Annotated in this window: 568 protein-coding genes, 3 tRNA genes, 1 other RNA gene and 3 pseudogenes; 252 read left to right on the top strand and 323 right to left on the bottom strand. The window is 31.2% G+C overall.

The annotated features are described in order from the left end of the window. Positions 1-180 precede the first annotated feature (180 nt). A complete protein-coding gene (locus BUB70_RS06940; protein WP_073119727.1) occupies positions 181-759 on the top strand; it encodes a MarC family protein in 579 nt (192 codons plus the stop codon). Between the two features lie 90 nt (positions 760-849). Here the strand turns inward: BUB70_RS06940 and BUB70_RS06935 are convergent, their stop codons facing one another. Next, the gene (locus BUB70_RS06935) at positions 850-2,349 is read right to left on the bottom strand and encodes an aminotransferase-like domain-containing protein (protein ID WP_073119725.1); all 1,500 of its coding nucleotides are present in this window, start codon (positions 2,347-2,349) and stop codon (positions 850-852) included. A 67-nt stretch (positions 2,350-2,416) separates the two neighbouring features. Between BUB70_RS06935 and BUB70_RS06930 the strand changes: the two genes are divergently transcribed. Continuing rightward, the gene (locus tag BUB70_RS06930) at positions 2,417-4,240 is read left to right on the top strand and encodes a TonB-dependent receptor plug domain-containing protein (protein WP_073119724.1); all 1,824 of its coding nucleotides are present in this window, start codon (positions 2,417-2,419) and stop codon (positions 4,238-4,240) included. 75 nt (positions 4,241-4,315) lie between these two features. On the opposite strand, the gene BUB70_RS06925 is transcribed toward BUB70_RS06930, so the two are convergent. Next, positions 4,316-5,485, bottom strand: a complete 1,170-nt coding sequence (locus tag BUB70_RS06925; RefSeq protein ID WP_073119723.1) for a DUF418 domain-containing protein — start codon at positions 5,483-5,485, stop codon at positions 4,316-4,318. 20 nt (positions 5,486-5,505) lie between these two features. Next, positions 5,506-7,050 (bottom strand): glycerol-3-phosphate dehydrogenase/oxidase, encoded by a 1,545-nt coding sequence (locus tag BUB70_RS06920; protein WP_073119722.1) that lies wholly within the window; start codon positions 7,048-7,050, stop codon positions 5,506-5,508. 130 nt (positions 7,051-7,180) lie between these two features. Here BUB70_RS06920 and dnaE point away from each other — a divergent pair, with 130 nt between their 5' ends. Further along, a complete protein-coding gene (dnaE, locus tag BUB70_RS06915; RefSeq protein ID WP_073119720.1) occupies positions 7,181-11,674 on the top strand; it encodes a DNA polymerase III subunit alpha in 4,494 nt (1,497 codons plus the stop codon). 36 nt (positions 11,675-11,710) lie between these two features. Here dnaE and gldJ read toward each other — a convergent pair whose 3' ends face one another. Beyond that, on the bottom strand, positions 11,711-13,426 hold the full coding sequence (gene gldJ, locus BUB70_RS06910; protein WP_073119861.1) for a gliding motility lipoprotein GldJ: 1,716 nt from the start codon (positions 13,424-13,426) through the stop codon (positions 11,711-11,713). A 139-nt stretch (positions 13,427-13,565) separates the two neighbouring features. Between gldJ and porU the strand changes: the two genes are divergently transcribed. The 3 genes from porU (at position 13,566) to BUB70_RS06895 (ending at position 19,689) form a co-directional block, all read left to right on the top strand. After that, entirely contained in the window at positions 13,566-17,429 is a 3,864-nt protein-coding gene (gene porU, locus BUB70_RS06905; RefSeq protein WP_084730205.1) for a type IX secretion system sortase PorU, read from the top strand. Positions 17,430-17,455: 26 nt separating this feature from the next. Further along, positions 17,456-18,550 (top strand): type IX secretion system outer membrane channel protein PorV, encoded by a 1,095-nt coding sequence (gene porV / locus BUB70_RS06900; RefSeq protein WP_073119855.1) that lies wholly within the window; start codon positions 17,456-17,458, stop codon positions 18,548-18,550. 68 nt (positions 18,551-18,618) lie between these two features. Next, a complete protein-coding gene (locus BUB70_RS06895; protein WP_073119718.1) occupies positions 18,619-19,689 on the top strand; it encodes a 3-oxoacyl-ACP synthase III family protein in 1,071 nt (356 codons plus the stop codon). 3 nt (positions 19,690-19,692) lie between these two features. Here the strand turns inward: BUB70_RS06895 and tsaD are convergent, their stop codons facing one another. Next, the gene (tsaD, locus tag BUB70_RS06890) at positions 19,693-20,715 is read right to left on the bottom strand and encodes a tRNA (adenosine(37)-N6)-threonylcarbamoyltransferase complex transferase subunit TsaD (protein ID WP_073119716.1); all 1,023 of its coding nucleotides are present in this window, start codon (positions 20,713-20,715) and stop codon (positions 19,693-19,695) included. 105 nt (positions 20,716-20,820) lie between these two features. On the opposite strand from tsaD, the gene BUB70_RS06885 reads away from it, so the two are divergent. The 5 genes from BUB70_RS06885 to BUB70_RS06865 all read left to right on the top strand — a co-directional run bounded on the left by BUB70_RS06885 (position 20,821) and on the right by BUB70_RS06865 (position 28,816). Then, positions 20,821-25,161, top strand: coding sequence for a translocation/assembly module TamB domain-containing protein (locus BUB70_RS06885; RefSeq protein WP_143155257.1), 4,341 nt, complete (start codon positions 20,821-20,823; stop codon positions 25,159-25,161). Between the two features lie 51 nt (positions 25,162-25,212). Beyond that, on the top strand, positions 25,213-26,121 hold the full coding sequence (locus BUB70_RS06880) for a sugar phosphate nucleotidyltransferase (RefSeq protein ID WP_073119711.1): 909 nt from the start codon (positions 25,213-25,215) through the stop codon (positions 26,119-26,121). Between the two features lie 157 nt (positions 26,122-26,278). Continuing rightward, the gene (pfkA, locus tag BUB70_RS06875; RefSeq protein ID WP_073119710.1) at positions 26,279-27,265 is read left to right on the top strand and encodes a 6-phosphofructokinase; all 987 of its coding nucleotides are present in this window, start codon (positions 26,279-26,281) and stop codon (positions 27,263-27,265) included. A gap of 46 nt (positions 27,266-27,311) precedes the next feature. Further along, positions 27,312-28,307, top strand: a complete 996-nt coding sequence (gene gap, locus BUB70_RS06870) for a type I glyceraldehyde-3-phosphate dehydrogenase (protein WP_073119708.1) — start codon at positions 27,312-27,314, stop codon at positions 28,305-28,307. Between the two features lie 146 nt (positions 28,308-28,453). Continuing rightward, positions 28,454-28,816 carry a methylglyoxal synthase gene (locus BUB70_RS06865; RefSeq protein ID WP_073119705.1) on the top strand — a complete coding sequence of 121 codons (363 nt, stop codon included), beginning with the start codon at positions 28,454-28,456 and terminating at the stop codon, positions 28,814-28,816. A gap of 33 nt (positions 28,817-28,849) precedes the next feature. Here BUB70_RS06865 and BUB70_RS06860 read toward each other — a convergent pair whose 3' ends face one another. Genes BUB70_RS06860 through truA form a run of 4 tightly spaced genes read right to left on the bottom strand, consistent with a single transcriptional unit; the run spans position 28,850 to position 34,018 of the window. Then, positions 28,850-31,117 carry a transglycosylase domain-containing protein gene (locus BUB70_RS06860; RefSeq protein ID WP_073119703.1) on the bottom strand — a complete coding sequence of 756 codons (2,268 nt, stop codon included), beginning with the start codon at positions 31,115-31,117 and terminating at the stop codon, positions 28,850-28,852. 9 nt (positions 31,118-31,126) lie between these two features. After that, a complete protein-coding gene (locus tag BUB70_RS06855; protein ID WP_073119701.1) occupies positions 31,127-31,507 on the bottom strand; it encodes a Rid family detoxifying hydrolase in 381 nt (126 codons plus the stop codon). After that, complete coding sequence (locus BUB70_RS06850) at positions 31,507-33,279, bottom strand: ABC transporter ATP-binding protein (protein WP_073119698.1); 1,773 nt, start codon at positions 33,277-33,279, stop codon at positions 31,507-31,509. The genes BUB70_RS06855 and BUB70_RS06850 overlap by 1 nt, the downstream gene beginning before the upstream one ends. Further along, complete coding sequence (truA, locus tag BUB70_RS06845; protein WP_073119696.1) at positions 33,266-34,018, bottom strand: tRNA pseudouridine(38-40) synthase TruA; 753 nt, start codon at positions 34,016-34,018, stop codon at positions 33,266-33,268. The genes BUB70_RS06850 and truA overlap by 14 nt, the downstream gene beginning before the upstream one ends. A gap of 110 nt (positions 34,019-34,128) precedes the next feature. Here truA and BUB70_RS06840 point away from each other — a divergent pair, with 110 nt between their 5' ends. Next, on the top strand, positions 34,129-34,623 hold the full coding sequence (locus BUB70_RS06840; RefSeq protein ID WP_073119694.1) for a metallophosphoesterase family protein: 495 nt from the start codon (positions 34,129-34,131) through the stop codon (positions 34,621-34,623). Here BUB70_RS06840 and BUB70_RS06835 read toward each other — a convergent pair. Both BUB70_RS06835 and BUB70_RS06830 read right to left on the bottom strand, forming a co-directional pair. Then, positions 34,620-36,395, bottom strand: coding sequence for an AMP-dependent synthetase/ligase (locus BUB70_RS06835; RefSeq protein ID WP_073119692.1), 1,776 nt, complete (start codon positions 36,393-36,395; stop codon positions 34,620-34,622). The two genes, BUB70_RS06840 and BUB70_RS06835, sit on opposite strands and share 4 nt — an antisense overlap. 56 nt (positions 36,396-36,451) lie before the next feature. Beyond that, complete coding sequence (locus BUB70_RS06830; RefSeq protein WP_073119690.1) at positions 36,452-37,396, bottom strand: hydrogen peroxide-inducible genes activator; 945 nt, start codon at positions 37,394-37,396, stop codon at positions 36,452-36,454. 112 nt (positions 37,397-37,508) lie between these two features. Here BUB70_RS06830 and BUB70_RS06825 point away from each other — a divergent pair, with 112 nt between their 5' ends. Next, positions 37,509-37,976 (top strand): Dps family protein, encoded by a 468-nt coding sequence (locus BUB70_RS06825; RefSeq protein WP_084730204.1) that lies wholly within the window; start codon positions 37,509-37,511, stop codon positions 37,974-37,976. 73 nt (positions 37,977-38,049) lie between these two features. Here BUB70_RS06825 and BUB70_RS06820 read toward each other — a convergent pair whose 3' ends face one another. From BUB70_RS06820 to BUB70_RS06795, 6 genes are all read right to left on the bottom strand, one after another. Continuing rightward, the gene (locus BUB70_RS06820; protein WP_073119685.1) at positions 38,050-39,021 is read right to left on the bottom strand and encodes a transketolase family protein; all 972 of its coding nucleotides are present in this window, start codon (positions 39,019-39,021) and stop codon (positions 38,050-38,052) included. Between the two features lie 63 nt (positions 39,022-39,084). Then, on the bottom strand, positions 39,085-39,660 hold the full coding sequence (locus tag BUB70_RS06815) for a Maf family nucleotide pyrophosphatase (protein ID WP_073119683.1): 576 nt from the start codon (positions 39,658-39,660) through the stop codon (positions 39,085-39,087). A 15-nt stretch (positions 39,661-39,675) separates the two neighbouring features. Beyond that, a complete protein-coding gene (locus tag BUB70_RS06810) occupies positions 39,676-40,524 on the bottom strand; it encodes a UbiA family prenyltransferase (RefSeq protein WP_073119681.1) in 849 nt (282 codons plus the stop codon). Beyond that, positions 40,525-40,980, bottom strand: a complete 456-nt coding sequence (gene smpB / locus BUB70_RS06805) for an SsrA-binding protein SmpB (protein ID WP_073119679.1) — start codon at positions 40,978-40,980, stop codon at positions 40,525-40,527. 10 nt (positions 40,981-40,990) lie between these two features. After that, a complete protein-coding gene (locus BUB70_RS06800; protein ID WP_073119676.1) occupies positions 40,991-41,431 on the bottom strand; it encodes a hypothetical protein in 441 nt (146 codons plus the stop codon). A gap of 39 nt (positions 41,432-41,470) precedes the next feature. Then, a complete protein-coding gene (locus tag BUB70_RS06795; protein WP_073119674.1) occupies positions 41,471-42,106 on the bottom strand; it encodes a nitroreductase family protein in 636 nt (211 codons plus the stop codon). A 219-nt stretch (positions 42,107-42,325) separates the two neighbouring features. On the opposite strand from BUB70_RS06795, the gene BUB70_RS06790 reads away from it, so the two are divergent. Both BUB70_RS06790 and BUB70_RS06785 read left to right on the top strand, forming a co-directional pair. Beyond that, complete coding sequence (locus BUB70_RS06790; RefSeq protein ID WP_073119672.1) at positions 42,326-43,717, top strand: MFS transporter; 1,392 nt, start codon at positions 42,326-42,328, stop codon at positions 43,715-43,717. A gap of 606 nt (positions 43,718-44,323) precedes the next feature. After that, positions 44,324-45,955 carry an ABC-F family ATP-binding cassette domain-containing protein gene (locus BUB70_RS06785; RefSeq protein ID WP_073119670.1) on the top strand — a complete coding sequence of 544 codons (1,632 nt, stop codon included), beginning with the start codon at positions 44,324-44,326 and terminating at the stop codon, positions 45,953-45,955. A 54-nt stretch (positions 45,956-46,009) separates the two neighbouring features. Here BUB70_RS06785 and BUB70_RS06780 read toward each other — a convergent pair whose 3' ends face one another. Continuing rightward, positions 46,010-49,318 (bottom strand): fibronectin type III domain-containing protein, encoded by a 3,309-nt coding sequence (locus BUB70_RS06780; RefSeq protein ID WP_073119668.1) that lies wholly within the window; start codon positions 49,316-49,318, stop codon positions 46,010-46,012. Between the two features lie 58 nt (positions 49,319-49,376). Between BUB70_RS06780 and BUB70_RS14095 the strand changes: the two genes are divergently transcribed. After that, entirely contained in the window at positions 49,377-49,547 is a 171-nt protein-coding gene (locus tag BUB70_RS14095; RefSeq protein WP_159431418.1) for a hypothetical protein, read from the top strand. Between the two features lie 70 nt (positions 49,548-49,617). Here the strand turns inward: BUB70_RS14095 and BUB70_RS06775 are convergent, their stop codons facing one another. The 8 genes and pseudogenes from BUB70_RS06775 to clpB form a co-directional block, all read right to left on the bottom strand. Beyond that, the gene (locus tag BUB70_RS06775; RefSeq protein ID WP_073119666.1) at positions 49,618-51,345 is read right to left on the bottom strand and encodes a fibronectin type III domain-containing protein; all 1,728 of its coding nucleotides are present in this window, start codon (positions 51,343-51,345) and stop codon (positions 49,618-49,620) included. Positions 51,346-51,822: 477 nt separating this feature from the next. Beyond that, entirely contained in the window at positions 51,823-53,340 is a 1,518-nt protein-coding gene (locus BUB70_RS06770; RefSeq protein WP_073119852.1) for a flotillin family protein, read from the bottom strand. A 4-nt stretch (positions 53,341-53,344) separates the two neighbouring features. Further along, positions 53,345-53,911 (bottom strand): NfeD family protein, encoded by a 567-nt coding sequence (locus BUB70_RS06765; RefSeq protein ID WP_073119664.1) that lies wholly within the window; start codon positions 53,909-53,911, stop codon positions 53,345-53,347. Positions 53,912-53,986: 75 nt separating this feature from the next. Further along, positions 53,987-56,242 (bottom strand): FdhF/YdeP family oxidoreductase, encoded by a 2,256-nt coding sequence (locus BUB70_RS06760; protein WP_073119662.1) that lies wholly within the window; start codon positions 56,240-56,242, stop codon positions 53,987-53,989. Between the two features lie 50 nt (positions 56,243-56,292). Further along, positions 56,293-56,687: pseudogene (gene gloA2 / locus BUB70_RS06755) on the bottom strand (SMU1112c/YaeR family gloxylase I-like metalloprotein). Positions 56,688-56,770: 83 nt separating this feature from the next. Beyond that, entirely contained in the window at positions 56,771-57,409 is a 639-nt protein-coding gene (locus BUB70_RS06750; RefSeq protein ID WP_073119660.1) for a peroxiredoxin, read from the bottom strand. After that, positions 57,387-57,776 (bottom strand): gamma-glutamylcyclotransferase family protein, encoded by a 390-nt coding sequence (locus tag BUB70_RS06745; RefSeq protein WP_073119657.1) that lies wholly within the window; start codon positions 57,774-57,776, stop codon positions 57,387-57,389. Before BUB70_RS06745 ends, BUB70_RS06750 begins: the two co-directional genes overlap by 23 nt. Before the next feature lie 113 nt (positions 57,777-57,889). Beyond that, on the bottom strand, positions 57,890-60,478 hold the full coding sequence (gene clpB, locus BUB70_RS06740) for an ATP-dependent chaperone ClpB (protein WP_073119654.1): 2,589 nt from the start codon (positions 60,476-60,478) through the stop codon (positions 57,890-57,892). Positions 60,479-60,741: 263 nt separating this feature from the next. On the opposite strand from clpB, the gene ytxJ reads away from it, so the two are divergent. Together ytxJ and BUB70_RS06730 are read left to right on the top strand one after the other, a co-directional pair. Then, positions 60,742-61,110, top strand: coding sequence for a bacillithiol system redox-active protein YtxJ (gene ytxJ / locus BUB70_RS06735; protein ID WP_073119652.1), 369 nt, complete (start codon positions 60,742-60,744; stop codon positions 61,108-61,110). Positions 61,111-61,228: 118 nt separating this feature from the next. After that, entirely contained in the window at positions 61,229-61,597 is a 369-nt protein-coding gene (locus tag BUB70_RS06730; RefSeq protein WP_073119650.1) for a toxin-antitoxin system YwqK family antitoxin, read from the top strand. A 332-nt stretch (positions 61,598-61,929) separates the two neighbouring features. On the opposite strand, the gene BUB70_RS06720 is transcribed toward BUB70_RS06730, so the two are convergent. Next, the gene (locus tag BUB70_RS06720; RefSeq protein WP_073119646.1) at positions 61,930-62,730 is read right to left on the bottom strand and encodes a Cof-type HAD-IIB family hydrolase; all 801 of its coding nucleotides are present in this window, start codon (positions 62,728-62,730) and stop codon (positions 61,930-61,932) included. 229 nt (positions 62,731-62,959) lie between these two features. Here BUB70_RS06720 and glyA point away from each other — a divergent pair, with 229 nt between their 5' ends. After that, entirely contained in the window at positions 62,960-64,234 is a 1,275-nt protein-coding gene (gene glyA / locus BUB70_RS06715) for a serine hydroxymethyltransferase (protein WP_073119643.1), read from the top strand. Between the two features lie 50 nt (positions 64,235-64,284). Here the strand turns inward: glyA and BUB70_RS14165 are convergent, their stop codons facing one another. The 4 genes from BUB70_RS14165 to BUB70_RS14155 all read right to left on the bottom strand — a co-directional run bounded on the left by BUB70_RS14165 (position 64,285) and on the right by BUB70_RS14155 (position 65,082). Then, positions 64,285-64,449, bottom strand: coding sequence for a hypothetical protein (locus tag BUB70_RS14165; protein ID WP_188351944.1), 165 nt, complete (start codon positions 64,447-64,449; stop codon positions 64,285-64,287). A 77-nt stretch (positions 64,450-64,526) separates the two neighbouring features. Further along, positions 64,527-64,685: a hypothetical protein gene (locus BUB70_RS14090; RefSeq protein WP_159431417.1), complete on the bottom strand. Its 159-nt coding sequence runs from the start codon at positions 64,683-64,685 to the stop codon at positions 64,527-64,529. Positions 64,686-64,729: 44 nt separating this feature from the next. Then, entirely contained in the window at positions 64,730-64,879 is a 150-nt protein-coding gene (locus BUB70_RS14160; protein ID WP_188351945.1) for a hypothetical protein, read from the bottom strand. A gap of 56 nt (positions 64,880-64,935) precedes the next feature. Beyond that, complete coding sequence (locus BUB70_RS14155) at positions 64,936-65,082, bottom strand: hypothetical protein (protein WP_188351946.1); 147 nt, start codon at positions 65,080-65,082, stop codon at positions 64,936-64,938. A gap of 187 nt (positions 65,083-65,269) precedes the next feature. On the opposite strand from BUB70_RS14155, the gene BUB70_RS06710 reads away from it, so the two are divergent. Further along, positions 65,270-65,896, top strand: coding sequence for a Crp/Fnr family transcriptional regulator (locus tag BUB70_RS06710; RefSeq protein WP_073119641.1), 627 nt, complete (start codon positions 65,270-65,272; stop codon positions 65,894-65,896). Between the two features lie 53 nt (positions 65,897-65,949). On the opposite strand, the gene serB is transcribed toward BUB70_RS06710, so the two are convergent. After that, positions 65,950-67,179, bottom strand: coding sequence for a phosphoserine phosphatase SerB (serB, locus tag BUB70_RS06705; RefSeq protein ID WP_073119638.1), 1,230 nt, complete (start codon positions 67,177-67,179; stop codon positions 65,950-65,952). A 146-nt stretch (positions 67,180-67,325) separates the two neighbouring features. On the opposite strand from serB, the gene BUB70_RS06700 reads away from it, so the two are divergent. The 10 genes from BUB70_RS06700 (at position 67,326) to BUB70_RS06650 (ending at position 84,855) form a co-directional block, all read left to right on the top strand. Then, a complete protein-coding gene (locus BUB70_RS06700) occupies positions 67,326-69,050 on the top strand; it encodes a SulP family inorganic anion transporter (RefSeq protein WP_073119636.1) in 1,725 nt (574 codons plus the stop codon). 64 nt (positions 69,051-69,114) lie between these two features. After that, positions 69,115-70,527, top strand: coding sequence for an MBL fold metallo-hydrolase (locus tag BUB70_RS06695; protein WP_073119634.1), 1,413 nt, complete (start codon positions 69,115-69,117; stop codon positions 70,525-70,527). Between the two features lie 2 nt (positions 70,528-70,529). After that, a complete protein-coding gene (locus BUB70_RS06690; RefSeq protein WP_234950296.1) occupies positions 70,530-70,913 on the top strand; it encodes a rhodanese-like domain-containing protein in 384 nt (127 codons plus the stop codon). A gap of 132 nt (positions 70,914-71,045) precedes the next feature. Next, positions 71,046-73,850: a helix-turn-helix and ligand-binding sensor domain-containing protein gene (locus tag BUB70_RS06680; RefSeq protein ID WP_234950295.1), complete on the top strand. Its 2,805-nt coding sequence runs from the start codon at positions 71,046-71,048 to the stop codon at positions 73,848-73,850. Between the two features lie 367 nt (positions 73,851-74,217). Beyond that, a complete protein-coding gene (locus BUB70_RS06675) occupies positions 74,218-77,274 on the top strand; it encodes a SusC/RagA family TonB-linked outer membrane protein (RefSeq protein ID WP_073119629.1) in 3,057 nt (1,018 codons plus the stop codon). Positions 77,275-77,286: 12 nt separating this feature from the next. Further along, positions 77,287-78,765, top strand: coding sequence for a RagB/SusD family nutrient uptake outer membrane protein (locus tag BUB70_RS06670; RefSeq protein ID WP_073119627.1), 1,479 nt, complete (start codon positions 77,287-77,289; stop codon positions 78,763-78,765). A gap of 219 nt (positions 78,766-78,984) precedes the next feature. After that, complete coding sequence (locus BUB70_RS06665; protein WP_073119625.1) at positions 78,985-80,460, top strand: hypothetical protein; 1,476 nt, start codon at positions 78,985-78,987, stop codon at positions 80,458-80,460. Positions 80,461-80,568: 108 nt separating this feature from the next. Next, entirely contained in the window at positions 80,569-81,663 is a 1,095-nt protein-coding gene (locus BUB70_RS06660) for a family 16 glycosylhydrolase (protein WP_073119623.1), read from the top strand. A gap of 158 nt (positions 81,664-81,821) precedes the next feature. Continuing rightward, a complete protein-coding gene (gene bglX / locus BUB70_RS06655; protein WP_073119843.1) occupies positions 81,822-84,104 on the top strand; it encodes a beta-glucosidase BglX in 2,283 nt (760 codons plus the stop codon). Next, entirely contained in the window at positions 84,097-84,855 is a 759-nt protein-coding gene (locus BUB70_RS06650) for a glycoside hydrolase family 16 protein (RefSeq protein ID WP_073119845.1), read from the top strand. The genes bglX and BUB70_RS06650 overlap by 8 nt, the downstream gene beginning before the upstream one ends. 4 nt (positions 84,856-84,859) lie before the next feature. On the opposite strand, the gene BUB70_RS06645 is transcribed toward BUB70_RS06650, so the two are convergent. Continuing rightward, positions 84,860-86,518 (bottom strand): RluA family pseudouridine synthase, encoded by a 1,659-nt coding sequence (locus BUB70_RS06645; protein WP_073119621.1) that lies wholly within the window; start codon positions 86,516-86,518, stop codon positions 84,860-84,862. Between the two features lie 36 nt (positions 86,519-86,554). After that, complete coding sequence (locus BUB70_RS06640; protein ID WP_073119618.1) at positions 86,555-87,412, bottom strand: sterol desaturase family protein; 858 nt, start codon at positions 87,410-87,412, stop codon at positions 86,555-86,557. A 110-nt stretch (positions 87,413-87,522) separates the two neighbouring features. On the opposite strand from BUB70_RS06640, the gene BUB70_RS06635 reads away from it, so the two are divergent. Further along, positions 87,523-88,074: a YeeE/YedE family protein gene (locus tag BUB70_RS06635; protein ID WP_073119616.1), complete on the top strand. Its 552-nt coding sequence runs from the start codon at positions 87,523-87,525 to the stop codon at positions 88,072-88,074. Between the two features lie 12 nt (positions 88,075-88,086). Beyond that, on the top strand, positions 88,087-88,500 hold the full coding sequence (locus BUB70_RS06630; RefSeq protein ID WP_073119614.1) for a DUF6691 family protein: 414 nt from the start codon (positions 88,087-88,089) through the stop codon (positions 88,498-88,500). A 33-nt stretch (positions 88,501-88,533) separates the two neighbouring features. Here the strand turns inward: BUB70_RS06630 and BUB70_RS06625 are convergent, their stop codons facing one another. Next, complete coding sequence (locus tag BUB70_RS06625; RefSeq protein WP_073119611.1) at positions 88,534-89,199, bottom strand: NUDIX hydrolase; 666 nt, start codon at positions 89,197-89,199, stop codon at positions 88,534-88,536. Between the two features lie 178 nt (positions 89,200-89,377). Here BUB70_RS06625 and BUB70_RS06620 point away from each other — a divergent pair, with 178 nt between their 5' ends. Continuing rightward, positions 89,378-90,862: a xylulokinase gene (locus tag BUB70_RS06620; RefSeq protein WP_073119609.1), complete on the top strand. Its 1,485-nt coding sequence runs from the start codon at positions 89,378-89,380 to the stop codon at positions 90,860-90,862. A gap of 6 nt (positions 90,863-90,868) precedes the next feature. After that, positions 90,869-92,200: a xylose isomerase gene (xylA, locus tag BUB70_RS06615; RefSeq protein WP_073119607.1), complete on the top strand. Its 1,332-nt coding sequence runs from the start codon at positions 90,869-90,871 to the stop codon at positions 92,198-92,200. A 128-nt stretch (positions 92,201-92,328) separates the two neighbouring features. Here xylA and rlmF (BUB70_RS06610) read toward each other — a convergent pair whose 3' ends face one another. Beyond that, positions 92,329-93,300: a 23S rRNA (adenine(1618)-N(6))-methyltransferase RlmF gene (gene rlmF, locus BUB70_RS06610; RefSeq protein WP_234950294.1), complete on the bottom strand. Its 972-nt coding sequence runs from the start codon at positions 93,298-93,300 to the stop codon at positions 92,329-92,331. Between the two features lie 51 nt (positions 93,301-93,351). On the opposite strand from rlmF (BUB70_RS06610), the gene BUB70_RS06605 reads away from it, so the two are divergent. From BUB70_RS06605 to BUB70_RS06595, 3 genes are all read left to right on the top strand, one after another. Next, entirely contained in the window at positions 93,352-93,924 is a 573-nt protein-coding gene (locus BUB70_RS06605) for a YceI family protein (protein ID WP_073119605.1), read from the top strand. 11 nt (positions 93,925-93,935) lie between these two features. Beyond that, entirely contained in the window at positions 93,936-95,210 is a 1,275-nt protein-coding gene (locus BUB70_RS06600) for a hypothetical protein (RefSeq protein ID WP_188351948.1), read from the top strand. 99 nt (positions 95,211-95,309) lie between these two features. After that, the gene (locus BUB70_RS06595) at positions 95,310-95,909 is read left to right on the top strand and encodes a hypothetical protein (RefSeq protein ID WP_073119603.1); all 600 of its coding nucleotides are present in this window, start codon (positions 95,310-95,312) and stop codon (positions 95,907-95,909) included. 3 nt (positions 95,910-95,912) lie between these two features. Here the strand turns inward: BUB70_RS06595 and BUB70_RS06590 are convergent, their stop codons facing one another. The 20 genes from BUB70_RS06590 to BUB70_RS06500 all read right to left on the bottom strand — a co-directional run bounded on the left by BUB70_RS06590 (position 95,913) and on the right by BUB70_RS06500 (position 114,552). After that, positions 95,913-96,728, bottom strand: a complete 816-nt coding sequence (locus BUB70_RS06590) for a DUF1853 family protein (protein WP_073119601.1) — start codon at positions 96,726-96,728, stop codon at positions 95,913-95,915. A 5-nt stretch (positions 96,729-96,733) separates the two neighbouring features. Next, positions 96,734-97,414 (bottom strand): SIR2 family NAD-dependent protein deacylase, encoded by a 681-nt coding sequence (locus tag BUB70_RS06585; RefSeq protein ID WP_073119599.1) that lies wholly within the window; start codon positions 97,412-97,414, stop codon positions 96,734-96,736. 165 nt (positions 97,415-97,579) lie between these two features. Then, positions 97,580-99,031 carry a 23S rRNA (uracil(1939)-C(5))-methyltransferase RlmD gene (gene rlmD, locus BUB70_RS06580; RefSeq protein WP_073119598.1) on the bottom strand — a complete coding sequence of 484 codons (1,452 nt, stop codon included), beginning with the start codon at positions 99,029-99,031 and terminating at the stop codon, positions 97,580-97,582. Between the two features lie 188 nt (positions 99,032-99,219). Further along, positions 99,220-100,062: a hypothetical protein gene (locus tag BUB70_RS06575; RefSeq protein WP_073119596.1), complete on the bottom strand. Its 843-nt coding sequence runs from the start codon at positions 100,060-100,062 to the stop codon at positions 99,220-99,222. An 871-nt stretch (positions 100,063-100,933) separates the two neighbouring features. After that, positions 100,934-101,392, bottom strand: coding sequence for a TspO/MBR family protein (locus BUB70_RS06570; protein WP_073119595.1), 459 nt, complete (start codon positions 101,390-101,392; stop codon positions 100,934-100,936). A 23-nt stretch (positions 101,393-101,415) separates the two neighbouring features. Beyond that, complete coding sequence (locus BUB70_RS06565) at positions 101,416-101,988, bottom strand: YdeI/OmpD-associated family protein (RefSeq protein WP_073119593.1); 573 nt, start codon at positions 101,986-101,988, stop codon at positions 101,416-101,418. Between the two features lie 16 nt (positions 101,989-102,004). Continuing rightward, positions 102,005-103,396: a TolC family protein gene (locus BUB70_RS06560; RefSeq protein WP_073119592.1), complete on the bottom strand. Its 1,392-nt coding sequence runs from the start codon at positions 103,394-103,396 to the stop codon at positions 102,005-102,007. After that, positions 103,396-104,781 carry an HlyD family secretion protein gene (locus tag BUB70_RS06555; protein ID WP_073119590.1) on the bottom strand — a complete coding sequence of 462 codons (1,386 nt, stop codon included), beginning with the start codon at positions 104,779-104,781 and terminating at the stop codon, positions 103,396-103,398. The genes BUB70_RS06560 and BUB70_RS06555 overlap by 1 nt, the downstream gene beginning before the upstream one ends. Positions 104,782-104,785: 4 nt before the next feature. Then, a complete protein-coding gene (locus tag BUB70_RS06550; RefSeq protein WP_084730203.1) occupies positions 104,786-106,417 on the bottom strand; it encodes a peptidase domain-containing ABC transporter in 1,632 nt (543 codons plus the stop codon). A gap of 304 nt (positions 106,418-106,721) precedes the next feature. Continuing rightward, entirely contained in the window at positions 106,722-107,108 is a 387-nt protein-coding gene (locus BUB70_RS06545) for a hypothetical protein (protein ID WP_073119589.1), read from the bottom strand. 30 nt (positions 107,109-107,138) lie between these two features. After that, positions 107,139-107,615 (bottom strand): SRPBCC family protein, encoded by a 477-nt coding sequence (locus BUB70_RS06540; protein ID WP_073119586.1) that lies wholly within the window; start codon positions 107,613-107,615, stop codon positions 107,139-107,141. 5 nt (positions 107,616-107,620) lie between these two features. Next, positions 107,621-107,788, bottom strand: coding sequence for a Lacal_2735 family protein (locus tag BUB70_RS14045; protein WP_143155256.1), 168 nt, complete (start codon positions 107,786-107,788; stop codon positions 107,621-107,623). Positions 107,789-107,799: 11 nt separating this feature from the next. After that, a complete protein-coding gene (locus tag BUB70_RS06535; RefSeq protein ID WP_159431416.1) occupies positions 107,800-107,982 on the bottom strand; it encodes a Lacal_2735 family protein in 183 nt (60 codons plus the stop codon). Positions 107,983-107,986: 4 nt separating this feature from the next. Further along, the gene (locus tag BUB70_RS06530; protein WP_073119563.1) at positions 107,987-108,682 is read right to left on the bottom strand and encodes an SDR family NAD(P)-dependent oxidoreductase; all 696 of its coding nucleotides are present in this window, start codon (positions 108,680-108,682) and stop codon (positions 107,987-107,989) included. A 4-nt stretch (positions 108,683-108,686) separates the two neighbouring features. Beyond that, positions 108,687-108,965 (bottom strand): TIGR03643 family protein, encoded by a 279-nt coding sequence (locus BUB70_RS06525; protein ID WP_073119561.1) that lies wholly within the window; start codon positions 108,963-108,965, stop codon positions 108,687-108,689. After that, complete coding sequence (locus BUB70_RS06520) at positions 108,965-110,449, bottom strand: cryptochrome/deoxyribodipyrimidine photo-lyase family protein (protein WP_073119558.1); 1,485 nt, start codon at positions 110,447-110,449, stop codon at positions 108,965-108,967. Before BUB70_RS06520 ends, BUB70_RS06525 begins: the two co-directional genes overlap by 1 nt. 4 nt (positions 110,450-110,453) lie before the next feature. Continuing rightward, positions 110,454-111,875 carry an SDR family oxidoreductase gene (locus tag BUB70_RS06515; RefSeq protein WP_073119556.1) on the bottom strand — a complete coding sequence of 474 codons (1,422 nt, stop codon included), beginning with the start codon at positions 111,873-111,875 and terminating at the stop codon, positions 110,454-110,456. An 89-nt stretch (positions 111,876-111,964) separates the two neighbouring features. Next, entirely contained in the window at positions 111,965-112,582 is a 618-nt protein-coding gene (locus BUB70_RS06510) for a flavin reductase family protein (protein WP_073119553.1), read from the bottom strand. Beyond that, the gene (locus BUB70_RS06505) at positions 112,579-113,892 is read right to left on the bottom strand and encodes an ABC1 kinase family protein (protein ID WP_073119550.1); all 1,314 of its coding nucleotides are present in this window, start codon (positions 113,890-113,892) and stop codon (positions 112,579-112,581) included. Before BUB70_RS06505 ends, BUB70_RS06510 begins: the two co-directional genes overlap by 4 nt. After that, positions 113,893-114,552 (bottom strand): TetR family transcriptional regulator C-terminal domain-containing protein, encoded by a 660-nt coding sequence (locus tag BUB70_RS06500; RefSeq protein WP_073119548.1) that lies wholly within the window; start codon positions 114,550-114,552, stop codon positions 113,893-113,895. It lies immediately after the preceding gene. A gap of 376 nt (positions 114,553-114,928) precedes the next feature. On the opposite strand from BUB70_RS06500, the gene BUB70_RS06495 reads away from it, so the two are divergent. After that, the gene (locus tag BUB70_RS06495) at positions 114,929-115,168 is read left to right on the top strand and encodes a hypothetical protein (protein ID WP_073119545.1); all 240 of its coding nucleotides are present in this window, start codon (positions 114,929-114,931) and stop codon (positions 115,166-115,168) included. A gap of 26 nt (positions 115,169-115,194) precedes the next feature. On the opposite strand, the gene coaD is transcribed toward BUB70_RS06495, so the two are convergent. Both coaD and BUB70_RS06485 read right to left on the bottom strand, forming a co-directional pair. After that, positions 115,195-115,656, bottom strand: a complete 462-nt coding sequence (coaD, locus tag BUB70_RS06490; RefSeq protein WP_073119542.1) for a pantetheine-phosphate adenylyltransferase — start codon at positions 115,654-115,656, stop codon at positions 115,195-115,197. Positions 115,657-115,667: 11 nt separating this feature from the next. Continuing rightward, the gene (locus BUB70_RS06485) at positions 115,668-116,648 is read right to left on the bottom strand and encodes a D-alanine--D-alanine ligase (protein WP_073119540.1); all 981 of its coding nucleotides are present in this window, start codon (positions 116,646-116,648) and stop codon (positions 115,668-115,670) included. 88 nt (positions 116,649-116,736) lie between these two features. Between BUB70_RS06485 and BUB70_RS06480 the strand changes: the two genes are divergently transcribed. From BUB70_RS06480 to yaaA, 5 genes are all read left to right on the top strand, one after another. Beyond that, entirely contained in the window at positions 116,737-117,288 is a 552-nt protein-coding gene (locus BUB70_RS06480; RefSeq protein WP_073119537.1) for a PASTA domain-containing protein, read from the top strand. A 2-nt stretch (positions 117,289-117,290) separates the two neighbouring features. Beyond that, complete coding sequence (locus BUB70_RS06475) at positions 117,291-118,316, top strand: RluA family pseudouridine synthase (RefSeq protein WP_073119535.1); 1,026 nt, start codon at positions 117,291-117,293, stop codon at positions 118,314-118,316. Positions 118,317-118,374: 58 nt separating this feature from the next. Beyond that, positions 118,375-119,139, top strand: a complete 765-nt coding sequence (gene map / locus BUB70_RS06470) for a type I methionyl aminopeptidase (RefSeq protein ID WP_073119532.1) — start codon at positions 118,375-118,377, stop codon at positions 119,137-119,139. A gap of 69 nt (positions 119,140-119,208) precedes the next feature. Beyond that, positions 119,209-119,664 (top strand): DinB family protein, encoded by a 456-nt coding sequence (locus BUB70_RS06465; RefSeq protein ID WP_073119530.1) that lies wholly within the window; start codon positions 119,209-119,211, stop codon positions 119,662-119,664. 35 nt (positions 119,665-119,699) lie between these two features. After that, positions 119,700-120,458 carry a peroxide stress protein YaaA gene (yaaA, locus tag BUB70_RS06460; protein WP_073119527.1) on the top strand — a complete coding sequence of 253 codons (759 nt, stop codon included), beginning with the start codon at positions 119,700-119,702 and terminating at the stop codon, positions 120,456-120,458. A gap of 55 nt (positions 120,459-120,513) precedes the next feature. On the opposite strand, the gene BUB70_RS06455 is transcribed toward yaaA, so the two are convergent. After that, positions 120,514-121,758, bottom strand: a complete 1,245-nt coding sequence (locus tag BUB70_RS06455; protein ID WP_073119525.1) for an outer membrane beta-barrel protein — start codon at positions 121,756-121,758, stop codon at positions 120,514-120,516. Between the two features lie 257 nt (positions 121,759-122,015). On the opposite strand from BUB70_RS06455, the gene dnaK reads away from it, so the two are divergent. After that, positions 122,016-123,914 (top strand): molecular chaperone DnaK, encoded by a 1,899-nt coding sequence (gene dnaK / locus BUB70_RS06450; RefSeq protein WP_073119523.1) that lies wholly within the window; start codon positions 122,016-122,018, stop codon positions 123,912-123,914. Positions 123,915-123,979: 65 nt separating this feature from the next. Here the strand turns inward: dnaK and BUB70_RS06445 are convergent, their stop codons facing one another. Together BUB70_RS06445 and BUB70_RS06440 are read right to left on the bottom strand one after the other, a co-directional pair. Further along, positions 123,980-124,180: a hypothetical protein gene (locus tag BUB70_RS06445; RefSeq protein WP_073119521.1), complete on the bottom strand. Its 201-nt coding sequence runs from the start codon at positions 124,178-124,180 to the stop codon at positions 123,980-123,982. Between the two features lie 53 nt (positions 124,181-124,233). Continuing rightward, positions 124,234-124,671: an Hsp20/alpha crystallin family protein gene (locus BUB70_RS06440; RefSeq protein WP_073119519.1), complete on the bottom strand. Its 438-nt coding sequence runs from the start codon at positions 124,669-124,671 to the stop codon at positions 124,234-124,236. A gap of 164 nt (positions 124,672-124,835) precedes the next feature. Between BUB70_RS06440 and BUB70_RS06435 the strand changes: the two genes are divergently transcribed. Then, positions 124,836-125,258: a secondary thiamine-phosphate synthase enzyme YjbQ gene (locus BUB70_RS06435; protein ID WP_073119832.1), complete on the top strand. Its 423-nt coding sequence runs from the start codon at positions 124,836-124,838 to the stop codon at positions 125,256-125,258. A 47-nt stretch (positions 125,259-125,305) separates the two neighbouring features. Next, positions 125,306-125,689 carry a VOC family protein gene (locus tag BUB70_RS06430; RefSeq protein ID WP_073119516.1) on the top strand — a complete coding sequence of 128 codons (384 nt, stop codon included), beginning with the start codon at positions 125,306-125,308 and terminating at the stop codon, positions 125,687-125,689. Between the two features lie 60 nt (positions 125,690-125,749). Here BUB70_RS06430 and BUB70_RS14330 read toward each other — a convergent pair whose 3' ends face one another. The 10 genes from BUB70_RS14330 to BUB70_RS06380 all read right to left on the bottom strand — a co-directional run bounded on the left by BUB70_RS14330 (position 125,750) and on the right by BUB70_RS06380 (position 134,142). Further along, the gene (locus BUB70_RS14330; RefSeq protein ID WP_073119514.1) at positions 125,750-126,592 is read right to left on the bottom strand and encodes an FKBP-type peptidyl-prolyl cis-trans isomerase; all 843 of its coding nucleotides are present in this window, start codon (positions 126,590-126,592) and stop codon (positions 125,750-125,752) included. 45 nt (positions 126,593-126,637) lie between these two features. Further along, positions 126,638-127,021 (bottom strand): alkyl hydroperoxide reductase, encoded by a 384-nt coding sequence (locus tag BUB70_RS06420; RefSeq protein ID WP_073119512.1) that lies wholly within the window; start codon positions 127,019-127,021, stop codon positions 126,638-126,640. A gap of 1 nt (position 127,022) precedes the next feature. Beyond that, positions 127,023-128,306 (bottom strand): cryptochrome/photolyase family protein, encoded by a 1,284-nt coding sequence (locus BUB70_RS06415; protein ID WP_073119830.1) that lies wholly within the window; start codon positions 128,304-128,306, stop codon positions 127,023-127,025. Further along, positions 128,293-128,982 carry a lycopene cyclase domain-containing protein gene (locus BUB70_RS06410; RefSeq protein WP_073119511.1) on the bottom strand — a complete coding sequence of 230 codons (690 nt, stop codon included), beginning with the start codon at positions 128,980-128,982 and terminating at the stop codon, positions 128,293-128,295. Before BUB70_RS06410 ends, BUB70_RS06415 begins: the two co-directional genes overlap by 14 nt. Continuing rightward, positions 128,982-129,440: a sterol desaturase family protein gene (locus BUB70_RS06405; RefSeq protein ID WP_188351949.1), complete on the bottom strand. Its 459-nt coding sequence runs from the start codon at positions 129,438-129,440 to the stop codon at positions 128,982-128,984. Before BUB70_RS06405 ends, BUB70_RS06410 begins: the two co-directional genes overlap by 1 nt. Then, positions 129,433-129,900 (bottom strand): hypothetical protein, encoded by a 468-nt coding sequence (locus BUB70_RS06400; RefSeq protein ID WP_073119509.1) that lies wholly within the window; start codon positions 129,898-129,900, stop codon positions 129,433-129,435. Before BUB70_RS06400 ends, BUB70_RS06405 begins: the two co-directional genes overlap by 8 nt. Before the next feature lie 3 nt (positions 129,901-129,903). Continuing rightward, on the bottom strand, positions 129,904-130,740 hold the full coding sequence (locus tag BUB70_RS06395; RefSeq protein ID WP_073119507.1) for a phytoene/squalene synthase family protein: 837 nt from the start codon (positions 130,738-130,740) through the stop codon (positions 129,904-129,906). 2 nt (positions 130,741-130,742) lie between these two features. Then, positions 130,743-132,206 (bottom strand): phytoene desaturase family protein, encoded by a 1,464-nt coding sequence (locus tag BUB70_RS06390; protein ID WP_073119506.1) that lies wholly within the window; start codon positions 132,204-132,206, stop codon positions 130,743-130,745. A 148-nt stretch (positions 132,207-132,354) separates the two neighbouring features. Further along, complete coding sequence (locus BUB70_RS06385; protein WP_073119504.1) at positions 132,355-133,203, bottom strand: LytR/AlgR family response regulator transcription factor; 849 nt, start codon at positions 133,201-133,203, stop codon at positions 132,355-132,357. Between the two features lie 39 nt (positions 133,204-133,242). Next, the gene (locus tag BUB70_RS06380; RefSeq protein WP_073119503.1) at positions 133,243-134,142 is read right to left on the bottom strand and encodes a lysophospholipid acyltransferase family protein; all 900 of its coding nucleotides are present in this window, start codon (positions 134,140-134,142) and stop codon (positions 133,243-133,245) included. A gap of 60 nt (positions 134,143-134,202) precedes the next feature. On the opposite strand from BUB70_RS06380, the gene BUB70_RS06375 reads away from it, so the two are divergent. The 12 genes from BUB70_RS06375 to BUB70_RS06320 all read left to right on the top strand — a co-directional run bounded on the left by BUB70_RS06375 (position 134,203) and on the right by BUB70_RS06320 (position 155,739). Beyond that, a complete protein-coding gene (locus tag BUB70_RS06375) occupies positions 134,203-134,847 on the top strand; it encodes a rhomboid family intramembrane serine protease (RefSeq protein WP_073119501.1) in 645 nt (214 codons plus the stop codon). A gap of 71 nt (positions 134,848-134,918) precedes the next feature. Then, positions 134,919-136,577: a SulP family inorganic anion transporter gene (locus BUB70_RS06370; RefSeq protein WP_073119498.1), complete on the top strand. Its 1,659-nt coding sequence runs from the start codon at positions 134,919-134,921 to the stop codon at positions 136,575-136,577. A gap of 205 nt (positions 136,578-136,782) precedes the next feature. After that, positions 136,783-138,399 carry a family 43 glycosylhydrolase gene (locus tag BUB70_RS06365; RefSeq protein WP_073119495.1) on the top strand — a complete coding sequence of 539 codons (1,617 nt, stop codon included), beginning with the start codon at positions 136,783-136,785 and terminating at the stop codon, positions 138,397-138,399. Positions 138,400-138,435: 36 nt separating this feature from the next. Beyond that, entirely contained in the window at positions 138,436-141,327 is a 2,892-nt protein-coding gene (locus tag BUB70_RS06360) for a glycosyl hydrolase 115 family protein (RefSeq protein WP_073119493.1), read from the top strand. Between the two features lie 513 nt (positions 141,328-141,840). Next, positions 141,841-142,398: an RNA polymerase sigma factor gene (locus tag BUB70_RS06355; protein ID WP_073119490.1), complete on the top strand. Its 558-nt coding sequence runs from the start codon at positions 141,841-141,843 to the stop codon at positions 142,396-142,398. 120 nt (positions 142,399-142,518) lie between these two features. Continuing rightward, positions 142,519-143,646 carry a FecR family protein gene (locus BUB70_RS06350; protein ID WP_073119488.1) on the top strand — a complete coding sequence of 376 codons (1,128 nt, stop codon included), beginning with the start codon at positions 142,519-142,521 and terminating at the stop codon, positions 143,644-143,646. Positions 143,647-144,141: 495 nt separating this feature from the next. Then, positions 144,142-147,198, top strand: coding sequence for a SusC/RagA family TonB-linked outer membrane protein (locus tag BUB70_RS06345; protein ID WP_229742956.1), 3,057 nt, complete (start codon positions 144,142-144,144; stop codon positions 147,196-147,198). A gap of 30 nt (positions 147,199-147,228) precedes the next feature. Then, positions 147,229-148,875, top strand: a complete 1,647-nt coding sequence (locus BUB70_RS06340; RefSeq protein WP_073119483.1) for a RagB/SusD family nutrient uptake outer membrane protein — start codon at positions 147,229-147,231, stop codon at positions 148,873-148,875. Positions 148,876-148,993: 118 nt separating this feature from the next. After that, a complete protein-coding gene (locus BUB70_RS06335; RefSeq protein WP_143155255.1) occupies positions 148,994-151,618 on the top strand; it encodes a glycoside hydrolase family 31 protein in 2,625 nt (874 codons plus the stop codon). Between the two features lie 5 nt (positions 151,619-151,623). Then, positions 151,624-153,567 carry a glycoside hydrolase family 97 protein gene (locus BUB70_RS06330; RefSeq protein ID WP_073119479.1) on the top strand — a complete coding sequence of 648 codons (1,944 nt, stop codon included), beginning with the start codon at positions 151,624-151,626 and terminating at the stop codon, positions 153,565-153,567. Positions 153,568-153,661: 94 nt separating this feature from the next. Beyond that, entirely contained in the window at positions 153,662-153,994 is a 333-nt protein-coding gene (locus tag BUB70_RS06325; RefSeq protein ID WP_308691359.1) for an L-rhamnose mutarotase, read from the top strand. Positions 153,995-154,005: 11 nt separating this feature from the next. Beyond that, a complete protein-coding gene (locus tag BUB70_RS06320) occupies positions 154,006-155,739 on the top strand; it encodes an alpha-L-fucosidase (RefSeq protein ID WP_073119476.1) in 1,734 nt (577 codons plus the stop codon). A gap of 248 nt (positions 155,740-155,987) precedes the next feature. Here BUB70_RS06320 and BUB70_RS06315 read toward each other — a convergent pair whose 3' ends face one another. After that, a complete protein-coding gene (locus BUB70_RS06315; protein WP_073119473.1) occupies positions 155,988-156,320 on the bottom strand; it encodes a winged helix-turn-helix transcriptional regulator in 333 nt (110 codons plus the stop codon). Positions 156,321-156,481: 161 nt separating this feature from the next. On the opposite strand from BUB70_RS06315, the gene BUB70_RS06310 reads away from it, so the two are divergent. The 6 genes and pseudogenes from BUB70_RS06310 (at position 156,482) to BUB70_RS06290 (ending at position 161,170) form a co-directional block, all read left to right on the top strand. Further along, entirely contained in the window at positions 156,482-157,381 is a 900-nt protein-coding gene (locus tag BUB70_RS06310; RefSeq protein ID WP_073119471.1) for an SDR family oxidoreductase, read from the top strand. A 60-nt stretch (positions 157,382-157,441) separates the two neighbouring features. After that, the gene (locus BUB70_RS06305; protein ID WP_073119825.1) at positions 157,442-157,828 is read left to right on the top strand and encodes a nuclear transport factor 2 family protein; all 387 of its coding nucleotides are present in this window, start codon (positions 157,442-157,444) and stop codon (positions 157,826-157,828) included. 134 nt (positions 157,829-157,962) lie between these two features. Further along, positions 157,963-158,055: pseudogene (locus tag BUB70_RS14240) on the top strand (DsbA family oxidoreductase); the annotation flags it as partial. Between the two features lie 75 nt (positions 158,056-158,130). Further along, positions 158,131-159,003, top strand: coding sequence for an AraC family transcriptional regulator (locus BUB70_RS06300; protein WP_084730201.1), 873 nt, complete (start codon positions 158,131-158,133; stop codon positions 159,001-159,003). A gap of 66 nt (positions 159,004-159,069) precedes the next feature. Continuing rightward, positions 159,070-159,621 carry a cysteine hydrolase family protein gene (locus BUB70_RS06295; protein ID WP_073119466.1) on the top strand — a complete coding sequence of 184 codons (552 nt, stop codon included), beginning with the start codon at positions 159,070-159,072 and terminating at the stop codon, positions 159,619-159,621. A gap of 136 nt (positions 159,622-159,757) precedes the next feature. Continuing rightward, positions 159,758-161,170, top strand: a complete 1,413-nt coding sequence (locus BUB70_RS06290) for a family 43 glycosylhydrolase (protein WP_073119464.1) — start codon at positions 159,758-159,760, stop codon at positions 161,168-161,170. Between the two features lie 32 nt (positions 161,171-161,202). On the opposite strand, the gene BUB70_RS06285 is transcribed toward BUB70_RS06290, so the two are convergent. After that, entirely contained in the window at positions 161,203-162,081 is an 879-nt protein-coding gene (locus tag BUB70_RS06285; protein ID WP_073119462.1) for an AraC family transcriptional regulator, read from the bottom strand. Between the two features lie 164 nt (positions 162,082-162,245). Between BUB70_RS06285 and BUB70_RS06280 the strand changes: the two genes are divergently transcribed. The 4 genes from BUB70_RS06280 to BUB70_RS06265 are packed head-to-tail and all read left to right on the top strand — an operon-like array spanning position 162,246 to position 172,370. Beyond that, on the top strand, positions 162,246-163,637 hold the full coding sequence (locus tag BUB70_RS06280) for a sugar porter family MFS transporter (RefSeq protein ID WP_073119460.1): 1,392 nt from the start codon (positions 162,246-162,248) through the stop codon (positions 163,635-163,637). Between the two features lie 33 nt (positions 163,638-163,670). Beyond that, entirely contained in the window at positions 163,671-166,958 is a 3,288-nt protein-coding gene (locus tag BUB70_RS06275) for a DUF5107 domain-containing protein (RefSeq protein ID WP_073119458.1), read from the top strand. A 60-nt stretch (positions 166,959-167,018) separates the two neighbouring features. Next, positions 167,019-169,418, top strand: a complete 2,400-nt coding sequence (locus BUB70_RS06270; RefSeq protein WP_073119822.1) for a beta-galactosidase — start codon at positions 167,019-167,021, stop codon at positions 169,416-169,418. 21 nt (positions 169,419-169,439) lie between these two features. After that, on the top strand, positions 169,440-172,370 hold the full coding sequence (locus BUB70_RS06265; RefSeq protein ID WP_200777478.1) for an exo-beta-1,4-galactosidase: 2,931 nt from the start codon (positions 169,440-169,442) through the stop codon (positions 172,368-172,370). A 92-nt stretch (positions 172,371-172,462) separates the two neighbouring features. On the opposite strand, the gene BUB70_RS06260 is transcribed toward BUB70_RS06265, so the two are convergent. The 9 genes from BUB70_RS06260 to polA form a co-directional block, all read right to left on the bottom strand. Next, positions 172,463-174,799: an efflux RND transporter permease subunit gene (locus tag BUB70_RS06260; RefSeq protein WP_073119455.1), complete on the bottom strand. Its 2,337-nt coding sequence runs from the start codon at positions 174,797-174,799 to the stop codon at positions 172,463-172,465. 112 nt (positions 174,800-174,911) lie between these two features. After that, complete coding sequence (gene frr, locus BUB70_RS06255) at positions 174,912-175,466, bottom strand: ribosome recycling factor (RefSeq protein ID WP_073119454.1); 555 nt, start codon at positions 175,464-175,466, stop codon at positions 174,912-174,914. 8 nt (positions 175,467-175,474) lie between these two features. Next, entirely contained in the window at positions 175,475-176,185 is a 711-nt protein-coding gene (pyrH, locus tag BUB70_RS06250; RefSeq protein ID WP_073119451.1) for a UMP kinase, read from the bottom strand. 136 nt (positions 176,186-176,321) lie between these two features. Next, the gene (tsf, locus tag BUB70_RS06245; protein ID WP_073119449.1) at positions 176,322-177,287 is read right to left on the bottom strand and encodes a translation elongation factor Ts; all 966 of its coding nucleotides are present in this window, start codon (positions 177,285-177,287) and stop codon (positions 176,322-176,324) included. Between the two features lie 83 nt (positions 177,288-177,370). Next, entirely contained in the window at positions 177,371-178,105 is a 735-nt protein-coding gene (gene rpsB, locus BUB70_RS06240) for a 30S ribosomal protein S2 (protein ID WP_073119446.1), read from the bottom strand. A gap of 111 nt (positions 178,106-178,216) precedes the next feature. Continuing rightward, positions 178,217-178,603: a 30S ribosomal protein S9 gene (gene rpsI, locus BUB70_RS06235; protein ID WP_073119444.1), complete on the bottom strand. Its 387-nt coding sequence runs from the start codon at positions 178,601-178,603 to the stop codon at positions 178,217-178,219. Positions 178,604-178,605: 2 nt separating this feature from the next. Next, a complete protein-coding gene (gene rplM / locus BUB70_RS06230; RefSeq protein ID WP_073119441.1) occupies positions 178,606-179,061 on the bottom strand; it encodes a 50S ribosomal protein L13 in 456 nt (151 codons plus the stop codon). Between the two features lie 154 nt (positions 179,062-179,215). Then, positions 179,216-181,183 (bottom strand): LTA synthase family protein, encoded by a 1,968-nt coding sequence (locus BUB70_RS06225; protein WP_073119439.1) that lies wholly within the window; start codon positions 181,181-181,183, stop codon positions 179,216-179,218. A 21-nt stretch (positions 181,184-181,204) separates the two neighbouring features. Continuing rightward, positions 181,205-184,012 (bottom strand): DNA polymerase I, encoded by a 2,808-nt coding sequence (gene polA / locus BUB70_RS06220; RefSeq protein WP_073119436.1) that lies wholly within the window; start codon positions 184,010-184,012, stop codon positions 181,205-181,207. A gap of 238 nt (positions 184,013-184,250) precedes the next feature. Between polA and BUB70_RS06215 the strand changes: the two genes are divergently transcribed. Beyond that, a complete protein-coding gene (locus tag BUB70_RS06215) occupies positions 184,251-184,550 on the top strand; it encodes a thioredoxin family protein (RefSeq protein WP_073119434.1) in 300 nt (99 codons plus the stop codon). Here the strand turns inward: BUB70_RS06215 and BUB70_RS06210 are convergent. Then, the gene (locus BUB70_RS06210; protein ID WP_073119432.1) at positions 184,547-185,176 is read right to left on the bottom strand and encodes a polysaccharide deacetylase family protein; all 630 of its coding nucleotides are present in this window, start codon (positions 185,174-185,176) and stop codon (positions 184,547-184,549) included. The two genes, BUB70_RS06215 and BUB70_RS06210, sit on opposite strands and share 4 nt — an antisense overlap. Positions 185,177-185,180: 4 nt before the next feature. Next, on the bottom strand, positions 185,181-188,252 hold the full coding sequence (locus BUB70_RS06205) for a glycosyltransferase family 117 protein (RefSeq protein ID WP_073119430.1): 3,072 nt from the start codon (positions 188,250-188,252) through the stop codon (positions 185,181-185,183). Positions 188,253-188,481: 229 nt separating this feature from the next. On the opposite strand from BUB70_RS06205, the gene BUB70_RS06200 reads away from it, so the two are divergent. The 5 genes from BUB70_RS06200 (at position 188,482) to BUB70_RS06180 (ending at position 193,808) form a co-directional block, all read left to right on the top strand. Further along, a tRNA-Gln gene (locus BUB70_RS06200) sits at positions 188,482-188,552 on the top strand. A 194-nt stretch (positions 188,553-188,746) separates the two neighbouring features. Next, positions 188,747-189,211 (top strand): ribosome assembly cofactor RimP, encoded by a 465-nt coding sequence (gene rimP, locus BUB70_RS06195; protein ID WP_073119428.1) that lies wholly within the window; start codon positions 188,747-188,749, stop codon positions 189,209-189,211. 9 nt (positions 189,212-189,220) lie between these two features. Next, positions 189,221-190,471, top strand: coding sequence for a transcription termination factor NusA (nusA, locus tag BUB70_RS06190; protein ID WP_073119425.1), 1,251 nt, complete (start codon positions 189,221-189,223; stop codon positions 190,469-190,471). Between the two features lie 61 nt (positions 190,472-190,532). Next, on the top strand, positions 190,533-193,466 hold the full coding sequence (gene infB, locus BUB70_RS06185; RefSeq protein ID WP_073119423.1) for a translation initiation factor IF-2: 2,934 nt from the start codon (positions 190,533-190,535) through the stop codon (positions 193,464-193,466). 150 nt (positions 193,467-193,616) lie between these two features. Continuing rightward, positions 193,617-193,808, top strand: a complete 192-nt coding sequence (locus BUB70_RS06180) for a cold-shock protein (RefSeq protein WP_073119422.1) — start codon at positions 193,617-193,619, stop codon at positions 193,806-193,808. A gap of 398 nt (positions 193,809-194,206) precedes the next feature. Here BUB70_RS06180 and BUB70_RS06175 read toward each other — a convergent pair whose 3' ends face one another. Together BUB70_RS06175 and BUB70_RS06170 are read right to left on the bottom strand one after the other, a co-directional pair. Then, complete coding sequence (locus BUB70_RS06175; RefSeq protein WP_073119419.1) at positions 194,207-194,980, bottom strand: zinc ribbon domain-containing protein; 774 nt, start codon at positions 194,978-194,980, stop codon at positions 194,207-194,209. Between the two features lie 5 nt (positions 194,981-194,985). After that, the gene (locus BUB70_RS06170; protein ID WP_073119417.1) at positions 194,986-196,080 is read right to left on the bottom strand and encodes a Nif3-like dinuclear metal center hexameric protein; all 1,095 of its coding nucleotides are present in this window, start codon (positions 196,078-196,080) and stop codon (positions 194,986-194,988) included. A gap of 88 nt (positions 196,081-196,168) precedes the next feature. Here BUB70_RS06170 and lpxK point away from each other — a divergent pair, with 88 nt between their 5' ends. Then, positions 196,169-197,185, top strand: a complete 1,017-nt coding sequence (gene lpxK / locus BUB70_RS06165) for a tetraacyldisaccharide 4'-kinase (protein ID WP_143155254.1) — start codon at positions 196,169-196,171, stop codon at positions 197,183-197,185. Between the two features lie 2 nt (positions 197,186-197,187). On the opposite strand, the gene BUB70_RS06160 is transcribed toward lpxK, so the two are convergent. Next, positions 197,188-197,604, bottom strand: coding sequence for a hypothetical protein (locus tag BUB70_RS06160; RefSeq protein ID WP_073119415.1), 417 nt, complete (start codon positions 197,602-197,604; stop codon positions 197,188-197,190). Between the two features lie 70 nt (positions 197,605-197,674). Continuing rightward, positions 197,675-198,862 carry an AIR synthase related protein gene (locus tag BUB70_RS06155; RefSeq protein ID WP_073119814.1) on the bottom strand — a complete coding sequence of 396 codons (1,188 nt, stop codon included), beginning with the start codon at positions 198,860-198,862 and terminating at the stop codon, positions 197,675-197,677. A gap of 290 nt (positions 198,863-199,152) precedes the next feature. Between BUB70_RS06155 and BUB70_RS06150 the strand changes: the two genes are divergently transcribed. From BUB70_RS06150 to BUB70_RS06135, 4 genes are all read left to right on the top strand, one after another. Next, a complete protein-coding gene (locus BUB70_RS06150) occupies positions 199,153-200,172 on the top strand; it encodes a glutamine synthetase beta-grasp domain-containing protein (RefSeq protein ID WP_073119413.1) in 1,020 nt (339 codons plus the stop codon). Positions 200,173-200,250: 78 nt separating this feature from the next. Beyond that, positions 200,251-201,015 (top strand): M90 family metallopeptidase, encoded by a 765-nt coding sequence (locus BUB70_RS06145; RefSeq protein WP_073119410.1) that lies wholly within the window; start codon positions 200,251-200,253, stop codon positions 201,013-201,015. 83 nt (positions 201,016-201,098) lie between these two features. Further along, complete coding sequence (locus BUB70_RS06140; RefSeq protein WP_073119812.1) at positions 201,099-202,751, top strand: FAD-dependent oxidoreductase; 1,653 nt, start codon at positions 201,099-201,101, stop codon at positions 202,749-202,751. A gap of 590 nt (positions 202,752-203,341) precedes the next feature. Beyond that, positions 203,342-207,328, top strand: coding sequence for a hybrid sensor histidine kinase/response regulator transcription factor (locus tag BUB70_RS06135; protein ID WP_229742957.1), 3,987 nt, complete (start codon positions 203,342-203,344; stop codon positions 207,326-207,328). A 157-nt stretch (positions 207,329-207,485) separates the two neighbouring features. Here the strand turns inward: BUB70_RS06135 and BUB70_RS06130 are convergent, their stop codons facing one another. Together BUB70_RS06130 and BUB70_RS06125 are read right to left on the bottom strand one after the other, a co-directional pair. After that, a complete protein-coding gene (locus tag BUB70_RS06130; RefSeq protein ID WP_073119406.1) occupies positions 207,486-209,057 on the bottom strand; it encodes a solute:sodium symporter family transporter in 1,572 nt (523 codons plus the stop codon). 21 nt (positions 209,058-209,078) lie between these two features. Continuing rightward, complete coding sequence (locus BUB70_RS06125) at positions 209,079-209,957, bottom strand: inositol oxygenase family protein (protein ID WP_073119404.1); 879 nt, start codon at positions 209,955-209,957, stop codon at positions 209,079-209,081. Positions 209,958-210,366: 409 nt separating this feature from the next. Between BUB70_RS06125 and BUB70_RS06120 the strand changes: the two genes are divergently transcribed. The 13 genes from BUB70_RS06120 (at position 210,367) to BUB70_RS06060 (ending at position 239,604) form a co-directional block, all read left to right on the top strand. Beyond that, positions 210,367-213,420, top strand: a complete 3,054-nt coding sequence (locus tag BUB70_RS06120; RefSeq protein ID WP_229742958.1) for a SusC/RagA family TonB-linked outer membrane protein — start codon at positions 210,367-210,369, stop codon at positions 213,418-213,420. Between the two features lie 26 nt (positions 213,421-213,446). Continuing rightward, positions 213,447-215,072 (top strand): RagB/SusD family nutrient uptake outer membrane protein, encoded by a 1,626-nt coding sequence (locus BUB70_RS06115; RefSeq protein ID WP_073119809.1) that lies wholly within the window; start codon positions 213,447-213,449, stop codon positions 215,070-215,072. Between the two features lie 170 nt (positions 215,073-215,242). Beyond that, positions 215,243-217,534 carry a GH92 family glycosyl hydrolase gene (locus tag BUB70_RS06110; RefSeq protein ID WP_073119806.1) on the top strand — a complete coding sequence of 764 codons (2,292 nt, stop codon included), beginning with the start codon at positions 215,243-215,245 and terminating at the stop codon, positions 217,532-217,534. Between the two features lie 13 nt (positions 217,535-217,547). After that, on the top strand, positions 217,548-219,089 hold the full coding sequence (locus BUB70_RS06105; RefSeq protein WP_073119400.1) for a glycoside hydrolase family 28 protein: 1,542 nt from the start codon (positions 217,548-217,550) through the stop codon (positions 219,087-219,089). Between the two features lie 5 nt (positions 219,090-219,094). Then, positions 219,095-220,618, top strand: a complete 1,524-nt coding sequence (locus BUB70_RS06100) for a glycoside hydrolase family 28 protein (RefSeq protein WP_073119397.1) — start codon at positions 219,095-219,097, stop codon at positions 220,616-220,618. A gap of 14 nt (positions 220,619-220,632) precedes the next feature. After that, on the top strand, positions 220,633-223,902 hold the full coding sequence (locus tag BUB70_RS06095) for a beta-galactosidase, LacZ type (protein WP_073119395.1): 3,270 nt from the start codon (positions 220,633-220,635) through the stop codon (positions 223,900-223,902). Positions 223,903-223,917: 15 nt separating this feature from the next. Then, entirely contained in the window at positions 223,918-226,200 is a 2,283-nt protein-coding gene (locus BUB70_RS06090; protein WP_073119392.1) for a GH92 family glycosyl hydrolase, read from the top strand. A 12-nt stretch (positions 226,201-226,212) separates the two neighbouring features. Further along, positions 226,213-228,447, top strand: coding sequence for an alpha-N-acetylglucosaminidase (locus tag BUB70_RS06085; RefSeq protein WP_200777477.1), 2,235 nt, complete (start codon positions 226,213-226,215; stop codon positions 228,445-228,447). A gap of 2 nt (positions 228,448-228,449) precedes the next feature. Continuing rightward, positions 228,450-229,589 carry an acyltransferase family protein gene (locus tag BUB70_RS06080; protein ID WP_073119387.1) on the top strand — a complete coding sequence of 380 codons (1,140 nt, stop codon included), beginning with the start codon at positions 228,450-228,452 and terminating at the stop codon, positions 229,587-229,589. A 17-nt stretch (positions 229,590-229,606) separates the two neighbouring features. Further along, complete coding sequence (locus BUB70_RS06075) at positions 229,607-230,683, top strand: phosphatidylinositol-specific phospholipase C1-like protein (RefSeq protein WP_073119384.1); 1,077 nt, start codon at positions 229,607-229,609, stop codon at positions 230,681-230,683. Positions 230,684-230,689: 6 nt separating this feature from the next. Further along, positions 230,690-233,641, top strand: a complete 2,952-nt coding sequence (locus BUB70_RS06070) for a glycosyl hydrolase 115 family protein (protein WP_073119382.1) — start codon at positions 230,690-230,692, stop codon at positions 233,639-233,641. Then, positions 233,641-235,509 (top strand): metallophosphoesterase, encoded by a 1,869-nt coding sequence (locus BUB70_RS06065; protein WP_073119380.1) that lies wholly within the window; start codon positions 233,641-233,643, stop codon positions 235,507-235,509. The genes BUB70_RS06070 and BUB70_RS06065 overlap by 1 nt, the downstream gene beginning before the upstream one ends. A gap of 45 nt (positions 235,510-235,554) precedes the next feature. After that, positions 235,555-239,604: a hybrid sensor histidine kinase/response regulator transcription factor gene (locus BUB70_RS06060; protein ID WP_073119378.1), complete on the top strand. Its 4,050-nt coding sequence runs from the start codon at positions 235,555-235,557 to the stop codon at positions 239,602-239,604. A 221-nt stretch (positions 239,605-239,825) separates the two neighbouring features. Here the strand turns inward: BUB70_RS06060 and BUB70_RS06055 are convergent. Next, a tRNA-Phe gene (locus BUB70_RS06055) sits at positions 239,826-239,898 on the bottom strand. Positions 239,899-240,113: 215 nt separating this feature from the next. Between BUB70_RS06055 and bshA the strand changes: the two genes are divergently transcribed. Continuing rightward, positions 240,114-241,250 carry an N-acetyl-alpha-D-glucosaminyl L-malate synthase BshA gene (gene bshA, locus BUB70_RS06050; protein WP_073119375.1) on the top strand — a complete coding sequence of 379 codons (1,137 nt, stop codon included), beginning with the start codon at positions 240,114-240,116 and terminating at the stop codon, positions 241,248-241,250. 74 nt (positions 241,251-241,324) lie between these two features. Here the strand turns inward: bshA and BUB70_RS06045 are convergent, their stop codons facing one another. Further along, the gene (locus tag BUB70_RS06045; protein WP_073119373.1) at positions 241,325-241,840 is read right to left on the bottom strand and encodes a hypothetical protein; all 516 of its coding nucleotides are present in this window, start codon (positions 241,838-241,840) and stop codon (positions 241,325-241,327) included. Positions 241,841-241,904: 64 nt separating this feature from the next. Beyond that, the gene (gene ccsA / locus BUB70_RS06040) at positions 241,905-245,132 is read right to left on the bottom strand and encodes a cytochrome c biogenesis protein CcsA (RefSeq protein WP_073119804.1); all 3,228 of its coding nucleotides are present in this window, start codon (positions 245,130-245,132) and stop codon (positions 241,905-241,907) included. A gap of 170 nt (positions 245,133-245,302) precedes the next feature. On the opposite strand from ccsA, the gene BUB70_RS06035 reads away from it, so the two are divergent. From BUB70_RS06035 to BUB70_RS06025, 3 genes are all read left to right on the top strand, one after another. Further along, complete coding sequence (locus tag BUB70_RS06035) at positions 245,303-246,442, top strand: NAD(P)/FAD-dependent oxidoreductase (RefSeq protein ID WP_073119370.1); 1,140 nt, start codon at positions 245,303-245,305, stop codon at positions 246,440-246,442. Positions 246,443-246,694: 252 nt separating this feature from the next. Beyond that, a complete protein-coding gene (locus BUB70_RS06030; RefSeq protein WP_073119368.1) occupies positions 246,695-247,480 on the top strand; it encodes a transglutaminase-like domain-containing protein in 786 nt (261 codons plus the stop codon). Between the two features lie 33 nt (positions 247,481-247,513). Beyond that, positions 247,514-248,491 (top strand): Gfo/Idh/MocA family protein, encoded by a 978-nt coding sequence (locus BUB70_RS06025; RefSeq protein ID WP_073119366.1) that lies wholly within the window; start codon positions 247,514-247,516, stop codon positions 248,489-248,491. Positions 248,492-248,493: 2 nt separating this feature from the next. On the opposite strand, the gene BUB70_RS06020 is transcribed toward BUB70_RS06025, so the two are convergent. Then, on the bottom strand, positions 248,494-249,210 hold the full coding sequence (locus tag BUB70_RS06020; protein WP_143155253.1) for a LamG domain-containing protein: 717 nt from the start codon (positions 249,208-249,210) through the stop codon (positions 248,494-248,496). A 120-nt stretch (positions 249,211-249,330) separates the two neighbouring features. Beyond that, complete coding sequence (locus BUB70_RS06015; RefSeq protein ID WP_073119362.1) at positions 249,331-249,990, bottom strand: hypothetical protein; 660 nt, start codon at positions 249,988-249,990, stop codon at positions 249,331-249,333. Positions 249,991-250,142: 152 nt separating this feature from the next. Between BUB70_RS06015 and BUB70_RS06010 the strand changes: the two genes are divergently transcribed. The 4 genes from BUB70_RS06010 to BUB70_RS06000 all read left to right on the top strand — a co-directional run bounded on the left by BUB70_RS06010 (position 250,143) and on the right by BUB70_RS06000 (position 253,628). Then, on the top strand, positions 250,143-251,459 hold the full coding sequence (locus BUB70_RS06010) for an aspartate kinase (RefSeq protein ID WP_073119360.1): 1,317 nt from the start codon (positions 250,143-250,145) through the stop codon (positions 251,457-251,459). Positions 251,460-251,547: 88 nt separating this feature from the next. Next, a complete protein-coding gene (locus BUB70_RS14150; protein ID WP_169816819.1) occupies positions 251,548-251,709 on the top strand; it encodes a hypothetical protein in 162 nt (53 codons plus the stop codon). Between the two features lie 106 nt (positions 251,710-251,815). Beyond that, the gene (locus BUB70_RS06005; RefSeq protein ID WP_073119358.1) at positions 251,816-252,790 is read left to right on the top strand and encodes an oxidoreductase family protein; all 975 of its coding nucleotides are present in this window, start codon (positions 251,816-251,818) and stop codon (positions 252,788-252,790) included. Position 252,791: 1 nt separating this feature from the next. Further along, entirely contained in the window at positions 252,792-253,628 is an 837-nt protein-coding gene (locus tag BUB70_RS06000; RefSeq protein WP_073119357.1) for a 3'(2'),5'-bisphosphate nucleotidase CysQ family protein, read from the top strand. A gap of 4 nt (positions 253,629-253,632) precedes the next feature. On the opposite strand, the gene BUB70_RS05995 is transcribed toward BUB70_RS06000, so the two are convergent. From BUB70_RS05995 to BUB70_RS05975, 5 genes are read right to left on the bottom strand one after another with little or no spacing between them, the layout of a single operon-like run. Further along, complete coding sequence (locus BUB70_RS05995) at positions 253,633-254,316, bottom strand: peptidylprolyl isomerase (protein WP_159431415.1); 684 nt, start codon at positions 254,314-254,316, stop codon at positions 253,633-253,635. Positions 254,317-254,368: 52 nt separating this feature from the next. Next, positions 254,369-255,268, bottom strand: coding sequence for a Ppx/GppA phosphatase family protein (locus tag BUB70_RS05990; protein ID WP_073119354.1), 900 nt, complete (start codon positions 255,266-255,268; stop codon positions 254,369-254,371). 23 nt (positions 255,269-255,291) lie between these two features. Continuing rightward, the gene (locus BUB70_RS05985; protein ID WP_073119352.1) at positions 255,292-255,783 is read right to left on the bottom strand and encodes a SixA phosphatase family protein; all 492 of its coding nucleotides are present in this window, start codon (positions 255,781-255,783) and stop codon (positions 255,292-255,294) included. Between the two features lie 13 nt (positions 255,784-255,796). Further along, on the bottom strand, positions 255,797-256,444 hold the full coding sequence (gene pdxH / locus BUB70_RS05980; protein ID WP_073119350.1) for a pyridoxamine 5'-phosphate oxidase: 648 nt from the start codon (positions 256,442-256,444) through the stop codon (positions 255,797-255,799). Next, positions 256,441-257,901 carry a sodium:solute symporter gene (locus BUB70_RS05975; protein ID WP_073119348.1) on the bottom strand — a complete coding sequence of 487 codons (1,461 nt, stop codon included), beginning with the start codon at positions 257,899-257,901 and terminating at the stop codon, positions 256,441-256,443. The genes pdxH and BUB70_RS05975 overlap by 4 nt, the downstream gene beginning before the upstream one ends. Positions 257,902-257,976: 75 nt before the next feature. Here BUB70_RS05975 and recR point away from each other — a divergent pair, with 75 nt between their 5' ends. Beyond that, the gene (gene recR / locus BUB70_RS05970; RefSeq protein WP_073119346.1) at positions 257,977-258,594 is read left to right on the top strand and encodes a recombination mediator RecR; all 618 of its coding nucleotides are present in this window, start codon (positions 257,977-257,979) and stop codon (positions 258,592-258,594) included. Here recR and BUB70_RS05965 read toward each other — a convergent pair. From BUB70_RS05965 to BUB70_RS05955, 3 genes are read right to left on the bottom strand one after another with little or no spacing between them, the layout of a single operon-like run. Continuing rightward, positions 258,580-259,287, bottom strand: coding sequence for an Ig-like domain-containing protein (locus BUB70_RS05965; RefSeq protein WP_073119343.1), 708 nt, complete (start codon positions 259,285-259,287; stop codon positions 258,580-258,582). The genes recR and BUB70_RS05965 overlap by 15 nt on opposite strands. Before the next feature lie 18 nt (positions 259,288-259,305). Then, entirely contained in the window at positions 259,306-260,130 is an 825-nt protein-coding gene (locus BUB70_RS05960; protein ID WP_073119340.1) for a lysophospholipid acyltransferase family protein, read from the bottom strand. A gap of 59 nt (positions 260,131-260,189) precedes the next feature. Continuing rightward, entirely contained in the window at positions 260,190-260,819 is a 630-nt protein-coding gene (locus tag BUB70_RS05955; protein ID WP_073119338.1) for an NUDIX hydrolase, read from the bottom strand. Positions 260,820-260,837: 18 nt separating this feature from the next. Here BUB70_RS05955 and BUB70_RS05950 point away from each other — a divergent pair, with 18 nt between their 5' ends. Continuing rightward, positions 260,838-261,104, top strand: a complete 267-nt coding sequence (locus BUB70_RS05950; protein WP_073119336.1) for a hypothetical protein — start codon at positions 260,838-260,840, stop codon at positions 261,102-261,104. Here BUB70_RS05950 and BUB70_RS05945 read toward each other — a convergent pair. Both BUB70_RS05945 and BUB70_RS05940 read right to left on the bottom strand, forming a co-directional pair. Continuing rightward, positions 261,101-261,397: a DUF6787 family protein gene (locus BUB70_RS05945; RefSeq protein ID WP_073119334.1), complete on the bottom strand. Its 297-nt coding sequence runs from the start codon at positions 261,395-261,397 to the stop codon at positions 261,101-261,103. The two genes, BUB70_RS05950 and BUB70_RS05945, sit on opposite strands and share 4 nt — an antisense overlap. A gap of 54 nt (positions 261,398-261,451) precedes the next feature. Next, on the bottom strand, positions 261,452-261,883 hold the full coding sequence (locus BUB70_RS05940; RefSeq protein ID WP_073119332.1) for a thiol-disulfide oxidoreductase DCC family protein: 432 nt from the start codon (positions 261,881-261,883) through the stop codon (positions 261,452-261,454). Positions 261,884-261,941: 58 nt separating this feature from the next. On the opposite strand from BUB70_RS05940, the gene BUB70_RS05935 reads away from it, so the two are divergent. After that, positions 261,942-262,766, top strand: coding sequence for a hypothetical protein (locus BUB70_RS05935; protein WP_073119330.1), 825 nt, complete (start codon positions 261,942-261,944; stop codon positions 262,764-262,766). Between the two features lie 50 nt (positions 262,767-262,816). Here the strand turns inward: BUB70_RS05935 and BUB70_RS05930 are convergent, their stop codons facing one another. The 4 genes from BUB70_RS05930 to BUB70_RS05915 form a co-directional block, all read right to left on the bottom strand. After that, entirely contained in the window at positions 262,817-263,455 is a 639-nt protein-coding gene (locus tag BUB70_RS05930) for a DUF1801 domain-containing protein (RefSeq protein WP_073119798.1), read from the bottom strand. Positions 263,456-263,538: 83 nt separating this feature from the next. After that, positions 263,539-264,471, bottom strand: a complete 933-nt coding sequence (locus BUB70_RS05925; RefSeq protein ID WP_073119328.1) for a peptidylprolyl isomerase — start codon at positions 264,469-264,471, stop codon at positions 263,539-263,541. A gap of 12 nt (positions 264,472-264,483) precedes the next feature. Beyond that, the gene (locus BUB70_RS05920; protein WP_073119327.1) at positions 264,484-266,064 is read right to left on the bottom strand and encodes a hypothetical protein; all 1,581 of its coding nucleotides are present in this window, start codon (positions 266,062-266,064) and stop codon (positions 264,484-264,486) included. 6 nt (positions 266,065-266,070) lie between these two features. After that, a complete protein-coding gene (locus BUB70_RS05915; RefSeq protein ID WP_073119325.1) occupies positions 266,071-267,657 on the bottom strand; it encodes a peptide chain release factor 3 in 1,587 nt (528 codons plus the stop codon). Positions 267,658-267,940: 283 nt separating this feature from the next. Here BUB70_RS05915 and BUB70_RS05910 point away from each other — a divergent pair, with 283 nt between their 5' ends. After that, positions 267,941-269,035: an alkene reductase gene (locus BUB70_RS05910; protein ID WP_073119323.1), complete on the top strand. Its 1,095-nt coding sequence runs from the start codon at positions 267,941-267,943 to the stop codon at positions 269,033-269,035. Positions 269,036-269,088: 53 nt separating this feature from the next. Beyond that, positions 269,089-269,391: a ribosome hibernation-promoting factor, HPF/YfiA family gene (gene hpf, locus BUB70_RS05905; protein ID WP_073119321.1), complete on the top strand. Its 303-nt coding sequence runs from the start codon at positions 269,089-269,091 to the stop codon at positions 269,389-269,391. A gap of 45 nt (positions 269,392-269,436) precedes the next feature. On the opposite strand, the gene BUB70_RS05900 is transcribed toward hpf, so the two are convergent. Beyond that, complete coding sequence (locus BUB70_RS05900) at positions 269,437-269,976, bottom strand: rhomboid family intramembrane serine protease (RefSeq protein WP_084730197.1); 540 nt, start codon at positions 269,974-269,976, stop codon at positions 269,437-269,439. Positions 269,977-270,055: 79 nt separating this feature from the next. Here BUB70_RS05900 and ligA point away from each other — a divergent pair, with 79 nt between their 5' ends. From ligA to BUB70_RS05820, 16 genes are all read left to right on the top strand, one after another. Beyond that, on the top strand, positions 270,056-272,053 hold the full coding sequence (gene ligA, locus BUB70_RS05895) for an NAD-dependent DNA ligase LigA (protein WP_073119316.1): 1,998 nt from the start codon (positions 270,056-270,058) through the stop codon (positions 272,051-272,053). 744 nt (positions 272,054-272,797) lie between these two features. Beyond that, positions 272,798-273,265: a DinB family protein gene (locus BUB70_RS05890; protein ID WP_073119314.1), complete on the top strand. Its 468-nt coding sequence runs from the start codon at positions 272,798-272,800 to the stop codon at positions 273,263-273,265. A gap of 322 nt (positions 273,266-273,587) precedes the next feature. Next, positions 273,588-274,703: an ATP-binding protein gene (locus tag BUB70_RS14305; protein ID WP_073119312.1), complete on the top strand. Its 1,116-nt coding sequence runs from the start codon at positions 273,588-273,590 to the stop codon at positions 274,701-274,703. Between the two features lie 7 nt (positions 274,704-274,710). After that, positions 274,711-275,862, top strand: a complete 1,152-nt coding sequence (locus BUB70_RS14300) for an AAA family ATPase (RefSeq protein ID WP_200777484.1) — start codon at positions 274,711-274,713, stop codon at positions 275,860-275,862. 314 nt (positions 275,863-276,176) lie between these two features. Beyond that, positions 276,177-276,554 carry a hypothetical protein gene (locus BUB70_RS05875; RefSeq protein ID WP_073119307.1) on the top strand — a complete coding sequence of 126 codons (378 nt, stop codon included), beginning with the start codon at positions 276,177-276,179 and terminating at the stop codon, positions 276,552-276,554. A gap of 179 nt (positions 276,555-276,733) precedes the next feature. After that, positions 276,734-276,880: a hypothetical protein gene (locus BUB70_RS05870; protein ID WP_200777476.1), complete on the top strand. Its 147-nt coding sequence runs from the start codon at positions 276,734-276,736 to the stop codon at positions 276,878-276,880. Continuing rightward, positions 276,877-277,293, top strand: a complete 417-nt coding sequence (locus tag BUB70_RS05865; protein ID WP_073119302.1) for a DsrE family protein — start codon at positions 276,877-276,879, stop codon at positions 277,291-277,293. The genes BUB70_RS05870 and BUB70_RS05865 overlap by 4 nt, the downstream gene beginning before the upstream one ends. Before the next feature lie 10 nt (positions 277,294-277,303). Further along, positions 277,304-278,329 (top strand): TQO small subunit DoxD, encoded by a 1,026-nt coding sequence (locus BUB70_RS05860; RefSeq protein ID WP_073119300.1) that lies wholly within the window; start codon positions 277,304-277,306, stop codon positions 278,327-278,329. Between the two features lie 168 nt (positions 278,330-278,497). Further along, positions 278,498-279,244: a class I SAM-dependent methyltransferase gene (locus BUB70_RS05855; RefSeq protein WP_073119297.1), complete on the top strand. Its 747-nt coding sequence runs from the start codon at positions 278,498-278,500 to the stop codon at positions 279,242-279,244. A gap of 159 nt (positions 279,245-279,403) precedes the next feature. After that, entirely contained in the window at positions 279,404-279,982 is a 579-nt protein-coding gene (locus BUB70_RS05850; RefSeq protein WP_073119295.1) for a Crp/Fnr family transcriptional regulator, read from the top strand. Between the two features lie 172 nt (positions 279,983-280,154). Continuing rightward, positions 280,155-280,856 (top strand): alpha/beta hydrolase, encoded by a 702-nt coding sequence (locus tag BUB70_RS05845; protein WP_159431414.1) that lies wholly within the window; start codon positions 280,155-280,157, stop codon positions 280,854-280,856. Beyond that, on the top strand, positions 280,846-281,730 hold the full coding sequence (locus BUB70_RS05840) for an EamA family transporter (protein WP_073119291.1): 885 nt from the start codon (positions 280,846-280,848) through the stop codon (positions 281,728-281,730). The genes BUB70_RS05845 and BUB70_RS05840 overlap by 11 nt, the downstream gene beginning before the upstream one ends. 181 nt (positions 281,731-281,911) lie before the next feature. Beyond that, entirely contained in the window at positions 281,912-282,769 is an 858-nt protein-coding gene (locus tag BUB70_RS05835) for a helix-turn-helix domain-containing protein (protein WP_073119288.1), read from the top strand. 78 nt (positions 282,770-282,847) lie between these two features. After that, positions 282,848-283,273 (top strand): hypothetical protein, encoded by a 426-nt coding sequence (locus BUB70_RS05830; RefSeq protein WP_073119286.1) that lies wholly within the window; start codon positions 282,848-282,850, stop codon positions 283,271-283,273. A gap of 178 nt (positions 283,274-283,451) precedes the next feature. Beyond that, positions 283,452-284,402 carry a cation diffusion facilitator family transporter gene (locus BUB70_RS05825; protein WP_073119283.1) on the top strand — a complete coding sequence of 317 codons (951 nt, stop codon included), beginning with the start codon at positions 283,452-283,454 and terminating at the stop codon, positions 284,400-284,402. A gap of 189 nt (positions 284,403-284,591) precedes the next feature. Continuing rightward, the gene (locus tag BUB70_RS05820) at positions 284,592-284,918 is read left to right on the top strand and encodes a DMT family transporter (protein WP_073119280.1); all 327 of its coding nucleotides are present in this window, start codon (positions 284,592-284,594) and stop codon (positions 284,916-284,918) included. Positions 284,919-285,073: 155 nt separating this feature from the next. On the opposite strand, the gene BUB70_RS05815 is transcribed toward BUB70_RS05820, so the two are convergent. The 4 genes from BUB70_RS05815 to msrA form a co-directional block, all read right to left on the bottom strand. Then, on the bottom strand, positions 285,074-285,754 hold the full coding sequence (locus BUB70_RS05815) for a potassium channel family protein (RefSeq protein WP_073119278.1): 681 nt from the start codon (positions 285,752-285,754) through the stop codon (positions 285,074-285,076). Between the two features lie 6 nt (positions 285,755-285,760). Next, a complete protein-coding gene (locus BUB70_RS05810; protein ID WP_084730209.1) occupies positions 285,761-287,452 on the bottom strand; it encodes a TrkH family potassium uptake protein in 1,692 nt (563 codons plus the stop codon). A gap of 167 nt (positions 287,453-287,619) precedes the next feature. Further along, complete coding sequence (locus BUB70_RS05805) at positions 287,620-287,916, bottom strand: phosphoribosylpyrophosphate synthetase (RefSeq protein ID WP_073119275.1); 297 nt, start codon at positions 287,914-287,916, stop codon at positions 287,620-287,622. 61 nt (positions 287,917-287,977) lie between these two features. After that, positions 287,978-288,562, bottom strand: a complete 585-nt coding sequence (msrA, locus tag BUB70_RS05800; RefSeq protein ID WP_073119273.1) for a peptide-methionine (S)-S-oxide reductase MsrA — start codon at positions 288,560-288,562, stop codon at positions 287,978-287,980. A gap of 227 nt (positions 288,563-288,789) precedes the next feature. Here msrA and BUB70_RS05795 point away from each other — a divergent pair, with 227 nt between their 5' ends. From BUB70_RS05795 to BUB70_RS05770, 6 genes are all read left to right on the top strand, one after another. Next, entirely contained in the window at positions 288,790-289,431 is a 642-nt protein-coding gene (locus BUB70_RS05795; protein WP_073119271.1) for a peroxiredoxin, read from the top strand. Positions 289,432-289,587: 156 nt separating this feature from the next. Beyond that, positions 289,588-289,899: a thioredoxin family protein gene (locus tag BUB70_RS05790; RefSeq protein ID WP_073119268.1), complete on the top strand. Its 312-nt coding sequence runs from the start codon at positions 289,588-289,590 to the stop codon at positions 289,897-289,899. Beyond that, on the top strand, positions 289,880-290,137 hold the full coding sequence (locus BUB70_RS05785; protein WP_073119266.1) for a DUF6952 family protein: 258 nt from the start codon (positions 289,880-289,882) through the stop codon (positions 290,135-290,137). Before BUB70_RS05790 ends, BUB70_RS05785 begins: the two co-directional genes overlap by 20 nt. Before the next feature lie 97 nt (positions 290,138-290,234). After that, the gene (locus tag BUB70_RS05780) at positions 290,235-290,972 is read left to right on the top strand and encodes a Dph6-related ATP pyrophosphatase (protein ID WP_073119263.1); all 738 of its coding nucleotides are present in this window, start codon (positions 290,235-290,237) and stop codon (positions 290,970-290,972) included. Between the two features lie 124 nt (positions 290,973-291,096). Then, positions 291,097-292,695, top strand: coding sequence for a bacillithiol biosynthesis cysteine-adding enzyme BshC (bshC, locus tag BUB70_RS05775; RefSeq protein WP_073119261.1), 1,599 nt, complete (start codon positions 291,097-291,099; stop codon positions 292,693-292,695). A 320-nt stretch (positions 292,696-293,015) separates the two neighbouring features. Further along, complete coding sequence (locus BUB70_RS05770; RefSeq protein ID WP_073119258.1) at positions 293,016-293,747, top strand: helix-turn-helix transcriptional regulator; 732 nt, start codon at positions 293,016-293,018, stop codon at positions 293,745-293,747. On the opposite strand, the gene BUB70_RS05765 is transcribed toward BUB70_RS05770, so the two are convergent. Beyond that, positions 293,748-294,749 carry a DnaA ATPase domain-containing protein gene (locus tag BUB70_RS05765; protein ID WP_073119255.1) on the bottom strand — a complete coding sequence of 334 codons (1,002 nt, stop codon included), beginning with the start codon at positions 294,747-294,749 and terminating at the stop codon, positions 293,748-293,750. It lies immediately after the preceding gene. A 145-nt stretch (positions 294,750-294,894) separates the two neighbouring features. On the opposite strand from BUB70_RS05765, the gene BUB70_RS05760 reads away from it, so the two are divergent. Then, positions 294,895-295,404 carry a flavodoxin gene (locus BUB70_RS05760; protein WP_073119253.1) on the top strand — a complete coding sequence of 170 codons (510 nt, stop codon included), beginning with the start codon at positions 294,895-294,897 and terminating at the stop codon, positions 295,402-295,404. 102 nt (positions 295,405-295,506) lie between these two features. On the opposite strand, the gene BUB70_RS05755 is transcribed toward BUB70_RS05760, so the two are convergent. The 15 genes from BUB70_RS05755 to BUB70_RS05685 form a co-directional block, all read right to left on the bottom strand. Further along, positions 295,507-296,835 carry a sugar MFS transporter gene (locus tag BUB70_RS05755; RefSeq protein WP_188351950.1) on the bottom strand — a complete coding sequence of 443 codons (1,329 nt, stop codon included), beginning with the start codon at positions 296,833-296,835 and terminating at the stop codon, positions 295,507-295,509. A 111-nt stretch (positions 296,836-296,946) separates the two neighbouring features. Continuing rightward, complete coding sequence (locus BUB70_RS05750; RefSeq protein ID WP_073119250.1) at positions 296,947-298,533, bottom strand: SusD/RagB family nutrient-binding outer membrane lipoprotein; 1,587 nt, start codon at positions 298,531-298,533, stop codon at positions 296,947-296,949. Positions 298,534-298,551: 18 nt separating this feature from the next. Further along, on the bottom strand, positions 298,552-301,656 hold the full coding sequence (locus tag BUB70_RS05745; RefSeq protein WP_073119248.1) for a SusC/RagA family TonB-linked outer membrane protein: 3,105 nt from the start codon (positions 301,654-301,656) through the stop codon (positions 298,552-298,554). A gap of 504 nt (positions 301,657-302,160) precedes the next feature. Next, a complete protein-coding gene (locus tag BUB70_RS05740) occupies positions 302,161-304,806 on the bottom strand; it encodes a glycoside hydrolase family 3 protein (RefSeq protein WP_073119246.1) in 2,646 nt (881 codons plus the stop codon). A 13-nt stretch (positions 304,807-304,819) separates the two neighbouring features. Then, the gene (locus BUB70_RS05735) at positions 304,820-307,009 is read right to left on the bottom strand and encodes a GH92 family glycosyl hydrolase (protein WP_073119792.1); all 2,190 of its coding nucleotides are present in this window, start codon (positions 307,007-307,009) and stop codon (positions 304,820-304,822) included. A 64-nt stretch (positions 307,010-307,073) separates the two neighbouring features. Beyond that, on the bottom strand, positions 307,074-308,558 hold the full coding sequence (locus tag BUB70_RS05730; RefSeq protein WP_073119244.1) for an alpha-L-fucosidase: 1,485 nt from the start codon (positions 308,556-308,558) through the stop codon (positions 307,074-307,076). A 46-nt stretch (positions 308,559-308,604) separates the two neighbouring features. After that, complete coding sequence (locus BUB70_RS05725) at positions 308,605-310,926, bottom strand: glycoside hydrolase family 20 protein (protein WP_073119242.1); 2,322 nt, start codon at positions 310,924-310,926, stop codon at positions 308,605-308,607. A gap of 1 nt (position 310,927) precedes the next feature. Then, the gene (locus BUB70_RS05720) at positions 310,928-314,074 is read right to left on the bottom strand and encodes a beta-galactosidase, LacZ type (protein WP_073119239.1); all 3,147 of its coding nucleotides are present in this window, start codon (positions 314,072-314,074) and stop codon (positions 310,928-310,930) included. A 10-nt stretch (positions 314,075-314,084) separates the two neighbouring features. Further along, complete coding sequence (locus BUB70_RS05715) at positions 314,085-315,101, bottom strand: isoaspartyl peptidase/L-asparaginase family protein (RefSeq protein WP_084730195.1); 1,017 nt, start codon at positions 315,099-315,101, stop codon at positions 314,085-314,087. 37 nt (positions 315,102-315,138) lie between these two features. Beyond that, positions 315,139-316,239: a family 10 glycosylhydrolase gene (locus BUB70_RS05710; protein ID WP_073119237.1), complete on the bottom strand. Its 1,101-nt coding sequence runs from the start codon at positions 316,237-316,239 to the stop codon at positions 315,139-315,141. A gap of 28 nt (positions 316,240-316,267) precedes the next feature. Continuing rightward, on the bottom strand, positions 316,268-317,389 hold the full coding sequence (locus BUB70_RS05705) for a glycoside hydrolase family 18 protein (protein ID WP_073119234.1): 1,122 nt from the start codon (positions 317,387-317,389) through the stop codon (positions 316,268-316,270). Between the two features lie 56 nt (positions 317,390-317,445). Beyond that, positions 317,446-318,516, bottom strand: a complete 1,071-nt coding sequence (locus BUB70_RS05700) for a carbohydrate-binding family 9-like protein (RefSeq protein ID WP_073119231.1) — start codon at positions 318,514-318,516, stop codon at positions 317,446-317,448. Positions 318,517-318,519: 3 nt separating this feature from the next. Continuing rightward, complete coding sequence (locus tag BUB70_RS05695) at positions 318,520-319,485, bottom strand: glycoside hydrolase family 130 protein (protein WP_073119229.1); 966 nt, start codon at positions 319,483-319,485, stop codon at positions 318,520-318,522. Between the two features lie 33 nt (positions 319,486-319,518). Beyond that, entirely contained in the window at positions 319,519-321,396 is a 1,878-nt protein-coding gene (locus tag BUB70_RS05690) for a sodium:solute symporter family protein (protein ID WP_073119227.1), read from the bottom strand. Between the two features lie 38 nt (positions 321,397-321,434). After that, the gene (locus tag BUB70_RS05685; RefSeq protein WP_370456746.1) at positions 321,435-323,684 is read right to left on the bottom strand and encodes a GH92 family glycosyl hydrolase; all 2,250 of its coding nucleotides are present in this window, start codon (positions 323,682-323,684) and stop codon (positions 321,435-321,437) included. Positions 323,685-323,803: 119 nt separating this feature from the next. Here BUB70_RS05685 and BUB70_RS05680 point away from each other — a divergent pair, with 119 nt between their 5' ends. Both BUB70_RS05680 and BUB70_RS05675 read left to right on the top strand, forming a co-directional pair. Beyond that, entirely contained in the window at positions 323,804-324,862 is a 1,059-nt protein-coding gene (locus BUB70_RS05680; protein ID WP_073119223.1) for a sensor histidine kinase, read from the top strand. 57 nt (positions 324,863-324,919) lie between these two features. After that, positions 324,920-325,636 (top strand): LytR/AlgR family response regulator transcription factor, encoded by a 717-nt coding sequence (locus BUB70_RS05675; RefSeq protein ID WP_073119220.1) that lies wholly within the window; start codon positions 324,920-324,922, stop codon positions 325,634-325,636. A gap of 285 nt (positions 325,637-325,921) precedes the next feature. On the opposite strand, the gene BUB70_RS05670 is transcribed toward BUB70_RS05675, so the two are convergent. Beyond that, entirely contained in the window at positions 325,922-328,027 is a 2,106-nt protein-coding gene (locus tag BUB70_RS05670) for an alpha-L-fucosidase (RefSeq protein ID WP_143155252.1), read from the bottom strand. A 247-nt stretch (positions 328,028-328,274) separates the two neighbouring features. On the opposite strand from BUB70_RS05670, the gene fucP reads away from it, so the two are divergent. Next, the gene (gene fucP, locus BUB70_RS05665; RefSeq protein ID WP_073119217.1) at positions 328,275-329,582 is read left to right on the top strand and encodes an L-fucose:H+ symporter permease; all 1,308 of its coding nucleotides are present in this window, start codon (positions 328,275-328,277) and stop codon (positions 329,580-329,582) included. A 161-nt stretch (positions 329,583-329,743) separates the two neighbouring features. Here fucP and BUB70_RS05660 read toward each other — a convergent pair whose 3' ends face one another. The 6 genes from BUB70_RS05660 to BUB70_RS05635 form a co-directional block, all read right to left on the bottom strand. Next, on the bottom strand, positions 329,744-329,935 hold the full coding sequence (locus tag BUB70_RS05660; RefSeq protein ID WP_068826343.1) for a cold-shock protein: 192 nt from the start codon (positions 329,933-329,935) through the stop codon (positions 329,744-329,746). Positions 329,936-330,042: 107 nt separating this feature from the next. Then, entirely contained in the window at positions 330,043-331,179 is a 1,137-nt protein-coding gene (nspC, locus tag BUB70_RS05655; protein WP_073119215.1) for a carboxynorspermidine decarboxylase, read from the bottom strand. A 106-nt stretch (positions 331,180-331,285) separates the two neighbouring features. Further along, positions 331,286-332,485, bottom strand: coding sequence for a saccharopine dehydrogenase family protein (locus tag BUB70_RS05650; protein WP_073119212.1), 1,200 nt, complete (start codon positions 332,483-332,485; stop codon positions 331,286-331,288). A gap of 126 nt (positions 332,486-332,611) precedes the next feature. Beyond that, positions 332,612-333,895 carry a chloride channel protein gene (locus BUB70_RS05645; protein ID WP_188351951.1) on the bottom strand — a complete coding sequence of 428 codons (1,284 nt, stop codon included), beginning with the start codon at positions 333,893-333,895 and terminating at the stop codon, positions 332,612-332,614. 172 nt (positions 333,896-334,067) lie between these two features. Beyond that, positions 334,068-334,952, bottom strand: coding sequence for a carbon-nitrogen hydrolase (locus tag BUB70_RS05640; protein ID WP_073119210.1), 885 nt, complete (start codon positions 334,950-334,952; stop codon positions 334,068-334,070). A gap of 117 nt (positions 334,953-335,069) precedes the next feature. Next, positions 335,070-336,110, bottom strand: a complete 1,041-nt coding sequence (locus tag BUB70_RS05635) for an agmatine deiminase family protein (protein WP_073119207.1) — start codon at positions 336,108-336,110, stop codon at positions 335,070-335,072. Positions 336,111-336,330: 220 nt separating this feature from the next. Between BUB70_RS05635 and BUB70_RS05630 the strand changes: the two genes are divergently transcribed. The 3 genes from BUB70_RS05630 to BUB70_RS05620 all read left to right on the top strand — a co-directional run bounded on the left by BUB70_RS05630 (position 336,331) and on the right by BUB70_RS05620 (position 338,414). Then, complete coding sequence (locus BUB70_RS05630; RefSeq protein ID WP_073119204.1) at positions 336,331-336,861, top strand: hypothetical protein; 531 nt, start codon at positions 336,331-336,333, stop codon at positions 336,859-336,861. Positions 336,862-337,120: 259 nt separating this feature from the next. Beyond that, positions 337,121-337,651, top strand: coding sequence for a hypothetical protein (locus tag BUB70_RS05625; RefSeq protein WP_143155251.1), 531 nt, complete (start codon positions 337,121-337,123; stop codon positions 337,649-337,651). A 340-nt stretch (positions 337,652-337,991) separates the two neighbouring features. Next, a complete protein-coding gene (locus BUB70_RS05620) occupies positions 337,992-338,414 on the top strand; it encodes a hypothetical protein (RefSeq protein WP_073119200.1) in 423 nt (140 codons plus the stop codon). Positions 338,415-338,448: 34 nt separating this feature from the next. On the opposite strand, the gene BUB70_RS05615 is transcribed toward BUB70_RS05620, so the two are convergent. From BUB70_RS05615 to BUB70_RS05600, 4 genes are all read right to left on the bottom strand, one after another. Then, positions 338,449-339,174 carry an NYN domain-containing protein gene (locus tag BUB70_RS05615; RefSeq protein ID WP_073119198.1) on the bottom strand — a complete coding sequence of 242 codons (726 nt, stop codon included), beginning with the start codon at positions 339,172-339,174 and terminating at the stop codon, positions 338,449-338,451. A gap of 10 nt (positions 339,175-339,184) precedes the next feature. After that, complete coding sequence (locus BUB70_RS05610) at positions 339,185-340,714, bottom strand: AsmA family protein (protein WP_073119195.1); 1,530 nt, start codon at positions 340,712-340,714, stop codon at positions 339,185-339,187. Between the two features lie 122 nt (positions 340,715-340,836). Continuing rightward, on the bottom strand, positions 340,837-343,305 hold the full coding sequence (locus BUB70_RS05605) for a TonB-dependent receptor (RefSeq protein WP_073119193.1): 2,469 nt from the start codon (positions 343,303-343,305) through the stop codon (positions 340,837-340,839). Between the two features lie 8 nt (positions 343,306-343,313). Next, positions 343,314-344,999, bottom strand: a complete 1,686-nt coding sequence (locus BUB70_RS05600; protein ID WP_073119191.1) for a M23 family metallopeptidase — start codon at positions 344,997-344,999, stop codon at positions 343,314-343,316. A gap of 165 nt (positions 345,000-345,164) precedes the next feature. On the opposite strand from BUB70_RS05600, the gene BUB70_RS05595 reads away from it, so the two are divergent. From BUB70_RS05595 to rny, 4 genes are all read left to right on the top strand, one after another. Next, positions 345,165-345,455: a hypothetical protein gene (locus BUB70_RS05595; protein WP_073119189.1), complete on the top strand. Its 291-nt coding sequence runs from the start codon at positions 345,165-345,167 to the stop codon at positions 345,453-345,455. A gap of 10 nt (positions 345,456-345,465) precedes the next feature. Next, the gene (locus tag BUB70_RS05590) at positions 345,466-345,762 is read left to right on the top strand and encodes a cell division protein ZapA (RefSeq protein WP_073119187.1); all 297 of its coding nucleotides are present in this window, start codon (positions 345,466-345,468) and stop codon (positions 345,760-345,762) included. A 54-nt stretch (positions 345,763-345,816) separates the two neighbouring features. Further along, a non-coding RNA gene (gene ssrS / locus BUB70_RS05585) (6S RNA) lies at positions 345,817-345,924 on the top strand. A 51-nt stretch (positions 345,925-345,975) separates the two neighbouring features. After that, complete coding sequence (gene rny, locus BUB70_RS05580; protein ID WP_073119185.1) at positions 345,976-347,535, top strand: ribonuclease Y; 1,560 nt, start codon at positions 345,976-345,978, stop codon at positions 347,533-347,535. 194 nt (positions 347,536-347,729) lie between these two features. Here rny and xerD read toward each other — a convergent pair whose 3' ends face one another. Then, entirely contained in the window at positions 347,730-348,626 is an 897-nt protein-coding gene (gene xerD / locus BUB70_RS05575; RefSeq protein WP_073119182.1) for a site-specific tyrosine recombinase XerD, read from the bottom strand. A 516-nt stretch (positions 348,627-349,142) separates the two neighbouring features. Then, the gene (locus BUB70_RS05570) at positions 349,143-349,520 is read right to left on the bottom strand and encodes an HU family DNA-binding protein (protein WP_073119180.1); all 378 of its coding nucleotides are present in this window, start codon (positions 349,518-349,520) and stop codon (positions 349,143-349,145) included. A gap of 429 nt (positions 349,521-349,949) precedes the next feature. Between BUB70_RS05570 and aroQ the strand changes: the two genes are divergently transcribed. The 24 genes from aroQ (at position 349,950) to BUB70_RS05450 (ending at position 375,320) form a co-directional block, all read left to right on the top strand. After that, on the top strand, positions 349,950-350,366 hold the full coding sequence (aroQ, locus tag BUB70_RS05565; RefSeq protein ID WP_073119178.1) for a type II 3-dehydroquinate dehydratase: 417 nt from the start codon (positions 349,950-349,952) through the stop codon (positions 350,364-350,366). A 3-nt stretch (positions 350,367-350,369) separates the two neighbouring features. After that, complete coding sequence (locus BUB70_RS05560; RefSeq protein WP_073119175.1) at positions 350,370-351,221, top strand: ABC transporter permease; 852 nt, start codon at positions 350,370-350,372, stop codon at positions 351,219-351,221. 1 nt (position 351,222) lies between these two features. After that, positions 351,223-352,530, top strand: coding sequence for an ABC transporter ATP-binding protein (locus tag BUB70_RS05555; RefSeq protein ID WP_073119173.1), 1,308 nt, complete (start codon positions 351,223-351,225; stop codon positions 352,528-352,530). Then, complete coding sequence (locus tag BUB70_RS05550) at positions 352,527-353,369, top strand: glycosyltransferase family 2 protein (protein ID WP_073119170.1); 843 nt, start codon at positions 352,527-352,529, stop codon at positions 353,367-353,369. The genes BUB70_RS05555 and BUB70_RS05550 overlap by 4 nt, the downstream gene beginning before the upstream one ends. Before the next feature lie 6 nt (positions 353,370-353,375). Continuing rightward, on the top strand, positions 353,376-354,284 hold the full coding sequence (locus BUB70_RS05545; protein WP_073119168.1) for a glycosyltransferase family A protein: 909 nt from the start codon (positions 353,376-353,378) through the stop codon (positions 354,282-354,284). Beyond that, the gene (locus BUB70_RS05540; protein ID WP_073119165.1) at positions 354,281-355,486 is read left to right on the top strand and encodes a glycosyltransferase family protein; all 1,206 of its coding nucleotides are present in this window, start codon (positions 354,281-354,283) and stop codon (positions 355,484-355,486) included. Before BUB70_RS05545 ends, BUB70_RS05540 begins: the two co-directional genes overlap by 4 nt. 15 nt (positions 355,487-355,501) lie before the next feature. Further along, entirely contained in the window at positions 355,502-356,461 is a 960-nt protein-coding gene (locus tag BUB70_RS05535; protein ID WP_073119163.1) for a glycosyltransferase family 2 protein, read from the top strand. After that, positions 356,458-357,477, top strand: a complete 1,020-nt coding sequence (locus BUB70_RS05530) for a glycosyltransferase (RefSeq protein WP_073119160.1) — start codon at positions 356,458-356,460, stop codon at positions 357,475-357,477. Before BUB70_RS05535 ends, BUB70_RS05530 begins: the two co-directional genes overlap by 4 nt. A 1-nt stretch (position 357,478) precedes the next feature. After that, positions 357,479-358,387: a glycosyltransferase family 2 protein gene (locus tag BUB70_RS05525; RefSeq protein WP_073119158.1), complete on the top strand. Its 909-nt coding sequence runs from the start codon at positions 357,479-357,481 to the stop codon at positions 358,385-358,387. Then, a complete protein-coding gene (locus tag BUB70_RS05520) occupies positions 358,384-359,049 on the top strand; it encodes an acylneuraminate cytidylyltransferase family protein (protein ID WP_073119155.1) in 666 nt (221 codons plus the stop codon). The genes BUB70_RS05525 and BUB70_RS05520 overlap by 4 nt, the downstream gene beginning before the upstream one ends. Continuing rightward, positions 359,042-360,085: an N-acetylneuraminate synthase family protein gene (locus BUB70_RS05515; RefSeq protein WP_073119153.1), complete on the top strand. Its 1,044-nt coding sequence runs from the start codon at positions 359,042-359,044 to the stop codon at positions 360,083-360,085. The genes BUB70_RS05520 and BUB70_RS05515 overlap by 8 nt, the downstream gene beginning before the upstream one ends. Further along, on the top strand, positions 360,075-361,202 hold the full coding sequence (gene neuC / locus BUB70_RS05510) for a UDP-N-acetylglucosamine 2-epimerase (RefSeq protein ID WP_073119150.1): 1,128 nt from the start codon (positions 360,075-360,077) through the stop codon (positions 361,200-361,202). Before BUB70_RS05515 ends, neuC begins: the two co-directional genes overlap by 11 nt. A 13-nt stretch (positions 361,203-361,215) precedes the next feature. Then, positions 361,216-362,598, top strand: a complete 1,383-nt coding sequence (locus tag BUB70_RS05505; protein ID WP_073119148.1) for a hypothetical protein — start codon at positions 361,216-361,218, stop codon at positions 362,596-362,598. A gap of 1 nt (position 362,599) precedes the next feature. Continuing rightward, on the top strand, positions 362,600-363,661 hold the full coding sequence (locus BUB70_RS05500) for a glycosyltransferase family 4 protein (protein WP_073119146.1): 1,062 nt from the start codon (positions 362,600-362,602) through the stop codon (positions 363,659-363,661). Further along, positions 363,658-364,797 (top strand): glycosyltransferase family 4 protein, encoded by a 1,140-nt coding sequence (locus BUB70_RS05495; RefSeq protein ID WP_073119144.1) that lies wholly within the window; start codon positions 363,658-363,660, stop codon positions 364,795-364,797. The genes BUB70_RS05500 and BUB70_RS05495 overlap by 4 nt, the downstream gene beginning before the upstream one ends. A gap of 1 nt (position 364,798) precedes the next feature. After that, positions 364,799-366,334, top strand: a complete 1,536-nt coding sequence (locus BUB70_RS05490) for a glycosyltransferase family 2 protein (protein WP_073119142.1) — start codon at positions 364,799-364,801, stop codon at positions 366,332-366,334. A gap of 4 nt (positions 366,335-366,338) precedes the next feature. Continuing rightward, on the top strand, positions 366,339-367,331 hold the full coding sequence (locus BUB70_RS05485) for a glycosyltransferase family 2 protein (protein ID WP_073119140.1): 993 nt from the start codon (positions 366,339-366,341) through the stop codon (positions 367,329-367,331). Then, the gene (locus tag BUB70_RS05480; protein ID WP_073119138.1) at positions 367,328-368,446 is read left to right on the top strand and encodes a glycosyltransferase family 4 protein; all 1,119 of its coding nucleotides are present in this window, start codon (positions 367,328-367,330) and stop codon (positions 368,444-368,446) included. The genes BUB70_RS05485 and BUB70_RS05480 overlap by 4 nt, the downstream gene beginning before the upstream one ends. After that, a complete protein-coding gene (locus BUB70_RS05475) occupies positions 368,439-369,515 on the top strand; it encodes a glycosyltransferase (RefSeq protein ID WP_073119135.1) in 1,077 nt (358 codons plus the stop codon). The genes BUB70_RS05480 and BUB70_RS05475 overlap by 8 nt, the downstream gene beginning before the upstream one ends. Then, entirely contained in the window at positions 369,509-370,855 is a 1,347-nt protein-coding gene (locus BUB70_RS05470) for an O-antigen ligase family protein (RefSeq protein ID WP_084730193.1), read from the top strand. The genes BUB70_RS05475 and BUB70_RS05470 overlap by 7 nt, the downstream gene beginning before the upstream one ends. Continuing rightward, positions 370,852-371,862, top strand: coding sequence for a glycosyltransferase family 4 protein (locus BUB70_RS05465; protein WP_073119133.1), 1,011 nt, complete (start codon positions 370,852-370,854; stop codon positions 371,860-371,862). The genes BUB70_RS05470 and BUB70_RS05465 overlap by 4 nt, the downstream gene beginning before the upstream one ends. Beyond that, complete coding sequence (locus BUB70_RS05460) at positions 371,863-373,149, top strand: phenylacetate--CoA ligase family protein (protein ID WP_073119131.1); 1,287 nt, start codon at positions 371,863-371,865, stop codon at positions 373,147-373,149. Positions 373,150-373,151: 2 nt separating this feature from the next. Then, positions 373,152-373,898: a glycosyltransferase family 2 protein gene (locus tag BUB70_RS05455; RefSeq protein WP_073119129.1), complete on the top strand. Its 747-nt coding sequence runs from the start codon at positions 373,152-373,154 to the stop codon at positions 373,896-373,898. Positions 373,899-373,988: 90 nt separating this feature from the next. Next, positions 373,989-375,320 carry an exopolysaccharide biosynthesis polyprenyl glycosylphosphotransferase gene (locus BUB70_RS05450; RefSeq protein ID WP_159431413.1) on the top strand — a complete coding sequence of 444 codons (1,332 nt, stop codon included), beginning with the start codon at positions 373,989-373,991 and terminating at the stop codon, positions 375,318-375,320. On the opposite strand, the gene BUB70_RS05445 is transcribed toward BUB70_RS05450, so the two are convergent. Together BUB70_RS05445 and BUB70_RS05440 are read right to left on the bottom strand one after the other, a co-directional pair. After that, positions 375,300-376,436: a lipoprotein N-acyltransferase Lnb domain-containing protein gene (locus BUB70_RS05445; protein ID WP_073119125.1), complete on the bottom strand. Its 1,137-nt coding sequence runs from the start codon at positions 376,434-376,436 to the stop codon at positions 375,300-375,302. The genes BUB70_RS05450 and BUB70_RS05445 overlap by 21 nt on opposite strands. Further along, the gene (locus BUB70_RS05440) at positions 376,436-377,518 is read right to left on the bottom strand and encodes a putative type IX sorting system protein PorV2 (protein ID WP_073119123.1); all 1,083 of its coding nucleotides are present in this window, start codon (positions 377,516-377,518) and stop codon (positions 376,436-376,438) included. Before BUB70_RS05440 ends, BUB70_RS05445 begins: the two co-directional genes overlap by 1 nt. A 139-nt stretch (positions 377,519-377,657) precedes the next feature. Between BUB70_RS05440 and BUB70_RS05435 the strand changes: the two genes are divergently transcribed. Beyond that, complete coding sequence (locus BUB70_RS05435) at positions 377,658-378,389, top strand: CDP-alcohol phosphatidyltransferase family protein (protein WP_073119120.1); 732 nt, start codon at positions 377,658-377,660, stop codon at positions 378,387-378,389. A 370-nt stretch (positions 378,390-378,759) separates the two neighbouring features. Continuing rightward, positions 378,760-379,887, top strand: coding sequence for an NAD(P)/FAD-dependent oxidoreductase (locus tag BUB70_RS05430; RefSeq protein ID WP_229742959.1), 1,128 nt, complete (start codon positions 378,760-378,762; stop codon positions 379,885-379,887). A 127-nt stretch (positions 379,888-380,014) separates the two neighbouring features. Here BUB70_RS05430 and lptB read toward each other — a convergent pair whose 3' ends face one another. From lptB to BUB70_RS05415, 3 genes are read right to left on the bottom strand one after another with little or no spacing between them, the layout of a single operon-like run. After that, positions 380,015-380,758 carry an LPS export ABC transporter ATP-binding protein gene (gene lptB / locus BUB70_RS05425; RefSeq protein WP_073119118.1) on the bottom strand — a complete coding sequence of 248 codons (744 nt, stop codon included), beginning with the start codon at positions 380,756-380,758 and terminating at the stop codon, positions 380,015-380,017. Then, positions 380,755-381,558, bottom strand: coding sequence for a twin-arginine translocase subunit TatC (gene tatC / locus BUB70_RS05420; RefSeq protein ID WP_073119115.1), 804 nt, complete (start codon positions 381,556-381,558; stop codon positions 380,755-380,757). Before tatC ends, lptB begins: the two co-directional genes overlap by 4 nt. 3 nt (positions 381,559-381,561) lie before the next feature. Beyond that, positions 381,562-382,524 carry a KpsF/GutQ family sugar-phosphate isomerase gene (locus BUB70_RS05415; protein ID WP_073119113.1) on the bottom strand — a complete coding sequence of 321 codons (963 nt, stop codon included), beginning with the start codon at positions 382,522-382,524 and terminating at the stop codon, positions 381,562-381,564. 69 nt (positions 382,525-382,593) lie between these two features. Between BUB70_RS05415 and BUB70_RS05410 the strand changes: the two genes are divergently transcribed. Next, the gene (locus BUB70_RS05410) at positions 382,594-384,798 is read left to right on the top strand and encodes an ATP-dependent DNA helicase RecQ (RefSeq protein ID WP_188351952.1); all 2,205 of its coding nucleotides are present in this window, start codon (positions 382,594-382,596) and stop codon (positions 384,796-384,798) included. Positions 384,799-384,858: 60 nt separating this feature from the next. Here BUB70_RS05410 and modA read toward each other — a convergent pair whose 3' ends face one another. The 4 genes from modA to gltB all read right to left on the bottom strand — a co-directional run bounded on the left by modA (position 384,859) and on the right by gltB (position 392,805). Further along, on the bottom strand, positions 384,859-385,641 hold the full coding sequence (gene modA / locus BUB70_RS05405; RefSeq protein ID WP_073119111.1) for a molybdate ABC transporter substrate-binding protein: 783 nt from the start codon (positions 385,639-385,641) through the stop codon (positions 384,859-384,861). An 11-nt stretch (positions 385,642-385,652) separates the two neighbouring features. After that, positions 385,653-386,648, bottom strand: coding sequence for an alpha/beta fold hydrolase (locus BUB70_RS05400; protein ID WP_073119109.1), 996 nt, complete (start codon positions 386,646-386,648; stop codon positions 385,653-385,655). A gap of 177 nt (positions 386,649-386,825) precedes the next feature. Beyond that, positions 386,826-388,292: a glutamate synthase subunit beta gene (locus tag BUB70_RS05395; protein ID WP_073119106.1), complete on the bottom strand. Its 1,467-nt coding sequence runs from the start codon at positions 388,290-388,292 to the stop codon at positions 386,826-386,828. Position 388,293: 1 nt separating this feature from the next. Next, positions 388,294-392,805, bottom strand: a complete 4,512-nt coding sequence (gene gltB / locus BUB70_RS05390) for a glutamate synthase large subunit (RefSeq protein ID WP_229742960.1) — start codon at positions 392,803-392,805, stop codon at positions 388,294-388,296. A 365-nt stretch (positions 392,806-393,170) separates the two neighbouring features. Between gltB and BUB70_RS05385 the strand changes: the two genes are divergently transcribed. Then, the gene (locus BUB70_RS05385) at positions 393,171-394,400 is read left to right on the top strand and encodes an FAD-dependent monooxygenase (RefSeq protein WP_073119103.1); all 1,230 of its coding nucleotides are present in this window, start codon (positions 393,171-393,173) and stop codon (positions 394,398-394,400) included. A gap of 59 nt (positions 394,401-394,459) precedes the next feature. Here the strand turns inward: BUB70_RS05385 and rho are convergent, their stop codons facing one another. Continuing rightward, positions 394,460-396,124 carry a transcription termination factor Rho gene (gene rho / locus BUB70_RS05380; RefSeq protein ID WP_073119101.1) on the bottom strand — a complete coding sequence of 555 codons (1,665 nt, stop codon included), beginning with the start codon at positions 396,122-396,124 and terminating at the stop codon, positions 394,460-394,462. A gap of 217 nt (positions 396,125-396,341) precedes the next feature. On the opposite strand from rho, the gene BUB70_RS05375 reads away from it, so the two are divergent. The 10 genes from BUB70_RS05375 (at position 396,342) to BUB70_RS05330 (ending at position 409,868) form a co-directional block, all read left to right on the top strand. Further along, positions 396,342-396,776 carry a DUF4293 domain-containing protein gene (locus BUB70_RS05375; protein WP_073119099.1) on the top strand — a complete coding sequence of 145 codons (435 nt, stop codon included), beginning with the start codon at positions 396,342-396,344 and terminating at the stop codon, positions 396,774-396,776. A 149-nt stretch (positions 396,777-396,925) separates the two neighbouring features. Further along, positions 396,926-398,005: a peptide chain release factor 1 gene (gene prfA / locus BUB70_RS05370; RefSeq protein ID WP_073119097.1), complete on the top strand. Its 1,080-nt coding sequence runs from the start codon at positions 396,926-396,928 to the stop codon at positions 398,003-398,005. A gap of 470 nt (positions 398,006-398,475) precedes the next feature. Then, positions 398,476-399,624 (top strand): glycoside hydrolase family 88/105 protein, encoded by a 1,149-nt coding sequence (locus BUB70_RS05365; RefSeq protein ID WP_073119094.1) that lies wholly within the window; start codon positions 398,476-398,478, stop codon positions 399,622-399,624. Between the two features lie 229 nt (positions 399,625-399,853). Continuing rightward, entirely contained in the window at positions 399,854-400,633 is a 780-nt protein-coding gene (locus BUB70_RS05360) for a glycoside hydrolase family 16 protein (protein ID WP_200777475.1), read from the top strand. 1 nt (position 400,634) lies between these two features. Beyond that, positions 400,635-402,665, top strand: a complete 2,031-nt coding sequence (locus tag BUB70_RS05355) for a DUF2264 domain-containing protein (RefSeq protein ID WP_073119773.1) — start codon at positions 400,635-400,637, stop codon at positions 402,663-402,665. Positions 402,666-402,916: 251 nt separating this feature from the next. Further along, a complete protein-coding gene (locus BUB70_RS05350) occupies positions 402,917-405,904 on the top strand; it encodes a LamG-like jellyroll fold domain-containing protein (RefSeq protein ID WP_084730192.1) in 2,988 nt (995 codons plus the stop codon). 211 nt (positions 405,905-406,115) lie between these two features. Next, positions 406,116-407,156 (top strand): GntR family transcriptional regulator, encoded by a 1,041-nt coding sequence (locus BUB70_RS05345; RefSeq protein ID WP_084730191.1) that lies wholly within the window; start codon positions 406,116-406,118, stop codon positions 407,154-407,156. A 151-nt stretch (positions 407,157-407,307) separates the two neighbouring features. Continuing rightward, entirely contained in the window at positions 407,308-408,702 is a 1,395-nt protein-coding gene (gene uxaC, locus BUB70_RS05340) for a glucuronate isomerase (protein WP_073119090.1), read from the top strand. A 104-nt stretch (positions 408,703-408,806) separates the two neighbouring features. Further along, the gene (locus tag BUB70_RS05335; protein WP_073119088.1) at positions 408,807-409,169 is read left to right on the top strand and encodes a LacI family DNA-binding transcriptional regulator; all 363 of its coding nucleotides are present in this window, start codon (positions 408,807-408,809) and stop codon (positions 409,167-409,169) included. Continuing rightward, on the top strand, positions 409,170-409,868 hold the full coding sequence (locus BUB70_RS05330; protein ID WP_084730190.1) for a sugar ABC transporter substrate-binding protein: 699 nt from the start codon (positions 409,170-409,172) through the stop codon (positions 409,866-409,868). Positions 409,869-409,949: 81 nt separating this feature from the next. On the opposite strand, the gene BUB70_RS05325 is transcribed toward BUB70_RS05330, so the two are convergent. From BUB70_RS05325 to BUB70_RS05305, 5 genes are all read right to left on the bottom strand, one after another. Continuing rightward, positions 409,950-411,362, bottom strand: coding sequence for a purine-cytosine permease family protein (locus BUB70_RS05325; protein ID WP_073119083.1), 1,413 nt, complete (start codon positions 411,360-411,362; stop codon positions 409,950-409,952). A 29-nt stretch (positions 411,363-411,391) separates the two neighbouring features. Beyond that, entirely contained in the window at positions 411,392-412,768 is a 1,377-nt protein-coding gene (locus tag BUB70_RS05320; RefSeq protein WP_073119081.1) for an FGGY-family carbohydrate kinase, read from the bottom strand. A gap of 9 nt (positions 412,769-412,777) precedes the next feature. Further along, positions 412,778-414,058 carry a sugar isomerase gene (locus tag BUB70_RS05315; RefSeq protein ID WP_073119079.1) on the bottom strand — a complete coding sequence of 427 codons (1,281 nt, stop codon included), beginning with the start codon at positions 414,056-414,058 and terminating at the stop codon, positions 412,778-412,780. Positions 414,059-414,131: 73 nt separating this feature from the next. Beyond that, positions 414,132-416,237 carry a bifunctional aldolase/short-chain dehydrogenase gene (locus tag BUB70_RS05310; protein WP_073119076.1) on the bottom strand — a complete coding sequence of 702 codons (2,106 nt, stop codon included), beginning with the start codon at positions 416,235-416,237 and terminating at the stop codon, positions 414,132-414,134. 147 nt (positions 416,238-416,384) lie between these two features. Further along, positions 416,385-417,425 carry a GntR family transcriptional regulator gene (locus tag BUB70_RS05305; protein ID WP_073119766.1) on the bottom strand — a complete coding sequence of 347 codons (1,041 nt, stop codon included), beginning with the start codon at positions 417,423-417,425 and terminating at the stop codon, positions 416,385-416,387. 465 nt (positions 417,426-417,890) lie between these two features. Between BUB70_RS05305 and BUB70_RS05300 the strand changes: the two genes are divergently transcribed. Continuing rightward, entirely contained in the window at positions 417,891-419,024 is a 1,134-nt protein-coding gene (locus BUB70_RS05300) for a glycosyltransferase family 2 protein (protein ID WP_073119074.1), read from the top strand. 36 nt (positions 419,025-419,060) lie between these two features. Here BUB70_RS05300 and BUB70_RS05295 read toward each other — a convergent pair whose 3' ends face one another. From BUB70_RS05295 to BUB70_RS05280, 4 genes are read right to left on the bottom strand one after another with little or no spacing between them, the layout of a single operon-like run. Then, positions 419,061-419,612, bottom strand: a complete 552-nt coding sequence (locus tag BUB70_RS05295; protein WP_073119072.1) for a CopD family protein — start codon at positions 419,610-419,612, stop codon at positions 419,061-419,063. 6 nt (positions 419,613-419,618) lie between these two features. Continuing rightward, positions 419,619-420,635, bottom strand: a complete 1,017-nt coding sequence (gene hemH, locus BUB70_RS05290; RefSeq protein WP_073119070.1) for a ferrochelatase — start codon at positions 420,633-420,635, stop codon at positions 419,619-419,621. Further along, positions 420,635-421,156 carry a TrmH family RNA methyltransferase gene (locus BUB70_RS05285; RefSeq protein ID WP_073119067.1) on the bottom strand — a complete coding sequence of 174 codons (522 nt, stop codon included), beginning with the start codon at positions 421,154-421,156 and terminating at the stop codon, positions 420,635-420,637. Before BUB70_RS05285 ends, hemH begins: the two co-directional genes overlap by 1 nt. Beyond that, positions 421,156-422,061 (bottom strand): helix-turn-helix domain-containing protein, encoded by a 906-nt coding sequence (locus BUB70_RS05280; protein ID WP_084730189.1) that lies wholly within the window; start codon positions 422,059-422,061, stop codon positions 421,156-421,158. Before BUB70_RS05280 ends, BUB70_RS05285 begins: the two co-directional genes overlap by 1 nt. A gap of 270 nt (positions 422,062-422,331) precedes the next feature. Here BUB70_RS05280 and hemA point away from each other — a divergent pair, with 270 nt between their 5' ends. From hemA to BUB70_RS05235, 9 genes are all read left to right on the top strand, one after another. Beyond that, positions 422,332-423,576 carry a glutamyl-tRNA reductase gene (gene hemA, locus BUB70_RS05275; protein WP_073119065.1) on the top strand — a complete coding sequence of 415 codons (1,245 nt, stop codon included), beginning with the start codon at positions 422,332-422,334 and terminating at the stop codon, positions 423,574-423,576. Between the two features lie 10 nt (positions 423,577-423,586). Continuing rightward, positions 423,587-424,507 carry a hydroxymethylbilane synthase gene (gene hemC / locus BUB70_RS05270; protein ID WP_073119062.1) on the top strand — a complete coding sequence of 307 codons (921 nt, stop codon included), beginning with the start codon at positions 423,587-423,589 and terminating at the stop codon, positions 424,505-424,507. A gap of 49 nt (positions 424,508-424,556) precedes the next feature. Further along, positions 424,557-425,219 carry a uroporphyrinogen-III synthase gene (locus BUB70_RS05265; protein WP_073119060.1) on the top strand — a complete coding sequence of 221 codons (663 nt, stop codon included), beginning with the start codon at positions 424,557-424,559 and terminating at the stop codon, positions 425,217-425,219. Positions 425,220-425,309: 90 nt separating this feature from the next. Further along, positions 425,310-426,275 carry a porphobilinogen synthase gene (gene hemB, locus BUB70_RS05260; protein ID WP_073119058.1) on the top strand — a complete coding sequence of 322 codons (966 nt, stop codon included), beginning with the start codon at positions 425,310-425,312 and terminating at the stop codon, positions 426,273-426,275. A gap of 89 nt (positions 426,276-426,364) precedes the next feature. Then, positions 426,365-427,651: a glutamate-1-semialdehyde 2,1-aminomutase gene (gene hemL / locus BUB70_RS05255; protein WP_073119055.1), complete on the top strand. Its 1,287-nt coding sequence runs from the start codon at positions 426,365-426,367 to the stop codon at positions 427,649-427,651. 43 nt (positions 427,652-427,694) lie between these two features. After that, entirely contained in the window at positions 427,695-428,045 is a 351-nt protein-coding gene (locus tag BUB70_RS05250; RefSeq protein ID WP_073119053.1) for a four helix bundle protein, read from the top strand. Between the two features lie 51 nt (positions 428,046-428,096). Continuing rightward, positions 428,097-429,122 carry a uroporphyrinogen decarboxylase gene (hemE, locus tag BUB70_RS05245; RefSeq protein WP_073119052.1) on the top strand — a complete coding sequence of 342 codons (1,026 nt, stop codon included), beginning with the start codon at positions 428,097-428,099 and terminating at the stop codon, positions 429,120-429,122. Positions 429,123-429,248: 126 nt separating this feature from the next. Further along, complete coding sequence (gene hemF / locus BUB70_RS05240) at positions 429,249-430,151, top strand: oxygen-dependent coproporphyrinogen oxidase (protein ID WP_073119761.1); 903 nt, start codon at positions 429,249-429,251, stop codon at positions 430,149-430,151. Continuing rightward, positions 430,152-431,141: a DUF4421 family protein gene (locus BUB70_RS05235; protein WP_073119050.1), complete on the top strand. Its 990-nt coding sequence runs from the start codon at positions 430,152-430,154 to the stop codon at positions 431,139-431,141. Here the strand turns inward: BUB70_RS05235 and BUB70_RS05230 are convergent. The 7 genes from BUB70_RS05230 to BUB70_RS05200 all read right to left on the bottom strand — a co-directional run bounded on the left by BUB70_RS05230 (position 431,136) and on the right by BUB70_RS05200 (position 441,964). After that, complete coding sequence (locus BUB70_RS05230) at positions 431,136-431,612, bottom strand: hypothetical protein (protein WP_073119047.1); 477 nt, start codon at positions 431,610-431,612, stop codon at positions 431,136-431,138. The genes BUB70_RS05235 and BUB70_RS05230 overlap by 6 nt on opposite strands. Before the next feature lie 245 nt (positions 431,613-431,857). Beyond that, positions 431,858-432,592: a copper homeostasis protein CutC gene (locus tag BUB70_RS05225; RefSeq protein ID WP_073119045.1), complete on the bottom strand. Its 735-nt coding sequence runs from the start codon at positions 432,590-432,592 to the stop codon at positions 431,858-431,860. Between the two features lie 8 nt (positions 432,593-432,600). Continuing rightward, the gene (locus BUB70_RS05220; protein ID WP_084730188.1) at positions 432,601-433,608 is read right to left on the bottom strand and encodes a glycoside hydrolase family 43 protein; all 1,008 of its coding nucleotides are present in this window, start codon (positions 433,606-433,608) and stop codon (positions 432,601-432,603) included. Next, entirely contained in the window at positions 433,605-434,504 is a 900-nt protein-coding gene (locus BUB70_RS05215; RefSeq protein ID WP_073119043.1) for a dienelactone hydrolase family protein, read from the bottom strand. Before BUB70_RS05215 ends, BUB70_RS05220 begins: the two co-directional genes overlap by 4 nt. A gap of 74 nt (positions 434,505-434,578) precedes the next feature. Beyond that, positions 434,579-438,253, bottom strand: coding sequence for a DUF4450 domain-containing protein (locus BUB70_RS05210; protein WP_073119041.1), 3,675 nt, complete (start codon positions 438,251-438,253; stop codon positions 434,579-434,581). Between the two features lie 33 nt (positions 438,254-438,286). Next, a complete protein-coding gene (locus tag BUB70_RS05205; RefSeq protein WP_073119038.1) occupies positions 438,287-440,425 on the bottom strand; it encodes a hypothetical protein in 2,139 nt (712 codons plus the stop codon). A 249-nt stretch (positions 440,426-440,674) separates the two neighbouring features. Then, positions 440,675-441,964 carry a S28 family serine protease gene (locus tag BUB70_RS05200; protein ID WP_073119036.1) on the bottom strand — a complete coding sequence of 430 codons (1,290 nt, stop codon included), beginning with the start codon at positions 441,962-441,964 and terminating at the stop codon, positions 440,675-440,677. Between the two features lie 182 nt (positions 441,965-442,146). Between BUB70_RS05200 and BUB70_RS05195 the strand changes: the two genes are divergently transcribed. The 5 genes from BUB70_RS05195 to BUB70_RS05175 all read left to right on the top strand — a co-directional run bounded on the left by BUB70_RS05195 (position 442,147) and on the right by BUB70_RS05175 (position 446,602). Further along, entirely contained in the window at positions 442,147-442,407 is a 261-nt protein-coding gene (locus BUB70_RS05195; protein WP_073119034.1) for a thiamine-binding protein, read from the top strand. Next, positions 442,391-443,020, top strand: coding sequence for a nicotinamide riboside transporter PnuC (gene pnuC / locus BUB70_RS05190; RefSeq protein WP_073119032.1), 630 nt, complete (start codon positions 442,391-442,393; stop codon positions 443,018-443,020). The genes BUB70_RS05195 and pnuC overlap by 17 nt, the downstream gene beginning before the upstream one ends. Further along, positions 442,984-443,541 carry an AAA family ATPase gene (locus BUB70_RS05185; RefSeq protein ID WP_073119030.1) on the top strand — a complete coding sequence of 186 codons (558 nt, stop codon included), beginning with the start codon at positions 442,984-442,986 and terminating at the stop codon, positions 443,539-443,541. Before pnuC ends, BUB70_RS05185 begins: the two co-directional genes overlap by 37 nt. A gap of 17 nt (positions 443,542-443,558) precedes the next feature. Beyond that, the gene (gene arfB / locus BUB70_RS05180; protein ID WP_073119027.1) at positions 443,559-443,963 is read left to right on the top strand and encodes an alternative ribosome rescue aminoacyl-tRNA hydrolase ArfB; all 405 of its coding nucleotides are present in this window, start codon (positions 443,559-443,561) and stop codon (positions 443,961-443,963) included. Positions 443,964-444,259: 296 nt separating this feature from the next. Then, a complete protein-coding gene (locus BUB70_RS05175; RefSeq protein ID WP_073119025.1) occupies positions 444,260-446,602 on the top strand; it encodes a TonB-dependent receptor in 2,343 nt (780 codons plus the stop codon). Between the two features lie 71 nt (positions 446,603-446,673). Here the strand turns inward: BUB70_RS05175 and BUB70_RS05170 are convergent, their stop codons facing one another. The 9 genes from BUB70_RS05170 to BUB70_RS05130 all read right to left on the bottom strand — a co-directional run bounded on the left by BUB70_RS05170 (position 446,674) and on the right by BUB70_RS05130 (position 459,225). Further along, entirely contained in the window at positions 446,674-447,678 is a 1,005-nt protein-coding gene (locus BUB70_RS05170; RefSeq protein ID WP_073119023.1) for a glycoside hydrolase family 43 protein, read from the bottom strand. A gap of 351 nt (positions 447,679-448,029) precedes the next feature. After that, a complete protein-coding gene (locus BUB70_RS05165; RefSeq protein WP_073119020.1) occupies positions 448,030-448,353 on the bottom strand; it encodes a hypothetical protein in 324 nt (107 codons plus the stop codon). A gap of 38 nt (positions 448,354-448,391) precedes the next feature. Further along, on the bottom strand, positions 448,392-449,396 hold the full coding sequence (locus BUB70_RS05160; protein ID WP_073119018.1) for a DHH family phosphoesterase: 1,005 nt from the start codon (positions 449,394-449,396) through the stop codon (positions 448,392-448,394). Between the two features lie 65 nt (positions 449,397-449,461). Continuing rightward, a complete protein-coding gene (gene rlmF / locus BUB70_RS05155; protein WP_073119016.1) occupies positions 449,462-450,400 on the bottom strand; it encodes a 23S rRNA (adenine(1618)-N(6))-methyltransferase RlmF in 939 nt (312 codons plus the stop codon). 136 nt (positions 450,401-450,536) lie between these two features. Then, entirely contained in the window at positions 450,537-450,905 is a 369-nt protein-coding gene (locus BUB70_RS05150; protein WP_159431412.1) for a response regulator, read from the bottom strand. 23 nt (positions 450,906-450,928) lie between these two features. Beyond that, positions 450,929-454,573: a PAS domain S-box protein gene (locus tag BUB70_RS05145; protein ID WP_073119012.1), complete on the bottom strand. Its 3,645-nt coding sequence runs from the start codon at positions 454,571-454,573 to the stop codon at positions 450,929-450,931. A 383-nt stretch (positions 454,574-454,956) separates the two neighbouring features. Further along, positions 454,957-457,353, bottom strand: coding sequence for a DUF2309 domain-containing protein (locus BUB70_RS05140; protein ID WP_073119010.1), 2,397 nt, complete (start codon positions 457,351-457,353; stop codon positions 454,957-454,959). A 5-nt stretch (positions 457,354-457,358) separates the two neighbouring features. After that, the gene (locus BUB70_RS05135; protein ID WP_084730186.1) at positions 457,359-458,789 is read right to left on the bottom strand and encodes a proton-conducting transporter transmembrane domain-containing protein; all 1,431 of its coding nucleotides are present in this window, start codon (positions 458,787-458,789) and stop codon (positions 457,359-457,361) included. 127 nt (positions 458,790-458,916) lie between these two features. Beyond that, on the bottom strand, positions 458,917-459,225 hold the full coding sequence (locus BUB70_RS05130) for a hypothetical protein (RefSeq protein WP_073119005.1): 309 nt from the start codon (positions 459,223-459,225) through the stop codon (positions 458,917-458,919). 102 nt (positions 459,226-459,327) lie between these two features. Here BUB70_RS05130 and BUB70_RS05125 point away from each other — a divergent pair, with 102 nt between their 5' ends. Further along, the gene (locus BUB70_RS05125; protein WP_073119003.1) at positions 459,328-460,251 is read left to right on the top strand and encodes a LysR family transcriptional regulator; all 924 of its coding nucleotides are present in this window, start codon (positions 459,328-459,330) and stop codon (positions 460,249-460,251) included. A gap of 147 nt (positions 460,252-460,398) precedes the next feature. On the opposite strand, the gene BUB70_RS05120 is transcribed toward BUB70_RS05125, so the two are convergent. The 32 genes from BUB70_RS05120 to BUB70_RS04960 form a co-directional block, all read right to left on the bottom strand. Further along, complete coding sequence (locus BUB70_RS05120) at positions 460,399-462,573, bottom strand: CotH kinase family protein (RefSeq protein WP_073119001.1); 2,175 nt, start codon at positions 462,571-462,573, stop codon at positions 460,399-460,401. A gap of 572 nt (positions 462,574-463,145) precedes the next feature. Further along, on the bottom strand, positions 463,146-463,751 hold the full coding sequence (locus tag BUB70_RS05110) for a helix-turn-helix domain-containing protein (RefSeq protein ID WP_073118998.1): 606 nt from the start codon (positions 463,749-463,751) through the stop codon (positions 463,146-463,148). A gap of 287 nt (positions 463,752-464,038) precedes the next feature. Beyond that, on the bottom strand, positions 464,039-464,734 hold the full coding sequence (locus BUB70_RS05105; RefSeq protein WP_073118995.1) for a hypothetical protein: 696 nt from the start codon (positions 464,732-464,734) through the stop codon (positions 464,039-464,041). Between the two features lie 167 nt (positions 464,735-464,901). Next, positions 464,902-465,495, bottom strand: a complete 594-nt coding sequence (locus BUB70_RS05100) for a hypothetical protein (RefSeq protein ID WP_073118993.1) — start codon at positions 465,493-465,495, stop codon at positions 464,902-464,904. A gap of 216 nt (positions 465,496-465,711) precedes the next feature. Then, on the bottom strand, positions 465,712-466,251 hold the full coding sequence (locus tag BUB70_RS05095; protein ID WP_143155249.1) for a hypothetical protein: 540 nt from the start codon (positions 466,249-466,251) through the stop codon (positions 465,712-465,714). A gap of 396 nt (positions 466,252-466,647) precedes the next feature. Beyond that, entirely contained in the window at positions 466,648-467,250 is a 603-nt protein-coding gene (locus BUB70_RS05090; RefSeq protein WP_073118989.1) for a hypothetical protein, read from the bottom strand. 857 nt (positions 467,251-468,107) lie between these two features. Further along, positions 468,108-468,704: a hypothetical protein gene (locus BUB70_RS05085; RefSeq protein ID WP_073118987.1), complete on the bottom strand. Its 597-nt coding sequence runs from the start codon at positions 468,702-468,704 to the stop codon at positions 468,108-468,110. Positions 468,705-468,934: 230 nt separating this feature from the next. Further along, positions 468,935-469,393, bottom strand: coding sequence for a hypothetical protein (locus tag BUB70_RS05080; protein WP_143155248.1), 459 nt, complete (start codon positions 469,391-469,393; stop codon positions 468,935-468,937). A 222-nt stretch (positions 469,394-469,615) separates the two neighbouring features. Continuing rightward, entirely contained in the window at positions 469,616-470,566 is a 951-nt protein-coding gene (locus tag BUB70_RS05075) for a tail fiber protein (protein ID WP_073118983.1), read from the bottom strand. A gap of 234 nt (positions 470,567-470,800) precedes the next feature. Then, entirely contained in the window at positions 470,801-471,931 is a 1,131-nt protein-coding gene (locus tag BUB70_RS05070; protein ID WP_073118981.1) for a TlpA family protein disulfide reductase, read from the bottom strand. 223 nt (positions 471,932-472,154) lie between these two features. Then, complete coding sequence (locus BUB70_RS05065; protein WP_073118980.1) at positions 472,155-473,192, bottom strand: TraB/GumN family protein; 1,038 nt, start codon at positions 473,190-473,192, stop codon at positions 472,155-472,157. Positions 473,193-473,430: 238 nt separating this feature from the next. After that, positions 473,431-474,369 (bottom strand): immunity protein Imm33 domain-containing protein, encoded by a 939-nt coding sequence (locus BUB70_RS05060; protein WP_084730185.1) that lies wholly within the window; start codon positions 474,367-474,369, stop codon positions 473,431-473,433. Between the two features lie 519 nt (positions 474,370-474,888). Next, a complete protein-coding gene (locus BUB70_RS05055) occupies positions 474,889-475,326 on the bottom strand; it encodes a hypothetical protein (RefSeq protein WP_143155247.1) in 438 nt (145 codons plus the stop codon). Positions 475,327-475,536: 210 nt separating this feature from the next. Beyond that, positions 475,537-476,229 (bottom strand): hypothetical protein, encoded by a 693-nt coding sequence (locus BUB70_RS05050; RefSeq protein ID WP_073118976.1) that lies wholly within the window; start codon positions 476,227-476,229, stop codon positions 475,537-475,539. A 152-nt stretch (positions 476,230-476,381) separates the two neighbouring features. Then, positions 476,382-477,098: an HNH endonuclease gene (locus tag BUB70_RS05045; RefSeq protein WP_073118974.1), complete on the bottom strand. Its 717-nt coding sequence runs from the start codon at positions 477,096-477,098 to the stop codon at positions 476,382-476,384. Between the two features lie 226 nt (positions 477,099-477,324). Then, positions 477,325-477,897 carry a hypothetical protein gene (locus BUB70_RS05040; protein ID WP_143155246.1) on the bottom strand — a complete coding sequence of 191 codons (573 nt, stop codon included), beginning with the start codon at positions 477,895-477,897 and terminating at the stop codon, positions 477,325-477,327. A gap of 204 nt (positions 477,898-478,101) precedes the next feature. After that, a complete protein-coding gene (locus BUB70_RS05035) occupies positions 478,102-478,593 on the bottom strand; it encodes a hypothetical protein (protein WP_073118969.1) in 492 nt (163 codons plus the stop codon). A gap of 205 nt (positions 478,594-478,798) precedes the next feature. Next, on the bottom strand, positions 478,799-479,593 hold the full coding sequence (locus BUB70_RS05030) for a cation efflux transmembrane domain-containing protein (protein WP_073118967.1): 795 nt from the start codon (positions 479,591-479,593) through the stop codon (positions 478,799-478,801). Between the two features lie 62 nt (positions 479,594-479,655). Next, positions 479,656-480,111 (bottom strand): Fur family transcriptional regulator, encoded by a 456-nt coding sequence (locus tag BUB70_RS05025; RefSeq protein ID WP_234950293.1) that lies wholly within the window; start codon positions 480,109-480,111, stop codon positions 479,656-479,658. 39 nt (positions 480,112-480,150) lie between these two features. Continuing rightward, the gene (locus BUB70_RS05020) at positions 480,151-481,155 is read right to left on the bottom strand and encodes an IS30 family transposase (protein ID WP_073118965.1); all 1,005 of its coding nucleotides are present in this window, start codon (positions 481,153-481,155) and stop codon (positions 480,151-480,153) included. 519 nt (positions 481,156-481,674) lie between these two features. After that, positions 481,675-482,010 (bottom strand): hypothetical protein, encoded by a 336-nt coding sequence (locus tag BUB70_RS05015; RefSeq protein WP_073118963.1) that lies wholly within the window; start codon positions 482,008-482,010, stop codon positions 481,675-481,677. Positions 482,011-482,227: 217 nt separating this feature from the next. Continuing rightward, the gene (locus BUB70_RS05010) at positions 482,228-482,965 is read right to left on the bottom strand and encodes a hypothetical protein (protein WP_073118961.1); all 738 of its coding nucleotides are present in this window, start codon (positions 482,963-482,965) and stop codon (positions 482,228-482,230) included. A gap of 100 nt (positions 482,966-483,065) precedes the next feature. Beyond that, complete coding sequence (locus BUB70_RS05005) at positions 483,066-483,368, bottom strand: type II toxin-antitoxin system RelE/ParE family toxin (protein WP_073118959.1); 303 nt, start codon at positions 483,366-483,368, stop codon at positions 483,066-483,068. Next, on the bottom strand, positions 483,365-483,607 hold the full coding sequence (locus BUB70_RS05000; protein WP_073118958.1) for a type II toxin-antitoxin system ParD family antitoxin: 243 nt from the start codon (positions 483,605-483,607) through the stop codon (positions 483,365-483,367). Before BUB70_RS05000 ends, BUB70_RS05005 begins: the two co-directional genes overlap by 4 nt. Before the next feature lie 265 nt (positions 483,608-483,872). Next, a complete protein-coding gene (locus BUB70_RS04995) occupies positions 483,873-484,655 on the bottom strand; it encodes a hypothetical protein (protein ID WP_143155245.1) in 783 nt (260 codons plus the stop codon). A gap of 208 nt (positions 484,656-484,863) precedes the next feature. Next, positions 484,864-485,472 (bottom strand): ATPase, encoded by a 609-nt coding sequence (locus BUB70_RS04990; protein ID WP_073118956.1) that lies wholly within the window; start codon positions 485,470-485,472, stop codon positions 484,864-484,866. Continuing rightward, positions 485,465-485,626 (bottom strand): hypothetical protein, encoded by a 162-nt coding sequence (locus tag BUB70_RS14085; RefSeq protein ID WP_157359368.1) that lies wholly within the window; start codon positions 485,624-485,626, stop codon positions 485,465-485,467. Before BUB70_RS14085 ends, BUB70_RS04990 begins: the two co-directional genes overlap by 8 nt. Before the next feature lie 233 nt (positions 485,627-485,859). Beyond that, a complete protein-coding gene (locus BUB70_RS04985) occupies positions 485,860-486,171 on the bottom strand; it encodes a hypothetical protein (RefSeq protein ID WP_073118955.1) in 312 nt (103 codons plus the stop codon). A gap of 86 nt (positions 486,172-486,257) precedes the next feature. Then, complete coding sequence (locus tag BUB70_RS04980) at positions 486,258-486,482, bottom strand: hypothetical protein (RefSeq protein ID WP_200777474.1); 225 nt, start codon at positions 486,480-486,482, stop codon at positions 486,258-486,260. A 212-nt stretch (positions 486,483-486,694) separates the two neighbouring features. Next, positions 486,695-487,477 carry a hypothetical protein gene (locus BUB70_RS04975; protein ID WP_143155245.1) on the bottom strand — a complete coding sequence of 261 codons (783 nt, stop codon included), beginning with the start codon at positions 487,475-487,477 and terminating at the stop codon, positions 486,695-486,697. 148 nt (positions 487,478-487,625) lie between these two features. Continuing rightward, positions 487,626-488,882, bottom strand: a complete 1,257-nt coding sequence (locus BUB70_RS04970; protein WP_073118952.1) for a glycoside hydrolase family 5 protein — start codon at positions 488,880-488,882, stop codon at positions 487,626-487,628. A 696-nt stretch (positions 488,883-489,578) separates the two neighbouring features. Continuing rightward, positions 489,579-490,787: a tyrosine-type recombinase/integrase gene (locus BUB70_RS04960; RefSeq protein ID WP_073118949.1), complete on the bottom strand. Its 1,209-nt coding sequence runs from the start codon at positions 490,785-490,787 to the stop codon at positions 489,579-489,581. Positions 490,788-490,909: 122 nt separating this feature from the next. Here BUB70_RS04960 and BUB70_RS04955 point away from each other — a divergent pair, with 122 nt between their 5' ends. Beyond that, a complete protein-coding gene (locus tag BUB70_RS04955; protein ID WP_073118947.1) occupies positions 490,910-492,769 on the top strand; it encodes a B12-binding domain-containing radical SAM protein in 1,860 nt (619 codons plus the stop codon). 120 nt (positions 492,770-492,889) lie between these two features. Here the strand turns inward: BUB70_RS04955 and BUB70_RS04950 are convergent, their stop codons facing one another. Continuing rightward, positions 492,890-494,020 carry a cysteine desulfurase family protein gene (locus BUB70_RS04950; protein ID WP_073118945.1) on the bottom strand — a complete coding sequence of 377 codons (1,131 nt, stop codon included), beginning with the start codon at positions 494,018-494,020 and terminating at the stop codon, positions 492,890-492,892. A 186-nt stretch (positions 494,021-494,206) separates the two neighbouring features. Here BUB70_RS04950 and lon point away from each other — a divergent pair, with 186 nt between their 5' ends. Next, positions 494,207-496,657, top strand: coding sequence for an endopeptidase La (gene lon / locus BUB70_RS04945; RefSeq protein ID WP_073118944.1), 2,451 nt, complete (start codon positions 494,207-494,209; stop codon positions 496,655-496,657). Positions 496,658-496,711: 54 nt separating this feature from the next. Here the strand turns inward: lon and BUB70_RS04940 are convergent, their stop codons facing one another. The 4 genes from BUB70_RS04940 to uvrA all read right to left on the bottom strand — a co-directional run bounded on the left by BUB70_RS04940 (position 496,712) and on the right by uvrA (position 502,621). Continuing rightward, positions 496,712-498,691, bottom strand: coding sequence for a transglutaminase domain-containing protein (locus BUB70_RS04940; RefSeq protein WP_084730184.1), 1,980 nt, complete (start codon positions 498,689-498,691; stop codon positions 496,712-496,714). Positions 498,692-498,820: 129 nt separating this feature from the next. Beyond that, positions 498,821-499,384 carry a VIT1/CCC1 transporter family protein gene (locus BUB70_RS04935; RefSeq protein WP_073118941.1) on the bottom strand — a complete coding sequence of 188 codons (564 nt, stop codon included), beginning with the start codon at positions 499,382-499,384 and terminating at the stop codon, positions 498,821-498,823. A gap of 77 nt (positions 499,385-499,461) precedes the next feature. Beyond that, complete coding sequence (locus tag BUB70_RS04930; RefSeq protein ID WP_073118939.1) at positions 499,462-499,830, bottom strand: hypothetical protein; 369 nt, start codon at positions 499,828-499,830, stop codon at positions 499,462-499,464. A 1-nt stretch (position 499,831) separates the two neighbouring features. After that, positions 499,832-502,621, bottom strand: coding sequence for an excinuclease ABC subunit UvrA (gene uvrA / locus BUB70_RS04925; protein WP_073118938.1), 2,790 nt, complete (start codon positions 502,619-502,621; stop codon positions 499,832-499,834). 190 nt (positions 502,622-502,811) lie between these two features. On the opposite strand from uvrA, the gene BUB70_RS04920 reads away from it, so the two are divergent. Then, complete coding sequence (locus BUB70_RS04920; RefSeq protein ID WP_073118937.1) at positions 502,812-503,399, top strand: RNA polymerase sigma factor; 588 nt, start codon at positions 502,812-502,814, stop codon at positions 503,397-503,399. Positions 503,400-503,617: 218 nt separating this feature from the next. On the opposite strand, the gene BUB70_RS04915 is transcribed toward BUB70_RS04920, so the two are convergent. Continuing rightward, positions 503,618-504,280: an endonuclease III domain-containing protein gene (locus BUB70_RS04915; RefSeq protein ID WP_073118935.1), complete on the bottom strand. Its 663-nt coding sequence runs from the start codon at positions 504,278-504,280 to the stop codon at positions 503,618-503,620. Between the two features lie 138 nt (positions 504,281-504,418). On the opposite strand from BUB70_RS04915, the gene BUB70_RS04910 reads away from it, so the two are divergent. The 12 genes from BUB70_RS04910 (at position 504,419) to BUB70_RS04855 (ending at position 512,619) form a co-directional block, all read left to right on the top strand. Beyond that, positions 504,419-505,648, top strand: coding sequence for an MFS transporter (locus BUB70_RS04910; RefSeq protein WP_073118934.1), 1,230 nt, complete (start codon positions 504,419-504,421; stop codon positions 505,646-505,648). Between the two features lie 99 nt (positions 505,649-505,747). Further along, complete coding sequence (bcp, locus tag BUB70_RS04905; protein WP_073118932.1) at positions 505,748-506,200, top strand: thioredoxin-dependent thiol peroxidase; 453 nt, start codon at positions 505,748-505,750, stop codon at positions 506,198-506,200. A gap of 4 nt (positions 506,201-506,204) precedes the next feature. Beyond that, the gene (gene idi / locus BUB70_RS04900) at positions 506,205-506,717 is read left to right on the top strand and encodes an isopentenyl-diphosphate Delta-isomerase (protein WP_073118931.1); all 513 of its coding nucleotides are present in this window, start codon (positions 506,205-506,207) and stop codon (positions 506,715-506,717) included. Then, positions 506,717-506,920 (top strand): hypothetical protein, encoded by a 204-nt coding sequence (locus BUB70_RS04895; RefSeq protein WP_073118929.1) that lies wholly within the window; start codon positions 506,717-506,719, stop codon positions 506,918-506,920. Before idi ends, BUB70_RS04895 begins: the two co-directional genes overlap by 1 nt. A 2-nt stretch (positions 506,921-506,922) precedes the next feature. Continuing rightward, positions 506,923-507,333 carry a 6-pyruvoyl trahydropterin synthase family protein gene (locus BUB70_RS04890; protein ID WP_073118927.1) on the top strand — a complete coding sequence of 137 codons (411 nt, stop codon included), beginning with the start codon at positions 506,923-506,925 and terminating at the stop codon, positions 507,331-507,333. 9 nt (positions 507,334-507,342) lie between these two features. Further along, entirely contained in the window at positions 507,343-508,077 is a 735-nt protein-coding gene (gene kdsB, locus BUB70_RS04885; RefSeq protein ID WP_073118926.1) for a 3-deoxy-manno-octulosonate cytidylyltransferase, read from the top strand. Further along, the gene (locus BUB70_RS04880) at positions 508,070-508,759 is read left to right on the top strand and encodes an HAD family hydrolase (RefSeq protein WP_073118924.1); all 690 of its coding nucleotides are present in this window, start codon (positions 508,070-508,072) and stop codon (positions 508,757-508,759) included. The genes kdsB and BUB70_RS04880 overlap by 8 nt, the downstream gene beginning before the upstream one ends. Before the next feature lie 104 nt (positions 508,760-508,863). Then, the gene (locus tag BUB70_RS04875) at positions 508,864-509,061 is read left to right on the top strand and encodes a methyltransferase domain-containing protein (RefSeq protein WP_073118923.1); all 198 of its coding nucleotides are present in this window, start codon (positions 508,864-508,866) and stop codon (positions 509,059-509,061) included. Positions 509,062-509,119: 58 nt separating this feature from the next. Next, positions 509,120-509,494: a hypothetical protein gene (locus BUB70_RS04870; protein ID WP_084730183.1), complete on the top strand. Its 375-nt coding sequence runs from the start codon at positions 509,120-509,122 to the stop codon at positions 509,492-509,494. A gap of 101 nt (positions 509,495-509,595) precedes the next feature. Further along, positions 509,596-510,474, top strand: a complete 879-nt coding sequence (locus BUB70_RS04865) for an MbnP family protein (RefSeq protein WP_073118921.1) — start codon at positions 509,596-509,598, stop codon at positions 510,472-510,474. Positions 510,475-510,632: 158 nt separating this feature from the next. Further along, complete coding sequence (locus BUB70_RS04860; RefSeq protein WP_073118920.1) at positions 510,633-511,745, top strand: cytochrome-c peroxidase; 1,113 nt, start codon at positions 510,633-510,635, stop codon at positions 511,743-511,745. Then, positions 511,720-512,619 carry a transporter family protein gene (locus tag BUB70_RS04855; RefSeq protein WP_073118919.1) on the top strand — a complete coding sequence of 300 codons (900 nt, stop codon included), beginning with the start codon at positions 511,720-511,722 and terminating at the stop codon, positions 512,617-512,619. The genes BUB70_RS04860 and BUB70_RS04855 overlap by 26 nt, the downstream gene beginning before the upstream one ends. Before the next feature lie 74 nt (positions 512,620-512,693). Here the strand turns inward: BUB70_RS04855 and BUB70_RS04850 are convergent, their stop codons facing one another. Both BUB70_RS04850 and BUB70_RS04845 read right to left on the bottom strand, forming a co-directional pair. Next, positions 512,694-515,570 (bottom strand): DUF5013 domain-containing protein, encoded by a 2,877-nt coding sequence (locus BUB70_RS04850; RefSeq protein ID WP_073118918.1) that lies wholly within the window; start codon positions 515,568-515,570, stop codon positions 512,694-512,696. Positions 515,571-515,706: 136 nt separating this feature from the next. Further along, positions 515,707-516,090 carry a hypothetical protein gene (locus BUB70_RS04845; RefSeq protein WP_073118916.1) on the bottom strand — a complete coding sequence of 128 codons (384 nt, stop codon included), beginning with the start codon at positions 516,088-516,090 and terminating at the stop codon, positions 515,707-515,709. Positions 516,091-516,234: 144 nt separating this feature from the next. Between BUB70_RS04845 and priA the strand changes: the two genes are divergently transcribed. Further along, positions 516,235-518,691 carry a replication restart helicase PriA gene (priA, locus tag BUB70_RS04840; protein ID WP_159431411.1) on the top strand — a complete coding sequence of 819 codons (2,457 nt, stop codon included), beginning with the start codon at positions 516,235-516,237 and terminating at the stop codon, positions 518,689-518,691. 40 nt (positions 518,692-518,731) lie between these two features. On the opposite strand, the gene BUB70_RS04835 is transcribed toward priA, so the two are convergent. Next, positions 518,732-519,766, bottom strand: coding sequence for an AI-2E family transporter (locus BUB70_RS04835; protein ID WP_073118914.1), 1,035 nt, complete (start codon positions 519,764-519,766; stop codon positions 518,732-518,734). Positions 519,767-519,770: 4 nt separating this feature from the next. Then, positions 519,771-520,010: a DUF7218 family protein gene (locus tag BUB70_RS04830; protein WP_073118912.1), complete on the bottom strand. Its 240-nt coding sequence runs from the start codon at positions 520,008-520,010 to the stop codon at positions 519,771-519,773. A 184-nt stretch (positions 520,011-520,194) separates the two neighbouring features. On the opposite strand from BUB70_RS04830, the gene BUB70_RS04825 reads away from it, so the two are divergent. Both BUB70_RS04825 and BUB70_RS04820 read left to right on the top strand, forming a co-directional pair. After that, positions 520,195-521,232 carry an AI-2E family transporter gene (locus BUB70_RS04825; protein WP_073118910.1) on the top strand — a complete coding sequence of 346 codons (1,038 nt, stop codon included), beginning with the start codon at positions 520,195-520,197 and terminating at the stop codon, positions 521,230-521,232. Between the two features lie 67 nt (positions 521,233-521,299). Continuing rightward, positions 521,300-521,698, top strand: coding sequence for a DoxX family protein (locus BUB70_RS04820; protein WP_073118908.1), 399 nt, complete (start codon positions 521,300-521,302; stop codon positions 521,696-521,698). A 63-nt stretch (positions 521,699-521,761) separates the two neighbouring features. Here the strand turns inward: BUB70_RS04820 and BUB70_RS04815 are convergent, their stop codons facing one another. From BUB70_RS04815 to BUB70_RS04805, 3 genes are read right to left on the bottom strand one after another with little or no spacing between them, the layout of a single operon-like run. After that, on the bottom strand, positions 521,762-522,112 hold the full coding sequence (locus BUB70_RS04815) for a hypothetical protein (protein ID WP_073118905.1): 351 nt from the start codon (positions 522,110-522,112) through the stop codon (positions 521,762-521,764). Then, a complete protein-coding gene (locus BUB70_RS04810) occupies positions 522,113-522,640 on the bottom strand; it encodes a KdsC family phosphatase (protein ID WP_073118903.1) in 528 nt (175 codons plus the stop codon). Then, positions 522,624-523,397, bottom strand: coding sequence for a Rossmann-like and DUF2520 domain-containing protein (locus BUB70_RS04805; RefSeq protein WP_084730182.1), 774 nt, complete (start codon positions 523,395-523,397; stop codon positions 522,624-522,626). Before BUB70_RS04805 ends, BUB70_RS04810 begins: the two co-directional genes overlap by 17 nt. Before the next feature lie 83 nt (positions 523,398-523,480). Between BUB70_RS04805 and BUB70_RS04800 the strand changes: the two genes are divergently transcribed. The 3 genes from BUB70_RS04800 to BUB70_RS04790 all read left to right on the top strand — a co-directional run bounded on the left by BUB70_RS04800 (position 523,481) and on the right by BUB70_RS04790 (position 524,914). Further along, on the top strand, positions 523,481-524,047 hold the full coding sequence (locus BUB70_RS04800; protein WP_073118899.1) for a glutathione peroxidase: 567 nt from the start codon (positions 523,481-523,483) through the stop codon (positions 524,045-524,047). Positions 524,048-524,049: 2 nt separating this feature from the next. Beyond that, positions 524,050-524,772 (top strand): bacillithiol biosynthesis deacetylase BshB1, encoded by a 723-nt coding sequence (bshB1, locus tag BUB70_RS04795; protein ID WP_073118897.1) that lies wholly within the window; start codon positions 524,050-524,052, stop codon positions 524,770-524,772. Between the two features lie 66 nt (positions 524,773-524,838). Beyond that, positions 524,839-524,914: transfer RNA gene (locus tag BUB70_RS04790), tRNA-His, on the top strand. 353 nt (positions 524,915-525,267) lie between these two features. Here BUB70_RS04790 and BUB70_RS04785 read toward each other — a convergent pair. The 7 genes from BUB70_RS04785 to BUB70_RS04755 form a co-directional block, all read right to left on the bottom strand. Further along, positions 525,268-525,762 (bottom strand): VOC family protein, encoded by a 495-nt coding sequence (locus BUB70_RS04785; protein ID WP_073118894.1) that lies wholly within the window; start codon positions 525,760-525,762, stop codon positions 525,268-525,270. A gap of 75 nt (positions 525,763-525,837) precedes the next feature. Next, on the bottom strand, positions 525,838-526,653 hold the full coding sequence (locus BUB70_RS04780; RefSeq protein WP_073118892.1) for an AraC family transcriptional regulator: 816 nt from the start codon (positions 526,651-526,653) through the stop codon (positions 525,838-525,840). 235 nt (positions 526,654-526,888) lie between these two features. Further along, positions 526,889-527,224, bottom strand: coding sequence for a hypothetical protein (locus tag BUB70_RS04775; RefSeq protein ID WP_073118890.1), 336 nt, complete (start codon positions 527,222-527,224; stop codon positions 526,889-526,891). 299 nt (positions 527,225-527,523) lie between these two features. Further along, the gene (locus tag BUB70_RS04770; protein ID WP_073118888.1) at positions 527,524-527,955 is read right to left on the bottom strand and encodes a hypothetical protein; all 432 of its coding nucleotides are present in this window, start codon (positions 527,953-527,955) and stop codon (positions 527,524-527,526) included. A gap of 92 nt (positions 527,956-528,047) precedes the next feature. Then, positions 528,048-528,431, bottom strand: a complete 384-nt coding sequence (locus BUB70_RS04765; protein WP_073118886.1) for a DUF5367 domain-containing protein — start codon at positions 528,429-528,431, stop codon at positions 528,048-528,050. A gap of 177 nt (positions 528,432-528,608) precedes the next feature. Further along, on the bottom strand, positions 528,609-529,370 hold the full coding sequence (locus tag BUB70_RS04760; protein ID WP_073118884.1) for a hypothetical protein: 762 nt from the start codon (positions 529,368-529,370) through the stop codon (positions 528,609-528,611). Positions 529,371-529,452: 82 nt separating this feature from the next. Then, on the bottom strand, positions 529,453-530,007 hold the full coding sequence (locus tag BUB70_RS04755) for a hypothetical protein (protein ID WP_073118882.1): 555 nt from the start codon (positions 530,005-530,007) through the stop codon (positions 529,453-529,455). A 212-nt stretch (positions 530,008-530,219) separates the two neighbouring features. Here BUB70_RS04755 and BUB70_RS04750 point away from each other — a divergent pair, with 212 nt between their 5' ends. Continuing rightward, the gene (locus BUB70_RS04750) at positions 530,220-532,676 is read left to right on the top strand and encodes a hybrid sensor histidine kinase/response regulator (protein ID WP_073118879.1); all 2,457 of its coding nucleotides are present in this window, start codon (positions 530,220-530,222) and stop codon (positions 532,674-532,676) included. Here BUB70_RS04750 and BUB70_RS04745 read toward each other — a convergent pair. From BUB70_RS04745 to BUB70_RS04725, 5 genes are all read right to left on the bottom strand, one after another. Next, positions 532,673-534,010: a sigma-54-dependent transcriptional regulator gene (locus tag BUB70_RS04745; RefSeq protein ID WP_073118877.1), complete on the bottom strand. Its 1,338-nt coding sequence runs from the start codon at positions 534,008-534,010 to the stop codon at positions 532,673-532,675. The two genes, BUB70_RS04750 and BUB70_RS04745, sit on opposite strands and share 4 nt — an antisense overlap. A gap of 136 nt (positions 534,011-534,146) precedes the next feature. After that, complete coding sequence (locus BUB70_RS04740; RefSeq protein ID WP_073118876.1) at positions 534,147-534,455, bottom strand: hypothetical protein; 309 nt, start codon at positions 534,453-534,455, stop codon at positions 534,147-534,149. Between the two features lie 59 nt (positions 534,456-534,514). Beyond that, positions 534,515-534,823 carry a hypothetical protein gene (locus BUB70_RS04735; RefSeq protein ID WP_073118874.1) on the bottom strand — a complete coding sequence of 103 codons (309 nt, stop codon included), beginning with the start codon at positions 534,821-534,823 and terminating at the stop codon, positions 534,515-534,517. 52 nt (positions 534,824-534,875) lie between these two features. Continuing rightward, positions 534,876-535,184 carry a hypothetical protein gene (locus BUB70_RS04730; RefSeq protein WP_073118871.1) on the bottom strand — a complete coding sequence of 103 codons (309 nt, stop codon included), beginning with the start codon at positions 535,182-535,184 and terminating at the stop codon, positions 534,876-534,878. A 210-nt stretch (positions 535,185-535,394) separates the two neighbouring features. Continuing rightward, positions 535,395-535,988 carry an HPP family protein gene (locus BUB70_RS04725; protein WP_073118869.1) on the bottom strand — a complete coding sequence of 198 codons (594 nt, stop codon included), beginning with the start codon at positions 535,986-535,988 and terminating at the stop codon, positions 535,395-535,397. A gap of 159 nt (positions 535,989-536,147) precedes the next feature. Between BUB70_RS04725 and BUB70_RS04720 the strand changes: the two genes are divergently transcribed. Continuing rightward, the gene (locus BUB70_RS04720; RefSeq protein ID WP_073118867.1) at positions 536,148-537,038 is read left to right on the top strand and encodes a LysR family transcriptional regulator; all 891 of its coding nucleotides are present in this window, start codon (positions 536,148-536,150) and stop codon (positions 537,036-537,038) included. 79 nt (positions 537,039-537,117) lie between these two features. Here the strand turns inward: BUB70_RS04720 and BUB70_RS04715 are convergent, their stop codons facing one another. The 9 genes from BUB70_RS04715 to aroB form a co-directional block, all read right to left on the bottom strand. Continuing rightward, entirely contained in the window at positions 537,118-539,052 is a 1,935-nt protein-coding gene (locus BUB70_RS04715; RefSeq protein ID WP_073118865.1) for a T9SS type A sorting domain-containing protein, read from the bottom strand. A gap of 96 nt (positions 539,053-539,148) precedes the next feature. After that, on the bottom strand, positions 539,149-540,057 hold the full coding sequence (locus BUB70_RS04710; RefSeq protein ID WP_073118863.1) for a helix-turn-helix domain-containing protein: 909 nt from the start codon (positions 540,055-540,057) through the stop codon (positions 539,149-539,151). 114 nt (positions 540,058-540,171) lie between these two features. Next, a complete protein-coding gene (locus tag BUB70_RS04705; RefSeq protein WP_073119745.1) occupies positions 540,172-542,112 on the bottom strand; it encodes a glycoside hydrolase family 97 protein in 1,941 nt (646 codons plus the stop codon). A gap of 104 nt (positions 542,113-542,216) precedes the next feature. Further along, on the bottom strand, positions 542,217-542,450 hold the full coding sequence (locus tag BUB70_RS04700; RefSeq protein ID WP_073118861.1) for a hypothetical protein: 234 nt from the start codon (positions 542,448-542,450) through the stop codon (positions 542,217-542,219). Between the two features lie 177 nt (positions 542,451-542,627). Beyond that, the gene (locus tag BUB70_RS04695) at positions 542,628-543,443 is read right to left on the bottom strand and encodes an ATP-binding cassette domain-containing protein (protein WP_159431410.1); all 816 of its coding nucleotides are present in this window, start codon (positions 543,441-543,443) and stop codon (positions 542,628-542,630) included. Then, positions 543,443-544,114 carry a molybdate ABC transporter permease subunit gene (gene modB / locus BUB70_RS04690; RefSeq protein ID WP_073118857.1) on the bottom strand — a complete coding sequence of 224 codons (672 nt, stop codon included), beginning with the start codon at positions 544,112-544,114 and terminating at the stop codon, positions 543,443-543,445. Before modB ends, BUB70_RS04695 begins: the two co-directional genes overlap by 1 nt. Positions 544,115-544,166: 52 nt before the next feature. Next, a complete protein-coding gene (recQ, locus tag BUB70_RS04685; protein ID WP_073118855.1) occupies positions 544,167-546,287 on the bottom strand; it encodes a DNA helicase RecQ in 2,121 nt (706 codons plus the stop codon). Positions 546,288-546,293: 6 nt separating this feature from the next. Beyond that, positions 546,294-546,635 (bottom strand): DUF1801 domain-containing protein, encoded by a 342-nt coding sequence (locus tag BUB70_RS04680; RefSeq protein WP_073118852.1) that lies wholly within the window; start codon positions 546,633-546,635, stop codon positions 546,294-546,296. A gap of 57 nt (positions 546,636-546,692) precedes the next feature. Next, positions 546,693-547,754, bottom strand: a complete 1,062-nt coding sequence (gene aroB / locus BUB70_RS04675) for a 3-dehydroquinate synthase (RefSeq protein WP_073118850.1) — start codon at positions 547,752-547,754, stop codon at positions 546,693-546,695. Between the two features lie 125 nt (positions 547,755-547,879). Between aroB and BUB70_RS04670 the strand changes: the two genes are divergently transcribed. From BUB70_RS04670 to BUB70_RS04640, 7 genes are all read left to right on the top strand, one after another. Beyond that, positions 547,880-549,127: a metallophosphoesterase gene (locus BUB70_RS04670; protein WP_073118848.1), complete on the top strand. Its 1,248-nt coding sequence runs from the start codon at positions 547,880-547,882 to the stop codon at positions 549,125-549,127. A gap of 3 nt (positions 549,128-549,130) precedes the next feature. After that, positions 549,131-549,643, top strand: a complete 513-nt coding sequence (locus tag BUB70_RS04665; protein ID WP_073118846.1) for a hypothetical protein — start codon at positions 549,131-549,133, stop codon at positions 549,641-549,643. 117 nt (positions 549,644-549,760) lie between these two features. Beyond that, complete coding sequence (gene typA, locus BUB70_RS04660; RefSeq protein ID WP_073118844.1) at positions 549,761-551,533, top strand: translational GTPase TypA; 1,773 nt, start codon at positions 549,761-549,763, stop codon at positions 551,531-551,533. A 95-nt stretch (positions 551,534-551,628) separates the two neighbouring features. Further along, positions 551,629-552,501, top strand: a complete 873-nt coding sequence (locus tag BUB70_RS04655) for a hypothetical protein (protein ID WP_143155244.1) — start codon at positions 551,629-551,631, stop codon at positions 552,499-552,501. A gap of 27 nt (positions 552,502-552,528) precedes the next feature. After that, entirely contained in the window at positions 552,529-553,014 is a 486-nt protein-coding gene (locus BUB70_RS04650; RefSeq protein ID WP_084730180.1) for a YchJ family protein, read from the top strand. 10 nt (positions 553,015-553,024) lie between these two features. Then, positions 553,025-553,180, top strand: coding sequence for a hypothetical protein (locus tag BUB70_RS14135; protein WP_188351953.1), 156 nt, complete (start codon positions 553,025-553,027; stop codon positions 553,178-553,180). A gap of 326 nt (positions 553,181-553,506) precedes the next feature. Beyond that, on the top strand, positions 553,507-554,745 hold the full coding sequence (locus tag BUB70_RS04640) for a DUF4998 domain-containing protein (RefSeq protein WP_073118838.1): 1,239 nt from the start codon (positions 553,507-553,509) through the stop codon (positions 554,743-554,745). A gap of 159 nt (positions 554,746-554,904) precedes the next feature. Here the strand turns inward: BUB70_RS04640 and BUB70_RS04635 are convergent, their stop codons facing one another. The 4 genes from BUB70_RS04635 to BUB70_RS04620 all read right to left on the bottom strand — a co-directional run bounded on the left by BUB70_RS04635 (position 554,905) and on the right by BUB70_RS04620 (position 560,876). After that, entirely contained in the window at positions 554,905-556,701 is a 1,797-nt protein-coding gene (locus BUB70_RS04635; RefSeq protein ID WP_073118836.1) for an acyl-CoA dehydrogenase family protein, read from the bottom strand. Between the two features lie 53 nt (positions 556,702-556,754). Continuing rightward, the gene (locus BUB70_RS04630; RefSeq protein WP_073118834.1) at positions 556,755-557,939 is read right to left on the bottom strand and encodes an acetyl-CoA C-acyltransferase; all 1,185 of its coding nucleotides are present in this window, start codon (positions 557,937-557,939) and stop codon (positions 556,755-556,757) included. Positions 557,940-558,031: 92 nt separating this feature from the next. Next, the gene (locus BUB70_RS04625; protein ID WP_073118832.1) at positions 558,032-560,434 is read right to left on the bottom strand and encodes a 3-hydroxyacyl-CoA dehydrogenase/enoyl-CoA hydratase family protein; all 2,403 of its coding nucleotides are present in this window, start codon (positions 560,432-560,434) and stop codon (positions 558,032-558,034) included. Position 560,435: 1 nt separating this feature from the next. Then, complete coding sequence (locus BUB70_RS04620) at positions 560,436-560,876, bottom strand: MarR family winged helix-turn-helix transcriptional regulator (RefSeq protein ID WP_073118830.1); 441 nt, start codon at positions 560,874-560,876, stop codon at positions 560,436-560,438. Positions 560,877-561,127: 251 nt separating this feature from the next. Here BUB70_RS04620 and BUB70_RS04615 point away from each other — a divergent pair, with 251 nt between their 5' ends. The 4 genes from BUB70_RS04615 to BUB70_RS04600 are packed head-to-tail and all read left to right on the top strand — an operon-like array spanning position 561,128 to position 564,982. After that, complete coding sequence (locus BUB70_RS04615; RefSeq protein WP_084730179.1) at positions 561,128-562,051, top strand: ABC transporter ATP-binding protein; 924 nt, start codon at positions 561,128-561,130, stop codon at positions 562,049-562,051. Then, positions 562,044-563,288, top strand: a complete 1,245-nt coding sequence (locus BUB70_RS04610) for an ABC transporter permease (protein WP_073118828.1) — start codon at positions 562,044-562,046, stop codon at positions 563,286-563,288. The genes BUB70_RS04615 and BUB70_RS04610 overlap by 8 nt, the downstream gene beginning before the upstream one ends. A 19-nt stretch (positions 563,289-563,307) precedes the next feature. Next, positions 563,308-564,471 (top strand): sigma-54-dependent transcriptional regulator, encoded by a 1,164-nt coding sequence (locus BUB70_RS04605; RefSeq protein ID WP_073118826.1) that lies wholly within the window; start codon positions 563,308-563,310, stop codon positions 564,469-564,471. Between the two features lie 34 nt (positions 564,472-564,505). Then, positions 564,506-564,982: a hypothetical protein gene (locus BUB70_RS04600; protein ID WP_073118824.1), complete on the top strand. Its 477-nt coding sequence runs from the start codon at positions 564,506-564,508 to the stop codon at positions 564,980-564,982. Between the two features lie 75 nt (positions 564,983-565,057). On the opposite strand, the gene BUB70_RS04595 is transcribed toward BUB70_RS04600, so the two are convergent. The 8 genes from BUB70_RS04595 to BUB70_RS04560 form a co-directional block, all read right to left on the bottom strand. Beyond that, positions 565,058-566,476 (bottom strand): efflux transporter outer membrane subunit, encoded by a 1,419-nt coding sequence (locus BUB70_RS04595; RefSeq protein ID WP_073118822.1) that lies wholly within the window; start codon positions 566,474-566,476, stop codon positions 565,058-565,060. A 2-nt stretch (positions 566,477-566,478) separates the two neighbouring features. Beyond that, entirely contained in the window at positions 566,479-569,613 is a 3,135-nt protein-coding gene (locus tag BUB70_RS04590; RefSeq protein WP_073118819.1) for an efflux RND transporter permease subunit, read from the bottom strand. Positions 569,614-569,630: 17 nt separating this feature from the next. Next, the gene (locus BUB70_RS04585) at positions 569,631-570,752 is read right to left on the bottom strand and encodes an efflux RND transporter periplasmic adaptor subunit (RefSeq protein WP_308691362.1); all 1,122 of its coding nucleotides are present in this window, start codon (positions 570,750-570,752) and stop codon (positions 569,631-569,633) included. Between the two features lie 6 nt (positions 570,753-570,758). Further along, positions 570,759-571,265, bottom strand: coding sequence for a GbsR/MarR family transcriptional regulator (locus BUB70_RS04580; protein WP_073118815.1), 507 nt, complete (start codon positions 571,263-571,265; stop codon positions 570,759-570,761). A gap of 1,560 nt (positions 571,266-572,825) precedes the next feature. Beyond that, positions 572,826-573,986, bottom strand: coding sequence for an iron-containing alcohol dehydrogenase (locus tag BUB70_RS04575; protein WP_073118813.1), 1,161 nt, complete (start codon positions 573,984-573,986; stop codon positions 572,826-572,828). Between the two features lie 24 nt (positions 573,987-574,010). After that, positions 574,011-575,015, bottom strand: a complete 1,005-nt coding sequence (locus tag BUB70_RS04570) for an NADP-dependent oxidoreductase (protein WP_073118811.1) — start codon at positions 575,013-575,015, stop codon at positions 574,011-574,013. Positions 575,016-575,021: 6 nt separating this feature from the next. Next, on the bottom strand, positions 575,022-575,654 hold the full coding sequence (locus BUB70_RS04565; protein WP_073118809.1) for an NAD(P)H-dependent oxidoreductase: 633 nt from the start codon (positions 575,652-575,654) through the stop codon (positions 575,022-575,024). A 6-nt stretch (positions 575,655-575,660) separates the two neighbouring features. Then, positions 575,661-576,245, bottom strand: a complete 585-nt coding sequence (locus BUB70_RS04560) for a TetR/AcrR family transcriptional regulator (RefSeq protein ID WP_073118807.1) — start codon at positions 576,243-576,245, stop codon at positions 575,661-575,663. A 212-nt stretch (positions 576,246-576,457) separates the two neighbouring features. On the opposite strand from BUB70_RS04560, the gene BUB70_RS04555 reads away from it, so the two are divergent. Both BUB70_RS04555 and tnpA read left to right on the top strand, forming a co-directional pair. Beyond that, entirely contained in the window at positions 576,458-576,829 is a 372-nt protein-coding gene (locus tag BUB70_RS04555) for an EF-hand domain-containing protein (RefSeq protein WP_073118805.1), read from the top strand. 112 nt (positions 576,830-576,941) lie between these two features. Beyond that, positions 576,942-577,391, top strand: coding sequence for an IS200/IS605 family transposase (tnpA, locus tag BUB70_RS04550; protein ID WP_073118803.1), 450 nt, complete (start codon positions 576,942-576,944; stop codon positions 577,389-577,391). 34 nt (positions 577,392-577,425) lie between these two features. Here the strand turns inward: tnpA and hxpB are convergent, their stop codons facing one another. Together hxpB and BUB70_RS04540 are read right to left on the bottom strand one after the other, a co-directional pair. After that, positions 577,426-578,073, bottom strand: a complete 648-nt coding sequence (hxpB, locus tag BUB70_RS04545) for a hexitol phosphatase HxpB (RefSeq protein WP_073118801.1) — start codon at positions 578,071-578,073, stop codon at positions 577,426-577,428. A 43-nt stretch (positions 578,074-578,116) separates the two neighbouring features. Next, positions 578,117-579,145 (bottom strand): LacI family DNA-binding transcriptional regulator, encoded by a 1,029-nt coding sequence (locus tag BUB70_RS04540; protein ID WP_073118799.1) that lies wholly within the window; start codon positions 579,143-579,145, stop codon positions 578,117-578,119. 167 nt (positions 579,146-579,312) lie between these two features. Here BUB70_RS04540 and BUB70_RS04535 point away from each other — a divergent pair, with 167 nt between their 5' ends. From BUB70_RS04535 to BUB70_RS04505, 7 genes are all read left to right on the top strand, one after another. Then, entirely contained in the window at positions 579,313-582,147 is a 2,835-nt protein-coding gene (locus tag BUB70_RS04535; RefSeq protein WP_159431409.1) for a TonB-dependent receptor, read from the top strand. Positions 582,148-582,244: 97 nt separating this feature from the next. Further along, positions 582,245-583,570, top strand: a complete 1,326-nt coding sequence (locus BUB70_RS04530) for an MFS transporter (RefSeq protein WP_073118796.1) — start codon at positions 582,245-582,247, stop codon at positions 583,568-583,570. Between the two features lie 10 nt (positions 583,571-583,580). After that, positions 583,581-584,504 (top strand): carbohydrate kinase family protein, encoded by a 924-nt coding sequence (locus BUB70_RS04525; RefSeq protein WP_073118794.1) that lies wholly within the window; start codon positions 583,581-583,583, stop codon positions 584,502-584,504. An 11-nt stretch (positions 584,505-584,515) separates the two neighbouring features. After that, on the top strand, positions 584,516-586,252 hold the full coding sequence (locus BUB70_RS04520; protein ID WP_073118792.1) for an alpha-amylase family protein: 1,737 nt from the start codon (positions 584,516-584,518) through the stop codon (positions 586,250-586,252). A gap of 113 nt (positions 586,253-586,365) precedes the next feature. After that, positions 586,366-586,935: a DUF4251 domain-containing protein gene (locus BUB70_RS04515; RefSeq protein WP_073118789.1), complete on the top strand. Its 570-nt coding sequence runs from the start codon at positions 586,366-586,368 to the stop codon at positions 586,933-586,935. 18 nt (positions 586,936-586,953) lie between these two features. Further along, positions 586,954-587,631, top strand: a complete 678-nt coding sequence (locus BUB70_RS04510; RefSeq protein WP_073118787.1) for an NAD-dependent epimerase/dehydratase family protein — start codon at positions 586,954-586,956, stop codon at positions 587,629-587,631. 106 nt (positions 587,632-587,737) lie between these two features. Further along, positions 587,738-588,754, top strand: coding sequence for a pirin family protein (locus BUB70_RS04505; RefSeq protein WP_308691363.1), 1,017 nt, complete (start codon positions 587,738-587,740; stop codon positions 588,752-588,754). Between the two features lie 99 nt (positions 588,755-588,853). On the opposite strand, the gene BUB70_RS04500 is transcribed toward BUB70_RS04505, so the two are convergent. Together BUB70_RS04500 and BUB70_RS04495 are read right to left on the bottom strand one after the other, a co-directional pair. Beyond that, the gene (locus BUB70_RS04500) at positions 588,854-589,561 is read right to left on the bottom strand and encodes a hypothetical protein (RefSeq protein WP_073118783.1); all 708 of its coding nucleotides are present in this window, start codon (positions 589,559-589,561) and stop codon (positions 588,854-588,856) included. Between the two features lie 184 nt (positions 589,562-589,745). Next, entirely contained in the window at positions 589,746-590,840 is a 1,095-nt protein-coding gene (locus BUB70_RS04495) for a helix-turn-helix transcriptional regulator (protein ID WP_073118781.1), read from the bottom strand. A 245-nt stretch (positions 590,841-591,085) separates the two neighbouring features. On the opposite strand from BUB70_RS04495, the gene BUB70_RS14025 reads away from it, so the two are divergent. Continuing rightward, positions 591,086-591,265: a hypothetical protein gene (locus tag BUB70_RS14025; protein ID WP_073118779.1), complete on the top strand. Its 180-nt coding sequence runs from the start codon at positions 591,086-591,088 to the stop codon at positions 591,263-591,265. Between the two features lie 12 nt (positions 591,266-591,277). Here BUB70_RS14025 and BUB70_RS04485 read toward each other — a convergent pair whose 3' ends face one another. Beyond that, positions 591,278-591,889: a DEAD/DEAH box helicase gene (locus tag BUB70_RS04485; protein ID WP_073118777.1), complete on the bottom strand. Its 612-nt coding sequence runs from the start codon at positions 591,887-591,889 to the stop codon at positions 591,278-591,280. Between the two features lie 258 nt (positions 591,890-592,147). Between BUB70_RS04485 and BUB70_RS04480 the strand changes: the two genes are divergently transcribed. Next, entirely contained in the window at positions 592,148-594,331 is a 2,184-nt protein-coding gene (locus BUB70_RS04480) for a S9 family peptidase (RefSeq protein WP_073118775.1), read from the top strand. Positions 594,332-594,421: 90 nt separating this feature from the next. Beyond that, entirely contained in the window at positions 594,422-597,517 is a 3,096-nt protein-coding gene (locus tag BUB70_RS04475; RefSeq protein ID WP_073118773.1) for an SIR2 family NAD-dependent protein deacylase, read from the top strand. A gap of 94 nt (positions 597,518-597,611) precedes the next feature. On the opposite strand, the gene BUB70_RS04470 is transcribed toward BUB70_RS04475, so the two are convergent. Together BUB70_RS04470 and BUB70_RS04465 are read right to left on the bottom strand one after the other, a co-directional pair. Further along, on the bottom strand, positions 597,612-598,301 hold the full coding sequence (locus BUB70_RS04470; protein ID WP_073118771.1) for a YiaD family glycine zipper/OmpA-like lipoprotein: 690 nt from the start codon (positions 598,299-598,301) through the stop codon (positions 597,612-597,614). A 90-nt stretch (positions 598,302-598,391) separates the two neighbouring features. After that, entirely contained in the window at positions 598,392-599,909 is a 1,518-nt protein-coding gene (locus BUB70_RS04465; RefSeq protein ID WP_073118769.1) for a DEAD/DEAH box helicase, read from the bottom strand. A gap of 156 nt (positions 599,910-600,065) precedes the next feature. On the opposite strand from BUB70_RS04465, the gene BUB70_RS04460 reads away from it, so the two are divergent. Beyond that, entirely contained in the window at positions 600,066-600,563 is a 498-nt protein-coding gene (locus BUB70_RS04460) for a DUF1761 domain-containing protein (RefSeq protein ID WP_073118767.1), read from the top strand. Positions 600,564-600,609: 46 nt separating this feature from the next. On the opposite strand, the gene BUB70_RS04455 is transcribed toward BUB70_RS04460, so the two are convergent. From BUB70_RS04455 to BUB70_RS04445, 3 genes are all read right to left on the bottom strand, one after another. Next, positions 600,610-601,788: a hypothetical protein gene (locus BUB70_RS04455; RefSeq protein ID WP_073118765.1), complete on the bottom strand. Its 1,179-nt coding sequence runs from the start codon at positions 601,786-601,788 to the stop codon at positions 600,610-600,612. A 69-nt stretch (positions 601,789-601,857) separates the two neighbouring features. Then, a complete protein-coding gene (locus BUB70_RS04450) occupies positions 601,858-602,337 on the bottom strand; it encodes an Lrp/AsnC family transcriptional regulator (RefSeq protein WP_073118763.1) in 480 nt (159 codons plus the stop codon). 110 nt (positions 602,338-602,447) lie between these two features. Next, positions 602,448-603,500 carry a M14 family zinc carboxypeptidase gene (locus BUB70_RS04445; protein ID WP_073118761.1) on the bottom strand — a complete coding sequence of 351 codons (1,053 nt, stop codon included), beginning with the start codon at positions 603,498-603,500 and terminating at the stop codon, positions 602,448-602,450. Positions 603,501-603,808: 308 nt separating this feature from the next. Here BUB70_RS04445 and BUB70_RS04440 point away from each other — a divergent pair, with 308 nt between their 5' ends. Then, on the top strand, positions 603,809-604,213 hold the full coding sequence (locus BUB70_RS04440; RefSeq protein ID WP_073118759.1) for a helix-turn-helix transcriptional regulator: 405 nt from the start codon (positions 603,809-603,811) through the stop codon (positions 604,211-604,213). Positions 604,214-604,220: 7 nt separating this feature from the next. Here the strand turns inward: BUB70_RS04440 and BUB70_RS04435 are convergent, their stop codons facing one another. From BUB70_RS04435 to guaB, 4 genes are all read right to left on the bottom strand, one after another. Then, positions 604,221-606,689, bottom strand: a complete 2,469-nt coding sequence (locus tag BUB70_RS04435) for a M1 family metallopeptidase (protein ID WP_073118757.1) — start codon at positions 606,687-606,689, stop codon at positions 604,221-604,223. A gap of 3 nt (positions 606,690-606,692) precedes the next feature. After that, complete coding sequence (locus BUB70_RS04430; RefSeq protein WP_073118754.1) at positions 606,693-607,229, bottom strand: adenine phosphoribosyltransferase; 537 nt, start codon at positions 607,227-607,229, stop codon at positions 606,693-606,695. Next, on the bottom strand, positions 607,219-608,400 hold the full coding sequence (locus BUB70_RS04425; RefSeq protein ID WP_073118752.1) for a putative sugar nucleotidyl transferase: 1,182 nt from the start codon (positions 608,398-608,400) through the stop codon (positions 607,219-607,221). Before BUB70_RS04425 ends, BUB70_RS04430 begins: the two co-directional genes overlap by 11 nt. 167 nt (positions 608,401-608,567) lie before the next feature. Next, entirely contained in the window at positions 608,568-610,034 is a 1,467-nt protein-coding gene (gene guaB / locus BUB70_RS04420; protein WP_073118750.1) for an IMP dehydrogenase, read from the bottom strand. A gap of 148 nt (positions 610,035-610,182) precedes the next feature. Here guaB and BUB70_RS04415 point away from each other — a divergent pair, with 148 nt between their 5' ends. Beyond that, positions 610,183-611,010, top strand: a complete 828-nt coding sequence (locus BUB70_RS04415) for a universal stress protein (protein WP_073118747.1) — start codon at positions 610,183-610,185, stop codon at positions 611,008-611,010. Between the two features lie 86 nt (positions 611,011-611,096). On the opposite strand, the gene BUB70_RS04410 is transcribed toward BUB70_RS04415, so the two are convergent. The 14 genes from BUB70_RS04410 to BUB70_RS04345 all read right to left on the bottom strand — a co-directional run bounded on the left by BUB70_RS04410 (position 611,097) and on the right by BUB70_RS04345 (position 627,268). Next, complete coding sequence (locus BUB70_RS04410) at positions 611,097-612,374, bottom strand: dicarboxylate/amino acid:cation symporter (protein WP_073118745.1); 1,278 nt, start codon at positions 612,372-612,374, stop codon at positions 611,097-611,099. Between the two features lie 186 nt (positions 612,375-612,560). After that, a complete protein-coding gene (gene feoB, locus BUB70_RS04405) occupies positions 612,561-614,525 on the bottom strand; it encodes a ferrous iron transport protein B (RefSeq protein WP_073118743.1) in 1,965 nt (654 codons plus the stop codon). Further along, positions 614,522-614,752 carry a FeoA family protein gene (locus tag BUB70_RS04400; RefSeq protein WP_073118740.1) on the bottom strand — a complete coding sequence of 77 codons (231 nt, stop codon included), beginning with the start codon at positions 614,750-614,752 and terminating at the stop codon, positions 614,522-614,524. Before BUB70_RS04400 ends, feoB begins: the two co-directional genes overlap by 4 nt. A gap of 214 nt (positions 614,753-614,966) precedes the next feature. Next, positions 614,967-615,407: a heme-binding domain-containing protein gene (locus BUB70_RS04395; RefSeq protein WP_073118738.1), complete on the bottom strand. Its 441-nt coding sequence runs from the start codon at positions 615,405-615,407 to the stop codon at positions 614,967-614,969. 4 nt (positions 615,408-615,411) lie between these two features. Next, complete coding sequence (locus tag BUB70_RS04390; protein ID WP_073118736.1) at positions 615,412-617,868, bottom strand: TonB-dependent receptor family protein; 2,457 nt, start codon at positions 617,866-617,868, stop codon at positions 615,412-615,414. After that, a complete protein-coding gene (locus BUB70_RS04385; RefSeq protein WP_073118734.1) occupies positions 617,849-619,207 on the bottom strand; it encodes an HTTM domain-containing protein in 1,359 nt (452 codons plus the stop codon). The genes BUB70_RS04390 and BUB70_RS04385 overlap by 20 nt, the downstream gene beginning before the upstream one ends. A 6-nt stretch (positions 619,208-619,213) precedes the next feature. Next, complete coding sequence (locus BUB70_RS04380; protein WP_073118732.1) at positions 619,214-620,380, bottom strand: imelysin family protein; 1,167 nt, start codon at positions 620,378-620,380, stop codon at positions 619,214-619,216. Positions 620,381-620,473: 93 nt separating this feature from the next. Further along, entirely contained in the window at positions 620,474-621,697 is a 1,224-nt protein-coding gene (locus BUB70_RS04375; RefSeq protein ID WP_073118730.1) for a DUF4856 domain-containing protein, read from the bottom strand. 121 nt (positions 621,698-621,818) lie between these two features. Next, on the bottom strand, positions 621,819-622,679 hold the full coding sequence (locus BUB70_RS04370; RefSeq protein WP_073118727.1) for a hydroxymethylglutaryl-CoA lyase: 861 nt from the start codon (positions 622,677-622,679) through the stop codon (positions 621,819-621,821). A 57-nt stretch (positions 622,680-622,736) separates the two neighbouring features. Then, entirely contained in the window at positions 622,737-623,240 is a 504-nt protein-coding gene (locus BUB70_RS04365) for a hypothetical protein (RefSeq protein ID WP_073118725.1), read from the bottom strand. A gap of 8 nt (positions 623,241-623,248) precedes the next feature. Further along, positions 623,249-624,934, bottom strand: coding sequence for an ankyrin repeat domain-containing protein (locus BUB70_RS04360; RefSeq protein WP_073118724.1), 1,686 nt, complete (start codon positions 624,932-624,934; stop codon positions 623,249-623,251). Between the two features lie 6 nt (positions 624,935-624,940). After that, positions 624,941-625,891: a hypothetical protein gene (locus BUB70_RS04355; protein ID WP_073118722.1), complete on the bottom strand. Its 951-nt coding sequence runs from the start codon at positions 625,889-625,891 to the stop codon at positions 624,941-624,943. Between the two features lie 17 nt (positions 625,892-625,908). Then, positions 625,909-626,427, bottom strand: coding sequence for a hypothetical protein (locus BUB70_RS04350; protein ID WP_073118720.1), 519 nt, complete (start codon positions 626,425-626,427; stop codon positions 625,909-625,911). Positions 626,428-626,497: 70 nt separating this feature from the next. Continuing rightward, positions 626,498-627,268, bottom strand: a complete 771-nt coding sequence (locus tag BUB70_RS04345; RefSeq protein WP_073118718.1) for a LuxR C-terminal-related transcriptional regulator — start codon at positions 627,266-627,268, stop codon at positions 626,498-626,500. A gap of 99 nt (positions 627,269-627,367) precedes the next feature. Between BUB70_RS04345 and BUB70_RS04340 the strand changes: the two genes are divergently transcribed. The 3 genes from BUB70_RS04340 to mnmE are packed head-to-tail and all read left to right on the top strand — an operon-like array spanning position 627,368 to position 631,359. Further along, the gene (locus BUB70_RS04340) at positions 627,368-628,867 is read left to right on the top strand and encodes a bifunctional ADP-dependent NAD(P)H-hydrate dehydratase/NAD(P)H-hydrate epimerase (RefSeq protein WP_073118716.1); all 1,500 of its coding nucleotides are present in this window, start codon (positions 627,368-627,370) and stop codon (positions 628,865-628,867) included. Between the two features lie 39 nt (positions 628,868-628,906). Further along, complete coding sequence (locus BUB70_RS04335) at positions 628,907-629,923, top strand: aldo/keto reductase (protein ID WP_073118714.1); 1,017 nt, start codon at positions 628,907-628,909, stop codon at positions 629,921-629,923. 44 nt (positions 629,924-629,967) lie between these two features. After that, positions 629,968-631,359, top strand: a complete 1,392-nt coding sequence (mnmE, locus tag BUB70_RS04330; RefSeq protein ID WP_073118712.1) for a tRNA uridine-5-carboxymethylaminomethyl(34) synthesis GTPase MnmE — start codon at positions 629,968-629,970, stop codon at positions 631,357-631,359. Positions 631,360-631,652: 293 nt separating this feature from the next. On the opposite strand, the gene BUB70_RS04325 is transcribed toward mnmE, so the two are convergent. After that, a complete protein-coding gene (locus tag BUB70_RS04325; RefSeq protein ID WP_073118710.1) occupies positions 631,653-632,033 on the bottom strand; it encodes an HU family DNA-binding protein in 381 nt (126 codons plus the stop codon). A gap of 396 nt (positions 632,034-632,429) precedes the next feature. On the opposite strand from BUB70_RS04325, the gene BUB70_RS04320 reads away from it, so the two are divergent. After that, entirely contained in the window at positions 632,430-633,971 is a 1,542-nt protein-coding gene (locus BUB70_RS04320; protein WP_073118708.1) for a glycoside hydrolase family 28 protein, read from the top strand. Positions 633,972-633,974: 3 nt separating this feature from the next. On the opposite strand, the gene BUB70_RS04315 is transcribed toward BUB70_RS04320, so the two are convergent. The 3 genes from BUB70_RS04315 to BUB70_RS04305 all read right to left on the bottom strand — a co-directional run bounded on the left by BUB70_RS04315 (position 633,975) and on the right by BUB70_RS04305 (position 636,615). Then, entirely contained in the window at positions 633,975-634,649 is a 675-nt protein-coding gene (locus BUB70_RS04315) for a class I SAM-dependent methyltransferase (RefSeq protein WP_073118706.1), read from the bottom strand. 79 nt (positions 634,650-634,728) lie between these two features. Next, complete coding sequence (locus BUB70_RS04310; protein ID WP_073118704.1) at positions 634,729-635,703, bottom strand: DMT family transporter; 975 nt, start codon at positions 635,701-635,703, stop codon at positions 634,729-634,731. 60 nt (positions 635,704-635,763) lie between these two features. Then, entirely contained in the window at positions 635,764-636,615 is an 852-nt protein-coding gene (locus BUB70_RS04305) for a helix-turn-helix transcriptional regulator (protein WP_073118702.1), read from the bottom strand. 250 nt (positions 636,616-636,865) lie between these two features. Here BUB70_RS04305 and BUB70_RS04300 point away from each other — a divergent pair, with 250 nt between their 5' ends. After that, a complete protein-coding gene (locus BUB70_RS04300) occupies positions 636,866-637,747 on the top strand; it encodes a pirin family protein (RefSeq protein ID WP_073118700.1) in 882 nt (293 codons plus the stop codon). 23 nt (positions 637,748-637,770) lie between these two features. Further along, positions 637,771-638,166, top strand: coding sequence for an OsmC family protein (locus BUB70_RS04295; RefSeq protein WP_073118698.1), 396 nt, complete (start codon positions 637,771-637,773; stop codon positions 638,164-638,166). A gap of 6 nt (positions 638,167-638,172) precedes the next feature. Here BUB70_RS04295 and BUB70_RS04290 read toward each other — a convergent pair whose 3' ends face one another. The 3 genes from BUB70_RS04290 to BUB70_RS04280 form a co-directional block, all read right to left on the bottom strand. Then, positions 638,173-639,150 (bottom strand): permease, encoded by a 978-nt coding sequence (locus BUB70_RS04290; RefSeq protein ID WP_073118696.1) that lies wholly within the window; start codon positions 639,148-639,150, stop codon positions 638,173-638,175. Between the two features lie 16 nt (positions 639,151-639,166). After that, positions 639,167-639,406 (bottom strand): thioredoxin family protein, encoded by a 240-nt coding sequence (locus tag BUB70_RS04285; protein ID WP_073118694.1) that lies wholly within the window; start codon positions 639,404-639,406, stop codon positions 639,167-639,169. A 97-nt stretch (positions 639,407-639,503) separates the two neighbouring features. Then, a complete protein-coding gene (locus BUB70_RS04280; protein ID WP_073118692.1) occupies positions 639,504-640,220 on the bottom strand; it encodes a VIT1/CCC1 transporter family protein in 717 nt (238 codons plus the stop codon). Between the two features lie 327 nt (positions 640,221-640,547). On the opposite strand from BUB70_RS04280, the gene BUB70_RS14230 reads away from it, so the two are divergent. The 3 genes from BUB70_RS14230 (at position 640,548) to BUB70_RS04265 (ending at position 649,853) form a co-directional block, all read left to right on the top strand. Next, positions 640,548-643,292 carry a rhamnogalacturonan lyase family protein gene (locus BUB70_RS14230; protein ID WP_073118690.1) on the top strand — a complete coding sequence of 915 codons (2,745 nt, stop codon included), beginning with the start codon at positions 640,548-640,550 and terminating at the stop codon, positions 643,290-643,292. A gap of 177 nt (positions 643,293-643,469) precedes the next feature. Next, a complete protein-coding gene (locus BUB70_RS04270) occupies positions 643,470-646,604 on the top strand; it encodes a rhamnogalacturonan lyase family protein (protein ID WP_084730175.1) in 3,135 nt (1,044 codons plus the stop codon). A 273-nt stretch (positions 646,605-646,877) separates the two neighbouring features. Next, positions 646,878-649,853 carry a DEAD/DEAH box helicase gene (locus BUB70_RS04265; RefSeq protein ID WP_073118686.1) on the top strand — a complete coding sequence of 992 codons (2,976 nt, stop codon included), beginning with the start codon at positions 646,878-646,880 and terminating at the stop codon, positions 649,851-649,853. Positions 649,854-649,927: 74 nt separating this feature from the next. Here the strand turns inward: BUB70_RS04265 and BUB70_RS04260 are convergent, their stop codons facing one another. The 13 genes from BUB70_RS04260 to BUB70_RS04200 all read right to left on the bottom strand — a co-directional run bounded on the left by BUB70_RS04260 (position 649,928) and on the right by BUB70_RS04200 (position 676,240). Continuing rightward, entirely contained in the window at positions 649,928-652,831 is a 2,904-nt protein-coding gene (locus BUB70_RS04260; RefSeq protein WP_073118684.1) for an FAD-binding and (Fe-S)-binding domain-containing protein, read from the bottom strand. 149 nt (positions 652,832-652,980) lie between these two features. After that, the gene (locus BUB70_RS04255; RefSeq protein ID WP_084730174.1) at positions 652,981-654,231 is read right to left on the bottom strand and encodes a cellulase family glycosylhydrolase; all 1,251 of its coding nucleotides are present in this window, start codon (positions 654,229-654,231) and stop codon (positions 652,981-652,983) included. Positions 654,232-654,403: 172 nt separating this feature from the next. After that, positions 654,404-656,104 carry an endo-1,4-beta-xylanase gene (locus BUB70_RS04250; RefSeq protein WP_073118682.1) on the bottom strand — a complete coding sequence of 567 codons (1,701 nt, stop codon included), beginning with the start codon at positions 656,102-656,104 and terminating at the stop codon, positions 654,404-654,406. A 39-nt stretch (positions 656,105-656,143) separates the two neighbouring features. Continuing rightward, positions 656,144-657,181 carry a DUF5627 domain-containing protein gene (locus BUB70_RS04245; RefSeq protein WP_073118680.1) on the bottom strand — a complete coding sequence of 346 codons (1,038 nt, stop codon included), beginning with the start codon at positions 657,179-657,181 and terminating at the stop codon, positions 656,144-656,146. A gap of 59 nt (positions 657,182-657,240) precedes the next feature. After that, on the bottom strand, positions 657,241-658,977 hold the full coding sequence (locus tag BUB70_RS04240) for a RagB/SusD family nutrient uptake outer membrane protein (RefSeq protein ID WP_073118678.1): 1,737 nt from the start codon (positions 658,975-658,977) through the stop codon (positions 657,241-657,243). A gap of 31 nt (positions 658,978-659,008) precedes the next feature. Beyond that, positions 659,009-661,855: a SusC/RagA family TonB-linked outer membrane protein gene (locus tag BUB70_RS04235; protein ID WP_073118676.1), complete on the bottom strand. Its 2,847-nt coding sequence runs from the start codon at positions 661,853-661,855 to the stop codon at positions 659,009-659,011. 44 nt (positions 661,856-661,899) lie between these two features. Continuing rightward, entirely contained in the window at positions 661,900-663,789 is a 1,890-nt protein-coding gene (locus BUB70_RS04230) for a RagB/SusD family nutrient uptake outer membrane protein (protein ID WP_073118674.1), read from the bottom strand. Between the two features lie 12 nt (positions 663,790-663,801). Beyond that, the gene (locus tag BUB70_RS04225; RefSeq protein WP_073118672.1) at positions 663,802-666,990 is read right to left on the bottom strand and encodes a SusC/RagA family TonB-linked outer membrane protein; all 3,189 of its coding nucleotides are present in this window, start codon (positions 666,988-666,990) and stop codon (positions 663,802-663,804) included. A gap of 501 nt (positions 666,991-667,491) precedes the next feature. Then, positions 667,492-668,511, bottom strand: coding sequence for a glycoside hydrolase family 43 protein (locus BUB70_RS04220; RefSeq protein WP_073118670.1), 1,020 nt, complete (start codon positions 668,509-668,511; stop codon positions 667,492-667,494). 44 nt (positions 668,512-668,555) lie between these two features. Continuing rightward, entirely contained in the window at positions 668,556-670,013 is a 1,458-nt protein-coding gene (locus BUB70_RS04215; RefSeq protein ID WP_073118668.1) for an MFS transporter, read from the bottom strand. Between the two features lie 22 nt (positions 670,014-670,035). Continuing rightward, positions 670,036-671,157, bottom strand: a complete 1,122-nt coding sequence (locus tag BUB70_RS04210) for an endo-1,4-beta-xylanase (RefSeq protein WP_073118666.1) — start codon at positions 671,155-671,157, stop codon at positions 670,036-670,038. A 12-nt stretch (positions 671,158-671,169) separates the two neighbouring features. Continuing rightward, positions 671,170-674,070: a glycosyl hydrolase 115 family protein gene (locus tag BUB70_RS04205; protein WP_073118664.1), complete on the bottom strand. Its 2,901-nt coding sequence runs from the start codon at positions 674,068-674,070 to the stop codon at positions 671,170-671,172. A 13-nt stretch (positions 674,071-674,083) separates the two neighbouring features. Further along, the gene (locus tag BUB70_RS04200; protein WP_073118662.1) at positions 674,084-676,240 is read right to left on the bottom strand and encodes an alpha-glucuronidase family glycosyl hydrolase; all 2,157 of its coding nucleotides are present in this window, start codon (positions 676,238-676,240) and stop codon (positions 674,084-674,086) included. Between the two features lie 304 nt (positions 676,241-676,544). Here BUB70_RS04200 and BUB70_RS04195 point away from each other — a divergent pair, with 304 nt between their 5' ends. Together BUB70_RS04195 and BUB70_RS04190 are read left to right on the top strand one after the other, a co-directional pair. After that, positions 676,545-678,704, top strand: a complete 2,160-nt coding sequence (locus tag BUB70_RS04195; protein ID WP_073119736.1) for a glycoside hydrolase family 3 N-terminal domain-containing protein — start codon at positions 676,545-676,547, stop codon at positions 678,702-678,704. Between the two features lie 12 nt (positions 678,705-678,716). Then, positions 678,717-680,654: a sialate O-acetylesterase gene (locus BUB70_RS04190; protein WP_073118660.1), complete on the top strand. Its 1,938-nt coding sequence runs from the start codon at positions 678,717-678,719 to the stop codon at positions 680,652-680,654. 13 nt (positions 680,655-680,667) lie between these two features. Here BUB70_RS04190 and BUB70_RS04185 read toward each other — a convergent pair whose 3' ends face one another. The 19 genes and pseudogenes from BUB70_RS04185 to BUB70_RS14015 all read right to left on the bottom strand — a co-directional run. Continuing rightward, positions 680,668-681,732: a LacI family DNA-binding transcriptional regulator gene (locus tag BUB70_RS04185; protein WP_073118658.1), complete on the bottom strand. Its 1,065-nt coding sequence runs from the start codon at positions 681,730-681,732 to the stop codon at positions 680,668-680,670. 301 nt (positions 681,733-682,033) lie between these two features. Continuing rightward, positions 682,034-683,287, bottom strand: a complete 1,254-nt coding sequence (locus BUB70_RS04180) for a family 8 glycosyl hydrolase (protein ID WP_073118656.1) — start codon at positions 683,285-683,287, stop codon at positions 682,034-682,036. Positions 683,288-683,305: 18 nt separating this feature from the next. Further along, positions 683,306-683,770, bottom strand: coding sequence for an alpha/beta hydrolase (locus BUB70_RS14130; protein ID WP_262508089.1), 465 nt, complete (start codon positions 683,768-683,770; stop codon positions 683,306-683,308). 3 nt (positions 683,771-683,773) lie between these two features. Then, positions 683,774-684,196: an alpha/beta hydrolase gene (locus tag BUB70_RS14125; protein ID WP_200777472.1), complete on the bottom strand. Its 423-nt coding sequence runs from the start codon at positions 684,194-684,196 to the stop codon at positions 683,774-683,776. 10 nt (positions 684,197-684,206) lie between these two features. Continuing rightward, entirely contained in the window at positions 684,207-685,361 is a 1,155-nt protein-coding gene (locus BUB70_RS04170; protein WP_073118654.1) for an alpha/beta hydrolase, read from the bottom strand. 21 nt (positions 685,362-685,382) lie between these two features. Further along, complete coding sequence (locus tag BUB70_RS04165; RefSeq protein ID WP_073118652.1) at positions 685,383-686,558, bottom strand: alpha/beta hydrolase-fold protein; 1,176 nt, start codon at positions 686,556-686,558, stop codon at positions 685,383-685,385. Positions 686,559-686,561: 3 nt separating this feature from the next. Continuing rightward, on the bottom strand, positions 686,562-689,234 hold the full coding sequence (locus tag BUB70_RS04160; protein WP_073118650.1) for an alpha/beta hydrolase-fold protein: 2,673 nt from the start codon (positions 689,232-689,234) through the stop codon (positions 686,562-686,564). A 12-nt stretch (positions 689,235-689,246) separates the two neighbouring features. After that, positions 689,247-690,554 (bottom strand): glycoside hydrolase, encoded by a 1,308-nt coding sequence (locus BUB70_RS04155; protein ID WP_084730172.1) that lies wholly within the window; start codon positions 690,552-690,554, stop codon positions 689,247-689,249. Between the two features lie 114 nt (positions 690,555-690,668). Then, positions 690,669-692,396 carry a glycoside hydrolase family 43 protein gene (locus BUB70_RS04150; RefSeq protein ID WP_084730171.1) on the bottom strand — a complete coding sequence of 576 codons (1,728 nt, stop codon included), beginning with the start codon at positions 692,394-692,396 and terminating at the stop codon, positions 690,669-690,671. Between the two features lie 223 nt (positions 692,397-692,619). Then, positions 692,620-693,993: a glycoside hydrolase family 43 protein gene (locus BUB70_RS04145; protein ID WP_073118646.1), complete on the bottom strand. Its 1,374-nt coding sequence runs from the start codon at positions 693,991-693,993 to the stop codon at positions 692,620-692,622. A 6-nt stretch (positions 693,994-693,999) separates the two neighbouring features. Continuing rightward, positions 694,000-695,961 (bottom strand): glycoside hydrolase family 97 protein, encoded by a 1,962-nt coding sequence (locus BUB70_RS04140; protein ID WP_229742962.1) that lies wholly within the window; start codon positions 695,959-695,961, stop codon positions 694,000-694,002. Continuing rightward, positions 695,943-697,286: a glycoside hydrolase family 43 protein gene (locus tag BUB70_RS04135; RefSeq protein WP_073118644.1), complete on the bottom strand. Its 1,344-nt coding sequence runs from the start codon at positions 697,284-697,286 to the stop codon at positions 695,943-695,945. Before BUB70_RS04135 ends, BUB70_RS04140 begins: the two co-directional genes overlap by 19 nt. Before the next feature lie 77 nt (positions 697,287-697,363). Beyond that, positions 697,364-697,594 (bottom strand): hypothetical protein, encoded by a 231-nt coding sequence (locus BUB70_RS04130; protein ID WP_073118641.1) that lies wholly within the window; start codon positions 697,592-697,594, stop codon positions 697,364-697,366. A gap of 6 nt (positions 697,595-697,600) precedes the next feature. Then, positions 697,601-700,219, bottom strand: a complete 2,619-nt coding sequence (gene xyl3A / locus BUB70_RS04125) for a xylan 1,4-beta-xylosidase (protein ID WP_073118639.1) — start codon at positions 700,217-700,219, stop codon at positions 697,601-697,603. A 23-nt stretch (positions 700,220-700,242) separates the two neighbouring features. Further along, entirely contained in the window at positions 700,243-701,802 is a 1,560-nt protein-coding gene (locus BUB70_RS04120; protein ID WP_143155240.1) for a glycoside hydrolase family 43 protein, read from the bottom strand. Positions 701,803-701,815: 13 nt separating this feature from the next. Continuing rightward, entirely contained in the window at positions 701,816-702,781 is a 966-nt protein-coding gene (locus BUB70_RS04115; RefSeq protein WP_073118635.1) for a glycoside hydrolase family 43 protein, read from the bottom strand. Positions 702,782-702,795: 14 nt separating this feature from the next. Next, positions 702,796-705,012, bottom strand: coding sequence for a glycoside hydrolase family 127 protein (locus BUB70_RS04110; protein WP_143155239.1), 2,217 nt, complete (start codon positions 705,010-705,012; stop codon positions 702,796-702,798). A gap of 130 nt (positions 705,013-705,142) precedes the next feature. Further along, the gene (locus BUB70_RS04105) at positions 705,143-707,605 is read right to left on the bottom strand and encodes a glycoside hydrolase family 95 protein (RefSeq protein ID WP_073118633.1); all 2,463 of its coding nucleotides are present in this window, start codon (positions 707,603-707,605) and stop codon (positions 705,143-705,145) included. Between the two features lie 263 nt (positions 707,606-707,868). Beyond that, positions 707,869-707,963 (bottom strand): annotated as a pseudogene (locus tag BUB70_RS14015) (fructose-6-phosphate aldolase); the annotation flags it as partial.

The raw sequence follows: 707,963 nt of genomic DNA, 5'->3' as shown, positions 1-707,963 counted from the left end.
GCCTATTAGCGCAGATGGTACTAGCAATTGCTGGGAGAGTATGTCATCGCCTTTTTTTAGAAACCTCATTCATCTTTTTGAATGAGGTTTTTTTTTTGAACTATATTTTAATGAAGAATGACTTTGTAAATTACTTCTGATTCGTCAATTAATGTTTAATATAAACTGTAAATTTGTATTATGAATGTACAGTTTAGTTTTAGAGAAATTATTACGGCAACAATGATTCTTTTCGCGGTAATAGATATCATAGGAAGTGTTCCTATTATTATAAGTTTGAGAAAAAAAGTTGGACATATACAGTCCGAAAAGGCTACTATTGTCTCAACTTTAATCATGATTTTATTTTTGTTTTTAGGAGATGAGATTTTGAGTTTGATTGGTGTTGATGTTAATTCCTTTGCTGTTGCAGGATCATTTATTCTCTTTTTTTTAGCCATAGAAATGATATTAGGAATCACTATTTTTAAAGATGAAATGACAGAATCTAGTTCTATTGTTCCTTTAGCATTCCCATTAATAGCTGGGGCTGGTACTATGACCACCCTAATATCTTTGAGAGCAGAATTTGCTGTTGAAAATATTATTGTGGCAATACTTATTAATAGTGTTTTTGTGTTTTTTGTTTTAAAAACATCTCAGAAAGTAGAGGATATACTAGGTGGAGTAGGATTAAATGTACTTAGAAAAGTATTTGGAATTATTTTATTAGCGATTGCAGTTAAACTATTTACGAGTAACATCAATCAGTTATTTTAGAATATTAGTTGTTATATCTATATGTTTTTTGAAGATACTAGTATATTTTTTAATCATTAATATTTCTTACGATTACGAGTTTATTTGAACTTAAATTTTACTTATCATATCATAAGCAATTTTTAATTTTTGGACTACGTTTAATATCTCTTCATGATTTAGATGTCCAAAACCTAATCGTATAGCACAAATATATTTATTCTGGTACAGAATGTTTTTTGAAAGTAATAAATCTAATTTTTCAGCCTCTTCTGCTAGTTTTACCAAGGATATTGTTTGATGAAAACATAACCAAACAGCTAATCCTCCACTGGGAACATTCCATTGTGCTATTTCATCAAAATGTTCAGATAAAAGTTTACATAGATAATCTCTTCTTTGTTTATATACTATTATATTTTTTTTCATAAGACGATAAATTTCCCCTTCATGAATTAACTCGGCTAACATTTGTTCTTGTATTAAATCTCCTTGTTTATCTAGTAGTTGCAAATAATTATTAGCCTCTGAAATTAAGTTCTCTGGTGCAACTACAAATCCAATTTGAAAACTAGGGAATAATGATTGTCCAAGCTTTCCTAAATAGATAACAACTCCATAAATATCAGCACTTGCCATGGGGAGCATGGCTGAACCATCAAACTGAAAATCATAATCATAATCATCTTCAATAATGGCAAATTTATATTTTTGGGCTAGTTGCAATAATTCTAAACGGCGTTCTGTACTAAGTGTTATGCCCGTAGGATAGTCTCTATGTGCACATATGTATACACATCTAATATTTTGTTTGATGAAGTGTTTTTTAATATAGTTGATATCTAAACCATTATTATCTACCGGAACTGTTTTTATGTTGGCACCAGATTGATGAAAAATCATATTGGCTGCATAATTACTCATGTTTCCTACGAGTACTAAATCATCTTGTTTAATTATTAATTGTGATACGATATATAAACTCATTTCTGTACTTCTTGTACTGATAATATTTTTGGGAGTTAAATGAAAACCTCTAGTTGCGTTTAAATAATTACATAATTGTGTTTGAAAAAATGAATAAGAGAATTCATTTGTTTTGTTCCATTTTTGTACTAATGTTTTTCGTTTCATGGCTGTACTATACCATCTTGTGAACTGATGAATTGGATGCAACCGTAAATCTGTACTTCCATCATCAATAATATATGTAGCTTTTGAATATTGAGTATTTGGAGCTAAATGAAAAGATTTTTGAAAAGGAAAACCAGTATTATTAGCATATTGATAAGCTTGATTAACTTGTAAGGATGATGCTTTTATTTTTGGTGTTTGTGAGTCTGGCACTAAAACAAATGTTCCTTTATTGGGGATTATTTCTACCCATCCTTGAGAGGCTAGTTCTTCGTAAACAGCAACAGCTGTATTTCTATGGATTTTTAATATTTTGCTTAATGCACGAGTTCCTGGTAAAACAGTTCCTTTTGCTAAATATCTACGTTGGATTGCGTTTATTATCTTTTGTGCTATTTGTATGTAGACAGGTTGAGTTAAAGATTTATCAAAATCTATTAATTGTTGAAAGAGGATATTAACCGGACTATTTATCATTTTGAAACTGGACTATATAAATCGTCCGGAAAGTTACGAGTTTTGCACGGTATTTAAATTACTATTTATGAAAATTAAGATTACTTCAATAATTACATTATTATTGTCTACACTACAAATTAATGCACAAGATAACTCTATAAAAAGAGATACTTTAAAAGAAGTTATTATTACTTCTAGTAGAATAGATTTACCTTTTAAAGAAAATTCTAGAACAATAAATATTATTACTTCTAAAGATATAACAAATAGTGCTGCTACCAACGTTGCAGATTTATTACAACAGGTAGCAGGTGTTGATATAAGACGTAGAGGAACAGCTGGGAGTCAGGCAGATTTATATATTAGAGGTGGTGGTTTTGATCAAACATTACTTTTAATTGATGGTATTAAAATGGACGATGCACAAACTGGGCACCATACCATGAATGCAGCTTTACCAATTGAAGTTATTGAGCGTATTGAAATAATTAAAGGGCCTGCAGCACGAGTGTTTGGACAAAATGCTTTTACAGGTGCTATTAATATTGTTACTAAAAAAGATTTAAAAGATAAAGTTTCTGTTAAAGTTGAAGCTGGTTCTTTTGGACAACTAAATGGAGGAGTTACTATTGGTACAGATTTAGAAAAATCATCTCATCTTGTACATGTTGAAAAAGTGACTTCAGAAGGTTATCGACACAATACAGATTATGATAATAGTAGTTATTTTATAAAAAGTGTTTTTAATAAAAAGAAACAGGCTATAGAAATGATTACATCGTTTCAAGATAGAAAAATGGGGGCTAATGGTTTTTATGCAAGCGCAAGTGCAGTAGATCAGTATGTAGCAACGCAAAACAGTTTAATTGGTTTTTCTACAACATTTAATACAGAAAAATTGACACTAAAACCCAAAGTGTATTGGAGACGAAATCAAGGAGAATTTTTGTACGTAAGAAGTAATCCTAAAGGGTATAGAAACATACATATTTCAAATAAAATTGGAGCAGAACTGAATGGAAGTTATACCTCAAAAGCAGGTGTTACAGGATTTGGTATAGACTTATCTAAAGTTAATCTTGAAAGTAACAATTTAGGAAGTCGTAATAGATTGATGACTACGCTATTTTTAGAACACAGGTTTAAAGTTTTTAATGATAAATTAGACATTACACCAGGAGTTGCTGTTACTTATTTTTCAGATTTTGATTTTTATGCTTTTCCTGGTTTAGATATAGGTTATAAAATCACTGAATCCTTAAAAGTTTACGGAAATATAGGTTACACTTACAGAGTACCTACCTATACAGATTTATTTTATACAAGTCCCGATACAGCTGGTAATCCTGATCTGGAAGTCGAAGAATCTTTTGCTCAAGAAATAGGAATTAAATATTTTTCTCCAAGATTTTCAGGTTCTGTAGCTGTTTATAATAGAGATGCTCAAAACTTAATAGATTATATTCGTCCAAATACCACAGAAACAGTTTATACAGCAACCAATATTACAGATGTAAACACAAAAGGGGTAGAAGTAGAGGGAGCTTATCATTTTATATTAAATACGTTTAATCAAACATTGTCTGTTGGTTATAATTTTTTAGAGGATGATATTTTAAATCAAAATAAAGAATTATCTCGTTATTCATTAAACACACTAAAACATCATTTTACAACACGTTTAAGTACGCAATTGTTTAAAAATGTCAGTCAGAATATTGTTTATAAACATGCTGAAAGAACAGTAGGAACATCATATAATGTATGGGATGCTTCTATAGCAGTAAATCTTAAACAATTAGAATTAACGGTTACAGCAAGTAATATTTTTGATGCAGATTATATTGAAACTGGGTTTGTACCCATGCCTCCAAGTAATATGTTATTTGGTTTACGATATAATTTATAGTCTAATAAGATAAGTTCGATGAAAGAAAAATCTTTCATCGAACTTGCTTTAAGTAATAAAAATTTATGATATTATTTAATTAAGTTTTATCCATGTTAATTTATGCCAAATTTTTTCTAAGGGTCCTTGACCAAATTTTTGTATCCAAGTTTTACAAAAATAATATTGAATTATGAATAGTAAAACTCCAACTACAAAACTAAGTGTATGTCTCATGTGAGGACCTAAACCTAAACCGTAATTATAAAAAACAAAACTACCAATTATGGATTGAAATATATAAGCTGTTAAGCTCATACGTCCGCAGTAGCTTAGTTTTTGTAATATTTTTTGAATAGGTGTATAACGATATAATAAAATGAAACTTGCTACTAGTATAAAAGAAAAGGATAAATTTCCATACATATCAATAGCCTTAAAAATAGTTTTTTTATAAATCGTTAAATTAGTAAATACTAAGAAATTGGTTTCTATTAAGTATAATGGAATAAATAATAAAATAGAAAATATTAAAGTTTTTTTCCAAAAGTCAACGGAGGCAGCACTATATTCAAACAAACTTCTTTTTTGTAGCCAAAATCCTAAAACAAATAGTCCGGCAGATTGTACAAGTCTTCCTACATCGTAAGCCCAAAGAAGACCAACTTTATGACCGTATAGCGTATTTGAAGTGAAAAGGTCTAAGATAGAATTACTGAGTTGCCCTTGTTTAAGCAACTGCCATAAATTCGATGATTGATTGACGGGGACTACGTAGGAATTGTCATATAAATAATAAAAGAATCGTCCTAACTCAACAGGTTGTATTAATAATAGTATGGCAACTATTAATAAATATGAACTTGATAATTTTCTAACAATAAATAGAACAATACTAACTAAAGAATAAAGAAGTAAAACTTCACCAGGAAAAAACAAACCATTAAATAAAGCAAAACAAAATAAAAGAAACATTCTATATAAAAAACGATACCCAAAATCAATGTTTTTTAAAGCTTGTTTAGAGTACATAAGACTAAAGGTGAAACCAAATAAGAGGGCAAAAATGGCATAGCCCTTACCTCCAAATAAGAAGAAAAGGGTATCCCAAACATAGGAATCTAATTGATTTAACCATTCGGGTTGAGTTTTTTCGTCTGGGAATACATAAAAATTAAAATGCTCTATACTATGAAGTAATAAAATCCCCATAATAGCAAACCCTCTTAAACTATCTACAACTTCAATTCTTTGTTTTGTTATCATTTAAAATTTTTCGACACAAGTTAATCTTTTAATAGATATTTCTTTGCCAATTTTATATAATCATTGATTTGATTTTTTTTCCATACTTCATCTTTACTAAGTAGATTTTGTAAAATATTTCCTACAATTTCTGCAGCTTCAATACTAGCTTTTGCGTCTAGAAATAACAAACGGATTCTTCTTGCCAAAACATCTTCAATGGTTTTAGCATCTTCTTTTTGAACAGCCCAAACAATTTGAGCTTTTATATAGGGATGATTAGGATGAATTTTTTCTTTTAATTCAGAATTAGAAGAGCAAAGTTTTTTGATATGTTTTTCATCAGTCCCATAAATTGCTAACGGACTTTCTTCAGATTTTAGTTTTCTATGTCCGTGAATATTTAAAAATTCTGTTTCCGATTTTACGAATGGAATGACAGCTACTATGGTAGCTTTGTCAACCACATCTTCTGCCATTTTTCTGTAAGTAGTCCACTTTCCACCAGCAATACTAATCAATCCACTTTTACTAACCTCTATCACATGTTCTCTAGAAATTTCTGCAGTTTCTTCCGCATTCCCACTTTTTACCAAAGGACGTAAGCCCACAAAAACACTTTTCACATCTTTTTTAGTAGGGTTTTTGGTTAAATATTTTGCTGCATGAGTTAGCAAAAAGTCAACTTCTTGTTCCTGTGGTAAGGGTTCAGAACAATATTCAGTTACAGGAGTGTCTGTAGTTCCTAGTAAAATTTTATCATGCCACGGAACAGCAAACAAAACACGACCATCATCAGTATGTGGAATCATAATAGCGGTTTCTCCAGGAAGAAACTCTTTGTCTAAAACAATATGAATTCCTTGACTGCTAGTCATAATTTTATGAGTAGAATGTTGATCTTTTTGTCTTATGGTATCAGAAAATACACCTGTAGCATTGATGACAGATTTTGCTTTGATGTTATATTTTTCAGCAGTAAATACATCTTTTATCATTGCTCCATCAATAATATCTTGAGTGTTTTTAGTAAAAGCTATAAACTCAGTATAATTTAAGACTGTTGCCCCTTGTTCTTTGGCTGTTTGCATCATGTTAATAAGTAAACGTGTGTCATCAAATTGACCATCGTGATAAATAACACCACCACGAAGACCTTCTTGGGTTACTGTTGGAATATATTCAATAGTTTCTTCCTTGGAAATCAATACAGAATCTCCAAAACCTTCTTTTCCAGCCAACCAATCATATAATTTTAATCCTATACCATAAAAAGGACTTTCCCACCAATCATAAGTGGGAACTATAAATTTTAGATCGTGAACAATATGTGGAGCATTTCGTTTTAAAATGGCACGTTCTTTTAATGCTTCCAAAACCAAAGAAAAATTACCTTGTTGTAAGTAGCGAACACCTCCATGAACCAATTTGGTACTTTTGCTAGAAGTTCCTTTTCCATAATCATCTTTTTCAACTAACAGTGTTTTATACCCTCTAGAAGCTGCATCAATTGCGGTTCCTATTCCAGTAGCACCACCACCAATAATTAAAATATCCCAATGCGTGTTTTCAAGTTTTTGTTTCATAATAAATTGGTTACGATGATTATTTAAATATAATATAATTTTAAGTTGATAACTATTTTGTTAAGAGCAGAAATCAGCCATATTTTACGTGATATATTTTGTATTTTTAAACCTTCCCAAAACAGAATAGATGTACTTAATTTTTGATACAGAAACTACAGGTTTACCTAAGAGCTATAAGGCTCCAATGACTGATACTGAAAATTGGCCTAGATGTATACAAATAGCTTGGCAGCTGCATGATGATATGGGACGTGTATTAGAACACGATAATTTTATGGTTCAGCCAGATGGATTTAACATTCCGTTTGATTCTGAAAAAATCCATGGAATTTCTACTGAGCTTGCTATAGAACAAGGGATCTCTTTGCAAGAAAGTTTAGAACGCTTTAATAATGTTTTATCAAAAACAAAATTCTTAGTAGGTCAGAATGTTACGTTTGACGTTAACATTATGGGAGCAGAATTTATTAGAGCTGGAATTACTCCTAATTTTAAGGCTTTTGAGTTTGATAGCTTTGATTTAGAAACTTATCATTTTACTTCAAAAGTTCCAAAAAATAGACCTTTGGCTATTGATGATTTATCTGAAGATGATAAAAACACTTTAGGTATTTTAGATACTTGTACAGAGGTAACCGCTAGTATGTGTCAGCTACCAGGAGGTAGAGGAGGAAAGTTTAAATTACCTACGTTAACAGAGTTACATCAATATTTATTTGGAGTCGGTTTTGGAGAAGCTCATAATGCTACAGCTGATGTAGAGGCAACCACACGTTGTTTCTTTGAATTGATAAGAAAAGAAGCTTTTACCAAAGAACAATTAGATGTTCCTCAAGAGTATTTTACAGAATTTAAAACGGTAAATCCTAAGCCTTTTGAGGTAATTGGTTTAAAGCACTTAAACCTAAAAAAGGAAAGTGAAAAAATCCGTAAACGTCAATCTGAACAGGCGGGAGCGAAAGGAAAAGGCGTTAATGTAAAAGAAAGTTTAGCTAAATTAGAAGAGGTTTCTTTTGCACATTTGCACAATCATACGCAGTATTCAATTCTACAGTCAACTATTGAAATTGGAGCCTTGGTTAGTAATGCAGGAAAGCATAAAATGTCTGCTGTTGCTATGACAGATACTGGTAACATGATGGCAGCTTTTCATTTTACCAATGCAGTATCAGGTCATAATAGTGGGGTAAGAGCAAGAAGAGAAGAAGCAGAGGAAAAAGGAGAAGATTTTGATGAAAAAGAATTGGTTCCTATTGTTGGTTGTGAATTTTTTGTTTGTGAAGATCATTTAGACAAATCGAAAAAAGATAACGGATATCAAGTAGTAATGCTTGCTAAAAACCGTAAAGGATATCAAAATTTAGCAAAAATGTCATCTACAGCTTTTGTTGATGGATTTTATTATGTGCCAAGAATTGATAGAAAAGTTATAGAACAATACAAAGAAGACGTAATTGTTTTAACAGGAAATTTATACGGAGAAGTTCCAAGTAAAATATTAAATATTGGTGAAAAACAAGCAGAAGAAGCCTTGTTATGGTGGAAAGAACAATTTGGTGATGATTTGTATATTGAAATCATGCGACATGGTCAAGAAGATGAAAATGTTGTCAACAAAGTATTGTTAGAGTTTGCCAAAAAACACGATGTAAAAGTAGTTGCAACCAATAATACATTTTATATAGATCAAGAAGATGCCAATGCACATGATATTTTGTTATGTGTAAAAGATGGAGAAAAACAAGCCACACCTATTGGTAGAGGTAGAGGGTATCGATACGGTTTACCAAACGATCAATATTACTTTAAGACTCCAGAAGAAATGAAGGAGCTTTTTGTAGATATTCCAGAAGCAATTAGCAATATTCAGGAATTGGTAGATAAAATTACTCCTTTTACCTTGGCTAGTGATGTATTACTTCCTGCCTTTGACATTCCAGAGGAATTTAAAGATCCTAAAGATTTAGAAGATGGAGGGAAAAGAGGAGAGAATAACTTTTTAGGTCACTTGGTTTATGAGGGAGCTAAAAAAAGATATGGAGAAATTACTCCTGAAATTAAAGAGCGATTAGATTTAGAATTAGATGTAATTGCTAAAACAGGATATCCAGGATATTTTTTAATTGTAGAAGATTTTATTCGTGCCGCAAGAGATATGGGTGTTTCTGTTGGACCTGGTCGTGGTTCTGCAGCGGGTTCCGTAGCAGCTTATTGTTTGTGGATTACCAACATAGATCCTATTAAATACGATTTGCTTTTTGAGAGATTCTTGAATCCAGAACGTGTATCCATGCCCGATATTGATATTGACTTTGATGATGAAGGTCGTGGTAGTGTAATTGATTACGTAATTAAAAAATATGGAGCCAATCAGGTAGCACAAATTATTACCTATGGAACCATGGCAGCAAAATCTTCTATTAGAGATACTGCTAGGGTTTTAGATTTACCGTTATTTGAAGCTGATAGAATTGCCAAGTTAATTCCTGGTATGAAGTTGAAGAAAATCTTTGGAATGGATGATAAAGAATTATCATCAAAATTACGTTCTGAAGAAATGGAGATGGTTAATGAGCTAAAACGAATTTCCGAAGGAGTTGGTTTAGAAGCCGAAACGGTGAACAAAGCAAGAGTTTTAGAAGGTTCGGTTCGTAATACAGGAATTCATGCTTGCGGGGTTATTATTACTCCAGACGACATTACCAAGTTTGTGCCAGTTTCTTTAGCCAAAGATTCGGATATGTATGTTACTCAGTTTGATAACTCAGTGGTAGAAAGTGCCGGATTGTTAAAAATGGACTTCTTGGGTCTGAAGACCCTTACTTTAATTAAACATACTTGTAAAATTGTAAAAGCCAGACATGGAATAGAGTTAGATCCAGAATCCTTTCCTATTGATGATGAAGAAACCTATAAGTTATTCCAAAGAGGAGAAACCGTTGGTATTTTTCAATATGAATCTCCAGGAATGCAAAAGTACATGCGTGAATTAAAACCGACAGTTTTTGCGGATTTAATTGCAATGAACGCTTTGTATAGACCAGGTCCTTTGGAATATATCCCAAACTTTATTGATCGTAAACATGGACGAGAAGAAATTGTTTACGATTTACCAGACATGGATGAGTATTTGGCAGAAACTTATGGGATTACTGTCTATCAAGAGCAGGTAATGTTATTGTCTCAAAGTTTAGCAGGTTTTACCAAAGGTCAAGCCGATACTTTGCGTAAAGCAATGGGGAAAAAGCAGATTGCCGTTCTGGCAAAAATGAAACCTTTATTTATTGAACAAGCAGCTGCTAAAGGTTATGATCCTGTTAAACTAGAAAAGGTATGGAAAGACTGGGAAGCATTTGCTTCTTACGCATTTAACAAATCTCACTCAACTTGTTATGCTTGGATTGCTTATCAAACTGCATATTTAAAAGCTCACTACCCAGCAGAATATATGGCTGCAGTGTTGTCTAACAACATGAATGATATAAAACAGGTAACCTTTTTTATGGAAGAGTGTAAGCGTATGGGCTTAACTGTTTTAGGACCTGATGTCAATGAATCCTATGCAAAATTTTCTGTAAACGATGAAGGAGCTGTTCGTTTTGGAATGGCAGCAATCAAAGGAGTTGGTGGAATAGCAGTAGATGGAATTATTAATGAGCGAAAAGAAAATGGACCTTTTGTTTCTATTTTTGATGTAGCGAAAAGAGTAGATTTAAGAACCTGTAACAAAAAAGCTTTCGAAGGATTGGCTTTAGCAGGAGGGTTTGATTCTTTTGGAAATGTACATAGAGCTCAGTTTTTTGCTACGGATGATAAAGGAATGACCTTTTTAGAAAAAGCCATGAAATTTGGTCATGCTTATCAAGAAAGTATGAATTCTTCACAAGTTTCGTTGTTCGGAGAAGCTTCTGATGTACAATTACCAGAACCTTTAGTTCCACCTTGTGAAACATGGGGAACTATGGAATTGTTATCTAAAGAAAAAGAAGTAGTTGGTATCTATATTTCAGCACATCCTTTAGATGATTATAGAAATGAAATGAAATTCACCAATTGCGGTGTTAGCATGTTTAAAGAAGATTTAAAAAATCATGTAGGTAAAAACTTTTCTTTTGCAGGAATTTTAACCAGTGCAGAACACAGAATAGCCAAAAACGGTAATGGTTGGGGGGCTTTTATTATAGAAGACTATACCGATTCACACGAGTTTAGATTGTTTGGAGAGGATTACATGCGCTTTCAGCATTTATTGGTACCAAACTCATTTTTGTATTTAAGTGGAACTATACAAAGAGGATGGATGCAAAAAGATGGAAGTGTAGGAGAGCCAAGAGTTAAGTTTTCTGATTTTTCATTATTATCAGATGTGATGGATAAGAAATGTAAAAAAATTACATTTAAACTTAGACTTCACGAAATTAGAAAAGAAAGAATAGAGCAACTTGAAATGCTTTTATCTGGCTTTACAGGAGAAGGAGCTAAACAAACCGTTGGTTTCAATTTGATTTCTGATAAAGATAAAATTGATCTTGAAATGCCATCAAGAACATACAAATTAAATATGAATACAGAACTCTTTGATTATTTAGATAAAGAAGGTTTTGAATATAAATTGAATTAAACAAAAAAGCGTTTGCAACTTACAAACGCTTTTTTATTAATAATATGCACTAAAAATAGATCTTTTTTCTTTTTCATGACTATCGCCAACCTTAGAAACTGCACATCTAAATCCAATATAGTTTGTAGACATATATTCTTCTAAATATCTACGCTGGCTAGGGTCTAACCAATATTCTCTATCTTTCCATGAACCACCTTTATAAACTCTAGAGTAATTGGTAATTAAAGTAGTTCTTGTTTTATCATCATATTTGTACTCAATTTCACCGGTTTCCTCATTAATAGTTGGAGGAAGTAATATTGGAGCGTTGTACATTCTTTTTCTATTCTCATCGTTTTGAGCATAATCTCTACTTGAAGATCTATCACCATCAGCAAAGTTTCTATTGTCTGACTTTTGATAATTAGGATTTAAATACATATCGTTATCTGTTACCTCTTCTTTAAGAATTTGTCCTGGTAGTACCGAAGGAACTACTTTTCCGTTAGGAAGGGTATCATATACAATATCATTAAATGATGCAACTACTACATTTCCATTTTCATCTAATCTAGGTTTACGATAAATATTACCTCTTGAATAATTAAAATCGTTTAAATTAGACTCTATTGTTGGTCTATATACATCAAAAACCCATTCGGCAACGTTTCCGGCCATGTCATATAATCCATATGCATTTGGAGGAAAACTTCTTACAGGTGTAGTAATATCACCAGTATCTGAACTCCAACCAGCAATACCACTATAGTCTCCATTACTTTGTTTAAAGTTTGCATGTTGAGTGTAATATTTACTTTGCTCATCTCTAGTTGATTCACCTCTCCATGCATATTTTTTTCTACCTCTAATAGTGTTCTCAAAACGATTTTCCATATCTGCTTTTGCAGCATATTCCCACTCTATTTCAGTAGGTAGTCTAATATCAGGATTAGGAGACTGTCTCTTGATATTTAGATTGTTATTTTTAGGACTATTAGAATTTGTATTAATGGTTATTGAATCATTAGCACTATATTCCTCATCGTTAGATTCATTAGCTATATAATCTGTATATATAGATTTATCACCACCGAATAAAAGATTAGGATTTGCTTCAAAAACTTCAATATCAAAATGATTTCGTCCTTCTACAGTAACATTACCGTTGTTATATAATGGTTTTAAAATACCTTCATCAACTAATCTTTTCTCAGCAATTCTATCCGTTCTCCATTTACAATAATCATTCGCTTGTAACCAACTAACACCAACAACAGGATAGTCTTCGTAAGCTCTATGTCTTAAATATGTTTTAGGTAAATTACCATCATTTCCCAAAGGATTTCTCCATACTGTAGTATCAGGTAAAGCAGCAGTATATATGTGCTTGTATTTAGGGTTGTTTTTAGGGAAAACTTTTGCTAACCAGTCTAGATAAATCAAATATTCTTTATTAGATACTTCGGAGTCATCAATATAAAAGCTTTGAACATGAACGTTTTTAGGTTTATTGTTTATTCCTCCCATTACGTTTTGTTGTACTTGCCCCATTACAAACATACCACCTTCAATACTCACCATTCCATTGGGAACTTGTTGTTCAACTACTTCTGTTAATTTAGTTAGACCACCATATTCTGGCTTACTAAAATCATACCCAATATTTTCAGAATATCTATCTGAACCAAAATCACGTTGTTGGTTAAAACAACTCGTCATAATAAGAATTACACCACTGTAAATCAATGATGTTTTTATTATTTTTTTCATATAAAAATCGGTCTCTATCATGTTAAATCCCTCGCAAGATATCATATAATACTTAATTACACAATTTAATTATGAACAACAAAATATGATATAGGTAACAACGTGTAAATTGTTATATTCGTACAATAATTTGCTAAAAATGAAGCTACAGTATTTAATCTTTTTTTTTCTAGGGACTTTTTTGGTGTCTGCTCAAGAGAATTTAAAATTTTCTGTTGAATGGAGTCAACAATATGAACCTACGATTAACAGCAATGTATGGACTGGAAATGATGTTTTTCTTCAGAATAATTTTATTCCACTTTACATAAAACAATGGAAAAAAGAAAAATCAGGAAATCTTAGTAATGTTAATTTTACAAATATTATAACCAATAGAATTAATACTAATGTTTTAGGGGGGCTAGATGTAGATTTATTACCAAATGGTTTTAATCCATCCTTACGAATAGTGAAAGAGAGAGAGAATGAATATTATAGTATTCAAGCTAATGCAATATATAAAAATACTAATGGAGAGATACTTCAGGTAAAATCTTTTCAGGTATCTTATGGTTTAAGTACGATAAGTAAACAAACATCCAATTTTAAGGTTGCACAAGCAAGTGGTGTAATAAACTCTGTATTGAATACAGGAACTTGGTATAAAATCGCTGTTGATAAAACAGGTGTTTTTAAAATGGATGCTAGTTTTTTAGAGTCTATAGGAATAGAAACATCATCATTAGATCCAAAAAAAATTAGAGTTTTTGGAAATGGAGGAGCTATGTTACCAGAATTACTTAGTGAACCAAGAAAACAAGATTTAACAGAAAATGCAATTTATGTAGCTGGTGAGAATGATGGAGTTTTTAATGATAATGATTATGTACTCTTTTATGCACAAGGGCCTATTTCATGGAATTTAGAAAACAGAACTTCTATAACACACAAACAAAATATATACAGTGAATATGGTTATTATTTTATTAATGTAGATTCTGAAATCAATGGGAAAAGAATTATTAATGCCACAACTATAAACAATTCTAAAACCATTGATGTTACAACTTTCACAGACTATCTTTTACATGAAAAAGAATTGTTTAATTATATACGTGTTGGTAGAAAGTGGTTTGGGGAAAATTTCACAATAGATAATCAACAAGATTTTACATTTAATTTTCCAAATATAGTTGATACAGAAGCAGTAATTGTAAATGGTAATTTTAGTGCTAAATCATCCAGTACTTCATCTATTTACTCGTTATCATATAATAATATAAATGTATTTAATTCAGTTGTTTCAGCTTCGGGGAGTTTAGCTTTTAGAGATATCAAAAGGTCAGGGACTTTTACACCAATAGCTGATGATATCACTTTAAATATACAATGGAATAATAATGGTGATTTATCAGCACTGGCTTATTTAGATTATTTAGAAGTTATTGCTGATAGAACTTTAACAGCTACAGGAAAACAATTTGGATTTGTAAATTTTGATTCTAAAACTACTGGAGAAGTGTTAGAATACAATTTAACCAATGATACCGAAATTGATTTTGTTTGGAATGTGTCAGATCTTGCTAATGTTCAAAGAATAATTGATACAGATGTAAACACCACTAATTTTAAGTTTAAAGAACTTACTGATGGAGCCATAGATAAATATCAAATAGTAAAAATATCAGATGCCTTTACTCCAATAAAACTGAGTAATAGTCCTAATGTTGAGAATCAAAATTTGCATGCTCTACAAGATATTCATTATGTGATAGTGACCAAAAAGGAATTTATTAAGGAGGCAAATAGAATAAGAGATTACCATAGAAACAATACGCCAATATCTGAGACCAATTCAGAAAAAATAAAAGTTGAAGTGGTAGATGTAGATCAGATTTATAATGAATTTGGATCTGGAGCTCCAGACATTACTGCTATTAGAGATTTTGCAAAGTATTTATATGACAATAGTAGTTCTGAGGAGATGAAACTTAAATATTTATGTTTGTTTGGTGATGCTTCTTATGATTATAAAGGAATTGAACATAAAGAAACTCAAATAGTTCCTACTTATTTGTCTACAATTAGTAATAGTTTGTCAAATTCCTATGGGTCAGATGATTATTATGGATTTTTAGATGCAAGTGATGATGTTCAAGATAATGGTGAGTTACAGGTAACAGGTAAATTGGATATTGTTACGGGAAGAATTCCGGTAGGTTCAATTACAAAAGCAAATCAATATGTTTCAAAATTATTAAATTACTATTCTACTAAATCTAGAGGGAATTGGAAAACAAAAATTACTCTTTTAGGAGATGATGGACAAGAGGGATCTGATCAATCTTTAATTAGATATTTAGAAGATTCTGCTTTAAAAATAGAAGACAATAATCCAGATTTAAATTTATCAAAGCTATATACCGATGCTTTTAAAGAAGAAATTACTTCAGGAGGAGGAAGGTATCCAGAAATTACTAAGAAATTTCATGAAGCTTTTAATACTGGTTCTTTGGTTATTAACTATTTTGGACATGGAAATGTTTTTAATTTAGGGCAAGAAACCTATTTGGATATTGCCACAATTAAAAGTTTTAGAAACTTAAATAATTTGCCTTTATTTATCACAGTAACTTGTGACTTTTCAAGGTTTGATGACCCTACAGTTTTATCAGGAGGAGAGGAATTGATAGAAGGAGCCTATGGAGGTGCTGTTGCAATGATAACTACATCAAGAGAAATATCTATTGGTTCTGGTAATAGTATCAACAGGGGGTTAGCAGATTATTTATATTCTTTTGATGGAAAAACAAGAACAGCTGCAGAAGCTTTAAGAGATGTTAAAAATAACGTAGGGTTTAGTAATGAGTTTTTTGTGTACTTTTTTGGAGATCCAGCTATGAAACTTTCATTACCTAAAGAAGGGATTGAAATTAGTAAAATAGAAAAATATGTAACAGATTCAGTTTCAGAAGAGATCTCTTTGCAAACAGTAACAGATTTAAATGCTTTATCTAAAATTAAGGTTACTGGTAGTATAAAAGATTCTGGAAATATTTTATCAGATTTTACTGGAACGTTATCTGTAATTTTATTTGATAAAGAAATAGACAGAAAAACGTTGTTAAATGAGGGGGCTGGAAATGTTGTAAACTTTAAATCTTTGGAAAGTAAAGTTTTTGTAGGAGAAGCATCGGTAAAAAACGGTAAGTTTTCTTTTGATTTTGTTCTATCTAAAGATGTTAGTGTGTCACCTGAAAAAGCAAAGTTTAGTTTTTATGCAGCTTCAGATTCAGAAGAAAGAATAGGAAGTGATTTTACTTTTAAAGTAGGAGGGCTTGATCCTGAAGCACCAGAAGATGACATTCCTCCAGTGATTCAACTATACATGGATGATGAAACTTTTATAGATGGAGGAAATACAAGTATCACCCCTAAACTATTGGCTAAAATTCAAGATGCTAGCGGAATTAATACTTCTTTAAATTCAATTGGTCATAATATCACAGTTGTTGTTGATGGCGATTTGGCAAATCCTATTTCTTTAAATGAGTTTTATACTACAGAAAAAGATGATTTTACCAAAGGAATTGTAACCTATAAATTACCAGAATTAACTCCCGGAAATCATAATATTACATTTAAAGCTTGGGATACATACAATAATTCATCAACCCAAACGTTAAGCTTCTATGCTCAAGAAGACAAGGGGTTTCAGTTGAGTAGAGTTTTAAATTATCCTAATCCATTTATCAATCATACTGAGTTTTGGTTTAAAAATAATAGACAAGGTGAACCTGTTGAGATTACAGTTCAAATTTATACTTTGTCAGGAAAATTAGTAAAAACCATTCATACGCCTGATAGTAATCTTGATGAAATATCGAGAGTGGTTACTTGGGATGGAAAAGATGATTTTGGAAACAAGTTGGGAAAAGGAGTTTATGTTTATAAATTAAAAGTAAAAGAAATAATATCGGGTCAATCTGATGAAAAGATTGAAAAATTAGTAATATTGTAAAAAACTAGAAAAACTATATGAATTTTATGAAGCTTAAGAATCACTTTACTTTGCTGTTAGCCGTTTTGGGGTTTCAGATGTATGCTCAGAACAACACAATTACAACTGTAGCACCATTTTTAAATATTGTTACAGACGCAAGAGCAGCAGGTATGGGGGATGTTGGAGTTGCTAGTGCAGCCGATGGAAATGCAATTTATCACAACGCCGCTAAAATGGTCTTTCACAAAAAAGAAGTTACAGTAGCTCTAAACTATACCCCTTGGTTAAGAAATTTAACGGATGATATTTATGTTGGAAATTTAAGTTATCAACAAAGAATAGATGAAAGAAGTGCTTTTGGAGGAGGAATTAAATATTTTAATTATGGAGAAGTACAAATTAATGATGGATCTACGACTTCATCTACAACTGCATCACCATATGAATTGGCTATTGACGGAGCTTATTCTTTAAAATTAAGTAATAACTATTCTATGGCTGTTGCCTTAAGATATATTCGTTCTGACTTAACTATTTCTGGAACAAACCTTAATGATAATGAACCAACCAATGCTTTTGCAGTAGATATTTCAGGGTACTATATGTCAAATGAAATGGCTTTTGATGGATTTAATGGAGTTGCCAGAGCAGGTTTTAACATTAGTAATGTTGGACCTAAAGTGACTGTTTTATCTGGAGAAGGATTTTTGCCAACCAATTTAAAATTAGGTGGTGGTTTTGATTTTATTGTTGATGATTATAATCAATTAGGAGTAACTTTAGAATTTACCAAACTTTTAGTTCCTGCAGTTGGAGGTGAAGACCAAAACTTTTTACAAGGAATGTTTGGGTCTTTTTCTGATGCACCAGGAGGATTTAAAGAAGAATTACAAGAAGTAACTATTGGTATTGGAGCAGAGTATTTATACAACAATGCTTTTGCTTTTAGAGCGGGATATTTTAAAGAAAACGAAAACAAAGGAAATAGAAACTTTTTTACGCTAGGAGCAGGGTTTAAAGCAAGTTCTTTTAATGTTGATCTTTCTTACTTGGCAAGTAATGCTGTAGTAAACAATCCACTAGAAAATACACTTAGATTCTCTATATCTTTTGATTTAGGAGATATTTACGAGTACTAATCATAAAAATATATTTACATTTGAACCGGCGTTATTTTATAATGCCGGTTTTTTGATATTTATAGCGTATGTATAAAAATGTAATCATTACAGGTACAGGTAGTGCCATTCCTAATAAAATAGTAAAGAATAACGATTTTAATAATCATGTTTTTTTAAATGAAGACGGAACTTTATTTGAAAAAGAGAATGATGAAATTATTGAAAAGTTTCAAGCTATTACAGGAATTGAAGAAAGAAGATATGCTGAAGATAATATTAATACCTCCGATTTAGCATCAGAAGCTTCTTTAAAAGCCATTAAAGCTGCAAATATCAATAAAGAAGAGTTAGATTTAATTATTGTGGCTCATAATTTTGGAGATGTAAAAAAAGGAAGTATCCAAGGAGATTTCTTACCAAGTATTGCCACTAGAGTAAAGAACAAATTAGGAATTCAAAATCCTAATTGTGTCGCTTATGATATTTTATTTGGTTGTCCTGGTTGGGTTCAAGCTATGATTCAAGCCAACCAAGCTATTAAGGCAGGTGATGCTAAAAAAGCATTGATTATTGGAGCAGAAACTTTATCAAGAGTGGTTGATAAAAGCGATAGGGATAGTATGATTTTTTCTGATGGAGCAGGAGCAACTATCATAGAGCTAGCAAATGAAGATAAAGAAAGAGGAATTTTAAGTACGGCAGCACAAACATACGCAATTGAAGAAGCTGGGTATTTATATTCTGGAGCTACTTATAACAAAGAAAATGATCAAGACATTAATTATATCAAAATGTTAGGTCGTAAAATATATGAATTTGCTTTGGTAAATGTTCCTGCGGCTATTAAAGCTGCTATGGACAAAAGAAATTTAGATATTGATGATATCAACCAAATATTTTTACATCAAGCTAATGAAAAAATGGATGAGGCTATTGTAAAAAGATTGTACAGACTTTACAGAAAACCTGTTAAAAAGAATGTAATGCCTATGTCTATCCAAAAACTTGGTAATAATTCTGTTGCAACTGTTCCTATTTTGTATGATATGGTTTTAAATAATCAAGTAAAAGATCATACTATAGTAAAAGATGATGTTGTTATTTTTGCATCTGTAGGAGCTGGAATGAATATCAATGCAATTACTTATAAGCTATAAAAATTAAGAGTTTACTTTTAATCTAGGATTGGCTGTAATACTTTGATCATCAAACAAACCTAGTCTGTATTTTTGATAAGCAGTCACAGCAATCATAGCAGCATTGTCTGTAGTATATTCAAATTTAGGAATGTAAGAAGTCCAACCGAAATGTTTTTGAGCAGCTCTAAGACGTTTTCTTATTTCGGAATTTGCAGAAACACCTCCAGCAATGGCAATTTGTTTGATTCCTGTTTCTTTTACAGCTTTTTTAATTTTATCCATTAAAATTTCTGCAATGGTGTTTTGAACACTGGTACATATGTTTTCTAGATTTTCTTCTATAAAATTGGGATTCTTTTTTACTTCTTTTTGAATAAAATATAAAATCCCTGTTTTTAATCCACTAAAACTAAAATGGTGTTCTTTTACTTTGGGTTTAGAAAATTGATATACAGCTTCCCCCGTTTGAGCATATTTATCTATTAAAGGACCTCCAGGATATGGCAATCCTAAAATTTTTGCAGTTTTATCGTAAGCTTCTCCAACGGCATCATCAATAGTTTCTCCTAAAATCTCCATGTTAAAATAATCATTGATTTTAACAATTTGAGTATGTCCACCACTAATGGTTAAACACAAAAATGGAAATGTAGGTTTTTGATCATTAGCATCATCAATAAAATGTGCAAGAATATGAGCTTGCATATGGTTGATAGCAATTAAAGGAATTTCTAAAGCTAAAGCCATAGATTTAGCAAAAGAAGTTCCCACCAATAAAGATCCCATTAATCCAGGTCCCTGTGTAAAGGCAATAGCATTTAATTGTTCTTTGGTTATATTTGCTTCTTTTAAAGCTGTTTCTATTACAGGTAAAATATTTTGTTGATGGGCTCTTGAGGCCAACTCAGGAACCACTCCGCCATATTTTGAATGCACCTCTTGATTGGCTACAATATTAGAAAGAACTTGTTCGTTACATATAACAGAAGCACTGGTGTCATCGCAAGAAGATTCTATTGCTAAGATGTAGGTTTTATCAAGCATAATTACAGTTTAATTAACTAATTTAGTGGCACAAATTTAGCGTTTATAAAAACAATAATAAAAATACTCGGTCGATTTTTACTTGCAGTAGTTGCACTACTACTTTTGCTAGTTATTTCCTTGCAATTTGGGGAAACACAACTATTAATTACTGAACGTATATTTAAGTATTTAGAAGATGATTTTGATGTTTCTTTTCATGTAGATGCTATTAAAGTTAATCCTTTTGGAGAGTTTGAAATACATAATGTATTGATTAAAGACCACCATCAAGATACCCTTATTTTTGCGGAAGATGCAAAAGGAAGATTGGTTGATTTGCACAAACTTAAAAACAAAGTTTTATCATTTGCTGATGTTAAGGTTAGTAATGGTGGGGTAAATGATATCATTTATCCTGGAGAGGAGTCGGGAAGTTTAACTATTTTCTCTTCAAAATTTGGAAAGAAAAAAAGCAATAAAAAACCGTTAGAAATAAAGTTTAAAGAAGCGTTAGTATCTAACCTTGGATATTCTTTAACTAAAAACAATGAATATGTTGTTGATTTTAATAAAGTTTCGGGACATTTAAAAACACTTGTGATTAATGGACCAGAAGTTGAGGTTTTAACAGATTCGTTGAGTTTTGAAGATGTTTATAAAATTAAATACCAAAAACTAGAAACTGATTTTAAATATTCTTTATCAGAAATGAGTTTTAATAAAACTCATATTCTTACAGATCATTCAGATCTATATTTAGATGTAGTTTTTAATTATACTCCATCTGACTTTTCAGATTTTGTATCAAAAGTAAATTTAAAAGGAGCTGTTCATCGTGGAGAGGTTTCTTTAGAAGATATTGATAAAATTTATCCTCATTTTGATAGTTATGAAAAATTAGGGATTAGTTCAAAAGTGAATGGTACCCTAAACAATTTGAGATTGACTAATGCTAAAATGGTTTCTAGAAATGAGTCTTTAATTTTAGAAGGAGATTTGTTTTTAAAAAACAGTATTGATAATAGAGACGATTTAAGGTTTAGAATCAAAAATGGGAATGTTAATTTGGTTCCAGAATATTTAAAAAAAATTGTTCCTAATCTTTACAACAAGAGTTTACCTGATGATTATATAGGGATTAATAAATTAAATTTCTTGGGTGATTTAGAGGTGAGCTTACAAAAATTAATTGTTAAAGGAACAGCCAAAACCAATATTGGAAATGTAGAATTAGATGGTTTTATCAATAAACTTGATACTCCTGATAAAAATTTAGAAGTGTGGGTTTCTAATGGTTTTGTTCCAGAATTAAATCAAATTAAAGGACTTAAAAACATTAAATTCAAAGGAAAAATAAAAGGGAATATAAGTCAAAAAAATCTTGATGTAAACGCAAAATTAGATTTTAAGAATTTGACGTATAAAAAAATAAAATTATCTAAATCTAATATCGATTTTCAGATAGATAAAAACTCATTTATAGCAGATTTTGAATCAAAAGATACCTTGTTAACTTTTAAAACCAAAATCACTCAAAATAAAATCAATAAAAAAGAAGAATATAATTTTGATTTAGACGTTACAAAAGCTAGAATAAATGATCTTTTTCCAGAAGGGAATTATTATCAAAAAAATGTAACAGGTTCTGGTAGACTTAAATTAATTAATAAACCCAATGAATTTTCTTTGGATGGGTTGATTTCAGGGTTGTATGTAGAGACTCCAAAAGATTCACTTAATTTAAGCGACATGAGAGTATCATTACAGTCTAAAGGAAAGAATAAAAACATACTCATAGAATCAAAAGATATTTTGAGTATGGAAGGTGAAGGAGAATTTAACTTTGAGGATTTAAAGGTATTAGCAGAGAATGCATTGTACAAATTTATTCCAGGAACATTAATTAGGTCAGAAATAGCCAACCAAACACTTGTGTTTAAAATGCAAGTTTATCCAACTATTGTAAAGGTTTTTACAGATCAGTTTTGGTTGGATAAGAATTTAATTATGTCAGGGGTGTTAGATGCTAAAGGTGATAAAGGGGCTATTTACGCTAAAGTACCAACTATTAGTTCCAAAGATTTAAAGGTAGAGAATCTTGAAGTTACTTTGGACAACTCTAATCAATGGATTAATTCTAATATTTCTATTCAGAAATTCAAATTCAAAAAACAGGTTTACGAAGATTTATCTCTTTTAGGTAAAAAAGTAAACGATACGCTATTTGTTAGGTCTAACTTTCAAAGTGATAAAATTAATAACCGTGCTGTTTTTTATTTAACTACTGAAGACAAATTGGTTTCTTTAGGAATTGAAAGTGTCTATTTTAAGTATTTAAAATCTTTGTGGGTAAACTTAGAAAACAAACAAAACAAAATTCGCTATAATTACGAAACAGGAGATTGGGCGTTTCATGAAATTTCTTTTGCTAATGGAGAACAGGAGTTTGAATTTGATGGAACTGTAAAAAAAGATCATTCCAAAAATTTAAAATTAACCTTAAATAATATCAATTTAGCAGAAAACCTTCCAAGTGTTGATAGTTTAAATATTGGTGGAATTGCTAGTGGTGAAGTATTTTTTAAAGAAAAGAATACTTTATTAAAACCCAATGGATCTTTAAAAGTAGAAAAATTAAGAATCAATGGGATTGATTATGGAAACATGGTTACAAGTATTGACCCCAACGATAAAAAATTGGGATATAATTTAAATTTTAATATAACCAATAATGACACTCAGAACATTGATGCTATTGGTGAAATTATTGTAAATGAAAACAACTTTGGAGATTCTAAAATAAACCTAAAAGGAACTTTAAATAATTTAAGACTAGGCTCTTTAAGTCCTTTAGGTAGAAACGTTCTTTCTGCTATTAGAGGAAAAGCCAAGGGTGATTTTACTATTTCGGGAAGTCTAAACGATTTTAACAATTATGGAACTATAGAACTAAAAGATGCAGGGTTAAAATTTCCTTATTTAAATGTTGATTATAATTTTGTAGGAGATACTAAAATAAAAATTGATGGAAAGAAATTCATCTTCGATAAAATCTTGCTTAAAGATGTCATTTATGGAACTAATGGTACTTTAGATGGAGAAATTAATTATGATAAATACAATAATTGGAATCTTGATTTAAAAATAGATAGTAAGAATTTATTGGTGTTAAATACTGAACAAGAAGAAGATTCTAAATATTACGGAACTGCTTTTATGGATGGTTTTGCAACTATTGTTGGACCTACTACAGATTTAGCAATTAATGTGTCAGGAACCACTTTACCAAATACAAAATTTGTGCTTCCTATTAGCGATATAAAGCAGGTTGAAAGTAATAGATTTATTTACTTTAAAGAATCTGAAACAGATGAAGATTCGGAAATAGTCAATACAGGTACTATAGGAGGAATTACGGTTACTTTAAATTTAGATATTACCAAAGATGCTTTAGGAGAAGTTGTAATTGATCAAGCGTCAGGAAGTTCGCTACAAGGTAGAACAGATGGTAGATTATTGATTGATATAGATAAACTATTTAATATTAGAATGTATGGAGACTTGGTGGTTGATGAAGGTCTCTATAACTTTAGATATGGAGGTTTTGTAAACAAACCTTTTGTGGTAAAAAAAGGAGGAACCGTTTCGTGGAATGGAGATCCATTTAAAGCGGAATTAAACATTGAAGCCATCCATCATGTAAAAGCAAATCCCAAAGTGCTTTTAGAAAGTTTAACAGTAAACCGTAAAATAGATGTTGATTTAATTACGAAGGTTACAGGAGAATTATTTAATTCCAATCAAGAATTTATCATTACCATTCCAAATGCAAGTTCAACGGTTTCTTCGGAGTTAGATTTTAAGTTAAATATTGATGAAAATTCTAAGATGAGACAGTTTTTCTCACTTTTAGTAACTAAGAATTTTTATGATGAAAACAATATCAACAATACAAGTTCTGTAATAACTAATACAACTTCTGAAATTATATCAAATGCGGTAACTCAAATTTTTAACAAAGAAGAAGATAAGTTTCATATTAATTTTGGATATACCTCAGGTGAAGCTTCTAATGTAGAGGATTTGGCGATAGATGATCAAATAGATATTGGGGTGGCTACAGAAATTAATGATAGGGTTTTAATCAACGGAAAGTTAGGAGTGCCAGTAGGTACTAAAACTCAAACAGCAGTTGTAGGAGAAGTAAAAATAGAATTTTTGATTAATAAAGATGGTTCTTTACGCTCCTCGGTTTTTAATAGACAAAATGAAATTCAATACTCAGAAGAAGAACAAGGTTATACACAAGGGATAGGATTAAGTTACCAAATAGATTTTAATAATTTAACAGAAATGCTACAAAAAATTGGTCTTAAAGAAAAGAAGAAAGAAAAGATAAAAAAAGAAGAAGAATTTGAAATTACTGATGATAAATTGTTCTATATACTGCCAGATTTACTATAAAAGTCATATTTTTATCGACCTAATAAAACTTAACCAACTTAACTCAAAAAAATGAATACATATACTTTGGTAGTACTAGCTGCCGGAATGGGAAGTCGTTATGGTGGATTGAAGCAAATGGATACCATGTCTGATGAAGGAGATACCATTATAGATTTCTCTATTTATGACGCTATAGAGGCTGGTTTTAAAAAAGTAGTGTTTATAGTAAGAGAAGATTTTATAGATCAGTTTAAAGCTATTTTTGATAAAAAATTAGCAGGAAAAATAGAAGTGGCATATGTGTGTCAAGAAATACATAAGATACCTTCAGGTTACCCAATTCACCCAGAAAGAACAAAACCATGGGGTACGGGACATGCCTTGTTAATGACCAAAGATGTAGTTAATGATAATTTTATTGTTATTAATGGTGATGATTTTTATAGTAGACAAGCCTTTAAAAGTATTATAAGAGAATTATCCGATTTAGATAAAAATTCATATAATATGTGTATGGTTGGATATAGTTTAGACAAAACAATATCAGACAATGGATATGTTTCTAGAGGGCAATGTTATGTAAATGAGAATCATGAATTAACAGATGTAATTGAAAGAACTCATATAGAGAAGATTGGAGATGATATTATTAGAAAAGATGATGAAGGGAATTCAGTAATTATGAATAATGATACCATTGTTTCTATGAATTTTTGGGGATTCACACCAAAATTTCTTGAAGTCCTAGAACAAGATTTCGAAGTTTTTATGAAGGAAAGATCTACAGAGTTGAAAAGTGAATTCTTTATTCCAACCGTAGTTAGCAATGTAATACATGCCAATAAAGGAGTTGTAAAAGTATTAACTTCTGATGCAAAATGGTATGGTGTCACTTATACAGAAGATAAGCCTGTCGTAACCAAGGCCATTACAGAATTAAAACAAAAAGGAGTGTATCCTAAATATCTTTGGGATTAGAAATTAAGAATTATTTAATATAAAAGGAGTAGCCATTAAAAAGACTTTTTTAACTTTAAAATCACGAAAATGCTCTATATCGTTTTCGTATTTAAATTTATACAAGGTTATTTCAAGTCTGAATAATGACTACTTTTATACATTATAAAATATAAGTATGAGTACTAAAGTAAGTAAAATAGCCGTGATGACTTCTGGAGGAGATGCTCCAGGTATGAATGCTGCGGTAAGAGCTGTTGTAAGAGCCTGTGTATTTAATAATATAGAATGTATGGGAGTTTTAAGAGGCTACCAAGGTTTGATAGATAACGAATTAATCCCTTTAGACTCTAGAAGTGTTAGAAATACTATTAGTAGAGGAGGTACTTTCCTTCAAACAGCACGTTCCGAAGCCTTTAGAACACCTGAAGGTAGAAAGAAAGCTTATGAGAATTTTAAAGCAAATGGATTAGATGCATTAATTGTTATTGGAGGTGATGGTTCTTTTACAGGAGGAATGATTTTTAATAAAGAATTTAAAGTTCCTGTAATAGGAATTCCTGGTACTATAGATAATGATATTTACGGAACTCAATTTACACTAGGTTATGATACTGCCTTAAACACAGTTGTAGAAGCAATTGATAAAATTAGAGACACTGCATCTTCTCATAACAGATTGTTTTTTGTTGAAGTAATGGGACGTGATGCTGGATTTATTGCACTAAATGCAGGTATTGGAGCTGGAGCTGAAGAAATTTTAATTCCTGAAGAGAACTTAGGAATTGAAAGATTGGTAGAGTCTTTAGAGAATAGTAAAAAATCAGGAAAAACATCAAGTATTGTTGTTGTTGCAGAAGGGGATAAGACAGGAAAAGGAGTTTTTGAATTAAAAGACTTCGTAGAAAAAAATATGCCAGAGTACGATGTCCGAGTGTCTGTGTTAGGTCACATGCAAAGAGGAGGATCTCCATCGTGTTTCGATAGAGTATTGGCAGGTAGATTAGGAGTAAAAGCAGTAGACTTATTATTAGGAGGACAATCAAACCTAATGGTAGGTATTAACAACAACGAAATTACTGCTATCAATTTAGAAAAAGCAGTAAAATTACACCACGACATTAACATGGACTTGTTAAGAGTGGCTGATATATTAAGTATCTAAAAATAAAATAAGTAAACAAATTAATTAAATATATAATTAAATTATCATGGTAAAAATCGGAATTAACGGATTTGGTAGAATTGGTAGATTTGCATTCAGATCTGCAGTAGCAAGAGAAAACGTACAAGTTGTTGGTATCAACGATTTATTAGATGTTGAATATTTAGCTTACATGTTAAAGTATGATTCAGTTCACGGAGAATTCAAAGGAACTGTTGAGGTTGTTGATGGAGCTTTAGTTGTAAACGGAAATACAATCAGAATTACTGCTGAGCGTAATCCAGCTGACTTAAAGTGGGATGAAATTGGAGCTGATTATGTTATTGAATCTACAGGGTTCTTTTTAACTAAAGAAAAAGCACAAGGTCACTTAGATGCAGGAGCTAAAAAAGTTGTTTTATCTGCACCATCTCCAGATGCACCAATGTTTGTAATGGGTGTTAACAACACTGAATTAAAAGCAGATGAGACTATTTTCTCTAACGCTTCTTGTACTACTAACTGTTTATCTCCTATCGCTAAAGTATTAAACGATAACTGGGGAATTTCAGAAGGGTTAATGACAACTGTACACGCTGCAACTGCAACTCAAAAAACTGTTGATGGTCCTTCTATGAAAGACTGGAGAGGTGGACGTTCTGCAATTCACAACATCATTCCTTCTTCTACAGGTGCTGCTAAAGCAGTAGGAAAAGTAATTCCTGCATTAAACGGAAAATTAACTGGTATGGCATTCCGTGTTCCTACTATGGATGTTTCTGTTGTTGATTTAACTGTAAAGTTAGAAAAGCCTGCAACTTATGCTGAAATTTGTGCTGCAATGAAAGCTGCTTCTGAAGGAGATATGGCTGGAGTTTTAGGATACACTGAAGATGCAGTAGTTTCTCAAGATTTCGTAGGTGATACTCGTACTTCTGTATTTGATGCATCAGCTGGTATTGCTTTAAATGACAACTTCGTAAAAGTTGTTTCTTGGTATGATAACGAAATTGGTTATTCTACTAAAATTGTTGACTTAATTGAATATTCTGCTTCTTTATAAGCATTAGAGTTACATTATATAAAAGCCTCGTTTCTTTACTGATTCGAGGTTTTTTTATGAGGTGATTTATGACAGTTTTATCGCTGAAATTTAGTAGAGATTTTTTTTGCAGAAATTAATATATTGCAAGTATAAATTAAAAAAATATGGAAATAGCAATTATAGCTCATGATGGGAAAAAAGCTGATATGGTTCAGTTTTTAATGGAACATAAAGAATTGTTAAAAGCAAAAGGAATCAATTTGATTTCTACAGGAACTACAGGTTCAAAAGTAGAAGCTGCAGGATTAAATGTACACAGATTTTTATCTGGACCTTTAGGAGGAGATGCTCAAATTGCAGCAAGAGTTGCAGAAGGTAAAACAGGAATGGTTATTTTCTTTAGAGATCCTTTAGAAAAACATCCACATGAACCAGATATTTTTATGTTGATGCGTTTATGTGATGTATATAACGTGCCTTTAGCAACCAATCCTGCAACGGCAGGTTTATTAATAAAGTCAGCATAATAAAAAAGCTCAGTTTTAAACTGAGCTTTTTTATTATTCAATACTATCTTTTTCTTCATCTTTACTACCTCCAAAGAGTCTAGTGAAAAAGTTTCCTTTCTTCTTTTTCTTTTTATCAAAGATATCAAGTATTTTTTCAAAAGTATTCTCTTCTCTAAAGAATTCACAATCACAACTGCTTAGAATTTCTTCATCAAATGTTGGAAAACCAGCAGATAATTGTTGGTTGATATCAGTATTCTTATAGTTTTTAGAAACAATGCCTCCAACAATTGGCAAAGCAGCTACAGAACCACCACCAATGCTAGAAGGTAAATGTATACTAGGATATTTACAACCTACCCATGAACCAATAATAATATCAGAGTTAAAGCCAATAAACCAAGAGTCACTATAGTCTTGTGAAGTTCCTGTTTTTCCAGCCCAATCACCTTTGGCTCCATATTGAGATTTTAATCTAACAGCAGTTCCTTTGTCAACCACACTTTTTAATAAAAGTTGCATGGTTTCCATGGTTTTAATCTCTAAGACAGGTTCTTTTTCTTCAGTATTAGCTTTATGTTGATATATAATATTCCCTTTTGGATCTTTAATAGCCGTGATGTAATATGGTTCTACATTATAACCTCTTGTAGCAAATGGAATATAGGCATGCACAATGTTTTGTAAGGAATAATTAGTAGTTCCTAAAGCAGTAGAAGGAACCCTTTTTAATTCTTTATCTAAACCTAACGAATTAGCTGTTTCTTGTAGCTTATCTGGTCCTATTTTAAAATAAGTGGCAACGGTGGGTATATTTACACTTTTAGCTAAGGCACCAACCATGCTGTAATATCCACCATCGGAATGATCGTAATTTTCAGGTTTCCAATCATCGTAATCAGTGTATGTTTTTACTTCGTTGTTAATCCAATCACATGGTTTTTGTCCATCTTCTAAAGCAGCTGTATACACAATAGGCTTAAAAGTTGAAGCTACTTGTCTTTCACTTGTAATTAAATTATAAGGTAAAAACTCAAAATTATTACCTCCTACATAAATTTCAACAGCTCCATTATGAGTGTTTACTCCATACACAGCAGCATTCAGCATTTTAATGTAATGACTAATGGAATCTAGTTCAGAGTAATTATTGTCTTTATCTTTCCATTCAAAAACAAACCTAGATTGTTTGATCTTACTACTATCTTTTATCGCAGCATTGCTTAATCCAGCATTTTTATAACGCTTGTATTTTTTTGTTTGTTGCCATTCTCTTTGAATAGTACTTTGGATGTTTTTTTTATGTTTAATGATATTCCAATAAGAATCCATCGATTTTTGTAATTTTATCAAATGGGCTTTTCTTGTTTCTAAAGCAGTTTCTTGTAGTGCGGATACTAAAGTAGTTTCAATAATTAATCCATCATTTTCTATTTGCCAGGCAGTACCATCATTCTTTTCAAAGTCTTTTAAAACTTCATCAGCCTTATTTCTTACTTGCTTTAAAAAGTATCCATTAGGATTTTCTATCACCAAGTTGCTGTACTGTATGTTTACAGAATCTTTACTGTGTTCTAAATATTCTTCATCATTTAAATAACCTGCTTTTTTCATTTGAAAAAGAACCGTATTTCTTCTTTTAAAAGCATGATCTGGATGCTGTCTAGGATTATAATAAGTATTGGCTTTTAACATCCCTACCAAAATAGCGGATTGTTCTAAGTTGAGTTTATTTACAGGAACAGAAAAATAACGTTGAGAAGCAGATTCAATTCCATAAACCCCTTCTCCAAAAGGGACGGTATTAAAATATAGAGACAGTATTTCTTGTTTGGTGTAAATAGATTCTAATCGATTGGCTAAAATTGCTTCTTTAGTTTTGTTTACAGGCATGGAAAGTATTCCAAAATCTTTTCTGGAAAATAAGTTTTTTGCCAGTTGTTGTGAAATAGTACTTCCTCCACCTGATGAAACATCTCCTAGTAAAATGGTTTTAAATAAAACCCTAAGCATGGCTATTTTGTCAATACCATTGTGTTCATAAAAACGAGCATCTTCTGTAGCAACCAAAGCATCGATTAAATGTTTGGGTAGTTTATTGTATGCTACGTTAGTTCTGTTGGTATGAAAAAATTTACCAATAATTTTATTATCAGCACTATAAACCACACTGGCTTGTGCTTGTTTAATTTCTGTTAATTCTTGTTTATTGGCTATAGGTCCAAAAGCACCAATGTACACAAGTCCAATAAAACCAGCGATTCCTAAGGCACCTAAAAAAATGCTAGAAACTATAAATATGATTAGTTTACGTATCATGTATGTTGCTTATATATGTGCGATTACAGATATTTCAACAGATACATTTTTAGGTAATTTGGATACTTCTACGCATTCTCTTGCAGGAGCTGTCATTTTATTAAAATAAGTTGCGTAGATTTTATTTACATCAGCAAAATCATCCATGTTGGCTAAAAATATTGAAGCTTTTACTACATTTTCAAATGTAGCACCAGCTTCTAATAAAATAGCTTTGATATTTTTCATGACTTGATTTGTCTCCGCTTGAATATCTTCTGTCACAAAACTTCCTGTTTTAGGATCTATAGCAATTTGACCAGAAACATATAAAATTCCATTAATGGCTACGGCTTGGTTGTAAGGACCTACAGGTGCAGGAGCATTTACGGTTTGAAATATCTTTTTCATTATGAGGCAATTTGTTGGTTAGCGAATTGTTTGTCGTATAAGTTTTTATAGAATCCATCAGTCGTATTTAATAATTCCTGATGTGTTCCTTCTTCTACTATATGTCCTTGATCTAATACAATAATTCTATCTGCATTTTTAACAGTTGCCAAACGATGGGCAATTACAATACTAGTTCTTCCTTCTGTAATTTTATCAATGGCAAACTGAATCATTTGTTCGGAGTGTGAATCGATAGAAGAAGTGGCTTCGTCTAAAATTAAAATACTTGGATTAGATACATAAGCTCTTAAAAAAGCAATTAATTGTCTTTGTCCAGATGAAAGCATTACACCACGTTCTTTAACGTTGTATTCAAACCCACCAGGTAAACTTTCTACAAATTCTTCAATTCCTATTTGTTGGGCAGCAGCCTTAATTTCTTGTAAAGTGATTTCTTCTTTTTGTAAACTGATGTTATTTTTAATGCTATCAGAAAACAAGAATACATCTTGCAAAACAATAGCAATTTCGTTTCTTAAAAAGTTTAAATCGTACTCTTTAATAGGAGTTCCATCTATCATAATAGTTCCACTGTCAATATCGTAAAAACGATTGATTAGATTTATTATTGTTGATTTACCAGCACCAGTGGCTCCAACAATGGCAATGGTTTCTCCTTGTTTTACATTAAAGGAAATTCCTTTTAGTATTTTTTCATCTTTTAAATAACTAAAAACAACATCTTTAAAATCAATATCCCCTTTAATGTTTTTAGGTTTAAAAGTTCCTTGTGCATCAATATGACTTTTGGTATCCATAATTTCAAACACTCTGTCTCCTGCTACCATCCCCATTTGTAAGGTGGTAAATTTATCAGCAATTTGTCTTAAGGGTCTAAACAGCATTTCTGTCATCATAATAAAACCAATAATTTCTCCCGCAGTAACATTGTTGCTTTCTGCCAATTCTCTTCCTCCAAACCAAACAATTAATCCTACTGCAATGGAGGATAAAACTTCGGCGATTGGATAGAAAATAGAAAAATACCAAACCGTTTTAATGTGTGCCGTTCTGTGCTTTTTATTGATTTCTTGAAACTTCTGATATTCAATATCTTCTCTGTTAAATAGATGAACAATTTTCATTCCGGTTACTCTTTCTTGCACAAAACCGTTTAAGTTGGCTACTTGAATACGTACTTCTTGAAAAGCAGTTTTAATAGCTTTTTGAAAAACTTTGGTCGCATAAATTAAGACAGGTAATACTACAAAAGCAATCAAAGCCAATTTCCAATTTAAAACTAACATTACTACAGCAATAACAAACATTTTAAGGATATCATTCACAATCATAAACAATCCTTGGCTAAAAAATTGAGCAATGGTTTCTACATCAGAAACTACTCTAGTTACCATTCTACCAACAGATGAGTTGTTAAAATAGGCCATGTTAAATCTTAAAATATGTTTAAAAAGTTTTGTTCTAATATCTTTAATAACACTCTGACCTAAAAGATTGGCTAGATATATAAAACACAATTGCAGTAAAACTTCAGCAATTAGTGCAATTAAAATAAGAATTACAAAATTAAAAAAACCTTCTTCAGTTTTGGTGTAAACAAACCTGTCAATTCCATTAATAATTAAATAAGGTCTAAGCGCAGAAACACCAGCCAAACCAATAGAGAAAATACTTGTAAAAATAAACAAGCCTTTATATGCCATGGCATAACTCATAATTCGACTGAAAATATTTACGTCGAGTACTTTTATTTTTTTATTCGTTGACATTCTTAATGTTTTCAGGATATATAATTTCAGTTAAAAAAAGACCATGGGCTGGGGCAGAAGCACCCGCATTGGATCTTTCTTTACTGTTAATAATTTCTTTAATTGTTTCAGGCATCATTTTGCCAAGTCCAACCGCATATAATGTGCCAACAATAGCACGAACCATGTTTCTTAAAAATCTATCAGCAGAAATGTGAAACACCAATTGATTTCCGTTTACTACAAACTCTGCTCTGGTAATATCACAATTATAAGTTCTTACATCTGTTTTAGATCTAGAAAAACATTTAAAATCAGTAAAATCTAATAAATATTTAGCGGCTTGGTTCATGGCATCAATATTTAATTGTTGATTTATTTGCCATTCCGTATCAATCGTAAAAGGACTTCTTCCTAACAAAATTCGATATTCGTAACTCCTTTTAATAGCATCAAAACGAGTGTGTGCTTCTTTGTTTACTGGAAATATTTTATGAAATACAATATCATCTGGTAACAAAGCATTCATTTTATAACAGTACACCTCAGAATCTATATTTACCTCAGTATCAAAATGAATAAACATTTGTGAAGCATGTACTCCTGCATCGGTTCTACCAGCAGCGACCACTTCTATGGGAGTTCTTAGTATTGTAGAGAGGCTTTTTTGTACCACTTCTTGCACACTAATGGCGTTTGGTTGTATTTGCCATCCGTGATAATTTTTACCTAAATAAGAGAGTTCTGCAAAGTACCTCAATTGTTTGTTTTTTTAGAGTATAAAGGTATTGAATTATGGGGTTACAATCAACATAAACTATAGAGTAAGAATGCTGATGAAATTGAATAAAAATATCGATTTTTGTAACTATGAAAATATTATTACTTTCTGATACGCATAGTTATTTAGACGAAACAATTTTAAAATATGTAAAATTGGCTGATGAGGTTTGGCATGTTGGAGATATTGGAGAAATTGATGTGACAGATACTATAAAAAAAATAAAACCGTTACGAGCGGTTTATGGAAATATTGATGGGACTGAAGCAAGAGCAGAATTTCCTTTAGACAATCGGTTTGTGGTTGATGGATTAGATGTTTGGATGACTCATATTGGTGGCTATCCAAATAAATACAATCCAAGAATAAAAGAGATGATAAAAGAAAACCCACCAAAATTATTTATTAGTGGGCATTCACATATTTTAAAAGTTCAATATGATCAGAAATTACAATTGTTACACATGAATCCAGGAGCGGCAGGTAAACACGGATTTCATCAGGTAAGGACTATGCTGCGCTTTGAAATTGTAAAAGGAGAAATTACCAATTTAGAAGTGATAGAATTAGGAAAACGTGCTTAACGAATTCCGTATATTTTTTCGTATAAATCTTTATAAATTTCTAAAACAATTTTACGTTTTACCTTCATGGTTGGTGTTAAATGACCTCCATCAATACTCCATTCATCAGGAGTTAACTCAAATCTTTTAATTTGTTCCCAATTTCCAAATTTTTGATTGCAAACTTGTATTTCTTGATGTATTCTGTCAATAACCAAAGGGTTATGAATTAGTTTTTCATTGGTGTCTACATCAGGTATATTCTTAATTTTACACCAATCTCTCATAAAATCAAAATTAAGTTGAATAAGAGCTGCAGGCATTTTTTCACCCTCGCCAATCACCATAATTTGTTCTATAAACTTAGATTGTTTTAAATTGTTTTCTAAAATAGTAGGGACAATATATTTACCACCTGAGGTTTTAAAAATTTCTTTTTTACGATCGGTAATTTTTAAGAAACCATCACGATCTAACTCTCCAATATCTCCGGTATGAAAATATTTACCAGTCATAACACTTTCTGTTTTTTCTGGATCTTTATAGTAACCTAACATTACGTTGGGACCTTTTACTAAAATCTCACCATCATCTGCTATTTTTACCTCTACATGATCAATAGGTTTTCCTACGGTTCCTATTTTAAAAGCTTTGTTTTTAATGTCGTTAACGGCAATTACAGGAGAAGTTTCGGTTAATCCATAACCTTCTAAAATAGTCATTTCTGCAGCAGCAAAAACTCTAGCCAATCTTGGTTGTAAAGCAGCACTACCAGAAACCAAGGTGCTTAAATTTCCACCAAGAGCCTCTCTCCATTTGCTAAAAATTAATTTTCTAGCAATTTTTAACTGAAATTCATACCACCAACCATTGGCACCAAAAGGTTCATATTTTAAACCTAAGTCAACCGCCCAATAAAATAAGGTTTTTTTAATTCCAGATAACTCATGACCTTTTGCATAAATTTTATCATATACTTTTTCATACAAACGAGGTACTCCAGTCATAATATTTGGCTTTACCTCTTTTAGATTTTCACTAACTTTCTCAATAGATTCTGCAAAGTAGATTTCAATACTTTCATATATATATAAGTATAAAATCATTCTTTCAAATACATGACAAACAGGTAAAAAACTCAAAGCTTTGCTTTCTCCTCTTTTAAGAGGTACTCTAGGAGAACTGTCAATAGTGTTTGATACTAAGTTTTGGTGACTTAACATTACTCCTTTAGGTTTTCCAGTAGTTCCAGAAGTATAAATAAGTGTAGCTAAGTCAGTAGTTATAATACTATTTTTTCGGTCTTCTAATAATTGGTCCTTGTCTGATTTTTTACCAAGTTCAATGATTTCTTTCCAGTTTTTGACTCCTTCAATTTCATTAAAAGAATATACTTCTTTAATAGCTGTTTTATCTTTAATTAAGTTTACTTTTTCTAAGACTTCAGTATCAGAAACAAAACAGTAAATGGCTTCCGAATGATTTAAAACATACTCATAATCAGAAGCGGAGATAGTAGGATAAATAGGCACGCTTTGAGCACCTGTTTGTAGAATAGCCATGTCTAAAATATTCCATTCAGTTCTGTTGTTAGATGAAATAATGGCAATTTTGTCATTTTTTTCAATACCTAATTCTAACAATCCTTTTGAAGCATAATTGTATTGCTCAATAAATTCTTGAGTAGAAACAGAAATCCATTCACCGTTGTATTTTGTAGTGAATGCTTTTTTTAATGGTAGACTTTCTAGCTGATAAATTGGAAAATCAAAAATCCTAGTTACAGATTGCATTATTTATAATTTAATAAGGTATTTTAAGATATAAAATTAAAATATGATGTACAATTTTAATTTACAGATTTTAAAGGACTGATAATATCTACATCGGTAAATGCAATAAGTCCTCTAATAACACCTGATATTTCATCTTTTAAAGCATTGATCAATTGTAGTTTAAGTTCAGATTTATGATAAATCATACTAACTTCTCTAGCAGGATAAGGTTTTTTGAACTCACGAATTAAATTTTTGTCTTCACTATTTAAATCTAAGGAATGTAAATAAGGCAAAAGTGTCATTCCCATTCCTTCTTTGGTCAGTTTAATTAAGGTATTAAAACTTCCACTTTGAAGGGCAAATTGTTTTTTTGAATTTGGACTTAATGAGCTACAAATGTTTAAGACACTTTCCTTAAAGCAATGTCCATCTTCTAATAATAACAAATCATCTAAACTAAGATCTTGGGGATCAATAAATTTCTCGTTATGTAATCTGTGGTTTGGATTCACTAAAGCAATAAACGGCTCGTAATACATAGGTGATTCTACAATACTATCATCGTTTAAAGGAGTCGCAGCAATGGCAGCATCTAAATATCCATCTTTAAGCTTTTGAATAATTTCTGCAGTTGTTAACTCGTTAATTACCAATTCTACTTTTGGATATTTTTTATTAAAGTTCTTTAGAAATAAAGGCAGTAAACTAGGCATAATGGTAGGAATAATTCCAATTCTAAACTCTCCACCAATGTATCCTTTTTCTTGATCTACAATATCAGTAATTCTATTACTTTCATTCACAATAATTTTAGCTTGTGCTACTATTTTTTTACCAACATCAGTAAGTTCAATAGGTTTTTTATTTCTATTAAAAATTTGAATGTCTAGTGATTCTTCCAGTTTATGTATTTGCATACTTAAAGTAGGTTGAGTTACAAAACAGTGCTCTGAAGCGGTGGTGAAATTTTGATATTTTGCTACAGCTAATACGTATTTTAATTGTGTAATGGTCATAAAACAGAGGTGTATCGATATTATTTATAAAGATATTAAAATTATCAATTATAATTATAGATTTAACTTCTTAATTCCTTATAATTTTGAAGCATAATAAAAATTTTATATTATGAAAACATTAGTAGGTATAGAAACAAAAAGTGCTAATAAAATTATAGATAACTTAAATGATTTGTTGGCGAATTTTCAAATTCATTATCAAAATTTAAGAGGTTTACATTGGAATATTAAAGGGAAAAACTTTTTTGAATTACATGTAAAGTTTGAGGAATATTACACTGACTCTCAATTAAAAATTGATGAAATAGCAGAACGAATTTTAACTTTAGGAGGTACCCCTTTACATACTTTTACAGATTATTTAGAAACTTCTAAAATTGAAGTAGGGAAGAATATTACCAATGATATTGAGGCTGTTAATTTAGTGGTAACAGGCTATAAACAGTTGTTGGAAATAGAAAGAAAATTATTAATTGTTTCTGATGAAGCAGATGATGAAGGAACCAATGCTATGATTAGTGATTTTGTGAGTGAACAAGAAAAAACTTTATGGATGTTAAATGCTTGGTTAGGTTAATCATTAAAGACTAGTTAAAACAAAAAAGGCATCCAAATTGGATGCCTTTTTTATAATGATTGATTAAAAAAAACTAGGTTCTTTTAATCACTTTTTTAGATGCAGCAACAATTGCAGCAGCATTTAAATTATATTTTTCCATTAATTGAGCTGGAGTACCAGATTCTCCAAAAGTATCTTGAGTACCAACAAATTCTTGTGGAACTGGATTGTTTAATGCCAATGTTCTAGCAACACTTTCTCCTAAACCTCCAATAATATTGTGTTCTTCTGCAGTAACAACACATCCTGTTTTAGCAATAGATTTTAAAATCAATTCCTCATCTAAAGGTTTAATGGTATGTATGTTAATTACTTCTGCAGTAATTCCTTCTTTTTCTAATGCTTCAGAAGCTTGTAACGCTTCCCAAACTAAATGTCCTGTGGCAACAATTGTTACATCATTTCCTTCAGTCATTTGAATACCTTTACCAATAACAAATTTGTTTTCGTTTTCAGTATCAGTAAACTTAGGCATAAAAATAGGTACTACAGGTCTACCAAAACGTAAGTAAACAGGTCCTTCATGCTCTGCAATTGCAATAGTTGCAGCTTCGGTTTGATTGAAGTCACAAGTATTGATTACTGTCATTCCAGGAATCATTTTCATCAATCCTAAATCTTCTAAAATTTGGTGAGTTGCTCCATCTTCTCCTAGTGTTAAACCAGCATGAGAAGCACAAATTTTTACGTTTTTATCAGAATAAGCAATAGACTGTCTAATTTGATCGTAAACACGACCAGTAGAGAAAGCAGCAAAAGTTCCTGTAAAAGGAATTTTTCCTCCAATAGTTAAACCAGCAGCAATTCCCATCATGTTAGCTTCTGCAATACCAATTTGGAAAAATCTTTCAGGATTTTCTTTGATAAATTCATCCATTTTTAATGAACCAATTAAATCGGCACATAATGCTACTACATTAGGATTTGTTCTCCCTAAATGAGCTAAACCAGTACCAAAACCTGAACGAGTATCTTTTTTCTCTGTGTATGTGTATTTTTTCATTTTACAGTTCTAACATTTAATTGTCGGCAAAAGTAATAATTTTATATGGTTACAGGAATTATATTAAAAGTTTTTAAGCTCTTTATATAACTTTTGTACAGGTAAACCGACCACATTAGCATAACTACCTTCAATTTTGGTAACGCCAATCAAACCAATCCATTCTTGAATTCCATAACTACCTGCTTTATCAAAAGGTTTATAATTCTCAATATAGTAATTAATCTCTTTAGGAGTTAGTTCTTTAAAGTACACGGTGGTTTTGTCTGTAAATACTTTGGTCTTTTTTGTAGTTGCAATACAAACAGAGGTAATTACTTCGTGACTATTGTTAGATAATTCTTCTAACATTTTAAAAGCATCAAGATTGTTTTTGGGTTTTTCTAAAGCTTTATTGTTAGACCATACAATGGTGTCGGCAGTAATTAGTAATTCATCATCTTCTAAATGAATGGCGTTAGATTTAAATTCGGCTAAAAATTCAGTAATTTCTTCTGCTTTAAAATGATGAGGATAAATTTCCTGACTATCGATGGTTCTGCTTTCAAATGAAATGTTTAAATCTTCTAAGAATTGTTTTCTTCTAGGTGATTTAGAACCTAAAATAACTTTATAGTTTTTAAGGATATCTTGTAGCATGTACTTGTTTTATGTTTAAGTAAAAAGTATGGTAAAAATTCCAAAAGCAATAATAAATTTAAGAATCTTACTGATTTTTGAAAAGTCGTGTTTTTTCTGACTCTTTTTTAAGATAATAAAAATATAAGATAGTGGCAGTATTAATGTGATAAGAATGTAAATTTTAAAGAATATTTTATCAGATAGATATAATAATATCATCAAAAAAAGAAGGCTAAAAAAGGTAATTATTCTAGCAATGTTTGATGTACGTTTGGTTCCTATTAAAATAGGGAGTGTATTTAAATTTGCCTTTTTATCTCCTTTAATATCTTCAATATCTTTAACAATTTCTCTAGTCCAATTTATTAAAAAAGCAAACAAAGCAAGAGTAATGATGATTTGTTTTTGTTCTAAAGAGTTAGGAATTAAAATAAGAAAAAACAACAAGGAAAAACTAGTGAAGCAAGCAATTATTATATTTCCAACAACAGGAACTCCTTTTAAGTATTTACTATAGAAAAATAATAATACCATGACAGGAACTCCATAAATAAAAAAGATATAATTGTTTAGAAGTAGGCTAGCCCATATAACAAATATTAATCCAATGATATTGAATGTGTAATAGGCGATATAACTTTTTTTTATAGAAATTTTAGTGCCTACAATTAGTTTGTGTGGTTTGTTAATTTCGTCGGGAATAATATCAAAAATATCGTTAATGATATTTCCACTTGCTGCAAAACAAAAAGTACAAATGAGGTAGAAAAATACGGGTAAGGTAATTTGTGATAAAGAATAGATACTCCAAATAATAGCAACTTGGCAGATATTAATTAAGACCAAGTTTTTCCATCTTATTAATTGGAGTATCGCAATCATTTAGTAAGCTTTTTTAACTCTGTCTAATGATATTTTGTTATCTCTATCTTTAATAGCTTGTCGCTTATCGTATAATTTTTTACCCTTACAAAGCGCAATTTCTAGTTTGGCCAAACCTTTATCATTTAAAAACATTTTTAAAGGTACAATAGTCAATCCACCAGCTTGTACTTCTTTGTTAAGTTTTTTTAACTCTTTTTTGTTTAAAAGTAATTTACGAGAACTCTTCGGCTTATGGTTATAAGCATTTCCATATAAATATTCTTCTATAAACATATTGATGGCAAATAACTCTCCCTGATCATTAAATTCACAAAAGCTATCAGTAATTCTAGCTTTACTTAATCTAATAGATTTAATTTCGGTACCCGTTAATACAATTCCAGCAACATATTTGTCAAGAATCTCATATTCAAATCGAGCTCTTTTGTTTTGTATGTTTATTCTTTTTTGCATGAATTTTTAATTATAATTCGTTAATTCTGTAACGAATGTTAAACCCAAACCTTAATATATCAATAGAGGTTTTGGTAATGATGTTTAATTGTGGTCTCCAATCTAAACCAAAAGTGATTGGGGTACTTCTTAAAAGATATTCTATTCCCGTTTCTCCATTCACTCCTAAAATAAAAGGATCTCCTATAAAAGTACCAATTCCTGCTCCAAAATAATATTGAAAATTAGGATTATTTTCTTCAAACGGTTTTACTTTAAAATCATAAAGTAAATTGGCTCCAATTCCGTTCCCAAAAGTAATGTCTCCGTGTAACCTAGTAAGATCATCAAAGTTTACAATTCCATCTATGGCAACATTGTTATCTCCAAAGTTCCCTAATCTAATTCCTATTTCTTGTGCAAACATTTGAGTGCTAAGCACAAAAAATAAAAGTTTACAAATATTTTTCATTCTTGTTTTTTTGAATTGCGCAAAAATACAAGATTAGATTTAGATACTAACAAAACTACTAAAGTCTTTAAGGTCTCCTTGCTGATCTCTCCAAGCACCCGTAATTTGTGTAGCGTCTTCTATATTGTTTTTGTTAAAAATAAAAATGCTACCTAATAATTGTTCGTTTATTGGAATGTTAAGGATTTTTTTAAAAGCATCTTCTCTTAAACTTCCTCCACTAGACCAATAAGTTTCATAATTTTTTTCAGTAGCGACTAATAATATGTTTTGAATGGCAGCACTTGTGGCAGCAATATGTTCTATGTTTTTCTGATTGAGTTGAATTTCATTGTTTTCTAAAGGTTCTGGAATCCAAGTTGCTTGAATCAATGCAGTAGCAGTGTTTAGCATTTGTACAATTTTACCTCCATCTATATTATTGTCATTATAATATTTAGCCAAATCTCTACAAGTTTTAGTTTCCAGAATGTAAAATCGCCAAGGGGCTACTGATTTTAATTGATGAGCATCAATAGCATTTTTATTTGCAGGGTAATGAAAAGGTGCTTTTCCTGCACAAGCAATTATTTCTTCTAAATCAGTAATAGAAATTTCACTATCAGTAATTGGTTTAGGTTCGTTGTTCAAAACTTTTAAAGTTCTTCTGTTATGTATTATGTTCTTAATAGACATGATTTTTTTTATAAATAAGATGAATGATACTGAAAATAAATGAATAATTAAAGAATTCAAAAAACTGTTTTTGAGTAGTTTTTAAATTGTTTTACCGATGTAATTTCGTTTTTTAAATAATATATAATAGATAATTTTTGGTAACTCAATAAACTACGTATATTTGCAAGTATAAATACGTATTTTTATGCGTAGTTTTTAAAAATTAAAGAAGTTATTATGTCAGTATCATCAAAATCAACAAAACTAGATTTATTTAATCTTAAAAGTAAGCCAATTCAAACTTTCTGGATCACATCTATCGCATTTTTTATGTGTTTCTTTTCGTGGTTTGGAATTGTACCATTTATGCCATTTGTAGTAAAAGATTTAGGATTAACGCCAGATCAAAAATGGAATTCAATTATTTTAGCGGTAACAGGAACTGTTTTTGCTCGTTTGTTAATAGGTAAATTATGCGATAAATACGGACCACGTTTGTGTTATACTTGGTTATTAATGTTAGGGGCTATCCCAGTTATTTCAATAGGATTGGTACAAACACCTTTGCAATTTTTAGTTTGTAGATTTTTAATTGGGTTTATTGGAGCCTCATTTGTAATTACACAATTTCATACTTCTATTATGTTTGCTCCAAATATTGTAGGTACTGCCAATGCAACCTCTGCAGGATGGGGAAATTTAGGAGGTGGAGCTAACCGTTTAGGAATGCCATTAATTGCGGCAGGAGTCATTAGTTTTGGAGTTGCTGAAACTGAAGCTTGGAGGTATTCTATGATTATTGCTGGGAGTATTTGTTTCTTAATGGGATTGGTTTATTACTTTTTTACTCAAGATACTCCAGAAGGAAATTTTAAAGAGTTAAAAGCAAGTGGTGATATGCCAGAGCTTAAAAAAGATGAAGCTGGATTTATGGTGGCTGTTAAAGATTATCGTGTATGGATTTTATTTTTAGTTTATGCAGCTTGTTTTGGAATGGAATTAACCGTCTATGGTACTATGGATGATTATTTACAAAACACCTTTCAGTTAGAAAGAGTTACGGCAGGTAATTTAGTATTGTCTTTTGCTTTGATGAATATTTTTGCAAGAACTCTTGGAGGATTTTTTGGAGATAAGTTTGGTAAGTTAAAAGGTTTAAGAGGTAGAGTACTTTTCTTAGCAGTAATTCTAACCATAGAAGGAGTGATGTTGGCAACTTTCTCAGGAGCTCAAAACTTTATCGTTGCTTTTATTTTCTTAATCTGCTTTAGTTTGTCAGTACAAATGGCAGAAGGAGCAACTTTTTCAGTGGTTCCTTTTATCAACCAAAAAGCCATTGGATCTATTAGTGGTATTGTTGGAGCAGGAGGGAATGTAGGAGCATTTTTAGCGGCTATTTTATTAAAATCTAAATCTGCCATAGCAGAAAAAGAAGCAATTATAGCAACTCAAGGAGCAGCTAAAGAGGCTATTAAAGCAGCACAATCAGCAGCATCTTCCAGCGCAGTATCAAGTGGATATTTTATCATTGGTGTATTGGTGGTAATTACCGCTTTAATTGCTTTAACCATTAAGTTTTCTGAACAAGATGAAATAGCTGTGGTGCCAAATAATGTAAAAACGGCATAATTTATAAACTACTATTCTAAGCTATATTTTAAACCTTGATTTAATTCTAAATCAAGGTTTTTTTGTTGATAAATATTGAATTAATAAAAATATAAAAAAAGCACCTTAATTTTTGGTGTAACTGTTTTAATTACTTAGTTTTGAAAATGTAAATACTTAGTTTTTTTACGTATTATTGTTTTCGCTAATCTTTTTAAGATTATTATAAATAAAATTACCTGTAGAGTGTTGTGTGTTATTAAACAAGCAAATGTAAGATAAAGAATTGGGAGGTTTTTTTAATATTTGTTAGTAGTCTAATAGAGTATAAGCTATTAGGTGTCAATATTGGATTAGGTTGAACACATCTAAAGTTGATGATTTTTAAGTTTTATTTTCATGATAGAGTTTAATTTATGTCATAAAACATCAACGCTTTGCAGGTTTTAAAATGTATTATCCTATGCTTATGTACTAAGCTAGTTTTAATAGTTTCTAGTTATCTCTTGCCATTTCACTAGTCAGGAATGGCAAGCGTTTAATTTATTTCACGTATAAAATAGAGTAGCCCTAGACATTAGTCTGGGGTTTCTTTTTTGTATTTTTGTGCTTTTAAAAAAAACTTTTATGATTTCTGTAGATAATTTAGCTGTTGAGTTTAGTGGGCATACGTTGTTTAGTGATGTTTCATTTGTCATCAACGAAAATGATAAAATAGCCTTGATGGGTAAAAATGGTGCTGGAAAGTCTACCATGATGAAAATTATTGCAGGAATGCAAACACCTACGCGTGGAGGAATCCGTTGTCCTAAAGATACTGTTATAGCATATTTGCCTCAGCATTTATTAATGGACGATGATTGTACAGTGGTAGAAGAGGCTTCAAAAGCTTTTAAGGAAGTTTTTGAGATGAAAGTTGAAATGGAAGATTTAAATAAGCAGTTAGAAACCAGAACTGATTATGAATCTGACGAATACATGAAAATCATAGAACGTGTCTCAGATTTAGGAGAAAAATACTATGCTTTAGAAGATGTTAATTTTGAGGCAGAAGTAGAAGTTGCTCTAAAAGGATTGGGATTTACTCAAAGTGATTTTAATAGACCTACTTCAGAATTTAGTGGAGGATGGAGAATGCGTATTGAGTTGGCAAAAATTTTATTAAAGAAACCAGATTTAATTTTGTTAGATGAACCTACAAACCACGTAGACATTGAATCAGTTATTTGGTTAGAAAACTTTTTGCTTAATAAAGCAAAAGCGGTAATTGTAATTTCTCACGATAAAGCTTTTGTGGATAATATTACCAATAGAACTTTAGAGGTTTCTATGGGAAAAGTGTATGATTATAAAGCAAATTATTCTCATTACTTAGAGCTCAGAAAAGAACGTAGAGCCAATCAGCAAAAAGCCTATGATGAGCAACAAAAAATGATTGCTGATAATAAATTGTACATAGAGCGTTTTAAAGGAACTTATTCTAAAGCTTCTTCTGTGGCTTCTAGAAAACGAATGTTAGAAAAATTAGAACTAATAGAGGTAGATGAGGTTGATTCTTCATCTTTAAGATTGCGTTTTCCTCCATCTCCACGTTCAGGAGATTATCCAGTAAAGGTGGAGAATATGAGTAAATCTTATGGTGATCATGTAATCTTTAAAGACGCCAATATGGCTATTGCAAGAGGAGAAAAAGTCAGTTTTGTAGGGCAAAATGGTCAAGGAAAATCTACCATGATTAAAGCCATTATGGGGCAGATTGATTTTGAAGGTTCTTGTGGATTGGGACACAATGCAAAGGTTGGATATTTTGCTCAAAACGAAGCTTCCTTATTAGATAATGATTTAACCATCTTTGAAACGGTTGATAATGTTGCTGTAGGAGATATTAGAACTCAAATAAAAAACATATTAGGTGCCTTTATGTTTAAAGGTGATGATATTGAGAAAAAAGTTGGAGTACTTTCTGGTGGAGAAAAAACACGTTTAGCAATGGTAAAATTACTATTAGAACCTGTAAATGTTTTAATATTGGATGAGCCTACTAACCATTTAGATTTACGTTCTAAAGATGTTATAAAAGAAGCCTTACAAAACTTTGATGGAACTTTAATTTTGGTTTCTCACGATAGAGATTTCTTAAAAGGACTGTCAGAAAAAGTGTATGAATTTAAAGAACAAAGAGTAGTAGAACATTTTGAAACCATTGACGCTTTTTTAGAAAGAAATAAAGTAGAGAATTTAAAAGAAATGGATTTATAATTTCTGAATAAAAGATATAAAAAAAGCACCTCATTTGAGGTGCTTTTTTTATATCTAAGATTTCTTTTTAATGAATATCTTTTTAGAAATTTCTCCTTTATCGGTATAGATTTTTAGAATATAAATATTTGGAGCAATGTTATTCGATAGGTTTAGGTTGATGTTTTTATTATCAATAAAGTCTGACCAACTATTTGTTTGTTGACCAACAATACTATACAAAGCAACTTCAGTAATTTTTAAATCGCCATCGTTTTGAATGTTAATACTATTACTTTCTACATGGTATTTAGAGTAAATTTTATAAGTATTTAATTCATTAATATTAAGTGCCTTTCCTTCTTTAAAGGCAATAACAAATCTATCTGTGTAGGTTCCTTCTGTTAAATCAAGAGTTGCTACTTCTCCATTAATTAGCTGTGTTACTTCAGTGTTTAAATCTTTTAAATAAACGTTTCTATCTATATTTTGCCATTCATCAATACTAATCTTAACCTCTCCATTATATCCTATTACAATATCAATAGGGATTTCTAGATCATCATTAATTGCCTGTACCCCTGCAATTGCATATTTTTTTACATCATTAGGAAATTTCCAATAAATATCAGTATCTCCCTCATTATATGACTCTGAATCATAACCAGGATCATAAGCAAAAGAATTATTTTGGTTAAAAGAAACTCCTATTTGCCTATGTAGGTTTTTATTATCAGCATTCTTAAAATTCATTCCTAATTTGATAATAGGTAGGTTGTTCTCTTCATTTTTATGTTCTATAATTGGTAGGATTTTATAAGTCTTAGCAGACATGCTAGTAATGTCTTTTCCTGCAGTTTTAAAGAATACAGATTGAGTACCTTCTGTAATATATTCTCTTTGGCTATTGTTAAATGTAAGGGTTCCTCCATCAGCATCACCTTGTACAAAAAAAGCTTGCCCCACAGGTATGTATGCTTCTGGGGTTGTATAGGTTCCGTTACCTAAGGTTGGAGTTCCATTATTTTCATTGTTGTTTGTAGCCACTTGGTCTGCTGCTAATCCCATGGTTTTGTTTCTAGTGGCATAACCACCAACATAGCCTGCGTAGTCATGTCCATAAATACCAGTTGCATTTTTTTCTCCAACATGTTCCCAGAAGTATAAAGTACCATTCAGAACATTTTCATTGTCTTCAAGGAATTTTTTTGCACTCAATGCAGAAGGATAAGGATTTCCGGTAAGATAGTGCTCTTCACCAGCAATGTTAGTGGTAATTGTTCCGTCTTTTGGCATTCCAGCATACGTATAGTTTTGTTCAGTTGCAGCTCCTGTTCCTTTCATGGTAAAACCATCAGTTTGTTGTAGATATAAGTTAGATCTTTTCTGAACGTAACTTTCTTCATTACTTTCAGTATTTTTATAAGTATATATCCAATAATCTGCTAGGGTAATTGGGCTTGTTGGAGCTCCATCATATACTTCACCACTTACAAAGTTTATATTTACTATTTGAGAGGTAGCGGATGTAGGAATGGTTCCATCTTTTAAAACATCTTCTAATGTAAAAATAGTTTGACCAACAGAGTTTACTGGAGATGAAAAATAACTAAATCTGTAAATGCTAGGGTTGGTTGTATTTCTGTCAATAAGTAATTTACCGGTACCAGTAAGTTGTTTTGTTCCTGTATGTGTTTGTATTAATTGTGAGGTTCCAGCTAACCTTAAATTTGCGAATTGGTTGATGTTTACATTGTCACTAACAATTAAAGGTTGGTCTGTAATTGTTAATATATTGCTGCCAGTTATACTTAATTTACGAGCCTTTAAAGGGTTGCTACTTTCTTCGTAATCTTCATTAATAATTACATATCTAGATCTGTCAGGGCTTCCATTACTCCATGCATTAGATGTTCTTGTGGTGGAACCAAAATAATGCTCTCCAAGCCTTATGTTTTTTCCTGTGTTAGCCATGGTTACTTCTGATAATAAAGGAGCATTTGGATGTCTTTCTGGGCCACCATTTTCTTGATCTCTATAAGGATCTAAATTATCATTCACAAAAGCAGTCCATTCACTTGTTGTATAGGTATTGTTATAAGTTAAAACATCATCATTACGAACATAAGAAGTGTTGTTTTCTATGTTTGAAACTACGTCAAATCTGTTTTCCCAAGCAATACTTCCCGTTTCTGAAACAATAGCAATAATGTCATCTGCACCATCAAAATCTGTAACATTATTATTGTCTAATGGTGTAATAGGTTGAACATTAATAGAAGAAGTGTTAGATTTGATTAAGGTACTAGCTCCAGCGACTAAGCTCGTGTTTACAATATATGTTTCTGAAGGAGAAATTCCTGTTTGGTCTCCAGAGGTATTTTTGTATAGAGCAACTATAACCGTATTTGTAGGTATGGTTGTACTACCTGTATTGGTAATTTCAATCCATCTTTCTCCTAGTTCAGTGTGGTATACCTGTGTAATCATGGCAGATTCATAGGGTGTAGTGTCTCTAGGTTCTATATATAGGTCATAATCTTCTATATCTCCATTATTGTTAGAGTAATTACATGCATTTAAAGGAATTTGGTTTTGTAACATCGCAAAACGAATTCTTGTTTTTCCAGTAGCAGCAGAATTTGGTATTGAAATATTGGAAAAGGTTTCTGCAACGGTTGTTGTATTTTCTGTGTTTAAACTACTATATACTTCTTCACCAGCATCCTCAAAATCTCCATCGTGGTTAAAATCTATCCATATGATAAAACCTACATTAGAAGTGCTTGATTTCTGATAAGTTACAGTTCCTGAAATAGTTCCACCAGCAGTAACTGTAGCTGAATTTCCGCTAAAGTATTGATATGGTCCGCTGTTATTACCTGTACTCTGGTTTATTTCCCCAGAGTTTATGTTGGTGTTACTAATGTAAAAATTGGTGTTTAGATTAATATTAGCATTACTGTCATTACAGTATTGAATAGCAATAGTATTAAAAATGGCAGGAGATGTAGTAGTACTACCACAAGAGCTATCTACATTTAAACTTACTCTTACTTCATATTCTTCACCATTGTTTAGTCCCATTAGCGTAACGTTTGTTTGTGAAGATGTTGTTTCTAACCATGTACTAGATCCCGTTTCTCTGTACTCAATAATATAATCGGTATTGTCTACAGAGTCCCAGTTTACGATAGCAGTTGTTTCTGTAATATTTGTAACACTCAGGTTTGTAGGTGTTGTAGGTGTTGTTATTGTAATGTTTTGTATACTCTCTGCTGTTGTGCTACCGTTGTTAAAAACCCAAGTAATAGTTCCAGAACTTGTCAGAGTGATAGGGTCTGATGTTGTAGCTGTTATTTGTGTTCCACATAAATAATCCATTACAGGAGCAGTTGCTGTGTAAGTACAATAAGCTTCGATATCTTCTAAATTAGGAGCGGTGAATGCTCCAGAAAAAGGTGAGATATTTACAATTGCAGTACAAGAATCTGATAAACCATCTGGGTCAGTTACGGTTAAAGTAACTGTATTGTCTCCTAGGTCATTACAGGTAAAGGTGGTTTTGTCTAATGAAAAAGTTAAACTACTTTGTGCATCAAAATCGTCATAAGAACCATTGTCTATTTGATCTGGAGTTATAGTTACATTTCCAGCTACATCTAAATTAATGTCTATGTTTCCTAAAAAACTGCAGTTGGAGCTGTAGGTACGGGTCTAATGTAAAGATCGTAATCCTCAATATCTCCTTCTTCATAATTAAATTGACATGCGCTAGTGGGAGTATTATGACTCATCGCAACACGTATCCTTGTTTTTCCAGAACTAGCACTAGTAGGAATGGTAATATTTAAATTTTCAATTACAGTAGTAATTCCACCTGGAGTTGAGTTACTGTATACAAGTTCATTGCCATCATCAAAATCACCATCTTTATTATAATCAATCCATATGGAACATACCGTAGGGTTTGCCCAACTTGGTTTTTGATAAGTAACCGTTCCTGTAAGATTTTCTCCTGCGGTTATGGTATTAGATATACCATTATAATATATATATGGTCCGTCATTTTTAGTACTACTTTGATTGATAGTTCCTATAGAGGTTTCACTAATGTAAAAATCCTTACTTTTATTAACATCAGAGGTTTGCCCAACACAATATTCAACTTGAATAGTATTGAATGTTATGGAGTTTGTGTATACAGCACAAGGGGCATCAACAGATACTTGTACTTCATATTCGCTTCCGTTGTCTAAATTAGACAAGTCAATGTATTTATTGTTTGCGGTGTTTTCTAGCCATGAACTACTGTTTGTACGTTTGTACCTTACATTAAAAGGACCATCATCTACAGCATTCCAGCTTATTTTTGCTGTAGTTTCTGTGATAAATGTGCTTGTTACATTGGTAGGTGTTGTTGGTGTTGTTATATTAATGGTTTGTACACTTGTTTGGATAGTATTACCATTATCAAATTTCCAAGTAATGGTTCCAGAACTTGTAAGTGTAGTATTATCTGTAGTAGTAGCAGTAATTAATTGTCCACATTGATAATCCATTACTGGTGCCACTGCGGTATAACTACAATAGGCTTCTATGGTTGGTAATATTGGTGCAGTAAAAGCACCTGAATAGGGAGCAACATTTACTGTTGCAGTACAACTATCTGTTAACCCATTAGTATCGGTTACTGTTAGTGTTACAGTGTTTGATCCTATGTTTTCACAATTAAAAGTATTCTTGCTTAATGAATAAGTTAAATTTTCTGGAGCATCAACATCATCAAAAGATCCATTGTTTATTTGAGAAGGAGTGATAGTAACAGAACCAGAAACATCTAAATTAACGTCTAAACTTCCCACACATAGTGCTGTTGGTGGAGTTGGTACAGGTAAAATATTAATATTATAATCTTCAACTTCACCGTTTTGATATCCTAAATCTTGAGGAGTGGGAGCTCCGTTCTGTTTTATAGCCATTCTCATTCTAGTGGTAGCTGTTGCAGCCCCACTTGGTATTGTAAAACTAAAGGATTTTGAATTAGTTGAGTTAGTGTTAGATTGTTCTGAAAATGAATAAATTTCCTCATCAACATCAACAAAGTCTCCGTCATTATTGTAATCAATCCATATTTTGATAAAGTATGTGTTCCACTTTTGTGCTCTATAATTTATGATTCCCGTATAGTTAATATTTTTGTTCACTGACGTTGTACTAGTACTGTAATAGGTATACTCGTTATCGGCATTAGTATTATTGTTATCAATATCACCAAACAAAAGTCTAGTAATATAGAATTGATTATTGTTACTAGTGTTTATAGGGTCTGTATAAGTTTGTGCATTTGCAAAATTAAAAGCAAATAACAAGAAGGTAATGGTTAAGTATAGGTGAGATTTGATTTTCATAATATCAAATTAGGTGTTTTATTAATTATTAGCAACTATAAAGGTAGGTTTTGTTGATGTTTAAATAGTTGACTTTTAATATGTTGTTTGTTCTTTTTTTACTCAGTACAAAAGTACAAATTTCTATATTGAATTATTGATATTTGTTATATTTTATGTTTATGTACTTTTATAATGTACACAAAGATAAGTTATCACTTTTTTATGAGGTTCTAGGGCATGATTTTATATCTAACAAATATCATGATTTTAACATTTGTTAAATGTAAAATACAAAGCCTTAATGTCTTGTTTTGTAGTTTTTTAAAATGAGTTTGTTTATTTGTGCAAGTTCAATGTATGATCATTTTTGTGTTATTAATTATTAACAAAATACAGAGAGGATGTATTGGTTTAATTATTTTAAAATTAAGAGTATAAAAAAAAGCCTCATAAATAATTTTATGAGGCTTTTTTAATGATAAGGACGAATAAGATTTATTCGTCCTTAGGCTCTTCTTCTATTTTTTTAGGTCCACTAGACTCAGGATTGATCTCCTTTTTTAAATAAGTAGGTAAATCCAAACCAGCCATGTTAAATAAATCGTTTAAAGGAGGAACGGATTTCATCATTCCTGATACAAAATTTGCGGTTGATCCACCACCTTCTGCATTGTTTCCAGAATCCCAAACGGTTACTTTATCAATCTTAATATTCTTCACTGCTTCTACTTGAGTTCTTACCAATTCAGGTAATTTTTCAATTAATAATAATTGGAATGCTTTTGAAGGATCTCCTCCAGCAGCACTTACTACATCTTTATAACCTTCAGCTTGTTTGGTTAAAATTTCAAACAATCCTTTTGCTTCTGCTTCCATCTTAGCATAAATAGCATCAGCTTCTCCTTTGGCTTGTTCTCTGGTTGTTTCCGCTAGAGCTTGGGCTTCAATAATAGCTCTTTTCTTAGCAACTTCAGCAGGGATTAAAATGTTGGCATATTGAGTCGCTCTTTCTCTTTCAGCTCTTGCATCTTCTGCTTTTTGTTCGGCAACATAAGACTCTTCTAAAGCTCTTGCAGATTGTACTTTTTCTGATGCCGATGCAATACGTAAAGCTTCTGCTTCTTTTTCTCTTCTACTAGCTTCGGATTGTGCAATAGCAATTCTAGCTTCGTTTTCTCCTTTAATGGCAATTGCATTGGCTTCAGATGTTTTTACACGAGTATCTCTTTGTGCTTCTGCTTTACCAATAGATTCGTCTTTAGCAGCCGAAGCAATGCTAATTTCTCTGTCTTTTTGAGTGATGGCAATTTTAACATCTCTGTCTCTGTGTGTTTCGGCAATTTGAGTGTCTTTTTCTCTGTCAGCCAAAGCTTTACCAGTTTCTCCAATTTTTTCTTGTTCGGCAACACTAATTTTTGCTTCGTTAATGGCTTTTGCAGCAGCTTCTTTTCCTAAAGCTTCAATATAACCAGACTCATCTTTAATGTCAGTAACGTTTACGTTGATTAATTTTAAACCAATTTTTTTAAGTTCGCTATCCACGTTTTTAGAAATATTTTCTAAGAACTTATCTCTATCAGAATTAATTTCTTCAATAGACATGGTGGCAATAACCAAACGTAATTGACCAAATAAAATATCTTTGGCTAATTCCTGAATTTGTTCGTGTGTTAATCCTAATAATCTTTCTGCAGCCGTATTCATACTGTCAGCTTCTGTAGAAATAGCAATCGTAAATCTACAAGGAACATCTACACGAATGTTTTGTTTACTTAATGCGTTGGTTAAGTTGGCTTCTATAGAAATAGGTTTTAAATCTAAATAAGCATAGTCCTGAATTACAGGCCAAATAAATGCACCACCACCGTGTACACATTTTGCAGAGGTTCCACCTGTACGTCCATAAATAACTAATATTTTGTCCGATGGACATCTTTTGTACCGTGCAATTAGTGCAGTAATAGTAACAAACAATACAATTGCAGCTACAATAAAAATAAAAATAGGTTCCATAAAATTAAATTGATTCAACGATTAATATATTTTGATTGATAATTTTTGTGATTTTAACAGTGCTACCACTCGATATTTTTTCATTTTCTGTCATGGCATCTAACTCGTGATATGCTCCGTTAACACTGACCAAAACTTTTCCTTTTCCAGATTTTTTTTCAGGAATAGGCGTGTAGACTTCGGCTGTTTTGTTAATGGTATTGGTTATTTTAAAAGTATTGTCTTCGGCTAGTTTTGTAATTTGTTTGATGACAATAAAAAACAAGAAGACAAAAAATATTCCCACAAGAATACTTAAGGAATACAAGTAAGTTGTGTTTTCAATTTGATTGAAAAATGAAATCCCTGTCCAGCTAAAACCTAAAAGGAAGTTGATTAAGTTTCTAAAAGAGAAAAACTGAAAAGGAGCATTGTCTCCATCAAAATCAGCATCAAAGTCTGCATCAATTCCATCGGTAGCATCGGCACCAATAAAAGTTAAAATAGTTTGAATGATAAAAATTCCACTGGTAGGAATGGCTATGTACCAAAAGATTCGAAGTACAGGATCTAAATTGTTTAAAAACTCCATAAGATAATTTTTATCGAAATATAGCACATTGCATAATAATTCGATAAAAACAAGAACTGAGTCTTTCCGTAGTTTTTAACTCTTTTTTATTTTTACTTTCACAGATTTTGAAGAGGGAGTGTGACTTAAATGCGCTGTTAAATTAATAGGTACTAAAGGATTAGATTCGGGGTAATATGTAGCCACACATCCTTTTGGAATGTTGTAAGGAACTACACTAAAGTTATCGACTTGTCTTTTTATGTTATTGTAGTTGTTGTATAATGATATTTTGTCTCCCTTTTGTAAACCTAATTTTTGTGCGTCTTCGGAGTTCATAAAAACAACCATTCTACCATTGTGTATTCCTCTATATCGATCATCTAAACCATAAATAGTAGTATTAAATTGATCATGACTGCGAGTGGTCATCATGATGAAATCATCAGCATCCAAAGCAATATCACTTAATTTATTGACTGTAAAATTTGCTTTTTTATTAGGGGTTGTAAAGTTTCCTGTTCTGGCTCCATTGGGCAATTCAAATCCTATAGGTTGTTTTACACGTTCGTTGTAATTTTCAAATCCATTAATTGTTTTGGCAATTAAATCTCTAATATTATTGTAGTCCTCAGTTAAAAAATCCCAGTTAACTCTACTTTGTTGGAGGGTAGCTTTGGCGATGTTTGCTACAATTACGGGTTCACTTTCTACAAATTCAGAAGGTGGTGTTAGCGCTCCTTTGCTACTATGAACCACTCCCATAGAGTTTTCTACGGTGACAAATTGTGCTTTTCCGTTCTTAATGTATTTGTCGGTTCTTCCCATAGATGGAAGAATTAAAGCTGTTTTTCCAGTAGTTAAATGTGATCTATTTAATTTGGTAGAGATGTGTACGGTTAAATTACAATTTTGTAATGCTTGGCTTGTGTAATTAGTGTCTGGTGCAGCACTTAAAAAATTACCTCCCATTCCTATAAACACTTTTACTTTTTGGTGATACATGGCAGTAATGGCATCAACCACAGAATAACCATGTTCTTTAGGTTGTGTAAAACCAAAATTTTCAGCTATTTTATCTAATAATTCTTTGCTTGGTTTTTCGGCAATTCCCATGGTTCTGTCACCTTGTACATTGCTATGACCACGAACGGGACAGGTTCCGGCACCTTCTTTTCCAATACTTCCTTTAAGTAAAAGTAGGTTTACAACTTCTTGGATGTTGTCTACACCATTAACATGTTGTGTTAATCCCATTCCCCAACAAGTGATGATTTTTTTTCTTTGTGCAATTAAGTCAACCAGTTTATCAATTTCTTGAATAGATAATCCTGTTCTTTGAATTAGGCTTTCCAAATTGTGTGTGAGTAATTCTTCTTTAAATTCGTTAAAACCAGCTGTTTTCTGGTTGATAAACTCTTGGTCTAAAATATCAGGGTGTTGCTCTGAGATTTGAAACAACTTGATCATTACAGCTTTTAATAAAGCTACGTCTTCGTTAATTTTTAGTTGAAGATATAAATCAGCAATATCTGTTCCTCCACCAATAATTCCTTTGGCTGTTTGTGGATTTTTAAAATTGGTTAATCCCGCTTCTTTTAACGGGTTGATGGCGACTACTTTTGCTCCGTTCTTTTTAGCTTTTTCTAAGCAAGACAACATTCTAGGATGATTGGTTGCAGGATTTTGACCAAAAATGATAATCAATTCTGCTTTGTATAAATCATCTAGAGTTACCGATCCTTTACCAATTCCAACAGTTTTGGATAATGCGACTCCGCTTGATTCGTGACACATGTTAGAACAATCTGGTAAATTATTGGTTCCATACATTCGTACAAAAAGTTGATATAAAAATGCAGCTTCGTTACTGGTTCTACCAGAGGTATAAAATGCAGCTTCGTTAGGATTGTCAAGTTTATTCAATTCTTGACCAATAATTGTATTTGCTTCTTCCCAAGAAATAGGGGAGTAGTGCGTTTCATTTTCTCTTAAAATCATGGGATGAGTCAACCTTCCTTGTTGACCTAACCAGTAATCGCTTTGGTTTTGTAATTCTTTTACGGAGTATTGAGAAAAGAATTTTGGATTTGCTTTACGCTCCATAGCTTCTTCTGCAATGGCTTTTACACCATTTTCACAAAACTCACCCAATTTAGATCTACGTAAGGGGTCTGGCCAAGCACAACCAGGGCAGTCAATTCCTTCTTTTTGATTTAATTTACTTAATACTTTAAAAGAATTCTTTACAGACATTCTGCTTAGTATTTGTTGTAAAGAAATATATACTGCTTTGATTCCGGCAGCACTTTTAGAAGGATGATTTATAATAAGTTTGTTGTCCTTTTTCATAGGGTTTTATTGATAGCTTAAATATAGAAATACAAAGGCATGATTAAAAATTAAGCTTCATAAATTTCGATAGGTAGTTCATCAGGATCTTTAAAAAAGGTGAAATTTTTATTCGTAAGTTCATCAACTCTAACTGGCTCCACAGAAATATTATTATTTTTTAATACTTCTACAGATTCGTCTATACTGGTAACTTCAAAAGCAAGGTGTCTTAAGCCTAAAGCTTCTGGTTTACTAGGTCTTTTGGCAGGATTTGGAAAGGAAAACAATTCAATTATATTATATATAAGTTGTTTAGGCATAAATCTAGTTTGTAAGAATTATGTTCTTTTCTATAAGTTTCTTGTATGATATTTAATCCTAAAATTTCAGTATAAAATTATTTTGATTTTTGATAATCACTACAGATAATAGCAATGTGATGTACTTTATTTATTTTTAGCATGTTTTTTTAATATTGATTCAATAAAAAAAACTCCATGAAATTTTATTCATGGAGTTTTTATGTTTTTAAAAACGTTTACTCAATTAAATATTTGGTTGAGGTGTTGTTCTTAAATAAGGTTTAACTTCTTTATGCCCTTTTGGGAATAAATCAGGAATTTGTTCGTTGGTTACAGCTGGTGAAATCACCACATCCTCACCATGTTTCCAGTTAGCAGGTGTTGCTACTTTATGGTATGCTGTTAACTGTAAAGAATCAATCACTCTTAATAATTCATCAAAGTTTCTACCTGTTGAAGCAGGATAAGTAATTATTAATTTGATTTTTTTGTCTGGTCCGATAACAAATACTGATCTTACGGTTAATTTATCATCTGCGTTTGGATGAATCATATCATACAAATCAGCTACTTTATTGTCTTCATCAGCAATAATAGGGAAGTTTACTGTAGTGCTTTGTGTTTCGTTAATATCTTTAATCCAACCGTGGTGAGATTCAATTCCATCAACACTTAAGGCTACAACTTTTACATTTCTTTTATCAAACTCTGCTTTGTATTTAGCAACAGTTCCCAATTCAGTTGTACACACTGGTGTGTAATCTGCAGGGTGAGAAAATAAAATTCCCCATCCATCACCTAACCAGTCATGAAAGTTAATTTCTCCTTCTGTAGTTTGTGCTGTAAAGTTTGGTGCTTTATCACCCAATCTTAATGTGCTCATCGTTATTATTTTTAATATAATTAAACAATTTTTTCTTTGATTTTATTACATACATCCAGCAGATGGTTCCAGAGTCTGTTATTACTTGTACTCTTTCACAATCGTCTGTTATACATATTTCTTTTGTTTTTATTTCTTCTTCGTTAATTTCATAAATTGTTCCACTGATTTCATCATTAGGGTTCTCACTAGGAGTTGCTAGTGGGTGACAGTCTTTTTCGGAAATAGCAATTGCTTCAGGGTTTACAAAATGGAAAATTCCCAATTTGTATCCTTTTACAATATCATCTTTACCTTGTAAAACTTTTCCGAAAATTTCTGTTTGTACTTTCTCTAATTTTAAAGTACCGTAAGTGAATAATAGCATTTATCTTTTTTTAAATAAATATAGGTTTTTTGTATAGGAATAAAAAGGATGAAAGGCCATTATTTTTATAAAGCTCTTTATTGTATTGAAATAAAGAGCTTTAAATGGTTAATTTATTTATTTTTAAAGAATAGCTTATCATCTATAGCATCCAGTTCTACATGACTCTGATTCTGTATGTTACCTGCTAAAATCTCTTTAGATAATAGATTTAGTACTTCTTTCTGAATCACACGTTTTACAGGTCTTGCTCCAAATTCAGGATCATATCCTTTCTTAGCTAGGGCTAGTTTTGCATGTTCTGTAGCGGTTAAAGTAATTTCTTTACCAGCTAATAAATGAGTTAATCCTTTTAAATGCAATTCAACTATTTGACTAATTTCGTTGATGTCTAATGGAGTAAACATTACGATTTCATCAATACGGTTGATAAACTCAGGTCTTACAATTTTTTTTAAGTTTTGTAATACTTCCCCTTTTGCTATTTCTGATATTTCTGCACGATTTTTAGTTGTAGCTTTTTCAAATCGTTCTTGAATAATTTCGGCACCCATATTAGAAGTCATGATAATTATGGTGTTTTTAAAATCAGCCAAACGCCCTTTGTTATCGGTCAATCTTCCTTCATCTAATACTTGTAACAAAATGTTAAAAGTATCTGGATGCGCTTTTTCAATTTCATCTAATAAAACCACAGAATAAGGTCTTCGTCTTACTGCTTCAGTCAACTGTCCACCTTCGTCGTAACCTACGTATCCTGGAGGTGCTCCTACCAATCTACTTACCGAATGACGTTCTTGGTATTCACTCATATCTATACGAGTCAATGCATTTTCATCATCAAATAAATATTCAGCTAAAGCTTTTGCTAACTCAGTTTTACCTACACCTGTTGTTCCCAAGAACAAGAAAGTTCCTAGAGGTTTTCTCGCATCTTGTAAACCAGCTCTAGAACGTCTTACCGCATCAGAAACCGCTTCAATAGCATCTTCTTGACCTACAACTCTTTGGTGTAATTCATCTTCTAGTTTTAGAAGCTTTTCTCTTTCGCTTTGTAACATTTTTTGAACAGGAACTCCTGTCCATTTGGCTACAACTTCTGCAATATCATCTTCGGTAACTTCTTCTTTTACCAAAGATTCATCTTGATTTTGAGCCATTGTTTTTTGAGCAGTTTCCAAACGAGTTTGAGCATCTTTAATTTTACCATATCTTAACTCGGCTACCAAACCATAATTTCCATCGCGTTCAGCTTTATCAGCTTCTAGTTTGTATTGCTCAATTTCATCTTTAATGGTTTGGATATTATCTACGACCTCTTTCTCTGATTTCCATTGAGTATAAATAGCATCACGCTGTTCTTTGATATTGGCTAAATCTTTACGTAAAATAGATAGTTTTTTTTCATCTTTTTCACGTTTAATAGCTTCAATTTCAATTTCTAACTGCATTACTTTTCTATCTAATACATCTAGTTCTTCTGGTTTAGAGTTGATTTCCATACGCATTTTAGCAGCAGCTTCATCCATTAAGTCGATGGCTTTGTCTGGTAAAAAACGTGAGGTAATGTAACGTTGACTCAATTCTACTGCAGCAATAATAGCACTATCTTTTATTTGTATTTTATGATGCGCTTCATATTTTTCTTTAATACCACGCAAAATTGAAATGGCACTTTCGGTATCAGGTTCATTTACAATCACCTTTTGGAAACGTCTTTCTAAAGCTTTGTCTTTTTCAAAATATTTTTGGTATTCATCTAAAGTAGTCGCTCCAATAGCTCTTAATTCTCCACGAGCCAAAGCAGGTTTTAAAATATTGGCAGCATCCATAGCACCTTCACCGCCACCAGCACCTACAAGTGTGTGAATTTCATCAATAAATAAGACGATATCTCCGTGTGCTGACGTTACTTCTTTAACTACAGATTTTAAACGTTCTTCAAATTCTCCTTTGTATTTTGCTCCAGCAATTAAGGCACCCATGTCTAATGAAAATACTTGCTTGTCTTTTAAGTTTTCAGGAACATCACCTTTTACAATTCTGTGTGCTAAACCTTCGGCAATGGCTGTTTTACCTACTCCAGGTTCTCCAATTAACATTGGGTTGTTTTTGGTTCTACGAGATAAAATTTGCAGAATTCTACGAATTTCTTCATCGCGACCAATTACAGGATCTAGTTTACCAGTACTTGCTAATTCATTTAAATTTTTCGCATATTTATTTAAAGCATTGTAGGTTTCTTCTGCACTTTGTGAGGTTACTTTTTGACCTTTTCTAATCTCATCAATAGCAGCTCTTAATCCTTTTTCGGTAACACCTTGGTCTTTTAATAATTGACTAATAGTATCTTTATTATTTAAAATGGCTAATAATAAATGCTCAATAGATACATATTCATCATCCATTTTTTTTGCAATATTACTAGCGTCTGTTAAGGTTCTGGCAGAAGTACTAGATAATCCTATTTGTCCTCCAGTTACCTTAGGAAAACTTTCTAGCGTTTTGTCTAGAATTTGTGGTAGGAGTTCAAAATTTACTTGTAACTTCTTTAAAATAAAAGGAGTTACGTGCTCATCTACTTCTAGAATAGCCTTCAGTAGGTGAGTGTTTTCTATTTGTTGATGTCCTAATCCTTGTGCAATTTGTTGTGCTTGTTGAACAACCTCTTGCGATTTTATGGTATAATTGTTAAAGTTCATAAGTTGCTTTTTTAGGTTGATAATACTTTTTCAATTTTATTACTTGATTTGTATTAGTCAAATGATATTCCTTTTTGTTTTTTCTGTTAAAATGTCTGCTAGAAAGACTTTTTGTCTGTATAAATAATTGATTTTTAAGTTTTATCTGTTTTTTTGACATAGAAAAGACTTTGTAAGGAGGCAATTGATAATCGACAATAGAATAAGAAATAGTAAATTAAAATGAAACGAGTATTTTTGTGCTCATAAATAATATAATTGATATGGGATTATTAGATAGTTTTTTAGGAAAAAATAGAGAAGAAAAGGAAGGAGCAAAGGTAAACTGGATTCCACTAACCAATATTTCTCAATTGGATGATATTGTTGAGGTATCTAAAACAAACAAAGTAATTATTTTTAAACACAGTACACGTTGTAGTATTAGTGCTAGTGTATTAAATAAGTTTGAAAAGAAAATTGGAGAAGATTATCAGTTGTACTTTTTGGATTTGATTAGCCATAGAGATATTTCTAATGAGATTGCTAATAGGTTTAATGTTGTGCATCAGTCTCCACAGGTATTATTGATTGAGAATAGTAAGGTTACTCAACATGATTCTCATTATGGGATTTTGGATATTAACTTTTAATTTTTATCATATTTATAACAGATGTGTTTTAATGTTAAATTAATGTTAATTTAATGTTGTTTCAATGTAAAATGTTTTGTAACTTTGAGTTAGAGAGTATCAACATAAAACAACTATTATGAAAGCAATTACATTAATATTATCACTATTTGTAGGTTTGTTTACTTACGCACAAAATGACGTTAAAATTGTAAAACAAGGAAGCATGTATAAAGTAACTTATTTTCATGAAAATGGAAAAGTTGCTCAAACAGGTTTTATTGATGCAGATAAAAAAATGCAAGGAACTTGGACTGCATATGATCTGAAAGGTGAGAAAAAATCTATAGGAGAATATAAAGACGGTAAAAAAACAGGTACTTGGTATTTTGGAAAAAACACAAATTTAGTTACTCAAGTAGATTATGGAACAGACTACAGAGTAGCAAGTGTTTATAAATTAAAGTCAGATAATTCTCAATTAGCTGATAGTGATACTGAAGAATAAATTAAAAGAATAACATCATAAAAAAAAGCCACTCAATTGAGTGGCTTTTTTTTATGATGTAGTTTTAGTAACTTTTTCTGTACTTCCAGATTTGATACAAACTGATTTATCAAGACCTTTAATCCATGCGTACAAAGTATCACAGTTGGAACAAGTATACATTTTTACAAAAAAGAATAGTTTATATATGTTTTTTTTTTGTCTTCTAAATCTTAAGGTAGAATTACAACAAGGACAGTGTTTTCTTTTCATGGTTCAATTAATGATTTCACCATAAATGTAGAATATATAAACTTTAGTTTTATTGATATTTGTTAATGTGTAAAATGCTTTTATAACATATGTTTTTCAATAACTTCTGCAACTCCATCATCATTATTTGAAGAAACAATTAAATTTGCACAGTTTTTTAATTCCGGAGTTACGTTTTTTACCCATACACCTAATCCAGCAAATTCAATCATTGTTAAATCATTTTCTGCATTTCCAACAGCAATGGTTTCTTCTTGTTTTATTCCTAACTGATCAATCAATCTTTTTAAAGTAGCAGCTTTGTCTATTCCTTGTGGCATTACTTCTAAAAAGAAAGGTTTAGATAATGAAACACTTAAATCGGGCCTATAAGATTTAAGCTTGGTTTCTACTTGTTTTAAATAGTTAGGCTCTTCAAGTAATAAACATTTAACACAGTTTTTGGTTATGTTAGCTTTTAAATCATTTACTACTACATAAGGCATTCCTGTAATGTTTTTTTCTACATCAATATATTCAGACTCTTGAGTTCCTATAATTTTCCCATCATAATAGGTAATAAAAGCAGTTTTGTGTTCTTTGCTAAAATCATATAATTTATGAATATCTTCTACAGCTAATGTTTGTTCAAAAATACAGGTTTCATCAGCCATATTAATGATTTGACCACCATTGAAAGAAATGATGTAGGAATTGTATTTGTCTAATTCTAGTTCTTTTGCGTACTGAACCATTGCAGGAGTAGGTCTACCCGAGGCAAGTACTACATATTTTCCTGCTTCTTGTGCTGCTTTTATAGCTTTTTTGTTTCTTTCGGAAATGGTATGATCGTCTTTTAATAAAGTATCATCCATGTCTAAAACAATCATTTTGTAATTCATTAGATGTGTTTTGTGGTTGTTTTCACTAAGTACAAAGGTAATTAGATTTTATATTGAACTTATTTTTTGTGAAGGATTATGTGTAAAATATGTCAAAAAGAAATAAATAAAAGAATAGTTTTCTTTTTAAAAGAAAAATAAGGTAATATATTCTTAATTCTTTTGGCTAAGTGTGTATAAATATTTATTATTTTTGCAACTCATTTTCAACCTCAAAAACACCTAGAATATGAAACGTGATCAAATCATATTTGATTTAATTCAAGACGAAAAAGAAAGACAATTAAAAGGAATTGAATTAATTGCTTCTGAAAACTTTGTAAGCGAACAAGTAATGGAAGCACAAGGTTCTGTTTTAACAAATAAATATGCTGAAGGATATCCAGGAAAAAGATATTACGGAGGATGTGAAGTTGTTGATATTGTTGAACAATTAGCAATCGATAGAGCTAAAGAATTATATGGTGCAGAGTATGTTAACGTACAGCCTCACTCAGGTTCTCAAGCAAACGCAGCAGTATATTTTGCGGTTTTAGAGCCAGGAGATAAAATTTTAGGTTTTGACTTATCTCACGGTGGTCACTTAACACATGGTTCTCCGGTAAACTTTTCAGGTAAAATTTACCAAGCGGTTCACTATGGTGTTGATAAAGAAACTGAGGTTTTAAATTATGACAACATTTTAAAAATTGCTAAAGCAGAAAAGCCTAAAATGATTGTTGCAGGTGCATCTTCTTACTCTAGAGATATGGATTTTGCTAAATTTAGAGAAATTGCTGATGAAGTAGGAGCTTATTTATTAGCCGATATTTCTCATCCATCTGGAATGATTGCAAAAGGAATTTTAAACGATCCAATGCCACACTGTCATTTCGTTACAACAACTACTCACAAGACTTTAAGAGGTCCAAGAGGAGGAATGATTATGATGGGGAAAGATTTTGAAAACAAAGATGGAATTACTTTAAAGAATGGAGATTTAAAAATGATGTCTGCTATTCTTAACGGAGCAGTATTTCCAGGAATGCAAGGTGGACCTTTAGAGCATGTAATTGCTGCAAAAGCAATTGCTTTAGGAGAAGCTTTAACTGATGAATATTTACACTACCAAGTTCAAGTTAAAAAGAATGCTGCAAGATTGGCTAAAGAATTAGTAGCTAAAGATTATAAGATTATTTCAGGAGGAACAGACAATCACTGTATGTTAATCGATTTAAGAAATAAAAACTTATCAGGAAAAGATGCTGAACAAGCATTGGTAAAGGCTGATATTACAGTAAATAAAAATATGGTTCCTTATGATACTCGTTCTCCATTTGTAACTTCAGGTATTCGTTTAGGAGCAGCTGCAGTAACAACTCGTGGTTTAAAAGAAGATGATATGGCGGTAGTAGCTAACTTTATTGATGAAGTAATTAACAACTTTGAAAATGAAGAATTGTTAGAGGCTGTTGCTGATAAAGTAAATGACTTTATGCAAGATAGACCGTTATTCCAATGGTAATATTCTTAAAAATGAAATAAAAAAGAGCCGCTAATTTTAGCGGCTCTTTTTTATTTGGGTGGTAAGGTTTCTATTTTTTTCTGATGATACAACTTACCAGTATCTTTTGTGTAATCACAATCTTGAAAAATACCACAAGAGGTATTTGCTCTTACCAAAGACTTATTGTTTTGTAGTTTAGATAAAGCTTCTATGTTTTCATTTAAATATCTCATAACTTCTTTTTATAATAGGTCAATATTTTTTTACAAACTTACAAGAAAAGAAATTTTATAAAATATTTTAATTGTTATTAAAACGCTAAACTACGTGGTCCTTGTCCTGATTCTTTTACCAAGAAAATATTAAAATTAGAAATTTTAAAAATACCGTTAGAACTAGAACGATTTGCTAATGACTTGTTAGAAACTGATTTGGAAGAGGGCTCGATGTTTTTATTTAGAAATTTCATAATATCAAATGTTTAATGTTATTAATTTATTTTTTATCTCTTAATTAAGATTTGTTGTTCTCAAGGTAACTTTTTACAGTAGGGCTATTATAATCACAATTTTGGAAGATTCCACAAGACGTTGAATAATCTATTAATGATTTTTCATTAGCTCTTTTGCCAATTTCTTCTATGTTTTTATTTAAGTACTTCATCTTTAAAATGTTTAAATAGTTACATTTTTATTTTAATTCTTTCTTTAAATTATATTTTACTTACTATGCTGAAGATAATTTTTTACAGAAGGACTGTTATAATCACAATTTTGAAATATTCCACAAGATGTTGAATAATTTACCAATGATTTTTCATTAGTTCTTTTACCAATTTCCTCGATGTTTTTGTTTAAATACTTCATAACTTGAGTTTTTAATGTGAGTAATATTTCATATGATAAAACTAAAAAACACTAACAGTAATCTAACTGTGTTATCACAGTTTGGTTTCATCTTTTTATCAAGTAGGTTTGTTAGTGGTAGTATGTTTTTTCGCAGTTATACTTTAGTTATAGACTTATTTAATACATTTGATATATATACTACTATATGTTACAGGAATTAAAATTACATTATGGTCATCTCTTTGAAAATGAGTTGATAGAAGAAATAGATAGAGTGGCTACATTAAAACATGTTGCTGCTGGAACCAAACTAATGGATATAGGGCAGTACATTAAATCCATGCCATTATTAATAGAGGGAGCTATAAAAATATTAAGAGAAGATGAAGAAGGAGACGAACTATTACTTTATTTTCTTGAAAAGGGAGATACTTGTGCTATGACGATGACTTGTTGCGTAGGAAACCATAAGAGCGAAATTAGAGCCATTACAGAGTTAGATACTGTTTTAGTAATGATTCCTATAGAAAAAATGGAAGAGTGGACAGGAAAATATAAAAGTTGGAGGCGTTTTGTTTTTGATAGTTATCACAATAGGTTGATGGAGCTTTTAGAAACCATAGATAACGTTGCTTTTAAAAAAATGGACGAGAGATTGCTTAAATATTTAAAAGATAAAGTAGCGGTTACAGGTAATAGTATTATAAAAAGTACGCATCAAGAAATCGCTTATGAATTACACACCTCAAGAGTGGTTATTTCTAGGTTGTTAAAAAAATTAGAGAATCAAAAAATAATAAGTTTACATAGAAATTCGCTAGAAGTATTGTAAATAAAAAAACTCCCTTAATAATTTAAGGGAGTTTTTTTATTGATAAAGATTTTTTACATCAAATCAATATGTCTATCGTGGTATCCTAATAAATACAAAACACCATCTAATCCTAGGCTTGAGATTGAGCTTTCTGCACTTTCTTTTACTTTTGGTTTTGCATGGAAAGCAATTCCTAAACCAGCTAAGTTTAACATCGGTAAATCATTAGCACCATCACCTACAGCAATGGTTTGATTAATGTGAATTCCTTCTTTTTCTGCAATTGCTTTTAAGAACTCAGCTTTTTTGTTACCATCAACAATTTCACCAATATATCCACCTGTTAAGGCTCCATTTTTTATTTCTAATTGATTGGCGTGAACATAATCAATTCCTAATTCTTTTTGTAAATATTCGGCAAAATAAGTAAATCCACCAGATAAAATAGCAGTCTTAAATCCATAATATTTTAAAGCTTTAAATAAACGATGTGCTCCTTTAGTAATAGGTAAATTAACCGCTACATCACGTAAGACCTCTTCGCTTAAACCTTCTAGCATGGCCATACGCTTCTTAAAACTTGTGTTAAAATCAATTTCACCACGCATTGCAGATTCTGTAATGGCAGAAACCTGTTCTCCCACACCAGCTAATTCAGCTAATTTATCAATCACTTCTGCCTGAATTAAAGTAGAGTCCATATCAAAACAAACTAGACGTCTGTTTCTACGGTAAATATTATCTTCTTGAAAAGACAAATCGACATTTAAGTTTCTAGAAATTTCCATGAATTTAGAAGTCATGGCTTCTTTATCTCTTAATTCTCCTCTCACAGATAATTGAATACAAGAACGTGGTTGCTCGCTGTTTTCTGTTAAAGATGTACGACCTGTTAAACGTTTGATGGCATCAATGTTTAAGTTTTCTTCGGCCATTACTTTAGTTACTGCAGAGACTTGTGCAGCGGCTAAAGTTTCTCCTAAAATAGTAACAATGTAACGAGGTTTTCCTTGAGAGCCTACCCAGCTTTCATAGTCTTCTAAAGAAATAGGAATAAACTTTACTTTAATATCTAATTCGTAAGCTTTAAATAGTAAGTCTTTTAAAACAGGTCCAGAATCTTTACCAGCAGGAACTTCAAATAACATTCCTAAGGATAATGTATCGTGAATATCTGCTTGACCAATGTCTAATATATTAGCGTTGTATTGTGCTAATACAGCTGTTAAGCCAGAAGTAACTCCGGGTTTATCTTGACCAGAAACCTTTAATAAAATGACTTCTTTTTGTGCTTTTGCCATATGAAAATATGTGTTTTTTAGAAAGTGTAAAAATGCCCAATATTGCTGATATATACAAAGTAATCGGTTAGATTTTTTTAGTGTAACCTTTGTTACTGTGTGTAGCTCTTAATCTATCTAGTTTTGTAAGTAAATAATTCTATTTTATGAAACATTTTGTTCCCGTTTTTGAATGGCTACCTAAGTATAAAATTAGCTATTTAAAAAGTGATGTAGTGGCAGGAATTACTGTTGGTATTTTATTAATCCCACAAGGAATGGCCTATGCTTTAATTGCTGGTTTGCCTCCTGTTTTTGGATTGTATGCTGCGTTGGTACCTCAAATAATTTATGCTATTATGGGAACTTCAAGACAATTAGCAGTAGGACCTGTGGCTATGGATTCTTTATTAGTAGCTTCTAGTTTGGCAGCTTTGTCTTTAACAAGTTTAGATAGTTATATTGCGATGGCTGTTTTTTTAGCATTATTTACTGGTGTTATTCAGTTGTTAATGGGATTTTTAAAAATGGGATTTTTGGTTAATTTTTTATCAAAACCTGTTATTAGTGGATTTACTTCTGCCGTAGCAATTATAATAGGATTAAGTCAGCTAAAACATTTTACAGGATTGAGTTTTCCTAGAACTAATGGCGTGATTATGCTCTTAAAAGAACTTTTTAATCATTCCTCACAAATTCACGTAATAACATTGTTCATGGGTATTCTAGCGATGGGTATTATTGTATTTATTAAAAAGTTTGTTCCTAAAATACCATCGGCTTTAATGGTTGTTTTTTTAGGAATTGTAAGTGTTTATTTCTTAGGATTGAATCATTATGGAGTGGAAATTGTAGGAAACATACCAAAAGGTTTGCCAATTTTTAAGTGGCCAAGTTTTAATGATATGCCTATTTTAACGCTAGCTCCTATGGCCTTAACATTGGCTTTGGTAGGGTATATGGAGGCAAGTTCTATTTCTAAATCTTTAGAAGAACAAAATGAAGATTATGAGGTAGATGCCAATCAGGAATTAGTCGCTATAGGTTTTTCTAATATGATAGGATCTTTATTTCAGTCTTATCCTAGTACAGGAGGATTTGCAAGAACGGCTGTGAATCATCAAGCGGGAGCAAAAACAGGAATTGCTTCATTAGTGGCAGCAGCAGTAGTAGGATTTACCTTGTTATTTTTAACACCATTATTTTATTATTTGCCTTTAACGGTATTGGCTGCTATGATTTTGGTAGCAGTATTTTATTTAATAGATGTTAAATATCCAATTCAACTGTATAAACATCAAAAAGATGAGTTTTATTTATTAATCATCACTTTTATCATCACTTTGTTTTTAGGAATTACACAAGGTATTTTAGTCGGAATTGTTTTGTCTTTAATATTGGTGATTTATAGAACTTCTCAACCTCATATCGCTGTTTTAGCAAGGGTTGAAAATAGTAATTATTTTAAAAATGTAGCTCGTTTTAATGTTACTACGCAAAGAGATGACTTGCTAATTGTTCGTTTTGATGCACAATTGTATTTTGGAAATAAAGATTATTTTAAGAAAAAAATGCATCAATTAATAGCTGTAAAAAAAGAAACCTTAAAAGCTGTGATTATTAACGCAGAAGCCATAACTTATATTGACAGTAGCGCAAGTGTAATGCTGATGAGGTTTATAAAAGAATTAAAAGATCAAAACATAATAATGATGATAACAGGGGCTATAGGACCAACTAGAGATGTTTTGTTTAAAAACAACATTGTAGAAGTATTAGGAAAAGAAAATCTATTTGTAAGAACTTATGAAGCTGTTGATTGTTTTGATGGTATTATTTGTAAAGATGACTTACAAAATAAAATTTGTCAGCAAACAAAAAACAACGTGTAACATAAGTTACTGTAGCAAAGAAAGTATTGAATTAATTTTGTTGAATAAATAAAAAAATAAACAAATGAAAATAGAACAAATATACACAGGATGTTTAGCACAAGGAGCTTATTATATAGAAAGTGAAGGAGAGGTTGCAATTATAGATCCGTTAAGAGAAGTACAGCCATATATAGATATGACTGAAAAAAATAATGCCAAAATAAAATACATTTTTGAAACACATTTTCATGCAGATTTTGTGAGTGGACATGTTACCTTATCTCAAAAAACGGGAGCACCCATAATTTATGGAGAGAATGCAAATCCTACTTTTGATGCTATTATTGCCAAAGACAATCAAGAATTTAAATTAGGAAAAATCACTATTGTGGCTTTACACACTCCAGGGCATACCATGGAGTCTACTACTTATTTGTTAAAAGATGAAAACGGTAAAAATTATGCACTATTTACAGGAGATACTTTGTTTTTAGGAGATGTTGGTAGACCAGATTTAGCTCAGAAAGCGGCAAGTATGACTCAAGAAGAATTGGCTGGGACTCTTTATAATAGTTTACGAACTAAAATTATGCCTTTAGAAGATGAATTAATTATTTATCCAGGACACGGAGCAGGTTCTGCTTGTGGTAAAAATTTAAGTAAAGAAACCAAAGGAACTTTAGGAGATCAAAAAGAGAACAATTATGCTTTAAGAGCAGATATGACTCAAGAGGAATTTGTAAAAGAAGTAACTAGTGGGTTAATGCCACCACCAAAATATTTTCCTTTAAATGTAAAAATGAATAAGGAAGGGTACGAAGATATTGCAGATGTTATTGAGCAAGGAACACATGAATTAACTCCTGATGAATTGGAATTATTAGCAAATGAAACTGGAGCTTTGGTATTAGATGTTAGGTCTCAGGAAGAATTTGCAAAAGGGCATATTCCTCAATCTATTTTTATAGGAATTGATGGTAGTTTTGCTCCTTGGGTTGGAGCTTTGATAGGAGATGTTAAACAGCCAATTGTGTTGGTAATTCCAGATGGAAGAGAAGAAGAAACAATTACTCGTTTGTCTAGAGTTGGTTTTGATAATACTTTAGGATATTTAAAAGGAGGCTTTAGGGCTTGGTTAAATTCGGGAAAAGAATATGATACTGTAAACCAAGTAATACCAGCTTATTTAAACGCAACTATTACAGATAAATCTCCAATTTATGATGTAAGAAAACCATCGGAATTTATTTCAGAAAGATTGCCTCAGGCAGTAAATACACCATTAGATGATATTAACAATCATTTAAAAGATTTTCCAACCAAAGGAAACTTTTTTATTCATTGCGCAGGAGGGTATAGAAGTATGATTGCTGCCTCAATATTAAAAAGTAGAGGGATTCATAACTTTATTGATATTACAGGAGGATTTGCAGCTATTAAAGAAAATGGAATAAAAACCACAGATTATGTATGTCCATCAACCATAAAAGAATAAATATGCGTATGATACTTAATATATTAATTATAGCTGTTTTAGGATGGTTTGTTTTTAATTTCTTTGGAAATCAAAAACTAAAAGGGAATAGACTGGAAGTTGCAGATTTTAATGAAGCTATTCAAGTCAAAAATGTTCAATTGATTGATGTGAGAACTCCATCAGAATTTAAGAGCGGACATATAAAAGGAGCTAAAAATATTGATGTTTTTTCTAGTGAGTTTAAACAAAAGATTAATACTTTAGATAAGTCCAAGCCTACTTATATTTATTGCAGATCTGGTCAAAGAAGTCAAAAAGCATTAAAAATAATGCTGAAAGATGGGTTTGAAAATATATATGATTTAAAGGGTGGTTATATGACTTGGAAGTCAAATCAAAATTAAAAGAATTTAAAAAGTTGAAAAAAAGAGATGTTTTTAAAAACATCTCTTTTTTATTTATAAAAACCCCATTTTTTATTAAAATAGCTATAATGGTTTGGTTCTCTTCATTTATTTTTATCTTAACTAAGCTTTATGAAAAACAAAAAAATGAAACTTATTAATTACTTAATTGTAGTTCTTTTAACTATAAATTCTATATATGGACAGGAAATCCCACCTATTAGTGTTTATACATCTAAAGATTATAATGCAGAAAATCAAAATTGGGGAATTAGTCAAGCAACAGATAAGCATGTTTATATAGCCAACAATAAAGGACTTTTAGAATTTGATGGAGCTTCATGGAGACTGTATTCATCTCCTAATGAAACAATTGTAAGGTCTGTAAAGGCTATTAATGATAAAGTTTATATAGGTTTTTATAATGGATTTGGGTATTGGCAAAAAAACAATCAAGGAGTTTTAGAGTATACTTCTTTGTCTTCGGATATTGATTTATTAGAAGATGAACAATTTTGGCATATTGAAACTTTAGAAGGTTGGGTGTTGTTTCAATCTCTACAGAGAATTTATCTGTACAATTTAAATACAAAAGAATTTAAAGTAGTTCAATCAGAGTCCCAAATAACATCAATGTATAAAGTTAGGGGGTCTATTTACTATCAAGATCATCAAAAAGGGATTTTTAAACTAGAAAAAGGAATATCAAAATTAGTAACAAAAAGTGATTTAGTTATTAAACATGATGTTATTGCTATTTATGATATTGATAATAAATTGGTTTTTGTAACAACTAATAAAGGTATCTATTACTTGGATGATGATTTATTAAAACCATGGAACGAATTATTAAATAAAAAGACGAAAGATTATACTTTTTATAGTAGTATTAAGCTATTGGATGATGGTTTGGTGCTTGGAACTATATCTGATGGAGTAATTATTGTAAATAAAGCAGGAAGTATTCTCTATGTTATAAATCACAAAAAAGGACTTACTAACAATACTGTTCTGTCTCTTTTTCAGGATGTAGATCAAAACATTTGGTTAGGGTTAGATGATGGGGTTAATACTATTGACATCAATTCACCATTTAAGGTATATAAAAATGCTAGTGGTGTTTTAGGAACTGTTTATGCTTCTGTTGTAAAAAATAATATTCTTTATTTAGGAACCAATCAAGGCTTATTTTACAAGAAAAATAATTCTGAAGACGATTTTAAATTTATAGAAAATACAGAAGGTCAGGTTTGGACATTGAAAACTATAGGAGAAGATTTATTTTGTGGCCATAACCTTGGAACATTTTTAGTTAAAAACAACAAAGCCACCTTGATAGGAAATGTGATGGGAGCATGGAAAATAGAGGAGTTGTCTCCTAATACTTTCATTCAAGGAAATTACACGGGACTTTATGTTTTTGAAAAACAACTTGGAAAATGGAACTTAAAGAATAAAATTGAAGGATTTAATATTTCTAGTAGATATTTTGAGTTTTTAGATAAGCATACCATTTTTGTAAATCATGAGTACAAGGGAGTTTATAAATTATTAGTGAATGAAGATTATACCAAAGTATCTAATGTTGCTATTATTGGCTCTATAGAAAAGGGAATTCATTCTGCTTTGTTAAAATATAGAGGAGAGATACTTTACTCTTATAAAAAAGGCGTTTTTAAATATAGTTTAAAAGAAGAAGCTTTTGTAAAAGATGATATACTTTCAACTTATACAAGTCCGGAGAATTATAATTCGGGTGTTTTAATTAATATGCAGTCGGAGAATAAACTATGGGGATTTTCTAAAAAAAATGTGGTTTATGTAGAGCAAGGTGAGTTAAGTGCTAAGCCTATTATAAACAGATTGTCTATTCCTTTTAAACTTAGAAAAGGAATTTCTGGCTTTGAAAATATATGTAAAGTTTCTCAAGATAAATATTTAATAGGTACTTCTAATGGATATATTACTTTAAAACTAAATGATGTAAACCAAAACAAATGGTCACAAGTAGTGATTAGTCAAATAAAAAACGCAACGTTAACTGGAAATTCAAAAAACGTAAATTTATTAGAAGCAGGTGTTTTTGATAATGGAGAAAATAATTTTGAATTTATTTGTAGTGTACCTGTTTTTAATGAGTTTTCTCAGGTAGAGTATCAATATCAACTAGAAGGTTTAAGCAATGTATGGAGTCAATGGAAGTCTAGTGGAAATGTACTGTTTGAAAATTTACCTTTTGGGACCTATCAATTTAAAATTAAGGCAAAAGTAAATGGTGTTTTAACATCCAACACAGCTACATATGCGTTTAAAATTGCAAAGCCATGGTATATATCAACTGTTATGCTTTTCGTGTATCTATTAATTGTTGTTGCATTTTCAATTTTTATGCATATTATGTATACAAGACATTATACAAAACAAAGAGAGAGGTTACTAGCAAAGAAACAAAGAGAGTTTGAGATGGAAAAGTTAGAAAATGAACAAAAATTGACTTTGTTAGAAAATGAAAAATTGGAAGCGGATGTTGAAGTTAAAAATAAAGAACTGGCAGGTTCTACTATGAACCTTATTAAGAAAAATGAATTATTAAATAATATTAAAGATGAACTTTTAAAAGGAGAGCAAAAAAATATCAATACTGTTATTAAGATTATAGATAAAAATTTGAATCATACAGATGATTGGAAAGTTTTTGAAGAAGCTTTTAACAATGCTGATAAAGATTTTACAAAAAAAATAAAAGAACTCCATCCATCATTAACATCTAACGATTTACGATTATGTGCTTATTTAAGACTAAACTTGTCTTCTAAAGAAATAGCACCCTTACTTAACATTTCTTCTAAGAGTGTTGAGGTAAAAAGATATAGACTAAGGAAGAAAATGAATCTTGAGAATGATGAAAATCTAACAGACTATATATTAAAAATCTAATCATTATAAATTAGTAACATAATATTGTAACAAAACCCCTAAATATTTTATGAAATATTCAGGGGTTTTGTTTTTAGAAGGTATTGGTTTTTCTCTACATATTATTTCAAATTAGATTTTTTTAGAGTTAAATCTAATTAAAAACCGATGTGTGTATGTGTTTTTTAGCACTACAACACTTAAAAAGACCTATACAACACCACTACAACTCGTCTTTTTTACGGATATACAAAGTTCTATAAACGAAGTAAAACCTACTGGTATGTTTTTTTATTCTCTTGTATGTTTTTTGTAGTGGGTATTTTTAAGGAATTATCATTAATGTGATGTTAAATTTGTGATAAACATAATCTAAACTAATATACAGATGAAAAAGTTTATAATTATCATTCCTTTGTTATTAATGTCTCTTTTTGGTTTTTCGCAAGTAAGAACAATTAGTGGTGTTGTTACTAATATAGATACAGGAGAAGTTTTACCTGGGGTTAGCATCTTAGTAAAAGGAACAACTAATGGTACTTATTCTAATTTCGATGGAGAGTATAGTATTTCAAATGTTAGTAATGAACAAACAATAGAGTTTAGTTACTTAGGTTTTGAAACCAAAGAAATTTTAGCAAATAAAGCAACAATAAATGTTCAATTAAAAGAGAACGTACAACAATTAGATGGTGTCGTATTAATAGGATATGGCTCTCAATCTGTAAAGGAAGTTACAGGTGCTGTTACCATTGTTGATAGTGAAGCCATAGAAAAATTAAAACCAACAAGGATTGAAGAAGCGTTACAAGGGCAAGCAGGAATCAGTGTAACTCCTTCATCAGGTTCTCCAGGATCAGCACCAAAAATTAACATTCGTGGTATATCAACAAATGGAGATAGTAGACCTCTAATATTATTAGATGGTGCAGTGATAGAAGACTTAAGTGTTGTAAATCCTTCAGATATTGAATCTATGAGTGTTATTAAAGATGCAACTGCAGGTATTTACGGAGTAAGAGGTGCCAATGGAGTTATTTTAATTACAACCAAGTCAGGGCGTAAAAATTCAGAGTTAAAATTCAGATTTGATGCTTATACAGGTATACAACAAACTACTAAAAAAATGGATTTGCTACAGCCTAGAGATTATGCCATTTTGGTAAATGAAGCTGCTGCAAATGGAGGAGATTCTCCAGTATTTACTTTATATCCTACAACTGGTACAGATTGGCAAGATCAAGTGTTTAAAAATGCACCAATGTCAAGTGTTAATTTTGGTTTAAATGGAGGAACTACTAAATCTACTTACGATTTTAGTTTATCACATTTAACGCAAGATGGTATTGTTGGAGGAGATAAATCAAATTTTAACAGATCTACTGCTAGGTTAAACTATTCTATTGATTTGGTAAAGAATTTAAAATTATCAACTACTTCAACTTATATCAATACCAATAGAAAAACATTGTCAGAAAACGCGTTGGGTTCTGTGTTATTTAATGCATTAAGTGCACCACCACAATTATCAGTAAGAGATACTAATGGAGACTATACAAAATTACCAAATACAGGTTTGGGTATTGAGGTGGTTAATCCATTGGCTCAAATTGCAAATACGTTTAACCAGTCTCAAGTAAATAAATTTTCAGGTAGTTATGGAGTGAACTATAGATTCTTAGAATATTTTCAAGCAGAGTCTAATATACAAATCAATTATGCAGATGTTAGGGGGAAGGGGTATTTTCCAGAATTATACTACGGATCTGGAAAAGTTTTTAATACAGTATCTAAACAAGCAGATTTAACAGACGATGTAAACAGTACTACTGTTGATGAGTCAGGTACAGTTTATAAAGATTATACTTTTGATGCCTTTATTAAATACGAAAGAAAATATGATAAACATGATGTAAAAGCTTTAATAGGTACTTCAGTATATAGAACAGTAGGAGTAAATCTTTATAATAAAAAAGGTTATGCACCAACAGGAACTACATTAGAAAGTGCTAGTATAGAAAACTCAGAAACTGTAGATAATAATTTAGAACTAAATAATACTCCTAAAAGATTTTTTGATGATAGATTGTTGTCTTACTTCACTCGTATTCAATATGCTTATGATGGTAAATATTTAGCATCAGCAGTATTAAGACGTGATGGTTCTACCAAATTTGGTCCTAAAAATAAATTTGGTTTTTTTCCAACAGCATCAATAGGTTGGGTTGTCTCAGAGGAAGATTTTATGAAAGATATTGATTTTGTAAATCTTTTAAAATTAAGAAGTAGTTATGGTATTCTAGGAAACGACAGAATTAGTTCATTCGGATTTGTGTCTCTTTTAGGAGGAGAAGGAGTTTATGTTTTGGATGATACTTTGACTTATGGAAAGGCAATAGGAACATTATCTAATCCAGAAATTCGTTGGGAACAACAAAAACCATTTGATATTGCTATTGATTTAGGTTTGTTTGATAAAATAGACATTACTGTTGATTATTTTAATAAGAGAACAGAAGATTTGTTAGTAACACCACAAGTTTCTGGAGTTTTAGGAGTATACGCACCAGGGGCTGGAGCACCAACTATTAATGCAGGTACAGTTGAAAACAAAGGATTTGAATTTTCTATAGGATATAGTGATGAATTTTCTGAAGATTTTAATTTCAATGTAAAATATAATATCACTTCATTAAAAAACGAGGTGTTGTATGTCGGTAGCGATACAGGTATTTTAGAATCAGGTTCTTTTGGTGTTGGTCAAGATCCAATTGCGAGAATGGAAGCAGGGAGGCCAATTGGTTATTTCTATGGATACAAAACCAACGGAATTTTTCAAAATCAAGCAGAAATAGATGCTGCTCCAACTCAAATAGATGCAGAACCAGGAGATTTACGTTTTGTAGATGTAAGTGGTGATGGTAAAATTGATGCTGATGACAAAACCAACTTAGGAGATCCTATTCCAGATTTTACCATGGGATTCAATATGTCTGTAGATTATAAAAACTTTGATTTTAGTTTATATGCTTTTGCATCCATAGGAAATGATATCGTTAGAGATTATGAAAGAAACCTACCCTTGGTCAATAGACCTAAATATTTCTTAGACAGGTGGACGGGAGAAGGAACTAGTAATTCTTTCCCTCGTGTTACCACAGAGGCGACTCAAAACTCATTGTTTTCAGATTTTTATGTAGAAGATGGTTCGTATTTAAGATTACAAAATATTCAATTAGGATATACGGTTCCAGAAAGTTTAACCACAAAAATAAAACTAGATAAAGTTAGGGTATATGCATCTGCAACCAATTTATTAACACTAACAAATTATAGAGGATATGACCCTACAGCTTCTACAGGAGAACCAATAGGAGGAGGTATTGATAGAGGATTTTATCCAATTCCCAAAACATTTTTTGTAGGTGTAAATGTTAATTTTTAAAAAAATAAACTCATGAAAAATTTAACCATAAAAATAATAACAGTCATAGCAGTATCTATGTTTGTTGCTTGTAGTGATGATTTTGTAGATGTTGAATCTCCAATAACAAATTCAGAAAATTATTTTAATACAGAGCAAGATTATCAAGATGCATTGGTAGGAGCTTATGATGTATTACAGTCTACCTACTTAAATGTTATGTTGGGAGAAATTGCCTCAGATAATACGTTGGCTGGAGGAGAAAGTGCCAATGATGTTATAGGAATTCAAGAAGTTGATGATATGGTTCATACTTCCTCAAATCAACAGTTGAGAGATATTTTTGGATGGATGTTCGGAGGGGTAAATAGAGCCAACTATATTTTAGAATTTAAAGATAAAATAGACTTTGCTAATAAACCCAAAATTTTAGCAGAAGCAAGATTTTTAAGAGCCTATTATTATTTTGAATTGGTAAAATGGTTTGGAGATGTGCCTTTGGCGGTAGATAAAAGAATCCTTTTTGGAGAAGAAATCTCACTAGATAGAACTCCTAAAGCACAAGTATATGCACAAATAGAAACAGATTTAATTTTTGCAGTTGAGAATTTACCTGCTATTCAATCTCAAGTGGGTAGAGCAACTAAAGGAGCTGCTCAAGCTTTATTAGGAAAAGCATATTTATATCAAAATAAATTTACAGAAGCAGCTGCAGTTTTAGAAGATGTAATAACAACTGGACCCTATGATTTGGTATCCAACTATAATACCATTTTTGAAAATGCAGGAGAAAATAATATAGAGTCTGTTTTTGAAGTTCAATATACGGAATTAGAAGGAGCATCATTTGATTGTTTACAATGTAGTGAAGGAAATGTTGCCGTAGGGTTTAGTGGTGTAAGAGATTATGTGGGGCCTTTATTTACTTCAGGATTTAGTTTTAACGTTCCAACACAGGAAGCAGTAGATGCTTTTGAAGTGGGAGACAAACGTAAAGATGTAGCCATTTTAGATATTGTTCAATGGGCATCAGACAATCCAAGTGTTTCTTATGAAACAGGATATAAACATACAGGTTACTTTAATAGAAAATACATTCCAAGATTAAGAGGACCTAATGCAACAGGAGATAGAAATTTAACCAATCCTAATAATTATAGAGCCATCCGTTTTGCAGATGTATTGTTGATGGCTGCAGAAGCAAATAACAGAGCAATACCAAGTGATGATCTTAAAGCTCAAAGCTATTTAAATAGAGTAAGAAGACGTGCTTTTGAAGACTTGTTACACGATGTAGTGCTTACAGGAACAGCTTTAACAGAGGCTATTTATACCGAAAGGAGAGTAGAGTTGGTAGGAGAAGGGCATAGGTTTTTTGATTTGGTAAGAACTGGGAAAGCTGCATCAGAAATCACTGGTTTTACGGAAGGAAAGAACGAGGTTTTTCCAATACCTCTAATTGAAATTAAGTTAGCAGGAAACAGATGGTCACAAAATCCTAATTATAATTAAATAAATATAACAGCTTCTAGGAATTAGTAATCAGAAAGCATAAAACAGTTAAGTTTTTATAGTAACAAACACAAAAATAAAGAACGAGAAGAATTGGTTTTTGGTATATCAAATAATCATTTTCAAGATTACCAATCAAACAACGCAGTTCGTGTGATCTATGATGATCACATCATCTTCGGAATTAAAATAAAATGTTAAACTAAATCATAAGAAATCATGAAATTATTAAAACAAGGAAAGTATGTTCTTTTGGCATTAAGCATTATTGCTTGTTCAAAAGACGAAGATGTAGCTGGATCAGGTTCAGCTACCATTACAAATTTAACTTTTACATCAGTAGCTGTAGATGATACAGGTAAAGTAGTAGGAGTAACTCCTACATCAACAGGAGGAACCAATACCGTTTATACCATAGATTTTGGAGATCCTGAAGCTGTAGGTGATAGCGATGTTAAACAAACAAGCGGACCACAAGTTAGCTATGAATATCCTGGTAAAACAGCTACTTATGATATTACAGTAACGGCAGATGCTGATGATGCAGATCCAGTTTCGGTAACCAATCAACACACAGTAACCTTTGAAGCAGGTGTTTCTTTAGCTGATTTTGAAGATGAAGCTATTTTAAACTTGAGAGATGATAGAGATAATGATGGACTTACTATTGAGGTAGAAACTAAAGATGGTAAAGATGGAAATCCATCAAAAGTAGGAGTGGTAAATAATAAAGGAGATCAATACGAAGCATTTATTGTTAATAGAGCTAAGCATATTGATGTAACATCAAAAAGTATTATTACCATGGATTTCTACCAAGAAACAGCCGAAGAAATTCCTGTGTTAATGAAGTTAGGAGGAGCAAGTATTGATGGCGGTTTTGATATTGAGGTACAAACAACAACTGAAGCAACGTCGGGTTGGCAAACATTAACTTTCGATTTTTCAAAAAATGCAACTAATAGTTATCCTAATCAAGAAGTTTCTACAATTACATTAGATCAATTTCAAAGTTTAATTGTTTTCATAGGTTTTGCAGTAGAAACAACTGGAACTTTTTATGTAGATAATATTACTGGAGGTGGTTTAGGAATAGATGTACCAGATACTGATAGTGATGGTGTAATAGATTCTATTGATAAATGTGTAACTGTTCCAGGAAATACAGAAAATAATGGATGTCCTGATGTTAGTGAGCCAACTGATGCACCAGCTGCACCAACTGTTTTAGCAGCTAATGTTATCTCATTATTTAGTGATGCTTATACAGATGTAGATGTAACCACATGGAGAACAGATTGGTCGATGGGAGTTTATAAAGAAAAGACAGTTGCAGGAAACCCAGTGAAAATATACACAACATTAGATTATGTAGGAGTTGAAACTGTAGGAGATAATTTAGTTGATGCTACTGAAATGACACATGTACATATTGATATTTGGTCTGCTAATGCTACAGGATTCCAATTAAAAATAGTTGATTTTGGTGCAGACAAAGCTTATGCTGGTGGAGATGACACAGAGGGACTTAAATTAATTGAAGGATTTGCTCAAGGACAATGGGTTTCTTTTGATTTCCCTTTAAGTGATTTTGTAGGATTAACTAATAAAAACAATGTTGCTCAATTTGTTTTAAATGGATTCCCTAGTGGACAAGTTGATGTTGTTATAGATAATTTCTACTTCTATAAATAACGGCAAAGGAGTATAAACCTCAACTTATATATAGTGAGTTGGGGTTTATTATCCCATAAAAATAAATCTACTAGTTATAATATAAAGAATTAGCAAAACAGAAATACAATGAAGAAAATTTTTAAAAATATATGGAGGTTAGGATGTTTGTTTTCTCTGCTTGTTGCTTGCTCTAGTAGTACTGATGAAAATATTGATAATAGCGGAGAAAATCAAAATGGAGCTCCAGTAGACTTAACTATTACAGCTTCAATTTCAGGAGTAACAACTGAAAGTCCTGAAGGAGACGGTTCTGGACTAGTTAATTTTACATTGTCAGCAACCAATGCCGTTTCTTATAAAATCACTTTTGGAGATAACACTGAGGCAACTTCTACAACAGGAGAGGTATCTCATACATACAATGAAAATGGTGTGAATAATTATTTAGTGACTGTTTTAGCGTATGGAGAGAATGGAAGTTTTATAAGTGAATTTGTAAGAATTAATGTTTTGGTAGCTGAAAACGTACTTTCCTTAGTTTGGGCAGAAGAGTTTGAGATAGATGGTAAACCAAATTCAGGCAATTGGGATTATGAAATAGGACGAGGTAATAATGGTTGGGGAAATAATGAAGCTCAATATTATACTGCTAGAGCTAGTAATATATATGTAGAAAATGGAGTTTTAAAAATTACAGCTAAAAAGGAAAATTATTATGGAGCAGCATATACATCAGCTAGAATAATAACAAAGGGGAAATTTGAGTTTAAATATGGAATTATTGAAGTTAGAGCAAAATTGCCTAGTGGTGGAGGAACGTGGCCTGCGATCTGGATGTTAGGAGCAAATTTTGAAGCTGTTGGTTGGCCCAGTTGTGGAGAAATAGATATGATGGAACATGTAGGGAATGACCAAAATAAAATTCACGGAACTTTACATTATCCTGGTAATTCTGGAGGCAATGGTAATACCAATAGTGCTATTGTACCAAATGTTTCTTCAGAGTTTAAAGTATACAAAACCATTTGGAATGAAAATGAGATTAAGTTTTATACTGATGACCTTCTTATTCACTCCTTTTCAAACAATTCGTCAGTTCCTTTTAATCATCCTTTTTATATGATTCTAAATGTAGCGATGGGTGGTTCTTTTGGAGGACAAATAGATTCAGCTTTTACTGAATCATCAATGGAAATAGATTATATCAAAGTATATCAATAATATCATAAATGTTTGTAGCCTTTTTATATGTAGTGAAGGTGTTTTTTACTTCTACTACACATAAAAAAGGTTCAGTAACAATTAAAAAAACAGATGATATTTATCGATATATATCGAGCATCATTTCTAAAATGAATAATACTTGTAAAATTAGAAATATGAAAAATTTTATAAAATTAATAAGCACATTCTTAGTTCTGTTAAGTGTGTTTTCCTGTCAAGAAAAAGATCAATTGATTTATAAAAATCAAGAGCTGTCCATTGAAGAAAGAGTTGACGATTTGATGTCTAGAATGACATTGGAGGAAAAAATCGGTCAAATGAATCAATACAATGGTTTTTGGAATGTAACAGGTCCATCACCAATTCAGGGAGATGCTGCTAAAAAATATAAAGACTTGCGTAAAGGTTACGTAGGGTCTATGTTAAATGTTAGAGGTGTAGAAGAGGTAAAAGCTGTTCAGAAAATAGCAGTAGAAGAAACTAGATTAGGAATTCCTTTAATTATTGGTTTTGATGTTATTCATGGATATGAAACACTAAGTCCTATTCCTTTAGCAGAAGCTGCTAGTTGGGATTTAGAAGCAATTCAAAAATCAGCAGAAATGGCAGCTTTAGAAGCTTCAGCAGTCGGGATCAACTGGACGTTTGCACCAATGGTAGATGTATCAAGAGATGCTCGTTGGGGACGTGTCATGGAGGGAGCAGGGGAAGATACCTATCTAGGAAGTAAAATTGCTTATGCAAGAGTTAAAGGTTTTCAGGGAGATGATTTATCGAAAGAAAATACCATAGTGGCTTGCGCTAAACATTTTGCAGGATATGGTTTTGCTGAATCAGGTAGAGATTATAATACAGTAGATGTAGGAACATCAACCTTATATAATATTATTTTTCCACCTTTTCAGGCAAGTATTGAAGCGGGAGTGAAAACATTTATGAATTCTTTTAACGAATTGAATGGGGTGCCAGCTACAGGTAATAAATTTTTACAACGTGACGTTTTAAAAAGAGACTGGAATTTTGATGGGTTTGTAGTTTCTGATTGGGGCTCAATCGCAGAAATGATAGCTCATGGTCATGCTAAAGATTTAAGTCATGCTACAGAAATTGCCATAAAAGCCGGTTCTGATATGGATATGGAATCTTATGCTTATGTAGATGAGTTGGCAAAATTGGTAAAGAGTGGAAAGATTCAAGAAACTTTAATAGATGATGCCGCTAAAAGAATTTTAAAAGTAAAATTTCAATTGGGTCTTTTTGATGATCCATATAAGTATTGTAATAAAGAAAGAGAAGAAAAAACATTAGGAAGTAAAGAGATAATGGATGCTTCTTTAGACATCGCAAAAAAATCAATTGTACTTTTAAAAAATGATGATAATATTTTGCCATTAAAAAAAGAAGGTCAAAATATAGCTGTAATAGGTGCTTTGGCAAGTGATAAAACCAGTCCTTTAGGTAGTTGGAGAATTGCAGCAAAAGACAGTACTGCAGTGTCTGTTTTAGAAGGATTATCTGTATATAAAGGAAATAAAATTACTTATGCAAAAGGAACTGAACTAGTTTTAGGAACCCCTGATTTTACCACTGAGGTAAAAATAAATACTACAGATAAAAGTGGTTTTGCTGAAGCAAAATCAATTGCTAAAAATGCAGATGTTGTGATTATGGTTTTAGGAGAGCACGGTTTTCAAAGTGGAGAAGGACGTAGTAGAACTGAACTTGATTTGCCTGGCTTACAACAAGAATTATTAGAGGAAGTTTATAAAGTAAACACTAACATTGTGTTAGTTCTAAATAACGGAAGACCTTTAACATTAGGTTGGGCAGATGCACATATTCCATCCATTTTAGAATGTTGGCAATTGGGAACACAAAGTGGAAATGCCATTGCTCAGGTTTTGTATGGTGATTATAATCCAAGCGGAAAGTTACCTATGAGTTTTCCAAGAAGTGTAGGACAGTTACCTTTGTATTACAATTATAAAAACACAGGGAGACCTACTTTACCTGGAAAAGACATTGTTTTTTGGTCTCATTATCAAGATGAAAAAAATAGCGCTTTATATCCTTTTGGTCATGGGTTGAGTTATACTGAGTTTGCTTATGAAAATTTAAAAGTAAAACAAGAAGGCAAAAATTTTGTTGTAAAGATTGATGTAAAGAACACAGGGAAAGTTACAGGAAAAGAAGTAGTGCAAATGTATATTCAAGATGTCTTTGCTAGTGTAACAAGACCTGTAAAAGAATTAAAAGGATTTAAAATGGTATCCTTATTACCAAATGAAGAAAAAACAATAAAGTTTACTTTATCAGATAAAGAGTTAGGTTTTTATAATAATCAAGGAAATTTTGTGGTTGAACCAGGGAAGTTCAAGGTTTTCATTGGAGGTAGTTCTCAAACAGTTATTGAAACAAGTTTTGAAATTTATGAATAAATCACTATTACATAGCTGTTTGTTTTTAATGACAATATTAGCATACAGTCAAGAAAAAATTATTTTTAAGGATGATTTTAACCAAACCCAATTAGATACAATTTATTGGAATTATGATTTAGGAGATGGTTGTCCTGAGTTGTGTGGTTGGGGAAATGAAGAATCACAATGGTATCAAAAAGAAAATATTAAGGTAAAAGATGGTTTTTTACATATTAAATCTTCTAAAAAAGATCAACAATATTTTTCAGGAAAAATAACCACAAAAGATAAAATATCATTTCAATATGGAATAATTGAGGTAAGAGCTAAAGTTCCAAATGGAAAAGGTTTGTGGCCTGCTGCTTGGTTGTTGGGTGCTGATATTAGTGAAGTTGGTTGGCCAGCTTGTGGTGAAATAGATATGTTAGAATATTTGGGGAGAGATCCAAATCATTTATATACATCTTTACATACTCCTGCAAGTCACGGAGAAACCATTAATACTAAAAGAACTTTTGTTAAAGATATTGATAAAGGTTTTCATATATACAAAACCAAATGGACAAAAGAGTTTATTTCTTTTTATGTAGATGATTTGTTACTGTATACCTTTTCACCAGAAGTAAAGAATGATGAAACTTGGCCCTATGACAAACCTTTTTATTTAATTTTAAATTTAGCAATTGGAGGTGAATTTGGAGGAAAAGAGATAGATGATACTGCTTTGCCTCAAGAATTTGTGATAGATTACATTAAAGTTACTCAATAAAATATTAAAAATCAGCTTTAGCTTTAAACTCTATTTTCTCTTTAGTAACAGGATGAGTTAAGGAGATGTGTTCTGCATGTAAGTATAACCTATCCGCTTTAGAGCCATATAGATCATCACCAATAATTGGAGTGTTTAAACCATTTAGATGTGAAGCATGTACCCTTAATTGATGTGTTCTACCAGTAACAGGGTAAAAATAGATTCTAGTTTTGTTGTTAGACCTATCTAAAACTTTCCAAAGTGTTTTTGCAGGTTTGCCGTGTTCATAACAAACCAATTGTCTAGGTCTATCGTCAATATCTAAACGCAAAGGCAATTCAATGGTTCCTTTATCTTCTTTTACAACACCATCTAACAAAGCTAAATAGCGTTTTTTTACTTGTCTTTTTATAAACTGACTTTGTAATTTTTCATGAGTATCTTTATCTAAAGCAATTAACATAATTCCAGAAGTAGACATGTCTAATCTATGAACAATCAAAGGTCCAGTCGCGTTTGGGTATTTTTGCTTGATTCGTAAATAAACAGAATCGTTAATGGTTTTACCTGGTACCGATAAAAACTCAGCGGGTTTGTTTACTACCACCATAAAATCATCTTCATATAAATAGCTTAGTTCTTTGCCAATTGCAGGATTTTCTAATAACGGATTTTCATCTAATGTCATTCCTTTTAACATGTGACCTAAAATAGGTTTACATTTTCCCTGGCAAGCTGGGTAAAACTGTCCGTGTTTTCTAATTTCTGAATTAGGAGCAGTTCCCCACCAAAATTCCGCCATACAAATGGGAGTTAAATTGTTGGCAAAAGCATATTGTAATAATTTGGGAGCAGCACATTCACCAGCAGCAGCTGGAGGTGTTTTTAAAGGAGTATCTTTAAATATATCAATAACTCCTTTTCTAATTCCCTCTTTATTTAAAAATTGGTATTGATTAAAAAGGTATTGCTGTAAAATATTAGATTGTTCTCGTCTTGTTTTTTTTAGTTGTTGAATTTGACTTTCAAAAACAGCTAATTCTTTTTTTCTCAGATTGATTTCATTTTCCCAAAAGGAAGCTAAATTTCTTTTTTTTAGTTTGTAAACAATGCTTTGTTGATCTAATTCGGTAAGTTTTTCTTTTAAAGCTTCATCACTAAATTGATTTGTTAATTCACCTCTTTTTACCTTTCTGTTTTTTTTGGCTTCAATCATTTCCATGCGTAAATCTTCTTTTTCTTGCAAAGCATTATTTTGTGTAAGTTTTAGATTTTTGATGGCTTGTATGTATGCTACGTTATTTTGTAATGTTTCAATTTCTTTGGTTAATACATTTAATTTTTCCTCTTCAATTTTATAAAATCCATCAGCAGGAAGCATATCAAAAATAGGAGGAACAAAATAAGCATGTGTGTTGCTATCAGCTAATTTTCCAGAAACTGCAGCTAAAAATCCTATTTTATTTTGTTGATTTTTTACGACCAAAACCCCAAACATTTTCCCTGTTTCAGAAAAATCATGAATAAAATCTGTTTGTGTATTTAAATATTCTTGAAGTTGCACTACCGCTAATTTACTTAACAGGTGAGGTTCGTAGTAAAATGGATAGGTAAATTTTTTAGGCAAATCTATACCAGAAACATCCTCGTTATAAAAATGAAAATAGTGGGGAACAGACATTCAGGATTTAATTTAATACAAAGATACTTAATGTATTTAGTTCTTAAAACCCACCCATAGTTGTTTCCAAAAAGAATTTGGAATTTTATTATCTCCTTTAAATCCTAACTTTAAATTTTTATCAACTTCAGGAATATAGTGGGTTTTAAAAATATAATCCCAAATACTCAAACTAATTCCATAATTCATTCCATACTTTTTATGTTTGGGTAACTCGTAGGAATGATGATATAAATGCATGACAGGATTATTGAAAACATATTTAAAGGGGCCCCATGTGATTTTTAAATTAGCATGGTTAATATGACCAATTGTAATAGCAATGAAATGAACAATATAAGCTTGTTCAGGTTCAAAACCACCTAAGAGCATAATAGCTAAAGTTTTTAGAGGTTTGTATAAAATATTTTCCATCCAATGATAGCGTAAATGCGCTGCAAACCCCATTTCTTTTACGCTATGGTGTATTTGGTGAAATTTCCATAAAAAAGGAATTCGATGTAAGAGAACATGTGTAAACCACTGAAAAAAATCACTGATGACAAAAAAGAAAAGTAATTGTTCTATTGGACTAAAATTCTGAATGTCTATTAAAGTCAAACTTTTTATAGAAACTCCATATTGCTTAAAAATATTACCTATTAGTTTATAAAATCCACTAATGATTAATGAAAAAATAAAAAAGTTAAAAAACATATAAAACGCATCTAACCAAAAATCTTTTCTAAAAATTTTTTGATTTTTTCTCCATGGAAAAATAATTTCTAACCCCCATACAACTAGAGAAATAAAAATCAATCCCCAAAAGTAATTTTTATACCAATGTACTTTGAAGGAAACCATGTTAAAAATCCAATAAAGTGTGTTTTCAAAACTGTTTAGAAAGGTTTCCATTGTTTTATAGACATAGGTTAATGAAGCTTGTAACAATTGTTACTGATGGTTGATGAAGCCCTTTATATATTTGCATCGAATTTAAAGATAATAATAGAAATAAACTGATTATGAGTGAATTAATTTTAGGTCCATGGCCGTGGTATATTTCCGGGTTTTTAATAGCCTTGGTAATGTTTTTATTGCTGATGATGGGAGATAGATTTGGAATGTCATCAAACTTAAGAACTTTATGTACTATTTGTGGAGCAGGTAAAAAAACAGAGTTTTTTAGTTTTGACTGGAAATCTCAAAAATGGAATTTAATGGTGATGATTGGGGCTGTAATAGGAGGTTTTATTGGAGCACATTTCTTATCAAATAATACAGGAGTGAATATTAGTGCAGATACAATTCAGAGACTACAGGAAATAGGAATTAATAGTTCTGAAACGTCTTATTTGCCAACAGAAATATTTGGAATGTTTACTGTTAAAAACATTTTGCTATTAGCTGTTGGAGGATTTATGGTGGGGTTCGGTGCTCGTTATGCAGGAGGTTGTACCTCAGGACATGCAATTTCGGGATTGAGTAATTTACAGTTACCTTCCTTAATCGCTGTGATTGGTTTTTTTGTTGGTGGATTGTTTATGATCCATGTATTATTTCCTTTTATTTTTTAATGAATTATTAATATGAAGAATTTAGCATATATAAGTATTGGTGTTTTGTTTGGTGTTACCATGTACAAATCAGAAGCAGCTTCGTGGTTTAGAATCTATGAAATGTTTAATTTTCAAGCATTTCATATGTATGGAATTATTGGTGTAGCAGTTGTTTTAGGAGTTATTATTACTCAAATTATTAAGAAATATAATATTAAAACGTTTTTCGGAGTACCCATTGTTTTTGATGATAAAGAAAAGAGTTTTAAAAGATATTTTTGGGGAGGAATCATTTTTGGATTAGGTTGGGCTTTGGCAGGAGCTTGTCCAGGTCCTATGTTTACTTTAGTAGGAGCAGGTTTTTATAGTTTGTTAATTGTTATTGCTTTTGCAATACTTGGAACTTATGTTTACGGAGTTTTGAAAGACAAACTACCCCATTAAAAATAAAAAAAGCGACCAACTAGGTCGCTTTTTTTATAAGTTAAAATAAAATCCTTCTTCTTTTAACTTTTCATAAATATTTTCATCAAACCTATACAATTTGGCAGGCTTGTGAGCTACATTTTCTTGTTTTTTACCTGTGTCAATTAACAATTTCATTTGATTGATTTTGGTTCTAAAATTACGTTTGTTAAGCTCCATTTGTAAAATAGCTTCATAGACTTGTTGCAAATTTGTCAAGCTAAATTCTTCAGGCAATAAATTAAAACCAATAGGTTCTGTACGTACCCTTCTTTTTAATCTTTTGTGAGCTATGTTGATGATTTCGTCATGATCAAAAGCAAGTTTTGGTAAAGCATTAATATCACACCACTCTAGTTTTTCGGCTGTATAACCTGCTTGAGGAGAGTAATCTTCTATGTTAATTAGGGCATAATAACTAATAGTGATGACTCTTTTTCCAGGGTATCTGTCAATTTCCCCAAATGCTCTAATTTGTTCTAGGTATATGTTTTCAAGAGAGGTTAACTCTTTTAAAGTGTTTTGAGCACTATCATATATACTAACTTCTGAATCCAAAAAATCACCTGGTAAAGCCATCAATCCTTTTTGAGGTTCATTGTTACGTTTTATTAATAGCACTTTTAATTTTTCATCTTTAAAACCAAAAATCACACAGTCAACAGAGTTATAAATCATTCTAAGGTTGTTAAATATTAAATAAAATATAGCAGTAAATATAAAAAAATAGAGATAGTCTAAAAAATAAACTAAGTATTTGTTTGTGATTTGAAATTTACTATATATATTTGCTTAGTTTTAATACTAAACTAAGTGTTGTTTTTTAAAACTCATAAATAAATTTAAAAGATAAAATATGTTGTTAATAGGTTATGATTTAGGAAGTTCGTCTGTAAAGGCTTCCCTAGTTGATAGCAAAACAAAAAAAGTTTTGGCAATGGCTCAATATCCAGAGCGTGAAATGCCTATTGATGCTCCTAAAGAGAATTGGGCAGAGCAACATCCAAATGATTGGTGGGCAAATATTAAAAAAGTAACTAATTTACTTTTTGAAAAAACAGAGGAGAATAAAAGTGATGTAGTGGCTATTGGAATTGCATATCAAATGCATGGTTTGGTTACTTTAACACAAGAAAACGAGCCTGCAAGACCTGCTATTATTTGGTGTGATAGTAGAGCTGTAGAAGTAGGTAATAAGGCTTTTAAAGAAATTGGAGAAGAAAAATGTTTAGAGAGCTTATTAAATTCTCCAGGGAATTTCACGGCATCTAAATTAAAATGGATTCAAGAAAACGAACCAGAGGTTTATAAAACCATCAAAAAAATAATGTTACCAGGTGATTTTATTGCTTATAAATTCACAGGAAAACATACCACAACCAACACTGGTTTATCCGAAGGGATTTTTTGGGATTTTAAAAAAGAAGAATTGAGTCAGACGATTATGAATCACTATGGTTTTGAGGCTGATTTAATTCCAGAAATAGTTCCCGTATTTGCCAATCAAGGACAAATAACAAGAGAAATGGCTGCTGAATTTGGATTCAATCCAAATGCTGTGGTTTCTTATAGAGCAGGAGATCAACCAAACAACGCTTTCTCTTTAAGTGTGTTAAAACCAGGAGAAATTGCTGCTACCGGAGGTACCTCAGGAGTGGTTTATGGAGTAGTAGATCAACTAAAATATGATCCAGAAAATAGAGTAAATACGTTTGCACATATCAATCACACCGAAGAAGTAAGAAGATTAGGAGTACTTTTATGTATCAATGGAACAGGAAGTGCGTATGCTTGGTTAAGAAATAACCTAGCGGCTGATAAAGATTACTTTGAGTTAGAAACCTTGGCTTCATCTGTTGAAGTTGGGGCAAATGGTTTGTCTTTTTTACCGTTTGGTAATGGAGCAGAGCGTATGTTGCAAAACAAAATTATTGGAGCTCAGTTTGATGGTTTACAGTTTACGAAACACAAGTTGGCTCATATGGTAAGAGCTTGTTTAGAAGGAATTGCTTTTTCTTTTGTGTACGGAATTAAATGTATGGCAGAATTAGGATTGTCACCAAGTGTGATCAAGGTAGGAAGTGATAATATGTTTCAATCTAAAATTTTTGCAACAACAATTGCTACTTTAACAAATGCTGAAATTCAAGTAAAAGAAACCAACGGAGCTGTTGGAGCAGCTATTGGAGCAGGTTATGGAGCCGGAGAAATAGTAAGTTTAGAAGAAGCTTTTATAGAAGAAAATATAATAAAAACATATCAAGCAGACTCATCAAAATTAGAAGCTTATACCAAAGCTTATGATAAGTGGCTTACCTCATTAGAAATAAAATTAAAATAATATATCATGTCAAAATTAACCATAGGAAACAAAGAATATTTCCCAGGAATTGGAGAAATTAAGTTTGAAGGTAAGGATTCTAAAAATCCTTTAGCGTACAAATACTACAATCCAGACCAAGTAGTGGCAGGAAAAACAATGAGAGAACACTTTAAGTTTTCTATTGCTTACTGGCATACTTTCTGCGGACAAGGTTCTGATCCATTTGGACCAGGAACTCAAAATTTTGAATGGGATCAAAACCCAGATCCAGTACAAGCAGCAAAAGATAAAGCTGATGCAGCTTTTGAATTTATTACTAAAATGGGATTTGATTATTACTGTTTCCACGATTTTGATTTGATTCAAGAAGGAGCAACTTTTGAAGAATCTGAAGCAAGATTAAAAGAAATTGTAGCTTATTTAAAAGAAAAGCAAGCAGCAAGTGGAGTAAAATTATTATGGGGAACAGCTAACTGTTTTTCTAACCCACGTTATATGAACGGAGCTTCTACAAACCCAAATTTTGATGTAGTAGCAAGAGCTGGAGCACAAATTAAATTGGCTTTAGATGCTACGATGGAATTAGGTGGTGAAAACTACGTGTTTTGGGGAGGTAGAGAAGGTTACATGTCTTTATTAAATACTGACATGGGACGTGAATTAAATCACATGGGACAATTTTTAGGATTGGCTAAAGATTATGCAAGAGGAAAAGGATTTAAAGGAAATTTCTTTATTGAGCCTAAGCCTATGGAGCCAACAAAACATCAGTATGATTTTGATGCTGCAACTGTAATTGGTTTCTTAAACAAACATGGTTTACAAGATGATTTTAAAATCAACTTAGAAGTAAATCACGCAACTTTGGCAAGTCATACTATGCAACATGAAATGGATGTGGCTGCACAAGCAGGAATGTTAGGTAGTATTGATGCGAACCGTGGAGATTACCAAAATGGATGGGATACAGATCAATTTCCAAATAATATTCAAGAGACTGCAGAAGCAATGTTGGTTTTCTTAAAAGCTGGAGGATTACAAGGTGGTGGAGTAAACTTTGATGCAAAAATTAGAAGAAACTCTACAGATTTAGAAGATGCTTTCTTAGCTCACATTGGTGGTGCTGATACTTTTGCAAGAGGTTTATTGGTTGCTGATAAAATTATTAGAGAGTCTAAATACGAAGCTTTAAGAGCAAAACGTTACGAATCTTTTGACAGTGGAAACGGAAAAGCTTTTGAAGAAGGTAAGTTAACTTTTGAAGATTTTTATACCATCGCAAAAGAAAATGGTGAATTACCAAGCATTAGTGGTAAACAAGAATTGTTTGAGAACATCATTAATGAAAACATATAAGTTTTTCAAGTAAAACGCGTTTTTATAATTTATTACAGCAGGTGTTGGTTAATAGTTTTCCTGTTTAAATTAAAAAAGGTAGTTTTAAGTTAGTTTTCCCTTCTCTATTAATAGAGAAGGGATTTTTTTTATTGATATCTCCAAGCAATAAATCTGCTTTTTTTGTTTCCTTGCTCCATGTCTAAAATTTTAACTTCAACAGGCAAAGTTTTATTAATAGCTCTTTTAATATTTTTTAAGTTTTCTTTTTGAGAAACCAAGCTAGTAAACCAACCTACTTGATTTTTAAACTGTACACTCTCTAATGCCATTTTTTTTATAAAAGCTTCTTCACCACCTTTGTACCATAGCTCATTAGCTTCTCCTCCAAAATTTAACTTTTCAGTATTTTCTAGTTTTAAATTTTTATTTTTCTTTTCATTCTTTTTTGCTGCTTCAAAAGCATTTTTATAAAAAGGTGGGTTACAAACTAGTACGTCAAAATAATCAGTAGTTTGAATAATGTTTACTAAAATGGAATTTTTAAACTGTTGAGGTCTTAATTCAATAGTCTCTAAAATTTTGTTTTTGTCAATAATAAGTTGACCATTTTTTAAAGAGGTTTTATCTACTTCACTAGCAGTACATTTCCAGTTAAAATGACAAGTTCCTAAAATAGGATATATAAGATTTGCTCCAGTTCCTATATCTAATAAATGAACATCACTCTTTTGTTCAAGTAAATCATTTATATGCAAAAGATAATCTAACCTTCCTGGAATGGGAGGGCAAAGGTTTTTCTCTGGAATATTCCAGTATTTTAATTGATAATGTTGCTTTAACAAAGCTTTGTTTAACTCCTTAACAGCTTTATTACTTCCAAATTTAATGGTTTCTGTTCCATATTCATTAGTGAACACATAAGGTTTTAAATCGGGATGAATTTTTATTAGTTCATCAAAATGATAAGCTCTTTGAAAAGGGTTTTGTGGATGCATAATAATTTTTAATCTATACCAAATGTAGTCATTATATATACTAGTTGTTAACTCTAAAAGAATGTTAATATTTAGGAGAAATAAATAAAAGATAAAAAAATCTTTTATTATGATTTTTGTCATAGTCTTGACTCTAAATGCACCTTAAATTTGCTCATATAAAAACAAATAAACATGTATAAAAAAAGTAAAATATTAGTAATGTCTTTATTAGTAGGATTGTGCATTGGTGTATATGGGCAAGAATATAAAATTCATAAAGAAGAAAGTAGTATTAAAGTTTTAGGAACTTCTACAGTGCATGATTGGCACGAGGATGTAGAAAAATTTTCTAGCAAATTAACCATTAATAATACTGAAGCTTTTAGTGTAACAGCTTTAGAATTAAAAATTGTTGCAGAGAGTTTAGAAAGTGGAAAGTCTTTAATGAATAAACTTACTTATGAGGCTTTAAAAACTAAAAAGCATCCAAACATTTTATTTACGCTAGTAAGTCAAGAAAAAATTAGTAAAGTAAAAGATGGTGAGTATGACGCTTTGTTAAAAGGAAATTTAACTATAGCAGGGGTAAAAAAAGAAATTACTATTAAGTTAAAATTAATCCAAAATGAAACAGAAATTATTTTAAAAGGAAACAAAACAATAAAAATGACTGATTATGAAATGAAGCCACCAACAGCCATGTTCGGAACAATTAAAACAGGAGATGAAGTAACCATAGAATTTAAAACAACATATAAACTTTAAATAAATATATTATGAATAGAAGTATAAAACAATTGATGTTATTTGTAGCCGTGACTGTAGGGATTACAGCATATGCACAAGATAGAAGTATTGATAACTTTACTGATGTAGGAGAAAGAGGAGTAAACGTTTTTGAAGCTCCAAAAACACAAGATTATATTTTTGATGGATTAAAAGTTAGAATAGGAGGTTCTTCTACCTTACAATTCCAAGGAGTAAATCATGAAAACTCTGGAGCCATTCCAATTGTAGAAATTGGTGATAACTTTAACCTTGCAACCGCCAATTTAGATCTTGATGTGGCTTTGGCTAAAGGTTTAAGAATGCACTTAAGAACTTATTTATCATCTCGTCATCACAACGAACCTTATGTAAAAGGTGGTTATTTACAAGTAGATCAGCTAGATTTTATTCAAGAAGGTTTATTTGAAGATATGATGAAGTATGTAACTATTAAAGTTGGTCACATGGAAAACAACTATGGTGATGCGCACTTTAGAAGAACAGACAACGCAATGGCAACTCATAACCCATTTGTAGGAAATTTAATTATGGATGCGTTTACAACAGAGGTTGGTGCCGAGGTTTATTATAGAAATAATGGTTGGTTAGCAATGGTAGGACTTACCAACGCAAAATTAAACCAATCTGTAGAAGATCCAGGGAAAACAAAAGCATCTGTGTTAGCTAAAGTTGGTTTTGATAAACAATTAAGTGATGATTTAAGAGTGAGATTAACAGGTTCTGTATATCACAACAACAAAGTAGCAAGTTCTTATTTATATACTGGAGATAGAGCAGGAGCTAGATACTACTCTGTACTAGATAAAGATGAAGAAGCATTGTCTCAAGCTGCTAGAGCTGATTTTAGAACAGGTAGATACAATCCAAATTTAAAAAATGAGATTACAGCTTTAATGTTTAACCCTTTTGTAAAGTTTAAAGGATTAGAGTTTTTTGGAACTGTAGAACGTTCTTCAGGAAAAATGACTGCTGAAACAAAAGATAGAGTTGCTACTCAACTTGCCGGTGAACTTATTTACAGATTTGGAGCTAATGAAAAATTTTATTTAGGATCTAGATACAACAAAGTATCTGCAGAAGATGCGACTCATGGAGATGTTGATATTGACAGACTTCAAGTTACCGGAGGAGTATTTTTAACTAATAATATTTTAGCTAAATTAGAGTATGTAAACCAAAACTATGATGGATTTGGAGCAACTAGTGAGTATCAAGATGGAAAGTTTAATGGAATTATGTTAGAGGCTGCTATTAGTTTCTAAGTATAGAACAACTTTTGTATAGTTAATTTTAAATCATGTCTTGGCTTCCTAAAAAAAATAGAAGTATCAAGACATGATTTTTTAATTTAAAATAGACACATGAAAAAGATAGTTATCATTTTTACAATATTTACTTTTTTAAGTTTTAATAATAAAAATATCAATCAAACAACATTAGGAGTACTTCCTGAAAGCGAGATTATTGTGTCAGGAAAGTCTAATGTAAATAGTTTTGATTGTAAGTATAAAATTCAGGATTTATCAAAACCAATAACAGTTAGCTTTAAACAAACAAAGGATGATGAAAATAAAGATCAATTAGAATTTACCAATGCTAAATTTTATTTAAAAAATAAGTGTTTTGATTGTGGAAATAATTTCATCAACAAAGATTTTAATAAAATGCTAAGAACAGAAGAATATCCTAAAATATTGATTGAATTGTTGTCTGTTTGTGTTGCTGAAGATGGTTGTAGTGCTTTGGCTAACATGGGGGTTAATATTGCAGGAATTCATCATGAATATTTAGTGCCTATACGTTTTTATTATGAAAATAATATATACGAAGTAGGAGGTGTTATTAATGTAAATTTGGATGATTTTAAAATTCAATCTCCTAAAAAAGTATTAGGGTTGATTAAAGTAGATAATCATGTAAAAGTAAATTTAGATTTAAAATTAAAAGAGCTTAAACCTTAAATATTACCAAAACGTAATAAAAAAACGTTCGTAAATTTCTCCTCTTTTAATCCAAACTAGCGGGCTGTGTTTTACAGCTATTTGTTCCATAATTATTGGTTTTACATCTACAAATGATAACCAGTTAGTGTTATGTTTAGGGTCTATTAACCAATCTTGTTTTACGGGTACATGGTACAATGCAAACGGAAATAAATAATCTATTTCTTTATAACTGATGTAATAGCCTTTTATACAATCATTGTTGATATGTGGAAAAGTATGATTCATCAAACTCAACGGTATATATAACTGTGCTTTAAATTGTACAGATTGCTGAATTTTATCAACTTCTAGTCCTTTGTTTTTTAACAATTCTTTGCAAATAGGATGATGCAACATAGGGAATTGTTTCTCCTTTAGTTTTTTTAGTTTCTGTACCAAAGAATCTTTTAAATTAGGACCCACCCAACGATCTATTTCATAAGGATTATCAGTTTTGTACAAGTAGAATTTATAGGTCAACTCTATGTGATAAATACCTGTTGGGGTTTCACATATAAAATCTAATTCTCCTAAAGTTTGATGTTTGTCTACCTGAACTTGAATGTTGTTTTCTACGGAAGTATAATCTGGTAAAGCTTCTATGTTTTTTTGATAAAAGACTTCAACTAATTTTCCTAATCGATGATGTTTAGTGGTGTCAATACTTAATAAATCAATGTTTTCTACAAAAGGAATGTCTATTTGTGGATATTCAAAAAAAGTTTTATCACTCCATAAATTAGGTTGATTTTTTAACCCTTCGTATTGATATTCTAATTTTTCTAATGGCGTCATCTTTTTTATTTTAAATATTGTTTTAGGACTTTAATACCCTCTACAGCTGTTGCTTTGATAGAAGTAAAATGATTGGGAACATTAATTTCATCAACCTTAGGATCTATAATAAAAACAGGACAATTGTTTGGGACATTGTGAATTAATCCTGCAGCTGGATATACTTGTAAACTAGTTCCGATAATCACAAAAATGTCGGCAGATTCACAAATTTTGGCTGCTTTTTCTAGCATAGGAACTTCTTCTCCAAACCATACAATATTGGGTCTTAATTGATATCCTTTAGGACAAACATCCCCTAATTTGATTTCCTTTCCTGAAATATCAACTACATAATTACTGTCAATTTCACTTTTGGCTTCCGATAGCTTTCCGTGTAAATGAGTTACATTTTTAGCACCAGCACGTTCATGTAAATTATCAACATTTTGAGTAACAATTTGTACGTGATATTGGTTTTGTAAATCAGCTAGAAATTGATGAGCAGCATTGGGTTGCACAGTTTCTGCTTGTGACCTTCTTTGGTTGTAAAAATCTAACACCAAACTAGGGTTTTGATACCAACCATTAATAGAAGCAACTTCCATAACATCATGGTTTTCCCATAAACCGTTGCCGTCTCTAAAGGTTTTAATACCGCTTTCGGCACTAATACCTGCACCCGTTAAAAGGACTAAATTTTTCATAAGATTAAAGATAAGAAAAGACCTAAAGAAAAACGGATGTATCTTACAAACAGATTTAACATCTCGACTGCGCTCGATGACCTGTTTTAGAATTATTTTCTATTTAAAAAAGCCCCTTTACTTTCGTAAAGAGGCTCAAGAACTGGGAGGTTCTTAATCATACTTTTATTTTTCAAAAAGTATAATGCTTTCAATATGAGCGGTATGTGGAAATTGATCTACCAAACTCATTTTTGATATTTTGTAACCAGCTTGTCTTAATATTTCCGTATCTCTGGCTTGTGTAGCAGGATTACAAGAAACATAAACCATTCTACTAGCACCAATTTTAATTACTTTATCTAATGTTTTAGGAGCGATTCCTGCACGTGGTGGATCTAAAACAATGGTTTCTATTTTTCCTTTGTATTGTGGATATTCTACCAAGAATTTACCAACATCGGCTGCGTAAAAATCTACTCCTTTAATTCCGTTACGTTCAGCATTTTTCTTGGCATCTTTAATAGCATCAGCAACAATATCAACTCCAATAATTTGAGTTCCTGTAGTTTTTGAGGCTAATATTTGTCCAATAGTTCCTGTTCCACAGAACAAGTCCATGACTATTTTTCCGTTCACAGTTTCTGCTTTTTCTAAAGCGTAATCTATGACTTTGCTATAAAGTTTTTCGGCAGATTTTGGATTGGTTTGAAAGAAACTCTTCATCGAGATTTCAAAGTTCAATCCTAATAAATTTTCTACAATTCTATCTTCTCCAAAAATCAAACGTTCGTTACCAGTAACAGCTAAAGTTCTGTCTCCAATTTCATCATTGGTTGTGTGAATCAATCCTGCAATTCTATCTCCAAACAATTCTTTTAACAAGGCTACAAATCCATCCATGTCAAAATGTGAAATTTGTGGAGAGGTTGTTACCAAGTTGCATAAAATTTGATTGGTTTTGTAACTTTTACGAATGACAAAATATCGGAAAAAACCTTTTTTTTGTGGAGCGTGCCAAGGTTCTAAACCAGAGTCAATACAAAACTGGCGTATCACTTTTAGATTGTTTTCTATTTGCTCATCAAACAGACCAGAGTCTTTGTCTAAATTTTCTGCACACCACCAAGTACCACGCTTTTTAAAACCTAAGGCAAAATCGTCTACATCAGTTTTTTGTTCAAAATCATAACGGATGGCAGAAAAACCATATTCCATTTTATTACGATAATGAAACACTTCTGGTGAGGCAATAAATTCATCAAACAAATCTTCTATATTTTCAACTTTACCTATACGTTTAAACAGTTGTAAGGTGCTGTCTTTTTTATATTGATGTTGAATCTCTATAGGTAATTTAATATAAGGAGCTCCGGGAATGGCCTGAAAAGGAACTTCTACTTCTTGGTCTGATGGTGATAACACTTCAAACAATTTAGCTTCTGCATATTGTTTGCTTGTTTTTTTTATCTGACATCTTACCGTTTGTCCAGGTAAAGTGTTGGGTACAAAAACTACAAATTGTCCGTTTTCGTTTCTAATTCTACCGATTCCTTTTCCTCCAAAGGCGTAGTCTTCTATAGTAATAGAGATGATTTCACCTCTTTTTACAAACTTGTTTCGTTCTCTTCTTGGCATTCGGCAAATGTACTAATACTAGTTTATAAAATAATATAATTAAATACAGAAAAATTGGTTTTATATTTCTAAGTATTGGTGTTAGTACTTTGTTTAACTAACAAAGCTTCCTTTAATTTTATTTAAAAGAAGCTTTGTATAATTTTAAAAGGATCAACAGGTATGTGTATATTATTAGAAGGTGAGAATTATATTTTGTTGCCATTTAAATCAAATAATTCAAACCATTCTCTATGAGTCTTAAAATCTAAATTGTATTGAATACTACCGATTTTTTCATTAGCATTATTTAGTAAATCATAATCTATTTCAATAAGTTCGTCAGAGGTTTCTTGTACCAAAAAAGGTAATTCATTTTCGGTTAAGATCATGTCAAAGTGATACGTGTTTTTATTTACATCAAATTCTATTTTATATAAAAAATCTATCTCATAAACAGGATCAAAATCATCACTAAAAAGATATTCATCTAAAATAATGGTTGTTTTAACAGAAGTATTCATATAACTTCCGTTAAGAATTCTAAAAATATCACCACTAAAATTCAAAGCACCTGTTATTTCCATATTATTGGAGGTTAGAAACTCATATTTAGTATCTGTTATCTTAGTTGTATTTGTTTTAAAAATTGAAGTGCTAGAATAATTAGATTCATATTTTACGGCTTTGATTTTAATTTCCTCTTCTACAATATAACCTGTTTGTCCTTCTAAATAAACATTCTCACGATCGTAAATATCACAACTAGTAATTTCATTTTTATCAAGATCAAAAAATCTTGAAGTGATTTCATAGCTTTCATTATCAGAATGAAATTCTTCGTAAACTTCATGTTCACAATCAGCTGAGATCTTTGTTTTTAGATTCTGGTATGTAGATTTTCTTCTTAATGATGAATTAATCGTATTTAGTTCTATAACTTCTTCGGTAGTTATAACTTCTATGTCTGTTTCACTATCTATTTCACTAAAACCTAATTTCAGCTTATCTAATTTAGTACTAATATCATTTAGTTCTTCTTTGGATAACATTGAAATAGAGTCGTTATCAGAGGTACATGAAACTAGTAGAGTGAAAACGATCACTAGGGAGTATAAAGTCTTTTTCATTTCTTTTTTCTCCTAAGTTAAACAAATTCTATTCGAAAAGAATAATAAGAGTTTATAAATTAATTAATGAAAACAATGTATAAATTTAGAGATTTAGCAATAACTAACTACGTAAATAATGAACCAAGAGTGTCCTAAACATGTTTTCGTTATGGTTTAATGTATTATGGATTTCAAAAGGAAGCAAAAGAGTTGATAGACAAAATTATCCACATAAAATTATTTGTTAATAACGTCTTTAGAAATACTTATAAAATCGACACCTACTTTATATTAAGGGGGCTTATATTTGTTTTTTGCCTTTGGTAACGGATTAAACCCAAAGCAAAAAAACCCTAGAATCTTGGAAGGACTTAGGGCTTAGAATAATTTAATAATATCCGAAACTCACTTAATAATGATAGAATCGTCAGTTATTTTATTTTTAGTGTACCTAATAATCAAAGAGATTAAAAGGTAGTATAGACTCTTCTGCAGGAACAGGAGGATTGTCTTATGGGGTCAAAATTACCAATATATTAGAGTTACACAAACTTTATGGTAATTTTAAACAGAATTTGTATTAGATATTAAATCTGTTAGAACACAACAAAACCGTTACTAATATCTAGTAACGGTTTTGTTGTATTTAAAAATCAATCAAATCTTTTATAGTTGTTTTTTGATAGTGATACTATGAAAATAGTAAAACAAATCATAAAGATTTTAAAAAGAGGCGAAACCATTGACTCAACTTCTTGCTTTATAAAGATTGCTATTATTTATATATACAAAACCGAAAAATATCAGAAATTTAATTCATAAAAACAATGTAAGCATTTAAAGAAGTTGCAATAAGTAACCAAAGAAAATAAGGAGCAATCCAAAGAGATTTTAGTTTTAGTAAACCATAGTTTTTAAATAAGAAAATACCAACTATAACAGTTAAAGCAATAATGGTAAAAAGCCCTAAAACTGTTTGATGAAAGTAGAAAAAAATAGGATTCCAACTTACATTTAAAATCCACTGAATAGCGAATAAAGTAATCAACGTTTTTTTGTTTTCGTATTTAGGGTAAATGCTAGCCATGTAAATAGCAAAACAAATCATAATAGTAGACCAAGCAATTCCAAACATATAACCAGGTGGAGTCCATGGAGCTTTATTAGCATTGGCATACCAATCTGAATTTACGCCAGCTTTGGTAAAAAAGCCACCAATGGCTAAAGCAGAAAAATTGATAACTAAAAACAAAAGGATTCTCTTAAGCATACTTTATGATTTAGGATTGAAAACTATGATGGTTTTTGATGATTTTCCATTTGTAAGGCAATTTCATCAATACGTTTTTGTCTTGTTTCGGGTCTTTTAGCGGAGACAATTTTATATAAAAGTATTTTTTGTAAAGATTTACTTAAACTTAAAAAAAAGTCTTTGGCATTTTGGTGTTTACTAAAAGCTATTTCTAAATCTTGTGGAATGATTAGCGCTTCTACCGTATCTAAAATGGTCCAAGAACCGTTTTCTTTAGCGGTTTTAACACTTTCTATTCCTGCTGTTGTCATCAAGCCTTGTTGGGTTAAAAGCTTAATTTTATCTTTGTTGATTTTAGACCAGTTACTCTTGGCTTTTCTTTTGCCAAAATACTGCATGTACTTTTCGGAATCTATAGGTCTTTTGGTGCTGTCAATCCAACCAAAACATAAAGCTTGATCTACAGCCTCACTCCAACTAACGGTGGGTTTTTTAGTGTGTTTTTTATAAATAATAAGCCAAACGAAATCTTCTGTAACATGATTTTTTTCAAGCCACATTCTCCATTCTTGTTGGTTAGAAGGACAGAAACTATTGATTTCTTTTTTTGTCATGTAGTGGCTATCATTATTAATCGTTGGGTACAATATTGTTGGTCAATAACAAATAATCTAAATAGTTAATAATTAATTTATTTTGACTGCTCAATAATTTTAGTTCAGATTCAATTAATTTTTCTTGTCTTTTGTTAATTAAGAACATAGAACTTTCACCGTAATTAAATTTTTTAGTTTCAGCTTCTAGTAATTTTTGATATCCCGAAATATTGTTTTCTAACAAGGTTATCTGGTCTATTAAAGCGTGTTGATTTTTTTTGTTTGCTACAATTTTATTGTGAATTTCTGTTTTTTTGTAAGCTATTTCATAGTTAATTTCATCAACTGCATATTTGCTTTCTCTGTATTTTCCTCTTTCCGTTCTAAAAAAGATAGGAAAAGTTAAACTAGCTCCCCATTTATAATTATCAGCAGACAAACCCGCTATTCCAATATTGTCGTCGTTGGTTTTTAAAAGAGGATTGTATTTTAGTTTTAATTTAGGTTTTAACTTTTCTCTATTTAATTTTTGTTTTAAAAGTAACGATTCTTTTTTAGCACTTTTTTCTGCGATGATAGGAATGCTATCTAAATTATCTGTTAAGGGAATTTCATCAAATTTATGTGGAATAATATTGCTTTCTGGTTCAACTGTGTTTTGTAAGGTTACAGGCATGTTATCAAACCATAAATGATTTTCTACTTTTAATCTTTTTTCGGCTAAAAGTTGCTTGTATTTAATCAAATCAATTTGATTATTTTGTAAATAAACTCTTGCTTCTAAAGTATCAATAGCGGTTTTTTCACCACTAGCTAAGGCACTTTTTACGTTTTTTAAATAAAGTTCACTCAACGCTAAGTTGTCTTGTAATATTTCGTAAATAGAGCTGTATTGTTGCCATTCTGCATAATTTTTAGAGGCTTCGTAAATCAATTCGTTTAGCAACTGCAATTGTTGATTTTTGGCAATGGTTTGGTATACTTCTGCTTGTTGTAAATCTATTTTTCTAGTATTTGTTAACAAACCTTGTAATACATCAACTTCTACTCCAGCACTCCACAAGCCACTGTTGGTTGTTTTGTTTTCTGGATTAAGGTAGTATCCAGAATTGTTGTCAAAACCTCCAGTAACTGCAATTCCTAAGGATGTTGGAATGGTAATTTTATTTTTAAAAAGATTGTAATATTGTTTTCCTTCAAAATCTTTTTGATCAATGCTAGAGGTTAAATAAGGATCTAATCCACCCTTTGCACCAAGTTGTTTAGCCTTGGCGACTTTTTCTTTTAATTTGGCACTTTTTGCAATAGGATGTTCGCTAATAACATTAAAAATAAACTCCTTATACGTTAAGGTGTTTAAAGAGTCTGTTTGTGCATAATTATTAAATCCCCAAAGCATTAAAAGTATATAAATAGCTTTGTTCATTATTTTACAGATTTTATGGGAGCTTTTGTTTTTACATCAGATTCACCACTATTATGATCCTCATTGGCTCTATAAAAGTCAGGAGGGAATCCATTTAAGTTTCGCCATAATTCATACCAAATAGGTACATCTTTTAGTAATATAAAAGTATAAGTACCGGTTCCAACTCTTAAGTTCTCAGGCCATCTTTTATCTTTTTCATCGGGAGCAATTAACACACGATATTTTCCATTATTACTAATGTGTTGGTCTAAAGCGAAAATTTTTCCTGAAAAAATACCTGTAGATTTTTCTGGCCATCCGCTAATGACCATGGCAGGCCATCCATCAAATTGCAAACGACAATGATCGTTGATTCTTAGCAAAGGTAAATCTTGTGGTTTTACATAAATTTCTACCGCCAAATCATAATTGGCAGGCATAATGGTTAAAATATCGGTTCCTTCTTTTATCAACTGTCCTGTTCCCTTTTTTATGGTTTTGGTAATATAACCATTGGTAGGAGAGGTGATATAGTACAAGTTTTGTCTTTGTTGATAGTTGCTTAATTGATTCTTTAACTTAGAAGTATTAGAACGAGCATCTAATTTTGCAGACAATGCACTTTGAATATCAGAATTGGTTTTAGAAATTTTTTGTTGATAATCTTGCTCCGTGGATGACAATTCTAACTTAAAGTTAATTAACATATTTTTTTGATTCTCTAACTTGTTTTGTTGAGACAAATAAGCAGCATAAACCTCTTGTTGTTTTAATTCTTTTTCTTGTAATTCAGACAAAGATTTTAATCCTTGATCGTGAAGTTCTTTGGTTCGTTTGTATTGATTAACTGCAATTTCATACTTTATTTTATAAGCGTTTAAATCAATGCTGTCAATTTCTATTTTATTTTTGGTTTGAATAATTTTATTACGAACCTGTTCCAATTTTAACATTCTACTTTCTCTAATAGAAGCCAATTGTGATTTTAAGGCAATTACTTTATCATCATAAGAAGTAATGCTTTCGCTTTTAGCATTTACTTGTTCTTGTGTTCTAGAAATTAAATTAGGATCAAAATAATCGTTTTTAACCTCTGTAATATAAATAAGTGTATCTCCTTTGTTTACATAATTTCCTTCTCTCACGTACCATTTTTCTAACCTACCAGAAATAATAGATTGTACAGGTTGTGGTCTTTGTTCTGGTAACAATGTGGTTACATATCCTTTTCCTTTAATATTTTGTGTCCACGGCACAAAAACAAAAATTAGTAATAAAATAATAATAACAATACCGTTGTAAACCCTTTTCTTTTTAGGGTCTCGGTCATTTAAATATTGGTATGATTTAAAGTTACTTAGCTTCACAAATTTGCTGATGCTATTTTCTGATATATTTAACATGAGCTTATAATTTTATAATTTGATTGGCCTTATCTGCCCAATATAAATAATCGGCAACAACAATTACCGTCCATGATTTTTGTTCGTCCATAATATAATCTATGATGGCTTTTTTCTCTGTTTCATCAATAAATTGCAATGGATCTTCTAATAATAAAACAGAAGGATTGTTTACTAAGTACCTGGCCAATACAATTTTTTGAGCAGTACTTTTAGGCATACGTCTACCTCTAGAATCTACTTTTGTATTAATTCCTTTTTTTAGTTTAGAAATATAATCAGTTAAGAATAATTTGTCTAAAACAGTTTTTAGTTGTTCAGGATCAATTTCTCTATTTAGCATAATATTTTCTTCAATAGTTCCTTCAAACAAACCAGTGTTTGGACTAATAAATCCGATTTGATCGTGTAAAGATTCTAGAGAATAATAATCTGAGGGTCTGTTATTAAACAAAACATGACCATTTTCTATAGTTTGTATTCTAGCAATAATATTTAGCAGCGTAGATTTTCCTTTACCAGTATTTCCCTTTAGCCATACTTTAGATTTTGGCTTTATTTTTACAGATAAATTTTCGAAGACATAATTTTCTTGATTTGGGTATTTAAAAGAAAGATCATTAAGTTCTATAGAAACACCATTAGGACTATTTTCTAACTCTCCAACACCATTGTCTTCGTCTAAATCTAAATCTGTAACATGTCCAATTTTGTCTAAAGCTGTTAACACATCATAAATGGTTTCTACAATTCTAGTGATTTTTTCTACAGAGTTTATAATCATAATAATAATGATTTCAGAAGCCACAAACTGACCAATGTTCATTTGTTGATTAAAAACCAAAACTCCTCCTAAGACTAATAAACCAGCAGCAACCCAAACCTTAAATCCAACAAAAAGAACAAACTGTTTGATTAATATTTTAAAGTGTTTTTCTCTGTTCTCTAAATAATGAAGGTTTACATCATCTGTTTTATTTAAATGAAGATTTCCTTTGTTTAATACTTTAAATGTTTTTGTGTTACTAGCTATTTCTTCTAACCAGTGAGCCAACATATATTTGTATTTACTCTCTTTTATACTTGTTTCTAATCCTTTAGGACCAGTAATTTTAAAGATTAAATAGATAATTAGGATTAGAGAAATTCCTAACATAATAAAGTAAGAACTATAAAAGGTAAGCAGTACCAGTCCAAAAACAATTTGGAAAGCTGCCATAGAAAAATCTATTAAAATTTTAGGCAATCCTTTCTGAATGGTTAATACATCAAAAAATCTATTGACTAGTTCTGGTGCATGAACTTTGTCTAAATTAATTTGTTTTATTTTTGGAATTCTATAAGCAAACTCAAAGGCTGATTTTGCAAAAATATCTTGTTGAATATTTTCAACAATCCTAAGTTGATTGATTTGTATTTTACCAGAAATGGCAATACCAGTTAATACAAAAGCAACTAAAACAATCCATGAAGTGGTTAATTCTCCTGTTTGTAAATAATTAATAATGGCTTGAATTCCCAAAGGCAACGATAAGTTTACAACTCCACTAATAATAGCGTAATAGTAAATAAGACGGATGGGTTTCTTATAAGGTTTAATTAAATTCCAAAACCGTACTAAAGGGGATATTGTCATATGATTTTTTATTCAAAAATAGTGAATAGATTGCTTTTTGATAATGATATACTTAGCAATATTTATGCCTATTTTGTTGTTGATTAATAGTTTATCTAAATATTAAAATGTTTTAAAATTTAGTTTTTGCTATTGAAAACTAATTGTCTGGTTGTGAGTTTAGTAATCAGTAAACTAAATGATAATGATTAAATAATAGTCTTTTGTGTAGCGTAATGACTAACAATAAGGATATTATGTAACAGGTAATAATTTATTTAATAGCAATTAAATCCTAAAAGTATAAAAACAAGGATTTTATAAATTATGCTTTGGGTGGAGGAGTGTCCAATTGGATATGACCATCAGTAAATTGTGGAATAAGTTGATGGAATTTATGTTTTGTTTCTTTTAGTCGTAGCAGTTTTGTTTTAAAAAAAGCTCCTCTTGCTGCAATTAATTCAATATTTAAATTATTTTTTTGTTTGCAGTCATCATTTTCAGTGCTTTCTTGTTCTTCAATAGCATTTTCAAAACCTAAAACTTTTTCCAGTAAAAGCTCAACAATACTATCTTGATTGTTAAAAGATAATTCTTTTGAGTGATTTATAGGGTAAAGTAGAGGAATGTCAATACTAATATTAAATAGATGAATTCCTAAAATTCCAAATAGAATTTTTATAAAAATGTTATTTCTAAATTTTTTTAACACAGGTCAAATATACATTTTTTTGAATAGATACTATACTTGATTAGCTGAGGTTTTAAAGATATTATCTACGGCTTTAAACCTGTATTTAAAAATAGCATTTAATTGTTTTTTTATGAATAAATGATTGGCAATAGCTCCTAAAAATCCAAAAGGAGGTTCGTATGTAACAATGTCTTTCATGTAAACACCATCATCTTTTTCTTCTAAAATATGTTGATGATGCCATAATTTGTATGGGCCAATACGTTGCTCATCAACAAAGTAGTTTTTATCTACTACATGAGTAATTTCTGTAACCCATTTGGTAGGAATTCCTAATAAGGGTTTTACAATATAACTAATAATCATTCCTTGGTACATTTTATCATCCTTGTTGTCAGAGGTAATATCAAAGCCCATATGTGGAGGTGTAATGTGTTTTAAGTTTTTTGGAGAGGATATAAAATCCCATACCTCGTCTAAACTAGCGTTGATAAATTGTTCTTTTTTTAATTGATAAAATGCCATGATGATTATTTTTTTAGTTCTTTAATTTTGATCGCTATTTGTTCTGCTTCGTATGTTTTTTCATCACTTTTAGTACGATTGGTTTTAGATAAAGTAAAAGCTTCATTTAAAAGTCTTTTATATTCTTGTTCTAGTTTTTCAACTGGAGAAGTCTTTTTAAATAATGAAAACATATTTAGGAATTTTAATGATTAGCGATGTGTTTTTTTAAACGCTGAATTTTAATGGCAATTTTTTCTGCTTCTTCAATTTTAGCGTAGGCAATGTTTTTGTTTTTGTTAAAAAAGGACAAGGCTTCTTTTAGCAATATTTGGTGTTGCCTTTGTAATTTTTTAATTGGAATTTTAATTAAAAATGGGAGTATCATAGTTTTATATTTTAATGGTTGACATTCCTCCATCTATAGCTAAAACCTGGCCAGTAATCCATAAACTTTCATTTGATAACAAAAATTTAACCATGTGAGCAATATCTTCAGGTTGTCCTATTCTTTTTAAAGGATGTCTTTGTGCGTTGGCTTCAATTTTGGCTTCAGATCCTAATAATTTTCCAGCCAGTGGAGTTTGAGTGATGGATGGAGCGATACAGTTTACTCGAATGGTTGGACTTAATTCTGCTGCCAAACTTCTCGTCAATCCTTCAATAGCACCTTTAGAACTTGCTACTTGTGTATGAAAGTTAAATCCTTGTTGTACGGCCACCGTAGAAAACATGATTATACTTGGATTTGTTCCCTTTTTTAAGTTTTTAACACAAGCCTGAATGGTTTTTACGGCTCCTACAACTTGTAGGTTATAATCATTTAAAAAATCTTGTGGTTTTATTCTGGCAAAAGGAAGTAAGTTGATGCTTCCAGGACAGTATACAATTCCGTCGATTACTTCTGGAATAAAATCAAAAGAAATGTTTTCTTGCGTAATATCTATTTGATGAAAATCTACATTAGAAATATTTTCAGGAGTAGTGGTGTTATAAGTTCCTATAACTTGATGTCCTTGTTCACTTAGCAATTTTGCTGTAGCCAATCCAATTCCACTTGATGCTCCAATAATTAGGTAAGTTGCCATTATTTTATCTTTTTGATATTTTGTTATGAGTAATGTTTTTTTGACGAGTAGATTTAAAAGATCCTTTTACAAAATCTCTCTTTTTTAAATGTTTGGTACTTCTTCCAGATACTCGTTTTCTCCACATTTTAAAACTACTGAGCTTCATTTCAGTTCTCATAATTTCAATCACTTCTTGTTCCGAAATTCCAAACTGAAAAGTAATAACGTCAAAAGGAGTTCTGTCTTCCCAAGCCATTTCTATAATTCTATCTATCTGTTCTATACTAAAACTTGTTTTCATTAACCAGCAATGTTTAATGTGTTTTTGTTTAGGGTATGTTTGGCTAAAATTCTATCATTTTCTTGCATCACTAAAGGATCGTTTTTCATTTCCCATAGAATTTTACTAGCTCTTTTTCTATTTTCTTTTAAATCAATAATAGGTTCTGGGTAATCAATTCCTAGTTTTATGTTGAATAAATTTTGTTCCAAAGGAGTCATAGAGTAGGGTTCGTGAATGTGTTTGGTTTGTAAGTGAGCAAGTTCAGGAACCCATTTTCTAATAAAATTAGCATTGGTATCGTGCTCATATCCGTTTTTTACAGGATTGTAAATTCTTAAGGTATTAATACCTGTTTCTCCTGCTTGCATTTGTACTTGAGCAAAATGAATTCCAGGCTCAAAATCAATAAACATTTTAGATAGATATACTGCACAATCCTGCCAAGGTTGCCATAATAAATGCGTAAAAAACGATACAATCATGGCTCTCATTCTAAAATTTAAATAACCTGTTTCGTTTAAACATCGCATACAGGCATCAATCATTGGTACTCCCGTTTGTCCATCTTGCCATGCTTTTTGATATTTGGCAGAAATACTTTTCTTTAGCATATGATATCCTTTGTTGATACTAGAATCTTCCATGGTGTGTTCCATTTCAAATTTTTGTATAAAGTGTGCTTGCCATTTTAATCGAGAGGTAAAAGCATCTAAATCTTTTTTGTTTTTACTTAACGGTCTTATATTTTTAGCAGCTTGCCAAACTTGTCTGGTGGATAGGTTTCCCCAAGCTAAGTAAGGTGATAATCTACTACAAGATTCTTGTGCCAATTCTGGTTTAGAAATTCCTTTGGTGTAATTGATATATCGTTCTTTAAAAAAAGTATTTTGATATTTTAAAGCCTCTGAAACTCCTCCTTTTTGGATAGGGGTGATGCTTGGTGTTGATAAATCTGCAACAGTGAAAAACGCTTCTAAATGTTTAATTTCTTCAATAGTCAGTAATTGGTTTTTAGGATTAAAATAAATCAGTGGACTTTCCATATAATTTGTCCATTGTCCTACCCAACCTCTTCTATTTTGTACGCCTCTTAAAACACCATTCCATATATTTTCTGTCCATTTAATCAAATTATTATGACAGTACCTCGTTATTTTTTGATCCCTGTGATAAGTACACAACAAGCCTGTTTCTTGATGAGAAAATAAATCTTGAATATGATAATGTTGCATTAATTGATTAATGGTCGCAGCCACTTCGGAATTAACAGCTAATATTTTAGAATTGTATTGAATTAGTTCTTTGTTTAAATCAACAATAGATTCTTTAATAAAATTCCAATGTCTTATATCATAATGAGGATCTTTGATTAAAAACTCTTCAAAAACATATAGTAACAATACTTTTTTACCTGTATTGAGAGCGTTAAAAATGGCTTCGTTATCTTGTAGTCTAAGATCACGTTTTAGCCAAACGATTGCTAAAGGTTCTTTTGTTTGCATGTTCTTAGTGTTTTATAATATTTTGAATCATTCCTTTAAAAATAAATCCGTGAAAAGGAAGTACCGCATACCAATACATTCTGCCTAACAAACCTTTGGGTCTAAAAACAGCTCTTTGATACAGTTCGTTTTTAACAATTTTAAATTCTAGCCAAGCTTCTCCAGGAGTTTTCATTTCTGCATATAAAAGCAGTCTTTTTTCACTTCTATTGGCATAAATCACTCTCCAAAAATCCAAAGCATCTCCGGTTTGAATTTCAGTTGCGTTGGTTCTTCCTCTTCTTAAGCCAACCCCACCAAAAAGTAAATCTAAATAGCCACGTAGTTTCCATAAAAAATTTCCATAATACCAACCGTTATCACCTCCAATAGCCCAAATTTTATCTAAGGTTTTTTCTTCATCAATAACAGTCATGTGCCTAATATCTTTAAAGCATCCATAATTGGGAAGGTTGATGTGTTTTCCTAAAGAATCATTTAGTTGTGGGGTATTTACAGCATCTTTCCAGCTAGAAATGATTCCGTTTTGTTCTATAATTTTAAAGGCGTTTTTTACGGCTTTTTTATAAGGAATGGGATAGATATTTAATAATTGGTTGATGTCAGATTTTTTACCAATAATTTCAACTTTCATACTGTTTACTAAACTCGCTGCCAAAGGATAACTTGTAGACGTTACAAAATACAACCAGTAAGATGATAATTTTGGAGTCATAACAGGAACGGTGTAAATCCATCTTTTAAACCCTCTTACATCTGCAAATTGTAATAACATTTCTTTATAAGTAAGGGTTTCAGGTCCCATAATATCATAGGAGTTGTTATAAAGTTTTGGCTTTAACAAACCTTTGGATAGAAATGAAATTACATCAGCAATTCCAATGGGTTGTGTAATGGTATTTAACCATTTTGGAGTAATCATCATCGGTAGTTTTTCTACCAAATCTCTTATAATTTCAAAAGAAGCACTTCCGCTACCTACAATAATTCCTGCTCTAAACGTAGTTAGGGCATAAGTACCACTAGCCAAAATACTTTCAACTTTTTTTCTTGAACTTAAGTGAGTTGATAAAGTTTTAGCATTTACAATACCACTTAAATAAATTACTTGTTTGCAATTTGTTTGGTTGATGTATTCTTTAAAATTCTCTGCACAACTAGCTTCAAGATTAGAGAAATCTGTGCTAGAATTAGACATGGAGTGTATTAAATAATAAGCAGCATCAATGTCTTTAGGAATATTGTTTAAGGTTTCTTTTTTTAAGAAATCAACCTCTATAAAAGTGATTTTTGGATGGTTTAGATAAGTAACAGGAGTTCTGTTTAAGTCTCTTACACAGCATACCAATTCTACAGTGTTTTCTAACAACACCGGAATTAATCTTAGGCCAATATAGCCTGTGGTACCTGTAATTAAGATTTTCATTACGTAGTTTTTATACTTTATCTATACTCTATCTATGCTTTAACTGTACTTTATCTTAATGGTTGCTTTCCAAACGAAACTTATACAGTTTACTTCTTTGGTCTTTGATAAGGCAATCGTTCTATTAATGTGGTTTTTATATATCCATCCAAACCATTAATTCCAACGACTTCTCCTTGACTTAAGTTTATAAAGCCATCTTCTTGTAGCAACTCTTCTTTAAGATACAACTTTTGAATTTCACCCAAGACCAATAGGGTTCCATTTTCTTGAATATGATATTCATTTACATATTTCATCAACATTTGAACAGGAGCCTCTTTTACAAAAGGAACTTTATAAGCATCTTTATATGCTGCGATTAAATCTGTTTGGTCAAACTCACTAATGTCTGCAGGGTATTTAGCGCTGGTATGATGTGCCTCTTTTATGATGGATTGATGAATGGCATTGATACTATAAAATCCTGTTTCTTTAATATTATCATAAGTATTTCTGGCAACAGTAGTAGGTCTAAAAACCATTCCTAATAAAGGCGGTTCTGATCCAAAATGAACAACAGAACTAAATACTGAGACATTCTCAATACCTTTATTAGAGACGGAACCTATTAAGTTGGCAGATTTAATTCCTGTGACACTGTTGACTAAATTTATTTTATACAAGTGTTCTAGGGAGGCTATTTCTGTATTTGTAAATGAAATCATGCAAATTTTAGGTAATGGTTAATTTTAATATTTTTTGATTTTAAATCGAACATTAAATTATAGAGGCCAAAAAAGGTTCTGTTGATGTAAATAAAATGTTTAGAACCTCTGTTTCCATTCATTTCTTTAATTCTCGGGTCTTTGTTAAATCTTTCTCCTAATTCTGCTATTTGACCAAAAAACTTTGGATCAGAAAAATCAAATGATTCTTGATGAAAAGGTTGGGTAAACAAGCTTAGTAATTGTTTGAACAACTCAGTAAAAAAAGCAATTTCTTTAGGACCATCTTCGGATATCAAAATTTCTAGTTCATATAATTTTTCCTTGAACAAAATATCATCATTGATGATTTTTGGATTGGCCAATTCAAAATAGGGGATATAAAAATCATTGGGAATGGTTTTCATACATCCAAAGTCTAAAGCGATTAACTCTTTGTTTTCTGAAATTAAAAAGTTTCCAGGATGTGGATCTGCATGGACTTTTTTTAGGATGTGTATTTGATACATGTAAAAATCCCACAAAGCTTGACCTAATTGCGTTCTGGTATCTTCATCAGCATTGTTGATGTCAAATTCTGATAAATGAACTCCAGTCATCCAATCCATCGTAATAATTCTATCCGTAGAAAGTTCAGGATAGTATTTAGGGAAGTTTAAGTGAGGAATATGTTTACAAGCATTTGCAATCTCAACACTTTGTGCTACTTCTAGAATGTAATTGGTTTCTTCAATTAATTTGTCTTCTACTTCTTTAAAGTATTTGTCCGATCCTTCTCCTTTAATATTAAACATTCTCATGGCAATGGGTTTTACCAAAGCCAAATCTGAACCAATGCTTTGTGCTACCCCAGGGTATTGTATTTTAACTGCTAAAGGTTGATTGTTTAAACTAGCTTTGTGTACTTGACCAATACTTGCGGCGTTCACAGAGTTTAAATCAAAATAATCATATAACTCACTAGGATTTTTCCCAAAATACTTTCTAAAAGTTTTAAGTACCAAAGCAGAAGATAGGGGAGGTACAGAAAATTGCGATAATGAAAACTTTTCTACATAAGCTTTTGGCAGCATGCTTTTTTCCATGCTAAGCATTTGTGCCACTTTTAAGGCACTACCTTTTAAATCTTTTAAGCTATCATAAATGTCACTAGCATTAGATTCATCTAGTTTGGTTTTTGCTACGGCAGCATCTCCAACAGTTTTCTCTACGTTATATTTAATATAATTTATTCCAACTTTAGCTCCAGTACTAATTAGTTTAGAAGCTCTTTGTATTTTTCCTGTGGGTATACTGTCAATGGTTTTCATTTAAAATTGGGGTTTAATTTTTTCTTTGAAAAAGAATTTTCCAAAGTCTATAATACTTTCAAGAGGTGTGTAGTCTATCAAATCAAAACAAGCATTTACAGATTTTTCAATAAACAAATCTGTTTTTTCAAAAGCAGGTGAGGTGTCTTCCATCCAAAATTTAATGGTAAACAACAATTGTGTCCAAGCAATTTCTTCAACACTTTTTTCTTTAAACGTATTTAGTTTCTCTTGCTTTAAATCTATAGTTTCAATATTCAAAGATTTGATGAATCCTTTAAATTGATTTCTTAAAGGGATAAATAATTTGAATCTTTTTAAATCGATAGTAGGTTTATTTAATGTACTTAAAACGTAACTTCTATTATTGGTTAAAAGTTCAAAAAAAGTGAAGTAAAAAGCCAATAATTCGTTTCTGCTATCTAATTCATTATAAGAAATTTCTGACATCATTAATTTGATAGCTTCTTCGTAAAAAGTAACATAAACGTCGGAGGCAATTTGATCAAAAGAAGTATAATGTTGGTAAAAATCTTTTTCTTCAATGCCTAGTTTTTTTGCAAAAGCATGAATAGAATTAGGTTGATTGTCAAAGTCCAACACATGGTTCATGTACGCTGTTAAGATTTCTTGTTTGGTAATGTTTTTTGTTGTTTTCATGTGGAATTTTTTAACGTTTATAAAGTTATTTATTAGTTCTACGTAATTTGTCCACAAACGGTTTTTAAAAAAATAAAAAAAAATGGGGTAGATTGTCAAAAGGATCTATAAGAATGATAGTAAAATAAAGGAGTTAAGACTTGTTGTAGTGGTAAAAAGGAAACATGATAAAGCCTTTTTTTTTTGATTGAATTTTGCTCTAGGGCTTATTTGGAACATAATGTTTCAGATGGGAACAGTGATTTGGGCATCTTGTAACATAAATACAATTCCATAGGTAGGAATTGGGATGTATTTGTTAACGATTAGATAACATTAGAATAACTATTAAGAAACAGTGTTGAGGTTATATTTGCAGTGCTAATTAAAAGATAAGATGCACGCAGTTATTAAAAATTTACTTTTTGTTTTTGTATTGACCCTTTCATTGTCAACACAGGCCAATGGTTTGGAAAAAGGAGATCCTAAGGATTCTGAAACCAAAGCAGAAACTTCTACAGAAGAAAATACGGTAGACGCTAAAGAAGTAGAAGATGTTTTTATGCGTGTAAAAAGAATAGAAAATATTCTTACTCCCAAAAAGAAATTATACAAAAAGAAATATACAATCGCTTAATTAAAAATTAAGCGATTTTTTTTTGACTATTTGCTTCCGTCAATTACTGCTTGAGGAGCAAATTTGGATAAATCTCCGTTGTGTTTTAAAAGATCTCTTACAATACTAGAACTGATAAAAGAAGTATCTGCACTGGTCAATAAGAAAACAGTATCTATACCTGTTAATTTTCTGTTGGTAATGGCAATGGCTTTCTCAAATTCAAAATCGGCAGGATTACGCAAACCTCTTAAAATAAAATCAGCATTAATTTCTTTACAAAACTCAGTGGTTAAACCTGTATAGGTTTCTACGGTTAAGTTAGGCATGTGACTAAAGGTCTTTTTAATAAACGAAACTCTTTCGTTTAAAGAGAATCTATATTTTTTAGTATCGTTGATCCCAATGGCAATCACCAATTCATCAAACAAAGGCAATGCACGATTGATGACATCAACATGACCTAAAGTAATAGGATCAAAAGAACCAGGAAATACAGCTTTTTTCATAATGCTTAAAGTTACTTATTTTTTATGGCCATTTCAATAGCATTGGTCAATAAGTCTGGTAAAGGGATTCCAGCAGCTTTGGCTTGTTGTGGCAACAAACTTCCTGTGGTCATTCCCGGAACGGTATTCATTTCTAAAAAATAAGGTGTGTCACCAATAAAAATAAATTCAGATCTAGAAAAACCTGACATGTTTAAAGCTTTATAGGCTTTAATTGCTTCGGTATGTAAATTTTGTAGTTGGATGTCTGAAATTCTAGCAGGGGTGATTTCTTGTGATTTTCCTTCGTACTTTGCTTCGTAATCAAAAAAGTCATTTTCTGATACAATTTCAGTAGCGGGTAAAGCTACTACTTCATTTTGATAAGTAATGACTCCAATAGAAACTTCTGTACCATCTAAAAAAGATTCAATTAAAATTTCATGATCTTCTTTAAAAGCTTTTTCAAAAGCCATCGAAAATTCCTCTATTTTATTCACTTTAGAAATTCCGTAACTAGATCCTGCGTTGTTAGGCTTTACAAAACAAGGCAATCCTAATTCGTTTACAATTTTTTCTGGATTGATGTCATCCCCTTCATCAAAATAAAGAGATTTCGCAGTGTTGATTCCGTGTTTACGTAACACACTTAAACAATCACGCTTGTTAAAAGTCAATGCCATTTGGTAAGCAGGAGCAGAGGAGTAAGGTAGATCAATCATGTCAAAGTACCCTAATATTTTTCCATCCTCTCCTGGGGTTCCATGAATCACGTTAAAAACACAATCAAAATTGATCTTAGTTCCTTCAATAATCGCAGAAAAATCGTTTTTATCAATATTAAATTCTTGGTCTTTATGATTTAAAGCGACCCATTTTTCTTTGGTAATAACGACTCTATATGGTTCATATTTTGTTTGATCAATATGGTTGTAAACTACGTTACCACTAATCATAGAAATGTTGTACTCGCTTGAGTAACCTCCCATTATAACTGCAATGTTTTGCTTCATGAAACTCCAAATTTGAAGGGTAAAATTATTAAATATTAATTCAAAACCCTACATATAGGTTTTATATCTTTGCCAAAAACCTTTATAGATGAATTTTATCAAGTTTCTAAAAAGCAAATCGTTTATTATCAGTCTTTGTATATCATTAATATTAGTTGTCCTTATTTTTTTAGGAGTCACTAAATTTCTTCACAGTTATACCAATCAAGAACAAAAAATTGAAGTTCCAAATTTAATTGGGTTGACAGTTGATGAGGTAAAAGTAGTGTTGGATGACAGAATGTTAGATTATGAATTGTTAGAAACAGGAAGTTACAATCCAAACATTCCTAAAGAAGCTGTGTTAGAGCAATTGCCAGCAGCAGGACAAATAGTAAAAGAAAAACGTAAGATTTATATTACCATCAATCCTGATGGATATGCCAGCGCTCCAATCCCTCCTTTTTACGGTAGAACCAAAAAAGAAATTGAGCAGCTTATTATAAACAGTGGTTTTAATGTTGGTCAGTACGAGGAAATTGATGACATAGGAACGGTGGTTCGTGGATTAAAATTTAAAGGTCAAGAATTAAAGTCTGGAGATCAATTACCAAAAATGTCTGTAATAGATGTAATTATAGGTAACGGACAATTAAGATAATTATGGAAGAATTTGTGCCAGAAATGGATGGAGTAGAAGAAAACTATGAGCATTTTAGGTTTGTAGCAGAAGCAGGACAACAACCTTTAAGAGTTGATAAGTTTTTGATGAATTTTGTAATGAATGTTACTCGTAACAAAGTTCAGCAAGCAGTTAAAGACGGAAATGTATTGGTGAATGATGAAGTGGTAAAAGCCAATCATAAAGTAAAACCAGGAGATGTAGTTACGGTTGTTTTTGAGTTTGCTCCTAGAGAAACAGAAATATTACCAGAAGACATTCCGTTGGATATTGTATATGAAGATGATGAGGTAATTGTAATTAACAAACCAGCTGGTTTGGTAGTGCACCCTGGACATGGAAATTATGATGGGACTATGGTGAATGCTTTGTTACATCATTTTAAAAACTTACCAGAAAATGCAGATGGTAGACCAGGTTTGGTTCACAGAATAGATAAAGATACTAGTGGATTGTTAGTAGTGGCAAAAACCGAACATGCTTTGGCACATTTATCAAAACAATTTCACGATAAAACTTCAGAACGTTTGTATCATGCTTTGGTTTGGGGAAATATTGAAGAAGACGAAGGAACTATTGAAGGACACATAGGACGTAACTTAAAAAACAGATTGCAACAAGATGTTTTTCCTGATGGAGATCAAGGAAAATCAGCGGTGACTCATTTTAAAGTGTTAGAACGTTTTATGTATGTAACTTTGGTAGAGTGTAAATTAGAAACAGGGAGAACGCATCAAATTAGAGCACACTTTAAACATATTGGACATACTTTGTTTAACGATGAGCGTTATGGAGGAAATGCCGTGTTAAAAGGAACTACTTATACCAAATATAAGCAATTTGTAGATAATTGTTTTAAGTTGATTCCACGTCAGGCTTTACATGCCAAAACATTAGGGTTTGAACATCCAACTACAGGGGAAATGTTGCGTTTTGATTCTGAAATTCCAGAAGATATGCAACAGGTATTAGAAAAGTGGAGAGGATATACGTTGACGAATAAGTAGATTTAGGAGTTGAGAATTTGAGGAGTAGAGTAGTTCGAAAAATCTAAAAAAAAATGAAATGTCAATAACAAAAGAATCAGAACTAATCGGAATGAAAAATATTAGTGAAGTTGTTGGTACTACACTAAAATTAATGAGAGAAAATGCTAAAGTTGGTATGTCAACCAAAGAATTAGATGAATATGGTGGTGAAATTTTAAAAAGTTATGGAGCTAAATCAGCTCCTTATGAAACTTATGATTTTCCAGGATATACTTGTATAAGTGTTAATGAGGAAGTTGCCCACGGAATTCCATCTGAGAATAAAATTCTTGAAGAAGGAGATTTGATAAATATTGATGTATCAGCAGAATTAAATGGATTTTGGTCTGACAATGGAGGTTCTTTTGTTATTGGAAAAGACATACACAATCATCAACCACTTGTAGATGCTTCTAAAAACATTTTGAAAAAAGCGATAACCAACATAAAAGGTGGAGTGAAAATAGCTGATATTGGACAAATTATTGAATCAGAAGCAAAAAAATCTGGGTTTAAAGTAATTAAAAACTTAGCAGGTCACGGTGTTGGAAAAAGTTTACACGAAGAGCCTGAAAATATTTTAAATTATAGAGTTAAAACAAATCGAGAAAGGTTTAGAAAAAATACTACAGTTGCAATTGAAACTTTTATTTCCACAAAATCAACTATTGCATTAGAATTAAGTGATGGTTGGACTTTGGTTGGAGATAAAGGAGGTTATGTGACACAGCATGAACAAACAATTTTAATAACGGATCAAGAACCATTGATTTTAACTGAATCAAATGAAATCTGGAATTAAAAAATTGGATATAACTCAGGTATTATAAGTTAGTTGTGATAATTATAAAATATAAAATAATAATAATCTATGGAAACTATATTTAATATTTGGAAAAGAAATAGAGAAATATACATATCATATTTAAACAATTATTCTGTTGAACAGCTAAATAAAATTCCAGAAGGTTTTAGTAACAATCTTATATGGAACATAGCCCATGTCATTGTTTGTCAGCAAGTATTGGTTTATAAATTTTCTGGATTAGATACTTATGTTTCAGATGAATTGATTAAAACTTATGGACCCGGAACTAGACCTATTAGAGAAGTATCTGCAGATGAAGTAGAAGTATTAAAATCACTTTTATTGACATTGATAGATAAAACAATTTCGGATTATAAAGACGAGAAGTTTATCACGTATAAAAATTTAGAAACCAGTATGGGATTTCATATAAATTCAATACAAGGAGCTCTAGAATATAATAATTATCACGAAGGTTTACATTTAGGTTATATCATGAATATTAAAAGGTTTGTGTAAAAACTTAAAATTGTTAGCTATAAAAATCAAATAAAATGAAAATTGTAGTATCACCAGCAAAATCATTAGACTTTGAATCAAAAGTTCCTACAAAAGAGTTTACTCAAGGAGTTTTTTTAAAAGAAGCAGAAAAACTGAATAAAGTTTTAAAAAAGAAGAAACCCAAAGATTTAGGAGATTTGATGAAAATTTCTGAAAAGTTGAGTGATTTAAATTGGCAACGTAATCAAGATTGGGCTTTGCCTTTTACCCCAGAAAATGCCCGTCAGGCAGTTTTTGCTTTTAATGGAGATGTATATGCAGGATTAGATGCCTATACTTTAAAGGAAGGTCAAATAGCTGTTTTACAAGATAAATTAAGAATCTTATCAGGGCAATACGGAATTTTAAAGCCTTTAGATTTAATGCAACCTTACCGATTGGAAATGGGAACCAAATTAAAAGTTGGGACTAAAAATAATTTGTACGAGTTTTGGGGAGAAACAGTTACCAAAAAATTAAACGAAGAATTAACTGAAGACGATATTTTTATCAATTTGGCAAGTAATGAATATTACAAAGTAGTGAAACCAAAATTATTAAAAGTACCAGTAATTACTCCTGAGTTTAAAGATTATAAAGACGGAAAATTAAAAATTATTTCCTTTTATGCTAAAAAGGCTAGAGGACTAATGGTTCGCTATATTATAGATCATAACATCAATTCTATTGAAGGATTAAAAGGATTTAATTATGAAGGTTATGCTTTTGATGCTAATTTATCTACAGAAACAGATTTGATTTTTACGAGATAATAATGTTATTCAACTTAAAAAAAAGCCCCATTTTGATTAGAAAATGGGGCTTTTTTTAAAATATACTGTATCCTAATACTAAAGAGAGGTTTTTGTATTTGGAACCTTTAGAAGCTTGTTGTCTTAGTAATTCTCGTGGGCTATAGTATCTTGCTTCGATACTAAGTTTCTTATTGTAGTTATAACCTAGTCCTAAAGAGAAGTTAAAGTTTTTACTTGTAATATCTAACCTCTCAATTGCACTATGCCTTTGTACAATAATCTGTGAGTTATTTAAGTTATAATCAAATATTAAAGCAGCATTCATAAATAACTTTGATTCTTTATTTAAATAGAAATAGCGTCTAATACCAACGGGAAGTTCTATGGATTTATAATCTACATCAGTTTTATGAGGTATGTTGGTTGAATATTTTAATTCATGTTCACCAGAGTGTTTTTTCTTAAAATATTGATAAGTAGGCTCAAAAGTAATGGCCCATTTGTTATTATTAAAGGGCATGATATATTCAAATTCCACTCCATATCTTAGTTTAGTAGTATTACCAGCATCAATGTCATAATAAATACCTGGAAATAAGTTATTATTTGTAATTAAAACTGATGAATAGTCGACTCCTACTTTTAAAGCCAAGTTAAATAAATCACGTTTTGTGGTATTTTTATAAATTGTATAATCTTGCTGTGTATCTTTGTTGTATTGTACAAACTTTTTAATCAGGGATTTTTGATTGTATTTAAGATTTAAAGTATTGGTAATGGTGATGTTTTTACTTTTTAAATCCTCATATATTTGTTTTCTGAAATCATTATTTTCTTTAACAATTGGAATGTAGTCAGATGTTTTGTATTCTTTATAAATGAGTTGTTTTATTTCATTGTTGTTCACTTCATAAAAAAAACGAATAAAACTTCTTTTTTCGTAAGCATATAAATTAGCATTTCCTTCAATTAATACTTTTAAAAAAAAAGTTTCTTCTTCAAAAGAGGGATCTCTTAATTCAGTTAGTTTGTTAATATGTACGCTTGATTTATCAATATATACAGTTTTTCTAACATATTTAGAAATATCAATAATTTCAAATACTTTAACAGTATTAATAGTTGCTTGTTTTTCTTCAGAAGTTTCGTTTAGCTTGTAAATAAATTCAGTTGGATTGTATTTCCAATCCATGTTTTTAATTAAACAGTTTACTTTTTGATTGTCATTATCAATAAAGTATCCTTTTTGAAATTGGTCTTGTGCGTAGGTGCATATACTAATGAATGCTATGAATAGCGTTAAGAATTTGTTTTTCATTTTTATTTAGCAATTAATTTTTTAGTGTCAAATATACACTTATTTTTATTTTTTTTATTTGTGTAATAACACAATTCAAAAGTTTTATAAATAGGTTCTTATCTTAAAATCATCTGCCTGTATTGATTATTTTGGTCTCTGTTTTCTGCCAACCTGTCATTTGTTTCTGCCAATTTGTAGTTTGGTTTGTCGTGGCACACATATTGACTAATCCTTAGTGTAAAATAGAATCAACAACTTATTTAAATAATATAATTATGAGTAAAATTATCGGAATTGACTTAGGAACTACTAACTCTTGTGTTTCTGTAATGGAAGGAAACGATCCTGTAGTAATTCCTAATGCTGAAGGAAAAAGAACAACTCCATCTATCGTTGCCTTTGTAGAAGGAGGAGAGCGTAAAGTAGGAGACCCTGCAAAAAGACAAGCAGTAACAAACCCAACTAAAACCATTGCTTCTGTAAAGCGTTTTATGGGTAACAAGTTCTCTGAGTGTGCTGATGAAGTTTCAAGAGTACCATATAAAGTAGTTAAAGGAGATAACGATACACCACGTATTGATATTGATGGACGTTTATATACGCCTCAAGAAGTTTCTGCAATGACTTTGCAAAAAATGAAAAAAACTGCTGAAGACTATTTAGGTCAAGCGGTAACAGAAGCTGTAATTACAGTTCCTGCATATTTTAACGATGCACAACGTCAAGCAACTAAAGAAGCTGGTGAAATTGCAGGATTAAAAGTTCAACGTATTATTAACGAGCCTACTGCTGCTGCATTGGCTTATGGTATTGACAAAAAAGGAACAGATCAAAAAATTGCTGTTTACGATTTAGGTGGAGGTACTTTTGATATTTCTATCTTAGAAATTGGAGATGGAGTTTTTGAAGTATTGTCTACAAACGGAGATACTCACTTAGGAGGAGATAACTTTGATGAGGTGATTATTGACTGGTTGGCAGATGAATTTAACGCTGCTGAGCAAATAGATTTACGTAAAGATCCAATGGCTTTACAACGTTTAAAAGAAGCTGCTGAAAAAGCAAAAGTTGAGTTGTCATCTTCTACACAAACAGAAATCAACTTACCATATGTAACAGCTACTGCAAGCGGACCTAAGCACTTGGTACAAACATTAACTCGTTCTAAGTTTGAGCAATTGGCTGCTGATTTAGTGGTTCGTTCAATGGAGCCAGTAAGAAAAGCATTAAAAGATGCAGATTTAGATACTTCTGATATTGATGAAGTTATCTTAGTAGGAGGATCTACTCGTATTCCTGTAATTCAAGAAGAAGTTAAAAAATTCTTTGGAAAAGAACCTAACAAAGGTGTAAACCCAGATGAAGTAGTTGCTATTGGTGCTGCTATTCAAGGTGGAGTTTTAGCTGGAGATGTTAAAGATGTATTGTTATTAGACGTTACACCTTTATCTTTAGGAATTGAGACCATGGGGAATGTATTCACAAAATTAATTGAAGCAAATACAACCATTCCAACAAAAAAATCTCAGGTATTCTCTACAGCTGTAGACAACCAACCTTCTGTTGATATTCACGTATTACAAGGAGAAAGAGCCATGGCTGCAGATAACAAAACAATTGGACGTTTCCAATTGACTGATATTCCACCAGCACAAAGAGGTACTCCACAAATTGAAGTAACTTTTGATATTGATGCTAACGGAATTATTAAAGTTTCTGCTGTAGATAAAGCAACTAACAAATCTCAAGAAATTAAGATTGAAGCTTCTTCAGGATTGTCAGAAGAAGAGATTGCTAAAATGAAAGCGGATGCTGAAGCAAATGCTGAAGCGGATGCAAAAGCAAAAGAAGCTGCAGAAAAGTTAAATACTGCTGATCAAATGATTTTCCAAACTGAAAAACAATTGAAAGAAGTAGAAGGAAAACTTCCAGAAGATAAAAAAGCTCCTATTGATGAAGCTTTAACTGAATTAAAAGCTGCTCACGCTGCTAAAAATGTAGAAGGAATTGATCCTGCTATTGAAAAGTTAAATACTGCATTACAAGGTGCTGCTGCAGAATTCCAAGCAGCTGCTCAAGGAGCACAAGCTGGAGGAGCTCAGCAAGAAGAGCCTGCAACTGCTTCTAACGGAGGAGACGACGTAGAAGATGTAGATTTTGAAGAAGTAAAATAATGAATTGATAAATTCAGGTTGAAAGTAAAACCCCGTTTCAGGAAACTGAAACGGGGTTTTATGTTTTAAGAAGCTATTTGGTAATGATGGGTTAATGTAGCTTTGATAATTTGATGATGATTTTTAAATTGTTCTTGATGTAGCCATTCTTTTAAATTTTCAATTTCAGAATGGTTTAACCACTTTTTAGATTTGATCAATTCTTTAATGAATAATTCTTTGTTGTGTTTTACTTGACTTAATACATGTTTTTGTAATTCTAACATAATGGTAAAATTTAAATACACATAAAAAACCGAGTAATTACTCGGTTTAAAAATTACTTCACTTCAATTAATTTAACAGGCTTAGGCTTCGCCTCTTCTTTCTTGGGAATAAATATTTTTAATATTCCGTCATCATAATTGGCCTTGATGTTTTCTTGTTCAATACTTTCTGTTAAAGTAAAAGATCTGCTAAAAGACTGATAACTATATTCTTTTACAGTGTAGTTATCTTTTTCTGAGTTTTCTCTTTTTTCCTCTTTTTCAGAAGAAATGGTTAGTTTTCCATTGTCTACTTCAATTTTAAAATCATCTTTTTTAAAACCAGGAACCGCCATTTCTATAGAGAATCCATCGTGGTTTTCAGAAATGTTTACCAATGGAATTGAGGTATTTGTTTTTGAATAATGCTTGTTTGAACTATTTAACATATCGTAGGTAAAAAAACGATCAAACAAGTCTGGGTACGAATTTGAAAATTTTACTAAAGACATCACATTAAATTTTTTAGTTAAACAATATTTTATTTAACTAAATTCAAAGTATATGCCAATTTATAAAACTGAAAAAATGACATAACTATCTGTATTGTAGTGTTTCATGTTTTTTTGAGGGCTAAGGATTTAAAATTATCTTAGCTATGAAAAATCATATCGATATGACATTTTATCAAAAAGAAATTCAGTTAAGTTCTAGAACAAGAGGATATCATCTTATTACAGATGAAATCATACAGGCCATTCCCGAACTCAAAAATATTAATGTAGGTCAGCTACAGGTATTTATTAAACATACCTCTGCAAGTTTAACCATTAATGAAAATGCAGATCCTACGGTGAGGTTAGATTTTGAAACCCATATTAATAAAATGATTCCAGAAGATATGCCTTATTATAAGCATGATTATGAAGGGAGTGATGACATGCCAGCTCATATTAAAGCTTCTATGCTAGGTTGTTCGGTAAGTATACCCGTTACAAATGGAAAGTTAAATTTAGGGATTTGGCAAGGTATCTATTTGGGAGAACACAGAAATTATGGAGGCAGTAGAAGAGTAGTTATTACTGCTTTTGGAAATTAAAGTTTATAGAAAATACTTTAAAATATTTACTTATTAAAAATAAAATTATGTTCACTTTTTCATTCAATCATGTAGCTATTTCTGTTAAAGATGTAGATCGTTCAGCAGCATTTTATATGAAGGTATTAAAACTACAAGAGATTGAAAACACAGCATCAAAGTCTAAAACAAGATGGTTTTCTTTAGGAGAAGGAAAACAACTCCATTTGATACCAAGACCCAATGCAGAAATTAAAACGAACAAAGCAGTTCATTTTGCTTTGGCTATTGATGATATTACAACTTTTATAACTCATTTAAACTCTTTAAATATTGAATATACAGATTGGTTAGGGACACCTAGCAAAGATTATATTAGAAATGATGGAATTCGACAGTTTTATTTCCAAGACCCAGATGGTTATTGGATAGAAGTAAATGAAGATTTTTAAGGAATTATTTCTAAATAAAAAAGCTTCAGAATTTTCTGAAGCTTTTATGTGTTAATGATATTAATTTATAGAAACTAATTTAATATCAAAAATTAATACAGATCCACCAGGAATGCCTCTGTTATTATTAGATCCATAGCCTAGGTTAGATGGTATGAAAAGTTTACCAGAACCTCCTTTTTTGAAATAAGTAATTCCTTCTGTCCAACCTTCAATAACTTCTTTTAAATCAAAAGAAACTCCAGAGACACTACTTTCGTCAAAAACAGTTCCGCTTGTAAAATATCCTTTATAAGCTACAGTAACATTGTCTGTAGGTTCAGGAGTTTCACCAGTACCTTCTTGCTCAATAATATAATAAAGTCCTGATGATGTTTTTGTATATTCTGTAATTTCTTCTTCAGCAAGGTATTCCATAATTTCATCATCATTAGCCTCTTCTATATTACTAAAGATATCAATCAATTCTATATCAAAAACCAATACAGATCCTTCAGGAATATTAGTAAATGAAACATTTCCATACCCTAATTTTGAAGGGATAATTATTTTACCGGATCCACCAGCTTTAAAATGTGATAGTCCAAAGCCTAATCCTTGTATTATTTTTTCTATTTGAAGATAAGCGGGTTTATCTTCTGCTTTACTAAAAACTTTACCATTCAATACACGACCTTTATAGTTTAATTTAACAACATTACTAGTTTCAGGTTGTGTACCAGTTCCTTCTTCTTCGATTACATAATATACGCCATATTCGTCTTTAGTGGCTTGTAAATTATTATCAGTTAGGTATTTTTGGATATCTTCTTCATTTTCTGATGTATAATCCTTTGGACTGTCGTCTTTTAAACAAGAAGTTAAAAGGATAAACGAGGTAATAGCTAAAATTATCTTATTCATATTGTATGTTTTTATAGGAAAACAAATATATAATAATAAATACAATTAGCTCAATTTCCAATGGTAGTCTACGTGTACTTTGTAAAGAATGTAACCAAAAGGAATCCACCAAATAAGATCATTAAAAATGAGAGTGTAGAAAAATTCAAAAGGAACGATTCCTTCTAAATAATTACCTAAAAAACCAATGGGGCCAAAAACTTTTCCTAAAGCACCAACAGCAACTACAGGCCAATGTTTTAAGGGGTTGTAGGATGCCCACCAATATCCTAATCCATATACGCCCACAATCATTCCTACTCCTTGCCAAATCATGGGTAGGTTCAAACGTTCCATACCCACAATATCAAAGAATTGGTTAGGAAATAACACCACCCAAGTTCCCCAAAGAATGTTGTACACAGCTGCAACTTTTAAAATGGTTTTCATATTAATTATTTAAAGCTTCTTTGTAAGTGTTAATAGCTCTTTCTCTAGCAAATTTATGTTCTACCATAGGTTTAGCATAGGTGAGCTCATTTAGTTCTGGAACCCATTTTTTGATATATTTTAGATTTTTGTCAAACTTTTGAATTTGAGTAGTAGGATTAAATACTCTAAAATAAGGGGCTGCATCACATCCTGTACCCGCTGCCCATTGCCAATTTCCATTGTTGGCAGATAAATCGTAGTCTAATAACTTTTCGGCAAAATAAGCTTCCCCCCATTGCCAATCAATGAGTAAATGTTTGCATAAAAATCCAGCAGTAATCATTCTTACTCTGTTGTGCATGTGTCCGGTAGCGTTGAGTTCTCTCATGCCTGCGTCTACTATTGGGTATCCGGTTTGTCCGTTGCACCATTTGTCAAATTCCTTTTCATTGTTTCTCCAAGGAATGGCATCATATTTAGGTTTAAAGTTTTTATTCTTCACTTGTGGAAAGTGAAACAGGATTTGCATAAAAAATTCTCTCCAGATGAGTTCACTTAAATACACTTCACTTTGTTCTGGTAAATCTAAAATCACTTGTCTTATGCTTAAAGTTCCAAAACGCAAATGAGGTCCAATATGAGTAGTGTGATCTTCAGAGGGAATATCACGATGTTTCCCATAATTGATGATTTTTTTAGGATTGAATTTAGGTACTTTTATGTTTGAGGTTTCAAAACCAATTTCTTGTAAGGAAGGAAAATTTACAGACTGTTTGATGAAATTATGAAAAGCACCTTCTTTTGTTTGTAGACTGATGTCTCTAAAAGCAGCTAACCATTTGTTTTTATAGGGAGTATAAACGGTATAAGGTTTGCCATCAGCCTTTACAATTTCACTCTCCTCAAAAATTACTTGGTCTTTAAATCGGTGAAATTCAGCTTTGTTTTTTTTTGCCAATTTGTAAACATTTCTGTCCCTTTCTAAAGCATAAGGTTCATAATCTTTGTTGGTAAAAATAGCGTTGATTTGATAATCTTTAAAAAGCTTTTTCCAAACTTCAAGAGGTTTTCCTTTTAAAATTAATAAACTACTTTGATGTTGATTTAGTTTTTTGTTTATTTTATCCAAACACTCATGAATAAAACTCACTCGGGCATCATTTTTAGGTAAATGTTCTAAAATTTCATTATCAAAAATAAAAATAGGGAGTACAGGTAAATTATCTTCTAAAGCTTTGTTTAAAGCAGTACTATCATACAATCGTAAATCTCTTCTAAACCAAAATACATTAATTTTTTGCATTTGCTTTTTGTTTAAAATATTGATGAAGGTAAATGTTTCCAAAAATTAATAACATCCCATAAAAAGCATCTTCTACAGGAATGGTAAACATTCTAATTCCTAAATTTTGAGTATTGTTGTACCAAACAATGGGAGCTTCTAAAAAACTACCCGTTAATATTCCATTACTAGCAAAGAAAAAAGGCAAAATGGTTATAAAAGTTAGGTAATAATAAAACAGATTGGTTTTTCTTTTTTTTAGATACAATAAGAAAATCCCCAAAAATAAAAAGGTTAAAAAAGTGTACCACTTGTTATAATTTAAAACACTAAGCCCTAATGAAAACAAGGCTAAAAAATTATTGATTTTAATAATTGTAGGCGTGTTTGTTTTATTAGGAAGTAGATATTGAAAAGCAAAAAATGTAAAAGAACAAGCATAAGGAATACAGAGGAAAAATAGAATTTCCTCAATAGGTAAATGACCTAGATAGATACCTGTTAAATAATTTGGGTTGAATCCCCAGAAACCAAGTCGGGTAAAAATTTCATCCCAGATTAAAAAGAAAATCCCTACTAATAAACAGCTTAAACCAAAATATTTCCATTCCTTATAAAAGGCATGTTTTGGATAAAAACTACATAAAAAAGGAATAATAAGGCATCCTAAATCTATAATTAAATAGGTGTATTGCATTAAAAATATTGTTTAAAATACTTAATAGGAACGTATAACATTCCAAAACATTCTCCATCTTCTTTGCCTAGGTGTTTGTGGTGTACTTTGTGTGCTTTTCTTAAAGATTTGATATATGGATTTTTTATGTTTTTAAACAAATCAAAACGTTGGTGAATGATGATATCATGAACTAAAAAGTAGGCTATTCCGTAAAATAAAATTCCCAAACCAATAAAAAATAAATAGTTTAGTTCTGGACGAATACCAAAATAAAATAAAGCAATACTAGGAATGGCAAAAATGACAAAAAAGGCATCATTTTTTTCAAATACACCTTGGTATTTTGGTTGGTGATGGTCTTCGTGCAAATACCACAAAAAACCATGCATCACAAATTTATGTGTACACCAAGTAATGCATTCCATGAATAAGAAGGTTCCTAAGGTGACTAATATGTATAAAATAAGACTATTCATTTTTAACTTTTTTGATATGTTTTAACATCACTTTTTGATAATCTTGATTGATATTACTCTTGGCTATGTTTTTTTTGATGAACTCGTCATCTTCTTTAATATTGTCATGATAACCTAAAAAAGATGGTGCTTTTTTTTGAGTTAACCATCTGATATATCTAGCTTCAATATTATCTGGATGTTCTTTAATAAAAGATTCAAGCATTTTTTTTCCTTTCTTAAAATTAGCCAACTTTTGCATAGGAGACCAAACAAACTCGGCTTTTTTCATGGTTGCAGCTGCATGATATGGAATCACGTCATCACAATTAGATTTTTCACAAATTAGAATCATTTCTTCTAATTGTTCTTCGTTTACACCCTCTTGAAAAAAAGCTCTTACTGTTTTAAGTTGTTCGCAATTATTGGGTGATAAACTCAAGGTTAAAGAATATATAAAAGCAATAAATAAGGTTTTCATAAACTAAACTAATCTTAAAGAATATTTGGTGTAAGCCCTCATTAAAATTAACACTTTTGTAGGATTTGACACCCTTATTCTTTCATTCATTATTTGTTCACTAGTTATTGCTTTTAACTTTTTTAATAATTTTAAATAATACTTATATGCCAAATAAACTCCCAGTTTACTTTCTATTGGTAATTTTTGAATTCCTATATAAGCTTCTTTAAAATCTTCTTCTATTTCATTAATAATTACCTTTTTGGTGTGAGCATCCATGGGTAAAGAAGTTAAGTTTGGAAAATAAGATCTATCTAAACTTTCTAAATCATCTTTTAAATCTCTTAAAAAATTCACTTTTTGAAAAGCAGAACCCAATTTCATGGCATAAGGTTTTAGCTCTTTGTATTTTTCTTCATCATTATTTACAAAAACACGTAAACACATTAAACCTACTACATCGGCAGAACCGTAAATATATTCCTGATAATCTTCTACAGAACTATAAGTTGTTTGAGATAAATCTCTTCTCATACTTTTTAAAAAGTCTTTTACAAAAGGCTGTAGTTTGTATCTTAAAACCACTTCTTGAAAAGCGTTTAAAATAGGATTCAAACTAATTTTTCTATCTAAAGATTTATAATATTCCTCTTCAAATTCATCTAATAATTCTTTTTGAGGATATTCTAAAAAAGTATCTACAATTTCATCAGCATAACGAACAAAGCCATAAATGGCATATATAGCAGGTCTTATAGTAGGCTTAAATAATAAAATACCTAAGGAGAAAGAAGTGCTGTATCTTTTGGTAATGATTTTACTACATTCGTAACTGGTACTATCAAAAAGTGCTTTCATAATTACTGATGTTTTTTTATTAATGTACTTACAATTTCTCCAGAAATAATAGCAGGTGGCACTCCAGGTCCAGGAACCGTTAATTGTCCGGTAAAATATAAGTTACTAATTTTTTTACTTTTTAATTTAGGTCTTAAAATATGTGTCTGCAATAAAGTATTAGCCAAACCATAGGCATTTCCTTTATATGAATTAAATTGTTTTTTAAAATCATTTACACAATAACTTTCTTTAAAATTTACGAAAGGAGCAATGCTTTGGTTTGTTATTTTTTCTAATCTTTCTATAATGATATTAAAATAGTGTTCTCTAATTTCTGGGCTGTCTTCAATTCCGGGAGCAATTGGAATTAAAAAAGTTCCAGCTTCTTTTCCTTCAGGTGCAAAATAGGCATCTGTAATACTAGGGAAACTTGCGTAGAATAAAGGTTTTTCTGGCCAAGTAAGTGTATCATAAATAGACTTTGCATGCTCACTAAAATCGGTATCAAAAAACAAAGTATGATGCGATACGTTTTCTATTTTTTTATCAAAAGCCACATAAAATAATAGGGCAGATGGGGCGAATGTTTTGCTGTCCCAATATTTTTCTGAGTATTGTCTGTATTTTGCAGGAAGTAAAGTTTCTGTAAAATGATAATCTGCTCCGCTTAACAAAACATCACAAGCATAAGTATCACTTAAAGTTGTTACAGAAGTTACTTTATTATTTTCTAGATTGATGTTGGTAATGTTTTCCTCACAGAGAATTTCAACCCCTAATTCTTCTGCCAAATTAGCCATTCCCACTGCTACTTGATGCATTCCTTTGATAGGGTGCCAAGTTCCTAATCTTAAATCGGCATAATTCATAAAATTATAAAACCCAGGCGTAGTTTCTGGTTTTGCCCCTAAGAACAAGACAGGGAATTCTAATATTTGTTTTAATTCTGGATGTTTGATGTATTTGGCTACTTGTGATTTTATATTGCTAAAAAAAGCTCCAACTTTTAACGCTGTTTTAGGAGTGATGATTTCAAATAAATTTTCACCAGGTTGATATACCAAATCTTTAATAGCCAAGTGATAATTTTCTTCGGCATCTGCAATAAAAGTTTTTAATTTCTCTCCGCTCCCTTTTTCTTTGTCTTCAAAAGTTTTAACAATGGTTTCAAAGTTGGCTGCAATGCAAATAGAGTTCATCACACCTGCATACACTTCGTATCCAGGATCTAGTTGGGTGATTTGATAATATTCGTCAGTTGTTTTTCCAAAATCATTAAAAAATTTATCAAACACATCTGGCATCCAATAAAAAGTGGGTCCCATGTCAAACACAAATCCATCTTTATGTAATTGTTGTGCTCTTCCTCCAACATGTTTGTTTTTTTCAAGAATGGTAACATCGTAACCCATTTTGGCTAAATAACAACTAGCCGAAAGAGAGGAAAACCCAGCTCCAATAATTACGATTTTTTTCTTTTCCATTTTCTTTATTGCGATTTTGTTATGAATTTACACAAACAATATTACAAATAGAAAAAACATCAAACTTAAATATGTGGTATAAGGGTTTGATTTGTGATGGTTGGGAAGTCCCAAGTGTGAAAAGTAAGGCTTTGTGGGTGGTTTGGAACTAAGAAATAATTTGTTCTTTGGGAAAAGAACGAGAAACCGGAATGGTTTCCTTTACATTTTTTAGGGTTACTTGTAAAGCCCGAGCATTTCCTTCTACTTTTAAAACTTCACTTTTGTTGATGATAAAAGAACGGTGACATCTGATAAATTCAGGATAGACAGAAAGAATATCTTCTACTTTTTTTAAGGTGATTCTCATCAATACCTTTTTTGGCTTTTCATCTAACAAATAAACAATGGTGGTGTAGTTGTTATTAGATTGTGCATATAAAAAACTATCAATATCTATGGTTAAAGAATCTTCTTTGATGTTGTCAGAATTAATGATAATAGTTTCTTTTTTCTCCTTTCTAATTTGTTCTACAATTTTGTCTGGCGTTACCTTAAGTTTTGTTTGTAGGTATTTTTCTATCATAAAAATAATGAACATTACAGGGAATATTCCAATAGAAAATACCCTGAACATAAATTTTAGATAAGAAAAAGAAGGCATATAATTATCTATATACGCAATGTGATAGAAATAGTTAATGGTGGTGATAATTAAAAAGGTAATCAGTAAAAAAGTTGCTTCTTTTTGTACGGTCCAACTTCTTACATTAAAGTAAATAGGAAATATTTTAGGTAATATAAAATAACTAATATAAAGGCTAAAACTCACTAAAAGCCCATAACCTACAATTAAAAAAGGATTGTGATGAATGACATTGTCAATCCCAAAAGGTCTAAAAACAAATAAAAATAAAAACGTAAAAAGCCCTACACCTAATGTCATTGATAGTTTTACAGGAGTACTATCAATCATGTAGTATGGTTTTTTTAGCCAGGCTTTAAAGTTTTGAATCATTACTTTTTTTTATAAACGTGAAGGTAGTAAAAAAAGGTTCTAATTATGCTTTGCTACAGGGGCTTTACCCATGTGTTTAAAACGATTGTGTGTCCAGAAATAAATAGCTGGATTTTCTGTAATATCCTTCTCTAATTTTTTTAAGTAAATATCCGTTAAAGGGTATTCACTTGTTGTGTTTTCTGGAACAGTCATTTTTTCAAATGTAATTTCATAATACCCACGTTTAGGCATTTCAATATGCATATATATTACATTAAAATTAAAACGTTTGGCTAACATCTCGGCACCTGTATGGATGGGAACAACATGTCCAAAAAAAGGAGCCCAATAATGTGTCTTACTCACTTGTGGAGATTGATCACTTAACAAGCCATACATAGATTGAATATTGTTTTTGTAGTTCTTAAGTATTTGTGGAATGGTATCTTGAGTTGGAATAAATATAGAGCCAAATCTTCCCCTGTTTTCTCTTACGTAGGTATTAAAATATTTATTTCCCAATTCTTTAAAAGCTCCGTAACATTTAATATTTGTATGATGGTTGATATTGAACAACCACTCCCAGTTTCCATGATGTGCTCCTAATAAAATAACGCTTTTTCCCGAAGCTTCTAGTTGTCTAAATAGTTCAGGATTCATGTATTTATACCTTTTGTCTATTTCTTTTTGAGCAATTCCAAATCCTTTTAACATTTCAATAAAAATATCTACAAAATGTTTAAAAGATTTTTTTTCGATCATCAGTCTTTCTTTGTCTGTTTTTTCAGGAAAACAAAGCGCTAAATTTTTTCTAACGGTCTTTTTTCTATAACCAAGAATGTAATAAACAAAATAATATATCAGATTTGATATTCCATATAAAAACCAAAGAGGTAACTTTGAAAATAGAAATATAATAGGATAAATAATTAAATAGATAATTCGTTCTTTATTCATTTTATAAAAATAGGAGTTACAAATATCGAACATATATCGGACATAAATAAATCGATTAACATGAATTTAATAGTAATAGGCTTAATAATAGCTAATGTGATAGTGAGTTTACAAGGTTTTAAGGATCTTGTGTTTTTTAATAAATATAAGTTCAATGTGTTAAGTATACAAAAGGGAGAAAAGTTTAGAATGATTTCCTCTGGGTTTTTACATGCAGATTATATTCATTTAGGATTTAATATGTATGCATTGTATTTGTTTTCTAATACGGTTTTACATTTTTTTAGTCCTTTACAATATTTAGGAATTTATGTATTGAGTTTGTTAGCAGGGAATTATTTATCGTTAATTTTAAATAAAAACAATCCCTACTATTCAGCTGTAGGAGCTTCGGGATCGGTTACTGGAATTGTATATGCTAGTATTGTGTTATACCCTGAAATGCAATTATATATTTTTCCATTGCCTATTGCTATTCCAGGATATATATTTGGAATCGGTTATTTGTTTTATTCTATGTATGGAATGAAAAATCAATCAGGAAACATAGGACATAGTGCACATATTGGAGGGGCTATAGCTGGGTATATAGCGACCATTTTAATGATGCCTAATGTTTTACAAACTGGAACTTTACAAGTTGTTTTATTAGCTATTCCTATTGTGGTCTTGTTAGTTATGCAAAAAAAGAACCTTTTTCAGTAAAACATTTAACGTATTCATATTTGGTATAGCTCATTAATAAACCCTATTTTTGCGGCGTTAAAAACTAAACTATGACTAAATATTTTAAACAATTTACCACAAATCCTAAAAATGATATTCTTGCAGGAATGACCGTTTCTTTGGCTATGATTCCGGAAGTTGTTGCTTTTGCTTTTGTGGCACAAATAGATCCATTAGTAGCTTTGTCAGGAGCTTTTATCATTGGTTTGATTACTGCTATTTTTGGTGGGAGACCTGGATTGATTTCTGGAGCTGCAGGTGCTGTTGCTGTTATTTTTGTACATATGATACAAGAAGGACATACCAAAGGAATGTTGTTTGATAATCCTATAGATAATATGGGATATTTCTATTTATTGGCAGCGGTTGTATTAATGGGGATTTTTCAAATATTTGCAGGTGTTTTTAAATTAGGGCGTTTTGTACGTTTAATTCCCTACCCAGTAATGTTAGGTTTTGTAAACGGATTGGCTATTGTTATTTTTTGGGCTCAGGTAAAAATGTTTACTCATAAAACCTTACAAGTTTCTGCTGATGGAGTTAAAAAATATATTTCAGACTTTATGACTGGAACAGAGTTGTATATTATGATGGGCTTGGTTGGATTGACCATGGCGATCATTTTTTTATTACCTAAAATTACCAAGAAATTACCCGCTTCCTTAACGGCTATTTTAGTGGTAACCATTATTGTAATTGTTTCTGGATTAGATGTTTCTACCGTTGGATCTTATATTAGAGAAGGTGGTGGAGCAGGTTTAAAAGGAGAGTTTCCTACACCAAACATGGAGTTATGGCAAAATTTACCTTTTAATTTAGATACACTCACATTTATTTTGCCTTTTGCTTTTTTAGCTGCATCTGTTGGGTTGATAGAATCTTTAATGACGATGAACTTGGTAGATGAATTAACAGATACAAGAGGAGATGGTAATCGTGAATGTATTGCACAAGGAGTTGGAAATATTACCAGTGGACTTTTTGGAGGAACTGGAGGTTGTGGAATGATTGGTCAAACAGTTATTAACATCAATGCAAAAGGTAGAGGTCGTTTGTCAGGAGTTATGATGGCTTTAACTTTGTTGTCTTTTATTTTATTTGCCGATGAATATATTGAACAAGTGCCTATTGCCGCTTTGGTAGGAGTAATGTTTGTGATGGTAATAGAAACTTTTGCATGGTCTAGTATTCGTATTTTAAGAAAAATACCAAGAGCCGATGCTTTTGTATTGGTAGCTGTTTCTGCTATTACTGTTGTTTTTGATTTGGCGATTGCTGTTTTTGCAGGAGTTATTATTTCGGCGTTGGTTTTTGCATGGGAAAATGCCATTAGAATTCGTGCAAGAAAAAGAATGAAAGATGGAACTTTGACTTATGAAATTTGGGGACCTTTGTTTTTTGGTTCTGTTAATGTGTTTAATGAAAAGTTTGATCCTAAGAACGATCCACAATATGTAGAAATAGATTTTATAGAATCTCGTATCAGTGATCATTCTGGTTTAGAGGCAATTAAAAATATTGTTCAAAAATACGAGGAGCATGGAAAAGAAATTAAATTAAGACATTTAAGTAAAGATTGTAAAATTTTATTAAAGACTGCAGATCCTAAATTCACCAAAATGATTGTTGATGATATTGACGATCCAAGATATCACTTGGTAGAAGATCCAGAAAGATTTAAAAACGGACTCTATGATACTACTGAATAAGTACGGCAAAAGATTATAAGATAAAAAAGAGGTTAACATAAATGTTAACCTCTTTTTTATTGCAATGAAGAGAACAAGACAGTACAGTATGGAATGATTAAATATGTTTACTTAATTAGACTCTGTTTTGATAGGGAAATTAGAATATATCAACTCAAGGAGTAGATCAAAACAAATAAATAAACTTTAAATAAATATAACATTTATGAACATCATCAATACAGCTAAGAATATAATTTTACAACTCGGTTTTTTAAGTGCTTTTGTTTTGTTTTCAAACCATGTAAAAGCACAATTTCATCAAATTAAAAATGATGTTTTTTGGGATACCAAAGATGGAAAACCAATATATAGTCAAGGAGGGGGAATATTTACATTCAAAGACCCTGATTCTGGACTAGAAAAGTATTATTGGTATGGTGTGCATTATAAAGGAGCTGAATTGTATAGAGCAAATCCAGCCATTACCCAAGAAAGAACTAATTTTTTAGATGTAAGTTGTTACACTTCTACAGATTTGGTAAACTGGACCATGGAAGAACCTGTACTGACCAGAGCAGAAATTGATAAAAACTTCCCAAGAACAGGTTGGGTAGGAAGATTAGGAGTTGCCTACGTAAAATCTTTAAAAAAATATGCCATGTTTGTGCAACACAACGATCAGGTGCTTATTACGGTAGCAGATAAGCCTACAGGGCCTTTTAAATGGCATCAGCGAATTAGTATGAAAGAAGCTATTGGAACTAGTAATACAGGAGATCAAACCGTATTTACAGATGAAGATACTGGAATTTCATATTTGGTGTATTCTTATGGACAAGGAAGAAATAAAATATACATTTCAGAAATAGGAGAAAAAAACGGAAAGGTAGATTTACTAGACTGTACGCAAGTATTTAGAGGGCGTGGTAGAGAAGGAAATTGTATGTTTAAATATCAAGGAAAATATTATTTATACGCCTCTAATTTATACGGATGGGATTCTTCTTATGCATATTATTTAGTAGCAGATGATATTCGTGGTCCTTATACGCCAACCAATAAAATGTTGATTACTCAAGGGAGTATGGAAGATTATGCTCATATTACGCAAACAGGATTTTTTGTAAATGTAAAAGGAAGTAAACAAGAAACTGTTGTTTTTTGTGGAGACAGATGGTCAGATTTTGCTGGAAACGGATTGGGATATAATCAATGGTGTCCTTTATCTTTTGAAGGAGAAGTACCTTATTTTAACTCTTTAAATTCTTGGAAACTTAATGAGAGTACAGGTGAGTGGAACGTAGCAAGTGATAATAATTATGTGAAAAATCCAAGTTTTGAAGCCGATCGTAGACATATTCCAAGTCCGGTAAAACCAATTAAAGAACAATTATTGGCTTGGCATTCTAAAGTGTTAGAAGGAAATGTAATTGTGGTAGCAGATAAAGATACTCCTGTTTTAAATTATTTTAATACAGAAGCAGATAGAAAGCATGTTATAGGAGAAAAAAGTTTAAATATTACTGATGCGATCAGCTTTAAAAGAAAGGTATTCCAAACTATTGAGTCTAGTCCTTATGTAAAGTTAAAAGATGGTAACTATCATTTAACAGCTAAAATTAAAAGTAGCGGAACTTTTCAGAAGTTAGAAATGTATGCAGAAAGTGGTGTTGATAAAAAAACACATCCAATAAATACTCATAACAATCAGTGGAAAACCATTGAAATAAAAAATGTACCTGTGGTAAATGGAAAAGTAGAAATAGGTTTTGTAGTATATGGTGATGCAGAGGCTCACTGTTGGGTAGATGATGTTTCATTTGTGAATGCTCAAAATTAAACGTAACAATAGAATAAATTAATTTTAAAATATTATATGAGATATTTTTTTCAGGGTTTAACATTATTAATCTTTAGTACAACTGTTATTGCGTGTAGTAGCAATACAAAATACAAGGCAACTACAGCTGGTTTTGAAATTTATAAGGATCAAAATAAAGCGGCAATTCTATACGATTCTAAAGGAGATGATTTAGATTCTATAGCGGCTTATCTTTTGTCTGATGATATTTTTAAGGTGACGGGATATCAACCAAAAGTACATACAGATTATAAAAATGTAGAAGGGAGTGTAATTGTTATTGGATCGCTTCAATCAGAAATGATGGCAGCGTTTATCAATAAAAAAACAATTAATACTACCTTTTTAAATCAGACAGAAAGTTACTTGTATAAAACAGTAGAAAACCCTTCTAAAAAAATAAATAAAGCTTTTCTTATTGCGGGTACCGATGCTAGAGGAACGGCTTTTGGAGTATTCGATTTATCTAAAAAAATAGGCGTTTCTCCTTGGAATTGGTGGGCTGATGTTCCTGCAAAAAAAAGCATCAAATTGGTTTTAAATCAGCCTGAGTTCTATAGTAAAGAGCCATCGGTTTCTTATAGAGGAATTTTTATTAATGATGAAGATTGGGGATTACAACCTTGGGCAGCGCACAATTACGAACCAGAAACAGGAGATATAGGACCAAAAACCTATGCCAAAGTTTTTGAACTTTTATTACGTTTAAAAGCCAATACCATTTGGCCAGCTATGCATCCAAGTACCAAGGCATTTTTCCACTATCCGGGAAATAGAAAAATGGCAGAGTTGTATCATATTGCTTTAGGTTCTTCACATGCAGAGCCTATGTTACGTAATAATGTGGATGAATGGGATGAACATAAAAATGGTCGTTTTAACTATAAAACCAATAAAGAAAATGTTTTTAAGTATTGGGAAGATAGGGTAAAAGAAGCCAAAGATATTGATGGTGTTTATACTATAGGAATGCGTGGGGTGCACGATAGTGGTATGGAAGGAGTTAAAAGTAAAGAAGAAGCTGTTGAGGTATTAAGTAAAGTGATTGCCGATCAACGTGGAATGATTAAAAAACATATCAATTCAGATGTTACAAAGGTTCCTCAAGCTTTTACCGTGTACAAAGAAGTGTTGGATTTGTATAAAAATGGATTAGAAGTTCCCGAAGATATTACCTTGGTTTGGACGGATGATAATTACGGATACATTAGATCTTTAAGTAATAAAGAAGAACAAAAACGCGTTGGTGGAGGTGGTGTGTATTACCATGCATCTTATTGGGGGAGACCTCATGATTATTTATGGTTAAGCAGTACCAATCCGTATTTAATTCACGAAGAAATGATGAAAGCTTACGAGTTAAATAATAAAGAAATTTGGATTCTAAACGTAGGAGATATCAAGCCAGCGGAATACAATATGCAGCTGTTTATGGATATGGCTTACGATGCTGAAAGTTTTAAGAACCCTTTGGCTGTAAAAAAACACAAAGAAGCTTTTTTTAAAGAAACCTTTAATGAGGAATTGGGAACTGAAATTGCAGCTATCAAACAAAAATATTATCAATTGGCTTTTGAAAGAAAACCTGAGTTTATGGGATGGAGTCAAACCGAAAGAACGACCCCTATTTATAAAACAGACTATAATGCATTGAGCTATGGTGATGAAATTCAACAACGTATTGATGCTTATGTTTCTTTAGAAAATAGAGTAGATTTGGTTGAAGAAAAGTTGCCAGAAGAAATGAAAAGTGCCTTTTTTCAATTGGTAGCTTACCCTGTAAAAGGAGCAGCTAATATGAATAAAAAGTTTATGTACAAAGACAAGGCTTTAACGTATGCAGCGCAATCAAGAAAAAGTGCTTATCAATATAAAAAATTGGCAAATCAATCTTATCAAAATATAGTAGCGCTTACCAAAGAATACAACACCATTTCAAATGGAAAGTGGAAAGGAATGATGGATATGAAGCCAAGGAGATTACCTGTTTACGACAATCCTGAAATAGATCTTTCTACCATAAATGATAAAGACTTGGTGGGGATTTCTGTAGAAGATACCTTAACTGTTAAAGGAGTTGATTATTTACCTACTTTTTATGTAAAAGACAAAGCGACTTATTTTGTAGATGTTTTCTTAAAATCTGCTAATCACGCAGATTGGAGTGTTAATCAATTACCAAAATGGTTAGGTGTAAGTCAGAAAGCGGGCGTTTTAAATGATCAAAAAACTGAAGATCGTATTTTGTTTTCAATAAACTGGGAAGCTTGGAAACAAGCAGGAAATCCAAAGAATGGAGAAATAAAAATAGAGGTAGGAGAATTGAGTAAAAATATTCAGTTATTGGTGTCTGATAGTTATCAAAATATATCAACGTCTGGTATTGTGGAGAAAAATAATTTGGCTTTGGTGTATGCAGAAAACTTTGTTGCTAATAATTCATCAAACGATCAATCATGGAAGGTCTCTAAAGGATTAGGTCATAGTCAAGCTGTAGTACAAGCTTCTGCTATAGAAAAAACTTCAAAATCTAAGCTAGAAAATGGAGCTGTGTTAACGTATGAAATTTTTACAGAAACCATTACAGATAAGGCTACTTTGCAGTTGGTGGCAATTCCAACACATCCCTTAACTACAGATGGAAAAGTACGTATTGGGGTACAATGGAATGATGAACCTGTTACAATAGTAGATTTTAAAACTTACGGAAGAAGTTCTGAATGGAAACAAAATGTGTTGAGAAATAAAGCCAGAAAAAATTTAAAAGTCTCTTTAAAAAAGAAAGGAAAACAGACTTTAAAAATTTATGCTGTTGATGCAGGAGTATCGTTAGATTATGTAGTTTTAAATACTAAAGAATCTAAATTTCCTTATCATTTAGGAACTGAAACGATTATAAGTCGATAAAAAATCAAAAGTTATATAAGCATCAGCAAATTATAAATATTCAATCGTTTTTATTACTGATTGTTTTGTGATTCCTCTTTTCGTGTTTCATATGTCAATTTTACTATTTGAAATTTAAAAAACTCACTAATTTTTAGTGAGTTTTTTAATTAGGTTAAAAGATAAGTCTTTCTATACTAGATTTTCCAATCCAAATTTATATACAATTAGTAAGGTTTTTTATTATTGAAAATATTTGGGATAATCGGCAAAAAAAAATCGGTGATTCATTATTTAATTTTAAACTGTTAATTAAAGTTTTAGGATGCATTTGCTCTAATAAAATTAAGATTTTACCAATAGAATTAAGAGTTGTAAAATCTGTTGTGCATATTTATTGATAGTGTTATTACTTCAATTTACAGCTATTTAGCTGGAAGTACAACTTTTTTCTAAATGAACAACGGGTATAACATAATATTTATGTAAAAGTTCTAGGTTTTATTATTTTTTTTCTAATAGATTTGCCAACATATGAATCTTATTATTGAAGAAATAAAAAAAGGTAATAAAAAAGTATTTAAAATTTTTTTTGATAGACACTATGGAGAATTGGTTCGACATGCTAATGGTTATCTTTTTAATAAAGATTCTAGTGAAGATATTGTTCAAGAGGTGTTTATTTATATTTGGGAAAATGCAGATAAATTAAAAATAGAAACCTCATTAAGAGGTTATCTTTTTACAATGGTTCGTAATAGGTGTTTTAATTTTTTAAAAACACTTAAAATAACAGATAATTATGAATATTTGGATTTTAATGTAGAACTTATTACCGAGTATATATTTGATTCAAAAGATGAAGATGAAAAAAAAATTGTATATCATCAAGTTTTAAAAATTGTAGATTCACTTCCTGAAAAAATGCAGCTAATTGTAAAATTAAAATTTTTACAAAACTATAAATATGCTGAGATAGCTTCTGAACTAGAAATATCGGTAAATACAGTTAAAACACAACTAAGAAGAGCTAAGACTATTATAACCAATTCAATAACCGTTGTTCTATTTTTGTTGGAGTTTCATAAGTAAACATTGTTTTTTTTGTCGGATAAATATTTTTTATTCGATTTTTTTATATTATTCATTTTTTTTGTCACCCTTTTTAGGAATTAGTTGTCTCATTAATATAGACCGAACAAAAGAATAATAATGGAATTTAAATTAATCATAAAAAAAATTAACAATACTCTAACTAAAGAAGAGGAAATTACTTTTTCAGAATGGTATAAAGAATCAAAGTCTCATAGAGATTATTTTTTATATGTTAAAAATCACATTCATGTTGATTTAGATATAATTGATATCGAAAAAGGCTGGTTAAGACTTGACGGTGATTTAAAAAAGCGTCGTCAAGAAAAGAATATTTATAAATATGGAATAGCAGCTTCAATAGCTGTTTTATTTTCTATAGGTTATATATTTATTCAAAAAGACTCAAAGAATATAAAAAATCATACAGTCATAGCGGTAAATGAAATAAAAGCAGGAACAGATAAAGCTATTTTAACTTTAGCGAACGGAGTAGATGTTTCATTAGAGAAGGGAAAGTTGTATAATTCACAAAATGTATCAAGTAATGGCGAAGAAATTATTTATAAAAATAAAGAAGAGAAAGATGATGAGTTGGTTTATAATTATTTAACTGTACCAAGAGGAGGACAGTTTTCTGTTAAGTTATCTGATGGAACACAGGTGTTTTTAAATTCAGAGTCTAAATTGAAATTCCCAGTAAAATTTATAGAAGGTTTGTCAAGAGAAGTGGAACTTGTATATGGAGAAGCTTATTTTGATGTGTCTCCTAGTGAAGACCATAAAGGTTCAAAATTTAAAGTATTGAATCATTCACAAGAAGTTGAGGTTATAGGAACAGAGTTTAATATTAAAGCTTATAAAAATGAAGATAATGTTTATACAACTTTGGTTGAAGGTAAAGTGTTTGTCACTAATGGTGTTTTGAAACGGAACATAGAACCAGGTCAACAATCAATTATAAGTTTGAATAATAACTATATTTCAGTTCATGAAGCAGACATAAAATCTGAAATATCTTGGAAAAAAGGGGTTTTTAGTTTTAAACAAAAATCATTAAGGGAAATAATGAAAGTTATTTCTAGGTGGTATAATGTAGAGGTTGTTTTTGTAAATAAAAATTTAGAAACAGTTAAATTCAATGGTGTTTTTAATAAAAGTCAAAATATTGAACAAATTTTGTCTATAATGAAATCAACAACTATAAATGGTTATAGAATAAAAGACAAAACTTTAATTATTGAGTAAAGAGTAAAGGAAGTATAAAACCCTGATTTCTGTATTTTGTAATACACTCAAATAAAGGATATTAATTTAAAATTATTAAAATATGGATTAAAAAACTATAAAAAAATGAGGACAAAGTGTAACCGGCCAAAGTATACTGCTTTATCCTCTTAAGATTATTACTAATTAATTAAAAATTTAACTAACTAAATAATACACAAATTTATGAAAATTAAATGTATAAACTCCTTTTGTAAATGGAGAAAAGGATTATTGTTGATAATTATGAAAATGTTTGTTTTTCTTTTTTGCACTACAGTTTTTTCTTTCTCACCTAATACTATAGTAGCTCAGAACTCCAAAATAAAGATTGATATTGATCAGATTCTTACTGTAGATCAGGTGTTTGATATAATTAGGAATCAGACAGAATATAATTTTTTTTATGAAACTGGCTTGTTTGATAATTTACCTAAAGTTAGTGTTAAGAGAGGCGTTATTTTAACAAATGATTTGTTGAACAAAAGTTTATCAAAAGGAAATTTTAAAATTCTTATTACTAAAGACAATTCTATTGTTATTAAGGAGAGGTTTATAAAATCAGTTGCTCAGCAAAAAAAGCATCAAATTTCAGGAGTGATATTGGATACTGAAGGCCAACCTTTACCAGGAGCAACTGTTGTTGAAAAAGGAACAAATAATGGTGTCATTACTAGTTTTGATGGGGATTTTAATTTGAATGTTAATGATCAAGCTATTTTAGTTGTTTCTTATGTTGGATATATTTCAAAAGAAATTCAATTAGGCTCTGAAAAAAGTCTAACTATTATTTTAGCTTCTGATATGGCAAGTCTTGATGAGATAGTTCTGGTTGGTTATGGTACCCAAAAGAAAGTCAACTTAACGGGATCGGTTAGTTCAATTTCATCAAAAGAAATAGAAAATCGACCTATCACTCAAGCTTCACAAGCCTTATCTGGTTTGGCAAGTGGTGTAACTGTACAACAAGGTTCAGGACGTCCTGGAAACGATGGCGCTTCCATTCGTTTGAGAGGAATAGGTACATTTTCTGGAGCAGGAAATGATCCTTTGGTTTTAATTGATGGACTTGCGGGTTCCTTAAATGATGTTGATCCAAATAACATTAAAAGTATCTCTGTATTAAAAGATGCGGCATCGGCTTCTATTTATGGAACTCGTGCAGCAAATGGAGTAATCCTTATTGAAACTAAAAGAGGCAGAAAAGGAGAATTGACAGTATCTTATAATGGATATATTGGAACACAAAAAGTAACTGCATTGCCAGATTTTGTTGATTCGGCAACTTATGCAACTTTGCGTAATGAAGCCAATGCAAATATGAACAGTGGTCCTTCTTACACTGATGCTGAAATAGAAAAATTTAGAAATCAATCAGATCCGGATAATTATCCAAATGTTCCCCATTTAAAAAATCTTTTGAAATCGGGTTCAGGATTACAAATGAGTCATAATTTTAGTTTTAGTGGAGGAGACGAAAAAAATTCTTATCTATTCTCTTTAGGATACCTTGATCAGGACGGAATAATAGCTGAAAATAATTATAAAAGATATAATTTTCAGTTGAATTTTGATAGCCAAATAAAGAAGAATTTAAAACTTACTGCAAATCTAAGCGGGTATTCTGCAAATACTGAAGAGCCTCGTCACATAGGTGGGGACATGACAAACATGATGAATTTTGCAGTGAGGCAAGGACCCATTTTTGCTGGTAAAAAATCCGATGGGACTTATGGTTATCAGGATAATTACAGTCCTCAGGCTTGGTTAGACAGCGAGTCTTTTACCAACCGAAAAAATAAATTATTTTTAGGAGGAACTGAATTAGCGTGGGATTTTATGAAAAACTTTACGTTAAGTGGTAAAGTTGGATATCGTTACACTAACTATCGTGATAAAGAATTCCTTTCAGATCTTCAATTTGATGCTAATAAGTATGTAGGACCTAATAGTCTTAGAGTAAGTTCTGGTTTTGATAATACCATTACATTACAATCTCTTTTAAAATATGCAGTAAATGTTGATAAGCACAGTATAGCAGCTTTAGCAGGATTTTCTCAGGAAGAATTTCACTCTGAATTCGTTTCAGGTTATCGAGATGATTTTCCTAATAATCTATTGTATGAAATCAATGCTGGCTCATCAAGTAATATGCAGAATTCCGGTTCAGCTGGTGAGTGGGGGTTAAGATCTTATTTTGGTAGAATTAATTATTCATTCAACGATCGCTATTTGTTTGAAGTAAATGGTCGTTATGATGGAACATCAAGATTTATTACTGATGGTAGATGGGGCTTTTTCCCATCAGTATCAGCAGGATGGAAAGTATCTGAAGAGAATTTCTTAAAAGAGGTGAAATGGATAGATAATTTGAAATTCAGAGCATCCTGGGGACAACTTGGAAATCAAAATATAGGGAATTATCCCTATCAAAATGTTATTGATTTAGGTCAGAATTATACATTTGGCGGAAGCCTTGTTTCAGGAGCCAGATTATCAACATTATCGAATGCTAACATTAGCTGGGAAACTACTACAGTTACTGATTTAGGTTTGGATGTTAACTTATTTGACGGAAAATTTAGTATGGTGTTTGATTATTTTGACAAAATTACTTCCGATATTTTAGATGTAGTAAGTGTTTCGGGTGTATTAGGACTTAATCCTTCTACTGTAAATGCAGGAGAAGTGAGAAACTCAGGTTTTGAAGTTTTATTGAATTATCAGGATAAAATAGGAGATGTTAATTTTAGTATATCCCCTAATTTTTCTTACACCAATAATAGAGTTACTAAATTATCAACTGGTTTAAATCAGGATATAAACAGAGGTTTATTTGTAGGCCATTCTGTAAATTCAACTTACGGTTATGTAGCTGATGGCTTATTTGTAGATGCTAATGATGTTGCTAATTATCCTACTCAACCCTATGCAGCTGAACCAGGATTTGTAAAATACAAAGACATTAGTGGTCCTGATGGTGTTCCTGATGGGAAAGTAGATGCTACTTATGATCGAAAAGTGATAGGTAGTTATTTTCCAAAATATTCTTTTGGAGCTAATTTACAGGCAGATTATAAAGGTTTTGATATCTCTGTTCTTTTACAAGGTTTAGCTGGTTTTAACAGACAAATTGGTGCTTATCAAGCCTATGCTTTTTATAATGGCGGACAGATACAACAGTGGCAGGCCGATAACAGATGGACAGAAGAAAATCCGGATCCTAATGCTGAATACATAAAATTAACGAGTCTTAATCAAGGAAGTGGTACTATCAGACCTTCTACATTTTGGGATAGAAATGCAAGTTTTTTAAGAATTAAGAATGTACAAATAGGATATAATTTCCCAAAACCTTTATTGGATGCATTAAAAATCCAAAAATTAAGAATATATGTAACGGGTCAAAACCTTCATACATTTAATAGTTTCTACAAAGGATGGGATCCTGAAATGAGCCAGTCAACTGGTGATAATAGTCCTTTTTATCCTATCACTAGTGTATATACTTTAGGATTAAACTTAAATTTTTAGAGATACTAATTTGTTAAAAAATATAAAATTATGATTACTACTATTAAAAAATATCGAAACATTAGAAGCGTGGCTCTAAAGTTTTGCCTATTTGTACTTGTTGTCTCAAATAGTGCCTGTTCGGATGATTTCTTTGATAAAAACCCGCTTGATAAAGTTTCTGATGCTACTTTTTGGAAATCAGAATCTGATGCAAAACTAGCGTTGGCAGGTTGTTACAACAATGGAGGAGCATGGAATGGAGAAGATTTTTGGACTGCCAGAGGAATTATTTATCTTGATTTTATGGCAGGTCTTGGTTCTGAAAAAGAATTGATTCCGGATCGTTTTACAGATGGAACGTTAGATCCAACTAATGGGACTGTAGAAGCCTATTGGGACAACTCTTATAGAAAAATTACAGCTTGTAATAATTTCCTATTTCATATTGATGATATTGTAATGGATGAAAATACTAAGGCAATAATGAAAAGTGAGATTAGAACGATAAGAGCATATCAATACTTTAATTTAGCTTTTTTCTTTTCAGATGTACCGTTTACTACAAAAGTTTTAACAGTTGATGAGGCTAATAACATACCACGTACTTCTAAAACAGAAATCATGGATTTTGTTGAAGCAGAATTAGAAGAAAGTGCTCTCAATTTACCATCAACAAGACCAACAACTGAAGATGGGCGTATTACCTCAGGAGCAGCATTAGCAATTTTAGGGCGTGTTCAAATGGCTAATAAAAAATGGGGTCCAGCAGCTATTACTTATAAAAAAATTATAGATAGTGAGGCTTACACTTTAAATGCTAGTTTTGAAACGATGTTTAATGCTAATAATGAAATAAATAAAGAATTTATTCTTACCACTCAGTACCAGGAAGATGTGTATGGACATGTTCTACCTCAGTATCTTTATCCAGAGGCTTATGGTGGTTGGCATCAGTTTTCTCCTTACAATGAATTAGTAAAACAATATGAATGTACAGATGGTTTAAGCATCGATGAATCTCCTTTATTTGATCCTGCAAATCCATATAACAATAGAGATCCCAGGTTAGATTATACCATTATGATTTCGGACAGAACGGTGTTTCAAGGAAAAACATTTGTAAGCAGACCAGATAGTAATTCTCCTGATAGGTTTACCAGATACAACTGGAGTGGCTATTGTATTAATAAATTCATGGATCCTTCATTTACAGGTGGGAATCTAATGAATTATGGAGGAAATTGGAGTATTATTCGTTATGCTGAAGTGTTATTGAGTTATTTAGAGTCTAAATTAGAAGCAGGTGAAGCTATAAATCAGGCATTATTAGATGAAACAATTAATAAAGTGAGATCAAGAGCAGATGTTAATATGCCAGCAATAACAACAACAAATCCAACCGAATTACGAAATAAAATTAGAATGGAGCGCGAGGTAGAGTTTGCTTTTGAAGGACTTCATTACTATGATATTCTAAGATGGGGAGTTGCTGCCGAGAAATTGAATCGTCAGTTTACAGGTATGAAATTAACAAATGATCCTGCTAATTACACTGCTTTTGATGTTGATGAAGATGGCTATTTGATGTATCAAAAAAGAAATTTTGTTGAAGGAGTAAATGAATTATGGCCTATTCCTCAGGCAGAAAGAAATGTCAATACTAAATTGACTCAAAATACTGGATATCCTAATTAATTATTTTTCATTTCCTGCTTAAAAAACAGGAAATGATTTTTTTAAGTAGTAATATAAAAAAATATCATAGTATAAGTGGCTTTTTTTTAGAATTCTAGATAAAGATTAAATGAAAAAAATGAAGCAAATAACAATTCTATTTGTCTTACTTACTCCAATATTTTCTATTGGACAAGTGGTTAAGGGGTATAAAAAACATAACGATAAAGTAGTTATAACTCTTGAAAAAGGAGAACTACATTTGAGTCCTCTAGCCGAAAATACCGTAAGAGTTCAATATGCTTTGGAAATGAAAAGTCAAATTCCTGAATTAGTTTTTACTTCAAAAGTTAACCTGCCTGACTTTAAGGTTTCGGAATCCAATTCAGGAATTGAAATTGCTATGTCAAAAATGACTGTGGTAGTAGATAAAAAAAGTGGAACATTGTCTTATCGAAATTCCAAAGGAAACGTTTTTTTAAGCGAAAAACCCAAAGGACGTATTCTTAAGCCAAGTTCAGTACAAGGTGAGTCATGTTATATTGTAGAACAAGGTTTTAGTACATTACCTGAAGAATATATCTTTGGTACTGGTCAGTTTCAAGATGGACATTTGAATATTAAAGGACTGCCTAGAAGATTAACTCAGGTAAATACACAAATTGCTATTCCATTTATTATGTCAAGTAAAGGCTATGGTTTGCTATGGCACAATTATGGTCTTACTGATTTTAATCCAGCAGATTCTGTTGTTAATTTAAAATCATCTGGGATAAGAGGAGAGTCTATTAGCATTGATGTTACCACTACCAATGGTACACAAAAGGAAACCCGACAAGATGGTGTGTTTACTGGAAGTTTTACTATTAAAGAGAATGATGAATATGCTATTTTGTTAGATGTTGGTCAAAAAATGGCTAGAAAATGGGAGTTAAAAATTGATGGTAAAGAGGTGTTTAACTTTAAGAATCATTGGTTACCACCAACAACCAGTACATTTGTTAGACTAACAGCAGGAAAACATAACATTGTAGTTACCGGAGAAAAAAATGACAAGCCTGTAGTATATTATAGAAAAGTTGCCAATGAAACAGTTTTTAGGTCTCCAGTAGCTAATAAGTTGGATTATGTTGTTTTTGCAGGAGATGCAGATGAAGTTATTTCAAGTTACCGTAATTTAACAGGGCAAGCTCCTCTTATGCCTATTTGGGCATTAGGTTATATTCATTGCCGTGAACGTTTTACTACACAAAATGATTTATTGAAAAATGCCAAAACATTTAGAGATAAAAAATTACCAATGGATTTAATTGTTCAAGATTGGCAATATTGGGGTAAATATGGTTGGAATTCAATGAAGTTTGATGAACAGATGTATCCCGATCCGTCAGCAATGGTAAAAGAGTTACACCAAATGAATATGCGATTGATGCTTTCTGTTTGGTCCAAAATAGATAAAGAAAGTGTATTGGGGAAAGAATTTAATAAGAAAAATTATTATATACCAAATACCCAATGGGTAGATTTTTTCAATCCTGAAGCTGCAGATTATTATTGGAAGAATTTTAGTGAAAAGTTATTAAAGCCATACGAAATAGATGCTTGGTGGCAAGATGCTACAGAACCTGAAAATGATGATTTAGTAGGCAGAAAAATAAATAACGGAACAATTCCAGGAGAGCAAATGCGAAATGTTTATCCAATGTATGTAACAAAAACAGTATATGAGGGTTCTCGAAAAGATGCTCCTGATAAAAGAGTTTTTATTCTAACTAGAAGCGGATTCTCAGGTCAACAACGTTATGCTGCTGCGGTATGGACAGGAGATGTAGGTAATGATTGGGGGACTTTACAAAGACAACTAACAGCCGGATTAAATTATTCTATAACAGGACTACCCTGGTGGACTTTCGATGCAGGAGGATTTTTTCGTCCTGGTAAAAATCAATACACTGATGTTAAATTTCACGAACGTTTTTTAAGGTGGTTTCAGTTAGCTACTTTCTCACCCTTACAAAGAGTGCATGGATACCAAACAAATACTGAATTCTGGAGATTTGGTAAAAAAGTGGAATCAGAAGCTTTAAAATTTTTAAATTTACGTTACCGTTTAATGCCATATATTTATTCGCAAGCAGCCAACATAACTTTTAATAATGGAACCTTGATGCGTCCATTGGTCATGGATTTTTCAGATGATATAAAAGCACTTCAGCAAAAATATGAGTATATGTTTGGAGCTGCTTTTCTTGTGGCACCTGTTGTTTCGGAGAATATAAATAAATGGGATGTTTACTTACCTGAAAACAAATCAGGATGGTTTAACTTTTGGACAGGAAAACAATATAAAGGCGGACAAATAGTAGAAACAGCTGCATCTATTTCAACCATTCCTTTATATGTTAAATCGGGTTCAATTATTCCAATAGGCGAAAAAATGCAGTACACCAACCAAAAGCCTTCCGATACACTTGAAATCAGAGTGTATAAAGGTGCTAATGGCAAATTTGAACTTTATGAAGATGAAGGAACAAATTATAACTATGAGAAAGGTGCTTTTTCTTTTATCCCTTTTGAATGGAATGAACAAAAACAAACCCTGACAATTGGTAAACGCAAAGGTGGAAATTTTAATGGATTAATTAAAAACCGTGTATTTAATATTGTTTGGGTAGATGAGTCAAATGGCTTTGGTATCGAAAACGGAAAAACCAATATTTCGGTACAATACAATGGAAGTAGTATTGCTGTTCCAAGAAAATAAAAAACATGAAAGTAAGATCAATGAAATACATCTATTTAATATTCGGTCTCGTTATTTCAACTACATTTACAATAAATGCTCAAGAAATTGTCTCACCAAATAAAAATATTAAGGCAATTGTTTCGAAGAAAGAATCTGATAAAAATTCTTTTGGTCAGGTATATTTTAAAATTTTGTATAAAAACAAATCGAAATATATTGAAATAATACCAAATTCTCCTTTGGGTATTTTAAGAGACGACCAGCAATTTACGGATAATTTGAAATTAATTAGCGAATCTAAATCCAAGGAGGTAAACCAGAAATACGAAATGATTTCCGGTAAGCGAAAATGGTGTGATAATTTAGGAACTGAAAAAGTTTTTAAATGTATAAACTCGAATAATGAACCTCTGAATATCGTTTTTAGGGTTTATAATGATGGAGTAGCATTTCGTTATGAATTTACCAATAAAAGCAATTCATTAGTAAATGTTATTGACGAAAGCACCACTTATGTTTTTCCATCAACTACCAATCGTTGGTTACAAACATATACGGATTCTTATGAAGGTTTTTACCCGTTTTCAGATACAGGAAAAAGTAATGATAATAAAAATAATAAACAAGAATGGGGATTTCCAGCTTTGTTCAAAATAAATAATAATCCTATTTGGGTATTGATTTCTGAGGCAAATATTTCAGGAAATAATTGTGCTTCAAAATTAAATAATTCTAAAAATCCAAATCAATACAAAGTAAGATATGCTTCGCCAAGAGATACTTTTAAGCAAACTGGAGTCAAAACTACTCTGCCTTGGAATTCTCAATGGCATACATTAATTATTGGTGGATTGTCCGATGTAGTCGAATCGACTTTAATCACTGACGTGAGTGAACCTAATAAAGTAGAAGAAATAAATTGGATAAAACCTGGTGCGGTTTCTTGGATTTATTGGGCTTATAATCATGGATCTAAAGATTATCAAAAAGTTGTTGAGTATATCGATTTAGCCGTAGAAATGAAGTGGCCCTATGTGCTCATTGATTGGGAATGGGATGTTATGAGCAACGGTGGGAATATAATTGATGTGGTAAATTATGCTAAAAGTAAAGGTATTAAACCTATGATTTGGTATAATTCGGGCACATCTTGGCTTGAGCCAACTCCTAATGACCGTTTATTAACTCCTGAAAAAAGAGCTAAAGAATTTGCATGGCTTAATAAAATGGGAATCTATGGTATTAAAGTTGATTTTTTTGCCGGTGACCAGCAGGATATGATGAAATATTGTATTGCTATTTTAAAAGATGCTGCAAAATATAAGATCATGGTAAATTTTCATGGCGCAACAGTGCCGCGTGGTTGGGCTCGCACTTATCCAAATTTGATGACTACCGAAGCTGTTTATGGTGCAGAATGGTATAATAATAATACTGTTCTTACAGATAAAGCTGCGGCTCACAATACAACACTTCCTTTTACTAGAAATGTAGTTGGTTCGATGGATTATACTCCGGTAACTTTTACCAATTCGCAACATCTGCATAGTACTTCTTATGCTCATGAATTGGCATTATCAGTAGTTTTTGAGTCAGGTTTTCAGCATTTTGCCGATAGGCCAGAAGGCTATAAAAGTTTACCTTCAGAACCTAAAGAATTTTTAAAAAATGTTCCTGTAAGTTGGGATGAAACCAAACTTTTAGATGGTTATCCGGGAGAGAAAGTTATTATCGCTCGAAAAAAAGGAAATCAATGGTATTTAGGAGGACTTAATGGTAATGAAGAAATACAAACATTAAAAATAAACTTTGATTTTCTAGGTACAGGGAATTTTAAATTAAAACTTATTAAAGACGGGGAAAATGATAAATCATTTGCTGTTGAAGTTATAAAAGTAAAAAAAGGAGACCTTTTGAATGTGGAATGTCTTCCAAGGGGAGGATTTGTAGCTGTTGTAGAAAAATAAATTCAAATAAATTCCAGACCGAAAAAGACCTATTTATTCTTTATTAAAATTTAGTTTATGAACTCAAAAAAAAATATGTTACGCTTGTGATTTAGTGGATGATCCAGAGCTAATAGAACTATATAAACAGTATCATTCTCAGGGAAGTTCTTGGTCTGAAATTACTAAAAGTATCAAAGATTCGGGTATTATAGATATGGAAATTTACATTCTAGCCAACAGATTGTTTATGATTATGGAAGTAGACGAAAGTTATAGTTCAGAACGCAAACAGATGATGGACGCGGCCAATCCAAAAGTTCAGGAATGGGAGAAATTAATGTGGCAATTCCAACAAGCACCCCCGGGAGCCACAAGGATGGTGAAAAATGGTTACCGATGGAACAGATATATAAATTATAATAAACTTATTAAAAATAAATACTAAAAAAATAAAATATGAGAACAAAAATTTTATTCACGTTTTTATCCTTACTTCAGTTCAGCGTTTATGCTCAAGGAAAAAATCCAATTCCAGAAGTACCAAATTCATTACCTATTAATAGTGTTCCCATGGGGAATTCGGAAACATTTCAAGAGGTTGATTTAAAAATTCCTATTGCAGAAGGGCCTTTTAACCCCACTTGGGAATCGATAGAGAAAAATTACCCTGGAGAACCTGCTTGGCTTCGTGAAGCAAAGTTTGGAATCTGGGTTCATTTTGGACCTCAAGCTGCTGGAGAAAGTGGCGATTGGTACGCACGTAACCTTTATAAATCAGATAAATTAGCCTATAAAAATCATATTAAAAAATACGGTCATCCTTCTGAAGCAGGATATAAAGAAGTATTACGTGATTGGAATCCTACAAAGCTAGATCCGGAGAAACTCACAAAAATTTATCAGGATGCTGGGGCTCGTTTTTTAATGATTCAAGGGGTACATCATGATAATTATGATTTGTGGAATTCTGAATATCAACCATGGAACTCTGTAAATATTGGACCTAAAAGAGATTTGATTGGGGAATGGGCAAAAGCTTGTAAAGCAAACGGAATGCGATACGGAGTCACTTTTCATCATGAGTATACATGGTGGTGGTGGCAAACAGCATTTGGAAGTGATAAAGAAGGAAGTAAAAAAGGAATTCCTTATGATGGACATCTTACGCTTGCCGATGGAAAAGGAAAATGGTGGGAAGGATACGATCCGAAAATGCTTTATGGGATCGATTTAAGAGCGTATAAAGGGGTAGATGAAAAAGCACATACTAATTGGTCACCGCCACCGGCAGGAATATTTAGTAATCATATAGGATATGCTAAATGGTACGCAAAAAATTGGGCTTTAAGAATGATGGATGTTGTTAAACATTACGATCCTGATTTTATTTATACTGATGGTACTGTTCAAGGACCATTTACAGGCGATGGAACAGGAACGGGACTAAAATCTAATGCGATGCAAAGTGTTATGGCTGATTTTTATAATCGTAGTTTACAACGTCGTGGTAAAGTAAATACTTTTAGTATTGTTAAATTTCGTCATAATACTAATGGTACCGTAAATACAGAAGAGTTTGGAGTTCCTGCAAATATTAAAAAAGACCAGCCATGGATTGCTGAAGCTCCTGTAGGCGATTGGTTTTATGCTCCAGATTTTACCTATGATTCAGGTATGATGATTCGTTATATCATTGAAGCTATAGCACGGGATGGAAATGCAGCAATATGTATTTCTTTATTGCCGGACGGTTCAATTAACGAAGAAAGTCAAAAAATGTTGAAAGAAGTAGGGAATTGGATGCGAATTAATGGAGAAGGAGTATATGGAAGTCATGCCTGGGTCATTCCAGCCGAAGGCGAGATGATTAATGGAAAATTAAAAATGCTTCCTGGCGGAAAATTGGGTCAAAAACAAGCTGAATTTAAGTTTGATGCTCAGGATATCCGATTTACAGTTGGTAAAAACAACAAACTGTATGCTTTTTGTATGAATGTACCAGCCCCGAATACTCAAATAAAAATTAAGTCTCTTGCTGCAGATGCAAAGCATTACGGTAAAAAAGTTAAAACAGTTAAGTTGCTGGGTTACAAAGGAAAGTTAAAATGGAAAGAAACGGCTGATGGTTTATTAATAACTTGTCCTAAGGATATGCCATTTGCTACAGCTGTTGTTTTTGAAATAGAATAACAACCAATTTTAATTAGGATGTTTGTTTTGGTAATTTTAATTATGGTTTTTTAGAATATTGTGATATATTGAAATCAATTAATCATATCAAATTAGATCGTTGGAATCAAAATTAGGTCATTCTAGCGAAGGAATATTACATTCAACAAAATTGATTGCAGATACGTATAAGATGCCTCATATAATTTAAAAAACAAAAACTCACTAATTTTAGTGAGTTTTTTAATTAGATTAAAAGACAAGTCTTTCTATACTAAATTTTCCAATCCAAATTGTGCTAATTGATCTACAATTGGCAAGGTTTTTAATCCTAATTCAGTCAAACGATACTCTACTTTAGGTGGTATTTGTGGATAGACTTTTTTACTAACCAATTTATTTTCAACTAGCATATTCAATTCTTGAATCAACATTTTTTCGCTGATACCAGTAACAGCTCTTTTTAATTCACCATACCGCATCACACCGTTGTTTATTTGAAATAGTATCATCAATGTCCATTTTCCACTTAATAGAGATAATGAGGCTCTTACAGGACACCTTTCATCACAAGGTGAATTTATTTTTGTTTTTTTTTCCATTGTTATTTATTAATTCTAACCATTTTGTAGGTACCTAACAAAGAGGTGGGTACTTGTGCAAAAGTAAGTGCTTTTGTAGCTTTGTACAAGTTTTAGTCAAAAAAACAAAGAAAATTTATCAAGTAGATATCTTTTTTTTAAATAATTTAAAAATCAAACAAATGAAAATTTTAGTATTCGGAGCTACAGGCTCACAACAATTTAGTATAATAGGAGAAGCAAAGAAAAAGGATGCAGAAGTAATCGCTGCTACCAGCTCAGAAAATAGTTTTGAAAAATTGGCTCAGGCAGGAGCAACACCAATTTTGGCTAATATGAATGATGCGGATAAGATGCTTGAAATCACCAAAGGCGTTGATGCAATTGCCTTTATGATACCAGTTTCATTACCAAATCCATTTGACGGATTGCAATATGCTAAAAATGTAATTGATGCAGCCAAAGCAAATGAAGTCAATAAAATTGTTTGGAATACAAGTGGCTGGTTAGAGTCGCAAAAAATTGGGTCACCTGTAGATGATGTGAAATTAGATGTTTACGAATATTTGAAAAACAGTGGAATGGATTACGTGATTATCCAACCAACTATTTATATGGAAAATATGATGGGTCCTTTTTGTGCACCATTTATAACAAATGAAAAAAAACTTGCTTACCCTACACCAGAAGCAATGCCAATAGGTTGGATTGCTTCTAGAGATGTAAGTGCCTTTGTGGTAGAAGCTATTTACAATGTAGCGTTAAAATCAGATGCTTTCAAAATCAGTGGTCTAGACAATTTAAGAGGAAATGATTTGGCTGAACAATTTTCACAAGGTGTGAAGGAAGAAATAGCCTATTATCCTCAGAAGCCTCAAGAATTTGGTGATATACTAAAACCAATGGTAGGAGAAGCAGGAGCTTCAAGCGTTGCAGCGTACTACGAAAGTTTACAGAATGCAACAGAATACCCTCCTAAGTTTAATGCTCAAATGAACGAAGTTTTGGAGAAGCTTCCTGTTCAAATGACATCGTTAGCAGAATGGGCAAGAGAAAATAGGGAATATTTTTTTAAGGGATAAGTCATTGTAAATCTAATGAGACTTACTCAAAATTTTATTAATAATTTAAAAACAAATAATATGACAGCAATAGAAGTAGTAACAGCTTATTCAATAGCTCTTTCACAGGGAGATATTCCTACCACATTTTCACATTTTAGTCCAGAAGCAAAATGGCATCAACCAGGAAGTCATCAGTTTGCTGGTACAAAAACAGGACTTGAAGCTATAGGTAAAATGTTAGGTGATATGATGGGTGCAACACAAGGCACTTTAGTTATAGAGCCTACAGGAGCGATGATGGTTAATGGAAATTTAGTGTCTTTCCCTGTTCATTTTACTGGGAAAATAGGTGATAAAACGGTGGATATGAACGGTGTTGATTTGTTTGAAGTTTTAGACGGTAAAATAGTCCAAGTTTGGCTGTTTTCCGAAGACCAATCTGCTGAAGATGAGTTTTGGGATTAATATAAGAGCCTATATAAAACGAGAATAGTTAGCTTTTATTGCTTGGCCATTCTCGTTTTTTTTTGCATATTAAGGACTCTTAGGTTGTAAGGTAAATAACAATAACAATCGCAATCATAAAATATTTTTAATAAATAAAAGTAGAAGTTTGGAGTGATGTTATGTATCCGTTCTGTTACATTGGGAAACGAAATTTTGAAACGGCTTTGAAAAATAAAGTCTATAAATAAAAAGACATTATTTTTGAAATTGTAAAATTGAAAATAGATGATTTTAGTTTTATTAATTAAATACGAATTACATTGAAAACAATAAAATTTAATAAAACAGAATGTGGAGTGGACTTTTTACTCAATGTACTTTCTTCGGAAGAAGTCGGGGAGGCATATCTTAGTCAGAGGTTGTTTAATACAGATTATTTTGAAATCGTTTTTATCAAGAAAGGTAGTGGTCAGCTAACTCTGAATTACAAAAAAATAAAAATAAAAGATAATAGTATTGTATTTATTTCTCCTTTTCAGAAACGTCAATGGAATCTTAATGCTGAACATTTAGATTTTACACTCTTAGTATTCAGAGAAGAATTTTTAAATGATTTTTTCTCAGATAAATTGTTTACGTATCGATTATCATATTTCTATCAGTTAGAGTTTCCATTGCAAATGGATGTTAAAAATGAAAGCTTAGAGCGTTATTGTATGTTATTGTCAGAGATTAAGACAGAATTACTAAAAACTAGATTAGATAGTGTTCATATTATTCGCTCGCTCATTTATTATCTTTTACAGAAACTAAACAGACAATATAGTGAGAAACATCAATTATCAATTACCAAGCATGAAAATAATTATGGATTTCAGTTTAAACAACTTATAGAGACTCATATCGAAAAAAAACAAAGAATTAGTGATTATACAGAACTTTTGGGTATTAGTCGTATAACATTAAACAAATCTGTTAAGGAACAGTTTAATGTAACATCTACACATTTGTTGAAACAACGATTGTTGATAGAAATTAAGGATTATCTTATTTATTCTGAAATGACCGTTGCACAAATTGCTGATAAACTCAATTTTTCAGAACCAAATCATTTAATGCGTTTTTTTAAAAGCCAAACAGGAATGACCACATCAGAATTTTTAGATGATTATCAAAATGGTATCATTTCTTAATGATTTGGTATAAGATGAAATTTAGATGTATGTTAATTTTGTAGCATAACAAAAACGTATATCATTATGAGCAAACAAGCATTGATTATTATAGACATCCAAAATGAATATTTTGAAAATGGAGGACTTCCTTTGATAAATCCTGTGGAAGCTAGTATAAATGCCAGAAAAGTGCTAAGTCATTTTAGAGAAAATGATTTACCAATAGCCCACATACAGCACTTATCAGCTAATCCTGAGGCCATGCCCATTTTTGTTGAAGGTACAAAAGGAGCAGAAATTCATAAAAACGTTAAACCACTTGACGGTGAAAAAGTATTTAAAAAATATTATCCAAATAGTTTTAGAGACACAGGGCTTTTAGATTATTTACAAGAAAATGATGTGACCGAAGTGGTTATTACGGGAATGATGACCCATATGTGTGTAGATGCAACGACAAGAGCCGCATTTGATTTTGGTTTTAATGTTACGGTAATTGGAGATACTTGCGCATCAAGAGATTTGGAAATTAACGGAATAACAGTAAAAGCGGATGATGTGCATCACGCCATTTTAGCTGCGTTAGATTTTTTCTCTGCCGATGTAAAAAACACAAAGGATTATCTACTTGCTTAAGATTAAGTCAAAAATAAAATAAGTAGCATTTAACAAATAGTGTAAGTTTAAATAAAACTCAGGATTGAATTCAATCCTGAGTTTTATTTGTTTTAAATTTATACATTGAAAACAAATAAAAATTTTTAAAATTATTATGATAAATAACAGATTAAAAAGATACATTTCTATTGCTTTGATGATGATAAGTATTATTTCATACGCTCAGGCCCAAAAAATAGATGCTGTTTATTCAGGGATTCCTTGGTTTGATAATTATGGTAATACTGTTAGTGCTCACGGAGCAGGAGTTACCAAAGAAAAAGATGTTTATTATCTTTTTGGAGAATTTAAAAGTGATGACAGTATTGATTTTAATGGAATTAGTTGTTATTCTTCAAAAGATCTGTATAATTGGACTTTTGAAAAAATGGTGCTTCCTGTTCAAGATTCAGGAAGATTAGGTCCTAAAAGAATTGGAGAACGTCCTAAGGTGTTAAAATGTCCTAAAACGGGAGAGTATGTTATGTTTTTACATACTGATAATTTAAAATATAAAGATCAGTGTGTAGGCTATGCAACGAGTAAAACCATTAATGGAACTTATACTTTTCAAGGCCCTGTTTTATTTGATGGGAAGCCAATAAAAAAATGGGATATGGGTATTTTTCAAGATACCGATGGTAGTGGATACATTGTTACACATTCAGGGAATTTGTATAAACTGAATGATGACTATAAAAGCGTAACATCACAAGTAGTTAAAAACATGACAGGTCAATGTGAATCTCCTATTATTTTTAAAAATGAAGGGGTTTATTTTTGGTTAGGCTCTAGTTTAACTTCTTGGGAAAGAAATGATAATTATTATTTTACAGCCACATCTTTAAAAGGACCGTGGAAATCACATGGTCATTTTGCACCTAAAGGTTCGCTAACATGGAATTCTCAATGTACTTTTGTACTCCCTGTTCAAGGATCTAAGCAAACCTCTTTTATTTATATGGGAGATCGTTGGTCTTTTCCTCGTCAAAACTCTGCCGCTACATATGTTTGGCAACCACTAACAGTTACTAAGGACTCTATTTATCTTCCCGATTTTAAACAAAGTTGGCAGATAAATACAGAAACAGGAGAGTGGTCAACTAAAAAAATAAAGGGTAAAATAATAGACAATACCAATACAAAAGAAATTAATTATACAGGAAATTGGACTCAGACTAAAGATGAATTTTCTGACAGTTGTGCCAATGATAAAAACGCCTCATTTTCCATAAATTTTAAAGGCACTCAAATAGGGGTTTATGGAGTTTCTCGCCCTAATGGAGGCTATGCTAAAGTTGATATTCAAGACGAAAAAGGGAAAACAATACAGACCAATATTATTGAAATGTATTGTAAATATCCAGAAAGTTCTTTAAAATATTTAAGTCCTGTTTTAACAAAAGGCAACTATAAATTAGTAGTTAGTGTTGTTGGAGCTCATGGAAATTGGTACACAAAGAATGGAACTAAATTTGGTGGTACAGATGATTTTGTGTCTGTAGATAAGATAATAATTAAAAAGTAATAGAGAGAAATAAAAAGTAAATTTTCTTGTATTTAACAATACGTTTTTTTGTATTGCATTGGAGACATGCCCATTTGTTTTTTAAAAACTCTAGAAAAATAATAAGGATCAGAAATGCCAACTTCTTGACATATTTCCTTGATACTATAATTGGTGAAATTTAGATACTCACAAGATTTTTCAATTTTTAATCTAATAAAATATTGAATAGGAGTACTTCCTGTTTTTAGCTTAAAAAGTTCAGTATATCGAGAGACTGATAGCGATGTTTGATTCGCTAATTCAACAATGCTAAAATTTTGTTTGATATGATTTTTCATATAAATAATGGAAAGCGCTATTCTATCTTGAACATTATAATCTAAGGTGTTTTTGTAGCAAAGATTAGTTAAAAAACTAATCAATTTAAAATGAGCCAATTCTATTTTTTCATCTTCTAAATCATGCTCTAGTAGTTGAATAATTTTATGTAAAGTTTTAATTCTATTTTCATCAAAAGGAATATTAGTGGCTACTTCTTTATTTTCTGTAAAACGATGATAAAATGTTGGAGCATAACTTCCTGTAAAATGAATCCAATAAATACTCCAAGCATTGGTTTCGTCACTTCCGTATTGGTGCTTTGTGTTTTTAGGAATCATGTATCCTGTATTTGCGGTTAGTATAATGGTTTGGTTGTTTATTTTTATCCAGCCTTTACCTTCTATACAGTAAATAAATATATACTCATCTACTCCGTTTTTTCTAACCCTATTATGGTGTTTTGCAGAAGGAAAATACCCAATTGCATTGGCAAATAAGTTGTTGTAGAAAGGATGTTTTGCTACTTTATTTTTAACATGATTCGTTAAGACAATAATTGATTGTCCTATAAACCCTTCTTTAATTTTCGGAGTCGTTATATTGTTCATGATAATGTTCTTTTTTTAGCTAAAATAAAGTATAATCGTAATATAATCCATTAATTTACAACTATCCTCCATTTTTTATCTCTAATACTAAAAGTATATTTGTGTGTATTTGTAATAAATCAGTTTTCTTTTTGTGAAATACTGAATAAATCAATAAAAATTTTATGAAAAATATAAAATTTAACAAAAGTTATATTTTGTCTATTTCTATGGTGTCTGCCATGGGAGGATTACTTTTTGGTTATGACTGGGTGGTGATTGGTGGAGCGAAACCCTTTTATGAACGTTTTTTTGATATAGCCAATTCAGCCAATCTACAAGCTTGGGCCATGAGTTCTGCTTTGATAGGCTGTATTTTAGGAGCTGTTATTTCTGGAGTTATTAGTGATAAGTTTGGAAGAAAACGTCCTTTGTTATTGGCGGCTTTATTATTTACCATTTCAGCATTTGGAACAGGTATTTCAGAATCGTATGAAATTTTTATTATCTATAGAGTTGTTGGTGGTTTAGGAATAGGGTTGGCATCAGCCTTATCCCCTATGTATATTGCCGAAGTTTCTCCATCAGAATTTAGAGGGAGATTTGTTTCTTTAAATCAAATGACCATTGTGATTGGAATATTAGCTGCTCAAGTAGTTAATATTATCATAGCTGATGTGGTTCCTGTAGATGCCACAGATGAGTTTATTAAAGCTTCATGGAACGGAACTACAGGTTGGAGATGGATGTTTTGGGCAGAATTAGTTCCAGCCATTGCCTTTTTTATTTTTACCTTTTTTGTTCCAGAAAGTCCACGTTGGTTAATGAAAGTGGAGAAAAAAGAAAAAGCATATCCTACTTTAGTTAAAATAGGAGGAGAGATATATGCTAAAATGGAAATAGAAAACATACAAGCTACTTTAAATAACGTTACAGAAAAGGTTGATTTTAAAGCTTTGTTTCAGCCTAAGTATCGAATGGTGTTAGTGGTAGGAATTGTATTAGCTATTTTTCAACAATGGTGTGGTATCAATATTATTTTTAATTATGCTGATGAAATTTTTACTGCTGCCGGTTATGGTGTAAGTGATACGTTATTCAATATTGTGATTACAGGAAGTGTAAACTTGCTATTTACTTTGGTTGCGATGTTTACGGTTGACAAATGGGGACGTAAAAAATTAATGTTGTTAGGTTCTCTAGGTTTGGCAGTTACTTATCTTCTTTTGGGAAGTGCCTTTTATTTTGAGTTAAAAGGAATTGCTGTATTGTCTTTAGTTGTGATTGGTATTGGTGTTTATGCCATGTCTTTAGCCCCTATTACCTGGGTGATTTTATCAGAAATATTTCCAAATAGAATAAGAGGAGCCGCTATGGCTGTTGCTACCTTTTCTTTATGGATTGCTTGTTTTGCACTTACTTATACTTTCCCCCTTTTAAATAAAGGTTTTGGTGCAGCGGGTACTTTTTGGGTATATGCAATAATCTGTTTGTTTGGATTTTTATTTATTAGCAAAAAACTCCCAGAAACCAAAGGAAAAAGTTTAGAAGAAATAGAACAAGAGTTGGTTAAATAATACAATTGAATATAGTTTTAAATAAATAAAAAGATGAGTGTTAATGCTTGGGAAGAAGAGGTTGTGATTCCTACTTACGAAATAGGAGAGGCAGAGAAGAACCCTGTTTTTTTGGAAAAAAGGGTGTACCAAGGAAGTAGTGGAGCAGTATATCCTTATCCCGTAGTGGAAAAGATTGAAGATGAGAAGCTGGACAAAGTTTACAAAGCTGTATATATTGAAAATGAATATATAAAAGTGATGATTTTACCTGAGCTTGGTGGAAGGGTTCAAATGGCATATGATAAAATAAAAGAACGTCATTTTATTTATTATAATCAAGTCATTAAACCTGCTTTGGTAGGACTTACAGGTCCTTGGATTTCTGGAGGAATAGAATTCAACTGGCCACAACATCATCGCCCTAGTACTTTTTTACCTGTAGACCATACCATTGAAAATAATGAAGATGGAAGTATTACGGTTTGGGTAAGTGAAAATGAAAAAATGTTTCATCAAAAAGGGATGGCAGGATTTACGTTACATCCCGGAAAAGCTTATTTAGAAATTAAAGGAAAATTATACAATCCAACACCAGTTCCTCAAACTTTTTTATGGTGGGCGAATCCAGCAGTAGCAGTAAACGAACATTATCAATCCGTTTTCCCCCCAGATGTACATGCAGTATTTGATCATGGAAAAAGAGATGTTTCTACCTTTCCAATTGCTACTGGAACTTATTACAAAGTAGATTATTCTGAAGGAGTGGATATTTCTAATTATAAAAACATCCCTGTACCTACTTCATACATGGCTATCAACTCAGAATTCAATTTTGTTGGTGGTTATGAAAATGATACACAAGCAGGAGTGTTGCATATTGCCAACCATCACATTTCACCAGGAAAAAAACAATGGACTTGGGGAAATGGAGATTTTGGAAAAGCCTGGGATAGAAATTTAACAGATGAGGATGGCCCTTATATTGAATTAATGGCAGGGGTATATACAGACAACCAACCAGATTTTACATGGATGCAACCTTATGAAGAAAAAACATTTACTCAATATTTCTTGCCGTATCGTGAGTTAGGAATGGTTAAAAATGCTTCACAAGATGTGTTGTTAAACATCCATAAAAAAGATGATAAAGCCATTGTACAGGTATTTGTTACTTCGTTACAAAAAAATGCCAATGTTGTTTTAGAGGGATATTTTGATGAGGTTTTAGATTTAAGTCCGGAACAAGTTTATGAAAAAGAAGTTTCTATAGGTGATGTTGAGGTTATCAATTTGGTGTTATCTGTGTATGCTGAAAATGGAAGAGAATTATTGAGTATCAAGGCAGAAGAACAAGAAGGAAAAGAAACGCCAGAAGCAGCCAAAGCAGCTTTTTCTCCTGAGGAAACCGATACTTGTGAACAATTGTATTTAACAGGGTTGCATTTAGAACAATATCGCCATGCCACTTATAATGCGACTGATTACTATTTAGAAGCTTTAAAACGTGATCCTTCTGATGTTAGAAATAACAATGCTATGGGGCTTTGGTTGTTGCGTAGAGGAAAGTTTGTAGAAGCTGAAACCTACTTTAAAAAAGCCATTAAAACTCAATTACAACGCAATCCAAATCCATACGATGGAGAACCTCATTACAATTTAGGATTGTCTTTACAATACCAAGGAAAACATAAAGAAGCGTATGATGCTTTTTACAAATCGTGTTGGAATGCTGCCATGCAAGATGCAGGTTATTTTGGGTGTGCTCAAATATCATGTGTGCAAAACAATTTAACTGAAGCTTTGTACGAAGTAGAGAAATCTTTAATTCGTAATTGGCATAACCATAAAGCGAGAACTTTAAAAGCGGCTATTTTAAGAAAATTAGGAAGAGCACAAGAAGCATTGACTTTAATTAACGATTCTTTAAAAATAGATTTGTTCAATTTTGGATGTAGGTTTGAATCATATTTAATCACAAATAAAACTGAAGATTTAAAAGAAATGCACCAAGTAATGCGAGGAGAAATCCATAATTATGAAGTGGTAGCCTTGGATTATATTGCTGCAGGAATGTATGGTGAAGCAGTTCAGTTATTAGAAGCTGGAACAAAAGTTTGTGCTACAACTCCAATGACTTATTACTATATGGGTTGGGCGTTGAGTTTGGCGAATAAAGAGAGTAAATCTGTGTTTGAATTGGCTACTAATCATGCACCAGAATATTGTTTTCCAAACCGTTTAGAAGCTATTTTAGCTTTAGAAGCTGCACAAAAAATAAATATAAAGGATGCCAAAGCTCCTTATTATTTAGGGAACTTGTGGTATGACAAACGTCAGTACCAAGAAGCCATTGCTTGTTGGGAAAAATCGGTAAGTATTGATGCTACTTTTTCAACGGTACATAGAAATTTATCACTGGCTTATTTTAATAAATTACAACAAGAAGAAAAAGCTTTGGTTACTTTAGAAAAAGCTTTTGAATTAGATACTACGGATGCTCGTATTCTTATGGAATTAGATCAGTTGTACAAGCGTTTATGTAAACCTTTTTCAGAAAGATTAGTATTTTTGGAAAAACATATCGATCTAGTATTACAACGTGATGATGTGTATTTAGAATATGCTACGTTATGTAATCAATCAGGGAAATACATTAAAGCGATTGAATGGATTGATCAAAGAATTTTCCATCCTTGGGAAGGAGGAGAAGGAAAAGTACCTACGCAATATCAAATAGCTAGGGTAGAGTTGGCAAAACAATTTTTAGCGGGTAACAACGAATCACAAGCAATTAATTTGTTAAAACAATGTTTGGTATATCCTCATCATTTAGGAGAAGGGAAATTATCAGGAGCACAAGAAAATGATTTCTATTACTGGTTAGGATGTGCTTATGAAAGTTTAGGAGAGTTAGAAAAAGCACGTCATTATTGGGAGTTAGCTAAAGACGGAGATACAAAACCAGCCGCCGCTATTTTTTATAATGATCAAAAACCAGATAAAATATTTTATCAAGGATTGGCTTTGCTTAAATTAGACAGAAAAGAAGAAGCAAAAAAACGTTTTCATGCGTTGGTAGCTTTTGGAAAGAAACATTTAAATGACATCATTAAATTAGATTATTTTGCGGTTTCCTTACCTGATTTATTGATTTGGGATGATGATTTAATTTTCCGTAACAAAATTCACTGTCACTATATGCTTGGACTTGGTTTTTATGGATTGGGAGATGTTGTGAATGCAAAAAAACATTTGACACAGGCTAGTGAAATGGATCTCAATCATCAAGGAGTGCAAATTCATTTATCAATGCTAAATGACTTGATGAATCTTCAATAATATTATATATAACTTAGTCTTATGGAAGTCAATAAAAAACAAAATGTTACAATTTTAGTTATGCTTTTGATCGTATTTAATCAGGTAAAACTGTTTGCTCAAAACCATTATAAGATTGATGTCTCAAATGTAAAAACAAATGTTTTACGAGATCATTTAGATTTAGGAGGAAGTAATTCTAAAGGAGATACTATTAGTGTGAATAGTTTTTATTTAGAACATAATAAGAAACCGTTTATTCCTGTTATTGGAGAATTTCATTACAGCCGTTATCCACATCAATATTGGGAGGAAGAAATAAAAAAAATGAAAGCCGGTGGAATTACGGTAGTAGCTACTTATGTGTTTTGGAATTTACATGAGTTTAAAGAAGGTGTTTTTAATTGGGAAGCCGATTATGATGTAAGAACTTTTACGGAATTGTGTGCAAAAAATGGTTTACAAGTCATTATGCGTGTGGGACCTTTTGCTCATGGAGAAATGCGTAATGGAGGACTTCCAGATTGGTTGTATGGACGACCTATAGATGTAAGGAGCAACGATCAAACTTACCTGTATTATGTCAATCGTTTTTATCAAGAAATCGGAAAACAATTAAAAGGTTTGATGTTTAAAGATGGAGGTCCTATCGTTGGGGTTCAGATAGAGAATGAATATCAACATTCTTCGGCACCATGGGCTTTTACTTACATAGGAGCTCCAAAAGAGAGAACTGCTGCGAGACGTGATCGTAAAATTGTACAAGATGGTGTCGGAATTAATGACAAAGGAAATGAGTTTGCCAATGTAGGTAAAGACCATATGAAAACCCTTAAAAATTTAGCTATAGATGCAGGATTAGTCGCTCCTATTTATACCGCTACAGGTTGGGGGTATGCTACCATTATAGAAAAAGAATCTATTCCTGTGATGGCAGGTTATGCTTATCCATTTTGGACTTCAGGAAACAAACCTTCGTCTTTTTATTTGTTTAAAGATTTACAACAAAATCCGGATTATGCTCCTGTGAGTTATGATGTGAATTTGTATCCTTCTATGGCAGCAGAATTAGGAACAGGAATGGCTGTTACTTATGATCGTAGACCTAGAGTACCAGGAGAAAGTTTTTTACCATTAATGGTTCGTACCGTTGGAAGTGGAACTAATGGACTTGGATTTTATATGTATCACGGAGGAACGACTCCTTCTGTAGGTAATTATTATATGTCTGAAGGTTCTGGATTGAATAATAAATCCTATGATTATCAAGCTCCCATTGGGGAATTTGGAAAAGTGACTAGTGGTTTTTATTCCTTAAAATTAATCAACTATTTTCTACAGTCTTATGGGAATGATTTGGCTCCATTATATCCTGTTTTACCCAAAACAAATGATGAAATCAAGCCAGGCAACACAGAGACTTTACGCTATTCTGTTAGGAGTGATGGAAACAAAGGATATTTGTTTATGCATAATTTTCAGGATCATTTAGAAACAAAAGATTTAGAGGATCTCAACATTACAATTAACACTAAAAAAGGAGAAGTGAAGTTTCCAGCATCGGGAACCTTTACCTTAAAATCCGGTAGTTCTGCTATTTTTCCTTTTCATGTTAATTATGATGGAGTGCTTATTGAAATGGCAACACTTCAACCTTTTTATCACTTTGTAAATAATAATAAGCCTTATCATGTAATGGTTGCTGTGGATGGTATTGCTCCAGAAATGCATATTAAAGGAAATGTTAAGGTAAAGGGAAAAGGAACTAAAACGTTCAAGAAAAATGGAAATACGGTAGTGGTTTGTAAAAAAAACAGCATCAACGAATTTCAAGTCAATGGTGTTTCTTTTTTAGTATTGCCTCAAGAAGAAGCTTTAAAAATGTGCGCTGTAGGAGAGGACGATCAACAACAAATTATTTTGAGTGATGCTGTGGTTTTAAATGATGACAAACAAGTTTCATTCATCAGCAACAATAAAGAACAAATAGATTTTACGGTATATCCTGCTCTGGACAATGTAAATACTACACAAGGAAAATTAACAGTTATAAAATCTACCTTTCCTCATAGTAATTCTTGGCGTATTACGCTTCCAAAAGTAACACCTGCTCTTGATTTGATTCAAACAGATAATAGTCATTTTGTACTAAAATCTACCTATTTAGATTTGTCAACCATCAACGATGTATTTATCACTTTTGATTATATGGGAGATCGTGGAATTTGTATGATGAATGGAGAATTACAAACCGATGATTTGTACACAAGTAAACCTTGGACTATAGGATTAAAAAAATATCAAGAAGCCTTAAAAAGTAATCACATGTATTTTTATTTTATGCCGATGTATAAAGATGCTTCTTATTTGAGTTATTTAGACAAGAACGTAATTCCTGATTTTAGCGATAAAAAAAGTTTTTTAGAAATTAAAGAACCAAAAATATCAGTAGAATATAAGGTAAATGTAACCTTGCATTAATCATTTTTAAAATAAATGATGATGAGTGAGTTAAACAAAAAACAACATGATAACATGGTAAAAAAGTATTTATATTTCAGTCTTTTATTATTAACCATTTTTACGTTAAGTAGTTTTAAAGAAGGTGATGAAATCGATTTAAAAGGAACTTGGCATTTTGAAATAGATAGAAAAGACGAAGGAGTTTTAGCAGAGTGGTTTAAAAGAGATTTAAAAGATTTGGTAAAATTGCCAGGTTCTATGGCTAAGAATCTAAAAGGGGATGATATTACATTAAGCACTAATTGGACAGGTACTATTTACGATAGTTCTTTTTATTTTAGAGCTAGTTTAGAAAAATTCCGTCAACCAGATAATATTCACATTCCCTTTTGGTTAACGCCTGCCAAGCATTATGTGGGAGCAGCATGGTATCAAAAAGAAGTGACTATTCCTAAAAACTGGAGAGGAAAACACGTGATTTTACATTTAGAAAGGACACATATAGAAACTCGTGTGTGGATTAATGATCAAGAGGTTGGTTTACAAAATTCTTTGGTTGCTCCGCATGAATATGATTTAAGCGCTTTTTTAAAACCAGGAAAACAAAGAATTACCATTAGAGTTGACAACAGAGATAAAATAAATGTTGGGCCAGATTCACATAGTATTAGTGATCATACGCAAGGAAATTGGAATGGAATTATAGGAAAAATGGCTTTAGAATCTTTTGCTCCAGTATATATAGAAGATGTAGAGGTGTATCCTGATATCAAAAACAGAAAAGCAAAGGTAACCATTGATTTAAAAAATACTTCACTTCAAAATTTTAAAGGAAAAGTCTGTGTTCAGGCCAAAAGTTTTAATTCAGATAAGTCTGATAAAACAAAAGAAGTTAGCACAAAAGTAGCGATATCTAAAAATGAAAATCAAACGGTTACTATAGAACTTCCTTTTGGAAAAGGAATGCTAACATGGGATGAGTTTGATCCAGCTTTGTATCGTTTAGAAGTAACATTGACTTCTAAAAAAGTGAAGCAAACTAAAGAGGTTACTTTTGGAATGCGAGAGTTTAGTATTAAAGGAAATCAGTTTTTAATCAACGGAACCCCTGTTTTTTTAAGAGGAACTTTAAATAATTGTGAGTTTCCTTTAACAGGATATCCTGCTACAACGGTAGATGCTTGGAAAAAAATATTTAACAAAGCGAAAGATTTTGGATTGAACCATGTACGTTTTCATTCTTGGTGTCCGCCAGAAGCAGCTTTTATGGCTGCCGATTTGGTAGGGATTTATTTACAGCCAGAAGGACCTACTTGGACGAATCATGGACCAAAACTAGGAAGAGGTCAGCCGATAGATCAATATATTTATGATGAGACTTTAAAAATGAATAAGTATTATGGAAATTATGCTTCTTTTGTGATGTTATCAGCTGGAAATGAACCTTCAGGAAATCAGGTTTCTTACTTAAATAAGTTTGTAGATTTTTGGAAAGAAAAAGACAGTAGGCACGTATATACAGGAATGTCTGTTGGGGGGAGTTGGCCAGTAGTGCCTAATGCAGAATTTCAGGTTCGTGGTGGAGTAAGAGGTGTGAATTGGAAAAGTCATAGACCCGAAACGGTAGAAGATTTTAGCAAAGGTATTGCTCCTTTTATAGTTCCATTTGTTGCACATGAAGTGGGGCAGTATTGTGTGTTTCCAAATTTTGATGAAATCAAAAAATATACAGGTGTTTACAAAGCCAAAAACTTTGAGATGTTTCAGCAAGATTTGATAGATCATCATATGGGAGATCAGGCAAAAGACTTTTTAAATGCTTCGGGAAAATTACAAGTGTTGAGTTATAAAACTGACATAGAAAAAATGTTAAGAACCCCAGGTTATGCAGGTTTTCAATTATTAGGTTTACAAGATTTTCCTGGTCAAGGTTCTGCCATTATAGGTGTTTTAGATGCTTTTTGGGAAGAAAAAGGTTATGTAACAGCAAAAGAATATTCAAGATTTTGTAATCAAACGGTTCCTTTGGCAGAAATTTCAAAATTTGTTTATCAAAATAATGAAACTTTTAAAGCTACTGTTGAGTTATTTCACTCAGGAAAAGCTCCTTTAGAAAATGCCGTTATTCATTGGACGATTAAAAATGAAGCAGGACAAATTTTAAAGTCTAGTCAGTTTGATGCTAAAACATATGACAATGGAAACGGAATGTTTGTAGGTTCTTTAACATTTCCATTAGAAGCTATTCAAAAAGCTTCAAAATTAAATTTAGAAGTGAGCGTTCAAGGAACCAATTTTGTGAATGATTGGGATTTTTGGGTATATCCAATAGCAAAACAAAAGGCAGTTTCTACGGTGTATTATACCACAAGCTTAGATGCAAAAGCTAAAGAAATTTTAGAAAAAGGAGGAAATGTATTTTTAAATGCTTCGGGTAAAGTAATAAAAGGAAAAGAAGTACAAATGTATTTTCAGCCAGTATTTTGGAATACCTCTTGGTTTAAAATGAGACCTCCACATGTTACGGGAATGTTGATTCAAGAAGATAGCCCTGCTTTTGCTGACTTTCCTACAAGTTATCATAGTGATTTGCAATGGTGGGAAATTCAGAATAGAGCACAGGTGATGAATCTTGAAGGTTTTCCATCAGATTTTCGTCCATTAATTCAGCCGATAGATACTTGGTTTATGAACAGGAGATTGGCTATGGTTTTTGAAGCCAAAGTTGGGAATGGAAAAATAATGGTTTCTAGTGCTGATATATCTGCTGAGGTAAAAAATAAACCAGCTTCTTTACAATTATATAGATCATTGATTGATTATATGGATTCGTATAAATTTGAACCTAAAAATGAATTGAATATAGAGATCATAGAAGAACTATTTAAATCTCCCTCAAAAGAATTGTTTGATACTTTTACCAAAGACAGTCCGGATGAATTAAAACCGAATTCAAATCAAAATAAATAGTTAAAGATTTTAAAATTTTGAAGATTGTGAATAAAATAAAAATCCCTGAGTAAAATTTATACTCAGGGATTTTTATATACTTAAATATGATATTATTTTTTAGATTTCTTTTTCTTGTTAATAGTTCTTTCAAAAGTTAATAATAAAGAAGGTAAGATGACCAAGTTAGATATCATTGCAAACAAAAGAGTGATAGAAACCAACCCTCCTAAAGCCTTGGTTCCTCCAAAACTAGAGATAACAAAAACTAAAAATCCAAAGAACAAAACAATAGAGGTGTAAAACATACTAATTCCAGACTCTCTAATGGCTTTGTAAACCGATTTTCTAACCTTTCCTTTACTAGCTATTAATTCTTGTCTGTATTTGGCTAAAAAGTGTATGGTATCATCTACAGAGATTCCAAAAGCAATACTAAATACTAAAATGGTTGAGGGTTTTAGAGGAATTCCTAAAAATCCCATCAATCCAGCAGTTAATATTAAAGGGAATACGTTTGGTATTAAGGAGATTAAAATCATTTTAGAATTTTTAAATAATCCACCAATAAACACAGCAATCAATACAATTGCCAAACCTAAAGATATGATTAGATTGTGAATTAAATAATTAGTTCCTTTTACAAATACCAACGCTTTTCCTGTCATGGTTACATTATAACGTTCTTTAGGAAAGTTTTTATCTATAATAATTTGAAGCTCTTCTTGAATTTGCTCCATTCTTTCTGTACCTATATCTTTCATAAAAGTGGTAATACGAGCATAACGACCTGTTTTGTCTACCATGTTAGACAAGGCATTGGTGTCTCTTCCAGAATTTTGAGCATAACTTAAAATAAAGTTTTTTTCTTGTGAGGTTGGTAATTTATAAAAATCAGGATTACCATTATAAAAAGCTTGTTTGGTAAACTTTACAAGATTGTTGATGGAAATAGGTTTAGAGAATTCAGGAATTTTAAGAATTTCTGACTCAAGTTTATCAATACGTTTTAAGGTCGCTAAATTCATCACTCCTTTTTCTTTTTTAGTATCTACTAAAATTTCAAGAGGTAAAATTCCGCCAAATTCTTTTTCAAAGAAAACAATGTCTTTATAGAATTGTGTTTTTTTAGACATGTCCTCAATCAAACTACCCGATACTTTTATTTGAAAAGCACCAAGAATAGCTATCAATAATAGAATAGAAGAGACGATGTAAACAAAAGGTTTTTTGTTTCTAACAATCTTAGTCATTCCCTTCACAATAGTATCAACCCATTTTTTTTCTAAATGCTTTAAATGCTTTGGTTTTGGCAAAGGCATAAAACTATATAGAATTGGAATTAAACATAGAGAGATTATGAAAATCCCCATAATATTGATGGATGCAATAACACCAAATTCTTTAAGAATGGTACTTTTTGTAAAAATAAAAGTAGCAAAACCCGCAGAAGTCGTAAGGTTGGTCATTAAAGTTGCATTTCCAACTTTGGTAATTACACGTTGTAAAGACTTTGCTTTGTTACCGTGTTTATGAATTTCTTGCTGATATTTATGAATTAAAAATATAGCATTTGGCACCCCAATTACAATAATTAAAGGCGGAATTAAAGCTGTTAAAATAGATATTTGATATCCTAATAAACCAATAAAACCAAATGACCAAAGCACTCCAATAATAACAACGGCTAAAGTGATGGCTGTAGCCCTAAGTGATCTAAAAAATAAAAAGAAAATAAGTCCTGTAACTCCTAAACCAAGTAGCACAAACATTCCCATTTCTGACTTTACGCTGGCAGCGTTCATACTACGAACGTAAGGCATTCCAGAAACCCTAACTTGTAAGTTATTTTCTTTGTTAAATTTTTTAATAAGAGGATTAAAAGTGTCTTTTATATAATCAGACCTAATTTTGGTGTTTACAATTTGTTTATCAACATAAACAATGGTTTGAATAGTTCCAGTTTCTTTATTGAATAGGAGGTGATCATAAAAAGGCAAATCATTAAAAATATGATTGCTAATACTGTCTACTTCTTGTTGATTGTATTTTTTCTTGGTAAATATTGAAGTGAGTTCAAATTTTTGCTCCTCAACATTTTTCTTTAGTTCTTTGATATTACTAAAAGAAACAACTCCTTCTATTATTTTTTTATGAGATGAAATTTCATCTGCTAGCGCAATCCAATTATTAAATTTTTTTACATCAGAAAAAAGAGTACTATCCTTAACTGCTAAGACAATAATATTCCCTTCTTCTCCAAATATATTAAGGAATTTATCATATTCTATATTTACAGGATTGTCCTCAGGAAGTAAGTTGGCTTCTGTGTAAGAAAACTGTACATTCTTAAATTGTGATGCTAATAGACCTGTAATAACAGCTATTATAATAATGGTAGCGACTCTATGGATAAGAATGGTTCTAGCAACAGTATTCCAAAATTTCATAAAAAGTATAGAATTGTATGAGGGGTGTAAAATTATATAAAAAAAGCCATCTAATTAAGTAACAAAGTACTTTATTAGATGGCTTTATGTTATTAGTTTGTAGAAAGTAAATTTATACTTTCATGATTTCAGCATCTTTAACTACATATACTTCATCTACTTTTTTGATATAGGTATCAGTTAAAGTTTGAACTCTATCTTCTGCAACTTTCTTCTCGTCGTCAGAAATCTCTACTTTTTTAATATCATTGTTAGCATCTCTACGAATGTTACGAATACTAACTTTAGCATGCTCAGCTTCTGCTTTTGCTTGCTTAGATAATTCTCTACGTCTTTCCTCTGTTAAAGCAGGAACACTAATAATAATGTGCTCTCCGTTGTTCATAGGATTAAAACCTAAGTTTGCTACAATAATTCCTTTTTCAATTTCAGGAATCATGTTTTTTTCCCAAGGTTGTACGGTAATGGTTTGAGCATCTGGTGTGTTAATGTTCGCAACTTGACCAATTGGAGTAGGAGAACCATAATAGTTAACCATTACACTCCCTAACATAGCTGGCGAAGCTTTCCCCGCTCTAATATTTCCGAATTCTTTTACTAAGTGAGCAATGGCAGCATCCATTCCCTCTTTAGTACTGTCAATAATAAATGTAACTTCTTCGTTCATCTTGTATATTATTTATCTGTAACTACTGTACCAATTTTTTCTCCTGAAATTAATCTTTGAAGATTTCCCTTAGTATTCATATCGAATACTAAAATAGGTAGGCTATTTTCTTCACTTAAAGTAAAAGCTGTTGAATCCATTACTTTTAAACCTTTGTCTAATACATCTCTATAAGAAATCGTATCAAATTTAGTAGCGTTGCTGTCTTTTTCTGGATCTGCTGTATAAATTCCATCTACACGTGTTCCTTTTAAAATAACATCGGCTTGTATTTCTATAGCTCTTAATACAGAAGCAGTATCAGTTGTAAAATATGGATTTCCTGTTCCAGCTCCAAAAATGACCACTCTACCTTTTTCCAAATGTCTTACAGCTCTTCTTTTGATAAAAGGTTCAGCAATTTCTTCCATCTTAATAGCGGTAAGTAACCTGGTTTTAACACCAGTAGCTTCTATAGCACTTTGTAAAGCCATACCGTTGATACAAGTTGCTAACATTCCCATGTAGTCTCCTTGTACACGATCCATTCCTTGTGCAGCACCAGAAACCCCTCTAAAGATATTTCCTCCCCCAATTACAATTGCAATTTCTAATCCAGTTTCAACAGCTGCTTTAATTTCTTGAGCATATTCGGATAACCTTTTAGGATCTATACCATATTGCTTATCTCCCATTAAAGCTTCTCCACTTAATTTTAATAGTATTCTTTTGTATTGCATGATTGTTATTTAGGTAGTGCAAATATAAAATTTTACACGAATATTTATAGCTTGATAAGTTTGTTTCTTGATTTTATTACATAAAAAAACCTCTCATAAAAATGAGAGGTTTTAAATATTATAATTAGAATATAAATTATCCTAAAGTTACTCTTGAGAAAGCAACTACTTCTACATTAGAAGCAGCAACATATTCTGCAACAGTTATTTTTTCATCTTTAATGAAATTTTGATCTAAAAGACATTTCTCTTGATCTAAAGTAGTGTTGTCAGAAATAAATCTTTCCATTTTACCAGGTAAGATTCTATCCCAGATTTTTTCTGGTTTTCCTTCAGCAGTTAACTCAGCTTTAGCATCTGCCTCAGCTTTAGCCATTATTTCATCAGTTAATTGAGATTTAGAAATATATTGAGGAACATTTTTTAATGTTTTTCCCAATCTTCCTAATTCAATATTGTCTTTTTCAATTGCAGCAATTCTTGCTTCAGTTTCTGCAGCAACGAATTCAGGATCAAAATCTTTGTAAGATAATGTAGTAGCTCCCATAGAAGCAACTTGCATAGCAATGTCTCTAGACAAAGCTTCAGCACCATCAACAGCTTCAGATAAACCAACTAAAGTAGCGATTTTGTTTCCAACGTGAATGTAAGAACCAACGAAAGGAGCCTCAACTCTTGCAAAATCGTTAATTTCTAATTTTTCACCAACAACTCCTGTTTGCTCTACTAATTTGTCAGCAACAGAAACACCACCAAAATCAGAAGCTAAAAACTCTTCTTTTGTTTTAAAGTTTAATGCAGCAGCAGCTAATTCTTTAGCTAAAGCAACAAAATCTTCGTTTTTACCAACAAAATCAGTTTCACATCCTAATACAATAGAAACTCCAGCTGTTTTATCAGTATTAACAACAGAGATAGCAGCACCTTCACTAGACTCACGGTCAGCTCTTTTTTCTGCCATTTTTTGTCCTCTCTTGCGTAATACATCTACTGCTTTGTCAAAATCTCCTTCAGCTTCGATTAAAGCTTTTTTACAGTCCATCATTCCAGCTCCTGATGATTTTCTTAATTTCATCACGTCAGCTGCCTTAATATCTGCCATAGTATTGTGTTTTAAAGTTTTTATAAAAATGAACGGTACAAAATTATATTTTTTTTGTACCGTTTCATGTTAAATTTATATGATTATTCAGCTTTTTCTTCAACTGCTGCAGTTTCTGCAGGAGCATCTTTTCCAGCTTTTCTTTCACTTAATCCTTGAGCAATAGCTCCAGTAGTTAAGGTTAAGATTTTGTCAATAGACTTAGAAGCATCATCGTTAGATGGAATCACAAAATCAATATCACTAGGATCAGAGTTTGTATCTACCATTGCGAAAACAGGAATGTTTAATTTCTTAGCTTCAGCAACAGCAATGTGTTCTTTTTTAACGTCAATTACAAATAAAGCACCTGGTAAACGAGTCATATCAGCAATAGAACCTAAGTTCTTTTCTAATTTAGCACGTTGACGTTCGATTTGTAATTTTTCTCTTTTTGATAAAGCGTCGAAAGAACCATCAGTCTTCATTCTATCAATTTGAGACATTTTTTTAACTGCTTTACGAATAGTAACGAAGTTAGTTAACATTCCTCCAGGCCATCTTTCAGTGATGTAAGGCATGTTTACAGCTCCAGCTTTTTCAGCAACGATATCTTTAGCTTGCTTTTTTGTTGCAACAAATAAGATTTTTCTTCCTGATGCAGCAATTTTTTCTAATGCAGCAGATGCATCGTCTATTTTAGCTGAAGTTTTGTATAAGTCAATGATGTGTACTCCGTTACGTTCTGTGTAGATGTAAGGAGCCATACTTGGATTCCACTTTCTTGTTAAGTGTCCAAAGTGTACACCAGCTTCTAATAATTCTTGAATATTTGCCATAATATGGATATTGTTTAGATGTTAGCAATAGCGGAGTAGTTCTTTGTAGAAGTCTCTACTATTTTTGCTAAACAATCGATTAATTTTTTTAATAAATAATAATGTGTAAGATTAACGTTTAGAGAACTGGAATTTCTTACGTGCTTTCTTCTGACCAAATTTCTTACGCTCAACCATTCTAGGGTCACGAGTTAATAATCCTTCTGGTTTTAAGATTGCTCTGTTCTCAGCATCAATTTCACATAATGCTCTAGCAATAGCTAAACGGATAGCTTCAGCTTGTCCAGTTACACCACCTCCAAATACATTTACTGTAATATCGAAAGATTCTAAGTTGTCAGTTAATAATAACGCTTGCTTAGCTTTGTACTGTAAAGTTCCAGTAGTAAAGTAAGCTGGTAAATCTTTACCATTAATAGTCATGTTTCCTTTTCCTTCAGAAACATATACTCTTGCTACGGCAGTTTTTCTTCTACCAATCTTGTGAATAGTTTCCATGCTTATTTAAGGTCATTTAAGTTAATAGCTGTTGGTTGTTGTGCTTCTTGAGCGTGCTCAACACCAGCGTAAACATATAAGTTTCTGTAAAGAGCGCTTCCTAATTTGTTTTTAGGTAACATTCCTTTTACTGCTTTCTCAATTAATCTTGTAGGATCTTTTTCGAACATTTCTGTTGCAGTTAAACTTCTTTGACCACCTGGATAACCTGTGTGACGAATGTAAGATTTGTCAGACCATTTTTTTCCAGTTAAATTGATTTTTTCAGCGTTGATAATAACAACGTTGTCACCACAATCCACGTGAGGAGTGTAGCTTGGCTTGTACTTACCTCTAATTAGTTTTGCAACTTTAGAAGCTAAACGACCCAATGTTTGTCCGTCCGCATCAACCAAAACCCATTGCTTGTCAGCAGTTGCTTTGTTAGCCGATACTGTTTTGTAACTTAATGTGTTCATTTACACTAGTTTTTGTAATAATTAAACAATAATTCTTCTTGGATTCTCCCAAGGGTGTGCAAAAATAGAACTATTTGTTTAGATTATCATTATTTTTTTATGAGAATTTTAATAAAAAATAACAGTGTAAGTTTCTGAGAATTAATTATTAGGATTAATTTTTAATTTTAAGCTCATTGTTTTTAAATAATTCATAAGCCGTTTGGTAGTTTGCAATGGTTTCTTCTAATAAATTTTTATTACTTTCTGTTAAAGTTAATGTGTTATCATCGGCATTCCAATGATAGGTATTACTTCCTTTTGTTTCATTTAGAATCACCACCTCGTTTCCTTTCCTAAATCCTAACTTTCTGTGGTTGGCTATAAAAGCTCTTTCTTCTTGGGGTTGCATTTTAGTGATGTCTTTTCCAAATATTTTACTTTCATAAGACCAGTTTAAAAATCCAAATAAGGTGGGAAGCAGATCTATTTGAGAACAGAGTTTGTTCACTTTTTGGGCTTTTGTATTTGGTAGGTTGTAAATTAATGCAGGTATGTGATAGCTTCCAATTTCTAATTCTGTTCTACCAGCGCTGTATGCACAGTGGTCTGATAGAATTACAAATACAGTGTTTTTGTACCAAGGTTGTTTTTTAGCATCTGTAAAAAAACGTTTCATAGCCCAGTCAGCATAACGTATGGCAGAAACTCTACTGCCAGGTTTGTCTTTAATAGATCCTTCAGGAAAAGAATAAGGTCTATGGTTTGTATTGGTCATGATAAAGTTAAAGAAAGGCTTTTTGCTTTGGTATTGAATATTTATTTGTTTGAGGGCTTTGTTATAAATATCACTATCACAAGCTCCCCAAGCATTTTCAAAAGTAATTTCTTCTTCGGTAAAAGTAGTTCGATTGGTAGGGAATTCTTTGGCTGAGCTAGCATCTTTTGGATTGTCAACAATATCAAAACCATTGTTGCCAAAATAACCATTCATATTATCAAAATGTCCATCGCCTCCATAAAAGAAGGTTCTACTATATCCTTTTTGATTTAAGATTTCTCCAATAGTAAACAAATGATCGTTGTTGGGTCTCTTTACAATGCTTCTTCCTGGAGTAGGAGGGATGGCAAGTGTAATAGCCTCCATTCCACGGATGGTTCTTGTTCCCGTGGCTTGTAAATTGGTGTAAAACACACTTTTTTGAGCTAGACTGTCTAAGAAAGGAGTTAATAATTTTTGATTCCCGAAGGCTTCCATAAAATTAGCACTTAAACTTTCCATACAGATAAAAACTATGTTTGGTTTTTGTTCTTTGCCTCTATTTTTAATAGTTCTTAAAATGTTATTTTGAGACAATAGTTTATCTCCTTTTTGTAAAAGACTTTGTTGTACTATTTCTAAAGATTTTTCTTTAGGCTGTGTAATATAAAATTCATCATAATCCAATTCGTTTGCATTGTAGGCAGCGAAAAAAGAATAAACACCTGATTTGGCTAATTCGTTTTCATATCTATTGGTGAAAATTTCGGCTTGTTTGTTTTGTACAAATAAGTGAAAAACTCCTGCTACCAAAACCCAAAAACCATAAGGAATTATTTTTCTAATATAACCATCATAATTGTTGTAACAATCAATAAAGGCTTCTTGTTTTTTAGCAATGTAAAAAGCTCCTAATGTTAATAAAACAATGATTCCAATTAATAGAGGTAGAGGGTAAGATTCGTTGATGTTTTCTATTACCTCATAAGTATAGAGTAAGTAATCTACAGCAATGAAATTGTATCTTCTAGCAAATTCTTCCCAAAAAGTAAACTCTCCTAAAAAAGCAAATACAAAAATAAAGACTAATAAAAAGTAAGTGAATTTTGTGAGTAATTTATCAAGCCAGTTTCCGTAGAACTTACTAGGGAATAAAAACCAATAAATTCCGTAAATAGCCATAATGTAGGCAAGGGTTCCAAAATCAAAAAAAAGTCCAATCCCTATTACTTTGATAAAATCAACAATAGAAAATCCTATACTTTTAATAGACCATATATATAAGCTTAGTCTTACTAATGAAGAAACTATTAAAAATAAAGCACTAAAGCTTTTTAACAAACTAAAGCGTTTGGGAAATAGTAAAGTAGTAATGTTAATCATGTTATAATTTTAAGATAAAAATTAATGTGCATCTAGCCAATTGTCTCCCATGTCAGTGTCAACGACTAAAGGAACGCTTAGTTTATAAGCGTTTTCCATTTCGGAAACAATTAAAGGCTTTAAGAGGTCGATTTCATCTTTGTGCATATCAAAAACTAATTCATCGTGTACTTGTAAAAGCATTTTGGTTTTATAATTCCCTTTTTCTAATGCCTTTTGAATTTTAATCATGGCAATTTTAATGATATCAGCAGCCGTTCCTTGAATAGGAGCGTTCACAGCATTTCGTTCATCAGCAGAACGAACAATTGCATTGGCTGAGTTGATGTTGTTTAGATATCTACGTCTATCTAACAAAGTTTTTACATATCCATGTTCTTTGGCAAAATCTACTTGACTGGCCATGTATTTTTTTAATGTAGGATAAGTTTCATAATAAGTATCAATCAATTCTTTAGACTCTTTTCTACTTAAATTGGTTTGTTGACTTAATCCAAAAGCAGAAACACCATATATAATTCCAAAGTTTACTGTTTTGGCGTGGCTACGTTGTTCTCGGGTTACTTCATCAATAGGAACATTAAAAACTTTGGCAGCGGTAGAGCGGTGGATATCATCTCCTTTTTGGAAAGAAGCCAGCATTTCTGGATCTTGACTTAGTTCTGCAATTAATCTTAATTCTATTTGAGAATAATCGGCAGCAAATAAAATATAGTCCTCATTCTTTTTAATAAACGCTTTACGGATTTGTTTTCCTCGTTCTGTTCTAATAGGAATGTTTTGCAGGTTTGGGTTGTTAGAGCTCAATCTACCAGTGGCAGCAGTTGCTTGACTGTAAGTTGTGTGTACTCTTTTGGTGATTGGATTGACCTCATTAGGTAAAGAATCTACATAAGTGTTCTTTAATTTTACCAATCCACGATACTTTAATATTTTGGCAGCAATCTCATGCTCAGTTGCAAGTTTACTTAAAATATCTTCTCCTGTAGCGTATTGACCAGTCTTGGTTTTTTTTGCTTTGTCTACTAATTTTAGATTTTCAAATAAAACAATCCCTAGTTGTTTTGGAGAAGCAATGTTGAATTCCTCCCCAGCAAGGGTATAAATTTCTTTTTCTAGTACTGCAATATCGGTAGTTAAAACCTCCGACAATTCGTTTAGATAAGGAACATCAAGGTTAATTCCTGTCAATTCCATTTTTGCCAATACCCTTAATAATGGCAATTCAATTTCATCATATAATTTCTCAAGATTGTTTTCGCCTAATTCTTTTCTGAATTGTGTTTCTAGTTGAAAACAAATATCAGATTGTTCGCAAGAATAAGGAGTTGTAATAGACAAATAAACTTCGGCTAGTTTTATTTTGTTTTTTCCTTTCCCAATAACATTGTCTTGATGTGTTACTTCATACTTTAAATAAGTCTCAGACAATACGTCTAGTTGATGTCTCATGTCAGGATGAAGTAGGTAATGAGATAAGCTAATATCAAATATTTTTCCTTTTAAAGAAATATCATACTGTGCTAAGAATTTGATATTACTTTTGATATCATAGGCAATCTTTTCAATGTTCTCATTTTCAAAGAAAGCTTTTAATTCCGTCATTATTTGATCGGTATTTTCGGTTACAGGAATATAATATCCTGTACTTGCTTCATAAGAAAAACTAAAACCAATAATTTTATCAATAAAGTTTTCTCTTTCTGTTACAATTTCAAAAGCAACTTTAGGTTGATTTAAAAGTTTGCTAATAAATAATTTTCTAGCGACATGAGTGTTTAAATACTGATAAATTGGTTTGGTATTGCTAATGGTATTAAATCCAAAAGAAGAGCTTGTGTTTTGGGTAGTATCAGCGTTTCCAAACAAGTCTAATTGAGGTTCTTTACTATTTGTTTTTTGAGCCTCTTGAGTTGGATTTTCTACTGTAATTTCAGGTGCTTCTGTTCCAAATATTTTATGAACTGTGTCGGCAATTCTCCTAAATTCTAGTTCTTGAAAAATTTTCGAAGTTTCTTCAATGTTTGGTGCACACATGGTAAAGTTTTCCTCGTGGTATTCCACAGGACAATCTAAAATAATGGTTGCTAGTTCTTTAGATAATAACCCTAACTCTTTATTGGCTTCAATTTTTTCTTTCATTTTTCCTTTTAGCTCATGTGTATTGGCTAAAAGGTTTTCCATAGAACCATATTCTTTAATGAATTTTTTGGCAGTTTTGTCTCCAACCCCTGGTAAACCGGGAATGTTGTCTACAGCATCTCCCATCATTCCTAAATAATCTATGACTTGTAAAGGGGTTTCTACTTCAAATTTTACTTTTACTTTTTCTACATCCCAAATTTCAATTCCGTTCCCCATTCTGGCAGGTCTGTACATAAAAATGTTTTCAGAAACCAATTGAGCATAATCTTTATCAGGCGTGACCATATAAACTTGGCAACCTTCTTTTTCAGCTTGTTTGGCTAAAGTTCCAATCAAATCATCCGCTTCAAAACCTTCCACCTCAATAATAGGAATGTTCATGGCTTTTAAAATCTCATGAATATAAGGAACAGCAATTTTAATGGCCTCGGGTGTTTCTTGTCTATTGGCTTTATATGCTTCAAAAGCTTCGGTTCTTGTTACTGATCCACCTTTGTCAAAAGCAACAGCTAAAAGTTCAGGTTTTTCTCTTTTGATAACATCTAATAAAGAATTTGTGAATCCTAGAATTGCCGAAGTATCCATTCCTTTGGAATTGATTCTTGGATTTTTTATCAGAGCATAATATCCTCTAAAAATCAAAGCAAAAGCATCTAGTAAAAACAATCTTTTTTGTGTGGCCATAAATCAAAAATTAAGATTGGTAAATGTAATTAAAAAGTGTTAAAATTATCAGGTTGAAGAGGGCTTTTTGGGTTTGATATAGATGAAAATCACTTGAAAAGTACTGAAATGGAGCAGAAATCTGTAAAATACCTCTTGTTTTTTTTGTATAATTCGCAAAAAAGTTATATTGCAGTGTTATTTGTGTGTAGTTTGCAGTGTGTGCAGTACTTACAAGCTAATTATTAAACATTTACATATGACTAAGTTTGGTGATTTAATCAATGTTGAAATTCCTGTTTTGATTGATTTTTATGCTCAATGGAGTGAGGAAGAAGAAGAGCCTACAGGAGTAGTTTTAAGAGATGTTGTTGCTGCTTTGGGGGATAAAGCCAAAGTGATTAAAATCGACATTCAAAAAAACGAAATTTTAGCAAATGCTTTAAAGGTAAAAGGAAATCCTACTTTTGTAATCTATAAAAATGGAGTAATGAAGTGGAGACAATCTGGAGAGCAAGATGCTAATACGTTGATTACTTTGGTTCAACAATACGTTTAAGAGATTGCTTTAAAAGAGTATCCTTTTTTAGTTAATTCACTTAGGACTTTAGGAAGTGTTTCTTGAAGTCTAGGGAAAGCTTTTTCACTATCGTGAAAAACAATAATGCTTCCATTTTCTACTTTTGATAATACATTTTTAATGCAATCTTTGGCAGATAAGTGTTTGTCAAAATCTGCACTTAACACATCCCACATGATAATTTTATAGCCAAGCTCTAATAGTTTTTTGGATTGTTTTAAACTGATTTTACCGTAAGGAGGTCTAAATAATTTTTGTTTTTTTTTAGGTATATACGCTTCCGTTAATAAAATGTTTTCAATATATTTTTTTGTGTCGGTTTTCCATCCTTTTAGGTGATGAAAGGTGTGGTTTCCAATTCGGTGGTTTTCTGTAATGATTTGTTGAAAAACCTCTGGGTGTTTTTTAATATTGTCCCCAATACAAAAAAAGGTTGCTTTAGCGTTGTGTTTTTTTAGTTCAGTTAATACCCATGGAGTAATATTGGGAATGGGGCCGTCATCAAATGTTAGGTATACTTCTTTTTGAGAGGTGTTAAAACTCCAAGTCCATTTGTTAAAAATGGACTTGAAAATTTTAGCAGTTTTAATAGGATATAACCTCATGATGTTATTCAAAGAGAGTTTCAAATAGCTTTATATGTTGTAAAAACTCTTCTTCAACTTTCTTTTTGTATTCCTCATCTTTGTCGTACTTATTAACGTCAGCAGCAATGGTTTGATACATTTTAAATTGTGTTTCTACCTCTGAGAATAAATAGTTTAAATCGTATTTATTGAATTGAGAATAGTAGACTAGTTGTTCTTGGAATTTTCTAATTAAGATATTAGCAGCTGTTTTAGCTTTTTCTGGTTTGTTAATTAGATAATATTGTTCTGGGAATCCTAAGCAGACAGCATATTGATGATATTTTTCTATAGGCATTTTGTTAAAACTAAGATCTAGCATTTCTTCAGCTTTGTCAAACTTTTTTTCATTAATCAATGCTTCTACCAGTCTCGAAATTGTATTTCTGTATGAAATAGAGTTTTTTCTAGATTCAATGTCTAGGTAAAAATCTTTTCCACGGTATCCAAAATCCCATTTTTTTACCTTTTCGTATAAATCATCACTATCAATTCTTCCCATTCCTAAAACACCATATTCTGTTTTGGTTTTTATAGGAACTAGTTTGTAAGCCATACCGTCAAGTTGTAGGTAATCTTTTAACCATATATATTCTTCATCAGCATTGGCACCACCAGTAAAATAAATAGGATGTTTCCAGTTGTTGTTGGCAAGGATATCTAACATTAAAATTCTGTTTTTTGTCAATCCACGATTATCAACATCTAAATCCATATAATCAACAATACTATCAGCATCCTTCTGTTTAACAGTTCCGTTTGCTAATACAGTTTCTTTGTTAACAGTTAGTCGTAATTTATTGGTTGGATAAAATTTTTCAAATTTACCTTCACTAATTTCGACGTAAGTTCTTTTGTCTGATGAGCTAATCCACATCATAAAATCATCAATATTCCAACGGTCTTGTACTTGTCCTGTGTGGTAGGCAACATCTAAACTACCATGTCTGTATTGTTTGTGTGTTAATTGAGATGGAATAGGGTCTGATTCGTAAGCCTTACGTTTCATTTGATCGATATACCAGTCAGTAGCTAATAAACTTGAGTTGATGATTTTGATGTCAGTTCTGTGTTTTTCTACTTCTTGTAAATACCATAGAGGAAAGGTGTCGTTGTCTCCAATGGTGAATAAGATGGCATCTTTGTCGCAAGAATCTAAATAAGCTTTGGCGTTAAAATAAGCTGTATACCTATTAGATCTGTCGTGGTCATCCCAGTTTTGAGAAGCCATTAGTAGAGGAGAGGCCAATAAACATATAGATGTAACTACAATAGGAATTATTTTTGTTGCTTTGTATTCATTTATTTTTTCGATAATAGCATAGACTCCAAAACCTATCCACATTGCAAAAATGTAAAAAGATCCTACAATAGCGTAATCTCTTTCTCTTGGTTCAAAAGGTTTTGGGTTGGTGTAAAAAATAATGGCAAAACCAGTAAAAGCAAAGAATAAAAATAAGTTGTAAAAATTACGTTTGTCTTTACTTAGTTGGTACATCAAGCCAATAATTCCTAATATGAAAGGAATTCCGTAGTAAATATTTCTTCCTTTGTTTTCAATAACATCAGTAGGTAGGTAAGTTTGTGGCCCTACAAATAATTTGTCAATAAAATTGATTCCAGTAATCCAATTTCCATTTAAAGGATCCATGTTTCCTTGGATATCGTTTTGTTTTCCAACAAAGTTCCAAAATAAATATCTAAAATACATGTATCCAAATTGGTATTCAGCCATGTATTTTAAGTTTTGAGCCATGGTTGGTCTGGCTTTGCTGTCTTTGGGAATGCCAGCAATCATTTTATAGTTTTGCTCTAAGCCCTGTACTACCATTCTAGGAATAAATCCTTTGTGTAAATCGCTGGTTTTTTGTTGAGCATTTTTATAGTCGTTTACAATGATGTATTTTCCGCTTTTTTCATCTTTCTCATACTTAGGTTTTACATCTTCCATAATAGGATTACCGTTGGCATCCATGGCAGGTTCTTTGTTGTATTTCTCAGAGTAATAAGTGTCATAAAAAATATTAGCATCACCATATTGCTCACGGTTGTAGTAAGCTAAAAGTTCTCTTGCAGAGGAAGGATTGTTTTCGTTAATCATGGTATTGGCGTTTGCTCTAATAGGTAGCATTAACCAACAAGAAAAACCAATCATAACAAACATAATAGATAATAAAGCCGTGTTTCCTAGGTATAGATTGTTTTTACGAGTGTATTTTAATCCAAAATAGAAAGCAACAATAATAACGATACCGGCAATAATAGTTCCTGTGTTAAAAGGTAAACCTAGATTATTAATAAAGAATAATTCCGAAGCACTAAAGAATAATAAAGTGTATGGGAATAAGAATTTAAAAATAAAAGCAAGTGTTCCAATGGCGATGACATTTGCAATGATAAAAGTTTTGATAGTGTATTTCTCGTAATAATGGTTTAAGTAAATAAATACTAATGATGGAATAACCAATAAAGATAAGATGTGTACACCAAAAGAGAGTCCTATAATTAAGCAGATAAGAATTAGCCATCTGTTGTTCCTAGGTTGACCAAATGATTTTTCCCATTTTAAACCAAGCCAGAATAGCAAAGCCATTAAAAATGATGACATGGCGTATACTTCAGCTTCTACGGCACTGAACCAAAAACTATCAGAAAAAGTATAGGTCAAACTTCCCACAGCGGCACTTCCTATAATAGCAATCATTTTGTTAGTGTCTAGTAGGTTGTTTTTAACAGCAACTCTTTTGATAAGATTGGTTAAAGACCAAAACATAAACAGGATCGTAAATGCACTTGCCAAACCAGACATAAAGTTGACCATGTAAGCAACATTACTTGCAGAAAAACTAAACATAGCAAAAAACGCTCCAAGCATTTGAAATAAAGGAGCTCCTGGTGGATGACCTACTTCTAGTTTTACAGCTGTTGAAATATATTCTCCACAATCCCAAAAGCTAACAGTAGGTTCAAGAGTAAGAGTATAGGTAATTAATGATATTGTAAACAGAACCCATCCTGTGATGATGTTCCATTTTTGATATGTTTTTTCTTCCATATTGTTTATTGAGAAACTAAAATTTTAGTCACAAATTTAAATAAATATAAATGCTGAAGTACTTTTAAGCAAAAAATGTTCCGAAATATAGGTTTGGGATAAAAATAATAAAACATTAAAATGTTGATTTTCAAATAGAAGATTCTCAAGTGAAAAAAAAAGTGATTTTTTTTTGAAAAAAGTTTTGCAGAATTGTAGATGTGCTGTATATTTGCAACCGCTAACGCACTGTCCCATGGTGTAATGGTAACACAGCGGTTTTTGGTACCGTCGTTCAAGGTTCGAGTCCTTGTGGGACAACAAAAAAGTCTTAATCCTTTTGGTTTAAGACTTTTTTATTTAAAGCCTATTTATGCCTTGGTTTTGTTAAGGATGGTAAGAGATTAGTCTTTAGGATTAAAATCTTGTGAATCAATAAAAAACTCGTATATTTGCGTTGGAAATAATTGAAATCGATGAGTGGGGCTAATTAGCCCCACTTTTTATAGATATATATGGATAAAAAGAAAGTCGAAGGATACATTGACGAAGCACTACAAGAAAACGATGAATTGTTTTTGGTAGAATTGGTTATTGGAGCTGAAAATAAAATTTCGGTCATCATAGATGGAGACAAAGGAGTGCCTTTAAGTGAATGTATTCGTGTAAGTAGAGCTGTAGAAGCGAATTTAGATAGAGACGAAGAAGATTTTAGTATTGAAGTTGCAACACCAGATATTGCAAAGCCAATAGTGTTGCAAAGGCAATATATTAAAAACATAGGTAGAACTTTAAAAGTAATTACTGAAAACGAAAAATACGAAGGAGTACTTGAAGAAGTAACCGATGCAGGAATCGTTTTAAGTTGGGAAACAAGAGAGCCTAAAGAAATTGGAAAAGGGAAAGTTACTGTTAGTAAATCAGTTACTTTAACTTATGAAGAGATAAAAGAAACAAAAGTAAAAATATTATTTAGTTAAAATATTTAAATGGAGAATATAGATTTAATCAATTCATTTTCAGAATTTAAAGATGATAAGAACATTGACCGTGTAATGTTAATGTCTATTTTAGAAGAAGTTTTTAGAGCTGCATTGAAAAGGAAGTATGGTTCAGATGAAAATTTTGATATTATCGTTAACCCAGATAAAGGGGATTTAGAGATTTGGAGAAACCGTGTAGTGGTTGCAGATGAAATGTCTGAAGATGATAATGAAGAAATTGAATTGTCTGAAGCAAGAAAAATTGAGCCTGACTTTGAAATTGGTGAGGAAGTATCTGAAGAAATTAAGTTACATCAATTAGGACGTAGAGCTATTTTAGCATTACGTCAAAATTTGATTTCTAAGTTATATGAGCACGATAGTACAAACTTGTATAAAAAGTTTAAAGAATTAGAAGGAGATTTATATACAGCAGAAGTTCATCATATTAAACATAACGCTGTTATTTTATTAGATGATGAAGGGAATGAATTGGTGTTACCTAAGAGCGAGCAAATTCGTTCAGATTTCTTTAGAAAAGGTGATTCTATAAGAGGAATTATTAAAACTGTTGAGTTAAGAGGTAACAAACCAGTTATTATTTTATCTAGAACCGCTCCAGAATTTTTAACTAAACTATTTGAACAAGAAATACCAGAAGTTTTTGACGGTTTAATTACTATTGAAGGTGTAGCACGTATTCCTGGTGAAAAAGCAAAAATTGCTGTTGATTCTTATGACGATAGAATTGATCCAGTTGGAGCGTGTGTTGGTATTAAAGGATCTAGAATTCACGGTATTGTACGTGAGTTAGGAAACGAAAATATTGATGTAATTAATTACACAAAAAATATTCAATTATACATTTCTAGAGCATTAAGTCCTGCTAAAGTTGTAAAAATGGATATCTTTGAGGCAGAAGGAGACAAAAAAGCAAAAGCTGAAGTTTACTTACGTCCAGAGGAAGTATCAAAAGCAATTGGTAGAAATGGAGTAAACATTAGATTAGCAACTCAATTAACAGGTTATGAAATTGATGTGTTAAGAGATGGAGCAGAAGACGATGAAGATGTAGAATTGACAGAGTTTTCTGATGAAATAGAAGCATGGATTATTGACGAATTCAAAAGCATTGGTTTAGATACTGCAAAAAGTGTTATAGACAAAGATGTGGCTGAATTAGTGAGCAGAACCGATTTGGAAGAAGAAACCATTATTGAGGTTCAACGTATATTAAAAGAAGAATTTGATAGATAGGGTAGTCAGTAGCCTTTATTCAAAAGATCTTCTTAAACAAAAAAAATAGTAAAAAGTATATATGTCTGTAAGCAAAACATTAAGGCTTAACAAAGTTTTACGAGAATTAAACATATCGTTAGATAGGGCGGTAGAGCATCTTTCATCCAAAGGGATAGAAATAGAGGCTCGTCCTACCACAAAAATTTCTAATCAAGAGTATCAAATCTTATTAGACGGATTTCAAACGGATGCCCAAAAGAAAGCCGATTCTAAAGAAGTAGGAGAAGAGAAAAGAAAGGAAAAAGAAGAGTTACGTATTGCTCAAGAGGAGAAAAAACGTAAAGAAGAAGAAGAAAGAAACAAAGTTCTAAAGGCTAAGGCTGAAAAGTTAGAGTTGAAAACAGTTGGTAAAATAGATTTAGAGTCTAAGCCAGCTCCAGCTCCGGTTCAAAAAGAAGAGCCACAAGCTCCAAAAGTAGAACCTGTTAAAGTAGAAGAAAAACCTAAAGAGCCAGAAGTAATTAAAGCTAGCGCACCTAAATTAGGAGGTCTTAAAATAGTTAAATCTGCTCCCGAAGTACTTAAAGAGACTCCAAAAATAGAAAAAGAGGTAAAAAAGGAAGAGCCAAAACCTAAAGTAGAAGCTCCAAAACCTGAATTTTCTAAAGAAAAGACTTCTACAACTGTAAATAAACCTGTAGCTAAAGAAAAAGCACCAGAGCAAAAAGCAGTTACTCCAGAAGCAACTACTTCTAATGATCCTGAAGAAGGAGGAGAACCAGAGGCTATTAAAACACAATATCAAAAACTTACAGGGCCAAGACTTACAGGTACTACAATTGATTTAAAACAATTTGAAAGACCAAAAAAGAAAAAGCCAGATCCTAAAGCAGCTGCTAATGCAGCAAATGATGCTAAGAAAAAGCGTAAGAGAATTGTAAAACCAGGAACTCCTAATACGGCTAATCGTACTCCGGGAGGACAAGGAAATAGACCAGGAGGAGCTCCAGGACAAAGAAATAATCAAGGAACAGGACCAAACAGAAGACCAGCCGGAGGACCAGGGCAAAGAGGACGATTTGCAGCACCTGTTACTAAGGAAGAGCCAACAGATGAAGAAGTACAAAGACAAGTACGTGAGACTTTAGAAAGATTACAAGGAAAGTCTAAAAAGAATAAAGGTGCTAAATACCGTAGAGAAAAGCGTGATTTACACCGTCAACAAGCTGATGATGCTCAGGCACAAGAGGCAGCAGATAGTAAAGTTCTTAAAGTAACAGAATTTGTTACTGTAAGTGAAGTTGCAACAATGATGGATGTTCAGGTAACTGAAATTATTTCAGCATGTATGATGTTAGGAATGATGGTAACGATGAATCAGCGTCTAGATGCTGAAACCATTAAGATTGTAGCTGAAGAATTTAATTATGATGTTGAGTTTGTTGGAGCAGAAGTTGAAGAAGCTGTAGCAGAAGATGAAGATAGTGAAGAAGATTTAGAAGATAGAGCTCCTATTATTACAATTATGGGACACGTAGATCATGGTAAAACTTCTTTATTAGATTATATTCGTAAAGCAAATGTAATTGCAGGAGAATCTGGTGGAATTACACAACATATTGGTGCTTATTCTGTAAAGATTGCTACAGGTCAAAAAATTGCATTTTTAGATACACCTGGTCACGAGGCCTTTACAGCAATGCGTGCTCGTGGTGCTCAGGTAACAGATATTGTAGTTATTGTAATTGCAGCGGATGATGATGTGATGCCTCAAACAAAAGAAGCAATTAGTCATGCACAAGCAGCAGGAGTACCTATTATATTTGCATTAAATAAAATTGATAAGCCAACGGCTAACCCAGATAACGTAAAACAACAATTAGCTAGCATGGATATGTTAGTTGAAGACTGGGGAGGTAAATATCAATGTCAAGAAATTTCTGCAAAGACTGGTTTAGGAGTTGAAGAACTTTTAGAAAAAGTAGTTTTAGAATCTGAGATTTTAGAATTAAAGGCTAATCCTAACAAGCCAGCTGTTGGTACAGTTGTAGAAGCACAATTAGATAAGGGTAGAGGATATGTTTCAACCATCATGGTTCAAGCAGGTACTTTAAAAATTGGTGATTATATTTTAGCAGGTAAACATTCTGGTAAAGTAAGAGCCATGTTTGATGAAAGAGGAAAGAATGTTGAACAAGCTCCTCCATCAACACCTGTATCTATTTTAGGGTTAGACGGAGCTCCACAAGCAGGAGATAAGTTTAACGTATTTGAAGATGAAAGAGAAGCAAAACAAATTGCATCAAAACGTTCTCAATTACAACGTGAACAATCTGTAAGAACTCAGAAGACACTTACATTAGATGAAATTGGTCGTCGTATTGCATTAGGAGACTTTAAAGAGTTAAATATTATTTTAAAAGGAGACGTAGATGGTTCTGTAGAAGCATTAACAGATTCTTTCCAAAAATTATCTACTGAAGAAATTCAAGTAAATATTTTACATAAAGGAGTTGGTGCTATTACTGAGTCTGACGTGTTATTGGCTTCTGCTTCGGATGCTATTATTGTTGGATTTAATGTAAGACCAGCAGGTAATGCTAGACAAGTTGCAGATACGGAAGAAGTTGATATTAGAACTTATTCTATTATTTACGATGCTATTAACGATCTTAAGGATGCGATGGAAGGTATGTTATCTCCAGACACCAAAGAAGAAGTTCTAGGTAATGTAGAAATTAGAGAAGTATACAAAATTTCTAAAGTTGGTAACATTGCAGGATGTATGGTCGTTCAAGGTAAAATTACAAGAAACTCTAAAGTTAGAATTATTAGAGATAGTATTGTGGTTCATGATGGTGAGTTGACTGCATTGAAACGTTTTAAAGATGATGTTAAAGAAGTAACCAAAGGTTATGACTGTGGTGTTCAGATTAAAAACTACAATGATATTGCTGTTGGAGATGTGATTGAATCTTACCAAATAGTAGAAGTAAAAAAGAAATTAAAATAATTTCTAAGTAATATAAATTAAAGCCCATCCTAACTAGGATGGGCTTTTTTATTGAATTACAGTTTGTTAATTGTAAATAAATATTAAGATTTGTAGTGTATTTTATTTAAATAATACTATGTTTGTTCTTTATTTAAATTTTATTACAAAGTGAAAAAAGGTACAGTAAAGTTCTTTAATGAATCAAAAGGATTTGGATTTATTATTGACGATGAAACAAAACAAGATTATTTCGTGCACATCTCAGGATTGATTGACGAAGTTCGTGAAGGAGATGCAGTAGAGTTCGACTTAAAAGAAGGTAGAAAAGGATTAAACGCAGTAGACGTTAAAGCTTTATAATATTTACTCTTTTTAAAGAAAATGAAACCCGCTTAACGATGTAAGTGGGTTTTTTTATGCTCTTGTTTTAACGCGTAATATCATTTAATCTTTTCTTTGTGGTAATCTCTAGTTGCTCTTCTGAAAAATTTGTTAAGATTAAATAGATAAAATAAATATTAGAAACAGTAATTGTGCAATCCAAAAGTTTATAAACTCTGGAGATCCATTTAGGTTGCTTAGTGTACTTTTATTCATGGTGTTGATGTTTTATTGATTATAATATCAAAAGTACTTACAAACCTTATTTATATTATAGACTTTTAGATGAGTTGCTTTTTAGTGTAGGTGATTAGACATAAAAAAAAGAGCATTTGTTAAAATGCTCTTTTTTTTTAAAATAATGTTATAATTATTTTTTACTTGATAATAGAAGATAATTTTTCTCTTTCTTCTTCTGCCAACGCAGCATCAACTAAAATACGACCAGAGTATTCATCAATGGTAATTTTTTTACGACTAGCAATTTCAATTTGAACTTGAGGAGGGATGGTAAAGTAAGATCCACCTGCAGCACCTCTTTCAATAGCAACAACTGCTAAACCGTTTACTACGCTCTTTCTAATTCTTTTATAAGCAACTAATAAATGGTCATCAATTTTATCAGCCATTTGTTCAGAAAGCTTACTCAACTCATTTTGCTCATTTTCAGTTTCCTTTAAAATTGCATCTAACTCAGATTTTTTGTGGTCTAAGTGCGCTTGTTGAGAGTTTAATTTTTCAGTAGTTTTTGCAATGATTTCTTTTTTATGCTCAATTTTAGCATAAGCTTCTTTAATTCTTTTTTCAGCCAATTCAATTTCTAATTCTTGAAATTCAGCTTCTTTAGTTAAAGAATCAAATTCTCTGTTGTTACGAACTGATTTTTGTTGCTCAGTGTATTTTTTAACCAATTCTTTTGATTCAACAATACTTAATTTTCTGTTAGCAATTTCAGTTTCAAAACTTGCAACGTCTTGGTTTAATTTTTCTATACGAGTTGATAACCCAGCAATTTCACTGTCTAAATCTTCAATCTCTAGTGGTAACTCTCCTTGAACGCTTGTGATTTCATCAATTCTAGAGTCGATTAATTGTAAATTGTATAAAGCTCTTAACTTGTCTTCTACAGATACTTCTTGTTTAGTTGCCATAATAACTATGAGTAATATATTGGGTTTGTACTTTTATCCGATAAAATGATTGCAAAATTACGAAATTTTTCTTTAAGATAATCAACTAATAGATTTTTTGTAAACTGCTCACTTTCGTAGTGTCCAATATCGGTAATTAATATTTTTCCTTCTGCTTTGTAAAACTCATGATATTTAAAATCTGCAGTAATATAAGCATCTGCTCCTTTACTAATAGCTGCATTAATTCCAAAACTACCTGATCCACCAAGTACAGCTATTTTTTTTATTTCTCTGTTTAAAGGAGCAGAGTGTCTAATACACTCTGTGTTCATTTTAAGTTTTACATAACGTAAAAAATCGCTGACTTCCATAGCATCTTTTAACTCACCAATCATACCAATTCCTATATGTTGATTGTAGTTTTCTAGAGTACTAATTTCATAAGCTACTTCTTCATAAGGATGTGTTTTAAGTAAGGTTTTAATGACTTTACTTTCTAGATGTTTAGGAAAAGTAATTCCTATTTGAGTTTCCTTTTCCTTAGAGGTAATTCCTTTGGTTCCTATTACAGGATTAGAGTTTTCATTACCATTAAAAGTTCCTATTCCATTTACATTAAAACTACATTCTTTATAATTTCCAATAGCTCCCGCTCCAATTTCAAAAAGCGCTTCTCTAACACTATCGGCATTGTTTGTGGGTACAAAAGTGATTAGTTTTTTAATAGTTCCTTTTTGAGGGATTAAGACAGATTTATTTTGTAACTCTAACACATCACACATTTTTGCACTTACTCCATTAAAAGAGTTGTCCAAAGCGGTATGTGTGGCATAAATAGCAATATCGTTTTTAATGGCTTTCATCACCACTCTTTCTACATAATTATTTCCGTTAAATTTTTTAAGTCCACCAAAAATAATAGGATGAAAGCTGATAATTAAATTGCATTTTTTTTCAATGGCTTCATCAACGGTTTGTTCTAAAGTATCTAAAGTAACCAATACTCCTGTCACTTCGGTATTGTAATTACCTACTAACAAACCTACATTGTCAAAATCTTCTGCATAGCTCAAAGGAGCTATTTCTTCTATATAACTCGTAATTTCTTTAATCTTCATATTCAAAAATACAGATTTTGTTCTATTTGTTGTTTCTAGAATGGAATTGTTTTAGTTTTGAAATCACTATTCAACTTATAGCTAACAAATGAATTTCATTACGATATTAAGAATTTTACTTTTACCATTTTCTGTTTTGTATGGAATAATTGTTTCTATTAGAAATTTATGTTATGATTGGGGAATTTTAAAATCTACTTCTTTTGATATTCCTATCATAACTGTTGGGAATTTAAGCGTTGGGGGAACTGGAAAAACTCCTCAGATAGAATATTTGGTACGTTTGTTACAAAATGATTTACAAATAGCAGTGTTGAGTAGAGGTTACAAAAGAAAATCTAAAGGGTTTGTATTAGCTGATAAAAATACCACTGTTGAAGAATTAGGAGATGAACCTTTTCAATATCATCAAAAATTTCCAAAAATTAATGTTGCGGTTAATGGAGATAGGGTAGCAGGAGTAACTCAACTTTTACAATTAAGACCTACTACCAATGTAGTATTGTTAGACGATGCTTATCAGCACAGAAAAATAAAAGCAGGATATCAAATTTTATTAACTGCTTATTCTGATTTGTTTTACAAAGATTTTATGATGCCTACTGGAAACTTGCGTGAGTTGTGGTGGGGTAAAAAAAGAGCTAACCTTATTGTAGTAACCAAATGTCCTGTAGATTTATCTAAAGAGGAACAAAGAAAAATAATAGCAAAAATAAATCCATCAAAACAGCAAAAAGTATTCTTTATAACCATAGGTTATTCCTCTATTTTAAAAGGTGTAGAAGAAGTTCTATTAGATGAATTACAACATCAAAAAGTAGTGTTGGTTACAGGAATTGCCAAGCCAGAACCATTGGTAGCTCACTTAAAAAGTAAAGGGCTAAAATTTGAACATTTAAAATTTTCAGATCATCACAACTTTACAGCTGATGAAATTAAGATGATTCAACAAAAGGAAAAAGAAGCAGTAATTCTAACTACAGAAAAAGATTATGTTCGCTTAGAAAAAGACATCAAAAAACTCTTATATATTCCTATTGAAACCGTTTTTCTAGATAATAAAACTATTTTTGATAAGGAAATTTTAGCTTTTGTAAAGCATTAAAATTATTTTCTATTTTGAGCAGTTGTATTGATGAAATGTGGGGTGATGGTTTTGTTTTCTTCATCAACTTGTAAAAAAGCAGTTCCTAAATCACCATTATTCCATTTAGAATATTCCTCAGAATTTCCAGCAACGTAACATTTCAAAAAATGTTCAGCCACCAAATCTTGAATATTTTTAACACTTATATTTTTGGTTTTTTTAATGGTTTTAGAAATATGGTAGTAGCTTTCTTGGGTAATGGCATTTAAAATTGCCAAAGCATAATTGTCTCCATTTTGATGAGTAAAAATAGCTCCATTTTCATAATGTGTTCTATATTCTAAAATCTCAATTTCTTCAAAAGCTACATTTGGTTCGTCTAAAATGGCAATTTTACTTAAGGTATTGTTGATGTAGTTTTCTACTTCGATTTTCATATCTAATATTTTATATAAAAAAAGCTATCTATAATTTATAGATAGCTTTTTAAATTTATAAGGAGTTTTATTAATAGTTAAAAACGCCGAATGGACTAGAAATCTCTAAAGATTTAGTTCCTTCTGTTTTAGGAGTTTCTACACGACCAATAATTTTAGCATCTACGTTAAAGCTTTTAGAAATTTCAATAATATCTTTAGCAATTTCTGCAGGAACATAAATTTCCATTCTGTGTCCCATATTAAATACCTGATACATTTCTTTCCAATCTGTACCAGAATTTTCTTGAATTAATTTGAATAAAGGTGGCACGTCAAACATGTTATCTTTTACAATGTGTAAATTTTCTACAAAGTGTAAAATTTTAGTTTGTGCTCCACCAGAACAGTGTACCATTCCGTGAATTTCTTTCGGAGTATATTTAGCTAAAATAGCCTTGATAATAGGAGCATAGGTTCTAGTTGGAGATAAAACTAATTTACCAGCATCAAGAGGAGAATTTTCTACAGCATCTGTCAATTTTGTGTTACCAGAGTACACCAATTCTTCAGGAACAGCAGCATCAAAAGATTCAGGATATTTCTTTGCTAAATATTTATGGAAAACATCATGTCTAGCAGAAGTTAATCCGTTAGATCCCATTCCTCCATTGTATTCTTTTTCGTAAGTAGCTTGTCCAAAAGATTCTAAACCTACAATTACATCACCTGGTTTTATGTTGGCATTGTTTACTACATCACTACGTTTCATTCTTGCAGTCACCGTAGAATCAACAATAATAGTTCTTACCAAATCACCTACATCTGCAGTTTCTCCACCAGTTGAGTGAATAGTCACACCAAATTCTTTTAATTCAGCTAATAATTCTTCAGTTCCATTAATAATTTGAGAAAGTACTTCTCCTGGAATTAAATTTTTGTTACGCCCAATAGTTGATGATAACATAATATTATCTGTAGCACCTACACATAATAAATCATCAATATTCATAATTAAAGCATCTTGAGCAATTCCTTTCCAAACAGAAATATCTCCTGTTTCTTTCCAGTACATATAAGCTAAAGCAGATTTAGTTCCTGCTCCATCAGCATGCATAATCAAACAATAATCTTCATCGTTTGTTAAGTAATCAGGAACAATTTTACAGAATGCTTTAGGGAATAATCCTTTGTCCACATTTTTAATTGCGTTGTGTACATCTTCTTTAGAAGCTGATACTCCACGTTGGCTATATCTTTTACTTACTTCAGAACTCATATGATCGTTTGTTGTTTTTAATGGTGCTGCAAATTTAGTTATTTGATTTTTATCTACTATCAAAAAAAGCAATAAGGTTTAAAACTGTTAAAAATCAGTATTATTTATGTGTTAACGCAATAGTGATATTTTGATATTGTTAATTTTACACATGATTTTTTACGAATTAAGGAAAAATAAATATTCTACGTAAAAATACGTAGTATTTCAATTGTGCGTTCGAATAATTATTTTATATTTGCTTTCATTAAAGATAAAAACGAAACTTTTATTAAATATAATATTTTATTATGGCTAAAATTAAATTAGAGTACATCTGGTTAGATGGATACTATCCAACTCAAAACTTAAGAAGTAAAACTAAAGTTGAGGATCATGAAAACTTCCAAGGAACTTTAGAAGAAATTGGAAATTGGTCTTTTGATGGTTCATCTACACAACAAGCAGAAGGAGGATCTTCTGACTGTATCTTAAAGCCAGTAGCTATTTATCCTGATCCTGCAAGAATCAATGGGTGGTTAGTAATGACTGAGGTATACAATGCTGATGGAACTCCACACGAGTCTAATGGACGTGCTACTATTGATGATGATAACGATGATTTCTGGTTTGGATTTGAGCAAGAATATTTTATCATGGACACTGAAACTGAATTACCTTTAGGATTCCCAAGAGGAGGATACCCTAAGCCACAAGGTATGTACTACTGTTCAGTTGGAGGTAGAAACACTCACGGACGTGATTTAGTAGAAGAACATGCTGACTTATGTATTGAAGCTGGATTAAACTTTGAAGGAATTAACCAAGAGGTTGCTTCTGGACAATGGGAATTCCAATTATTTGCTAAAGGAGCTAAAAAAGCAGGTGATGAAATTTGGGTTGCTAGATATTTATTAGATCGTTTAACTGAAGGTAGAGGAATGTACATTGAGTATCACCCAAAACCATTAGGAAAAGATATGGACTGGAATGGTTCAGGAATGCATGCCAACTTCTCTAACTCAGTATTAAGAACTTGTGGTTCTAAAGAAAAATATGCTGAGATTTGTGAAGCTTTCCGTCCTTATGTAAAAGAACACATTGAAGTATATGGAGAGTTTAACGATCAACGTTTAACTGGTAAGCACGAAACTGCTGCTATTACTGATTTCTCTTGGGGAGTATCAGATAGAGGAGCTTCTATACGTATTCCAATCATCGCTGTAGAAAAAGGATACAAAGGATGGTTAGAAGACCGTCGTCCTGCTTCAAACGGAGATCCATACAAAATTGCTGCACGTATTATTAAAACAGTTAAAACTGTTTGCTAATAAATAACAAGCAAAAAATATATTTAAAGCCCTGCAACATGCAGGGCTTTTTTTGTGAGAAATAGCTATTTTTAAAAAATGATTATCGCAATAATAGTTACTATAATTTTGGTGTTGGGTATTTATAGTTACCAAAAAGACAAACCGAATAAGAAAGCAAAGATTCCTATTGATTTAGATGAAATACTAGAAGCTAATGTTTTGTTTTATCAAAAACTTGACAAAAAAGAGAAAGAGCTTTTTAGAGTAAAGGTTAAAACATTTTTAAAAGAGGTTTATATAGATGTAGTTGGTTTTGAGTTAGAAACTCTAGATATTGTATTGGTAGCAGCAAGTGCTGTTATTCCAGTTTTTTATTTTGATTCTTGGCAGTATCGTAATTTGTCATCTGTTATTATTTATCCAGATAACTTTAATACAGATTTAATGTATCAAGGGGAAAATCGTATTGTGGCTGGAATGATTGGTTCTGGGAGGTATGAAAATCAAATGATTTTATCTCGCAAAGCTTTACATCAAGGATTTAAAAATAATACAGATAAAAATAATACAGCCATACATGAATTTGTTCACTTAATTGATAAATCTGATGGAGTAGTAGATGGTATTCCTAGTGCTTTGTTGTCAAATACTTATGTGATTCCTTGGTTAAAATTAATCCATGATGAAATGGAAGCTATTAATAGTAACGAATCTGATATTAGAGCCTATGGAGGAACTAATCAACAAGAGTTTTTTGCTGTTGCTGCAGAATATTTTTTTGAACGCCCAGATTTATTAAAACGTAAACATCCTGAACTTTTTAAAATGATGGAAATGTGTTTTTCTAAAAATAAAAAATAAATACTTTTTAGTCTTTATATGTGACCTTTGTTACTAATAGATTTATTGGCTACAAGTATCTTTATATGATCAAATTAGATGATATGAAGTTAAAAATTATAGTGATAGGAGGTTTGTCAGCAGGTCCTTCTGCTGCTGCAAAAGCAAGAAGACAAAATGAAGATGCAGATATTAAATTATTCGAGAAATGTAAAAATATAAGCTATGCAACTTGTGGAATACCTTATGCTTTGTCTGGTGTAATAAAAACAAGAGAAAAATTACTTGTTGTAGAGGCTAACTTACTTAGAGAAAGGTTTAATATTGATGTGAATTTAGAAGAAGAAGTTATAGATATTTATCCATTAGAACATAAAGTTATCACTACTAAGGGTGAGTATTTTTATGATAAGCTTATTTATACCGTAGGAGCTAAAACTATTATTCCTCCTATTAAAAATATAGAAAAAGCTAAAAATTGGTCGCCATGTAGAACTATAGAAGATTTTGATAAAATCACTCAAAAAGGAGTGCTTGATAAAGCAAATCATGTGACTATTATGGGAGCAGGTTTGATAGGTGTTGAAGTCGTAGAAAATTTAATAGAATTAGGTAAAAAAGTAACACTCATAGAAGGAGGTGATGGTGTATTACCCATGTGGGAAAGTAAGTTTAGAAAATTTGCTCAAAATACATTAGAAACTCATGGTGTAGAGGTGATTACAAATACTTTTGTTAAAGACTTTAATGTAAATCAAGGTAAAATATTTTCCATTCCAACTCCTTTAAAAGAGGTAAAAACTGATTTTGTTATCATGAGTGTAGGGATTAAACCCAATACAGAAATGTTAACCAATAAAGGAGCAGCCCATATTGGTAATGGGGCCTTAAAAGTCAATCAAAAGATGGAAACTTCTCTGCCAGATATTTATGCAGCGGGAGATTGTGCAAGTATCAAAAATATTTTAACAAATGAACATGACTATTTACCTTTAGGAACTCATTCTAATAAAGGAGGTAGAACTGCAGGAGCCAATGCTGCAGGTGGTAACGAATTGTATAAAGGAGGTTATAAAACAGCCATTATAAAGGTATTTGATTATACTTTGGGAAGAACAGGATTGAATCCTGATTTTATGATAAAAAACAACATAGATTTTAAAACTAATCTTGTTATTACGGGAGCAACTCCTAGTTATTATCCAAACCAAAAAGATATTATTATAGAGACTTATTATGCTCCACATACTGGTAAAATATTAGGTTGCGAAGCTTTTGGAGAACATGGGGTTGACAAACGAATTGATGTGATGAGTACAGCGATATATGCTGGATTAAGTATAGAAGATTTATCAAATTTAGACTTGGCTTATGCACCACCTTTTTCACCAGCTAAAGATCCTGTGATTGTTACTGGTTTTGTAAGTTCAAACGCTTATAAAGGCGGTTATGATGAAATTGGTTCTAATCAATTACATGATTTACTAACGAATAATTTAGAAAACAATTATCAAATAATAGATGTTAGAAACAAAGCAGAGATAGAAAAATCTTACATGCTTCCTGGAGCAGTTCATATTGAATTAGATACTATTAGAGCTAAAAAACTATTAAACTTGGATAAAAATAAATTAACAATTGTTTACTGTGCTAAAGGAATGAGAGGATATTTATCTTATTTATTATTAAAAGACAAAGGATTTAAAAATGTTAAAAATTTATCAGGCGGTTTTACTATTTGGGACAAATTATATTAAAGACTGAATGATTTTGTATAAAAAACCACAACACTCACGTTGTGGTTTTTTGTTTCTGTTTTTTAATAATGAAAGTTAAGTTTAGATAGATAAACTTCTTGTTTTCTATTAAGTATTTGTTTTGTACTTAATAGAAATTGAATCTATAGAAACTGTTTAAAAACAGTTGTTTACGATTATGATTCCATACTTTTGAAGTCTCAGTCCATTTTTTTAAAAGTATTCTGACTAATTTTATCAGAAGGAGTTAGTAATCATTATTGCTAAAAAAATATTGATATTGTACCTACAACAAATATCATCTTTCAAGAAAGTTTTTTAATGTATTTGTAGTGATTATTTTTTATGTTGATATGTAGATTGATGTTTAGAAAAAAAACTTATTTATGTAGAGTTTTAGAAGGTTATAAAAAGCGAAAGATTAATTGTGGTTTATAACAAAAAGAAGCTGTGTATAATCATTTTATAAGACATGAAATAAACAAGTTTAAAATGATGTTTTAATGTAAATTAGTCTTTTGTTAATTTGAAAATAAAATGTTTTTATGATAAAAAAAACAGTCTTTCTCTTTTTTTTAATTTCAAACTTTATGTCGTTTGCTCAAAGTTTAAAATTTGAGCATTATAATAGTAAAGATGGAATTTCACAAAATTCGGTTAGACATATCGTACAAGACAAACAAGGTTTTCTTTGGTTAGGAACTTTTTCGGGACTTAATCGTTTTGATGGATATCAATTTAAATCTTATTTAAGTACTTCTTTAAACAAAGAAGAACTTTATAATGATGACATCACTGTGTTGAAATATGATGAGAGTTTAAATAATCTTTGGATTGGTACTAGATTTGGTTTAACCGTTTTAGATCTTAGCACTCAAAAATTCACCACTTTTTTACCAGACAAAAACAACCCTAATAGTCTTCCTGATAAAGAAATTAGATCTATATATATAGACAAGTATAAAAGAATTTGGGTTGGTACAAAAAATAAAGGATTATATATTTATTATCCTGATGAGAATAAGTTTGAAAAAGTAAAACTTCCCAGTTATTATTATATAAAAGAAATTTTTGAAGATAAAAATGGAGATTTATGGATAGGAAGTTATGATACAGCAGGTATAGCTAAAATTTCTTTAGATGCAAAAGGTTTAATTACTAGTGTTAGTCATTATACTCTTACAATTAAAAAAAACAAAAAGAAAAATCCATATATAAATTTTATATATGAGGATTTTAAATCAGACATTTTTGTTGGAACAAGAAATGGTTTGTACAAGCTAAATAAGATTCAAAATGTATTTGAAACTTTAGAAATAAAAGACGAAAAATTAAGAGAAAAAATAGGACCACACTTTTTGTCTATAGCACGAAGTCCTAACGGAAAATATTGGTTAGGGACTTTATCGGGTTTGTTAGTTTTTAATCAATTAGAAGATTTAGTAAAAGGAGAGTTTGATTGGCATTATTCTATTTTAACAGAAGAAACTTCTTTGGTGGATAATTTAATATCAGCTCTTTATTTTGATCCCTCAGGAGTTTTATGGATTGGAACAGAAGATGGATTGGATAAGTATGATCCATATGAAAATCAAATTCATTTAAATAAAGATATTTCTCTCTATACTGAAAATCAGATCCCAAGAAACAGAGGGTTTGCTAAAACTTATGACAATCATGTTATTTTAGCAACCTGGCACAATGGACTTTTTATTACTAATAAAAATAGTTTTGTGCCTTTGTATAGTTGTAAAGAAGACATTTCGAGTATTTATACTATTGATGGTAAAATTTTCTATTGTGGATTGTGGAATGGAAAACTTTTAATTTATGATTATTTAAAAAATACCTCGAAAGTTGTAGATATAGGAAATCGTAATGCTGCCATATCCACTTTTTTAAAATATGATGAGAACACCATGCTTGTTGGTTCTTTTGGAGAAGGAATTGTTTGGTTTGATATCAAAAAGAAGTCTGTTAAATTAGGTACAGAAAGATTGTTCCCAAATTATGAAATAAATAGAATTAAAAAAGATGGAGAAACTTTGTGGATTGCAGCTGAAGAAGGCTTGATTCATTATGAATATACAAGTAAAAAAAGTAAAATATATCAATATAATCCTGATAAAAAAGGAGGAATTCCACAAGATAATTTAAGTGATATATTAATTGATTCTAAGAAACAGGTATGGGCAGCTACCAGAGCTGGTTTGGCAAAATATATTGTAGAAAAAGATGATTTTGAATTGATTACTGAACCCAGAGAATTAAGTGGTAAATGGATTACTGACATGATTTTAGATGTTGATGGTTCTTTGTGGTTAAACATCAATAATAACACTATTGGTAAGTATAACACAGATTTAAATACCATTAATATTTATCATGTAAAAAGTGGGACTAGGTTGGATATTTTTAGTTCAGTTGGTTTTTATAATTACAATAATTCAAGAATATATATAGGAGGTAAGTATGGTGTTATTTCTTTTTCTCCAAATACTATTAAGGAAAATCATTATGCTCCAAAACCTATTATTACTGAGTTTAAAGTTCAGAATAAAGAAATTGTTCCTGGAGGTCGTATTGATGGGCAGGTTCCTTTTAAAAAAGATATTAACTACGGTAAAAATGTAGTTTTAGACTATAATAACAGAAATTTTTCAATTCAATTCTCAACTCCTTGTTATAGCAATCAAAGACTTAATAAGTTTGAGTATATGTTAGAAGGTTTTGATGAAGATTGGATAGAAACCAATAGTGATTTAAGAACTGTACAGTACACCAATTTGTTTTCAAAAGATTATGTGTTTAAAATAAGATCTAGTAATAGTGATGGTATTTGGAGTAAAACATCAGAATATCAAATTAAAATTTTACCTTCTTTTTGGTTTACTTACAAAGGTTTGTTCTTAATAGCTGTTGTGTTAGTATTGTTGGCTTATTTTTTAAGGAGACAAATAAAATTAAGACAAGAATTGTTATACGAGAAAGTAAAAAGAGAAAGGGAAGAGAAATTAAATAACGAAAAACTTCGTTTTTTTACTAATATATCTCACGAATTAAGAACACCATTAACTTTAATTCTAGGACCTATAAAACAATTATTAGAACTAAATGCTAAAAATGAATATGCCAAGAGTAGGGTAGATTTAATATACTTAAACGCAAATAGATTATTAAGATTAGTAAATCAAATTTTGGATTTTAGAAAAGCAGAAACAGGACAGTTAAAGTTAAAAGTTTCAAAAGTTGAAGTTGCTAAAATTACTCAAAATGTTTTTGATTCTTTTGTGGTTTATGCTCAATCAAAGGATATTCATTTTAATTTAAATATAGATCATGAGGTAGAGACGTGTTGGTTGGATGTAGATAAATACGATAAAATACTCTTTAATTTATTATCAAATGCCATGAAGTTTACCAATCATTATGGAAATGTAGACTTATTTGTTGGTTATGAAAATGATGATAAAAAAAATCTTATTATTGAAGTTAGCGACGATGGAATTGGAATTCCTTTAGGAAGTCAAGAAAAAATATTTTCTAGATTTTATCAAGCAGAAAACAGTAAAAAAAATACTACGGGTACAGGTATTGGTTTGTCTTTTGTAAAAGCTTTGGTAGAAATTCATAAAGGAGAAATTCAAGTAAAAAGCATACCAAATGATGGAAGTGTGTTTTTTGTGAAGTTACCTGTTACTAAAGATACTTATCAAGAAAATGAAATTTTTGATGCTATAATAGAAGAAAATAAACATGAAATTATACTACCACTTCAAGATGATACTTTTTATAAGTCTGTAAAAAAAATAGATAAAAGTATAGAGATCAAGCATAAAATAGTTGTGATAGATGATAATACAGAGTTAAGAAAATATATAGTGGAATATCTATCTACTTATTACAAGGTTTATGAAGCAGAAAATGGAAAAGAAGGATTGGCAATATGTAAAAAAGTAAAACCAGCCCTATGTGTGGTAGATGTTATGATGCCTGTAATGAATGGTTTTGATTTTGTGGAGACACTAAAGCAAGATGAATATATAAGTAATACGGCCATTATTCTTTTAACAGCTTTGGCAGAAAATGAAAATAGAATTAAAGGTTATTCTATAGGGGTAGATGATTATTTGGTAAAACCTTTTGATCCTTCTGTTCTTAAATCTAGAATAGATAATATTATTAAAATTCATTTTAATTTAAAAAAGACTTTTTCAGATGAAGTAGAAAGTGATGTAATTACATTAGCTCATTCTCAAATAGATATAGATTTGATTTCTAACATAAAAGAGCTAATTGAACAACATATAGCAAACCCTAATCTAACGATGGGGTTTTTATGTGAGGAATTAGCAATGAGTACTTCTAAATTATATAGAAAAATTACACAACTTACAGATATGTCTCCAAGTGAGTTTATAAGAACCATTCGTTTAAAAAAGTCAGCAGAGTTATTGCAAACAAAAAACTATAATGTTTCTGAAGTAGCTAATATGGTAGGGTTTAATGATCCTTTGTATTTTAGTAGGTGTTTTAAAAAACAGTTTGGAGTGGCTCCAAGTACTTTAATAAAATAGATTCTTAATATTTATATCATATGTAAAACTATATTTAAGGGTTTCATAAATCCTCTTAAAATTCATTAGAATACTTAAAGTATATAATGTTTTTCATTCTAATTATTTATGAAACCCTTATTTAAATAGTAATTCTTAAAATTAGAAACTAATTTATTTACGATAATAATATGTATATAAGTATGGTTAGTAATACTAAAATAATTCCGGCGATATTCACTTTAGACCAGGATTTTTCTTCTGTTCCTTTGTCCATTTCTGGATGGTCTTCAGCTGTTGGAAATAATTTAGAAACTAAAAACATGATAATAAAGTTTAACACAAACTCAATTCCCCATAAGTGAACAAAATGAATATCAAGCTGAAGAATGAACGTGGTTAGTATGTAGAATACAAATCCAAAAAATAAACCAGCTTTGGCTCCTTTTGTGTTAATTTGTTTAAAAAAGATTCCTGCAATAATAATAGATGAAATTGGAATAAAAAATACTCCATTTAATTGTTGTAGTAGCTGATATAATCCTTCAGGAGCATAAGCAACCATAGGAGCTACAGCAATGGCAATAATAGCCAAAACTACAGATGATATTTTACCGTACTTTACTAAATTGCTATCTGATACATTTTTATTGATGTTTTTCTTATAAATGTCTAAACAGAAAATGGTACTAGCAGAATTTAATACACTATTAAAAGTACTCAATACAGCACCTAAAATAACCGCAGCAAAAAATCCATATAAATAGGTAGGTAATACTTTTTTAACTAAAAGAGGGTAGATTAAATCTGGAGTATCATAATATTTATCTTGAAAATAGTAATAAGAAATTAACCCAGGAAGTACAATAATAATTGGAACAAATAGTTTTAAAACCCCTGTATAAATCAATCCTTTTTGAGCTTCAACCAAATTTTTAGCACCAAAAGCTCTTTGGACTATGGCCTGGTTCATTCCCCAAAAATATAACTGATTAATCATTAATCCTGTGAATAGGACAGAAAAAGGAAGTACGGAGTCAGGTTTACCGATAATGTCAAACTTGTCTGGTGCAAAATTATAGACAGTACTTAATCCGCTAAAAAAATCTCCATCACCAATTTGAAATAATGCAATTACAGGAATTAACAATCCACCAAGCATCAATCCAACTCCATTTAAAGAATCAGAATACGCCACAGCTTTTAATCCACCAAAAATGGCGTATAAAGAACCAATAATACCAATAACTAAAACTGTATATATTAAAGACTCTTCTTTGCTAATATTAAAAATAACAGAAAAATCAAAAACACTTTCTATGTTAATGGCTCCAGAATATAACACAATTGGTAAAAGGGTAATCACAAATGAAGACATTAATAAAAAGGCCACCACGGATCTAATGGCTCCATCAAATCTTTTTTCTAAAAATTCTGGAATAGTGGTTAATCCCATTTTAATAAACTTTGGAATAAAGAAGATGGCGGCAATGACCAAAGCGATGGCAGAAGTTACTTCCCATGCAATGACAATAATTCCATTTTTATAAGAACTACCATTCATACCAATTAAGTGTTCGGTAGAAATATTGGTTAAAATCATTGATCCTGCTATAATAGGACCTGTTAAACTTTTACCAGCTAAAAAATAACCTTTAGAGGTAGTGAACTTGTCTTTTCTAAGTTTATAAGTAGTATAAAAAATAACAAATAATGTAAATCCAAAAAATCCTAAATAGGTAAATAGCATGGTAAAAGTTTTTAGTTAGGGTTAAAATTTTAATACTTCGGGTAGGTATTTAGAAACCAAAGCTTCATAATATGGTCTTAAAGCTTTTACATCTGGTTTTACAGGAGCTTTGGTGTATAAATCATATGGATTGAATTTTTTCACCCATTCAAACATTTCAAGGTCTTTTTCATTCATTAAATGATTGTAATCTTCTTCTCTATGTTGAGAGTAGAAAGAATGATAACGAATCATATATAAAGCGGGTTCTGGTAAATAGTCTTTTAGTATTTGATATAAGTATTCATCATGTCCCCAGCTCATTTTTACATTATCTAAACCGCAGTTAGGAGTGTATACACCATATTTGGTATTATATCTTTCATCCTTACTGTCTGGGTTTTGTTCAAAAAATTCTGGATAAACAATTTTGTCAGAAAATTTACAACCTACAGGAAAGGTATCACCTACTACTGCCCATTGTGGTTCTCCAAACAAACAAAGTACTTTACCTATATCATGTAAAAAACCTGTTAACACAAACCAATCCGGATGTCCATCAGCTCTAATTGCTTCAGAAGTTTGTAATAAATGTTGAAGTTGGTCTAAATCAATATCAGGATCACTATCATCAACTAAAGTATTTAAGAAGTCAACAGCTTCCCATAAAGACATCTCTTTTTTATCAAATTTTAAGAATTCTTCTTCTTTTTTACATACAAAATCATACGTTTGGTTGATGTGGTTGATGCGGTAAAATTCCTTAACAGTATCCACTCTTTCAGAATCAACATAATTTCTAAATTCTTCTTTTTCTTTTGCTGGTGTTTCAGGATCTGGGTAACGTTCTATTAAGTTTTCTTCCCAATCATCAATATTATCCATAGGATTGTTGATGCTATTATTTGTTTTATTTTTCATTGTATATAAAGTTTGGATTAAATAATTTCTTTTGAAGTAATGACTAAATTCTTTGATGTATTAAAGTATGGTAAAGAATTATAGTTTGGGATTTACTGATTAAGAATCAGTGAAATACAGAAATCCAAATTAAGAATGTTGCTTATTTTCTATATGGATATTTTATGCAAAAACATGGATTTTTTGTTTTTTAAATATTAATAAAATAATGAAAGTGTTTTTTGTTTGTGGTTTTCGTAACTAAAAATCATAATCATTAAATAATTGTTAGTTATCCATGTTTTTGAATAAAATGTCCATTTCAAAAAAAGAAATCTCTGCTAATTTTATCAAATGCTTACGATATTTATTTATCGGATGATTATAATATATGGTAAGTGTAAAACAATTATTAACTAAACAAAATAAAATGGAGAAACTTAAACTTTTAATGATAGCCGTAGTGCTATGTTTTTCATCAACTTCATGGGCACAAAGTAAAGTGACGGGAGTTGTAACGGATGCGAATGATATTCCAGTTCCTGGAGCTAATGTCATTATTAAAGGAACCTCAAAAGGAACAATAGCAGATTTTGATGGTAACTTTGAAATTACTGCTAGCAATGGAGATGTTATAGCAGTTTCATATGTAGGGTACACAACTAAAGAAATAGCTTATGCAGGACAAGCTAAATTAAGTGTAAAATTAGAACAAAGTAATACAGAGTTAGATGAAGTAGTTATTGTTGGTTATGGTACTGTTAAAAGAAAAGATTTAACAGGTTCTGTAGCTTCAATGGATGCTGAGTCAATAGAAAAAACAAATAAAGTGGATGCGATATCTGCTTTACAAGGACAAGCTCCTGGGGTTGTAGTTCAGCGTACAAATAATAAACCAGGTTCAGGTGGATTTAATATTCGTATTCGTGGAGCAAGTACTATTAACGATAATGAAACTGCCAGCCAAGGAGGGTTTACCCCAGGTCAGAACCCATTATTTATTGTAGATGGAATTTTTGTGGACGATATTTCATTCTTGAATCCTGCAGATATTAGTAGAATGGATATTTTAAAAGATGCTTCTGCAACTGCTATTTATGGTTCTAGAGGTAGTAATGGAGTTGTATTGATTGAAACTAAGCGTGGTAAATCAGGGGCTTTAAGAGTTGATTATAGTAATTATGTTGGTTTTAAACAAGCTTATCATTTACCTTCTGTACAAGATGGTCCTGGGTATGTAGAGTATCTTAAGGATGTAGTAGTAGGGAATCAATTTGCATCTGGAAACCTTAATTATAGAAGAGGAGATGTTAACTTGTCTAATTGGTTAGATGCAGAAGAAATGCAAAATGTGGCTGATGGAGTAAGTACTGATTGGGTAGATTTAATGTTGAAAAAAGGATTTCAAACAAACCATACAGTTAGTTTAAGTGGAGGTACAGATAAGACTGTTTATTCTGTAGGTATGGGTTACACCACAGATGAAGGATCTTTAGAAGGTGAAGATTTTACTAGATACAATGTTAGAGGTAGTTTAAAGAGTGATTTGACTAAGTGGTTGAATTTAAGTGTTAGTAATCATATTACCAATGCTATACAGAATGAAGGAAGTTATGAAGGTTTTAGAAGTTCATACAGATTAAAGCCTATTGGTCGTCCATATAATGACGATGGTTCTTTACGTTTTTTTCCAACTCAAAAAGAAAATCAAGTTACCAACCCATTGTTTGAGGCAGATAACATCACTAGGGAAACTAAATATTTACAATATATTGGTGATATTGCTTTGCAAGTAAAACCTATAGAGGGACTAACCCTTACCACAAAATTTTCTCCAAATATTAAATATACTAGATATGGAGAGTACAGAGGATTATATTCAAAAAGTGTTGTAGGTAATCCTGCAAATAGAAGAGCTCAAGTAAATAATCATAATTCGGTGTCATATTCTTGGGATAATATCTTGAATTATAAATTAGAGAGTGGAGTACATGCTATAGATTTTACCGGAGTGTTTTCAAGATATATGCAACGTTCTGAAGGTTATTATACTCAAGTAAGAAACTTTACAACAGACGAATTCACATTCTATAATTTAGGGGCTGGTTTAGATATTAGAGATGTTTCTAGTAGTTTTGAGAAATCAACTTTAGAATCATATACGGCTAGAGTAAATTATAGTTTAATGGATAAGTACTTGGTTACTTTGACAGGTAGATATGATGGTGCTTCTATACTTGCTGAAGGAAATAAATGGGCTTTTTTCCCATCTGTAGCCTTTGCATGGAAAATAATGGAAGAAGATTTTATGAAATCTCAAGATATATTGACCAATGCAAAACTTAGATTAAGTTATGGTCAAACAGGAAATAATGGAGCAGGTGGTGGATTAGTACCGTTAGGATCTCAATCATTACTATCAAGTAGTGCTACTAATTTAGGTGATCAAGCGACTCCATCATTATACATATCAAACTTAGCAAATAAGGATCTTAAGTGGGAAAGAACAAGTGAGATAAACGTAGGTTTTGATTTTGCTTTCTTAAATAATAGAATCAACGGTTCTATAGATGTATACAATAGAAAAAATTCTGATATTATTTTTAGAACAGGTATACCATCTGTAACAGGTTTTCCTACTATATTAAAAAATATTGGTGAATCTACAAATAAGGGAATTGAGGTTGGTTTAAACTCTACAAATATCAATACAGGAGACTTTAAATGGACAACCAATTTAAACTTTGCTGCTAATAAAAACACTTTAGATAGATTATATGGTACAAATGCAGATATTATATTTAATAGACAAGGAACTAACTTTATTCATAGAGTAGGTGAGTCTATAGGTTCTCTTTATGATTATGAATACATTGGAATTTGGCAATTAGATGAAGCTGCAGAAGCTGCTGTTTATGGTCAAAGACCTGGTCAAGTTAAGGTTAGAGATTTAAATAATGATGGAAGTATTGATGCTGACAATGATAGAAAAGTAATAGGACAGGTTACTCCAAAATGGACAGGAGGTATTACAAATACTTTAAATTATAAAGATTTTGATTTTTCATTCTTTGTAAACATTAGTCAAGGAAATAAAGTAAAAAGTAATTTCCATAGTAATTTATCATTCCCTTATGATGGAGATCCTTCAAGACTATTTAATGCTTATGATGTAGATTATTGGACACCTACAAATCCAATCAATTCTTGGTATCAACCAGGTAATGGAGGTAACTATCAAGATGCTATTAAATATAAGGATGTTTCATTTGTTAAAGTTGGATATATGACTTTAGGATATAAGATTCCTTCAACTATTTTAGATAAGCTTAAAATTAGTAGTTTAAGATTGTATGCAACAGTACAAAATCCATTTGTGTTTACAAATTATGATGGTTGGGATCCTGAAGGAGCAGGTAGAAACTCATGGGGTGCAGCGTTTATGTCTCGTACATTCATGACAGGTCTTAACTTAAGTTTCTAATGATTGTTGAATTAAATTTTAAAAAGATGAAAAAAAATAAACATAAAATAATAGCGTTGCTTTTAACCATAGGGGTTTTAAGTACAAGTTGTGAAAGTTATTTAGAAGAAGAGAATAACACTGCTCTAAGTGTAGAAAATATTGATGGAGCTATATATGGTCAGATGGTTAATACAATTTATGAAAGAGCTAGAGAAACCTCTACTTATTATACTTCTGATTTATACTATGCTTTAGAGGATTTAGGTACAGATATTATTACTAGATCATCTCCTATTACAGGAACGGATGAACTAAATGATTATGTAAAATTAAATTCACAGAACTGGGCTATAGGAGTGTATTGGGATAATCAATATAGAATTATAGCATCTGCAAATACGGTAATTAATGCTGCAGAAGCTGATATTAGTGGTCTTGATGATGCTGATAAGAATACTGGAGTAGCAGAGGCAAAGTTTTTTAGAGCAATGTCTTACTTTCAGTTGGTAGAGAATTATGGAGGTGTACCTTTGGTTTTAAATCAAATTACCACAGCACAAACAGAATTTACCAGAGCATCAGAGGAACAGGTATATGCACAAATTATAAATGATCTTAATGAGGCATTACCTGTATTAGATCAGAATCCAGCAAAATATGGTAAGGTGTCTAAAGATGCCGTAAGACATTTGTTATCAAAAGTATTGTTAACAAGAGGGTATAAATCATTTGCTGGAGCAACTGATTTTGCTGATGCAGCTGCGTTAGCGGAAACTGTAATAGCGAATCATGATTTAGTTGGGGCTTTTGAAAATTTGGTAAGTATTGATAATCAGCGTAATTCTGAAGTAATATTTTCTTACTTATTTGGGAATAATTCTGTAAGTAGAGGATGGGGAAATTCTAGACATATGAAGTATCAGTTTAGGTTTTATGATTACCCAGGATTATTTAAATCAGTACAAGGTTTAGGAACCATGCCAACACCTTTTTATTATTCACTTTTTGAAGATGATGATGAAAGAGCTGAAGCAACTTTTGCAAGAGTTTTGTATGCAAATGAAGATGATACAGTTACAAAAGGAGACGTTACTATGAATATAATGGTTGGCGATACTGCTATGTATTTTCCTAAAACAGCATGGTCTCAAGCAGCTATAGATGCAGTTCCTTATGCAGTAATTAATCCGGGTACTTATTTTACTAATGATGGAGTAACAAATACTCATTTCCCAAAGTTTAAAAAGTTTGATGATCCAAGTGTTCCTTTTACGCAACCAGATCAACCTTCTCAGGGAGAAAGAGATATGGTAATGATGAGAAGTGGAGAAGCATATTTAATTGCAGCTGAAGCTTATTTAGGAGATTCTGATCCAGTTACTGCTGCAGCTAGACTTACAACTTTAAGATCTAGAGCAGGTTTAATCACCCCAGTACTTCCAACAGAAGTAGATTTAGATTTTATTCTTGATGAAAGAGCTAGAGAATTAACAGGAGAAGTAAACAGATGGATGGATTTAAAGAGAACAGGAAAGTTAATAGAGCGTACTTTAGAGCACAATCCTCATGCAAAATTAAATAATGCTTTAAATGCTAAAAACTTGTTGAGACCAATACCTCAACGCGAGATTGATAATTCTCAAGGTACTATTACGCAAAATCCTCTATAAGAATTTATAAAATATAAGGACTTTTAGTCTTTATTATTTGAGTTAGTTTAAAGTTAGTTTAAGATATAGGCAGGTGAGCAATTGCCTGCTTATATTCTTTTAAAATAATTTGATGATGAGTGTCAAATTAGGTAACTAAAAATCCTATGGAAGTAAAGCCACTAAAAATAATGAAAATACATGTTTTTAAAAAAGCTTGGATTGGATGGATTTTCCTTTTTCTTATTTCTTGTTCACAAGAAATAAAGAAAACGGTTGTCATAGAAAATTATGTAGACAAAGTTTACTCTTTGTTAGATACAGAAAATTCAAGATGGTTTTTCTTTACATCAGCAAGTCGTCCATTTGGAATGGTCAACTTAAGTCCAGATACCGAAATTGATGGGGCATGGGGAAGTGGTTACAGGTACAACACAGATACTATTAAAGGATTTAGTCATATACACGCTTGGCAAATGTCAGGTTTATCGGTAATGCCGATTATTCTTTCGGAAGAAAATAAAGTTAATATTTTTACCGATTTCTATTCTAGTTTTAATCATAAAACAGAAAATATTAAGCCCGGGTATCATTCATTACTGTTGGATAGATATCAAATTAAGGCAGAATTAACAAGTACAAAACGAGTTGGGTTTCACCAATATTCGTTTCCAAAAAATAAAGAGGCAGGTATCCTTTTCAACTTAAATACCATCTTAGGGCCTAATAATAATGTAGCAGGAGCGTTAACGCAAGTAGGAGAAAGTGAGTTGTCAGGTAAATTAATAGCAACTCCCACACATAGACGCCCTAAGCAATTAAATATATATTTTAAAATTAAATTAAATGTTCCTATCTCAGCCTTAGTAAAAGATGAACAGACAGGAAATTACTTAATCAATATAAAAAACACAGCATCTCCAGTTTTAATGAAGGTTGGTGTTTCTTACACTTCAGTAGAAAATGCAACTAAAAATATTCAGGAAGAATTACCTCATTGGAATTTTAATCAAGTAATTCAAGATTCTAAAGATGAGTGGAATTCTTTATTAGGAAGAATTAAAGTTCAAGGAGGAACTGAACAAGATCAACATAGATTTTATACAGATTTGTGGCATGCTTTACAAGGAAGAAGAATTATTAGTGATGTAAATGGAGCGTATCCAGATAATACAGGAGCAGCATTTAGAATAGGTCAATTGCCTTTAAATAATAAAGGAAAACCATTGTTTAATCATTATAATTCAGATTCTTTTTGGGGAGCTCAATGGACTATTAATACTTTATGGGGATTGGTATATCCAGAAATAATGGAGGAATTTTCTCAGTCTTTAATGCAATATTATGAAGATGGTGGTATGATTCCTAGAGGTCCTTCAGGAGGAAATTACACTTTTGTAATGACAGGAGCTTCTTCAACACCTTTTATAGTAAGTGCTATTCAAAAAGGATTGATAAAAGAAAATGTTGATTCTTTTTACCAAGCTTTAAAAAAGAATCACATGCCAGGCGGAATTATGGAAAGAGCCGGATATGAGCATAAAACAAATTTTGGTGGTGGTTTAAAATATTATTTAGAAAAAGGATTTGTTCCTTATCCATTACCAGATGGAGATTTTGGATCACATCAAGATGGAGCAAGTTTAACCTTAGAATATGCTTATCAAGATTGGGCCTTGGCACAATTGGCTAAAAAGCTAGGAAAGCAAGAAGATGCTGAGTATTTCAGTAAAAGATCTAAAAATTATCAAAATTTATTTGATTTAAATTCAGGATGGATTCATCCTAAAAATGTAAACGGAGGTTGGATCGAAAATTATGATCCTTACCAATATCAACATGGTTTTATAGAAGCTAATGGAGCACAAGCTACTTGGTTTGTACCACATGATCTTTTAGGATTAGCTAAGTTGATGGGAGGAAATAAAAAAGCTGTTGAAAAATTGAATACACAATTTGAAGAAGCAGAAAAATTAGGGTTTACATCTGGAGATTCTCATGCTGCAGAATTACATCCAGAATATAGTAGAATTCCTATTAATTATGGAAATCAACCTTCTATACAAACTGCTTTTATTTTTCAACAATTGGGTAGGCCTGACTTAACAGAATATTGGTCAAGAAAAATAATAGAAAAAGTGTTTTCAGGTTTAAGTCATGCAAGTGGTTATAATGGAGACGAAGATCAGGGGTTGATGGGAAGTTTAGCTGTTTTGATGAAAATAGGATTGTTTCAAATGAATGGAGGAACCGAAGAAAATCCTGAATATCAAATAGGAAGTCCCATTTTTGATAAAATTACTATCGAACTAAATAATGATTATTACAAAGGAAAAACTTTTGAAATTAAGACCAAGAACAACAGTCCAGAAAATGTATATGTAAAAAATATTCAGCTAAATAATACTACTATAAATACTCATAAAATTCATCATGATGATATTGTTAATGGAGGAGTTTTAGAGCTACAAATGTCAAAATAAATAAAACCTTTATATGAAATATTTACTTCATTTATTGATTTTCTTTTTAGGATTTCATCCTTCATTCGCCCAGAAAAGCACTTTAAATATAGAGCATTTTGGGGCAGTAGGAGATGGAATTACTTTAAACACTAAATCCATTCAAAAAGCCATAGATAAAGCTTTTTCGCAAAATGGAGGAATGGTTGTTTTTCCTAAAGGAAATTTTTTATCAGGAAGTATAGAGTTAAAAAGCAATGTAACTTTATTTTTTGAAGAAGGTTCAGTATTGTTAGGAAGTACGAATCCTAACGATTACTATAAAATGAATTTTGAAGGGAGGCCAGATTCTCCTAAAAAAGATGATAATTCCCAAATGGCTTTAATCTTAGCGAATAAAGCCAATAACATAAAGCTTTTAGGGAAAGGTAAAATTGATGGGCAAGGATTAAAATTGGCTTTACATATTGATAGTTTACATCATGCAGGTATTCAAGTAGATCCAAATTATAATTACAGAAGACATAGACCTAACGAAACCATGAGACCGAAATTATTTCGTTTTTCTCAGTGTAAAAATATTGATATCAAAGATTTGTATGTGGGAGAAGCTTCTTGTTGGGGACTTTCATTTGAATTGAGTGAAAATTTAAATATTGATGGCCTAACAGTAGTAAATCGTTCATATTGGAATAATGATGGAATTGATATTACAGATTGCAAAAATGTTCGCATAACCAATTGTGATATCAATGCAGCGGATGATGGAATTTGTTTAAAATCATATTATCCAGGACATAGTAATGATGGAATTTATATAGCAAATTGTACCATAAGATCTAGTGCTAGTGCTGTTAAGTTTGGAACAGCGTCTTATGGAGGTTTTAGAAATGTAATTATAGAAAATATTAAAATTTTTGACACGTTTCGTTCTGCCATTGCTATAGAGTCAGTAGATGGGGCTACCATAGAAAATATAAACGTTAATAACATTGAAGCAATCAATACAGGGAATGCCATCTTTATTCGTTTAGGACATAGAGATGGTGAAAAACCAGGAGTGGTTAAAAACATCAATATTAAAAATATAAAAGTTCAAGTACCGTTTGGTCGACCAGATATTAACTATGAGTTAAGAGGACCTGAGGTAAACTTTTTTCACAATCCATTTCCAGCATCTATTGTTGGGATTCCTGGGCATTCTGTAGAAAGTGTGAACATAGAAAATATAGAGATATCCTACCCCGGAAAATCTTTTAAAGGAATGGCATACGTTCCTTTAAACCGTTTAGAACAAGTACCTAAAGAAATTAAAAGTTCTCCTGAGTTTTCTATGTTTGGAGAGTTACCAGCTTGGGGATTTTATGTTCGTTATGCCAAAGGAATTACGTTTAGAAATATAAAGTTGAATTTAGAGGAAGATGATTTTAGACCCGCTTTTGTTTTTGATGATGTAGAGGGGTTATGGATGGAAAAAATAAGTCTACCTAAGACTCATAAAAAAGAAATTGCTTTAAAAGAAGTGACGAATCCAACTTTAAAAATAAACGAATCGGAAATAAAAATAATAAAATAGAAAAAATGAAAGTATCTACCCTACATAAAAGAGTTGTGTTTATCATGTTTTTTGTTTCAACACTAGTTATGGCTGGACCTAAAGCTTTTAATATTGTTGATTTTGGAGCCATTGGTGACGGAAAAACAGATAACACAAAAATAATTCAACAGGTTATTAACGAAGCTTCTAAAAGTGGTGACGGAAAAGTAATTATTCCCGAAGGGACTTTTTTAACGGGTGTACTACATTTAAAATCTAATGTAACCTTGCATTTAACAAAACATGCAGTGTTGTTGGGAAGTGCTAAACGTATAGATTATGGTCCTGAAAAAGCATCTCCTTTAATTGTTGCCAAAGGACAATATCATATTGCCATCACTGGAACAGGAACTATTGATGGTAATGGACGTGAATTGATTAAAGATATTTACAAAATGTTACATGCTGGTACTCTAGAAGATCACGAATGGCAACAATACAATCCTTGGCATCAACAAAGACCAGCTGAAAGAAATCGTCCAATGATGTTATATGTTTATGATTGTGATGATATTACTGTTAAAGATATTACTTTAAAAAACGGATTGTGTTGGATTCAGGATTTTAGAAATAGTTCTAACATTATTATTGATAATATTAAAGTAAAGAGTACTACTTTTTTAAATAATGATGGAATTGATTTAACCGATTGTAAAAATGCACGAATTACCAATTGTTTTGTAGATGCTGCAGACGATGGAATTTGTTTAAAATCTAGCACAAGTAATATGTTGTGTGAAAATATATACATCGCAAACTGTAAAGTTCGTTCTAGCGCAAGTGCTATTAAATTGGGAACGGCTTCTTCGGGAGGTTTCAAAAATGTAACCATAGAAAATATGGAAATTTACGATACTTTTCGTTCTGCTATTGCTATTGAGTCTGTAGATGGAGGTCATATTGAAAACATAAATGTTTCTAATATTAATGCTGTAAATACTGGGAATGCTATTTTTATAAGATTAGGACACAGAAGTGGAGAGTCTATTGGAACGGCAAAAAACATTCATATAAAAAATATAAAAGTGCAAGTTCCTTTAGGAAGACCAGATGCTGGATACGAAATGAGTGGTCCTGAGGTTAGAGAAGCACATAATACTTTTCCTTCTTCAATTGTTGGAGTTCCAAATCATAATATAGAAAATGTAGTAATAGAAAATGTTGAAATTTCTTATCCTGGACTTTCTCAAAAAGAAATTGCATATGTTCCCTTAACTCACCTAATGAACGTACCTGAAAGAATTCAAGATTATCCTGAGTTTTCTATGTTTGGAGAATTACCAGCTTATGGTTTTTACGTTCGTCATGTAAAAGGTATTACATTTAAAAATGTAAAATTAACATTAGAGAATAAAGACTTTAGACCGGCTTTTATTTTTGATGATGTAGAAGGGCTAGAGATGAATAATATTGATACTCCTACAAGAGAAAAAGGACAAATCATATTAACAAACTCAACTAAAACTAGTGTAGATAAAGAAACCAAGCTTTTAACAGAGCATTTATAAATAATCAACAAACAATGACCAAAAAACAAATTCAATTTATTCTATTCCTTTTTTCTCCTTTGTTGTTATTGGGGCAAAATAGTGCTTGGGAAGATCCATTGATTAATCAAATGAATCGATTGCCTTCTCATGCTACTTTTTACTCTTATGAGAGTAAAGAATTAGCAATAGAAAATGAAAGGGAATCCTCAAAAAACTATGAGAGTTTAAATGGAGATTGGCAATTTTATTGGGTTGCAACTCCAGAAGAATCTTTAGAGGACTTTCAAAAATCAAATTATGATGCTTCAAGTTGGAAAGCGATAGATGTTCCTTCTAACTGGGAAATGCGTGGTTATGGAAAAGCTATCTATACAAATACTACCTACCCTTTTTATAGTAATGATCCTTTTATCAATCATAAAGACAACCCTGTAGGACATTACATTAAAGAATTTAATATAGATGCTTCATGGAATTCAAAAGATATTATTTTGCATTTTGGTGGCGTTTCTTCTGCTTTTTATGTTTGGGTAAATGGAACTTTTGTTGGGTATAGTGAAGACACTAGATTGCCTTCAGAATTTGATATTACCCAGTATGTAAAAACAGGAACTAATAAAATAGCAGTAAAAGTATATAGATGGAGTGATGGAAGTTATTTAGAAGATCAAGATACTTGGCGATTGAGTGGAATTGAAAGAGAAGTTTACTTGCAAGCGGTTCCTAAAGTAAGAATGGCAGATGTTGCTATTAGAACAAAATTAGACAAAGAGTACCAAGATGCTACTTTACAAATTAGACCAAAATTTACGGTAAACATAAAAGATAAGTTCCTTGAGAAATTTGGATATTATAGCAAAACTCCTTTAAGAACTGTAGTTGATGATTGGACATTAACCGCTGAGTTGTTAGATGCTGATGGATATTTGGCAGAAAAAGCTAAAACTTTAAAATTATCAACTTTTTTAGGAGAATCTCATCCAGCAAGAGATCAAGTTTATTTTGGAATTATGGAAATGGATGTGAAAAATCCTAAGAAATGGTCTGCTGATGAACCTTATTTATACACGGTTTTATTTTCATTAAAAGATAATCAAGGAAACTTAATTGAAGCGACTAGTCAAAAAGTCGGATTTAGAGATTTAAAAATTGATGAAGAAGGAAGATTTTTAGTTAATGGAACTGCTGTTAAATTAATTGGAGTCAACCGTCATGATCACAATATGGTAAATGGAAAAACGGTTTCTAGAGCAGATATGGAAGCGGATGTTCAGTTAATTAAGAAATTTAATTTTAATGCAGTCAGAACTTCTCATTATCCAAATGATCCTTATTTCTATGATTTATGCGATCAATATGGATTGTATGTAATGGACGAAGCTAATTTAGAAACCCATGGAGTAGGTGGAAAATTATCACAAGATCCACTATGGTCTCAATCTTTTTTAGAGCGAGGAATTAGAATGGTAGAAAGAGATAAAAACCATCCAAGTATTATTATTTGGTCTTTAGGAAATGAATCTGGAATGGGACCTAATCACGCAGCCATGTCAGGATGGATCAAAGCAATGGATCCTACTAGATATGTACATTATGAAGGAGCTCAAGGAGTACCTACAGATCCTAGATACAAAAAGAATTTTTGGCCATCAGACAGAGGAAATCCAACTGATCCAAGCTGGGTAGATATGTTGAGTAGAATGTATCCACAGCCTAAAGAGTTAGATGATTTAATTTATGATACTAGATTTGATAAACGTCCAGTATTAATGTGTGAATACGCACATGCAATGGGGAATTCTTTAGGGAATTATCAAGAATATTGGGAGGTGGTTTACAAACATGATAGAGCTTTAGGAGGATTTATTTGGGATTTTATAGATCAAGGTCTTTTACAAACAGCAGAGAATGGAAAAGAATATTTTGCTTATGGTGGAGATTTTGGAGATGTTCCAAATGATGGAAGTTTTTGTTTAAATGGAATTATAGCTGCTGATAGAACTCCAAAACCAGAGATTTATGAAGCTAAAAAAGTAAATCAACCAGTAGTTATTTCTATGGTAGATCTTAGAAAAGGAATATTCACAATTAGGAATCGTCACCATGCTTCAGATTTATCAAAATATAATATTGTTTGGGAGCTTACAGAAAATGGAAAGGTTATTCAAAAAGGAAAAGTCGCAAATGTCGCTACCAAACCTAATGAAACCGAAACCATAAATATTCCTTACAAAGAAATTAAAGCAAAAGCAGGAAGTGAATATTTTATCAATATCAAAGGATTGTTAAAAGAAAATACTTTGTGGGAAAAGAAAGGTTATGTGGTTTTTGAAGAGCAATTTGATTTGCATTTAAAATCTAATCAAAAAATCTCTTTAACCAATAGCAAAACAGATTTAACAGTATCTAAAACCAATAACACTATTGTTGTAAAGAACAAAAATGTAACCTTAACGGTTGATGAAGCTACAGGATATATTAGTTCATATCAATCAGATGGTTTAGAGTTTATTAAAAATCCTTTGAGTTTAAGTTTTTGGAGACCAGAAACTGAGAATGACAAAGCTTATAGAGGGTATATGAAAAAAACAGATGAGTTGAATTGGAAAGAAGCAGGTACTCGTTTTAAACCAACTTTAATTACAGTAAACGACCTTGATAAAACTAAGATTGAGATACGTGTAGAAGGAAAAATAGAAAACCCAAGTACAAATGTAGTGTTGAATTATACCATTTTAGGAAATGGATATGTAAAAATATCTTATCAAGCAGATATTACCAAGAATACACCAGATGTTCCCAAAATAGGGATGGAGTTTGATATTTCTAAAGATTATGAAAATGTAACTTATTTTGGAAAAGGGCCACAGGCCAATTATCAAGATAGAAATACAGGTGCTTTTGTGGGGTTATATTCAGCTAATGCTCATACTATGAGTTATGATTATGTTGTACCTCAAGAATATGGAAATCATATGGATACCAGATGGTTTGGTTTGTTAAATAGCAAAGGAAAAGGATTAATGATACAAGGAGAAAACCCAATCAATTTTAGTGTGTCTCCTTATAGTACAAGTAATATAGAGCAAGCTACACATACATATGAATTAAAAGAAAGAGAGGTTTTAACGGTAGATGTTGATATGGTTCAAATGGGAATTGGTGGAGATAATACTTGGTCTTTTAAAGCAGAACCTCACAAAGAATACAAAATTAAATCAGGAAGTTATCACTATACTTTTTATATAGTTCCAGTAAGTAATCGTTCTAAAATGAATTCTTATCAACCTATTAAGTTTTAGTTTAAAAAACAGAATATGAAAAATATAATAAAACCTTTTGTTGTTTGTTTGTCGTTGTTTTTACAAACAGAAAGTCATGCACAATATCATCAGTTTGTAGATCCTTTAATTGGTTCAGAAGGATTAGGAAATGTATTTATAGGGCCTTCATGCCCTTATGGAATGATAAAACCAGGCCCAGATAATGACTTACATGCAAATAGTGGATATTCGGCTGATATAGACAAACCTATTTATGGATTTAGCCAAGTACACGTAAGTGGAACTGGTGGAGGTGCCAAATATGGAAATGTTTCTGTAATGCCTTTTTCAGGAGATTTTGCATCTATCAAACAAGAATCTTTAAGAGAAAATGAAAAAGTTGCTTTAGGATATTACAGTACTTTATTAAGTAAGCACAATATTCAAACAGAAATTACCACTTCTGATAGAGCTGCTTTTTATCGTTTTCAATTTGGCAATAATGATAAAAATGCCATCAAAATAGATTTAGGAAGATATTTAGATGAATCTATCATTCCTGATGGTCGTGAGTCGCAACAATTTGTTGGTTCTCAAGTAGAAGTAATTTCTGATACTGAAGTTAGAGGATATACCAAAATTAGAGGAGGATGGAACAATGGAGGAGCTTATACTGTTTATTTTACAGCCATTTTTGATCAACCTTTTAGTGAGTTTTCTACTTGGAAAGATCAAAAGTTTTATCCAAATCAAAAAAATCAAGTTGATGAAGGTAAAAAGACTGGTGCCATGTTGTTTTTTAATGGGTTAAAAGACAAAAAGGTGAATATGAAAATTGGAATTTCTTTCATCAGTAGTTTAAAAGCAAAACTAAATGTAGATAATGAAATTCCGCATTGGAATTTTGAGAAAGAATTGGCAGAGACTCAACAAAAATGGGAAGATTTACTACAGAGAGCAGAAGTAGATAAAGATGCTTCTGTAGAAAAGAAAACAATGTTTTATACAGGTTTATATCACACTATGTTAATGCCTGTAGATAGGACTGGAGAAAATCCGTTATGGGAAAATAATTCTCCTTATTACGATGATTTTTATGCTATTTGGGATACCTATCGTTCATCAAGTCCATTAATCACACTTTTGAATCCTTCTCGTGAAGTAGATATTGTGAATGCAATGTTACAGATCTACAAACGAGATGGGTATCTCCCAGATGCAAGGAGTGGAAATGCAAATGGTAGAACCCAAGGTGGTTCTAATGCTGAGGTAGTTATTGCAGATGCTTTTGTAAAAGGTTTAGAAGGAATTAATTACAAATTAGCATTAGAAGCCATGATGAAAGATGCGATGTTCCCTCCTGGTGGAAATGAAGAAAAAGAAGGTCGTGGAGGACTGGTAGATTACAATCGTTTAGGATATGTTTCTACAGATTATGTTCGTTCGGGAAATAGAACCATAGAATATGCTTACAATGATTATTGTTTGGCAATTGTAGCTAAAGGAATTAAACGTAAAGGAGAATATTGGAGATTTATCAAGCAATCTGATAATTGGCAAAACCTTTGGAGAGATATTGAAGACAATGGCTCTAGAGGATTTATTATGCCAAAAGATGCCAATGGAAAATGGGTAGATAGCATACAGTGTGCTGCTACCAATGGTAAAATTAATTATGTGCCTTATACTCCATTAGCACAAGATTGGCCTAATTGTGTGTGTTGGTGGTGTGGATTTTTCTACGAAGCAAGTTCTTGGGAATATTCATTATCTGTCCCTCACGATGTGGCAATGCTAATTCAAAAATCAGGAGGGAAAGAAGCTTTTGAGAAAAGGTTAAATACTTTTTTTAGAGAAGAATTTTATAATGTGGCTAATGAACCTTCTTTTCTAACTCCAAATTTGTATCACTGGATTGGAAGACCAGACTTAAGTACTGATAGAATCCATACAATTATTGATGAAAATTATGATGCTAGTAGAGATGGAATTCCTGGGAATGATGATTCTGGAGCCATGTCTTCATGGTTGTCTTTTCATATGATGGGATTGTATCCTAATGCCGGACAATCTTATTATTTAATCAATACCCCATATTTTAAAGAGACGGTGATTCATCAAGAAAATGGTAAAGATTTTACAATAAAAGCTAAAAATTTATCAACAAAAAATAAATATATTCAATCTGCAACATTAAACGGAAACTCTTTTGAAAATGCTTTTATAGAGCATCAAGATATTTTGAATGGAGGAGTTTTAGAGTTTGTAATGGGAGCAAAACCCTCTAAAACATGGGGAACAAAACAAGTACCACCATCAAAATCAGATAAAAAATAAAAAGAAATAATTATGAAAAATATTACTCAACAACTATTTTGGATTCCATTATTTTTAATGATCCTCTCTTGCGGTAGCAAGGATAACAACACAGAAAAAAAATTAAATCCTTCAGAAGCTTTAATCTCTAGAATCATTCCTAAACACTCAGAATCTTTTAAGGTAGAGATAGATAGTTTGTTAGAAGATGATTGGTTTGAGATTGAGTCTAAAGATGAAAAAATAGTGTTGCGAGGAAATAATGGAGTTTCTGTAGCATCAGCCTTATATTATTATTTAAAAGAATATGCTCATTGCCAAATTACATGGAATGGAACGAATTTAAATTTACCAGATACTTTACCCCAAGTACCTACCCTTATTCATAAAAAGACCCCATATGAATATAGATATTATTTAAATTACTGTACGTTTAACTACACCATGAGTTGGTGGGATTGGGAACGTTGGGAAAAAGAAATAGACTGGATGGCACTACATGGTATTAACATGCCTTTGGCTATTACAGGAGAAGAATATGTATGGGATGAGGTTTATAAATCTTATGGATTTACAGATGAAGACTTAGAAGGATTTTTTAGTGGACCTGCTTATTTCTCTTGGTTTTGGATGGGAAATTTAGACGGTTGGGGAGGACCTTTAACTCAACATTGGAAAGAGACTCACAGAGACTTACAAAAAAAGATTTTAGAAAGAGAGCGTGAGCTAGGAATGAAAACTGTTTTACCTGCTTTTACTGGACATGTACCAGCCTCGTTTAAAAAGTTTTTTCCAGATGCAAAGTTGAAACAAACCAACTGGGGGAATGATTTTGAAGACACTTATATTTTAGATGCGAATGATCCATTGTTTGCAGAAATTGGAAAGAAGTTTTTAGAAACACAAGAGCGTATTTATGGAACAGATCATTTGTATTCTGCTGATACGTTTAATGAAAACACACCACCTTCAGACGATCCTACTTATTTAACCAATTTAAGTAGTAAAGTTTATGAAGGAATGAAATCAGCCGATGAAGAAGCTGTTTGGGTGATGCAAGGTTGGTTGTTTTATAGCCACAGAGAATTTTGGAAAGCTCCACAAATAAAAGGATTGTTAGCTCCAGTACCTGATGATAAAATGATCATTTTAGATTTGGCAACGGAAATAGAACCAATTTGGAAAAGAACAGAAGCGTTTTATGGAAAACAATGGATTTGGAATATGTTACACAGTTTTGGAGGAAATATTAGCATGTTTGGAAGAATAGAAACTGTTGCAGACGAACCAGCGAAAGCCTTAAAAGATCCAAATTCAGGAAAGTTAAAAGGAATTGGACTTACTATGGAATCTATAGAACAGAACCCTGTTTTGTATGAATTGATGACTGACAATACTTGGCGAGATACTCCTATTGATTTAAAAGAGTGGTTAGAACAATATACAACAAACAGATACGGGAAAGAAAATGATCAATTAATAAAAGCATGGGATGTTTTAGTAAATACAGTTTATAATGGGCAAACCATTCGTGATGGAGCAGAAAGTATTATTGTAGCTAGACCTACTTTTGAAGGATATAGAAGATGGGCAAGAACTAAGTTGAATTATGCACCAGCAGATTTATTACCTGCTTGGGACTTGTTTGTGGCTGCTATTCCAAATCACCAAGGATCCGATGGTTTTGAATATGATTTGGTAGATATTACCAGACAAGTATTAGCCAACTATGCGTTACCATTACAACAACAAATAGCAGTTGCTTACAAAGAAAACAACAAAGTCGCTTTTGATAAATACAGCACAGAGTTTATCACTTTAATAGAAGATATGGATAAACTACTAGCTACTAGAAAAGACTTTTTACTAGGGACTTGGATTGCAGATGCAAGAGCATGGGGAGAAACAGAAGCAGAAAAAGCTTTATATGAACAAAACGCAAGAGATTTGATTACCCTTTGGGGAGGAGCAGATAATAGACTGCATGAATACAGCAACCGTCAATGGAGTGGATTGTTTAATGACTTTTACAAACCAAGATGGGAACAGTTCTTTGCAACGGTAAAACAAGACTGGAAAAAGTTTGATCAAGAAGCATTTGATCAAGAAATTAAGCAATGGGAGTGGAATTGGGTTACGTCAAGAAAAGACTTTCCAATAGAAGCTACTGGAAGTGCTAGTGAAATAGTAAAAGCATTACACACTAAGTATAGAGACATAATCATTCCAATAACAGAAAAGATGAGTCCTATTCAATATAACTATTAACTATGAAAGAAGCGATACTAAAAAATACAAATCGATTTTTATCCTTAGATGTTTTTAGAGGATTAACGATTTGTTTGATGATTGTGGTGAATACCCCAGGAACTGGAGCTAAGTTATACCCATATTTGGTACATGCCCATTGGTTTGGATTCACTTTAGCAGATTTGGTATTTCCCTCGTTTTTATTTGCGATGGGAAATGCGATGAGTTTTTCGATGACCAAATTAAAAGATGCTCCTTCAGAAGTATTTTGGAAAAAAGTATTAAAACGTACAATAATTATTTTCTTGTTAGGTTTCTTAATGTATTGGTTCCCGTTTTTTAGACAAGGAGCTGATGGATGGGAGTTAAAACCTTTTTCAGAAACAAGAGTAATGGGGGTGTTGCAACGTATTGCCATTTGTTATTTTTTAGCGTCAATACTTTTTTATTATTTAAAAGAAAAAACAGCAATCATCATCAGTGCTATTATTTTAATCGCTTACTGGGAAATCTTGTACCTGTTTGGAACTACGGGAGCAGAGCTAGAGATGGCTACCAATGCAATTACTAGATTGGATTTAACTATTTTAGGAGAAGGACATATTTACAAAAGAGATAGTATTCCGTTTGATCCAGAAGGAATTTTAAGTACTTTACCTTCTGTGGTTAATGTGATAGGAGGATATTTAGCAGGAAAGTTTATTCAACAAAAAGGAAAGAGTTTTGAAGGAATTTCAAAACTATTAATTGCAGGATTTTTATTATCAGCTTTAGCACTTTGGTGGGATTTGGTATTTCCGATGAGTAAAAAGCTATGGACCAGTCCATTTGTGTTACACACGGTAGGAATAGATTTATCTGTAATGGCAATATTAATTTATTTTATAGAGTTAAAAAACACAAGAAAAGGAACGGAGTTCTTTAATGTTTTTGGGAAGAACCCTATGTTTATTTATCTGTTTTCTGAGTTGTTTTATATCACTTTAAGAATGATACCAACAAGTTCAGGGTTAGATGTTTTTGAATGGGTTAGTGAACGTATATTTCAACAAATCTTTCCTGGAAGTTTCGGGGCATTTGTAACAGCTATTGTTTTTATGATGGTTTGTTGGTCTATAGGTTGGTATTTAGACAAAAAGCGTATTTATATAAAAATTTAGGTTTTTAAATAAGTAGCATGAAAAAAATAATCCTGATCATCTTTTTTGTAGGAATACTTTTTACGGCTTTGTTTTTGATGATTTCATGTGATAAAACAAAAGAAATTCGTTTAAATAATATTCAAGTGATAGGAAGTCATAATTCATATAAAATTCCCATAGAGCAAACTCTGTGGGAATATTTATATCAAATAGATTCAGCTAGGGCTAAGTCATTGCAATATGGACATGTTTCTATTTTAGAGCAATTAGATTTAGGTCTTAGAAATCTAGAGTTAGATGTTTTACATGATCCTAATGGAGGACGATTTACAAATCCTAAAGGATTAGAAATTGTGAAATCATTAGGCAATAAACCTTTACCTTATGATGTGGAAAAAAAGTTACATCAGCCAGGTTTAAAAATGTTTCACATACAAGATATTGACTTTAGAAGTCATTATTTATTATTTAAAGATGGATTAAAAGCCATCAAAAAATGGTCTGACAATCACCCTAATCACACACCAATATTTATTTTAATTAATGCAAAAGACAGCAATCATCAGGATTTAAGCAAATTGTTGTCATTTACAAAAAATGCATTGGATAGTATTGATCTTGAAATTCGTTCAGTATTTAAAGACAACCAATTAATTACTCCGGATTTGGTGAGAGGAAATCATAAAACTTTAGAAGAAGCAGTTTTAAAAGATGGATGGCCAAGTTTAGAAAAGTTAAAAGGAAGATTTCTTTTTGTGTTAGATGAAAAAGAAGATAAAAACAATCGGTATTTAGAAGGACATCCAAGCTTAAAAAACAGGATGATGTTTGTAAATAGCAAAGAAGGAAATCCTGAAGCTGCGTTTAGAGTGATAAATAACCCTATTAAAGATTTTGATTATATTAAAGAGCTGGTTTTAAGTGGTTATATGGTAAGAACTCGTGCAGATGATGGAACAAATGAGTCTAGAACCAATGATTATTGTAAATTTGAAAAAGCAAAACAATCTGGTGCACAAGTCATCTCAACAGATTATTATGTACCAACCAAACTTTATAAGTCTGATTATAAGGTTAGTTTTGAAAACAATAGTTACGAAAGAATAAAATAATAATTCATGTTTAAACCAAAATCCCCAAGTATTTTTTTATTAATTGTTTTAATAGCAAACAGTTTATGTGCTCAAACCTCTTTTACCATCGTTTCAAAAAACGAAAAAGTAGGTGTTTTTTATGATAAAAGTGATGCCAAGGTAGTAGAAATAGCTGCTAAAATGTTGGTAGATGATATTTCTAAAATCACAAAAAAGTATATTGAAATTAATGGTGATGTTCATAAATATTCTATTCTAGCAGGTACCGTTGGACAAAGTAGTTTGATTGGTAGATTGGTTGATGATGAAAAAATAACAATTACTGATATTGAAGGAAAATGGGAAACTTATAAAATTGAAGTTGTAAACAAACCTTTGCCAGGAATTGAAAAAGCATTGGTGATAGTTGGTTCTGATAGAAGAGCGACCGCTTATGGTTTGTTAGAAGTTTCTAGAATGATGGATGTTTCTCCATGGGAATGGTGGGCTGATGTAACTCCAGAAGTTAAAGAAGAAGTATCTATTTCTGTTACTCCAAAAACATATGGATCTCCATCAGTAAAATATAGAGGAATCTTTTTAAATGATGAAGATTGGGGATTACAACGTTGGGCTGCTTTAAATTACGAACCAGAAACGGGAGATATTGGACCTAAAACATATGCTAAAGTTTTTGAATTGTTATTACGTTTACGTGCCAATACTATTTGGCCAGCCATGCATAAGTCTACCAAAGCGTTTTATTTTTATCCAGAGAATAAAGTGGTAGCAGACAATTATGCTATTGTGGTTGGAAGCTCTCATGCAGAGCCTATGTTGAGTAATATCAATGCAGAATGGGATCATGAAACTATGGGAGAATATCGTTATGATACCAATTCAAGATCTATTAAAAAATTGTTCAAAAAAAGAGCTAAAGAAACAGAAAACTACGAAGGAATTTATACTGTTGGGATGAGAGGAGAACATGATTCACCTATGATTGTAGGGGAAGATGATACAGAATCTCAAGTAGAATTATTGGAGCAAGTAATTACTGATCAAAGAGAAATTTTAGAAAAGTATTCTAAAAAAGATGAAGAAAGACCACAAGTTTTTGTGCCTTATAAAGAGGTGTTACATTATTACCAAAGTGGGTTGAACTTGCCAGAAGATGTAATGCTTATGTGGACAGATGATAACTATGGTTATATTCGTCAGTTGAGCAACTTTAGAGAACAAAAACGTAGTGGTGGAGCAGGGGTTTATTATCATACTTCTTATTGGGGAAGACCTCATGATTATTTATGGTTAAATTCAACCAATCCAGTTTTGATGTGGGAAGAAATGTCTAAAGCGTATGAATTTCAATCAAAAGATTTATGGATTCTAAATTGTGGAGATATCAAACCACATGAATATAATATTGAATTGTTTTTAGATATGGCTTGGGATATGACCAAGTTTGAAAAAAATACTGATGTAAAACAACACAAAAACAATTGGGCTACCAGAGAGTTTGGAGAAAAAACAGCCAAAGATATTACTGGTGTTATGTTAAAATATGATGAATTGGCATTTCAAAGAAGACCAGAGTTTATGGCTTGGAGTCAGGTAGAGCCTGTAACCAAAGCCAAAGAAACGGAATTAACACAATTTCATTATGGAGATGAAGTAAATCAAAGAATTGAAGCTTATCAAACATTAATAACAGCGGTAGATAGTATTAATACAAAAGTTCCTGCATACAGAAAAGATGCTTTTTATCAACTGGTTTATTATCCAGTTGTTACTGCAGCAAGTATGAATCACAAATGGTTATATGCATATAAAAACAAATTTGTGTCATCACAAGGAAGAAATAGTGCTTTATACTATGGAGAAAAATCATTTTTGGCTTACAATAGAATTGTATCAGAAACCAATTATTACAACAATGTTTTACAAGGTGGTAAATGGAATCATATCATGAACATGTCTCCAAGATATTTACCTGTTTTTTCAAGACCTTCTATAGCGGTGGCTTTTCCAAAGAATACAAATGATTTAGGATTGGCTTTAGAGAGTTACGAAATGGAATTGAATGATAAAGCGATTAATTCTTATGCAGACGTATTACCTGTTTTTAATGCTTATACTAAAAACAAATATTATGTTGATGTTTATTTAAAAGATGAAGGAACTTTAAAGTGGCAAGCAAAACCTAAGGAAAATTGGATTAAGATTTCTAAAACCTCAGGGGAGTTAAATGCAGATCAACCAGAAGAAAGATTATGGGTTACTATTGACTGGGATAAAGTGCCAAAGGGAGAGAATAAAAAAGAAGCTCCATTAGGACATGATTATCAATTAATTCCTCCAAGTTTTAAAGTAAATTCAGCTATAGATTTTATTTCAGGTGATAAAACCTATACAGTAGGAGTTTCTGTTTTTAATCCAAAATTAGAAGCATTAAAAGGATACAAAGGATTTGTAGAAGACAAAGGTTTTGTATCTATAAAGGCAGAGAATTATACTAGAAAAAAAGATGGATTAGAAGCAAAATGGGAAACTTTTGAAGGAATAGGATATTCTGGGAAAGTGGCTGTTGCATTACCAAGAACAGCAAAACCACAAAACTGGATTTCAGATATTGTTAAAAATAGTCCAGCTTTAGAATATGATTTTTACACTTTTAATTTTGGAGAGGTAGATGTAAATATTCAAGCCATTCCAACTCATGCATTTTTTGAGGGAAGCGGAGTAAAATGTGCTGTTTCTATTGATGATGCAAAGCCTGTAATTGTAGATTTTCAAACTTTTGGAAGAAGTGAGGAGTGGAAACAAAATGTATTAAAAAATGCAACAGTTAAAACAGCAAAACAAATAGTAAATAAAGCCGGAAAACACACTTTAAAAATATGGATGGTAGATCCGGGAGTAATGATAGATCAAGTATTGATAGATTTAGGTGGATGGAAAAAATCATATGCTTTTCCTAAAGAAACCAAATTGTAATGAAGGAATTTAATTCTTTGATAATAAATTTACTAGGTGTTTTAGCACTCATTGTTTCTTTTTTCTCTTGTAAACACGTACAAGAGAAAAAAGAGACAAATTCTTTACAAGTTGCCTTTTTGTCGGATGTTCATTTGTTGGATATTTATGGAGAGTTTTCGGATAATTCTTATCGAGGAATTTTAAATCCTACAACTCAAAAATATACTTTGGCTAGAACCATGCAATCTCAATTGGAGTCTACAAGGTTGTTTAACGAAAATTATTTTGCTTTTAAAGCTGCTTTAAACGATGTGGTTAAGAGAGGTGTAAAATACGTGGCTTTACCAGGTGATTTTAGTGATGATGGACAATTGGTAAATATAAGAGGATTGAAAAATATTTTAAAAGAATATTCAGAAAAATACCACATCAATTTTATTTTAACCACTGGAAATCACGATCCTGTAAGACCCTTTTATCAAGATGCAGGAAAGAAAGACTTTTTAGGGCAAGGAGGAAAGACTCAGGCTATTTTCAGTAAAGAAGGATTGTATCCATCTAATGAAGAAAACGCTTTACCAACCATTATAACCAAAGATATTGCAAGATTAGGATATCAAGGAATTTTAAATGAATTAAAAGACTTTGGCTTTTATCCTAAACAAAATACTATTTATTGGGAAAGCCCTTTTACGACCTATACTTATCAAGATTATACTTATGACAAGGCTTTAAAATATTCGGACATAAGGTTTAGAACTTATAAAATTCAACCAACAAATGCAGAAGTTCCAGATTTAAGTTATGTAACTGAATTAGGAGATGATTTGTGGTTTTTAGCTATTGATGCCAACGTTTACGTTCCTAAAGGAGAAGAAACATCTTACAATCCTGCTAATTTTGAGGGAGCAAGTACGGGGTATAACAATGTGTTAACGCACAAAGATTATTTACTTACTTGGATAAAATCTGTGACTGAAAGAGCAGAAAAACTAGGAAAAAAATTAATTGTATTTAGTCATTTTCCAACCATCGACTTTAATGATGATGCTACTGAGGATATGAAGGTTTTATTTGGAAAAGATAAAATGCAAATGCAAAGAGTTCCTAATGAAGAAGTGGCTAAAGCTTTGGCTGAAGCTGGCGTAAAAGTCCATTTTGGAGGACACATGCATATTAATGATACAGGACTTAGAAAATTTAAAAATGGAAACGGGTTGATAAATATTCAAATTCCATCTTTAGCAGCTTATATTCCTGGTTATAAATTGTTAACCATAAAAAATAATAATGTTTTTGAAATAGAAACTGTGGTGTTGGACAATGTAGCAGACTTTAAAACTTTGTTTCCACTGTATCAATTAGAGCATGATTATTTAGAAAAAACAAATCAACCTTATATATGGGATGCTGCTATTTTAAATGCAAATAATTATAAAGAATTCACAGCATGGCATTTAAAAGAATTGGTAAGATTAAGGTTCTTAAAAAACGATTGGCCTAAAGAATTTAAAGATTTATTAGTAAACACTACTGGTCAAGATTTAATAAACATAGCAAAAGAGAATAATGGAGATATTAAAGCTTTTGAAACTAAGTTAAAAGATCAAAAAATCTCTATGGAAGTTTTTAAAGAATGGACTGGTTTGGATATGATTCATGATTTTTATAAATTTAAAAGTGCCGATAAGTTAGCGGTTATGGATGTTGGACAAGCTAAATTAAATCAATATATTTTAATTTGTGAATTGTTAAAAAGCTCTAATCATAGAAACTTAAAATTATGGGGAAATATTTTTTTAAAATTTTGTAATGGCCAACCAGCTAATCATTTTAAAATAGATATTCAATCAAGTACCATTACCCCTATAAGACCATTATATTAGTATTCCTTTTTTTATATTAACTTTAGATTAGATAATTATTTTCTCATGATAAGATTTTCTGTTTTTATTATTTTTTTTGTTGGACTTTTTTCTGCCTCTGCACAGCAAATTAAGTTTGAGCACTATAATGATAAGGATGGATTATCACATAATTCGGTAAGATATATTGCTCAAGACAAACAAGGTTTTTTGTGGTTGGGAACTTTTGCTGGATTGAATAGGTTTGATGGATATCAATTTGAAACTTATTTAAGTTCTTCTTTAGAAGAGAATGAAATTTACAATGATGATATTACAGATTTAGAGTTTGATGAATCAACTAATAATTTATGGATTGGTACTAGGAAGGGATTAACACTTTTTAAAATAGATACTAGGAAATTCACCACTTATTTACCTCAAAATAACAATCCTAATAGTTTGCCAGATGAAGAAATTCGTTCAGTTTATGTAGACAAGTTTAAAAGAGTTTGGGTAGGAACTAAAACAAAAGGAGCTTTTTTATTTTACCCTGAAGAGGAAAGGTTTGAAAGCATTGATTTGCCTGGTTTTGGATATATTAAAGAAATATACGGAGACAAAAAAGGAAATGTTTGGTTGGGGAGTTTTGGAACCGCATCGGTAGCTAAAATATCTTTAGATAGTAAAGGAGTATTTTCTAAGATAAAAACTTATACATTATCCATTCCAAATTCCGATAAAAAAAATCCGTTTCTGAATTTTATTTTTGAAGATTTCAAATCAGATATTTTTATAGGAACCAGAGAAGGCTTGTATAAATTAGACCAATCAACCGATACTTTTGAAAATTTATATATAAAAGATAAAATTGTAAGAGAAAAATTAGGTCCTTATTTTTTAGCTGTAGCACTTGCTCCGAACGGTAAATATTGGGTAGGAACATTAGCTGGTTTGTTGGTTTGCGATCAATTAGAAGATATTGCTATAGGAAAGTATCAATGGCATTATTCAGTATTGTCTGATGATACTTCTTTGGTAGACAACTTAATATCTGCTCTTTATTTTGATCCATCAGGGGTTTTATGGATTGGTACAGAAGATGGCCTAGATAAATATGATCCGTATGAAAATCAATTTAATTTAAATAAAGATATTTCTAATTATATAGAAAATCAAGCTCCAAGGATTAGAGGTTTTGCTAAAACTTATGAAGGACATACCATTGTGGCTACTTGGAATAACGGACTTTTTATAAACAAAGGTGAGAAAATAGAACCTTTGTATGTTAACAAAACCAATATTGCTAGTATTTATTCTACAGATGGAAAAATATTTTATTGTGGTCTTTGGGATGGTAAAGTAATGATATATGATTATTTAAAAAATACTTCAAAAATCATTGATGTAGGTTTTGTAAATACTCCTGTTTTTACCTTTTTAAGGTATGATGCTAATAATATGATTGTTGGTTCTTTTGGTGGCGGAGTAATTGTTTTGAATTTAAAAACATTGACTCCAGATCTGTCCTATGGGAAATTACTTTCTAATTTTGATATCAACAAAGTAAAAAAAAATGGAGATGATTTATGGTTTGCTACCGAAACAGGTTTGGTAAAATATAACTTTGTTAATAAAACAACCAAAAATTATGGGTATCATTCAAACAATAAATATGGATTTCCTCAAGACAATGTTAATGATGTTTATATAGATCAAGAAAAAAATATTTGGGCTGCAACCCGTAAAGGACTTTCTGTTTATAGTTATAAAGATGATAATTTCGAGCTTGTTCAAGAACCTAAAGAGTTAAAAGGAAAATGGATAACGGACTTAACTAGTGATAAAGAAGGAAATTTATGGTTAAACATGAATAATAACAGTATTGCTAAGTATAATGTAAAAAATAACTCAGCCAAAGTTTACAATATTATGAGTGGAAACAGGCTAGATGTTTTTAGCTCTAGTGGTTTCTATAATTTAAATGATTCAAAAATATACATTGCAGGAAAAGAAGGTGTTATTTATTTTTCACTTCAAAATATTAAAGAAAATAAATACTCTCCACCACCATTTATTACTGAGTTTAAAGTAGAGAATAAAGAAATATTACCGGGGACTACTATGAACGGTCAGGTTTTGTTCGAAAAAGATTTAAACTACAGTAAAAGTGTTGTTTTAGATTATAATAACAGAAATTTTTCTATTCAGTTTTCTTCTCCATCCTTTACTAATGAGAGACAAAATAAATACCAATACAAGCTAGAAGGTTTTGATAAAGATTGGATAGAAACTACTAGTGATTCTAGAACGGTGCAATACACCAACTTGTTTTCTAAAAATTATGTTTTTAAAATTAGATCTAGTAATAGTGATGGTATTTGGAGTGAAACATCAACTTACAACATAAAAGTATTACCAACATTTTGGTTAACCTATAAAGGAATTTCTTTAATTGTTTTTGTATTAGGCTTGTTGATTTATTTTTCTCGTAAACAAATAAAATTACGTATAGAGTTAAAGCAAGAACTTTTATTAGAAAAAGTAAAAAGAGAGAGAGATGAAAAGCTAAATAACGAGAAATTAAGGTTTTTTACCAATATTTCTCATGAATTAAGAACTCCTTTAACTTTAATTTTAGGACCTGTAAAACAACTTTTACAACAAGAAAATGCCAGTTCTTATGAAAGAAGCAGGGTAGATTTAATATATCAAAATGCTAATAGATTATTAAGATTGGTTAATCAAATTTTAGATTTTAGAAGAGCAGAAACTGGAGCTTTAAAATTAAAAGTTTATCAGGTTGATATTATTGTAAATACCAAGAACATATTCACGTCTTTTATTGAATTGGCTCATACCAAAAACATCAATTTTAATTTAAATATTGAGACCGATTCGTTGGTTTGTTGGATAGATTTGGACAAGTATAATAAGATTTTATACAACTTATTATCTAACGCCATGAAGTTTACCGAGAACTATGGAAATGTAGATCTGTTTATAGGTTTAAAAGAAGGGGAAGGAAAAATTCTAAAAATAGAAGTAAGTGACGATGGAATTGGAATTCCTCTAGAGAGTCAAGAAAAAATATTTTCAAGGTTTTATCAAGCACAAAATAGTAAATCTAGCACCACAGGAACTGGTATTGGATTGTCATTGGTAAAAGCCTTGGTAGAAATTCACAAAGGAGAAATTAAGGTTGATAGTACTCCAAATGTAGGAAGTATTTTTACGGTAGAATTACCAGTAGAAAAAGAAGTTTATAGTGAAGATGAAAGGTTTGATTTTAGTTCTTCGGAGGAAATAGAAACTTTAATTCCAATAAAACAAATAGAGGCTTCTTTTGAAAACATTAATACTAAGAAAGCAAAGACAAACACAGATGTAAAACATAAAATTTTAGTTATTGATGATAATACTGAACTAAGAAAATATGTGGTAGAATATCTTTCAGCTTATTTTAAAGTATACGAAGCAGAAAACGGTAAAGAAGGATTAGAAGTTTGTAAAAAAATAAAACCTGTATTATGTGTGGTAGATGTAATGATGCCTATTATGGACGGTTTTGAATTTGTAGAAGCTTTAAAAGCAGATGAAAATTTAAGTCACACAGCAGTTGTTTTACTAACTGCATTGGCTGAAAATGAAAATAGAATCAAAGGATATAAAATTGGAGTAGATGGCTATTTGGTAAAACCTTTTGATCCATCATTGCTTAAAACTCGTATAGACAATATTATCAAAATACATTTTGATTTAAAACAAAAGTTTTCAGGTGAAGCAGAAAGTGATGTTATTTCTTTAGCACATTCGCAAATAGACATTGAGCTTATTTCTAATATCAAAAGTATTATAGAAGATAATATTAGTAATCCAGATCTTACTTCTGGTTTTTTATGTGATGAATTGGCTATGAGTTCTTCTAAATTATATAGAAAAATTACTCAATTAACAGATTTATCACCCAATGAGTTTATCCGAACCATTCGTTTAAAGAAGTCTGCACAATTGTTAAAAACTAAAAATTATAACGTTTCAGAAGTTGCTGATATGGTTGGATTTAATGATCCTTTATATTTTAGTAGGTGTTTTAAAAAACAATTTGGACATTCTCCTAGTACTTTGTTAAAGTAAATTTAATAAGCTTTAAAATATATATCTAGTTTTTAATTCCAAAAAAAAAGACAAGTGTTTCTTCATGTTTCTGATTAAAACTTCACTTGTTTTATTTACACTGTATAGATTAAGGATTGATAAACGACATGAAGTTTAAGCCTAACAGTTATAATATTGGTATTGTTAGGTGAAGTTTATAAAAACAAAAAACCACAACAATGATGTTGTGGTTTTTAATGTGGTGCCTCCAGGAATCGAACCAGGGACACAAGGATTTTCAGTCCTTTGCTCTACCAACTGAGCTAAGGCACCATGCTTAACTTAGCGGTTGCAAATTTATACTTTTTTATAGATAAACAGTAGGTTTTTGCATAAAAAATAAACGTTTTTTTTAAATATTTTCTATGTTTCTTATTATGAGTATATTAAGTTATTATCCTTACTTAAATATATTTAGAAATCATATTTATCTTGGGTATCACGTAAGTTAAAAGTATTTTTACGTACTTATATAGAAATTATTAAATATGCGAATTGGTATAGTATGTTATCCTACGTTTGGAGGAAGTGGAGTAGTAGCTACTGAATTAGGAATGGCATTGGCTCAAAAAGGTCATGAAATACATTTTATCACCTATCATCCGCCTGTGAGATTAGATTTGATTTCTAGCGGAATTCATTTTCATCAAGTACAAATAGAAGAATATTCTTTGTTTCACTATCAACCATATGAATTGGCATTGTCTAGTAAAATGGTTCAAATTGTAGAGAAGCACGATTTAGAATTATTGCATGTACATTATGCAATTCCTCATGCGTATGCAGCCTATATGGCCAAAAAAATGTTACAAGAAAAAGGAATTGATATTAGAGTTGTAACCACTTTACACGGTACTGATATCACTTTGGTAGGAAGCCACCCTAATTATAAAACAGCTGTAGAATTTAGTATTAATCATTCTGATGTTGTTACAACAGTTTCCAATAGTTTAAGAGAAGATACTTATCGATTATTTGATATTAAAAGAGAAATCGAAGTTGTTTATAATTTTATTGAATTAGAAAAATATGAGAACCATCCTTTAAAAGGAAGCGATTGCCAAAGAGGTAGTATTGCTACAGAGGAGGAGTTTATTTTTACACATATTAGTAATTATAGACCTGTAAAGAGAGCTAAGGATGTAGTGAAGATATTTGCAAAGGTACTAGAAGTAAAACCCGCAAAATTAATTTTAGTTGGGGAAGGACCTGAAATGGTAGATGTAAAACATTTAGCTAGAGAATTAGGGGTGTTTGATAAAATTGTGTTTTTAGGAAACAGTACAGAGGTTGATAAAATTTTATGTTATTCTGATGTGTTTTTATTGCCTTCAAGGTCTGAAAGTTTTGGATTGGCTGCTTTAGAAGCCATGGCAGCAAAAACTCCAGTAATTTCAACAAATACAGGAGGTTTACCAGAAGTAAATGTTCACGGGGTAACAGGGTTTTTAAGCAATGTAAAAGATGTGGATGACATGGCTAAAAATGCCTTAAAATTAATTGAAAGTAGAGAGGTTTTAAATAGATATAAGCAAAATGCTTTAGAGAGAGCTAAAGAATTTAGTATTGATAATGTATTGCCAAAATATGAAGCCATATATAAAAGTTTGGTGCTTACAGCTTAATAATAAAACTTAATTGCATAAAAAAAGTCTTCATAGAAATATGAAGACTTTTTTTATATGGTATATAGAATGATTTACATTTTTTTCATTTGATCTTTCATCATTTTAATCTGATCAGTAAGCATTCCGTGTTTGTCTAATTTTTTAGCTTCGTTTAATAAAGTAGTTGCTTCCCTTTTTCTACGTTTACTCATGGCAATACCCGCTAAGTTTAATTTTGCCATGGCAATATCGTGACTCATACGCAATCCAATTCCCAAAGCTTTTTTAAATAACTTTTCTGATTGAGTCATGTTTTTTTGAGCCAATAAAATAGCTTGTAAATAGTAAAAGTATGCTTGTTGAGAAGTGATTAAAGCCATTTCTGGTTTTTTAATTTTATCTAACCACTTAGCAGTTCCTTCCATATTTTGCTTTCTCATTTGTAAAAAAGCCAATAATAAAATTTCATTTTTGAAATATAAGAAGACAAAAATACCAGCTAACAATAGTAATAAAATACCATTACCTATATTTTCATCAATAAACTGTAATACAGCCAATACAGTAACTCCTACTGCTAAAACTAATTTTAAATACTTGTGAAACATATGAATTGTTTGGTTTTATAGATTCGCGAATTTACATTAATATTTGCGGAAATTAGAATGCTAGTTATTTTTTATAATATTTTTTAAATTTTAAGTAGGCTAAAACTCCCAGTACAGCTACTATTACAACAGAATAGTAAACAAAACTAGGGGTTACTACTTGGTCTCCACTTGCATAAGAATGTAATCCTGATAGGTAAAAGTTTACTCCAAAATAGGTCATCATAATACTTGCAAAAGCGTATACTGATATAATGTTAAACGTGAATTTACCTCTAAGACCAGGAACCAAACGCATGTGTAACACAAAAGCATAAATCATAATACTAATTAAAGCCCAAGTTTCTTTAGGATCCCATCCCCAGTAACGACCCCAACTTTCGTTAGCCCACATACCTCCTAAAAAGTTTCCTATGGATAACATAACCAAACCAACCGTCATACTCATTTCGTTGATAATAGTTAGTTCATCAATTTTAATTTTTAGAGATTTTTTGTTTTTAGCGGTGGTTAAAATCATTAAGATTAAAACAACCAATCCCAAAATCATACTTAATGTAAATGGTCCGTAACTAGCTACAATAATGGCTACGTGAATCATTAACCAATATGAGTTTAATACAGGTTGTAAGTTAGCAATTTGTGGATCCATCCAGTTCCAGTGTGCAATCATTAAAATCATGGCAGTAACAAAAGTTGTAGCAGCAATTGTTAAAGATGATTTTTTTCCAAAAATTAATCCGAATAACATGGTTGCCCATGCAACATAAATAATGGACTCGTAAGCATCAGACCAAGGAGCGTGTCCGCTAATAAACCAACGGACTCCTAAACCTGCTGTTTGTAATATAAATAAGAAAATAACAATTCCTATAGAACCTTTAATTAAAGCCCTAACAATTTTCCCATCTTTAAATATTTGGAAAATAATTAACAAAAATAAAATGGTACTGATGTAGGTGTAATAGGAAAATAACTTTTTGAAAATATCATACTTGTTATAAGTAATTTCGTAATCTATTTTCTTTTGACTAGGATATACTTCAGCTCCATATTTTTTCTGAAAGTTTTTAATTCCTCCTAAAATTTCATTGGCATCTGCATAATCACCACTTTGTTTTGCTTGCCATAAAGTTTGTTTGTAAGCTGGTAATATTTGTTTAACAAAAACAGAATCGGTTCCTTTAAATCCAGCAGTTTCTAACTCTAATTGAGAAACCCACTTGTTGTTGTCATCATCTATTTTAGGGTAAATTCGTAAAATACTTCCACTGATAGCTGTGTATAACAAACCTACACGTTTGTCTATATTGATGACATCTTTTTCAAAAGCACTTTTAATTTGACTTTTTTCTGCCTCTGCAACGTAGGATACCAATTTGTAATTTCCTCTAGGATCTATAAAATTAGATAGTGAAGCATATTTTGACTTGACATCAATTCCTAAAACGGTTCTGATTTTTTCATCATTTCTTTCTAAATAAATCACAGGAGCATCAAACCAAAGTCTAGGATTTTCTACAATAGATAAAAATACTTGATTGGCATCTAAACCTTCATAAGTTTCACTTTTACTTACTTTTCTTAATAGTTCACTAGCGAAAGTATTGATTGGTTTCATACGACCTCCGGCATCTTGAATTACAATTTTACTAAATTCAAGTGCATGTTCTGGTTTAGCAGCATTTTTAACAATGGCCTCTTTTACCTTTTCTGGAGATAAAGTTTCCATTTGATGGTTGTGAGTTTCTTCAGCAGTATGATTATGTCCTTCATGACTTTCCTCTTGTGCTACTTCAGCAGCATGGTTGTGACCTTCGTGATTGTGATCTTCATTTGTGTGTTGAGCAAAACCAAAAGTAGAAGTGAGGCCTAAAACTAAAGCAATCACAGTAGTTTTACTTTTTAATTTTCTAAGTTTTTGACCCAATTGACCAAAACGAGAATTTTTCATAAATAAAATCATCATCAATCCAGTGTATAACATAGAGTAACCAATGTAAGTAATGGTAGTTCCAATAGTATCGTGGTTTACAGATAGTCTGGTTTCTTCTTTAGGTCCAGACAAATCATAACTTGCTTGGAAAAACTTATATCCTCTGTAATCTAAAATATGATTCATAAAAATTCTGAAATCAAAAGTATTATTTTGTTCTTCATCAAAAACAGTGATTTCACTAGCGAAAGAAGCAGCAGATTCTGAACCTGGATATTTTTCTAATTGGAAATCGTTTAATTTAATAGAAAATGGAAGTTTTAAAATTCTAGAACCGTATGATAAATTAAAATTCAAATCGGCCAAAGTAAAAGTAACGGGTTTGTTAGAGGTGTATTTTCCTCCTTTTACTTGTATCAATGTCATTTTATCATTTGAGGTAACTTTAAAAGTTAACAAAGCTTCAGGAAAGGCTTTTTTATCTTTTGCAGAAATCACCTTCATTTCTCCAGTAATTGGTTTTTCTGGTACCACAAAACTTAGTCCTGCAATTTGATGTAAACTTAAATAATTAAACTTTTCAGAAGTATTAGCCGTAATATTTCCTTGAAATTGATCGGCCATACGCATAAAAGTACCATCTAAATTAGACTCTAGAAATAAGGTTCCATCTTTATCTGTAAAGTTGATAGAAGCATTTTCTGCATTTTCATATCCTACTAAAATTCCATGAATATTTTCTAAAGTTCCTTTTTTAATATAGTGGTCATGTCTAGATCCTTCACTAGATTCTACAAAATGTAAAAAAGTTTCTCCGTTTTCAGACTGAGTAAATTCAGTTTTTGCATTTGGAATATAATCAGTTAATTCAAAATCAATGTCTTGACCTCTAAAATCTGTAGAAAAATGATATGATGCTTTTCCTTTGGCAGAAAGTAAAATAGGACTGTGTACGTATTTTTCTTCTTTAAAGTTATGAACGTTGATGTTTAAGTAGGTAGTTTCCGAAAAAAACTCATTGGTTGTTTCTCCTTCTACAATTGGCATTACTCCTTCATAGCTTACATATCTTGTAACAGCAGCTCCAATAATAATAAGTAGGAAAGAAACATGGAATAATAAAATTCCCCATTTTTCTTTTTTATGTAGTTTGTATTTAAAAATATTTCCGAAAAAGTTAATTACAAATAACAACATAATGGCTTCAAACCACCATGTGTTATATACCAAAGCCTTAGAGGTTTCTGTACCGTAATCATTTTCTATAAAGGTTGCAATTCCCATAGCTGCAGCAAAAACTACAAATAGAATAGCCATTAGACGAGTACTGTATAAAATATTCCAGATTTTTTTCATGGGTAACATTAAATTTTTGAGGTGCTAAATTACGTAATAAACCTCTAACAGTCGTCAATATTAGTGCCAATCTAGGTTGTTTTTTGTTTTTAATAAAGGAAATAAATAAGAGATAGTATTTGATTTAATTGGCATTAATTTCTAATATTGCCCTAAACATATTTTTATTTATGAAAAATTATCAAGTTGCGGTTGTTGGTTCAGGTCCTTCAGGTGCTTCAGCAGCATTCCATTTGGCAAAAGCAGGTATTAAAACAGTTATTTTAGAAAAAGAAATATTGCCAAGGTATAAAGTTTGTGGGGGAGGATTTGTATACAGAGGAAGAAAAAACATGCCTTTTGATGTTTCCGAAGTTGTAGATATTGAGTTTAATAGAATTGATGTTTACATGGGAGAGGATTTGCACTTTATAACCGAAAGAGAAAATCCAATTGTTTCATTGGTTATGAGAGATACTTTTGATCAATTAATTGTAAACAAAGCCAAAGATTTAGGCGTTGAAATTATTGAAGATTGCAAAGTAAAATCACTCAATAAAGTTGATGGGTTGGTTGAAATTGAAACTACCCAAGGTTTGATTAAAACACAATTTGTGATTGCTGCAGATGGAGTTTATAGTCAGGTTGCAAAAATGGCTGGTTGGAAAGAAGATACTCGTACTTTAATTCCTGCATTGGAATATGAAATAGAAGTAAACGAAGCTGATTTTGAAAGACTTTCTAAAGAAATTCGCTTTGATATTGATGCTATTCCTGCTGGTTACGGATGGTGTTTCCCTAAGAAAAATCATTTGTCAATTGGAGTAGGAGCCATTTTAAAAGACGATAAAAAAATAAAAGAGTATTGTGCTGATTACATTAAGTTTTTAGGAATTGAAGAAATCTTAAGTATTGAAAAGCACGGATATCAAATTCCTGTAACTCCTCGATTAGATGGTTTTGTAAAAGACAATGTTTTTTTAATAGGTGATGCTGCTGGGTTTGCAGACCCATTAACTGCCGAAGGAATCTCAAATGCAATATTAAGTGGTAAATTAGCTGCAGAAGCAATAGCACAATCTAACGGAGATGAAGAAAAAGCCGCTAAAATTTATTCAGATATTATAGAAGATACTTTAATGCCAGAATTATTAACGTCAATGAAATTGGCTAAAGTATTTTATGGTAGTAAAATGGTGAGAAAATTTTTATTAAAAAATTATGGTCAACACTTTAGTGAAGCCATGACAGATATTTTTATGGGAGAAAGAACTTACCCAAAAGACATTAATAAAAAGATAAAAGAAAAATTAAAAGGATTGGTTTTTTAAAATAATTCCATTCACACTTAATAAAAGTCTGCTAGCATTACTAAAATAATGATAGCAGACTTTTTTTATATTGCTTTTTTAAGGTATTTAGAGCAAAAACATCTTAAAAAAAGATTAATAACAATCTTTTTTTAAGAATAATATATTTCTATTTTTTAATAGTGTTTTCAAGTTAATTCTCATTTAATAATAGTCTATATTTGAGTAGTAGTTGCTATTGACTGTATAATTAAAGTGCTGAAAATTTGAGATATGCGTTTACGTGCAAGTTGTTTTTTTAAGTTCGAAATTTCAGAACCCACACCTTTTATTTTAATGTTAAGGCCAAGAAGTGGAGCACATCAATGGGTAGAAAAAGAAGAATATAGAATTTTTCCTAGTATTCCTGTTTTTGAGTTTACGGATAGTTACGGAAATCTTTGTCAGCGGTTAATTGCAAATCCTGGTGAGTTTTCAATTGTTACTTCTTCGGAGGTAGTTACTTCAAATTTTATAGACGAAGGTTTTAGAGCCCCATTTATTGAAATTCAGAATTTACCTGATGGAGTATTGAGTTATTTGTTGCCTAGTAGATATTGTGAGTCGGATTGTTTTAATGATTTGGCGATGAGTATTGGAGAGGGGCAGTATTTAGGGTACAATCAGGTTGCTGCTATAACAGAGTGGTTGCGTAATAATATTCAATACATACCTGGAAGTAATAATGAGCCTTTGTCTGCTAACCAAGTTAGAAATAAAGGTTTTGGAGTTTGTAGAGATTTGGCACATTTAGGAATTGCTTTGTGTAGAAGTTTAAGCATTCCTGCTAGGATTGTTGTAGGTTATTTGCATGGTTTAAATCCGATGGATATGCATGCTTGGTTTGAGGCTTATATAGGAAATAGATGGTATACTTTTGATGCCACTCAAATAGGAAATCCTGGAGGTTATGTGGTTTTAGGGTTTGGTAGAGATGCTGCTGATGTAGCAGTATTTAATCAATTTGGTCCTTCTGTTTATCCTATTGAACAAAATGTTCAGGTTGAAGAAATCTTTTAGAATGTTTATCTTTCCATTCTAAAAAAATAACTCATGTCATTACACAGTAAGAAAATAAAATGGGGAATTATAGGTTTGGGAAATATAGCTCAAAAATTCGCCAAAGATTTAGCAACCATTTCTGATGCAGAATTATATGCAGTTGCTTCAAGAAGTCAAGAAAAGTCTGATAAGTTTGCTGATGAATTTAATGCGACCATTGCTTATGATACATATGAAGCATTGGCAAAAGATAAAAATGTAGATGCTGTTTATATAGCTACACCACACAGTTTTCATAAAGAACACACTATTCTTTGTTTGATGAATAACAAAGCAGTTTTGTGTGAAAAACCATTTGCAATGAACATTAAAGAAGTTCAGGAAATGATGACCGTTGCAAAAAAGCAAAACGTTTTATTGATGGAAGCGATGTGGACTTACTTTTTACCACACTACCAATATGTTTTAGAATTGATTAAAAATAAAACTTTAGGAGAAGTTATTTCTTTAGAAGCAGATTTTGGGTTTAATAAACCCTTTGATGCTGAAGATAGATTGTTTAAAAAAGAAGTAGGAGGAGGAAGTTTGTTAGATATTGGAATCTATCCTATTTTTGCGGCTTTAACTACCTTAGGAACTCCAGATAAAATAGAAGCCCAAGCTACTTTTTTTGAGAATGGAGTAGATGCTAGTTGTGATATAGTTTTTCAATATCAAAACGCAAAAGCATTTTTAAAAAGTGCTATCCAAGAACAAACTGCTACACAAGCTATTTTTACTTGTGAACAAGGAATTATAAAAATAAATACAGAATTTCATATTCCTACTTCAGTAACTATTATCAAAAATGGAAAAGAAGAAATAATTGATTTTGGAGTTAAAACCATTGGTTACAATTATGAAACAGAGCATTTTAATCAATTACTTAGAGAAGGAAAAAAAGAAAGTAATATCATGACTTTTGATTTTTCTAAAAAACTGATTGAAACCTTAGATATAGTAAGAGAAAAAATAGGCTTAGAGTATTAATTCTATTTAAAACTAAAAGAATCAAACAGTACATAGTTTTCTTGAGTTGGTAATTGTTCTCCCATAAATGATAAGTTTTCAAGACTGTTATGTACTGTAAATTTATGTTTGGTTTTTATTTGCGTTTGTAATGTTTTTACCAGAATATTATTGATATACCATTTTACAAAATATTTATGGTCGTTTTCAATTAGTTCTATTTTAAAAGAATGCCATTGTTCGGTAGCTACTTTAAAAATTTCTGAAGTATGTGGATGGTGTTGCGATGTACAATGGACAATAGCCTCACTCGGTTTAGCTGCTACTTGTGTTCTATCAGCAATGGTTCCCGATCCTATTTCAAAATCTATTTCATAAGGTGTTTTTCCAGAATGATATATAAAAGCACCAATGCTACACTGGTCATTAATATTATATTGAGGAACATAAATCTTCCATTCATAAGTTCCAATGCCAAAATTTTTTCGTTTGGTTTTTACTTTTATTCTATCCTTACTATTAGCTCTTGTAGTAATTTTTAAAGCATTATTTTCTAATTGATAAGACTTTGGATGTCCAAAAGAATTGTCTTTCCAATTTTGATGAAAGACGTCTATATTGTTAAAATCTTCTGAAAAAGGAATATTTTCTACCACTTCTTTTTTATGAAATAAATTGCTTTTACAACTACCTAATAAAAAAATGCTTACCATTAGAAAAAGAGCAGTAAGACGATTCATATAAAAGGATATAATTAGATTGATATTTAAATATAGTGTTTTTTATAAAATACATCAGTAAACAAAACCGCCAACCTTAATTAATTAAGATTGGCGATTTTATATGTTGAAAATTAAAGGTTAACTTTTTTTCATATCTATTAAAATAGAGAAAGTTTTATTGATGTCTGACTCTTTAACCACAATAGTAATTTCATGGGTAGTAGAGATAATTTCTTGTACAGGAATATCTGCCCAAGCCAATTGTTTTAAGATAAAATAATAAATACCAGATTGTTGAGAATTAGATTTTGGTAACTTAATAGTAATAGAAGCTAATTCATCTGCAGAAGATAGTAGTAATTCCGATTTAAAAATTTCAGATACTTTATCGTGTAATTTTCTACTGGTAATAATATTTGTTTCAAAAATACCTTGAGAAATAGTAAAGAAATAATCTTTGTCTTCTCCAAATTCTTTAATCAAATCAGAAATACATTTTAATAATGTAGGGGTGTTTTTAAAAGTAAAATTTCCCAAATCAGAACGTACAATAAAATCTCCTAAAGTTAAGGTTATTTTTTTGATGTTCTTTCTAATTTTTAAAATGCTTGAAGGTGATAGTCTATTGATAGCCATCATAATAGCTCCAGATTTCACTTCCTTATTTAAATCTTTTTCAACGTCAGGTTGAATGACTCTTGCCAATGAAGAAACGTTAATTAACTTGTCATTTAACGCCTCTTCTAAAAAAGGTGTTTTTCTAATAATCCCCTCAACAGATTCCTGTATGGTTTTCATACCTGTTCAAATTTTAACAATTAGTATCAAGATGTAAAGATATTATTATTTTTTTGTACAGATAACACTTTTGTGAAACCTTTGCGCTTTTATTGCCCTAGGCAATAAATTAGAAACTAGAAACACAAACAAGAGACTAATTAAGAACAAGTATGAAAGTATTAAAATTTGGAGGTACCTCAGTAGGGAGCCCAGAAAGCATCAAAGAAGTTGCGAACATTGTAAGAAATGTTGCGGGACAAAAAACTGTTGTTTTGTCTGCAATGTCTGGTACAACCAATGCTTTACATGAAGTTGCGGATCATATCATTAATTATAGAGAAGAAGAAGCAAATGATTTAATTAATGTATTAATAGGAAAATACGTTGATGTGGTAAATGAATTGTTGGCTGAAAAAGAAAATCAAGACGAAGCTATAGAATTGGTTTCTGAAGTTTTTGAATATATTAGAGAGCATATTGGAATTGAAATTCCATCAAAGCAAATAGAAAAAAACATTGTAGCACAAGGAGAAGTTTTATCTACTAACTTATTTAATTTCCATTTAAAAGAATTAGGAGCCAATGCGTTATTGGTGTCAGCATTTGATTTTATGGCAATTGATGAGGCTAATGAGCCTGTAATTGAAAAAATTACTAAAGAATACGGTAAAATTGTTGAAGCTAACAAAGAAGTTGAGATTTTTGTAACACAAGGATATATTTGTTTAAGCGATACAGGAAAAATAGACAATTTAAAAAGAGGAGGATCTGACTATTCTGCTTCTTTAATTGGTGCAGCTATTTTGGCAGAAGAAATTCAGATTTGGACAGATATTGATGGAATGCATAACAACGATCCTCGTTTTGTAGAAAATACTTTTTCACTAAAAGAACTTTCTTTTGATGAGGCTGCTGAGTTGGCATATTTTGGAGCTAAAATTTTACATCCACAATCTGTAATTCCTGCTCGCAAAGCGAATGTACCAGTTTTGTTAAAAAATACTTTTGAACCTAACGCAGCAGGAACTATTATTAAAAACTGTGAAGTACCAAGTGGTGTAAGAGCTATTGCTGCCAAAGATGGTATTACAGCAATAAAAATTAAGTCATACAGAATGTTAATGGCTTATGGTTTCTTAAAAGGAGTATTTGAAGTATTTGAGAAGTATAAAACTTCTATTGATATGATTACTACTTCTGAGGTAGCAGTATCTGTTACGATTGATGATACTACTCACTTAAATGAAATTGTTGCAGAATTAAAAGAAATAGGTTCTGTAGAAGTAGATTCTGATTTAAGTATTGTTTGTTTGGCTGGTGAATTTTCATCAAAAAGAACAGGAGCAGGGATTCCAATTTTAACCAGTTTAGGAAATGTACCTATTCGTATGATTTCTTATGGAGGTTCTAATTACAATGTGTCATTGGTAATTAATACTGAAAATAAAAAAGAAGCACTGGTTGCCTTAAACAAAGGATTATTTTAGTCAATAATTATTCATATTTTGATGAGGTAAAATCGAAAAAAAGTTTATTTTTGCATTTATAACTCACGAATAAAAGATTTAATATAAAATGGATATTTCACAATTCTTAGGATTTTTAGCATTCTTATTTGTATTTACAGCTGGTTTTTGGTTGTTAATTTTCTTATTAACTTTTGTAGTACCTTACTGGATTACAGGAACAATCATTGAAAACTTTCAGTTAAAAGCAGCCGCTAAAAAACAGAAATAGTAAAATATTTCATTAAAAAATATATAAAGCCTAGTAGAAATTCTGCTAGGCTTTTTTTATAGTGCTTCCTTTGTCTTTTGTATCTTTATTTTACAAGAATATCATTATGAATTCACAATTTAAGAACACACTTATTACTAGTACTCAAGCTAAAGATGCTATTGAAAAAGAAATTATACAAACTTTGTGGAGTGGTTATGGTAAAATTGTGAGATATGAACTAATAGAAAGTTCTATCAAACAGGCTGTGGTCAAATGGGTACAACTACCCAAGGCAAAAGAACATCCTAGAGGATGGAATACCAATATTTCTCATTACAGAAAGGTAAAATCTTATCAAGTGGAAACCGCTTTTTATAAAACATATGCCCAGCAATGTGATATGTTTTGTAGAATCCCTAAACTGTATGCTGTTGATACTTATAATGATGAGGTTTTATTAGTGTTAGAAGATATAGATCTGGTAGGGTTTTCTAGCAGAATCCATAATGTTTCTTGGAATCACATTAAGGCTTGTGTGCAATGGTTAGCAAATTTTCATGCTACTTTTTTACAACAAGAACCTAAAGATTTGTGGGAGATTGGTACCTATTGGCATTTAGACACTAGACCAGAAGAATTAGAAGTATTAGAAGACAAATCTTTAAAAGAGATGGCTTTTAAAATTGATGAAAAACTAAACAATGCAATTTATAAAACCTTTGTACATGGTGATGCTAAATTGGCCAATTTTTGTTTTTCTAAAGATGGTTCAAAAGTTGCAGCAGTAGATTTTCAATATGTTGGTGGAGGATGCGGCATGAAAGATTTGGCTTATTTTATGGGAAGTTGTTTGTCTGAAGAAGATTGTAAAGAATACGAAACAGAAATTGTAGATTTTTATTTCAATAGTTTAGAAAAAGGAATATTAACCAAAAATATAACTGTTGATTTTAAGGAGGTTGAAAAAGAATGGAGGGCATTATTTCCTGTTGCTTGGACAGACTTTCACCGGTTTTTAAAAGGATGGAGTCCTTCACATTGGAAAATTAATAGTTATAGCGAGCAAGTAGCTCAACAAGTAATTAAATCATTAAAATAATATGGAATTAGATATAAAGGATTTAGAAGTTTTAAGAGATATTGCAAAAAAAGCAGCTTTAAAAGCGGGAAAACATGTGATAGCTTGTTTTGGAACTAATTTTAAAATTGGAAGTAAAAATAAGGGTGGTAGTTTGGCTGCTGATGTGGTGACAGAGGTTGATATAAAATCTCAAGAAATCATTTTTTCTAGCTTACAAGAAAGTATTAAAAAGTACGATTTAGGTTGGTTAGGTGAAGAATCTGAAGATGATAAAAGTAGGCTAATCAAAGATTATTTTTGGACAGTAGATCCTATTGATGGTACCTTGCCTTTTACTAAAAAAACACCAGGTTTTGCTGTAGCTATTGGTTTGGTCAATAAAAAAGGAGAAGCAGTTGTGGGAGTGGCTTATGATCCTTATCACGATCATTTGTACGATGCAGTTAAAGGAGGAAAAGTTTATAAAGATGGAGCTGAATTTACCATTCAATACAACAAAAACAAAGGTTTAACTTTTTATAGCGATTTAAGTTTTGTGTCCTCCGGAGCACATCCTTATTTGGTGCAATCATTAGAAAGAATTTCTTTAGAAAAATACAATGCACCGCTTGAAGTAGTGACTCATCAAGGAGCGGTAATGAATGCGATGGGAGTTTTAGAAAATGCTCCTGCAGTATATATAAAACCTCACAGAGATAAGTTGGGTGGTGGCTGCGCTTGGGATTTTGCCGCTAGTTCTTGTATTGCAGAGGCAGCAGGTTGTGTGCCAACAGATTATTTTGGAAATAAAATCAACTTAAATAAAGAAGAAAGTACTTATATGAACAATGAAGGAATTAAATATGAAGTTTGGTAAGAGGTTAGTCTAATATTTCAAACTCAATATCTACATCCACTTCAGGCCATTCAGAATTACCATCTAATTTTTGATTGATAATTTTATCAATCACATCAAAGCCACTGGTTACTTGTCCAAAAACAGTATGTTCAAAGTTTAGGTGAGAACAGTCAACACTGGTTTGCATGATGAAAAACTCGAAAGGATTTGATTTTTTTTCAGGATTATTTACCCATCTTCTAGTGGCAGATAAAGCTCCTTTTTTATGAATAATTCCTTTTCTAAACTCAGGAGGAATTCTATAATTATTTAATTGACTTCTATATTTCTGAACAATTTCAGTGTCAGACCAACCTCCTTGAATAATAAAGTTTTTTACAAGTCTGTGGAAGCAAGTTTTGTTGTAGTATCCATTTTTTATCAAATAAATAAAACTAGCTCTGTGTAAAGGAGTTTCTTTAAACAGGGTAATATGCATATTACCTAAACGAGTTTTTAATAATAGTTTTGTTTCAGGATTTTTTTTACCATATTCAGTAAAAAATCTACGCACATTTTTTTCGTTTATTACATCTTTAACTAAAAGAGTGTCTTTTTTAACAATTGGTATTGTAGGTTTCTTTTCAACAATTTCTTGTTTTGGTGGAGCAGGGGGAGTAGGTGTTTTGGTAGCTTGTTTGTTAGAAGATTTGTTGTCACAAGCCATGAGCATTATGATTAAAAATAATGCTGTAAAGTATTTTGTATGTTTAATTATTTTATTCAATAATACCGGCATATAAGCTTTTAACAATTCCATCAGAAAGTCCAATTTTTGGCACGTATATTTTTTTAGCATCAGACCATTTCATAGCAGAAACATAAATTTTGGTTGCTGGTATAATTACATCGGCTCTATCTTGATTTAAGTTTAGTTCAGAAATACGTTCATCGTAAGTCATGGCTTTTAAATATTTGTAGTTAGCCTTCATGTAAATAAAAGAAAGTGGAGAACCATCTGTTCTACCCGACATTTTGTAGATTTTATTGATGTTTCCTCCAGAACCAATTAAACTAATGTTTTTAATCCCTTTTGTGTTGTGTTTTACCCAATCTTTCATTTCTTCCCAAATACCACTCAATGCATCTTTTTGGTTTAACATACGAACGGTACCTACTTTAAAAGATCTAGAGTTGGCTATTTCTCCTTTTTTATAAATGGTCATTTCTGTACTACCACCACCTACATCAACATAAAGATAAGATTTGCTGTTGTCTAATAATTCTCCCAAATCCGTAGCTGCAATAATCTGGGCTTCAATTTCACCATCAATAATGTCTATTTTAATTCCAGTTTTTTTTAGAATTCTATTGATGACATACTCACCATTAGAAGCATCTCTCATAGCTGAAGTTGCACAAGCCTTATATTTTTCAACTTTATGAACGCTCATTAATAATTGAAAAGCATTCATGGCATCTGTAAGCCTCATGATGTTTTTTTCCGATATTTCTCCTACACCAAAAGTATCTTCTCCTAAACGGATTGGAACACGAACCAAAGCAGATTTTTTAAACTTTACTTTGTCGTTTTCATCATTCTCAATAATGTCAGCAATAAGTAATCTTACTGCGTTGGAACCAATATCAATGGCTGCATATTTTTTTATACGAATCAAAATAGTCTCTTTTAAATTAGTATTTAATCTTTATGGTTTGCTGGAAATTCTTTTAATACTGTTTTACCAGATTTAATGTTTTTCCAATGTTCCGTGTCAAATTGGATCCCAATGACTCCACAAGTTGGTACATGAGAAATAGGTTTGCTACCAAACGTATTTACAAAAGTATTAATTCCATGGTCGTGACTAAATACAATAGCAGAATCATAAGCATCGTCTAAAGCACGTATTGTTTTTACCAAATAACCATCGCTAAAACTGTATAAAGATTTACTGATTTTTAAGTTTGCCATGGGGAATCCCATTACGTTACAAAATATAATTCCAGTATGTAATGCTCTATTGGCACAACTAGCTATAAAAGCATCTGGTTTTTTAATTTTTTCTTTAAGAACATTGGCTAATAAATATGCGTCTTTAATACCTCTCTTTTTTAGCGGTCTGTCTATATCTTGAATTCCTTCATACTCCCATGAAGATTTTGCGTGTCTTACAATGTAAATAGTTTTCATGTGAATTGTTTATTTATGGAGCCAATCTTTCAATTTTCCATTCAAAATTTTCTAATAATGTATATCTAATTCTATCATGCATTCTGTTGGGTCTTCCTTGCCAAAACTCAACAGATACAGGTTTAATAATGTATCCTCCCCAATGTTCTGGTCTCGGAATTTCTTTTCCTTCAAATTTTTTTGTGAAAGCTTCTAATTGATGGTTTAAAATATCTTTTGAAGATACCACTTCACTTTGATTAGATGCCCATGCTCCTAATTTACTACCCTCAGGTCTACTTTCAAAATAACCATCAGATAAATTTTCTGGTATTTTTTCAGCTTTTCCTTTAATGATGACTTGTCTTTCTTGATGTTCCCAGAAAAAAGATGCACAAACATTAGGGTTGTTGGCTATAGCTTTTCCTTTTTCGCTGTTGTAATTGGTGTAAAAAACAAATCCTTCCCAAGTAAAACGTTTTAAAAGCACAATTCTACTTTTAGGAAAACCATCTAAACCTATGCTGGCAATGTTCATTGCATTGGTTTCCGATCCACTTTCAGCACTCTCGGCTTCGTGAAACCATTGTTGAAAAAGCTCAATTGGGGCTTCGGGAACATTTGCTTTTAGCAGTTCTCCTTTTTGATATACTTTACGATAATTACTTAAATCGTTGTTCATTTTTTTTGTTTGATAAGATAAAGTCCTATATAAGTGATGGTTCCGTTAATAAGCAATAATTCATATCCAAATTGGAAACCGTTAAATAGTACTACACTATATTCATTGATAAAATAACTAAAAATTATAGCAATAATGGCAATAAATAACACCCATTTGTCGTGAATTTTATGTTTGGTAAAAATTCCAAACGAGAACAGTCCTAAAAGAGGTCCATAGGTGTAGGTGGCCACTTTTAATAAATTACTGATGACATTTTCACTTAAAATATACTTAAAAGAAATAATGGTTAAAATTAAAACCAGAGACATGTATACATGTGTTTTTTTTCTTGTTTTTTCTTGTTCTTTTTTAGGTTTGTTTTCAATCTTTAAAAAATCGATACAAAAAGAGGTGGTTAAAGAAGTTAAAGCACTGTCTGCACTTGAATAAGCTGCAGCAATTAATCCCAATAAAAAAATAATTGAGGCACCAATCCCTAATCCTCCGTTTAAAGCTATTTCAGGAAATAATAAATCTGTTTTTGTTTTTCCATCTTGTACGGGAATAGCTATTCCTTCTTTTTGAGCATAAGTAAATAACAAAGCCCCTAACAATAAAAATAAAAAATTAATAACAATTAGAGAAGGAGCAAAAGACAACATGTTCCATTGTGCTTCTTTAGTGTTTTTACAAGCCAAGTTTTTTTGCATCATGTCTTGATCTAATCCTGTCATGGCAATGGCAATAAAAGCTCCTCCTAATATAGACTTTACCCAATGTTTTTTATCGTTAAAATCATCGTTAAAAAATATTTGTCCATAGTTTTTATATTCTTTAGAAGTAATAAAATCAAATAAAGTGGTGTCTAATTTTTGTAATAAAATATAGCCAATCACTATTAATGCTGTTAGCATAAACAAAGTTTGAAGTGTATCTGTCCATATAATGGTTTTAATACCTCCTTTAAAAGTATAAATCCAAATTAATAAAACAGAAAATACAACTGTGAGTTCAAAAGGAATATGCCAAGCATCAAAAATAAAATATTGTAATACTAGGGCAACCAAATACAGTCTAAACGAGGCTCCTAACACTCTAGAGACTAAAAAAGAAGCGGCACCAACTTTGTGGCTATTGGTTCCAAAACGTTGCTCTAAATAACCGTAAATAGAAGTAATGTTATATCTGTAGTAAAGAGGTAATAGAATATAAGCAATGGCCATATACCCTAAAAAATAACCGATTACTACTTGCATGTAGCTAAACTGACTGGTGGCCACCCAGCCTGGCACAGAAATAAAGGTAACACCTGATAAGGAAGCTCCAATCATTCCAAAAGCAACAATGTACCAAGGTGCTTTTTTATTGGCTTTAAAAAAAGATTCGTTGTTGTTTTCTTTCCCTGTTAGTACAGAAATTAGGTATAAAACAATAAAATATGCACCAACCAAAAGAGCTATTGTAATAGGAGTCATTTATTAAATTTAAGTGATGACCAAATTAAATATTTTTTTTATTCTATAATGCTATATGTGTACATTTGTGGACTTATGGATTTTTCATCAAAACTTTTAGAAAATGCAGTGAACGAGGTTTCTCAATTACCAGGAATTGGTAAAAGAACCGCATTGCGTTTGGTACTACACTTATTAAGACAACCCAAAGAGCAAACTCATTATTTAACCAAGGCTTTGAACACATTGGTTGATGATATTAAACTTTGTAAAAGTTGTCATAACATTTCTGATGTAGAACTTTGTGATATTTGTTCCAGTCATAAAAGAGATGAAACCATTGTTTGTGTGGTAGAGGATGTAAGAGATGTAATGGCTATTGAAAATACTTCTCAATTTCAAGGATTGTATCACGTGTTAGGAGGTAAAATTTCTCCCATGGAAGGAATTGGTCCTAGTCATTTAAAAATTGAAAGTCTTTTAGAAAAAGTAAAATCAGGTGTGGTAAAAGAATTGGTTTTTGCTTTGAGCTCTACCATGGAAGGAGATACGACCAACTTTTATATTTACAAACAAATTAAAGATTTTGATGTTAAAATATCTGCCATTGCTAGGGGAATTTCTGTGGGAGATGAATTAGAGTATGCAGATGAAGTTACTTTAGGAAGGAGTATTGTGAATAGAATTCCTTTTGAAAATTCACTTAGACAGTAGTCTAACTACTGATGCTGTTGTTGAGTTTGGAAAATATAATACAGCAAAGTTTTCAGCATCAAAGTTATAGACAAAAACAGATAAAGTAGCGGTGCTTTTTTCAAAATCATTGTAATATAAAGTACCATTTCCTAGTCCTTCATAAGCAACTGTACCTTGTAAAGCATATCTTTCGTCTAGAAAACGTAGTACTAAATCTTCGTAGTTGTTTTTATTAACATGTACACGTACATAGGTCAATTTATTCTCTTCATTAAAAATGTAGCTAATATAATCTGAAACATCTGAATAATCAGTGTATTTAATAGTATGCTCACTCTCGTTATCAGGGGATCCTAATATATTAATGAATTCTTTTTTTGTAAGCTTAAAGTTTAATAGCGGATCTGGATATAAGGTATATCTAGGGTTAACAGTAATAGAAAACTCAACATTGTTACGATCATTAGAAATAAATATGCTTGTATTTCCAACAAATCCAGCAGTTACCAATCCGTTTTCAGTTACTGTGGCATGAAATTTATTTTCTGATTCAAAAAGAATGTCTAAATCGGAAATGGCTTTTATTTGAAATTTATCTCCTTTATATAAAGATTTGAAAGTAGTTACAACTGTAATATCAGTATTGATATTTTCGTTTTTTGAGCATGAAAATAGAATAATTGATAAAAGTAGAAATGTAATTTTTTTCATACAATTAACATTGTTGTGTTATTCTTCTTCGCTATCAGAATTCCAAAACTCTCTTTTTTTGTTCAACGCTCTTTCTTGTGCTGCATATTCTTCTACAGAAATTACTTTTAGGAAAGAAGGATGTTGCTCAATAGCATATTCAATTTTCTTTAAAATATCATTAGCATCTTCATTTTCGTAATCAATTTCCAATGGTGGTTTGATGACCATAGATTGTAGAATTCCTCTTTTCTTAATCATCAATCCTTTTTTATCAAAAGAACGTCTAAAACCATCAATAACAATAGGAATTACTATGGGTTGATAAGTTTTAATTAAGTGAGCTGTTCCTCTTCTAACAGGATTAAAAGGTTTGGTGGTTCCTTGTGGGAACGTAATCACCCAACCATCATCTAAAGCTTTTTTAATATTAGAAATATCAGACATTTTAACTTGTCTATTTACTTCTTTACCTGCAGCTCTCCATGTTCTTTCAATAGAAATAGAACCAGCATAAGCAAATATTTTAGGTAGTAATCCTTTTTTCATCGTTTCTAAAGCAGCGATGTAATAAAGATTTAGTTTAGGTTTTAATAAGTAAGTCCATCTTTTTAAAGAATTATCTCTACCATTTAAGGTTGCAAAAAACACATGGTACATGGCAGCAACATCAGCAAAATAAGTTTGATGGTTTGAAATAAAAAGGACTTTATTGTCAGGAAGGTCTTTTAAAATTTCTGAACCTTCAATGTTTAATTTGTTAAAACCGTTATATCTACGGTAAGAAACAATACCAAAAATACTAATGATTATTTTTTTTAGAAAAAGGTAATGCCCAAAAGGGTTCTTTTTAAATAGGCTCATTGTATCTATATATTATTTAATATGAATAGGGTCGCAAATTTACAATATTTTACCCCTTATCATAAGTTTTTTAAAACTTCTTTCACTTCGCTTAAAATCATAGCTGTAGCTCCCCACACACAATGTTCATTAAACATAAAACAGGGAACCTCTATATTGTTTGCATAAGATGTAGCGGTTTTAAAGGTAGTTAAATTATTAGGATTTAAAAGTTCTTCTAAAGTAAGATGTATAATTTCTTCAACTTCATAGTTTTTGCTAAAAATAGGTGTGTAGTCAACGGTAGCTAGGTAAGAGTTTACTTCAAAATTACTCGGAGGTATGTATATGGAACTTAGTTGCTTATGTACAATGATGTCTGTTTGTGGTAAGCCCACTTCTTCATAAGTTTCTCTCATCGCTGTGGTTTCTAAATCTCTGTCTTCAGGATTTTTTTTACCTCCGGGAAAACTTATCTGATTGCTATGCGTACCTTTATACTGTGCTCTTTTGGTAAGTAGAATGGTAGTTTGTTGTTGTTGGTTAGGATATAATAAAACCAAAACACCTGCTTTTTTAGCTGAAAGAGGAATGTTATATTTGGTAAACAGAGGTCTTTGTAATGGCGATAAAGTTTTATGAGCTTCAATACCAGGAAGTGGCATTTTAATTAATTGATCTAGATTACTACATAAATAATCAAATTCCATTTTAAAAAAGATAATAATATGAAATCTAAATATATAAAATTATTAGCGAGTATTGTATTAGATGTAATTGGGATGCTCCCTTTTTTTATTCCAGGATTAGGAGAGGTGGTAGATATTGTTTGGGCTCCTTTATCTGCCTATTTAATTGTAAAAATCTATCAGAACAAAGTTTCTAAATATACTGCTGTGATTGGTTTTATAGAAGAGGCTTTGCCTTTTGCAGATGTAGTCCCCACTTTTACCATTACTTGGTTGTTAAGTTTATGGTTAGATAAAAAGGATTAAGCTTTTTTCAACTTCATTCTCACCATCATTTTGGTCTGCATGTTTTTAAAAAATCTATATTGTCCTACAAGCCAACCTACATAGGGTAATGTGAATTGGTATACAAAAATGACAGGGACAATGTAAAGAATGTAAAAAACAACAACGTTTAAGTTTTCTTTTGTAACTCCAATTTGACCTAAGATAGGTCTAACAATAAAAGTAGCAAAGGAACCATTAATACTAAAAGCAATAATAATTGCTAATACTTCCCAATTTGATGTTAATCCCCAACGTTCTTTTAATTTCTCCATAAATGATAAACACTTTAAAGAGCAAAAATAAGCTATAAAATTAAGAAGGACTATTTATAGAAATTTATTTTTCAATTCAGGTGTAGGAATCATACAAGATTCTTGTTTACCAAACCACTTATATCTGTTTTTGGCAATAAAATCATAAACCAAATCTCTTATAGGTTTTGGAATGATATAAAAAATATACAAAAATGGATACAATCCTTTTAATTGTTTTGCAACAGTTAAGGCAGCACTAGATTTGGTGTATATTTTTTTAGGGGTGATTAAAATAATAGAATCAATTCCATTAAAATTAGTAGTGTGTTTATCTAAAAACTTAATGACCTCAGCATTTTGAAGAGGAGCAAAGCGAAAAATATTTCTAGCATCATTTTTAATGACCAATTGAACAGAATTATTACAAAGATTACAAATCCCATCAAATAAAAGAATAGGGTGTTTCTTTATAACATCTTCAATATTTTTCAAACCATTACTCATTTTGATTGCTTAAATTTGTGGCCAGTTTTTAAGAACAAATATACTTATTTAAAAGACCATGAAAATTATAAAAATTTTATTGTTGTTGCTTGTTGTTAGCTCAACAGTTCAGGCTCAAGAAACGGAATTTAAAAACAAAGGTAAATTTTATGCTTATTGGGGATGGAATCGTTCTGCTTACACACAGTCAGACATTCACTTTAAAGGGCCAGATTACGATTTTACCTTAACGGATGTGGTGGCAAAAGACAGGCAAACACCATTTTCATTTAATAAATATATCAACCCAGCAAATATTACCATTCCACAAACCAATTACGGAATAGGATATTTTTTTAATGAACATTACAGTGTTTTTGTTGGAGTGGATCATATGAAATATGTTACTGTACAAAATCAATACATGACTATTGATGGAACTATCGGTTCAAGTTATCCTACATATCAAGGAACTTATAATGGTGATGTGATTCAAGAAACAGATGATTTTTTAAAGTTTGAACATACAGATGGTTTAAACTATATACATGTTTCTTTAAACAGGTTTGATGATATCAGTAGTAATTTTGGAATTCATTCAGAAAATTTTGTGATTAACTTAACAGAAGGAATTGGAGCAGGAATTTTAATGCCAAGAACCAATGTAACTTTGTTAGGAAAAGAAAGACATGATGACTTCCATGTATCAGGATATGGTATTTCTGCACAAATGGGATTCAACTTTGTGATATATAAATACTTTTTTATTCAAACAGATGTAAGAGGAGGGTATATTAATATGCCAGATATTAGAACTACTTATGACAAAGCAGATTCAGCTTCTCAAGACTTTATTTACATGCAAGCAGCAGTGATGTTAGGAGGAAGGTTTAAGCTTTTTTAAAGAATAATATATTTTCATAAAAAAGGCTTCGCTATTTAGTGAAGCTTTTTTTATTTGATGTATTTATGAGAACCATCGCAAGTAGGCATTCTTTTAGAAAGTCCACAAATACAGTCGTTTAATCCTTTTCCTTTAAGAATTCTATTGGTGTATTTTTCGATTCTAGAGATTTTAGTTTTTGATTGCTTTGGTTGAGAAAAATAAAGAAGATATCCTTTTTGCCTACCAGGAGTTAAAGCTTTAAAAGCGGTTTCAAAGTCAAGGTTTTCTGTGAATTTTTGAGTTAATTCATCAGGTATCTTATAATCACTTATAGATTTTGTTTGAACTGTTAAACCGGCTTTCTCTATTTCAATGGCTTCAAAAATATAAGATTTTATAATAGGGGTTAATTTTTTAATATCCTCTACATTGGTAAAAGGTATGATGCGACTAGATTGTGAGTTTTCCCCCGGCTTTGTTAATATTTTTTCAGAATCTTTAAGCAAGACTCCTTTAAAAAAGTTGATGGTACAATATTCTTTAAAACCACCAATAATAACAATGTTATTGTTTTTGTATTTATAACAAGGGTGTTTCCATTTGTAGGTTTCTGTAAGCATACAATCATTTAAAATCTCCCTTAAAGTTTGGAGTTCTAACTGCCATTTTTGAAGCTTCTCAAAATATTCATCAACCTTTGGATCCATTTTTATAAACATAAATTGTTTTAAAAGTAAGAAAACCCTTTACAAAAGCAAAGGGTTTAAAATATAAAAGTATTGGTTGCTGTTTAAGCTTTTACCAATTCTACATCAAAAATTAAAGTTGCGTTTGGAGGAATAACACCACCAGCTCCACGAGCACCGTATCCTAAATGAGATGGAATAACCAAACGAGCTTTGTCTCCAACTTCTAATAATTGAATTCCTTCATCCCATCCAGAGATTACTTGTCCAACTCCAATAGCAAATTCTAAAGGTTCTTTTCTTTTGTAAGAAGAATCAAATACAGTTCCGTCAGACAATTGTCCTTTGTAATGTACAGATACCATTTTTCCTTTAGCAGCTTTTTTACCAGAACCACTAGATTGAAGAATTTTATATCTTAATCCACTATCTGTTTTATCGTAACCAGCAGCTAATTTTTCTAATTCCATTTCAGCAGCTTCTGCTTCTGCTTTTAATTTAGCTTCTCTAGCTCCTTCAAACTTTCTAAAAGCTTCAATAGCATTAAATTTTTCTGCTGCTTCTCCTACACGAACAATTTCTAAAGATTCAATTAAATCACCTTGTTCTACAGCATCTACAATGTCTTGTCCTTCTACTACTTTACCAAACACAGTGTGTTTACCATCTAACCATGGAGTAGCGGTGTGTGTAATAAAAAACTGAGAACCGTTGGTTCCAGGTCCTGCATTTGCCATAGACAATACTCCAGGAGTATCGTGCTTTAATTCTGCAACAATTTCATCATCAAATTTGTAACCAGGGTTTCCTGTTCCAGTTCCTTGAGGACATCCTCCTTGGATCATAAAATCAGCAATTACACGGTGAAATTTTAAACCATCGTAATAAGGTTTTCCTTGTGGTTTTGCATTGTTTTCCATGTTTCCTTCTGCCAAAGCAACAAAGTTACCTACAGTTCCAGGAGTTTTTTCAAACTCTAAGTTTACCAAAATAGCCCCTTTAGAGGTGTTAAATTTTGCGTACAATCCGTTGTTCATCTTTCTGTTTATTTAAAATATGGATGTTAGTGTAGAAAAATCTATACTTAATCCTAAGTTTATATTGTTTGAATTTAAATTTGTTATTGGAGAAATTACTTTTCCACCTGAGGCTAATAATGAGAGATAATGATTAATTCTAACATAAGCTCCTACTTTTAATTTATTTATAATTCCTTCTCCAGTATCAATTCCAGCACCTCCACCAGCACCAACAAATGCTTCTGCAAATAGCTGTAATTTTTCTTTTGCAAATATAGGGGAATAGACTCCTAATCCAACCATTCCATCGGCATAACCTCCAGCTCCTATTTTGTTTCTAATATCCTCTTTAAGATAAGTAGCTTCATAGGCAAAAGCTGTTTGCCCTGCTAAATAAAAATAGGGGCTAAGGTCATAATTTAATTGTAAGGCCAATAAATGCAAGTCTAAAGGACCTCTATTTTCTCTTTGGAATCTTTGTAGTTTAAAATATGTTTGATGTTGTACACTAACTCTAAGGCCTTGTGTTTTTACTTTTGAAACTTTTTCATTAGGAGAAAATTTAGAGTAAGTTCCTCCTGTTTTACTAATGTATCTTAATCCCGCTCCTAAGGCATAGGCTTCAAAATCACCATCTAGAGCACGAACGTAACCGGCATGTGTACTTAATGTAAAATGATTGGAAATTTTAAAGTCTAATCCAATAGTAGGATAAATAGTAGCTCCTCCTTCTGCTTGAATTCTACCTCCAGAAGCTCCCAAAGCCAATTTGGTAAAAACATCTACATATTTAGTTTGTATAGGTTCATATCCAAAACCTCCAAATATATCCATAAAACCAGCTTCTAAACCTTTGTAAATGGCATCGGTATGAATGAATACAAAACTATTTTCGGTGATGTATTTTTGATATTCAAACCCTATTAAATATAGTGTATTGGTTAAAAGCTCAGAATTTCGTTCAGCATCTTTTCTAGTTCCACCAAATGGAAAATATTGGTCGAATTTCATCATAAAACCTCCTTTGGTAAATGGTCTGTTCCAAGGAGATTTAATATTGGTGTTATAAGTTTGATGACTTTTTTGATATTTAGAAACATGTACGTCTGTAGGAATTTCTACATATAAAGAAACAGCATTACTTTTAATGATTCCTGTGTAAAAATTAAAATGACTGTATTGTAAACCTATATTAAATTTAGGGAATTGATAAGAAAGACCAATGTTAGGATTGATATAAGCTCCTTTGTTTATCAATAATCGATAACCACCACCACCACCATAATCTAGATTGGCATCTATATAAAAATGGTTGGTTATGGGTTGGTTTACCCCTAACGTAAGACCAATTGTAAAAAGTCCCCCCTGGTAGCCAACTAAAGCAGCATGTGTATTAATTCCTCCGTAAAACTGTTTGTAAATAGGAAGTAAATAATGTAGTCCTCCTAAATCCATATCTACCTCGTTATTAGGTATGCTAACAGGAATGTAATTCAGCCTAATTTTAGGTTGTAAAGTATATTGTTTTAAAGAAGATAAAGACGAGTGCTCTTGGGCAGTACCAATATAGATACTAAGTAGTAAACAACCCAAAAGCAAGCGTATCTTCATCTTATTTTATTTGTATTCACTTGTAAAGTGAAGTTTTACAGATGGATATTTGTCTTGAGTCATCTGAATGGTAAAAGCAGAATCGGCTAAGAATACCAATTGTCCTTGTTTGTCTTTGGCTAAATAACGTTGTTTTACACGTTTAAATTCAGCAAACTCTTCTTTGTTGTCTGTAGGTTCTACCCAACAAACTTTGTGCATCGGTAAGTTTTCGTAGGTACATTTAGCTCCGTATTCGTGCTCTAAACGGTACTGAATTACCTCGTATTGTAAAGCTCCAACAGTTCCAATTACCTTACGTCCGTTTAATTCTAATGTAAATAACTGAGCAACTCCCTCATCCATTAATTGGTCCAAACCTTTGTACAATTGTTTTGCTTTTAAAGGATCTGCATTGTTAACGTAACGGAAATGCTCTGGAGAAAAACTAGGAATTCCTTTAAAGTTAATGATTTCCCCTTCGGTTAAAGTATCTCCAATTTTAAAGTTTCCAGTATCATGTAATCCTACAATATCTCCTGGGTAAGATTCATCTACAATTTCTTTTTTCTCTGCAAAGAAAGCATTGGGACTAGAAAACTTCATTTTTTTACCATTTCTTACGTGTAAGTATGGTACGTTTCTTTGAAAAGTTCCGGATACAATTTTAACAAAAGCCAAACGGTCTCTATGCTTTGGATCCATGTTGGCATGAATTTTAAAAACAAAACCAGTCATGTTTTGCTCTTTAGAGTCTACCAATCTTTCCTCAGCTTTTTTAGGTTGTGGAGTAGGGGCAATTTCAATAAAACAGTCTAACAATTCTTTTACTCCAAAATTATTTAAAGCAGAACCAAAGAATACAGGTTGTAAATCTCCGTTTAAATATTCATCCTGATCAAAAGGAGGATAAACTCCCTCTACCATTTCTAATTCTTCACGTAATTTTTCTGCAGCTTTGTTTCCAATCATTTCGTCCAATTCTGGAACATTAATGTCCGTAAACTCAACTCCAGTGGTTACTTTTTGTTTTTTATCACCTGCAAAAAGATTGATTTTTTTTGCCCAAATATTATAAATTCCTTGAAAATCGTATCCCATTCCAATAGGGAATGACAACGGAGTAGTAGTTAGTCCTAATTTTTGTTCTACTTCATCTAACAAATCAAAAGCATCTTTACCTTCACGGTCTAATTTGTTGATAAAAACAATTATCGGAATTTTACGCATTCTACAAACTTCTACTAATTTTTCAGTTTGAGGCTCAACTCCTTTGGCAACATCAATCACCACAATCACACTATCAACAGCAGTTAACGTTCTAAACGTATCTTCAGCAAAATCTTTGTGACCCGGAGTATCAAGAATGTTAATTTTACGATCTTTATAGTTAAAGGCCAATACAGAAGTAGCCACAGAAATTCCACGTTGACGTTCAATTTCCATAAAATCGGAAGTAGCTCCTTTTTTAACTTTGTTGTTTTTTACCGCTCCAGCTTCACTAATAGCTCCACCAAATAACAATAACTTTTCTGTTAAAGTTGTTTTACCCGCATCGGGGTGAGAGATAATTCCAAAAGTTCTTCTACGTTTAATTTCGTCTGTAAATGCCATTCTGTTGATTTAAAAACCGATAAATTCGGGAGGCAAAGATACATTTTCAATTAGCATTGTGCAACGGCAATTTCTTTTAGTTACAAGCTTATAGTAAGCGATTTCATTTTCATAAATAAAACAGGGACTTTTTTTTTAATCCGCATAACTTGGGAGGCTAGACTTATAAAATGATCTTTTTATTTTAATAAGTTATCAATTGAGTTCATTTCTAAATCTAATGCACTAATAAGAAAGTCTTGTATTGAGTATTTTTGTTAAAACCACAAAAAAATAGAATACAATGAATACAGATTTTCTTTTACAACCATTTAATAATATAGATGGTTTGCACTTAAATAATAGAGTAGTAATGGCTCCTATGACTAGAAGTAGAGCAACAAATAATGAAAGAAAGCCTACGGAGGAATTACAAGGATTGTATTATAAACAAAGAGCCTCTGCAGGATTAATTATTACAGAAGGATCCCAAGTGTCTAAAAGAGCTGTGGGGTATATTAACACTCCAGGAATACATTCTAAAGCTCAAGTAGAGGGTTGGAAAAAAGTAACCCAAAACGTACATGACGAGGAGGGGAAAATTTTTATACAATTGTGGCACGTAGGTAGAATTTCACATCCAGATTTTCATGACGGTGCGTTGCCATTAGCCCCATCGGCATTAAATCCTAATGTAGAGGTGTTTACAGAAAATGGAAAAACAGATACGGTAACTCCAAAGGAAATGACTCAGGAAGATATTGATCAAACCATTTTAGATTTTAAGAATGCAGCTAAGAATGCTTTAGAAGCTGGTTTTGATGGGGTTGAAATTCATTCGTCTAATGGTTATTTATTTCATCAATTCTTTAATAAAACCTCTAATAAAAGAACCGATAAGTATGGAGGGAGTATAGAAAATAGAGCTCGTTTTTTCTTTGAGGTATTAGATGCTGTAAAAGAAGTATTACCCGAGCAAAAAATAGGAGCTAGATTTAACCCTTCTCTACATCATATTTTTGGAATGGAGATGGATGAAGAAACCATTCCTACTTTTGAGTACATCATTAAAAAATTAAATGATTATAATTTGGCGTACATCCACTTGTCAGAACCTTTTAACGATGTGTCCGATATACCTTATGCCGTAACAAATATTGCAGAACATTTTAGACCCATTTACAATGGAACCATTATTATTAATGCAGGGTTTGATAAAGAAAAAGCCGAAGAAGTTTTAAAGAGTGGTAACGCAGATATGGTTGCTTTTGGTAAGCCATTTATCTCAAACCCAGATTTGGTAGAGCGTTTTAAAAACAATAAAGAATTAGCAGACTGGGATGAGGAAACATTTTACACACCAGGAAAAAAAGGTTATGTAGACTACCCAAAAGCTTAAATAGATTAATATACCGAGTTAAGTTTAATTTATAAATCCTAAAATTCAACAATATGGAAATTAATTTTGAATACCCAAATGTATCAGCTAGTGACCGTTTAGAAGCATATGCTATAGAAAAGTTAAAAAATTTAGATGTAAAATATAATTTTTTAATTAATGCGGATGTGTATTTTAAAAAAGAGAACACTACATCAGACAAAACGGGTGCTATTTGTGGCATACGTATACATGGAAATGGTGTTACCTTTTTTGCAGAAGCTAGTAAAGATAATTTTGAAAATGCAGTTTTGGAAGTTATCAAGGAACTTGAACCACAACTTAAGAAAAAGAAAAGCAAGCTAGCTTCTCATTAAAATATAAAAAAAGCCATCAGTAAATGATGGCTTTTTTTATGATGATTAATGAATGATATAATAAGCGTTTTTACAGAAATATGCTGTAAAGATTCCCGTAAGCGCATATAGTAAATGTCCCTCCCAAGAAGTGTTTTTTTTATTAGAGGGAAAGATGCCAAATATCAACCCGCCATAAACAAGCATGGTGATTGCAGAAACTAAAAGTGGAATGGGTTTAAAATATACAAACCCTGTGCTGATGATAAAAGCGGTTAACCCATAGATCATTCCACTGGCTCCAATATGATTGGCTTTTCTGCCGAACAACCATAACAAAAAACCTCCTATAAAAATAATCATTGCTACAACGTATAGTGTTTGACTAGCATAAAAATATTGAAGCGTAAAAAGTAATACTGCTAACGGAAGGGTGTTGGATAGCAGATGCTTCCAATTATGATGAAATAAAGTAGCAGTCATAATTCCCAACAGTCCTTTGGTTTTTCTAGGAATAATCCCTGTTTTTAGTTTAGGGAATAAAAATCCAATGATAGAAACTCCATAAATGAGGGCTAGGAATAGTATAATGGATTTGTGAGTCATTATTTATATAATAAGATGTTTTTATTCTTTGCAATATCTAAAATAAACGTTTTAAATTTACGCTTAAAATTTTTACAAAATGAGTCACCCCATCCAACAAAAAATAGAAAACTTAAGAGATACCTTACATAAGTATAACTATGAGTATTATGTCTTAGACAATGCTTCTATTTCAGATTTTGAGTTTGATCAATTGTTGAAGGAATTACAAGATTTAGAAACTGCACATCCAACCTTTTTTGATGCCAATTCTCCCACTCAAAAAGTAGGAGGAACCATTACCAAAAATTTTGATACAGTTACTCATAAAAACAGAATGTATTCTTTAGATAATTCTTACAGTCAAGAAGATTTGTTAGATTGGGAAAAGCGTATTTCTAAGATTATAGAAGGAGAAATTACTTATACCTGTGAGTTAAAGTTTGATGGTGCTTCTATCAATTTGACTTATGAAAATGGAGAATTGGTGAAAGCGGTGACTCGTGGCGATGGTGTGCAAGGTGATGATGTAACGGCCAATGTAAAAACCATTAAATCTTTGCCTTTAAAGTTGCAAGGAGATTTTGTTACTAATTTTGAAATTAGAGGAGAAATTATTTTGCCTTTAGACGGTTTCAATCAAATGAACTTGGCTAGGGAAGAAGCTGGAGAAGAAATTTATAAGAATCCAAGAAACACGGCCAGTGGTAGTTTAAAATTACAAGACAGTACAGAAGTTGCCAAACGTCCTTTAGATTGTTTGTTATATCAAGTGTTGACTTATAACAATGAGTTTGAAAGTCATGCCGAGGCTTTGGAAAAAGCAAGACAAGTTGGGTTTAAAGTGCCAGAAACAATTAAAGTAGCCAAGTCTATTGAAGAAGTGGTGGCATTTGTGAATTATTGGGATACTGCCCGTTTTGAGTTGCCATATGAAACAGATGGTGTGGTGATTAAAGTAAATAATATTCGTCAACAAGAGGAATTAGGATATACATCAAAATCACCTCGTTGGGCCATTGCTTATAAATTTAAGGCCGAACAGGTTTCTACCAAATTGAATGAAATTACCTATCAAGTAGGGAGAACTGGAGCCATTACGCCTGTAGCCAATTTAACACCTGTGCAGTTGGCAGGAACCACCGTAAAAAGAGCTTCTTTGCACAATGCAGATCAAATTGCGTTGCATGATATTAGAGTAGGTGATGAGGTATATGTAGAAAAAGGAGGGGAAATTATTCCTAAAATTGTGGGCGTAGATTTAACCAAAAGACCTGTAGATTCTCTACCAACTATTTATGCAACTCATTGTCCTGAATGTAGCACTCCTTTGGTTAGAAAAGAAGGAGATGCCAAGCACTATTGTCCAAATGAATATGGATGTGCTCCACAAGTAGCCGGTAGAATTATCCATTTTATCAGTAGAAAAGCCATGAATATTGATGGTTTGGGAGCAGAAACCGTGGACTTACTTTGCAAAGAAAAACTGATTGAAAATTACGCTGATTTATACGATTTAAAAGCGGAGCAAATTATTCCTTTAGAACGCATGGCCGAAAAATCAGCCAACAACATGGTTGCCGGTATTGAAGCTTCTAAACAAATGCCTTTTGAAAAAGTGTTGTTTGCTTTGGGGATTCGTTTTGTGGGAGAAACAGTGGCTAAAAAATTAGCCAAAGCTTTTAAAAACATTGATGATTTATTTGCAGCAGATTTAGAAACGTTGATTGCCGTTGATGAAATTGGAGACAGAATTGCTGAAAGTATTATTACATTTAGAAACGAACCTTTAAATCAGGTATTGATTGCTCGTTTAAAAGATTATGGATTGCAATTTTCTTTATCAGAAGAAGATTTAAAAAACCAGACAGATACTTTAGCGGGTAAAACATTTGTGGTGTCAGGAGTGTTTCACAAGGTATCTCGTAACGAGTTAAAAAAGTTGATAGAAGACAATAGTGGAAAAGTAAGTAGTTCCATTTCTAAGAAAACCGATTATATTGTTGCTGGAGACAATATGGGACCTGCCAAGTTGCAAAAAGCAACAGACTTAGGTGTGGCTATTATATCAGAAGATGATTTTTTAGGAATGATTTAATTTTTTGAAAAAAACATTGCTTCTCGACTGTGCTTGAAGACCCTACGGCTATACGTGGAATTATATAAACCTATATGGTGTCGAAGTGAAGCCGAGAACCTGTATGTTTCTAGTTTTTTAAGATTCTTAATTCTATTGTACTTTTATATTATCATGATTAGCTTTTAAGTTATAAGAGATATTTTGCTTTTCGACTCTACTTAGAAGACCTCAGTACAGGTTGCTCGAAGACCTATAAAAACCAACACGATGTTCGAGCGGAGTCGAGAACCATTAGTTTCTTTGGATTATTTTTTTCTTTAACACTTTACTTCTCGATTCTGTTCAAAGACGCTAAAACCCTATGCAAAAATTATAAAAAAAATAGAGGTAAACAATCTCTTCACTATGGCTTTGTAGGGGTGTGCTTCGGGATTTCTCCCAAAAACTTCCATTTTTAAAAAATACAGACGAAGCGCTCCCGAAGGATTCCCGAACAAAACCCGAAGAAAACCCCTTGAAAAACGAACTTTTGTTTCACTATGTGTCCTCGTGTTTCATTTTGAGTCTATAAAGGTCATAAAGAGTCAGCTTGTGTCATAATTGGTGGTTACTTATGGTAGGTATTTTAGCTTCTATAAAACAATTAGAAGATATTTAAGTTGTGAATTCATTTCAAATTGTATTTTTAGGTGAGGAATGATAACAGGTACTTATCGCAGGTATTGACTGTAGTGTAAAACGATATTCAGAAACAATAAAAAGATGACTCAAACGGAATTCATAATTTTAAATTTTAACGAAATAAGAAGGAAAAGTATTAAGATTTGGAAAGCTCTTCCCGAAAGCCATTATAATTGGAAACCAGACAAATATGCTATGACAGCCTTGGAAATGATTAGGCACGTATTACAGGCCGATTATGGATGGAATATAATTATAAATCAAGGAGATATGACAAATTACAAAACACCTTGGGAGAACAAGCCATTTGTAAGTGTAAATGATGAAATAGAATTTGCTGAACCTTATCGAAAAAAATTCTTAGAAAGTATTTATAAATTTTCAGAAAAAGATTTGAACGAAAATAAAGTTATACATCCTGGAAATGGAGAAGCTAAAAACCTTGGTGAATATTTATTAAGAATTGCTTATCATGAATCTGTTCACGCTGGACAATTTTTATCTTACCTAAGAACAATGAAAATTAATCGTCCTGAAATTTGGGATTAAAATAAAAACTACCGCCAAACCCATTCAAAAATGTCTAAGTGTAAATAACCTAAAGACAACAGAAACTGGAGAAAGATATGGTTATAGAGTCCGCTTCAGAATGCGACAACTCTTCAATGCAGTTGACTTTTATAAAAATTGTAAAGATAAACGGTTGTAACCACCTGTTTGTTTTACATAAAAACGTTACTTTTATTACATAACAAAAAATGGTGATGATGAAGTTAAGGGGAGTTGGTTGTACGCAATAGTTTATGGAACCATTACCTTAGTGTGTATATCATCTGTTGTGTGTAATGCGATAAAAATCCGTTAGAAAAGAATGGCAGGAGAAAAAATAAAAACAAATATTCAATGTCAGAATATTGCACCAATTGAAAACTTAACGAGATTAATTTCTTCAAACTCTCTTAAGATAGGTGTTTTTGCAAATAACGGAAGCGGAAAAACATTTATTAGTAGACTATTTAGACTTACGGAAAATACCAATGAATTACAGCTTGAAAATGAAATTAGTCCAACAGATAAATTAATTACAATTGGAAAATCAAATAGTAATTTTTCTTTTTCAATAATTGATAAAAAAGGAATTACACAAGAGGATTTTAAAATTGAATTAAAAAAAGGAGTAATTCCAAATCTTCCTAAAACCAAATACACATATCATACATTTAATCAAGATTATGTTGAAGAAAACATAAGTGCTTTGAGTTATGAAAAAGATAGTGAAATTGAAGGTTTTATTCTTGGAAAAATAAATATTGACCTAAAAGAAGATGAAGAAAAATTATCGAAAATAGAAAAAGAAGGTTCTGAACTAAATGAACAAATAAAGATTGAGACAGAAAAATATGTTGAAGAAAAGGTTAGTAATATTCAAAATATAAAAAGATTAGGAGATTATAAAATACTCGAATTTCAAAACATCTTTAATGGAATACAAAAAGAGAAATATGATATTTCTAAAACATTCGATGAACTAATTGAAGATTACAACAAAATTAAATCTGTTCCAGAAAACCTAGATGATATAAAACAAATTGAAAAACTAAAACTAGATTTTAAATTACTAAATGAAATAAAAGAAAATTGCCTTAAAGAATATAGTTTAAGTGAGTTGGCAACAGAGTTTAAAAATAAAATCAAGGACAAACAACTTTTTGTTGAAACAGGTATTACCTTACTCGATTCTGAAAAAAAAGATTGTCCATTTTGCGAACAATCTTTGGAAAAAGATGCTTTAAATTTAATAGATAAATACACAACTTACTTAAATGATATTGAAGCAAATACAATAAAGTTATTTAAAGAATATGAATCTTCTCTTGAAAAACACATAATTACTCTTACAAACATTGAAATTCAAAATACTAAAAGAATAAATGAATTCAATAAATACAAAACTAAATACATTCCTTCAAGTGAAGAAATAGAATAGTTTAGATATTGAGTATTTAAGAAGACAAATTGAACGTTTTATAGAAAGTGTTCAAGATAAAATTAAAAATATTAATAAATCAATTGTTTTAACTGACGAACAATTACAGAGTTTAGAAAAGTCAGAAACACTTTTTAATGGCGTTATTTCCTCAAACAACGAAGAAATTGAAGCTATTAACAATAAAAAAGATAAAATTGGAGAGGAAAACAAATCCACAAGAAAAGAGATTATTAAGTGTGCTTATAACCATCTGATTGACGAACACAAGAATAACATTGAAAGTGTAATAAAGTTGAGAGCCCAATGGAAATCTTTGAATGATGAAATAAAGAAAAAAAGAGAACAACAAAAAGTAAGCAAAAAAGAAAAAGTAGCTTCGACAATAAAAACAGTTCTTAATTACTTTTTTGCTGAAAAATATACTTTAGATGAAGAAAATTTCAGATTAATATTTGATAAAAATACTCTCGAAAAAGACCAAGCAAAAAATATCCTAAGTGAAGGAGAAAAAAACATTGTTGCATTCGCCTATTTTATCGGAGATACTCACTTAAAAATTGAAAGTGAAGATGATTATCAAAAACTTTTCTTTGTAATTGACGACCCAATTTCAAGTATGGATTTTTCACACGTTTATACTTTATGCGGAGTAATAAGAGATATATCAAAAATTATAGATAAGTTAAAACGTGAAAGATTCCTAATTTTAACACACAATAATGATTTTATGCGTGTTCTAGCATCAAATAATATTATTGATAAAAAATTACTTCTAAAAAAAGGAGAACTCATAGATTTCAATAATAATTTAACTGTTCCTTACATAAATCATTTGATGGATATTTATGAAATTTGTAGAAAAAACGGAATTCCTACCCACACAACTGCAAACTCAATTAGACACATAATTGAAACACTTACAAAATTTGAAAAGATTGATGTCACAGGAGAAAGTATTGCCGAATATATCAAAGAAAATATCAAAGACGATACTAAATCATACACGTTAATTAATGATTTATCTCACGGAGGCTGGAGAACCGAACAATCACCAATTACAGATGAAGATTATATTGAAATATGTGAAACAATAGTAAAACATATTGAAATTAAATATATTGGACAAGTTGAATATTGCAAAAAGATATGTAAATAAAGCACTACACACAACACCGTATATAATTTATTGCTAATTCTAGCCTACTTCAGAAAATACTTTTGGAATTTCAGTTTGATATGTATCTGCAAAGTAAAGTAGTCATTCATACAATAACTCATAGCTGAGATTGTTAAGCTCTTTAAATATTTACTTTCATCACGACCAACCTTAACATAACAGAAATTAGAGATTGGTATGGTTTTAGCATCCGTTCGCAGAATGCGATAACCTGTTTATTATATATATCATCAGTTTGCTTTTATGATAAAAAATAACACAATTATAAAATAAGAAACCTAATTTTGCACTGAATGAAAGAGAAACTTGAAATAAAAAAACATGATTCTTTCCTATCTATATTTGGACTGGTATTATTGCTTTTACTTTCGCCTTGCAAAGTCAGAAATTTTGTTCAAGCTGAATTAGGTGTACCTCAAACAAATGTTTTAAATAAAAGTCAAACCACAATTTTAACAACAAGTTGTGTGACTTTTGATGTTGCAGAAATTAACCATTCATCTTCAATATCGGTTACAAAAGTAATTGACCTCTTTTTTAATGAGAAGTTATTTGTTTTTCATTTCCCAATTCAACCAAAAGCGACAAATGCTCTTCAAATCAGTAAATCTAAACTGATTCCTTCCATACCTCTTTACCTTTTATACCAGAACATTCAGGTTTATTCGTAATTGATTCTTTCTTTTAAGACAAAACAGTTTTTTAACTCTGTTAATAATCAGTTGCTTATAGTAATAAAACTATAAGAAAAAATATTGGAGTTGGCTACACGTCTATGGTTATACTTCGAATCATGCTTAGTTTAATTTTTATTGTGGCAAGTACAAGTCACTTTTTTAAACTGGAGCAAATGGTAAAAAGAATAAAAGCCGCCAATTTTGGTTTTATAGCTATGGTATTTGGAACAGCTGAAATTGCAGTTGTACTTTCAAATATTGCTATTCTGGTAGGTCTTATTTTTTTACTCTCAAAAATCATAAAATTTAAAAATCAATGAAAAATATATCAATCATTACAATACTATTGATCCTATTCGGAATAGGAAGTCCACAAGCACAAACAGTTAATCCTGAAAAGAATAATTATTTGGTGCTTTCAAAAAACATACAACAGCTTAAACCTGTAATGCTAACGGCAGTTGAGCTTGCAAAGCAAGATGGCAATAATTACGGTGAGTTCTATTTAATTTTTTGTGGCAAAACAGTTCAAGGGATTTTAAAAGACGGTGAATTTCTTAGGCTCGCGAAACAAGCAAAAGAAAAAAACTTGAAAATCTTTGTATGCGGACTGTCGTTAAAAAAGTTTGGAATAGATCCCAAAGACATCTCTGAAATCATAGAAGTGACTGAAAATGGAATTCTAGATGGGTTTCAACTTACAAAAAAGGGGTTTATTACTTTAACTATTTAACAATAAAAAAATGAAAGACATAAATATAAAGAATGATTCAGGCCTATTGGCATTAGCACTAAGACTTGTAGTAGGTTGGACTTACTTTTCGGCCTTTTGGCGACGTATTGCCTTAGAAAATAAACTTGACCAGGAAGCAGCTGGGTATATTGGAGAAAAATTTAATGCATTTTTGCCCAATGCCTTGGGCATAAAACCAATTATTCAATATTTGGTTGAGAATCCCGATATACTTTGGATAAATATGGTTCTTTTCACAATTGTTGAAGGGGTAGTAGGCTTATTCATTATGTTCGGTTTGTTTACTCGAATCATGAGTATTGGCGTGTTTGGTTTGGCGATGGGCATTCTTTTAGGTTCAGGTTGGATTGGTACAACTTGTCTTGACGAATGGCAAATAGGAGTTTTAGGAATAGCGACAGGTTTTGTTTTATTCTTAACAGGAAGTGGAAAATATTCATTAGACAACTACCTGATTAAGAATAAGTTTTCAATAACCCAAAAGAAATGGTTTGCGTGGCTTGGTTCTGGCATCATTCCTATTAAGGAAAGTATTTTTCCAAAAGTAGTATTAATAGGGGCTTTATTTATTCTTGGAATAACCTTAATGACCAATCAAGTATTTCACGGTGGTGTATGGGGCACGCTTCATAATAAGTCTGTAAAACCTAAATTAGAAATTACGGATGGTAAAATAGAAAATTCTACACTTTCATTTGATATTTTTAGAACAAAAGGTGTTGATGTTTATGGTTCTTGGGTAATAGCAATTGAGTTAATTGATAAAAACAATAAAGTAGTTGTTAAATACGCTCAAAAAGACCTAGCTCAATTAAACAAGGAGACTATTGATAATTATTACGTTGCTAAAATTAAATCGGGAGAACATAGTTTAATTGTTCCATTGGGAGCAAAAGCAAAATTAAACTTGAATAGTGATGACTTATTAAACATAGCTAGTGGAACATATACATTAAAAATTACAGATATTAGTGGGGCTTACTGGACACATTTGATTGAAAATAACAAAAGCTAATCATGTATAAACGTAAAAGCGGTTCAAGTGTAAACTTGAACCGCTTTTGTTATTAATTGACTATCTTTCCATTAAAAAAGAAGTCTCTTAAAAATCCGCTACTGCTTTTGTAAGAGCCGTTGAATGCAAGCTTAAAAACCGATCAATTCTTTTAAATATTGATGATTTATGAAAGACAATTTCTCTACACAATCTGATAAATACGCAAAATTTAGACCTACATACCCATCTGAATTATTTGACTACTTAAATACAATTGTACCGAACAAAGAAAATGCTTGGGATTGTGGAACAGGTAATGGACAAGTTGCTTATGAATTGGCAAAAAACTTTAAGAACGTTTTTGCTACAGACATTAGCCAAGAACAATTAAACAATGCTCGAAAAGCTGATAACATAAAATACAGTGTTCAATCGGCAGAAAACACAAAATTCGACAACGGAATATTCGATTTGATTGTTGTTGCACAAGCAATTCATTGGTTTGACTTTGAGCAATTTTATAAAGAAGTAAAACGCACGTCAAAAGAAAATGCAAAATTATGTGTTTTAGGCTATGGAATCATTAAAATCTCATCTCAGATAGATAATATAATTACAAATTTTTATGAGAAGGTAATTGGAAAATATTGGGACGAGGAACGAAAATATATAGATGAAAATTATCAAACCATTCCATTCCCTTTTGAGGAAATCCAATCACCAAAATTTGAAAATCGACATGAATGGAGTTTAGAACACTTAATAGGGTATCTAAACACTTGGTCGGCTGTAAAACATTACATTAAACAAAATAACCATAATCCAATTGAGGAATTGGAGTTAGAGTTAAAAAAATATTGGAATAAAGGAGAAAATAAAGAAGTAAGATTTCCAATATTATTAAGAATAGGAAAAATAAATAGTAGCATATAGCACTGGCTAAACTTTATACGGGTTTATTGAAGTAGGGCTTTGTAAAAACAAAAGAATCAAAACCCAACAAAAAGCCTCGGCTTGGTACATGTTCTAAAATCTTGTCGATTTTTCCCCCATAAAGCCTAACTAAAACCGTTAACATTCATTATAAAAGAAATGATAGAAAAGTTTAAAGAAGAGCTAGAAAAATATAGTCAATTATCAACTGAATCTATACAAGCGTTTGTAAAAATTCTTAAACCTCAAAGTTTAAACAAAGGAGATTACTTTTTAAGACAGGGGCAAGTGCCAAAATCTTATGCCTACATTAAAAGTGGATTGTTTTCTTATTTTCACACCTATGAAAATGGTGATATCGTGATTAAAAAATTCTTCTCAGAAAATTCATTTATCGCTTCTACAGCCGCATTGATCGGAAAAAAGCCAAGTTTATTCGCAATTCAAGCATTGGAGGAAACTAAAATACTGGAATATCAAAATACGGATTTTAGACAGTTAATGAAAAAACATCCAGAAATTGCATTTTTCTATATTAATTATTTAGAGCAAAATTGGGTGGTAGCCAAAGAGCCACTCGAAATAAACCTTAAATATAAAACGGCTAAAGTACGTTACGAAGAATTTCAATCTGAATATGAAACGATAGAAAGTCGTTTAAAACAACATCAAATTGCATCTTATCTAGGGATTACACCAACTCAATTAAGTCGAATTAAAAAGGCAATCAAAAAATAATGGGGTCTCAACATATGTACATGTTTTAAGGAAGGCAGCTACATACTTTTGTTTTCTAATTTGAAATAGACAAATAATGAGAAACTCAATTTTATTCCTTTGCACAATGCTTTTGTTTTGTGCAAATGCTTTTTCACAACAAGTTGATACGCTAAAAATTTACAGTCCGTTAATGGAAAAAGATATTAAGACGATTGTTGTAACGCCTTCAAAAAAGAAAAATTTACCAATAGTTTATATTCTACACGGCTACAGTGGATATCCTCAAAGAACCCTAAAAAAGGATATCCCTTCTTTATTGGAACTTAGTGTAAAATATGAAATGATATTTGTTTTACCAGATGGAAATTATGATAGCTGGTATTTTGACAGCCCGATTAAAAATTCGAAATATGAAGGTTTTATAACTTCAGAATTGGTTAGATATATCCATCATAAATATGATACGAAAAACGCTCAAAAAGCGATTATGGGATGGAGCATGGGCGGACACGGTGCCCTTTACCTAGGTGCAAGGCATCCACAAATTTTTTCGGCAATCGGTGTTATATGTGGAGCGATTGATTTTGTGCCTTATGGAGAAAAATACGGAATCCCCAAAATATTGGGGAATAGTAAAAAGCATTGGAAAAATTATACAGCACTCTCTCAAATCGAAAAGTTAAAAAACTCTAATCAAAAACTATTGATAAGTTGCGGTATTGATGATCCATTTATAGACGAGAACAGGAAGCTTCATAAAAAATTAATTCAATTGGGAATTCCACATATTTATGAAGAGAGTTCAGGAAAACACAATGCTAAGTATTGGTCAATGGCAGCTAAAACACAACTTTTTTTCTTAAACGAAATTTTTAGAAGCAATGAATACTAATTTAAAAGGGATATTTTATATAGCACTAGGAGCATCTAGTTACGGAGTGTTGGCCACTTTTGTAAAGTATGCCAACAATCATGGTTTTGGTACCGCTGGGCTTACTTTTTCACAGTACCTATTTGGAGCTTTTTTGCTTAGTATATGGTCAGTGTTCTTTACCGGTAAATCAAAGTGTTTAAAAAAGAATAGGGATGTATCGAAGTATCCAAAACTAAAATTAATGCTTTTCGGAACTACCTTAGGTCTTACCAGTAGCTTTTATTACCTATCCATACAATACGTTCCTGTTTCTGTGGGTATAATTCTATTGATGCAAACCATCTGGATGGGCGTGGTTTTAGAATTTTTTGTGGCCAAGCAGCTTGTGACTAAAACCAAAATTATAGGGGCAATTGTAGCTATTGTAGGAACTATATTAGCTGCCAAGGTTTTTGAAACTGACATTTCCTTTAGTTATTGGGGAATAGGTTTTGGATTATTGGCGGCATTAAGTTATACAGGGGCTATGTATGCTTCTAATAAGGTGTCTTTGGGACTACCTATAATTACCCGTAGTAAGTACTTGGTATATGGAGGACTTATGGTGGTTGTTTTGTTTTGGAATGTTGAGATTTTGAATGAATTTAATTGGTTAATTTTTTTTAAATGGGGAGCCTTTTTGGGTTTGTTCGGAACTATTCTTCCACCCATTTTATTCAACAAAGGCTTTCCTGAAATTGGTACTGGTGTAGGTAGTATCGTCGCTGCTCTGGAAATACCAGTTTCAGTGTTTAGTGCGTATTTAATACTCAATGAGGAAATTTCTATACTTCAGTGGGTTGGAATTATAGTTATACTAATCGCAGTATTTTTAATCAACTGGCGAAAATAAATCTAAAGATTTCGTCGCTAAAAAACTAAAATATACAAGACCAACAGAATAACAGACCTAGTGAAATTTTTAATTTAAATGCAGCATAAGTTTTTATAAATTACACTAAATTGTATTAAACAAAAGTAGCAACAACTGTTGTGTTAGAACCTTGAATGCGTTCTAGGAGAATAAAAAGACAATGCGTGAAAAAATAAAGAGCATTCCTGTAAAAACTATAGATGATACGTTTAACACCGGTTTTGTCATTGGAAAAATGGCATTCAAAGATTTAAATGAATTTAAAGCAGTAGCAGCAGCGCATAGGGATGATTATCATTTGTTTTTTTTACAAGAAAAAGGCACGACCTCTATTGAAATAGATTTTCATACCTATACCATAAAACCATCCTCAATCATCTACATTCACCCCAATCAAGTACACCGTATGCTATTTATTAACCATGCAACGGTCAGCTTTTGGGCAGTCAATACGGAAATTTTGAATCCGGAATATCTTGCATTATTGGAAGATATAAATCCTGCAAGACCGGTATCTTTAACAAAAGAAGTATTTTCTATTATTTCTGAAACGGTGTTATTGTGCCTAAAATTATCAGAAAGGAAACACGAAAAACTATATCAATCGGTAATCAAAGATAGTGGGAATGCCTTAGTAGCATTAGTTACTTCACAGTATTTAGCACAAACCAAATCACCAGAAAGCCTTTCACGTTTTGAGTTTATTACCAAGGCTTTTAAATTGCGTTTGGAAACCAATTTTAGTACAGCAAAAAAACCGAGTGAGTACGCTCAAAAACTCAATATTTCTACTGCCTATTTGAATGAATGTGTAAAAATGACAACCGGTTATTCCGTTTCGCATCACATACAACAACGAGTTATGTTAGAAGCTAAGCGCATGCTTTATCACTCCGATAGATCAGTTAAAGAAATTGCAACACAATTAGGTTATGAGGATTACGCCTATTTCTCTCGATTATTTAAAAAAATCACAGGAGTAACCGCATCAGCATTCCAAAGCAAAAACCACGATTAGTCCAACAGATACGTTTATTGGTACAATGCAATTATTTAAAATCATTCTAACTTTGTAAGCAAATTAAAGATAGATGAAATGATTATAGATGATTCAAAATTTCCTATAGTGTTTGTTGATTTTCAACACAGCCTTGAACAAGAAGAAAATGAAAACCATAATCACGATAAAGATATTGCAGCGTTTACCAACTTGTTCGAGAGTGGAAACCCCTTTGTAATGGTTAGCACGGGTGAGGCACCTGAAGAAAAGCACAAACATTCCAGGGAAGAAGCTAGGAAAATAAACGCTTGGAGGAAAATAAATAAAAATAAACTCAAGTGTATACAAGCAACCATACAGGTAGAACCAAACAAAGTAAAACGCGTAGGATTAAAATTGTATGCCTCTGTATATGAGAAATTTTGGGGAAATCCACTGCTGTTTGCTCAAACCCAAGAAGAAGCTTTGGAATTAGCCAAAAGCGTACTCCATAAAGTTTCTTTATCGAGAAATAACAATTAGTCAGTTCGAGTGATTTTGTGAAGTGTAACGAAGCAAAATTGTATCGAGAACTTAATTTTAACTTCAACTCCTATTCTCGACACAAAAATATCAATCGATTTTTACTCGAATGGGACGTTCCTTAAGTTCAACTATTAAAATGTACTAGAGATTAACTAATACTAATTCAGATTCTAATATGAACCACAAGCATCAACATTATCATGAGCATCCTCACGAAGCACATCAGCATTCAGGTACCAAAAATGGACTTACATTGGCCTTTTGGCTAAACTTAATTTTTGCGGTTATCGAAGTTGTTGGCGGAATCTTTACCAATTCCACAGCGATTATTGCAGATGCTTTTCACGACTTTATAGACGCCGTCGCTATAGGAATAGCGGTTTTATTTGAAAAAATATCGGGAAAGAAACGTTCTTCTAGTTATTCGTATGGTTATAAACGATTTTCATTACTATCTGCGCTGGGCTTATCGCTATTTCTATTGATTGGAGCTATCTTTATGATTAAAAGTGGAATAAAATCATTCATTGAGCCAAAAGAAGTCAATAGTGTGGGGATGCTTTGGTTGGCTGTTTTAGGGGTAAGCATTAACGGATTTGCATTTCTTAGAATAAAAAATGGAAACGGAGGACACCACCATCATCACGCGCACGGGCACTCCCACAATTACAACAGTAAAGCCATTATGCTTCACCTTTTAGAAGATGTATTGGGATGGGTTGCTGTTTTAATTGGTGCAGTGGTTATTTATTTTACGGGTTGGAATTGGATAGATGGGTTACTTACGCTTACCATTGCTGCTTTTATTTCGTACAACGCCACCAAAAATTTAATAGGAACCCTAAAAATAATGCTACAAGCGGTTCCTGAACATGTGAATATGGAAATCTTAACCAAAGAACTAAATAATATTGAAGGTGTTGCCGACATTCACGATTTTCATATTTGGAGTTTAGACGGAAGTTACAATGTGGCTTCGTTACATGCCGTATTGGACAGTGCCGATAATACTTCTAAAAATAAAGTCTATACCAATATTTTAGAATGCTTGAACAAATACAATATTCAACATCCAACGGTACAAATTGAAACAAATACAAAACATTGCAAATTCGTAAATTGTTAAAAATAGGAAAAGACAGATGCTAACAATATATATAGTTTGTTTATTATCAGTTGTTTATTCGAAATTAAGGCATACTTAGAAAGTCGTCAAATTTAAAAATCTGGCTTCTGTTTAAAACGAATAATTATCGCTAATTTGCACGCTATGATATATATAAGGTCGTTAGTTGCAACCTAAAAAAACGAAATAATGAATTGGATACTATTAACTATTGCAGGACTTTTTGAAGTTGCATTTGCTTTCTGTCTTGGAAAAGCAAAAGAGGCAACTGGAAATGAAATGTACTTATGGTATGTTGGATTTTTTATAACATTAAGTCTCAGTATGGGATTATTAATTAAAGCAACCCAGTTTTTGCCAATAGGGACCGCTTATGCAGTTTGGACAGGAATAGGAGCGGTAGGAACTGTAATAGTTGGGATTTTTGTTTTTAAAGAACCTACAACGTTTTTGAGACTATTATTTCTAACAACATTGATTATGTCAATTGTTGGATTAAAAGCTGTTTCACATTAGTCAATTGAATTGAAATAAAAAAGGCAGAGCAGGTAAAATGTATCTGAAAAAAAAACGAAACAGTAGTAAATTCAAGGCTTTTAGTGTCAAACCTTGGGATTAATTGAAAGTTCATTGTTTTGGAATCTTTAAGATTACAGATATTACCTTAACTACTATTTTAAAAATCTTTGAATGTCTTTATTGGCTCCATAAACCACTAAAATGTCTTCTTTGCTAAGTACATCATTTGGGTTTAAAATTCCGTGAACTCTAGGAATATTTTTTGTTTTTCCTAAGCGTGTATTTACTTCTGTTTTAGAAATAGTTGTTAAAACTAATAAATTATATTTTTCACGAATCTTTATTTCTATAACCGTTTTTCCATCATATTTTTCAGGAACATCTATTTCTACAATACTGTATTGGTCATTTAATTCAAACGAATCTACCACACCTGTAAGGCATAGTTTTTTAGACCATCTTTCTGCAGATTCTTCTTCAGGTAACACTATTTCATCTACTCCAATGGCTTCTAGTACTCTTTTATGAAGTTTGTCAATAGCTTTACTAATCAACCTTTTTACTTTTAAACTTTTAAACAAGGCGGTAGCCATTACGTTGGCTCCTTGGTTTTCTCCAATAGCAATAACCACAATGTCGGTATCTTTTAAAGGCAACCCAGAAACGGTAAATTCATCAGTAGCATCCATACAAATGGTATGCGTAATTCTTTCTTTAAAAGCATCTACTTTTGACATGTCGGTATCAATACCTATCACTTCATTTCCTTGTTCGGTCAGTTTTTCAGCTAGTGAAGCTCCAAAGTTTCCTAAACCGATAATTATATATTTCATAAAGGGTTAATTTATAGTGATTTCTTCCGTTGGATAACGGTAATTTTTATGTTTTACTTTCTTAAAAACGGCTATTAAAATAGATAGCATACTTACCCTACCAATAAACATGATGATGATAAGTACAAATTTACTAAAACTACTTAAGCCAGCTGTAATTCCTAAACTTAATCCTACAGTACTATAGGCTGAGAAGCATTCAAAAGCAATGCTTAATAAATCTAGTTGTGGATCAAATTCAGAAATGGCAAATATTCCAAATCCTATAACTACTAAAGATAATGAGATGACGGCAAAAGCCCTACGGATAGAAACTTCGGCAATTTCACGTCTGTAAATTTCTATTCTAGATTTTCCTTTGGCCAAACTAAAAAAGTTTAAAGTAGCAATGGCAAAAGTATTGGTTTTAATACCCCCTCCTGTAGAAGCTGGAGAAGCCCCAATCCACATTAATAAAATAATTAAAAGGATAGATGAGGTCTGTAAAGCTCCCATATCTATGGTGTTAAATCCAGAAGTTCTTGGAGTGGTTGCTGCAAATAAAGAAGTTACAAATTTACCTATAATTCCTTTTTGGTTGGTAAGGATATAATTGTATTCATTAATGAAAAACATAATGGTTCCAATAACAGTTAATGATATAGTGGTAATTAATGCAATTCGACTATTAATATTTAACACCCATGGTTTGTAGCTAAGATGCTTTTTTCTAAATAATCTACTAATAAAAAAGTATTTGGTGTATTTAACTAAATTGGCAACAATAGGAAAGCCCAATCCTCCTAACACAAAAATGGCAATAACAATGGTTTGTAAGGTATAGTTATATCTAAATCCGGTTTCGTATAAACTATTGGGTAAGGTAGAAAAACCCGCATTACAGAAAGCTGAAACAGAATGAAAGGCTGAGAAGAAAACTCTCTCTAACAAAGAGTTGAACAAAGTTTTGTCTAAACTAGTATATATCAATATAGCTCCTATAGACTCTATAAAAAAGGTGATGAATAAAATTCTTTTTAAGGTAGTGAATACTTCTCCTAGTTTTTTAGAATTGGTCATGTCTCCTAAAACCAATTGATTTTCATAAGTAGCCCCATCTTTAAAAAAATAACTAAAATAGCTTGCAAACGTTAAAATACCCAAACCTCCAATTTGAATTAAAATAATTAGAATGGTTTGTCCAAATTCGGTAAAAAAACTTCCAGTATCTACTACTATCAATCCTGTAACACAAACGGCACTTGTAGAAGTAAACAAAGCATCTAAAAAAGAAATACTTGTATGAGTTGCGTTGGGTAACATCAATAAAAAAGCTCCCATTACAATCAGTAAAAAGAAGCTAAGAATAAAAAGTTGTGCAGGATTTAAGAATTTTCTTTTGTAGGTAACCTTACGTTCTGCAAATTCTCTAATAAAAGTTAAGATAATGGCAAGTTTCATCCATATATCATCGTAGAACAAAGAAAGTTGTTTGTGAGAGTGTTCTGAAAAAAAATGAAGATAAATAATGCTGAGTATGACAAGGATACTAGCTACATCAAATAAAATAACATTTTTTCTTAAGACTTTGTTTTGTTTAATATACCTTAAAACTGTTGCAAATAATCCTGTAATTAAGATAATAAAATAAACTTCATTTACAGAAATTTGTATGTCTTTAGATTGTGTAAACCCAAAGTCTACAACTAACATAACCATTCCTAAAAGGCTTAATAAAAAAGCAATTCTGTATATAAGTTGATAGTTAATGCTATTGATTAGTTTTTCTTTCAAAACATATAATTAATGAAGGTGTAAAAGTAATAATATTTTAGTAAGATGGTTCATCTATCTAAAATCTATTTAACCAATTAAAAAAGGGCAAACTATTTTAATTGCTTTATTAATTCTATATTTTGTGAATGATTAGCGCTGTAAGACATGGTTAGAGTTCCTTTGATACCGTCGTTGGTAGAAATAGCAAATAATTTTGATTGATCAGAAGGATTTGTCATTCCTTCAAATCGGTAAAAACCATCAACTTTTAAATCTTCGGGTTGATATTCTTTTTTAGCATAAAGAGCTTTTATGCAAGTGTCTTCTGCTACAAAATTGTCAGTATATCCTTTTTGGGTTAGGTTGTTTATAGCTTCTGAAAGTGTTTCAAAATTTTGAGTCTCCATTTTTTGTAATTTTTATTTTTAAGTTACAAAAAATGAATGAAAGATTATAATTCCTTTTAGTTTACTTTTTAAAGTATTTGTCTTTAAACCTATTTAATCTTGGAATAGATACTGCTTTTACATAAGAATTGTCTGGGTGATTTTTCTCGTAATTTTGATGATAATCTTCTGCAGGATAAAAGTGATCAATCATTTTAATTTCCGTGACTGCTTTTCCATTAAAAAGTTTGTTTACGTAATTAAATTTTGCTTGTGCAATTTTACGTTCATGTTCATTGCTGTAAAAAATAATGGAACGATAACTATTTCCAAAATCAGGATTTTGTCCAACAGTAGTTGGATCTTGAGATAAATAATACACATTTATCAATTCAGCATAATCAATTTCTAGTGGATTGTAATACACAGCAACAGTTTCGGCATGTCCAGTTTTATGAATGGTTTTGTATGTAGGATTTTTAACATCACTACCTGCATAGCCAGAAATAGCTTCTTTTACTCCAGGAACACTTTCGTATATCGCTTCTACACACCAAAAACAACCACTTGCAAAATAAGCCACTTTTAAATTTTTATCGGTAGGTAGTTTAGTGGTTTGCGAAAAAAGGGAGCTAGAAATAAGTAGCGTAAGTAATAAAATTCTCATATAAATCTTGTTTTAACGTTTGTCGATGAACTAAATCTTTCATTACAAGAGCTTATAAATACTATTCTAATCAATCTATAAATAAGAAAACTTGATGTTTAATTTAAAACCATAAAGAAAATCAATACTACAATAAAAACATTAAATAGAAATCGACTTGTTTTATTCAACATTGGACGTAAATTTGTCCTACAAATAAAAAATAAATCATTTAAAAATTAACAAATATGGCAACAGCAGTAGGGAAAAAATTTCCAAACTTAGCAGTAGATGCAATGAACGAATTAGGAGATACTTTTAAAGTAAACGTTTTAGAAGAAGCTCAAAAAAACAACAAAAAAGTATTGTTATTTTGGTACCCAAAAGATTTTACTTTTGTTTGTCCTACTGAATTACATGCTTTTCAAGCTGCTTTAGGTGAGTTTGAAAAAAGAAATACTATTGTAATTGGAGCTTCATGTGATACTCCAGAAGTACACTTTGCTTGGTTAAGCACTGCAAAAGATAACGGAGGAATTGAAGGTGTAACTTACCCTTTATTAGCAGATTCTAACCGTAATTTATCAGAAGTTTTAGGGATTTTAGACATCGCTGGAGAAACTTTTAACGAAGAAACTGGAACTTACGTAAAAGAAGGAGACAACGTAACTTACCGTGCAACTTACTTAATTGATGAGGAAGGAACTGTATTCCACGAAGGAATTAACCATATGCCAGTTGGACGTAACGTAAACGAATTCTTAAGATTGATTGATGCTTATGCTCACGTACAATCTCATGGAGAAGTTTGTCCTGCAAACTGGGAAGAAGGTAAAGAAGCAATGCAAGCAAACGCTAAAGGAACTGCTGCTTACTTAGCTAAAAACTAATATAAAAGTTTAAAGTGTTTTAAATATTGCTTTATAAGCTTTTACTTTTAAACTTTAATAACTAAAATAACCGGATGTTTAAAGTTGATGAAATCAATCATCCGGTTTTTTAATATCTATTATTTAGGGGTTTCACTTTTAAAATGAATATTGATTATGAAAGAATTAACAACAGATACACTTCAAGAAGAAGTAAATAATAACAGTTTGGTATTTGTACAATTTTCTGCCGGATGGTGTGGGAACTGTAGAATTATGAAACCAAAATTTAAAAAGTTTTCTACAGAAGTAGAAGGAGCTGAATTTATTGTGATTGATGCAGAAAAAAATCCTGAATCAAGAAAATTAGCCAACGTAAATAATTTACCAACATTCGCTGCTTTTAAAAACGGAGAGTTAGTTAATCAAACTCAAACAAATAAAGCAGACGTTTTAAAATCATTTATAGATGAAATTGCCAATAATTAAACACATGACTCAGTTTATTGCTGAGAATGATGTAGATTACATACACGAAACCATTGAAACTTTAGAAGCACTTACAGAAGTAAGTTCTTTAAAAGATGAAGAATTAGATGTACTTGGTGAAATTATTTCTAATTTATATGGAGCGGTTGAGGTAGACAAAGAAATTAAAAACGGAGTTCCTCAAAAAGAAGCGTTGAACAATTTTATGAAACGTGTATTAGGATCTATAGATCAGTAATTGTTTATCTGTTGATACGCTTAGTTGTTGAGTTGATAGTTAGAAAAACAAACAAAACAATTAAACGGTTACACAATTAAACAAATCAACAAAAATAATGAAGAAAGCCTATTTTAATTGGAGTTCTGGAAAAGACTCGTCCTTAGCTTTATATAAAACATTGAATCAATCTGACTACCAGGTTGATTTTTTGTTGACCAATATTAACAAAGATGTCAATCGTGTTTCTATGCACGGTTTAAGAGAAGAATTGTTAGAGGCTCAAGCGGCAGCTATTGGAATTCCTTTGCGTAAAATTGAATTCTCTGGAAATGTAACCATGAAAGAATACGATGAAACCATGCGTAATGCTATGGAATCTATTATTAAAGACAATTACAAACATTGTTTTTTTGGAGACATTTTTTTAGAAGATTTAAAAGCCTACAGAGATACAAAATTATCAGAAGTAGGAATTACAGGGGTCTATCCTTTGTGGAAACAAGATACTAAAGCATTGCTAACTGAATTCCTTTCTTTAGGGTTTAAAGCGATTACGGTTTGTGTAAACGCACAATATTTAGATAAAAGTTTTGTAGGTAGAGTTATAGATGAACAATTTATTAACGATTTACCAGAAAATGTAGATATCTGTGGTGAAAATGGTGAATTCCATACTTTTGTTTTTGATGGCCCTATTTTTAAAACACCTGTGCAATTTTCAGTTGGAGAAAAAGTACATAGGACGTATCAACCTTCAGACAGTGATGATGACAATTGTTATCAAAAAGACAAAGAGGTAAGTTGGGATACTGGCTTTTGGTATTGCGATCTTTTGCCTATAAAAGTAGAATAGTCTTTTTACAAAACATATCGTTACAAGTTTACTGATCAATTAGATTTATTTAATTGTGATTTTGTAAATTCACACTCGTAATTAAAGTAATTTTTTACGACATACCTCTGAGCAATAATTACCTATGGATTGTACACAAATACCTTATAAAGAGACCGGATATTTTTCTAAAATCATGTTAGATTATTTAGAAGAAAAAGAAAGTATCAAACCTTTTTATCACCGTTTTCCATCTATAGAAAATTTTGAAACTCAAATACAGGAAAAATCAGATTCTTTTCCTTTAGAAAATAGAAAAGTTTTGGTAAGTGCTTTGGAGCATCAATACCAAAATATTGATGTAAGTACACTTACGCAACAAAACATCAATAACTTAGTTTTACCTAATACTTTTACCATTACTACTGGACATCAATTAAACTTGTTTTCTGGACCTTTATACTTTTTGTATAAAATTGTATCGGTAATTAATTTGTGTAAAGAGTTAAAAGAGAAGTATCCAAAACAAAATTTTGTTCCTATTTATTGGATGGCTTCTGAGGATCATGATTTTGAAGAAATTCAATATTTTAATTTTAAAAGTCAAAAAATAGTTTGGGAAAAAGAGGCTAGTGGAGCAGTTGGACGTTTGTCTACTGATGGATTAGCATCTGTTTTTGAAACTTTTTCCAGTTTGTTAAATTCAAGCATCAATGCGAATGAATTAAGAGAGTTGTTTAAAAAATCTTATTTAGAGCATGATAATTTAACTGAGGCATCTCGTTATTTGGTAAATGAATTGTTTGGTGAATATGGTTTAGTTGTGGTTGATGGAGATAATCAGCAATTAAAATCTTTGTTCAAACCGTATGCATTACAAGAATTAAAAGAGCAAACCAGTTTTAAAGAAGTAACCAAAACTAGTGAGCAATTGGCTCATGAATCTTATCCAAACCAAGTACATCCTAGAGAAATTAACTTGTTTTATATAGGTGATGGGTTTAGAGAAAGAATTCTAAAAACGGATAATACTTTTAAAGTAAACAATAGAGATTTAACATTTTCATCAGCAGAAGCTATTTTTGAGAATAAGGAAACCCCAACAGATGTAGTGTCTGGAAATGCTTTGTTAAGACCTTTGTATCAAGAAGTAATTTTACCCAATCTTTGTTATGTTGGAGGAGGGGGAGAACTGGCTTATTGGATGCAATTAAAATCAACTTTTAAAGCTTTTAATGTTCCTTTTCCTATGTTGTTAATGCGTAATTCTGCATTGTTGGTTACAGAAAAACAACAGAAAAAAGCAGATAAATTACATTTGACTTTACAAGAATTGTTTTTGACTCAAAATGAGCTGATAGCCAAAAAAGTAAATCAAAAATCAACCATTCATTTTGATTTTGAAAGCAAGCGAAAACAATTAGAAGAAAACTTTAAGGAATTAGAAATAATTGCTAGCAAAACTGATGCTTCTTTTATTGGAGCTGTAAAAGCACAAGAAAAAAAGCAATTGAAAGGTTTAAATCATCTAGAAAAAAGATTGCTAAAAGCGGAGAAGAAAAAAATGTACGATTTAGTCACTAGAATTGAATTGTTACAAAACGAATTGTTTCCAAATCAATCTTTGGAAGAAAGACAGCGTAATTTTGCTGATTACTATGAGTCCTATGGGAAAGAATTATTGACTGTTCTTTTTAAAGCCTTAAAACCATTAGATTTACAGTTTACGGTTATTAATTTATGAAAGAAAACCTGTAAAGAAATTTTTAACTTTTAGGATAGTTACAGTCTTACTTATTGTAATATAAGAAGAGGTGAAATTGTAATGAAAATAAAAAGTGCTAGTCTTAAAAAGAAAGACTAACACTTTGTTTATGGATATCATTAAAATTCTTTTTCATAGCATTTTTAACATCCAATTCATAAAAAATAGCCCTATCCATAGACTAAAGCCATTTTCAATTTTAAAAAAATAAGATTTTACGTACCTTACACAGCGAAATTACAATTCATATAATGAATTGTCAACTGTGTAAAAACGCAGTTTTTGTTAAGTTAAAAAAAATGAAGAATCAGAAAATTGGAGAATATTCAAAAGGGTTAATTACAGATGTACCTTTGGATGACACTCATAAGTCGTATGAATATTACAGAAACACATTACCAAACTTTAAAGATCAAGCCGTTTATGTATATTCTTTTAAGGAGAATAGAATGGTTTATGCGGCAGGTTGGGAAGATGTTTTGGGATATAAAGACGATGAAATAACCATGATGACTATTGTGAGTATAACCACACCAAGGTTTTTAAAATTTTCAAGCGAATTGAATGATAAAGCCATGATGTTTCTCAACAAAATAGATGAAGATTTGGAGGAATATAGTTTTACTTTAGAATTAGAAAAGTTTCATAAAAAAGGACATGTAGTTCCATTGTTTTCTAGAGTAGCGGTTCACAAAGCATGTAATGGACAGATAGAAGAAATTATTGGAATATCTCATGTAATTAAAACATTAAAATTAGGAGATATTATGCAATATGCTGCTTACGGTCCTAATGTAAAAGATTTTGAAGCTGCTTTGAATAAAGAATTGTTTCAGCATTATGCTATTTCTAGAAAAGAAAAAGAAGCTTTAAGTTTGGCCGCAAAAGGTTATGCATTTAAAGAAATTGCAGACGAATTAAATGTATCTCAATCAGCTATTGAAAAGCGAATTATTCCTATGTATAAAAGGTTTAATGTAAAAAGCTTACCCCATTTGGTTAGTTTTGCTTACGAGAATAATATTCTTTAATTAATCCGATAAATTTACACAGAAAATATCAGTTTTAGTAACACCTATGGTTTCTAATATAGTATGCCATTCCTCTCTTTGTTTGGTTTCATTGGTCCCTAAAATCCAAATAACATTTTTGTTTTTTAGGGTGTTTCTATTGTCTGAGTTTTCATGTGTAAACTTATCTACATAAGATAAAAACTCATTAGGAGTAATTAGTTTATTGTGTTTAAGGTTGTCAGGATTTATGTCATCTATAACTAAGTAATCGCAATTTTCCCAGTTCCATAATAAATCTTTATTATCATGATTTTTATAGAACAAACTATAAAGTTTGGTAGCAGTTATGTAAATACATCTTTGTTTTTTAAGAGCCAATTCATTAGCTATGGCCACTCCTAAATTTGTTTTTCCTTCATTTACATTTCCGAAAATAAGTAAATGGTTTTGCTGTGTTTTAGTTTTTTTACTGATATAATTTAAAATGATGTTTTTTTCCATCTCATCAATAGTACCAATCCACTGAGACAATCTAAATTGAAAAGGAAAAAATGCATATTGCTGATAAATTCTAAGTGTATACCAGTAAATAAATGGATATAACAACAAGAGCAATATTGCTAGGGTTAAAAAACCAATGATTTTATTCATGGTTAATAAATAAGCAGCAGCCAAAGCTCCTAAACCAAAATAGAAAAGATCAGTAATAGTGTCAAATATTAAATGTTTCCAATCAGGTTTAAAATAACAGTTTTTTTGTTTAATAATGATGGGAATTGTAAGGTTTAGAGATTCAAATAATATCCAAAATATGATTACATAAATACTATAATATATTGGTGTTTCAAATTTTTTAAAAATAAGACTAAATACTATTGTAGGAAAAAAACCTAAACTAAAATGACCTAGTTGATTTGCTAACCAAGCATAAGTTAAACTAACACCCCTTTGAGAATCCTTTCCTAATAAATCAATAAAAATAAGTTGTTTTAAAAAGATTTTAATATTAACATGTTTCATGTTTTTAAATGTTGATAAAAAGATGTTTAATTAAATTTTCTACTTGCTAAATTAAGCTTTGTTTTTAAATTAAATATTGTTTTTATTTAGAATTGATAAAAATAATTATTAGATTTGAAATGATTTAATTTAAGAATAATTATAAATGAAAAAGAAAATAGGATTGTTTTTTGGGTCAGACACCGGAATAACAGAAGAGTTAACACATGAAATTGTAGACGCTTTTGATAATATTGTTGTTAAAGAAATATCAGAAGCTAATACAGCAGACTTTCAAGAATATGATACTATTATTTTAGGTTTATCCACTTGGTACGATGGAGATTTACAAAGTGATTGGGAAACTTTTTTTGATGATTTTAAAACCATTGATTTTACAGGTAAAAAAGTAGCTATTTATGGTTTAGGAGATCAAATTGGTTATGCAGAATATTTTATTGATGGCGTTGGAATTTTAGCGGAAGTAATTATCCAAAATGGAGGAGAAGTGATTGCTAAATGGCCTGTTGAAGGATATAGACACACAGACTCAAAAGCAATTATTCCTAATGACGAAGAATATTTTTATGGTCTAGCTTTAGATAATGATAACGAGTCAGATTTAAATGAGGGAAGAATAAATAGCTGGTTAGATTTAGTAAAACAAGCAATATAAAATAATTTGTTTATTTGTTAATACGTACTTGATTAATCAGGTATTATTTTTTGGAAAAACCTATCACCAAAAGTGATAGGTTTTAATTATATATAATTTAGTTTATTTTTTCAACCCTAACTTATGTCCCGCCATAGCATAATATAAAATGATGATATAACAAGGTAATAGAATCCAATATCCTTTTGTAGAAGCTGTAGCCGTTGCCAAAGCATCATTCATTCCTTGTGCAAGGTATGTTACCTTGTTACTATCAACTAATTTTCCGTAAAGAGGCGGAATAATAGCTCCCCCTGAAATAGCCATAATTAATAGGGCAGAGGCTGTTTTGGTAAATTTACCTAGTCCGTTTAGTGTTAAAGGCCAAACTGCTGGCCAAACCAAAGCATTTGCTATCCCTAATGCAGCAACAAATAGTACAGATACCATTCCTGAGGTAAAAACAATACATAAAGAGAAGATAATTCCTAATAGGGCACTTATTTTTAATGCGGTGGTTTGACTTATAATTTTAGGAATTAGTATTACTCCCAAAGCATAAGTAGCTACCATAGCCATTAGTGTAAATGTTGTGAAGAATTTAGCATCAGTAGCAGGAATTCCTAAAGAAATACCATAAGCTATAATGGTATCACCAGCAATAACTTCTACACCTACATACATAAATAAGGTTAGCACGCCTAACCATAAATGAGGAAATTGAAAAATACTAGTTTTACTTGTAGTTCCATCTTTAGATTCTTCTATTGGTTCTGCTTCAACATTTGGTAAAGGAGCTTTTCTAATTAAAACCCCAAGGACAAACAATACAATAGCCATAACAATATATGGAGTCACCACGCTATCAGCCATGGTGTTTAGCAATTCTGTTTTTTCAGTTATAGAAACAGTTTTTAGCTTTTCTTGTATTTCATCTATTCCTGATAATAATAAAGCTCCAAAAATAATAGAACCTAAGGCTCCAGCTACTTTATTGGCTATTCCCATAATAGCAATACGTTTTGCAGCGCTATCAATAGGTCCTAGGATAGTAATATATGGGTTTGAGGCTGTTTGAAGTAAAGTCATTCCAGCTCCTTGAATAAAAATTCCAGTTAAAAACATCCAGTAAGTTCTTGCTTCTGCAGCAGGAATAAAAACCAAGGCTCCAATTCCCATCACAAACAAACCTAAAGACATCCCTTTTTTATACCCTATTTTATTTAAAATATAGGAAGCAGGAATGGCCATTACCACAAAAGAAATATATGAAGCAGAAGCAACTAAAAGCGATTGAGATGATGTTAACTCATTAATCGCTTTCATAAAAGGAATCAAAGCTCCGTTAATCCAGGTTACAAATCCAAAGATGAAAAAAAGTCCAGCTATTATTAAAATAGGAACTAGCGTACTGTTTTTCTCTTGAATTTTTGAAGATTTTGTATTAGGCATATCTATAAAATTTATGATGTTTTAGATTCAACTTGAAATATAAATAAAAGAGGAGAGACTTATTTAAAAATCTCTCCTCTTTTTTATGATGATTAACATCTCATGGAAATGTTAATTTTTATCCCACCAAAGTTTTGTTGCACCTGTGTTAGGACCTCCTAATTTATCGATAGCATCATCAACAGCTTCTCCATTAGTAGAAATTTCATTGGTAACAAAAAGTACTCTTTTCATTAATCCTTTTCCTACTTCAAAGTTTTCTGAATTTAATAATGGATAAATAATCTGTTCATCTGTTCTACGTAAATCAGCCCAAGTCTCCCATGATTCAGGGAATAATGCTAAGTATTTTTGAACAGCAATTTGTGTACGTTGTTCAGATTCTGTGTTAGCCCAGGCTACAGGAACACTAACAGGCGGTGTCTCTAAACCTATGTTAGCATAATCAGGGTTATTTGTAATATCTGGAGCCACAGGAGTAGAAGTTTCTGCAATATAATCAGATATTTTAGAAGCATTGTTAACTCCCCATTGAGATAGAGATAACCTGATCCCTTCTTCATATAGAGATTGAGCTGTTCCGTTCACATTCCATCCATTTAAAGCTGCTTCAGCTCTATTTAAATAACATTCTGAAGCCATTAAGATTTCAATAGGTTTTTCTTCACTAAAGTCATTTCCTAAAACATCATCATTAAATTTTGAGAATTGAATTGTACCAAATTGATCTTGTAATCCTCCAGCTGGCATTCCTCGAAAAGCTCTTTCAGTTTCTTCTTCTTCCTCTGTTTTAGAGAACCAAATCTCTAATCTAGGGTCATTATATCCTTTTAAAATACTTTCCATTCCAGCTGTCATCACATATCCCCAACTATTTACAATCATGTTCAAGTTGTTAGGAGTAATATTGCTAGTTTTAAATGTAGCACTATCATCATTATTTTCCATAACACCATTTGCTACAGCTAACTCAGCTTGAGTTTTTGCTTTTTCAGGTTGAACATCAGAAATTCTTAATGCTAATCTAAGTCTTAAACTATTTCCAAAAGTTTTCCATTTTTCAACATCTCCGTTGTAAACTCTATCAGAAATTGCAAACAGACCTACGGTTGATTCAGATGTATTACTTAAAACATCATCAGCTTCATCTAACAAGTTGAAGAAATCTTCATAAATAGCTTCTTGACTATCGTATGCTACTTTTTCTGCATTATTTCCAGCTTCAGTATAAGGAATAGGCCCGTAATGATCGGTCATTTGATTATACATAAATACTTTCCATAATTTAAGGACAGCAAGTGCTTCTGCGTTTCCTTCACTAGCTTTAAAAGCATTGTTTAGGGCAGGTACTGCAACCGTATAGAATCTTAACCATCCACGATCAGACCAACCACTTAATTCATTTCTATCAGTACTAAAACCTGTATTTAAATACTGTACAAACTGAGAGGATAAAATACCTGTTGCAATTCCCCACGTTCCTTGATCATCTACTCCTGGGGAAGAATAAGAACCATTATGAATACCAGCGTATAAGGCTGATGCAAAAGAAGGTCCTGCTAAAGAAGCATCTAGTTGATCTTCAGTAATTGCATTTTTATTAGTGTTTAATTCATCAAAATTATCTGTACAACTTGTTGTATAGGCACAGATCATCAGCATGGCTGCTATTGATTTTATTTTATTATATTTTTTCATGATAAGTTTTTTTTTTTATTAAAATCCAAATTTTAAACTAACTCCATAATCTCTAGTAGAAGGAAGGTTGAAAGATTCCACACCCTGTAAGTTACCAGTACCAGCTCCTTGTTCTGGATCAAAATATTTTGCTTTATTCACAATAAAGAATAAGTTACGTGCTACAAAAGAAACGTTTACACTTGTGAAAGGAGATTTTTTTAAGATTGTTTTAGGCATTGAATATCCCAATACAACTTCTCTTAATCTAATATTAGTTGCATCGTATATAAAGTCTTCCGCAACTGGAGTTCTTTGTCCAATAGCAGTCCAGTATTGTTCTGCTGTTACAGTTTTGGTATTTGCTGTATAATTACCATTACCATTATCAACAACACCATCTACCACAAAACCGTTTTCTCTTCCCGCAAGAGTAATAGAATTAACTCCTAATCCTGCTTGTCTAGCTTGTGTGTAAGAAATAACTTCACCACCAATTCTCATGTCAATTAAGAAGCTGAAGTTAAAGTTTTTGTAACGAAAGTTGTTTTTTAAACCACCTGTCCAATCTGGATTAAAGTTTCCAGCTAAAGTTTCAAAATCACCTTGAGCGATTGGTAAACCTGTATTTCCGTCTATTAAAATATCTCCATTTTCATTTCTTTCAAATCCTTTGATATATAAATCACCATATTCACCTCCTTTAACAATTTTACTTCTTAATAATCTTCCTGCCCCAAGAACTAATTCATCTCTATTTTCAAAAATTGATTTAATTTCTGATTGGTATGATGCATAGTTAGCAGTAATGTCCCATGCAAAATCTTTTGTTTCGATAGGGGTAGCTGTAAGCACAACTTCTAAACCTTTGTTTTGAATATTTCCTCCGTTTACTACAGCTCTACTTTTTGATGAAGATTGAGGGGTATTAATGTAAAAGATTTGATTTTTTGTTTGAGAATCAAAATAAGTAATATCTAATCCTAAGCGATTGTGAAAGAATCTAAAATCTGCACCAAATTCAGATGAACTTGAAATTTCAGGTTTTAAATCAGGATTTGCAGCGGTAGATTGACCATATAACATACCTCCATTTCCTCCTATATATGATAATTGAGGACTTGTTTGGTATGGATTTGTGTCATTACCAACTTGTGCATAAGAAGCTCTTAGTTTAATATAAGTAATAGGTTCAGGCATTTCAATCATATCAGATATTACACCAGATAAACCAATAGAAGGATAAAAGAAAGATCTGTTGTCAGCAGGCAGTGCAGATGACCAATCATTTCTAGCAGTAGCATCTAAGAATAAATAATTTTTATATCCAATTTGTGTAAAACCATATATTGAGTTTACTTGTTTTTCTGATAAAGAAGAAACAGGTGTTTGGTTTTGAATGTTTGATAAAAAGAAACCGTTTCTATTTCCTAAGACTCCTCCAGATGTTAATGAAGAACTTTTTTGTTTTAAAATATTAGCACCCGCGTTTAAATTTATAGAAAAATCTCCAATTTTTTTGTTATATGTAGCTAATACATCTGTATTTAATTCACTAACTGTTTGGTAGTATTCGCTATATGAACCTTGGTCGTTATTAAAACGATTTGTAGCGTATCTGTTTCTAAAAGTAGTATTTGTCATCTGATCTAAACCAGTTCTAAAGTGAAAACTCAGGTCATCATTTAATTGATATTTTAAAGAAGCAAATCCAATAAATCTAGTTCTGTCATCATCACGATCATCATCACGTAAAGCAGACCAGTATGGGTTACCACCAGCTTGACCAACTTCATCTAAATAATAATTTACTCTTCTTTGACCTTGAGCATCAATATATTCATAATCACTGTAAGAATTATGAGAAATACTTCTAGGTAATAAGTATAATGAAGTACCTATTGATTCTTCACCTGTTCTCATTAAATTATCAATGTTCTGTGTAATGTAATTAGCTTTAGTATCTAAAGTAAACTTATCATTAAACTTACTTGTAATTCTTAAGTTAACATTGTTTCTGTTCATTTTATTCCCTCCTATAATACCTTCAGCTAGTGTATTTGTATAAGAAAAATAAGCTTGTGTTTTCTCAGATCCACTAGTTACAGATACTGTGTTTGCCAAGTTGTATCCTGTTTGATAAAAATCTGTTACATTATTTGGTTGAGCAGAATAACTGGTCGTAGCAGGTCCTTGATAATTCGGATTGTTAACCAATTGCCATGCAGAAACTTGACTACCATCTAGTTTACCACCCCAGCTACTTTGAGAGATAGGGTTGTAGACTCCTTGAGCACCTTGTCCGTACTCATTTTGTAAATCTGATAAATCAATAGCAGAAGAAGCCATAAAGTTAGAAGAAATAGAAACTTTAGTTCCTTGAGCTCCAGCACCAGATTTAGTTGTAATAACAATTACACCATTACTTGCTCGTGTACCATATAAAGCAGCAGCAGAAGGTCCCTTTAAAACTGTCATAGAGGCAATATCTTCAGGATTTAAGTTTGAAATACCATCTGGCTGTGAAGTACCTCCTGTATCAATATCTGGGTTTCTGTCTGTAGTACCATTACTAATTGGCACACCGTCTACTACATATAAAGGTTGGTTATTTCCATTAAGAGACCTGTTCCCTCTTAAAGTAATTCTAGATGAACTACCAACTCCGTTTGATGTTGTAGAAAAGTTTAAACCAGCTACTTTACCTGATAAAGAGTTGGCAACGTTTAGAGATCTTGCTTCTGATAACTCATCTACACTAACATTTTGTGCAGAATAAGTAATTGCTTTTTTCTCTCTTTTAATACCTAAGGCCGTTACAACAACTTCATCTAACTGTTCCGTACTAGGCTTTAGTTTAACATTGATAATGTTAGATCCAGTATAAGGAATTTCTTGAGTAGTATATCCAATATACTTAAATACTAAAACTGCTGATTCATTCGGTATAGTTATACTATAATTTCCGTCAAAATCTGAAGCAGTTCCATTTGATGTCCCTTTAACGACAATACTTACGGCTGGTAGGGGCATATCAAGGTCACCATCCGTAATTGTTCCTGTTACTGTAGTTTGAGCACTAGCATTTTGAAAGCTAGTTACGCAAAAAACAAGTAGCACTAATCTAAGTACTTTCTGAATCATAATTTAGTCTTTTAGTTAATAAATATGTTTTTATGTGTTATTTATATGTTAAATCTATAAATCATTATCTTCTGTTTTATCATAATTTCGACCAATGACAGTTCTTAAATGATGTTGGTTTGTTTTTGTCCATTTTATGTAAAATATATCATGCAAAAGTAAAATATATTTAAAGAATAAAACTGTAAAGTCCTTTAAAACAAAGGGCTAAGAGATGTTAAATAGTCCTTAAAATAGCTGATATATACTGTAAAAAAAAGTGTTTATTCGCATGTTTCATGTTAAGGTAGTAGATGTATTGTTAGATGGAAAGAATAAAAACATACTTTTAATAAATTATTAAGCCCATTTAAGCTTCTTTTTAGTAAAGTCTTTACTTAAGTATATTAATAAGTATTTATACTTGTTGCTTTAAGAAGATGGAATGATGAAAAAGAAGTATATAAAAATAAAAAACCAGAGAAGACTGTTTCTCTGGTTTTTTTATAGATATTAAAAAAGTTATTATTTTTCTACTGTAAATTTTGTTTTTAATAAATCTGTTGAATTTCCTCCAATCATTATTTCAAATTCTCCAGGTTCTACAACACGAACCATTTCTCTGTTCCAAATAGCTAATTCTTCTGGATTAAGAGTAAATTTAATGTGCTTGGTTTCTCCTTTTTTAATAAAAACTCTTTCAAATCCTTTAAGTGTTTTATGTGGAGTAGTTACACTGCTGTATATATCATTAATATATAATTGTACCACTTCATCTCCATCATAATCTCCTGTGTTTTTAACATCAACACCTACTTTAAGACTTCCATCTGTTTTGATTTTATTTTCACTTATTGTAAGATTAGAATATTCAAAAGTAGTATAGCTTAATCCGTAACCAAAGGTGTACAATGGATTTTCACTTTCACTTACATATCTGTGAATAGCAGATGGTTTTTGATTGTAATAAATAGGTAATTGTCCAACAGATTTAGGAAAAGTAATAGGATTTTTTCCCCCAGGGTTGTAATTACCAAAAAGAACATCTGCTACTGCTTTACCACCAGCTTCTCCAGGGAACCATCCCTCTAAAATTGCTGGAATGTTTTCGTTAATCCAGTTAACAGATAATGGACGACCATTTAACAATACACAAACTACAGGCGTTCCTGTTTGTTGAATAGCTTCTATTAATTCTTGTTGCATTCCATGTAAATCTAAAGTAGCAACATCTCTGTTTTCTTCTACCAATTCTCTAGATTCTCCTAAAACAACAACTGCTACATCTGCTTTTTTAGCAATGTTAATAGCGGGTTGTAAGTTAATTTTTTCTAAGTTCCATCTTAGGTGAGCTCTGGCTCCCCAACCACCTTCCCACATTTCTATGCGGACTTTGTATTTTTTACCAGCTTCAATTTTTTTAGGAGTTGTAACAATACTTGTAGCTCCTTTCGTCCAATTGTCAATCACTAATTGATCATCAATCCACATTCTAATTCCATCATCAGAACTCAATCCAATCCAACCATCAAAAGAAGTATCAGATTTAATAAACCCTGTCCAGCGAATAGAAAAATCATCATCATTAACTCCTTCACCTGGATTCCATGGCCAGTCAAATTGTAATTCATTATCAATACGGGTCAAGGCTGGTTTTCCTTCTACTTTTCTATTATTAAAATATTCTCCTTTTAATCCGTTTTTAGATTCGTCTGGTGTAAATAAGTATTTTGATGGAATAATTTGTCCCTTTACAATTAAAGGAACTCCTTCTTCATATAAAACTTGTGTGTTTTCTCCTGCAACTTCTTTAATTCCTTCTAAAACAGTAGTAGCTACTTTGTTTTTAACAGAATATCCACCTAATCTTGATGCATTGGCATTAGGACCAATCACAGCAATAGTTTTGATGTCTTTACTTAATGGTAATAAATTGTTTTTATTTTTTAATAAAGTAATAGATTTACGTCCTGCTTCTAAAACAATTTCTTGATTTTCTTTTGAATGAAATCTTTCTTTGATTAAGTTTTTAGCTGTATAAGGGTTTTCAAACAATCCCAATAAAAATTTTAATCTTAAAACTCCACCTGCAGCACGGTCAATATCTGACATAGGTAGTTCTCCTTCTTTTACCAAATCAACAATGGTTTCTTGCCAAAAATCGTTTGTAAAATCGTAAAACTGCATATCAACACCAGCAGCAACTGCTTGACGGATACTTTCTCTTGGAGAACTTGCAGCGTAGTGAGTAGTTTGAATGTATTTAATAGCTCCTAAATCGGAAACTACAATTCCTTTAAATCCCCATTCTTTTCTTAAAACATCTGTTAATAACCAGTGATTAGCAGCACACGGAATTCCATCCAATTCAGAATATGCACACATGGTTCCTAGAGCGCCACCTTTGGTAAATACTTTTTCAAATGATGGTAAAAAATCTTGACGAGCAGTGCGTTCTCCCACCAAAACAGGTGATGAATTTCCTCCTGCTTGCGGTTGACTATGAACGGCAAAATGTTTAGGTTCTGCAATAATAGATCTGTCAGATGCTAAAGTATCCCCTTGCATTCCTTTTACCATAGATAGTCCAAGTTCTCCTGCTAAGTAAGTGTCTTCTCCAAAAGTTTCAGCCACACGTCCCCAACGGGGTTCACGACCAATTCCTAACACAGGACCTAATCCAAAATGGACTCCATGTGCTCTGGCTTCAGCACCAATAACACCTCCAACTTTTTCCATTAATTCAGTGTCCCAAGTAGCTCCTAAACCTATATTCATAGGAAAAGCAGTACTTCCTTCATCTAAATAACCATGAAGCATTTCGCACATAATCAATGCCGGAATTCCCCAACGATTGTTTTTGATTACATTTTTTTGTAAATCATTAATCATTTTGGCAGAACGAGGGTAGATGTCGTGAATAGCTCCGACACCAAGATCTCCAATTTTATTTTTAGCTTTGGTTTTAGAGAATTTTTCATCTTCTTTAAAATATTCTCCTTTGTACATATCCATTTGACGTACTTTTTCCTCTAAGCTCATTCTGCTTAATAAGTCCGTCAAACGCTCTTCAACTGGAAGTGTAGCGTCTTGATATGGATATTTTTTTTGAGCAAATCCTTGATTTAAAAATCCAAGAAAAACTACTAAAGCAATTGTTATCTTCTTCATTTTATTCGTTGTTTTAATTTTGAATCACTTTTAAAGTGTGTCCATTTACTAACTCGTCGTGTGTTATAAAGTAACCTTTGAATTCTTTTCCGTTTAATTCAATTTTTTTGATGTTATCGTTATTGTTGGTTTCTTTTGTAATAACAATTTTTTTATTTTGATAATATTCTGAATTTAACTCAATTGTAATTTTATCAAACATAGGCGTGGTAATGGTATAGTTTGGTTCTCCTGGTGTAATAGGGTAGAAGCCCATCATACTGTAAATTAACCAAGCAGACATAGTACCTGTATCATCATTTCCAGGTAAACCATCAGGCGTATTTTTAAAGTACTCTTTGACCAATTGTTGTACTAATTTTTGACTTCTGTATTCCTCTCCTTTGATGTAGTTAAACAAGTAAGGGTAGGCGATGTCTGGTTCATTAGCCATGTCAAATTGTTTGTCATCAAAAACTTTTTGTAATTGATTTGTGAACTCTTTTTTACCACCCATTAATTTTATCAATCCTTTGATGTCATGTGGAGTCATAAAGGCATATTGCCATGCATTTCCTTCTATAAAACCAATGTTCTCTTCAAAATTAGCTCCTGCATTTGGATCAAAAGGCTCGTAAAAAGAACCATCATTATTTCTAGGGTGTAATAATTGTAAATCTTTATCGTATAATTTTCGGTAAGAAATAGCTCTCTTTTTAAAACGCTTATAATCTTTATGATGACTAAGTTCTTTTGCTAATAATGAAATGGCATAGTCTGAAGCATTGTATTCTTGAGTGGTAGATACAGATCCCTTTTCATCAGTTGTTACATATCCTTTTTCAATGTAATTTTTAAGACCGTTACGTAAAGGATTTCCTTTAATTGTATCAGCTCCTTTTAGCATAGCAGCATAAGCTTTTTTGATGTCAAAATCTTTAATTCCTTTTAAGTAAGTGTCTGTAATTACAATTCCGGCAGGATCTCCTACCATGGTAAAAGTTTCAGTAGAGTTTAATTCCCATCTTGGTAGCCAACCGTTTTCATCAGACATGTCAATAATACTTTTAACCATGTTAGATTGTTGTTTAGGATATACCAAAGACATTAGCTGATGTAAATTTCTGTAGGTATCCCACAAAGAAAATACGGTATAACGAGTTCCGTCAGTTTTACCAATTTTTCCTGTTTTTATTTCAGGGTATTCTCCATTAAAATCATTTAATGTATTGGGATGAATTAAGGTGTGGTACAAAGCGGTGTAAAAAATGGTTTTATCGTCTTCTGAACCTCCTTCAACTTTAATTCTAGAAAGTAATTGATTCCACTCATTTTTTGTTTGCTTGTAAACCTTATCAAATGATTTGTTTTGAGTTTCCTTTTCTAAATTTTCTCGAGCATTCTCTATACTCACATAAGAAACTCCAATTTTAACTTCAACGGTTTCTGGTTTGTTAAAATCATAAGAAAAATAAGTTCCTATGCTATCTCCAACAACCATTTTGGTATTGTTTTTCATGATACGAGTTTTCCCGTTATAGCCCATCCATTGTGCTTCCACTCCTTTGTAAGTTGCTGGTTTTTTCCACACGCCAAAATCATCAGCAGGTTTGGAAAACTTAGCTACAAAATAAACAGGATATGCGTCTTCTGGATTATAATAACAAAAAGATCCTACACTTCTTACTCCTTCAATTTCTGTTGGAGAAACAATTTTAACCATGGCACCTTCTTCATTTGTAAGTCCAAGTCCAAGATTTAAAAGTAGATTAGATTTTCCTTTAGGGAATGTAAATTTACTGACTCCAACTCTTTTGGTTGTGGTAAACTCAGCCTTTACATTATATTTATCAATAGTTGAGCTATAATACCCAGCTTTTGATATTTCGTTAGAATAGGTAGAACCATATTTTAAATGATTGGTTTCTACTTCTCCTGTAGTTGGCATTAATAAAAGCACTCCTAATTCTGGACACCCAACACCACTTAAATTTACTTGTGAAAATCCAGTTAAAAAAGTATTCTCGTGTACATAAGGAGTAGATAACCAACCACTATCTTTTTCCAAAGGTAAATTTTTAGGTCCTGCAACGTTAAAAGGACTAATACTAGCCATACCTCTTGGGGAAATTGGACCAGGATAGGTAGCCCCAAAATTGGAAGTACCAATCATTGGGTTAACATAGTCAACAGGTTGTTGTGCGTAAAAACTAGAGTAGCACATAAGTGCTACTCCTATAGAAAAATATTTTACGGCTACTCTAGTTTTGTGAATTAAATGCATAAAATTATTTAATTATTTTATCAATTTTTAAAGTCCAAGCTTCTTTACAAGGTAAATTGTTTCTTAGTTTTTCAGGAATGATTACTTTAAAACCTTCATCTAATTTTTCCCACTTTAACTTGATTTTAGAACCTAATAGGGTAATTTTTGTTCCTTTTTTAGGATTGATTGATTTTACAATGATTTCAGACGGAATGGTGTTTTCACCTTCTTTAGCCATGTAAAACAAGAACACATTTTCTTTTTTGTTTTGTGTCATACAAATATTGTCTTCTTTAAAAGGAGCAATGGGTTTTGTGTTGTAAATAGCACTTCCATTTACATCTAACCAAGCTCCATAATCAGCCAATAAATCATAAGCACCTTGTTGCCAAGTTCCATCAGGTCCTGGAGCTACATTTAATAACAAGTTACCTCCTTTAGCAACTACATCAATTAGCATATGAATTCCTTCTCTACCTGATAAGTATTTAGCATCTGGAGTATAAGACCATCCACCACCTGAGGTAATACAAGATTCCCAAGGGTAAGGCAATGTTTTTTCAGGAACTCTGTTTTCTGGAGTTAAGTAGTTTTGATTTTTACCGTGTACAGCTCTATCAACCACAATTAATCCTGGTTGTTTTTTACGAGCTTTTACTACCAGTTCATCCATTTTAATGTCTTGATTCACCACTCTGTGTTTGATGAATCCATTTTCAGATTCATTTTCTTTAAACTTAGCAACATATCCTTGTTTAATTTCTTCTTTAGGTGTTTTAGCAACCCAACCACCATCTAACCATAAAATATCAACACTACCATAATCTGTTAATAATTCTAAAATTTGATTGTGTGTAAAGTCTACATATTTCTGCCATTTTTCAGGATAAGTAGCAGGATTGTAGTTTACGTTTCTATCAAAAGGAGGGAAGTAAGGATCCCAGTAGTTTTTGTTATGCCAGTCAGGTTTAGAAAAATAAGCTCCAATCCACATATTTTCTTTTCTAAAAGCATCAAAAACTTCTTTGGTAATATTTGCTTTAGGGTTTTTACTAAATGGTACTTCTGGACTTGTTATTTTATAATCAGAATATTTAGTATCAAACATGTTAAAACCATCATGGTGTTTGGTTGTAAAAACCATGTATTTCATTCCAGCATCTTTGGCTGCTTTAGCCCATTTTGTAGGATCAAATTTTGTTGGGTTAAAGGTTTTTCTTAAATCTTCATAATCTTTTACATATTGATTGTAGTTGCTAGGATCACTTCCTTTAGTACGTTCACACCATCCATAATCTTCTGGACAAATAGACCAAGATTCTACAATTCCCCATTGACTGTACGTTCCCCAGTGCATTAATAGACCAAATTTTTGATCTTGCCATTCGTCTAATTTTTCTAAAACTAATGGATCTGTTTCGGGCACATACCTTTCATCTTCATAAATGGCCTGTGAAAATAATTGAGCCGAAAGAAGCATGGATAACATCGCTATTCTTTTCTTCATGTTTTCTGTTTTTAATTTAATATATAACTAACTATTTCTTTTCTGATTAATTCACTAATATTTCATCAACAAACAACCAAGTGTTTCCTCCTTCTGGAGTTTCTTTAAGGTTATTTGTAATTACTTTTACATATTTTGCTTTTGTTGATTTAAAATTGATATTAAAGTCTAATAATTCAACATTAGGATTTGCATTAAATTCACGAATTGTTTTTCCAACTTCTTTGTAGTTTTCACCATCCTTAGAAATCATCACTTTTACAGCGGTAGGATAGTAAATTCCAGATCCTTGACTTTCTAAAGTTCCTACAATTACTTGTTGAATGTTTTTTTCTTCACCTAAATCAATAATAGCCTCCATATCATCAACCAACCAAGCTTGCCATTGCCCATCGTGAAAGTTTTTACTACCTCTAATAATATTTACCAAACTTTGTGGTCCATTACCTGTATAATTACTATTGAATGGTTTTTTAAAAGTAATATTACTTCCTACTGCTTTGTGGAATTTTATAGTATCTACAAATACTTTACCAACCGGTTGATTGTTTTTAAATAAAGATGCTTTTAATACTGTTGTGTCATCAACTTGAATAGAATCTGTGTATCTGATAGCATTTTTACCGAGATCTTGATTTCCTAATACATAACGAATGTCTGGATTAGGGAATTCGTTTTGTAAAGTTAAATACACTTTTTTTGTATTGATATCTACGCTACTTTTTGCGGTTATTAAATAAGCACTTTTTGAGTAGTTGATGTTTAAATAATCAAAACGTTTAAATAAATAAGGAATTCTTGTAGAAAAATCAGACCAATCTCTAGCTTCTTTAGGACTCCATAAAGTTTCTGCCAATGCAGATAATCTTGGAAACAACATGTATTCTGATAATTCATCAGAGGTAATAAATTCAGACCATAAATTGGCCTGTCCTCCTAAGACATGTTTCGCTTCTTTTGGAGTCATTCCTTCTACCACAGGATCAAATTCATATACTTTGTTTAGTGGAGTATAAGCATTAAAAGCTTTTGGCTCTTCGTTTTGTGGTCCTTGATAAAAGTTTAAATAACAGTGAGATTCTGGAGTCATAATTACATCATGTCCTTGTTCAGCAGCTTCTTTACCACCTTTGGTTCCTCTCCAGCTCATAACAGTTGCTTCTGGAGCCAATCCACCTTCTAAAATTTCATCCCATCCAATTAGATTTTTTCCTTTAGAGTTGATGAATTTTTCCATTCTTTTTACCATGTAACTCTGTAGTTCTTCAACATTAGCTAAGCCTTCAGATTGAATTCTTTTTTTACAATGTGGACAAGTTTTCCAGTTGGTTTTAGTGGCTTCATCACCACCTATATGAATGTATTTTGATGGGAAAATATCCATCACTTCCGTTAATACATTTTCTAAAAACTCAAAAGTAGTTTCTTTACCTGGGCAATAAATATCGGTTATTGGCCAAACTCCACCAGAAGGAACAGCAATAGGTTCTGCTTTACAGGAAAGTTCTGGATAAGCTGCAATGGCAGAACTTACGTGTGCTGGCATTTCTATTTCAGGAATTACTTCTATATTTTTTGTAGCAGCGTAAGCCACAATTTCCTTTAATTCTTCCTGAGTTAAAAAACCACCATAAGTTCCTTTTTCATTAGGATCATTAATTTCTCTTGAGTTCCAAGCTTTCTCTTCTTGATCAACTCTCCAAGCACCCACTTCAGTAAGTTTTGGATATTTTTTTATTTCAATTCTCCACCCTTGATCATCTACTAAATGTAAATGCAACACATTCATTTTGTGCATAGACAAACGATCTATAGTTGCTAAGATATAGTCTTTTCCAAAAAAGTGACGAGACAAATCTAACATCAAACCTCTGTGTGGAAAACGAGGTTCATCTTTAATTTTTAATGTTGGAATAACCCATTCTGTTGTACTTTTTAATTTTGAAGACTCTATTTCTTCAGGCAATAATTGACGTAAAGTTTCTATTCCATATAAAAAACCAGCACTTCCACTTGCAATAATTTCAATATAGTCTTCGGTAACATTCAATTCGTATGCTTCCTTTTTTAAATTATTATTTGTTTTAAAAGTTATGTAGTTTTCTGTAGGAGTGTTAGGGTTTGTAATAAGATTTAAACCTGCTGCTTTTTTAAATTTATCTATTAAGATGTTAGCAATTTCTTTTTGTTCTGTAGTGGTAACATGAAATTGTGTGTTCTTGGAAAATTTAAAGTTTCCTTTTTCTAATTTTAATGATACAGGTTTTGGAGTGATATGAATGTCACTTTCTGTAAAAATTTTAGGCTTTGTACAAGCACTAAAAGTAACCAATAATATTATGGCTAATATTTGTTTATACTGATTCATATTATTTTTTTGTAGGTGTTATTTTAAACTGATATTGATAATTTTTTGCTTTGAGCAAGTATTTTTCCATAGGCCAAGCGCTCCAACTATCAATACCACCAAGTCCCATTTGTTTACTGTCAATTTTAAGATTAGTTAATTCTCGTTCTCTTATGTCAGAGGCATGTCTTTGGTCTTTTTGTAATCCATCATCTAAATCACTTGTTAAATAGTGTAAAGCTGTCATGCTAAACAAATCATCAGAAGTAATTTTTAAGTTGATGTTTTGGTTGTATAATGAAAGCCATCTAACATCGGTTTTATTTCCTGTTTCTTGCGGACGGATATATGGATAATACTGCTCAGAAACCGTTTGGTTGTAAATACCTACCTGTGTATTATATTTTCTATCCACGTAATTTTCTACAGGTCCTCTTCCGTAGTAAGAAACATGATCAAAACTTTTAGGTAATATCATTTCCATCCCAAATCTTGGTAACATTGGAGTTTTAACTTCTTTATCAATCTTTAAGGATTGATGAATGATGATTTCTCCATTGTTGTCAATTTCATATTTTAGGCTTAAATCTGCAGAAACTTGTGGTAAAGCATATTCAGCTATTACCATAACAGTATTGTTTTTTGTTCTGTAGTACTTAAACTTTTTTAACGTAGGATTTTCAGTAGCTTGTTTCCAAGGCAATAAATTTTTCTGAAAACTAGCTCCCATGTCATTGTCTGTTGGAGCTCTCCAGAAATTAGGACGAATAGCAGTTCCTTCTTTTAAAATGCTTTGTTGATGGTATTTGTATTCTTCAATAAAACCAGTTTCTTTATTAAAAGTAATGCTGATGTCTTTTCCCTTAAAAGTAATTTTCTCGTTTGTTTGATGAATGTTTAACTTCGATGTAGATTTTAACGTAAGGACATTTTTCCAAATTCCATTTAAATGAAGTTGTTCTTTGGCAATTTCATATCCTTTTGATAGAAAAGGCTCTTTGTTTTTTAAATGGTAACTAACATTTACAAAAGCTTCTTGATATGTTTTTCCTTTTAAAGAAATAGGCAAGGAGTAAGTTTTGTATTGTTGAGGTTCAATACTCAACACATTTATATCTCCAAAAACATCTGGTTTTCCATCTAAAATTAATTGCCAATGAAGGCTTGCGTTACTAAGGTCTTTAAAGAAAAATTCATTAAAAACCTTTATGGTGTTTGTTTCTTTATCAGCCCAAGAGGTTAAAATGTTTTGTAACACGTTTTTGGCTTCAAAAGCATGTGGATTTGGTTGTCTTTCTGGGTTAAAAACACCATTGTTTAGAAAGTTATTGGCACTTGGCACATCTTTAGGTCCAAAATCTCCTCCATAAGCAAATGTTTTAGAACCATCTTTGTGAGTTTTATAAATAGACTGATCTATCATGTCCCAAATAAAACCACCTTGGAAATTGTCTACTTGTCTAAATAAATCCCAGTAATCTTTAAAATTCCCCATAGAATTTCCCATCGCATGCGCATATTCACTTAAAATATAAGGTCTTTTTCTATTAGGATTAAAATCAATATATTCTTTCATTCCCTTTGGAGAACTGTATTGAGGATCAATAATATCAGAATTCCAATCGAACTTCATACTTTTACCTTCCCAACCAGCTGTTGAAGCTCTTTCGTATTGAATAGGTCTTGATGGATCTCTATCTTTTAACCATAAATAGGCTCTGTAAAAATTATAACCATTTCCGGCTTCATTTCCCATACTCCAAATAATAATAGAAGGATGATTTTTGTCTCTTTCTACCATTCTCTGAATTCTTTGTAAATGTGCTTTTTCCCAATTAGGTTTGTTTCCTAAAGTTTTGGTAAACTCGTATCCCATTCCATGAGATTCTAAATTAGCTTCATCTACCAAATAGATTCCATATTTATCACACAATTCATAAAAGTATTCATCGTTAGGGTAATGAGACATCCTTACAGCGTTCATATTAAACTCTTTTAAAAGTTTAATGTCTTGCTCCATTTTTTCTCTAGAAATGGTCTGTCCAGTGTTAGGGTCTGTTTCTTGACGATTGACTCCTTTGATGTAAATAGCTTTACCATTTACAAACAATTGTCCGTTTTTAATTTCAACTTTTCTAAAACCAACATTCTGAGTAATGATCTCTACAACTCTATCTCTTTTATCTTTTAAAATAAAATTTACTTGATAAAGATTAGGGGTTTCGGCAGTCCATTTTTTAGGATTACTTACCTTAAATTGAAGACTATTATTTAAAGTTTCGTCATTAATTTTAAAACTTTTAGAAGCGATGAAATCATCATTGTTTTTTAATTGAACTTCTAATTGATATTTGTTTTTCTTTTTAATACCAGAAAAAGTTGTTTTTATCTCTAAAGTTCCATCGGTATAGGTTTTGTCTAAATCGGGTGTGATTTCAAAATCAACCAAGTGTGTATGATTCCTAGCGTATAAATAAGTATCTCTGGTAATTCCACTCATTCTCCAAAAATCTTGACATTCTAAATAAGAACCATCATTCCATTTAATTACCTTTAAAACCAGAGTGTTTTTACCTGGTTTCACAAAAGAAGTAATATTGTATTCTTGAGGTAGTTTACTATCTTCACCATAACCAACATATTTACCATTAACCCAAACGGTAAGGTTAGATTTTGCAGCACCAACATGTAAAAGAATGGTTTGTTTTTTCCAACTTTCATCAATAGTAATTTCTTTTCTATAGATTCCAACAGGATTATAGCTTATTGGAACTATAGGGGGATTTACGGTAATAATATTGTCAAAATCATAAGTGGTATTGGTGTATACAGGGTAACCATATCCATTCACATCCCAATTGGCAGGAATTTTAAAATCATCCCAGGCAGTATCATTGTAATCTAATTTTTCAAAACCTTGTGGAATATCTGAGGGAGCATTTACATATTTAAATTTCCAAATTCCATTCAGGTTTAGATAGTTTTTAGCCTGTTTCCAATCACCTAATTGAGCATCTTTTATGTTGTTGTAAACTTCATAAGAGGCATGCATAGGAAGTCTATTTTCTTCATTAATATTTTGATTTTGCCAATAAGGAATAGAATCTTGAGCCACACTAGAAAGTGAAGCAAGTATGAATAATAAAAATATGTAGGGGGTGGTTTTCATTAATTTGTTATTAGTTATCCCAAGTCATTTTAAATTTAGAGTCTTCCATTCTGTTTCCGTTTTTTTCATCGTAAACAGCATAGTTAAATCCAGACCTTAAGCTATATCCTCCGTATTCACCTTGTTTATTTACAGCAATAAATCCTACTTGTAAATATTCCATATCTCTATGGTTTTTATGTTTGTTGTAAATACGTTCTACAATTTCTTTACACGCTTGGTTTGGACTTTTTCCTTGTCTCATTAATTCAACAACCATAGCACTTCCTGCAGTTCTAATCACCGCTTCACCTAAACCTGTAGCTGCGGCAGCACCTACTTCATTATCTAAAAACAATCCAGCTCCAATAATAGGGGAGTCTCCAACACGACCATGCATTTTCCAAGCGGCTCCACTAGTAGTACAACCACCAGAAATATTTCCATCATTGTCAATGACCAACATACTAATGGTATCGTGATTTTCTATGTTGATGACTGGTTTGTATTTTGATGCTTCTAACCAGTTTTTCCAATTTTTTTCAGATTCTGGAGTTAATAAATTTTCTTTTTTAAACCCTTGTTCCAATGCAAATTGTAAAGCTCCTTCACCAGACAGCATTACGTGTGGGGTGTTTTGTAAAACTCTTTTGGCAACAGAAATAGGATGTTTGATTCCTTCTAAAAAAGATACTGAACCACAATCACTATTATGATCCATGATGCAAGCGTCTAAGGTAACATGCCCTTCTCTGTCTGGATATCCTCCATAACCAACACTTCTCACTTTAGGATCTCCTTCCGGAATCATCATTCCAGCTTCAATAGCATCTAAAGTAGATTTTCCATTTTTTAGTTGTTTCCAAGTTTCTTCATTGGCAGGTAAACCATGATTCCAAGTGGAAATAATTAATGGTTTTTTATTGTTTTTTTTGATGATATTCTCTTTAGAACTTTCAGATTTTAACATAGCATTTGCTCCTAAAGCAGTTCCTAATCCTATGGTTCCTAAGGCGGTTTTTTTGATGAAATCTCTTCTGTTTGACATAGTGTTATGTTTATGATGATGATTTTTTTATTAAGTTTTACTGTAAGCTAGCTTTAGTTTCTTTTATCGTTTTTAAATCTTCTTTGGTTAAAGCATTTCCATCAAAGAACGAAACTCCTTTAGCTCCACTTTTTTTAGCCAGTAAAATACTTTCTTTTAAGTCTTCTTGAGAATTTACTCCAGGAATATAAATTCCGGTGTTTAATTTGGTTTTTCTTCCTTTTAAATCCTCAACACCTTGTTTGGTTGCAAAACCAATCCAATTGATATCTTCGTTGTAAAAGTTATGATAAATCATAGGGTAGACTTCATCAATATTCCATTTATCCCAACGTTGACGAACCATATGGTCTGCCATTTCTGGATAAGGAAATACCGCAGCTGTTAATGTTTTTCCGTGTTTATGAGCAATTTCATAGGCATGGTCTACTACATTTTTAATTTGATTTAAACGAAAGTTTTTCCATTCCATATCAATTTCAGGATGTTCCATTTTTCTAGGATCTTTTCCAAATTCTTTTATAAATGTATTCACGCTAGCATCAGAATAATCAAAGTCATAATCTGGTAATTCTGTGTTTTGTTCTAAGTTGTATTTAGGCAGTAAACCTACAGGTAAATAAACATCAGGATAACGGATATAATCTAAGTGTACACTTTCTACTCCTTCTACTTTTGCTAATTCTTCTAGCAATCCATAAATATGTTTACGAGCTTCTGGGTGACTAGGTGATAACCATTGATAATAATCTACATAAGGTCTGTCATCAAAACAAGATTTACCACTTCTGCTGACCATATACCAATCAGGATGTTGTAAGGCAATAGTATCTCCTGGTCGATTCATGGTCATGATCCAAGCATGAACTTTTAAGCTTTGCTCTTTAGCAAGTGGAACCAATCTTTTTAATAATTCTGGGTCTGTATTGGTATTAATTAAAACTTCATCAATTCCACCATCTTTATATTTTTTGAATTCAGCAGTATAATCTTCATCTGTTTTTTCTGGATTCGCTGTCGTCCACACTCCAAATTCAAAAGTAGGGGCATTTATTTTTGCTTCTGATTTTGTGTTTTCTGTGTTTGGAGCACAGGCAACAAAAAAGAGACTGATTAGAAGTAGTTTAAAATATTTCATGTATGGGTAGGTATTGAATTATTATATTTTAATGAATGCTTTTATAAAGTTGATTTAGTAATTCTTGTTGATTATCTAAACTATATTCCCAAAACATAGCACCTCCTAGTTGATGTTTTTTTATAAAGTTTACCTTGGCTTCTATTTCTTTAGGGGTTTCCCATGAAATAAAAATTCGATCTTGAGCATTCCATAAGTAAGATGCTTTGGCAGACTCATCATAGAATTCTTGGAATTTACCAGATTTCATTTCTTCTAATATTTTCCATCTAGCAACAATACTATTGGCTGTTTTTGCAGTTTGGTACAAACCGTTGTTTTCTGGATTTACTTGTTCCCATCTTCTTCCGTAAAAAGGAACTCCCATAATTAATTTGTTAGCAGGCACACCAGCTTTTAGATGTCTTTCAATGGCTTCAAGACCACTATTTCCTCCATATTTTTCGTGTTTAGAAGGGTATAAGTTTGCATGATGACCTGTTTGGTGGAACCATCCGTTGTAATAATCGTAACACATAACATTGATAAAGTCTAAATATTGATGTGCTTCTTTTAAGTTGGTATTATCTATATATAATTGGTTGGCACCAGTAGCAATAGTTAATAAATAGTGAGTGCTGTTTTTGTCTCCTTCAATTTCTAATTGCTTACGTAATTCTTTTAAAAGTAAGGTGAAATTATCTTTGTCTATAGGTCTAAATATGTTGTCTTCTTCGCGTTGACCAGGAAATTCCCAATCAATATCAATTCCATCAAAACCATATGATTTCATTAGTTTAACAGCACTTTTGGCAAATTTTACTCTTGAATTTTGGTAAGCTGCAACATCTGAAAATTGATCTGACCAGACCCAACCACCAATAGAAAATAATACTTTTAAATCAGGATTTTGTTTTCTTAAGTTTAGCGTATGAACAATTTTTAAACTATCAGTAGGCAATTCAAAAGCCACATTTCCATCAACTATATTGGCAAATGCGTAGTTGATGTGCGTTAATTTTTTAGCATCAATATTGATTGGATCAAAATCTTCATAACCTGCTACATAACCAATTACTTTAAGATCTTGTTTGCTTTCTTTTTGCTTGTTTTTTAAGCTAGAACAAGCAAAAAATAGGCTCGTAATTAATAAAATGTAAATTGATTTCATTTGTGATGTATGATTTAAATGGTTTGCTTCTAAAATTAACCGTTTTTTATTAATTTTTATTTCTCAAAAACTTGACCGTCTTCCTTAATAATGTATGTTTTTTTAGAAAAAGGACTGATAGTGATGATGTTATATCCACTAGTGTGATTTTCTAATTGGAAGCTTAATTTTTGACCTGCCAAAAGTACTTCATCTTTAAGAATATCATCCATGGTTTTAGCCCATGTTTGATGTGTTTTATAGTAGTTTTTTTGTGCTCTGTACAAAGTATATAATTCCCATTTTACTTTATCGTCTTGCGGAATAGCAAAATTATCTTTGGTTCCCACTTCTTTTGATGAAAAATAAACATATCCCCATTTTTCTGGTTCGTGCATATTAATTACGCCCATTGGAGACCATACCCAATTGTATTCTGGAAGAAATTTACCATTGACATCTTTTTTACGAGTATATTTTCCATTGGTAATATCATGCTGCCAATTAACTCTTGAAAAGTTAACTTTCCAAAAATTATCTTTTGGTACATTCTTATGGAAATAAGAAGCTCTGTATGCTTTCCATGGGATGGCTATTTCTAACGTCCAACCTTTGTCTATATCTTTAGGATTGTTAAGAGTTCCGTCTATAGTAACCGCTGATTTTAATCCTGTAAGATTCCAATCATTTAGCACCACATTTTGCTCTCTATACGGCTTGTTGATAAATAAATCCCAAGCCGTATTTAAAGCATTGATTTCTAATTCATAATAATTTTGAGTATCTCCATCTGGATCTATAAAAACTTCAAAATCATTGTTGTAAAAAATAATGGTATCACGTTGTTTTAAAGTTGCCCAAACGTGAGGTTCTTCCATTTTTGCAAGAATGTAGTAGTATTTATCATCCCAAAGCATTTTTACCTTTGTATCATATTTAGGTTTTTTAATTCCTTCAATATCAATAAAAGTATCAGACCATTCGGCTTTTTTCCATGCTTCTTCATTTCCTTGACCATCTATGACCATTTCTTGCGAAGTTTTGTAGGCTATAAATTGCTTAGGAGTGACCTTGTTCTCTGTTTGTGCACAACTATATAATGAAGTGCAAACCATGGCTAGGGACAATAATGTAAATCTACCTTTCATACTTTATAAACTATTTTTCTTTGTAAATTCAACTACCTCACTTAGCTTACCAAATGCCATGGAAACAACGGTATCTGCAGCTCCGTAATAAATGGCTAATTTGTCTTCTTCAGTATCATGTAAAGCTGCACAAGGGAATACTACATTTCCTACATCACCTACTTGCTCATATAATTCGGCAGGAGCCAACAAATAAGGTTGTGTTCTGTATTTTACTTTGTCTGGTTGTTCTGTGTCTAAAATAGCAGCTCCCATAGAATAACGGAATCCGTTACAAGTGTTGATCACACCGTGGTATAACATTAACCAACCTTCATCTGTTAAAATAGGAATTGGACCCGCACCAATTTTGGTACATTGCCAAGCGCTATCTTCAAAAGGAGTAGGTTTCATCACTAATCTATGCTCTCCCCAATATTTCATGTCTGGACTATAACTAATCCAAATATCTCCAAAAGGAGTATGACCGTTATCACTAGGTCTACTTAGCATAGCATATTTTCCGTTGATTTTTTGAGGGAATAATACACCGTTTCTATTGAATGGTAAATAAGCATTTTCGCATTGAAAAAATTCTTTAAAATCAAAAGTGTATCCAATAGCAATAGTTGGACCATTGTATCCGTTACACCAAGTAATCCAATATCTATCTTCAATAAAAACCACACGAGGATCATATTTGTAGTCAGATTCAATCATATCAGTGTTTCCAGCTTGCATTACAATTGGTTCGTGGTTAATGTCCCAATTGATACCATCTTTACTAAAACCAGCAAAAATGTTCATTTGTACTGCTTTGTTATCACATCTAAACACCCCTGCAAATCCATCTCCGAAAGGAACTACAGCACTGTTAAAAATACTGTTTGATGACGGAATTGCATATCTATCAATAATTGGGTTATTTGTATATCTCCACACAACATCATTGCTGTTTTCTGGTTTGTCTTGCCAAGGAATATTCTTCATGGTTTATTTCTATTAATTTATTTTGTTGATTTTTTAGTCTTCTATTTTTCTAACTCCGTCTAACCAAGTGTATTTTAATATAATACTGGTTACTATAAATACAGCAAGAGAAACGAAAGTTTTAGGATAATCTCTAATCAAAAGGAAGATAGGAAGGACAATCATACTAGATTGCCAAATAATTCCAACTGTACAATTAAACATATCTTTTGCAAAATCTTTGTTTTTTTCAAAACTAGTATCTTCACTTTTTAATTGTTTATAAACAGGTTTCCACCAACCCCAAGGTCTTACATTGGTGTAAAAAGATTTTAACACATTAATATCTGTTGGTTTTGTTAAAAAGGTACCTATTAAACATCCTAAAATTGAGAATGAAAATATGATAGGGAATAGGTAAATGGCTTGCAATTCAGTTAAATCATATAATAAAGTTCCTTCAGCAAAACTTCCTTTGTTTTGGTCTAAGATAAACTGTAAAGAAGCAACTATTAATCCTGCTAGCATACCTCCAAAATATCCCCATCCATTAAAACGCCACCAAACCCATTTTAAAAAGTTTGCTGCTACATAACCACCAAATAATGCACTAGTAATCCATAAGGTTAAAGAGTTGATTGAATTGGCAAAGAACCCCATGAAAACTCCTAAACCAACTACGATAAAAGAGGCAATGTGACTTACTTTAATGTAATGTTCGCTAGTAGCTTCTGGTTTAAAGTATTTTTTATAAATATCATTTACTATGTAAGCAGGTCCCGCATTTACAAAAGCTGAAAAGGTGGACATAAAAGCAGCTAATAGACCCGCTAATAACAATCCTTTGATCCCGACAGGAACATGGAAGTTTATGATTGTTGGTAATATTAATTCTAAATCATTTCCACTTAATGATGGATTAGCATTCATTTGAGGTGCCAAGGTAACTAAGGCAATAACAACAATTCCACCAATTAATAAATATCTAGGAATGAATAAAATTAAGTTGGTAAAACCACTCATGTACGCAGCTTCTTTTACGGATTTGGTAGAAAGAATTCTTTGTAAATCGTAACTAGGGGTTGGACCTGCAACACTGGCAAAAAATCCTTTAAATAGAGACATTCCTACCAAGGCTCCAAACATTTTATATCCTTCGGAATCTATTAAATTGTTAAAGGCACTGTATTTGTTACTCCAATGTGTATCTAATTCCCAACCAAAGAAAATATTTTTCCATTCTTCTGAAATAATGCTGTTAATTTGAATATCTGTGTAGTAAATAAGTGTATAACCAGCTACCAATAAACCAGCAACAACCATAATTCCGTATTGTAAAACTTCTGTAGCTACTACAGAAAACATTCCACCTTTAATAGTATAAATGGTAGTTAAAAGAATAATAATTAAGGCATAAGTTTGCTCCGATTTTAAGAAAGTACTATCTCCCATAAGAATGGTTAAGTCCCATGGTAAAATAACCGTCATAAACTTACCAATTCCTTCAAAAAAGTACGCGATGAATCCGATTGCAGAAACAATAGCAAAAATGGCAACAATAATGTGTGATGCTCTTCCCGATCTATCGTTTCCAAAACGAGTTAAAATCCATTCAGAACCTGTCATCACTTTAGATCTTCTTATCCAAATGGCCAAAAACATCATTACAAAAATCTGATTCCAGATAGGCCAAAGCCACATAAACATAAAACTTTTTACTCCATACAAAAACAAGATTCCTACCATCCAAGTTGTACCAGAAATATCAAACATTCCAGAACCATTGCTTAAACCCAAATAGTACCATTTGATAGATTTCCCCCCTAGAAAATAACTATCTAATCCTTTTGAGGCTTTTTTAGAAATCCATATTCCCACCCCAACGGTTAATAGGATGTATGATATGATAATTGTTAAATCAATAATGTGCATGCTTAGTATAGTTTTGTGTTGATGATTTCTTTAGGGGGTTATTTGTTAACAGTTCCCCAAGTTTTATTAGGTTTTGGTCCCATGACAAACTCTAAGGTTCCTCCTTGCATAATTTGTTGATGAGAAATAGAAGTACTGTTAAATTCTTGGTTGTTTAGGGTTGCAGATTGGATGTAAATATTTTTATCTGAAACATTTTCTGCTTTGATAACAAAGGTTTTATCATTAGAAAGTTTGATGGTAGATTTTTCAAAAATTGGACTTCCAATTTCGTAATCACCAGAGGCAGGATTCATAGGGTATAAACCAATAGAGCTAAACACATACCAAGCAGACATTTGACCACAGTCTTCATTTCCACTTAATCCATTCGGAGTAGTATTGTATTGGGTATCTAAAATATGACGTACCCAATATTGAGTTCTCCAAGGTTGATTGGCATGATTAAACATGTAAGCAATATGATGACTAGGTTCGTTTCCATGCGCATATTGACCAATCAATCCAGAGATATCAGCAGAGATATTATTTCCTGTAATTTCTGAGCTTTCGGTAAATAATTGCTCTAATCTTTTGGTAAAGTTTTTATTTCCACCATGTAGTGAAATAAAGTTGTTTACATTATGAGGTACAAACCAGCTGTGTTGCCAAGCATTTCCTTCAGTATAATCTGTATGTTCTCTATGGTTAGAATGTTTAGGGTCAAAAGGTTCGTTCCATGATTTTCCATCTTTAGATTTTCCTCTCATGAATCCAGTTTTGGCATCAAATAAATATTCATATGCTTTAGAACGATTTAAGAAAAACTCATAATCTTTCATTTTCCCTAAATCTTTAGCTATTTGTGCCACACACCAATCATCGTATGCATATTCAAGTGTAATGGTTACAGATTCATCTAACAATTCATAAGGAATGTATCCGTACTCTTTGTAATAATTTAAACCACGTTCATCTTGCATCATGGTTGTTTTCATCGCTTCGTAAGCTTTTTCGATATCAAATCCTTTGATTCCATTTTTATAGGCATTTACAATAACTGGAATAGAATGATATCCTGTCATGGTATTGGTTTCATTAGCATACAATGTCCAAACGGGTAAAATTTTATGGGTTTCGTAATAGGCCAACATTGAGTTGATGATATCCGAAGTTTTATTAGGAGCTATAATAGATAATAATGGGTTTTCTGCTCTAAAAGTATCCCAAAGAGATAAAGTAGAGTAGGCTGTATAATTATTAGCGGTTTCTATAACATCATTTTCTTTTCTAAATTGACCGTTTTGGTCACTAAAAGTTACAGGAGCTAATTGTGTATGATATAAAGCTGTGTAAAAAATAGTTTTAAGAGAATCTATTGGAGTTTCAACTTGTATGTTAGCTAATGCTGTTTCCCAGGTAGTATTTGCTTTATATTTTGTGTTTTCAAAATTTAAATCTGTATCTAAATTTTCTTTAGCATTGTCAATACTTACTGATGATACGGCTACTTTAACTAACAATTCATCACTATTTTCTGAATTAAAAAATAATTGTGATTTTGTTTTTTCAGCCTTTACGCTAGTTCCGTCAACGATTTCTTTATTAGCTACCAAATTATAATGAGAAATAGGCTTAGAGAATTCTGCTATAAAAAATACTTTTTGATTTTTAGCCCATCCCTTACTAAAACGATAACCACTAATAGTATACTCATTTTCTATGTTGATTTGAGTTTCTAGAGCAGTATCCCAATTAATAGCAAAACCTAAATCTAACACGACTGACTGCTCATCATTTTTAGTAAAAGTATATTTATGGTAAGCGGTTCTTAATGATGATGTTAATTCTACGTTAATCTTTGGAGTTTCCAGAAACATTTGATAATATCCTGGTTTAGAAGTTTCGTTGTTGTGACTGTATGTAGATTTATAAGGAATAGAATCTCTATTTTTTGTATCAATAGTTAAATCTATTTTTTTGTTGGTAGGCATTAATAAAATATCAGCCAAATCTCCAATTCCAGTTCCACTAAGATGTAAATGACTAAAACCAACAACAATAGAATCTGTATAATGATAACCAGAACACCAGTCCCAGCTAGAAATTCCATTGTCAGGGCTTACTTGTAGCATACCAAAAGGAACAGTTGCTCCAGGATAAGTATGTCCATGACCACCAGTTCCAATAAAAGGATTTACTTTATCTGTAAATGTTTGTTTATCAGTAATGTTGTTAGTTGTGTTGTTTTTACAACTAATTACAATAACCAATAATAAAATAGATAATTTAAAGTTCTTCATAGTGATTTATCATTATTTAAGTATAAATTTTCATTAATTTTACGTTTTATAAAAGTAATTTAGACGGATGACACATTTACATCCCTAAACACCAAAAAATACAATTAATTAAGCTACCCTTCCCCATGAATACAGACGATATTAAAGTTTATAGAATTCCTTGGCATTACCATGTTATATTTTGGATTATCTATTTTTTATTTAACACATTCCGTTGGGGTAGTTATTTTAATGATTATGTATATTCTTTAAAAACAAATTTATTAGGGTTTCCTATACACATGACTTTGTGTTACCTAAATATATTTGTGTTAATGCCTTTTTTAATATACAGGAAAAAATACTTTTTGTATGTAGTCTCTGTAATTACGGCCATTTTTATAATGGTAATGATTAAATTTAATTTAACCTATCTATTAATAAGTCATAATGTTTGGCCAGAAGGACCAAAACCTATAGATACTTTATCACTTAACTACACTATAGATATGATGATAGGGGAGTTGTATGTAGTTGCATTTGTGGCAGCCATAAAAATTACATTAGATTTTTTAAAAGAACATCGAAGAGTTTCAGATTTAGAAAAAGTTCAGTTGCAAACAGAGTTACTGTTTTTAAAAAATCAAATTTCTCCACATTTTTTCTTCAATACACTTAACAATATATATTCTTTAGCAGTTGTTCAATCTAAAAAAACACCTAGAATTATTTTGAAGCTATCGGAGTTAATGCGTTATTTGCTATATGAAACAAGAAATCCGAGACAATCATTAGAAAACGAAATTCTTTGTATTCAAAATTACTTAGATTTAGAAAGGGTAAGACATAGTGAAGCTTTAGAGGTTAATGTAGATATTTCTGGCGATATTCGCGATAAAGAAATTGCTCCAATACTCTTGTTAACCTTTGTTGAAAATGCATTTAAGCACGGAGCAAATAAAAATATTGGAAACGTTAAAATTAACATTAAATTTAAAATTGTTGATGATTTTCTGTATTTTTCAATTACCAATCCAATGCCTATTGTAACTGTACATAAAGATAATTTAAAACAGTCTAGCGGTATAGGATTAGAAAATGTTAAAAAAAGGCTAGAATTAGGATATCATAAAAATGATTATGATTTAAAACTTAAGAGTAAAAAAAATAAATTTATTGTTAAGCTTAAAATCAAAGTAGGTTAAAATTTTATAATAGAATTTTTGAATGTATTAAAAGCATCAAAAACAGAATAGAAGCATATGAAGATAAAATGTTTGATCATTGATGATGAGCCACTAGCCATTAACATTATAGAGAACTATTTAGGCAAAATGGAAAATTTTGAAATAGTTAAAACTTTTGGTAATGCAATAGATGGTTTAAATTTTTTAAAAAATAATACTGTTGATGTTATTTTTTTAGACATAAATATGCCTGTTCTTGATGGTATTAATTTTATAAAAAGTTTAGAAGAACCTCCTTTATTGGTTATTACAAGTGCTTATGATGAATTTGCTATTGAAACCTATGAGTTAGATGTTTTGGATTATTTGGTTAAACCTATTGAGTTCCCTAGGTTTATGAAATCTTTAAACAAAATAGAAAGAAGGTTAGATGATACCACTAAATCTTCAACTTCAGAAAATACTAAAGAGAGACCTTATTTATTTGTTAAAATAGATAAGAAAAAAATGAAGAAAATATTTTTAGATGAAATTTTGGTTATAGAGAGTTTAAAAGATTATTTAAAAATAAACACTATTTCTGGTAGGTACATTGTTCATAGTACTTTAACAGATTTTACTAATTTATTACCCTCTAGAGATTTTATAAGAATACATAGATCTTATACAGTAGCCATTGATAAAATTGATGCTGTTGAAGGAAATAGTATAGAAATAGAAGGATTACGATATGTAATAGGAAGGTCGTATTTAGAAGAAGCAAAACAAAAAATATTAAACTCTTCAATATAGTTCATAAAAAAGGTGGTTACCACTCCTGATAACCACCAAAAACTTAACTTAATAAAACTCAAACTAATACGAAATTAATCATATCAATATCTTGATAGTGTCTCTTGTTTTGTGCTTTTACAGCCTCTATACAAAGACAACAAAAAATGCAAACTTTTATTTAAAACTATGAGTATGAAAAACATACACTCATAGTTTTAAATAAAATTACTAGATTATAAAGGAAAATACATTGTAAATTCGACTAGTAACCATTTTAAAGCTCTAAAGAGCCAATGTTAGATTTTATTTGTTTTCTAGCACACCAATTTCTCCAATAGAAACACTGTTTGAATTTCCAATAGCTGCCGTGGCGATAAATTTCAAGTATCTTGCCTTACAGCTTTTAAAGGTTTTTATTTGTTCTATAGGATTGTTTTTGATATTAGAAAACTCTCCTGCTGATTGTTTTGTCCATTTTGTTTTATTGGTACTTGTGTAAAATTCGTATTTAGAAATTAAATATAAATTATTACCCACTTGTTGAGGAAAATAAGTAAAACCATTAATAGTTAATTGGCTACCCATGTCAATAATAATTTCCTGAGGAAGTTTGTGTTCGTTATTTCCTAGTCCCCAGATAGTTCTTGGGTTTCCATCAATCACTTTTTCAGCAGTTTTTAGATCACCACTAGTAGCAGAAACAATTCCCCATTTTTCTTTTGATTTACCATAGTTAGATGTAGTAACAGCGCTGGTAATATTCTCTTGGGTATTTAGTGCAATAGCTTTTATTTTTACAGCCTCAGTATATTTAAAAGGTTTTTTGTATAACGTACTATTAGGTGTTGGAGTTGTACCATCTAGCGTATAAAATATATTGTTGTTCTGTTCTGCGCTTAATTTGATTACACCATTTTTATTACGTTCTATTATTGGTGATTTTACTAGCGTTGGAGCACTATAAGCTTTTATAGTAGAGATTACTAAACATCCTTTAGCATCTGTAATATTTACTCTGATGGCATTTGCTTTTACACGTGGAAATCTAAGAATTCTTTTGTAACCAATAGTAGTTTCATTAGCAACTGTTTTCCAAGTTCCGTTAATATTTACCTCTACATTAAAAGTTTTAACACGTTGACCTAGTTTAACATACTCTTGTAAAAGTAACCTGTTAACATTGGTAGGCTCTTTAAATTCAAAAGTAATAGAAGCAGAATTAATATCATCATCGGTTGCCCAATAACTATTTTTTTGATTGTTAATTACATTACTTGCAGCGTAAACTTTATTGTTACCACGAACATTTGTAGCTGACACTTCACTATTAACAAGTAATTCAGTTTTAAAGTCAGCTTTAATAATAGCGGTTAATTCTTTTAATCTAGCTTCATCATGTTCATTAACAAGACCTCTTTTATCTATAGGTATGTTTAATAAAAGATTGGCATTTCTACCAATAGATTCATAATAAATATCAACCATTTCCTCTATAGGTCTCACTTTGTCATCTTCTACTTCGTGATAAAACCATCCTGGTCTTGTAGAAACATCTGCTTCTCCAGGTACCCATTTTTCACCATCTATGTGTCCAGACATAAATTCTGTATAATGAACTTTTCCTGCCAATTCATCTTTTTGACGAAGTGGTGCCCAATTGGTTTTTCCTGCTCTACCTTCTTCGTTACCAATCCATCTCGCTTCTGAAGGACCAACTCCCCAAGTAAGTGTGTTAGGAGAAATATCATAAATCATTTTATAGGTTTCTTCCCAGTTGTAATATTCTAAGGTGTTGATTTTTCTCATTTCATTAGCACCTCCATAATATCCATCACCACCATTGGCACCATCAAACCAAATTTCAAAAACATCACCATAATTGGTTAATAATTCTTTTAGTTGATTTCTGAAATAAGTAATGTAACCCGGTTTTCCGTATTCAGGATGATTTCTGTCCCATGGTGAAAGATAGATTCCTAATTTTAATCCGTATTCTTTGCAGGCTTCTGCCAACTCTTTTACTACATCTCCTTGACCATTTTTCCAAGGAGAGTTTTTAACAGATCGTTCTGTATATGCTGATGGCCATAAACAAAAACCATCATGATGCTTTGCTGTAATAATAATACCTTTCATTCCCGCATCTTTTACAATTCTAGCCCATTGTCTAGTATCTAATGCTGTTGGGTTAAAAAGTGTTGGAGATTCATCTCCATATCCCCATTCTTTATTAGTAAAGGTGTTTAACGAAAAATGAGTAAATGCATAAAACTGCATGTCGTGCCATTTTAATTGTTTTTCTGATGGAGTAGGGTTAATGGCTGTAGGAGGAGCAACAGTTTCTGTACAACTGATTAAAATAAATAAGCACGAAACGTATAGTGTTATTGTTTTGATGTGGTTTTTCATGATAAATTTTATATGTAGATAGCTAATAAAAGCTAATATCATAATTAAAAATCATTACACAATACTATTTCGACAGATGACTATTTTTAAAGTCTGTTTGAAGTTTTGTTCGTTAAAATTTATATTAAAAATAGATTTTTTTTCATCGTTTATATTCTTAGTTTTATCCTTCGTCGAAAAAACAATATCATTTTTTTTTGTATTGTTTAATTTCATAATTCGTAAAAATTAAATATAAAAAATAAGTATGCAGCAAAAAACACCATTGGTACCTAAAAATATGCTGGTTCCATTCATTTTAGTGACTTCATTGTTTGCTTTATGGGGATTTGCCAATGCCGTAACTGATCCTATGGTACAGGCATTTAAAAAAGTATTAGAGTTGTCTAACTCTCAAGCCGCTTGGGTTCAAATGGCTTTTTATGGAGGTTATTTTTGTATGGCTTTACCAGCAGCCATGTTTATGAGAAAATATTCATATAAAGTAGGGATTTTAATAGGTTTAGGATTGTATGCTGTAGGAGCTTTGTTGTTTTATCCAGCTGCCATTACCGAACAATTTTGGTTTTTCTGTTTGGGTTTGTATATATTAACTTTTGGTTTGGCTTTTTTAGAAACAGCTGCAAATCCTTATGCATTGGCTATGGGACCTAAAGAAACAGCTACACAACGTTTAAATTTAGCTCAAGCCTTTAATCCTTTGGGGTTGATAGCAGGTTTGTTTGTGGCTCAACAGTTCGTTTTAAAAAACTTACAAAGTGATGATGTTGATAATTTTAGCGCATTAGATGAGTTTTCTAAAATACAAATAAAAACGTCAGATTTATTGGTGATAAGAAATCCTTATGTAATTTTAGGATTGGTGTTAATAGGTGTGTTTGTATTGTTTGTAGTAAACAAAATGCCTCAGTCTAAAGACGAGGGAGTGATGCCAAAAATGGGAGATACTTTTAAGGCTTTGTCAAAAAACAAAAAATATGTGTTGGGGGTGTTGGCTCAAATTTTTCATACTGGATGTTTAATTATGTGTTGGACCTATATTTATCAATATTCCGAAGCAATAGGGATTGATAGTGTAACCGCAGGATACTATCAAATGGCAGCGTTTGTACTTTTTACTATTGGTAGAGCAGTAGGAACTTATTTATTAAGGTTTATTAGTTCAGGTAAACTATTGATGATCTTTGCTGTACTAGGAGTTTTTTTTACAGCATCAACTATTTTAATAGAAGGAATTGTAGGACTGTATAGTTTGGTAGGAGTTTCATTTTGTATGTCATTAATGTTTCCAACTATTTATGGAATAGCTTTAGGAGGATTAACTGAGGAGCAATCAAAAGTAGGATCGGCTGGATTGATTATGGCTATTGTAGGAGGAGCATTAATGCCAAAAGTACAAGGAATGATTATAGATTTAGGAGGGAATGGTGTTTCGGATCTAAAGATTATAGGTGTATCAGAAGTAAACATTTCATTTATATTACCATTGTTGTGTTTTGTTTACATTGCATGGTATGGATTAAGAGTGAATAAAAAATATGAACTTGCTGATTGATAAACAGAAGTTTAAAACTAGCGTATAGTTTGTTAAAAACCTATTTCGAATTTCGGAGTAGGTTTTTTTATGTTATCAAATAATAATTTGGTGCTATAAAAACGAAAAGCCTATCAAATAAATGATAGGCTTTTGTTAAACTTTATAGTAAAGGAATCAAATTAGATAACTTGTACGTTTACTGCGTTTAATCCTTTACGTCCTTCTTCAACATCAAAAGAAACTTTGTCACCTTCTGCGATTTCATCTGTTAAACCGTTAATGTGAACAAACACATCTCTTCCTCCATCGTCTGGAGTAATAAATCCAAATCCTTTTGAATCGTTGAAAAACTTTACTGTACCGTTACTCATAATAATATTGTATATATTTTAAAGCCGCAAGGTAGTCTATTTAAGCTATTAAATACTATAAACTTACTTTTATTTTAAAATATAATTATTTGGTTGTCAATAAGTTATTATGATAGTCTTGATTTGTAATCTTCGTAGCTAAACTTACGTAGTGTTTTCAAGGTGTTATTTTGAGTCCAAATACAAAGGTCAGGATGTTTTACTCCATTAAACATAGTTGTTTTTACCATGGTATAATGAATCATATCTTTAAAAATAATAGTATCCCCTATATTTAACTCTTTTTCAAAGGCATAATTTTCCATAAAATCACCTGCTAAACAGCTAGTTCCTCCTAAACGGTACACAAATTTGCTGTTTTCATCAGGATCTGATGCCCCTATAATTTTAGGTCTATAAGGCATTTCTAAAGTATCTGGCATGTGTGCGGTGAAAGATACATCTAACATGGCTGTTTTTACTCCACGACTTTCTACAATATCTAACACCGTAGAAGTTAAAACTCCTGTTTCCCATGCAAAAGCACTTCCGGGTTCTAACAAAATATGAATGTTATACTTTTCTTTAAATGCTTTTAATAGGTTGATTAAGTGTTCTGTGTCATAACCTTTACGAGTCATTAAATGACCACCGCCCATATTAATCCACTTAATTTGATGTAAGTATTCCCCAAATCTTTTTTCTAAAGCGACTAAAGTTCTTTCTAGACTATACGAATCCGATTCACATAACACGTGGAAATGCAAACCTTCAACCCCTTCAGGTAAAGTTTCGGGCATAAAATCCTTTAAGACCCCTAATCTTGATTTAGGAGAACTCGGATTGTACAAATCTACTTCCACATCACTTTGTTCTGGGTTGATTCTGATTCCGCAAGAAATTTTATGACCAGCAGTAAGTGTTTGCTCATAATATTTATGAAATTGTGCAACAGAGTTAAACACAATATGAGAACTGTAACTCATTAATTCCTCAAATTCTTCAGGAACATAAGCAGCAGCATACGTATGTGCTTTGGTTTTCATTTCTTCAAAACACAAACGAGCTTCGTATAAAGAACTGGCTGTTGCTCCTTTGATATATTCGCGAACAATAGGGAAAGCTCCCCACATAGCAAAACCTTTAAAAGCTAGAATAATTTCTATACCAGCTTGGTCTTGCACATTTTTAATTAAGCTTAAATTGTCTCTTAACAATTTTTCATCTAGCACAAATGCAGTTGAAGGTATTTTGCTGTAATCCATAATGGAGAATTAAAAAGGTAGTAAGTAGTTCTTAAAAAGAAATACCTACTACCTATATTTTGTAAACATGTTACTTAGTTAAACAACCAAGTTTTGTTTGATATTGTTAATATTTCATTTCCAAATTACCATTGATCTCTTCTTGCCAAGGCAATCCATATTGACCAATCAATTCCATAAAAGGATCTGGGTTAAATTCTTCCACGTTATAAACTCCAGGTTTTTTCCATTTACCCGTTAAGAACATCATCGCTCCTAACATAGCAGGTACTCCTGTAGTGTATGATACTCCTTGAGACGATACATCATCAAAAGCATCTTGGTGTTTACAGTTGTTCCAAACGTAATACGTTTTTTCTTTACCGTCTTTAATTCCTTTAATTCTACAACCAATAGAAGTTTCACCTGTATAACCATCAGCTAATTCTTCTGGTTTAGGTAAAGTTTCTTTTAAAAATTGTAAAGGAACAATTTCTACACCTTTGTACATAATAGGCTCAATACTAGCCATACCAATGTTTTGAATGACACGTAAGTGTGTTAAATATTCATCACCAAACGTCATCCAAAAACGAGCACGTTTTAAGGTAGGGAAGTTTTTAACCAATGATTCTAGTTCCTCATGATAAATAACATAAGAATTTTTAGGACCAATATTAGGATAATTCAATGCTTGTTTTATTTCATGTGGTTCTGTTTCTACCCATTGACCATTTTCCCAGTAACGCCCTTTTTGAATCACTTCACGGATGTTTATTTCTGGGTTAAAGTTGGTCGCAAATGCTTTACCGTGATCACCAGCGTTACAATCCACAATATCTAAATAGTGAATTTCATCAAAGTGATGTTTGGCAGCATATGCAGTATAAATACTAGTCACACCAGGATCAAAACCACAACCTAAAATAGCGGTTAATCCTTTTTCTTTAAATTTATCTTGATAAGCCCATTGCCAGCTATATTCAAACTTAGCTTCGTCTTTAGGCTCATAGTTAGCAGTATCTAAATAGTTTACACCTGTTTCTAAACAAGCATCCATAATAGTTAAATCCTGATATGGCAACGCAACGTTGATGACCAATTCTGGCTTAAACTCATTAAATAACGCAACCAATTCTGGTACGCTATCAGCATCCACTTGTGCGGTTTGAATATTTCTATCCTTAATTAAAGCAGCAATCGCATCACATTTAGATTTTGTTCTGCTTGCTAACATAATTTCAGAAAAAACTTCGGGAGAAGCAGCACACTTTTGTGCAACAACGCTACCAACTCCACCAGCACCAATGATTAAAACTCTAGACATTTTTAATGTTGTTAAATTGATTTATAATTTTCGGCAAATGTAATTTTTTTTTCAAATTACGTTTAAAAATAGGAGTTTTTTTTCATCAAAAAAAACTTATCTAGGAGATTGATTTTCAATGACTAATTACTTCAGTTGAATAGATAGTTTTTTATTTCCTTTTTCATAAGTATATACGGTGTAATTGCACACGTAAAAAGCGAGGTATTTAGCAATAAAAACCCCAAAAAACAAAGGAACAAAAAGGGCAAAACCATTGTTTACAATATTACAAGTTAAAAACAATGCTGTTAAAGGAGCATGTATGGCTGCACTTAACATGGTTGCGGCACCAATTAAAGCAAAATTTAAAACAATTAACTCGGTGTTAAAAGAATGATTACAAAATTGAGCTACAAAAATTCCTAAAATGGCACCTGTTACAATGCTCGGTGCAAAAACACCGCCATCTCCACCTGCACCCAAGGTTAATGAAGCGACTAATGGTTTTAAAAAAACAATGAATATCATTGATAACATAAAACCGATAGAAATGGTTTTGTAATCTGTAGTTGATAATAATTCGGGAATGGCATGGTAACTATCTCCGTATAAAGCAGGGAAAATAAAAATAGCAGTACCTACTAATAACGCCCCAGTATTAACACGAATAAAGTTGTTTTTTATTTTGGCAAAGGTAGATTTGATGAAAATAACACTTTTGGTAAAAAACACGGCAAGTAAACCCGCTAAAATACTTAATAAAATCATATAAGGTATGGCTTGGTAATTCCAATTAAAAACTTCAAAATCAAACAATTTGTTATTGTCAAAAAAATACATAAATGTTTGTGCAATGGATATTGAAATTCCACAACTTAAAAAAATGGTTTTGGTTACTTTTCGGGAAATGACCTCTATGGCAAATAACAGTCCAGCAATGGGACTCCCAAACAATGTTGTGACTCCTGCAGCTACTCCCGCACAAATTAATTCGGTTTTATAAGCATTGGCAACTTTATCTTTTTTATAAACAGCACTTCCTATAGCGGCTGTGGCTATTACTGTAGAAACTTCTACTCCTGTAGAGCCTCCAAAAACTACGGTTAAAAATCCGTTGATATAATGTGAGGGAATTTTGTAAAAAGGAAGTTCATCTTTTCTATTTTCAAGCGTATTAAAAATTTCCTTGATTCCTTTGTTTTGTTTTCCTTTAAATAAATATTTCCTAGTAAAATAAATGATGGTGATTCCTACAGAAGGAAGAAAGAAATATAAGATAGGTAAATGATGTACTTTTTCTAATAAAGATTCTTCAAAAAAAGCGGTACTATTTTTTAGAGAGTAACCCAATAGTGTCGCAAAAATCCCTACCCATAAAGTATTTAAGATTAGGTTGAAATATCCTTTTCTAATAATTTCTTTCCTCATAATCAAGATGAATTTTAAAAATGTAAAAATACAGTATTAAAAAATGTAGGAGTCTTGTTTAATAATGGTTTTATGTAACTACTAATTGATTTATTTTAATGGTAATATGTACTTTTTTTCAATCTTCTGCAAACTCAGTCAGAGCTTACAGAAGATTATTTTGAATCAGTAATTAATCAATATACCTTTTGGTAATATCTCCATAGGCATCAATACGTCTGTCTCTAAAGAAAGGCCAAATACGTCTTACGTCTTCTGTGCGTTTTTTGTCTATTTCTATCACTTTTGTTAACTCTTCTTTTTGATTGGCTTCCCAAACAATTTCTCCTTGTGGTCCAGCTACAAAACTAGTTCCCCAAAATTCAATTCCGTTGGTTACGTTTGTCCAATCTTTTTCAAAACCAACACGATTTACAGCAATGACGGGTAAACCATTGGCAACGGCATGACCTCTTTGGGAAACCATCCAAGCACCACGTTGTCTTGCTTTTTCTTCATCTGTATCTGTACTTTCATAACCAATAGCAGTTGGGTAAATTAACATTTCTGCACCTGCCATAGCCATTAATCTAGCCGCTTCTGGATACCATTGATCCCAACAAATTAAAACCCCTAATTTTCCCACAGAAGTTTGAATAGGATTGAATCCTAAATCTCCTGGAGTAAAATAAAATTTTTCATAATAAGCGGGGTCATCAGGAATGTGCATTTTTCTGTATTTTCCAGCTTCAGTTCCATCTTTTTCAAAAACGACTGCGGTGTTATGATAAATTCCAGGAGCTCTTTTTTCGAATAATGAAGTAACCAATACAATATTTAATTCTTTTGCAATAGCAGCAAATTGATGATATGAAGGTCCAGGAATAGGCTCTGCCCACTCAAACATATCTACTTCTTCTGCTTGGCAGAAATATATACCAGTGTGTAATTCTTGTAAAATAACCAGTTCAGCACCATCTTTTACACATTGTTTGATGCCTGCAATAGATTTATCAATATTATTTTGTTTGTCTGTTGTACAGGTTTGTTGTACAATTCCAACTTTTAATTTACTCATGATAGGAATGTTATACTTTTATAAAAAAGATATCAATTTGAGTGAGTTCTCGATACAATTTTTCGTATCTCTAAATTACTCGAATTGACATTTTAAATATACAATAGATTTTAGGTATTAAGAAATATTTAATTTTACTTGTTCAGGATATTGCATACTAATACAATGCAAAGAACCATGTTGATCAATTAATGGTAAACAATCTAAACCAATTACTTTTCTTTCAGGAAAAATAGATTGAATAATATCTAATGCTTCTTGGTCTTGAGGGATATTGTAGATAGGTACCAATACTCCGTTATTTACGATTAAAAAATTGGCATAGGTAGCAGGAATACGTTCTCCATCCTCATTAAAGCAAGCATTAGGCCAAGGTAAAGGAATTAACTTATAAGGCTCATTTTTACTATTGGTAAATGTTTTTAATTGAGCTTCCATTTTTTGTAAAGCCTCGTAATGCTCATCATTTTTATCCTCACATTTTACATAAGCAATGGTGTTTTTATCACATAATCTTGCCAGAGTATCAATATGAGAATCGGTATCATCACCAGCCAAATAACCGTGGTCTAACCATAATATTTTTTCAAGTCCAAAAGTGTTTTTTAAATAAACATCAATTTGTTCTTTGGTCATGTTTGGATTACGGAATTCAGATAACAAACATTCTGAGGTTGTTAATAATGTTCCTTCTCCGTCTGATTCAATGGCTCCGCCTTCTAAAATAAAATCTTCTACCTGAATGTTTAGGTTTTTAAAAACAGAAGTCTTTAAGTTTTGGGTAATTTGATTGTCTAAAGTAGCTTCAAATTTTTGTCCCCAACCATTAAAAGTAAAATCTAATAAAATAGGTTTTTCATCAGCTAAAATAGTAATCGCTGCATGATCTCTAGCCCAAGTATCATTTGAGGGAATCTCTATAAAATGAATAGGATATTCAGTCTTGTTAATAAAATATGTCTGAACCATATTTTTATCATAACAACCTACCAAAACAGGCTGGAAACCTGATGCAGCCTTAATTATATTTACAAAACATGCTACTACTTTTGTATACATATAAGCCCAATCACTCTCTGGGTGTGGAAAGGTAAATTGTATAAAACTTTGTGCTTCCCATTCTGCAGGAAAACGAACTTTTGAATGTTGAGTTAACATAAAAATAAACCTCTAAATTGTTGGCTAATTTAAGTCAAGAATTTTAAATCAAAATAAATTAAAGCAAAACTTTTAAAACAATTAGAGTTTACTCTTCAAAAGATTCTTAAACCTTCTTAAGGCAACAATATAATTTTTATTTATTAGATATTTTTTTTTAATTTAATGGTGATAATTGCAGAAAAAAAAGTGTTTATGTTAAAATTATACAATCTATTTTATGGAATACTTAAATATTAGGCTATTAATTTTTTTTGTTTTGTTTTATGTAACAGGGTTAACTGTAGCGCAGAATAAAGGAATTGTTCAAGTTCTCTTTGATCCCAAAATGATGGTAGAAGGCCCCTATGTAGATAGTGATAGTGGTGAGTTGGATTTAATTATAAGAATTGGAGCTAGTAAAAAGACTTATGAAATTGGAGTTTTTGCAGAGCAATTTCAAGCTTTGAGATATTCAAGTGCAGGGATTTATGTTAATAGAATAGTGAATATTCATAAAATATTCCCAACATTAAAACAGTTTGAGTTAACAGCAGGTTTAGACACTGGTTTTGTTCATAGAATTATTAGCAATCAAAAAAACTATTCCTTTACAGCAGCTTTAAATACAGAAGTAAAATTTTATGTTAGAGAGAAGTATGGAGTAAGTGTTTTACCAAATTATAGATATAGAGGCGATCTGGCTTATACTTATAAAAACAAAAGACCTATGCGTTTTAGTGTATTTATTGGTTTGTTTTATAATTTCTAATCAATATAATTACTAGTTTTAAATTAAGAAAACATTTCTAACCCTTTAAAGTATGGTTAGATAAAATTGTGTTTTTATTCTATTTTATAGCCACTCAGCAGTGTTTTATTCTAATTCGCTATTTTACAAAAGTTTATGTTTTGTTTTTTTGAGGTTTATGATAATTATCATAATAAACATATGTTTATAGGTGTAATTTTAGTGTATGAAAATGGTTGATGCACAGAAGGTTATGTTGATTTGATTAAAATGTATTATTATGAGAACTCGATATATTATACTCGCAATGGTTTATGTGATATTTCATATAACAGGATTATCAATAGCACAGGAAAATGGAATTGTTCAACTTTATTTAGACCCAAAAATGATGATTGAGGGGCCTTATGCTGATAGCAAAAGTGGTGAATTGGATTTAATGATAAAAGCTGGAATGGTTAATAAGACTTATGAAATGGGTTTTTTTGTAGAACAATTTAAAGCTTTGAGTTATACAAGTGCTGGTGCGTATTACAATAAAAAAGTAAATGTAGAGAAAATACTACCGATGTTAAATAGATTTGAATTCTCTACAGGTTTAGATACTGGATTTATTCATAGAATTATAAAAAACCAAAAAGATTATTCTTTCACAGCTGCTTTAAATGCAGAGGTTAAATATTATGTTAAAAAAAACTTTGGCGTTAGTTTATTATCAAATTACAGATATAGAGGAGACTTGGTTGAATTTTATGATACTAAAAACCCTATGTTGTTTAGTGGATATGTAGGTTTGTTTTATAAATTTTAATCAAAAAAGATAAGAACTGAGTCATCTTTTTTTGATTAAAACACAAATATGCTTAACTAAACGATTAACATATTTAAATAATAATAATTTTATTCGTTTTTATAAACTACATTGGTTAAAAATTACTGTATTAATTAAAAGACTTATACTTTATTTATTAGTTGTCTTTTTTAATGGATTTAAAATCTTAAAGCTTGATTTAGATAAGCTTATAATTGCTGATGAATAAATATGATTAGGAAAAGAAGTATTATGACAATGGTTGTTTTGTTGTTTAGTGTAATGACAACAGCAATAGCCCAAAAAAAAAGTAATTTTTCAAATTTTAATAGATCCTAAAATGATGATTGAAGGGCCTTATGAAGAAAGTAAAAATGGAAAATTAGATCTTGTATTAAAGTTAGGTAGAAGCAGAGAGTCTTATGAAGTTGGACTTTTTGTAAATCGATTTAAAGCTTTAAGTTATAACAGTGCTGGAGTTTACTATAATAGAAAAATAAATATAGAGAAATTCTTGCCTGTATTAGATAAGTTTGAATTATCAGGAGGTCTAGATACAGGATTTATTCATAGAATTATAAATAGCGAAAAAAATTATTCATTTACGGCATCTTTAAATGCTGAGTTGAAATATTTTATGAAGGAAAATTTTGGAGTAGTCTTGTTATCAAATTATAGATATAGGGGAGGATTAGTAGAATATTACAATACAAAAAATCCTATGTTATTTAGTGGGTATTTTGGAGTGTTTTACAAATTTTAAAAAAAGGGATGATTATTTAGTCATCCCTTTTTTACTAGTTTTTATTTTTTACATAAATAAGTTTATGTCTGCTTTTAGGTGTTTCTCTTTGTTCAATTTCAAATTCATCAATAGAATCCATCATAGGAGTTAGTTTTTCAAAGCCATAATTTCTTGCATCAAAACTAGGACGCTTTTTTTGCAATAAACTTCCTACATCTCCCAAGAAAGCCCAGCCATCATCATCCGAAACATCAGAAATGGTGGCTCTAATCATTTTAATTAGTTTAGGAGTAATGTTATCTATATTTTCTTTTTCTGCAGTTTTGTTGTTTTCCTTTTTATCTTGTTCCTTTCTTAAAACTTCTATGTAAATAAATTTATCACAAGCCACAATAAAAGGTGTTGGCGTTTTCTTTTCTCCTATTCCAATTACTTGCATACCCGCTTCTCTTAATCGGGTAGCCAATCTGGTAAAATCACTATCGCTAGAAACCAAACAAAAACCATCAACCTTTCCTGAATATAAAATATCCATGGCATCAATAATCATGGCAGAATCTGTGGCATTTTTACCTGTAGTGTATGCATATTGTTGAATAGGTGTAATGGCATTTTCCAATAATAAATCTTTCCATTTTCCTAAATGTGGTTTGGTCCAATCTCCGTAAATTCTTTTAATGGTAGGATTTCCGTATTTGGCAATTTCTTCCATCATTTCTTTAACTGGGGAAGAGGGAATATTATCTCCGTCTATTAAAACGGCTAATTTAATGTTCATAAGTATTGTTTTAATGATCTAGTTCTTTTGGGTTGATAATATTGGGTAAAATTACGGATTGAAATCCGCTTTTTAAGGTGTACCACCAACTATGATACATAGATCTGTTTTTGGGTCTTTTATAATACATATTACCAGTTCTATAATTTTTTGTATCTGGTATATTGTTTTGTTTTATTAAAAATTGATTTACTAGAAAGGTAGGGAGTTTTTCAACAATATATTCATCATTATCAAACAAACCTATTTTTACATTTTTGTAGTCTAAAATAATGTCTCCTGTAGCTTTGTTGTTGTCTCCATATATAGAAAAATCTAAACGAGTGCATTCCCCAGAACGAATTCGTACTCTTTTGTTTAGTAATAAGAAAGAATTGAATTGTTCAAAATCAAAAGGACTTACATTTCCTTTAATGGTATATGGAAATAATTTGGGGGTTAACCAAAAATCGATATTTAAATTGATGGTATTTTTATTTAAAACCAAGGCTTTTAGTTCTAAGTTGATTTTATGTTCTTTGATGTTTTGAACATTATATACGTTAGCGTTTATTTGATTGAAAAATATTAAAGCTTTTTGTTTTGTTTTTTTACTGATGACTTCAATATCAATTCTATTGTTTTCTAAAATGATTTCTTGAATTTTAATTGGAATTTTAGAAGAGTATAACAGCTCATTAAGTAAGGGTTTATAAGCATTTGGATCAGGATCTTTGTTTTCATCAACCAAAACCGTTAACAAAGCATCTTTAAGAAGTATTTTGTTTATAAAGATTGATTTTTTTTGGATAATGGCATTGTAATCAAAATTGTTAATAGAAAGCTCTGGAACCTTTAGTTCTGTAATAGGTTTTTTATAAGGATGTTTTTTTCTCCATTCAGCATCACTAATAAGAGGGTTTAAATGAGCATTATATATAGTTGTTGTTTTTTGATTGGTGTATATTTTATCCCAAGTAAATTTATAATCACTAGTAACATTTGTATAGTTCCCTTTTGATGTAGTGTATTTAATATTATTAATACTAAGGTTGTTTTTGCTGATTTCTAAGTTTTCTATACTTGCATTTATTGATTGGATATTAAGTTTTTGATGTGCTTTTACTGCAATTATATTGGTGTTTTTTATTTGTAGATGATTTACTTTAAAAGTGAATTCAAAATCTTTTAAAGTCTTGGAGTTTGTTTTTTTGTTTGGGTTAGATAAATTGAGATCTACATCTTTTATCACAATTTCTTTCAAATGAATGGTTTTATTTTTAAGTAATGAAAACCATTGAATATTAATGATTTCTAATTCTTTGGCACTAACATGATGTTCGTTTTTTTTATAAATAACATCTTGTAAATAAAGATGATTACAGTGCCAAGCAACACGAATATTTTTAACAGACAGTTCTTTAATATCATTTATTTTGTTTTTGATATAACTTTCTGCTGCATAAGAAACAATAGTTAAGAGTAAAACAACAAATAAAACACCACTAGCAATAATTTTTATGGTGAATTGTATTTTGTTATTTAATCTCAGCTTTTCCATTAACAACTTTTTATCTTTAAAGATATAAAATAAAAGAGGTTAAAAGTTTAGAGATAAAGTTTATCTATCAAACAAAAGATTAATCTATATCAACTTTTTAACACAAAAAATAGTTTAAAGTGTTAGAATTGCATACCAATTTTAAAGTTTAAAATACGACCTGTTAAAATATTTGGAACGCTGTTGTAACGTTGACTGTCTACATCGTAAATCCAAGTATTGGTAGTGGTGTTCTGAATGTCGAACATATTAAAAAGTTCTATTCCTAATTCTAATTCTTTAAATCTACTTAAAAAACCAGAAGTGTATTGTTTGTTACTATCTACAATAATATACGAAGCTCCCAAATCTGCTCTACGGTACGGTCTTAATCTTGTTTGAAAATTATACCTATCCACTGTTGTACTATTATCTGCTCTTGCATTTATTGGAGCTCCACCTGGTAAACTACTATTTAAAACCAAATTTAAAAATACTTTAAAATTAGGATTGCTAGGCACATAATCTTGAAACAACATAGCCAATTTAAAACGTTGATCTGTAGGTCTGGCAATATAACCTCTGTTATTGGTGTTTTCTTCAGTTTTTAACAAACCAAAACTTACCCAACTTTCTTTACCAGGCACAAATTCTCCACTCAACCTAACATCCAATCCAGTGGCATATGCTTGAGTATTGTTGTTGGCATCGTATCTAACTCTAACGTTGTCTAGAGAATAAGCATTTACGTTATTTAGTTGTTTATAATACACTTCGGAAGTCATTTTAAAAGGACGTTCCCACATGTTAAAACTATATTCGTTAGAAAACACATAATGAATGGATTCTTGTGCTTTTACATCACTTTGAATATTTCCATCAACATCTCTCAGTTCTTTATATGATGGAGGCTGATGATAATATCCTGCAGACAATCTAAAAACCATATCTGTGTTTTGCCAATCGGGTTTTAAAGAAAGTCTAAAACGTGGACTAATGGTGTTTTGAAATGATGAGGTTGTTTGTGTTTTGTTGTTTTGTATGTTCCAAAACTGAGATCTAATTCCTGCATGGTGCCATAAAATATGATCGCCTAAATACCATTTTTTATTCCATTGAAAATAACCAGAAAATCTATTGATGGTTACATCGTTCTGAGCTTTTACTTTATAGTACAAATCTATGGGAGCGGTAAAAGGATCAAAAGGTTGATTGTTAACGGTGTTTAAATTTGGATTTCTTAAAGTTAGTCCGTTATTGTCTACTGCTTTCCATTCGTTTATACGGTCTCTAATATTTTCACTTTGGAATTTTACTCCTGCTTCAAAATGATGTTGATTGATTTTATGTTGAAGAGAAACTTTTACATTCTGAATTAAAATATCTAAATCATTTCTGGCGTGATCTAATTGAGTTCCAATTCCAGAAGTATATAACGGATTTCCAGTGGTAGGATCGACTTCGGCAATAGAATAGGCTCCGTAAATATCATAATACTCTTGTTCTTGCGTATTAAAAGCAGAACCTGTAATATCTAATTTGGTATTTTTTGTAAAGTTGTATTTATAACTTAAGGCACCAAAATAAGTGTTAAAATCATCTTGTTCATTCCCTTCATAAAAAACGACTAATTCTCTAGGTTGAAACAATCCACCAAATTTTGTAACTCTAGAAATAGGCGTAAAGTTGTAATTGTTCATAGCAATGTTTCCTAAAAAATCAACACTACTTTTGTTGTTTATTTTATAAGATAAATAGGTTTGTATATCTGCAAAAACTGGTTTAAAATTGGTTTTGGTGTCTTTACTGCTGACTAATAATTGATTGTTACGATATCTGGCTCCAATTAAAGTTGATAACTTTTTGTTTAAAAATAAATTCTCGTACGTGTAACTAGCTCCTAATAAATTTAAGTTTACCGTAGAAAGTTCTTTGGTTGGTTTTTTATAATGAATGTTTAATACAGAAGACAATCTATCACCATATTTTGCTTCGAATCCACCTGCAGAAAAGTTGATATTTTCTGTCATATCAGAATTTAAAAAGCTCAATCCTTCTTGCTGTCCAGATCTTATTAAAAAAGGACGATAGATTTCAATTCCGTTTACATACACCAAGTTTTCATCAAAACTACCTCCACGAACACTGTATTGGGTACTTAACTCGTTACTGTTGTTCACTCCAGGTTGAGTCATCAACAAATTTTCTATTCCTGCATTGGCTCCTGGAATTCTTTTAAATTCTTCGGCTTTTAGTTTTACAATTCCCTCTTGAGCAGCTTGATAATTTCTAATATTAACTTCGTCTATTTCTTGAGATTGAATTTTAAGAATAGGGGAATATTTAATGGTTTTGTTTTTATATCCTTTAAAGGTTTTAAAAACAGTACCATAACCTAAATAAGAAAATTTAACAAGTGTTTGTTTGTTGGCAATAATTTCTATTTGATATGCTCCATTTTCATCACTAACCACTCCTTTATGATTATAACTAATGTTTACTCCAGATAAAGGTTCTTTATTTTCGTTAGTAATCACACCAGCTACAAATCCTGTTTGAGAAAATAGAACTGTAGCGTGTAAAAATATGAATAAGGATAAAAATGTTTTCAATAGTTTTTTTATTTGTAAAAGCTAGCTTCGTATGTTTTTGTATTTCCTAATACATCTTGAATTTTTAATTTAAAAGCATGTTGTTGTTTGGTAGCTTTTAAATCTTTTAAATCAAAAAACAATCTATTTTTTTTAGGCTGATATTCCATTAAAATCCATTTACCATCAATGGTAGCGTAGTAGTTTTTAATGTCCGTTTCATTATCCTTAATATGTATACTTAGTGTTTTATGCTTGCTGATATCTTGTTTATTATAAAAGCTAGGTTTATAAACAATGGGAGCAATGCTATCAAATTTTAGATAGAAATCACCTAAATATTTTGTATTGGTGTATATTTTATTGTCTTTTCTGTAAGTACTTATATAATTGTAATGACGTCCACTTTTATAAGCAAAATACACATACTTTTTTTCGTTTGCAGACAAACTATCAGTAAAATATGTTAAAGTATAATTTTTGTTTAAAGGTAAGTTAGGTTTATGAACGTGAATGGCGTTTTTACTAACACTGTAATTTAAATAAACATCTTCGTAAAAGGCATTTTTAGGAAACCTAATTTCGGAATTTCCTTGCTTAAAAACGGTGTATTTGTTTTGCTCTACAAAATAAGGTGTCTCTATGTTTTCTTTGATAATGGGAGTAATGATTTTATTTCCTTTGATGGGTACTCTAATAACAGTTGTATTATTTGCAAAATCTTTGATAATAATTTCAACACGATAAAATTCTTGATCTTTAATATATAAATATCCTTTGTTTTGATCTGTTTTGTAAATAGACAATCTGTTGGCAAGTTCTATGTATGTTTTTTGATATTTTTTACGATGCTTAGCATAATATCCATAATCAATTAACAAGTTGATGTATTTACTTTCATCAAAAGCAAAAGTTTCTAAATCATGATGATAAACCAAAGTATCATTCACGGTCATGTCAATACTATAAACACCATTTTTGTTAGCAGCGTTGTTTAATAAGTCATGTGTGTTAATTTGTAAACCAACTTTTCCGATGGCTTCTACTTCATTAGAAACATACAAGTGACTATTTATTTTTGATACATGAAGGTCCTGTGCTACAGGAATTTGATTTACAGCAGCATTTTCGCCAAAAGGAGTCATTCTAAGTCCTCCAAAACGTGGTGTAATGTTATCAGGAACTGTTAATCCAAATAATAAAGGATTAATGATTTTTTCTGTTTTTGTATCTCTAATTTCGAAATGTAAATGAGGAGCAGTTGAGCCCCCAGAGTTTCCAGAATAGGCTATAATTTCATCTTTTTCTATTGTCAGTTCGTCCCTATTTGGGAAAACCTGAATTTCAAAAGATTTTTTTTCGTATTGTTTTTGTTTGATATATTTTTCAATTCGATCGCTAAATTTTTGTAGGTGACCGTATACAGTTGTGTATCCATTTGGATGTGTTACATAGATAGCTTTACCATATCCCCAAAGAGAAATTTTAATTCTAGAAACGTAACCTTCTTTGGCTACATAAACTTCTTTTCCACTAATTCCTTTTGTTTTAATATCTATTCCAGAATGAAAATGATTGGTTCTTAATTCACCAAAAGTTCCGGCAAGCACAATAGGAAAATCTAAAGGATTTCTAAAATCATTTTTTGGGTATTTGTGTTGTCCAAATGTTACACAAAAAGTAAGTAAGTAGAGTAAAAAGAGATGTTTTTTCAAAAAAATACATTTAAGGGTTACACAAAAATATTATAATATCTTAAAATACACTTATAAAAGTCTGAGAAACAAACTTTATAACGAATTTTACAATTTACTGTCTAAAAAATTGGATTTAAGAATAACAATGCTATTTTTGTATATAAGGTTTTAGCGACAACAACTATGGGAAGTCAACAAAATATCATTGCCGAATTAGAGGCTAATATTGAACAACTTCTGGAACGCTACGAGTTTTTACAAAAAGAAAATCAGATTTTATCTAATAGTAATTTTGTGTTACAGCAAAGTAATAAAGGCTTAGAAGATGAAATTTCTTTTTACAAAGAACAGTTGCAAGTGTTGAAAATTGCTAAGACTATAGGAGGTAGTGAAGGATATAAGAAGGATACGAAAGCTAAAATTGATTTTTTAGTTGCAGAAATAGATCAATGTATTAAAGAATTAAATACATAAGCTCTTTAAAATGGCGGATACATATAAAATTAATGTAGCAATAGGTGGTAGAAATTATCCTATTTCTGTAAAATCTACAGAAGAAGAACAAGGGGTAAGAGCAGCTGCTGTAAACATTAATAAGTTAATTGCAGATTATGAAAGTAACTATGCGGTAAATGATAAACAAGATGTGTTAGCCATGTGTGCCTTGCAGTTTGCTTCTATTTTAGAAGTTAATAAGGTTATAAAAGAAGAAGAAAATAATGCAATAACAGCTAAATTGTCAAAATTAAATAGTAAATTAGAGTCGTATCTAGATAAATAAGAAGTTCTTTACATAGAAATAAAAACACTGCCTACTTTGGTTTTCGTTTGATAAACTCAACACTATATCTTTAAAAAGGGTGAGTCTATTGTGTTAAAGCGAGCTGTATTTATACAGATACTTGATCACAATGTTAGTCCTAAAAAATGTTTTTTGGAGTTTATAAAACTAACCTCAGTAGGTTTTTTTATATATATAATTTAACTTAAACTAATGAATACAACCATAATACTCGTTGCTGTTGCAGCCTTAATTGTAGGGTTTATAGTAGCAAAAATGCTAGAGAAGTTTAAAGCTTCTCAGATAACAATTCAGGCAGAAAAAGAAGCTGCTTCTATTGTGAAAGAAGCAAAATTAACTGCGGAAACCGTTAAGAAAGATAAAATTTTACAAGCAAAAGAAAAGTTTATTGAGCTTAAAGCTGAACATGAAAAAGTAATTTTATCTAGAGAGAAAAAGGTAGCTGAATCAGAAAAAAGAGCTAAGGATAGAGAAACTTCTTTGAATAAGGAGATTGAGAGAGAGAAGAAATTAAATAAATCTCTTGAAGAAAAAGAGTCGGATTATGATTATCGCTTAGAGTTTCTAGAAAAGAAGCAAGCCGAGTTAGATAAAATGCATAAGAAGCAAGTAGATATGCTAGAATCTATTTCTGGATTGTCTGCAGATGAAGCCAAAATACAATTGGTAGATTCTTTAAAAGCTGAAGCAAAGACAGATGCGATGGCTTATATTAGAGATACTTTGGAAGAAGCAAAATTAACGGCTGAACAAGATGCTCGTCAGTTGATTTTAAATACAATTCAGAGAGTTGGAGTAGAGCAATCTATAGAAAACTGTGTATCTGTTTTTAATATTGAATCAGACGATGTAAAAGGTCGTATTATTGGTCGTGAAGGTCGTAATATTAGAGCTATTGAAGCAGCTACTGGAGTTGAAATCATTGTAGATGATACACCAGAAGCAATTATCCTTTCTTGTTTTGATCCTGTTCGTAGAGAAATTGCTCGTTTGTCTATGCATAAATTGGTAACAGATGGTCGTATTCACCCTGCTAGAATTGAAGAAGTGGTAGAGAAGACCGAGAAGCAAATCAATCAAGAAATTATTGAAGTTGGTAAGCGTACAGTAATTGATTTAGGAATTCATGGGTTACATCCAGAATTGATTAAAACTATTGGACGTATGAAGTTCCGTTCATCATATGGACAAAACTTATTACAGCACTCTAGAGAAGTTGCTAACCTTTGTGGGTTGATGGCTGCTGAATTAGGGCTGAATGTGAAAGCTGCAAAAAGAGCTGGATTGTTACATGATATAGGTAAAGTGCCAGATACAGAAAGCGAATTACCACATGCATTATTAGGTATGGAATGGGCAGAGAAGTATGGTGAAAAACCAGATGTTTGTAATGCTATCGGAGCGCACCATGATGAAATTGAAATGAAAACCATGTTAGCACCTATTGTTCAAGTTTGTGATGCGATATCAGGAGCAAGACCAGGTGCAAGACGTCAAGTATTAGATTCATACATCCAAAGATTAAAAGATTTAGAAGATTTAGCATTTGGATTCACAGGAGTTCAAAAAGCTTATGCTATTCAAGCAGGACGTGAATTACGTGTATTGGTTGAAAGTAATAAAGTAACAGATGATCAAGCTTCAGATTTATCATTTAATATTTCTCAAAAAATACAAACTGAGATGACTTATCCAGGTCAGGTAAAAGTTACAGTAATTAGAGAAACTAGAGCTGTGAATGTAGCGAAGTAATTTACAGTGTCAATTAACAATGTGCAATTGACAAAGAACAATTGTTTATTGTCCAAAAAAAGCGTTTTTAGAAATTTCTAAAAACGCTTTTTTGTTTGTTGATTTGTGTATTCGTTGAATTTAGAATTTATTTTTTTGTTACTCACTACTCACTACTCACTACTCACTACTCACTACTCACTACTCACTACTCACTAATTCTTCGCTCTAGGATGGTATTTATTCACAACCTCACTTAGTTTGGTTTTATCCACATGTAAATAAATTTCGGTAGTGGTAATGCTTTCGTGTCCTAGTAAAGCTTGAATCACAGTTAAGTCAGCACCACCATTTAGTAAATGACTCGCAAACGAGTGTCTAAACGTATGTGGGCTAATTGTTTTTTTAATATTTGCCTTTTCTGCCAATTGTTTGATGATGGTAAAAATCATCACTCTCGTTAATTGATTTCCTCTTCTGTTTAAAAATAACACATCTTCTTTTCCTTTTTTGGGAGGTGTTAAAAGTCTTTGTTGACTTATATAATTACTAATGATGGTTTCGGTATACAAGTTTGTAGGAACCAACCGTTGTTTGTTTCCTTTTCCTGTAATTTTTATGAAACCTTCATCAAAGTATAGATCAGAAATTTTAAGATTGATGAGTTCGCTTACACGTAATCCACATCCGTATAAAGTTTCTAAAATAGCTCTATTTCTTTCTCCTTGTGGATGAGACAAATCAATAACATCAATGACTTTATTGATTTCTTCTTCAGATAAAGTATCAGGAAGTTTTAGTCCAATTTTGGGAGATTCAATAATATCCATGGGATTTACTTCTCTGTAATTTTCAATCAATAAATAATCAAAAAAAGAAGAAAGACCAGATATTAATCTAGCTTGAGATCTAGCCTTGTGCGTTTTGGAATATTGATAAATAAAATTTTGTAAATCAGCCGTTTTAATATTTAAAGGGGTGATTTCTGATTCTCTAAAGTAACTCTCAAGTTTTTCACAATCCCCTTGATAGTTGATGATGGTGTTTTTTGACAATCCCTTTTCTATGAGTAGATATTGGGTAAATTCTTTGATGTAGGAGTTCCAATTCATTGTAAAGTAAAAATAAGGAATATATACCAAAGCAAGGGGGGGCTATTTTATAATCATTAACCATAAACAATGTCAATTAACCTCAAATAAAATTGCACAACATATAATTATAGTTTAATTTTAGAATACAATTTGCTGTAACAAATTGAGGTTTTTTAGTTAAAAGAAAAGCCAAACTCAATAGGAAAGGGTGCTAGTCCGAATTTTATTGAGTTTTTTTATGCTTAAAATTTGACTTTTGAAGGTTAAAAACAATAATAAATGTAAAATTTAATGAAGCTGTTTTTGTAAAATTTAGATTAGCAGTTGTGTTTTTAAAAGCACAAGTGCTTTTGTGCAAGTGTACAAGTGGAGTTTATAAGTTTGTACAGTGGACTTAAGTAAAAGCTCAAGTACTTTTTTTTATTGAAGCGTTGGAGTTTTGAGTAAAAAAGCAAAAAAAATCCCCGACTGCTGTAACAATCGAGGTTTTTTAGTTTCAAGAAGTACTGAACTTCATAGAAAAGGGTGCTAGTCCTAATTCAATGTAAAGCCTACATTTTTTAATAAGCTACGCAATTTAGTATCAGGTCTAAAATTTAAGTGAGCAGATTTCACTGAATTTGCCGATACTTCTTTTTCAGTTTCTGACGGCAATGAACGTACGCCTACTTGAAAGGATCCTAATTTGTCTAGTTTTACAATTTTTCCTTGCTCTAGTTCATCTACAATGTTGTGAACCAAAGAAAGAATTACAGCGTAACAATCGGCCTCTCTTACAGTACTCTGATTAGATACCAAATAAGCCAAACGTTCCAAATCAGTAGTTCCAGTAGCAATGGCTTGGGCATAAAACTTTTTTTCCGCTGTTAAGTCTCGCGGATTAGACTTTTGTAATGGTTTAATCTTTACCATAATTATAAAATTTAAAATTACACTTTAATAAAGTGGTAAGTACACTATGTCCTTACATTCTTAAAGTTATAAATAAAATTTATTGTTATGTTTGGTTTTAATCAATAGTTATCGACATTTATGTTTTTTAGTTTGTTAAATGTTCTGGTTGTTGTTGATGCTCATTATCAGCGCTTTATTTTATTAAGTTTATAAAAAATATTCATAAATAAATATGTGTGCTTGTAATGCACGAATAAAAAGTTATTAACAATTTTGTGGAATAAAAAAGTTGGTTTTGAGTATAAAAAATAGTTGAATGATTAGTGTTTTATCTTTATTTTTTTGTCAAGAGTATTTCTAAATTGTTTTTATAACGTTATTATAGTATGTTAATTATAATACCCTTGTTTTTTCTTACTTTTGATATAAATCAATATTTTGGTAATTATGAAAATTTTAATATTAAATGGCCCCAATTTAAATTTGTTGGGAAAAAGAGAACCAGAGATTTATGGTTCTGAAACTTTTGAACAATATTTTGAAACTTTAAAAAAGAAATATTCAGAGATTACTTTAGAATACTTTCAATCAAATAGTGAAGGGACGTTAGTAGATAAAATTCACGAAGTAGGTTTTTCTTACGATGGAATTGTAATGAATGCAGGAGCATATACGCATACTTCTGTAGCCATTGCTGATGCGATTAGTGGTGTAACTACTCCGGTTGTTGAAGTTCATATTTCTAATACTCACAAAAGAGAAGCTTTTAGGCATAAATCTTTTTTATCTCCCGTTTGTAAAGGAGTAATTTTAGGTTTTGGTTTAAAGAGTTATGAATTGGGCGTAGAGAGTTTTATAAAATAAACAATGAACAAAGAGGAAAACTGGTTATATGAAATAAATCCAAAGAACAATCTCTTCGATTTAAATTTAAAGGAAGTTTGGCGTTATAGAGATTTATTGTTTCTTTTTGTAAAAAGAGATGTAGTAACTGTTTATAAACAAACTATATTAGGACCTTTATGGTATTTAATTCAGCCTTTGTTTACTTCAATTGTATTTACTTTGGTTTTTAATAAAATAGCGAATATTAGTACAGGTGGAATTCCACCCTTTTTGTTCAACTTGGCGGGTATTACTAGCTGGAATTATTTTAAAGATTGCTTAACAGAGACCTCAGATACTTTTAAAAAGAACCAAGCTATTTTTGGAAAGGTTTATTTTCCAAGAGTTATTATGCCCATGTCTGTGGTAATCTCAAATCTATTAAAGTTCGGAATTCAGTTCGGAATTTTTATTTGTTTCTACTTATATTTTGTTTTTAGTGGTAGTGTTATAAGTCCTAATATATATGTATTAACATATCCTATTGTGTTATTATGTATGGCTATGTTAGGATTAGGGTTAGGAATGATTATCTCATCGATGGTAACTAAATATAGAGATTTAACTTTTTTAGTTTCTTTTGGGGTACAACTTTTAATGTATATTTCATTGGTAAGTTTACCTTATAGTTTGTTTAAAGAAAATAACTTAACATGGGCGGTAGATTTTAATCCTGTAGCACATATTATTGAGTATAGTAGGTTTGTTTTGTTGGGAGAAGGTTCCGTGACTTTGTTTGGTGTTTTGTATACATTAATAATTTCTGTTGTAGTTTTTCTATTTGGAATATTGGTTTTTAACAAGACAGAAAAAAGTTTTATAGATACGATATAACATGGAAGAGAGTAATGTGATATTAAAAGTAGAAAACATCTCTAAACAATATCGTTTAGGAACTTTAGGAACAGGAACTATTAGTCACGATTTAAATAGATGGTGGCACAGAATAAGGGGAAAAGAAGATCCTTATTTAAAAATAGGAGAAACCAATGATAGAAGTACAAAAGGAACTTCGGAGTATGTATGGGCCTTAAAAGATGTTTCTTTTGAAGTAAAAAAGGGTGAGATTTTAGGAATTATTGGAAAGAATGGAGCTGGTAAATCAACCTTGTTAAAAATCCTTTCAAGAGTCACTGGGCCTACTACAGGAAGTATAAAAACCAAAGGAAGAATAGTTTCTTTATTAGAGGTTGGAACGGGGTTTCATCCTGAAATGACTGGGCGTGAGAATGTATATTTAAACGGAGCTATTTTAGGAATGACCAAAAAAGAAATCAATGAAAAAATTGATGAGATTATTTCTTTTTCGGGTTGTGAACGTTATATAGATACGCCTACCAAACGTTATTCTAGCGGAATGACGGTACGTTTGGCTTTTGCTGTAGCCGCTTTTTTAGAACCTGATATTTTGGTAGTAGATGAAGTTTTAGCGGTGGGGGATGCAGAGTTTCAAAAAAAAGCCATTGGTAAAATGCAAGATATTTCTAATAGTGATGGAAGAACAGTTTTGTTTGTGAGTCATGATATGGCTGCGATACAAAGTTTATGTACAGAGTTGCTGGTTTTGGGAAATGGTGTTAATTTGTTTCAGGGGAATGTTTCAGAAGGTGTTGATTTTTATTTGAGTGATAAAAATCAAGAGGTTAACTCAGATCTCTTAAGCTTAACAATAAGAAAAGGAAATAAAACTTCACTTTTTAAAAAAATTAGTTTTACGTCAAATACTCAAGGTAAGGAGTTTAAAGACAGTTCAAAAGTTTATTCTGGAAGTAAAATTTTTATAGATATTGAAATTGAGAATAAAAGAGCTTTGTCAAGAGAGATTTATATTGCAATGGACTTTGTTGATTCAAAAGGAATAGCAGTGATGAATATAAGTAATGAGTTTACTAAGAATAAATTGTATTTAAAGGATAAAAAATCTATAATTCGTTTTGAAATAGCTAATTTGAATTTAAGATCGATGGATTATTATATTTCTTTATGGGGGTGTGAAGTTGGAGGAAGTGTTTTTGATTTTATTGAGAATCAAATTAAAATGGAGGTAATTGAAACAGATTTTTTTAGAACAGGAGCAATTCCTAGAGGAAAACAACATGGTTATATATTATTAGCTAATAACTCATATAATTTTGAAAAATGAAAAATTTGTTAGTGTCTATTATAATTCCGTGTTATAATCAAGCAGAATTCTTGTGTGAGACTTTGGAGAGTGTTCTAAATCAAAAATATATTCACTGGGAATGCTTTATTGTAAATGATGGAAGTACTGATGATACCGAAGTTGTTGCAAAGGAATATTGTAATAAAGATCCAAGATTTGTTTATCTATATAAAAACAATGGAGGACTAAGTAGTGCTAGAAATTATGGATTAAATCATGCTAAAGGAGATTTAATTCAGTTTTTAGATTCAGATGATTTGCTCTTTCCTACTAAAATTGTTGAATCAATAGCTTTGTTTAAAGGAGACCATCATTATAAATTTGTAATAACAGATTTTAGTATGCTTATTAACAATGTTAATTATTCAATGATTATTAATCAAGAAAAATTAACTTTTGAAGGGGTTTTGTATTATTGGGATTTTGAAATTAACATTCCTATTCACTGTGGATTATTTGATGCTTCTTTTTTTACACAATATAGATTTGATGAGACTATTAAAGCCAAAGAAGATTGGTTAATGTGGATTGTGTTATTTAAACAAGGTTATATACCTATTGCACTTGCAAAGCCTTTAGTATCTTACAGAAAACATACTCAAAGCATGACTATGGCTACCAATATTTTTAAAGAACAACTAAGAGCTATAGAGATTATTAAAGAAATTATTGGAACTAATTTATATGAAGAGTTTTTGTTGATATTATATAAAAATATAAGTAAAAAGAATTCAGTGTTAAAGCAAGAGATAGAAAACTTAAAATCTTCAGTTTTCTATAAAGTTGAAAAAAAGTTAAAAAAAATATTTAGAAAGTAAACTCAAATGCTAGCTATACTAATTCCATACTACAAAAAAGATTTTTTTCAAGAAACATTTGATTCTTTGCTAAATCAAACCTGTCATAAATTTAATGTATACATAGGCGATGATTGCAGTCCATATAATTTTGAGTCAGAAATAAATAAAGAAACTCTACCTTTTAATTTAACGTATAAAAGATATCATGAAAATTTAGGGGGACAGTCATTGGTAAAACATTGGAATAGATGTTTAACAATTTTGAATGATGAAAAATGGTTTATGATTTTGGGAGATGATGATGTGTTACAAAATAATTTTGTAGATGAGTTTTATAAGAATGTAAAAGAGGTTAATGCTAAAGCAATTAATGTGGTTAGATATGCATCGGTTAAAACAGATATAGCGTTAAGTCCTATGATAAATACTGTTGAAGTTGCTGAAATAGAAAACACTATCACGTTTTTTATAAATAGATTAAAAGGATTAACTAGAAGTACTTTAAGTGAATTTGTATTTAAAGTAGATGCCTATAAAAAACATGGGTTTAAAGAATATCCATTAGCTTGGCACACAGATGTAATGGCTGTTTTAGAGTTTTCAGAATTTAACAAAATATATGGAATTAATACTTCCGTTGTGAAAGTAAGATCTAGTGGTATTAATATTTCTAGTATGAGTAATAATTTAGTTAAAAAAAACGAGGCATCTTTTGCTTTTTTCTTTGATTTGTTAAATATCCATAATAAGTATTTTACGTTAGAGCAATTGGAGTTGGTTTATTTCAAGCTAGAGAAAACATTTTTAGATAATAAAAAAAAGAATAGTTACTGGAGAAAGACAATTCTTTTATATATTAAAAATAAGCAATGGATTAGACTATTAAATTTTATAGGTAAGTATTTATCTGCAATAAGAAAAGCGCAAAAATGAAAATATTAGTAATAGCTCAAGATTTAAGGATATCAGGTACTAGTGAAGGAGTCGTATCAAGGTCTTTTATAGCTAAACTTGCAGATTTATACCCAGAATCTACTGTAGATTTGGTGTATTTAAAACATGTTAATAGTGATGATCGTTTAGATTTGTTACCTGTAGATAATATTGTAGAAGAAAGAATAAATATTTTTAAGTTTCCAAAATATGTTTTGTGGCCTAATAAGATTTATTGGAGAATTTTTCACAAAACTTTAAAAGAACAGTTTATATTTTCTAAGTATAAAAAACATTTGTCTAAAATAGATTATAAAAAATACGATTTAATCTTTATTAGAAGTTGTGGACAAGAGTATGAAGTTATTAGAGCAGCAAAAAACCTTCCTATTTTAAAGAATGCAATTATCAATTTTCACGATCCTTTTCCAGTCTTATGGGATTCTGGCTCTAAATTGGAGTTAAATAAATTAGAGGTTTATAAAATGATGGATATGTGGGAAGTAGTAAAACAAGCTAAGGCCTGTATTTCACCTTCAGGATTATTATCAAATGATATGGAGCATTTATATGGTTCGAACAAAAAGTTCTTTACAGTTCCTCATCAATTTTCTCCTAAAGTCTTTGATTATTCTAATGTGGATAATTATAGGAAAAAAGAGAAAAAAATATCAGTTTCATACCACGGTGCTATTCAGTTTAAAAGAAATATAGATGTTTTATTAGATGCTTATATTAATATTATAGATGAAGATAAATTCTTAAAAGATAATACTGAATTTGTTCTTAGAATAAAAGGAGATCAAACAGAAAGAATCAAAGAAAAATACAAAAACATAAAAAACATTGTGATTTTAAATACAATTAATTTTGTGAACTCATCTTATGAACAAAAAAATGAATCTGATATTATCGTCATATTAGAAAATTGTGACAATACATCACATAGTAATATTTTGGTAGGGAAAGCACCATTTTTAGAGAGTTTAAAAAAACCTATTATTTCAATATCACCCAAAAGAAGTGAGACGAGAAATATAATCAAAGAAGAATTTATAGCAACATATGATAATCATGATGAAATAAAAAATAAACTAAGATATTTGATACATTTAAAAATGAATAATAAAAATTTAAATGTATCTCCATTTGGAGATTATTTTTCTTTAAAATCTTTTAGAGGCTCTATAGAATCTTTATAATCAAATCAGATTTATATGATAAAAGAACCATTAGTTTCAATTATAATACCCACCTATAACAGAGCTCATTTAATAGAGAAGACTTTAGATTCTATTATTGTACAAACATATACAAATTGGGAGTGTATTGTAGTTGATGATGGGTCTACTGATGATACAGATAAAATTTTAATGGGGTATTGTAAAAAAGATGAGCGAATTCAATATCATCATAGGCCAAACGATAGAGTTAAAGGAGCCAATGCGTGCAGAAATTATGGCTTTGAATTAAGTAAAGGAGAGTATGTGAACTGGTTTGATAGTGATGATTTGATGGTTAATAAAAAATTAGAAGTTCAAGTAGATAGATTATTAAATACAGAATGTCAATTTACAGTATGTCAAACTATTGTTTTTAAAGATAGTATTAATAATAAATTAGGATTGAGGAATAAAAAAGTACATTCAGCTGATTTTTTTAATGATTTTATTACTAATGAAATTAAGTTTTTGACTCAATCACCAATGTTTAAAAAAGAATTTATATTATCTAGAAGCTTGAAATATGATGAAAGCTTGTCTCGCTCCCAAGAAAGAGATTTTTTTGTAAAAGTACTAGCATTGGTCAATAATTATGATTTCATTGATGAAGTGTTAGTTTTTTTTAGATTAAATGAGAATAGTATTTCACATGGAAAAATAACAGAAGATAAAGTTTATTCATCTTTTAAGGTTGACTTTAATATAGTAAAAGTACATCATAAATTGTTAAAACAAAAAACGATTCTTTTACTAAAGAAAAAATTAATAAATGAATATTATAATGCGTTATCATTAAAGTATTATAATATAGGAAAGAAAATTTTATATAAATTATTAAGTAAACATAATGTTATTAAATTTAGTGCAATAGATAAAATTATGTTTATAAGCGCATTTTTTTTCTTTAGAATTTTTAAGAAAGGTTATTTTTTATTGCCAAAAAATATTAAATGAGATTAGGAGAAAACCCACAGAGAAATCAAAAATTAAATACTAACAATTACTCACATAGAGTGATTATGCCTATTTATATTCCTAATCAAGATGAGTATTATGCAGATTCTTTTAAAATATTAAAAAGATCTATCCAAAGCTTAGTCAATACTATTTCAAAACAATCAGCTATTACCATTGTAAATAATGGTTGTTGTAAAGAGGTGGTAGATTATTTAAATGAATTATTTAAAGAAGATAAAATACAAGATTTAATACATACTCAAAAAATAGGAAAGTTAAACAGTATTATAAAGGCTGTAAAAAGTAGTTATGAACCATTAATAACTATTACAGATTCAGATGTCCTTTTTTTATCGGGTTGGTTAAATAAAACAGTTGAGGTTTATAAAAACTTTCCAAAAGCAGGAGTGGTGGGAATTGTACCACAATTTAAACAATTTGAAAATCTGGGGTATAATGTTATTTATAATAACTTATTCAATGCAAATATCAAGTTTACAGAGGTTAAAAATCCAAAGGCTTTAAAATTGTTTTATAAAAGTATTGGTTGGAAAGATGATTATAATAAAGATTATTTAAAATATAATTTAACCATAACAAGTAAATCAAATAGTAAAGTAAAAGCAATTATTGGGAGTGGTCATTTTGTGGCTACCTATAAAAGAGAATTGTTTAATAATGATATAGCTTTTTCTGATTATTTATTAGGAGGTAATAGTGAAATAGACTTATTGGATCTACCTTGTGTAAAAAAAGGGTTATGGAGACTTACGACTGATGGCAATTATGCATATCATATGGGAAATGTCTTAGAGTTTTGGATGAATGAGGAAACTTCTTTAATACCAGAAGAAATTAACTTTGAATTTTTAAAAAATGACAAGAAAGTATTAAAGAATAAAGATATTGGCTTTTTGTTTAATACTAAGCTGATGAGAGTTTTTTATAAAAAATACAAATCAATTTTTTATAAAAAATGGGGATTGCCTAAAAAATTACATTCAACTTATTAACATGAAGAATTTTACAATTGTTATCCCTACAAAAAATAGACTTGAGGAGTTAAAAATCACCCTACTAAAATTAGAATATTTAATTAAATCAGAAAATATCGAAATTATTTTAGTAGATGATGGATCTGTAGATAATACAAAGGAATATATAACTGAAAATTATCTTAATATTAGATATTACAGAAATGAAAAATCTAAAGGAATTCTTGCGGTAAGAAATAAAATATTTAGTCTTGTAAATACAGATTATGTATTGAGTATTGACGATGATGCAAACTTTCTTACAGAAGAAGTTATAGCTTCAGTTAAAAAATATTTTAATGAAAATAAAAACATAGGACTTGTATATTTTAGAAGTTATTGGAGTAAAGAAAAACCAAAGAGTATAGAAACTACCTTATCTTCTCATAGGACAAGGAGTTTTGGAGCTGTTTCTTTTGCAATGAAAATGTCAGCATGGAATTCTATTCCTAATTTATTAGAGTGGTTTTTGTTTTATGGAGAAGAAGACTTTATAGCTTATCATTTTTTTAAGAATAAATGGGAAATTCATTTTTTTCCAGAGGTTTTAATTCATCATAGAGTAGATATAAAATTAAGAAAAAAGCATAAAGATTATAAAATAAGGTTAAGACGTTCTTTGCGTTCGGGTTGGTATCTTTATATTTTATTTTTTCCTGTAAAAGAAATTCCAAGAAGGTTTTTATATACCTTGTGGATACAAATAAGAAATAAAACATTAAAAGGAGATTTAAAATCAACCATAGCTATATTTCAGGCTTTGTTTGATACTTTTGTTAATATTCCTAGACTTTTAAAAAACAGTAGTAGGTTAACTGTACAAGAGTTTAAAGAATATCAGCAATTACCTGATACAAAATTATATTGGAGACCAGAAGAAGAATTATGAAAGGCATAGTTGTTATTCCAGCAAGAGGAGGTTCAAAAAGACTACCTAACAAAAATATCAAATTGTTAGGAGGTATTCCTTTGTTAGTACATAGTATTAATTATGCAAAAACTATGTTTGAGACTAATAGTATTGTTGTATCTACAGATTATGCAGAAATAAAAAAAATAGCCTTAGAAAATAACATTAGAGTGATTGATAGACCCAAGGAAATATCGGGAGATTTGGCAACCTCTGTAGAGGTATTACAACATGTAGCTAAAACAGTTGAGGAGGATTATGATACTTTTATATTATTGCAACCCACCAATCCTCTTAGACCTAAAGAATTATTAAAAGAAGCTATAGAGCTATATCAAAAAGGAGAATACGATAGTTTGATGACGGTAAGTGAAAATGAACATAAACTAGGGAAAATTGTCAATGATAAATTTAAGCCATTTACCTACGAACTAGGACAAAGAAGTCAAGATTTAGAGCCTCTTTATTATGAAAATGGTTTGTTGTATATCACAAAAAAAACAGAAATTTTAAAAGGAAATATTTTGGGAGAAAATCATTATCCTTTTATTGTAAATCATTCTTTTTCAAAAATAGATATAGATACTTTAGAAGATTTTGAACTAGCAGAATTTTACTTAAATAAATACCAAAATGAATAGTCCATATATAGAAATAGCAGGAAGGAAAATAGGCCTTGATTACCCACCTTTGGTAGTGGCTGAACTAGGAATTAATCACGAGGGAAGTTTAAAAACGGCTTTTGAAATGGTAGATGCGGCCGCAAGAGCTGGTGTTGAAGTACTAAAACACCAAACACATATTGTAGCAGATGAAATGAGTGGAGCTGCAAAAAAAGTAATTCCAGGTAATGCAGATGTATCCATCTATGAAATTATGGAACGTTGTTCCTTAAATGAAGAAGACGAAATAGCTTTAAAAAAATATGTAGAAAGTAAAGGAATGATTTTTATATCTACTCCTTTTTCGAGAGCGGCTGCGAATCGTTTACATAAAATGAATGTAGATGCTTATAAAATTGGTTCAGGAGAATGTAATAATTATCCACTTTTAGAACATATAGCAAGTTTTGGTAAACCTGTAATTTTAAGTACAGGAATGAATACTATAGAAAGTATAGCCAAAGCATTAGCTATTTTTGATAAACACCACGTAGATGTAGCAATTTTACACACTACGAATTTGTATCCAACGCCTCCCGAATTGGTCAGGTTAGGAGCAATGACAAAAATGCATCAAGCTTTTCCAAAAAGAGTTTTTGGATTGTCAGATCATACACTAAGCAATCATGCTTGTTTAGGAGCAGTTGCTTTAGGAGGAAGTATTTTAGAAAGACATTTTACAGATCATATGGATAGAACAGGTCCAGATATTGTTTGTTCAATGGATGAGCAAGCAACCAAAGAATTGATTGAAGGTTCTAGATTAATGTGGCAAATGAGAGGTGGTGAAAAAGTACCTGCTCAAGAAGAACAAGTAACTATAGATTTTGCATTTGCAACAGTTTGTACAATAAAACCGATTAAGAAAGGTGAAGTTTTTACCAAAGAAAATATTTGGGTAAAAAGACCAGGTACAGGAGAAATTTTAGCGGAACATTTTAATGATATACTTGGCAAAGTAGCGCAAAAAGACATAGAAAATGATGAACAATTAACATGGTTACATGTCAAATAAAAAAATAGTTTTTTTAACTGGAACAAGAGCAGATTTTGGAAAAATTAAATCGCTAATTCAAGCTCTAGAAAACCATCAAAAATACACTCCATATGTGTTTGTAACAGGAATGCATTTAATGGAAAAATATGGTTACACTTTAATAGAAGTGGAGAGAAGTGGCTTTAAACATATAGAAACGTTTAAAAATCATACCCATGAAACCACGATGGATTTAACATTAGCAAAAACTATAAATGGATTTTCGACTTACGTAAAGAAAATAAACCCCGATTTAATTGTAGTCCATGGAGATAGAGTAGAAGCATTAGCAGGAGCTATTGTTGGAAGTCTTAATAATATATTAGTAGCCCACATAGAGGGAGGAGAAGTTTCGGGTACAATTGATGAATTGATAAGACATTCAGTTTCTAAAATGAGTCACCTACATTATGTTGCCAATGATTTAGCAAAAAAGAGACTATTGCAAATGGGGGAGTCTAACAAGAACATTTTTGTGATAGGTTCTCCAGATGTAGATATTATGTTTTCTAAAAATTTACCAACACTAGATAAAGTAAAAAGTTATTATGAAATTCCGTTTAATAATTATGGAGTTTTAATGTATCATCCCGTTACTACAGAATCAGAAAATATGGAGATGTATGCCAATAATTTAGTAGATGCGTTGTTAGAGGATGATAAAAACTATGTAGTTATTTATCCAAATAATGATTTGGGATCTACATCAATATTAAAGTCATATAAACGTATAGAAAAGCATAATAGATTTAGAATATTTCCATCCATAAGATTTGAGTACTTTTTAACCCTACTAAAACAAAGTGATTTTATTATAGGAAACTCAAGTGCTGGTATTAGAGAAGCACCATACTATGGAATTCCAACAATTAACATTGGAACAAGACAAGAAAATAGATCGATGCATCCTCATATTATACATTCAGATTATGAAACAAAAAATATATGTCATGCTATAAACCAAACCAAAACATCAAAGGTTAAAAAAGAAAACCCGTTGTTTGGTTATGGTAATAGTGCTGAGTTATTTATTGAATCATTAAGTAAACTTTCATTTAAAGACGGTGGTATTCAAAAACAATTTATAGACATATAAATAAAGAATTAAAATGAACATTATAGGAGTGGTTATTACTGATGGAGTTGGATATAGGAATTATATTTTAAGTGACTTTTTGCAAGAAGTTGTTAAAAAATATGATAAAGTAGTTGTGTTTTCAGGAATTTCTATTGAACAGTATCCTAAGGAATATTCTAATTTAGAAATTGTAGAGCTACCTGTTTTTGTTGAAGGTAGACTTACTTGGTTTTATAGAAAACTGAAAGAATTAGCACATTTGTTTTTACACAGAAATAAAACTTTTGGTATTAGAGATACTTTAAGTTTTTCATACCCAAAAACAAATTCCCCTAGAGCATTATTAACAAAATTGGCTTTTTTTATAGCTAAAAATTATCATACAGAAAAAAATATAAAAGTCTATGAAAAATTTCAATTTAAGAGTTTTAAAAATAGTGGTATTTATAAAAACTATACCTTACTTTTAAAACAATACACCCCTAATCAACTGTTTTTTACTCACCAGAGACCTCCTTTTTTAGCTCCCTTAGTAGCTGCAGCAGATGAATTAAAGATTCAAACAACAACATTTATATTTAGTTGGGATAATTTAGCTTCTAAAGGAAGAATGCTAGGAACATTTAAAAATTATTTAGTATGGAGCGATTTGATGAAACAGGAACTGTTAGAGTTTTATCCTGAAGTTTCTCCTAACCATATAAAAGTAGTTGGTACTCCTCAATTTGAACCTTATGTATTGGATAGATATCATATTTCAAGAGATGAATTTTATAATAAATTTAATTTAAATTCTTCTCAAAAAATTATTTGTTATTCTTGTGCGGATAGTAGTATTGGTAAAAATGATGAAATTCATATAAGAGCCATTTTAAGTTTTATTAATAAAACTCAAAATTTACAGTTGTTAGTAAGAACTTCTCCTGCTGAGGATGGAAAACGCTTTGAGAGATTAAAAAATGAATTTCCAGAAATTAAGTGGAATTTTCCAAAGTGGTTTTTATCAAGAGAAGGCCATGCTGAAGCTTGGTCACAAAGATTACCTTCTATAGAAGATATTAATGATTTAAAGGCCATTTTACAATACTCCGATGTAAATGTAAATATGTTATCTACGATGAGCTTAGATTTTATGTTGTTTGATAAACCTGTTGTCAATACTGTTTTTGGTAATAAAGAAAATGGACTGTATGATGATCAACGTTTTTTAAATTATGTTCATTATAAATATGTGGTAGATAGTGGAGCTGTAACCATTGCTACAAATGAAAATGAATTGCATCGTTACTTAGAAGAAGCTTTGCAACAACCCAATTTAAGAAGTAAAGAGCGTAAGCAATTAATTGATTTAGAAATTGGTGCTCCGTTAGAAGGAACTAGCCAAAGAATTGTTGAGGCTTTAAAATCATTATAAAATGAAAAAAGTAGCGGTAGTTTGTAACTATGTTTTAAGGCCAGATAGAATTGGAGGGATGGATCGCTTTTTTAAATTGTTTGATGAGCAATTAAAAAAAGAAGGATATACTGTTGATTGGTTTTTTACAAACTATACACCTTTTGATTTTTATAAAAACTTTACTATTTACAGTGCAGAAAACTTATCCGTAGAACAAAAAATTTTAGAAGTTGCTTATCATCAAAAATATAATGTTGTCATTACTCATTTTACAGAACTTTGTACTTCTTTTTATAAAGAAATAAAGTCTTTGAATTCAGATGCTCATGTCATTGCTGTTGATCATAATCCTAGACCTTTAAAAGGGTTTCCTTTAAAAAAGAGAATTAAAAAAAGAATAGAAGGAGTTTTATACAGTAGATATATCAATCAATTCATAGGGGTTTCTCAATATACAGTCAATCATATTTTGAATGATTATGGTTCTTTTTTGAAGAATAAAACAAAAGTTGTTTATAACGGAATTGATACCGATGTTTTTGAAAAGAGAAAAGCAGAGAATAAGAATAAATTTATCGTAGCTTCACACTTAAGAGCCTCTAAAGGAATTCAAGATTTAATTAAAGCATTAAGTTTTCTTGAAAAGAATTTGTTACAAAATGTTGTTATAGATATTTACGGTGAAGGGCCTTATGAAAAACATCTTAAAGAACTTACTACTAAATACCATTTAGAAAATCTTATTTTTTTTAAAGGAAGTTCAGCAAAGCTAAATGAACTGTTCTGTAATTACAGTTACATGATTCAACCAACTTATATGGAGTGTTTTAGTTTGTCAATTTTAGAGAGTTTATCTGCAAATGTGCCCGTAATTACCACTACTGTAGGGGGGAATTTAGAAATTGTAAAAAATAGAGAGAATGGATTTGTTTATAGACCAGGAGATTGTAAAACATTGGCTACTATTTTAGAAAAGGTGATCATGGGTAAAGAAGAAATCAAAGAAGATACATCAATTTTAATAGCTAAGGAGTACAATCTCTCAAAGATGGTGACTAATCACATAAATTTATTACCATGAACATCGCTTTCATCACACCTGAATATCCGTTAGAAGTTTTTAAAGGAAACATTGGAGGTATTGGAACTTTTACAAAAAGTTTGGCCGAACATTTGGTTCGTTTTTCTTATGAAGTAACAGTATTTGTTCATAGCCAACCAAAAGAGCAAGTTTTGGTAGAAAATGGTGTGGAAATTCATTTGGTTAAAAAGAAAGCAATTAAAGGCATTACTTGGTACACCAACAGAAGATATTTTAATCAATATGTAAATACTATTATTTCTGATAAAAATATAGAAGTGATTGAAGCTCCAGAGTGGACAGGTTTTACTGCTTTTATGAAATTTTCTTGTCCATTGGTAATTCGTTTACATGGATCGGATACTTATTTTTGTGATTTAGAAAACAGAAAGGTAAAAGCCAAGAATAAGTTTTTTGAAAAGAAAGCCATCACAGGAGCAAATAAAATAGTGGGGGTTAGTGATTTTGTAACTCAAAAAACAAAGCAATTATTTAATTTACATTCAGACATTGAAGTATTTTATAATGCCATAGATAGTAGTCTTTTTAAACCAAATCATCAAGAAATTAAACCCAAAACACTTTTGTATTTTGGAACTATTATCAGAAAAAAAGGAGTGTTGTCCATTGCCAAAGCATTTAATGAAATTGTTAAACAAGATCCAAAGGTAAAGTTATGTTTGTTGGGTAGAGACAATAGAGATGTTTTTACAAGAAAATCAACTTTGGAAATGTTTAAAGAATTGTTGTCTAAAAAAGCAAAAAAACAATTCACTTATGTAGCGGAGGTACCGTATGAAGAGGTTATAAAATATATTCAGCAAGCAGATGTTGTTTTATTGCCTAGCTTTGCAGAGGCTTTTCCTATGACATGGTTAGAAGCCATGGCTCTCGAAAAAAAATTAGTGACTTCTAATATTGGTTGGGCAAAAGAATTAATGGTAGATAATGAAACAGGTTTTACTGTAAATCCTGAAAATATTAAGGAATTTTCAATCAAAGTTTTAACCTTATTAAATGATGAGGGAAAAGCAATTCAAATGGCAATAAACGCCAGACAGAGAATTGTAAATAAATTTGATGTCAAGCAATCAATTAAAAAAAATATTGCGATGTACAAATCAATAATAAAATAACATGCATTTAAAAAAATACATCACCTCAAAGAACGAGGTATTGTTATATAGTGGAGAGCCAAATATAGAAATGTTAGAGCATTTGGCATGTGGAGCAGGCGATGTATGGCATAGTTCTTTAGAGCAAGGTTTTACAAATTGTTTTCAAGATTTGGTATATCAAACTGCTGTGTATTGGTGGTTTTTAAATGATATTAAAGACCAAGATAAATGTGTTTGTTGGCGAATTAATGTCAACGCCTTTGTGGTTAGAGAAACTGTTTGGAATCAAATCAATGGGTTGGATATGCAATATGAATCTAGTACCATGTCTGGGTTAGATTTTGGATATAATTTATTAAGAAATCAAGCAGGAATTCCTTTACATGTAAAAGGATTGTATTCACCAGAAGAGAATAATATTCAGATTTCAACAGAAGATAGATATACTTTCTTTTTTAAGAATTTTAAAAGACAACATCCATTTTATATGATGTTGAGAAAGGGAATTTTTAAATTTCCTTCAGAATATAAGGCCTATCAAAAAGCAAAGCATAGTGCTGTAAAATATGTTGAGAAAATAATTCAACCTAAAGATTTAAACCCCATTTCAGGAAAACCTACGGTAAGTTTGGTGATTCCTACCATGAGAAGACAAGCCTATAGTCAGATTTTGTTAGAAGATCATAAAAATCAATCTTACCTAATCAAAGAAGCTGTAATTGTTGATGCTACTCCAGAAGAGGAAAGAGATGAAAAGTATTATAGAAATGAAGATTTTCCTTTTGATGTTGTGGTAAAATGGCAAACAAGCAAAGGAAGTTGTAGGGCTAGAAATGAAGCGATTGATTTGTGTACAGGGGATTATATTATTTTTGCGGATGATGATGTTAGGGTGTTGCCTGATTTTGTTGAAAATCATATCAGACTGCTTCAAACATATGATGCAGCTGCGTGTAATGGATTGGATAGTATGGCAGAAAATGTACATCAAGATTTGTCTGATTTAAAAAAGAGATTAGCAAAAATCGAAAATCAAAGATGGAAAGTGGGTGTGTCTTCTATTTTTAGCAATGCCAATTCTTGTGTTCGTAGGGATGTGGTACAAGAGTTAGTAGGGAATGATGTTAATTTTGACGGTGGTTATGGAGAGGATGCAGATTTTGGATTGTCTATTTTAAAAGCAGGACATGTACTATTACACAATCCTTTTTCACCCAATCTTCATTTAAAACCCCCTATGGGTGGATATAGATGGTGGGGAAGTGAAGCCAAAAAGAAAGGAAAACAACGTAAAATACAACCTTGGGAATTAGATAATCCAGTGAAAAAAATTGTCCCAAAACCGAGTCCAACCATTACTTACGGAATATTAAAACACTTTACACCAAGTCAAGTAAAAGAATGGAGAGTAAAATATTTCTTTTTATTTTTATTTAAAGGTGGAGTGAAAAAAATCCCAATTAGATTGATTCAATTACCCTATAAACAATTGCAGTTTTCTAAATCATTGCAATATGCAAAAGCATTGATTAATTTAGGAGTTAGATATAAATAAATTTATGATGTTTAGCCTTATCATTTGTACCTACATGCGACCTACAGCTTTGTTAAAGTTGTTAAAAACGGTGGCTAATCAAACTTTATATCCTAATGAAATTTTAATTGTGGATGGTTCTACAAATGAAGAGACCAAAGAATTACTTATTCAAAATGTATTTGAGAATCTAACTTATTATAAAGTAGCACCAGAAGAAAGAGGCTTAACAAAACAGAGGAATTTTGGAATTGAAAGAGTAAGACCTGATATAGATTTTGTTTGTTTTTTAGATGATGACACTATACTCAATCCAGATTATTTTAAATATTTGATTGGCACATATGAAACTTATCCTGAGGCTTTGGCTGTTGGAGGTTACATTACTAATGAGGTTGATTGGAAGCAAACGGAAGAAGTAAACACACACGAGTTTTATTATGATGGTTGGGTAAGAAAAGAAGGTTCAAGATTTAAATTGAGAAAAAAACTAGGTTTGTTAGATAATACCCCTCCTGGTTGGATGCCAAGATTTTCTAATGGAAGATCGGTAAGTTTTTTACCACCAAGCAATAAAGTATATCCTATTGAGCAAATTATGGGGTGTAGTATGTCTTTTAGAACGGAAATTTTTAAGGAATTATCATTCTCAAAATACTTTGAAGGATATGGTTTGTATGAAGATGCTGATTTTTCGTTACGCTTGGCTAAAAAAGGATCTTTATATATCAATACCGCTGCAAGAGTAGAACATCATCATGATGTTGCTGGGAGACCTAACAAATTTAAATATGGTAAAATGGTGACTAGAAATGGTTGGTATGTTTGGAGAGTAAAATATAAAAATCCATCTATCATAGCTCGTTTAAAATGGAATGCCATTGCCATTGTGTTAATGAAATTAAGATTTATTAATGTGTTTACTTCTAACAAAAAAAGAGAAGCTTTCACAGAGGCTTTGGGGAGATTTTATGGTTTATTAACCTTGATTTTTAACAAACCAACAGTAAAAAGATGATTTTCGGAATTATTACTCATGCAGCTCATAAAATAAAAGATGGACAGATTTATGCTTACGAGCCTTATGTTCGTGAAATGAATTTGTGGGCAAAATATGTAGACGAAATTATTATTCTAGCTCCAATGTCTAATGATGAAATTCAGAATATTGAAATTGCCTACGAGCATGGTAATATTAAAATAATAGAAATTCCCAATTTTGATATCACTTCTATCATAAATTTGTTGAGGTCTTTAGTAGTAATACCTAAAATATGTTTGCAGATATATAAGGTAATGAAACAAAGTAGTCACATACACTTACGCTGTCCAGGAAATGTGGGGTTGTTAGGTTGTTTAATGCAAATATTTTTTCCATCAAAATATAAAACAGCTAAATATGCAGGGAATTGGGATCCAGAAAGTAAACAGCCTATTACTTATAAATTTCAGAAATGGTTACTTGGTAACACTTTTTTAACTAAGAATATAAAAGTATTGGTCTATGGAGATTGGCCAAATCAATCAAAAAATATTGTTCCATTTTTCACAGCGAGTTATCATCAATCTGAAATAGAAGAAATTCCAATTAAAGACTTAAATGATCAAATAAAATTGATTTTTGTAGGTGGTTTAACGGTTGGTAAACAACCTTTGTTGAGCATAAAAGCAACCCATGAATTGATAAAAAAAGGATATACTGTTTGTTTAAATATATATGGTGATGGAGTGATGAGAACTGAAATAGAAAATTATATTTCAGTTCATCAACTAGAAAATCAGATTGTTCTACATGGAAATGTAAATAAAGAAGTGGTAAAAGTAGCTTTTCAAACTTCACATTTTCTTATTTTTATATCAAAGTCCGAAGGATGGCCAAAAGTAGTGGCAGAGGCTATGTTTTGGGAATGTTTGCCTATCAGTTCAAAAGTGTCTTGCATTCCGTATATGTTGGGACATAATACGAGAGGGAAAGTAGTGGACCCTTTTGTAAAAAAGGTTGTTTCTGCGATAGAAGAATACCTTTTAAATCATGATCTTTATAAGTTACAAATAGGGAATGCCAAAATTTGGTCAAGAATGTATACACTTGAAAAGTTTGATAGAGAAATAGAAAAAATATTAAATGAGTAAACCTTTAAATGTTATACATATAATAGATTCTCTTGCGGTTGGTGGAGCGGAAATGATGGCAGTGAATATTACCAATGGATTGCCTAAATATGGTGTTGCCTCTCATATATGTGTGACAAGGGCAGAAGGTTTGTTGAAAGAAAAAATAAGCAAAGAAGTCGGGTATGTTTTTTTAAATAAACAAGGTATTATTGATGTTAAGGCTTTGTTGAAGTTAAAGAATTACATCAAAAAACATAAAATCAAGCTGATTCATGCGCATTCTTCTTCGTTTTTTATAGCAGTGTTGATAAAGCTTCTAACGCCAAAAGCAAAAATTGTTTGGCATGATCACTATGGAAAAGCAGAACAAATTAAAGTACGAAAGTCAATAGTATTAAAAATAGCTTCTTTATTTTTTTGTCAAATCATATCAGTAAATCAAATTTTAGTGAATTGGGCAAAAGAAAAATTAATTTGTAAAAAAATAAAGTTCTTGGCTAATTTTGCCACCATCAATAAAACAGTTCACAAAACTCATTTAAACGGAGTGGAAGGAAAAAGAATTGCTTGTGTAGCAGCTTTTAGATCTCAAAAAGATCACTTTAACTTATTACAAGCTTTTACATTTATTAAAAATAAATATCCAGAATGGACTTTACATTTGATAGGTGAAAAACATAATAATATTTATAGTAAACAAATAGATGCTGTTATTGAAGATAAGGGGTTAGAAAATAATGTTTATTTCTATGGTTCTTGTTTAGATATTAAGTATATTTTAAATCAGTCTACTATTGGAGTGTTGTCTTCTAATTCAGAAGGTTTACCAGTATCTTTGTTAGAATATGGTTTGGTAGGTTTGCCAGTGGTGGTTACGAATGTTGGGGATTGTAAAAAAGTAGTCAATAATTATGGACTTGTTGTAGAGAAAGAGGATGCACTAGCATTAGCGAAAGCGCTTGAGAAATATATTTTAGATGAAAATTTAAGACGCTCAAAAGCTACTCAATTTCAAAAGCATATTTTTGAGAATTATTCTGAAAAGGCATATTTTTCTAAATTGATAAACATATATCAAGAATGTTAAAAAATAGACTTTTATTGGTTGTTTTACATTTGTTAGCAGGGTTTCTGTTAACGGTTTCTATCATTCCAAAATTGGTAGCAGTTCTAATCATGATATATGCAATTATTGATATAGTTGCAAGTAAAAACAATAACAATCAGGCTTTTTTATGGACGGCTTATTTTGTAAGTGCCGAGGTTTTATTGAGAATGACTGGAGGAACCATTTCTTGGGAAATGATAAAATATATAACTATTCTTTTTCTTTTTATTGGTATTGCTGTTGAAAAACAATCAAGAGGTGTTCCTGCTATTTTTTGGTTGTATATTTTATTATTATTGGTAGGGGTAGCTTTTTCGGATATTCCTGCAGATGCTTCTTTACGAAAAGCTGTGGTGTTTAATTTAAGCGTTCCTATATCTTTAGGAGTTTCTGCTATGTATTTTTACAATAGAAGTATTGAGTATAATAGGTTTAAAGAAATATTATATTTTACATTATTGCCTATCATGTCTATGCTAACATTGTTATATTTTAAAACGCCTAGTTTAAAAGAAATTACTTTTGGTTCTACGGCTAATTTTGAAGCTTCAGGTGGATTTGGACCTAATCAAGTGGCTACTGCTTTAGGTTTCGGAATTTTTTTGTTAGCTACTTTATTATTGTTAAGAGGAAAGATAACAGGCTCTATTTACGTAGATGTTTTTTTACTATTTTACTTAATATATAGAGGATTATTAACGTTTTCTAGAGGTGGAATTTTGACAGGTTTTATCGCTTTTTTATTATTATCTTTTTTCTATCTAATAGCAAGGGGAAAAATATTAGAACTCTTAAAATATATAGGGATCATGTCTCTTTTTTTACTCACCATATGGGTGTACAGTACTAATGTAACAGCAGGAATGTTAGAAAATAGATATCTAGGGAGAAATTCTTTGGGAGTAGAGAAAGAGGATATGTCATCTGGACGATTAGATATTTTTGAAGAACAATTTAATACTTTTATGGAAAATCCTTTTTTTGGGATAGGGGTAGGTTCTGGTAAATATTTAAGATTAGAAGAGTATGATGGAGAAATAACAGCAGCATCTCATAATGAAATGAGTCGTCTTTTAGAAGAGCATGGATTGATAGGTTTATTTTCTTTATTGTTACTTTTTTACGCATCAACGCTTAATTTTTTTAAACAAGATTTATTGTATAAAGGTTTTGTTGTTGGATTTGCTGCTCTGTGGTTTTTAACAATTAATCATTCTGCCATGCGAATTGCTTTTCCAGGATTTATTTATGGTTTAAGTTTGATTAATTTTTATGAAGACGAAGCTTATGATGAAGAATTAGCAAGCTCAGAAATATGAAAATATTGTATATAGGAAATGACTTATCTGGTCAATCAAAATATCATAGTGCATATGCTACTTTAAAACAAAATCTAATTAATGAAGGTTTTGACGTGATTTGTACATCTTCTAAAAAAAATCAGATTTTTAGATTGTTTGATATGATATTGGCAGTGATGATTCATGCTAAAAAAGTTGATTATATTCTCATTGATGTTTTTAGTACTTCTGCTTTTTATTTTGCTTTTATTACGTCTCAACTTGCTAGAATTTTTAGAACAAAATACATTCCTATTTTACATGGAGGAAATTTACCAAGTAGACTGAACAAGAGTCCTAAAATGAGTGCTAAACTTTTTAGAAATGCATTTATAAATATTTCTCCTTCAGCTTATTTACAAGATGCTTTTAAAAAATATAACTATGATAGTGTCTTGATTCCAAATACTATTAATATAGATAATTATTTTTTTAAAGAAAGAAATCAATTAGTACCTAATTTGCTTTATGTTAGAGCTTTTGCAGAAATTTATAATCCTTTAATGGCTGTAGATGTTTTGTATGAGTTAAAAAAAACATATTCAGAAGCAACTTTATGTATGGTGGGACCTGATAGAGATGGAACTTTGATAAAAGTAAAAGAAAGAATAAAAGAGTTATCTTTAGAAAATAGTGTTACCATCACAGGAGTTTTGCCAAAGGAGGAATGGCATCAATTGTCTAAAAATTATGATCTATTTATCAATACCACAAATATTGATAATACTCCAGTAAGTTTGATAGAAACCATGGCTTTAGGAATTCCAATTGTATCAACAAATGTTGGGGGAATTCCCTTTTTGATAAATGATAAAGAAGACGGTTTTTTGGTATCACCCAATAATGTTGAACAAATGAAAAATGCTATTGTAACATTGTTAAACAATAAAAATATGGCTAATTGTTTTTCATTAAAAGGAAGAACCAAAGCAGAAAATATGGATTGGGAAGTAGTAAAACATCAATGGTTAAAAGTTTTAAAATAGATGTTTTACAAGTGGTTATTTAAATTTGGTCAGCAATGGAGAAATCCTTCAATCAATTATTGGTTTTCTTTTTTAAAGAAAAGTGAATTTTGGTCTGCAGAAGATTTAGAAGCTTATCAGTTAGAGAAGTTAAAAGAGTTGTTGCAGTTTGCCTATGATTATTCTCCCTTTTATAAAAAACATTTTAAAACTCATGGTTTTTCTGTATCAGATGTAAAATCGTTAGATGATATTCATAAAATTCCGATGATTAATAAGAGAGATTTGTTAGATCATACGCAAGAAATTCATACTCACTATTCTTTTAAAAAAATGATCAAAGCTACCACTTCTGGTAGTACAGGAGAATCTTTGGTTTTTAATAGAGAAGAGGAAGCTGATTCTTTTAATAGAGCGGCTATTTTTAGAGGATATTCTTGGTACAATGTAGATCCATGGGAAAAGAATGGATATTTTTGGGGATTTAACTTTTCTTTTAAAGAAAAACTAAAAACCAAAATCTTAGATTTTTTACAGCATAGGTTTAGAATTTTTAGTTACGAAAAAAAGTCTTTCGAGCAATTTGTAAATAAGTTAAAAAATGCAAAATATATCCACGGATATTCTTCTATGTTGTTCCAGACAGCCAAGTTGATAAACGAAAGAGGTTTAGAAAGACCTAAAAAAATAAAAATGATTAAAGGAACTTCCGAAAAAATATTTGATACTTATCAAGAAGAAGTACAAAAAGCTTTTGGATTAAAAATAATTAGTGAGTATGGAGCTACAGAGTCTGGAATCATAGCTTTTGAATGTCCAGAAGGGAATATGCACATCAATATGGAAGGTGTTCTAGTTGAAGAGGTCAATCATGAAATTTTAGTCACTAATTTACAAATGAAATCGTTTCCAATCATCAGATATCAATTAGGTGATTATATTCAGTTAGCATCAAAAGAAGAAATTTGCGATTGTGGTAAAAAACATAGAGTTTTAAAAGAAGTTACGGGTAGAGTAGGCTCCAATGTTTATGGTTTAAAAGAAATATATCCTAGTTTATATTTTTATTATATTTTTAAAAATTTAGTGAAAAACAAAGATTTAAAATTAAATTATCAAGTTGTTCAAAATCAAAAAGGATTTTTAGATTTTAATATAGAACAAGACATTGACAACCATAAAATAAGTTTGTTAAGAGAAGAAATTAAAAAGTATTTTAAGGATGATATAAGCGTAGAAATTAGAGTAAATAAATCATTGCAATCAACAAAAGGAAAGTTTAAAAGTTTTATTTCAAACATTCAATAAGTATGACACAACCTTTAGTTTCTATCATCACTCCTTGTTATAATTCTGAAAGTTTTATAAAAAATACGATTGAAAGCGTTTTGCATCAAAGTTATAAAAATTGGGAAATGCTTATTACAGATGATGGCTCTACAGATAACTCAGTTAAAATAATAGAAACGTTTATTGCTGAAGATCCTAGAATAAAATTATTTAAAATAAGCAATGCAGGGGCTGCAGTAGCAAGAAATACTTCTATAAAAAATGCCCAAGGAACTTTTATCGCTTTTTTAGATAGTGATGATATTTGGTTGACTAAAAAATTGGAAAAGCAAATTAATTTTATGCTGATCAATGATTATTCATTAAGTTTTACCTCATATCAACGAATGAATGAGGAAGGTACTTTAATCAATGAAGTGGTTAAAGCACATCATAAACTTAATTATAAAAATATGTTGTCCTCTAATAAAATTGGTTGTTTAACGGCGGTTTATAATCAAGAAAAAATAGGGAAATTTTACATGCCACTTATTAGAAAAAGACAAGATTATGCCTTTTGGCTCTCCATTCTAAAAAAAGTAGATTTTGCTTATGGTATTGATGAGGTTTTAGCAACTTACAGAATTCGTAATTTTTCAATGTCCTCAAAAAAAACAGAAATGATTAAGTGGAACTGGAAACTTTATAGAGAAATTGAGCAAAAAACACTCATAAGATCAATTTATTATGTATTATGTAACATTTGCATAAAACTTAAGAATCGTTAATTACTTATATTTGAATCAACTAAACTTAAGCTACTAATGATTCCAAAAACTAAATTATATTTTTCGGAAAGGATTGTCTTGTTAAGAATCATGGATATTTTTTTCATGTTTATAGGCTTTGCTATTTGTAATTTATATTTAAACTTTAAATACATCAATATTTTAGAAACTACTATTTCAAAAAACAGACTTGTTTTAATGGTTTACTTTTTAGTTATCGCACAAGTTTTTGAAATGTATAATTTGGCAGCTTCTGCTAGTCGATTTAAAACCACAAGAAACTTATTTGTAACCACTTTTGTATGTGTTTTACTATATTTATATACGCCTATTTTAACTCCTGTTCTACCTTCTAACAGAATAGATATTTTAATATTCTTTTTGTGCATTTTCATTTCTGTATTTGTTTGGAGAAACATCTATATTTTTACAGTTGCCAATAAAAAGTTTTATAAATATATTTTGTTAATATGTGGTCAAGAAGATATTTTAAAAGATTTAATCTATCATGTAGAACACCATTCTAGAGACGATGCAATGTATGGTTACATAACAGAGAAAGAGTTGGGAGGAAAGAAAGGTTTTTTGGATGTTAAGAACACAAATATTGATGAAATTATCAGTAAGAATAAAATCAAAGAAATCATCGTTTCTACTAAAGGTTTTTCAGAAGAAAATACAGAGCTTTTAAATCAAAAAATAGTTCATTATTTTGAGCAAGGAATTAATATTTTAAGCTACGAAGATTATATTGAAAGAATTACTTTTTGTGTGCCAGAAAAAAACTTAACCAAATACTTTTATAGATATTTTAATTTTAGTGAAAACCACGAGAATAGATTGTATCTTTTTTTTATGAGGTGTTTAGATGTATTAGCAGGTATAATAGGTCTTTTTTTTATGTTATTTTTCATCCCTATTGTGTTATTAGGTAATTTAATATGGAGTAGAGGTAGTTTGTTTTATAAACAAGAAAGAGTAGGAGCAAAAGGTAAACCATTTTGGATTATTAAATTTAGATCTATGGTTACTTTGGCTGAAAAAAACGGAGCACAATGGGCCATTAAAAACGATGCTAGAATTACTCCTTTTGGTAAATTTTTAAGAAAAATGAGAATTGATGAAATTCCTCAGTTTTGGAATATTTTAAAAGGGGAAATGAGTATGATTGGACCAAGGCCAGAGCGTCCTGAGTTTGTTGATGAGTTGGGTAAGCAAATCCCTTTATATGGTATTAGACACGTAATAAAACCAGGATTAACGGGTTGGGCTCAAGTAATGTATCCTTACGCTTCTACAATAGAAGAACAAGAGAAAAAATTAAGGTATGATTTGTATTATATAAAAAAAAGAAGCTTGTTTCTTGATTTTAAAATTATGATAAAAACAATACATACTGTTTTATACTTTAAAGGTCAGTAAAGGTTTTAGGTATATAGGAACTAGAGTGACCGCTAGTATATAAAAACTAAAATCAAATTTTTGAAATCCTGTAATAGCTACAAATAAGAATATTCCTAAAAGTAAAAAACCTAGATAACAGATTATTTTACGCCATTGTTCCTTAATAAACGGATAAGCTATTAAAATAGGATTTGCCCATAAAATATTCATATTCATTTTTGTGGTACTATGTTCTGTTAAAAACCACAAGCTAAAAATAACAAGACCTAATACACCATAAGTGATGGCTATTGTGTTAAACCAAAAATTAGTGTTCTTTTTAAATATTCTTAAATAATAAGTTATAGAGATTAAAATTAAAGCCAAAAAGAAAGGACTAAGGAAAAAGTTTGTTTTTGGCATTTTTAAATCATAATCTGGTAAAATATAATCTTCTTTAGCTACTATTTTCTTACCATTAATATTACTATTCGCCAATCCTAAATGGACGTAATCTGGCAAGAACATATATTGTTTTAAATTTGCTTTTTTGTCAATAACAGCTCCCAAAGCCAAATCAATTCCAAATTTAGACCAGGAGTTTTTTGATAAATATTGATGAATTAAATCTCTGTGAGTCAAGTTTTTTGGGAATTCACTGTAATCAAACTCAATTTTCCCAACACTTTTTTCAATAACTTCATGCATTTTGGTGGCACAATTGTCATAGAAAAAATCATATTGATAATCTTTGTTTTCAGGTAAAACATTCCACTCTAAATAGTCAAATATTTTTTGATTTTCTTCTTTGGTAAAATTTAAGTTTTGTGCCTTAATCCATCTATTTTGTCTATAATATTCATATGGAAAATATTTAAAATCATAGCTACTTACTTGGTAAAGTAACAATCCTCTACAAAAGTTTAGATAAAAATTAGGTTTGTTAAAATCAAAAGTACCATAGTTGTAAACCCTATCTAATTGATGAATAGGATCTTTAACTCTAATAGCACTATGACCAAATGATGAATATAATTCGTTATGACCAGGGGCACAAGTTAAAATACTCACAACCGCTTGATTAGACAGTTCTAGTTTTTCTTGTCCAAAAATAGAGGTAGCAAATAATAGCAGTATAGTGTAGAAGAATTTCATTATCTTAATTCGTTTAATTCTATTTTAATAGAAAAAACATTAGAATAGTTTACACCAGAACTAGCTCCTACATTTGTTAAAGCATAGTCTATATAAATGGTTTTGTATTTAAATCCTATTCCAATATTAGGTTCAAAAGTAGTAGAAGTAGTATTATTAAAATTGATCTCTTTTTGAATGTTTCCAACTCCTGCTCTAAAAAAAGAAAACCCTTTATATCCCAATTCTAATCCTAAACTAGGAGTAAAACTTACATATTTACTAGAAACAATATCATTGGTTTGGGTAAATCTACCCATCATATCAACAGCAGTTAACAGCGAGTATTTTTTATTTAATTGTTTAACAAAAGAAAACCCTAATTGAAACTTAGGAAGTGTTAATTCATACTTTTCAGGTTTTTCCTGATTTTGACCATTTTGATTGGTTTGTGCATTGGCAATGTCATCAAAAATAGCGTCTTTAACTCTCCACGCAGTAAAAGTGGTCGTAACATCACGAACAACAAAGCCAGCTTTAATGTTTTTGTACTGATATTGTGCACCAATATCAAATCCAAATCCGTTTCCTAAAGCAAAATCACCAATGTTTCTTCTAATAATTTTACCACTAACTCCAATGTTTAAATGTATTTTTGGAAGGTGTTTGGCAAGACTGAAAATGGCAGCCATATCTGTACTAGAGAAAGTACTAATATTATTGTAATTAATATTTCCGTTATTGTCTATTAAGTTTGTGGTATTTAAAATGTTATCCACTCCCAAACGAATCACAGAAACCCCAAAAGCTAATTTGTTTATTTCTATAGGAACTGCTGCTGCAAAATAATCATAAGATCCAATTCCAGAGAATAAAGAATTATGCATTCCCGAAAATTCAACATCTTGTGTGGTAATAAGTCCGGCAGGATTCCAATAACCCGCTTCTACTCCAGTCATAAAAGAAGAGACAGATTTTCCCATTGCTAAGGCCCTTGCACCAACACCAATATTTAAAAACTCATTTGAGTAACTACGAACCAATTGTGCTTGAGAAGCTAATGATGTAGAGAGTATTAATATTAATAATATGTATTTCTTCAAAAGAAAATGGGTTTGCTTAATTTATTACAAATATATTGTTTCAATCTTAGTTTGGATATGAAATTTAAATTAACTTAATTATATTAACATAAACAAAACTATGATTAAATTTGTACCGATTATTGAAAATCCATTTTTTATGAAATTGATAAAATTTTTACCCAATCTATTAACCTTACTTAATTTACTTTCTGGTTGTTTAGCGGCTGTATATGCTGTGAACAATCAAATTCAATTTGCTGTTCTTTTTGTAATGTTAGGGATTTTCTTTGATTTCTTTGATGGTTTTGTTGCAAGATTATTACATGTTCAGAGCGAATTAGGAACTCAATTAGATTCTTTAGCAGATATGGTAACCAGTGGAGTGGTTCCAGGTATTGTAATGACACAAATGCTATTAAAAGCAAGCAGTCAAGAACCTCTAGGATTTACAGATGGATTTGAAAACTTTCCTTACTTAGCTCTTATTGGTTTTACAATCACTTTGGCCTCATGTTACCGTTTGGCAAATTTTAATATTGATGTCAATCAAAAAGATAATTTTATTGGATTACCAACACCTGCAAATACTTTGTTTATTTTGTCATTGCCTTTAATGCAAATGTATGAGGAGTATTATTATGTTAGTTATATACTTGAAAATGAATACTTACTTATTTTGATTACTATTTTAAGCTGTTATATGCTAAATGCTAAAATTGAATTATTTGCTTTAAAGTTTAAGTCCTTTGGTTTTTCAGAAAACAAATTGAAATACATTTTTTTAACTTTATCTATTTTGCTAATAATAGTCTTAAAATTAGCAGCTTTACCAATAATTATATTAATGTATTTAGCTTTGTCTATGATTAGTAATAGCAGAAATAAGTAAAATGGTTATTTTAAAATTTATAGCAAAAGTTAAAGCTTGTTGAACTGTTTAATCAAATATTAAATTTTACTTACGACTTTTTAATAAAAATTAAAGTTCTTTACCAAATAAACATTTGTTTATAAATATTCACCAAGTTACGTTCCTATTTTTACAAAATTCTCTATATGGAGCCTAAACAAGCAAAATAATGATATCATATCTCTCGAATTCTTTTCGAGTGGTTTGAAATTTTATAGATATAATTTCAGTTTCAAAAAAAATATAAATGTTACTTTAACAACAATTTCTAAATGATTTTAAAGTTAAATAGTGAGTTTTATGAAAATAATTAATGAAATTCTTTTTCTTTGTAAGAAAAAAATAAATTTTGAAAAATACACAAACTACTTTTGATGTTTTAATTGTTGGTGCTGGTACAGCTGGGCTAATGTTAGCTCGTGAATTAGGAAACGAAAAATGTAAAACGCTTTTAATTGATAGAAAAAAAGACTTATTAAATTTTTCTTTCAATACTTTAGGAAGTTTTATGAATCTTAGTTCTTTTGGTTTAACCAAAAACGTGGTTGCTCAGGAGTTAGAGAGTGCAATTATTTATTCTAAAAATTTTAGAAAGAAAATTAAAGGTTGTGGCTACATATTAGATAAAAAAAAATTACATCAGGAATTGCTAAATAGTCTAGATGAAAACTACATAACAATTAAGAAAAACATCCATATAAAGGAGGTAAAAAAAGATGAAAAGGGTTTTTTTACGGAAGTAATTGATAAAAATAAAAAATCATATTCTGCGAAAATAATTATTGATGCTTCCGGAATAGTAGGTGTATTAAGTAAACAAGTTGGTCTGTTACCAAAGAACATGATTTTAGCAACAGGAGTGGAGTATAATGTAAAATACAAAGGGAAACCTGGTCAAGGGCATTTGCTTATAGGTAAACAATATCATGGAGGGTATGGTTGGATCTTCCCACTACAAAATAACAGAGCTATTTTAGGTTTTGGAAGTTTTGAAGGTGCTGTAATTAAAGAGTTAAAACCTCGTTTGAATGAAATATTGAAATTTCCTCTAATAGCATCGTTGGTTGAAAAAGATAATGAAACCGTAGAGGGAGGAAGTATTCCTATTACTCCAGTTTTAGAAAAGTTTGTAGATCATAATCTAGTGTGTGTGGGAGATAGCGTGTCACAAGTAAATCCTGTAGTAGGAGAGGGGTATAAATTTATTTTTGAAGCTGCTATAATGGCTAGTAAATCAATAGTAAAAACATTGGAGAATAATGATTACTCACTATTACATGAGTATGAGCTAGAATGGAAAGCAAGGTTTTTAAAAAGCTATCAGAGAGCTAAGTATTCTCAAGAAAAAATTTTTAAATATTCACGAAAAGATCACTTGGTTGATTTGATGCTGTTGTTGTTAAAATTAAGATCAGACAAAAGTATTATTCGATCATTGTCAGGTGAATTTTTTAATGACCCTATTATTAAAGATTGATTCTTAAAAAGTTTAATTGTTTAAGTATAAATTCAATTTTCAAAATTTGATGTTCGATTGTGTTGAAAAGTTTATCGGTTGAACTATTTAGTTTTTCAGTCGATTTTTAAATTTGATTCATGATTCACTATTTCTTCTTAAATTTATTTTCTTTTAAAATAAAACTTTCTCCTAAATAAACACGTCTTACCATTTCGTCATCTGCTAATTCTTGAGGTGTTCCACTTTTTAAAATTCCTCCTTGATACATAAGATAAGTTTTATCTGTAATAGCTAATGTGGCTTGTACATCATGATCAGTAATTAAAATTCCAATGTTTTTATCTTTTAGGGTAGCAACAATAGACTGAATATCTTCTACTGCAATAGGGTCAACTCCAGCAAAAGGTTCATCTAACAAAATAAATTTAGGATCGGAAGCCAAACAACGAGCAATTTCTGTTCTACGTCTTTCTCCTCCAGAAAGTAAATCTCCTCTATTGGTTCTTACATGTCCTAAACTAAACTCTTCTATTAATTCTTCTAATTTTTGTTTTTGTTGTTCTTTGGTTCTATTGGTAAATTGTAATACAGATAGAATATTTTCTTCAACAGTTAATTTTCTAAAAATAGAAGCTTCTTGAGCCAAGTAACCAATTCCGTTTTGTGCACGTTTGTACATGGCATATCCAGTAATTTCTTTATCATCTAAATAAATATGACCTTCATTGGGTTTTATCATTCCTACAATCATATAAAAAGAAGTGGTTTTTCCAGCTCCGTTAGGGCCTAGCAATCCAATAATTTCTCCTTGTTCTACTTGTAAAGAAATTCCTTTTACTACTTTTCTACTTCCGTAGATTTTCTGAATATTATCGGCTCTTAAAATCATGCTTCTTTTTGTTTTTTAACAAGAAATCTAGACACTACAATACTAACTTCGTACAGTACTAAAATTGGAATAGCAACTATAACTTGGCTGGTAACATCTGGTGGTGTAATAATAGCAGAAACTACTAATACAAGAACCAAAGCGTGTTTTCTGTATTTTTTTAGGAATTCAGGTGTAATTAATCCAAACTTGGTTAAGAAGTAGACTACTAAAGGAAGTTCAAAAACCACAGAAACTCCTAAAAGAGTATTGGTTATTAAAGTGATATAACTATCAAATTGAAAGTTATTTACAATGGTTTCGGTAATTTGATAATTATAAAAGAAATATACCGACATCGGTACAATGATATAGTAGCTAAAAAGCAATCCTAGAATTAACAAAAGTGTTGCTACAAATATGAATCCTTTACTCTTTTTTTGTTCATTTTCAGTTAAACCTGGGGTGATGAATTTCATCATTTCCCATATAATATAAGGGAAAGAGATTATAAGCCCTAAAATAAAGCTAGACCACATGGCGTTCATTAACTGATTGGTAGGAGATAAACTTTGTAGTTTGGCATTAAAAGTAATATTACAAAAATCACTTTCCATTCCAAGCTTTTTAAAAGCATCACAAAACCATCTATAAGTAATAAAATCTGGATTTAAGTGAGCTAATAAAAAATCATCGTAAACCGTTTTTTGGTAGATAAATAAAATGATAGCAACGACCATAATACAGATAGTTGATCTTACCAAATGCCATCTTAACTCTTCAAGATGATCTAAAAAAGACATTTCTTTTTCTGTTCCCATACTTTAAAAAATACCTTCTTTAATTAAATCGTGAATATGAATAATTCCTTTATAACTTCCATTGTTATCAATAGCAATTAACTGAGATATATTATTGTTTTCCATTGTGTGCATTGCTTCAATTGCCATGGCATCAATATTTATAACCTTAGGATTTACAGACATAATGTCTTTAGCAGTTAAGTTTAAAAAATCATCATTTTTGTTTAACATACGTCTAATATCACCATCGGTAATAAAACCAACTAATTTATTATTTTCTAATACAGCAGTTGCTCCTAAACGTTTGTTAGATATTTCTAACAAGGTTTCTTTGATGTTGGTATTAGCATTTACTTGTGGAATTTCGTTTTTCTCAACCAAATCACTCACTCGTAAATATAAACGTTTTCCTAAAGCGCCTCCAGGATGATATTTTGCAAAATCTTTACTAGTAAATTCATTCAACTCTAACAAGGTTACTGCTATGGCATCACCCATCACTAATTGTGCCGTTGTACTTGTGGTTGGGGCTAAATTGTTAGGACAAGCCTCTTTTTCAACATATGTGTTTAAAGTATATGTTGCTTGAGTTCCTAAAAACGAATCTATATTTCCTGTAATGGCTATAATAGGATTGTTGTTTCTTTTGATTAATGGAATTAAAACTTTTATTTCGGGAGTGTTTCCACTTTTTGAAATACAAATGACCACATCATCTTCTTGAATAATTCCTAAATCTCCATGAATGGCATCCGCAGCATGCATAAAAATAGAAGGCGTTCCTGTAGAATTTAGAGTAGCTACAATTTTAGTTGCAATAGCAGCACTTTTTCCAATTCCAGTAATGATCACTCTACCCTTAGTGTTAAGAATACATTTTATTGCATTTTCAAAATTTGAATCAATTAATTTGGTTAAATTAGCAATAGCATTGCTTTCAAGATCAATAGTTTTTTTGGCAATTGAAAGTATATCGTTATTCAAGGCTGTAATTTTTACTTAAAAAGTTATATCTTTAATTGCAAATGTATTTAAAATTAGCATACAATTATTATGAATCAAGATAAAATTGATTTGTACGGCCCGCTAAAAAAGTATTTTGGCTTCAACAAATTTAAGGGTTTACAAGAAGGAGTAGTAAGGAGTATTGCAGAAGGAAATGACACTTTTGTAATTATGCCAACAGGTGGAGGAAAATCACTTTGTTATCAACTTCCTGCATTAATGAAAGAGGGAACTGCTATTGTAGTTTCTCCATTAATTGCATTGATGAAAAATCAGGTAGATGCCATTCGTGGTATTTCCGAACATCAAGGAGTGGCACATGTATTAAATTCCTCCTTAAACAAAACGGAAATTAATAGGGTTAAGTCTGATATAGAAAATGGAATCACAAAACTTTTATATGTGGCTCCCGAATCTTTAACTAAAGATGAATATGTTGACTTTTTAAAAGAACAAAACATATCCTTTTTTGCGATTGATGAAGCACACTGTATTTCAGAATGGGGACATGATTTTAGACCCGAATATAGAAATCTTAGAAAGATTATTGAACGAATAGGAAATGTACCTATTATTGGGCTAACAGCCACTGCAACACCAAAAGTTCAAGAAGATATTATTAAAACATTAGGAATGAATAATGCCAATACATTTAAGGCATCGTTTAATCGTCCTAATTTGTTTTACGAGGTAAAACCTAAAACCAAAGATGTTGTTGCAGACATTATTCGTTTTATCAAACAAAGACCAGGTAAATCTGGAGTTATTTACTGTTTGAGCAGAAAAAAGGTTGAAGAGCTAGCTCAAACATTACAGGTAAATGGAATTTCTGCATTGCCATATCATGCAGGTTTAGATGCCAAATCAAGATCAAAACATCAAGACATGTTTTTAATGGAAGATGTAGATGTAATTGTGGCAACCATTGCTTTTGGAATGGGAATTGACAAACCTGATGTACGTTTTGTTATACACCATGATATTCCTAAAAGTTTAGAAAGTTATTATCAAGAGACTGGTAGAGCGGGTCGTGATGATGGTGAAGGGTATTGTTTGGCTTTTTATGCATACAAGGACATAGAAAAGTTAGAAAAATTTATGGCTAACAAACCTGTTTCTGAACAGGAATTAGGTCATGCTTTATTACAAGAAGTGGTTGGATATGCCGAAACTTCAATAAGTAGAAGACAATATTTATTGCATTATTTTGGAGAAGAGTTCGATCCAGTAAATGGGTTAGGAGCCAAAATGGATGATAATACTAAAAATCCTAAAAAGAAAACAGAGGCTACAGACTGTGTGGTAAAACTATTAAAAGTAGTTAAAGGTTCTAAAGAAAAATACAAGTCAAAAGATTTAGTTGCTACTTTAATGGGAAAAGCAAATGCCATGTTAATTTCTCATAAAACCAACGAAAGAGATTTCTTTGGAATTGGAAAAGATAAAACTAATGAATTTTGGACTGCATTAATTCGTCAAACTTTAGTAGCAGGTTATTTACGTAAAGAAATTGAGCAATATGGTGTGGTAAAAATCACTAAAGAAGGATTAGATTTTATTAAAAATCCTACTTCTTTTATGATGACAGAAGATCATGTTTATGTTGATGAAGATGATAAGTCTATTATTATAGCCAATGCTAAGAGTAAAGCGGCAATGACTACAGATGACCAATTAATGGGCTTGTTAAAATCTTTGAGAAAAGACGTTGGAAAGAAAAAGGGAATTCCTCCGTATGCTATTTTTCAAGATCCTTCATTAGAAGATATGACTTTAAAGTACCCTACAACTATAGAAGAATTATCTAATATTCATGGCGTAGGAGATGGTAAGGCAAGAAAATTCGGTAAAGAATTTGTAGAATTAATAGCTAAATATGTAGAAGAAAACAATATAGATAAGCCAGATGATTTGGTGGTAAAGACTACTGGTGAAAAATCAGGTTTAAAATTATATATTATTCAGAATACAGATCGTAAATTACCTTTAGAAGATATTGCTCGTGCCAAAGGCTTGGAAATGTCCGAATTGATTAAAGAAATTGAATCTATTGTATACTCTGGAACCAAATTGAATATTGATTATTATTTAGAAGATATTTTAGATGAAGATCAACAAGAAGAAATCTATGATTACTTTATGGAAGCAGAAAGTGATGATATAAAAAGCGCTCTTGATGAATTTGATGGAGATTATGATGATGAAGAATTAAGATTGATGCGTATCAAATTTATTAGTGATGTAGCAAACTAATTTCGTTCGACATAAAAAATAAAGCCATTTGGAGTTTTCCAAATGGCTTTATTTTTTATGTTATTCTTTAACGTCGTAACCGTATTTTTTCAATATTTTTTGTGCTTTGTCAGAAAATAAAAAATTATAAAATTTTAATGTAGATGGATTTGTTTGATGGTGTTTTATCATAACAACTCCTTGTTTTATAGGGGTATAATGTTTTTTATCAATTTCTACCCAATTTCCTTTACCTTTCATAATTGGAGATAATACTACAGACATGGCAGTAAAACCAATTTCTGCAGAACCCAAAGAGATAAATTGATTGGTTTGAGAAATGCTTTCTCCAAAGACCAATTTATCTTTTACTTTGTTGTATAATTTTTTTGTTTTTATTGTCTCAATTGCTGTATAACCATAGGGAGCTGTATCTGGATTTGCCAAAGCAATATGTTTTATAGCTGGATTTATTAATAGTTCTAAGCTTGGTTTAATTTGTTTATTCATTGTCCATAAAACTAACTTACCATAAGCATATATTTTAGGTTCAGAATAAGCAAGTCCTGATTTATATATTTCCTCAGGATATTTCATATTGGCAGCTACTAAAATATCATAAGGAGCTCCTTCTTTAATTTGTGCTGTTAGTTTTCCAGAAGAACTAATAACAGTATTACATTTTACCCCGCTTTCTTTTTCAAATACATTTGCAATTTCTTTCATTGCAAATTGCATATTGGCAGCAACAGCAACTGTAATTTCACTAGGTGTATTTGATTTTTTTTCTTTTTTAGGATTACAAGCTGTAAATAAGATAATACTAAAAATAGATGAAATATATAATAAGGATTTAAACTCCATACATTATTTTATTATTTTGCTAAAAATTCAGTCAGTGGGTTAATGAATTTTTTAAAACTTTCTATATGTGGTAGGTGACCAATATTTTTAATTTCTACTAATTTAGCATTCGGAATTTCTTGTTGGGTTCGTTTTCCTAAATGTTGATATAATCCCATAGTTTCTCTTACTTCTTTTGAGACCAAAGGTTTTCCTAAAGCAGTTCTATCTCTTGTTCCGATAATTAATAGGGTAGGACATTTGATGTTTTTAAACTCATAAACCACTGGTTGATTAAAAATCATATCATAAGTCAAAGCAGCATTCCATGCAATTTTTTTATAGTCAGAATTTAACGTCCACCCTGCTAAAAGATTTACCCATTCATCGTATTCAGGTTTCCATTTGCCATCGTAATAACTATTTAATTGGTAGTTTTTAATTCCCTCATAAGTTTTCTTTAATTCTGATTGATACCACCAGTCAATAGTTTGATAAGGAACTACCAATTTCCAATCTTCAAGACCAATAGGATTTTCTAGTATTAATTTTTCTGTTATTTCAGGGTACATCAAAGTAAATCTTGTAGCTAACATTCCGCCCATAGAATGTCCTAATATGGCTGTTTTTTTAATACCTAAAGAATCTAATAATACTTTAGTGTTCTTAGCTAATTCTTGAAAAGAATATTGAAAATGATCTGGTTTTGATGACTTTCCAAAACCAATTTGGTCAGGAGCTATTACTTGATATCCTTTTGAGGTTAATGCCTTTATTGTTGTTTTCCAATATGCTCCATTAAAGTTTTTTCCATGAAACAATACGATTGTTTTTCCATTAAAATTGTCTGGCTTCACATTCATATAAGCCATTGTTAAATTTTGTTGCTGAGTGCTTAAAGTAATATTTTCTACCTTATACGGATATTCATAATTGGTTAACATGATATCTAACCATTGTAATTTTTCATTTTGTGAATAAGAAATATAAAAGCTTAGGAATAAGGTAAAGAGTAATTTGAACTTCATATTGATTTTTTTATCAAGAATTTAAAAAAGAATTATTAGTCAAACATTGCAAATTTCATGCTACACTAATGTGTTAAATATAAAATTAAAACATTGTCATGTATTATAGAAAACATAAAAAAACAAAAAGGCTTTTACAATTGTAAAAGCCTTTTTGTTTTATAAAGTATTCAATATTTATTGAACTCCTACTAAATCTCCAGCGATATCTTTAGAAGGTAAATCAGATTTACCCATTAAGAAAATATCTACTTGTCTAGCCGCTTCACGACCTTCAGAAATTGCCCAAACAATTAATGATTGTCCTCTACGCATATCTCCAGCAGCAAATACATTTGGAATGTTTGTTTGATAGTTTCCGTATTCAGCTTTGTAATTAGAACGAGCATCAGTCTCAATTCCTAATTGTTCAGCAATAGTTGCTTCAGGACCAGTAAATCCTAAGGCTAATAAAGCTAAATCACAAGGCCAAATTTTTTCTGAACCTTCAATTTCAATCAATTGAGGTCTTTGTCCAGGAACCATTTTCCATTCAACATTAACAGTTTTTAAAGCTGTTAATTTTCCGTTTTTATCTTTGATAAATTCTTTTGTGTTGATTAACCAGTTTCTATCACATCCTTCTTTGTGAGAAGTAGATGTTTTTAACTGTAAAGGCCAGTAAGGCCATGGAGTAGATGGTGATCTATGTCCAGGAGGTTTAGGCATAATTTCAAAGTTAGCCACAGACTTAGCCCCTTGACGGTTAGATGTACCAACACAGTCAGAACCTGTATCTCCACCACCAATAACGATGACATCTTTACCAGTTGCTAAAACTTGATCTTTTACTTCTTTTCCTAAAACAACTTTGGTTTGTTGTGTTAAGAAATCCATCGCTTGCACCACACCATCAGCATCAATACCAGGAGTTGGTAAAGAACGTCTTTGTGTTGCTCCACCACATAAAGTAATCGCATCAAAAGATTTTAACTCATCAATAGAAACATTTACACCAACATTAGCATTTACTTTAAAAGTAATTCCTTCTGCTTCTAAAATAGCTACACGACGGTCAATAATTCCTTTCTCCATTTTAAAGTTAGGAATTCCGTAACGTAACAATCCTCCAACTTCATCATCTCTTTCAAAAACAGTTACCGTGTGTCCAGCTCTGTTTAATTGTTGAGCAGCAGCCAAACCAGCAGGTCCAGAACCAACAACAGCTACTGTTTTACCAGTTCTTTTTTTAGGAGGTTGTGGTTTAATCCAACCTTCTTTAAAGGCACGTTCAACAATATTTTTTTCAATATTTTCAATAGAAATAGGATCTTCAATAATACCTAATACACAAGCTTTCTCACATGGTGCAGGACATAAACGACCTGTAAACTCAGGGAAATTGTTAGTAGAATGTAAAATTAAAGAGGCTTTTTGCCATTCTCCTTGGTGTACCATGTGGTTAAAATCAGGAATTAAGTTTCCTAATGGACAACCACTATGACAGAAAGGAATACCACAGTCCATACAACGTGAACCTTGCTCAGTAATTTCAGCCTCACTTAATGGGACTGTAAATTCATTATAATTGTGTACACGCTCTTCAACAGCTTTGTACGATTCGTCTTTTCTTTCGAATTCTTTAAATCCAGTTACTTTTCCCATATTATGATACTGTTAATTCTTCAAACATTGGTTCTTCATTTGCAATACGTTCTAAAGCTACCTTGTATTCTTTAGGCATTACTTTCACAAACTTAGTGATGTAGTTTTCCCAGTCTGCTAAAATTTCTTTACCTCTATTACTTTCAGTATAAGCTACGTGTTTTTCTATCAATCCTTTTAATTCAGCTGCATCTTCTGCAGTAATAGGATCAAAATCAATTGTTTCTTCGTTACACAACCCGTTGGTAAACTTCCCTTTTTCATCTAAAACAAAAGCATAACCACCACTCATACCAGCAGCAAAGTTACGTCCTGTTTTTCCAAGAACTACAATTCTACCACCTGTCATGTATTCACATCCGTGATCTCCAACACCTTCTACAACAGCAGTTGCACCAGAGTTACGAACAGCAAAACGTTCACCGGCAATACCATTGATAAATGCTTGCCCTTGAACAGCTCCAAATAAACAAACGTTACCAACAATAATGTTATCTTCGGCTATAAAGTCTGCTTTGGCAGGTTTCTTCACAATAATTTTACCACCAGATAATCCTTTACCTAAATAGTCATTTGTGTTCCCTTCAACAGTATAAGTAATACCGTGAGCTCCAAATACTCCTAAACTTTGTCCAGCAGAACCAGTAAAGTTTAAGTTTAAAGTATCTTCAGGTAAACCTAAGTGACCGTAAATTTTAGAAATTTCGTTAGATACAATCGCTCCAACAGAACGGTCAGTGTTGTGAATAGGATAAGATAAGTTAGTTACTTCTTTTCTAAAGATTGCAGCATGTGCATCTTTTAAAATAGTAAAGTCAATAACATTCTCTAAATTATGATCTTGCTTTTCAGAATTCTTCACTGGTAAATTACTATAACCAGCAGGTTGATGTAAAATAGCAGATAAATCTAATCCTTTAGCTTTATAATGTTCAATTGCGTTGTTTGAATTAATTTTTTGAGTTTGACCAATCATTTCATCCATGGTACGGAATCCTAATTGAGCCATGATTTCTCTTAATTCATTTGCTACATAGTAGAAGAAGTTAATTACGTGTTCTGGGGTTCCCTTAAAGTTTTTACGTAATTCTTTATCTTGAGTAGCAATACCTACAGGACAAGTATTTAAGTGACACTTACGCATCATAATACATCCCGAAGCTACTAACGGTGCAGTTGCAAATCCAAATTCTTCTGCTCCTAATAGAGCAGCAATAGCAACGTCACGACCAGTTTTTAACTGACCATCACATTCAACAACAATACGAGAACGTAAATTGTTCAATACTAATGTTTGTTGAGCCTCTGCTAAACCAAGTTCCCAAGGTAAACCAGCGTGCTTTAATGATGTTAAAGGAGAAGCTCCAGTACCACCATCATATCCAGAAATTAATACAACATCTGCTTTTGCTTTAGCAACTCCGGCAGCAATGGTTCCAACACCAACTTCTGATACTAATTTTACGTTAATTCTAGCCTCACGGTTAGCATTCTTTAAATCGTAAATTAATTGAGCTAAATCCTCAATAGAATATATATCGTGGTGTGGAGGAGGAGAAATCAATCCAACGAAAGGAGTTGAGTTACGAGCAGAAGCAATCCAAGGTAATACTTTTGTACCTGGTAATTGTCCACCTTCTCCTGGCTTAGCACCCTGAGCCATTTTAATCTGAATTTCTTTTGCAGAACTTAAATAGTGAGATGTTACTCCAAAACGTCCTGAAGCCACCTGCTTAATAGCAGAGTTTTTATTATCTCCATTCGCATCTGGTTGGAAACGTCTTCTATCTTCACCACCTTCACCAGAGTTAGATTTTGCACCTAAACGGTTCATGGCGATAGCTAAGTTTTCATGCGCTTCACGAGAAATAGATCCGTAAGACATTGCACCCGTTTTAAAACGTTTTACAATTTCAGTCCATGGTTCAACTTCTTCTACAGGAATTGGATCAAAGTTTGTAAATTCGAACAATCCACGAATAGTTAACAAGTTTTTAGCTTGCTCGTTAATCGCAGTTTTGTATACATCGTAAGAAGCTTGATCATTTAAACGTACTGCTTGCTGTAATTTAGCAACTGTAGTAGGGTTAAAAATATGTCTTTCTCCATTACGTCTCCATCTATAATCACCTCCAATGTTTAATCCTAAACGTTTGTCGATGTAAGTATCTGGATATGCATATTTATATCTTTCGTTGATTTCTTTTTCAATCTCGTATAAACCAATACCTTCAATTCTTGAAGCAGTGTATGGGAAGTACTTGTTTACGAATTCTGAGTTGAAACCTACAATTTCAAAAATTTGAGAACCTCTATATGAATGTAAAGTTGAGATACCAATTTTGTTCATTACTTTTAAGATTCCTTTACCAATAGCTTTGTTAAAGTTATCTACAGCTTTTTGCTCATCTAGTTCAATAAATCCTTCTTGAACTTGTAAACGAATAATTTCGTTTACCATGTAAGGGTTGATAGCAGACGCTCCGTACCCAAACAATGTAGCAAAGTGATGTGGTTCACGTGGCTCTGCTGATTCAATTACGATATCAAAATAAGAACGCTTACGCAAACGGTTCATTTGGTGATGAACGTAAGAACAAGCTAATAAAGCAGGAATTGGAGCTTTTTCTTTAGAAGCACCTCTGTCTGATAAAATGATGATGTTTACACCATTATCAACCGCTTTAGAGATTTTAGTGATGATTTCTTCTAAACCATCTTCTAAACCGTTCATTCCTTTCACCTTAGTATATAACATTTCAATAGTTTCAGCTTTAAAACCATCGATGTTGATATTTCTAATTTTCTCTAAATCATTGTTAGAGATTACAGGATTTTGAATTCTTAACTTGTGACATTGCTCTGGAGTAATGTCAAAAATGTTTTTATCATTTCCTAAAGCCAAACTAATATCAGTTACCACTTCTTCACGAATACCATCCAAAGGTGGGTTGGTAACCTGAGCGAATAATTGTTTAAAGTAGTTTGGTAACAATTGAGGTCTGTCAGACAAAACAGCAATAGGAGTATCAATACCCATAGAACCTAAGGCTTCTTTACCATCTTGTGCCATCGGTACAATTACCTCTTGAATATCCTCAATTGTATAGTTGTATAAACGTTGACGAGTTTTTAAGTCTAATGTTTCTAAAGGACAAGCTTTATTTTCATTAGGTACGTCTTTTAATCTTAAGCTATTTTTGTTTAACCATTCTTTATAAGGTCTTTCAGAACAAATTTTGTTTTTGATTTCCTCATCATCAATGATTCTACCTTCGTTCATGTCTACCAAGAACATTTTACCTGGTTCTAAACGACCATGGCTTACAACATCTTCTGGAGCAATATCAACCACACCAACTTCTGATGACATGATTAATTTTCCACTCTTGGTTACAGTATAACGAGAAGGTCTTAAACCATTACGGTCTAATAAAGCTCCTACATAATCTCCATCAGTAAAAGGAACTGAGGCAGGACCATCCCAAGGTTCCATAATACAAGAGTTGTATTCATAAAACGCTTTTCTGTCTTCAGACATTGTAGCGTGCTTTTCCCAAGCTTCAGGAATTGTCATCATCATTACTTCTGGTAAAGAACGACCTGTTAAAGTTAATAACTCAACAGACATATCCATAGAAGCAGAATCCGATTTACCTGGTAAGATAATAGGGAATAAACTTTCCATTGTTTTTGCATCAAAAACATCAGATTTCATGATTTCTTCACGAACACGCATTCTAGATACGTTACCTCTTAATGTGTTGATTTCCCCATTTTGACATAAGAATCTAAATGGTTGTGCTAATTCCCAAGCAGGCATAGTATTGGTAGAGAAGCGTTGGTGTACCAATGCCAATCTAGTTACTAAATCTGGTTGTTGTAAATCTGTATAATAAGGACCAATATCTTCAGGCATGATAATACCTTTGTAGATAAGGGTTGTGTTTGATAAAGAAGGTAAGTAGAAATAACTAGCTTCTGACATCTTAGAATTACGAATAGTATGCTCCGTAATTTTACGTGCAGCATATAATTTAGCTCTAAAAATGTTTTCTTCTAAGTCACCTTGAGCAACAAATACTTGTTCAATATTTGGTTCAGATGCCAATGCAATTTCTCCTAATTGTGAAGAGTCAACAGGAACTTCTCTCCATCCTAAAACTGTCAATCCTTGTTTGGCAATTTCTTTTTCAAAAGCTTCTTTACAAAACTTGTGCTGATTGGTGTTCTTTGGTAAGAAAACCATTCCGACAGCGTATTTACGTTGTTCAGGAAGTTCAAAGTCACAAACTCTTTTAAAGTAGTCATGAGGGATGTCAATTAATAATCCAGCACCATCTCCGGTTTTTCCGTCAGCACTAACACCTCCACGGTGTTCTAGTTTCACTAAAATTTCTAATGCGTCATGAATAATTTGGTTGGTCTTTTCACCTTTAAGGTTACAAATAAAACCTGCCCCACAGTTTTCATGTTCAAATTCTGGTAAGTATAGTCCTTGTTTCTGTATCATATTTTAAATAAATATAGGTGACAAAATTACGCAAATATTAATGAATAACAAACTATACAAGTAGTTACATAACTTTGTTATTTGATTATTATAGTTTTATTGTGAATAATTGTTTTTTTACGTAGAAATACTGATAATATGATAAAAATAAACCTTATATTTTTTTGAGTTCAAAATATCTCATAATGAATCAATTAAGCTCTGTTATTTTAAAAACCTGCTATAAAGCAGTTTAGCTTATTTAGATTCACTATATATTAATTGCTGTCGAGATTGATGATATTTTTATATTAATAATATGATTTTGATCGTTTAGAATCAGTAATTATTAGTATAATTACTTTACTATTTAGATATGAATTAATATGATTAATAAAGAGTATGATGTTATCGTCATAGGAGGAGGGCCAGCAGGGGGGCAGTTTGCTAGAGAATTATCAGCAAAAGGATATAAAGTTTTATTAACAGAAAGACATAAAAGTTTTAAGGATAATAATTTTTCGAGTGCAGGAATGACTTTGGATCCTTTAACAGAATTTAATATTCCAGAAAGTGTTGTTGGAGCCTATTGGGAAAATTTGGAAATTCAATGTTCCGAAAATTTGTATTCTTGGAATGGAACTAATAATAAGGGAGTTGTTTTAGACTTTGGAAGATTAAGGCAGTTTTTAGCAGATGAAACTATTAAAAATGGTAGTGATGTCTTAATGGGGCATACTTATTTGAGAAAACAATTACTTGAGGATGGTGTTGTTGCGAGTTTTAAAACATCTACAGGAGAAGTTGAGTTTAAAGCCAAGCTCTTAATAGATGGAACAGGTCCTAGTAGGAGAGTTGTATATGATGGTTTAAAGGATCAGCCTAAATTAATATGTGGAGGAGGTGTTGAGTACTTAATAGAAGTCAGTCAAGAAGTTTATGATAGATATAAAAAATCATTGTTCTTTTTCTTAGGAGATAAATGGGCTTATAAAGGATATTCTTGGATTTTTCCAATGGAAAATAGAATTTTAAAAGTAGGAGCTGGTAAAATTTACATTCAGATTGATAAAGAAGATGAGTTTAAAGGTTCTATGAAAAAAATGACTGAAAAAATTATTAAAGAGTATCTTAATATAGATGACTATAGATTGATAGATATTCATGGAGGAACTTTAAAATATAGTCCAAGTATAAAAGATACGTTTTATAAAGATAGAGTGGTGGCTATTGGTGATGCGGTTTCTACTGTAAATCCTTTAGGAGGGGAAGGGATTAGATACGCGATGCAAAATGCTAGATTAGCAGCAAATTATGTTGACGATTTTTTAAAAACAGGGGATGAGAATTTTGTTGCTTATAGAAAAAAGTGGAGAAATAAACATTTGCTAAAATGGCAATTAAGTGAAGCTTCTTGTAGAAGGATGTATGCTAAATATAGTGATGATAAAATAGAACGCAGAATAGGATATATTCATCAAACCACAGATATTGATAGTGTTATTGAAATGTTGTTTAATTTTAAGTTCAACAAGCTTGTTTCACGAATTTTTGAAGTTTATAAATTGAAATTGGTTTATAAGTTTAGTAAAAACCCAAAAATTAAATTTAAATAGTAGAAACAAAAAGCCTCTCTAAGATATAGAGAGGCTTTTTGTTTTTTTTTGAATAAAAATTATCCGTTCATAGAGATTAAAAATTCATCATTATTTTTAGAAGATTTAATTCTGTCTTTAATAAATTCCATAGCTTCAACAGGATTCATGTCTGCTAAGTACTTTCTTAATACCCACATACGTTGTACAGTTTTTTCATCTAATAATAAATCATCTCTACGAGTACTAGATTTAATCAAGTCGATAGCAGGATAAATACGTCTGTTAGCAATATTTCTTTCTAATTGTAGTTCCATGTTACCAGTTCCTTTGAATTCTTCAAAGATAACTTCGTCCATTTTAGAACCAGTCTCTGTTAATGCAGTAGCAATAATGGTTAAAGAACCACCACCTTCTATATTACGAGCAGCTCCAAAGAAACGTTTAGGTTTGTGTAATGCATTGGCATCAATACCTCCTGATAATATTTTACCAGATGCAGGTGCTACTGTGTTGTAAGCTCTTGCTAAACGAGTAATAGAATCTAAAAGAATTACCACGTCATGACCACATTCTACCAAACGTTTTGCTTTTTCTAAAACAATATTGGCAACTTTTACATGTTTTTCTGCAGGCTCATCAAAAGTAGAAGCGACTACTTCCCCACGAACGCTACGTTGCATGTCTGTAACTTCTTCAGGTCTTTCATCTATTAATAAAATTAATTGATATACTTCAGGGTGATTAGAGGCAATAGCATTGGCAATGTCTTTTAACAACATTGTTTTACCTGTTTTGGGTTGAGCTACAATCATACCACGTTGACCTTTTCCTATAGGGGCAAATAAATCCATGATTCTAGTAGATAATGAACTTCTACCTCCTGATAAATTAAATTTTTCTTCTGGAAAAAGAGGTGTAAGGTGTTCAAAAGAAACACGATCTCTTACTTCTTTAGGCGATAATCCGTTAATTTTAGAGACTCTAATTAATGGAAAATATTTTTCTCCTTCTTTTGGAGGTCTAACATTCCCTTTTACAGTATCTCCAGTTTTTAATCCAAATAATTTTATTTGAGATTGAGATACATATACATCATCTGGTGATGAAAGGTAATTGTAATCTGATGATCTTAAAAATCCATAACCATCTGGCATCATTTCTAAAACTCCCTCACTTTCAATAATACCATCAAACTCGTAGTTAGGGTCTTTAAGACTCTTTCCTTTGTTATTTTTGTTATTTCTAGTGGTGTTTTTATTATTCCTAGGAGTATTATTAGGATTGTTAGGGTTGTTGTTCTGAGGTTGATTAGGGTTTGGGGTATTATTACCATTATTTCCTTTATTCTCAGTATTTTTAAGCTCGTTGTTTTTGTGGTTGTTTCTAGGAGCTTTTTGCGGTCTTTCTTGAGATTTTTCTATAGGTTTAGGTTTTTTCTCCTTTGCCTTAAAAACCTCTTTATCTTCTTCTTTTTTAACAACAGTAGTTTCTTGCTGTGTTTCTGTAGAGGTTGATTTAGGTTTTCTTATTACTCTAGTTTTTTTAACAGGTTTTGGTTTGTCTTCTTCCGCTGTTTTTTGAGTAGTAACTTGTTTTGCAGCTTCGTGAGCAGCTTGCTCATCTAGAATTTTGTAAATCAAATCCAACTTTTTTAGTTGGCTAGTTTTTTTTAATCCAATTGTTTTTGCAATTTCCTGCAAATCTGCAAGTGTTTTTGCTTTTAATTGAGAAATTTCGAACATTTAAAATGTGTATAATGAATATTAAAATCTCTTAAAATGGGACATATTATGTTATTAAGAGAAAATTGTTTGTTTTAAAATTGAAAATAATATAACAGGTAAGTGTTTCTGCTATAATTGTTTAATTAGATAAGACAAATATAGTTTTTTTTTTTATCTGACAAAGTCTTTATAAATAAAAAGAAAATGTAAATTTGTAATCGTTATTTTAAAAAGTATGATTCAAAGAATTCAAACATTGTATTTATTATCTGTATTTATTATTGCAGGAGTGTTGACCAATTTCGTTTCTTTTTTTACTTTAAATGAAGATGGTCGTTTGTTTTTAACAAACACCATTATGAATAACTCAGTTCTTTTAAAATCAGTAGGAATATTTTTTATATTGGCTGCAATTTTTTCTTTAATAGCTATTTTTAGTTATAAAAAAAGACAAAATCAATTTGTGGTTAACAGATTAAATATTCTGATCAACTTCTATTTATTAAGTGTATTGATGTACGTATCTCTAAAATTATCTGGAGAAATGCAAATTTCTGAGAAAGGTATTGGGATTTATTTTCCGATTGTCAATATTGTTTTGCTAGTCATGGCAAACAAGGCAATTAAGAAAGATGAAGATCTTGTAAAATCTGTAGATAGGTTACGATAAGCTTAACATCTTAGTTTATTTAGTGCGACTAAATCCCAAGACTTTTGTTTTGGGATTTTTTTTTATGCCTTTTCCTTACTTTACGTGTATGAATAAACTTCGGCATTTCAATTTTAAATTGTAATTTTGCAGTCTACAAAAAATGTAACATGTTAGATAAGTTAAGAATTGTTAAGCAACGTTTTGATGAAGTATCAGATTTGATTATTCAACCAGATATTATTTCTGATCAAAAGCGATATGCTAAACTTAATAAAGAATATAAAGACTTAAGTAAAGTCGTAGAAAAAGCAAACGAATATGAAAATTTGCTTTCTAATATCAATGAAGCTAAAGAAATTATTGCAGATGGTTCTGATGCTGAAATGGTAGAGATGGCTAAAATGGAACTTGAAGAAGGAAATGAAAGAATTCCTCAATTAGAAGATGATATTAAGTTCATGTTAATTCCAAAAGACCCTGCAGATGGTAAAAATGTTATTGTAGAGATTAGAGCTGGTACTGGTGGTGATGAAGCAAGTATTTTTGCTGGAGATTTATATAGAATGTATACTAAGTATGCCGCTTCTAGAGGTTGGAAAACTGAAGTGGAAGATATTGCTGATGGAACTTCTGGGGGGTTCAAAGAAATTATTTTTAGTGTAACAGGTGAGGATGTTTATGGAGATTTAAAGTTTGAGTCTGGTGTGCACCGTGTACAACGTGTTCCGCAAACTGAAACCCAAGGACGTGTTCATACATCTGCAGCAACTGTAATGGTGTTACCAGAAGCAGAAGAATTTGATGTGCAAATTAATAATTCAGACGTACGTGTAGATTATTTCTGTTCATCAGGACCAGGAGGTCAATCTGTAAACACAACGTATTCAGCGGTTCGTTTAACACACATACCTACAGGAATTGTAGCTCAGTGTCAGGATCAAAAATCTCAACATAAAAATAAAGACAAAGCCATGAAAGTTTTACGTTCTCGTATTTACGAAATGGAGTTGGCTAAAAAGTTAGAGGCAGATGCGGCTCAACGTAAAACGATGGTGAGTTCTGGAGATAGATCAGCCAAAATTAGAACTTATAATTATCCACAAGGTCGTGTAACAGAACACAGAATTGGTTTAACTTTGTATGATTTATCAAAAATTATAGACGGAGATATTCATAAAATTATTGATGAATTAAAATTAACAGAGAATACTGAAAAGTTAAAAGAATTAGGAGAAGCTAATCTTTAATAACTAAACATAAAATTTAAAAGCCCTTTACGAAAGTAAAGGGCTTTTGCGTTTAGTAACAAAAAATTGCTATGAGTTTTACTAAACACTTCTCTTCTAAATGTTAAAAAACATTTGAGAAGAAATCGCTATGAAAAAGTCGCTACCACTAAATTAAGACTGATTTTGTATTTATATAGTCTTATTCGCTTATTGGTTGATTAATATCGTTGAGTGGTAATTTTGTGGAGATAAAATTCCATTAGTGGATAAAAATTAATAGTTTTTATTTCTAAAAATGATATAAACCCCTCAATAAAAGTTGATTTTAATGTAAAATACCATTATTCCCCTTTAGAGATATTATAATCTCCCCTAATGTATCCTAAAAACTTATATTTATTTGTAGCTTTGGGTGGTTAAGTGTTATGATTACATTTGAGTCAGTCTTTTATTAGGAATAAACAAAAACTATAATTTTTTAAATAATTATGAAATTAAAACATTCATTCAGTATTCTTTTTGCTTTAATAACAGTTTTTTTGGTTGGTTGTAAATCATTAAAAAAATCAACAGGAATAAATCATTCCAAAAAAGAAGTGGTAGGTATTATTAACAAAGTAAACAATCATTGGCAAAATACCCACCCTAAACATGGGAATGCTTTTTGGAATCGTGCAGCTTACCACACAGGAAACATGGAAGCTTATAAGGTTACTAAAAATCAATCTTTTCTAGATTACTCTATGGCTTGGGCAGAGCAAAATGAATGGATGGGAGCTAAATCTAATAACAAGTCAGAATGGAGATATAATTATGGAGAAAACGATAAGCACGTGTTGTTTGGAGATTGGCAAATTTGTTTTCAGACTTATATAGATTTATACAATTTTACCGGTAAAAATGATCCTAAAAAAATCGCTCGTGCAAAAGAGGTTATGGAATATCAAATGAGTACTCCTAATAACGATTATTGGTGGTGGGTTGATGGTTTATATATGGTAATGCCTGTGATGACAAAGTTATATAACGTAACTGGGAACGAATTGTACTTAGAAAAGTTAGAGGAGTATTTAACTTATGCGAATAGTATTATGTATGATGAAGAGGCTGATTTATATTATAGAGATGCTAAATACATATATCCTAAACACAAAAGTGTAAATGGAAAGAAAGATTTTTGGGCAAGGGGAGATGGATGGATTTTTGCAGGATATGCAAAAATTATTCAAGACTTACCTGATACAGCAAAACACAAACAAAAGTATATAAACCGTTTTAAAGATATGGCTGCTGCTTTAGCAAAAGCTCAACAAAATGAAGGTTATTGGACGCGTAGTATTTTAGATCTAGAACATGCTCCAGGACCGGAAACAAGCGGAACTTCATTTTTTACTTATGGTTATTTATGGGGAATTAACAATGGTATTTTAGATAAAGATACTTATTTACCAGTAGTGCAAAAATCATGGAATTATTTAACAACTGTTGCATTACAAGAAAATGGAGCAGTAGGGTATGTTCAGCCAATAGGTGAAAAAGCAATTCCTGGTCAAGTAGTAGATATTAACTCTACAGCTGATTTTGGAGTAGGAGCTTTTCTTTTAGCAGCTTCTGAAATGGCTCGTTTTGTAGAGTAAAAACCTAATTTTATAAATTATATAATTTAGGGTGTAAATCTATTTATAAGGATTTACACCCTTTTTTTTATTAAAATAAACCTTGTAAGAATCGTTATTTAATTGAAATTTGTAGGGTATCACTTTTAATTAAAATTCTATCTTATAGAAAATGAAAAAATGCAAAGCTCTTTTTAATATTTTTATATGTGTGTTGTGTATAGTAAGTTGCTCAAGCTTAAAAAAAGAAGTGATTCCAAAAATAAAAGGATATCAGTTGGTTTGGAGTGACGAGTTTAAAAAAGATGGAAGACCAAATGATCAAAATTGGGATTATGAAACTGGTTTTGTAAGAAATCAGGAAAATCAATGGTATCAAAAAGAAAATGCATTTTGTAAAGATGGATATCTTGTTATTGAGGCTAGAAATGAAAATAAAATGAATCCTGACTTTACCACTATAGAGGATAAAGATTGGCGAAAAAATAGAGATTTAATTCATATTACTTCGAGTTGTTTAATAAGTAAAAACAAGCAAGAATTTACTTATGGTATATTTATAATGCGTGCTAAAATCCCAACCCAAATAGGATTGTGGCCAGCTTTTTGGACACTTGGGCTGGAGCCAAATTGGCCTACTAATGGAGAAATTGATATTATGGAGTTTTACAAAGGAGATTTGTTAGCCAATGTGGCATGGGAATCTAATAGTAAATGGAAACCTGTTTGGAGAGCTAACAAATATCCAATTTCAAAATTTAATAATGAAAATTGGGTAAATGAGTTTCATGTGTGGAAAATGGAGTGGGATAAAAGCTCTATTAAACTATATGTTGATGATCAATTGTTGAATGAAGTTGATTTGAAGGAAACTTATAATTTAACAAATCATAAAAATCCATTCCATAAGCCACAATATTTACTATTAAATTTAGCTGTGGGAGGGGTAAATGGCGGAGATTTTTCTGATGTAAAATTTCCATCAAAATATATAATTGACTATGTTAGAGTTTATCAAAAACAAGAATAAAATGATTAAGAAATTTGCAACCCTAAGTGTTTTTTTATTGTGTTTATATACAAATGCACAGAGCAATGAGGTATTGTCGAGTAAAAACAATAATTCTGTTTTTAAAATAGAAAATCCAAATTATGAGTTAAGTCCTTATACAGGAATGACAAAGCAACATTGGAAAGATGCTGCAATGTATTTGTTAGAGGGAGCTTTTAGTTATATTAAAACATTGGATGATCCGATGAAATTTCCTAAGCAACCAGGAAAAAGTTATCCGCATAATGAAGGTAGAGTGCCGACAGAGAAATTAGAAGGATTGTGTAGAACACTTTTTATAGCTTCTCCTATATTAAAGGAAAGACCTGATTTGGTAATCAATAATATTAAGGTTGCAGACTATTATCGTTATCAGATAGGGAAATTAATAGATCCTACAAGTAAATCATACATTGTTCCTAGGGCTAAAAATGGAGGACCTAGTCAGAATTTAGTTGAATTTGGAGCTTTAGCATTATCAATGTTGGTAAACCCAGAAGTTTTATGGGAACCTTTGCCAAAAGAACAAAAAGATGAATTGGCTAGAATTATGCTTAGCTACGGTGATGGACCTACTGTTGATTCTAATTGGAAATTCTTTAACATTTTTGTTTTGAGTTTTTTTAAAGAACAAGGTTATCAAGTAAATGAAGACTTATTGGTCAAATATTTAGAAAAATCTTTATTGGCTTATCGAGGAAATGGATGGTATAATGACAGTCCTGCTTATGATTATTACAGTATGTGGGCTTTTCAGATGTATGGAATGCTTTGGTCTGAATATTTTGGAAAAGAATATTACCCTGAGATTGCAGCAAAATTCGAATCAAATTTTGATGGATTAAAAGATAATTATCCATACTTGTTTAGTAAAGATGGAAAAATGATTATGTATGGTAGAAGCATTAGCTACAGAACAGGAGCTATTGTTCCATTTCCGTTAATGGGGTTTCAGGATGATAAAAATGTGAATTATGGTTGGATGAGAAGAATTTCATCAGGAGTTATTAAACAGTTTTTTACACATCCTGATTTTATGAAAGATAATGTTCCAACTTTAGGTTTTTATGGAGCTTTTGAGCCAGCAGTGCAAGTATATAGCTGTAGAGGAAGTGTATATTGGATGGGAAAAGCATTTTTCGGTTTGTTAGTACCAGATGATAGTTCATTTTGGACGGCCAAAGAAAATAATGGTGCTTGGGATGATGAATTAGAAAAAGGAAAAGTTTACAATAAATACCAAGGAAAATCAGAAATTTTAATTACAGATTATCCTAATATTGGAGCTTCAGAGATAAGAGCTTGGTGTCATGAAAAAGTAAAAGACGATTGGCAAAAATTTCGTTCTACAGAAAACTATAATCGCTTATCTTATAATAGTGCTTTTCCATGGCAAGCTGATGGAGAAAATGGTGAAGTAGCGATGAATTATGTTGTGAAAAATCATCAAAATAAATGGGAAGCCTTTAGGTTGTACACTTTTAAAAAATTTGAAGAAGGTATTTATTACAGAGATGTAAAGTTAGAAACGGATGAAAGTATCAGATTTAATTTAGCAGATATTCCATTGGAAAATGGGATTTTAAGAGTAGATAAAAACATAAGTGACAAACTTATAGAAATGCGTTTGGGGCATTATGCACTACCAAAATTGGATAAAGAAATAGTAACCACACATAAAAAGGTTAAAGGTTATGAAGTAACTATTATAGATAATGGCGTATATCAATTAGCAATCATTCCAATTTTAGGTTGGGAAAATACTGAAGTAGTTTCTGCTACAGGTTTACATCCAGAGAGTAATAACAGTAAAGTATTAAATGTTGTGGTGGATGAGTATAAAGAAATAAAAGACTCAAAAATTTATGCGACGTTAATGCTATGGAAAAAGGCTGGAGAAAAATGGAAATCTAAAGAATTGGTTCCTATAAAAAGTATTATTTCAACAACAAAAGAAAACAGGGTTACCATTAAATATAGAAATGGAGAAACCAATGAAGTTAAGTTTTGATATTTATAAATTATAACAAAAAGCTCTTAGATATATTTCAAGAGCTTTTTTTTGTTTAGGATAATTTTATAATAGTTTGTTTTTAATAGTTGTAATTTCTTTAATATTTAGTATTATTGTTTTTGTGTAATCGATAACATTTTGTTGTTTTTATTATGAATATTATGTTTTTTAAATTTATAATTGATGATATTAATAATATAGTGTAGGATGATTTATTAATTACTGTAAAAACTAAAATATTACTTTTTATGAAAAAGAAAATATCACTTTTAAATTATGGATTTAAATTTTATATCATTTTAGTGTTTTTTATTTCTTTTGAGAATTTAAAAGCACAAACATTGGCATTTCCTGAAGCAACAGGTTTTGGAAAATATACCACTGGAGCAAGAGGATATGTAGATCCAGAAATTTATTTGGTAACTAATTTAAACGATAGTGGACCAGGATCTTTTAGAGATGCCGTAAGTCAACCTGGTAGATTTGTTATTTTTAAAGTAGGAGGAATCATTAATTTACAGTCTCAAATTGTAGTAGCAAACAATACAACCATTGCAGGTCAGACAGCAACTGGAGAAGGAATAGTTTTGTATGGTCCTAGAGTAACTTTTTCGGGAGCTAGTAATACTATTGCTCGTTATATTAGAATTCGTTTTGGTGGAGCAGCAAAAAATCAAGATGCTTCTGGCTTGTCTAATGGAGAAAATATGATTTTTGATCATATGACATTCTCATGGGGAACAGATGAAGTCTTTTCAATAAATTGGGATGGTAAAGGTAGAAAGCCAGATAATATTACCATTCAAAATTCAATTATTGGTCAAGGTTTACATCGCCATAATCACTCTGCAGGAGGATTAATTCAGCCTTCAGGAGGAAAAGTAAGTCTTATAGGTAATTTATATACTGGAAATAAAACTAGAAATCCAAAAGTTAAAGGAATTAATGAATTTGTAAATAATGTAGTTTACAATTGGGGAAATTATGGAAATACTTACGGGCATACAGAATCTGGGGAAGCTTACATTATGGGAGATTCTGATGGTGTTTCTAATGTTAATATTATTAATAATTATTTTATAGGTGGGCCTAATACTAGTACTACTAGAAATACACCTTTTAGTAGAGGTAACTCAAATTTTTATTTATATGGATCTGGAAACTATTATGATAATAATAGAGATGGAACTTTAAATGGAACATTAGTAACAGCTGATACAGATGGATATCCTACAGGTGATATGTCAACTATATTGTCAACTCCATATGATTATCCGATGAAAAATCCACTACTAACTGCTCAACAAGCTTTTGAAAAAATAATACAAAGTGTTGGTGCATCATATCCAAAAAGAGATCAGGTTGATAGTTTAATGATTGACGATTTAAAATCTAAAGGTTTAAAAGCTTTTTATGTATATAGAGAAACAGATTTGCCTTTTATTAATGGAGGAGTAGGTCATGTATATGCAGCTCCAGCTCCTTTAGATTCAGATAATGATGGAATGCCTGATGATTGGGAAGAAAATAATGGATTAAATAAAAACGATAATAGTGATGCTTTGGCAGTAAGTGCTACAAATGCACCCTATTTGAATATTGAGGTTTATATTAACGGATTGGTAAATATAACGCCTCCAGATTTTATTATACCTCCATCAAGTGTTAGTTTTTCGAATCAGATGTCTACAGAAACGCCTCCTAACAGTACTTTAACAGTTCAATGGAATGATAATACTGATAAGGAAGAAGCATACATTTTAGAACGTTCTACCAATGGTATAGATTTTATAGTTATTGCAAATCTAAATGCTAATATAACAAGTTATAATGAAGTTGATTTAATACCTAATACTAAATATTATTATAGAGTTAAAGCAATAAATAGTTCAGGTTCTTCAGTCTATAGTAAGGTTTCATCAGTAATCACTCCACAAATTCCAACAGCACCTTCTAAAGCATCCATAATATCTCCTAGTTTAGGATATGATTATGTTGAACTATTTGATGGAAAAGCAACTTTAAAATGGGCTGGTAGTGATAACACATCAACTTTTACTATTTATATTGGAACAGAAGAAAATAATCTTACTAAATTATCAGAAGTTGTTTATAGTAATTCATCATATGAACTGAAAAATTTATTATCAAACACTTATTATTATTGGAGAGTTGATGCAACTAATGATAAAGGTACAACAAAAGGTGATGTTTGGAATTTTAAAACCATAGCAAATGTTCCTGAAGAAATGGTAGGATATTGGCCTTTTAACGAATCCGTTTTTGATGGAGGAGATATTGATGATAAAACAAGTTATAACAATATTGGTGTTTTAGATGATAATTATGATAATGCAGATGTTAGAGTTACTGGAAAATCTGGAAATGCTATAGATTTTTCTACTTCTCCTAATAATAGTTATATCGTAAACATTCCAAATAAAGATCAAATATTTTTAAATAATAGTTCTTTTACGATTTCTGTTTGGATGAAAGCTGGACCAGAATTAATGCCTACGGTATCTAATAGTGCTTATCTATTATGTAAAGGTTCTTTTAAAACGAATGTAAGTTTAGGAACTACAGGAAAAAGATATAATATTGAATTCAAAGACAGTCAACTACGTTTTGCTATAGACGATAATGTAATTAAAAAAGAACTATCATCAAGTGCCATTCCAGTTTTTACTGGCGAATGGGAGAATATTGTGGTCATGAGAGATGTCAAAAATCATAAATTAAGATTATACATAAACGGAGTTTTTTCAAATGAAATAGATGAGACAGGCGTAACTGGAATTGCTGAAGTAAGTGATTTGATATTAGGAAATATAGGTGAATATGAATTGTTGGCTGGTACAGCTCCTGCACCATATAAAGGAATGATAGATGAACTTAAAATATTTAATTATGCCTTAAATGAAACGGAAGTTTTAGAACTATATCAAAATGTATCATTAAGTAATAAAAAAATCACTAAAAATAGTAGTTTGGTAAAAGTATATCCTAACCCAGTAAAAGAACAAATCAATATTAATATACCATCATATAATAAAAATTATATCACAGCTATTTTAAAAGATATTGCAGGTAAAGTTGTGTTTAAGCAAGAGTTAGAAGCAAAAAATAAATATCAATTTATTTTAGAAAGATCTAATAGAATAAAATCAGGAATTTATATTCTTCATATTATCGGAGATAATTTAAATAACACTTTAAAAGTAATTATCGAGTAATTTTTTTATAAGTGTATTTAATTTCATTCATGGAGAATTGACCAATGATCAATTTTGAAAGTTTTAATTGTAAAAAATCTATTAATTTGTTATATGGTTTAATAAAAAACAACTGATTGGTTTTATAGTTGTAGCTGTTGTTTGGTCTAATAATTGATTCCTTTTTTTTAAATTGCGATCGAATTAAAAGTAGCTAATAATCCCCTGAAAAATGAATATGTTAAAAGATTTAAAATTTGATACAGACCCCAATAAATTTAAGTATCAACAAATAGTAGATTGTTTTATTGATAACATTTCTAAAGGAAATATAAAAAAAAATCAAACACTACCTTCTATTAATGTATTCAGCAAAGAATATAAAGTTTCTAGAGACACTGTTGAAAAAGCATATAAAGTATTAAAAAGTAAAAATATAATAGCAGCTAATAAAGGAAAAACAACTTATGTACAAAGTACAGAAATTTCGGTAAAGAAAAATATTCTGTATTTAATGAATAAGATGAATGATTATAAATCAAGAGTTTATAATTCTTTTATAGATGAGTTGGGAGATGATTTTAATATTGATATTGAGATTTACCACTGTGATGAATCACATTTTTTAAAACTATTAGAAAAGAATATTGGTAATTATGATTATTATGTAATAATGCCTCATTTTAAAAGTAATCATGCAAAAGAATTTTCTTTTTCAGATAAAGCTGTAGAGGTTATCAAAAAAATTCCTAGAAATCAATTGGTGATTTTAGATAATAATGATTTATCTGTTGATGGTGATATTATAGAGATTTATCAAGATTTTGAAAACGATGTTTATAACGCACTGTTAAATGGTAAGGATAAAATAATCAATCATAAAAAAATGATTGTAAGAATTCCAGAAAACGAGCAGTTTTCTTATCAGCATAAAATTTATAGAGGTTGTAAGAAATTCTGTATTGAGCACAATATGGATTATGAAGTTTCAAGCACAGATAATTTAAATTTACAAAAAGGAGAGTTGCAGTTTATTATAGATGATGATGATTTGGTGAATGTAATTGACGCTATTAACGATAATAAATTAAAAATAGGAAAAGACATAGGTGTTTTATCTTATAATGAAACTCCTTTAAAAAGATTATTAGGGATTGCTGTAATATCTACAGATTTCAAAAAAATGGGGAAAACAGCGGCTAAAATGCTTATGGAAAGAAAAAAAGGTAAAATTAAAAATACTTTCAGCTTTATAAATAGAAAATCTATTTAAAAAAAACGCTCAATTAGAATTGAGCGTTTTTTTATCTTTAAAGAACAGACAAAATTAATGATTCCTATACATATTTATTTGAATTATGAATAAAATAAAATACATTTGTTAACGTTAACGATTAGTAATTTCGAAATAAATAATATAGAAAATGAAGAACTTCATTAATGATCAGTTTTTACTTCAAAATGATAAAGCAGTTGAGTTGTATAATGCAGTAAAAGATTTACCAATTATAGATTATCACTGTCATTTACCTCCAGATGAAATAGCAAAAAACACCTCATTTCAAAATATTTCTCAAGCCTGGTTAAAAGGAGACCACTATAAATGGAGAGCGATGAGAACTTTAGGAGTTGATGAAAAATATATTACAGGGAATACTTCTGATGAAGAAAAATTTAAGCAATGGGCTTCTACCGTTCCTTATGCTGTGTTAAATCCTCTTTATCACTGGACTCATTTAGAAATGAAACGTTATTTTGATATTGATGAGTTACTTACAGAAAAAAATCATGCAAGTATATACGAGCAAACATCTGCTAAGTTACGTTTGCCAGAGTTTAGTACTCAAGGATTAATAAAGAAGATGAATGTTGAACATATTTGTACTACAGATGATCCTTTAGATACTTTAGAACACCATGATGCTATAAAAGCACAAGGAAATTCTTTTAAAGTAACCGCTACTTTTAGACCTGATGGGTTTATGAATATTGAAAGTGATGGTTTTATTAAATATATGGAAAAATCAGAAGAAATTTATAAAAAAGACATTAGCTCTGTTTATGATTTAATTGATTTTATTGGAGAAAGAGTAAACTTTTTTGATGAAAAAGGGTGTAGAGTTTCTGATCATGGTTTAGAAAACATTTGTGCAGCAGATTTTGATTTAAAATCAGTAGATGCAACTTTTAAGAAAAGAAAAGATGGTAAAGCTTTAACAGCAGAAGAAATTGAAGAGTATAAATCAGCTATTTTGGTCATTTTATTTGAAAAATACCATGAAAAAGGTTGGGTTCAACAATTACATTTAGGAGCTTTAAGAAATAATAATTCAAGAAAATTAAGAATTTTAGGACCTGATACAGGTTGGGATTCTATTGGAGATTTTCCACAAGCACAAAGTTTATCTAAATTCTTAAACCATTTAAATAAAGAAGATAAATTAGGTAAAACAATTATTTACAATTTAAATCCTGCAGACAATTACGTTTTTGCTTCTATGATAGGAAACTTTAATGAAGGAACTATGAAAGGTAAAGTTCAATATGGTGCTTCTTGGTGGTTTTTAGATCAAAAGAAAGGAATAGAAGATCATTTTGATGCATTATCTAGTTTAGGATTAATCTCTTGTTTTATTGGAATGTTAACAGATTCTAGAAGTTTCTTATCTTACCCAAGACATGAATACTTTAGACGATTGTTATGTAACTATTTTGGAGAAAAAATTCAAAGTGGAGAGCTACCAAACGATATGCCTTGGTTAACAAAAATAGTTCAAGATATTTGTTATAACAATGTTAAAGGTTATTTAAACTTTTAATCTATTATATTTTTAACTTAAAGGCTTGCTATATAATATATTTAGCAGGCCTTTTTTGTTTATAAATTTTGACTTTTGGTAAAAGATTAATCTTATGATCTAAGATGGTAAAACAGGTAGGAATAAAAGAAATAGCGAAACTATCAAATACCTCTATAGGTACTGTTGATAGAGTATTAAATAATCGAACAGGGGTTTCTCCTAAAACAAAACAAAGAGTTTTAGAGATTGTTAAACAAACAGGTTATGTTAAAAATAATATTGCTAGTAGATTAAAACTTTCTGCAGGTAAAAAAGTTAGTATTGCCGTAGTTTTACCTCAAGTTATTAATGGTATAAGTTATTGGAATCTTCCAAGAATGGGAGTTAAAAAAGCTTTAAATGAATTAAGTGATTTTGGAGTAGAGCTTGAGTTTATTGATTTTAGTTCTGATGACAAGAATCACTATAAAAAAATAGTAGATTAAATATTAGGTCAAAATTATGATGGAATTATCACAGTAAGTTTGTTTGAGGAGTTGTCTAATAAATTAGTTCAATATGCAAATAAAGAAAATAAACCACTTGTGTTTATTGATGGTAAAAACGATAAAGTATTAAATACTAGTTTTATTTATCAAAACTCTACCAAAGCAGGTGAGGTTGCAGGGAGACTATTGTACAATACTATTGATGATGATGGTATTTATATAGCGCTTACATTGGTAGAAAAATCAGAGTTTCAAGGAAATCAAAAAGAAAGAGAGCTGGGATTTAAAAACTTTTTAATATCAAAAAACCCCAATCTTAAAATACATTCAGTAGTACATACAATTGATGCTAAATTAGAAGAGAATAAAATATTAGACAACCTATTAAGTTTAAAAACAAAAAAAGGTGTATTTGTAACCAATTCTAGGTCTTATATTTTTGCAAAATTTTTAAGTGATAAAAGTTATAATAATGTGAAGATTTTAGGCTTTGATTTAAATAAAAAAAATATAGATTATTTAAAAGAAGAACGTATTCAATATTTAATTAATCAAAAACCAGAGTTACAAGGTTACCAATCTTTGATGAAAATTTTCCAAAAAATTACTCAAGATCAAACTGTCTCGCTAAACATTGATATTCCAGTTGAAATTATTATCAAGGAAAATTTACAGGATTCAAACGATATTTTATAGACATATACATAACTAAAAAAAAGGGATTTCAAAATTAATTTTGAAATCCCTTTTTTTTAGGTTTAAACTTAAATATGTTTATTATTTTTTCTGAAATACTTTACTAAATACTAAGTAAAGTATTCCACATAAAATCCATGTTGGTAACGTTACAAATGATAAGAATATATCAAATTTAACAGAAATAAAGTAGAACAATCCAAAACTAATAGCCCATGCTAATAATACAGATTTGTTAAATTTTATTCCAGCTACTTCAGCATAGTTTTTAGTAACTCCAAACTTTTTAGCAAAGAAATGTTCAAATACAATTACTGCTCCAAATGGTGCTAAAATAAATCCATAGAAAGCAACAAAATCTAATAATTTCATTGCAAAAGCAGGGAATAATCCTGCAACAGTTGCTACTGTACCTGCAATAATAGTAACCCAAAAAGTAGATAGTTTAGGCATAATAGCTTGAAATGCTAAACCAGCTCTGTAAATTGTAGGGTTTGCAGTTGTCCATCCAGCCAAAACCACAACTAAGATTCCAAAAATACCAATGGTATTATAGGCCAAAGGACCTGGAGCTACAGATGGGGCTAAATTATTACCTAACAAAGCTTGTGCTTCAGGAGTTTTAATATAGACAGCATAGATTAATGCAGCAGCAATCCAAGCCATATAATGACCTACATACATACCAGCAGCAGTTGCCCAACCAGCTTTAGCTTCTTTTGCAAAACGGAATACTGATAAGTCAGACATACCAATGTGCATTGCACCATTTGCAAACCAAGACCAAATTACAATATGCCAAAACGTATATTTTATTTGACCAGGAAAAGGTTCTGAACCTTCACCCCATATGTTCCAAAAATCAGAAAAACTATGTACCTCTAATTGACCTAAAGCAACTACACCACAAGCTACAAATCCTAATACAATTACTGGAGACATCCAGTTTGCTGCTTTAGAAACAGTATCATAGCCTTTAGATGCAATTAACGAAATAACTGCTCCAATGGCTAGTACAATAACAATCCAGGTCATTCCATTAGGCATGGTATCTGTAAGTGTAGGCATTTCCATATTAAAAGGAATTCCTACTGCTGTTGCAGATACTGTAATCATAGATCCGGCTAAAAAACAAAACAAAATTCCGTTAGCTAAATTATATCCGGTTACTAATTTTTTACCACAAATTTTTTCTAATTGGTAATATAGAGTCAATCTGTTTTTAACCGCAACTTCGGCTGTTAAAAAACGCCAACTTAATACAGCTAAAAGATTTCCTAGCATCAGTCCAATAATTAAATCAAAAGCACTTACACCAGTGGTTAAAAATAAAGGTCCAATCACAAATTCAGTACCTGCAGCGTGTTCACCTGCGTACATTCCGATAAAACTTTTCCAACTTTTTAACTTGGATTGAGGAACGGGTTCTCTTTCGAATTCCCCACCCGCAATTTCTTCAATTTCCTGTATCTCGTTGATATTAGTTTGACTCATAGTAATAGTTTGATTTTTATTTTAAAAAATTACGTAATTATAAATGGCACGTGTTTTTTTAATGAATAATTAGTTTTTAAAAACTTTGAATTTAATTTTGAATCTGAAATAGCAATGGCAGCCCCTAATGCCGATCCTAATGATGAATTGGTAGATCTTAATTTCATCCCTCTAAAGTGATGAGATAATAGTTTGATAAAAATATCATTATCACTAAATCCACCATCAACAAATAATCTTTTGATTTCAGGATCTTCACCGGTTGCTATTTTGATGTTTTCTACTTGAATCAATACCAACTCCATCATTAATTGATGATAAGCTTCTTCAAAAGTTTTATGTTTCAGAATTGTTTCTTCAGGTGCTTTTTTGTTTTCTATTACATTCCATTTAAAACAGTAAGAAAAATTTTCTAGTAGTTTTGTATACAAATCGTAATCAAAAGCTACCGTTTTATGATTTTCTTGAGGAACACCGTAAATTTCGGTTAACTTATGTGCTTGAGATTTGTATTCACTACCAAGTAATAAACGAGCGGCTTTAACTGCTTTACCATTAATTCTCATATAATTTAAACAACCACTAAGTATTTCATCTTTAGTTAAATTTGTTTGAGTAAATGGATTTAAAGACACACTCCAAGTTCCTGTAGATACTAAGACAAATTTCTTTTTAGAGCTTCTTACATATGGTAATAGGGCAGCAGAGCTATCATGAATACCTACACCAATTTTAATACGTTTACCATTGTAATTCATATTAATACTAGTTTCTGTAGATACTATTTGAGGAAGTTTAGTGTTTATTCCTTCTTTATAAACCCATTCGTGATAGTCTTTCTTTTCGTAATCCCATAATCCTGTATGGCAACCAATACTTGTGTATTCACTTAAGGCAATGTCTGTAAATAAATAACTCATGTACTGGGGTAAGTGTAAAGAAAACTTAATCTTTTTATAGATTTCTGGCTTAGTATGTTTTATCCAATATAGTTGCATACCAGAGTTTAGCATTCCTGAATTTGGAGAACCTGTATTCTTTGTAAATTCTTCTTCAGGTCCATATTTCTCGTAAAATGAAGCAATCAAATCTTCATCCATAGGTTTGGTGTAGTTGTATAGGGGAGTTAATAACTCTCCGTTTTCATCTAAATGAACAAAACTAGCCCCATAGGTTGAAAAATTGATTGCTTTTACATTATACTCTTCTGAATCTAAAATACGGTGAAATAATTCTTTCAACCATTTTTGTAATTCAGGTAAGTTTTCTGTAGGATAACCGTCTTCGTCAGTTATTTCATCAAAACGAGCATATTCTCTATAAACTTCTTTGTATTTTTTATCAAAGAGAAAGAATTTTTTATTCGTTTTTCCGATGTCGAAGACTGCAGTTACTTTTTGTTTCATGTAAATAGATTATAGACCAGTTGCTACTGTATTTCTACCTCTTTCTTTAATTAAATAATTTCTTACATCTAATTCTCGGTATGCTTTAATAGGACTAATAGCACCACCTCTGTTTAATCTAGCTTTTTCAATTAAAGGACGAACATCTGTTCTGTAAGCCCCTTGTAATATTTCTTGACATTTAACTACATCATTGTCTAATTGAGCAGCTTTTAAAGCAGCTTGATCAACCAATAACGCTCTTGCAAATGCTTCTTGTATTGCTTCTAAAGATTGGATTAAATCTTCTAAAGGATCTTTAATGTTATGACTTGCATCAATCATCCAAGCCAAATCTGGATTTTGAGGGTTATTAGCCATTCCGTATACCAATTCGTTAAAGATTAAGAATAAAGCATAAGGTTTGATACTACCAACAGTTAAATCATCGTCTCCGTATTTACTATCATTAAAATGGAAACCTCCTAATTTACCTTTTAAACTTAAAATAGAAACAATTTGTTCTATGTTGCTATTTGGCAAATGGTGACCTAAATCAACCAAAGTATAAGCTTTGTCTCCACATTCGTTAGCTAACATTAATGAAGCACCCCAATCTTGAATGACAGTACTATAAAAGTTTGGTTCGTAAGGCTTGTACTCAATTAACATTTTCCAATCTTCAGGAATATCCTTATAAATTGTTTTTAAACTATCTTGAGTATTTTGAAAAGCTGTTTGAAAGTTATTTTGACCTGGGAAAGAAGAACCATCAGCCAACCAAACTGTTAAAGCTTTAGATCCTAATTTTTCTCCAATTTTAATCACATCAATATTGTGTTGAATAGCTTGTTCACGTACTGCTTGACTAGTGTTACTTAAAGAACCGTATTTATAAGATTCCTTAGCATCTTTTTGATCTTGAAATGTGTTAGAGTTTACTGCATCAAATTTAATATCTAAAGAAGAAGCTAATTCGCTAACAGCATTGTAGTCTTGTGGTACATCCCAAGGAATGTGTAAAGATACAGCCCCAGCAGTTTGAGTTAAGGCATGTAAAATTCCAACATCTTCTATTTTTTGTTCAAGTGTAGTTGGTTCACCATAAAAACCAAAACGTCCAAAACGAGTTCCTCCTGCACCTAAAGCCCAGCTAGGAATTGCTACTTGAAATTCAGATAACTTTGATAAAATAGCATTTACATCATAACCGTTTTTAGTTAGTTTGTTTGCTAAAAATTCAAAATTATCGTTATGTTCTTCAAGAATCTTTTTATTTACATCTAGAATTTGTTGATTTTGTAATTTCATTTTATTGTTTTTTGAAAAAAAACTCCCATAATGGTGTAACCTCTATGGGAGTTTTAGAAAGTAAATATTGTAATTATCTTACGAAAGCGTTAGCCATACCACCATCTACATTGATGATATTTCCTGTAGATTTATCAAGAATTCCAACAAAAGTGAAAACTCCATTTGCAATATCTGCAGGGGTAATAATTTCATTCAATAAATTTCTTTTAGCGTAAAATGCTGGTAATTCTTCAACGGTAATTCCGTTGGCTTTGGCTCTACCTTCAGCCCAAGCACCTTCCCAAATTTTACTACCAACAATAACTCCATCAGGGTTTATTGTATTTACACGTACTTTATCTTTAGCCAATTCAGCAGCTAATAAACGTACCATGTGTTGTTGTGCAGCTTTAGCTGTTCCGTATGCAACGTTGTTTGGTCCGGCAACCAATCCGTTTTTACTTGCAATAGAAATGTAGTCTCCTCCTAATCCTTGTTTACGAGTAATTGCAGAAAACTGCTTTGCTAAATCAAACTGACCTTTAACTAAAATACTTTGTAAAATATTCCAGTCTTTATCTGTAGTATCTTCTAAAGATTTAGAAATTGCTAACCCAGCACTGTGTACAACAATGTCAACACCTCCAAACTCTATACAAGCTTTTTTGTAAGCAGAAGCAATAGATTCTGGGCTAGTTACATCACAAATAGCATAAGTGGCAATGTCTCTTTTATAAGTAGCATTAGCTTCTATTAAGCTTTGTTCGTTAATATCAGTTAAAACAATATTAGCACCTTCAGCAGCTAATTTATCCGCAATTGCCTTACCAATTCCTCCACCGGCTCCTGTTACTAAAGCAACTTTACGAGACAATGGTTGTTCTTTTGGCATACGTTGCAATTTAGCTTCTTCTAATAACCAGTACTCAATATCAAAAGCTTCTTGTCTTGGCAAAGAAGTATATTCAGTAATTGCTTCAGCACCACGCATAACGTTAATAGCGTTTACATAGAATTCATTAGCTACACGTGTTGTTTGTTTGTTTTTAGCGAAACTAAACATACCCACTCCTGGATAAATAATAATTACTGGATTTGCATCACGAATAGCAGGGCTGTTATCTTTTTTACAAGTATTATAGTATTCTGTATATTCAGCTCTATAAGCTTCAAATGCAGGTTCTAATTTTTTTAAGATTGCTTCGGTATCAGATAAATCTTCATTTTTATCTAATGTTAAAACTAAAGGTTGAATTTTAGTTCTTAAGAAGTGGTCTGGACAAGAAGTTCCCATAGGAGCTAATCTTTCTAAATCGTTACTATTGATGTATTCCATAATAGTATCAGAATCAGCAAAGTGTCCAATCATTCTGTTTTCAGAAGAACATAAACCTCTTAAGACTGGCATAATTTGAGCTGCTTTTTCTAAACGCTCATCTTTTGGTAAACTTTCAATTTTTTGACCGCCAAAAACACTTCCTTTTTCAGCGATTTTTTTCTCAATATATTCAGAAGCCATTTCAATAACTTCTAAACTGTTCATATAACATTCATAAGACGTGTCTCCCCAAGTAAATAAACCGTGAGAACCCAGAACAATACCTCTAATTCCAGGATTATCAGCCAAACATTTTTCTAACTGTAAACCTAAATCAAAACCTGGACGTTGCCAAGGCACCCATCCCATAGTGTCACCCCAAATTTCTTTGGTAACTTTTTCACTGTCTTTTGCTGCAGCAACAGCAATTAAAGCATCAGGGTGTAAGTGATCTATATGAGCAAATGGTAATAAACCATGTAAAGGTGTATCAATTGATGGGGCTTTACTGTCTAAATCGTAAATACAGTGATCAAATAAACCAACCATACGATCTTCATCTTCTAAACCACCGTATACATTTTTTAAATCTCTTAATCTCTTTGTGTATAAACCAGCAATACCAGCTCTATCTAAAGTTCCAATGTCTCCACCAGAACCTTTTACCCACATTACTTCAACTTCTTCATTTGTTAAAGGATCTGTTTCAATTGTTTTACAGCTAGTGTTACCACCACCGTAATTGGTTATTCTTAGGTCTGCTCCTAATATATTAGAACGGTATAAGAATAAAGCTACTTGATCATCTCCCAAAGCATTTGCTTTCTCATTGTCCCACAGATAGTCAACGTATTTGAAGTTTTTAGTCTGATTTCCCATTTTTAATTTTTGATGTAATAATATTATGTAATGATCCAAAAGTATGATATGAGTACAGTGTTTCTATCCTGTACTGTACTGTTGGAGTTAAATTAATTTTAAAAAAAAACCAATTTAATATATATTAAATTGGTTTTTTGATGTTTTTTAAATTGATTTTCTATCAATAAAGTTAAAAGGAATTTTTACTTTTCCTTTTTCTTTGTTTAATATCATTTTAGCAGCAGTTTCCCCCATAATCTTAAAATCGGTAGACATTACTGTGATGCCAAGAAGTTCTTTTAAAGGTGTGTCGTTATAGGAGATAACTCCTATTTCTTTTCCTAAAACATATTCATCTTCTCTAATTTGTTTGATTAATTTAACAAGGTCTGATTCCTCTATGGTGACAAATAAATCTCCTCTTTTTAAAATAATATCATCATAAACCTCGTCAAGAATTTCAAAATCTAGTTTGTTTTCTACACAAAATTTTCTGAACCCATGTAAAATTCTTCTAGGATATGGGTATACAGATTTTGAAGGATATACTAATATAATATGTTCATATTGTTTTATTTTATTTATTCCTTTATTCAATGCATCATAAATGTCGTTTTCAAAGTCTTGATAAACTTCAATGATGTCACCATCAGCACCAAGTTTGGTATTGTCTAATACAACTAATTTTTCTTTGGGTATTTTTTGAATGGCATTATATACCTCATCTGTAAAACTAATATGTCTTAAGTTGTCAGTTTTAAAATGTGGCATGATTACATAATAATCATAACTAGATTTATATTTATTTAACAAACTTAAAAAGACAGATTCGTCACAGTGATATACGTGAATATCCACATGTGAATTTGCTCCTATAGTGTTGATAAAAGAATCATAAATCCTAGTTTTATACGTGCTTAGTTTGTTAACTAAAAACAGGATATTAACTTTTGATATTAGTTTGGTTCTTGTAATATAATAACCTTTACCTCTAATAGAAGAAATAATGTTGCGTTGCTTTAAAATGCTATAAGCTTTTTCTACAGTATCTCTAGACAAATAAAATTCTTCACTAAACATGTTTATTGAAGGAATTTTTTGATCTATTACAAAATTCCCTATTGATATGTTGTGAATGATAGAGTCTACTATTTGTTGGTATTTTGGTACCCTTGAATTTTCATCAATGGTAATAAATTTGGTCATTCCCATTTTAATGGTTGTGTTTGGTTAAAGGAACTAGAAGTAAATAAATGTTGATTATCTAATTAAACAAAAATAATATTGATTAATAGTTAATAAATTATTGAATTTTATAACGTATTATTGCTTAATTCTTAATACAAATTAAGTTAAATTATACTTCAAAACAAAATATTATAGAATTCAAAAGAACTATTTAATATAAGCTATATTTCTTATATTGAAGTAATGCAGGATAGTTTATTGTTCTTACATAAATACTTTTACAGGTTTATTAATATACTCACCATTTATAATATTAATGGTTATTTTAATCGAGACAACAGAAATGTAATCTTGTTTATATTTTTAGCATAGGGTAATTAAGATATTTTATGTCATTTAATCATGTATATCAATAGAAGATTAAGTGAATATATTTTTTATCTTCGATGGTTAATAAAAGATTTATATATCTAATTAAAATCAATGAAAGTATCTGTTGTTATTGTAAATTATAATGTCCGTTATTTTTTAGAGCTATGCTTGTATAGTGTAAAAAAAGCGCTTCGAGATATTGAGGGAGAAATTATAGTGGTCGATAATGTTTCTAAAGACACAAGTTGTGAAATGGTTAAGGATCTTTTTCCTGAAGTTGTTTTAATAGAAAACACAGAGAATGTAGGTTTTTCCAAAGCCAATAATCAAGGAGTTGCCATTGCAAAAGGTGAATATGTATTGATTTTAAATCCTGATACTGTAATAGGAGAATCACTTTTTGATGAAATTTTATCTTTCGCTGATCAACAGAATGATTTAGGAGCTTTAGGAGTAAGACTGATAGATGGAACTGGATCTTTTTTACCAGAAAGTAAACGAGGTTTGCCAAGACCCAAAACATCTTTTGAAAGAATGATAGGTTCTAATCATAGTGGGTATTATTCTAACTATTTAACAAAAGATGGAATTGGTAAAGTTGAGGTTTTGGTTGGAGCTTTTATGTTGATTAAAAGACAACGTTACCTTGAAGTAGGTGGTTTTGATGAGGATTATTTTATGTATGGGGAAGATATTGACCTCAGTTATAAACTAACAAAAGCGGGGTATACTAATTATTATTATGGGAAATCTGTTGTTATTCACTATAAAGGGGAGAGTACTCGTAAAGATGTAAAGTATTTAAGACATTTTTATGGAGCTATGAATATTTTTTATAAAAAACATTTTAGATATACTGGTTTAGATCATTTCCTAATGAAAGCTGGAATTAAGGTATTGTTTTTGATAAAATATATGCAACTTAGTAACGCACCAATTATTGTTAATGATACAAGTAGAATCCTTTTTGTAGGGGATAGAGATGTTACGTCTAATTTGCAATTACAAAAAAAAATTATTCAAGTTCCAGATCAAGAATTGATAAAATTAGAAGAATATATTACCGAGTATGAAATTGAGGAAATTTGGTTTGAAGAAGGAGGTTTGACTTATAAAGAAATTATTAATCAAATAGGGACTCACAGATTTAGTAAGGTTTTATTTAAAATCCTCCCACAGAATACCAACTTTTTAATAGGTAGTAATTCTATGGATGGTAGGGGAGAAGTAATCTTCTTAAAATAAAAAAGACATCAAAATTTTTTGATGTCTTTTTTATTGTTATTCTTTTTCCCAATTCTTTTTAGCTCTCATTTTTTTGTAAAGTTTTACCATCATCATTAAGGTAATAGAAAAGAGTAATATTCCTGCAACTCCCCATATCCAACCAATGGCATTTTTTAGTACTACTAAAAATACAACAGCAAAGAGAATAATTGTAGCAACTTCATTCCATAATCGTAATTGCATGGTGCTATATTTACATACATTGTTTTGCAATTGCTCAAAAATTCTATGACAAATATAATGGTATAAATATAGAGCTAATACAAAAGATAGTTTTACCCACATCCATGGTTGTTCCAGGTAATATGGCATTAAATACAATAAATAAAAAGCAAATAAACTGGCTAAAATAGCTGATGGCCATGTGATAATATACCACAATCTTTTTTCCATCAACTTGTATTGCTTTTGTAAAATAGCTCTAACAGGTTCTTCTTTTTCTTCGGCTTCAGTGTGATAAATAAAAAGACGAACCATGTAAAATAATCCAGCAAACCAAGTAACTACAAAAATAATGTGTAGAGATTTTACGTATAAATATTCCATAATATTTTATTTGTTAAGCCATTCATTTAACCAGTTACTCACTACGGCTACCCAGTCTTCTCTATCGTTTAAACATGGAATAGTGGTGAATTTTTCTCCAGTATTTTCTTCAAACTCATGCTTGGCTTCCATCCCAATTTCTTCAATAGTTTCTAAACAATCGGCAACAAAAGCTGGAGTGACTACTGCTAGTTTTTTAATTCCGTTTTGAGCTCTATCATTAATGGTAACATCAGTATAAGGTTGTAGCCATGGATCTTTTCCTAGTCTTGATTGAAAAGATGTACTGTAAAAACCAGGTTTTAAATTTAGTTTTTCAACCACCCCTTGAGTGGTTGCGTAACATTGGTGTCTGTAGCAAAATTCATGAGCTTCAGATTTTGTATTACAACATTCACCATTTAATGAACAATGGTTTCCGGTTATATCTGAGTTTTTAATATGTCTTTCTGGAACACCATGATAAGAGAACAATAAATGATCGTATTCTTCTTTTTCTAAAGTCTCCTGAATACTTTTAGACAACACATCAATATAATCTTGTTTGTTATAAAAAGCAGGAAAAGAACTTAATTTAATTTTTGGAAACTTGTCTCTAATAATTCTTTCAGCCAAAACAACAATGGTTTCTGTTGTTGCCATGGCAAATTGAGGATATAGAGGGACTAATAAAATGTCTGTAACTCCTTGATTTGCTAATTCAGTAATTCCTGTTTCTATAGATGGTTTTCCATATCTCATCGCCAAAGCCACTGGAGCTTTTACGTGTTCTTTTACTTTATTGGTGAATTTTTCTGAAATAACAATTAACGGAGACCCTTCATTAGTCCATACCTTGCTATAGGCTTCGGCAGATTGTTTGGGTCTTGTGTTTAGAATAATTCCTTTTACCAATAAGCATCTTGTTAAAAAAGGAACATCAATTACACGTTCGTCCATTAAAAATTCATCTAAATAATTTCTTACATCTTTTACAGATGTGCTGTTAGGAGAGCCTAAGTTTACAAGTAATATTCCTTTCATTATAAATTACTTTTATGTGTTAGTTGTTTTGTGATTTCATACAAACTCACACTAAGGCTGTTAATTACATTCATAGAAGAGTTTTTTCCGTACATAGGAATGTGGATGCTTTCATCACAAAGATTTAATGCTTCTTGGTTAATTCCAAATCTTTCGGAACCAATTAACAAAGCTATTTTTTTATGGTTTGTAAAATTGTATTGTTGTATGTTTTTGCTTTTGTCTGTAATTTCTAAGGCAATAATAAAATAGTCCTCTTTTTTTAAAGCGGATATTAATGAAATGATATCATGATAGCTAATGATATTAATGTTTTTGTCAGTGTTTCTAGCGGTTCGTTGTACCAGTCTGTTTTCTGTATTTGGAGAATTATCGTTTAAGTAAAACTTTTTTACACCAAAAGCCTCAGAAACTCTTAAGCCCATTCCCACGTTTTGTGGTGTTCTCAATTCTTCACCAATAACAATTAACGGAAAATCCATATTGTTATTTACAGTTTTATTGTGTTTTAGCTGTTCCATTAAGTGTTGATTTGTTTGGTGAATTGTTTGGGAGTAACTCCAAATTTACGTTTAAAAGCAGCTATAAAATGACTAGAGTTACTGTAGCCTATTTTGTTTCCAATTTCATTTACGTTTAAGAGGTTTTCTATTAATAATTTTTTAGAATACTCTAATTTATAATTCAGTAAAAAAGTAAAAACAGGAGCTCCATAAACTTCCTTAAATCCTTGTTTTAGTTTTTTAATATTCAATCCAACTGTTTTAGATAGTTCTTCCAAAGATGGAGGATCAGCCATTTGATCAATGATGATGTTTTTTACCTGTCTTAATTGGTTAATGGTATCTTCATTAGCCATAAAAGGACATTTTTCATCGGTATTTTCATCAGCATTGCTAAAGTAAAGACTTAGTAATTCGTATACTTTTCCTTTAATGAATAAAGTATGTAGCGGTGTGTTTTTTGGTTTTGTAGCCAATTGATGCAATACTACTTGTAAAGCTGTGTTGGTATCTTTTTTTTCTATAATAGGTTTTCCAACAATGAAGTTGTCATAATTAAAAAGGTAATTGTTTTCTGCTGTAAATAAAGAATGAAAATATTGAACAGGAATTAATAATACAATTAAATTGCTATTGGTAGGTAATTCAAAAAGTAAATTCATTTCGGTTTCTTTAAAATAAACCATGCATGAAGTGTCTTTTTCTAAATTAACAGCACAATGCTCCATGTTAAATGCAACTTTGCATGAGTCGTTTAAATTAAAAAAAACATAAATATAATTTCTATCATCACTATGTTTATAATACTGAATATCAGTTTCATGATTGGTGATTTGTAGGATGCTAAAGTCCTGAGATTCATTTAAAAAAGTAGCAGTACTTTTATCGATGTTTTTGTATTTGTTTGGATCAAAATGAATCATTTTTTTAACGCTATTTTTTGTTTTAATCAGTACAAAATTAAGTTAATTACTCTTAATTACATTGAGAAATATGTTTTTTTAATACACTTTTATTAATAGCATAGGTATGTGATTTTTATCATAGGATCGATATAAGTTCTAGGTTTTTAGGTTATTTAGAGATGTTTTAAATTACAGGCTTTACCTTATGGAGTTGTTTATAGTCCTTTTGTCGATGTTTTTAAAAAAATAATGGTGGTACTTTTGTCGATACTTATGGTATGTCAACATATGAATAAAGATGAAATAGGAACCAAACTCTATAACATTGGAGTTAGTTATAAAAAGGCGGATGTGGAGACACGTAGCGCTTTTAGTTTGTCTAAGCAAAAACAAATTGCTTTACTAAAAGATGCTAAGTCTAAAGGAATTGATGGAGTAATGGTGGTTTCTACTTGTAACAGAACAGAAATTACTGGTTTTGCAAAACATCCTTTTGAATTAATTAGTTTGTTATGCGAACACTCTAATGGTACCGTAGAAGATTTTGTTAAGTTTTCTAATATTTATAAATCATCAGAAGCTATTTTGCATTTATTCAAAATAGGAACAGGTTTAGAAAGTCAAATTTTAGGAGATTACGAAATTGTAGGGCAACTTAAACAAGCGTATCAAATAGCTCAAAAATACGGAACCATTAATACTTATTTAGAAAGGTTGATGAACTCTGTGTTGCAGGCAAGTAAAGAAGTAAAAAACCAAACGGAACTTAGTTCTGGAACTACTTCGGTGGCTTATGCTGCTACTCAATATATTATTGAAAATGTAGAGAACTACAATTCTAAACGTGTGTTGGTTTATGGGTTAGGAGAAATTGGTAAAAATGCTTGTAAAAATTTACTTGAATATACAGAAAACAATAATATTCATTTAATAAACAGAACACACTCTAAGGCAATTGAATTTTCAGAAGTTCATCAGAATATTGCAATTAATACATTTGAAAATTTAGAGGTAGAAATTGAAGATGCAGATATTTTAATAGTATCTACAGGTTCTGATATGCCAACTATTACTACTAAAAATATTAGTAAAGATAAATCAATATTAATTTTAGATTTATCAATGCCAGAAAACGTTCATAAGGATGTAAAATCATATGAAAATGTTACGTTGGTAAATGTAGATCAGTTATCTAAAATTACAGACAAAACCTTAGAAAAACGTACTGCTGAAGTTCCAAAGGCAATGTTGATTATAAACAAGCACAAACAAGATTTTAACGAGTGGGTAATGCATCGAAAATTTACGCCTGCAGTAAATGCATTAAAAGAATCTTTGTTAGCTATTCAACATGATGAGCTGGATTTACATAAAAAACGTTTAGAAGGTTTTAATGAAGAACATGCAGAAATTATTACTTCTAGAATGATTCAAAAAATCACCACGCAGTTTGTAAAGCATTTAAAAGATGAAAATACATCTGTCAATCAAAGTATTGATGTGGTGAGTAAAATATTTAATACTTCTCTATAAAAACTCTATAATGAGTAAAGTCATCAGAATAGGTACAAGAAATAGTGAGTTAGCGTTATGGCAAGCCTATTTGGTACAAGGTAAATTACAAGATCTAGGATATCAAACAGAAATAGTTGAATTGTCATCTATTGGTGATGAAATTTTAGACATTCCCTTGCATCAAATTGGAAGCATGGGGGTTTTTACCAAAACATTAGACGTTGCCATGTTGCGTGGACAAATAGATATTGCAGTTCATTCTTTAAAAGATGTACCTACACAATTACCAGAAACCATTGTACAGGCAGCTGTTTTAGAACGTGCAGATGTACATGATGTAGTTGTTTATAAAGGAACAGAAGAAGATTTGGTTGCAGATGGTGCAGTTATTGCTACAGGTAGTTTACGTAGAACAGCTCAGTGGTTACACAAATATCCAGCACATACTTTAACAGATTTGCGTGGAAATGTAAATACTCGTTTACAAAAGTTACAAGATAATAATTGGAATGGAGCCATTTTTGCTAAAGCAGGTTTAGAGCGTATTAATTTGTTGCCAGAAAATCATTTGGTGTTAGATTGGATGATTCCGGCACCTGCTCAAGGAGCTATTATGGTTACAGCTTTAGAATCGGATAATGAGGTTCTAGAAGCTTGTGCTAAAATTCATCATAAAGAAACAGCTTTGTGTGTGGGAATTGAGCGAGATTTTATGAGAACTTTAGAAGGTGGATGTACAGCTCCTATTGGTGGTAATGCAGAAATTGTTGCAGATAAAGTAACTTTTAAAGGTTTGTTAAGTGCTATTGACGGTAAAGAACAAAAGGGTGTTTTTAAAATTGCCGATTTAAAAGATGCTAAAGGTTTAGGAGAGCAATGTGCTCAAGAAATTTTAGCAAATGGAGGGGATGTTTTAATGGCTGAAATCAAAAAAGTAATTAAAAAATAAAAAGTCACTTTGAGTGATTTTGAGTAATAAAAAATTGTATAGAGAATAAATGAAAATTCTATCTACTAAAATATTAACCAATCATCAACAAGACTTATTAAAAGGGTTTGATGTGAAAGAAGTATCTATGATTGATATTTCTTTTGGAGAAGGGTTTGTATTAGATCAGAAGATAGAAAATGCCATTTTTACAAGTGTTAATAGTGTAAAGTCTGTATTTGAAGTTCATAAAAACAAAGCAGATTTATTTAATACTGTTTTTTGTGTAGGAAGTAAAACACAGAAATTATTAGAGAAACATGGAGTAAAAGTAGAAGTTGTAGCTAGTAATGCTCAAGAATTATCAGATCTTTTAGTTGATAAAATTGCAAATCATGAACTTAATATAAAAGAAGTTAATTGGTTTTGTGGAAATATAAGAAATACTGTTTTACCAACCATTATGGCAGAAAATGGTGTTTTGGTTACAGAATATATTGTGTATCAAACAACATTAGTTCCCCAAAAAATAAAAGAAGATTTTGATATTATATTGTTTTTTAGCCCTACAGGAATCATAAGTTATTTAAAAAAGAATTCAGTTGTCAATAAACCTGTTGTATGTATAGGAGTAACTACAGCTACAGAAGCTTTAAATAGTTTTAATGAAGTATATATGGCAGAAGATACTACGGTAGAGTCTGTCATTCAGAAATTAAAAGAAATAATATAGTACAAAGTTTAATTACAGAGTACTAAGAAGTAATAAATTACGTAGCTACGATAGTCTTTGTACTGTGTACTATGTACTAACTACTAAGTTATGAATAGAACAAGACGATTAAGAAAATCCGAAGGAATTAGAAGATTGGTAAAAGAAAATAATCTTACCGTAGATGATTTAATTTATCCTTTATTTATAGAAGAAGGAGAAAACATAGAAAAAGAAATTGTTTCTATGCCTGGGATTTTTCGTTTTTCGCTAGACAGAATTTCAAAGGAATTGGATGAAGTTGTAGCTTTAAATATTCCAGCTGTTTTGTTGTTTGGAATTCCATCAGAAAAAGATGATGAAGGAACTGAAACGTGGAATGATAACGGAATTATGCAACAAGCGGTTCGTTTCATCAAAAAGAATTATCCTAGTTTATATGTCATTACAGATGTTTGTTTTTGTGAATATACAAGTCATGGACATTGTGGAGTTATTCACGAGAATGATGTAGATAATGATGCTACTTTAATCAATCTTGCTAAACAAACCATTTCTCATGCAAAGGCAGGAGTAGATATGGTAGCTCCATCAGGAATGATGGACGGAACCATTGCAACCATGAGAGAAGCATTGGATAATAATGGTTTTCCAAATATTCCAATTATGGGATATTCCGTTAAATATGCCTCAGCATTTTATGGACCTTTTAGAGATGCTGCAGATTCTGCTCCAACATTTGGAGATAGAAGAACCTATCAAATGGATCCATCAAACAGATTAGAAGGGCATAGAGAAGCCTCTTTTGATGATGAAGAAGGAGCAGACATTTTAATGGTAAAACCTGCTTTATCTTATTTAGATATTATTAGAGATTTAAAAGAAGATTTTGATAGACCGATTGCTTGTTACAACGTAAGTGGAGAATATGCTATGGTAAAAGCAGCGGCAGAAAAAGGTTGGATTGATGGTGAACGTGTAATGATGGAGTCTTTATTGTCTATGAAAAGAGCAGGAGCAGATATTATCATCACCTATTTTGCCAAAGAAGTAGCTAAAATATTAAGTAAAAAGTAAAAGGATTTTAAGATTAAGGATACTTTAAGTTTCAATAAACATAAATATCTTTTTACCTTTTACCTTAAATCATTATACATTAAATAAAAATGAACTTTAACAATTCAGAAAAACTATACAAAAAAGGATGTGAAAATCTTGTGGGAGCTGTGAATTCTCCAGTGAGAGCATTTGCTTCAGTAGGTGGAAATCCATTGTTTATAGATAAGGCAAAAGGAGCTTATATCAAAGACGTGGATGGAAATAAATACATAGATTTGGTATTGTCTTATGGACCTATGATTTTAGGCCACAGAAATAAAAAAGTCGAAAAAGCAGTAACCAAAGCTATAAAAAAGGGAACTTCTTTTGGTGCTTCTACCAATGCCGAAATTAAATTGGCTAAAATAGTTTGTGATGCTTTTCCTGGAATGGATAAAGTTCGTTTTGTAAACTCTGGTACCGAAGCAGTGTTAAGTGCAATTCGTTTGGCAAGAGCACATACAGGAAAAGATAAAATTGTAAAGTTTTCGGGTTGTTACCACGGACATATGGATGCCATGTTGGTAGCAGCAGGTTCTGGATTGGCAACTTTAAGCTTGCCAGGTTCTAAAGGAGTGCCTTCTCAAGCGGTAGAAAATACGTTAATTTCTGAATACAATAATTTAGAAAGTGTAAAAGCTCATTTTGAAAAACATGATGATATTGCTGCGGTTATTTTAGAACCAGTAACAGGAAATATGGGAGTGGTGCAGCCAAGTGATGAATTCATAAAAGGTTTAAGAGCTTTAACCAAAGAAAAAAATGCATTACTAATTTGTGATGAGGTGATGACTGGTTTCCGTTCTAAATTTGGTGGTGCACAAGAATTGGTTGGAGTAGAAGCTGATATTACTTGTTTAGGAAAAGTAATTGGAGGTGGTTTTCCTGTGGGAGCTTACGGGGCTTGTAATGAAATTATGGAAAACGTTGCGCCTTTAGGGGGAATGTATCAAGCAGGAACTTTGTCAGGAAATCCAATTGCAATGGCAGCGGGAATTTCTACATTGACAGAGTTGAAAAATCAAAATCCATATGATAAGTTCAATACTGTTGCTGAAAAATTAGAGAACATGTTGTTGTCTTCTGCTAAAAAATACGGTGTTGATTTAGTAGTGAATAGATTTGGTTCTATGATCAATCCATTTTTTACCAATAAAGAAGTAAAAAACTTTGCAGATGCTCAAACTTCTGATACTGCAAAATTTGCTAAATTCTTTTGGGCAATGATTGAAAATGGGGTGTTTTTACCACCTTCACAATTCGAAGCTTGGTTCTTATCTTCAACCATAACAATAAAAGAATTAAAGAAATTAGAAATAGCGATAGAGAAATCTATGGCTGTTATAGCTGAGTAATATGTAAAAGGGTAAAAAGTAAAAGGTAAAAAGACGTTTTTAAATGCATAATTTTAGAGAGTTAAAAATATGGAAAATATCTAAAGACTTTTGTAAAGAAGTTTATTTAGTAACAAAATCTTTTCCTAAATCTGAAATTTATGGATTAACAAGTCAACTGAATAGAGCGGTTGTTTCTATACCTTCAAATATTGCTGAAGGCTGTGGAAGAGAAACAAGTAAAGATTTAGCAAGATTTATTACCATTGCTTTGGGATCTGCATACGAAATAGAGACTCAATTAATTATTGCTTTTGAATTAGAGTTTATAAAAGAAGAAGATTTTGAAACTTTATTATTTAAGATAAAGCAAATTCAGAAGATGTTATATAATTTTAGACGAACATTAAAATAGAGATTGGATGAAAAGTCTTGTTACTTTTTACTTACAATCATTTTACTAGATATGATAAAAAACGACCTATACTTAAGAGCCTTAAAAGGAGAAACTGTTGAGAGACCTCCAGTTTGGATGATGAGACAAGCAGGAAGATACTTGCCAGAGTTTCAAGAGATAAAAAAGAAGTACGATTTCTTTACACGTTGTCAAACACCTGAGTTGGCAGCAGAAATTACAGTACAACCGATTCGTAGATACGGAATGGATGCCGCTATTTTGTTTTCAGATATTTTGGTGATTCCGCAAGCGATGAATATTGAAGTGGAAATGAAAGCGGGCATAGGACCATGGTTACCAAACCCTATTCGTACCATGCAAGATGTGGAAAAAGTAATTGTTCCAGATATTGATGAGACTTTAGGATATGTAATGGATGCCATTAAATTAACCAAAGAAATGTTGAATGATGAAATTCCATTAATAGGTTTTGCAGGTTCTCCATGGACTATTTTGTGTTACTGTATTCAAGGTCAAGGATCAAAGAATTTTGATAAAGCTAAAGAGTTTTGTTTTACACAACCTTTGGCTGCTCATGCATTGTTACAAAAAATTACAGATACAACTATTGCTTATCTTAAAAAGAAAGTAGAAGCGGGAGTAAATGCTGTTCAGGTATTTGACTCTTGGGGAGGAATGTTATCACCGGTAGATTATCAAGAGTTTTCTTGGAAATACATCAATCAAATTATTGAAGCTTTAAAAGATGATGCTCCAGTAATTGCTTTTGGAAAAGGATGTTGGTTTGCCTTAGAAGAGATGTCTAAATCAAATGCTTCTGCGTTAGGAGTAGATTGGACCATTACTCCAGAATGGGCAAGAAAATTAACAGGAGGAAATATCACACTGCAAGGTAATTTTGATCCTACACGTTTGTTCTCGCCACCAGCAGAAATAAAGAAGCAAGTAACCACTATGATTGATGCTTTTGGAAAAGACAAATACATAGTAAACTTAGGGCATGGTATTTTACCAAATATTGGTTTAGACAATGCCAAAGCATTTATTGATGCAGTTAAGGAATACAATGCTTAATTGTAAAATGTAGAAGGATTAAAAGTAAAAGGATATAAGTTGTAGAAATGATTTCTATATTCTTAACTCTTTTTTTGAGAGTTGTCTTTATACCTTCTACGTTTAATCTTTTTACTAATGAAAAAAATGAAAGAACAATTTTATCAATACATACAAAATTTACAAGATACTATCTGTGCTAGTCTAGAAGCTGCTGATGGTGAAGCAAAATTTGTAGAAGATTTGTGGGATAGACCAGAAGGAGGAGGAGGAAGAACTCGTGTAATTTCTAATGGACAAGTGTTTGAAAAAGGAGGAGTTAATATTTCTTCTGTACATGGAGAGTTACCAATGGCTTTACGCAAACAATTTGGAGTAGAAGCAGGTAATTTTTATGCTTGTGGGTTGAGTTTGGTCATTCATCCTAAAAGTCCAATGGTACCTACGGTTCATGCTAATTGGCGTTATTTTGAAATGTATGATGAGGTAGGAAATGTGGTAACACAATGGTTTGGTGGAGGACAAGATTTAACACCTTATTATTTGTTTGATGAAGATGCTATTCACTTCCATACAGTTTGTAAAAATGCTTGTGATAAACACAATACTGAATTTTACCCTTTGTACAAAAAGAAATGTGATGAGTATTTCTGGAATGCTCATAGAAATGAAGCGCGTGGAATAGGAGGTTTGTTTTTTGACTATTTAAAGCCCACAGAAGAAATGTCATTGCATCAATGGTACAATTTTGTAACAGAAGTTGGAAATAGCTTTTTAGAAAGTTATGTGCCTATTGTTGAGAAAAGAAAAGGGTTGACATATATCAAAGAACAAAGAGATTGGCAAGAAGTACGTAGAGGACGTTATGTTGAGTTTAACTTAGTTCACGACAGAGGTACTTTATTTGGTTTAAAAACCAATGGTAGAATAGAATCTATTTTAATGAGTTTGCCTCCTCATGTGCAATGGCATTATTGTCATGAACCTGAAAAAGACTCAGAAGAGGAAAGATTATTAAAAGTATTAATGAATCCAAAATCTTGGTTATAAATGAAACTACTAAGACAGCTTATCTTAGTAATTTCAGTTTCTGCTTTCGGTCAGAAAAAGGATACTTTATATGTGGAGAATTATTCACATAGAATAAATATTAAAACTTCTTTAGAGTTAGAAGAGCAGGCATTAGAAGTAACCAATCTTAATAGTTTAAATAATTATTCTTTAAGACAAAATGAAGTAGGTAAACTGGCTTTTTCTCTTAATTATAATATATTGGGAATTAAAGTTGGTTTTTCTCCTGATTTTTTAAAAAATGATTTTGATCTTAAAGGACCTGCAAAATTTAGACATTACAGACTTAGAATTTATTTTCCAAAACTTTATCAGCAATTTTATTATTATCACACCAAGGGTTTTTATATAAAAAATACTTCTGAATATAATGAAGATTGGATAAAAGGTGAAGATGCTTATTTACAAGTCTCAAACTTAAACACATTAGAAATAGGTGGAGAAACCAGGTATTATTTTAGTAATAAATTTGGTTATAGAGCTATTTTTTCAAATACTGAAAGACAAATAAAGTCTAAAGGTACATGGATGGCTTTGGTAAAGTATCATTACTCTATAATTGAAAAACCTTCAGATGATTATTTTGTATTAAATGATGAAAGTTACAACATAAGCTTAATGGGGGGGTACATCTATAATTTGATTTTAGATAAAAATAAATATTTATTTGGTCAAATAACCCCAAGTGTTGGACTTAAATATGTGAAAAATATTCACGATAATATTAATGGTGGAGTTGATAGAGATGATATATTAATTCATAACATAGGGTTAAGAACTCGTTTAGGTTTGGGCTATAATTCAAGTAAGTTTTATTATGGTATAAGTGTATTGATAACCTCAACCAATTATCCAGAATATTCTAATATAGATTTGGTAGATTCCAGAATATTTGCTTCTATTCATTTAGGATATAGATTTAAAGCTTTTAAAGGCCTTGAAAGATTATTTCAAAAAATTGGTTTATGACTTTAAATTATCTAATAAATAAGTATAATCATGTTGTAAATCTTCATGAAGAGTGCCAATCTTTTTTTCTATGTTTTTAATTTCTCTTGTGTATAAGTTAATTAATAATTGATTTTTAGTCATAGAGGGTCTCATAGATCGTAGTTTTTTACAAAAATAGAGTAGTAGTTCAACTTCTGTTTCTTTTACGTTAGAGTAGCGGATATAGGTTTTAACTGATTTTAGAATTTTACGAACACTTTTTTTGATGTAGAAATAAGAACTAGTATTAATTGCTTTAAAGGCTTCATCCATTTCTACTTTAATATCCTGAATATAATCTTGTTCGTTGTTAGATTCAAAAAGCAAATAACTTAAAAGTTCTTTATTCTCTTTTTTGAATTTAGATAACCTTAAAATAATATGAATGAGTTCTGTTCTACTAATATTATCTAAGGCTGTTTTGATTGGTTTTATAGTAGCTGCTTTCATAGTACTACGAAGATATAATAAAACATCAATAAAAATTGAGACTGTTTTTTATTGATGTTTAGATAGTGTATTTAAGTTTTTGTTATTTTTTTATTAAAATAATGTGAAATTAATTTTGTTTTAGTTTGTGTTTTTATATATATGCTGAAATATTATCAGTTATTGGTAATGGATTAACTAAAACTAACTATTTCTTATTTAAGAACTATTTGAAATGTGCACTTTAAAAAGTGCACATTTTTATTTTACAGAAGTGTTAAAATCTTTTTTATCTGTGAAGTATTAACAGAAATCTGTTGATATTCATTAATGCTTTTATTTTTTCCCATTTGAATGTTAGGATTAAAATAAGTCATATCACTTTTTTCAAATGTTTTACAAGAGGCATGGTATTCTTTAGCTTTTGTTTTTATGTAGATTTCTTTAATATTTTTATCATTGATTCCACTTCCAGGCATGATAATAATATCATTTTTAGCCAATACTACAAGTTGCTCTAAAACATCTATGCCTTCATAAGCGGTGTTTTTTCCACCAGAGGTTAATACTTTTTGAATGCCAATTTCTTTAAGTTGCTGCAAAGCTTTAAACATATCATTACACATGTCAAAAGCTCTATGAAAAGTACATTCTAAAGGAGAGGCTAATTCTTTAATTTCTTTAACTTGTTTAATATTAATATCGCCAGAAGCTGTTAACATTCCAAAAACAACTCCGTTAGCTCCAAGTTTTTTAATTTTTAGAACATCTTGTTTCATAACTTCAAACTCTGCGTTGTTGTATAAAAAATCACCACCTCTTGGACGAAGAATTACGTTTACAGGTATTTTCACTCGATCTAAGACATATTTTATAGTTCCGTAGGATGGCGTAGTACCTCCTTCAGTAAAATTTTCACAAAGTTCAATTCTATTAGCTCCGGCTTCTGCTGCTTTAATGGCTGAAGTAGCAGAATAACAACATATTTCAAGGGTATTCATTAATATTTTTAAGGTTTATAGGGTTTTACCACCTTTAATTTATCTCCAGACAAATCTATTTCAAATAAATGAGGGACTCTATGGTAATTACCTTTTACAACGGAGTGACTATGAATGGCCATTAAAGTTTTTCCTTCAAAAGTTTTAAAAATCATTCCATGACCAAAATTAGGAGGAGTAATAGGTTCTTTTTCTTGGATCCAAGGACCGTCTAAAGTTCCACTTTTTGAGTAAGCAACTCCTTGAACATATACATCATGAATCCAGCTAGTCCAAATCATTCCTAAACGTCCAGTTCCCGTTCTAAATAAGTAGCATCCATCGGTTACTTTATTCGGTCCAATAGTACCATCATTATTTTTCTGTTTACTCCATGGGGAATCACTTGCTTTAAATAATAATTTCCCTTTTCCAATACTACCACTTAAATCTGGTTTTAGCTCTATTTTTTCTATGGTACCATTTTCATTTTGCAACCACTCGTAACAATATACCATATAAGGTTTGTTGTCAGTATCTATCCAAAAAGTTCCATCTAGAGTAGGCATGTTAGCAGGTAAGTAGGTTTTGTCATTCATAGGGGTATAAGGACCTTCTGCTTTATCACTCACCAATACATGGCTGGCTCTTCTGTCAATAATATTTTCTCCTACGGTATCTATTTTTACTCGTTTATTTGTAAACGTAGCAAAATAGTAGTATTTGTTTTTATATTGATGTAATTCTGCAGCCCATATCATGGGTCTAGTCCCCATCCATGAGTTAGGATCTGTTTTAGCAACTCTATATGGACCTTCCCATAAAGCTAAATCTTTACTTTTCCATAAAAAACCTCCTGTTCCTGTCATATAGTACATCTTAGTTTTAGCATCGGCCAATATAGCGGGATCGCTAAGTCTAATACTATCTAATGGAATGTTTTTTTTTATCTTTTTTTTGTTCTGACTTAAACAATTTGCTGATTGAAAAAAGAAAAATAGGAAAAGAGTAATAGTTAAAATGAGTTTTATTTTCATGAGTTGGTTTGTTTCAGTTTTTCATTAAAAAAATCAATAGTCCTTTTCCATGCTAATATAGCGGATTCTTCATCATAGCGTGGAGTAGTGTTATTATGAAAACCATGATGAACTTTAGGATAAAAATAAGCTTTATGTTCTAAATTATTAGCTTTTAAATTAATTTCATATGCTGGCCAACCAGCATTTACACGTTTGTCTAATTCCGCATAATGTAATAACAAAGGAGCTTTAATCAATGTTGAGTCTTCAGCTGAAGGTTGTCCTCCATAAAAAGGAACAGATGCTAAAAGTGTTGGGATTTTTACAGCCATCATATTAGAGATCCATCCACCAAAACAAAAACCAACAACCCCTATATTTCCATTACAATTAGGATGTCCTTTTAAATAATGATAAGCGGCTATAAAATCTTCTAACATTTCATATTTATCACGTTTTTGTTGTAATGCCCTACCTTCATCATCATTCCCAGGATAACCACCTAGCGGACTTAATGCATCAGGAGCAAGACTGATAAAATTTTCTAAAGCCGTTCTACGACCTACATCTTCTACATAAGGATTTAATCCCCTGTTTTCATGAACCACAATCACACCCGGTAATTTTTTATTATGTTTTTTAGGCATAGAAAGCAATCCTTTAATGGTACCACCTCCTTTAGGAGAAGGATAAGTGATATAATTAGCGTTGATATTAGGATCGTCTTTTGCCACAGTCATCGTATCGGTATAGTTGGGAGAAATAAAACTAAGTAATGAGCTCATGGTAATTCCACCAACAGCATACAATGATAACTTTTCTAAAAACTGAGAACGATTGATTTTGTTATGTGCGTAAGCATCATACAAATCAAATACTTCTTGATTGATATCTTCTTTTTTAAGGGAACTCATAGATTTTATTTTTCTATTAAAATACCTAATTAAAAGAGGGTGTCAAAATAAATGTGTTTCATCAGATTAAAATTTTATCTAACCAAAGTAGCCCCCATCAATCCTACAACTAAATCATTAGAATAGGTTTCTAGGATTAGTGATTTTAATTCTTTTTGGTTGTTTAAAGGCAGATCTAACAATTGTGCTGCACCTCCTTCAATTTTATTCGTTCCATTCTTTTTTAGTACTTCATAAGAATCCATATGCCATTCTCCCGTTTTTAAATACAAACGGGGAGGTTGCGGTTTTCCTGTGTCAAAAGCAAAATCATCTTGATAATAATCTTGTTCTATTGGCCACCAATTTTCTGGACTGATAAGTTCTAATTTGTCTGAACTTCCATCGATGTAGTTAACCGTTACTATTCCATTAATCATTCTAGTTTGCATATGATGTGCAGAACCAGCCATTAACAAATAAACATGTTTGGCTTTTCCTTGTAAAGGAATGTTTACAGATTCAGGATAATTATCCCATTGAGAAGTAAATATAATATTATCCGTAGGCTCTCCTAAAATGTTAAAAGGAATTCCTTGTGGAGACACAATCTGATTGTCTTTTCTTGCCTTTGTCATTAAGCCAGAATCATCAATTTCTTCGTGCTCTTTATAAGAACACCAATCTCCAATTCCCTGTACAGGAATACTTAAAGTTGGATATGGAGAACGAGGTGAAAAATATTGTTCTTCAAAAATATTAACAATCCTATCATTATAATAATTTTTTAGGTTGATGGTTTCAAAAACGGTATTGGTATTGGGTTTTACATTCCAATTTAAATATGTTTTTTGATATTGAATATCTTTAGTTTTAATGTTTACAAGGTTGGTTCCTGGTAATAAATTATTGTTTGGAATTTTAATATTCTTAGATAGACTATTGTTGTTGATGTTTATTTTTTCTTGATACTGATTAATTTCAATAGTTCCATTAATCAATTTATGAGTATTATTTTTTACTGCTATTTGAAAATCGTTTTCAATTCCTTTTTCTTTTTTGATGATTTGAATAGCTGAAATGATATTTAACTGAATAGGTTGCCACCATTTGTACTTTCCTTGTTCTAATTGCACAAATAAAGTTTTGTTTCCAGTTGATGATTTTAACTTTAATTGAATATCATTTGTGTGTTTTTCTATGGTTGAAAAAACATCTTGTGGATTAAATAAATTTACGATTTTAGCCTTATTAAAAGGAATTTTTATGATTTCATCTGGAGTTACTGTGTACTTACTTTTTGGAGAGGAGAAGTCAGCACCACTCCATGTAATTTGAATGTCAAAAATTGAATCTATAGGTGTTTTGATTAGAATTTGTGGTTGCCCCACAGCATCTTCTTTGTTTTGCCATTCAACCTTTTTTCCATTGACACTTACGTTCTCAATCTTTTCTCTTCTTACTTTTAAAATTAATTCTAAACTGATGTCAGTTTTAAAGTTTGTGGTGATGTTGTATACATCAGTATTTTTATTTTGTTTGTAATCAATGCCAATGTCTTGAGTTTTCATTATAGCAAATTGCCAATCTTTTGGCCAACCAGGAGTAATTTCTATTTTTTTATTGATAATATCTGCTTTTACCCCAAACAAACCTTCTACAAAAGCTCTAGAAGCTACCCCAACAGGATCAGCAAAATCACGATACAATTCTCCTCTAAAAGCATCAAAATGGGATAATTGCCCAAAATTTCCTGGAGAACTTCCCATATACATATAATCGTACATGGTTCCTTTCATCAACTTAAAAGCTTCATTATTTCTTCCCGATTTCCAATAGGCTAGGGCAGTGTGTAAAACTTCGGCCATGGCTACATTGTTAATAGACCAAGTGTAAGGCATCCAATTACTGGTTGATAAAGTGTATAAGTTTTCTTGTGTTTTATCATTGGTGTAAACAGGAATATGTGGAATGTTGTTATCTACATATTTTGTTGCTTGATAAGCTTGAAAAGGATTGCTGATTCCTTCATCAATAGCGTGATAAATAGTCCATAATGCAGGAGTAGGGTGGACTAATTTTTTTCCTAATAAATCTTGATATTCGGCATAAGTTCCCTTGTTTTCTAGCCACAAACGTTTGTTGATGGCTTTTAAAATTTTTTCAGCTTCCTTTTGATAAGGAGCAGGATTTTCATCAATAAGTTTTGCCAATTCTGCCGCTTGTTTGTTAGCGCTATAATTGTAAGCAGATGCATGGGTAACCGCACCACCACTGTATTGTAAAGCATCACTTGCCCAAATAGCTGCATAAGCATTGTAAAGTCCATCGTTGTCAGGATCAAAATTTCTTTTTTCCCATTCTAAATGTCTTTCTATTACTGGCCAACTTTCCTTTAAAAAATCTGTATCACCTGTCCATTTAAAATGCCACAACAACTGGTTGATAAACACCAAGTTCATGTCGTAATGATGAGGTTTACTTTGTTTATTCGGGTTTCTACTGATGTATCCAGAAGTAAAAATAGAAGTTCCTTTTTCTTCTTTATTTCTGGATAAATGAGTTTTAGGATCGGCTACCACAGGTCCACTTTTAGGATCTGTATATTGAGCAGCAAAATAACCTCTAAAATGTGCTTTGGCTCTATCGTGATTTCCTAACCAATCGGCAGCATAAGCACCTCTCCAACCTGGTAAAGGCATTCTCCAAGCCACAGCTCCATGCATAAAATAAGACTCATTATCCCAAATAGCATCCGCAGCAGTTGCCAATTGAGCTCCAGCAGCATTTAGATATTTGTCTGGAGTATTCATCCAAAATTTATTCGCAATTTTTTCACGAATTTTATCAGTTTTAGTATATAAACTCTGCATTGATTTATGCGTAGCAGGAACTCCTGTATCAGGATTATAGAGCATAAAATAATTTTCAGTTGAATGATTAAACTCAAGACTACCTACGACAACTGGAGCATCAGATTCTTTTGAGTTTAGTAATTCATTAGGCGTTTCTAAATGATGAGCATCTCCAATTTTTAAAGAACTATTTGTAGTAACAATTCCTGCAATTCTCTTTCTTGTGATGAGTTTATTATTGTTGATTTCATCATTATTAGGTTTAGCGTTTTTAGGGGTTTCTCTGCCTTTACTATAATATAAATTAAAAGCCCCTTCGTTTAAATAAATATCATTATTAATACAGTTTTCCGCTTTTAAATAAAAGTTAGATTCAGGATCTGCTCCTAAATCCCCTTCTCTAGAAAATCTTTTTCCTGTGGCTCCACCAAAAGTCCAAACCAACTTTACATCCTCAGGAATGTTATTGGAGTTTACTTTTAAAATCATTCCATCAGCCTCTTGTAAGGCTAGTAATTCTAACTCTAATTTTCCATCTTTTAAAATAGAATCTATAATGCTGTATTTTATAGCACCAGCACCATAGGTCATTTTTATGTTTTCAGCATCAATTAGCCAAATGGAAGTATCATTATTTGCTAATCCTAACTTTAGCGTTCCACCATAACGAGTCATATACAAGCCAAATTCAGGCAAATCCCCAGCTTCTACTCTAAAACCAGTATTGGTTCCGTATAAAGCACGGTTGAATCTTTTTTCTCCGTTTATAATAACAAACTCATTTCCTTCGGGATGGTAACGGAGTTCACGAGTTTGATGGTGCCAAGTTTTTTGAACACTAATGTTTTCATTTGTTTCTGTATGGCAACTTGTAAATATTGATACTGATAGGAGTAGTATAAGGTACTTTTTCATAAAATGATTTTAAGGTGAAACTAATGGACTTGTTTAAAAAACAGGTTCTAAGTTTTCCCATTTTACATTCCATTTTCCATTTTTAGGAAAACCTGGGTTTTCTACAGAACATCCATCCCAACCCGCACACATCATGGCAACAGTTTGTAACAAACCTCCATTTCCTGGTAAATAAATTCGCAAACGATCATCCTGATAATTATGACCATTTTTAAGATAGGTGTTTTTCTGAACGTCTTTTAATAATAAATCTAAGGCCATTGCAGGTTTCCCTAAACGAACAGCAGACATAGAAGACATAGGATAATCCCATCCCCAAGTGTTAGGCCAATCCCATTTTTTAGCAATCACTTCTAAAGTAGCTTCCATTACTTTAGGATCAATTTTATCCCAATGAGGTAAAATACCATAAGCTCCTAAAACCATTGGATGGTCTCTCATTAATTCAACATCATTATAAGACTCTGTAGCTCCTTGAATTCCTAAATACAATCCTTCTGCTTGATCTGGAGTGGCAAGATTTAGTCTAACTTTTTCCCATTTTTCATTCTTAGGTTTCTCTAATCTTTTTAACCAATTTTGTGCAGTGGTTAATCCCCAATACCATTGTGCTAACTCAAAAGGAGGATTATAAGTTGTAGTTCTTTCCCAATGCTCTTGTGCGGGAATTAATGGAGGAGCAAGGTCAAATTGTTTTTTTTCTTCATTCCAAATTGGGAAATCAGCCATAAAGTTTGCTGTTTCTACAATTAATTTTTCGTATTTTTTTAGAGTTTCAGGGGATTTGTTTTGACGATACATTTGTTCTGCCAACCAAATAATATGCGGTTGTTGCCAAATTAAATAAGATCCTACAGATGATGGACTGTTTTGTCCATCAGGACCAATCATTTTTGGCCATCTTACTCCTTCGTATCCTTGATCTAGAGCCGTTTGTCTAGAACTTTCTAACATATCAAAATAATAGTCTAATTGTTGTTCTATTAAATCACCACGTTGCCATTGTGCAAAATGTGCTACATGCCACCAATGCATTTCTAAGTGAAATTTTCCAAACCAACTATTAAATGTTAAACCTGTTTCTGCCGGAGGTAAATCTCCTGTGCTTTGAATTTTAGTTAAGTATTGTGATAAAATCACTCTTCTTTCTAGTTCAGGAGCTCTTTCATCTGTACAAGCTCCAAAATCTACAAATCCACCTTTAGACCAATAACTGTGATAAGCTGTTTTACTATTTTCTTCGGTACTTTTAAAAGTTGGGACATTGTTAGTAATTTCATCAGGAGAAAACTGACAAGAAAACTGAATTTGATCTTCGTTTTTGTTTGATAATTTAAATTGATGTTTGTCTGTTTGAGTTATTTCTGAAGTTCCTTGCCAATCAATTTCTACAAAGTAATCATCGTTGTCAAGTTGTCTTTTTAGAGTGATGTTATTATTGTTTTGATCTATGATATCACTCTTATGAGTATCAATATTTTGCATATCAATTCCGCTACCTGTATGCGCAATTTTTGGTGCTGGAAAATTCCATTCTACAGAAAGTTGTCCTTTTTTAATTAAAGGGGACTTAACATTTACAGCTACCAAATCATTTTCTTGATGCGAGTAAACTTCTACATGAACAGGTTGGTTATCAAAAGTGAAATCTGAAGTGATTTTACCAGTCCATAAATCTAATTCGTGTGTTGGATTTTTAATATCAGAAAGAATTGCTTTGGTTCCATCAGCAAAATGTAAATCAAAACCAATCAATCCTAAATGAATTTTATGCGGGTTTTCTCTAAAATAATCACAAGCTTCTTTAGCTCTTTCATTGTCTTTTATTTGATGGCGATAAGGAACTTTTCTTCCTTCAACCTCAAAATATTTAAGGGTTTCATCCCAAGTATAATTTTCTGTGTTGGGTAAAGTATGCCATCCCCAGTTAGACATGGTTCCTAAGGAAACACCATTGTCATATTCCGCCCAAAAGGTTTGTAATCCAGTAATATCAGTAGTAAAAGTAAAATTTCCGTTTCCAACTGAAAGTGAAGCCAATGTATCGGCTTCTTTAATTACAACATTGTTACGGGTAACTACTTCTTTTCTGTTAATTAGTGCATCTTCTTTTTTAGAATTTGTACAAGCAATAATTCCTAAAACTAAAAGACCAAGGATTCCTTTTTTCATAGTTTGATGTTTTTAATACTTAATAACGAGGATTTTCTCCTGATTTTAAAAATAAAAGAATGACGATTGTTTTCCATCCTGTACCGTTAGGTGACTTTTATATAATTTGCTAAAACGACTATCAAAAGTAGGTTCTAAATGATTTAAAAAAGAGTAAAGTCGTACTGAAAACACATGAAAATTGTATGTATGGGACATAAAAAAAAGGGACTATAATAGTCCCTTCGAAAATTTAAAAAAAAGTGTTATTTAATGTTCAATTTTAATTGATAACCATTTTTCAAGTGTAGAAATAAACGCTTCTTTTTCAGAAGTATTCATTCCTTTAATTCTTGCATTACCATGATGTTTATCTTTTAAAATAAACCATTTGGAGTCTACTTTACTACTAAAAGGAACAGCGCTTGCAGTCCAAGTATCATTTCCTCCATAAATATATATAATGTGATTTCCTTTTTTCTTTAACCATTTGTTTGTTTTTTCTAATATTTCTCCATTAAAAGGTTCTTCCATTTTAAAAGTAAAAAATAAAGCCATTGGATTTTTATCTGTTGGTAAGTCAACCAATAAATCTTTAAATTCACTAGTTTCATAACCATAATATCCCATTTCGGTTGCTGCTTGGTAATAGTGAGAATTGTATTTTTCTATAGACTGATCACTAAAAAAAGTTAAATCACAAACTTCAATAAAGTATTTGGTAATATCTTCTATAGATGCTTTTTTAGATGGAATTTCATCACAACTAGCACCCCATTGCCAAAAAGAAAAAGGATACTCCATAACTGCATATTCAAAAGCTTCTCCAATAGTTAAATAAGAATATTTAGCACCAACACCCATGCTGTAGAATTTTAAAAGAGGTAATATTTTGTCACGGTTTTTTAATATTTGAATTTGAAAGTCTTTAATTTTTTGACGACATTCATCAGTACCAACAGTATTTAAGAATTCATAAATTCTAGGTTCTTCAAAAGTATTATTTATAGGAGCTACATAAGGCACGCTAACATCAACGTCATTAGGATAAAAATATCGATAAAAAATAGTTGTTGCTCCACCTTTACTAATTCCTGTACTAATCCATTTTTTAGGATAAATATCTTTAAAAAGTTCTTTTATATGATGTAAATCTGCAGTAGCTTGTTCTAAATTTAAGTATTTATAGTTTAGACTATCTGGCATACTTTCTCCAAAAAATCTATGTTCAACTAAAATTTGGTTGGCTTTTAATAAATCAGTTAACTCATAAATACCATTATTGTTAGCCTGATATCCAGCAGTAACAAGTACTGTTGGTTGATCAAAACTTTTGTGAGATAAATATACTTTTTGGTTAAAAAAACCTTTACTAGGATCATTATGATCAATAGGCTGCTTTACTTTTAAAACATAATTAGAATTGTAGTCTGTAGTATTTGAAATTTGTTGGTAGGTTACTTCTGGTAACAAGTTTAGATCATCCTTAATTTGATTTTTTTGTGCATGACCAGATATGGAAAGAAATAATAATAAATATAAAATAATACTCTTTTTCATGGGGCTTAAATGTGCTAAAAGTTAAAATGTTAATGTTGCTATAAAACTAGTTTAGTTCTTTTAATAAACAAAGTAAAACAGTAAGATTACTTTAGTGGTTCATAGTATTTTTAAATTCGATGTCTATTTTTTTACCCACTAAAAAAATGATGCCTATTTTTACCCTCAAATAATCAATAAATATGAAAGTTTCCATAGAGTTAACCTTATTACCACTACACGATAATTTTGAAGAACACATTATCAATTTTATAAAAAGATTAAGAGCCTCAGAATTTACAGTATTAGAAAATCCAATGAGTACTCAAGTTTATGGAGATTATGATAAAGTAATGCCATTCTTAACAGAGGAGATTAGAATATCATTTGAAAATCAAGAAAATGTTGTGGTGAATTTAAAAATGGTAAAGTCTGATAGAAGTAACTATGAACCACATTTTTAATTTTTTTTTAAGTGCCTATGAACATACTCCTGTTGGCGATATTGTTTTAGAAGCCATTGCATTTGTGTTTGGAATTGCCAGTGTGGTATATTCTAAAAAGGAAAATATTTTGGTGTATCCAGTAGGCTTGGTCGCCACGGTGATTACCGTTTATTTACTTTACAAAGCTCAGTATTTTGGAGATATGATGATGAATTTTTACTATTCAGTCATGAGTATTTATGGATGGTGGAACTGGTCAAGAAAGAAAAATAACGAAACAGTAGTTCCTATTTCTAGAACTACTGTTGCAGAAAAAATAATAGGAGTTCTACTAGTAATCATAACTATGGTTATTACCTATGAAGTGTATAAATATTTTGGATATGAAATTAAACCAGAGAATTATATAGATATTTTTACTTCTGGAATTTTCTTTACGGGAATGTGGTACATGGCCAAGAAAAAAATAGAAAATTGGACCTTGTGGATTTTTGCTGATTTAATTACAGTTCCTTTGTATGCTTACAGAGGTTTAGGAATGTTATCCTTACAATATCTTATTTTTACAATACTAGCCGTACAAGGTTATTTAGCATGGAAAAAAAGCTTAGACAAGAACCCAATAAACTAATTAAAATTGTGCTGTTTGGACCAGAATCTACAGGAAAAACAACACTTTCTCGTCAGCTAGCTGAATATTATAATACAGTTTGGGTACCAGAGTTTTCTAGAGATTATTTACAAGAAAAGTGGGATAAAGAGCATAAAGTTTGCGAAATAAAAGACATTGTTCCTATTGCTATTGGTCAGATGAAACTAGAAAATACTTTGGCGAAAAAAGCAAACAAAATTTTGATTTGTGATACAAATTTGCTTGAAACTAAAGTTTATTCAGAAGAGTATTATAGTGGTTTTGTAGATGAATGTGTTAAAAATGCAGCTATAGATAATCAATATAATTTGTATCTACTAACTTATATAGATGTTCCTTGGGAGGCTGATGATTTAAGAGATAGACCAGAACAAGCTGAAGAAATGTTTTTAGCTTTTGAAAATACTTTAAAAAAATATAAAAAACCTTACATTACTTTAAAAGGAGACAAAGAAACCCGTTTAAAAAAAGCAATTACAGAAATAAATAAATTGTTATAAAAAAGTAAATCAATAGGATGAATAAAGAAGAAATTATAAAAGAGTTAAACTTTAAAGCTACCAGAAGTTCTGGAGCAGGGGGACAACATGTAAATAAAGTTTCCTCTAAAGTAGAACTGACTTTTGATTTATCAAACTCTAATGCACTTTCTGATAAGGAAAAAGAATTATTGATAGAGAAATTATCCTCAAGATTAACCAAAGAAAATATTCTGATTTTATTTTGTGATGAAAGTAGGTCACAGCATAAAAATAAAGACCTTATTATTAAGAAGTTTTTGGAACTATTAAGTCAAAATTTAGTTCGCCCCAAAAAGCGAAGACCTACCAAACCGAGCATATCAGCTATTCAAAAAAGGATAGACAGTAAACAACGAAATGCAGAGAAGAAAAGTTTAAGAAAAAAGCCAAATCACGATTAAATAATAATTCACTTTTAGGTTTTTAGTTCATAAAATAGAGCGTATTTTTGCAGCGTTCTCATAAAGGGGTGCTAATTATAGTTCATTTGTTTTGGAGTGTGAATTTAGGTTGTTAAACCATGAATTTTAAACTGTAGAATTTAGAACTAAATAATGGCTGAGATCATACCCAACGAACCTAGAACAGGCAATGCTGTTTAGGGAAAAGAATATCATAAATAATGATATTCACAACAAATTATTCAAAATAACTACAGGAATAATTACCTCTTTTTATTCGTTTTAAAATTTTTAAAATGAAAAAAACATCTATTTTTTTATTCTTGTTTGCAAGTATTTTTGCAAACGCCCAGCGTTATACACTTTCAGGAAATGTAACCAATCAAAATAAAGAAGCTTTATTGGGAGCTACTGTTTTGGTTTTAGAAACTACTAAAGGAGTGTTAACAGATGTAAATGGAGAATTTACGACTCAGTTACCTAATGGAGACTATACTCTTCAAGTTTCTTATTTAGGGTATAACACCGTTTCTAAAGAGATTAAATTATCTAAAAACATTTTTATTCCGTTTGTTCTAGAACTAAGTTCAACAGTATTAGATGAGGTTTTGGTATCAGCAGTTAGGGTAAACTCAGACGTACCAGTAACTTTTTCTAATATTTCTAAAAAAGAATTAGAAAAACGTAATTTGGGACAAGATATTCCTGTTTTATTAAATTATATGCCATCGGTAGTTTCTTCATCAGATGCTGGAGCAGGAGTAGGATATACTTATATGAGTGTTCGTGGTTCTAACGGAGAACGTATCAATGTTACGGTAAATGGAATTCCTTATAACGATGCAGAAAGTCATGGGACTTTTTGGGTGAATTTAGGAGATTTTGCTTCTTCAACTCAAAATTTACAATTACAACGTGGAGTAGGAACATCAACCAATGGTTCTGGAGCTTTTGGAGCCAGTATTAATATTTTAACAGATGCGGTTTCTGACGAAGCTTCGGGAGAAATATCAAATTCTTTTGGATCTTATAATACTAGAAAGCATACCGTGAAATTTAGTACAGGAAAATTAAATGATCATATAGAAATTGCAGGACGGTTGTCTAATATTTATTCTGATGGTTATGTAGATAGAGCCTATGCAGATTTAAAATCGTTTTATTTACAAGCAAGTTATACAGATGAAAATACGTTGATTAAAGCGATTACATTTGGAGGTAAAGAAAAAACATACCAGGCTTGGGAAGGATTAACAGCCAAACAATTAGAAGATGATAGGAGACAAAATCCTTATACCTATGATAATGAAGTGGATGATTATGCTCAAAACCATTATCAATTGCATTGGAATGAAAAATTAAACGATAACTGGTCAACAAATGTTGCTTTAAACTATACCAAAGGTGCTGGTTTTTTTGAACAATATAAAGCAGGAGAAGATGCAGCTGATTTTAATAATTTAATAGTTGATGGTAGTGATGCAATTGTTAGACGTTGGTTAGATAATGACTTTTATGTAGCTAATTTTAACACCAATTATAAAACCAAGGATGTCAATTTTATTACTGGAGTTTCTTATTCAAATTATTCAGGAAATCATTTTGGAGAAGTAACTTGGGGAAGTGATTTAGCTGCTAATACAAACATTAGGGATAAGTACTATGAATCTGATGCTAAAAAAACAGATTTTTCGCTTTTTGCCAAAGCAACGTTTAGCTTAACTGAACAATTATCTGCTTATGCAGATTTACAAGGACGTTTTGTAAACTATAAAACAAAAGGAATTACTTCTGATATTGTTCCAATTGATGTAGATGCAAATTTTAATTTCTTTAATCCAAAATTTGGATTTACTTATAAAATGAACCCTCAAAATAGTTTTTATACCTCTGTTGCAGTAGCGAATAGAGAACCTAATAGGAATGATTTTGAAGGAGGCGTTAGTACTCACGAAACCCTTTATGATTATGAATTAGGATGGAGAGCCAATAATAAAATAGTTAAAGTAAATACCAACCTTTTTTATATGGACTATAAGAATCAATTAGTGTTAACAGGAGCTATTGATGGAGTAGGATCTCCTATTAGAGCTACTTCAGGTAAAAGTTATAGATTAGGTTTAGAGGTTGATGCAAGTATTCAGATATCCAAAGAACTATCATTTAAACCAAATGCAGCAATAAGTACTAATAAAAACAGAGATTTTATTGCTAGTATTGATGGAGTTTTACAAAACTTGGGAAATACTAATATTTCATTTTCACCAGATGTTATTTTTGGTAGTGTTTTTACTTATCAACCAACTAATAATTTTCAAATTTCATATTTATCAAAATATGTAGGAAAACAATACATGAGTAATTTAGATAGTAAAGTAACAACAGCTGATGTATTAAATGATTATTACAAGAGTGATATAAATGTTACCTATGCTATAGAAACTTCTGAAATTTTTAATTCGATCGTATTCTCAGCTTTGATAAACAATATTTTTAATGAACGATATGTAGATAGAGGATATTATTACACCTATGATGATGATTGGTCAGATCCGAATGCTGTTACCACTTTAGATGGTGCCGGATATTACCCACAAGCGACTAGAAACTTTTTAGTAGGAGTTACTTTAAAGTTTTAATAAATATTATACATTAAAAAAAATCCGATCATAGTACTATGATCGGATTTTTTGTAGAGTTTATTTTTTAATTAATCTCCTTGTCTTTGTATAAAATCAGGAAATCCACTTTTTGTCCATTTTATGGCTCTTGCTCTGGTAGCACGGTTTGGATCTGATAATTCAGCTCCTTCAATTTCTCTATAATCTCTTGCATGGTAAATCATAATATCTGTTTTTCCATCTTCAGAAGTTGTAAAAGAATTATGACCTGGTCCATATCTTTTTACATCAGCGTTAGAATAAAAAACTGGTGATGGAGATTTATGCCAATTATTAGGATCTAATAAATCTTCATTTTCATCAATCCACAATAGACCTACTGCATAATTATCATTAGTAGCACTGGCTGAATATGTTACAAATATTTTACCATTTTTCTTAATAACTGCAGGCCCTTCGTTAACATTATATTTAACTCTTTCCCAACTAAATTCAGGATCAGTAATTACTACTTCTTTACCTTTTAAAGTAGTAGGGTTTTTCATTTCTGACATAACTAATGAAGTTCCATCTGCTCCATTATTAAGGTTTTGTGCCCAAATTAAATATCTTTTTCCTTTGTGTTCAAAAGTAGTGGCATCTAAAGAAAAAGATTCTAGTTCTGTTTTAATTTGCCCTTCTTCTTTCCATTCCCCTTCCATTGGATTTTTTGATGAATTTGATAGAGCCCACATTCTTATGTTCCAAACATTTTCAGCTTCTCCTGCCGCAAAATAGATATACCATTTTCCGTCAATCTTGTGTAGTTCTGGAGCCCAAATATGATGACCCATCACACCTTTTTTATGTTTTGTCCAAACAGTTTTTTCCTGTGCATCTTTTAATCCATTAATACTTGTGGCTTTTCTGATTACGATTTTATCATAATTAGGAACGGTTGCAATTAAGTAATAAATACCATCATCCGTTTTAAATACCCATGGATCTGCACGTTGCTCTGCAATAGGATTATTAAATTTTTGGTCTTGAGAATAACCATGATTTGAAAACAATAAAACTACACTTAGTAGCCAAAACATTTTAAGAAATTTCATGTATGCTTATTTAAAATTTTAGTAAATATATTAAAAAACAAATATAAATGTGTTTTTAACATTTGTTTTTAGTTAGTCAAATTTATTTAAAAAGATATTACAAGTATTATGCCTTTATTCTTTAAAAGTATTTAAGAGATCTATTATAATTGTGTGTTTTTAAAATAAATTTTAAATAGTATTATTTATATCTTTATTGTTAAGATTTTTTTCAAGTACATATACACTTTAGTTTTAACTAAACCGTATTATTTGAAATAGTTTATAAACAGAAAATGGAAAATTTTATTAAATAAACAACGCCCTTTGTGATCATTACAAAGGGCGTTTTAGTTTGATTCTGTTTTGAACTTATCTATTCAATAATTTTTTAGAAACTTTATAAGTAGCAGCATATAAAAATCCTTTTTGTTTGTTTTTTAAGGTTTTAAAAACGCCTTTGTACCAAGTGGGATCCGTGGCTTTTTTCTTAAAAGTTTCGTGATGTGCAGAAGTTCCAGCTTCTCCATTTAATGCCGATTTGATATCATAAATGGCAATTCCATAATGTTCTGCTTTATTTAAAATTTCTGAAAAACCTTCTTCAGAAAAATACAACGTATCAGGATCATTTTCTACAGTATAAGTGGGTTGTGTATTGTATACATTTTGGGCTAAAAATTCTTTTTGTGTCATAATTTTATGTGTTTTTTATTAGCCACTCGCTAGTTTTATTAGTTTTTTGGAAAATATTTAGGAATTAAGTCCTTTAGTTTGTTTAAGGTTTTTGTTACAGTTAATTCACTCATTCCACCAGAAGCATTTGCATGTCCGCCACCATTAAAATGTTCTGTTGCCAAAACATTTACAGGGTTTTCGGTTCCCTTAGATCGGAAAGATATTTTCATGATTCCGTCTCTTTCGGTAAAAACAATGGCAGCTTTCATTCCTTTGATAGACAATATTAAATTAGCCAAACTATCAGTATCTCCTTTTTTATAATTGTATTTGGCCAATTCTTCTTTAGATAAAGAGATAATAGCCACGTTGTAGTCGTACAAAATTTCTAATTTTTCACTCATAGCATATCCTTGTAAGCGTAAACGACTTTCTGTATTATTGTCATTTAATTTTTCGTGAATAAGATGGTGTTCTACTCCGGCAGCTAGTATTTTAGCTAAAATTTCATGAGTTCTTGGTTGTACAGAATTGAATCTAAAACTACCAGTATCTGTTAAAATTCCTAAGTATAAAGGCGTTCCAATTTTTTCATCTAACAAATCTCCATGTCCAGATTGTTCAATCAGTTCTACAATGAGTTGGGAAGTAGAGCATACTGTTGTTTCTGAAACGGTTAAGAAAGGAAATTCTTCAGGGTTTAAATGGTGATCAATCATGATTTTTTTACAAGTAGCTTGTTCTAGTAATACTTGCATTTCTGGTCCAACACGATTGGTTGCATTGTAATCTAAGCAGAAAATTAAATCAGCTTCTTCAAAAGCATTGGTTACTTTTTCAGGGGTTTCTTCCATCAATAAAATAGAAGAAGTATCCATCCAATATAAAAAATCAGGAGCTTTATCAGGGTGACAAATCACAGCTGATTTTCCTAATTTTTCTATAAAATATAACAAACCTAAAGAAGATCCTATAGAATCTCCATCGGCAGATTTGTGTGCTGTTATCACGATATGAGAAGCAGCTTGTATTTCTGCTTCAATTTGTTGATAAATATTCATGTTGTATTTGGGTAAAGTGCTCTTTTTGAAGAGTTAGTGAAAATATAATTATTATCAAGAGGGAATTACTTTTTACTTGTCCATCTTAATTTTTTCCAAGCGATTTGTGCTTCTTTGCTAAGAAAAGTCCAAGCAATAATTTGGCTTGATTTGTTCCCGACTCCCATTGGGATGATTTTTGTTTGTGTGGCTCCTAATTCTCCCAAGAATTCAACCATTCCTTTTTGGTTAGATTGTTTGCTAACTAGGGCAGAAAACCAAAAACAGTTTTCAGCAAATTTTTTACTTTCTTTTACATATTTCTGTAAAAAACCGGTTTCTCCACCATCATAAATAAGTTCTTCTTTAATTTCTGAAACTCTGTAAGGAGCATTTTTTTTATGAGTTCCTTTTATAGCATCTTCTAAAGAAGCATATAAAGGCGGATTACATATAGAAAGATCTACTTTTTCTTCTTTGTCTATAATTCCGTAAAAAAAGTCTTTCTTAGTTCCTTGTAATCTACAAGTAATCTTGTTTTTTAAAGCATCATTTTTACTAACTATTGATTGAGCGGAGATGATAGCATTTTCATCAATGTCAGAACCTATAAAATTCCAGTTGTATTCTGTAACTCCAATAATGGGATAAATACAGGTTGCCCCCATTCCAATATCATAACAAGTAATCTTATTTCCAGAAGGTAATTGACCAAAATTACTTTCTACTAAAACATCAGCCATGTGGTGAATGTAATCTGCTTTGTTCGGGATTGATGGACACAAATAATCATCAGAAAAGTCCCAGTTTTTTATACCATAATAGTACTGTAGTAAGGATTTGTTAAGTAATTTTATAGCTATTGGATTTGAAAAATCTACAGTATCTTCTCCTTTAATATTAGGTTTAATGTAGTTTTTCAATTCTGGATTGACAGCAATTAAAGCCTTTAAATCATATCGTTCTTTGTTTTTATTACGAGAATGAATTTTATTTTTAATGCGTTTTGGTTTCTCTTTAGACATGATTTTTTATTTCAAAAGATTATATTATTTAAGTAATAAATAATCTTAAAAGGTTTAAGTTGCTAGCAAAGATACACAAAGCAATGCGGTTAACAGTACGCTAGGGTGATAACTAAATCATGCAAGGAGGGAAGTATTAATTTCTAAGAGATGCTAAAAAAGTAGTTGTTAAAGGTTTTTCTATAAACCCAATAATATTTTCATTGGTTTTTACCTTTTCTAAATCAGAAGGTTCCACAGATGAAGATAGCATGTAGATTTGTAAATTTTGCTTAACACTTAGTTCTGCCTGATTTATTTGCTCTATAAATTCCCATCCTGTCATCTCGGGCATATTAATATCAAGAAACAAGAAAGATTTTTTTGTTAAATGATTTAATATAAATTCAAGACCTTTTACAGGATTTGTATAATGGGTAACTTCTGCTTCCGGATATTCTATGCGGATTATTCTTTCATTAATAAAATTACTAATGTTGTCATCATCTATTAATATAAAAGACATATTCATTACTCTTGTTGATTTTTTTAATTTTTAAATTCTATTTTGAACTCTGTTCCTACATTAACTTTACTTTTTATAGAAATATGTCCGCCTAATGTTTCTACTTGTGTTTTAACCATGTATAACCCCATTCCTTTACCGTCTGTGTGAAAATGAAATCTTTTATATAATCCAAAAACTTGTTCTCCTTTTTTTTCTAAATCTATTCCAAGACCATTGTCTTTATAAACAATTTCAAATCCATTTTCAGTTAAATTACTTTTAATTTCTATAATTGGATTTCTATTAGAATGTTTATACTTAATACTGTTACTTATTAAATTATAAAATATACTATACAAATAACTTTTGATGGTAAAGAATTCATTTTTTGCTGAAAAATCAATGATGAATTTAACATTTTCTTGCGAAATTAAATTAGAAATACTTAATTTAATTTCTGATAATACTCCTGTAAAGTTAATTAAATCTTTATTTTCATTAACTTCTCTTTTCATTTGTAAAATTTGATTTAAGTCTTTAATTACAACATCTAATCCATGAACGGATTTGCTTAAACCTAATAATAATTCATTGTCTTTAGAAATTAACTCTGAGTGTTCTAATAAACTACTAATACCTATAATATTGGCTACTGGAGCACGAAGATTGTGTGAAACGATATAAGAAAATTGCTCTAAATCTCTATTTCTTTGTACCAAATCATCAATAATTGTTTTTCGTTCTTGTTCTAGCTTTTTTCTAGAGGTGATATCACGGATAATTTTAGATGCTCCTATGACTTTTCCAAATTCATCAACAATAGGAGAGATTTTTAAAGATACATTAATAATAGTACCATCTTTCTTTACTCTTAACGTTTCAAAATGGTCTACGGATTGTCCTAATTTTATATTTTCAGAAAGGATATCTTCTTCATAATAAAAATTCTTAGGAATTAATTTGTATACTGATTTTCCAATAATTTCTTCAGAGGAATATCCAAATATTTTTTCAGCTCCATGGTTCCATGAGGTAATGAAATTATTATTAGTATTACTAATAATAGCATCATCTGAAGAGTTAATAATTAAGGCTGATAATGCTAGTTTTTCCTCAGATTTTATACGTTCAGTAACATCTTTAAAACTAATAACAATAGCATTGTTACTATTGTTTTTTTTCATGTTTATAATAGTTCCTTCTATCCATATCCAATGTCCTTTTTTATGTTGTAAACGTAGTTTAAAAACCTCAAACTTATTTGTAATTTTGGGTAGTCTTTTTAAATCTTCTAAAGCTTTAGGTCTATCTTCTTCATGAATCATGCTCATAAAGTCTAGATCTTTAAGTTCTTTGTCAGCATAGCCCGTAATTTTTTTATTTGTAGGACTTCTATAAGTAACTTTAAAATCTTTATCCATCACTATAATTCCATCAGTAATATTTTCAGTGATGTTTCTGTATTTTTCTTCGCTTTTTAATAATTTAATTTTTGCTTGTTTTTCTGTTGAAATATCGGTGGCAAAAATTATGATTTGTCTAGTTTCTCCATCAATAGTCATTGGTACAAAACGAGAACGTACCCAAGCTCCTGTTTCTATAATATTTTCAATCTCTTGATTTTCACCAGTTTCAAAACATTTAATAATTGCCTTTTTAGCAATTTCTCTACTTTCTACAGGAAGTACTTCTATACAATCCCTACCGATTAGTTCTTCCTTTGTATATTGTCTTCCTCTGTTTATTCTTTCAATTTTAAAGTTCTTATTTACAATAAGAATAATATCTGGGGCGTTATAAAATTGATAATTTATTAATTCAGTAGCTTTTTTACTTTCAGTAATATCACGTCCAATAGAATAAAATTTTCCTGTTTCTTCATCTGGAAATACATTCCATTCTATCCATATATATTCTCCATTTTTTTTACGTTGCCTAATTTGGAAATTATTGGTAATCTCTCCAGAGGAAAGTCTATCAACTTCATTTTTTGAAATAATAATTTCATTAGGATGAATGGTATCGTAAAAGGAATTGTTTAGAAATTCTTTTTCGGAATAGCCTAAGGTTTTAATCATTTGTGGGTTCACAATTTCGCAGTCCCCATCTTTGTTTGAAATATTTAAAAAATCGTTGCTATTTTGAAAAAAATGTTTGTACTGTTTTAATTTGTTCTCTAACTCTTTTTGTTCCGTAATATCTTTATTTAAACCAATCATTTTAATTGGTTTACCTTCCGAATTACTTATAGCCAGTGCATCTGCTTTAATATGTACAATTGCTCCATTTTCTTTAATAATTCTAAAAGAAGTGTTTAATTTATTTTGATTGTTAACAGCTTCAAATATTTCTTTTATTGTTTTTTCTTTATCATCAGGGTGTAAAAAATTTGTCCATGCTTCAAATTTATGTTCTATGTTTTTTTTAGAAACCCCATATATTTTATACATCTTACTATCCCAAATAATAGAATTGTCTGCAAGATTCCATTCCCAAATACCAATTTGAGCAGCATCTAATGATAGTTGTAACCTATTTTCACTTATTTCTATTCTTTTTTTAGCAGAAATTAATTCTTCTTCAATTAATTTTCTTTCGGTAATGTCTTGGCATGTACCAAAAACACTATTAATTTCTCCATTAACATTCTTTATAACTTTCCATCGTTCTTCAACATATTTTAAATTTCCTTTAGAGGTTATAATTCTGTGTTCAATAGAGTTATAACCCTTAGAGTTTATTAAAGAGTCATTAAATACTTTTTCTACTATTTGTTTATCTTCTGGATGAACAAAGCTTAAAAAGGATTGATGGGTAGGATTAAAGGATTCAAAATCTAATTCAAAAATATTAAAAGTTTCTTCTGACCAAATAACATTTAGGGTAGTTAAATCTGTTTCCCAACTTCCTATTTTGGCTGCTTTCTGTGCTTCAATTAATTTTGACTCGCTGTTTCTTAGTTCTTCTTCTGCTATTTTACGTTGAGTAATATTTTCTGTAAGCATTACAATACCACCAACTTCTTGTGCAATATTATACCAAGGTCGTACTTCCCATTTTATCCAGTCAATACTTCCATCAAGTCTTTTAAAAGAATCTTCCTCTTTTTTCTCAATATTTCCTTGTAAACAATGTTGATGAATATCTTTCCACTCTTGACTTATTTCAGGAAAAACATCATAATGAGATCTGCCTATTATTTGTTGTCCTGATAATTTGTAATCTTCAACCCATTTATTGCTTACAGATAAGTATCTCATATCATTATCAAACATTGCGATAGCAGCAGGGCTATTTTCAATAAAAACTGTTTGGTAATTTATGTAATCTGTTGCTGTGTGAGTAACTAAATTTTTATTGCTTTTAATTACTTCCGTTTGTATTAAAACAGCATCAGGATGGATATAGGTGTATTTAATATTTAATTTGTTTTCAAAAGTGGATTTCTCTTTAAAACATTTTTTTAAATCAGCTAATATATTTGGTTGGTCTTTATAAAAGACAGAAGCTTTTGTGTGTAAACAATCTTTAAGAGTATCTCCTTCAACATTCAATGAAGCTGTATTGAAATCCATCAATTCAAAATCATTTTTATTTTTTACCCAGGTATAACTAGGTATGGGAATACTTTGAAAAATAGCATTGAGTCTTTTTAAATTATTCTCAGTATTTTTATTTGTTCCCATTTTACTCATTACTTTTCACTATTAATTTAATATATAGTATTTCTTATAAAAATGTTATATCCTAAAATTAGCTTTTTATTTTCTAATTTATCAAAATAAACAGAAGTTAAAGAAGTAAAAAAATATTAAGTTATAAGCTTTTAATGAAATGGAATATAGAATATAAGTTTATGTTGATTATAAGTAATTTAGCAATAGTCCTTGTTTTTTTAGTTGTTAAATGTTAATAGTAAAACATGGCTGATAATAATATTTTTATAGAAATAGAATCATTTTTTTTGCAAATTGGTGGTTCTCTATATAGAAAAAAAGCCTTTCAAAGATTTGAAAGGCTTTTTTTGGATGATGAATATGTGATATTCTTAAAGAGAAGTTAATGGTTTTTACATGGTAACTTCAACTTCACTTTCAACGATAATACTTTTTGTAGCTTCTTTTTTACTAGCCTTTTTATTGGCAGTTTTCCAGTTCATGTTTTTACTGTAAGTATATATAGTGTTATCAGTAAGTGGATCCATAATCATTAAATAAATCCATTCATTATCTAATAAACTTTTAATTTTTTCGTTTCTTTCAAGAATATTAATAACCCTATCTAGTGGAGCATGAATAACAACTGATAATCTCAGTGGCTGGTGATGCATTTCAGAATCTGATTGCATTAAGGATTGTAGGGGTAGCCCCATTTTAATATCACCACCATTACCTTGTACTACTCCAAATTTTCCAGTGATATTATGAGTGATTTTAGTTCCTCCACCAAAAACATTGTTATCAACAGTTGAAAAATAATAGTGATTGTTAATCCATTGTGTTACTACCATAGCTCCTTGCATAATACCTTCTAAGGCTTTACCTGTTTTATCTGATTCCCAGTTATAAGAGTGTAAAAAACATCTTCCGCCTAAGTTGTGGTTTTGGGTTAAGCTTCTTGGTCCTACAATAAATCCAGCATTTTTAGCCAACCCCCATTCAGGTCTAGTTTCCCCCCAGTTGTTTGCTTTTTTATGAGCAAATTTTACACTATTATTAGCTATGCCTAATCTTTCCTGAGTAGCTGTTTCTTGTGCCTTTTTTAAATCTATTTTTAAGTTTTGTAATTCATTTTTATGAGATGCTGGAACTTCCGAGTCGAATAATACAATTTCATCTGTTGTTGTATTGTGTTCGCTTCCTATAAAAATAGTGTTATCAGGAATGTTAAAATGATGATGATCTTTTAGAGCCTCTCTCACTTCTTTTAGGTTTGCCAATTTTGCAAGCATTCTGGCATTATGTCTACCTGGACTTGCTGCACAAGCTCCACAATCTAAACTTGAGCCAAATGGATTGTTTGCTGAATGACTTCCATGACCGACAAAAAGTACTATGGGAGCGAATTTTTGCCACCCCATCAAATCAAAAGCAGACTTTACAATAGATACTTTTTCTGCTAAAGGAATATCAAGATCTAGATGATCTGTACTGCAAGTCTTTTTAATTTCTGGTTCACACAATGTTTCGTGAGTAGTTGTTTGCTCTTTATTTACCTTGTAAAGTTGGCTTGGTAATAGGGTTCTTGCAGTTAATGATATTCCATAAAATAATCCAGATCCTTCTACATATCCAAAAGCAGAAGGTAACATGTTTTTCATTCTTTTTAAGAAGTAGTCTTTAAATTTAAGAGTCTCCTTATGTTGCTTGTATTTAATTACTTTTTCAGAATGATTTGCTTTTGGTTTTTCTGAAACATGATAAGCAGAATTGACAATAGGAGGGCAAGATTTTTTAGTTAGGCCATTATTCATATCTTCATAATCCATGGCGATTCCAAAAAAACCGGCATATCCAAAAGTTTCATATTGTCCTTTGTTTTCAATATGTCTCCTTATTAATTCTGATCTGGTATCTATACAAAAAACCATTTGAGCTTCTAAGCTGTTTGTTGTTTCATCATCAGAATCTTGTAAAGCTGTTTGTTGTCCCTCTAAAAGTAATTTGAGTTCATTTTGCCAACTTTTTTCCCATGCTTTTAACCAAATATATTGTATTTTGGAAATAGAGGATGGAGTTGTTATTCCTTCGTTTTTAGGGAAAATGCTTGCCTTTATTTTTTTTGCAATCCATAATCTTACTGCCAAATAATCATTAAGTGATATTGGGTATTCTTCTTGCCATTTAGATTCAGAAGAAATTCTATAGTTTATGTATCCAGTCCATCCAGGTAAGGCAGCTAAGTGAAAAGTGAATATTTTTATGTAATCCTCTTCTTCATAATCTTTTAAGACTATTTCAAGAGCTTCGTTACTGGTTTTTGGAATGTCTGCAATAGTTGTTTTAGGGATTTCGTTATCATATATAGCAAGTTTTCTCCATGCTTTATAAAACCCTTCTTGTCTATTAGGCATTTCCCACTCAGCCAAGCCTTCGTCCATAAAAGCAGCTAGCCACTTTGCTGTGATGTTGTCTAAAACATTATGATTATTAATTTTTGCATTCTTTTTATATAATGCCATTTGTTCTAAATATTCCTCTGGAGTATCTAGCAATTGATTTTCTTTAAGTAATGCTATTAATTCTTTTCTATCAATATATTTCTTTTGTAAGGCCTCGCTAAATATTGCTGCTTCAGGAAATACTTTAGCATTCAAGAGTTTTTCGGCTTGTTTGGTAGCCTCTTTAAAGGATTTTTGCTCATAGCCTGATAATGGATTGGACGTAACAAAAGCATGTAAGGGCCATGTTTTTCCAATAACTTGAGAAGCTTCTTCTATACTTTTTTGAATGATTTGATTTATCATGATGATTACGATTTATACATTAAGACAGTTTTTTTATTGGGCTGAGAGATGTTTAGCAATTTAGCATAGATCCAAGGATGGTTTCTGTAAATACCTAATTTCATGATAAAGAACCCTATTAGAAATATGATCCCAAAAGTTATTTCTATTGGAGATACCGATAGAGGTACAGCAACTAGAGGCATATCACTCATTAATGTTGTTACTCCATTATACATTAAAGCATAGGCTACCATTCCTGAGATAAACAAAACCGGTGGTAAAACAGTTTTTTGAAAAACACTTAAGCTAGGCTCTTTTACAATATTATAAGTCACCTGCCCAACAGTAATAGCTACAATAAGAGTTAAAAACAAACCACTATTTAAATGAATGCCTTTTCCTGTTAAATAACCAAAAAGAAATGTTCCTACAGCGCTATAAAGAAGAACTACAATAATTTGTAATGGCTTAATTGTTATGTTTGATTGATTTTGTGGTTTAGAATGTGCTATATTTTCTCCGGATGATAAGAACAGATAAGCTTTATAAAAACCATGTAGGATTAAATGAACTACAGCTGCATTAAAAAAACCTAAACCACATTGCATAATCATAAAGCCCATTTGTGCGATGGTTGAACAGGCTAATTTTTGTTTTACATTGACTTGTAAAAGTTTAGTAAATTGAGCTATAACAGCAGTTAATCCTCCAATTATAAATAAGATGATTAAGGTGTTTGAAGCAAATAAAATAGGAGATAATAAAGTCAATAATATTCCAGATCCGTTTACAAATCCTGCATGCATTAAGGCTGATGCTGGTGTTGGTGCTGTCATTGCAGAAAGTAACCAACGATGAAAAGGATATATAGCTGACTGGATGATGGCTGCAGTAATAATACAAAGTCCAGATATTAGGGTAATGTAATAAGGTATTTCGTTCACTTTTGAAATTATACCATTTAAGGTAATTTCCTTGGTATAAAAAGCTAATAATATCAATCCTATAGATAAAAATAGACTACCTGTTAAAAAATATTTTAGTGTGTATTTTAAAGCTTCTTTAGCTTCTCCCCATGAAGCATTTATACCAATCAATTTAGACATAAAGAAACCCATCAACATCCAAAAAACTATTAATCCCCCTATGTGGTTTGCCATAACAAATACCATAATAGACAAGGTGAATCCTAAACTTAATGCTATAAATTTAGAATGATACTTAAAGCCTTTAAGATAATTTTTTCCATAGCTGCTTATGAGTGCACTAAAAAATGTTACAACTGTCCAAATAAGTAGGGTAAAACCATTTATTCTTAAAACATTTCCGTAGTGCCATTCAGGAATATTTGGATAATTAATTAGTAGGTAGGAAAGCATACCTATAAACAATAGCCACTGAATTTTTGTGATAATGTTTAAGGTAGTTTCGAACTGTGTATGTTTTGAAATCATTATTTTAGGTTTAATAATATTTAATATATTGACTTACTTGTGTATTAGCTATTGTTGTTTTTAGCTTTAAAAAGACTGTTCTGATATGAAATAAAATATAAGAGGGGAATAGGTATCTTTTGTAGATTTACTCTTCTATACTTATTTCAATAGTGCCATTTATACTCATATTACAGTTAAGGTTTTCAGATTTTGTAATAAATGTTTTGGCAATTTCTTTTTCTTTAATCAGTTGGTTTATTCTATTGTCTAAATTGTTAGTGTCAAATTGATGGTTTTGTTCCCATTTTTGAAGTCTTTGAATTTTATGAAAATTAATTTTTTCATCAATTAAAGACATGATTACTTGAGATGCTTCAGATGGAGTAAAATCTCCTTTTACTATTTGAATTTTTTGTGTTTTTTTTTCAACTTGTATTAATCCTTTTGTTTCCATTGTAAGTTTTTAAAGATTATGTTTTTAATTCTCATGCAAATATTAAACATATAGTTCATAAATTTTTATTTATATTTGTTATTATATGTATAAAAAATATTTATGAATTATACTTTGCATCAACTTCAAATATTTTTGAAAATATCTGAATTAAAGAGCATTACTAAGGCTTCAGAAGAACTTCATCTGACCCAACCAGCCGTATCTATACAGTTAAAAAATTTTCAAGACCAATTTCCAATTCCACTTACAGAAGTGGTAGGTAGAAAACTTTATGTTACAGAGTTTGGAAAAGAAATTGCTGTGGCTGCTGAGAAGATTTTAAATGAAGTTCATGCAATTAATTATAAAACTTTGTCTTATCAAGGAGTGCTTTCTGGAAGGTTAAAAATATCAATTGTTTCTACTGGAAAGTACGTGATGCCTTATTTTTTATCGGAGTTTATGAAACAGAATTCTGGGGTAGAACTTATTATTGATGTAACCAATAAAGCTAAAGTTATAGAAAGCTTGGAGTTAAATGAAGTTGATTTTGCACTGGTTTCTGTACTACCAAGTAAATTAAAAGTTCATAATGTTGAACTGATGAAAAATAAGCTTTATTTTGTTGGAAGCAAACAGCTAGACATAAAGAAGTTTAAAAATAAAAAAAGTCTGTTTGAAAATGCACCGTTAATTTATCGTGAACAAGGTTCAGCAACTAGAAATGCTATGGAAGATTTTATTGCTAAAAATAATTTTTTAGTAAATAAAAAAATTAAACTTACTTCAAATGAGGCAGTGAAACAGGCCGTTCTTTCAGGATTAGGCTGTTCTATAATGCCTTTGATTGGAGTAAAAAATAGTATAAAAAACAAAGATTTACAAATCATTCCAGTTAAGGGTTTACCTATTGTTACAAATTGGAACTTAATTTGGTTGAAATCAAAAAAACTATCACCAGTTGCTCAGGCTTACTTAAATTTTATAAACGATAAAAAGAAAGTTATTATCAATGAAAAATTTTCTTGGATTGATGATTACTAAATAAAAATTAGAAGAACCATTCTATATATTTTCTAGCAATAATTTTAAGGTTTGAGGTATGTTAGTGTTTTAAATAAGAATATAAATAGTTGTTTTATCAAGTAAATAATTCCTGATTTTTGGGCTAAAAAACAACACTGTTACTTTTTATTTATGTACAATTATTCCAGATTTAACTTGGTAGCCTTTCTCTATAATTTTATAAATAAACATACTACCCTTATTGCCTAAATCGTTATAAGTAATCTCTATTGATTGATTTTCTGAAACAGAATTTATATTTTTCTGAAATACAGTTTGGCCAAGTAAATTATAAATAACAATTTTTATGTTTGAATGACTCATTGTTTTTAGTGCTACTGTAAATTTATCATTAAAAGGGTTAGGGTATACTGTAGCTATATTATTAGTCTCAAGCTTATTATTTGATAAGAATGAAGGTTCTATTAGGTTTATTTGAGCATCAATCCAATCTATTCTACCATCAATCCAACTTTTTAAATAGTTTACCTCGTTTGCGTATGTATTACCAACATAATTGTTAGGCCAAACATAAGTGCTTAAAATATCAAACTTATCAAAATTTCTTGTTTGAGGTACTTGTAAAATATCATGATAAGAATCAATAATATTATTTATAGTATTTTTGTTTAGTACATTTTTTCTAAGAGCTTCCCATCGGTATTTTAATACTGTTTCAAAATAAGGGTCTTCTCTAAATCTATCCCACCAAAACGGAATTTCATACCAATCTCCATTGCCAATTCCATCAGAAGCCCATCCATTATTGTCTCCTCCTCCAAAAAAGTTTGCATTTCCAAAACAGAGGTTGTAATCCCAAAAAGGAGTCATAGTAAGTTTACCTCCTTTACTATCTTTATCTTTATGAAAAAATACACTTACTCTGTAGCCATCTATATCTCTGGCTAATTCGGTAATTATAAAATAATCTACAAACGATTCTACATCAATATAAGCCCTATATCCTAGGTTTGGATCTTTAAAGTTATTTCCATTTAATGAGTATTCGAAATCTGTTATATAATCTTTTATATAATTTCGTTGCTGGGTTGTTAAATCTTCATAATCTGGATCTACATAAGAAAAGGGGATGTCTACACTTCCTGTTCTTCCTAAGAAAGGTGAGTTCCAACTGCCTTCTTGGTCTCTATCAATACTAATGATATAACCACCAGTTAATTCATCTCCAGAGTTGTCTTCGGGTTTTAAATTAGCTATATTAACACGATTCTTATCTCTTTTAATTTTTTCAACAAAAAGGTAAATTCCATTATATTCTCCATTAATTTCAACTTCAACAAATTGAGTTCTTGGATGCCAGCCATTTCCCATGGCATTTCCAATGCTATATGCTAAAGCATTTCTCATTAAAGATTTATCTGAGTATGGACCATGTAATACCCAGTCGTTTTCAGATGGCATTCCCAAAATTGAGACATTATTGTTAGATCCATCGCTTAATCTGGTTTCAAGTGAATAACTTTTTTTTTGGAATCCTTGGGATGTGTTACCTCTTATTTCTATACCAATATCTCCATCGTATTCGTATTGTGTATCACTAAAATTGTTGATGCCGTTAGAGTTATTTATTATTTGCATTTTAGCCATAATTTTAGGTTCATCAACAATGGTTTTTCCTTCGGTATTTATTTTTATAATTGGTAAGTTTGATGATGTATAACTTATAGGTTGTTTAAACCATGATGGTATTTTGTTGAAAATAATATTGCTATCTGATATTTCGGCATTTAGAAATATTCTTGCAGATAAATCAGATGAATTTTTATCGATATTTAAAATATGTATAGCAAGGATATTAGACTCTGTATTTAATAAGTTTATATCAACGGTAAAATAATCTGGTTGCCCTCCAGAATATAATTGAGCTTCATGATCTATGGAAATATTTTCATTTATACTCGGGGTTCCATTTGGAATATTTTTAGACCTTCCAATCTCAACTCCGTTTAAATAAGCTACAAAAGCATCGTCATAATCGATGTTAAAAATTAAATTGTTTATTTTTACTGTGTTCGATATTGTGAATTCTTTACGTAAAAAGATAGATTTTATTGAAGGAATTATAGTGGTGTCATCATTATCTCCATATCCAAATCCACCAAATCCAGCCTCCCAACTTGAATCATCATAGTTTAATGATTTCCAATTTTCAGTTGGTTCTATCGTTGGTAAAAAATATTTAAACTCGTCGGTTTCGTTTATTATATTTTCCCAATGATTTTGACAATATAGATGTGTAAATGAAAAGATAGTAATTAGTAATGTTTTGATTTTAAGCATTTTATTGTTTTAGTTTGGTTTATGCTCAAATATTTAGAGTTGTGTATACAAACTTAATCTGAAATATAAATATAGGTTATTTTTTACTATATTATGTTTAAAACAATAATTGTTGTTTGTTTTAACAAAACCAAAGAAACAAGATTTGGCGACTTAGTAAATATATACAAAACTTTGGAGTAGCACAGAACCCCTATGAAGTTTAGTCTTTGTTGTGTTTCGCAGTAATATCTTCAGCTATTTTATCTAATTCTCTTTTGTTAGGATACCACAACCACATTCCAATAATTCCTAAGAATAATAACATAAACGTATTACTGATTTTTTCCTTTTTTTCAGAGATTATTATTTTCCATTCATACCATAATAATATTGCTATTATTGTATAAGAGATAATTGATATAATTTTATCTATACTATATTCATTGTTAATTGTTTCAAAAAAATCGTGTGTTGTTATTAATATAACTAGATAAGAAATTTGAATTATCGTTGCTATAATTAATAAAATTTTCAGTCTTTTAAAATCTTGGAGAATTTGTTTTTTCATTTTCAGTAGTCATTTAATAGTTTTAGTTTCTAATAAATCGGATTTTAGGATAGTAAAATATTTCTTTGTTTTTATGAATTTTATAAGTATTTATTAATATTAATAAAATATTTAAACCGTACATGATTATTAAGAATATTAAAATTCTAATTTGACTAGATATTATAAAACTAGGTGTTAACATACCGTTTGAACCAAAATCTTTAGCAAGAAAAATTACGTTTATAATAAATCCAGTAAAGACTATTAATGTCCATGTTATTTCAAAGTTTATTATGTCTTTTCCTATTTTATTGATGTTTTTTAATTTGTCTTTTTTTGAAGTCCACATTATCAATGGAACTATTATTCCTAGTAAAGGGAAAAATATAAATGTTAATGCAGATAAATTCATTGCTTTTAAAAAACCGTTATCTTCAATTTCAGCCCAGTCGATTAATTCATCGGGAGTAATATTTAAAGCATTAGATATTTTTTTAAGTGAATCTCCTGTTGGTTCACTTTCTCCATTCTCAATTCTTTGAATAGTTCTTAAACTCAAGTTTGAATTTTCAGATAATTCTTCTTGTGATATACCTTTTCTTTTTCTTAAATCTTTTACTTTTTTGGCTAAATTCTTGTTTTTCATTGTCTTTATTTTATTCAATTATTTTAGATAAAATTAAATTGAATTCAATATTTTGATAGCGTCAAGGTTATGTCATCTTTACGTCATCCTTGACTATTCCTAGGCTTTGTGCGGGAAGAAAATCGCCAAGATTTTCGAACACGTACTAAGCCGAAGCTTTTTGTTTGGTTTTGTTTCTTTTGATTTCACAAAGCCAAATCAACAAGATTTGGCGACCTAGTCAATATACACAAAACTTTGAGAAAGCACAGAAACCCGCATGAAGTTTAGCCGGTGTTAGCACCTGGTTAATTTGTTTGTCCTATTTTGATTTTTTTATTTGGAATAGTTGAAATAGCACATTCTTTAATTTTTAAATTAAGAAAACTAGATTCAACATGTATCCATCCATAATAATCTTTCTCGTTTTTTTTAAATTTTACAGCAAGATAATAATCTCCGATATTTTCAAAATTATTTTTATTGTTTTTTACATATATATATGCTCCTGGTCGGTCGAAGTAATAAACCCCTTCTAGATTATAGAAATTAAAATTAAAAGTTGATTCAACAATTGATTCTCCTAATTGATATTTTTTAACATACCCATTAGTTTTGTCACTCAATGAAACTTCATGGTTCAAGCTTGGGCAACGAATTATAATTAAGAACTCATCATAATCGTTTTCATTAGGACTTGCAAAATTATGCTCTACAGTAAATGAGAAATCTGGTTTGTTATTTCCATCCATATCAAAAATATCTGTTGTATATGCTTGACGGTAGATTGTATCAGAGTTAATGATTTTTATTCCACCTCCATATGTTGTAGAAAAATTAGGACTAGGATTTTTTTTAAGGTAGTCTATTGAATAAAAAGTGGTTAAGGAGATGTCAGGAGAAATATCTCTATATAATATCTCTGGATATATTAATTTATCCTCTTCGCAGGAGGATAAAACTACTAGTAGAGTTAATATTAATAGTTTTATAAGATTTTTCATGTTTTTTATCTCTTTTTTTTACTTGGTGCTAACGTTTTAGTGCTTATGCTTAGTTGCGTTGTTTTTTGGTTAAAGTTAATTAATAAAAACTAAAATTGGCTGTGAACGAGTTTTTTCCAAAGGAAAAAACGGTTAAGCAATTAAGTATACACATTGTTACCATACGTTTATTGCTCAATATTGATTCTTAATTTAGATTTCAGTAAATCAGAAATACTTTTTTGAGTTTTTTCAGTCAAATTCATATGATTTACTGAATGTTTTTTCTCGTTCTTTTCATTCAGAATTATTTCATTTGTTTTCAATTCAATATTTTTAATTCTTTCAATTGCAATGGATTTTTTCCGAGAACCATTTTCAAAACTCAATACATTCTTTTTAATTTCAATAATTCCACTTGGAACAAATAAAAAACTTAATATTAATAAGAGAATTCCAGTCATAAAGAGTAAACTCCACAAAATCCTTTCAGATTCTAGGTATTTTAAGGCTAAAATTCCTCCAACAGTCAATAATATTCCAAAAATAAAAGGAACTGTTTTGTAATAATCGTCATTGTTTGTTGGTATTCTTAGTTGATTAATGTTTCCACCTCTTTTGTACTTTACTCTTTGGTAAATATTCCAAATTAATACTGCAATCCATAGAACGGGAAAATATTCTCTAATTGGGTCAATTGTTTCCCTCACAAATTCTACTTGAAAGAGTAAGACAATTCCAATTAACAATAATGTTCCTAAATAGGGATTTTGCTTTTTCATCTAAATGTATGGTAACGGTTTTGGCTAGGCTTTGTGCGGGAAGAAAATCGGTAAGATTTTCGAACACGTACTAAGCCGAAGCTTTTTGTTTGGTTTTGTTTCTTTGATTTCACAAAGCCAAATCAACAAGATTTGGCGACCTAGTAAATATACACAAAACTTTGAGAAAGCACAGAACCCGCATGAAGTTTAGCCGGTGTTGGCAGTTGGGTATTGTTAGAATCTATATCCAATTGTAATACCAAAATTCCCATATTTACTTGTTGCTTTTGGAAAAAAATCATTACTATTAAAATAATTAACCCAATCTTTTTTTGATGGTTGTCCAAATGGAGTAACACCTTTAGTTTCATTATCTATGAATTGATTTTCATCAAAGAAATCATACATCATAATTAAAGGAGAATAATAAATTTTAAAGACAAACCCTTTAGTTAGTTTGTCAAATCTATATCCAATCGAAGGAACAAAATATATCGCTTCATCAGAATAATTTTTTTCCGAATTACCAATTGGTATAAATTTAAAAGTCAATCCTTGAATATAAGATAAACCTAATCCACCCTCCAAATGATGTTTCCCTTTTCCTGTTAGGACGTTAAATCCAAATGGAATTGCTAAATATTGTGTGTCTTCTAAAGGTACATAACCAAAACCTAACCTTGTATTAAGTGAATAATTATTCTTTTCAAAAATCTCAAACTCTCCATTTAAACTATATGTCCCTGAATTACCTCCAAGTTCTATAGTTGTCACTATTTTATTGAGATTTCCCTCTTGTGAGAACCCCATTAATATATTTAATATGAGAAAACATTTTGTTAAAATTATCTTCGTTTTCATTTTTTGTTTTATCTGTTATAAATGTTTGTTTCTTAATCAATTTTAATCAAATATTTACTTAATTATTGATGATGTTTTTGAATAGAGTAATTGTTATTTTCCTTACTGCCAACGTTTTTGGCTAGGCTTTGTGCGGGAAGAAAATCGGTAAGATTTTCGAACACGCAACTAAGCCGAAGCTTTTTGTTTGGTTTTGTTTCTTTGGTTTTAACTAAGCCAAATCAACAAGATTTGGCAACTTAGTAAATATACACAAAACTTTGATAAAGCACAGAACCCGCATTAATTTTAGCCGGTGTTGTACAATGTTTAGTTATATTTTAATATTGCTGTACTAATAGAGTTTAAAACTAGCTTTTTAAGTTGTGAATTTTCCGTTTTTGTTTCTTTTAATTTTGATGCAATTTCATTCAAATTTATTGTATCACTTATTGGATTCTGAAGTTGATTCAACAGATATTCTAAAATTTCCTTTTCCACGGGAACATAGTTTAAAAAAGAAATAAATTTTTCAGGATTTGTCTCGAGTATTTTAAAGATTAATTCATTAGTAAACTCAGAGTATTCAATGTTAATGGAGCAATTTGGGTCAATATTGGAGAAAAAAGTAGAATATTCATTGTCACTTAGTTTAGAATTAATTTCAATTAAAGAGTCAATTTTCAAAAGAGTTTTTATGTTACAACTTGACTTTTCAGTGACTTTTATTTTGGCACTATTGTCATTGTTAATAGCTGTTTGGATTTCAAAATAAAGAGAGTCTGAAACTTTCATTATATTTTCTAATTTCTTTGAGTTTTTATTTAAGTCTTTTAATTCTGTTTTTAAAGACTCGGCAACTTTAGTATTTTGTTTACTATCTTCACATGAAAAGAGAAAAATAAAAATACTAAAAGATAGAAATTGCTTCATAATATTGTACAACGGTTTTAGCTAGGAAACGAAGCGTTAAACTAGCCGATTAGTTTTCAGACTTAAAACTACATAAAATAAACAGAAAACCAATTTAGGGAAGAAAATAAAAAAGCTTTGTTTTTTAGCTGTTGTTAGCCTATGCAGTTTTTCAGATTTCAGCCACGAAAATGTTTTTGTTGAAAAAATGTATTATCCTTATTTTTTTCAACGTTACTACTTTTCAAATCGCGTTGTTACGATAAAATTGAACGTTTTGTTTGTTAATATTTTTGGTGTTAAATAAATCTATCAATGAAACATTTTCTGCGTACAGTTCAGCACGCAATTTTTAATACCATTTTTATAAATTTTATTTCAAAGAATTATGAGTGATAATTTATTCATTCTCACACACAATTTCAGCATGCTATTTTTTACACACAGGGAAAAGTCAATAATTTTCAGCTACAAAAAAGATTATTTTTAATAGATAATTTTCTTAAAAAAAAGTCAATAAATTATCGGTTTACAGAAAAGTTTCAGACTTTAATTTTTTGCGTTAAGATTGGTTTCAAAATGCTTCAAGAAAAGTTAAGAATTAATTTATCTGCGGAAATTTCGGTCGAAATTTCCTGTTTAGGCTAACGGTTTTGGCTAGGCTTTGTGCGGGAAGAAAATCGGCAAGATTTTCGAACCTGTACTAAGCCGAAGCTTTTTGTTTGGTTTTGTTTCTTTTGTTTTCACAAAGCTAAATCAACAAGATTTGGCGAATTAGTAAATATACAAAACTTTGAGAAAGCACAGAACCGGCATGAAGTTTAGCCGGTGTTAGCCTATGCATATACTATTAAATTCCTCGTAAATTTTTCAGGAAATTATAGAATTTCACATTCACTATTTCCAAATAAAATAACTGTTTCTATATCTTCATATTTGAATGTTTTATTTTCTATTTTTTCTATTAAGACATTACAACCTGAGAAGAATTCTTTTACCTGTTTTTTAAAGTTGACTTTAGAAATCCATTGTATTAAATCTCCTTTAATTAAGAAATTACTCTCAATTAATGATGTTCCATTAACACTATAAAAACCATTAGACCCCATGCTTCCATTACTTACAAGAGAATAAGAACGATAAAGTTTAATATTTCCGTTATTAATTATTTCGGCAAGTACCGTGTGAGTTTTAATTCCTCTATTCGGTCCAAATTTCTCTTCCTTTTTATAAGTTATAACTTTATAGTTTTTTTTATCGATTTCAATATGATCTATTTTAGATAAAGATATTTTCTTCTTTTTGTCTCCTTTAAGATATTTGATTTTACTTTTCGTAATTATTGTTCCTTGTTTATATATAGGTATCTCAACTTTAATAATATTCCCATCTTTTGTATATATAATTCCCTGTTCATGTTGTGCATTTGCGAGAATGTTAATTAGAAAAAAGCATAAAGTCATTAAAAATCGCATAATTATTTTTTTTTAATATGTTAAGGCTAACGGTTTTGGCTAGGCTTTTTGCGGGAAGAAAATCGACAAGATTTTCGAACACGCAACTAAGCCGAAGCTTTTTGTTTGGTTTTGTTTCTTTCGGTTTTACAAAGCCAAATCAATAAGATTTGGCGACTTAGTAAATATACACAAAACTTTGGAGTAGGACAGAAGCCCGCATTAAGTTTAGCCGGTGTTAGGTGCAGTTTTTATTCTTTTAATTTCTCAACTTTAATTTCAGCTTTGTCAATTTCATTAAATAGATAGTTTTCTCCTTGTATTCTCAGAATGAATGAATTCCAAGAATTCCATTTGACAAATTTTATATCCGAGAATTCACCTGTTAAATGAAAATTTGAGTAAAGGTCATCTTCGTTTATTAATCTTTTCCAAACTATTTCTGTTCCTCCTCCGTTTTCACTTTCAGATCCTTTTTCAATATAAATTTCGTTATAGATTTCAGATGTTGTGATAATTAATCGATAGAACTCTCCAATAGGAAATTCCTTGTTATTTTGATTTTCAGGAATAAATAAATCTCCTTTACTTATAGTTGTAATCCACTTATAAATATCCATTTCACTCTTATCATAAGTTCTGATTTCAGATTGTGAGTACACGAATAAAGAATTGATAAACGTAAAAAGTATTATAATCGTTTTCTTCATTTTTTTTTAATTGCACCTAACGGTTTTGGCTAGGCTTTTTGCGGGAAGAAAATCGGCAAGATTTTCGGACACGTACTAAGCCTAAGCTTTTTGTTTGGTTTTGTTTCTTTGGTTATCACAAAGCCAAATCAACAAGATTTGGCGACTTAGTAAATATACACAAAACTTTGAGCAAGAACTAAAACCCGTATTAATTTTAGCCGGTGTTAGGCACTGGTTTTATTACTTTTCTAATCTTTCTAATCTTTTTTCTAATTCAATAAATTTTAAGGCAATAAATTTTAATTCTTCAATTTCTTTTTCTTGCTGAATTGTATAAAGAGTTAATTCCTCAATTTTTTGAAGAAGTTTAATATTCATTTCTGCTAAAAGAAGTCCATTTTCTTTCATCTCTTTTTCTGATGCTATTTCAGGTAAATGTTTGTTGTTTTTTAGATATTTCTCAACAGATTCTAATGAAGGTAAATTGTAATCTTTATTAAAAACAAAATCAGCTCCTGCATTTATAGTTACCTTAACTTCGCGAGAATGAATATTTCCAGCAACAGTTAGCTTTGAATCAGGTGTTGTTGTTCCTATTCCAATATTACCACGATCTGAAATAGTCATTCTTTCAATTCTGCTTTGAAGACCATCATCATAGGTCGTTGTATAAAATCCAAGAAAGACTCTATCTATTCCAGGTTGTCCAGTAGGTACATAACCTTTGATACCAGCTGCATATACATCACTTGAACCCATATTAAAATCAAGATAAGCTCCATCACTTCCGACACTTGGATTAGTTATATTTATTTTACTCATCACTCCTGTTGTTCCTGATACATCAAGTTTTGATAAAGGTCTTATTGTTCCTATTCCAACATTACCGCGATCTGAAATAGTCATTCTTTCTATTCTTTTTTGAAGACCACCATCATAGGTCGTTGTATAAAGTCCAAGAAAAACTCTATCTATTCCAGGTTGTCCAGTAGGTACATAACCTTTGATACCAGCTGCATATAAATTACTTAAACCCATGTTGAGATCAAGATAAGCCCCATCACTTCCGACACTTGGGTTAGTAATATGTATTTTACTCATTATTCCTGCTGTTCCTGATATATATCCATTTTGAGCAGTTATATTAAAACTTATTCCAATTAAAGCAATTAATAAAATTCTTTTTTTCATAATAATCTGTTTTATAGTTTTCTTTTGCTTGTGCCTAACGTTTTTGGCTAGGATTAGTACGGGAAGAAAAGGAGCAGAGCCTTTTCGAGCACGTACTAAGCCGAAGCCTTTTTTTTAGATTTATTTTTCTTATTACAAAGCCAAATCAAAAAGGATTTGGCGACCTAATAAACATACACAAAATTTTGAGAAAGAAACAAAACCCGTATTAATTTTAGCCGGTGTTGGGTAACGTTAATTATCGTTGAAATTATTAATATGATTTTTTAACTTATTAATAATTGACCCTTTACTATATCCTTTCCATTTATCGATGATAATTCCTTCAGGATTTATTAAAAAATATGATGGAATTCCATTAACTGAATATAAGTTAGCTGCACCACCATAATATCCTTTACCATCATATAAATTGATCCAATTAATTTTTTTATGCTCAGAAATTTTTTTCCAAATTTCATTATTAGTATCTATACTAATACTTATAACTGTTAAAATTTCTCTATTCATAGAGTCAATTTTTTTTGTTTCAGGCATAGCAAAATGGCAAGGTCCACAACCAACACTCCAAAAATCCAATAATATATACTTTCCTTTAAAATCTGTCAATGAATGTTCTAAACCTTCTTTGTCAAGAGCTTTAAAATTAACCATTTTATTACCGATCTCTATTTTATTAGGAGGATTTAATATTAAATAAATTCCTTCTCCATATAGAGTCTCTTTATATTTAGGTGTTAAAGAATTATAAATATTTTCAATCTGTTGTTTAGTAATTTTAGAGTTAAATTTTGAATTTTCATAAAATAATTTCACTGCACTTTTACTATTCGGATTTTTTTCAATTAATTTAAACTCAATTTCTTGCTTTAATTGATTTAAAGAGTCTGTTAATTTTAAAATTTTCTTAGAAAGTTTTTTGTTTTGTCTGTTTTTATTTCTAGTTAATTCTAAACTGTCTATTTGAATTTGTGTGTTTCGAGTTTTTTCAATGAATTTATTAAGGTTTATTTGTTCTAAGTTTTTACTATCTACTATCCAAGATGATAAAAGATTACTATTAGCTGAAACTTTGATGATTTTATCATCAACCCATAATTCACAAACACCATTAAATTGTTTATCATTCTCGATTTGTAAATACATTTTAACATTTTCATCGTCTAATATTCCTTCAAAATTAAACACACCATTTATGATTGTATCTCTTTTTATTGAAGTAGATATATTTCCATAATCTCTAAATAAATTTATAATTGTTCCATTTGGAATGTTCTCGGTATTTCCAATTATGGTATATTTTTTTTCTTTTTGTTGAAACGATAGACATAGTATTAAGACTATTAGAAGTAGTAAATTTTTCATTTTTCAGCAATATGTTACACAACGGTTTTGGCTAGGCTTTGTGCGGGAAGAAAATCGGCCAGATTTTCGAACCTGTACTAAGCCTAAGCTTTTTGTTTGGTTTTGTTTCTTTGATTTCACAAAGCCAAATCAACAAGATTTGGCGACTTAGTAAATATACACAAACTTTTGAGAAAGCACAGAACCCGTATTAAGTTTAGCCGGTGTTAGCAAACGTTATTAATTATTTTTTAGTTTTTTCCACAGAAACTACCGAATAATTTAAATTTCGCAATTGATTAATTAATCCTTTTTCTCCACCAAGATGACCTGCACCCACAGCAATAAAACACGAATTATCTATAATCAGATTGGTAATTTTTTTCATCCAAAAGTTATTACGCTCATCAATTAGCATCTTTTCCTGTATTTCTATAAAATTTTCATTCCCTAAGAACGACATAATCATATTATTATGTCGGTTGACTTCCTTTTGTTGTTGTCCAATTAAAGCTATGTCTTGCTGTAGATATAACGTCAATAATTTGTTGATATATTCCTTTTGCAAAGAGTCAATTTTCTGATAATTCTGAATAGAATAAATCATAAATTCTACCTCAGATTTATAGCTCATTGTTGGAAGGCGACTATTTATAGAGTCATTGAGCTTTTGAAACTCCTCCATTGAATCTAATTCTTCAATATTCATGTTATACTTATTGGCTTGTTGTTGAAGATAGACATCAAGGATTATTGTTCTAACCGAATCATAGTAAGAATTATCTTTACTAGGGAACTTATTGATTTTAGCATTCTTTTGAGATTGATATTTTATAAAACTCAATGCTTGTACAGGTCTAAGATTCCATTCTCTAATAATTCTAAGGGATTCATCTTTGTTGATAGCTGAGTCTAATATGCTTTTTTGTTTATCTGTCAATAAATTTACATACGTTGAATCTGCGTTAGGCCAGGGTTTTAAATAGCTATTCGATTTTGAATCTTTCTTTTTCGTTAGCAGTTTGACAGCGTTCCTTAAATCCATTTCGCAAATGAATTGGTCAGTGGATATAAAGATTGAATCAAAAGACTGAATTGAATCAAGAACAGACATCCCTCCTTGTTCATGAAATGTCCCAAATAAATAAGAAGGGGATTGAATACCATTTCCTGTAATTTTCCATAACAATCCATATTTAGGTAATGATTCTTGTTGATTGTACTTCCCATTACAGCTAAGAAAAATTAGAAAAGTGATGATTAATAGCAGATTATTTTTCATAAGTTATTGTGCTATTGTTTGTTCTTTAATGTTAGCTAACGGTTTTGGCTAGGCTTTGTGCGGGAAGAAAATCGGTAAGATTTTCGAACACGCAACTAAGCCGAAGCTTTTTGTTTGGTTTTGTTTCTTTTGGTTTCACAAAGCTAAATCAACAAGATTTGGCGACTTAGTAAATATACACAAAACTTTGAGAAAGCACAGAACCCGCATGAAGTTTAGCCGGTGTTAGCCTTAGTTATTATTCATTTATTCTTTCAAATATTCCATTTTCATTCCGCTCAAAACTTGTTCCAATTTCAGCTTCGAGTAAGTCAATAAAAGAATCATCTCTTGATAAAATAGAACCAATAGAAACTAAACTAATATTTTCAAAATCCTCGATATATTCATCAGATTCGTTACCTGATAAAAATCTCCAACCAGTATCTATATAACCCCTTTCTTTATCTACTTCCATTGGCTCTTCTCTGTATATATAGTTTATTGGTGAATTTTCATACAATACTTTATTTGTAGCAAAACATCTATCATAATATTTGTCTACAAGATTTGGCTCAGATAATTCTAAATCGTGGTCTATAATATGTTTATGTTCAAATGTTATTTCATCTCCAGCATATAATTCGTGTATATAGAATGGATGATTGTCTAAATTACCTTTAAATTTATTATTATTTATTTCAGTAATTTCAACCCACATTCTTTCTGCTCCTGGATGTTCTGAATTAGAAGATTCAAACTCGAAAGTTAGTTTTGCAATATTCCCGACTTCAAGATTTTTTGTTATTTCTTTACTTGGTTTGTAAAAAGTGTATTTATTTTCTTTAGCTAACTTTTCTGAATCTGTTAATTTCCAACTTCCGATTTTGTAGCCAAGTGAGTTTATTCTTCTTAAATCAAATTCACATTTTTTGTCAAGTTTACAAAGCTTAATCACTTTTTTAACTATCTCAGTTCCTTTTCGGTCAATTATTATATAATGTTCAACTAATTCAGATGCTAAATTTTCAAAAGCGATTCCGCACTCATTATTTTCTATTAATTCAAATCCGCTTTTAAGTTGTTTTTTTATTTCATTAATGACTTCTGAATCTTCTTCATTAATTAATAATTCAGATTCTACATATTCAAAAAAGTCTATTACAGCTTGTTTTCTTTTTCTGTTATTGAATATCATTTCTGGTTTTTTCTCTAATTAAGGCTAACGGTTTTGGTTAGGCTTTGTGCGGGAAGAAAATCGGTAAGATTTTCGAACCTGTACTAAGCCGAAGCTTTTTGTTTGGATTTGTTTTTTTTGTTTTCATAAAGCCAAATCAACAAGATTTGGCGACTTAGTAAATATACACAAAACTTTGAGAAAGCACAGAACCCGCATGAAGTTTAGCCGGTGTTGGCATGTCGTTTTTTATTTTTTTAATTCTCTTTCAGTCATTTCAGAATTATATTTTTTTCAGTCTTTGTCAAAGCTCCAAATATTCGAAACTTCACGTAATTCGAGTAATTCAGTTTCATTTAAGTTAATTTTCACTTTATAATTCTCCTAAATTTTCTATTTGAGTCTCGTTTATTTTATTTTTCAGACTTTGCTGTTGTAATTCCGTGAATTTTTGTTCTCTTTTTAGATCTATTCATAATTTAAACATTTACGTATTTTTCAATTAGTTAATGAATTTTATATGGTGTTGGCTTGTAGTTTTTATATTTTTCCATTAATAATTCCGAAAGTAATTAAACAGTTTATAACTAAAAAGAATATTCCAACGGTGTTTATGAAAATCATTTTATGCATTATATTCTTAGTTTTCAATATTCCCAAAAGTCCTATTCCAAGAATTATCAAAGAGATTAAAAGTCCTCCAATTTCATAAGCAAAAGGAAGAGCTATACTTGGTAACCAAAGAACAAGAAAAACTCCGATTAAAGTGTTTTGAATTTTACGTTCATTTGGATTTTTAATATTCTTTAGAGTAACTATTGCAGATATAATAAACGGGATACTTATCAAGAGGTTTAGAGCAATTAATAATTCACTCCAAACAAAGGGTTTTATTAAAATTGATAATATCAAAGATGTAGAAACAACAGTAATTCCTATGATATTAATTAAACTCAAATATTTTATTGTTTTTCTCATTTTTAATGCATGCCAACGGTTTTGGCTAGGCTTTGTGCGGGAAGAAAATCGGTAAGATTTTCGAACCTGTACTAAGCCGAAGCTTTTTGTTTGGTTTTGTTTCTTTGATTTCACAAAGCCAAATCAACAAGATTTGGCGACTTAGTAAATATACACAAAACTTTGAGAAAGCACAGAACCCGTATGAAGTTTAGCCGGTGTTGTGGCTAGTTATTCTTCAGTTTGAAATTTATCATTATCAAATTCTGGTGGAGGCGGTGGAACAATTCTTTTACCATTCATATATGAAAAGTCAAAAAAGGACAACCTAGAATCATTTAAATAGTCAATTTCTATTTTTAAATTATCTGTTAATTCATTGTAAGGTTTTTTATACCATTTTTTTGATAAGTATTTTTTGTAATTATGAATTCCGTCACTAATTTCGTTTAACACAAATTTAAGTGATTTTATAGGAAAGGGCTTATCATAAAACACTATGTCAAAATGAACTTTCGAGATTGAATCCCACATATTTGATTGCGGAATTTGAACATCATATTTATGTGTTGACACATTTGGAATTCCGTTTTTCAAATATTCAAATGTTATAAAACTTAAAGAATCTATACTCTTTAATTCATTGTCAAATAGTACTTTTTCTTCATCTACAAAACTTAGAGATGTATTGTATTTTCCACACCCTAAAAAACCTGCTACGCTATCCCGCAAAAATAAATATTCGGATAATGCTTTCTCAATATTTTTTGATTTTGGGTGTTTTTGAATATAAACAGCGTAATCAAAATAGTCTCTTGACTTTTGTGTTTCCACCCAATCATTTTCTGACTGTTTATTTTCTTCAACACTTTTGCATTGAATTGCCAGAATAAAAATTAGAGATAATTTTAATACTATTCTCATTTTTTGTTTAATTAGCCACAACGGGTTTGTATAACCGTCAGTTACGGATAAATATACGAAGTTTTTCGGTTTATAACTGGCGTTAGCAATTCCGAGTGGATTCGGACGTAGTCGAATCCGCCGTAATTGCGGTTATACGTTGTTGTGCACAGTTATTTGCATATTTCATTAAAGTGATAATCCAAAAATGATTTATCAGGTTCATTAATTTTCGGTTTTTTAAATTTCAAACCAGTCAAAAGTTTTTCAATTTGTTTGTCAGATTTTGTTCCGAAAAGAATATTGTATTCAGAGTCCAACGAAAAATATCCTTTATCGAACATTCTGTCGTGTAAAACACAAAAACAAATCGCGTTTTTTGGATTTAACCTTTCTTCTTTATCTACAGTCCAAGGTTTAATGTGGCTGCAAATAAGTAAGTCCGTTTTGTTTATTTCGCAAATTGCACAAGTCGAATTGTAATTGTCCAATACAATTTCTCTTAGTTTATTTTGATAAGCTCGTACTTTGATTTCGCTTTTTGATTCAGTCGGATTATTATTTTTATTAATTTTTTGATTTCGAACAAAGTATTTTTCCGCTTCCTCTTTTACAATATTCAGTTCTTCTATAATATCTAAGGCTTTTATAAAGTCTGAATCATTATTTTTTCGAAGTTCTGAAATTGAATGTTCGTTTAAAATACCTTTTCTATCTCCGCGAATATTGAAATGATGTAATAGTTCCATTACTACAAATCCTCCACCTCGAGCAGGTGCTGGTAAATAAAGTATTTCTCTTTGAATATTCCTATGACTTTTTCCATCAATCAGATACGCTTTTAATACTTCGGCAATTAAGTAATTATCAAATTTATCTGTGATTGCCATAGTTTGGTTTTAATTGTGCACAACGTTTTTGGCTAGGCTTTGTGCGGGAAGAAAAGGAGCAGAGCCTTTTCGAACACGGACTAAGCCGAGGCTTTTTATTTGGTTTTGTTTCTTTAGTTTCACAAAGCCAAATCAACAAGATTTGGCGACTTAGTAAATATACACAAAACATTGGAGTAAGCACAGAACACCGCATGAAGTTTAGCCGGTGTTGCCCACAGTTTTTTTATTCTTTCGCTATTTTTTTCAATTCCGATATTCTGTTTTTATACATCTCAAATATTATCTCAGGATTCCATTCGTCATCTTCTGTTTTTCCGTGACCTAATGACATAAGAGAAACAAGTTTTCCTTTTTCAGTATAAAATTGGCAAGTCCAAGGTTGAAGAACAAAATGATTAATCGGCATATATTTAATCGATTCCTCAGCGTAAATTAATTCTCCATTTTCCTCAAAATAAACTTCCGTGTAAAGAGCAGTTTCTTCGTGTGAGTCAATTTGGATTATTCTTTTTCCACTGTCGTTTTTACAAATTCTCCAAAATTCTTTTTTTCCATTAAAATTAGTTACTGCACTTATGTTTTGTGAGCATTTTGATAATTCAGCGAGATATTGAGTATTAATTCTCTCTCTTAATTTCTCTTCTTTTTCTAATTCGTTCAGTTCAGCTTTTTGAATATTTAATTCAGCTGTTCCTTTTTCAGATTCCGCTACATTTTTTTCAGTCGAGTTGCTTTTTTTAGAATCGCAAGCAGTCAATGAAATCAAGATTATAAATATCAGCAGGATGTTCTTCATAATTGTGAGGCAACGGTTTTGGCTAGGCTTTGTGAGGGAAGAAAATCGGCAAGATTTTCGAACACGCAACTAAGCCGAAGCTTTTTGTTTGGATTTGTTTCTTTGGTTTCACAAAGCCAAATCAACAAGATTTGGCAACTTAGTAAATATACACAAAACTTTGAGAAAGCACAGAACCCGCATGAAGTTTAGCCGGTGTTGGCATTAGTTTTTATTAATCGGAATTGTTACAATTGTCTTTATTGGTATATTAAATTCAGTTGCTGGGTGAACCTTAATTTTTTTCCAAAAATTCGTAAAATCAATATTATCAATATTCCCAATATAACCAACAAGTCTTACAAAATTGATTTGTCCATTCCAATCAATTTCCACTTTGAAAAAAGCTCTAAATCTGTTTGTTTTCTTTCCAAATTGTTCATTAAAAAAATCAATTAACGATATTTTCGTTCCATCTTCCTTTACGTGAAAAAAAATCGGTGATTTTGATTCTTTTGTATTCATTATAACTCCTTCATCAGCCAAATTATTTATTTTGTTATAGAATTCTTTTGAAATTGAATCCAAACGGTCTGTATTTGGATTTTCAATTTTAGGAGTATTATTTTCAAATAGTAAAGAATCTAATTTTTGAGAATAGCTATTATTCGAAATACTAATAATAATTAAAAAAAGTATCAGATAATTAGTTTTCATAATTCAATATTCAAATAAATTGATTGTTTCAATTGTCATACTGCTGCATTCAATTAATGCCAACGGGTTTGTATATGATAAGTAGCGGGTTTTTTAAAACTAATTTTTCGGATTATAACTGACCTTTAATTTATTCTTTTTGTTTCGTTTAAGCAGCTAAACCGCTATTTTTTATATACGTTGTTGTAAGTTGTGCTTTTTTCATTCACTTACTTAATTTCAAAATACGAAATGCTCCTTGAATTACCAACGCAAAAACGATTGTTCCGATAATCAAATCAGGTTTACTTGAACTTAACCAATTCACTAAAATTCCAGCAATTATAACTCCCAAATTGATAATCACGTCATTCGAGGTAAAAATCATACTTGCTTTCATATGAGCCTCTTCTTTGCTCTTTGACTTTTGCAAAATATAAAGGCAAATTCCGTTTGCTATAAGTGCAAAAATTGAAACGATAATCATTGTAGAAAAATCGGGAAGTTTCTCGGCTCCGAAAAATCTTCTCAATACTTCCACAAATCCAATAATCGCAAGTGCTATTTGAAAATATCCAGCAAGTTTAGCAATTCGCTTTTTCTTAATTAAAGTTCCGCCAACTGCAAACAAACTAATTCCGTACACAAAACTATCCGCAAGCATATCCAAACTGTCGGCAACAAGTCCCATTGATTTTGAGATAATTCCAGTTGTCATTTCGATTAGGAAGAAAGCAAAATTTATGGCAAGTACAGACCAAAGTAGTTTTTTTTGATTTTCGTTTTCTTTAAATTCAGTTTGGTTGGTTTGTTCTGTTGAAATTTTCTTTCCGCCTAAATTCAGTTCGATAACTGACTTTTCGATTTGGTCAATTTCTCCACTATGAAAAACGATCAATTTTCTGTTTGGAATATCGAAGTCTAAATTTGCAATACTCAAAATTCCTTCCAATTTCATTCGGATTAGATTTTCCTCAGATGGACAATCCATTTTGCTTATTTCAAATGTTGTTTTTTTCATAATATCATTATTTAGTGATATTACAAATGTAAAAGTCTTGGAACGCAACTCGATTGCAAAGATTATTCGTTACAGTTGTTACATAATCCTTTTATAACCATATTGGCTTGTTGTATTTTGAAATTTTTAGGAAGCTTAATATTTTGAAGAGGAACGTCAAAAAGGCAAAATGTTTTGTTGCAATTATTACAATAAAAATGGTAGTGTAAGTCTTTTGGCTCACAATTACAGCCCTCGGCACAAACAGCATATTTTGTCATGCCAGAACCATCTTCTATACTGTGAATAACTTTATTGTCCTCAAAGGTTTTTAAAGTACGAAAAATAGAACTTCTGTCAGTATTAACTAATGCATTTTCGATGTCTTTTAGTGACTGTGCTTTTTCTTGATTTAAGAGGTGATGTAAAACTACAGTTCGCACAGCTGTGTTTTTCACATTTTTTATTTTTAATATTTCATCAACGATTTGCATTTCCCTAAAATTTAATTTTTTATTCGGACTTATGGCTGCATTCAATGTTGTAACGCAACAACCGTTGCTTTTTTTAAGTTAAGTCTAAGCTACAAATTTCAATTCATTTTCCAAGACTTGTTTAGGGGTTTTAAACCCAATAATTTTTCGAGGTCTATTATTTAATTTCTCTTGTACTTTTAGGAGCATTTTCTCACTGATTTTATTAAAGTCAGTTCCTTTAGGAAAGTACCTTCTAATGAGTCCATTTGTGTTTTCATTAGTTCCTCTTTCCCATGAAGAGTAGGGGTGAGCAAAGTAAATTTTCATACCTGTGTTTTTGGTAATGTTTTTATGTTTAGCCATTTCAATTCCATTGTCGTATGTCATGGATTTTTTAAATATAGGATTCAATTGATTTAGTTTTTTAGAAAACATTTTGGCAATTTCTTTAGCATTTCTAGCTTTAAGTTTAATGATTAAGGTGTATCTAGATTTTCTTTCTACAATGGTTCCTATAGCAGATTTGTGTCCAGCACCAATGATTAAATCCCCTTCCCAATGTCCGACTTCTTCCCGAAGTTCAATATGTTTAGGTCTTAGGTCTATACTGACTTGATTGATTATTTTAGATCCATTTCCACGTTTCTTTTTAATAGGTCTACGACGCGTTTTTTTACGCACAAGTAGTTTGATTAGCTTTTTGTTTAAAGCTCCTTGAGGAGTTAAATATATGTGTCTGTAAATAGCTTCATGAGAAATCGACATGATTGGGTCATTTGGATATTTAATTTTGATACTTCCTGCAATTTGTTCAGGAGTCCATTGATTTAAAAGACCTTTATAAACATAAAATCTTAGTTTCTTATACGTTGATATTTTGTCTCTATTTCTTTTGTTTAGATAATAGTCTTTAGCTGCCCAAAACGCAATTTCAGCCGAATATTCTTCTCTATAATTTTCACCCCATTTATGAAGTTCTCTAGATATGGTTGATCTAGCTCTGGAGAGTGTTTTAGCAATATAACTTTGAGAATTATTTTCTTTCAATAAAGTCTCAATGATAACTCTTTCTTTAAGTGTTAATTTTTGATGTTTTCTACTACTCATTTTACAAATCTATAATTTTAGATTTGTTGCGTTAAGTTATTGAATAGAGCATGTTTTTTAGGCATTACTTACAACGGTTTTGGCTAGGCTTTGTGCGGGAAGAAAATCGGAAGATTTTCGAACACGCACCTAAGCCGAAGCTTTTTGTTTGGATTTGTTTCTTTGATTTCACAAAGCCAAATCAACAAGATTTGGCGACTTAGTAAATATACACAAAACTTTCAAGTTTGCACAGAACCCGCATGAAGTTTAGCCGGTGTTAGCAAATGTTATTTTCTTGTTTCAAATATATATTTTATGATTCTATCATTAATTTTTGAAAGCTCATTTAATATGTAATTCTGATTATTAACAATTCCTTTCATTTTTTCAGCTTGTGTATTATTTATTGTATTTATTTCCTTAATTTTTTCAACAGATCTTTCTCCATATTCAAGAATATTTTAAAATCTAAAGATTTAGATTCTTGAATTGTGATAGTTTGGATTTAATATTTACTAAAAATTACTAAATGTATTATTATTTGTAATTTTCAAAATCAACGGCTTCCTTTTCATAATCTTGGTTTTCATTCAAAATGAAGTCTATTTCAGTAATTACTTTTTGATTTTTCTCTGACATTATAAAAGCTAACCCCCAAGTGTCAATAGATATTGAAAATGTTCCTAGATCACAATTAGCCTCAAGGAGCATTTCGTCATTGATCCATAAATCTTTTGAACCTATAATTTTTACATTTATAGAGTAGAGAGCCTTTTCAAGGTTAGAAATAAAGTTGCTCTTTTCGGGACCCGAAGTGAACTCGATTAGTAGTTCTTTACTCCCATATGCTGGCCTGAGTCTGAATTTGTTCATTTTTAATATTTGCTAACGGTTTTGGCTAGGCTTTGTGCGGGAAGAAAATCGGCCAGATTTTCGAACACGCAACTAAGCCGAAGCTTTTTGTTTGGTTTTGTTTCTTTTAATTTCACAAAGCCAAATCAACAAGATTTGGCGACCTAGTAAATATACACAAAACTTTGAAGTAAGCACAAAACCCGCATGAAGTTTAGCCGGTGTTGCCCACTGTATTTTATTTCATTAAATTTAATTTCAATTCATAATAAAAATCAATTGCAATTATTAATCTCATTATATTAGAATTAAATTCTTCTTCTTTAAATTCATTTGTTAAAGCAATTGCTAATATTGCTGGATTAATATCAGGAACTTCTTTGATGGCTTTTAATAATTCTTTTAAGTTTTGATTTTCACAGTTTTCTATTAAGCAGTTAAGATATTTACCATCTCTCTTTATTTGAAAATATTCTTCCTCAGGTTTACTTTCATTATCGTCATTAGATATAACAACTATTTCTGTGTTAATTTCTTTTTTATATATTTTCCATATTTTGTTGAATAATTCAGACTTTTTTAAATTATTCATGTATTCTGTTGTTTTCTTATTTTCGAATACTTCTAGAGGTATTTGCATTGTTTGAATGTCCTCAAGAAATTCTTTATAGGATATTCCTATATTTTCATTCGTGTAAATTTTCAATATTTCATTTTCAAAAATTTCACAACCATTATTTAATAATTTTATCTCATTTTGAGTAAAACACTTTTCTAATAAATTTGCGTAATTAATCTTTTCTTGACATTGAGATTTAAAACTAAAAAAGATAGTTAAAATGATTAATGATAGCAATTTTTTCATATTGTGGGCAACGGTTTTGGCTAGGCTTTGTGCGGGCTTGAAAATCGACAAGCTTTTCGAACACGGACTAAGCCGAAGCTTTTTGTTTGGTTTTGTTTCTTTTTTTTTCACAAAGCCAAATCAACAAGATTTGGCGACCTAGTAAATATACACAAAACTTTGAAGTTAGAACTAAACCCGCATTAAGTTTAGCCGGTGTTGTGTGCAGTCTTTATTTCAAATGTTTCTTAATATCCATTCGTTGATGTAAAATTCTAATAACTTCCACAATATTATTTTCATTTTTTCTGTAAAAGATTAAATGAGATTTCATTTTTGTTACTCTGTAGCCTTTTCTAATTTCTTTTATAGATCTTCCAATCATAAAATTATCAGCAATAAAATCTATTTCGTCTATTATTAAATTATAATATCTGTCAGCTTGTTCTTTAGACCATTTGTGGAGTGTTTTAACCCAAATTTCATTCAAATCATTTTTAGCTTCTACACTTATTCGATATTCGTTTTTACTCATAAGTGTTTTCTGTGTAAATCTTCTAAGTTTTCTTTTGGATTAAAATTATCTACAAATCCACTTTGTTCTCCAGCTTCTAAAGCTTTAATTAATTCTCTTTCTTTTTTTTCTTCATTTTCTAAAAGTCTTAAAGCAGAACGAATAACTTCACTTACAGAGCTATATCTTCCAGAATTAACTTCATAATTAATAAAACTTTCAAAATGATTTCCAAGTGATATTGATGTGTTTTTTCCCATTTCAAATAATATTTATTCAAATATACCAAAAGTTGGTAACGTATCAAAATTTGATTGCACACAACGGTTTTGGCTAGGCTTTGTGCGGGAAGAAAATCGCCAAGATTTTCGAACACGGACTAAGCCGAAGCTTTTTGTTTGGATTTGTTTCTTTGATTTCACAAAGCCAAATCAACAAGATTTGGCGACTTAGTAAATATACACAAAACTTTGAAGTAAGCACAAAACCCGCATGAAGTTTAGCCGGTGTTGGCTGTAGTAATTTTTAATAACCTCTAATATATTTCAGAAAAATTTTTCCAAAATCTGTAATTTCCAAATAAAGATATGGTTGTGCTCCTAATGCATCCATACCAATATCTTGTAGTAATGATTTTGAAACTAAATCTTGCTTATGATAAGCTAAACTTATATTATCAATATTAAAATCTTTGTCTATAGTGTCTTGAGCAATTTTAACAGCTTTTTCTTGAAGTTTTTTATTACGCTCTTTTAGAATTTCAAAATTAGACTCATTATTTGATTTTATTCGTTTTTTGTTTTCTTTTATTTCAAAAGAAATTGGTTCCATTACTATTTTTTGTTTGTAGTAATGATTTAAGATTTCAATTTGTTTAGAGTTTAAACGTTCTATTAAATCTAAAAATGTTTCAATAAAATCATGATTTTTATTTTCTAAAAAAATTGTTTCAGCTAAAATTTTTGCGAAATATTGTTTCTTTTCTTCAGATTTAATTCGATGTACTCTAAATAAAATTCCTTCAAAAATATCTTCAAAATCTTCATTATCAAAATTTTCAAATGTTTTCCCTTCAGAAGAGTGTTTTTCTAAATTCTGAATAAAGTATTCTATGAATTTATTTATTCTAGTTTGTTTTCTTCTAGAGTAATTATCTACTGCTAATTCAGTGATTAGAGTTCCTACAGGAAAAATTCCAACTACACTTCTTATAGAAGAACTAACATTCGGATACTTATCTTCAAATTCAGAAAATTTCTCATTATATTTCACGATAAATTCTCCTGTGTTTTCAACTATTTTTTTCATTTTTTTTATTACAGCCAACGTTTTTGGCTAGGCTTTGTGCGGGAAGAAAATCGCCAAGATTTTCGAACACGCAACTAAGCCGAAGCTTTTTGTTTGGTTTTGTTTCTTTTGTTTTCACAAAGCCAAATCAACAAGATTTGGCGACTTAGTAAATATACACAAAACTTTGAGATTGCACAGAACCCGCATGAAGTTTAGCCGGTGTTGGCTAATGTTTTTTATTTAGCTCTTTTATACTAGGAATGAATTTTTCAAGATATTCAGGAAAATCATTTTTTAATATAAATTGTTCTTCTTCAATTGTAAATAAGTGACTTGGAGTGTCATTGTATTTACTTGTTTCAAAAAGAGTAACAGAATCAAAGAATTTCCAATTTTCATTCAAGTATTTAAAACCTAGTTCATATCTTTCTTTAACTTCATTATCAGGTACAAAATGTCCACCATTTTCAAATCTAATACGAACCCTTTCCTTTGCTTTTTGAATTGAATCTAAGCAAAAGAAAACTATTTCAACTCTATAATTTTCAGATTTAAAAATCTCAGGCCAATACAATGGAGTAGAGTTGAAGTTTGTTTCATAACAGAAATCATCTCTATTTTTAATAGAATGTTTTATTGTGTTTTCTAGATCTTTTCTAGCAAGATTATGAGCCATTCGGTCTCTAAATTCAGTATCAATTAGAGATTCATACTTTTCTTTATAGACTTTATCATAATCATAAGGTTTTGTTTCTCCTTCAGTGAAAGCTTTCGAGAAAGAAGATTTTCCAGAACCGTTACAACCAGCAATTACTAATAATTTTGGTTTATCCATTAAATTGTGGTCCTGGTGTAGGATTAGGATTTAATTTTCCTTCAGCAAGTTTTTCTTCATAGACACGAATCTCTTCTGAAATTCTAGGAAGTTCATCTTTTAATCTATTTTTCAGATTAGATATATAATTTTGTATGTCTTCTTTTTTACTCATACTGCAAATTTACAAAAATTTTATTTCAAAAAATCTCGCTCGAAAATATTTGCCAACGTTTTTGGCTAGGCTTTGTGCGGGAAGAAAATCGGTAAGATTTTCGAACACGCACCTAAGCCGAAGCTTTTTGTTTGGATTTGTTTCTTTGGTTATCACAAAGCCAAATCAACAAGATTTGGCGACTTAGTAAATATACACAAAACTTTGAAGTAAGAACAAAACCCGCATGAAGTTTAGCCGGTGTTGTAGTGCGTTTTTATTTTTCTTTTCTCTTCGTCTGAAATATTCTCCCAATCTACGTTTTTATCAATTGTCAACTCTACATTCAGACTTAATTTTAGAATATCTTTAATGTGAAAAAACCATTGAGATACAGTCCATTCATTTATTGATGTAGATTTGAAAGCTTTTTGATTATTATCCCAATATACCCCTGCAGCTTCTCTATAAACATATTGGTATATTGAGCGACCATTACCCATTATTTTTAAGATTAGTTCTCTTTTTTCATTAACAACTATTTTTTCAATAATTTCATTTTTCATTGTATTTCAGTAATTCTCGATTTGATTTTTGTGTGTAAACTTTTTAATTTAAAATGTTCAAAAAAAATAAGAGACAATAATTGGAGCTATTTTAATATTTTTCTGATTTTACTTTTAATATATTCTGAAATATTTCCATTCCAACCACATTTTATGCAATTTCCATTATTGAATTCATGTTCGCAGTTTGGGTATCCATATAATTCATAAGCACAATTAGGACATAACTCTGTCATTTCTGAATTATTTTTATAATAATCAGATTCACATTCTATACAAACTTTTTTTTCTTGATTTATCGATTTTTTCAAATGTACTACAACGGTTTTGGCTAGGCTTTGTGCGGGAAGAAAATCGCCAAGATTTTCGAACACGGACTAAGCCGAAGCTTTTTGTTTGGATTTGTTTCTTTGATTTCACAAAGCCAAATCAACAAGATTTGGCGACTTAGTAAATATACACAAAACTTTGAAGTAAGCACAAAACCCGCATGAAGTTTAGCCGGTGTTGGCTGTAGTAATTTTTAATAACCTCTAATATATTTCAGAAAAATTTTTCCAAAATCTGTAATTTCCAAATAAAGATATGGTTGTGCTCCTAATGCATCCATACCAATATCTTGTAGTAATGATTTTGAAACTAAATCTTGCTTATGATAAGCTAAACTTATATTATCAATATTAAAATCTTTGTCTATAGTGTCTTGAGCAATTTTAACAGCTTTTTCTTGAAGTTTTTTATTACGCTCTTTTAGAATTTCAAAATTAGACTCATTATTTGATTTTATTCGTTTTTTGTTTTCTTTTATTTCAAAAGAAATTGGTTCCATTACTATTTTTTGTTTGTAGTAATGATTTAAGATTTCAATTTGTTTAGAGTTTAAACGTTCTATTAAATCTAAAAATGTTTCAATAAAATCATGATTTTTATTTTCTAAAAAAATTGTTTCAGCTAAAATTTTTGCGAAATATTGTTTCTTTTCTTCAGATTTAATTCGATGTACTCTAAATAAAATTCCTTCAAAAATATCTTCAAAATCTTCATTATCAAAATTTTCAAATGTTTTCCCTTCAGAAGAGTGTTTTTCTAAATTCTGAATAAAGTATTCTATGAATTTATTTATTCTAGTTTGTTTTCTTCTAGAGTAATTATCTACTGCTAATTCAGTGATTAGAGTTCCTACAGGAAAAATTCCAACTACACTTCTTATAGAAGAACTAACATTCGGATACTTATCTTCAAATTCAGAAAATTTCTCATTATATTTCACGATAAATTCTCCTGTGTTTTCAACTATTTTTTTCATTTTTTTTATTACAGCCAACGTTTTTGTATAAGATTAGTTGCGTGGTTTAAGCAACTAATTTAGCAAATAAATCACAGATAGAAAGTCTGCGAGGATTTTCATAAGTAGGCTTGCACTAGCAATTAATTTTATACGGTGTTAGCAAAAGTTATTTAATAATTTTAGCAATATATTGTTTATTAGATTTTATTATATAGATACCGGATTTTAATTTATTCAAATTTTGAATTTTTGAATTTTCCAATAATTTTGTCGTTATAAGTCTTCCTTTAATATCATATATATATATAATTGTACCATCATTAATTCCCTTTATATGGATAGAGTCAATGAAAGGATTAGGGTATAAATGAATTTCGGAAGAATTAATTATTTCATTAATTCCTAAAGAAGAGCAATTGGTAGTAGTAATATGATTTTGTAAGATACTCATTTGTGGTTTATCTACATTATTATTCGGTTCGATAGAAAGAATATAGTTGCCCCACCAAGGACCACCAGCCCAATATGTTCCATTAATACAATTTTGCTTTAAGTGATTCAGAAAATTATCCAGTACAACAAGCCATCGATTATCATCAGCAGGCACACCATATTCACCAATAAATCCTTTAAGATTATTTGAGTTTAACCAATTAACAAAAGGTGTAACTCTGTCAATTCCAATATTAGGATATGCACCTTCATTGTCATAGTTATCATTATATAACCCAGAAGCATCATGGTCAAAATATACGTGTGCCTCATAAACTATGTTATTTGATGAATCTACAAGATTTTTTAGATTATCACTGTATGTTAGCCATCTTTCAGCAGAACTCCAACTATCACCACCAACTATTATTGTCGTGTTTTGGTCATTAGTTCTAATTCCATTTATTATTGATTGAGCAATGTCAAACCAAGGTGTGCTAGGAAGCAAATCATGTGGTTCATTCATTATGCCATATCCCCAAATGTTTGGTTCGTCTTTTAGTTCTAACGAAAGTTTAGTCCATAAATCTGTTATATTGGCAACACTTAGATTATTTGAACCGATTATTTCATATACATCATTTATTTTGTAACGACAATAATTGTGTAAATCAATAATTACTTTCATATTTCTGTTATTAGCTAATTGTAAAAAGCTTTTTATTCTCATTAATTCATTTGAGTCTAAACTACCATTCAAAATTGGCTGAATTCTTTCCCATCTAAAAGGTAATCTTATTAGATTTAGGTTTTTGCTTTGATAATAGTCTAATTCACTATCTGTTGGGTAGGTATAGTCAGAATTGAAAGTTCCTGGTATATTTGATCCAAATTCTGCACCAGCTAAATTTACTCCAAAAGGAGATTGTGCAAATATATTTAAGGATATTAATAAAAATAATAGAGCTAAATTATGATTTCGGTTTTTCATTGTTTTTTAATTTTTGCTAACTGACTTAGCTAAGGTTTGGCTGCGGAAAATCGAAAGATTTTTAAGACTAACCGAAAGCGAGTAAACACAAAACAAACAACGAGAAACCACCGACACAGCTTGACTTTAGCGTGTGTTGGCTACTGTAATTTAAAAACCGCCATGCGTGAGGAACGAGGGCAAACACACGGATATTATGAATATATCACTTTTTAAACATTGGATTCCTTCTTTAGAAAGGCAGGATAAAAACCACAAAATATATAGGTCAAAGTATTGTCCAATATGCAATGAATCAAGTAGTAAATTCATTTTTAGAGTTAATGTCAAATTAAAAGTATTTAAGTGTTTTTATTGTGGAAGTTCAGGTAAAGAATTTAATATGTTGCTACATAGACTTAAGTATGGTAAAAACACATATGTAGATAGATTTTGGCTCAGCGGATGTTATAGCAAATCTGAAATAAACCAAATCTACGATGAATATATTGCGAGTAATAAAATTGACAGCTATGTAAAGATTCAAACGGAAACAGAAAGTAATCTTCCGTTTTGATTGTACAGCCTAGGCGATGTCATTAATACTTAAAGCCTAGGTTTTATTATAAAATATATAAATAGCTACGATTGGCGGTTTTTAAATTATTGTTGCCAACTTGTTATATAAAAACTAAAAGTACTGAAAATAATATTCAGTTACGGGTTATCCGTACCTTTTAGTGTTTGTTTCTGGTTAAAAATAGTATTATTTTTTTGTTGCATCTCTATTTGCTTTACAAATAAATCTAGCGGATTGGTTATTTTTTGTAAATCCTGACTTCTAACATGTGTATAAACCATCGTCGTCTCTGGCCTAGAATGACCCAAAAGTTCCTGAATATATCTAATATCTGTACCGTTTTCTAATAAATGAGTAGCATAACTGTGTCTTAAAGTATGTGGTGTAACGCGTTTGGTAATTCCGGCAAGCTTACAATTTTTTCTTAAAAATTTTCTAATAGATTCTGGGGAATATGGAGTCCCTTCTTCCATACCTTCAATCAAATATTTTGTAGGTTCATAAGTGGTTAAATAATTATGTAGCATAGGCATCATTACATTGGCTATAGGCACATATCTGTCTTTTCTTCCCTTGGCTAATTCTATTTTTAAATGTTGTGTTTGCAAATCAATATCTCTTAGTCTTAAATGAATCAATTCGCCAATTCTTAAACCCGATGAATAAATCAAAGCAATACAAATTCTATGTTTTAAGTTTTTGGTTACCCTAATCAATTCAATCACTTCTTCTTTTGATAATACATTTGGCAACAATTTACTTTTTCTAGGAGCCAAAGCATTAAAATCAATCTCAATGGGCATTTGGGTAAATGTTATATAATGTTTCATAGCACTAATAAATTGCCTATGCGTACTTATAGAAGCATTGGCAGGAACCAACGCATATTCTATATACAGTTCAATATCTCGTAAATTAAAAATCTGAATCTCTTTTAGATGAATCACAAATTCAGCTACCAAATTGGTATATGTTTTTAAAGTACTTTCACTAAATCTTTTCCCTTTTAAAAACTTATAAAACGCATTCAGTTGCTCTTTTTGTTCTTGGTTTAATCTTAACTTAATTGGATCTTTAGGAGGTGCTATAACACTAATAACTTTTTTTGATTTTTCCTTTTGTAAAGCACTATAATCAATATAGGATATATTTTTAAAATCTTGATAAAAAGAATTGATATCAAACCCCTCATTTAAAAGGAACCATGTGTTAAAATGATTGTTCCATTTAATTGGATAGCCCGAAGTTTTTAACTTATAAATCAAATCAGGATCATATTCAAACTCAATAAGAATGATATTAACTTTCTTATAAATATCAGGTTTTAAAATAATTTTTTTTTTCATAGCGCAAAGAATCAAAAGAATACATCCCTATAAATATACAAAACACTTTTCATCATATACACTGTGTAAAAACGCATAACATTCATACCAGAAACCTATCTTTGTATTATTATCACAATCATATGCCAGTCAATACACTTTTAATAACACCGCCCTTTACTCAGTTAAATACTGCTTATCCTGCCACCGCTTATATCAAAGGTTTTTTAGATAACAAAGGGATAAAAACTACTCAAATGGATTTAAGTATTGAGTTGTTTACGGCAGTGTTTACAGGTGAATTTATTGATGCTATTTTTAAACAGGCTGATTTACTTAAAAACTACGATTTTCCATTGGTTTGGAAACAAAAGCAGGAGTATATTGATAAGGTAGATATGGTGATGAATTACTTGCGTGTGCAAGAAGTAACAGCAGCTTATCAAATTATTCATAAAGATTTTTTACCTCACGGACATAGACGTATCAAGCTTGAAAAAGATTTAAGTACCGAGTTTGGAATGTTAGGAATTTTAGACAAAGCCAAGCATATAGCTACTTTATTTGTAGAGGAATTGGGTGATTTTATCAATGCCAATGTAGATGAGTTTTTCTCTTTTACACGTTATGCCGAAAGTATTGCCCGTGCCGCTTCTAGTTTTGATACCATTGATGAGTTTTTACAATACGAAACCACGTTGATAGAAGATGAAATGATTTACATTTTAGATCAGCATTTGCAAGAAAATAAGTATGATTTAATTTGTTTTACCGTTCCTTTTCCAGGGAATTTATTTTCTGCTTTGCGATGTGCTCAGTTCATCAAACAAGAATATCCACAAATTCAAATGGCCATGGGTGGGGGATACCCAAATACTGAGTTAAGACGTTTGTCCGATCCTAGAATTTTTAACTATGTTGATTTTATTTCTTTAGATGATGGGGAAAGTCCTTTGCTTAGAATTACAGAATATATTGCAGGAAAAATAGGTGTAGAAGGTTTGGAAAGAACCTATCTTTTACAGAATGATAAAGTGGTTTATGCAAACAAATTGCCCAATACTATTTTTCATCATAAAAACTTACCGGCTCCAAGTTATGTAGGATTGCCACACCATAAATATTTGTCTTTTTTAGATGTAATGAATCCGATGCACCGTATGTGGTCCGATGGGCGTTGGAACAAACTAACCATTTCTCATGGATGTTATTGGAAACAATGCTCTTTTTGTGATGTTACGTTAGATTATATAGGAAATTACGAAAACACCACTGCTGATGATTTGGTCAATAAAATTGAAAAAATTATAGCAGAAACAGGCGTTACAGGTTTTCATTTTGTAGATGAAGCCGCTCCGCCAAAAATGTTACGAGCACTTGCAAATAAATTGCTAGAACGCAAAGTGTATATTACTTGGTGGACAAACATTCGTTTTGAAAAAACATTTTCTAAAGAGTTGTGTGCCTTATTGTCAAAATCAGGATGTATAGCGGTTACAGGAGGTTTAGAAGTAGCATCAGATAGATTGTTAGCTAAAATGAAAAAAGGAGTAGACATTGGTCAAGTAGCCAGAGTTACCAAAGCTTTTTCTGAGGAAAATATCATGGTGCATGCCTATTTAATGTACGGATTCCCAACAGAAACTGCCCAAGAAACCATAGATTCTTTAGAAGTAGTTCGTCAGTTGTTTATGCACAATTGTATTCAATCCGGATTTTGGCATCAGTTTGCCTGTACCGCCCATAGTCCTGTAGGTAAAAACCCCGATGAATTTGGTATTAAAGTTACAGGACCTAAATTTAAAGGTTTTGCAGAGAATGATTTATATCACGAAGACCCAACAGGAGCAGAGCATCATTTATACAGTCAAGGATTAAACATCGCTTTAAACAACTATTTAAATCACAAAAGATTTGACATTCCTTTATCCGATTATTTTGATTTTAAAGTGCCAAAAAAAACACATCCTAATAACTTTATTGAGAATTTCTTGAAAGAGTAATTTGTAAAGATGTTTAAACAATTCTTACTGAAGTGCTATAGCTAGGAATATTTACTTATTTCGTTCAAGCAGAATCTATAAAAGTTATTATGAAATGAAAATTGTTAGGAATTAGAGATTTTAAACCAACCCCACAATCTCCTCTACAAAATAATCAACTTCCTCTTTGGTAGTCAATTTAGAAAAAGACACACGTACCGAGGTATTTTGTTGCTCGGTATCGTTTAAAAAACTTTGCAATACATGAGAGCCTTTATTGCTACCACTTTGACAAGCAGAACCGCCAGAAACGGCAACCCCTTTCATGTCTAATTGAAACAACAACATCGGTAAATCTTTATCAAACTGAATATTGATTACTGTGTGAGTACTTTGGTTTAGCTCCCCAGAAATTCCATTAAATTTTGCCGTAGGTATTTTGGTAGTGAATGTTGAAATAAAATATTGTTTCAATTCTTTTAAATAAGCTACATCCTCAGTTAAGTTTTGTAAACAAACAGACAAAGCTTTTTCCAGACCTACAATGGCAGCTGTATTTTCGGTACCGGCTCTAGCACCACGTTCTTGTTCTCCTCCTAAAATTTCGGGAGCAATGGCGGTTCCTTTTCTAAAAAAAGCAAAACCAATTCCTTTAGGTCCGTGAAATTTATGAGCAGCAGCAGTAATAAAATCAATGTCTAAAGTGGTTAAATCCATTTCAAAATGACCTATAGATTGTACCGTATCACTATGAAACAAGATATTGTATTGTTTTTTTAAAGCAATTACTCTTGGCAAATCTAAAATAGTTCCAATTTCATTATTTACATGCATCAAAGAAATTAAGGTTTTCTGAGTGCTATTCCTCAAAATTTCTTCTAAATGATTATAATCAATAGTTCCATTTTTATGAGTATTCACATAGGATATTTCAACACCTTTAGTCGCAAGAAAATCAACCGTATGCAACACCGCATGATGTTCCAAAGCAGAAGTTACAATATGTTGCACGCCTAAATGATGGACTGCATTTTTTAAAATAAAATTATCGGCTTCCGTACCTCCAGAGGTAAATACTATTTCTGAAGTGGTACAATGTAAAAGTTTGGCAATGTTTTTACGAGCATTTTCAATTACCGCCTTAGCACTACGTCCAAAAGCATGGGTAGAAGAGGGGTTTCCAAAAGTAACATTCATGGTTTGTACCATGGCCTCAACTACTTCGGGTAGCATAGGGGTGGTGGCTGCGTTGTCTAAATATACTCGTTTCATAAGCGCAAAAGTAAAGTATCTGTGGTTAAAATACCATAGGATTTTACAATTTGTCAGTTATAAAGGTATGGCATTAAAATTGACTTATCTTATGTAATTAATAATACATGCTTGATTTTCTGTACCTTTGCAGACCCATATCAGCAACCAAACACATACCTAGTGTCAAAATGACATTTTTGAAATATGAGTAGACATAAAAATATAAAAATAGACACATTGTCTTTCCACAATATGATTGATGAAGATTCAGATTTAATTCCTTTATTAACTCCTGAAGATGAAGAGGAAATGAATAAAGAATTGGTTCCTGATACTTTGCCAATTTTACCTTTAAGAAACACTGTGTTATTTCCGGGAGTAGTGATTCCAATTACAGCAACTAGAGACAAAGCCATTCAGTTGATTAAAGAAGTAAACAATGGCGATAAAATTTTAGGAATTGTTGCTCAAAAAGATCCTTCAAGTAAAAATCCAACTTTTGATGATGTATATCACACAGGAGTAGTAGCACAAATTTTACGTGTCTTAAAAATGCCTGATGGAAATACAACGGTGATTATTCAAGGAAAAAAACGTATCAAATTAAATGCTGTGGTGCAAAACGAACCTTTTATTAAGGCTGCTACCACAGAAATGATTGACGATATGTTTGTACAGGATACGGATGAGTTTAAAGAGATCATTCAAACAGTTAAAGAAACGGCTTTAAACGTAATTCAAGAAAATCCAAATATTCCATCAGAAGGAACTTTTGCGATTAAAAATATTCAGAGTAATTCATTTTTAATCAACTTTATTTCTTCTAACATAGAATTATCTGTGGAAGAAAAACAAGAGTTGTTAGAAATCAATAATTTGCAAGATAGAGCTATTGCTATCTTAAAAAAGTTGAATACTGAGTTGCAACGTTTAGAGTTGAGAAATGATATTCAGAACAAAACCAGAATTGATTTAGACCAACAACAACGTGAGTATTATTTACATCAGCAATTAAAAACCATTCAGGAAGAGTTAGGAGGGAATTCTCATGAAGCCGAAGTTCAAGAATTACTAAAAAAAGCTAAGAAGAAAAAATGGTCTAAAGAGGTAAAAGAAACTTTTGAAAAAGAGGTGACTAGAATGAAGCGTTTGAATCCTCAAATGCCAGAATATTCTATTCAACGCAACTATTTAGAGTTGATGTTAGAGCTGCCTTGGGATACTTATACCAAAGACAAGTTTAATTTAATTGAAGCTCAAGAAGTTTTAGATAGAGATCACTTTGGATTAGAAAAAGTGAAAGAACGTATTATAGAACATCTTGCTGTTTTAAAATTAAAAGGAGATGTGAAATCTCCAATCATCTGTTTGTATGGACCTCCAGGAGTGGGAAAAACTTCTTTAGGAAAATCTATTGCAGAAGCTTTGGGTAGAAAATACGTAAGAATGGCTTTGGGTGGTTTGCGTGATGAGTCTGAAATTAGAGGACACCGTAAAACCTATATTGGAGCCATGCCAGGTAGGTTGATTCAGAATCTTAAAAAAGCGGGAACAAGCAATCCTGTTTTTGTATTAGATGAAATTGATAAGATGGCGGTAGGAATGCAAGGAGATCCTGCCTCTGCGATGTTAGAAGTTTTAGACCCTGAACAAAATTCAGCTTTTTATGATAATTTCTTAGAAATAGGATACGACTTGTCTAAGGCCATGTTTATTGCGACAGCAAATAGTATTGGTGATATTCCTTGGGCTTTAAGAGACCGTATGGAAATGATTAATGTTTCTGGATATACCATTGAAGAAAAAATGGAAATTGCCAAGAGACATTTGTTGCCAAAACAATTAAAAGAACACGGATTAAAAACAGCGCATTTAAAAATCGGAAAATCTCAGTTAGAGTTTGTGGTTACCGGTTATACACGAGAATCAGGAGTTCGTAATCTAGAAAAAGTGATTGCTAAGTTGGTTCGTTATGCAGCCAAATCTGTAGCCATGGATGAAGAATACGAAGTGACTTTGACTAATGAAAAAATAGAAACTATTTTAGGTCCTGCAAGAATGGAACGTGATAAATACGAAAACAACGATGTTGCTGGAGTAGTTACAGGTTTGGCTTGGACAAGCGTTGGAGGAGATATTTTATTTATAGAATCTATTTTATCAAAAGGAAAGGGATTGTCTATTACAGGAAATCTTGGAATGGTGATGAAAGAATCAGCAACTATTGCTTTGGAATACATCAAAGCCAATGCTGAGAATTTAGGAATTAAGCAAAGGGTTTTAGATGAATATAAAGTACATATTCACGTACCAGAGGGAGCAACGCCTAAAGATGGACCAAGTGCCGGAATTACTATGTTAACCTCTTTAGTATCGACTTTTTCACAGCGTAAAGTAAAATCTAAAATTGCCATGACAGGAGAAATTACTTTAAGAGGTAAGGTGTTACCTGTGGGTGGAATTAAAGAAAAAATATTGGCAGCTAAAAGAGCAAATATTAAAGAAATTATTTTGTGTGAAGCCAATAAAAAAGACATAGAGGAAATTAAAGAATCTTATGTAAAAGGATTAAAATTCCACTACGTGTCTGAAATGAAAGAAGTGTTAGAAATTGCACTAACCAAACAGAAAGTGCAAAATGCTAAAAAGTTATAAACAAAAAATCCCTACAGTCTATGTAGGGGATTTTTTGTTTACTAAAATATAGTTTTATTTAGAGGTTAACTCTTGTGTTTTTTCTAGAACAACATATTGGTTAAATTTGTTAACTATGGTGTTTAAATAAGACTTAACTCTAGTGTATTCTTCAGGAACATAAACTGCTTTCTTAAATTTGTAATTTCCTACTACAAAAACTGTATTTTCATTATTAGTATAACTTAAATTAATACTAACTAGTTCATCGTCTACTTTATAATTCTCTGGTAGATTATTAATTATATAGTTTTTCGGGATGGTAATGGTAGCACTAAATTGTCTGTCTTTAATATATTCAAAATCTACAGGATAACTCCTTTCTTCTTGAGTTAAATTGTTTTTTCTCTTAGGAAAATTTAAAAAAGGTTTGATAACTATTTTATTGACTATTTGTTCTGATTGATAAGATCCTTTAAAGTTTATAGCATATGGATACCTTTCATTATCAAAATTAAGGGTTTTTACATTACTGATTTCTCCAACTTTAGAGGTATAATGATTTTTTATTTTTGTAGTGTTGTTCTCAAATAAATCTCTATTCTGATAAGCATCATAATTTGTACTTTGCATTGCAATTATTACATCTGTATTTAATGTTGATGGATTAGTAATATGCTGAATATTTATTCTTTCTAAAGATTCTAATTGACTGCTTAGATTCACCCATTTTACTTCTTCTTCCTCATCTACAATAATTCCTTTTTCATTTAAACATTTAACTGGAAGCATATTGTAAGGCAAGTGATCTTTAGTGGCATCAGTTAAAAAAGCTGGGCTGATATTTACAAAAGCAATCACATAATTTGTTATATGATCAAAAGGATATTCAATAGGAATTTTACCATGACTGCGAGTACTTAAAATAATGGGTTTTGCTTCAATGCCCGCTTCATTAAGCATGGCTATTAAAAAAAGATTGATTTCAGCGACATTACCTTCATGTTTATTAACAAACTCTTTTACTGATTTCCGAGCATATTTACCATGAAATCCATTCCAAATAAAATTATTCTTAACATATTCAATAATTTTTTGTGCTTTTTCAGTAGGATTCAAATCATTTAAACTCAATTCTTCTTCAATAATTTTTTTAGCATAACGAGAGGCGCTTTTAAGATATTTTCCAAAATTTTTATGTTTGATCAATGCTTCGTTTAGCCCAGTCCAAGTAGACATAATATCTTTTGTTCCTCCTGTAGGATATTTAATCTTTGCCATTTGGAAGTCCATTTTCATGATATAATCATTAACAGATGTAATGTATGATTCATCTTTAAAGGCAGGAACATCTTTTAATACATATGTGTGGATGTAATCTTTAAATTCTACTCTAGCATAGGTTCTTTCTGAATTGCTAATTTTTGAATTCTGATAATCAAATTTTTTAATTCCTTGAGCAATAAATACATAATCATAAAAAGGAACCATTCTAGCTTCATATTCACTATAAATAGTAGGAATCCTATCTTGAAAAGTCCAATCGGGAATATTGAAAAAAAACGGGGTTTTTAACTCGTAGGTATATTCAAAAACAGAGCCTTCTTGTACATTAGGAAATACAAACTTTTTTTGATACCATCTTTCATTAATTTGTTCATCATAAATGTTTGAAGGATCAAGTTTTGTCTCTACCAATCTATTGTTTTCTATTGTAAAAGTAACGGCTTTTATGTTTTTTATGATTTCTGTTTTTCCATAACCATCAACATAATATGGGATGGTAATTTCTGCATAATTAGATGCAGATTTGTCAAATATTTTAATTCTTTTATGTCTGGTAAATTTTATTTCAAGGCCTTTATCAGTATCTATAAAACTTGTTTTTCCAATATCAAATAAGACCACTGCTTTAGCTGTGGTATCTTTTTCGTAACGAGACATTTTAATTTCGTCTCTTGAAAATTCACCGAATTTTACTTTTAATTTTTGTGAGTGAACTAGCGAAGTAATTAGTAAGCCTATAATTAAGGGAGAGATTAGTTTGTGTTTCATTTTAGATGTTTACTTTTTCTTTTTAATGTAGTTGTATATGACTATTTAAGAATGTTTTAAAATTTAAATATCACAAGCAATTGTTTTTTGTAAACATAACGATTATTTGTAAAAAAAGTAAAAAACGTTTTATGAAATTACGCCTTCAATAAAACCTCCTACATAATAAGAAACAATAGCTGCTAAAATTCCTAATAAAAGGGTCTCAGCAACTCCCTTCCAGATGGCAATGTGGTTGATATAAGATTTTAAAGAGCCCACAATTACAAATCCAATTCCGGTACAGATAGAAGAGTATAAAAAGACATTGGCTTTTATAGGCGAAATATAATCAAAAACATAGGCCAAAAGAGGGAATATTCCTATTAATAAAAAAGAAATATAAGTAACAATAGACTTTCCTAAAGGATTGAAATTTCTTTCTAATTGATCAATATCTTCCTGTTTGCTAGCATATTTCAATCCATTATCTTTTTCTGTTTTGGCAGATAAATAAGCACCTACAGACATGGCAAAACCATCGGCAAGTAAATTAGCAAACCCCAAAATAATAATGATAGAACTGTCTAAATTGGCTCCCACAGAACCTGCAACCACCGCAAAAGTTGTTACACAACCATCGATTCCTCCATACACAAATTCACCAAGGTATTTTTCAATTTTTTGATAGATATGAGAAGTCGATGATGCCATAATAGTAAGATAGTTAACTTACTTAAAGTTATGACTTTGAGCGTTTAGAAACGATAAAAATTGTGTAGTACAATGATTTAATAAGTATCTTGAAGTCTTTTAGAAATCATTTGAATAATTCGCCTACTATATTCAGAAGCATTGTTTAAATACAGTGTAAATTCTTCATTAGTAAACATTCCTATAACCATCCCAATATACTGATTTCTTAAATGTTGATTTCTAGTGACTGCTGATTTTAAAAACTCATTTTTTTGATGAACTTCTAAGTTTTGTAGGTTGAAATCTGAATGTTGTAAATAGTTATCAAACAAAGCAATAATTAAATTATGCTGCATTTTTATGATAGGACGTAATACTGCATTCTGAAATTGTTCTTCAGCCGACATGTTTTTATCCACTTTTGCTGATGGAATATTGGGTCTTATTGATTTTTTATTCTCCATCTTAATTCAACTTTTCTTTTAAGAACGCTCCTGTATAAGATTCTTTATTTTGAATCAAATCTTCAGGGGTTCCCATAAACAATACATTTCCACCTTTTTTACCACCTTCTTTCCCTATATCAATAATATAATCGGCACATTTAATAAAGTCAACGTTGTGTTCAATTACAATTAAAGAATGTCCGTTGTCTATTAAGGCATTCATAGATTTTAACAACTTTTTAATATCGTGAAAATGTAATCCTGTGGTAGGTTCATCAAAAATAAAAAGTGTAGGTTCTTGTCTACTTCCTTTTACTAAGAAAGAAGCCAGTTTAATACGTTGTGCTTCTCCACCAGAAAGGGTAGAAGAGGACTGTCCTAAAGCTACATATCCTAAACCAACATCTTGTAAAGGTTGTAGTTTTTTACTGATTTTACTTTGTTTTGTTTTTCCAAAGAATTCAACGGCTTCATCAATAGATAAGTTTAAAATATCATCAATGTTTTTATCGTTGAATTTGACCTCTAAAACCTCTTTTTGAAAACGTTTACCATTACAAGTTTCACATGGCAAATGTACATCGGCCATGAATTGCATTTCTATAGTAACTTCTCCTTCTCCTTTACAAGTTTCACATCGACCGCCATCTACGTTGAAAGAAAAATGTTTTGGTTGATAGTTTCTCATTTTAGCCAAGTTTTCGTTGGCAAACAAAGAACGAATATCATCATATGCTTTGATGTAGGTCACTGGATTAGAACGAGAAGATTTTCCAATAGGATTTTGATCAATGAATTCTACGTTTTTAATCGCATCTAAATCTCCTTTGACTTGAGTGACTTCACCAATTTTGTTTCCTTGTCCAAAAATGTGTTTCTGTAAAGTAGGATATACAATATCTTTTACCAAAGTACTTTTTCCACTTCCTGAAACTCCGGTAATGACAGACAAACAATTTAAAGGAATACTAACATTAATGTTTTTTAAATTGTTTTCTCTAGCACCAATAATTTCAATTTTATTTTTGGTAGTTCTTCTCTTTTTGGGAACTTCAATTTTGTCACAACCATTTAAATAATTTGCAGTATGCGTGTTCGCTTTTAAGATTTCATCGTAAGTTCCTTCAGCAACCAATTCTCCTCCAAACACTCCTGCATCAGGTCCAATATCAATAATATAATCGGCCTGTTTCATAATATCTTCATCGTGTTCTACCACAATGACGGTATTTCCTAAATCACGTAATTTTTTTAAAACTTCAATTAATTTTAAGCTATCTTTTGGATGTAAACCAATACTAGGTTCATCCAAAATATACATAGATCCTACCAAGCTACTTCCTAAAGAAGTGGCCAAGTTGATTCGCTGACTTTCTCCCCCAGACAAAGTGTTAGAAGCTCTGTTTAAGGTTAAATATCCCAAACCAACATTGTCTAAAAACTGTAACCTGTTGTTTATTTCGGTGAGTAATCTTTTCCCAATGACGGCATCGTATTTATCAAGATTTAATACTTTCATAAATACCGTTAACTCATCAATGGGAAGGTTAATTAGTTCGTTGATGTTTTTTTTACCAACAAAAACATTTTTGGTTTCTGGTCTTAATCTGGTTCCTTTACAAGTGGTGCATTTTGTTTTACCTCTGTAGCGAGACAACATCACTCGGAACTGAATTTTATAACTTTTAGCTTCTAAATATTTAAAAAAGTCGTTTATTCCTTCAAAGGATTTGGTTCCGTTCCAAACCAATTCTTTCTGAGCATCGGTTAATTCAAACCATGGTTTGTGTACAGGAATGTCATATTCATAAGCATGATTGATTAACTGATTTTTCATGTCAGCACCACTTTCCCCTTTCCAAGGAGCAATACAATCTTCGTAAATAGATAATGAAGTATTTGGAATCACTAATTCTTCATCTACACCAATTACATTTCCGTAACCTTCACAAGTAGGACAAGCTCCGTAAGGATTGTTAAAGCTAAAAAAATGAGTGTTAGGCTCGTAAAAAGTCATGCCATCCAACTCAAACTTATTGCTAAACTCTCTGGTGGATTTATTGTCTAAATTTTCTAACGTACAAATTCCTTTTCCTTCGTAAAAAGCGGTTTGAATAGAATCTGCCAATCTATTGTAATAATCTTCATCATCTTTAACTACAATTCTATCAATCACCAAATTCAACACCGTTTTGGCGGTAATATCCTTAGGATTTACTTCTTCAATTCTATACGTTTCTTCATCAACTTTAATTCTTGCATATCCTTGTTGTACCAAAATTTGTAAGGCTTTGTCAGCATCTCTATTTCCTAAATCATAAGGAGCTAGTAACAATAATTTGGTGCGTTCTTCTAGACTTTTTAAATGATTAATAACATCAGAGACTGTTTCTTTTTTGACTTCGTTTCCAGAAACAGGAGAGATGGTTTTCCCAATTCGGGCATATAATAATTTTAAATAATCATAAATCTCCGTAGTGGTTCCAACAGTTGAACGTGGGTTAGAAGAATTTACCTTTTGTTCAATGGCAATGGCAGGAGCAATTCCTTTGATATAATCTACCTTAGGTTTATTAAGTTTACCTAAAAACTGACGAGCATAAGACGATAAACTTTCTACATACCTGCGTTGTCCTTCGGCGTACAAAGTATCAAAAGCCAAACTAGATTTTCCAGATCCGGACAATCCTGTAATGACCACCAACTTGTTTCTTGGAATAACAACATCAATATCTTTTAAATTGTGCAATCCTGCACCTTTGATAATAATGAATTCTTTTGGAGATAAATTTTCAAGTACTTTACTCATGAATAATGCTTGTGTTGAGAACGTAAAAATAATTGTTTTGTAACAATTATAAGGTAAACCATCATTTATAATAGTACTAATTATAATAATTAAATTTTGGTATGTTTATTGTATATTTACGAACTATATATAATCATTAAAACCAGATCGCCTATACCTTAAAATTACTCGAACTAAAAAGTAATTACAAATGGAATTAAATTCTAAGCAGTCAGATGCTACATTGGTTTCCTTATACATTAAAGGTGATGAAAAATGTTTGTCTGAGCTGATAGCGCGACATGAAGAAAAGATTTTCGGTTATATATATTCTAAAACTTTTGATAGAGATTTGTCTGATGATCTTTTTCAAGACACATTTATCAAAATAATTCACACTTTAAAAAGAGGAAAGTATAACGAAGAAGGAAAGTTTTTACCTTGGGCTTTGCGTATTGCCCATAACTTAACTATGGATTTTTACCGTGATAAAAAACGTAAGAAGACTAAATATGCTACAGAAAATTATGATGTTTTGGACTTTATTGAAGCAGAAGATTTAAATGCTGAAGATAAAATTGAATTGGAGCAAACCCTTAAAAATGTAGCAGAACTGGTTGATTTTTTACCTGAAGATCAACAAGAAGTTTTAAGAATGAGAATTTTTATGGATTTAAGTTTTAAAGAAATTGCAGAGCATACCAATGTAAGTATTAATACCGCTTTGGGTAGGATGCGTTATGCTTTGATTAATTTAAGAAAAATATTAGCCGAAAAAGAAGTAATAAAATTTAACTGATAAAATATTTTGATATATCTAACGTTAATAAGGTATTAAACGATAGATATATGATAAAAAACTACTCAGATTCGTCATTAGACAAAAAAATGAATACTTCAACTTTAAAGCCCCGAAAAGAAACAGTTTCTTTTTTATTAAGTTTTTCTAAATCCCTAAGCATAGTGAAAGGAAACATGTTAAAAGAAATAAGGTTTGACAAAAATTAATGTCAAACCTTATTTTATTTTTTTCTTTTTGTAATATTCCTCAATCACGGATTTTCTACCAATGGTTTTGGTGATGATATCTTTGTCTAAATCCCAACCACGAGCTGGGGAATACTCTCTTCCGTAATAAATAATTTGCAAATGTAATTTGTTCCAAGTATGTTCTGGAAACAAACGTTTGGCATCTTTTTCTGTTTGCTCAACACTTTTTCCGTTGCTTAATCCCCAACGATACATTAGTCTATGAATGTGGGTATCTACAGCAAAAGCAGGAATGTTAAAAGCTTGACTCATAACCACACTTGCTGTTTTGTGACCCACAGCAGGCAATGCTTCTAAATCTTTAAAATTGGCTGGAACTTCTCCGTTGTGTTTGTCTATTAAAATATGCGACAGTCCATGAATTCCTTTAGATTTCATTGGAGATAAGCCTACAGGTTTTATAATTTCTCTAATTTCATCTACCGTTAATTTTATCATGTCATAAGGATTGTCTGCTTTTTTAAATAACAAAGGAGTAATGGTGTTTACTCTAGCATCAGTACTTTGTGCAGACATCAATACAGCAATTAATAAAGTATAAGGATCTTTATGATCTAGTGGAATAGGCGTTTCTGGGTATAATTTTTCTAAAGTATCTAGTACAAATTGTACTTTTTCTTGTTTTAGCATAGGAATAAGTTTCAAATCAAAAGTAATTATTTATTAAGAAATACGACAGAGGTTTGTGATTTCTTTAAATAAATCATTTAACAAAAAATAGAGAAAACAATCTCTAAATTGTAATGTTCTAAATGCTATTTTTACTTCATGAAAAAATTTATTCCTGCTTATTTACTAACCTTTGTAAACGTATTAGGATTTAGCCTATTAATGCCTATTTTACCTTTTGTGGTAAATAGTTATGGAGCTCCAAAATGGGTGTTTGGTTTGTTAATAACCTTGTATAGTGCTTTCCAGTTTATTGGAGCACCTTGGCTGGGTTCTATGTCTGATGAAAAAGGTAGAAAACCTATTTTACTAATTAGTCAGACAGGAACATTATTAAGTTGGATTATTTTTGTGATTGCCATTGCCTTACCAGAATATCCTGTTTTTGGATTTGCTCTTCCTTTATGGATTATTGCATTGTCTAGAATTTTAGATGGAATTACTGGTGGGAATACTTCTGTTACCAATGCTTATGTAAGTGATTTAACAACAACTAAAGAGAAAGAGTATATTTTTGGTTATTTGGGTGGTATTGCTGGAATTGGAATGATTATCGGTCCAGGTTTAGGAGGGATTACCGCATCAACTTCTATAGGATATTTAGGAACTTTATTTACCTCAATTTTTATTTCTGTAGTAACTTTAATCACCATTTTTAAATGGCTAAAAGAAACACATCCTGTAGAAAAAAGAGTTGCTAAAAAGAAAACAAATATTTGGGAAATATTAATTATTCCCTTAAGAATTAAAAGAGTAGATCCATCACCTCTTATTAAAGTACTGTTTACTATGAAGTTTTTCTTCTCTGCAATGATGGGCTTCTACATTGGAACGATGGCTTTGTTTTTAATTGATTTGTTTGATTTTGATGTTAAAGAATTAGGATTATTTATGTTTGTTATTGGGCTCTTTTTGTCTTTAAACCAAGCATTTGTATCTAAGTTTTTTATTAGTAAACTAGGAGCTTTTAAAACCTTAATTCTAGGACTTTGTTGTTGTGTATTAGGATTAATTGCGATTACATTAACAAAAAACTTGTGGTTGTTTATTCTATTTTATTATGTCTTAAATTTAGGATTATCACTTTGTTTTCCTGTGTTTAATTCATTAATATCTGTAAATGCCAATCCAAAAAAGCAAGGAGAAATTATGGGAATTAGTGAGGCGATTAACTCTTTTTCTATGGCTTGTTTTCCTGTTATTTCAGCTATTATATACTCAACTATCGGAAATCATTTATACCGTTATATGATTTTATTACCCATGGCTGCTTTGGTTTTTGCTTTTATAGGAATTAGAAAATATGGGAAAAATACTTTTCAACCTTAAGATTTAGGAATCGTCTAAATAACAACTTTCTTGAGTTCTATTTAGTCATCCTAACTGCTTTCTTTATATTTGTTCTTCGATTAAAAAAATCAATGTATTATGGAGATGTTAAAAGTAGGAGATAAAGCTCCCAATTTTGAGGCAATAGATCAACATGAAAAGACTGTGAAATTAAGTGATTTTGCAGGAAAAAAACTAGTGGTTTTCTTTTATCCAAAAGCAAGTACTCCAGGCTGTACTGTTGAAGCTTGTAATTTAAGAGACAATTATCAAACTTTTTTAGCTCAGAATTATGAGGTCGTTGGAGTAAGTGCAGATTCTGTAAAAAGACAAGCAAATTTTGCCAACAAACAAGAATTACCCTTTTCTTTATTAGCCGATGAAGACAAAAAAGTGATTGAAGCTTTTGGTGTTTGGGGACCTAAAAAGTTTATGGGAAAAGAATATGATGGTATTCACAGAACTACCTTTATTATTGATGAAAATGGTATTATAGAAGAAGTGATAGCCAAAGTAAAAACCAAAGAGCACACAGCTCAAATTTTAAAATAAATATATGGATCAAGTGATTCTTGTAAACGAACAAGACGAACAAATTGGAATAATGGAAAAAATAGAAGCGCATGAAAAAGCTTTGTTACACAGAGCATTTTCCGTTTTTGTTTTTAATGATGCAGGAGAATTAATGTTGCAACAACGTGCCAAAGACAAATATCACTCACCTTTGTTGTGGACCAATACTTGTTGTAGTCATCAAAAAGTAGGAGAAACCAATATAGAAGCAGGTAAACGTAGGTTGCAAGAAGAAATGGGTTTTACGACTGATTTAAAAGATGTTTGTTCTTTTATATACAAAGCTCCTTTTGACAATGGCTTAACAGAGCATGAGTTTGATCATGTATTAACAGGAATATATAATGAAGAGCCTAATTTAAATCCTGATGAAGCGGAAGCATACAAATGGATGAAATTAGAAGATGTAAAAGCAGATATGCAAAAAAATCCAGAAATTTATACTGCTTGGTTTATCATTATTTTTGAAAAGTTTTACGAGTTTATTAGTCAATAATGGAAAGGGTTAAGAGAAAAATCATCATTGGAGTCATCTTTGCTTTGGCAGCAAGTTTAGTGAGTGTTTTAATTCAATACCATCAAGATTTTTGGGAATTGGTAAAGTTTAATGCTAATACCATTGGATTGAACTTTCTGTTATACTTTTTAGCAGGTTATGTGTTAATAGGGAACTTGTTTACAAATAAAAAAGCTAATTAATTATGGAAATTACGGTACATAGAGTAGCTTATTTTAACGCAGCGCATCGTTTGTTTAGAGCTGATTGGGATGACGCTAAAAACTTTGAAGTTTTTGGTAAATGTAGCAATCCTAATTATCATGGACATAATTATGAGTTGGTGGTTTCTGTAACTGGAGCCATTGATCCCGAAACAGGTTTTGTAATGGACTTAAAAGTCTTAAAAAGATTAATTAAAACTGAAGTAGAAGATGTTTTGGATCATAAAAACTTAAACTTAGAAATTGCTGAGTTTAAAACAACCAATCCAACAGCCGAAAACATTTCCATTTATATATGGAATAAACTAAGAATTCACATTCCAAATCACTTAAAGTTAGCCATAACTTTATATGAAACTCCAAGAAATTACGTAACTTATTCAGGAAAATAATTCATTGTTATGAAAGTAATTGCTATGATTCCTGCTCGTTTACAAGCGACCAGATTCCCTAAAAAATTATTAAGAGATTTATGTGGTAAGACTGTAATTACCCGTACTTATGAAGCTACTGTAGGAACAGGACTTTTTGATGTGGTGTACGTCGTAACAGACAGCGAGGAAATTAAATCTGAAATTGAAAGCAATGGAGGAAATGTCATTATGAGTCTTAAAGAACACGAATGTGGTTCTGATAGAATTTCTGAAGCGGCTGAGATGGTTCCTGGAGATATTATCATCAATGTTCAAGGCGATGAACCTTTTACTAGAATAGAACCTCTACAAGACTTAATAGAGGTTTTTAAAAACGATACTAAAGAAGAAATTTCTGTCGCCTCTTTAGTACACACTATGGAAGACTGGCATGAAATTGTAAATCCTAATAATGTAAAAGTAGTGTTAGACAATAACAATTGTGTGATGTACTTTTCTAGAGCTCCAATTCCACATCCTAGAGACAAAGAAGTAGACGTAAAATATTACAAGCACATAGGAATATATGCTTTTAGAAGACAAGCTTTGTTAAATTTTCCTAAAATGAAAATGTGTCAGAATGAAGCGACTGAAAAGCTAGAAGGAATTCGTTTTTTAGAACATGGTATGAAAATGAAAATGGTAGAAACGCCTTTTAAAGTAATTGGGATTGATACTCCTGAAGATTTACAAAAAGCAATTCATATATTACAACATGCCTAAATACAAAGTTATTGCTTTTGATGCCGATGATACACTTTGGGTAAATGAACCTTATTTTAGAGAAGCTGAAGATAAATTCGCCAAGTTGTTGTCTATTTATGAAACTGAAAATAAAATTCAGCAAGAACTCTATAAAGTCATTACAGGTAACATTCCTTTATATGGTTACGGAGTAAAAAGTTGTATTTTGTCTATGATTCAATGTGCTACTGAACTTTCTAACAATCAACTTCCCGCAAAGATTACACAACAAATTTTAAATATTGGAAAGGAAATGCTTTCTAAACCTATTGAGTTGTTACCAGGTATTGAAGAGGTTTTAAAAGTATTATCAAAAAAATATACTTTAATCGTTTTGACCAAAGGAGATTTGTTAGATCAAGAAAAAAAATTAGAACGTTCTGGTTTACTAAAATACTTTCATCATGTAGAAGTGATGAGTGAAAAAAATCCAGAAGGATATCAGCGAATTTTAAAACATTTAGACATTGCTCCAAAAGATTTTTTAATGATTGGAAATTCTTTAAAATCAGATGTTCTGCCCGTATTAAACATTGGAGCAGAAGCCATTCATATCCCTTTCCATAGCATTTGGCAATTTGAAATTGTTGATCAAAATAGGTTAGAAGATCAACAATATAAAACGCTAAGTTCCGTTAAAAAGTTATTAGATATTCTTTAAAGGTATCTAATAATGTTTGCTCAGTATTAACACTGATTTTTGCAATTTTACTGGAAATAAACAAATGTTTAAGTTATATTTGTTTCGCTATAAAAAAAAAGACGATGCCAAGAGAAATGTATACTTATACTCTTAATATACTTGAGAAAGTAAGTTTTGATGTTGATTTGTTTATTAATGAATTTAATAAGGCTACCAAGAGATTGTTACCACATGAAATAAACGAACTAAATCTTTGGTTAACTAATTATATATTTATGAATCCTCATTTAGAACCCGCTGCAATGGTTTTAAAAATCTAAGATTTCTATCGATAAACTTAGTGGTTAATTAGAATGCTTTTCTATATTTGCAGTCGAAATGTTTCAGAAATTTATCCTCATATTATTATTGACAACCTTGTCTATACGTCCTGCATACTTTGTAGGGAATGTGGTTTACTATGAAACGCATTTAAGTGAAATAATAGAGAAGTATTGTGTTAACAAAGACAAGCCAGAACTACAATGTAATGGACAATGTCATTTAGCAAAAGAAATAAATGCTATTGATACTTCTGAAGATGGAAAAGCAGTTGTAAATGTTAGCGCTGCCTTTTTTCCTGTTTATTTTCAAGCTATAGAAAAAATTAATTTGTCTATATTTCCTCCAAAGGAAATAACTACCTATTTTGATTATGACTTTACTTATACTTATTTGTTAAGTCATAAAATCAACAAACCTCCAATGGTATAGTTTTAAATAATTTTTTGGCATACTTATGCCTTTTTATGACTTCGTTTTTAGAATATCGAAAGTCATTACACCTATTTATTTAAAATTTATTATACCATAAAATGAAAACTTTAAAATCTTATTTTTTAGGAGCCTTAGCAGCTGCCTTATTAATTTCTTGTAGTAATGATGATGACAATAATATTGATCAGAGTGAAGGAACACATGTTTCTGCTGTTGTTAAATTTGACCACTCTTTAATGATTGGAGATTTAATTACGTTAAAAGACAAAGAAAATCAAGATCAAAATATAGAATTAACCAAATTTAAATATTTAATATCGGATGTTGTAGTTACTGCTACAGATGATTCACAATACGAAATTCCTAACAACATAGGAGCACAGTTAATAGATTTAGCACATGCAGATGCTAATGGAGTGGTAAAAACATATTTAACAGGTGTTCCTGAAGGATCATATAAATCATTGACTTTTACTGTTGGAGTTAGCAAAGAAGTTGCTGCTGGAAATGCAGATGCACAAGAAAAATTAATGGAATTGGCTGAGGCTGATATGCAGTGGACATGGAACCCTAATTCTTATATTTTTTCTAAAATTGAAGGAGCTAATACAAGTACAGCCCAAGCCCCTAATAATTTGCAAATACATATAGGAGACAAAGGAGAAAACTTTATAGGTTCTCGTATAGTAAATTTAGAATTTCCTCAAACTTTAACTGTGGCTTCAAAAATATCACCTAGTGTTCATTTAATAGTCGCTATTGAAAAAATATTTACACCTGATGCACCTGGAGTTTCAGTACCTTTTGATGCAGTAGCATCTCATGGAGGTACTGATGACAATGCTACAAATTATGCAGATAATTTTGCCAACAGTATTACTCTAGATCATTTACATACCAACGAAGAAGCGATCAATTTAGAAGATGTTGAACAGCATGATCATTCAGAAGGGGATGAGCATAGCCACTCACACTAAATAATTACATAAAGAGACTGTCTGAAAAGTATTACAAAACGTCATTCTGAATTTATTTCAAACCCCATAACATACTGTGAATAAGTAGTTATGACAAATTGAAATAAGTTCTGTTTGAAAAAAATACTTTTCAGATAACTTCTTCTAATTTTTAACAAATGAAGTATTCATTATATTTTATAACGATATTACTGTTGTTAGTTGGTTGTAGTAAAGATGAGGAAAGCTATGAGGTGTTTGAGTTTAATTTTGAACAACCTGCTAATTTTCCAAACCCTACATACGATTTTGAGAACCATAATATTACAACAGAAGGTTTTGTCTTAGGACGTAAACTTTTTTACGATAATAGATTGTCTCTAAACAATAGTATTAGTTGTGCTGAATGTCACAACCAATCTCATGCGTTTACCCATCACGGACATGATTTAAGTGAAGGGGTTCATGCAGGAGTTACAGGAACAAGAAATTCTCAACCTATTCAAAATCTTGCGTATATGGAAGATTTTACTTGGGATGGAGCTAAAGATAAATTGTTAGATCAACCAGTAATTCCTATAACAGAGCCTGTGGAAATGGACGAAAAAATGACTAACGTTGTTGCCAAATTAAAATTGGATAATGAATATCAGCAAATGTTTTCCAAAGCTTTTCAAAAAGAAGATGCCATTAATAGTACAAATCTATTGAGTGCTTTGTCTCAGTTTATGGGAGGGATGGTTTCATCAAATTCCAAATATGATAAATATGTACGAGGAGAAAAAGGAGGAGAGTTTACAGCTATAGAAAAACAAGGTTTAGCTTTGTTCAATCAAAAATGTGCAAGTTGTCATAGTGGAGAATTATTTACCAACCAGAAGTTTATGAACAATGGAATTGAAGAAAATCCTAATTTTCCATCAGAAACAGGAAGAGCTAGGATAAATTCTCCCAATCCCTTTGCTACAGTTGAAGAGCTAAAACAAAGAGACGATTATTACCAATTTAGAGTACCTAGTTTGCGAAATGTAAAAGTTACTTTTCCGTACATGCACGATGGTAGAATAGTGTTGTTAAAAAAAGTATTAGACTTTTATGATGATGATACTTTTCCAAAAATCACTAAAATGAAAAATTTGGATGAGAGTTTAATTCAAAAAAATGATAAAGGAGAAATTACCTCTTTAGGAATTCCTATGACAGAAGATGAGAAAGTTGCCATTTTAGCTTTCTTAGACACATTAACAGATTACGAATTTATAAACGATGAACGTTTTGCAAGACCTAACTAAAATATTTTTTATTCTATTAATAAGCTTTTCTACGAAAATACATGCTTGCGATGTTTGTGGATGTGGAGCCTCCAACAGCAGTGGTTTTGCAAATGTTTTAGGGGGAAATTATATTGGTTTTACCTACAATTATATGCATTTTCAATACATCCAAAGCAATGCCAATCCTAACATTCCTTTGGCAGATGATCATGTAAATACCTTGAGTATTACAGGACAATATCAGTTAACAGATTATTTTCAAATCAAAGGAACTATTCCTTATCGTTTTAACAATAGGTACAAATCAACAGGAGACTTTAGTAATAATGGTTTAGGTGATGTTAGTTTTTATGGTTTGATTAATGTTTTGAATGCAGAAAGCAATCATAGTTTAAAAATCGGAGCTGGAGTAAAAATGCCAACGGGGAAATTTGATTTAAAGAATTCTAGTCTAAATCAGACTTCTGCGGCACAATTAGGAACGGGAAGTTGGGATTTGTTATTGCCTTTACAATATAACTATAACTTGAATCAGTGGTCTATAAACATAAGTGCTATGTACTTTTTAAAAGGAACTAACAATGATGAGTTTAAGTTTGGAAATCAAACACAGGTAAATGTTGCCTCTTCTTATGTTTTTCCTTTGGGAACGAATACGAGTATTGCTCCAATTGTTGGAGCTAGTTATGATCATTTTTTAGCCTCAAAACGTTTTGGTATTGTAGATAATAGAACCAATGGAGAGATGTTAAACGCTACTATTGGAGTACAAGCAGAAACGGAACATTTTGTTGTTGGAGTAAATTCACAATTACCTTTGAGTCAGAATTTAATTGATAACGAGGTTACTTTTAATTATGGAATAGGTCTCTATACTTATTGGAAGTTTTAAAAGACACTTAATTAAATAAAAAGGCTTTCATTTTAAAATGAAAGCCTTTTTATTTAAAATTTTAATCCTAATTCCTAATTTTTTAAAAACTTAGTAGTTGTTGTTTTATTGTTGTTGCCATTTAACACTACAAAATAAACTCCAGGTAATAAGTTACTTACGTTTAAACTATTATTGTTGATGTTCATAGTAGTGGTTTTAACAATACTCCCTGCAATATTAAATACTGAAATTGATTGTTTTGAATCAATACCTTCAATAGTTAAGATCTCATTTACAGGGTTTGGATTGATGTTAAATTTTGAAGAAAAATCAAAATTAGCAACACTTAAGGTACAGTTATTAGCCATTTCTCCAGTCCCTGCTGGAGTAATACCTGTATTAGAAATTAATATTTTATCTAATTTAACAGCTCCTCCATTATAAGAAATATTTAAAGTGTGGTTTCCGGCTGTTAAATTTAAATTTGTCGCTTCACTCCAAATCCAGTCGCTATTGTTAGTAACATTCCAAGTAGTCCATGCTCCATTATCAACACTAATTAGGATTGAATCATCTGTACTTGTAGCAATGGAACGTGTCCATAATGAATAATTACTTGTTTCAGAAATATTAAAATCATATGAAATTAGTTTATCTGTATTTGGGGGAACTGTTAACTCCCATGAAAGTACATTACAGAAAAAGTTTCCCGATTGAGTAGATACTTGTCCAAAAGAAACATCAGAAGTTTGATTAACCGTAAAGTTAATTGAAAAAATTCCTTCTTCAAGATCAATTTTTCTATACCCTAATACATTAGCGTCTGTCTCAACATCGTTTGTGTTTGGTATTCCTGTATTACCTTGTGAAACTACAAAATAAGCTCCTTGAGGATTTGTATTTTGGTTTGTATTTTTAACGTTAATGTTTAGTGTATAATTTCCAGCCTCTAAATTAACCACTTGATGAATTTTTCCATCAATAAAATCTGGCTCTCCCCAACCAGATTCCATGTTAAAAATATTAAATCCTTGGAAATCATCCCAACCACCATACCCCGCATGGTTTTTAGCAGCATTATTTGTAATCCAAGGAGCGGCTAGAGTACCCCATCTTCCATTATTTTCTGCAGCAGTATACGGTTCAGAAGAATTTACTAATGCTGGAGCTGTATTTGTGTTTCCTTCAGGAATATTTGTACCCTCTACAACTGTTACATAACTACTGTTAGAAGCATTGTTGTCGGACAGTTCATCCCAAACAGAACCAGTATTACCACATTCAGCTTCTAACCATAAATCTGTAGTTCCTTGTATAGATGCATTTACAGGACCTCCCCCTATTTCTTTTCCGTTAAGGTCGGCTCCTTTGAACCAGTAGTAATAGGTGGTTCCAGCAACCACATCAGTATCTATATATTCAGTAGCACTAGAGTGAACATAGGCAATTCTACCTCTTCCAGCAGGATTGTCATCTGTATCACGGTATAATTGAAGATAACCAGAGATATTTTTTTGATCGAAAGATATTTTTACGGATTGGTTCTCAATACTTCCTTCTGCAGACATCATAACACTACCATCTTCATAAACCTTTCCGTCTACAGTAGCATTATAAGTTTTAGTAGTTACACAACCGGCAGTGGTATAAGATACTATATAGTCACCAGCATTGCTTGTTTGGATGTCATTTAATGTAATATCTTTAGTAGTCGCAGTAAAAGAATTTGGACCTGTCCAACTCCATGTACCACCTTCAACCGCATCAGGAGAAAAAATTACATTATCCCCCGTACTTACGATCGCTTTATTTGTTTTTTCTAAAGTTCCATCATTTACTTTTGTGAATAGAGTAACAGGAGGACAATCTGCATCAATTTCATAAATAGCATTATATGTAACATCAGAACTTCCTGTAGTGATGTTGTATAATTTGTTAGTACTTACAGTATTGTTTGCTTCATCCTCCCATCTTTTAAAAATATATCCTGGGTTTTGTGTTGCTTTTAATGTGATGCTAATACCTACAGGGAATACTTGATTTCTAGTTACCAATCCAGCATCTTCCATGTTTTTATTGATAGTAATGCTATGAGTATTTTTTAATGAGGATACTAAAAGATTCATACTATTAAAAGTAGAAGCTTCGTCTTGAATTTCATCAACGACAAGTTTAGCCATTTCTAAAGCCCCCATTCTTTTAAAATGTACATCGTCAGCTTTTCCATTAGGATATGCAGGATATTCACCTGGATTAAGATGTAAATAAATAAAATCAGTAGAGTATGGTTTTCCAACGGATTCCATTAACACTTTAGCTTTATTATCTAAATCAATTAAAGGGATATTTAAAGTTGCAGCCAATTCTCTTGTCGCTACAGGATGCCCGTGGTATGAATCGTAAACAGTATTTGGTGTTGTATCATTCCAAGCATTTCTTCTTACGGTAGAAACTAATACACAAGTAGCTCCTTTGGCCTGAGTTTCATTTACGAAATTTGTAAGATATTGTTTAAAGGTGGTAGCAGGATCAGTTTCTCTGTTAGGGTCTTTAGCTCTATCATTAATTCCAAATTGAACAAAAACATAATCTCCTGCTTGTACGTTGTTAATTACATCTGTCCAATGGTTTTCATAAAAACTTTTTGAACTTGTTCCAGCAATTGCTTTGTTATTAATTACATAATTGCTTTCATCAATATAATTTTGAAGTACTTGTCCCCAACCTGTTAAAGGAAAAGGAAAACCACCTTCGTTATAACTAGCTACTGTAGAATCTCCTATAAGATGTATTACAGGCACACGCTCCTCAACTAAGTTTTCAGCTAAGGGACTTTCTTTTATTTTAGTAGTATTTGTTTCTTTATCAATTCTATGTAAACCTGGTGTATTTGATGCCATGGTAGAGATTGATAAAAAAACGGTTAACATCATTGTGATGATTAAGTTGTTTTTTTTTGATGAATTCATTGTTAAATAGTTGTTTGTATTCTTAATTATGTAATTAATTGTAAAAATATTTACAAAAAAAACAAAAACTATCTGCTACTGTCCTGTAGTTCCCTGTATTGTTTTGTGTAGAAAAACATATAATGATACCGTTTGTTTACTTAATAAACCCATAATAACCAAAAAGAAGCCCAAGTACTAATAACAGAATAGTCATTGGAGCAATACTCTCAGATTTTGATAAAGTGTATTTAATTTTTTGTGTTTGTTTTGGAGCAATGATAAAAAAGGCTCCTTTTAAAATAATTCCCCATCCAAATAAAGTAATCATAACTCTCCAGTCATCACTCCAATTAGGATGTACAGAAATAATAATAACCCCACAAGTTATCGCTAAAAATCCACTTAGTAGTACAAAGGTTGGTTTTAATAAAAGTTTATTGATTTCTTGTTTATAATACGTCTGATTCATTAACATTCCGAATCCGAAAATTAAATAAAGAGACATTAAAACTCTAGCAATTAGGATAGAAGTATTCATGACAATAGATTTTAATATTATATATCAAGTTACAACTAAGAACCTTTAACAACTATGATATTCATCAGCTAAACTTTATGATTTAAAGATTTTTTTAAACGCTTAAATTCCCATTTCTTTGCAACAATCTTAATTTCTTATAAAGTGTTGTTTAAACCTTTTTTTGTAGATATTTTATTACCCATTCCTTTAGAGAGACAGTTTACTTATCGTATTACTGAAGAAGAAGCACATTTCCTGAAAACAGGAATGCGAGTAGCAGTACCTTTTGGAAAAAGCAAAATATATACAGGAATTGTTTATCACATTCATGAGGAAGAACCACAGGCTTATGAAGCTAAAGATATTTATCAAATTTTAGATGATACTCCAGTATTGACTCAAACTCAAATAAAACATTGGGAATGGATTGCTAATTATTATATGTGTTCTTTGGGGGAAGTTTTAAGAGCTGCTTTACCATCTGTTTTTTTATTGGAAAGTGAAACGGTTGTTATAGCCAATCCTAATTTTGAGGATTCTAATCTTTTATCAGTAGATGCTTATTTGATTTATGAAGCCCTACAAAGACAATCTCAGATTACCGTTTCTCAGGTGTCAAATATTTTATCAACCAAAAAAGTATTTCCTGTTTTAAAAGGAATGATAGATGTTGAGGCTATAAGTCTTAAAGAGGAAATATACGAGCAGTATCAACCTAAAATGGTTCTTTATATTCGTTTAACTCAGGAATGGGAGAATAAAGAAAAGTTACAAGAATTATTAGGATTGTTATCTCGTTCCGAAAAGCAGAGAACTTTGGTAATGCATTATTTTATGATAAAAGCCAAAGACAAATCACCTATAAAAAAGAAGGAACTTTTAGAAACATCGGGTATTAGTAATGCAGTTTGTAAAGGGTTAGAAAAGAAAGGAATATTTGATGTTTATGAAATTCAAACAGATAGAATTTCTTTTGGAGATGCTAGTCAATCAATTCCAGAATTAAGTAATGAACAAGAGATTGCTTTTAAGGACATTAAAAATACTTTTACACAAACGGATGTATGTTTGTTTCATGGAGTTACCGGAAGCGGTAAAACAGAAATATATGCACATTTAATTCAAGAGGTCATTAACAAAGGAGAGCAAGTTTTGTTCTTAGTGCCTGAAATTGCTTTGACCACTCAATTGATTGTTAGATTACAGCGTTTTTTTGGAGATGATTTAAGTGTTTATCATTCTAAATATTCACAAAACGAAAGAGCAGAAGTTTGGAATCATATTTTAAAGGGTTCTGAGAAAGCTAAAATTATTTTAGGAACTCGTTCTGCCACTTTATTGCCTTTTAAAAAACTAGGGTTGATTATTGTGGATGAAGAACACGAATCTTCATACAAACAATTTGATCCTGCTCCAAGATATAATGCCAGAGATGTAGCTATTGTATTAGCAAAAATGCATAAAACACATATCATTTTAGGTTCGGCTACACCCAGTTTAGAATCTTTTTACAACACCAAAAACGGGAAATATGGTTTGGTGAGTTTAAATCGTAGATATGGAAATGTGCAAATGCCCAAAATTCATTTGGTAGACATCAAAGAAAAGCATAAAAAAAAGAGAATGACAGGACATTTTTCTGATACACTCTTAACCGCTATTAAAGAAGCTTTGGAATTAAAAGAACAGGTGATTTTGTTTCAAAACAGACGTGGTTTTGCTCCCTTGGTTGAGTGTGAAACTTGTGGTGTTTCACCTCAATGTCCTAACTGTGATGTAAGCCTAACCGAACATAAATTTAAACATGAACTTCGTTGTCATTATTGTGGATACCACAGAGCTATTCCTTTGCAATGTGATGCATGTGGTAGTACAGGATTATCGAGTAAAGGTTTTGGAACAGAGCAGATTGAGCAAGAGTTGTTAAGCCTTTTTCCAGAACAAAATATTGGTCGTTTAGACTTAGATACCACTCGTGGTAAATATGGATATGCTAAAATTATTGATGCTTTTCAACATGGTGAAATTGACATTTTGGTTGGGACACAAATGTTGTCTAAAGGATTGGATTTTAGCAATGTTACTTTGGTTGGAGTTTTGAATGCAGACAACATGTTAAATTTTCCAGATTTTAGAGCTCATGAGCGTAGTTTTCAAATGTTGACTCAAGTATCGGGTAGGGCAGGACGTAGTCAAAAACAAGGACAAGTATTAATACAAACGTTTAATCCTTATCATCAAATTTTACAGCAAGTAACCACTAATAGTTACGAACAAATGTATAATGAGCAAATTACTGATAGACGAAATTTTTATTATCCTCCATATTTTAGGTTGATTCAAATTACCTTAAAACACAAAGATTTTAATTTGCTAAATGAAGGATCAGAGTGGTTAGGGAAATCATTAAAAAACAGTTTTGGTAAAAACTTATTAGGTCCCACAGCACCTTCTGTATCTAGGGTAAGGAACATGTATATCAAACAATTGATTATTAAAATTCCGCCAAAACAATCGGTACCTGCGACCAAAGATTATATCAAAAAAGTAAGAACTATGTTTGAATCTATTGGACGTTTTAGAGCTATTAGAATGAATATTGATGTAGATGCATATTAGCTAAATAATATAAAATATCTACTCAAATTTTAAATTCAAGTTAATCTGAACTAACTTCTAAAGTTTGAGAATCATTACCATATTCACTTTTGTAAATACGCACAAGAATAAAAAAGAGATTCATTAGTAAAGGTCCAAAAATCAATCCTATAAAACCAAATAAAGGAATTCCTATAATTACTCCAAATAGTGTTATTAATGGATGAGCATCATCTAATTGTTTTAATATAAATAAGCGTATTAAGTTGTCAGTAGCTCCAACAAGAATAACTCCATAGGCTAAAACAGCCCATGCATTAAATGTTTCTCCATTGGAGTAGGCAATTAAAAATACAGGTATAATTCCTAACATGCTACCAATAAAAGGTATCATAGATCCAATGGTTACTATTACTGCCCAAAAGAAAGAATTGTCTATGTTAAAAATTAAGAATCCAACCAATGCTACAATTCCTTGTGCAATGGCAACAAGAGGAATTCCTAGAGCATTTGCTTTTATCATAGAAGTAATTTCTTGATTTAAAAGTTCATAGTTTTTCTTTTTAAACGGAATATAACTGTATATAACTTTATTTATTTTGTTATAGTTAATAAGCATAAAATATAGTAAAATATACATAATGGCTATGCTCATTAGAGTATTAAAAGTTCCCCCTATTAAATTTTGAATATTTTCAGACAGAGATTTGGATACTTCTGAGGTGTTGATGTTAGAGGCAATATCTATTCCTACATATTGTTCAATTTCATTTAGTTTATTTTTTATGTTTTCTATAATTTGTTCAGAATTTTCAGAGGCTTTTTTTAGTTTGTTTCCAAGCATAAAAAACACTCCTAAAACAGGAAGTAAAATGGTTATGAATGAAATGAACATTAAAGTAAAAGATGAAATATTTACGGTCCAGTTTTTTTCTACCAACTTTTCCATATACTTTTTTAATATCACAAATAAAGTAATAGCTCCAAGTATGCCAGAAAGATAAGCTGTTAAATTTATAAATATAAGGGAGCCAATTAGCGAGATAGATAAAAGAATAAACAATTGTCTAATCACATTAGAGGGAATTAACTTCATAGTTTTAATTGTTTCTTAGGGCTTTAATAAGTTCTTTTTTATTGAAGGTAGATCTGCCTTTTATATCAATTTCTTTGGCTTTATCATACAGCTCTTTTTTAGTCCATTCTTCGTATGGATTTGCTTTACCTCCTTTTTTGCCTGCATCAGGGGTATTGGCAATTCTAGCTGATTTTTCTTTACTATAACCTTTATCTCTTAACGCTTCGTATTGTTCTTCGTTTTTAATCCTAGGTTTGTTCATATTTCACACATCTTTTTCATAAAGATATCAAATAAAAAACAAGGAGTCATACAAGAACTAAATTAAGATTCCCTTAATAGATTAAAATATTTAGAAGCTTGACTTTTTATCTAAAAATGACAATTCATTTTCTTACTTTTAACACAGATTTTATTAAATAAATAATAAGTCATAATACCCAAAAATGAAAGACACCAGAACAACCAATATGTTATTACTAATTATAGTAATTCCTTTTATATTTTTTCTTTTGAAAACCTTATCCTTTATTTTTATTCCTCTTGTTTTAGCAATGTTTATTGCTTTGTTGTTTTTACCCTTAATGAGATGGTTTAACAGAAAAAATGCTCCCAAATTTGTTGGAATTATGGCTGTTATATTAGTTATTATTGGTGTTGGTAAAATAGCAGCTATTTTAATAAAATTATCTAGTAATGAAATATTAAAAGCTAATAGTACTTTTTTTCAAAAGGCCGAGACTAAAATTGTTGATTTAATTGTAATGATTGAGCAGTATTTTGGTGTGGTTAGGGTAGAAGGTGACTCTTTAATAAATCATTATTTTCAAGGAGGAAATTTTGTTGGTAAAATTGTGCCTTCATTAGATTTTGTAGGAAACATCGTTTCTATGACTTTAATGACCTTATTCTTTGCTATTTTACTATTAGCAGGTTCTATTGATACAGAAAAGCTATTGAACAATACCGTATTTAAATATAAACACGCATCAGTTAAAACGTTTAGAAAAATAGAAAAAGACATTATTACTTTTATAAAAGTAAAGTTTGTAATTAGTTTATTAACCGGAATAGGATTTAGCTTGGGATGTGTTTTCTTTGATGTAAGTTTCCCAATATTTTGGGGATTGTTAGCCTTTTTACTCAACTTTATTCAAATGATTGGTTCTATCGTATCTATTGTTTTACTATCTATATTTGCCTTGGTAGAAATAGAAGTAATGAGTACTTTATTATTTTTTGTTTTAACAATTACTGGAGTACAAGTGATTTTTGGAAGTGTTTTAGAACCTGTTTTTATGGGGAAAACTTTTTCTATAAATGTAATTACTATTTTAGTAATGTTAATGCTTTGGGGATTTATTTGGGGGATTCCAGGATTAATTTTGTCAATTCCGATAACGGTAATCATTAAAATTATTTTAGATCAATTTCCAAAATATCATGTCATATCCAGTTTGATGGCGGGAGATAACCCTAAGTAATTCTTATGTAACAAAACACCTTAGAAATTAGATGTTTATAAATTAATTATATTTAAAGTAAAAACTTATGAAAAAAAATACCGACTTAGGATTATTAGTTTTAAGAATTGCTATTGGTGGCTTAATGTTATTACACGGAATAGCTAAGTTAAAGGGCATTTCTTACATAGAAGGGATGTTAACAGAAAAAGGATTTCCATCTTTTATGGCCTATGGCGTTTATATCACAGAAATTATAGCTCCATTTTTAGTCTTAATTGGTTATAGAACTCGTTTGGCTTCTTTAGTCTATGCTTTTGGAGCCATCTTTATTATTCTCATAGCACATCCAGCGGAGATCATTTCGCTAAATGCTTATGGAGGTTGGGGTATAGAATTAATAGGTTTATACCTGTTAGGATCAATTACTTTATTTTTTACAGGAGGAGGGAAGTTAAGTGTTTCATCTTCTAATATTTGGGATTAATTGAATTTATATATTATAAAAAAGGTTGACTATTTAGTTAACCCTTTTTTATTTAAACAAATACTAATTGTATTTAATCACTCTAGTTCCCGAACTATTTTTTAATTCTTTAATCGCCATTTTTAAATCTACCAAATCATCAGTTTCATAATGTAAAAAAGAAACTTCTTTACACAAACGTTGGGTTTCTTGTAAAGCTTTTCCATGAAAATCGGCATGTACAAAAGTTAACATATCTTCCATGTTTTCCCAATGTGTAAAAGAATAAAATGTTTTAATACCTTGATTATGTAATTGAGATTTTATGTTTCCTTTACTGTTTTGTGACTGTTTGTAAATCTGTTTAGACAGTTTTAAAAACTCAGGCAATAAGGTGAGTTTTTTTAGTTTGAATTCGCCAATAGAAACAATCATCTAATCAAATTTAGCATAGAATTTTCCGTTCCATTTTCCTTGCACACGCATTACTTGTTCAATAATATCACGTACGCAACCTTCTCCACCTTTTATTGGTGATACATATTTGGCAACAGCTTTTATTTCTGGGGCAGCATCTTGTGGAGCACAAGGCATTCCAACCAATTCCATTACTGGATAATCAGGAATATCATCACCCATATAAACAATGTCCTTAGGCTCTAATCTGTATTTTCCTATAATCTCTTGATACTTTTCAATTTTATCATGTACCCCTAAGTAAATATCCGTAATCCCTAAACCTTCTAATCTAGTTCTCACTCCCTCATTACTTCCACCAGAAATAATACAAACATTATATCCTGCATCAACCGCAGATTTTAACGCATATCCGTCTTTAATATTCATATTTCTCACCAACTCTCCATTCGGAAAAATAGTGACCATTCCGTTGGTTAAAACGCCATCTACATCAAAAATAAATGCTTTTACATCGTTTAGTAGTTCTTTATAACTTAATGCCATGTTTTTCTTGTATTGATTTGGTTAATATTTGATATACCTCTTTGTTAGTTCCTTTTAATTGATTTAAATGTTTTTCTATGGTCTCTGCATCATTTCTAACTGCAGGTCCTGTTTGAGCAACTTTAGGAGGAAGTATTTGTGTTTTTAAAAATGTTTCTTGCAGCAAGGGTTGTAGTATCTGAAAATCGATTTGATGTTCTTTACAAATGTCATAAGCAATGCCCATTACTCTATTGCTAAAGTTATTGGCAAATACAGCTGCTAAGTGTAATTTTTGTCTTTTTTCTTCAGAAATCTCATAAACATGCTGGGCAATCATGCTAGCAAAATTTTGCAAGACTCTAAAGTCAGCATTAAATTCAGTTTCTAAACAAACAGGAACCGCTTTAAAGTTGATTTTTTTTTCTTTGGTAAAACTCTGAGCAGGGTAAAACACCCCACGTCTTTTGGCCTGTAAAATATTAAACGACTTGGTTCCAGATGTATGTACAATTAATCCTTGTAAATGAGATAAATTTATGGTTTTAATCACATCATCGGGTAAAGCCACAATATATAAATCAGCTTGTTTTAAACTATTTAAATCTGTGGTTGTAGGAGTAAGGCCTTGGTAAAGCGTTAATCCTTGCTCAGAACGATTGTATATTTGCACCAATTGAATCACAGGACTATTTATACAAGCCTTAATTAAATGCGTTCCAACTTTACCGGTACCAAGTATGCTTACGTTTATCATAGGGCTCAAAAATAAGAACATTTTTAAACTTTGATGAAATAAATTAGATTTGATTTCGACCAAGGGGAAGTGTATCTTTGAGAGATAAAAAATATTGACTGCTTATGAAAATTTTATGGATGGTAATTCCTGTGTTATTAGTAGGGATTTATGCGTTTAAAAGACAAACTACACTTGTGACCAATACTAAAAAATCTATTTATGATTTTGTGGTAAAAGACATTCAAGGGAACGATTTTGATTTTTCGACTTTAAAAGGGAAAAAAATTATGATTGTGAATACAGCATCAAAATGTGGTTTGACTCCGCAATACAAACAATTGGAAGAGATTTATGAGAAATATAAAGACGAGCAAAACTTTATTATTGTAGGGTTTCCTGCCAATAACTTTATGCATCAAGAACCAGGAAGTAATAAGGAAATTGAATCATTTTGTCAATTAAACTATGGAGTTACTTTTCCTATGATGGAAAAAATTGATATAAAAGGAAAAGACCAAGCAGAAATTTATCAGTTTTTAACGAAGAAACAATTTAACGGATATAAGGATTCTAAAGTAAAATGGAATTTCCAAAAATACTTAATCGGTAGAGATGGAAAATTAGAAATGATTATTAGTCCACAAACCAAACCTAATGACCCAAGTGTAGTTGCTTGGATAACAAAATAAACATGAGTTTTAAATTAGACATACTAGCCATAGGAGCACATCCAGATGATGTGGAGTTAGGCTGTGGAGCAACCATTGCCAAAGAAGTTGCAGACGGAAAATTAGTTGGAATATTAGATTTAACCCAAGGAGAGCTGGGAACAAGAGGAACCCCTAAAATTAGAGCTATGGAAGCAGAAGCTGCTGCTGGAATTTTAGGAGTAATGGTAAGAGAAAATTTAGGATTGCCAGATGGTTTTTTAGAAAACACAAAAGAATATCAATTAAAAATAGTTGAAATTATTCGTAAATATCAACCAGATGTTGTGTTATGTAATGCCATTGATGATAGACACCCAGATCATGCCAAAGCAAGTAAATTGGCTTCTGATGCTTGTTTCTTATCAGGATTAAGAGCTATAAAAACAGATATAGGTTATGGTGATCAAGAAGCTTGGAGACCTAAAAGTGTTTTTCATTATATACAATGGAAAAATATAGAGCCTGATTTTGTGGTAGATGTATCCGATTATATTGATGTAAAGGAAAATGCTATTAAAGCGTTTAAATCTCAATTCTACGATCCTAATAGTAATGAGCCAGAATCGCCTATTACGAGTAAAAATTTTATAGATAGTGTGTTATACAGGTCTAGAGATTTAGGAAGATTAACCGGAGTAGAATTTGCAGAAGGCTTTACCACAGAACGTTACGTTACTGTTAAAAATTTATCTGATATTTTTTAATTTTTTTCTTTGTAGAAACTAAGAAACCTATTATATTTGCAACCGCTAACGCGAAAGCGCGCAAATGGTGGTTGTAGTTCAGTTGGTTAGAACGCCTGATTGTGGTTCAGGAGGTCGCCGGTTCGAATCCGGTCTTCCACCCAAGAGTTGAAAACTCTTTAAATATAACGGTTTAAGATTATTCTTAAACCGTTTTTTTATGCTTAACTATCAACTTTATTTAGCAACCAACATTTTTAAAACTTCTCTTTATGAAAAGAGTAGTAGGAGGTATGTAACATCATTTACTGTTCGTATTTATTGTCTTACATAACATTTTTTGGTTTTTCTTGTTGCCTTTAGCAATAAATCAAAAAGGTCTTGTGTATAAAACGTAGTGGACTAAAAGCGATTACCTTTAAAATAGTTAAGATATTGAATTAGACAAAAAAAGCGGCTTGAGTATACACCCAAGTCACTTTTACTTTTATAATTTGTGATGCGTTTGCTCTTTTTCTAATTTGGCGAATGAAGTCCCATTTTATTTCCTTCCGAATCGTGAAAAATAGCGAAAAATCCACTTTCGTCAGCGTGAGGAGTTTTTGGGATAATTATTTTTCCACCGTTTCTTTCTACTTTATCAAGAATAGGTTGCAAATTATCTCCACCATTCAAGTAAATAGTAATACCGCTGGCAGAAGGTTTGGAACTTTCTGCTTTCACAATAACACCTGTTACCATTTGGTCTTGGTATGGAAATAAGCCCATTTCCATTTCTGGAAAATCTAATTTTTCAATTTCTATTCCTAAAATTTCTTTGTAAAAATTAATAGCTCTTGAAATATCCATTGCTGGAATTTCAAATATTGATACATAGCTGTTCATATTCTTGTCTTTTTTGATTGCTGTCTCTTTAGGTGGTTTTGATTCGGAAGCAGAAGTATTTTTGTTTTTACAGGCTGCTACGCCAAAAGTCAAGATAATAATTGTGATTAATAATGTGTATTTCATTTTCCTTGTTTTGTTAAGGAAACAAATTTAGCAGTGTATTGTTGCTAGAAATTGTAAAAATGCGACACCGTTAAACTACTTATAAAAAAGGGCGGAAAGAGCTAAGTTTTCGTGATTGATAAATTCTTTGGGGTTTATTCCTGTAAACTCCTTAAAGTCTTTTATGAAGTGTGCTTGGTCAAAATATTCACTTTCATAGGCAACATTGGTTAAATTTTCGGATTTCTGGTCAAGCAACATTTTTAAAGCGGTTTGTAATCTAATAACCTTTCCTAATTGTTTAGGACTTAGCCCAATTTGCTTTTTGAAGTTCCTTTCTAGTTGTCTTCGTTTTGACAAATTCTCTTTAAGTATTGAGTTTATTGAGACACTACCGTTTGTGGATAATAGATAATCAACGGTGTTTTTTACAACTGTATTAATTGTTTTTTCGTCATTGAGCCTATCCAAAAGAAATTTTTCGATAATGCTTATCCGTTGTTCAGTATTCTCTGCTTCGATTATTTTTTGCTCTAAATCATCAACAATTTTCTTTTCAAAAAGCTGATTTATGGGAGTCTCTTTATTTGCTAAATTGCTGATTGGTTCAGAAACAAAATTGGCAAATCCATAAGGATAAAATCGGACAGCAAAAGTTTTTACATATCCTGTTGGTTCAATGTAAAAAGGTTTAATTGTTTGTCCGAGCACCATTGAACGAGGTTGAAGTATAAATTCACTTTCAGAAGTATAACGTTTTATGTTGTCTCCAAGAATAAAAGCCATTTCAATACAACCATCAGGTACTATTCGTTGTTTTTGCGATTGAGACTGTTTAGGTATTTCTAAAGTCCAATAGCAACTAACAAGTGATTTTAAGTCAATATGTGGTTGGTATGTTTGGTAATCCATTGTGGTTCGAAAGGTTTTTCGGAGTTATACAAAACGGTTTTGTCTAGGCTTTGTGCGGGAAGAAAAGGAGCAGAGCCTTTTCGAGCACGTACTAAGCCGAAGCTTTTTGTTTGGCTTTGTTTCTTTTGATTTCACAAAGCCAAATCAACAAGATTTGGCGACTTAGTAAATATACACAAAACTTTAAAGTTAGAACTAAACCCGCATGAAGTTTAGCCAGTGTTGTGTGTAGTTTTTATTTGGATCTTAATATTTCAAAAACAGATTCAGCTATATTCATGTCACATCCTTTCAAAAATATTCGAACTGGAATATCGTCATGAAAAAAACGTATTTCATTTTTATTTTTGTCTAGTATTCCAAACCCTCCTTGACTTAAAAGACTTAATGGAATAAGTAAAAATGAACTTATCCAATTAATTTTCTCTTTTCTTAGCGATAGCTTTTCAATATGGTTAAAATAATATGTTTTACTTTGTTCAGGATTTAAGCTATCAACGACTTTAAATTCGTTTTTCTTTATAAATATTTCAAAAGGTGGGTTTTTCCTCAAAGAATAATGTTTTTCCATTTTATGTAATTGTATTGTTAAATCTTATTATTTTCATACTCAATATATTTCTCAGAAAATTTCAATTTATCGTTGATTTTTTCCTGATATGAAATTATATCTTTTCCAAGGTTTCTAACTTTCCATTTTTGTCTATTTTCTTTAATTTTCCATATTTGAGAGCTAAGTAAAATAATGGAGGGGGTAATTCCACATAAAATTATTGTTAAAACTAAAGGTACTGAATATTACGTTTAATTAAGTGTTATCAGTATTTTCTTACTTTCTCTTGTTTAAAGTTCTTACAAAGAGGCTTTAATTTAGTTATTGTAAAGCTCCGGAGTAACAGCTAACTTAATTACAAATTCTCCATTCTTATCGAAGTAAATATAATCCATAGTTATATTATTGTCTCTGTAAACTTTTAAATCAGGACTTGTTTTAACGTTTTCAATTATACTAGGTCTAATATATTTGTTTACAGTGTCAAGATTAACTTCAGATTTATCAAGGTTCATAATAGTGTAGTAGTACATAAGATTTGTAGCGCCCTTAGAAGAAGCACTATCTAATCTAGTAAATTCATCTACTTGCATAGGAGTTTGTTTATTTAACTGAATAGCAACATTATTTAATTCCGTTTCTAAATCTGGAGCAAAAAATTGTCTACCAATAATATAAAAAACTCCGAATGATATTACACCAACAACTGATGATAGGATTTTTGATTTTTTTGATTGTTCTTTTTTCATAGGTTTTCTTTTAACAATTCTTATTGCAATATCATTATGGTATAAATATATACAATACTTTACAGTAAAATAGAAGCTCTTTTTTACTAAAACTATTCATTTTTATCTTTTCTAATTAGTCCAAAAACTAAAACAGTGGCATATGCCCACATTAACCAAGAGCCAAAAGTAGCAGCATCAGTTTCAGGTAGGTTAGGAAATACCCATGTAAAAAACTCAATACAGAATGTATCGAACACCATACCTGGAAGAACCATTATAGTAGCAGATTGAATTGCTTGTAATTTATTCAATTTATACCTGTTAAAAACCTTAGTTGCTACCATACCTAAAAATGGAACAACAATTAAATAAAGTCCAATTAAAACAGTGGAATTATCTGTAAGAAAGAAATATTGTCCTGCAACTCTAAATGCAAGGGTTGCAAAAAACCAAATTGTAAAACCAATTACTAAACTAAAAACTTTATAATTCATACTTTTTTATTCTTATTGTTTTAGATAACGCTTTTGCATATAATATCATTATTTTTTGGCGTCTAATTTAGCAAATAAAACGTAAGAAAAGTCCTATCAAATTTCGGGAATTGTTTATCCACTTGGAGTCAATTTTCTAAAACTCTGTTTATATAGTATTGGTTTATTATATGTACTTTATTTGGTATACATTTTTTTGATTAACTTTTTTGTGTCTGGTTTGGTTAAGGATTTTGAAGTTCTATATTTTTTGGTAGTAGGAGCAATGGATAAATCAAAATATTGAACAATTAAAAAATTTTCATCATAAGCTCCCAAGCCTAGTAATAAATCAGCATCTTCATATTCTAATTGATTGATAAAATAGAAGGTGTTATCTTCTTCTATATATGATAAATATCTTTCGGTTAAAAAACCAGCCAATTCAGGCAAGTATTCGTTGTAGGTTAAAATAGCATAACTAACTATTTTCTTATTTCTGTCCAACATAAATAAAATAATTGGTGCTTTACTAAAATAATTATCATAGCCTAGTAAAGTAAAATTGCCTTCTTCATCTAAAGGTATTTCTTCATAATTTTCTCCAAAATTATTAATAATATCACTTTTAGTATCTCCAAACTCAAACTCTGGTTCAGGATAGGTGGTGTATTTTGGTTCAACTATAATTTTAAGAATTTTACTGTCTTCGGCATTTTCTAACAAAACATTTGTTTCTCCAACATATTTTGCCGTAACCAATCCTGATGTTGAAACTTCGGTATGATATTCATCTTCTACGGTATAAGTAATATTAGAATTAGAAGATGCTTCTATTTGGTATTCTTCATTAGCACTTAAATATTTTTCTGAAGTACTTAAAGAGATTGAATCAAACTCATCTTTTTTATTACATGATAATGTAATAATCGCAATTAATAATAATAGTGTTTTCTTCATAGTTTCTCAATTTTACTTTTTTATGAATTGTGAAATCTACAAAAACTATTGTCTTTTTTATTGTTTTAGCTATTATAAATTCTTAATGATCTAATTTTTCCTCTTCTTTTTTAATGGTTTTATCAATAATGTCTATAATATTTAAAACACTTTTATTGTCTTCACTTCTGTCTTTGTTTGGAGAGCAAAAACTTACAACTCTATAATTGTTTTTAGTGGCAATTTCAATTATTATAACATAGGCTTCAGGACCTCTTACTCTATAATTATCATCTTTAAGTTCTAATATTCTATTTTTCACTAGAGAGTCTAAAAGAATTTTAGCGTTTAAATCTGTATAAAGTGGAGTAGGCTGCACTGTTGGATTTTTGGGATCTACTTTTATGTATTTTGATGAGACAGAATTATTACAATTTATTGTAAGTATCTTCGTTAATCTCCAAACTCTTATGTTTAAGGAGTCTTTTGATTCTCTTAAATCTTTAAGATTTAAGTTTTTTAAGTTATTAGGGAGTTTTTTTATAAAACTTTGAACGATTGTATTCGTAGGTCTTTCTATTTTTTTCTGAGCAAAACAAAAAGTTATAGAAAAAATAATGAAGAACAGGCTAATTGTTTTTTTTGTGTAAAAAGTCATAAGGTAGGGTATATAAAAACAGATATTTTAAAAAAGCTAAACTATATAAATTTAATGAACTTCTACTTTTATAAACGTTTAAAAATACATCTTAACAACTTTTAAAACTAACATTAATTCTAATGTGTTTTTCCTCTAAAAGTTAACATCGTAACATTTTTTTTAAGATTAAAGAAGTCCCTATATTTATATCTTAAAAGCTATTGCATTGTATGAAATCACCAAAACACAGTATTACATTTAAAATTTTATCAGGATATATAATTCTTGGTGTTTTGGCAACCATTGCAGGTATTTTAATTATTTCGGAGATTGATAATTTTACCAAAATTCAAAAGCAAGATATTTCTGATAGAAGTAAAATTATTAAAGTAGGTAGCTTAATTGCTAGTATTTACGAAAATGAAAATTTATCTAGAGCTGCCATACAATTAAATTCATCAAAAAAAATTAAAGAATATAATGATGAAAACAAGCAGTTGTCTATAAAAATTGACTCTCTAAATTTTATCGTAAACAACGATTTTCAGAAAAATATTTTAGATAGCATTAGACTAATTATAGATCATAAGTTAAAAAATATCATAGCGGTAAAGAAGCTAAAAAGAAACAACAATTCAGAAAAATCTATTGATACAGTAATTAGTAAATTAAGTTCAATGGATTCTATTTTAGAAAGTCAATCAGCTGCTAATTTTGATAAAATGTTTATCACAGACTTTGTTGAAAATATTGATTTTTATGATAAAAAAACTCCGTCTAATCTTTATTTAAAAGATTACGTTAAAATGTTAAACAAGTTAAATCCTGATGAAAAGGATGTAACAAAATATAATAAAGATCAAATAGATTCTTTATTAATGATTTCCAGAACTATTTTAAGTGAAGCCCAAAAAGATATTGAAAACAAACGTAGGTCTATAGAAAGAAAAGAACGTGATTTAATTGAAAAAGACATTCTTATTTCAAAAAAACTAAGAGAATTACTACAAACATTAGAAAAAGATATTATAAAAAGCACTAAAACAATAAATCAAGAAAGAGAAAATTCTTTAAACAAAAGCAAACGTATTATTTTGTTTGCTGCCGGATTTAGTTTTGTGGTAATTTTTATTTTTTCCATCATTTTTTTAAATGATTTTTGGAAAAATGAACGTTATAGAAAAGAACTAGAAGAAGCTAATAAAACAAGTTCAGCTCTCTTAAAAAGTAGGTCTCAAATTATTTCTATGGTAAGTCATGACTTACGTACTCCGTTAAGTACCATTTCAGGATATAGTGAACTGCTTTTAAAAGCGATAAAAAACACCAAAGAAGCCAATTATATTGGGCATATTAACAACGCATCGGCTTATATGCAAAGATTGGTAAATGATCTTTTGGAGTTCTCAAATATTGAAAACAATAAAATATCTATTACCTCTGTGCCTTTTGATTTAAAAAACTTAATGCATGAAATTATCAATCATTCTCAGAATTTAATTCAACAAAAACCAATTCGTTTTGTTATAGATTTTGATGAAAAACTGAATCATCTTATTATTAGTGATCCCTATAGAATTAAGCAAGTTTTATACAATTTGGTAGCCAATGCCTGTAAGTTTACAGAACAAGGAACCATTACTCTTAAAAGCGTTTTAGATAAAGAAAAAAAGATGTTGTACTTGTCTGTAACAGATACTGGTATTGGAATAGACAAGGAAGAGCAACAAGATATTTTTAAAGCATTTACTCAGGTTAAAAATACAGATACAAATCATCATCAAAATGGTTTTGGTTTGGGTTTAACTATTTCTAAAAGATTATCGGAATTACTGGGTGGAAATTTGGTTCTCTCTAGTGAACTTGGAGTAGGGAGTACTTTTGTGTTTTCTTTTCCTATGGTTTTATCTAATGAATCTATTAAGAATGAAAAATCTTTAAGTACCCAAATAAATTTTGATATTACAGTTGTTGTGGTAGAAGATGATGCATCTATGCAGCAATTATTAAAAGATTTATTTAGTCAATATGGTGTTGAATTGTATGTGTTTGAAAATGCTCAAAAAGCCTTAAATGCCATTAATGATATTTCTTTTGATATGGTACTTACAGACATTCAGCTTCCCAAAATGAATGGTATTCATTTTATGGAAGTCCTAAAAAATCATGATCGATATAAAAATCAACCAATTGTAGCCATGACAGGTAGATCTAATTTATCTATCAAAGATTATCTTGAAAATGGTTTTTCTGAAGTATTGATTAAACCTTTTACTATACATCAATTAGAAACTGTTTTATTAAAGTTTTTTAAAGGAACCAATATTCTAAAAGAGCAGCAATCAAAAAGCAATGTTTTAAATACACCTAATGGTTTTAGTATTAAAACTTTGCGTGTATTTTTAAATGATGATGAACAAGCAATTAAGCAAACCTTGTCTGTCTTTTTAAAGGATACACAAAACAATAAAATTTTACTAAAAAAAGCTATTGAAGCAAACAACCTTAAGGATGTTAATGAGCTTAGTCATAAAATGCTTACCATGTTTAAGCAATTAGAAGTACAAACTGTTATTCCTTTTTTAGAAATGTTAGAAACAGCAGAATTTACAGATCAAGAGATTTTTATTGCTTTTGAAAAGGAGCTAAATAAATTTATTAATTCTTTAGAAAATTATTTAAACTAAATCTCATAAAGCTTCATTTTATTATAAAGTGTTTTTCTGGTAATGTTCAATAGTTTTGCTGCTTGGGTTCTGTTATAATCCGTTTTTTCTAAAGCACTTATAATAAGTTCTTTTTCATTTTCTTTGGTAGAAAAGTTCTCCGAAAAAGTTTTAACTTCTGTAGTTTTAAAAAACTTATTAGGTAAGGCATTTACTTCAATTAACTCTCCTGTAGTTAGTAAAGTGGCTCTTTTTATAATATTTGATAATTCTCTAATGTTTCCAGGCCATTCATAATTCTGAAAAATAGTTAATACTTCTTTAGAAAACCCAACAACAGATTTATTTAGTTGTTTGTTGGCTTTGTTTAAAAAGAAATCAGCATAAAGAATTAAATCATCATTTCTATCTTTTAACCTAGGAACTTCAATAGAGAACTCATTTAATCGATGATATAAATCTTCTCTAAAACTACCTTTTTCTACTACCTCTAATAAGTTTTCATTGGTAGCGGTAACCAATCGAATATCTACATTTATTTCTGTACTACTACCAATTGGTTTTATTTTTCTTTCTTGTAAAGCTCTTAATAATTGAATTTGATTTTCATAAGATAAATTACCTACTTCATCTAAAAAAAGGGTTCCTCCATTGGCAGCTTCAAAGTGTCCTATTTTATCTTGAACAGCACCTGTAAAAGATCCTTTTTTGTGACCAAAAAATTCACTAGAAGCAATTTCTTTAGGGATGGCACCACAATCTACAGCAACAAAAGGTTTGTCTTTTCTTAAGCTTTGCAAGTGAATATTTTTGGCAACAACTTCTTTTCCTGTTCCACTTTCTCCGGTAACCAAAACAGACATGTTTGTAGGGGCTACCAAATGTATATATTCATTTAAAGTTTTGGAAGCTGCACTGATTCCAGTTACAAAATCGGAGTTTTCATTTGTTTTTTTTGAGATTGCTGGTTGCTTGGTTACAACATCTTTATTTTCTTTAATTTCTAAAGCGTTGGTAATAACTTCTAAAACTTCGTTAGGGTTAAAAGGTTTAGAAATATAATCAAAAGCTCCTTGTTTCATGGCTTGTACAGCAGTAGCTACTTCTGCATAACTAGTCATTAAAACCACAGGAGTTAAATTTTGTTCTTGCTTTATTTGCTTTAATAAGGCAATACCATCTCCATCGGGCAAACGTAAATCTGTAAAAATTAAATCGTAATTATTGGATTTTAGCAAGTTGTTAGCTCCTGAAATGTTATAACTTACATCAACTATGTATTTATGACGTTCCATAAACTTCTTTAACATGTTAGAAAAAGTAACATCATCTTCAATTAATAGTATTTGTTTCATATGGTAGTGCTTGGTTTTACAAAAATATTAAGATATCATGACTTATGTAGTTAAAAAAAACAAAAAGGGCGTTTTTAATTAAAAACGCCCTTTTAAGTGAATTATAGATCTTACGCTATAATTTTATATATGTTTGTTATTTAACAGCACTTTCTTCTAACCAGTTTCCTTCACTATCAGCATATACGGTTTTAGAAGCATCATCAATAGTAAGTTCTAATTTGTATTGTCCATTTGCATTTACATAAGCTTTACTAATAGTTGCGGTAGCAAAATCTTTTGTTACAGCATTGGTAACTGCTTCTGGTAATTTGTCTACAGTTATTTCTGTAAACTCATCGTTCATTACGATATTGATACTTGTAGTAGGAATTACAGGGCTAACCATTGCATACGTTGCTACTCCACTTGCTAAAATTGCGATTGATAAGATGATCTTTTTCATGATATATTTATTTAATGATTAAAAATTATTTTTCTTTTTCATAATTGAATAAGGAGAAATTATTCAACTGTATTTAAGTTGATTAAGTTTCCTTCTTTGTCAACATATACAGTTTTAGCTGTATCATCAACAGTAAGTTCTAATTTGTACTGCTCACTTGCATTTACATAAGCTTTGTCAATAGTTGCTGTAGCATAAGCTTTTTTAACAGCACTAGTAACTGTTTCTGGTAATTTGTCTACAGCTACTTCTGTAAATTCATCGTTCATTACGATATTGATACTTGTAGTAGGCATTACAGGGCTAACCATTGCATACGTTACTACTCCACTTGCTAAAATTGCGATTGATAAGATTACTTTTTTCATGATATATTTATTTATATGGTTTATAAAAATTGTTTTTTTTGATTGTTTAGAATTATTTGATGTCACTTACTTTTACCCAGTTTCCATCTTTGTCTACATAAACAGTACTTGAGGCACCATTAGTAGTAAGTTCTAATTTGTATTGTTCACTAGAGTTTACATAAGCTTTACTAATAGTTGCTGTTTCAAAGTCTGTTTTTACAGCATTGGTAACAGCTTCTGGTAATTTGTCTACAGCTACTTCTGTAAATCCATCATTCATAATAATGTTGATGGTGTTAATAGGGGTTTCAGGGGTTGGTATTGCATACGTTGCTACTCCACTTGCTAAAATTGCGATTGATAGGATTACTTTCTTCATGATTAATATTTTTTGATTTGTTATTAATTATTTACACTAGGTATAAAGAAAGAAATATGCCAATAAGATTTATATAAACACTAAAACCCCACAAACCTTTGTTTTACAAGTGTTTGTGGGGTTTTAGTGTTTTTTTTGCTTAAAAAAAAACGTGTATAATATGTGTAAAAGAAGATTGTAAGTGTGTAAATTTTACACATTTAAACCTTGTTAATATGATTTAGATAGCTTTTTAAAGAACTTAGTCTTTGTTATTTTTTTAGATGGATAACGTCTATGTGAAGTAATGTTGTTAAAAATTAAAGCCACAAGTAATAATATTATTACTCCGATAAAGACAGGAGCAATTACATATAAATACCCCAAAGCCTTTACTTTTTCTGTACCGATAACCGCAATTAAGGCAGTAGCCCCACCAGGAGGGTGCATGGTTTTGGTTACTTGCATCAGTACAATAGACAAAGCAACTGCTAATGATGCAGTAAACCACATCATATCAGGAAATAATTTAAACATGGTCACGCCAATAAAAGCTGAAATCATATGTCCTCCTATTAAGTTTCTAGGCTGGGCTAGGGGACTTTGTATTTCTCCGTAAATTAATACGCTAGAAGCTCCAAAGGATCCTATTAATAGTATATTTTCTTGATCTATTAAAAATTTTGATTGTAGAAAAGCTATTAAACCTATACCTACAAACGCACCTATAAAAGACCAAAAATGCTCTTTATAATCTACTAATGTTTCTTTATATATAATGTACTTTGATACTCTTAGAGTTCTTTTAATGTTATGTTTGCTCATACTAAAATAAAGGAATGGGAGGTTACTTAATTTTTAGACTTTGCAAAATTATAAAGGATGATACTCCTAAAATTTGGAATAGATTGAAAAAAAATCATGGTAGATTGAAATTAATTGAAAATTGTTTGATTATTCTTTACATTACGTAGTTTTGCGACCATGGAAACAAAGTATTTTAGGTTAATTAAAACCATTGTAGAAGAAGGAAACTTAGCAAATGCTACAGAAAAGTTATTCTTAACTCAATCTGCATTAAGTCATCAGTTAAAAGAATTAGAACTACAATTAGGGTTTAAGGTTTTTTTTAGAAAAAGAAATCAATGGGAATTAACCGAAGAAGGAACTGAATTGTATCATTTAGGAAATACCGTATTAAGCAGTATTGAAAAAGGACTAAATGATATTAAAAAAATACAAGCAGGTTCAACAGGAACCATCAAGGTAAGTACAGAATGTTATTCTTTTTATCATGGTTTGCCTGGATTTATACAAAGAATGGGGGTGTTATATCCAGAAATACAGGTAGATTTAAATTTAGAAGCTACGCATCATCCAATTCAAAAAATACTTTCTAATGAAATTGATATTGCCATTGTTACCCTAAAGCCTGAAGATAATTCTTTGTTTTGTATCCCTTTTTTTGAAGATGAGATTTTAGCTATAATGCATAAAGAACATCCTTTAAATAAGTTAAAGAAAATAATGGCCAAAGATTTTTATCAAGAACATTTAATTATTCATTCTTATCCTTTAGAAACAGTTTCAGTTTACCAACAATGGCTAAAACCAAACAATGTAATGCCTTTAAAAATATCGGCAGTTCCTTTAACACAAGTGGCTTTAGAAATGATAGAGGCTAATATTGGAATTACATGTATGCCTTTATGGGCTTTAAAATTATTTAAGATTCCTGAAAATATTGTATTTAAAAAAGTTGGAAATAAAGGATTAAAAAGAACCCATTATTTGGTGGTAAGAAAAGCAGATAAAAACAAAAAATACATCAATGATTTTATATTGAATTTTAAAGAACAATTTTCAGTAATGTAATTTTTATAAAAAAACTGCCCAATATAAGTTATTGGGCAGTTCTCTTTTTCGCAACAATTTTAATTGTTTATTTACACTTTTATTTTTTCATAATTTTTTGATGTGCAATTCCTTTTTCTGTGTTAATGCTAAGAATGTACACTCCAGAACTTAAATATGATAAGTTAATGATGTTCTCCGATAGCTCATGGTTTTCTTTTACCAAATCACCTGTGATGTTATAAATAGCATAGCTTTTAATAGGTGAATTTGCATTTATATGCAATTCGTTGTCAACAGGATTTGGAAAAATATGAACAGATTTGTCTTTTTGAATATTGTTTGCACTTAAAGTCCCTTCATATTCAAAAGCTCCTAAGTCAATAGTGGTGTTGTAAAATCTATCATTTCCTTGTAAATCAAAATTATTAAACAAGCTTGTGTTGTAAAGTGTATTGTCTCCTTGATCTATAACAACCGATGAATTTGATGTTGGTTTGTAGTTTGCATCTAAAAATAAATCAGCAGCAGTATTGTTTACATTAGTTTCAGAATAAACTCCTGTGGTAACAATACTACTAATATTTCCTATTACGTTTTTAACAACAACAGTTTGATTGTTTCCTTCGTTTTTTTTGGTATTAAAAAGATCATTGTCACTTACTGTATTGGTGTTGTATAAGTTGTTCCAAAAAATACTGTTTAAAATTTCCAAATGATGCCAACCATCACCACTTACATTGATTAAATTACGTATTGATGCGTGTTGGTTACTATTGTTTATAAAAGTAGCGTTGCTTACATAGTGTTTTACATTTCTACCAGTATTACTTGAAGTTCCTCTCCTAAACCAAATGGCTCCCCAGTCTGCATTGTAAGTATTGTCTGCCAATAAAATATTAGCCCAGTTTGTAGTAAGTTCACTTGTATTGGTATTGTTGTGTTGTACCAAAAGGATTCCATTGTTTGTGCTGTTGTTTTTAATTGCTACGTTTTCTACAATTACATTTCCAGAAAAAGTTCTCCAATCTAATAAAATACCATTGCTGTAGTTTTCTCTTATGAAAATGTTTTTTAATGAAAAATTGGTAATATTAGTTCCTACTTCAATAATTGGACTAGAGGCAGAAGTATGTGCATTTTGAAGGATAAACCCGTCTAGAGTTACATTGTGAGCTGCTAATTTTAACAATTTGGTGGCATTGTCAGTTCGGTTAGCGTTAAAATCTCCAGCAATGTCATCATTGTTAAAATCACCTGTAATAATGGTAGCATTATCGGTGTAAATTTTACTAACATCTCTATCCGTTAACGTGTTTTCATTTCCTTGAAATCCTCCCATAATTTTAGCTCCCTTAGCTGTAATAAGTAATGGATCAATGTTGTTGTTAGGATTATAAGTTCCTTTCGCTACCCATATTACATCATTTTGAGAAGAATCAGCCAAACCATCACTTAAGGTCGTGTAAGCATCTGCCCAAGAAGTACCATCGCTATTTCCTGTAGCATTTACATTTACATAAATGTTTTGAGATCTACAATCGCTATAGCTGTAATCTGTATGGCTATCTTTTGTCCATAAAATATTTTGATTGTTGGTGAGACTATAACCATTGTCTAACTGGATACACAATAAACTAGCATTATTATTGGCATTTACTTGGTATAAAAGTCTGTTGTTTCCTGTGGCAATATTTAAATGCTCTAATTGGTTGTTATTGGTGCAGTTTAGATTTCTTAAATTGCTACAACTAGAAAGATCTAAATATGTTAAGTTGTTTCCGTAACAAGTTAAAGTAATAAAATTGGTAAATGCTTCAATACCTGTTAAGTCTGATATTCCTTTGTTGTTCACATTAATCGTTCCTCCAAAAGCTTGTGCTTCGGCAACCGAAATCTCAGTATCACCATTGATGTTAATTGCACCGTTGTTTACCAAATAACTTTTAAAAGTAGCATTGGGGATGTTTACGTTTTGTGAATAGGTGGTAATTCCTACAATAAAAGCTGTTAGTGTGAGTAGTTTTCTTTTCATATAAAAAATTAATGATTTAATGAAAAGCAAAAAAACACAACATTTATTTTAAAAAATAACACAAACTACGGATTGACTAACACAAACTACAGATTGCTATTGTTGATGTAAATTTCTGTAGGCTTTTGGAGTAATTTCGTTATACTTTTTAAACAATTTGGTGTAATAATGAGGTTGAGAAAATCCGGTTTCAAAAGCAATTTCTTGCACTGTTTTGTTAGAATTTAGCAATTGTAATTTGGATTTATTGATAGCAAATTGATTGATATAGTCGGTGGTTTTTATCCCAGTTATTTGATGGACAATACTGCTGAGATATTTATTAGACAAATGAAGTTGTTCTGATAAATAATTTATTTTAGGCAGCCCAAGAGTTAACTGTAATTCTTTAATAAAATAATCTTCCAGAAGTTTTTCTATACTGCTGATGACATCGTTATTTAGATGATTGGTTGCTAAATAATTGTTTTTAGAAGCAATACGCAAACAGTGTTTAAGTAATAATTCTAATTCAGAGCAAATAATATCTTGTGATAAAAAATCTCGCTGATTGCATTCATCAACAATTCTATTAATGGCTAAATTCATTTGTACTTCATCTGTTTTATTTACTGCCAAGGCCGTGTTAAAATCGTATGCAAAAAATGGGTACTGATGTAATTGTTCTAATAAAGAATGATTTTTTAGAAACTTAGGAGAAAAACACAAAACCCAACCTTGTTTGCTATTGGTATTTTCTTTTCCTTCAATTATTTGATTGGGAGCAACAAAAGATAAAGCTCCTGCGTTTAAATAATATTCCAAACCACCATACCCTAAGTTAGAACTAGCTTTGTTAAACATAATACAGTAAAATTCACAAGTAACTTTTAAATCAATAAGTTCACTAGGTGTATGTAAATTTTCTAAGTGAATAACCGCAAAATCTTTAAAAACAGGGCTTGAGTATTTTAATTTTTGAAGAAAATAACTAACAGATTTGTAGTGTAATGTTTTGGAAGACATAACTGATAAATGGGATAGAGTTTTTTTATTTACAAACATATCAATATTTCATAAAAAAAGCTGCGATGAAAAATCGCAGCTTTTGATGAATTAGTATGATATATTAAGTGAGTACTACTTTACAAAAATAATAGCTCCGTTTGGTTGAATGGTAATTTTAGCCTTCCCAGATTTTTTAATCTTAGTTTCTTTTTTAGAAGAAATTAGGTTTTTATCATCATTATATTCAGTTACTTTTTTTCCTGCTAACATAGGTAAGTTTACTTTTAAAGTAATTGGTTTTGTTAATGCATTTATTCCTGAGACATACCATTTATCTGCATGTCTACGAGCTAATACACAATACTTACCTGGATATCCATCAATATAAATAGTTTCATCCCAAGTGGTAGGAACATTTTTCATAAAATCAATAGCAAACTCAGGAGCATCTGTTAAATTGTTTGGAGCAATGGCAAACATTTGTACAGAGTTTTGATATAAAACTGCCGTTGCTAATTGAAAAACATCCGAAGTTTTTCTAATAGTTCCTCCATCATTATTTCTATTGTGACGTTCGTTTAACAAAACAGGACCAAATTCCATAGATCCTACAGCATTGCGAATAAAAGGATGCAATGAAGCGCTAAAAGCTTCTAAATCATTAGATCTTTGAGTAAATATTAAGTTTTCAGAAGCCAATACAGCCTCACTACCAACATAGTTAGGATACATACGTTCCCAACCTCTTGGTAAAGTACATCCATGAAAAATAATCATTAGACCATAGTCATTGGCATCAGAAAGAATGTCTTCATATAATTTCATGGTAGTTTGTTTGTCACCACCAAAGAAATCAACTTTTAACCCTTTTACACCCATACTTTTTAGCCATTTCATTTCTTTTTTTCTGGCAATAGAAGTATCCATTTTTCCTCTTGGATCTTGTGGAGCATCGTTCCAAGAACCATTTGAGTTGTACCAAACAAATGGATCTACGTTTTTGGAATGTGCATAATTGATTAGTTCTTCCATTTTATCATAACCAATATTTTTTTCCCATCCACCATCAATCAAAGCAAATTGGTAGTTTAATTCAGAAGCTAAATCAATATAAGCTACTTGATCATTATAATTAATACTATTGTCCTGCCACATAATCCAGCTCCAAGTAGATTTTCCGTAATTGTATTTTTGAGAAGGCTCATATAAAGGTTTTACCAAATCAAAAGGAATGGTGGTTTCTACAATAGGCTTTAAATTGTTAGCAACGGTAAGTGTTCTCCATGGCGTAACAGCAGGTAATCCTACAGATGGAGTAGTGCTTCCCATTCCGTTATTTTCACCTTCATTAGGAAAAGCAATCGTATAAAGTCCCTCTTTGGTTCCCTCACTTAAGTGAGAAGCACAATATTTACTATCAACTCCAGTTTCTGAAACCAAAACCCATCCATTTTCTCCAACATGGAAAAGTCCAGGAAAAGTATAACCTACCCCATATTTAGAAGGATTTCCCATTACATCATCGGCTATGTATTCTTCCTCATAACTAGGTTTTGTACGTTTCCAACCAATCATTGGAGTTGCTTGTGGTGTTAAAAAAGTAGTGGTTTGTTGTGGAAAATTAAACCCAGTAATTTCTTTTTCTATCACACAACTAAGTGTTTCTCCAAAAGTTGGTATTTGGTAACGGAAACCAATATCATTATTACTAACTCTAAAAATCACATCTATATTTTGATTTTGAGCATTACTTAGCGTAACTACAAGTTCATTGGCGATGTAGTGGATGGATGATTTTTTAATTCTATCCATGGTGTATTGTTCATCAATGCTATTCTTTTTGGTGGTTTTTATTTTTAAGTTCTGACTAAAATCTGCAACATCAGCAATCAATCCAAAAGGAGAGTCTTCTAGCATTGTAAGTCCATTGTAAGTAACATTATAAAATGGCTTACCATCTTGTATAGAAACAGATAGGTTTAATTTTTTGTCTGGACTATTAATGCTTTGCTTTTGTGCTAATGTTACTAATGAGCACATTAATAAAAAGGGGATAAGGAAATAATTTTTCATGAAATATTTATATTTATTTCCCATAAAAATAAGTAAAATAACATAAATGTAATAAATACACTTAATGTTTTAAATAAAAAAATATAAAGGCTAATTAGTAACTACTAATCAACATTATTAATTTCTTCATAATATTTATAATAAGTCTCTGGGGAGCACTTGTAACTCCTAATTTCTTTGATCCATTGATTTAAAATAAGAAGATTTTGTTGTTTTTGATTAATACCCTTAGCATTATTAAGCCTTGTAATATAACCTTTATTTACCTCTTCACATGGAGTGTCTTCTTTTTTAGAACAGGAAATTAATGCAAGAAAAATCCATGCAATTTTTTTCATCTTAAATATCAATTAATATTACATTATCTTAAATTGAAAAATCTTAGGGGAGCGATATCTTTACAAAGATAACTGATATGACTTCTTAATTCAACTTATTAGTCTTAAATAATTAACAAATGTTTGTTTTAATTAAAAAGTATATAAATTAATTGATAGATAATTTTCTATAAATCATTAAAATTTTATTTCTATAACTGTACCTATTATATAATTTTGTGATAAGATATATGTTTTTGGAATAGTAATTTGTTGAGTTCCTATTAGAACATTTACTTCTCGCTCATACATAGCTAAAACAATTCCCGTTAAAACATTTTCTTTATTATTGCTTAATAAAATTTTAGGATCACCTTGTTTGGTTACTTTTCCATTGTCAATAGCACAAACGTGTGATGCTACTTTTAATACTTCTTGTAAATTATGACTTACCATGATGACGGTAAACTGATACTTTTGTTGTAATGTTAAGATATAAGATTGCAACTTATATCGTAGTGTTTCATCAATAGCTGTTAAGGGTTCGTCTAAAAATAAAAACTGAGGTTCTTGTAAAATGGCTCTTGCTAAAGCTACACGCTGTTGTTGACCTCCAGACAAATTATTAGGTTTAGTATTTAATAATTGTGTCAATTCTAAAACGTCAATCACTTCATTTAAAAGAACTTTGTTAATCTTTTTTTTAACAAATTCTAAGTTTTCTAAAACTGTCATGTTCGGAAATAATCCATAGTCTTGAAAAACATAGGCAATTTCTCTTTGATGTACAGGTAAAAAAGTTTTGTTTTTGGTGTTTAACCATTCATTGTTATTAATAATTATCAATCCTGAATCTACTTTATCTAAACCACTTAACAAACGTAATAAGGATGTTTTTCCTGCTCCAGAATTCCCATATAATACATTGATTGTATTGAGTTTAAAAGAAGCCTCAATATCTATAGAAAAAGATCTTTTTCCAGAACGATATGTTTTTTGAAGATTACAGTACATCATCGAATGGTTCTTTTTAAATAGCCTCCATTGATTAAATAAACACTCAATAAAATCAAAAAAGAAATACTTAATAAAATTAAAGAATATTGATTGGCTGCAGTGTAATTTAAGGTTTCTACTTCATCATAAATAGCAATAGAAGCTACTTTTGTTTTTCCGGGAATATTTCCTCCAATCATTAACACCACACCAAACTCGCCAATGGTATGTGCAAAGGTTAAAACCAATCCAGTTAAAATTGCAGGTTTTATATTGGGCAGTAAAACTTTAGTCAAAATCATCCATGTTGATTTTCCCATCAATCTTGCAGTTTCTGTATAAGATTTTGGCAAAGCAGCCAATCCAGATTGAATGGGATGTACCATAAATGGTAAACTATACATGATAGAAGCAATGACCAATCCTACAAAAGAAAAAACCAATTTGATGCCTAAGATGTTTTCTAACCAATTTCCAAAAGCGGTATTGGGACTTAAAAAAACTAAAAAATAGAATCCTAAAACAGTAGGAGGTAAAACCAAGGGCATACTTACCAAAGTTTCTATAAATGGTTTGATTTTAGAACGCGTATGTACCAACCAATAACATAATGGAATAGCAATGCAAAACAACAGAATTGTCGTAATACAGGCTAATTTAAAGGTTAATAATAAAGGTTCAAAATCCATGAGTTTACATAATTAACCAAATATCATAATTTAAAATGAGAGAAGTAAATATTTATTTTTCTTCATTTTCTAAATAAACCAAAGCCATTTTAATTGCAGCATAATCTATTTGCTCATTAAAATATTCGTAATAGCTTTTTAAAGATTTTGGGTTTTCAATTTTTTCTTGGGCTTCTTTTACTGCTTCAATTTCTTTTTCTGATACAAATTTTGTCAAATCTATGTTAATTCCTTCGTTATATAATTTTACAAAATGACTTTGAATAGTATTGGGGGTTAAACCTCTTTGTTCTGCAATTTCTTCCACAGAAAATCCTTGCTTGTGTAGTTCTAAAGTTTCTAGATGAGTAGCTGTTTTTCCTTTTTTCTTTTTTACAGGCTTTACTACTTTTTCTTTGTTAAACTTGATGATTTCTGTAATAAAATCATAACCATAATCTTGTAGTTTCTGTTTACCAACTCCTTCAATCTCTAAAAACTCTTCATCGGTCACAGGACGTTCATTAGCAATAGATTTCAATGTAGCATCACTAAACACTACATAAGCAGGAACACCTTTTGCAGTAGCCAGTTCTAAGCGTAACACTCGTAATCGTTCAAATAAGTTGTTTTGTGGTTTGCTTGCTTTTTGTGGTGTTTTTTCGTCTGCTTTTACAAATTCAACTGGTTTGGTTAAAGATACTTTCATGCCATTAAACAAGACTTCTTTAGAAAGTTCATTTAACTTTAAAGCATTGTTTTCATGAAAAGCAATTTCACAAAATCCTTGGTTGATAATTTGTACCATATATTGTTGCAAGTCTTTCCAAGCAATATCTTTAGCAACTCCATAAGTTTTTAATAAATGATAATTTTTATCTAAAATAGTTGCATTTTGGGAACCTCTTAAAAAATCTACTACTACGTTTAAAGGTTCTTTTTCTTGCAATCTAAAAATTCCAGACAAAACTTTTTGGGCAATTACTGTTCCATCAAAAAAGGTAGGAGGGTGGTTACAAACATCACAATTCCCACATTTTTCTGTAGCCGTTTCTCCAAAATAACTCAACAATATATTTCGTCTACAACTCGTTGCTTCGGCATATTGCAACATTCTCTCCAACTTAGCCAATTGTACTTCTTCATTTCCAGAACCTTCTGCAAATTTTCTTAGCTGAATCACATCCGCATAAGAATGGAATAAAATGGTTTCAGAATCCAATCCATCACGTCCAGCACGACCAATTTCTTGATAATATCCTTCTATGTTTTTGGGTAAATTATAATGAATAATCCAACGTACATTAGATTTGTCTATCCCCATTCCAAAGGCAATGGTGGCACAAATAATAGGTGTGGAGTCGTGAATAAAATTTTCTTGGGTTTTACTTCTTACATCAGCCGGTAAACCCGCATGATAAGCTGCTGCTTTAAATCCACTTTTCTTTAGTCTATCTGCCAATTGCTCAGTTTGTTTTCTACTTAAACAATATACAATTCCAGATTCGTTGGGTCTAGATTTTACAAAATCAACAATTTGTGTAACCCTGTCTTGAGCGGGGCGAACTTCTAAACTTAAATTGGCTCTGTTAAAAGAACTGATGTTTCTTTTTGCGTTAGAAATTTCTAACTGATTGGCTATATCTTCACGAGTGGCTTTGTCTGCTGTAGCTGTTAAAGCCACTAACGGAGTGTTCGGTAATCGTTTTTTTAAGAATGATAATTGTGTGTAGGCAGGTCTAAAATCGTGTCCCCAAGAAGAAATACAGTGTGCTTCATCCACAGCAATCAAGCTGATTTCACAAACCTGAGATAATTGCTCAAAAAAAGCAAGACTTTCAGGAGCCAGATACAATAATTTTATTTCTTTAGATTTTACCCTTTCTATAATTGATGAGTTTTCTAAATCTGTTTGAGAACTGTTGACAAAAGCAGCAGGAATTCCATTGGCATTTAAAGCATCTACCTGATCTTTCATCAATGCGATTAATGGAGAAATCACTAAAGTCAATCCATCCATTAAGATGGCAGGCAATTGGTAACAAATAGATTTACCACCACCTGTAGGCATAATAACCAAATTGTCTTCACCGTTTAAAATACTGGTGATAATTTCTTTCTGTAAGGGTCTAAACTGCTCGTATCCAAAATAGTCTTTTAAGGTTTTGTGTAAAAGGATATCTTGATTTGTCATAACAGTTTAATAGTTTTTAATGGCTTCGTCTAAAATTTCTTGTATCAAGTTTAGATCGATATCTTGATTAGGGTTGATAGGTAATATTTTAAATATTTTTCTATCTCCTTGAATTAATGCAGGGTGATGTAAATTTGGACCTTTAGCAAAACTAATATAAGGTATGTTTGTTTTTTTGTCTTTCCATAAATAACACAATGGTTTTCCTTTGAAATAAAAGTAGGGTAGTCCCCATTTTAAATGTAATGTTATTTCTGAATGATATTGATTAATGAAATTTCTAAGAAATATAAACACCCCTTTATTAGGTTCTTCTTGATTCTCAAAAAAAGCATCAATTTTTGACATCACTACATTGTTTAGAAATTAAATCTTTGTACTCCGTACTAACTACTTAATACTTTCTTAAGCTAAATAATAATTTAAAGACTCAACTATTAAGTCTGTAGATACTTTACAATCAATTTTATATTTTTCAATACCCTCTAGTAATACAAAGTTTACTTGTCCGTTTAAGTTTTTCTTATCGTGTTTCATCAAATCTATCACAGCATCGTAATCTTCAGGTAGTACAGGTACTTTACCAAAAATTCTTATGATGGTCTTTTTGATTAACGTCAAATCCTCTTGTGGAAAATCAAATAACTTTGATGAAATATAAGCTTCGGTAATCATTCCCAAAGCAATGGCTTGACCGTGCGTTAATGTCTTTTTATCTTCTGATTCTAAAAAGTAAGATTCCACAGCATGACCAATGGTGTGTCCGTAGTTTAATATTTTACGTAAGTTGGCTTCCAATCTATCTTCTAAAACCACTTCGTTTTTAATTTCTATAGAACGGTGAATCATTCCTACCAAATCAACTTCTTTGTTTTCATCAATAAATTGATTCCATAAAGATTTATCATAAGTCAATCCATACTTAATAATCTCAGCCATTCCAGAAGTTACTTCTATTTCGGCCAAAGTTTTTAAATACAAAGGATCAATAATCACCATTTCAGGATCGGCAAACAATCCAATTTGATTTTTTAGCACCCCTAAATCTACTCCTGTTTTACCTCCAACAGAAGCATCTACCATACTTAATAAAGTGGTTGGAATATTGATGAATTGAATTCCTCGTTTGTAAGTAGAAGCAACGAATCCACCCATATCAGTAATCACACCACCACCAATATTAATCAACAAACTTTTTCTATCAGCTCCTAAATCGGTTAAAGCATGCCAAATACTCATACAAGTACCAAGGTTTTTATTTACCTCTCCAGATTCAATTTCAATCACTTCAAAAGTAACATCCACCTCTAATTCTTGTTGCAAAATAGGCAAACAATGTTCATGAGAGTTCTCGTCTACCAATATAAAAACGGTTTTAAAGCCTTTATCAGCAATAAATTGATTGATAGCATCGTAACCAGTTTCTTGAAAATGAACAGGATAGCTTGTAGATAGTATAGTTTGCATGTTTATTGGTATTTGTACTGCAAAATAAAGCAAAATATTTTTTTATTAAAGGGATGTTGTAAGAATAATTAAAGGTTTATGACTTAGTTTAAAATCCTTACTTTTATCACCTATTTTAACACAACATGATTCGTAGAATTCTCATTTTTGTAACCATCCTTTTGGTTTTAGATATTTATCTTTTTTCAAGTTTTAGAAATTACTTTAGTAGCAACACACTTAAAATAGGTTTTAAGTGGTTTTATGGTTTAAGTATGTTGGTTAGTTATAGCTGCTTTGCCATTGTTGTTTTAAAATTTGATGACAGACCAACCAACGCAACGGTTTTAATGAATCTTTGGTTTGGTTATACGTTTGCTTTTATAGTTCTAAAATTAGGGATGTTATGTACTGCTTTACTAGATGAAATTATTAGAATTGTAGAATATGTTGGTAAAATTATTTGGAGAATTTTCTTAAGTTCTGATACAAAAGTCAATTTTGGTGAAAGAAGAAAATTCATTGGTCAAGTAGGATTAGGACTAGCCAGTATTCCCTTTTTAGGAATGTTATATGGAATTACCAAAGGGAAATACAATTACAAAATAAAAACAGTTGCCTTAAGTTTTAAAAATTTACCTAAAGCTTTTGATGGATTAAGAATTGTACATATTTCTGATGTGCACTCGGGTAGTTTTGATGATTTTGATGAAGTTGCTCATGGAGTAAATATGATTAAAGAACAACAAGCAGATTTGATTTTATTTACAGGAGATTTGGTGAACAACGAAGCCGAAGAAATTATACCCTACAAAGAGTTGTTTGGAAGTATGACAGCTCCCTTAGGAGTATTTTCTACATTGGGAAATCATGACTACGGAACTCATAAACGTTGGAATAGCAATGAAGAAAAAAGACAAAATTTGTTAGATTTGTTTATTCATCAAAAAGAAATGGGCTTTGATTTGTTAAACAATAGAACGCACACTATTGAAAAAGATGGACAACAAATAGATATTGTTGGAGTAGAAAACTGGGGAAAACCACCATTTCCTCAAAAAGGAGATTTAACCAAAGCTTTAGAAGGAACCAATCCAGAAAATTTTAAAATTTTATTATCTCACGACCCTACTCATTGGGATGAAAAGGTTATTCCAAATTTACAAAACATTGATTTAACCTTATCAGGACATACGCACGGAATGCAGTTTGGGGTAGAAATACCAGGTTTTAAATGGAGTCCTTCAAAATATATTTACAAGCGTTGGGCTGGTTTGTATAAAAACAAAGAACAATTTTTATATGTAAACAGAGGTTTTGGGTTTTTAGGTTTTCCTGGTAGGGTAGGTATATGGCCTGAAATTACCGTAATTACATTGAATAAAAAGGACTAATGCATGGGTAATTTTCATCAAGAAGTAAAGCATTGGTATAATAAGTCTAAATTGGCTTTAAACTATAGAGATAGTAAAAAGAAAGAACTGCTAAAAAGGTTAAGATTATTAGAGTTTTCAGAACCAACTCCAGATTTCTCTATCAATATGGTTAATATTTGTGGTGTTTATAATATTGCAGGAGGAAATCCAGATAGTAACGAAAGTTATTACACAGGTTTACTTAATATAGATTTGGTGAGCAATCAAATAGAAGCAAGTTGGTTAATAGAAGGAGAGCAACAGCAAACAGGCTATGGATTTGTGTTTAACAACACTTTAGTTATTCATTTTAATTATATAGCTGATGATGAACTTTTTAATGGAATAGTTGCTTATAAATTTATTACACCTGATATTGTTGTTGGTAAATGGACCGAAGAAATAGCGTTAGAAAATGCATTTGAAATGGGAAGAAAACTATCACCTGATGAGTTGGGAGAACCTTATCCAGAAGATTTTTTTAGTGCCAATTAACACAAGGTCTGTAAAACCTACATTAACAAGCTTTTGAGAAAGAATTAATAAACAGTTTTTAATCATATTTTCTAATATCTTTTGATTACTTTTGCGCTTTAAATTTAAAGTGCAACCATGCAAGAAATAAGAAACATTGCTATTATAGCCCACGTTGACCACGGTAAGACTACTTTGGTAGATAAAATTATTGATCAAGCAAAAGTTTTAGACGAACGTAAAGAACGTACAGACTTATTATTAGATAACAATGATTTAGAGCGTGAAAGAGGAATTACCATTCTTTCTAAAAACGTATCCGTTCAATACAAAGGAACTAAGATCAACGTTATTGATACTCCTGGTCACGCCGATTTTGGTGGAGAAGTAGAACGTGTATTAAAAATGGCTGATGGTGTTTTATTATTAGTGGATGCTTTTGAAGGTCCTATGCCACAAACTCGTTTTGTATTAGGAAAAGCAATTCAATTAGGATTAACTCCAATTGTAGTTGTAAACAAAGTAGATAAAGAAAACTGTACTCCAGATATCGTTCACGAAAAAGTTTTTGATTTAATGTTTGCTTTAGAAGCTACAGAAGAGCAACTAGACTTTACAACTGTTTACGGTTCTGCAAAGAACAACTGGATGAGTACTGATTGGAAAAATCAAACAACTGATATTGTACCTTTATTAGATGCTGTATTAGAGTCTATTCCAGCAACTCCTTATAATGACGGAACTCCTCAAATGCAAATTACCTCTTTAGACTTTTCTGCTTTTACAGGAAGAATTGCTATTGGACGTATTTTCCGTGGAGATTTACATGTAAATAAAGATTACATGTTATGTAAAGCTGATGGTTCTACTAAAAAAGTTAGAATTAAAGAATTACACGTTTTTGAAGGAATGGGTAAAGTACAGGTTGAAACAGTAAGATGTGGAGATATTTGTGCAATTACAGGAGTTGAAGGATTTGAAATTGGTGATACTATTGCTGATTTAGAAAATCCTGAAGCATTACCAAGAACAGAAATTGACCAACCAACAATGAGTATGTTGTTTACTATTAACAACTCTCCATTCTTTGGTAAAGAAGGTAAGTTTGTGACTTCTCGCCACTTACGTGATCGTTTATTTAAAGAATTAGAAAAAAACTTAGCGTTAAAAGTTGAAACTACAGATTCTGAAGACAAGTTTAATGTTTTTGGTCGTGGAGTATTACACTTATCTATTTTAATTGAAACAATGAGACGTGAAGGATACGAGTTACAAGTTGGTCGTCCTCAAGTAATTTTTAAGGAAATTGATGGTAAAAAATGTGAACCATACGAAACATTATCTATTGATGTTCCTGAAGATGTTGCTTCTAGAGCTGTAAACTTAGTTTCTTTACGTAAGGGAGATTTAATGGTTATGGAGCCTAAAGGAGATTTACAACACTTAGAATTTACCATTCCATCTCGTGGATTGATTGGTTTAAGAAATAAAATCTTAACAGCTACTCAAGGACAAGCAATTATTAACCACAGATTTAGTGAATACGGGCCTTTTAAAGGAGAATTTACTGAAGAAGAAAAAGGAGCGATTGTTTCTGCGGCAGCAGGTAAAGCAACAGCTTATGCCTTAGACCGTTTACAAGATAGAGGTAAATTCTTTATTGATATTAATGAAGAAATTTATATTGGTCAGGTAATTGGAGAAAACAGTAAGTCTGATGACATGGCTGTAAACTTAATTAAAGGAAAGCAATTAACAAACATGCGTAAATCAGGTACTGATGAAGCAATGAAGATTGCTCCTAAAGTAAACTTTTCATTAGAAGAATGTATGGAATACATTAGAGCTGATGAATATTTAGAGGTGACTCCAGCAAGTTTACGTATGCGTAAAATTAATTTTAAAGGTTAATTATAAATAACCATTAAATAACATATAGAACTCCTTCAATTAATTTTGAAGGAGTTTTTTTATACAAATTACTTAAATTGATTAGCTTTATTCCTATGAAATTTTCAGTCATAATCATATTTTTTTTCTCTCAATTGTTATTGAGCCAGTCTATAAAGATTGAAGAGAAAATAAAACTATCTAAAGCAATATCTGAAACTTCAGGTATTATTTATATAGAAGATCAAAAAGAAATATTGACATTTAATGATTCCGGTGGTAAATCAGAATTATATGTTCTAAAAGCTTCATCAGGGAAAATAAAAAGAATTATTGAAGTCAAAAATGCTTCAAATGTAGATTGGGAGTCTATTACTCAAGATAAAGACTTTATTTATATTGGAGATACTGGAAATAATTATGGAAATAGAAAAAACTTAGTTATCTACAAAGTTGCTAAGCATGATATCAAAAAGCATAACAAAGTAGAGGCTGAAAAAATTTATTATAGTTATGAAAATCAAAAAACATTTGTAAAAGAAAATCACAACAGTAATTTTGATTGTGAAGCAATAACAATATATAAAAATCAATTATATCTATTTACTAAGAACTGGAAAGATAATCAAACAAATATATATGTGTTACCTACTAAACCAGGAGTGTATCAAGCTCATAAAACAAGATTTTTATCAATAAACTGTTTGCTAACTTCTATTGCATATAACAGTAGTACAGATAGTTTTATTGGAACTGCCTATGATAAAAACTACCAATCATATATTTTAAAAGTTAAAAATTTTAAAACTGTACCACAGATTTCTAAAATCTCTTTAACAGCTACTTTAGGTTATTCCAATCAAACTGAAGCCATTGCTTGGAAAAACAATCATCAAATATATGTTACAAGAGAAGCTTCTGAAAAAACACTAAATGGAAAGCATTATAAACGTAAACAAAAACTGTTTCTTATTACTTTAATAGATTAATGTATTTTTGTATTAAAAACATTCAACGTGTCCAAATTCTCTAAACTTATTCAAAAGCAAAAAGAAAACCAAGCAGCTAAAAAGTATAGATTTAATTTAGAAGCAAAAACCAATGCCAATAGAGAAGGGGTATTGTGTGCTTGTGGTTCTAAAAAATCATATAAACTTTGTTGCGAACTTATTCATAAAAATATTGAATTGGCTAAAACTCCTTTAGAGTTAATGAAATCTAGATATACAGCGTATGTGTTAGGAGATATTGATTTTTTAATGTTAAGTCACCATTCTTCAACAAGACCAATTTCTGAAAAAGAAGAAATATTTAAATGGACACAAAGTGTTGAATGGAAAGGATTAGAAATTTTAGAAGCTAAAGAAATACAGACTAGTGAAGGTTTTGTAACTTTTAAAGCTTTTTTTATAGAAAATTGTATTCCTAATTTAATTCATGAAAAATCTCGTTTTTTAAAAGAAAACGACCATTGGACATATATAGATGGGATTCATTCTTAAATATTTTATTATGGCAAAAGCAGGAAGTGATAAAAACACTAAAAATAAGTCTAAGCATACCAAGTTAATGGGAAGAAAAAAGAACAAAATAAAAGAAAAGGAACAAGCTCATAAAGACAGGTTAAAAGCATTAAAAGAACAAATAAAGGCTCAAAAAGAGGAATGAATTTCTGGCATAAGATTTTTTATCAAAAAAGAGCTTAAAAACATTAATAAAATGATAAATACTTCTATTATCTAATAAATGTTTCGTTTCATAAACAAGTAATATAATAATTGTTTTAGCAAAAAACATAATATCATATACTCAAAATAGGGAATCTGTTTTTTAATTATTTAAGTTAAATATTTGTATTTGATGTGATATTATTAACAGGATACTGCAGGATGCGTTTTTTTTGCATTGTACATATCTTGTGCTTTAAATATATTTTGTACTCTCTATATAGTATATTTATTTTAAACAAAAACAAACAACTAAACTAATTTAAAATGAAATGTAAACTAACTAATGTTGTAAAACTGTTATTTTCCTCAATTGTATTTACACTAGTATCATGTGATTTTAATGAACTACCTGAGCCACCAAAAGCAGAAAAGGCTCCTATAACAAATTTAAAGTCCTTTGAAATTATCCCTGGAAAAAATAAAGTTTGGATTAAAGGAGTTATTGATGATCCAACTATTGCTGAAGTAAGTATTTCTTGGAATAATGGAGCGGATTCATCAACTATATCCGTTGATGCTTCTAATGAAGCTGATACTATCAATTCTGAAATTGATAATTTAGATGAAAAGCTATATTTATTTGAAGTAAAAACCATTGACAAGCAAGGGAATACTTCTGCTTCAATAAGTGGAGGTGTTGAAGTATATGGAGATAATTATATTTTAAATTTAAAAAATAGAAATATCACAGCTAGTAAATTAGATAGCCCTTCATTAAATATAGAATTTGAAACGTCGTCAACATCTGGGGGAAATTTAGGTAGTGAAATATTATATCAAAGTACAGATGGTTTTGAAAAGAAACTTTTTGTTACTCCTGTTGCAAACCAAATTGATCTTTTAGACTTTGTAGCTGGATCAACGATACAATATCGTTCAGCATATTTATTTTCTCCTGTAAATACAGACACAGTATATACAAGCTATAAAACACACAAGCCTTTAGTGGTTCCAAAATTACAAAACGCTGCAGTACCTTTTATAGCTGAAACTACTAATGGTCGATGGGGGACTTTAGCTGCTCCATGGATTACAAATGACGCAGCAAAAAACCACGGAGGTCTAGGTGGATGGGATGAATGGAACGGAAATATTTTTAATATGGAATCTGGTTGGGGAGAATCAAATATTATAAATGGTAAAATACATCAAGTTATTACTTTAGATCCTGCAAACTATAAATTAATAATTGATATTAGAGATACAAATCATGATACAAATTCTGATGGAGCATATTTTGTAGTTGCTAAAGGCAATACAGGTTTACCAAATGTGGAAAATGTAGAAGACAATTCAAATCCTGATAATATTAATTTAGAAGACAATATTGATGCAAATGATATTTTAGTATTAGGATATACAAAAATTGAGGTTACTGGTGGAATTGTAGAGGTAGAATTTATTCTTGAGGAAACAACAGAAGTATCTATAGGAATTGTTGCTACACAACAAGGTAACTACTTTTGCAACGTGCTTTCTTGGGAGTTAACGGGGTCTAATTAAACTACTCATAATTAATTCTTTAATAAAAAAAGCGATACAATTTCCTGTATCGCTTTTTTTGGATAGTACTACAAAAACAACCAGAAATCGAGGAGATAATTTAGGGTCGACTTCTGGTTATTTTTATTATATGATCTATTTACTCTTCTAGAACAATTTTTAAAAAGGGTATCCATTTTTAGTAATAGCTATCTTGGCAATCTCTTTCTTTAGAGCAACAACATTAGGGTAGTTATTATATTTTGTAAAACGTTTTAATCCCATTAATAACATACGTTGCTCATCATTTTCTGTAAAAGATACAATAGCCTCTTTTCCTTTTCTGTTAATTGTTTCTACAACATTAAATAAGTTTAATTTAGTCATAGCTATTTGTAAAGCAGCTTCTTTTTCAGAAGTTTTATTAACTAACTTTTCTGTTTTCAATAGGGTAGATTCAGCCATGTATATCTCTATTAGAATATCGGAAGCACATAATACAATTTCTTGTTGCATTTCTAATTCCATTCCAAATTTTTCAACAGCTTTACCAGCAACCATTAAAAATACTTTTTTCAACTTACCTAAGATTTCCTTTTCTTCAGAAAATAATACACTATAATCAGGAGTATCAAAAGAAGTAATAGCCATTAAATCATTAGCAACATTCATTGCAGGAGTCATTAAATCAATTTCTCCTTTTAATGCCTTTTTCACTAACATTCCAACGGTTAACAGTCGGTTAATTTCATTAGTTCCTTCATAAATTCTAGAAATACGAGCATCACGCCAAGCACCTTCCATTGGAGTGTCTTCAGAAAATCCCATTCCCCCATATATTTGTATACCTTCATCAGCATTGTATTGTCCTACTTCAGAACCATATACTTTTAGAATAGCACATTCTAAAGCAAAATCTTCTACTCCTTTTAATTCAGCATCAGCATGAGGCATTCCATCAGCAATTAAAGCATCAATTTTCTTTTGAATATCTCCAGCAGCTCTATAAACCCCGCTTTCTGTAACAAAGGTTTTGGTGCACATTAATGCAATTTTTTCTTGAACAGCTCCAAAAGTTGAAATGCTAGTTCCGAATTGTTTACGCTCATTCGCATAGTTTACTGCATTGTTAATAATTCTTCTACTTGCATCTAAACAAGCAGCAGCTAATTTGATACGTCCAATATTTAAAATATTTAATGCTATTTTAAATCCATTTTGTCTGTCTGACAACATATTCTCAACAGGGACAACAGTATCATTAAAAAATACTTGTCGGGTAGAAGAAGCACGAATTCCTAATTTCTTTTCCTCTTCACCCATGGTAATTCCATTAGGATTATCTTTGTCATATTCAACAATAAAAGCGGTTAAGTTTTTATCATCTTCAATTCTTGCAAACACAATCATCAGACTACAAAAACCAGCATTAGAAATCCACATTTTTTGTCCTGAAATTTTATAATGAGTTCCATCATCAGACAATGCTGCTTTGGTTTTTCCTGAGTTGGCATCAGAACCTGCTCCTGGCTCTGTTAAACAATAAGATCCAAACCACTCTCCAGTAGTTAATTTAGGCACATATTTTTGTTTTTGTTCTTCAGTTCCATACAATACAATGGGCATGGTTCCAATTCCTGTATGTGCACCAAAGGCTGTAGCAAAAGAACCGCTAGCTCCTGAAATATAATCACATACCAAAATGGTTGACATAAATGGCATTTCCATTCCTCCATAAGCTTCTGGAACAGCGATGCTTAAGAAGCCCATTTCTCCTGCTTTAACCATTAGTTCTTCGGTAAAAGCATAATCTTTCTTTTCAAAACGTTCTTTATGTGGCCATACTTCACGATCTATAAATTCCTTTACGGAATCTCTCATCATGAGTTGTTCTTCGTCAAAATCTTCTACTATAAATACATTATTACAGTCTGTCTCTTTTATTATAAATTCTCCTCCTTTAATTAGCTTACTCATTTTTTTATGTTTTTATGTTTTGGAAAACGGGTTGATTGATATAATTACATTGATTATTTTAAAAATTCATAAATACCTGCTGCTCCTTGTCCTGTTCCTACACACATGGTTACGATACCATATTTGTTTTTCCTTCTTCTCATTTCATTTATTAACTGCACAGATAATTTTGCCCCTGTACAACCTAGTGGATGCCCTAAAGCAATAGCACCTCCATTTACGTTTACAATATCTGGGTTGATTCCTAATTCTCTAATAACAGCAATTGATTGTGAGGCAAAAGCTTCATTTAACTCAATTAAATCGATGTCTTTTTTAGTTAATCCTGCTCTTTCTAAAGCCTTTGGAACTGCCATAACAGGTCCAATTCCCATAATTCTAGGCTCAACACCTACAGCAGCAAAAGAAACCAACCTAGCCACAGGCTCAAGATTTAGTTCTTTCACCATTTCTTCACTCATCACAATTACAAAAGCTGCTCCATCACTCATTTGAGAAGAATTCCCAGCGGTTACCGATCCATTGTTTGCAAACACTGGTCTTAGTTTTGACAAAACCTCTAAAGAAGTGTCTTTTCTAGGTCCTTCATCTTTGGTTACTGTGTAATTTTTCGTTTGTTTTTTCCCAGAATTATCTACAAATATTTCTTCTATATTAATAGGAACAATATCCTCTTCAAATAGATTGTTTTCTTGCGCTTTTAAAGCTTTTTGATGAGAATTGTATGCAAATTCATCTTGATCTTCTCTAGAAACTTTAAATTCATTTGCAACGGCTTCTGCTGTTAATCCCATTCCCCAATAATACTCTTCGTGACCGGCATTGGTTTCCTTGTAATTTGGAGAAGGTTTGTAACCTCCCATAGGAATGTATGACATGCTTTCTACACCACCCGCAATAATACAGTCAGCCATTCCAGATTGTATTTTAGCTGCAGCAATGGCAATGGTTTCAATCCCAGATGCACAATATCTATTTACTGTCATACCTGCAACATCATCAATTTTTAATCCCATTAAGGAGATTAAACGTCCCATATTTAAACCTTGTTCTGCTTCAGGCATCGCGTTTCCTACAATGACATCATCAACTCTGGTTTTGTCTAATTCTGGTGTTTTTTCTAGTAAGTACTGTATGGTTTCAGCAGCCAATTCATCAGGTCTTTTAAACCTAAAAATTCCTTTTGGAGCTTTTCCTACGGCTGTTCTATATCCTTTTATTATATATGCTGTTTTCATAATTTTATGCTTTTGGCTCTAAGCAATATGCCTTATGCTTTTTGAGTATTAATTAATAGCCTACAGCTTGTAGCCTAAGGCTTAATGCAAAACTAATTCCTTAACGGTTTCCCTGTTTTTAACATGTGCTGAATTCTTTCCAATGTTTTCTTTTCTCCTAAAAGAGATAAAAAAGCTTCTCGTTCTAAATTCAACAAATATTGTTCTGATACAAATGAGGGTTCAGATAAATCTCCACCAGCCATTACATATCCTAATTTATTTGCAATTAATCTATCGTGTTCCGATGCATATTTTCCGGCTACCAAACTATCAGCTCCTACTTGGAACATTCCTAAAACTTGTTGCCCTAAAACTTTTACTTTTTGTGGAGTAGGAATTAAGTAACCATCATCTAACATTTGCCTTGCATATTTTTTAGCGGTTGCAATTTGTTGATGTTCATTAACAACCACCAAATCTTTATGTTGAACGTAATATCCTAAATCATAAGCTTCATGAGCTGATGTTGCGACTTTGGCCATGGCAATGTTAATGAAAGCATCTCTCATTCTGTTTAGCTTTACATCATCTTTTAAAACCATGTCAGACACTCTTTTGGTCATTTCCTTTGTTCCACCACCTCCAGGAATAACTCCTACACCAAATTCAACCAAACCTGTATAAGTTTCTGCAGCAGCAATTACTTTATCAGCATGTAAACTTAATTCACAACCACCACCTAAAGTCATACCTCTTGGAGTGATTAGAGTAGGACAGGAGGAGTATCTCATTCTCATGACCGTATTTTGAAAATACTGAACTGCAAAATTTAACTCATCATATTCCTGCTCAACAGCTAGTAAAAATATCATGGCTAAATTAGCACCTACAGAAAAATTAGTTGCTTGATTTCCTAAAATCACCGCATCATATTCCGTTTCAGCTAAATCAATTCCTTTGTTAATAGCTTGTAAAACACCACTACCCAAAGTATTCATTTTAGACTGAAACTCTACGTTTAAAACACCATCTCCTAAATGTTGAATGGAAGCTTCTGAATTAGACCAAATGGTTTTGGCTTCTCTAATATTTTCTAAAATGATAAAACTATCTTGCCCTGGAATTTTTATTTGAGTTTTAGAAGCAATGTCATATACATATTTCTTTCCTTCTTTTACGGTATAAAAAGATGAGCTATCAGAATCTTTAAAATCTTGAATCCAACTTGCACAAGTAAGTCCTTCATCTTCAATTAAAGTCAACCCTTTTTCAAAACCAATAGCATCCCATATTTCAAAAGGTCCATGTTGCCAACCAAAACCAGCTTTCATGGCATCATCTATTCGGTAAATTTCATCAGATATTTCTGGAATTCTATTAGAAACATAAGCAAACAACGCTGCGAATGTTTTTCTGTAAAACTCACCTGCTTTGTCTTGTCCTTTTATTAAAATTTTAAATCTATCTGCAACCCTATCAATTGTTTTCGTTGCTGCAAGGCTTTTAAAACTTACTTTTTTAGAAGTGCTATATTCTAAAGTATTTAAATCTAAAGCTAATATGGATTTTTTACCTTGGTGATCTTCGTGTTTTTTATAGAATCCTTTTCCAGTTTTACTTCCCAACCATTTATTATCTAACATGGTTTGAATAAAATCAGGGATTTTGAATAAAGCTACAGCTTCATCTTCCTTACAATTTTCATACAGTCCATTAGCCACATGTACCAAGGTATCTAATCCAACAACATCAACGGTTCTAAAAGTTGCAGATTTGGGTCTACCAATAACAGGTCCTGTTAGCTTATCAACTTCTTCTACGGTCATGTCCAATTCTTTTACAATATGGAGCATGCTCATAATTCCAAAAATCCCAATTCTATTTCCTATAAAAGCAGGAGTATCTTTAGCTAACACTGTTGTTTTTCCTAAAAACTTAGAACCAAAATTCATTAAAAAATCTACCACTTCTTTTTTACAATCTGGACCCGGAACTACTTCAAAAAGTTTTAAGTATCTGGCAGGATTAAAAAAGTGAGTTACAGCAAAATGTTCTCTAAAATCTTGAGAACGTCCTTTGTTCATATACTGAATTGGAATTCCTGAAGTGTTACTAGAAACAATTGTTCCAGGCTTTCTATGGGCTTCTATTTGTTCAAACACTTTTTGTTTGATGTCTAGTCTTTCCACAACTACTTCAATAATCCAATCAACATCTCCTAATTTCTTAAGATCCGTATCTAAGTTTCCTGTTTCAATTCTATCAGCAAACTTTTTATCATATAAAGAGGCAGGGTTAGATTTTATGGCCGACTGTAAATTGGTGTTTACAATCCTATTTTTTACCAAAGGATGATCTAAAGTTAAACCTTTAGCTTCTTCTGTTTCAGATAATTCTTTTGGGGCGATATCTAATAATAAAACCTGAACACCAATGTTTGCAAAATGACAAGCAATACCAGATCCCATGATTCCAGATCCAATAACTGCTATTTTTTTTATATGTTTTTTCATCTTAAAAGATTAATTTTTGTTCTATCAATTCTTGAATGGTTTCTGTCACATCTAAAAAAATCTCTATCTGTTTTTTAGTCAAATTTTCGGCTACTGTGTGGTTAAATTTTAAGACTATTTCTTTAGAAACTTCTCTTTGCTGTTTTCCTTTAGGGGTTAATTTAATTAAAACACTTCTACCATCATTTGGGTTTTTTTCTCTATAAATAAGTCCTAGTTCTTCCATTTTATTTAATGTTCTAGATAAACTAGTAGCTTCTATACCCATACGAGGACCAAGCATCGTTGAAGGAGTTCCATTTTTTGAATGAATATTAATTAAAACAAAACCAATAGTCATTGAGCTCTCTCTTTTCTGGGCTTCTTCATTATACATTTTCTGAATGGACTGCCAAGTCCACCTATATAAGTAATCAAAATTTACATCATTGACTCCTTTCATGTTGTTTTTCTTTTAAAGATAAGAAAAAATAACTATGCATGCACAATACATATGTTAATTTCATAAAAATACAGTCAATAATCAGTCAATAAAACAAAACAATAGGTGTTAAAATGGTGTTTTAATATTTATTAATCAAAAGAATGTGGAGGCATCTATTTCAAATACTGAAGAATTAATTTGTTTATGTAAAGGATATATACCTTACATATAATATCTTTGAAATCTCTTAAAAAAGAATTTTAGCATTTATGCAAGAACCTATCATCAGTATTCAAAAGTTATACAAAACCTACGGTACTAAAACAGCCTTAAACCATATATCCATAGAAATAAACAAAGGGAGTGTGTATGGATTGATTGGTCAAAATGGGGCAGGAAAAACATCATTGATTAGAATTCTTAATCAAATTATTGATGCCAATAGCGGAAATATTATTTTCAAAGGAATTCCTATGACTCCTAATGCGGTAAGACATATTGGTTATTTGCCCGAAGAGCGTGGTTTGTATAAAAACATGACCATAGAAGAGCAAGCTTTGTATTTTGGTCAACTAAAGGGAATGACTAAAACCAAGGCTTTAGAACAGTTAAATTATTGGTTAGATAGGTTTGATATTACAGATTGGAGAAAAAAGAAAATCCAAGGACTTTCTAAAGGAATGGCTCAAAAAGTACAGTTTATTATTACTGTTTTACATCAACCAGATTTATTGATTTTAGACGAGCCTTTTAGTGGTTTTGATCCTATTAACGCGAATTTAATTGCTAAAGAAATCAAAACTTTGGCGAAAAATGGAACAACTGTTATTTTCTCTTCTCACAGAATGGAGTCTGTAGCAGAAATGTGTGATGCTTTGTGTTTAATTCATCATGGAAATATTTTGTTAGAAGGAAGCATTCAGAATATTCAGAAAAAATATATTCAAGAAACTTTTGAAGTCACACTTGCTAATTATCAAGAAAACGAGTTAGCATTGTTTTTAAATAATGCTGCTTATAAAACGAATATCATCCAAAAAGAAGACGATGAAATTCGTTTTGAAGTTGTAAACAATCAAAAAGAAACCGATCATTTGTTACAGGATTTATTAAAAGTAGGAAAAGTAATTTCTTACAAACAACACACCCCAAGTTTACAAGACATCTTTATCAAAACCATAGAAAATGCATAAGTTACTTCTTATTATACAACGTGAGTTCATTACTAAAGTTCGTAGCAAAGCATATTTAGTATTGATTTTTTTAAGTCCAATATTAATGATTGGAATGTTTGCAGCTATCTTTTATTTTGCGAGTAAAGAGAACAAAGAAAACTATAAACAGGTTTCTATTTTAGCGGTGACCACTCCGGAAATAGCGGCTGATATTCAAAAAGAAAATCAAAATATTACAGTAGAATACAGAACGGTTATTTCTTTTAAGGCTGCTAAAAAACTTGTAAATGATCAGGATTTAAATGGTTTGGTATATGCAAACCCATTATCTAACATGATGGAGATTTATGGAGATGATAAAATTCCCTTACACTCTCTAGAAACCATTTTAGAAAAGCATTGGGTTTTACAGCAGTTAAAAAACAAAGGTGTTAAGGAAGCTGTTATTAAGCAAGCTACTGAGAATACTCCTATCCATTACAGTAAAAAAGATGATTCCCATGCTACCATTCAAAAATGGGTAAAAGGTACGGTTGCCATTGGAAGTGGTTATTTAATTATGATGTTTGTTATTATTTATGGTAATTCTGTAATGCGTAGTATTATAGAAGAAAAAAACAGCCGTGTGGTAGAAATTATGGTTTGTACCGTAAAACCTTTTCAGCTAATGTTAGGAAAAATCATTGGAAATGCTTTGGCTGGAATTCTACAATTTTTAATATGGGGGATTTTACTTTTAGGAGGATTGTTCTTATTGCAAATATATTTCCCGTCAGTTGGAGGGAATTCAGATAAAATAGAACAAATATTCAACATTATTTGGGAAATCAACTATACCGAAATCTTTGTCGGTTTTGTGTTTTTCTTTTTAAGTGGATACCTATTATACAGTAGTTTTTATGCTGCTGTAGGAGCTGCTGTAAGTAGTGAAACCGACACACAACAATTTGTGCATCCTATTTTATTACCGCTAATGTTTGCCGTGTATATTGGCATTGTAACGGTAATCAACGGAAATCCAAACGGAAGTACAGCCCTGTTGTTTTCATTTGTACCATTTACCTCTCCTGTGGTGATGCTAATGCGGATCCCTTTTGGAGTTCCTATGTGGCAAATAATTTTGTCCTTGGCATTATTATTGGTTAGTTTTATCACAACGGTATATGTTGCTAGTAAAATTTACAGAATCGGAATTTTAACCTACGGTAACAAACCAAGTATGAAACAATTGGTAAAATGGATGTTTCAAAAATAACCTTTGATATTAAACAAGAATGAGTAAAATATTACTGATAGAAGATGAAGCAGCAATTAGACGAGTTTTAAAAAGAATTATTGCTGATGAAAACAATACCTATGATGTAGAAGAAGCCGAAGATGGAATTATAGGGTTAGAGCTAATCAAAGAACATGATTATGATTTAATTCTTTGTGATATTAAAATGCCTAAAATGGATGGGGTAGAAGTATTGCAAAAAATAAAAGAACTAAAGCCAGAAATTCCTGTCATTATGATTTCTGGACATGGAGATTTAGATACCGCTGTACAAACCATGCGAATGGGGGCTTATGATTATATTTCTAAACCGCCAGATTTAAACAGACTTTTAAACACGGTTCGTAACGCCTTAGACCAAAAACAATTAATTGTAGAAAACAGACAGTTAAAGAAAAAAGTCAGTAAAAAATACGAAATGATAGGGGAGAGTCAACCCATCAAACATATCAAGAATATGATTGATAAAGTAGCTCCAACCGATGCTCGTGTTTTAATTACAGGTCCTAACGGAACAGGAAAAGAATTGGTGGCTCACAGGTTACACGATTTAAGTGAACGTTCTAAAGCTCCAATGGTAGAAGTAAACTGTGCTGCCATTCCATCAGAATTGATAGAGAGTGAATTGTTTGGTCATGTAAAAGGATCTTTTACTGGAGCAAATAAAGACAGGGCTGGAAAGTTTGAAGCAGCCAATGCAGGAACCATTTTCTTAGACGAAATTGGAGACATGAGTCTTTCTGCACAGGCAAAAGTACTAAGAGCTTTACAAGAAAGTAAAATTAGTAGGGTAGGTTCTGACAAAGACATCAAAGTAGATGTAAGAGTTTTAGCGGCTACTAACAAAGATTTGCGAAAAGAAATTGCAGAAGGTAGGTTTAGAGAAGATTTATATCACCGTTTGGCGGTTATTCTAATTCAAGTTCCTTCTTTAAACGATCGTAGAGATGATATTCCTACTTTAATCACACACTTTGCTGCAATTATTGCCAAGGAGCAAGGAATGGCTCTTAAAACTTTTTCTGAGGGGGCTATTAGCAAATTACAAGAATACAATTGGACAGGAAACATTCGTGAGTTAAGAAACGTGGTTGAACGTTTGTTAATTCTTGGAGAAAAAGAAATTAGTGCTACAGATGTTGAGATGTTTGCTAGTAAATAAATATTGAACTTAAAAAGGCCATTGGCCAAATGATATGATTGAGCAAATAAAAAACATTGAAATAGGAGTAGGAGTTGGTAAAGTAAAGTTTGGAATGTTAAAAACAGATGTTTTAAGCATTTTAGGAATGCCTACTGATAAAGAAGTTGAGAAAGATTTTGAGACCGGTGATGCTGTAGAAACTTGGGATTACGACAATTGTGGTATCGCTTTTTCTTTTGATGAAGAAGAAGATTGGAGACTAGAAACCATTACCATCAACTCAAGTTATTTTGAATTGAATGGTGTAGGATTGGTAGGAAAAGGAATTGAAGAAGTTCAAGATTTTATTGAAAAGCACGAATTAGGAGACATGGAATTTGAAGATTATTCTACTCCTGAAAATCCTAATCACGAATTGATAGATGTAGATGAAGCCAATATGTTTTTTTGGTTTACAGACAATATCTTACAAGAAATTCAATTTGGTGTTCAATGGGATGAAGACGACAATGCTTTGTGGCCTGAATAAAAATATAAATACCCATAAAAAAAGCTCCAACGTTAACGCTGGAGCTTTTTTTATGTTTAATTATTATCCTATTGCTTATTTTACACCACCACCAAGGGCTTTGTACAAATCTACTACGGTTAATAATTGTTGCAGTTTGCTATCTACCAAGTTTAGTTTTGCACTTAAAGCACTTTGCCTAGCCGTTAACAAATCTAAATAAGTTACGTAACCATTGTTTAACAATTCTTCAGAGTTAATTTCTGCATTACTCAACGCTTCTGCTTCTTTTGCTCTAAATACAAACTTGCTAGTTTCTGCTTGGTAAGCATACAAAGCATTTGACACTTCGCTACCTGCAACCAATAAGGCTTTTCTATAATTTAACAAAGCTTGTTCTTCATTATTTTTAGCAACCTCTAACTGTGTTTTTAACTTTCTTTGATTAAAGATAGGTTGGGTAATCCCTCCAATAATACTCGCAAAAATTGAATTTCCAGTCAACCATTTGTCTACCTCTAATGCCTGAAATCCTCCAGAAGCTGTTAAGGTAAGTGATGGATATAAATTGGTCTTGGCTACATTTTTCATTTCAAAATTTTGCATCAAAGCATATTGAGCAGATTTTACATCAGGTCTGTTGCTTAACAATAAAGCAGGAATTCCTATTTGCATATCAGTATCAATAGCTTGCTTGCTCAATTCACTTCTTTCAAATTTTCTAGGCGTTGTTCCTAATAAAATGCTCAAGCTGTTCTCTAACTGAAAAATAGAAGCTTCTAAATCTATCTTAAGCGCTTCTGCATTATTGTATTGTGCAATATTTTGATCTACTGCTACTTGATTTACTTGTCCAGACTCCTTTAAAGCCTTAATGGTTTCTACTCCTTTTTTACGAACCGCTATGGTTTGGTTGGTAATTTCTAACTGAGCATCCAATGCTAATAATTGATAATAAGCTCTTACAATTCTAGCAACCAATTCTGTTCTCACGGCTTGTTGTGCTGCTTCAGACTGTAAATAACTAGCCAAACTAGCTCTTTTACCACTTCTTATTTTACCCCAAATATCCGCTTCCCAAGATAAGTTTCCACTTAACTCATAAGTCTGAATAGATCTGTTTGCCGATAAACTTCCAAATCTACTATTCTTAGAAACTTCTTGATCATTTAAACTTGCCCCAATACTAAAGGTTGGTAAAAAAGCTGCTTTTCCTTGTTTTAAATAAGACTCGGCAGACTCCATTTGCTTGATGGCAATTTGTAAATCAAAATTATTCTCTAAGGCTTCCTCAACATAGGCTTGTAAATAAGCATCGGTAAACATGGTTTTCCACGATACAGAAGCCATAGAAACCGTATCTGTTTGTTTTATTTGTTCCCCTTCAACTCTATAAACTTCTTTAGATGTTTCTTTTACAGTTGGTTGTTTATAATCTTTCACAGCCAAGCAAGAGGTTAGGAGTACGGATACTCCTAACATCATGGCTACATTATATTTGTTATATTTTTTCATCATTACTCAATGTCTTTTGTTAATTCATACGCTGTTTTAGATACTTTTTCTTGTAACGTTTGGAAGACAATAAATAATATTGGAATGATAAACACCCCTAAAATAGTACCTATCAACAATCCACCTACAGCACCTGTACCAATAGATCTGTTTCCTGCCGCTCCAACTCCTTGAGCTAACACCAACGGCATCAATCCTAAAATAAAGGCAAAAGAAGTCATTAAAATAGGTCTTAAACGTGTTTTGGCTCCATGAATGGCTGCCTCCGCAATTCCTTCTCCATTTTTTCTTCTTTGTAAAGCAAACTCTACAATTAAGATGGCGTTTTTAGCTAACAGACCAATCAACATAATTAAGGCAATTTGGAAATAGATATTGTTTTCTAATCCTGCCAAATTGGTGGTAATATAAGCTCCAAAGACTCCTAATGGAATGGATAAAATAACTGACAATGGTAAAATATAACTTTCGTATTGAGCTGCTAACAAGAAATAAACAAACAACAAACTCAATATAAGAATATAAGTTGTTTGGTTTCCTGCGTTTACCTCTTCACGAGTCAAACCAGAGTAGGCAACACTGTAATTACTTGGTAATTTTGCCGCTTCTTCTTCAATTATTTTAATTGCATCTCCCGTACTATATCCTTCATTTACCGCTCCACTAATGGTAGTTGAGTTGTACAAGTTAAAACGAGTAACAGATTGTGGTCCATACACTCTTTTTAATTTTACAAACTGAGTAATAGGAGACATTTCACCTTTGTTGGTTCTTACAAAAATCTTGTCTAGAGAGTTTACATCTGCTCTGTCTTCTGGCAATGCTTGTATATACACCCTGTATTGTTTACCAAATCTGGCAAAGTCTGATGCGTACACTCCACCAATATAACTCTGTAAAGTAGAGAAAATACTATTGATAGGCACTCCTGTTTCTTTTGCCAATGGCACGTTTACTTCCATTTCATATTGAGGATAGTTAACGTTAAAAGCAGATTGTGCATATTTTACCTCTGGGTGACTCATCAAAGCGCCCATAAATTGTTTGTTGGTTGCATCTAACTCTTTTAAATCTCCTCCAAAACGATCTAATAAGTTCACTTCAAAACCAGCTGAGTTACCAAAACCTCTAATACTAGGAGGAGAGAAGAATATAATATTCGCTCCTGGAACTGTAGAAGCTACTCCAAACAGTTTACCTGTAATGGCTGCCGTAGAAAGTGATGGATCTTTACGATCTGCCCAATCTGTTAACTTCACAAAACCAATAGCGTAATTACTTCCAGAACCACTCAACAAACTATTTCCTTTGATAAACGAAACTCCTTCTATTCCTGGTATGTCTTTAATTTTAGCATATAATTCTTCTGTAACAATACTAGTTCTATCTAAAGAAGCTCCCGCAGGTAATTCTATATTTGTAAAAATCATACCTCTATCTTCATTAGGAACAAATCCTGTTGGGGTGTTTTGAGAAGTATAATAAATTCCTCCAAACGTCAATATGATTAAAACCAACGTAATCCATTTTCTTTTGTATAAAAAATGTATCGATTTACCATATCTATCCACCGTAGCATTAAACCCTGTGTTAAAAGCAGCATAAAAACGGTGAATCCCTTTTTTATCATCATGTCCTTCGTGATGTGTTTTTAAGAACAAAGCACAAAGAGCAGGACTTAAGGTTAAAGCGTTTACTGCAGAAATTAAAATGGCAATAATTAAAGTAATCCCAAATTGCTTATAGAATACTCCTGTAGGCCCTTGTACAAAGGTTACTGGAATAAATACAGCCGACATTACCAAGGTAATAGAAATAATTGCCCCTGATATTTCGTGCATCGCATCATTGGTAGCCTTTTTAGGATTCTTTTCACCACTGTCCATTTTAGCATGTACGGCTTCTACCACCACAATGGCATCATCTACCACAATACCAATGGCCAATACAATAGCAAATAGGGTTAATAGGTTGATGGAATATCCAAATAGGTTTAAGAAAAAGAAAGTACCAATAATAGATACCGGAACTGCAATGGCCGGAATTAAAGTAGAACGTAAATCTTGTAAAAAGATAAACACCACAATAAATACTAATAAAAAGGCTTCTAATAAGGTATGAACTACTTTTTCTATAGAAGCATTTAAGAACAAACTAGTGTCATAAGGAATAAAAATATCCAATCCTTTAGGCAAGTCTTTTTTAACGTTCTCTAAGGTTACTTTAATATTCTCAATAATCTCTTGTGCATTAGATCCTTTGGTTTGGAAAACTCCCATAAATACAGCAGGTTTTCCTAAACTAGAAGCTCCAGAAGTATAAGATTGTGCATCCAACTCTATAGTAGCTACATCAGCCAAGGTTAAGAATTTACCATTCCCCAAAGCTTTGATAATAATTTTGTCGTACTGATCTTTGTACTTAAATCTACCTTGGTATTTTACCACATAAGAAAACGACTCTCCGTTGTTTTGTCCCAAAGACCCTGCAGAGGCTTCTAAGTTTTGCTCTTGTAAAGCAGCGGTAACATCAGAAGGAATTAAGTTATAAGCCGCTAGTTTTTCTGGCTTTAACCAAATTCTCATCGCATAATTACTTTGAGAGAATACATTTACGTTCCCAACTCCATTAATTCTTTGAAGGGCAGGAACCACGTTAATACTCAAATAGTTTTGAATAAAAGTAGCATCGTAATCTTCGTTATCAGAATACATAGACAAGAACATCAAAGCACTTGTTTGTTGCTTTTGAGTAGTTACCCCTGTTTGTGTTACCTCTTTAGGCAATAGAGGAGTGGCTCTTGCTACACGGTTTTGTACATTTACTGCCGCAACGTTTCCATCTGTATTTTGATCAAAATACACGGTAATATCTGCGGTACCGTTGTTAGAGGCTGTTGAAGTAATATAAGTCATTCCTTCAACACCATTTATTTGCTCTTCTATAGGTGTAATCACACTTTCTAGAACGGTTTCTGCGTTGGCTCCTTGGTAAGAAGCGGTTACTTTAACAGTTGGGGGAGCAATATCAGGATATTGTTCTATGGGCAAACTGTTAATACTAATAAAACCAAGCATTACTATAATGATGGAAATCACTGTAGATAATACGGGTCTTTCTATAAATGTTTTTAACATGTGATTGTAGTTATAAATTATTTAAATAAAACCTGAATAGGCTTTAAAATACTATCTAAAGAAACCTCGTTAGGAGTAATTTGCATGTTGTCGTGTAATTTACCTACACCGTTGGCAACAATTTTATCACCTTTTTCTATTCCAGCCGAAACCACATACACATTGTGTAAAGTTGTTTTAATTTGAATGACAGATGAGCTAATAGAGTTGTCTTTCTTTAACTTATAAACCATTACTTTTCCTTGTTGCTCATAAGTAGCTTCTTGCGGAATAACAATAGCATTTTCGTAAAAAGTAGGAATTTTAATTTGTCCACTATTTCCGTTGGTTAAAATTTGATTAGGGTTGTTAAACACCGCTCTAAAACTTACCGTACCTGTATTTCTGTTAATTTGTCCAGAAGAGGTTTGTATTTTTCCTTGCTGATCAAAAGTTTTTCCGTTGGCCATGACCAAACTAACAGGAGGGAAGTTGTCTATTTTTTCTTGAATAGAGTTTCCTTCTGCGTTTTGTAAAAAATCTATATAGTTAGATTCGTTCATGGTAAAGAACGCATACACTTGCTGAATATCACTAATGGTTGTTAATGGCTGAGAGTCGTTAGAACTAATTAAAGAACCTTCTCTAAAGTTAATAGCTCCTACATATCCATCTACTTGACTTTTAACCATGGCATAACCTATACTAGCACTAATACTGCTGTAGTTTGCTCTTTTTTGAGACAAATTAGCTTTGGCCGTTTGTAATTGTACAGCACTAATAATTCCTTTTTCTACCAATGGAATTAATTTTTCTACTTCTACTTTTGCCACGTCAACAGCTGCTTTTGCTGCTTCTGCATCTTGTGATAAGGTTTGTGTTTCTAGCTGAAACAAAGGTTGTCCTTTGGTTACTTTTTGTCCTTCATCAACCAAAACTTTTTGAACATAACCAGAAACTTTAGCTCTTACATCACTGTTTACAACCCCTTCTATGGTTGCAGGATAACTTCTAAAGTCGGTAACATCTTTACCTGTTATAGCGGTTACTTTAAAAGTAGGAGGGGTTTGATTTGTTTGGGTAGCCTGTTGTGATTTTCCACAACTAAACAACATTCCAATTAGCATTACCGATGCTACTGATAGGGAAATTTTCTTCATTTTCATTTAATTATTTTCTTGATGGTTTTTTATAATTCGGTTTTTTATTTCTTTTACAGACTCTATGGTTTTGTCTAAAAACTCAATAAAATCTTTGTGGAACTCTACATTAAACTTTTCTTCATTGAGGGTTTCTTTTAAATTATTAACAGTTAGTTTATAGGACATTACTTCTTGATGAATTTTCATTTCTTTATTCCAATCCTCAATGGTTTTGTTAATCCCTTGCACCATACTGTCGTGGTTCATGATATAATACTTTTTACGATCTCCTATTTTGGTATAGTATTTTAGTTTATTTAAACCCTGTAAATGGGTTAAATGTGTTGAAATGGTACTCTTACTGGCACAAAGATTTTCTATCAACTCCTCAAAAGTTGTACCTCCTTTACCATTTAAAATAATATAAGAAAACACTCTTGCCGCTACGGGTGCTAGTCCTTCCTTTTTTTCAAAATGAATTCCTAGTTTTTCAACCAAATGACATTTTTGATTTTTCAATAATACATCCATATTCTTGTAATTTGGCTGCAAATATAATACTTAGTTCGGAACAAACCGAACCAAAAGAACTCTAATTGACAGAATTATTAGCATTATTAAACATTTGTTTAGTTTTACGAGGATGATAGCGAGGAAAGATACTAAACACGATAACGGTAGTCTTCGTGCTCACAGTCTTTTAGCGGGTTATAAAGCTCACGGTCTTCGAGCAAGGTTGTAGAGATAGGGTCTTCGAGTGTGGTTGCAATGCTCACGGTCTTCGAGCGGAGTCGAGAAGCACAATGCTTAACTTTATAAAAATAGCAACTATACTAAAGAAAGTACACGTTTTATAATAGCACCCATATACTAATGAAACCAATGGTTCTCGACTCCGCTCGAACACCCTGTAGAGTCTAGAAGCACCATGTTTAATATTATAAAAAGGAGAAAATAAAACAAGAATATATTTTATATCAAGACTTTCACACACCTAAGAAACCCACAGTCTTCAAACATGATTACAGGGCTAATAGTCTTCGAGCAAGGTTGCAGAGCATAGGGTCTTCGAGCGGAGTCGAGAAGCATCATACTTAACTTTATAAAAAAAGCAACCAAAGTAATTTTAAGTACATGTTTTAAAACAGCCTCCATATACAAAAGAAGCTAATGTTCTTCGAGTGTGGTTGCAGAGTTTATGGTCTTCGAGCGGAGTCGAGAAGCAGAGTGATTAACTTTATAAAAAGGTAACTAAAGTATAGAAAGTATATGTTTTATAATAACCCTCATATACCTAAGAAACATCATAGTTCTCGACTCCGCTCGAACACCGTAATAGAGTAGGGAAAAACAATGATTAGTATCGTTTAGAAATATAGCTAAAATAGAACTGCTTTGTATCTTATGGAAGCATTTAAAAACAAGAATAGTTAATGGTTCTCGACTGTAGCTTTTCTACGTTGGATAAGTATTATACTTATAATCTTAGAGCGTGGTTGCAGAGTTTAGGATCTTCGAGCGTGGTTGCAGAGCGGAGTCGAAGTAGAGTCGAGAAGTACCATGTTTAGGTTTATAAAAAAGGTAGCTAAAGATATAATATGTCTTAATTTAAGGGTTTCAAAAACCAAAGAAACCAATGGTTCTCGACTCCGCTCGAACACCCACCCTGTAGAATAAGGTACACTATGTTGCAACAAAAGTAAATTATAATAGAAGTAGAAGAAATTAAGAAACTATAAAGGTGTTTTTAAGGTCTTAGAGCACGGTTGCAGAGTTTAGGGTCTTCGAGCGTGGTTGCAGAGCGGAGTCGAAGTAGAGTCGAGAAGCAGAGTGATTAACTTTATAAAAAAGGAAGCTAAGGTAAAGTGGAAATGTGTTTTATGGAAATATTAAAAAATTAGAAGAAACATCATGGTTCTCGACTCCGCTCGAACACCATATATGTCATTACTAGTTCTAAAAAACAATCGAACACCGTATTTTTTAAAGAGTTTTAGAGAACACCTAAATATGGCATCATCATTTAATTACAAAAAAATCCAGTAAAATAATTTACTGGATTTTTTATTTAGGGGCTATATAGGGGAGGGATTAATAAGCCATGGTTACTATTTTTTCTACATCAGAAGGGCTTAGGTTTTTATGTTCTCCTAAGGTATTCCAACCTCTAACGGTAAACCTTCTTGAGATTTCTTGAGCGGTACCCATATAATCTCTGGTATAATCAGATAATTTGGTATCAATACCCAAACCATTAAAAAACATTTCAGTTCTTACAATGGCTTGTTTTGCTTTTTCATCTACAGAACCTTCGGTAATGTTCCACACTCTTTCTGCATATTGTGCTAATTTTTCTTTTTTAGCCTCAAAATTATATCGGTAATGACTAGGAGCAATTACCGCTAAAGTTCTAGCGTGGTCTATGCCGTACAAAGCCGTAAGTTCGTGACCGATGGCATGTACTGCCCAGTCTGTAGGTACTCCTTTCTGAATCAACCCGTTTAAAGCCATGGTACAACTCCACATAAAATCTGCAGCTGCTTTATAATCTTTAGGGTCTTTCATTACTTTAGGTGCAACTTCTATTAAGGTTTGTAAAATACTTTCCGAAATACGATCTTGTAACAAAGCATTTATAGGATAAGTCATGTATTGCTCTAACACATGTGTAAAGGCATCTGTAATTCCATTGGCCAATTGTCTTTTAGGAATAGATTGGATTACGGTTGGATCTAGAACAGAAAACTGAGGAAACAATCCAGGACCTCCCATGGCAAGTTTTTCTTTGGTTTCCTCTCTGGTAATAACCGCTCCAGAATTCATTTCTGAACCCGTTGCAGGTAAAGTTAACACGGTTCCAAAAGGCATTCCGCTAGTTGTTCTGATATTCTCAGTTAAAATATCCCAAGGAGTATCGCCTTTATACAAAGCTGCTGAGGATAAAAACTTAGTACCATCAATAACAGAACCACCACCAACAGCTAATAAAAAGGTGATTTTTTGTTCTTTTATAATTTTTAAAGCATCCATTAAAACAGCATACTCTGGATTGGCAGGAATACCACCAAACTCAACTACCTCAAACCCTTTTAATGCTTTGGTTACTTGTTCATAGATACCATTTTTTTTGATACTACCTCCTCCATAAAGCAACAATACTTTTGCCTTATTTGGAATTTCTTTACTTATGTTTTCTATTTGATCTTTACCAAATAGTATTTTTGTTGGATTCTGATATTCAAAATTATTCATATGCTTTTTTTTTAGATGATTTATTTAAGAAGTTTTTACAATCATTTTCCCTTTGTTTTTTCCATCGAGTAAATCAATAAATGCTTGGGGAGTGTTTTCAAAACCTTCTACAATCGTTTCTGTATGGGTTAATTTGTTTTGCTCTAACCAAGTTGCTAGTTTTTGGATAGCTTCTGGAAATATGCTTGCATAATTAGAGACAATAAAACCTTGCATTAAAGCACTGTTTTTAACAATAAAAGGTTGAACGGTTGCATTTTTTTGTGGAGTTGTATTGTTGTAAACAGAAATGGCTCCACACACAATAATTCTTGAAAATTGATTGATATTGTATAAAACAGCTTCAGAGATATCTCCTCCTACATTATCAAAATAGATATCTACTCCGTTAGGAGCTGCACTAGCGATGGCAGAAGATAGGTCTTTTGTTGTTTTGTAGTTAATGGCTTCATCATATCCAAAGTCTGAAGTTAACATTTCTACTTTTTCATCTGATCCTGCAATACCAATTACTCGCAATCCTAATATTTTACCTATTTGTCCTACAATAGTACCTACCGCTCCTGCAGCACCAGAAACCACTAATGTTTCTCCTTCTTTAGGTTTTCCTATTTGTGTAAGACCACAGTAAGCCGTTAAACCAGTCATACCAACAACACCTAAATAAGCGCTTAATGGAATGTTGTTCTGATTATTTACTTTGTTTAATCCTTTTCCGTTAGAAATTTGTTTTGTTTTCCAATCTAAAAGACCAGATACATAATCTCCTTCTTTAAAGTTGGTGTTTTTAGAAACAAGAACTTTTGCTACAATCCCTGAGTTGATGGGTTGTCCAACCTCAAAAGGAGCTACATAAGACTTTGCATCACTCATTCTACCTCTTAAATAAGGATCTACAGAAATATAAGTGGTTTCTAATAATATTTCTCCTTCTTTTGGGGTTAAATCTGAGTCATCATTTACAAAATCAAAATTTGATAAAGTAGGGGCTCCAATCGGTCTTTGTTTTAAAATGATTGTTTGGTTCATATTGTTTTATTTAAGTGTTGTAAACATGGTTTCGGCACTTTTTCTAACTTTCTTTTGTCCGTGTAACCAATCGTTTTTTTCATCTCTATATCCTAATGGCAATAAAATAGCACTTCCAAGTCCTTTTTCTTTTAATCCTAAAATTTCATCTACTGCAGCAGGATCAAATCCTTCCATAGGTGTTGCATCTACTCCTTCATAAGCAGCAGCAATTAATGCAGAACCAAAAGCAATATAAGCTTGTTTAGCAGCATGCGTAAAGTTTTCGTCTGCAGGCTTTTGTGGATAGGTATTTAACAACATTTGTCTGTAGTTTTCAAAACCTACGTTTTCATAACCACGAACTTTGTTTGTTAAGTCAAATACTTCATTGATACGTTCTGGAGTATATGTATCCCAAGCAGCAAAAACTAATAAGTGAGAACATTCCGTAATTACAGATTGGTTCCAAGCTACAGGTTTAATTTTTTCTTTGATTTCTTGATTTTCAATAACCAATACCTCAAAAGGTTGTAATCCACTAGAAGTAGCAGTTAACCTAATGGCTTCTAAAATATTATCTATTTTTTCTTGAGGTACTTGTTTTCCATTCATCGCTTTTACAGCGTGTCTCCAGTTTAATTTGTCTAATAATTCCATTGTAATTTATTTTGATTGTTTGATACTATCCCAAGCCATTAAATAGGCATCTTGGATATATTGTTCATTAATAGTTATGTCTTTTTTTTGTTTGGCATTCATTAAAAACGCTAAAGGATAAACAGTGTATGCATATAACATATAGTGACAACAATTTTTGATAACACCTTGCTCTTGTCCACGTTTCCATAAGTCGAGTAGGGGTTGTAAATGCTTAATTCCCTCTTTTTTACTTTCTTCGTCTATCATGGGAGTATTGTCACATTGACTTAAAAACAAAGCTTCATCAACTTGCATTAATTTAAAATCAGCAATTTGTTTCCATATGTTTTTAAAACCTTCTTCAACAGTCATTTGTTCATTAAAATCCTTAAAAGCATGTGCAGCAAATGAAGCTTTTATTTCTAAATAAACTTTATTGATTAAATCTTGTTTGTTTTCAAAATACAAGTAAATGGTTCCAGGTGAAACGTTTGCCATTTTAGCAATTTTAGACATGGGTGCTGCATGAAATCCATTGTTTATGACCAAACAAACAGTGGCTTTAATTAAGGCTTTTCTTTTGATTTCACTTTTACTTAATGGCTGCATATCATTCTAATTATGAGACAAAGGTATAAAAAATGAACGTTCATTCATTTTTCATGAGCGATAATTCTATATTTATAAAAGAATGTTAATAATATAAGAAATTAAAAATTTAAATAATTATGTATCATTATGATTAAACCAAAGCAAATATGTTAAGTCTAAACAACATAAATAGATTAAAAAACAATAATCTTTAAAAAAAATTATCAAAAATGAAAACACAAAAATCAATAATGATTGCCATTGCAATCTGCTTGTTTGTAGGAATGAGCGCTTTTTCTCAAGAAGAAAATTCTAATACAAAAAAAAGAGAAAGACCAACTCCAGAAAAAATGTTTGAGAGATTAGACAAAAATAGTGATGGTAAAATTGTAAAGGAAGAAGTTGAAGATAGAAAGAGAATGTCAAAGGGCTTTGATAAAATGGATGCAAACGCTGATGGAGGAATTACTTTAGAGGAGTTTAAAACCTTTTTTGAAAAGATGAGAAAAAACAGACCACAAAGAACAGAAGGAGAAAGACCCAAAAGAGATTGGGGAAATAATGAAGGAATGAACGGTGGTGACCAAGAAAGTGAAGAATAGTTTTTATTCTTAATATTATGTAAAACGAAAGGCCCTAGTATAATTACTAGGGCTTTTTAATCTCTTAGGGTTAATTCCCCGACCCTTGGGTCGTATTATTTATCTTTACAGTATGAGTGAATATCTCCATAAATCACATAATGTTTCTGTATTGTTGTATCATTTTGTTTTTCCATCCAAATATAGACGTATCATATTCAGTAAAGAAGTTGATACAACCCTGGTTTTAGTTTGTTTAGAAATCTCTAAAAGATATGAGTTAAATTTTTTAGAAATAGGAACAGATCAAGATCACGTACATTTTTTAGTCCAATCAGTCCCAACTTATAGTCCGACAAAAATTGTGACACTACTGAAAAGTATTTTAGCTAGAGAGTTATTCAAAGAGCATAAGGAAATAAAAAAGAAATTATGGGGAGGAAGTTTATGGTCATCAGGATATTTTGTAAATACAGTAAGTAAATTTGGAGATGAGAATAGTATATCGAAGTATGTCAAGTCTCAAGGTATGGAAAAAGAATATAGCCTATTACATAAGGATAAGCAATTAAGTTTGTTTTAGATACCCCGTACCCTTGGGTCGGGGTAGTTCATTTTTATAAAGTTTTTAAATAACTTAATACTTTTGCTAAAGATGGACATCTTTGATCTGCTATTGAAAATTTTGGGGCAGATACATCTGCATTTAAGACTATGGTAAAAGCCATAGAAGCTTTGGCAGCAATCATTCCCGTAACTGAATCTTCCAAAATGATACACTCACTTGGTTTTGATTCTAGTTTTTGCATAGCTTTAATATACACCGCTGGATTTGGTTTTCCATAAACTTCATCATCGGCACTACATATTTCATCAAAAAAATGTTTTATCTCTAGTTTGTGTAGTACAGCTTCAATAATTTTCCAACTAGAAGAAGTTGCCAAGCCAATTTTATAGTTTTCTTTTTTTAGAAAATGTAGCAAATCTAACAATCCATCAATGGCTTGTCCATCTTTTAAAATGTTGACAACCACCTGATCTAAAATTTGTTGTTCTAATTGTTTGGCCTCTATTTTTAAAGAATATAAATCGCACCAGGTTTTTGCTACATCATCAATTCTTTTTCCCATGGTATAACGAATACAGTCTTGCACCGTAATGGTATGTCCTAAATCTTTTAATAAATTAATTTGTGCTGTTCTCCAAAAAGGCTCAGAGTCTATCATTACTCCGTCCATGTCAAAAATAAAAGTGGTTGGTTTCATATCTGTTGATTATTAGTCAATATACCCAACAAAGAACATACCGTTAATTTTTAGTAGACTCTCTTTTAACCAAAGCAGTTTCTAATTGAATGATTTCTGGACTTAGCATTGTTTTGTTTTTAATGGCTTTGATTTCTTTGTACAACTGTTTAAAGGCTGTTTGTCCCATAACATAACCTGGCTGATCTATGGTAGTGATGGTAGGGGAGATGACAGAAGACATGAACCAGTTGCTAAATCCTACAATAGAAATTTCTTCGGGAATCTTTACTCCCAATCTGTTAAATTCAGAAATAGCCCCAATAGCAACCATGTCTGTATTGATAAAAATTCCATCTACGCCTTTCTGTTCTTGATAAAGTTTTGCAGCATTCATTTTTCCATCATCAAAACTATTTTCGTCACAGTCATTTAAATACACCAAACTAGGATCGTATTCCATTCCGTTATCTAACAAAGCCTTTTTATACCCTAAAAATCGATCAATAGAATTTTGCGGCAACAAAGGTCCTCTAAAATGAGCAATGCGTTTACAACCTGTATCTATTAAATGTTGGGTTGCCATATAAGCTGCTTTTTGATCATCAATAATAATTTTAGAACACTTTACCAGTTTCGCTATTTTGTCAAACATGACCAAAGGTTTGTCATGTTCTATTACAGCATTTAAATGTTTAAAATCTGCTGTTCCATTGGCCAATGAAATTAAAATACCATCTACACGATGACTCATTAACAACTCCACCTGTTTTTTTTCTAGCTCATAAGATTCGTTAGATTGTAATATAATAACCAAATAACCTTCTTTTTCAGCTTCGGAAATAATCCCTTTGATAACGTTAGAAAAAAAATGATGTACCACTTCAGGAATCACCAAGCCTATGGTTTTAGATTCTTTGGTTCTTAGGTTTACTGCAAAAGAATTAGGCGTGTAGTTTAAAGTAGCTGCCAATTCTTTTACCAACGCTTTGGTTTTTGGACTTACATCTGAATAATCTTTTAAAGCTTTAGAAACAGTGGTAACAGAGATGTTTAATTTTTCGGCAATTTCTTTTAAGGTAACTGGCTTCATTTTTTGCTTTTTGATGAAATAAAAGTAGTAAAAAATAATGACCGAAAACGTTTTAGGTAAAATCGAAAACGTTTTCGTTGAAAAACACTCGATTTTTACTCAACTTCAGTTATAATTTAGCAAAATAAACAGGTAAATTATTAACTATTAACAAAAAATATACTATTATGAGAAATTCAATTCAATTCAAATGGGGTGTTTTATTAATGCTGCTATTTTCAGTATCGTCAATTGTAGCGCAAACAACAATTTCAGGAAACGTTAAAGATCAAAACGGAGAACCATTATTAGGGGTTACTGTATTATTAAAAGGAACCTCACAAGGTACAGCAACAGATTTTGATGGTAATTATGTTATTAAAAACATTGAAAATGGAACCTACACAGTAGTGGCCGAATATTTAGGATATACAAAGTATTCTAAAAAAATAGTAGCACAAGGAAATAATATTTCTTTAAACATTGTGTTACAGTCTAGCTCAGAATCTTTAGACGAAGTAATTATTACAGGGGTTGCCACTCCAAAATCTAAAATAGAGTCTAGTGTTTCTGTAACAACAATGAAACCAGCAACTATTACACAATCTGCACCAAGATCAACAGCAGAAATTTTTAGAACCATTCCAGGTATTCGTTCAGAATCATCAGGAGGGGAAGGAAACTCTAACATTGCGGTAAGAGGGGTGCCAATTTCTTCTGGAGGATCTAAATACGTACAATTACAAGAAGATGGATTGCCAGTGTTGTTATATGGAGATATCGCTTTTGGTACGGCTGATATTTTTACAAGATTTGACAACAATGTTGCTAAAATAGAAGCTATTCGTGGGGGATCAGCATCTACATTAACCTCTAACGGTCCTGGGGGAATCATCAACATTATTAGTAAAACTGGAGAAGTAGAAGGTGGATCTATAGGAACTACTTTTGGAGTAGACTACAATTCTTTTAGAACAGATTTTGACTATGGAACTGAGATTAATGATGGATTATTTATCCATACAGGAGGTTTTTACAGAGTGGGAGAAGGAATTAGAACTACAGGATTTACAGCTAACAATGGAGGACAGTTAAAAGTAAGCTTGACTAAGAAGTTTGACAACGGACATATTAGATTATATGCTAAATATTTAAATGATAGAACTGCTGCTTATATGCCAGTGCCTATTAAAGTTACTGGAACCAATGCCAATCCTACATGGAACAATGCACCAGGATTTAATGCCACTAGAGGTTCTATTCACACAGCTAACTTAACTCAAACATTACGTACTGGACCTGATGGTGTTACAAAAAGAGGTCATGTAACAGATGGAATGCATCCAGTATCTACTTCTGTAGGATTTGAAGCTAGTTTTGATTTAGACAACGATTGGAAAATTAGCAACAACGGACGTTTTTCTATGAACAAAGGTGGATTTATTACTCCTTTTGTAGAAAGTGTAGGGACTGCTACCGATATGGAAACTAAATTAACAGGAGCTTTGACTTATGCAGACACAGGAAATGCTGTAGAAGCAAACACTTTAGTGAGTAGAATTCATATGTTTGACGTAGAATTAAACAACTTAAATAATTTTATGAATGATGTAAAATTAGCTAAGACTATTGACAACATAAGTATTACTGCTGGATACTTTAAGTCTATTCAAAACATTTCTATGTCATGGATGTGGAATACTTATGTTCAAGATGCTTCTGATGACAATGCTAGATTGATTAATGTTGATGGGTTAAGTGAAAACGGATTGTTAAATTATGGAACACCAGCATGGGGGAATCTACACCGTAATTATGATACACAATACAATGTATCTGCACCATACGCACAAGTTTCAGTTGATGCAACCGAAAACTTAACTATTGATGCAAGTATTAGATATGATATGGGGAAAGTAAGTGGATCTTTTGCAGGAGGTAAAGAAGGAGCTATTGATGTTAATGGAGACGGAACCATTTCTACCCCAGAACAAACAGCACATGTAATAGACAACGCAAACCCAACAGGTGTAGATTATGATTACAACTACGTTTCTTATTCTGCCGGTGTAAACTATAAGTTTTCAGATGATCAATCTGTATTTGTAAGATATAGTAAAGGTGCATCTGCTAAATCTGACCGTATTTTATTCTCAGGATTAGATTACTTAGATGGAGATAAAATAAATGCCTTAGACTTTCTTTCTCAAGCAGAACTTGGATTTAAAAGAAATCTTAGAAGAGGTGCCGTATATGCAACAGCTTTCTATGCTACTACCAACGAAGAAGGAGGATTTGAAGCAACCTCTAACAGTATTATAGAAAATGATTATAAATCTATGGGACTTGAATTAGAAGGTTTCTACAACTTTGGAGATTTTAACTTAAGAGGAGCGGTAACTTATACCAATGCAGAAATTACTTCTGGAGCAAACAAAGGAAACAAACCAAGAAGACAACCTGACTTTATTTACAACATCATGCCATCTTATAATTTTGGTAGTGTAAAACAAAACTCAATAGGGTTAAGATTTGAAGCAACCTCTAACAGTATTATAGAAAATGATTATAAATCTATGGGACTTGAATTAGAAGGTTTCTACAACTTTGGAGATTTTAACTTAAGAGGAGCGGTAACTTATACCAATGCAGAAATTACTTCTGGAGCAAACAAAGGAAACAAACCAAGAAGACAACCTGACTTTATTTACAACATCATGCCATCTTATAATTTTGGTAGTGTAAAACAAAACTCAATAGGGTTAAGCTTTGTAGGACAATCTAAAGCATATGCTCAAGACGCTAACGAATTAGTAATGCCAAGTTTTGTAGTGACAAGTGGATTTGTAAACTATGCAATTACAGAATCTTTAAACGTAAATTTATCTGTAAATAATATTTTAGATGTTATTGCGGTTACAGAAGCTGAAGAAGGAAGTATTACAGACAACCAAGTAAACTATGTAAGAGGTAGAACTTTACCTGGTAGATCTATTAGCTTAGCTTTGAAATACCAATTCTAATCCGTTAGAATTATGATAAAAGAGCTGGTGTAATCACAAAACATCAGCTCTTTATAAAACAAAAAACCTAAGTCTTAATTCATAAAAACCAAAAGTGATGTTCCATAAAGTAAAATTAAGTTTCTGGCAAATACTAAATATGAATGTTGGTTTTTTTGGAATTCAATATAGTTTTGGATTGCAACAAAGTGCCGTAAATCCTATTTACGATTTTTTAGGAGCTAGTCCAGATGAAATTCCTTTATTAAACTTAGCAGGACCTGTTACAGGTTTGTTAGTACAACCTTTAATTGGTGCTTTAAGTGATAAAACTTGGTCTCCAAGGTTTGGACGTAGAAAACCTTATTTTTTAATTGGAGCTTTGATGTGTAGTCTTGCTTTAATTGCATTTCCATATAGTAGTTCTTTATGGATGGCTGCAGGTTTGTTATGGATTTTAGATGCAGGAAACAACACTGCAATGGAGCCTTATAGAGCTTTTATTGCTGATAAATTAGATGAAGAACAACAACCTTTAGGGTTTCAAATGCAAAGCTTTTTTACAGGTTTTGGACAAACATTGGCAAATTTATCTTTATTTATTTTTCCCATGATATTTATAGGAAAAACAGGATCATTACCAACATGGGTATATGCCTCTTTCTTTTTAGGAGCAGTTTGTTCTATAGGTTCTGTATTATGGAGTATTAAAACCACTAAAGAAATTCCGCCTACTCCAGAAGAATTAGCTAAAATGAGAGCAGAAAAAAGAAGTGTTCTGCAACCATTAATTGAAATATTTTCAGCCATAGGAAGCATGCCTAAAATTATGTGGCACCTGGCATTGGTTTACTTATTTCAATGGTATGCATTGTTTTGTTATTGGCAAAATTCATCAAAAAGTATTGCCTTGTCTGTTTGGAATGCCACACCAAAAAGCAATCCAGAAGCTTATGAAGAAGCGGTGAGTTGGACAGGTTTGGTAAACGGATGGTATAACATTGTTACATTCTTAGTCGCTTTTATATTAGTGGGTTATGCTAAAAAATATAGTGCCAAAACAGTCCATATGGTTTGTTTGATATTGGCAGCAGCAGGGTTTATTGCTTTTCCACATATTGAGGATAAAAACTTATTGTTCTTTGCCATTACTGGTTTTGGAATTGGATGGGCTAGTATGATGGGAATTCCTTATTTAATGGTTGTTGCAGACATTCCAAAAGAACGTTATGGGGTTTATATGGGAATCATTAACATGATGATTGTAATTCCTATGATTATTCAAAATCTATCATTCGGATATATTTTAAAAAACTTTTTAGACAACGATCCTCGTCAAGCCATCACATTTGCAGGAGTCTTGTTATTAATAAGTGCTGTAATTACACTGTTTATGAAAGCTAAAAAAGCAACAGATCACAAAATTGTTGCAAGTCATCATTAATTCAGAAAATATGAAAACTAACATAAAAAACATAGATATTCTTTGTGTTGGAGAGGTACTGATTGATTTCATCGGACATCAATCTAACGTACAAATAAATCAAACCAAAGATTATCACAGGTATTTAGGAGGATCTCCTACCAACGTGGCCGCTTATTGTTCTAGGCTAGGTTTAAACACTGCATTGGTAGCCAGTGTAGGAAAGGATGGATTGGGAGAGTTTGTGATGGAGAACTTACAAAAAAACAATATTGATACTCAGTTTGTTCATCAATTAAAAAACAAATCAACCAGTGTCATTTTTGTTTCTAGAACAGAAGGAACCCCTGATTTTATTCCTTATAGAGAGGCAGATTATTGTATTTATGAGTCTCAAATTACTAAAGAAACCCTATTAAACACTAAAATATATCACACCACTTGTTTTGCGTTGAGTAAAGACATTGCACAAACAACTATCTTAACCAAAGCCAAAAAAGCTTATGAGTTGGGTTGCCAATTAAGTATAGATATTAACTATTCAGAAAAAATTTGGGATAGCGAAAGAGAGGTTTTAGAAGTGGTAAAAGAATACTGTCAATACAATCCTTTGGTAAAAGTAAGTGAAGATGATGTATTTAGACTTTTTAACAAAACATTGAGTCACCAAGAAATTTTTGATTTCTTTCATCAAATGGGCGTAGAGACTATTTGTTTAACCTTAGGAAGTAATGGAGTTATTTTGTCTCAACAAGGAAAGGAAACCATTCAATTACCTGCTGTTAAAATAGAAAAAGTAGAGGATGCTACAGGAGCTGGAGATGCATTTTGGTCTGGATTTTTAACCAGTTACATTCAGCAACAACCTTTGCAAGCATGTTTAAAAACAGGCTTAAAAGTAGCAGCCATCAAATTACAAAACATCGGTGGTTTACCTGAAAATATTCAGCTTTAAAAAAAATCAACATGAAAAAAGAAATCAATCAAAATATCAACGGAGTTATGTTAAACGCTTATCCTGATAGTGTTGGAAACAACCTACAGGACATGATTAGCATGCTTAAACTGCCAGAGTTTAAAAGTACATTTTCATTATTTTATATATTACCTACCTTTTTTAATAGTGATTTAGATAGAGGGTTTTCTATTATAGATTATGATATTAACCAAGAATTGGTTTCTAAAAATGATTTAGAAGCTTTAGAAAATCTGAATATCTCTTTAAAGTTTGATATTGTTTTAAATCACTTATCTGTAGCTTCTCCGCAGTTTAAAGATTTATTAAAACACGGAAAAGCCTCAAAATACAAAGACTTTTTTATTGACTGGAATGCCTTTTGGGAAGGTGAAGGAGTCATGGGAAATGACGGAGTAGTAATTCCTAACAAAGAGCATTTAGACAAGCTTTTTATGCGAAAATCAGGACTACCAATTTTAAACGTTCGTTTTCCTGATGGCACTGAAAAACCTTATTGGAATACTTTTTATCAAAAAATTAGTTATCAATCCATTAAGGTAAAAGATTTAGAAAATGTATGGAATTTAGACATCCAACAAGCACAAGAAATTTGTGAAATTGTAAACAAAGCCATTGATCAAAATAAGGAGGTTTCTGAAATTGATTTGGGAGATCTCAATCAATTTAAAGCACAAGTTTTAAAAGTTGTGACCAAAAATCGTTCTTATTTAGGACAAATGGATGTGAATGCTAATTCTCCATTGGTGTGGGAGTTTTATGAAGAAACTTTAAAAAAACTAAGTGACTACGGATGTAAAATTTTACGATTAGATGCCTTTGCTTATTTACACAAAGAAATTGGACAAACTAACTTTTTTAACGAACCTGGAACTTGGGATTATTTGGATAGAATTAAGCAAATAGCTCAAAAAAACAATTTGACATTGTTACCAGAGATTCATGCTGAATATGGATTGGGATTACATGAAGAAGTAGCCAGCAAAGATTATCAAATTTATGATTTTTTCTTACCTGGATTGACCATTCATACCATTGAAAAAGCCAACAGCAAGGCTTTACTTACTTGGGCAAAAGAAATTGTAAAAAAGGGATACAGAACAGTAAATATGTTAGGTTGTCATGACGGAATTCCAGTCTTAGACCTTAAAGGAAAAGAAGTAAACCATGTTTACAACAAAGGCCTTTTGGAAGATAGTGACATAGAAACCATTATGACCACTATTATGGATAGAGGAGGACGAGTTAAAAACTTATATGATGCTGAAGGGAAAAAAATATCATACTATCAGGTAAATGCAACATTTTACAGCGCTTTAGGTGAAAATGATCAGAAGATGTTGTTAGCCAGAGCTATTCAATTGTTTATGCCTGGAACGCCACAAGTTTGGTATTTAGATGTTTTTGCTGGAACGAATGATTATGATGCTGTAGAAAAAGGAGGGAAGGATAGTCATAAAGAAATCAATCGTACTACTTTAAGTCTAGAGGATATTAAAAATGGATTGAAAAAAGAGGTTGTATTAAATCAACTGAAACTAATTCAATTAAGAAATACTCACAAAGCCTTTTTAGGAACGGTAGAGATAATGAATACTACTACTAATGAAATCAATATTCAATGGACAAATAATAAAGAAACTGCACTCTTAAAAGCTGATTTAACAAGTTTAAGTTTTACCATTCAATATACCAAAGAAGATAAAATACAAACACTTACAATATAAGTTTATACCCTTTTATATTTGAGTTTTGCACCTTTAGATCCTATTGTTTTACAACATGGGACAAAGGTGCTTTTTTTGATTTTATAATCAAATGACATTTTGTATATTTAAGTATGAGAAAACTAAAATTTTTAACAGTAAGCTTCCTTTTAATGGTTGCTATTGTATCTTGTAGTACTCCCAAAAAAGCAAGTCTACAAACACAGATAAATACATTAGATAGTTTGGTTTTAGAACAAAACTTGACTATTATTTCAAATTGGGCACGACCACAAGTAACCAATGCCTTGCAGCAAGTAATGAACTCCGGAATAATGCCTCCTGGCAGTAGTGCAGGAAGTGTTAGTTTAACAGGAAATTCTAACTTTTTAACCATTGCTGGTGATAGTATCTCTTCTCATTTACCTTTTTATGGGGAACGCCAAATGAATGTAAACTATGGAGGAGGAGATAGCGCTATTAAGTTGAAAGGTTTGATGAAAGATTACAAAGTCACTAAAAGAAAAGATGATTCTTACCTAATTAACTTTAATGCAAAAAGTGAAAGCAGCTCAGAAAGCTTTACTATTTCTATAAGATTGTTTCCAAACCTTCAAGGTGATATTTTCATCAATAGTACTTCTAGATCGCCTATTAGCTACCGTGGAGAAATCAAAAAAAAGACTACCAAAGAGGTGCAATAATTTCTAGAAAATACATACATGAAAAAAGTAATTATTACAGGAAGTACAGGAATGGTAGGAAAAGCCGTTTTGTATGAATGTTTAGAAAGTGTTGATATTGAGAAAATATTACTGATTAACAGACGTTCTTTAGAATTAAAAGATGATAAAATTCATGAAGTCATTTTAAAAGATTTTTCAGAGGTTGAAAGTATTAAAAATGAAATGAATGGCTATGATGCTTGTTTTCATTGTATGGGAATTTCTTCTATAGGTTTAAATGAAGAGGAATTCTCAAAAGTTACCTTTGAGTACACTAAAAAACTGACAGATGTTTTGTATCAAACCAATCCGAACATGGTGGTGAATTATGTTTCTGGTAAAGGCACAGACAGTACCGAAAAAGGGAATGTTATGTGGGCTAGGGTAAAGGGTAAAACCGAAAACTACATTTTAAACAAAGGGTTTAAAGATGCTTACATGATTCGTTTAGGAGCCATTTTACCAGAAAAAGGAATTAGCTCAAAAACGTTTTGGTACAATATAATTTATGTCTTATTAAGACCCTTTTTTCCATTATTGAAAAAGTCTAAAAATATTTTAACTACGACTTCCTTTGGAAAAGCAATGATTAATACCTTGTTTTTCCCTCAAGAAAACAAACATTTAGAAAATAAGGATATGAACTCATTAGCCTTAAAACATCATAGAAATTAATAAATCCCCTGCTTTATTCCTTTAGAATTTGTATGATAGTTGTAAGTTTGTATCTTTAATTAGGACTATTGTTGTATAAACAACAATTAAAAAATATATCATGAGTATGACAAAAATAAAAAATATAAAACCTTTAGGATTTCCATGGGAAACAAAAGATCCTTTCTTGTTTTGTGCTTATCACAAAGATGATTTTCCAGCAGGAGATGAACAGATGGGAATGCCTAAAAAAGAATTTATAGGGAGAAATATAGGACAAGATTTTGTGATTAAAGATGGATTTAGAATGTATCACGGACGTAGAGTTCCTGGTTTTCCATACCATCCGCACAAAGGTTTTGAAACCATTACCATTAACAAAGAAGGTTTTGTAGATCATACGGATTCCTTGGGTGGAGCAGGACGTTTTGGAGAAGGAGATGTACAATGGATGACCGCAGGAAAAGGAATTTTACACTCTGAAATGTTTCCTTTAATTCATCAAGACAAAAAAAATCCTTTAGAAATTTTTCAAATTTGGCTAAATCTGCCAAAAGTAAGCAAGTTGGTAGAGCCACATTTTAAAATGCTTTGGAAAGACATGATTCCTGTAATAACAGAAACAGATGATCTTGGAAACAAAACCTTTATTGATGTGATTGCTGGAAATTATAAAGGAACCCAAGCTCCAGATACTACACCAGATTCTTGGGCTGCGAATCCGGCCAATGGAGTAGAGGTGTTGACTATTAAAATGGAAGCAAATGCTACGTTTACGTTACCTGCAAGTACAGTAAAAGGAGTGCATAAAACACTTTACTTTTACCAAGGAGATCATCTAGTTATAGAAGAAAACAAAATTCCTAAAGAAAGTATTATTGAAGTAAATCCTGAGGAAGCTATAAGCATTCAGAATGGAAGTAAGGAAGCATTTTTATTAGTGTTACAAGGAAAACCATTAAACGAGCCTGTGGTTCAATACGGACCTTTTGTAATGAATACAGATGCCGAAATTCAAGAAGCTTTTCACGAATATCAAACCACACAATTTGGTGGTTGGCCTTGGCCAGAACAAGAGCAAACACATGCCAAAGAAAAAGGTCGTTTTGCCATTCATATTGATGGAAGAGAAGAAATAAAATAATTTTCAGATATTATTCTTTATAAAAAAACCAGATGATTAATCATCTGGTTTTTTGTTGTAATTTGAATAGATGTTTTATATCTATCTTATCTTAAAAAATTAAAGTTTTTTTAAAGTAAAAGGTATTTTTAAACCAATCGGTTGGTGATTAAATTCGTTTGTTAACATTCCTTCACCTGTTCCATTACTAATGTTAAAAGTCCCCGAAATTTTAGTTACTTGGCTTGAATCGTGAGGATTTAATATAATAAAACTCGACTCTGTTTGAGTATAGCTACAATTATATGGACCGTAACTACATTTTCCTGAATCATCAAATGCTATATTAACATTAACTTCTGTTCCTTGTTGATTCATAGATAATCTCCATTTTGTTCCTACTAATGAAGTGTTAGGGTTTATATTTTTATTGATGGTTTGAAAACTTCCTGTCATTCTACCTTGAGAAAAAGTTATAGGCCCATTTACAGCACCTGGAACAGGAGCAGGTATAACCGCTAATATTCCATATAAAGTAATGACTTTGGGATTTGCCGTTTCTTGATAACTAATTACACACATATAAGTGTCATTTTCTACACCTTTAATATACATTGTGTTCCCTGGATTAACAAGATCAATGTATTGATTAGCTGTAGCTACAAAATGTATGTTTCCTGGAGAAGCTTGATTAAATTCAAATTGAATATCTCCTTGAGAAGAGGGAACTGAAGTCCCATTTACAGTTAACCCTGTCCATTCCCATTTGTCTAATGTAATAGAAAAAGTATTTGTAGCTTGATTTAAAGTAATACTAATTGCTGCCATTTTGATATAAATTATTTATTAATATTCTTACTTTACAGGTTTTCAAAAAACTACCTATAAGAATAAAATTATTTAAAAAAAATAGACAAAACAGCTCCAATAAGACAAAAGTATATCCTTAAAAGACATATTAAACACCTGTTAATAAGAATATTAATGATAAAAAAACAGTCATAAACTTTAATTAGGACTCACTTTCTATATTCATTTCAGAAGGTAAATACCCAAAACAATTTCTAAAAGCAGACGAAAATTTACTAACATTGGCATAACCTAAAACATTAGCGATATAGGTTATTTTTAAATTAGGTTCTTTCATCAACATATTTCTGGCCGTTTCCATTTGTTTGTATTGGTAATACTTAAACAACGTCTTTCCATATGTGTTTTTAAAATCAGCTTTGAGTTTGGTTTGAGACATTCCAACATAAGAAGCAATTTCTTCAACTCCCGGAAAATCTTGAAAAATAGCATCACATATTCGTTTTTCTGCTTTGATAATTTTTCTTCTATTTTGGTTTATAGGAATATAATGTCTATTATTTCCACCTGTCTCTTTCATTTTTTTTATGAAAAAAGAAATCAACTCAAGTGATTGAATTTTTAATTTTAAAACATCTATTACTCCTTTATTTCCTTTGAATAAAATACTATCTAACACAGGCTGTGATACATGATTGGAACCATTAAAAAGCTCAGGTAAAATCAAACATTCATCTTCTGATTTTAACCATTTTTTTAATTTCTCATCAATAAATAAATCACTTGAACTGGCATTTTTTTCCATCCAGCTTTCTGAAAAGTTGATGGTTAAAAAAATAGATTCAGAACCAGCAAAATGTGCATTGATCGCTTTGGCACCAGGTTTAAAAAGAATCCATGACTTATCTATATTAACTTTATTGTCAATTAATGAAGGCGTTGATTTTATTTTATTTTTATGAATATAGTAACTAAGTGTGTAATAACTAGCGGGGATGGATTTGTCATAAATCAAATCGTAACTTACATTCTTTTTAAATTTTATGTTAGAAACTAAAAGCCATAAACCTTCTTCCAATTCTTGATAATGAAAATCGCCATTAAAAAAGGGATTATTAGAACTCATCATATTCTGATCAGGATAGTTCTTTATAAAAGGCATTGATTCTAAACTATTTAGTGTTGCTTTAGGAGAATTAGCAATGTAAGGCATAATATAAAAACCATCACGGTAATACATAAGCCTTTGTCTAAATTTTAAAATAAATTTTTGAGTACTAGGTAGTAATATAGACATGTAATAATTTTAGCAAAACTAATTGTGTTTTATTTTACCAATCAGCACTTTAAACACAAATGGTTGTACCAAATTTAAGTATTTTCATTTAAAACAATGCACTATTACAAGGCCTAGTTGCCTTTTTATAAAAGAAATAATCAAATGTTATTACATTTTAATATTTCCATAAGCTAAAAAACATTTTTTAAAGCCTCTATTTTTTCTTAACTTAAAGAATCTGTAATCTTAAAAAAAAATAAAAAATGCTATTACTTACAAAGTTAATTTTATTGCAAATTCCTTCGGAAATTCCACATCCAGATGATAACGAAGCACTTGATTTTTCTAATCCCTTGGAAATCATTCTGTATTTAGGTGGACCTATTTTAATTTTAATCATATTTTTCATCATCAGAAAGATGCAAAGAAATAGGAAAGGTTAAAATGTATAACGTTTAAACACTAATTACGTTGGCATATTCCATAAAATAAGATTCCAATCGTTTTAAATTAGGGTTTCTTTTTTCGGAGTACAATACATATTGGCATTTGCTAATGCTTTGGGTGATAGACAACACCGCATTGTAAGCATTGGTTTGCGATAAAAACTCCGCATCATCTATGTTAAAAATCTTTAATTCAGATAGGTTTACACCATAAGTCATCAGTAACTTAGCTATAAGTTGTGGTGTTGCAATCAAAATATCAACTCCTTCAAAAATCTCTGATTTTAACAAATCTATGTGTTCTTTTTCATTGGCTACATACACACGTAAAGAAGTCTGTTTGGTATATTTTAAAAAAGATTGATACAAATCCAGCGCTTTGTCATTATTTTCTACCAATACCAAAGCTCTTGGAATATTACCAACTTCCTCACATTTTAATTTATGCATGGTTGTTAAAATCAAAGTAGTGGTTTTTCCTTCATCTTTAGGAGCCGTACAATAAACACTGGTTCCACTTTTAATAACAGGAATACTGGTCTTTTGAAAATCGGTAGGAGTAGTGATTTCTAGATTTTGTAATACTTCTTTGATATCGGCATGTAATTTTTTGAAAGGCATAAAAAAGATAATTTCTTATTAAAAAAAACAAAGATACAATTAAATAGGAGCTTGGGTTTATGAATGGCAAGATTTGATGGTTAAAAAATCAACCCAATATTTGATAGATTTCTTACGTTTTTTTTATGATGTCATCTCTAAAACAGTAGAAAACATGATTAAAAACCATAAATATTCTATCTGTGATAACAACATGTTTTATTCCAAAAAAAGTTAACTTCATCCATTCAAAAAAAAAGTTAATTATAAAATCTAACGATGTTAAAAAAAGAAAACCTTCTGTTTACAATCCTATTTTTAGTCATTATAAAATTTAGTGATGCACAACAAATTAATTGGTCTAAAGATGGAAACTCTTTCTACAGAGTAGAACAAAATCAAATTACAAAAACCACACTTCCTAGCAACACCAAACAGGTTTTGGTTACTGCAGAAATGATTACGCCAAACAATGGTACACCTCTTAACATTAGAGACTTTAGTTTTTCTAAAGATCACCAAAAAATACTTCTTTACACCAATACTAAAAAAGTTTGGAGATTAGACACAGAAGGAGATTATTGGTTGTTAGACTTAAACACAAAATCCCTTTTTCAAATAGGAAAAAACAGACCCGCTTCTTCGCTTCGTTTTGCAAAACTATCACCAGATGCTAGCAAAGTAGCCTATGTAAGTGAGTTTAATTTGTACGTGGAAGATGTCGATACACAAACAGAAACTGCCTTAACAACTGATGGAAACAGAAAGTTAATTAACGGAACTTTTGATTGGGCTTACGAAGAAGAATTTGCGTGTAGAGATGGTTTTCAGTGGAGTCCAGATAGCAATCGTATTGCTTTTTGGCAAATTGATGCAAGAGAAATACGTGATTACAACATGATTAATCTTACTGATGATGTGTATTCCAAAGTGATTCCAGTAGAATATCCAACAGCAGGACAAACTCCATCTCCTGCCAAAATAGGAGTGATTGAAATAGACAGTAAAAACCTTACATGGTTAAATATTGCAGGAGATCCTAGTCAGCATTATTTACCGCGTATCGAATGGAACTCACCAACAAACTTATTTATACAACAATTAAATCGTAAACAAAACGAAAGCAAAATTTTAAACTGCAACGTTATTACCAATACAACAAAACAAATTTATGATGAAAAAGATGCTGCTTGGATTGATGTTTTAAGTGTATGGGAAAATTCTTATGGCTTAACCTATCGTCACAAATTTCTATGGATTAATAACAACAAAGAGTTTTTGTGGTTTAGTGAAAAAGATGGTTGGAGACATTTGTACAGAATTAGTACCACAGGAAAAGTAACTTGTATTACCAAAGGAGATTACGATGTAATGGATGTATTGGCGGTAAACGAACAAAAAAACTTGGTCTATTTTTATGCCTCTCCAAACAATGCTACTCAAAAATATTTGTACAAAACAAAATTAAATGGAAAAGGAAAAGCCAAAAGAGTAACCCCTTTAGATTTTGAGGGGACTCATAATTATTCAGTATCTCCTACAGGAAAATATGCATTTCATAGTTTTAGCAATACGCATACAAAACCGGTAGCAGAATTCATTAGCTTACCAAACCATATTTCTACAGATAATAACACTTCTTTTAAAGCTAAAGTAGCAGCGGCACAAGTAGAAAAAAAGGTTGAGTTTTTTAAAGTAACCATTGCAGATGGTACTGAAATGGATGGTTGGATGATAAAACCTACCAACTTTGATACTTCTAAAAAATATCCTGTTGTTTTTATGGTTTATGCAGAACCTTGGGGAGCCAATGTAAAAGACCAATATGGTGTAGGAGGGAACCGATTGTATAAAGGAAACATGGCCGATGATGGTTATATTTATATGTCTATAGACAACCGAGGAACCCCAGCACCCAAAGGACGTGCTTGGCGAAAAGCCATTTACAGAAATATAGGAAAATTAAACATTTCTGACCAAGCCATGGCTGCCAAAGAAGTATTAACCTGGGATTTTGTAGATGCCAAACGTGTAGCCGTTTGGGGTTGGAGTGGAGGAGGTTCTACCACTTTAAACTTGTTGTTTAAATACCCTAAAATTTACCAAACTGGAATTGCCATTGCTGCAGTGGGAAACCAACTGACCTATGACAATATTTACCAAGAACGTTATATGGGATTGCCACAAGAAAATATACAAGATTTTATTGATGGATCTCCAATTACACACGCTAAAAACTTAGAAGGAAACTTATTATACATACACGGAACAGGCGATGACAATGTACATTATAATAATGCCGAAATGTTGATTAATGAATTGGTTAAACACAACAAGCAATTTCAGTTAATGGCCTACCCAAACCGTTCTCATTCCATTTCAGAAGGAGCAGGGACAAGTGAACATTTACAAACTTTGTATACTAATTATTTAAGACAACACTGTTTACCGGGAGGAGAATAACTATTTTAGAGTATTTATTTGAAAGTTAAGTTTCGATGAGTAAAAACTATATTATTTCACTAAATTTGAAATTATCGATAATATTAAAACATGTACGAATCAAAAATACCTAAAGCCCTTTTAGATAAAATTAAGGAAGGAAAAGTAATATTGTTTTTAGGAGCTGGAGCTGCGTTTGATTCTAAACATCCTAATGGTGACAAACCACCAAGTGGTAATCAATTAGCAAATTTAATTAGTGAAAAGTTTTTAGGTCCAAATTATTTGGATAGAGATTTACAGTATGTTTCAGAATTAGCCATAAGTGAAACAGATTTATTTACAGTTCAAAAGTTTGTTTCTGACATTTTTAGACAATTTAAACCTGGAGACCATCATTTAAGAATACCTTTATACAAGTGGCATTCAATTTATACAACGAATTACGATTTATTAATTGAAGATTCATATGATAAAGTAAGAAATAGGCAACAAGTTCTTGCAACATTTATTAAAAACGGTGAACGAATACAAGATAAAATGAGTATTCCAAATTCCGTTATGTATAACAAACTACATGGTTCTATTACAGATATAACAGATGAAAAATTGCCTCTTATATTAACACCAGATCAATATGTAGATCATCTTGATGAAAGAGATCGATTATTTGGACGTTTAAAAGAAAGCTCTTTCGAATATTCAATATTATATGTAGGTTTTAGTTTTGCTGATTTAGATATAAGATCTACTCTAAAAGAACTTAATAAAAAGGGAGACGCTAGACCTCGATCTTACATGATCGGTCCCAATATTACAGAAGAAGAATCTAGATTTTGGGATTCAAAAAAAATATCTTCAATTAAACTTTCTTTTAAGAGTTTTATAGATGAGCTTGATAAAAGTATTACTGAAAATGAGAGAATATTAAGTAGTATTGTGAGAGAAGATTTCTCTCATCCAATAATGGCAAAATTTCAAGCAAACGTTAGTGAACCAACTGAAGGTTTAATAGAGTTTATAAATAGAGACGTAACATATTTACACACAAACCTAGCCGAAAAAGACACAGAACCTAAAGTTTTTTATAAAGGTTACTTTGAGGGTTGGGATCCTATTTTAAAAAATTATGATGTAAATAGAAAAGTAACAGATTCTATTTTATCTGATGTCTTTTTGGTTGAGGAAGATGAAAGGGGCGTTAAACAAGAATTATTTTTGATAAAAGGTAATGCAGGTTCTGGAAAAACAGTATTAATGCATAGACTTGCTTGGGATGCAGCAATAACTTTTGAGAAACTATGTCTATATTATAAATCCGATGTACCTTTAGAATATAATAGATTTGCAGAATTATATCAATTAGTTAAGGAAAGGATATATTTATTTATTGACGGTGTTGTTGATAAAGTAGATGATATTGAATATCTTTTAAACAAGGCAAAAAAAGACAACATTCAAATTACAATTATTTGTTCAGAAAGAACAAATGTATGGAATGTAGGAGGAGATAGGTTGAATACTTTTTTAATCCAAGATTATACATTACAATATCTAAATGATAAAGAGATTGATGATTTAATAGTATTACTTAAAAAACATAAATCTTTAGGATATTTAACAGGTAAAAGTATTGAAGAACAGAGGTATGCACTTTCTGAACGATCAGGTAGAGAACTACTCGTTGCTTTATATGAGGCTACAGCAGGTAAACCATTTGCCGATATAGTAATGAATGAGTTTAAATCTATTCCTAGTGAAGAAGCACAAAGTTTATATTTATCAATTTGTATTTTTCACAGAATTGGAGCTTATGCTAGAGCTGGTATTATATCTAGATTACACGAAATTAATTTTTCTTATTTTCAAGACAAACTATTCAAACCGTTAGAATCTGTTGTATATCATCACAGAAACTATGTTATAAATGATTATGTTTTTACGACTAGACATCAACATATAGCTGAATTAGTTTTTGAACAGGTTTTGATTGATCAAGAATCACGATATGAAAAGTATATAAGTATTATTTCAAAACTTGATATTGATTATGACAGTGATAAACAAGTTTTTATTGCTCTAACAAATGCTAAAAAGCTAATGGAAGTATTTAGAGATCCAAATAAAATAAGAGAACTCTATAATATTGCATATGAAAATATAGGAGAACAAGCAGCCTTAATGCAACAAGAATCAATCTTTGAAATGAATCATAATGATGGTGATTTAGAAAAAGCTAATATGTTATTAAATAGAGCACATGAAATTGAACCAAAAAATAGTTCTATTGCACATTCTAAAGCAGAGTTTTTGTTAAGGAAAGCTACGAATAACTCACAAAATTTAGTGATTAAATCTTTATTGAAGTCATCTAAAGATATATGTCAGGATATAATAAGTAATAAAAAAAACAGAAACATTGTACACGCATATCATACTTTATTAAAAATATACATATTAGAATTAGAAAAATTTCTTGAAGAAAATAATTCAAGCTTAATAGAAAAAAAGATTCAAGATTTTGAAAAAACTTTAGCAAAAGCAATGCAAAATTATCCAAATGAAAGTTTTTTATTTGATGCTGAAGCTAGTTTTAATAATCTATTAGATAACTCTCCAAAAGCATTAGCTTCATTAAAGTCTGCTTTTGAAGTTAATAAGAGAAGTCCATATTTAGCAATTAGATTATCTAACTATTATATTGATAACGATAATATTGAAAATGCTTTAATAATTCTAAAGGAATCAATTGACATTAACGTTAATAGTAAAGATTTAAATTTCAAGTATGCTATTTTATTAATGAAAAAGAATAGTGAAAACTACATAGATCTCAAGCATTATCTAAGAAAATCTTTTGTTAAGAATGATAAGAGATATGATGCTCAATTTTGGTATGCTAGAACATTATACTTACTCGAAGAAGATGAGTATTTGGATTATTTTGAATATTTAAAAGACGCACCTTTAGATTCAAGATTTAAGAAAAAACAGCAAGGTATTGTTACCATAAATAATATTCCTAAAATTTATGAAGGAACAATTATAAAACTTGAAAATTATTTTGGTTTTATTAAACAAGATATTAATGGTGAAAGAATATATTTTTATAGAAACAGTGAATTAAGTGATTTAAGATTTAATTCTCGGGTTAAATTTAATAAGTTATTTAATTACAGTGGACCAATAGCATCTATTATAGTTTAAATTATATTAGATACTAATATTGTGTTATAATTTATATTATGTTAAATAGAATATATCAAAGAAAAGGACTGTAGTTTTTACAGTCCTTTTTGTATTATTGATTTTTAGCTTCTTCTTCAGCTTGTTTAATCATGGTTTCGTTAGCAATAATCGCTAATTCAACTCTTCTGTTTTTAGCTTTACCAGCAGCAGTAGAATTATCAGCAATTGGTAACAATTCTCCTTCACCTTTAACGGTAAATCTATCAGCAGGAACTCCTAATGCTTTTAAGTAATCTGCAACAGCATTGGCTCTTTCATAAGATAATTTCATGTTGTATTCCTCAGCACCGTCAGAATCTGTATGTCCTGTTACAAATAAATTGGTTTCAGGATACTTTTGTAATACTTCTGCCAATTTTGTTAAAACATTTTTAGTATCAGCATTGATTTCAGATTTGTTAGAAGCAAAATAAATTCCTGAATCTTTATCAAAAACCACATCAATTCCTTCACCAACTCTATATACTTGTGCTCCAGGAATAGAATTTCTTAATTCCTCAGCTTGCTTATCCATTTTTTTACCAATAATAACTCCTGTAGTTCCACCTACTGCAGCACCACCAATAGCACCAATAGCAGCTCCTTTTTTACCACCAATTAACGCTCCAATACCAGCACCAATAGCAGCTCCAGCTCCCGTTCCTAATAATCCTCCTTTGGTTGTGTTGTTCATACTAGAACATCCAACAAACATACTAGCGCTTAAACATACTAATAACGCGTTTCTAAAAATTTTCTTCATTTTAATTTTCTTTAGTTTGATTTATGTAAAGTGAAATTATCTATTTTTTTCTTAATAAATAAAATTATATGTTAAAATCTTATGAAATTTTTATTCTTTAAACTTCATATTAATCTCTGTATTTAGCTTACGCTTATAATCTTCTTCTAACCACATGATGTAGTTTTTGGTACTTTTAATCATGTAATGAGAGTATTTTTTAATTCGGTCTTTAATATCATCATCTAATAAAATGGCCAAATCACGAGCCTCAAAAACATCTTCTGCATTTTCATAACACATTTGTGCGTGTTGTGCTACAGATTTATCTAACACTACTTTAGATTTAATTCCTCTTTTAATAGCATTGTCATAATGTTCTTTTACCTTAAAAGTAATGTCTTCTGTGTTTTTAAACTTTTCACGAATCTCTTTAGGCATGTCATATACAAACTGACGTTCTATTTCTTCATCATTGATTAAGTTGTCTAAATAATAATCTGGCGATTTAAAAATACGTTTCCAGTTAATAGGTGCACTCCACAACCCAAAACGAGCCGCGTTGTTTCCTAAATCAATTACATTAAATGTTTTTTTGTTTTTAAACACACGAGATCCACGACCAATCATTTGGTAGTACAAAGTGATAGATTTTGTAGCTCTGTTTAAAATAATGGTGTCTACACTTGGCTCATCAAATCCAGTAGTTAAAATACTTACCGAAGTTAAAATAGCATCAGGTGTTTTTTTAAACCATCTTAAAATTTCACTTCGCTCCTGCTTAGAAAAAGTATTGTCTAAATGACGAATATTGTCATATCCTGCAGCTTTAAAAGTATCATATACATGCCAAGAAGTACTAATACCATTATTAAAAATCAAAGTTTTTTTACCTAATGATTTTTCTATATAAGCATGTAACAACTTGTCTTGCATGATATTACTGGTGTACAAATCATCTGAAGATTTTACGGTATAATCTCCATTAATCCCCACTTTTAAACCTCCCAAAGCAACATCATAAGTATAAGTAGTAGCTTTTGCCAAGAAACCTCTTTCTATCAAAGTACTAATAGGTTCTCCTACCAACAATTCATCATAAATTTCATTCATAGGAAGTTTTATGTTAGAACTCAAAGGCGTTGCCGTAACTCCTAAAATAAAACAGTCTTGAAAATACTTAAAAAGTTTACGGAAAGAATTGTAGTGAGCCTCATCAATAATAACCATGCTCACATCTTTCATATCTAACAAATCATCGTTTAATCTGTTTTTAAGCGTTTCTACCATCGCCACAAAACACATAAAATCATTTTGATCGTCCAAAGATTTTACATCACTGGTAATTACTTTGTTAGTCACCCCAAATTCATCAAGCATTTTAGAAGTTTGACTACTCAACTCAATTCTGTGAGTTAAAATCAATACTTTTTTCTGCTTTTCCTTAATAAATCTTCTGGCTATTTCAGAAAAAATAACAGTCTTCCCTCCTCCTGTAGGCAACTGAAAAACCAAGTTGTAATTAGAAGGTTTGTTTTCTATTTTATCAAAAACATTATTGATGTTTTCTTTTTGATAGTCGTATAATTCCTTCTTATTAGTACTTGTTTTCTTTATTTCTACTTCCATATGGTCTTTTTGAGTTTTGCAAAACTACGCAGTTTTTAAAGTTTTACGAAATTTAAACCCTGTTTTTTCGCTATAGATCCCGTATTTAGAATAGTTTCACAAACCTGATTGATTAAATTCTTATATTTAGAGTACTAAACTTTAAAAACTATAATCATGAATTTTAACCTAATTATATTATTAATTACTGCTGTAGTTCCTTTATTTATTGGTTTTATTTGGTATCATCCTAAAGTTTTGGGAACCGCTTGGATGAAAGAATCCAATATCAATCCCGAAAAAATAGAAAAACCAAATCCTATGATTTTTTTGTGGTGTTATTTGCTTAGTTTGTTTATTTCGGTGGCTTTAACCCCAATTGTGATCCATCAATTTGGGTTTTTCTCTATTTTGATGAGCGAACCAGGTTTAAATGATCCTAATTCTGATCTTTTTGCTTACACTAGTGAATTTATGGCCAACTACGGACAAAACTTTAGAACTTTTAAACATGGAGCTTTGCACGGAATGATCAATGCTATTTTACTAGCCTTGCCTATTATTGGAATTAATGCTTTGTTTGAAAGAAAATCTTTTAAATATGTAATGATACATACGGGATACTGGGCAATATCACTTGGATTGATGGGCGGAATTATTTGTCAATTTACCTAAACACTCAATTTCACAAAAAACCTCGGAGTTTCCTCCGAGGTTTTTTTTATGCTTTTTGATCTTTTTTAAAAGGACTTCTTAATTCGTACACACTTGGCTTTACTTTTTTTATCAAGGGTTTCATTAAAGTGTTTACCATTTTATTATTGTGTTTTATATATAGCTGCATCCTTACAGGTTTGGCTCCTAAGCTACTTTTTATAAGCTCAGCCGTTCTTCCCAACCTTAGTTCTTTTACCTTGTTGGTAATGGCTAATTGAACGTAATCGTACAAAATGCGTTGATACAAAGGCAAACTTTCATTTATTTTATAATCAATTCCTACATAATTGGCATCTAAACAACCATCTGTAAGACAAGCTGTGCTAAAAGCAACTAAAGTATCCTCTAAAAAATATCCTCTAAACACAAAATCATCCTTAAGTTCTTTTTTAAATTGATAAAAATTATCCTCCGTAAACTTTACCATGTTAAAACTCGCTGTTTTCACTACAGATACATACAAATTATGTATAGACGATTTAGCCGCTTTAATGTCTGCTGCCGATAATTCACGTTCTTTTATCTCAATAGTCTTTTTATAAACACTTTTTGCCCTAGTTCTATATTTGGTCGTCATGGACGATAAATACTCCTGAAACGTATGCCAAGTATTGTCCATTTCTAAAACCATGTTTACATCAATTTCAAAAGAATGATATTTTTTATGCAAGGTTTGCTGAATGGCCAGTTGTTGATTTTTCCAAAATTCTTTAAACAAGATAAAACTTAAGCCTATAGAGGTTCCTGTTTGTTTTAAAGCCGTTTTTAAATCTTTAACCACCTCATAAACTACTTCTGTAGAAATTTCTTGATGCATAACAAACCCATTTTCTCCTGTAGCAAAAAAATTACCACATACCATTAAATTCCCACAAAGGCTTTTTAACATTTTGGTGGTGATTCTTTTCTTTATTTCATGAGGAAAAGTGTCTTGAAAATAAAAACCATTGGTAATTTCTATACTTTGAAAATACATTAGCCCTACCGGAACTTCTTTTTGATAAACCACTACATACAAAAAACCAAGATGCGGTATTTTACTGTTTTCAATAGCCGTTAAATAAGGAGTTGTTAAGTATAAATTATAATGTTGAACCAAAGACCAGTCCTTTGCAAGGTCTTGAATTGCAAAAGAAAACTGATAAGAAATGTCTTTATTGATATAATAAGGCTTTAAAATCATACATTAAAAATGGACATAAAAAAACACCTTAGTAGGGCACTAAGGTGTTTTCTTACGATGAAACTACTATTAATAATCTTTAAAAATAGCGTGCATCATTCTTTTTTTATCATTAATGCTTTCTTCCATAGAAATCATTGTCTCCGTTCTTCTAACACCATCTATATCGTCTATAGAAAAGATAATGTCTTTTGCTTGATTGGTGTCTTTTGCTCTAATCTTACAGAAAATATTGTATTTGCCTGCAGTAATGTATGCAACTGTTACATTAGGAATGTTTTCTAAAGCGGCTAATACTTGTCTAATTTTAGAACTACTTTCTAAATACAAACCTACGTGTGCAATAAAATTGTAATCCATTTTTTCATAATCCAATGTTAGCGTAGAACCTTTAATGATTCCTTCGTCTTCCATTTTCTTAACACGAACATGAATGGTACCAGCTGAAACTAATAATTTTTTAGCAATATCCGTAAAAGGAGTTCTTGCGTTATCAATCAACATATCTAATATTTGGTGATCTATTTCGTCTAAATGATGTTTCTTCATGGATTTGAGGTATTTTACTTTCTAAAAATTTAAGTGACAAAAATACAATATTCTAGTGTTTTTCTCTCTTTTTACAAAATAAATATAAGTATTCTTAACAAATATTTAAACTAAAACTCATTATAAGCATTAAATTCTTTTAAATCACCTCTTTGATACTCTACCAATTTAGACACTAATTGATTGTTAACTACCTCATATTCATACTGAAAAGCAATATCTACCTGCTTGTTTTGATCATCTAAAAAATTTCTTAAAATTAGGTCATAATTTTGTTTTCCATTGTTAGGAATGTCAAAATATGGCTCATAATGAGTGTAATTTTCATTAAAAACTAAGTAGTTTAAACCACTTAAAATCGCATAGAAGTTAAATTTTCTAACAATATCTCTATCATAATCGCCAGGATAGTGTCCTGCTTCTATTAAAATAGTATTGTGTCCTAGCTTTTGAAAGTTGTCTCCAGTTGCTGTTGGATAAAATTCATCTGTATATCTTCCCACGTAATTAGGGATGATTTCTTGCAAGGTTTCATTCATTGCCACAATCGCAGCCATGGTTTCTTTTCTACCCTCTGTTAACGTTCTAGGCTCATCTATAGAAGGTGCTAAAAAAGAAATGGTTGCCGGATTCTTAAACCCTTCAACGTTAAATATGGTTCTTTGGTCGTGTAGGTTAAAACAAAAATGAGGATTAAAGTCATTTAAAACAGCTCTTAGTAAATTACTTTCTTTCGCTTTTAAATCTACTGCATCTCTGTTTAAATCAACATCATTCTGGTTTACTCTGGTAAAGTTTGTAGCTCCATCCGGATTCAACATTGGAATAAAGATCAAAGTACATGTATTTAATAAGTCTTTAATAAAAGAATCCTCTTTATAAGTTTCTACATATTTAAAAATGTCAAATAAAGCCTTGGTTCCTGTGCTTTCATTTCCATGCATCTGAGACCATAATAATATTCTTTTTGGTCCAGTACCTAAAGTGATATGATATATATTTTTATTTGCTTCAGAAGTTCCTAATTCACGAACCACAAAAGGGGCTTTTAAAGTCTTAATGATGGGTTCTATATCTTCTAAAACAATACGTCTACCTAACAATTTATCCTCGAAATTGTTTAGGTACCATTTTTCTAAAGTATCTAAATCTAATCTATTCATGTTACAAAAGTAAACAACCTTTTGTTTACAATTGTAAATTACATTTGTAAACCCTAGTATTCGTTACTCAGAATTTCATTATACTTTTGTAAACATTTCCTAAACACTAAATTCAACAAAACTACGTATCTATATTTTGCAACACATAAAAACATATAAAACACTAAAAAAGAGATTATTATTGTAATTTAATTAAAGTTTATTATACTAACATACGATCTGTAACCAACTGATTTTAAAATATATTATGATAAGAAACAATAATTAATTACATTTGTAAACATCAATTTTATTCAATAGAATTTACAATGTTAAACCAAGAAGAATTCATTAACAGACTACATAAATTACTAGAGCATTATCATTTATCTGCAGCTACGTTTGCAGATGAAATTAGCGTACAGCGTTCTAGTATTTCTCACTTACTTTCTGGGAGAAACAAACCTAGCCTAGAATTTGTTTTAAAGATTGTAGACACTTATAAAGAAGTATCGTTAGATTGGTTGTTATACGGAAAAGAACAGTTCCCTATCAAAGAAAATAAATCAACCAAAATAAATCAGGGCTTATTTGCAAATACTGAAGAAAATACAACAGCTAACCCTACTGTAAATAATGAGCAAAAAAAAACAACAACTCCTTCTGACATAGAAAGAATTGTTGTCTTTTATAAAAACGGAACTTTTAAAGAGTATTCCGAAACCTCTTCATAAATTATACCTACTCTATAGCTAGTTTCTTTACTCCTTGCTCCAAAATAGATAGAATTGCATTTTTATTAGGATGATTTACTTCTTGCTGCTTGGCAATTACTTTTCTTAAAACTCTAATACACTCGTAATTAAAGTTATATTTTCTATACCTCAATCCTTTTTCAACAAAATCATCAACCATAATTTGAATAGCCTCTTCGTTATCGGTAGCTGCCACCCAGTCAAAAGCATCTTCAAAGTTTTTCTTTAATTTTTCATCTTGAATCAAATACATTCCAGTCAACAAATACTTAGCAACAAACGTTACTTGTTCGGGTTTACGTTGTTCTAAATATATTTTTAATAAAGGAACATATATATAATTCTTAATGTTTACAGACAATCCTTCTGCATATTTCTGCGCTCTATCCTTGTCTATATAATACATGGCTAACAAACTATTTCCTTTTACTTTAGGAGAGATATTATCAATTCCCTGGATAAAGATGGACAAGTATTTTTTATCTAATAATTTCCCTAAAGTTGAAATGGCTGCAGCTGCTACATTAGGATTTTTATCTTTAGCCAATTCCGTAATTTTAGAAATTGTTCTTCTTTTGGCATAACTACCAGCCAAATTAATATTCTCTAAAGCATATGCTTGAATGGTTTCATACGGATCTTTAATAGCTTCTTCAAACAGCTTAAAAACATCTTTATCATCTTGTTTGTCTTTCAATAATTCTAAAGAACTCATTTTATCTACATAGTGATTTGCATGTTGATATTGATAAATCAATTGTTCTGTAGTCAATTCAGGCTCTATAATTTCTGCCAACAATACATGATCAGAATTTACCTTAACCAATTTAGGTTCTTTTTTAAATGGAAATTCAAAAATCTTTTCTTTTCCATCTACAAACACTTTGTATTCTTGTTTGGTATTATCTCCGTCGTAAACAGTAATGGTTACAGGAAAATCGAATTCTTTCCCAGATTGAGTGATTTTTACTTTTACTTTATCACTTAGTAAATCATTCTCATAACTCACTTTTAACTTTGGGTGTCCGTTGCTATAATACCATTGACTAAAAAACCAAACCAAATCTTCTCCACTTACTTCTTCAAAAGCCAAACGTAATTGTTGCGCTTCTGCTGATTTGAATTTGTTTTTTTCTAAATACAATTTAAGTCCCGCAAAGAAAATATCATCTCCTAAATAATTTCTAAGCATATGAAGAATCATTCCTCCTTTGTTATAACTCACCACATCAAAAACATCGTCTTTTTTTGAGTAATTATAACGCACCAAATGTTTTTCATAATTTTCCTGCAAAGCATTAGGATTCATATACTGTCCTCTGTCTTTATCCATATGTTCATCTGCCCTGTCTTTTCCATATTGATGGTACAACCATAAATATTCCGAGTAGTTTGCAAAAGATTCATTCACAGTAATATTTGCCCAACTTTCAGTGGTAACTAAATCTCCAAACCAATGATGAAACAATTCATGTGCAATGGTAGATTCCCAAGTATTTCTTTCAGACAACTCTCCTTTAGACAACATAGCTTGTTCTGCATGTATTACTGCACCTGTATTTTCCATTGCACCACTCACATAATCACGTACAATCATTTGACTGTATTTGTCCCAAGGGTATTCTACCCCCGTGATGTCTGAAAAAAAGGTTAACATTTTAGAAGTATTTTTAAACAATTCCTCTGCAGTATCTTTATAAGAAGGTTCTACATAAAAATTAACTTCTTTTCCTCTCCAAGTTTGTTTGATGACTGCAAAATCTCCTACCCCAACAAAAAACAAATAAGGAGCATGTGGCAAGGTTTGTTTCCAATGATCTGTTCTGGTTCCATCTTCATTTTTTTTCTGAGAAATTAATTTCCCATTAGAAAGCGTTACAAATTTATCAGGAACCGTTAGAATAATTTCTTGGGTTGATTTTTGATTTGGCTTATCAATAGTTGGAAACCAAACGCTATTTTGTTCAGGTTCTCCTTGTGTCCATATTTCTGTTGGCTTAGATGCATCTTCTCCTTTTGGATTGATAAAATACAGACCTTTGTCGTCGGTAATTGCTATCCCACCTTCACTTTCTACTTTGTTAGGATTTCCTCTGTATTTGATATATAAAGTCAAAGTATCATTCTTGGTATAAACTTTTGGAAGATCAATATTTAATTTGGTACCAGTATTGTAAAACTTTAAAGTTTGATTTCCTTTTTTAACTTCGTAAATATTCATCTTTTTAGCATCCAATTGTAGTTTATTGGTGCTTTTAAAATGTGGAGATAAGGTAATCCAAGCTTCTCCATTTACGGTCTGATCATTAAAATTAAAACTCAAATTAAGCTTGGTGTCTACCAAATCAAATTCTTTAGTAGCTGTTTTTCCGTTGTCGTTAAAACGATACAAACGCTGAGCTTGTGTTTGACTCGCTATAAAAACAACAAATAATAATCTTATGTAGTATTGCATAAATTAATAGGTTATTAATGATTTTATAATCGGTTGAATTTCTTTTAATTTTTTACTTCCTTCTAAAAAAGTAAGATCTATCACAAAACTAAATCCCGCTACGTTCCCTTTTTGCTGAATTAGTTTTGCCGCCGCAACAGCCGTTCCTCCTGTAGCCAATAAATCATCATGAATCAACACATGACTTCCTTCTGCAATGGCATCTTCATGAACTTCAATAGTTGCAGAACCATATTCTAAATCATACGATTCTTTAATGGTTTTGGCAGGTAATTTACCTTCTTTTCTAATCATGATAAAAGGTACTTGGAGTTTTTGTGCCAATAATACTCCAAACAAATATCCTCTTGATTCTATCCCAGCTACCGCATCAACTTTTACATCTTTAAACTGATCGGCCATGGCTGTAATCATCTCTTGTAATAAACTTGGATGCAATAATATTGGGGTAATGTCTTTAAACAAGATTCCTGGTTTTGGAAAATCTTGTACATCACGTATTACAGATTTTACTCTTTCTTCTAAAGTTTTAGTTTTCAATTTTGTTTCTATATTTTTTTGTTTGATGATAGACTTCTTCCAGAATCATTTTGTCTTGTTCAGAAATTTCTTGATGCGAAAATTCCATCATTTTAGTTGCAGTCCTTATGGCTTTTTTCAGATTGTAAACATCTACCAATTTGTTTCCTCCCCATGTAAATGATGGAATAAACTTTTCTGGTAAATCTGATCCAAAAATATTGGCACTTACACCAACAACTGTACCAGTGTTAAACATGGCATTGATTCCGGTTTTAGAGTGATCTCCCATCATCAATCCGCAAAACATCTGTTGAGTGTCTTCATAAATTTCTTCTTCATAACTCCACAATCGCACTTTACTAAAAGTGTTTTTTAAGTTAGAGATATTGGTGTCTGCTCCAAAATTACACCACTCACCTACTACAGAGTTCCCTAAATATCCTTCATGACCTTTATTAGAGTTTCCAAAAATAATACTGTTTTTAATTTCTCCACCTACTTTACTGTTAGGTCCAACGGTGGTAGCACCATATATTTTTGCACCCATTTTTATCAGTGCTTTTTCTCCCAAAGCAAAAGGCCCTCTAATCAATGCTCCATCTAAAATAGTCGCTTCTTTTCCAATATAAATAGGTCCACTAGAAGCATTTAAAATACAAGGAAAAATAGTAGCTCCTTCTTCTATAAAAATCTGTTCTTTGTTAATAGCCTGAACACCTTCTGGAATTTCCATAGAAATCTCATCCGTAGTTAACAATTCAAAATCTTGTTGGATGGCATATTCATTTTTTAAAAACAAATCCCATTTGTGTTCTATACATTCAATATTTTCTAAAACAATAGATTCATAACTATCAAAATCTACTTCATCCTGATCTTCGGTACTGTAAAAAGCCAAAATATCCTCATTACAAACTACTTTTTGATTGGCTTTTAAGTTTTTTACTGCTTTAAAAAATTCCTGATTTGGAAGATATCCTGCATTGATAAAAATATTTTCTTCCATTTCTAACATTGGAAATTTATCGCTTAAATATTCTTCTGTCAACGTAGTGGTTGTTAACCTTAAATATTTTTCCCATTTTTCACGAATGGTTAAAATACCAATTCTAATATCTGCTACAGGTCTTGTAAAAGTAAAGGGTAAAAGTGCTTCCCTAAAAGCACCATCATAAAGGATGTAATTCATGTTTTCTTTTTCTATTATTTTCTTTTGTTTCTCAATTTTTAAATGATCTGTACAAGCCCTTCAAAACACAAATCCTTCACTTTATTTGTACTATTTTTTACTGGTAAAAAGATATAAAAAAACCACCTAAAAAGAATAGGTGGTAATATTTTTATTGTTGCAATATTTTATTGTCTTGAATAATTTGGAGCCTCTTTTGTAATTGCTACATCATGTGGGTGACTTTCTGCAATTCCTGAAGCGGTAATTCTTACAAATTCAGCAGTTTTTTGAACTTCAATAGTAGCTGCACCACAGTATCCCATACCAGCTCTTAATCCACCAATAAACTGATGCATGGTTTCATACAATTCACCTTTATAAGGAACACGTCCTTCAATTCCTTCAGGAACTAATTTCTTACTATTATCCTCATCTCCTTGGAAGTATCTATCTTTAGAACCTTTTTTCATTGCTTCTACAGATCCCATTCCTCTATAAGACTTGAATCTTCTTCCGTTAAACAAAATGACTTCTCCAGGAGCTTCTTTAGTTCCCGCTAATAAAGATCCTAACATTACAGAATCTGCCCCTGCAGCAATGGCTTTAGGAATATCTCCTGTATAACGAACTCCACCATCAGCAATCACAGGAACTCCTGTTCCCTCTAATGCTTCTGCAACTTGAATTACTGCGGATAACTGAGGATATCCCACACCTGCAACGATACGAGTTGTACAAATTGAACCAGGTCCAATTCCAACTTTAACTCCATCGGCACCTGCAGCAACTAAATCTAAAGCCGCTTGTTTGGTTACAATATTACCAGCCACGACATCTAAATTTGGATAAGCAGCTTTAACTTCTTTTAATTTATTTAAAATATTGATAGAATGACCATGAGCTGAATCTAACACAACTGCATCTACTCCTTCTTTAACCAAAGCAGCAACCCTATCTAAACAATCATCTGTAACTCCAATAGCAGCAGCTACTCTTAATCTACCAAATTCATCTTTATTTGCTTCTGGATTTTCACGAACTTTTGTGATATCTCTAAAAGTGATCAATCCAACTAATTTATAGTCTTTATCAACAATTGGTAATTTTTCAACTTTATTGTCTTGCAAAATAACTTCTGCTTCTTTTAAAGAAGTACCCGCAGAAACGGTTACCAATCCTTCGGAAGTCATTACATCTGCAATTTTTCTATTACTGTTTTTTTCAAAACGCAAATCTCGGTTGGTTACAATTCCTTTTAAGATTCCTTTTTCATCAACCACAGGAATTCCGCCAATTTTGTGCTCTTGCATTAATAAATTAGCATCTAAAACAGTTTGGTCTGCTGTAATAGTTACAGGCTCTAAAATCATTCCTGCTTCAGAACGTTTTACTTTTTTAACTTGTTTTGCTTGTTCAGCAATAGACATGTTTTTATGAATCACACCAATTCCTCCTTCACGAGCCATAGCAATAGCCATTCTAGACTCCGTAACGGTATCCATGGCAGCAGATATAATAGGTGTATTCAATGGAATATTCCTAGTGAATTTAGATTTTATTGAAACGGTGTTTGGTAACACTTCTGAATAAGCAGGGACTAATAAAACATCATCGTATGTTAGACCTTCAGAAATAACTTTGTTTGTAGACATTTGCAATTAGGTATGATTTAATTGCATGCAAATATACAACAATTAATATAAAACAACCCAAAGGTTTTACTAAGAATTTAAAACTCTTAATCCTTTGTTAACGTTAATGCTTTTTGTAAATTTAATAGAGAAAAAAAACTCCGCTATCATGAAAAAAATAATCATTCCCGTTGACTTTTCTGAATTTTCAGAATATGCATTAAAAGCTGCTGCTCAACTAGCTAAAAAACATCAGTCAGAAATCATTTTGGTACACATGTTAGAAATGCCTTTGGGCTATTCTAATCATGATAGTGATTATGGTAAAACGCTTGTTTTTATGATTAAACATGCTGAAAAAAAAATGGAAGCTTTTACCAATCAACCCTATCTTAAAGACATTAAAATTAATATCATTATCAAACATTTTACAGTGTTTCCTGAAATTGGAGATTTAGCCATTGACCAAGATGCTTCCTTAATTGTAATGGGATCTCATGGAGCAGGTCATCATAGTAGTTTTTTAGGTTCTAACACAGAAAAAGTAGTGAGGAATTCAAAAATCCCTGTGTTGATTGTAAAAGAAGAATTGAAAAAAATTGACTTTAAAAATGTTGTTTTTGTGAGTGATTTTAAAATGGAATCTATCAATGCTTATTTAAAAGCTCAAGAATTTTTTAAGTTAATCAACGTAAAACCTACTTTATTGTTTATTAACAAACCTGATGGTGGTTTTGTATCTACAGCAGAAATGAAATACAGATTTGAGAACTTTTTAATGAAGGCTGATGGAAATTTAGACAACTTAGAATATTTTGCTAATTACGATGATTACTCTGTGATACATGGTGTAAAATATTACGCTGATGAGAATAATATTGATTTAATTACCATTCCAACCCATGGTAAATCTAGCATCTCAAAATTCTTTAATCAAAGTGTTTCTTTAGATATTGCTAATAAATCGTCTTATCCTGTACTAACAGTCCTGATATAAGAATTACGGCTTACAATTCAAAAAAACAACCCTCTTTTCAGTAAATTGAAAAGAGGGTTGTTTTTTGAAGATATAACATAGAGTGTTTACATTCCTTCACTTTTATTTACAATTAAAGCAACAGTAGCATCTCCGGTAACATTTACTGTAGTTCTAAACATATCTAAAGGTCTATCCACCGCAAAAATCAAAGCCAATCCAATAGGCAACATATCTTTTGGAAAACCAATGCTATCTAACACAATAATTAACATCACCATTCCAGCACCCGGAACTGCAGCAGAACCTATAGAAGCTAACAAAGCTGTAATCACAATAGTGATCTGATGTTGAAAAGTTAGTCCTTCTGGCCATAAAACCTGCATGATAAATACCGCTGCAACCGCTTGATACAAACTCGTTCCATCCATATTAATGGTAGCTCCAACAGGTAGTACAAAGCTAGAAACTTCTTTATGTACACCTAAGTGCTCTTCTACTCTTTCCATGGTTACTGGTAAAGTGGCAGCACTAGAACTGGTAGAAAAAGCCAATAATTGTGCTGGAGAAATATTTTTTAAAAACCAAAGAGGTGATTTTTTTACATAAATAGACACACATAAAGTGTAAAAAACAATCATTAACAACAATCCAGAAATAACCACTCCTGAGTATTTTAACAAGGCCAATAATACATAATAATCATCAGAAGTCACTACTACTGTCGCTAATAAAGAAAAGACAGCATACGGTGCAAAAAGCATAATGATGTCTATCATTTTTAAAATAACTTCGTTTAAAGAATCAAAAAACTTCATCAAAGGTTTTGCTTTTTTGGGAGCAATCATCAACATGCTAATTCCTATAAAAACGGTAAAAAAGATTACCTGAAGCATACTCTTATTATCACTCATTGCAAAAGTAATGTTGTCTGGAACTACATCAACCAAAAATTGTAATGGCCCTTGATTACTTCTATTACTAGCTTCTGTAATTTTCCCTTGAATTCCTTCGTTAGAACTGTAATTTTCTTTTAAAGAAGCAATGGTTTCTTGAGAAATTCCATTACCAGGCTTTAATACATTAACCAAAATCAATCCTGTAGAAATGGCAATAACGGTGGTGACCATATAAATCCCCATGGTTTTTATTCCCATAGACTTAAACTTAGAAATATCTTTTAGCTCTGAAATTCCTTTGATTAAAGAAGCCATGATTAAAGGAATGGCTATTAACTTAAGTAATTTAACAAAGATAGTCCCAAAAGGCTGAATCCAATCAATCGTAAACTGCTTTCCTCCTTGGATACTAGAGAGTAGAATTCCAAAAAGAATTCCTAATACAAGACCTATAATAATTTTCCAATGGAGTGCTAGTTTTTTCATGATGGGTAAATTTAAAGGACAAAAATATAAAACCTAATAAAATAAGGCCTGTTAAAAATCAGGAACAACCACAATCATCACTACCACAAGCTTTTTTGTGTTTACTCTTTTTAAAAAACTTACTATAAAGAATCCATAGAGCAAAAACAACTGTGACAATCACCAATATGTTTTGAATGATTTCCATTATTTTAAAATTTGATAAGCTATTAAAGCTGTAAGATACGCAAAACCTGACATGACAAACATTTGAATCAATGGCCATTTCCATCCATTGGTTTCTCTTTTCACAATAGCAATGGTACTCATACATTGCATAGCAAAAGCATAAAACAACAAAATTGAAACTCCAGTAGCAAAGGAATATACTGGTTTTTTAGAATCTTGAAACACCTCATTTCTCATTCTATCTTTTATGGTAGATTCTTCTTCGCTACCAACGCTATATATAGTTGCTAAGGTTCCTACAAAAACTTCTCTAGCTGCAAAAGAAGTAATGACTGCTACTCCAATTTTCCAATCATATCCTAAAGGTCTAATCACCGGTTCTATGGTTTTCCCCATAATTCCTATGTAAGAATTCTCTAATTTATAAGATGCAATTTCTGCATTTAATTCCTCTTCATTTAAATCTGGATAATTTTGAGTTACAATTTCTTTGGCATGACTAAAGTCTTTTCCTGGTCCGTAAGAAGCCAATACCCATAATAAAATAGAAATAGCCAAAATAATTTTACCTGCTTCAAAAACAAATGCTTTGGTTTTTTCAATTACTGTGTAAGCTACGTTTTTAAACAATGGCAATTTATAATTAGGCATTTCAATCACAAAATATGATTTGGTTTCTAATTTTAAAAATTTATCTAATAACATGGCAGATAAAATAGCCACTCCAAAACCTAATAAATATAAGGCCATCAACATCAATCCCTGTACATTAAAAGACATAAATCTTGCCTCTGCAGGTACAATTAAACTAATAATAATAGCATAGACAGGTAAACGAGCAGAACAAGTGGTAAACGGAGTAACCAAAATAGTGATCAATCTTTCTTTCCAATTTTCTATGTTTCTAGCAGCCATAATTGCTGGAATGGCACAAGCAGTTCCAGAAATTAAAGGCACAATACTTTTTCCACTCAATCCAAACTTTCGCATGATTTTATCCATTAAAAACACCACACGACTCATATAACCACTTTCTTCTAATACTGATGTAAACAAGAATAAAAAGGCTATTTGGGGAATAAATATCACCACTCCTCCTATTCCGGGAATAATTCCTTCGGCTAACAAATTGGTAAAAACTCCTTCAGGTAAATGAGCTCTTGCCATTTCTGAAAATCCTGCAAAAGTACTATCAATATAATCCATTGGGAAAGCAGACCAAGAAAACAAGGCTTGAAAAATGCTAAATAAAATGGTAAAGAAAATTAAGTATCCAAAATACTTATGAATTAGAACTCTATCTAAAAGAGATCGTAAATCTTTTGCATTTTGAGGGTCTTGACTATAGGTTTTTTCTAATACCGATTTGATAAATTGATAACGCCTAACTGTTTCTAAATGATGTTTTTTCTTTTCAGTATTTACAATTTTAGATAATACAGAAGGCTCATCAATAAAGCAAGGAACTGTGCTTAAAGATTTGTAATCAACTATTAATTTTTTCAAGAAAGAAATCCCTTTGTTTTGTTTAGAACTAACCAAAGCAATTTTAGTTTCTAACAAAGACTCCATGGACTGCATATCGATGTCGATCCCTCTATTTTTCATTTGATCCGCCATGTTCACTGCTAAAATGGTCGGAATTCCTAAATCTTTTACTTGGGTATATAAATATAAATTACGTTTAAGATTTTCTATATCTACCACGACCACGACCACATCAGGGTAGTTTTCGTTTGTTTTGTCTGATAAAACTTGTACTGCTACATCTTCATCTAAAGAACTAGCATTTAAACTATAAGTACCGGGTAAATCAATAATTTCGGCACTAATGGCTTTGTTTAACTTTGAGTGTCCTACTTTTTTATCAACCGTAATTCCTGGGTAGTTTCCTACTTTTTGATTTAATCCTGTTAATCTATTAAATAATGAAGTTTTTCCAGTATTTGGATTTCCTATTAAGGCTACTTTGATATCACTCATAATCTTTCCACCATTATTTTTGATGCTACTTCTATTCTGATCGCCAAATAAGTTCCGCTAATATTTAAATAGATAGGATCTTTTAAAGGAGCTCTCTGTAAAACCTCTACATAATTCCCTTCTATACAACCCATTTCTATTAACTTTAAAGGAACATCAATCCCTTCAAAAGATTTGATAATAGCTCTCTCTCCTTTTTGTAAGCTTGCAATTGTGGATCCTTTCATTCAAGTTATAATTAAATATCTTTATTATAAAAATGGGGTCATTTGTAACCTTCATTTTATAGTAAAATAAAGTGAAGAACAAAGATATAAACTATTTAGATTTATTTAAAATAAATACCTTTTTCTTTTGTCTAAAAGGGTGAAATACTATAAAAAAAGAAAAGGTAATAGAATTGTTTCCTATTACCTTTTATATGAATTTGTTATGGTGAATTTAATAAGAGTTCATCGCTTTTTTAGCCCAAGCTATCAATACTTCTTTTTCTAACTCCGTAATATCACCGTGAAGATTTTCATAAGAATCTAAAGGCATTTTTCCTTCTTCAACTTCTTCAATCAATTCGTCTAATTTATGTTTTTTTCTTTTGGTATTATAATTTGCCCAATCAGAAAAATTCAAATGCTCTTTTCCTTCTTCAACATGATGATTGATCCAATAAGAAACAGGAGCAACATTGGCATACCAAGGATATTCTGTTTTATTGCTATGACAATCATAACATTTAGCACTTAGTATATTACTAACTTCTTTGCTAGGGGTTGTTTCTGTAATAAATACTTCTAATTCTCTAGTAGGTGCTTCATTTTTTTCTCTTCCAAAAAACTGTGCAATTACAAAAACAACGGCAACAGCTATCAATATTTTTTTGATCATTTTTTTAAATTTTAATTTCTAAGGTAACATAGTAATACCTTGGTTCTGCAGGAATAATTCCTGGTCCAGGATAACCAGTAGCTCTTCTGGTAAAATAACTATTATCTAATAAATTGTTAATTCCACCCTCTAATTTAAAATTTTTATTGAATTTATAAGATAAGGATACATCTAAAATATCATAAGACGGAATCGCTCCGATGGTGTTAGTATCGTTGTTTGGATTGTAAGCAGAATTGGTAACATCTGTATATTGTTCACTAATATAAGTATATTGTACACTCGTCAATAAGTTTTTCCACCCAAAACTTGCTCCCGTTTTTAAATTCATAAAAGGGATAAATTCAACCTCATTCCCAGCAACATTGGCATCTTCCGATTCTAAATACACCGATTTAGTAAGTGCTATATTGCTATATATATCAAAAATTAAATCATCATTTTCTTTAAAATACGTTTCTTTAATATTCCATTGTAATAAAGACTCCAATCCATAAATAAAGGCTGTCCCAATATTTTTACGAACCCATTGCGCTCTATTATTCAACACTTGCCCTATTCTATTTCCATAGACCAATGTAAAAGCACTCACATCATAAGAAAAAGTTTTTTTTGACTTTCCTCTAACTCCTAAATCTGCAGTAAATCCGGTTTCATCTGTAATATTTGGATCAATGATAAATGTTGGATTTACGGTTCTAATATCAGAAAAAGTTACAGAACGATAGTTTTGAGATGCATTGGCATATAATTCAAAAGAGCTTTTAGGTTTGTAGCTCAAGCCTAGTCCTAGTAATACAAAGTTTCTTACAAAAAGATTGTTGTCGTCTTCAGAATAACTTTGAGCTCCATTTCCAGCGTAATCATATACATAATAGGTTCCTTCGGATTGTGTTTTAATATGCTCAAATCTAAATCCTGGAGTGATACTAAAATGTTTATTGATGTTAAAAATATGTTCTCCAAACAATGAAGTATTAAAGTTTGGATACTTAAACTCATTTTGATTTGGATATTGTTCTGCACTTTCATCAAAAGAAAAATCAGCATCTATACCTTTGCTTCCTGCTCCTTGTCTTTGTGAATTGCTTGCCTTGTATAGCTTACCTCCTAACAGATAATAATTTCTAGTCTTTCCAAATTTATAACTAGATAAAAATCGTATTTCTGAACCATAATTTCTAAAGTCCCCTACAATTAAGTCTCTATAAAAAGTATAAGTTCCATCGCTATTTTGCTCATCCCCATCTACATTGAATAAATTAGGTTTTTGTATTGTAGGATTTCCTCTAAACCCAACTGCTTTTCTATAGGCATCTAAAGCAAAAACACTAACGGTTAGTTTTGAAATGTCTGTTAATTGATGCTCTAGTTTTAAATTGTATAATTTCCAATCTACTCCAAACCAATTACGCTTTAAATAACTTTGTGATGGGTCTTCTAAAAATTGCACATCAGACAAACCTCCTGGTTGATGCGCTAAATAATTAAAAGAAGACAATTCAAATGATAATTTTGTATCGTCAGAAAAATCATATCCTAAATGAGTAAAGAAATTATTGGATTTATAGTCCGAATTAGGTCTAAATCCATCTCCTTTTTTACCATTGTAATAAGTGTAATAATTGAACTTACCAAGTGTTCCGCTTAAAGAAGTAAAGTTTGTATAAGTGTTAAAAGAACCAACGGTGTTACGTGTAACAAATAAAACAGTTTTTTTGGAAGGTTGTTTGGTTATAAAATTAATTAAACCTCCAAATTGAGTTCCATACTGTAGAGAAGCCGCTCCACGAATCACTTGAATGCGTTCCAAAGCTTCTGTGGGTGGCGTGTAATAACTTTCAGGGTATCCCAACACATCAGCACTAATGTCGTAATCATTTTGTCTAGTATTAAAATTAGCAGTTCTGTTAGGATCTAATCCCCTACCACCTATGTTTAATTGTAAACCTCCATCATTGCTATCATATATATTAAGTCCCGCTACTTTTGCGAAAATTTGTCTAGGATTGTTACTGGCTTTGTTTCCAACCACCAAATCTAAATTAATAACCTCTGTTTTTTTACCCGCGTAAATATGCGTTCCTTCAACAGGTTTTAGTGTTGTTAAACCGTAATTCTCTCTCTTTTTTGTGTTTAAAACAACTGCTGATAATTCTTGCTGTAAAGGAGTTAAATAAAGAGTAATATTTTCGTTTTGTATAAACGAGTATTTCTTTTTTAAAACTTCGTATCCAAAATAAAAAAAAGTAAGTTCTTTTGTTTGATGATCTAACTCAGCCTCTAGAATTCCCTTTTGATTGGTAATTCCTATATAAGCAGTTTTTCCTGCAACTACTTGAACTCCTACTAAAGGTTGTTGCGTATTCTTGTCTAATATTTTAAAGGTGATTTGATAAGCAAAACCTGCTTGAAACAAAAACAACATTACTACAAATAACCTAAAATCCTTTAATTTCATCATTTAAGGGTAAAATCCATGTTTTGTTATGAAAACCTTCTTCTTGTTTATATAAATCAACTTTTGGATCTATAAATAATTGATTCAATCGTCCATTTAATGCCACATAACTTTCTACAAAAACTTGTATGTTTTGATGTCCTTGACTCTTGAAATGATCTCCTAACAAATGTGCATATTCCAAAATAAAATCTGGTTGAAAACTCATTTGTTTGATTTGAAAAGAAGTTAAAAAGTCTGAATTTTTAACATGAAACTGTTTACCAGACACACTATCTTTTACAATAAAATTAGTGTAACCTACCTTTTCCATTAACATCACTCTCCAAGAAAAACGAAACCCTTGTTCTGTCCAAAACAACTCACCAGGGTAACACAAATTTCTGAAGGGCAAAAATAGTTGAATTACAATAAATAGACTAATTATAAATAAGATATTTTTTATACGTTTAAACGAGTATAGTTCAACAGTTGTATTTGAGTCTAAATCATTTATTTTGAATGCTTTTTTAAGTCCCAAAAGGAACTTTTCATGCAAAGAACTATCAAAGAAAACAAGGGTTAAACAAATCATGATATAAGGAAACATACCAATATCAAACAAGATTCTTGTAAACACATGAAAAACCACAACAGCCACAAAAGCAAAAGGTCTGGTTTTACGAATCAATAATAAAAAAGGAATACTTAAATCATACAACATTCCACTCCAACTCATCGTGTAATGAAACCATGATTGATTCATAAAAGAACCAATGATTGGCATATCTGTTTTGGTAGAAAGCCATATTTTTAAAGGTTGTGCTCTTAATAGCCAATCGGAATTTAATTTGGCCAATCCTGCATAAAAATATACGATTCCTAAAATAAGTTTTATGCTATCAACGGTCCAACTTGGAACATACTTATAATCAATTCCTTTATTTTTTGCGTCTATAGAAAAAGTAGCATGTAGAGGTAAAAAAATTAATAAAAAACTCATCACACTTACAAAGTAATAGTGATTTAAATAAGTGGTTTTGTCTATCAATTCTATATAAGTGAATGATAAAAAAAACAAAATCATGAAAATTCTATACTTGTACCCTACTATAATTCCCACACAAGCCATCATGGCTACAGCAAACAAACCATAGGTATAAATTCCTAAAGTTTTTACCCAACCAAAACCATAATAGGTAAAATGCCATTTGGGTAAAATATAAAATTTTGCTACCCAATCCATAGCGACAAAACGGATGAGACTACCTAGCATTAAAACACCAAATAGTACACGAAAAGCAGCTAAGGTAGCTGCTTTTGTTTTATGATGTAATATGTAATTTCTTAAGGTTGTCATGATTGCTTAATCACCATCAGCATCAACGTAGTCAATCCTAACGTTTAAGGCTTGAAAAGTATTGGTTTTAATCAACACAACAAATTCTTGAATTACATTAAATGTTGTGAATAGTTTTGTGTTATCTGTGTTAATTTGTGTTACAAAATTATCATCTAAATCCTGAGTTACAGCTTCAATATCTGCAAACTTTGTGTCAATATAGTCAGCTATTTTATAGTCTTTCTTATCTGAAGTATTAAAAAATTCGGCATTTAAATATTTTAAATAAGCATCAATACTAGTTCCAGTCTTGGTTCCATCATAAGAAATTCCATAATATAAATTTTTCACAGCTTTATAAGCCTCATCAAACAAAGCCTTTGAATGGTCTGCACTGTAATAAGATTCAACAGCCAATTCATTTTTAAATTCATTTCCACTTCTTTTCCCCGAAGGTGTTGCTATTTTAGACTCTCTAAATCCTTGTTCTACATAATTGATATAATCATTTAACATCAAATCAAAAGAAGCAGTTGCAGAAGAACCATTGTTTGCAATGATAGCACTTGCATTATTATTCCAATAACTCACCACGTTATTAGTTAAGGAAACCATTCTATCTACCACTTTTGTTAAATAAACTTTGTAGTTTTCTTTTTTTGGATCTGTGGTGTATTTAGTTAAAGCTACTCCATTTATTAAATAATCGATAGCAGGAAACCCTTGTTCATCTATCGCATTAGATCTATCTAGTTCGATATTACTAGCATCACCATTTTCTAAATGATCTATTAAGGTAGCATCATCCTCATTAGAATTACCAATACTTGTCTCATTGTCGATAGGATAAGTATTCATAAATAGTCTATAAGAAGCTTTTTCTGAGCTATTTCTATGTAAATCAAACATGGCTACGTGCTGCCAAACTAATTGAGCTTGAAACAACGCATCTTGTAATTCCGTTAAAGTAGCTGTGTTTGGATTGGCTGTAAAGTTTTGTTCTTTACTTTTTAAATCCGTTAACTTTATTTTAAAATCTTCATAAGCAGGCAATACAATATTTTGTACCCAATTAGACAAAATTAACGATCTATTAAAATTATCTTTTTCAATGGTGACATTTCCGTTATTTTCTTTAACACAAGAAATTAAAAGTGAAGATGTTATGATTAATAAAATTAGTTTTTTCATTTTTAGTTTTTTCTAAATGAGGTGCAAAAATACAGAAATTGAGGCATACAAAAAGTAGTATACCTCAATATTATCTCTTATTAATATTTGTTTTTATTGAATAACATCTGCTACGGTAAAATCGTAGTTTGCGACAATATCAGCAGAAACTTCATCCAATACTTGAGCTGTTACGTCATAAAATCCATTTCCACCATATAGTTTAGCAATCAATGCTTTTACTTCAGCATTCGTGAAATAAGGCTCGTTAGTTGCAGGGTTATAGGTAAATTGTAATGAATAAATAAATCCGTAAGCCTCAGATAATGCATGAAAAGCGTCTCTTTTATCCGCTGAAGAATCTGCTATAGTTCCTTTAGCTTTTTGTAAGTAATAAATTCCTCTGGCTGCAGGAATTTTAGAAATTTGATATCTAATTAATTTAACAGCAGCATCTCTAACATCATATTGTTTTGCTTCAATTGCAGCTCTACCAATAACAAAAGCTTTGAATACAATTTCTGGAGTGTTTGCAAAATATTGTTGCCCTTGAATTTCTTCTAAATAATGTCCTAATAATTTGTCTGCACCATCTAAACCATATACATATCCATAAGCTTCATCCCAGTGATGCTCCATAGTTGTATAATTTTTTCCATCAACCAACACATCAGCATCATTATCATTTCTATAAGCATTTGATGAATCATAGTTATCATCTAATCTATTGAAATAATGGTTCAAAGATTGATCTATTGTTAAAGCCCCAATTAATCCTTTGAAAAAAGCTTGATCATACTCTAATCCTTTTTCATTAAAATATCTCGTTCTTGTTCCACTAACAAATGTACCTGCAACTCCCTGGCTCGCTTCATTTTGACTTTCTAATACAGCTATTTGATTTGTTAAATAACCATCAAAATCAGCTTTAATCTCATCACTTAAAGTTAAGTTTGTTTGAAACAAACCTACTGAGGCAGCTACTTTACTTCTCACGTTTTTACTTCCGTTTAAAGAAGCATCAGTAAATCCAGTTGCCTGATTAAATCTATTGCTAAAATCTTCTTGCGTTGGAATTGGATTTGTACTTTTTAACAAACCCCCAATTTCATTTACCTGAGACAACCTAGTCGTTTGCCCAGAAAAATCAATAGTTGTAGTTTGATTTCTATTAAATACATAATCTGTAGGAACCGTTAATTCACTAACATCAATATCAGATAAATCTTTAGGGAATTCAATAGGATCTGTAATATTTTTCACTTCATCTTTACTACAAGATGTAAACATAATTCCTTTTGCTGCAATCGCTACTAATGTTAATTTTGTAATTCTCATTTTTATTTAGACTTGTTATGGTTTGTGTTTTTTGCTTTGCAAATATACAGACCAATTCTAAATAAACAAACGTTATTTTAATTTATTATAAATAAATTTACATAGATTTAATAATAGTCAATTAAAAAACTTGTAACCCAACATTATAGGCACTCTCAAAACGTAAAGAATTTACTCCAGTATATACTTGTTGCTGGGTAAAGTAAGACAACATTTTTTCAGTAGGCATGTTTCCTGTTAAAGCATCAGTAGCCATTGGGCAACCACCATATCCTTTAATAGCTCCATCAAAACGAAGACAACCACTTTTATAAGCAGCCTCTATTTTTTCATGCCATTTGTTTGGAGTCGTATGTAAATGTGCCCCAAATTCAACCTTTGGGTAGGCAGGAATTAAATGAGCATATAAATACCTAATCACTTCTGGTGTTGAAGATCCAACCGTGTCAGACAAAGACAGAATATTTACCCCAATAGCAGATAATTTTTCTACCCACTTCCCTACTATTTCTACATTCCAAGGATCTCCATAAGGATTCCCAAAGCCCATAGATAAATAAGTCACTACTTGTTTGTTGTGTTTTTGAGCAATCTCCATAATTTGTTGTAATTCCATAAAACTCTCCTCAATGGTTTTGTTGGTATTACGAACTTGAAAAATTTCGGAAATAGAAAAAGGATATCCTAAATAGGTGATTTCTTCAAAAGCACAAGCATCCGTAGCTCCACGAGCATTGGCCACAATAGCCAACAACTTACTTTTAGTGTTAGATAAGTCAAGTTTATTTAATACTTGAGCAGTATCAGCCATTTGAGGAATGGCTTTAGGAGAAACAAAACTCCCAAAATCCACCGTGTCAAAACCACATTGTAAAATGGCATTGATATATTTAGCTTTTAAATCAGTAGATATAAATTCCTTGATTCCTTGCATGGCATCTCTGGGACATTCAATCAACTTTACCTCTTTTTGACTTATCATAGAGTCAAATATACTAACAATCTTAGAAATTCTTAACCAACTATACCAAATGAAATATTAATTATTCAGCTTGTTATATTTTTCTATTAATTCATTTTTATCTAAAATTGTTTTTACATACGGTTTTAAATCAACATTGTAGTTTGTTTTTTTAAACTCATACATAGCTCCTGTTATTGGATCTGTAATGAGCATCCCATAAAGCAAACCACCAGAAGCCATGTAAAACAATTCTAACCCCATTGCACCATCTGACCATTTTCCCCAATAAAAATCATCAATTTGACTGTCTACAGTAAAATATTGAGTCATAAATCTATTTTTCTCTACTCTTAAATGATATTTTGCTTTTTGGAAATATCCTGCAGATGATTTTAGCTGAAAACTGTTTTCTTGAGCTAATGTTTTGGTCTCAGCAATTTTTATGTTCTTTTTATTATATACGGTAACTTTTACAGGTTCATTACTTTTAATAGTTACCGGATAAACACTTTTAGAATTTATTGTGGCACAACTACTTAAAATAATTAAACTTAAAATTGAGTAAAAAACATTTTTCATAATTTCTTTTATTTTAGTTTGGCAAGTTGTCCTTTATTATCTTTTATGGTTTTATCAGCATTGTAATTTAATAAAGTCATATACATAGATAAATCATTATTTTTACCTGCATAATGTAGTGGTGTATATCCCATATTGTTTTGAGTATTTACATTTACATTTTTGGTTTCTAAAATTTTTTCAGCTATGTATACCATATTAGGATGGTTTGCTAAAGCACAATAATGCAAAAGAGTCATACCTCTTTCATCCTTAATGTTTAGGTCTAAATTTAAGTTACTTAAATTATTTAAAACTTCATCTGGTCCATAAATAGCTATGGCAGATATAAAATTAAATCCATCATCATCTAATATATTTTTTTCAAAACCTTGTAAAGCTAAGTTGTTTAATAAAGAAAGATCGTCGTTTTTTATAGCGATATGATATAAGCTATTTCCATTAACTTTTATTATTTTATTTTTTATTTTAGATAAAAAATAACTCGTTATTTCATTTGATTCTTTTTCTTTTTGACCATTTACAAGAGTACTAACATAGAAATCCTCTGGAAATTCATAAAACTCATTTCCTTTTTTAACTAAGTTTAATTTTCCTAAAGTGTAACCTGCATTAATTAAATAATATGCATATTTAGTTTTTAGTACTTGATTGCTTAGTACTTTTTGATCTAAATATTTTGTTAAAGCTCCATTGTCTAACAACAAATTAAAAATAACATGATTATCATTAAAAAAAGCAATCTCTAAGGCATCTTTAATTTTTATATCCTTAACAAATTCACTTGGTTCATTTTTTATAATATAATCTACAATGTTGTTATTATTGTTAATTGTGGCTTGCAAAAAATAGTCAAATTTATATTTTGAATACAACTCTGTTTTTTGTTTTGCTAAGATAGCAAAGACAGCGGCATTGTTTAATTTTATGGCTGTTTGTATAGGACTGTATAATTTATCACTAGGATATAATTCATAGGTTGCCGCTCTTTCTAAAAAAACAATATCACTTACATTTACGGCTACTTTGTACTCTTGATTAAACTGATTTTCTATTTCTTTTTTAAGAGACTTATCGTTAAACTTATTACCTTTTAAATATTCAGCAATTAAAACATCTCTGTATTGTTCAATAATATCATTTCCATTAATAATAGCTCTGTAAATATAGGCTGATGCATTTTTTTTATCGGATTCAATAGCTTTGTTTACGTACATTTTAGCAGATTCAAAAAAACGTTCATCATTATACTTACCATAAAACTTAAATTTTCTTTTAGAAATTTTTAAATAATCATCCGATGTTACTTCCTTTTCAATAACTCTAGCTGCAACTGGTTGTTTACATAATGAAGAAGGTGTAGACCATGAGGAACTTTTGTAAGAAAAATTATTATTTACTTCTTTAATTAAACATTGATAATATTGGTTTAAATCTATTGCATATTGTTCTACATTTTCATTGGGTGTATTGACAAGTGTGTTTATGCTTTCATTTAAACCATTGTTATAAGCTTCAATAATTTCTTCTTTAAAATTTAACATTTTTGTTCTTGCATTTCTTTCTGCTTGTTTTTTTTCCTTTTTAGCTTTGCTATTATCTGCAAGAGTCTTAAGCCCCATGAATCCAGCAGCAGCTATGTTTGTATGTAATTCTTCTTTCGTATTTGAAGACATAGAACTTACATAAGCCATCGTATTTTAAAATGTTTGATTGTTATTCTCTATTTTTTGATCTAATGAAGCTTTTATATTTTCTAAATTCAACAAAACTTCTTCAGGTGATTTTGCTGTTTGTATAGATGATAAATTAACTTTTATTTGTGTGTTCCTACTTAGCTGATCTTGTATAAAGTTTAAATTTCTAGCAGTATAATACTCATACCTTTGGGCACTTTCCATTTTTCTTTTCTGCTTTTGCTCAAATTGTTTAATTGATTTGTAAAATTTATCATTAGCATTGCTACTATTAGAACTTTGTGTTTTTGTTTGGGTATTGAATTTATATTGATTGTTTGTTGTTGAGTTCTTGTTCTTAGAAACCGATTTTTTTTGCGTTTCTATTTTCTCTTCCGATACTTGTTTTAGTTCGTTTTCTTGTGTTACCGTATTTTGTTGTTTATCAATATGCGTAGCAATTTTAGACAATGCTTCTAAATACCCCACTGATAATTGAGCATATTTAAAATTTAAATAAACTTTTTCTAGATTTTGTTTATTTTGTTTTAGGTCAAAATAATTTACTATTTGGTTTATATCATTCTTTTCAAAATATTTTATATCTAGTTGTCCTTGTTGCACACCTCTCATTACTATTTCAACCGCAACTTGTGTAGGCAAACGACCAATATCTAACCTACCATTAAAATCACATTGTATTTTTGAAATTGATATAGGAAAATTAAAAGCATCCATATTATCAGCTCTTTTGCCTTTATATTCAAACCATGTAATTTTAAAATCTACAATTCCAACTTTTGCATAAATATCACCTAAACCAGGTGCATTTACATAATATTTTATAATTGCCTCATATCCAAACTCTCCACCATTAGCCTGAGACTCCCCTATAATTTTTTGTGTAAAAGTTTCTGTTTTTTGTGCAAAAACAAAATGAGAACAGATGAAAAATAGTATAAAAATGTGTTTCATAAGTTTAGTTTTTAATTCTATTTCTTTTGTTTTTGTACAGGAGCATCACTAGAAAACACCAATTGTAGGTAGCTAGTAGTTTTATCAGCAGTCACCCAATCGTAGTAGGCAGAATGGTCGTAATATGCTAATTTTTTATCAGAACCAGACATTAAAATAATTTGATACCAAGTGTTGCCGTCTTTTAATTTAGTAATCGGCTTATTATCTTTAACAGCCATTGCCCAAGTTCCAGAAACCAAGGTGGTTTTCGGTTTTCTACCAGAATACCCGCTGTTATACCAGCGTGTTTTACAAGTCCCATCTGGATTTAATGTAATTTCAGTTTCTACACTCCATTGCATCCCAAATTTATTATAATCACTGTGTTTATAATAGTTACCACAAAATTCTTTGGGGTGGACTTCTATGTAATTAAAACGATCGTAAGATGTATTTTTAACTTCTTTAACTTTTGAAGGATTTACTTTAAATGAAACTTGAGAAAACGTTAATGCAGTAAATAACATTAAAGTAGTGATACATATATTTTTCATAATAGTTTAGTTTACTCTAAAATTAAACCTAAAGCCTATTATATCACAACCCTCAATATTGAGTATTTTTTTAAAACAACTGATGTGTTAAGCAATAATGCACCAATTCTTGCGTTGAACTAAAATTTAATTTTTTTAAAATACTTCTTCTATGTCCATCAACGGTATGTTGGCTGATAAATAGCTTTTCTCCAATTTCTTTACTGGTTTTGTTTAAAGCCAACAAACGAATTACATCTTGTTCCCTATTGCTTAACGATATAGACAATAATTTTTGTGAGTAATTTTTATAATAGATGGTTTCATATTCATTTTGGTCGTTTAGCTTTTTAATCACTCCAATAATGGGTTTTCTTTCTCCATTTCCGGTTACAGATCCATGAGAAATACCAATAATGGGTTTTCCTTGTTCATCAAAATAGGTCGGCGTTTGATGTTCAAAAATATTTACATATTCCCCTTTAGAATTTTTAACTCTTATATTCCATGTATAACACAATTTAGTACGGTCTTCTTCAGCTACTTGAGTCATGGTATATATCATCATATCCTCCAAGGCTCCCATCCAAAGGGGAATATCTTCAGGATGAAAATGAGAAAACCAATAAGACAAACCTTCTGTGGTCATTCTATTTCTATCCAATCCTAAAGCTACTTCAAAATTCTTACTCACAAATTCATAGGTTTGTTTAGAAGTATTGGTTACAATAAAAAAAGATTGTGTTGGGGGTAAATACTCATCTAATTCTCTTAATTTTTGAATGTGATGCTCTACCACAGTTCCTAAATATTCTTGATGGGTATCAAAAACTTCTTTAAATAGTTCAATTATTTTCTGCATTATAGTTTAGTTTACCTCTAAAAATAATAAAAAACTACACTTTGGCACGAAATTGATTATTAAAAAGAAATCCATAATTTTAAAATAAATACATGTCCTATGAAAATATTCAATGCTCCTCAAATAAAAGAGTTAGACATTTATACCCTTCAAGAACAAAAAATAACTTCGGCACAACTTATGGAACGTGCCGCAGATAAATGTGCAACATGGTTAAGGAATAAATATCCTATTCATACTCATTTTACTATTTTTTGTGGGTTGGGTAACAATGGTGGTGATGGTTTGGTGATTGCCAGAATCTTATTAGCACATCAATATAAAGTGACTGTTTATGTTGTAAAACACAGTCCTAATACAAGTCCTGATTTTGAAGAAAACTTAGCTTTGTTAAAAGATAGTATTACCATTAAAACCATTATTTCAGAAAAACACATCCCTCCTATTGAGGAACATTCTGTAATTATTGATGCGATGTTTGGAGCAGGAATCAACAGACCTATTGAAGGTGTTTGTAAAATATTGATTGATCAAATAAACACACTCAATAATCAAAAAGTAGCGATAGACATCCCTTCCGGATTGCCTTGCGAAGTGGCAGATTTCTCCAAAGAGAATACTATCTTAAAAGCCAATTATACTTTAACCTTTGAAGCTCCAAAACTTACTTTTTTATTACCCAAAACCGCACATTATGTAGGGAATTGGAAAATTTTATCCATCGGTTTGTCAGAAAATTATAAACAAACTATTGAGACTCAATACGAGTATATCCAATCAAAAGACATCTTAAAATTCACTGAAAAAAGAGCTTCCTTTTCTCACAAAGGTACTTTTGGACATGTAGAAATGATTGGTGGGAGTTATGGAAAAATGGGAGCCGTAGTTTTGGCAACCAAAGCGAGTTTAAGAATTGGAGCAGGTTTGGCTACTGCCTACACGCCTAATTGTGGGATGCAAATTTTGCAAACAAGTGTGCCAGAGGCTATGTGGACCGGTAATTTACCTTGTGAGCATTTTTTAGAAGGAAATTATATCAGCACTCATAAAACAGTGGGAATTGGACCAGGGTTAGGCATTCATCCTAAAACGCAAACTTTTTTACACTTGGTCATCAAAGCCACCAAAACGCCGATGGTGATTGATGCAGATGCTATTAATATTTTAGCCAAGAATAAAGAATGGTTAAATCAAATTCCAAAAAACAGTATTCTTACTCCACACCCTAAAGAGTTTGAACGTTTGGTAGGTTCTTTTACCAATGAAACTGAAAAGTTGCAAAAACTAAGAGCTTTTACAGCAACTTATCAATGCCTAGTGGTGCTCAAAGGAGCCCATACTGCTATTGCTGATGTAAACGGAACTATTTATTTTAACAGCACAGGAAACCCGGGCATGGCTACAGGTGGTAGCGGAGATGTATTAACAGGAATGATTGCCGGTTTGTTGGCTCAAAAATACACGCCCTTGCAAGCGGCTATTTTAGGGGTTTATTTACACGGATTGGCTGGCGATTTAACTATTAAAGAAATAGGAATGCCTTCTTTAATTGCTAGTGATTTGGTGAATTATATTGGTAAAGCAACCTTACATATGTAAAATTCCTTTTGTACATTAGTCAGCAAAATAAACAACAATATGAACATCAACGACAAATCTAATCCTACCACTTATATTCCAAATCCTGAAAGATATAATACTATGGCCTACAATCGTTGTGGAAACAGCGGTGTTTTATTACCTAAAATATCTTTGGGATTATGGCATAACTTTGGTTTTTACGATTCTTTTGAAAATGCAAGAAACATCTTAAAAAAAGCCTTTGATTTAGGAATTACACATTTAGATTTGGCAAACAATTATGGACCTCCATACGGAAGTGCCGAAGAAAATTTTGGTCGTATTCTAAAAAAAGATTTTGCCAATCATAGAGATGAGTTGTTTATTGCTTCTAAAGCAGGATACGATATGTGGCCTGGTCCTTATGGAAACAATGGTTCTAAAAAGTATTTAGTGGCTAGTTTAGACCAGAGTTTACAACGCATGGGCTTGGATTATGTAGATGTTTTTTATCACCACAGACCGGATGCTGAAACGCCTTTAGAAGAAACCATGCATGCCTTAAGCTTAATGGTAAAACAAGGAAAAGCTTTGTATATTGGTTTGTCTCGTTACAGTCCAGAAGAAACCATCAAAGCTCAAAAAATATTAAAAGACTTAGGAACTCCTGTTCTTATTCACCAATCTAAATACTCTATGTTAGAGCGTTCTGTAGAAACTGAATTGCTCCCTACTTTGTTAGATGAAAAAATAGGATCAATTGTTTTTTCTCCATTAGCGCAAGGATTGTTAACAGATAAATATTTAAAAGGAATTCCAGAAAACTCTAGGGCTTCTAAGAATAATACTTATTTAACTGCTGATGAAATTCCTAAAACCATCGATAAAATTCAACAACTGAATGAAATTGCTTTACAGCGAGGACAAAAATTATCACAAATGGCGGTGGCTTGGATTTTAACACAACCTGCCATTACTACAGTGTTGGTAGGTGCTAGTAGTCCAAACCAATTGGCAGAAAATGTATTGGCATTAAACAATACTGATTTTTCTCAGGAAGAATTACAGTCCATCAATCGTATTTTGAATAGTTAAGAAAACGCTACGTGATTCTCTATAAAAACACGTAATTTTGCCACATGATTTTAAAAGATACTATTGTTGCTTTAGCCACTGCTTCTGGTGTAGGAGCCATTGCTGTGATTCGTTTGTCTGGACCAGATGCCATTACCATTGCGAATGATTGTTTTACCTCTATCAAGGAAAATAAGTCTTTGTTAGACCAAAAATCGCATACCTTACATTTGGGGCACTTTATGGATAACAATAGAGTGATTGACCAAGTATTGGTCTCTGTGTTTAAAAACCCTCATTCCTACACAGGAGAAGATACCATTGAAATCTCTTGTCATGGTTCTTTATACATTCAGCAAGAAATTATACAAATCCTACTGCAAAAAGGAGCTAGAATGGCCGATGCCGGTGAGTTTACACTACGTGCTTTTATCAACGGGAAATTAGACTTGTCTCAAGCAGAAGCCGTGGCAGATTTGATTTCTTCTGACTCTGAAGCTTCTCATCAAGTAGCCATGCAACAAATGCGTGGTGGTTTTTCTAATGAAATTCAGAACTTACGTGATCAATTAATCAACTTTGCTTCTTTGATTGAATTAGAATTAGATTTTGCCGAAGAAGATGTGGAATTTGCCGATAGAACTGAGTTCAAAAAATTAGTGGCTAGAATTCAGCTGGTTTTAAAAAGATTGATTGATTCTTTTGCCGTTGGAAATGTGATTAAAAACGGAATTCCAGTAGCCATTGTAGGAGAACCCAATGTGGGGAAATCTACCCTATTAAACGCTTTGTTAAACGAAGAACGTGCCATTGTTTCAGATATTGCAGGAACTACTCGTGACACCATTGAAGATGAAATCATTATAGATGGGGTTGCTTACCGTTTTATTGATACAGCAGGAATTAGAGAAACCAAAGATGTGGTAGAAAGCATTGGTATTCAGAAAACCTTTGAAAAAATAGCTCAAGCACAAGTGGTTATTTATTTGTTTGATTTGAATGGCATCCAATATCAAGTCTCAACTATTAAGACCGAATTGGCTTCTATTAAAAATAAGTTCCCTCAAAAACAATTGATTGTGATTGGTAACAAAGCCGATACCATTTCAGATGAAAACATCTTGGCTTTAAAAGAAGAAATTCCAGAACTAATTGCCATTTCTGCAAAGTCTAAAACTGGGATAGAAATTTTAACTAATGAGTTGATTAAAATGGTGAATATTGGAGCTTTAAATAATAGTGATACCATTGTGACCAACTCACGTCATTATGATGCGTTACTAAAGGCTTTAAATGAAATTAACAAAGTAGATGAAGCCATATTAAACAATGTGTCTAGCGATTTAATGGCCATTGACATTCGTGAAACGTTATACTATTTTGGACTCATCACCGGTGAAGTCACCAACGATGATTTACTAGGGAATATTTTTGCTAATTTCTGTATCGGCAAGTAGCTTCGAGAGCCTCAGCTACCTTTATTATTGTGGTTGTATTTAAATAAACTCAATAACCAAAACACTCTAAAATCTGTGACTGAGGCTCTCGAAGTCACCGTGGAATAATCCTACTAAAACGTTCCTCTTACATAAGAGCAACGTTTCGGTTGACTAAGAGAAACGTTTCAGTTGAACAAAAGCACCGTTCCTTTTGTGGAACTGAAAAGGTGCAGTTTTTATAAAAAACAAAAAATCCCCGACAGGTATTACTGTCAGGGACATTAAAAACTTCTGTTTTTCTAAAAAGAAAGCTAAGAAGACACTTTAAACTTTAAGTTTTTTAGCATTTTTCTCAAACCTGCATCAGGTCTAAAATTTACATGGGCTTTTTTAATGGCATTTGCTGTTAAATCTTTCTCGGTGCTAACTCCTGTTGAGTTTACTCCTATTTGAAAAGAACCTAATTTGTCTAGTTTCACAATATTGCCTTGTTCCAAGGCATCAATCATATTGTGTACTAAAGACAAAGTAACAGCATAACAATCAGCCTCTCTTACGGTGCTTTGGTTAGCAATTAAAAAGGCCAACCGTTCCAAATCTACCGTTCCAGTAGCTACAGCATGCGCATAATACTTTCTTTCCGCGGTTAAGTCTAGCGGATTCACTTTTTGTATAGGTTTTACCTGAATCATACAATTAAAATTTTAAAATGATACTCTAACGAGCAACCTACACACTGTGCGTAGATACTTCCTAAATTAACAGCTATACAAAATCTACCATAACATTCAAAACTATAGTTTTCAACAGTTTAAACCTGTTTAGTTTAAGTTTTTTTGAGCTTGTTTGAGGTCTCTAAAAATTTAAAAAAATTACGATTGATTTGTTTTGTAATCGTTTGAGGTACTGAAAAGTAAAGCCCAATACTTCATGTTGATAACTTTTTTATAGAGGGTGGTAAATTCAACGTCAAATGGAAGAGAAACTATGTCTAAATGTAAACTTTTTACAAAATAAACCACTGAACAAAATTATAGTGTCTACTTTCATAAAATGCTATTTTTACAAATTGAACACTACATGAAGTTATGAGATTCTTAACATCCCTAATTAGTATATTATTTGTTTTAAGTTGTAAAAACAATCCAACGATAGGTCCAAATAAAAGTTTGTTAAAAACCATTCCAACCAAAGAACAAGTTGGATATTTGGTCATGCCTGAAAACATTGCTCCAGTGTCAGCTCCTTTTGACATGCCTGTTTTCAAAAAGCCTAACTTTCCTAACAGAGATAAAAACTTAAACAAAGCTTTAGAAGGAAAACAAGAGATCTTAATCACAAACATTATCCAAAATGCCATTGATGAACTTTCTAAGCAAGGAGGAGGAAAAGTCATCATTCCCCAAGGAAATTGGAAAACCGGACGTATTGTTTTAAAAAGCAACGTGAATTTACACATTTCTGAAAATGCTGTATTACAGTTTAGCACAAACGTAAAAGATTATCAACCTGCTGTTTTTACTCGTATAGAAAGTTTAGAAGTGATGTCTTTAGCGGCTTGTATTTATGCAAACGGACAAGAAAACATAGCCATCACAGGAAAAGGGAAGTTAATAGGGCCTTATGCTGGAGAAATCAAAGAACGTTCTTATTTAGAGCCTATTGAAACCTTGGTAGATCTCTCTAAACCATCCTCAGAACGCATCCACGATGGATCAAAAGAAAGTTGGATCTTTCCTCCAAAGTTCATTTCTCCAATCAACTGTAAAAATGTGTACATAGAAGGAGTTTCTTTAGAAAATACGGCTTTTTGGAACATTGTTCCTACCTATTGTGAAAATGTCATCATTCGTGGTGTATATGTCAATTCTTACGGAATTCCTCGCGGGGATGGAATTGATGTTGAATCTTCAAAAAATGTATTGATTGAATATTGTACGTTGAATACAGGGGATGATTGTTTTACCATGAAATCTGGTCGTGGTGAAGATGGATTAAAAGTCAATAAACCAACCGAAAATGTAGTGGTTCGTTATTGTTTGGCACAAAAAGGACATGGAGGAATTACTTGTGGTAGTGAAACTGCAGGAACTATTAGAAACTTATATGTTCACGATTGTGTGTTTGAAGGAACTGTTGTCGGAATTCGTTTTAAAACTCGTAGACCAAGAGGTGGTGGTGGAGAACATTTGTATTATGATAGAATTCGTATGAATTTAGAAGCCACAGCCATCAAATGGGATATGTTAGGAACACCTGCTTATGTAGGAGCATTGGCTGAAAGATTGCCTGCTAGAAAAGTAACCAACTTAACTCCTTTTTTTCGTGATATTTCCATCACGAATATCATCATAGAAAACAGCACGCATTTTTTAAAAATTTACGGAATTCCAGAATCACCAATGAAAAATTTGATCATCGATAATGTGGATGCTAAAGGGACGAATCTCATCACCATTCGTGATGCTGAAAATATTCAAATTAACAATGCTTATATCAAAACAAAAGATACCACGATGGAAGTTATGGGAAGTCAAAACATTCAATTTAACAACGTTCTTTTTGATGTCAATGGTACCGAGTTTAACAAACCTGATAAAGTATTGTTCAATAACTGTAAAATTCAATAAGCTTTAAAAAACCTTATATAAATAAGTGACGATCCTACCCTTTTTGGGAGATAACATTACAGAACAGAGTTCTTTTGTTTCTTTTACTTGAAAACAAAAAGGAGCTTTTAAAATATCCAAACCACTTTGTTTTTTTATCCTGATTCCTTGTCCAGAAATAATATCTTGATTAGGAATAAAATCTCCTACAGGGATATGTTCCGTTAAAATTATATATTTAAAATCCGTCAATTTATCTAAAATAGCTTGTACTTCTTTGTTAGATAAATGTTGTAATACTTGTCTAACAATAGCACAATCTCCTTTGGGTAACTCATCCACGGCAAGATCTAAACAATAAAAAGTTAAATTTTCTTCCTGATACTTTTGTTTGTTGTATTTTATTAGTGGAGCTACAATATCTACCGCCTTGTAATGTTTAGTATATTGTACAAAGTCTTTTCCTATATTAAAATCTCCACAACCAAAATCACAGACTGTAATAGGTGTTGGAAAAGAGTTTAAAAATGATATCACAGCTTGTTTATATGGCTCCACAATTTTTGATATATGAGAGCCATCTCCAGAATAAAACATTTCTTCTCCACTCCCCCACAATTTCATTTCATACACCTGCTCCATCGCTTTTTTTGTGGGCCAAGGTGTTTTATTTTTTCTAAGAGGATACTGCTCAGACATGATTGATTATTCTGTTTAAAGGACTCACAAAACTATTGTTTTATTTACAAATTTCACAAAACAGAGAACCCAATATATCCTAAACTTTTAATTGGAATATCCATTTTTTAGAACGTTTCCAATTATTGACCAAATGAATCAGAATTCCCACTGCAATCATCATCATTCCAACCTGACCATATATTCCAGGAATTGGGGCATTCATTAAAAACATCTCTCCAATCAAGGCAAATATAATTTCAAAAACCTGAGTCGCCTCTACCGCTGCTAATTGAATGGGAGATTGATGGATCATTTGTGTTGCTTTGTAAAAGGCGACCCCTCCCAAAAAACCAGAAAATATGGCTGAATAAAAAGACGACATGACTTGATTTTGACTAGGCAACCCCACCTCAACAAAACCAACAATACCAATAACAATCATCAAAGGAATACAACCAATACTCATTCCTAAAACTCTTTGAATGGCATTTAATTTAAACTCTTCTTCTTCACAAACCACCATTAATTTTCTATTTCCCAAGGGCCAAACTATGGCTCCAATCAGCACCAGAAAAAAACTCATCATAGCAGGTAAAAAAACATATAATTCGGTGAAGTTTTCAAATTGCATCACCAAAACCCCTAAAACAATCAACACAGATATCAAAAGTGATTTTTTAGGAATGAACTTTCTTTCATCTTTATATATAAAAGGAGAAAGTAACATTCCTGCCAATATATTTATCTGAAAAATAGCGGCAACCATCCATCCTGGAACCATTAAAGAAGCGACAGATAATGAAGTGTATAAAATTCCAAAACCAACAGTTCCCCACTTTACAAACACCCAGGGACTTTTTTTAAGTACTATTAATAGGGTTTTTAATTGCTTGGTAAAAAGCAGCACCAAAGCAAGTATTGGAATTAGAAATAACGTTCTAAGATTTGCGGTCCATGTCCAATGTCCTCCAGCTCCAGAAATAACGCTATTAATAATAAAAGTTGAGGATAAAAAAAAGGAGGCTATAACTCCCCATCCAAATGCTTTGATAAATTGTTTCTGTGCTTCCATACCAACAAAAATAAGGTACGGTAGCACTAAAGGAATGGTTCTTTTCGGGCAATCTATTGTTTAAACACGCCTCTTTTCTCTAAAGTTTAACGGGGTAATACCAGTGTGTTTTCTAAAAAACTTTCCAAAAAAGGCAGGATCATTAAATCCTAAGTCATAACTAATTTCCTTAATGGATTTCGAAGAGGTTTGAAGTTGAATTTTACTTTCGGTTAGCATCCTTTCTTGTAAAATTCCAAACAAAGTCATTCCTGTAGATTGTCTACATATTTTGTTCACCTTTTTAATATCCATATTCATGACCTCAGCATAAAAAGAACTTTGATGTTGATCTTTGTAATGTACATCTACCAAGTCTTTAATCAACAAAAACTGTTTTCTATTTATTGGGTTTAGTTGGTCTTTTGGATATTGCTGTATATGTGCCTTGTTAGCATGTAATAAAAACAAGGAAATATAATGTAACAAAACGTTGGCATCTTGTTTGGCATCAATTAATTCCGTTTGAATTTGCGTGACAATCAATAGAAATATCTTTTCTAAAGTATCATCTAAAACAATGTATGGATTAGAAGAAAATGAATTCAACAATCCTGACTCATTTTGCTGAGGATGGATTTGTAAAAACCTATTCAAAATTTCCTCTCCAAAAAGAATTAACCAACCCTCTCTATCAAAATTATCTATTTGATGAACTTGTCCAGTATTGATAAAAAAAAGCTTATCAGGAGAAATTTCATACTTTTTAAAATTGATGGTATGTTGTCCATTTCCTCCTAAGACCAATATCAATTCATAATGATCATGCCTGTGTGGAACGACCGATAGATCATCTAAATCCTTATGAAAGCGAATGACTTTTAAATACTCACCTTTTAATAATGTCTGAACAGGTATTTTGTTTTCTTTCATCAATAGCTTATTAGGTCTGTCTATTTTGCTCTTTTAGGGAAGTCACTTTTTATAGCAATGAGGTCTTGTAAATTTAAAAAATTCCTAATGGATTAAAGGTTTAATCTCTTCTTTTATTCTAATGTGTTAATCCTCCGTCACAAAAAGAGAAGTCATATTTTTGTTAATAATTCAGTAATCATGAAACAAATCCTAAGTTGATTTTATACCTTGTATTTACAAAATTATAGATGATTTAAAATAAAGAAACATGTCAAATACAAAATTAATTATTGAAGAACGTGCCGCCAACATAGGAAATTTTATGGTGGGACGTTTGCTCCCTTTTAGACAAAAAAGAATGGTGGGGCCTTTTATTTTTATAGATCATATGGGGCCTGTTTCTTTAAATGAAGAGGAAAATATGGATGTGGCCATGCATCCACATATCGGCTTGTCTACTTTGACTTTTTTATTTGAGAGAGCTATTGTACATAGAGATAGTATGGGATCAGAGGTAGAAATAACACCTGGGGCTGTGAACTGGATGACCTCGGGTAAAGGAGCAGTACATACCGAAAGAACACCAGAACGCTTAAGACATACTTCTAAAAAATTACATGGTTTACAAATTTGGGTAGCTTTGCCTATAGAAGATGAACTGTGCGAACCCTCTTTTACTCATATTGCTGCGGAAGAAATTCCTAGTTGGGAAGACCATGGCATACAATTTAAATTAATTGCTGGGAAAGCGTTTGGCAAAACCTCTCCGGTTCCTGTATATAGTTCCTTGTATTTTATTGAAATAAAAGCGAAAGAAACCCAATCTATTTCCATAGGAGAACATTTGTTTGGAGAAAGTGCTCTTTATATTTTAGAAGGGAGCATTACAAGTGATGGTTACACTTACGGATCAAAACAATTATTGGTCGCCAAAGAAGCAACCCTTTGTACTTTTGAAATAGCAGCCAATTCAACCGTTTATATTTTTGGTGGAGAACCATTTAAAGAAGAACGTTTTATTGAATGGAACTTTGTTGCTTCAGACAAGAACATCATTGAAAAAGCCAAACAAGATTGGGAAAACAATCAATTTCCTACCGTACCGAATGAAACCGTTAAAATTCCCTTGCCAAAACCAAGACACTTTTAATAAAACACTAAAAACAATATTAAATGAACACCGTATCTGCCTCTATAGGGACACAATTATATAAAACTGAAATCAAAACAAATAACCATCTTATTATTGCCGATGAACCAGAAAAGGTAGGTGGTCAAGATTTAGGGTTTACCCCTACAGAATTGTTAAATTCATCATTAGCTGCCTGTTCTGCCATTACCATTCGTATGTATGCAGAAAGAAAAGGTTGGGATGTACAGCACATTAATATAAATGTTAAACACAAAATAAATACGTCGTCTGAAACCATCACTTTTGAGAAAGAAATTGAAGTGATTGGAAATTTAGATGCAGCTCAAAAAAAACGTTTGGTAGAAATTGGAGAAAAATGTCCAGTTGAAAAAATGTTAAAAGGAGACATTAAAGTCGTATCGAGTTTAAAAGAATGATTTTTTTTATAAAATCAAATTAAACATATACCCAGAAATCATAATACAAATAGTAACGACTCCAAAAAAGATTGCAATCAATCTAAAAGTCATTACTTTTTTTAACAACATGGCTTCTGGTAAAGACAGTCCTACCACACCCATCATAAAAGCAATGGCTGTTCCTAAAGGAATTCCTTTATCAATTAAGACCTGAACAACTGGCAGAATTCCGGATGCATTGGTATACATGGGGACGGCTAAAATAGTCGCCATAGGAACAGCGAAAAGATTGTCTTTACCCATATAGTTTTCAAAAAAACCTTCGGGAATATAACCGTGCATCAACCCACCAACAGCAATTCCCACTAACAAATAGGGAATAATTCCTTTGATAATGCTTTTTACTTCTTTCCATATGGCTGGTAATCGTTTACTAATGGTTTGTTTTTCGGCAATAAAAGTATCTTGTTCTTTTTGCGCATTGGCCAAAACTTTTTGAACCCAAGGAGTTAAATAAGATTCGAGTTTTAATTGTTGGAGAATGATTCCAGAAATAGTTCCTAGCAACACACCACTGACCACATAAATAACGGTGGTTTTAAGACCAAATAATCCTATAAACAATCCAATAGCTACTTCATTCACCAATGGAGAAGTAATTAAAAAGGCTAAAGTAACGCCTAAGGGAATTCCACCTCTTACAAAACCAATAAACAAAGGAACTGAGGAACAAGAACAAAAAGGGATGACAATACCAAAAAGACTAGCCATCAAATATTCTAATCCATATAATTTATTTCTAGAAAGGTAATTTTTAACCTTGTCAATAGGAAAGTAACTATTGACGATTCCCATGAAAAAAATCACCACAAAAAGAAGAATTAAAATTTTAATAGCATCATAAATAAAAAAGTTCAACGCTTCTGACAAATGCTCACCTTTAGATAAGGACATTACATCATAAACCAACCAATTTGTAATATGTTGTAACCAATCAAACATTTTAACGGGATTTGTACTATGTGTTTAAAAGAGCCAATACTTCTTCTTTTGAAGGGACTCTCCCTTTAATGGTAATGATGTCATCAATCACCAAAGCCGGAGTGACCAATACATTAAATTCCATAATTTTCATCATATCCTCTACTTTCTCTATGGTGGCATCTACGTGATATTGAGTCACAACATCCGTCACCACTTTCATCATAGATTGACATTTTGAACATCCTGTTCCAAGTATTTTAATTGTTTTAGGCATCTTGTTTTTTTACCTAAAAGTACAACGCCTATTTGGTTTTATATGTGACTTATATCACACTTGGTTAGATTTTAAAAAGTTTTATTGATTCTTTTATTTAAACAATATTCACATTAAAAAAGTACCCTACCAAAGCAGTTAATCCCATTGCAATGGTTCCCCAGAAAGTAATTCTGATTACTGCTTTTGCAATACTAGAACCTCCTGTTTTCGCAGCCAACGCTCCTAGAATGATTAGAAAAAACAAAGCAAAACCATATAAAGAATATTCCATGCTTTTTAAAGGAAGAAAAAGAGTCACCAAAAAAGGCAACAAGCCTCCTACGGTAAAGGCCGCTCCAGAGGCAATGGCTGCCTGAATAGGATTGGCTTGACTGATTTCATTAATTCCCAATTCATCTCTAACATGCGCTGCCAAGGCATCTTTTGCTGTCAATTCTTTAGCAACCAACAAAGCGGTTTCTTTTTTTAGTCCCCTATTTTCATAAATATTTGCCAAACGTTGCAACTCCAATTCAGGGGTTTCCCTTAATTCTATTTTTTCTCTTTCAATATCAGCCTTCTCTACATCTGTTTGAGAACTTACAGAAACATATTCTCCTGCAGCCATAGACAAGGCTCCAGCAACCAATCCTGCTAAAGTGGCTAAAATAATAGGCTCTCTAAGTTCCGTTGCGGTTGCCACCCCAATAGCAAGGCTGGCCGTTGATAAAATTCCATCATTGGCTCCCAATACAGCTGCCCTTAACCAATTACTTCTATGGATATAGTGATTGTCTAAATAATCATCTAATTCTTCTGTTTCAACATTCATAGTAAAATTATGGATTAAGTTATCATACCCTTATGAATACATTTTGTATCACTTAAAGGTAAGTTTAAAATAAAGAGGAATATCAACTTTTGTTTTAAAAAAACCTTAGACCTAGCAATTATCATATTTATAGAGAAACACAAATAAAAATAAATTTAATTCAAAGATAGCACAGGATAGTTAATCAATTAACAATAACAATATTTGTGTAACTAGAAATATACAAACAAAGAACAAACTCAATAAATGAAAAAAAACTACTTATTACTCTTAAGTATTAATATACTTATATCACTTAGTCCATTAAATGTGCAGGCTCAAAGAAATATGGAAAAACTAAATCGAGGAGCACATGCAGTAAGAGTCAACACCAACGAAGTCTTGGTATCCTGGAGAATTTTAGGACCTGAATATACTGATGGTGCTACTTATAACTTATACAAATCAGGAACTCTCATCGCTTCTAACTTAACTGTCTCCAATTATATTGATAACACTCCAACAAACAGTACATATGCCATAAGTGCTGTTATCAATGGAACTGAAGGAAATCAATCTGCCTCAACAACTGTTTGGGGAAGCTTTTACAATACTATTCCTTTAAGTCCACCAAAAGGAGGGACTACTCCAGATGGAGTTGCTTACACCTACTCTGCCAATGATGCGAGTGTTGGAGACTTAGACGGAGATGGGGACTATGAGATTGTCTTAAAATGGTCTCCATCAAATTCAAAAGACAATGCACATTCTGGTTATACAGGAAACACCATTTTAGAAGGATTGGAATTTGATGGAGCTAGTCTTTGGAGAATTGATCTAGGAATTAATATAAGATCTGGTGCACATTATACACAATTCATGGTATACGATCTTGATGGAGATGGTAAAGCTGAAATTTCATGTAAAACAGCTGATGGAACCAAAGATGGAAAAAACAATATCATAGGAAGTTCTTCTGCTGATTATAGAAACTCTGGAGGATATGTTCTTTCAGGTCCTGAATTTCTGACCGTTTTTAATGGAGAAACAGGAGTAGAAATGGCCACTGTAGATTACACTCCTGCCAGAGGAAAAGTTTCCGATTGGGGAGATAGTTATGGAAATAGGGTAGATAGATTTTTAGCTTGTATTGCTTATTTAGATGGTATTGAACCTAGTTTGGTAATGTGTAGAGGTTATTACACTAGAACTGCCATTGTTGCTTATGATTATAGAAATGGAGAGTTAATCCAACGTTGGAACTTTGATACTGGTAACGGTTCAAACCCATACAAAGGTCAAGGAAATCATAATTTGGCTGTTGGAGATGTTGACGGAGACGGTAAAGATGAAATTATGTATGGAGCCTGTGCCATTGATGATGATGGTATAGGACTTTATTCTACAGGTTACGGACATGGAGACGCAGGACATTTAACGGATATTGATCCCGATTCACCAGGCTTAGAGTATTATATGCCACACGAAACTGCTAACGGATCTACAAGACCGGGTATGTCTATCAGAAATGCAGGGACAGGTGCAATATTATGGGAAGTACCGGCTTCAGGAGATATTGGACGTGGTGTAGCCATGGATATAGACAATAATCATAGAGGACTTGAAGTTTGGTCTTCTGATGGTAGTGGCCTACATGATAAAAACGGGACTGTTATCTCCACAACACTTCCAGCAAGTACAGGAGGTGGTGTTAGTTTTAATTTCGGTCTTTGGTGGGATGGAGATGTTCAAAGGGAAATCTTAGATAGAACTGTCATAAACAAATGGAATTCTTCAACTCATGGTAGTGATCGATTAGTAACTTTATATAATATCGAAGGAGCAAGTTCTAACAATGGTACCAAAAGCACTCCTACTCTGACTGCTGATATTATAGGAGATTGGAGAGAAGAAATTTTAATGCGTAATGTAGATAGTTCAAAACTAATAATTTTTACCACCAACAAAGTTACTACTCAGAGAATGTATACTTTAATGCACGATCCTGTGTACAGATTAAGTATTGCATGGCAAAACGTAGCCTATAACCAGCCTCCACATTTAGGATTTTATTTTGGAGGAGGGATGGATACTCCTCCCAACCCAAATATTAAAATGAATGGAGAAAAGTCATTATCAGCACAAGCATTTGCCAACAGAAATGCGATTGATATTGATTGGAATGTAGCAGGAATAGAAATACAACAACAAGAGCTGATGAGAAACACTAGCTCGGAGACCGAAGGAAGTATTAGCCTTGCGAATATCACTCCAGGAACAACCACTTATAAAGATAATACTGTTAGTACAGGAATTACTTACTACTATTGGATAAAAATTACAGATATTGATGGAGAAATATCTAATTCTAACATAACAAACACTACCATCTTCCCTAATTCAAGTATTGTTATTCAAGAAAACGAAGCAGGTTTCTGTGGAGTAGATGGAACTATAGATACAAACAATACAGGATATACTGGAACAGGTTTCGCTAATACTTTTAATGCTGCGGGAAACAGTATCCAATGGGCTGTTTCTGTTCCTTCAACCGGAACCTACACTTTAAGATGGATCTATGCAAATGGGGGAACTTCTGATAGAAATGGAAATATCATCATTAATGGAACCAATGTAACTACTGCTTCTTTTCCAACGACTGGTAATTGGAGTACATGGGAGCTAAACAGCAATTCAACTGTTTCTGTAAACTTAAAAGAAGGATTTAATAAAATTCAATTGGTCGCTACCAACAATGATGGTTTAGGAAATATTGATTTATTAGAAGTGGAAGGTGGAACTCCATCTGTGACTGGTTGTGATGGGGAAATGCTAAGTACTCGTAGTTTTGTTGAAACTTCAAAACTATTCATCACTCCAAACCCAATACGATCAGGAGAAACTTTTAAAATCACCCTTCCTAAAAACGCAAAACATATAAGTATTGTGAATATGCAGGGACAAGTAATTTATCAGAAAATACTATATGGTCAAGCAGAATTAGAGCTAAATCATATCTTACCCTCTGGGATTTACATTATTAGAGTTAAGAAGGAAGTTGGAAATGTTCAGGTAAAACTATTTGTGAGATAAAATTGAATTAAAATTTTAAATATATACAACTCCCCTTTGGTACTATTTCTAAAGGGGAGTAAGCCCCATACACTTCTTGTTTATAATGCTTTGTAATTTTAAATTATGAGGTTATCAGTAAATAAAATGTGTGTTTAAGCTAACTAAATATTAATCATTTTTAAAACAAATTTTGTTATGAAAAAACCTTTTCTATTACTATTTGCTATGAGTATGATGCTATGCATGAATTCAATGAATGTTCAAGCCCAGCGTTATATGGAAAAACTTGACAGTGGATTAATCGCCATGCGAACCGGTACTAATTCAGTACTAATAAGTTGGAGAATTCTCGGTGACGAATACGCCCAGAATGCTACTTACAACTTATATCGTGAGTCAACACTAATTGCTTCCAATCTTAGTGTATCAAATTATGTTGATACAACTACTACCGATTATTCATACAGTGTAGCTGCCGTTATTGGAGGAACAGAGCAAGCATTATCTCCTGCCACCACTATTAGAGGATGGGAATCTTTCACCATTCCGGTCAGATCTATTAACGGTAGTTACACTACCCACACAGTAAATGATGCCTCTGTTGGAGATTTAGATGGTGATGGGGAATACGAAATTGTTATTAAAAGACTTGCAAATGATGAAAGTGCAAACTCAATCAATTATCACTTTTTAGAAGCATATGAACTTGATGGTACCTTTATGTGGTCTATTAATATGGGACCTAATTTGATCCACAATCAAGAGGTGAATTTTTTGGTGTATGATTTTGATAACGATGGAAAAGCCGAAATTGCCACTAGAACATCTGATGGTATGATTGACGGTTTAGGAAATAATATTGGAGACAGAGATGGTGATGGACAAATCAACTATCGTTCTACAGCTGCAGCTAATGGTCCTTTTCTTTTCAGAGTCGACGGACCCGATTATATATCAATATTTGATGGTCAAACAGGTGCAGAAATTGCATGGGATTCATATATCGATCTTGCCCCAATACAACAATGGGGATTGCCAGGTATGAATCTTTCTCAACTTGGTCATAGGTCTACTAAATGTATGTGGGCTGTTGCCTATACTGATGGTGTAAACCCTAGTTTTGTGATCAGTAGAGGGATTTATGAACGAATAAAACTGGAAGCATGGAACTTTAGAAACGGAACTTTAACTAAAGAATGGGCCTGGGATAGCAATCCCAATGGTCAAACTACTGCTTATACTGGACAAGGAAACCACAACCTTGCTGCTGGGGATCTTGATGGTGATGGTAGAGATGAGATTACTTATGGTGGTATGGCAGTTAATGAGTATGGTGTTGGGATGTATTCTACTGGTTTTGGTCACGGAGATGCTGCTCATTTAGCAGATATCAATCCTAATATTTCTGGTTTGGAGTTTTTTGGTGCCCAAGAGTATGCTAATGGTTCAACAATTCCGGGATTAGCCATAAGAAATGCCACTAATGGTACTGTACAATGGGCTAGTTATTCCAGTGGTGATATTGGAAGATGTATGGCTGCAGATATAGATCCAAATTACTACGGTATGGAAGTTTGGGGTAGTGATGGTTCTGGTCTTCGTAGCTGTACAGGACAACAAATATCTACTAATATACCAACTGCAACAGGTGGTGGAGCTTCTTATAATTTTGGTATTTGGTGGGATGGCGATGTCCAACGTGAAATACTCGACAAAACGGTCATTGGTAAATGGAATGGATCTGGAACCGATAGAATGGCGACATTATACAATATTGAACCCATTTCTGATAACAATGGAAGTAAATCCAACCCTTGTTTAATGGCTGATATTTTGGGAGATTGGAGAGAAGAAGTCATATATCGACGTACAGATAACACAGGTATGGTTGTCTTTGTGAGCCCTTACAGTACTACTCAAAGAATGTACACATTAATGCACGATCCAAATTACAGATCAGCTATTGCGTGGCAGAATAATACTTATAACCAACCTCCAAATCTTGGATTTTATTTTGGTGGAGGAATGTCTACCCCACCAAATCCTAATATTCAGTTGGTGGAGCCTGTACCAAATGGAATTACTTTACAAGCCTCGGCTGATAATGGTGTCGTTAATCTATCATGGTCACTACAAGGAATATCAGGAATTCAGGAAGTACTAAGAGATACCGATCCTAATCCAGCTGGTAGAGGAAGATTATCATACGTAACGAATGGTACGACTTATTCAGATAATACAGTAACCAATGGAACTACTTATTATTATTGGGTAAAAGTTACTGCCACTGATGGTAACACTTATAATTCTGCAGCAATTGAAGCGACTCCATTAAGTTGCACACCTACTACAATTACTCCTTATTTACAGGTAAATGGTGGTTCATGGCAAGCAGCTAATGATGTCACAATTAATCAAGGTTCATCAGTAAAATTTGGTCCACACCCAACAACTGGAGGATCATGGGCATGGACAGGATGTGGTAGTTCAGGTTCATCAAGGGAATACACGGTAACTCCAACAGGAAACTGTATAGCTACAGCTACTTATACCAATAGTAATGGTTGTGTTTCTACACAAGACTTTAATATTACTGTAAATCAAACAGTAGAAACCATTACCATTCAAGAAAATGAAACAGGTTTCTGTGGCGTAGATGGTACTGTAGATAGTAACAATGCGGGGTACTCTGGCTCAGGTTTTGCCAACACTGCTAATGCTTCTGGTAATGGTATCGATTGGTCTGTAACAGTACCGTCAACGGGAACTTACACCCTAAGATGGCGATATGCAAATGGAGGGAGTACAGATAGAAACGGAAATGTAATGATTAATGGAAATACTGCTACATCAGCTTCATTTCCTAGTACTGGAAACTGGACTACCTGGGCTGAAAACAGCAACTCGATGGTAACAGTTACCTTAGCTGCTGGAGTGAATTCTATTAGATTGGAAGCAACCACTTCTTCAGGTTTAGGAAATATTGACAAGCTAGAAGTAGAAGGAATTACTCCGGTTGCAGCTAATTGTTCTGGAAGTGGCTCTAGAAAGGGAATTCCTTCTGAAATTATGACAGATAGTGAGAGTGAAAATGAATCAAAATTATACATCTCTCCTAACCCAATAAGTACAGGAGAAACCATAAAAGTTACTTTACCAAAAGATGCAAAACAAATAAGTATATATAATACTCATGGGCAGTTGGTCCATAGTATTGCTTTAAGCGGACAGTCTTCTATCAATCTTAATCATGCTTTAAGTCCAGGAATTTATATTGTTACTGTTATAAGCGACGAAGGTAGCGTACAAACTAAATTAATTGTTAAGTAAATAAAACAACCAAAAAATAGATTTTACTTTTATTCTTTTAACTCACAACCAAAAGCCCTTTTGAAACATTTCAAAAGGGCTTTATAATATTTTACATGAACCTTTAGAACTCCCCTACTATTGATTAGCATAATTAGATTTATTACTATCAACTCACTATCAAGCTAATACCAAATTGTTCATAAATTCCTACTAATACCTCTTTCAAACCTCCCAAAACAAGAGTGAAAAAATTATTTTAGCAAGCCTTAAAAAACAACTTTATTTAGGTTTATGGCTAACGAAAAAAACTGGCTTCATTATTATAAAAACAGCTTAACAGATAGTGAAAATCTAGCGATTGACATCAATAGAATTAAAAATTTGTACGAAGAAAAAACCTGTTTTATTGGAAATGGAACCATCAATGCCAAGCATGCTACAGAAATGTTAGATGCTGAAGAACGGAGAATTAATAGACTAAAAGGGATTAGTAAAAAAGACAGTGCTAACTGGCGAGAAATTACGGAAACAGAAATATTAATTGCTCCTTTTTATTTAGAATATTTTTCAGAAAACATCTCACATCAAAATAAAACTATTAGACCATTTTGGATTCCTGCAAAGGTCAATCGTTCTGGACAATTGTCAACTTCAAAAGCATTATTTCCTTTAATCGTTAGAAATTATTTAGCTCCCATTGCAGATGCCCAGAATGATTTCATTTTTTCATCTACAGAGAAAATCATAAATGCCAGAGAAATTGAAGAACCTTTAACTGAAGATGAGGAAATCCCTGTTCCTTGGGATGAATATTGGGTTTATATAAATGAAGTTTTTAAAAATATTACTTATAGAAACATTCAGAATTACAGAACGGAAAATTATCAAACCATTCCAGAAGTAATGTATTTTGCTACCAGTTCTAAAATTGCAACAGCCAAAAGTATTTTGTTCTTGTACGACAATATTTTAGACGAAGTTGAAGAACTTCCTTTGCTTTCTAAAATTATTAGCCCAAATAAAAGAGACAGAAAAAATGCCATTACGGATCAAGGTTTTTTAAGTTATAATCATTTCCATACTGGACAAATGTCCAATCAATTTCCTTTGTCTATTAGTCAACGTAAGACCTTATTGTCTTATTTAACTTCCGAAGAAAACGCTGTTACAGCAGTAAATGGACCTCCTGGAACTGGAAAAACAACTTTATTACAAAGTGTTGTGGCAACTGAATTTGTAAAATCGGCCATTATTGGTGAGGAAGCTCCTGTGATTTTGGCTTGTTCTAGTAATAACCAAGCGGTGACCAATATTATTGATAGTTTTATCAATTCTGAAAGTAGTTTAAAAGAATTATCAGCTCGTTGGATTCCTGATTTTAATGGTTATGCCACCTATTTACCGTCTAACTCTAAAAGTCCAAAATCTTTAGAAAACATCAATTTTTTAAAAGGAAATTTATTTGGACACGAGGGTACTTTGTGTGAGTTAGAAAACAAACAATATGTTTCCGAAGCCGAAACCTATTTTTTTAATCGATTTAAAGACTATTATGAGTTTGAGCCTGAATCTTTAGAAGATACTTGTAATCATTTACAACAAGAAATCACACTAATTGAAGATGAATTGGTGAACGGAACTCGTATTTGTACTGATTACATCAACTCTATTGATCAAATAAATGCAATTTTAATTCACGATAAAGACAAAATTGAAAAAGATAAAATTCACATTCTTAATTTAAAAGAATGGCGTAATCAAATCGACAAACTAAAGAAAGAAGCCAAAAATGCTGATTTTATAGAAAAGGTTAAAAAAATATTTTTTGATGATAAAACCTCTAAAAACCCTAAAGACCACAGCTTTAAAATAGCAACTGACATTCTTGGTGATGAAAATAAAACTTTGGAATTTATCAAAGATGTTTTAGCCAATTTAAACCTAGCCATGCAATCTAACATCAAACTAAATGACTGGAAACAAATAAATAACATCAAGGGCTATCCTTTTGTTTCCGAAGCGCAGATGTGGGATTTTGAATATCAAAAAATGAACACCAACAGCAGAACACATCAGTATTTTTATGATGAGTTAGATATTGGTTTAAGACACAAAGCTTTTTTATTAGCCACTCATTATTGGGAAGCAAGATGGTTAGAAGCCACCAAAGAGGCAATAGAAAACAACACTGAAAAAGGAACTGGAGAAAAAGCCATTAGCGAAAAATGGAAACGAAGAGCCATGCTAACCCCTTGTTTTGTGGCTACTTTTTACATGGCTCCTCCACATTTTATCTACAGTCAGTTTCAAGGAGAAAATGAAGAAGGAAAACCTATTTTTGAATATCTTCCTCTTTTTAACTTTATAGATTTATTAATTGTAGATGAGGCTGGACAAGTTACGCCAGAGGTGAGTATTCCTTTATTTTCTTTGGCAAAAAAAGCCATTGTTGTAGGCGATTTACAACAAATAGAACCTATTTGGTCTATTCCCCAGAAAATTGATCAAGGAAATTTAATCAATCAAAACATAATTGCAAATCCAAACCAAACAGAACTATTAAACGACTTAGGTTTTTTAGCTTCTAATGGAAGTATTATGAAAATGGCTCAAAATGCTTGCGAATTTAAAACATTGCTACCTACAGGAAATCAACCCGGAATGGTTTTGTTAGAACACCGTAGATGTAATGATGAGATTATCAACTTTTGTAACGAATTGGCCTATGGAGGAATTTTAAAACCCATGAAAGGAAGCGCTTCTGAAGATCAAATTTTTCCATCCATGTTGGCTTATCACATTGAAGGAGTAAGCGAACGTAAATATAACAGTCGCTGTAATTTAAACGAAGTCAATGCTATTATTAAATGGTTAAGACAAAACGAAGAGACCATTCAAGAAGCTTATGAAGTAAATTCTATAGAAAAAGTTTTGGGGATCATTACACCTTTTGCGAGTCAGAAAAACGAATTATCTAAAGCCTTGATTGAGGCTGGTTACAATATCAATGACATCAAACTAGGAACAGTTCATGCACTACAGGGTGCCGAAAGAGATATTGTATTGTTTAGCTCTGTATATAGTAATTTGGATGAAGGAACCTTGTTTTTTGACAAAGATGACAAACCAAACATGTTAAATGTAGCCGTTTCTAGAGCCAAGGATAGTTTTATTTTGTTTGGAGACACTCGTGTGTTTGATGAAACCAAACAAACACCTTCTGGAATCTTAAAAAAACATTTGAATGTTTTAGAAATGGTGACTTAATTATTGATATAAATTATTACTAGATGTTGAGCAGCCTATGCTGAGTTTCTCGAACACCTTAATCTATAAAATATTTAAGCCAACGCTTGTCTTAACACCGTTACTGCATGAAGACTCTCTCTTTGAGTTCCATCTTTAATTTGATGTCTACAGCTAGTTCCTGAAGCTATTATAAGTGTATCATTGGCTAGGTTTCTTACTTTAGGAAACAAAGTATCTTCTCCCATTTGCATACTCACTTCGTAGTGTTCTTGCTCATACCCAAAAGATCCTGCCATACCACAACACCCCGTATTTAAAAGGGTCACCTTGTAATTAGGAACAATATTTAACATATCAAAAGTATGTTTGCTATTACTCAACGATTTTTGGTGACAATGTACATGAATTTTTAGCTCTTTATTTTCCTGAGTAAAAACATTTGATTGAATATTACCAAGTGCTATTTCTTTGCTAATAAACTCTTCAATGGTAAAAGTATTTACAGCTATTTGCTGAGCTTTTTCCTTGTCATTACTCAATCTTAAATATTCATCTCTAAAGCTTAAAATAGCAGAAGGCTCCACTCCTATCAATGCATTTTCCGGATTGATAACCTGACTAAAAACCTCTATATTGATATTGGCAACTTCTTTGGCTTCTTTTAAAAAACCTTTAGAAATTAAAGCTCTTCCACTTTGTTCGTGCTCCAAAAACACCACTTGGTAATTTAGTTGATGTAGCAGTTCTATGGTATCAATTCCTATTTGTACATCATAAAAATTAGTAAACTCATCATTAAAAAAATAAACATTTTTAATAGGATTTTCTAACTGTAACTTTTCTTGATTATTTCTAATCCATTGAGTTAAAGTAAAACGCTTTAAACTAGGCAAAGTTCTTTTAGTGCTAATTCCTAATATTTTCTTAGCCAATAATGTATTATTAAACATATTAATCAACCCACTAAAAACAACTAATTGCTCGTTGATGTTGTTTATTTTGGCAAACAATTTACTCCTAAAAGAATACCCATTAACTTCTTGATACTGATATAAAAACTCTGCTTTTAAAATTGAAACATCAACATTACTAGGACACTCACTAGCACAGGCTTTACAACTGATACACAAATCAAAAACCTTTTTTAATGTCTTGTCATCAAATTTATTTTTGGCATTGTTATTTGTCAACACCTCGCGTAAAGCATTGGCTCTGGCTCTGGTGGTATCTTTTTCATTTTTAGTGGCTCGGTAACTAGGACACATAGTACCACCTGCTGCGACCGATTTTCTACAATCTCCCGAACCATTACATTGTTCGGCCAAGCGCAAAATTCCTTGATTTTCTGTAAAATCCATCAAGGTATTTATTTCTGGTTCCATTCTATCTACCTCATAACGCAAGGCTTTATCCATGGGAAATGGGTTGATGATTTTTCCTTTGTTAAAAATATAATTGGGATCAAAAGTTTCTTTTAATTGTTTGAGGATGGCAAAGTTCTTTTCACCAATCATCATTGGAATAAATTCAGCCCTAACAATTCCATCTCCGTGTTCTCCACTTAAAGAACCTTTATATTGTTTTACCAATTGCGCTACTCTTGTAGTGATGGTTCTGAATAAGTTTACATCATGAGTTTGTTTTAAATTAAGAATGGGACGTAAATGAATTTCTCCTGCCCCAGCATGTGCATAATACACGGCTTGCTGATTAAATTCTTTCATCATTTTAGAAAAATCAGCAATAAAATTTGGCAAATCTGATAAACTCACAGCCGTATCTTCTATGCAAGCTACAGCTTTTTTATCCCCAATTAAATTTCCCAAAGCTCCTAAACCTGCTTTTCTTAAATCGTGAATTCCATTTATTTTTACTCCTGTAACTTTTGGATGTGCATATCCAAATCCATGACTTTCTAAATCAGTAATCAAAGCGTCTGCTTGTTGTTGAGCATCTTCAATGGTGTCAGCAGCTACTTCTAACATTAAAACAGCTGCAGGATCACCTTCTAAAAAAGTTCTATTTTCTTGTTGTGAACGGATAGATTTGGTACAATCTAAGATAATTTTATCCATCAACTCACAATTGTAAAGTTGATGTTTCATGGCCACAACCACAGACTCCATACATTCTTGAACAGAATGAAAATGTGAAGCCACCATTACATTTTGTTTTGGCGGTACATCATCTAATTGCAAAGTAATTTCTGTAGTAAACGCCAAAGTACCTTCGCTACCACACAATACTTTTGCTAGGTTAATTGTTTTTTCAGTTCCTCCAAACAATTCAAACTTCAACAATTCATCAATGGCATATCCTGTATTTCTTCTATGGATATCTGCATTTGGAAATTCTTTAATGATTTCTTGTTTAACCTCTGTTTTTGAAAAAGTATTGAATATCATTTTATAGATATTTCCTTCCACTGAATTTAAGTTTGTTTTTTGCTTAAAAACATCGGTAGATACGGCTTCAAAAACCACTTCATCTCCATCACTTAAAATTGTTTGTAAACGAACAACTTTATCACGAGTCACACCATAACGAATGGAAGTAGTTCCAGAACTATTGTTACCAACCATTCCTCCTATCATGCATCTATTGGCTGTAGATGTATTAGGACCAAAAAACAAACCATCAGCTTGTACATAACGATTTAAATCATCACGAATCACTCCGGGCTGAACCGTTATTTGCTTCTGTTCTTTATCATAATCTAAGATTTGAGTAAAATGTTTAGATACATCTACTACCAAACCATCTCCCACACATTGACCGGCCAAAGAAGTTCCGGCTGTTCGTGGAATTAAACTTATTTGATGTTGATTGGCATATGTAACCAGTCTTTTTATATCACTTTTAGATTTTGGGTAAGCAACTCCTATTGGGATTTTCCTGTAAACCGAAGCATCTGTAGCATAAATATTTTTATGAAGTTTGTCTGTTAAAAGACTTCCTTCTAATTGCTTATTTAATTTCTTAAGTGATTTTACCATATGATCAAAAATAAATAAATGGAATGATATTTTTCTATATAATTACTAGATAAAATAAGTCTTAAGATCATTTATAAGTATAAAAAAACACCTAAGAAGACTAATTCTTAGGTGTTTTTTTATTTGTTATTATTTCTTTCTACTATTTATCACTCACAGCTTTTAAAATCTTTAGCATATTCTTTAAACCAATTATGAACTGGAAAAGCACATGCTTCTGGATTAGCATCATATGCAATTCCACCATCCAATGCTCCCTTATCAATTAAATTTTCGGGAGCTAATAAATTCCAGCTTACATTACCTGATTCATCTACAATTGCTTTAAAATTAGCTCCAAATCCCCAACCATTAGCAACACCAGTAACACCTCCTTTACCCCAAACATCATATTGTTCTGGAGCCCAATCAATTTCCGTAATAGCAATAGGTGCAAAATCTGCTACCGGTTTAATATTAGCATTCCAATTGGCTTTAAAGATTTCAGGATTGTTATTATCTTGTCCCCAATATCCAGGATATATATGAACAGCATACCCTATATTATCATCTTCAATTTTGTTATTTGCATATCCTTTGTATTGTGATTGATATCCAGAACCTGGAATCCAAAGAATATTATTTGCTCCATTATCTCTAATAATATCTACCACAGATTGAAATATTTTTTTTAATTCATCAAAATGAGCTTGTGTATTAGCTCCTTCACTTCCATCAGGAAGTTTTATACGTATGGGTTCATTTGCCAATTCAAACATCAAATTGTCTCTATTTTTTAAATCAGGATGGTCTGATATATATCCCCAAATAGTTTTTAAGTACTCATGATAGGGTCCATTTACCCCTATAACATGTGGACATACACCAGGAGGTCTCAAAATCACATACATTCCTCTTGATTTAGCATGTTTTATTAAAGGAACAATCACATCATCAATAGATTTCTTAAATCTTTCAAAATTAAATTCTGAAATATCATTTTCAGATATTCCACTTACTCCAATATTATTAGTCCAATAAGGATCTATATGGAGTCTTATATAATTTAAATACCATCCTTCGTCGGTATTCGTAAGTTTATTCATTACTCCTTTATTGTAACTTAAACAACCTTCAACATCATAATTATTCCATCTCCACTCTCCTACAGCTCCTCCATTAAACCAAGGACTTGGTGTTAAAGCAACTCCATGGAGTAATACTTCATTATCACATGGATCTTTTAAAACACGACCATCTACATGTAATAATGGGGTCGCTATGGGTCTATCAGTAGGTTCTTGATCCACTTCTTCTTGTTTCTTGTCTGGACTTTCTAAAACAACTGTTGTAATATCATCTTTCGCACAACTTATTGCTGTAAACAAAATAGACATCGTTAATAACTTTATTAATTTCATTATCAATATTTTTATTTTACTCAAAAAATTAATTTCATAAAGAAAATCTGTTATTAGATACTAGAATACATTACGAACAAACTTTGTACGATAACAATTCTTAAGCACTAATAACAGATAAATTTACTATTAAAAAAAACTAATTTACTATTAAATAATTTTACTTCTATGATTACAAACCACTAAGACCTTTTGCAAAACCTGTATAAGCAGGCTTACGACTGTAATCTAAATCCCAAAGTCCAATTGGTTCACCTCGTCTCCAGAATGAATCCTCTGGACTATCTGTCATAGCCCATTGTGTTATACCGTAACGTTGATCTACTGGTACAATTTCAAAATAAGCTTTTACAATTTGCTCATAAAAGTCTGACATCTGCTGTAATTGATCTGCAGTAACATACTCTGTTTTTATTATAGATCCACCTACCTTAATCCCCATATCAAGTTCGGAAATTTTCACAAGCTTACCAGTTGCTGCTAATTTCGTTAACATATCTCTGATGTTTTCGATGGTAGTTTCACCTAAAGTTACATGCATCTGAGTACCAATTCCGTCAACCACTTGTCCTTTACTTTCAATGTATTCTACATACTGGATAAGGCCATCACATTTATCGCCTCCTCCTTCAAGACCATAATCGTTGATAAAAAGGATATCATCTGGATTTCCATATTGTCTTGTTAACCTAAATGCTTCTACGGCATAATCTTTTCCTAAATAATCTTGCCAATAAAACTCATCAGAAGCCATATCGGTCTTACCTACTCCTGATTTTAACTCAAATTGATTTGGCCAATCTGACATAGGCTCATTTACCACATCCCAAGCTTTTACATAGGGAGCACAGTTTGTAACCATTTCTGAAATCCAATTATCTAAGGCTTCTCCTACAATTTCCTTTTTCTGTTCAGGTGTTTTTTCTTCTGTTTGAACACTTCCTGTAGCACTATACTTTGTTAAGGTTATATTGTCAAAATAAAAATTAGTAGCTGTTTTTCCTAAGTTAAAAGCGATAGCTCCACAATTTTCTGTACTTGTTGAAATGGTAATTTCTTTAGTATAGGTAGTCCATGTAGTTGTTGAAGGCAAAGCCCCAAAGAAATCCCAATGCTTGTATGCTCCTGGACTAATTTGTGCTTGTGTGGGATAGCTTGCATCAACATCTGAACGTATGTCCATTGTAAGTGTATATCTCTCCCCTAATTTTACTACTGGAGAAAATACTATATACAACTGTGCTTCCCAATCATTCGCACGAACTGCTGCATTAGTCAATTTAAGAGCTCTTCCTGTTCCATTTGCTCCTTCTCCTACTGCAGTAAAACTAAGGTCTACATTTGAATTTACTGAATAGTTAGAATTGTCATCAGTTTCAAAATCAGCCTTTGTTATTAATTCCCAACCTGGACCTGTTGCCGATAGTGTATCTGGAGCAATTATTCTATTTAAATAAGTTGCATTTTGATTGGCATGCCAACAAAGGGTATGACCAAAAACAGATATTTCTGCTGCTGATGCTTTCGCTATAAATTCATTGACATTATCTAAATCTAAACTCCCGTCTGATTGGACAATCGCACCATGTTTCATTCCATATCCTGCCGACATTTCATCAAAATTTCTATTAAGCAATCTGTACATCACATTTTGACTAATATAGTCTGACATACCGATTCCTGCACCTAATTTAAAATTTGGATCTGTTTCTCTGTTTATGTAAGACTTTAAATCTTGATAAGAATTTATCTCTTCCATTTTAGCAATAGCTTCCGATTTTTCTACTTGAAAGTCTAAAGAATCTACTTCTTGACAAGAAGATAATAATGCTATAGTACTTGCTAAAAGTGATATTTTATATATATTTTTCATAATTATTTTAAATTTTATGTAATATCATTTTACTTAAAACTACTGGCTTACAGGGGTAAATGTTTCAAAAGAAACAGCTCTATCTCTCATTACCAAAGTGTCTTTAGAAGTTATGTGTATGTTTGCTAAATCTATTTCATAATCTAAGTAAAGAGCATCTCTATCTTTGTCTCCCCAACTATTTTTTTCTCCATCTTTAATAAACTTACCCGTACCAGATACTGTATATGTGTTAGACTCTGTTGATATAGTACAATTTCCATTGTCATCAAAAGTTGCTACCAAATCACAATAAATATTAGCATCATTATTCGTTTTATCTTTAAATACTAATTGAAAAACTGATTTGTTTAAGGCTTTGGTGTTTACTTTAAAAACTTCGTCATATTCAACATATTCTTTATGTCTAATAATTTCTTCATCTAAAGCAGTATTTCCGTTTTTACCTACAATGACATCGTTTCCTCTTCGTAAATAATTACCATGCCATTTGTTTATATATTTTATAGCATAAAAAACAAAATCTTTAGGAGCTTTACTCCATTCTGAATCTAAACCTCTTTTTGCCCCTGGAAATAAAGGTTCACCAGATAAAATAGTATCTGCATTCATTACATTATTCATCTGAACCGGGATCACATAATTGTTTTTAATAGCCAATGGATCTGCAAAGAAATCATCTGTTAACTGTACATCAATTGCTCCTATTAACTCTCCTTTTGGAATTTTTATCTTATTTGTTAATAAATTATAATAATTGCTCGGCATTGCAGTTATTTGATCACCTCCTTCATTAAAAAGTAACCCTGTAGTTAATGCATCTGCAACAGAGAAATCAATAGATACGTCTTTGTCATTTTCATATACTCCTGCTAATGTTGCATATATTTTACATTTATACTCATTGTCTAATGATGTATCAAAAACATCTTCTCCCAACGTTATGGTTCTTACAGGATATTGATATGCAAAGTACACAGATTGATACTCAAAATCATCAAATTCCCAATCTTGATTTTGACATGCTGTCAAAGAAACTAGTAAGATTGTGAACATTAAAAATATCTTATTTTTCATTTTTTGTAATTTTAGATTTAAATATTATAATCATCTATGGAATGGTCAGTTTTTATAGCCTACCATCCCTTATTTTGCTCTAAAGCATCAAACTTTATAATTTCGCTATATGGTATTGGGCCATATTTCATATAATTATCATAAAGTCTATTTTCAACATTGATAAACTGATAAGCTCCTCCTTGAATACTAACTCCTTTGGCTGTTTCTTTTAAATCTTTATTCCATCTTCTTAAATCCCAAAAACGGAATCCTTCGAAACAAAGTTCTAATCTACGTTCATTTCTTATTAACTCACGCATAGCAACTTGATCTGCTTTAATTGATTCTAAATACATATCTGGCTGAGTAATCCCTGCACGTTCTCTAATAGCAGCAATCACATCATAGGCAGAAAAAGTAGCACTTCCTCCTGTTGCCATTGGCCCCCAAGCTTCATTTGCAGCCTCTGCATATATAAGATATAACTCAGTATATCTCATACGTGGTTTATAATGCTTTTGCTGGTTTTGAGTTGTTGGATTTGTATTTACATCTTGTCTTAGCAACTTTTTTAAATAATATCCTGTACGAGTAGAAGTTTCTACTTTATTTAAGGCATCATTTGTTGTACCATCAGCAGCAGTGTTAATTACTGTACTATTTACTCCCGCTACATCTCCATTTACAAGTATATATAACTTTAAACGAGGATCACGATTTGTATATGGGTTTAAAGGATCATAATTACTATTTGCATCAGAAATAGGATACCCATTAGCCATTGGGAAGGCATCTACTATATTTTGAGTAGGATTGATACGTCCACTACCATATACTGTTGGTGGGAAATTATCTAACTCTAATGAATTACTATCGGCTACATCTGTTCTCCAAACAATTTCAGCAGGATTTACTCCAGTTCCTAATGTGTTTATTTCACTATTTTTATACCATGTTAATCCTAATGGATCTATACCACCTACACCATTATTAATGGTTAATAAATCGCCTGCATAATTAGCTGCATCAGCCCATGTGGTAGTGTTCCCATTACTAAAAGCAGGACTTGCTGCTAACAAGGCTGCCTGTGCTTTGATAAACTTAACAATTCTCCCAGAAACTCTTTGTCTAGCAAAATCACCAAAAACTCTGTTATAATCATCTAAGTTATTATAGCCTGATGGCAATGTTGTTGCTTCTTCAAAGTCTAAAGGTAGAAGTTGCTCAGCATTTGAAATATCGCTGTATAATTGTTGCATACAAGCTTCAAATGTGTTTCTAGGCTTATTAAAATCCGAATTCTGGTCTTCTGGATCTAAAACTATTGAAACTCCTAGTAATTCACCATTATTAGATTCTCCTCCATGTGCTTGTAATAAATAATACATGTAAAGAGCTCTTAATCCATAAGCTTCCCCTTTCAAACGCTTTCTAAACAATTCGCTAACATTTTCATCTTTAGCCCATAAAACTTTGTCTACTTCAGCAAGGAAAATATTTAAATATTGAATAGCTGCTTTTGAATTTCTCCACTGATCAAATGGATTAAGGTTTGAAGTCCATTGACCTGTTGCTATTTTTAAATAATTGTTGTTAACATCGTTTGTAACTGCATCGTCCGTAGCTACGTCATTAAATGTCCATGAGCTATTAGGAAGTCTTGTATAAGCGTTTAGAAGAATACCTTGTGCATACTCTGCTTCACCATACATATCGTCTAGTCCTCTATTGTTTTCAACTGCTGGATCAATAAGATCATCACAACTTGTCATCAAAAAGACAATAGATAAAAAAATTAATAATATTTTATTCATATCATTTAGTTATTTAATGATTGTTAAAAATTTAAAATAAAGCCTTGATTCCTAAATTATAAAATCTAGTCTGTGGAGAGCTTCCTACATTTAATTCCATTGTCTCACGTTCTGGAGATATGGTTAATAGATTAGCACCACTCATGTAAATCCCTAGTTCTTTTACAAATGTTTTCTTTAAGATACTTGTTGGAAAATCATAAGTAACTTGAACCTTAGAAAGGTTTATTCTATTAGTACTATACATCCAAAAATCTGAAGATCTAAAATTATTATCTCCATTTAAGGTTGTTAGTCTAGGATATGTAGCTGTTTCTTTTGTTTCCTCTGTCCAACTATCTCTTACTATTACTGAATATTTATCATCTCCATCTATCCAAAAATAAGAGCTATTCTTCATGGCATTTGCTCCAAACTGACCTGTTGCTAAAGCAAAGAAAGTTAAGTCTTTCCATTTTGTAGTTAAATTAACTCCAAATGTAAGTGGTGCACCACTCCATCCTCCTTTACCAAGATAAACTTGATCTTGATTATCAATAACACCATCATTATTCTGGTCTTTGTATTTGATATCTCCAGGAAACACTTCTCCAAAAGTCTGAGAAGGAGAACTAGCAATGTCATTTGCATCCATAAAGAAACCATCGCTCTTTAATCCCCAAATTCCATCTAATGGTTTTCCTTGTCTATATTGATATTCATTCTCAAATGACTCTGCACGTTTAGAAGCTTCAGTATCATAGTACATAGCCGTAAGTCCTAATGACCAATCAACTTCTGCTATTTTTTTATTAAACTTTAAGTTAAATTCAGCACCAATACGCTTATCATCATTATAATTGATATTAGGTATAAAAGATGAATTTGGCCATCCTGTTGTAAAATAACTTGGATATAATACTGTTGCTTGAGTTACATTACCTGTCATTTTATTTGCGAAAAATGATCCATTAAAGTTGATGAAATTCTTAAAGAAAGATGCTTCTAGTCCTACATTAAATTCTTCACGTTTAGCAAATGTAAGATCCAAGTTTTCACCTCTTCTTGAATCAGTTGATCTGTTTAAAGATCCATCTCTCCAGCTGAACCAAGCACCATCAGTCTGAGTATAAATACTTTCATACAAATAATAATCAGAAATATCTAAATCAGTATTTAAAATACCCGCAGATACTGATAATTTTAAATTATCAATAATATCTGAATCTTTTAAGAAGTTCTCTTCACTTAATCTCCATCCTACTGAAACTGTTGGAGAAAATGCATTTCTATTTCCTTCAGCAAGTTTAGCAGAATGTACAATAGCACCATTAAAGTCTGCATAATATTTACTTTTATAATTATATCCTAAGTGTAAACCTAAATTACCATTACTCACTTTATGATATACCTCTGCTCTGGATTGTTGAAATGCAGATGCAATTAAAGAGGCTGATATGTTATTCCCCTCAAAACTCTTGATATAATCAAACTGTCCCGAAAAAGAGATTGTTTGACCATAAGTACTATTACTTATGTTTTGTGTTCCAGAAGTAGCATCTTGACCATACTTTGTTAAGCTAGAGATTTGATCAAAACCTGCATAATTATTCCATTTTGGTTCGTATGTTGCATAATTATTATTGTAAGCCTGGTTATATGAAGACTCATAATCAACCCCAAACATAGTACGGAAAGATAAACCTTCGAGTAAATCATTTAAGTCTGCATTAATAGCAGTATTAAATTGAAATTGACGACTTGTATAATCATTACTTCCTCCAGCATAAATACCTGCAAATGGATTTGTTTGATCAAGTTGAGTTCCACCCAATAAATATTTCCCGTCGATAATATTAGTACTATTTTGTACTTGATTTAATGAATTAACATCTCCACTTTCTATCATACTTATGGGTATTAATGGAGCAAATCTATTAGGTCTTAACGTAGCAGCTCCTCCCCAATAATTTGCATTCACACCTGTTCCATTATAATAAATAGCATTGGCTCCTATGGTTGCAGATATTTTATTTGTAATATCAATATCAACATTTCCTCTAACATTAAAACGTTGGGTCCTATTATTTTTTGCTTCTCCAAAATCTATAAAATCTCCTGCGGTCATAAAACTCACATTAGTATAATATCTAGCAATATCGTTACCTCCAGAAATTTGTAAGTTTGCATCTTGTTGTGTAGAAATATCCCTCAAGTAATCAGAAGAATAGTAATCTACATTTGGATATCTATAAGGATTGTTTCCTGAAGCATGATTATAAATCGTTTCATAGTCATACAATTCACCTAATCCATCATTTTGTCTTGCCTGATTATAATAGTTCATATATTCTGCTGAACCTAAATATTGAGGAGTACTTTTTATAGTATTTACCCCTGTATTAACCCTTACATCAATCTGTTGTTTTTGATTTTTTCCTTTTTTGGTGGTAATATAAATAACTCCTTTGGCTGCACGACTACCGTAAAGTGCTACAGCAGAAACTCCTTTAAGTACACTAATTTGTTCAATTTCTATGGCTTGAACACTAGTTGCACTTCTTGGTATACCATCTACCAGTACAAGAGCTCCACCATTCCCCCATATACTTCCATTAAAACCTCCTATATAGGTTTGTAAACCATCTAAACTATATGTTGTATAGTTTTTATTCATAATTTCTGGCAAGTTCACAAATGAAACACCTCCTAAAAGGTCTTTTTCTTGAACTTTCCTAAATGCTATTTGTACTGATTGATTCTTTTCTACTTCTAATGAAGTACCATTATTTATTTGAGCCGCTAAACTATCTATCTTATTTTCTTGCGCTATTAATTTAAATGGGAAAGAAGCAATAACTACAAAACACAATACTAATTTTAGTTGTATATATCTCATTATTCTCTAATTTGTATTATCATTTTTATTATTGTCTATGTAAACTACCAACCTGGATTTTGTGGAAACTCTAAATACATGTTTACATCAGCATTTTTTAAAGGTAACCAGTAGTGTTTCTCCGTAAACTTACGTTCTAAAATAACTTCTTCACGAATATTAACGACCTTATTATTTGTTGGATCACTTGTATCAAAAGCACCTGTACGATCAAATTCAATTGACTTCTTAAGTGTATAAGGACTTTCTATTAATAACAACCAACGACGAAGATCATTAAATCTGTGTTTTTCAAAAGCCAATTCTACCGCTCGTTCACGTCTTACTTCTCCCATAAAATCATCTAAAGACCCTAAAAACTGACCATCTACATGTCCTACTCCCGCTCTGTCTCTAACTATATTAATAGCATCTACAGCTGTTTTACTATATGTTGTTGCTTTACCTGATGCAGAACCATAAGCTTGAGCCGCAGCTTCTGCATACATAATATAAACATCAGATAATCTCATCCACGGTAAGTGTATATTTAAATTTGAACCCCAAGCATGTCCTTGATCATACCTGTTAGCTGTAATAGGAATAAATTTATACAGTAAATATCCTGTACGACTACCAGTACTTATACCTCTATAGCTACCACCAGTAAATAAATTGGCATAACGATTTTGAACAACATCAGCCGGCATAGAACCCTGTACCGTTTTTACTCCATCAAATACGATATCGTTATAAAATCTTGGATCACGTCCTCTCCAAGGATATTCAGGATCGTATCCTGATACCGGATCTGGTTGCGTAATATCATTAATTGGCAATCCATTTGCCATACCATAATAATCAACATAATTGGCTGTTGGTAAGAATTTAACATCTCCATCTTCTATTACAGGGGCTGGTTGATATTGCTTTGCTGTCCCATAAGTTGAACCATGAGCCCCCCAATATGGTCCTCTAAAAATAGCTTCAGTCCCCCCTGGCATTTGCCAGTTTTGTCCTGTAGTATAAAAATTGTCACTATACTCTGAAAAAGGTAATAATGAATATGGAGCTTGTCCTCCCTCAGTTAGCGTTAACAATTCTCCAAAAGCCTCTGCTGCTCTTCTACAAAAATCTGCATTATAACTACTATTTCCTGTAGATTCTTTATTCATTAAAGGACTTCCTGCCCATAAATAATTCTTTCCTAAATATCCTAAGGCCATGATTTTATTAATACGCAAATCATTTTTACCTAAAGTTCTTTTTCCTGCAGTTGAATTATCCCAATGTGTCGGTAACAAATCAGCAGCTGCTCTAAAATCTGCCCCTGCTTTTTCAGCACATTCTTGATAACTTAGTCTAGGGTAGCTTAACACTTCATCTCCAGGTGGAACCATATCAATATATGGCAATCCTCCAAAATATTGAATAAACTGGAAATGGAACCAAGCTCTAAAGAATAATAATTGTCCTTTAATTAAATCTTTCTCTTCTTGGGTAGCATCTACTAATTTATCTAGATTTTCTAAGCCCATATTGGCCTTACGGATACCATACCATCCATTCTTCCATAAATCTTTAGACATCCTATCATCGTTTCTAGAAGCATTGGATTTATTCATCCAACCAGCTCCCCATCCATCATGTTCAGACTGCCATCCCCAAAAATTTCCGTTGTCTATTTTTACACCAAAGTGAAAATCACGAGCTGTTGATTGAATCTCATCTTCACCCCAGTTCCAAGAATTCGTCCAATATCTATTGGTGAAATCTGGTATACAATGATACAACTCTTCCGTAAAACCTTGAAAATTAGTAAAGTTTTTAAAAGCCTCTTCTTTTGATATCGCATCATCCTCAGCTACGTTCAAATAATCTTCACATGCAGCTCCTGAAAGAAACATACACGCTAAGAGACTATATTTAAATATTGATTTTATATATTTTTTCATATTATTTAGTGCTTAAAATGTAACATTAATTCCTAAATTCACTCTTCTTACTGTAGGATAAGCTCCTTGGGAAGCCCAACCAGTTCCTGCAAAATTAGACTCTCTATCGTCTGGCATCTTAGACCATAGGTATAAGTTATTTCCATTGATGAAAAACTTAAGGTTTTGAATCCCCATTTTTTGTACCCATTTAGAGTTTGCATCAAAAGTATAAGCTATTTCAGCATTCTTTAAACGTAAGTACGATCCATCATAAAAGAAACGATTCGCATTGTTATAACTACTTGGTGTTGATTTCCATCGAGGGATTGGTGACTCTCCATTGTAATCTTCTTTTGACCAATAAGACCCCTGATCATAAACAACATGATTTTGAGAAGATAAACTTTGTAGTACTACCTGACGAGATGCGTTATTTACACCGTAAAATTGCACATATCCACTTAAACCTTTCCATATAAAACCAGCAGTTGTATTATAAGTATTTTGTGGGTTTCCTGTAAATCCATAAGGTATATTGTCATACGTATCTATGATTCCATCAGCATTGTAATCTAATATAAAATAATTACCTGGTAATTTTTGATTATCATTTGTATTATGTATTGTACTTGAATATACCTCATCCCAAGTATTATAATTACCATTTGAAACATATGAATATGCTTGACCTATTTGTTTATTTTCTTGTTTTTGGTATTCTGGTAACAACTTAGGATCATCAGCAAAAATAATTTTATTCTTTGCATGCGTTATATTTATGTTTGACCATAAATTTAAACCATTATTAAAAGTATGGTTCAATTTTATTTCTAACTCATAACCTTGATTCTGTACCTTTCCTAAGTTTGCTACAGGAGCCTCCGTTCCAAAATATGGAGGAATGGCTCTACGATCTCCAACAAGTAAGATATCACTACGTACATCTTTAAAATAATCAAACTTACCAGATATAAAACCATCAAATAATTTATAATCCAAACCAATATTGGTTTTTTCTACCTGTTCCCATTGTACATTTGGATTACCTACTGATGATTCATTATACCAAGTATATGGACTTTGGGCTGCAGCTTCACCGTTCATTCCCAATCTGGCGGCTCCACCATAAGAAAATTGAGAACGATAAAGAAATCTTCCATTTACACCATCATCTCCTATTTGTCCATAAGAACCTCTCAATTTCAGGAAATCTACAAATTTTACCGATTTCATAAAATCTTCTTTAGAAATTACCCAACCCAAACCTCCTGAAGAGAAAAAGGCAAAACGATAACCCGGTCCAAATTTTTCAGATCCATTATAAGCTCCGTTATAATCTAATAAATATTTATCTGCATAACTATAAGTTGTTCTAAACACCCAATCTTCTCTTGGTTGGGGGATTTCACTTCCTTGAGCAAATTTATTACGGTTAAAAAGTCCCATAGCCGTAATATTATGTTCTTCTATATCTACATTATAATTTAATTGTAGTTGATAAAAAAGTCTACGTTGTGTTGACCAATCTTCTACATTCCCTCCTGTTGCAGACCACTTTACACCTTCTTGAAAATCAAATCTATTGTTTGCATCGTAAGATTTTTTATAAGTAATCAATCCACTATCTGGATCAACCCATTTTTCCTGAATATCATTATACAAATCGTTAACTCCTCTATCTGCTTCAACATAAACATTATCCAAGGCTATTTTTCCTGAAAACTTAAGCCCTTTTACTATTTTATCTAAATCTTGATCTAATGTAAAATCTGTCTGTACTTTTGTTGTGGTCTTATATTGAATACCACTAATTGCAAGATTTCTAACTGAATTTGAAGCTTTCCCTTCATTTGGAGCAAAATACCCCCAAGAACCATCTGCATATCTTGGCAAAAACACATCTGGTGCTGTAGAATAGGCAGCATCCCACATAGTATACTCCCCTCCATTTTGTCCCCAAGGACTTTTTTTGGTTCCATGTGAACCAGCTAAACTTACTTTAAGTTTTGTAGTAGGTGTTAGTTTAAAATCTAAATTAGACCTAACATTTAAACGATTATACCCATAACCAGGATCATAACCACGTCCGTTATCATAATGTTTAAATAAATCACCTTCTCTTAAAAAATCAGCACTAGCAAAATATTGAACAAACTCTGTCCCTCCATTTACATTTAAGTTTGCATTGTAAGACATTACTTGATTTTTAAATAATGTCTCTGCCCAATCCACATTTGGATATCTCTCAGCTTCCTCCAAATTAGCTGGGTTTCTATATTTATCAATAATTGCTTGAGGTAAATAATCACTCCAACTCTCTGGACTAATTCCTAACTCATTTTCAATTGCCTGATTTTTTACTAGTAAACCATCATATGCATCATATTTTCCTGGTAGTTTTGAAGGGTATTTAATTGTTGAATTTACCCTAGCTCTAATTTGTGCCTTACCTATTTTACCTCTTTTTGTAGTAATAAGAATTACTCCATTACCTCCTCTTGAACCATAAACAGCCGTTGCTGAAGCATCTTTTAATACCGTAACAGATTCTACAGAACCAATATCAACACTACTCATGTCTCTTTCTATACCATCGACTAATATCAATGGTGAGGAATTATTCCAAGTACTACTTCCTCTAATTAAAATCCTAGGATCTTCTTCTCCAGGCATCCCTGTACTAGCAGTAGTTATTACCCCTGGTAAACTCCCTGTTAAGGCAGCTCCTAAACTAGAAACACCACCTGCTGTTTCTAAAGTTTCTCCTTTAACTGAAGCTATTGCAGCAACAACACTTGCTTGTTTTTGTTTACCATAACCAATAATAACAACTTCATCTAGAGCACTACTAGATTGAGTCATCGTTACGTTAATTTGTTTTGACTGTCCTACTTTCTTTACTACTGTTTCATACCCCATATAATTAAAGAGTAAAACTGATTTAGAAGACGGAACTTTAATTGTATAGTCACCTTCAAAATCGGTTATCGTAAAGATATTTTCCTCTCCTTTAACCATAATAGTAACTCCTGGAATCCCCATTTTATCAGCAGCAGAAATTACTTTTCCTGTAATTGTAAGCTGACTGACCTGATTATTTAATTGTACTCCTTCAGGTATATCGGCAGCATATATCTCATTAGTAAGCACAAAATGAAGTATTAACCCCATTAAAAATACCCTATGATAATAGAGGGTTTTAAATAATTTTATTTTCATATTATTATTTTGTTTTGATTTTTTCACTACTTAATTCTTATTAAGTTTTACAATCTATTTACAGTAACTTTTCATGGTTTTATATTTTTTATCATAAAAAAAATACCACACAGACAAATGTGTTTCTCAAAAAATGACGATTGAATCATAGGCTTAGTTTGTTTATTATTTAAGTTATAGTTTAATTTAGAATTAGTATTGTAATCCCCCCACAAACAACCGATTGTTCTTATTGATTGAAAAAATTAATAGTTTAACTTAGGTTGTCAATTCCTAATCAATTATATGTGTAATTGCCACACTTACTAATTTACATCAAATATATTAATTAAATTCAATAAAACAACCGATTGTTTTAGTTTTTTATTAAAAAAAAACTAAAAATATACATTATCACAAAAACAAAGTTTGTTTAAATAAAGAACTACTTAAAAAACAGATTAATAAAAAAGCCATGGAGATTTCCATGGCTTTTTTATTAATAACATTAAATTTAATTACTTAAATCAAATAAGGGTCTAAAGTATTTATAGTTCCATCATCATTATAAGTGATCTCTGCAACCTTAATAGAACGTAAATGTGTTACTCCTTTAGACAAGCTTGAATCGTGATAAAATAAATACCATTTGTTATTTATTTCACAAATAGAATGATGCGTAGTCCACCCTACTACTGGATTCAAAATAACACCTTTATAAGTAAAAGGCCCATATGGACTATCTCCTATTGCATAACAAATCAAATGTGTGTCTCCTGTTGAATAAGAAAAATAATATTTCCCTTTATATTTATGCATCCAAGGACCTTCAAAATAACGTCTATTATTATCTCCTTCCAACAATGGATCTCCATTTTCATCAAGAATCTTTATTTCTATAGGCTCTTCTGCAAACTGTAACATATCTTCAGACATTTTAGCCACAATAGGTCCTAGCGCAGGTTCGTTTGATTTAGGTAAATCGTAATTTGAAGAATAGTTATTATTTCTATAATTCTGTAATTGTCCTCCCCAAATCCCTCCAAAATAACAATAATACGAATCATCATTATCTTTAAACACAGCAGGATCTATACTATAACTTCCTTTTATAGGTTCAGGTTCCGCTAAAAAAGGACCAGTTGGAGAGGTACTAGTAGCTACTCCTATTTGAAAAATTCCTTCTTTATTTTTAGCAGGAAAGATTAAGTAATACTTTCCATCTTTGTATGCGGCATCAGGTGCCCACATTTGTTTTTCTGCCCATGGTACTTCATTCACATGAAGAGCTAAACCATTATCAACTGCCTCAGAGTTAATATCATCCATTGAAATTACATGATAATCCTCCATACCAAAATGCTCTCCATTATCATTAAATGGAATTCCAGCATCTATATCATGTGATGGATAAATATATATTTTACCATTAAACACATGTGCAGAGGGGTCTGCTGTATACATGTGGGTCACAAGGGGCTTAGAAATTGCTGTTTTATTTAATGTCTCAAAATCTATATTTTCTATACTTTCTTCTGGCATTTTAATCTATTTTTATATTATAATATTTTCGTCTACTTCAGTAATTACTGAAGTCTTCTTTCTTTTAAATCTGACTCGATTTTTATTTCTAGAGTTTTATTAATTTCATAGAAAAACAATAATCCTATGCATATTAAAAAAGGTATAGCAGGATAAATACTTACCAACATTTTTGTACCATGAATAGCACTCTCTGGTTGTACAATTTCTTGTCCTACTATAGATGCTTCCTTACTTACATATCCATACAATCCTAAAATATAGGTTAGTAAAGCACTACCAATACTTAAGCCTCCTTTTAATCCAACCATCATTGCCGAAAAAATAATTGCTGTCGCTCTTCTATTATTTTTCCATTCAGAATAATCTGCTACATCTGCAATCATTGCCCATAGTAGAGGAATGGTTAATCCATAGAAAAAACCATGTAATATTTGAGAGGCAAATATTAATTCTACAGAAGTTGAAGGGAATAAATAAAAAAACAGAATAAACAAAGTAGATATAAACAATGCAACTCTAAACACATCCCTTTTTCCGTACTTATCGGCAAAGCTTTTTGATATGGTTATACCGATAATCATAAAAATAATTCCTCCTGCATTAAACAAACCAAAACCAGCAGAAACTGGATTTTCTCCAAAGAAATTAACGCCTATAGATGATAAAAAACCTAATATGGGTTGAATAAAACTTGTTAATGCTGTTTTATCAACATAGTTTTCAAAGTAATAAACATAAGCTCCTCCTTTCATAGCTAATGTAACAAAAACCATAGCCGTTACTGCAAGTATGATTACCCAAGGTTTATTCTTAAACAAATCTCCTAAATCTTCTTTAACACTAGATTTTTGTTCTGGTTTGGGAACAATACGTTCTTTTGTAGTAACAAAAGTTATAAGTAACATTACCGTACCTATGATTGCCAACCAAGTCATAACAATTTCAATTCCTACGGCTTTATCACCACCACCTGCAGTCTCTATAATTGGTAACATAAATACTTGCACAAAGAATTGGGCAAACATTACTCCAACAAATCTATAAGAAGACAAACTATTCCTGTCTGACATGTTTCCTGTAATTACACCACTTAGAGCAGAGTATGGTAGATTATTTGCAGCATACAATAACAACAATAAAGTGTATGTTACCACAGCATAAATCACCTTTCCTTTGTAATCAAAATTAGGGGTACTAAAAGCTAACAAAGCAACTACACCCAAAGGAACGGCTGTCCATAATATCCAAGGTCTAAATTTTCCCCATTTAGAAACTGTTCTATCTGCCAAAGCACCAATAATAGGATTAAAACCAAATGCAGCAATAAGACCTACTGTTAGCATAATTACTGAAGCATGGCTAGTTTTAAGTCCATAGATATCAGTATAAAAATAAGCCAAATAAGTCATCAAGGTTTGAAAAACCAAATTGGCAGCGAGATCACCTAAACTATATCCAATTTTTTCTTTAATGGATAGTTTTTCTGATATAGTACTCATGTTTTATATTTAATTGTTAATCTTAATTTTCTTTTGTCAATTCAACAAGAGTATGAAAAGCTTTTTTAGGTTTTAATTCTCTATCAAAAAGTAACGGATAATTGGTTCTTCCTTTTATTGGAAAATCATTCAACCACGTTTGTTTATCGCTAATTCCCCAAAAAGTAACTCTACTAATTTTATCTTGATGCTTTAAGAATAACTTAAAGATATCTTTATATCTATTTGCTAATTTTGTTTGAATAGAATCAGGCAACGCCTTTGGATATGGATTCATTTTATCATTATTCTCAAATCTTTGACTGATTTCTGCTCCTTGTAATCCCCAAGGGTCTGGTAATACACTAATGTCTAATTCCGTTACAGCAACTTTTATTCCAAGAGCAGCATAATCTAAAATACTTTGTTCTATTACTTCTAAAGAAGGTCTATTTAAATGCCAGTGTCCTTGCATACCTACTCCATCAATCTTAACTCCTTTATCTTGAATTTGTTTAATTAAACGAATTGCACCTTTTCTTTTTTCCGTGTCTGTTAAATTATAGTCATTATAATACAAATCTACATTAGGATCTGTTTCAGATGCCCATTTAAATGCCATAGGTAAATAGTCCTCCCCAATAGTATTTAAAAAAACAGATTTTCTTAAAGTTCCATCTTCATTTAATGCTTCATTTACAACATCCCATGAATCTATTTTACCGTCATAGTGTTCTACAATTGTTTTTATATGATTTTCCATAGCAACACTCATTTCAAGACTATCTTTTTTAGCTCTAAACCATGGTGCTAATTGACTGTGCCATATTAATGTATGACCATGAATAAACATGTTATTTTTCACCCCAAAATCAACATATTTATCGGATGTTTCAAAACTAAAAACATCTTCCTCAGGATGTAAAAACATAGATTTCATAATATTCTCTGCCGTAATACTATTAAATTCTTTAGCAATTAGAGAGGTTTCTTCAGATTTAAGATTTTCTATTTGAGGTCTACTCATAGCAGTACCTATGTAAAATCTATTTTTATAGGCATCTTTTAATGTTAATTCTTCTGATGCTTTATTGTTGCTACTTTTACAGCCAATTCCTATCGCTAAAGCTGTTGCTAAGAGTAGAGAGTTTTTTATTATTTTCATACTTATGATATTTTAATTTATTTTAATACTTTCTTTTGGACCTAAATAAGATTCTTTTAATTGACTATCTTTTGTTTCTATCACTATTTTTTGAAGTACCAATCCCTCATCAACTCTATAGTAGTTTAAGGTATGATTTCCTTCTTTATTAATTTCAAGTTCTGTAGTTATTATCTTCACATGATCGGATACATTTTGATGCCAATTTTGTGGTACTTTTCCGTTGTAATTAAAAGTATTAGGCTCAGAACTATAATTTACTTTTACTGGGTCTTGATTATCAAAAGAGAGTCCATAATACATTCCTTCTGTTGATCTATAATTAATAGTTGGAGCAAAATACATATGTACTTTAACTTTTCCTTTGTTTGTAAAATAAACTGGATAAGATAGTTTAGGAGAAGTATTACTTAAAGCTACTCTTCCTTTTTTTATTGGTAAAGAAATTACAGCTGAATTGGTTTTCCCTAAATTATCTATAATTTCCCATGTAAAGTTTTCTGGTTCACTTTTTTCTAAAAAACTAGATGCATTGATAGATATAATACCTTTGTTTTCTACAAAACCTTTAGCCTTACTTAAATCTATATTATTAATTTCTATATAAACAGGTATTTTCTTTCCATTAGCTTCTAAAATAAATTCTCCTTTGCTTATCCCTTCAGGAACTTTTTTCCAGTTCACAGAAACCTTAATTCTCTCCTGATCTGTAATTGTTCCCTTGGTTTTAGATAAGTTTATCAATTCTGATTTTGACTTAATTTTAAAATCAAAAGGTTTATTACCTCTATTAAAAATTTCAAAATAATAAAGATCACTTCCTGTGGTTGTAAAAGTTGGTAACATTACTTTTTCTAAATTATTTGGCCACCACTTATCAGAACCTTCAACAGCTACTCCAATATCAGAAATATTTTCAACTTGAATGGTCTTAGTCTTTGGAAGAATATTTTCTTTTGGATCACTCCAAATTCTATAACCTATATGAGTTTGAGACATCATATGGTTCCACTTACCATTAGCCATTTGGTTATGGTAATATTTTGTTAATTCAGCATCCTTGTTAAATAATTCTTTAACTTTTTCAGCATATTTATTGGTTGCTACTCTTCCTTGTTTTGCGTATAAATAATTTTTGGCAACATATAGATACAGTTCTTGTAAATTAGCACTTGCTAAAATTGGATACAATACCAACTGATAAAAGGCGTCTTTATATTCAGGTTTTAAATTTTCATTTATTTTTATAGCCTTATCTGCAAGTTTTTTATAATCATTAGTTACTTTTTCAGCCTCGTTATAATGCAATAAACTATAAGTATTTTGATCTAACAATTCAGGAGTTCTTCTAGAATTATATTTTGTATACAACTTTAAAAGGTTTGCTATTTCATTCTTAAATTTTTTCGGAAAATTATCCTCAGCCCATAAAACATAATAATCTTTTAAGTTATCAGCTGTCCAATCGTTAGGATTCCATGCGTAATCTAAAAAGAAAGATATTGGTAATTCCATTGGTTTGATATCTCCCACATTAACAATCCAAACTTGATCTACTCCATGTTCATATGCCAAGTGCATTTGTTCCCATGTTCGCTCAATTTGATTTGTATTGATCCATTTATAACTTCTTGGTCCACCAACGTAATCAAAGTGATAATAAATCCCATAGCCTCCTTTTCTAGGAGCTGCATCTAAACTAGGAAGAGTTCTTAAATTCCCCCAATTGTCATCACACAATAAAAGTGTTACATCATCAGGAACTTTCATCCCTTTGTCGTAATATTCCTGAACTTCTTTATAAAGTGCCCATATCTGAGGTGTCTCTTCTACAGGTTTTCCCGTAACTTCTTTTATAATATTTCTCTGTGATTTTACGATGTTTTCTAACAATTCTATAGCAGTACCTTCTGTCATTGGCTCATCTCCATCACCTCTCATACCAATAGTTACAAGGGTTTCTCTATCCCCCATACGCTCCATTCCTTTTTTCCAAAAAGAATTCAAACCTTCTGCATTGGTATTAAAGTCCCATGCTCCATTAATATTTTTATTCCACTCTGCATGAGCCCTTGTTAGAGGTTCATGATGAGAAGTCCCCATCACAATTCCATATTCATCAGCCAGTTCTCCATTTTTAGGATCATCAACATAGAATTTATTTCCCCACATAGCTGGCCATAAATAATTCCCTTTTAGCCTTAAAATTAACTCGAATACATGTTCGTAAAATTTAGAATTAAATCCTCCAAAGGTTTCATTTGCCCAACCTGTTAGTGCTGGTGCTTCATCGTTGATGAAAATTCCACGATATTTTACTTTAGGCTCTCCTAATGAATGTACTCCTGGTAATACATGTAATTCTGTTTGCTTTTTAGCAGGAACATCTGCCCAAAATTGCCAAGGGGAAACTCCTATTTGCTCAGATAAATTGTACATACCATAAATAGTTCCTCTTTTATCTGAACCAGCAATTACTAATGCTTTTTTTACTCCTTTAATTGGATTTTCAATAATTTGAGTAATAAATTTCTCCCATTTTCCCTTTAACTGAGTTCCATCAATCTTTCCTTCTTTTACAAGTTTATTTATGATTTCACTTTTTCCTAGAGTTCCAATAATTAATATGTATTCTTCGTTTTTTGAATTAGAATCATAAATTTTAGGCAAAACATTGGTAACTTTAAAAAGGTCTTGCTGAAGATGAGTAGCTACACGTTTTACTCCTTTATAATCATGATCCCCAATTATCATAGAAACTACTTTACCTTTGGTTGCTAATGGAAAAGTATTATTGGTCTCTTTATTAATAACATATTGCTGAGTGGTTGTTGCTCTAACATTATCTACCACTAAAAACAGCATTAACAGTGTTAAAACAAATAATCTATTTTTTATAATATATATCTTCATTTTATCTTTATTATTAGTTTCCTGGTGCAAAAGGGAATTTTAATGATTTATAATACTCCAATGTATGTTCTGGCTTATCAACTCCTACAGGTAGTTCTTTTTTTGAATATTGCTGGAAGTATAACAAACATGAATCTCTCCACCATTTAGCCTCTTTTAGTTGTATATCTAAGAACATATTTACTTCTTTAAAACGCTCATCATCAACATAAGGTTTCATCTTCTGCCATGTCTTTTTCATAGACTTTACCTCCTCTACTCCTTCTTGATACTTTAATGCTATTCCATCCCAAAGTACATTTCCATCTTTTAATTTATAATCCCAAGAAACATGATGAAACCACAATAAATATTCCTCAGGACAGGTTTTAATGTCTCCATACATTTTTGCTACCTCAGGAGCATATTGTGCTACCGCATTACTTCCGGTTTTTGTACGATCAAAACCAACACCATTTTCATCTGCTTTGTGATAATAAACCGGATTCCATTCTGGTCTAGAAAGATTAGATACCCATGGTCCAGGCCCATAATGATGTCCTGTGGCCATTATGTGATGTAATCCCAAAGGTGTCATGTAATTCACTACAGCTTCCCTAGAATCTAATAACATTTCTTTTACAGGTTCTACAAATTTTTTATCATTAGAAAAAGTTGAACGTAACCACTCATCTGCAATTTCTCCAGAAGATAAATAAGGGTTCCAAGCCAAACGACCATATCCATACCAATTAGCTTGTAACATTACATTTCCTGTCCAATTAATATCATTTCCGATATTACTAACACCAGCAATTCCTGTTAATTTATCTCCGTGTAATGAGCCGTCAACATCTTTGGCTACAATAGATCCTTTTCCATTTACATAAGTATCTTCGTGTAAAACTTCCTCAAATAACTTTGGTAAAAACACAGTATGTGTACTTTGTCCTAAATATTCTTGGGTAATCTGAAACTCCATCATTAAAGGAGTTTTAGGCATAGCTCCGAACATAGGATGAAAAGGTTCTCTAGGTTGAAAATCGATAGCTCCATTCTTTACTTGAACAACTACATTCTTTTTAAACTGTCCATCATAAGGGACAAATTCACTATATGCTTGTTTGGCTCTATCGGTTACATCATGTTCAGAATACACAAAAGCTCTCCACATTACAATTCCTTTAAATGTGGCTAATGCATCTGCTAACATATTAGCACCATCTACGTGATTTCTTCCGTAATTTTGTGGTCCTGGTTGTCCTTCTGAATTTGCTTTTACAAGATATCCTCCAAAATCAGGAATCATCTTATAAATTTCTTCAGTTTTTTTATTCCACCATTGAATAACATTCTTATCAAGTGGGTCTGCAGTTTTTAAATCACCTATTTCTATTGGAGCAGAAAAACGAGCTGTTAAATACACCTTTATTCCATAAGGTCTAAATACATCAGCCAATGCTTTTACTTTTTCTAAATAAAAAGGAGTTAAAATAAGTGCATTGGCATTTACATTATTTAATACTACTCCATTAATTCCTACAGATGCATTGGCACGAGCATAATCAATATATCTCTGATCTATATAATCTGGCAAACGATGCCAATCCCAAATAGAAAACCCTGCATACCCTCTTTCCACGGTTCTATCTAAATTATCCCAGTGATTTAATACACGAACTTTTATTTTTGGTGACTCTATAACATTTAACTGTTTGATAGATTGATGAGTCTGTAATAACCTTAAGAAGTGATATACACCATACATGGTTCCAATATCTGTTTTTCCTGTAATTACTGTTTTTTGCTTACCATGAACCATGAAAGTTTTAAGAACAAATCCTTCATCATTGATTTCTTCTAATTCACTTTTCAACAGTTTTTTCAATTCATGGTTAAGAAAAGCTTCTGAAGCACATACTAATTGAGAATTCCACTTATTGTTTTTAAAGTTCTCCTCACCTAGCATTTCAGAAAGTCCCAACATCAACTCTTTTGATGCAACTTTTACAGTTTCTGAATTTCCAGCAAAAAAAATTGAGTTTAATCCTACTTTATATTCTTCTCTTAACTTACTATCTTCAACAAAATTATATTGTAACCATAGTTTATAACCATTATTTGAAAAAACATTGCCACTAACAAAACATAAAGTTAATAGCAAAAACTGTCTCAGTATTAATCTATTCATCTATAACCTATTAATTATAATTTAAAAATTTCGGAAACCACAAAATGATTATTTTTCAATTTAAACACTTAAAAATTGTAAAAATAGCAAAAACAACATAACTTGCAATCGGTTGTGTAAAACTATAACAATCAAATGAGAAATAAAAATTAAAATTTCAATAACTAAAATTTAAACTTAAATATAGCTTAATATCATGAAGAAAAACATTTTCAAAATCTTTATTTTATGCATAGGATCAATCTTGGTATCCTCGTGTAAAACAGACAGCAATAAGACTGAAAAAGATACAAAAAGTGATCATGTGTATACAGATTCACTTTTATTTAAAAATCCTTCAAAGCCCATAGATGCAAGAGTTGAAGATTTAATTTCTAGACTTACTCTAGAAGAAAAAGCTGCACAGATGATGAATGGAACTCCAGAAATAAAAAGGCTAGGGATACCCGCTTATGATTATTGGAACGAAGCATTACATGGAGTAGGACGTTCTTGTGCTGCCACAGTTTTTCCACAAGCGATAGGTTTGGGTGCTACTTTTGATCCAGATTTGGCTTATAGAGTGTCATCGGCCATATCAGATGAGGCTAGAGCTATTTACAATGCCACTAGTAAAAAAGGATATCATAAACAATACAATGGGTTGACTTTTTGGACACCTAACATCAATATTTTTAGAGATCCTCGTTGGGGACGTGGGCAGGAAACTTACGGAGAAGATCCATATTTAACATCTATACTAGGTGTTTCTTTTGTAAAAGGTTTACAAGGTGATCATCCTAATTATTTAAAAACAGCTGCCTGTGCCAAACACTTTGCTGTACATAGTGGGCCTGAAAAATTAAGACATGAATTTAATGCAGAAGTAAATCAAAAAGATTTGTGGGAAACTTATTTACCTGCTTTTAAAGCATTAGTGGATGCCAATGTTGAATCTATTATGTGTGCATATAATAGCACTAACGGAGAGCCATGTTGTAGTAATAACTATTTAATAGATGATGTTTTAAGAAATACCTGGAATTTTAAAGGACATGTTGTTTCTGATTGCTGGGCGTTGGTAGATTTATACAATCAACCTAATGAAGGTGGTCATGGAAGAGTACAAACCGCTGCAGAAGCTGCTGCATTGGCTATAAAAACTGGGGTTAACTTAAACTGTGGAGTTACATACGAATCACTTAGTGAAGCTGTTAAGTTAGGAATGATTACTGAAAAGGAAATAGATGAACAATTAGCTACTCTGCTAAAAACAAGATTTAAATTAGGATTATTTGATCCTGTGGGAAGCAATCCATACGATAACATTCCTTTTGAAGTAGTAAATAGTGAAAAGCATAGAGAATTATCTAAAGAAGCTGCTCAAAAAAGTATTGTTCTTCTAAAAAACAATGGAATTTTACCTCTAAAAAACGATCTATCAAAATACTTTGTTACAGGTCCAAATGCTGCTAGTATAGAAATATTGTTAGGAAATTACTATGGAGTTAACCCTAATATGGTTACTATTTTAGAAGGAGTTAGTAAAGCTATCGAACCAACCAGTCAATTACAGTACAGACTAGGAGCTATGCTAAACAAACCTTCTATAAACCCTATAAATTATGCAACAGCCCATGCAGGAAATAGTGATGTTACTATTGTTGTTTTAGGCGTTTCTAGTCAACTAGAAGGTGAAGAGGGAGATTCTTTAGATTCCGATACTGCTGGTGATATTTTAAGCTATAGTTTGCCAAAAAATCAAATTGATTATCTAAAAGAATTAAGAAAAACAGCTGATAAAAATCCTGAAGACAAAAAACCTATTATAGCAGTTATTACAGGTGGTAGTGCTATAAATCTTTCAGAAGTACAAGCACTAGCTGATGCTGTATTATTTGTTTGGTATCCTGGTGAAGAAGGAGGTACTGCAGTGGCTGATATTCTTTTTGGAAAAGTTTCTCCTTCAGGAAGATTACCTATTACCTTTCCAAAATCTATAGATCAGCTACCTGCTTTTGATGACTATGCAATGAAAGGAAGAACTTATAAATACATGGATGTAGATCCATTATATCCTTTCGGATTTGGATTGAGCTACACCACTTTTAATTACAACAACATAAAAGCTTCTTCATCATCAATATCTAAAAAAGAAAATGTTAATGTTGAAGTAAATATTACAAACACAGGTAAAATAAATGCTGATGAAGTTGTTCAAGTTTATATTTCAGATAAAAAAGCTTCTGTAACTGTACCTAATTTTAAACTTATCAAAACCAAACGAATTCACTTAAAGGCAGAACATTCTAAAAAAATTGTTTTTGAGTTGACTCCTGAAGATTTTGAAATTATTAAAAATGATGGATCTAGTACTATTGAATCAGGAGAATTTAATATTTACATTGGAGGTTCTAGCCCTATGAAACGTAGTGTTGAATTAGGAGCGTCAACAATGGCAGAAACTATAATTACCGTAAAATAATATTCATAAATAATGAACAAACTTAAATTTTTAATCACCTTATTTTTTATATATCATTCACAAATTAGTGGTCAGGTAAAACTCCCTAAACTAATTAGTGATGGTATTGTACTGCAAAGAAATACGGAAATTCCTATTTGGGGATGGGCAAGTAATAATGAAGAAATTACGGTCTCCTTTAATAAGAAAAAATATAAAACAAAAGCATCAAATACGGGTAAATGGGAAATAATATTACCTAGAATGAAAGCGGGTGGTCCATACAAAATGACAATTTCAGGTAAGAATAGTATTAACGTCAACGACATCCTTATTGGAGATGTTTGGCTTTGTGCAGGACAATCAAACATGGTACATCAATTAGATATTCATGATGTTAGATATGCAGATGAAATCAAAAATGCCAACTATCCTGAAATTCGTCATTACAAAGTTCCTACTACTACAAGCATATCTGGTGAAAAAGAAGACTTAACAGGAGGTGTTTGGCAAAAGGCTATAGGAGAACAGGTTAGACCTTTTTCAGCAGTCTCTTATTTTTTCGCTAAGAAAATTTACGAAAAATATCACATTCCTATAGGATTAATAAATGCTAGTGTTGGAGGAACTCCTATTGAAGCTTGGATTCCTGAAGAAGGATATAAAAATTTTCCTGAAATGATGAATATCATCAACGAAAATAAAGATCCTGAATTTTTAAATAAACAAAAAAGAAAACTAAGTAACTTCTCTCCTGCTTCTCCTAAAGTAAAAGATAAAGGTTTGCTTGATTCTTTAAAATGGTACGATATCAATTTTACTCCAAAAAATTGGAGAACCATAAACATTCCTGGGTATTGGGAAGACCAAGGAGTTAGCAATTTAGATGGTGTTGTTTGGTATAGAAAAGAAATTAATATTCCCGCGAATATGACGAACAAGCCTGCAAGAGTTTTTCTTGGAAGAATTGTTAATGCTGATGAATTATATATTAATGGTGAAAAGGTAGCAAATACAACTTATCAATATCCACAAAGAAGATATCATATACCTTCTAACATTTTAAAACCTGGTAAAAACACCTTTGTAGTACGTGTAACCAATAATGGAGGAAAAGGAGGTTTTGTTCCAGATAAACCATATTATATAGTTGCAGAAAATGATACAATTGATCTAAAAGGTTATTGGAAATATAAAGTAGGAGAAGTGTTTAAACCACATAAGTTTTATGGACAAAGAAATAGTATAAGAAGAATAAATCCACAAAACGAACCAACATCTTTATACAATGCTATGGTAGCTCCATTTAAACAAATATCTGTAAAAGGAATTTTATGGTATCAAGGAGAAAGTAATTCAGGTCAACCAGAAAAATATAAAGATTACATGATTGCCTTAATTAATAGTTGGAGAACGGTGTTTAAAAATAATGATATTCCTTTTATATATGCTCAACTTCCTAACTATATGGATGTGTCTTATTTACCCTCAGAAAGTAATTGGGCAAAATTAAGAGAATCTCAACTAGAGGCCTTAGAGGTTCCAAATACAGCTATGACTGTTAATATTGATCTTGGAGAATGGAATGACATTCATCCTGACAACAAGAAAGATGTTGGAGAAAGAATGGCTTTGGCTGGGTTAAAACTAGCTTATAAAGAAAATGTAGTGTATTCTGGTCCTTTATATAATGATTATAAAATAGAAGGAAATAAAGTAATTATTTCTTTTACACATATTGGTAGCGGATTAACAACCAATGATAATGAGGAATTAAGCGAATTTGCTATTGCTGGTGAAGACAAACAATATGTTTGGGCTAAAGCTAAAATAAAAGACAATAAGGTTATTGTTTGGAGTGATGAAGTTCCCAATCCTAAATATGTTAAATATGCTTGGGCTGATAATCCTGATAATCCTAATTTATATAATAAAGAAGGATTGCCGGCTTCTCCTTTTCGAACCAAATAAAATAATGATTCCTTTATATTTTAAGACTACTATTTACATTTAGTAGTCTTTTTTTGTCTGAAGATTCTCTTGCCAGCACTTCTGTTTTCAAAAAAGTCATTTCTTTTATTTCGTACTTCTTTTTATTAGGTTTTAAATTTTTTAGAATTATTTCTGCAGAGGTCTGCCCCATCTTTGATGCAGGATGTGTAATTGTTGATAAGTTAGGATCAATAATATAAGAAATCGGGTCATTGTTAAATCCTATAACAGATAATTCTTCAGGAACTTTAATTCTCATTTTTTTTGCGCACTGAATAGCACTTACCCCTAAAATATCTCCGGGAGCAAAAATACCGTCCGGACGATTCTCTAAACTTAATAACTTGTAACTTGCTTTCTCTGCCTCTTCATAAGTAATACCTCCTACTTTTATAATAAGCTCCTCTTCAATAGGCAAATTAAACTCTTTTAAAGCTTCTAAGTATCCCTTCTTCCTTTCATTATAAATACTGTATTCTGATCCTGCTGTAATATGAGCAATTCTTTTACATCCTTGAGAAATTAAGTGTTTAGTAGCTATATATCCTGATTCAAAATTATCAATAACCACACGGAATGTATTAAAGCTATTTGGAACCCTATCTACAAAAACCAAAGGAATATTGGCATCTATAAATAAATTAAAGTGATTTGTATCTACAGTTTCCATAGCTAAAGAACAAATTACACCACTAACTCTATTGCTATATAATGATTTAGTTAAACTTACTTCTTCTAAATAGGAATCATGAGATTGCATAATAACAACATTGTATCCTGCTTTATTTGCTGTTACTTCTATTCCGCTAATTAATGATGAGAGAAACGGTTGCGTAATAGTTGGCACTAAAACACCTATTGTTTTAGTTTTTTTACTTCTTAAACTTGCTGCTAAATTGTTTGGGCGATACCCCATTTCTGCAGCTGTTTTCTTTATTTTATCAATAGTTTTTTTACTTATACTATGATGATCTTTAAGTCCTCTGGAAATTGTTGATGTTGCTAAATTCAGTTTTTTAGCAATATCATATATCGTAACTTCTGTATGTTCTTTCATTTCTCTCCAATAAAAATCAAAGATACATCATTTTAACATAATATATCTTTTCATTTTCTTATCCAAATATTATCATTTGTAATTTAATTATTTAATCGGTTTTTATCTAAAAAATTATCAATAAATTTTATTATAAACTACAAATACTAAAAAAACAGATATTAAAATGACACAACTGATTGTTTTAATATTAAGAAATTATATGTTGTAATAGCTATCTAAGCTACTTATATAATGACATATTTAGCATAAAAAAATCCTAACTTTAATATTAAGTTAGGATTCTGTTTTTATATTATTTTTATTGTGGAGTTATTATTTGATAATTACCACTTAATTGCATCAAGCTAAAAAGATATAATAAACCATCATAATAAGGATCAAAATATCCATCTTCATAAGGTTCTAGTTTAGCATCCCATATCGCATGAACAAAATCTAAACTCCCCTTCTCCTTATTAATTAAAGAAGTAGTAGCTGCTGTAGAAACCAAGCCTATAGAATGTCTTAATTTTTTTACAGTACCTGCTTGTAAAATAAATTCAGGTTTAGAACCATCTAAATTAAATTGATCCTCATAAGTATCTAAACCTTTAGATCTTAAAAAATTTTGAAATCGTTTAGCATAACCTTCTTGCCAAGATTTATCTTTCCCATACCAAACATAATCCATGGCAATATTCATAGGTACACGCCAAGAATCATATCTAAATCCGGGAGGCATCCAAGGTGTAGGATGTGGTTTTCCACTAAACTCTGTATAATCAGAATTCAATCCAGTTACAGGATGTGTTGCCCTATGTAAAAATACTCTAGATGTATCTGCACATGCTCTGTAAAAATCATCATGACCATCCTTAGCATACGTTGCCCAAATTTCATAAAAAGCAGGTAAATGATATGAAGGATCCGTCCAATGATACGATTTACCCTCTGGAACAAAACTAATTTGTTTGTGTTTTAAATTTATAAGATGATAAATATTACCTGTACCATCTTTTTCCCACATAGCATCTAAAATTTTTCTAGCTTCTTTGTAATAATTAATTCCAGTATCGTTTCCCCATTTATTAGCAGCAAACAAAAGACTTGTCACATAATACAACTCGCCATCAGAAGCCGATCCTGGTGAGTTTTGTTTCATGGTTTTAGGATTAAAACTCCATGCAAAATATCCTTTCCTAGGACCTGTTTGATGTTGTAAATACGTTTTTGAAAACCTCCAAATACGATCAAAAACTTCTTTTTTATCTAACTGAACAGCAACCATCATTCCATAGGACATTCCTTCTGTTCTAATATCTTTGTTCTTAATATCTGATACATATCCTAAAGAATCTTCTACTTTAAAATAAATTCTATTTGGTCCTTCAAACAAATCCGAATATGCTTTAGACAACTTTTCTTGTATCGCTTTTTTATTATATCCTGCTTCAAGAAAAAGGTTTCTATATGTTGGTTTTAACTCTTTGTTTTGAGAAAAAGACACATTAAAACATAAAACAAATACAGTAAGCATTAATTTTATTTCATTGACTTTGTAATGTTTAGACATTGTTCCTTTTATAAAATTTTACATCCATTTATTTAATTTCATCCATTCAAAAAGTGAATTCATCCACGTAGCATGTTTAAAAATAAAACCATGATCTCCCTTTTGATAAAGATGCATTTCAACATCTACTTTATGATGTCTTAATTGTTGATAATAAAAAATACTATTATTAACGTCTACTAATTTATCATCTGTAGCATGCGTTAAATATGCTGGTGGTGTATTTTTATCAACTTGTGTTTCGTTTGAAAAAAGATGAATATCTTCTTTACTAGGAGTTTTTCCTAATAAATTATCTCTAGATCCAGAATGCGTTAAATCATCTGTCATACTAATCACTGGATACACTAAAATTTGAAAATCAGGACGAAGATTCATTTCTTCAGTATTTTCTATATAATAATTTTTATAATGAGTTGCTGCAGTAGCCGCTAAATGTCCTCCTGCAGAAAACCCCATTACACCAACTTTATTTTTATCTATTCCCTATTTTTCGGCATTTTCTCTTACTGTTTTAATAGCTTGCTGAGCATCTTGTATAGGACCTATTTTTTTATCCTCCATAGTGGTATCACTTGGCAATCTATATTTTAAAACAAAAGCAGCTATTCCTTTTTTTGCTAAAGCTTTGGCTGTACTCACTCCTTCTCCATCATAAACCACTACTCCATAACCACCACCGGGAATTATGATAACCGCTGTTCCCTGATGATTTTCTATTTCTGGCTTAAAATATTCTAATGTTGGTTTAGTAACATTAGCATAAACTCCATCTCCAGACTCTTGAATGTCTGATATTTTTGAATTAGGAATTTCCTGATTATACAACTTAATTATTTGCTGTGCACTTACAGGAATAGTGATAAAAAGTCCTATTAAAAATACGATTGTAACAAGTCTTGTTTTCATTTCTTTTTTATTAATTCTTAAAAAGTAATGGAGCAAACTGATTTAAACATCTTCTCCATGTTAACCATTCGTGAGCCGTGTTTGGTGATTCATAAAAGACATAATCAACACCTTGTTTTGTAAGCATGGCTGTAAATGCTCCTATTGAATTAGGAAAAGGTATGGGCTCTTTAGTTCCCATTCCTAGAAATAAAACATTAATTTTTTGATTTATTTTTTTAGCATCATTAAACTTTCCATTAAGGAATTTAGAAGGATCTATTTCTTCTGCAGTAGGATAGTTTGAAGTACCACTAAAACCTCCATATGATGAAAATAAATCTAAATTATTCATCAATATTCTCATCGTTTGATTAGCCCCCATAGACAATCCTGCAATAGCTCTATGCTTAGCATCACTAATGGTTCTAAACTTAGTGTCTATCATTGGAATTATTTCATGAGTCATTACTTCTTCAAAAACCGAAAAAGAAGCATTCGTCTCTCCCTCTTTACTAGCATAACCGTTATCCATAACAACAATCATAGGCACGGCTTTTTTATCTGAAATTAAATTATCAAGAATAAGATTTGCTTTTCCTTGCACAGACCAACCTGTTTCATCTTCAAAACTACCATGTTGTAAATACAAAACAGGGTAACGTTTTTTAGTATTTTGATCGTAATCTGCAGGAGTGTAAACAAAACATCTTCTCCATGAATTCGTTATTTTAGAAAAATAAATATTCTCACTAACCAATCCATGAGGAACATTTTTTAAGGCATAGAAATCTCTATCAGGTGCTGGAACTTCAATTCCACTTCCTAAACGTCCTGCTCCATAAAAATACAAGGTTCCTGGATCAGGAACAGAAGCACCATCTATATTAAGTTGATAATAATGAAACCCCTTATCTTGTGGTAAAGATACTCCTGACCAAAATCCTTTATCATCTTTAGTCAAGTTATACTTTATTCCACCTAAATCTAATTGAACATTTTTAGCTTCTTTGGCCTCTATACGAACAAGTACACGTCCTTGTGAGTTTACTTTTGGATATTCTTTTCCCGGTTGATTTACCGATGAAGACTTAAAATCTTGAATAATTTCTTCATCAACTTGAGACCAACATAAAGAGAATGAAAATAAAAGAACCAGAACCGTTTTAACAGAATATTGCTTCATAACTTACTGACTAAAAACTTATTATTTAAAAACTAAAGTTGCAAACTCCTTAAATGCTCTTCTCCAACTTTGCCATTCGTGAGCAGTTAGTTGTGATACATGAAAATGAGCATTCATTCCAGAATCTTTTAAAGCTTGGGTATTCTCTTTAGGATCTCCCCAAGAACTTTGTCTAGGATTTTCTAGTTCACGACTTCCATAACTTATAAATAAAAGTTTTACTTTTTCTTTAAAATCAGGTGATTTTTTAAGATCTTCTAAACTTATACTACCTCCACTAAACATACCTACAGAAGAAAACAAATCTGGACGGTCTAAAGTAATTACACGTGTTTGCATACCTCCCATAGACAAACCAGCCATAGCTCTATTAGAAGCATCCGAAAACGTACGGTAGTTTGCTTCTACCATAGGAATGATATCTTTTATTAGTGTGTTTTTAAATCCATCTGCCCAACCTTGTGGTGGCCATGTACGCTTTACTCCCTCTTCTTGAGGTTTTGAATTGGATTTTTTTGGCATTCTCCAAGTACCGTTATCCATAACAATAATAAATGGCTTGGCTTTGCCTTCGGCTAATAAATTATCTAGAATAAGATTGGCATGTCCTTGATTAGACCAACCTGTCTCATTTTCTCCTCCACCATGCTGTAAATACAAAACTGGATATTTTTCACTCGTATTTTCATTATATTCAGGTGGTGTATAAACAAAACAACGACGTGTACTATTGTTAACTTTAGAAAAATAAATGTGTTCGCGAACTTCTCCATGAGGCACATTTTTTAACGCATAAAAGTCTTGATCTTTGGCAGGCACTTCAATACCACTTCCCCAACGACCTGCTCCAAAAAAGTATAAACTTCCTGGATCAGGAACAGAAGCTCCATCAATGTTAAGTTGATAATAATGAAATCCTTCATCTTGTGGTGCTGATTCACCAATCCAAACACCATTTCCATCTTTTGATAAATCATACTTTACACCTCCAATATCTAACTGAACTTTTTTTGCTTCAGGTGCTGAGATTCTAACCCTTACTCTTCCTTCAGAATTTACCTGTGGATACTCTTTTCCTTCTTGGGTGGTTTTAGAAGTCACAAAATCTTCAATTACAGATTCTTGTGCTATACATATAGTATTGATGAATACCGTTACCAAAAAAATGAATAAAACTTTATTTTTTAATTTTTTCATAGCTTAATTTTTAAATAAAAGAGGTGCTAAATTATATAAAGCTCTACGCCATGTTAAAAACTCATGACCAGTTCCTTCTGAAATATGCGAAACAGTATTAACTCCAGCTTCTTTAAGTGCTTTGGTTGCTTTTTTTACGTCTTCTGGATTTTCTTTACTTCCACAACTTAAAAAGACTAATTTTAAATTTGAATGATTTGCTAAATCTTCTGGAGTGTATGTACCTCCACTTAAAATTGCATAATGTGAAAATACTTCTGGTTTATTTAGCGTGATTAAACGAGTTTCAAAACCTCCCATTGACAAACCTGCCATGGCACGATTTACTTGATCTGATTTTGTACGGAAATGAGTATCAATATAAGGAATTAACTCATCAACCATAACAGTTTGAAAACGGCTGATATCAAATTCATTTAACTTACCCCATTTAACTTCATTAGTCATTCCATAAGTCATTACAACAATAAAAGGTTCTATTTTCCCTTCAGCAATTAAATTATCCATAATTAAGTTTGCGTGACCTTGTTTACTCCATGAAGTTTCATTTTCTCCCCATCCATGTTGAAGGTATAAAACAGGATATTCCTTGTTTGAATTATTATATCCTGGTGGTGTATATACAAATGCTCTACGAGTTGTTCTTGTACTTTTTGATGGAAATAAAATTTCTTGTGTATTACCATGAGGTACGTCTTTTAAAGCATAAAAATCTTGATCTTTTGCAGGAACCTCAATACCACTTGCAATACGTTCCATACCATAAAAGGTATTTGTTGATGGATCTACAACTTCTGCTCCATCAATATTTAACACATAATAATGAAAACCTGGGTCTAAAGCATCTGTAGTAACATTCCAATATCCATCAGCACCTTTAATCATGTTATATTTTTTACCAAAATTTACATGTACATTATTAGCATTAGGAGCTTTAACTTTAAAAACAGCTCTATTACTAGGTAACACTTGTGGATATTGTGCATTGTTAATGTTTGTTACTGAAGGGGTTCCTAATAAAGAATATTTTGTAAGTGATTCTGTATTGACAGGTTTAAACAAAAACTGTGAAAACATATATAATCCGTTTTTCCAAACCTTAAAATCATGATATCCTGGTTCTAAATAATAAACATGAGGAACATTGTTTTCAAATAAATAATCGTGTGTACGTTTACTAAATGGTAACAATCCATCTTTGTCTCCACAAGAAATCCATAATAATTTTAACTGTTCTTTTGTTTCTTCTGGATTTGGCACCAACTCTTCGGGTGCTTTCGTATTAGGTGCAGATGAAAAACCACCTACCCAAGCAAATTTATTTAAATTCCCTAATCCAAAGTTTAAAGATTGTCCACCTCCCATAGACAAACCAGCAATAGCACGGTGTTCTCTATCTTTATAAACTTTATACTTTTTTTCTATAAAAGGAATTAAATCATTTAACAAATCTTTTTCAAAAGTAGAAAATGCCTCCACTTTATCTTTAGCCATAATATTACCAGTAGCACTATCATCTTTCATAGCTCTACCATTTGGCAATACTACAATCATTGGTTCTAGTTTGTTTTCAGCATATAAATTATCCAAAATATGTTGAGGATTTCCATGTTTAAACCATTCATTTTCATCACCTCCAATTCCGTGTAATAAATACAATACCGGATATTTTTTATTTTTATTATAACCAGGAGGAGTGTAAACATTGGCCTTACGTGTAACTCCTACTGTTTTAGATTTATAACTAATTGTTTCTACATTTCCATGCTTAACTTTTGATTTTTCTTGATCAAACCCAAATGGAGCCTTTAATATTATTGGCTCTTTATCTCTATAAGCTACGTAACCTAATAAAGAAAGCATTTTTTCTGCATATCTTTTTCCTAAAGTTCTATATCCCTCAGCATTAAAATGTAAATTATCTGAAGCTACAGAACATCCTTTTGAAGAAATAACTGAAGCCGAAGGAATGGTTTCTGGCAATTTTGCTATAATCTTATTCATACTAGCACAAATTCCTCCTTGCTCTTCGTGTACTGTTTCCCCTGATAAAAGAGGAACACTATTTGGATCTAAGTTTAAATCTTTTAATAGGTTGTCATAAACAATTTTTACTTTTTCTGGCCAAAGTTCATCTCCTGTGTTAGATTCTCCTTGGTGTAATAATATTCCTTTAATAACTCCATCTTTCTGAGCTATTTTTGCCATTTCTACAAGTCTAGCATAAGGATTTCCATCATATTCCTTAATCATATTTTTCATCCAATCAGGAGCATCTTTTGCGTAAGACTGATATTTATCTTTGTCAAATAATTCAATTTTACATCCGCCAACAGCTACGTTAATTACTCCAACTTTTACATTATTTGGTAAATTATCTAGCATTGTTCTACCAAAATAATCTACAGGAGTAAGTCCAGTATTACAACGGCATAATGGTGGCACTGCTGTGTACCACTTTCCTTTTTCTCTTCCTAAATCTGGACAATCTAAAGCTGCTAAAACTTTAAATCGATTATTTACTTTAACGGTGTCTTGAGCTTCAATTTTTGCAGCTCCTTCCATATTGGATTGACCAAAACTTAAGTAAATATGAAAATTTGAATCTTGTGAAAAAATATTTTGCCCCACTAACAACAGTAGTAACAAACATGAAATTTTAATATTGTTTTTCATCATTATATATTTTTAATTGTTTAATTCTAAAGTAATTACACTATTGGCAGGGACACTTAAGGCACAAACATCATTAGTAACAGAAAGTGTTTCAACCTCCATCGAAACCCATTGAGAGGTTAAATACTTTATAGCTTTATCATAAATAATATTGTTAATCTCAACATTCTCAAAATCTTTATTTTCAGGATTAACAATTACAACAACAGTCTTCTCATTTCCTTTATATGCCGTAATTTTTAAAGGAGAGGTTTCTTCTACTATCTCTGTTCCTATTCTTACATAATCTGGTCGGATAAACTTAGAAAAGTGTGAATATGCATAACCGCGTTTTAATACATTTCCAGAAACTGTTCCTTGTTCTCCATCACCAATAAAAGAATAATAACGCTTGATGTACCACCAAATAAAGGCATTCCAGTTACTTGTCATGGCTTCATGCATTTTGGTAAGCATTTCAATTGATTCTTTCCATTTATCAAATTCTGATCTTTCTCCCCATGGTGTAGCTCCAGAATTTCCTGTTCCTAAATTTAACAACCATTCTGTCATCCAAATCTCTTTATTTTGTTGTTCTGCCAAAGGAAATTTTCCAATTCCACTACCGTATAAATGCCCCGCTACAATATCTAATTTAGCTGATGCTTCAGGATCAGAAAGAATTGCATTGGTCATCTGTGGATTAAAATTCAGAGATTCTGGACCAGCCAATTCTGCTCCAACAATTTCACCTGGAGCTTTTAAGAAATTAATCATTTCTTCTGCAGTCCAATCACATGACTCATAATTTGCTTTCCAATCGGGTTCATTTTGAATAGAAACAACATCTATAACAGCACCTTTTGATTTCATAAATTCAATAAATTCGTTTATGTAATCTTTAAAAGCCTTGTAATTTTCAGGTAAAAGATGTCCTCCAACATCACTATTATTACTTTTCAAAGCTGCTGGCGGAGACCATGGACATGCCAACACCTTTATGTTTCTTACATTGGCCTCTATCACAGAATTAACAATAAGATTCCAATCATTTTTATTAGATGATAGCCTAACTCTAAAAAGACTCAATCCCAATTGATTTTCTCCTAAACCAAATGATGTTTCAGCTTCATTAGAACTTAAAGTTTCATTTCCCCACATTCTATTAGCCCCTCCAAACCCAGTAATTTTTTGATGTATTTCTTCTGAAAGAATGTTTACTGTTATTGGTTTTTCTTTTGGGGGTTGATATGTTAAAGTTTCAATAGAATCTTCTTTACCACAAGCGGCCATCAATATAATTGAAGTTATAGCAATTCCTTTTTTTATTATTCTTTTCATTCTTTTTTAGCTTAAAATTAGTATCACCTGCATTAAGTTAATTATACTGATAGAGAGAAACCTAAACGAAAAAGGCTATTTATAGCGCACTATAAATAGCCTTTTATTTAATAATTATTTAGGTTGTGCATCATTTGCAGAAGTAGCGTAAAGCCCTAATAAAGCTCCTGTAAAACCACCTGCAACATCAGTAGACAAAATATCTCCAGAAACTGTTCCTCCAAGGTTTTTAAAATCAGTTTCTTTTGATGAAGAGTAATTAAACTCATATTTATCTCCATTAGCTTTTATTTGAAGTGTTATGGGCTTTTTTATATCTATTTTAGTACTTGCTACTAGTTCAGAAATAATTGTACCTCTACGTCTTGGCCATGAATTTTTCTGTAATACTATATAATAATCTTTGTCTTTTTTGGTAATACCAAATACATAATTAGACCCTTCGTTCTGTAGTGCAACAACACCTGCTAAATCTTTTTCAGATTTTGGCTTATAATTTAAAGTTGTGGTAAATGAAAACACATTATGTTGCTGTCTGTAAAAAAGAGTTGATGTTGGTTTTACTTCTTTTATATTCGTATCAAACGGATTAATTTGTAATCCTTTTTTACTTGTTTTTATAAAGCTTTCACGAGGTCCTCTTAATCCAATCCAACGATAATCTAATTTTTCTGATGTAAAATCATCTGTAAACGTAAAATTACCATTAGGGAAAAATCCATTTTTTCCAGTATTATTTTCAACACCTTTAGGCATTTTTAATTTCGGTTCTAATGGAACCAATCCATTTTCAAACACAGGGAATTCTCCAGACCAATCTACTGGTAAAATAAAAGTCTCACGACCTGTATTTACCCTATTTTCTTCATTTGGTCGTACTGCTAAGAAAACACCGTAATATTTATTATCTGGTCCTAATACCAGATCAGCATGTCCAGCCCAATCTACTTTATTATCTCTATCTCTTCCAAAATATCTTTGAGTAAGAATAGGATTGCTAGGAGCAGGAATAAACGGTCCTTTTGGACTATCACTCTTAAAGATTACTTCGCTGTGCCAACCACCTGTACCTCCTTGTGCACACATTAAGTAATAGCTACCATCTTTTTTATAAAGATGAGGGGCTTCAATCCAGATAGGTTTTTTAGTGATATCAGTTCCTCCATCAACAATAACTTTATCAGTTCCTGGAATTACTTTATCATTTTCAACATCATATTCCCACACTTTAATCACACGGTGTCCATTATATAATTCTTTTCCTTGAGCAGGTGCATCGTTATGAACAACATAACCTTTTCCATTATCATCAAAGAAAATAGATGGATCTATCCCTCCAAAATCTAATTTAATTGGATCTCCCCAACCCTTCATCGGATCTTTTGTTTTAACAATTATATTCCCTAGTCCTCCTGAAAAAGCAGTAACAATCATATAAAAAGTATCGTTGTGTGGATTGTATGTAATTCCTGGGGCATACACTCCTCCACTGATTCCAGTATCATGAGGATTGAATTTAGAGACATCATTTAAAACTCCTCCTAAATCTGTCCAGTTTACCAAATCTTTAGAATGAAAAACTGGGACTCCAGGAAACATTGCAAATGAAGAACAGACCATATAATAGTCATCTCCTTTTCTGGTAATAGCGGGGTCTGGATAACACCCTTGTAAAATTGGAGTATAAAATTCATCCGAGTTTAAAGGATTCTCTTTATAAACTTTATCATCCCCCTTGTATTCAAAATTTGTGAATAGTGGGGTTTTATTCTGACCATTTACTCCTGTATAAAACAGCATAGTCATCATCATAAACAATAGTAGGTTTTGTCTTTTTTTCATTAGGCTTATTATTAATTATTTATTTTTTATTTTTTAATCTTTTTATTTAGTTGCAATAGCAGTTCTACACAACCGATTGTTTTTATTTACGAAAATATGATATATTATCGTATTAATCATAATTAAATTTATTTTATATAGTGTTTTGTTAATAAAAAACAGATAAAACTGATATATTATTATTTTTAGGCAAATACACTAAAAAACTAAATTCAATATTCTTTTATTCATTTTTTTGAAACATCCAATAATCAAAAAACATTATCTGATTGGCGGCTTTACCTTTAAAAACAAAATATAGATCATGAATTCCCGAAACTTCTTTTACATCAATAGTTCTTAATGCCCATCTATCATTCCCTCCGGTCATCGGCACATTTATAGTTCCTATTAATTGACCATCTTTACTATCTAATCGTACCTCCATAGATACATTTCCATTATGCGTAGTTCCAACTCTTGCAATAAATTTTGAAGCACCTTCTTTTCTGAAGTCTACGGTTTTAACCTTTATAAAACTGTTGTTATAATTTGCTGTAACAAAATTACCTACAACATTATTTTCCATTGATTTTACACCTTCTGACCAAGCAATGGTTTCCGCTTCATTTTTAACATATGGATTTAAAGGTTTTAGACTTTCTTTAATACCACTTGTCATATTCATAGGCACAATAGTACCATTTTTATTAAACTTAGCTTCTTCTACACAAACAGAACGTGTAAATCCACCTCCACCAGGCAAAGCTCCATTATGATAAAAAAAGTAAGTTTTACCTTTAAAATCAATTATCCCTGGATGATTGGTGAAAGAAGTTCCTTGCGTTGGCATTAACTTTCCTTGATATTTCCAAGGCCCTACTGGGCTTTTACTTGTTGAATATCCTATATGCTCTGATATGGGTCCACCTGCAAAAAGTAAATAGTACAAATTGTTTCTTTTGTAAAGCCAAGGTCCTTCTTCATAAGTTGTTGGCCTTCTTGGATTTTCTTTACCTTCTCTTTTTCCAAAGGCTTTTTCTGTATTAGGAAATTGTTTTATTTCTCCTTTGTAAGAAACCATGTCTTCATTAAGTTTTACATAATAACATACAGGATTTCCCCACAGTAAATATGCCTGACCATCATCATCTATAAAAACTGTAGGATCAATATCAGCATTACTATTTTGTATTAAAGGTTTTCCTAAAGGATCTATAAAAGGACCATAAGGAGAATTTGAAACAGCTACTCCAATACCGTTTTTCCCATTCCTATCAGTAACCGGAACATACATGTAAAACTTTCCTCCTCTTTCTATACATTGAGGTGCCCAAGCATTAATTTTTGCCCAATCAAAAGCTTTGTATGATAATACTGTTCCGTGATCTGTCCAATTAACCATATCTTCTGTAGTATATAGTCGCCAATCATTCATGGTAAACCAAGTTGATCCATCTTCATCATGACTTGTATATAAATATACTTTATCATTATAAACCATTGGTGCTGGATCTGCTGTATAAGATGTTTGCACAATTGGATTTTGAGCCGTGGCTATTGAACAGTGCAAACTAAACAAAATAACGACTAAAAATAGTTTGATAAAATCTCTCATTCTTTTTTATTTTGTTAAAACAAATCCTCCTTTAGGTTGAATTGTTATTGATAATTCTCCTTTTTTAGAAACATCTACATTAGATTGATATGTTTCTCTATTTTTATTATCATTATACATTATTAAAGTTTGCCCTTTAAGCATTGGCAACTTTAGTTTTATTTTTTTGGCTTTATCCTCTGCATTTACAGCTGCTACATACCATTTATTTCCATGTCTTCTTGCTATCACACTATATTTTCCAGGGTATCCATCTATAAATTTGGTTTCATCCCAAATGGTTGGAACCTCCTTCATAAAATCTAACTCAAAATCTGGTACATCATTTAAGTTATTTGGCGTTAATGCAAACATTTGAACTGGGTTTTGAAACAAAACTGCCGTGGCTAATTGAAAAGCATCTGTAGTTAAACGTTTTTGTCCTTTGCTATTTCCTTTGTTTAAGTATTTATTTAACAAAACACCTCCAAATTCCATACTCCCAACAGCGTTTCTTATGAATGGATGTAATGAAGCATAATAAGCTTCTTTTTCTCTAACATCTTGAGAAAAAATAAGCATTTCTGAAGCCAATACAGCTTCACTACCAACATAGTTAGGATACATTTTTTCCCAACCTCTAGGAAGTGTTGTTCCATGAAATATAATCATCAATCCATAATCATTAGCATCGGAAAGAATATCCTCATACAAACGCATAGTCTCTTGCTTATCCCCTCCAAAAAAGTCTACTTTTAATCCTTTAACACCAACTTTTTTAAGCCATTTCATTTCTTCTTTTCGGGCAATGGCTGTATTCATTTTATTTAATGGTGTCATAAAAGCATCGTTAGCCGCTCCATTTGAATTATACCATAGAAAAACATCAACTCCTTTAGCGTTTGCATATTTTATAAGTGATTCCATTTTTTCATATCCTATCCTTTCATCCCACCAAGCATCAATCAGAATATATTCATAATTCATAGCAGCTGCTAAATCTATGTACTTTACTTGATCTTCATAATTCATACTGTTGTCTTGCCACACAATCCAACTCCATGTTCCACGTCCATATTTATACTCTTGAGAAGGCTTGTATAAAGGCTCTACAACATCAAAAGGTATGGTAGTTTCTACTATAGGCTCTAAGGTTTCTCCTACTGTAACAGTTCTCCACGGAGTAACACCAGGAAGTCCAATTTGAGCTCCAACACTTCCAAAACCATCATTTTCTTTTTCGTTAGGATATGTTACAGTATAAACTCCATTTGAATAAGCGCTTAAATGAGAAGCACAGTATTGACTATTCACTCCTGTTTCTGAAATTAATGCCCATCCATGATCACCAATACGAAATAACCCTGGAAAAACGTAACCTTCTTTAGAGGTATTACTCTCCATTGAGGCATCTACAACATAACCACTTTCATAACTTGGGGCTGTTCTAGCAAACCCTGACATTGGATTCATCATTGATGAAAGGAAAGAAGTGGTAACACTTGGAAATTTATAACCTGTTGTTTCTTTTTTGATGATACAAGTTCTTGTATCTCCCCATTTTGAAAGTTCATATCTAAAAGCAACATCATTATCACTTACTTGAAATAAAATAGCCATTTCTTTTTCATCACCATTTTGTAAAGTAACTTTTAATGTGTTTGCCTTATACTCAATATTTGATTGCTTTATTTTAACTTGATTATATTGTTTGTTAACTTCTCCTTTAGTTGCTTTAACAAAGTTGATGTCTTTACTAAAATCACCACTATTAGTTATAAATCCCAAAGGAGAATCTTCTAAAATCTGCTTCCCTTTATAGTTTATAGAATAATTCGGAATTCCTTTATTTAATGTAAAAGTGACTTCTAAATTTTTATCCGGACTTAATATTTTTTCTGTTTTTTGAGAAAAAACAACAGTAGATATTAATAAACAGCTTAGTAGGTATATATATTTCATCTTAATTTTTATTTCTTGAATTTCCATTTATCTATGTTAAATAATTGCTCCTGCGTATCTCCTTTAAAAACCAAGTATAAATCATGAATTCCACTTACTTTTTTTATTTTAGTTTTAAATGATTCCCATGACTCTTTGTGATTAGATTTTATATTACAAACTCCTAATAAATCTCCATCTTTATCATCTATTCTAATCTCAATTACACCTCCAGACAAGGGCATTGCATCAACTTTAAATTGTTTTGCTCCTTTAGAAAAATCTACTTCTCTAATTTGAATATAATCTCCATTGTGGATTTGAGTAACATAAATTCCTAACTCTTTACTTTTATCTGTTTTAACGCCTTCACTCCAAGCCATTGTCTCAGCTTCTACCCCCATAAATGGATTAACAGTACCTGCAGGTGCTGGCCCATTAACAGACCAATATGGTAATGTTTCTATTTCCCCTTTTTCATTATAAAATATCTCATCCATATCTACGGAACGTCTTTCATAAAATGTAGAAGTTTCTCTTTTTATAAGATCATAACTATGTCCAAAACAATATGATTTTCCCTTATAATCAATAATTCCAGGATGATTTCCTCTTGTTTTTTCACTCGCTTCTACCACCATTCCTTTATACTCCCATGGTCCTGTTGGTGAATCACTCATTGCATATCCAATTCCTTCTGGACAGCAAGTTGAAGCATAAGACATGTAATAGTGTCCATTTCTTTTATAAACCCATGGTCCTTCTTGATAATTTGCTGGTTTTGTAGGCTCTTTTACTATTTCTCCCGAAGTAGAAATCATATCGTTATTTAATTTCACGTAATATACATCTGGATTTCCCCAGTATAAATAAGCTTGTCCGTCATCATCAATAAAAGGTGATGGATCTATATCATTCCAAACATGATCAGAATCTATTAATTTTTTCCCGATAGGATCCTTAAAAGGTCCATATGGACTATCTGAAACCAAAACTCCAATACCACCTCCATGCATTGGACAATACATATAAAATTTACCATTACGTTCTATGGTTTGAATAGCCCATGCTCCATTATCTTGTCTAGCCCAACTAAAATCTTTTAGTGAAGCAACAATACCATGTTCTGTCCAATTTACCATATCTGTTGATGTATAAAGTAACCAGTCTAACATTTTAAAACCTTTGGCATCATCTTCATCATGTGATGTATAAAGAAATACAGTATCATTATAAACCATTGGTGCTGGATCTGCTGTATATTTTGTTTGAATGATTGGTTTTTGCTTAATATTGTTCTGAGCTATTCCTTTAAAAGCTAAGATTGTAGACAAACAAAATGTAATCATTAAACTTGTTTTTTTATTGTGCATTATAGTAATTTTTAAAAATTATTTTTCTTTATGTATGAATTAAAGTTCTAATTATCCGTCTATATTAAACGAACGTTTTAAACTTGACTTGTATTTGTATTAGGCAAGGACTGAAAACAAACTCTAACTTTATCCTTTCCTGATGTCATTAAATTAATTGATGTTAACCCTTCATCTCTAGCGGCTCTCCAAAACTCATCTTGTGAATTCCCAGAATTTGAATACTGTTTTTCCTGTAATTGCACATCAGGAATCATTAAGGATAGACCTAGAATAAGAATTGTTATTTTTTTCTGAATCTTCTTCATTTTATTTTACTGTATTACAACTCTATTTATTTTTAAGTCTTTACTATCTGAACTGTTACCGTAATAAATTTCATATTCATCAGCAGTAACATTCATTTTCATAGTATTCCAGTCATAAAATTCAAATGAAGAATATGGTAATACAATCGATATATTTTCTGTTTTTCCTCCTTTAACAAATACTCGTTTATAAGCTCTTAACGTTTTTATTGGACCGTCTTTATCACTTACTTTACGAATATAAACTTGTACAATTTCAGTCCCATCCTGATTACTTACATTACTTACAGGAATTGTTAACTTAAGAGATTGGTTTTGTTTTAAACTTAATTGATTTTGTTTTGCTTCACCTATTTTAAAATCAGAATAATTTAATCCATAACCAAATGGAAATAAAACATCTTCTGTGTATCGATATGTTCTTCCTTTCATTGAATAATCTTCAAAATCACCTAAGTTATCTGAATTTTTATAAAAAGAAATAGGCAGTTTTCCGGACGGATTATAATCTCCAAAAAGAACATCTGCAACTGCTTGTCCTCCAGACTCCCCACCATACCAAGCTTGAAGAATAGCATCACAATGTTTCGTTTCATCAGCTAGAGCAATTGCAGAGCCTGAACAGTTAACAAAAACAATGTTTTTACCTGCATCTTTTAACGCCTTTAAACATTTTTTTTGAACAGATGGAAGTTCAATATGAGTACGATCTCCCCCTTTAAAACCAGGATAAGATACTGGCATTTCTTCTCCTTCTAATAAGGTGGAAAGTCCTCCAACATATACAACCGTATCAATACCTTTTAATTTTTTAATCAAACCACTAAAATCGATATCATATTCTTTACCAAAATCAAATTCAAGATTCGCTTGCCAATTGTTAGATTGCGCAAAAAGAATTTCAATATTATAGGTTTTACCCGCTTCTACCTTAAATGGAATCCTTCCAGGTATGGTACGCCAGTTTGTATATTTTGTAATAGATTTTCCATTCACAATTAACTCAAAAACTCCAGTAGCACCCGTTTTAAAAACCAATTCATCGCTTTCTGTAGCTACAAACGCACCTTCATATTTTCCCGAAAACCCTTCTAACTTTACACCCGAAGCAAATTCATGCTGACCAGCAGTAGTTAATTTTAAGGGGTTTATTATTTGATTAGTTGTAACAATATCTCCCGTTCTATCAGGAGTGTTCCAATAAGTTGCTTTAAATCCTTTCTTTCCATCAAAAGTAATTTTTGAAAAGTAGCTTGTCGTTACTTTATCATCAACCAAATCACTAGCTTTATCATAAAAAATATTATTTTCTGACACTTTTGATTTTATCCCGTCAAGAATAGTAACCGTTTGATTAGGTGTTCCATTATAATTTCCCCACAACATAGGTTTATCATCTGCATTAGGTCCTATAACAGCTATTTTTTTTGTTGATTTTTTTAATGGTAGAATATTATTGTTATTCTGAAGAAGTGTCATCGATTTTCTAGCCATTTCAAGAGCCAATTGTTGATGTTCTTTATTATTTAAAACAGATGCAGGAATTTGAGCCCATGGTACAATAGCATCATCATCCATTTCTCCTAAATCAAAACGACCAATTAAAACACGTTTTAAACTTTTATCGATATCTTCTTCTTTGATTATATCTTTTTTTACTGCTTCTGGCAACGTTTTAAAAGGATATTTTTCCCAAACACACTCTACGTCTGTCCCTGACAATACTGCTTTAGCAGCTGCATGAGTCGCATCCGAAGATACATTATGAGTTGTATAAAAGTCTGTTACTGCCCCACAATCAGAAACTACTAAATATTTGTATCCCCATTCATCACGTAAAATACGTTGTAATAAACGAGTACTACCACAACATGGCTCATCATCCAATCTTTGATAAGCACACATCACCTGTCGTACGTCTGCATCTTGCACTAACGACTTAAATGCAGGCAAATAGGTTTCGTATAATTCTCGGGGATTAATGTTATTTAAATTTAGCTCATGTCTACTCCACTCAGGACCAGAGTGCACTGCAAAATGTTTAGCACAAGCCAGTAGTTTTTTATATTTAGCATCATCAGGACCTTGTAACCCTTTAACCACAGAAACTCCCATTAATGAAGTTAAATAAGGATCTTCACCATAAGTTTCTTGACCACGTCCCCAGCGAGGATCTCTAAAAATATTTACATTTGGAGTCCATACAGAAAGACTTAAAAAACGCTTGTTTTCATTCCCATCTTGAATCCATTGGTTATATTTCGCTCTAGCTTCATCAGAAACAGCATCAAACACTTTGTAGACTAATTTTTCATCAAAAGAAGCAGCCATTCCAATAGGTTCTGGAAAAACAGTAACATTATCATTATTCGCATAACCGTGTAATGCTTCACTCCACCAATTAAACTTTTTAATGCCTAATCTCGGAATGGCATCAGATTGATCACACATTAAAGTTGCTTTCTCTTCAATGGTTAATCTAGAAATTAAATCTTCAGCCCTTTCTTCAGAACTTAAATTAGGATTTTGAAAAGGTAATTTTTGGGCACATATACTTGTTACACATAATATGCATGTTATAAAAAAGTATACATTAATTTTTAGGTTACAAAAAAAACGATTCATTGATAAGCTATTTTAAATGAGTTTTATTCTGATATTTTATCAGAAATATTGAAATAATCAAAATCTACAAATCCACCTATTTGTTTTGTAGCATAATTAAACAATCCAAATCTGTATCCCATAAAATGCGGTAATGTATAAGGTAGTTTAATTAGATCACCTAAAGACTCCCATTTTTTACCATCAAGACTGTAATAAAATTGTCCTGAATCTTTTTGATTTTTAAAATCACATTCTGCTTTAAAATAAACTTGATTTTGTTTTAATGGAATACTTCCTAGTTCTTTTTCGGTGCCACTAGCCGCGCTAACCATGATGATTTTTTTTATTCCATTTTCTTTTTTTACAGCAATAAAACCATACTGTTTTTGTAACAAACACAAACCTGAAACATCTCCTTCATTCATGTTACTTACATCTAATAATGTTGTGGCTTTACTTTCTGGTCCTATGGTTCGTTGAGTAAGTGTGTTTTTTGCCTGAACCAATAAAGTATCTACCCTACCTGTTTTTAATCTTAAAAATCCTTTTCTATCTTTTACTGACCATAAATCATTATTTGGATTGTGATTCCATTGCCAAACCAATGGTAAATCTTTTTCATTTTTTTTGCGATCAAAATTGTCTGAGTTTACTATTCCAGGAATCAATCCTTTACTCTTTGGCAAATCAAGCGTTGAAGGGACTTTTCCATTTTCTCCCAAAACTGGCCAATCGTTAACCCATTTTACAGGTACTATATAAGGAATTCTACCAACACCTCCATTGTCTTTAAATAAGTATGAAAACCACTCCCCTTTTGGGGTACTGACTAAACCTCCCTGCGCTACTCCTTTATCTTGTAAAGCAACTCGGCCTTCCCAAGGTCCTGAAAGATTATCTGCTTTGTGAATAATAACTGTTCTCATTCCGCCTCTTGGCCAAGAAATATTGAACAAATAATATTTTCCACGTATCTTAAATAATTGTGATCCTTCGGCGGGTAACATAATATTATCTCCAGAAGGTGCTGTTGCATTTTCTATAAGTACTCTTTTTGTTTCTTCTTTAATATCCGAAAGATCTTCTTTTAACTCCGCAATACTTATTTTTCCAGCTCCCCAAACAATATAAGCTTTGTTATTTTCAAATAAAATAGAATGATCGTGATAAGCAGGTGAAAAAGATATTTTTTTCCATGGACCTTTTTCTATGTTTTTAGTTGAATATATATATGTTTTACCTGTAGTAGCTGCAAAAGTACTTACATAAAAAACACCTTTGTGATAACGCAGACAACTTGCCCAAGATCCTCTTCCATAGGTACTTTTACCATTCTCCAAATTCATGGCATCTACTTCATCTAATCTATCATAAGCATAACTCACCAATTCCCAATTCACCAAATCGTTAGATTTCATAATAGGAACCCCCGGACTCATATGCATGGTAGTACTACTCATGTAATAAGTATTTTCTACTCTAATTATGGATGCATCTGGAACATCTGCATATATTATCGGATTGTGTGCTTTATTATCTTGCCCATAATTGTTAATCGTAAAAAGGATTAAGGCTATCTGAATAAAATATCTAAACTTCATTTTTATGATTGTTTTATTTAACAGGCTTTACACCTTCTTTGGTTTGAACAATTTTTTGAATGGTACCATCTTCATTGTAATACATGTAATCAATACAAATGGAACGTCTATAACTTCCTCCTGTAGGAAGTGTACCATTGTGATACATGAAATATGATTTCCCTTTAAAATCAACAATACCTGGATGTGTAGTAAAACTATTAGGCACGTTTTCTTGAATAATACCTCTATATTCCCATGGTCCTTCTGGACTGGTAGCAGTACAATATTCAATCATCTCTGGCTTTGTACCTACACTAGCATATACTAAATAATACAAATCTTTTCTTTTGTAAACCCACGGACCTTCGATGTAATTTTTAGGTTTAAAATTGGTTATTTCTCCCTCTAGCTCAATCATATTTTCTTTTAATTTCACCATTCTACAGCTTCCATTTCCCCAGTACAAATATGCTTGTCCATCATCATCAATAAACACTGTAGGATCAATATCATCCCAACCATGTTTTAATTCAGTAGTCATTTCGTTTACAATTAAAGCTTTTCCTATAGCATCTTTAAAAGGCCCTGTTGGACTGTCTGAAACGGCAACACCAATGGCTGCTCCACCATTACTGTTTTCATCTTTTTTATGAAATGTAGAAACATACCAATAAAACTTCCCATTTCTCTCAATACATTGTGCAGCATAAGCATCACCCGTTGCCCAAGAAAATGATTTAGGTGATAATGGAGAACCGTGATTGGTCCAATTCACCATATCTTTTGATGAAAAAACATACCAATCAGGCATTTTATAATTGGTATCAGCAACTGTTGCTGTATCATGACTTGTATAAAGATATACAGTTTCGTTATAAACTATTGGTGCTGGATCTGCCGTAAAAATATCTGTTATGATAGGATTCTGAGCAAAAGAACTTCCATACGCTAGCAAGGAAATAAACAAAAGTGAAATTTTAATATTTTTATAATTCATAATCTATATAATTATTAGTTTTTTAATATTCTCAATTCGTAAAATCTTGGTGTTGGCCTGTTGTTAGTTGATGTAATTTTTACTTTTACAATCTCTTCATCACTCAATTTTATTCTTATGGTTTTATCTTTTGTTGAAATAATTTCAGCAGGTTTTTCATTTACAGAAATATTAACATTATCCAGCTTTAATTCATCCAATACTGAAATATCTAAAAATTTACCTTCAGAATTTTTGTTTAAAAATTGATAAAACATATAACCACGAGTACTTCTCCAAAATTTATCATCATAACCAGAAAAACTTTTTTCTCCTTTATATAAATGTCCAACTTCTGGTTGTTGCTCTCCACAATTTACTTTATCAATGGTTTTAGCCTCAAGAGCTGCTGCCTCCAATTCTTGCTGCTTAAGCATGGCTTGCTTTTCTTCATATTCACTAGGACTGTATGTTTGAAAATACATTTGATAACGTGCATCATGTACTTCAAAAAATGGTTGAAGCTCTAAAGAATCTAAACTAAAATGAAGGTTTCCATTGTCTTTTGCTTTTGACAAATAACTGTTTTTCTCACCAACTAAAGCATAAGCTTCATCTAATGGAAAATATTTACCATGAGCTACATGCCCCATACGACTATCATCAGCAAATAAACCATCTAAATTTTGAGTTGAAGTTTTGGCTGCTAATACAATAGGGCCATCAACATAGGCTACCCAATTAGATCCATCAGGCAAATTTTCTAAGTGAGTTGAAGTTTTAAATTTTACAGTAATTTTATCACCTGATTTCCATTTTCTATTAATCGTAATATAACTGGAAGGTTTTCCTTGTATTTTTTGAAGTTTTCCATTTACAAAAACTTCAAAATTTTCTGCCCATTTTGCCTGACGAATATTCACTGAAAATGTTTGCTTCTTTTTAAGTTTTAAAACTAATTCAGATTCATTTTCGTAAGGAAACTTAGTGTTTTGAGTTATGGAAATTCCTTTTTCTTTCCAATTTAAAGTAGATGGAATAAACAAATTAACATACACATCTTTCTCGTTATGGCTATAAATAAGTTCACCGTATTTAGTATGATTTTCTAAACCAGAACCTACACAACACCACATGCTTGTATTAGGTTGCGAATATACTCTGTAATGATTAGGACGAATAGGTGTAAAATATACAAAACCTCCTTTTTCTGGATGCTGACTTGAAAGGATATGATTGTAAAGTGTACGCTCATAAAAATCTAAATAACTTACATCATTATGATCCAAAAACAAAGCTTTACTTAATCGAACCATGTTGTAAGAATTACACGTTTCTGGTCCTTGATTTGATTTTATCATACCACTAAAATCATTAACAGGATTAAAGTGTTCTGCCACACTGTTACCTCCAAAAGCAACACTTCTGGTCTGTGCAACATCATGCCAAAAAAACTTAACAGCTTCCGATAATTCTTTATTATCTGTTAATTCTGCTACTTTTTCATACCCAAGAACTTTAGGAATTTGGGTATTAGCATGCAGTCCTGTTAACTTGTCTTCTTTTTGCAGTAGTGGGTTTAGAAAATTTTTGTGTGTTAATTTCTTAGCTGTATTTAAGTATTCTTTATTTTTTGTAATAATGTATAAATCTGCAAAAGATTCATTAATACCTCCATGTTCAGTCTTTAAAATATTTTGAATTTGCTCATCAGAAAGAGGTTCAATTAAATCAACAAACCAATCCACTAGTTTAACAACAATCATTTTAGCTTTTTCACTTCCAGTAAAACGGTAAGCATCTATTAAACCTGCAAATAATTTATGTATATTATATAAAGGTACCCATGTATTATTTAAGCCAAAACCACTTCCATCTATATCTCCCTTATGTATGCGTTCCCAAAATATTTTTCCTTGTGGTATTCCTCCAACATAACCATTACCATTTTTGTTTTGACAACGCTCTAATTCAGAAAGCATATAGTCTAAACGTGTTTTTAATTCTTGATTATCTGTTGAAGCATATAACATTGCTAAAGCAGATAAATAGTGTCCAGCTATATGTCCGTCTAAGCCTATACTTTCCCAGTTCCCGTAACGATCTTCTTTTGTTGGAAACCCAGCATCTATTAAATATGGAGCTAACAACCTGTCTGGTTCTAAATCAAGAATGTATTTCATATCAACATCTTGAGCATTTTTAAAAGGCCCTTCTGTAATTCTTACTTCTTGTAATTTAAAAGGTTCCATTTGAGCAAAAAATGAACATGGAATTAGTAAAAAAAATAAATAGCTTGAATTTTTAGCTAATAAGGAAATCGATTTATTAAAGTATTTAAAACGCATTTATAATGTTTTGGTTTATAGTATTGATATTTTTCTATTTCATTTTAAAAGTATAAGATCTACCTTTTTGAGTAGGTATATCGTATAGAAATGTTCTTTTTAATTGTATTGGTTGAATATCAGAATCTTTAGAAATGATAGGCTCTTTAATTTCACTAACTACAAAAAAATCATTCTTATTCTCACCAGATGCTTTTTTAAGTTTTTTTCCTGATTTCGATTTGATTTCATTAGGTGTTCTTAATCTTAAGTTGCCTCCTAAAGTTGATGTGATTTTTACAGAAGTTAACTTACCATTTTCCCATATCATATTATCAATGGTAAAACCACCTCTTGTCTTTAATCCACTAATCATACCATTCTTAAAATTATCTGGTAAAGCCGGTATTAAATGTACTGCTCCATCTGAACTTTGCATTAACATTTCTGTAATTCCAGAAGTACAACCAAAGTTACCATCAATTTGAAAAGGTGGATGTGCATCAAAAAGGTTATTATAAGTACCGCCACCACCACGAACAGAACCAAGCGGCATTAACTGGTTTTTAATTAATTGATATGCATGATTTCCATCTTGCATTTTTGCCCACCAATTTACTTTCCAGCCCATGCTCCAACCTGTAGAAACATCTCCTCTTTGTAATAATGTGTTTTTTGCTGCAGCAAAAAGTTTAGGGTTGTTATATGGCGAAATCTGATTAGAAGGATACAATCCATATAAGTGTGAAATATGTCGATGATTATCTGTTGGACTATCAACATCATCTAACCATTCTTGCAACTGGTTATGTTTACCTATTTGCATAGGCGGTAACCTTTTCTTTAATCCTTCTAGTTTTTCAATTAATTCTTTATCCTCTCCTAATGCCTTAGCAGCGTTAATAGTTGTGCTAAAAACATCAAAAACAAGTTGATTATCCATGGTTGATCCAGCTGTTATAGAAGCTCTTTGATGTTCTTCTGGAGCATTTTCAGGAGAATTTCCCGGTGCAATTACCAACCATTTATATTTTGGATGTTCTACTAAAAAATCAACATAAAATTCTGCAGCACCTTTAATTGCAGGGTATACAGATTTTAGATACATTTTATCTCCAGTATATAAATAATGTTCCCATAAATGTTGACTTAACCAAGCTCCTCCACCGTTCCAAATTCCCCAAAAAGAACCATCAACGGGACCTGTTATTCTCCATATATCAGTATTATGATGCGCTAACCAACCATCGGCATCGTACATGACTTTTGCTGTTTCTTTTCCTGTTTCGGAAAGTTCCATAATCATTTTTAAAAGTGGCTCATGCATTTCAGAAAGATTGGTTTTCTCAGCTGGCCAATAATTCATTTCTGTATTAATATTAATGGTGTATTTACTATCCCATGCTGGCTTCATACTTCCGTTCCAAATACCTTGCAAGTTTGCTGGTTGTCCACCTGGCTGTGAAGAAGAAATTAATAAATACCTACCGTATTGATAGTATAAAGTAACAAATGATGGATCTTCTGTATCATTAAATTTTTTAAGTCGTTCATCAGTTGGCAATTTAGAAGCATCTGTAGTACCTAAATCAAGTTTCACACGGTTAAAATACTTTTGATAAGCAGCAATATGTTGAGCCTTCATAATTTCAAAATTCTTATCGAAAGCTTTATTCATATAATCTTTAGCTCGCTGATTTTCATCTCCATTTATATCTTTATAATTATTAAAATTAGAAGCAATGGAGACGTGTATAGTAACAGAATTAGCATTTTTAATATTTACTGTATTAGCAGATTTTGTGATATTACCACCATCCGTTTTTATTCTGGCAAGTGCATTAAATTTAACTTTTCCTTCAACACCTTCATGATCACTTGTAGTTCCCCAAAGTGAAAGTTCATTTTTGCCATTAACTTTAATTTCTTGCTTAACATGTTTACTAGTAAGTGATGCTGAAAAAGATAATTTATTTGGTTTATCTGCCGAAAGTTTTATAATCATAACTCTATCTTGAAAAGAAGTAAAAGCTTCTCGAGTATATGTTACTCCATCAACATTATAAGTAGTTTTAGCAATAGCATTTTCAATATCTAATTCTCTGTAATAATTAGAATAATTTTCATGATCTGTAAATGTTAACTCCAAATTCCCTACAGACTGAAACATTTGTCCGTGAGATTTTTTGGTGATTATTTTCTCATTTGCTAAGTTTTCAGCAGCTTTATATTCACCTTTAAAAATAAGCTCTCTAACTTTTGGTAATGCCTCCAAAGCATTTGGGTTATCGTTTCTATTTGGACTTCCGCTCCAAACAGTTCCTTCGTTTAATTGAAAAATATCTTTCTCTACATTTCCATATACCATTGCTCCTTGAAAACCATTACCTATTGGCAAAGCATTTTCCCAAATATTTCCTGAAGAAGTTTTATACCATAACTTTAAATCCTCAGATCCTTGACAAAATATATTTGCAAACGATAAAAACAAAACTATATTCATCAAACTTTTCACCATTATTATTCTCTTTTTTAATTCGATACTTTTCAAAGTGTTGTTTTTACACTTTTAAAAAAACATATGACTTTACCTTGTTTAATTAGATAGAGACCACTATAAAAATAGCAGTCTCTAATAATTACTAACTAAATACTATATATTTTACAATATAACTAAATAAAAAATTAATTATATTATCAAATATACAAATAATACTTAACTAAACAACCGATTGTTTAATTAAGTATTATTTATTATAATAAATTCAAAAACCTTATAACCTAATTCCCTTTTTGGTAATCCGCTAAGAATTGAGCCAATCCGCTATCTGTTAAAGGATGTTTTAACAATCCAGTAATTGATGATAATGGTCCTG

Origin of the sequence: Wenyingzhuangia marina (assembly GCF_900130035.1) — a bacterium.
Taxonomy (GTDB): Bacteria; Bacteroidota; Bacteroidia; order Flavobacteriales; family Flavobacteriaceae; genus Wenyingzhuangia; species Wenyingzhuangia marina.
This window is presented reverse-complemented; position numbering and strand designations above follow the sequence as displayed.

Excerpts from the sequence above, each read along its gene's own strand:
- BUB70_RS06940 (WP_073119727.1), top strand. The coding sequence starts at position 181 with ATGAATGTACAGTTTAGTTTTAGAGAAATTATTACGGCAACAATGATT.
- BUB70_RS06935 (WP_073119725.1), bottom strand. The coding sequence starts at position 2,349 with ATGATAAATAGTCCGGTTAATATCCTCTTTCAACAATTAATAGATTTT.
- BUB70_RS06930 (WP_073119724.1), top strand. The coding sequence starts at position 2,417 with ATGAAAATTAAGATTACTTCAATAATTACATTATTATTGTCTACACTA.
- BUB70_RS06925 (WP_073119723.1), bottom strand. The coding sequence starts at position 5,485 with ATGATAACAAAACAAAGAATTGAAGTTGTAGATAGTTTAAGAGGGTTT.
- BUB70_RS06920 (WP_073119722.1), bottom strand. The coding sequence starts at position 7,050 with ATGAAACAAAAACTTGAAAACACGCATTGGGATATTTTAATTATTGGT.
- dnaE (WP_073119720.1), top strand. The coding sequence starts at position 7,181 with ATGTACTTAATTTTTGATACAGAAACTACAGGTTTACCTAAGAGCTAT.
- gldJ (WP_073119861.1), bottom strand. The coding sequence starts at position 13,426 with ATGAAAAAAATAATAAAAACATCATTGATTTACAGTGGTGTAATTCTT.
- porU (WP_084730205.1), top strand. The coding sequence starts at position 13,566 with ATGAAGCTACAGTATTTAATCTTTTTTTTTCTAGGGACTTTTTTGGTG.
- porV (WP_073119855.1), top strand. The coding sequence starts at position 17,456 with ATGAAGCTTAAGAATCACTTTACTTTGCTGTTAGCCGTTTTGGGGTTT.
- BUB70_RS06895 (WP_073119718.1), top strand. The coding sequence starts at position 18,619 with ATGTATAAAAATGTAATCATTACAGGTACAGGTAGTGCCATTCCTAAT.
- tsaD (WP_073119716.1), bottom strand. The coding sequence starts at position 20,715 with ATGCTTGATAAAACCTACATCTTAGCAATAGAATCTTCTTGCGATGAC.
- BUB70_RS06880 (WP_073119711.1), top strand. The coding sequence starts at position 25,213 with ATGAATACATATACTTTGGTAGTACTAGCTGCCGGAATGGGAAGTCGT.
- pfkA (WP_073119710.1), top strand. The coding sequence starts at position 26,279 with ATGAGTACTAAAGTAAGTAAAATAGCCGTGATGACTTCTGGAGGAGAT.
- gap (WP_073119708.1), top strand. The coding sequence starts at position 27,312 with ATGGTAAAAATCGGAATTAACGGATTTGGTAGAATTGGTAGATTTGCA.
- BUB70_RS06865 (WP_073119705.1), top strand. The coding sequence starts at position 28,454 with ATGGAAATAGCAATTATAGCTCATGATGGGAAAAAAGCTGATATGGTT.
- BUB70_RS06860 (WP_073119703.1), bottom strand. The coding sequence starts at position 31,117 with ATGATACGTAAACTAATCATATTTATAGTTTCTAGCATTTTTTTAGGT.
- BUB70_RS06855 (WP_073119701.1), bottom strand. The coding sequence starts at position 31,507 with ATGAAAAAGATATTTCAAACCGTAAATGCTCCTGCACCTGTAGGTCCT.
- BUB70_RS06850 (WP_073119698.1), bottom strand. The coding sequence starts at position 33,279 with ATGTCAACGAATAAAAAAATAAAAGTACTCGACGTAAATATTTTCAGT.
- BUB70_RS06840 (WP_073119694.1), top strand. The coding sequence starts at position 34,129 with ATGAAAATATTATTACTTTCTGATACGCATAGTTATTTAGACGAAACA.
- BUB70_RS06835 (WP_073119692.1), bottom strand. The coding sequence starts at position 36,395 with ATGCAATCTGTAACTAGGATTTTTGATTTTCCAATTTATCAGCTAGAA.
- BUB70_RS06830 (WP_073119690.1), bottom strand. The coding sequence starts at position 37,396 with ATGACCATTACACAATTAAAATACGTATTAGCTGTAGCAAAATATCAA.
- BUB70_RS06825 (WP_084730204.1), top strand. The coding sequence starts at position 37,509 with ATGAAAACATTAGTAGGTATAGAAACAAAAAGTGCTAATAAAATTATA.
- BUB70_RS06820 (WP_073119685.1), bottom strand. The coding sequence starts at position 39,021 with ATGAAAAAATACACATACACAGAGAAAAAAGATACTCGTTCAGGTTTT.
- BUB70_RS06815 (WP_073119683.1), bottom strand. The coding sequence starts at position 39,660 with ATGCTACAAGATATCCTTAAAAACTATAAAGTTATTTTAGGTTCTAAA.
- BUB70_RS06810 (WP_073119681.1), bottom strand. The coding sequence starts at position 40,524 with ATGATTGCGATACTCCAATTAATAAGATGGAAAAACTTGGTCTTAATT.
- smpB (WP_073119679.1), bottom strand. The coding sequence starts at position 40,980 with ATGCAAAAAAGAATAAACATACAAAACAAAAGAGCTCGATTTGAATAT.
- BUB70_RS06800 (WP_073119676.1), bottom strand. The coding sequence starts at position 41,431 with ATGAAAAATATTTGTAAACTTTTATTTTTTGTGCTTAGCACTCAAATG.
- BUB70_RS06795 (WP_073119674.1), bottom strand. The coding sequence starts at position 42,106 with ATGTCTATTAAGAACATAATACATAACAGAAGAACTTTAAAAGTTTTG.
- BUB70_RS06790 (WP_073119672.1), top strand. The coding sequence starts at position 42,326 with ATGTCAGTATCATCAAAATCAACAAAACTAGATTTATTTAATCTTAAA.
- BUB70_RS06785 (WP_073119670.1), top strand. The coding sequence starts at position 44,324 with ATGATTTCTGTAGATAATTTAGCTGTTGAGTTTAGTGGGCATACGTTG.
- BUB70_RS06780 (WP_073119668.1), bottom strand. The coding sequence starts at position 49,318 with ATGGATTATTTATGTGGAACACAAATAACAGCTACAACATCAGACCCT.
- BUB70_RS06775 (WP_073119666.1), bottom strand. The coding sequence starts at position 51,345 with ATGAAAATCAAATCTCACCTATACTTAACCATTACCTTCTTGTTATTT.
- BUB70_RS06770 (WP_073119852.1), bottom strand. The coding sequence starts at position 53,340 with ATGGAACCTATTTTTATTTTTATTGTAGCTGCAATTGTATTGTTTGTT.
- BUB70_RS06765 (WP_073119664.1), bottom strand. The coding sequence starts at position 53,911 with ATGGAGTTTTTAAACAATTTAGATCCTGTACTTCGAATCTTTTGGTAC.
- BUB70_RS06760 (WP_073119662.1), bottom strand. The coding sequence starts at position 56,242 with ATGAAAAAGGACAACAAACTTATTATAAATCATCCTTCTAAAAGTGCT.
- BUB70_RS06750 (WP_073119660.1), bottom strand. The coding sequence starts at position 57,409 with ATGAGCACATTAAGATTGGGTGATAAAGCACCAAACTTTACAGCACAA.
- BUB70_RS06745 (WP_073119657.1), bottom strand. The coding sequence starts at position 57,776 with ATGCTATTATTCACTTACGGTACTTTAAAATTAGAGAAAGTACAAACA.
- clpB (WP_073119654.1), bottom strand. The coding sequence starts at position 60,478 with ATGAACTTTAACAATTATACCATAAAATCGCAAGAGGTTGTTCAACAA.
- ytxJ (WP_073119652.1), top strand. The coding sequence starts at position 60,742 with ATGGGATTATTAGATAGTTTTTTAGGAAAAAATAGAGAAGAAAAGGAA.
- BUB70_RS06730 (WP_073119650.1), top strand. The coding sequence starts at position 61,229 with ATGAAAGCAATTACATTAATATTATCACTATTTGTAGGTTTGTTTACT.
- BUB70_RS06720 (WP_073119646.1), bottom strand. The coding sequence starts at position 62,730 with ATGAATTACAAAATGATTGTTTTAGACATGGATGATACTTTATTAAAA.
- glyA (WP_073119643.1), top strand. The coding sequence starts at position 62,960 with ATGAAACGTGATCAAATCATATTTGATTTAATTCAAGACGAAAAAGAA.
- BUB70_RS14165 (WP_188351944.1), bottom strand. The coding sequence starts at position 64,449 with ATGAGATATTTAAATGAAAACATAGAAGCTTTATCTAAACTACAAAAC.
- BUB70_RS14090 (WP_159431417.1), bottom strand. The coding sequence starts at position 64,685 with ATGAAATTTCTAAATAAAAACATCGAGCCCTCTTCCAAATCAGTTTCT.
- BUB70_RS14160 (WP_188351945.1), bottom strand. The coding sequence starts at position 64,879 with ATGAAGTACTTAAATAAAAACATAGAAGAAATTGGCAAAAGAGCTAAT.
- BUB70_RS14155 (WP_188351946.1), bottom strand. The coding sequence starts at position 65,082 with ATGAAGTATTTAAACAAAAACATCGAGGAAATTGGTAAAAGAACTAAT.
- BUB70_RS06710 (WP_073119641.1), top strand. The coding sequence starts at position 65,270 with ATGTTACAGGAATTAAAATTACATTATGGTCATCTCTTTGAAAATGAG.
- serB (WP_073119638.1), bottom strand. The coding sequence starts at position 67,179 with ATGGCAAAAGCACAAAAAGAAGTCATTTTATTAAAGGTTTCTGGTCAA.
- BUB70_RS06700 (WP_073119636.1), top strand. The coding sequence starts at position 67,326 with ATGAAACATTTTGTTCCCGTTTTTGAATGGCTACCTAAGTATAAAATT.
- BUB70_RS06695 (WP_073119634.1), top strand. The coding sequence starts at position 69,115 with ATGAAAATAGAACAAATATACACAGGATGTTTAGCACAAGGAGCTTAT.
- BUB70_RS06690 (WP_234950296.1), top strand. The coding sequence starts at position 70,530 with ATGCGTATGATACTTAATATATTAATTATAGCTGTTTTAGGATGGTTT.
- BUB70_RS06680 (WP_234950295.1), top strand. The coding sequence starts at position 71,046 with ATGAAAAACAAAAAAATGAAACTTATTAATTACTTAATTGTAGTTCTT.
- BUB70_RS06675 (WP_073119629.1), top strand. The coding sequence starts at position 74,218 with ATGAAAAAGTTTATAATTATCATTCCTTTGTTATTAATGTCTCTTTTT.
- BUB70_RS06670 (WP_073119627.1), top strand. The coding sequence starts at position 77,287 with ATGAAAAATTTAACCATAAAAATAATAACAGTCATAGCAGTATCTATG.
- BUB70_RS06665 (WP_073119625.1), top strand. The coding sequence starts at position 78,985 with ATGAAATTATTAAAACAAGGAAAGTATGTTCTTTTGGCATTAAGCATT.
- BUB70_RS06660 (WP_073119623.1), top strand. The coding sequence starts at position 80,569 with ATGAAGAAAATTTTTAAAAATATATGGAGGTTAGGATGTTTGTTTTCT.
- bglX (WP_073119843.1), top strand. The coding sequence starts at position 81,822 with ATGAAAAATTTTATAAAATTAATAAGCACATTCTTAGTTCTGTTAAGT.
- BUB70_RS06650 (WP_073119845.1), top strand. The coding sequence starts at position 84,097 with ATGAATAAATCACTATTACATAGCTGTTTGTTTTTAATGACAATATTA.
- BUB70_RS06645 (WP_073119621.1), bottom strand. The coding sequence starts at position 86,518 with ATGTCTGTTCCCCACTATTTTCATTTTTATAACGAGGATGTTTCTGGT.
- BUB70_RS06640 (WP_073119618.1), bottom strand. The coding sequence starts at position 87,412 with ATGGAAACCTTTCTAAACAGTTTTGAAAACACACTTTATTGGATTTTT.
- BUB70_RS06635 (WP_073119616.1), top strand. The coding sequence starts at position 87,523 with ATGAGTGAATTAATTTTAGGTCCATGGCCGTGGTATATTTCCGGGTTT.
- BUB70_RS06630 (WP_073119614.1), top strand. The coding sequence starts at position 88,087 with ATGAAGAATTTAGCATATATAAGTATTGGTGTTTTGTTTGGTGTTACC.
- BUB70_RS06625 (WP_073119611.1), bottom strand. The coding sequence starts at position 89,199 with ATGATTTATAACTCTGTTGACTGTGTGATTTTTGGTTTTAAAGATGAA.
- BUB70_RS06620 (WP_073119609.1), top strand. The coding sequence starts at position 89,378 with ATGTTGTTAATAGGTTATGATTTAGGAAGTTCGTCTGTAAAGGCTTCC.
- xylA (WP_073119607.1), top strand. The coding sequence starts at position 90,869 with ATGTCAAAATTAACCATAGGAAACAAAGAATATTTCCCAGGAATTGGA.
- rlmF (WP_234950294.1), bottom strand. The coding sequence starts at position 93,300 with ATGACAAAAATCATAATAAAAGATTTTTTTATCTTTTATTTATTTCTC.
- BUB70_RS06605 (WP_073119605.1), top strand. The coding sequence starts at position 93,352 with ATGTATAAAAAAAGTAAAATATTAGTAATGTCTTTATTAGTAGGATTG.
- BUB70_RS06600 (WP_188351948.1), top strand. The coding sequence starts at position 93,936 with ATGAATAGAAGTATAAAACAATTGATGTTATTTGTAGCCGTGACTGTA.
- BUB70_RS06595 (WP_073119603.1), top strand. The coding sequence starts at position 95,310 with ATGAAAAAGATAGTTATCATTTTTACAATATTTACTTTTTTAAGTTTT.
- BUB70_RS06590 (WP_073119601.1), bottom strand. The coding sequence starts at position 96,728 with ATGACGCCATTAGAAAAATTAGAATATCAATACGAAGGGTTAAAAAAT.
- BUB70_RS06585 (WP_073119599.1), bottom strand. The coding sequence starts at position 97,414 with ATGAAAAATTTAGTCCTTTTAACGGGTGCAGGTATTAGTGCCGAAAGC.
- rlmD (WP_073119598.1), bottom strand. The coding sequence starts at position 99,031 with ATGCCAAGAAGAGAACGAAACAAGTTTGTAAAAAGAGGTGAAATCATC.
- BUB70_RS06575 (WP_073119596.1), bottom strand. The coding sequence starts at position 100,062 with ATGTTATCCAAAGAAGAACTAAATGATATTAGTACTAAATTAGATAAG.
- BUB70_RS06570 (WP_073119595.1), bottom strand. The coding sequence starts at position 101,392 with ATGCTTAAGAGAATCCTTTTGTTTTTAGTTATCAATTTTTCTGCTTTA.
- BUB70_RS06565 (WP_073119593.1), bottom strand. The coding sequence starts at position 101,988 with ATGACAAAAAAAGAAATCAATAGTTTCTGTCCTTCTAACCAACAAGAA.
- BUB70_RS06560 (WP_073119592.1), bottom strand. The coding sequence starts at position 103,396 with ATGAACAAAGCTATTTATATACTTTTAATGCTTTGGGGATTTAATAAT.
- BUB70_RS06555 (WP_073119590.1), bottom strand. The coding sequence starts at position 104,781 with ATGTTAAATATATCAGAAAATAGCATCAGCAAATTTGTGAAGCTAAGT.
- BUB70_RS06550 (WP_084730203.1), bottom strand. The coding sequence starts at position 106,417 with ATGACAATATCCCCTTTAGTACGGTTTTGGAATTTAATTAAACCTTAT.
- BUB70_RS06540 (WP_073119586.1), bottom strand. The coding sequence starts at position 107,615 with ATGGCATTTTATCAATTAAAAAAAGAACAATTTATCAACGCTAGTTTA.
- BUB70_RS14045 (WP_143155256.1), bottom strand. The coding sequence starts at position 107,788 with ATGTTTTCATTATTTAAAAAGACTTCTCCAGTTGAAAAACTAGAACAA.
- BUB70_RS06535 (WP_159431416.1), bottom strand. The coding sequence starts at position 107,982 with ATGATACTCCCATTTTTAATTAAAATTCCAATTAAAAAATTACAAAGG.
- BUB70_RS06530 (WP_073119563.1), bottom strand. The coding sequence starts at position 108,682 with ATGGCAACTTACCTAATTATTGGAGCATCAAGTGGAATTGGATTGGCT.
- BUB70_RS06525 (WP_073119561.1), bottom strand. The coding sequence starts at position 108,965 with ATGAAAACAAGTTTTAGTATAGAACAGATAGATAGAATTATAGAAATG.
- BUB70_RS06520 (WP_073119558.1), bottom strand. The coding sequence starts at position 110,449 with ATGCAAACAAAAGAACCTTTAGCAATCGTTTGGCTAAAACGTGATCTT.
- BUB70_RS06515 (WP_073119556.1), bottom strand. The coding sequence starts at position 111,875 with ATGAAAATCTTAATTACAGGTACCACAGGCTATATTGGCCTAAGATTA.
- BUB70_RS06510 (WP_073119553.1), bottom strand. The coding sequence starts at position 112,582 with ATGATTTCATTTACAAATACAGAAATAGCCTCCCTAGAACACTTGTAT.
- BUB70_RS06505 (WP_073119550.1), bottom strand. The coding sequence starts at position 113,892 with ATGAAAACCATTGACAGTATACCCACAGGAAAAATACAAAGAGCTTCT.
- BUB70_RS06500 (WP_073119548.1), bottom strand. The coding sequence starts at position 114,552 with ATGAAAACAACAAAAAACATTACCAAACAAGAAATCTTAACAGCGTAC.
- BUB70_RS06495 (WP_073119545.1), top strand. The coding sequence starts at position 114,929 with ATGCACGCAGTTATTAAAAATTTACTTTTTGTTTTTGTATTGACCCTT.
- coaD (WP_073119542.1), bottom strand. The coding sequence starts at position 115,656 with ATGAAAAAAGCTGTATTTCCTGGTTCTTTTGATCCTATTACTTTAGGT.
- BUB70_RS06485 (WP_073119540.1), bottom strand. The coding sequence starts at position 116,648 with ATGAAGCAAAACATTGCAGTTATAATGGGAGGTTACTCAAGCGAGTAC.
- BUB70_RS06480 (WP_073119537.1), top strand. The coding sequence starts at position 116,737 with ATGAATTTTATCAAGTTTCTAAAAAGCAAATCGTTTATTATCAGTCTT.
- BUB70_RS06475 (WP_073119535.1), top strand. The coding sequence starts at position 117,291 with ATGGAAGAATTTGTGCCAGAAATGGATGGAGTAGAAGAAAACTATGAG.
- map (WP_073119532.1), top strand. The coding sequence starts at position 118,375 with ATGTCAATAACAAAAGAATCAGAACTAATCGGAATGAAAAATATTAGT.
- BUB70_RS06465 (WP_073119530.1), top strand. The coding sequence starts at position 119,209 with ATGGAAACTATATTTAATATTTGGAAAAGAAATAGAGAAATATACATA.
- yaaA (WP_073119527.1), top strand. The coding sequence starts at position 119,700 with ATGAAAATTGTAGTATCACCAGCAAAATCATTAGACTTTGAATCAAAA.
- BUB70_RS06455 (WP_073119525.1), bottom strand. The coding sequence starts at position 121,758 with ATGAAAAACAAATTCTTAACGCTATTCATAGCATTCATTAGTATATGC.
- dnaK (WP_073119523.1), top strand. The coding sequence starts at position 122,016 with ATGAGTAAAATTATCGGAATTGACTTAGGAACTACTAACTCTTGTGTT.
- BUB70_RS06445 (WP_073119521.1), bottom strand. The coding sequence starts at position 124,180 with ATGTTAGAATTACAAAAACATGTATTAAGTCAAGTAAAACACAACAAA.
- BUB70_RS06440 (WP_073119519.1), bottom strand. The coding sequence starts at position 124,671 with ATGTCTTTAGTAAAATTTTCAAATTCGTACCCAGACTTGTTTGATCGT.
- BUB70_RS06435 (WP_073119832.1), top strand. The coding sequence starts at position 124,836 with ATGACATTTTATCAAAAAGAAATTCAGTTAAGTTCTAGAACAAGAGGA.
- BUB70_RS06430 (WP_073119516.1), top strand. The coding sequence starts at position 125,306 with ATGTTCACTTTTTCATTCAATCATGTAGCTATTTCTGTTAAAGATGTA.
- BUB70_RS14330 (WP_073119514.1), bottom strand. The coding sequence starts at position 126,592 with ATGAATAAGATAATTTTAGCTATTACCTCGTTTATCCTTTTAACTTCT.
- BUB70_RS06420 (WP_073119512.1), bottom strand. The coding sequence starts at position 127,021 with ATGAAAACCATTTTAAAAGTTGCAGCTGTGTACAACATTCTTTGGGGA.
- BUB70_RS06415 (WP_073119830.1), bottom strand. The coding sequence starts at position 128,306 with ATGCAAAAAATTAATGTATTTTGGTTTAGAAGAGATTTACGATTGTAT.
- BUB70_RS06410 (WP_073119511.1), bottom strand. The coding sequence starts at position 128,982 with ATGCAATACACCTATTTAATTATAGATTTAGGATGCCTTATTATTCCT.
- BUB70_RS06405 (WP_188351949.1), bottom strand. The coding sequence starts at position 129,440 with ATGAATAGTCTTATTTTATACATATTAGTCACCTTAGGAACCTTCTTA.
- BUB70_RS06400 (WP_073119509.1), bottom strand. The coding sequence starts at position 129,900 with ATGAAAACCTTATTTATTGCTTTTATATATTCTTTAACCTTGAGTTTA.
- BUB70_RS06395 (WP_073119507.1), bottom strand. The coding sequence starts at position 130,740 with ATGAAAGCACTTTTTGATAGTACCAGTTACGAATGTAGTAAAATCATT.
- BUB70_RS06390 (WP_073119506.1), bottom strand. The coding sequence starts at position 132,206 with ATGGAAAAGAAAAAAATCGTAATTATTGGAGCTGGGTTTTCCTCTCTT.
- BUB70_RS06385 (WP_073119504.1), bottom strand. The coding sequence starts at position 133,203 with ATGATTCAAAACTTTAAAGCCTGGCTAAAAAAACCATACTACATGATT.
- BUB70_RS06380 (WP_073119503.1), bottom strand. The coding sequence starts at position 134,142 with ATGAATAAAGAACGAATTATCTATTTAATTATTTATCCTATTATATTT.
- BUB70_RS06375 (WP_073119501.1), top strand. The coding sequence starts at position 134,203 with ATGAATTTAATAGTAATAGGCTTAATAATAGCTAATGTGATAGTGAGT.
- BUB70_RS06370 (WP_073119498.1), top strand. The coding sequence starts at position 134,919 with ATGACTAAATATTTTAAACAATTTACCACAAATCCTAAAAATGATATT.
- BUB70_RS06365 (WP_073119495.1), top strand. The coding sequence starts at position 136,783 with ATGAACATCATCAATACAGCTAAGAATATAATTTTACAACTCGGTTTT.
- BUB70_RS06360 (WP_073119493.1), top strand. The coding sequence starts at position 138,436 with ATGAGATATTTTTTTCAGGGTTTAACATTATTAATCTTTAGTACAACT.
- BUB70_RS06355 (WP_073119490.1), top strand. The coding sequence starts at position 141,841 with ATGAATCTTATTATTGAAGAAATAAAAAAAGGTAATAAAAAAGTATTT.
- BUB70_RS06350 (WP_073119488.1), top strand. The coding sequence starts at position 142,519 with ATGGAATTTAAATTAATCATAAAAAAAATTAACAATACTCTAACTAAA.
- BUB70_RS06340 (WP_073119483.1), top strand. The coding sequence starts at position 147,229 with ATGATTACTACTATTAAAAAATATCGAAACATTAGAAGCGTGGCTCTA.
- BUB70_RS06335 (WP_143155255.1), top strand. The coding sequence starts at position 148,994 with ATGAAGCAAATAACAATTCTATTTGTCTTACTTACTCCAATATTTTCT.
- BUB70_RS06330 (WP_073119479.1), top strand. The coding sequence starts at position 151,624 with ATGAAAGTAAGATCAATGAAATACATCTATTTAATATTCGGTCTCGTT.
- BUB70_RS06320 (WP_073119476.1), top strand. The coding sequence starts at position 154,006 with ATGAGAACAAAAATTTTATTCACGTTTTTATCCTTACTTCAGTTCAGC.
- BUB70_RS06315 (WP_073119473.1), bottom strand. The coding sequence starts at position 156,320 with ATGGAAAAAAAAACAAAAATAAATTCACCTTGTGATGAAAGGTGTCCT.
- BUB70_RS06310 (WP_073119471.1), top strand. The coding sequence starts at position 156,482 with ATGAAAATTTTAGTATTCGGAGCTACAGGCTCACAACAATTTAGTATA.
- BUB70_RS06305 (WP_073119825.1), top strand. The coding sequence starts at position 157,442 with ATGACAGCAATAGAAGTAGTAACAGCTTATTCAATAGCTCTTTCACAG.
- BUB70_RS06295 (WP_073119466.1), top strand. The coding sequence starts at position 159,070 with ATGAGCAAACAAGCATTGATTATTATAGACATCCAAAATGAATATTTT.
- BUB70_RS06290 (WP_073119464.1), top strand. The coding sequence starts at position 159,758 with ATGATAAATAACAGATTAAAAAGATACATTTCTATTGCTTTGATGATG.
- BUB70_RS06285 (WP_073119462.1), bottom strand. The coding sequence starts at position 162,081 with ATGAACAATATAACGACTCCGAAAATTAAAGAAGGGTTTATAGGACAA.
- BUB70_RS06280 (WP_073119460.1), top strand. The coding sequence starts at position 162,246 with ATGAAAAATATAAAATTTAACAAAAGTTATATTTTGTCTATTTCTATG.
- BUB70_RS06275 (WP_073119458.1), top strand. The coding sequence starts at position 163,671 with ATGAGTGTTAATGCTTGGGAAGAAGAGGTTGTGATTCCTACTTACGAA.
- BUB70_RS06270 (WP_073119822.1), top strand. The coding sequence starts at position 167,019 with ATGCTTTTGATCGTATTTAATCAGGTAAAACTGTTTGCTCAAAACCAT.
- BUB70_RS06265 (WP_200777478.1), top strand. The coding sequence starts at position 169,440 with ATGAGTGAGTTAAACAAAAAACAACATGATAACATGGTAAAAAAGTAT.
- BUB70_RS06260 (WP_073119455.1), bottom strand. The coding sequence starts at position 174,799 with ATGAAATTTTGGAATACTGTTGCTAGAACCATTCTTATCCATAGAGTC.
- frr (WP_073119454.1), bottom strand. The coding sequence starts at position 175,466 with ATGAACGAAGAAGTTACATTTATTATTGACAGTACTAAAGAGGGAATG.
- pyrH (WP_073119451.1), bottom strand. The coding sequence starts at position 176,185 with ATGCAATACAAAAGAATACTATTAAAATTAAGTGGAGAAGCTTTAATG.
- tsf (WP_073119449.1), bottom strand. The coding sequence starts at position 177,287 with ATGGCAGATATTAAGGCAGCTGACGTGATGAAATTAAGAAAATCATCA.
- rpsB (WP_073119446.1), bottom strand. The coding sequence starts at position 178,105 with ATGGCAAATATTCAAGAATTATTAGAAGCTGGTGTACACTTTGGACAC.
- rpsI (WP_073119444.1), bottom strand. The coding sequence starts at position 178,603 with ATGGAAACTATTCACAAGATTGGTAGAAGAAAAACTGCCGTAGCAAGA.
- rplM (WP_073119441.1), bottom strand. The coding sequence starts at position 179,061 with ATGAACACATTAAGTTACAAAACAGTATCGGCTAACAAAGCAACTGCT.
- BUB70_RS06225 (WP_073119439.1), bottom strand. The coding sequence starts at position 181,183 with ATGATTAACATTACTACTTTACTATTTCCCAAACGCTTTAGTTTGTTA.
- polA (WP_073119436.1), bottom strand. The coding sequence starts at position 184,012 with ATGGCCACACAAAAAAGATTGTTTTTACTAGATGCTTTTGCTTTGATT.
- BUB70_RS06215 (WP_073119434.1), top strand. The coding sequence starts at position 184,251 with ATGACTAAGTTTGGTGATTTAATCAATGTTGAAATTCCTGTTTTGATT.
- BUB70_RS06210 (WP_073119432.1), bottom strand. The coding sequence starts at position 185,176 with ATGAGGTTATATCCTATTAAAACTGCTAAAATTTTCAAGTCCATTTTT.
- BUB70_RS06205 (WP_073119430.1), bottom strand. The coding sequence starts at position 188,252 with ATGGAAGAAAAAACATATCAAAAATGGAACATCATCACAGGATGGGTT.
- rimP (WP_073119428.1), top strand. The coding sequence starts at position 188,747 with ATGGATAAAAAGAAAGTCGAAGGATACATTGACGAAGCACTACAAGAA.
- nusA (WP_073119425.1), top strand. The coding sequence starts at position 189,221 with ATGGAGAATATAGATTTAATCAATTCATTTTCAGAATTTAAAGATGAT.
- infB (WP_073119423.1), top strand. The coding sequence starts at position 190,533 with ATGTCTGTAAGCAAAACATTAAGGCTTAACAAAGTTTTACGAGAATTA.
- BUB70_RS06175 (WP_073119419.1), bottom strand. The coding sequence starts at position 194,980 with ATGGCAACTAAACAAGAAGTATCTGTAGAAGACAAGTTAAGAGCTTTA.
- BUB70_RS06170 (WP_073119417.1), bottom strand. The coding sequence starts at position 196,080 with ATGAAGATTAAAGAAATTACGAGTTATATAGAAGAAATAGCTCCTTTG.
- lpxK (WP_143155254.1), top strand. The coding sequence starts at position 196,169 with ATGAATTTCATTACGATATTAAGAATTTTACTTTTACCATTTTCTGTT.
- BUB70_RS06160 (WP_073119415.1), bottom strand. The coding sequence starts at position 197,604 with ATGAAAATCGAAGTAGAAAACTACATCAACAATACCTTAAGTAAAATT.
- BUB70_RS06155 (WP_073119814.1), bottom strand. The coding sequence starts at position 198,862 with ATGAGTTCTGAAGTAAGTAAAAGATATAGCCAACGTGGAGTATCAGCT.
- BUB70_RS06150 (WP_073119413.1), top strand. The coding sequence starts at position 199,153 with ATGGCTAAAATTAAATTAGAGTACATCTGGTTAGATGGATACTATCCA.
- BUB70_RS06145 (WP_073119410.1), top strand. The coding sequence starts at position 200,251 with ATGATTATCGCAATAATAGTTACTATAATTTTGGTGTTGGGTATTTAT.
- BUB70_RS06140 (WP_073119812.1), top strand. The coding sequence starts at position 201,099 with ATGAAGTTAAAAATTATAGTGATAGGAGGTTTGTCAGCAGGTCCTTCT.
- BUB70_RS06135 (WP_229742957.1), top strand. The coding sequence starts at position 203,342 with ATGTCGTTTGCTCAAAGTTTAAAATTTGAGCATTATAATAGTAAAGAT.
- BUB70_RS06130 (WP_073119406.1), bottom strand. The coding sequence starts at position 209,057 with ATGCTATTTACCTATTTAGGATTTTTTGGATTTACATTATTTGTTATT.
- BUB70_RS06125 (WP_073119404.1), bottom strand. The coding sequence starts at position 209,957 with ATGAAAAATAAAACAAATAATAGCATCAACAATCCTATGGATAATATT.
- BUB70_RS06120 (WP_229742958.1), top strand. The coding sequence starts at position 210,367 with ATGGAGAAACTTAAACTTTTAATGATAGCCGTAGTGCTATGTTTTTCA.
- BUB70_RS06115 (WP_073119809.1), top strand. The coding sequence starts at position 213,447 with ATGAAAAAAAATAAACATAAAATAATAGCGTTGCTTTTAACCATAGGG.
- BUB70_RS06110 (WP_073119806.1), top strand. The coding sequence starts at position 215,243 with ATGAAAATACATGTTTTTAAAAAAGCTTGGATTGGATGGATTTTCCTT.
- BUB70_RS06105 (WP_073119400.1), top strand. The coding sequence starts at position 217,548 with ATGAAATATTTACTTCATTTATTGATTTTCTTTTTAGGATTTCATCCT.
- BUB70_RS06100 (WP_073119397.1), top strand. The coding sequence starts at position 219,095 with ATGAAAGTATCTACCCTACATAAAAGAGTTGTGTTTATCATGTTTTTT.
- BUB70_RS06095 (WP_073119395.1), top strand. The coding sequence starts at position 220,633 with ATGACCAAAAAACAAATTCAATTTATTCTATTCCTTTTTTCTCCTTTG.
- BUB70_RS06090 (WP_073119392.1), top strand. The coding sequence starts at position 223,918 with ATGAAAAATATAATAAAACCTTTTGTTGTTTGTTTGTCGTTGTTTTTA.
- BUB70_RS06085 (WP_200777477.1), top strand. The coding sequence starts at position 226,213 with ATGAAAAATATTACTCAACAACTATTTTGGATTCCATTATTTTTAATG.
- BUB70_RS06080 (WP_073119387.1), top strand. The coding sequence starts at position 228,450 with ATGAAAGAAGCGATACTAAAAAATACAAATCGATTTTTATCCTTAGAT.
- BUB70_RS06075 (WP_073119384.1), top strand. The coding sequence starts at position 229,607 with ATGAAAAAAATAATCCTGATCATCTTTTTTGTAGGAATACTTTTTACG.
- BUB70_RS06070 (WP_073119382.1), top strand. The coding sequence starts at position 230,690 with ATGTTTAAACCAAAATCCCCAAGTATTTTTTTATTAATTGTTTTAATA.
- BUB70_RS06065 (WP_073119380.1), top strand. The coding sequence starts at position 233,641 with ATGAAGGAATTTAATTCTTTGATAATAAATTTACTAGGTGTTTTAGCA.
- BUB70_RS06060 (WP_073119378.1), top strand. The coding sequence starts at position 235,555 with ATGATAAGATTTTCTGTTTTTATTATTTTTTTTGTTGGACTTTTTTCT.
- bshA (WP_073119375.1), top strand. The coding sequence starts at position 240,114 with ATGCGAATTGGTATAGTATGTTATCCTACGTTTGGAGGAAGTGGAGTA.
- BUB70_RS06045 (WP_073119373.1), bottom strand. The coding sequence starts at position 241,840 with ATGTTTCACAAGTATTTAAAATTAGTTTTAGCAGTAGGAGTTACTGTA.
- ccsA (WP_073119804.1), bottom strand. The coding sequence starts at position 245,132 with ATGAAAAAAATCTGGAATATTTTATACAGTACTCGTCTAATGGCTATT.
- BUB70_RS06035 (WP_073119370.1), top strand. The coding sequence starts at position 245,303 with ATGAAAAATTATCAAGTTGCGGTTGTTGGTTCAGGTCCTTCAGGTGCT.
- BUB70_RS06030 (WP_073119368.1), top strand. The coding sequence starts at position 246,695 with ATGCGTTTACGTGCAAGTTGTTTTTTTAAGTTCGAAATTTCAGAACCC.
- BUB70_RS06025 (WP_073119366.1), top strand. The coding sequence starts at position 247,514 with ATGTCATTACACAGTAAGAAAATAAAATGGGGAATTATAGGTTTGGGA.
- BUB70_RS06020 (WP_143155253.1), bottom strand. The coding sequence starts at position 249,210 with ATGAATCGTCTTACTGCTCTTTTTCTAATGGTAAGCATTTTTTTATTA.
- BUB70_RS06015 (WP_073119362.1), bottom strand. The coding sequence starts at position 249,990 with ATGAAAACCATACAGGAATCTGTTGAGGGGATTATTAGAAAAACACCT.
- BUB70_RS06010 (WP_073119360.1), top strand. The coding sequence starts at position 250,143 with ATGAAAGTATTAAAATTTGGAGGTACCTCAGTAGGGAGCCCAGAAAGC.
- BUB70_RS14150 (WP_169816819.1), top strand. The coding sequence starts at position 251,548 with ATGGATATTTCACAATTCTTAGGATTTTTAGCATTCTTATTTGTATTT.
- BUB70_RS06005 (WP_073119358.1), top strand. The coding sequence starts at position 251,816 with ATGAATTCACAATTTAAGAACACACTTATTACTAGTACTCAAGCTAAA.
- BUB70_RS06000 (WP_073119357.1), top strand. The coding sequence starts at position 252,792 with ATGGAATTAGATATAAAGGATTTAGAAGTTTTAAGAGATATTGCAAAA.
- BUB70_RS05995 (WP_159431415.1), bottom strand. The coding sequence starts at position 254,316 with ATGGCTTGTGACAACAAATCTTCTAACAAACAAGCTACCAAAACACCT.
- BUB70_RS05985 (WP_073119352.1), bottom strand. The coding sequence starts at position 255,783 with ATGAAAACTATTTACATTGTAAGACACGCAAAATCTTCATGGGAGTAT.
- pdxH (WP_073119350.1), bottom strand. The coding sequence starts at position 256,444 with ATGAACAACGATTTAAGTAATTATCGTAAAGTATATCAAAAAGGAGAA.
- BUB70_RS05975 (WP_073119348.1), bottom strand. The coding sequence starts at position 257,901 with ATGACTCCTATTACAATAGCTCTTTTGGTTGGTGCATATTTTATTGTT.
- recR (WP_073119346.1), top strand. The coding sequence starts at position 257,977 with ATGGATTTTTCATCAAAACTTTTAGAAAATGCAGTGAACGAGGTTTCT.
- BUB70_RS05965 (WP_073119343.1), bottom strand. The coding sequence starts at position 259,287 with ATGAAAAAAATTACATTTCTACTTTTATCAATTATTCTATTTTCATGC.
- BUB70_RS05960 (WP_073119340.1), bottom strand. The coding sequence starts at position 260,130 with ATGAGCCTATTTAAAAAGAACCCTTTTGGGCATTACCTTTTTCTAAAA.
- BUB70_RS05955 (WP_073119338.1), bottom strand. The coding sequence starts at position 260,819 with ATGGAATTTGATTATTTATGTAGTAATCTAGATCAATTAATTAAAATG.
- BUB70_RS05950 (WP_073119336.1), top strand. The coding sequence starts at position 260,838 with ATGAAATCTAAATATATAAAATTATTAGCGAGTATTGTATTAGATGTA.
- BUB70_RS05945 (WP_073119334.1), bottom strand. The coding sequence starts at position 261,397 with ATGGAGAAATTAAAAGAACGTTGGGGATTAACATCAAATTGGGAAGTA.
- BUB70_RS05940 (WP_073119332.1), bottom strand. The coding sequence starts at position 261,883 with ATGAGTAATGGTTTGAAAAATATTGAAGATGTTATAAAGAAACACCCT.
- BUB70_RS05935 (WP_073119330.1), top strand. The coding sequence starts at position 261,942 with ATGAAAATTATAAAAATTTTATTGTTGTTGCTTGTTGTTAGCTCAACA.
- BUB70_RS05930 (WP_073119798.1), bottom strand. The coding sequence starts at position 263,455 with ATGGATCCAAAGGTTGATGAATATTTTGAGAAGCTTCAAAAATGGCAG.
- BUB70_RS05925 (WP_073119328.1), bottom strand. The coding sequence starts at position 264,471 with ATGAACAACGGATTGTACGCAAAATTTAACACCTCTAAAGGGGCTATT.
- BUB70_RS05920 (WP_073119327.1), bottom strand. The coding sequence starts at position 266,064 with ATGAAGATACGCTTGCTTTTGGGTTGTTTACTACTTAGTATCTATATT.
- BUB70_RS05915 (WP_073119325.1), bottom strand. The coding sequence starts at position 267,657 with ATGGCATTTACAGACGAAATTAAACGTAGAAGAACTTTTGGAATTATC.
- BUB70_RS05910 (WP_073119323.1), top strand. The coding sequence starts at position 267,941 with ATGAATACAGATTTTCTTTTACAACCATTTAATAATATAGATGGTTTG.
- hpf (WP_073119321.1), top strand. The coding sequence starts at position 269,089 with ATGGAAATTAATTTTGAATACCCAAATGTATCAGCTAGTGACCGTTTA.
- BUB70_RS05900 (WP_084730197.1), bottom strand. The coding sequence starts at position 269,976 with ATGACTCACAAATCCATTATACTATTCCTAGCCCTCATTTATGGAGTT.
- ligA (WP_073119316.1), top strand. The coding sequence starts at position 270,056 with ATGAGTCACCCCATCCAACAAAAAATAGAAAACTTAAGAGATACCTTA.
- BUB70_RS05890 (WP_073119314.1), top strand. The coding sequence starts at position 272,798 with ATGACTCAAACGGAATTCATAATTTTAAATTTTAACGAAATAAGAAGG.
- BUB70_RS14305 (WP_073119312.1), top strand. The coding sequence starts at position 273,588 with ATGGCAGGAGAAAAAATAAAAACAAATATTCAATGTCAGAATATTGCA.
- BUB70_RS05875 (WP_073119307.1), top strand. The coding sequence starts at position 276,177 with ATGAAAGAGAAACTTGAAATAAAAAAACATGATTCTTTCCTATCTATA.
- BUB70_RS05870 (WP_200777476.1), top strand. The coding sequence starts at position 276,734 with ATGGTAAAAAGAATAAAAGCCGCCAATTTTGGTTTTATAGCTATGGTA.
- BUB70_RS05865 (WP_073119302.1), top strand. The coding sequence starts at position 276,877 with ATGAAAAATATATCAATCATTACAATACTATTGATCCTATTCGGAATA.
- BUB70_RS05860 (WP_073119300.1), top strand. The coding sequence starts at position 277,304 with ATGAAAGACATAAATATAAAGAATGATTCAGGCCTATTGGCATTAGCA.
- BUB70_RS05855 (WP_073119297.1), top strand. The coding sequence starts at position 278,498 with ATGAAAGACAATTTCTCTACACAATCTGATAAATACGCAAAATTTAGA.
- BUB70_RS05850 (WP_073119295.1), top strand. The coding sequence starts at position 279,404 with ATGATAGAAAAGTTTAAAGAAGAGCTAGAAAAATATAGTCAATTATCA.
- BUB70_RS05845 (WP_159431414.1), top strand. The coding sequence starts at position 280,155 with ATGGAAAAAGATATTAAGACGATTGTTGTAACGCCTTCAAAAAAGAAA.
- BUB70_RS05840 (WP_073119291.1), top strand. The coding sequence starts at position 280,846 with ATGAATACTAATTTAAAAGGGATATTTTATATAGCACTAGGAGCATCT.
- BUB70_RS05835 (WP_073119288.1), top strand. The coding sequence starts at position 281,912 with ATGCGTGAAAAAATAAAGAGCATTCCTGTAAAAACTATAGATGATACG.
- BUB70_RS05830 (WP_073119286.1), top strand. The coding sequence starts at position 282,848 with ATGATTATAGATGATTCAAAATTTCCTATAGTGTTTGTTGATTTTCAA.
- BUB70_RS05825 (WP_073119283.1), top strand. The coding sequence starts at position 283,452 with ATGAACCACAAGCATCAACATTATCATGAGCATCCTCACGAAGCACAT.
- BUB70_RS05820 (WP_073119280.1), top strand. The coding sequence starts at position 284,592 with ATGAATTGGATACTATTAACTATTGCAGGACTTTTTGAAGTTGCATTT.
- BUB70_RS05815 (WP_073119278.1), bottom strand. The coding sequence starts at position 285,754 with ATGAAATATATAATTATCGGTTTAGGAAACTTTGGAGCTTCACTAGCT.
- BUB70_RS05810 (WP_084730209.1), bottom strand. The coding sequence starts at position 287,452 with ATGGTTATGTTAGTTGTAGACTTTGGGTTTACACAATCTAAAGACATA.
- BUB70_RS05805 (WP_073119275.1), bottom strand. The coding sequence starts at position 287,916 with ATGGAGACTCAAAATTTTGAAACACTTTCAGAAGCTATAAACAACCTA.
- msrA (WP_073119273.1), bottom strand. The coding sequence starts at position 288,562 with ATGAGAATTTTATTACTTACGCTACTTATTTCTAGCTCCCTTTTTTCG.
- BUB70_RS05795 (WP_073119271.1), top strand. The coding sequence starts at position 288,790 with ATGGCAACAGCAGTAGGGAAAAAATTTCCAAACTTAGCAGTAGATGCA.
- BUB70_RS05790 (WP_073119268.1), top strand. The coding sequence starts at position 289,588 with ATGAAAGAATTAACAACAGATACACTTCAAGAAGAAGTAAATAATAAC.
- BUB70_RS05785 (WP_073119266.1), top strand. The coding sequence starts at position 289,880 with ATGAAATTGCCAATAATTAAACACATGACTCAGTTTATTGCTGAGAAT.
- BUB70_RS05780 (WP_073119263.1), top strand. The coding sequence starts at position 290,235 with ATGAAGAAAGCCTATTTTAATTGGAGTTCTGGAAAAGACTCGTCCTTA.
- bshC (WP_073119261.1), top strand. The coding sequence starts at position 291,097 with ATGGATTGTACACAAATACCTTATAAAGAGACCGGATATTTTTCTAAA.
- BUB70_RS05770 (WP_073119258.1), top strand. The coding sequence starts at position 293,016 with ATGAAGAATCAGAAAATTGGAGAATATTCAAAAGGGTTAATTACAGAT.
- BUB70_RS05765 (WP_073119255.1), bottom strand. The coding sequence starts at position 294,749 with ATGAAACATGTTAATATTAAAATCTTTTTAAAACAACTTATTTTTATT.
- BUB70_RS05760 (WP_073119253.1), top strand. The coding sequence starts at position 294,895 with ATGAAAAAGAAAATAGGATTGTTTTTTGGGTCAGACACCGGAATAACA.
- BUB70_RS05755 (WP_188351950.1), bottom strand. The coding sequence starts at position 296,835 with ATGCCTAATACAAAATCTTCAAAAATTCAAGAGAAAAACAGTACGCTA.
- BUB70_RS05750 (WP_073119250.1), bottom strand. The coding sequence starts at position 298,533 with ATGAAAAAATATAATAAAATAAAATCAATAGCAGCCATGCTGATGATC.
- BUB70_RS05745 (WP_073119248.1), bottom strand. The coding sequence starts at position 301,656 with ATGATTCAGAAAGTACTTAGATTAGTGCTACTTGTTTTTTGCGTAACT.
- BUB70_RS05740 (WP_073119246.1), bottom strand. The coding sequence starts at position 304,806 with ATGAAGAAGATAACAATTGCTTTAGTAGTTTTTCTTGGATTTTTAAAT.
- BUB70_RS05735 (WP_073119792.1), bottom strand. The coding sequence starts at position 307,009 with ATGTGCTACTCTAGTTTTTACGCACAACAACCTGTTGACTATGTTAAC.
- BUB70_RS05730 (WP_073119244.1), bottom strand. The coding sequence starts at position 308,558 with ATGAAGAAAAGAATAGCGATGTTATCCATGCTTCTTTCGGCTCAATTA.
- BUB70_RS05725 (WP_073119242.1), bottom strand. The coding sequence starts at position 310,926 with ATGAATCAGTATAAACAAATATTAGCCATAATATTATTGGTTACTTTT.
- BUB70_RS05720 (WP_073119239.1), bottom strand. The coding sequence starts at position 314,074 with ATGAAAACCACCCCCTACATATTTTTATTATTCATACTTGCTTCACTT.
- BUB70_RS05715 (WP_084730195.1), bottom strand. The coding sequence starts at position 315,101 with ATGTCAAACAGAAGAGATTTCATCAAAAAAACCGCCTTAGGAACCATA.
- BUB70_RS05710 (WP_073119237.1), bottom strand. The coding sequence starts at position 316,239 with ATGAAATATTTTAAACTACTTCTAATCAGTCTCTTTTTTGTTGCCTGT.
- BUB70_RS05705 (WP_073119234.1), bottom strand. The coding sequence starts at position 317,389 with ATGAAATCAATTTACATTTTATTAATTACGAGCCTATTTTTTGCTTGT.
- BUB70_RS05700 (WP_073119231.1), bottom strand. The coding sequence starts at position 318,516 with ATGAAAGGTAGATTTACATTATTGTCCCTAGCCATGGTTTGCACTTCA.
- BUB70_RS05695 (WP_073119229.1), bottom strand. The coding sequence starts at position 319,485 with ATGAAGAATATTCCTTGGCAAGACAAACCAGAAAACAGCAATGATGTT.
- BUB70_RS05690 (WP_073119227.1), bottom strand. The coding sequence starts at position 321,396 with ATGCACATTATTGATTTAACAATTATCATATCATACATCCTATTAACC.
- BUB70_RS05680 (WP_073119223.1), top strand. The coding sequence starts at position 323,804 with ATGAATACAGACGATATTAAAGTTTATAGAATTCCTTGGCATTACCAT.
- BUB70_RS05675 (WP_073119220.1), top strand. The coding sequence starts at position 324,920 with ATGAAGATAAAATGTTTGATCATTGATGATGAGCCACTAGCCATTAAC.
- BUB70_RS05670 (WP_143155252.1), bottom strand. The coding sequence starts at position 328,027 with ATGAAAAACCACATCAAAACAATAACACTATACGTTTCGTGCTTATTT.
- fucP (WP_073119217.1), top strand. The coding sequence starts at position 328,275 with ATGCAGCAAAAAACACCATTGGTACCTAAAAATATGCTGGTTCCATTC.
- BUB70_RS05660 (WP_068826343.1), bottom strand. The coding sequence starts at position 329,935 with ATGAGTAACGGTACAGTAAAGTTTTTCAACGATTCAAAAGGATTTGGA.
- nspC (WP_073119215.1), bottom strand. The coding sequence starts at position 331,179 with ATGGATTACAGCAAAATACCTTCAACTGCATTTGTGCTAGATGAAAAA.
- BUB70_RS05650 (WP_073119212.1), bottom strand. The coding sequence starts at position 332,485 with ATGTCTAGAGTTTTAATCATTGGTGCTGGTGGAGTTGGTAGCGTTGTT.
- BUB70_RS05645 (WP_188351951.1), bottom strand. The coding sequence starts at position 333,895 with ATGAGGAAAGAAATTATTAGAAAAGGATATTTCAACCTAATCTTAAAT.
- BUB70_RS05640 (WP_073119210.1), bottom strand. The coding sequence starts at position 334,952 with ATGAGTAAATTAAAAGTTGGAATTGTACAACAAACCTGTACAACAGAC.
- BUB70_RS05635 (WP_073119207.1), bottom strand. The coding sequence starts at position 336,110 with ATGTTAACTCAACATTCAAAAGTTCGTTTTCCTGCAGAATGGGAAGCA.
- BUB70_RS05630 (WP_073119204.1), top strand. The coding sequence starts at position 336,331 with ATGGAATACTTAAATATTAGGCTATTAATTTTTTTTGTTTTGTTTTAT.
- BUB70_RS05625 (WP_143155251.1), top strand. The coding sequence starts at position 337,121 with ATGAGAACTCGATATATTATACTCGCAATGGTTTATGTGATATTTCAT.
- BUB70_RS05620 (WP_073119200.1), top strand. The coding sequence starts at position 337,992 with ATGATGATTGAAGGGCCTTATGAAGAAAGTAAAAATGGAAAATTAGAT.
- BUB70_RS05615 (WP_073119198.1), bottom strand. The coding sequence starts at position 339,174 with ATGAACATTAAATTAGCCGTTTTAATAGACGGAGATAATATTCCCTCT.
- BUB70_RS05610 (WP_073119195.1), bottom strand. The coding sequence starts at position 340,714 with ATGGAAAAGCTGAGATTAAATAACAAAATACAATTCACCATAAAAATT.
- BUB70_RS05595 (WP_073119189.1), top strand. The coding sequence starts at position 345,165 with ATGGGAAGTCAACAAAATATCATTGCCGAATTAGAGGCTAATATTGAA.
- BUB70_RS05590 (WP_073119187.1), top strand. The coding sequence starts at position 345,466 with ATGGCGGATACATATAAAATTAATGTAGCAATAGGTGGTAGAAATTAT.
- rny (WP_073119185.1), top strand. The coding sequence starts at position 345,976 with ATGAATACAACCATAATACTCGTTGCTGTTGCAGCCTTAATTGTAGGG.
- xerD (WP_073119182.1), bottom strand. The coding sequence starts at position 348,626 with ATGAATTGGAACTCCTACATCAAAGAATTTACCCAATATCTACTCATA.
- BUB70_RS05570 (WP_073119180.1), bottom strand. The coding sequence starts at position 349,520 with ATGGTAAAGATTAAACCATTACAAAAGTCTAATCCGCGAGACTTAACA.
- aroQ (WP_073119178.1), top strand. The coding sequence starts at position 349,950 with ATGAAAATTTTAATATTAAATGGCCCCAATTTAAATTTGTTGGGAAAA.
- BUB70_RS05560 (WP_073119175.1), top strand. The coding sequence starts at position 350,370 with ATGAACAAAGAGGAAAACTGGTTATATGAAATAAATCCAAAGAACAAT.
- BUB70_RS05555 (WP_073119173.1), top strand. The coding sequence starts at position 351,223 with ATGGAAGAGAGTAATGTGATATTAAAAGTAGAAAACATCTCTAAACAA.
- BUB70_RS05550 (WP_073119170.1), top strand. The coding sequence starts at position 352,527 with ATGAAAAATTTGTTAGTGTCTATTATAATTCCGTGTTATAATCAAGCA.
- BUB70_RS05545 (WP_073119168.1), top strand. The coding sequence starts at position 353,376 with ATGCTAGCTATACTAATTCCATACTACAAAAAAGATTTTTTTCAAGAA.
- BUB70_RS05540 (WP_073119165.1), top strand. The coding sequence starts at position 354,281 with ATGAAAATATTAGTAATAGCTCAAGATTTAAGGATATCAGGTACTAGT.
- BUB70_RS05535 (WP_073119163.1), top strand. The coding sequence starts at position 355,502 with ATGATAAAAGAACCATTAGTTTCAATTATAATACCCACCTATAACAGA.
- BUB70_RS05530 (WP_073119160.1), top strand. The coding sequence starts at position 356,458 with ATGAGATTAGGAGAAAACCCACAGAGAAATCAAAAATTAAATACTAAC.
- BUB70_RS05525 (WP_073119158.1), top strand. The coding sequence starts at position 357,479 with ATGAAGAATTTTACAATTGTTATCCCTACAAAAAATAGACTTGAGGAG.
- BUB70_RS05520 (WP_073119155.1), top strand. The coding sequence starts at position 358,384 with ATGAAAGGCATAGTTGTTATTCCAGCAAGAGGAGGTTCAAAAAGACTA.
- BUB70_RS05515 (WP_073119153.1), top strand. The coding sequence starts at position 359,042 with ATGAATAGTCCATATATAGAAATAGCAGGAAGGAAAATAGGCCTTGAT.
- neuC (WP_073119150.1), top strand. The coding sequence starts at position 360,075 with ATGTCAAATAAAAAAATAGTTTTTTTAACTGGAACAAGAGCAGATTTT.
- BUB70_RS05505 (WP_073119148.1), top strand. The coding sequence starts at position 361,216 with ATGAACATTATAGGAGTGGTTATTACTGATGGAGTTGGATATAGGAAT.
- BUB70_RS05500 (WP_073119146.1), top strand. The coding sequence starts at position 362,600 with ATGAAAAAAGTAGCGGTAGTTTGTAACTATGTTTTAAGGCCAGATAGA.
- BUB70_RS05495 (WP_073119144.1), top strand. The coding sequence starts at position 363,658 with ATGAACATCGCTTTCATCACACCTGAATATCCGTTAGAAGTTTTTAAA.
- BUB70_RS05490 (WP_073119142.1), top strand. The coding sequence starts at position 364,799 with ATGCATTTAAAAAAATACATCACCTCAAAGAACGAGGTATTGTTATAT.
- BUB70_RS05485 (WP_073119140.1), top strand. The coding sequence starts at position 366,339 with ATGATGTTTAGCCTTATCATTTGTACCTACATGCGACCTACAGCTTTG.
- BUB70_RS05480 (WP_073119138.1), top strand. The coding sequence starts at position 367,328 with ATGATTTTCGGAATTATTACTCATGCAGCTCATAAAATAAAAGATGGA.
- BUB70_RS05475 (WP_073119135.1), top strand. The coding sequence starts at position 368,439 with ATGAGTAAACCTTTAAATGTTATACATATAATAGATTCTCTTGCGGTT.
- BUB70_RS05470 (WP_084730193.1), top strand. The coding sequence starts at position 369,509 with ATGTTAAAAAATAGACTTTTATTGGTTGTTTTACATTTGTTAGCAGGG.
- BUB70_RS05465 (WP_073119133.1), top strand. The coding sequence starts at position 370,852 with ATGAAAATATTGTATATAGGAAATGACTTATCTGGTCAATCAAAATAT.
- BUB70_RS05460 (WP_073119131.1), top strand. The coding sequence starts at position 371,863 with ATGTTTTACAAGTGGTTATTTAAATTTGGTCAGCAATGGAGAAATCCT.
- BUB70_RS05455 (WP_073119129.1), top strand. The coding sequence starts at position 373,152 with ATGACACAACCTTTAGTTTCTATCATCACTCCTTGTTATAATTCTGAA.
- BUB70_RS05450 (WP_159431413.1), top strand. The coding sequence starts at position 373,989 with ATGGATATTTTTTTCATGTTTATAGGCTTTGCTATTTGTAATTTATAT.
- BUB70_RS05445 (WP_073119125.1), bottom strand. The coding sequence starts at position 376,436 with ATGAAATTCTTCTACACTATACTGCTATTATTTGCTACCTCTATTTTT.
- BUB70_RS05435 (WP_073119120.1), top strand. The coding sequence starts at position 377,658 with ATGAAATTGATAAAATTTTTACCCAATCTATTAACCTTACTTAATTTA.
- lptB (WP_073119118.1), bottom strand. The coding sequence starts at position 380,758 with ATGATTTTAAGAGCCGATAATATTCAGAAAATCTACGGAAGTAGAAAA.
- tatC (WP_073119115.1), bottom strand. The coding sequence starts at position 381,558 with ATGGGAACAGAAAAAGAAATGTCTTTTTTAGATCATCTTGAAGAGTTA.
- BUB70_RS05410 (WP_188351952.1), top strand. The coding sequence starts at position 382,594 with ATGAATCAAGATAAAATTGATTTGTACGGCCCGCTAAAAAAGTATTTT.
- modA (WP_073119111.1), bottom strand. The coding sequence starts at position 385,641 with ATGGAGTTTAAATCCTTATTATATATTTCATCTATTTTTAGTATTATC.
- BUB70_RS05400 (WP_073119109.1), bottom strand. The coding sequence starts at position 386,648 with ATGAAGTTCAAATTACTCTTTACCTTATTCCTAAGCTTTTATATTTCT.
- BUB70_RS05395 (WP_073119106.1), bottom strand. The coding sequence starts at position 388,292 with ATGGGAAAAGTAACTGGATTTAAAGAATTCGAAAGAAAAGACGAATCG.
- gltB (WP_229742960.1), bottom strand. The coding sequence starts at position 392,805 with ATGATACAGAAACAAGGACTATACTTACCAGAATTTGAACATGAAAAC.
- BUB70_RS05385 (WP_073119103.1), top strand. The coding sequence starts at position 393,171 with ATGATTAATAAAGAGTATGATGTTATCGTCATAGGAGGAGGGCCAGCA.
- rho (WP_073119101.1), bottom strand. The coding sequence starts at position 396,124 with ATGTTCGAAATTTCTCAATTAAAAGCAAAAACACTTGCAGATTTGCAG.
- BUB70_RS05375 (WP_073119099.1), top strand. The coding sequence starts at position 396,342 with ATGATTCAAAGAATTCAAACATTGTATTTATTATCTGTATTTATTATT.
- prfA (WP_073119097.1), top strand. The coding sequence starts at position 396,926 with ATGTTAGATAAGTTAAGAATTGTTAAGCAACGTTTTGATGAAGTATCA.
- BUB70_RS05365 (WP_073119094.1), top strand. The coding sequence starts at position 398,476 with ATGAAATTAAAACATTCATTCAGTATTCTTTTTGCTTTAATAACAGTT.
- BUB70_RS05355 (WP_073119773.1), top strand. The coding sequence starts at position 400,635 with ATGATTAAGAAATTTGCAACCCTAAGTGTTTTTTTATTGTGTTTATAT.
- BUB70_RS05350 (WP_084730192.1), top strand. The coding sequence starts at position 402,917 with ATGAAAAAGAAAATATCACTTTTAAATTATGGATTTAAATTTTATATC.
- BUB70_RS05345 (WP_084730191.1), top strand. The coding sequence starts at position 406,116 with ATGAATATGTTAAAAGATTTAAAATTTGATACAGACCCCAATAAATTT.
- uxaC (WP_073119090.1), top strand. The coding sequence starts at position 407,308 with ATGAAGAACTTCATTAATGATCAGTTTTTACTTCAAAATGATAAAGCA.
- BUB70_RS05335 (WP_073119088.1), top strand. The coding sequence starts at position 408,807 with ATGGTAAAACAGGTAGGAATAAAAGAAATAGCGAAACTATCAAATACC.
- BUB70_RS05325 (WP_073119083.1), bottom strand. The coding sequence starts at position 411,362 with ATGAGTCAAACTAATATCAACGAGATACAGGAAATTGAAGAAATTGCG.
- BUB70_RS05320 (WP_073119081.1), bottom strand. The coding sequence starts at position 412,768 with ATGAAACAAAAAGTAACTGCAGTCTTCGACATCGGAAAAACGAATAAA.
- BUB70_RS05315 (WP_073119079.1), bottom strand. The coding sequence starts at position 414,058 with ATGAAATTACAAAATCAACAAATTCTAGATGTAAATAAAAAGATTCTT.
- BUB70_RS05310 (WP_073119076.1), bottom strand. The coding sequence starts at position 416,237 with ATGGGAAATCAGACTAAAAACTTCAAATACGTTGACTATCTGTGGGAC.
- BUB70_RS05305 (WP_073119766.1), bottom strand. The coding sequence starts at position 417,425 with ATGACCAAATTTATTACCATTGATGAAAATTCAAGGGTACCAAAATAC.
- BUB70_RS05300 (WP_073119074.1), top strand. The coding sequence starts at position 417,891 with ATGAAAGTATCTGTTGTTATTGTAAATTATAATGTCCGTTATTTTTTA.
- BUB70_RS05295 (WP_073119072.1), bottom strand. The coding sequence starts at position 419,612 with ATGGAATATTTATACGTAAAATCTCTACACATTATTTTTGTAGTTACT.
- hemH (WP_073119070.1), bottom strand. The coding sequence starts at position 420,635 with ATGAAAGGAATATTACTTGTAAACTTAGGCTCTCCTAACAGCACATCT.
- BUB70_RS05285 (WP_073119067.1), bottom strand. The coding sequence starts at position 421,156 with ATGGAACAGCTAAAACACAATAAAACTGTAAATAACAATATGGATTTT.
- BUB70_RS05280 (WP_084730189.1), bottom strand. The coding sequence starts at position 422,061 with ATGATTCATTTTGATCCAAACAAATACAAAAACATCGATAAAAGTACT.
- hemA (WP_073119065.1), top strand. The coding sequence starts at position 422,332 with ATGAATAAAGATGAAATAGGAACCAAACTCTATAACATTGGAGTTAGT.
- hemC (WP_073119062.1), top strand. The coding sequence starts at position 423,587 with ATGAGTAAAGTCATCAGAATAGGTACAAGAAATAGTGAGTTAGCGTTA.
- BUB70_RS05265 (WP_073119060.1), top strand. The coding sequence starts at position 424,557 with ATGAAAATTCTATCTACTAAAATATTAACCAATCATCAACAAGACTTA.
- hemB (WP_073119058.1), top strand. The coding sequence starts at position 425,310 with ATGAATAGAACAAGACGATTAAGAAAATCCGAAGGAATTAGAAGATTG.
- hemL (WP_073119055.1), top strand. The coding sequence starts at position 426,365 with ATGAACTTTAACAATTCAGAAAAACTATACAAAAAAGGATGTGAAAAT.
- BUB70_RS05250 (WP_073119053.1), top strand. The coding sequence starts at position 427,695 with ATGCATAATTTTAGAGAGTTAAAAATATGGAAAATATCTAAAGACTTT.
- hemE (WP_073119052.1), top strand. The coding sequence starts at position 428,097 with ATGATAAAAAACGACCTATACTTAAGAGCCTTAAAAGGAGAAACTGTT.
- hemF (WP_073119761.1), top strand. The coding sequence starts at position 429,249 with ATGAAAGAACAATTTTATCAATACATACAAAATTTACAAGATACTATC.
- BUB70_RS05235 (WP_073119050.1), top strand. The coding sequence starts at position 430,152 with ATGAAACTACTAAGACAGCTTATCTTAGTAATTTCAGTTTCTGCTTTC.
- BUB70_RS05230 (WP_073119047.1), bottom strand. The coding sequence starts at position 431,612 with ATGAAAGCAGCTACTATAAAACCAATCAAAACAGCCTTAGATAATATT.
- BUB70_RS05225 (WP_073119045.1), bottom strand. The coding sequence starts at position 432,592 with ATGAATACCCTTGAAATATGTTGTTATTCTGCTACTTCAGCCATTAAA.
- BUB70_RS05220 (WP_084730188.1), bottom strand. The coding sequence starts at position 433,608 with ATGAAAATAAAACTCATTTTAACTATTACTCTTTTCCTATTTTTCTTT.
- BUB70_RS05215 (WP_073119043.1), bottom strand. The coding sequence starts at position 434,504 with ATGAGTTCCCTTAAAAAAGAAGATATCAATCAAGAAGTATTTGATTTG.
- BUB70_RS05210 (WP_073119041.1), bottom strand. The coding sequence starts at position 438,253 with ATGAAAAAGTACCTTATACTACTCCTATCAGTATCAATATTTACAAGT.
- BUB70_RS05205 (WP_073119038.1), bottom strand. The coding sequence starts at position 440,425 with ATGAAAAAAGGAATCCTTGGTCTTTTAGTTTTAGGAATTATTGCTTGT.
- BUB70_RS05200 (WP_073119036.1), bottom strand. The coding sequence starts at position 441,964 with ATGAAAAAGAGTATTATTTTATATTTATTATTATTTCTTTCCATATCT.
- BUB70_RS05195 (WP_073119034.1), top strand. The coding sequence starts at position 442,147 with ATGAAAGTTTCCATAGAGTTAACCTTATTACCACTACACGATAATTTT.
- pnuC (WP_073119032.1), top strand. The coding sequence starts at position 442,391 with ATGAACCACATTTTTAATTTTTTTTTAAGTGCCTATGAACATACTCCT.
- BUB70_RS05185 (WP_073119030.1), top strand. The coding sequence starts at position 442,984 with ATGGAAAAAAAGCTTAGACAAGAACCCAATAAACTAATTAAAATTGTG.
- arfB (WP_073119027.1), top strand. The coding sequence starts at position 443,559 with ATGAATAAAGAAGAAATTATAAAAGAGTTAAACTTTAAAGCTACCAGA.
- BUB70_RS05175 (WP_073119025.1), top strand. The coding sequence starts at position 444,260 with ATGAAAAAAACATCTATTTTTTTATTCTTGTTTGCAAGTATTTTTGCA.
- BUB70_RS05170 (WP_073119023.1), bottom strand. The coding sequence starts at position 447,678 with ATGAAATTTCTTAAAATGTTTTGGCTACTAAGTGTAGTTTTATTGTTT.
- BUB70_RS05165 (WP_073119020.1), bottom strand. The coding sequence starts at position 448,353 with ATGACACAAAAAGAATTTTTAGCCCAAAATGTATACAATACACAACCC.
- BUB70_RS05160 (WP_073119018.1), bottom strand. The coding sequence starts at position 449,396 with ATGAATATTTATCAACAAATTGAAGCAGAAATACAAGCTGCTTCTCAT.
- rlmF (WP_073119016.1), bottom strand. The coding sequence starts at position 450,400 with ATGTCTAAAGAGAAACCAAAACGCATTAAAAATAAAATTCATTCTCGT.
- BUB70_RS05150 (WP_159431412.1), bottom strand. The coding sequence starts at position 450,905 with ATGTCTTTTATATTAATAGATGATGACAACATTAGTAATTTTATTAAT.
- BUB70_RS05145 (WP_073119012.1), bottom strand. The coding sequence starts at position 454,573 with ATGGGAACAAATAAAAATACTGAGAATAATTTAAAAAGACTCAATGCT.
- BUB70_RS05140 (WP_073119010.1), bottom strand. The coding sequence starts at position 457,353 with ATGATAAATCAAATCATTCAAAAAAGTATAGAAGAAGCTTCTCAAGTT.
- BUB70_RS05135 (WP_084730186.1), bottom strand. The coding sequence starts at position 458,789 with ATGATTTCAAAACATACACAGTTCGAAACTACCTTAAACATTATCACA.
- BUB70_RS05130 (WP_073119005.1), bottom strand. The coding sequence starts at position 459,225 with ATGGAAACAAAAGGATTAATACAAGTTGAAAAAAAAACACAAAAAATT.
- BUB70_RS05125 (WP_073119003.1), top strand. The coding sequence starts at position 459,328 with ATGAATTATACTTTGCATCAACTTCAAATATTTTTGAAAATATCTGAA.
- BUB70_RS05120 (WP_073119001.1), bottom strand. The coding sequence starts at position 462,573 with ATGCTTAAAATCAAAACATTACTAATTACTATCTTTTCATTTACACAT.
- BUB70_RS05110 (WP_073118998.1), bottom strand. The coding sequence starts at position 463,751 with ATGAAAAACAAGAATTTAGCCAAAAAAGTAAAAGATTTAAGAAAAAGA.
- BUB70_RS05105 (WP_073118995.1), bottom strand. The coding sequence starts at position 464,734 with ATGAAAAATCTTATAAAACTATTAATATTAACTCTACTAGTAGTTTTA.
- BUB70_RS05100 (WP_073118993.1), bottom strand. The coding sequence starts at position 465,495 with ATGAAAAAGCAAAATCCCTATTTAGGAACATTATTGTTAATTGGAATT.
- BUB70_RS05090 (WP_073118989.1), bottom strand. The coding sequence starts at position 467,250 with ATGAAGCAATTTCTATCTTTTAGTATTTTTATTTTTCTCTTTTCATGT.
- BUB70_RS05085 (WP_073118987.1), bottom strand. The coding sequence starts at position 468,704 with ATGCGATTTTTAATGACTTTATGCTTTTTTCTAATTAACATTCTCGCA.
- BUB70_RS05080 (WP_143155248.1), bottom strand. The coding sequence starts at position 469,393 with ATGAAGAAAACGATTATAATACTTTTTACGTTTATCAATTCTTTATTC.
- BUB70_RS05075 (WP_073118983.1), bottom strand. The coding sequence starts at position 470,566 with ATGAAAAAAAGAATTTTATTAATTGCTTTAATTGGAATAAGTTTTAAT.
- BUB70_RS05070 (WP_073118981.1), bottom strand. The coding sequence starts at position 471,931 with ATGAAAAATTTACTACTTCTAATAGTCTTAATACTATGTCTATCGTTT.
- BUB70_RS05065 (WP_073118980.1), bottom strand. The coding sequence starts at position 473,192 with ATGAAAAATAATCTGCTATTAATCATCACTTTTCTAATTTTTCTTAGC.
- BUB70_RS05060 (WP_084730185.1), bottom strand. The coding sequence starts at position 474,369 with ATGATATTCAATAACAGAAAAAGAAAACAAGCTGTAATAGACTTTTTT.
- BUB70_RS05055 (WP_143155247.1), bottom strand. The coding sequence starts at position 475,326 with ATGAGAAAAACAATAAAATATTTGAGTTTAATTAATATCATAGGAATT.
- BUB70_RS05050 (WP_073118976.1), bottom strand. The coding sequence starts at position 476,229 with ATGAGAATAGTATTAAAATTATCTCTAATTTTTATTCTGGCAATTCAA.
- BUB70_RS05045 (WP_073118974.1), bottom strand. The coding sequence starts at position 477,098 with ATGGCAATCACAGATAAATTTGATAATTACTTAATTGCCGAAGTATTA.
- BUB70_RS05040 (WP_143155246.1), bottom strand. The coding sequence starts at position 477,897 with ATGAAGAACATCCTGCTGATATTTATAATCTTGATTTCATTGACTGCT.
- BUB70_RS05035 (WP_073118969.1), bottom strand. The coding sequence starts at position 478,593 with ATGAAAACTAATTATCTGATACTTTTTTTAATTATTATTAGTATTTCG.
- BUB70_RS05030 (WP_073118967.1), bottom strand. The coding sequence starts at position 479,593 with ATGAAAAAAACAACATTTGAAATAAGCAAAATGGATTGTCCATCTGAG.
- BUB70_RS05020 (WP_073118965.1), bottom strand. The coding sequence starts at position 481,155 with ATGAGTAGTAGAAAACATCAAAAATTAACACTTAAAGAAAGAGTTATC.
- BUB70_RS05015 (WP_073118963.1), bottom strand. The coding sequence starts at position 482,010 with ATGAACAAATTCAGACTCAGGCCAGCATATGGGAGTAAAGAACTACTA.
- BUB70_RS05005 (WP_073118959.1), bottom strand. The coding sequence starts at position 483,368 with ATGAGTAAAAACGAATATCGAATAAGTGTAGAAGCTAAAAATGATTTG.
- BUB70_RS05000 (WP_073118958.1), bottom strand. The coding sequence starts at position 483,607 with ATGGGAAAAAACACATCAATATCACTTGGAAATCATTTTGAAAGTTTT.
- BUB70_RS04995 (WP_143155245.1), bottom strand. The coding sequence starts at position 484,655 with ATGAAAAAAATAGTTGAAAACACAGGAGAATTTATCGTGAAATATAAT.
- BUB70_RS04990 (WP_073118956.1), bottom strand. The coding sequence starts at position 485,472 with ATGGATAAACCAAAATTATTAGTAATTGCTGGTTGTAACGGTTCTGGA.
- BUB70_RS14085 (WP_157359368.1), bottom strand. The coding sequence starts at position 485,626 with ATGAGTAAAAAAGAAGACATACAAAATTATATATCTAATCTGAAAAAT.
- BUB70_RS04985 (WP_073118955.1), bottom strand. The coding sequence starts at position 486,171 with ATGAAAAATGAAATTATTGAAAAAATAGTTGTTAATGAAAAAAGAGAA.
- BUB70_RS04975 (WP_143155245.1), bottom strand. The coding sequence starts at position 487,477 with ATGAAAAAAATAGTTGAAAACACAGGAGAATTTATCGTGAAATATAAT.
- BUB70_RS04970 (WP_073118952.1), bottom strand. The coding sequence starts at position 488,882 with ATGAAAAACCGAAATCATAATTTAGCTCTATTATTTTTATTAATATCC.
- BUB70_RS04960 (WP_073118949.1), bottom strand. The coding sequence starts at position 490,787 with ATGAAAAAAAAAATTATTTTAAAACCTGATATTTATAAGAAAGTTAAT.
- BUB70_RS04955 (WP_073118947.1), top strand. The coding sequence starts at position 490,910 with ATGCCAGTCAATACACTTTTAATAACACCGCCCTTTACTCAGTTAAAT.
- BUB70_RS04950 (WP_073118945.1), bottom strand. The coding sequence starts at position 494,020 with ATGAAACGAGTATATTTAGACAACGCAGCCACCACCCCTATGCTACCC.
- lon (WP_073118944.1), top strand. The coding sequence starts at position 494,207 with ATGAGTAGACATAAAAATATAAAAATAGACACATTGTCTTTCCACAAT.
- BUB70_RS04940 (WP_084730184.1), bottom strand. The coding sequence starts at position 498,691 with ATGAAACACAAACTAATCTCTCCCTTAATTATAGGCTTACTAATTACT.
- BUB70_RS04935 (WP_073118941.1), bottom strand. The coding sequence starts at position 499,384 with ATGGCATCATCGACTTCTCATATCTATCAAAAAATTGAAAAATACCTT.
- BUB70_RS04930 (WP_073118939.1), bottom strand. The coding sequence starts at position 499,830 with ATGGAGAATAAAAAATCAATAAGACCCAATATTCCATCAGCAAAAGTG.
- uvrA (WP_073118938.1), bottom strand. The coding sequence starts at position 502,621 with ATGAGTAAAGTACTTGAAAATTTATCTCCAAAAGAATTCATTATTATC.
- BUB70_RS04920 (WP_073118937.1), top strand. The coding sequence starts at position 502,812 with ATGGAATTAAATTCTAAGCAGTCAGATGCTACATTGGTTTCCTTATAC.
- BUB70_RS04915 (WP_073118935.1), bottom strand. The coding sequence starts at position 504,280 with ATGCTAAAACAAGAAAAAGTACAATTTGTACTAGATACTTTAGAAAAA.
- BUB70_RS04910 (WP_073118934.1), top strand. The coding sequence starts at position 504,419 with ATGAAAAAATTTATTCCTGCTTATTTACTAACCTTTGTAAACGTATTA.
- bcp (WP_073118932.1), top strand. The coding sequence starts at position 505,748 with ATGGAGATGTTAAAAGTAGGAGATAAAGCTCCCAATTTTGAGGCAATA.
- idi (WP_073118931.1), top strand. The coding sequence starts at position 506,205 with ATGGATCAAGTGATTCTTGTAAACGAACAAGACGAACAAATTGGAATA.
- BUB70_RS04895 (WP_073118929.1), top strand. The coding sequence starts at position 506,717 with ATGGAAAGGGTTAAGAGAAAAATCATCATTGGAGTCATCTTTGCTTTG.
- BUB70_RS04890 (WP_073118927.1), top strand. The coding sequence starts at position 506,923 with ATGGAAATTACGGTACATAGAGTAGCTTATTTTAACGCAGCGCATCGT.
- kdsB (WP_073118926.1), top strand. The coding sequence starts at position 507,343 with ATGAAAGTAATTGCTATGATTCCTGCTCGTTTACAAGCGACCAGATTC.
- BUB70_RS04880 (WP_073118924.1), top strand. The coding sequence starts at position 508,070 with ATGCCTAAATACAAAGTTATTGCTTTTGATGCCGATGATACACTTTGG.
- BUB70_RS04875 (WP_073118923.1), top strand. The coding sequence starts at position 508,864 with ATGCCAAGAGAAATGTATACTTATACTCTTAATATACTTGAGAAAGTA.
- BUB70_RS04870 (WP_084730183.1), top strand. The coding sequence starts at position 509,120 with ATGTTTCAGAAATTTATCCTCATATTATTATTGACAACCTTGTCTATA.
- BUB70_RS04865 (WP_073118921.1), top strand. The coding sequence starts at position 509,596 with ATGAAAACTTTAAAATCTTATTTTTTAGGAGCCTTAGCAGCTGCCTTA.
- BUB70_RS04860 (WP_073118920.1), top strand. The coding sequence starts at position 510,633 with ATGAAGTATTCATTATATTTTATAACGATATTACTGTTGTTAGTTGGT.
- BUB70_RS04855 (WP_073118919.1), top strand. The coding sequence starts at position 511,720 with ATGAACGTTTTGCAAGACCTAACTAAAATATTTTTTATTCTATTAATA.
- BUB70_RS04850 (WP_073118918.1), bottom strand. The coding sequence starts at position 515,570 with ATGAATTCATCAAAAAAAAACAACTTAATCATCACAATGATGTTAACC.
- BUB70_RS04845 (WP_073118916.1), bottom strand. The coding sequence starts at position 516,090 with ATGAATACTTCTATCCTAATTGCTAGAGTTTTAATGTCTCTTTATTTA.
- BUB70_RS04835 (WP_073118914.1), bottom strand. The coding sequence starts at position 519,766 with ATGAAGTTAATTCCCTCTAATGTGATTAGACAATTGTTTATTCTTTTA.
- BUB70_RS04830 (WP_073118912.1), bottom strand. The coding sequence starts at position 520,010 with ATGAACAAACCTAGGATTAAAAACGAAGAACAATACGAAGCGTTAAGA.
- BUB70_RS04825 (WP_073118910.1), top strand. The coding sequence starts at position 520,195 with ATGAAAGACACCAGAACAACCAATATGTTATTACTAATTATAGTAATT.
- BUB70_RS04820 (WP_073118908.1), top strand. The coding sequence starts at position 521,300 with ATGAAAAAAAATACCGACTTAGGATTATTAGTTTTAAGAATTGCTATT.
- BUB70_RS04815 (WP_073118905.1), bottom strand. The coding sequence starts at position 522,112 with ATGATTGTTTCTATTGGCGAATTCAAACTAAAAAAACTCACCTTATTG.
- BUB70_RS04810 (WP_073118903.1), bottom strand. The coding sequence starts at position 522,640 with ATGGCATTAAGTTATAAAGAACTACTAAACGATGTAAAAGCATTTATT.
- BUB70_RS04805 (WP_084730182.1), bottom strand. The coding sequence starts at position 523,397 with ATGTTCTTATTTTTGAGCCCTATGATAAACGTAAGCATACTTGGTACC.
- BUB70_RS04800 (WP_073118899.1), top strand. The coding sequence starts at position 523,481 with ATGAAAATTTTATGGATGGTAATTCCTGTGTTATTAGTAGGGATTTAT.
- bshB1 (WP_073118897.1), top strand. The coding sequence starts at position 524,050 with ATGAGTTTTAAATTAGACATACTAGCCATAGGAGCACATCCAGATGAT.
- BUB70_RS04785 (WP_073118894.1), bottom strand. The coding sequence starts at position 525,762 with ATGAAATACACATTATTAATCACAATTATTATCTTGACTTTTGGCGTA.
- BUB70_RS04780 (WP_073118892.1), bottom strand. The coding sequence starts at position 526,653 with ATGGATTACCAAACATACCAACCACATATTGACTTAAAATCACTTGTT.
- BUB70_RS04775 (WP_073118890.1), bottom strand. The coding sequence starts at position 527,224 with ATGGAAAAACATTATTCTTTGAGGAAAAACCCACCTTTTGAAATATTT.
- BUB70_RS04770 (WP_073118888.1), bottom strand. The coding sequence starts at position 527,955 with ATGAAAAAAGAACAATCAAAAAAATCAAAAATCCTATCATCAGTTGTT.
- BUB70_RS04765 (WP_073118886.1), bottom strand. The coding sequence starts at position 528,431 with ATGAATTATAAAGTTTTTAGTTTAGTAATTGGTTTTACAATTTGGTTT.
- BUB70_RS04760 (WP_073118884.1), bottom strand. The coding sequence starts at position 529,370 with ATGAAGAAAACACTATTATTATTAATTGCGATTATTACATTATCATGT.
- BUB70_RS04755 (WP_073118882.1), bottom strand. The coding sequence starts at position 530,007 with ATGACTTTTTACACAAAAAAAACAATTAGCCTGTTCTTCATTATTTTT.
- BUB70_RS04750 (WP_073118879.1), top strand. The coding sequence starts at position 530,220 with ATGAAATCACCAAAACACAGTATTACATTTAAAATTTTATCAGGATAT.
- BUB70_RS04745 (WP_073118877.1), bottom strand. The coding sequence starts at position 534,010 with ATGAAACAAATACTATTAATTGAAGATGATGTTACTTTTTCTAACATG.
- BUB70_RS04740 (WP_073118876.1), bottom strand. The coding sequence starts at position 534,455 with ATGAAAAAGATCATCTTATCAATCGCAATTTTAGCAAGTGGAGTAGCA.
- BUB70_RS04735 (WP_073118874.1), bottom strand. The coding sequence starts at position 534,823 with ATGAAAAAAGTAATCTTATCAATCGCAATTTTAGCAAGTGGAGTAGTA.
- BUB70_RS04730 (WP_073118871.1), bottom strand. The coding sequence starts at position 535,184 with ATGAAGAAAGTAATCCTATCAATCGCAATTTTAGCAAGTGGAGTAGCA.
- BUB70_RS04725 (WP_073118869.1), bottom strand. The coding sequence starts at position 535,988 with ATGAGCAAACATAACATTAAAAGAACTCTAAGAGTATCAAAGTACATT.
- BUB70_RS04720 (WP_073118867.1), top strand. The coding sequence starts at position 536,148 with ATGGAAACAAAGTATTTTAGGTTAATTAAAACCATTGTAGAAGAAGGA.
- BUB70_RS04715 (WP_073118865.1), bottom strand. The coding sequence starts at position 539,052 with ATGAAAAGAAAACTACTCACACTAACAGCTTTTATTGTAGGAATTACC.
- BUB70_RS04710 (WP_073118863.1), bottom strand. The coding sequence starts at position 540,057 with ATGTCTTCCAAAACATTACACTACAAATCTGTTAGTTATTTTCTTCAA.
- BUB70_RS04705 (WP_073119745.1), bottom strand. The coding sequence starts at position 542,112 with ATGAAAAATTATTTCCTTATCCCCTTTTTATTAATGTGCTCATTAGTA.
- BUB70_RS04700 (WP_073118861.1), bottom strand. The coding sequence starts at position 542,450 with ATGAAAAAAATTGCATGGATTTTTCTTGCATTAATTTCCTGTTCTAAA.
- BUB70_RS04695 (WP_159431410.1), bottom strand. The coding sequence starts at position 543,443 with ATGTACTGTAATCTTCAAAAAACATATCGTTCTGGAAAAAGATCTTTT.
- modB (WP_073118857.1), bottom strand. The coding sequence starts at position 544,114 with ATGGATTTTGAACCTTTATTATTAACCTTTAAATTAGCCTGTATTACG.
- recQ (WP_073118855.1), bottom strand. The coding sequence starts at position 546,287 with ATGACAAATCAAGATATCCTTTTACACAAAACCTTAAAAGACTATTTT.
- BUB70_RS04680 (WP_073118852.1), bottom strand. The coding sequence starts at position 546,635 with ATGTCAAAAATTGATGCTTTTTTTGAGAATCAAGAAGAACCTAATAAA.
- aroB (WP_073118850.1), bottom strand. The coding sequence starts at position 547,754 with ATGCAAACTATACTATCTACAAGCTATCCTGTTCATTTTCAAGAAACT.
- BUB70_RS04670 (WP_073118848.1), top strand. The coding sequence starts at position 547,880 with ATGATTCGTAGAATTCTCATTTTTGTAACCATCCTTTTGGTTTTAGAT.
- BUB70_RS04665 (WP_073118846.1), top strand. The coding sequence starts at position 549,131 with ATGGGTAATTTTCATCAAGAAGTAAAGCATTGGTATAATAAGTCTAAA.
- typA (WP_073118844.1), top strand. The coding sequence starts at position 549,761 with ATGCAAGAAATAAGAAACATTGCTATTATAGCCCACGTTGACCACGGT.
- BUB70_RS04655 (WP_143155244.1), top strand. The coding sequence starts at position 551,629 with ATGAAATTTTCAGTCATAATCATATTTTTTTTCTCTCAATTGTTATTG.
- BUB70_RS14135 (WP_188351953.1), top strand. The coding sequence starts at position 553,025 with ATGGCAAAAGCAGGAAGTGATAAAAACACTAAAAATAAGTCTAAGCAT.
- BUB70_RS04640 (WP_073118838.1), top strand. The coding sequence starts at position 553,507 with ATGAAATGTAAACTAACTAATGTTGTAAAACTGTTATTTTCCTCAATT.
- BUB70_RS04635 (WP_073118836.1), bottom strand. The coding sequence starts at position 556,701 with ATGAGTAAGCTAATTAAAGGAGGAGAATTTATAATAAAAGAGACAGAC.
- BUB70_RS04630 (WP_073118834.1), bottom strand. The coding sequence starts at position 557,939 with ATGAAAACAGCATATATAATAAAAGGATATAGAACAGCCGTAGGAAAA.
- BUB70_RS04625 (WP_073118832.1), bottom strand. The coding sequence starts at position 560,434 with ATGAAAAAACATATAAAAAAAATAGCAGTTATTGGATCTGGAATCATG.
- BUB70_RS04620 (WP_073118830.1), bottom strand. The coding sequence starts at position 560,876 with ATGAAAGGAGTCAATGATGTAAATTTTGATTACTTATATAGGTGGACT.
- BUB70_RS04615 (WP_084730179.1), top strand. The coding sequence starts at position 561,128 with ATGCAAGAACCTATCATCAGTATTCAAAAGTTATACAAAACCTACGGT.
- BUB70_RS04610 (WP_073118828.1), top strand. The coding sequence starts at position 562,044 with ATGCATAAGTTACTTCTTATTATACAACGTGAGTTCATTACTAAAGTT.
- BUB70_RS04605 (WP_073118826.1), top strand. The coding sequence starts at position 563,308 with ATGAGTAAAATATTACTGATAGAAGATGAAGCAGCAATTAGACGAGTT.
- BUB70_RS04600 (WP_073118824.1), top strand. The coding sequence starts at position 564,506 with ATGATTGAGCAAATAAAAAACATTGAAATAGGAGTAGGAGTTGGTAAA.
- BUB70_RS04595 (WP_073118822.1), bottom strand. The coding sequence starts at position 566,476 with ATGAAAAAATATAACAAATATAATGTAGCCATGATGTTAGGAGTATCC.
- BUB70_RS04590 (WP_073118819.1), bottom strand. The coding sequence starts at position 569,613 with ATGTTAAAAACATTTATAGAAAGACCCGTATTATCTACAGTGATTTCC.
- BUB70_RS04585 (WP_308691362.1), bottom strand. The coding sequence starts at position 570,752 with ATGAAGAAAATTTCCCTATCAGTAGCATCGGTAATGCTAATTGGAATG.
- BUB70_RS04580 (WP_073118815.1), bottom strand. The coding sequence starts at position 571,265 with ATGGATGTATTATTGAAAAATCAAAAATGTCATTTGGTTGAAAAACTA.
- BUB70_RS04575 (WP_073118813.1), bottom strand. The coding sequence starts at position 573,986 with ATGAATAATTTTGAATATCAGAATCCAACAAAAATACTATTTGGTAAA.
- BUB70_RS04570 (WP_073118811.1), bottom strand. The coding sequence starts at position 575,015 with ATGAACCAAACAATCATTTTAAAACAAAGACCGATTGGAGCCCCTACT.
- BUB70_RS04565 (WP_073118809.1), bottom strand. The coding sequence starts at position 575,654 with ATGGAATTATTAGACAAATTAAACTGGAGACACGCTGTAAAAGCGATG.
- BUB70_RS04560 (WP_073118807.1), bottom strand. The coding sequence starts at position 576,245 with ATGCAGCCATTAAGTAAAAGTGAAATCAAAAGAAAAGCCTTAATTAAA.
- BUB70_RS04555 (WP_073118805.1), top strand. The coding sequence starts at position 576,458 with ATGAAAACACAAAAATCAATAATGATTGCCATTGCAATCTGCTTGTTT.
- tnpA (WP_073118803.1), top strand. The coding sequence starts at position 576,942 with ATGAGTGAATATCTCCATAAATCACATAATGTTTCTGTATTGTTGTAT.
- hxpB (WP_073118801.1), bottom strand. The coding sequence starts at position 578,073 with ATGAAACCAACCACTTTTATTTTTGACATGGACGGAGTAATGATAGAC.
- BUB70_RS04540 (WP_073118799.1), bottom strand. The coding sequence starts at position 579,145 with ATGAAGCCAGTTACCTTAAAAGAAATTGCCGAAAAATTAAACATCTCT.
- BUB70_RS04535 (WP_159431409.1), top strand. The coding sequence starts at position 579,313 with ATGAGAAATTCAATTCAATTCAAATGGGGTGTTTTATTAATGCTGCTA.
- BUB70_RS04530 (WP_073118796.1), top strand. The coding sequence starts at position 582,245 with ATGTTCCATAAAGTAAAATTAAGTTTCTGGCAAATACTAAATATGAAT.
- BUB70_RS04525 (WP_073118794.1), top strand. The coding sequence starts at position 583,581 with ATGAAAACTAACATAAAAAACATAGATATTCTTTGTGTTGGAGAGGTA.
- BUB70_RS04520 (WP_073118792.1), top strand. The coding sequence starts at position 584,516 with ATGAAAAAAGAAATCAATCAAAATATCAACGGAGTTATGTTAAACGCT.
- BUB70_RS04515 (WP_073118789.1), top strand. The coding sequence starts at position 586,366 with ATGAGAAAACTAAAATTTTTAACAGTAAGCTTCCTTTTAATGGTTGCT.
- BUB70_RS04510 (WP_073118787.1), top strand. The coding sequence starts at position 586,954 with ATGAAAAAAGTAATTATTACAGGAAGTACAGGAATGGTAGGAAAAGCC.
- BUB70_RS04505 (WP_308691363.1), top strand. The coding sequence starts at position 587,738 with ATGACAAAAATAAAAAATATAAAACCTTTAGGATTTCCATGGGAAACA.
- BUB70_RS04500 (WP_073118783.1), bottom strand. The coding sequence starts at position 589,561 with ATGGCAGCAATTAGTATTACTTTAAATCAAGCTACAAATACTTTTTCT.
- BUB70_RS04495 (WP_073118781.1), bottom strand. The coding sequence starts at position 590,840 with ATGTCTATATTACTACCTAGTACTCAAAAATTTATTTTAAAATTTAGA.
- BUB70_RS14025 (WP_073118779.1), top strand. The coding sequence starts at position 591,086 with ATGCTATTACTTACAAAGTTAATTTTATTGCAAATTCCTTCGGAAATT.
- BUB70_RS04485 (WP_073118777.1), bottom strand. The coding sequence starts at position 591,889 with ATGCCTTTCAAAAAATTACATGCCGATATCAAAGAAGTATTACAAAAT.
- BUB70_RS04480 (WP_073118775.1), top strand. The coding sequence starts at position 592,148 with ATGTTAAAAAAAGAAAACCTTCTGTTTACAATCCTATTTTTAGTCATT.
- BUB70_RS04475 (WP_073118773.1), top strand. The coding sequence starts at position 594,422 with ATGTACGAATCAAAAATACCTAAAGCCCTTTTAGATAAAATTAAGGAA.
- BUB70_RS04470 (WP_073118771.1), bottom strand. The coding sequence starts at position 598,301 with ATGAAGAAAATTTTTAGAAACGCGTTATTAGTATGTTTAAGCGCTAGT.
- BUB70_RS04465 (WP_073118769.1), bottom strand. The coding sequence starts at position 599,909 with ATGGAAGTAGAAATAAAGAAAACAAGTACTAATAAGAAGGAATTATAC.
- BUB70_RS04460 (WP_073118767.1), top strand. The coding sequence starts at position 600,066 with ATGAATTTTAACCTAATTATATTATTAATTACTGCTGTAGTTCCTTTA.
- BUB70_RS04455 (WP_073118765.1), bottom strand. The coding sequence starts at position 601,788 with ATGATTTTAAAGCCTTATTATATCAATAAAGACATTTCTTATCAGTTT.
- BUB70_RS04450 (WP_073118763.1), bottom strand. The coding sequence starts at position 602,337 with ATGAAGAAACATCATTTAGACGAAATAGATCACCAAATATTAGATATG.
- BUB70_RS04445 (WP_073118761.1), bottom strand. The coding sequence starts at position 603,500 with ATGAATAGATTAGATTTAGATACTTTAGAAAAATGGTACCTAAACAAT.
- BUB70_RS04440 (WP_073118759.1), top strand. The coding sequence starts at position 603,809 with ATGTTAAACCAAGAAGAATTCATTAACAGACTACATAAATTACTAGAG.
- BUB70_RS04435 (WP_073118757.1), bottom strand. The coding sequence starts at position 606,689 with ATGCAATACTACATAAGATTATTATTTGTTGTTTTTATAGCGAGTCAA.
- BUB70_RS04425 (WP_073118752.1), bottom strand. The coding sequence starts at position 608,400 with ATGAATTACATCCTTTATGATGGTGCTTTTAGGGAAGCACTTTTACCC.
- guaB (WP_073118750.1), bottom strand. The coding sequence starts at position 610,034 with ATGTCTACAAACAAAGTTATTTCTGAAGGTCTAACATACGATGATGTT.
- BUB70_RS04415 (WP_073118747.1), top strand. The coding sequence starts at position 610,183 with ATGAAAAAAATAATCATTCCCGTTGACTTTTCTGAATTTTCAGAATAT.
- BUB70_RS04410 (WP_073118745.1), bottom strand. The coding sequence starts at position 612,374 with ATGAAAAAACTAGCACTCCATTGGAAAATTATTATAGGTCTTGTATTA.
- feoB (WP_073118743.1), bottom strand. The coding sequence starts at position 614,525 with ATGAGTGATATCAAAGTAGCCTTAATAGGAAATCCAAATACTGGAAAA.
- BUB70_RS04400 (WP_073118740.1), bottom strand. The coding sequence starts at position 614,752 with ATGAAAGGATCCACAATTGCAAGCTTACAAAAAGGAGAGAGAGCTATT.
- BUB70_RS04395 (WP_073118738.1), bottom strand. The coding sequence starts at position 615,407 with ATGATCAAAAAAATATTGATAGCTGTTGCCGTTGTTTTTGTAATTGCA.
- BUB70_RS04390 (WP_073118736.1), bottom strand. The coding sequence starts at position 617,868 with ATGAAATTAAAGGATTTTAGGTTATTTGTAGTAATGTTGTTTTTGTTT.
- BUB70_RS04385 (WP_073118734.1), bottom strand. The coding sequence starts at position 619,207 with ATGACAACCTTAAGAAATTACATATTACATCATAAAACAAAAGCAGCT.
- BUB70_RS04380 (WP_073118732.1), bottom strand. The coding sequence starts at position 620,380 with ATGAAAAAACTAATTTTATTAATCATAACATCTTCACTTTTAATTTCT.
- BUB70_RS04375 (WP_073118730.1), bottom strand. The coding sequence starts at position 621,697 with ATGAGAATTACAAAATTAACATTAGTAGCGATTGCAGCAAAAGGAATT.
- BUB70_RS04370 (WP_073118727.1), bottom strand. The coding sequence starts at position 622,679 with ATGATAAGTCAAAAAGAGGTAAAGTTGATTGAATGTCCCAGAGATGCC.
- BUB70_RS04365 (WP_073118725.1), bottom strand. The coding sequence starts at position 623,240 with ATGAAAAATGTTTTTTACTCAATTTTAAGTTTAATTATTTTAAGTAGT.
- BUB70_RS04360 (WP_073118724.1), bottom strand. The coding sequence starts at position 624,934 with ATGGCTTATGTAAGTTCTATGTCTTCAAATACGAAAGAAGAATTACAT.
- BUB70_RS04355 (WP_073118722.1), bottom strand. The coding sequence starts at position 625,891 with ATGAAACACATTTTTATACTATTTTTCATCTGTTCTCATTTTGTTTTT.
- BUB70_RS04350 (WP_073118720.1), bottom strand. The coding sequence starts at position 626,427 with ATGAAAAATATATGTATCACTACTTTAATGTTATTTACTGCATTAACG.
- BUB70_RS04345 (WP_073118718.1), bottom strand. The coding sequence starts at position 627,268 with ATGCAGAAAATAATTGAACTATTTAAAGAAGTTTTTGATACCCATCAA.
- BUB70_RS04340 (WP_073118716.1), top strand. The coding sequence starts at position 627,368 with ATGAAAATATTCAATGCTCCTCAAATAAAAGAGTTAGACATTTATACC.
- BUB70_RS04335 (WP_073118714.1), top strand. The coding sequence starts at position 628,907 with ATGAACATCAACGACAAATCTAATCCTACCACTTATATTCCAAATCCT.
- mnmE (WP_073118712.1), top strand. The coding sequence starts at position 629,968 with ATGATTTTAAAAGATACTATTGTTGCTTTAGCCACTGCTTCTGGTGTA.
- BUB70_RS04325 (WP_073118710.1), bottom strand. The coding sequence starts at position 632,033 with ATGATTCAGGTAAAACCTATACAAAAAGTGAATCCGCTAGACTTAACC.
- BUB70_RS04320 (WP_073118708.1), top strand. The coding sequence starts at position 632,430 with ATGAGATTCTTAACATCCCTAATTAGTATATTATTTGTTTTAAGTTGT.
- BUB70_RS04315 (WP_073118706.1), bottom strand. The coding sequence starts at position 634,649 with ATGTCTGAGCAGTATCCTCTTAGAAAAAATAAAACACCTTGGCCCACA.
- BUB70_RS04310 (WP_073118704.1), bottom strand. The coding sequence starts at position 635,703 with ATGGAAGCACAGAAACAATTTATCAAAGCATTTGGATGGGGAGTTATA.
- BUB70_RS04305 (WP_073118702.1), bottom strand. The coding sequence starts at position 636,615 with ATGAAAGAAAACAAAATACCTGTTCAGACATTATTAAAAGGTGAGTAT.
- BUB70_RS04300 (WP_073118700.1), top strand. The coding sequence starts at position 636,866 with ATGTCAAATACAAAATTAATTATTGAAGAACGTGCCGCCAACATAGGA.
- BUB70_RS04295 (WP_073118698.1), top strand. The coding sequence starts at position 637,771 with ATGAACACCGTATCTGCCTCTATAGGGACACAATTATATAAAACTGAA.
- BUB70_RS04290 (WP_073118696.1), bottom strand. The coding sequence starts at position 639,150 with ATGTTTGATTGGTTACAACATATTACAAATTGGTTGGTTTATGATGTA.
- BUB70_RS04285 (WP_073118694.1), bottom strand. The coding sequence starts at position 639,406 with ATGCCTAAAACAATTAAAATACTTGGAACAGGATGTTCAAAATGTCAA.
- BUB70_RS04280 (WP_073118692.1), bottom strand. The coding sequence starts at position 640,220 with ATGAATGTTGAAACAGAAGAATTAGATGATTATTTAGACAATCACTAT.
- BUB70_RS14230 (WP_073118690.1), top strand. The coding sequence starts at position 640,548 with ATGGAAAAACTAAATCGAGGAGCACATGCAGTAAGAGTCAACACCAAC.
- BUB70_RS04270 (WP_084730175.1), top strand. The coding sequence starts at position 643,470 with ATGAAAAAACCTTTTCTATTACTATTTGCTATGAGTATGATGCTATGC.
- BUB70_RS04265 (WP_073118686.1), top strand. The coding sequence starts at position 646,878 with ATGGCTAACGAAAAAAACTGGCTTCATTATTATAAAAACAGCTTAACA.
- BUB70_RS04260 (WP_073118684.1), bottom strand. The coding sequence starts at position 652,831 with ATGGTAAAATCACTTAAGAAATTAAATAAGCAATTAGAAGGAAGTCTT.
- BUB70_RS04255 (WP_084730174.1), bottom strand. The coding sequence starts at position 654,231 with ATGAAATTAATAAAGTTATTAACGATGTCTATTTTGTTTACAGCAATA.
- BUB70_RS04250 (WP_073118682.1), bottom strand. The coding sequence starts at position 656,104 with ATGAAAAATATATATAAAATATCACTTTTAGCAAGTACTATAGCATTA.
- BUB70_RS04245 (WP_073118680.1), bottom strand. The coding sequence starts at position 657,181 with ATGAAAAATAAGATATTTTTAATGTTCACAATCTTACTAGTTTCTTTG.
- BUB70_RS04240 (WP_073118678.1), bottom strand. The coding sequence starts at position 658,977 with ATGAATAAAATATTATTAATTTTTTTATCTATTGTCTTTTTGATGACA.
- BUB70_RS04235 (WP_073118676.1), bottom strand. The coding sequence starts at position 661,855 with ATGAGATATATACAACTAAAATTAGTATTGTGTTTTGTAGTTATTGCT.
- BUB70_RS04230 (WP_073118674.1), bottom strand. The coding sequence starts at position 663,789 with ATGAAAAAATATATAAAATCAATATTTAAATATAGTCTCTTAGCGTGT.
- BUB70_RS04225 (WP_073118672.1), bottom strand. The coding sequence starts at position 666,990 with ATGAAAATAAAATTATTTAAAACCCTCTATTATCATAGGGTATTTTTA.
- BUB70_RS04220 (WP_073118670.1), bottom strand. The coding sequence starts at position 668,511 with ATGCCAGAAGAAAGTATAGAAAATATAGATTTTGAGACATTAAATAAA.
- BUB70_RS04215 (WP_073118668.1), bottom strand. The coding sequence starts at position 670,013 with ATGAGTACTATATCAGAAAAACTATCCATTAAAGAAAAAATTGGATAT.
- BUB70_RS04210 (WP_073118666.1), bottom strand. The coding sequence starts at position 671,157 with ATGAAAATAATAAAAAACTCTCTACTCTTAGCAACAGCTTTAGCGATA.
- BUB70_RS04205 (WP_073118664.1), bottom strand. The coding sequence starts at position 674,070 with ATGAAGATATATATTATAAAAAATAGATTATTTGTTTTAACACTGTTA.
- BUB70_RS04200 (WP_073118662.1), bottom strand. The coding sequence starts at position 676,240 with ATGAATAGATTAATACTGAGACAGTTTTTGCTATTAACTTTATGTTTT.
- BUB70_RS04190 (WP_073118660.1), top strand. The coding sequence starts at position 678,717 with ATGAACAAACTTAAATTTTTAATCACCTTATTTTTTATATATCATTCA.
- BUB70_RS04185 (WP_073118658.1), bottom strand. The coding sequence starts at position 681,732 with ATGAAAGAACATACAGAAGTTACGATATATGATATTGCTAAAAAACTG.
- BUB70_RS04180 (WP_073118656.1), bottom strand. The coding sequence starts at position 683,287 with ATGTCTAAACATTACAAAGTCAATGAAATAAAATTAATGCTTACTGTA.
- BUB70_RS14125 (WP_200777472.1), bottom strand. The coding sequence starts at position 684,196 with ATGAAAACAAGACTTGTTACAATCGTATTTTTAATAGGACTTTTTATC.
- BUB70_RS04170 (WP_073118654.1), bottom strand. The coding sequence starts at position 685,361 with ATGAAGCAATATTCTGTTAAAACGGTTCTGGTTCTTTTATTTTCATTC.
- BUB70_RS04165 (WP_073118652.1), bottom strand. The coding sequence starts at position 686,558 with ATGAAAAAATTAAAAAATAAAGTTTTATTCATTTTTTTGGTAACGGTA.
- BUB70_RS04160 (WP_073118650.1), bottom strand. The coding sequence starts at position 689,234 with ATGAAAAACAATATTAAAATTTCATGTTTGTTACTACTGTTGTTAGTG.
- BUB70_RS04155 (WP_084730172.1), bottom strand. The coding sequence starts at position 690,554 with ATGAAAAGAATAATAAAAAAAGGAATTGCTATAACTTCAATTATATTG.
- BUB70_RS04150 (WP_084730171.1), bottom strand. The coding sequence starts at position 692,396 with ATGAAAAAAAGACAAAACCTACTATTGTTTATGATGATGACTATGCTG.
- BUB70_RS04145 (WP_073118646.1), bottom strand. The coding sequence starts at position 693,993 with ATGAGAGATTTTATCAAACTATTTTTAGTCGTTATTTTGTTTAGTTTG.
- BUB70_RS04140 (WP_229742962.1), bottom strand. The coding sequence starts at position 695,961 with ATGGAAATTCAAGAAATAAAAATTAAGATGAAATATATATACCTACTA.
- BUB70_RS04135 (WP_073118644.1), bottom strand. The coding sequence starts at position 697,286 with ATGCACAATAAAAAAACAAGTTTAATGATTACATTTTGTTTGTCTACA.
- BUB70_RS04130 (WP_073118641.1), bottom strand. The coding sequence starts at position 697,594 with ATGAAGAAGATTCAGAAAAAAATAACAATTCTTATTCTAGGTCTATCC.
- xyl3A (WP_073118639.1), bottom strand. The coding sequence starts at position 700,219 with ATGAATCGTTTTTTTTGTAACCTAAAAATTAATGTATACTTTTTTATA.
- BUB70_RS04120 (WP_143155240.1), bottom strand. The coding sequence starts at position 701,802 with ATGAAGTTTAGATATTTTATTCAGATAGCCTTAATCCTTTTTACGATT.
- BUB70_RS04115 (WP_073118635.1), bottom strand. The coding sequence starts at position 702,781 with ATGAATTATAAAAATATTAAAATTTCACTTTTGTTTATTTCCTTGCTA.
- BUB70_RS04110 (WP_143155239.1), bottom strand. The coding sequence starts at position 705,012 with ATGGAACCTTTTAAATTACAAGAAGTAAGAATTACAGAAGGGCCTTTT.
- BUB70_RS04105 (WP_073118633.1), bottom strand. The coding sequence starts at position 707,605 with ATGGTGAAAAGTTTGATGAATATAGTTTTGTTTTTATCGTTTGCAAAT.